The organism is Streptomyces sp. PL-29, from assembly GCF_058344425.1.
This window is the reverse complement of record NZ_CP136996.1, coordinates 5,245,001-6,167,746: the sequence shown is the minus strand read 5'-3', so window position 1 is coordinate 6,167,746 and position 922,746 is coordinate 5,245,001. Positions and strand designations below refer to the sequence as shown.

At 72.5% G+C, this 922,746-nt stretch carries 741 protein-coding genes, 6 tRNA genes, 2 rRNA genes, 23 pseudogenes and 4 riboswitches (2 of these 776 only partly in view); of the genes and pseudogenes, 350 read left to right on the top strand and 422 right to left on the bottom strand.

Going from position 1 to position 922,746, the window contains the following annotated elements; all coding sequences use genetic code 11:
• From ddaH (R4Z63_RS28105) to R4Z63_RS28030, 16 genes are all read right to left on the bottom strand, one after another.
• On the bottom strand, positions 1-410 hold the 5' portion of the coding sequence (gene ddaH, locus R4Z63_RS28105; RefSeq protein WP_384453744.1) for a dimethylargininase. The gene continues 403 nt to the left of window position 1, outside the view; only the first 410 of its 813 coding nucleotides appear in the window; it begins with the start codon at positions 408-410; its stop codon lies off the left edge, out of view.
• A gap of 63 nt (positions 411-473) precedes the next feature.
• Positions 474-1,769, bottom strand: a complete 1,296-nt coding sequence (locus R4Z63_RS28100; protein WP_384453741.1) for an MFS transporter — start codon at positions 1,767-1,769, stop codon at positions 474-476.
• A gap of 6 nt (positions 1,770-1,775) precedes the next feature.
• Positions 1,776-15,254 (bottom strand): non-ribosomal peptide synthetase, encoded by a 13,479-nt coding sequence (locus R4Z63_RS28095; RefSeq protein ID WP_384453738.1) that lies wholly within the window; start codon positions 15,252-15,254, stop codon positions 1,776-1,778.
• Between the two features lie 49 nt (positions 15,255-15,303).
• Positions 15,304-16,302 (bottom strand): TauD/TfdA family dioxygenase, encoded by a 999-nt coding sequence (locus tag R4Z63_RS28090; protein ID WP_491522640.1) that lies wholly within the window; start codon positions 16,300-16,302, stop codon positions 15,304-15,306.
• Between the two features lie 8 nt (positions 16,303-16,310).
• Complete coding sequence (locus tag R4Z63_RS28085) at positions 16,311-16,523, bottom strand: MbtH family protein (protein WP_037916267.1); 213 nt, start codon at positions 16,521-16,523, stop codon at positions 16,311-16,313.
• Positions 16,524-16,661: 138 nt separating this feature from the next.
• Positions 16,662-17,873 carry a cytochrome P450 gene (locus R4Z63_RS28080; RefSeq protein WP_384453731.1) on the bottom strand — a complete coding sequence of 404 codons (1,212 nt, stop codon included), beginning with the start codon at positions 17,871-17,873 and terminating at the stop codon, positions 16,662-16,664.
• Positions 17,873-18,697, bottom strand: coding sequence for a thioesterase II family protein (locus tag R4Z63_RS28075; RefSeq protein WP_384453728.1), 825 nt, complete (start codon positions 18,695-18,697; stop codon positions 17,873-17,875). The genes R4Z63_RS28080 and R4Z63_RS28075 overlap by 1 nt, the downstream gene beginning before the upstream one ends.
• Complete coding sequence (locus tag R4Z63_RS28070) at positions 18,694-20,496, bottom strand: non-ribosomal peptide synthetase (RefSeq protein WP_384453725.1); 1,803 nt, start codon at positions 20,494-20,496, stop codon at positions 18,694-18,696. Before R4Z63_RS28070 ends, R4Z63_RS28075 begins: the two co-directional genes overlap by 4 nt.
• A 243-nt stretch (positions 20,497-20,739) precedes the next feature.
• Positions 20,740-25,254 carry an amino acid adenylation domain-containing protein gene (locus R4Z63_RS28065; RefSeq protein WP_384453722.1) on the bottom strand — a complete coding sequence of 1,505 codons (4,515 nt, stop codon included), beginning with the start codon at positions 25,252-25,254 and terminating at the stop codon, positions 20,740-20,742.
• A gap of 82 nt (positions 25,255-25,336) precedes the next feature.
• The gene (locus tag R4Z63_RS28060; protein WP_384453719.1) at positions 25,337-30,145 is read right to left on the bottom strand and encodes an amino acid adenylation domain-containing protein; all 4,809 of its coding nucleotides are present in this window, start codon (positions 30,143-30,145) and stop codon (positions 25,337-25,339) included.
• A gap of 207 nt (positions 30,146-30,352) precedes the next feature.
• Positions 30,353-31,627 carry a glutamate synthase-related protein gene (locus tag R4Z63_RS28055; protein WP_384453716.1) on the bottom strand — a complete coding sequence of 425 codons (1,275 nt, stop codon included), beginning with the start codon at positions 31,625-31,627 and terminating at the stop codon, positions 30,353-30,355.
• Positions 31,624-32,652 carry an asparagine synthetase A gene (locus R4Z63_RS28050; RefSeq protein WP_384453713.1) on the bottom strand — a complete coding sequence of 343 codons (1,029 nt, stop codon included), beginning with the start codon at positions 32,650-32,652 and terminating at the stop codon, positions 31,624-31,626. The genes R4Z63_RS28055 and R4Z63_RS28050 overlap by 4 nt, the downstream gene beginning before the upstream one ends.
• Positions 32,649-34,064 (bottom strand): methylaspartate mutase, encoded by a 1,416-nt coding sequence (locus R4Z63_RS28045; RefSeq protein ID WP_384453756.1) that lies wholly within the window; start codon positions 34,062-34,064, stop codon positions 32,649-32,651. The genes R4Z63_RS28050 and R4Z63_RS28045 overlap by 4 nt, the downstream gene beginning before the upstream one ends.
• Before the next feature lie 35 nt (positions 34,065-34,099).
• On the bottom strand, positions 34,100-34,594 hold the full coding sequence (locus R4Z63_RS28040; RefSeq protein ID WP_384453710.1) for a cobalamin B12-binding domain-containing protein: 495 nt from the start codon (positions 34,592-34,594) through the stop codon (positions 34,100-34,102).
• 182 nt (positions 34,595-34,776) lie between these two features.
• Positions 34,777-36,015 (bottom strand): helix-turn-helix domain-containing protein, encoded by a 1,239-nt coding sequence (locus R4Z63_RS28035; protein ID WP_384453707.1) that lies wholly within the window; start codon positions 36,013-36,015, stop codon positions 34,777-34,779.
• Positions 36,016-36,553: 538 nt separating this feature from the next.
• Positions 36,554-37,561: an aldo/keto reductase gene (locus tag R4Z63_RS28030; protein WP_384455813.1), complete on the bottom strand. Its 1,008-nt coding sequence runs from the start codon at positions 37,559-37,561 to the stop codon at positions 36,554-36,556.
• Between the two features lie 667 nt (positions 37,562-38,228).
• Here R4Z63_RS28030 and R4Z63_RS28025 point away from each other — a divergent pair.
• The 3 genes from R4Z63_RS28025 to R4Z63_RS28015 all read left to right on the top strand — a co-directional run bounded on the left by R4Z63_RS28025 (position 38,229) and on the right by R4Z63_RS28015 (position 40,455).
• Positions 38,229-39,206 (top strand): hypothetical protein, encoded by a 978-nt coding sequence (locus tag R4Z63_RS28025; RefSeq protein ID WP_236647455.1) that lies wholly within the window; start codon positions 38,229-38,231, stop codon positions 39,204-39,206.
• Between the two features lie 227 nt (positions 39,207-39,433).
• Positions 39,434-39,700 (top strand): hypothetical protein, encoded by a 267-nt coding sequence (locus R4Z63_RS28020; protein ID WP_384455810.1) that lies wholly within the window; start codon positions 39,434-39,436, stop codon positions 39,698-39,700.
• Positions 39,701-39,957: 257 nt separating this feature from the next.
• Complete coding sequence (locus tag R4Z63_RS28015) at positions 39,958-40,455, top strand: HAD domain-containing protein (RefSeq protein WP_384455807.1); 498 nt, start codon at positions 39,958-39,960, stop codon at positions 40,453-40,455.
• A gap of 187 nt (positions 40,456-40,642) precedes the next feature.
• On the opposite strand, the gene R4Z63_RS28010 is transcribed toward R4Z63_RS28015, so the two are convergent.
• A complete protein-coding gene (locus R4Z63_RS28010; RefSeq protein WP_384455804.1) occupies positions 40,643-41,896 on the bottom strand; it encodes a protein-glutamine gamma-glutamyltransferase in 1,254 nt (417 codons plus the stop codon).
• Positions 41,897-42,743: 847 nt separating this feature from the next.
• On the opposite strand from R4Z63_RS28010, the pseudogene R4Z63_RS28005 reads away from it, so the two are divergent.
• Positions 42,744-43,196: pseudogene (locus R4Z63_RS28005) on the top strand (GNAT family N-acetyltransferase); the annotation flags it as partial.
• Positions 43,197-43,351: 155 nt separating this feature from the next.
• Entirely contained in the window at positions 43,352-43,936 is a 585-nt protein-coding gene (locus tag R4Z63_RS28000) for a TerD family protein (protein WP_037916243.1), read from the top strand.
• Between the two features lie 378 nt (positions 43,937-44,314).
• Here R4Z63_RS28000 and R4Z63_RS27995 read toward each other — a convergent pair whose 3' ends face one another.
• From R4Z63_RS27995 to R4Z63_RS27980, 4 genes are all read right to left on the bottom strand, one after another.
• Positions 44,315-44,473 carry a DUF6126 family protein gene (locus R4Z63_RS27995; RefSeq protein ID WP_172671256.1) on the bottom strand — a complete coding sequence of 53 codons (159 nt, stop codon included), beginning with the start codon at positions 44,471-44,473 and terminating at the stop codon, positions 44,315-44,317.
• A 243-nt stretch (positions 44,474-44,716) separates the two neighbouring features.
• Positions 44,717-44,890, bottom strand: coding sequence for a hypothetical protein (locus R4Z63_RS27990; protein ID WP_384455800.1), 174 nt, complete (start codon positions 44,888-44,890; stop codon positions 44,717-44,719).
• A 227-nt stretch (positions 44,891-45,117) separates the two neighbouring features.
• Positions 45,118-45,477, bottom strand: a complete 360-nt coding sequence (locus R4Z63_RS27985; RefSeq protein ID WP_384455796.1) for a zinc ribbon domain-containing protein YjdM — start codon at positions 45,475-45,477, stop codon at positions 45,118-45,120.
• A 160-nt stretch (positions 45,478-45,637) separates the two neighbouring features.
• On the bottom strand, positions 45,638-46,345 hold the full coding sequence (locus R4Z63_RS27980; protein ID WP_052030046.1) for a substrate-binding domain-containing protein: 708 nt from the start codon (positions 46,343-46,345) through the stop codon (positions 45,638-45,640).
• A gap of 75 nt (positions 46,346-46,420) precedes the next feature.
• Here R4Z63_RS27980 and R4Z63_RS27975 point away from each other — a divergent pair, with 75 nt between their 5' ends.
• The 7 genes from R4Z63_RS27975 (at position 46,421) to R4Z63_RS27945 (ending at position 53,510) form a co-directional block, all read left to right on the top strand.
• Entirely contained in the window at positions 46,421-47,188 is a 768-nt protein-coding gene (locus R4Z63_RS27975; RefSeq protein ID WP_037916232.1) for an IclR family transcriptional regulator, read from the top strand.
• 104 nt (positions 47,189-47,292) lie between these two features.
• Entirely contained in the window at positions 47,293-48,504 is a 1,212-nt protein-coding gene (locus R4Z63_RS27970; protein WP_384455792.1) for a 4-hydroxybenzoate 3-monooxygenase, read from the top strand.
• A gap of 23 nt (positions 48,505-48,527) precedes the next feature.
• Entirely contained in the window at positions 48,528-49,553 is a 1,026-nt protein-coding gene (locus R4Z63_RS27965; RefSeq protein WP_384455789.1) for an amidohydrolase family protein, read from the top strand.
• A 34-nt stretch (positions 49,554-49,587) separates the two neighbouring features.
• Positions 49,588-50,277: a 4-carboxy-4-hydroxy-2-oxoadipate aldolase/oxaloacetate decarboxylase gene (gene ligK / locus R4Z63_RS27960; protein ID WP_384455786.1), complete on the top strand. Its 690-nt coding sequence runs from the start codon at positions 49,588-49,590 to the stop codon at positions 50,275-50,277.
• A 2-nt stretch (positions 50,278-50,279) separates the two neighbouring features.
• On the top strand, positions 50,280-51,200 hold the full coding sequence (locus R4Z63_RS27955; protein WP_384455816.1) for an amidohydrolase family protein: 921 nt from the start codon (positions 50,280-50,282) through the stop codon (positions 51,198-51,200).
• Positions 51,201-51,223: 23 nt separating this feature from the next.
• Positions 51,224-52,534: a protocatechuate 4,5-dioxygenase subunit alpha gene (gene ligA / locus R4Z63_RS27950; RefSeq protein WP_384455783.1), complete on the top strand. Its 1,311-nt coding sequence runs from the start codon at positions 51,224-51,226 to the stop codon at positions 52,532-52,534.
• Position 52,535: 1 nt separating this feature from the next.
• On the top strand, positions 52,536-53,510 hold the full coding sequence (locus R4Z63_RS27945) for a Gfo/Idh/MocA family oxidoreductase (protein WP_037916210.1): 975 nt from the start codon (positions 52,536-52,538) through the stop codon (positions 53,508-53,510).
• A 150-nt stretch (positions 53,511-53,660) separates the two neighbouring features.
• On the opposite strand, the gene R4Z63_RS27940 is transcribed toward R4Z63_RS27945, so the two are convergent.
• The 4 genes from R4Z63_RS27940 to R4Z63_RS27925 all read right to left on the bottom strand — a co-directional run bounded on the left by R4Z63_RS27940 (position 53,661) and on the right by R4Z63_RS27925 (position 57,574).
• Positions 53,661-54,122 (bottom strand): MaoC family dehydratase, encoded by a 462-nt coding sequence (locus R4Z63_RS27940; protein WP_384455277.1) that lies wholly within the window; start codon positions 54,120-54,122, stop codon positions 53,661-53,663.
• Positions 54,123-54,190: 68 nt separating this feature from the next.
• On the bottom strand, positions 54,191-55,750 hold the full coding sequence (locus R4Z63_RS27935; RefSeq protein ID WP_491522602.1) for an acyl-CoA synthetase: 1,560 nt from the start codon (positions 55,748-55,750) through the stop codon (positions 54,191-54,193).
• An 11-nt stretch (positions 55,751-55,761) separates the two neighbouring features.
• Complete coding sequence (locus tag R4Z63_RS27930; RefSeq protein ID WP_037916206.1) at positions 55,762-56,661, bottom strand: amidohydrolase family protein; 900 nt, start codon at positions 56,659-56,661, stop codon at positions 55,762-55,764.
• 1 nt (position 56,662) lies between these two features.
• Entirely contained in the window at positions 56,663-57,574 is a 912-nt protein-coding gene (locus R4Z63_RS27925; protein WP_384455283.1) for an SDR family oxidoreductase, read from the bottom strand.
• A gap of 223 nt (positions 57,575-57,797) precedes the next feature.
• Here R4Z63_RS27925 and R4Z63_RS27920 point away from each other — a divergent pair, with 223 nt between their 5' ends.
• Positions 57,798-58,211 (top strand): MarR family winged helix-turn-helix transcriptional regulator, encoded by a 414-nt coding sequence (locus tag R4Z63_RS27920; RefSeq protein ID WP_037916200.1) that lies wholly within the window; start codon positions 57,798-57,800, stop codon positions 58,209-58,211.
• A gap of 27 nt (positions 58,212-58,238) precedes the next feature.
• On the opposite strand, the gene R4Z63_RS27915 is transcribed toward R4Z63_RS27920, so the two are convergent.
• Positions 58,239-58,949 (bottom strand): TetR/AcrR family transcriptional regulator, encoded by a 711-nt coding sequence (locus R4Z63_RS27915; protein ID WP_384455286.1) that lies wholly within the window; start codon positions 58,947-58,949, stop codon positions 58,239-58,241.
• A 91-nt stretch (positions 58,950-59,040) separates the two neighbouring features.
• On the opposite strand from R4Z63_RS27915, the gene R4Z63_RS27910 reads away from it, so the two are divergent.
• On the top strand, positions 59,041-60,675 hold the full coding sequence (locus R4Z63_RS27910) for an amidohydrolase (protein WP_384455289.1): 1,635 nt from the start codon (positions 59,041-59,043) through the stop codon (positions 60,673-60,675).
• Here the strand turns inward: R4Z63_RS27910 and R4Z63_RS27905 are convergent.
• A complete protein-coding gene (locus tag R4Z63_RS27905; RefSeq protein WP_384455292.1) occupies positions 60,642-61,745 on the bottom strand; it encodes a LacI family DNA-binding transcriptional regulator in 1,104 nt (367 codons plus the stop codon). The two genes, R4Z63_RS27910 and R4Z63_RS27905, sit on opposite strands and share 34 nt — an antisense overlap.
• 131 nt (positions 61,746-61,876) lie before the next feature.
• Between R4Z63_RS27905 and R4Z63_RS27900 the strand changes: the two genes are divergently transcribed.
• From R4Z63_RS27900 to R4Z63_RS27880, 5 genes are read left to right on the top strand one after another with little or no spacing between them, the layout of a single operon-like run.
• Positions 61,877-63,511 (top strand): ABC transporter substrate-binding protein, encoded by a 1,635-nt coding sequence (locus tag R4Z63_RS27900; protein WP_384455295.1) that lies wholly within the window; start codon positions 61,877-61,879, stop codon positions 63,509-63,511.
• Positions 63,508-64,461 (top strand): ABC transporter permease, encoded by a 954-nt coding sequence (locus R4Z63_RS27895; protein ID WP_384455298.1) that lies wholly within the window; start codon positions 63,508-63,510, stop codon positions 64,459-64,461. The genes R4Z63_RS27900 and R4Z63_RS27895 overlap by 4 nt, the downstream gene beginning before the upstream one ends.
• On the top strand, positions 64,458-65,336 hold the full coding sequence (locus tag R4Z63_RS27890) for an ABC transporter permease (RefSeq protein WP_384455301.1): 879 nt from the start codon (positions 64,458-64,460) through the stop codon (positions 65,334-65,336). The genes R4Z63_RS27895 and R4Z63_RS27890 overlap by 4 nt, the downstream gene beginning before the upstream one ends.
• Positions 65,337-65,341: 5 nt before the next feature.
• The gene (locus tag R4Z63_RS27885) at positions 65,342-66,361 is read left to right on the top strand and encodes an ABC transporter ATP-binding protein (RefSeq protein WP_384455304.1); all 1,020 of its coding nucleotides are present in this window, start codon (positions 65,342-65,344) and stop codon (positions 66,359-66,361) included.
• On the top strand, positions 66,358-67,179 hold the full coding sequence (locus R4Z63_RS27880; RefSeq protein ID WP_384455307.1) for an ABC transporter ATP-binding protein: 822 nt from the start codon (positions 66,358-66,360) through the stop codon (positions 67,177-67,179). Before R4Z63_RS27885 ends, R4Z63_RS27880 begins: the two co-directional genes overlap by 4 nt.
• Before the next feature lie 199 nt (positions 67,180-67,378).
• On the opposite strand, the gene R4Z63_RS27875 is transcribed toward R4Z63_RS27880, so the two are convergent.
• Positions 67,379-67,455: transfer RNA gene (locus R4Z63_RS27875), tRNA-Pro, on the bottom strand.
• A 226-nt stretch (positions 67,456-67,681) separates the two neighbouring features.
• Here R4Z63_RS27875 and R4Z63_RS27870 point away from each other — a divergent pair.
• Positions 67,682-68,044, top strand: coding sequence for a DUF309 domain-containing protein (locus R4Z63_RS27870; protein ID WP_384455310.1), 363 nt, complete (start codon positions 67,682-67,684; stop codon positions 68,042-68,044).
• Between the two features lie 110 nt (positions 68,045-68,154).
• Here R4Z63_RS27870 and R4Z63_RS27865 read toward each other — a convergent pair whose 3' ends face one another.
• The 4 genes from R4Z63_RS27865 to R4Z63_RS27850 are packed head-to-tail and all read right to left on the bottom strand — an operon-like array spanning position 68,155 to position 71,551.
• Positions 68,155-68,550: a VOC family protein gene (locus tag R4Z63_RS27865; RefSeq protein ID WP_384455313.1), complete on the bottom strand. Its 396-nt coding sequence runs from the start codon at positions 68,548-68,550 to the stop codon at positions 68,155-68,157.
• A gap of 54 nt (positions 68,551-68,604) precedes the next feature.
• Entirely contained in the window at positions 68,605-69,288 is a 684-nt protein-coding gene (locus R4Z63_RS27860) for a LutC/YkgG family protein (RefSeq protein ID WP_384455316.1), read from the bottom strand.
• Positions 69,285-70,799, bottom strand: a complete 1,515-nt coding sequence (locus tag R4Z63_RS27855) for a lactate utilization protein B (protein ID WP_384455319.1) — start codon at positions 70,797-70,799, stop codon at positions 69,285-69,287. Before R4Z63_RS27855 ends, R4Z63_RS27860 begins: the two co-directional genes overlap by 4 nt.
• Positions 70,796-71,551: a (Fe-S)-binding protein gene (locus R4Z63_RS27850; RefSeq protein WP_384455322.1), complete on the bottom strand. Its 756-nt coding sequence runs from the start codon at positions 71,549-71,551 to the stop codon at positions 70,796-70,798. The genes R4Z63_RS27855 and R4Z63_RS27850 overlap by 4 nt, the downstream gene beginning before the upstream one ends.
• An 18-nt stretch (positions 71,552-71,569) precedes the next feature.
• Between R4Z63_RS27850 and cobF the strand changes: the two genes are divergently transcribed.
• A complete protein-coding gene (gene cobF / locus R4Z63_RS27845; RefSeq protein WP_384455325.1) occupies positions 71,570-72,322 on the top strand; it encodes a precorrin-6A synthase (deacetylating) in 753 nt (250 codons plus the stop codon).
• On the opposite strand, the gene R4Z63_RS27840 is transcribed toward cobF, so the two are convergent.
• Together R4Z63_RS27840 and R4Z63_RS27835 are read right to left on the bottom strand one after the other, a co-directional pair.
• Positions 72,309-73,502: an aminotransferase class V-fold PLP-dependent enzyme gene (locus R4Z63_RS27840; protein ID WP_384455328.1), complete on the bottom strand. Its 1,194-nt coding sequence runs from the start codon at positions 73,500-73,502 to the stop codon at positions 72,309-72,311. The two genes, cobF and R4Z63_RS27840, sit on opposite strands and share 14 nt — an antisense overlap.
• A 266-nt stretch (positions 73,503-73,768) precedes the next feature.
• Positions 73,769-75,508: a glycoside hydrolase family 71 protein gene (locus R4Z63_RS27835; protein WP_384455330.1), complete on the bottom strand. Its 1,740-nt coding sequence runs from the start codon at positions 75,506-75,508 to the stop codon at positions 73,769-73,771.
• A 409-nt stretch (positions 75,509-75,917) separates the two neighbouring features.
• Here R4Z63_RS27835 and R4Z63_RS27830 point away from each other — a divergent pair, with 409 nt between their 5' ends.
• Positions 75,918-76,391 carry a hypothetical protein gene (locus R4Z63_RS27830; protein WP_157840153.1) on the top strand — a complete coding sequence of 158 codons (474 nt, stop codon included), beginning with the start codon at positions 75,918-75,920 and terminating at the stop codon, positions 76,389-76,391.
• Positions 76,392-76,538: 147 nt separating this feature from the next.
• Here R4Z63_RS27830 and R4Z63_RS27825 read toward each other — a convergent pair whose 3' ends face one another.
• The 5 genes from R4Z63_RS27825 to R4Z63_RS27805 form a co-directional block, all read right to left on the bottom strand.
• Positions 76,539-78,758, bottom strand: coding sequence for an NADP-dependent isocitrate dehydrogenase (locus tag R4Z63_RS27825; RefSeq protein ID WP_384447674.1), 2,220 nt, complete (start codon positions 78,756-78,758; stop codon positions 76,539-76,541).
• Between the two features lie 235 nt (positions 78,759-78,993).
• Positions 78,994-79,347: a DUF805 domain-containing protein gene (locus R4Z63_RS27820; RefSeq protein ID WP_037916152.1), complete on the bottom strand. Its 354-nt coding sequence runs from the start codon at positions 79,345-79,347 to the stop codon at positions 78,994-78,996.
• A 339-nt stretch (positions 79,348-79,686) separates the two neighbouring features.
• Positions 79,687-80,775: a magnesium and cobalt transport protein CorA gene (locus R4Z63_RS27815; RefSeq protein WP_384447670.1), complete on the bottom strand. Its 1,089-nt coding sequence runs from the start codon at positions 80,773-80,775 to the stop codon at positions 79,687-79,689.
• Positions 80,776-80,927: 152 nt separating this feature from the next.
• Positions 80,928-81,320: a TOBE domain-containing protein gene (locus tag R4Z63_RS27810; RefSeq protein WP_037916148.1), complete on the bottom strand. Its 393-nt coding sequence runs from the start codon at positions 81,318-81,320 to the stop codon at positions 80,928-80,930.
• A gap of 30 nt (positions 81,321-81,350) precedes the next feature.
• Positions 81,351-82,259 carry a LysR family transcriptional regulator ArgP gene (locus tag R4Z63_RS27805; RefSeq protein ID WP_037916146.1) on the bottom strand — a complete coding sequence of 303 codons (909 nt, stop codon included), beginning with the start codon at positions 82,257-82,259 and terminating at the stop codon, positions 81,351-81,353.
• A 69-nt stretch (positions 82,260-82,328) separates the two neighbouring features.
• Between R4Z63_RS27805 and R4Z63_RS27800 the strand changes: the two genes are divergently transcribed.
• From R4Z63_RS27800 to R4Z63_RS27790, 3 genes are all read left to right on the top strand, one after another.
• Positions 82,329-82,952: a LysE/ArgO family amino acid transporter gene (locus tag R4Z63_RS27800; RefSeq protein WP_384447665.1), complete on the top strand. Its 624-nt coding sequence runs from the start codon at positions 82,329-82,331 to the stop codon at positions 82,950-82,952.
• 116 nt (positions 82,953-83,068) lie between these two features.
• A complete protein-coding gene (locus tag R4Z63_RS27795) occupies positions 83,069-84,103 on the top strand; it encodes an NUDIX hydrolase (protein ID WP_384447663.1) in 1,035 nt (344 codons plus the stop codon).
• Between the two features lie 42 nt (positions 84,104-84,145).
• Positions 84,146-85,336: an MFS transporter gene (locus R4Z63_RS27790; protein WP_384447660.1), complete on the top strand. Its 1,191-nt coding sequence runs from the start codon at positions 84,146-84,148 to the stop codon at positions 85,334-85,336.
• Positions 85,337-85,411: 75 nt separating this feature from the next.
• Here R4Z63_RS27790 and R4Z63_RS27785 read toward each other — a convergent pair whose 3' ends face one another.
• From R4Z63_RS27785 to R4Z63_RS27775, 3 genes are all read right to left on the bottom strand, one after another.
• Complete coding sequence (locus tag R4Z63_RS27785) at positions 85,412-86,857, bottom strand: glyceraldehyde-3-phosphate dehydrogenase (RefSeq protein ID WP_037916137.1); 1,446 nt, start codon at positions 86,855-86,857, stop codon at positions 85,412-85,414.
• A 127-nt stretch (positions 86,858-86,984) separates the two neighbouring features.
• Positions 86,985-88,676, bottom strand: coding sequence for a phospholipase D family protein (locus R4Z63_RS27780; RefSeq protein WP_384447657.1), 1,692 nt, complete (start codon positions 88,674-88,676; stop codon positions 86,985-86,987).
• The gene (locus R4Z63_RS27775; RefSeq protein ID WP_384447654.1) at positions 88,673-89,818 is read right to left on the bottom strand and encodes a PP2C family protein-serine/threonine phosphatase; all 1,146 of its coding nucleotides are present in this window, start codon (positions 89,816-89,818) and stop codon (positions 88,673-88,675) included. Before R4Z63_RS27775 ends, R4Z63_RS27780 begins: the two co-directional genes overlap by 4 nt.
• A gap of 260 nt (positions 89,819-90,078) precedes the next feature.
• On the opposite strand from R4Z63_RS27775, the gene R4Z63_RS27770 reads away from it, so the two are divergent.
• The 5 genes from R4Z63_RS27770 (at position 90,079) to R4Z63_RS27750 (ending at position 97,901) form a co-directional block, all read left to right on the top strand.
• Complete coding sequence (locus R4Z63_RS27770) at positions 90,079-91,053, top strand: cyclase family protein (RefSeq protein WP_384447651.1); 975 nt, start codon at positions 90,079-90,081, stop codon at positions 91,051-91,053.
• A 164-nt stretch (positions 91,054-91,217) separates the two neighbouring features.
• Positions 91,218-94,040, top strand: a complete 2,823-nt coding sequence (locus R4Z63_RS27765; protein WP_384447648.1) for a SpoIIE family protein phosphatase — start codon at positions 91,218-91,220, stop codon at positions 94,038-94,040.
• A gap of 92 nt (positions 94,041-94,132) precedes the next feature.
• Positions 94,133-95,716 carry a sugar ABC transporter ATP-binding protein gene (locus tag R4Z63_RS27760; protein ID WP_384447646.1) on the top strand — a complete coding sequence of 528 codons (1,584 nt, stop codon included), beginning with the start codon at positions 94,133-94,135 and terminating at the stop codon, positions 95,714-95,716.
• Positions 95,713-96,735 carry an ABC transporter permease gene (locus tag R4Z63_RS27755; RefSeq protein WP_384447643.1) on the top strand — a complete coding sequence of 341 codons (1,023 nt, stop codon included), beginning with the start codon at positions 95,713-95,715 and terminating at the stop codon, positions 96,733-96,735. Before R4Z63_RS27760 ends, R4Z63_RS27755 begins: the two co-directional genes overlap by 4 nt.
• 53 nt (positions 96,736-96,788) lie before the next feature.
• Positions 96,789-97,901 (top strand): substrate-binding domain-containing protein, encoded by a 1,113-nt coding sequence (locus tag R4Z63_RS27750; protein WP_384447691.1) that lies wholly within the window; start codon positions 96,789-96,791, stop codon positions 97,899-97,901.
• Positions 97,902-97,933: 32 nt separating this feature from the next.
• Here the strand turns inward: R4Z63_RS27750 and R4Z63_RS27745 are convergent, their stop codons facing one another.
• On the bottom strand, positions 97,934-98,845 hold the full coding sequence (locus tag R4Z63_RS27745; protein WP_384682685.1) for a hypothetical protein: 912 nt from the start codon (positions 98,843-98,845) through the stop codon (positions 97,934-97,936).
• Entirely contained in the window at positions 98,842-100,254 is a 1,413-nt protein-coding gene (locus R4Z63_RS27740; protein ID WP_384447634.1) for a phenylacetate--CoA ligase family protein, read from the bottom strand. The genes R4Z63_RS27745 and R4Z63_RS27740 overlap by 4 nt, the downstream gene beginning before the upstream one ends.
• Before the next feature lie 398 nt (positions 100,255-100,652).
• Here R4Z63_RS27740 and R4Z63_RS27735 point away from each other — a divergent pair, with 398 nt between their 5' ends.
• The 6 genes from R4Z63_RS27735 (at position 100,653) to R4Z63_RS27710 (ending at position 108,102) form a co-directional block, all read left to right on the top strand.
• Positions 100,653-101,456, top strand: a complete 804-nt coding sequence (locus tag R4Z63_RS27735) for a helix-turn-helix domain-containing protein (RefSeq protein ID WP_384447631.1) — start codon at positions 100,653-100,655, stop codon at positions 101,454-101,456.
• A gap of 257 nt (positions 101,457-101,713) precedes the next feature.
• Positions 101,714-102,955: a cytochrome P450, cyclodipeptide synthase-associated gene (locus R4Z63_RS27730; RefSeq protein WP_384447628.1), complete on the top strand. Its 1,242-nt coding sequence runs from the start codon at positions 101,714-101,716 to the stop codon at positions 102,953-102,955.
• A 159-nt stretch (positions 102,956-103,114) separates the two neighbouring features.
• On the top strand, positions 103,115-103,507 hold the full coding sequence (locus R4Z63_RS27725; protein ID WP_384447625.1) for a nuclear transport factor 2 family protein: 393 nt from the start codon (positions 103,115-103,117) through the stop codon (positions 103,505-103,507).
• Positions 103,508-103,621: 114 nt separating this feature from the next.
• Complete coding sequence (locus R4Z63_RS27720) at positions 103,622-105,622, top strand: DnaA/Hda family protein (RefSeq protein ID WP_384447623.1); 2,001 nt, start codon at positions 103,622-103,624, stop codon at positions 105,620-105,622.
• Positions 105,623-106,022: 400 nt separating this feature from the next.
• On the top strand, positions 106,023-107,384 hold the full coding sequence (locus R4Z63_RS27715) for a carotenoid oxygenase family protein (protein ID WP_037916109.1): 1,362 nt from the start codon (positions 106,023-106,025) through the stop codon (positions 107,382-107,384).
• A gap of 526 nt (positions 107,385-107,910) precedes the next feature.
• Positions 107,911-108,102 (top strand): hypothetical protein, encoded by a 192-nt coding sequence (locus R4Z63_RS27710; RefSeq protein WP_384447687.1) that lies wholly within the window; start codon positions 107,911-107,913, stop codon positions 108,100-108,102.
• On the opposite strand, the gene R4Z63_RS27705 is transcribed toward R4Z63_RS27710, so the two are convergent.
• The 6 genes from R4Z63_RS27705 to R4Z63_RS27680 all read right to left on the bottom strand — a co-directional run bounded on the left by R4Z63_RS27705 (position 108,068) and on the right by R4Z63_RS27680 (position 112,341).
• Positions 108,068-108,141 (bottom strand) — tRNA-Pro (locus R4Z63_RS27705). The genes R4Z63_RS27710 and R4Z63_RS27705 overlap by 35 nt on opposite strands.
• 158 nt (positions 108,142-108,299) lie before the next feature.
• Positions 108,300-108,845 (bottom strand): GAF domain-containing protein, encoded by a 546-nt coding sequence (locus R4Z63_RS27700; RefSeq protein WP_384447619.1) that lies wholly within the window; start codon positions 108,843-108,845, stop codon positions 108,300-108,302.
• Complete coding sequence (locus tag R4Z63_RS27695) at positions 108,845-109,489, bottom strand: GTP-binding protein (protein WP_052030040.1); 645 nt, start codon at positions 109,487-109,489, stop codon at positions 108,845-108,847. Before R4Z63_RS27695 ends, R4Z63_RS27700 begins: the two co-directional genes overlap by 1 nt.
• Positions 109,467-109,898 carry a DUF742 domain-containing protein gene (locus R4Z63_RS27690; RefSeq protein ID WP_384447616.1) on the bottom strand — a complete coding sequence of 144 codons (432 nt, stop codon included), beginning with the start codon at positions 109,896-109,898 and terminating at the stop codon, positions 109,467-109,469. The genes R4Z63_RS27695 and R4Z63_RS27690 overlap by 23 nt, the downstream gene beginning before the upstream one ends.
• Positions 109,895-110,317 (bottom strand): roadblock/LC7 domain-containing protein, encoded by a 423-nt coding sequence (locus R4Z63_RS27685; RefSeq protein ID WP_384447684.1) that lies wholly within the window; start codon positions 110,315-110,317, stop codon positions 109,895-109,897. The genes R4Z63_RS27690 and R4Z63_RS27685 overlap by 4 nt, the downstream gene beginning before the upstream one ends.
• A gap of 95 nt (positions 110,318-110,412) precedes the next feature.
• Positions 110,413-112,341 (bottom strand): sensor histidine kinase, encoded by a 1,929-nt coding sequence (locus tag R4Z63_RS27680; RefSeq protein WP_384447613.1) that lies wholly within the window; start codon positions 112,339-112,341, stop codon positions 110,413-110,415.
• Positions 112,342-113,058: 717 nt separating this feature from the next.
• On the opposite strand from R4Z63_RS27680, the gene R4Z63_RS27675 reads away from it, so the two are divergent.
• On the top strand, positions 113,059-113,250 hold the full coding sequence (locus tag R4Z63_RS27675; protein ID WP_037916094.1) for a hypothetical protein: 192 nt from the start codon (positions 113,059-113,061) through the stop codon (positions 113,248-113,250).
• On the opposite strand, the gene R4Z63_RS27670 is transcribed toward R4Z63_RS27675, so the two are convergent.
• Positions 113,234-116,311, bottom strand: coding sequence for an AfsR/SARP family transcriptional regulator (locus R4Z63_RS27670; RefSeq protein WP_384447610.1), 3,078 nt, complete (start codon positions 116,309-116,311; stop codon positions 113,234-113,236). The two genes, R4Z63_RS27675 and R4Z63_RS27670, sit on opposite strands and share 17 nt — an antisense overlap.
• Before the next feature lie 180 nt (positions 116,312-116,491).
• Complete coding sequence (locus tag R4Z63_RS27665; protein ID WP_384447607.1) at positions 116,492-117,469, bottom strand: helix-turn-helix transcriptional regulator; 978 nt, start codon at positions 117,467-117,469, stop codon at positions 116,492-116,494.
• Positions 117,470-117,719: 250 nt separating this feature from the next.
• Between R4Z63_RS27665 and R4Z63_RS27660 the strand changes: the two genes are divergently transcribed.
• The 15 genes from R4Z63_RS27660 (at position 117,720) to R4Z63_RS27590 (ending at position 146,331) form a co-directional block, all read left to right on the top strand.
• Positions 117,720-117,929, top strand: a complete 210-nt coding sequence (locus R4Z63_RS27660) for a hypothetical protein (RefSeq protein ID WP_384447604.1) — start codon at positions 117,720-117,722, stop codon at positions 117,927-117,929.
• Positions 117,930-117,938: 9 nt separating this feature from the next.
• On the top strand, positions 117,939-118,265 hold the full coding sequence (locus R4Z63_RS27655) for a hypothetical protein (protein ID WP_384447601.1): 327 nt from the start codon (positions 117,939-117,941) through the stop codon (positions 118,263-118,265).
• Between the two features lie 11 nt (positions 118,266-118,276).
• The gene (locus R4Z63_RS27650; RefSeq protein ID WP_037916083.1) at positions 118,277-118,489 is read left to right on the top strand and encodes an MbtH family protein; all 213 of its coding nucleotides are present in this window, start codon (positions 118,277-118,279) and stop codon (positions 118,487-118,489) included.
• Positions 118,490-118,493: 4 nt separating this feature from the next.
• Positions 118,494-119,342 carry a dimethylargininase gene (gene ddaH / locus R4Z63_RS27645; protein WP_384447598.1) on the top strand — a complete coding sequence of 283 codons (849 nt, stop codon included), beginning with the start codon at positions 118,494-118,496 and terminating at the stop codon, positions 119,340-119,342.
• Complete coding sequence (locus R4Z63_RS27640; protein ID WP_384447595.1) at positions 119,339-120,400, top strand: TauD/TfdA family dioxygenase; 1,062 nt, start codon at positions 119,339-119,341, stop codon at positions 120,398-120,400. The genes ddaH (R4Z63_RS27645) and R4Z63_RS27640 overlap by 4 nt, the downstream gene beginning before the upstream one ends.
• Entirely contained in the window at positions 120,393-122,177 is a 1,785-nt protein-coding gene (locus R4Z63_RS27635) for a non-ribosomal peptide synthetase (protein WP_384447592.1), read from the top strand. The genes R4Z63_RS27640 and R4Z63_RS27635 overlap by 8 nt, the downstream gene beginning before the upstream one ends.
• Complete coding sequence (locus tag R4Z63_RS27630) at positions 122,174-122,992, top strand: thioesterase II family protein (protein ID WP_063890540.1); 819 nt, start codon at positions 122,174-122,176, stop codon at positions 122,990-122,992. The genes R4Z63_RS27635 and R4Z63_RS27630 overlap by 4 nt, the downstream gene beginning before the upstream one ends.
• The gene (gene hppD / locus R4Z63_RS27625; protein WP_384447588.1) at positions 122,989-124,071 is read left to right on the top strand and encodes a 4-hydroxyphenylpyruvate dioxygenase; all 1,083 of its coding nucleotides are present in this window, start codon (positions 122,989-122,991) and stop codon (positions 124,069-124,071) included. Before R4Z63_RS27630 ends, hppD begins: the two co-directional genes overlap by 4 nt.
• Positions 124,068-125,174, top strand: a complete 1,107-nt coding sequence (locus R4Z63_RS27620; protein ID WP_384447585.1) for an alpha-hydroxy acid oxidase — start codon at positions 124,068-124,070, stop codon at positions 125,172-125,174. The genes hppD and R4Z63_RS27620 overlap by 4 nt, the downstream gene beginning before the upstream one ends.
• The gene (locus tag R4Z63_RS27615) at positions 125,171-126,481 is read left to right on the top strand and encodes an aminotransferase-like domain-containing protein (RefSeq protein ID WP_384447582.1); all 1,311 of its coding nucleotides are present in this window, start codon (positions 125,171-125,173) and stop codon (positions 126,479-126,481) included. The genes R4Z63_RS27620 and R4Z63_RS27615 overlap by 4 nt, the downstream gene beginning before the upstream one ends.
• 61 nt (positions 126,482-126,542) lie before the next feature.
• The gene (locus R4Z63_RS27610; RefSeq protein WP_384447579.1) at positions 126,543-128,069 is read left to right on the top strand and encodes an AMP-binding protein; all 1,527 of its coding nucleotides are present in this window, start codon (positions 126,543-126,545) and stop codon (positions 128,067-128,069) included.
• Between the two features lie 50 nt (positions 128,070-128,119).
• Positions 128,120-129,847, top strand: coding sequence for a condensation domain-containing protein (locus R4Z63_RS27605; RefSeq protein WP_384447576.1), 1,728 nt, complete (start codon positions 128,120-128,122; stop codon positions 129,845-129,847).
• 83 nt (positions 129,848-129,930) lie between these two features.
• Positions 129,931-137,814 (top strand): amino acid adenylation domain-containing protein, encoded by a 7,884-nt coding sequence (locus tag R4Z63_RS27600; RefSeq protein ID WP_384447573.1) that lies wholly within the window; start codon positions 129,931-129,933, stop codon positions 137,812-137,814.
• A 46-nt stretch (positions 137,815-137,860) separates the two neighbouring features.
• Entirely contained in the window at positions 137,861-145,054 is a 7,194-nt protein-coding gene (locus R4Z63_RS27595) for an amino acid adenylation domain-containing protein (RefSeq protein WP_384447570.1), read from the top strand.
• Complete coding sequence (locus R4Z63_RS27590) at positions 145,051-146,331, top strand: MFS transporter (protein ID WP_384447567.1); 1,281 nt, start codon at positions 145,051-145,053, stop codon at positions 146,329-146,331. Before R4Z63_RS27595 ends, R4Z63_RS27590 begins: the two co-directional genes overlap by 4 nt.
• Positions 146,332-146,367: 36 nt before the next feature.
• On the opposite strand, the gene R4Z63_RS27585 is transcribed toward R4Z63_RS27590, so the two are convergent.
• Complete coding sequence (locus tag R4Z63_RS27585; RefSeq protein WP_384447564.1) at positions 146,368-146,490, bottom strand: hypothetical protein; 123 nt, start codon at positions 146,488-146,490, stop codon at positions 146,368-146,370.
• Between the two features lie 315 nt (positions 146,491-146,805).
• Positions 146,806-147,669 (bottom strand): hypothetical protein, encoded by an 864-nt coding sequence (locus R4Z63_RS27580; protein WP_384447561.1) that lies wholly within the window; start codon positions 147,667-147,669, stop codon positions 146,806-146,808.
• Between the two features lie 61 nt (positions 147,670-147,730).
• Between R4Z63_RS27580 and R4Z63_RS27575 the strand changes: the two are divergent.
• Positions 147,731-148,109, top strand: a pseudogene (locus tag R4Z63_RS27575) (transposase family protein); the annotation flags it as partial.
• 152 nt (positions 148,110-148,261) lie between these two features.
• Here R4Z63_RS27575 and R4Z63_RS27570 read toward each other — a convergent pair.
• The 3 genes from R4Z63_RS27570 to R4Z63_RS27560 all read right to left on the bottom strand — a co-directional run bounded on the left by R4Z63_RS27570 (position 148,262) and on the right by R4Z63_RS27560 (position 151,508).
• On the bottom strand, positions 148,262-149,455 hold the full coding sequence (locus tag R4Z63_RS27570) for an MBL fold metallo-hydrolase (RefSeq protein WP_384447558.1): 1,194 nt from the start codon (positions 149,453-149,455) through the stop codon (positions 148,262-148,264).
• Positions 149,456-149,596: 141 nt separating this feature from the next.
• Complete coding sequence (locus tag R4Z63_RS27565; protein ID WP_384447555.1) at positions 149,597-150,382, bottom strand: SGNH/GDSL hydrolase family protein; 786 nt, start codon at positions 150,380-150,382, stop codon at positions 149,597-149,599.
• A gap of 163 nt (positions 150,383-150,545) precedes the next feature.
• Complete coding sequence (locus R4Z63_RS27560; RefSeq protein ID WP_384447552.1) at positions 150,546-151,508, bottom strand: M23 family metallopeptidase; 963 nt, start codon at positions 151,506-151,508, stop codon at positions 150,546-150,548.
• Positions 151,509-151,510: 2 nt separating this feature from the next.
• Positions 151,511-151,687: riboswitch (cyclic di-AMP (ydaO/yuaA leader) on the bottom strand.
• Between the two features lie 315 nt (positions 151,688-152,002).
• Between R4Z63_RS27560 and R4Z63_RS27555 the strand changes: the two genes are divergently transcribed.
• A complete protein-coding gene (locus tag R4Z63_RS27555) occupies positions 152,003-152,794 on the top strand; it encodes a tyrosine-protein phosphatase (RefSeq protein ID WP_384447549.1) in 792 nt (263 codons plus the stop codon).
• Positions 152,795-152,856: 62 nt separating this feature from the next.
• On the opposite strand, the gene R4Z63_RS27550 is transcribed toward R4Z63_RS27555, so the two are convergent.
• The 15 genes and pseudogenes from R4Z63_RS27550 to R4Z63_RS27480 form a co-directional block, all read right to left on the bottom strand.
• Complete coding sequence (locus R4Z63_RS27550; RefSeq protein ID WP_384447546.1) at positions 152,857-154,263, bottom strand: aspartate aminotransferase family protein; 1,407 nt, start codon at positions 154,261-154,263, stop codon at positions 152,857-152,859.
• Positions 154,260-155,291 carry an adenosyl-hopene transferase HpnH gene (gene hpnH, locus R4Z63_RS27545; RefSeq protein WP_037916054.1) on the bottom strand — a complete coding sequence of 344 codons (1,032 nt, stop codon included), beginning with the start codon at positions 155,289-155,291 and terminating at the stop codon, positions 154,260-154,262. Before hpnH ends, R4Z63_RS27550 begins: the two co-directional genes overlap by 4 nt.
• Before the next feature lie 5 nt (positions 155,292-155,296).
• Positions 155,297-155,974: a phosphorylase family protein gene (locus R4Z63_RS27540; RefSeq protein WP_384447543.1), complete on the bottom strand. Its 678-nt coding sequence runs from the start codon at positions 155,972-155,974 to the stop codon at positions 155,297-155,299.
• Positions 155,974-158,139, bottom strand: coding sequence for a squalene--hopene cyclase (shc, locus tag R4Z63_RS27535; protein ID WP_384447540.1), 2,166 nt, complete (start codon positions 158,137-158,139; stop codon positions 155,974-155,976). Before shc ends, R4Z63_RS27540 begins: the two co-directional genes overlap by 1 nt.
• Before the next feature lie 120 nt (positions 158,140-158,259).
• The gene (locus tag R4Z63_RS27530) at positions 158,260-159,444 is read right to left on the bottom strand and encodes a polyprenyl synthetase family protein (protein WP_384447537.1); all 1,185 of its coding nucleotides are present in this window, start codon (positions 159,442-159,444) and stop codon (positions 158,260-158,262) included.
• Entirely contained in the window at positions 159,441-160,820 is a 1,380-nt protein-coding gene (gene hpnE / locus R4Z63_RS27525; protein ID WP_384447534.1) for a hydroxysqualene dehydroxylase HpnE, read from the bottom strand. Before hpnE ends, R4Z63_RS27530 begins: the two co-directional genes overlap by 4 nt.
• Positions 160,821-161,037: 217 nt before the next feature.
• Positions 161,038-162,019 (bottom strand): annotated as a pseudogene (hpnD, locus tag R4Z63_RS27520) (presqualene diphosphate synthase HpnD).
• Positions 162,016-162,900 carry a squalene synthase HpnC gene (hpnC, locus tag R4Z63_RS27515; RefSeq protein WP_384447529.1) on the bottom strand — a complete coding sequence of 295 codons (885 nt, stop codon included), beginning with the start codon at positions 162,898-162,900 and terminating at the stop codon, positions 162,016-162,018. Before hpnC ends, hpnD begins: the two are co-directional and overlap by 4 nt.
• A 431-nt stretch (positions 162,901-163,331) precedes the next feature.
• Positions 163,332-164,114, bottom strand: coding sequence for an ABC transporter ATP-binding protein (locus tag R4Z63_RS27510; RefSeq protein ID WP_384447526.1), 783 nt, complete (start codon positions 164,112-164,114; stop codon positions 163,332-163,334).
• Positions 164,107-165,036 (bottom strand): ABC transporter permease, encoded by a 930-nt coding sequence (locus tag R4Z63_RS27505; protein ID WP_384447523.1) that lies wholly within the window; start codon positions 165,034-165,036, stop codon positions 164,107-164,109. The genes R4Z63_RS27510 and R4Z63_RS27505 overlap by 8 nt, the downstream gene beginning before the upstream one ends.
• A 94-nt stretch (positions 165,037-165,130) precedes the next feature.
• Entirely contained in the window at positions 165,131-166,012 is an 882-nt protein-coding gene (locus R4Z63_RS27500) for a glycosyltransferase family 2 protein (protein WP_384447681.1), read from the bottom strand.
• 8 nt (positions 166,013-166,020) lie between these two features.
• Positions 166,021-166,800 (bottom strand): CDP-alcohol phosphatidyltransferase family protein, encoded by a 780-nt coding sequence (locus R4Z63_RS27495; RefSeq protein WP_078555802.1) that lies wholly within the window; start codon positions 166,798-166,800, stop codon positions 166,021-166,023.
• Entirely contained in the window at positions 166,778-167,839 is a 1,062-nt protein-coding gene (locus R4Z63_RS27490; protein WP_037916034.1) for an iron-containing alcohol dehydrogenase family protein, read from the bottom strand. Before R4Z63_RS27490 ends, R4Z63_RS27495 begins: the two co-directional genes overlap by 23 nt.
• Positions 167,827-168,579 carry a phosphocholine cytidylyltransferase family protein gene (locus tag R4Z63_RS27485; protein WP_037916031.1) on the bottom strand — a complete coding sequence of 251 codons (753 nt, stop codon included), beginning with the start codon at positions 168,577-168,579 and terminating at the stop codon, positions 167,827-167,829. The genes R4Z63_RS27490 and R4Z63_RS27485 overlap by 13 nt, the downstream gene beginning before the upstream one ends.
• Positions 168,576-170,210 carry a DUF5941 domain-containing protein gene (locus R4Z63_RS27480; protein ID WP_384447519.1) on the bottom strand — a complete coding sequence of 545 codons (1,635 nt, stop codon included), beginning with the start codon at positions 170,208-170,210 and terminating at the stop codon, positions 168,576-168,578. Before R4Z63_RS27480 ends, R4Z63_RS27485 begins: the two co-directional genes overlap by 4 nt.
• 539 nt (positions 170,211-170,749) lie before the next feature.
• Between R4Z63_RS27480 and R4Z63_RS27475 the strand changes: the two genes are divergently transcribed.
• Together R4Z63_RS27475 and idi are read left to right on the top strand one after the other, a co-directional pair.
• A complete protein-coding gene (locus tag R4Z63_RS27475; RefSeq protein WP_384447516.1) occupies positions 170,750-172,063 on the top strand; it encodes a GNAT family N-acetyltransferase in 1,314 nt (437 codons plus the stop codon).
• Between the two features lie 182 nt (positions 172,064-172,245).
• Positions 172,246-172,845 carry an isopentenyl-diphosphate Delta-isomerase gene (gene idi / locus R4Z63_RS27470; RefSeq protein WP_384447513.1) on the top strand — a complete coding sequence of 200 codons (600 nt, stop codon included), beginning with the start codon at positions 172,246-172,248 and terminating at the stop codon, positions 172,843-172,845.
• Between the two features lie 36 nt (positions 172,846-172,881).
• On the opposite strand, the gene R4Z63_RS27465 is transcribed toward idi, so the two are convergent.
• Positions 172,882-173,376 carry an ATP-binding protein gene (locus R4Z63_RS27465; protein WP_384447678.1) on the bottom strand — a complete coding sequence of 165 codons (495 nt, stop codon included), beginning with the start codon at positions 173,374-173,376 and terminating at the stop codon, positions 172,882-172,884.
• A 130-nt stretch (positions 173,377-173,506) separates the two neighbouring features.
• Entirely contained in the window at positions 173,507-174,193 is a 687-nt protein-coding gene (locus R4Z63_RS27460) for an HdeD family acid-resistance protein (RefSeq protein WP_384447511.1), read from the bottom strand.
• A 146-nt stretch (positions 174,194-174,339) separates the two neighbouring features.
• On the opposite strand from R4Z63_RS27460, the gene R4Z63_RS27455 reads away from it, so the two are divergent.
• Both R4Z63_RS27455 and R4Z63_RS27450 read left to right on the top strand, forming a co-directional pair.
• The gene (locus R4Z63_RS27455; protein ID WP_384447508.1) at positions 174,340-175,092 is read left to right on the top strand and encodes an enoyl-CoA hydratase/isomerase family protein; all 753 of its coding nucleotides are present in this window, start codon (positions 174,340-174,342) and stop codon (positions 175,090-175,092) included.
• Positions 175,093-175,234: 142 nt separating this feature from the next.
• On the top strand, positions 175,235-176,872 hold the full coding sequence (locus R4Z63_RS27450) for an ABC-F family ATP-binding cassette domain-containing protein (protein ID WP_037916013.1): 1,638 nt from the start codon (positions 175,235-175,237) through the stop codon (positions 176,870-176,872).
• Between the two features lie 46 nt (positions 176,873-176,918).
• Here R4Z63_RS27450 and R4Z63_RS27445 read toward each other — a convergent pair whose 3' ends face one another.
• Positions 176,919-178,223, bottom strand: a complete 1,305-nt coding sequence (locus R4Z63_RS27445) for a cutinase family protein (protein ID WP_384447504.1) — start codon at positions 178,221-178,223, stop codon at positions 176,919-176,921.
• 105 nt (positions 178,224-178,328) lie between these two features.
• Between R4Z63_RS27445 and R4Z63_RS27440 the strand changes: the two genes are divergently transcribed.
• Positions 178,329-178,769 carry a hypothetical protein gene (locus tag R4Z63_RS27440; RefSeq protein WP_037916007.1) on the top strand — a complete coding sequence of 147 codons (441 nt, stop codon included), beginning with the start codon at positions 178,329-178,331 and terminating at the stop codon, positions 178,767-178,769.
• 147 nt (positions 178,770-178,916) lie between these two features.
• Here R4Z63_RS27440 and R4Z63_RS27435 read toward each other — a convergent pair whose 3' ends face one another.
• The 5 genes from R4Z63_RS27435 to R4Z63_RS27415 form a co-directional block, all read right to left on the bottom strand.
• Positions 178,917-179,696, bottom strand: a complete 780-nt coding sequence (locus R4Z63_RS27435) for an SDR family NAD(P)-dependent oxidoreductase (protein WP_384447501.1) — start codon at positions 179,694-179,696, stop codon at positions 178,917-178,919.
• Positions 179,693-180,880, bottom strand: coding sequence for an MAB_1171c family putative transporter (locus R4Z63_RS27430; RefSeq protein WP_384447498.1), 1,188 nt, complete (start codon positions 180,878-180,880; stop codon positions 179,693-179,695). Before R4Z63_RS27430 ends, R4Z63_RS27435 begins: the two co-directional genes overlap by 4 nt.
• The gene (locus R4Z63_RS27425) at positions 180,870-181,370 is read right to left on the bottom strand and encodes an ImmA/IrrE family metallo-endopeptidase (RefSeq protein ID WP_037916001.1); all 501 of its coding nucleotides are present in this window, start codon (positions 181,368-181,370) and stop codon (positions 180,870-180,872) included. Before R4Z63_RS27425 ends, R4Z63_RS27430 begins: the two co-directional genes overlap by 11 nt.
• A gap of 325 nt (positions 181,371-181,695) precedes the next feature.
• Positions 181,696-184,119, bottom strand: coding sequence for a Tex family protein (locus R4Z63_RS27420; protein ID WP_384447495.1), 2,424 nt, complete (start codon positions 184,117-184,119; stop codon positions 181,696-181,698).
• An 84-nt stretch (positions 184,120-184,203) separates the two neighbouring features.
• Positions 184,204-185,067: an SCO6745 family protein gene (locus tag R4Z63_RS27415; RefSeq protein WP_037915995.1), complete on the bottom strand. Its 864-nt coding sequence runs from the start codon at positions 185,065-185,067 to the stop codon at positions 184,204-184,206.
• 351 nt (positions 185,068-185,418) lie between these two features.
• Here R4Z63_RS27415 and R4Z63_RS27410 point away from each other — a divergent pair, with 351 nt between their 5' ends.
• Positions 185,419-186,978, top strand: coding sequence for a M1 family metallopeptidase (locus R4Z63_RS27410; RefSeq protein ID WP_384447491.1), 1,560 nt, complete (start codon positions 185,419-185,421; stop codon positions 186,976-186,978).
• Between the two features lie 53 nt (positions 186,979-187,031).
• Here R4Z63_RS27410 and R4Z63_RS27405 read toward each other — a convergent pair whose 3' ends face one another.
• Positions 187,032-187,928, bottom strand: coding sequence for an oxygenase MpaB family protein (locus tag R4Z63_RS27405; protein ID WP_384447488.1), 897 nt, complete (start codon positions 187,926-187,928; stop codon positions 187,032-187,034).
• Between the two features lie 130 nt (positions 187,929-188,058).
• Between R4Z63_RS27405 and sph the strand changes: the two genes are divergently transcribed.
• Entirely contained in the window at positions 188,059-189,048 is a 990-nt protein-coding gene (gene sph, locus R4Z63_RS27400) for a sphingomyelin phosphodiesterase (RefSeq protein ID WP_037917933.1), read from the top strand.
• A 115-nt stretch (positions 189,049-189,163) separates the two neighbouring features.
• Here the strand turns inward: sph and R4Z63_RS27395 are convergent, their stop codons facing one another.
• Positions 189,164-189,697, bottom strand: a complete 534-nt coding sequence (locus R4Z63_RS27395; protein ID WP_037915988.1) for a flavoprotein — start codon at positions 189,695-189,697, stop codon at positions 189,164-189,166.
• Between the two features lie 113 nt (positions 189,698-189,810).
• On the opposite strand from R4Z63_RS27395, the gene R4Z63_RS27390 reads away from it, so the two are divergent.
• From R4Z63_RS27390 to R4Z63_RS27380, 3 genes are all read left to right on the top strand, one after another.
• On the top strand, positions 189,811-190,986 hold the full coding sequence (locus R4Z63_RS27390; RefSeq protein ID WP_384447483.1) for a helix-turn-helix domain-containing protein: 1,176 nt from the start codon (positions 189,811-189,813) through the stop codon (positions 190,984-190,986).
• 84 nt (positions 190,987-191,070) lie between these two features.
• Complete coding sequence (locus tag R4Z63_RS27385; protein ID WP_037915984.1) at positions 191,071-191,295, top strand: hypothetical protein; 225 nt, start codon at positions 191,071-191,073, stop codon at positions 191,293-191,295.
• Entirely contained in the window at positions 191,292-191,447 is a 156-nt protein-coding gene (locus R4Z63_RS27380) for a hypothetical protein (protein ID WP_157840147.1), read from the top strand. Before R4Z63_RS27385 ends, R4Z63_RS27380 begins: the two co-directional genes overlap by 4 nt.
• A gap of 142 nt (positions 191,448-191,589) precedes the next feature.
• Here the strand turns inward: R4Z63_RS27380 and R4Z63_RS27375 are convergent, their stop codons facing one another.
• Positions 191,590-193,431, bottom strand: coding sequence for an AMP-dependent synthetase/ligase (locus tag R4Z63_RS27375; protein WP_384455957.1), 1,842 nt, complete (start codon positions 193,429-193,431; stop codon positions 191,590-191,592).
• A gap of 85 nt (positions 193,432-193,516) precedes the next feature.
• On the opposite strand from R4Z63_RS27375, the gene R4Z63_RS27370 reads away from it, so the two are divergent.
• The 3 genes from R4Z63_RS27370 to R4Z63_RS27360 all read left to right on the top strand — a co-directional run bounded on the left by R4Z63_RS27370 (position 193,517) and on the right by R4Z63_RS27360 (position 195,627).
• On the top strand, positions 193,517-194,245 hold the full coding sequence (locus tag R4Z63_RS27370) for a MerR family transcriptional regulator (protein WP_037915979.1): 729 nt from the start codon (positions 193,517-193,519) through the stop codon (positions 194,243-194,245).
• A 201-nt stretch (positions 194,246-194,446) separates the two neighbouring features.
• Entirely contained in the window at positions 194,447-194,899 is a 453-nt protein-coding gene (locus R4Z63_RS27365; RefSeq protein WP_384455961.1) for an SRPBCC family protein, read from the top strand.
• Positions 194,900-194,955: 56 nt separating this feature from the next.
• Positions 194,956-195,627 (top strand): maltokinase N-terminal cap-like domain-containing protein, encoded by a 672-nt coding sequence (locus R4Z63_RS27360; RefSeq protein WP_384455964.1) that lies wholly within the window; start codon positions 194,956-194,958, stop codon positions 195,625-195,627.
• 107 nt (positions 195,628-195,734) lie between these two features.
• Here R4Z63_RS27360 and R4Z63_RS27355 read toward each other — a convergent pair whose 3' ends face one another.
• The 5 genes from R4Z63_RS27355 to R4Z63_RS27335 form a co-directional block, all read right to left on the bottom strand.
• Positions 195,735-197,906: a 3-hydroxyacyl-CoA dehydrogenase NAD-binding domain-containing protein gene (locus R4Z63_RS27355; RefSeq protein WP_384455968.1), complete on the bottom strand. Its 2,172-nt coding sequence runs from the start codon at positions 197,904-197,906 to the stop codon at positions 195,735-195,737.
• 42 nt (positions 197,907-197,948) lie between these two features.
• The gene (locus R4Z63_RS27350) at positions 197,949-199,163 is read right to left on the bottom strand and encodes an acetyl-CoA C-acetyltransferase (RefSeq protein ID WP_384455971.1); all 1,215 of its coding nucleotides are present in this window, start codon (positions 199,161-199,163) and stop codon (positions 197,949-197,951) included.
• A gap of 72 nt (positions 199,164-199,235) precedes the next feature.
• Positions 199,236-200,378: an acyl-CoA dehydrogenase family protein gene (locus R4Z63_RS27345; protein ID WP_384455974.1), complete on the bottom strand. Its 1,143-nt coding sequence runs from the start codon at positions 200,376-200,378 to the stop codon at positions 199,236-199,238.
• An 80-nt stretch (positions 200,379-200,458) separates the two neighbouring features.
• Positions 200,459-201,484: an LLM class F420-dependent oxidoreductase gene (locus R4Z63_RS27340; RefSeq protein ID WP_037915963.1), complete on the bottom strand. Its 1,026-nt coding sequence runs from the start codon at positions 201,482-201,484 to the stop codon at positions 200,459-200,461.
• A complete protein-coding gene (locus R4Z63_RS27335; RefSeq protein WP_384455977.1) occupies positions 201,484-202,635 on the bottom strand; it encodes a CaiB/BaiF CoA transferase family protein in 1,152 nt (383 codons plus the stop codon). The genes R4Z63_RS27340 and R4Z63_RS27335 overlap by 1 nt, the downstream gene beginning before the upstream one ends.
• Positions 202,636-202,971: 336 nt before the next feature.
• Between R4Z63_RS27335 and R4Z63_RS27330 the strand changes: the two genes are divergently transcribed.
• The gene (locus R4Z63_RS27330) at positions 202,972-204,579 is read left to right on the top strand and encodes a PKD domain-containing protein (RefSeq protein WP_063890539.1); all 1,608 of its coding nucleotides are present in this window, start codon (positions 202,972-202,974) and stop codon (positions 204,577-204,579) included.
• A 191-nt stretch (positions 204,580-204,770) separates the two neighbouring features.
• Positions 204,771-205,970 (top strand): saccharopine dehydrogenase family protein, encoded by a 1,200-nt coding sequence (locus tag R4Z63_RS27325; RefSeq protein WP_384455198.1) that lies wholly within the window; start codon positions 204,771-204,773, stop codon positions 205,968-205,970.
• A 15-nt stretch (positions 205,971-205,985) separates the two neighbouring features.
• Here the strand turns inward: R4Z63_RS27325 and R4Z63_RS27320 are convergent, their stop codons facing one another.
• Complete coding sequence (locus R4Z63_RS27320) at positions 205,986-206,663, bottom strand: endonuclease V (protein ID WP_037915957.1); 678 nt, start codon at positions 206,661-206,663, stop codon at positions 205,986-205,988.
• A gap of 26 nt (positions 206,664-206,689) precedes the next feature.
• Here R4Z63_RS27320 and R4Z63_RS27315 point away from each other — a divergent pair, with 26 nt between their 5' ends.
• The gene (locus R4Z63_RS27315; protein WP_384455195.1) at positions 206,690-206,989 is read left to right on the top strand and encodes a YciI family protein; all 300 of its coding nucleotides are present in this window, start codon (positions 206,690-206,692) and stop codon (positions 206,987-206,989) included.
• A gap of 73 nt (positions 206,990-207,062) precedes the next feature.
• On the opposite strand, the gene R4Z63_RS27310 is transcribed toward R4Z63_RS27315, so the two are convergent.
• Positions 207,063-208,124, bottom strand: a complete 1,062-nt coding sequence (locus tag R4Z63_RS27310) for a WD40/YVTN/BNR-like repeat-containing protein (protein ID WP_384580880.1) — start codon at positions 208,122-208,124, stop codon at positions 207,063-207,065.
• 341 nt (positions 208,125-208,465) lie between these two features.
• On the opposite strand from R4Z63_RS27310, the gene ssgD reads away from it, so the two are divergent.
• From ssgD to R4Z63_RS27295, 3 genes are all read left to right on the top strand, one after another.
• Positions 208,466-208,882, top strand: a complete 417-nt coding sequence (ssgD, locus tag R4Z63_RS27305) for a spore wall synthesis regulator SsgD (protein ID WP_037915952.1) — start codon at positions 208,466-208,468, stop codon at positions 208,880-208,882.
• 262 nt (positions 208,883-209,144) lie between these two features.
• The gene (locus tag R4Z63_RS27300; protein ID WP_384455189.1) at positions 209,145-210,785 is read left to right on the top strand and encodes an ABC-F family ATP-binding cassette domain-containing protein; all 1,641 of its coding nucleotides are present in this window, start codon (positions 209,145-209,147) and stop codon (positions 210,783-210,785) included.
• 462 nt (positions 210,786-211,247) lie between these two features.
• The gene (locus R4Z63_RS27295) at positions 211,248-212,219 is read left to right on the top strand and encodes an acyl-ACP desaturase (protein WP_384455186.1); all 972 of its coding nucleotides are present in this window, start codon (positions 211,248-211,250) and stop codon (positions 212,217-212,219) included.
• Between the two features lie 125 nt (positions 212,220-212,344).
• Here R4Z63_RS27295 and R4Z63_RS27290 read toward each other — a convergent pair whose 3' ends face one another.
• Both R4Z63_RS27290 and ligD read right to left on the bottom strand, forming a co-directional pair.
• Positions 212,345-212,596, bottom strand: a complete 252-nt coding sequence (locus R4Z63_RS27290) for a WhiB family transcriptional regulator (protein WP_037915948.1) — start codon at positions 212,594-212,596, stop codon at positions 212,345-212,347.
• 108 nt (positions 212,597-212,704) lie between these two features.
• Positions 212,705-213,724: a non-homologous end-joining DNA ligase gene (gene ligD / locus R4Z63_RS27285; protein ID WP_037915946.1), complete on the bottom strand. Its 1,020-nt coding sequence runs from the start codon at positions 213,722-213,724 to the stop codon at positions 212,705-212,707.
• Positions 213,725-213,799: 75 nt separating this feature from the next.
• On the opposite strand from ligD, the gene R4Z63_RS27280 reads away from it, so the two are divergent.
• On the top strand, positions 213,800-214,870 hold the full coding sequence (locus tag R4Z63_RS27280; RefSeq protein ID WP_384455182.1) for an ATP-dependent DNA ligase: 1,071 nt from the start codon (positions 213,800-213,802) through the stop codon (positions 214,868-214,870).
• A 62-nt stretch (positions 214,871-214,932) separates the two neighbouring features.
• Here the strand turns inward: R4Z63_RS27280 and R4Z63_RS27275 are convergent, their stop codons facing one another.
• Both R4Z63_RS27275 and R4Z63_RS27270 read right to left on the bottom strand, forming a co-directional pair.
• On the bottom strand, positions 214,933-216,357 hold the full coding sequence (locus tag R4Z63_RS27275; RefSeq protein WP_384455179.1) for an NAD(P)-binding protein: 1,425 nt from the start codon (positions 216,355-216,357) through the stop codon (positions 214,933-214,935).
• Between the two features lie 172 nt (positions 216,358-216,529).
• The gene (locus tag R4Z63_RS27270) at positions 216,530-217,549 is read right to left on the bottom strand and encodes an NAD(P)/FAD-dependent oxidoreductase (protein WP_384455177.1); all 1,020 of its coding nucleotides are present in this window, start codon (positions 217,547-217,549) and stop codon (positions 216,530-216,532) included.
• Between the two features lie 65 nt (positions 217,550-217,614).
• Between R4Z63_RS27270 and R4Z63_RS27265 the strand changes: the two genes are divergently transcribed.
• The 3 genes from R4Z63_RS27265 (at position 217,615) to R4Z63_RS27255 (ending at position 219,171) form a co-directional block, all read left to right on the top strand.
• A complete protein-coding gene (locus R4Z63_RS27265) occupies positions 217,615-218,232 on the top strand; it encodes a helix-turn-helix domain-containing protein (RefSeq protein WP_037915936.1) in 618 nt (205 codons plus the stop codon).
• Entirely contained in the window at positions 218,229-218,729 is a 501-nt protein-coding gene (locus R4Z63_RS27260; RefSeq protein ID WP_037915934.1) for a nucleotide triphosphate diphosphatase NUDT15, read from the top strand. Before R4Z63_RS27265 ends, R4Z63_RS27260 begins: the two co-directional genes overlap by 4 nt.
• A gap of 160 nt (positions 218,730-218,889) precedes the next feature.
• Positions 218,890-219,171 (top strand): hypothetical protein, encoded by a 282-nt coding sequence (locus tag R4Z63_RS27255; RefSeq protein ID WP_384455173.1) that lies wholly within the window; start codon positions 218,890-218,892, stop codon positions 219,169-219,171.
• Between the two features lie 120 nt (positions 219,172-219,291).
• Here the strand turns inward: R4Z63_RS27255 and R4Z63_RS27250 are convergent, their stop codons facing one another.
• From R4Z63_RS27250 to R4Z63_RS27240, 3 genes are all read right to left on the bottom strand, one after another.
• Positions 219,292-221,406, bottom strand: coding sequence for an MDR family MFS transporter (locus R4Z63_RS27250; protein ID WP_384455170.1), 2,115 nt, complete (start codon positions 221,404-221,406; stop codon positions 219,292-219,294).
• Positions 221,407-221,477: 71 nt separating this feature from the next.
• Positions 221,478-222,833 (bottom strand): 6-phospho-beta-glucosidase, encoded by a 1,356-nt coding sequence (locus R4Z63_RS27245; protein ID WP_037915926.1) that lies wholly within the window; start codon positions 222,831-222,833, stop codon positions 221,478-221,480.
• A 211-nt stretch (positions 222,834-223,044) separates the two neighbouring features.
• Positions 223,045-224,034 (bottom strand): helix-turn-helix domain-containing protein, encoded by a 990-nt coding sequence (locus R4Z63_RS27240; RefSeq protein WP_384455165.1) that lies wholly within the window; start codon positions 224,032-224,034, stop codon positions 223,045-223,047.
• Positions 224,035-224,250: 216 nt separating this feature from the next.
• On the opposite strand from R4Z63_RS27240, the gene R4Z63_RS27235 reads away from it, so the two are divergent.
• From R4Z63_RS27235 to R4Z63_RS27225, 3 genes are all read left to right on the top strand, one after another.
• The gene (locus tag R4Z63_RS27235; RefSeq protein WP_384455162.1) at positions 224,251-224,919 is read left to right on the top strand and encodes a helix-turn-helix domain-containing protein; all 669 of its coding nucleotides are present in this window, start codon (positions 224,251-224,253) and stop codon (positions 224,917-224,919) included.
• 64 nt (positions 224,920-224,983) lie between these two features.
• Positions 224,984-225,541: a toxin-antitoxin system, toxin component gene (locus R4Z63_RS27230; protein ID WP_172671252.1), complete on the top strand. Its 558-nt coding sequence runs from the start codon at positions 224,984-224,986 to the stop codon at positions 225,539-225,541.
• Entirely contained in the window at positions 225,538-226,707 is a 1,170-nt protein-coding gene (locus R4Z63_RS27225) for an MAB_1171c family putative transporter (RefSeq protein WP_384455159.1), read from the top strand. Before R4Z63_RS27230 ends, R4Z63_RS27225 begins: the two co-directional genes overlap by 4 nt.
• Positions 226,708-226,777: 70 nt before the next feature.
• Here the strand turns inward: R4Z63_RS27225 and R4Z63_RS27220 are convergent, their stop codons facing one another.
• The 3 genes from R4Z63_RS27220 to metG all read right to left on the bottom strand — a co-directional run bounded on the left by R4Z63_RS27220 (position 226,778) and on the right by metG (position 230,135).
• A complete protein-coding gene (locus R4Z63_RS27220) occupies positions 226,778-227,554 on the bottom strand; it encodes a bestrophin-like domain (RefSeq protein WP_037915918.1) in 777 nt (258 codons plus the stop codon).
• A 52-nt stretch (positions 227,555-227,606) separates the two neighbouring features.
• Positions 227,607-228,161 (bottom strand): hypothetical protein, encoded by a 555-nt coding sequence (locus R4Z63_RS27215; RefSeq protein WP_384580891.1) that lies wholly within the window; start codon positions 228,159-228,161, stop codon positions 227,607-227,609.
• 258 nt (positions 228,162-228,419) lie between these two features.
• Positions 228,420-230,135, bottom strand: a complete 1,716-nt coding sequence (gene metG, locus R4Z63_RS27210; RefSeq protein ID WP_037915916.1) for a methionine--tRNA ligase — start codon at positions 230,133-230,135, stop codon at positions 228,420-228,422.
• 386 nt (positions 230,136-230,521) lie between these two features.
• On the opposite strand from metG, the gene R4Z63_RS27205 reads away from it, so the two are divergent.
• Both R4Z63_RS27205 and R4Z63_RS27200 read left to right on the top strand, forming a co-directional pair.
• Positions 230,522-231,151, top strand: coding sequence for a sigma factor-like helix-turn-helix DNA-binding protein (locus R4Z63_RS27205; RefSeq protein ID WP_384446751.1), 630 nt, complete (start codon positions 230,522-230,524; stop codon positions 231,149-231,151).
• 806 nt (positions 231,152-231,957) lie between these two features.
• A pseudogene (locus R4Z63_RS27200) lies at positions 231,958-232,656 on the top strand (IclR family transcriptional regulator domain-containing protein); the annotation flags it as partial.
• Positions 232,657-233,247: 591 nt separating this feature from the next.
• On the opposite strand, the gene R4Z63_RS27195 reads toward R4Z63_RS27200, so the two are convergent.
• The gene (locus R4Z63_RS27195) at positions 233,248-233,607 is read right to left on the bottom strand and encodes a hypothetical protein (protein WP_384446754.1); all 360 of its coding nucleotides are present in this window, start codon (positions 233,605-233,607) and stop codon (positions 233,248-233,250) included.
• A 14-nt stretch (positions 233,608-233,621) separates the two neighbouring features.
• The gene (locus R4Z63_RS27190; RefSeq protein ID WP_491522639.1) at positions 233,622-234,926 is read right to left on the bottom strand and encodes a helix-turn-helix transcriptional regulator; all 1,305 of its coding nucleotides are present in this window, start codon (positions 234,924-234,926) and stop codon (positions 233,622-233,624) included.
• Positions 234,927-235,501: 575 nt separating this feature from the next.
• Here R4Z63_RS27190 and R4Z63_RS27185 point away from each other — a divergent pair.
• From R4Z63_RS27185 to R4Z63_RS27170, 4 genes are all read left to right on the top strand, one after another.
• Positions 235,502-235,639: a hypothetical protein gene (locus R4Z63_RS27185; RefSeq protein ID WP_169435287.1), complete on the top strand. Its 138-nt coding sequence runs from the start codon at positions 235,502-235,504 to the stop codon at positions 235,637-235,639.
• A 14-nt stretch (positions 235,640-235,653) separates the two neighbouring features.
• Positions 235,654-236,844, top strand: a complete 1,191-nt coding sequence (locus R4Z63_RS27180) for a cupin domain-containing protein (protein ID WP_384446758.1) — start codon at positions 235,654-235,656, stop codon at positions 236,842-236,844.
• Positions 236,841-237,746, top strand: a complete 906-nt coding sequence (locus R4Z63_RS27175) for an aldo/keto reductase (protein WP_384446760.1) — start codon at positions 236,841-236,843, stop codon at positions 237,744-237,746. Before R4Z63_RS27180 ends, R4Z63_RS27175 begins: the two co-directional genes overlap by 4 nt.
• A gap of 184 nt (positions 237,747-237,930) precedes the next feature.
• Complete coding sequence (locus R4Z63_RS27170) at positions 237,931-238,581, top strand: hypothetical protein (protein WP_384446762.1); 651 nt, start codon at positions 237,931-237,933, stop codon at positions 238,579-238,581.
• A 68-nt stretch (positions 238,582-238,649) separates the two neighbouring features.
• On the opposite strand, the gene R4Z63_RS27165 is transcribed toward R4Z63_RS27170, so the two are convergent.
• Positions 238,650-239,012 carry a recombinase family protein gene (locus R4Z63_RS27165; RefSeq protein ID WP_384827094.1) on the bottom strand — a complete coding sequence of 121 codons (363 nt, stop codon included), beginning with the start codon at positions 239,010-239,012 and terminating at the stop codon, positions 238,650-238,652.
• 220 nt (positions 239,013-239,232) lie between these two features.
• On the opposite strand from R4Z63_RS27165, the gene R4Z63_RS27160 reads away from it, so the two are divergent.
• Positions 239,233-239,715 carry a site-specific integrase gene (locus tag R4Z63_RS27160; RefSeq protein WP_384446766.1) on the top strand — a complete coding sequence of 161 codons (483 nt, stop codon included), beginning with the start codon at positions 239,233-239,235 and terminating at the stop codon, positions 239,713-239,715.
• Positions 239,716-239,803: 88 nt separating this feature from the next.
• On the opposite strand, the gene R4Z63_RS27155 is transcribed toward R4Z63_RS27160, so the two are convergent.
• Positions 239,804-239,891, bottom strand: a tRNA-Leu gene (locus R4Z63_RS27155).
• A gap of 439 nt (positions 239,892-240,330) precedes the next feature.
• Entirely contained in the window at positions 240,331-241,272 is a 942-nt protein-coding gene (locus tag R4Z63_RS27150) for a beta-ketoacyl-ACP synthase III (RefSeq protein WP_384446768.1), read from the bottom strand.
• 206 nt (positions 241,273-241,478) lie between these two features.
• On the opposite strand from R4Z63_RS27150, the gene fdhD reads away from it, so the two are divergent.
• Positions 241,479-242,306, top strand: a complete 828-nt coding sequence (gene fdhD / locus R4Z63_RS27145) for a formate dehydrogenase accessory sulfurtransferase FdhD (protein WP_037915895.1) — start codon at positions 241,479-241,481, stop codon at positions 242,304-242,306.
• Between the two features lie 96 nt (positions 242,307-242,402).
• Here the strand turns inward: fdhD and R4Z63_RS27140 are convergent, their stop codons facing one another.
• Positions 242,403-242,831: a hypothetical protein gene (locus R4Z63_RS27140; RefSeq protein ID WP_106967524.1), complete on the bottom strand. Its 429-nt coding sequence runs from the start codon at positions 242,829-242,831 to the stop codon at positions 242,403-242,405.
• Between the two features lie 33 nt (positions 242,832-242,864).
• The gene (locus R4Z63_RS27135; RefSeq protein WP_384446771.1) at positions 242,865-243,881 is read right to left on the bottom strand and encodes a bile acid:sodium symporter family protein; all 1,017 of its coding nucleotides are present in this window, start codon (positions 243,879-243,881) and stop codon (positions 242,865-242,867) included.
• Between the two features lie 157 nt (positions 243,882-244,038).
• Between R4Z63_RS27135 and R4Z63_RS27130 the strand changes: the two genes are divergently transcribed.
• The 4 genes from R4Z63_RS27130 to R4Z63_RS27115 all read left to right on the top strand — a co-directional run bounded on the left by R4Z63_RS27130 (position 244,039) and on the right by R4Z63_RS27115 (position 248,411).
• Positions 244,039-244,890, top strand: a complete 852-nt coding sequence (locus tag R4Z63_RS27130) for a LysR substrate-binding domain-containing protein (protein ID WP_037915890.1) — start codon at positions 244,039-244,041, stop codon at positions 244,888-244,890.
• Positions 244,891-245,100: 210 nt separating this feature from the next.
• On the top strand, positions 245,101-246,924 hold the full coding sequence (locus tag R4Z63_RS27125; protein WP_384446773.1) for an AMP-dependent synthetase/ligase: 1,824 nt from the start codon (positions 245,101-245,103) through the stop codon (positions 246,922-246,924).
• Between the two features lie 202 nt (positions 246,925-247,126).
• Entirely contained in the window at positions 247,127-247,975 is an 849-nt protein-coding gene (locus tag R4Z63_RS27120) for an aldo/keto reductase (protein ID WP_037915887.1), read from the top strand.
• 10 nt (positions 247,976-247,985) lie between these two features.
• On the top strand, positions 247,986-248,411 hold the full coding sequence (locus tag R4Z63_RS27115) for an RICIN domain-containing protein (RefSeq protein WP_384446776.1): 426 nt from the start codon (positions 247,986-247,988) through the stop codon (positions 248,409-248,411).
• 20 nt (positions 248,412-248,431) lie between these two features.
• Here R4Z63_RS27115 and R4Z63_RS27110 read toward each other — a convergent pair whose 3' ends face one another.
• Positions 248,432-249,166, bottom strand: coding sequence for a methyltransferase domain-containing protein (locus R4Z63_RS27110; RefSeq protein ID WP_384446884.1), 735 nt, complete (start codon positions 249,164-249,166; stop codon positions 248,432-248,434).
• 29 nt (positions 249,167-249,195) lie between these two features.
• Positions 249,196-249,501 (bottom strand): 4a-hydroxytetrahydrobiopterin dehydratase, encoded by a 306-nt coding sequence (locus tag R4Z63_RS27105; protein ID WP_037915884.1) that lies wholly within the window; start codon positions 249,499-249,501, stop codon positions 249,196-249,198.
• Between the two features lie 175 nt (positions 249,502-249,676).
• Between R4Z63_RS27105 and R4Z63_RS27100 the strand changes: the two genes are divergently transcribed.
• Positions 249,677-251,461 (top strand): hydroxysqualene dehydroxylase, encoded by a 1,785-nt coding sequence (locus R4Z63_RS27100; protein ID WP_384446778.1) that lies wholly within the window; start codon positions 249,677-249,679, stop codon positions 251,459-251,461.
• A gap of 46 nt (positions 251,462-251,507) precedes the next feature.
• Positions 251,508-252,302 (top strand): helix-turn-helix domain-containing protein, encoded by a 795-nt coding sequence (locus R4Z63_RS27095; RefSeq protein ID WP_384446780.1) that lies wholly within the window; start codon positions 251,508-251,510, stop codon positions 252,300-252,302.
• Here R4Z63_RS27095 and R4Z63_RS27090 read toward each other — a convergent pair.
• Positions 252,288-252,704, bottom strand: coding sequence for a hypothetical protein (locus tag R4Z63_RS27090; protein WP_384446782.1), 417 nt, complete (start codon positions 252,702-252,704; stop codon positions 252,288-252,290). The two genes, R4Z63_RS27095 and R4Z63_RS27090, sit on opposite strands and share 15 nt — an antisense overlap.
• Positions 252,705-252,963: 259 nt before the next feature.
• On the opposite strand from R4Z63_RS27090, the gene R4Z63_RS27085 reads away from it, so the two are divergent.
• Both R4Z63_RS27085 and R4Z63_RS27080 read left to right on the top strand, forming a co-directional pair.
• Positions 252,964-253,986 carry a hypothetical protein gene (locus R4Z63_RS27085; RefSeq protein ID WP_384446784.1) on the top strand — a complete coding sequence of 341 codons (1,023 nt, stop codon included), beginning with the start codon at positions 252,964-252,966 and terminating at the stop codon, positions 253,984-253,986.
• A gap of 342 nt (positions 253,987-254,328) precedes the next feature.
• On the top strand, positions 254,329-255,846 hold the full coding sequence (locus tag R4Z63_RS27080) for an NAD(P)/FAD-dependent oxidoreductase (protein ID WP_384446786.1): 1,518 nt from the start codon (positions 254,329-254,331) through the stop codon (positions 255,844-255,846).
• A 68-nt stretch (positions 255,847-255,914) separates the two neighbouring features.
• Here the strand turns inward: R4Z63_RS27080 and R4Z63_RS27075 are convergent, their stop codons facing one another.
• A complete protein-coding gene (locus R4Z63_RS27075) occupies positions 255,915-256,760 on the bottom strand; it encodes a bifunctional 5,10-methylenetetrahydrofolate dehydrogenase/5,10-methenyltetrahydrofolate cyclohydrolase (RefSeq protein WP_384446886.1) in 846 nt (281 codons plus the stop codon).
• Positions 256,761-256,848: 88 nt separating this feature from the next.
• Positions 256,849-256,952, bottom strand: a riboswitch (ZMP/ZTP riboswitch).
• Positions 256,953-257,009: 57 nt separating this feature from the next.
• Here R4Z63_RS27075 and R4Z63_RS27070 point away from each other — a divergent pair.
• Together R4Z63_RS27070 and R4Z63_RS27065 are read left to right on the top strand one after the other, a co-directional pair.
• Positions 257,010-257,771, top strand: a complete 762-nt coding sequence (locus R4Z63_RS27070; protein ID WP_037915870.1) for a class I SAM-dependent methyltransferase — start codon at positions 257,010-257,012, stop codon at positions 257,769-257,771.
• Positions 257,772-257,986: 215 nt separating this feature from the next.
• Positions 257,987-259,573 (top strand): RNA polymerase sigma factor, encoded by a 1,587-nt coding sequence (locus tag R4Z63_RS27065; RefSeq protein ID WP_037915868.1) that lies wholly within the window; start codon positions 257,987-257,989, stop codon positions 259,571-259,573.
• A gap of 208 nt (positions 259,574-259,781) precedes the next feature.
• Here R4Z63_RS27065 and R4Z63_RS27060 read toward each other — a convergent pair whose 3' ends face one another.
• From R4Z63_RS27060 to R4Z63_RS27045, 4 genes are all read right to left on the bottom strand, one after another.
• A complete protein-coding gene (locus tag R4Z63_RS27060; protein WP_037915865.1) occupies positions 259,782-260,216 on the bottom strand; it encodes an SRPBCC family protein in 435 nt (144 codons plus the stop codon).
• 53 nt (positions 260,217-260,269) lie between these two features.
• On the bottom strand, positions 260,270-261,643 hold the full coding sequence (locus R4Z63_RS27055) for an amino acid permease (protein WP_384446789.1): 1,374 nt from the start codon (positions 261,641-261,643) through the stop codon (positions 260,270-260,272).
• A gap of 75 nt (positions 261,644-261,718) precedes the next feature.
• Complete coding sequence (locus tag R4Z63_RS27050) at positions 261,719-263,872, bottom strand: alkaline phosphatase family protein (protein WP_384446888.1); 2,154 nt, start codon at positions 263,870-263,872, stop codon at positions 261,719-261,721.
• 235 nt (positions 263,873-264,107) lie between these two features.
• A complete protein-coding gene (locus tag R4Z63_RS27045) occupies positions 264,108-264,512 on the bottom strand; it encodes a hypothetical protein (protein ID WP_037915860.1) in 405 nt (134 codons plus the stop codon).
• Positions 264,513-264,652: 140 nt separating this feature from the next.
• On the opposite strand from R4Z63_RS27045, the gene R4Z63_RS27040 reads away from it, so the two are divergent.
• Together R4Z63_RS27040 and R4Z63_RS27035 are read left to right on the top strand one after the other, a co-directional pair.
• Positions 264,653-265,429 (top strand): MBL fold metallo-hydrolase, encoded by a 777-nt coding sequence (locus tag R4Z63_RS27040; protein ID WP_037915858.1) that lies wholly within the window; start codon positions 264,653-264,655, stop codon positions 265,427-265,429.
• A complete protein-coding gene (locus R4Z63_RS27035; RefSeq protein ID WP_384446792.1) occupies positions 265,426-266,073 on the top strand; it encodes a DedA family protein in 648 nt (215 codons plus the stop codon). Before R4Z63_RS27040 ends, R4Z63_RS27035 begins: the two co-directional genes overlap by 4 nt.
• 24 nt (positions 266,074-266,097) lie before the next feature.
• Here R4Z63_RS27035 and R4Z63_RS27030 read toward each other — a convergent pair whose 3' ends face one another.
• The 3 genes from R4Z63_RS27030 to R4Z63_RS27020 form a co-directional block, all read right to left on the bottom strand.
• Positions 266,098-267,246, bottom strand: coding sequence for an MBL fold metallo-hydrolase (locus R4Z63_RS27030; RefSeq protein WP_384446794.1), 1,149 nt, complete (start codon positions 267,244-267,246; stop codon positions 266,098-266,100).
• Between the two features lie 97 nt (positions 267,247-267,343).
• Positions 267,344-268,561: an aminotransferase class I/II-fold pyridoxal phosphate-dependent enzyme gene (locus tag R4Z63_RS27025; protein WP_384446890.1), complete on the bottom strand. Its 1,218-nt coding sequence runs from the start codon at positions 268,559-268,561 to the stop codon at positions 267,344-267,346.
• Between the two features lie 115 nt (positions 268,562-268,676).
• Positions 268,677-269,249: a TIGR03086 family metal-binding protein gene (locus R4Z63_RS27020; protein ID WP_384446796.1), complete on the bottom strand. Its 573-nt coding sequence runs from the start codon at positions 269,247-269,249 to the stop codon at positions 268,677-268,679.
• A gap of 259 nt (positions 269,250-269,508) precedes the next feature.
• On the opposite strand from R4Z63_RS27020, the gene R4Z63_RS27015 reads away from it, so the two are divergent.
• Positions 269,509-270,342: a methyltransferase domain-containing protein gene (locus R4Z63_RS27015; RefSeq protein ID WP_037917883.1), complete on the top strand. Its 834-nt coding sequence runs from the start codon at positions 269,509-269,511 to the stop codon at positions 270,340-270,342.
• Positions 270,343-270,492: 150 nt separating this feature from the next.
• Complete coding sequence (locus R4Z63_RS27010; protein ID WP_384446798.1) at positions 270,493-270,678, top strand: hypothetical protein; 186 nt, start codon at positions 270,493-270,495, stop codon at positions 270,676-270,678.
• On the opposite strand, the gene R4Z63_RS27005 is transcribed toward R4Z63_RS27010, so the two are convergent.
• The 7 genes from R4Z63_RS27005 to R4Z63_RS26975 form a co-directional block, all read right to left on the bottom strand.
• On the bottom strand, positions 270,668-272,638 hold the full coding sequence (locus tag R4Z63_RS27005; RefSeq protein WP_384446800.1) for a DUF5107 domain-containing protein: 1,971 nt from the start codon (positions 272,636-272,638) through the stop codon (positions 270,668-270,670). The two genes, R4Z63_RS27010 and R4Z63_RS27005, sit on opposite strands and share 11 nt — an antisense overlap.
• Positions 272,639-272,702: 64 nt before the next feature.
• The gene (locus R4Z63_RS27000) at positions 272,703-273,602 is read right to left on the bottom strand and encodes an arginase family protein (protein ID WP_037915844.1); all 900 of its coding nucleotides are present in this window, start codon (positions 273,600-273,602) and stop codon (positions 272,703-272,705) included.
• Positions 273,603-273,682: 80 nt separating this feature from the next.
• On the bottom strand, positions 273,683-274,240 hold the full coding sequence (locus R4Z63_RS26995; protein ID WP_384446802.1) for a GNAT family N-acetyltransferase: 558 nt from the start codon (positions 274,238-274,240) through the stop codon (positions 273,683-273,685).
• Positions 274,241-274,395: 155 nt separating this feature from the next.
• The gene (locus tag R4Z63_RS26990) at positions 274,396-276,393 is read right to left on the bottom strand and encodes a prolyl oligopeptidase family serine peptidase (protein ID WP_384446804.1); all 1,998 of its coding nucleotides are present in this window, start codon (positions 276,391-276,393) and stop codon (positions 274,396-274,398) included.
• Between the two features lie 13 nt (positions 276,394-276,406).
• Entirely contained in the window at positions 276,407-277,825 is a 1,419-nt protein-coding gene (locus R4Z63_RS26985) for a M20/M25/M40 family metallo-hydrolase (protein WP_384446806.1), read from the bottom strand.
• Position 277,826: 1 nt separating this feature from the next.
• The gene (locus tag R4Z63_RS26980) at positions 277,827-278,660 is read right to left on the bottom strand and encodes a M55 family metallopeptidase (protein WP_037915838.1); all 834 of its coding nucleotides are present in this window, start codon (positions 278,658-278,660) and stop codon (positions 277,827-277,829) included.
• A gap of 223 nt (positions 278,661-278,883) precedes the next feature.
• Positions 278,884-279,333, bottom strand: coding sequence for an SRPBCC family protein (locus R4Z63_RS26975; protein ID WP_037915836.1), 450 nt, complete (start codon positions 279,331-279,333; stop codon positions 278,884-278,886).
• A 689-nt stretch (positions 279,334-280,022) separates the two neighbouring features.
• Between R4Z63_RS26975 and R4Z63_RS26970 the strand changes: the two genes are divergently transcribed.
• On the top strand, positions 280,023-281,606 hold the full coding sequence (locus tag R4Z63_RS26970; protein WP_384446809.1) for an alpha/beta hydrolase: 1,584 nt from the start codon (positions 280,023-280,025) through the stop codon (positions 281,604-281,606).
• Positions 281,607-281,660: 54 nt separating this feature from the next.
• Here R4Z63_RS26970 and R4Z63_RS26965 read toward each other — a convergent pair whose 3' ends face one another.
• Both R4Z63_RS26965 and R4Z63_RS26960 read right to left on the bottom strand, forming a co-directional pair.
• Positions 281,661-282,074 carry a RidA family protein gene (locus tag R4Z63_RS26965; protein ID WP_384446811.1) on the bottom strand — a complete coding sequence of 138 codons (414 nt, stop codon included), beginning with the start codon at positions 282,072-282,074 and terminating at the stop codon, positions 281,661-281,663.
• 12 nt (positions 282,075-282,086) lie between these two features.
• Positions 282,087-282,641, bottom strand: coding sequence for an adenylosuccinate lyase (locus tag R4Z63_RS26960; protein ID WP_384446813.1), 555 nt, complete (start codon positions 282,639-282,641; stop codon positions 282,087-282,089).
• A gap of 398 nt (positions 282,642-283,039) precedes the next feature.
• Here R4Z63_RS26960 and R4Z63_RS26955 point away from each other — a divergent pair, with 398 nt between their 5' ends.
• From R4Z63_RS26955 to R4Z63_RS26900, 12 genes and pseudogenes are all read left to right on the top strand, one after another.
• The gene (locus R4Z63_RS26955; protein WP_037915826.1) at positions 283,040-284,836 is read left to right on the top strand and encodes a 3-hydroxyacyl-CoA dehydrogenase family protein; all 1,797 of its coding nucleotides are present in this window, start codon (positions 283,040-283,042) and stop codon (positions 284,834-284,836) included.
• 164 nt (positions 284,837-285,000) lie between these two features.
• A pseudogene (locus tag R4Z63_RS26950) lies at positions 285,001-285,817 on the top strand (TetR family transcriptional regulator).
• Positions 285,818-286,205: 388 nt separating this feature from the next.
• Entirely contained in the window at positions 286,206-287,543 is a 1,338-nt protein-coding gene (ccrA, locus tag R4Z63_RS26945; protein WP_037915821.1) for a crotonyl-CoA carboxylase/reductase, read from the top strand.
• 31 nt (positions 287,544-287,574) lie between these two features.
• Complete coding sequence (locus R4Z63_RS26940) at positions 287,575-289,653, top strand: protein meaA (RefSeq protein ID WP_384446816.1); 2,079 nt, start codon at positions 287,575-287,577, stop codon at positions 289,651-289,653.
• Positions 289,650-290,624, top strand: a complete 975-nt coding sequence (locus R4Z63_RS26935; protein ID WP_037915816.1) for an HpcH/HpaI aldolase/citrate lyase family protein — start codon at positions 289,650-289,652, stop codon at positions 290,622-290,624. The genes R4Z63_RS26940 and R4Z63_RS26935 overlap by 4 nt, the downstream gene beginning before the upstream one ends.
• 15 nt (positions 290,625-290,639) lie before the next feature.
• Entirely contained in the window at positions 290,640-291,152 is a 513-nt protein-coding gene (locus tag R4Z63_RS26930; protein ID WP_037915814.1) for a MaoC family dehydratase, read from the top strand.
• A gap of 2 nt (positions 291,153-291,154) precedes the next feature.
• Entirely contained in the window at positions 291,155-292,360 is a 1,206-nt protein-coding gene (locus tag R4Z63_RS26925) for an acyl-CoA dehydrogenase family protein (RefSeq protein WP_384446819.1), read from the top strand.
• Between the two features lie 186 nt (positions 292,361-292,546).
• Complete coding sequence (locus R4Z63_RS26920) at positions 292,547-293,203, top strand: phosphatidylserine decarboxylase (RefSeq protein WP_384446821.1); 657 nt, start codon at positions 292,547-292,549, stop codon at positions 293,201-293,203.
• 64 nt (positions 293,204-293,267) lie between these two features.
• On the top strand, positions 293,268-294,050 hold the full coding sequence (pssA, locus tag R4Z63_RS26915) for a CDP-diacylglycerol--serine O-phosphatidyltransferase (RefSeq protein WP_370466674.1): 783 nt from the start codon (positions 293,268-293,270) through the stop codon (positions 294,048-294,050).
• Positions 294,051-294,274: 224 nt separating this feature from the next.
• Positions 294,275-295,759, top strand: a complete 1,485-nt coding sequence (locus tag R4Z63_RS26910) for an AlkA N-terminal domain-containing protein (protein ID WP_384446823.1) — start codon at positions 294,275-294,277, stop codon at positions 295,757-295,759.
• 12 nt (positions 295,760-295,771) lie between these two features.
• On the top strand, positions 295,772-296,287 hold the full coding sequence (locus R4Z63_RS26905; protein WP_384446825.1) for a methylated-DNA--[protein]-cysteine S-methyltransferase: 516 nt from the start codon (positions 295,772-295,774) through the stop codon (positions 296,285-296,287).
• A 154-nt stretch (positions 296,288-296,441) separates the two neighbouring features.
• A complete protein-coding gene (locus R4Z63_RS26900; protein ID WP_037915799.1) occupies positions 296,442-296,831 on the top strand; it encodes an SHOCT domain-containing protein in 390 nt (129 codons plus the stop codon).
• Between the two features lie 7 nt (positions 296,832-296,838).
• Here R4Z63_RS26900 and R4Z63_RS26895 read toward each other — a convergent pair whose 3' ends face one another.
• Genes R4Z63_RS26895 through R4Z63_RS26885 form a run of 3 tightly spaced genes read right to left on the bottom strand, consistent with a single transcriptional unit; the run spans position 296,839 to position 299,583 of the window.
• A complete protein-coding gene (locus R4Z63_RS26895; protein ID WP_037915797.1) occupies positions 296,839-297,267 on the bottom strand; it encodes a hypothetical protein in 429 nt (142 codons plus the stop codon).
• Positions 297,268-297,315: 48 nt separating this feature from the next.
• Positions 297,316-297,816: an NUDIX domain-containing protein gene (locus R4Z63_RS26890; RefSeq protein WP_037915795.1), complete on the bottom strand. Its 501-nt coding sequence runs from the start codon at positions 297,814-297,816 to the stop codon at positions 297,316-297,318.
• 27 nt (positions 297,817-297,843) lie between these two features.
• Positions 297,844-299,583 carry a BCCT family transporter gene (locus R4Z63_RS26885; RefSeq protein ID WP_037915792.1) on the bottom strand — a complete coding sequence of 580 codons (1,740 nt, stop codon included), beginning with the start codon at positions 299,581-299,583 and terminating at the stop codon, positions 297,844-297,846.
• Positions 299,584-299,725: 142 nt separating this feature from the next.
• Between R4Z63_RS26885 and R4Z63_RS26880 the strand changes: the two genes are divergently transcribed.
• Entirely contained in the window at positions 299,726-300,874 is a 1,149-nt protein-coding gene (locus R4Z63_RS26880; protein ID WP_037915790.1) for a glycerate kinase, read from the top strand.
• 229 nt (positions 300,875-301,103) lie between these two features.
• Positions 301,104-303,887, top strand: a complete 2,784-nt coding sequence (locus R4Z63_RS26875) for a SpoIIE family protein phosphatase (protein WP_384446829.1) — start codon at positions 301,104-301,106, stop codon at positions 303,885-303,887.
• A 16-nt stretch (positions 303,888-303,903) separates the two neighbouring features.
• On the opposite strand, the gene R4Z63_RS26870 is transcribed toward R4Z63_RS26875, so the two are convergent.
• The 5 genes from R4Z63_RS26870 to R4Z63_RS26850 form a co-directional block, all read right to left on the bottom strand.
• Positions 303,904-305,985, bottom strand: a complete 2,082-nt coding sequence (locus R4Z63_RS26870; RefSeq protein WP_384446831.1) for a SpoIIE family protein phosphatase — start codon at positions 305,983-305,985, stop codon at positions 303,904-303,906.
• A gap of 174 nt (positions 305,986-306,159) precedes the next feature.
• A complete protein-coding gene (locus tag R4Z63_RS26865; RefSeq protein WP_063890537.1) occupies positions 306,160-307,533 on the bottom strand; it encodes an MBL fold metallo-hydrolase in 1,374 nt (457 codons plus the stop codon).
• Complete coding sequence (locus R4Z63_RS26860) at positions 307,530-308,639, bottom strand: molybdopterin-dependent oxidoreductase (RefSeq protein WP_384446833.1); 1,110 nt, start codon at positions 308,637-308,639, stop codon at positions 307,530-307,532. The genes R4Z63_RS26865 and R4Z63_RS26860 overlap by 4 nt, the downstream gene beginning before the upstream one ends.
• A 171-nt stretch (positions 308,640-308,810) precedes the next feature.
• Positions 308,811-310,022, bottom strand: a complete 1,212-nt coding sequence (locus R4Z63_RS26855) for an amino acid aminotransferase (RefSeq protein WP_037915787.1) — start codon at positions 310,020-310,022, stop codon at positions 308,811-308,813.
• Positions 310,015-310,998, bottom strand: coding sequence for a DMT family transporter (locus tag R4Z63_RS26850; RefSeq protein ID WP_384446835.1), 984 nt, complete (start codon positions 310,996-310,998; stop codon positions 310,015-310,017). The genes R4Z63_RS26855 and R4Z63_RS26850 overlap by 8 nt, the downstream gene beginning before the upstream one ends.
• A gap of 136 nt (positions 310,999-311,134) precedes the next feature.
• Here R4Z63_RS26850 and R4Z63_RS26845 point away from each other — a divergent pair, with 136 nt between their 5' ends.
• Positions 311,135-311,617: an Lrp/AsnC family transcriptional regulator gene (locus R4Z63_RS26845; RefSeq protein ID WP_037915785.1), complete on the top strand. Its 483-nt coding sequence runs from the start codon at positions 311,135-311,137 to the stop codon at positions 311,615-311,617.
• Positions 311,618-311,708: 91 nt separating this feature from the next.
• Here the strand turns inward: R4Z63_RS26845 and R4Z63_RS26840 are convergent, their stop codons facing one another.
• The 11 genes and pseudogenes from R4Z63_RS26840 to ggt form a co-directional block, all read right to left on the bottom strand.
• Positions 311,709-312,260: an O-acetyl-ADP-ribose deacetylase gene (locus R4Z63_RS26840; protein ID WP_384446838.1), complete on the bottom strand. Its 552-nt coding sequence runs from the start codon at positions 312,258-312,260 to the stop codon at positions 311,709-311,711.
• Positions 312,261-312,299: 39 nt separating this feature from the next.
• Complete coding sequence (locus tag R4Z63_RS26835) at positions 312,300-313,718, bottom strand: phytoene desaturase family protein (RefSeq protein WP_384446840.1); 1,419 nt, start codon at positions 313,716-313,718, stop codon at positions 312,300-312,302.
• Between the two features lie 74 nt (positions 313,719-313,792).
• Positions 313,793-314,618 (bottom strand): annotated as a pseudogene (locus tag R4Z63_RS26830) (inositol monophosphatase family protein).
• A gap of 129 nt (positions 314,619-314,747) precedes the next feature.
• Positions 314,748-315,749, bottom strand: a complete 1,002-nt coding sequence (locus R4Z63_RS26825) for a TIGR03842 family LLM class F420-dependent oxidoreductase (RefSeq protein WP_384446844.1) — start codon at positions 315,747-315,749, stop codon at positions 314,748-314,750.
• A gap of 56 nt (positions 315,750-315,805) precedes the next feature.
• Positions 315,806-317,206 carry a dihydropyrimidinase gene (gene hydA, locus R4Z63_RS26820; protein ID WP_037915776.1) on the bottom strand — a complete coding sequence of 467 codons (1,401 nt, stop codon included), beginning with the start codon at positions 317,204-317,206 and terminating at the stop codon, positions 315,806-315,808.
• 12 nt (positions 317,207-317,218) lie between these two features.
• Complete coding sequence (locus tag R4Z63_RS26815; RefSeq protein WP_384446847.1) at positions 317,219-318,523, bottom strand: aspartate aminotransferase family protein; 1,305 nt, start codon at positions 318,521-318,523, stop codon at positions 317,219-317,221.
• A complete protein-coding gene (locus R4Z63_RS26810) occupies positions 318,520-319,362 on the bottom strand; it encodes a nitrilase-related carbon-nitrogen hydrolase (protein ID WP_037915772.1) in 843 nt (280 codons plus the stop codon). The genes R4Z63_RS26815 and R4Z63_RS26810 overlap by 4 nt, the downstream gene beginning before the upstream one ends.
• Positions 319,363-319,789: 427 nt before the next feature.
• On the bottom strand, positions 319,790-321,334 hold the full coding sequence (locus R4Z63_RS26805; RefSeq protein WP_384446849.1) for a hypothetical protein: 1,545 nt from the start codon (positions 321,332-321,334) through the stop codon (positions 319,790-319,792).
• Between the two features lie 99 nt (positions 321,335-321,433).
• Positions 321,434-321,814: a PPOX class F420-dependent oxidoreductase gene (locus tag R4Z63_RS26800; protein WP_037915767.1), complete on the bottom strand. Its 381-nt coding sequence runs from the start codon at positions 321,812-321,814 to the stop codon at positions 321,434-321,436.
• A 219-nt stretch (positions 321,815-322,033) separates the two neighbouring features.
• The gene (locus tag R4Z63_RS26795) at positions 322,034-322,210 is read right to left on the bottom strand and encodes a hypothetical protein (protein ID WP_157840144.1); all 177 of its coding nucleotides are present in this window, start codon (positions 322,208-322,210) and stop codon (positions 322,034-322,036) included.
• A gap of 248 nt (positions 322,211-322,458) precedes the next feature.
• Entirely contained in the window at positions 322,459-324,264 is a 1,806-nt protein-coding gene (gene ggt / locus R4Z63_RS26790; protein ID WP_078555781.1) for a gamma-glutamyltransferase, read from the bottom strand.
• 215 nt (positions 324,265-324,479) lie between these two features.
• Here ggt and R4Z63_RS26785 point away from each other — a divergent pair, with 215 nt between their 5' ends.
• Positions 324,480-325,205, top strand: coding sequence for a hypothetical protein (locus tag R4Z63_RS26785; RefSeq protein WP_037915762.1), 726 nt, complete (start codon positions 324,480-324,482; stop codon positions 325,203-325,205).
• On the opposite strand, the gene R4Z63_RS26780 is transcribed toward R4Z63_RS26785, so the two are convergent.
• The 6 genes from R4Z63_RS26780 to R4Z63_RS26755 all read right to left on the bottom strand — a co-directional run bounded on the left by R4Z63_RS26780 (position 325,165) and on the right by R4Z63_RS26755 (position 332,040).
• Positions 325,165-326,424 (bottom strand): cytochrome P450, encoded by a 1,260-nt coding sequence (locus tag R4Z63_RS26780; RefSeq protein WP_384446852.1) that lies wholly within the window; start codon positions 326,422-326,424, stop codon positions 325,165-325,167. The two genes, R4Z63_RS26785 and R4Z63_RS26780, sit on opposite strands and share 41 nt — an antisense overlap.
• A 70-nt stretch (positions 326,425-326,494) precedes the next feature.
• Positions 326,495-327,031, bottom strand: a complete 537-nt coding sequence (locus R4Z63_RS26775) for a hypothetical protein (protein WP_384446854.1) — start codon at positions 327,029-327,031, stop codon at positions 326,495-326,497.
• Positions 327,028-328,473, bottom strand: coding sequence for a sensor histidine kinase (locus R4Z63_RS26770; RefSeq protein WP_037915755.1), 1,446 nt, complete (start codon positions 328,471-328,473; stop codon positions 327,028-327,030). The genes R4Z63_RS26775 and R4Z63_RS26770 overlap by 4 nt, the downstream gene beginning before the upstream one ends.
• 6 nt (positions 328,474-328,479) lie before the next feature.
• Positions 328,480-329,163 carry a response regulator transcription factor gene (locus R4Z63_RS26765; protein WP_037915752.1) on the bottom strand — a complete coding sequence of 228 codons (684 nt, stop codon included), beginning with the start codon at positions 329,161-329,163 and terminating at the stop codon, positions 328,480-328,482.
• Between the two features lie 40 nt (positions 329,164-329,203).
• Positions 329,204-330,874 (bottom strand): murein biosynthesis integral membrane protein MurJ, encoded by a 1,671-nt coding sequence (murJ, locus tag R4Z63_RS26760; protein ID WP_384446856.1) that lies wholly within the window; start codon positions 330,872-330,874, stop codon positions 329,204-329,206.
• Positions 330,871-332,040, bottom strand: coding sequence for a lipid II:glycine glycyltransferase FemX (locus tag R4Z63_RS26755; protein ID WP_037915746.1), 1,170 nt, complete (start codon positions 332,038-332,040; stop codon positions 330,871-330,873). Before R4Z63_RS26755 ends, murJ begins: the two co-directional genes overlap by 4 nt.
• 224 nt (positions 332,041-332,264) lie before the next feature.
• Between R4Z63_RS26755 and R4Z63_RS26750 the strand changes: the two genes are divergently transcribed.
• Positions 332,265-333,458, top strand: coding sequence for a L,D-transpeptidase (locus R4Z63_RS26750; protein ID WP_384446858.1), 1,194 nt, complete (start codon positions 332,265-332,267; stop codon positions 333,456-333,458).
• Between the two features lie 131 nt (positions 333,459-333,589).
• Positions 333,590-335,188, top strand: coding sequence for a CocE/NonD family hydrolase (locus tag R4Z63_RS26745; RefSeq protein WP_384446860.1), 1,599 nt, complete (start codon positions 333,590-333,592; stop codon positions 335,186-335,188).
• Between the two features lie 45 nt (positions 335,189-335,233).
• Here R4Z63_RS26745 and R4Z63_RS26740 read toward each other — a convergent pair whose 3' ends face one another.
• The 9 genes from R4Z63_RS26740 to R4Z63_RS26700 all read right to left on the bottom strand — a co-directional run bounded on the left by R4Z63_RS26740 (position 335,234) and on the right by R4Z63_RS26700 (position 342,904).
• Positions 335,234-335,977, bottom strand: coding sequence for an amino acid ABC transporter ATP-binding protein (locus tag R4Z63_RS26740; RefSeq protein WP_037915733.1), 744 nt, complete (start codon positions 335,975-335,977; stop codon positions 335,234-335,236).
• A 150-nt stretch (positions 335,978-336,127) separates the two neighbouring features.
• On the bottom strand, positions 336,128-336,568 hold the full coding sequence (locus R4Z63_RS26735) for a DUF6278 family protein (protein WP_037915730.1): 441 nt from the start codon (positions 336,566-336,568) through the stop codon (positions 336,128-336,130).
• 103 nt (positions 336,569-336,671) lie between these two features.
• On the bottom strand, positions 336,672-337,457 hold the full coding sequence (locus R4Z63_RS26730) for an exodeoxyribonuclease III (RefSeq protein WP_384446862.1): 786 nt from the start codon (positions 337,455-337,457) through the stop codon (positions 336,672-336,674).
• 36 nt (positions 337,458-337,493) lie between these two features.
• Positions 337,494-338,126, bottom strand: a complete 633-nt coding sequence (locus tag R4Z63_RS26725) for an MBL fold metallo-hydrolase (RefSeq protein WP_384446864.1) — start codon at positions 338,124-338,126, stop codon at positions 337,494-337,496.
• Between the two features lie 45 nt (positions 338,127-338,171).
• Positions 338,172-338,765 (bottom strand): hypothetical protein, encoded by a 594-nt coding sequence (locus tag R4Z63_RS26720; protein WP_384446866.1) that lies wholly within the window; start codon positions 338,763-338,765, stop codon positions 338,172-338,174.
• Positions 338,762-339,940, bottom strand: a complete 1,179-nt coding sequence (locus R4Z63_RS26715; RefSeq protein WP_384446868.1) for an ROK family glucokinase — start codon at positions 339,938-339,940, stop codon at positions 338,762-338,764. The genes R4Z63_RS26720 and R4Z63_RS26715 overlap by 4 nt, the downstream gene beginning before the upstream one ends.
• Positions 339,937-340,896 carry an ATP-binding cassette domain-containing protein gene (locus tag R4Z63_RS26710; protein WP_384446870.1) on the bottom strand — a complete coding sequence of 320 codons (960 nt, stop codon included), beginning with the start codon at positions 340,894-340,896 and terminating at the stop codon, positions 339,937-339,939. Before R4Z63_RS26710 ends, R4Z63_RS26715 begins: the two co-directional genes overlap by 4 nt.
• The gene (locus tag R4Z63_RS26705; RefSeq protein ID WP_384446872.1) at positions 340,863-341,897 is read right to left on the bottom strand and encodes an ABC transporter permease; all 1,035 of its coding nucleotides are present in this window, start codon (positions 341,895-341,897) and stop codon (positions 340,863-340,865) included. The genes R4Z63_RS26710 and R4Z63_RS26705 overlap by 34 nt, the downstream gene beginning before the upstream one ends.
• The gene (locus R4Z63_RS26700; protein WP_078555779.1) at positions 341,894-342,904 is read right to left on the bottom strand and encodes a sugar ABC transporter substrate-binding protein; all 1,011 of its coding nucleotides are present in this window, start codon (positions 342,902-342,904) and stop codon (positions 341,894-341,896) included. The genes R4Z63_RS26705 and R4Z63_RS26700 overlap by 4 nt, the downstream gene beginning before the upstream one ends.
• Positions 342,905-343,163: 259 nt before the next feature.
• Here R4Z63_RS26700 and R4Z63_RS26695 point away from each other — a divergent pair, with 259 nt between their 5' ends.
• On the top strand, positions 343,164-344,177 hold the full coding sequence (locus tag R4Z63_RS26695; RefSeq protein WP_384446875.1) for a Gfo/Idh/MocA family protein: 1,014 nt from the start codon (positions 343,164-343,166) through the stop codon (positions 344,175-344,177).
• Positions 344,178-344,332: 155 nt separating this feature from the next.
• Here R4Z63_RS26695 and R4Z63_RS26690 read toward each other — a convergent pair whose 3' ends face one another.
• Positions 344,333-345,253 carry a DMT family transporter gene (locus R4Z63_RS26690; RefSeq protein ID WP_384446877.1) on the bottom strand — a complete coding sequence of 307 codons (921 nt, stop codon included), beginning with the start codon at positions 345,251-345,253 and terminating at the stop codon, positions 344,333-344,335.
• Between the two features lie 134 nt (positions 345,254-345,387).
• Between R4Z63_RS26690 and R4Z63_RS26685 the strand changes: the two genes are divergently transcribed.
• The gene (locus R4Z63_RS26685; RefSeq protein WP_384446879.1) at positions 345,388-345,756 is read left to right on the top strand and encodes a hypothetical protein; all 369 of its coding nucleotides are present in this window, start codon (positions 345,388-345,390) and stop codon (positions 345,754-345,756) included.
• Positions 345,757-345,808: 52 nt separating this feature from the next.
• On the opposite strand, the gene R4Z63_RS26680 is transcribed toward R4Z63_RS26685, so the two are convergent.
• Positions 345,809-346,426, bottom strand: a complete 618-nt coding sequence (locus R4Z63_RS26680) for a dihydrofolate reductase family protein (RefSeq protein ID WP_384446881.1) — start codon at positions 346,424-346,426, stop codon at positions 345,809-345,811.
• 222 nt (positions 346,427-346,648) lie between these two features.
• Here R4Z63_RS26680 and R4Z63_RS26675 point away from each other — a divergent pair, with 222 nt between their 5' ends.
• The gene (locus R4Z63_RS26675) at positions 346,649-347,383 is read left to right on the top strand and encodes an SDR family oxidoreductase (RefSeq protein WP_236647434.1); all 735 of its coding nucleotides are present in this window, start codon (positions 346,649-346,651) and stop codon (positions 347,381-347,383) included.
• Between the two features lie 52 nt (positions 347,384-347,435).
• Positions 347,436-347,728, top strand: a pseudogene (locus R4Z63_RS26670) (GNAT family N-acetyltransferase); the annotation flags it as partial.
• A 121-nt stretch (positions 347,729-347,849) separates the two neighbouring features.
• Here the strand turns inward: R4Z63_RS26670 and alc are convergent.
• Together alc and allB are read right to left on the bottom strand one after the other, a co-directional pair.
• Positions 347,850-348,968 carry an allantoicase gene (alc, locus tag R4Z63_RS26665; RefSeq protein WP_037915696.1) on the bottom strand — a complete coding sequence of 373 codons (1,119 nt, stop codon included), beginning with the start codon at positions 348,966-348,968 and terminating at the stop codon, positions 347,850-347,852.
• A 2-nt stretch (positions 348,969-348,970) separates the two neighbouring features.
• Entirely contained in the window at positions 348,971-350,305 is a 1,335-nt protein-coding gene (gene allB / locus R4Z63_RS26660) for an allantoinase AllB (RefSeq protein ID WP_370466675.1), read from the bottom strand.
• A gap of 337 nt (positions 350,306-350,642) precedes the next feature.
• Between allB and R4Z63_RS26655 the strand changes: the two genes are divergently transcribed.
• On the top strand, positions 350,643-351,446 hold the full coding sequence (locus R4Z63_RS26655) for an IclR family transcriptional regulator (RefSeq protein ID WP_037915689.1): 804 nt from the start codon (positions 350,643-350,645) through the stop codon (positions 351,444-351,446).
• A 196-nt stretch (positions 351,447-351,642) separates the two neighbouring features.
• Here the strand turns inward: R4Z63_RS26655 and R4Z63_RS26650 are convergent, their stop codons facing one another.
• Positions 351,643-352,338 (bottom strand): ABC transporter ATP-binding protein, encoded by a 696-nt coding sequence (locus R4Z63_RS26650; protein WP_037915686.1) that lies wholly within the window; start codon positions 352,336-352,338, stop codon positions 351,643-351,645.
• Positions 352,335-353,420 carry an ABC transporter permease gene (locus R4Z63_RS26645; protein WP_384447292.1) on the bottom strand — a complete coding sequence of 362 codons (1,086 nt, stop codon included), beginning with the start codon at positions 353,418-353,420 and terminating at the stop codon, positions 352,335-352,337. Before R4Z63_RS26645 ends, R4Z63_RS26650 begins: the two co-directional genes overlap by 4 nt.
• A 134-nt stretch (positions 353,421-353,554) precedes the next feature.
• Here R4Z63_RS26645 and R4Z63_RS26640 point away from each other — a divergent pair, with 134 nt between their 5' ends.
• Entirely contained in the window at positions 353,555-354,817 is a 1,263-nt protein-coding gene (locus R4Z63_RS26640; protein WP_384447290.1) for a sensor histidine kinase, read from the top strand.
• The gene (locus R4Z63_RS26635; RefSeq protein WP_037915682.1) at positions 354,814-355,443 is read left to right on the top strand and encodes a response regulator; all 630 of its coding nucleotides are present in this window, start codon (positions 354,814-354,816) and stop codon (positions 355,441-355,443) included. The genes R4Z63_RS26640 and R4Z63_RS26635 overlap by 4 nt, the downstream gene beginning before the upstream one ends.
• Before the next feature lie 43 nt (positions 355,444-355,486).
• On the opposite strand, the gene yczR is transcribed toward R4Z63_RS26635, so the two are convergent.
• Positions 355,487-356,959, bottom strand: a complete 1,473-nt coding sequence (yczR, locus tag R4Z63_RS26630) for a MocR-like transcription factor YczR (RefSeq protein ID WP_384447287.1) — start codon at positions 356,957-356,959, stop codon at positions 355,487-355,489.
• Between the two features lie 253 nt (positions 356,960-357,212).
• Between yczR and R4Z63_RS26625 the strand changes: the two genes are divergently transcribed.
• From R4Z63_RS26625 to R4Z63_RS26615, 3 genes are all read left to right on the top strand, one after another.
• Complete coding sequence (locus tag R4Z63_RS26625) at positions 357,213-357,824, top strand: nucleotidyltransferase family protein (RefSeq protein WP_172671251.1); 612 nt, start codon at positions 357,213-357,215, stop codon at positions 357,822-357,824.
• Between the two features lie 251 nt (positions 357,825-358,075).
• On the top strand, positions 358,076-359,695 hold the full coding sequence (aceB, locus tag R4Z63_RS26620) for a malate synthase A (RefSeq protein ID WP_037915679.1): 1,620 nt from the start codon (positions 358,076-358,078) through the stop codon (positions 359,693-359,695).
• A gap of 332 nt (positions 359,696-360,027) precedes the next feature.
• The gene (locus tag R4Z63_RS26615; RefSeq protein ID WP_384447284.1) at positions 360,028-361,218 is read left to right on the top strand and encodes an SGNH/GDSL hydrolase family protein; all 1,191 of its coding nucleotides are present in this window, start codon (positions 360,028-360,030) and stop codon (positions 361,216-361,218) included.
• Between the two features lie 290 nt (positions 361,219-361,508).
• Here R4Z63_RS26615 and R4Z63_RS26610 read toward each other — a convergent pair whose 3' ends face one another.
• The 7 genes from R4Z63_RS26610 to R4Z63_RS26580 all read right to left on the bottom strand — a co-directional run bounded on the left by R4Z63_RS26610 (position 361,509) and on the right by R4Z63_RS26580 (position 367,425).
• On the bottom strand, positions 361,509-362,900 hold the full coding sequence (locus R4Z63_RS26610) for a nucleobase:cation symporter-2 family protein (RefSeq protein WP_037915673.1): 1,392 nt from the start codon (positions 362,898-362,900) through the stop codon (positions 361,509-361,511).
• Positions 362,901-363,214: 314 nt separating this feature from the next.
• Positions 363,215-364,615: an 8-oxoguanine deaminase gene (locus R4Z63_RS26605; RefSeq protein ID WP_384447282.1), complete on the bottom strand. Its 1,401-nt coding sequence runs from the start codon at positions 364,613-364,615 to the stop codon at positions 363,215-363,217.
• Between the two features lie 194 nt (positions 364,616-364,809).
• Positions 364,810-365,733 (bottom strand): factor-independent urate hydroxylase, encoded by a 924-nt coding sequence (pucL, locus tag R4Z63_RS26600; protein ID WP_037915670.1) that lies wholly within the window; start codon positions 365,731-365,733, stop codon positions 364,810-364,812.
• A 1-nt stretch (position 365,734) separates the two neighbouring features.
• Positions 365,735-366,124: a hydroxyisourate hydrolase gene (uraH, locus tag R4Z63_RS26595; protein ID WP_037915668.1), complete on the bottom strand. Its 390-nt coding sequence runs from the start codon at positions 366,122-366,124 to the stop codon at positions 365,735-365,737.
• 8 nt (positions 366,125-366,132) lie between these two features.
• On the bottom strand, positions 366,133-366,639 hold the full coding sequence (gene uraD / locus R4Z63_RS26590) for a 2-oxo-4-hydroxy-4-carboxy-5-ureidoimidazoline decarboxylase (RefSeq protein WP_384447279.1): 507 nt from the start codon (positions 366,637-366,639) through the stop codon (positions 366,133-366,135).
• Positions 366,640-366,793: 154 nt separating this feature from the next.
• Positions 366,794-367,177, bottom strand: coding sequence for a helix-turn-helix domain-containing protein (locus tag R4Z63_RS26585; RefSeq protein ID WP_037915663.1), 384 nt, complete (start codon positions 367,175-367,177; stop codon positions 366,794-366,796).
• The gene (locus R4Z63_RS26580) at positions 367,174-367,425 is read right to left on the bottom strand and encodes a YkoF family thiamine-binding protein (protein WP_078555773.1); all 252 of its coding nucleotides are present in this window, start codon (positions 367,423-367,425) and stop codon (positions 367,174-367,176) included. The genes R4Z63_RS26585 and R4Z63_RS26580 overlap by 4 nt, the downstream gene beginning before the upstream one ends.
• A 126-nt stretch (positions 367,426-367,551) precedes the next feature.
• Here R4Z63_RS26580 and R4Z63_RS26575 point away from each other — a divergent pair, with 126 nt between their 5' ends.
• The 3 genes from R4Z63_RS26575 to R4Z63_RS26565 all read left to right on the top strand — a co-directional run bounded on the left by R4Z63_RS26575 (position 367,552) and on the right by R4Z63_RS26565 (position 371,056).
• Positions 367,552-368,385 carry a TIM barrel protein gene (locus tag R4Z63_RS26575; protein WP_384447277.1) on the top strand — a complete coding sequence of 278 codons (834 nt, stop codon included), beginning with the start codon at positions 367,552-367,554 and terminating at the stop codon, positions 368,383-368,385.
• Between the two features lie 75 nt (positions 368,386-368,460).
• Positions 368,461-369,360, top strand: a complete 900-nt coding sequence (locus R4Z63_RS26570; protein ID WP_037915654.1) for a 2-hydroxy-3-oxopropionate reductase — start codon at positions 368,461-368,463, stop codon at positions 369,358-369,360.
• 238 nt (positions 369,361-369,598) lie between these two features.
• The gene (locus R4Z63_RS26565) at positions 369,599-371,056 is read left to right on the top strand and encodes a catalase (protein WP_384447295.1); all 1,458 of its coding nucleotides are present in this window, start codon (positions 369,599-369,601) and stop codon (positions 371,054-371,056) included.
• Positions 371,057-372,106: 1,050 nt separating this feature from the next.
• On the opposite strand, the gene gcl is transcribed toward R4Z63_RS26565, so the two are convergent.
• A complete protein-coding gene (gcl, locus tag R4Z63_RS26560) occupies positions 372,107-373,894 on the bottom strand; it encodes a glyoxylate carboligase (RefSeq protein WP_078555771.1) in 1,788 nt (595 codons plus the stop codon).
• Positions 373,895-374,161: 267 nt separating this feature from the next.
• Between gcl and R4Z63_RS26555 the strand changes: the two genes are divergently transcribed.
• Positions 374,162-375,004, top strand: a complete 843-nt coding sequence (locus tag R4Z63_RS26555) for a hypothetical protein (protein ID WP_384447274.1) — start codon at positions 374,162-374,164, stop codon at positions 375,002-375,004.
• A 54-nt stretch (positions 375,005-375,058) separates the two neighbouring features.
• A complete protein-coding gene (locus tag R4Z63_RS26550) occupies positions 375,059-375,547 on the top strand; it encodes a glutathione peroxidase (RefSeq protein ID WP_384447272.1) in 489 nt (162 codons plus the stop codon).
• 189 nt (positions 375,548-375,736) lie between these two features.
• Here R4Z63_RS26550 and R4Z63_RS26545 read toward each other — a convergent pair whose 3' ends face one another.
• Complete coding sequence (locus R4Z63_RS26545; RefSeq protein ID WP_384447270.1) at positions 375,737-377,452, bottom strand: AMP-binding protein; 1,716 nt, start codon at positions 377,450-377,452, stop codon at positions 375,737-375,739.
• Positions 377,453-377,559: 107 nt separating this feature from the next.
• Complete coding sequence (locus R4Z63_RS26540; RefSeq protein ID WP_384447268.1) at positions 377,560-378,678, bottom strand: winged helix DNA-binding domain-containing protein; 1,119 nt, start codon at positions 378,676-378,678, stop codon at positions 377,560-377,562.
• Positions 378,679-379,642: 964 nt separating this feature from the next.
• Between R4Z63_RS26540 and R4Z63_RS26535 the strand changes: the two genes are divergently transcribed.
• From R4Z63_RS26535 to R4Z63_RS26500, 8 genes are all read left to right on the top strand, one after another.
• Positions 379,643-380,866 (top strand): ATP-binding protein, encoded by a 1,224-nt coding sequence (locus tag R4Z63_RS26535; RefSeq protein ID WP_384447266.1) that lies wholly within the window; start codon positions 379,643-379,645, stop codon positions 380,864-380,866.
• Positions 380,863-381,705 carry a roadblock/LC7 domain-containing protein gene (locus R4Z63_RS26530; protein WP_384447264.1) on the top strand — a complete coding sequence of 281 codons (843 nt, stop codon included), beginning with the start codon at positions 380,863-380,865 and terminating at the stop codon, positions 381,703-381,705. The genes R4Z63_RS26535 and R4Z63_RS26530 overlap by 4 nt, the downstream gene beginning before the upstream one ends.
• Positions 381,698-382,093 (top strand): DUF742 domain-containing protein, encoded by a 396-nt coding sequence (locus R4Z63_RS26525; RefSeq protein ID WP_037915632.1) that lies wholly within the window; start codon positions 381,698-381,700, stop codon positions 382,091-382,093. The genes R4Z63_RS26530 and R4Z63_RS26525 overlap by 8 nt, the downstream gene beginning before the upstream one ends.
• A 4-nt stretch (positions 382,094-382,097) precedes the next feature.
• On the top strand, positions 382,098-382,658 hold the full coding sequence (locus tag R4Z63_RS26520) for a GTP-binding protein (protein WP_030237619.1): 561 nt from the start codon (positions 382,098-382,100) through the stop codon (positions 382,656-382,658).
• 10 nt (positions 382,659-382,668) lie between these two features.
• Positions 382,669-384,045 (top strand): cytochrome P450 family protein, encoded by a 1,377-nt coding sequence (locus R4Z63_RS26515; RefSeq protein ID WP_037915627.1) that lies wholly within the window; start codon positions 382,669-382,671, stop codon positions 384,043-384,045.
• Between the two features lie 103 nt (positions 384,046-384,148).
• The gene (locus R4Z63_RS26510) at positions 384,149-385,396 is read left to right on the top strand and encodes a cytochrome P450 (RefSeq protein WP_384447261.1); all 1,248 of its coding nucleotides are present in this window, start codon (positions 384,149-384,151) and stop codon (positions 385,394-385,396) included.
• Entirely contained in the window at positions 385,393-386,178 is a 786-nt protein-coding gene (locus R4Z63_RS26505; RefSeq protein WP_384447258.1) for an enoyl-CoA hydratase/isomerase family protein, read from the top strand. The genes R4Z63_RS26510 and R4Z63_RS26505 overlap by 4 nt, the downstream gene beginning before the upstream one ends.
• 160 nt (positions 386,179-386,338) lie before the next feature.
• Positions 386,339-386,500 (top strand): hypothetical protein, encoded by a 162-nt coding sequence (locus R4Z63_RS26500; RefSeq protein WP_384447256.1) that lies wholly within the window; start codon positions 386,339-386,341, stop codon positions 386,498-386,500.
• Between the two features lie 7 nt (positions 386,501-386,507).
• Here the strand turns inward: R4Z63_RS26500 and R4Z63_RS26495 are convergent, their stop codons facing one another.
• A complete protein-coding gene (locus tag R4Z63_RS26495; protein WP_384447254.1) occupies positions 386,508-386,891 on the bottom strand; it encodes a hypothetical protein in 384 nt (127 codons plus the stop codon).
• Positions 386,892-387,081: 190 nt separating this feature from the next.
• Positions 387,082-388,125 (bottom strand): saccharopine dehydrogenase NADP-binding domain-containing protein, encoded by a 1,044-nt coding sequence (locus tag R4Z63_RS26490; RefSeq protein ID WP_384447252.1) that lies wholly within the window; start codon positions 388,123-388,125, stop codon positions 387,082-387,084.
• 134 nt (positions 388,126-388,259) lie between these two features.
• Between R4Z63_RS26490 and R4Z63_RS26485 the strand changes: the two genes are divergently transcribed.
• Together R4Z63_RS26485 and R4Z63_RS26480 are read left to right on the top strand one after the other, a co-directional pair.
• Positions 388,260-389,270 (top strand): helix-turn-helix domain-containing protein, encoded by a 1,011-nt coding sequence (locus tag R4Z63_RS26485; RefSeq protein ID WP_384447250.1) that lies wholly within the window; start codon positions 388,260-388,262, stop codon positions 389,268-389,270.
• A 199-nt stretch (positions 389,271-389,469) separates the two neighbouring features.
• Positions 389,470-389,691, top strand: a complete 222-nt coding sequence (locus tag R4Z63_RS26480) for a hypothetical protein (protein WP_037915616.1) — start codon at positions 389,470-389,472, stop codon at positions 389,689-389,691.
• Positions 389,692-389,782: 91 nt separating this feature from the next.
• Here the strand turns inward: R4Z63_RS26480 and hypE are convergent, their stop codons facing one another.
• The 15 genes and pseudogenes from hypE to R4Z63_RS26405 form a co-directional block, all read right to left on the bottom strand.
• Positions 389,783-390,772 (bottom strand): hydrogenase expression/formation protein HypE, encoded by a 990-nt coding sequence (gene hypE, locus R4Z63_RS26475; protein ID WP_172671271.1) that lies wholly within the window; start codon positions 390,770-390,772, stop codon positions 389,783-389,785.
• 70 nt (positions 390,773-390,842) lie between these two features.
• Positions 390,843-391,985: a hydrogenase formation protein HypD gene (gene hypD / locus R4Z63_RS26470; RefSeq protein ID WP_384447247.1), complete on the bottom strand. Its 1,143-nt coding sequence runs from the start codon at positions 391,983-391,985 to the stop codon at positions 390,843-390,845.
• Positions 391,982-392,356 (bottom strand): HypC/HybG/HupF family hydrogenase formation chaperone, encoded by a 375-nt coding sequence (locus tag R4Z63_RS26465; RefSeq protein WP_384447245.1) that lies wholly within the window; start codon positions 392,354-392,356, stop codon positions 391,982-391,984. The genes hypD and R4Z63_RS26465 overlap by 4 nt, the downstream gene beginning before the upstream one ends.
• The gene (gene hypF / locus R4Z63_RS26460) at positions 392,325-394,730 is read right to left on the bottom strand and encodes a carbamoyltransferase HypF (protein ID WP_384447243.1); all 2,406 of its coding nucleotides are present in this window, start codon (positions 394,728-394,730) and stop codon (positions 392,325-392,327) included. Before hypF ends, R4Z63_RS26465 begins: the two co-directional genes overlap by 32 nt.
• Positions 394,730-395,605 (bottom strand): hydrogenase nickel incorporation protein HypB, encoded by an 876-nt coding sequence (hypB, locus tag R4Z63_RS26455; protein ID WP_491522601.1) that lies wholly within the window; start codon positions 395,603-395,605, stop codon positions 394,730-394,732. Before hypB ends, hypF begins: the two co-directional genes overlap by 1 nt.
• A gap of 3 nt (positions 395,606-395,608) precedes the next feature.
• Entirely contained in the window at positions 395,609-396,004 is a 396-nt protein-coding gene (locus tag R4Z63_RS26450; RefSeq protein WP_037915606.1) for a hydrogenase maturation nickel metallochaperone HypA/HybF, read from the bottom strand.
• A gap of 116 nt (positions 396,005-396,120) precedes the next feature.
• Positions 396,121-396,225 (bottom strand): DUF6893 family small protein, encoded by a 105-nt coding sequence (locus tag R4Z63_RS26445; RefSeq protein WP_384447240.1) that lies wholly within the window; start codon positions 396,223-396,225, stop codon positions 396,121-396,123.
• Entirely contained in the window at positions 396,222-396,788 is a 567-nt protein-coding gene (locus R4Z63_RS26440; RefSeq protein ID WP_384447238.1) for a hydrogenase maturation protease, read from the bottom strand. Before R4Z63_RS26440 ends, R4Z63_RS26445 begins: the two co-directional genes overlap by 4 nt.
• A pseudogene (locus R4Z63_RS26435) lies at positions 396,785-398,208 on the bottom strand (hypothetical protein). The gene R4Z63_RS26440 and the pseudogene R4Z63_RS26435 overlap by 4 nt, the downstream one beginning before the upstream one ends.
• The gene (locus R4Z63_RS26430) at positions 398,205-398,906 is read right to left on the bottom strand and encodes a DUF6084 family protein (protein ID WP_037915599.1); all 702 of its coding nucleotides are present in this window, start codon (positions 398,904-398,906) and stop codon (positions 398,205-398,207) included. The pseudogene R4Z63_RS26435 and the gene R4Z63_RS26430 overlap by 4 nt, the downstream one beginning before the upstream one ends.
• The gene (locus R4Z63_RS26425) at positions 398,903-399,565 is read right to left on the bottom strand and encodes a DUF5947 family protein (protein ID WP_384447234.1); all 663 of its coding nucleotides are present in this window, start codon (positions 399,563-399,565) and stop codon (positions 398,903-398,905) included. The genes R4Z63_RS26430 and R4Z63_RS26425 overlap by 4 nt, the downstream gene beginning before the upstream one ends.
• Positions 399,562-400,089 carry a NifU-related iron-sulfur-binding protein gene (locus R4Z63_RS26420; RefSeq protein ID WP_037915596.1) on the bottom strand — a complete coding sequence of 176 codons (528 nt, stop codon included), beginning with the start codon at positions 400,087-400,089 and terminating at the stop codon, positions 399,562-399,564. The genes R4Z63_RS26425 and R4Z63_RS26420 overlap by 4 nt, the downstream gene beginning before the upstream one ends.
• A complete protein-coding gene (locus R4Z63_RS26415) occupies positions 400,086-401,870 on the bottom strand; it encodes a nickel-dependent hydrogenase large subunit (RefSeq protein ID WP_037915593.1) in 1,785 nt (594 codons plus the stop codon). The genes R4Z63_RS26420 and R4Z63_RS26415 overlap by 4 nt, the downstream gene beginning before the upstream one ends.
• 100 nt (positions 401,871-401,970) lie before the next feature.
• On the bottom strand, positions 401,971-403,026 hold the full coding sequence (locus tag R4Z63_RS26410) for an NADH-quinone oxidoreductase subunit B family protein (RefSeq protein ID WP_384447230.1): 1,056 nt from the start codon (positions 403,024-403,026) through the stop codon (positions 401,971-401,973).
• 80 nt (positions 403,027-403,106) lie between these two features.
• Complete coding sequence (locus R4Z63_RS26405; RefSeq protein WP_386504479.1) at positions 403,107-404,858, bottom strand: enoyl-CoA hydratase-related protein; 1,752 nt, start codon at positions 404,856-404,858, stop codon at positions 403,107-403,109.
• A 780-nt stretch (positions 404,859-405,638) separates the two neighbouring features.
• Here R4Z63_RS26405 and R4Z63_RS26400 point away from each other — a divergent pair.
• The 4 genes from R4Z63_RS26400 to R4Z63_RS26385 are packed head-to-tail and all read left to right on the top strand — an operon-like array spanning position 405,639 to position 415,795.
• Positions 405,639-407,393 carry a fatty acyl-AMP ligase gene (locus R4Z63_RS26400; RefSeq protein WP_384447226.1) on the top strand — a complete coding sequence of 585 codons (1,755 nt, stop codon included), beginning with the start codon at positions 405,639-405,641 and terminating at the stop codon, positions 407,391-407,393.
• 31 nt (positions 407,394-407,424) lie between these two features.
• Positions 407,425-413,769: an SDR family NAD(P)-dependent oxidoreductase gene (locus tag R4Z63_RS26395; protein ID WP_384447224.1), complete on the top strand. Its 6,345-nt coding sequence runs from the start codon at positions 407,425-407,427 to the stop codon at positions 413,767-413,769.
• A gap of 7 nt (positions 413,770-413,776) precedes the next feature.
• Positions 413,777-414,934 carry an acyl-CoA dehydrogenase family protein gene (locus R4Z63_RS26390; protein WP_172671249.1) on the top strand — a complete coding sequence of 386 codons (1,158 nt, stop codon included), beginning with the start codon at positions 413,777-413,779 and terminating at the stop codon, positions 414,932-414,934.
• A 15-nt stretch (positions 414,935-414,949) separates the two neighbouring features.
• Complete coding sequence (locus tag R4Z63_RS26385; protein ID WP_384447222.1) at positions 414,950-415,795, top strand: alpha/beta hydrolase family protein; 846 nt, start codon at positions 414,950-414,952, stop codon at positions 415,793-415,795.
• An 18-nt stretch (positions 415,796-415,813) separates the two neighbouring features.
• On the opposite strand, the gene R4Z63_RS26380 is transcribed toward R4Z63_RS26385, so the two are convergent.
• The 3 genes from R4Z63_RS26380 to R4Z63_RS26370 form a co-directional block, all read right to left on the bottom strand.
• Entirely contained in the window at positions 415,814-416,830 is a 1,017-nt protein-coding gene (locus R4Z63_RS26380; RefSeq protein ID WP_037917813.1) for a TolB family protein, read from the bottom strand.
• Between the two features lie 8 nt (positions 416,831-416,838).
• A complete protein-coding gene (locus R4Z63_RS26375) occupies positions 416,839-418,203 on the bottom strand; it encodes an MFS transporter (RefSeq protein ID WP_384447220.1) in 1,365 nt (454 codons plus the stop codon).
• Positions 418,204-418,328: 125 nt separating this feature from the next.
• Entirely contained in the window at positions 418,329-419,189 is an 861-nt protein-coding gene (locus R4Z63_RS26370) for a glycosyltransferase family 2 protein (protein WP_384447218.1), read from the bottom strand.
• Positions 419,190-419,560: 371 nt separating this feature from the next.
• Here R4Z63_RS26370 and R4Z63_RS26365 point away from each other — a divergent pair, with 371 nt between their 5' ends.
• The 7 genes from R4Z63_RS26365 to R4Z63_RS26335 all read left to right on the top strand — a co-directional run bounded on the left by R4Z63_RS26365 (position 419,561) and on the right by R4Z63_RS26335 (position 429,278).
• Positions 419,561-420,685, top strand: coding sequence for a Gfo/Idh/MocA family protein (locus R4Z63_RS26365; RefSeq protein WP_236647430.1), 1,125 nt, complete (start codon positions 419,561-419,563; stop codon positions 420,683-420,685).
• A 109-nt stretch (positions 420,686-420,794) separates the two neighbouring features.
• Positions 420,795-421,787, top strand: a complete 993-nt coding sequence (locus R4Z63_RS26360; protein WP_384447216.1) for an NAD-dependent epimerase/dehydratase family protein — start codon at positions 420,795-420,797, stop codon at positions 421,785-421,787.
• Positions 421,784-422,935, top strand: a complete 1,152-nt coding sequence (locus R4Z63_RS26355; RefSeq protein ID WP_384447214.1) for a DegT/DnrJ/EryC1/StrS family aminotransferase — start codon at positions 421,784-421,786, stop codon at positions 422,933-422,935. The genes R4Z63_RS26360 and R4Z63_RS26355 overlap by 4 nt, the downstream gene beginning before the upstream one ends.
• On the top strand, positions 422,932-423,786 hold the full coding sequence (locus tag R4Z63_RS26350; protein ID WP_384447212.1) for a NeuD/PglB/VioB family sugar acetyltransferase: 855 nt from the start codon (positions 422,932-422,934) through the stop codon (positions 423,784-423,786). The genes R4Z63_RS26355 and R4Z63_RS26350 overlap by 4 nt, the downstream gene beginning before the upstream one ends.
• Positions 423,783-424,898: a DegT/DnrJ/EryC1/StrS family aminotransferase gene (locus R4Z63_RS26345; protein ID WP_384447210.1), complete on the top strand. Its 1,116-nt coding sequence runs from the start codon at positions 423,783-423,785 to the stop codon at positions 424,896-424,898. The genes R4Z63_RS26350 and R4Z63_RS26345 overlap by 4 nt, the downstream gene beginning before the upstream one ends.
• Positions 424,899-424,929: 31 nt before the next feature.
• Positions 424,930-428,232 carry a DUF4082 domain-containing protein gene (locus R4Z63_RS26340; protein ID WP_384447208.1) on the top strand — a complete coding sequence of 1,101 codons (3,303 nt, stop codon included), beginning with the start codon at positions 424,930-424,932 and terminating at the stop codon, positions 428,230-428,232.
• Positions 428,229-429,278 carry a glycosyltransferase gene (locus R4Z63_RS26335; protein ID WP_384447206.1) on the top strand — a complete coding sequence of 350 codons (1,050 nt, stop codon included), beginning with the start codon at positions 428,229-428,231 and terminating at the stop codon, positions 429,276-429,278. The genes R4Z63_RS26340 and R4Z63_RS26335 overlap by 4 nt, the downstream gene beginning before the upstream one ends.
• Here the strand turns inward: R4Z63_RS26335 and R4Z63_RS26330 are convergent.
• On the bottom strand, positions 429,197-429,955 hold the full coding sequence (locus tag R4Z63_RS26330) for a hypothetical protein (RefSeq protein ID WP_384447204.1): 759 nt from the start codon (positions 429,953-429,955) through the stop codon (positions 429,197-429,199). The two genes, R4Z63_RS26335 and R4Z63_RS26330, sit on opposite strands and share 82 nt — an antisense overlap.
• Before the next feature lie 89 nt (positions 429,956-430,044).
• Between R4Z63_RS26330 and R4Z63_RS26325 the strand changes: the two genes are divergently transcribed.
• The 3 genes from R4Z63_RS26325 to R4Z63_RS26315 all read left to right on the top strand — a co-directional run bounded on the left by R4Z63_RS26325 (position 430,045) and on the right by R4Z63_RS26315 (position 433,988).
• Positions 430,045-432,069 (top strand): O-antigen ligase family protein, encoded by a 2,025-nt coding sequence (locus tag R4Z63_RS26325; protein ID WP_384447202.1) that lies wholly within the window; start codon positions 430,045-430,047, stop codon positions 432,067-432,069.
• Positions 432,015-432,980 carry a glycosyltransferase gene (locus R4Z63_RS26320; RefSeq protein ID WP_384447200.1) on the top strand — a complete coding sequence of 322 codons (966 nt, stop codon included), beginning with the start codon at positions 432,015-432,017 and terminating at the stop codon, positions 432,978-432,980. The genes R4Z63_RS26325 and R4Z63_RS26320 overlap by 55 nt, the downstream gene beginning before the upstream one ends.
• A 102-nt stretch (positions 432,981-433,082) precedes the next feature.
• Complete coding sequence (locus R4Z63_RS26315; RefSeq protein WP_384447198.1) at positions 433,083-433,988, top strand: RNA polymerase sigma-70 factor; 906 nt, start codon at positions 433,083-433,085, stop codon at positions 433,986-433,988.
• 447 nt (positions 433,989-434,435) lie between these two features.
• Here the strand turns inward: R4Z63_RS26315 and R4Z63_RS26310 are convergent, their stop codons facing one another.
• Positions 434,436-435,476: an agmatine deiminase family protein gene (locus R4Z63_RS26310; RefSeq protein WP_236647429.1), complete on the bottom strand. Its 1,041-nt coding sequence runs from the start codon at positions 435,474-435,476 to the stop codon at positions 434,436-434,438.
• 243 nt (positions 435,477-435,719) lie between these two features.
• Between R4Z63_RS26310 and R4Z63_RS26305 the strand changes: the two genes are divergently transcribed.
• On the top strand, positions 435,720-436,292 hold the full coding sequence (locus R4Z63_RS26305; RefSeq protein ID WP_384447196.1) for a TetR/AcrR family transcriptional regulator: 573 nt from the start codon (positions 435,720-435,722) through the stop codon (positions 436,290-436,292).
• A 339-nt stretch (positions 436,293-436,631) separates the two neighbouring features.
• Here R4Z63_RS26305 and R4Z63_RS26300 read toward each other — a convergent pair whose 3' ends face one another.
• A complete protein-coding gene (locus R4Z63_RS26300) occupies positions 436,632-436,790 on the bottom strand; it encodes a hypothetical protein (RefSeq protein ID WP_384447194.1) in 159 nt (52 codons plus the stop codon).
• Positions 436,791-437,213: 423 nt separating this feature from the next.
• Here R4Z63_RS26300 and R4Z63_RS26295 point away from each other — a divergent pair, with 423 nt between their 5' ends.
• On the top strand, positions 437,214-438,053 hold the full coding sequence (locus R4Z63_RS26295; RefSeq protein WP_384447192.1) for a hypothetical protein: 840 nt from the start codon (positions 437,214-437,216) through the stop codon (positions 438,051-438,053).
• A gap of 733 nt (positions 438,054-438,786) precedes the next feature.
• Here R4Z63_RS26295 and R4Z63_RS26290 read toward each other — a convergent pair.
• A complete protein-coding gene (locus tag R4Z63_RS26290) occupies positions 438,787-438,951 on the bottom strand; it encodes a hypothetical protein (protein WP_384447190.1) in 165 nt (54 codons plus the stop codon).
• Positions 438,952-439,031: 80 nt separating this feature from the next.
• Here R4Z63_RS26290 and R4Z63_RS26285 point away from each other — a divergent pair, with 80 nt between their 5' ends.
• Together R4Z63_RS26285 and R4Z63_RS26280 are read left to right on the top strand one after the other, a co-directional pair.
• Entirely contained in the window at positions 439,032-439,196 is a 165-nt protein-coding gene (locus R4Z63_RS26285) for a hypothetical protein (RefSeq protein WP_384447188.1), read from the top strand.
• Positions 439,197-439,216: 20 nt separating this feature from the next.
• Positions 439,217-439,430: pseudogene (locus R4Z63_RS26280) on the top strand (NF041680 family putative transposase); the annotation flags it as partial.
• On the opposite strand, the gene R4Z63_RS26275 reads toward R4Z63_RS26280, so the two are convergent.
• The 10 genes from R4Z63_RS26275 to R4Z63_RS26230 all read right to left on the bottom strand — a co-directional run bounded on the left by R4Z63_RS26275 (position 439,390) and on the right by R4Z63_RS26230 (position 449,298).
• Positions 439,390-440,187, bottom strand: coding sequence for a glycosyltransferase family 2 protein (locus R4Z63_RS26275; protein WP_037915542.1), 798 nt, complete (start codon positions 440,185-440,187; stop codon positions 439,390-439,392). The pseudogene R4Z63_RS26280 and the gene R4Z63_RS26275 overlap by 41 nt on opposite strands.
• A gap of 32 nt (positions 440,188-440,219) precedes the next feature.
• Complete coding sequence (locus R4Z63_RS26270; protein ID WP_384447185.1) at positions 440,220-441,296, bottom strand: hypothetical protein; 1,077 nt, start codon at positions 441,294-441,296, stop codon at positions 440,220-440,222.
• Positions 441,297-441,306: 10 nt separating this feature from the next.
• Positions 441,307-442,755 carry an oligosaccharide flippase family protein gene (locus R4Z63_RS26265; RefSeq protein WP_384447183.1) on the bottom strand — a complete coding sequence of 483 codons (1,449 nt, stop codon included), beginning with the start codon at positions 442,753-442,755 and terminating at the stop codon, positions 441,307-441,309.
• Positions 442,752-443,486 (bottom strand): YveK family protein, encoded by a 735-nt coding sequence (locus R4Z63_RS26260; protein WP_384447181.1) that lies wholly within the window; start codon positions 443,484-443,486, stop codon positions 442,752-442,754. The genes R4Z63_RS26265 and R4Z63_RS26260 overlap by 4 nt, the downstream gene beginning before the upstream one ends.
• A 20-nt stretch (positions 443,487-443,506) precedes the next feature.
• The gene (gene wecB / locus R4Z63_RS26255; RefSeq protein ID WP_384447179.1) at positions 443,507-444,646 is read right to left on the bottom strand and encodes a non-hydrolyzing UDP-N-acetylglucosamine 2-epimerase; all 1,140 of its coding nucleotides are present in this window, start codon (positions 444,644-444,646) and stop codon (positions 443,507-443,509) included.
• A 4-nt stretch (positions 444,647-444,650) separates the two neighbouring features.
• Positions 444,651-445,907 (bottom strand): nucleotide sugar dehydrogenase, encoded by a 1,257-nt coding sequence (locus tag R4Z63_RS26250; RefSeq protein WP_037915536.1) that lies wholly within the window; start codon positions 445,905-445,907, stop codon positions 444,651-444,653.
• Complete coding sequence (locus R4Z63_RS26245; RefSeq protein ID WP_037915533.1) at positions 445,907-446,677, bottom strand: WecB/TagA/CpsF family glycosyltransferase; 771 nt, start codon at positions 446,675-446,677, stop codon at positions 445,907-445,909. The genes R4Z63_RS26250 and R4Z63_RS26245 overlap by 1 nt, the downstream gene beginning before the upstream one ends.
• Positions 446,674-447,843, bottom strand: a complete 1,170-nt coding sequence (locus tag R4Z63_RS26240) for a hypothetical protein (RefSeq protein WP_384447176.1) — start codon at positions 447,841-447,843, stop codon at positions 446,674-446,676. Before R4Z63_RS26240 ends, R4Z63_RS26245 begins: the two co-directional genes overlap by 4 nt.
• Before the next feature lie 433 nt (positions 447,844-448,276).
• On the bottom strand, positions 448,277-448,876 hold the full coding sequence (locus tag R4Z63_RS26235; RefSeq protein WP_037915527.1) for an acyltransferase: 600 nt from the start codon (positions 448,874-448,876) through the stop codon (positions 448,277-448,279).
• A gap of 182 nt (positions 448,877-449,058) precedes the next feature.
• On the bottom strand, positions 449,059-449,298 hold the full coding sequence (locus R4Z63_RS26230; protein WP_384447173.1) for a hypothetical protein: 240 nt from the start codon (positions 449,296-449,298) through the stop codon (positions 449,059-449,061).
• A 135-nt stretch (positions 449,299-449,433) separates the two neighbouring features.
• On the opposite strand from R4Z63_RS26230, the gene R4Z63_RS26225 reads away from it, so the two are divergent.
• Entirely contained in the window at positions 449,434-450,342 is a 909-nt protein-coding gene (locus R4Z63_RS26225; RefSeq protein ID WP_384447171.1) for an ion transporter, read from the top strand.
• A 19-nt stretch (positions 450,343-450,361) separates the two neighbouring features.
• On the opposite strand, the gene R4Z63_RS26220 is transcribed toward R4Z63_RS26225, so the two are convergent.
• Genes R4Z63_RS26220 through R4Z63_RS26205 form a run of 4 tightly spaced genes read right to left on the bottom strand, consistent with a single transcriptional unit; the run spans position 450,362 to position 458,386 of the window.
• On the bottom strand, positions 450,362-453,952 hold the full coding sequence (locus R4Z63_RS26220; RefSeq protein ID WP_384447169.1) for an SAV_2336 N-terminal domain-related protein: 3,591 nt from the start codon (positions 453,950-453,952) through the stop codon (positions 450,362-450,364).
• Complete coding sequence (locus R4Z63_RS26215) at positions 453,949-455,019, bottom strand: AAA family ATPase (protein ID WP_384447167.1); 1,071 nt, start codon at positions 455,017-455,019, stop codon at positions 453,949-453,951. The genes R4Z63_RS26220 and R4Z63_RS26215 overlap by 4 nt, the downstream gene beginning before the upstream one ends.
• A gap of 47 nt (positions 455,020-455,066) precedes the next feature.
• Positions 455,067-457,130: a VMAP-C domain-containing protein gene (locus tag R4Z63_RS26210; RefSeq protein WP_384447165.1), complete on the bottom strand. Its 2,064-nt coding sequence runs from the start codon at positions 457,128-457,130 to the stop codon at positions 455,067-455,069.
• The gene (locus R4Z63_RS26205) at positions 457,127-458,386 is read right to left on the bottom strand and encodes a hypothetical protein (RefSeq protein WP_384447163.1); all 1,260 of its coding nucleotides are present in this window, start codon (positions 458,384-458,386) and stop codon (positions 457,127-457,129) included. Before R4Z63_RS26205 ends, R4Z63_RS26210 begins: the two co-directional genes overlap by 4 nt.
• 372 nt (positions 458,387-458,758) lie before the next feature.
• Here R4Z63_RS26205 and R4Z63_RS26200 point away from each other — a divergent pair, with 372 nt between their 5' ends.
• From R4Z63_RS26200 to R4Z63_RS26185, 4 genes are all read left to right on the top strand, one after another.
• Positions 458,759-459,718, top strand: coding sequence for a trypsin-like serine peptidase (locus tag R4Z63_RS26200; RefSeq protein WP_384447161.1), 960 nt, complete (start codon positions 458,759-458,761; stop codon positions 459,716-459,718).
• Between the two features lie 146 nt (positions 459,719-459,864).
• The gene (gene cbiE / locus R4Z63_RS26195; RefSeq protein ID WP_384447159.1) at positions 459,865-461,142 is read left to right on the top strand and encodes a precorrin-6y C5,15-methyltransferase (decarboxylating) subunit CbiE; all 1,278 of its coding nucleotides are present in this window, start codon (positions 459,865-459,867) and stop codon (positions 461,140-461,142) included.
• Positions 461,139-461,888 (top strand): precorrin-4 C(11)-methyltransferase, encoded by a 750-nt coding sequence (gene cobM, locus R4Z63_RS26190; protein WP_384447156.1) that lies wholly within the window; start codon positions 461,139-461,141, stop codon positions 461,886-461,888. Before cbiE ends, cobM begins: the two co-directional genes overlap by 4 nt.
• Positions 461,878-462,636: a cobalt-precorrin-6A reductase gene (locus tag R4Z63_RS26185; RefSeq protein WP_384447154.1), complete on the top strand. Its 759-nt coding sequence runs from the start codon at positions 461,878-461,880 to the stop codon at positions 462,634-462,636. The genes cobM and R4Z63_RS26185 overlap by 11 nt, the downstream gene beginning before the upstream one ends.
• Before the next feature lie 75 nt (positions 462,637-462,711).
• Here R4Z63_RS26185 and R4Z63_RS26180 read toward each other — a convergent pair whose 3' ends face one another.
• From R4Z63_RS26180 to R4Z63_RS26170, 3 genes are read right to left on the bottom strand one after another with little or no spacing between them, the layout of a single operon-like run.
• Complete coding sequence (locus R4Z63_RS26180; protein ID WP_384447152.1) at positions 462,712-464,211, bottom strand: precorrin-2 C(20)-methyltransferase; 1,500 nt, start codon at positions 464,209-464,211, stop codon at positions 462,712-462,714.
• Positions 464,208-464,855 carry a precorrin-8X methylmutase gene (locus R4Z63_RS26175; RefSeq protein WP_384447150.1) on the bottom strand — a complete coding sequence of 216 codons (648 nt, stop codon included), beginning with the start codon at positions 464,853-464,855 and terminating at the stop codon, positions 464,208-464,210. The genes R4Z63_RS26180 and R4Z63_RS26175 overlap by 4 nt, the downstream gene beginning before the upstream one ends.
• Positions 464,856-464,859: 4 nt before the next feature.
• Complete coding sequence (locus R4Z63_RS26170) at positions 464,860-466,143, bottom strand: ferredoxin-like domain-containing protein (protein WP_384447148.1); 1,284 nt, start codon at positions 466,141-466,143, stop codon at positions 464,860-464,862.
• Between the two features lie 335 nt (positions 466,144-466,478).
• A riboswitch (cobalamin riboswitch) is annotated at positions 466,479-466,606 on the top strand.
• Between the two features lie 40 nt (positions 466,607-466,646).
• On the opposite strand from R4Z63_RS26170, the gene cobN reads away from it, so the two are divergent.
• Positions 466,647-470,264 (top strand): cobaltochelatase subunit CobN, encoded by a 3,618-nt coding sequence (cobN, locus tag R4Z63_RS26165; protein WP_384447146.1) that lies wholly within the window; start codon positions 466,647-466,649, stop codon positions 470,262-470,264.
• Between the two features lie 277 nt (positions 470,265-470,541).
• Positions 470,542-472,758 carry a terpene synthase family protein gene (locus R4Z63_RS26160; RefSeq protein ID WP_384455385.1) on the top strand — a complete coding sequence of 739 codons (2,217 nt, stop codon included), beginning with the start codon at positions 470,542-470,544 and terminating at the stop codon, positions 472,756-472,758.
• A gap of 43 nt (positions 472,759-472,801) precedes the next feature.
• Here the strand turns inward: R4Z63_RS26160 and R4Z63_RS26155 are convergent, their stop codons facing one another.
• The 7 genes from R4Z63_RS26155 to R4Z63_RS26125 all read right to left on the bottom strand — a co-directional run bounded on the left by R4Z63_RS26155 (position 472,802) and on the right by R4Z63_RS26125 (position 482,458).
• Positions 472,802-474,034 (bottom strand): GNAT family N-acetyltransferase, encoded by a 1,233-nt coding sequence (locus R4Z63_RS26155; RefSeq protein WP_384455388.1) that lies wholly within the window; start codon positions 474,032-474,034, stop codon positions 472,802-472,804.
• A 103-nt stretch (positions 474,035-474,137) separates the two neighbouring features.
• Complete coding sequence (locus R4Z63_RS26150; protein WP_384455391.1) at positions 474,138-475,382, bottom strand: YncE family protein; 1,245 nt, start codon at positions 475,380-475,382, stop codon at positions 474,138-474,140.
• 127 nt (positions 475,383-475,509) lie between these two features.
• Positions 475,510-476,661 (bottom strand): XdhC family protein, encoded by a 1,152-nt coding sequence (locus tag R4Z63_RS26145; RefSeq protein ID WP_384455394.1) that lies wholly within the window; start codon positions 476,659-476,661, stop codon positions 475,510-475,512.
• Positions 476,662-476,772: 111 nt separating this feature from the next.
• Positions 476,773-478,236 (bottom strand): NCS2 family permease, encoded by a 1,464-nt coding sequence (locus R4Z63_RS26140; protein WP_037915492.1) that lies wholly within the window; start codon positions 478,234-478,236, stop codon positions 476,773-476,775.
• Between the two features lie 327 nt (positions 478,237-478,563).
• Entirely contained in the window at positions 478,564-480,960 is a 2,397-nt protein-coding gene (gene pucD, locus R4Z63_RS26135; protein ID WP_037915489.1) for a xanthine dehydrogenase subunit D, read from the bottom strand.
• A gap of 2 nt (positions 480,961-480,962) precedes the next feature.
• A complete protein-coding gene (locus R4Z63_RS26130; protein WP_384455398.1) occupies positions 480,963-481,562 on the bottom strand; it encodes a (2Fe-2S)-binding protein in 600 nt (199 codons plus the stop codon).
• A gap of 2 nt (positions 481,563-481,564) precedes the next feature.
• Entirely contained in the window at positions 481,565-482,458 is an 894-nt protein-coding gene (locus R4Z63_RS26125) for an FAD binding domain-containing protein (protein ID WP_037915483.1), read from the bottom strand.
• 253 nt (positions 482,459-482,711) lie between these two features.
• On the opposite strand from R4Z63_RS26125, the gene R4Z63_RS26120 reads away from it, so the two are divergent.
• Together R4Z63_RS26120 and R4Z63_RS26115 are read left to right on the top strand one after the other, a co-directional pair.
• A complete protein-coding gene (locus R4Z63_RS26120) occupies positions 482,712-484,391 on the top strand; it encodes a PucR family transcriptional regulator (protein WP_037915480.1) in 1,680 nt (559 codons plus the stop codon).
• A gap of 165 nt (positions 484,392-484,556) precedes the next feature.
• Positions 484,557-485,342: a hypothetical protein gene (locus R4Z63_RS26115; RefSeq protein WP_037915477.1), complete on the top strand. Its 786-nt coding sequence runs from the start codon at positions 484,557-484,559 to the stop codon at positions 485,340-485,342.
• A 68-nt stretch (positions 485,343-485,410) separates the two neighbouring features.
• Here the strand turns inward: R4Z63_RS26115 and R4Z63_RS26110 are convergent, their stop codons facing one another.
• Positions 485,411-486,070 (bottom strand): GntR family transcriptional regulator, encoded by a 660-nt coding sequence (locus R4Z63_RS26110; RefSeq protein WP_052029999.1) that lies wholly within the window; start codon positions 486,068-486,070, stop codon positions 485,411-485,413.
• 131 nt (positions 486,071-486,201) lie between these two features.
• Here R4Z63_RS26110 and R4Z63_RS26105 point away from each other — a divergent pair, with 131 nt between their 5' ends.
• Entirely contained in the window at positions 486,202-487,062 is an 861-nt protein-coding gene (locus R4Z63_RS26105; protein ID WP_384455405.1) for a (2Fe-2S)-binding protein, read from the top strand.
• A 288-nt stretch (positions 487,063-487,350) separates the two neighbouring features.
• Entirely contained in the window at positions 487,351-488,409 is a 1,059-nt protein-coding gene (locus tag R4Z63_RS26100; RefSeq protein ID WP_037915469.1) for a DUF2637 domain-containing protein, read from the top strand.
• A gap of 47 nt (positions 488,410-488,456) precedes the next feature.
• On the opposite strand, the gene R4Z63_RS26095 is transcribed toward R4Z63_RS26100, so the two are convergent.
• The 3 genes from R4Z63_RS26095 to R4Z63_RS26085 all read right to left on the bottom strand — a co-directional run bounded on the left by R4Z63_RS26095 (position 488,457) and on the right by R4Z63_RS26085 (position 492,598).
• Positions 488,457-488,870 carry an ATP-binding protein gene (locus R4Z63_RS26095; protein WP_384455414.1) on the bottom strand — a complete coding sequence of 138 codons (414 nt, stop codon included), beginning with the start codon at positions 488,868-488,870 and terminating at the stop codon, positions 488,457-488,459.
• A 175-nt stretch (positions 488,871-489,045) separates the two neighbouring features.
• Complete coding sequence (locus R4Z63_RS26090) at positions 489,046-490,788, bottom strand: pyruvate dehydrogenase (RefSeq protein WP_384455408.1); 1,743 nt, start codon at positions 490,786-490,788, stop codon at positions 489,046-489,048.
• A 28-nt stretch (positions 490,789-490,816) separates the two neighbouring features.
• Positions 490,817-492,598, bottom strand: coding sequence for a protein phosphatase 2C domain-containing protein (locus R4Z63_RS26085; protein ID WP_491522600.1), 1,782 nt, complete (start codon positions 492,596-492,598; stop codon positions 490,817-490,819).
• 384 nt (positions 492,599-492,982) lie between these two features.
• Between R4Z63_RS26085 and R4Z63_RS26080 the strand changes: the two genes are divergently transcribed.
• A complete protein-coding gene (locus tag R4Z63_RS26080; RefSeq protein ID WP_384451347.1) occupies positions 492,983-493,960 on the top strand; it encodes a helix-turn-helix domain-containing protein in 978 nt (325 codons plus the stop codon).
• A gap of 24 nt (positions 493,961-493,984) precedes the next feature.
• Positions 493,985-494,467 (top strand): DUF456 domain-containing protein, encoded by a 483-nt coding sequence (locus R4Z63_RS26075; protein WP_037915460.1) that lies wholly within the window; start codon positions 493,985-493,987, stop codon positions 494,465-494,467.
• 99 nt (positions 494,468-494,566) lie between these two features.
• Here R4Z63_RS26075 and rsgA read toward each other — a convergent pair whose 3' ends face one another.
• On the bottom strand, positions 494,567-495,733 hold the full coding sequence (rsgA, locus tag R4Z63_RS26070) for a ribosome small subunit-dependent GTPase A (protein WP_384451240.1): 1,167 nt from the start codon (positions 495,731-495,733) through the stop codon (positions 494,567-494,569).
• A gap of 553 nt (positions 495,734-496,286) precedes the next feature.
• Between rsgA and R4Z63_RS26065 the strand changes: the two genes are divergently transcribed.
• Together R4Z63_RS26065 and R4Z63_RS26060 are read left to right on the top strand one after the other, a co-directional pair.
• Positions 496,287-497,609, top strand: a complete 1,323-nt coding sequence (locus tag R4Z63_RS26065) for a chymotrypsin family serine protease (RefSeq protein WP_157840140.1) — start codon at positions 496,287-496,289, stop codon at positions 497,607-497,609.
• Positions 497,610-497,736: 127 nt separating this feature from the next.
• Complete coding sequence (locus tag R4Z63_RS26060) at positions 497,737-498,294, top strand: hypothetical protein (protein ID WP_384451243.1); 558 nt, start codon at positions 497,737-497,739, stop codon at positions 498,292-498,294.
• 128 nt (positions 498,295-498,422) lie between these two features.
• Here R4Z63_RS26060 and R4Z63_RS26055 read toward each other — a convergent pair whose 3' ends face one another.
• Complete coding sequence (locus R4Z63_RS26055; RefSeq protein WP_037915445.1) at positions 498,423-498,965, bottom strand: GNAT family N-acetyltransferase; 543 nt, start codon at positions 498,963-498,965, stop codon at positions 498,423-498,425.
• 165 nt (positions 498,966-499,130) lie between these two features.
• A complete protein-coding gene (locus R4Z63_RS26050; protein ID WP_384451248.1) occupies positions 499,131-500,246 on the bottom strand; it encodes a YihY/virulence factor BrkB family protein in 1,116 nt (371 codons plus the stop codon).
• Positions 500,247-500,263: 17 nt separating this feature from the next.
• Between R4Z63_RS26050 and R4Z63_RS26045 the strand changes: the two genes are divergently transcribed.
• The 14 genes from R4Z63_RS26045 to R4Z63_RS25980 all read left to right on the top strand — a co-directional run bounded on the left by R4Z63_RS26045 (position 500,264) and on the right by R4Z63_RS25980 (position 513,974).
• Positions 500,264-501,907 carry an acyl-CoA dehydrogenase family protein gene (locus tag R4Z63_RS26045; protein ID WP_037915440.1) on the top strand — a complete coding sequence of 548 codons (1,644 nt, stop codon included), beginning with the start codon at positions 500,264-500,266 and terminating at the stop codon, positions 501,905-501,907.
• Between the two features lie 335 nt (positions 501,908-502,242).
• On the top strand, positions 502,243-503,535 hold the full coding sequence (locus R4Z63_RS26040) for a GAF domain-containing protein (protein ID WP_384451350.1): 1,293 nt from the start codon (positions 502,243-502,245) through the stop codon (positions 503,533-503,535).
• A gap of 5 nt (positions 503,536-503,540) precedes the next feature.
• Positions 503,541-504,104: a GNAT family N-acetyltransferase gene (locus R4Z63_RS26035; protein WP_037915436.1), complete on the top strand. Its 564-nt coding sequence runs from the start codon at positions 503,541-503,543 to the stop codon at positions 504,102-504,104.
• Positions 504,105-504,369: 265 nt separating this feature from the next.
• The gene (locus R4Z63_RS26030; RefSeq protein ID WP_491522599.1) at positions 504,370-504,546 is read left to right on the top strand and encodes a hypothetical protein; all 177 of its coding nucleotides are present in this window, start codon (positions 504,370-504,372) and stop codon (positions 504,544-504,546) included.
• A gap of 139 nt (positions 504,547-504,685) precedes the next feature.
• Positions 504,686-506,392: a nitrite/sulfite reductase gene (locus tag R4Z63_RS26025; protein WP_037915434.1), complete on the top strand. Its 1,707-nt coding sequence runs from the start codon at positions 504,686-504,688 to the stop codon at positions 506,390-506,392.
• Positions 506,389-506,604, top strand: a complete 216-nt coding sequence (locus tag R4Z63_RS26020) for a hypothetical protein (RefSeq protein ID WP_078555752.1) — start codon at positions 506,389-506,391, stop codon at positions 506,602-506,604. The genes R4Z63_RS26025 and R4Z63_RS26020 overlap by 4 nt, the downstream gene beginning before the upstream one ends.
• Positions 506,601-507,329: a phosphoadenylyl-sulfate reductase gene (locus tag R4Z63_RS26015; protein WP_037915431.1), complete on the top strand. Its 729-nt coding sequence runs from the start codon at positions 506,601-506,603 to the stop codon at positions 507,327-507,329. Before R4Z63_RS26020 ends, R4Z63_RS26015 begins: the two co-directional genes overlap by 4 nt.
• Positions 507,330-507,364: 35 nt before the next feature.
• The gene (gene cysC / locus R4Z63_RS26010; protein WP_037915427.1) at positions 507,365-507,910 is read left to right on the top strand and encodes an adenylyl-sulfate kinase; all 546 of its coding nucleotides are present in this window, start codon (positions 507,365-507,367) and stop codon (positions 507,908-507,910) included.
• Entirely contained in the window at positions 507,907-508,845 is a 939-nt protein-coding gene (gene cysD, locus R4Z63_RS26005) for a sulfate adenylyltransferase subunit CysD (RefSeq protein ID WP_384451255.1), read from the top strand. Before cysC ends, cysD begins: the two co-directional genes overlap by 4 nt.
• A gap of 2 nt (positions 508,846-508,847) precedes the next feature.
• Positions 508,848-510,200 (top strand): sulfate adenylyltransferase subunit 1, encoded by a 1,353-nt coding sequence (locus R4Z63_RS26000; RefSeq protein WP_384451258.1) that lies wholly within the window; start codon positions 508,848-508,850, stop codon positions 510,198-510,200.
• Between the two features lie 195 nt (positions 510,201-510,395).
• Positions 510,396-511,514, top strand: coding sequence for an aliphatic sulfonate ABC transporter substrate-binding protein (locus R4Z63_RS25995; protein ID WP_384451261.1), 1,119 nt, complete (start codon positions 510,396-510,398; stop codon positions 511,512-511,514).
• A gap of 33 nt (positions 511,515-511,547) precedes the next feature.
• On the top strand, positions 511,548-512,342 hold the full coding sequence (locus R4Z63_RS25990) for an ABC transporter ATP-binding protein (RefSeq protein ID WP_384451264.1): 795 nt from the start codon (positions 511,548-511,550) through the stop codon (positions 512,340-512,342).
• Complete coding sequence (locus R4Z63_RS25985) at positions 512,329-513,213, top strand: ABC transporter permease (RefSeq protein WP_037915410.1); 885 nt, start codon at positions 512,329-512,331, stop codon at positions 513,211-513,213. The genes R4Z63_RS25990 and R4Z63_RS25985 overlap by 14 nt, the downstream gene beginning before the upstream one ends.
• A gap of 5 nt (positions 513,214-513,218) precedes the next feature.
• Positions 513,219-513,974, top strand: coding sequence for a sirohydrochlorin chelatase (locus R4Z63_RS25980; RefSeq protein ID WP_037915408.1), 756 nt, complete (start codon positions 513,219-513,221; stop codon positions 513,972-513,974).
• Positions 513,975-513,994: 20 nt separating this feature from the next.
• On the opposite strand, the gene R4Z63_RS25975 is transcribed toward R4Z63_RS25980, so the two are convergent.
• Positions 513,995-514,996 carry a ketopantoate reductase family protein gene (locus R4Z63_RS25975; RefSeq protein ID WP_037915403.1) on the bottom strand — a complete coding sequence of 334 codons (1,002 nt, stop codon included), beginning with the start codon at positions 514,994-514,996 and terminating at the stop codon, positions 513,995-513,997.
• An 81-nt stretch (positions 514,997-515,077) separates the two neighbouring features.
• On the opposite strand from R4Z63_RS25975, the gene R4Z63_RS25970 reads away from it, so the two are divergent.
• The gene (locus R4Z63_RS25970) at positions 515,078-515,464 is read left to right on the top strand and encodes a nuclear transport factor 2 family protein (protein WP_384451269.1); all 387 of its coding nucleotides are present in this window, start codon (positions 515,078-515,080) and stop codon (positions 515,462-515,464) included.
• A gap of 15 nt (positions 515,465-515,479) precedes the next feature.
• On the opposite strand, the gene R4Z63_RS25965 is transcribed toward R4Z63_RS25970, so the two are convergent.
• The 3 genes and pseudogenes from R4Z63_RS25965 to R4Z63_RS25955 all read right to left on the bottom strand — a co-directional run bounded on the left by R4Z63_RS25965 (position 515,480) and on the right by R4Z63_RS25955 (position 519,608).
• Entirely contained in the window at positions 515,480-516,043 is a 564-nt protein-coding gene (locus R4Z63_RS25965; RefSeq protein ID WP_384451272.1) for a DUF1697 domain-containing protein, read from the bottom strand.
• A gap of 20 nt (positions 516,044-516,063) precedes the next feature.
• Positions 516,064-517,301 (bottom strand): annotated as a pseudogene (mgt, locus tag R4Z63_RS25960) (macrolide-inactivating glycosyltransferase).
• A 6-nt stretch (positions 517,302-517,307) separates the two neighbouring features.
• Positions 517,308-519,608, bottom strand: coding sequence for an FUSC family protein (locus R4Z63_RS25955; RefSeq protein ID WP_384451275.1), 2,301 nt, complete (start codon positions 519,606-519,608; stop codon positions 517,308-517,310).
• Between the two features lie 128 nt (positions 519,609-519,736).
• Here R4Z63_RS25955 and R4Z63_RS25950 point away from each other — a divergent pair, with 128 nt between their 5' ends.
• From R4Z63_RS25950 to R4Z63_RS25935, 4 genes are all read left to right on the top strand, one after another.
• Complete coding sequence (locus tag R4Z63_RS25950) at positions 519,737-520,351, top strand: TetR/AcrR family transcriptional regulator (protein ID WP_236647427.1); 615 nt, start codon at positions 519,737-519,739, stop codon at positions 520,349-520,351.
• On the top strand, positions 520,348-521,262 hold the full coding sequence (locus tag R4Z63_RS25945; RefSeq protein ID WP_037915389.1) for an SDR family oxidoreductase: 915 nt from the start codon (positions 520,348-520,350) through the stop codon (positions 521,260-521,262). Before R4Z63_RS25950 ends, R4Z63_RS25945 begins: the two co-directional genes overlap by 4 nt.
• A gap of 36 nt (positions 521,263-521,298) precedes the next feature.
• On the top strand, positions 521,299-522,174 hold the full coding sequence (locus R4Z63_RS25940) for an aminoglycoside phosphotransferase family protein (protein WP_037915386.1): 876 nt from the start codon (positions 521,299-521,301) through the stop codon (positions 522,172-522,174).
• A gap of 255 nt (positions 522,175-522,429) precedes the next feature.
• Positions 522,430-523,215 carry an alpha/beta fold hydrolase gene (locus R4Z63_RS25935; RefSeq protein WP_384451279.1) on the top strand — a complete coding sequence of 262 codons (786 nt, stop codon included), beginning with the start codon at positions 522,430-522,432 and terminating at the stop codon, positions 523,213-523,215.
• A gap of 42 nt (positions 523,216-523,257) precedes the next feature.
• Here the strand turns inward: R4Z63_RS25935 and R4Z63_RS25930 are convergent, their stop codons facing one another.
• Both R4Z63_RS25930 and R4Z63_RS25925 read right to left on the bottom strand, forming a co-directional pair.
• Positions 523,258-523,995 (bottom strand): 3'-5' exonuclease, encoded by a 738-nt coding sequence (locus R4Z63_RS25930; protein ID WP_037915380.1) that lies wholly within the window; start codon positions 523,993-523,995, stop codon positions 523,258-523,260.
• Between the two features lie 90 nt (positions 523,996-524,085).
• Positions 524,086-525,363, bottom strand: coding sequence for a DUF5919 domain-containing protein (locus tag R4Z63_RS25925; RefSeq protein ID WP_037915379.1), 1,278 nt, complete (start codon positions 525,361-525,363; stop codon positions 524,086-524,088).
• 286 nt (positions 525,364-525,649) lie between these two features.
• On the opposite strand from R4Z63_RS25925, the gene glgX reads away from it, so the two are divergent.
• A complete protein-coding gene (gene glgX, locus R4Z63_RS25920; RefSeq protein WP_384451354.1) occupies positions 525,650-527,764 on the top strand; it encodes a glycogen debranching protein GlgX in 2,115 nt (704 codons plus the stop codon).
• Here the strand turns inward: glgX and R4Z63_RS25915 are convergent.
• Positions 527,749-529,077, bottom strand: coding sequence for an MFS transporter (locus tag R4Z63_RS25915; protein ID WP_384451284.1), 1,329 nt, complete (start codon positions 529,075-529,077; stop codon positions 527,749-527,751). The genes glgX and R4Z63_RS25915 overlap by 16 nt on opposite strands.
• 82 nt (positions 529,078-529,159) lie before the next feature.
• Here R4Z63_RS25915 and treY point away from each other — a divergent pair, with 82 nt between their 5' ends.
• Both treY and R4Z63_RS25905 read left to right on the top strand, forming a co-directional pair.
• Positions 529,160-531,433, top strand: coding sequence for a malto-oligosyltrehalose synthase (gene treY, locus R4Z63_RS25910; RefSeq protein WP_384451286.1), 2,274 nt, complete (start codon positions 529,160-529,162; stop codon positions 531,431-531,433).
• Between the two features lie 427 nt (positions 531,434-531,860).
• Entirely contained in the window at positions 531,861-533,261 is a 1,401-nt protein-coding gene (locus tag R4Z63_RS25905) for a M14 family zinc carboxypeptidase (protein WP_384580336.1), read from the top strand.
• Between the two features lie 170 nt (positions 533,262-533,431).
• Here the strand turns inward: R4Z63_RS25905 and R4Z63_RS25900 are convergent, their stop codons facing one another.
• Entirely contained in the window at positions 533,432-533,827 is a 396-nt protein-coding gene (locus tag R4Z63_RS25900) for a DUF302 domain-containing protein (protein WP_384451292.1), read from the bottom strand.
• A gap of 164 nt (positions 533,828-533,991) precedes the next feature.
• Between R4Z63_RS25900 and R4Z63_RS25895 the strand changes: the two genes are divergently transcribed.
• The 5 genes from R4Z63_RS25895 (at position 533,992) to R4Z63_RS25875 (ending at position 537,505) form a co-directional block, all read left to right on the top strand.
• The gene (locus R4Z63_RS25895) at positions 533,992-535,359 is read left to right on the top strand and encodes a rhodanese-like domain-containing protein (RefSeq protein WP_384451295.1); all 1,368 of its coding nucleotides are present in this window, start codon (positions 533,992-533,994) and stop codon (positions 535,357-535,359) included.
• 48 nt (positions 535,360-535,407) lie between these two features.
• Positions 535,408-535,782, top strand: a complete 375-nt coding sequence (locus R4Z63_RS25890) for a rhodanese-like domain-containing protein (protein ID WP_037915363.1) — start codon at positions 535,408-535,410, stop codon at positions 535,780-535,782.
• Positions 535,779-536,525: a sulfite exporter TauE/SafE family protein gene (locus R4Z63_RS25885; RefSeq protein WP_384451298.1), complete on the top strand. Its 747-nt coding sequence runs from the start codon at positions 535,779-535,781 to the stop codon at positions 536,523-536,525. The genes R4Z63_RS25890 and R4Z63_RS25885 overlap by 4 nt, the downstream gene beginning before the upstream one ends.
• An 80-nt stretch (positions 536,526-536,605) precedes the next feature.
• Positions 536,606-537,172 (top strand): rhodanese-like domain-containing protein, encoded by a 567-nt coding sequence (locus tag R4Z63_RS25880; RefSeq protein ID WP_384451301.1) that lies wholly within the window; start codon positions 536,606-536,608, stop codon positions 537,170-537,172.
• Positions 537,173-537,238: 66 nt separating this feature from the next.
• Complete coding sequence (locus R4Z63_RS25875; RefSeq protein ID WP_037915354.1) at positions 537,239-537,505, top strand: metal-sensitive transcriptional regulator; 267 nt, start codon at positions 537,239-537,241, stop codon at positions 537,503-537,505.
• An 88-nt stretch (positions 537,506-537,593) separates the two neighbouring features.
• On the opposite strand, the gene R4Z63_RS25870 is transcribed toward R4Z63_RS25875, so the two are convergent.
• Positions 537,594-538,157 (bottom strand): DUF1707 and FHA domain-containing protein, encoded by a 564-nt coding sequence (locus R4Z63_RS25870; protein ID WP_384451304.1) that lies wholly within the window; start codon positions 538,155-538,157, stop codon positions 537,594-537,596.
• A 111-nt stretch (positions 538,158-538,268) separates the two neighbouring features.
• Between R4Z63_RS25870 and treZ the strand changes: the two genes are divergently transcribed.
• The gene (gene treZ, locus R4Z63_RS25865) at positions 538,269-540,023 is read left to right on the top strand and encodes a malto-oligosyltrehalose trehalohydrolase (RefSeq protein WP_384451307.1); all 1,755 of its coding nucleotides are present in this window, start codon (positions 538,269-538,271) and stop codon (positions 540,021-540,023) included.
• Between the two features lie 8 nt (positions 540,024-540,031).
• Here the strand turns inward: treZ and R4Z63_RS25860 are convergent, their stop codons facing one another.
• Together R4Z63_RS25860 and R4Z63_RS25855 are read right to left on the bottom strand one after the other, a co-directional pair.
• A complete protein-coding gene (locus R4Z63_RS25860) occupies positions 540,032-541,108 on the bottom strand; it encodes an aminopeptidase P family protein (RefSeq protein ID WP_384451357.1) in 1,077 nt (358 codons plus the stop codon).
• Positions 541,109-541,230: 122 nt separating this feature from the next.
• Entirely contained in the window at positions 541,231-542,076 is an 846-nt protein-coding gene (locus R4Z63_RS25855) for a LysR family transcriptional regulator (protein WP_384451310.1), read from the bottom strand.
• Positions 542,077-542,153: 77 nt separating this feature from the next.
• Here R4Z63_RS25855 and R4Z63_RS25850 point away from each other — a divergent pair, with 77 nt between their 5' ends.
• Complete coding sequence (locus R4Z63_RS25850) at positions 542,154-542,984, top strand: CTP synthase C-terminal region-related (seleno)protein (RefSeq protein ID WP_384451313.1); 831 nt, start codon at positions 542,154-542,156, stop codon at positions 542,982-542,984.
• Between the two features lie 73 nt (positions 542,985-543,057).
• Positions 543,058-543,130 (top strand) — tRNA-His (locus R4Z63_RS25845).
• A 97-nt stretch (positions 543,131-543,227) separates the two neighbouring features.
• Here the strand turns inward: R4Z63_RS25845 and R4Z63_RS25840 are convergent.
• From R4Z63_RS25840 to R4Z63_RS25820, 5 genes and pseudogenes are all read right to left on the bottom strand, one after another.
• Positions 543,228-545,287 (bottom strand): annotated as a pseudogene (locus tag R4Z63_RS25840) (phosphocholine-specific phospholipase C).
• A 196-nt stretch (positions 545,288-545,483) separates the two neighbouring features.
• Positions 545,484-546,095, bottom strand: a complete 612-nt coding sequence (locus R4Z63_RS25835; RefSeq protein ID WP_384451315.1) for a GTP-binding protein — start codon at positions 546,093-546,095, stop codon at positions 545,484-545,486.
• Positions 546,082-546,453: a DUF742 domain-containing protein gene (locus R4Z63_RS25830; RefSeq protein WP_384451318.1), complete on the bottom strand. Its 372-nt coding sequence runs from the start codon at positions 546,451-546,453 to the stop codon at positions 546,082-546,084. Before R4Z63_RS25830 ends, R4Z63_RS25835 begins: the two co-directional genes overlap by 14 nt.
• Complete coding sequence (locus tag R4Z63_RS25825) at positions 546,453-546,872, bottom strand: roadblock/LC7 domain-containing protein (protein ID WP_037915341.1); 420 nt, start codon at positions 546,870-546,872, stop codon at positions 546,453-546,455. Before R4Z63_RS25825 ends, R4Z63_RS25830 begins: the two co-directional genes overlap by 1 nt.
• Entirely contained in the window at positions 546,869-549,247 is a 2,379-nt protein-coding gene (locus R4Z63_RS25820; RefSeq protein WP_491522598.1) for a sensor histidine kinase, read from the bottom strand. The genes R4Z63_RS25825 and R4Z63_RS25820 overlap by 4 nt, the downstream gene beginning before the upstream one ends.
• A gap of 420 nt (positions 549,248-549,667) precedes the next feature.
• Here R4Z63_RS25820 and R4Z63_RS25815 point away from each other — a divergent pair, with 420 nt between their 5' ends.
• Complete coding sequence (locus tag R4Z63_RS25815; protein ID WP_384451324.1) at positions 549,668-549,991, top strand: hypothetical protein; 324 nt, start codon at positions 549,668-549,670, stop codon at positions 549,989-549,991.
• Between the two features lie 169 nt (positions 549,992-550,160).
• On the opposite strand, the pseudogene R4Z63_RS25810 reads toward R4Z63_RS25815, so the two are convergent.
• The 3 genes and pseudogenes from R4Z63_RS25810 to R4Z63_RS25800 all read right to left on the bottom strand — a co-directional run.
• Positions 550,161-550,361, bottom strand: a pseudogene (locus R4Z63_RS25810) (peptide-methionine (R)-S-oxide reductase); the annotation flags it as partial.
• Between the two features lie 54 nt (positions 550,362-550,415).
• The gene (locus R4Z63_RS25805) at positions 550,416-550,736 is read right to left on the bottom strand and encodes an NADAR family protein (RefSeq protein ID WP_384451326.1); all 321 of its coding nucleotides are present in this window, start codon (positions 550,734-550,736) and stop codon (positions 550,416-550,418) included.
• Positions 550,711-550,968 (bottom strand): annotated as a pseudogene (locus tag R4Z63_RS25800) (DUF7638 domain-containing protein); the annotation flags it as partial. The gene R4Z63_RS25805 and the pseudogene R4Z63_RS25800, both read right to left, overlap by 26 nt.
• Before the next feature lie 84 nt (positions 550,969-551,052).
• Here R4Z63_RS25800 and R4Z63_RS25795 point away from each other — a divergent pair.
• From R4Z63_RS25795 to R4Z63_RS25785, 3 genes are all read left to right on the top strand, one after another.
• Entirely contained in the window at positions 551,053-552,426 is a 1,374-nt protein-coding gene (locus tag R4Z63_RS25795; protein WP_384451332.1) for a hypothetical protein, read from the top strand.
• Positions 552,427-552,494: 68 nt separating this feature from the next.
• Positions 552,495-552,570, top strand: a tRNA-Ser gene (locus R4Z63_RS25790).
• Positions 552,571-552,706: 136 nt separating this feature from the next.
• Positions 552,707-553,630, top strand: a complete 924-nt coding sequence (locus R4Z63_RS25785) for a phosphorothioated DNA-binding restriction endonuclease (RefSeq protein ID WP_384451335.1) — start codon at positions 552,707-552,709, stop codon at positions 553,628-553,630.
• Positions 553,631-553,709: 79 nt separating this feature from the next.
• Here the strand turns inward: R4Z63_RS25785 and msrB are convergent, their stop codons facing one another.
• From msrB to R4Z63_RS25765, 4 genes are all read right to left on the bottom strand, one after another.
• Complete coding sequence (gene msrB, locus R4Z63_RS25780; RefSeq protein WP_384451338.1) at positions 553,710-554,117, bottom strand: peptide-methionine (R)-S-oxide reductase MsrB; 408 nt, start codon at positions 554,115-554,117, stop codon at positions 553,710-553,712.
• A gap of 23 nt (positions 554,118-554,140) precedes the next feature.
• Positions 554,141-555,538, bottom strand: a complete 1,398-nt coding sequence (murC, locus tag R4Z63_RS25775; protein ID WP_384451341.1) for a UDP-N-acetylmuramate--L-alanine ligase — start codon at positions 555,536-555,538, stop codon at positions 554,141-554,143.
• A 57-nt stretch (positions 555,539-555,595) separates the two neighbouring features.
• The gene (locus R4Z63_RS25770) at positions 555,596-556,063 is read right to left on the bottom strand and encodes a hypothetical protein (protein WP_037915327.1); all 468 of its coding nucleotides are present in this window, start codon (positions 556,061-556,063) and stop codon (positions 555,596-555,598) included.
• 135 nt (positions 556,064-556,198) lie between these two features.
• Positions 556,199-556,981: a pyrimidine reductase family protein gene (locus R4Z63_RS25765; protein ID WP_037915324.1), complete on the bottom strand. Its 783-nt coding sequence runs from the start codon at positions 556,979-556,981 to the stop codon at positions 556,199-556,201.
• 84 nt (positions 556,982-557,065) lie between these two features.
• Here R4Z63_RS25765 and zapE point away from each other — a divergent pair, with 84 nt between their 5' ends.
• The gene (gene zapE / locus R4Z63_RS25760; protein WP_384451360.1) at positions 557,066-558,121 is read left to right on the top strand and encodes a cell division protein ZapE; all 1,056 of its coding nucleotides are present in this window, start codon (positions 557,066-557,068) and stop codon (positions 558,119-558,121) included.
• Between the two features lie 66 nt (positions 558,122-558,187).
• The gene (locus tag R4Z63_RS25755) at positions 558,188-558,613 is read left to right on the top strand and encodes an OsmC family peroxiredoxin (RefSeq protein WP_037915319.1); all 426 of its coding nucleotides are present in this window, start codon (positions 558,188-558,190) and stop codon (positions 558,611-558,613) included.
• 59 nt (positions 558,614-558,672) lie between these two features.
• Here R4Z63_RS25755 and R4Z63_RS25750 read toward each other — a convergent pair whose 3' ends face one another.
• Complete coding sequence (locus R4Z63_RS25750) at positions 558,673-559,767, bottom strand: amidohydrolase family protein (protein ID WP_078555738.1); 1,095 nt, start codon at positions 559,765-559,767, stop codon at positions 558,673-558,675.
• Between the two features lie 27 nt (positions 559,768-559,794).
• On the bottom strand, positions 559,795-561,129 hold the full coding sequence (locus tag R4Z63_RS25745) for a cytochrome P450 family protein (protein WP_384456005.1): 1,335 nt from the start codon (positions 561,127-561,129) through the stop codon (positions 559,795-559,797).
• Between the two features lie 328 nt (positions 561,130-561,457).
• Here R4Z63_RS25745 and R4Z63_RS25740 point away from each other — a divergent pair, with 328 nt between their 5' ends.
• The 3 genes from R4Z63_RS25740 (at position 561,458) to R4Z63_RS25730 (ending at position 564,569) form a co-directional block, all read left to right on the top strand.
• Complete coding sequence (locus R4Z63_RS25740; protein WP_384456008.1) at positions 561,458-562,015, top strand: hypothetical protein; 558 nt, start codon at positions 561,458-561,460, stop codon at positions 562,013-562,015.
• 192 nt (positions 562,016-562,207) lie between these two features.
• Complete coding sequence (locus R4Z63_RS25735; protein ID WP_037915314.1) at positions 562,208-563,566, top strand: alkaline phosphatase PhoX; 1,359 nt, start codon at positions 562,208-562,210, stop codon at positions 563,564-563,566.
• A gap of 70 nt (positions 563,567-563,636) precedes the next feature.
• A complete protein-coding gene (locus R4Z63_RS25730) occupies positions 563,637-564,569 on the top strand; it encodes a polysaccharide deacetylase family protein (protein ID WP_037915311.1) in 933 nt (310 codons plus the stop codon).
• A gap of 133 nt (positions 564,570-564,702) precedes the next feature.
• Here the strand turns inward: R4Z63_RS25730 and R4Z63_RS25725 are convergent, their stop codons facing one another.
• Positions 564,703-565,377 (bottom strand): AIM24 family protein, encoded by a 675-nt coding sequence (locus R4Z63_RS25725; protein WP_037915308.1) that lies wholly within the window; start codon positions 565,375-565,377, stop codon positions 564,703-564,705.
• Between the two features lie 71 nt (positions 565,378-565,448).
• On the opposite strand from R4Z63_RS25725, the gene R4Z63_RS25720 reads away from it, so the two are divergent.
• The 4 genes from R4Z63_RS25720 to R4Z63_RS25705 all read left to right on the top strand — a co-directional run bounded on the left by R4Z63_RS25720 (position 565,449) and on the right by R4Z63_RS25705 (position 570,471).
• Complete coding sequence (locus R4Z63_RS25720; RefSeq protein ID WP_037915304.1) at positions 565,449-566,201, top strand: aminoacyl-tRNA hydrolase; 753 nt, start codon at positions 565,449-565,451, stop codon at positions 566,199-566,201.
• A gap of 155 nt (positions 566,202-566,356) precedes the next feature.
• The gene (locus R4Z63_RS25715) at positions 566,357-567,643 is read left to right on the top strand and encodes an MbnB/TglH/ChrH family RiPP precursor modification enzyme (protein ID WP_491522638.1); all 1,287 of its coding nucleotides are present in this window, start codon (positions 566,357-566,359) and stop codon (positions 567,641-567,643) included.
• Positions 567,640-568,674, top strand: a complete 1,035-nt coding sequence (locus tag R4Z63_RS25710; RefSeq protein ID WP_384456016.1) for a TIGR04222 domain-containing membrane protein — start codon at positions 567,640-567,642, stop codon at positions 568,672-568,674. Before R4Z63_RS25715 ends, R4Z63_RS25710 begins: the two co-directional genes overlap by 4 nt.
• Before the next feature lie 102 nt (positions 568,675-568,776).
• Complete coding sequence (locus R4Z63_RS25705; protein ID WP_384456019.1) at positions 568,777-570,471, top strand: alpha/beta hydrolase; 1,695 nt, start codon at positions 568,777-568,779, stop codon at positions 570,469-570,471.
• A gap of 113 nt (positions 570,472-570,584) precedes the next feature.
• Here the strand turns inward: R4Z63_RS25705 and hemQ are convergent, their stop codons facing one another.
• Both hemQ and hemG read right to left on the bottom strand, forming a co-directional pair.
• Entirely contained in the window at positions 570,585-571,298 is a 714-nt protein-coding gene (hemQ, locus tag R4Z63_RS25700; RefSeq protein ID WP_037915293.1) for a hydrogen peroxide-dependent heme synthase, read from the bottom strand.
• A 4-nt stretch (positions 571,299-571,302) separates the two neighbouring features.
• Complete coding sequence (hemG, locus tag R4Z63_RS25695) at positions 571,303-572,802, bottom strand: protoporphyrinogen oxidase (protein WP_370466460.1); 1,500 nt, start codon at positions 572,800-572,802, stop codon at positions 571,303-571,305.
• Positions 572,803-572,941: 139 nt separating this feature from the next.
• On the opposite strand from hemG, the gene R4Z63_RS25690 reads away from it, so the two are divergent.
• Together R4Z63_RS25690 and R4Z63_RS25685 are read left to right on the top strand one after the other, a co-directional pair.
• Positions 572,942-573,991 carry a DUF4349 domain-containing protein gene (locus tag R4Z63_RS25690; protein WP_384456023.1) on the top strand — a complete coding sequence of 350 codons (1,050 nt, stop codon included), beginning with the start codon at positions 572,942-572,944 and terminating at the stop codon, positions 573,989-573,991.
• A 60-nt stretch (positions 573,992-574,051) separates the two neighbouring features.
• Positions 574,052-575,434 carry an FAD-dependent oxidoreductase gene (locus tag R4Z63_RS25685; protein ID WP_386504416.1) on the top strand — a complete coding sequence of 461 codons (1,383 nt, stop codon included), beginning with the start codon at positions 574,052-574,054 and terminating at the stop codon, positions 575,432-575,434.
• Between the two features lie 37 nt (positions 575,435-575,471).
• Here the strand turns inward: R4Z63_RS25685 and hemE are convergent, their stop codons facing one another.
• Positions 575,472-576,536: a uroporphyrinogen decarboxylase gene (gene hemE, locus R4Z63_RS25680; protein WP_037915287.1), complete on the bottom strand. Its 1,065-nt coding sequence runs from the start codon at positions 576,534-576,536 to the stop codon at positions 575,472-575,474.
• Positions 576,537-576,627: 91 nt separating this feature from the next.
• Between hemE and R4Z63_RS25675 the strand changes: the two genes are divergently transcribed.
• The 3 genes from R4Z63_RS25675 (at position 576,628) to R4Z63_RS25665 (ending at position 579,618) form a co-directional block, all read left to right on the top strand.
• Complete coding sequence (locus tag R4Z63_RS25675; protein ID WP_384446599.1) at positions 576,628-577,284, top strand: DUF3000 domain-containing protein; 657 nt, start codon at positions 576,628-576,630, stop codon at positions 577,282-577,284.
• A 263-nt stretch (positions 577,285-577,547) separates the two neighbouring features.
• Entirely contained in the window at positions 577,548-578,210 is a 663-nt protein-coding gene (locus tag R4Z63_RS25670) for a helix-turn-helix transcriptional regulator (protein ID WP_069922445.1), read from the top strand.
• 124 nt (positions 578,211-578,334) lie between these two features.
• Positions 578,335-579,618: an HRDC domain-containing protein gene (locus R4Z63_RS25665; protein WP_384446601.1), complete on the top strand. Its 1,284-nt coding sequence runs from the start codon at positions 578,335-578,337 to the stop codon at positions 579,616-579,618.
• Between the two features lie 57 nt (positions 579,619-579,675).
• Here R4Z63_RS25665 and R4Z63_RS25660 read toward each other — a convergent pair whose 3' ends face one another.
• On the bottom strand, positions 579,676-580,848 hold the full coding sequence (locus R4Z63_RS25660; RefSeq protein WP_052029990.1) for an alpha/beta hydrolase: 1,173 nt from the start codon (positions 580,846-580,848) through the stop codon (positions 579,676-579,678).
• A 342-nt stretch (positions 580,849-581,190) separates the two neighbouring features.
• Here R4Z63_RS25660 and R4Z63_RS25655 point away from each other — a divergent pair, with 342 nt between their 5' ends.
• The 3 genes from R4Z63_RS25655 to R4Z63_RS25645 all read left to right on the top strand — a co-directional run bounded on the left by R4Z63_RS25655 (position 581,191) and on the right by R4Z63_RS25645 (position 585,675).
• The gene (locus R4Z63_RS25655; protein WP_030847655.1) at positions 581,191-582,417 is read left to right on the top strand and encodes a thiolase family protein; all 1,227 of its coding nucleotides are present in this window, start codon (positions 581,191-581,193) and stop codon (positions 582,415-582,417) included.
• Positions 582,414-584,543 (top strand): 3-hydroxyacyl-CoA dehydrogenase NAD-binding domain-containing protein, encoded by a 2,130-nt coding sequence (locus R4Z63_RS25650; protein ID WP_384446604.1) that lies wholly within the window; start codon positions 582,414-582,416, stop codon positions 584,541-584,543. Before R4Z63_RS25655 ends, R4Z63_RS25650 begins: the two co-directional genes overlap by 4 nt.
• A gap of 91 nt (positions 584,544-584,634) precedes the next feature.
• Positions 584,635-585,675: an LCP family protein gene (locus R4Z63_RS25645; protein WP_384446606.1), complete on the top strand. Its 1,041-nt coding sequence runs from the start codon at positions 584,635-584,637 to the stop codon at positions 585,673-585,675.
• An 82-nt stretch (positions 585,676-585,757) separates the two neighbouring features.
• Here the strand turns inward: R4Z63_RS25645 and R4Z63_RS25640 are convergent, their stop codons facing one another.
• The 6 genes from R4Z63_RS25640 to R4Z63_RS25615 form a co-directional block, all read right to left on the bottom strand.
• Entirely contained in the window at positions 585,758-587,257 is a 1,500-nt protein-coding gene (locus tag R4Z63_RS25640; protein WP_384446608.1) for an amino acid permease, read from the bottom strand.
• A 123-nt stretch (positions 587,258-587,380) separates the two neighbouring features.
• A complete protein-coding gene (gene dxs / locus R4Z63_RS25635; protein ID WP_384446610.1) occupies positions 587,381-589,330 on the bottom strand; it encodes a 1-deoxy-D-xylulose-5-phosphate synthase in 1,950 nt (649 codons plus the stop codon).
• A gap of 263 nt (positions 589,331-589,593) precedes the next feature.
• Entirely contained in the window at positions 589,594-590,880 is a 1,287-nt protein-coding gene (locus tag R4Z63_RS25630) for a sugar ABC transporter permease (protein ID WP_037917716.1), read from the bottom strand.
• Positions 590,881-590,906: 26 nt separating this feature from the next.
• The gene (locus R4Z63_RS25625) at positions 590,907-591,695 is read right to left on the bottom strand and encodes an ATP-binding cassette domain-containing protein (RefSeq protein WP_384446612.1); all 789 of its coding nucleotides are present in this window, start codon (positions 591,693-591,695) and stop codon (positions 590,907-590,909) included.
• A 162-nt stretch (positions 591,696-591,857) separates the two neighbouring features.
• Entirely contained in the window at positions 591,858-592,970 is a 1,113-nt protein-coding gene (locus tag R4Z63_RS25620) for a sugar ABC transporter substrate-binding protein (RefSeq protein WP_384446614.1), read from the bottom strand.
• Between the two features lie 117 nt (positions 592,971-593,087).
• Positions 593,088-594,302, bottom strand: a complete 1,215-nt coding sequence (locus tag R4Z63_RS25615; RefSeq protein ID WP_037915259.1) for an ROK family transcriptional regulator — start codon at positions 594,300-594,302, stop codon at positions 593,088-593,090.
• Between the two features lie 597 nt (positions 594,303-594,899).
• Here R4Z63_RS25615 and mgtA point away from each other — a divergent pair.
• Complete coding sequence (gene mgtA / locus R4Z63_RS25610) at positions 594,900-597,620, top strand: magnesium-translocating P-type ATPase (protein ID WP_384446617.1); 2,721 nt, start codon at positions 594,900-594,902, stop codon at positions 597,618-597,620.
• A gap of 103 nt (positions 597,621-597,723) precedes the next feature.
• Here the strand turns inward: mgtA and R4Z63_RS25605 are convergent, their stop codons facing one another.
• The 8 genes from R4Z63_RS25605 to R4Z63_RS25570 form a co-directional block, all read right to left on the bottom strand.
• Complete coding sequence (locus tag R4Z63_RS25605) at positions 597,724-598,650, bottom strand: carbohydrate ABC transporter permease (protein WP_037915256.1); 927 nt, start codon at positions 598,648-598,650, stop codon at positions 597,724-597,726.
• 13 nt (positions 598,651-598,663) lie between these two features.
• Positions 598,664-599,608 carry a carbohydrate ABC transporter permease gene (locus R4Z63_RS25600; protein WP_037915254.1) on the bottom strand — a complete coding sequence of 315 codons (945 nt, stop codon included), beginning with the start codon at positions 599,606-599,608 and terminating at the stop codon, positions 598,664-598,666.
• Positions 599,609-599,650: 42 nt separating this feature from the next.
• Positions 599,651-601,075 carry an N-acetylglucosamine/diacetylchitobiose ABC transporter substrate-binding protein gene (gene ngcE / locus R4Z63_RS25595; RefSeq protein WP_384446737.1) on the bottom strand — a complete coding sequence of 475 codons (1,425 nt, stop codon included), beginning with the start codon at positions 601,073-601,075 and terminating at the stop codon, positions 599,651-599,653.
• Positions 601,076-601,403: 328 nt separating this feature from the next.
• Positions 601,404-604,118, bottom strand: a complete 2,715-nt coding sequence (acnA, locus tag R4Z63_RS25590) for an aconitate hydratase AcnA (RefSeq protein WP_037915249.1) — start codon at positions 604,116-604,118, stop codon at positions 601,404-601,406.
• Positions 604,119-604,721: 603 nt separating this feature from the next.
• A complete protein-coding gene (locus tag R4Z63_RS25585) occupies positions 604,722-605,273 on the bottom strand; it encodes a hypothetical protein (protein ID WP_384446739.1) in 552 nt (183 codons plus the stop codon).
• A gap of 287 nt (positions 605,274-605,560) precedes the next feature.
• On the bottom strand, positions 605,561-605,935 hold the full coding sequence (locus R4Z63_RS25580) for a hypothetical protein (RefSeq protein ID WP_491522597.1): 375 nt from the start codon (positions 605,933-605,935) through the stop codon (positions 605,561-605,563).
• Entirely contained in the window at positions 605,935-606,825 is an 891-nt protein-coding gene (locus R4Z63_RS25575; protein WP_384446620.1) for an aminoglycoside phosphotransferase family protein, read from the bottom strand. Before R4Z63_RS25575 ends, R4Z63_RS25580 begins: the two co-directional genes overlap by 1 nt.
• A gap of 289 nt (positions 606,826-607,114) precedes the next feature.
• Complete coding sequence (locus R4Z63_RS25570) at positions 607,115-607,978, bottom strand: haloalkane dehalogenase (RefSeq protein WP_384446622.1); 864 nt, start codon at positions 607,976-607,978, stop codon at positions 607,115-607,117.
• Between the two features lie 95 nt (positions 607,979-608,073).
• On the opposite strand from R4Z63_RS25570, the gene R4Z63_RS25565 reads away from it, so the two are divergent.
• The 6 genes from R4Z63_RS25565 (at position 608,074) to R4Z63_RS25540 (ending at position 614,034) form a co-directional block, all read left to right on the top strand.
• Entirely contained in the window at positions 608,074-608,562 is a 489-nt protein-coding gene (locus tag R4Z63_RS25565; protein ID WP_384446624.1) for a MarR family winged helix-turn-helix transcriptional regulator, read from the top strand.
• Positions 608,563-608,719: 157 nt separating this feature from the next.
• Positions 608,720-610,249 carry a helix-turn-helix domain-containing protein gene (locus R4Z63_RS25560; RefSeq protein ID WP_037915238.1) on the top strand — a complete coding sequence of 510 codons (1,530 nt, stop codon included), beginning with the start codon at positions 608,720-608,722 and terminating at the stop codon, positions 610,247-610,249.
• 209 nt (positions 610,250-610,458) lie between these two features.
• Complete coding sequence (locus tag R4Z63_RS25555; protein WP_384446627.1) at positions 610,459-610,977, top strand: GNAT family N-acetyltransferase; 519 nt, start codon at positions 610,459-610,461, stop codon at positions 610,975-610,977.
• A 373-nt stretch (positions 610,978-611,350) separates the two neighbouring features.
• Positions 611,351-612,805 (top strand): cytochrome P450, encoded by a 1,455-nt coding sequence (locus R4Z63_RS25550; protein WP_384446629.1) that lies wholly within the window; start codon positions 611,351-611,353, stop codon positions 612,803-612,805.
• Positions 612,806-612,829: 24 nt separating this feature from the next.
• The gene (locus tag R4Z63_RS25545) at positions 612,830-613,510 is read left to right on the top strand and encodes a hypothetical protein (RefSeq protein ID WP_384446631.1); all 681 of its coding nucleotides are present in this window, start codon (positions 612,830-612,832) and stop codon (positions 613,508-613,510) included.
• Positions 613,511-613,521: 11 nt separating this feature from the next.
• A complete protein-coding gene (locus R4Z63_RS25540; protein ID WP_384446741.1) occupies positions 613,522-614,034 on the top strand; it encodes an FBP domain-containing protein in 513 nt (170 codons plus the stop codon).
• A 33-nt stretch (positions 614,035-614,067) separates the two neighbouring features.
• On the opposite strand, the gene R4Z63_RS25535 is transcribed toward R4Z63_RS25540, so the two are convergent.
• Positions 614,068-615,630: an MFS transporter gene (locus tag R4Z63_RS25535; RefSeq protein WP_384446633.1), complete on the bottom strand. Its 1,563-nt coding sequence runs from the start codon at positions 615,628-615,630 to the stop codon at positions 614,068-614,070.
• Between the two features lie 83 nt (positions 615,631-615,713).
• Between R4Z63_RS25535 and R4Z63_RS25530 the strand changes: the two genes are divergently transcribed.
• The gene (locus R4Z63_RS25530; protein ID WP_384446635.1) at positions 615,714-617,771 is read left to right on the top strand and encodes a S9 family peptidase; all 2,058 of its coding nucleotides are present in this window, start codon (positions 615,714-615,716) and stop codon (positions 617,769-617,771) included.
• 133 nt (positions 617,772-617,904) lie between these two features.
• Here the strand turns inward: R4Z63_RS25530 and R4Z63_RS25525 are convergent, their stop codons facing one another.
• From R4Z63_RS25525 to R4Z63_RS25455, 15 genes are all read right to left on the bottom strand, one after another.
• Positions 617,905-618,918, bottom strand: a complete 1,014-nt coding sequence (locus tag R4Z63_RS25525) for an ABC transporter ATP-binding protein (protein ID WP_384446743.1) — start codon at positions 618,916-618,918, stop codon at positions 617,905-617,907.
• A 23-nt stretch (positions 618,919-618,941) separates the two neighbouring features.
• Positions 618,942-619,946 carry an ABC transporter ATP-binding protein gene (locus R4Z63_RS25520; protein WP_384446637.1) on the bottom strand — a complete coding sequence of 335 codons (1,005 nt, stop codon included), beginning with the start codon at positions 619,944-619,946 and terminating at the stop codon, positions 618,942-618,944.
• Positions 619,946-620,932, bottom strand: a complete 987-nt coding sequence (locus tag R4Z63_RS25515) for an ABC transporter permease (RefSeq protein WP_384446639.1) — start codon at positions 620,930-620,932, stop codon at positions 619,946-619,948. The genes R4Z63_RS25520 and R4Z63_RS25515 overlap by 1 nt, the downstream gene beginning before the upstream one ends.
• Entirely contained in the window at positions 620,929-621,882 is a 954-nt protein-coding gene (locus tag R4Z63_RS25510) for an ABC transporter permease (protein WP_384446641.1), read from the bottom strand. The genes R4Z63_RS25515 and R4Z63_RS25510 overlap by 4 nt, the downstream gene beginning before the upstream one ends.
• A 22-nt stretch (positions 621,883-621,904) precedes the next feature.
• The gene (locus R4Z63_RS25505) at positions 621,905-623,647 is read right to left on the bottom strand and encodes an ABC transporter substrate-binding protein (protein ID WP_384446643.1); all 1,743 of its coding nucleotides are present in this window, start codon (positions 623,645-623,647) and stop codon (positions 621,905-621,907) included.
• 351 nt (positions 623,648-623,998) lie between these two features.
• Positions 623,999-624,235 (bottom strand): hypothetical protein, encoded by a 237-nt coding sequence (locus R4Z63_RS25500; RefSeq protein WP_037915220.1) that lies wholly within the window; start codon positions 624,233-624,235, stop codon positions 623,999-624,001.
• Positions 624,236-624,556: 321 nt separating this feature from the next.
• A complete protein-coding gene (locus R4Z63_RS25495; RefSeq protein ID WP_384446645.1) occupies positions 624,557-625,267 on the bottom strand; it encodes a GntR family transcriptional regulator in 711 nt (236 codons plus the stop codon).
• Positions 625,268-625,337: 70 nt separating this feature from the next.
• On the bottom strand, positions 625,338-626,246 hold the full coding sequence (locus R4Z63_RS25490) for an ornithine cyclodeaminase family protein (protein ID WP_384446745.1): 909 nt from the start codon (positions 626,244-626,246) through the stop codon (positions 625,338-625,340).
• A gap of 38 nt (positions 626,247-626,284) precedes the next feature.
• Entirely contained in the window at positions 626,285-627,304 is a 1,020-nt protein-coding gene (locus tag R4Z63_RS25485) for a proline racemase family protein (protein ID WP_384446647.1), read from the bottom strand.
• The gene (locus R4Z63_RS25480) at positions 627,301-628,305 is read right to left on the bottom strand and encodes a proline racemase family protein (protein WP_384446649.1); all 1,005 of its coding nucleotides are present in this window, start codon (positions 628,303-628,305) and stop codon (positions 627,301-627,303) included. The genes R4Z63_RS25485 and R4Z63_RS25480 overlap by 4 nt, the downstream gene beginning before the upstream one ends.
• A gap of 20 nt (positions 628,306-628,325) precedes the next feature.
• Positions 628,326-629,240, bottom strand: a complete 915-nt coding sequence (locus tag R4Z63_RS25475; protein ID WP_384446651.1) for a dihydrodipicolinate synthase family protein — start codon at positions 629,238-629,240, stop codon at positions 628,326-628,328.
• Positions 629,241-629,315: 75 nt separating this feature from the next.
• Positions 629,316-630,884: an FAD/NAD(P)-dependent oxidoreductase gene (locus R4Z63_RS25470; RefSeq protein ID WP_384446653.1), complete on the bottom strand. Its 1,569-nt coding sequence runs from the start codon at positions 630,882-630,884 to the stop codon at positions 629,316-629,318.
• Positions 630,865-631,176 (bottom strand): (2Fe-2S)-binding protein, encoded by a 312-nt coding sequence (locus tag R4Z63_RS25465; protein ID WP_037915203.1) that lies wholly within the window; start codon positions 631,174-631,176, stop codon positions 630,865-630,867. Before R4Z63_RS25465 ends, R4Z63_RS25470 begins: the two co-directional genes overlap by 20 nt.
• On the bottom strand, positions 631,176-632,351 hold the full coding sequence (locus R4Z63_RS25460; protein WP_384446656.1) for an NAD(P)/FAD-dependent oxidoreductase: 1,176 nt from the start codon (positions 632,349-632,351) through the stop codon (positions 631,176-631,178). Before R4Z63_RS25460 ends, R4Z63_RS25465 begins: the two co-directional genes overlap by 1 nt.
• A gap of 81 nt (positions 632,352-632,432) precedes the next feature.
• On the bottom strand, positions 632,433-634,553 hold the full coding sequence (locus R4Z63_RS25455) for a collagenase (protein WP_491522596.1): 2,121 nt from the start codon (positions 634,551-634,553) through the stop codon (positions 632,433-632,435).
• Between the two features lie 401 nt (positions 634,554-634,954).
• On the opposite strand from R4Z63_RS25455, the gene R4Z63_RS25450 reads away from it, so the two are divergent.
• Positions 634,955-636,373, top strand: a complete 1,419-nt coding sequence (locus R4Z63_RS25450; RefSeq protein WP_384446658.1) for an aminopeptidase P family protein — start codon at positions 634,955-634,957, stop codon at positions 636,371-636,373.
• 192 nt (positions 636,374-636,565) lie between these two features.
• Here R4Z63_RS25450 and R4Z63_RS25445 read toward each other — a convergent pair whose 3' ends face one another.
• Both R4Z63_RS25445 and R4Z63_RS25440 read right to left on the bottom strand, forming a co-directional pair.
• Entirely contained in the window at positions 636,566-636,964 is a 399-nt protein-coding gene (locus tag R4Z63_RS25445) for a RidA family protein (RefSeq protein ID WP_037915190.1), read from the bottom strand.
• Positions 636,961-638,109, bottom strand: a complete 1,149-nt coding sequence (locus R4Z63_RS25440) for an acyl-CoA dehydrogenase family protein (RefSeq protein ID WP_384446660.1) — start codon at positions 638,107-638,109, stop codon at positions 636,961-636,963. The genes R4Z63_RS25445 and R4Z63_RS25440 overlap by 4 nt, the downstream gene beginning before the upstream one ends.
• Before the next feature lie 148 nt (positions 638,110-638,257).
• Here R4Z63_RS25440 and R4Z63_RS25435 point away from each other — a divergent pair, with 148 nt between their 5' ends.
• The 3 genes from R4Z63_RS25435 to R4Z63_RS25425 all read left to right on the top strand — a co-directional run bounded on the left by R4Z63_RS25435 (position 638,258) and on the right by R4Z63_RS25425 (position 641,657).
• The gene (locus R4Z63_RS25435) at positions 638,258-639,916 is read left to right on the top strand and encodes an AMP-binding protein (RefSeq protein ID WP_384446662.1); all 1,659 of its coding nucleotides are present in this window, start codon (positions 638,258-638,260) and stop codon (positions 639,914-639,916) included.
• 9 nt (positions 639,917-639,925) lie between these two features.
• The gene (locus R4Z63_RS25430) at positions 639,926-640,726 is read left to right on the top strand and encodes a PaaX family transcriptional regulator (protein WP_037915181.1); all 801 of its coding nucleotides are present in this window, start codon (positions 639,926-639,928) and stop codon (positions 640,724-640,726) included.
• 91 nt (positions 640,727-640,817) lie between these two features.
• Positions 640,818-641,657 (top strand): GNAT family N-acetyltransferase, encoded by an 840-nt coding sequence (locus tag R4Z63_RS25425; RefSeq protein WP_384446664.1) that lies wholly within the window; start codon positions 640,818-640,820, stop codon positions 641,655-641,657.
• Positions 641,658-641,676: 19 nt separating this feature from the next.
• Here R4Z63_RS25425 and R4Z63_RS25420 read toward each other — a convergent pair whose 3' ends face one another.
• The 7 genes from R4Z63_RS25420 to R4Z63_RS25390 form a co-directional block, all read right to left on the bottom strand.
• Complete coding sequence (locus R4Z63_RS25420; RefSeq protein WP_384446666.1) at positions 641,677-643,932, bottom strand: bifunctional salicylyl-CoA 5-hydroxylase/oxidoreductase; 2,256 nt, start codon at positions 643,930-643,932, stop codon at positions 641,677-641,679.
• Positions 643,933-643,936: 4 nt separating this feature from the next.
• On the bottom strand, positions 643,937-644,764 hold the full coding sequence (locus R4Z63_RS25415) for an enoyl-CoA hydratase family protein (protein ID WP_037915172.1): 828 nt from the start codon (positions 644,762-644,764) through the stop codon (positions 643,937-643,939).
• 136 nt (positions 644,765-644,900) lie between these two features.
• Positions 644,901-645,920 (bottom strand): ornithine carbamoyltransferase, encoded by a 1,020-nt coding sequence (argF, locus tag R4Z63_RS25410; protein ID WP_384446668.1) that lies wholly within the window; start codon positions 645,918-645,920, stop codon positions 644,901-644,903.
• Positions 645,921-646,066: 146 nt separating this feature from the next.
• On the bottom strand, positions 646,067-647,293 hold the full coding sequence (locus tag R4Z63_RS25405) for an arginine deiminase (protein WP_037915166.1): 1,227 nt from the start codon (positions 647,291-647,293) through the stop codon (positions 646,067-646,069).
• A 46-nt stretch (positions 647,294-647,339) separates the two neighbouring features.
• Positions 647,340-647,846 carry a hypothetical protein gene (locus R4Z63_RS25400; RefSeq protein ID WP_384446671.1) on the bottom strand — a complete coding sequence of 169 codons (507 nt, stop codon included), beginning with the start codon at positions 647,844-647,846 and terminating at the stop codon, positions 647,340-647,342.
• A gap of 175 nt (positions 647,847-648,021) precedes the next feature.
• Complete coding sequence (locus R4Z63_RS25395) at positions 648,022-650,580, bottom strand: polynucleotide kinase-phosphatase (protein ID WP_384446673.1); 2,559 nt, start codon at positions 650,578-650,580, stop codon at positions 648,022-648,024.
• Complete coding sequence (locus tag R4Z63_RS25390) at positions 650,577-652,070, bottom strand: 3' terminal RNA ribose 2'-O-methyltransferase Hen1 (protein ID WP_384446675.1); 1,494 nt, start codon at positions 652,068-652,070, stop codon at positions 650,577-650,579. Before R4Z63_RS25390 ends, R4Z63_RS25395 begins: the two co-directional genes overlap by 4 nt.
• A gap of 121 nt (positions 652,071-652,191) precedes the next feature.
• On the opposite strand from R4Z63_RS25390, the gene R4Z63_RS25385 reads away from it, so the two are divergent.
• Positions 652,192-652,995 carry an excalibur calcium-binding domain-containing protein gene (locus tag R4Z63_RS25385; RefSeq protein WP_384446677.1) on the top strand — a complete coding sequence of 268 codons (804 nt, stop codon included), beginning with the start codon at positions 652,192-652,194 and terminating at the stop codon, positions 652,993-652,995.
• Between the two features lie 10 nt (positions 652,996-653,005).
• Here R4Z63_RS25385 and mmuM read toward each other — a convergent pair whose 3' ends face one another.
• The gene (mmuM, locus tag R4Z63_RS25380; protein ID WP_384446679.1) at positions 653,006-653,920 is read right to left on the bottom strand and encodes a homocysteine S-methyltransferase; all 915 of its coding nucleotides are present in this window, start codon (positions 653,918-653,920) and stop codon (positions 653,006-653,008) included.
• A gap of 15 nt (positions 653,921-653,935) precedes the next feature.
• Entirely contained in the window at positions 653,936-654,859 is a 924-nt protein-coding gene (locus R4Z63_RS25375; RefSeq protein WP_384446681.1) for an LLM class F420-dependent oxidoreductase, read from the bottom strand.
• Between the two features lie 203 nt (positions 654,860-655,062).
• On the opposite strand from R4Z63_RS25375, the gene R4Z63_RS25370 reads away from it, so the two are divergent.
• Positions 655,063-655,314 carry a hypothetical protein gene (locus R4Z63_RS25370; protein ID WP_037915150.1) on the top strand — a complete coding sequence of 84 codons (252 nt, stop codon included), beginning with the start codon at positions 655,063-655,065 and terminating at the stop codon, positions 655,312-655,314.
• A 77-nt stretch (positions 655,315-655,391) separates the two neighbouring features.
• Here R4Z63_RS25370 and R4Z63_RS25365 read toward each other — a convergent pair whose 3' ends face one another.
• The 4 genes from R4Z63_RS25365 to R4Z63_RS25350 form a co-directional block, all read right to left on the bottom strand.
• Entirely contained in the window at positions 655,392-655,877 is a 486-nt protein-coding gene (locus tag R4Z63_RS25365) for a DUF6099 family protein (protein WP_037915147.1), read from the bottom strand.
• Positions 655,878-656,000: 123 nt separating this feature from the next.
• On the bottom strand, positions 656,001-656,393 hold the full coding sequence (locus tag R4Z63_RS25360) for a nucleotide pyrophosphohydrolase (RefSeq protein ID WP_384446683.1): 393 nt from the start codon (positions 656,391-656,393) through the stop codon (positions 656,001-656,003).
• Positions 656,390-657,814: an AAA family ATPase gene (locus tag R4Z63_RS25355; RefSeq protein WP_384446685.1), complete on the bottom strand. Its 1,425-nt coding sequence runs from the start codon at positions 657,812-657,814 to the stop codon at positions 656,390-656,392. Before R4Z63_RS25355 ends, R4Z63_RS25360 begins: the two co-directional genes overlap by 4 nt.
• Positions 657,815-657,881: 67 nt before the next feature.
• Complete coding sequence (locus tag R4Z63_RS25350) at positions 657,882-658,277, bottom strand: cell division protein SepF (protein ID WP_030031705.1); 396 nt, start codon at positions 658,275-658,277, stop codon at positions 657,882-657,884.
• A 154-nt stretch (positions 658,278-658,431) separates the two neighbouring features.
• Here R4Z63_RS25350 and R4Z63_RS25345 point away from each other — a divergent pair, with 154 nt between their 5' ends.
• The 4 genes from R4Z63_RS25345 (at position 658,432) to meaB (ending at position 664,736) form a co-directional block, all read left to right on the top strand.
• A complete protein-coding gene (locus R4Z63_RS25345) occupies positions 658,432-659,151 on the top strand; it encodes a DUF2470 domain-containing protein (RefSeq protein WP_384446687.1) in 720 nt (239 codons plus the stop codon).
• A 536-nt stretch (positions 659,152-659,687) separates the two neighbouring features.
• The gene (locus R4Z63_RS25340; protein WP_384446689.1) at positions 659,688-661,553 is read left to right on the top strand and encodes a methylmalonyl-CoA mutase family protein; all 1,866 of its coding nucleotides are present in this window, start codon (positions 659,688-659,690) and stop codon (positions 661,551-661,553) included.
• Positions 661,550-663,736: a methylmalonyl-CoA mutase gene (scpA, locus tag R4Z63_RS25335; protein ID WP_384446691.1), complete on the top strand. Its 2,187-nt coding sequence runs from the start codon at positions 661,550-661,552 to the stop codon at positions 663,734-663,736. The genes R4Z63_RS25340 and scpA overlap by 4 nt, the downstream gene beginning before the upstream one ends.
• A 10-nt stretch (positions 663,737-663,746) precedes the next feature.
• Positions 663,747-664,736, top strand: a complete 990-nt coding sequence (meaB, locus tag R4Z63_RS25330; protein ID WP_384446693.1) for a methylmalonyl Co-A mutase-associated GTPase MeaB — start codon at positions 663,747-663,749, stop codon at positions 664,734-664,736.
• 91 nt (positions 664,737-664,827) lie between these two features.
• Here meaB and R4Z63_RS25325 read toward each other — a convergent pair whose 3' ends face one another.
• Positions 664,828-665,829: an asparaginase gene (locus R4Z63_RS25325; RefSeq protein ID WP_384446695.1), complete on the bottom strand. Its 1,002-nt coding sequence runs from the start codon at positions 665,827-665,829 to the stop codon at positions 664,828-664,830.
• A 121-nt stretch (positions 665,830-665,950) separates the two neighbouring features.
• Here R4Z63_RS25325 and R4Z63_RS25320 point away from each other — a divergent pair, with 121 nt between their 5' ends.
• On the top strand, positions 665,951-666,403 hold the full coding sequence (locus R4Z63_RS25320; protein WP_037915130.1) for an Lrp/AsnC family transcriptional regulator: 453 nt from the start codon (positions 665,951-665,953) through the stop codon (positions 666,401-666,403).
• Between the two features lie 62 nt (positions 666,404-666,465).
• Here R4Z63_RS25320 and R4Z63_RS25315 read toward each other — a convergent pair.
• A pseudogene (locus R4Z63_RS25315) lies at positions 666,466-666,833 on the bottom strand (amino acid kinase family protein); the annotation flags it as partial.
• Positions 666,834-667,109: 276 nt separating this feature from the next.
• Between R4Z63_RS25315 and R4Z63_RS25310 the strand changes: the two are divergent.
• Together R4Z63_RS25310 and R4Z63_RS25305 are read left to right on the top strand one after the other, a co-directional pair.
• Complete coding sequence (locus R4Z63_RS25310; RefSeq protein ID WP_037915127.1) at positions 667,110-667,346, top strand: MbtH family protein; 237 nt, start codon at positions 667,110-667,112, stop codon at positions 667,344-667,346.
• A 141-nt stretch (positions 667,347-667,487) separates the two neighbouring features.
• Entirely contained in the window at positions 667,488-667,658 is a 171-nt protein-coding gene (locus R4Z63_RS25305; RefSeq protein WP_491522595.1) for a hypothetical protein, read from the top strand.
• Between the two features lie 44 nt (positions 667,659-667,702).
• Here the strand turns inward: R4Z63_RS25305 and R4Z63_RS25300 are convergent.
• The 5 genes and pseudogenes from R4Z63_RS25300 to R4Z63_RS25280 form a co-directional block, all read right to left on the bottom strand.
• Positions 667,703-668,005: pseudogene (locus tag R4Z63_RS25300) on the bottom strand (SidA/IucD/PvdA family monooxygenase); the annotation flags it as partial.
• Between the two features lie 530 nt (positions 668,006-668,535).
• Positions 668,536-668,841 (bottom strand): annotated as a pseudogene (locus R4Z63_RS25295) (ABC transporter permease); the annotation flags it as partial.
• A 141-nt stretch (positions 668,842-668,982) separates the two neighbouring features.
• On the bottom strand, positions 668,983-669,162 hold the full coding sequence (locus R4Z63_RS25290) for a hypothetical protein (RefSeq protein WP_384446698.1): 180 nt from the start codon (positions 669,160-669,162) through the stop codon (positions 668,983-668,985).
• A gap of 52 nt (positions 669,163-669,214) precedes the next feature.
• Positions 669,215-670,768: an SPFH domain-containing protein gene (locus R4Z63_RS25285; protein ID WP_384446700.1), complete on the bottom strand. Its 1,554-nt coding sequence runs from the start codon at positions 670,766-670,768 to the stop codon at positions 669,215-669,217.
• Positions 670,769-670,838: 70 nt separating this feature from the next.
• The gene (locus tag R4Z63_RS25280) at positions 670,839-671,345 is read right to left on the bottom strand and encodes an NfeD C-terminal domain-containing protein (RefSeq protein WP_384446702.1); all 507 of its coding nucleotides are present in this window, start codon (positions 671,343-671,345) and stop codon (positions 670,839-670,841) included.
• Positions 671,346-671,555: 210 nt separating this feature from the next.
• Here R4Z63_RS25280 and R4Z63_RS25275 point away from each other — a divergent pair, with 210 nt between their 5' ends.
• Entirely contained in the window at positions 671,556-671,819 is a 264-nt protein-coding gene (locus R4Z63_RS25275) for a hypothetical protein (protein WP_037917677.1), read from the top strand.
• Positions 671,820-671,993: 174 nt separating this feature from the next.
• Here the strand turns inward: R4Z63_RS25275 and R4Z63_RS25270 are convergent, their stop codons facing one another.
• The 4 genes from R4Z63_RS25270 to R4Z63_RS25255 all read right to left on the bottom strand — a co-directional run bounded on the left by R4Z63_RS25270 (position 671,994) and on the right by R4Z63_RS25255 (position 680,339).
• Positions 671,994-673,235, bottom strand: coding sequence for a TIGR02679 family protein (locus tag R4Z63_RS25270; protein ID WP_384446704.1), 1,242 nt, complete (start codon positions 673,233-673,235; stop codon positions 671,994-671,996).
• 101 nt (positions 673,236-673,336) lie between these two features.
• Positions 673,337-677,503, bottom strand: coding sequence for a TIGR02680 family protein (locus R4Z63_RS25265; RefSeq protein ID WP_384446706.1), 4,167 nt, complete (start codon positions 677,501-677,503; stop codon positions 673,337-673,339).
• Positions 677,500-678,771 carry a TIGR02678 family protein gene (locus tag R4Z63_RS25260; RefSeq protein WP_384446708.1) on the bottom strand — a complete coding sequence of 424 codons (1,272 nt, stop codon included), beginning with the start codon at positions 678,769-678,771 and terminating at the stop codon, positions 677,500-677,502. Before R4Z63_RS25260 ends, R4Z63_RS25265 begins: the two co-directional genes overlap by 4 nt.
• Positions 678,768-680,339 (bottom strand): TIGR02677 family protein, encoded by a 1,572-nt coding sequence (locus tag R4Z63_RS25255; protein ID WP_384446710.1) that lies wholly within the window; start codon positions 680,337-680,339, stop codon positions 678,768-678,770. The genes R4Z63_RS25260 and R4Z63_RS25255 overlap by 4 nt, the downstream gene beginning before the upstream one ends.
• Positions 680,340-680,850: 511 nt before the next feature.
• Between R4Z63_RS25255 and R4Z63_RS25250 the strand changes: the two genes are divergently transcribed.
• From R4Z63_RS25250 to R4Z63_RS25220, 7 genes are all read left to right on the top strand, one after another.
• Positions 680,851-681,306 carry a helix-turn-helix domain-containing protein gene (locus tag R4Z63_RS25250; protein ID WP_037915106.1) on the top strand — a complete coding sequence of 152 codons (456 nt, stop codon included), beginning with the start codon at positions 680,851-680,853 and terminating at the stop codon, positions 681,304-681,306.
• A gap of 254 nt (positions 681,307-681,560) precedes the next feature.
• Positions 681,561-682,088 (top strand): M48 family metalloprotease, encoded by a 528-nt coding sequence (locus R4Z63_RS25245; protein WP_384446712.1) that lies wholly within the window; start codon positions 681,561-681,563, stop codon positions 682,086-682,088.
• The gene (locus R4Z63_RS25240; protein WP_384446714.1) at positions 682,085-683,275 is read left to right on the top strand and encodes an MAB_1171c family putative transporter; all 1,191 of its coding nucleotides are present in this window, start codon (positions 682,085-682,087) and stop codon (positions 683,273-683,275) included. The genes R4Z63_RS25245 and R4Z63_RS25240 overlap by 4 nt, the downstream gene beginning before the upstream one ends.
• Complete coding sequence (locus tag R4Z63_RS25235) at positions 683,272-684,462, top strand: cytochrome P450 family protein (protein ID WP_384446716.1); 1,191 nt, start codon at positions 683,272-683,274, stop codon at positions 684,460-684,462. The genes R4Z63_RS25240 and R4Z63_RS25235 overlap by 4 nt, the downstream gene beginning before the upstream one ends.
• A gap of 277 nt (positions 684,463-684,739) precedes the next feature.
• Positions 684,740-685,402, top strand: coding sequence for a hypothetical protein (locus R4Z63_RS25230; RefSeq protein ID WP_384446718.1), 663 nt, complete (start codon positions 684,740-684,742; stop codon positions 685,400-685,402).
• Between the two features lie 197 nt (positions 685,403-685,599).
• Positions 685,600-687,135, top strand: a complete 1,536-nt coding sequence (locus R4Z63_RS25225) for an ISL3 family transposase (protein ID WP_491522594.1) — start codon at positions 685,600-685,602, stop codon at positions 687,133-687,135.
• 39 nt (positions 687,136-687,174) lie between these two features.
• Positions 687,175-687,543, top strand: coding sequence for a flavin reductase family protein (locus R4Z63_RS25220; RefSeq protein WP_384446722.1), 369 nt, complete (start codon positions 687,175-687,177; stop codon positions 687,541-687,543).
• Here the strand turns inward: R4Z63_RS25220 and R4Z63_RS25215 are convergent.
• A complete protein-coding gene (locus R4Z63_RS25215; protein WP_384446748.1) occupies positions 687,444-688,025 on the bottom strand; it encodes a hypothetical protein in 582 nt (193 codons plus the stop codon). The two genes, R4Z63_RS25220 and R4Z63_RS25215, sit on opposite strands and share 100 nt — an antisense overlap.
• 548 nt (positions 688,026-688,573) lie before the next feature.
• Here R4Z63_RS25215 and R4Z63_RS25210 point away from each other — a divergent pair.
• From R4Z63_RS25210 to R4Z63_RS25190, 5 genes and pseudogenes are all read left to right on the top strand, one after another.
• Positions 688,574-688,975, top strand: coding sequence for a GntR family transcriptional regulator (locus R4Z63_RS25210; protein ID WP_384446724.1), 402 nt, complete (start codon positions 688,574-688,576; stop codon positions 688,973-688,975).
• Positions 688,972-689,124 (top strand): annotated as a pseudogene (locus tag R4Z63_RS25205) (ATP-binding cassette domain-containing protein); the annotation flags it as partial. The gene R4Z63_RS25210 and the pseudogene R4Z63_RS25205, both read left to right, overlap by 4 nt.
• Before the next feature lie 125 nt (positions 689,125-689,249).
• On the top strand, positions 689,250-689,870 hold the full coding sequence (locus R4Z63_RS25200; protein ID WP_384446726.1) for an ATP-binding cassette domain-containing protein: 621 nt from the start codon (positions 689,250-689,252) through the stop codon (positions 689,868-689,870).
• A complete protein-coding gene (locus tag R4Z63_RS25195) occupies positions 689,867-690,529 on the top strand; it encodes an ABC transporter permease (RefSeq protein WP_284575206.1) in 663 nt (220 codons plus the stop codon). Before R4Z63_RS25200 ends, R4Z63_RS25195 begins: the two co-directional genes overlap by 4 nt.
• 616 nt (positions 690,530-691,145) lie before the next feature.
• Entirely contained in the window at positions 691,146-691,742 is a 597-nt protein-coding gene (locus R4Z63_RS25190; protein WP_384446729.1) for a PP2C family protein-serine/threonine phosphatase, read from the top strand.
• 94 nt (positions 691,743-691,836) lie between these two features.
• Here R4Z63_RS25190 and R4Z63_RS25185 read toward each other — a convergent pair whose 3' ends face one another.
• Entirely contained in the window at positions 691,837-693,240 is a 1,404-nt protein-coding gene (locus R4Z63_RS25185) for a hypothetical protein (protein ID WP_384446731.1), read from the bottom strand.
• A gap of 160 nt (positions 693,241-693,400) precedes the next feature.
• Here R4Z63_RS25185 and R4Z63_RS25180 point away from each other — a divergent pair, with 160 nt between their 5' ends.
• Positions 693,401-696,307: an N-6 DNA methylase gene (locus R4Z63_RS25180; protein WP_384446733.1), complete on the top strand. Its 2,907-nt coding sequence runs from the start codon at positions 693,401-693,403 to the stop codon at positions 696,305-696,307.
• A gap of 291 nt (positions 696,308-696,598) precedes the next feature.
• Here R4Z63_RS25180 and R4Z63_RS25175 read toward each other — a convergent pair whose 3' ends face one another.
• On the bottom strand, positions 696,599-698,740 hold the full coding sequence (locus R4Z63_RS25175; RefSeq protein WP_384446735.1) for a hypothetical protein: 2,142 nt from the start codon (positions 698,738-698,740) through the stop codon (positions 696,599-696,601).
• A gap of 263 nt (positions 698,741-699,003) precedes the next feature.
• Between R4Z63_RS25175 and R4Z63_RS25170 the strand changes: the two are divergent.
• Both R4Z63_RS25170 and R4Z63_RS25165 read left to right on the top strand, forming a co-directional pair.
• A pseudogene (locus tag R4Z63_RS25170) lies at positions 699,004-699,859 on the top strand (IS5 family transposase).
• A complete protein-coding gene (locus R4Z63_RS25165) occupies positions 699,856-700,254 on the top strand; it encodes a hypothetical protein (protein WP_384456663.1) in 399 nt (132 codons plus the stop codon). Before R4Z63_RS25170 ends, R4Z63_RS25165 begins: the two are co-directional and overlap by 4 nt.
• Here the strand turns inward: R4Z63_RS25165 and R4Z63_RS25160 are convergent.
• The 3 genes and pseudogenes from R4Z63_RS25160 to R4Z63_RS25150 form a co-directional block, all read right to left on the bottom strand.
• Positions 700,251-702,281 carry a sacsin N-terminal ATP-binding-like domain-containing protein gene (locus R4Z63_RS25160; protein ID WP_384456630.1) on the bottom strand — a complete coding sequence of 677 codons (2,031 nt, stop codon included), beginning with the start codon at positions 702,279-702,281 and terminating at the stop codon, positions 700,251-700,253. The genes R4Z63_RS25165 and R4Z63_RS25160 overlap by 4 nt on opposite strands.
• Before the next feature lie 72 nt (positions 702,282-702,353).
• Entirely contained in the window at positions 702,354-702,752 is a 399-nt protein-coding gene (locus R4Z63_RS25155; RefSeq protein ID WP_384456663.1) for a hypothetical protein, read from the bottom strand.
• A pseudogene (locus R4Z63_RS25150) lies at positions 702,749-703,603 on the bottom strand (IS5 family transposase). Before R4Z63_RS25150 ends, R4Z63_RS25155 begins: the two are co-directional and overlap by 4 nt.
• 468 nt (positions 703,604-704,071) lie before the next feature.
• On the opposite strand from R4Z63_RS25150, the gene R4Z63_RS25145 reads away from it, so the two are divergent.
• From R4Z63_RS25145 to R4Z63_RS25130, 4 genes are all read left to right on the top strand, one after another.
• The gene (locus R4Z63_RS25145) at positions 704,072-704,956 is read left to right on the top strand and encodes a phosphotransferase (RefSeq protein WP_384452081.1); all 885 of its coding nucleotides are present in this window, start codon (positions 704,072-704,074) and stop codon (positions 704,954-704,956) included.
• Positions 704,953-705,180 (top strand): hypothetical protein, encoded by a 228-nt coding sequence (locus R4Z63_RS25140; protein WP_384452084.1) that lies wholly within the window; start codon positions 704,953-704,955, stop codon positions 705,178-705,180. Before R4Z63_RS25145 ends, R4Z63_RS25140 begins: the two co-directional genes overlap by 4 nt.
• 33 nt (positions 705,181-705,213) lie before the next feature.
• Positions 705,214-706,377: an NUDIX domain-containing protein gene (locus tag R4Z63_RS25135; protein WP_384452087.1), complete on the top strand. Its 1,164-nt coding sequence runs from the start codon at positions 705,214-705,216 to the stop codon at positions 706,375-706,377.
• A 222-nt stretch (positions 706,378-706,599) separates the two neighbouring features.
• The gene (locus tag R4Z63_RS25130) at positions 706,600-707,109 is read left to right on the top strand and encodes a GFA family protein (protein WP_491522593.1); all 510 of its coding nucleotides are present in this window, start codon (positions 706,600-706,602) and stop codon (positions 707,107-707,109) included.
• 16 nt (positions 707,110-707,125) lie between these two features.
• On the opposite strand, the gene R4Z63_RS25125 is transcribed toward R4Z63_RS25130, so the two are convergent.
• The 3 genes from R4Z63_RS25125 to R4Z63_RS25115 all read right to left on the bottom strand — a co-directional run bounded on the left by R4Z63_RS25125 (position 707,126) and on the right by R4Z63_RS25115 (position 709,628).
• Positions 707,126-707,707, bottom strand: coding sequence for a serine hydrolase (locus R4Z63_RS25125; RefSeq protein WP_384452090.1), 582 nt, complete (start codon positions 707,705-707,707; stop codon positions 707,126-707,128).
• A gap of 89 nt (positions 707,708-707,796) precedes the next feature.
• Complete coding sequence (locus R4Z63_RS25120; protein WP_384452202.1) at positions 707,797-708,672, bottom strand: serine hydrolase; 876 nt, start codon at positions 708,670-708,672, stop codon at positions 707,797-707,799.
• Positions 708,663-709,628, bottom strand: coding sequence for a LysR family transcriptional regulator (locus tag R4Z63_RS25115; protein ID WP_384452093.1), 966 nt, complete (start codon positions 709,626-709,628; stop codon positions 708,663-708,665). The genes R4Z63_RS25120 and R4Z63_RS25115 overlap by 10 nt, the downstream gene beginning before the upstream one ends.
• A gap of 431 nt (positions 709,629-710,059) precedes the next feature.
• Between R4Z63_RS25115 and R4Z63_RS25110 the strand changes: the two genes are divergently transcribed.
• A complete protein-coding gene (locus R4Z63_RS25110; protein ID WP_384452096.1) occupies positions 710,060-711,685 on the top strand; it encodes a penicillin-binding transpeptidase domain-containing protein in 1,626 nt (541 codons plus the stop codon).
• 45 nt (positions 711,686-711,730) lie between these two features.
• Positions 711,731-713,209 (top strand): peptidoglycan D,D-transpeptidase FtsI family protein, encoded by a 1,479-nt coding sequence (locus R4Z63_RS25105; protein WP_384452100.1) that lies wholly within the window; start codon positions 711,731-711,733, stop codon positions 713,207-713,209.
• 156 nt (positions 713,210-713,365) lie between these two features.
• Here the strand turns inward: R4Z63_RS25105 and R4Z63_RS25100 are convergent.
• A pseudogene (locus R4Z63_RS25100) lies at positions 713,366-713,576 on the bottom strand (fasciclin domain-containing protein); the annotation flags it as partial.
• 55 nt (positions 713,577-713,631) lie between these two features.
• A complete protein-coding gene (locus R4Z63_RS25095) occupies positions 713,632-714,396 on the bottom strand; it encodes a choice-of-anchor P family protein (RefSeq protein WP_384452103.1) in 765 nt (254 codons plus the stop codon).
• A gap of 311 nt (positions 714,397-714,707) precedes the next feature.
• Between R4Z63_RS25095 and R4Z63_RS25090 the strand changes: the two genes are divergently transcribed.
• Positions 714,708-714,857 carry a penicillin-binding transpeptidase domain-containing protein gene (locus R4Z63_RS25090; protein ID WP_384452106.1) on the top strand — a complete coding sequence of 50 codons (150 nt, stop codon included), beginning with the start codon at positions 714,708-714,710 and terminating at the stop codon, positions 714,855-714,857.
• 337 nt (positions 714,858-715,194) lie between these two features.
• Here the strand turns inward: R4Z63_RS25090 and R4Z63_RS25085 are convergent, their stop codons facing one another.
• From R4Z63_RS25085 to R4Z63_RS25075, 3 genes are all read right to left on the bottom strand, one after another.
• On the bottom strand, positions 715,195-716,421 hold the full coding sequence (locus R4Z63_RS25085; RefSeq protein WP_384452109.1) for a beta-ketoacyl-[acyl-carrier-protein] synthase family protein: 1,227 nt from the start codon (positions 716,419-716,421) through the stop codon (positions 715,195-715,197).
• A 198-nt stretch (positions 716,422-716,619) separates the two neighbouring features.
• Positions 716,620-716,949 (bottom strand): acyl carrier protein, encoded by a 330-nt coding sequence (locus R4Z63_RS25080; protein WP_384452112.1) that lies wholly within the window; start codon positions 716,947-716,949, stop codon positions 716,620-716,622.
• An 18-nt stretch (positions 716,950-716,967) separates the two neighbouring features.
• Positions 716,968-717,960: a 3-oxoacyl-ACP synthase III family protein gene (locus R4Z63_RS25075; RefSeq protein ID WP_384452115.1), complete on the bottom strand. Its 993-nt coding sequence runs from the start codon at positions 717,958-717,960 to the stop codon at positions 716,968-716,970.
• A 309-nt stretch (positions 717,961-718,269) separates the two neighbouring features.
• Between R4Z63_RS25075 and R4Z63_RS25070 the strand changes: the two genes are divergently transcribed.
• Entirely contained in the window at positions 718,270-719,172 is a 903-nt protein-coding gene (locus R4Z63_RS25070; RefSeq protein ID WP_384452118.1) for an AurF N-oxygenase family protein, read from the top strand.
• Between the two features lie 54 nt (positions 719,173-719,226).
• A complete protein-coding gene (locus R4Z63_RS25065; RefSeq protein WP_384581638.1) occupies positions 719,227-719,493 on the top strand; it encodes an MMPL family transporter in 267 nt (88 codons plus the stop codon).
• 547 nt (positions 719,494-720,040) lie between these two features.
• On the opposite strand, the gene R4Z63_RS25060 is transcribed toward R4Z63_RS25065, so the two are convergent.
• From R4Z63_RS25060 to R4Z63_RS25050, 3 genes and pseudogenes are all read right to left on the bottom strand, one after another.
• A complete protein-coding gene (locus R4Z63_RS25060) occupies positions 720,041-720,337 on the bottom strand; it encodes a hypothetical protein (protein WP_384452120.1) in 297 nt (98 codons plus the stop codon).
• 70 nt (positions 720,338-720,407) lie between these two features.
• Positions 720,408-721,277 (bottom strand): annotated as a pseudogene (locus R4Z63_RS25055) (IS5 family transposase).
• A 16-nt stretch (positions 721,278-721,293) separates the two neighbouring features.
• Positions 721,294-722,369, bottom strand: a pseudogene (locus R4Z63_RS25050) (GAF domain-containing protein); the annotation flags it as partial.
• A gap of 758 nt (positions 722,370-723,127) precedes the next feature.
• Here R4Z63_RS25050 and R4Z63_RS25045 point away from each other — a divergent pair.
• From R4Z63_RS25045 to R4Z63_RS25030, 4 genes are all read left to right on the top strand, one after another.
• A complete protein-coding gene (locus R4Z63_RS25045; RefSeq protein WP_384452123.1) occupies positions 723,128-723,919 on the top strand; it encodes a class I SAM-dependent DNA methyltransferase in 792 nt (263 codons plus the stop codon).
• Between the two features lies 1 nt (position 723,920).
• The gene (locus R4Z63_RS25040) at positions 723,921-724,646 is read left to right on the top strand and encodes a tRNA-dependent cyclodipeptide synthase (protein WP_384452126.1); all 726 of its coding nucleotides are present in this window, start codon (positions 723,921-723,923) and stop codon (positions 724,644-724,646) included.
• A gap of 79 nt (positions 724,647-724,725) precedes the next feature.
• Positions 724,726-725,802 (top strand): cytochrome P450, encoded by a 1,077-nt coding sequence (locus R4Z63_RS25035; protein WP_384452129.1) that lies wholly within the window; start codon positions 724,726-724,728, stop codon positions 725,800-725,802.
• Between the two features lie 764 nt (positions 725,803-726,566).
• Positions 726,567-729,746 (top strand): ATP-binding protein, encoded by a 3,180-nt coding sequence (locus tag R4Z63_RS25030; RefSeq protein ID WP_384452132.1) that lies wholly within the window; start codon positions 726,567-726,569, stop codon positions 729,744-729,746.
• Positions 729,747-729,905: 159 nt separating this feature from the next.
• Here R4Z63_RS25030 and R4Z63_RS25025 read toward each other — a convergent pair whose 3' ends face one another.
• Positions 729,906-730,781 carry a catalase gene (locus R4Z63_RS25025; protein ID WP_384452135.1) on the bottom strand — a complete coding sequence of 292 codons (876 nt, stop codon included), beginning with the start codon at positions 730,779-730,781 and terminating at the stop codon, positions 729,906-729,908.
• A gap of 98 nt (positions 730,782-730,879) precedes the next feature.
• On the opposite strand from R4Z63_RS25025, the gene R4Z63_RS25020 reads away from it, so the two are divergent.
• From R4Z63_RS25020 to R4Z63_RS24965, 12 genes are all read left to right on the top strand, one after another.
• Positions 730,880-733,615 carry a helix-turn-helix transcriptional regulator gene (locus tag R4Z63_RS25020; protein ID WP_491522592.1) on the top strand — a complete coding sequence of 912 codons (2,736 nt, stop codon included), beginning with the start codon at positions 730,880-730,882 and terminating at the stop codon, positions 733,613-733,615.
• A gap of 78 nt (positions 733,616-733,693) precedes the next feature.
• Positions 733,694-735,199, top strand: coding sequence for a GMC family oxidoreductase (locus R4Z63_RS25015; RefSeq protein WP_384452141.1), 1,506 nt, complete (start codon positions 733,694-733,696; stop codon positions 735,197-735,199).
• 207 nt (positions 735,200-735,406) lie between these two features.
• A complete protein-coding gene (locus R4Z63_RS25010) occupies positions 735,407-736,930 on the top strand; it encodes a GMC family oxidoreductase (RefSeq protein WP_384452143.1) in 1,524 nt (507 codons plus the stop codon).
• A 154-nt stretch (positions 736,931-737,084) separates the two neighbouring features.
• Entirely contained in the window at positions 737,085-738,176 is a 1,092-nt protein-coding gene (locus tag R4Z63_RS25005; protein WP_384452146.1) for an NAD(P)-dependent alcohol dehydrogenase, read from the top strand.
• A 91-nt stretch (positions 738,177-738,267) separates the two neighbouring features.
• Positions 738,268-738,897: a peptide deformylase gene (def, locus tag R4Z63_RS25000; protein ID WP_384452149.1), complete on the top strand. Its 630-nt coding sequence runs from the start codon at positions 738,268-738,270 to the stop codon at positions 738,895-738,897.
• A 118-nt stretch (positions 738,898-739,015) separates the two neighbouring features.
• On the top strand, positions 739,016-739,864 hold the full coding sequence (locus R4Z63_RS24995) for a phosphatase PAP2 family protein (protein WP_384452152.1): 849 nt from the start codon (positions 739,016-739,018) through the stop codon (positions 739,862-739,864).
• A 133-nt stretch (positions 739,865-739,997) separates the two neighbouring features.
• Entirely contained in the window at positions 739,998-740,852 is an 855-nt protein-coding gene (locus R4Z63_RS24990; protein ID WP_384452155.1) for an alpha/beta fold hydrolase, read from the top strand.
• A gap of 104 nt (positions 740,853-740,956) precedes the next feature.
• On the top strand, positions 740,957-741,535 hold the full coding sequence (locus tag R4Z63_RS24985; RefSeq protein ID WP_384452158.1) for an NADPH-dependent FMN reductase: 579 nt from the start codon (positions 740,957-740,959) through the stop codon (positions 741,533-741,535).
• A 271-nt stretch (positions 741,536-741,806) separates the two neighbouring features.
• Positions 741,807-743,228: an aldehyde dehydrogenase family protein gene (locus R4Z63_RS24980; protein ID WP_384452161.1), complete on the top strand. Its 1,422-nt coding sequence runs from the start codon at positions 741,807-741,809 to the stop codon at positions 743,226-743,228.
• Between the two features lie 40 nt (positions 743,229-743,268).
• The gene (locus tag R4Z63_RS24975) at positions 743,269-743,868 is read left to right on the top strand and encodes an antibiotic biosynthesis monooxygenase (protein ID WP_384452164.1); all 600 of its coding nucleotides are present in this window, start codon (positions 743,269-743,271) and stop codon (positions 743,866-743,868) included.
• The gene (locus R4Z63_RS24970) at positions 743,865-744,503 is read left to right on the top strand and encodes an NADPH-dependent F420 reductase (RefSeq protein WP_384452167.1); all 639 of its coding nucleotides are present in this window, start codon (positions 743,865-743,867) and stop codon (positions 744,501-744,503) included. Before R4Z63_RS24975 ends, R4Z63_RS24970 begins: the two co-directional genes overlap by 4 nt.
• 53 nt (positions 744,504-744,556) lie before the next feature.
• Complete coding sequence (locus R4Z63_RS24965; protein ID WP_384452170.1) at positions 744,557-745,045, top strand: nuclear transport factor 2 family protein; 489 nt, start codon at positions 744,557-744,559, stop codon at positions 745,043-745,045.
• Positions 745,046-745,633: 588 nt separating this feature from the next.
• Here the strand turns inward: R4Z63_RS24965 and R4Z63_RS24960 are convergent.
• Entirely contained in the window at positions 745,634-746,965 is a 1,332-nt protein-coding gene (locus R4Z63_RS24960) for a class I SAM-dependent RNA methyltransferase (protein ID WP_384452173.1), read from the bottom strand.
• Positions 746,966-747,064: 99 nt separating this feature from the next.
• Positions 747,065-749,119 (bottom strand): APC family permease, encoded by a 2,055-nt coding sequence (locus R4Z63_RS24955; RefSeq protein ID WP_384452175.1) that lies wholly within the window; start codon positions 749,117-749,119, stop codon positions 747,065-747,067.
• A gap of 251 nt (positions 749,120-749,370) precedes the next feature.
• Here R4Z63_RS24955 and R4Z63_RS24950 point away from each other — a divergent pair, with 251 nt between their 5' ends.
• Together R4Z63_RS24950 and R4Z63_RS24945 are read left to right on the top strand one after the other, a co-directional pair.
• Complete coding sequence (locus R4Z63_RS24950) at positions 749,371-750,039, top strand: potassium channel family protein (protein WP_037929616.1); 669 nt, start codon at positions 749,371-749,373, stop codon at positions 750,037-750,039.
• On the top strand, positions 750,036-750,698 hold the full coding sequence (locus R4Z63_RS24945) for a potassium channel family protein (RefSeq protein ID WP_030650639.1): 663 nt from the start codon (positions 750,036-750,038) through the stop codon (positions 750,696-750,698). The genes R4Z63_RS24950 and R4Z63_RS24945 overlap by 4 nt, the downstream gene beginning before the upstream one ends.
• 77 nt (positions 750,699-750,775) lie before the next feature.
• Here the strand turns inward: R4Z63_RS24945 and R4Z63_RS24940 are convergent, their stop codons facing one another.
• The 7 genes from R4Z63_RS24940 to R4Z63_RS24910 form a co-directional block, all read right to left on the bottom strand.
• Positions 750,776-751,498, bottom strand: a complete 723-nt coding sequence (locus R4Z63_RS24940; RefSeq protein ID WP_037929618.1) for a DUF3159 domain-containing protein — start codon at positions 751,496-751,498, stop codon at positions 750,776-750,778.
• A 6-nt stretch (positions 751,499-751,504) separates the two neighbouring features.
• The gene (locus tag R4Z63_RS24935; RefSeq protein WP_078557123.1) at positions 751,505-751,924 is read right to left on the bottom strand and encodes an OB-fold nucleic acid binding domain-containing protein; all 420 of its coding nucleotides are present in this window, start codon (positions 751,922-751,924) and stop codon (positions 751,505-751,507) included.
• Between the two features lie 25 nt (positions 751,925-751,949).
• Positions 751,950-752,636 carry a response regulator gene (locus R4Z63_RS24930; RefSeq protein WP_384452181.1) on the bottom strand — a complete coding sequence of 229 codons (687 nt, stop codon included), beginning with the start codon at positions 752,634-752,636 and terminating at the stop codon, positions 751,950-751,952.
• Complete coding sequence (locus R4Z63_RS24925) at positions 752,633-755,395, bottom strand: DUF4118 domain-containing protein (protein WP_384581569.1); 2,763 nt, start codon at positions 755,393-755,395, stop codon at positions 752,633-752,635. The genes R4Z63_RS24930 and R4Z63_RS24925 overlap by 4 nt, the downstream gene beginning before the upstream one ends.
• Before the next feature lie 222 nt (positions 755,396-755,617).
• Positions 755,618-756,403 carry a DUF3710 domain-containing protein gene (locus tag R4Z63_RS24920; RefSeq protein ID WP_037929626.1) on the bottom strand — a complete coding sequence of 262 codons (786 nt, stop codon included), beginning with the start codon at positions 756,401-756,403 and terminating at the stop codon, positions 755,618-755,620.
• 1 nt (position 756,404) lies between these two features.
• Positions 756,405-756,950 (bottom strand): dUTP diphosphatase, encoded by a 546-nt coding sequence (gene dut / locus R4Z63_RS24915; protein ID WP_037929629.1) that lies wholly within the window; start codon positions 756,948-756,950, stop codon positions 756,405-756,407.
• On the bottom strand, positions 756,950-757,534 hold the full coding sequence (locus R4Z63_RS24910) for a PaaI family thioesterase (protein ID WP_037929631.1): 585 nt from the start codon (positions 757,532-757,534) through the stop codon (positions 756,950-756,952). Before R4Z63_RS24910 ends, dut begins: the two co-directional genes overlap by 1 nt.
• A 58-nt stretch (positions 757,535-757,592) precedes the next feature.
• Between R4Z63_RS24910 and R4Z63_RS24905 the strand changes: the two genes are divergently transcribed.
• Positions 757,593-758,051, top strand: a complete 459-nt coding sequence (locus R4Z63_RS24905; RefSeq protein WP_384452190.1) for a DUF3093 domain-containing protein — start codon at positions 757,593-757,595, stop codon at positions 758,049-758,051.
• A gap of 42 nt (positions 758,052-758,093) precedes the next feature.
• Here R4Z63_RS24905 and R4Z63_RS24900 read toward each other — a convergent pair whose 3' ends face one another.
• The 4 genes from R4Z63_RS24900 to R4Z63_RS24885 form a co-directional block, all read right to left on the bottom strand.
• Entirely contained in the window at positions 758,094-759,026 is a 933-nt protein-coding gene (locus R4Z63_RS24900) for a hypothetical protein (RefSeq protein ID WP_384452193.1), read from the bottom strand.
• 12 nt (positions 759,027-759,038) lie between these two features.
• Positions 759,039-759,335 (bottom strand): DUF4193 domain-containing protein, encoded by a 297-nt coding sequence (locus R4Z63_RS24895; protein ID WP_030036261.1) that lies wholly within the window; start codon positions 759,333-759,335, stop codon positions 759,039-759,041.
• Between the two features lie 382 nt (positions 759,336-759,717).
• Complete coding sequence (locus tag R4Z63_RS24890; protein WP_384452197.1) at positions 759,718-760,962, bottom strand: sensor histidine kinase; 1,245 nt, start codon at positions 760,960-760,962, stop codon at positions 759,718-759,720.
• Between the two features lie 4 nt (positions 760,963-760,966).
• Positions 760,967-761,620 (bottom strand): response regulator transcription factor, encoded by a 654-nt coding sequence (locus R4Z63_RS24885; protein ID WP_030008767.1) that lies wholly within the window; start codon positions 761,618-761,620, stop codon positions 760,967-760,969.
• Between the two features lie 245 nt (positions 761,621-761,865).
• On the opposite strand from R4Z63_RS24885, the gene R4Z63_RS24880 reads away from it, so the two are divergent.
• Positions 761,866-762,045, top strand: coding sequence for a hypothetical protein (locus R4Z63_RS24880; protein ID WP_037929641.1), 180 nt, complete (start codon positions 761,866-761,868; stop codon positions 762,043-762,045).
• A 116-nt stretch (positions 762,046-762,161) separates the two neighbouring features.
• Here the strand turns inward: R4Z63_RS24880 and R4Z63_RS24875 are convergent, their stop codons facing one another.
• The gene (locus tag R4Z63_RS24875; RefSeq protein ID WP_384455873.1) at positions 762,162-762,965 is read right to left on the bottom strand and encodes an inositol monophosphatase family protein; all 804 of its coding nucleotides are present in this window, start codon (positions 762,963-762,965) and stop codon (positions 762,162-762,164) included.
• A gap of 11 nt (positions 762,966-762,976) precedes the next feature.
• Positions 762,977-764,131, bottom strand: a complete 1,155-nt coding sequence (locus R4Z63_RS24870; protein WP_384455876.1) for a ferrochelatase — start codon at positions 764,129-764,131, stop codon at positions 762,977-762,979.
• Between the two features lie 170 nt (positions 764,132-764,301).
• On the opposite strand from R4Z63_RS24870, the gene R4Z63_RS24865 reads away from it, so the two are divergent.
• The gene (locus R4Z63_RS24865) at positions 764,302-765,558 is read left to right on the top strand and encodes an MFS transporter (RefSeq protein WP_384455879.1); all 1,257 of its coding nucleotides are present in this window, start codon (positions 764,302-764,304) and stop codon (positions 765,556-765,558) included.
• On the top strand, positions 765,509-766,837 hold the full coding sequence (locus R4Z63_RS24860) for a D-arabinono-1,4-lactone oxidase (protein ID WP_384455882.1): 1,329 nt from the start codon (positions 765,509-765,511) through the stop codon (positions 766,835-766,837). Before R4Z63_RS24865 ends, R4Z63_RS24860 begins: the two co-directional genes overlap by 50 nt.
• A 6-nt stretch (positions 766,838-766,843) precedes the next feature.
• On the opposite strand, the gene R4Z63_RS24855 is transcribed toward R4Z63_RS24860, so the two are convergent.
• Positions 766,844-767,644 (bottom strand): hypothetical protein, encoded by an 801-nt coding sequence (locus R4Z63_RS24855; protein ID WP_384455885.1) that lies wholly within the window; start codon positions 767,642-767,644, stop codon positions 766,844-766,846.
• A 528-nt stretch (positions 767,645-768,172) separates the two neighbouring features.
• Between R4Z63_RS24855 and sepH the strand changes: the two genes are divergently transcribed.
• Positions 768,173-769,198, top strand: a complete 1,026-nt coding sequence (gene sepH, locus R4Z63_RS24850; protein ID WP_037929652.1) for a septation protein SepH — start codon at positions 768,173-768,175, stop codon at positions 769,196-769,198.
• Positions 769,199-769,234: 36 nt separating this feature from the next.
• On the opposite strand, the gene R4Z63_RS24845 is transcribed toward sepH, so the two are convergent.
• Positions 769,235-770,080, bottom strand: a complete 846-nt coding sequence (locus R4Z63_RS24845; protein WP_384455889.1) for a sulfurtransferase — start codon at positions 770,078-770,080, stop codon at positions 769,235-769,237.
• Between the two features lie 175 nt (positions 770,081-770,255).
• On the opposite strand from R4Z63_RS24845, the gene R4Z63_RS24840 reads away from it, so the two are divergent.
• Entirely contained in the window at positions 770,256-771,041 is a 786-nt protein-coding gene (locus R4Z63_RS24840; RefSeq protein ID WP_384455892.1) for a VOC family protein, read from the top strand.
• Positions 771,042-771,059: 18 nt separating this feature from the next.
• Here R4Z63_RS24840 and R4Z63_RS24835 read toward each other — a convergent pair whose 3' ends face one another.
• A complete protein-coding gene (locus R4Z63_RS24835) occupies positions 771,060-772,343 on the bottom strand; it encodes an MFS transporter (RefSeq protein WP_384455895.1) in 1,284 nt (427 codons plus the stop codon).
• Between the two features lie 97 nt (positions 772,344-772,440).
• Between R4Z63_RS24835 and R4Z63_RS24830 the strand changes: the two genes are divergently transcribed.
• From R4Z63_RS24830 to R4Z63_RS24740, 19 genes and pseudogenes are all read left to right on the top strand, one after another.
• Positions 772,441-773,469, top strand: a complete 1,029-nt coding sequence (locus R4Z63_RS24830) for an ABC transporter substrate-binding protein (RefSeq protein WP_384455897.1) — start codon at positions 772,441-772,443, stop codon at positions 773,467-773,469.
• The gene (locus R4Z63_RS24825) at positions 773,459-774,622 is read left to right on the top strand and encodes a FecCD family ABC transporter permease (protein WP_384455900.1); all 1,164 of its coding nucleotides are present in this window, start codon (positions 773,459-773,461) and stop codon (positions 774,620-774,622) included. The genes R4Z63_RS24830 and R4Z63_RS24825 overlap by 11 nt, the downstream gene beginning before the upstream one ends.
• Positions 774,619-775,431 (top strand): ABC transporter ATP-binding protein, encoded by an 813-nt coding sequence (locus tag R4Z63_RS24820; protein WP_384455903.1) that lies wholly within the window; start codon positions 774,619-774,621, stop codon positions 775,429-775,431. The genes R4Z63_RS24825 and R4Z63_RS24820 overlap by 4 nt, the downstream gene beginning before the upstream one ends.
• The gene (locus R4Z63_RS24815) at positions 775,428-776,327 is read left to right on the top strand and encodes a Rossmann-like domain-containing protein (RefSeq protein ID WP_384455906.1); all 900 of its coding nucleotides are present in this window, start codon (positions 775,428-775,430) and stop codon (positions 776,325-776,327) included. The genes R4Z63_RS24820 and R4Z63_RS24815 overlap by 4 nt, the downstream gene beginning before the upstream one ends.
• On the top strand, positions 776,324-777,442 hold the full coding sequence (locus tag R4Z63_RS24810) for a GHMP family kinase ATP-binding protein (protein ID WP_384455909.1): 1,119 nt from the start codon (positions 776,324-776,326) through the stop codon (positions 777,440-777,442). Before R4Z63_RS24815 ends, R4Z63_RS24810 begins: the two co-directional genes overlap by 4 nt.
• The gene (locus tag R4Z63_RS24805) at positions 777,363-778,361 is read left to right on the top strand and encodes a pyridoxal-phosphate dependent enzyme (RefSeq protein ID WP_384455912.1); all 999 of its coding nucleotides are present in this window, start codon (positions 777,363-777,365) and stop codon (positions 778,359-778,361) included. Before R4Z63_RS24810 ends, R4Z63_RS24805 begins: the two co-directional genes overlap by 80 nt.
• Before the next feature lie 303 nt (positions 778,362-778,664).
• Complete coding sequence (locus R4Z63_RS24800) at positions 778,665-779,099, top strand: DUF6325 family protein (RefSeq protein WP_172671424.1); 435 nt, start codon at positions 778,665-778,667, stop codon at positions 779,097-779,099.
• A 129-nt stretch (positions 779,100-779,228) separates the two neighbouring features.
• The gene (locus R4Z63_RS24795; RefSeq protein WP_491522591.1) at positions 779,229-779,534 is read left to right on the top strand and encodes an SHOCT domain-containing protein; all 306 of its coding nucleotides are present in this window, start codon (positions 779,229-779,231) and stop codon (positions 779,532-779,534) included.
• Positions 779,535-779,572: 38 nt separating this feature from the next.
• The gene (locus R4Z63_RS24790) at positions 779,573-780,934 is read left to right on the top strand and encodes a chloride channel protein (RefSeq protein WP_037929671.1); all 1,362 of its coding nucleotides are present in this window, start codon (positions 779,573-779,575) and stop codon (positions 780,932-780,934) included.
• Between the two features lie 14 nt (positions 780,935-780,948).
• A complete protein-coding gene (locus R4Z63_RS24785) occupies positions 780,949-781,389 on the top strand; it encodes a DUF7144 family membrane protein (RefSeq protein ID WP_384448419.1) in 441 nt (146 codons plus the stop codon).
• A 6-nt stretch (positions 781,390-781,395) separates the two neighbouring features.
• Positions 781,396-782,520 (top strand): annotated as a pseudogene (locus R4Z63_RS24780) (gluconokinase, GntK/IdnK-type); the annotation flags it as partial.
• 127 nt (positions 782,521-782,647) lie between these two features.
• Positions 782,648-782,896 (top strand): hypothetical protein, encoded by a 249-nt coding sequence (locus R4Z63_RS24775; protein ID WP_491522590.1) that lies wholly within the window; start codon positions 782,648-782,650, stop codon positions 782,894-782,896.
• A gap of 48 nt (positions 782,897-782,944) precedes the next feature.
• Positions 782,945-783,862, top strand: coding sequence for a cyclase family protein (locus R4Z63_RS24770; RefSeq protein WP_384448431.1), 918 nt, complete (start codon positions 782,945-782,947; stop codon positions 783,860-783,862).
• 151 nt (positions 783,863-784,013) lie between these two features.
• Positions 784,014-785,594, top strand: a complete 1,581-nt coding sequence (locus R4Z63_RS24765) for a GMC oxidoreductase (RefSeq protein ID WP_384448413.1) — start codon at positions 784,014-784,016, stop codon at positions 785,592-785,594.
• A 212-nt stretch (positions 785,595-785,806) separates the two neighbouring features.
• Positions 785,807-786,601, top strand: coding sequence for an SDR family oxidoreductase (locus R4Z63_RS24760; RefSeq protein ID WP_106967708.1), 795 nt, complete (start codon positions 785,807-785,809; stop codon positions 786,599-786,601).
• Between the two features lie 31 nt (positions 786,602-786,632).
• The gene (locus R4Z63_RS24755; RefSeq protein ID WP_384448410.1) at positions 786,633-788,111 is read left to right on the top strand and encodes a cytochrome ubiquinol oxidase subunit I; all 1,479 of its coding nucleotides are present in this window, start codon (positions 786,633-786,635) and stop codon (positions 788,109-788,111) included.
• The gene (locus R4Z63_RS24750) at positions 788,108-789,163 is read left to right on the top strand and encodes a cytochrome d ubiquinol oxidase subunit II (protein WP_037929680.1); all 1,056 of its coding nucleotides are present in this window, start codon (positions 788,108-788,110) and stop codon (positions 789,161-789,163) included. Before R4Z63_RS24755 ends, R4Z63_RS24750 begins: the two co-directional genes overlap by 4 nt.
• Before the next feature lie 42 nt (positions 789,164-789,205).
• Positions 789,206-791,014: a cation:proton antiporter gene (locus R4Z63_RS24745; RefSeq protein WP_384448406.1), complete on the top strand. Its 1,809-nt coding sequence runs from the start codon at positions 789,206-789,208 to the stop codon at positions 791,012-791,014.
• 169 nt (positions 791,015-791,183) lie between these two features.
• Positions 791,184-792,467: a DUF2254 domain-containing protein gene (locus tag R4Z63_RS24740; protein WP_384448402.1), complete on the top strand. Its 1,284-nt coding sequence runs from the start codon at positions 791,184-791,186 to the stop codon at positions 792,465-792,467.
• Between the two features lie 215 nt (positions 792,468-792,682).
• On the opposite strand, the gene R4Z63_RS24735 is transcribed toward R4Z63_RS24740, so the two are convergent.
• From R4Z63_RS24735 to R4Z63_RS24715, 5 genes are all read right to left on the bottom strand, one after another.
• A complete protein-coding gene (locus R4Z63_RS24735; protein WP_384448399.1) occupies positions 792,683-793,063 on the bottom strand; it encodes a hypothetical protein in 381 nt (126 codons plus the stop codon).
• Positions 793,064-793,268: 205 nt separating this feature from the next.
• The gene (locus R4Z63_RS24730; protein ID WP_384448396.1) at positions 793,269-793,919 is read right to left on the bottom strand and encodes a thymidine kinase; all 651 of its coding nucleotides are present in this window, start codon (positions 793,917-793,919) and stop codon (positions 793,269-793,271) included.
• Positions 793,920-793,980: 61 nt separating this feature from the next.
• A complete protein-coding gene (locus R4Z63_RS24725) occupies positions 793,981-795,183 on the bottom strand; it encodes an alkaline phosphatase family protein (RefSeq protein ID WP_384448393.1) in 1,203 nt (400 codons plus the stop codon).
• The gene (locus tag R4Z63_RS24720) at positions 795,183-795,782 is read right to left on the bottom strand and encodes a DUF5998 family protein (RefSeq protein WP_037929715.1); all 600 of its coding nucleotides are present in this window, start codon (positions 795,780-795,782) and stop codon (positions 795,183-795,185) included. Before R4Z63_RS24720 ends, R4Z63_RS24725 begins: the two co-directional genes overlap by 1 nt.
• Before the next feature lie 67 nt (positions 795,783-795,849).
• Positions 795,850-798,639, bottom strand: a complete 2,790-nt coding sequence (locus tag R4Z63_RS24715) for a bifunctional acetate--CoA ligase family protein/GNAT family N-acetyltransferase (protein ID WP_384448390.1) — start codon at positions 798,637-798,639, stop codon at positions 795,850-795,852.
• Positions 798,640-798,824: 185 nt separating this feature from the next.
• Here R4Z63_RS24715 and R4Z63_RS24710 point away from each other — a divergent pair, with 185 nt between their 5' ends.
• The gene (locus tag R4Z63_RS24710) at positions 798,825-799,106 is read left to right on the top strand and encodes an HPr family phosphocarrier protein (protein ID WP_030026990.1); all 282 of its coding nucleotides are present in this window, start codon (positions 798,825-798,827) and stop codon (positions 799,104-799,106) included.
• 237 nt (positions 799,107-799,343) lie between these two features.
• On the opposite strand, the gene R4Z63_RS24705 is transcribed toward R4Z63_RS24710, so the two are convergent.
• The 4 genes from R4Z63_RS24705 to R4Z63_RS24690 all read right to left on the bottom strand — a co-directional run bounded on the left by R4Z63_RS24705 (position 799,344) and on the right by R4Z63_RS24690 (position 804,163).
• Positions 799,344-800,021: a GntR family transcriptional regulator gene (locus tag R4Z63_RS24705; protein ID WP_384448387.1), complete on the bottom strand. Its 678-nt coding sequence runs from the start codon at positions 800,019-800,021 to the stop codon at positions 799,344-799,346.
• Positions 800,022-800,229: 208 nt separating this feature from the next.
• The gene (locus tag R4Z63_RS24700; RefSeq protein WP_037929724.1) at positions 800,230-801,030 is read right to left on the bottom strand and encodes a M23 family metallopeptidase; all 801 of its coding nucleotides are present in this window, start codon (positions 801,028-801,030) and stop codon (positions 800,230-800,232) included.
• Positions 801,031-801,042: 12 nt separating this feature from the next.
• Positions 801,043-801,202: riboswitch (cyclic di-AMP (ydaO/yuaA leader) on the bottom strand.
• Positions 801,203-801,416: 214 nt separating this feature from the next.
• Positions 801,417-802,784 (bottom strand): M16 family metallopeptidase, encoded by a 1,368-nt coding sequence (locus R4Z63_RS24695; RefSeq protein WP_037929990.1) that lies wholly within the window; start codon positions 802,782-802,784, stop codon positions 801,417-801,419.
• 20 nt (positions 802,785-802,804) lie between these two features.
• Entirely contained in the window at positions 802,805-804,163 is a 1,359-nt protein-coding gene (locus R4Z63_RS24690) for a M16 family metallopeptidase (protein ID WP_384448384.1), read from the bottom strand.
• 242 nt (positions 804,164-804,405) lie between these two features.
• On the opposite strand from R4Z63_RS24690, the gene R4Z63_RS24685 reads away from it, so the two are divergent.
• The 3 genes from R4Z63_RS24685 (at position 804,406) to R4Z63_RS24675 (ending at position 810,191) form a co-directional block, all read left to right on the top strand.
• Positions 804,406-806,862 carry a DNA gyrase/topoisomerase IV subunit A gene (locus tag R4Z63_RS24685; protein ID WP_384448381.1) on the top strand — a complete coding sequence of 819 codons (2,457 nt, stop codon included), beginning with the start codon at positions 804,406-804,408 and terminating at the stop codon, positions 806,860-806,862.
• A 106-nt stretch (positions 806,863-806,968) separates the two neighbouring features.
• On the top strand, positions 806,969-809,056 hold the full coding sequence (locus tag R4Z63_RS24680) for a restriction endonuclease (protein ID WP_384448378.1): 2,088 nt from the start codon (positions 806,969-806,971) through the stop codon (positions 809,054-809,056).
• Between the two features lie 217 nt (positions 809,057-809,273).
• On the top strand, positions 809,274-810,191 hold the full coding sequence (locus tag R4Z63_RS24675; RefSeq protein WP_384448375.1) for a CAP domain-containing protein: 918 nt from the start codon (positions 809,274-809,276) through the stop codon (positions 810,189-810,191).
• 27 nt (positions 810,192-810,218) lie between these two features.
• Here R4Z63_RS24675 and R4Z63_RS24670 read toward each other — a convergent pair whose 3' ends face one another.
• Positions 810,219-811,361, bottom strand: a complete 1,143-nt coding sequence (locus tag R4Z63_RS24670; protein WP_384448372.1) for a CobW family GTP-binding protein — start codon at positions 811,359-811,361, stop codon at positions 810,219-810,221.
• A gap of 24 nt (positions 811,362-811,385) precedes the next feature.
• Complete coding sequence (locus tag R4Z63_RS24665; protein WP_384448369.1) at positions 811,386-812,546, bottom strand: citrate synthase/methylcitrate synthase; 1,161 nt, start codon at positions 812,544-812,546, stop codon at positions 811,386-811,388.
• An 80-nt stretch (positions 812,547-812,626) separates the two neighbouring features.
• On the opposite strand from R4Z63_RS24665, the gene R4Z63_RS24660 reads away from it, so the two are divergent.
• From R4Z63_RS24660 to R4Z63_RS24650, 3 genes are all read left to right on the top strand, one after another.
• Positions 812,627-813,862, top strand: a complete 1,236-nt coding sequence (locus tag R4Z63_RS24660; RefSeq protein ID WP_037929741.1) for a citrate synthase — start codon at positions 812,627-812,629, stop codon at positions 813,860-813,862.
• Positions 813,863-814,170: 308 nt separating this feature from the next.
• Positions 814,171-815,787, top strand: a complete 1,617-nt coding sequence (locus R4Z63_RS24655) for a sensor histidine kinase (RefSeq protein WP_384448365.1) — start codon at positions 814,171-814,173, stop codon at positions 815,785-815,787.
• Entirely contained in the window at positions 815,784-816,485 is a 702-nt protein-coding gene (locus tag R4Z63_RS24650) for a response regulator (RefSeq protein WP_384448362.1), read from the top strand. Before R4Z63_RS24655 ends, R4Z63_RS24650 begins: the two co-directional genes overlap by 4 nt.
• Positions 816,486-816,549: 64 nt before the next feature.
• Here R4Z63_RS24650 and R4Z63_RS24645 read toward each other — a convergent pair whose 3' ends face one another.
• The 3 genes from R4Z63_RS24645 to R4Z63_RS24635 all read right to left on the bottom strand — a co-directional run bounded on the left by R4Z63_RS24645 (position 816,550) and on the right by R4Z63_RS24635 (position 820,921).
• Positions 816,550-818,142 carry a monocarboxylic acid transporter gene (locus R4Z63_RS24645; protein ID WP_384448359.1) on the bottom strand — a complete coding sequence of 531 codons (1,593 nt, stop codon included), beginning with the start codon at positions 818,140-818,142 and terminating at the stop codon, positions 816,550-816,552.
• On the bottom strand, positions 818,139-818,624 hold the full coding sequence (locus R4Z63_RS24640) for a DUF485 domain-containing protein (RefSeq protein WP_384448357.1): 486 nt from the start codon (positions 818,622-818,624) through the stop codon (positions 818,139-818,141). The genes R4Z63_RS24645 and R4Z63_RS24640 overlap by 4 nt, the downstream gene beginning before the upstream one ends.
• 176 nt (positions 818,625-818,800) lie before the next feature.
• Complete coding sequence (locus tag R4Z63_RS24635) at positions 818,801-820,921, bottom strand: DNA gyrase/topoisomerase IV subunit B (protein ID WP_384448353.1); 2,121 nt, start codon at positions 820,919-820,921, stop codon at positions 818,801-818,803.
• A gap of 447 nt (positions 820,922-821,368) precedes the next feature.
• Between R4Z63_RS24635 and R4Z63_RS24630 the strand changes: the two genes are divergently transcribed.
• Positions 821,369-821,602: a DUF7455 domain-containing protein gene (locus tag R4Z63_RS24630; protein WP_030028922.1), complete on the top strand. Its 234-nt coding sequence runs from the start codon at positions 821,369-821,371 to the stop codon at positions 821,600-821,602.
• 246 nt (positions 821,603-821,848) lie between these two features.
• Here R4Z63_RS24630 and R4Z63_RS24625 read toward each other — a convergent pair whose 3' ends face one another.
• From R4Z63_RS24625 to R4Z63_RS24595, 7 genes are all read right to left on the bottom strand, one after another.
• The gene (locus R4Z63_RS24625) at positions 821,849-822,706 is read right to left on the bottom strand and encodes a S1 family peptidase (protein WP_384448350.1); all 858 of its coding nucleotides are present in this window, start codon (positions 822,704-822,706) and stop codon (positions 821,849-821,851) included.
• Positions 822,707-822,843: 137 nt separating this feature from the next.
• Positions 822,844-824,424 carry an RNA polymerase sigma factor gene (locus tag R4Z63_RS24620; RefSeq protein ID WP_491522589.1) on the bottom strand — a complete coding sequence of 527 codons (1,581 nt, stop codon included), beginning with the start codon at positions 824,422-824,424 and terminating at the stop codon, positions 822,844-822,846.
• A 383-nt stretch (positions 824,425-824,807) separates the two neighbouring features.
• Complete coding sequence (locus R4Z63_RS24615; RefSeq protein ID WP_078557136.1) at positions 824,808-825,695, bottom strand: FadR/GntR family transcriptional regulator; 888 nt, start codon at positions 825,693-825,695, stop codon at positions 824,808-824,810.
• A 191-nt stretch (positions 825,696-825,886) separates the two neighbouring features.
• On the bottom strand, positions 825,887-827,668 hold the full coding sequence (locus R4Z63_RS24610) for an ABC transporter ATP-binding protein (RefSeq protein ID WP_384448344.1): 1,782 nt from the start codon (positions 827,666-827,668) through the stop codon (positions 825,887-825,889).
• Positions 827,669-827,856: 188 nt separating this feature from the next.
• The gene (locus R4Z63_RS24605) at positions 827,857-828,603 is read right to left on the bottom strand and encodes an NUDIX hydrolase (protein ID WP_037929764.1); all 747 of its coding nucleotides are present in this window, start codon (positions 828,601-828,603) and stop codon (positions 827,857-827,859) included.
• A gap of 192 nt (positions 828,604-828,795) precedes the next feature.
• Positions 828,796-830,775, bottom strand: coding sequence for an amylo-alpha-1,6-glucosidase (locus R4Z63_RS24600; RefSeq protein WP_384448340.1), 1,980 nt, complete (start codon positions 830,773-830,775; stop codon positions 828,796-828,798).
• 209 nt (positions 830,776-830,984) lie between these two features.
• Positions 830,985-832,250 carry a DUF4192 domain-containing protein gene (locus tag R4Z63_RS24595; protein ID WP_384448337.1) on the bottom strand — a complete coding sequence of 422 codons (1,266 nt, stop codon included), beginning with the start codon at positions 832,248-832,250 and terminating at the stop codon, positions 830,985-830,987.
• 122 nt (positions 832,251-832,372) lie between these two features.
• Here R4Z63_RS24595 and R4Z63_RS24590 point away from each other — a divergent pair, with 122 nt between their 5' ends.
• Together R4Z63_RS24590 and R4Z63_RS24585 are read left to right on the top strand one after the other, a co-directional pair.
• Positions 832,373-834,532, top strand: a complete 2,160-nt coding sequence (locus tag R4Z63_RS24590; protein WP_384448334.1) for a RecQ family ATP-dependent DNA helicase — start codon at positions 832,373-832,375, stop codon at positions 834,530-834,532.
• 215 nt (positions 834,533-834,747) lie between these two features.
• Positions 834,748-835,377, top strand: coding sequence for a hypothetical protein (locus R4Z63_RS24585; RefSeq protein ID WP_384448331.1), 630 nt, complete (start codon positions 834,748-834,750; stop codon positions 835,375-835,377).
• 207 nt (positions 835,378-835,584) lie between these two features.
• Here R4Z63_RS24585 and R4Z63_RS24580 read toward each other — a convergent pair whose 3' ends face one another.
• From R4Z63_RS24580 to R4Z63_RS24570, 3 genes are all read right to left on the bottom strand, one after another.
• Positions 835,585-836,214 carry a hypothetical protein gene (locus R4Z63_RS24580; RefSeq protein WP_384448328.1) on the bottom strand — a complete coding sequence of 210 codons (630 nt, stop codon included), beginning with the start codon at positions 836,212-836,214 and terminating at the stop codon, positions 835,585-835,587.
• Positions 836,215-836,273: 59 nt separating this feature from the next.
• A complete protein-coding gene (gene rnhB, locus R4Z63_RS24575) occupies positions 836,274-836,984 on the bottom strand; it encodes a ribonuclease HII (protein ID WP_037929774.1) in 711 nt (236 codons plus the stop codon).
• A 116-nt stretch (positions 836,985-837,100) separates the two neighbouring features.
• The gene (locus R4Z63_RS24570) at positions 837,101-837,703 is read right to left on the bottom strand and encodes a TetR/AcrR family transcriptional regulator (RefSeq protein WP_384448325.1); all 603 of its coding nucleotides are present in this window, start codon (positions 837,701-837,703) and stop codon (positions 837,101-837,103) included.
• 145 nt (positions 837,704-837,848) lie between these two features.
• On the opposite strand from R4Z63_RS24570, the gene R4Z63_RS24565 reads away from it, so the two are divergent.
• A complete protein-coding gene (locus tag R4Z63_RS24565) occupies positions 837,849-839,402 on the top strand; it encodes an MFS transporter (protein WP_384448322.1) in 1,554 nt (517 codons plus the stop codon).
• Positions 839,403-839,489: 87 nt separating this feature from the next.
• On the opposite strand, the gene R4Z63_RS24560 is transcribed toward R4Z63_RS24565, so the two are convergent.
• The 6 genes from R4Z63_RS24560 to nrdR form a co-directional block, all read right to left on the bottom strand.
• On the bottom strand, positions 839,490-841,202 hold the full coding sequence (locus tag R4Z63_RS24560) for a DUF4153 domain-containing protein (protein WP_384448319.1): 1,713 nt from the start codon (positions 841,200-841,202) through the stop codon (positions 839,490-839,492).
• A 237-nt stretch (positions 841,203-841,439) separates the two neighbouring features.
• Positions 841,440-842,354, bottom strand: a complete 915-nt coding sequence (locus tag R4Z63_RS24555; protein ID WP_037929783.1) for an ADP-ribosylglycohydrolase family protein — start codon at positions 842,352-842,354, stop codon at positions 841,440-841,442.
• Between the two features lie 11 nt (positions 842,355-842,365).
• Positions 842,366-843,025, bottom strand: a complete 660-nt coding sequence (locus R4Z63_RS24550) for a histidine phosphatase family protein (protein ID WP_384448316.1) — start codon at positions 843,023-843,025, stop codon at positions 842,366-842,368.
• 72 nt (positions 843,026-843,097) lie between these two features.
• Complete coding sequence (locus R4Z63_RS24545; RefSeq protein WP_063838155.1) at positions 843,098-843,703, bottom strand: YdbC family protein; 606 nt, start codon at positions 843,701-843,703, stop codon at positions 843,098-843,100.
• 389 nt (positions 843,704-844,092) lie between these two features.
• Positions 844,093-846,984, bottom strand: a complete 2,892-nt coding sequence (locus R4Z63_RS24540) for a vitamin B12-dependent ribonucleotide reductase (RefSeq protein WP_384448313.1) — start codon at positions 846,982-846,984, stop codon at positions 844,093-844,095.
• 145 nt (positions 846,985-847,129) lie between these two features.
• Positions 847,130-847,642: a transcriptional regulator NrdR gene (nrdR, locus tag R4Z63_RS24535; RefSeq protein ID WP_030838121.1), complete on the bottom strand. Its 513-nt coding sequence runs from the start codon at positions 847,640-847,642 to the stop codon at positions 847,130-847,132.
• Positions 847,643-848,111: 469 nt separating this feature from the next.
• On the opposite strand from nrdR, the gene lexA reads away from it, so the two are divergent.
• The gene (lexA, locus tag R4Z63_RS24530; protein ID WP_037929793.1) at positions 848,112-848,906 is read left to right on the top strand and encodes a transcriptional repressor LexA; all 795 of its coding nucleotides are present in this window, start codon (positions 848,112-848,114) and stop codon (positions 848,904-848,906) included.
• A 103-nt stretch (positions 848,907-849,009) separates the two neighbouring features.
• On the opposite strand, the gene R4Z63_RS24525 is transcribed toward lexA, so the two are convergent.
• From R4Z63_RS24525 to R4Z63_RS24505, 5 genes are all read right to left on the bottom strand, one after another.
• Complete coding sequence (locus R4Z63_RS24525) at positions 849,010-850,980, bottom strand: ATP-dependent DNA helicase (protein WP_037929796.1); 1,971 nt, start codon at positions 850,978-850,980, stop codon at positions 849,010-849,012.
• Positions 850,981-851,033: 53 nt separating this feature from the next.
• On the bottom strand, positions 851,034-852,902 hold the full coding sequence (locus R4Z63_RS24520; RefSeq protein ID WP_384448310.1) for an IucA/IucC family protein: 1,869 nt from the start codon (positions 852,900-852,902) through the stop codon (positions 851,034-851,036).
• A 104-nt stretch (positions 852,903-853,006) separates the two neighbouring features.
• Entirely contained in the window at positions 853,007-853,714 is a 708-nt protein-coding gene (locus tag R4Z63_RS24515; RefSeq protein ID WP_078557146.1) for a GNAT family N-acetyltransferase, read from the bottom strand.
• A gap of 33 nt (positions 853,715-853,747) precedes the next feature.
• Positions 853,748-856,084, bottom strand: coding sequence for an IucA/IucC family protein (locus tag R4Z63_RS24510; RefSeq protein WP_384448307.1), 2,337 nt, complete (start codon positions 856,082-856,084; stop codon positions 853,748-853,750).
• A gap of 21 nt (positions 856,085-856,105) precedes the next feature.
• A complete protein-coding gene (locus tag R4Z63_RS24505; protein WP_172671426.1) occupies positions 856,106-857,488 on the bottom strand; it encodes a diaminobutyrate--2-oxoglutarate transaminase family protein in 1,383 nt (460 codons plus the stop codon).
• 234 nt (positions 857,489-857,722) lie between these two features.
• Here R4Z63_RS24505 and R4Z63_RS24500 point away from each other — a divergent pair, with 234 nt between their 5' ends.
• Positions 857,723-858,892: a trypsin-like serine peptidase gene (locus tag R4Z63_RS24500; RefSeq protein ID WP_384448303.1), complete on the top strand. Its 1,170-nt coding sequence runs from the start codon at positions 857,723-857,725 to the stop codon at positions 858,890-858,892.
• A 158-nt stretch (positions 858,893-859,050) separates the two neighbouring features.
• Here R4Z63_RS24500 and hflX read toward each other — a convergent pair whose 3' ends face one another.
• The 6 genes from hflX to miaA form a co-directional block, all read right to left on the bottom strand.
• On the bottom strand, positions 859,051-860,556 hold the full coding sequence (gene hflX / locus R4Z63_RS24495; protein WP_037929802.1) for a GTPase HflX: 1,506 nt from the start codon (positions 860,554-860,556) through the stop codon (positions 859,051-859,053).
• 133 nt (positions 860,557-860,689) lie between these two features.
• On the bottom strand, positions 860,690-862,219 hold the full coding sequence (locus R4Z63_RS24490) for a M1 family metallopeptidase (RefSeq protein ID WP_384448299.1): 1,530 nt from the start codon (positions 862,217-862,219) through the stop codon (positions 860,690-860,692).
• A 111-nt stretch (positions 862,220-862,330) separates the two neighbouring features.
• The gene (locus R4Z63_RS24485) at positions 862,331-864,427 is read right to left on the bottom strand and encodes a RelA/SpoT family protein (RefSeq protein ID WP_384448296.1); all 2,097 of its coding nucleotides are present in this window, start codon (positions 864,425-864,427) and stop codon (positions 862,331-862,333) included.
• A gap of 140 nt (positions 864,428-864,567) precedes the next feature.
• Positions 864,568-865,443, bottom strand: a complete 876-nt coding sequence (dapF, locus tag R4Z63_RS24480; RefSeq protein ID WP_037929809.1) for a diaminopimelate epimerase — start codon at positions 865,441-865,443, stop codon at positions 864,568-864,570.
• A 132-nt stretch (positions 865,444-865,575) separates the two neighbouring features.
• Entirely contained in the window at positions 865,576-866,088 is a 513-nt protein-coding gene (locus tag R4Z63_RS24475; protein ID WP_384448427.1) for a hypothetical protein, read from the bottom strand.
• Positions 866,089-866,219: 131 nt separating this feature from the next.
• The gene (miaA, locus tag R4Z63_RS24470; RefSeq protein WP_384448293.1) at positions 866,220-867,158 is read right to left on the bottom strand and encodes a tRNA (adenosine(37)-N6)-dimethylallyltransferase MiaA; all 939 of its coding nucleotides are present in this window, start codon (positions 867,156-867,158) and stop codon (positions 866,220-866,222) included.
• A 229-nt stretch (positions 867,159-867,387) separates the two neighbouring features.
• Here miaA and R4Z63_RS24465 point away from each other — a divergent pair, with 229 nt between their 5' ends.
• Both R4Z63_RS24465 and R4Z63_RS24460 read left to right on the top strand, forming a co-directional pair.
• A complete protein-coding gene (locus R4Z63_RS24465) occupies positions 867,388-867,555 on the top strand; it encodes a gliding motility protein (protein WP_370466464.1) in 168 nt (55 codons plus the stop codon).
• 23 nt (positions 867,556-867,578) lie between these two features.
• The gene (locus tag R4Z63_RS24460) at positions 867,579-867,824 is read left to right on the top strand and encodes an antitoxin (RefSeq protein WP_384448290.1); all 246 of its coding nucleotides are present in this window, start codon (positions 867,579-867,581) and stop codon (positions 867,822-867,824) included.
• A gap of 124 nt (positions 867,825-867,948) precedes the next feature.
• Here R4Z63_RS24460 and R4Z63_RS24455 read toward each other — a convergent pair whose 3' ends face one another.
• Together R4Z63_RS24455 and miaB are read right to left on the bottom strand one after the other, a co-directional pair.
• Complete coding sequence (locus R4Z63_RS24455) at positions 867,949-868,671, bottom strand: class III extradiol ring-cleavage dioxygenase family protein (protein WP_384448287.1); 723 nt, start codon at positions 868,669-868,671, stop codon at positions 867,949-867,951.
• Between the two features lie 55 nt (positions 868,672-868,726).
• Positions 868,727-870,250 carry a tRNA (N6-isopentenyl adenosine(37)-C2)-methylthiotransferase MiaB gene (gene miaB, locus R4Z63_RS24450; protein WP_384448283.1) on the bottom strand — a complete coding sequence of 508 codons (1,524 nt, stop codon included), beginning with the start codon at positions 870,248-870,250 and terminating at the stop codon, positions 868,727-868,729.
• Positions 870,251-870,425: 175 nt separating this feature from the next.
• Here miaB and R4Z63_RS24445 point away from each other — a divergent pair, with 175 nt between their 5' ends.
• Positions 870,426-871,421, top strand: a complete 996-nt coding sequence (locus R4Z63_RS24445) for a TAXI family TRAP transporter solute-binding subunit (RefSeq protein WP_037929823.1) — start codon at positions 870,426-870,428, stop codon at positions 871,419-871,421.
• A 3-nt stretch (positions 871,422-871,424) separates the two neighbouring features.
• Here the strand turns inward: R4Z63_RS24445 and R4Z63_RS24440 are convergent, their stop codons facing one another.
• Positions 871,425-872,423 carry an ROK family protein gene (locus tag R4Z63_RS24440; protein ID WP_384448424.1) on the bottom strand — a complete coding sequence of 333 codons (999 nt, stop codon included), beginning with the start codon at positions 872,421-872,423 and terminating at the stop codon, positions 871,425-871,427.
• A gap of 84 nt (positions 872,424-872,507) precedes the next feature.
• The gene (locus R4Z63_RS24435) at positions 872,508-873,635 is read right to left on the bottom strand and encodes a LacI family DNA-binding transcriptional regulator (protein ID WP_384448279.1); all 1,128 of its coding nucleotides are present in this window, start codon (positions 873,633-873,635) and stop codon (positions 872,508-872,510) included.
• 365 nt (positions 873,636-874,000) lie between these two features.
• Here R4Z63_RS24435 and R4Z63_RS24430 point away from each other — a divergent pair, with 365 nt between their 5' ends.
• Positions 874,001-875,254 carry a glycoside hydrolase 5 family protein gene (locus tag R4Z63_RS24430; protein WP_384448276.1) on the top strand — a complete coding sequence of 418 codons (1,254 nt, stop codon included), beginning with the start codon at positions 874,001-874,003 and terminating at the stop codon, positions 875,252-875,254.
• 170 nt (positions 875,255-875,424) lie between these two features.
• Positions 875,425-877,560: an endo-beta-N-acetylglucosaminidase gene (locus R4Z63_RS24425; RefSeq protein ID WP_384448274.1), complete on the top strand. Its 2,136-nt coding sequence runs from the start codon at positions 875,425-875,427 to the stop codon at positions 877,558-877,560.
• A 34-nt stretch (positions 877,561-877,594) separates the two neighbouring features.
• Here the strand turns inward: R4Z63_RS24425 and R4Z63_RS24420 are convergent, their stop codons facing one another.
• Positions 877,595-879,007, bottom strand: coding sequence for a sensor histidine kinase (locus R4Z63_RS24420; RefSeq protein WP_384448271.1), 1,413 nt, complete (start codon positions 879,005-879,007; stop codon positions 877,595-877,597).
• Between the two features lie 10 nt (positions 879,008-879,017).
• Positions 879,018-879,722, bottom strand: a complete 705-nt coding sequence (locus tag R4Z63_RS24415; RefSeq protein WP_037929835.1) for a response regulator transcription factor — start codon at positions 879,720-879,722, stop codon at positions 879,018-879,020.
• Positions 879,723-880,087: 365 nt separating this feature from the next.
• Here R4Z63_RS24415 and R4Z63_RS24410 point away from each other — a divergent pair, with 365 nt between their 5' ends.
• The 5 genes from R4Z63_RS24410 (at position 880,088) to R4Z63_RS24390 (ending at position 885,269) form a co-directional block, all read left to right on the top strand.
• Positions 880,088-880,873 (top strand): amino acid ABC transporter ATP-binding protein, encoded by a 786-nt coding sequence (locus R4Z63_RS24410; RefSeq protein WP_037929838.1) that lies wholly within the window; start codon positions 880,088-880,090, stop codon positions 880,871-880,873.
• Positions 880,874-880,991: 118 nt separating this feature from the next.
• On the top strand, positions 880,992-881,843 hold the full coding sequence (locus tag R4Z63_RS24405; RefSeq protein WP_384448267.1) for a glutamate ABC transporter substrate-binding protein: 852 nt from the start codon (positions 880,992-880,994) through the stop codon (positions 881,841-881,843).
• 83 nt (positions 881,844-881,926) lie between these two features.
• Positions 881,927-882,601, top strand: coding sequence for an amino acid ABC transporter permease (locus tag R4Z63_RS24400; protein WP_037929845.1), 675 nt, complete (start codon positions 881,927-881,929; stop codon positions 882,599-882,601).
• On the top strand, positions 882,598-883,491 hold the full coding sequence (locus R4Z63_RS24395; RefSeq protein WP_037929848.1) for an amino acid ABC transporter permease: 894 nt from the start codon (positions 882,598-882,600) through the stop codon (positions 883,489-883,491). The genes R4Z63_RS24400 and R4Z63_RS24395 overlap by 4 nt, the downstream gene beginning before the upstream one ends.
• A 185-nt stretch (positions 883,492-883,676) precedes the next feature.
• Positions 883,677-885,269, top strand: a complete 1,593-nt coding sequence (locus R4Z63_RS24390; RefSeq protein WP_052031341.1) for an FAD-dependent monooxygenase — start codon at positions 883,677-883,679, stop codon at positions 885,267-885,269.
• A 215-nt stretch (positions 885,270-885,484) separates the two neighbouring features.
• Here R4Z63_RS24390 and recX read toward each other — a convergent pair whose 3' ends face one another.
• Positions 885,485-886,051, bottom strand: coding sequence for a recombination regulator RecX (recX, locus tag R4Z63_RS24385; protein ID WP_037929851.1), 567 nt, complete (start codon positions 886,049-886,051; stop codon positions 885,485-885,487).
• Positions 886,052-886,054: 3 nt separating this feature from the next.
• Positions 886,055-887,167: a recombinase RecA gene (gene recA / locus R4Z63_RS24380; RefSeq protein ID WP_037929854.1), complete on the bottom strand. Its 1,113-nt coding sequence runs from the start codon at positions 887,165-887,167 to the stop codon at positions 886,055-886,057.
• Positions 887,168-887,404: 237 nt separating this feature from the next.
• On the opposite strand from recA, the gene R4Z63_RS24375 reads away from it, so the two are divergent.
• Positions 887,405-888,460: a PP2C family protein-serine/threonine phosphatase gene (locus R4Z63_RS24375; RefSeq protein ID WP_384453887.1), complete on the top strand. Its 1,056-nt coding sequence runs from the start codon at positions 887,405-887,407 to the stop codon at positions 888,458-888,460.
• Positions 888,461-888,547: 87 nt separating this feature from the next.
• Positions 888,548-889,591 carry a S66 family peptidase gene (locus tag R4Z63_RS24370; protein WP_384453884.1) on the top strand — a complete coding sequence of 348 codons (1,044 nt, stop codon included), beginning with the start codon at positions 888,548-888,550 and terminating at the stop codon, positions 889,589-889,591.
• On the opposite strand, the gene R4Z63_RS24365 is transcribed toward R4Z63_RS24370, so the two are convergent.
• Complete coding sequence (locus R4Z63_RS24365; protein WP_384453881.1) at positions 889,581-890,231, bottom strand: class I SAM-dependent methyltransferase; 651 nt, start codon at positions 890,229-890,231, stop codon at positions 889,581-889,583. The genes R4Z63_RS24370 and R4Z63_RS24365 overlap by 11 nt on opposite strands.
• A gap of 112 nt (positions 890,232-890,343) precedes the next feature.
• On the opposite strand from R4Z63_RS24365, the gene R4Z63_RS24360 reads away from it, so the two are divergent.
• Positions 890,344-891,099 (top strand): Clp protease N-terminal domain-containing protein, encoded by a 756-nt coding sequence (locus tag R4Z63_RS24360; RefSeq protein WP_384453878.1) that lies wholly within the window; start codon positions 890,344-890,346, stop codon positions 891,097-891,099.
• On the opposite strand, the gene R4Z63_RS24355 is transcribed toward R4Z63_RS24360, so the two are convergent.
• Together R4Z63_RS24355 and R4Z63_RS24350 are read right to left on the bottom strand one after the other, a co-directional pair.
• A complete protein-coding gene (locus R4Z63_RS24355; RefSeq protein ID WP_078557158.1) occupies positions 891,053-892,315 on the bottom strand; it encodes an AI-2E family transporter in 1,263 nt (420 codons plus the stop codon). The two genes, R4Z63_RS24360 and R4Z63_RS24355, sit on opposite strands and share 47 nt — an antisense overlap.
• Before the next feature lie 123 nt (positions 892,316-892,438).
• On the bottom strand, positions 892,439-892,633 hold the full coding sequence (locus R4Z63_RS24350; protein ID WP_037929867.1) for a DUF3046 domain-containing protein: 195 nt from the start codon (positions 892,631-892,633) through the stop codon (positions 892,439-892,441).
• Between the two features lie 156 nt (positions 892,634-892,789).
• Between R4Z63_RS24350 and R4Z63_RS24345 the strand changes: the two genes are divergently transcribed.
• On the top strand, positions 892,790-893,761 hold the full coding sequence (locus tag R4Z63_RS24345; RefSeq protein WP_384453875.1) for a hypothetical protein: 972 nt from the start codon (positions 892,790-892,792) through the stop codon (positions 893,759-893,761).
• Here R4Z63_RS24345 and R4Z63_RS24340 read toward each other — a convergent pair.
• The 3 genes from R4Z63_RS24340 to R4Z63_RS24330 all read right to left on the bottom strand — a co-directional run bounded on the left by R4Z63_RS24340 (position 893,730) and on the right by R4Z63_RS24330 (position 895,672).
• Entirely contained in the window at positions 893,730-894,038 is a 309-nt protein-coding gene (locus tag R4Z63_RS24340) for an AzlD domain-containing protein (RefSeq protein ID WP_037929870.1), read from the bottom strand. The two genes, R4Z63_RS24345 and R4Z63_RS24340, sit on opposite strands and share 32 nt — an antisense overlap.
• On the bottom strand, positions 894,035-894,724 hold the full coding sequence (locus R4Z63_RS24335) for an AzlC family ABC transporter permease (RefSeq protein WP_052031351.1): 690 nt from the start codon (positions 894,722-894,724) through the stop codon (positions 894,035-894,037). The genes R4Z63_RS24340 and R4Z63_RS24335 overlap by 4 nt, the downstream gene beginning before the upstream one ends.
• Before the next feature lie 105 nt (positions 894,725-894,829).
• On the bottom strand, positions 894,830-895,672 hold the full coding sequence (locus R4Z63_RS24330; RefSeq protein ID WP_384453871.1) for an AraC family transcriptional regulator: 843 nt from the start codon (positions 895,670-895,672) through the stop codon (positions 894,830-894,832).
• Between the two features lie 80 nt (positions 895,673-895,752).
• Between R4Z63_RS24330 and R4Z63_RS24325 the strand changes: the two genes are divergently transcribed.
• Complete coding sequence (locus R4Z63_RS24325) at positions 895,753-900,342, top strand: ATP-dependent helicase (RefSeq protein WP_384453868.1); 4,590 nt, start codon at positions 895,753-895,755, stop codon at positions 900,340-900,342.
• Here the strand turns inward: R4Z63_RS24325 and R4Z63_RS24320 are convergent, their stop codons facing one another.
• On the bottom strand, positions 900,343-901,050 hold the full coding sequence (locus R4Z63_RS24320) for an NADPH-dependent F420 reductase (protein ID WP_384453865.1): 708 nt from the start codon (positions 901,048-901,050) through the stop codon (positions 900,343-900,345).
• Positions 901,051-901,236: 186 nt separating this feature from the next.
• Here R4Z63_RS24320 and R4Z63_RS24315 point away from each other — a divergent pair, with 186 nt between their 5' ends.
• The gene (locus tag R4Z63_RS24315) at positions 901,237-902,073 is read left to right on the top strand and encodes an Fpg/Nei family DNA glycosylase (protein ID WP_384453862.1); all 837 of its coding nucleotides are present in this window, start codon (positions 901,237-901,239) and stop codon (positions 902,071-902,073) included.
• Between the two features lie 32 nt (positions 902,074-902,105).
• Entirely contained in the window at positions 902,106-902,885 is a 780-nt protein-coding gene (locus tag R4Z63_RS24310; RefSeq protein WP_384453859.1) for an SDR family NAD(P)-dependent oxidoreductase, read from the top strand.
• 407 nt (positions 902,886-903,292) lie between these two features.
• Here the strand turns inward: R4Z63_RS24310 and R4Z63_RS24305 are convergent, their stop codons facing one another.
• From R4Z63_RS24305 to R4Z63_RS24270, 8 genes are all read right to left on the bottom strand, one after another.
• A complete protein-coding gene (locus R4Z63_RS24305) occupies positions 903,293-903,670 on the bottom strand; it encodes a helix-turn-helix domain-containing protein (protein WP_037929886.1) in 378 nt (125 codons plus the stop codon).
• A 109-nt stretch (positions 903,671-903,779) separates the two neighbouring features.
• Positions 903,780-904,319, bottom strand: coding sequence for a CinA family protein (locus R4Z63_RS24300; RefSeq protein ID WP_384453855.1), 540 nt, complete (start codon positions 904,317-904,319; stop codon positions 903,780-903,782).
• Between the two features lie 23 nt (positions 904,320-904,342).
• Positions 904,343-904,999: a CDP-diacylglycerol--glycerol-3-phosphate 3-phosphatidyltransferase gene (pgsA, locus tag R4Z63_RS24295; protein ID WP_030029316.1), complete on the bottom strand. Its 657-nt coding sequence runs from the start codon at positions 904,997-904,999 to the stop codon at positions 904,343-904,345.
• On the bottom strand, positions 904,996-906,501 hold the full coding sequence (gene rimO / locus R4Z63_RS24290) for a 30S ribosomal protein S12 methylthiotransferase RimO (protein WP_052031344.1): 1,506 nt from the start codon (positions 906,499-906,501) through the stop codon (positions 904,996-904,998). Before rimO ends, pgsA begins: the two co-directional genes overlap by 4 nt.
• Before the next feature lie 126 nt (positions 906,502-906,627).
• Positions 906,628-907,524: a helix-turn-helix domain-containing protein gene (locus R4Z63_RS24285; protein WP_384453851.1), complete on the bottom strand. Its 897-nt coding sequence runs from the start codon at positions 907,522-907,524 to the stop codon at positions 906,628-906,630.
• A 218-nt stretch (positions 907,525-907,742) separates the two neighbouring features.
• Positions 907,743-910,523, bottom strand: coding sequence for an FtsK/SpoIIIE family DNA translocase (locus tag R4Z63_RS24280; protein ID WP_384453848.1), 2,781 nt, complete (start codon positions 910,521-910,523; stop codon positions 907,743-907,745).
• Positions 910,524-910,637: 114 nt separating this feature from the next.
• A complete protein-coding gene (locus R4Z63_RS24275) occupies positions 910,638-911,321 on the bottom strand; it encodes a response regulator (RefSeq protein ID WP_384453845.1) in 684 nt (227 codons plus the stop codon).
• Between the two features lie 273 nt (positions 911,322-911,594).
• A complete protein-coding gene (locus R4Z63_RS24270) occupies positions 911,595-917,111 on the bottom strand; it encodes a HAMP domain-containing protein (protein WP_172671427.1) in 5,517 nt (1,838 codons plus the stop codon).
• Positions 917,112-917,280: 169 nt separating this feature from the next.
• Here R4Z63_RS24270 and R4Z63_RS24265 point away from each other — a divergent pair, with 169 nt between their 5' ends.
• Positions 917,281-919,863 carry a SpoIIE family protein phosphatase gene (locus R4Z63_RS24265; protein WP_491522588.1) on the top strand — a complete coding sequence of 861 codons (2,583 nt, stop codon included), beginning with the start codon at positions 917,281-917,283 and terminating at the stop codon, positions 919,861-919,863.
• A 166-nt stretch (positions 919,864-920,029) separates the two neighbouring features.
• Here the strand turns inward: R4Z63_RS24265 and R4Z63_RS24260 are convergent.
• The 3 genes from R4Z63_RS24260 to R4Z63_RS24250 form a co-directional block, all read right to left on the bottom strand.
• Positions 920,030-920,102: transfer RNA gene (locus tag R4Z63_RS24260), tRNA-Thr, on the bottom strand.
• Between the two features lie 5 nt (positions 920,103-920,107).
• Positions 920,108-920,224: ribosomal RNA gene (gene rrf / locus R4Z63_RS24255) — 5S ribosomal RNA — on the bottom strand.
• Positions 920,225-920,303: 79 nt separating this feature from the next.
• Positions 920,304-922,746, bottom strand: a 23S ribosomal RNA gene (locus R4Z63_RS24250); it runs 676 nt beyond the window's last position.

The window sequence follows — 922,746 nt, the reverse complement described above, 5'->3', positions numbered from 1 at the left end:
AAGCCGCGCCCGGCGAGCAGGTGGCCTCCGGTCAGCAGCAGGTCGCCCTCCCCCTCGTTGACGTGCACCGGGTCGTGGGTGGCGAATCCGTTCGCCCGGAACCACTCCAGGTACGCGGGGCCCTCGGCGGCCCGCTCGGCGTTGCGGAAGCGGGCCCCGAGGACGCGGCCGTCGACGACGGTGGCGCCGTTGGCCGCGTAGACCATGTCGGGAAGGCCGGGCAGCGGGGCGATCAGATCGACGCGGTGGCCGAGTTCGACGTACAGCCCGTACAGCCGCTCCCACTGGGCGACGGCCAGGCCGGTGTCGACGGGCTTGGTCGGGTCCATCCACGGATTGATCGCGTAGCTGACCTCGAAGTGGGTCGGACGGCACATCAGGAAGCGGCGCGGGCGGGCTGTGCGGGTCATGGGGGCTCCGGGAGGGTACGCGCGGGGTGCGGGGCAGGGAGGTGCGGGCGGGAGCGGTGCCGGTCAGGCCCGCTCGGGACGCTCGGGGAAGCTGCGCAGGCCACGGAGCGGGCCGGCCAGTAGGACCAGGCCGGCCGAGAGCAGCACGCCAGCCATGATCCAGAGGGTGGTGCGGGCGCCGAGCAGCTCGCCCAGCCAGCCCCCGAGCAGGGCGCCCACCGGGATGGCGCTGAAGTTGACGGTGGAGGCGCTGGCCCGGATCCGGCCGATCATCGCGGGCGGGCAGTAGGCCTGGTAGAAGCTGCCGGCGATGACGTTTCCGGCGATCACCCCACACACCGCGACCGACCAGGCCAGGGCGCTCACGGCCAGTGGCAACCGCTCCCCCGCCATCGGCAGCAGGAGGATGAACGGCGCTCCGACCAGCTCGCAGAGCAGCAGACCCCGGGCCGTCCCGAAGCGGCGGGCGATCCGTCCGGCGAGCGCAGCACCGGCCAGGCCGCCGACGGAGACCACGGCGAAGACGGCGCCCACGCCGCCGGGCGTCACGCCCACGCTCCGGACCAGGAAGACGGTCTGCACGGCCTGGATGCCGTTGAGGCCGAGGTTGCCCACCGCCGCGAAGCTCGCCAGGCTGCGCAGGTAGGGGTCGTGCACCAGGAAGCGGACGCCCTCTTTGATCTCGCGGAGGATGCCCCGCCGTTCGGAGACCGGCGGGGGCTTCTCCTCCGCCGTGATGGAGCCCACGCAGACCGCCGCCACCAAGTAGGTGAGCGCGTCGGCGAGCAGTCCGGTGACGGCGCCGAACGCCTGGGAGATCAGGCCGGCCAGGCCGGGGCCGGCGATTTCCGCCGCCGCGTCCCCGGAGCGCAGCTTGACGTTGGCCTCCAGCAGGTCGGGCTTGGCGACCAACAGCGGCAGCACGGCGCTGTTCGCGGTGGACAGGAAGACCTTGACCGCGCCGGCCAGGGTTGCCACCACCACCAGCTGGGCCATGGTCAGCATGCCCAGCCAGCCCGCCACCGGCACGCTGCCGAACAGCACGAACAGCAGCAGGTCGCATACCAGCATGACCTTCAATCGGGGCCAGCGGTCCACCCAGGCGCCGGCCAGCAGTCCAAGGAAGAGCCACGGCAGCCAGGCGGAGGCGGTCAGCAGGCCGACCATGAACGGCGAGGCCTCCAGCGTGACGACGGCCACCAGGGCGAGCGCGACGTTGCCGACGGCGGTGCCGAGGCCGCTGGTCGTCTCACCGATCCAGAGCTTGCGGAAATTGCTCTGCGCCCAGAGGCCCCAGCGGCTCTTCCGCGGCGCGTCCCCCTCGGGGGGAGACGGCGGTTTCACGGAGGCGGTGGTCATGGCGGGTCACTCTCCCAGCTTCTCGGCGAGCACGGCGGCGATCCGTGCGACGGGCTCCGGCTGCGTCATCGCGCCGTGCGTGCAGGTGATGCGGTGCTGCTCGACGCGGCCGTCGACGTACGGGTGCCAGGCCTCGCCGTAGGGCCAGTCGGCGGGCTTGTCCAGGGTGGCGCCGAAGAAGACGGCGTCCCCTCGGTAGCGGCCGGGCACGTGCTCGGCCATCAGCTTGGCGTTCTGCTCGAAGACGTCGGGCAGGACGGCTGCCGCCTCGCCGAGCAGGGCGGTGAGCTCTGCCTGGCCGCGGCCGTCGGCCGGGTCGTGGCCGAGGGAGGCGAGCAGCGCGGCGAGGGTGTCGACCGGGCCGTCGGAGGACGGATCGCCGTCGGCGGCTCGGCGGGCGGGGTCGGCGGGCAGGCCGTCGAGGAGCGCGAGCAGGGCGACCTCCTGGCCCGCCGCCTGGAGGGCGACGGCCATGGCCTGGGCGACGACCGCGCCGAAGGACCAGCCGAGCAGGTGGTACGGCCCCTCCGGCTGGACGGCCCGGATCTGCCGCACGTAGTCCTCGGCGATCTCGGTGACGGAGGACGGGGAGCCGCCGCGCAGACCCCGCGCCTGAAGGCCGTGTACGGGCCGGTCCGGGTCGAGGTGGCGCAGCAGTCCTGAGTAGACCCAGCTGATGCCGGCGGCGGGGTGGACGCAGAACAGCGGGGCGGTGGTGCCGCCCGCGCGCAGCGGCAGCAGGACGTCGAGGGCGCTGCCGGAGCCGGAGGCGCCGTCGGCGGACGGGGCAGGGGTGCCCGCCGGGTCGGTCGGGCCCGGGTGCCGGTCCAGGCGCCGGGCCAGGGCCGCCGCGGTGGGGGCTTCGAACAGCGCCCGCATTCCGGGGTCGGCGCCGAGTGCGGTGCGGATCCGGCCGAGCAGCTTCATCGCGAGGAGGGAGTGGCCGCCGAGATCGAAGAACCCGTCGTCGATGGAGACCGGGCCCGGCAGGCCCAGGATCTCGGCGAAGAGGCCGCAGAGCAGTTCCTCGTGCGGGGTCCTGGGCGCCCGTCCGGTGGGGGTGGCGGGGAAGTCGGGGGCGGGCAGGGCCTGCCGGTCGACCTTGCCGCTCGCGGTCAGGGGCAGCGCGTCGAGCGGGACGAAGGCGGCCGGGATCATGTGACCGGGCAGCGACTCCGCGGCGAAGGAACGCAGTTCGGCCCGGTCGAGGGGGCCGTCCGGCACCACGTGGGCGACCAGCCGGGGGCCGGCGGCGCCGTCGTGGTGGACGGTCACCGTGGCGGCGAGGATCCGCGGGTGGCGGGTGAGCGCGTGCTCGATCTCGCCGGGTTCGATGCGGAAGCCGCGGATCTTGACCTGGTGGTCGGTGCGGCCGAGGTATTCGAGGTCTCCGTCGCGGGTGCGGCGCACCAGGTCGCCGGTGCGGTACATCCGCTCCCCCGGCGTGGACGGGTCGGCGACGAACCGTTCGGCGGTGAGCGCCGGGCGTCCGAGGTATCCGCGGGCGAGGCCGGTGCCGGCCAGGTACAGCTCGCCGGGAATCCCGGGCGGTACCGGGTTCAGGTGCTCGTCGAGGACGTGCGCGCGGGTGCCGAGGACGCTGCGACCGAGGGCCGGGCGAGAAGAGGCCGCGAACGGCTGGGTGAGCGCGTCGACGGTGGACTCGGTGGGGCCGTAGAGGTTGTGGGCGGTGGTGGCGGGCGCCTCGCGCAGACGGGTCCACAGGTGCGGGCCGACGGCTTCGCCGCCGAGCAGGACCACGCGCGGGGCGGGTGCGTCCAGCAGGCCCTCGTCCAGGAGCTGTTCGGCGTAGGAGGGGGTCACCTCGATGACATCGACGGACTCCGCCCGGAGGTGGCGGACCAGGGCGGCGGCGTCGCGACGCAGGTCCTCGCCGATCAGGTGCAGTTCATGGCCGGCGATCAGCCAGAGCAGGCCGTCCCAGGAGGCGTCGAAGCAGAGGGAGGCGGTGAGTGCGACGCGGGTGCGGCCGTGCTCGCGCTCGGTGGCGCCGATCGGGCCGGTCGCGCAGCGGTGCGAGGCGAGGAGGGCGGCGATCGCACCGTGGCTGACCACGACGCCCTTGGGGCGGCCGGTGGAACCGGAGGTGTAGATCACGTAGGCGGCGTCGGCGGCGGCCGCGCGGGGCTGCGGGTTCTCCGTGGCGGGGTGGTCGTTCCCGTCCTGCGGGACGGCGGCCAGGACGGGCAGGCCGGCGAGCAGTCCGGGCAGCGGCCAGCCGTCGGCGGTCACGGCCAGTGCGGGTGCGGCGTCGGCGAGCATGGCGGCGGTCCGGTCGGCCGGGTACGCGGCGTCCAGGGGGAGCGAGGCCGCTCCGGTCTTGAGTACGGCGAGCAGCGCGATCACGGTCTCCGCCGAGCGCGGCAGGGCCAGGGCGACGACCGTCTCCGGGCCGGCGCCCGCCGCCGCGAGGCGGTGGGCGAGGTGGTTGGCGCGGGCGTTCAGCTCGGCCCAGGTGAGCCGGGTGTCGCCGGCGACCAGGGCGGTCTCGTCCGGGGTGCGGGCCGCCTGGGCCTCGAAGGCGGCGGGCAGCAGCGGTACCACCGGCGGCAGCTTCGCTCCGGTCGGGGCGAGTGCGGCGCGTTCTTCGGCGGAGAGCAGGTCGGCCCCGCCGATGGGCAGGTCGGGCCGGGCCGCGACCGCTGTCAGTAGCCGGCCGAAGCGGACGGCGAGGGACGCTGCGGTCTCCCGGTCGAACAGGTCGGTGGCGAAGTCGATCGCGCACTCCAGCCCGGCGGGCGCGCCGTCGGCGCCGAAGGACTCGCCCACGGCGATGGAGAGGTCGAATTTGGCCGCGCAGCCGCCGACCGGCTCCACGGTGGCCGGCAGGCCGGCCAGGTCGAGCGTCCCGTCGCCGGGGCCGCCGGCCCCGCCCGTGCCCTGGAGCAGCAGCATGACCTGGAAGAGCGGGTGGCGGGCGAGGGAGCGGGCCGGGTTGAGTTCCTCCACGAGACGCTCGAAGGGCACGTCCTGGTGGGCGTGGGCGTCGAGCTGGGTCTCCCGGACGCGGCCGAGGAGCTCGGTGAAGGTCGGATCGCCGGAGGTGTCGGTGCGCAGGACCAGGGTGTTGACGAAGAAGCCGACCAGGTCGTCCAGCGCCTCGTCCGAACGCCCGGCCACCACCGAGCCGATCGGCACGTCGGTACCGGCCCCGAGCCGGGTCAGCAGCGCCGCCAGAGCGGCCTGCAGGGTCATGAACATCGTGACGCGGTGCTCCCGGGCCAGCCCGGCCAACGCCCGGTGCAGCTCCGCGCCGAGCGGCAGGACCACGCGGTCGCCGCGGTGGCTGCTGTCGGCGCGCCGTGGCCGGTCGACGGGGAGCGCCAGCTCCTCGGGGAGCCCTGCCAGGGCATCGCGCCAGTGGGCGAGTTGGCGGGAGGCCAGGCTGTCGGGGTCGTCCTCGTCGCCGAGCAGCTCGCGCTGCCAGAGCGCGTAGTCCGCGTACTGCACCGGCAGCGGCTGCCAGCCGGGCGCCGAGCCGTCACGCCGGGCGGCGTAGGCGTCGGCCAGGTCGCGCAGCAGCGGGCCCATCGACCAGCCGTCGCCCGCGATGTGGTGGAGGACGAGGACGAAGAGGTGCTCCTCGGCGGTGAGGGGGAACAGGTGTGCCCGGACAGGGAGTTCGGCGGAGAGGTCGAAGGGGGTGGCGGAGCACTCGGCCACGGCTGCCGCCGGGTCGGCGGGCGGCGCGGTGCGACGGTCGAACGGAATCCGGGCCGCCGCGGGCGGGAGGATCCGCTGGCGGGGTTCGCCGTCCCGCTCGGCGATCAGTGTGCGCAGGATCTCGTGCCGGGCGACGAGGTCGCCGAGGGCGAGTTCGAGCGCGTCCGGGTCGAGCGGACCGGTGAGCCGCAGGGCGAGCGGGAGGTTGTAGAGGGCGCTGGGGCCCTCCATCCGGTCGATCAGCCAGAGCCGCTGCTGGGCGAAGGAGAGCGGCAGGTCGTCCGGACGCTCGCCGGCCGTCAGGGCGAGTCGGGCCGTGCCGCCGTCCAGCCGCTGGGCGAGGCCGGCGACCGTCGGCGCCTCGAAGACGTCCCGGACGCCGATCTCCGCCGCGAACACCGTGCGGACTCGGCTGACCAGTTGCATGGCGAGCAGCGAGTGCCCGCCGAGGACGAAGAAGTCGTCGTCGATCGAGACCTGCCCGGTCGCGCCGAGGACGTCGCCGAACAGGCCGCAGAGGAGTTCCTCGCGCGCCGTACGGGCGGTCCGGCCGCCCGTGAAAAGCTGGAAGTCGGGGGCGGGCAGGGCGCGCCGGTCGACCTTGCCGCTGCCGGTCAGCGGCAGCGCGTCGAGGGTGACGACCGCTGCCGGAACCATGTGGGCAGGTAGCACCTGTGCGGTGAACCGCCTGACTTCGAGGGCGAGTTCGGGGCTGGGTGCGGTGACCGCGCAGTGGGCGACCAGGCGGCGGTCACCGTCGGCGCTCTCGTGCGCGGTGACCACGGCCTGGCGGACGGCCGGGTGCCGGGTCAGTTCCTCCTCGATCTCGCCGGGTTCGATGCGGAAGCCGCGGATCTTGACCTGGTGGTCGGTGCGGCCGAGGTATTCGAGGTCTCCGTCGCGGGTGCGGCGCACCAGGTCGCCCGTGCGGTACATCCGCTCCCCCGGCGCGGACGGGTCGGCGACGAACCGCTCCGCCGTCAGCGCGGGCCGGCCCAGGTAGCCGCGGGCCAGGCTGTCCCCGGCCAGGTACAGCTCGCCGGGAACGCCGGCGGGGACGGGGTTCAGGTACTCGTCGAGGACGTGTGCGCGGGTTCCGAGGACCGCGTGTCCCATGGTGGGGCGCTCCGAGTCGGCGTACGACTGGAGCAGGGTGTCGACGGTGCACTCGGTGGGTCCGTAGAGGTTGTGGCCGGTGGTGGCCGGGGCCTCGCGCAGACGGGTCCACAGGGCCTGGCCGATGGGTTCGCCGCCGAGCAGGACCACGCGCGGGGCGGGTGCATCCAGCAGGCCTTCGGCGATGAGCTGTTCGGCGTAGGTGGGGGTGAACTGGACGGCGTCGAGGCCCTCGGTGCGGAGGTGACGGACCAGCGCGGCGGGGTCTCGGCGCAGGTCCTCGCCGATCAGGTGCAGTTCGTGGCCGGCGACCATCCACAGCAGGCTGTTCCAGGAGGCGTCGAAGCAGAGCGAGGCCGTCAATGCGGTGCGCAGCCGGCCGTGGGTCCGCTCGGGCTCGGCGAAGGTCTCCGCCCGGTGGGCGGCCAGCAGTCCGGCGATCGCACCGTGGCTGACCACGACGCCCTTGGGGCGGCCGGTGGAACCGGAGGTGTAGATCACGTAGGCGGCGTTGGCCGGCGTGACGCGCAGGGGCGGTGCCTCGTCGGGCCGGTCGGCCCAGTGCTGTTCGCCCGCATCCAGGACCGTGGCTCCGGCGAGGCCGTCCAGCGCCTCGGGCAGCGGCCAGGCAGCATTCGTGAGGACGGCCGCGGGGCGGGCGTCGGCCAGCATGTGGGCGGTGCGCTCCAGCGGGTACCCGGCATCCAGCGGGAGGAACGCCGCGCCGGCCTTGAGCACGGCGAGCTGGGCGACCACCGTCTGCGCCGAGCGGGGCAGGGCGAGCGCGACCACGTCCTCCGGACCGATCCCGGCGGCGGCCAGGCCGTGGGCGAGGCGGTTCGCGCGTGCATCCAGCTCGGCGTAGGTCAGCCGGGTCCCCTCGAAGACGAGGGCCGTCAGGTCCGGTGTGGCCGCCACCTGGGCGGCGAAGGCGGCCGGCACGAGGGGCTGGTCGGCGGGGAGCGGGCGACAGCCGCCGAGGAGTGCGGCGCGTTCGCCCTCGGTCAGCAGGTCCACCCGGCCGATCCGCAGGTCCGGCCGGGCCGCCATCGCGGTCAGCAGCCGTCCGAAGCGGTCCGCGATCGACTGCGCGGTCTCCCGGTCGAAGAGGTCGGTGGCGAAGTCGATCGCGCAGTCCAGTCCGGCGGGCTCGCCGTCCGGTCCGAAGAACTCCTCCAGCGTGACGTTGAGGTCGAACTTGGCGACCCCGGTGTCCGCGGGGAGCGCCTCGGTGCGCAGGCCGGCCAGTTCCGGCTCGCCGCCGGTGTTGGACTGGAGGACCATCGCCACCTGGAAGAGCGGGTGGCGGGCGAGGGAGCGGGAAGGGTTGAGTTCCTCCACGAGACGCTCGAAGGGCACGTCCTGGTGGGCGTAGGCGGCGAGTCCGGTCTCCCGGACGCGGCCGAGGAGCTCGGTGAAGGTCGGATCGCCGGAGGTGTCGGTGCGCAGGACCAGGGTGTTGACGAAGAAGCCGACCAGGTCGTCCAGCGCCTCATCCGAACGCCCGGCCACCACCGAGCCGATCGGCACGTCGGTACCGGCCCCGAGCCGGGTCAGCAGCGCCGCCAGAGCGGCCTGGAAGGTCATGAACATCGTGACGCGGTGCTCCCGGGCCAGCCCGGCCAACGCCCGGTGCAGCTCCGCGCCGAGCGGCAGGGCGATCCGGTCGCCCCGGTGGTCGGCGCGGGCTCCGCGCGGCCGGTCGACGGGAAGGGTGAGCTCCTCGGGCAGGTCGGCGAGGTGCGCGCGCCAGTGGGCGAGTTGGCGGAAGGCCAGGCTGTCGGGGTCGTCCTCGTCGCCGAGCAGCTCGCGCTGCCAGAGCGCGTAGTCCGCGTACTGCACCGGCAGCGGCTGCCAGCCGGGCGCCGAGCCGTCACGCCGGGCGGCGTAGGCGTCGGCCAGGTCGCGCAGCAGCGGGCCCATCGACCAGCCGTCGCCGACAATGTGGTGGAGGGCGACGACCAGGACGTGTTCTTCGGGGCCGACCCCCAGCAGGGTGACGCGCACGGGCGGTTCGGCGGCCAGGTCGAAGGGGCGGCGGGCGGCCCGGTCCACCTCTGCGTCCACCGACTCCGGTGCGCAGTCGCGCCGTTCGACGGGGAGGGCCCCGGCGGCCGGGGGGAGGACGATCTGGTGGGGCTCGCCGTCGTGCTCGGCGATCAGTGTGCGCAGGATCTCGTGCCGGGCGACGAGGTCCCCGAGGGCGAGTCCGAGCGCGTCCGGGTCGAGCGGACCGGCGAGCCGCAGGGCGAACGGCATGTTGTACAGCGCGCTCGGCCCCTCCATCCGGTCGATCAGCCAGAGCCGCTGCTGGGCGAAGGAGAGCGGCAGACGTTCGGGGCGCTCGCCCGCGGTCAGGGCGAGTCGGGCCGTGCCGCCGTCCAGCCGCTGGGCGAGGCCGGCGACCGTCGGCGCCTCGAAGACGTCCCGGATGCCGAGTTCGGCGCCGAGGACCGCGCGGACGCGGCTGAGCAGTCTGGTGGCAAGCAGTGAGTGGCCGCCGAGGGCGAAGAAGTCGTCGTCGGCGGAGACCGGTCCGGTGAGGCCGAGGACGTCGCCGAACAGGCCGCAGAGGATCTCCTCGCGCGCCGTACGGGCGGAGCGGCCGCCGGCGGCCGCCGCGAAGTCCGGGGCGGGCAGCGCGGACCGGTCGAGCTTGCCGTTGACGTTGAGCGGGAGCGTGTCGAGCGCCATGAAGGCGGCCGGGACCATGTGGCCCGGCAGGGCGGCCGCCGCGTGGGCGCGCAGCACGGCCGCGTCCAGCGGGGTGCGGGTCACGACGTAGGCGACCAGCCGGGTGCCCGCGGCGGCGTCCGTGGCGTCCTGGTGGGGCAGGACCGCGGCCTGCAGGACGTCGGGGTGGGCGGCGAGCACGGTCTCGATCTCGCCGGGCTCGATGCGGAAGCCGCGGACCTTGACCTGGTGGTCGGTGCGGCCCAGGTACTCGACGCTGCCGTCCGGACGGCGCCGGGCGAGGTCGCCGGTGCGGTACATCCGCTCCCCCGGTGCGCACGGGTCGGCGACGAACCGCTCCGCGGTGAGCGCGGGCCGGCCCAGGTAGCCGCGGGCCAGGCCGGCGCCGCTCAGGTAGAGCTCGCCGGGGACGCCGGGCGGGACGGGCCGCAGTCCGGCGTCCAGGACGTGTGCGCGGAGGTTGGGCAGCGGACGGCCGATGAGCGGGCGCGGGTCGCCTGCCAGCCGGTGGTGGAGGGCGTCGACGGTGCACTCGGTGGGGCCGTACATGTTGAGCACGATGGTGTCCGCGGCGGCGGTGAGGGTGGCGGAGAGCCTTTGGCCGAGGGCTTCGCCGCCGACCATCAGCAGGGCCGGCGGGCAGCGGTCGAGCAGTCCCTCCTCGACCAGGCGCTCGGCCTGGCCGGGGGTGACGTCGAGGACGTCGGTGCCGGTAAGTTCGGCGTGGCGGACGATGGCGGCGGCGTCACGACGCAGGTCGTCGTCGAGCAGGTGGAGTTCGTGCCCGGCGACCATCCACAGCAGTGCCTCCAGCGCGGTGTCGAAGGAGAGCGAGGCGGCCTGGCCGAAGCGGAACCTGCGCGCCGGGTGGGCCCGCAGGGCGGCGGCGATGGTCTCGTCACGGTGGAAGGCGAACAGGTTGGCGAAACCGCCGTGACGGACCACGACGCCCTTGGGACGGCCGGTGGAACCGGAGGTGTAGATCACGTAGGCGGCGTTGGCCGGCGTGACGCGCAGGGGCGGTGCGTCATCGGGCCGGTCGGCCCAGTGCTGTTCGCCCGCATCCAGGACCGTGGCTCCGGCGAGGCCGTCGAGGACCTCGGGCAGCGGCCAGGCGGCATCCGTGAGGACGGCCGCGGGCCGGGCGTCGGCCAGCATGTAGGCGATCCGCTCTGCCGGGTAGTCGGCATCCAGCGGGAGGAAGGCCGCGCCGGCCTTGAGCACGGCCAGTACGGCGACCAGGGAGTCGGCGGAGCGGGGCAGCGCGAGGGCGACCACGTCCTCCGGGCCGGCGCCGGCGGCGGCCAGGCCGTGGGCGAGGCGGTTCGCGCGGGCGTCCAGCTCGGCGTAGGTCAGCCGGGTCTCACCGAAGACGAGGGCGGTCTCGTCCGGAGTCGCGGTGGCCTGGGCGGCGAACGCCTCGGGAACGAGGACGTCGGCGGTGCCCGGCCGGGCGGTGTCGTGCCACGCGGCCAGCGCGCTGCGGCCGGCCTCGCCCAGGACGTCCAGTTCCGCGACGGGGCGGTGCGGGTCCTCGGCGGCCTGGGCGAGCAGCCGCAGCAGGGCGTCGGCGAGGCGTTCGGCGGTGGCCCGGTCGAACAGGTCGGTGGCGAACTCCAGGCCGCCCTCGACACCGCCGGGGCTGCCGTCGGGGCGGTGGCGTTCGGAGAGGTTGAGCGTGAGGTCGAAGGCGGTCGTGGGCAGGCCGAGCGGCTCGTACGCGGTGCGGGTGCCCGGGAACTCGGGTCCGCCGCCGGCGGTGTTGTCGAAGGCGATCATCACCTGGAAGAGGGGGTGCCGGGCCAGGGTGCGGGCCGGGTTGAGCTCCTCGACGAGCCGTTCGAACGGCACGTCCTGGTGCGCGTAGGCGGCCAGGTCGGCCTCCCGGACCCGGGCGAGCAGCTCGGCGAAGGTGGGCCGGCCGGTGAGGTCGGTGCGCAGCACCAGGGTGTTGGCGAAGAAGCCGATCAGGTCGTCGAGGGCCGGGTCGAGGCGGCCGGCCAGCGGCGTGCCGATCGGTAGGTCCTCGCCGGCGCCGAAGCGGTGCAGCAGGGTGGCGTAGGCGGCCTGGAGGACCATGAAGAGGGTGGCCCCGTGGGCTGTGGCGAGGTCGGCCAGGCGTGCGTGCAGGTCCGCGTCGAGTTCCAGCGGGACGACGTCACCGCGGTGGCTGGGGAGGTTCGGGCGGGGGCGGTCGAGCGGAAGCGGCAGTTCGTCCGGCAGTCCGGCGAGCGCCTGCCGCCAGTGGTCGAGCTGGCGGGAGAGCGCGGACTGCGGGTCGGTGTCGGCGCCGAGCATCCGGTACTGCCACAGGGTGTAGTCGGCGTACTGGACCGGCAGCGGCTCCCATGCGGGCGGCTGGCCGCCGAGCCGGGCGGTGTAGGCGTCGGCGAGGTCGCGGAAGAGGGGTCTCAGGGACCATCCGTCGCTGGCGATGTGGTGCATCACAAGGAGCAGTACGTGCTCGTCGGGAGCCTCGGGCCGCAGGTAGGCGTGCAGCGGGACGTCGGCGGCGAGGTCGAAGGTGTGGCCGGTGAGCTCCTGTACCGGGCGGTCGGTGACGGTGAGCAGCGGGGCCGGCGGGGCGGGCAGGATCCGCTGGTGGGGGACGCCGTCGTGTTCGCCGAAGACGGTGCGGAGGCTCTCGTGGCGGGCGACGACGTCGTGGAGGGCGCCGTCGAGGGCGCCGGTGTCGAGCGGTCCGCTGAGGCGGAGCGCGAGGGTGACGTTGTAGGTGGCGGCGGGACCTTCGGCCTGCCCCAGGAACCACAGCCGGCGCTGGGCGAAGGAGACGGGCAGGTGCTCGGGCCGAGGTGCGGCGCACAGCGCGGGCCGGTCCGGGTCGGCGGCAAGCCGGTCGGCGAGGGCGGCGACGGTGGGGGCCTGGAAGAGGTCGCCGATGGCGAGTTCGGCGCCCAGTTCGGTGCGGGCCCGGCCGACCAGGCGGGTTGCCAGCAGGGAGTGGCCGCCGAGTTCGAAGAAGTCGTCGTCGATGGTGATGTCGTCGATGCCGAGGATGTCGCCGAAGAGCGTGCACAGGGCGCGTTCGCGCTCGTCGCGGGGGGCGCGGCCGGCGGTGTCGGCTCCGAGTCGGGGGGCGGGCAGGGCACGCCGGTCGACCTTGCCGTTGGCGTTGAGCGGCAGGGCGGGCAGGACGACGACCGCCGAGGGGACCATGTAGCCGGGCAGCACGGTGGCGGCGAACTGCTTGATTTCAGCGGCCAGTTCGTGCTGCCCGTCGAGTGCGGCGGCGGTCACCGCGCAGTAGCCGACGAGCCGGGTGTCGCCGGGGCGGTCCTCCCGGGGGACCACGATGACCTGGCGGACGGCGGGGTGGCGGGAGAGCACGGCCTCGATCTCGCCCGGCTCGATGCGGAAGCCGCGCAGCTTGACCTGGCCGTCGATCCGGCCGAGGAACTCGATCGCGCCGTCGGCGCGGCGGCGCACCAGGTCGCCGGTGCGGTACATCCGCTCGCCCGGTGCGTACGGGTCGGCCACGAAGCGTTCGGCGGTCAGCGCGGGCCTGCGCCAGTAGCCGCGGGCGAGACCCGCGCCGGCGACGTACAGCTCTCCGGGGACGCCGGGCGGGACGGGCTGGAGCCGGGCGTCGAGGACGTGGGCGCGCATGTTGTCGAGCGGGGCGCCGATCGGCGGCCGGGGTCCGGTCAGGTCGGCGGGGCCGAGGGGGTGGTGGGTGGCGAAGGTGGTGGCTTCGGTCGGGCCGTAGACGTGGGCGAGCAGCAGGTCGGGGCAGTGGTCGAGGACGCGCTGCATGAGGGTGCCGGAGGCGGCCTCGCCGCCGGTGCAGACGGTCCGCAGGGCGCGGAAGGTTTCGGGGGCCTGCTCGGCAACGAGGTCGAAGAGGGCCTTGGTGAGGAAGGCGGCGGTGACGCCGTGACGGGTGGCGACGGCGTGCAGGGTGTCTGCGTCCAGATTGCCGGGCGGCGCGACGACCACGGTGCCGCCGGACAGCAGCGGCGTCCACAGTTCGTAGGTGGCGGCGTCGAAGGCGTGCGGGGAGTGCAGCAGGACCCGCCGGTGCCGGCCGTCCTGCCAGCGACGGTCGGCGGCGAGGTCGACGACGTCGCGGTGGCGCACGGCGACGCCCTTGGGGGTGCCGGTGGAGCCGGAGGTGAACATCACGTAGGCGAGCCGGTCGGGGTGGACGCGGACGCCGGGCGCATGGGCCGGGGCGGAGGCCTCGTCCCCGGGGCGGACCACGACGGCCTCGTGCGGGAAGCCGGGGTCGGCGCGGTCGGTGAGCAGGACCGGGGCGGCGGTGTCGGCCAGGAGGGCGGCCATCCGCTCCGGTGGCAGGCTCGCGTGCATGGGGACGTAGACGCCGCCGGCCTTGAGCACGGCCAGGGTGGCGACGACCAGGTCGACCGAGCGTTCCATCAGCAGGGCGACCGGGGACTCCGGGCCGACGCCGCAGGCGGCCAGGTGCTGGGCGAGCCGGTTGGCACGGTGGTCGAGCTCGGCGTAGGAGACGGTGCCGCCGTCGTGGGCGAGCGCGACCGCGTCGGGGGTACGGGCGGCCTGGGCCTCGAACAGTTCCGGCAGCGATCCGGTCGGGACGGGCGAGGCGGTGGAGTTCCACTCGTCGCGCAGCCGGGCCCGCTCCTCGGGGGTGAGGATGTCGAGGGTGCCGATCGGCGCCTCGGGGTCGGCGGCAGCGGCGGCCAGCAGTCGGCCGAGGCGTTCGAACAGGAGGGTGACGGTGGTGCGGTCGTAGAGGTCGGTGGCGTATTCGGCCGAGCCGGTGAGGCCGGCGGGGGCGCCGTCGGCGGTGTGCCGCTCGGTGATGCCGATGTTGAGGTCGAACTTGGCGACGCGCAGGCCGAGTTCCTCGGGCTGCGTCCGCAGGCCGGGGAGGCCGGCGAGTTCGCCCTCCTCGTGGTTCTGGAGCACGAGGAGGGTCTGGAAGAGCGGGTGGCGGCCGAGGGCTCGGGCCGGGTTCACCTCCTCGACCAGACGCTCGAACGGCACGTCCTGGTGGGCGAAGGCGTCGAGCTGGGACTCCCGGGTCCGGCGCAGGAGTTCGGCGAAGGACGGGTCCGCGGAGGTGTCGGTACGCAGAACGAGGGTGTTGACGAAGAAGCCGACCAAGTCGTTCAGGGCCTCGTCGGAGCGGCCGGCGACACCGGTGCCGAGCGGGATGTCCGTACCGGCGCCGAGCCGGGTGAACAGTGCGGCGAGTCCGGCCTGGAGGACGGAGAAGAGGGTGGCGCGGTGCCGGATGGCCAGGTCCGCCAGTGCGGCGTGCAGTTCGGGGCCGTAGCCGAACGGCACGGCGTCGGCCGCTCCGGTCGGGGCCGGCGGCCGGGGGCGGTCCGTCGGCAGCTCCAGCTCCTCCGGGAGGCCGGCCAGGACGCCTCTCCAGTGGTCGAGCTGGCGGCTCATCATGCTGCCGGGGTCGCTTTCGTCGCCGAGCAGTTCGCGCTGCCAGAGCGTGTAGTCGGCGTACTGGATCGCCAGCGGCTCCCAGTCGGGGGCGGCGCCGCCGAGGCGGGCGGCGTAGGCGTCCGCGAGGTCGCGCAGCAGCGGGCCGAGGGACCAGCCGTCGCCGGCGATGTGGTGGAGGACGACGAGCAGCACGTGCTCGGCGGGCGGCTCGTCCGCGCCGGGCCGAGCCGGGGCGAGCGAGAAGACCGTGACCCGGATGGGCAGTTCGGTACTCAGATCGAAGGTGCGGGCGGCTGCCCGGTCCCGCAGGGCGGGGTAGTCGCCGGGTGCGCAGTGCACCGTCTCGAAGGCGATCGGTGCCTGTGCGGACGGCAGGACGTGCTGCACCGGAACTCCCCCGGCCGCCGGAAACACCGTGCGCAGGGCCTCGTGGCGGGCGACCACGTCACCCGTCGCGGCGCGCAGCGCCTCGGTGTCGAGCGTGCCGCGCAGGCGGACCGCGAACGGCAGGTTGTAGAGCGCGGTCGGCCCTTCGATCTGGTCGATCAGCCAGAGACGCTGTTGTGCGTACGAAACCGGGATCACGGTGCTTCCTCTGCTCACGTCACGGCGTGGATGGTGTGCGGGGTGTGCCTCAGGCGGGGACTGCGGTCGTCGGGCGCACCGTGGGCCGGCAGTCCAGGAGGTCCACGGGGCGGCCCATGGCGACGGCGATCTTCCGGTCGCCGCCGAAGGGGTCGCGGCCGTGTGCACAGAGCACGTTGTCGACCAGCATCACGTCGCCCACCTGCCACGTCTCTCGGACGGTGGCGGCGTCGTAGGCCGCGTTGAGGGCGTCCGCGTCCTCCCGGGAGAGGGGTTCGCCATCGCCGAAGCCGGTGTTGAAGGGCAGGCCTTCGGGTCCGAACTCCTCGACCATGGCCTCCCGGATGTCCGGGTCGAGGGACCACTCGTTCCAGAAGGCCAGGTGGTTGAACCAGACCTCCTCGCCGGTCCGCGGGTGGTGGATCGTGGCCGAACGCAGCTGGCTGGTGCGCAGGTTGCCGTCCGGCTGCCACTCCCAGGCAATGCCGTTGTCCCGGCAGTACCGCTCGACGTCGGCCCGGTCCTCGGTGCCGAAGGCGGTGCGCCAGCCGAGCGAAATGTAGTCCGAGAAGGTGCGGGTGAGCCTCCAGCCGGTGCTGCGGCCCCGTTCGACCAGGTGGTCGGGGAGCGCGGCGAGGACCTTGCGGACGTCGGCGGTCGGGGTGGCGCCGCCGGTCGCGGGGGCGGTCAGGCAGGCGAAGAGCAGCCGGCCGGGAAAGGTCAGCGTGTAGCTGTTCTCGTTGTGCATCCGGATGGAGTGGGCGGGCGGCAGGTCCGTGGAGGAGAAGACGCCGTCGCCGAAGTCGCTGCGCGGGGTGGCCTTCTCCCGGTACGGGGTGGGCTCGGGGATGAGCACGTCGCGTACGGCGGCGACGTCCGCGGCCTGCGCCACCGGCAGGCCGCGCAGGAAGATCGTGCCGTGCTCGTCGAGGGCGGCGGTCAGCGCGGCCTCGTTCTCGCGCAGCCACTCGCAGGCCTCGGCGAGCCCGGCGGTGGCGGGCACATGGGCGAGGGCGGGGCGGCCGGGGTTCAGTTCCCAGTTCGGCATGGCGGCGGTCACCGCTGGTCGATGGCGGCCAGCAGGCTCGCCGGGCGGATGTCGGTCCAGTGGGCCTCGATCCAGTCGAGGCACTCCTGGCGGGGGGCCTCGCCGTGGACGGTGGTCCAGCCGGCCGGCACGTCGATCCAGACCGGCCAGAGCGAGTGCTGGTTCTCGTCGTTGACCAGGACCAGGTAGCCGGAGTTGTCGTCCTCGAACGGGTTGCTCATGGTGGTCTCCGTAGAGTGAGAGGGTGCTCTGGGGTGCGATGTCGAAGGTAGGGGCGCCGCAGGCGCGGGAGCGGCACAAGCTCCGGCAGGTGAGCGGCAGTTGCGGCACTGCCGGACCCGTGCGGGGCGGGACTGCCCTCAGCGGGGGGTGAGGCGGACCGGGAAGTGATCCAGGCCGAAGTTGATGATCGAGCGGTTGTAGGTGACGGGCGCGGTCGGCTCGATGACGGCGGCCTTCTCCAGCGCGGCCGCGTAGAGGGCGCTCAGCTCGGCCTTGGCCAGCGGGGCGCCGATGCAGTAGTGGGCGCCCAGACCCAGCGCGAGGTGTTTGTTGGGCGAGCGGTCGAGCCGGATCTCCTCGGGGTGTTCGAAGGCTTCCGGGTCCCGGTCGGCGGACCACACCCAGACCGCGACCCGGTCGCCCCGGCGGATCTGCCGGCCACCCAGCTCGATGTCCCGGGTGGCGGTGCGCAGCGTGTGCAGCCCCACCGAGGTCCAGCGCAGGAGCTCGTCCACGGCGGAGTCCATGGACACCTCTCCCCGCTGCAGCGCGCGCCACAGGTCGGGGCGGTGGACGAGGGTGTGCAGGCCCATGGCGGCCGTGTGGCGGACGGTCTGGACGCCGCCGACCACGATGTTGTCCAGGTTGAGCACCACGTCCTCGATCGGCAGCAGCCGTCCGCCGACCTTGTACGTGGCCATCATGGAGATCAGGTCGTCGCGCGGGTCGGAGCGGCGCAGCATCACCTGGTGCATCAGGTAGGGGATGAGCTTCTGGTGACCGGCGCGCCGTTCCTCCGGTGTGCGGCCGAGGAAGGCCACGTCACACACCCGGACCACCATGTCGCGGTCCTTCTCGGGGACGTCCAGCAGGTCGCACATGACCGCGAGCGGGAGCGCGGAGACCACGTCGACGAGGTCCGCCTCGCCCTGCTCGACGGCCCGGTCGAAGAGTTCGGCGGCCCGTTCGGCGATCGAGCGGGCCGCGCCGCGCACGCCCCCCTTGGAGAAGAACGGGTTCGCGGGGGCGCGCAGTTCGCGGTGGCGGGGTGGATCGGTGAGGGCCATCATGCGGCCCGATCCGACCGGTACGTTGCCCTCTCCGGAGCCGAGCAACGAACCGGACTCCGAGCTGAACACGGCCGCGTTGCGCAGCACGTCCGCCGACTCCCGGTAGGTGAGCACCGACCAGACCGGGCCGTCGTCGACGGTCTCGGTGCGGTGGACGGGGGCTTCCCGGCGCAGCTCGGCGATCAGGGCCGGGGTGTCGGGGCGGGCCCACAGGTCGGGGTCGGTGAGGTCGACGGCACCACTGGTGGTGGCGGCGGCGGTGGCGGTGGGCGTCGGCATCACTGCTCCCTGGAGGCGTGGCGGGGCGCGGCGGGCACCTGGGGGTCCGCCGGGAGAGAGGTCAGGAGAGAGATCAGGAGGTCGGCCGGTCCGGGCCGGTCGACGGTGGCGAGCAGGTGCCCGCCGGGGACGACACGGTGGCTGAAGGCGCCTCGGGTGTGGGCCGCCCAGCCTGCGAGACCGGTGGTGGCGAGCATCGGGTCGTCGGCCCCGGCCAGCGCGTGGAGGGCGGAGCCGATCGGCGCGTGCGGCCGGTGGCGATAGGTGGCACTGACGGCGAGGTCGGCGCGGATGGCGCCGAGGGCGAGCTCGGCCAGGTCCGGATGGGCCCGGACGGACTCCTCCAGGCCGGTCAGCCGCAGGAGTTCGGACGCGTCCAGGTCCCTGGACGCCCGCCCGCTCCATTCGGCGGGGCTGGGCGCCCCCACGGCGACGACCAGTTCGGGCCGGCGGTCGGCGGGGAGCGCGCGGGCGACCTCGTAGGCGAGCAGCGCGCCGAAGCTCTGGCCGTAGAACGCGAACCGTCCGCCGTCTCCGCCCGTCAGGTGCGGGGTCAGCGCCTCGGTGACGGCGGCCACCAGGGCGTCGAAGTCGGCCGGCATCGGGTGGCGGCTGCGGCCGCCGCGGGCCGGCGGGCGCAGCGCCCAGACTTCGGCGGCGGGGGCCAGGGCGCGGGCGAGCGGAGTGTAGGCGGTGGCGTCGCCGCCGGCGTGCGGGAAGCAGAACAACCGGACGGGACAGTGGGGTTGGGGCACGGGGACGAAGAGCCAGTCGCCCTCGACCCGGGGGCGGGCGGTGCGCGCGGCGGGAAGGGCGGTGGTCATCGGACGGCCTCCCGACGGGCGGTGAGGGCGGGCCGGGCGGCGGCCGGGCCGGCCTCGGCTGCGCGCCGGACCGCGGCGGTGAATCCGGCCAGGTCGGCCGCGTCCAGCAGGTCGCGGAGCTGGAGCTCGACGTTGAGCTTGCGGCGCAGGAGGTGGACCACGCGCAGGGCTGCGAGCGAGTGGCCGCCGAGGGAGAGGAAGTCGTCGGTCTGCTCGACGTCGGGCACGCCGAGGACGGTGCGCCAGACCTCGGCGACCTGCTCGTCCACTCCGCCCCGCCCGGCCGGCTCGGCTGCGGGTGCCGCCGGGGCGGGCAGGGCGGCGTGGTCGACCTTGCCGTTGGGGGTGAGCGGCAGGGCGTCCAGGACGGTCACCGAGGAGGGCACCAGGTGCGCCGGCAGGGTGCGGCGCAGCGCGGTGAGCAGGTCCGCGGGGCGGAGGTCGGCACCGGTGACGAATCCGGCCAGCCGGTGGTCCCCGGGGGCGGGCTCGTGCAGGCAGGCGGCGGCAGCGGTGACTCCGTCGAGGGCGCCCAGTGCGTGCTCGACCTCGCCGAGTTCGACGCGGAAGCCGCGCAGCTTGACCTGGCGGTCCACCCGGCCGACGTACTCCAGCAGGCCGTCGGCGGAGCGGCGCGCCTGGTCTCCGGTGCGGTACATCCGGGCTCCGGGCTCGGTCGCGAACGGGTCGGCGGTGAACCGGCTCGCGGTCAGGCCCGGGTGGCCCGGGTAGCCGTGCGCGAGGCCGGGGCCGGTCAGGTACAGCTCGCCGACGGCGCCGGCGGCCGTCACCGGGGCGAGGCGACCGTCCAGCAGATAGGCGCGGACGCCCGGGAGCGGCTCGCCCAGGTGCGGGCCGGGGCCGGCGATCGGGGCGGTGATCGCGTCGACGGTGCACTCGGTGGGCCCGTACAGGTTGAGGGCGTCGGTGCGGGCGTCGGCCAGTTCGCGCCAGGTACGGGCGGGCACGGGCTCGCCGCCCATGAACAGGCGCGGGATGCGGGAGCCGGACAGCGGCTCGCGGAGCAGGTGCCAGTGCGAGGGGGTCAGGTCGAGGTCGGTGACGTCGTGCTCGGCGAGGAGCCGTGCGAGGCGGGCCGGTTCGGCCCGCTGCGTGTCGTCGATCACGACCAGGGTGTCGCCGCGGCAGATACGGACCCACTGCTGGACGGAGGCGTCGAAGGAGACGCTGGCGTTCCAGGCGACGACGCCGGGCTCAGGGCGGTAGGCGCCGCTGACCTCCAAGGCGGCGACGAGTCCCGCGACGGCGCCGTGCGGGACCTCGACGCCCTTGGGGCGGCCGGTGGAGCCGGAGGTGTAGATCACGTAGGCGGAGTCGAGCGGGTGCGGGGCGAACGGAACCTCGGAGCCCTCGGCGGCGTCGGCGTCCGGGCGGAGCACCGGGACGCCGGCCGGTACGGGAGGCCGGGCATCGGTGCTCACCACGGCGGCGAGGCGGGCGTCCGCGGCCATGAAGGCGATCCGCTCGGCCGGGTAGGCGGGGTCGAGCGGGACGTACGCCGCGCCGGCCCGCCAGACGGCGAGCAGCGCGACCGGCAGGTCGGCGGTACGGGCGAGGTGCACTCCGACCCGGTCGCCGCGCCGGACCCCGGCCGCCGCCAGGGCACGGGCCAGGCCTGCGGTACGGCGGTCCAGGCCGGCGAAGTCGAGAGTCCCGTCCACGGCGTGGACGGCGACCCGGCCGGGGTACGCGGCGACCACGGCGCGCAGCCGGGCCGACAGGTCGGCGGCTGCCGGGGTAGTGGCGGTGGCGGTGGACGGCTCGGCGAAGGTGGTCATGCGGAGCTCCTCTTTGATCGGTTGCTGCGAAAGGGATGGGGCGCGCTGTGGTGTCGCCCGTGCCCGCCGCGGGCGGGGACGGTCCGGCGGGGCGGAGCCGCCGGCGCCGGGGCGGTACCCGGCGGGAGCCGGACGTCCGGGTGCGCGGGCGGGAGGCCCTGGCGGGCACGGGGTCGGGCGGGCACGGGGTCGGGCGGGCACGGGGTCGGGCCGCAGGCCGGGAACCCCCGCCCGGCACGGGGCTCAGGCGGTAGCCGCCAGGCGGGCCAGGGCCTTGGTGTAGGCGTCGATGAAGCGGTTCGCGGTGGCGTCGTCCACCACCGCCCGCTGGTGGTCCACGGCGAGCAGTACACGCTGCGACACCGGGTCCTGGATCAGCGAAGCGCCGAAGGCGAAACTGTTGGGCTCGTGCCGCAGCGTCGGCTCGCAGCCGATCCGGCCGTCCTCGATACGGGCCGCGCTCAGCCGACCGAGCGCATGGAACCGCAGGTAGCCGAACTGGCTGTCGAGCGCGGTGTCGGCCATCATCCGGGCCAGCCGGGCGAACGGCACCCGGCGGTGCGGCATCATGTCCAGCTCTTCGCGGTGCACGTGCCGTACCAGCGCGGCCAGGTCCTCCCCGTCCGGCTCCGCGACGAGCGGGACGGTGTTGAGGAACAGCCCGTACACTTCGGTCCCGCCGAGCCGTTCCAGCCGGCCGTTCATCGCCAGTCCGGTGGTGACCCGCCGACGTCCCGTGATCTCGGCCAGCGCGTACAGGTGGGCGGCGAGCGCGACCGACTTGACCGGGACGGCCAGCGCGTCGGCGACCGTACGCAGCTGTCCGGGGGCGTCGGGCAGCACCCGCTCGACGGTGCGCGGCAGTTCGTGGACGTCCTCGCTGCCGGGCCACAGCTGGCCGGTGGCGCCGTCGAGCCGGCTCCGCCAGTACGCCAGGGAGCCCGGGTCGGCGGCGGCCTCGCGTTCCACGGCGACGAAGTCCCGGAAGGCGGTGCGCGGCGGCGGCGTCGGCGCGGAGGCCGGATCGGCGGCGAGTGCGGTGTGCCGTTCGAGGATCTCGGTGAGCAGCGAGGTGAAGCTCCAGCCGTCGAGGATGGCGTGGTGTTCGGAGATGGTGAGCTGGAAGGCGTCGTCGGCCAGGCGCTGCACGGTGACCCGGAAGAGCGGCGGTTCGGCCAGGTCGAAGGGCCGGTCCCGGTGGTGCTCGAAGACCGCCCGGACCTGTTCGTCCTGCTCGGCCGCGGCCGCTGCCCGCAGGTCCGCGAACTCGACGGGCACGGGCAGCGTGCCGTGCACCAGCTGGAGGGGTTCGCCGTAGCCGGAGAGGTCGAGGCCGGTGCGCAGGACCGCGTGCCGGGCCATGGCCTCCTCGACCGAGCGGCGCAGCGCGCCCTCGTCGAGGTCGCCGGCGATCCGGTAGGAGTTGACGTTGTGGTAGCTGTCGGTGCCGCCCGCGACCTCCATGTGGAAGACCATGGACAACTGCATCGAGACCATCGGATAGGCGTCGGCGATCCCGGGCGGCAGCAGGTCCCGGTCCTCCTCGGCGATGAGCGCGAACGGCCGGCCGGCAGCCGGATCGGCGGCCACCGGGCGGGCCAGCGGCAGCAGTCCGGCGACGGTGGGCGCGTTGAAGACGTCCCGCAGGGTGACCTGCCAGCCCCGGTCGTGCAGGGCGCCGGCGAGCTGGACGGCGCGGATGGAGTCTCCGCCGAGGTGGAAGAAGTCGTCGTGGACGCCGATCCCGCCGACGCCGAGGACCTCCGTCCAGACTCCGGCGAACAGCTCCTCCTCCGGCGTGCGCGGTTCGACGTGCCGGCCCGCCGCCGCGGGCACGGCCCGGTCGGGGTCGGGCAGCGCGGCCCGGTCGACCTTGCCGTTGACGGTGAGCGGCAGCCCCTCCAGGACGGTAAAGCTGGCCGGGATCATGTAGTCGGGCAGTGAGCGGCCCAGGAATTCCCGCAGGTCCGCGGGCTCGGTCGGGGGGCGCCCGGTGAGGTACGCGGCGAGCCGATCGTCGTGCACGGTGACGACGCAGGCGTCCACCCCGGGGTGCGCGCTGACGGCGTTCTCGATCTCGCCGAGCTCGATGCGGAATCCCCGCAGCTTCACCTGGAAGTCGGCCCTGCCGACGTACTCCAGCCCGCCGCCGGGCAGCCGCCTGGCGACGTCGCCCGTTCGGTAGAGGCGGGCGCCGGGCGGACCGTACGGGTCGGCGACGAAACGGCCGGCGGTGAGGCCGGGGCGCCCCCAGTAGCCGTGCGCGAGGCTGCCGCCGCCGATGTACAGCTCGCCGGGGACTCCGGGCGGGCTGGGGCGCAGCCAGTCGTCCAGGACGAGTGCGGTCAGGTGCGGCATCGGTTCGCCGACGAGGCTGCGCTCGAAGCCGGCGCCGCCCTCGGCGACGTCGTGGACGGTGACGTGGACGGTGGTCTCGGTGATGCCGTAGAGGTTGCAGAGGCGGGCGGGCGGCAGCGGGTCGAGGTCGTGCCAGCGCTGGACCACCCCGGGGTCGAGAGCCTCGCCACCGAGCATGATCCACCGCAGGGCGGGCAGGGCGCGGGGGCGGCGGCGCAGGGCCGGTTCGAGCTGGCGCAGCGCCGACGGGGTCAGGCACAGGTGCGTGACCCGTTCCTCGTCGAGCAGGCCGGCGAACTCCTCGGGCGAGCGGCTGGTGAGGTGGGGTACGACGACCAGGCGGGCGCCGTGCAGCAAGGCGCCCCACAGCTCCCAGACCGTCCAGTCGAAGGCGTAGCTGTGAAAGAGCGTCCAGACCGTGTCCGGGCCGAAGCCGAAGTGGTCGCGGCCGGAGTCGAGGAGCCGGCTGACGTGCTCGTGGGCGACGGCGACGCCCTTGGGGCGGCCGGTGGAGCCGGAGGTGAAGATGAGGTAGGCGAGGTCGCCGGGGCGGCCGGCCGCGGGAGGCCGGACGCTCGGGTGCCCGGCGATCTCCTCGGCGTCCGCGGCCAGGTCGAGGGTCTGCCAGGGGCCGTCCGGGGCCCGGTCGGGTCGGTCGGTGACGAGAAGGGTCACCGCGGTGTCGCCGAAGACCAGGGCCGCCCGGTCGGCCGGGGCGGCCAGGTCGACCGGTACGTAGGCTGCGCCGGTCTTGAGGACGGCCAGGATGGCGGCGGGTACGGCGGCGGTGCGCTCCAGCAGCAGGCCGACCCGGTCGCCGGGTCGGACGCCGCGGGCGAGCAGGGTGTGGGCCAGCCGGTTGGCACGGCGGTCGAGTTCGGCGTAGTCGACGGTACCGTGCGCGTCGGTCACGGCGGGCCGGTCACCGTGGACGTCGGCGGCACGCTCGAAGAGGTGGTGCAGGCAGTTGCCGGGGTCGAGCCGTGCGGGGCGGTGCGGCGGTGCGGCGGAGGTGAGCCGGCGCACGGTGGCGTCCGGGTCGGCGAGGGCGGTGTCCAGCAGGCCGGCGTAGTCGGCGGCGAGGCGGCGCACGGTACCGGCGTCGAACAGGTCGGTGCTGTACTCGGCTTCGCCGCGCAGGCCGCCGCCGCCGGTGTCCTCGAAGACGGACCAGGTGAGGTCGAATTTGCTGGTGCCGTTGGAGCGTACGGTTCGGCGGGCGGTGACGCCGGCGCCGAGGGAGAGGGGCGCGGGGTCCTCGCTGTGGGCGCCGAACACCACCTGGACCAGGGGCGGGTGCTGCGGCGTGCGCGGGGCACCGAGCAGGTCGACGAGCTGGTCGAAGGGGACGTCGAGATAGCCGAAGGCGTCGAAGGCGGTGTCCTGCAGGTCGGCGAGCAGGCCGCGGAAGGTCGCGTCGGGTGCGAGGCGCACGCGCAGCGGCAGCAGGTTGACGAAGTAGCCGAGCAGGTCAGCGAGTTCGGGACGGTTGCGGATGGTGACCGGGGTGCCGACGAGCAGGTCGTCCTGCCCGGTCCAGCGGCTCATCAGCAGTGCGAACGCCGCGAGTTGGACGGTGTACGGGGTGACGCCCTCCTGCTCGGCGAGCTCCCTGACCCGGGCGGCGGTGCCGTCGGCGAGGTCGAAGGGCTCGGTGGCGCCGCGCTGGCTGCGCTCGGCGGGCCTGGGCCGGTCGCCGGGCAGCTCCAGCAGGGTGGGGGCGCCGTCCAGGCTCCGCTTCCAGTGGGCGAGGTGCTCCTCGTAGGAGGTGTGCCGCTCCTCTTCGGCCCAGTCGGCGTACTGGGTGGTGAGCGCGGGCAGGACGGGGGCCCGGTGCTCGGCGGCCGCCCGGTACAGCTCGGCGAGTTCGTGGTCGAAGAGCTCGGCCGACCAGCCGTCCCAGATGATGTGGTGGACCACGAACAGGAGCGTGGTGCGGTCGTCGGCGAGCCGGAAGGCCTCGGCGCGCAGCAGTGGCCCGGCGGCCAGGTCGAACGGCTCGCCCGCCCGCTCGGCGATCAACTGCTTCGCCCGGTCCGCGCGTTGGTGTTCGGGCAGTCCGCGGAGGTCGGTGACGGCGAGGTGCACGGGAAGGGCGGGATGGACGTGCTGGCGCGGGCCGTCCGCGTGCAGGGCGAAGGCGGTGCGCAGCACCTCGTGTCGGGCGCTCACGGCGTCGAGGGCCCGCTGGAGCAGCACGAGGTCGAGCGGGCCGGTGACGTCGTAGGTCCAGGGGGTGGTGTAGGTGGCGGCCTGCGGATTCCAGCGGTCGAGGAACCACAGGCCGCGCTGGAGTCCGGTGACCGGGGCACTGCGGGGCGAACCGGCGGGGGTGGGGGCGGACGGCCCGTCCGGCGAGGGGGTCGGCGGCGCGGCGGGCAGGTCGGCGGACGGGCTCACGGCCTCGTTCCCTTCGGTCGGGCGGGTGGACGGGCGAACGGACGGGCGGGTGGACGGGCGTGGCTGCGGGCCGGGCGGCGCGTCATCGGGCGGCCAGCCGTTCGGCGATGGCGGCGACGGTGCGGCCCCGGAAGACCACCTGGGGCGGGACCCGGGTGCCGGTCTGCTGGGAGAGCCGCATGGCGACCCGCACGGCGGCCAGCGAGTTGCCGCCGATCCGGAAGAAGTCGGCGTCCGGGCCGAGGTCGTCGGCCAGCTTGAGGACGTCGCGGACGGCGTCGGCGACGAGCCGCTGGCCCGGGTCGAGTGGTTCGCCAGGGGCGTCGGTGCGGCGCTCGGCCGGGGCCGGCAGGGCGCGGCGGTCGACCTTGCCGTTCTGGTTGAGCGGCAGCGCGTCCAGGACGTCGAGGGTGGCCGGCACCATGTGCTCGGGCAGCATCCCCGCGAGGTGGTCCAGCAGGGCGCCCGGGTCGGGCGCATGCGCCGCGGCGGTGGCGGTGGCGGTGACGGTGACGTACGCGGCGAGCCGGCGGTCGCCGGGGGCGGGCTCGTGGACGGTGACGGCGGCCTCCGCCACGGCCGGATGGCGGGTGAGCGCGTCCTCGATCTCGCCGGGCTCGACGCGGAACCCGCGGATCTTCACCTGGTCGTCGATCCGACCGGTGATCTCCAGGACTCCTTCCGCGGTTCGGTGGCCCAGGTCGCCGGTGCGGTAGAGGCGTTCGCCGGGGGCGCCGAACGGGGAGGCGACGAACCGCTCGGCGGTCAGCCCGGGTCGGCCGACGTATCCGAGGGCGAGCCCGCCGCCGGCCGCGTACAGCTCGCCGGTGGTGCCGTCCTCGACGGGACGCAGCCGCCCGTCGAGGACGTGGACGACCTTGCCGTGCAGCGGGAGGCCGATCGGGATGGAGGCGCCCGCCGCGTCCTCGGGGGTGGCCCGGTGGCAGGTGGTGAGGCCCAGGCTCTCGACCGGGCCGTAGCCGTTGGCGACGACCAGGTCCGGGTACTGGTCGAGCGCCTTGCCGACGTGGGTCACCGAGGCCCGCTCACCGGCGGTGAAAGCCACCTTGAGGTCGTCGTAGGTCTCCGGGTACTCCTCCAGCAGGAAGTTGAACAGGCTGGCGGACAGCTGGAGCTGGGTGACGCCGTGGCGGCGGGTGAGCTCGGTGACGGCCTGCGGGTCGGGCCGCTGGCCGGGCTGGAGCACGCACACCCCGCCGAAGGCGAGCGCACCGTACAGCTCCAGGGCGAAGGCGTCCCAGGAGACCGGGGAGCACTGGAGCCAGACCTCGTCGGGTCCGAAGCGGGCGTAGTCCTGGCCGAGGTAGGTGGTGGTCAGGGCGCGGTGCGGGACGGCAACGCCCTTGGGCCGGCCGGTGGAGCCCGAGGTGAACATCACACATGCGAGGTCCGTGCCGGTGACCGTCGGGTCCGGGTCGTGGCCGGGACGGGCAGCGACGGCGGCGGCCTCGGTGTCCAGGTCGAGGTGGCGGGTGACGGGGAACGGCGGGCTCGCGGCGCGGTGGGTGACGAGCAGACCCGCAGCGCAGTCGGCGACCGCGCCGGCCAGCCGGTCCGCCGGGAAATCGGGGTCGAGCAGGGTGTAGGCGGCTCCGGCCTTCAGCGCGGCCAGCAGGGCGACCACCAGGTCCGGTCCGCGCTCGACGAGGACGGCGACCGTGTCGCCGCGGCCGATGCCCAGAGCGGTCAGGTGGTGGGCGAGGCGGTTGGCCCGTGTGTTGAGGCTGCCGTAGTCGAGGCGGTCCTCGCCGCAGACCAGCGCGAGGGCCTGCGGGTCGCGGGCGGCCCGGTCCTCGAAGAGCGCGTGTACCGGGACTTCGACGGCGGTGGCGAGGGTACCGAGCCAGGCCTCGCACAGGTCGGCCATCGTCGCGGGGTCGAACAGGTCGGAGTCGTACTCGAAACGGCCGGTGAAGTCGGTGCCCCGGTCGTCGACGGAGATCGACAGGTCGAAGCGGGAGACCGGGTTGGAGTGCAGCTCACGGGTGACGGGGATGCCGCCGACGGTGAGCGGACGGGCGTCCAGCGGGTGCAGCTCCAGCAGGACCTGGCAGAGCGGGTTGCGGTCCTCGGTCCGGTCATCGGGGCGCTCCTGCATGACGGCGCCGGCGATGGCGTCGAACGGCGCCTCCTGGTGGCGGTAGCCGTCGATCGCGACCTCTCGGACGTGCCGGACCAGGTCGCGGAAGTCCATCCCCTCGTCGACCCGCACGCGCAGCGGCAGTAGGTTGACGAAGTAGCCAATCAGCGCGTCGAGTTCGGCTCGTCCTCGGACGCTCACCGGGGAGCCGAGCACCAGGTCGCGCCGGCCGGTCCGCCGGTGCAGGGTGAGGGCAAGCCCGGCGAGCAGCACCATGAACGGTGTCGCGTCCTCGCTGCGGGCCAGGGCCCGCACGGACTCGGCGACCGGCCGGGGCATCGCGAAGCGGTGGAACGCGCCGCGGAACGACTGGAGTTCGGGACGCGGCCGGTCGGTGGAGAGGACGGGCTCGGTGGGCGCGCCGCGCAGGTGCTCGCGCCAGTGGCCGAGATGCCGTTCCCCGGTGCCGTCCCGGTGCTGCCAGGCGCTGTAGTCGGCGTACTGGACAGCGAGTTCGGGAAGGTCTGCGGGTCGGCCGGCGGCGAAGGCCTCGTAGAGTGCGGCCAGTTCGGCCTCCAGGACGGGCAGTGACCCCTCGTCCCAGACGATGTGGTGGCAGAGCAGCAGCAGGGTGGACGTGTCGCCCGCGCGGTACAGGTGTGCGCGGACCAGCGGGCCGACCTCCAGGTCGAAGGGCACCAGCGCGGCCTCGGACAGCAGGCCGTCCACGGCGTCGGGGCGGGTCTCCACGACGGTGAACGGCAGCTCCACGGAGGGGTGGACGATCTGCCGGGGGCCGTCCTCACCCAGCGCGAAGGTGGTGCGCAGCGCTTCGTGCCGATCGACCACGCCGGCCAGGGCGAGGCGAAGCAGTTCCGGGTCGACCGGCCCGGCGAAGCGGAACACCCAGGGCACGATGTAGGTGGGCGCACCCGGGTTCCACTGGTCCAGGAACCACAGCCCGCGCTGGAAGTCCGCGAGGGGCGCCTCGGTGACGCCGGTGCGCTCCAGGGCCGGGCGCTCGCCGTCGTCCGCGGCGGCGGTGACCGCGGCGGCGAACTCGGAGAGGGTCGGCGCGTCGAAGATGGTGTACGGGGAGATCATGCCGAAGACATCGAAGACGCGGCCGACCACGCGCACCGCTGTCAGGGAGTCCCCGCCCAGGTGGAAGAAGTTGTCGTCGGCGGCGACCTCGGGCACGCCGAGCACATCGGCCCAGACGGCCGCGATCAGCTGCTCGGCCTGGGTGCGGGGCGGGCGCCGGCCGGCGGCCGGGGCGGGCGGCTCGGCCTGTGGCTCGGGCAGCGCCGCCCGGTCCACCTTGCCCCCGGCGGTCAGCGGGAAGGCCTCCAGCGGCGTGACGGTCGCGGGGACCATGTGCTCGGGGAGCAGCTCGGCGAGGTGGGCGCGCAGCCCGGCCGGTTCGGGAGCGGTGGCGCCGGTTCCGGTCACGTAGGCGGCGAGTCGGCCCTGATGGGCCACGACGATCGCCGCGGCGACGGCGGGATGGCCGGCCAGCGCCCGTTCGACCTCCCCGGGCTCCACCCGGTAGCCGCGGACCTTCACCTGGTGGTCCGTGCGGCCGACGAACTCCAGCGGGGCATAGGTGCCGGACGCCCGGACCACGTCACCGGTGCGGTACATCCGGGCACCCGGCTCCGGCGCGAAGGGATCCGCGACGAAACGGCCCGCCGTCAGACCGGGGCGGCCGTGGTAGCCGGAGGCCAGCACCGGCCCGCCGAGGTACAGCTCACCGGAGGCGCCGGGCGCCACCGGCCGCAGCCGGTCGTCCAGGACGTACGCGCGGCGTCCGCCGAGCGGGCGACCGATCGGCACGGTGCCGGCCGGGCCGGCGGCCGGGCTGCCGGCCGGGCCGGACAGTTCGTGGACGGTGGCGGTGACGACGGTCTCGGTCGGGCCGTAGGCGTTGAGCAGGGGGACTGCGGTGGCCGTCCGCCAGCGCTCGGCGGCGGCCGGGTGGAGCCGGTCGCTGCCGGAGATCATCAGGCGGAGGCCGCGCGGCGGACGGACGCCCTCGCGCAGCGCGCCGACCACCTCCTGGAAGTATCCGGCCGCGACGTTGGCCACGGTGACCCCCTCGGTGTCCAGCAGCTCCAGCAGAGCGGCGGGGGCGAGGAGTTGCTCCTCCGGTACGACGAGGCAGGCGCCGGCCGAGAGAGTGGTGAGCACCTGTTCCACGGCGACGTCCACGGTGGGGCGGGCGAGGTGCAGCACCACGTCGTCCTCGGTGAGGCCGAAGCACTCGACGGCGGCGGCCAGGTGAGCGGTCAGCGCGACGAGGGGTACGTGCACGCCCTTGGGACGGCCGGTGGTGCCGGAGGTGTAGATGAGGTAACCCGCGGCGGAACGCAGGCCGCCCGTCCCCGGATCGGGGTCGACTGCGGCTGCGGCTGCGGCCGCGGCGACGGCGTCGGCCCCGCCCCGTTCACCGTCGACCCAGGCCAGTTCGCCGTCGGCCCAGGCGAGGGCGGCTCCCGCGTCCGTACGGATCCAGCGGTTGCGCTCCTCGGGCGCTTCCCGGTCCAGCGGCAGGTAGGTGGCGCCGGCCCGGAGCGCGGCGAGCAGGCCGACCACGTGGTCGAGCCGGTCCCGGCCGGTGACGGCCACCGTCGCGCCGGGCCCGGTCCGGGCAGCGATCCGGGCGGCGAGGGCGCCGCTCAGCTCGTCCAGCTCCCGGTAGGTGACGGTCCGGGCGCCGAGCCTCAGGGCCGGGCGGTCCGGGAACCGGCGTGCGACGGATATGAAGGGAAAACCGCGAGATTCCATCATCCAACCCCGATGAATTAACGACGCTGCGGGTAGTCGTCTCGACGATAGGGCCGCATTTCCGAGGCGATCGGCAGATTGCCCGGAAGGCGATCGGCAGTTTCAACTGCCGCCCGGACGAGGGATCGATGGGCAGCATTATGCGCAGACGGAAGGGCCCGCCGGAGCGCACACGGGCGCCCCGGCGGGCTGCGGGAAAAACATTTTCGGTTATCCGGCGGCAGGATTTCCGGGGAAATCCGGGGACCAGACGTCGTCGCGGTCCAGCGCCTCCGGCGCGTATTTTCCGAGGGCGCTGATCAGCAGCCGAAGTTCCAGTGCGAGGCACTCCGCGAAACGGATCAGCCCGTCCTGCGGATCCTCGGCGGTGGCGAGCAGGGCGGCCCGTCCCAGGCCCACCGCGCGGGCGCCGAGCGCCAGGCTCTTCACCGTCCTGCCGCCCTCCCACATCCGACCGGAGACCAACAGGCACGGGGGCGGACCGGCGGCCGCCAGCCGGCGCAGGCACTCCGCGAGCGGCAGGCCGACCTGGTCCGGGAAGGCCCCGGGGGCCCAGCCGGTGCCGCCCTCGGCACCGTCCACGGTGACGGCGTCCGCACCCGCCTCGGCAGCCACCCGGGCGGCCTCCGCGACGTCCCGGCCGGGATGCAACTTCACCCACACCCGGGCGCGGGGGAAGTTGTTGCGCATGAGCCGGATCTGCTGGCGCAGGATCTCCGCGGTGAAGGTGCCGGGAGTACTGGAGCGCAGGACCCGGCCGTCCCCGAACACGTCGTCCAGCCCGTACCGGTCGCCGACCCGCGAGGCCGCTTCGGCGTCCAGGACGGTCATCCCGCCGAGGCCAGGCTTGGCCCCCTGCCCGAGCTTCAGCTCGAAGGCCAGCCGGCCGGACGCCAGGAGCGGCGACGCAGCCGGGTCGCTGTAGACGAGGTTCCACACCTCGGCGTCGGCGTCCTCGGTGGACTGCTGGACGGCGACCCCGCCCCGTCCGTCGGGCAGTTGCCCGGTGTAGGCGCGCAGGCGACCGAGGAGCGCCCGGTCGGCTGCCTCGCCCTGCCTGCCGTAGCCGTTCACGGGCACGACGTTCTCACCGATCACCATGGGGAGGCCGAGCGCGCCCGCCTGCCGGCTGAGCGCGAGGCCGAGGTCGCCGCCGGCCGCCCGTGTGGAGCCGAGCGCCGACACGTACACCGGCAGGGACGAGGTGAACCCGCCTATCTCGGTGGTCAGTTCGACGTCCCGGTAGTCGGGCTCACGGCCGAGGTCGATCAACCGGGCGAGCCGCTGCGGCATGAGGACCGGCGGGGTGATCCGGAGCCCGTCGAGCAGATCGCGCCCCGCGTCCACCCGGGGGCCCCCTCCGTGCTCCGCGCCGAACAGGACCCGGCCGTACGCGCCGGGCGGCGGGAAGGCGGCCGCCGCTCCGGCCCGGGCGCGGTGCCGCACCTCCTCCTCGGGGAAGCCGGGCGCGCAGAGGTCGCTCACGGTGACACCACCCCGGCCAGCTTCGGGAAGGCGCTGGCCTGCCAGACGGCGTCCAGTCCGGCGACGTAGCGAGTCAGCCGCTCCACGCCGACACCGAAGCCCGCGCTGCCGGGGACGCCTTCGCGGACCAGGTCGAGGTACCAGCGGTACTTCTGCGGGTTCTCGCCGGTCTCCCGCATCCGGGTGACGATCTCCGCGTAGTCGTTGGTGCGCTGACTGCCGCTGCACAGCTCGCCATAGCCCTCGGCGGCGATCAGGTCGAAGTTCTTCAGGAGGCCGGGCTGCTCAGGGTTCTCCCGGTCGTAGAAGCCGCGCGAGCCCTTGGGGTAGTCGGTGACGAAGAACGGCCGGTCCCGCTGCGCCGAGAGCAACGCCTCGCCGCCCCAGTCGAGTTCCGCGTCCGGGCTCTGCGGGTGGCCGAGTCCTCGCAGCTCGGAGACGGCCTCGGCGTGCCGCATCCGACCGAAGGACCCCTTGAGCAGTTCGGTGAACGCGGCAGTGTCCCGGCCGAGTTCCGCGAACTCCTTCGGCAGCTCGCGGACCGTGCTGTCGACCATGTACACCACCAGCTCCTCGACGAGCCGGACGGCGTCGTCGCGGCTCGCGCCGGCCATCTCCACGTCGAGCTGGTGGAACTCGGCCAGGTGGCGGCTGGTGCCGGCGGTCTCCAGCGGCTCCAGTCTGACGTTGGGGGCGATGCAGAAGATCTTGTCGAAAGCCAGCAGCGATGCCTGCTTGTAGAGGATCGCGCTCGTCATCAGTTTGTAGCGGTGGCCGTAGAAGTCGACGTCGACCTGCTTAGAGCCGCGCGAGCCGGGGTCGGTGACCGGTCCGATGATCGGCGGGAGCAGCTCGGTGAAGCCGCGTCCGCGCAGGAACTCCCTGGCTGCAAAAAGCAGTTGGTGCTGGATCCGCAGCGCACTGCGGGTGGCCGGGGCGGTCAGGTGGCGCCCGGGGTCGGGGAGCGGCGCGACAGGGGCCGTGTGCCCGTCGGTGGTCATGTGGTCGGTCCCAACTCTCGTCATGGCGTGGACGTCGTACGCGGCGGTACGGGCGTGCGGGGCGGTACGGCAGTGGACGGCGGGGGCGCGCGAAGCGCCTCAGGGGCACGGGCTGCGGCGGACGGGCCGACGGCGTACGCTTCCGCGGCGCGGTCGTCGTAGGTCCGCTGGACGTGGGACAGTGCCGAGATCAGCCCGGCTGAGCCGAGGATCGGCGGACGCGGGCCGCCGTCCGCGAGGCCGGCGATCGGCATCGAGCCGACGCTCGACCAGAGCAGCCGGCCGTCCGGCGCCAGCGAGGTCCGGGCCCGGCCGGCGTTGTCGGGGTGCAGGCAGTAGGGGACGTCCAGGTATCCGGCGGCGAAGGCCCTCACGAGCGCCCGGCCGACGTCCGCGTCCAGCTCCAGCACCGCCCCGATCAGCGCCCGCGCCTCCGCCTCGATGCCGGTGTCGGCCCCGTGCGGGGCGGGCCCCGCAGCGGTTCGCGCCGGGCGGGCGCGCTCTTCGGCAGCGGCCGCAGCGGCCGTCTCCAGCGCCCGGACGTTCTCCCCCACGGTCGGTATCCGGTGTGCCTCGGCGACGGTCTTGACGATCAGCCGGGCGGCACCGGCCCGCACCGCCAGCCGGGCCGCGTCCTCCAACAACAGCCGCGCGCCGCCGACCGAGCGGGGGAAGACGCCCATGTAGGCGTACAGCACGACGTGGTGGTCGACGTCCGGCAGCAACTCCGCGGCCAGCCTCCCCAGGACGGTGAGCGCTTCCTCGTCCTGCCGCGGATCGGCCTGCTGGGCGTAGCTGAGCGAGACGGAGGTCAGGCCGTGCTGCCGGAAGAACAGCGCCTCCAGCACACTGACCGCGATCAGCAGGCTCGGCGGACAGAGCTGCCCCATCAGGCAGCCGCCGAAAGTCTCCAGGTGCGGCTCGGCACCGTGTTCGCGGGTCGAGGCCAGCAGCTCGCAGCCGCGTTGCCAGGCGGCGACCGCCTCGCGCAGCGGCGTACGGCTGTAGGGCAGACAGTACGAGACCGGTCCGCCTTCGGTGGCGTCCAGGCCCACCGCAAGCAGCGCGCGGACGATGTGCTCCGGCATCGCCGAGCCGTGCCGGACCTGGACCGGGAAGCGCGCCCCCGCGACACCCCTGAGGACGGCGCGGGTGGTGTCGGCGGGGTGCGTGGCGATCGGGTAGCCGTTCAGGCTGACGCCGTCGGCGAGGGCCCGCCGGGCGGCTTCGAGGTCGCCGGTGCGGGTGTAGCTGTCCAGGGTGACGGTGCCGACCGTGACCGCGTCCGCGTCCCGGGTGGCTCGCAGGCCGTCGCGCATCCGCAGCGGATCGGCCATGCCCATCCGGGGCTGGACCACCAGGGTGCCGGCGGCCCGGGCCCGGGCGACGAAGGCACCGAAGCCGGAGGCGAGCGCGGCGGTGGCGTCCGGGCGCACGGCCGGGGCACCGCCCGGTGCGCCGGCGGCGCCGGTCACAGCAGCACCCCCGACCCGGTGGGCAGGGCCCGGGAGCCCGATCCGGTGGGCAGCGAGCCGACGAACGACCGGAAGTCCAGTACCGAGCCGCCCTCTTCGAAGACCCCGTCGAAACCCGCCGTCATCAGCGCCCGCTGCCGGGCGGACGTGCCGGAACCGGATATCCCGAGCTTGCCTCCGATCACGGTGGGCGTGCAGGCCAGTTCGGGGCAGGCGCGCAACGCCTCGATCACCCGCAGTCCGTCGTTGAAGCCGTGCCCATTGACACTGCTCAGGACGATGAGGTCCGGTCCGATCCGGTGGCACTCGGCGACCAGCAGCTCGTCCGGCACACAGGCGCCCAGGTTGGTGACCCGGTGTCCGAGTTCCTCCAGCAGCAGCTGGAGGAAGACCAGGTTCCAGGTGTGCGAGTCCGAGGCCATGGTCGTCACGACGACCTCCAGACCGGCCGGCTCGGCCTTTCCGTGCTGCTCCACGGCATGCTGCTCCACGGCGCAAACCCTCTGTGTCGGTGGGTGGATGTCCGGGGGGCGGGCCCGCCCGGCCGTGGACAGAACGCTAGGAAGGATCCCGGTACCGGACCGGCAGCTCGCCCGGCAGGATTCGGGCAGTATCCGCCCAGGCCGGACCGCGGACGCGGACGCGGCCGCGGGACGGGACGGTCGGCCGGGTCTCACCCCGCGGCCGCGAGTTGCGCGTACACGCCGGTCCCGCACAGGCGCCGACACAGGTTCAGCACGGTGAACCGGACGCCGTCGCGGGCCGGGACGCTGCGGATGAGACCGCTCGCCAGCAGCTCGTGCACCGCCGCCAGGCACTCCTGCGGGGGGCGGCCGCTCAGCTCGACGGCATCCTCGCCCGACCAGTCCCCCGGTGTGGCCGCGAGCCGCTCCAGCAGGTCCCGCTGGCCGAGCGTCAGCCGGTCCAGCGCGGCCCCGAGCGCCGCCCCCACGTCCGCCCGGCCGCCGAACCCCGCAGGGGGCGGCGCCAGATGGAACGGGCCGTCCGCGAGCCGTGCCACCAGCTGGCGTGGGGAAAGCACCGTCGACCAGCCCGCCACCAGCTCCAGCGCCCCGGGCAGACCGTCGAGCTCGCGGCAGATCGACGCCACGGCGGGCGCCTCCTCCGGCTCCAGGCGGAAGCCGGGCCGCAGCCGGCGCAGGTGCGAGAGCAGCAGCCGTACGGCGCCCACCTCGGTCAGCGCCACCAGATCGTGGTCGAGCTCCGGCCCGGGAGTGGGCAGCGGGGCGAGCGGGATCACCTGCCCGCCGGGCAGCGGCTGCGCCACCCGGGCGGTGATCAGCACCCGCAGGCCGGGGCAGCGGTGGAACAGTTCGTCCAGCAGGGCCGTGTCCACGCCCGCGTCGGCTCCGTCGAGCACGAGCAGGGTGGGCCGCTCCCCTGCCGTCCGGGCGAGCCCGGCCACCGGCTGCCGGCCGCAGTCGATCCAGCGCACCGACCACCGTGAGGCGAGGTGCAGCCGTCTCGCGACCTCCAGGACCAGCCGGGTCTTGCCGACCCCGCCGAGGCCCGCCACGGTCACCAGCCGGTCCCCGTGGACGGCGAGGGCGTCGGTCAGGACCTCGACCTCCAGCTCCCGGCCCACGATCGCGCCGCGGGCGACCGGCGGCGCGGTCGGTTCGTCGCGCGGCTCCTCCACGAGCCCCTGGCGGCGCGCGGCCGCCTCGAAGCTCGACCGGTGCTGGCCCTCCAGCCGCAGTGCGTCGGCCAGCAGCCGGACCGTCTCCTGCCGGGGCCGCTGCACCCGCCCGCTCTCCATGTCCCGGATCGCGCGGACGCTCAGGGTCGCGTGATCGGCGAGCACCTGCTGGGTCAGGCCGACGCGCTCGCGCCGGACCCTGAGCAGCTCTCCGAAGCCCGTCGTCGACTGCAGCGACGTAACACCGTGCATGCGTCGTCCACCTTCCGTGGGTTGGCCAAGTACCGGGGACCGAGGGACCCGGAGGCCGTACGGCCCGCCGGGAGCGGCTTCGACCGGTGGTGACCTTCGAGCCGTTGTTCCCCTTGCTGCCGATGGTCCCCGCCCCGGCTCTACGGCCGATCAACGGCGGATCACCACCCGCCCCACCGGGACCGGGAACGGCCGAGGGGTCGCCTCCGGATCGCTCCGGAGGCGACCCCTCGGCACGGGAGGTGAACGGGCTCAGCACCCGCAGAGGGCGGATTCCCGCTGGTGGGGCTCCTGGGTGTGGGGCTCCTGGGTGTGGGCCCGGACGAGGACCGCCCGCTCAGGCATCAGGAGTCCGCGCCGGTTCCCGGCCCGCGCCCGCGCGGACCGGGACGACAGGTTCCGCACCCGCGTCCCCTGCCGCGGATCGACGGGCCAGTGGGGCAACCGTGCCGTGCCCGCCGGTCGCCCCGGCGCACCGGGGTGTTCCGCGCCTGGGGGGACAGCGGGGCGGAGGAGTCCTCCCCGGCCCCGCGACGTGTCACACCCTCGACCCGAGGGTGTCGCAGGGGTGGCCCTCGGCCGCCTCCGGTGTGCGGTCGAGGTCGGCGAGGTCCTGGGCCGTCAGGTGCAGGTTCGCCGCCGCGACGTTGGCCCGCAGGTACGTCAGGCGGGTGGTGCCGGGCACGGGGATGACGTGGTCGCCCTGAGCGAGGACCCAGGCGAGCGCCACCTGGGCCGGGGTGGCGCCGTGTCGGTCCGCGACCTCGCGCAGCGGGGTGAGGATCCGCTGGTTCGCCGCGCGGGCCCGAGCGGTGAAACGCGGATGACGAGCACGCAGGTCTTCGGACGGGAAACGGGTGTCCGGTGTGATGGTCCCGGTGAGGAATCCGCGCCCCAGGGGCGAGAAGGGGACGAACAGGGCGCCGTTGCGGGCGCACCAGCCGACGATGTCCTCCTCGGGGTCCCGGCCGCCGAGCGCCTGCCGGGACCAGAGCGAGAGCTCGGACTGGACGGCGGCGACGGGGTGGATGCGATGTGCCTGTTCGGCCTGCCGGATGCGAACGTCCGAGAGGCCGAGGCGGGCGATCTTGCCCTCGGCCACCATCGCGGCGAGGACGCCCCAGCTGTCCTCCAGGGGGACGGCCGGGTCGACGCGGTGCAGGTAGCACAGGTCCACGGTGTCGGTACGCAGGCGGCGCAGGCTCGCCTCGACCGCATCGCGCAGGTGCGCCGGCCTGCCGTCGCGGTGCAGGGTCATGGTGGCGAGGTCGTCCACGACCAGGCCGACCTTGGTGGCGAGGAACACCTCGTGCCGCCGGGGGGCGACGGCCCGCCCGATCAGCGTCTCGTTGTGGCCCTCTCCGTACACGCCGGCGGTGTCCAGGAGCGTGGCTCCCAGGTCGACGGCCGCGTTCAGGAGCTCGGCCCAGGCCCGGTCGTCGGAGTGCGGGCGGACGTACATCCAGGGGCTCATACCGGCGCAGCCGAGGCCCACGGCTCCGAGCCGCTGCCCGGTCGGCCGGAAGAGCCTGGTCCTCCGGCTCACCGAACAGCCGTTTCGCGGTGGTGCCACCGACCGACGCGGTGACCGGGCCGAACGGCGCCGCGGACCGGGATCGACGGGTACGGGTGGCGGGCCGGGCCCGGCCCGCCGGCTTCGGCCGAGGTCACTGCACGCACCCCGCCTCGTGCCGTACGGAGACGGTCCGGTCGGCCGCCTGCACGATGGCGGGGCCGTCGGTGGCGCTCAGATCCACACTGCTCTCCAAGGGGAGGGGACGGGGGTCCGGCTGCTCAGCATGCCAGCTGACCGTCCGTCGGGGAGGGCGTCCATCAGCCGATCAATGACCGGACAACGCCCCTTGCCGCGGGAGGCTTTGGCGATGTCCGGGCGTACTCGTGGTCCGAGGGCGGCTCCCGGGCGACACACCCCGGCCACGGGGCGACGAAGGGCCCGGACTCCCCCGCGGTCAGGGTCAGCACCGGGGGCGGGCGCGGCCCGGGCAGGAGCACGGAGGACGGCGGCGCGGGCGAGCGGACCCGCACCCGGACCCGGCCCCACCACACCGCCAGACCGGTGACTTCCCGGCGGTGCCTGGCGGGAAGTCGACAGTCCCCGTCCTAGCGTCCCCGAGCGGGGCGGAATCCGGGACGGCACCCGCCACGCAACGGAAGGACACACGATGGCACGTCGGTTTCGGACACGCGCTCTGTTGTCGACCTTCGTAGGACTGAACCTCCTCGCGCTGGCCGCGTGCGGCGTCGAGCGCTCCGCCGGCGTCTCGCCCCCCGACGACAGCCGGGTCAGGGCGCCGCGCGAGTTCAGCGGCATCGCCTGGCTCGCCACCGAGCGCAGGTCCACCGGCCCGGGGCGGGAGACGCAGCCACGAGAGGTCTTCCTGGTCTGCCACGACGCGAGGGACAACGACGCCGAACGCGACCTTCCCCGCCTTTCGATCGTGCGGACGCCGGTCGACCCCGACGGCATCTCCGTCGAAGAGCTTCACGTGGCCTTCCCCACCGTGCCGAACGACCTGGAGAGCATCGCCAGACTGCCCGGCCGGGACGAGGCGCTGCTGGTGGAGAGCAACGCCGACGGCGACGACCCCGACCCCACCATCTACCTCGCCCGGTGGGACAAGGACCTCAACGTCGAGATCGCGGGCTCGGTGCCCTGGCCGAAGACACCCGAGCCACTGGTCAACGTCGAGGCGACGGCCGTCGCGACGGTCGGCGGGCGGGACTACTTCGTGTACGCCGAGCGGGCGCAGGGCAGCGACACCACCCGCATCAACATGACCCGCCTGAAGGTCGGCAGGAACGGTGCGATCACGTTCGGCGGGACCTGGACGTCGGTCTCGTTCACCGCACCCGAGCCCCCCGGTGCACGCCCGGCCTCGGGCCTCGACATCGACGCGAAGGGCAATCTCTACCTCTCGTCCGCGTACGACCCCGGTGACCTCGGCCCGTTCGACAGTGCCGTGTACCACGCGGCCACGGTCCGGCGGGGCGGGCCCCTCGGTGCGGAGCTGGTTCCGGTCGCCCCTCCGAGGATGCTGGCCCGGAGCTCGGGGCTCAAGGTCGAGGGCGTCGCGCTGGTGTCCGGCGCCTTCCCGATCTTCATCAGTGACGACGACGAGGACTACGGCGGCCTGCTGCGGCAGCTGCGGGTGACGGAGCCGGAGGGCTGAACCGGCGCCGGACGGCCCGGAGATCACGACCCACCGCGCCTCGACCACCGCTCCTTCGCCGCCGCCAGCCGTGGCCGAAAACGGCCCTCATGGCGGCGGCGCCCGCTCCGGCGACGGATACTGCAGGTCAACAGACCGGCAGCCCAGTGATCCCGAACCGGGAGTGCGTGCGGCCGACCGCTACGGCCGGAGGGACGTGCCGGCTCCCGAGTGCGAAAGGTTCAGGGATGAACACTCTGACCGCTCTGGCGTCGGCGGCTTTCGGCTCCACCGCCTGTCTCACGGCTCTCTCGACGGTTAAATGGCTCGGCCAGCAACCCCAGCGGTTCAAGGTCACGGGCCTGGCCGTAACCGGCGTGATCCTGTGCGCCGTCATCGGGACCATCGCGACCGCGAGCCGGAGCGTGGTGCTCGGCTTCATCGTGGGCGCCGTGCTGACACCGCCCGTCCACCGGCGGATCGTGCAACGACGCGGGTACGCAGCCACCTCCTGACCGCGTCGCCCCTGGAGATCGCCGCCCTGCCGGCAAGAGGCACCGCGCAGGGCCTGCCCGAGGAATGCGGCGAACAGGACTCGATCCCCATGGATCGGACCGGGGAGGGCGCTGCGCGGAAGGTGGAGGCCGTACAGTCCCGAGTGATCGACTTCCGGTCATCGTGGGTCCGCGCCTCAGCGCGGGGCCGGCCGGCACGCCCGTGCCGAGCAGGGTCGACGCGGACGGTGCCTGCCGGGGCGAAAGGAGGCAGGGACGTGAGTGAGCGCAGCGAACGCCCGCTGCTGTTCCTGGACGTCGACGGACCTCTCCTGCCGTTCGGCGGCGGCCCGCGGGGCGCTCTGTCGGGCACCGCGACCGATGCGTTCCTGACGCGGCTCGACCCGAGCATCGGGCCTCGCCTCGCTGCACTGCCGTGCGAGCTGGTCTGGGCCACCACCTGGGAGGAAGCGGCGAACACCGACATGGCACCCGAACTCGGCCTGCCACCCCTGCCGGTCGTGCGCTGGCCGGAGACCTCCGACGCGCAGGAACGCGAGGACAAGTGGTTCGGGCTCCACTGGAAGACCCGAACCCTGGTCTCGTGGGCGGACGGACGCCCGTTCGCCTGGGTTGACGACGAGATCACCGATGCCGATCGGGACTGGGTGTCCGCCCGCCACCGCGCCCCGGCCCTCCTCCACCGCGTCGCGTCGTCCCGCGGCCTCACAGGCGAAGACTTCACGGTCCTCGACCGATGGCTGCGGGCCGCGTGAGACTGCCCCACAGTGGCCCACGGGAAGCGACGGGGGCGGGGCCCCATGAGCTTCATGGCGGCCCCGCAGCGCAGCCCCCCGCCTCCGGAGTCGGCGTGGCTCTCTCCCCGCGCCGGACGCATCCCCTTGGGGTGGTGTCACCGGCAACGGAGGCAACGGCAGACCTTCGACGAACGGGGGCCAGCCCCTACGGCCAGCCCTGCTTCACCTGGGCGGGTGCGGTGTTCCAGTGCTTGGGTATGAAGGTGATGACGTAGGTTCCGCGGTCGAAGTCGGCGTATCCGGAGGACCAGCTGCGGAACTTGCTCTCGTACACCTTCATGGGCCCCATGCCGCCTTCGGGCGAGTGATAGTGGTTCGCATGGGTCCATATGGTCTGGTCAGGGTGTGCTTCCTTCTGCTCCCCGAACCAGCCGTAGTCGAAGTTGACGTAGCTCTCACCCGGCCCGGCGGGGCTGCGTGAGGTGTTCCTGTCCTTCGACATGTCGACGAGGCCCGTGTTCCGGTCGGGGCGGAACGCATCGGGGTCGCCGTACTTCCGCTTGTCCGAGGAACTCCTGGGGTCCTGCCCGCTCCAGAAGTGCTTCGAGTAGATGACCGCCTTCATCCTGGACGGGTCGTGGTTGCCCCCGTTCCAGTCCTTGAAGGACGGGGTGTTCCGCAGGGCCGCGTAGAAGTTCGAACGGCTGCCTTCGGCGGCGAGAGCGTCGCCGTTCTTGGTGAGCTCTGCCTTGAGGTTGCTCAGATACGTGCTCTCGTCATGGGCGTTTTCCAGAGACCGGTTGATGACGGATGCCACTTCTCGGGCCCGGTTGAAGCCCTTCGTCTCGTCGAAGCTCTGCTTGGCGACGCGCCCCTCGAACTCGGCCCGCGTCTCGCCCGGCCGGGGGCTGGTGTTCTCCAGGGCGCGCCGATGCTTCTCCTCGTCGAAGGACGCGAAGGCCAGTCTGTTCGTCGGGTAGAAGCCCGAATTGACCCAGGTGACACCCACGCACCCGTAGGAGAGCTGCTCCCGCTGCCGTTCGGTCATCTGCTGCACTCGCCCGTCGCGGTGGCTGTAGGCCTGCTGCCACTTGCGTATGTAATTGCTGATGCCGGTCGTGGCCCTGCCTCCGTAGGCCCGGTACGCGTCGGGCATGCGGTCCAGCGGCTCGGCGGGCGGCGTCACCCTGGCGCCGGCCGCGGCCGAGGACCTGAGGGACTCGGTGGCGCTCGGCAGGTCCCCGCCGGGGGTCTTGTCCGGCCGGCCGATGTCCATGGCCGCTTCGTTCAGCGCGTTGATGAGTCGGACGTCATCGGCTGTCAGGCCGTGCCGGTCGGCATAGGAGCCCTTCACGTCGCCGGGAGTGCCGGCTGCCTGACTGACGGACGGCGCGAGCCCGGCGGTGCACAGCACGATGCCCACCGTGGTGAGGGCGAGGAACCCTGAACGTTTGTACATGAAATCCTGAGTTTCCCTTTGTTGAAAAGCGGAATGAGAGAACGGCTGGTGTCTGCGCAGCAGGAGTAACGGACTGACCGAGCCGGCCCGCTCCCCGTTCCCTCATTTCTCCGCTGCGTCCGGGAGCGACCAAGAGACCGACACCGGCCGGGGTTTCACCGGCCCTGCGCCCATTTCGGAATGGACGGTCAGTTCGTGCGAGAAGTGATCCTGTCCCGGCGCCGATTCCTCGACAACACTGCGGCTCCACATTCGGCCAGCTGCCCGGTGGGGTGGTATTCGGTCATGCGGGTCGGGCTCTGCCCCGAGTCGGTACGCCCGCCGGCGGCGTTCTTCCGTCCCCCCGCACGAGCCGTGGCGCGCCCGGAGTCGGCCGCCCCGAAAGCCCCGCGCAAAGGCCTGGGGCGGCGCCGTCAACCGCGACGGGGAATGTCGGGCGGCAGCCGCGATACCGGCACGGGCGCTCCGGCCGACGTGTGTGGAACTCCGGAATGAGGTGGCTCTGCCCTTCGGATTGACCGCACGGTCTTCGCCACTCTCCCTTTCCAACCTCGGTCGGCTCACTGCCGGCCCGGCTCCGTCACGAGCCGTCGCCTTCCTCAGAACGGCCGGTAAAGCCCTCTCCAAGTCCCACGGCAGATACGCACGATCCTGGAAATGGTTGAATCCGACTCGACCGAAGGGTCGGCTCTTCCGTTTCCCCGGGCAGGTGACCGAGTATCAGAAGACCGATCGCGCCGGGATCTCCGCGACGTACTCGTGACCTCACGGCCCGCTCCACGCCGGTCCGCACGCCGCCGAGAATCCGGATGCGGGACGCATCGTGCGTCTGCGAGCATGCGTCGCCGTGGAGATCAACAATGTTGTCGTCCGCCGTGCGGTCGACTCCGATGCCGCCGCGGTGGCCGAGGTGTGGCTGCGCTCCTTCACGGCGGCGCTTCCGAGCATGCGCCGGGCGCATACGGACGACGAGGTCCGGGCCTGGTTCCGGGAGGTGGTCGTGCCCGGACAGGAGACCTGGGTGGCGACGGTCGCATGCTCGGTCGTCGGGATGATGGTGCTGGAAGGTGGGGCTCTGGAGCAGCTCTACCTCGATCCGGCCTGGCAGGGACAGGGGATCGGCGGACGCCTGGTGGACCTGGCCAAGCAGCGTCGTCCAGCCGGTCTGACGCTATGGACGTTCCGGGTCAACGCGTCGGCGCGGCGCTTCTACGAGCGGCACGGCTTCGCCGCGGGCGAGTGCACCGACGGTCACCGCAACGAGGAACGCGAGCCGGACATCCGGTACGTGTGGCGCCCGGACGAAGACGGACGCTCACCTGGACAGGGGCGCCGTCGAACCCGTCGGGCGACTGCGCGCCGCATGGCCGCAGAACCGGGACCAGGTGGAGGTGATAACGAGGCTCAAGGCACACTTCACGTGTAACAGCCCCTCGACCGACAAGAGGATCGAGCATGATCACGCTCAAGAAGGAAGACGGCCCGGCGGATCTGGACGGGGTGACCCATCTGTCCATCGGAGTGTCCTGGGACCCCACCGTCGGCAGTAGCGGCGGGCTGCTGGGGAAGATCCGTCAGAAGACCGGCACGGACCTCGACCTCATCGCCATCGCCATGTCGGGTGCCGAGCCGGTGCGACTGGCCGGGCTTGACTCCCTGGACCCGCTGGGCAACGGCTCGTTGGTGCACAGCGGAGACAACCAGACCGGGCACGGCGACGGCGATGACGAGACGGTGACCGTCGCGCTCGACCAGGTACCGTCCAACATCACCTCCATCGTGTTCATCGCCGCCGCGTACAAGAAGCGCAGCGCCTTCCAGAACGCCCGGAACATCAGCTTCAAGGTGTACGACGCGACGGGCGGCAGCACCCAGCAGGTCGCCGACATCTGGCCGAGCCTGCTCACCACCGACAACGGGTGCGCCGTGGCCAAGGCGACCAGGGACGGCGCGGGCTGGAAACTCCAGGTGATCAATGAGACCGGGAAGATCAAGCAGGGGGACGAGCACGCCCTGATGCGCTTCGCCATGAGCAAGTAGCGGAGGTCCTGTCAGCGCGGCCTCACTGTGACAGCGGCACCGCGGCACCGCGGCCGTCGGCGGAACCGTTGTCGCAGGAGGTTCGCGCTCAGGCCGTGCCGTCCCGGTGCAGACCGGCTCTGGCTCAGGCCCGGCACGGGCCCGGCCTTCCACGGCTCTCGGCCGCAGGGGCCCCTGCCAGGCTCTTGACAGGGGCTCCGTGCTGCCCGAAGCCATACGTCGCTCCACGTCTGCAGAGCTTCGCGTGCTGTCCGAACCCGTGGGCAGGTGCCGTCAGGGGCTTTCACCCGTAACGCGGACCGGTACCTCCTCGACGGACGCGTCCGGGCCGGAGGCCTGGGGACGGCAGGGCCGCATCGCTGTCGGACGGCGGTGGTCTCACTTCGGGGCGTGCTCGCCCAGGTAGAAGAGCAGCCAGATGAACCCGGCGAACACGTGCGTGCCGAAGATGTAGAAGAAGGCGCGCAGCGCGACGCCCTGCTCTTTCCACTTCTCCTGGTCCGCCGCAGGCTTCGCCCGGGGGTCATCGTCCGTCATCGTGTGGGTTCCTTCCTGGTGTACGGCGCCCGGAGCGGGTGCGCGGGCGCCCCGCACGGAGCAGCGGCGCCCTCCGGGCCGAAGAGGGCCGGCGGCTGTTCGGTGCGCCCACGAGCGGCCCGTACCGAGCGCGGCAGCAGCGGCACCGTCCCACCGCGCTCGCACACCGGTCCCGTCGCCGCACACCCGCGGGGATGCCGCGCCCCCAGCGCGGCACAGCACGCGCCGGTGACGCGGTCCGGTTCACCGGCTGCCGCCGTCCTCGGCCACGTCGTGATCGCGAGCCATGCGCAGCGCGTCCTCGAGCTCGTCCTCGGCCAGCGCCTCCTCGAAGGCATCGCCGTCCTGCTTCGCGGCCCGGAGACGGGCCCGCGCCGTGCGGACCCGCTCCTGCACGGCTTCCTCGAACCCGGCCACGCTCCCGCCCCCACCCTCCGGATCAAGACCTTGCGAATTGCATAACTCTGCAAGTCTAGCGCCTGCCGGCCCGCCGGGAAGCGCAGGGTGAGCCTGGTCAGCAGATCCGATGGACCCGCCGACGGGCCGACTGCCACCGGGTCCCGACCGCGGCCGACCCTCCCACAGCGACCGGGGCGTCCGCCCGAGCCGCCCCGAGCCCGTGCGAGCACTCCGCGGGCAAGGGGTCAGGCCTTCTTGACCACACTCGACTTGAGCTGCATGGCGCCGAAGCCGTCGATCCTGCAGTCGATGTCATGGCCGTCCACCCCGTCGACCAGGCGGATGTTGCGCACCTTGGTGCCCGCCTTGATCCCCGACGGGCTGCCCTTGACCTTGAGCGCCTTGACGACCGTCACGGCATCGCCGTCGCTCAGCACGTTCCCGACGGAGTCCCGGACCACGCGAACCCCGGAGGCGCTTGCGTCATCCGCCCCCGCCGCGGCGGGAACCCACTCGTGGGCGCACTCCGGGCAGACCATCAGAGCGTTCATCTCATAGGTGTACTCACTGGAGCACCTCGGGCACGGGGGCAGGCTCGCCGTCATCTGTTCTGTCCTAGCTCGGTGCGAACGCACGCGGGCCCCTGGAGGCGCCGGCGCGATGGGCGGATCAGGATATCCGAATTGCAGACTTCTGCAATTCGCCACATCCAGAGTGGCTCGGGGCGTCCGACCGGTTCATCGGAGGCCTGCCGGACCCCGCAGCTCATCCGGCGGAGCTGTCCCCCCAGGCCCGCATGCCCCTGGCCCGGGCGGCCCTGGATCCCGTCCCGGAAGCGAAGAGGTCGAGGACTTCCAGAGCGAGGTCCGGCCGGGCGGCTGAGGCCAGTACCCCTCCACCGAAGGTCGATGTGATGCTGGTGTCACCGGGCAGCGGTCCGGCGATGACGACGTCCGGCAGGTCCATCAGCTCGCTGAGCTGCTGAAACGCCAGGTCGGCCCGGCCCGAGGACAGCAGGCTACCGACGGGCACGCCCGGAGGTGCCTGGACGAACCGGCCTGCGAGCGTGTCGGCGAGACCCAGCCGGCCGATCAGAGCGATCAGGGCCGTCCCACTGGGACCGGTGGAGTAGGCGATCTTCTTCGCGGACCGCAGAACGGCCCGCAGGTCGGATTCCGAGTCGAGCTCCGGAACGGGTGAGCCCTCCGGCACGGCGGCGACGACCTGGGAGATCCACAGCGGTCGCGCCGTGCCGGCCAGGAGGTACCCCTCCTTCTCCAGCACGGCCAGCGCTCCGTCGGCGAGCACGAGCAGATCGGCCTCGGCGCCCTCGCGCACCCGCCGTGCGATCTCGACCCCGCCGGCGGCCTCGAAGCACACGGGAAGCCCGTGCACGAGCCGGATGTGCTCGGTCAGCTCGGCCAGCAGCGGCCGCGTCGCCATCGAGGACAGCCCGGAGATCACTCCGTTCACGTCACCTCCCTGTGTCCGGCAGATGGTACGGCGCTCGGCGCGGGCCGCTCAACGCCGGTTTGCGAGACTGACCGCGTGAGCGCACCCCGGAGCACAGCAGCTGGCAAAGTCCTCGACGTCCTCGCGGCCTTCGACCGCGAGCACCCGTCGCAGACCCTGTCGGAGATCGCCCAGCGCACCGGCCTGGCCCTGAGCACGGCGCACCGGGTGGTCGCCGAGCTGGCGGGGTGGGGGGCGCTGGAGCGCGGGGAGGACGGCTCCTGGCACGTCGGGCTGAGGCTGTGGGAGATCGCCTCGGGATGCCCGCGCACCCAGATCCTGCGCGATGTGGCGCTGCCGTTCATGCAGGACCTCTACGAGGCGACGCACGAGAACGTCCAACTCGCGGTACGTGAGGGCACGGAGCTCGTCTTCATCGAGCGGATCGCCGGGCACCGCTCGGTGGAGCTGCTGACCATGGTGGGAACCCGTTTCCCGATCGGCTCCACCGGGATGGGGCGGGTGCTGCTGGCCCATGCGCCGCCGGACATCCAGGAGGAGGTCCTCGCAGCGCCGCTGCGGGCCTGGACCCCGCACACCGTCACCGACCCGAAGACGCTGCGGGCGCAGTTGGACCGCATCCGCCGCGAACAGGTCTTCGTCAGCGACCGGCAGCTCTCGCAGAGCACGGTCGCGGTGGCCGCTCCCGTACGGATCGGCCGCAACGGGCCGGTCTCCGCCACGTTGGGAATCGTGTTCACGGCCCGCGGAGCGAGCCGCGCGCGGGGACTGCGGGACCCGCTCCTGCGGGCCGCGTACGCAATCTCCGACGAACTGGGCCGGCGTACCCGCCGCTCTGCCTGATGTCTCTGCGCGCTTCCGCCTGACGGAAGGGCCGGAGACGGACCGACGCCCCGGGTGTCACCGTTCGACGTGTTCGCAAGGATCACAGTCGCTCAGGAGATGTCATGGCCGACGCCGTCGTCGATACCGTTGCCTCGGTTCCCGTCGCAGTCATCGGCGCCGGCCCGGCCGGCCTGATGCTGGCGCACCGGCTGGGCCGCGCCGGAGTCGACACGATCGTGGTCGACACCCGTACCCGGCGCGAGATCGAGGCGACTCAGCGGGCCGGGATCCTGGAGGCCGATGCGGCCCGGGACCTCGTGGAGACCGGCGTCTGCGACCGGATCCTGCGCGAGGGACGCGAACACGAAGGCATCGAGGTGCGGTTCGGCGGCCGGGCCCACCGGATCGACTTCAAGGCGCTGGTCGGCGAGTCCGTCTGGCTCTACCCGCAGACCGACGTGTTCATCGACCTGGCCGACGCACGGCAACGCGACGGCGGCACGGTCCACTTCGGTGTCTCCGACACCGAGGCGCTCGACATCACGACCACCGCTCCGCGCGTCCGGTACACCGCCGCCGACGGATCCCGGCACGAGATCCGTGCGCGGTACGTGGTCGGCGCGGACGGATCGCGCAGCATGTGCCGCGACCTCGTGCCCGCAGACCGGCGGGTGCGGTACGGCAAGGAGTACCCCTTCGCCTGGTTCGGCATCATGGCCCAGGCGCCGGCGAGCGCGCCGGAGCTCGTCTACGCCCACTCCGAGCACGGCTTCGCACTGATCAGCCAGCGGACCGAGACCGTGCAGCGGATGTACTTCCAGTGCTCGCCCGACGAATCCGTCGACGCCTGGCCGCAGGACCGTATCTGGGAGACGCTCCAGGCCCGAGTGGCCGGCGAGGACGGTTTCCGGCTCAAGGAGGGGCCGGTCCTGGAGAAGACGGTACTGCGGTTCCGCTCGTTCGTGCAGGAGCCGATGCGCTGGGGGTCCATGGCGCTCGCCGGTGATGCCGCCCACACCGTGCCGCCGACCGGCGCCCGCGGGCTCAACCTCGCGCTGCACGACGTCAAGGTGCTGGCGGAGGTGCTCCTGCGGGCGCTCGGACCGGCGGGCGTGGGCGCGCTCGACGCCTACCAGCCCCGTGCGCTGCAACGGCTGTGGCGGGCGCAGAACTTCTCCTCCTGGATGACCCGGCTGCTGCACACCCCGCCGGGCGGCTCGGGGTTCGACCTGCGGCGCCAGTCGGGCGAGTTGGACAACGTGCTGGGCACCCGCGCCGGCCGCACCTATCTCGCCGAGCAGTACACCGGCTGGCCCGTCCGTTCCCGCGGCTGACCCCGACGACCCCAGGAGACCTGATGATCATCGACTGCCACGGCCACTTCACCACGGCTCCGCCCCCGTTGGCACGGTGGCGGGACCGGCAGGTGGCGGCGGTCGGCTCCCCCTCGGACACGCCGGACCCCGACGACCTGCTCATCACCGACGAGAACCTGCGGGAGGCGATCGAGGGCCATCAGCTGCGCCTCATGAATGAGCGCGGCATCGACCTGACCATCTTCTCCCCGCGGGCCAGCTTCATGGCCCACCACATCGGCGACTTCCAGGTCTCCGCGACGTGGGCACGGATCTGCAACGACCTCGTCCACCGCGTGAGCACGCTCTATCCCGACCGCTTCGCGATGGGAGCGATGCTGCCGCAGTCCCCCGGAGCCGCCCCGTCGACCTGCCTGCCCGAGCTGCGCCGCGCGGTGGAGGAGCTCGGCGCGGTGACCGTCAACCTCAACCCGGATCCGTCGGGCGGCAAGTGGACCGCACCGCCCCTGACGGACCGCAGCTGGTACCCGCTCTACGAGGCGATGGCCGAGTACGACATCCCCGCGATGATCCACGTCAGCACCTCGTGCAATCCCGCCTTCCACACCACCGGCGCGCACTACCTGAACGCGGACACCACGGCGTTCATGCAGCTTGTCCAGGGCGACCTGTTCGCCGACTTCCCGACCCTCCGGTTCGTCATCCCGCACGGCGGCGGAGCCGTCCCGTACCACTGGGGGCGGTTCCGCGGCCTGGCGTCGGCGCTCGGCAGACCTGATCCGGAGGCGCTGTTCGACAACGTCTTCTTCGACACCTGCGTCTACCACCAGCCCGGCATCGACCTGCTGACCAGGGTGGTCCACAGCCGGTCCGTCCTCTTCGCGAGCGAAATGATCGGCGCGGTCCGCGACATCGACCCGCGCACCGGTCACCACTTCGACGACACCAAGCGGTACGTCGACGCCACCCCGTACCTCTCGGACGAGGAACGCGAGGCCGTCTACTCCGGCAATGCCCTGCGCGTCCATCCCCGCCTCGCCGCCCGCCTCACCGCGGCCGAACGCTGACCCCCGCGACCGTCGACCCCCAGGAGGAGCACCCATGCAACACACCGAGACCGGCGTCGTCCACACGAAGATCGACCGGGCCGGTCCGGAGACGGTCGCCGCCCTGTCCGTGTTCGGCGTCGCGACCCTCCATGAGGCGATGGGCCGGGTCGGCCTGATGCGCCCCTACCTGCGCCCGGTCTACCCGACGGCCCGGATGTGCGGCACGGCCGTGACCGTGCTGCTCCAGCCCGGCGACAACTGGATGCTGCACGTCGCCGCCGAGCAGGTCCAGGACGGGGACGTGGTGGTGGCCGCCTGCACGGCCGAGAGCGAGGACGGCTTCTTCGGCGAGCTGCTCGCCACCTCCTTCCGCGCACGCGGCTGCCGGGGGCTGGTCATCGACGGCGGCGTACGGGACACGGCCGACCTGGAGGACATGGACTTCCCCGTCTTCTCCCGGGCGGTCCACGCCAAGGGCACGGTCAAGGCCACACTCGGCTCGGTCAACGTCCCGGTCGTCTGCGCCAACGCCCTCGTCCGGCCCGGCGATGTCGTCGCGGCCGACCGCGACGGCGTGGTGGTGGTGCCGCGCGAGCGAGCCGCCGCGGTCGCCGAGGCGGCGGCGCGGCGGGAGGCCGACGAGGAGACCAAGCGCGCCCGGTTCCGCAAGGGCGCCCTCGGCCTGGACGTGTACGGCATGCGCGGCCCGCTGGCCGAGCTCGGGCTGCGCTACGAGGACTGATGATGACGCCGAGCTTCGAGAAGACCCCCGGATGGCTCGACTGGTACGCCGATCCGAGCCGTCCCCGCTTCCGGCTGCCCGAGGGTGCCGTCGACGCGCACTGCCACGTCTTCGGGCCGGGCGCCGAGTTCCCGTATGCGCCCGAGCGGAAGTACACCCCGTGCGACGCGTCGAAGGACCGGCTCTTCGCGCTCCGCGACCGCCTCGGCTTCGCCCGAAGCGTCGTGGTCCAGGCGACCTGCCACGGCGCCGACAACCGGGCGATGGTCGACGCGCTGCGGGCTTCGGGGGGAACGGCCCGGGGAGTGGCGACGGTGCGGCCCGACGTCGGCGACGAGGAGCTGCGCGAGTTGCACGAGGCGGGGACGCGCGGCGTGCGGTTCAACTTCGTCAAGCGGCTCGTCGACGCGGCGCCGCGGCAGGACCTCATGGACCTCGTCGGACGGATCGCACCGTACGGGTGGCACGTCGTCGTCTACTTCGAGGCCGCCGACCTCGCCGTCCTGCGCGACTTCTTCCTGTCCGTACCGGTGCCGCTGGTCATCGACCACATGGGCCGGCCCGACGTCTCCCAGGACCCGGACGGCCCCGAGTTCGAGGCGTTCCTCGACTTCATGCGGGCCCGGCCCGACATCTGGTGCAAGGTCACCTGCCCGGAGCGGCTCACGGTGAGCGGCCCGCCGGCCCTCGATGGCGAGCCCGAGGCGTACCGCGACGTCGTCCCGTTCGCCCGGCGCGTGGTCGGGGAGTTCCCCGACCGGGTGTTGTGGGGCACGGACTGGCCGCACCCGAACCTCGTCTCCCACATGCCCGACGACGGTCTGCTCGTCGACTTCATCCCGCACATCGCACCGACGCCGGACCTGCAGTGGAGGCTCCTCGTCGACAACCCGATGCGCCTGTACTGGCCGGACGCCGGCTGATTCGCCCACGGCCGGAGGCCGCCATGTCACTGGACAAGACCTACAAGCTGGTGCCGGGCACCACGATCTTCGACACCGAGCAGTCCGCCAAGGGCTACCACCTCAACCAGTTCTGCATGTCCCTGATGACCGCGGAGAACCGCGCGCTGTACCTCGCCGACGAACGCGCCTACCTGGACGCGTGGCCGCTGCGGGAGGAACAGAAGCGGGCGCTGCTCGACCGCGACCTCAACGCCGCCATGAACGAGGGCGGAAACATCTACTTTCTCGCCAAGTGGGGCGCCACGCTGGGGCTTTCGTTCCAGCAGATGGCCGGTTCGATGACCGGTATGACCGAGGAGGAGTATCGCGGCATGATGGTCGGCGGCGGCCGCTCCGTCGAGGGAAACCGCATAGACCACGCCGTCCTGGAGGCGGCGCACGCCGCACAGTCGCCCCCCGCCGGGCACGCCGTCGTCACCGGCGCGGTCTTCACCTCCCACGTGCCGGCCATCGGCGCGGCGATGGACCACGGCAAGACCGAAGAGGCTTACTGGAAGCCGGTCTTCGAGGGATACGCGTTCTCCAGGGAGTGGGAGCGGGAGAACCTGCCCGATGTGATCTTCCTGGTCTACAACGACCACGCGTCCGCGTTCGATCTGACGTTGATCCCGACGTTCGTACTCGGCACCGGCGCGGCCTTCGCCACCGCCGACGAGGGGTACGGGCCCCGCCCCGTCCCTGGCATCGAGGGCGACCCCGACCTGGCCGCACACATCGCGCACTCGCTCGTCAGGGACGACTTCGACCTCACGCTCGCCAACGAGCTGAGCGTCGACCACGGCCTGACGGTGCCGCTGTCGCTGATGTTCGGGGACGTCGAGAAGTGGCCGTGCAGGGTCATCCCGTTCCACGTCAACGTGGTGCAGTACCCGGTGCCCTCGGGCGGCCGGTGCTTCCGGCTCGGCCAGGCCCTGCGCAAGGCGATCGAGTCGTACGACCGACCGCTGAAGGTCCAGGTCTGGGGCACCGGCGGCATGAGCCACCAGCTCCAGGGCCCGCGCGCAGGCCTGATCAACCGGGAGTGGGACAACGCCTTCCTCGACCGGCTGATCGCCGACCCGGCCGGCCTGGCACAGGTCCCGCACCTGGAGTACGTCGAGGAAGCCGGCTCGGAGGGCATCGAGCTGGTCATGTGGCTGATCGCCCGCGGGGCGATGAGCGACGTGGACGGGACCGGGCGGGTCGACGTCAAACACCGCTTCTACCACGTGCCGGCGTCCAACACGGCCGTCGGCCATCTGATCCTCGACAACCACCCCCGGGCCCAGGAGCCCGCGGAAGGAGTGAACTGACATGACCGACGACCGAACCCTCAGGATCGCCCTGGCCGGCGGCGGCGCCTTCGGTGCCAAGCATGCGGCCGCCCTCCGGCGCATCGAGGGGGTCGAGGTGACCGCCGTCGTGAGCAGCAGCCTGGAACGGGCGCAGAAGTTCGCCGCGGAGCAAGGGGTGAGCCGCGCCGCCGCCTCCCTTGACGAGGTGCTGACGATGGACGACATCGACGCCGTCGTCCTCGCCACCCCCACACAGCTGCACGCCGGGCAGACGCTGGCCTGCCTCGAAGCGGGCAAGCACGTCCAGGTCGAGATCCCGCTCGCCGACTCGCTCGCCGACGCCGAGGCGTGCCTGGCGGCGCAGCGGCGCACGGGGCTCGTCGCGATGGTGGGCCACACCCGCCGCTTCAACCCCAGCCACCAGTGGGTGCGCCGGCGGATCGACGCGGGCGAGTTCGCGGTCCAGCAGATGGACGTGCAAACGTACTTCTTCCGCCGGGAGAACCTCAACGCGTTGGGCGAGCCGCGCTCCTGGACCGACCACCTGCTGTGGCACCACGCCGCGCACACCGTCGATCTCTTCGCCTACCAGACCGGCTCACCGATCGTGCAGGCCCATGCCCTCCAGGGTCCCGTGCACCCCGCGCTGGGCATCGCGATGGACATGTCGGTCCAGCTGCGCGCGGCGAACGGTGCCCTCTGCACCCTTTCGCTGTCGTTCAACAACGACGGTCCGCTCGGTACCTCCTTCCGCTACATCGGCGACACCGGGACCTACCTGGCTCGCTACGACGACCTCGTCACCGGACGGGACGAGCCGATCGACGTCAGCCGCGTCGACGTGTCGACGGATGGGATCGAGCTCCAGGACCGCGAGTTCGTCGCCGCCATCCGCGGTGGCCGCGAACCGAACTCCTCCATCGCCCAGGTCATGCCCTGCTACCGGACGCTGGCGGCCCTGGAGGAGCAGCTCACCGCCGCGTCGGCCCCGTAGGCGCGGCGCCGCCGGCGGGAGAACCGGGCCGGTCGCCGCGCAGGATCGGACCGGCATCCACGAGAACGAGCTGACGGTGCCGGCCACCACGTGTGCGTGGTGGCCGGCACCGTCAGCTCGTTCTCGTGGCGCGGTCGACCCGGGAGCGGGTCAGGCGTAGTGGCGGTAGACGGCCTCGGCGACGCAGGCCGGCCGGTCACTGCCCTCGACCTCGACGGTGAAGGTGACCGGCATCTGCACGCCGTTGCCCCTGACCTCCTCCACCGTACCGACGAGGCCGTGGAGGCGGATCTTCGCGCCGACGCGGACGGGGCTGGGGAACCGGACCTTGTCCAGGCCGTAGTTGACGCTCATCGTGGTGCCGGTGATGCCGAGCAGCTCGCCGAAGAGCGGGATGATCAGGGAGAGGGTGAGGTAGCCGTGGGCGATGGGGCCGCCGAAGGGCCCGTCCGCGGCCTTCTCCGGGTCCGTGTGGATCCACTGGTGGTCGTCGGTGGCGTCGGCGAAGGTGTTCACCCGGTCCTGGGTGATCTCGATCCACTCGGTGCGACCGAGGTCGGCTCCGCTGAGGGAGGTGAGTGCGCCGAGTCCGTCGGCGAGGGTGATGGGCATGCGAAGGCCTTTCGATGGGGCGGGCGGCGCTGAACGCGCCCTGGGGCATCGTCCTGCTCGAAGTCCGCTCAGGGTGTGGGGAGTTCGGCGGGACCGGTGGTGAAACCGTCTCGGACTGCGGCTTTGGCGATCTTCCCGGAGGCCGTACGGGGCAGGCTGCCCGTGAGGACGACCGACTTCGGGATCTTGTACTTGGCGAGCCTGCCCAGCAGGTGGCCGAGGAGGTCCTCCTCGCGGACGTCGGCGAGGACGGATTCGGACCTGAGGACGATGACGGCCCGGCCGACCTCGCCCCAGACCGGGTCGGGGACACCGATGACCGCGCATTCGGCGACGGCGGGGTGGTCGAGGAGCGCGGCCTCCACCTCGGCGGGGTAGACGTTCTCCCCTCCGGAGACGAACATGTCCTTGACCCTGTCGACGAGGTAGGCGTGGCCGTCGGCGTCGGTGCGGGCGATGTCGCCGGTGCGCAGCCAGTCGCCGTCGGTGAAGGCTGCCGCGGTGTCCTCGGGCCGGTTCCAGTAACCGGTCATGACGTGGGGGCCCTGGACGAGGATCTCGCCGCGTTCGCCGGGCGCGGTGTCGCTCCCGTCGGGCCTGACGATGCGGGTGTCGGTGAAGAAGTGTGGGACGCCGGCGGAGCCGGCCTTGGCCGCCGTGTGCTCCCGGTCGAGGAAGAGGACGCCGGGGGACGCCTCGGTCATGCCGTAGCCCTGGCTGAAGGCGAGGCCGCGCTCGATGTACGCGGCGATGGTGCGGGCCGGGACCGGTGCACCGCCGCAGTTGAGGGTGCGCAGGCTGGAGAGGTCAGTGTTCGCCCAGCGCGGCCGGGCGGCCATGGCGTCGTACATCGTGGGGACGCCGAACAGGTACGTGACGCGTCGGCGTTCGACGGTGTCGAGGACCAGATCGGCGTCGAAGACCGGAAGCAGCACCACCCGGCCGCCCTTGAGGAGGGTGGGCAGGCAGGTCATGTTGAGGGCTCCGGCGTGGAACAGCGGGGCCACCACCAAGGTCACCTCGTCGGCGGTGAGGTCGGTGTCGACGAGGACGTTGACGCTGTTCCAGATGATGTTGCCGTGGGAGAGGACGGCCCCCTTGGGTCGGCCCGTGGTCCCGGAGGTGTACATGATCATGCACGGGTCCTCGGGGCGTACGGCCACGTCCAGGGACTCGTCGGGAGCGCCCGCCGGCAACTCCTCGTACCCGAGGGCGCCGTCGCCGGACTCGTCGGCTCCGTCGAGCGCGATGCGGTGGTGCACCCCCCGCCCCGACGGCGCGTGCGCGGCCGCGGCCTGCTCAGGGGCGTGGACAAGGACGGTGCTGCCCGAGTCGGAGAGGTTGTGGGCGAGCTCCGCGGCGGCCAGGCGGGTGTTGAGGGGGACGAAGACCGCGCCGAGCGTTCCGGCGGCGAACAGCGTCTCCAGGAAGGCCGGATGGTTGGGACCGAGGTAGGCGATCCGGTCGCCGCTGCCGACGCCGAGGGCGCGCAGGCCGTGGGCGAGCCGCAGGACGCGCCGGTGGAGGTCCCGGTAGGTCAGGGTGTGGTCCCCGTGGACGACGGCGGCCCGGTCGGGTGTCTTGCGGGCCCGGCGCGCCGGCCAGGAGCCGATGCCTTGGTTCAGCACGAGCGTTCCCTTCAGTGAGTGGACAGGCCGAGCAGGCGGGCGGCGTTCTCCTTGAGGATCTTCGGGCGGACTTCGGGCTTGATGTCGAGGCCGGCGAAGTCCGCGAGCCACCGGTCGGGGGTGATGACCGGAAAGTCGGAGCCGAAGAGGACCTTGTCCTGCAGCAGGGTGTTGGCGTAGCGCACCAGCTGCGGCGGGAAGTACGTGGGCGACCAGCCGGACAGGTCGATGTAGACGTGCGGCTTGTGGGTGGCGACCGCGAGCGCCTCGTCCTGCCAGGGGAAGGAGGGGTGGGCGAGGACGATCCTCAGCTCGGGAAAGTCGACGGCGACGTCGTCGACGGCCATCGGGTTGGAGTACTTCAGCCGGATGCCGCCACCGCCGGGGACGCCGGCGCCGATCCCGGTCTGGCCGGTGTGGAAGAGAGCCGGTACGCCGAGTTCCTCGATGGCCTCGTACAGCGGATAGGCGAGGCGGTCGTCCGGGGAGAAGGCCTGGATGCTGGGGTGGAACTTGAAACCGCGCACCCCGTACGCCTCCACCAGGCGTCGGGCCTCACGAACCCCCGCGCGGCCCTTGTGCGGGTCGACGCTGGCGAACGGGATCAGGACGTCGGCATGGGCGGCGCAGCTCTCGGCGATCTCCTCATTGGAGATCCGCGGGTGGCCGGTGGCGTGCTCGGCGTCGACCGTGAAGACGACGGCTGCCATCCGGCGTTCCCGGTAGTGCGCTGCCATCTCCTCGATGGTGGGCTGCCGGTGGCCGTGGGCCTTGAAGTAGGCCTCGGACGCGCCGAACAGCTCGGGGCTGAGGGCCCCGTGGCCGTCCTTGGAGACCTCCGCGTGGGTGTGCACGTCGATGGCGGTCAGCGCGTCGAGGTCGAGTGCGAGGTCGTGGCTGCGGTCGGCCATCTCACGCCACCGGGGCCTGGGGCGCGGGGATTCCGTAGGTCTCGGGCTCGGCGCCGACTCCGTCCGGCCACGCCGCGGCGATGGCGTCGCCGCTCCAGCCTCCGTCGGCGAGGGCGACCGCCTTCTCCTTTGGATGCGCCCACAGGGCCAGCCGGTCGCCGCCGATGCCGATGGCCTGCCCGGTCACCGCGTCGGAGGCGTCCGAGGCCAGGAAGGTGATCAGGCCTGCGACGTCCTCCACGGTGCCGAGGCCCTCATCCTTGCGCAGCCAGTCGGGCAGGGGCTCGCCGGTGCGCTCGGACTCCTCGATGACGGGGGCGAACGCCGGGATGGTCCGGGTCATCTCGGTGGCGGCGACCGGAACGACGGCGTTGACGGTGACACCGGAGCGGCCCAGTTCCATGGCCCAGGTGCGGGCCATGGCGACGATGCCGGCCTTGGCGGCGGCGTAGTTGGTCTGGCCGAAGTTGCCGCGCTGGCCGGCGGGCGAGGAGATCAGGACGAGTCGGCCGCCGGTGCCCTGCTCGCGCATGCGGACGGCGGCGGCGCGGGCGCAGGTGAACGTGCCGCGCAGGTGGACGCGGACGACGTCGTCGAAGTCCTCGTCGGTCATCTTCCACAGCACGCGGTCGCGCAGGATGCCGGCGTTGGCGACGAGTATGTCCAGGCGCCCGAACTCCCCGACCGCCGTGTCCACGAGGCGCTGGGCCGCCTCGCTGTCGCCCACGGCCGCTACGACGCCGGCCGCCCTGCCGCCCCGGGAGGTGATCGAGGCGACGGCGGCGTCCACCGTGCCCCGGTCGATGTCGTTGACGACGACGGCGGCGCCCGCGGCGGCGAGGGCCTGCGCGTACGCCAGCCCGAGGCCGCGTCCGCTGCCGGTGACGACGGCGACCTTGCCCTGAAGATCCATGAGAGGTGCCTCTCGAGAGTGGTGGGATACGACATGCCGAGAGCGCCGACACAAGCCGGGATCGACAGGAATCCTGATGAACGCAGTCTGGGTAATCAGCAGGATTCCTGTCAATGACCTAGGGTGCGGATGCCTAGGGTGCGGATGCGCCGCCGTCGCGGCGACACGGCACCGGCCGCGGCACGAGCGGCCCCGCACGAGCCGCCACGACGGGAGGACGAACGTGAGCACGTCACTGCTCTACTTGGTCAAGAGAACGGAACTGGTGGTAAGGGCCAGGCTGGAGGAGCTGCTCAAGCCCGCCGGGGTCACGGCGCTGCAGTACACCGCCCTGACAGTGCTGGAGCGGCACGACGGAATCTCCGCGGCGCAACTGGCCCGCGACTCCTTCGTCACCGCCCAGTCGATGGCCGACATGGTCCGGGCCCTGGAGAGCCGGGGCCTGATCCGCCGTGAGCCCAATCCGGCCAACCGCCGCGAACGTCTGATCCTGCTCGCCGATCCCGGGCGGCGGCTGCTCGCCGAGTATGCCGAGCCGGCACGCCGCATCGAGGCCCGTATGACCGCCGGCCTGAGCCCCGAGCAGACCGCCGCGTTCCGCGCCGCACTGAACGAGGCCTGGCGGGCCCTGTCCTGACCGGCGCACCCACGGGGCGGGCGCGCCTCAGCCCTCGGTCGCCGCCGGACGGAGCGCCTCCATCGCGCTGAGCATCAGCTCCAGGGCGAAGGGATAACCGCTGTCACGCATGTCGGCGGCGAGCAGCGGGAAGGCTGCGGCGACGTGCGGGTGGGTGTCGGCCGACAGCCTCCCGTAGACCGAGTTCCAGACCGCCTCGTCCGCCTCCCGGGCGGCCTTCGGCAGAGCGAGCGCGGCGGCGTCCTGGGCCGCGAACGCCAGGGCCTGGTCGACGAACGCGTGGTAGGCGCGGACGGCGAGGGGATACGGGAAGCCGGCCGAGCGCAGGATGCCGAGGATGCGCTCGACGGCCCGGGTCTCGTGGGGGCGTCCCGTGGTGCGGTACGCCCCGAGGACGGCGGCCTGCGGGTGGGAGAGGTAGCAGGCATGGATCCGCAGGCCCATCGAGCGCAGGTCCTCGCGCCAGTCTCCGGTCGCCCGCCAGCCCTCCTGCGCCCTGCCGATGAGTTCGTCCGCGAGGGCGAGGAGGAGGGCGTCGGTGTTGTGGAAGTAGCGGTAGAGCGCGCTCGGGTCGGCGCCGAGCGCGGCGCCCAGCCTGCGCACCGAGAGTGCTTCGGCGCCGTGCTGCGCGACCAGCCTCAGCGCTGTCTCGACGATGAGCTGCTCCGAGAGGACGGCACCCTGCTTGGTGGGGCGGCGGCGCCGGCGTCCGCCTTCGGGGATGACACGTTCGGACATGGCCGGGACCTTACGACAACACCATTGACGTGTAAACCGCCTTGCCGGTTCCATGGCGCCACCCCGTCGCCTCACGCTCTGGAGCTTTCGAATGGCCAAGGCCGATCTGGTCTTCACCCGCGGCCCCGTCTTCACGGTGGACCCGGCCCGCACCCGGGCCACCTCGCTCGCCGTCACCGGCGACAGGATCACGGCCGTCGGCCACGACGAGGTACGGGAACTCGTGGGCCCCGACACCGAGGTGGTCGACCTGACGGGGAAGCTGCTGCTCCCCGGCTTTCAGGACGCCCACATGCACCCGGCTTTCGCCGGGGTGGAACTGGCCGAGTGCGATCTGACCGGGACCGTCGGCGTGAACGACTACCTGGCTCTGATCCGCGCGTACGCGGACGCACACCCCGACCGCGAGTGGATCACCGGCGGCGGCTGGTCGATGGAGAGCTTCGAGGGCGGGCTGCCGACCCGGCACCTGCTCGACGCCGTCGTCCCGGATCGCCCGGTCCTGCTGTCCAACCGGGACCACCACGGCGCCTGGGCCAACACCCGGGCACTCGAACTCGCCGGAGTCACGGCATCCACTCCCGATCCCGCCGACGGCCGGATCGAGCGCGAGCCGGACGGCACTCCCAGCGGCATGCTCCAGGAGGGTGCGACCTCGCTGGTGGGCCGGCTGCTGCCGACGAGTACGCCGGCGGAACTCCTCGCCGGGCTGCTCCGGGCCCAGGAACTGCTCCACTCCCTCGGCATCACGGGCTGGCAGGACGCCATGCTCGGTGAGCTCAACGGCCGGCCCGACCCCTCGGACGCGTACATGGCCGCCGCGGGGGACGGCTCGCTCACCGCCCGCGTGACCGGGGCACTGTGGTGGGACCGGGCACGCGGCGCCGAGCAGATTCCCGAACTGGTGGCCCGCCGCAAGAAGCTGAGGGCTGGACGGTTCCGCGCCACCTCGGTGAAGATCATGCAGGACGGCGTCGCGGAGAACTTCACCGCCGCCATGACCTCCCCCTACCTGGACGGCTGCGGCTGCGCGACCGCCAACACCGGTCTGAGTTTCGTCGAGCCCGGAGCGCTGCGCGGATACGTGACGGAGCTGGACGCCCTCGGCTTCCAGGTGCACTTCCACGCCCTCGGCGACCGGGCCGTGCGCGAGGCCCTGGACGCGATCGAGTCTGCGGTGGCGGCCAACGGGCACCGCGGCAACCGCCACCACCTCGCCCATCTCCAGGTCGTCCACCCCGAGGACCTCTCCCGCTTCGCCTCGCTCGGCGCCCTGGCCAACATCCAGCCGCTGTGGGCGGCCCACGAGCCCCAGATGGACGACCTGACCATCCCGTTCCTGGGGCCGGAGCGTGCGGCCTGGCAGTACCCGTTCGGCGACCTGGTGCGCGCGGGCGCGACCCTCGTCGCGGGCAGCGACTGGCCTGTGAGCAGCCCTGATCCGCTGGCGGGTCTTCACGTGGCCGTGAACCGCCGGGACGCCGAGGCCGACCACGACCGGGTCTTCTACCCCGAGCAGCGGCTCGACCTGCCGACCGCTCTGGCCGCCTATACGGCCGGGGCGGCCCATGTGAACGGTCACGACGACGCCGGCAGCCTGCGGGTCGGCAACCTCGCGGACCTGGTCGTCCTGGACCGCGACATCCTCACGGCGCCCGCGCAGGAGATCGCGCAGGCCCGGGTGGAGCGGACCTATGTCGGCGGCCGACTCGTGTACTCGGGCTGAGCGGACCGTACCGATGACGCCCGGACGTCGAGGCGGGTCGGGACGAGCACCCCCGCCGCCCCTTGGTCTCCGTCTTCCAGGACCGCCACGAGCATGCCGATACCCGCCTCCGCGATCGCCTCGGGCCGCAGGCTCAAAGTGGTCACGGGCGGGTCGGCGTGCTCGGCGGTGACGTCCTCGCTCACGCAGACGAGGAGCAGGTCGCCGGGGACCTCGTAGCCGAGGCGGCGGGCCGCGTCCAGGACGAGCGGCGGACTCGCCTCGGCCACGACCAGGAGGGCATCGGGTCGCGCCTGGTCGGCCGCCGGATCGTCTGCCGGATCGGCCGCAAGGGCCCTCTCGACAGCGCGGACGACGGGACCGTTGCCCGACCCGTCGACGCGTACCACCCGTTCCGGCAGGTCTCGGGCGGCGCACCAGGTCCGGTGCGCGGCGTACACCTCGCTGTGGAACCGGGTGGTGCTGTCCGGCACCACCAGGACGGGCCGTCGGGCTCCCTGGTCCCGGAGGTGGTCGAGGGCCCCGCGCACGGCGGCGCCCGCATCCACGTCCACCCAGTACGCCCCGGGCCGTCCCTCGACGGAGCGGTCGCTGAACACGGGGATGCGGGCGGCGAGGAGGTCCTCGACGATCGGGTCGTCGGCGACCGGGTCGGCGACGACCACGGCGTCGAGCGACAGATCGGCCCACTCGCTCTGCAGGGACCCGGCGGGCAGCAGCACCATGGCGTAGCCGCGTCGTAGCGACGTCGCCGCGGTGGCCGCGGTCAGCCGGGCGAGGTACGGCGACTCCGGGAAGGTCCAGGGGGCGTCGGCGAACTCCCCGACCACGTATCCGATCAATCTGGCTCGCCCCGCACGCAGCCGGCGTGCGGTGGCGTTGGGCCGGTAGCCCATCCTGCGCGCGGTCTCGCGGGCTCTCTCCCGGACTTCGGGAGACAGCCTTCCGGTGCCGTTCAGTGCCGCCGAGACGGTCGTCTTGGACAGGCCCGCCTCGCGGGCCACGTCGACGAGGCGGACGCGTGGGAGGGGCGGCGAGGGCGGCCCGCCCTGCGGTGAGGCTTCGGTCATACGACTGATGCTGCCACCCTCGTGACCTTTGCAAAACCGTTCCCGCACAGCCTTGTGCGGGAACGTTCCCGCATCAATACTCGCTCCATCCCACAGCGCCCGTCACTACACCCGTAAAGGGGTGGGTCTGCATGCGCATGCCCCGAACCATGGCGTTTCTCCTCTGCGCCGCCGCCCTCGCGGCCACCACCGGCGCCTGCTCAGGCGCCACCACACCCAGGACCGCCGGCGGCACCGACCACGAGGTCACCCCCCTCTCGCCGCCCGCGCAGGGCCCGCTGGACTCCTTCACCTGGTCCCTGTACGCCGAGCCCTACACGCTCGACTACGCCCTGGCGTACGACTACCCGCCGAACACCGTGCTCGCCAACGTGTGCGAGCAGCTCATGCGGGTCACGCCCGACATGAGGATCGAACCGGGCCTCGCGGTGAGGTACGACCGCCCCGACCCCCTCACGCTGGTCTACACCCTGCGCCCCGGGGTGACGTTCCACGACGGCACGACCATGACGGCCGACGACGTGGTCGCCTCCCTCCAGCGCCAGATGGACCCCCGGACCGGCTCTCCCTGGGCGTCGACGTTCAAGAACGTCGACGCCGTCGAGAAGACCGGACCGCTGGAGGTGACGCTCCGACTCACCAAGCCCGACGTCCTGCTCCACGAGCTGATGGCCGCCTCCCCCGGCACCATCGAGAGCGCCGCGACCCTCGCCAGGGCCGGCAAGGACTACGGAACCCCCGCGGGCAAGGTCAACTGCACCGGGCCGTACGCCCTCGACACCTGGACCCAGGGCACCGAGATCACCCTGAAGAAGCACGACACCTACTGGGACCCCCGGCTCGCCCCCAGGACCGGCACCGTGAAGTTCACCTTCGTCGAGGACCCGGCGGCCCGCACCAACTCCTTCCTGTCCGGCACCGCCGACGGCGGCTACATGGTGGCCCCCGCGACGATCGGGCAACTGCGCTCCAGTGGCAGGGGCAGCGTCCTCTTCGGCCCCAACACCGCCGCGGCGAACCTCGCCGTGCTCGACTTCGGCGGTCCGCTCGGCGACGTGAAGGTGCGCCAGGCCCTCTCCCTCGCACTCGACCGGAAGAACATCATCAAGGCCGCGACCGGCGGCATCGGCGTCCCCGCCAAGGCCCCCGCCGCGCGCGGCGCGTGGGCGCTGGCCCCGGAGAAGACAACCGCGCTCTACGACACCCTGCCCGAACCCGGTTACGACATCGACGCCGCGAAGAAGCTCGTCCGGGAGTCGGCTGCCACCGACCGCAAGATCACCCTGGTCACCAGCACGCTCGCCCCCGAGATCAGCGTCGTCGCCAACGCCGTACAGGCCGCCGGCCGGGAGATCGGCCTCGACGTCGAACTGAAGTCGGTGCCCCCCGAGGCGTACAGCAGCATCTTCGTCGACCCCGGCGCGCGCGCCGGCCTGGACCTGGTCATCACCAACGGGTACGACAACACCCCGGACCCGCTGGAGTTCTACCAGTACCTGCGCACCGGGGACTTCGGGAACTACGGCAACTGGTCGAACGCCGATTTCGACGCTGCCTTCGACCGGGCCAACGCCGAACCCGACGCGGGCAGGCGCGCGGAGCTGACCGCCGAGCTCCAGAAGATCGCGCTGCGCGAGCTGCCGGTCATCCCCGTCTATGAAGCGCCCTACGTGCTCTTCCTCGGCAAGCGCGTCACCGGCGCCCCGACCGGGATCGCCCAGCTGTACTACCCGTGGGCCGCGACGATCGGGGCCGCGGCGAAATGACGCGCTATCTCGTCGGACGCGTCCTCGGGCTGCTGGCCGTGCTGTTCGTGACCTCCCTCGTGGTCTTCGGCAGCATCCACCTGGCCCCCGGCGACCCGGTGTCCTTCCTGCTCCACGGCCGCCCCGCGACCCCCGAGGCCGTGGCGGCCCTGCGCGCCCAGTACCACCTCGACGACCCGCTCACCGTGCAGTACGCCAGGTGGCTCGGCGGGGTCCTCCAGGGCGACTTCGGCAGCTCCGCCCAGTTCCACCAGGACGTCTCCACCCTCCTGGGATCCAGGCTGCCCGGCACGGCCCTTCTGGTCGGATACGCGGCGCTGCTCGTCACCCTCATCGGCATCGCGGCAGGAGTACTCGCCGCGCTGCGTCCCGGGCCGCTGGACCGCGCGGTGCTCCTCGGCACCGGTCTCGCCACGGCCACCCCGTCCTTCGTGACCGCGATCGCGCTCGTGTCCCTGTTCTCCGTCCGTCTGGGCTGGTTCCCGGGCCCCGGTGGCGCACCCGTCGGATTCTCCGAAAGGCTGTACCACCTGACCCTGCCGGCCATCGCACTGGCGCTGACCTTCGCGGGCCTGCTCGCCCGGGTGACCCGCTCGGCGATGCTGGACGAACTCGGCCGGGAACACGTCGAGGTGGCACGCGCCCGCGGCGTCCCGGAGCGTACCGTGGTCCGTCGGCACGTCCTGCGCAACGCGCTCGGCCCGGTCGTCACCGTCGGTGGCACGATGCTCGCCGGACTCCTCATCAGCACCTCGATCGTCGAGACCGCCTTCGACGTGCCCGGCCTCGGTTCCCTGCTCGTACAGTCGGTCACCGCGAAGGACTTCGCCGTCGTGCAGGCGATCACCCTCCTCAGCGTGGGCGCCTTCGTCCTCGTCAACCTCGCGGTCGACCTGCTCGCACCCCTGATCGACCCCCGGCTGTCGCTCCACGGGGAAGGCTCCTCATGACCACGACCGCACCTGCGGAACCCGACGTCCTGCGCCGCAGGCCGGGGTTGCGCCCCCTGCGCCTCGTCGCCCAGGGGCCCTTGTTCACCGCTTCGGTCGCGGTGCTCGCCGCTCTCGTGCTGATCGCCGTGCTCGCCCCCGTCCTGGCGCCGTACGACCCCGAGGCCCTCGACCTCTCGGCGAGCCTTGCCGGAACCACCGGCGAACACCTGCTCGGCACCGACCAGTCCGGGCGGGACATCCTGTCGAGGCTGATGCACGGGGCCCTCACCGGGCTGCTCGGCCCGCTGCTCGTCGTCGGGGTCTCCACCCTGGCCGGCACCCTGCTCGGCGTGCTGGCCGCCTGGCGCGGCGGCTGGGTGGACTCGGTCCTGTCCCGCTCGATGGACATGGCCTTCGCGATCCCCGGACTCCTGCTCGCGATCCTGCTCGTCTCCGTCGTCGGCTCGGGGATGACCGCGCCCGTCATCGCGATGGCGGTGGCGTACACCCCGTACGTGGGCCGTTTGGTCCGCGGCATCGCGCGCCAGGAGAAGACCCGCCCCTACATCGAGTGCTACCTGGTGCAGGGCTGGTCCGGCTGGAACGTGTGCCTGCGCCACCTCCTGCCCAACATCGCCCCCACCGTCTTCGCCCAGTCGGCGATGAACTTCGGGTACGCGCTGATGGACCTGGCGGCGCTCTCCTACCTCGGCTTCGGCGTGCAGCCGCCGACCGCCGACTGGGGCGCCATGATCAACGAAGGCCAGTCGGCCGTCCAGCAGGGGGCGATGCTGCCCGCCCTCGCGCCCTCCGCGTGCATCGTGCTCGCCGTGGTGGCGTTCGGCATCGTCGGCGAGGGCCTCGCCGACCGCATCGCGAGGCGGAAGAGGTGAACCGCATGAAGGAACAGCGGAAACGGACGGACGCGACCGCGACCCCGGCCGGCGGGAGGGATCCGGTCCTGGAGATCGACGGTCTCGGGGTCCACCTGACCGACTCCCGCGCCGCGCGGCCGGTCCTGGACGGAGTCGGCCTGCGGGTGCACCCCGGGGAGAGTGTCGGCCTCGTCGGCGAGTCCGGCTCCGGGAAGTCGGTCGCGTGCCGCAGCGTCCTCGGGCTGCTGCCCGCCGGCGCACGGACCAGCGGCGAGGTCCGGGTCGCCGGCCGGGATGTCCTCACCATGAGCCGCGCGGAGCTGACCGGGCTTCGCACCCGACAGGTCGCGATGGTCTTCCAGGACCCGCGCGCCTCCGTGAACCCGCTGCGCCGCGTCGGCGACTTCCTCACCGAAGGGCTGCGCGCGGCCGGGACCCCGGCCGCCACGGCGACCGCGCGGGCCCTCGAACTCCTCGACGCGGTCGGCATCCGTGATCCGCGCGGCGCCCTGCGCCGCCGTCCGCACGAGTTCTCCGGCGGCATGCTCCAGCGGGTGGTCATCGCCGCCGCCCTCGCGGCCGAACCCGCACTGATCGTCGCCGACGAGCCGACGACCGCCCTGGACGTCACGACCCAGGCGGAGATCATCGAACTCCTCACCCGCCTGCGGGCCGAGCGGGGCACGGGCCTGCTCTTCGTCACTCACGACCTCGAACTGGCCGCCACCGTCTGTGACCGGGTCTATGTGATGTACGCGGGCCGGATCGTGGAGACGCGCGGTACCGACGAGTTGTTCGACCGGCCGCGGCACCCGTACACGGCGGGGCTGATTTCCTGCACGCCGAGCATCGAAGCCGGGGTGCCCGCGCCCCGTCCCGTCCCCGGGCGTCCCGTCTCCCTGGCCGAAGCGCCGCCGGGCTGCGCCTTCGCCGCGCGCTGCGCCCACGCCGTGGCGCGCTGCTCACAGGAGAAGCCCGAACTCACCCGGCACGGCGACGGACTCGCCGCCTGCCACCGCGCCGACGAAGGGATCGCGCTGTGACCGCCTCGGGGAAGAGGGGACCGGAAGCCGAAGGACCGGTCGCCGAGGGCCTGGCCGTCGAGGGCCTACGCAAGCGATACGGCGACCACACGGCCGTCGACGGCGTGTCGTTCTCCCTGGCGCCCGGGGCCTCCCTCGCGATCGTCGGTGAGTCGGGCAGCGGCAAGACCACCACGGCGCGGATGCTCGTCGGACTGGAGCGCCCGGACGGCGGGACCGTCCGCCTGGACGGCCGGGACCGCTCCACCCGGCCCCGTCGCCGGGCGGAACGGCTGGCCAGGGCCCGGGAGATCCAGATGGTCTTCCAGGATCCGTACCTCTCCCTCGATCCGCGGGTGACCGTCTCCGGCTGCCTGGACGAGGTGCTGCGCCTCCACACGGATCTCGACGCGCCGGGCCGCGGCGGCCGGGTCGCCCAACTCCTGGACCAGGTCGGTCTCGGCACGCGCGAGGCAGCCGCCCTCCCCCGTGACCTCTCGGGCGGCCAGCGCCAGCGCGTGGCGATCGCCCGTGCCCTTGCGGTGGAGCCCCGGATCCTCGTCCTCGACGAGGCCGTCGCCGCGCTCGACGTCTCGATCCAGGCGCAGATCCTCGAACTCCTCGGGCGGATCCGCAGCGCGTCGGGGATCGGCTACCTGTTCGTCACACACGATCTGGCGGTGGTCCGACACATCGCCGACGAGATCCTCGTGCTCAAGTCCGGTCAGGTCGTGGAGACGGGTCCGGCCCCACAGGTCCTGGAAGCTCCCCAACACCCGTACACCCGACTCCTCCTGGACTCGGTGCCCCGGCGCGGGCGGTGGCCCGCAGGCCGATGACCGCCGGCCGCTCGACCCAGCGGCCGGCACCGCGCTGTCCGCGCACCCCACGGTGCTCCGTGCACCTCGTTCACTGCCGCTCACGGCCATGACCGCCGCCTGACCCGCTCGGGCCGGCGTGGCCCCCAACTGGCGCCCGAAAACGACATTGAGGCCGTATCGGAAAATTCCGATACGGCCTCCGACCTGCGATTCCGCATGGTCGGGACGACAGGATTTGAACCTGCGACCCCTTGACCCCCAGTCAAGTGCGCTACCAAGCTGCGCCACGTCCCGATGTACCTTCGACCTGCGGGTTTCCCCGTGCTCGGCGGCACATGCAGAACATTACCCCACGCCGAGGGGTGTGCATGCACGGGTAATCGGCGCGGTGCAGGATGGGACGGTGAACGCACGGGACAGGGACGGTGAAGGGCGGGCGAGGAACGCCCGTCCGAGGGATGGGCTGGGACGGCCGCTTGCCTACGGCGCGCCGGGTGTGGAGCGGCAGCCGGAAGGGGTCGTGCGCTCGCCCGCGGAGACGGTGCGCGAGGCGCAGCGGCTGCTGGACGCAGGGAAGCCCTTCCACGCGCACGAGGTCTTCGAGGACGCCTGGAAGTCGGGGCCCGGGGCCTCGGCGCCGCTGTGGCGGGGACTGGCGCAGCTGGCGGTCGGGCTGACGCACGCCGCCCGTGGCAACACGGTGGGCGGGGCGCGGCTGCTGCGGCGCGGGGCCGACGGCATCGAGGGGCTGCGGGGGGACCCGTACGGGCTCGACGTGCCGGGCCTGGTCCGGTGGGCCCGGGAGCTGGCGGGCCGGGTGGAGCGGGCCGGCGTGGCCGTCGACGCCGCACGGGAGGCCCCCCGGCTGGGCTGCGGCCGCTGAGGCCGTCGGAGGGGGACCCCCGTACGGGGCACCTGCGGGCATCGTCGCGACAAGGTGGCGGGCCGAGGCTGTCGGCACAGGCCCGCCGGGGGGACGGGTACGGCCGGCCCTCAGCGGAGGGCGGGCTGGAGCAGGTCCCAGCGGTTGCCGTAGAGGTCTTCGAAGACGGCCACGGAGCCGTACGGTTCGTGGCGCGGGGTCTCCAGGAAGCGGACGCCCTCGGCGGTCATCCGGGCGTGGTCGCGGGCGAAGTCGTCGGTGTGCAGGAAGAATCCGACGCGGCCGCCGGTCTGGTCGCCGACGCGGGAGCGCTGGGCCTCGTCCTTGGCTCGGGCCAGCAGCAGGGCGGACTCGGTGGCGCCGGGCGGGCGTACGACCACCCAGCGGGAGCCGTCCGGGCGGGCCGTGTCCTCGGCCAGATCGAAGCCGAGGGCACGCGTGTAGAAGTCGATGGCCTCGTCGTAGTCGTGGACCAGGAGGGCGGTCAGGGCGATGTGGGATGACATGGCCCTATTGTGACCCCGGGCCCCTGCCCGCCCCCGCTCGCGGTCCCGCACCCGCTACCGGTCGCGCGCCCCCGGCCGCCGCCCCCGGTCCGGGGCGCCCACGAGGACCACGTCGAGTCTGCGGGGGCCGTGGACGCCCTCCACCCGCTCCAGCTCGATGTCGCTGGTCGCCGACGGGCCGGAGATCCAGGTCAGCGGGTGGCGCGGGTCCAGGAGCGGCAGGGCCTCGGGGACGGAGTCCACGACCTGGTCCGGGACGCGCACCAGGCAGATGTGGTGGTCGGGGACGAGGGTGATGCGGCGGCGGCCCTGGTCCGGGCCGCCGTCGAGGACGATCGTGCCGGTCTCGGCGATCGCGAGGGCGCAGCCGGTCACCACGGCGTCGACCCGGTCCAGTTCCCGAGGGGTCTGCGCCGCCCGGTCGGGGACGAAGGTGAGCGACGGCTCCGACGGCAGGCGGTGGCCGAGGGCGGGCGGGAGCTGCACGGTCGCGGCGTCCGCCAGCAGGCGTCCCAGCAGGTCCCGCAGGCCGTCCCCGTCCGTGCGGTGGACCCGCGCGCGGTACTCGGCGAGGTTCGCGGCCAGCAGGTCCACGCGCTCGTCCGGGGTGCGCGCGCCGTGTACCCGCAGGTAGTCCCTCGGGACGTCGGCGCCGGGGCCGGTCCCGGTACCCGCCTGCCTTCCCGGCGGGGTCACCGCCCGGCGGATGCGGGCCAGGATGCGGTCTTTGCCGGTCACTGCGGGGTTCCCCGTTCCCGGGTCCACCAGTCGCGGAACGACTCGGCGGGCAGCAGGGGCAGCTCGCGGGTGTCGGTCCAGGCGCGGCCGGGGCCGGGCAGCCGGCGCGGCGCCAGCCTGCGGGCGCGGGCCAGCAGGCGCTCGCCCGCGCGCAGCGCCTCCGGGCGGTCCAGCAGCAGCCGGGAGGCGCGCACGGCGGCGCGTTCCGCGGTGTGCCGGCGCGCGGGGCGGATCCGTACACGGATGCCGTCGCGGGTCGCCGGTCCGCCCTGGGCCACCCGTTCCCGCAGGTGGACGAGGATGTCAGGGATGTCGATGGCGACCGGGCAGACGTCGTAGCAGGCCCCGCACAGGGTGGAGGCGTAGGGCAGCGAGGCGTCGATCTCGCTTGCGGTACCGCGCAGTTGGGGGCTGAGGACGGCGCCGATGGGGCCGGGGTAGACCGATCCGTAGGCGTGGCCGCCGGCGCGTTCGTAGACCGGGCAGACATTGAGGCAGGCGGAGCAGCGGATACAGCGCAGGGCCTGGCGGCCGGTCTCGTCGGCGAGGGTGTCGGTGCGTCCGTTGTCGAGGAGGACGAGGTGGAAGGCGGAGGGCCCGTCGCCGTCCGTCGTACCGGTCCACATCGTCGTGTACGGGTTCATCCGCTCGGCCGTCGAGGACCGCGGCAGCGTCTGGAGGAAGATCTCCAGGTCGCGGAAGGTGGGGACGACCTTCTCGATGCCCACGACGGAGATCAGGGTCTCGGGGAGGGTCAGGCACATCCGGCCGTTGCCCTCGGATTCGAGGACGACCATCGTGCCCGTCTCGGCGACCATGAAGTTGGCGCCGGAGACGGCGACCTTGGCGCGCAGGAACTTCTCGCGCAGGTGCAGACGCGCCGCCTCGGCGAGTTCCCGCGGGTCGTCGCCGAGGGGATCGGGTGCGGGGCGGCCCCAGCGGCCCATCTCGGCACGGAAGAGGTCGCGGATCTCGGACCGGTTGCGGTGGATGGCCGGGACCAGAATGTGGGAGGGGCGGTCGTGCCCGAGCTGCACGATGAGCTCGGCGAGATCGGTCTCGTACGCGGTGATCCCGGCGGCCTCCAGGGCCTCGTTGAGACCGATCTCCTGGGTGGCCATCGACTTGACCTTGACGACCTCACGCTCGCCGGTCGCGCGGACGAGCTCCGTGACGATGTGGTTGGCCTCGTCGGCGTCGACGGCCCAGTGGACGGTGCCGCCCGCCGCCGTCACCGCCGCCTCCAACTGGAGCAGGTAGCGGTCGAGGTGGCGCAGTGTGTGGTCCTTGACCGCCTTGCCCGCGGCGCGCAGCCGGTCCCAGTCCGCCAGCTCGGCGACGGCCCGCGCCCGCTTGTCGCGGATGGTGTGCGTGGCGTGCCGGAGGTTGGCACGCAGGACGCCGTCCCGTACGGCCTCGCGGGCCGCCTCGGGAAAGGCGGGCATGCCCAAGTGGGTGCCGGTGGTTCCGATGGTTCCGGGGGCGCCCGTGGCGCCTCTGAAGCCCGTCATGGCAGCGGTTCCTCCTCGGTCGCCGCGAGGATCTCGGCGAGGTGCAGGGTCCGCAGCGGTGCCCCCGACCGCCGCAGGAGGCCGTCGAGATGGGCGAGGCAGGAGTTGTCGGAGGCGCACAGCACCTCGGCCCCGGTGCCGGTCGCGGCGGCGGTCTTGTCGGTGCCCATGGCGGTGGAGACGTCCGGGTTCTTGACGGCGAAGGTGCCCCCGAAACCGCAGCACTCCTGCGCCCCCGGCAGGTCGACCAGGTCCAGGCCCTTGACGGCGGCCAGCAGCCGTCGGGGCCGGTCCCCCAGTCCCAGGCCGCGCAGGCCGTGGCAGGAGGGGTGGTAGGTGACGGTGTGCGGGAAGTAGGCGCCCACGTCCGTCACCCCGAGCACGTCGACCAGGAACTCGGTGAGCTCGTACACGCGCGGCGCGAGCGACCGGGCGGCGTCCGCCAGCTCCGCCCCTCGCCCCTCCCGCTCCGCCTTCAGGCCGATCCGCGGGTAGTGCGCACGGATCATCGCGGCGCAGGAGCCGGAGGGCGTGACCACGTATGGGTGGCCGGCGAAGGCCGCCGCCGTCCGGCGCACCAGCGGTTCGGCCTCGTACCGGTAGCCCGTGTTGTACTGCGGCTGCCCGCAGCAGCTCTGGGCGGCCGGGAAGTCCACCGCGACACCGAGACGCTCCAGGAGGCGGACGACGGCGATGCCGGTCCGCGGATACAGCGCGTCGTTGACGCAGGTGACGAACAGGGCCGCACGCATGATGGGCACAATAGCCGGGTGAAGAAGTTCTCAGTGATCGGCATAGGCGCGGGCGACCCGGACCACCTGACCCTCCAGGCGGTCAGGGCGATCGGCGCGGCGGACGCATTCCTCATCCTGGAGAAGGGTGAGGAGAAGTCGGATCTGACCGGGCTGCGGCGCGCGATGCTCGACGCGCACGCCCGCCCCGGCCACCGGCTGGTGGAGGGCCGCGACCCGGACCGGGACCGGACGCCCGCCGAGTACGCCCCGACGGTGGACGGCTGGCGCAGCGCGCGGGCCGAACTCTTCGAGCGGTTCGTCGCGGAGGACCTGGCCGACGGCGAGACCGGGGCGTTCCTGGTGTGGGGCGACCCGTCGCTCTACGACTCCACGCTCGCGATCCTCGACGAGGTGCTGGAGCGCGGCCGGGTGGTCTTCGAGCACGAGGTCGTACCGGGCATCAGCAGCGTCTCCGCGCTCCTGGCGCGGCACCGGACCCATCTGAACCGGGTCGGGCGGCCGGTCCAGATCACCACCGGGCGCCGGCTGGCCGAGGGCTGGCCGGCCGGAGTGGACGACGTGGTGGTGATGCTGGACGCGCGGCACGCCTTCACCGCCCACCTGGACCAGGACCTCTACATCTACTGGGGCGCCTACGTGGGCACCCCCGACGAGATCCTGGTGCAGGGCAGGCTGGCGGAGGTCGCGGGGCACATCGAGGAACTGCGGACCGAGGCCCGCGCCCGCAAGGGCTGGATCATGGACACCTACCTGCTCAGGCGCCCCTGAGCAGCTGGCCGGGCAGGGCGGCGGCGAGGCGGGCGTACTCCTCGGGGCGGTTGTAGATCTGCCCGCAGACCCGGATGCCGCCGCCGCCCGGCCAGGGCCAGATCAGCACCCGGATGCGCAGGCGCTCCGCGATCCGCTCGCGCAGCGCGCGGGCGTGCTCCGGGGTCTCGGCGACACCCGGCGGCAGGCGCAGGGAGCGCATGGCGAGGCCGTCGGTGTGCGGGAGCGCGGCGAGCCCCGGGATCTCGCCGAGCAGCGCGGCGCCGTGGGCGGCGAGGGTGCTGTTGTGGGCGCGGACCTTGGCGGCGTCGAGGGCTTCGATGAGGTCGAGTCCGTCGGGGGCGGCGAGCCAGCCGGTGTAGTCGGCGGTGGCGCGGTTCTCGACGGAGCGCGGGAAGCCGTGCCCGTCCTCCCAGGAGGCGACGAGTGCCCGGACCCGGTGGCGGTGCTGGGGGGCGACGGCGAGCAGGGCGGTGCCGGACGGGGCGTAGCCCCATTTGTGGAGGTTGCCGAACCAGAAGTCGGCACCGGTGCCGAGCGGGTCCGCGAGCATGCCCGGTGCGTGGGCGCCGTCGACGACGGTGGTCACGCCGCGCTCGCGCAGTGCGGCGACCAGGCGGGGCGAGGCGATGACCCGGGCGGTCGGCGAGCTGACGTGGTCGAGCACCGCGACCCGGGTACGCGGCGTCAGCGCGGCCAGCACGGTCTCGCGCACGGCGTCCTCGTCGGGCAGGGCGGGGTCCAGGGCGACGGTGGTGACCGGGGCGCGGCGAGCGGCGGCCGCGGTGACGGTGCCGTAGCCGTGGTCGGTCACCAGGATCTCGTCGCCGTGGGCGAGCGGGACGGCGCCGAGGGCGAGATGGGCGCCTTCGGTGGCATTGGCGATGAAGGCGAGGCCGTCCGCGTCGGCGGCGAGGTGCGCGGCGATCCGAGTGCGGGCCTGTTCCAGGCGGTCCGGCAGGGCGGTGAAGAAGGCGTCGGGGTCGGCGTGCGCCTCGGCCCGCAGCAGGGCCTGCGCTTCCTGTACGGGCACGGGGACCGCGCCGAACGAGCCGTGGTTGAGGTGGGCGACGCGGGCGTCGAGGCGGAAGAGGGCGGGCCCGCCGGGGAACTCCCCCGGCTGCGGGCGGCCTGCGGGCGGCTCGGCGGGGCGTTCGGCGGGACGTGTCGTCTCGGTCACGGAACCTCCGGGTGCGGCGCGGCTGTCGCCCGGATCATCTCCCGCCGGTCTCGCGGACCGGAAGACCACGGCCCCCGGCGGGGCCGGAACGCTACGGCCCCGCCGGGGGGCCGGCGGCCGCCTGCGCAGGGCAGGTGCCCGACCGCGGGCGTGCCGGGCGGCTGGGTGCGCAGCCGGTCCGGCCCGGGCGGGCCGCGGCCGCGCCGCCGGGCCGGGGCAGACAGCCCGGAGCTGAGGCCCGGGCGGTCGGCAGCCGCTGCCGCGGCTTACGGTTCGCGGCCGCTGGTCGCCGCGTAGTACTGGAGGTCCTGCACCTCCACCGTGTGATCCGCCCGGTAGGGCAGGTCCACCTTCGCCGTCGCCCTCCCGTCGCGGACCACGTGGGCCGCGCTGGTGCCCGTCCTGAGCGGCAGCAGTGCGGAGTGGATCCCGGCGGGGGCGTCGTGGCTGTCCTGCGCCGTGCCGACGGTCGTGCGCACGGTCGCGGGTGAGGTGAGGAAGCTGAGGACCTCCACCGTGTCGCGGGCCGGTGCGCTTCCCTTGCGCAGCGACATCACCAGCGACTGGTCGCCGGTCGGGTCGGCGTCCGCGAACTGCGTGCGCGAGGTGAGGTACAGGGTGTCCCGGACGACCTTCGGCCAACCGCCCGTCTTGAACCGGGTCAGGTAGTAGGAGGTCAGGTCGAGGTAGGCGTGGCCGTTGTGCAGCGAGGGCGCGAACTGGCTGCCCTCGGAGTAGTCGTTCCACGTGGTGAGCTGGACCCAGTCGGCGCCGTCCTCGATGGCGCGCGTCCATGTGGCGCGCAGGGTCGCCGTGTTGCCGGCCTCGTCGTAGATGCCCTGGTTGGGGCGGGCGTCCTGGACCGACACGGGCTGCATCCAGATCTTGCCCATGCCGTGGGCCCGCCGGACGTCGCGCGTGGAGCTCTCCTGGCCGGTGTAGCTGCGGCTGCCCCACTCGGAGAAGCCGTGGCTGATCGGGGCGAACTCGCCGGTGTGGGCGCCGAAGTCGAGGAAGAGCGGGACGAAGGCGGTGCGGATGCCGTGGTCGGCCTTGAGGACCCGGATGACCTCCGTCCACCACGTCACGCTCTTCGCCTCCGCCTTGAAGGGGGAGACGACGAGTCGGCCGTCGGGGAGCCGGTGTGCGGCGGAGGCGTCGGCGAGCGTGGCGAGCGCCTCGGCCAGCACGCGGGGATCGTCGGTCTTCAGCGAGGTCATGTCCGGCATGAGCATGATCTTGAAAGCGGGGTCCACCGAACGGGCCGCCGCCATGAGCAGGTTGGCGCGGTCCCAGTTCTTGCCGGAGAGGGAGAGCAGGTCGAGGGTGAAGCCGTCGATGCCGGCGTCCCGCGCCGTGCGCACCTCCTGCTGGAGGTTGGCGTACTCCCAGTCGCCGCCCTTGGGCGTGACGGGCAGCGGGCGGTCCCGCAGCAGGCCGCCGTACCTGCCGTGTTTGCCGCTTTCCCCATCGGGGTCGAGGTAGTTGCGGGTGTAGTAGTCCTTGTCCGCGTCCGCATTGTCGAGGGAGAGCGGGTACGGGGTGAAGTAGTGGGCGAAGACCAGCTTCCCGCCCGCTCGGCCGGAGCGCAGCGCGGCCGGGCGGGGCATGTCGAAGGGCAGGGCGCCGGCGGGGCGCGCCGCTCCGGAGTCCACCGCTCCCCCGGAATCGCCGTCGGCCGCCGGGCGCCGGGTGGGCGGGGGGCTCTGCTGCGGCTGCGCCGGGGTCGGGTCGCCCGCGCCGGGTGGGGAGCCGGGTCCGGTGGACTGCGGGGCGGAGGCGCCGCGGACCGTGGTGTTCTGTTCGGGGGCGCCGCCGAGCGGGTCCCAGGCGATGCCGGTGGCCGCGCAGACACCGACGACGAGGAAGCCGGACAGGAGCAGGGCCAGCAGCGGCCGGCCGCCCCGGACGGCCGGCCGGCGCCGGTGCGACACGGGGCGTGCCGCCCGGTCCGCGCCGTGCGCTCTGCGTCGTGCTCGCCGGTCCGTGCGCCGGTCCGCTGTCATCGTGGCCCCTCCCGCGAATGCACCCCGGTGGGGGCTGGACAGCAGTAGAGCCCATCCCCGGCTTCCGGACAAGCGTTCGCCGGGGTCGGGGACCGTGCACGTACGTCACGGGGACGACGGGAACTACGCCGACCGCCGGTTCTGCCGGCGCGGGCGGCGCGGGCGGCGCGGGCGGCGCGGGCGGCGCGGGCGGCGGGGGCGACGGGGACGGCGGCGCCGCGTCTCCGGGACCGGCGGCGACCCGCCGGGCCGCGGGAGGGGGCGGTCTGACCTGGGCGGCAACGGACCGCCGGATCGGAATGCGACATTCCCCTAGCGATACTGCGCAAGTGGCGCATAATCGTCGTCACGCGAGCGAAAGATCCCTGGGGTACGGCCGCACGTGGTCACGCATGCAATGGGGGGCATCGTGCCGATGAGGGAATCGGGGTCGGCCGGAAGGCTCCCGGCGACGTCCGCCGAGATGTCCCGGCTGCTCACCGCCGTCCGGCGGGGACGGGTGCTGACGGTGGCGGGCGGATTCCGCGAGCCGCGGAGCCTGCTGGTACGGGAGATCGCCCGGCGGCTGGCGTCCAACTTCTGCGACGGGGTGGCGGTCGTCGACCTCGACCCGCTGGAAGGCGGCTACGGCGTCCGCGAACTGACGGCCGAGCTGGGCTCCGTACCCGGCGTACCTGCGCCGCCGCCCTGCGGGACGACGAGGTACGCGGCGTCCTGGCTGGCCGAGCGGGACATGCTGCTCGTCCTGGACGGCACCGAGCAGCTCGGCCAGGACGCCCTGGCCTGGCTGCGCACCCTGCTGACCGTGGCCCCGGGGCTGCGGATCCTGGCCGCCGGACGGTCCCCGCTGGCATTCGACCAGGAACGCATCCACCGGCTCTAAGCCCGGGGCCCTGGGGCCCGGTCCTCCCGGGCGGACCGGGCTGCACAAACGGCTCCGCCAAAACGGGACCGCGCACACGGGGCCGCGAACACGGGACCGCCCCGGCCGGGCACAGGGCCCGGCCGGGGCGGAGCGCGTCAGCGGACGTCAGCCGAGCAGGCCGAGCGCCTCGTTGAGGGTCGCGGACGGGCGCATGATCGCCGCGGCCTTGGTGGTGTCGGGCTGGTAGTAGCCGCCGATGTCGGCCGGGGAACCCTGCACCGCGATGAGCTCGCCGACGATGGCCTCCTCGCGCTCGGCGAGGGTCTTGGCCAGCGGCTCGAACGCCGCGGCCAGCTTCGGGTCGTCGATCTGGCGGGACAGCTCCTGCGCCCAGTACAGGGCGAGGTAGAAGTGGCTGCCGCGGTTGTCGATGCCGCCCAGCTTGCGGCTCGGCGACTTGTCCTCGTTGAGGAAGGTGCCGGTCGCGCGGTCCAGGGTGTCGGCCAGCACCTGGGCGCGGGCGTTGCCGGTGGTGGTCGCGAGGTGCTCGAAGCTGGCCGCCAGCGCGAAGAACTCGCCCAGGCTGTCCCAGCGCAGGTAGTTCTCCTTGACCAGCTGCTGGACGTGCTTCGGCGCGGAGCCGCCGGCACCGGTCTCGAAGAGCCCGCCGCCGTTCATGAGCGGGACGACCGACAGCATCTTGGCGCTGGTGCCCAGCTCCAGGATCGGGAAGAGGTCGGTCAGGTAGTCGCGCAGCACGTTGCCGGTCACCGAGATGGTGTCCTCGCCGCGGCGGATGCGCTCCAGGGAGAACTTCGTGGCCTCGACCGGGGAGAGGATCTCGATGGTCAGACCCTCGGTGTCGTGGTCCGCGAGGTACGTCCTGACCTTGGCGATCAGCTGCGCGTCGTGGGCGCGGGTCTCGTCGAGCCAGAAGACGGCCGGGGCGCCGGTGGCGCGGGCCCGGGTGACGGCGAGCTTGACCCAGTCCTGGATCGGCAGGTCCTTGGTCTGGCAGGCGCGGAAGATGTCGCCGGCGGCGACCTCCTGCTCGATGATCGCGTTGCCCGCGGCGTCGACGACGCGGACGGTGCCCGCGGCGGCGATCTCGAAGGTCTTGTCGTGGCTGCCGTACTCCTCGGCCTTCTGGGCCATGAGGCCGACGTTCGGCACCGAGCCCATGGTGGCGGGGTCGAAGGCGCCGTTGGCGCGGCAGTCGTCGACGACGACCTGGTAGACACCGGCGTAGCTGCTGTCCGGGAGGACGGCGAGGGTGTCGGCCTCGTTGCCGTCGGGGCCCCACATGTGCCCCGAGGTGCGGATCATGGCCGGCATGGAGGCGTCGACGATGACGTCGGACGGCACGTGCAGGTTGGTGATGCCCTTGTCGGAGTCCACCATGGCGAGGGCCGGGCCCTCGGCGATCTCCGCATCGACAGAGGCCTTGATGGCGTCGCCGTCGGGCAGGGAGCCCAGACCGTTCAGGATCGCGCCGAGGCCGTCGTTGGGCGACAGGCCGGCGGCGGCGAGGGTCTCGCCGTAACGGGCGAAGGTCTTCGGCAGGAAGGCGCGGACCACGTGGCCGAAGATGATCGGGTCGGAGACCTTCATCATCGTGGCCTTGAGGTGCACCGAGAACAGGACGCCCTCAGCCTTGGCGCGCCCGATCTGGTCGTTGAGGAAGGTGCGCAGCGCGTCGACGTGCATGACGGACGCGTCGACGACCTCTCCGGCGAGGACCGGGACGGACTCGCGCAGCACGGTGGTGGCGCCGTCGGCGGCGACGTGCTCGATGCGCAGGGTGCCGGCCTCGGCGACGACGACGGACTTCTCGGTGGAGCGGAAGTCGTTCGCGCCCATGGTGGCGACGTTCGTCTTCGACTCGGTGGTCCAGGCGCCCATGCGGTGCGGGTGCGTCTTGGCGTAGTTCTTGACCGAGCCGGGGGCGCGGCGGTCGGAGTTGCCCTCGCGCAGAACCGGGTTGACGGCGCTGCCCTTGACCTTGTCGTAGCGGGCGCGGACGTCGCGCTCCTGGTCGGTCTTCGGGTCGTCCGGGTAGTCCGGGAGGGCGTAGCCCTGGCCCTGGAGCTCGGCGATCGCGGCCTTCAGCTGCGGGATCGAAGCCGAGATGTTCGGAAGCTTGATGATGTTGGCTTCCGGGGTCTTCGCCAGCTCGCCGAGCTCGGCGAGGGCGTCGGCGATCCGCTGGCTCTCCTCGAGGTACTCGGGGAACACGGCGATGATCCGACCGGCCAGGGAGATGTCACGGGTCTCGACGTTCACACCGGCCGTCGACGCGTACGCCTGGATCACAGGCAGGAAGGAATACGTCGCGAGGGCCGGGGCCTCGTCAGTGTGCGTGTAGATGATGGTCGAGTCAGTCACCGGATGCTCCGCTCCACAGTCTGCGTCTCTCGTCTGCAACATTGCTCGACATCAAGATATCTCGTGTTCGGGCCGGTCAGCACAGCCCCCGGCCGCCAGGGGGAGAGACGCATGTCACGCGGCCGGCGCGCGGCACCGGACCGCTCCCCCGAAATGCCGCGAGCGCCGCCCCGGGCTGTTCCCAGCCGGGGCGGCGCTCGGGCACATCAAGCCCTGACCGGGCCTGCACGCCTGATCAGGCGGCGAGGACCTTCGGGTCCTGGCCGTACTCGTTCGGCTGCTGCTGGCCGGCGGTGGCCAGCAGGACGATCAGCCAGATGAAGCCGACGAGCGGAACGAAGGAGATGAGGACCCACCAGCCCGACTTGCCGGTGTCGTGCAGGCGGCGGACCGTCACACCGAGGTTCGGGAGGAGGGTGCCCAGCGCGTAGAGCATGTACAGCCACGGGGAGGTGCCGAGGACGGCGTCCAGGATCGAGACGATGATCAGCGCGGCGAGCTGGAAGAGGAAGAACATCCAGTACTCCTGGCGGCGCGCGCGGCCGGAGAAGTCGGCGTACTTCTTCAGAACGTCGAGGTAGTAGTTCACGGGTCCCCCCAGAGGACGGTTGGTTCGGCCCGTCCTGCTGGAGCAAGCCGGGGCAGAACTTATGCCCCCCTTACGTCGAGGTCAAGCCACTTCCAGGGACGCCACATTGGGCCGGACCGCCCGATTTCCGGCACCGGGGCCACGGATTCGGGACACCGTCGCGGCGCCATGTCCCGCAACGTCCGAAACGTCGCCATGCAAGGCCTACTTGCCACCCCGTGCGCCGCCCCGATCGTTACCCACATCGTTACCACGTCGCGACACCGCGGACGGCCTTCGGGGGCGCGGTCGCGGTGCCGCCCCGGGTCCGCTCCGGCGGCGGCGATTCCTCGGGCCGTGTCAGAGCCAGCCGTTGCGGCGGAAGCCGCGGTGGATGGCGAAGCAGGCGAGCGCCATGACGCCGAGGACGAGCGGGTAGCCGTACCTCCAGTGCAGTTCCGGCATGTGCTCGAAGTTCATGCCGTAGACCCCGCAGACCATGGTGGGGACCGCCACGATGGCCGCCCATGCCGTGATCTTGCGCATGTCCTCGTTCTGGGCGACCGTCACCTGCGCGAGGTGGGCCTGGAGGATGGAGTCCAGGAGGGTGTCGTAGGCGCCGATCTGCTCGGTGGCCCGGGTGACGTGGTCGGCCACATCCCTGAAGTACGCGCGGATCTCCGGCGGGACGACCGGTATCGGCTGCGTGGCAAGCTGTTGGAGCGGGCGGCCCAGCGGGGCCATCGCCCGCCGCAGTTCGAGGAGTTCGCGCTTGAGCTGGTAGATCCGGCCGGCATCGCCACGGCCTCCGTTCTCGCTGAACACCGCCGTCTCCACGGCATCGATGTCGTTCTGCACGGCGTCCGTGACGGCCACGTAGTCGTCGACCACGTGGTCGGCCATGGCGTGCAGGACCGCCGCGGGCCCCAGGAGCAGCTGGTCCGGGGCGGCTTCCAGCTGCTCGCGCACCGGCCCCAGCGTGCTGCGGCCGCCGTGCCGGATGGTGACGACGAAGTCCTGGCCGGTGAAGGCCATCAGCTCGCCGGTCTCCACCACCTCGCCGCCCGCGGTCAACTCCTCGCGCCCCAGGTAGCGCACGGTCTTGAAGACGGAGAACAGCGTGTCGCCGTAGCGTTCCACCTTGGGCCGCTGGTGCGCGTGCACGGCGTCCTCGACGGCCAGGGGGTGCAGGTCGAACAGCTCCGCGAGCCCGGCGAGCTCCGACTGCGACGGCTCATGCAGGCCGATCCAGACGAAACCGTCGCCCGTCTTGCGGACCCGGCGCAGCGCCTCCCCGGCGTCCGCGCAGTCCGCCTCCCGCACACCGTCCCGGTAGACCAGGCAGTTGACGACCGCGCTGCCGAGGGGGGAGCGGGCGGGGTGGCTGAGGTCGACGGTCCGCCGGTAGCCGCGGCGGACGACCCGGCGCAGGTTGCTGAACTTGAACAACGCCCCCACTCACCTTCCCCTGATCAGCGGCCAGTCTGCCACCGGCGCCGGACGGCCGGCTCGCGCCGGGGCCCCCGCCCGGCCGCCGCCCGCCGACCGCCGGCCCCTCCAGCGGCGTTTCAGACCCGGTTCAGACCCGGTTCAGACCCGGTTCAGACCCGGTCGATGAACACACTGGTCGACTTCACCCGCGCCGTGGCCCGCGCACCCACCTCCAGGCCGAGCTCCTCCACCGCCTCCCGCGTCAGCAGCGACACGATGCGGTGCGGGCCGGCCTGGATCTCCACCTGCGCGTCGACCGTGCCGAGCTTCACCCCGGTGACGATGCCCGGGAAGGCGTTGCGCGCCGAGGTGTACGGGGCCTCCTCCCCCTCGCCGCCCTCCTGCGCGGCCTCGACGCAGAACGCGGCCAGGTCGGGCCCGTCCACCATCCTGCGGGTGCCCTCGCGGCGGGTGGGGAAACGTTCGGCGTCCGCCCAGCGCCGGGCCGTGTCGACGCTGACGCCGAGCAACCGGGCCGCCTGGCCGATCGTGTAGGACTCCATGGCCGGCAAGCCTATGCGGTGCCCCGGCGCTCAGGGCGTGGGGCTGCGCAGCGCCTCCGCGGCCGCTGCCGCGACCACGTCCGCCACCGTCGAAAGGGCCGGGGAGTCCAGCTTCCACTGCTGCCAGTACAGCGGTACGTCCAACGGCCGCCGGGGCGCCACCAGCACCAGATCCCCGGTGCGCACGAGCGGGCCCGCCTGTTGTTCGGGCACCAACCCCCACCCCAGCCCCGCGACGACCGCGTCACGGAAACCCTCCGATGTCGGCACGTGGTGCCGCACCGGCCCCGCGCCCGCCGTGGCGTCCCCGGTCAGCGAGCGGACGAAGATGTCCTGGAGGTCGTCCTTGCGGTCGAAGACGATCGTCGGCGCCCTGCGCAGGTCCCGCTCCGGCGTGCCCGCCAGGTACCGGGCGGCGAACGCCGGGCTCGCCGTCGGCAGGTACCGGGCAAGGCCCAGCATGCGGACGCTGCACCCGGCCACCGGGTCCGGGGACGAGGTCACCGCGGCCATCACCTGCCCCTCGCGCAGCAGCGCCGTCGTGTGCGCCTCGTCCTCGCGGCGCAGCTCGATGCAGACCGGCGGATCCTGCGGGACGTGCGTGAGGGCCGGCAGGAACCACGTCGCGAGGGAGTCCGCGTTCACCGCGATCGGCAGGCGCACCGGGCCTCCCGCGTCGGCCATGCCCAGGTCGGCGCGCGCGTCCCGTTCCAGCCGGGCCAGTTGCCGGGCGAAGCGGACCACCACCTCCCCGGATTCCGTAGCCCGCACCGGCTTGGTCCGCATCAGCAGCACCCGCCCGGTGCGCTGCTCCAGGGCCTTCACCCGCTGGCTGACCGCAGAGGGCGTCACGTGCAGGGCGGCCGCCGCCGCGTCGAAGGTGCCCTCGTCCACCACGGCGAGCAGCGTGCGCACCTGGTCCAGGGGAAGCTCGTCCATCACAACGGCTAATGGTACGTAAAAATCTTTAGCTGTACTGAACGGCGCAGGCTGCCTACGGTCGGAGCCATGACACACGGCATCACCACCGCGGCCCTGGCCGGCTTCGGCACCGGACTCTCCCTCATCGTCGCCATCGGCGCGCAGAACGCCTTCGTCCTCCGTCAGGGCGTGCGCCGACACGCGGTGCTCGCCGTGGTCGCCATCTGCGCGCTGTCCGACGCGCTCCTGATCGCCCTGGGCGTCGCCGGCGTCGGGGCCTTCGTCACCGCCTGGCCGGCCGCGCTGACCGTCGTGGGGCTGGCCGGGGGGAGCTTCCTCGTCTGCTACGGAGTACTCGCCGCCCGCCGGGTGCTGCGACCCACCCCCGGCGCCGCCCTCACCGCGGAGGGGGCAACCTCCGGATCCGCCCGCCGGGCCGTGCTGACCTGCCTGGCCATGACCTGGCTCAATCCGCACGTCTACCTGGACACCGTGCTGCTCGTCGGCTCCCTCGCCGCCGACCGCGGCGACCTGCGCTGGGCCTTCGGCCTCGGGGCGGGCCTGGCGAGCCTGACCTGGTTCACCGGCCTGGGCTACGGGGCCCGGCTGCTGAGCGGCCTGCTGGCCCGTCCCTCGGCCTGGCGGGTCATGGACGGGCTGCTCGCGGCAACCATGGTCACGATGGGCGGCCTCCTCCTGGCCCGTGCGTGAGTCCCGGCTGCGCCGCGCGGGCCGGTCCCCGTACCGGACCCGGCATGCCGAAACCGCCCCGGGTCCCGGGCCCGGCATAGTCTCCTGCCGACGCCCCGAGTCCCAGGAGACCGCCCGTGCCCGACCGCCCCTCCCCCGACGCGGTGCACGCGTACGACGCCGACCGGCCGGCGCCACTCGTGACCGCCACCGGGATCGTCCTGGACACCCACGGGCGGGTCCTCGTGCTCACCGGCTCGTACCAGACCGGTCCGGAGCTGCCGGGCGGCAGGGTGGAGGACACCGAGACGCCGGAGCAGGGGCTGGCCCGCGAGCTGTGGGAGGAGCTGGACCTCGGCGCCCCGGTGGGCCGGCTGCTGGCGGTGGACTCCAGGCCGCCGGGCCCGCTCGGCCGCTCCCTGATCGTGCACGTCCACCTCGTCGGGCCGGTCGCGCCCCCGGAGGCCATGGGGCTCTCCTCCACCGACGGCGGGATCACGCAGGCCCGCTGGCTGCGGCCGGAGGAGGCCTGCGCGGTCCTGCCCGCCCGGGCCGCGACCCGGCTGCGCGCCGGGCTGGCCGCCCTGTACGCCGGCTCCTTCGCCCACCTCGTCGACGGTGTACCCCACCCCGGCTCGCCGGCCGGCCTGGATCCGGCCCGGCGCGCGGCCCTGGAACACGCGGGCGTGCTCGACGCGGCCAGCCACCGGGCCAGCCGGCCGAAGGCCCTGACCGCGGCCAGCGTGCTCTTCACCTCCGCCGACGGCCGGATCCTGCTGGTGCAGCCCGCGTACGGCCGCACCGACCGCTGGAACCTGCCCGGCGGCGGCATCGACAGCGACCTCGGCGAGATCCCGCGCGCCGCCGCCCGACGGGAGGTCCGCGAGGAGCTCGGCCTCGATCTGGCCCCGGGCCGCCTGCTCGCCGTGAACTGGTCGCACAAGCCGGGCCGTCCGGCCCGCATCCGCTTCCTCTACGACGGCGGCGTCCTCGACGCCCCGGAGCTGGCCCGGATCCGGTTGGACCCCGCCGAACTGCTGCAGTGGCGCACCGTCGCGCCCGACGAGCTCCGCACCCTGGTCAAGGGCGCGCTGCGGCGCCAGATCACCGCTTGCCTCGACGCCCGGGCCAGCGGCGCGGGACCGCTGGAGCTCCACGCGGGCCGCCTCTGACCCGGCCTGCGGGGCGGCAGGGCCCGGGTTACCGTCGGCGGCATGGACGGTGATCGCCGAGGGTGGCGCCAGTGCTTGCTCGGCGGGGCGGTGTTCGCGGTGTGCATGGCCGGCACCACGCTGCCGACTCCGCTCTACGGCCTGTACCAGGAGAAGTTCGGGTTCTCCGAGCTGATGGTGACCGTCGTGTACGCCGTGTACGCCTTCGGGGTCATCGGTGTGCTGCTGCTGGCGGGCAACGCCTCGGACGCCGTGGGCCGGCGGCCGGTGCTCCTGGCGGGCCTGGGCTTCTCCGCGGCCAGCGCCGTCTGCTTCCTGTGCGCCACCGCGACGGGCTGGCTGTTCGCGGGGCGGCTGTTGTCCGGGCTGTCGGCAGGACTGTTCACGGGGGCCGCCACGGTCTACGTCATGGAGCTGGCGCCGCCCGGCGCGTCCTCCCGGGCCACGTTCGTGGCGACGGCGGCCACCATGGGCGGGCTGGGTTGCGGCCCCCTGCTCGCCGGCGTGCTCGCACAGTACGCCCCCTGGCCGCTGTACCTGCCGTTCGCCGTGCACCTGTTCCTGGTGGCGGTGTCGGCCGCCGTCCTCCTGGGCCTGGACGAGACCGTACGGGAGCTGCGGCCGCTGCGCACCGCACGACCGGAGCGGCCCGGTGTGCCCCCGCAGGTGCGGTCGGTGTTCGGGCCGGCGGCGATCGCCGCGTTCGCGGGCTTCGCGCTGTTCGGGGTGTTCACCTCGGTCAGCCCGGCCTTCCTCGCGCAGTCCCTCGACGTGCACGACCGGGCCGTGAGCGGGCTGGTCGTCGCGCTGGCCTTCTTCGCCTCGACCGCCGGTCAGCTGGCGGTCGGGCGGGTCGGAGTGCGGCGGTCGCTGCCGCTGGGCTGCGCGGGGCTGCTGGCCGGGCTGGCGCTGCTGGCGGGCGCGCTGGTGTGGGACCTGCTGGCCCTGGTGGTGGCGAGCGCGCTGGTCGGCGGGGGCGGACAGGGGCTGGCCTTCCGCGGGGCGCTGTCGGCGGTCACCGCGGCCTCGCCGCCGGACCGGCGCGCGGCGGTGGTCTCGACGCTGTTCGTCGTGGCCTACGCGGGCATCTCCGTACCCGTGATCGGCGTAGGACTGCTGGTGGAACCGATCAGCCTGGAGGGCGCCGGCCTGGTGTTCATCGTGTGCATGGCCGCGCTGGTCGCGGCCGCGGCCGGCTACCTGCTGCGGCGGCCGGTGCCCGCGGACGCGTGAGCGCCGCGGGGCGCCAACACCGCCGCCCCGCGGCACGGAGCGGCGGGGCGGCGGTGTCGACGGGGCCGGGCGGGATCAGACCGCCGGGGCCGGGTAGGTCGGGTACTCCACGCCGGAGACGTGCTGGACCACGCGGATGACCTGGCACGAGTAGCCGAACTCGTTGTCGTACCAGAGGTAGAGGATCGCGTTGTCGCCGTCGACCTTGGTGGCGCCGGCGTCGACGATGGACGCGTGGCGCGAGCCGACGAAGTCCATGGAGACGGCGTCGGGGGCCGTGGTGAAGTCGATCTGACGCTTCAGCGGCGAGTTCAGCGAGACGTCGCGCAGGTGGTCGAGGACCTCCTCACGGGTGGTCTCGCGGCCCAGGCGCAGGCTGAGGATGGCGATCGAGACGTCCGGGACGGGGACGCGGATCGAGCTGCCGGTGATGGGGGCCTTGAGGTCCGGCAGTGCCTTCGCAACGGCGGAGGCGGCGCCGGTCTCGGTGATGACCATGTTCAGCGGCGCGCTGCGGCCGCGGCGGTCGGCCTTGTGGTAGTTGTCCAGCAGGTTCTGGTCGTTCGTGAACGAGTGGACGGTCTCGACGTGGCCGCGCAGCACGCCGTACTCGTCGTCCATGGCCTTCAGCGGCGGGACGATCGCGTTGGTGGTGCAGGACGCGCAGGACAGGATCCGCTCGTCCGGCTTGACGGTGTCGTGGTTGACGCCGTGCACGATGTTCGGGACGTCGCCCTTGCCGGGGGCCGTCAGGACGACCTTGTCGATGCCGGGGCGCAGGTGCTTGGACAGGCCCTCGCGATCGCGCCACTTGCCCGTGTTGTCGATGAGGATGGCGTCCTTGATGCCGTACGCCGTGTAGTCGACCTCGGAGGGGTCGTTGGCGTAGATCACCTTGATCGCGTTGCCGTTGGCGACGATGGTGCTGTTGGCCTCGTCCACGGTGATCGTGCCCTGGAACTGGCCGTGGATCGAGTCGCGGCGCAGCAGCGAGGCGCGCTTGACCAGGTCCTGGTCGCCGCCGCCGCGGACGACGATGGCCCGCAGGCGCAGGCCCTTGCCGGAGCCGGCCTTCTCGATGAGCAGACGGGCGACCAGGCGGCCGATGCGGCCGAAGCCGTACAGGACGACGTCGCGGCCCCCGCTGCGCTCCAGCTTGTTCTCGCCCGTGGCTCCGGCGACGGCCTGGGCGGTGAACTCCTCGACCGACAGGCCGTGGTCGTCGGCCTTGTAGGTGGCGGCGAGCATGCCGAGGTCGATCTGGGAGGGACCGAGGTCCAGCGCGGTGAGCGCCCGCAGGAACGGCATGGTCTCGGTGACCGACAGCTCCTCGCCGTCGATCTGCCGGGCGAAGCGGTGGGTCTTGAGGATGCTGACCACCGATTTGTTCACCAGGGAGCGGCTGTGGAGCAGGATGTTGACGTCCCGCTCCCGGTGCAGCTTCCCGATGATCGGGATCATCGCCTCCGCGATCTCCTCGCGGTGGTTCCAGTTGGTGAACGAGTCCTCGTTGACAGTCACAGGCTTTATCTTTCGAGCTAGGCGGCGCTCATATGCTAACCCCACGACTCATGGGCCGCTTGAGGGGTACCCGCGCGAGGGGACAATGCCCCGGTTCAGTCGGTTTCCGCCGGCTGTGCGACCCCGTTCAGAACCGCCCGCGCATCCTCAGCCCCATCGGGCGGCCGTCGGGGTCGGCCAGGGCGCGGTGCAGCAGGCGGGCCACCGCCCACTGCCCCGCGGGCAGATGGTCCGGCGGGACGTAGCGGCGCAGCCGACCGGGCGGACGGGGGCCCCGACAGCCGCCCGCGTGCCAGGCGTCGAGCGCCGCGGCGGCCGCCCGGAAGGCCTCGAAGGCCTCGGCGGGGTCGCACAGCGACTCCTGCACGGACGACCGACGGTCCGCGCCGTCCCCGTCTGCAGCCGTGTCCGCGGCCGTGTCCGCAGCCGCCTCCGGGTCGCGGGCCAGGTCCGGGTCGGCGAGGTCGAGATGCTCGCGCATGAGCTTCAGGCGCAGCTCCCGGGCGAAGACGCGGGCTCCGTCGCCCAGGCCTCCCGGGTCGCGCGGAGCGCGCCGGTCCGCGCTCTCGTCGTGGACGGCGCAGCCCAGTTCGGAGTCGTGCGTCCACGAGCGGAGGTTGATGTTGTCGGACCCGACGCAGGCCCATACGTCGTCGATCACGCACACCTTGGCGTGGACGTAGACGGGGGTTCCGGCATGGTTCTCCAGCCCGTACACCGCGACCCGGTCGCCGCCGGCCCGGCGCAGCTCGGCCAGCGCGTCGATGCGCCCGATCAGGTTCATCGGCAGGGTGAGCCGCCCGTCCTGGTCGGGGAAGGCGGGGACGACGGCGACCATCCGCAGCCCCGGCTGCCGGCGCAGCGCCGCGGCGAATCCGGCCACCACCCGCGTCGACCACAGGTACTGGTCCTCCAGGTAGACCAGCGCCCGCGCCCGCCGCAGCGACTTGAGGTAGCCGCGGGCGATGCTCCGCTCGCCGTCGGGGGCGAAGGGATAGCCAAGGAGCAGGCGGTTCGGGTACGTCCGCAGCAGCTGCACCGTGTGGGTGCCGCAGGGCTCCGGATCGGGTGCCTGCGGCGGCAGTGGGTCCGCACTGACGTCCTCGCGGTGTGCCAGCTCGCGCAGCCGGGTGAGCGGGCTTCGGCTCAGCGGCGCCGGGTCCTCCCAGCGCTCGCGGAAGACGGCCTCGACATCACCGACGACCGGTCCGCGCAGGGCCAGCTGGACGTCGTGCCATGGCGGATGCGGCCCGTAGGCGGCGGCCAGGGGCAGCGACTGGCGGTCGCCGCGGTGCTCGGCATCGTCGTTGCGGTTGTGGCACAGGTCGATGCCTCCCACGTACGCGACGTCCCGCTCGGGGCGGCCCGGGTGGCGCAGCACCACCAGCTTCTGGTGGTGGGAGCCGCCGGGCCGGACGCGCATGTCGAGCAGGCATTCGCCGCCGGCCCGGGCGATCTCCTCGCCGAAGCGTCGGTTCTCCTCCTGGCTGAAGTGGAGGCCGTCCAGGTGGGAACGCCACAGCAGGCCCTTGACCAGGACGCCGCGCCGGGCCGCCCGGCACAGGACCGTGCCGATCTCGCTGCCGGGGCCGTCGAGCCGCTCGTCGGGGTCGCCGCGCCAGTCGGTGAACAGCAGCAGGTCGCCCGCGTGCATCGCCTCGACCGCCGCCAGGAGCTCGGCGAAGTACGGGGCGCCGTGGACCAGCGGCCGGGCCTCGTTGCCCCAGGACCACGGCGAGCCGTCCGGGCGCCGGTCGTCCAGGCGCGTCGCGGGATTGCCGCGTTCGCCGCGCACCAGGAGCCACCGCACGCGGGTCACCGGGACGGCCCCTCGTCCTCGTCGACACGGTCGACGAGGATCATCGCGACGTCGTCCTCCAGCCGGCCCTCGGCGTGCCGGACCAGCGCCTGGCACAGCCGGTCCAGGAACTCCCGGGGGCTGCGGTCGGGCATCGCCTCGACGGCCTCGGGGAGGGCGAAGAACGCGTTCTCCCGGTCGCGGGCCTCATTGACGCCGTCGGTGTGCAGCAGCAGGCGGTCGCCGGGCAGGAAGGGGTAGCTTTCCCTGGTGCCGGGAGGGCCGGCGATGAACTCGCCGAGGCCCAGCGGCGGCAGCGGCGTTCCGGGCATGAGTGCCCTGACCCTTCCGTCGCGCAGCAGCAGCGGCGGCGGATGGCCGCGGTTGACCACCTCGACCACGTGCCCGTCCGGCACCTGGGCCACCACCGCGGTCACGAACCCCTCCACGAGCGCCTCCTCGTCGACCGCGCCCGGCACGGCGGCGTCCCGGCGCAAGGCCGCCTCGCAGTGCCTGACGACGTCGACCAGATCGTGCTCGTAGTGCACGGCCTCCCGGAAGGCGCCCAGCACGGCCGCGGCCGTGCGTACGGCGGGCAGGCCCTTCCCCCGGACGTCGCCCACGATCATCCGGATCCCGTACCGGGTCTCCATGGCCTCGTACAGGTCCCCGCCGATCTGCGCGCCCTTCTCGGCCGCCACGTACAGGCTGGCCGCGCGGAGCGGGCCCAGCCGCTCGGGGACGGGCCGCAGCAGGACCCTCTGGGCTGCCGAGGCAATCCGCCGGACCTGGCTCAGCTCGTTCGCGCTGCGCGCCCGGGCCATCCGGCTGGTGGTGGCGCTGGCCAGCGCCACCAGGAAGAGGGCGATGAAGTTGCTGTAGACCTGCTGACTGCCCCAGGCGTGGTTGTACGTGGCCGTGGCCACGCTCACGGCCACGGCCAGGCCGGCCGCGGCCAGGGTGCCCGCGGGGCCCATCGTCACCGCGGCCAGCGCGGGCGTGGCGACCAGGAAGGGGCCTGTGTAGAGAACGTGTGCGGGCGTGAACTCGATGGCCAGCACCAGGAGCGCGATCGCGAAGGGCACGCACTTCGCGACGACGAAGAGGACCTGGTGGTGGCCGCCGCCTCCCGGTCCCGGAGAAGGCCGGATGGGCACCCGCATGCTTACAGACTGCGCCGCCGGTGGTCCTCGCCGCCACTCGCCGCGGCCGGCACGCGCCGCCGGCACCGCCCCCGCCCCCGCCGGTCGCGCCGCCGTACGGCCGACCTTGCGGCGTCCCGGGCATGGCCCGGCAGCCCCGCGGGGAAGTCCTTGCCTACGCGCACAGGAGCAGAGGGGCGCGAGCCGCTCCGCTCCGGCTTCGACCGGATCGGATCAGCCGAGGAGCGACGGGTGGGCAGCAAACGACAGGTGGGCAGCAGATGAGCAACGGTCCCGCGGACGAACCCGCCGCCCCGCCCGGCGCCCGCCCCGGCCGCGACGGGCCCACGGTGTCGCGCGCCGAGTTCGATGACCTGTTCGCCTCGGTCAGGACCTGGGGCACGTGGTCCGCGGCCGACCGCGGCGCGTGGAACCGGGTCACCGGGGACCACGTGCGGCGGGCCGCCGCCCTGGTACGGTCCGGCACGACGGTGCAGCTGGGCCTGCCGTGGGACACCCGCGCGGGGCCGGACAACAGCAGGCCGGCCCTGCACTACATGTCCGACCTCGGCGATGTGGAGGCTCCGGAGCCGGCCACGCACAAGGACTTCATCGCCGCCGACTACCACGGCAAGGCCGTGAGCCACCTGGACGCGCTGTCCCACGTCGCCTATCGGGGGCGGCTCTACGACGGCCGCCCGGCGCGGGAGTCCGTGGACGCCGGGGGCGCCCGTTTCGGTTCGGTGGAGGCGCTCGGCCCGCTGGTCACCAAGGGTGTGCTCCTGGATCTGCCGGCCGTCCTGGGCGCCGCCTGGCTGGAGCCGGGCCACGCGGTCCGCGCGCGGGACCTCGTCACCGCGGAGCGGGCGCTCGGGGTGACGATCGACGAGGGCTGCGCGGTACTGCTGCGTTCCGGCCGCTTCCGCAGGCGCCGCGAGCGGGGTCCCTGGGACACCGGCACCGCGAGCGCGGGCTTCCACGTGGACGCCGTGCCGTTGCTGGCCGGGCGCGCGATCGCCCTGCTCGGCGCCGACGGAGACAGCGACGTGCGCCCCTCACCGGTGGAGGGCGTGCACTCCCCCGTCCACGCGCTGGCCGTCGCGGCCATGGGGGTGCCGCTCCTGGACAACCTGGACCTGGAGGCCCTGTCCGCCGCCTGCGCCGAGGCGGGCAGGCATGAGTTCATGATCGTCGTGTCGCCCCTGCGGGTGCCGGGCGGGACGGGCTCGCCGGTCAACCCGGTGGCGGTCCTGTGAGGTGGCGGGCCCGTGGGGTAGCGGGCCCGCGGGGAAGGGCCACGCTGCAAGAGCGGATCCTCGCCGCCCTATTGATTTAAAAGCGGAGGAATATACTCGAAAAGCATTCGCCCCGTGCGAACGTCCCGGCGCGGTAGGCGGCTCGGCAAGGGGAAGTGGTGCAGATGGGAGTCACGGGAGGCCGGATCAGCCCCGTACGCCCCCGTGAGCGGTTCCTGCTGGGCGAGTCCGTCGAGGGCAGCGTCCGCGGCCCCATCCTGAACTCGTGGCGGCGCAGCCGGATGCTGGGGCTCTCGCCCGAGCAGGCGGACCTCCCGTACACCGATGACTTCGACCCCGACAGCCGGCTCGTACGGGCCGCCGTGCCGGTCCTCGACCAGCTTCAGACCAGGTTCTCGGGCAGCCAGATGAACATCTCGCTCGCCGACGGGAACGGGACGGTGCTGCAGCGCCGGTTCGGGGAGCCCGCCCTCGCCGGCCGGCTGCCGCCGATCCAGAGCGTCCCCGGCTTCGTCTTCGCCGAGCGTTACGCGGGCACCAACGGCATCGGCCTCGCGCTCGCCGAGCGGCGGCTGTGCCAGGTCTACGGCGCCGAGCACTTCGCCGAGCGGTCTCAGTCGAACGCCTGCTCGGCGACTCCGATCCGCGACCAGTTCAGCGGCCACGTCGTCGGCGTCCTCTGCTTCGGATACCCGCGCAGCTACGAGGACCCGGCCCTGGCCGTCCTGGTCCGCCGGGCGGCGGAGTCCATCGAGCACCGCCTCGTGGAGCAGGGTTCGGAGCGCGAGCGCGCCCTGCTGCGGACCTATCTCGGGGCCAGGCTGCGCACCGGCGGCGAGGAACCCGGCGCCGACGACGGGCGGCTGATCGGACTGGAGGAGTTCACCGGCGGCGGGCTCGACCGGCAGGACCAGATGGTCCTCAAGGAGAAGGCGACGGATCTCATCTGCACCCCCCAGAGGGCCGCGGTCGAGGTCCCCCTGTCCCACGGACGGGCCGTCACCCTCTTGAGCAGCCCGGTCACCAGCGCCTCCGGCGTGGAGGGCGTGGTCGTCGAGGCCGTGCTCACCGGGGACTCCCCGCCGGCGCACCACCTCGCCGCCTCGAAGCCCACCGCTTCCGCTCTCGGGGCCCTGGCCCTCGCCGCGACGGAACGCGCCGAATCGCTGTCCTGGCACCTCGCCGGCCCGGCCGACGCCGGGTCCGCGGACTCCGGGAGCGCCGGCACGGCCGACCCGCACGACGCGTCCCACCCGCCCGGCGCGGTCCGGGGCCTGGTGCTGGTGGGCGAGCCCGAGGTGGGCAAGTACGCCGTCGCCGCGCGCCGCCGACTGGAGCTGCTGGCCGAGGCCAGCAGCCGGATCGGCAGCACCCTGGACGTGAGCCGCACCGCCTGGGAACTGGCCGAGACCGCCGTGCCGCGCCTGGCCGACTACGTCACGGTCGACCTGCCCGGAGCCGTCCTGCGCGGTGAGGAGTCCGCCGACCCGGGGGCCGACCTGCGCCGCACGGTGGTCCACGGCATCCGCGACGACTGCCCCTTCCATCCCGTCGGCCATCAGGTGCGGCTGGACCCCGGCACCCCGCACATGCGCTGCCTCGAGGGCGAGCCGGCCGTTCTGGAGACGGGCCTCCAGGCCACCACCCCGGGCTGGATGATCCCCGGCCTCGACCATGCCCGGGGAATCCTGGCGCACCACATCCACTCCATGATCTGCGTCCCCCTGCTCGCCCGCGGCGTGCTCCTCGGGATCGCCACCTTCTACCGCTCCCAGGACCCGGCCCCCTTCGGGGACGACGACACCCGGCTGGCCCGGGAACTAGCGGCCCGCGCCGCCCTCTGCATCGACAACGCCCGCCGCTACACCCGCGAGCACACCCTGGCCCTGGCCCTGCAGCGCAGCCTGCTCCCGCGCGCCCTCCCCGAACAGGGTGCCGTGGAGGTCGCCCACCACTACCAGCCCGCCGAGTCCGGGGTGGGCGGCGACTGGTTCGACGTCATCCCCCTCTCCGGCACCCGGGTCGCCCTGCTCGTGGGGGACGTCGTCGGGCACGGGGTGCACGCCGCCGCGACGATGGGCCGGCTGCGCATCGCCGCACGCAACTTCGCCGAGCTGGAACTGGCCCCGGACGAGCTGCTCACCCATCTGGACAACCTGCTGGTGCGGCTGGACCGGGAGGAGGACGATGCGAGCGCCACCGGCAGCACCGGCATCGTCGGGGCCACCTGCCTCTACGCCGTCTACGACCCCACGTCGCGGGTGTGCACGATGGCCCGGGCGGGCCACCCCCCGCCCGCACTGGTCCACCCCGACGGCGCCGTGGCCTTTCCCGAGCTGCCCGCCGGACCGCCCCTGGGCCTGGGCGGCCTGCCCTTCGAGACCGCCGAGTTCCGGCTCCCCGAACACAGCACGCTGGTCCTCTACACCGACGGGCTCGTGGACGGCCGCCACCGCGACGTCGACGTGGCGCTCGACCGGCTGCGCCACGCGCTGTCCCACCCGGACCGGAACCCGCAGGACACCTGCCGGGCCGTCATCGAGGCCGTGGCCCCCGACCACCCGGATGACGACATCGCGCTGCTCGTCGCCCGCACCCGTACCGTGCCCGCCGACCGGATCGCCACGTGGGACCTGTCCCCGGACCCGTCCCTCGTCTCCGGCATCCGGGGCGCCGCGACACGGCAGCTCGCCGCGTGGGGGCTGGACGAACTCGGTTTCGCCGCCGAGCTGGTGCTCAGCGAGCTGGTCACGAACGCGGTCCGGTACGGCAGCGAGCCCATCCGGGTGCGGCTGATCCACGACCGGGCCCTGATCTGCGAGGTCTCCGACGGCAGCAACACCGCCCCGCACCTTCGGCGGGCCGCCGGCACGGACGAGGGCGGACGCGGCCTGTTCCTCGTCGCACAGCTCTCGCAGGCCTGGGGCACCCGGTACACCCCCCACGGCAAGGTCATCTGGGCCGAGTGCGCCCTGGACGCGGCATGACCGGGAATATCGGACATGAGCGAAATAGCCACGTAGCATCCTGACTGTTCCGCATCACAGCAAGACCTCCCCAGGCGGCCCCGGAGAAGTCCGTGCATGACACTCCCGTCACCTCGATGAGCCCGCCCTCGCGGCCCGGCGGCGAACCCCTTGTCCGGGTGCGCGGTCTCTCGAAGCGGTTCGGCGGCACCCTCGCCCTGGACTCGGTCGACCTCGACCTCCACAGCGGCAGCGTCCTCGCCCTGCTCGGGCCCAACGGGGCCGGAAAGTCCACCCTCATCAAGGTGCTCGCCGGGGTCCACCACGCGGACGCGGGCGAGGTGACGGTGGCCGGACACCCAGTCCCCTCCGAGGCCGCCCTGCGCCACATGTCCTTCATCCACCAGGACCTGGGTCTCGTGGAGTGGATGACCGTCGCCGAGAACGTCGCTCTGGGCACCGGCTACCCCCTGCGCCACGGGCTGATCTCATGGCGGCGGGCGCGGGAGCGCTGCGACGAGGCCCTGGGGATCGTGGCCGGCCACCTGGACGCCGAGGCCCGGATCGCCGACCTCGCCCCGGCCGAGCGCTCCCTCGTGGCCATCGCCCGTGCGCTGGCCGGACGGGCCCGGCTGGTCGTCCTCGACGAGCCGACCGCCACCCTCCCCACGGCCGACTGCGCCCGACTCTTCGGCGTCCTGCACACCCTGCGCGACCGCGGGCACGGCGTCCTGTACGTCAGCCACCGGCTCGACGAGGTGTACGAGGTCGCCGACACCTTCGCCGTCCTGCGCGACGGCCGCCTCGTCAGCCACGGGCCGCTCGCCCCGTACTCCCCGGCGCGCCTGGTACGCGACATCGTGGGCCACGAGCCGGCCCGCCGCGCACCCCTGGCCGCGGCGGGCGCCGCACCGGCACGCGCGGCCCCCGCCGCCGACCCGCGCCCGGCCGTCCTGCGCCTCGACCGCGTCTCCACCGCCCGTACCGGGCCCGTCACCCTCGACCTGCGGGAAGGGGAGATCCTGGGCATGGTGGGCCTGACCGGTGCCGGCCACATGCACCTGGGCCGCGCCCTCGCCGGCGTGCTTCCGCTCCTCGGCGGCCGGGCGCTGCTCGACGGCCGCCCGTACCGGCCGCACACGGTCGCCGCGGCCCTCCGCTCCGGTGTCGGCTTCGTGGCGGGAAACCGTCAGGAGGAAGGCTGCGCAGCCGAGCTGAGCGTCCGGGAGAACTTCCTGGCCAACCCGCGGGCCGCCGGTGTGCCGTGGTGGCGCTGGACCGGCCCGCGACGCGAGCGAGCGGAGGCCCGTGCCCTCATCGAACGGTTCTCGGTGCGCCCCCGCGACAGCGAGGTGCCCCTCGCCACCCTGTCCGGCGGCAACCAGCAGAAGGTGGTGGTCGGCCGCTGGCTGCGGGGGAGCCTTCGCCTGCTGATCCTGGAGGAGCCGACCGCCAGCGTGGACGTCGGGGCGAAAGCGGCGATCCACCGAATTCTCGGCGAGGCCGCCGCGGCCGGCCTCGCGGTCCTGCTCGTCTCCACCGACGCCGAGGAGGTCGCCGGCCTCTGCCACCGCGCGCTGGTCTTCGGCCGCGGCCGGGTGGTGGCCGAGCTGGCGGGCGGCACCCTGAACGTCACCGAACTCACGCGCACCGCCTCCGACCTGCCCGCGATCACCGGAAACGGCACGGACCGGTGAGCCTCCGTCGCGCCCACTTCATCGGCACCTACGGACTGCTGACCCTGACGGTCCTGCTCTTCCTGGTCTTCTCCCTCGTCCTACCGGCCACCTTCCCGACGCGGGACAACGTCTCCTCGATCCTGTCCAACCAGTCGATCCCCGCCATCCTCGCGCTCGGAGTGACGGTCCCGATCGCGGCCGGCCGGTTCGACCTGTCCATCGGCTACGGCCTGGGGCTGGCGCACGTCATGGTGTTGCACCTGATCGTCGACGAACACTGGCCCTGGCAGCTCGCCTGCCTCACGGTCGTCGTGGGCGGGGCGCTGGCCGGCGTCGTGAACGGGATCATCGTCGAGTTCGCGCGCATCGACTCCCTCATCGCCACCCTGGGCACCGGGAGCATCATGTACGCGGCCACCGGCTGGATCACCGGCGGGAGCCGCATCGTGCCGGGCCCCGAAGGCCTCCCGGCCGCCTTCACCGCCCTGTACGACTCCACGTTCCTCGGGCTGCCGCTCCCCGCCTTCTACGTGCTCGCCCTCGTCGCCGTCCTCTGGGTGCTGCTGGAACGGCTCCCGCTCGGCCGGTACCTGTACGTCATCGGCTCCAACCCCAGGGCAGCCGCGATCCTCGGCATCCCCACGCACCGCTACTCCGTCGTCGCCTTCGCCGCCTCCGGCCTGATCACCGGTTTCGCCGGGGTCCTCCTCGCGGCCCAGCAGCAGATCGGCAACCCGAGCGTCGGCCTGGACTACCTGCTGCCCGCCTTCGTCGGCGCCCTGCTCGGCTCTACCGCGATCACACCGGGCCGCGCCAACGCCCTGGGGACGCTCGTCGCCGTGAGCGTCCTCGCCGTGGGACTCGCCGGGATCGGCCAGCTCGGCGCGCAGTTCTGGGCGACCCCGCTGTTCAACGGCGCCACCCTGCTCATCGCGGTCGGCCTGGCCGGCTATTCCGCCCGCCGCCGGCTGCGCAGCGGCGCCACCACGACCGGCGGGGCCGCGCGGGCCCGGCACGGCCGGCAGGACACCCCCTGAGACCACCTCGCAGCGCACCGAGCATCAGGAGCACCGTGTACCCCAACCACCGCATGGCCCTTCTCGCCGCCGCAGCCCTGGCCACCGCGGCCGTCGCCGGATGCGGCGGCGGCCGGCCCGGCACCACCGGCCCCTCGGCCGCGGGCTGCCCGGCCGTCGCCCAGCAGGCTCGGACCGGTGTCCGCGAGGCCGAGAGGACCGACAGCGCGTGGACCGGCCCCACGTCCGGCCCTGCCGCGGTCCCCGGCAAGAGCATCGTCTACGTGGCGCAGACCATGACCAATCCGGGCGTCGCGGGCGTCGCGCGGGGCCTCCAGGAGGCCGCCGGGGCCATCGGCTGGCAGGTCCGGGTGATCGACGGGCAGGGCAGCCCGGCCGGCATCCAGGCGGCGCTGAGCCAGGCCGTCACCCTCAAGCCGTCGGGCATCGTCATCGGCGGGTTCGACCCCCGTCCGACCTCCCGTCAGGTGGCGCGCGCCGAGGCAGCGGGGATCCCGCTCGTCGGCTGGCACGCACTGGACTCTCCGGGCCCGAGCACGAACCCGCCACTGTTCACCAACATCACCACGAAGGTGCGGGACGTGGCGAGGATCAGTGCGGACTGGATCATCGCCCACTCCGACGGCAGGGCCGGCGCCGTCCTCTTCACCGACGACTCGATCCCGTTCGCCCGGACGAAGGCCGACCTGATCCGGCAGCGTCTGGCCGACTGCCCCGGCGTGGAACTCCTGGCGTACGAGAACATCCCGATCCCGGACGCGAGCCGGCGCACCCCTCAGGAGGTCTCTTCCCTCCTGTCCCGCTTCGGGAAGAAGTGGACCCACTCGGTCGCCATCAACGACCTCTACTTCGCCGACGCCGCCCCGGCCCTGCGGGCCGCCGGGAAGCCCGGCGGCGGTCCGCCCGCCAACATCGGCGCCGGCGACGGCGATCCGTCCGCCTTCCAGCGCATCAACGGCCGGCAGTACCAGGCCGCCACCGTTCCGGAGCCGCTGACGCAGCAGGGCTGGCAGATCGTCGACGAGTTCAACCGCGCCTTCGCGGGCCGGCCCGCCAGCGGCTACGTCGCCCCCGTCCACGTCGTCACGGCCGACAACAGCGGCGGCGCCACGTCCTGGGACCCCCGGGGCTACCGGGAGGCGTACGAGAAGATCTGGCGCGGGTAGGCGGCCGCGCGGTGGTCGCGCCGCCCGCCCGCTCAGGCCGCCGGGCGGGCTCCGGCGCGTACCGGGGTCCGCCGCGGGGCGTCCGCGCGCTCCCGGCCGAAGGCGAGGTCGGCCATCCGGCGCTCCGGTCCTCGGCGCCGCAGGACCTGGTAGGCGACGAAGGCCGCCGGGCCGAAGAACACCTGGGCGGGGACGATGCCGGGGTCGTCGCCGGTGGCCGCCGCGATCAGGTGCAGGGCGGCCACCGGCGCCACCGCGCCGAAGAGCACCACGAGTGCGGCCCCGGCCCGCAGCCCCCACTTCCCGTACGCCTTGTAGGCGGTGGTGGTGAACAGGGCGTAGGCCAGCAGGTCGCCCATGCCGATGACGGCACCGAAGTCCTCACCGATGCGCAGGCCCGCGGCCGGCGCGTACGGGTAGCCCTGGACGGCATCGGCGAGCTCCTGGGTCAGCGGGACGACCCAGGCGAAGAAGGCGTCGTAGGCAGCGAGGGCGAGCAGGAACCACGCCACGTTCTTCAACCGCATGCCGCCCTGGACGTTGATGTTCGTGGCGGAGACGACGACCAGGCCGACGACGGCGCTGTTGGCCACCCAGTACGGCGGCGCGGTCTCGCCGAAGGACAGGTGGGCGACGAGCACGCTCGCGATCAGCAGCACGATCAGCGCCCAGCGCAGCCGGCCGTTGCCGATGATCGGCTGGTAGCCGACGGACAGTCCGCCGGCGAAGACCAGGGCGAGCACGCAGGGCAGGACGCCGCCCGGCAGCGCGAGGTAGACGTAGGGCAGCGCGAGGACGAAGCCCATCATCATGAAGATGTCCCGGCCGTTGAAGACGCCGACGGGCGGCCTCGCGGTGCGGACGGAGCGGAAGTACGCGATGGCGCCGGTGACGACCGCGAGGGCGAGGGCCGCGGTGACCGCGAGCTGGAAGAAGACCGTCATGCGTGGCTCCGGGTGAAGGTGTGCTCCGCCAGGTCGCAGCGGAGGGGGAAGCGGCGTGCGGCCTCCTCGTCGTCCAGCGGCAGGACGGTGACGCGTGCCTCGATGCCGCGGGCCAGCAGCCGCCCGGCCACCTCGCCCTTCGTCGCGGTCCGCGAGGCGACCTCCACGTGGAGGCGGCCGTCGGCCCCGACCTCGGCCCGGTGGCGCAGCGGCCACGGCATGCCCGGGGTGCCGTCCAGGGCCTCCACCACGTCGCGCGGCGTGACGACCGCATCGGCGGTGCGCAGCAGGGTGCCCGCCTTGCCGAGGATCTGCGAGACGGCGGGCACGGCGGCCAGTTCGCAGTCCGGTTCGCCCTCCAGGGTGCGCACCACGTCACCGGTGTTGTACCGCAGCACGGGCATGCACTCCCGGTAGGGGTAGTACGGCGTGACGGTCAGTTCGCCGAGCTGTCCCGGGCCGACGGGCTCGCCCGTGTCCAGGCCGAGTACCTCGGTGTAGCCCATGTTGGGGTCGATGTGGAGGTGGCGCCGGCTGCAGGTGCGGCCGCCGACCGGCAGGAGTTCGGTCATGCCGAAGTTGTCACCGATGGTTTCGGCGCCGAAGGTCTCGCGCAGGGCGTTCACGAAGGCGGGCGAGACGATCTCGCCGCCCGCGTAGATCGCCCGCAGACCGAAGTCGTCCGGCCCGTATCCGCGTCGGCGGGCCGCTGTGAGCATCCGGGCCAGGTAGCTGGGGTTGCCGGTGAGCAGGGTGGGGCGGGGGCCGCTGCCGCCGAGCAGGTGCTCGACGGACTCCTCGGGCGGTACCTGGCCGACCACGTGGCAGGAGGCTCCGACGAGCCGGCAGACCTCGACGTCCTCCTGTACGGCCGCCGTCGCCCGGGAGCTGAGGTTGATCTGCATCCGGTCGCCGGGGCGAATGTCGCCGCGCAGCACCACGGACAGGGCGATCAGCGCGGGCCATAGCTCCATCTCGTAGCGGGAGAGCCATATCTGCACGGGACGGCCGGTGGTGCCGGTCGTCTGGGTGGCCAGGTAGGGCGCGCTGCACAGGAAGTCCGCCGGGCGCTCGATCAGGTCGGCCTTGCGGGTCACCGGGATCCGGGTGAGCGTCTCGGTGGTCAGTGCGCCGAGGTCGATGCCGGCGAGCCGCTCCCGGTAGAAGGGCGAGCGCTCGGCCAGTCGGCGCACGGTCCGCTGGAGCGCGCGGTTCTGCAGGTCGCGCCGCTCGTCCGGGTCGGCGAACGGGCCGTCCGCCAGTTCGTCGACGTCGTCGCCGAGGGAACCGAACTCCTCCAGCGTGGCGAGGGCATCGGCGACCAGACGCTCCACGGCCCGTACGTTCAGCTTCCGGCCGAACACCATGGCCATCGCGACCCGGACCTGCCGGACACCGGTCTCCAGCACTCGTGCCTCCTCTCAGGCGTGAAGAAGAGGGGTGGGGGCGGCGCGCCGCCCCCACCCCCCGCATCTGCGTCAGCTGGAAGAGCAAGAACCGAAGAAGACGGCCGTCATGGCACCCATGACGTACTTGAACTGCTTGGCGCTGGTCTTGATCGCGCTCATCGGATCCTCCTTTGTCGCTCCTGGTGGACGCGCTTCCCGGGCCCCTTGAGGGTCGTTCCGCCCGTCCCTGGGTGACAACACCCTGGCGCGATCGCGGTGTTGCGGGCAATGATCGGGTCCGTTCAACGGACCGGCGGAAGCGGAGGGCGGTACCACCGTTCCTGCTGATGAGCCGGGACGAACGGGGAGTTACGGACACCATCCGACCGATGTCGTCCGTACGAAAGGGGGTTCCGCTCATGGCCAGATCCGGCACTGAGGGGCGGGGTGTACTGGAGGGCGCGTTCGCGCTCATGGAAGTGCTCGCGCACGGCGACGAGGTAGGTCTGACCAAACTGGCGGCGGACGCCGAACTGCCGAAGGCCACGGCGCACCGGCTGCTCGGGCAGTTGGTCGCGCTCGGCGCGGTGCAGAGCGTCTCGGGCCGCTATCGGCTGGGGCCGAGGACGTTCCGGCTGGGGCAGGCGTGGCATCCGGCGCGGGCGCTGCGGGCGGCGTCGGCGCGGCCCCTGCGTGAACTCGCCGCGGTCGGCGGTGGCAGGCTCGGGGTCAGCCTGTCGGTCCCCGAGGCGGGCAACGCCCTCGTGGTCGGGAGCACGCGCAGCGAGGTGGACGAGGCGTTCGCGCTGCATCCCGGCGCGGTTCTGCCGCCGGGGAGCGCGGCCGAGCTGGTCCTGACGGCGTCGGCCCGGGAGGCGGGCCCGCCGCCGGGGTGGTCGCGGGCCGCGTGGTCGCGGGAGGCGGTACGGGTCAGGGAACAGGGCATGGCCTTCCAGTACGGGCAGTGCGTGAGCGCGCTGTCGTGCGTGGCGGCTCCGGTGTTCTCCGACACCGGGCACGTGGTGGCCGCCGTGGCGGCGTCGGCACTGGACGGCAAACGGATCGCGCTCCTGGGCGAGGCCGTGGTCCGTGCGGCGGCGAGGGTGAGCACGAACCTGTCCCGGCTGCGGGCGCCCGCGGCGCGGCCGCGCCGCGAGGGGGAGTCCGCGCAGGGTCCGGCCGGCCGGGCCTCCCGGCACGCCGTGATGGCGCAACGGCACTAGGTACAGGGCCCGTCCGGCGGAGGGGCGTGGCGGCGGCGGCGCGTCCGGCACGCCCCTCCGCCCGCGTCTGCCGGCCCGGCGCGGGTCGAGGCGCACCGGGGACCGGGGTGACCGGCCGTTCGTGCGACATGGGTACCATCCGTCGAATTCCCATGCGAAGAACGAGCCGTGGTCGGATGTCCGGGCGCGCCCGTCACCCCGCCCCCTCCCCACCGCACCGCACCGCACCACGAGCACCTTCGAGAGGCAGTCCGAACATGCCCCTGGCGATCCCGCCCTTCAGCGTGCTGTCCGACGCGTTCGACGCCGCACCCGAACGCTTCTTCGCGCACCTCAGGGAGCGGGTCCCGGTGCACTACGAGCCGACGATCGACGGCTACTTCCTCTCCCGTCACCAGGACGTGAAGCGGGTGCTGACCGACCAGGAGGCGTTCACCACCGAGATGCTCCAGGTACGCGCCGAGCCCGTGATGCGCGGGCGGGTCCTCGCCCAGATGACCGGCGCGGAGCACACGGCGAAGCGGAAGATCGTCGTGCGCGCGTTCACCGGCTCCGCCCTCCAGGACCAGATACGCGCCATCCGCGCCAACGCCGCCGAACTCATCGCCCCGTTCCTCCCGCAGGGCCGGATCGACCTGGTCGGCGACTTCGGCAAGCCCTTCGCCGTGCACGTCGCCCTGGACGTCCTCGGCCTGGACAGGGCCGACTGGCAGCAGGTGGCCCGCTGGCACAGCGGGGTCGCCGAGTTCGTCACCGGCCTGGCCCTGACCCCGGAGCGCCGACGGCACTGCCTGGACTGCGCGGAGCGACTGGAGGCCCACCTCGCCCCGGTCATCCGGCAGCGGCGCCGCCGGCCCGGCCAGGACCTGATATCGAAGCTGTGCACCGCGGAGTTCGACGGCATCACCATGAGCGATCGCGACGTCACCGCGCTGATCATCAACGTGCTGGTCGCAGCCGCGGAACCCGCGGACAAGACCATCGCCCTGCTCTTCAAGCACCTGATCGACCACCCCGAGCAGATGGCGCAGGTCCGCCGGGACCCGGAACTGCTGGCCGCGGCGATCGCGGAGACCCTGCGCCTGACCCCGCCCGTCCAGCTCATCCCCCGACAGACGGCGCAGGACGCCGTGTTCGCGGGGACCACCGTCCCGGCGGGCGCCACCGTCTTCTGCATGATCGGCGCGGCCAACCGCGATCCGGACGCGTTCGCCGACCCGGACTCCTTCGACATCCACCGCGCGGACCTGGGTACGGCCCGGTCGTTCACCGCGGCCGCCCAGCACCTGGCGTTCGGAAGCGGGCTCCACCAGTGCGTCGGCGCGGCCTTCGCGCGTGCCGAGATCGAGACCGTCGCCGCGATGCTCCTGCCCCTGCTGGACGAGGTCCGCTACAGCCCCGGGTTCCGCTACCGAGAGACGGGCCTGTACACCCGGGGACCGGCCTCCCTGTCGCTGGACTTCACTCCCGTGCGGGGAAGTGGAACCCGCCGCGACTGACGGCCGTCTAGTGCGGTGACCGGCAGGGTTCGCCGGGGCGCCGCGACCCGGTGGACCGCCGCGGCCGTGGCACTGGCAGGGCGGTTCCGGCCGGGACCGGCAGCCACCGTACTCCCGGCCCCGAAAGCCCGTTGCCCCATCCCCCAAGCGGAGACGACGATGAGACCGACCGACATCACCAGAGCCCTCAACGACCTGCTGTTCACGCCGGGTCTCGACCTCGACGAAGCCGTCGACCGGCACTTCACCCCCGACTACCGCCAGCGCACCGACGGCGTGTGGAGCGACCGCGCCTCCTTCGTCCAGCACATGGCGCGCCTGCGCACCCTGGTGCTCAGCGGTGGGATCGAGGTCCACGACGAACTCCGCGACGGCCCCCGCTACGCCGACCGCCACACCGTCACCCTGACCCAGCACAACGGACGCACCTCCCGCACCGAGGTCTACCTCTTCGCCCGCTTGGCCCCCGACGGCCGGTTCCAGTGCGTCGAGGAGACCACCCTCCTGGTGACCGGGCACCCCGACGACGGCAACCTCGGCAGCGTCAAGTGAGCTGAACAGGAGCTCTGTCAGGGGCTCCGACGGGGGAAACCGGAACGGAAGAGAGCGCTCTCCCTGCAGTGGGCACGCAGAGCGTCGGTGTGGAGCAAGGAGAGGGAAACGACCATGGTGTCCGTAGGGGAAAGACTCAGCCGGGCCCGAGTGCGGGCCTTCATCGGCCGGGACGAGGAACTCGACCTCTTCGGCCGGGCGTTGGCCGGTGATGCGCAGGCCCCGTTCGCGTTCTACGTGTGCGGGCCGGGCGGCATCGGGAAGTCCACGCTGCTCAGGCGGCTGGCCGACCACGCGCGCGCGGCGGGCCGGCTGCTCGTCGAACTCGACGGCCGCTTCGTCAGCCGGGACCCGGGCGACTTCGAGCACGCCGCCGGGCCGTTCCTCGACGTACCGGGCACGGTCCTGTTCGTGGACTCCTTCGACCACTGCCAGTGGCTGGAGAGCTGGCTGTGGCACCACTTCCTGCCCCGCGCCGCGGACGAAACCCTGGTCGTCCTCGCCGGACGGCGCGCTCCGCAGCCCCAGTGGACGGCCGACCCGGCCTGGTCCCGGCTCCTGCACGTGACCGAACTGGAGCCGTTCTCCGAGGAGCAGGCCGGCAGCCTGCTGGTCGCTGCACGGATCCGGCCGGAACTACACGACCGGGTGCTGCGCTTCGCCGGCGGCAACCCGCTCGCCCTGTCCCTCGCCGCCGCGGCGGGGTCGGCGGGCTGCGCCCGGGAGGAGATCTGGGCGCCGTCGGCGGACGTCCTGCGCACCCTGCTGGCGGGGCTGATCGGCGAGGTCCCCACCGCCGCCCACCGCCGCGCCCTGGAGGTGGCGGCGCAGGCCCACTCGACGTCCGAGGAACTGTTGTCCTCCGTACTGCCCGACGAGGACGCCCACCTGCTGTTCTCCTGGCTCAGGGACCTGCCGTTCATGGAGTCCACGCACCGGGGACTCCACCCGCACGACGCCGCCCGCGAGACGCTCGCCGCCGACCTGCGCTGGCGCGCCCCCAATGCCTTCGAGGCGATTCGGGGGCGCCTGGCGGACGAATACCTGCGCCTGCTGCGGGAAGCGCCCGAGGAGCGGGTGTGGACCGTCACCGACGAGCTCTTCTACCTCTTCCGGGAGGGCGAGACCCTCTCCCGGCTGCGCACCTGGTCCCGCGACGAGGAGCTGCACGACCGTCCGCTGCACCCGGACGACGTGGACGTCGTCCTGCGGATGGCCGAGGAGACCGAGGGGCCTGCCTCGGCGGAACTGGTGCGCTACTGGGTGCGGCGCCAGCCGCAGGCCTTCAGCGTCTACCGCCTCGTGGACACGGGCCGGATCGTCGCCTTCACGGCCCGGCTGGCCCTGCCGGCCCCGCCCGACCCGGAGGACCTCGCCACCGACCCCGTGGTCGCGGCCGCGTGGCGCCACACCGACGCCACGGCACCGGTGAGCCCCGGCGAGCACATCGGGATCAGCCGCTTCTCGGTCTACCCCGAGCGCTACCAGGTACCGTCCCGCGTCATCGATCTGAGCAGCTCCCGGGCCCAGGCGGAGGCCGCCCGGGCCCGCGGCCGAGCCTTCGGCTTCGCCGTCTTCCAGGACGCCGAAACCTGGGCCGAACGGGTCGAGGGCACCCTGCGCGACACCGGGGAGCGCCCCCGGGTCGGCGAGCACACCTACGGGCTGTTCGGCGTCGACTGGCGCGAGGTCCCCGTGGAGACGTGGCTCCTGCGCTTCATATCGACCCCCGACGCACCGGCCCCGGCCGCGCCGTCGGCCGTCTCGCGCACCGCTTTCGACCAGGCCGTGCGCGAGGCGCTGGCGCACTGGCGCGACCCGAAGGCCTTCGCCGCCTGCGTCCTGATGCGCACGCGGCTCGCGGCCGACCTCGACGATCCCGTGGAGGAGCTGCGCACGCTGCTGCGGCAGGCCGTCGACGACCTGGCCCGTGACCCGCGCGGGGTGCGCGCCCGCGAGGCCCTCACCGCCGGGTACCTCTCCGGTGTCCCGACCCAGGAGGGCGCGGCCCGCCGCCTGGGGCTGCCGTACGGCACCTACCGCCGCCATCTGCGCCAGGGCCTGGACCTGCTCTGCGAAGCCCTGTGGCAACGGGAGCTGCAGGGCCCGCGCTAGCGCTGTGACCGGAAGGGTTCACCGCCTCACGGCCCCCGGCACGGCATCTCGCCGCGTTGTCGGACCGCGCGAGGACGTCGAGGACGAGGTGGGATCCTCCGCCGTGCGCTGCGCCGCACCGGGGGCCGCGAGCCGGCACACCTTTGCGGCCACAGCACGGGGGAGGTCCGGCAGGACGGGGTGGACAGGTACGGACAGCAGTGGACACGCCTCGTCCCGGCCGGGGCTGGAGGGTGGACACCGGCCGACGCGAGGCTGTGTACCACGAACGCGGCACGCAGCCGGACGCGCCGGCCGACCGCCGGCCGCGGCCGGTCCCGCGCACCTCCTCACCCGCCCGGCGCAGCCGGGCCGGGACGACGGCTGCCGCCCCACTCGCCCCCAGGAAAGAGATCGCGTCATGACCACTGTGAACCCGCCCTATCTGACCGGCCACTTCACTCCTGTCGCGGAGGAGGTCACGGCCACCGGTCTCACGGTCGAGGGCACCCTGCCGCCGGAGTTGTCCGGGCGGCTGCTGCGCAACAGCCACAACCCCAAGCCCGGTGTCACCCCCACCCACTGGTTCAAGGGCAGCGGCATGGTCCACGGCATCCGCCTGCGGGACGGCCGCGCCGAGTGGTACCGCAACCGCTGGGTCCACACCCCCGCCCTCGACGGCGCCCCCTACATGACCGAGAAGGGCCCCGACCTCACCGCCAGCGCCGCCGGCACCCACATCATCGAGCACGCCGGCCGGCTCCTCGCCCTGTGCGAGGCCAATCTCCCCTTCGAACTCGACGGGGAACTCGGCACCATCGGCGCCTACGACTTCGACGGCAAGCTCCGCACCGCCATGACCGCGCACCCCAAGGAGGACCCGGTCACCGGGGAACTCCACTTCTTCGCCTCGTCCCCCTTCCCCCCGTACCTCACCTATCACGTCGCCGATGCCGAGGGCGCCCTCGTCCACACCGCCGAGGTACCCGGAGCCACCGCCTCCCTCAAGCACGACTTCGCCCTCACCCGGCGCCATGTCGTCTTCATCGAGGGCAACGTCACCTTCGACCCCGCCGAACACTCCGGCATCCCCTACGGCTGGAGCGACCGGCAGCCCTCCCGGATCGGCGTGATGCCCCGCGGCACCGACGGACACCGGCACATCCGCTGGTACTCCATCGAGCCGGGCAACATGCTCCACGTCTCCAACGCCTACGAAGACGGCCAGGGCCGCATCGTCCTGGAGGGCCCCACCGTCGACCGCGAGGGCTTCCGCCTCTCCTGGAACTGGTGGACCGGTGCCCCCGGCCGCGGCAGCGAACCCGTCTCCCGCTCCTACACCCGCCGTTGGACCATCGACATGGCCGCCGGCACCGTCGACGAGCGCATCATCGACGACCTCCCCATCGAGTTCCCCACGCTCAACGAGGACTACCTCGGCGTCGAGAACCGCTACCAGTACGCCGTCGCCTTCCCCGACGAGAACGGCCTGGGCGGCTACGGGCTGGTCAAGTACGACCGCACCACCGGCGCCCGCCGCATTCACCAGGTCGGCGACGCCCGCCTCCCCGCCGAAGCGGTCTTCGTCCCCGCCGCGGGCGCCACCAACGAGGACGACGGCTACCTCCTCACCGTCGTCTCCGACATCAAGCAGGACGCCTCGCAGCTCCTGGTGCTCGATGCCACCGGCTTGGGCACCGTCGCGACCGTCCACCTCCCCCACCGCGTCACCGCGGGCCTCCACGGCTCCTGGATCCCCGACACCCCTCACCACGCGTCCTGACACCGCGCACAGCGCTCAGGGGCCGTTCCAGATCGCTCTGGAACGGCCCCTGAAATGCGACCTCATCCGAGGTGGGTGCCGGGTGGGGGTCAGCGGCTGGTGCCGCCCAGGCCGGAGGGCCCTTGCCAGGCACCATTGCTCACCCAGTCATTGGCGAGGCGGTGACGGTCGAGATATCGGGAAGGGTCCGGTATCCAGGCTGTCCTTCAGGCCCCTCGCCATCGAGATGAACCCGGAGCAGTCCGCGCGGTACGGTCCACCGACCGTGCTGTCCTTCCGAGCGAGCGACTGGCTGTCCGGAACGGCGTTGCTGATCCCGTCGTGCGCCCGGGCGATGATCTGTTCCTGAGTGATCGCGCCGGCTGGCGCGGCCGGACCTATGCTGCCGGTCGAGGGGCGGGGCCACTGGAAGAGTTCCGGCGAACGCGTCACTGGCGGGTATCAGCGCGTCTCCTTGCCGGCGGCCTCACCGACGACGGCGCCGGGCAACCACCTCGGCATCTCGTCACGCACCGTCAGCCGCCACATGGCCTCGATCAGGGAACGCCTCGGCGCCACGAGCCGCTTCGAAGCGGGCCTGAAGGCCGCCGAGCGGGGCGGCGCCGGTTCTCGAATGATCACCAACGGCGGAGGCCGTTTCCGCCTTGTGGCGGAAACGGCCTCTGACCTGCGACTCCTTCGAGTCGGGACGACAGGATTTGAACCTGCGACCCCTTGACCCCCAGTCAAGTGCGCTACCAAGCTGCGCCACGTCCCGATGCCCGCTGACCTGGGGTTTCCCCTGGCCGAACGCGCATGAGAACGATACCGCATTTCCGTGGGTGGTCGCGCGCGCCTTTCCGCCACCGGTGCGCGATCAGGGCGGCCGGTGCCGGCGAGCGGCTCCGGATGGGCTGCGACCAGGCGCTTCGGGGCTCACGCGCGCCGGTCCTCCCGTTCGTGCAGCAGGGCCACCAGCTCCGCCGCCAGCCCCTTCGCGGCGACGAGTCCCTCCGTCCCCCACCGCCGCGGGACCGTGTCCACCACGCACACCGTGCCCAGGACGATCCCGCGCCGGTCGGTCAGCGGCGCCCCCAGGTAGGAGCGGACCCCGCTCTCGTCCACCACCGGGTTGCAGGCGAAGCGGGCGAAGTCGCGCACGTCCTCCAGTACCAGCGCGCGCCTGCGTACCACCACGTGCGGGCAGTAGCCGTGATCGCGGGCCAGGACCCGCGCCGGGTAGGTGCTCCCGGGGGCGTCGGGCACGTGGTGCAGGCCCGCGAAGAACTGGCGCTCCTCGCCGACGAAGTTCACCCCCGCGCAGGGGGCCGCGAGGACGTCCGCCACACGGCGGGCGAAGGCGTCCAGTTCGGGGTCCACCCGCTCCCCCAGGCCCAGTTCACGCAGGCGGACGGCTCGCGCCGGCGCCTCCCGGTCGACGGGCGTGAGCAGCAGGCGCCCGGTCGGTTCGTAGGAGGGCATCACGTTTCCCCCGGTTCTTTCGGCCCTGTCGTCGTGGCGGTCGTCGCTGGTGTCATCGATGCCGCCGCGGGCGATCGGTCTGCGGACGTGCACAGCAGGTGGCGGACCAGGGCGGCGAGTGTCACCGTCCCGGACGTGGTCAGGCGTGCGTCGCACGGTACGACCGGTACCTCGGGCCCCAGGCCCACCGCGTCTCGAACCTCGTCGGGGGTGTAGCGGTGGCAGCCGTCGAACTCGTTCACGGCGACGATGAAGCCGATCCCGCGCCGTTCGAAGAAGTCCACTGCCGGGAAGCAGTCGGCGAGGCGGCGGGTGTCCGCGAGCACCACCGCGCCGAGCGCGCCCGCGCACAGTTCCTCCCACAGGAACCAGAAGCGGTGCTGGCCGGGCATGCCGAAGAGGTAGAGCACGTGACGCCCGTCCAGAGCGATCCGGCCGAAGTCGAGCGCGACGGTCGTCGTGGCCTTGGCCTCGACCCCGTGCAGCGGGTCGGTGCCGATGCCGACGTCGCTGAGCAGTTCCTCGGTGCTCAGCGGCTCGATCTCGCTCACCGCGCCCACGAAGGTGGTCTTCCCCGCCCCGAAGCCCCCCGCGACCAGGACCTTCAGCGTCACGGGGGCGTCACAGCCGTCGGCGTAGGCCATCGAGGACCGCCAGGAGGAGGAACTGGTCATCGGCGGCATGCGTGCCTCCACCCGGGAACCGCGGCGGCTGCGCCGTCACGGCTCCGCATTCCATGAGATCGGACAGCAGTACCTTGACCACCGCGGCGGGGAGCCGCAGCTGGCCCGCGAGCTCGGCGACGGTGACCGCCGCGGCACCGGCGCACCACCTCAGCGCGAGGGTGTGCTCGGGCCCGAGCGGGACGCGCGGGCGTACGCCGGTCGCGCTCATCAGCGACAGCAGGTCGAGCGCGATCCCCGGTCTGGTCCGGCCGCCGCTGGCGGTGTACGGGCGCACCACCCGCCCCGCCGAGTCGTCGAGCCACGGTGTGTCCCGCCCCTTCCCGTATCCGCCACAGGCCCTGTGCACCCCCCTGCCGTGGGCCCTCATCGCTCCGCGTTCGCGGCGGGCCGCCGGGGCTCGGCCGCGAGGTAGGGACGGACGCTCTTGACCAGCATCGCCATCTCGTAGCCGAGGACACCGGCGTCGGCTTCGCGGTCGGCGAGGACGGCCAGGCAGGTACCGGACCCGGCTGCGGAGACGAAGAGGAGCGCGGTATCGAGCTCGACGACGACCTGCCGCACCCCTGCCCCGTCGCTGAAGCGTGCGCCGGCACTGCGGCCGAGTGAGTAGAGGCCACAGGCCAGGGCCGCGAGATGGTCGGCGCTGTCGTGGTCCAGGCCGTGCACACAGGTCACGAGCCCATCGGCGGTGAGGAGTACGGCGCTGCGGGTGTACGGCACGCGTTGGACCAGGCCGCTGAGCAGCCATTCGAGGTCCGAGAGCCGGCTGCCGGTCTCGGTCGCCATTTCGCCGCCCATGGTGGTGCGCTCCTTGCCGGGGGTGCTGGGGGTGGGGGTGCTGGGGGTGGGGGTGCTGGGGGTGGGGGTGCTGGGGGTGGGGGTCATGCCTGGTTCTCCGACTGCCCCAGGCCGAAGCCCCGCCGGAAGGCGGCCATGAGGCCGGGATCGGGTACGGGCTGCCCTGCGTCCGCGGGGCACCGCGGGTCCGGGGCGACGCGCAGCTGGGGCGCGAGGTGCTGCTGGGCTCGGCGCCGCGGCAACTCCGGCCGCTCGCCCGCGGCCCCGTCGCCGGCGCCCCGTACGTCCGGGCCGCCGAGCTGGGCCGGGACTGCGGGCCGGGCATCCGGGCGGCCGACTGCCGTCGGTGCCTCCGGTCCGTGCCCCGCCCCGGGCCCGGTGTCGGACGCGTTCCCCGCATCCATCACCGGCGCACACGGCCGCTCGACCGCAGGCACCGACCCGGTGCCCGGCCGGGACGCGGACGGGGGCTGGGACACGCCCCACGCAGCTGTCGCGGTGCCGGTGCCGGGAGCACCCGGCGGCCCACCGGCGGGAGCCGACCGCACGTCCGCCGCGGGGGCGGGCTCCCGGTCGGCTGCGGCCGGCGCCTGCGGCACGGGTCCCGCCGCCGCCCCGGGCTCCCGTCCGGTGACGGGCCCGGGCTGTGACCAGGCCGGCGGTGCGGCAGCAGTCGCGGTCGAGGCGGCGGGCTCCGAAGGGCGGGGTTCGGAGCGGGGAGCCGGGACGGCCTGCTCCGCGCGACGGGGCAGCGGCATCCGCGCCGGCTCCAGCGGCGGCGTCACCCGCGAGCCCCCGGCCACGTCGGCGGGCTCGGCCGCGCCCAGCAGCTCCTGCGGCAGCACCAGCACCGCCAGGACGCCGCCGTAGATGTTCGACTTGAGTTCGACGGCGATCCCGTGCCGGCGGGCCAGCGCCGCGACGACGTACAGGCCGATCCGCCCGTCCGCGAGCAGGCTCCGGACGCTGACCTGGTCGGGATCCCCGAGCAGGGCGTTCATCCGCTGCTGTTCCTCGGCCGGCATGCCCAGTCCCCGGTCTTCCACCTCGACTGCGATCCCGGCGGTGACCCGCTCGGCGCGCAGCACCACATCGGTGTCGGGGGCGGAGAACACCGTGGCGTTCTCGACGAGTTCGGCCAGCAGGTGCACGACGTCGGCGACGGCGTGTCCGCGTACGGTGCCGCCCGCCGGCGGCACGACCTTGACCCGCGTGTACTGCTCGACCTCGGCGACCGAGGAGCGGAGCACCTCGCTCAGGTCGATCGGCCGGGTCCACTGGCGGCGGGAGGCGGCGCCTCCGAGCACGGCGAGGTTCTCGGCGTGGCGGCGGATCCGGGTGGCGAGGTGGTCGACGTGGAAGAGCTCCCTGAGCAGGTCCGGGTCCTCGACCGTGTCCTCCAGGCCGTCCAGCAGCGAGATCTCGCGGTGCACGAGGGACTGGAGCCGGCGCGCGAGGTTGACGAAGACCTCGACCTTGCGGTCGCTGTCGGACGGGGTGACGGGACCGGCCAGCCGTACCAGGGCCGTGTGGGCCTGTTCCCGGGCGCCGCGCAGTTCCTGGGAGAGCAGCCAGAACTCGTCCACCCCGGCCGGGTCGCCCCCGGTGAGCGGTGCGTTCGGCCCGCCCCGGACCGGTCGCGGCGCCGCCTCGCCCCGCTCCAGCCGGTCGGCGGCCGCCCTCAGTTCCTGGCGGCCGCGCACACTGGAGCGGCGCAGCGCTTCGCACCGGTCCCGTACGGCCTTGGCCGCGCGCTGCGCGCCGAGCAGGGCGGCGGCGAGGGCGCCGATCGTGAGCAGGCCGCAGCCCGTGAGCACCGGCCAGAGCCGGGCGTCACGCTCGCCGGCGCCGCCACCGAGCTGGAGGGTGAAGATCACCGCGGCGGCGCCGCTGAGCGCGGCGGCGAGGGTGGGCAGGAGGGCGGCGCGTACCAGCTGGGGACGTATCTGCCGGCCGGGACCGGGGGCGGCATGTCTCGACGGGGCGTGGCGGGCGGCGCGGGGTCCGGACATCGGCGTCCTCGGTACGTGGGGCCCGGCCCCCAGCGTTCCCGGGGCCCGGTGTTGATCACCGAATACCCACGCTAGACCCCGCCATCCCGCCGCGGACCGCCAGTTGGCGAACTTCCCGGGGGTGCTTCCCGCTCCCGGTGGAGCGCTCGTACAGCAGCCCTAATGCGCCGGTCAGGCCGCTGCGGGCGCCCCGCGGCGCCCCTGCGGGCGCACGCGGACGCCGGCTGCGGCGCCGGCCCGGGCGGGGGCGGTACCCGTGTCCGGGCCGGCGCGCCCGCTGCGACCCGACGGACTCCGGCCTCGCCCGCCCGCTCACCACCGGCGACGCCACGCGGGACACCGTCGGCGCCGCGCCGCCCGCCTGGTGCGGGGTGCACGGCCGCAGGCCCTTGCGCGGACAGCTGCGCGGGTGCGCCCGCCGTCCGCCCGGTGACGAACGGCCGCCACCCGGCCGGCTCGCCCAAAGGCTCGGGGCGCCGCCCCCGAGCCCGGCTCACGCCCCTCACCGCCGAGGCGCTCCAGCAGGGCGACACCGGTACGGGCCGTGTCGATCAGCGGTGTCCGACTGCACGTCGGAGGACGGTCCGCCGCCACGGCAGGCGGCCGTCGGCGGCGTATATGAAACGTAGATGGACGGCTGCGAGCCTCCTCGGCAGAACAACCCGCAAGCCAGCCAGGGGCCGCACACGGCACCTGGACGAACAGACAGGATCCACCGTGCCGCACACCCGCACCGTCACGCGCCGTCTGGCCCTCGCCGTCCCCGCCGTGCTCCTGGCGCTGCTCGCCGTCGGTGCCACCGCCGGAGCCCCCGCCCTCACGGCGGACCGCAGCACGAGCGTCTCGGCCGACGACGCCACCATCCCCCGACCGCGCCTGGATCACAACGAGTTCAACAGCAAGGCGTGACCGCCGCGCGCGGCTCCAGCAGGGTGCGGGCCTCCGCGGCCTCCGGGAGGCCTGACCGCTCGAAGACCTCCCACGCCTCGGTCGCGTACCGCAGCCCCTCCTCGCGCCGGCCCGCTGCCAGGCAGACCCGGGCGTGGATCAGCAGGGCGTAGCCGCGGTCCCGGCCCCGGCCCGGCACCGTGCGCAGATGGGCCACGGCCCGGGCGGAGGCCTCCAGCGCCTCCCCGGTCCGGCCCAGGTCGCTCAGCGTCCGGGCGCTGCGGTAGTCGGCCTGTGCCCGCTGACCCGGGATCCGGGCCGCGTCGCACAGGTCGCGGCACTCCCCGTACGCGGCCAGCGCCTCGTCCAGCCGGCCGAGCTCGTGCAGGGCCTGTCCGCGCACGCACAGCGCGTGGGCGACCCCGTGGTCGTCGGCCATCTCCCGCAGCGCCTGCAGGGCCTCCTCGCAGGCGGGCAGCGCCTCGGCCGCCCGGCCACCGCGGACGCGGGCCAGGGCGGCGTTGAGGGTGATCGTCAGGGCGCCCGAGCGGTGGCCCTGCTCCCGCGCCAGGACGAGTGCCTCGTCGAAGCACGCGGAGGCCTCGCCGAAGCGGTGCTCGAACTGGGCGATCACCCCGAGGTCGTTGTACGCCTGCTGCAGGATCGCCCGGTCGCCCGCCCGGCGGCAGGCCCGTACGGCCAGCTCGGCGGCTGCCCGGGCCCGGCCCAGGTCGGTGGCCTGGAGCGCCGCGTTCCCGGTGAGGAAGTGGGCGCGGCCGGCCGCGCGGTCGTTGCCGCGCAGGGTCGCGGCCCGGGCCAGTTCGGCGGCGGTCTGCGTGATCCGCGCGTACGGGATGTCCTGCCCGAACGAGCTGAGCGCGACCAGCAGGTCGGCGGCCATCGTCAGCTCCTCCGGGTCCGCGGCGTCCGGCCGCCGCACCACCAGCTGGACGGTGTGCAGCGCGCAGTCGAACTCCGCGACGACCCAGGCGCGGGCCTCGGTCAGGTCCGCGAGCCGCCCCGCCCCCGGTTCGGCCGCCGCCGCGACGATCGAGCGGTGGACCGGGTCCCCGGGGATCATCCGCTGGAAGGCCTCGGCCGCCATGCCCAGCAGGTGGTGCAGGAGGCGGTGCTGCACCGGCGGGCCGGCCTCACCGGCCGGGGTGGGCAGGTTGAGCGCGAAGTCCCGGCCCAGCTCGTGGTGGCGGTAGCGGCCCGGCTCCGGTGATTCGAGCAGGGCGGCGTCCACCAGGGCTTCGAGCAGCTCTTCGGCATCCGGCTCGGCCAGGTCCAGGGCCGCGGCCGCCGCGGCGAGCCCGATCCCGGGTCTGGAAACGGGGGCGAGCCGGCGGAACACGCCGGCCTGGGGCCCGGTCAGCTGGCGGTGGCCCAGCTCGAAGACCGCCGCGACGGCCAGGTCGTCGGCCCGCAGCTCGGTCAGCCGCCGCCGCTCTTCGGCGAGCCGCGCCAGCAGGTGCGCGACGGTCCATCCGGGCCGGGCGGCGAGGCGGGCGGCGACGATGCGGACCGCCAGCGGCAGCCGGGCGCAGGCCGCGACCAGCGCGGCCGAGGCCTCCTCCTCCCGGTCCACCCGGTCGGCGCCGACGATCTGCCTCAGCAGCCCGAGCGCCTCCTCCGGCGTGAACTCCGCGAGCTGGACGTGGCGTCCCGACAGCAGCCCGCCCAGGCGGGCCCGGCTGGTGACGACCACGGCGCAGCCGGCGGCACCCGGGAGCAGCGGTTTGACCTGGGAGATGTCCCGGGCGTCGTCGAGCAGCAGGAGCAGTCGGCGGCCGTCCATGACGGTGCGGAAGAGCCGGGCGCGGTCCTCCGTCGAGGGCGGCACCTCGCGGCGGGGCACGCCGAGGCTTCCGAGCAGGCTGGCCAGGACGGTGCCGGGGTCGGCGGGGTCGCTGCCGGTCCCGCGGAGGTCGGCGTAGAGCTGGCCGTCGGGGTAGGCGTCCTTGACGTGGTGCGCGACCCGCAGGGCCAGGGCGCTCTTGCCGATGCCGCCCATCCCGCTCACGGCGGCGACGGCCAGGGCAGTGCGGGCCGGGTCGCCCAGGGCGTCGGCGAGGACCGCGAGTTCAGCAGTCCGGCCGCAGAAGTCGGCTATGTCGGCCGGCAGTTGGGCGGGCCGGAGGTACCCGGCCCGCCCCGGTTCGGCGTAGGACGTTTCGGCGCCCCCGCTCGGTGGCCCGGCGTCGACCCGGGCTTGGCCGGCACCCGACTGCTCGGGGACTCGCGGAGGCGCGAAGGCCCCGGGCACACCGGTGGGCACGGCGGCCGCCGGCCCGCGCCGCGCCTCGGGTCCGGCGGCCCGGGTCGCGGCGGCAGGCAGCAGAGCCGGGTCTCCCGCCAGGACGCGGGCGTGCAGGGAGCGGAGCTCGGGGCCCGGGTCCAGGCCGAGTTCGTCGGCCAGCACCTCGCGGGCCCGGCCGAAGACGGCGAGGGCGTCGCCCTGCCGCCCCGCGGCGTACAGCGCGCGCATCAGGAGCCCGTACGGACGCTCCCGCAGCGGTTCGTCGCGGATGAGGGCGGTGAGCTCGGGGACGGCCCGCTCGTGCCGCCCGAGGAGCAGGTCCGTCCCGAGGCGCTCCTCCAACAGGTGCAGCCGCAGCTCCGCCAGGCGTGAGCGCTGGCTCTCGGCGAACGGCCCCGGCACCCCGGCCAGCGGCTCGCCCCGCCACAGGGCCCCGGCCTCGGTCAGGGCTTCGGCGCAGCGCTCCGGCTCCCCGGCCGCGTGGGCGCGCGCGGCCTTCGCGGCCAGCTCCTCGGCCCGTACGGCGTCGACCGAGCCCGGCGGTACGGCGAGCCGGTAGCCGTCGTTCGCGGACTCCAGGACCTGGGCGCCGGTCTTCTCCAGGAGCTTGCGCAGCCGCCAGACGTAGGTCCGCAGGATCATCACCGCGGAGTCCGGAGCGGACTCGCCCCATACCGCGGCGGTCAGTTCGTGCAGCGGCACGACATGGCCCGCCCGGAGCGCCAGGACGGCGAGGGCCGCCTGCTGCTGCGGCGGTCCGCAAGTGAGCGCCGGTCCCCCGTGGGACATCCCCACGGATCCGAGCACGAAGAATTCCACGAGTTCCCCCTGTGCACGCGCACAGCTCCACCCGGCGGTCGGTCTCCAGTCGTACTGGCCCGCCGATGTACGGAGCGTCATCCTAAGCGGTTCACATGACCATGCCATCGGAATGGGTCGCGCAGGCGCGGCGGCGGCCCGGCCGGGTCCGCACGGCGGTTCGGAGTGACCGGTTCCGGGTCACACCCAGCCGAGGCGGGCCGCGCGCAGCCCGGCCTCGAAACGACTGCGCGCGCCCAGCCGTTCGATCAGCGAGGCCATGATCCGCCGCGCGGTACGGGCCGAGATGTGCAGCTGTCCGGCGGCGGATTCGTCGGTGTGCCCCTCGGCCAGCAGGCCCAGCAGTGATCGCTCCTGCTCAGTGGGTACGTACCGCGCCTCCGACGGATCCGCGCCCAGCGGCACGGCCGCGCCCCACTCCCGCTCGAAGAGCGCGACCAGCGGCGCGATCACGCCGGGCGCGGAGAGGAACAGCGCACCCCGACGGCTGTCCGCCGGGTCCATGGGCAGCAGGGCGTGGGTCCGGTCGACCAGCACCATCCGGGTCGGCAACGCGGCGACCGTACGGAAGGCCCCGCCGCCGGCGAGCAGCGCCCGGCTGTAACGCAGCGTGCCCGGGTCCTCCCGGACGAGGTCGAGCCCGATGGTGCGGATCGCGACCCCGCGGGCGAGCACCAGGGCGTCGTTGCGTTCGGCGGCCTCCAGTGCGGCCGGGGACTGGGGGCCGCCCGGCATGAGGGTCAGCACCTCGGTCCTGGCCTCCAGTGCCAGGCGCTCCAACCGCCGCTGCACGGCGTCGAGTCCGGCCAGCCGCTCGACGCCCTCGGCCGGGCGACCACCGGAGCCGGTGCCCGCGAGGAGCCGGACCAGGGCCTGCTGGTGGCCGGCGGCCTGCCGGTGCCGGGTCATCAGTTCCTCGTGCTGCTGGTCCAGGAGCCGCTGCATCCCGAAGACCGGGTCGACGGCGGTGAAGCGGCCGGGCGTCTCGAAGGACGCCTGGACCAGGCGCAGCGCGAACAGCCGGTCGAGGCAGTCGCGGACCCGGTCGGGCTCCACCCCGAGCCGGGCGGCCAATTCGGCCAGGCCCAGTTCGGGCCGGGCGAGCATCTCCTCGTACACCGTCTGGTCGAGTTCCTCCAGGCCGAGCCCCGCGGACATCGTTCCCCCTCTTCGCTTGCGGTCGCCCCCGTCGATCTGCGACCAGCCTGCCCGCCGGACATCTACGCGACATAGACGGGCCCTCCACGCGCGTCCACGCGGTTCGATCCGGCTGCCCGCGGGGGCCGCAGTCACAAAGCGTCCTGGCCGTTTCCGCCACCCCTGAACCCGTTCCCCCAGGTCAACACCCTGGTCAGGATGGAGGCGTGCCGCTCGGCACCTCTTCCCCACTCCCCATAAGGGCACCTCCATGACCTCTCGCGTCCACACCGCCGTCCGTCCGGTCCGCACCGCCGCCGTGGCGCTCGCCGCGGCCGTCGTCCACGCCGCGCTCGTGCTCGCCGTCGGCGGACCGGCGGGTGCGGTCGCGGCCGGGGCCGGGGCCGGCAGCGTCCAGGCGGCCCCGGCACAGCTCCCGGCCGCCCCGGGCGCGGTCGCCCGGGGCCTCATCTGGGACTGACCCGGTCGCGTGGAGCTGACCCTCGTCTCCCTCGTACCGCCCGTGACCGTGACCGGGCCCGGGCCCGGTCCCGCGGACGACGGCCGCCTGCTCCGCCTGCTGTGGGGCGCGGCCCGCCCGGCGGAGCGACTGGAGCACATCAGTGTGCGGAGCGGTCCGCACGGCGTGGACCTCGGACTCTTCACCGTGGCCACGCCCGAGACGACCGCCGCGGAGGCCGCCCTGGCCATCTGCCGCCGCGCGCTGGCGCCCCCCTCCCCCTTCCACGGCTGGCACCTTGCCGCCGGACCCACCGGACTCGCGCGTCCCGGCGCGATACCGCCCACCACCACCTGACAGGAGCACCCGTGACCAACCCCTTCGAGGACGACGAAGCCAGCTACTTCGTCCTCGTCAACCAGGAGAACCAGCACTCCCTGTGGCCCGCCTCGATCGAGGTGCCCGCCGGCTGGACGGCCACCCACGGCCCGGCCGGTCGCCAGGACTGCCTGGACCACATCGAGGTGACCTGGACCGATCTGCGCCCGGCCTCGCTGGTCGCTGCGCTCGGGGAGGTCTGAGCCCGTGACCGTCCAGCGCACCGCACGTCCCCGGCACTACCTGATGTGCCGCCCGTCCCACTTCACCGTCGACTACCGCATCAACCCCTGGATGGACCCGGCCAAGCCGACCGACACCGACCTGGCCGTCCTGCAGTGGGAGCGGCTGTACGCCCTCTACCAGGAGCTCGGGCACACGGTCGAGCTGATCGACCCGCTCCCGGGGCTGCCCGACATGGTCTACTCGGCCAACGGTGCCACCGTGCTCGGCGACCGCGTCCTGATGGCCCGCTTCCGCCACCCCGAGCGCGCCGCCGAAGCCCCCGCGTACCAGGCCTGGTTCGAGGCCAACGGCTACGCCGAGGTGGTCGCCCCGGAGCACGTCAACGAGGGCGAAGGCGACTACCTGGTCGCCGGGTCCCGGATCCTGGCGGGCACCGGCTTCCGCACCGACCCGGGTTCGCACGCCGAGGCCGAGCGCGTGCTCGGCGCCCCGGTGGTGGGCCTGACCCTGGTCGACCCGCGCTTCTACCACCTGGACACCGCCCTCGCCGTGCTCGACGACGACGAGATCATGTACTTCCCCGGTGCCTTCTCCGCCGAGTCGCGGGCGGTGCTGCGCGCGCTGTACCCGGACGCTCTGCTGGCCACGGAGGAGGACGCCGAGGCCTTCGGTCTGAACGCGCTCTCCGACGGGCGCAACGTGCTGCTCGCCGAGGCCGCCCGCGGGCTCGCCGACCGGCTGGCCGAGCGCGGCTTCACGCCGATCGGCGTCGACCTGTCCGAGCTGTTCAAGGGCGGCGGCAGCGTCAAGTGCTGCACCCTGGAGCTCCGTCACGCCGCGCCGGCGCCGACCGCGGGCGGTGCCGCATGAGCCCGCACCCCACCGCAGCCGCCGGGGCCGTCCCCTTCGTCGGCGTCCTCGACTGGCTCATCGAGCCCGGCGCCCCGGCCACCGTCCGCGCCCCCGGGCTGACCGACGCGGCCGCAGCTCGGGACTGGCTCGCCGAGCACCGTACCGAACTGCGCGCCGGACTGGACCGGTTCGGCGCCGTGTACGTGAGCGGGCTGCCGGTCCGCAGCGTGGACGACTTCGCCGTCGTCCGCGACGAACTGGTCCGCCGGGCCACCCCGTACCGCGAGAAGGCCACGCCCCGCAGCGACTTCGGCTCGGGCGTCTTCTCCTCCACCGACCTGCCCGCCGCGCAGGCGATCCGTCCGCACAATGAGAACAGCTACACGCTGACCTTCCCCGGCCTGCTGCTCTTCGGCTGCCTGACCGCCCCCGAGGAGGGCGGCGCGACCCCCGTCACCGACTGCCGCGCGGTGTTGCGCTCGGTCCCCGCCGCGCTGGTCGAGCGGATGCGCTCCGCCGGCTGGGTCCTGACCCGCACCTACTCGGAGCACCTCTCGGTCGCCTGGCAATCCGCCTTCGGGGCCGGCGCCCGCGAGGAGGTCGAGGCGTACTGCGCCGAGAACGCCATCGCCTGCGCCTTCGACGACGCGGGCACGCTGCGCACCAGCCAGGTGCGCCCGGGCATCGTCCGCCACCCGCGGACCGGCGACGAGGTGTGGTTCAACCACATGGCGTTCTGGAACCGCTTCTCGCTGGACGAGGAGCTGCGTGAGGTCCTGCTGGACGAGCTCGGCCAAGACGGGCTGCCCTTCGACACGGGTCTGGGCGACGGCGTCCCGCTGACCGAGGCGGAACTGGCGGCCGTCAACGCCGCCTACGAGGGGGCCACCGTACGCCGTGCCTGGCAGCCGGGGGACCTGCTGATCGTCGACAACGTCCTGACCGCGCACGGCCGTGACCCCTTCCGCGGCGACCGGCGGATCGTCGTCGCCATGGGCGACCCGGTTGCGGTGGCGGACTGCGCCCCGACCGTCGCCCCGTGCGCCGGAACCGTGGCGGAGGTGTCCCGTGGCTGAGCCTCTGAACCTGGTGGAGCGGTTCATGGAGACCGTCCGGTGCTTCCCCGACCGGGCCGCGGTGCACGCCGCGGACGGTTCCCTGACCTTCGAGGAGCTGGCCGGACGCACGGCCCGCCTGGCGGCGGCGCTGCGCGCGTTCGGTGTCCGCCCGGGCGACCGGGTGGGCGTGAGCCTGCCCCGCGGCACGGGTTGGGCCGCGGTCCCGCTGGCGGTGTGGCGGGCCGGCGCGGCCTACGTCCCGCTGGACCCGGCGTACCCCGGGGAGCGGCTCGCGCACATTGCGGCCGACGCCGGGCTGCGTGCGGTGGTTGCGAGGGCCGGGGCCGTGTGGGCCGGGGGCCTGCCGGTCCTGGACCCGGAGACGGCCGCGGCGGACCCGGCGAACCCGGCGGACACGGGCACGGTCGTGCCGGCCGACGCGCTGCCGTCCGGCCGGGCCGGGCACCCGGCCACCGCCGCCTACGTCATCCACACCTCGGGCTCCAGCGGCCTGCCCAAGGGCGTGGAGGTCACGCACGGCAGCGTCGCCGCCCTCGTGGCGGGGCTGGAGGAGCGGGGCGTCTACCCGTCCGGCCACCGCGTGGTCGCCTGGAACGCCAGCCTGTCCTTCGACGCGTCCGTGCAGCAGTGGGTCCGTGTGTGCCGCGGGGACACCCTGGTCGTCCTGGACGACGAGGACCGCACGGAGCCTGCCCGGCTGGACGCGCTGCTGGACGCGCACGGCGTGACCGACCTCGACTGCACGCCCTCGCACTGGCAGCTGACCGGCCCGCGGCTGCGGCCCGGGCGTCCGCTGCGGCTGCTGCTGGGCGGCGAGCCGGTGCCGACGCCGATGTGGCGGGCGCTGGCCGAGGACCCGACCGTGGAGGGCTGGAACCTGTACGGCCCCACCGAGTGCACCGTCGACGCCACCGCGACCCGGATCACCGGCGACGACCCGCGCCTGGGCGAGCCGCTGCCCGGGGTCCGCGCCCACGTCCTCGACGAGCGGCTGCGGCCGGCCGCCACCGGCGAGCTCTACCTGTCGGGTCCCAGCGTGGCCGTCGGCTACGTCGGCCGGCCCGGCCTGACCGCGTCGCGGTTCGTCGCGGACCCCTTCGCCGCCGACGGCAGCCGGATGTACCGCACGGGCGACCTGGTGCGCCGACGGGCCGACGCCGGCCTGGAGTTCCTGCGCCGCACCGACCGGCAGCTCAAGGTCCGCGGCTTCCGGGTGGAGCCGGGCGAGCTGGAGGACCGGCTGCGCGACCACGCGGCGGTGGCGGCGGCCGTCGCCGTGGCCCGGACCGGGCCGGACGGCGACACCCTGCTCGCGGCGTACTGGGTCCCGGCGCCCGGGGCCCGGGCGACCGACGCCGAGCTGCGCCGGCACTGCGAGGCCGCCCTGCCCGCGTACTTCGTCCCGTCCGTCCTCGTCATGCTCGACGCGCTCCCGCTGACGCCGAACGGCAAGGTGGACACCGAGGCGCTGCCGCCGCTGCCGACGGCCGCCGCGGCCGCGTCGGAATCCTCCGGGCGCGCCCCCGAGGGCCCGCTGGAGGAGCTGATCGCGGGCGTGTGGGCCGAGGTCCTCGGCCGGGACGGCGTCGACGCGGACGCGAACTTCTTCGCGCTCGGCGGCCATTCGCTGCTGGCGCTGCGCGTGGTGTCCCGGCTGAAGAAGAACGCCGGGATCGCGCTGCGGACCACGGACGTCTACCGCTTCCCCGTCCTCGCAGAGCTGGCCCGGCACGCGCGGTCGGTGCACGCCCTCGCCGCCGGGGAGCTCGCGTGAGCGTCCTCGACACCACCGCGGTGCGTCTGAAGGAGGCCGCGGAGGGCGCGCCCACCCTGGTCTGCCTCGGCTTCTGTGGCGGCGGCACCGCCACCTTCCACGACTGGATCCCGGCCCTGCCGGACGGCGCCGGCCTGGTGGCCGTCTGCTATCCGGGGCGGGAGGGGCGGTTCGCCGAGGAGTTCGCCCGGACCTGGGACGAGCTCGCGACGGACGCCGCCGCCGGGGTCGCGGCGGTGGCCGGGCAGGGCCCGTACATCCTGTTCGGGCACAGCATGGGCGGCTGGATGGCCTTCGACGTCACCGTACGGCTCGCGGCCGCGGGTGCGCCCGCGCCGCGCGCCCTGGTCGTCTCCGCCTGCAACGCCCCGGACCGCGGCGTCACCGACCGGGACCGGTTCCTGGACCGGGGTCAGCACGACGACGAGTTGCTCGGCTGGATGCGCGCCCACGGCCTGCTGCCCGGGCACGTCCTCGACGAGCCCGAGCTGACCGAGATGGCCGTGGAGCTGATGCGGGCCGACCTGGCCGCCCGGGACACCTTCACCCACACCCCCGGCGCCCGGACCGCTGTCCCGCTCCAGGTGTTCTCCGGGGACGCGGACCCGGTCATCGGCGAGGACGTGGCGCCACGTTGGGCGGCGCTGACCGACGGACCGTTCCGCCACGACGTCCTGCCCGGCGGCCACTTCTACACCCCGGAGGTGTGGCGGGACCTGCCCGCTCGGATCGATTCCCTGACGACCGGGGCCGCTGCGGCCCCCACCCCCGTCCTCCCCACGTCCGCCGCCCCGCGAGGGACGGCGGCCCCATGAAGAACGGCAGCTCCATGACCTTCTCCCCCGCCTTCGGCATCAGCCACGTCGAGTCCTACGTCGCCGACCTCGCGTCGGCGGCCGCCGAGATGACCGGCCGCTTCGGCTTCCGCGCGGTCGCCCGCGCCGAGTCCGCCGACGCGGAGTCCCTGCTCCTGCGCCAGGGCCGGATCTCCCTCGTCCTGACCCAGGCCCGCTCGCCGCACCACCCGGGCGCCGCCTACGTCCTGGCCCACGGCGACGGCGTCGCCGACATCGCGCTGAGCGTGCCCGACGTGACCGCCGTCTTCGACGAGGCGGTCTCCCGCGGCGCGGTCCCGCTGGCCGTGCCGCGCCGGCACTCCGACGGCCGCACCCGGGCCGTGCTGGCCGGCTTCGGCGACGTCGTGCACACCCTCGTCGAGCCGGACCCGGCCGGGCTGCCCCCGGGCTTCACCCCGCTGCCGGACGCCGCCGAAGCGGACCCGGCGGGCGAACTCCTGGAGGAGTTGGACCACTTCGCGGTCTGCCTGCCCGCCGGGGAACTCACCAGGACCGTGGAGTTCTACACCCGCGTCCTCGGCTTCCGCATGATCTTCCAGGAGCTCATCCGGGTCGGCGCGCAGGCCATGGACTCCAAGGTGGTGCAGAGCGCCTCCGGCGAGGTCACGCTGACCCTGATCGAGCCCGACACCTCCCGGGAGCCGGGCCAGATCGACCGGTTCCTGGCCGAGCACGGCGGCGCGGGGGTCCAGCACATCGCCTTCGCCTCCCGGGACGTGGTCCGGGCGGTCGGGGCGCTGCGCGAGCGCGGCGTGACGTTCCTGAGCGTCCCCGACACGTACTACACGATGCTCGCGGACCGGCTCGACCTGACCCGGCACTCCACGCAGGAGCTCCAGCGCACCAGCGTCCTGGTCGACGAGGACCACGACGGGCAGCTCTTCCAGATCTTCACCCGCTCCACCCATCCGCGCCGCACCCTCTTCCACGAGGTGATCGAGCGGTTCGGCGCCCGCACCTTCGGCAACGGCAACATCAAGGCCCTGTACGAGGCCGTCGAGGCCGAGCGGCTGGGCGCCACAGAGGTCCTGCGGTGAGCGCCGGACACGACACCGCTCCGGTCCCGGTCCGGCTGGCGGACTTCGCCGGTCCCGCCCGCCGGGCCCTGCCGCCGGAGGTCTGGGACTTCATCGCGGGCGGCAGCGGCGAGGAGCTGACCATGGCCGCCAACCGGGCCGCCCTGGACCGGATCCGCCTCGTCCCCCGCGTCCTGTCGGGTTCCGGGGCCCTCGACACCTCGGCCGAACTCCCCGGCGGCCGGGCGGCCCTGCCCGTGGCGGTCGCGCCAATGGCCTACCAGCGGCTGCTCCACCCCGAGGGCGAGCTGGCCACGGCCCGCGCGGCGGCGGCCGCCGGGGTGCCGTTCACCCTGAGCACGCTGAGCAGCGTGCCGGTGGAGGAGGTCACCGCGCTGGGCGGGACCACCTGGTTCCAGCTGTACTGCCAGCGGGACCCCGGGCTCACCGCCGAACTGGTGCGGCGCGCCGAGCACGCGGGCTGTGCCGCGGTGATGGTCACGGTCGACGTCCCCTCGATGGGCCGGCGCCTGCGCGACCTGCGCAACGGCTTCGCCCTGCCGGCGGGCGTGGCGGCCGCACACCTCGACCCGGCCACCACCCGCCGGGCCGGCGAACGCCGGGCCGGCACGTGCGCGGTGGCGGAGCACACCGCCGAGTCCTTCGCCCGCACCCTGGGCTGGGACGACCTGGCCCGGTTGCGGGAACAGACCGGACTGCCCCTGATCGTCAAGGGGATCCTCGATCCGGGTGACGCCGCGACCGCGGCAGCCGCCGGTGCGGACGCCGTCGTCGTCTCCAACCACGGCGGCCGCCAGCTCGACGGCGCGGTCGCCAGCGCGGACATGCTGTCCGCGGTCCGGGACGCGGTCCCGCCGCCCTGCCGGCTGCTGCTGGACAGCGGGATCCGCAGCGGTACCGATGTCCTCAAGGCCCTGGCGCTCGGCGCGGACGGGGTGCTGCTGGGCCGGCCCGTCCTGTGGGGTCTGGCTGCGGACGGCGCGGCGGGCGTGTCCCGGGTGCTGGAGCTGGTGGCTGCCGAACTGCGCTCCGCCATGGAGCTGTCGGGCTGCGGCACCCCCGCCGACGCCCCCTGGCTGACGGCGCTGGGGGCGGCCCGGTGACCCCCGCTGCCGTGGCCCTGGACCGGGCCGATCTGCACGCGTCCCTCGCGGACCCCGCACTGCTGTCCATGACCTTCCTCAACGAGATCGCGGGACGGTTCCCCGAGGCGGTCTCCTTCGCCCCCGGGCGGCCGACGGAGGACTTCTTCGACCCGTCCGACCTGCACCGTTACCTCGACACGTACATCCAGCACCTCACCTCAGACAAGGGCTACGACGCGGCCGGGGTGCGGCGGGAGCTGTTCCAGTACGGCCGCACCAAGGGCGTCGTGCACGAGCTGATCGCCCATCACCTCGAACGGGACGAGGGCATCGTCTGCGCCCCGGAGGCCGTCCTGGTCACGGTGGGCGCGCAGGAGGCGCTGTGGCTCGTGCTGCGTGCCCTGAAGGCCGGCCCGCGGGACGTGGTGCTGGCCCTGGACCCGACGTACGTCGGGCTGACCGGCGCGGCCCGGCTACTGGACCTCCCGGTGCGGTCGGTGCCCGAGGGCCCCCGCGGGGTGCGTCCGGAGCAGGTACGCAAGCGGATCCGCGAGGTCCGCGCGGCCGGGGAGCGGCCCCGGGCGCTGTACCTGGTACCGGACTTCTCCAACCCGAGCGGCCACTCCCTGGGGACACAGTCGCGCCGCGCGCTGCTGGAGGTCGCCGAGCAGGAGGACATACTGCTGCTGGAGGACAACCCGTACGGGTACTTCCGGATGACGGTCGGCTCCCGGCCTCCGACGTTGAAGGCCCTCGACACCGGGCAGCGGGTCGTCTACCTGGGCTCGCTGGCCAAGACCTGCTTCCCCGGCGCCCGGGTGGGCTTCGCCGTCGCGGACCAGCGGGTGACCGGGGCGGGCGGCCCGGCGCTGCTGGCCGACGAGCTGGCCCGGGCCAAGAGCATGCTGACCGTCAACACCCCGCCGGTGACGCAGGCGCTGGTCGGCGGCATGCTGCTGGAGCACGACGGCAGCCTGTTGGAGGCCAACCGCCGCCAGATCGAGGTCTACCGGCGCAACCTGCGCGCCCTGCTGGACGGGCTGCACCAGCGGTTCGCCGGGGTGCCCGGGGTGTGGTGGATCGCCCCCGCGGGCGGCTTCTTCGTCGTTCTCGACGTGCCGTTCGAGGTGACGGACGCCCTGGTCGAGGAGGCCGCCGTCCGGCACGGGGTGCTCTTCACGCCGATGCGCCACTTCAGCGACCACGAGCGGGCCCGGCGCCAACTGCGGCTTTCGTGCAGCTCCTTGGATCCCGCCGTGATCGAGGACGGGCTCGACCGGCTGGCGGCGCTGGTCGACGAGCAGGGCGCGGCATCGCGTGACTGAGCCCCTCGCCCCGCCCGCACCCCTCCCTGCCCTCCCCGCACCCACCCCAGAAGGGACGTCCATGCACGCCGACGAGGCGCACGGACCACGGCATTCGCTCGTCCGGACCCTGATCCGCGCCGTCCGGCGCGACCCCGCGGCGGTCGCCGTCGTCGACAGCGGCGTCGCCCACACCTACGGCGAACTCGACAGCCGCTCCGCCGACATCGCGGGCGGGCTCGCCGCCCGGGGCCTGGGACCCGACGACGTGGTCGCCGTCCACGGCGCACGGTCCTGGGAGCGGTGCGCCGCCGTGCTCGGCGCCTGGCGGGCGGGGGTGGGCGTGGTCTGCGTGGACCCGGGCATGCCCACGCCGCGGGCCGCCCGGATCGCCCGACACTGCGCCCTGCTGGTCCGTCCCGACCACACCGCGCCGACCGGGCTCGGCCCCGCCGAGGTCGCCTTCGGCGAGCTGCGCGGCGCCCCGCTGGAGGAGCTGCGCGAGGGAATCCTCGGGTACGTCATTCCCACCTCCGGATCGACCGGTGAGCCCAAGTCGGTGGCCGTGGCGTCCTCGGTGCTGGCCGCGCTCGGCGACTGGCACGTACGGAACTGGGCCCACGACCGCCCGCCGCACACCCTCCAGGCGGCTTCCATCGGCTTCGACGTGGGCTATGAGGAGATCGTCGCCACCTGGCTGGCCGGGGCCGCGCTGGTCGTGGTCTCCGACGAGGAACGCCAGGACCCCTTCGCGCTGATGGACGTGATCCGCGCACACCGGGTCGCCCGGCTGTTCCTGCCGGTGGTGGGGCTGCACGCGCTGGCCACGGCCGCCGTGTTCGAACCGGGCGCGATGCCCGACTTGCGGGAGATCGCGGTCGCGGGCGAGCGCCTGGTCGTCAACTCCGAGGTGCGGGAGTTCTGCGCGGCCGCCGGGGTCGCGCTGGTCAACGAGTACGGGCCCAGCGAGACCCACGTGGTCACGCAGTACCGGCTGGACCCCCGGGAGGCCGCTTCCTGGCCCGAGCACCCGCCGATCGGCTGCGCCGTCGCCGGCGCGGAGCTGCTGCGCGAGGCGGACGGCGGGCTGCGGCCGTTCGCGGCGGGCGAGGAGGCGGAGCTGGTCGTCGGCGGGGGCAGTGTCGGCCTCGGCTACCTGGGCGACCCGGAGCTGACGGCGACCCGCTTCCGGACCCTGCCGCACCGCGACGGGATCCCGCGCCGTACGTACGCCACGGGGGACCTCGTCCGGTTCGACGGGGCGGACTTCCACTTCGTGGCCCGGGTCGACGACCAGCTCAAGGTGAGCGGGTACCGGGTCGAGCCCGGCGAGGTCGAGGCGGTCCTGGGCGCGGTCCCGGGGGTCCGCCGGGCCGTGGTGGTGGCGGTGGAGGTCGCGGGCTCGCGCCGACTCGCGGCCGTGTGGACCCGGACGGGGGCAGACGGCCCCGGGCCCGAGGAACTGGCCGCGGCGTGCGCGGCGCAGCTGCCGGCGTACATGGTGCCCCGGCACTTCCGGCCGGTGGCGGAGCTGCCGGTGACCGCCAACGGAAAGGTCGACCGGGCCGCCCTGCGGGCGCTGTTCGCCCCGGCCCGCACCGCCGTCTGACAACCCGCGCAGGCCCCGAGGGCCTGCGGAGAGCGAGAACGAGGAAGACCATGAGGGGAATCGACGTGACCGAGGCGGAGCAGATCCTGTGCGGTGTCCTGGCGGACCTGTTCGGAATCCGGGAGGTCGGCCCGCAGGACGGCTTCGTCCGGCTCGGTGGTGACAGCATCATCGCCGTGCAGGTGGTCGGCGCGGCCCGCCGGGCCGGGCTGCGCATCACCGTCCGGGACGTGCTGACCCTGCCGGACGTGGCGGCCCTGGCCGACGCCGCCCGGCCGCTGGCCCGGTCCGCCCGGTCGGGCGACGACGACGGCGTCGGGCCGGTCCGGCCGACGCCGGTCATGCACTGGCTCGACGAGCGGGGCGGGCCGGCCGACCGCTACTACCAGTACCTGGTGGTGCGGACCCCGGCCGGGCTGACCGGACAGGGCGCGGCCGAGGTGCTCCAGGCAATCCTGGACCGGCACGACATGCTGCGCGTGATCCGGGACGGCTCCGGCTGGCGGACCCGCCCGGCCGGGTCGGTGCCCGCCGCCCCGTGCCTGCGCCGGGTACCGACGGAGGGCCGCCAGGCCACCGCCGAGGAGGTCGGTCGGGAGGTGCACGCGGCCCGTGACCGGCTCTCGGCCGGCGGCGGGGTGATCGTGCAGGCGGTCTGGTTCGACGCCGGGGCCGGGCTGCCCGGGGCGCTGGCCCTGATCGTCAACCACGTGGTCGTGGACGGGATCTCCTGGCGGGTGCTGACCGGCGACCTCGCCCGGGCCTGGGAGGCTGTCGCCGCCGGGCGGGCCGCCGCCGGCGCCCTCGAACCGGTGGCCACCTCGTTCCGCCGCTGGTCCGAGCTGCTCACCGCGGAGGCGGCCGGGGAGCGGACCGCTGCCGAAGCCGCGTACTGGCGCGGTGTGGTGCGGCCGGGTGCGGGCATCGCGGGCCGCCGCCCGCTGGACCCGGCCCGCGACCACGAGGACCGCGCCGGGCACCTCGCCCTGAGCCTGCCCGCGGCGACGGCCGGGCCGCTGCTGACGTCGGTGGCCGACCGGCTGGGCGCAGACGCCAACGAGGTGCTGCTGGCCGGGCTCTCCCTGGCCCTGGCCCGGTGGCGGCCCTGCGGCCCGGAGGCCCTGGTGGAGCTGGAGGGCCACGGCCGGGAGGACATCGGCGCCGAAGCGGACCTCTCCCGCACGGTCGGCTGGTTCACCACCCTCTTTCCCACCCGTTTCGCCCTGGACGGCCTGGGTGCGGCGGACGCCGAGAACGGCGGACCCACCGCCGGAGAGGCGCTGCGGCGGGTCCGGGAGCAGCTGCGGGCGATCCCGCGCAAGGGCATCGGGTACGGCCTGCTGCGCCACCTCGACCCGGTCGTCGGCAAGGAGCTCGCCGCGGCGGAGCCCGCGGGCATCGGTTTCAACTACCTCGGCCGGCTGGGCGGTCCGGCCGACGCCGACTGGCAGCTGCTGCCCGCCCACGGGGCCCGGCTCGACGCCCCGGGCCCCGGCATGCCGATGGCGCACGCCGTCGAGGTGAACGCCTTCGTCCTGGAGTCGGCGGACGGGCCCGTCCTGCACGCCGACTGGGCCTGGGCCGAGGGCGTCCACGACGAGGCGGAGGTCCGGGCGCTGGCCGACGGCTGGTTCCGGATGCTCGGCGCCCTCGTCGTCCACGCCGACCGCACCGGTCCCGCGGCCGCGTCCACGGTCCCGCCCGCCGCCGGCCTGACGCTCGGCGCGATCGGCCAGGACGAACTGGACGACCTCGCGGCCTCGCTCGGCCTCCTCTGACCCCGACCGGTCCGCACCTGCGCACCTGCGCACCTCCGCACCTCCGCCGCTCTTCGACAGTCTCCCAGAAAGCGACATCAGCCATGAACACCAGCCGGCCGGCCATCGAGGACGTCCTGCCCCTCTCCCCGCTGCAGGAGGGCATGCTCTTCCACTCCGGGTACGACGAGGACTCCAAGCACCTCTACATCGCCCAGTTCACCGTCGACCTGGACGGGACGCTCGACGCGGGACGACTGCGCCGGGCCGCCGGGGAGCTGCTGCGCCGCCACGCCAACCTGCGGGTGATCCTCACCCACCGCAAGAACGGCGATCCCGTCCAGGTGGTGCGCCGGGACATGGAGCCGGCCTGGCGGGAGCACGACCTCGGCGATCTGCCCGCCGGTGCGGCCGAGGTGCGGACCGCGGAACTGACGGAGGAGGACTGGGCACAGGGCGTCGACAGCCGCCGGCCGCCGCTGCTGCGGTTCACGCTGCTGCGGCTGGCGGACGACCGACACCGGCTCCTGGTGACCGCCCACCACATCCTGCTGGACGGCTGGTCGTTCGGGCTGCTCTTCCGCGAGCTGTTCACCCTGTACACGGGTGGCCGGCTTGAGCCGGTGCGGCCCTACCGGGACTACCTGGCGCACCTCGCGGGCTGCGACCGGCCCGCCGCCGAGGAGGCCTGGCGCACCGCCCTGGCCGGTCTCGACGCACCCGGCCGGATCGCGGAGGGCGCCGGCCGGGTCTCCCCCGGCGCCACCCCCGAGGACGTGGTGGTGCGGTTGGACGAGGAGCGGACGGCGGCACTGACCGCGCGGGCCCGGGCGTGCGGGCTGCTGCTGACCAGCGTGGTCCAGGGGGCCTGGGCGACGCTCATGGCCCGCGCCACCGGGCAGGACGACGTGGTCTTCGGTCTCACGGTCAGCGGCCGCCCCGCCGAACTGCCGGGTGCGGAGCGGATGATCGGCATGCTGATCAACACCGTGCCCGTGCGGGCCCGGATCGACGCGGCCGCCCCGCTGCGCCGGGTCTGCGCGGAGCTCCAGCGCGAGCGGGCCGAGCTGGCGAGCCACGACCACCTGGGGCTGACGGAGATCCAGAAGCTGGCCGGTTCCCCGTCCGCGCTCTTCGACACGAACCTGGTCTTCGAGAACTTCCCGATGAGCGACTACGCACTGGACCTGCCCGGCTTCGGCCTGGAGGCACGGATCCGGTTCCGGGACACCACGCACTTCCCGCTCACCCTGGTGGTCGAGCCGGGCGCGGCGCTCGGGCTGCGGCTGAGCCACCACCCCGGGCTCGTCGGCACCGAGCGGGTGCGGGAGCTGGGCGAGCGGCTGGTGCGGCTGCTGGAGCGGTGGACGGCCGACCCGGACGCGCCGGTGGCGGTCCTGGACGCGCTGACAGCGGCCGAGCGCCACCGGGTCCTGGCCGAGTGGAACGACACCGCGGCCGCCCTCCCGGAGTCGACGCTGGCCGCGCTGCTCGCGGAGCAGGCCGCCCGGACCCCGGACGCCACCGCCGTCGTCTTCGAGGGCGAGTCCCTGACCTACCGGGCGTTGGACGAGCGGGCGGGCCGCCTCGCGGACGTGCTCGCGTCCCTCGGGATCGGACCGGAGAGCCTGGTCGCGGTCGCCGTGCCGCGCTCCCTCGACCTGATGGTCGCCCTGTGCGGGGTGCTGAAGGCGGGCGCCGCCTACCTGCCCGTCGACCCGGGCCAGCCCGAGGAGCGCAACCTCCAGATCATGGCTGACGCCGCCCCGGCGCTGGTGCTGAGCACCGGATGGGAGGCGCCGGGAACGCCCACGCTGCGGCTGGACGCCCCACTCCCCGCGGCGGACCGCGCACCGCGGCCGGTGGTCCTGCCCGACCACCCGGCGTACGCGATCTTCACCTCCGGTTCCACCGGCCGCCCCAAGGGCGCGCTGGTCCCGCACCGGGCCATCGTCAACCGGCTGGCGTGGATGCAGCGGGAGTACGGGCTGGGGGCCGGGGACCGGGTGCTGCAGAAGACGCCGAGCGGTTTCGACGTCTCGGTGTGGGAGTTCTTCTGGCCGCTGCTGACCGGGGCGACGCTCGTGGTCGCGAAGCCCGGCGGCCACCAGGACCCCGCCTACCTGGCCGACCTGATCGCCCGGGAGTCCGTCACCACCACGCACTTCGTGCCGTCCATGCTCGACGTGTTCCTGCGGGAGCCCGCCGCGGCGGGTGCCCGCTCGCTGCGCCGGGTGATCGCCAGTGGCGAGGCACTGCCCCCGCACACCCAGGACGCCTTCTTCCGGGTCCTGCCCGGCGCGGAACTGCACAACCTGTACGGCCCGACCGAGGCCGCGGTCGACGTCACGCTCTGGCCCTGCCGGGCCGGGGACGCCACCGTCCCGATCGGACGGCCCGCCGCCAACACCCGTACCTACGTCTTGGACGGCCGGCTCGCCCCGGTGGCGCCCGGCACCGCCGGCGAGCTGTACCTGGCCGGTGTGCAGCTGGCCCGCGGCTACCTGGGCCGGCCCGGGCTCACCGCCGACCGGTTCGTGGCCTGCCCCTTCGAGCCGGGGGACCGCATGTACCGCACGGGCGACCTGGTGCGCTGGCGGGCCGACGGCGTCCTGGAGTACCTGGGCCGCACCGACGACCAGGTCAAGATCCGCGGCTTCCGCATCGAACCGGGCGAGGTCCGCAACGCCGCCGCGGGCTGCACCGGCGTCTCGCACGCGGCGGTCGTCGTCCGCGAGGATCGCCCGGGCGATCCCCGGCTCGTGGCGTACGTGGTGCCCCGCCCGGGCACCGCGCCGACCCCCGCCGGGGTGCGCGGCGAGCTCGCCGCCGCGCTGCCCGAGCACATGGTCCCGGCCGTGGTCGTGCTGGACGAGCTGCCGGTGACGCCGAACGGCAAGCTCGACCGGCGGGCCCTGCCGGCCCCCGCCCTGCGCACCGGCGGCCGCGGCGGCCGCACCGAGCGGGAGCGCATCCTGACGGGTCTGTTCGCGTCGGTGCTGGGCCTGCCCGAGGTGGGCGCCGACGACGACTTCTTCGAGCTGGGCGGCCATTCCCTGCTGGCGATGCGGCTGGTGGCGCAGGTGCGCGGGGCGTTCGGCGCAGAATTGGGCATCCGTGAGGTGTTCACCGCCCGCACGCCGGCCGCACTCGCCGCGCTGGTCGACGGCGCGGACCGGGCCCGTCCCGCGTTGCGGCCGCAGGCGCGCCCGGAGCGGCTGCCGCTCTCCCCGGCGCAGCGCCGGGTGTGGTTCCTGGACCGGCTCGAAGGGTCGAACCCGGCCTACCACAGCGCGGTCGCCCTCCGGCTCGACGGTCGGCTGGACGTGGCGGCGCTGCGCGGGGCGCTGGCCGACCTGGCCGAGCGGCACGAGATCCTGCGCACCATCCACCCGGACGTCGACGGCGAGCCCCGCCAGGTCGTCCTGCCCCCGGCCCCACCGGCCCTGGAGGTCCTCGATGCGAGCGGCGGCGCCGGGACGGCCGCCCTGGTCGCCGAGGTCGCGGGCCGCCCCTTCGACCTGGCGGCGCAGGCCCCGCTGCGGGCCGCGCTGCTGGCCTGCGGGCCGCGGGAGCACACCCTGGTGCTGGCCCTGCACCACATCGCCACCGACGGCGAGTCCTGGGGGCCGCTGCTGGACGACCTGGCGCACGCCTACGCGGCCCGTACCGGCGCGGGTTCGGGCCGGCGAGCCCCGCTGGCCGTGCAGTACGCGGACTACACCCTGTGGCAGCGCGCCCTGCTGGACGACGTAGCCGAGGAGCAGCTGGCCCACTGGCGCACCGTGCTGGCCGGGCTGCCCGAGGAGCCCGCGCTGCCCACCGACCGTCCCCGGCCCGCGGTCGCCGACCCGGCGGGCGCCGCCTTCGGCTTCGATCTGGACGCGGCGCTGACCGCGCAGCTGGCGGCGCTGGCCCGGGCGCACGGGTGCACCGTCTTCATGGTGCTCCAGTCGGCTCTGGCGGTGGTGCTGTCCCGGCTCGGGGCGGGCACCGACGTGCCGATCGGGACGGTCGTCGCGGGCCGCACCGACGAGGCCCTGGACGAGCTGGTCGGCTTCTTCGTCAACACCCTGGTCCTGCGCACCGATGTCTCCGGCGATCCGACCTTCGCCGAACTCCTGGAGCGGGTCCGGGACACCGACCTGGCCGCCTTCGCCCATCAGGACGTCCCCTTCGAGCAGGTCGTCGAGGCCGTCAACCCGCGCCGCTCCCTCTCCCACCACCCGCTGTTCCAGGTGGCGCTGGCGATGCGCCCGGCGACCGGAACGGCCGCTCTCGACCTCCCCGGGCTGACCGCGGAAGCCGAGGAGGTCGACGTACCGGAGGCCGAGTTCGAGCTGGCGCTGCAGTTCACCGAGGCGGGCTCGCCGGGCGAGGGCCTGCGCGCCGTCGCCAAATACCGTACGGGCCTGTTCGACGAGGCCACCGTCCGCGCCCTCGTGGAGCGGCTGCGGGCGGTCCTGCAGGCGGCGGTGCGGGCGCCGCGCGGTCCGATCTCGGCACTGGAGGTCCTGCTGGAGCAGGAGCGCGGGCAGCTGCTCGGCGGCTGGCTGCCGGAGGGGCCGCAGCAGGCCGCGGCGGGCTCCGTGCACGAGGAGTTTTCCCGCCGGGCCCGCCTGCACCCGGACGCGGTGGCCCTCTTCTCGGGCCCGGACGAGATCACGTACGGGGAGCTGGACCGGCGGGCGGACCGGCTGGCCCGGCGGCTGGCCGGGTACGGGGTCGGCACCGAGACCCCGGTCGGCGTGCTGATGGCCCGCTCCCCCGAGGTCGTCGTCGCGATGCTGGCCGTCCTGAAGGCGGGCGGGGCGTACGTGCCGCTGCACACCGGGTACCCGGCCGCGCGCATGCAGAGGATCCTGTCCGATGCGGGCTGCTCCGTCCTGCTGGTCGACGAGGCCTTCGCCCCGCTCGGCCTGGAGTGCGCCCGCACGGTCCTGGTCACGGCGGCGGACACCGCCGGGGCGGACGCGCGGGACGCGGAGTTCACGGCCGCGTCGTGCCCGCCCGGGCAGCTCGCCTACCTGATGCACACCTCGGGCTCGACCGGCGAGCCCAAGGGCGTCGCCGTCACCCACCGGGACGTCCTGGCCCTGGTGGCCGACCGGGGCTGGCACACCCGGGGTGCCGAGCGCGTCCTGTTCCACGCGCCGCACGCGTTCGACATCGCCGACTACGAGCTGTGGGTGGCGCTGCTGTCGGGTTGGCAGGTCGTCGTCGCCCCCGAGGGCGAGCCCACGGCCGCCGCGCTGGGCGCCCTGATCCGCGGGGCGGGCGTCACCGCCGTGCACCTGACGGCCGGTCTGTTCCGCGTGGTCGCCGAGGAGGACCCGGGCCTGCTGGCCGGCGTCCGCGAGGTGCTGACCGGCGGCGACGTCGTCAGCCCCGCCGCGGTCCGGGCCGTGCTGGCCGCCTGCCCGGACACCGTGGTCCGCCACCTGTACGGGCCCACCGAGGCGACCCTGTGCGCGACCAGCCACCTGATCGCCGGCGCCTCGGACGCCGACGGCCCGGTGCCGATCGGCCGCCCCCTGGACGGGACCCGTGCGTACGTGCTGGACGAGCGGCTGCGGCTGGTGCCGCCGGGCACCCCGGGCGAGCTGTACCTGGCCGGTGCCGGAGTCGCGCGCGGCTACCAGCGGCGGCCCGCGGCCACCGCCGAGCGGTTCGTCGCCGATCCGTTCGGCGCGCCCGCCACCCGCATGTACCGCACCGGCGACCGCGCCCGGTGGCGGGCCGACGGGCTGTTGGAGTTCCTCGGCCGGTCCGACGAGCAGGTGAAGGTCCGCGGCTTCCGCGTGGAGCCCGGTGAGGTCGAGGCCGCGCTGGCCGCATGCCCGGGGGTCCGCCAGGCCGTGGTCGCCGTACGGGCCGCCGCGGACGGTGAGAAGCGGCTGGCCGGTTACGTGGTCGGGGAGGTGTCCGGGCCCGCGGTGCGACGCCGGCTGGAGCGGCTGCTGCCGGACTACATGCTGCCCTCGTACGTCCTGGTCCTGGACGCGCTGCCGCTGACCCCCAACGGCAAGGTGGACTACCGGGCCCTGCCCGAGCCCGCGCTGCCCGCTTCCGGCGGACGTGCCCCCCGTACCCCCCGGGAGGAGATCCTGGCCGGGCTCTTCGCCGAGGTGCTCGGCCTCGACGCGGTCGCCGCCGACGCCGGCTTCTTCGACCTGGGCGGCCACTCGCTGCTGGCGACCCGGCTGGTCAGCCGGATCCGTACGGCCCTCGGGGTCGAGCTGGCGCTGCGCGACGTCTTCCGCGCGCAGACCGTGGCCGCCCTCGCGGAGCTGGCCGGGAGCGCCGACCGGGCGCGGCCGCCGCTGCGCCGTGCGGAGCCGGGGCAGGGCGCGCCGCTGTCCCCGGCGCAGCACCGCCTGTGGTTCGCGCATCAGGCAGAGGGCCCGTCCGGCCACCACAACGTGCCCTTCGCCTACCGGTTGAGCGGTCCGCTGGACGCGCCGGCGCTGCGTGCGGCGCTGGGCGACGTGGTGGCCCGGCACGAGGTGCTGCGGACCGTCTTCGACGAGTGCGGGGGCGAGCCGGTGGTCCGGCTGCTGGAGGGCGCGGCCTCCGAGGTGCCGCTGGAGGTCCTCGCGGTCACGGAGGCCGGTGCCGTCGCGGACGCGGTCCGGGAGGTGACGGGGCACCGGTTCGACATCGCGGTCGAACTCCCGCTGCGGGCCCGGTTGCTGGAGCTGGGGCGACAGGAGTGGGTGCTCGTGCTCGTGGTGCACCACATCGCCACCGACGGCTGGTCCTGGGGGCCGCTGCTGGCCGACCTGGCCACCGCCTACGCCGCCCGGTGCGCGGGCACGGCGCCCGCCTTCGAGCCGCTGCCCGTGCAGTACCGGGACCACACCGTCTGGCAGCGGTCCGTGCTCGGCACGCCGGGCGCCCCGGACGCGCTGATCACCCGCCAGCTCGAATTCTGGGTCGAGGAACTGGCCGGCACCCCGGCCGAGCTCGCCCTGCCCTACGACCGGCCCCGCCCGGACGTGGCGAGCTTCGCGGGCGGCTCGGTCCCCCTGGAGCTGGACGCGCAGCTGCACGGACGACTGCTCGAACTGGCCCGGCAGCACGGCTGCACCCTCTTCATGGTCCTCCAAGCCGGCCTGTCCGTCCTCCTGTCCCGCCTCGGAGCCGGCACCGACATCCCCATCGGAACCGTCGTCGCCGGCCGCACGGACGAAGCACTCGACGACCTCGTCGGCTTCTTCGTCAACACCCTCGTCCTGCGCACCGACCTCTCCGGCGACCCGACCTTCACCGACCTCCTGGAGCGGGTGCGGGAGACCGACCTCGCCGCCTACGCCCACCAGGAGGTGCCCTTCGAGCAGGTCGTCCTGGGGGTGAACCCGGAGCGGTCCCTCGCCCGGCACCCGCTCTTCCAGGTGCTGCTCCAGGTCCAGAACGAGCCGCCCGCCCTGCCCCGCCTGACGGGCCTCACGGCCCGGCCGCACCCTGTCGAGTGGGCGGTGTCCAAGTTCGACCTCGGCGTGGACCTCGGGGAGCGGCGCGCCGCCGACGGCACCCCGCTGGGCCTCACCGGCGAACTCACTTACGCCAGCGAGCTGTTCGACCGGACGAGCGTGGAACGGCTGGCGGCGGACCTGGCCCTGGTGCTGCGCGGTCTCGCGGCCGCCCCGGACCGGGCGGTCGGATCGGTCGACGGCCCGGCTCCGCACACGGCCGCCCCCGCCGCGCCCGAGCCGGCCGAGGACCCGGGCGGCAGCGCCGAGGACCGTGTCCGCGCCCTGTACGCCGAGGTCCTGGGCCGGAACGAGGTCGGCCCGGACGACAACTTCTTCGCCCTGGGCGGCCACTCCCTCCTCGTCACCCGGCTGATCAGCCGGATCCGGGCCGATCTCGGCCGGGAGCTGAAGATCCGCCAGCTCTTCCAGCACCCGACCCCGGCCCGCACCGCCGCCCTGCTCACCGACGCGCCGAAGGCCCGTCCCACGCTCCGGCGCACCGCCGATGCCTGAGCCGACTCCCCGCCCCCGCACCACCCCGCACGCCCCTGGAGGTCCTGTGTTCCCCGTATCGTCCGCCCAGCGGCGGCTGTGGTTCCTCAGCCGGCTCGGCGAGACCGGCGCCGCCTACAACTGCCCGCTCACCACCCGACTGCGCGGTCCCCTGGACCCGCAGGCGCTGACCGCGGCCCTCGGCGATCTGACCGGGCGCCACGAGGTGCTGCGGACGGTCTTCCCCGAGGTGGACGGCGAGCCCGTGCAACACATCACCGACGCGGCGCCGGAGCTGCCCCTGGTCCGCCTCGGCGAGCCCGAGCTCGCCGACGCGCTGGCCGCCGAGGCCGGGCACGTCTTCGACATCACCACCGAACTCCCACTGCGAGCACGCCTGTTCGCCCTGGGCGACGAGGAGTGGGTGCTAGCGCTGGTGATCCACCACATCGCCACGGACGGCTGGTCCTGGGGGCCGCTGCTGGCCGACCTGGCCACCGCCTACGCCGCCCGGTGCGCGGGCGCGGCGCCCACCTTCGAGCCGCTGCCCGTGCACTACCGGGACTACACGCTGTGGCAGCGCGAGCTGCTGGGCGCCGAGGACGACCCGGAGAGCCTGCTCGCCGCACAACTCGCCTTCTGGACGCGGGAACTGGCCGGCACCCCGGCCGAACTGGCGCTGCCCGCCGACCGGCCGCGCCCGCAGGTGGCGAGCTTCGCGGGCGGCTCGGTCCCCCTGGAGCTGGACGCGCAGCTGCACGGACGACTGCTCGAACTGGCCCGGCAGCACGGCTGCACCCTCTTCATGGTCCTCCAAGCCGGCCTGTCCGTCCTCCTGTCCCGCCTCGGAGCCGGCACCGACATCCCCATCGGAACCGTCGTCGCCGGCCGCACGGACGAAGCACTCGACGACCTCGTCGGCTTCTTCGTCAACACCCTCGTCCTGCGCACCGACCTCTCCGGCGACCCGACCTTCACCGACCTCCTGGAGCGGGTGCGGGAAAGCGACCTCGCCGCCTTCGAGCACCAGGAGGTGCCCTTCGAGCAGGTCGTCGAGGCGGTCAACCCCGAACGGTCCCTCGGCCGCCACCCTCTCTTCCAGGTGATGATGACCCTGGACAGCGGCGCGGGTCCCGTCTTCACCCTGCCCGGCCTGGAGTCCGCGGAGCAGACCGCCGCCTGGGACGTCGCCAAGTTCGACCTCACCGCCGACTTCCAGGAGCAGTGGGACGCGGGCGGCGCCCCGGCCGGGATCGGCGGAGCCCTGGAATATGCGACGGACCTGTTCGACCGGGCCACGGCCGAGGACCTCGCGGCCGCCCTCGCCCGGGTGCTGGAGCGCCTCGCCGCCGACCCCGCCGCGCCCGTCGGGCGGACCGACCCGCTCTCCGTCGAGCAGCGCGCACTGGTCCTCTCCGGCTGGAACGACACGGCCGCGCCGGTGCCTGCGGGGACCCTGCCCGAGCTGTTCGAGGAGCGGGCCGCCCGCACCCCCGGTGCGACCGCCCTGGTCTTCCGGGACACCGCGCTGACCTTCGCCGAGCTCGACGGCCGCGCCGACGCGCTGGCGCACCGGCTCGCCGGGCACGGGGTCGGACCGGAGCACCTGGTGGCCCTGGCCCTGCCCCGGTCCGCCGACTCCGTCGTGGCGCTGCTCGCCGTACTCAAGGCGGGCGCCGCCTTCGTCCCCGTCGACACCGACTACCCGGCCGAGCGGATCGCGCACCTGCTGTCCACCACGACCACTGTCGTCACCGACGCCGCGACCGCCCCGGGGCTCCCGGACACCGGCGGCGTCCGCATCCTCGTCGATGCGCCGGGCGCGGCCCCGGCGGGCTCCGCCGGCCCCGTCCCGGGCCGCCGGCTGCTGCCCGGCAGTGCCGCTTACGTGATCCACACCTCGGGGTCGACCGGCGAGCCCAAGGGCGTCGTCATCGACCATGCGGGGCTGCGCAACCTGTACGCCTTCCACCGGGCCGGGGTCATCGCCCGCGCGGAGGAGCTGTACGACGGCCGCCGGATGCGGATGGCGCTGACGGCCGCACTCTCCTTCGACACGTCGTGGGAGGGGCTGCTGTGGATGGTGGCCGGCCACGAGCTCCATCTCGTGGACGACGACACCCGCCGCGACGCGGCCGCGCTGGTCCGGCACATCGCCCGCGCCGGCATCGACGCCCTCGACGTCACCCCGACCTACGCCGAACAGCTCGTCGAGGAGGGCCTGCTGGACGATCCCGTACACCGGCCCAAGGTGCTGCTGCTCGGCGGCGAGGCGGCGGGCGCGGCCCTGTGGACGCGGGTCCGGGCCGCCGACGGGATGCTCTGCCACAACCTGTACGGGCCCACCGAGTGCAGCGTCGACACCCTGTGGTGGGACGCCGCCGCCAGCGAGGAGCCGCTGGTGGGCCGCCCGCTCGCCAACACCCGGGCGTACGTGCTGGATGCCGGGCTGCAGCCGGTCGCCCCGGGCGTCCCGGGCGAGCTGTACCTGGCCGGGCCGAGCCTGGCCCGCGGCTACCTGAACCGGCCGGCGCTCACCGCGGGCCGCTTCGTGGCCTGCCCGTTCGAGGACGGCGCCCGCATGTACCGCACCGGCGACCTCGTCCGCTGGGACCGCGAGGGCCGCATCGAGTACCTCGGCCGCGCCGACGACCAGGTCAAGATCCGCGGCTTCCGCATCGAACCCGGCGAGATCGAGGCCTGCCTGCGGGCCTTCCCGGAGGTGGCGCAGGCCGCGGTGCTCGCCCGTGACGGCGGCCCCGCCGGGAAGCGCCTGGTGGCGTACGTGGTGGCGGCCGCGGGGCGCAGCGCCGACCCGGCCGCGCTGCGCGGGCGGCTCGCCGCGCAGCTGCCGGACCACATGGTGCCCTCGGCCTTCGTGGTCCTGGACGCCTTCCCGATGAACCGGAACGGCAAGCTGGACCGGGCGGCGCTGCCCGCACCGGACTTCGGCGCGCTGCTGTCCTCCTGCGCCCCGCGCGGGCCCCGCGAGGAGCTCCTGGCGGAGCTGTTCGCGCAGGTGCTGGGGCTGCCGTCGGTGGGCGCCGAGGACAGCTTCTTCGAGCTGGGCGGCCATTCGCTGCTCGCGACCCGGCTGCTCTCCCGGATCCGGGCCGTCCTCGGCGGCGACCTGGGCATCCGCCAGCTGTTCCAGCACCCGACGGTGGCCGGGCTGGCCGCCTGCCTGGCGCAGGGCTCCGCGGCCGGGGCGGCCCCCCGGCCGGCCCTGACCGCGGTGGCGGAGCGGCCCGAGGCCCCGCCGCTGTCGGCCGCCCAGCGCCGGCTGTGGTTCCTGAGCCGGGCGGGTCAGTCCGCCGGCTACCACTGCCCGTTCGCGCTGCGGCTGCGCGGCCCACTGGACACCGCGGCGCTGGCCGCGGCCCTGGGAGACGTCACCGACCGGCACGAAGCCCTGCGCACGGTGTTCCCGGAGGCGACGGGCGAGCCGTACCAGCGCGTGCTGCCGGCAGGGTGCGGCGTTCCGCTGGAGCTGGTGGAGTGCGGTCCGCAGGGCACCGCCGCGGCCCTCGACGCGCTGCTGGCCCGCCCGTTCGACCTGGCCGGCCAGCCCCCCGTACGGGCGGCGCTGCTCGCGGCCGGGCCGCAGGAGTGGGTGCTGGCCCTGGTCGTTCACCACATCGCGCTCGACGGGTGGTCCTGGGGGCCGCTGTTCCGGGACCTGTCCGAGGCGTACGCCTCCCGGTGCGCGGGCGCCGCGCCCGCCTTCGCCCCGCTGCCGGTGCAGTACGCCGACTACACGCTGTGGCAGCGGGAGCTGCTCGGCTCGGAGGACGACCCGGCGAGCCCGGTCTCACGCCAACTCGCCTTCTGGACCGACGCGCTGGCCGGTGCACCCGCCGAGCTGTCCCTGCCCTACGACCGGCCGCGCCGGGCGGCGGCGGACTTCGCCGGCGGCTCCGCCCCCGTCGTCCTGGACGCCGAGCTGCACGGCCGGCTGCTGGAACTGGCCCGCGAGCACGGCTGCACCCTCTTCATGGTGGTGCAGGCGGCGCTGGCCGTGACCCTGTCCCGGCTCGGCGCGGGGGACGACGTCCCGATCGGGACGCCCGTCGCGGGCCGCACGGACGAGGCCCTGGACGACCTCGTCGGCTTCTTCGTCAACACCCTCGTCCTGCGCACCGACGTCTCGGGCGATCCGACCTTCGCTGAACTCCTGGGCCGGGTGAGGGAGATCGACCTCGCGGCGCACGAGCACCAGGACGTGCCCTTCGAGCGGGTCGTGGAGGCGGTCAACCCCGAGCGCTCCCTCGCCCGCCACCCCCTCTTCCAGGTGCTGCTCCAGGTGCAGGCCGGCGAGGACGGCACGCTCGCGCTGCCCGGCCTCGACGTACGCCCCGAGCCGTTCCGCTTCGACGTCGCCCAGTTCGACCTGACGCTGGACGTCCAGGAGCACCGGGACGCCGAGGGCCGCCCCGCCGGGATCTCGGGCTTCCTGGAGTACGCCGCCGAGCTGTTCGACCACGCCACCGCCGAGGACCTCGCCGCGACCCTGGTACGGATGGTCCGGCTGCTCGCAGCGGCGCCGGGGCTGCCGATCGGGGCCGCCGACCCGCTGACCCCCGCGGCCCGCCGGCGGGCGCTGGTGGAGTGGAACGACACCGCGCTGCCGGTGCCGGAGGCCACCGTGCCCGAACTGTTCGCGGCGCGGGCCGCCCTCGCCCCGGACGCGACCGCGCTGGTGCACGGCGCCGAGCGGATCGGCTTCGCCGCCCTCGACGCCTGGTCGGACCGGCTCGCCCATCGCCTGGTCCGGGACGGGGCGGGTCCGGAGCGGCTGGTGGCCATCGCCCTGCCCCGCTCCCCGGCGGCGGTGGCCGCGATGCTGGCCGTCCTCAAGGCCGGTGCGGCCTTCGTCATGGTGGACACCGGATACCCGGCCGGGCGGATCGCGCACATGCTGGCCGACTCCTCCCCGGCGCTGCTGGTCACGGATTCCGCGACCGCACCGCTGCTGCCGTCCGCGGAGTTCCCGCTCGTCCTCACCGACGAGGCGGACGAGGCAGACGAGGTGGACACCGCCGCCCTCGCGCCCGGTGCCGGGCAGCTGCGGCCGCCCCGGCCGGGCGACGCCGCCTACGTCGTGTACACCTCGGGGTCCACGGGCCGGCCCAAGGGCGTCGTGGTCGACCACGCCGCGCTGCGCAACCTGTACGCCTTCCACCGCGCCCACACCATGGCCGAGGCGGAACGGACCGCCCTCGGTAAGCGGTTGCGGGTGGCGCTGGTGGCCTCGCTCTCCTTCGACGCCTCCTGGGACGCCCTGTTGTGGATGGTGGCCGGGCACGAACTCCACCTGATCGGCGACGCCGAGCGGCACGACGGCGCCGCCTTCGTCCGGTATGCCGCCGACGCCGCCCTCGACGTCGTCGACACCACCCCCACGCACGCCGAGCACCTGATCGAGGAGGGCCTGCTCGACGCCCCGCCGCGGCTGCTGCTGATCGGCGGGGAGGCCGCGGGCGAGGGGCTGTGGAGCCGGCTGCGCGCCACGGAGGGGATGCTCGCCTACAACCTGTACGGACCCACCGAGTGCACGGTCGACGCCCTGTGGTGGGACACCGCGCACAGCGAACGCCCGCTCATCGGCGGTCCGGTCGCCAACACCCGTGCCTACGTGCTCGACGCGGTGCTGCGGCCGGTGGCGCCGGGGGTGCCCGGCGAGCTGTACCTGGCGGGTGCCGGGCTGGCCCGGGGCTACCTGCGGCGCCCGGGCACGACGGCGGAGCGGTTCGTGGCCTGCCCGTTCGAGGACGGGGCGCGCATGTACCGCACCGGCGACCTCGTCCGCCGGGACGGCGAGGGCCGCATGGAGTACCTCGGCCGCGCCGACGACCAGGTCAAGATCCGCGGCTTCCGCATCGAACCCGGCGAGATCGAGGCCGCGCTCGCGGCGGCGCCCGGGGTGGACCGGGCCGCGGTCACCGTCCGGGAGGACGGACCCGGCGGTGCGAAGCGGCTGGTCGGGTACGTCGTCCCGGCCTCCGGCGGCGAAGGCTGTACGGCCTCCGGCGGCGGTACGGGCTCCGCGGTGGACGCGGCGGGCCTGCGCGCCCACCTGGCGGGGATGCTCCCGGCACACATGGTGCCGTCGGCGTTCGTCGTGCTGGACGCCTTCCCACGGACCCCGAACGACAAGCTGGACCGGGCTGCGCTGCCCGCGCCGGATCCCGGCGAAGCCGAGGACGGCCGCGTGGGCCGGGCGCCGCGCGGCCGACGCGAGAAGGTCCTGGCGGGCCTGTTCGCCCAGGTGCTGGGGCTGCCCACGGACTCCGTGGGTGCCGACGCCGGCTTCTTCGACCTGGGCGGTCACTCCCTCCTGGCGGCCCGGCTGATGGCCCGGGTACGCGAGGCGCTGGGCGAGGAGCTCGGGATCCAAGACCTGTTCGCCGCGCCCACGGCCGCGGGGCTCGCCGCCCGCTGCGGCGGCCCGGTGTCGCGCGGGGACGCGGACCCGCTGGCGCCACTGGTCACGCTGCGCACGGGGGCGCCCGGCACGCCCGCACTGTTCTGCGTCCACCCGGGCGCGGGCACCGGCTGGGTGTACCGGGGGCTGCTGGAGCACCTGGATCCGCAGCGGTCCGTGCACGCCCTGCAGTCGCGGGCGCTCAGCGCGCCGGAGGCTCGGCCCGGGAGCGTCACGGAGATGGCGGCGGAGTACGCGGCGCGGATCCGCGCGGTGCAGCCGCACGGCCCGTACCACCTGCTGGGCTGGTCCTTCGGGGCGGTGGTCGCGCACGCGGTGGCCGTGACGCTCCAGCAGGACGGTCAGGAGGTGGCCGGCCTCACCCTGCTCGATGGGTATCCGGCAGCCCCCGGCGAGCCGGCGGCCCCGGCCGCGGACCCGCTGCGGGACCTGCTGGAATCGCTCGGCTATCCGCCGCGGGAGGAGTGCGGCGCGGCCGAAGGGGTGCCGCTGACCCTCGCCGGGCTGATGGCGGCGGCCGCCGCCGAGGAGGGCCCGCTGGCGGTCTTCGACGGGGAGACCGTCGCCGCCCTCGGTGGGGCCTACGTCCACCACGACCGGCTGGCCGCCGCCCACCGTCCCGGGGTGTTCCGGGGTGCGGTGACGCTGGCCGCCGCCGCCCACGAGCAGGACGCGCCCGGGCCGCGGGTGTGGGAGCCGTACGTCACCGGCCCGGTCGCCCATCACGAAATACCCTGTGCGCACGGCGAGATGATGGCGTCCAAGCCCGCCGCCGAGATCGCCGCGCTGCTGGTCGAGGGCATGGTGGGCCGGTGAGCGCCGGTCGCGGCGCGCTGCGCCGCCGGGACTTCCGGCTGCTGTGGGCGGGGGAGTCCGTGAGCCAGTTCGGGAGCGCGGCCACCCGGGTACTGCTGCCGCTGATCGCGGTGGACACGCTGGACGCGGGGCCCTTCACGATGGGGGTGCTGGGCGCCGCGGCCTGGGTGCCGTGGCTGCTGTTCGGCCTGCCTGTGGGTGCGTGGACCGACCGGATGCGCCGCCGGCCGGTGATGATCGTGTGCAACGCGGTGTCGGCCCTGCTGATGCTGTCGCTGACCGCCACGGTCTGGCTGCAGGTCCTGACGACCGCTCAACTGATGCTGGTGGCGGTTCTGGCGGGCACCGCCGACGTGTTCTTCCGGGCCGCCTACAGCGCGTACCTGCCGACCCTACTGCCGCACGAGGAGCTCGCCGACGGCAACGCCCGGCTCCAGACCAGCGAATCGGTCGCGGAGGTCGTCGCACCGGGGGCGGGCGGGGCGCTGGCCCAGGCCGGGGGCGCGGCGGCCGGTTTCCTCGCCGACGGGCTGAGCTTCCTGGTCTCGACGGCGCTGCTGCTGCGCATCCGGACCCCGGAAGGCCCGCCGGGCGGCGAGGAACGGGCCGCCGGCCGACGGTCGTTGGTCACCGAGATCCGCGCGGGCGTGGCCTTTCTCGCCCGGGATCCGTTCCTGCGGACGATCCTGCTGTGCGACGCGGCGATGAACCTGTTCCTGGCCGGGGCGCAGTCCCTGTCGATCCTGTTCCTGAGCCGGACGGTGGGTGTGCCGGGCGCGCTGATCGGTGTCCTGATCGCGCTGGCCGGGCTGGGCGGGGTCCTGGGCTCGGTGGTCTCGCCGCGCCTGGCCCGCCGGTTCGGGACGGCCCGGGCGGTCCTGTTGTGCGCGTTCTGCGGAGGCCCGTTCGGGCTGCTGATCCCGCTCACCACGGACGGGGTGGGGCTGCTGGCCTTCCTGGTCGGGGAGTTCTGCCTGATGACCGGGGTGGTCGCCGGGAACGTCATCATCGTGAGCTTCCGGCAGGCTTACTGCCCACCGGACATGCTGGGTCGGGTCGGCTCCACCATCCGCTTCGTGATGTACGGAACGATTCCCGTCGGCAGCCTCCTCGGCGGCTCCCTCGGCGCCCTCCTCGGCGAACGCGACGCCCTGTGGCTCCTCTACGGCGGCAACGCGCTGTGCGCCCTGCTCCTCCTGACGGGCCCACTCCGCGCCGGGCAGGACCTCCCGACGGTCCCGGAGCCGGCCGAGGAGGGGAACGGGGTCGCCCCGTGAGCGGCCCAGGAGCCGGCTTCTCCCTGGAATGGCAGGTCAGCGCCAGGACCAGGTCCTTATGCCGCCGCGCGAGACCGCGTTCAGGGCTGGGCGGCCGACGAAGGAGAATCCGCTGATCTGCCGGTACGCCGCATCGCGGAAGACGAGCGGGCCGGACACCCACTCCTTCGACGCCGCCACCGGCGATGAGGAGGAGGACCGCAGTGGCCCAGGTTTTCTCCCCAAGTGGTGCACATTCGCTGCCCGTTACGGAGCTCTGGCCCACTGGTCGTGGCGTGGCCAGGCAGGATGATCAGAGGGCGATGGAGAGGCATGGACCGTGTGCGGCTACGGCGATGCGTCGCCGTAGCCGCCATCCGAACCGTTCGGGTTCCCGCCACGAGCCGACCCATGCTCAGTGTGGAGGTTCTCGCACGCCGCAGCCGCGTGGCCAGGGCAGGTCTCGCTCTCCCCGGAGGCGGTGGCCGGGTGCGGTCAGGTCGGGCCGTAACCCGGGTATCCGTTGACGAAGGCTTCGTAGAGCAGGTAGGCATTTGCGGACTCGACCACGAGGCCGAAGAGGACGAGGAACATGGTCACGGCCACGGAGCCGGCCTTCTCGCCGCGGGACTCCGGGACCCGCACGATGTGCGGCTTGTCCGGATGGTAGGCGGCCTCGACGGTCGGACCGCCGCCGCGATGGTGCAGGGTCCGGTTCTCCCCGTGCAGGTCCGTGTAGACGTACGTGCCGAATCCGCCGCCCATGATGCGCGAGTGTCCGACCTGTCGGGCCTGGACCGTGATGCCGTCGCGCGGCAGGTACCACTGGAGGTAGAGGTCCTCCACACCCATCCGCGCGTAGGCCAGGCTCGCCGCGCCGACCGGCCCGACGAGCAGGGTCAGGAGCGCGACGATCCACTGGCCGTGGATGCCGACGGCGAGCGCGAGGGCGAAGAAGACGGACCCGACCGAGACCAGCCCGATCCGCGTCCTGCGACGGCCTCTGCGTCTTCGTTCCTCGTCCGGCGTCTCGGTCAGGACCCGCACGACGACCAGCGCCGAGCCGTCGACCGGTTCGGCCCCGGCCGCGCGTTCGGGCAGGTTCGCGGTGACCGCGTCGGCAAAGAGCGCCGCGGCGGCCTCGCTCACGTCGGCCAGCGCGTGCACGGCGGGCGCCGCCCCTGCGCGTGCGGTGAGTTCGACGGCGAGCGTGCGCCCTTCGGCGCGGATACGTGCGACGGCCGGGAGCGGGATCCGCACCTCCTCGTCGGGGCGACGCAGGACGAGTGCCCCGTCCTCGTAACGGAGCGTGGCTCCGAGGGAGTTGCGGAGAACAGGTATGGGTGAGGTGGTTGGCATGTGCTTCATCGTAGGGTCGCGCGCTCAGAGGAGCGCGGCAGGGCGGCGATTGCCGGGTTTCGGGATGAGCGTGCAGGTCCTCGCCGACCCCTTCGGCCGGCTGCCGTGGGCCTCGCCGGCCCTGCCCGGCGCCGTCCACGATGTCCGCGCGGCCCGCGAACACGGCATCGTCGACGCCCTTGCCGAGGTCGGCGTCACCTGCCGGGCGGACCAGGTCTATCGGGGTGCCGGTGGAACGGTCCGCACCCCCTACTGGGACCGCTGGGAAACCCCTTCCACCGGTCAGAAGGCTGTCAACCGCGCGCGAAGATCCGCGCACTCGTCGAGCAGGCCATGGCCACCCTCAAGGCTGGCGACTCCTCCGCAAGATCCGATGCTCGACCACCCGCATCACCGCACTCGTCCAGGCCGTCGCCGTCCCGCACCTGGCACGTGGCGCGTCATCGGGGAACAGGTTGATAACCCACCGGAACGGCTCACGCACCGGGATCGGGATGATCGCCGAGGGCCGGCCCGCCCACCGCCGTATGCACGATGCGCGTGCGTACGACGACGACGCGGGGCAACCCGCTATGCCGGCTCCGTTTCCGGCTCACCGCTCGCCGGCAAGGTTCAGGTCTCCGGAACGGGCGTCGCTCGAAGGAAGATCCACCGGCTTGGGGCGACGCCATGAGTGAGCGATCGGACGAGAGATCGGACGCCACCAGGGATCCACGGGCAGCGGTCCGGCAGGCTCGAAAGGCTCGCCGGGACGCGGGAGCGCCACCAACTGGCCGCCCTCTTCGGCGGCGTCGACCGTCCACTCCCCCGGCTCCGCCCAGGCATGGAGAGCGAGGTTGAACGTGCCCCAGTGGATCGGCAGCATCGTGCCGTGGGGGGTGCCGCCCTGGAGGTCGAGGTGGGCCCGCATGCCTTCCTCGGGCGTCATGTGGATGTCGGGCCAGTACTCCGAGTAGGCCCCGATCTGGATCATCGTGGCGTCGAAGGGGCCGTGTGCGGAACCGATCTCCGCGAAGCCGGGGAAGTATCCGGTGTCGCCGCTGTGGTAGATCCGGTGCTCGTCGCCCGCGACCACCCAGGAGGCCCACAGGGTGTGCTGCTGGTTGCGCAGACCGCGGCCGCAGAAGTGCCGGGCGGGGGTCGCCGTGAGCGACAGCCCGCCGATCCTGGTGGTCTCGTTCCAGTCGAGCTCGCGCAGCCTGTCGGGCGACACGCCCCAGCGCTCCAGGTGGGCACCGACGCCGAGCGGCACCGCGAAGAGCGTGTCCGTACCGGCCAGCGCCTTGATCGTCGGCAGATCGAGGTGGTCGTAGTGGTCGTGCGAGATGACCACGACGTCGACCTCGCCGAGCGCGGCCAGCGGGAGCGGCACCGGGTGAAGCCGCTTGGGACCGGCGAAGGGGAAGGGTGAGCAGCGCTCGCCCCACACCGGGTCGAAGAGCACCCGGTGCCCGTCGATCTCCGCGAGCACACTGGAGTGACCCATCCAGGTCAGTCGCAAACCGGTCGCGGACGGTTTCGCCAGGTCCGCGAGGGTGGTGGGGTGCACGGGGACGACCCCGGCGGGGCTGCGCCCGAGCCGCTGCTCACGGTGGAAGTAGATCTTCGCGAACTCCGTCATCGACCCGGAGGGCCTGTTCCGGGCCCCGACCGGGTTCTGGAAGACGCCGTCGGCGAAGTTCGGTGAGCGGCGGATCCGCTCCAGCCTGGCGCCGGACGGGTCCGCGCCGAAGGCTTCGGGCCGCAGGGCGCGCAGCCGAGGACGGAGGGGACGGGAGCCGGTCAAAGCGCCTCCAGGGAGGGTGCGGTCGGTGCGGTCGTATCGCTACGCCCATCCCAACGCACACCGGCCCCGAAGGATTCCGCCCGCCCCTCCCGACCCTTCCTGCGTCGTCCCGTCCTCCCGCCTCGCCCGCGTCCGCAGCGGCTACAGCGGCAGCAGGTCCGGGCGCTTCGCCTCGACGTGGTCACCGGAGGACTCGCCGCGCAGTCGACGGCCGATCCAGGGCACCAGGTACTCGCGGGCCCACTGGATGTTGTCGCGGGTCACGTCCACCGAGCCGCGCGGGCGCAGCTGCGGCCACGGCTGGTCGGGGTCGGCCGGCACCTCCAGGCCGAGCACCTGTGCGGCGCGCAGTGCGACACGGGTGTGGCCCTCGGGTGAGAGGTGCAGCCGGTCCGCGTCCCAGGCGCGCCGGTCCTGTACCGACTTCAGCGACCAGAGGTCGAGCACCGGGCAGTCGTAGCGGTCGGCGATCGCGCGCACGTGGGCGCTGTACGTCGCGACCTTGCCGCGGATGTGCTTGAGGACGGGCACACCGCGGGTGTCGAAGCCGGTGGTGATCATGACGTGGCCGACGGCTCCGGTGAGGTCGGCCACGGCCGCCTCGAAGCGTTCCGCCACGTCGTCCGGGTCGCTGCCGGGTCGGATGATGTCGTTGCCGCCCGCGCAGAAGGTGACCAGGTCCGGCGCGAGGGCCTTGGCCCTCGGCACCTGGTCGGCCACGATCTGGTCGAGGAGCTTCCCGCGCACCGCGAGATTCGCATACCGGAAGTCGTGCTCTTCGCGCTGATCGGCCAGGAGTACGGCGAGCCGGTCCGCCCAGCCGAGGAAGGAGTCCCCGGGCCCCGGGTCCCCCACGCCCTCTGTGAAGCTGTCCCCGATCGCCGCGTACGAGCCGATGGTCCTGAGTTTCGTCGTCGTCGCTGCCACGAGAACCCATCCTTCACTCCCGTAACCAACCTACGCCAACGTAATGAGGGGTTGACGGGCCGTGATCTGTACCACGCGGGGGATAAGGAATAAGTACGCGTGGGGCCGGGACCCCCCTCGGGTCCCGGCCCCACGCGTGTCCGGGCTCCGCCGGAGGATGCCGTCAGAGGCTGGCGCCCTTCGAGCGGAGGTAGGCGATCGGGTCCATGTCCGATCCGTAGGAGGGGCTGGTACGGATCTCGAAGTGCAGGTGGGGGCCGGTCGAGTTGCCGGTGGAGCCGGAGAGGCCGATGGCCTGGCCGGCGGTGACGCTCTGCCCGGAAGAGACCGAGAGCTGGGACAGGTGGGCGTACTGGGAGTACTTGCCGTCCGCGTGCCGGATGACGACCTCGTTGCCGTACGCGCCGCTCCAGCCGGCGGACACCACGGTGCCCGCGCCGACCGCCTTGACCGTGGTGCCCATGGGGGCGATGAAGTCGACACCGGTGTGGTAGCCGGAGGACCACATGGCGCCCGCGACCTTGTACTGGGTGGAGACGCCACCGCCGACCGGGGCCACGAAGCCGGAGGCGGCCGGCTGCACGGCGGGCGCCTCGACGGGGGCGGCGGGGGCCTCGGGGGCGGATTCCTGCCGGGCCTGCGGGACGGCAGCCTGCGCGGCCGGCTTCGACCCGGTCGTGGGGGCCGTCTTCACGGTGGCCCCGGGGGCACTGCGCGGGGCGGGTACGGCGCCGGCCCGGGAGGCCTCGCCGCGGCCGCCGAGGGTCAGCTTCAGGCCGGGGTGGATCAGCGACGGGTCGCTGCCGACCGCCTCGCGGTTCTGCTCGTACAGCCGCTCCCAGCCGCCGGGCAGGTGGTGCTCGGCGGCGATCATGGAGAGGCAGTCGCCCGGGACGACGGTGTAGACGGTCGGGGTGGCGGCCTGGACGGCGGTCGGCGCGGCGACCCGGACGGCGGCGGGGGCCTGCGGTGCCACGGCGGGGACCACCGTCGGGGCGCCGGCCGCGTGGGCGCCGGCCGCACCGATCAGCGGCAGGGCGAGGGCCGCGCCACCGGTGCCTGCGACCGCGAATCCGCGGGCCATGGGAAGGGACTTGGGACGGCGGTGCTTACCCTTTGCAGGCATGGCGCATTCCTCTCCGGCGCCTGCGAGGTGAGCTGTCGGGTTCGGACTGGAGATGCCCGGCGGTTCATGTGCGGGACATGAACCGCTTAACCCCGAGCCGCACCGGAGAAAAGATCTCCGGCACGGCGGCCTACCTGGTTCCCCCGCTCCTGCCGCGCGAAATCGTTCGGTTGCGGTTTCCGGGCGGCGGCAGGATTCGGCGATCCACCCGGATCGATCGCGAAGGTAATCCCTTGTGGGCACACCGAACAAGCCGTGAATTCCCTGACGGATTCACAGGCATGAGGGACTGCCGGAATTCCGGTCACCCTCCGTCCATTCCGCTCCCCCAACAGCCGCGCCCATCGGGCCATTCGGCCCGGACGATCAGGCACTCACGGTCACCGTATGATCTGCCTCACGGGGCGGTGCCCGATCTCGCCTCCGGATACGGCAAGTTGGCGCCAAATAGCTTAATTCGGACAGTCGCCCCAGCAGAAGACGGAGGAGTTCCCGTGACCCAGCAGATACAGGAGCCGGAGCTGACCGGAGTGCGCAATTTCCGCGATGTAGGCGGATTGCCGACTTCTGATGGACGAAGGGTTAAGGCGGGACGACTGTTTCGAAGCGGACATCTCGCGCATGCCACCGAAACCGATGCAGCGTTCCTCGCCTCGCTCGGCCTCCACACCATCTTCGACTTCCGCAACGGCGCCGACCACGCCCTGGAGGGGCCGGACGTCGAGCTGCCCGGCGTACGGAACGTCAACATCCCGCTCTCGGACCCGGCGGACGGCCGGGAGTTCTGGCGGCTGGTCCGCGATGGCGACCTCGACCAGCTCCGCTCGGTCCTGGGCGGCGGCAGGGCGGCGGCGCGGATGGCGAACTCCTACCGCGGGATCATCCGGACCCGTACCGCCGAGCACAGCCGGGTCGTGCACGCCATCGCCGAGGACAGCGTCCCCGCCCTCCTGCACTGCGCCGCCGGCAAGGACCGGGCCGGCCTCTCCGTCGCCGTCACCCTGCTCGCGCTCGGCGTCGAGCGCGAGGCGATCGTGGCGGACTACCTGGAGTCCAACGCCCCGCACCGCCGCTACCGGGTGCGCCGCAGCGCGGAGTCGGCCGAGGCCCGCTCGCCCGAGGTGATGGAACTGCTCGCGCCGCTCTTCGACGCCCGCGCTGAGTACCTGATGGCCGCGTTCGACACGATCGACGAGATCTGGGGCGGGGTGGACCGCTACCTGGCGGAGGGCCTCGGGCTGACGCCCGAGACCCTCGACAGGCTGCGGGACCGGCTCCTGGTCTGACCCGCCGGCCGGAGCCGGCCCCGGGGGGAGCGGCGTGGCCCGCACCGGAGGGAGGCGGGCCGTCAGCGCGCCGCGACGGCCTGCTTCACCAGCGTCCTGCCGAAGTCCCACATCAGGCCCGACCCGCCGTGCGCCTCGTCCATGAGCTCGCGGAAGGCGCCGACGAAGCGGTCGACGTCCCGCTCGTCCAGGACCAGTGGCGGAATCAGCTTGATCACCTCCAGATGGTCCCCGGAGACCTGGGTGAGGATGCGGTGCTTCTGCAGCAGCGGTACCACGACCATCTGTGCGAAGAGGCCCTTGCGGGCCGCCTGGAGCATCGCCCAGCGGCTGCGCAGCCCCAGCGAGGAGGGCCGCCCGAACTCGATGCCGATCATCAGGCCGCGGCCCCGCACCTCGTGCAGCAGCTCGTACTCGCCCACCAGGGACGCGAGCCGCCCGCGCAGCAGGTCGCCGGTCGTGCGGGCGCGGGCCACGAGCTGCTCGTCCTCCATCACGGACAGCACCGCCAGCCCGGCCGCCATGGCCTGCGCGTTGGAGCCGAAGCTGGCGGAGTGCACGAGCACCCGGTCCATGGACGAGTAGACCTTCTTGAAGATCCAGTCCTTGCCCAGGGTCGCGCCGACCGGCACGTAGCCGCCCGACAGCGCCTTGGCCACGCAGACCAGGTCGGGCTCCACACCGGGCTCGTGCTGGTACGCGTAGAAATCCCCGGTACGCCCCAGTCCGGTCTGCACCTCGTCCGCGATCAGGAGCGCTCCCCGCCGGTGCAGCAGCTCCTGCGCGGCGAGCAGGAATCCGGGCGGGGCGGCATGGACGCCCTTGCCCTGGATCGGCTCCACGACGAAGGCGGCGACGTCACCCCGCTTCAGCTCCCGCTCCAGGGCGGCCAGGTCGCCCAGCGCGACCCTGGTGTCGGGCAGCAGCGGTGCGAAGCCGTCCCGGAATCCACCCTCACCGTTCACCGAGAGCGAGCCGGTGGTCAGCCCGTGGAAGGCATGGTCGCAGTAAAGGACCCTGGGACGCCCGGTGGCGTACCGGGCGAACTTCAGGGCCGTCTCCACGGCCTCGGTGCCGCTGTTGCCGAAGAAGACCCGGTCCAGGTGGGGGCTGTACGAGAGGAGCTTCTCAGCCAGCAGCCCGGGCAGCGGCTGGCAGTCGAAGCGGGTGAGGTCGGCGAGCTGGGCGTCCAGCACGTCGTGCAGCGCCCGCCGGACGACGGGGTGGTGGCGGCCCAGGCCCATCACTCCGAAGCCGGCCAGCATGTCGAGGTAGTCGTGGCCTTCCGCGTCCCAGAAGTGGGCGCCCTCGGCCCGCTCGTAGACCTTGTCGAAGCCGATGGTGCGGAGCATTCGGGGCAGTTGGTGGTTGAGGTGGCGGGCGTGCAGCTCGTACCGTTCCGCCCCGCGCGCAGCCAGCAGGGCGCCGAGGTCGAATCCCCCGCCCCGGCCCCCTTCCGCCGGACTCATGCCGACCTGTCCCGGTTGCCTCCGACCGTCTCCCGGGCGGCCCGCAGGGATTCCTTGAGGGAGCCCATGGTGGCGAGGACGGCGGTGGGCTCGTAACCGCAGTGCGCCATGCAGTTCGCGCAGCGCGGGTCCTTTCCGCGTCCGTACTTGTTCCAGTCGGTCTCCTCGACGAGCTCCCGATAGGTCGGCACGTAACCGTCGCTCATCAGGTAGCAGGGGCGCTGCCAGCCGAAGAGGGAGTAATTCGGAATGGCCCAGGCCGTGCAGGGGAAATCGGCCTTTCCTTCCAGGAAGTCCAGGAAGAGCGGCGAGTGGTTGAGCCGCCAGCGCCGCCGGTTGCCGCCTGCGAAGGCCTTCCTGAAGAGTTCTCGGGTCTGGTCGACGCCCAGGAAGTGTTCCTGGTCCGGCGCCTTTTCGTAGGCGTAGGCGGGCGAGATCATCATTTCGTCCACCTGCAGGTCGTCATTGAGGAAGTTGAGCACCTCGATGATCGTCTGCGGGGTGTCGGTGTTGAAGAAGGTGGAGTTCGTGGTCACCCGGAATCCGCGCCTCTTCGCTTCCTTGATGGCTTCGACCGCCTCGTCGAAGACGCCTTCCTTGGCCACCGACTCGTCGTGGCGCTCGCGCAGACCGTCGATGTGCACCGCGAAGGCGAAGTACGGGGAGGGCGTGAAATTCTCGATCTTCTTGCGCAGCAGCAGGGCGTTGGTGCACAGGAACACGTACTTCCGCCGGGCGACCAGTTGCCGCACGATCTCGTGGATCTGCGGGTGCATCAAGGGCTCGCCGCCCGCGATCGACACCATCGGCGCACCGGACTCCAGCACGGCCCCGACGGCCTGCGCCACCGGCATGCGCTGCTTGAGCACCCCTGCCGGGTGCTGGATCTTCCCGCACCCCTCACAGGCCAGGTTGCACGCGTAGAGGGGCTCCAGTTCCACGATCAGCGGGAACTTCTCCCGCTTGCGGAGCTTCTGTTCGAGCAGATACGTCCCGACCCTGATGGTCTGGCGCAGCGGCATGGCCATCTGGCTCACCTCCTGGGGAGCAGCGAAGAACGGTGCCATTCGTAGAACGCGGGCAGTACGGCACGCAGAACACGGAAGGCCGATATTCCCCCGCGCACCGTGCCGATGCGGACGAGCTCGTGCTCCGGGGCGTCCACGATCACCCGGACGGCCGCAACGGGCCGGCCGGCGCCCCGGACGGCGGCCCGGAGGGTCGCCGCGGACTCCATGTCGACCGCGACGGCGCCGGTGGCACGCAGCTGCGCGCGCTCCTGGCCGCGGACGACGTGGTCGGACCCGGTCAGCGGACCGATGTGCACGGTCCGGCCGTGGGCGGCCCGGGCCAGCGCCTCGGCCAGCAGCGCGGTCCCGGTACAGGCGACGGTCCCCCGCGGGTCGCGGGTCTCCTCCGCGACGACGAGGTCGCCCGGGCTCATCCCGGGGACGAGCCCGGCACAGAACCCGGTGGCGAGGACGGCGGCCCGCTCCGTCCCAGCCCCCTCCAGGGCCCGGAGCACGGCCCGTTCGGCCGCCCGCGGGCCCATCCCGGTGCGCAGCAGGGTGTACGCCCCGGCCCGCGCGGGGTCCGGCCCGCGGGCGGAGCCGCGCCCCGCGCTGCGCAGAGCCGCCTGCTCGATGCGCAGCGCGCAGGCGACGAGCAGCGGGCCGGTCTGCGGGGCACGGTCACCCTCGGCGCCGGACATCAGGGCCCCCCGGCAGGCGAGCCTGCCGGGGCGGAAGGCTCCCCGTACAGGTAGCGGCCGAGCGCGGTCAGCGGGAACACCTGCCGGTACAGGTGGTAGTTGATGGAAAAGTCCCAGGGGAAGCCGGTGCCGGTGAAGTACGGCTCGTCCCAGGAGCCGTCCTCCCGCTGGGTCTGGACCAGATGGGCGATGCCCCGCTCGACGGCCTTGCCGTCGCGTTCCCCGGCCGCCAGCAGAGCCATGAGGGCCCACGCGGTCTGCGAGGCGGTCGAGGCGCCCTTCCCGGCCCACGAGCGGTCCTGGTAGGAACGCTGGTCCTCGCCCCAGCCGCCGTCCTCGTTCTGTACGGATTCCAGCCAGTGGACCGCGCGCCGGACCGCGGGGTGTCCCTGGGCGATGCCCGCCGCGGTGAGGGCGGGCACCACCGAACCGGTTCCGTAGACGTAGTTGGTGCCCCAGCGGCCGAACCAGCTGCCGTCCGGCTCCTGCGCGTCGAGCAGCCAGGCGATGCCGCGGCGGGTGCGGGCGTCGCCCGCCCGGCCCTCGAAGGCGAGCATCTCCACGACGTGGGCGGTGACGTCCGCCGACGGCGGGTCGATGACCTCGCCGAAGTCGCAGAAGGGCAGCTTGTTGGGGAAGGGGCTGGTGTTGTCGGCGTCGAAGGCACCCCACGCGCCGTCCTTCGACTGCATGCCGAGGTTCCAGGACACGCCGCGGGCGATGGCGGCGTCGACCCGGACCGGGTCCGGGTGCCGGATCCGGCGCAGGGCGAGGACGACCTCGGCGGTGTCGTCGATGTCGGGGTAGGTGTCGTTGTGGAACTCGAACGCCCAGCCTCCGGGGGCCAGTCCGGGACGGCGCACCGCCCAGTCTCCGGTGCGCGTGATCTCCTCGCCGAGCATCCAGTCCGCGGCCTTGACCAGGGCGGGATGGTCGGGGCGCACGCCCGCGTCGGCGAGGGCGATCGCGGCGAGGCAGGTGTCCCACACCGGGGACTGGCAGGCCTCGATCATCCGGGCGCCGTCCGCGCGCCGCACCGCGAACCGATCCAGGGATTCCAGTCCCGCGCGCATCACCGGATGGCCGAGGTCGTAGCCGAGCAGGTGCAGGGCGATGACGGAGTACACGGCGGGCGGCTGGATCCCGCCCCAGCAGCCGTCGTTCTCCTGGCGCTCGACGATCCAGCGGGCGGCGGTGCCCATGGCCGCCCTGCGCAGCCGGCGCGGGGCGAACCGCCGGTAGACGTGCAGGGCTTTGTCCATCCGCTGGAAGGCGCCGTCCCAACTGGTCAGCGGGGCCAGGCGGGGTGCGGGGTAGGGTCTGCACGCGTCGCTGTGCAGCTCGTCGAGGGCGAAGGGGGCGGGGCGGACCGGGCGCATCGCCGAGACCACGGTGAGCGGGACGATCGTCTGGCGGGCCCAGCAGCCGAAGTCGTAGATGTTCAGGGGGACCCAGGGCGGCAGGAACACCAGCTCGGGCGGGAGTTCGGGCAGGTGGTCCCAGCTCCACCAGCCGAAGAGGGCGAGCCAGATGCGGGTGAAGACGCGGGCGGCCGCGACCCCGCCGTTGGCCCGGATCCAGGCCGAGGCGCGGCTCATGTGCGGGGCGTCCGGCGGGTCCCCGGCCAGGCGCAGCGCGACGTAGGCCTCGATGGTCGCGGAGAGTTCGGGCGGGCCGCCGTGGAAGGTGGCCCAGGTGCCGTCCTCGCGCTGCTCGCCACGGATGAAGAGGGCGGCGGCGTACGTGGTGGCCTCGTCGCGGATGCCGAGGAACTGCCGCAGTAGGAGGTCCTCGGCGTCCATGGTGACGTTGGTCTCCAGGTCGCCCTTCCACCAGCCCGCGGGGTCCTGGCGGTCCAGGAGGTGCCGGGTAGCGCGTGCGGTGGCCTCGTACACCTCGCGTGGGCCGCCGTCCGGCGGTGGCGGCAGGTCCGCCGTGGCGTGTCCCGCGCCGGGCGCACCCGGTTGCCGGTGGGCGGGCGGCGGGCCGGCGCGCCGGCCCGGGTCGGGCGGGGCGGTGACCCGCTCCGTGACCGCCACCGGCCCGGGGGGCGCGGCGCCCGCCGGCGGGCCGGCCGCGGCGGCCGGGTCGGGCGGCGGGGCGCCCTGGGTGGATTCGCTGCCGGCGCCGGCGCTCTCTGCGCTGCCGTCGGTCGTCGCTGTCATGGCTTCCCCTTAGAACAGTGTCCTGTGCTGTGCTGGGGTCTGCCGTCGGCCGGTGCGCGCCTCGTTCAGATGGCGGCGCCGGCCGGCGACTCGCGATTCATATCCGCTGCCGGGTGGCGGTCACCTCTTGCGTACGACGACGAAGTCGGCGAGGTCCACGAGCTGTTCGCGGACCCGCTGGGGCATGTCGATGTCGTCCAGGGCGCGGATCGCCACGGCGTGCTGGCGGCGTGCCTCGTCCGCGGTCCACCGGCGGCCGCCGGCCTCCTCGATGAGTCTCGCGCGGGCCGCGAACTCCTCCTCCGAGAAGTTCTCGAAGTCGCTGCTCTTGGCGTCGGCGGCGAGCAGCTCGGCGAGTTGCTCGGAGGCCGGGCCGCCGGCGGCGAGGGCGGCGACCACCGGGAGGGACTTCTTGCGCTGGCGCAGGTCGCTCCAGGTCTGCTTGCCGGTGGACTCCGGGTCGCCCCAGATGCCGAGCAGGTCGTCGACGGCCTGGAAGGCGAGGCCGAGGTGGTAGCCGTACTCCTCCAGCTTGTCGGCCGTTCGGTCGTCGGCTCCGCCGAGCACGGCGCCGATGGAGACCGCGCAGGCGAGCAGGGCGCCCGTCTTGTTGCCCTCCATCTCCAGGCACTCCTCGACGCTGACGCGCTCGCGGTGCTCGTAGGAGATGTCCTGGGCCTGGCCGTCGATGAGCTTGCGGCTGGCGGTGGTCAGGCGGCGAGTGGCGCGGCCGGCCTCGACGGTGCCGAGTTCCAGCAGGACCTCGTTGGCGAGGGCGAAGAGGGCGTCGCCGACCAGGATCGCCTGGGCCGGTCCGTGCACCTTCCAGACGGTGTCGCGGTGGCGGCGCTGCTCGTCGCCGTCCATCAGGTCGTCGTGGAGCAGCGAGAAGTTGTGCACGAGCTCGACGGCGACGGCGCCGGGGATGCCGATCTCGGGGGCGGCGCCGGCGGCCTCGGCGGAGAGCAGGGCGAGGGCGGGACGGACGGCCTTGCCGCCGTCGCCGTCGGCCGGGTGGCCCTGGGCGTCGATCCAGCCGAAGTGGTAGGCGGCGACGGTGTCCATGGGCGCGGCGAGCCGGTCCACGGCCGCGCGGAGCGCGGGCGTCGACATCGTCCGGCCGCGTTCCAGGAGGGCGACGGTGTCGGCCTTCTCCACGCCCCTTCCGGCTGCGCCCACACTGGCATCCGTGTTCTCGACAGCCGGATTCCCCGGGTTCACTGGCTCTCCTCTTGTTCCTGTACGTGCTGTGCTCGTGGTGCTGGTGACGGCGCTGGTGCCGGTCGTCGTGGTGGTGGTCGTCATGCCGCCTCCTGCAGAGGGTGTTCGCGGTGGCGGCCGAGCCCGGCGAGTGCGGCCTGCGCCGCGCTCAGTCCGCTCCGCACGGCGCCCTCCATGGTCGCGGGCCAACCCGTGGCAGTCCACGCACCGGCCAGGTAGAGCCCCGGCGTGTCGGTCCGGGTCCCGGGGCGCAGCCGGCCGACGCCCGGGGTTGGCGCGAAGGTGGCCGTCCGCTCCCGGGTGACGAAGAAGTCCCGTACCTTGGCGCCGCGCGCGGCGGGGAGCAGTCGTTCCAACTCGGGAAGGTACTTGGCGCGCAGCACCGAGACGGGCTCGTCGATGTCGTCCTGGGCGGCGGACTGCGACAGCGCCAGGTACTGGCCGCCGTCGGTCAGTCCGGAGGAGTCGGTGCGGTCGAAGACCCACTGCACCGGGGAGCCGAGGGCGGCGAAGAAGGGCTGCCGGAGCACCTTGCGGTCGTAGACGACGTGGACGTTCAGGATCGGTGCGGTGCCGATGTCGAGGAGCCTGCCGGGGTCGTCGAGGGCGCCGGCGGGCAGCAGTCCGTGCGCCTCGCGCTGCGGTACGGCGAGGACGACGGTGCCCGCCGCCAGGGACTCCTGCTCGGTGTCGACCCGCCAGGCCCCGTCCGGCGTACGGGTCACGGCCGTGACGCGGGTGCGCAGTTCGGTGCGGACCCCGGCGGCGTCGAGCTGTTTGCGGGCGAGGGTGTCGTGGAGGTCGCCGAGCGGTACGCGGGCCCAGCCGATGTCGGCCGCGCCCTTCTCGGAGAGCAGTCCGGTCTTGAAGACCATGGCGGCCAGGCCCAGGGAGGAGTGCTCGGCGGTGGCGTTGAGGGTCGCGATGCCGACGAGGTCCCAGAGGGCCTCGATGGTGCGGGCGGACTGCCCGTGGCGGCCGAGCCAGGTGGCGAAGTCCAGGCCGTCCAGCGCCGGGTCGGCCGGGTCGAGGCGGCGCAGGGCGAGGGCGGCGCGGCCGACACTGGCGCGCTCCGCGAGGGACAGGTGCGGGTAGCGGGCCAGCGCCCCGGCGAGGTGCAGGGGCACGGGCAGGCCGCCGCGGCGCAGCCGTCCCAGGCGCGGCCCGCCGGGGTGGGCGACGTCGAGGACGGGTACGTCGAGCCGGTCCTGGAGCGGGGCGAGCGCGGAGCCCTCGACGCGGTCGAGGAACCACCGGTAGGCGGTGCAGCAGCGCAGGTAGACGTGCTGGCCGTTGTCGACGTCGAGGTCGCCGCGCTTGAAGGAGAAGGCGAGCCCGCCGAGCCGGGGGCGGCCTTCGAGCAGGGTGACGCGGAGTCCGGCGTCGGCGAGTTCGAGGGCGGCGGTGACCCCGGCGAGGCCGCCGCCGACGACGACGGCGTGCTGGTCGGTACCGGTCATGCGTCCTCCCCCGTGGTGCGGCCGCCCTCCGGGCGGACGGGCAGGCCGCGGTCCGCAGGCAGGGACGCACCCGCCGTCGGCCCGGTTGCTCCGCCCGGCGCGCGGCCGGGACGGCACGCCGTGCCCGTACGCCGGGCGCCGCCGGCGCGCGCCGGGCGGATGCTCCGGAACGTCCCCGGGGCGGCGGCCGTGAGAGGCGGGAGTGCCTTCTTCCGGGTCACGTCCGCCTCCGGACGGCCTGGCGGGAGACGGTGCGCGCGTCGAGGCCGGACAGGCCGCGCACGGCCACGTACGCCTTCTCGTGCGGCGGCAGCGAGACCCGGCCGCGCAGGACCGCCTCCGGCTCCCGCTCGATGCGGTCGAGGAGGCGCCGGTAGATACCGGCCATGGCGGCCACGCAGGCGCCGCTGCGCCGGTCGAGCATCGGCAGCAGCCGGTAGCCCTCGGCGAACAGGGAGCGGGCACGCCGGACTTCGTGGTGGACCAGCCCGGCGAAGTCCGCGCCCGCGGACAGCCGGTCGGCCCGGAAGCCCTCCGAGCAGCCGAACTTGGCGAGGTCCTCGGCGGGCAGGTAGGTGCGTCCGTTGCCGGCGTCCTCGCGAACGTCGCGCAGGATGTTGGTGAGTTGCAGGGCGAGGCCGAGCGTGTCGGCGTACTCGGCGGCGCGCGCGGCGCCGGGGGTGTCCGGGCCCGCTGCGCCCACGGTGCCGAAGACGCCGAGGGAGAGCCGTCCGATGGCGCCGGCCACGCAGCGGCAGTAGATCTTGAGGTCGTCCCAGGTCTCGTAGGTCTCGCCGCGGACGTCCATCAGCACGCCGTCGATGAGCTCGTCGAGGCCGCCGAGCGGGATCGGGAAGCGGCGGGCGGCGTGCGCCAGCGCAACGGCGACCGGATCGGTGTCGTCTTCGTCGACCTCACCGGCCCGGATCCGCCCGAGGACGGCACGGGTCTCCTCCAGGCGCGCGAACTTCGCCTCGACGGGCAGCGTGCCGTCGCCGATGTCGTCGACCCCGCCGGGAGAAGGCATAGAGCGCGGACATCGCATGGCGCTTGTCGGTGGGCAGCAGCCGGATCCCGTACGCGAAATTGCGCGCCTGTGAACCGGTGACGGCCTCGCAGTAGCTGTAGGCCGCCGAGACCTGTGCGGAGACCGCGGTCGGTGCGGAAGCGTGTGTGGGGCCCTCCACGGTCGGGCTCACCCCTTTCTCGGCGCTGTGCGCAGGACGGCGGCAACCTCGCGGAGCAGGCCGCTCTTGGTCGGTTTGGGCGGGCCGGGGAGTACGTCGAAGCCTGCGGCGGTGACGGCTCGCAGGGCGGCACGCCCCCCTCCCACGAAGCCCGCGAGCAGCAGTCGGAGCCTGCCGTGCACGCTACCCACGAGCGGTACGCCTTCATTCAGCAACGCGCGTGCGCGTTCGGATTCGAAGGCGATCAGGGCGCGCACGGAGGCGCCGGCGGACGGTGCCGCCAGGTCGGCCTCGGACACGTGGAAGCGCCGCATGTCCTCGGCCGGCAGGTAGATCCGGTTCCGGCCCAGGTCCTCGGCGACGTCCTGGACGTGCTCGACGATCTGGAGGGCGGTGCAGACGGAGTCGGAGAGGCGGATCCGTTCGGGGGTGCTGGTGCCGGTGAGGGACAGCACGAGGCGGCCGACCGGTTGGGCGGACAGCTCGCAGTACGCGGCGAGGTCCGCGTAGGTCTCGTAGCGGGTGACCCGCTGGTCCTGGCGGTTGGCCTCGATGAGCGCGAGGAAGGGCTCGGGGGTCAGGCCGTGGGAGCGCACCACGGGTTGCAGCGCGAGCAGCAGGGGGTGGCGCGGGGGCCCGTCGGCGGATCCGAACACGCGCAGCAGGTCGGCCTCGAAGGCGTCCAGCATGGCGGGCGGGTCGTCCACCGCCGCGGGGTCCAGGCCGAGGAGCACGGCGTCGCGTCCGCCGGGGGCGAGGTCGCCGTCGCCGATGTCGTCGACGAGGCGGGCGTATCCGTAGACGGCCATCAGCCCGTCGCGCCAGGCCCGGGGCAGGAAGGCGGGGGCGACGGGAAAGTTCTCCGCCGCCGCCTTGTCGAGGGTGGCGCTCACGTGGACCGGGTTAGACGGGGGTCGGATGCCGTGTCCCGGGTTCACCGTCGGCCGCCCGGGGCGGGGACGGCTGCCGTCCCTGGGGGCCGGAGAATTCCCGTAGCCAATGCCGTCACATCTCCCGTTCTACACTGCCGACCCATTACATCCTATTTCGGACACGCCGCCGGAGTTTTCCCGGGGCCGTCCCAGGGCCGTTCACCTGCGGGGAATCGTCCCCTCTTGCCGCGATTCAAGACCGCCCCAGCTTACGCTGTAGAACCCCGTGGAGGCCGCCCGGGTATTCGCCGGGCCGGCGAATGTCGTCGCGCAATACGGGAACGCGGGGGCGGCGTAATCCGCGCACATGGTCAAGGCCCCCGGCGCGCTGAGCGGCGGGGGCCTTCGGTGAAGCGGGCAAGCGCCTCGCAGGACGCCGCGCGACCCGGGGATCAGCCGTTGGTGGCCTTCTCGTAGGCCGAGACGACTTCCTCCGTCGGCCCGTCCATCAGGAGCTCACCCTTCTCCAGCCACAGCACCCGGTCGCAGGTGTCCCGGATGGACTTGTTGTTGTGACTGACGAGGAAGACCGTGCCGGCCTTCTCCCGGAGCTCCTTGATCCGATTCTCCGAACGCACCTGGAAGGCGCGGTCACCGGTGGCGAGGGCCTCGTCGATCATCAGGACGTCGTGATCCTTGGCCGCCGCGATGGAGAACCGCAGCCGCGCCGCCATACCGGAGGAGTACGTGCGCATCGGCAGGGAGACGAAATCCCCCTTCTCGTTGATGCCGGAGAAGTCGACGATGCTCTGGTAGCGCTCCTTGATCTGCTCACGGCTCATACCCATGGCGAGACCGCCGAGGACGATGTTGCGCTCACCGGTGAGGTCGTTCATCAGCGCGGCGTTCACGCCGAGCAGCGAGGGCTGGCCGTCGGTGTAGACCTTGCCCTCCTCGCAGGGCAGCAGGCCGGCGATGGCGCGCAGCAGGGTGGACTTGCCGGAGCCGTTGGAGCCGATGAGGCCGATGGCCTCGCCGCGGTAGGCGGTGAAGGAGACCCCGCGCACGGCGTGGACGCGGCGCACGCCCGGGGCGTCGCCCTTCCTCCGGCGGACTATCTTGCTGAGCGCGGCGGTGGCCGCGCCCCTGCCGCTGCTGCCGACGTTGACGCGGTAGACGATGTGAACGCCGTCCGCGATCACTGTGGGGACGCGTCCCCTGGTGTTGTCATCCACGGCCGTAACGCTCCTCAGACTTCCAGAAGTACACGAAGCCGCCGAGGCCGATCACCGCGGCCCAGCCCACGGCGAAGAGCCACACGTGCGGAGGCAGGTTGCTCGCGCCGTAGCCGTCGATCAGGGCGAACCGGATCAGGTCCATGTAGATCGCGACGGGGTTCAGCAGCAGCACGTCGCTGATCCACTGCGGCTGCTCCTTGAGGTAGATCCCGATCGGGAACATGACGCCCGACGCATACATCCAGGTACGCATCACGAACGGCATCAGCTGCGCCAGGTCGGGGGTCTTCGAGCCCATCCGCGCGAAGATCATGGCGAGGCCGGTGTTGAAGACGAACTGGAGCGCCAGCGTCGGGATCACCAGCAGCCAGGACAGCCGCGGGTAGTTGCCGAACGAGACCGCGATCACGAAGACGACGATCATCGAGTACAGCAGCTGCTGGAGCTGCTGGAGCGAGAACGACACCGGCAGGGAGGCGCGCGGGAAGTGCAGCGCGCGCACCAGCCCGAGGTTCCCCGAGATCGCCCGGACGCCCGCCATCACCGAACTCTGCGTGAAGGTGAAGACGAAGATGCCCATCACCAGGAAGGGGACGTAGACGTCCTTGGGCATCTCCCGGCCCGCGCCGATGATCAGGCCGAAGATCAGCCAGTAGACGAGCGCGTTCAGCAGGGGGGTCACCACCTGCCACACCTGACCTAGCTTCGCCTGGCTGTACTGCGCGACCAGCTTGGCCCGGGAGAAGGCCATGATGAAGTGGCGCCGGCCCCAGAGCTGCCGCACGTACTCGCCCAGGCCGGGCCGGGCGCCGCTGACCGACAGGCCGTACTTCCTGGCGAGCTCCGCGGCGCTGAGCCCCGCGTCTGCGGACGGCGGCCTGCTCGTGGCGAGGGCGCCGTCGTGGGTTGTGTCACTCACAAGTTGAAACTTTCGTCTTCAAGATGCGGCCAGGTGGGCATCAGGCTGGTGGCTCGAAGCCCGTTTTCGCGCCATGTTCGCAGACGCGGGCTGGTCAGATGACGGGAGGTCGGCCCAGACGGGTCAACCGCCAGACCGTACGCCATCTCATCGGGCGGCGGGGCCCGCAGGGAGTGGTCCATCCCTCGCGGAACCCGCCGAACCAGGCCTTGAGCGCCGGGCCCGACGGCTTCCGCAGGAGCGTCAGCATCAGCCAGACGCCCAGGTAGACCGGTACCAGCGGGGCGGGCAGGTTGCGGCGGGCGAGCCACACCCGGTTACGGGCCACCATACGGTGGTAGACCGCGTGCCGGGAGGGGGCGGTGGTCGGATGGAGCAGGACCATGTCCGCGCGGTAGTCGATCAGCCACCCCGCGTCGAGCGCGCGCCAGGCCAGGTCGGTCTCCTCGTGAGCGTAGAAGAACTCCCCCGGCAGGACTCCGGCCTGCTGGAACACCGTGGTGCGGACGGCGTTGGCACCGCCCAGGAAGGTGGTCACGCGTGAGGACCGCATCGGGTCCGAGGCGCGCAGCCGCGGCACGTGGCGGCGCTGCGTCCGCCCGGTGTCCGGGTCGGCGATCCGGAAGCTGATGATCCCGAGCTCGGGGTCCTCGGCGAAGGCCTGGCGGCACAGCTCGGCGGTGTCGGTGCGCTCCAGCAGCCCGTCGTCGTCGAGGAAGAGCAGGGCGTCCACCTCGCGGCCGCCGGGCCCGAAGGCCTCGATGCCGACGTTGCGGCCGCCCGGGATGCCGAGGTTCTCGGGCAGGTCGACGCAGCGGACGCCCGGCGGCAGGTCCGCCACCTCGGACACCCGTACTCCCTGGCCCACGACCACGACCTCGACCGGGTCGCCGTCCTGGCGGGCCACCGAGTCCAGGAGGGCCTTGAGCTCGTCGGGCCGGTTGCCCATGGTGATGATCACGGCGCCCAGCCGCATCGGGGCGGTCACTTCAGCCTGCTGGAAGCGAGGATCGACACCAGGTGCAGCACGGTCTGGAGCATCGCGATGCCCGCGAGGACGGCGACGCCGACGCGCGACCAGTAGAGATCGCCGCGCATCTGGTCCAGGACGGCCAGGAACAGGATGAGCAGCGAGGCCTCGATGCCGAGGATCAGGCGGTGGAACTTGAGCGCGGCCGCCGCGCGGCGCGCGAGGGCCATGCCCTTGGCGCGCGGCTCGGCCGCCGCGTCCTTGACCACGGGCTTCCCCGCCTGGTGGCGGGCGACTCCGACCAGGTCCGTCTCTGCCTTGATCAGGATGGCGCCGAGCGCGGCGAGCGTGCCGAGGAAGGCCCACAGCCAGTCGGCGCCTCCGGTGCCCCCCAGGTCGGCGGCGCGCAGGCCGAAGCCGACCAGGACCGCCGCGTCGCACAGGTAGGCGCCGACCCGGTCCAGGTAGACCCCGGAGAGCGAGTACTGCTTCTTCCAGCGGGCGACCTCGCCGTCGACGCAGTCGAGCAGCAGGTAGAGCTGGACCGCGACCACGCCGAGGACGGCGCCCCAGACGCCCGGCACCAGCAGCGCCGGCAGGGCGAGGACGCCGGCGAGGGTCATCAGGTAGGTCAGCTGGTTGGGGGTGACCTTGGTGGTGACCAGGACGCGGGTGATGCGCAGGGAGATCTCGCGCATGTAGAGGCGCCCGCCCCAGTGCTCGCCGCTGACCCGGTCCTTCACGCCCGCGGGGTGGACGACGGGCCTCAGTTCAGCTACGGATGGTCTTGGCATAGTCGGCGTATGCGTCCCTGATCTCGGCGGCGGACAGGTTGAGGTGCTCCAGGACGGTGAAGCGTCCCGGGCGGGTCTGGGGGGCGTACTCGACGGCCGCGACGAACTCCTCGACGCTGAAGCCGATCTCCTCGGGGGCGACCGGCAGGCCGTGCCGGCGCAGCACCTCGACGAAGTGGCCGGAGGCGTCCGCGGCCCCGCGCAGGTGCATCGCGAAGGCCGCTCCGATGCCGACCTGCTCTCCGTGCAGCGCGGAGCGCCCCGGGTAGAGCAGGTCGAAGGCGTGGCTGATCTCGTGGCAGGCCCCGGAGGAGGGGCGGGAGTCCCCGCTGATCGACATGGCGATGCCGGAGAGCACGAGCGCCTCGGAGAGCACGGTGAGGAACTCGTCGTCACCGCAGCCGCCCGGGTGGCGCAGCACGGACTCGCCCGCGGTACGGGCCATGGCCGCGGCCAGGCCGTCGACGGGCTCGCCGGTGGTCCGGTGCGAGAGCTCCCAGTCGGCGATCGCCGAGATGTTGGAGATCGCGTCGCCGATGCCGGCGCGGATGAACCGCACCGGGGCTTCCTTGATGACGTCGAGGTCGATCACCATGGCGATCGGCGTGGGGACGCCGTAGGAGCCGCGGCCGTTGTCGTTGTCCAGGATGGACACCGGCGAGCAGATCCCGTCGTGCGAGAGGTTGGTGGCGACGGCCACCATGGGCAGCCCGACCCGCGCCGCGGCGTACTTGGCCACGTCGATGATCTTGCCGCCGCCCAGGCCCACGACGGCGTCGTAGCGGCGGCCCTTTATGTCGTCGGCCAGCTTGACCGCGGAGTCGATGGTGCCGTCGACGACGGCGTACCAGTCGGCGTGCGGGAGCACGGGCTCCAGCTTGGCGCGCAGCGCCACGCCGGAGCCCCCGCTGATGGCGATGGCGAGCTTGCCGGAGGCGGAGATCCGCTGGTCGGCGAGGAGGCCGGCCAGGTCGTCCATCGCCCCGCGGCTGATGTCGACGACGACGGGCGAGGGGATGAGCCTCGTCAGTACTGGCATGCGATCGTCCGGCCCTTGGCGAGGTCGTCGTGGTTGTCGATCTCGACCCACTTGACGTCGCCGATGGGGGCCACGTCGACCACGAAGCCGTCGTTGACGAGCTGCTGGTAGCCGTCCTCGTAGTAGAGGTCCGGGTCGCGCTCGAAGGTGGTCTTCAGCGCCTCGGCCAGGGCCTCGGCCGCCTCGGGCTCGATGAGGGTGACGCCGATGTACTCGCCGGTGGCGTCGGCGGGGTCCATCAGCTTGGTGATCTTCCGTACGCCCTCGCCGTCGGCGGTGACGACCTTCATCTCCTCGTCGGCCAGGTCCTTGACCGTGTCGAGGGCGAGGATGATCTTCTGGCCGTTGCCGCGGGCGGCGAGGAGGGTCTCCTCGACGGAGACCGGGTGGACGGTGTCGCCGTTGGCGAGGATCACACCGCGCCGCAGGACCTCACGCGCGCACCACAGGGAGTAGGCGTTGTTCCACTCCTCGGCCTTGTCGTTGTCGATCAGCGTGATCTTCAGGCCGTACGTGGCCTCCAGCGCGGCCTGGCGCGCGTAGACGGCCTCCTTGCGGTAGCCGACGACGATCGCGACCTCGGTGAGACCGACCGCGGCGAAGTTGCCGAGGGTCAGGTCGAGGACCGTCAGGCTCTCCTCGTCGCCCTCGGGGCCGACGGGCACGAGGGCCTTGGGCAGGGTGTCGGTGTAGGGGCGCAGGCGGCGTCCCGCACCGGCAGCGAGGACAAGGCCGATCATGCTGGTTCTCCTTCGTCATGTACGGCGGGTGCCCCGGAGGAGACCCAGAAGCGGATGCTCTCCACGAGCACCACGAGTGCCACGAACACGGCCAGGACCGTGAGCGCGACGGGGAAGTCCGATGCGCGGTCCACGAGGACGGCGGCGAGGACCGTGGTCAGCAGGACCCGTCCCTCGTGGCCGCCGATCGTCCGCACCAGCCAGTGCGGGGGCGCGCCGGTGCCGCCGCGAATGCGGTACACCGTGTCGTAGTGATGGTAGGCGACCGCCGCGATCAGGCCGAATGCCGCCGGAAGCGCGCCGGGGACGTCCGCCTTGGCGGCAAGAGCGAGGACCGTCACGTACTCGGCCGCCCGGAACAGCGGCGGGATCAGCCAGTCGAGTGCGCCCCGCAGCGGGGCGGCGACGGCGAGGCCCGCGGTCATGACGTAGATCACGGCGACGGCGATGAGCCTCGGGTCCCCGAAGGGGAGGTACAGGGCGGCTGCGGCCATCAGCACGGTGCCGAGGGCGGCGACGTACACGGACCCGAAGGAGCCGGCCCGCCCGCGCAGCAGCCTGGCCTGGAACTCCGCGAGCGGGCCCGAGTCGGCGAGGTCGGCGAGCGCCTGGGCGGCGCGGTCGGTGCGCCGGGCCCTGCGGGTCAGGGACCGCAGGACGCGGCCGGCGGTGGTGTACAGCGCGCCGAACGCGCAGCCGGCGATCAGGGCGTAGAAGACGATCCGGGGGGTGGTCAGGGCGGTCAGGACCGCGATCATCGCCCAGCGCTCGCCGATCGGCAGGATGATCATCCGCCGGACCCACACCGTCCAGCCGACGCTGTCGAGCCGGTCCGACAGGGCGGCGGTCGGGCTCGTGTTGGCGGTGGCGTCGTGGTTGGCCTCGTTGAAGGAGAAGTCCACGACGTGCCGGCAGGTCATCAGGATCATGGCGCCGAGGGCGAGGCCCCAGACGTCGTCGCCGTTGCGGGCGGCACCGAGCGCGAGGCCGGCGTAGAAGGAGTACTCCTTGGCCCGGTCGAAGGTCGCGTCGAGCCAGGCTCCCATCGTCGAGTACTGCAGGGAATAGCGGGCGAGCTGCCCGTCGGTGCAGTCCAGGACGAAGGACACGATGAGGAGCACACCGGCCGCGACGTAGCCCCAGCGCTCGCCCGTGGCCGCGCAGCCGGCCGCGATCAGTGCGGTGACCAGCGAGGCGGTGGTGACCTGGTTCGGGGTCAGACCGCGGCGCGCGCACCATCGGGCGAGGTAGCGCGAGTAGGGGCTGATACAGAAGGTGGTGAAGAACCCGTCGCGGGACTTCACGGCCGAACGCAGCCGGACGGCCTCCTCGTCCACGGCGGCGACCGCGGCGGCAGCCGCCGCTCGCTCGTCCGCGCCGGCGGGGACGGTGGCGACCAGGCTGCCGAGTTCGGGGCGCTGGACGGTGGTCCCGGCGGCCTCGATGGCGGCGGCGAGCCGGTCGGCGTAGGAGGCGGCCCCGTGGGCGCCCTCGGACGCCACCGCCTTGTCGAGGGCTTCGCGGGCACCCGCCTGGACGGAGAGGGCACCGGTGACGGCACAGGCGTCGAAGCGCGGGTCGGTCAGCGCCAGCCGCAGGGAGTGGACGTGGCCGACGAAGGCGCTGTCCACGACGGCCACCCGCTGGTCGGCGGGTACGCCGGCCAGTGCGGCTGCGGCGTCCTGGGGACCGGCGGCCGGGCGGACCTCGAAGCCGAGTGAGCGGAGCTCGTCCGCGAGCGGCGATCCGGGGACCGGCAGGCCGGTGAGGATGACGGTCGGCAGACGAACTCACTCCTTGTGACGGATTCCGAACGCGCGCACCCGTGGGGCGGCACGTCGGCAGAGGCTATCGGATGAAGGGAACCAGGGATTCATCGCCCGTTTACGCCCTGACAAGCCGAATATCCGGGGTCGGGCCGCGTCGTGATCATCATCGGTGATCACGATGCGGTACCACAAACGGCCCGGATGTTACGGTGGACACGCCCCTGCAGGTGTCGAGCGGAAACGAGGTGGGTTGATGACCGTCGCGAGGGTCGCGGCCGAGCGCTGCGAGCTCCGGTGCATCTCCCCCTTCCTCCGGGCGACCGGCCGGGCCTGATCCATCGTTCCCCGTATCGAGCCGGGAACGTCCAGATCGGCCGGAGCCCCTGTTCCCAGGGTTCACGTTGACCGACGACCTCAGTGACGTCAGCATCACCGACGCCGCCTCCTTCGAGGCTTTCCTCACCCTCCACCACGGCCTCCCCCGGCAGGCTCCGGGCTCCGACGCGAGCACCCGCGCCCTGCTGTCCCTGTGCGGGCCGCTGCCCGAGCGTCCACGCGTCCTCGACCTGGGCTGCGGTCCGGGCCGCAGCGCGCTGCTGCTCGCCGCCGAGGCGGGCGGGCCCGGCCCGGACGCCGCCGAGGTGACCGCCGTGGACCTGCACGGCCCCTTCCTCGACGAGCTCCGCGCGGCCGCGGCGGACCGCGGCCTCACCGACCGGATCCGCACCGTCGAGGCGGACATGGGCGCGCTGCCCGCCGAAGAGGCCGGGGACGGCTCCTTCGACCTCGTCTGGGCGGAGGGCTCCGCCTACATCCTGGGCTTCGACACCGCGCTCGCGCGGTGGAAGCGGCTCCTCGCCCCGGGCGGCACGCTCGTGCTGACCGAGTGCGAGTGGACGGCAGCGGAGCCGTCCGCCGGGGCCCGCGCCTTCTGGGACCCCCAGTACCCGCTGCGCTCCACCGCCGGAAACGTCGCGGCCGCGCAGGCCGCCGGCTACCGGGTCCTGGGCGTGCACCCGCTGCCCGAATCCGACTGGGAGGAGTACTACGGCCCACTCGCCGAGCGGGTCCGCGACCGGTCCGGGGACGGCTCCCCTGCCCTGGCGCGGGCGCTGGCCGCCACCCGCGAGGAGCTCGGCGTACGGGCCCGGCACGGGCACGAGTACGGCTACACGGGCTACGTCCTGCGTCCGGTGGAGGCCGGCGCGGACGGGGCCTGGCCGGCCCGTCCGGAGACCGCTGCGGACACCGCCGCCGTGCGGGCGGTCCACCTGGCGGCCTTCGAGACCCCGCTGGAGGCGGATCTCGTGGACGCGCTGCGTGCGGACCCCTCCTGGCCGGCCGCACTGTCGTACGTGGTCGAGGCCCCGGACGGCTCGGTGGCGGCGCACGCCCTGCTCACCCGGTGCGAGGTCGGCGGCGCCCCGGCGCTGGCGCTCGCCCCGGTGGCGGTCGCTCCGGCGCACCAGCGCTCGGGGGCGGGCAGCGCGGTGGTGAGGGCCCTGCTCGCGGCGGCGCGGGAGCGGGGTGAGTCGCTGGTGCTGGTGCTGGGGCACCCGGCCTACTACCCGCGCTTCGGATTCACCGCGGCGTCACGATTCGGGATCCGGGCCCCCTTCGAGGTCCCCGACGAGGCGCTGATGGCGTTGGTGCTGGACGGTTCCGGACCGGTGCCGGCGGGGACGATCGCGTATCCGGCCCCGTTCGGAGTCTGACGGGCGGGAGGGCCGCGCAGGGGCATCCGCCCCCGCACAGGGGCCGTCCCGCGGACCGCGACCGGGTCCGCGGGACGGGCCGTAGCACGCGGCGGGGGGCGTGCATACACGGATGTCCGAAGTGGGGACAAGCCTCTTTTGTACGGCAGACTGAAGGCCGAAGTCCGAAGCGAAGGATGGGTATGCCGACCACACCAGCCACCGCCGCGAACAGCGCGTCCAACGGCACCGGTACTCAAGAACCGATCATGCTCGAACTGGTCGACGAGTCCGGGAACACCATCGGCACGGCGGAGAAGCTCTCCGCCCACCAGGCACCGGGGCAGCTGCACCGGGCGTTCTCCGTGTTCCTGTTCGACGAGCGGGGCCGTCTGCTGCTCCAGCAGCGGGCCCTCGGGAAGTACCACTCGCCGGGCGTCTGGTCGAACACCTGTTGCGGCCACCCGTACCCCGGGGAGTCTCCGTTCGCGGCGGCGGCCCGGCGGACCCACGAGGAGCTGGGGCTGTCGCCCTCGCTGCTCGCGGAGGCGGGAACGGTGCGCTACAACCACCCGGACCCCGCGTCGGGCCTCGTGGAGCAGGAGTTCAATCACCTGTTCGTGGGACTTGCGCAGGCTGCCGTGCGGCCGGACCCGGAGGAGGTCGAGGACACCGCCTTCGTCACCGCCGAGGAGTTGGCGAAGCGGCACGCCGAGGTGCCGTTCTCGGCCTGGTTCATGACCGTGCTGGACGCGGCGCGGCCCGCGATCCGCGAGCTGACCGGCGACACGGCGGGCTGGTAGCCCGTAGGCGTCCTCGCCACTCCCGCCGTCCGCCGCTCAGCGGGCGGTCGGCGGGGTGGCGATCGGGAGGGCCGCCCAGACGACCTTGCCGCCGGTGGAGGTGTGTTCGACGTCGCAGACCCCGCCGTACTCCAGGGTGATCTCCCGGACGAGCAGGAGGCCGCGGCCTCCGGTCTGGCCGAAATCGGCCTCCAGCGCCTTGGGGCGGTAGGGGTGACTGTCCTCGACGGCGACCCGTACCCACTCGCGGCCGATCGCGACCTCGACCGCGACCTCGGGCGAGAGCAGGGCGGCGTGCCGCACCGAGTTCGTCACCAGTTCGGAGACGATCAGGAGCAGGGAGTACACGAGGTCCTGCGCGGCCGGCACCCCCTGGCGCCCGAGCAGGTCCCGCACGGCCCGGCGGGCCTGCGGAACGGATTCTTCAACCGCGGGAGCGGTGAACCTCCACACACCCTCGTAGGCGAGGGGGTCGGCCGGGGCCTCCGGTACCCCTTCCCCGGCTCGTGGGCCGCTCCCGCTGGCGTCCATCTCCCGGCCCCCGTCTTCGCGCTCGATCGTCTCCACGCGACAAGAGTGGTGAAGGGGTGGATCCGGCCCGGACCGCTGACCAGAAGTCAGCGTCAATAGGACACTTTCCGACCACTGACGAGTGACTGCGTCAGTTGTTGGTCTGTTCCTGATCTTCTGCCGGACGCTTCTCGGCCGCCTCACGCGCCCCCTGCCCGGCGGCGGGGCCCGCGCCCGGCTCGTCTTCCCTGACCAACCCCAGGATGCGGCGCGCCCCCATCCCCATCGCGATGAGGCTCAGGCCGTCGAACAACAGGGCGAGCGAGAAGAAGGTTCCGATCACGTAGAGGCTGTTGCCTGGCCAGTTCGAGAGGATCAGGAAGCCCAGCAGCACGCCGAAGGCGCCCTGGACCAGCGCGAGCCCGAAGTTGGCACCGCGCACCACCAAGGCGCCGACCAGCCGGAACAGTCCCCCGGTGAGGAAGAGCAGGGCCGCGAACATGGTCAGTGCCTCGGCGCTCGCCTCGGGGCGGCGCAGGATCACGAAGCCGGCCGCGATGTTGATCGCGGCGACGATGACGGCGAGCCAGAAGTAGCTGCTTCCCCGCGACTGCACCGCCTGCACCAGCCCGACCACGCCGCCGATGAGCAGCAGCCAGCCGAAGAGGAACATCGAGGTGAGCGTGGCGAGGCCGGTGTAGATCAGTCCGACCAGTCCGGCCAGTACGAGGAACACCCCGAGCACGGCCATCAGCCCGAAGCTGCGGCTGACCTTCTTCTTCTCCCGCCGCGGTTCCCCGCCTCCGGCCGCGGTGTCCTGCGCACGGTCTGCACCCATGGACGTGCCACCTCCTCACACCCCCTGGTGGGGTCCGGGAAGACCCCGTCGCAGCGGACCCCGCCCGTCGGTCCGCCGGACCGACGAGACGCCCCCCGAGGACTTCCCTGATCATAGGTTTCACCGCCCGGGATAGCATCCGGCGCATGGATGAAGCCCGGGACGCAACCCTCCTGCACACGGTCTGCGACGGGGTCGCCACCGTCGTCGTCTCGCACCCCGCCAAGCGCAACGCCATGACCGCCGCGATGTGGCGGAGGCTCCCCGGGCTGCTGGACGGCCTGGCCTGCGACCCGGCCGTCCGGGTGCTCGTCCTGACCGGAGCCGGGCCGACGTTCTGCGCGGGCGCCGACATCTCCTCCCTCACCGGGGACGAGGACCCGCGGGCCCTCGCGGTGGCTGCGGAGGAGGCCCTGGCGGCCTTCCCCAAGCCGACCCTGGCGGCGATCCGGGGCTTCTGCGTGGGCGGCGGCAGCCAGCTGGCGGCCGCCTGCGACCTGCGTTTCGCCGAGGAGGGGGCGTCCTTCGGGGTGACCCCGGCGAAGCTGGGCATCGTCTACCCGGCGTCCTCCACCCGCAGGCTCGCCTCCCTGGTCGGCCCGGCCTGGGCCAAGTACCTCCTGTTCTCCGCGGAGCTGATGGGGGCGGAAGAGGCGCTGCGCGCCGGGTTCCTCAACGAGCTGCTGCCGGCCGGCGGGCTCGACCAGCGCGTGGCCGCGTTCACGAAGGTCCTGGCCTCCCGCTCGCAGCTGACGCAGGCGGCCGCCAAGGAATTCACGGACGGCCGCACCGACCGGGAGGCGTACTGGGAGGAGCAGGCGGCCGGGAGCGACGACACTGCCGAGGGCGTCGCCGCGTTCCTGGAACGCCGGGCGCCCCGCTTCACATGGGCCCCGTGACGACGCCCCCGTGAGGACGCCGCACGGCGACGATCCCGTGGCCGCGTGGTGGGCAGACCCCCTCGGGTGGGCGCCATGCAGGGCGTCCCGCCTGTCCGGCCGCGCCGGGGGCCGGCCGGCACGCCGATAGGATCGGCCCATCATGACTGCAACCCTCGTCGCCAAGAAGCTCACCGCCGCGCACGGTGAGCGCACGCTGTTCGCCGATCTCGACCTCGTCGTCGCGCCCGGCGACGTCATCGGCCTCGTCGGCGTGAACGGCGCCGGGAAGTCGACCCTGCTGCGCCTGCTCGCCGGGCTGGACACCCCCGAGACCGGGGACCTGCGGCTCTCACCGCCCACCGCCGCCGTCGGCCACCTCCCGCAGGAACCGGAGCGCCGGCCCGACGAGTCGGTACGGGAGTTCCTGGCCCGGCGGACCGGCGTGGCCGCCGCCCAGGCGGAGCTCGACACGGCGACGCAGGGCCTGGTGGACGGCACGCCGGGCGCGGACGACGCGTACGCGGCCGCGCTCGACCGGTGGCTCGACCTCGGCGGCGCCGACCTCGACGAGCGCGCCGAGGAGGTCGCCGACGACCTCGGCCTGACCATCGGCCTCGACCTGCCGATGACGGCGCTGTCCGGCGGGCAGGCGGCCCGGGCCGGCCTGGCCTCGCTCCTCCTCTCCCGCTACGACGTCTTCCTGCTCGACGAGCCCACCAACGACCTGGACCTGGACGGTCTGGAGCGGCTGGAGCGGTTCGTCAAGGGGCTGCGCGCCGGGACCGTCGTGATCAGCCACGACCGCGAGTTCCTGACGCGGACCGTCACCAAGGTGCTCGAACTCGACCTGGCGCAGCAGCAGATCAACCTCTACGGCGGCGGCTACGACTCCTACCTGGAGGAGCGCGCGCGGGCTCGCAGCCACGCCCGAGAGGAGTTCGAGGAGTACGCCGACAAGAAGGCCGCCCTGGAGGGCCGGGCCCAGATGCAGCGCAACTGGATGGACAAGGGCGTGCGCAACGCCCGCCGCAAGTCCACCGACAACGACAAGATCGGCAAGGCCCTGCGCGGCGAGTCCAGCGAGAAGCAGGCAGCCAAGGCCCGCCAGACGCAGCGCGCGATCGAACGCCTGGAGGTCGTCGAGGAGCCCCGCAAGGAATGGGAGCTGCGCATGGAGATCGCGGCGGCGCCCCGCTCGGGCTCCGTGGTGGCCACCCTGCGCGAGGCGGCTCTCAAGCGCGGGGACTTCTCCTTCGGTCCGGCCAGCCTGCAGATCGACTGGGCCGATCGGGTGGCGATCACCGGGGCCAACGGTGCCGGCAAGTCCACCCTCCTCGCGGTGCTCCTGGGCCGGCTGGCCCCCGACACCGGCTCGGCCGCCCTCGGCTCCGGCGTCCTCGTCGGCGAGGTCGACCAGGCCCGCGGCCTGTTCCTCGGGGACGAACCCCTGCTGGAGGCGTTCTGCGCGGCCGTCCCGGACACCGAGCCCGCCGAAGTGCGCACCCTGCTGGCCAAGTTCGGGCTCAAGGCGGCACACGTCCTGCGCCCGGCGGCGACCCTCTCCCCCGGTGAGCGCACCCGTGCCGCGCTCGCTCTGCTCCAGGGCCGCGGAGTGAACCTGCTGGTCCTGGACGAGCCGACCAACCACCTCGACCTCCCGGCGATCGAGCAGCTGGAGTCTGCCCTGGAGTCGTACGAGGGCACGCTCCTGCTGGTCACGCACGACCGCCGGATGCTCGACGCGGTCCGGGTGACCCGCCGCCTGGAGGTCTCCGGCGGCAGGGTCACCGAGCTGTAGGGCCGGAGCCGTGCGGGGCGGGGGCGGCAAGGCCGCCGGCCGCCGTTCACCGGCCGGTGCGGACCGTGTCGCCCAGCCGGTAGAAGCAGCCCTGGTGGCCGGAGAGCGGGGTGGCGAGGGCGGCGAGCTTCTTGGCCTTGCCGACCGGCCCCTCCCCCGTCACCCGGAACGAGGCCTCGGCGACGACGTCCAGAGGCGTCACCCCCTCGCCGCCGCTGAGCCACTTCTGGTGCTTGAGGTCGACGCCGCCCTCCCGTGCGGTCCCCGCCAGCTGTGCCTGACCCAGGCGCTTGCGCCGAGGCCGGCCGGTGTCCTCGTAGGTGAGTACTGCGGTGAGGCGGTCGACCCGTTCGGTACCGCTGAGGTCCGTGCCCTCCGGGGTGATGTCGAGGGTCAGGTACATCATCAGCCCGGGCTCGGAGTAGCCCACCTCGCCGCTCCATGCGCATCCGGCGGTGCCCTCGTACCGGCCGGCGAACTGACCGCTGTTGATGTCGATGTGCGGCAAGGCGAAGGGCACGGTCCGGCGCCTGAGGTACCGGGCGGCCGCCTCGTACATCTCCTCGAAGGGGTAGAGGGCGTGTGCCGACTGCCGGCCCACCGCGCTGAGCAGGATGTCCTTGGCCTGGCTGGCCGCGAGGGCGCCCAGCTCCCGGCCGCCGCCGCAGAACAGGTCCCGACCGTCGCAGTACGACTCGGTGTTGTCCACGAGGTCCGCCGGGACCTGTTGTTCCGGCCCGCCGAAGACGCCCTGGGCGCCCTTCTGGCGACTGCCGGCCGCGATCTCCGAGTCCCGGAAGGTGGGATCCCCGAACAGGGCGACGTAGAGCACCCGTTGCCTGGCCGCGTCGGTCAACCGGAAGAGCGCTTCGCGCATGACGTGGGCTCCCTGCGAGTAGCCGCCGAGGATGAACCACTGCCGGGCGCGCCCCTTCGTCCCCGCTTCGAGCCCGTCGCAGTGCGCTGAGCGGTCGTTCAACAGACGGGCCGCCGCCTCCGATCCGGCGGCCCGACTGTCGTGGTAGGAGCCGGACGTGGCCTGGTTGCGGTACGCCTCCCAGTTGCCGGTGTGGCCGCCGCGCGCCGGGTACTCCACCGAGATGAACCCGATCTTCGCCTCGTGGCGGATCACCTCGTCGATCGCGTCGAAGAAGCGCCGGGTCTCGGGCTGCCCCGACACGTCCTGGGGTTGACTCGATCCACGGGCGAACACCACGATGTACTCCTCCGAGCAGTCCTGGGTGAGCGTGCCGTAGCGCCGGGAGGGGCCCTGTCCGACGGTTTCACGGGAACACCCCGTCAGCGCGAGCCCGATCAGGACCAGGAGCACCAGACACCTTCTGCGGATCACGACTCCACCACTCCCCCCGAGGTCCGTGGCCGTGCTCGTCCTCGTACTACCGAGCGTAGCGAAGGCGTTGACGGAGAGACAGACCTGGCGCACACCGTGCGCGGCATGGCCGCCGAGGAGATCTCCGCGCTGGAGGAGCTGGCGGCGAAGACCGCGCGGGGCCAGCGGAGCTGGGCGGTGTGGTGGCGCTTCGTCGAAACATGGGCGGGGCTGACCGTGGCGGTCCTCTCGGCGCTGGCCGGAGTCAGCGTCCTGGCCTCGCAGCAGCACCAGGGCCCGGCGGCCGTGCTCGCCCTCGCCTCCTCCGCGCTGGGAGCCGTACTGGGCTTCAGCCGCCCCGCCGACCAGGCCCGCAAGGCCGAGACGCTGGCCCTGCTCTGCGAGGGCTTCGCGCGCAGGGCCCGGCAGGCACGCACGCTGACCCTGCCCGACCTCGACGCCGAGGACTCCCGACGGCTGCTGTCCGCCCTGACCGAGCGCTGGGAGACCATCCGCTGGGACGACCTCCAGGACCAGCTCGACCGGCACGGCCCGCAGGGGCCGTGAGCCGGCTCCGGTCACCCGCCCGGGCTGCCGGCCGGCGCGCCCTCGCAGGAGCCCGCCGCGGGTTCGGTGCACCCATGCCGTCGGGCAGCTCGTGGCGTGCGCCGGAACCGGACCACAGGGTCCGGCAGGCCCGGTCCAGGCCGCCCGTCATGCGTCCGGACCGGCCGGGGGCCTGCGCCTGCGGGCCATCCTCCGGGCGACGAAGGCGCGCGGGAGGTGCCGGGCGGCCAGGGCGTAGGCCTGGTAGCGGCGGCCGGTGATGCTGACCGGGCGGCGCAGGGCGAGGTCCTTGAGCGCCTGCCCGACGACGGCCTCCGGTTCCAGCCAGACCGCGTCGCGCAGCGCGCTGACGTCCATTCCGGCGCGCTCCTGGAACTCGGTGCGGGTGAAGCCGGGGACGACGGCCAGCACACGGACGTTGTGGGGTTCCATGTCCACCCGGAGGGACTCGCTGAACGCGGTGACCCAGGCCTTGGCGGCCCCGTAGGTGCCGGTGGGCAGCAGTCCGGCCACCGAGGAGACGTTGACGACGGCTCCGCGGCGGCGCTCGCGCAGACCGGGCAGCGCGGCGTGGGTGAGCCGGAGCGGGACCCTGACGAGGAGGTCGAGCATGCGCTCCTCGTCCTCGACCGGGCTGTACGGGAAGGGGGCGGGAAGCCCGAAGCCGGCGTTGTTGACCAGGATGTCCACGGGCCGGGTGTGGTCGGCGAGCCGCTCGGCGACCGCTGCAAGGCCCGTCTCGTCCAGCAGGTCGGCGGGCAGCACCTCGGAGGCGGTGCCGTACTCGCGGGCCAGCGCGCCGGCGACACCGTCGAGCCGGTCCGTGTCGCGGGCGACGAGGATCAGGTCGCAGCCCTTGGCGGCAAATCCCCGGGCGAAGGCGGCACCCAGTCCGGCGCTGGCTCCGGTGATCAGTACGGTGGTCACGGTGCGTTCACTTCCTCGGTGGTGGCCGGCGAGGTGTAGGCCTCGGCGACGTCGACGAGGAACCGGGCCTCGTCCGCCAGGTCCCCGCCTTCGTTCGAACTCTGGATGGCCGCGGGCAGTTCCAGCCCGGCCGCCTCGCCCGTCTGCCCGGGCAGCCCGGCGAGCCTGGCCCGCCGTGCGTCCTTCAGTACCCGGGCCAGCGCGGCCGCGGTACGCCGCTGCTCGGGGATCCCGTGGTCGGCGACATGGCCGCGGGCCTGCTCCAGGGCGCCCGGCCGGACATGCTCGCCCAGGATCAGGATGGCGTCGCGCGTCTCGATGACCTTGCGGTAGACCAGCAGGTTGCGCGGTACCGGCGGCCAGAGCAGCTCCACCACCCGGCCCGAGCGCGGCTTGTTGAGGGCGACGTGCGGGACCGCCTCGACCAGGTCGCGCCACAGCGGCCACAGCCGCCAGGCGGTGGTGGTGTCGGCGATGGCGCGGCGGAGGGTGAACACGGTGGGCACGAGGATCGCGGCGGCGCGCAGCAGGCCGTGCAGGTTCATCAGCAGCGGGAGGGCGGGCATCGCCCAGGTTCCGGCGGACAGGGCCTTGAGCAGGTAGGCCAGCCAGAACAGCCCGGCGAGCGCGGTGCCGAGGCCGAAGAGGCGCAGGCCGGCGGCCAGCCCCCGGCTTTCGGTGCGCCGGCTGTAGCGCCAGCACACGGACACGCAGACGGTGTTGGCGACCAGGTGGGCGGAGATCAGGACGAGCCAGTACGCGAGGGAGGGCACCGGGTCGCCGACCGGGGGCATGGTATGCGTGCCGTGGCCGGGTGCGGTGGCGTCCAGCGCCACCAGCAGGGCCAGCCAGGCTGCGGTGGCGGCGCAGGAGGCCAGCCGGAGGCGGCGACCGCGCGTGGCGGCGGCGACGAAGTAGAGGACGGCGCCCGCCGACAGCACCCCGATGAGGTTGCGGACGAGGCCGATGGTGTGGGCGTAGGAGGCGCCGCGGGTCATCGCGTAGGAGACGACCTCCGGCAGGTTCAGGGTCATCGCCGCGGCGGCGGTGGCGACGGCCAGCCACAGGCCGCGCTGCTGGGGCGAGCGCAGGGCGCCGGGGGCGCGCAGCAGGACGGCGAGCCACAGACAGACCACGCCCGGGACGGCGAGGCTGTTGCCGAAGGCGGTCAGATCAGCCGCCATCGGTGCCCCGCTCGTACCCCATGGCGGACTCCAGTCGGGCCAGGGCGCCCCGGCCCTGGCCCGCTGTGCGGGGGCCGGCGTTGGCGGTCCGGATGCGGATCATGCTCGCGAGCATCTCCGCCTCCTGCTCCTGGCGGGTGGTGTAGTTGGTGCGGCCGAGCACCACGGGGGCGCTGCCGTCGCTCTCCTCGCCCTCCAGCGAGTGGTGTCCAAAGAGGATGTGGCCGAGCTCGTGGAGGACGATGTGCTCCCGGTGCAGCGGGGTGGTCTGCGCCTCGTAGAAGACGTAGTCGACGCTGGCCGTGCCCACCCAGAGGCCGCAGACACCGGATTCCGCCGCCTCCTTGGGCAGGGGGTGGAGCCGGATGGGGCGGCCGCGCTGCTCCGCGATCCGGCGGCACAGGACGTCCAGGGAGAACGGGTGGGTCAGATCCAGATGGCCGAGAATGTTCTCGCACCTTTTGCGAATGCTGAGTTGCCGGTGGGGCATGTGATCCCTCTTCGGCGCCTGTCCGGGGCAGCGTCGGTAGGCGTGTGTGGGCATGGGCATGACGTCCTGTGCCTTCAAGGCGGCCTCGGGGAATGCAGTCCTGAGGGGGAGGAAACACGGAAGCCCGTCCGCCGGACGACGAACGGGCGTTCCACCATGCCTACAGATCTTGTACGGGAGTTGGCAAGGAAAGTCCCCAGGTGGGGAACCTATTCGGCCATCGCGTACGAAGGTCCTCACGCGCCGGGTGGCCGGGCAGCCGCCCCGGGGGGCGGACACGACCACGGGCGTACGGGGCCTCCCCCGCACGCCCTCGACGCTCCTGTCAGCGCTTGCGGCGCTCCTCGGGTCCGGTGAGGCCGGCCCGTCGCAGCGCGTCGGCCATCGCGCTGTTGGCGGGCGCGGGGGCTCCGCCGCCCTGGCGCCGGCCCTGGCCGCCGCTCTGGCCCCGCTCGCCCTGGCTCCTGCCTCCGCCCTGGCCGCCCGCTCCGCCGCGCTGCTGCGGGGGACGGCCGCCGCCGCGCCGCTCGTCGCGCTGGCGCGGGGCACCCGCGCCGCGCTCGGCACCGGCCTCGTCCTCCAGCCGGAGGGTCAGCGAGATCCGCTTGCGCGGGATGTCCACGTCCAGGACCTTGACGCGGACGATGTCGCCCGGCTTGACGACGTCCCGGGGGTCCTTGACGAAGTTCTTCGACAGCGCCGAGACGTGCGCCAGACCGTCCTGGTGGACACCGATGTCGATGAAGGCGCCGAAGGCGGCCACGTTGGTGACCACGCCCTCCAGGATCATCCCGGGGGCGAGGTCGCCGATCTTCTCGACGCCCTCCTTGAAGGTCGCCGTCCTGAAGGCCGGGCGCGGGTCGCGGCCCGGCTTCTCCAGCTCCCGCAGGATGTCGGTGACCGTGGGCAGACCGAAGGCCTCGGTGACGAACTGCTCGGGCCGCAGGGAGCGCAGGACCCCGGTGTTGCCGATCAGCGCGGCCACCTCGCCGCCCGACGTCTTCCCCATCGCCCGGACCACGGGATAGGCCTCGGGGTGCACGGCGGAGGCGTCCAGCGGGTCGTCCCCGCCGCGGATCCGCAGGAAGCCCGCGCACTGCTCGTACGCCTTGGGACCCAGCCGGGCCACGTCCTTGAGCCCCTTGCGGTTGCGGAAGGGGCCGTTGGCGTCGCGGTGGGCGACGATGTTCTCGGCGAGGGTCCCGCTGATGCCGGAGACCCGCGACAGCAGCGGCGCGGAGGCGGTGTTGACGTCCACGCCGACGCCGTTCACACAGTCCTCGACCACCGCGTCGAGGGATCGCGAGAGCTTCACCTCGGACAGGTCGTGCTGGTACTGGCCGACGCCGATGGACTTCGGGTCGATCTTGACCAGCTCGGCGAGCGGGTCCTGGAGGCGTCGGGCGATGGAGACCGCGCCGCGCAGCGACACGTCCATGCCGGGCAGTTCCTGCGAGGCGAAGGCGGAGGCCGAGTAGACGGAGGCACCCGCCTCCGAGACCATCACCTTGGTGAGACCCAGCTCCGGGTGGCGGGAGATCAGGTCCCCGGCCAGCTTGTCCGTCTCACGTGAGGCGGTGCCGTTGCCGATGGCGACCAGCTCGACCGCGTGCTCCTTCGCGAGGCGGGCCAGCTTGGCGAGGGACTCGTCCCACCGGTTGGCGGGCACGTGCGGGTGGATCACGTCGGTGGCCACGACCTTGCCGGTGGCATCGACGACGGCGACCTTCACACCGGTGCGGAAGCCCGGGTCGAGGCCGAGGGTGGCCCGGGTGCCGGCGGGCGCCGCGAGCAGCAGGTCGCGCAGGTTCGACGCGAAGACCCGTACCGCCTCGTCCTCCGCCGCCTGACGCAGCCGCATCCGCAGGTCGATGCCGAGGTGCACCTGGACCTTGGTGCGCCAGCACCAGCGGACGGTGTCGGCGAGCCACTTGTCGCCGGGCCGACCGCGGTCGGCGACGCCGAAGCGGCGCGCGATCATGCCCTCGTACGTGGAGGGGCCGGGGGTGTCGGCGTCCTCGGGGGCCTCGGGCTCCAGAGTGAGGTCGAGGACGTCCTCCTTCTCCCCGCGCAGCATGGCCAGGACCCGGTGCGAGGGCAGCGCGGTGAACGGCTCCGCGAAGTCGAAGTAGTCGGCGAACTTCGCGCCGGCCTCCTCCTTGCCCTCGCGGACCTTCGCGGCCAGCCGGCCGCGGCCCCACATGCGCTCGCGGAGCTCGCCGATCAGGTCGGCGTCCTCGGCGAACCGCTCGGTGAGGATGGCTCGGGCGCCCTCCAGGGCGGCCGCCGGGTCGGCGACGCCCCGGTCGGCGTCGACGAACGCGGCCGCGGCGGCGGCCGGGTCCACCGACGGATCGGCCAGCAGGCCGTCGGCGAGCGGCTCCAGGCCGGCCTCGCGGGCGATCTGCGCCTTGGTGCGGCGCTTGGGCTTGAACGGGAGGTAGATGTCCTCCAGGCGCGCCTTGGTGTCGGCCGCGTTGATCCGGGCCTCCAGTTCGGCGTCGAGCTTGCCCTGCTCCCGTACGGAGTCCAGGATCGCCGCGCGCCGGTCCTCCAGCTCGCGCAGATACCTCAGGCGCTCCTCAAGGGTGCGCAGCTGGGCGTCGTCGAGCATCTCGGTCGCTTCCTTGCGGTAGCGCGCGATGAACGGCACGGTGGAGCCGCCGTCGAGCAGCTCGACGGCGGCCTTGACCTGCCGCTCCCGTACGCCGAGCTCCTCGGCGATCCTGCCTTCGATGGACATCGTCACGATCGGGTCCCGCCTGCCTTCGTTTGCACTGGAAGGCTGCCAATTGTGGCAGGTGGTCGTGACGGACGGCGGGAGCCCTGCCCGTCAGGCCCTGCCCATCAGGTCCCTCGGGAAGGCCCCGGCGGTCACGGCCTTGACGACGAGGGCGCCGCCGAGCTCGGTGAGGCGGGCCAGGCCCTCCGCGCCGAGGTGCGTGTAGGGGGCGGCGTCGAGCCGGTCGGTGTCGCTCTCCAGCCGCTCGCGCAGGGCCGTACCCTCCTCGGTCAGCTCGCCGTCGGCGTCGAGGACGCCGCGCTCGCGCAGCCGGCCGGCCGCGGCGTCGAGGTCGTCCTGCGTCCAGCCGCGCATGCCCTTGAGCCACTTCGGGGTCATGCCCTTGCCGGTGGCGGTGTGGCTGACCAGGGCCTCGACCGGGTCCAGGCCGGCGAGGAGCAGGGCGGCGAGGTGGCCGTCGCCGCGATGTTCGCGCAGCAGGGTGGTGGCGTGCCACAGCCTCAGGTGCGGTTCCTCGGGGACGTCGAGGTCGGCGTGGGCCGCGTACAGGGTGCGGGCGTGCCGGGTGCAGCCCTCGGTGGCGCGCATCGCCAGGTCGGCGGCCTCGGCCACCTCGGGGGACTTCACGGTGTCGGCGCCGAGCAGCCGGGTGAGGGCGGCGTCGGCGGCGCGCAGCCGGGCGGCGAGGGCCTGCTCGGGGGTGACGGTGTCCCAGACGGCGGGCAGGTGCCGGGCGACGAGGTCGTGCCGGTAGTTGTAGAAGGCGGCGGTGACCGCGCCGGCCCCGACGGCCCCCATCGCGGCGGAGCGGTGCGCCAGGTTGACGGCGACGGGGTCGGATATCCCGAGGGCGGCGAACTCCTCGGCGATCTCGGGCGAGAAGTAGACGGTGGCGTGCAGCGGGTTGACGGCGGCGTGCCAGCAGCGTCGCGCGGCGAGCGGGTGAAGGGTCATGCGCGGCACGGTACCGACTGTTCGGTACGTCGGGTAGGGCGGCCCCGCCCCCGATCCCGGCCGGCCTCCGGGCGGAGGTTCGATCCGGACGATCGCCCGGGCAGGGCCCGGCCGTTCGGCGGGAGCGCCGGGCCGGCGGGGCGGGCGGGCGAGGCGCAGGCCGGGGCCGGTGCGGGCGGCTCGGCGGCACCGCGGCGGGCGGATCGGCACCGCTGCGCACGCGGTCGCGTGACGGCCGAATGGCGATCGTGTGACAGCGGGCGCCATGGACACGGCCTGAGCGGCCAGGGGTGAATACGGTCGAGCGACGACCTCGAACCGAGCTGTCTCCCCAACCACTTGGAGTCATTCGTGCACCGCAAAGTCATCGCCCCGAGCGTGCTCGCCGCTTCCCTCCTGCTGGTGGTCCCGGCGTCGGCGGCGAGCTACGGTCCGGGCACCCCGGGTATCGGCGACCCCTACTACCCGGCCAGCGGCAACGGCGGATACGACGTGTCGCACTACGACCTGCGCCTGAAGTACCAGCCGGCGACGGACCTGCTGGAAGGCACCGCGACCCTGATCGCCACCACCACGCAGGACCTGTCCCGCTTCAACCTCGACTTCGGCCTCCGGGTCAGCGAGATCCGGGTCAACGGTGCCAGGGCGAAGTTCGCCGCGTCCGGTGCGCACGAGGTGGAGGTGACCCCGGCGAAGCCGCTGGCGCGCGACACCCCGCTGACCGTCGTCGTCACGTACGCCGGCAAGCCCTCCGAGCTGAAGATCGACGGATGGACCGCCTGGCACCGCACCCCGGACGGCGGGGTGGCCGCGCAGGAGCCCGACTCGGCGGTCTGGTGGTTCCCGAGTAACGACCACCCGCTGGACAAGGCGACCTTCGACGTCTCCGTCAGCGTGCCCGACGGCACCCAGGCCATCAGCAACGGCGTTCTCCAGTCGCAGAGTTCGCGGCTCGGCTGGACGCGGTACAACTGGCGCTCCGACAAGCCGCAGGCGACCTACCTGGCCACCCTCGCCGTCGGCAAGTTCGACATCACCACGGACAGGACCGCGAGCGGGCTGCCGATCGTCAACGCGTACAGCAAGGACCTCGGTGACAACGCGGGGGCGGCGCGCGCGAGCGTGGAGCGGACCGGCGAGGTCACCGAGTGGCTGGAGGGGGTCTTCGGGCCGTACCCCTTCAACGCGCTGGGCGGCTACGTGCCGAACGTGAACGCCGGCTTCGCCCTGGAGACCCAGACGCGCCCGTTCTACGGTCCGCGCCTGTTCAACAACGGCTCGAACGTCTCGGTGGTGGTGCACGAGCTGGCCCACCAGTGGTACGGCGACAGCGTGTCCGTGAAGGGCTGGAAGGACATCTGGATCAACGAGGGGTTCGCCCGCTACAGCCAGTGGCTGTGGTCGGAGAAGGAGGGCGAGGGCACCGCCCAGGAGCTCGCCGACTGGGCGTACTCCCTGCGCCCGGCGGAGGATGCCTTCTGGCAGGTCAAGCCGGGCGACCCCGGCCCGGAGAACCAGTTCCACGGGGCCGTCTACGACCGCGGCGCGATCGCCCTGCAGGCGCTGCGCAACGAGATCGGCGACGAGGCGTTCTTCCGGATCCTCAAGGGCTGGCCGACCGAGCGGGCCCACGGCAACGCCGGGGTGGGTGACTTCGTGCGGTACGCGGAGAAGGTCTCCCGCACGCCACTGGTCCAGCTGTTCGAGACCTGGCTCTACACCCCGGGCAGGCCCGACGCGTCGGCGCTGCACCCGGCGTCCGCCGGGCCGTCGGCCCGTTCGGCCCGGCCGGCCCCGCCGCAGTCCGCACCGGCGGGGGCAGCCGCCGAACCGAAGTCCTGGAAGAAGATCGCGGAGACGAACACGGTCCACGACACCGAGCACGGCTCCGGGCCCGGCCACCGGCACTGACGTCGCGCCGTGCACGCGGCTCCCGCTGCTCGCGGGGGCCGCGTGCCCGGTCGTCAGCGGCGGCCCGCGTGCCAGGCGGCGCGCGCCCGGTAGGCGATCGGCAGGTAGCGCAGCCGCTCCGGCAGCAGCGGGACGAGGATCCGTACGGCGGTGCTGAACCGGCGGAGCCTGCGCTCCTGGGCCGGGCTCCACTCCAGCCCGATCGCGGCCCGGGCCTCGGGCGGCATGTACCCGGCGGTGACGAAGGCCCGCAGGTGCAGGAAGGCCGCGCGCAGCACGGGCCAGGTCAGCCGCACCAGCAGCCGCACGGGAAGCGGGCCGCCCTCGGGCGGGGGCAGCGGCACGTCGGTGGCGACGAGCTCGCGGGCGACCGCGGTCGGCTCGATCTCCTCGGCCAGCATCCTGGCCCAGTACCTCCAGTACTCCTCGACGGTCTGCGGCATGTCCCGGTCGTGCAGGCCGAGGATCCGGCCGACCTGCAGCCATTCGCGGTAGAGCTGGTGCTCCTGGGCGGGGGTGAAGCGGCGCAGCAGGTAGCGGCCGGCGTAGAGGTAGACCGGGAAGCCGGTGGCGTGGACCCAGGCGTAGCAGGCCGGGTCAAGGGAGTGGTAGCGCCGGCCGCGGGTGTCGGTGCCCTGGATGTCCTTGTGCAGGCGGCGTACCCTGCGGCCTTCCTCGACGGCCCCCTCGCCTCCGTACACCCACAGCTGGACCGAGCGCAGGGAGCGCTCGCCGCGGCCCCAGGGGTCGGTGCGGAAGACGGAGTACTCGTCGACGCCGGCCGCGATGGCCGGGTGCGCGACCTGCAGGGTGAAGGCCGCGGGCAGCATCAGCAAGGCGCGGATGTCGCCGGCGATGGTCCACAGCACCCCGCCGGGCGGTGGCGGTTCGGGGTCGGTGCGGCGCGTAGCCGCAGGTCCGCTGGGGTGTGCCGAGTCGATCTCCGTCATACGACAAGTATGCGAGCACCGGACGGCCGTCTCACGGTCAGAAAGTCTCTGCACGGGTGTTACCCAGAGGTAACTGCTGCTGCTTGTATGACGGCGTCGATCTTCCCCCGCAGGAATGACGGAGACCTTCATGCTGCTTTCCACGACCCGCTCGCGCCGCGCCGCCGCCACGGCCGTCGCCGCGGTCGCCGCAGGCGCACTGGCCGCCACCACCGCGCCCGCCGCCACGGCCGCGGAGCACACCGCCGCCCCCCGGCTCAGCGTCCTGTCGTACAACGTGTTCCTGATGAGCAAGAACCTCTACCCGAACTGGGGCCAGGACCACCGGGCCGCGGAGATCCCCAAGACCGCCTTCTACCAGGGCCACGACGTGGTCGTACTCCAGGAGGCCTTCGACAACAGCTCCTCGGACGCGCTGAAGGCGAACTCCGCCGCGCAGTACCCGTACCAGACCCCGGTCGTCGGCCGCAGCAGGAGCGGCTGGGACGCCACGGGCGGCGCCTACTCCTCCACCACCCCGGAGGACGGCGGCGTCACGGTCCTCAGCAAGTGGCCGATCGTCCGCAAGGAACAGTTCGTCTTCAAGGACGCCTGCGGCGCCGACTGGTGGTCCAACAAGGGCTTCGCCTACGTCGTGCTCGACGTGGGCGGCACGAAGGTGCACGTGGTCGGCACGCACGCGCAGTCCACCGATCCGGGCTGCGGCGCGGGCGAGGCCGCGCAGATGCGCGCCCGGCAGTTCCGGGCCATCGACACCTTCCTGGACGGCAAGAACATCCCGGCGAACGAGCAGGTCATCCTAGCCGGCGACCTCAACGTCGACTCGCGCACCCCGGAGTACGCGAGCATGCTCGCCAACGCCGACCTGGCCGACTCCGACTCGCGCACGGGCCACCCGTACTCCTTCGACACCGCCCTGAACTCGATAGCGAAGTACCGCTACCCGACGGACCCGCGCGAGGACCTGGACTACGTCCTCTACCGCAAGGGCAACGCCCGCCCGGCGGGCTGGGAGAACAACGTGGTCAAGGAGGAGTCGGCGCCCTGGACCGTATCCAGCTGGGGCACCTCGTACACCTACACCAACCTCTCCGACCACTACCCGCTGATCGGACGCTGACGCCCCGTCCCGGCCGCTGGGCGGCGCGCGCCGCCCAGGACCTCTCCGCCTGACCGCAACGGCCCGCCTCCCGCCCTCGGGCGGGAGGCGGGCTGTCACGCGTGCGCGCCGGGACCTACCGGCCGAGGCTGTCGACGGCGTCAAGGGCGAGCCCCCACGGATAGGGGACCTTCTCACCGGGCTGGTTGGGCACGAACCCGCCCTCGCCGTACAGCACCACCACGCCCATCTCCCTCAGCTCTCCCAACGACCTTTCTAGCGCCCGGTGCTGGGCGTAGGCTGCGTTCACGCACGGCATGACCGCCATCGGAATCCCCTTGCCGATACCCTCGGCAACCACCCCCACGACGAACCGGTCCGTGAGCCCGAGCGCCCACGCGTTCACGGTGTTGAAGGTCGCCGGCGCGACGAGGATCGCGTCCGCCTTAGGCCACGCGTCAGGGTCTCCGGGCCTCTTGTAGCGGCTACGGACCGGGTGACCGGTGAGCGCGGCCAGGCCGGGCAGGCTGTCCTCCAGCCAGTCGGCGGCGGTGGGTGTCAGGCCGAGGCACACATCCCAGCCGCGGCCTTGGGCATCCTCAACCACGCTGGCGATGTCGAACACAGGCGGCGCGGCCGAGCAGAGCAGGTAGAGAGTCCTCGTCGTCATGGCGCCCGAGCCTATGCAATCGCCCCCGATCCGGCAGGAGTCGGGACGAGGGGACGCTCGGGGGCGGGGGCACCGGTACCGTCCATGCTGACGAGTCGTGGACGGAGACCAGCATGACCGCACCAGACGATGACCACGCCGGATCCCGTATCCAGGAGCAGCGGCGCCTCGCGCGTCTGACACAGCGCGAACTCGCAGACAGGATCCCCTACAGCCTCAGCCTCCTGAACCAGGTGGAATGCGGCGCGCGTGCAGCGACCCCCGGGTTCGTGGCCGCAGTGGCGCACGCGCTCAGGGTGGACACATCGCTGCTGGCAGGGCCCCCTGCCATGACATCACTGCCCCCGGACCGGCTGGTTGCTCTGGTCTCACCGATCCGAGAGGCACTGGACCGGTACGACCTCGGCCCGCTCCCCGTGCTGCCCACCGTCCGCCCGGTGCCGGAACTGGCCACCGCGGCGGACGCCCTGTGCCGGCAGGTACGAGCCACCCATCTGCGGGCCGCAGCCAAGGCCCTACCCGGCCTGATCCTGGAACTGACCCACACGGCGTGGAAGGCGCCGTCGACGCCAGCATGGCGAGCCCTCGCCTCGGCATACCGGACCGCACACGACGTGGCGCTGAAGCTCGACCACCCCGACCTCGCGCGCGTCGCCCTGGACCGCATGGGATGGGCCGCCGGTCGGGCGTCGGACCCGTGTCTGGAGGCCGTGCAACGGTACAAACGGGCGACGCTGTGGCGGTGCGCCAACTCCATCCCTCTGATCTCGTCCGGGCAGGCGCTCCTCGCCGGGGCGACGAGCCGCGAGGCCGTGGCGGTCATCGGCCAGCTCCACCTGGGCGCGGCCACCGTGGCCGCGAAGGGCGGGGACCGGACCGCAGTCGAAACGCACCTGGCCGCGGCCCGGGAGCTCGCCGACCGTGTCGGCGGCGAGGCCCGCGAGGTCCACTGGCTGTCCTTCGGGCAGGTGAACGTCCGACTGCACGAGATCGGCGCGTCGATCGTGCTGGCCGACTTCGATGAGGCTCTCAGCCGTGCCCGCAGGTTGAAGCTGCCCGCCTCGACGCTGACATCGCGGCGGGCCCGGTACCTCGTGGACCGAGCGCTGGTGGAGATGGAGGCGGGCTCCGCGAAGACGTCGCTGCGATACCTGGCGCAGGCCCGCAAGGTGGCACCGGAGCAGACTCGGCATCTGCCGGGTACGCGGAGCACGATCCGGGGGCTGGTTCACATGTCTCGGCGAGCGCCCGACGGCCTTGGGGGGATGGCCCGCTGGGTCGGGCTCTAGCACTCACAGATCTGTGAGCATTCATGACCTTACGAAGCGTCAGGCTGGTCTCACCACCCACTGACGACGTAGGGAGCACCCGCCATGGCCGCCCCGCAGGACGCGCACACAGAGATTCCGCACCCGCTCCTCAGGAAGCCGGTCCGCGACATCGCGTCCGGCATCGAGGGAACGCTCATGGCGGTGCTGATGGAGAACACGGCCGCGGCCGACCTGCCGGAACGCTGGGCGGAGATCGCCTACATCCGGCCGGCCGGCGGCGGCCGCGAACTGTCCACGGCCGTCGCGAACATCGAGGCGGCCCGGTGACGACGGACGAGATCACCTACCAGCGGGCCGCCAAGCAGCCGCCGCGGCCGTGCCCGTGCGGCGCGCGGCCGCTGCCGCTCGGCGGCCCCGAGGGCGGCGCCGTGGTCCATGCGAAGGGCTGCCCGCGCGGCGGCCGCCACGGCATCACCTGACCCCGGTCCTCCGCAGCACTCGCCGGACCCTGCATTCCGCCGCCGAAGGAGAGGCGCCCGGCGCCACCCTCACCGCGATCGGGCGGGCCGGGACCGCCCCGGCCGGCGGGCGCGCACACCGCCCGCCGGCCGGGCGCCCGGGTCACGCCGGGTCGTACGGCTCCTCGTACAGGCCCTCGATCAGGTCCGCGTACCGGTCGCGGACCACCCGACGGCGGAGTTTGAGCGACGGGGTGAGCTCTCCCGTCTCGGGGCCCCACTCCTGCGTCAGCAGCCGGTAGCGTTTGATCTGCTCGGTCCGGTTGAGCCGCGCGTTGGCCGCCGCGACCGCGCGGGCGATCTCCTCCCGGACCGCGGGATGTCCGGCGAGCGCGCCCGGCGAGGTGTCCTCGATGCCCCGGGCGGCCGCCCAGACGGGGGCCAGTTCGGCGTCCAGGACGAGCAGGGCGACCAAGTAGGAGCGGCCGTCGCCGTGCACCAGCGCCTGCCCGATCAGGGGGTGCTCCTTGACCGTGTTCTCCACCAGCGCGGGCGAGACGTTCTTCCCGTTGGACGTGATGATCAGTTCCTTCTTGCGGTCGGTGATCCACAGGTAGCCGTCCCCGTCGATCCGGCCGACGTCCCCCGTGGGGAACCAGCCCTCCGGGTCGGAGGCGCTCTGCACCGAGCCGTCCGGCCGCAGGTAGCCGCCGAAGACGGTCGCACCGCGGGTGAGGATCTCCCCGTCCTCCGCGATCCTCAGCTCCAGCCCCTCGATCGGGCGGCCCACCGAGCCCAGCCGGAAGCCTTCGGCGCTGTTGAGCGTGCACACCCCGGCCGTCTCGGTGAGCCCCCAGGCGTCCATGATCGTGATGCCCCAGCCGGCCCAGAAGCGGACGACGTCGATGGGCATCGGCGCGGTGGCGCTGGCCGTCCAGGTGAGCCGGTCCATGCCCGCCAGACGCAGCAGCGGGTCCAGCGTCCGCTCCTTGGCCGCTGCATACGAGGCTTCCAGCGCGGCGGGCACCTCCTCGCCGCGCTCGTGGTGGGCGGCCCGGGTGCGGGCGAGGTCGTTCGCGGCCTCGATGGCGCCGCGCCGGTCCTCGGGGAGCTGCGCGAGGACCGCGCGGACGGAGGCGGCGAGCTTCTCCCACACCCGGGGCACTCCGAAGAACTGCACCGGGCGCAGTTCTCGTACGGCCGCCGAGACAGCCGTGGGGTCGGCGCACAGCATGACGTGGGCGGCCCTCAGCAGCGGCAGGTAGATGCCGAGCACCCGCTCGGCGATGTGCGCGAAGGGCAGGTAGCAGATGTGCTCGGCATGCTCGGGCAGGTCCACGTGCCGGTCGAGGCGGACCGCCTGGAGCATCAGGTTGCGGTGGGTCAGGCGCACGCCCTTGGGGTCGCCGGTGGTGCCCGAGGTGTAGACGACGGTCAGCGGGTCCTCGGGGCCGGTCTGCTGCCAGGCCTTCTCGAAGTCCTCGGCGCGGTGGAACCGGGCGCCGCTCTCGTACAGGGAGGCGTACGTGCCGTGGCCGCCGGCCTCGGCCGCCTCGGCCACGACGATGCGCTCCAGGGGGACGTCGGCGTCGGCCAGCAGCGGCTCCCACCGGCCGAGTTCGCGGGCGCCCTCCACGACGGCGATCCGGGCCCTGCTGTGGCGGGCGATGTGGGCGGTCTGTTCGGGCGCGGAGGTCCCGTAGACGGTGACGGGTACGGCGCCGAGGTGGACCAGGGCGAGGTCGCTGAGCCAGTGCTCGGGGCGGTTGCCCATCATCAGCAGGACGTGCTCGCCGCGCCCGACGCCGAGGGCGGCATATCCGGCGGCGAGGACGGCGACCTCGTGGCGGACCTCGCTCCAGGTGAGCGTGGTCCACCCGGCCGCGTCGGGTCCGGCCCGCCAGGAGAGGGCGGGGAGGTCTCCGTACGCGGCGGCGTTGCGGGCCATCAGGGCGGGGAAGGTGATCTCTTCGGGTCGTCCGGGCAGTCGCAGGTTCGTGGTCATGGGCAGCTCCTGGCCGTTTCACATCATTGGTGCGACAGCAATACTGTTGAACCCAAGCTGTGGAGCAGAGAGCGAGGCGCAGACGATGGCCGACCAGGCACCCGAGCCGATGCTCACCGTCGACGAGCTGGCGGCCAGGGCGGGCGTCACCGTGCGCACGGTACGGTTCTACAGCACCCGCGGGCTTTTGCCCCCTCCCGTGATCGGTCCGCGTCGGGTGGGGCACTACGGGCCGGAGCACCTGTCGCGGCTGGCTCTGATCGAGGAGCTCCAGCACCAGGGCATGACCCTGTCGGCGATCGAACGCTACCTGGACGCGCTGCCCGACGACCTGAGCGCGCACGATCTCGCGATCCACCGGGCGATGGTGGCCAGTTGGGCCCCGGACGCGGCCCGGGAGGTCTCCCGGGAGGAGCTGGAGAAGCGGGCGGGACGGAGCCTGTCGGACACGGACGTGCGGCGGCTGACGGCGATGAACGTGCTCGCCGCCTCGGGCGGGGGCTTCCGGGTGGACGTGGGCCTGCTGCGGCTGGGGGTCGCCCTGCTCGACGTGCCGATCGCGCACGAGACGATCCTGGCGGCGCGCACGGTGCTGGTGGAGCACACCCGGTCGGCAGCGCACGAGCTGACGGCTCTCTTCCGGGACGAGGTGTGGGGGCCGTTCACGGAGGGCGAGAGCGATCCGGAGCGGGTGGAGTCGATGAAGGCCCTGTCGGCGCACATGCAGCCGATGGTGGTCCAGGCCCTGGTGACGGCCTTCCAGCGGTCGCTGCGGGAGGAGCTGCGCGCGGCGTTCGCCTCCGAACACGGTTGACGGGTCCCGGGCGGGTCCGGGACGGGCCCGGGGACGGACCGGGGACGGTCCCGGGGACGGACCGGGGACGGTCCCGGGCGGCCGCAGTCCGTGACAGCCGTTCGGGTCTGCCGGACTGCGGGGGCGCGGGTACGGCGTGAGGGTGGGGGTGGGCGGGGCGGCCCGACGGCCCGGCCACCGTCCGGAAGGAGCGTGACAGCCGTGGCCCGCAACCGCCGTCTCATCCTGAGCCCGCCCTCCGAGGTCTGGCGCCTGCTGGCCGACGGGCACCGCTACGGGGAGTGGGTGACGGGCACCCGGCAGGTCCTCGCCGCGGACCCGCACTGGCCCGGCGTGGGCGCCCGGCTGCGGGTCCGGGTCGGCGCCGGCCCGCTGACCCTCGACGACACCTGCGTCGTCCGCGTCTGCGAACCGCAGCGGCGCCTGGAGCTGGAGGCCCGGGCCGAACCCTTCGGCGCGGCCCGCGTCGCCATGAACCTGGCCCCCTGGGGCCGGAACACGCTCTTCACCCTCGACTGGCATCCGCTGCGGGGTCCCGGCACCCGCATGCACGGGCTGCCGGTGGACTACCTGGTCGCCGTGCGCAACGGCATGATGCTGACGAAGCTGGCCAGGATCGCCGTCCGGGAACACGGCACGGCCGCGCCCCGTTGACCCCGGCCGGGTCCTCGCCCGCCAACACCCGTTGACGCCCGGGTAGTTTACGGATCATGGCAGTCATTCACCGCACCACCATGTCACCGGGCAAGCTCGAACTGATCGCCGCCTGGTTGCCGTCGAAGCCCTGGTACCGGGGCGGGGACGCACCGCTGCTCGCCAAGGCCGGCGGCTTCCGGCTCGACGACCCCGCGGGCGAGGTGGGCATCGAGTTCATGGTGGTCACCGACACCTCGGGGGGCGTCCCCGTCACCTACCAGGTACCGATGACCTACCGCGGGACGCCGCTGGAACACGGCGAGGACGCCCTGATCGGCACCTCCGAGCACGGGGTCCTGGGCCTGCGCTGGATCTACGACGGAACACACGACCCGGTCCTGGTGGCACAGCTGCTCGCGCTGCTGGCGGGCCGGGCGGCCGCCCAGGACCAGAACGCGAGCGACGCACCGGACCCGGCGGCCCGGGTGCTCGCCGAAGCTGCCGGAGTGCCGGAGGGGCTGGCCGGGCCGAAGGACGTGACGGACGCCTCCGACGCGACCGTCGTCGGCGTCGCACCGGCCGGACGGGACGAGCCGGTGCGGGCCCTGTCCGTGTCCCGGGTGCTGGCGGCCGGGCCCGCCGTGACCGGCGGATCCGTCCTGGCCCAGCTGCTGAACCGGTGGACGGACGCCGACGCGGGCGAACTGCACGGGGTCTTCGCCGTCCTGCACGCCGCGAAGGCCTGACCGGCAGACACCTTGACCGCCCCGGCCGTCCCGACCGTCCCGGGCGGGACGGCCGGGGTGACCGTGACGTTCGGGGTGGAAGGGGCGGCCGGGGGGTCCGTACGGGATCAGTCGGTGTACGTCTCGCCCCGCTCCGCCTTCTCCACGAGGGAGGCCGGCGGGGTGAACCGCTCGCCGTACGTGCCGGCGAGCTCGCGGGCGCGGGCCACGAAGCCGGCGAGGCCGCCCTCGTAGCCGTTGATGTACTGGATCACACCGCCCGTCCAGGCCGGGAATCCGATGCCCATGATGGAGCCGATGTTGGCGTCGGCGATCGAGGTGAGGACGCCCTCGTCCAGGCAGCGGACGGTGTCGAGGGCCTCGGAGAAGAGCATCCGCTCCTTCATGTCCTCGAAGGGGACCTCGTGGCCCGGCTTGGCGAAGTGCTCACGCAGCCCCGGCCAGATGCGGGCGCGCCTGCCCGACTCGTCGTACTCGTAGAAGCCGGCGCCGCCGCTGCGGCCGGGGCGGCCGAACTCGTCGACCATCCGGTCGATGACGGTGTCGGCGGGGTGCTCGGTCCACGTCCGGCCCTCCGCCTCGACGGCCTTGCGGCTCTCGTTGCGGATCTTGCGCGGCAGGGTCAGGGTCAGCTCGTCCATCAGGGAGAGGACCTTGGCCGGGTAGCCGGCCTGGGCGGCGGCCTGCTCGATCGACGCGGGCTCGACGCCCTCGCCGACCATCGCCACGCCCTCGTTGATGAACTGGCCGATGACGCGCGAGGTGAAGAAGCCGCGCGAGTCGTTGACCACGATCGGGGTCTTGTTGATCTGGCGCACCAGGTCGAAGGCGCGCGCGATGGCCTCGTCCCCGGTCCGGTCCCCCTTGATGATCTCGACCAGGGGCATCTTGTCGACGGGCGAGAAGAAGTGCAGTCCGATGAAGTCGGCGGGCCGCTTCACGCCCTCGGCGAGACCGGTGATGGGCAGGGTCGAGGTGTTGGAGCACAGAAGGGCGTCGGGCGCGATGACGTCCTGGACCTCCTGGAACACCTTGTGCTTGAGCGCGGTGTCCTCGAAGACGGCCTCGATGACGGCGTCGCAGCCCGCGAGGTCGGCCGTGTCGGCGGTCGGGGTGATCCGGGCGAGCAGCTCGGCACGCCCCGCCTCGGTGATCCGGCCGCGGGACAGGGCCTTGTCGAGCAGCTTCTCGGAGTACGCCCTCCCCTTCGCGGCAGCCTCGGCGGTGACGTCCTTGAGCACCACCTCGATGCCCGCGCGGGCGCAGGAGTAGGCGATGCCGGCGCCCATCATGCCGGCGCCGAGGACGGCGACCTTGCGGACCTGCCGCGGCTCGATGCCCTGCGGGCGGCTGCGGCCGGCGTTGACGGCCTGCAGGTCGAAGAAGAAGGCCTGGATCATGTTCTTGGCGGTCTGCCCGGTGACCAGCTCGGTGAAGTAGCGGGCCTCGATCGTCAGCGCGGTCTCGAAGTCCACCTGGGAGCCCTCGACGGCGCAGGCCAGGATGTTGCGCGGCGCCGGGTACGGGGCGCCGTTCAGCTGCTTCTTCAGGTTGGCCGGGAAGGCCGGGAGGTTCGCGGCGAAGCGCGGGCTGGACGGAGTGCCGCCGGGGATCCGGTAGCCGGGTACGTCCCAGGGCTGCTGCGACTCGGGGTGGGCGTCGATGAAGGCACGGGCCTTGGCCAGCATCTCCTCGCGGGTGGCGGCCAGTTCGTGCACGAGGCCGTTGTCGAGGGCGCGCCGGGGGGTGTACTGGGTGCCCTGGAGCAGTACCTTGAGCAGCGCGTCGGCGATGCCCATCAGGCGCACGGTGCGGGTGACGCCGCCGCCCGCCGGGAGCAGGCCGAGGGTGACCTCGGGCAGGCCGATCTTGGAGCCGGGCACGTCGAGGGCGACCCGGTGGTGGCAGGCCAGGGCGATCTCGTAACCGCCGCCCAGAGCGGCGCCGTTGACGGCGGCGACGACGGGCTTGCCGAGGGTCTCGATGCGGCGCAGGGACCGCTTGATCTCGGTGCCGGTGTCGAAGGCGAGCTGCGCGTGCTCGGGGCGCAGCCGGATCATGTCCTTGAGGTCGCCGCCGGCGAAGAAGGTCTTCTTGGCGGACGTGTAGATGATGCCGCGGATGGAGTCCTTCTCGGCCTCGGCGCGGTCGGCGACCGCGGCGATGGAGTCCTTGAAGGCCTGGTTCATCGTGTTGGCGGACTGGCCCGGGTCGTCGAGGATCAGGGTGACGACGCCGGTCTCGTCCTGTTCCCAGCGGATCGTGGTGGACTCGCTCATGTTCGCTACTTCCGTGTCGGAGGGTCGGGGATACAGGACGGTTCAGAGGCGCTCGACGATGGTGGCGACGCCCATGCCGCCGCCGACGCAGAGGGTGACGAGGCCGTAGCGCTTGTCCTGGCGCTCCAGCTCGTCGACGATCGTGCCGAGGATCATGGCACCGGTGGCGCCGAGCGGGTGGCCCAGCGCGATGGCGCCGCCGTTGACGTTGACCTTGTCGAGGGAGAGGCCCATGTCCTTGACGAAGCGCAGGACGACCCCGGCGAAGGCCTCGTTGATCTCGACCAGGTCGATGTCGTCGATGGTCAGTCCGGCCTTGGCGAGGGCCTTGCGGGTGGCCGGGGCGGGGCCGGTGAGCATGATGGTGGGCTCGGAGCCGGAGACGGCCGCCGAGACGATGCGGGCGCGCGGGGTGAGGCCGCTCCGCTCCCCCGCCTCGCGGGAGCCGATCGCGACGAGCGCGGCGCCGTCGACGATGCCGGAGGAGTTGCCCGCGTGGTGGACGTGGTCGATCTTCTCGATCCAGTGGTACTTCTGCAGGGCGACGGCGTCGAAGCCGCCGAGCTCGCCGATGTCGGCGAAGGACGGCTTGAGCTTGGCGAGGGTGTCGGCGGTGGTCCCCGGGCGGACGAACTCGTCGTGGTCCAGGACGGTCAGGCCGTTGCGGTCGGTGACCGGGACGACCGACTTCGCGAAGCGGCCGTCCTTGATCGCGGCGGCGGCGCGTTCCTGCGAGAGGGCCGCGTACTCGTCGACGTCCCGCCGGGAGAAGCCCTCGATGGTGGCGATCAGGTCGGCGCCGATGCCCTGCGGCACGAAACCGGTGTCCCAGTTCGTCATCGGGTCGGCGAACCAGGCGCCGCCGTCCGAGGCCATCGGAACGCGGGACATGGACTCCACGCCCCCCGCCAGGACCAGGTCCTCCCAGCCGGAACGGACCTTCGCAGCGGCCAGGTTGACGGCTTCCAGCCCGGAGGCGCAGAACCGGTTCTCCTGTACGCCGGCCACGGTGTCGGGGAGACCGGCGGCGATCGCCGCGATACGGGCGATGTCGGAGCCCTGGTCGCCGACCGGGCCGACCACGCCGAGCACGATGTCGTCGATGGCGGCCGGGTCCAGGGCGGGGTTGCGCTCGCGCAGCGCGTCGATGAGTCCGACGACCAGGTCGATCGGCTTGGTGCCGTGCAGGGAGCCATTGGCCTTGCCGCGGCCGCGCGGGGTGCGGATCGCGTCGTATACGTAAGCTTCGGTGCTCACTGGTCAAGCCTTTCGGTGTGCTGGAAGGTCCTGGGATGGTCCTCGGCGGGGCCGCGGGGTGGGACGAGGGGGTCAGCTGAGGAGAGACCGGCCGATGATCTCCTTCATGATCTCGGTCGTGCCGCCGTAGATCGTCTGGATCCGGCCGTCGGTGAAGGCCCGGGCCACCCGGTACTCGGTCATGTACCCGTACCCGCCGTGGAGTTGCAGGCAGCGGTCCGCCACGCGCTTCTGCAGTTCGGTGGCCCACCACTTGGCCATGGAGGCGTGCACATGGTCCAGCTCGCCGTTCGAGTGGTCGGTGATGCACCGGTCGAGGAAGGCCCGGGTGACGGCGACCTCGGTGGCCATCTCCGCGATCTCGAACCGGACGTGCTGGAGCTTGGACAGCGGACGTCCGAAGGCCTCGCGCTCCTTCACGTACTGCGTGGTGATCTCCAGGAGGTGCTCGGCGGCGGCGATCCCGGCCATCGCGATGCCCATCCGCTCCTGCGCGAGATGGGTCATCAGGTGGACGAAGGCGCCGTTCAGCTCGCCGAGCAGGTTCTCCTTCGGGACGCGTACGTCGTGGAAGAACAGCTCGGCGGTGTCCTGCGCCTTCTGGCCGATCTTGTCGAGGTTACGGCCGCGCTCGAAGCCCTCCGCTCCGCGCTCGATGACCAGCAGCGACAGTCCGTGCGCCCCGCCCTCGGGGGTGGTCTTGGCGACCACGATCACCAGGTCGGCCAGGATGCCGTTGGAGATGAAGGTCTTGGAGCCGTTCAGCACCCAGTGGTCGCCCCGGTCCTCCGCGGTGGTCCGGATCCCCTGGAGGTCGGAGCCCGCTCCCGGCTCGGTCATCGCGATGGCGGTGACGGTCTCGCCGGAGCAGAAACCGGGCAGCCAGCGGCGCTTCTGCTCCTCCGTGGCGAGCGAGGTCAGGTACGGCCCGATGATGTCGTTGTGCAGGCCGATGGCGAACCCGGGCGTGCCCGCTCTGGTGAACTCCTCCGCTATCACGGCGGCGTAGCGGAAGTCGGTGTTCCCGCCACCGCCGTACTCCTCCGGGACGGCCAGCCCGAGCAGCCCCTGCCGGCCCGCGGCCCGCCATGCCGCGCGGCTGACGATGCCGTCCTTCTCCCACTGCTCGTAGTGCGGCAGCACCTCCTTGGCCAGGAAGGTGCGGACGGTCTCACGGAACGCCTCGTGGTCGGCGTCGAAGATCAGGCGCTTCATAGGACGACTCGCTTCATCGGACGGCTCGCTTCATCGCAGGACTCGCCTCGTCGGGAGGCTCTCGGCTTCGGCAGGGCTCCTCAGAGCCAGTTCTTCACGGTTTCGATCAGGCGCGCCGGCTCGGGGCCGACGGGGGTGACGTTGAGCATCGTGACGCCGGCCGCGCGGAAGGCCTCGACACGCTCGCGCACGTAGCCCTCGGGCCCGCACAGGGTCATCAGCTCGCAGAACTCGTCCGGTACGGCGGCCGCCGCGTCGCGGGTGCGTCCGGCGAGGTAGAGCTCCTGGATCTTCCGGGCCTCCTCCGCGTAGCCGTAGGCGACGGCGAGGTCGTTGTAGAAGTTCTTGCCGACCGCGCCCATGCCGCCGACGTACAGCGCGATCTGCGGGCGGGCGCGTTCGCGTACGGCGGCCGCGTCCGGGCCGATCGCGAGCAGTCCGCCCGCGACGGTCTGCAGGGGGCCGAGCTCAGGGGCGCGCCGCGCCGCGCCCTCGGCGAGCGGGCCGCCCCACACCGCATCGGCCTTCTCCGGGATGAAGAGCGTGGGCAGCCAGCCGTCCGCGATCTCTGCGGTGAGCCTGACGTTGGCGGGCCCGAGCGAGGCGATGAAGACCGGGATCGCGTCGCGCACCGGTCTGGTGAGGATCTTCAGGGGCTTGCCGTGCCGGCCGCCCTTCCCGGGCGGCAGCGGCATGTCCGTGATGCCGTGGTGGTCGATCGTCTCGCGGCGCCAGATGCGCCGGCACAGCTCGACCGTCTCCCGGGTGCGGCCGAGCGGCTTGTCGTACGGCTTCCCGTGCCAGCCCTCGACGACCTGCGGGCCGGAGGCGCCGAGGCCGAGCAGCGCCCGGCCGCCCGAGAGGGCGTCCAGTCCGGCGGCCGTCTGCGCGATCAGGCCGGGGGTGCGCGAGTAGACGTTCATGATCGCCGAGCCGATCTTCAGCCGCTCGGTGCGGGCGGCGAGGTAGCCCATGATCGTCGGGGAGTCGAAGCCCCAGGCCTCGGCCACCCACACGGCGTCCAGTCCGGCGGACTCCAGCGCCGCCGCCTCGTCGGCGGCACGGCGCGGGTCCCCCGCGTAGTCGAGCATCATCGACAGTTCCATCAGGCCTCTTTCGGGAGCAGGGCCGCTACGTCCCAGTCGGCGGCCACCGACTCGGTGTGGGCGCCCGGTCGGGCGGGGCCCGTGGTGACGGCGACCGGCGTCGCGGAGAACCGCGGCGCCGGCGCCGGCTGGACGATCCCGCCGACGTCCGTGAAGGTCCCGCGGGCGGCGAGGTGGGGGTGGCCGGGGGCCTCGCGCAGCGACAGCACCGGGGCCACGCAGGCGTCGGTGCCCTCGAAGACCGCCGTCCACTCCTCGCGCGTACGGGTGCGGAAGCGCGCGGCGACGGCCTCGCGCAGCTCGCCCCAGCGGGCGACGTCCTTGCGGGCCGGCGCTTCGTCCGCGATGCCGAGGAGCTGCACGAAGGTGTCGTAGAACTGCTGCTCCAGCGCGCCGACGGCCATGTAGCCGCCGTCGGAGGTCTGGTAGGTGCCGTAGAAGGGGCAGCCGCCGTCGAGGAGGTTGGCTCCGCGCCGGTCCTGCCAGCCGCCCGCCGCCATCATCCCGTGGATCATGGCGGTGAGGTGGGCGGTGCCGTCGACGATGGCCGCGTCGACGACCTGCCCGGTGCCGGTGGCGCGGGCGTGCTGGAGGGCGGCGAGGACCCCGACCACCAGGTAGAGCGAGCCTCCCGCATAGTCCCCGACGAGGTTGGCCGGGACCGCCGGGGGCTGCTCCGGGCCGCCGATCATGCCGAGGGCGCCGGTGACGGCGATGTAGGCGATGTCGTGGCCCGCGGTGTGCGCGAGGGGGCCCTCCTGGCCCCAGCCGGTCATCCGCCCGTAGACGAGCTTCGGATTGCGGGCGTGGCACTCGGCGGGTCCCACGCCGAGCCGTTCGGCGACCCCGGGGCGGAAGCCCTCGACGAGCACGTCGGCCCGCTCGACGAGGTCCAGGACGCGGGCGGGCCCGTCGGCGGACTTGAGGTCGACCAGGACGGAACGCTTGCCGCGGTTGGTGATGTCGTAGGCCGGGTCGACGGCGAGCCCGCCGCCGCCGGGGCGGTCCACCCGTACGACGTCTGCTCCCAGGTCGGCCAGGAGCATGGCGGCGAACGGTCCGGGTCCGATGCCGGCCAGCTCGACGACGCGCACGCCGGCGAGCGGGCCGTTGCCGCCCGCCGTCCCGGTCGCGTTCCCTGTCACTGCCATCGAGCCCCCAGCGTCTGCGGTGTGGGTGGTGTGCCTGGTGTGCGGCCGTGTGACACAACTGATGTAACACCGGTGATGCTAGGAACGCGCTCCAGCGAGCACAAGCCCCCTGGCCGGGGCACGGTGGGATCGGCCGGCACCGGCGGACCGGGCGGACCGGGAGGCGGGCGGAATCCGGGACCCACCCCCCTGATAGATCGTTTCGCGACTCTGTACCCTGATCAGGCTTTCGAGTCGATCAAGCGTTCAATCACACACATGGGGGAGCCGGTGCGTCGTCGCCGTCTTGTCATTTCCGCTGCCGCGATCGCGGCTGGCGTTGGTCTCATCCCGGGCGTGGCCCAGGCCGACCCGGCCCAGCCGGAGGCGCGCGGCACCACCGCGCCGGACCTTGACCTGGGTCTCGGCAAGGACGCGAAGTCCAAGAGCAACACCTTCACCAGCCCCGCGGACCGCACGGTCCGCAAGGCCGCCGCCCCGTCCGCGAAGACCGGAGTCGCCGCGGCGCAGTCCGCCTCCGCCAACCCGGACCTCTCGGTCGGCCTGACCGCCTACGGCGTCACGGCGCACGGCATCGAGGTCGACACCACCATCTACAGCGCGGACACCGCGCTCACGGTCACCATCGAATGGGGCGACGGGAAGTCGGACGTCTTCGACGCCTTCGGCTCCGACACCCACACCACGGCCCACACCTACGCCGAGGTCGGCTCCTACACGGTCAAGGTCACCGTGGCGGATGCCGAGAACGGCGTCTCGGCCGTCAACGAGGTCGTTTTCGTCACCGCCGGTGCGGACTTCACCCCGTACGCCCCCACCCGGCTGCTGGACACCCGCGACGGGACCGGCGCGCCGGCGGGCAAGGTCCAGCCGTACAGCTCCACCCGCGTGAAGATCGGCGGCAACGGTGGGATCCCGGCCGGCGTCACCGCCGTGGTCCTCAACGTCACGGTCACCAACACCTCCAGCAACGGCCACATCACCGCCTTCCCCGAGGGCACCCAGCGTCCGACCACGTCGAACGTCAACTACAAGGCCCGCCAGAGCGTCCCGAACCTGGTCATCGTGAAGGTCGGCAAGAACGGCTACGTCGAGATAGCCAACCGCGGCGACGCCCCGGTCGACCTGATCGCCGACGTCACCGGCTACTTCTCCAAGACCGCATCCAGCGGTTACACCCCGGTCACCCCGTCCCGCTTCGTCGACACCCGCGAGGGCCTCGGCACGGCGAAGGGCCAGCTCGGCGGCCGCAAGACCTTCTCCACCCAGATCAGCGGCCTGCGCGGGATCCCCCAGGGCATCAGCGCCGTCGCGCTGAACGTTACGGTCACCAACCCGCGGGAAGCCGGCCACCTGTCGGTCTTCCCGGGCGGCGGCGCCACCCCGACCGCGTCCAACCTGAACTTCACCGCGGGCCAGACGATCGCCAACTCGGTGATCGTCCCCGTCAGCGCGGACGGCAGGATCAGCGTCTTCAACGGCGCCTGGGCGGGCACCGACGTCGTCGTCGACGTCGTGGGCTACTACAGCGCCGACAGCAAGAGCGCCTTCCTGCCGTTCTCGCCCGAGCGCCTGGTGGACACCCGCGACCCCCAGGACCCGGTGTACGGGAAGCTGTGGGGGCAGAGCTACATCTACATGCCGATGTCCTACGACGACCCGAGCATCACGGGCTTCGTGCTGAACACCACGGTCACCAACCCGGAGGGCGACGGATACCTCACGGTCACCCCGGACCCGAACTCCATCGACGACTACATCAACGACACGGCCGGCTGGCCGACCCCGCCGAACTCCTCGAACCTGAACTGGAAGAGGGGCGACACCGTCCCGAACCTGGTCCAGGCGAGCACCGGCAGCCACGGCATCATCGACCTCTGGAACCGGGGCTGGGACGACGTCGACCTGATCGTCGACCTCTTCGGCCTGTACCAGCAGGGCTGATCCACCGACAGGTGAACCCCCGGCGCCCCGGGCGCGGCCGTACGGCCGCGCCCGGGGCGCCGGCGTCGTGACGGACCGTCCGGCTCCCCGCCGACCGGCGCATGTCCGCCACCCGCCCGCCGGGACGCCCAGGCCGCGCGCTAGCCTCGGCCACCCACACCACCCGCACCAGCCCGCCCGGAGGAGCTCTCATGAACGCAGGGGTCGCGCAGGACCGGCCGGAACGGGCCTACGACATCGTGCTCTTCGGCGCCACCGGGTTCGTGGGGGCGCTGACCGCCGAGTACCTCGCCGCGCACGCGCCCGCAGGCTGCCGGTGGGCCCTCGCCGGCCGGGACCTCGCGAAGCTGGAGCGGCTGCGCGAGCGGCTCGCCGCGATCGAACCCGCCTGCGCCGCGCTGCCGTTGCTGCAGGCGGACGCCCGGGACGCCGCCGCCGTGGGCGAACTGGCCGCGTCCGCCCGGGTGCTGGCCACGACCGTGGGACCGTACGTCTGGTACGGGGCCGGGCTCGTGGCCGCCTGCGCCGAAGCGGGCACGGACTACGTGGACCTCACCGGCGAGCCGGAGTTCGTGGACCGGATGTACGTGGAGCACGACGCGCGGGCCCGCGAAACCGGCGCCCGGCTCGTGCACGCCTGCGGCTTCGACTCGGTCCCGGCCGATCTCGGCGCGTACTTCACGGTCCGGCAGCTGCCGGAGGGGGTCCCGCTCACGGTCGACGGGTTCATGCGGTCCAACGCGTTCTTCTCCGGCGGGACGCTGGCCTCCGCGCTGACCGCGCTGGGCCGCGGCCCGCAGACCCTGGCCGCCGCCCGCGCCCGCCGGCTGCACGAACCCCGGCTGAGGGGCCGGCGGGCGCGCGGGCCGCTGGGCGCGCCCCGGTTCAGCCGCGAGACCGGCACCTGGGCGCTCCCGCTGCCCACGCTGGACCCGCGGGTCGTGACCCGGTCGGCGGCCGCGCTGGAGCGCTACGGCCCGGACTTTCGCTACCGGCACTACGCCTCCGTCAAGCACCTGCCCGTCGCGCTGGGCGGTACGGCGGCGATGGGCGCGACGGCTGCCCTGGCGCAGGTACCACCCGCCCGGCGGTGGCTCATGAACCGCTGGGAACCGGGCCGGGGACCGGACGCGGAGCGGCGGGCCCGCAGCTGGTTCACCGTGCGGTTCGTGGGCGAGGGCGGCGGCCGGCGGGTGCTCACCGAGGTGTCGGGCGGCGACCCGGGCTACGGCGACACCGCAAAGATGCTGGCGGAGTCGGCGCTCTGCCTGGCGCACGACACGCTGCCGGAGGCCGCCGGGCAGGTGACGACCGCGGTGGCGATGGGAGACGCGCTCCTCCACCGCCTCCAGAAGGCGGGGATCGCCTTCCGGGTGGCCGACGCCCGCTGACGCGCCGGCAGGAGCTCAGGAGGCCTCCCGCAGTGCCCTGCGGCACAGCGAGTCGGCACGCCGGGTGGTCTCCGGGATCCGGAAGCGGGGGCTGAGGGCCAGGACGTGCGCACAGGCGTTGTCGAGCGACACCCTGTGCCCGACGGAGACGTACACCGGCTTGGTCGCGTCCTGCGTGCGCAGGGCCCGCCCGACCTCGCCCCCGTCGGGGCCGACCAGCGCGGAGACGGCGCCCCGCCGGGCACCGGGATCCTCGTGGGTGAAGGCGAAGGGGTTCTTGGCGACGCCGATGGAGGGGAGCCCCGTGACCACCCCGAGGTGGCAGGCGAGGCCGAACCCGCGGGGGTGGGCGAGGCCGTAGCCGTCGCAGACCACGAGGCCGGGCTCGGCGGTCAGGGCGTCGAGGGCGGCCAGCACGGTCGGCAGCTCGCGGAAGGCGAGCAGCCCCGGCACGTAGGGAAAGCTGACGTGCCCGACGGCGGTGGCCTCCTCGACCACCTCCAGGGTCGCGGCGTCGAGGACCACGGCCGCGGCGGCGACGAGGTCGCGCGTGTCGTCGTAGGCGACGTCCACGCCCGCCACCAGCCCGCGGCCGGGCGGGGGGCCGGGCTCGCCGAGTACCACGTGATGGCGCAGCTCGTCCTGTATCGCCCGGGCCTCGGCCTCATCGGCGGGAGTCTTCACACTCGTCATGATGGACCGAGCGTAACCTGACGATCATGTTTGTCATGGAGCTCACCTACACCGCGCCCGTCGAAACCGTCGAGGAGCAGATGGACGCCCACATCGCCTGGCTGGACGGCTACTACGCGGCCGGCGTCTTCCTCGCCTCGGGACGCAAGGTGCCGCGCGACGGGGGCGTCATCCTGGCCGCAGGGGTGTCCCGGGCCGAGATCGAGAAGATCGCGGCCGGGGACCCCTTCGCGGTCGCGGGCGTCTGCTCCTACCGCATCACCGAGTTCATGGCCACGAAGACCTCGGCGGACCTGGCCGCGGTCCGGGAGAACCCGCTCGTGTAGCGCTGTCGCCCGGCGGACCTCCGCAGCCACGGCGCCGGGGAGCCGTTCCGCCGGGCAGGCCGCCGGGTGCGGGTCAGCGGCGTTCCAGCCGTGCCACCCGGCCCTTCTCCCCCGCCGCCCAACAGCCCCTGTCGGCCGCGCAGTCGACCGTGTCGAAGGACCCCGCGTCCAGTGGGCGCCAGGAGCGACCCCCGTCCGTGGTGAGGTCCGTGCCCGTGGGTCCGACCGCGAGGGCCGTCCCCCCGCTGTACGGGTACCAGGCCGCGCCCGACCGGTAGGCCGGCGGCGGGGCCGTCGCCTGCCGCCAGGTGCTCCCCCCGTCCCCGGAGACGGCCGCGGCGTGCGGGGAGGCCTGCCCGGTACGGTAGTCGCCGCCCACGGCGAGCCCCCTCGTACGGTCCCGGAAGGCGAGGGCGAAGACGCCTCGCGCGGGGTCTCCCGCCGGCACGGCGGCTTCGGCCGCCCGCCAGGTCCGGCCGCGGTCCGCGGAGTGCAGGACCCGCGCGCTCGCCCCGCCGCCGGTGGCCAGCCAGACGTCCCGCGGTCCGGCGCTGACCAGGCACTGGCCGCTCGCGGCGAAGCCCGCCTCGCCCGGCAGCGCCTCGGGCATTCCCGCACCGGGCAGCACCCGCCAGTGGCGGCCGCCGTCGTCCGTCGAGAGGATGCGGAACTTCCCGTCCACCGGATCGCTCACGGCCAGCCCGTGGCGGGCGTCGAAGAAGGTGAGGCAGTCGTAGAAGGCGCGCGGATCGGGGTTGCGGAAGGTCTCGGTCCAGGTGGCGCCGCCGTCCTCGGTCCGCAGCACCCTGGAGGCCTCGCCCTCGCCGATGGACAGGGCCACCGCCCGTCGCGCGTCGAAGGCCTCGATGTCGCGCAGTTCCAACTGCTCCGCGACCGCGCCGGGCGGCGAGACGTCCTGCCAGCTGCGGCCGCCGTCGAGCGTGCGCAACACGGTCCCCCGGGAGCCGGCGACCCAGGCCGTGGTCCGGCTGACCGCGGCGAGCCCCCGGAAGCGGGCGGTCAGGCCGGTCTCCTTGAGCGCCCAGCCGGCTGCGCGTAAGTCCTGTGCCCGGCCCTGCTCCTCGGCGTGCGCGGGACCGGCGAGCACACCGAGCACCAAACTTGCCGCGCACATGCCAATTGCGCCATCCAGAAGTCTCATGGCGCCGGAAGCTAACGCACCCCGGACCGGCCGTCCAGAGGGCGTCCCGGCAGCCTCCCGAGCGGGCGTTGCTCCGGTGGAGTGAGCGACAACCGGCCCTTCCAGAAAGCCCCCGCCCCCGCACGGCACGCCGTCGCGCCGTCGCGCGCTTCCGCCCACCCGGTCACTCTGTGCGATCACACAGGCAGGTTCCGGCCAGTCGGTGACACAGCTCACTCGAAGCCCCATGCACGGATTTGCCGATTCCGGCGTCTATCGGGTTGCCGGGCCCCATCCCGCAGTCCGGCAGCAGATCCGCCGCAAGGGAGTGAGCCGTGATCACTGTCATCGAGCAGGCCGCGCAGGCCCGTCTGGTCGCCACCGCGCCGAAGGTCGAGACCGTTCCCGTCACCCTGTGTTACGACCGCGCGGATCCGTTCGCCGTGCGCATGGCCTTCCCCGCCCCGGCGACGCTGGAAGGCGTCGAGGTCTCGTGGACCTTCTCCCGGGAACTGCTGGAGTCCGGCCTGGACCGCCCGTCCGGCTATGGCGACGTACGCGTGCGGCCGCACGACGGGGAGCGGACCACGATCGAGTTCCACGCGGTGGAGGGCGTCGCGATCGTCCTGATGCTGACCGCCGAGCTGCACCGGTTCCTGGATCGGGTCGCGAGCGTGGTTCCGCCCGGCCTGGAGCACCTCTACCTCGACATGGACCACAGCTTGGCCGAGCTGATGCGCGACAGCTGCTGACCCTCCGGCGTAAATCGTTTGCGGGCGGCCGGGGCCGCCCGTAGCTTCGCTGGCGCCCCACTGCCGTCGAACGGAGCAGGACGTTGCTCTTCTGAGGTCCGAGACACCGACCACCGCGACCACCGCGACCACCGAAGACCCCCGTGATCGTCCACATCACGGCCACGGTCGCCGTCCGAACGCGCTCGCGTTCCCGCTCGCGATCTGAGCGTCGGCTGTCTCCCCGCGTTGCACGCACCCTTCACGCAACCTGGAGGCCTCCATGAGTCACGCCCCTGCATCCATCACCTGCTCCGCCCTGTCCTTCGACTGGCCCGACGGGACACCCGTGTTCGACGGGTTCCAGCTGACCGTCGGCCCCGGCCGCACCGGCCTGATCGGACTCAACGGGAGTGGCAAATCCACCCTGTTGAAGCTGATCGCCGGTGAACTGGCCCCGACCGGGGGCCAGTCGTCCGTCGCCGGCTCGGTCGGCTACCTCCCCCAGACGGTCACCCTCGACACCGCGCTGCGCGTGGACGAGGCGCTCGGCATCCACACCGCACGCGCCGCGCTCCACGCCATCGAGGCGGGCGAGGCCACCGAGGCGAACTTCGCCGCCGTCGGCGACGACTGGGACGTGGAGGAGCGGGCCCTGGCCACCCTCGACCAGCTCGGCCTCGCCCGGATCGGCCTGGACCGCACGGTCGGCGAGCTGTCGGGCGGCGAGTCGGTCCTGGTGCGCCTGGCCGCACTGCTGCTGGACCGTCCGACCGTCCTGCTGCTGGACGAGCCGACCAACAACCTGGACCTGCGCGCCCGGGGCCGCCTGTACGCGGCGGTCGAGTCCTGGTCCGGAGTGATGCTCCTGGTCAGCCACGACCGCGAACTACTGGAGCGGGTCGACCAGATCGCCGATCTGCGCGACGGCGAAGTCCGCTGGTACGGAGGGAACTTCACCGACTACGAGGAGATGCTCGCCGCCGAACAGGACGCGGCCGAGCGCATGGTCCGGGTCGCGGAGGCCGACGTGCAGCGCCAGAAGCGTGAACTGGCCGACGCACGAGTCAAGTTGGCCCGGCGCAAGCGGTACGGCCAGAAGATGTCCGAGAACAAGCGCGAGCCGAAGATCGTGATGGGCGCGCGCAAGCGCGCGGCGCAGGAATCGGCCGGCAAGCACCGCATCATGCACACCGAGAAGCTGGCCAAGGCGAGGGAGCGGCTGGACCAGGCGGTGGAGGCGGTCCGCGACGACGCCGAGATCCGTATCGAACTGCCCGCCACACTGGTCCCGCCGGGTCGGCGCGTCCTGACCCTCAGCGACCTGTACCTGCCCCACGGTGCCCGCGTGCCGGGAGAGTGGGAACTGCGGGGCCCGGAGCGGGTCGCCCTGGTGGGCCGCAACGGCTCGGGCAAGACCACGCTGCTGCGCACGATCGCGGGGCAGCTCACTCCCGAGTCCGGCGCGGCCGAGACACACGTGACCACCCGGTTCCTGCCCCAGCGGCTGGACGTGCTGGACGAGAACAGCTCGGTCGTGGAGAACGTGGCCCGGTTCGCCCCGCAGGCCACCGACAACCTGGTCCGGGCACGGCTCGCGCACTTCCTCTTCCGGGGCGGGCGCGCGGACCGGCCGGCGGGCACCCTGTCGGGCGGTGAGCGGTTCCGGGCAGCACTGGCGGCGCTGCTGCTGGCCGAACCGGCCCCGCAGCTCCTCATGCTGGACGAGCCCACGAACAACCTCGACCTGTCGAGCGTGCGGCAGCTCACCGACGCGCTGGAGTCGTACCGGGGAGCGCTTGTGGTGGCGAGCCACGACGTGCCGTTCCTGGAGGCGATCGGGGTCACGCGCTGGCTGCTGCTGGACGGAGAGCTGCGGCCGACCACGGCCGCGGAGGTCCGGGAGACGCTGTGGCACGGCTGACCGGCTGACGCACCGACCGGCAGACGGGGCGCGGCCGCCACGTGCCCGAGCCGCGCGGACGCCGCGGCGGAGGGGGGCAGAGGCGGGCAGAGGCGGGGCGGTGCCGCCCGGGCATCGCCCGGGGGGTGCCGTTCCACGGCGTGGGTGCCGGCCGCCTCCGTCCCTGCCGCGACGCCCACCGACGGGGCGGACCTCGGACCGACGGGGTCCGTGGGGTGCTCGGGCGGGTCCCGCAGGGTCCTGCGCACGCGTCCCGGCCGTCAAGGCGGGAGCCGCAGACCACCTCCTGGCGTGATTCTGCCCTTTCGTTTCCCCGTCGGACCCGCCCCATTCTGCATAGATAACTGGATGTAACCGGACATAGGTACACGCGGGGCTTGGCTGGCCTTGATGTCGCGCTTAACCTACGACTCCGTAGGCTACGGAACCGTAGGTAATTCGCTTGTGCACCCAGGAGTACCCGTGACGATCACCTCTCCCCACCTCGGCAGCTCGGAGGCGTGGACCGACGCCAAGCTGCTGTACGCGCTGGAAGAGGTGGTCGAGAAGGAGCTCAACCGCCACCTGAAGGTCACCAAGGACTGGATGCCCCACGAGTACGTCCCCTGGAGCGACGGCCGGAACTTCCCCGGCTTCTTCGAGGACGGCGAGGCCTGGGACCCGCAGCAGTCCAAGGTCACCGACATCGGCAAGATCGCGCTGGTCGTGAACCTGCTGACCGAGGACAACCTCCCCAGCTACCACCACGAGATCGCGACCCTCTTCGGCCGCAACGGCGCCTGGGGCACCTGGGTGCACCGCTGGACGGCCGAGGAGGGCCGCCACGGCATCGTGATGCGCGACTACCTGCTGGCCTCGCGCGCCGTGGACCCGGACAAGCTGGAAGCGTTCCGCATGCAGCACATGTCGGAGGGCTTCGAATCCGACAACCGGCACTCCATGCTGCACTCGGTCGCCTACGTGGCCTTCCAGGAGCTCGCCACGCGCATCTCGCACCGCAACACCGGCCACCAGTCCGGCGACCCGGTCTGCGACCGCATGCTGGCGCGCATCGCGCAGGACGAGAACCTACACATGATCTTCTACCGCAACCTGCTGGGCGCGGCCTTCGAGCTCGCCCCGGACCTGACCATGCAGGCGGTGCGGGACGTCGTCGTCAACTTCCGGATGCCCGGACACGGCATGCCCGGCTTCGAGCGCATGGCCGCCCAGATGGCCATCGGCGGGGTCTACAACCTGCGGATCCACCACGACGACGTGCTGGCTCCGGTCCTGCGCTTCCTCAAGGTCATGGACATTGCCGGCCTCGGCCCGGAGGGCCAGAAGGCCCAGGACGAGCTCGGCCTGTTCATGAACGGCCTGAACTCCGAGGCCACGAAGTTCGACGAGAAGCTGGCCGCCCGCGCTGCCCGCGTGGCGGCCCGCAAGGGCTGACCGGCTTCCGCCCGCTCGGGCGCATGACGCCGATGACCCCGGCGGAGCCACGCTCCGCCGGGGTCCGCCGTCGTCGCGTCGAGGGCGGCGCGGGCAGGCGAGGCGGGCACCGGTTCAGCACCGGGTCAGCGGCGGCGGGCGCGCAGCGCCAGGCGCTCCGCCTCAGAGAGGCCGCCCCAGACGCCGAAGCGCTCGTCGTTGGCCAGGGCGTACTCCAGGCACGCCGCCCGCCCCTCGCACGCCCCGCACAGCCGCTTCGCGTCACGCAGTGAGGAGCCCGGCTCGGGGAAGAAGAAGCCCGGGCCGGTCTGGGCGCACAGGGCGAGTTCGTACCAGGCGGCGGTGTCGGCGGCTGCCGTAGAGGTGTTCGTAGACATGCCGCAGATACTGGTCAGCGCCGATGGACGTCCGCTATACGCCTGATCAACACGACGTACGCAGCCCCCGCAGAGCATCTCACCCCGCACTGACAGAGCGCTTCGGGCTCAGTCCGCGTGGCGAGCGCGGCTGGGTTGGACGCGCTTGGGTTCGCCCGGCATCTTGGGGTGGTCCGGGGGATACGGCAGGTCGCCCATACCGTGTTCGTGCTCGTCCCTGGCCGCGAGTTCCAGGACGGCGTCCAGGGCGAAGGCGTGGTCGTCCATGTCCGCGTGCACATCGCCCAGTTCCGCGAAACGGGCCGGCATCGTCACGATGTCGAAGTCCTGCGGTTCGGCGTCGTCCACCTCGTCCCAGCGCAGCGGCGCCGAGACCGGGGCGTGCGGGCGGGGGCGGACCGAGTAGGCGGAGGCGATCGTGCGGTCCCGCGCCGTCTGGTTGTAGTCGACGAAGATCCGCTCGCCCCGCTCCTCCTTCCACCAGGCCGTCGTGACCTCGCCCGGCATGCGGCGCTCCAGCTCCCGGCCGAGGGCGATGGCGCACCGGCGGACTTCGGTGAAGGTCCAGCGCGGCTCGATCGGGACGAAGACGTGCAGTCCCCGGCCGCCCGAGGTCTTGGGCCACCCGCGCAGGCCCAGCTCCTCCAGCAGGGCGCGCAGCTGGTGGGCGGCGGCCACGGCGTGGTGGTAGTCGGTGCCCGGCTGGGGGTCCAGGTCGATGCGCAGTTCGTCGGGCCGGTCGGTGTCCACCCGGCGTACTGGCCAGGGATGGAAGGTGAGGCAGCCCAGATTGGCCGCCCACAGGACGGCGGCCGGCTCGGTCGGGCAGATCTCGTCGGCCGACCGGCCGCTCGGGAAGGCGATGCGGGCAGTCGGGATCCAGTCGGGGAGGTTCTTCGGGGCCCGCTTCTGGAAGAAGGACTCGCCCTCCACCCCGTCGGGAAAGCGTTCCAGGGTCGTCGGCCGGTCGCGGAGGGCCCGGAGGATGCCGTCCGCGACCGCCAGGTAGTACTCGGCCACGTGCCGCTTGGTGAGGCCGCGCTCCGGGAAGTAGACCTTGTCCGGGTGGGACAGCCGTACCGTCCGCCCGGCCGCTTCCAGCTCGATCGCATCGCCAGCAGCACCCATGGGCGCCACCGTAGGCGGGGCGGACCGCCGGTGCACACCGGGCGGGTCCGAACGCACCACCGCAGAATCGGGGGCATGGATCTGCCAGTGATGCCGCCGGTCAAGCCGATGCTCGCCAAGTCAGTGGCGAAGATCCCGCCCGGCATGCAGTACGAGGCCAAGTGGGACGGCTTCCGGGCCGTCGTGCATCGTGACGGTGACGAGGTCGAGGTGGGCAGCCGCACGGGCAAGTCCCTGACCAGGTATTTTCCCGAGCTGGTGGAGGCCCTGAAGGCGAATCTGCCCGGTCGCTGCGTGGTGGACGGAGAGATCGTGATCGTCCATGAGGGGCGTCTGGACTTCGACCGGCTGACCGAGCGGATCCATCCCGCGCAGTCCCGTGTCGCCCTTCTGGCCGAGAGGACCCCCGCCAGCTTCGTCGCCTTCGACCTGCTCGCCCTCGGCGACGAGGCCCTCCTCGACGCCCCGCTCACCGACCGCCGTGCCGCTCTGGTCAGGTCCCTCTCCACCGCCCGGCCCCCCGTCCACCTCGCGCCCGCCACCACCGATCCCGCGCTGGCGCGGGATTGGTTCGAGCGGTTCGAGGGCGCCGGGCTCGACGGGGTGATCGCCAAACCGCTCGATCTCCCCTACCGGCCCGATGCCCGCCTCATGTACAAGATCAAGCACGAACGTACCGCCGACGTCGTCGTCGCCGGTTTCCGTTTCCACAAGAGCGGTCCGATCGTCGGATCGCTCCTGCTCGGCCTCCACGACGCGCAGGGCACGCTCCAGCACGTGGGAGTGTGCGCCGCCTTTCCCATGAGGCGCCGGGCCGAGCTGGTGGAAGAGCTCGAACCGCTGCGGATGCCCGATCCGTCCGGTCACCCGTGGGCCGCGTGGGCCGACGAGTCCGCCCACGCGAGCGCCCGGCTGCCCGGCGCGCAGAGCCGGTGGACCGGCAGCAAAGACCTCTCGTGGGTGCCGCTGCGCCCGGAACGGGTGATCGAGGTCGGCTACGACCACATGGAGGGGGACCGCTTCCGGCACACCGCGCAGTTCCGGCGCTGGCGGCTCGACCGGACCCCCGCAAGCTGCACCTACGCCCAGCTGGAGGAGGTCGTGGGCTACGACCTGGCCGAGGTGCTCGGGCCCGCCGCCGGCTGAGGCCGGGGCCTGCGCGACACCCGTCGGCCGGACTCCCCGGGCCCCCGCCGACGGCCCCCGCGTCACCCTGCCGTGAGCTTCTCCCACTCCTCCCGGTCCGGCCCGAACTCGTGCGGCGCGTAGTCCGGCCGCGCCGCCAGCCAGCGCGCCACCCGGGCCCGGACCTCCGGGTCCGCGTAGGCGCGCTCCGGGGGCTCCGCCAGGTGGCGGACCCGCGCCCGGGCCCGCATCACCGTCGGGTCCTCCAGCGCGCAGTCGAACAGCGCGGCCACCTCCCGGGCCGTTCCGGTGCGCCCCGCCCGCGTCGCGAAGCGCTCGCCGACGGCCGCGTCGGCGACCACCTGGAAGTCGAACCACGGCTTCAGGGTGCGCACCGCCCACGCGTGATGGTGCACGGCGTAGTGGTCCGACCCCGGGTCGCGGTGCGCCGTACGGGCCACCCTGCGCGCCGCCCACAGTGCGAGGGAGGTGCCCTGGCCGAGGGTCGGGTTGGTGTGCGCGATCGAGTCGCCGACCGGCACCAGCCCGGTCACGACGGGACCGTGCTCGTCCACGAGAGCGCTCCAGCGGTTGTCCAGGCTCGCAGTGGCCAGTACGCCCGACAGCGGCTCGGCTCCGAGGGTCAGCCAGGCCGCCCCGGGCGGGAAGGAGCGGGCCGCCCGCTCGAACACCGCGGGGTCGCGCAGCGCCGAGCGCGTGGTGTCCGTGGTGTGCACGAACAGCGCCACGGCGAAGACCCGGTTGTCGGCCGGGAAGACGGCGCAGCCGGCGAAGGTTCCGCCGGTCACGGCCCAGGGCCTCCGCGGCCCCTCGTCCGTACCCGCGGGCAAGCGGTACCAGCGGCAGAAGTACGCCAGTCCCGTGCGGTGCCGTTCCACGACGGGCGGGCGGCAGCCCACCGCGCCGAGCCGGCGCTCGATGCCGCCGCGGCGTCCACCCGCGTCCACGACCAGGTCCGCGTCGTACCCACCCGCCTCGGTGGTCACTCCCGTCACCCGGATCGCGTCGGCCGCGCCGCCGGCGCCGGCCGGGTCGGCCCCGGAACGCGCCGCGGTGGTGAGTCCGGTGACCGGCTCCCCGTGGCGGACGACCACTCCCGGCTCCGCGCGCAGCGCCGTGGCCAGTGCGCTCTCCAGGACGATGCGCCGCGCCTGGAGCATGACGAGATCCTCGTCTCCGGGCAGCTCGGGCGGCCGTACGTCGAACCAGTCCAGCTCGTGCCGCTCGCAGGCGCCGAGCCGGAGCATCTCCTGGTAGACGTCGGGCAGATCGTCGCGCAGGACGTTGCGGGCGGCTCCCAGCAGCGCGTGCGGCTGGGCCGCCTGCGGTACGGCCGGCCGCCGCCACCCGAAGAAGTCGCGGTCGAGCGCGGTACCGGGAGCGCGGGTGTCGCGCTCGAACAGCTCCGCCGTGTGCCCGCGCCGCGCCGCGAGCAGCGCGGTGGCGAGCCCGCCGACGCCTCCTCCGATGACCAGCACATGTGCCATGGGACGTCCCCCCGAAGCCTTGGACCGCTGGACCCCTGACCCTCTGGACCTCCGGACCATATGACGATCACACCGCAGAGAGCCTGCGCGTACGGGGGCAGGCCGAAACCCGCACACCTGTCCGGAGCTCCGTCATCCGGTCATCCGGTCCCCGCCGGCGTCACCGGCCCCGTCAGGCGCGCGAACCGCCGGCCGCACCCGCCGCCGCACCCGCACCTGCCGCCGCGACCGCGCGATACGCCGCCAAGGCCCGCCGCGCCTCCGCCTCGATGAGGTCGGCGTTGATGGCCGCGGCCGCCTGCGCGCCCTGGGCAGCCGCCCCCGCGAGCTTCTCCAGCGGCGCGGTCACGTTGCCCGCCGCCCAGACCCCGCGGAGGGCGGTGGCCCCGGTGGCCGGGTCGGACTCGACGCAACGGCCGATCACGTGGCCGTCCCGCGTCACCTCCGTCGTCGGCAGGCCCAGGCTCGTCAACACCCCCGAACGGGCGGTGAACCGCGGGGCCACCACCAGCGCCCGGCACTCCACGGCGGTCCCGTCGGCCAGGGTCACCGCGGCCAACCGGTCGTCCTCGACCACCAGGCCGGTCACCTCGCCGGCCACGACCCGGATCCCGAGGGCCGCCAGCAGCTCGCGCTCCCCCTCCCCCGGCAGCCAGGTGTGCGCCAGCAGCGTGGTGCGCCCGGTCCACTGCCGCCACATCTGCGCCTGGTGCACGGCCATCGGGCCTTCGGCCAGCACCGCGACCGGCTCGTCCCCGACCTCCCAGCCGTGGCAGTACGGGCAGTGCAGCACGTCCCGCCCCCAGCGCGCCCCGAGCCCCGGTACCGGCGGCAGCTCGTCCACCAGGCCCGTGGCGACCAGCAGCCGCCCCGCCCGCACGGTTGAGCCGTCTGCGCAGCGCACCAGGAAACCCCCGTCGGGCAGCCGGTCCGCGGCTACGGCGGCGCCCGGCCGGATCCGGCCCCCGTAGCGCTCCACCTCCGCGCGTCCGCGGGCCAGCAGCTCCGCCGGGCTCTCCCCGTCCAGGCCGAGGTAGCCGTGCAGGTGAGCGGCCGGGGCGTTGCGCGGACTGCCGGAGTCGATCACCAGCACCGACCGGCGGGCCCGGACCAGGGTGAGCGCCCCGGCCAGTCCGGCCGCACCACCACCGACCACCACGACATCGAACGATTCTTCCCTTGCGTTGTCCATGTCTGCGAGGGTCTGCCCGAATCCGCCGTTTGACAAATGTTCTTGCCGAAGCAGCAAATGGAGTCATGGCCCCCGAGAAGCAGGACGAGGAACTCGCCGACGTGCTCACGGCCGTGGGCCCCCGGCTGCGTGCCCTGCGCCGACAGCGCGGCACCACGCTGGCCCAGCTCAGCGAGACCACCGGCATCTCGCTCTCCACGCTCTCGCGGCTGGAGTCCGGGCAGCGCAGGCCGACGCTGGAACTACTGCTCCCGCTGGCCAAGGCGCACCGAGTGGCCCTGGACGAGCTGGTCGGCGCGCCGGAGACCGGCGACCCCCGGATCCGTCCGCGCCCCTTCGTCCGGCACGGCCACACCTACGTGCCGCTGACCCGCAACTTCGGCGGGGTGCACGCCTACAAGCAGATTCTCCGGCCCGTCGAGGGTCCGCAGCCGGTACCCGAGTTGAAGGTGCACGAGGGCTACGAGTGGCTGTACGTGCTGTCCGGCCGAATCCGGCTGCTGCTCGGCGAACACGACCTCGTGCTCGAACCCGGAGAGGCCGCCGAGTTCGACACGCGCACGCCGCACGCCTTCTGCAACGCCGGTCCGCAGCCTGCCGAGTTCCTCAGTCTCTTCGGCCCCCAGGGCGAGCGGATCCACATCCGAGCCCGGCCCACCACTCCTCCGGAAGGACGTCCATGAGCACCACCGGCGCACGCCCCGAACGCCCCGAACGGGCCGTTCCCCAGCCCAATGCCGTCGTCGGCGTCGGCCTCGTCGTCATCGGCCGGGACGGCCGGGTGCTGCTCGGCCAGGCCCACGACGGGCGCTGGGAGCTGCCCGGCGGCAAGGTCGACCCCGGAGAGGGCTTCGAGCAGGCCGCCGCCCGGGAGCTCGCCGAGGAGACGGACCTGAGGGTGGACCCCGAAGGGGTAAGCGTCCTGTCCGTCCAGATCGACGCGAAGTCCGGTCTGACCCGGCTGACGGCGGCCGCCGTCACCCGCACGGCGCAGGGCGTTCCGGCCGTCACCGAGCCCCACAAGATCGCCCGCTGGGAGTGGTTCGCGCCCGCCGAGATCCCTCCGGCGCTGTACGCGCCCTCGGCGGCGGTGCTCCGCGCCTGGCGCCCGGACCTCACGGAACTGCCGCACGTCCCCTCGTACGACTATCCGACGGCGGTCCGTGGTCCGGGCATCTGAGGGCGCCGACGGCCGCGGGGCCCCTCACTCCGGAGCCCCGCCCGGCCGGCGTGATCCATGGGATCCGCCAGAGCCTGTCCGACCAATGATCACCGAGCGGTGATGTGACGCTCGGTTCCATTGCCTTGCCGTTCCGACACCGGCCGGCGATCCTGGGCCGGTGCCAGGGCAGCGAAAGAGGAAACGGCGACAAGCGGCTGAGAGGCAACGGCTTGCTGCTCGCACCGCGCCGGACGCGGGGCAGTGGGAACTGATCTTCGAATCGCAGGACGAGGCGGGGTTGCGCGCACACCTGCGCCGTCTTCGGGAGTCGCGCATCGACGAGTCGATGATCCGGATCGACGTGCTCTGCGGCCGGCTGGTGCAGCCGACCACCTATCGGCTGAGCCAGTTCGTGGCGGACCCCGTGTGTGATGCCGACCACGAGCACTCCGATCATTGATGTCGTGGCAGGTCGCGGTGAGTTGACGGACGCGGCGCGGGAGCGGATCGAGCCGCTCGCTACCGCGCCGGAGTCGTCCTGGCCTCGCTGGTCCTCTGGCTCCGCGAACCAGGCGGTTGATCAGTTGTCAGACAGGGCCTGGTGCCGCACGACCATCTTCGGGGCGAAGTTCCCCTCGCCCAGGTCCTCGGCCAGCAGCCGCTTCGCGATCGCGTCCGCCGCGACCCGCAGTTCGGCACTGCGCGGTCGGCCCCGGTCCTTCTCCAACTGATCGCCGAGCCACGTGGCCCATGCTTCCGAGATGACGTCGGCCTCCCGGCGGCCGGCCGGTGTGAGGCTGAAGAAGGCGGCTTCGCGGCTGAGGAAGCCCTCCTGCACCATCCGTTCGAACGTCGGGAGCAGCACCTCCGGGGGCAGCGAACGCCGCCCGGCGATCAGGCCGATGCTGGCGTAGCCGATCGTCCGGGTCATCAGTTCCACCTGCATCACCGCCCACACGCCGGCGATGTCCAGCCGGGTGTCGGAGGATTCGACGATCGCCCGCGCCGTGTCCGAGCCCATGTTCCGCACGATTTTGCCGACCGCCAGCTCCAGCAGCTTGGCCGAGTCGCCCGAGGCCGTGGCGGGCGAGCCGAAGCCGTCGCCCATGTCCGTGGACCCGGCGCGGGCGGTGTCGCGCAGCTTGACCTGCTTGAGGAAGAGCGCCACGACGAACCCGAACACCGCCACCGGCACGGTCCAGAGGAACACGGTGTGCAGGGCTTCCGCGTAGGCCTCGATGACCGGAGTCGCCGCGGCCGGATCGAGCTGGTGCACCCCCTGCGGGGTCGAGACGGCCCGGGCCAGCTCCGCCGGATCGTTCCCGGTCGCCCGAGCCGCGTCCACGACCGCCTCCTCCAGGGCGGGGCTCAGGTGGTTGGCGTAGATCGTTCCGAAGACCGCCGTCCCGAAGGCGCTGCCGAGCGTACGGAAGAAGGTGACCCCCGAGGTGGCCGTGCCGAGGTCGGCGTAGTCGACGGTGTTCTGCACGGCGATCGTCAACACCTGCATGGACAGGCCGATGCCGACGCCGAGGACGAACATGTAGAGCGACTCCAGCAGGGTGTCGGTCCCCGGATGCATCCGCGACAGCAGGTACAGGCCGACGCCCATGACGGCGTTGCCGACGATCGGGAAGATCCGGTACTGGCCGGTCTTGCTGACGACGTTGCCGCTGAAGACCGAGGCGAGCAGCAGCCCGAAGACCATGGGCAGGGTCCGCACGCCCGAGATCGTGGCCGAGTCCCCGTCGACGTACTGCAGGTAGGTCGGGAGGAATGTCATCGCGCCGAGCATCGCGAAGCCGACGACGAAGCTCAGCACGGAGCACACGGCGAAGACCGGGTTGCGGAAGAGCCGCATCGGGATGGTCGGCTCGGCGGCGCGCGTCTCGGCCAGGCAGAACAGCGCCAGGGCGACCGCGCCGCCGGCGAACAGGCCGATGATGACGGGCGAGGTCCAGGGGTACTCGTTGCCGCCCCAGCTGGTGGCCAGGATCAGTGCGCTGGCGCCGATCGCCACCAGGGCGATGCCGAGGTAGTCGATGACCGGCCTGCCCGAGGCACGTACCGCCGGAATCGTTCTGGCGGCCGCGATGACCACCATGATGGCGATCGGGACGTTGACGTAGAAGCACCACCGCCAGGTCAGCTGGTCGGTGAAGAAGCCGCCGAGCAGCGGCCCGATCACGGTGGCGACGCCGAAGACGGCGCCGATCGCGCCCTGGTACTTGCCGCGTTCGCGCAGGGGTACGACATCGGCGATCAGTGCCATCGCGGTGACCATCAGGCCTCCGGCGCCGACCCCCTGGACCCCGCGCCACACGATCAGGAACGTCATGTTGCTGGACAGGCCGCACAGGAAGGAGCCGCTGATGAAGACGATGGCAGAGACCTGAAAAATCAGCTTCCGGCCGAAGAGGTCGCCGAACTTGCCCACGAGGACCGTCGCCACGGTCTCGGCGAGCAGGTAGGAGGTCACCACCCACGACATGTGGTCCCCGCCGCCCAGGTCCCCCACGATCGTGGGCAGGGCGGTTCCGACGATCGTCTGGTCGAGAGCCGCCAGCAGCACGCCCAGCATGATCGTGCCGAAGACGACGTTGCGCCGCCGCCGGTCGAGCACGGGGGGCGCCGCGGACGCGGCGGGGGCAGTGGTCACATCTCGCACTCTCACAGCCCGCCCACCGCGCCGCATGCGGCACTGGGCCGTCGGAGGGAAGCCCGCACGGCCCGACGCACTCCCGGCCTCGGGCCGGGCGCGGCAGGTCAGCGCAGGTGGGCCAGGCCCGGATGGGCCGCCGCGTAGCCGTCCAACAGCCGCCGGGCCACCGCCACGGAGTCGACCAGGGGATGGAGCGCGAAGGCCTTCACGGCGTCCGCCCGGGCACCGCTCGCCGCCGCCGCCAGGATCTCCCGCTCCGCCGCCTTGACCGCCGTCACCAGCCCGACCGCGTGCAGCGGCAGCTGCTCGACGCCCAGGGGGTGGGCTCCGTTCGCGTCGACCAGGCAGGGCACCTCGATGACCGCCCCGGCGTCCAGGACGGAGAGCGTCGAGCCGTTGCGAACGTTGAGGATCAGCGTGGCCCGCTCGTCCCGGGCGATGGCCCGCATCAGCGCGAGGGCGACCTTCTCGTAGCCCCCGGACTCCAGGTCGCTCTCGTCGCGCTCGCCCGCCCCGGCCGCCTCGCGGTTCTCGGCCATGTAGGTGGCCTCGCGTTCGGCCCGGGTCCGCTCCCAGGCGGCCAGGGCCGCTCCGGCCGGCAGCCCGGCCCGGCCCGCCTCGGTGTAGAAGCCGCGCTGCTGGTCGCGCAGGAAGGCCCCGCGGGTCTGCCGCGCCTCCCGGTACGCCCGTACGGTGTCACGGTTGAAGTAGTAATAGTGCAGGTACTCGTTGGGAATCGCGCCGAGCGAGCGCAGCCACTCGGCGCCGAAGAGGCGGCCTTCCTCGAAGGACTCAAGCGCCTCGGTGTCGGCCAGCAGCCTGGGCAGTTCGTCACGGCCGCCGATGCGCAGCCCGCGGACCCAGCCCAGGTGGTTGAGGCCGACGTAGTCGATCCAGGCGTCCTGCGGCCGGGCCCCCAGCAGCCGGGCGATGCGCCGTCCGAGGCCCACGGGCGAGTCGCAGATGCCGATCACCCGCTCGCCGAGCTCCTCGGCCATGGCCTCGGTGACCAGGCCCGCCGGGTTGGTGAAGTTGATGACCCATGCCTCGGGCGCCGAGCGGGCGATCCTGCGGGCGATCTCCCGGACCACCGGAACGGTCCTCAGTCCGTACGCGATCCCGCCCGCACCCACCGTCTCCTGGCCGAGGACGCCTTCGGCCAGGGCGACGCGCTCGTCCGCGGCACGCCCTTCGAGACCGCCGACGCGGATGGCGGAGAAGACGAAGTCGGCCCCGCGCAGGGCCTCGTCGAGGTCCCGGGTGGCCGTGACGGCCGGGGCGTCGGGCACCGCGGCGGCAGCGGCCAGGTCTTCGAGGACGCGCGCCACGGCGGCGAGCCGTGCGGGGTCCTCGTCGTACAGCGTCACATGGGACACCCGCCCCTCGGCGTGGTCCCCGAGCAGCGCCCCGTAGACCAGCGGTACCCGGAAGCCGCCTCCGCCGAGGATCGTCAGCCGCACGTCCCTACCGCCCTTCACCAGTGCAGATGCCGCTACGGCCGCCGGTCCGGATGCCGGTGCGGGGTGCCGTACAGCTGACGGCACCCGTAAGCCGTACCACCCTCAGGGCTCCCGCCACCGCCTGTGCCACGATCGATGACACGATCGGTGGCGCGATCGGTGGCGCGGGCCCTTGGGCGGGCACCCGCGCGCACCAGTCTGCCTCCGTCGGTCACTCCACCGGTGACGGCACGGCGCGCAGCCTGGCGCCCTGCGGGCGCGGGACGGCCGCGCCCCCCTGCACGGGGCCCACCGGCACCCCCTGCGGCCCGGACAGGATCAGGGTGATCCGGGTGAAGCCCATCTCGTCGAGCATGCGGCTGGTCTCGGCCACCATTCGGCAGCGCACCAGGCCCCATCGGGGATCGGGGTGACGCACGGTGCGCACCGCCCCGTCCTGCTCGGCGGCCTCCGGCCCGCGCTTGCTCAGCCAGTGGGGGACGCCGTAGCGGTAGGCCGCTTCCATGAACGGATCACGCGCCACCTCCTGGCGGATGCTGCACAGCCCCTCGTCCTCCGGGGCTTCGGCCAGTGCCGCCGCGAACTGTGCGAGCAGCGGTACGCACCAGGCGGGTTCGTGGTCCTCCAGCACGGCCGCGGCGTCCGGGTGGAACAGCACGAAGCGCAGGAAGTTGTCGTCCGGCAGTGCGGTCGGGTGCGGCCGTACGGACTGGAAGAGGTGGTCGAAGGCCGAATTGGTGAGGGCGACGTCCCACCGGTGGTCCACGAGGAAGCTCGGGTAGGGCACGGCTTCCATCAACGCCGCATAGTCGCACAGGTAGTCGCGCTGCGCGGGGTCCTCGGGGAGCCGGTTCTCGTCGGAGGCGCGCCAGGTGGGCGGCGGGTCTCGGTCGACCATGACGCGGAAGAGCCAGAAGCACTGGCGCTCGCTCATCTCCAGTGCTTCGGCCAGTGCAAGGAGCTTGCGGTCCGTCCACTCCTTGACCAGGCCGCGTTCCCAGTTACCGTACGCGCGCACGCTGATGCGGAGCCGGGCGGCAAGGTCCTCCTGGCTCAGCCCAAGCTCTTCACGACGCTGGCGCAAAATCTCCTTGCGTCGCTCCGACCGCACGGCGCCGCGTGCGGACTCCTCGCCGGCCAGGCGTTCTTCACCGGCTCGGGCGAGGCCATCGGACGGGCCCACCGCTGCGAGATGTGGCACTGAGAGCTCCCCCTCCTCCGGTCTGGATCTTCATTTCCGTGTGGCGATCCTGCTACCGACTTCATTCGAGTGTCAACTATTGTGGCAATTCCAGCCTCTTGACAGCTCATTCCCGCCACAGCTGTGGCACGTTCTAGCCCTTCGGGTCGAGAGCGGCTAGATTCCAGAAGCCGACCATGTGCCGTACCGACTTCGCGCGATCTAGGAGAACCACTGGTGACAGACGGCTTCCCGGCTCCCGTCGCGGTGGCCGACGCACCCCTGGCCGCGACCATCGCCCGCGTGGCCGAACTCGCGGGCAAGATGGGCCGCGACCTCAGCCAGGTCTTCGACCTGCGACGCCTCTCGGAGGCTTCGGGCGTACCCACGGATGTGGTGAAGACCCTGCTCGACGGCAGGTCGGCCGGCGAACCCGACCTCCAGGCCCGCTTCCTCCAGCGTCTCGACCTGCTCCGGCGCACCCGCGTCAAGCCCAACGGCCGCCGCTACACGCAGCAGGAGATCGCCGACGGCGCCGGGATGTCGCGGCAGCAGGCGGGCGCCCTCATCAACGGCGACCGCCGCCCCACCATGGAGCACTGCGACGCGATCCAGCGCTTCTTCGGGGTGCACGCCGGGTTCCTCACGGCCCACGACGCCGACGCCCTCACCGACGCGCTCCAGCGGACCGAACAGCAGTTGCTCCAGGACTACGCGGGGCGCGCGCGGGAAACCGTACCGGCCGGAGCCGCTTCGGCGGGCGATCCGCTGGCAAGACTCCTGCAGAACCACGGCGTACGGGGGATCGCCTGGCGCGCCGCCCAACTGCCCAGCGACAAGCATCGGGACAAGGTGACCGAATGGCTGGACATGCTCCTCGAAAGCGTCAAACCGAACGAATCCTGACCCAGTCGAAAGTCTGGGTCTGATCCTTGAGTCCTGATCCGGATCCGCGCCGACGGGGAGAACGGTGAGCATAGGCAGAGAGCAGCGGCGGTTGTGCGGGGAGCTGGTGGCCGGCATCCGGCTGACCGCCCCCGTGGAGCCCGTGGACCTCTACGCTGCCCTCTGTGAGGGCATGAGCAGACACCGCGGCCGCCGGGTCGACTTCCGGATGGCTTCGTTCCCGCCCAGGACGGCCAGCGGTCTATGGCTCGACATGGCGGACCGCGATCTCGTGGTCATCGAGGAACGCACCGCCCCCGACCACCAACTGGTCATCCTGGGACACGAGCTGTGGCACATGAAGGCCGGCCACTGCAGCCACCATGTCGACGGAGCCGCCGTCGCCGCCCGGCTGTTGTCCGACGAGGCCGACATCGGCGAGACGGTCCGCAGGGTCGCCGCGCGTACGCGCGCCGACGTCCAGGAGGAGACCGAGGCCGAGACCTTCGGTTTACTGCTGGGCAGCCGCTGCAGGAACTGGCTCGTCGGGTCGGCGGGCCACCGGACTCCCGCCAAGCGCGACGACCTGGCGGGCCGGATCGAGGCCTCTCTGGGATACCGGGGACTGAGGAACGACCGTTGACCGGTGAGGACTACTACATACCGGCAGCAGCGATGGCGATCTCACTCGCCTTCAAGCTGCCGGCCCTGCGGCACAACTGGCGCGACCCGCTCCTGCGCTCGGTCGTCGCCCTACTGGCCCTGGCCGGGGCCGTGTTCGCCTTCGCCGCTCCGCCCACCATCGCGGCGGTCAACCGCTGGACCGGGGTGGCCAACTTCTCCGCCCCGCTGGTCTACTGCCTGATCACCGCCTTCAGCGCCTCCTGCCTGGTGCTGATGGTCAACTGGCGGGGCGGGCCTCCCGACCGGACCAGGGCCGTCTCGCGCCGCTGGATCCTCGGCTACAGCATCGTGATCGTGGCCCTGATCGTGTTGTTCTCCCTCGGCGAGACCCCCGCGGAGCGCCTGCGGGACTTCGACACCTACTACGCGAACACGCCCTACGTCGGCCACATGATCGCCCTCTACCTGCTGGCGCACCACGTGGCGGCGGTGGTGATGGTGGTCCTGTGCTGGCGCTGGTCGCTGCAGGTCCGCGGCTGGCTGCGAGTCGGACTGATGATCATCGTCGTCGGCTACATCTTCAACCTCGGCTACGACGCCACGAAGATGACGGCCGTGGTCGCCCGCTGGCTCGGCAACGACCTGGACGGCCTGAGCACCTACGTGGCCCCGCCGCTCGCCTCGCTGGGCGCGCTGATCAGCGCGATGGGCTTCGTGGTCCCGCTGGTCTGCCAGCGACTCTCGGACCACTGGCAGACCTGGGCCACCTACCGGCGACTCGGCGCACTGTGGCAGGAGGTGCAGATCTCCGCCCCCGCCGGAACGCCCTCCGTGCAGATGGCCTGGTGGTCCGCGGCGGAACTGCGCGTGATCCAAAGGGAGTCCGACATCCACGACGGGTTCCTGCACCTCGGCCCCTACTTCGACAAGGGGCTGCGCGACGACGCCTATGGCAGCGCCCTCGCCGGGGGAGCCGACGAGGAGACCGCCCGGGCCGTCGGCGACGCCGCCATGGTCGCGGCCGCGGTACGGGCCCGCGCCGCGGACCCCGAGGGGCAGATCCTCGGCGAGGACGAGGAGACCCTGCCCGACGCTTCCGACGGACCCCGCGACCTGCTGCGAATCTCCGACGCCCTGCGGCGCTCGCCGGTCGTGCAGGCGGTCCGGCGGCAGGTGGCCGTCTGACCGCTGCCGGGCCTCTGACCGCTACCGACCGGTCGGGCGGTGGTGCGGCCACCCTCGGCCACCGCCCCGCTCAGCGGGCCGCGGCCACCGCCGTCCTCGGGAACAGCTCCTGGAACGGCCCCGCCGAGTCGATCCCCTCCCGTCCGTACGGCGCGTCGAAGCTCCACACCATGAACAGCAGAAACACGATCAGCGCACTGAACAGGCCCGCCAGCAGCAGCTCGCGCCCGGAACGCCGGATCTGCAGAGTGAAGATCAGGCCGACGGTGACCACGCCGCCGACCAGCAGCCCGAACCACACCACACCCGGCAGCGTCGACTCGGAGTTCTGCGTCCGCGAGTGGCGGGCCTCGTCGGCGGCCGCGATGTGGTCCAGCAGCGGCTGGTAGGCCTGGGCCTGCAACTCGGTGGCCGGACTCTGGTGGGTGACGGAGGTACGGAGCTTGCCGAGCAGCTCGCCGCCCTCGGCGGACGCGCTCTCGCCCGCGGTCAGCAGCGGCCAGTCCACGGCGACGGTGTGGGCGACGTACGCGTCCACCTCCCCCCGGATCCGGTCGCGGACCGCGGCCGGGTAGACATCGGTGCGCTGGGTGACCTCGTACAGCGCCTGCGCCTCCCGGCGCACGCTGTCCTCGGCGGCGCCGCGCGCCTCCCATACGCCGGCGATGGCCAGGCCGAGCACGATCGCGTACACCACGCCCACCATCATCGTCATGTACTCGATGACGTCGGGGGTTTCGCTGGTGTCCTCGTCGGCGGCGGCCCGGCGGTGCCGGATCGCCGTGAAGGCGAGGACGAGGGCGCAGACGAGCACCATGGCGATGGCCAGGACCAGCCATTCGGACACGTGGATTCTCCCGGTGTGGATCGGTGGACGGATCGGGGGGCGGGCTGCGGAGTCAGCCGCGGCCCTTGGAGCGCGGGCGCAGGGCGGCGGCCGCGAGCACGGCGGGGGTCGTCACCACGACCATCAACGTCACGGTGGACATCCCGCCCGGAGTGCGACGCTCCAGGGCGACCGCACGGTACGGACGCACGTGGAAGGCACTCACCCGCGCGGCGGCAGCCCGGGGCCGCGGCGGAGCCGGCGCCCCGGCCGGGACCGGCCCGCGCTCCTCCGGGACACGGGGTGCGGGCGGCGGCGCAGCAGGCGGCCCGGCGGCCTCCACGGCGGCCGGCGGATCCGCGGGCACGGGCGGCGGCGCCGTCGACCGCTCCGGCTCGGGGAGCCGCCCGGGGTGGCGCACCGTCGGCCCGCCGAGGCCGGGCACGGCGACCCGCACCCCAGGCCCGGCGGACGGCGGGGCGACGGGGCGCCCGGGCCGACCGCCGGGCACGCACAGGTCGACGCGCGCCCCGCGGCCGTGGCCGTCGCCCGCGACCGCCACGTGGCCGTGGAGCGGACAGAGCGCCGCCACCAGACCCGCACCGGCGAAGTACTGCCAAGCGGTCACCGCGCGTCCTCCCTGTTCCGCAGCAGACATGAGGGTTACGTCTGAAGAAACGATCACGTCCCTGCTTCGACACGCGGCGGACCGGTGGAGATCGAAGCCGCCGGCACCGGACGTCCGCGGGCCGGGTAGCGGTCCCCTGCCCCGTCGGAAACCGGGCGCCGGGCCCGGTTACGGAAGGACGCCCGGGTACGCCGGAGGGGCGCGACCCTGTGGTCGCGCCCCTCCGTTCGGTTCGGACGGCTTCCGGCCGCCCCTGCGTCAGCCCGCCTCAGTGCCGCCGAATCGCTCGCGGTAGGACTCCAGGTCCTCCTCGGTGATCCGGGCGAAGAGCACCGGCGGCACGGTGAACGGGGTGCCCGCCGGGACCGCGTCCAGGGCCTTGGCCTGCTCCGGGGTCACCCACGTCGCGGTGTCGTCCGCGAGCGCGAACGCCGAGCGCATGGCGCGCGCCGAGGCCGGGATGAACGGCTCGGAGACCACCGAGTACAGGTGGATGAGGTTCATCGCGGTGCGCAGGGTGAGCGCCGCGGCGTCGAGGTCGGTCTTGACCTCCAGCCAAGGGGCCTTCTCGTCGAGGTAGGCGTTGCCGGCGGACCACAGGGCGCGCAGCGCGGCGGCGGCCTTGCGGTACTGGAGGGTCTCCATGTGGCCCTCGTACTCGGCCAGGAGCTCGGCGATCTGCTCGCCCAGCTTCGCCTCGGCCTCGCCCGCGGGGCTGCCGGCCGGGACCTCGTCGCCGAACTTCTTGCGGGAGAAGGTCAGCACGCGGTTGACGAAGTTGCCGAGGGTGCCGCCGAGGTCCTTGTTGACCGTGGCCGCGAAGTGCTCCCAGGTGAAGGACGAGTCGTCCGACTCGGGCGCGTTGGCGATCAGGAAGTAGCGCCAGAAGTCGGCCGGGAGGATCTCCAGCGCCTGGTCGGTGAAGACGCCGCGCTTCTGCGAGGTGGAGAACTTGCCGCCGTAGTACGTCAGCCAGTTGAAGGCCTTGACGTAGTCGACCTTCTTCCAGGGCTCGCGGGTGCCCAGCTCCGTGGCGGGGAACATGACCGTGTGGAACGGGACGTTGTCCTTCGCCATGAACTGGGTGTAGCGGACGTCGTCGGCCTCGTACCACCAGGCCCTGTAGTCGCGGTTGGCCGGGTCGGCGTCGGCCCACTCCTTGGTGGAGGCGATGTACTCGATCGGGGCGTCGAACCAGACGTAGAAGACCTTGCCCTCGGCCGCCAGGTCGGGCCAGGTGTCGGCCGGTACCGGGACTCCCCAGTCGAGGTCACGGGTGATGGCCCGGTCGTGCAGGCCCTCGGTCAGCCACTTGCGGGCGATCGAGGAGGCCAGCTGCGGCCACTCCTCTTCGTGCTCGGCGACCCAGGCCTCGACCTCGTGCTGGAGCTTGGACTGCAGGAGGAAGAGGTGCTTGGTCTCGCGGACCTCCAGCTCGGTGGATCCGGAGATGGCCGAGCGCGGCTCGATCAGGTCCGTCGGGTCCAGCACCCGGGTGCAGTTCTCGCACTGGTCGCCGCGTGCCTTGTCGTAGCCACAGTGCGGGCAGGTGCCCTCGACGTAGCGGTCCGGCAGGAAGCGGCCGTCGGCGGGCGAGTAGACCTGCCGGATCGCGCGCTCCTCGATGAAGCCGTTCTCCTGGAGCTTGCGCGCGAAGTGCTGGGTGATCTCGGCGTTCTGCGGCGAGGAGCTGCGGCCGAAGTAGTCGAAGGACAGCTCGAAGCCGTCGTAGACCGCCTTCTGGGCGTCGTGGGCCTGGGCGCAGAACTCGGCGACCGGGAGGCCGTTCTCCTTGGCGGCGAGCTCGGCGGGGGTGCCGTGCTCGTCGGTGGCGCAGATGTAGAGGACGTCGTGGCCGCGCTGGCGGAGGTACCGGGAGTACACATCCGCGGGAAGCATCGACCCGACCATGTTGCCCAGGTGCTTGATCCCGTTGATGTAGGGAAGCGCGCTGGTGATCAGGTGTCGAGCCATCCTCGGATGCTCCATTTCCTCTGTGCGGTGCGACGTGGCGTCACGGACTGTGAGTGCGGTCATCGTATCGAACCGCCGAAACGCCACGCGCCGCGTTTTCCGGGTGGACGCAAAGCAAAAGCGAGGACTGTGACCTCTCCGTCACGGCCCTCGCGATCGGGCCCATGGTACAGCGGGACGGTGGCGCGCCTGACCGGAGGACCGATCGGTGATACGGCGGCACCGGCAGGCGGCATATGCATTCGTGCTGGCTGGAGCCTCGTGCGATCGACAACGATCACGGTTCGATCATCTGCGACGCATTGCTTCCCAGGTTTCTTCTCCGCGCCCCCCGAGTGCGCCCGTGCTGCTTTCCTGTTCTGCGCACCAGGGGATGAGGTGAAGCGGTGAGCGATGGCGGACCGGAGGAGCCCGGTGGGGCGGTGGGACTGCCGAGCCGGCGTCGGCGGCCGACGCCCATGAGCCAGTGGGACCCGACGGCCCGCCTGTCGTACTGGGCCTTCCACGCCAACCGGCGCCCCGCGTACATGCGCTTCGCGTACCTTCAGCTGGGCTCGGACGAGGCGGCCGAGGCGGCGGTGGACGCCACCTTCGACTCGATCATGGGCGACTGGCTCCGGATGCTCCACATGGACCGCCTGGACGCCTACGCGTGGACCGTCCTCAAGCACTGCCTGGTCGACCGCCAGCACCTGCCCCGCCCCCGGCAGCAGGAGCCGGAGCCGATGGACATCAGCGCCTTCGAGGCGGCTCTGAAGGAGGCGCACGCCGACCAGTACGAGGTGCTGACCGACACCATCCGCTTCTACTCCGCCGTCTCCCGGCTCGCCGAGCGCCAGCGCGACGCCGTACTCCTGCGCTACGGCCTCCAGTGCACCCCCGGTGAGGCGGCCTCCGTGATGGGCGTCGACGAGGCCACGGTCCGCTCCCACCTCGGCCAGGCCCACCGCCGCCTCGCCCGGCTGCTCGACGTCTCCGCCGACCCGGCGGAACCGACCGAATCGGCCGAGCCATGAGGCGCCGGGACCGGCCGGACGGCGACCCGGCGCCCCGCTCGCTGGCCGAGTTCCTCGCCCGGGCGGGCGTCCGCGACCGCTATCGCCACTACGACCTCGGCGCGGCCGAGGCCCGGCTGCTGCGCGCCACACCCCACCCGGCCGTCCCGCACCGTGCCCGGCGCCGGTCGGCCCACGGCTGGAGCGACCCGGTCCGGGACCGCCCGCTCGACGCCGAGCGGGCCCGGCGCGACCTCAAGGCGATCTGCCTGGACTCCGTGTGCGCCCCGGACGCCGGCGCGCACCTGGACTCCTTCGGCGGCACACGCACCGACCTGGCCGGCGCCTTCGTCTTCGGCTGCCTGCTGTACCTCGCCGGAATGCGCGAAGGCGCCCGTTTCTGGTGGCAGTTCGCCGCGGCCTCCGGCAGCGCGCGGGCCGCCGCGGCCGCCTACTGCCTCTTCCTCGACCATTCCCGGCGCGGGGAGCACCACGACGCCCGGCACTGGGCGCGCGAGCTGGGCCGCCGCGGCTTCCGACCGGGCGGCCGGCGGGACCTGCGCGAGATCCGGCTGTGCGCGCAGGCCGCCGTCCTGCGCTACGTCTACCAGTTGGAGGACCCCGACCTCGGGCCGGTGCCACTGCCGAGGGCCGGGCTGTCGGGGGTGCTGAGTGCGTTCCTCCCGCCGCCCGTCACGGTCGCCGCACCGGTGGCGGCGGCCCGGCCGGCCGCCGGGCCGCTGCGCCACCCCGCGCTGACGGCTGCGGCCCGCAGGACCGTCGTCCAGGGCGGCACCACCGAGGCACTCGCGGAGGCCCGGCGCGCGCTGGCCGTCGTACGCGTCCTGGAGCGCCGTCCGCTCGGGGTGCAGTTCGGCCAACTGGCACGGGAGTCGGGCCTCGCGGAGGCGGAACTGCGCCCGGTCCTGGCGATGCTGTGCGAGGAGGAGTACGCGGACCGGCCGGGGGTGGGGGTGTACGGGCGCGGCCCGGCCCTGGACCGGCTCGCCGCCCCCGACGGCCACGGCCTGGCCGGGCAGCTCCAGCGCACCCTGGCCCTGGCCCGGGACAGCGCGGGCGCCGCGGTGTACCTCAGCCGGTACGCGGCGGGCGAGGTGCACATCACGCAGATGGCGGCCGGACCGGCGACGCCGCCGGTACGCGAGTGGGTCGACTTCCGGGACGCCGCGCACGCCAGCGCGGTCGGCAAGTGCCTGCTGACGCAACTCGACCACGACCGCCGCGCCGACCACGTGGCCCGGCACCGGCCCGCCCGGCTCACTCCGCAGACCATCACCGACAGCCGGGCGCTGTTCACGGCGCTCGACGCGGTGGCTCCGGGCGCGCCGGTCTTCGACCTGCTTGAGTACGCGCCGGGGGTCGTCTGCTCGGCCGTACCCATCGCCACGGGGGGAGCCGCGGGAAGCCTCGCGCTGTCGCTGCCCGCGGCGCACGCCCACCGGCTGCGCCCGGCCACCGAAGCGCTGCGGCGCAAGGCCGTACCGGTCCTCCTCGCCCTGCTCCTGACCGGTGCGATCCCCCCGGACGCCGCGGCCTCCCCCGACGTCGAACCGGGCCCCGCGGCCGGCCGACGCGACACGCGGCCGATGCGGGCGCCCGTCACCCCGGAGACCCTGCGCCACCTGCGGCTGCTCTTTCGTACCCCGCTCGCCGAGGCCGCGGCGGCGGCGCGGGGCCCGCACCTGGTCAGTGACACCACGGCGGCGGCCGCCTACCTCTTCGAGGCCGCCCCGGACGGCTCCGCCCCGTGCCTGTCCCTCCCCCACACCTTCACGTCGGTGACCCCGGGCAGCCTGATCCGCCCGACGGGCCTGGTGGTTCTGGGTACATGAGCCGGCACCTCACCCGGCCGGCCGCACCGCCGCCCGGAAACGCAAAAAACCCCAGGTGAACTGGGGTTCCTGCTGGTGTCCGAGGGGGGACTTGAACTCTCCACTCGGGCACCAGCCCCCAACCCATCTGACCTGGGGAAACGCCCGTCGGCAGGCTTGATTCCGGCGGGCGTTTCTCCTTGTCTTTCCTGCTGAATCAGTCCTTCTCGGGCCCCTGTTGGTCATGCGTTGGTCACGTGACCAACCCTCCGGCTCTGGGTCTGATCAGGACTTTTCGATGACCTCGAAGATGTCGGCGTCCGTCTCCTGCTGCCATGCCGGGAGGTCGGGCCAATCGGCGACGTACCCCGGCTTGGGGTCCTCGAAGTGCTTGAACATCTGCGCTGTCCAGCACGTCGCGACGAACCGGCCCTTCTGCTCCCGGGACAGCTTGGCCGTGTGGCCGTCACTGAGCTCGATGAACTGGCGGACCTGCTCGTAGACGGCGCCTGCGGCGTCGCGCTCCCACTGCGGCGTGTCCTCCCAGGGGGTGACGTACCCGGCCTTGGGCTCCCCCGGGAAGTGACGGCGAACCCCATCGATCCAGGCTTCCCGGAACACTCGTGCGCCTTCGACCTGCGACATGCCAACCCCTCTCGTCACGGCGTGCTCAGCGTGGCGATCTCCGCCCCCAACTCCGCTACGCGGTGGTCCTTGCTCAGGGGGCCGAACTCATCGCACAGGGCTTGGAGTCTACGGGCGACGTATCCGGACGATGATGCTTGGGCCAACTGGACGGCCTCCCGTCCGTACGCGACGACTTGTTCGGGGTCTCGCCGCTTGGCGCCGATGGCGGCGAGATCGGTCAGTACCGAGCCTCTGCGTCGGTAGGACTGGCCGGACGCAAGCTCGGTCTGTTGAAGCGCACCCTTCAGGGTCTCCTCCGCCAGATCGAGGCGTCCAAGCTGGACGTAGCGTGCGCCCCGTTCCTCGGCCAGGCGGCTGCCATCGAAGCGCAGCCATCCACCGTTGACGCTGTCCTCGGTCAGCTCCGTGACCTTCTCCGCCTGGTCGAGCGCACGCTCGCACCCGTTCAGGTCTCCCATGCCGGCGCGTGCCTCGGCCTGAACTGCGGCGACCCAGCACCGCGTGGCGAGGGTGCTGTCTCCCCGTCCGGCCAGCCTCTCGGCCAGTGACAGGAGCTGCGTGGCCTGGCGGTATCGTTGATCCGACATGTCCACGTAGGCGTGCCGTACGAGGGCGCAAGCCCACAGGTCGAAGGCTCCGGCGTCCTTGCTGACGGAGGCGGCCAGGGCGTAGGACGCTGCGGCGTCCGTGTACCGGTTGGCGTCGAAGGCGACCTCCCCGGCCAACTGGAAGAGGTCAGCCGCTGCGTGCAGGAGCGGGCGGGAGTTACCCCGGTTGCCTGCTGCCAGAGCTTCGTTCAGCGTCGCGAGCTGGTCACGGACGACGGGGTAGACAGAACCCTTGGAACGGGCCAGTTGGTACACCTGCCACAGGTGGCTGTTCATCCGCAGGAAGCCGGATGGTGCGCCCCGGCGCACCCCCTCCGTGAGAGCCTCGGCCTCATCCAGCGGCAAGGCGGTGAGGGCTCCGCTGACTGTGAGGATGCGGAGGAATTCGCGGCGGATCATGTCGTCGGGGTCTCCCGCGCCTGGGTGGTCACTGGACTGGTGCCCTGTGGCTTCCTGGCTGGCGGCTGTTGGCTGCGTCAGGAGGGCGTCAAGCTCGATGAGGGTGACTTCGAGGGCGTTGGCCAAGCCCCGTCGCTGAGGTGGCTGGGGGTCGATCCTGCCGCTCTCCCAGCGTCCGACCGTTGTTCGGTCTACCCCGAGTAACTGAGCCAATTTCTCCTGACTGTAGCCCAGGGCTTTACGTCGTTCCGCCAGTCCCATGACGGTTCCTTCCCCTGATCTGAGCCCCGCTGCTCGCCGTGCACGGATCTGCGTCAAGCCTGCCGCACGGATGCCGTGGAGCGCTTGGACTCCCTCCGGTTTCCTTGGGGTTGTCGCAAACGGGCACGGTGGTGAACCTGCGGAAGGGCGCGGACATGGCAGCACAGAACGAGACGTCAGACGGTTACCAAGGGTCCGGACGGACTCCGGATCTTGGCGTCGAGCCTCGCGTTCTCATGACGCTTCGGGTATCGCGTGACTCCGGCCGCACCTGGGAACAGGGCACCAGCGTGAAGGCGGGCGACCCGTTCGTCATCCTCTCCGACCCCGGCCGGTATCCGCCATGCCTCTGCGGTCGGTGCACGGATAACAGCTCGCCGTCCGCCAGTTCGCTGCGTCAGGCCACGATCGAGCCGAGCACGACGTGATGTCGGGCTTAGGCAACTGGGTTCTGCGCCGGTTCGGCCGGTACGCAGGGGTGCTCTACCTGGCCGTGATCTTCGGCGGTGTGGCGGTGTTCTTCGCCGGAGCCCTTGCGACGCGGTAGCCGCCTCGAAGGCTGCTGCCTCCCGTTCCTCCCGCCGGACTCCCGGCGGGTGTTTCCGAGTGGAGAGGTAAGACCGATGGTGGAAGAGAACACCGGATCGGTGGCGCCCGAGGGGGGTGGCCTGCTCGTCGCGAAGCGGAAGATCGTCGCCGCGCGCACCCGCGCCGAGCAGGAGTCGGACGTCAGCAGTGGCCGTTCCGACGGCAACGACTGACGGGAGCGCCCACGGTGCTTGATGCAGCCTCGTGGGCGGGGCGTCTGGGCGGGGACGCGTTCCTCGCCCAGACGTACCACCGCTCCTACGCCCACTTCCCCGGTACCGCCGACATGGCGAGTGACCTGTTCTCCTGGGACGACCTGAATCGGATCATTGCTTCGCAGCGACTGGAGCCGCCCCGGCTGCGCCTGTCGGCCGACGGCGAGATGGTCCCGCTCCACCGCTACGCGATCCCGACCACGAACCGCCGCGCGGTCACCTGGTCCCGCATCCAGCCGGACGAGCTGCACACCCAGCTCAGAGAGGGTGCGTCGCTGGTCCTCGACGCGGTGGAGAAGATCCACCCTGCTGTGGGGGTGACGGCTGAGGGGCTGGAACGCTTCCTCGGGACTTCCGTGCAGGCCAACGTGTACGCCTCGTGGACTGAGCGGGAGGGCTTCGGCCGGCACTGGGACGACCACGATGTGGTGGTGGTCCAGTTGCACGGCTCGAAGCGGTGGCGCCTGTACGGGTCCACCCGTGAGGCCCCTACCTTCCGGGACGTGGAGTCCCCGGAGGAGCCGGAGGGCGACCCGGTGGCGGACATCGTTCTGTCCCCCGGTGACGTGCTCTACCTGCCGCGTGGCTGGTGGCACGCGGTCACCGCTGACCAGGGGACGGAGTCCCTTCACCTCACGTTCGGCATGGTCCCGCACACGGGGGCAGACCTCATGCTCTGGGTGGTCGACCAACTCCGGGCGTCCCTCGCTCTGCGCAGGGACATCCCGCGGTTTGCCTCTCTGCCTGAGCAGTCGGAGTTCATCGACGCCGTACGTCGTGAGATGCTGAACACGATGGCGGACCCCCGCTTGATCGAGCGGTGGGCGGAGTCCACCGACACGACCGACCTGGGCCACGCGATCCCCTCCCTCCCGTACGTGGACGGGCTCCCCGCGCGGGCAGAGATCACGGTCAAGTTGACCGCCCCGAGGAGCCGCCTGGCGGCGAACCCCACCCATGGCACGGTGACGTTCTCGGCGGCCGGTACCGCCTGGGACTTCGCCGAGTCCGCCGCGCCGGTTCTCGGCACGCTGCTGACCGGTCAGCCGACCACGCTCGGAGCCCTGGCGGACTCCGCCGGGCTGGAGGTTAAGGACGTGGCCGAACTGGCCTGGGCTCTGATCGAGGGCCAGGCGCTCGCAGTCGTGGGGACGGGGTTGTGACCGCCGTCCTCTCCCTGGGGACGTACCGCGTGCGTGCCGTCGGTCTGGCGGCGCGCACCGCCCTGGCGGCCGGTAGCCCGTGGGTGGACACCGCACCCAGCTACGCCCACGGTCGGGCACACGAGGAGCTGCGCCCGGTTCTCGGGGAGTACCCGACTGTGCGGGTAGCCACGAAGGCAGGGTTCTTTACGGCGGAACAGGGCCGTGCCGCTCTGGCCGAAGGCGTGCTCACTCAGGAGGAGGCAGCCAGCAGGCACAGTCTGGAGCGGGCCTTCATCCGCTGGCAGACGGAGCGCTCGTTGGCCGCGCTCGGCCGCGCGGACCTGGTCTTCGTGCACAACCCGGAGCGCCACGGGCACGGCCTCGACCGTGCCGCTCTGCACTGGCGTGTACGGGAAGCCTTCACGGCGCTGGAAGAGTTCGCCCAAGCGGGCAGGATCGGCGGGTACGGCGTCGCCACCTGGTCGGGCCTGGTAAGCGGGGCGTTCACCGTTCCCGAGCTGCACGCGCTTGCCCGGCAGGCGGCGGGTTCCGCCGAGCCCCACTTCACGGGGTTGCAGATGCCCGTCAGCCTGATCATGGACGACCTGATCAGACAGGCACTGGACGGCGGCGGATCGCTGATGCAGGCGAAGGACGCGGGGTTGATCACGTTCGGCTCTGCACCCCTGCACGGCGGCGAACTCTTGGATGCCATGACACCCGAGCTGGTGAACTTCATCCGCCCCGGTCTGTCGGCCGCAGCCGCTGCCCTGCTGGCTGCTGGCTCGTGCCCCGGTCTCGATGTCGTCCTTACGTCCGCGAGCACCCGTGAACACTGGGACGATGCGGCGAAGGCTCTGGCTGCGCCCCTGACGGCTGAGGAACTGAGGAGGGTGACCGATGAACTCGCCGCCGAGTGAGGACGTACAGACCCTGATGGAGGCTGCCCACGACAGGGCGGCGAAGGCTCTGGGTCTGACGTGTACCGGTTCGCTGGCCTGGGGGTTCCAAGGTGTGACCCTCGGTCGGCAGGCGGGGGAGCACTGGCTCCGGGTAGGCCGGACGGCCAGGAGAAACGCGGGCAGGAAGCAGGGAGAGGGCATCGTGGGGGCTTCCCTGCTGGTGCCTGATGCGGTCCCGCGCCCGCGCCTGTACGACGTCCACGACTGGACTGACGGGGAGTGGGCCTTCGAGGCCGAAGTCCTCGACTACGTGACGCACCCCGTCGTGTCCCCGGAGCGGGCCGACCTGGACCGCGACCCCGGCTTGCCTGCCGAGTGGTGGGCCGACCTGTGCCGAGCCCTGACCCTGCTCGCTGGGGCGGAGGGAGTGAAGGTCACTGTCCGGGACGGGTGGATCGAACGCGCCTTCCCCCAGTTCCTCGGCATCCCCGCCCCGACCAAGGTGGAGCGGGTGACCGGTCATGGTGACCTGCACTGGGGCAACCTCACGACCACGCCTCTGACCCTGCTGGACTGGGAGCGGTGGGGCCTGGTGCCCTACGGCTACGACGCGGGTCTTCTTCACACGAACAGCCTGCTCGTTCCCGATGTGGCGGACCGCATCCGGCTGGAGTTCGCTTCGGTTCTGGACACCCCAGCCGGCCGAGTCGGGGAGCTTGCGGCCCTGGCGGAGATGCTGCAAGCCGTAGCCCGTGGCTGGTATCCGGACCTGGCTCCGCGCCTACTCGCTCGGGCGGAGTCACTCACGGGCGTTCGGCCGCCAGTCCCGCTCCGCTCCGAGGTCAGCGGCTGACAGGTCCGCGCATGACAGCGGCCCCCGACGTGATGCCGGGGGCCTGTCCGCGTCCGTGTGCGCCTGTCTCAGGCGCTCTCTCCGAGGTGCCGGTACAACGTGGCACGACCGATTCCCAGGGCCTTGGCGATGGCTGTGACGCTGTCTCCCTTGGCGTGCCGGGCACGGGCTACGGCGAGCTTGTCGTCATCCACAACGGACGGACGACCACCGACGTTGCCCTTACGGGCCGCAGCCTCCAACCCCTCCAACGTCTTCTCTCGGATGCCCTCTCGCTCCACCTCGGCACTGACGGCGAGCACCGCGAACACGATGGCACCTGCCCCGTTCGGGTTGTACTCCGCAATGCCTCTGTGCAGCCCTCTACCTGCTCCAGCGTTTCCCGCCTCAGCCGTGGCTTCTTGCGGGCGCCGTAGTGATGCTCGAACCACTGGAGCCGAGCGGGATCCTGTATCTCGGCCGAGATCGCACCACGGTTTCACGGCCTGTCAGCGCCTGATGCTGATGGGACCCAGGGAGAGCACGGTGTCCGCGAGTGCGTCAGTCAGCGCCCGTGAGCGTGCGCCGGGCGGCACGGAGGCTTGTTCCACGTCGACAAGAGGGAAGCGCACACACTGCACCGGCTTCTCGTCGCCATCTACCAGCACGGTCGTGGTCGAAGAGGGCAACACCTACCGGCTTCGGAAGCTGACCAAGGACGGAGACGACAACGCGATCATCTACGTGGACCAAGCCCTGATGAACGTCCTGAAGTGGCAGAAGGAACGCCAGGACGCGGAGCGGGAACGGCTCGGGGATCTCTGGTTGGACCATGACCTCGTGTTCGCCCGTGACGGCTTCAAGCTGTACCGGGGCGAGGCAGGCGGACCGCAGGACCCCGAGAAGGTGTCGGCCCGCTGGCGGACGGCACGCAACCGTCTGCATCTGCCGGAGAACTTCCGGCTGCACGACTGGCGGGCATCGAAGATCACAAACGATCTGGACGCCCACGAGAACCCGGTAGATGTCTCAGCCAATGCCCGGCACCACTCGCCGGGCTACACCATGGCGCGGTACGGCATGCGTCGCGCCGAGGGGGCGAAGAAGCTGGCCGCTTCGAGCGCCAGCCGTATCGGCCTGTCATCCCTGGTCTGACCAGGAAGTTCGCTCGGCTGTTGGTCACGTGGTTGGTCACGCCACAGTCGGAGAAACAGAAAAACCCCAGGTGAACTGGGGTTCCTGCTGGTGTCCGAGGGGGGACTTGAACCCCCACGCCCGATAAAGGGCACTAGCACCTCAAGCTAGCGCGTCTGCCATTCCGCCACCCGGACCGGTGGTCGGCCCCGGTTTCCCGCGGCGACAGGGACAACAATAGCAAAGGATCGGCGGGACTCCGACCACTTATCGGGGCGGCCGCGGTCCGCCACGCCGGGCTGACCTGCGGGCATGCCCGGGAGGGGCGTGCGGGACGGAGCGTCTCGCGGCGGTCGCCGGACGGACCGTCCGGCGCATGCTGCCGATGCCGCCCATGGGATCGCTCCGCCCCGGTGCGCGGGATTCGTGCCGTCGCGCTCGTCCTCGACCGCCTGCCTGGCGTCCTCGACGCCGGCCGCGGCGCCGCTCGCCGCGGCCGGCGTCGGGGTGGGTTCGCCGTTCCTGCCCCCCGGTGTCGCGGGCGGCGCCTTCCCGGCGCTCACGAACCCGCCGGGAACCCCGGCTTGCGTGCGGCGACGGGGCTCGGAGCGGCCCGCGGGGCGGCCGCCGAGGGCTTCACGGGCAGCTGATGACCTGGCCGGCGTAGGAGAGGTTGCCGCCGAACCCGAAGAGGAGCACCGGGGCACCGGAGGGGATCTCGCCGCGCTGGACCAGCTTCGACAGGGCCATGGGGATGCTGGCCGCCGAGGTATTGCCGGATTCGACGACGTCGCGGGCGACGACGGCGTTGACCGCTCCGATCTTGGCGGCGAGCGGCTCGATGATGCGCAGGTTCGCCTGGTGGAGGACGACCGCTGCCAGTTCCTCGGGGGCCACTCCGGCCTTCTCGCACACCTTGCGGGCGAGCGGCGGGAGCTGGCTGGTGGTCCAGCGGTAGACGGACTGGCCCTCCTGGGCGAAGACCGGCGGCGAGCCCTCGATGCGGACCGCGTTGCCCATCTCGGGGACGGAACCCCACAGCACCGGGCTGATGCCCGGCTGCTCGCAGGCCTCGACGACGGCCGCGCCCGCTCCGTCACCGGTGAGAACGCAGGTGGTGCGGTCGGCCCAGTCGGTGATCTCGGTCATCTTGTCGGCGCCGATGACCAGGGCGCGGGTGGCGGAACCGGCCCGCACGGCATGGTCCGCGGTGGCCAGGGCGTGGGTGAAGCCCGAGCAGACGACGTTGATGTCCATGACGGCGGGGCTCGCACCCATGCCCAGCTTGGCAGCGACGCGTGCGGCCGTGTTGGGCGAGCGGTCGATCGCCGTGGAGGTGGCGACCAGCACGAGGTCGATGTCGTCCGGGGTCAGGCCCGCTCCCGCGAGCGCCTTGCCGGCCGCGTGGTAGGCGAGCTCGTCGACCGGCTCGTCCGGGCCCGCGACGTGGCGCGTGCGGATGCCGACGCGGGAGCGGATCCACTCGTCGGTGGTGTCGACCATGGCCGCGAGGTCCTCGTTGGTGAGCACCTTCGCGGGCTGGTAGTGCCCTAGCGCCACCACGCGTGAACCGGTCATGGGCGGGGTCCCCCCTCGTAGGCAAGTCAGGATCACCCAGCTTTGCCTGCTACTGATGGGTACGTGTGCGTGTGACCCGACAGGATTCCGGCCCCTGATTTTGGAGCTTCCCGAGGAGCTCCCTGCCCGGGACCAGGTCGGATCCGGAACCGCGAGAATGAGTACGTCGGGCATCGGCGAGGAACAGAAGGGGCGGGCTGATCACCATGGGACGGGTCACCGAACGCCGTCGCGTCGTACGGATCCGGAACGGCAGTTCGGGTGTCCGCCCGGACACGCTGGTGGCAGAGGAGCCACTGGAGATACGACTCAACGGCAGGCCGCTGGCCATCACGATGCGCACCCCGGGGGACGACTTCGCGCTGGCGGTGGGTTTCCTGGTGAGCGAGGGGGTGCTCGGCGCGGCCTCCGACGTCCAGGCTGTCACCTACTGCGAGGGGGCGGCGCAGGACGGGTCGAACACCTACAACGTGGTCAACGTGCAACTGGCCGCAGGTGTCCCGGTGCCGGACATCACGCTGGAGCGGAACGTCTACACCACCTCGTCGTGCGGACTGTGCGGGAAGGCCAGCCTGGACGCGGTGCGGACGGCGAGCCGTTTTCCGGCGGTCGCCGCCGATCCGGTACGGGTGCCCGCAGAGGTCCTCACCGGGCTCCCGGACCGGCTCCGCGCAGCCCAGAAGGTCTTCGACCGTACCGGCGGCCTGCACGCGGCGGGGCTGTTCACGGCGCAGGGCGAACTGCTCGACCTGCGCGAGGACGTGGGGCGGCACAACGCGGTGGACAAGATCGTCGGCCGGGCGCTCCAGGCGGGACGGCTCCCGCTGGCGGGGGCGGTCCTGCTGGTGTCGGGCCGGGCCTCCTTCGAGCTCGCGCAGAAGGCCGTGATGGCGGGGATCCCGGTACTGGCCGCGGTTTCCGCGCCGTCCTCGCTGGCGGTGGACCTGGCGCTGGAGTCGGGCACGACCCTGGTCGGCTTCCTGCGGGGCCCGGACATGAACATCTACGCGGGCGAGGAGCGGATCACCCTGTAGCCGCGCGCCGCGACGGCCTCCCTGCCGCCGCGTCCGTCGCCCCGGGCGGGGCCCCGCGGTCGTCCGCTCCGGGTCCGGATCGCTCTCGCGGCGCCGTCAGCGCGTCCGGCGGGCGCGACGGGCGGAGGCGGCGGGTTTCGGGGCCGGCGGGTCGATGCGGTGGAGGTCGAGGGTGGCCGGGAGCGGGGTGGAGCCGGGGCCTCCGGATTCGGCCCAGGCGATGATCTCGTCGGTGGCGGTGTCGTCGAGGGCCCAGCCGAACCACACCGCGCGGGCGCCGCGGCGGCGGGCTTCGGTGGTGGGCTGGACCACGATGACGTTGGCCTGGGCGCACGGTCCGAGGCAGTCGCTCGTACGGACGGCCAGGCGGCCCTCGGAGGCCGCCGCGGCCTCGCGCAGCCGGGCGAGCTGGCCGGCGTGGTCGGAGCCGGGATTCTTGCTGGGGTCGCCGCAGCAGCAACCGCGGCAGACCACCAGGGTGCAGGGGCGTTCGGCATGTGCGCCGAGCGGGCGTATCCAGGTCACCACCGCACGTTACCGGGCCGGGGATCTTGCCGGTCAAGCCGCGCGCGAGACCTCCGCCACATGGTCGGCGGGGAGCGCGGGCCGCGGATCCTGGGCGCGGCGCCGGGCGAGGACCGCGCAGACCATCAACTGCATCTGGTGGAAGAGCATCAGCGGGAGCACGGCGAGGCCGGCCTGAGCCCCGAACAGCACGCTGGCCATGGGCAGTCCGGCGGCCAGGCTCTTCTTCGACCCGGCGAACTGGACGGCGATGCGGTCCTCGCGGCCGAAGCCGAGACGTGCCGCGCCGTACCAGGTGGCCAGCAGCATGACCGTGAGCAGTACAGCCTCCAGGAGCATCAGCACGCCCAGGCGCAGGGGGCTCACCTGCTGCCAGACGCCGGCCGCCACGCCCGCGCTGAAGGCGGCGTAGACGACGAGCAGGATCGAACCGCGGTCGGCGTATCCCAGCGCCTTCCTGTGGCGGGTGAGGAAGCCGCCGACCCAGCGGCGCAGGGCCTGTCCCAGCAGGAAGGGCAGCAGGAGCTGAAGGGTGATCTTGAGGAGGGAGTCGGGAGAGAAGCCGCCCGTGCGACCGCCGAGCAGGGCGGCGGCGAGCAGCGGGGTCAGCACGATGCCGGCCAGGCTGGAGAAGGAGCCGGCGCAGATCGCGGCGGGGACGTTGCCGCGGGCGATCGAGGTGAAGGCGATGGAGGACTGGACGGTCGAGGGGACCAGGCAGAGGAAGAGCAGGCCGCTCTGGAGGGCCGGCGGCAGCAGGCCCGGGGTGAGCGCGCGCAGGGCCAGGCCGAGGACGGGGAACAGCAGGAAGGTGCAGGCCAGCACCGTGAGATGGAGCCGCCAGTGCCGCAGCCCCTCAAGTGCCTCACGGGTGGAGAGCCGGGCGCCGTAGAGGAAGAAGAGGAGGGCGACGGCGGCGGTGGCGGCGGCGTCGGCAGCCGTGGCGGCCGCGCCGCGGGCGGGGAGCAGGGCGGCGAGGCCGACGGTGGCGAGCAGGGCCAGGACGTACGGGTCCAGGGGGATCCGGGCGGGGAGGTGCGGGCGGCGCATGCGCGGGTGCTCACTTGCTGTCGGGGCGGGCGGGACCGGGGTGCTCCGCGTCCCTTCACGGTGCCCCTTCATGGTCGGGCCCCGCCGGTGATCAGGAAACCCGTACACCGTTCTCACTGTCATCACGGATCGCGATGAGCCGGCATACGCTGGGGGAATGTACGACCCGATCCAGCTGCGGACGTTCCTCACGGTGGCCCAAACGCTGAGCTTCACCCAGGCCGCGGGGCGGCTCGGCGTACGGCAGTCCACGGTCAGCCAGCACGTGCGGCGGCTGGAGGAGGCGACCGGGCGGCCGTTGTTCCTTCGCGACACGCACAGCGTCGTGCTGACGGAGGACGGGGAGGCGATGCTCGGGTTCGCCCGGACGATCCTGGAGGCGCACGAGCGGGCGGCGGCCTTCTTCACGGGAACGCGACTGCGGGGGCGCCTGCGGTTCGGGGCCTCGGAGGACTTCGTGCTGTCGCGGCTTCCGGAGATCCTGGAGCGGTTCCGGCACGAGCACCCCGAGGTGGACCTGGAGCTGTCGGTGGAGCTGTCGGGCACGTTGCACGAACGGCTGGACGCGGGGCGCCTGGACCTGGTGCTCGCGAAGCGGCGGGGCCCGGGGGACGAGCGGGGCCGCCTGGTCTGGCGGGACCGGATGGTGTGGATCGGTGCGAAGGGGCTGCGGGTGGATCCCGAGCGGCCGGTTCCGCTGATCGTGTTCCCGCCGCCGGGCATCACCCGGGCGCGCGCCCTGGAGGTACTCGAACGGGACGGCCGGGCGTGGCGGATCGCGTGTACGAGCGGCAGCCTGAGCGGTCTGGTCGCGGCGGCCCGGGCCGGGCTGGGCGTGATGGCACACACGCGGGGACTGATCCCGCCGGGTCTGGTGCGGGTCGGCGGGCTGCCCGAGCTCGGGCCGGTGGAGTTCGCGCTGCTGCGCGGGCCGCGCGCGTCACCCGCGGCCGAGGCGCTGGCTGCGGCGGTCCTCGCGGGCGCGGACCGGCTCACCCGCACCGGTTGACCCGCACCGACTCACCCGCACCGACTGACCCGCGCCGGCGGGCCGCAGCGGCGGGCGGGCGCGCACCGATCCGCCCGCGCGCTGCGATCCGCACGTCAGCGGCGTGAACAGCGTGATCGCTGGGGAGGTCTTGTGGAGGTATCCGAACGCCGATCAACCCCCCTTGACGCTGAGGTACGTTCACCGCGGCGCGCGGAGAGGAGCGGGGCCTTGCGCGAGATCACCGTCCCACCGATCGTCACGAGCACGCCCGTCGGCGGGCTGGCCGACATCGTCTTCCAGCACGCCCGGGAGGAGCCCGACCGGGTGGTCATGGGCCGGAAGACCGAGGGAATCTGGCGGGACGTGACCTCCGGCGAGCTGGCCGCCGAGGTGCTGGCGCTCGCCAGGGGGCTGCTGGCCCAGGGGGTGCGTTTCGGGGACCGGGTGGCGCTCATGTCCCGGACCCGCTACGAGTTCACGCTCTTCGACTTCGCCCTGTGGGCGATCGGTGCCCAGCCCGTCCCCGTCTACCCGACGTCCTCCACCGAGCAGGTGCGCTGGATCCTCCACGACACCGACTGCACGGCCTGTGTGGTGGAGAACGAGGACCAGGCCATGACGGTGGGGTCGGTCATCGACCGGCTCCCCCACCTCAGGCGGCTGTGGCAGCTGGATGCCGGGGCGGTGGACGCGCTCGTCGCCGACGGCCGCTCGGTCGCCGAGGACGTCGTGCACCGCCACCGCGGCGCGGTGACGCCCGACGCGACGGCCACCGTGATCTACACCTCGGGAACCACCGGCCGCCCCAAGGGATGTGTGCTCACGCACGCGAACTTCGCGTACGAGACCGACACCCTGGTGGCCCGTTGGGAGTCGGTGTTCCGGGGCAGGCAGGGCGAACCGCCGTCGACCCTGCTCTTCCTGCCGCTGGCCCATGTCTTCGGGCGGATGGTGGAGGTGGCGGCCGTCCGGGCGCGGGTCAAGCTCGGGCACCAGCCGGTGCTGGCGGCGGCCGAGCTGATGCCGGACCTCGCGGCGTTCCGGCCGACGTTCGTGCTCGGCGTCCCGTACGTCTTCGAGAAGGTCTTCGCGGCAGCCCGCCGCACGGCGGAGGCGGAGGGGCGCACGGGGCCCTTCGACCGGGCCGTGGAGACGGCCGTACGGTACGCGGAAGCGCGCGAACGGAAAGCATTCGGCACCGGGCCGGGCCCCTCGGCCGCGCTGCGCATGGAGCACCGGCTCTTCGAAAAGCTCGTCTACGCGAAGGTCCGCGAGGGGATGGGCGGACGGGTGCGGTACGCGATGTCGGGCGGGTCGGCGATGTCGCGCCGCCTCGGGCTGTTCTTCGACGGCGCCGGGATCAGGGTGTTCGAGGGGTACGGGCTGACCGAGTCCTGCGCGGCCGCCACGGCGAACCCACCGGAGGCGACGAAGTACGGGACGGTCGGCCGGCCGATCCCGGGCAGCACGGTGTACATCGCGGACGACGGGGAGGTCTGGCTGCACGGCGGGCATGTCTTCTCCGGCTACCTGGGCGACCCGCGTGCGACGGATGAGGTGCTGCGGGGCGGCTGGCTGGCGACCGGGGACCTGGGACGGCTGGACGAGGACGGCTACCTGACCATCACCGGCCGCAAGAAGGACATCCTGGTGACGTCCAACGGCAAGAGCGTCGCTCCGGCGGCACTGGAGGAACGGGTCCGCTCGCATCCGCTGGTGGCGCAGTGCGTGCTGGTCGGCAACGACCGGCCGTACATCGCGGCGCTGCTCACCTTGGACATGGAGGGGATAGCGCACTGGCTGTCGATGCGCGGCAGACCGCAGATGCCGGCCGCGGACCTGGTGAGCGACCCTGAGCTGGCGGCGGAGGTGCGCCGGGCGGTGGTGGCCGCCAACACCCTGGTCTCGCAGGCGGAGGCGATCCGCACCTTCAGGGTTCTCGCCGAGCAGTTCACCGAGGAGCGGGGGCTGTTGACCCCTTCGCTCAAGCTCAAGCGGCGGGCGATCGAGAAGGCGTACGAGAAGGAGGTCGACGCGCTCTACCGAACGTGAACCGCAGGCCCCGAGCGGAGCGCGGCCGTGGTGCGGCGGCCGGGGTACGGACGGACCCGCTGGTACGGGAGGGGTACATCGGGGCGCCCTGAGCGACATGGCCCTGGTGGCGGGAATACGTCGTACGAGGGGCCGGTTGTCGCCCCTCGTACGACGCTGTACCACCGCGCACCAACGCGCCGACGCGAGGGAACGACCCGACGTGAACCAGGTCCCGGCCATCAAGCTCAACAACGGCACCTCCATGCCCCAGCTCGGCTTCGGTGTCTGGCAGGTGCCGGACGCGGAGGCGGAGCGCGCCGTGGGGACCGCACTGGAGGCCGGCTACCGCAGCATCGACACGGCCGCCGTCTACGGCAACGAGCAGGGCACGGGCCGGGCCGTCGCCGCTTCCGGGCTGCCTCGCGCGGAACTGTTCGTCACCACGAAGCTGTGGAACGGCCCGAAGCAGACGTGGGACCGCGACGCGGTGCTGCGCGCCTTCGACGACTCCCTCGCCAGGCTGGGCCTCGACCACGTCGACCTGTACCTGATCCACTGGCCGCGCCCGATGCGCGACGACTTCGTCGCCATCTGGAAGGCCTTCGAGGAGATCGCCGCGAGCGGCCGGGCCGCTGCGGTCGGCGTGTCGAACTTCCGCCCGCAGGACCTGGACCGGATCGCCGCCGAGAGCGACCTGGTGCCGGCCGTCAACCAGGTCGAGCTGCACCCGCTGCACCCGCAGGCAGCACTGCGCGCCGAGCACGCGGCGCGCGGGATCGTCACCGAGGCCTGGTCCCCACTCGGCCAGGGCAAGGAGCTCCTCGCGCTGCCGGCCGTCACCGCGATCGCCGAGGCGCACGGCCGCAGCGCCGCGCAGGTGGTGCTGCGCTGGCACCTTCAGCACGGGAACGTCGTGATCCCGAAGTCCGTGACCCCCGCCCGCATCCGGGAGAACCTGGACGTCTTCGGCTTCGAGCTGGACGCGGCCGAGATGGCCGCGCTGGACGCCCTGGGGGCGGGCGCGGCGGGCCGCCGGATCGGCCCGGACCCGGCCGAATTCGACGTGTGAGGGCGCCCTGGTGAACCTTCCCGAGGGGACCTATCGGATCCGCAACGCGGACAGCGGACTGGTGCTCCAACTGGAGGGCGCCTCACGGGTGCGGGTCGGCCCGGACGGGCCGCCCGCTCCGGCGGCCGCCCGCCGGTGGCTGATCGCGCCCGTGCACAGCGGCGGCGGGATCTTCCACGTGGTGAGCGCGGACAACGAACGGCGCCTGGACGTGGCGAACGCGTCGACGGAGAGCGGCGCCCGCGTGCAGGTGTGGCGGGCCAATGCCTTCGGCGCGCAGGAGTGGATCGTCGAGGAGCACCTGGACGCCCCCGGGGTGGTGTCCTTGATCGCCTGCATCAGCGGCCTGCCGCTGGAGGCGGACGCCGAGGGCCGGGTCCGGCAGGGCGAGGACACCGACTCCCCCTCACAGTGGTGGCGGCTGGAGCCGGCGTGAGCGACGGCCCGGCCGGGCCGTCAGATCCGTACGAAGCTCCGCAGGCGGTACGTCGGCTCCGGGCGCGGGGTGTCCTGGTCGGGCAGCAGCTCCAGCCGGGCCGCCAGCTCCGCGGCGGTGATGCCGCGCGGCACGATGCGTGACGCGTACCGCCCCGCGAGCAGGGCCTGCGCGGAGCCGCGCGGGGTGCGGCCCTGGCCGTGGCCGGTGAAGCGGGCCTCACCGCCGGGGCGCAGCCCCGCACGGGCCGCGTGGGCCTCGACCTCGCCGGAGGCGTCCGAGGGGGTCGGGGTCAGGTGTGCGGCGAACACGGCGTCGATGTCGCTGCCGACGTCGTGGGCGGAGTCCTTGTCCACGGTGGCGACGAGGACCCCACCGGGCCGCAGCACCCTGGCCGCCTCGGCGATCACCGCGGGCACCAGCCCGGGTTCCCGCAGCAGGTGCAGCAGCCACACGGCGCTCACCGCGTCCAGCGCGCCCGAGCGCACGGGAAGCCGGACGGCGTCGGCGAGGGCCACGGGGACACCGCGGCGCAGCGCGGCGGCGGCCATGCCGCGGGAGGCGTCAGCGCCCAGGACGCGCAGTCCGGGGCGCGTGAGGCGGGTGGTGACGATGCCCGTGCCACAGCCGAGGTCGAGGAGGGTGCCCGCGTCGGCCGGGAGCAGACTGAGGACGGCCGCCGCGGCAGCCGCCGCTCGGGGGGTGCCGCCGCGGGAGGCGTCGTAGAACTCGGCCTCGGCGTCGTAGTCGAGCAGGGGTTTCGCAGCTGGTGTGCGCGTGGTCATCAGCTCGCGCCGTGGGCCGGGGCGAGGGACTCGACGCGCTCGGCGAGGGCGAAGTCGGTCTCGGTCACCACGCCTCCGGCGTCGTGGCTGTTCACGGAGAGCCGCACGGTGTTGTATCCGAGCGTCAGGTCGGAGTGGTGGTTCAACTCCTCCTGCACGGAGGCGATGTGGGCGACCAAGGCGCTCGCCGCGAAGTGCGTGCCCAGTCGGTAGGTTCGGATGATCCGGTCGTTCTCGAAGGCCCAGCCGGGGAGTTCCCTCAGCCGGTCCTCGATCTCCTTCTGCGACAGCGGTTCACTCGGCATGCACCCGGCTCCTTTTTCCATGACGTGTAGTCAAGGTTCCCACAGTGCACCCCGGATCGAACCTTTCGCGCCATAGTGCGCTCGGGTACTTCTGCGCCTTCCACCCCTGGCGTGCGCCGCCTAAGATCCTGCGCCGGACGCGAATGTTACCGGCGGTAACGAAGGGGCGTGCGACATGGTCGGCACCGGGAGTTCCAGGCGCAGGTTCATCGCGGGCGCGGCCGGCGCGGCCCTGTCGGCCCAGGCCGTGCCGGCCGCGGCGGCTCCGGTGGCCGCCCCGGCGGCGGCGCCCTTGCCGGGCGGCCGGCAGGTGGCCGTCCTCGGCGGCGGGGTGGCGGGCCTGACCGCGGCGCACGAACTCGCCGAGCGCGGTTACGCCGTCACCGTCTACGAGCGCCGGGCGCTCGGCGGCAAGGCCCGCAGCATGGACGTGCCGGGCAGCGCCCGCGGGGGACGCAGGCCGCTGCCCGCGGAACACGGCTTCCGCTTCATCCCGGGCATCTACCACAACCTGCCCGACACCATGCGCCGCATCCCCTTCCCCGGCAACGCGAACGGCGTCTGGGACAACCTGGTGGCCCCGCCGGAGATGATGTTCGCCCGCTCCGGGGGGCGCGAGGACCTACGCGGCCCCATCCCCTGGCCGGGCCACTCCCCCGCCGCCCTCACGCCGCAGGAGGTGCGGCGTGCCCTCTCCGGCCTCCTGCAGACCGCGGTCCGGCTGCCGCCGCACGAGACGGCGTACTTCGTCGACCGGGTGCTGGTCTTCCTCACCAGCTGCGACGAGCGGCGCACCGAGGTCTGGGAGAACACCCCGTGGTGGGAGTTCACCCGGGCGGCACGGATGTCGTACGAGTACCAGCGCATCCTGGCGGTGGGCGTCACCCGCAACATCGTGGCGACCAAGGCGGAGGATGCCTCCACCCGCACCGTCGGCACTCTCGGCGAGGCGTTCGTCTTCAACCTGCTGGGCCGCGGGGCGGACGGCCCGCCCGACCGGATCCTCAACCTGCCGACGAACGAGGCGTGGATCGACCCGTGGGAGGCCCATCTGCGCTCCCTCGGCGTGGAGTTCAGGATCGGATGGACGGTGCGGGAAGTGAGGTGCGACAACGGCCGGGTGAGCGGGGTCGCGGTCGAGGGCCCGGACGGCGTGCGGCGTGTCGTGACCGCCGACCACTACGTGAGCGCACTGCCCGTCGAGCACGCGCGGCGCACCTGGAGCACGGCGTTGCGGGCCGCCGATCCGATGCTGGGGCGCTGCGACAAGCTCCGGACCGATTGGATGACCGGCATCCAGTTCTACCTCACGGAGCGGGCGCCGCTGGTACACGGCCACCTCAACTGCATCGATTCCCCGTGGTCGCTGACGGCGATCCAGCAGGCGGAGCACTGGCCGTCGCGGGACTTCCCCGCCGACTACGGCGACGGGACGGCGGTCGACTGCCTGTCGGTGGACATCTCGGAGTGGGACAAGCCGGGGATCCTGTACGGGAAGACGGCCAAGCAGTGCACCCGCGAGGAGGTGGCCCGCGAGGTGTGGGCACAGCTGAAGGCCTCCCTGGGCGACACCGGCAGGAGCCCGCTGTCCGACGCGAAGCTGCACTCGTGGTTCCTGGATCCCGGCGTGGACGGGCTCGGCACCCCGAACCCCACCAACGAGGACGAACTGCTGATCCACCCGGTCGGCACCCTCGGCAACCGGCCGAGCGCGGGTACCCGGGTACCGAACTTCTTCCTCAGTGGGGACTACGTCGCGGTCGACATCGACCTCGCGACGATGGAGGGCGCCAATGCCTCCGCCCGCGCGGCCGTCAACAGCCTGCTGGACCGGGACGGTTCGACCGCGCGGCGGTGCACCGTCCGGCCGCTGTACCGGGCGCCGGAGTTGGAGTCCGCCAAACGGCACGACCTGTGGCGCCACCGCCTCGGCCTGCGCAACGTCTTCGATGTCGGCTGATCGCGCCGGGGCCCACGGCCCTGCGGGCTCGGCTACCGTCGGGGCCATGACCACCTCGACGTCCTCGGTCGGCGCCCTGCTGCGCACCTGGCGGGTGCGGCGCGGCCTCAGCCAGCTGGAGCTGGCGGGGCGCGCCGACTCCTCGTCCCGGCACATCAGCTTCATCGAGACGGGCCGCTCCCGGCCGAGCGAGGAGATGGTGCTGCGGCTCGCCGACCACCTCGACGTCCCGATGCGTGAGCGCAACTCCCTGCTGCTCGCCGCGGGGTACGCCCCGCGCTTCGCGCAGACCGCGCTGGACGACCCGTCGATGGAAACCCTGCGCGAGGGCATCGAGCGGCTGCTCACCGGATACGAGCCCTGTCCGGCGCTGGTCGTGAACGCCACGTACGAGGTCGTCGCCGCCAACCGGGGCATCATGATGCTGCTGGACGGTCTGCCGGACCACCTGCTGACGCCGCCGCTGAACGCGATGCGGATCACCCTGCACCCCGAGGGACTGGCCCCGCGGATCCGCAACCTCAGGCAGTGGCGCGGGCACCTGCTCGCCCAAATGGAGCGCCAGATCGCACTCGTCCGCTCCGAGCCGTTGCGCGCGCTGTACGAGGAGGTCCGCTCCTATCCGGTGGCCGAACGCCCCGGCGACGGCGAACCGGAGGCGCCGGTTGCGCCCATCGCGCTCCCATTGGTCATCGAGCACGACGGCCACCTGCTGTCCTTCGTGTCGTCCATCGCGACCTTCAACACGCCGATGGACGTGACCGTCGCCGAGCTCGCCATCGAGACGATGCTCCCGGCCGACCCGGCGACGGTGAAGTACCTGCGCTCACTCGGCGACTGAGCGCAGGGCGAGCTGCTGGAGCACGGCGAAGCCGGCGACGGTCAGGGCCTGCACCGGGACCCAGACGGTCCCGGCGACGGTCGGCGAGGACCACCAGGCGAGGGCCAGCAGACTCAGTGCGGCCCAGGCGTAGTTGGCCTCGACGACGGCCTTCACGGCGGGCGCCGGGGGCCGCCTGCGCGACGCCAGCCATCCGACCGCGGCGCCGTACAGCACGAGCACGAGGCCGAGGACCAGGAGCAGTTCCTGCCCAACCCCGAGCAGCCGTCCCAGCGGCGTGCTGAAGGCGGCGTAGGCGAGGCCGTTGGCGGTGGTGACGACGGCGTCGAGAGCGAGGAAGCGACGCAGCGCGAGCTGCGGCACGGAAGTACGGGCGAAGCCGGCGAGCAGGGTCGTGGACATGGGGATTCAGCCTCCGTCGAGGTCGAACGGCCGGGTGGGTGCGCCGGATCCCGAGACCGAGTGCGCGGCCCCGGGACCCGATGCGCCCACTGTGCCGCGACCCCCGAAGGCGGTCGATTACCTGTGAGGTCATGCCAACGGTTTTTGAGGCGGGCGGCAGGAAACATTGGGGTTCCCGTCCTTCGGCCCGAGGCGGGGGGCTAGGCTTCACGCAGCCCGATCCACTCGAACGTCTTGTCGACATATGGAGAATCCGCCGGTGCGAGCCACCGCACGACCCGACCTCGACGCGATCCGGCGGCGTGTCGCGGCGCTCGCCGAGCGGTGCGGCCGGGATCCCGGCGACGTGCTGGCGACAGGACGGCTGAGCCACCTCTCCGGCGTCGACGTCCGGCGCGTTCCGGGCGTGATGGCGGGTACGGCCCCCGAAGTGCCGCTGGAGCAGCGCGTGCACCAGCGCTTCCGGCTGCTGCGCGCCACCCGCCTCGACAAGCACGGCCGAGAATGGCCGCTCGCCGCCATCGCCCACGACTTCGGCGCCCCCGGAGCCTCTCTCGGACCGCTCAACGCGGGGACCGGGCTGTTGCGGATGGGGCATGCGGCGGGCGTGCAGCGGTTCTTCGGCGTCTACGCCGGCTACCTGCTGGCCGACTGCAAGAGCGCGGTGGAGCGGGCTCTCGCCCTGTCCGCCGGGACCGTCTCGGACGGCGGCGACGATCTCGAACACCTCTCGTACCTGACCGGCATCACGCCCCGGGCCATCCGGCAGACCCTCGACGGCAGACCGCCCCGGCTCCCCCTGAAGGAGCAGGTCCACCAGCGGTTCGAACACCTGCGGCGCACCCGGCCCCGGGAGGACGGCCAGCCCCACTCACTGACGGCCATCGCCAGGTCCTTCGACGCGTCGGGGCAGTCGCTGACCCGTCTCGCCCAGGGCGAGGGCCTGCCGAACCTCGCCGCGGCGGCCGGGATCCAGCGCTTCTACGGCGTCGACGGCGGGTTCCTGCTCGCCGACGACACCGAGGCCCTCGCCACAGCCCTCAGGCTGATCGAAGGCGAACTGGAGTGCGTGGAACGGGAACGGGAGAACCCGATGCTGGCCGTGCTGCGCGCCCACGACGTGCGCAGCATCGTCGCGCGGGCCGGCCGGCTGTCGCCCCAGGGTTGGAAGTCGCTCGCCGACCACCTGGACGACCTCCTCGCACGCGAGGGGCAGCTCGGAACTCCGGGGACGACGGGCGGGACGCCGACCACGGACACCGCCGGGGGAGAAACGCCATGAGGACCACACGGGCCGCGCGCGCACCGGACTCCGAACGGCTGGACGGCGCACCTCCGGCGGCCCCGGCCGATGCCGGGAAGCCCGCCGGGGCGCCGGGCGCTTCCCGCGCTGCTCAGGGGGATCCGGCGGACATCCGGGCCGAGGGCTTCGGCCGGTGCCTCGGCGGCGCCCCGTGCCTCTGCCCGCCGTCGCCCCGGGAGCGACAGTTCCCCGATGCGACCGGACGCGTCACGTCCGCACTCGGCTGGGGAAGCCCCGTGCCACGCCGTGACCAGCACCAGCCAGTCGCCGCATCCCTCACGCCGATGCCCTCAGCACGGCCCTGACAGAGAGCACGCCACGATGAACCTGTCCTCACCGCCCCGCCACGCCGTCGTCATCGGCGGCAGCCTGGCCGGCCTCCTCGCGGCCGCTGTCCTCGCCGAGCACGCCGCGGTCACCGTCATCGACGCCGACCCGCTGCCCGAAGGGCCGGCGCCGCGCCGCGGGCTCCCGCAGGCCCGCCACACCCACCTGCTGTGGTCCGGCGGCGCCCGGGCCATCGAGCGGATCCTGCCCGGCATCACCGACGACTGGACCAAGGCCGGCGCCATCCGCCGCAGCCTGCCCACCGACCTGGTCACCAAGACCGCCCAGGGATGGATACCGCGCTGCGGGGAGAAGCAGTTCAACATCTCCTGCAGCCGCGACCTGCTCGACTCCGTGGTCCGCGCCCGGGTGACCGGCCTCCCCGGGGTGTCCACCCTCCAGCGGAGCCGGGTCCGCGGCCTGGAGGGCAACGCGGCCCGGGTCACCGGCGTCCGGGTCGACACCCCCGAGGAGGCGGACCTGCTGGTGACGGCCGACCTCGTGGTCGACGCCAGCGGCCGCGGATCGCGGGCCCGCACCTGGCTCCAGGCACTCGGGGTGAGCGGCATCCGGCAGGCCGAGGTCGACTCCGGACTGGTCTACGCGACCCGGATCTTCGAGGCCCCCGCCGGTGCGCACGAGATGGGCTTCCCCATCGTCAACGTGCAGTCCGACCCGCGGGTGCCCGTGCCCGGGCAGACCGCCACGATCGTGCCCATCGAGAACGGCCAGTGGCAGGCGACCCTGTCCGGCACCCGCGGCGGCCAGCCGACGGGCGACCCCGACGCTTTCATCCCGTTCGCCCGGTCCGTCCGCGACCCGATCGTCGGTGAGCTCCTGGAGCACCGCACCCCCCTCACGGACGTCGCCGTCACCCAGGGCACCGCCAACCGGCGGATCTACTTCGAGAAGGCCGAGCTGCCCGACGGGTTCTTCGCCGTCGGTGACTCCGTCGCCACCTTCAATCCCCTGTACGGGCAGGGCATGACGGTCGCCGCCCAGGGGCTGCTCGCCGTACGCGCCCTGCTGCGGGCCAAGGGGCTGGCCCATCCCGGGATCGGCCGTGAGGCCCAGCGCGCGATCGCACCCCAGGTCGCCACCGCCTGGGAGCTCGCCACCTCGCAGGACATCCTCTATCCGGGTGCCACCGGGATGAAGCCGCGCGCCGGCACCAACGTGCTCAACGGCTACGTCAACCGCCTGATGACGGGAGCCACCACCGACGAGGCCCTCACCGCCGCCCTGCTCAACGTCCTCACCATGAGCATCGAGCCCACCCACTGGCTCCGCCCCTCCGTGGTCTGGCACGTGATGCGCGCCTCCGACCGGGGCGCCCTGAAGGCTCCGCCGCTCACGGCCGCGGAGCGGGCCGTCGCCGGGCTCGACCCGGCGCCCGGCACGGGCACCGCCCCCACCACCGGCTCCGGCGGCGGGGGTGGGGGCGGCGCCGCCCCCACCGGCCCGGCAGCCGATCCGGTCGGCCCGGCCGACCCCGTCGGACAGGCCAGATGAGCGGCGGGGCCCGGAGACGGCTGCGCCCCGGACCGGAGTCCGGGGCGCAGCCGTGCAGGCGGTGCGGATCAGAGCTCGGCGAGGTCCAGTCCGGCCTGCGCGGCCGCGGCCAGGACGGTCTGCTCCAGCAGGACGGCGATGGTCATCGGGCCGACACCGCCCGGCACGGGGGTGATCAGCGAGGCCCGGGCCGCCGCCGACGCGAAGTGGACGTCGCCGACGTTGCCCTCGTTGTAGCCGGCGTCCAGGACCACCGCGCCCGGCTTGATGTCCTCGCCCCGGATGAACTCGGCCTTGCCAACGGCGGCGACCAGCACGTCCGCCTGGCGCACGATCGAGGCGAGGTCCTGGGTGCGGGAGTGGCAGTAGGTGACCGTGGCGTTCTGCTCCAGGAGCAGCATCCCGGCCGGCTTGCCCAGGATCGCGCTGCGGCCGACGACCACGGCGTGCTTGCCGGTGAGGTCCACGTCGTACTCGGCGAGCAGGCGCATGATGCCGCCCGGGGTACAGGAGACGAAGCCGGGCAGGCCGAAGCCCATGGCCGCGAAGGAGTGCATGGTGACCCCGTCCACGTCCTTCCCGGGGGCGATGGCCTCGAAGGCGGCGCGCTCGTCGATGTGGTGCGGGACGGGGTGCTGGAGCAGGATGCCGCTGATCTCCGGGTCCTCGGACAGCGCCGTGATCGCCGCGACCAGCTCCTCGGTGGTGGTCGAGGCCGGCAGCTCCACGTGGCGCGAGGTGATCCCGGCCTTCGCGCAGCGGTTCTGCTTCATACGGACGTAGGTGACGGAGGCGGGGTCCTCGCCGACCAGCACGGTCGCGAGGCAGGGCGCGGTGCCGGTGCGCTGGGTGATCTTCGCCGCGAGGTCGGCGGTCCGCTCCGAGACGCGGCGGGCGAGGGCGGTGCCGTCCATCAGCCGGGCGGTGCCGGCGGCAGGAGCGGCGGGGGCGTTCTGGGCAGTCGTCACGGGGTCTCCTGAACGTCGCTGCGGTGCGCGGATCGAGGTTCGCCCAGGCGCGCGGCAGTCGACGCAGCGGGAGGTGCTCGGCTGCGCCGGGCCGCTCCCCGGTGGTGATCCACCCGAACGCCAGTCACGGCCCGGCGACCACTGTAGTCGACCAAAGCGGTGGCCGCCCGGCGCCCGACCTGCGACGATCAATGCATGACGCGTACTTTCGACCACCTTGTCGCCGAGGCCGAATCCGTGTCCGTGGACGGCTGGGACTTCTCCTGGCTCGACGGGCGGGCCACCGAGCAGCGTCCTTCCTGGGGGTACCAGCGCCTGATGGCCGAGCGCCTGGCCCGGGTCCGGTCCGCCCTGGACATCCAGACCGGCGGCGGTGAGGTCCTCGCCGGGGCCGGGTCCCTGCCGCCCCTGACGGTGGCCACGGAGTCCTGGCCGCCCAATGTCCAGCGGGCGACCCGGCTGCTGCACCCGCTGGGCGCGGTGGTGGTCGCGGACGCCGACGAGCCGCCGCTGCCCTTCGGCGACGAGGCCTTCGAGCTGGTGACCAGCCGGCACCCGGTGACCATCTGGTGGGACGAGATCGCCCGGGTGCTGACCCCCGGCGGAACGTATCTCTCGCAGCAGGTCGGCCCGGCGAGCGTCTTCGAACTCGTCGAATTTTTTCTCGGACCCCAGCCCGAGGACGTCCGGCGCGCCCGGCATCCCGACGACGCGGTCGCCGACGCCACGAAGGCGGGTCTGGAAGTCCTCGACCTGCGCTCGGAGCGGCTGCGCACCGAGTTCCACGACATCGGAGCCGTGATCTACTTCCTGCGGAAGGTGATCTGGATGGTGCCCGGCTTCACGGTCGGGCAGTACCGGGACCGCCTGCGCGAGCTGCACGAACGGATCGAGCGCGACGGCCCGTTCGTCGCGCACACCGCCCGCTTCCTGATCGAGGCCCGCAAAACGGACTGATGCGGAGGGCGGACGGATCCGCGCCGGATCCGGTTGCCCGGCCGTAGCGTGGCGCAGGTCACTCAATTCAGCGCGTAACGAATCGACTCGGGCATGCGATGAACCGACAGGTGTCCTCGCGCGGCCCGGAATACAGACCCCCCTCGGGTCTGTTTCCCGAGTTCGCGCGATGATGTCCCGCCCACCCCATATCTGTTCGCAACGAGAGGCTCCTTGTGTCGCTCAGCCCGTCCCGTACGTTCCCTCCGGAGATCGCCGAATCGGAGGCCCTCGTCGCGCTCGTCGAGCGCGGCCGCGAGCAGGGTCACATCAACGGTGACGACGTGCGCCAGGCCTTCGAGGCCGGCCGCATCCCGGTGGACCAGTGGAAGCGGGTCCTGCGCAGCCTGAACCAGGTCCTCGACGAGGAGGGTGTCGCCCTTCACGTCAGCGCGGCCCCCGCCACCAAGGCTGCCGCGAAGAAGCCCCGCAAGGCTGCCGCCCCGGCCCGCACCGTGGCCAAGAAGGCCACCGCCGCGCCCCGGCCCATCGGTGCGCGCAAGACCGCGGCCCCCGCCGCGGCCACCACAGTCACGGCCACGGCAATATCCGCTCCGTCGGCCGCCGCGGCTGCGGAGGCGGCGGTTCCGGCCGAGGCAGCCGCCGAGCCGAAGAAGCGCACGGTCAAGAAGACCGCCGCCAAGAAGACCGCCGTGAAGAAGACCGCGGCGAAGAAGACCAGCGCCAAGGACGCGGACGAGGCCGAGAGCCCGGCCGTCGAGGGCGAGGACTGGGCAGCGGAGGACCTCGTCGACGAAGCCGAGGAGGAGGCGCCCAAGACCGGCGCCCAGGGCTTCGTGCTGTCCGACGACGACGAGGACGACGCCCCGGCACAGACGGTCATGGTGGCCGGCGCGACCGCGGACCCGGTCAAGGACTACCTCAAGCTGATCGGCAAGGTGCCGCTCCTCAACGCCGAGCAGGAGGTCGAGCTCGCCAAGCGCATCGAGGCCGGTCTCTTCTCCGAGTACAAGCTCGAAGAGGAGGAGGACCACAAGCCCGCCTTCAAGCGCGAGCTGGAGATCCTCGTCGAGGACGGCCGCCGTGCCAAGAACCACCTGCTGGAGGCCAACCTCCGTCTCGTGGTCTCCCTGGCCAAGCGCTACACCGGCCGCGGCATGCTCTTCCTGGACCTGATCCAGGAGGGCAACGTCGGCCTGATCCGCGCCGTGGAGAAGTTCGACTACACCAAGGGCTTCAAGTTCTCCACGTACGCGACCTGGTGGATCCGGCAGGCGATCACGCGTGCCATGGCCGACCAGTCGCGCACGATCCGCATCCCCGTCCACATGGTCGAGATCATCAACAAGCTCGCCCGCGTGCAGCGCCAGATGCTCCAGGACCTGGGCCGCGAGCCCACCCCGGAGGAGCTGGGCAAGGAACTCGACATGACCCCCGAGAAGGTCATCGAGGTCCAGAAGTACGGCCGCGAGCCGATCTCCCTGCACACCCCGCTGGGTGAGGAGGGCGACAGCGAGTTCGGTGACCTCATCGAGGACTCCGAGGCGGTCGTGCCCGCGGACGCGGTCTCCTTCACCTTCCTCCAGGAGCAGCTCCAGTCGATCCTGGGCACGCTCTCGGAGCGCGAGGCGGGCGTGGTCTCCATGCGCTACGGCCTCAACGACGGCCAGCCGAAGACCCTCGACGAGATCGGCCGCGTGTACGGGGTCACCCGCGAGCGGATCCGCCAGATCGAGTCGAAGACCATGTCGAAGCTGCGCCACCCGTCGCGCTCCCAGGTGCTGCGCGACTACCTCGACTGAGTCGATCTCCACGCAGCACGCCCCCGACCTGCGCATCCGCGGGCCGGGGGCGTGACCGCACCGGCTCGGGCGCACCGCGTCCCGGTTCCCCGGGGGTGACGGCAGGCTGCACGAGCGGGGACGTCCTGCGCCGGTGGGGCGGTGTGGGGTGCGGCCCGTGTGATCGCACCCCACACCGCCCGGCATCCGGTTCTCCCGCGGGCGGGGCTCAGGCCTCGATGAGGTGCTTGAGCTTCTCCTCGTTCAGCGGCATCTCCTTGCGAGCGTGCGGTTTCACGACGAGCGGTACGAGCACCCTGCCGATGCCGTGGCCCTCGAAGTCCAGGCTCAGGGTGAGGCGGGAGCGGGTTCCGTCGCCCAGGGGCTCGACGGTGCCCCGGACATCGCCGCGGACCGGGCCGTCGATGCCGTGCAGGTGCCAGCTCCTGGGCGGGTCGTACTCGGTGAGCTCCATGGTCATCGGGAACTCACGCCGGCCGATCCGCCGCCGCACGGAGATGATCGCTCCCACGGCCGGGTGCTCGGTGCCCCGGGCGGACACCGCGCTCTTCTGCCACTCCGGCAGGTGGGAGGCGTCCGACGCGTAGGCGAAGACCTCCTCGGGACTGCGGTCGATGTCGATGCTTTCTCTGATCGCGGACATGGCGACCCCTTCATGCCCCCTGAAGGCGCTGTCCTTCCACGCTACCGCGCAGGTCAGGTGGCTGTCCGCTGCCTGCGGGCGGCCATGGCGGCATGGACCGCGACGCCCGCGAAGAGGAAGAGCACGCCCTGGTAGACAGCGGCGTACCCGGAGCCGGCCACCAGCCACAGGGAAAAGCCGAAGGCCAGGACCGCGAGGGCGGCGTCGCGGACCAGGCGCCCCCGCCGGACGCGCTCGCCCTGCCCGGAGAGCAGGAAGTAGATCTGCGCGGCGGTGGAGAGCAGGTAGGGGACGGTGGCGGTGAAGGTGGTGACGAGGACCAGGATCTCGAAGACGCCGTCGGAACCGGCCGTGTAGTTGTAGACGGTCAGGGCAGAGGCCAGGGAGGTCGTGACGACGACACCGACCACCGGGACGCCCCGCCGCTTCTTCTCGAAGGCCCGCGGGAAGAGCCCGTCCTTGGCGGCGGCGTACGGGGTCTGGGCGCTGAGGAGGGTCCAGCCGTTGAGGGCGCCACCCATCGAGACGACGGCGGCGCAGGCGACGAGGGTGCCGCCCCAGGTGCCGCCGAACATGGCGTTGACGGCGTCGGTGAACGGGGCCTCGGAGGAGACCAGCCGCTCGTGGGCGACGAGGCCGAAGACGGAGAGGGTGCCGAGCAGGTAGACGACGGCCGCGCCGGTGGTGCCGAGGATCGTGGCCCGACCCACGTTGCGGGCGGGGTCGCGGACCTCGCCGGCGCTGACGGCGGCGGACTCCACGCCGAGGTAGCTGAAGAGGAGGATCGCCGCAGCGGCGGAAAGCGCGCCGGCCGGGCTCTGACCGGTGGCCTGGAACGGGCCGAGGTTGGCGGGGTCGAAGAAGAACAGGCCGCCCACGGCGACCAGCAGCAGCGGGGCGAACTTCAGCACGGTGGCTACCAGTTGGACGGCGCCGACATAGCGGGTGCCGGCCAGGTTGGCGAGCGCGGGAAGCCACTGCATGGCCAGCGCCGCCAGGCACATGGACCACCTGTGCGCGCCGATGGCCGGGAAGAGGACGCTGAGGTAGCCGACGGAGGCCACGGCGAGGGCCGCGTTCGACACCCACGAGGTTATCCAGTAGCTCCAGGCGGCGAGGAAGCCGGCGAAGTCGCCGAAGGCGGCACGGGCGTAGACGTACGGGCCACCGGTCTGCGGGTGCCGGTGGGCGAGGCGGCCGAAGACGAGCGCGAGGGCGATCGCACCGAGGGTGAGCAGCGCGAAGGCGACGAGGCTGATCGTGCCGAAGGGGGCGACCGAGGCGGGGAGGAGGAAGATCCCGCCGCCGATGATGTTGCCCATGACCAGGCAGGTCGCGATGGGGAGGCCGAAGCTCCGGGCGTGGGGGTCGCGGCCCGGCTCGGGGGGTGCGGTGGCCTCTGCGGGCAGGGCTGCGGTGCTGGTCATCGGGGGTGCGCCTCGGGTCGTCTCACATGGTGGGCGGGTCGACACATGGTCGACCACCGTGCGGGACGTACCAAATCAGCGGGTTTCGTCCCGCACCGGCGCCCCCTCGGAAGGAAGGATTCCGTCGAGGGGGCCTTCCCGCCGGGAATCCTGCGGCGCCTCTCGGGCGGTCCTCCCGCCGACCGGCTCCCCGGCCCCTCCGATCCCTCTGGTCCGCGCCGGAGGGGCGGCCGCGTGGCCGCCCGCCCCGCCGGACACGCCGCTCCCCGCCCGTCGGAACTCCGGGGCGGCCACCGGCACCTGCGGGCCGTCGGCCTCACCGAGCCAGCGCCTCAGGACGCCGTGCACCGCCTCCGCGCCGACCAGTTCCTCCCCCGGGTCCGACAGCTCCGCGGGCCACATCAGGAACGGACGCCCCTGCTCGCCGCCCAGGCCGCCGTGCGAGCCGATCTGCTCCTCGAAGGCGTGCACCGCGCCCGTGCCGGGGTCGTACGCCGAGTTCACCATGATGTCGGCCACGTGCGGAAAGGCGTCGGTCCGGCGGACGGCCGCCGCCGCCCCCGGACCGAAGGCCGCCAGCAACTTCTCGGCCTCGCCGGGCACGTCCAGCCGGGCCTCGGCCCCGCCCGGCCCCAGCACCACCCCGTCCACCAGCAGGAAACCGACGCCGGGGTGGTTCGCCAGGGTCGCCAGCAGCGCGGGGTGGGTGCTCTCGACACGGGCCCGGGAGGCCCGGCCGGGAATGTCCGGGAAGGAGATCAGGGCCAGGTTGCCGGAGGCCAGCACCACCGGGTCCGTGCCCGGCCCCGGGCGGGCCTCCTCACCCTCCTCCACCGGCCGGTGGAGAGCGGCCAGAACCGCCGCGCGGGCTTCGGCCCCACTGCGGGTGCGGCCGGCCCTGCGGGGGACGGGCAGGCCGCAGCCCGCCCTCACCAGGTCCTTCAGGGTCAGCCCGTAGCGCGACAGGAAGGTCTCCCCGGGGCTCTGGCCGTGATCGGAGAGCAGCACGATCCGGTACGGGCGCGGCGCGTGCTCGGCGACCCGGGCGATCAGCGCAAGGCTGCGGTCGAGGCGCTCCAGCACCTGGTCGGTGTCGCGTCCGCGCGGGCCCGAGTGGTGGGCGACCTCGTCGTAGGCGACGAGGTCGGCGTAGACCACGGCGCGCCCGGCGAGCATGTCGCCGATCACCGCCGAGACGACCACGTCCCGTTCGACCACGGTCGCGAAGGCCCGGATCAGCGGGTAGAGCCCGCCGCGCGAGACCCGGGGCCGGTCCCCGCGGATCCGGGCCCGCCGGGACTGGACGATCTCGCGGGCCGCGTCGGCGATGAAGGACAGGGCCGTGCGGACGGCATTGGCCGGATCGGAGAAGTACGCGAAGTAGCCGGCGCGGGACCGGTTGGCCCGGCCCCGCCTCGCCGAGACCGAGAGCACGAGCGCCAGCTGGTCGGCACCGCCGCTGAAGAGGTTGCCGCGGCTGGCCCCGTCGAGCGTGAGCAGTCCCCCGTCGCCGGTGCGCTCGATGGCCCGCCGCTGCAGTTCCGCGGCGCTGGCGGGCCGGTTGCAGACCATCACCTCGCCGGTGTCCTTCTCGTACCAGCGGAAGGCCGGCACGTCGAAGGTGGAGCCGTGCAGGATGCCGAGCTGGCTGGCGCCGGTCTGGCTCGACCAATCCGTGCGCCAGGACGTGACGCGGTGGCCGCTTTCGAGCCAGCCGGCGACGGTGGGCATGAGCGCGCTGCCGCACGCCTCGCGCAGCACCTCGTACCCGACCCCGTCGAGCTGGAGGACCAGCAGGCCCGGCACCGCCGCCCCCGTCCGGGTGGCGGACCCGCGGCCCTGCCGGCGGCGGCGCCGGTCGGCGAGCCGGTAGAGCCGGCGCCGGTACGCCTCGTCGTCGCGCACTGCCAGCGCCGTGGAGGTCGCGGAGGCCACCGCGGACATCACGGCGGCCACGACGACCGCGGTCTCGGGGGCGGCTTCGCCCCGCCCGTCGGGGATCAGTCTGAGCGCCAGCAGCAGGAGCGAGCCGTTCAGGAAGAACACGAGGACCCCGAGCACGAGGGCGGGCACCAGCAGCAGGGCCCGCACCAGCACGGGCCAGACCAGTGCGCTCAGCAGGCCGAAGGCGCCGGCGCCCCAGGCCGCGGTGAGGCCGATCTGCGTGATGCTGTCGCCGTCGTCGGACTGCAGGCGGAAGTCCGGGAGGATCCCGGCCAGGGCGAGCATCGTGAGGGTGGACACCGCCCAGACGAGGATCACCCGCACCAGGGCGTTGCCCGTGTTCCGCCACCGCCGTCGCCGCACGTGCCACCCCCGGGGTCGTCTCCCGCCTCCAGGCTCGCACAACGGCTGCCGGCCGGCCGGACGACGGGAAAGCGGACGGGGCACGGCAGTACCCGGCGGACGGCCGGGGGAGGCCGTTGCGGCCGAGCCGGGCGGGGCGAAGTCGGACGGACAGCGGTCAGGTGCCGTCGTAGCCGGCGGTCGGCATGGACAGCCGCCGGTGCACCTCGGCCTTCATCGCGGCGGTGTACCGCGGCTCCTCGTCCCCGGCGGTCTCCAGACGCACGCCGCGCCGCTCGCACTCTGCGGTGAACTCCTCGACGCAGCTCAGCGCGCGGGCCAGGACCCGGTGATTGGCGGCGACGAACAGATCGACCCGCCCGGCGGATATCTCGGACCAGAAGCCGCAGTGGTCCGCGCGCATCCCGTAGACGAGCAGTTGCTGGGTCACGAGGTAACCCCGGTCGGCCGCCCAGCGTGCGCACACGGCGTGCTGGCCCCGGGTGTCCACGGCGAACGGGTCGGCGTCCAGGTCTTCGAGCGGGGCCAGGCTGGCGATCGCGGCCACGCGCAACTCTTCCATGCCGCCGGACCCTACTCCGATCCGCCGCCCGGGAGGAGGGGCTGCCGGATTCCGATTCGGGTGCGGTAGCGGAGCGGCCGGCCCGGCATGATGGGAAGGACACCCCGAGGCCGGCGGGACGGCGAGGGAGGGAGGGCCTGGTGCCGGTGGAGATCACCTGGTGGGGCCATGCGACGTGCACCGTCGAGGATTCCGGAGTGCGGCTGCTGACGGACCCGTTGTTCACCCGGCGGCTCGCGCACCTGCGACGGCGCCGCGGAGCGCTCCCGCCGCCCGAGGCGGCGGTGGCGGACGTGGTACTGGTGTCGCACCTGCACGCGGACCATCTGCACCTGCCGTCGCTGGGGCTGCTCGCGCCCGGCACCAGGATCCTCGTGCCGCGGGGTGCGCGGCGGGCGGTCCCGCGGCTGGCCCGGCTCGCCGGGCTGCGCGGGCTGACGGTGACGGAGACGGCGCCGGGCGACGAGGTCCGCGTCGGGGAGGGCGTGCGGGTCCGCGCGGTCAGCGCACGCCACGACGGACGACGGCTGCCGTACGGCCCGCACCTCGCGCCGGCGCTCGGATACGTGGTCCTGGGCGCCGCCCGGACGTACTTCGCCGGGGACACCGGGCTGTTCGACACCATGGCCGAGGAGGTGGGGCCGGTGGACCTGGCTCTGCTGCCGGTGGGCGGCTGGGGTCCGTACCTGGGGCCCGGACATCTGGACGCCGTACGAGCCGCTCACGCGCTGGCGCAGCTGGCCCCGGCGGCGGCGGTGCCGGTCCACTACGGGACGTACTGGCCGGTCGGGATGGACGCGGTCCGGCCCCACGAGTTCCACGCGCCGGGCCAGGAGTTCGAGCGGCGTGCCCGGCAGCTGGCGCCGAAGGTGTGCGTGCGGGTGCCGGGGCACGGCGAGCGGGTGCGGCTGCCGTGACCCTTCGCGCGTTCACGGCGGTGGCCGTGGCGGGGGCCGCAGGGGCCGGCCAGGTGCCGCCGGATACCACCCAGCAGGCAGTGGGCTACCCGGCGTTGTTCGTGCTGGTGGCACTGGGTGCGCTGGTGCCGGTGATTCCCACCGGCGCGCTGGTGAGTTCGGCGGCGGTGGTGGCCTTCCACCACCAGGCGCCGTACGGGGTGCTGCTCGTGTTCGGGGTGTCGGCGCTGGCGGCCTTCACCGGAGATCTGGCGCTCTACTGGCTCGGGCAGCGGGGAGTGCGGTCCCGCAACGGGTCGCGGTGGCTGGCCGCGTTGCGCGGCCGGGCCGCACCGGAGCGGCTGGCGCAGGCCCAGACCCGGCTGGACGAGCACGGGGTCACGGTGCTGGTGCTCTCCCGGCTGGTACCGGCGGGCCGGATCCCGGTGATGCTGGCCTGCCTGCTGGCGGAGCTGCCGCTGCGCCGGTTCGCCCGCGGCGACGGCCCCGCTTGCCTGGCCTGGGCAGCCACGTACGGCCTGATCGGCATCCTGGGCGGCTCGCTGTTCCCGGAGCCCTGGAAGGGCGTGGCCCTGGCGGTCGGCCTGGCGCTGCTGGTCAGCACGGGCCCGGCGCTCTGGCGCCGGCTGCGGCGCCATCCCTGACGGGCATCGGGGCGCGCGCAGCCCTCAGGCCGGCTCCGGACCGGCGCCGGGCCCGGGGTCGGGGCCGGGGCCGGGGCCGGAATCGGGGTCGGGGCCCGGGTCGGGGTCGGGGTCGGGCAGGGAGCGGGACGCTCCGACCGGGAGGTCCCAGAGGTCCTCGCGGGGCCGGCCCGAGCGGGACCAGGCGGCCCGGGTGCGGTGCAGGGGCTCCATGACCGGTTCGGCGGAGAGCACGAACGCGGCCCAGTGCATGGGGGCCATCCGCCGGGCCCCCAGGTCGATGCAGGCCCGGACGGCCTCCTCCGGGTCGGCGTGGACGTCGCCGAGCCACCAGCGCGGGGCGTACGCGCCGACGGGCAGGAGGGCGAGGTCGATGCCCGGGTGGCGGCGGCCGATCTCGCGGAACCACCGGCCGTAACCGGTGTCTCCCGCGAAGTAGACCTTCCTCGGGACGGGGCTCAGGGTGTCGGTGAGGATCCAGCCGCCCCACAGGGACCGGCAGGTGTCGATCAGGGACCGCTTCGACCAGTGGTGGGCGGGGACGAACTCGAACCGTACGCCGCCCAGTTCGGCCGCCTCCCACCAGTCGAGGTCGGTGACCCGGGTGAAGCCGCGGCGGCGGAACCACCCTGCGAGGCCCGCGGGGACGAAGAGGGCGGTGTCCCGGGGCAGCCGCCTGAGCGTGGGGGCGTCGAGGTGGTCGTAGTGGTTGTGGCTGATCACGACCGCGTCCACCGGGGGCAGGTCCTCCCAGCGCACTCCGACGGGCGTCATCCGAGACGGCGTACCGAGGATCCTGCGGGACCAGACCGGGTCGGTCAGCACGGTCAGTCCGCCGGTCCGCACGACCCAGCTGGCATGCCCGGCCCAGGTCACGGACACCGCGCCGGCCTCCGTCACGGGAAGCGGGCCCGGTTCGTACGGAAGATCCGGAATGCCGCGCAGCCCTTCGGGGCCGGGCCGGAAGGCGCCCTCGCGGGCGAGCCGGGCGAAGGCCCGGACTCCAGGGAGTGGGGTGGTGAGCCGGTCGGCGAACGACCGGGGCCAGCGGCGGTGTTCACCGAGCGGGCGCGGAGCGGACGGGAGCGGCGCCCGCGGGGTGCCGGCCGGGCGTGGGGGCCCCGCGGAGGGGGCGGCCGGGGCGGGTGCGGCGGCGTCCGTCCGGTCCCTCATCGAGCAGTCTCCGTTCACCATGGTCCGGGGTCGGCCGGGGCGGGGGGCGGGGTGGGCCGGGGATCGAGGTGGGCTGGGGGTCGGGGTGGGCCGGGGGTCAGGCCAGCTCGGCCAGGACCGATCCGAGGAGGTCCAGGGAGCTCCGGACGTGGGGCAGCGCGAGCGGGTCCCGGGCGGTGAGCACGGCCAGCCGCTCCTCGGGGGTGGCGCCCAGCAGCGGTCCGGTGGACAGTCTGACCCGCAGTGCGCCCAGTTCGTCCGCGAACCGCTGTCCGCCCGGGGTGGGCGCGCCGAGCCGGCCGCCGAGCCAGTCCTCCAGTTCCATGGCGTCGCCGACCCCGTGCCGGGCGAGTCCGGCGCGCAGCGGGGTGAGGTCGCCGTAGAGGTGCCGCCCGGCCTGCGGGGGTCGGGCCAGCGCCCCCGCCGCGCGGAGCTCGCGGTACGCGGCGGCCGCCACCTGGCCGTGCAGGCGGGCGGCCGCGTGCGCGCGTGCGGCGACCGCGTCGGGTTCGTCGAGGGCGTGCGCGGCGGCACCGGCCACGGGTCCGGCGACCATCGCGCCGGTGGCGGTGAGGACGTCGAGGGTGCCGGCGTGCAGCCGGTCCCCGCGCGGGGTGTCGGGGAAGCGGACCACTGCTGCCGGCCAGCCGGCCGGCAGCAGTGCGCCGGACAGGTCGACGAGGACCGCCGCCTGTTCGGGCAGCATCTCGGCAGGGCTCAGGACGAGGTCGTCGTGGGGCCGGTGGACGGTGTCGCGCCAACTCTCGTCGCTGACGACGAACAGCCCGGCGGACGCAGCGGCCTCGCACGCCTCGCGCACCAGCTCGGGCGGCGGTACGGTCGCGGTCGGGTCGTCCGCGACCGACAGCAGCAGCACCCGCGGGTCACCGCCCTCGGCGCGCACCCGCCGTACGGTCTCCAACAGGGCGTAGGGGTCCGGAACGCCGCCGCACTCGGCTGGGGTCGGCACATGGTAAGCGCGCCGCCCGAGCAGCCTGACCTGCGGGGTCCACCAGGCCGGGCAGGGCCGGGGCAGCATCACGTCGCCTCCGTGGGCCCCGAGGAGGGCCAGGAGCAGCGCCGGGGCGCCGGGGCCCGCTGCGACGTTCTGCGGTGAGGCGGCCAGTCCGCGGCGACCCCAGTACCGGCAGGCCGCCTCACGCAGGGACGCACCGCCGCCCGGTGGCTGCGCGGAGCAGCGCCCGGCGGCCGCGCCGAGGACGGAGACGAGCTCGGAGATCACGGGCAGGCCGGGCTGGGGCGCGGGCGGGCCGTAGCGGACCGGCCCGCGGCCCTCCGCCACCGTGCGCTGCATCCCCTCCACCGCTGTCCGCCTTTCGCGTTCGCCGCACCGCTCGCTCTCCGCCGACCCTGACCTTTATACGATTGATTGCCCGCATATGCCTGTTGACGGATGCCGGACTGCGGATTCAGGCCTCACGCCCGGCCATCGCCAGCAGCCGGGTCTGTGCGTCCGCGCCGGCCGCAATCTCGACCGGCGCGGCGAACATGCCGCTGGACGCCAGTGCGTCGGCGTACGGCATGAACTCCTTGATCGAGAACTCGACGAGTGTGTCGGGCAGCCGGTCGTCGGCGCCGATGCCGCGACAGAGGTCCCAGGCGTGCACGACGCAGTCCGCGGTCAGCTGCGAGCAGTACGCCGCCCCGGGCGCGGGCCCGAACGAGAGCTGCACGGTCCGCTCCAGCGCGCCGGAGGCCGCGAAGGCGGCGTGCGCGGCGCCCGAGGCGCGGTCCCAGGCGGCGACCGGGTCGCCACCGAGCACGTCCCCGGAGAAGGCGTCGCCGAGCTCCTCCAGGGTGCGGCCCTCGGTGATCAGCGGCGGGACCCAGAACTGCTCGCCGGTGACGTGGTTGACCAGGTCCCGGACGGTCCACTCCGTGCACGGGGTGGGCGCGCCCCACTGGTCGCCCTTCACGGCGCGCACCCGCTCACCGAAGAACCGCAGCGCTTCGGCGTGCCGTTCGAGCAGCGTGTCGGACATGGCTCCCACCGCCCTCCGCCGGGGGTGACGTCCCCTGGTGCCACTCTCCTCGCCCTGGTCCGGACCTGCCACCGTCCCGCCGATCCCCCTTGCGCACCAAGAGGGTCGTCCACATTTCAATACGCCCATCTCGAAGTTCGGTCTGATCGCTTACGGTGGGGCCAGCGCTTCGACGAGGAGGGGTACGGCCATGGACGCCACGAACACCGCCACAAACACCGCCACGAACGCCGCCGCGGACACAGCCGGAGGGACCGCGATGGACGCGGCCGGGGAGACCGCCGGGGAGACCGCCGTCTACACGCACGGCCACCACGAGTCGGTCCTGCGCTCCCACCGCTGGCGCACCGCCGAGAACTCCGCCGCCTACCTGATCGGCGAGCTGCGCCCCGGCATGACGGTGCTGGACGTCGGCTGCGGCCCGGGCACCATCACGGCGGACCTGGCACGGCTGGTCTCTCCCGGCGGCCGAGTCACCGCCGTCGACGCGGCCGCGGACGTCCTGGCCCGGGCCCGGGCCCACGTGGAGGAGCGCGGTCTGGGCGGCGCCGTGCGCTTCGCCGTCGCGGACGTGCACGCGCTGGACCTCCCGGACGACTCCTTCGACGTGGTCCACGCCCATCAGGTCCTCCAGCACGTCGGGGACCCGGTACGGGCGCTGCGCGAGATGCGGCGGGTGTGCCGGCCGGGCGGCATCGTCGCCGCCCGCGACGCCGACTACGCGGCGATGACCTGGTACCCGGCGACGCCGGGGCTGGACGGATGGCTGGACCTGTACCGGCGGGTGGCCCGCGCCAACGGCGGCGAACCGGACGCGGGCCGCCGACTGCGGGCCTGGGCCCGCCGGGCCGGTTTCACGGACGTGGCCTCTTCGGCCACGGCCTGGTGCTTCGCCACCCCGCAGGAGACGGCGTGGTGGTCCGACCTGTGGGCCGAACGGACGACCGCCTCCGGGTACGCGGACGCCGCCGTCCGCGGCGGCCACGCAACGCCCGGCGATCTGGAGGCCGCGGCCGGGGCCTGGCACGCTTGGGCCGCCGACCCGGACGCCTGGTTCACGGTCCTGAACGGCGAGGTCCTGTGCCGGGCCTGACCCGGACGGTCCCTTCGGAGGGCTCCCCCCGAGGATGGCGTGCGCACGTCACAGTTGACGGGCGCCCTCAAGTACACCGGGAGACCACCCCATGACGGGCCGCGGCCGGCGACTGCCTCACGAACGGCGGCGATCTGATCCGACCTCCGGGTGACCGGGTGCGGCGGCGACGACGCCCAGTACCAGGTGGTCCAGGTGGTCCAGGTGTTCCCCGGAACCAAGGACACCGCCCTGTGCGAGGGACTGTCGGACACCGGCTACCACGATGAGCTGGACTTTGCCCGATGGCCGTCGGGCAAAGTCTTCGTCCGCTGCCTCGACGGGATCAAGAGGTAGCCGGCCGCATGCGGAAGTCATAGCGGGCGGGCAGCGGGCAGTCCGTGAGCGCGGACCACACCTCGGACAGGGTTTCCTCGCCCTCCCGCAGGTCGGGGAGTTCGAAGCCGTCCTCGAAGACCCGGCGGGCCGCCCGCACATGCCCCTCCGCCGCCAGCAGCCGGGCCGCCAACAGGCGGAAGCGCCCCTGTTCGCGCAGGGCCGGCCGGACCCGGTCCCAGACCGCACGGGCCTGCGGCAGCCGGCCCGCCGCCAGCAGCGCGGCCATCGCCTCCCGGCCGAGGGCCGACTCCGCGGCCGTCCACGGCTCGCCCCCGCGGTTCTCCGCCGCCAGGTCCTCGAAGGCCGCGGCGAAACCGTCGGCGGCCCGTGCGGCATCGCCCGCCAGCGCGTCCGCCACCGCCAGGCAGCGCAGCAGCGGCCACTGCGACGGGGCGAGCGCCAGCCCGCGCTCCCAGCTCCGTACCGCCTGGGCGGTGTCACCCGCGTGCCACTGGGCCACGCCCAGGTGGTACTCCGTCAGCGGGTCCGCGGGAGCCGTCTCCAGCATGTCCCGCCAGTGCGGGGCGACCAGGCTCGGCCCCGGCGGGACGACCCGGCGCGGCGTGGGCAGGACGCCCGTGCGCCACAGTTCCAGCCACGGCTCCTGCTCCTCGCCCAGCGTGGCCTCCTCGAAGGGCGTACCCGGCAGCCGGTGGCCCGCGCACAGCACCTCCAGCGCTCCCCAGCCCGACCCGACCGCCAGCCGCTCCCCCGGCTCGGTGTCGGCGCAGCCCTGCCACGCCTCGTAGGCCTCGTCCACGCGCTGCCGCGGCAGCACGGCGTCCAAGGCGTCCTGTGCCGCGCCGCGGGCGGCCGTCCAGTCCGCGCCGTGCACCGCCGAGGGATCCGCCGACAGCGGTCCGTACGCCTCCAGCCAGCTGAACTCCGCGCCGCCCTCCAGCCGTACGTGCTCCAGCTGGGTCCGGGCCAGCCCGGCCTGGATCTCCGCGTAGCCTCCCGTGCCCGGCTCGGTCAGCCACTCCTGCCAGCGCCGGCCGCCACCGCCCGCGCCCCACACGAACAGCTTGCGGCCGCGCAGCCGCCCGGTGGAGGCCTGCACCAGGCCCCGCCCGTCCGCGTCCAGGCAGGCGATCCAGGGCCGGGCCCCGTCCTCGACCTCGTAGAAGAAGTCGGCCGGGTACTCGCTGCGCAGCGGGTAGGTCCGGTCCGCGGCCTCCCACTCCGGCACCGGGATGCGACGCAGCGAGCGCTCGTACCCGAAGTGCCAGGCCTCGTCGGCGGGGGCCAGGACGCGACTTCCCGGGTCCTCCGGGACGGCGGTGTTGGACCACCAGTACACCGGTGCGGGCCGCTCGTGCGGGTTGCGCACGCGGACGCCTGCGTACAGGAACCGCGAGTCCCCCGGGAGCCACAGGTCCACTTGGAACGGCAGGTCGCGCAGCCGCTCCCACTCCCACAGCCGGACCATCACGCCGCCGTCGGGAGCGGGGACCAGCGCGGCGTGCAGCGGGGCGCAGGAGAGGGCGGTGTGGCCGGTCGCGCCGGTGTTCCACTCGATGCCGCCGGAGAACCAGGCCCCGTTCAGCGCGAAGTTGGCGGGCTGGAACACCGGGTTGCGGTAGAGCAGTTCGCGGCCGGTGGGCAGCTGGACGAGCGAGTGGACGCGCCCGCCCAGGCCCGGCAGCACGGTCGCGCGCAGGTGCTCGTTCTCGATGACGACGGCCTCGAACTCCCGCTCCGTGCGCACCCGCCCGTACCCGTCGCGGATCCGTACGGGCAGCAGCGAGCGCAGCGGCTCGTACCCGATCTGGCGGGCCATCTCACGCGGCATGCCGTCGCGGGAGCGCGCGTCCAGGACGTGCACGCCGTCGGGCGCCTGCAGGGCGGGCAGTGGGTTGTCGGAGCCCAACGGGGCTGCGGGGAGGGTCAGTACGGCGCGTCGGACGGTGGTGGCCATAAGGAAAGGGAACACGCCACGGCGGCCGGTGCACAGGGGTTCCGCGGATCACCACCGGTCAGGATTACGCAAAGGCCCCCGTCACCAGATCCGCCAGGAGCGTGCCCGCCCGGCCGTCGGGGTCGAGATCCGGGTCGTAGACGGTGACGTTCAGCCCGGCGCACCGCGGTGACCCGACCAGGACGCCCAGCAGCTCCGCGACCTCATCGGGCAGCAAGCCGCCGGGGGCGGGGCTGTCCACGGCGGGCATCGCCTCCGGGTCGAGCACGTCGGCGTCCAGGTGCACCCAGAACCCGTCGGTCACCGGCGGGATCAGGCCGTCCAGCGCGGACCGGGCGACGGTCGCGGCGCCCCGGCGGCGGATCTCGCCGACGGTGGCCGCGAAGATCCCGGCCTCCGCCAGCTCGGGCAGGTCCGCGTCCCCGTCGCGGATCCCGAACAGCCGGACGTCCTCGTCCCGCAGGTACGGCGCGAGCCCCTCCAGGTCGCTGAGCGAGGGCTGGCCGCGACCGGTGGCCAGGGCCAGTTCCTCGCCGGCCGCGGCGCCGACGGGTCCGTTGACGGCGGTGTTGCCCGGGTGGCGGAAGTCGGCCGAAGCGTCGACGGCGGCCAGGCCGTAGCGGCCGGTCCGGCGCATGGCGAGCGAGGCGCCGAGCTGGATGGAGCAGTCCCCGCCGAGGACGACGGGGAACTCCCCGGCCCGCAGGTGGCGTTCGATCCGGTCGGCGAGGGCGACGGTGTACGCGGCGAGCGCGTCGGCGTTGAAGACGCCGTCGCCCTCCGCCCAGTCGCCGCGGTCGTAGCGGGGCGGGACGACGACACCGCCCTCGCGCGCCCCGAGCCTGCTCAGCAGGGCCTGCTCGCGCAGGGCGCCCGCGAGCTTGTAGACGCCGGGGACAGTCCCGGGCGCGGGCGGCCGCAGTCCGAGGTTGGACGGGGCATCGAGCAGTACGAGGGTGCGCATCCCCTCATCCTGCGCGATGCGGAGCCTCGGCGGCGGGCATCGTCGCGGACCGGGCCCGAACGGCGCGGGCCCGGGCGGCGTCACCGGGTGCGGGGCATCCCTGCGGTGAGGGCCCAGCGTTCGTGGTCGCGCCAGGCGCCGTCGACCCGGAGGAAGTCCGGGGAGAGCCCCTCCAGGCGGAAGCCGGCGCCCCGGACCAGGGCGATCGAAGCGGTGTTGCCGGGCTGGACGTTGGCCTCCAGCCGGTGCAGGCCGAGGCCCTCCCCGGCGGGGGCGAAGGCGTGGTCGAGGACCAGGCCCAGGGCTTCGCGCAGGAGGCCCCGGCCGGCGGCGTGCGCGAAGGCCCCGTAGCCGAGGGCGCCGCACTGGAACGCGCCCCGCACGATGTTGTTGACGTTGACGAATCCGGCCAGGGCGCCGGTGCCGAGCTCGCACACGAGGAACCCGGCCCGGGCGTCGCCCGCCGTCAGCCGGGTCGCGTAGGGCGCGTATTCCTCGATGGTGGCGGGCGGGAAGAGCCAGGGGCGGTGGAGGCCGCGGCTCTCGCGCACACGCGCGGTGAACTCGGGTCCGTCAGAGAGCCGGTAGGGCCGCAGGCCGACCCGACCCCCCTCACGCAGGAACACAGAAACGGTCATCGGCCCAGGGTAGGGGTCCTCCCGTCATCCGCGGCGGGCGCCCGGCGGCCGGGCGGGGACGGCGCGACCGGGCGCGGGCAGGCCGTCGTCGCGGAGGAGACCGGCCGGTCCCGCAGAGGCGGGGAGGCGGAAGCGGCTGCCCGGCGCGGTCCGGTTCACGAGGAGGTCTCCAGCGCGAGCCGCGGGACGTCGGCGCGTTCGATCCCGAAGACCTGTGTGTACAGCGACAGTTCCGCCTCCAGGGCGCGGACCATGGTGTCGGCGCGGCGGAAGCCGTGGCCCTCGCCCTCGAAGGCGAGGTAGGCGTGCGGCACGGGCCGGCCTCGCATCGCGGCCGTCAGCCGCTCCGCCTGCGCCGGCGGGCAGACCGCGTCGTCCAGCCCCTGGAGCAGGACGAAGGGCGCCGTGATCCGGTCGGCGTTGGCCACCGGGGAGCGCTCGCGGTTCAGGACGGCGAGGGTCCCCGGTGGCCCGGCCAAGCCGTCGATGTAGCGGGATTCCAGGTCGTGGGTCTCCTCGGCGAAGCCCAGCAGGTCCAGCACCGGGTAGATGATCGCCGCGCAGGCGTACAGGTCAGTCGTGGCCAGCGAAGCCGCCGCCGTCCAGCCGCCCGCGCTGCCGCCGCGGATCGCGAGGCGCGCCGGGTCGGCGGTGCCCTCCGCCGCCAGCGCCCGGGCCACGGCGGCGCAGTCCTCCACGTCCACCACACCCCACTGCTCGCGCAGCCGTTCCCGGTAGGCGCGGCCGTAGCCGGTGGAGCCGCCGTAGTTCACCTCGACCACGCCGATCCCGCGCGAGGTGAAGTAGGCGATGTGCAGGTCGAGCACGGGCGGCACGTGGTCGGTGGGCCCGCCGTGCGCCCACACCACGTACGGGGGCAGTTCGTCGGCGGGGGCCCGGCAGGCCGGGTGGTGCGGCGGGTAGACGTGCGCGTGGATCTGCCGGTCGTCCGGGCCGAGGAAGGTGCGGCTCTGCGGCTCCGGGTAGTAGGCCGGGTCCACCGGGTCCGGGCCCTGTGCGCCGACGACCCTGGCGTGCCCGCTCGCGGTGTCCAGCTCGACCACCTCGTAGGCGCTGCGCGGGCTGGCGGCCACCCCGTAGACCCGGCTGCCGTGCACGGCGAGCGTCGGCTGCCACGCCGTCCACGGCCCGGCCGCGTCCACCAGGTCGCCGCTCTCCGGGTCCAGGATGCCGAGCACCGAAGAGCCCTGGCCGTGCAGCACGGCGACGAGTCCGTCGGGAAGCGGGGCGATCCAGCGCAACCCGGGCTTCCACAGCGCTCCCCCGAACTCCTCCTCCCGCAGGCACAGGTTGACGGCCCAGCCCGTGTCCGGGTCCACCCGGTACGGGTTCCACCAGCCGCCGCGGTCGCTGACCGCGAGCAGGGTTCCGTCGGCCGTCCAGTCCACCTGGGCGACGGACTCGTCGGGGCCTCCGAGGACCGTGCGGGCCCCGGCCAGTCCGCCGTCCGCGGTGACCTCGGCCAGGTGCAGCTCGGTGCCGTCCCAGGGCATCAGCGGGTGGTCCCACACCAGCCAGGCCGCGTGCCTGCCGTCCGGCGAGAGCCGCGGGCCGGTGGCGAAGCGGTGCCGGTCATCGGTGAGCTCCCGCACGCCCGACCGGTCCCCGGCCGCGGACCCGTCCAGCGGTACGGCGGCCAGGACCCGGCGCACATCCGTCGGCGCCACCCCGGTGAACTCTTCCATGACGCACCAGACCTCGTCCCCGCGCAGCACCGGATCGACCCAGCGCAATCCGCCGCCGGTCGCGGACAGGGGGGTGAGGGGCCTGGGGTCGGGGGCTCCGGGCGCGTCCGGCTCGTAGGCGTACAGCCGCTGGTCGGCGAAGTGGACGAAGACCAGCAGGGGCCCACCCGTCGCACGCTCGACCCCGGCCCAGGGCAGGCCGCCGTACTCGGTGAACCGGCTGCGCACGTTCCACGGCGCGGGCAGCTCGCTGACCTCGGTCCCGGCCCCGGCAGGGCGGCGGCGCACCAAGGTGCGGCGGCCCGCCTCCCGCGGCCGGGGCTCGGTCCACCACACCTCGGGGCCGACCGTGCCGATGTACTCGGGCCGTCCGTCGAGCGAGGCCGCGAGGCCCGCGTCGAGGGGCGAGGGCCAGCTTCCGTACGGGCAGGTGCGCGTGGGGTTCATCACCGGGCCCCGCTCACAGGGTGCGCAGCGCGCGGTCGAGGACACGGACGCCGAAGTGGAGGGCATCGACGGGGACCCGCTCGTCCACGCCGTGGAAGAGGGACCAGTAGTCGAAGCCGGGTGGCAGCTTCAGTGGGGAGAAGCCGTAGCCGGTGACGCCGAGCCGGGAGAACTGCTTGGCGTCGGTGCCGCCCGCCATGCAGAAGGGCACCACGTGGCCGTCCGGGTCGAAGCGCTCGACGGACTCGCGCAGGACGGCGTAGGTCCGCCCGTCCACGGGTGCCTCCAGCGCGACCTCCCGGTGGTGGAACTCCCAGGTGACGTCGGGGCCGGTGAGGGCGTCGAGGGTGGCGATGAACTCGGCCTCGCCGCCGGGCAGCGTGCGCCCGTCGACGAAGGCGGTGGCCCGGCCGGGGATCACGTTCAGTTTGTATCCGGCGCTGAGCATGGTCGGGTTGGCGCTGTTGCGGACGGTCGCCTCGACGAGGGCGGCGGACGGGCCGAGTTTGCCGAGGAGCGAGTCGAGGTCGAGGCCGGGGCGCCGCGGGTCGACCGACAGGCCCTGGAGCGCGGCGAGTTCGGTGATGCAGGCAGTGACGGTGTCGGTGAGCCGGACGGGCCACTCGTACGCGCCGATCCGGGCGACGGCAGCGGCGAGCCGGCTGACGGCGTTGGCCCTGTTGGGCTTGGAGCCGTGGCCGGTGGTGCCGTGTGCGGTCAGCTTCAGCCAGGCGGTGCCGCGTTCACCGGCGGCGATCGGGTAGAGGACGCGGCCGGGGCCGGGGCCGGTGTGGACGGTGAAGGCGCCGGATTCGCTCAGGCCCTCCGTGCAGCCTTCGAAGAGTTCCGGATGGTGGTCGGCGAGGAAGCCGGAGCCGTCGACGGCGCTGTCCTCCTCGTCGGCGGTGTAGGCGATCACGATGTCCCGGCGCGGGCGCACCCCCGCGCGCGCCCAGGCCCGGACGACGGCCAGCACCATCGCGTCCATGTTCTTCATGTCGACGGCGCCGCGGCCCCAGACGACGCCGTCGCGGACCTCTCCGGAGAAGGGGTCCGCGCTCCAGTCGGCGGCCTCGGCGGGGACCACGTCGAGGTGGCCGTGGACGAGGAGCGCGTCGGCGGAGGGGTCGGTGCCCGCGATCCGGGCGACCACGTTGGTGCGGCCCGGGGTGCGCTCCAGCAGCAGCGGCTCCAGCCCGGCGGCGGCGAGCCGTTCGGCCACGTATTCGGCGGCGGGCCGCTCGCGGCAGTCTCCGCCGCCCCGGTTGGAGGTGTCGATCCTGATGAGGTCCGAGGTGAACTCGACCGCTTCGTCCAGAGCCACCGCGTCGACCGCGTCGACCGGGTCGACCGGGTCGACCGCGTCGGCGCCGGCCGCACCGGCCGGGAGGGCGCCGGCTTCGGCCGGGGCCCCGGTGTCGATTGCGCGCATGTCAGCCATACTGCTCCTCCACGGCCGCCGAGACGACCGTCGTGACCGCCTTGAAGGCGCGGATCCCCTCGTACATCGTCTCGCTGCTGTACGCGACCCTGCGCTCCCCGCTGCGCCGCACCCCCGGGACCACCGTGGCGGACATGGCGAGGTGCTCGGCGTCGAACTCCAGCTCCACGGTGTACGGGCCGCCGGGCACGGGCTCGCGCCGGACCGCGAGGGCGGTGGCCTCCTTGGCCGCGGCCCGGATGTCGGCGGCGGTACGGGCCGGGGTCCGGCAGACGGCGGCGTAGCGCGAGACGTGGTCCTTGACCGCTACGGTCACCGCATCCGGGGCGTAGCCGGCTGCGTCCACGCAGGTCAGGTCGTCGCCCGTGACCAGGATGACCGGGACTCCGTACTCGGCGACGACGTGGGCGTTGAGCAGCCCCTCGCTCGCACGGGTCCCGTTGAGCCACACCCCGGTGATGGAGTTGGCCAGGTAGGTGTGGGCGAGGACGCCTTCGGTGCCGGCGCCCGTGTGATAGCCGACGAAGGCGATGCCGTCGACGTCGCCGCGCTGGACGCCCTCGACCATGGAGAGGGACTTGTGGCGGCCGGTGAGCATCTCGGCCCGGGCGTCGAGCCGCTCCAGCAGCAGGTTGCGCATGGTCCAGTGGGCCTCGTTGACGAGCACCCGGTCCGCGCCGCCGTCGTAGAAGCCGAGCACGGCGGCGTTGACGTCGGAGGTGAACATGGAGCGGCAGCGCTCCCACTGGGGCGTGCCGGGCAGGACGTCCGCGGGCCAGGTGACGCCGGTGGCGCCTTCCATGTCGGCGGAGATGAGGATCTTCATCGGGCCCCCGGGCAGTCGGTTGCGCGGTCGCGCGCGACGCGACCGGGACGCGCAGCGCCCAGCCTAAGGGCTGTTGCCCCGTCGGGGGCGGATCAGCGCGCGACGTCCTCGCTTCCGGGGCGCGGCCGGTGCCCGGCCGGGAGGGCCGAGCGGAAAGTCCACCCGAACCGGTGAGTCGGCCCGGCCCTGCCCGGGCCCGTCCGGGCCCGGGCAACGGCCTTGCTCAGGCCTTGCCTTCGACTTCCGCGGCCAGGTTGGCCAGCAGGGCGTCGTAGATGCGGCCGAGGCCCTTGGGCGCGAAGGTGCGCTCGAAGAATCCGCCGATGCCGCCGGCGCCGTTCCACACGGTGGTGACGACGGCCTTGGACTTGCCCTCGCCGGCCGGGGTGACCACCCAGGTGGTGACCATGGAGGAGTTGCGGTCCTTCTCCACGAGCTGCCCGTCGGTGGGCTCGGTGACCTCCAGCAGGCAGTCGCGCACGCGCTTGCTGGTGGCCTGGAGCTTCCAGTGCACCAGGGTGCCCTCGCCGTCGCCGCCCTCACGCACCTCGTACTCGCTGAAGTGCTCGGGCAGCAGCTTGCCCCGGGTCCCGCTGTAGTCCGCCAGCGTGTCGAAGACCGTCTCCGCGTCGGCCCCGATGATGCGCTCCGTGGTGGCCTCGACCTGCGCCATACCTGTTCCTCCAGCAGTTGTGTCCGCTCGTCACGGCGAAGCCAACCACCTCCGGGGCGGTGGCCCAAATCCGGGCCGGCCACCCCACCGCGGGGTGCCACGCCCGCACGATCCCGGGTACACGCGTTCCCCGCTCCCGCCGCGGCGCACCCCGCACCGGGAGAACCCGTCCACCGGCGCCGCGAGCGGCCGCGGGGTGCCGACGGGTCCCGCCGGTCCCCGGCACCGGTTGCTCCCCCACGCGCAGCCGGGGGCCGCCGTCCCCAGCCCGCACCGTGCCCGGCACCGCCTCCGTGACACCCCGGGTACTCCATCTGCGGCCCGGGGCCCGCACCGGGGTCACCGCCCGGCCGGAGGCACATCGCCGGCGCCGCGTGGAGCGCCACGGGCGGACGTACGCGGCGGCCCCCGCGCGCTCACCCGGCACCGGCGGGTGATCAGCCGGCAAGTCCGCGCACCGGCGGCCGGATTCGGCATCGGCCCGGCCCGGCGGGGCCCGGCCGGGAGGAACACCGCCGTCCCCGCACGCCCAGCCGGACCGCCGCCCGGACCGGCCACGCGGCTCGGCCGCCCCTGCCGTCCATCGCGCCCCGAACGGTCATCACATCGGGCCAATCGCCCGCGCAATCCCGCGTTCCGGGCGTGACGTCCGGGACGATTCCGCCCAGAACCCTCGGCTGGGAGGCCCCATGCTCCACCCCTTCACGAAGCGCGCCGCCGTCCTGCTGGCGACCTCCACCGTCGCCGCCGCCCTCGCGAGTCCGGTGACGGCCGCCCCGGCCGCGCCCGCCCCGGCCGCACAGACCGCGCAGACCGCGCAGGCGGCACTGCGCTGGACCGGCTGCGCGACGCCCCGCTACCCGACGCTCCAGTGCGCGTCCCTCAAGGTGCCCCTCGACCACGACCGGCCCGCCGGCCGGACGATCACGCTCGCGCTGACCCGGGTCCCCCACACCGCCAAGACCTCTCAGGGTCCCCTGCTCGTCAACCCGGGGGGGCCGGGCGGCAGTGGGCGCGCACTCGCCGGGTTCGTCGCCTCCGCCCTCCCCAAGGACGTGGCCGCGCAGTACGACGTGATCGGCTTCGACCCCCGGGGCGTCGGCAAGAGCGAGCCGGTCCTCGACTGCGGATCCGGCCACTTCGCTCCGGTGCGCCCCGATTCCGTACCGCAGGACGCCGCCACCGAGCGGGCCAACCTGGACCGCGTGCGGGCCTTCGCCGCGTCCTGCGGGGCCCGGCACGCGGACGTGCTCCCGCACATCGGGACCGTCTCGGCCGCCCGGGACATCGAGGTGCTGCGCACCGCCCTCGGCGCCGAGCGCGTCAGCTACTTCGGCTACTCCTACGGAACCTACCTGGGCGCGGTGTACGCCAAGCTCCACCCGGACCGGGTGCACCGGCTCGTCCTGGACTCCGTCGTCGACCCCGACGGGGTCTGGTACGAGGACAACCTCTCCCAGGACCTCGCCTTCGACGCCCGCCACAAGGCGTTCCTGGCGTGGATCGCCCGGCACGACGCCACCTACCGGCTGGGCACCGACCCGGCGGTGGTCGAGGCGCGCTGGTACGCGATGCGGCAGGCCCTGCGCGGGACCCCGGCCGGCGGCAAGGTGGGCCCGTCGGAGCTGGAGGACACCTACATGCCGGGCGGCTACTACGACGGCTACTGGCCCAGCCTCGCCGAGGCCTTCGCGGCGTACTGGGTGAGGAAGGACCCCAAGCCCCTGGTGGCGGCGTACGAGCGGTTCGGTGCGGTGGAGCCGTCGGCGGGCAACAGCTACAGCGTCTACACCGCGGTCCAGTGCCGGGACTCGGCCTGGCCCCGGAACTGGAACGCCTGGCGCGCCGACATGTGGCGCACCCACGCCAAGGCACCGTTCATGACCTGGAACAACGCCTGGTACAACGCGCCCTGTGCGTTCTGGCCGGCCGAGCCGCTCCGGGCCCCGGACGTGGCCAACGCGGACCTGCCGCCCGCCCTGCTCCTGCAGGCGACGGGCGACGCGGCGACCCCCTTCGACGGGGCGGTCAGCATGCGGGAGAAGCTGGCGGGCTCGCACCTGGTGGTCGAGGAGGGCGGCGGCAACCACGGCATCGCGCTGAGCGGGAACACGTGCCTGGACGAGAAGGTGGCGGCCTACCTGAGGACGGGGCAGGCCGCGGACGCCTCCTGCCCGGCGCAGGCGGCCCCGCAGCCGACCACGGCGACCCGGGCCGTACCGTCCGCGGCGGGCGGCGCGGCCCTGCACGGCTTGCTCGGCTTCCGCGGCTGACCGCGGGGCCGGCGGGCGGGCCGCGCGCCGTCGCCCGCCGGCCCCGGGCCGGTCTCAGGCCGGCAGGACCGCGAAGGCCTCCACCTCCACCAGGAGTTCCGGCCGGAACAGGGCCGAGACCTGGACGGCCGAGGACGCGGGCAGCCGGTCGGCGGGGATGACGACTTCGCGCGCCTCCCGTACCGCGGGAAGGTGCGCGACGTCGGTGACGAAGTACGTCAGCTTCACGACGTCGTCGAAGGTGGCTCCGGCGGCGGCCAGGCATCGCCGGAGGTTCTCGAAGACCTGACGGGCCTGCGCGCGGGCGTCACCCTCGCCGACGACCGCGCCCTTCTCGTCGAGGGCGCACTGCCCCGAGACGGCGACGAACCGTCCCGTGCCGAGGACGACGTGGCTGTAGTGGGCACCGGGGCTGACCCCTTCGGGTGCGGATATGCGGGTCAGACGGCTTCCGTTGTGATCGGTCATGGGCCGATCCTGTCAGCCCTCGAGGGCGCGCAGCGCGGTGGTCGCGGCCACCGCCAGGCGGGGGTGGGACTGGGCTCGGGTGAGGAGTTCGCGCGCGCGGGGGTCGCCGAGGGCGCCCAAGCCCTCGACACAGGCCAGGGCCACCCGCCAGTAAGGGTCGTTCGGGGACAGCAGCCGCGCCAGCGTGGTGAGCAGGGCCGGTACGGACTCGGGGGCGCGCAGGGCGGTGAGCAGCCGGACGGGCTGGAGGGCGTAGGCCGTGCGCAGGCCGTTGGTGGCGAGGGCCGCGGCGGCGCGGGCGGTGCGCGGGTCGCCGAGGACGGCCAGCGCCTCCGCCGCGGCCGCGCAGCGGGGCGGGTCCCGGTGGTTGAGGAGCAGCACCAGGGATTCGAAGGCCCGCCGGTCCCCGGCGAGGCCGAGCCGGTACGCGGCCAGCTCGCGGGCCCACAGGGGCAGCCCGGCCGAGGTCAGTGCGTCCGCGAGCGCATCGGGGCCGGCCGCGCGCAGCGCCTCGTACTCGGGGGACCCGCCCGCTTCCGCCCGCAGGCGCTCCAGCACGTCGTTCACCCGGCTCACCCTAGGGCGGCGGGGCGGTCGGCACACCGGGTTCGTCGAGATGCTCAAGGGCGGTTGATCGATGATCGATGATCGGTACATTTCGGCGGTACAGGTCACATGTCCGCGCTCTGGCGCACCAGTTACCGGCGAGTTACTGTCGTGGCAACACCTACGAGGGCGGCCTGGTGACGCAGCCGCCCCGTGCCGGTCGGTTCGTTTCGCACTGCACGGCGTGGCCCCGGGACAGGGTCCTGCCGCTTTCGCCCCTGCGGGTTCCTCCCCGCCGGGTTCCGGCCCGGGCCGTTGCCGCCCCGGGCTCCTCACCGCACGGCACTCCGTACGGCATCCGCGCGCGACGTGCGCCGCGCGCCCCCTCAGTCGTCACCCTCTTCCACTGGAGTCCCTCGATGGACCGTCAGTCCAGTCAGCCCACCCTCCAGACCATCGCCGTCGTCGGCCTCGGCACGATGGGCACCGGCATCGCCGAGGTCCTCGCGCGGGCCGGCCGCGAGGTCATCGGCATCGACATCAGCGAGACCGCCGCCCGCCGGGCCGCCGCCTCCCTCGCCGCCGCGACCGCGCGCTCCGTCGCCCGGGAGCGACTCACCGAGCAGGAGCAGGCGGACGTCCTGGCCCGCTTCCGCACCTTCACCGACCTGGCAGCCGCAGCCGAGGCCGATCTCGTCATCGAGGTCGTGCCGGAGTCGTACGAGGTCAAGCAGCAGGTGTTCCGCGAGCTCGACGCGGTCGTGCGGCCCGACACGATCCTGGCCACGGGCACCAACGCCCTGTCGGTGACCCGGCTCGCCGCCGAGTCCCAGCGCCCCGAGCGGGTCTTGGGCCTGCACTTCTTCAACCCGGTCCCGGCGATGAAGCTGGTCGAGGTCGTCTCGTGCGTCCTGACCGCCCCGACGGCCGTGGAGGCGGTCACGGAGCTGGCCCGCGAACTCGGCAAGGAGCCGGTGGCGGTCGGCGACCGGCCCGGCTTCGTCGCGGACGGCCTGCTCTTCGGCTACCTGAACCAGGCCGCCGCCATGTACGAGGCGAAGTACGCCTCGCGCGAGGACATCGACGCGGCGATGCGGCTCGGCTGCGGCCTGCCCATGGGGCCGCTCGCGCTCCTCGACCTGATCGGCGTGGACACGGCCCGCACGGTCCTGGAGGCGATGTACGCCTCCTCCGGGGACCGGCTGCACGCCCCGGCCCCGATCCTGGGGCAGCTGGCCGAGGCCGGGCTGGCGGGCCAGAAGTCCGGGCGCGGTTTCTACACGTACGAGGCACCGGGCAGCTCGGTGATCGTCCGCGACCTGCAGACCCCGCTGGACGGGTCCCTGCTGGGTGCGGGCCGCCCGGTGAGCTCGGTCGGCGTGGCCGGTTCCGGCACCATGGCGAGCGGCATCGCGCAGGTCTTCGCCCAGGCCGGGTTCGACGTGGTCCTGGCGGCGCGCAGCCAGGAGAAGGCGGAGGCCGCCAAGGCCGCCATCGGCAAGTCCCTGGGCCGTGCGGTGTCCAAGGGCCGGCTGACCCAGGAGGCGGCGGACGGCACCCTGGACCGGATCACCCCGGCGGGTTCGCTGGATGCCTTCGCCGAGGTGGACCTGGCGGTGGAGGCGGTCGCCGAGGACCTGGCGGTCAAGCAGGAGCTGTTCGCGACGCTGGACAAGGTCTGCAAGCCGGGTGCGGTGCTGGCCACCACCACCTCCTCGCTGCCGGTGATCGCGGTGGCCCGGGTGACCTCGCGCCCACAGGACGTGATCGGCATGCACTTCTTCAACCCGGCCCCGGCGATGAAGCTGGTCGAGGTCGTCCGGACGGTCCTGACGGCCGACGACGTGCACGCCACCGTCCGCGAGATCTGCGTGAAGGTGCGCAAGCACCCGGTGGACTGCGGGGACCGGGCCGGCTTCATCGTGAACGCGTTGCTGTTCCCCTACCTCAACAACGCGATCAAGATGGTGGAGGAGCACTACGCGAGCCTCGACCAGATCGACGCGGCCATGAAGCTGGGCGGCGGCTACCCGATGGGGCCGTTCGAGCTGCTCGACGTGGTCGGCCTCGACGTCTCGCTGGCCATCGAGAAGGTTCTCCACAAGGAGTTCCGCGACCCGGGCCTGGCCCCGTCCCCGCTGCTGGAGCACCTGGTGGCGGCGGGCTGCCTGGGCCGGAAGACCGGCCGCGGATTCCGTGAGTACGCCCGGCGGTAACCGAGCGGGCCATGAGCCGGATGCGTGGGGAGGGCTGCTCGGGTCCGCCGGACCCTCACGGCGGACTGACCTTCCCGAGCCCAGTGCGGGCTCTCCCCCGCATCCACCCCTCTCCCCACCCCCCTCCGGCGCGCACCCCCGCGCGAATGAAGTACTTTCGCTCTATGTCCCAGCCCGCCAAGACCTCGCCCCGCGCCTCCTCGGCCCCCGACGCCCCCGGAGAGCGCGGCCGGCACCCGGGCTGCCGCCCAGCGGCTCAAAATGCGCCGCGAGCTCGCCGCCGCGGCCATGGAGCTGTTCGCGACGAAGGGGTACGAGGCGACGACGGTCGACGAGATCGCCGCGACGGCCGGGGTCGCGCGGCGGACCTTCTTCCGGCACTTCCGGTCGAAGGAAGAGGCGATCTTCCCGGACCACGACGACACCCTGATCCGCGCCGAGGCGGTCCTCGACGTGGCCCCGGCGCACGAGCACCCGCTCGACACCGTGTGCCGCGGGATCAAGGAAGTCATGAAGATGTACGCCGCCTCGCCCGCGGTGTCGGTGGAGCGCTACCGGCTGACGCGGGAGGTGCCGGCGCTGCGGGAGCGGGAGATCGCCTCCGTGGCCCGGTACGAGCGGCTCTTCACCCGCTACCTGCTGGCGCACTTCGACGAGACCGACCACCACGACGGCAACGACGATCCGCTGCTGGCCGAGGTGGCCGCCTCGGCCGTAGTCACGGCCCACAACCACGTGCTGCGGCGCTGGCTGCGGGCCGGGGGCCAGGGCGACGTGGAGGCGCAGCTGGACCACGCCTTCTCGATCGTGCGCAAGACCTTCGGCACGGGGATCGGCGCGGGCCGCACCCTGAGCCCGGCGGCGCCCTCCGCGCCGGCGGCCGTCCGCACGGAGGGCGAGGTGCTGGTGGCGGTGGCCCGGACCGACGCACCCCTGGACGAGGTCATGCGGACCATCGAAGAGGCACTGCGCGCGAGGTAGCGACACCGGAAGCGATGCTCGTCACAGCGGCCGTCCCCGAGGAGGGGGCGGCCGCTTTCGTATGTCCGGCTTGCCCCTACTCGGCGGTAACTTTGATCGATCATCGCTCATCTGCGCAGGTCAATAGGCAAATGAGAGAAAGTTTTGGCACGCGGTGCCTTGCCGGGTGACACGGGGTGCCATACGTTGAATCTCGTCCGGATGTCCCCGCGACCCACGCCCACACGGCACGGAACGCGCCCCGGACGCCTGCGTCACCAGGCACCCGCACGCCCCACCACGGGCGGCGCCCAGCACCACAGCACAGCCGGACCGACGGCACACCGCACCCGCTCCACGCACCCGTTCACCTCAGCGCACCCTCATCAGCGCTAGCCGGAGGCTCACCGTGAAGGACATCCTGGACGCGATTCAGTCGCAGTCCGCCACCGCCGCAGACTTCGCCGCCCTGCCGCTCCCCGACTCCTACCGCGCGATCACCGTGCACAAGGACGAGGCGGAGATGTTCGCCGGGCTCACCACCCGCGAGAAGGACCCGCGCAAGTCCCTGCACCTGGACCACGTCCCGCTCCCCGAGCTGGGCCCGGGCGAGGCCCTGGTGGCCGTCATGGCCTCCTCGGTCAACTACAACTCCGTGTGGACCTCGATCTTCGAGCCCGTCTCCACCTTCAGCTTCCTGGAGCGCTACGGGCGCCTGTCGGAGCTCACCAAGCGCCACGACCTCCCCTACCACGTCATCGGCTCCGACCTCGCGGGCGTCGTCCTGCGCACCGGCCCCGGTGTCAACGCCTGGAACCCGGGCGACGAGGTCGTCGCCCACTGCCTCTCCGTCGAGCTGGAGTCCTCCGACGGCCACAACGACACGATGCTCGACCCCGAGCAGCGCATCTGGGGCTTCGAGACCAACTTCGGCGGCCTGGCCGAGATCGCGCTCGTCAAGTCCAACCAGCTGATGCCGAAGCCCGACCACCTGAGCTGGGAGGAGGCCGCCGCCCCCGGCCTGGTCAACTCCACCGCCTACCGCCAGCTGGTCTCCCAAAACGGCGCCGGCATGAAGCAGGGCGACAACGTCCTGATCTGGGGCGCCAGCGGCGGCCTCGGCTCCTACGCCACCCAGTTCGCGCTGGCCGGCGGCGCCAACCCGATCTGCGTGGTCTCCTCCCCCGAGAAGGCCGACATCTGCCGGTCCATGGGCGCCACCGCGGTCATCGACCGCAACGCCGAGGGCTACACGTTCTGGAAGGACGAGCACACCCAGGACCCGCGCGAGTGGAAGCGCTTCGGCTCCAAGATCCGTGAGCTGACCGGTGGCGAGGACATCGACATCGTCTTCGAGCACCCGGGCCGCGAGACCTTCGGCGCGAGCGTTTACGTCACCCGCAAGGGCGGCACCATCACCACCTGCGCCTCGACCTCGGGCTACATGCACCAGTACGACAACCGCTACCTGTGGATGTCGCTGAAGCGCATCGTCGGCTCGCACTTCGCCAACTACCGCGAGGCGTGGGAGGCCAACCGCCTGATCGCCAAGGGCAAGATCCACCCCACTCTCTCCAAGGTCTACTCCCTGGAGGAGACCGGCCAGGCCGCCTACGACGTCCACCGCAACCTCCACCAGGGCAAGGTCGGCGTCCTCGCGCTCGCCCCCGAGGAGGGCCTCGGCGTCCGCGACCACGAGATGCGCGCCCAGCACCTGGACGCCATCAACCGCTTCCGCAACGTCTGAGTCCGTTCAAAGGCCTAAGGGACAGCCTGAGATGACAGAGCGCCAGAAGGACCGTCCGTGGCTCATGCGGACGTACGCCGGCCACTCCACGGCCGAGGCGTCCAACGAGCTGTACCGCCGCAACCTCGCCAAGGGCCAGACCGGCCTGTCGGTCGCGTTCGACCTGCCGACGCAGACCGGCTACGACCCCGACCACATCCTCGCCCGCGGCGAGGTGGGCCGGGTCGGGGTCCCGGTCTCCCATCTGGGCGACATGAGGCGGCTGTTCCAGGACATACCCCTGGAGCAGATGAACACCTCGATGACGATCAACGCCACCGCCATGTGGCTGCTGGCGCTCTACCAGGTGGCCGCCGAGGAGCAGGGCGCGGACATCTCCCAGCTCCAGGGCACCACCCAGAACGACATCGTCAAGGAGTACCTCTCGCGCGGGACGCACGTCTTCCCGCCGGGGCCGTCCCTGCGGCTGACGACCGACATGATCGCGTACACGGTCAACCACATCCCGAAGTGGAACCCGATCAACATCTGCAGCTACCACCTGCAGGAGGCCGGGGCCACCCCGGTCCAGGAGATCTCGTACGCGATGTCCACGGCGATCGCCGTCCTCGACTCGGTGCGCGACTCCGGGCAGGTTCCCGAGGAGCGCTTCGGCGAGGTGGTCGCCCGCATTTCCTTCTTCGTGAACGCGGGCGTCCGCTTCATCGAGGAAATGTGCAAGATGCGCGCCTTCGGGCGCATCTGGGACAAGGTCACCCAGGAGCGCTACGGCATCGAGAACGCCAAGCAGCGCCGCTTCCGCTACGGCGTCCAGGTCAACTCCCTCGGACTCACCGAAGCGCAGCCGGAGAACAACGTGCAGCGCATCGTGCTGGAGATGCTCGCGGTCACCCTCTCCAAGGACGCCCGCGCCCGCGCGGTACAGCTGCCCGCCTGGAACGAGGCGCTGGGCCTGCCCCGGCCCTGGGACCAGCAGTGGTCGCTGCGCATCCAGCAGGTCCTGGCACACGAGAGCGACCTGCTGGAGTACGACGACATCTTCGCCGGATCCCACGTCATCGAAGCCAAAGTCGACTCCCTGGTCGCCGACTGCCTGGCCGAGATCGACCGGATCCAGGAGATGGGCGGCGCCATGGCCGCCGTCGAGTCCGGCTACCTGAAGTCCCAGCTGGTCTCCTCGCACGCCGAGCGGCGGGCGCGGATCGAGGCCGGCGAGGACAAGATCGTCGGCGTGAACTGCTTCGAGCAGACCGAACCGAACCCGCTGACGGCCGACCTGGACGGCGCCATCATGACGGTGGACGGAGCCGTGGAGGCCTTCACCGTCGAGCGGATCGGCCGCTGGCGGTCCGAGCGGCAGGAGTCCTCGGACCGCCAGGGCAACGGCGACCCGTTCGTCTTCCCCACCGTGGGGCAGGCTCTGGACCGGCTCAAGGAGGCCGCCGCCGGAACCGAGAACCTGATGGAGGCCACCCTGGAGTGCGCCCGGGCCGGTGTCACCACCGGCGAGTGGGCGGGCGCGCTGCGCGAGGTGTTCGGCGAGTTCCGCGCCCCGACCGGCGTCTCCTCGGCCCCGGTCGCCGTCGCCGCCGAACCGGGCACGCCGATGCACGAGGTCCGCGAGAAGGTGGCCCGCACCGCCGACGACCTCGGCTCGGGCCGGCTGCGCCTGCTGGTGGGCAAGCCCGGCCTGGACGGACACTCCAACGGGGCGGAGCAGATCGCCGTCCGCGCCCGCGACGCCGGCTTCGAGGTGGTCTACCAGGGCATCCGGCTGACGCCGGAGGAGATCTCCTCCGCCGCGCTGGCCGAGGACGTGCACTGCGTGGGACTGTCCATCCTGTCCGGATCGCACAGCGCCCTGGTGCCGGACGTCCTGGAACGGCTGCGCACCGCGGGGGCGGGTGACATCCCCGTCATCGTCGGAGGCATCATTCCCAACGCCGACGCCGCCGCGCTCAGGGCCGCGGGGGTGGCCGCCGTCTTCACGCCGAAGGACTTCGGCATCACGGAGATCATCGGCCGTATCGTCGACGAGATCCGCAAGGCCAACAAGCTCGACCCACTCGACAACGCCGCCATCATTGCAAGCACGGAGGTCCCCGCATGACCACGCCAGTCCACCCGGTCAACCGCCTTCGCCCGCGCCGCTCCTGCCTCGCGGTGCCCGGCTCGAACCCGCGGTTCCTGGAGAAGGCCCAGGGGCTGCCGGCCGACCAGGTCTTCCTGGACCTGGAGGACGCCTGCGCCCCGCTCGCCAAGGAAGGCGCCCGCCACACCATCGTGGACGCGCTGAACAACGGCGACTGGACCGGCAAGACCCGCGTCGTGCGCGTCAACGACTGGACCACCCACTGGACCTACCGCGACGTCATCACGGTCGTCGAGGGCGCCGGCCAGAACCTCGACTGCATCATGCTGCCGAAGGTCCAGGACGCCCAGCAGGTCGTGGCCCTCGATCTCCTCCTGACCCAGATCGAGAAGACGATGGGCTTCGAGGTCGGCAAGATCGGCATCGAGGCGCAGATCGAGAACGCCAAGGGCCTGGTGAACGTCGACGAGATCGCCGCCGCCTCGCCCCGGCTGGAGACCATCATCTTCGGCCCGGCCGACTTCATGGCCTCCATCAACATGAAGTCCCTGGTCGTGGGCATGCAGCCGCCCGGCTACCCGGCGGACGCCTACCACTACATCCTCATGCGCATCCTGATGGCGGCCCGGACGCACAACCTCCAGGCGATCGACGGCCCCTTCCTCCAGATCCGCGACGTGGACGCCTACCGCGAGGTGGCGGGCCGGGCAGCGGCGCTGGGCTTCGACGGCAAGTGGGTGCTGCACCCCGGCCAGGTCGACGCGGCCAACGAGGTCTTCTCCCCCTCCCAGGAGGACTACGACCACGCCGAGCTGATCCTCGACGCGTACGACTGGTGCACGTCGGAGGCCGGCGGCAAGAAGGGCTCGGCGATGCTCGGCGACGAGATGATCGACGAGGCCAGCCGCAAGATGGCCCTGGTCATCGCGGGCAAGGGCCGGGCGGCCGGCATGCAGCGCACCACCAAGTTCGAGATTCCCACCGGCTGACAAGGACAGACCACCATGCAGTTCGGACGCACGTACGAGGAGTTCGAGGTCGGGGCTGTCTACAAGCACTGGCCCGGGAAGACGGTCACGGAGTACGACGACCACCTCTTCTGCCTCCTGACCATGAACCACCACCCGCTCCACATGGACGCGAACTACGCCGAGAACACCACCGACTTCGGCAAGAACGTCGTCGTGGGCAACTACATCTACTCGCTGCTGCTCGGCATGTCCGTGCCGGACGTCTCCGGGAAGGCCATCGCCAACCTGGAGATCGAGTCCCTGCGGCACGTGGCGCCGACCTTCCACGGCGACACGATCTACGGCGAGACCACGGTCCTCGACAAGACGCCGTCGAAGTCGAAGAACGACCGCGGCATCGTCTACGTGGAGACCAAGGGCTACAAGCAGGACGGCACCCTCGTCTGCGTCTTCCGGCGCAAGGTGATGGTCCCGACCGAGACCTACATCAAGGAGCGCGGCGGCGAGCAGCCCGGCCGCCCCCGGCCGAAGACCCAGGAGAAGTAGCCATGGCCCGACTCGCCCAGACCGCCGGGCTGACCGACGTCCAGCGGGAGATCCTCAAGACCGTCCGCGAGTTCGTCGACAAGGAGATCATCCCGGTCGCCACCGAGCTGGAGCACCGCGACGAGTACCCGCAGCAGATCGTCGACGGCCTCAAGGAGCTCGGCCTCTTCGGGCTGATGATCCCGGAGGAGTACGGCGGCCTGGGTGAGTCGCTCCTCACCTACGCGCTGTGCGTCGAGGAGATCGCGCGCGGCTGGATGTCCATCTCGGGCATCATCAACACGCACTTCATCGTGGCGTACATGCTCAAGCAGCACGGCACGCAGGAGCAGAAGGACCACTTCCTCCCGCGCATGGCGCTGGGCGAGGTGCGCGGCGCCTTCTCGATGTCGGAGCCGGCGCTCGGCTCCGACGTGTCGGCCATCACGTCCAAGGCGGTGAAGGACGGCGACGAGTACGTCCTGAACGGCCAGAAGATGTGGCTGACGAACGGCGGCAGCTCCACCCTGGTGGCCGTTCTCGTCCGGAGTGACGAAGGACACCCCGAGGGCACCGCGCCGCACAAGTCGATGACGACCTTCCTCGTCGAGAAGGAGCCCGGCTTCGGTGAGGTCCGTCCCGGCCTGACCATCCCCGGCAAGATCGACAAGATGGGCTACAAGGGCGTCGACACGACCGAGCTCATCATGGACGGACTGCGCATTCCGGCCAATCGCGTCCTCGGCGGCCAGACGGGCCGAGGGTTTTACCAAATGATGGACGGCGTCGAGGTCGGCCGCGTCAACGTGGCGGCGCGTGGCTGCGGCGTCGCTCAGCGTGCTTTCGAACTCGGCGTCTCATATGCCCAGCAGCGTCACACTTTCGGCAAGGCGATCGCCGAACACCAGGCCATCCAGTTCAAGCTGGCCGAGATGGCTACCAAGGTCGAAGCCGCTCATGCGATGATGGTGAATGCAGCACGCAAAAAGGACTCCGGGGAACGAAACGACCTCGAAGCAGGGATGGCGAAGTACCTCGCCTCCGAGTACTGCAAGGAGGTGGTGGAGGACGCCTTCCGGATCCACGGCGGATACGGATTCTCGAAGGAGTACGAGATCGAGCGCCTCTACCGCGAGGCTCCGATGCTGCTGATCGGTGAAGGTACCGCCGAGATCCAGAAAATGATCATCGGGCGACGCCTGCTCGAGGAGTACCGACTCCAGGGCTGAAAGTCCCTTTTGCGACGGATCCTCCCAGGGTCCGTCGCAGCAAGGTCACTACCAGTCACTGGCCGACGGCCATCGACTCGGCTTCTGGCTTGCCCAGTTGTTGCGCGCAACCGATAGCATTCCAGTAAAGCCGCCGTCCCGTCCCCCTGTTTGCGGCGCGGCAATCACCCGCTACGAAGGTCATCCATGCCCCACAGCCAAACCTCTGCAGCCCGCGACAGCCGACTCGGCGTACGTCTCGCCCGCGGAGCATCGCCGTGGCTTCTGCCGACCGTCGCCACCGCGGCGCTCAGCCTCACCCGGGCCCGCAAGTCCGGGCGCTGGGCAGCCGCGGCCGTGCCCGCAACCGCGCTCGCCGCGGGCATGCTGTGGTTCTTCCGTGACCCGGAGCGCGAGATCGCTCAGGGCCGTGTCATCTCGCCCGCCGACGGTGTGGTGCAGAGCATCATGCCGTGGAAGGACGGACGGACCCGGGTCGCGATCTTCATGAGCCCGCTCAACGTCCACGTCAACCGCGCGCCCCTGGCGGGCACGGTGACGTCCGTGGAGCACGTCCCCGGCGGATTCGTCCCGGCCTTCAACAAGGAGAGCGAGAACAACGAGCGCGTTGTCTGGCACTTCGACACCGAGCTCGGTGACATCGAGATGGTGCAGATCGCCGGCGCCGTCGCCCGCCGCATCGTCCCGTACCTGCCGGCCGGCACCAAGGTGGAGCAGGGCGAACGCATCGGTCTGATCCGCTTCGGCTCCCGCGTCGACATCTACCTCCCGGAGGGCGTCGAGGTCGCGGTCGAGGTCGGTCAGGCCACCACCGCGGGGGTGACACGAATTGACCGTGACTGACCCTGAGACTCCGGCCACCGGCTGGGTGCCCGAGTCCGCCGAGGAGGAGTCCGCCGAGGACGACATGCCGCTCTCGCTGCGGCTGTCGATAGCGGACACGCTCACCCTCGGCAACGCCACGTGCGGATTCATGGCGGTGTACTTCACCACCACCGGAATCCTCATCCCGCACCTCACCGGGAGCGGCGAGACGGGCATGGCCCGCAACAGCGCCGCCACTGCCGTGATACTGATGCTGCTCGCCGCGGTCTTCGACCTCTTCGACGGCATCGTGGCCCGCAAGCTGCGCAGCTCGCCGATGGGTGCCGAGCTGGACAACCTGTCCGACCTGATCAGCTTCGGTCTCGCCCCCGCCTACTTCGTCCTCGTCTACGGCATGGTCGCCGTCGACGCGGACCAGAAGGTGTCGGCGCTGGCCGCGATCGTGGTGCTGCTCGCCGTGGTGCTCCGCCTGGCGAGATTCAGCTGCGTGACGATGAAGGACGGCATGTTCCAGGGCATGCCGAGCCCCTTCGGCGCGCTGACGGTCGTCTCGATCGTGCTGCTGGAGCTCCCGTTCATCCCGACACTGCTGGCGATCGTCGGGGTGGCGTGGCTGATGGTGAGCCGGGTCGAGTACCCCAAGCCGCGGGGTGTCCTCGCGGTGGCGATGCTCTGCTGGATCATCAGTGCGATGGGCCTGCTGGCGGCCTGGGCGTTCGACGCGCCGGGCGGCCAGATGCTGCTCCAGACCGGCTGTGCGCTGCAGATCGCCATGGCCGCGACCATTCCGCTGTTCGCGACGACGCGGAGGGCCAACACCTTCCGCCACAACCGCCGCGAGGCACGAGCGACGTCGCTGCGCTAGCGCAGTCGCTGCGCCGGCCGTACGTGGAAGGCCCCGGATGCCACCGCATCCGGGGCCTTCTTGCGTGTCCGCCGAGCAGCCATACATCACGCCTACCCCGGACAGCCCCCGCCCCGCCACCGGCCACGGCCCCGCCCCGCCCCCGCCGGGCCGCCCCGGCCAGGGTTAGCCTTGATGTCGGAAAACCGCCAGCCGCCGGGGATCTCGCCCCAGATCCTGGAGCCATGCACACCGACACCGAGCGCTGCGTAAGGGCCGTGCAGTCGAAGGATGCCCGCTTCGACGGCTGGTTCTTCACCGCCGTCCTGACCACCCGGATCTACTGCCGGCCCAGTTGCCCCGCCGTACCTCCGAAGGTCGAGAACATGACCTTCCTGCCCAGTGCCGCCGCCTGCCAGCAGGCCGGGTTCCGTGCCTGCAAGCGCTGCCGGCCCGACACCAGCCCCGGCTCCCCCGAGTGGAACGCCCGTGCGGACGCCGTGGCCCGGGCGATGCGGCTGATCCAGGACGGGGTCGTCGACCGCGAGGGCGTCCCGGGCCTGGCCGCCCGCCTCGGCTACTCCACCCGCCAGGTGGAGCGGCAGCTCAACGCCGAGCTCGGTGCCGGCCCCCTCGCCCTGGCCAGGGCGCAGCGCGCCCAGACCGCCCGGCTGCTCATCGAGACCTCCGAGCTGCCGATGGGCGACGTGGCCTTCGCCGCCGGCTTCTCCTCCATCCGCACCTTCAACGACACCGTCCGGGAGGTCTTCGCCCTCTCACCGAGCGAGCTGCGGGAGCGGTCGGTGAAGGCCGGCCGGAAGAAGGACGCTGCGCCGCGGATCCCCGGGACGATCAGCCTGCGGCTGCCGTTCCGGGCTCCCCTGAACCCCGACAACCTCTTCGGGCACCTGGCCGCGACGGCCGTCCCCGGTGTCGAGGAGTGGCGCGACGGCGCCTATCGCCGCACCCTGCGCCTGCCCCACGGCACCGGTGTCGTGGCCCTCACCCCGCAGCCCGACCACATCGGCTGCCGCCTGGCCCTCACCGACCTGCGCGACCTGACGATCGCCATCAGCCGCTGCCGATGGATGCTCGACCTCGACGCCGATCCCGAGGCGGTCGACGAGCAGCTGCGCTCCGACCCGCTGCTGGCCCCGCTCGTGGACAAGGCCCCGGGGCGCCGGGTCCCCCGCACGGTCGACGCGGCGGAGTTCGCCGTCCGGGCCGTACTGGGCCAGCAGGTGTCCACAGCCGCCGCCCGCACGCACGCCGCCCGGCTGGTCACGGCGTACGGGGAGCGCGTCGAGGACCCGCTGGGCGGGCTGAGCCACCTCTTCCCGTCGCCGCAGGCACTGGCCGGGCTCGACTCCGAGTCACTGGCCCTGCCGCGCAGCCGGCGGGCCACGCTCACCACCCTGGTCGCGGCGCTGGCCGACGGTTCCCTGCCGCTCGGCATCGACAGCGACTGGGAGGCGGCCCGCGCCCGGCTGTCGGCGCTGCCCGGCTTCGGCCCGTGGACCACCGAGGTGATCGCGATGCGGGCACTCGGTGACCCGGACGCCTTCCTGCCGTCCGATCTGGGCGTCCGCCGGGCGGCACAGGGGCTCGGGCTGCCGTCCACGCCCTCCGCGCTGACGGCTCGGGCCGCCGGATGGCGGCCCTGGCGCGCGTACGCCGTCCAGTACCTGTGGGCCACGGACGCCCACCCCATCAACCACCTGCCGGTCTGAGGAGCAGCAGTCATGCGGGACACCGTGAACAGCCGAAAGCAGCACACCGTCGTCGAAAGCCCGTACGGGCCGCTCACCCTGGTCGCCGCGGACGGCGTCTTGAGCGGCCTCTACATGACGGGGCAGCGTCACCGGCCGGCCGAGGAGTCGTTCGGGGAGCGGGTGGCGGCCACCGAGGAGCCCTTTCCCGAAGTGGCGCGCCAGCTGGCCGCGTACTTCGCCGGGGAGCTGACCGAGTTCGACCTCCCGCTCCGACTGGAGGGCACCGCGTTCCAGCGCAGTGTCTGGGACCAGCTCGTGCGGATCCCGTACGGCGAGACGTGGTCGTACGGGGAGCTCGCGGCGAAGCTGGGCAAGCCGAACGCCTCGCGGGCGGTCGGCCTGGCCAACGGGAAGAACCCGGTCGGCATCATCGTCCCGTGCCACCGGGTGATCGGCGCCTCCGGCAGCATGACGGGCTACGGCGGCGGCGTCGAGCGCAAGGTGCGGCTGCTGGCCTTCGAGGCGGGTCAGGGCCTGACGTCGTAGCGGACATTGACGTCGTGAACGGCGGTTCCGACTCGTCGCAGGGCGCGCGGGCGGGGCGGAAGTCACTCCAAGAGGCCCGACGGCAGATCGTTCCGCATGCGGACATACCGAAGCGCCTGTATGAAGGGAATACCGCTACACGATCGGAGCCGGCATGGACGACTACCCGCTTCTGAACCTCTTCTGGACGATGCTGTGGCTGTTCCTGTGGATCATGTGGTTCTTCCTGCTCTTCAAGATCATCACGGACATCTTCCGCGACCACACCCTGAGCGGGTGGGGCAAGGCGGGATGGCTGATCTTCGTGCTGATCCTGCCGTTCCTCGGCGTGTTCGTGTATCTCATCGCCCGCGGCAAGAGCATGGCCGAGCGGGACACCAAGCAGATGCAGGAGAACGAGGCGGCCTTCAAGCAGTACGTCCAGCAGGCCGCCGGCCCCGGTGGCGGTTCGGCGGACGAGCTGCACAAGCTCTCCGCGCTCAAGGACAAGGGCGACATCACCCAGGAGGAGTTCGACCGCGCCAAGGCCAAGCTGTTGGCCTGACCCCGGGTCAGACCACCAGGAGCGGGACGAGCAGTGCGAAGGCGGCGTCGGCCTCGACGGCGTAGCCGTAGAGCGAGGGGTGCTGCACGGGGGCGGCGAGGAGCACCACGCTCTGCTGGGTGGCGGCCGCCGCCACCCAGTCGGCGTCGGCGCCGAGGCCGCCCTCGTACCAGCCCTCGCAGGCGCCGGGGCCGGTGACGGCGAGGAAGTCGTCCTCGCGCCGGTAGAGGGCCCGCCAGTCGGCAGCGGGCGAGGACCAGGCCTCGAAGTCGGCGAACCGGGCCCAGCCGCCCTCGCGTATCGCGGTGTCGAAGAGCCACACCGGCGTCCCGTCGGGGGTGACCTCGCCACCGGCCTGCTGGTCCGTCGTGAAGTGGACCATCGGCAGGGCGTCCGGCCCGTCGGCCGTGCTGGGCCAGGCGTACATCGTGATCATCTTCAGATTCTGTCCTGGTCGAGGTTGTCGAGGTGAGCGGGGCGGCGCCTACGAGGCGACCGGGGGCCGGCCGTCCTCCAGCTCCGCAGCGCCGTCACCCGACCGGAGCACCCGGTACGCCTCCTCGGTGCGCCGGCCGAGCGATCCGGGCAGGTAGGACGTGAGTTCGGCCGGATCGACCAGCCGCCACGAGATCAGCTCCTCCTCCTGGAGCCTGATCGAGGCCAGCTGGGCCTCGTCGAGCACGCCCCCGTCGTAGAGGTAGGCGACAAGCGGCGGGCGGCCGGGGCCGAACGTCCAGTCCACGGCGAGGAGTCGACCGAGGGGGACGTCGATGCCGATCTCCTCGGCGCTCTCCCGGCGGGCGGCGACGCGCGGCGACTCGCCCTGATCCGACTCGATGGTGCCGCCCGGCAGGGCCCAACCCTCGCGGTAGTTGGGCTCGACGAGCAGCACCCGGCCCTCGGCGTCCCGGTAGAGGGCGGCCGCACCGGCCAGCACCCGGGGCAGGCTCGCGATGTACGTGGCGAAGTCATCCGTGGTGGTCACCCGGCCACCCTACCGAGGGGCCGCCCGTCAGACTCCCGGCCCCGGTCCCGCACCGGGGCCGTCCTCCGGGCCCCCGCCCCGGGACTGCGCGACACGGCGCAGGCGGAAGTGGCGGTGGTGGCCGCCGCTGCCCTGCTCGCTGACGGCGTCGCCGACCATGGCCCGGACCGCGTCCCGTACGCCGTGCAGGGGATGGTGGCGGGCGGGACCCGCACCGGGGTCCTCCCGGACCTCCTTGAGCAGCGCCCAGCAGAGCAGCAGCATGACGACGACGAAGGGCAGCGCGACCAGGATGGTGGCGGTCTGCAGGGATTTCAGGCCGCCGGCGACGAGGAGCACGGCGGCCACGGCGGCCATCAGGACGCCCCAGGTGACGACGAGCCAGGTGGGCGGGTGGAGGGAGCCCCGGCTGGTGAGGGATCCCATGACGAGCGAGGCGGAGTCGGCGCTGGTCACGAAGTAGGTCATGACGAGGGCCATGGCAACCCAGGAGGTGAGCGTGGACAGCGGCAGCGCGTCCAGCATCGCGAAGAGGGAGGCCTCGGTGCCCTCCTTCAGCGCGGCCGCGAAGTCGACGGCCCCGGTGGAGTCGAGGCGGATGGCGGTACCGCCCATCACGCAGAACCAGACGACGGTGGCTCCGCTGGGCACGAGCAGCACGCCGATGAGGAACTCGCGGATGGTGCGGCCCCGTGAGATGCGGGCGATGAAGGTGCCGACGAAGGGTGCCCAGGACAGCCACCACGCCCAGTAGAAGATCGTCCAGGCGCCGAGCCAGGCGCTGTCGGTGAAGGCGCCGGTACGGGTGGCCATGGGCACCAGCTCGCTGAGGTAGCCGCCGACGCTGGAGGGGATGACGTCGAGGATGTAGACGGTGGGCCCGAGCAGGAAGACGAAGAGCATCAGGACGGCGGCGAGCACGATGTTGCTGGTGCTCAGCCACTTCACGCCCTTGTGCAGGCCGGAGAAGGCGGAGATCACGAAGGCCGCCGAGAGCGAGCAGATAATGACCAGCTCGACGGTGGTGGAGTCCTCGATCCCGGTGGTGAGGCTGAGGCCCTTGGAGACCTGGAGCGCGCCGAGGCCGAGGCTGGTGGCGGTGCCGAAGACGGTCGCGAAGACGGCGAGCAGGTCGATGGCCTTGCCGGGGGCGCCGTCGGCCCGCTCCCGGCCGATGAGGGGGACGAAGGCGGAGCTGAGCCGGTTGCCGCGGCCCTTGCGGAAGGTCGCGTAGGCGAGGGCGAGTCCGGCGATGCCGTAAATGGCCCAGGGGGTGAGGGTCCAGTGGAAGAAGGAGTACTCCATGGCCGCGAGGGCGGCCTCGCCGGTGCGCGGGGCTGCTCCGGAGGCGGGGGCCGGGGTGAGGTAGTGGGTCAGCGGCTCCCCCACGCCGTAGAACATCAGGCCGATGCCCATGCCCGCGCTGAACATCATCGCGATCCACGAGAGGTTGGTGAACTCGGGCTCGGAGTCGTCCGCGCCGAGCCGGATCCGGCCGAAGCGGCTGATCGCGAGGACCACGCACATGACGAGGAAGACGTCGGCGGCGATCACGAACAGCCAGGCGAAGTTGTCTAGGACCCAGGTCAGCGCCGTGCTCGACACGGCGTCGAAGGAGTCTCCGGCGAGGGCCGCCCAGGCGACGACGGCCAGCACGGCGATCACGCCGACGGTGACGATGGTGCGGTCGGGGGCGCCGTCCACGGGACTGCCGGGGCTGCCTCCCGGGGTGTCCGGACGTGGCTGTTCCAGTGATTCGGCGCTCATGCGGCCACACTATGCAGGCGAATGTCCCTCTTTAAGCGCATGGCGCGCCGGGTGTGGCCCATGCCACTCATGGGCATAGGAGGATCCTCCGGATAAGCTCATGGCGGCGCGACTGCACTGTTCGATAGCAAGGGATAGCAAGGTGACGGACGGAGCAGTAACTGAGGCCGCGCGCGTGCTCATCGCCGCGGACAAATTCAAGGGCTCGCTCACGGCCGTTCAGGTCGCGGAGCGGGTGACGGCCGGCCTTCGCAGGGCCGTACCGGACGTGGAGGTCGAGACCCTCCCGGTCGCGGACGGCGGCGACGGCACGGTCGCGGCCGCCGTGGCGGCAGGTTTCGAACGCCGGGAGGTACGGGTCACCGGGCCCCTCGGCGAGCAGGTCACGGCCGCCTTCGCGCTGCGCGGAGGCACTGCGGTGGTCGAGATGGCGGAGGCTTCCGGCCTCCAGCTGCTGCCGGCGGGCACCTTCGCGCCGCTGACGGCGACCACGTACGGATCGGGCGAGGTCCTCAAGGCCGCACTGGACGCGGGCGCCCGCTCGATCGTCTTCGGCGTCGGCGGCAGCGCCACCACGGACGGCGGCGCCGGCATGCTGGCGGCCCTCGGTGCGGTGTTCCTGGACGCGAACGGCGAACCGGTCGGTCCGGGCGGCGGCGCGCTGGCCGATCTGGCCTCGGCCGACCTGTCGGGCGTGGACCCGCGCTTCGCGGAGGTCGACTTCGTCCTGGCCAGCGACGTGGACAACCCGCTGACCGGCCCGAAGGGCTGCGCGGCGGTCTACGGTCCGCAGAAGGGCGCCTCGCCGGACGACGTGGCGACGCTGGACGCGGCGCTGGCCCACTACGCGCAGGTACTGGAGAAGTCGATCGGCCCGAAGGCCGCCGAGCTCGCCGCCTCCCCGGGCGCGGGAGGCGCGGGCGGCATCGGCTACGGTGCCCTGCTGCTGGGCGCGAGCTTCCGTCCCGGCATCGAACTGATGCTGGAGGTGCTGGGCTTCGCTCCGGCACTGGAGCGGGCCACGCTCGTCATCACCGGTGAGGGCTCGCTGGACGAACAGACCCTGCACGGCAAGGCCCCGGCGGGGGTCGCGGCGGCCGCGCGCGCCGCGGGCAAGCCGGTCGTGGCGGTCTGCGGGCGGCTGCTGCTGGGGCGGGAAGCCCTCCAGGGGGCGGGCATCCGCAAGGCGTACCCGCTGACGGACCTGGAGCCCGACCCGGCCAAGTCCATTCCGAACGCGGGTCCCCTACTGGAGCAGGTCGCGGCGAACATCGCCGCCGACGTCCTCTGACCCGCCCGGCCCGGAGGCCCGGCCCCCTGCCCGGGGTGCCGGGCCTCGGACGTTGCGCCGGCCGGAGGACCCGCACACGTGCCCGCCGTCCTCCCGGCCGGCCGCGAGGACGGACGGCGAGCGGCCCCGGTCGGCTCCGCCGCCCGGCCACGCCCAAACCCCGCGACAGTGTTAGAAAGGGCTCATGACCGGACGTTTTGGTCGACAGCCGACCGGATGGGGTTCGCGCATGTCCGCGCGCCTGTCCCGGGGGGCGCACAGCGTCGCCGGTCAGGTCTTCGCCCTCCAGGCGGTGATCGTGGTACTGCTGATCACCGCCGCGGCGCTGGCGCTGGTCTTCCAGGCCCGCTACGACAGCCAGCGTGACGCCCGCAACCGCTCGCTGGCCGCCGCCGAGGCGTTCGCACACGCCCCCGGCCTCCCGGAGGCGCTGATGTCCCGGGATCCGACCGCCGCGCTCCAGCCGCTGGCCGAGTCCGCCCGCAAAGCGGCCGGCCTCGACTTCATCGCGGTGATGGACCTCCGCGGGGTCCGCTACACCGATCCGCGGCCCGAGCTGATCGGCCAGCGCGCCTCGGACGTCTCCCGTGCCGCCGCCGGAGAGTCCTTCACCCAGGTCTTCCAGGGCCAGCCGAGTGACGCCGTACGGGCCGTGGTCCCCGTGCGCAACGCGGACGGCACCGTGGTCGGCCTGGTCGGCACCGGCATAGAGGTCGAGAACGTCTCCCACGCGGTGGAGGGGCAGCTCCCCCTCCTGGTGGGCGCCACGGCGGCCGGTCTGCTGCTCGGCACGGCCGGGGCCGCCCTGGTCAGCCGGCGGCTGCTGCGGCAGACCCGGGGTCTGGGCGCCGCCGAGATGACCCGGATGAACGAACACCACGAGGCCGTTCTGCACGCCGTGCGCGAGGGCGTTCTGATCATCGGGAACGACCAGCGGCTCCTCCTGGCCAACGACGAGGCCCGCCGGCTCCTCGACCTCCCCCGGGACGCCGAGGAGCGCCGCGTCGGCGACCTGGGCCTCGACCCCCGCACCACCGAGCTGCTCGCCTCCGGCCGTGTCGTGACCGACCACGTGCACCTGGCGGGCGACCGGCTGCTCGCGGTCAACGTACGGCCCACCATGGCCTACGCGGGCCGGCCGGCCGGCCGCGTGGTGACCCTGCGCGACACGACGGAGCTCGCCTCGGTCTCCGGCCGGGCCGAGGTCGCCCGCAGCCGCCTCCAGCTGCTGTACGACGCGGGCGTGCGGATCGGCACCACGCTGGACGTGGCGCGGACCGCCGAGGAGCTGTCGGAGGTGGCCGTACCGCGCTTCGCCGACTTCGTGACGGTGGAGCTGCTGGAGCCCGTGCTCCGTGGTGACGAGCCCTCCGTCGGCGGCGTGTACACCGAGATGCGCCGCGCGGCCGTCACCGGCGTGCGGACCGACTCGCCGCTCCAGCCGGTCGGTGACCTCATCCGGTTCGAGGTGCCGACGGCTCCGATGGCCGCGGCCCTGGACGCCGGGCACGCAGTGCTGGCGGCCGACCTGAACGCGGCCATGGGCTGGCGGGCCCAGGACTCCCAGGGCACCCGCATGGCCCTCGACTACGGCCTGCACTCGCTGATCTCGGTTCCCCTCCAGGCCCGCGGAGTGGTCCTGGGCATGGCCAACTTCTGGCGCGCCGACACCCCGGAGCCGTTCGACGAGGAGGACCTGTCCTTCGCGGAGGAGCTGGGTACGCGGGCGGCCGTCTCCATCGACAACGCCCGCCGCTTCACCCGCGAGCACGCGATGGCGGTGACCCTCCAGCGCAGCCTGCTGCCCCGGGTCCTGCCCGACCAGAGCGCCGTGGACGTCGCCCACCGCTACCTGCCCGCGACGGCAGGGGTGGGAGGCGACTGGTTCGACGTGATCCAGCTGCCGGGAGCCCGCGTGGCGCTGGTCGTGGGCGACGTCGTCGGGCACGGGGTGCACGCCGCGGCCACCATGGGCCGGCTGCGGACCGCGGTGCACAACTTCTCCACCCTGGACCTACCGCCCGACGAGCTGCTGGGACACCTGGACGAGCTGATCAACCGGATCGACCAGGACGAGACCGGGGAGGGCGGCGGGAACGGGGCTGGGGACCCGGACGGGAACGGCGGCGGGGCCGGCCAGGAGGACGCCGGGCCCGACGGCGCGGCCGAGCCTGCCTCCGCCGTCACCGGTGCCACCTGTCTCTACGCGGTCTACGATCCGGTCTCCGGGCGGTGCCGGATGGCCAGCGCCGGGCATCCCGGCCCCGCGCTGGTCCACCCCGACGGCCGGGTGGAGTTCCCCGAGCTGCCGGCCGGGCTGCCGCTCGGGGTGGGCGGGATGCCCTTCGAGGCGGTCGAGTTCCAGCTGCCCGAGGGGAGCCGGCTCGCACTGTTCACCGACGGCCTGGTCGAGGACCGCGACCGGGACTTCGACACCGGGCTGCGGCTGCTCACCGACGCGCTGTCGCGGCGCGGCCGCACCCCCGACGAGGCCTGCTCGGACGTGCTGGCCACGATGCTCTTCCCGGTGCCCAGCGACGACATCGCCCTGCTGATCGCGGACACCCGGCGGATGGAGGCGGACCGGATCGCCGAATGGGAGGTCCCCGGTGAGCCCTCGGCCGTCTCCCGGGTGCGCAACGCCGGCTCGGCGCAGCTCGTCGAGTGGGGCATGGAGGACAGCGCCTTCGCCGCGGAGCTGATCCTGAGCGAACTGGTCACCAACGCGATCCGTTACGGGAGCGCGCCGGTCGGAGTACGTCTGCTGCGTGACCGGAGCCTGATCTGCGAGGTGTCCGACAGCAGCAACACCTCCCCGCACCTGCGGTACGCGGCCACCACCGACGAGGGCGGACGCGGGCTGTTCCTCGTCGCGCAGTACGCCGAACGGTGGGGCACCCGCTACACCGACCGCGGGAAGGTGATCTGGGCCGAGCTGCCGCTGACCGGGGGCTCGGATCCACAGCCGCCGGAGCCGCCGGATCTGGACGCGCTGGAGGACATGGCCTGGTGAGCCCGGCGGACGGCCGTCAGCCGGCAGGTGGGCGGGGAGACCGGGAGCGGGCCAGGAGCATCGCCACGTCGTCCTCCTGGGCGCACGGGAGCAGCCGCCGCAGGATCTGGTCGCACAGTCCCTCCAGGGGCTGCTCCGCGCCGTGCAGGGCCTGTGCGAGCTGTTCCATGCCCTGGTCGAGGTCGCGGTCCCGGGCCTCGATGAGCCCGTCGGTGTAGAGGACGAGCAGGCTGTCGGGGGCCAGGTGCACCTCCTCGGTACGGAAGTCGCGTCCGCCGACGCCCAGGGGCGTCCCGGGCCGGCCGTGGAGAAAGGTCACCGCCCCGTCGGTGGCGACGACGGCGGGCGGCGGGTGGCCGGCACGGGCGATCACGCAGGCGCCGGACGCCGCGTGGTGGACGGCGTACACGCAGGTCGCCATCTCGTCCTCACCCAGGTCGGCGACGACGGCGTCGAGGGAGCGGAGCAGCTGTGCGGGGGGTACGCCGTGGCGCGCGAGGGTCCGTACGGCGGTGCGCAGCTGCCCCATGACGGCCGCCGCGTGGATGCCGTGGCCCATGACGTCCCCGATGACGAGACCGGTCCGCCCGCCGGGCAGCGGGATGGCGTCGAACCAGTCACCGCCGACGTCGTGGTCGCTGGCGGGCAGGTAGCGGCCGGTGAGTTCGAGGCCGGGGACCTCGGGCAGGGCGCTGTTGGTGAGGCTGCGCTGGAGGGTGAGTGCGGCCTGGCGCTGGCGGGTGTACATGCGGGCGTTGTCGATGTTGAGGGCCGCCCGGGCGACGAGCTCGTCGACCAGGACGCAGTCCTGCTCGTCGAAGGGCTCGCGCTCGCGTGTCCGGGTGACGGTGACGGTGCCCAGGACGGTGCCGCGGGCGACGAGCGGGACCAGGCGGGCCGAGCCGAGGGTGGCCAGGTAGGCCCGCAGGGCGTCGGCCCGCGGGGAGGTGATCAGTGCCGGGATGTCGGAGACGTAGAGGTTCATCGGCCGGCCCGCGGTGATGACCTGCTCGTAGACGGTGCCGGCGGGGATCTGGAAGGTCTGGCCGGCGGCGAGTTGCGCGGTGGGGGCGGTCGGGTCGGGGAACTGCGCCGCCAGGCGGCGCAGGAGGCCGCGGGTGGAGGCCGCGGGTGCCGCGCCTTCGTCGGGGCCGAGGACGGACTCCAGGAGCTGTACGTCGGCGGAGTCCGAGAGCTGCGGGACCAACTGCTGCACGATCTCCTGGGCAGTCTGGCGCAGGTCCAGGGTGGTGCCGATGCGGGTGCCCGCCTCCGCGAGCAGGGCGAGGCGGTGCTGGGCCAGCTCGGCCTCGGCCTGGGCCTGCTGGCTCTCCGTGATGTCGATGAGGGAGGCGATCAGGCCGAGGGGCCGGCCGGAGCCGTCCAGGAGGGGGGCGTAGGAGCAGGACCAGGTGCGGTCGTGCTCGGGGTCGGCGGGGGTCCGGCCGGTGCGGCGGACGTCGACGACGGCGGTGCCCCGGTCGAGCACCTGCCGCATCGTCGCCTCCAGGGCCGCGGCATTGACCCCGGGGACCACTTCGGTGAGGCGTTTGCCGAGGTGCTCGGCGGCGGAGACGCCGTTCATCCGGGCGAGCGCGTCATTGACCCGGAGGAAGCGCAGGTCGGGGCCGAGGGTGGCGAGGCCGATGGGCGACTGGGTGAACAGGCTCTGGAGGGCGGCGAGGGAGTCGCGCATGTGGAGGACCTCGGAGGTCTCCACGGCGATGAGCATGGCCCCCATGCGCCCGGAGGCGTCGACGGCGGGGACGATCCACATCTCCATGACGACCCGGTGGCCGTCGCGGTGGCGTACGGGGAGGGTCCCGACGACGGTCTCGCCCGCCTGGACGCGGCGCGTCAGCTGGTCGGCGAGCTCCTGGTTGGCCTCGGGGACCAGGACGGAGGCTCCCGCGCGGCCGAGGATGTCCTCGGGGCGGTGCCCGAGCAGGTCCTGGGCGGCCAGCGACCACTCGACGACGCGCCCGTCGGCGTCCTCCCGCCACAGGGCGATCGGCAGCAGCTCGCGGAGTACGCCCGCGTAGCCGACAGCCGCCGCCGGCGGGTCCGGCACCTCGCTCGTCGACTGGAAAGTGTCCACACCGACCTCACCCCGGGGGCCCGATTCCTACCGATTCACCCTATCCGAGCGATCGGCGCCGGGCTCTGTGTCCTCCGGAAGGGGCTGGTATGGAGCCCTACCTCCGCGGGAGCGGCGGGAAACCGCGCCGCGGGGCCGTCCGGCCTCCCGACCGCAGGCCCGGGACGCCGTCCGTCACGCATGCGCCAGCAGCTCCTGCACCCCGCCACTGATCACTGCGGTCACCGGGATCCCCGCCCGGTCGACCAGACCCGCCGCGACGGCCGCCCGGCGGCCGCTGCCGCACACCACCCAGATCTCCCGGTCCCGGGGCAGCTCGCCGATCCTGCGGGGCAGTTCGGCGAGGGGCACGGCCAGGGAGCCGGGGATGCCGCCCTCGGGGCGCTCCGGCCGCACGTCGAGCACCCGCCTGCGGTCGAGGTCCCCGACCAGGGCGGCCGCGTCCGCGGTGCGGAAGGCGCGCAGCGGACGGCCGGCCGCCGCCCAGGCGTCGGCACCTCCCGCGAGGTACCCGGCGACATCGTCGTAACCGATCCGCAGGAGCTGGACCATCGCCTCGTGGGCGGCGTCCCCGGCCGGTTCGGGCAGCACGAGGACCAGTCGCGTACCGAAGGGCACGACCTCGCCGACCAGGCTCGCGAAGCGCTCGTCGAGCTCGTCGCAGATCGAGCCGGGCAGGTGGCCCGCGGCGAAGGCCGCCCGGTCGCGCCCGTCGACGATCTGGGCGCCACCGCCGGCGAGCCCCTCGACCATGGCCGGGGTGAGCGGCCGGAGGACGGGCGGGCCGCCGAGGACCTGCGGCCCGTGCCGGTTGACCGGCGCCATGTGGCGGTAGTAGGCGGGGTACGGGGGCAGTCCCGACATCCGTCCCCGGACGAACTCTTCCTCGTCCTGGGCGGTCAGCACGGGGTTGCTGCGCCGCTCCGCGCCGACCGTGCTGGTCCGCTCCCCCGACACCGGGCCGGCCGCGCAGGAACTGCCCGCGCCGTGCGTCGGTAGCACGCGGGTGCCGTCGGGGAGCAGGGCGAGGCGGCGCAGCGTCCGGTACTGGGCCCGGGCGAGTTCCTCCGTACGGCCGCTTCCCGACAGGTCGGTCCGGCCGGCACTACCGACGAGGAGACTGCCTCCGGTGAAGACGGCGGACGGGGCCCGGTCCGTGTCGTCGAAGACCAGGTAGGAGGTGTGCTCGGCGGTGTGACCCGGGGTTTCCACGGCGCGCACGGTCGCGTCGCCGACGCGGATCTCGTCGTCCTCGGCCAGGGGCAGGTGGTCGAAGGCGTACGGGGCGCGGGCCGGCCCGGCGACGGTGGCACCGGTGGCCGCCCGGACCTCCAGCGCGCCCGAGACGTAGTCGTTGTGCACGTGCGTCTCCAGGACGTAACGGATCCGGACCCGCCGGGCGGCGCAGGAGTCCACCACCTCCCAGACGTCCCGCTGCGGGTCGACGAGGGCGGCCTCGTCACCGCTGACGAGCAGGTAGCTGGTGTCCCCCAACGACGGGGTGGCGAGGGCCTCGATCGCCGCCCCGGAACCGTTCACGCGACTCATACGACCACCACCTCGACGGAGGCCACGGGGTTGCAGCCGTAGCCATGGGCGTTCCACGGGGCCTGCAGCGGCTGTGCGACGCCGCGGGCGTCGGTGGCACGGGACAGCAGCCGGTAGGGTCCCGGCTGCTGCGGGGTCCACCGGTAGGTCCAGCCGGTCCAGGCGTAGGGGCCGGCCGGTGGTGAGAGGACGGCTTCGTGCCAGCCCCGGACGTGGTCCGGGTCGCCGGCCTCGTCCTGGTGCTCGGCCCGGACCTCGACCCTGGACACGGGCACCCCGCCGCCCGACCAGGCATGGCCCCGGACCACGACCGCACGGCCCCGGCGCAGGTCCTCGTCCGGGGCCGGCTCGGTGATGAGCGACTTGACCCGCAGGGTCGTCACGGGGCCTTCGGGGGTACCGCGCGCGGCGGTGTAGAGGTATTCCTCGGCCTGGAAGACCCCGCCGAAGGGGGCGGTCACGACCCGCACCCCGACCAGCCACTTCACATCCGCGACGGCGTACCGGCCGGGAACCACGAGGCGGACCGGGGCGCCGTGCTCGGGGGTGAGCGGCTCACCGTTCATGCGGGTGGCGAGGAGGGTGTCCGGGTGGCGGGCCACGCCGAGCGGGAGGCTGCGTTCGAAGGGGGTGCGGCGGCCGTGCACGGTGCCGGAATCCGCTCCGGTGAAGACGACCTCGACGGCCTCCGGGTCGATCCCGGCGCGGTCCGCGAGCAGGCGGAAGGGCACGCCCTCGAAGCGCGCGCAGCCCACCGCCCGCTGGCTCCAGGGCAGGCCGGGCGGGGCGGGCCGCATCAGGCTCCGGCCGTTCCCCGCGCATTCCACGACGACGTCGAGCGCGCGGTGCTCCAGCGCGAGGAGCTCTTCACGGCCAATGGAGAAAGCGGTGGCCACGGCGCCACCGACGTGCAGGCGCCACCGTCCGGCGCCGGTGGGCGGGATGCCGAAGTGGTCGCGTACGAAGAAGGCGGCCACGGGGGTGACGGGCTCGGCCAGCGCGGCCGAGGGGGTCTGGGCGTTGTAGGGGTCGGCCGTGACGGTCTCGGGTGCCCATACGGTGGCGCCGGGCCCTCGGGCGACCCGGAAATCCGGCGCTGCGGTCATGCCCACACCTCCCGCCGGCCTCGTGCGGAGCGCGACGCGAATCGCTTCCAGCGTACGTCCGGCGAGTCGTCCCGGGGCATTCGGGGACCCTCAGGCCGGGTGCGCGCCAAGGGGCGGCGCAGCGCGCGAAGCGCCGACCGCCCCCGCCTGCGGAAGCGCCGGGCAGCGACCTCAGGCCAGTTCGCGCGGGCGAGGTTCGACCGTGTCCAGGACCCCTGCGATCCCCCGGGCCAGGCACGGGATCCGGTGGGCCGGGATGCCGGCGATGTTGATCCGCCCCGAGGTCGTCCCGTAGATGGCGTACTGCCTGCGCAGCCGCAGCATCTGGTGCGGGGTCAGCGCCAGCATCGAGAACATGCCCTTCTGTCGGGCCAGCGAGCGCGCCTGCTCCGTGCAGCCGAGCGCGGTGAGGTGCCCGGCCAGGTCCGCCCGGTTGGCCGTGATCCGGCCGCGCATGACGTCCAGCTCCGCCCGCCAGGAGGCCCGCAGCTCCTCGTCCTGCAGGATCGTGGTCACGACGGCGGCGCCGTGCTCGGGCGGCATCGAGTACAGGGTCCGGGCCGCGTTCTGCAGGGCCGTCTCGGCGTGCCGCACGGCCCGCCCCGAGGTCCCGAGCACCATGGCGCAGCCGACGCGGTCGCTGTAGAGGCCGAAGTTCTTCGAGCAGCTCACGGCGATCAGCATCTCGGGCACCCGGGCCGCCAGCATCCGAGTGGCCAGCAGGTCGCCCTCCAGCCCGTCGCCGAGCCCGTGGTAGGCGAGGTCGACGAAGGGCACCCAGCCGCCGCGCTCGGCCGACTCGGCCAGCGCCTCCCAGTCGTCCAGCAGCGGGTCGACCCCCGAGGGGTTGTGGCAGCACCCCTGGAGCAGGACGACGTCGTCGCGCCCGGCGCCGGCCAGCTCCCGCAGCACTCCGGCCGTGTCGAAGCCGCCCTCGGCGTCCCGCCACCCGTAGGTGCGCACCGTCAGCCCGGCGGCCTCCAGGATGGGCCGGTGGTTGACGTAGGCCGGGTCGCTGATCCACACCGTGGCGCCAGGCCGGGTGCGGTGGATCAGGTCGGCGAGCAGCCGCAGCGCGCCGGAGCCCGCGACGGTCTGGACGGCCGCGGCCCGCTCGACGGGCCCGTCCGGGCCCAGCACCAGGTCCAGCAGGGACCGGTTGAAGGCGGTGTTGCCGGAGAGCCCTCGGTACTCCTTGGACTCCGAGAGCTGCGCCAGCCGTATCTCGGCCTCGCGGACGGCGGCCATGACCGGGGTGGTGCCGGTCTGGTCCCGGTAGACGCCGAGGACCAGGTTCAGGCGTTCGGGCCGCTCGTCGCCGCCGAACTCGTAGGTCAGGTCCCACAGCGGGTCGGTGGGCGGCGTGGGAAGGAGCTCAAGCATCTGCGGGGACCTCGGGTCGGGGGCGGGGGCGGCGGTTGGCGAGGACGACGCCGGCGGTGATCAGGGGGACGCCGGCCAGGACGGCGGCGGTGGGTGATTCGCCGAGCAGGGGGATGGCGAGGAGGACCACCGCGACGGGGCTGAGGCTGCCGACGGCGGAGCTGCGTTCGGCGCCGAGGCGGCGGATCGCGAAGGCGTAGAGCAGGCCCGCGCACAGCCCCACGCCGAGGCCCTGCACGACCAGGAACAGGGCGATGTCTGCACCCGCGGCGTGCGCGATCCCGGTGGGCAGGACGCCGGTCAGGACGAGGAGCCCGATGATCGCGAAGGAGGGCAGGCAGAGCAGTCCGATCGAGCCGACGGGATCGAGGTCCACCTCGCGCAGCCCCACCGTGTAGAGGGCCCACAGGCCGCTCGCGACCAGGAGGATGCCGGAGCCGGCGAGGACGTCCGTGTCCACGGGGACGACGTAGCGCCAGACCAGGGCGATGACACCGGCCGCGATCAGGGCGAGGCCGATCGCCTGGGTGCCCCTGGGCACGCCGTGACCGCGCCGGATCATGATCAGGGACACGAAGAGCGGGACCATGCCGGGGACGATGGACCCGACGAAGGCCGCGGAGGTCAGGGCTCCGCCGTGCATCGCGGCCAGGAAGAAGGGCACCCCGGCACCACAGACGATCTTCAGCGCGGGGCCCGGCCGCACCGCGGCGATGGCGCGGCGGCGCCGCCACAGGGCGGGGAGGAGGAGGACGGGAGGCAGGCCGAACCGCAGCAGGGCCGCATCGGCCGGCAGCAGCGAGGAACCGCTCAGGGCGCGGGCGCTGAGCGCGAACGCGGCCCAGATCGAGACCGTCACCAGCAGGGCCAGCATGCCCTGGGCCTGGGGGGAGAGCCCGCGCCGGCCGGGGTGTCCGGCACGCGGGCCCGCCGCATCGGGAGGCAGGGTCGCCCGGGTGGTGTGCGTCGCGACCAAGGGATCCACTCCAGCCTCTGGAACACGGGCCGGTCCGGCCCGCTCACGGGCAACGCTAGAGCTTTTGCCGGGGCAGCCGATTGCCAGTTCTGCCTCTCGGACATACGTTTGGGGCAGGATCTGCCAAGGAGGGGCCATGGACGCAGTCGATCTGCAGATCATCCGGGAATTGCAGACGGACGGGCGCCTTTCCAACCAGGAACTGGCCGACCGCGTCCGGCTGTCCCCGTCACCCTGCCTGCGCCGGGTCCGGCGATTGGAGGAGGCGGGCCTGATCCGCGGCTACACGGCCATGGTCGACCAGGTCGCCTACGGGCTGCCGGTGACCGTCTTCGTCCGGATCCGGCTGGAGCGGCACACGGCGGAGGCGGTGCGGCTCTTCGAGGAGCACGTGGCCGGCATCGAGCACATCCAGGACTGCTACTTGATGGCGGGGAGCAGCGACTACCTGCTCAGAGTCGTCATCGAGGACCTGGAGGCCTACGAGGCCCTGGTGCGCCACCGCATCCATGCCATCCCGGGCATCGCCTCGATCGAGTCGAGCTTCGCGTACGGCAGCGTGAAGCAGTCCAGGACCTATCCGAAGCCCGCGCCGGGCGCCTCGCGGCGACCGCGCTGACGATTCGGCGGACGACCCGGCCGATGGCCTGACGGATCCCGCCGGGCCGGGGAAGGCCCGGCCGGTCACGGCTCCGGGCCGGGCCGGTGGGTCAGGGCCCCGGCCGCGATCCGCCGGACGGGTCCTGGAGAGAGGATCCGACCGCGGCCTCGAAGGCGGCGTACGCGGCGGCGTCGAAGAGGACGAAGCGCGCCTCCTCGACCTCGGTGCGGGCGGCCAGGACCGTCCGGACCGCGATCCGCGCCCCGTCGTCCATGGGCCAGCCGTAGATACCGGTGGAGATGGCCGGGAAGGCCACCGTACGAGCCCCCAGCTCGTCGGCGACGCGCAGCGACTCGCGGTAGCAGGAGGCGAGCAGGTCCGACCGGTCCTCCTCGCGCGACCAGACGGGCCCCACCGTGTGGATGACGTGCTCGGCGGCCAGTCGGCCGGCGGTGGTGGCGACGGCCCGGCCCGTCGGCAGTCCCTTGCCGTAGTGCCCGCGCCGCAGGTCCTCGCAGGCGGCGAGGATCTCCGGGCCGCCCTTGCGGTGGATGGCGCCGTCGACCCCGCCGCCGCCGAGCAGTGAGGAATTCGCGGCGTTGACGATGGCGTCGGCCTTCTCGGCGGTGATGTCGCCGCGTACCAGTGTGATGCGCACCATCGGAAGTCCTTTCACGGTTCGGGGGGGGCGGGCAGCGCCTCAGGAGGTCTGGCGCAGGTGGCGCCAGACCGCCTTGGCGGCGTTGTGGCCGGACATGCCGTGGACGCCCGGGCCCGGCGGGGTCGCCGAGGAGCAGATGAAGACCGCCGGGTGGGCGGTGGTGTAGGGGGAGAGGCTGAGCCGGGGGCGCAGCAGGAGCTGCAGGCCCGATGCGGCCCCGCAGGCGATGTCGCCGCCGACGTAGTTGGGGTTGCGGGCGGCGAGCTGGGGCGGTCCGGCCGTGGCGCGGGCCAGGACCCGGTCGCGGAAGCCCGGGGCGAAGCGCTCCAGTTGGCGCTCGACGGCATCGGTGAGGTCGCCGTCCCAGCCCGCGGGGACGTGGCCGTACGCCCAGAAGACGTGCTTGCCCTCGGGGGCCCGGCCGGGGTCGGCCAGGCTGGGCTGGGCAGTGATCAGGAACGGCGTGCGGGGGGCCCGGCCGGCCGAGGCGAGCTGCAGGGCGGCGTCGATGTCGCGTGTGCGCGGGCCGATCTGGACGGTGCCGGCGCGGCGCGGCTCCTCCGCCGTCCACGGAACCGGTCCGTCCAGCGCGTAGTCGATCTTGAAAACGGAGGCGCCGTACCGGTAGCCGTCGTAGGCGCGGCCCAATCGGGCGATCCGGGCCAACGCCGTGGGCGAGGTGTCAAAGACGTAGGCGCGGGCGGGCGGGAGGTCGTCGAGCCGCTTGACCTCGAAGTCCGTGTGGATCGCTCCACCGAGGTCGCGCAGGTAGGAGGCCAGGGCGTCGGAGATCGACTGGGAGCCGCCGCGGGCCATGGGCCAGCCGCCCGCGTGGGCGGCGAGGGCGAAGACCAGGCCGACGCCACCGGTCCCGATCCCGCCGAGCGGTGCGATGACGTGGGCCACGAGCCCCGCGAACAGCGCCCGCGCCCGTTCGTCCCGGAAGCGGCGCAGCAGCCAGGTGGAGGGCGGCAGGCCGGCCAGCCCGAAGCGGGCGAGGGTCACCGGGTCACGGGGCAGTGCGGTGTCCGGCAGGGACATGAAGTCCCGGGCCAGGGTGTCCCATCGGCCGAGGAAGGGTCCGACCAGGCGCCGGTAGGCGCCCGCGTCGCGCGGCCCGAAGGACGCCGCCGTCTCCGCAACGGAGCGCGCGAGGACGGCGGCCGTCCCGTCGTCGAAGGGGTGCGCCATGGGAAGCGGGGCGTGCAGCCATTCCAGTCCGTACCGCTTCAACGGCATCGTGGCGAAGACCGGCGAACCGGCGCCCAGCGGGTGCACCGCCGCGCAGGGGTCGTGCCGGAAGCCGGGCAGGGTGAGCTCCTCGGTCCGGGCTCCCCCGCCGACCGTGGCGGCGGCCTCGAAGACGGCCACCGAGAAGCCGCGCCGGGCCAGTTCGACGGCGGCCGTCAGCCCGTTGGGGCCCGCCCCCACCACGACCACATCGAAAATCGACGGCACTTGCGACTCCTTCGTTTCCGGCGGCGGCGCCTGCACCCCCAGGATATGGCGACGTACGGGCGGTCCCGGACCCCCTACGCGCCCCGGAGCAGATCGCGGACGCGCACGGCGGTCGCCTCGTCCCGTCCGACAGCGAACGGCAGGGCATTGTCGCGGTCCACCCGGAAGGAGACCCCCTCGACGGTGCTCTGTGCTCCGCCGGACTCGGCGACCAACAGCAGCCCGGCCGCGTGGTCCCAGGCCGAGGGCCACGTGAAGGCGAGGGCGTCCATCTCCCCGCGCGCCACCTTCAGGTACTCCAGGCCTGCCGAACCGCAGGGCCTGGCCGCGATCCCGGGCACGTCCAGCCGGGCCAGGGTGCGCTTGTTCTCGTCGCTGGTGTAGAGGGGGTGGGCGGTGGCGACCCGCAGGTCGGCACCGGGCTCGGGCGAACCGCTGCGTATCCGCTGGCCGTTGACGTACGCGCCCTGCCCGTGCACGGCGGTCGCGAGCTCCTCCAGCGCCGGGGCGAAGGTCCAGGAAGCGAGTATCTCGCCGCGCAGCGCCAGGGCGACCAGGGTGCAGAAGGCCGGGTCGCCCGTTCACGAACTGGCGGGTTCCGTCGACCGGGTCGACGATCCACACCGGGGCGTCCGCGCGCAGTGCCTCGTACACGGCGGGGTCGGCGTGGACGGCTTCTTCGCCGACCACGACCGAACCGGGCAGCAGTCGGGTGAGGGAGGCCGTGAGGTGTTCCTCGGCCTTGCGGTCGGCGACGGTCACCAGGTCGTGCGGGCCGCTCTTCTGGTCGACCTCGTGCTCGGCGAGCTGCCTGAATCTCGGCATGATCTCGATCGCCGCCGCCTTGCGGACGGCTTCTTCCACATCGGGCAGGCCATGGGCCAGGAACTCATCGATCATGCCTCCAGCAAAGCACGCCCGGCCGACAAACCGCACCGCCGCCGTCGGACAGGAGTCGGACACCGGGTGGCCTCCGGGTGAACCCGCCGGCCGGCCCGGGCCTCGGCGGCCGGGCCGGCGGGGGCGGGGTCAAGCGTTCAGGGCGGGGATGATCTGCGCGCCATACGCGTCGATCGTGGACTCCTTCGCGTCGTGCATGTCGTAGACCGCGAACTGGTCGACGCCCAGGTCGCGCAGCGCCCGCAGCTTCTCGATGTGCGCCTCGGCCGGGCCCAGCAGGCAGAACCGGTCGACGATCTCGTCGGGGACGAAGTCCGTGGACGGGTTCCCGGCGCGGCCGTGGTGGCTGTAGTCGTAGCCCTGGCGGGCTTTGACGTAGTCGGTGAGCTCGTCGGGGACCATGCCGGAGTGCTCGCCGTAGCGGGAGACGAGGTCGGCGACGTGGTTGCCGACCATCCCGCCGAACCAGCGGCACTGATCGCGGGCGTGGGCCAGGTCGTCACCGACGTACGCAGGCGCCGCCACACAGATCGTGATCGCGGACGGGTCCCGGCCCGCCTCGACCGCGGCCTGCCGCACCGCCTTGATCATCCACTCGGTGAGGTAGGGGTCGGCGAGCTGGAGGATGAACCCGTCCGCCTTCTGCCCGGCCAGCGCGAGTGCCTTGGGGCCGTACGCGGCCATCCAGACGGGGAGTCTGCCGTCCTTGATCCACGGGATGCGGACCGGGCTGCCGTCGACGGACGCCTCGCGGCCCTCGGCGAGGTCACGGATGACGTCCATGGCCTCGCCGAGGCGGGCCAGGGTGTTGGGAGCGCGGCCCGCGACCCGCATCGCGGAGTCGCCGCGGCCGATCCCGCAGACGGTGCGGTTGCCGTACATGTCGTTGAGGGTCGCGAAGGTCGAGGCGGTGACCTCCCAGGTGCGGGTGCCCGGGTTGGTCACCATCGGGCCGATGTGGAGCTTGGCGGTGTTGGCGAGGATCTGGCTGTAGATGACGAAGGGCTCCTGCCAGAGGACGGCGGAGTCGAAGGTCCAGCCGTAGCGGAAGCCGTTGCGCTCGGCGCGCTTCATGAGGCTGATGACCTGGGAGGCGGGCGGGTCGGTCTGCAGGACGAGGCCGAAGTCCATGCGGTGCTCCTTGCTGGGGAGTACGGGCCCCGGGGCGTGCGGGCCCCGGCGCCCCCTTACAGGTACTGGCAGGTGGAGCGGTGGACGAAGGCACCGTGGCCGGCCCGGCCGATGTACTCGCGCCGATCGACGACGAGTTCACCGCGCGAGAGGACGGTGTCGACGCGGCCGGTGATCCGCCTGCCCTCGTACGCCGAGTAGTCCACGTTCATGTGGTGCGTCTCGGCGGAGATGACCTGCTCGGCGTGCGGATCGTAGAGCACGATGTCGGCGTCGGAGCCCGGCGCGATAGTGCCCTTCTGCGGGTAGAGCCCGAACATCCGGGCGGGTGTGGCGCAGGCGATCTCGATCCACCTGCGGCGGCTGATGTGGCCGTCCACCACCGCCTGGTGCAGGAGGTCCATGCGGTTCTCCACGCCCGGGAGCCCGTTGGGGATCTTCGAGAAGTCGCCCCGTCCCAGTTCCTTCTGGCCGCGGAAGCAGAAAGGGCAGTGGTCGGTGGAGACGACCTGGAGGTCGTTGGTCCGCAGACCCTGCCACAGGGCGGCCTGGTGTTCCCGGGGCCGCAGCGGGGTGGAGCAGACGTACTTGGCGCCCTGGAAGTCCGGCTCGGCCAGGTTGTCGGTGGACAGAAACAGGTACTGCGGGCACGTCTCCCCGAAGACCGGGAGCCCCTTGTCCCGGGCGGCGGCCAGCTCCGCCACCGCTTCCTGCGCCGAGACGTGCACGACATACAGCGGGGCGCCGGCCACCCGCGCGAGCTGGATGGCGCGGTGGGTGGCCTCGGCCTCCAGGAGCACCTTGCGGACCTCGCCGTGGTGGCGCGGATCGGTCTCGCCGCGCGCCAGGGCCTGCTCGATGAGGACATCGATGGCGATGCCGTTCTCCGCGTGCATCATGATCAGGCCGCCGTTGGAGGACGCCCGCTGCATCGCGCGCAGGATCTGGCCGTCGTCCGAGTAGAAGACCCCCGGATACGCCATGAACAGTTTGAACGAACTCACGCCTTCCTCGACGAGTCCGTCCATTTCCTTGAGCGTGTGCTCGTTGACGTCCGACACGATCATGTGGAAGGCGTAGTCGATCGCGCAGTTCCCGTCGGCCTTGGCGTACCAGGCGTCCAGGCCGGCCCGCAGGGACTGCCCCTGCGACTGGACCGCGAAGTCGATGATCGTCGTCGTACCACCCCAGGCCGCGGCCCGCGTCCCGGTCTCGAAGGTGTCCGATGCGGAGGTCCCGCCGAAGGGCAGCTCCATGTGGGTGTGCGCGTCGACCCCTCCCGGGATGACGTACTTGCCGGTCGCGTCGATCGTGCGTCCGGCCGTCCAGGCCCCGGCGGCCGCGGAGCCGTGCGCGGCGAGCGCCGCCACGCGGCCGTCCTCGATCAGGACGTCCGCGTGGAGTTCGTCCGCGGCGGTGACGACCAGGCCACCGCTGATGAGAGTGCGGTTGCTCATGCGTGGTTCCCCCTAGTCGACCCGGTTCGCTTGACGGAGTGCCCGTTCGAGGATCTCGGCGCCCTCCTCCGCCTCGGCAACGGTGAGGGAGAGCGGCGGCGCGACGCGCAGCACGCTGGTGTTGTAGCCACCGCCCTTACCGAGCAGCAGGCCGCCTTCGCGGGCGGCCTCCAGCACGGCGGAGGCGGCGGCCGGGTCGGCCTCGTCCGTGCCGGGCCTGGTCAGCTCGATGCCCGCCATCAGGCCCCGGCCGCGGACCTCCCGTACGGCGGGAACGGTGGCGGCAATGCCGCGCAGCCGTTCCAGCAGCAGGCCGCCGACGCGGCGGGCGTTGCCCTGGAGGTCGTGTTCCAGCAGGTAGCCGAGATTGGCGATGCCGGCCGCCATGGTGACGGGCGAGCCGCCGAAGGTGGAGATGGAGTTGGAGTCCAGGCAGTTCATCACCTCGGCGCGGGCGACGACGCCGCCGATGGACATGCCGTTGCCGATGCCCTTGGCGAAGGTGAGGATGTCCGGCGGGCCGTTCTGGGCGTGGGCTTGCCAGCCCCAGAAGTGGTCGCCGGTGCGGCCCCATCCGGTCTGCACCTCGTCGCTGATCCAGAGGATGCCGTGGCGGTCGAGGACCTCGCGGAAGGCTCCGTACAGGCCGTCGGGCGGGGACGTGAAGCCCCCGACGCCCTGAACCGGTTCGGCGATGAGCGCGGCCACACCCCCGCGGGCCTGGCCCAGTACGTCCTGGAGGTCGGCGACGGCCGCGGCGGTGAAGGCGGTGTCGTCGAGGTGGGCGAAGGGGCCGCGGGTGCGGACGGCGCCGTGGACGTAGTACGTCTGCAGCGGTGAGAGGCTGGTCGGCGACCAGCTGCGGTTGCCGGTCACGGAGACCGTGGAGAAGGACCTGCCGTGGTAGCTGTTGCGCATCGCCAGGATCTGGTTGGAGCGCCGGTACGTCGTCGCCAGGAGCAGGGCGGTGTCGTTGGCCTCGGTGCCCGAGGTGGTGAAGAAGACGCGGGCGTCGGGGATGCCGGACAGGGCGGCGACCCGCTCGGCCAGCTCGATCATCGGCCGGTTGAGGTACAGGGTGGAGGAGTGGATGATCCGCCCGGCCTGCTCGGCGACGGCCTTGGTGACCTCGGGCAGGGCGTGGGCGGTCATCGTGGTGAGGATGCCGCCGAAGAAGTCGAGGTAGCGCTTGCCGTCGGCGTCCCAGACATGGCGCCCCTCGCCGTGGGTGAGCTCGATGGGGTTCTCGTAGTAGAGCGCGAGCCAGTCGGGCAGGACGGTGCGATGGCGGTGGTGGAGCGGGGTGGGGTCGGTCACGGCTGTACGAGCCCTCCGTAGGCGTCGGGGCGACGGTCGCGGTAGAAGGCCCACTGGTCGCGGACCTCCTTGATCTGGTCGAAGTCGAGGTCGCGGACGAGGAGTTCTTCCTCCTTGTCGCTGGCGACGTCGCCGACGAACCGGCCGCGCGGGTCAACGAAGTAGCTGGTGCCGTAGAAGTCGTTGTCGCCGTACTCCTCCTGGCCGACCCGGTTGATGGCCGCGATGAAGTACTCGTTGGCGACGGCCGCGGCGGGCTGCTCCAGCTGCCACAGGTAGGCGGAGAGGCCACGGTGGGTGGCGGACGGGTTGTAGACCAGTTGGGCTCCGGCCAGGCCCAGTTGGCGCCAGCCCTCGGGGAAGTGGCGGTCGTAGCAGATGTAGACGCCGATCCGGCCGACGGCGGTGTCGAAGACGGGCCAGCCCAGGTTGCCCGGGCGGAAGTAGTACTTCTCCCAGAAGCCCTTGACCTGCGGGATGTGGTGCTTGCGGTACTTGCCGAGGTAGCTGCCGTCGGCGTCGATGACGGCGGCGGTGTTGTAGTAGAAGCCCTCGCTCTCCAGCTCGAAGACGGGGACGACGATGACCATCCCGGTCTCGCGGGCGAGGTCCTGCATGCGGCGGACGGTCGGGCCGTCGGGGACGGCCTCGGCCCAGCGGTAGTGCTCGGGCTCCTGAACCTGGCAGAAGTAGGGGGCGTTGAACACTTCCTGGAAGCCGATGATCTTCGCGCCTTCGGCGGCGGCCCGACGGGCGTACTCCTCGTGCTTGGCGATCATCGATTCGGTGTCTCCGGTCCAGGTGGCCTGGACCAGCGCGGCGCGGACGACTTGGGCCATGAGCTGCTCCTTGCGACGGGAACGCCGGTTCTACGCACGTAGACGGAGTGCGTAGGGAGTAGAACGTAGGCCTCGCCACAGCGTGGGGCAAGACCGCCGTGCACGGTTGGAGTAGTCGATCACGTTACGTCGCGCGGTGGTCGATAGCGGTCAGCAGGCGGGGCTTTGACGACATGAAGCGGGGGGTGTCCGCAACACGGCCCCGTCCCCGCCTCCGTATCGGCCTCCGTCGTGGTGCCCGCCTCTCCACGCTCACCCGTACCGCAAGGGAGACCGTGGAGCCCACCGCCGCAAGCGCGGTCATCGACGGGCGTTGCGGCCCCTTGGGGTGGCCGCTTACGCTCCTGCCCCTGACCGCTCCGCGAGCCGCTGCACTCCAGCCGCCCCGCGAAACCCGCAGGTCAGACCGTAGGATCCTGCTGGAGTACTAGGTGGCGACGATGCCGGCCACCCGCAGGGCGTGCAGGAGGTCGCGGTGGCGGGCGCCGGAGAGTAAACCGGCCGCCTGGAGCAGACGGGGGGCGAGCCACCGCGGGTCGTACCGGGCCAGGGCGGCGGCCTCCTCCGCGGTGCGGACCCGCACGAAGGCTCCGAGCAGGGCGTCGGCCTCCCGGTTCCGGCCGGCCGCGCCGAGCGCGAGGGCCGCGTCCGCGACCTCGGCGGAGGGGCGGGCGACGCCCTGACGCAACAGGGCGTCACGGTCGGCCTCCCGGCCGGCGTCGCCGAGGGCCGCTGCGGCGGCCGCGAGCCGTTCGGGCGGCAGCGAAGCCGCTTCCCAGAGCAGGGTGGCCCAGTCGGCGGTGAGCCCCGCGCGGGCGAGTTCGGCGGCCAGGGCGGGCAACTGTCCGGCGGGCCAGGCCGCGGCCTGGCAGAGCAGGGCGTGCGCCTCACCAGTACGCCCCTGCGCGCGCAGGGCGAGCAGTTCGGCGGCGACGGCCCGCGGCCTGCCGGGCGGTGGCGCGGGCTCGGGCGCGGCCTCCGGTACGGCCGCGGGCTCGGGCTGCGGCTCGGGCTGCGGCTCGGGTGCGGCCTTCGGCGGGCCGAACCGGGCACCGCGCGGGGCGGGACGGGCTTCCGGGCTGCCCGGCCCACCCGGGGCGTGGGCGTCCGGGTGGCCGGGAGGCGGGGTGAACGCCAGGGGCTCGGAAGCCGCCGTCCCGGCGTACCGGGCACCCCCGACCCGCCGCGCCCCGCGCAGCCACCGTCCCTCGGCCCGCCCGACGGGCGGCAGCACCGCCGTCGCGCCCTCGTCGGCCCCGCCGGCCCCGTCCTGCGGCCGGGCTCCCGGCCGTGCAGCGGTCCGGGCGGACGCGGCAGCCCCCGGTTCCGCGGCCTGCGGGCCCGGATCCTCCGGCCCCGCACCCGCTTCGGCCGGGGACGCCTGCCGGGTGCCCGCCGGGGCGGTGTCCCCGGCGGGCCCGGCGGGTACGCCCGCACGGGGCGCAGGTACCGGTCGCGGGTCCGTTCCGCTAGCGGGCCGGGGCGGACGTGCGGGCCGCTGCTGGGGGACGACCTGCGACGGGGCGGCCTCCAGGGCGGCCAGGCGGGCCGCCAGGTCCTCGTGGCGGGCCGCGGCGCGGGCCACGTCGTCCTGGGTCCAGGACAGTTCGCGGGTCAGGGCTTCGGTCTGGGCCCGGTCTGCGGTCCCGCCGAGCCGTGCGGTCAGGGTCCGCAGGGCGGCCTCCGATTCGGCCCGCTGGGCCGCGGCCGCCGCGAGCAGGGTCCGCAGTTCTTCGCCGCCCCCCGGCAGCCGGTCCCACACGGTGACCGCTGCCGCCCGCAGCCGCGCGGCGTATACCGTCTCCCGCGCCGCGAGCTCCGCGCCGCCCACCCCCGCCAGGTCCCGCAGCAGCGACTCCACCACGTCCCACGGAGGTATCGCCACCCCGTCCAGGCAGGCCCGCATGCCCTCCGGATCCCGACGCAGGAACTCCCCGTACCAGCCCGCTCCGGCATCCAGCCTCTGCGTCAACCCCCGCAAATATCCGGAGAGTTGACTGATCGCAAGTGAAGTCGCGGTCTCCATGACCGCATTGGACCCCACCCGTGTTACGGGCGGGCTACGGGAGTCTCAAAGCTTGACGGCGATCGCGGTGTGCGGGCGCTTGCCCCGCCGCACCAGAGCGGCGGGCACGTCCACCGCCCAGAACTGCCAGGTGTACTTGCGCGACATCAGCTTGCGCACCCGGCGCAGGCCGTCGTCGTCGAGCAGCCGGGCTTGCCCCTCGTACACGGGAGTCCCCTCCTCCAGGCGCCCGCGCACGTCGCACGCGGCGACGGTGACCCGCCCGTCGTTGCGGATGCGCTTGACCTTCCACGAATCGCTGCGCGTCCACACGTACAGCTCACCCCCGTCGGCGACCGCCCACACGGGCGTGGCCACGGGCGTGCCGTCCTTGCGGAACGTGGTGAGGCTGACGTACCGCGCGCTGCCGAGCTGCTGGAGACCCATACCCGGACCCTAGCGCGGACGGCCGGCGACCCGGCCCACCGCCGCCGCATCGGCCGGACCCGGCCTGCCGGATGGGGTGGGGTGAGGTGGGCCGGGGCCGGGTGGGGCAAGGGCGGGGTGGGGGGCGACACGGCGCGCCCACGTCCCGGGCGCGGCGCGCCCCGGCGGCGGATGGGCACCTCGCGCCACCTGTCGGGGGCCGGAACGTCAGCTCACCGCTCAGCGGCCGTGCGGACCGCCCGGCTCAGCGGGTCCCGTGCGGCCGCGCCCGTCCGCGTCGTGCACGGTTCCCGGACGGCCGTCCGGCAGGGCGCACGCCGCCAGCAGCAGGCCTCCCGCGAGGAGGGCGCCGACGGCTGCGCATCCGAGTCGCTTGGCTGCGTTCGTTGCTGACACGCCCTGACGTCTGCCCCGCCCGCCGCACGTCCCACCGCAGTTTGGGCCGTTCGGCCCCGGCTCCCGCCCGAACGGCACGATCGCGGTGGCACGGACGCCGCCCGGTGCGACGGCGTCGGCGACGACCGGACCCCGCGCTCCGCCGACGGCACCCGCGCCGCCCGTGCGGAGCCCGCGGTCGCGATCACCGGACGCGGGCCGGGGTCCTCACCACGGTCCGTCCGTGCTCCGTCCTCCTGGGGCGTCCTTCACCATGTGCCGTGCGGGTGTACGACCATGGCCGAGCCACCGCCGCGTCGGGAGGTCTCGGCCGCCGCGAGCCAGCGGCCGTCGGGCAGCCGCTGGACGCCGGTGGCGGCGCCGATCTCCGGGTTCTGTCGGAAGCCCTGGCCCAGGGCTTCCAGTTCGGCGCGCAGCGGACTGTTCCACAGGCCCGGCTCCAGCTCGGTGGTGGTCTGGTTGCGCTGGCTGGCCCGTGGCGTGGCGATGGCGTCGACGAGCGGCAGGCCCCGGTCCAGGTGGCCGGTCAGGGTCTGCAGGACGGTGGTGATGATCGTGGCACCGCCGGGCGACCCGACCGCCAGCACCGGCCGGCCGTGGTCCAGCACGATCGTCGGGGACATCGACGAGCGCGGCCGCTTGCCGGGGCCGGGCAGGTTCGGGTCCGGGACTCCGGGGGCCGCCGGGGCGAAGGAGAAGTCGGTGAGCTCGTTGTTGAGCAGGAACCCGCGGCCGGGGACCGTGATCGCGCTGCCCCCGGTGGACTCGATGGTCAGGGTGTAGGAGACGACGTTGCCCCACCGGTCGGCGACCGTCAGGTGCGTGGTGTTCTCGCCCTCGTACGTGGTGGGGGCGGCCTGCCCGGTGGTGGCACAGGGCTGCGGGCTGCGCGGGTCGCCGGGGGCCAGCGGGCTGGTCAGGGCCCGGTCGGGCCTGATCAGGCAGGCTCGGGAGTCGGCGAACCGCTGCGAGAGCAGTTCGCGTGTCGGTACGTCCTCGGCGGCCGGGTCGCCGACCCAGCGTCCGCGGTCGGCGAAGGAGATCCGGGAGGCCTCGATGAGGTGGTGCAGGTACTGGGCGTCGGAGAGCTTCGCGAGGTCGGTCCGTTCCAGGATGTTCAGCGCCTCGCCGACCGTGGTGCCGCCGGAGGACGAGGGCGCCATGCTGTAGACGTCCAGGCCCCGGTAGTTCACCCGGGTCGGGGTCTGCCGCTTGGTGCCGTACGCGCGCAGATCCCCGGCGGTCAGGTCACCCGCCCGGACCGTACGGGTGGCCGCGGGGTCCACCGGGGGCGTGCGGACGGCGCGGACGATGTCGTCGGCGATGCGGCCCCGGTAGAGGGCGCCGGTGCCCTTGCGTGCCAGTTCGGCGTAGGTGTCGGCGAGGTCGGGGTTCTTGAAGGTGGAGCCGACGGCGGGCAGGGAGCCGCCGGGCAGGAAGAGCTTGGCGGTGTCCGGGAAGTCCCGGAACCGCGCCTCGTTGAGCTCGGTCTGGGCCCGGAAGGTGGCGTCCACCGTGAAGCCGTCGCGGGCCAGTCTCTCGGCGGGCTTGAGCAGGTGGCGCAGCGGGCGGCTGCCCCAGGCGTCGAGTGCGCTCTTCCAGGTGGCCGCGGTGCCGGGGACACCGACGCCGAGGCCGCTGGTCTGGCCCTCGGCGAAGGGGATGGGCAGGCCGTTCTCCTGGAACAGGGCGGCCGTGGCGGTGGCCGGGGCGGTCTCCCGGCCGTCGATGGTGTGCACCCGGTGCGAGCGGGCGTCGTAGTAGACGAAGTAGCCTCCGCCCCCGATGCCCGCCGAATAGGGCTCGGTGACCCCCAGTGCGGCGGCGGTGGCGACGGCCGCGTCGACGGCGTTGCCGCCGGCGCGCAGCACGGCGATCCCGGCGGCCGAGGCGTCGGCGTCGACGCTGGCGACGGCTCCGCCGTAGCCGACGGCGACGGGCGCCTTCGCCGGTGGGGCCGGGGTCGCGGCGGCGGGCGGGGCGGCCGTGGTCGCGGCGAGCGCGGCGACGACGGTCAGCAGCGGTAACGTGCGGGCTACGGCGGGACGGTGCATCCGGACCTCCAGTGGCAGCGTGGGCCGAGCCTAGCGCCGGGCCCGCCGCCCCGTCAGGGCGTCGGCGGGGGCGCGCCGTACGGCCGGACCGACCGGATCGGGCCCCGGCGGTGGTCCCGCCGCGGCCGGCCCACGCGGTCCGGTGACGCGGCGAGGTGCCGTGCCGGGACCGCGGCCCGGTGAACCCCGCCGGTCGGCGTACTAGCATCCGGCGCATGAACGACGACGTGCGCAACATCGTGCTCGGGGTGATAGCCGCCGCCGTCAGCGGTGGGTTCGGCTGGTTCTCCCGGACCTTCCTCTGGCGGCGCGCGCTCCGCCGCAAGCAGGCGTTCTTCGGGCTGCCGACCGGCTCCGACTGCCTGTTCGTGGTCAATCGGCAGATGGGGGGAAAGGATTCCTCCCTGCACCGCAACGACGCCTTCGCCCTGCTGGAGATCTCCGCCCTGATCAAGGACTGCGGGGCGAACGTCCAGATCGTCACGCATGACACGGCCCGTCAGGGGTTCGGCGACCGGGCCGAGTTCTGCGTCGGCGGGCCGTCGTCCAACGCCCGCACCACGGCGCACCTGGCGTCCATGCTGCCGGGGATCACCGTGAACACCGAGACCGAGCAGCACGAGGACCGGGGCGCGATCACGGTGGGCGGGGAGACTTACCGGTGGCGCAAGGGGCTGGAGGAGTTCGTGGTGCTGGCCCGGCTGGTGGGCGGGGAGGGCGGCCGTCCGGTGTTCCTGCTCTCGGGCCAGACCGCGGTCAGCAACCAGGCGGCCGCCCGGTACCTGGGCCGACACCACACGCGGCTGGCGCGCAGGTACGGGGTGGGCTCCTTCTGCCTGGTGCTGAAGGTGGTCAACTCCGACGCCTACGGGCCGGACGTGACCGAGCTGGTCGCGGACGTCACCGGGCCGGCCCGGACACCCGCAGCGGCAGCCGTGTGATCCCGTTGATGAAGTTGGATACCAACCGCCTTGGCGGGTCGGTGAGTTCGGGTGCGGGCATGGCAGTACACCACTCCTGGTAGAGGGTGCGCAGCTGGAGGCGGGCGAAGTGCGCGCCGAGACAGACGTGCGGGCCGTCCCCGAAGGACACGTGCGGGTTGGGCGTGCGGCCGAGGTCCAGGCGGCCCGGGTCGGTGAAGACGCGTTCGTCGTGGTTGGCGGAGGCGTGGAGGACGACGACCTTGTCACCGGTCCGGACCGGCTGTCCGGCCAGTTCGTGGTCGACGGCGGCGGTGCGGCGGAAGCTGAGGACCGGTGGGTGGACGCGCAGGAGTTCGTCGACGGCGCGTTCCGGGGGCACGTTCCCCTCGGCGAGCCGGCGGTACTCGTCCGGGGCGTGGGCGAGGGCGAGCAGGCCTCCGGGGGCGGCGCTGCGCACGGTGTCGTTGCCCGCCACGGTGAGCAGGAAGAAGAACATCTCCAGTTCGGCCGGGTCGAGCCCGGCGGTGGCCAGGGCGGTCATCACGTCGTCGCCGGGGTGTCGGCGTTTGTGGGCGGCGAGTGCGCGGGCGTACCCGAACATCTCGCCGAGCAGCGCCGGTGAGCGCGGGTTGCGGGGCTTGCCGTCGGGGTCGAGGAGCGGGGCGGGGGTGTCTTCCGGGTCCTGGTAGCCGATGACCCGTACGGTCCATTCCAGCAGCAGGGCCCGGTCGGCGGGCGGGATGCCGAGCAGGTCGGTGAGGTTGAGGAGCGCGTACTCGTCGGTGACGGTTCGGACGATGTCGGCGGCGCCGTCCTCGGCCGCGTCCCGGGCCGCGGCCAGCAGTGTGCGGGCCCGGTCGCGCACGCGCCCCGTGAAGGCGTCGACGCGGGCCGGGGTGAAGGCGCGGGCCACCAGGCGGCGCAGTCCGCCGTGCTCGGGGGGATCCTGGTTGAGCATGGTGCGGCGTAGGAAGGGCAGGTCGGCCGGGTCGGGGTCGCGGATCTGGGTGGCGCCCAGCCAGGAGGAGTACGTCCGGTGGTCGCGCAGGACCCGGACGACGTCGGCGTGCCGGGTGACGGCCCAGAAACCGGGGCCGGCGGGCCAGCCCTCGATCTCGGGCTCCGCCTGCCGGGCCACGGGGTGGCGGTCGCGCAGCAGCCGGTAGCGGTCGTGCGGGACCGCGGCGGCGTAGATGCGTGGGTCGAAGATGTCGGGGATGTCCGCGGCGTGGTCCATGCGGCCACGGTGGCGGGCGTGCGGTCGCGCCCGCAAGGGCGCCGCCCCTGCGGGCCGGAGCCGCCGGGCGTCAGCGCCGGGGGTCGCAGTCGGCGGCGGGAAGGACGGTGTCGGTGCCCTTGATGCTGACCCGGCTGAGGGTGTCCGGCACCGCGGAGACGCCGAGGGTGCACACCAGCTGGTTGCGGGCCAGCTCCGAGAGGCCTCCCACCGCGAAGGGGACGCTGACCGTCAACCCCTTGTCCGGTGCGTACTTGCTCACCGCCACCGCGTCCACCTGCTCGTCGGAGACCTGCGGCAGCGCCGTGGTGAGTCCGGCCGCCGAAGCCGGACCGGTGGGCCCCTGGAGCAGCAGCCGCACCAGCGGTACGGGCGCGATGATGTACTCGCTGCTGAGCGGGAAGGGGACCGGGACGAGCCGGTCACCCTCCTTGGCGACGAAGTAGAGGACGGCGGCCTTCTTACCGCCGGGGATGCCGACGGCGGCGGCGTGGCCGCTCTCGATCACCCCGGTGCGCTTGATCCCGCATCCGGCGAGCAGCAGGGCGCTGGCCGCCAGCGCGGCGGTGGCCGCCGCGGCGCGGGCTCTCGTCGTGCGCCCTGTCATGCGCGGGCCTCCAGCGGCATGTCGAGGGTGAAGAGGGCACCGCCGGCGGGCCGGTTGCCCGCCCGGAGGGTGCCGCCGTGCAGGCGGACGTTCTCCAGGGTGATGGCGAGTCCGAGGCCGCTGCCGGCGGAACGGGTCCGGGCGGCGTCGGCCTTGAAGAAGCGGTCGAAGATGTGCGGCAGCACCTCGGGGGCGATGCCGGGTCCGCTGTCGGCGACGTCGACGAGGAGCCGTTCGCCGTTCTCGCCGGGTGCGGTGCGCACGGTGACGTGGACGGGGGCGCCGCCGTGCCGCAGGGCGTTGCCGACGAGGTTGGCGAGGACCACGTCGAAGCGGCGCGGGTCGAGGCGGGCGCGTACGCCGTGGGGCAGCGCGGTGGTGACGCGGTGGTCGTCCCAGTGGCGCCGTTCGAGCGTCTTGCGGACGGCTTCGGCGATGTCCACGTCGTCGAGGTTGAGCTCGGCGGCCCGGGCGTCGAAGCGGGAGATCTCCATGAGGTCCTCGACGAGAACGGCGAGTTTGCCGGTCTCGGCGCTGACCAGGCGCAGGGCCTTGGCGGTGTCGGCGTCCAGGCGCGCGGCGTCCTCGTCGAGGACCTCGGTCACGGCGAGCATCCCGGCGAGCGGGGTGCGTAGTTCGTGGGAGACGTCGGAGGCGAAGCGGCGGGCCCGGACCTCGGCCTCCTGGAGTTCGCGTACGGACTGTTCCAGGGCTCGGGCGGTCTCGTTGAAGGTGCGGGCGAGTCCGGCGAGTTCGTCCGCGCCGCGGACCTCGATGCGGGTGTCGAGGCGGCCGCGTCCCAGTTTCTGTGCGGCGCGGCGCATGTCGCGGACCGGCCGCAGCACGCTGCGGGCGGCCAGCAGGGCGGGGACGACGGCGATGGCCAGGCCCGGTACGGCGCCCTGCTGGGCGGCCTCGACCATGGCTTCGACGGTCTGCTTCTCGCCGGAGAGCGGGACGCTGGCGTAGAAGACGACGCCGGTGGAATCGGTGAATCCGTTGTGCTCGAAGACCGCGGGGACGCCGATCGTGAGCCAGGGGTTGCCGCGCTGGTCCTCGACGCGCTGGAAGGCGGCGTACTGGTTGTTGCGGACCCGGTCGCGCAGGCTGTCGGTGATCACGGTGGACGTGGGCGTGCCGGGGTTGGTGGAGACGCGTAGGCCGCCGTACTCGCCGAAGACGATCCACGGGTGGGGTTTGCCGCGCTTGCCGAGCTCGATGACGATGCGCTGCAGTTCCTGCTGGTCCAGCGGCAACTGGAGCTGCTGCTGCTCGACCTGGTCGCGCAGGGTGCTGACGGCGGTGTCCTGGGTCTGTTTGAGGATGGCGTTGCGCGCCTGCTGGTAGGTCAGGGCCGCGGTGGTTCCCGCGCTGATCGCGGCGACCAGGAGGAAGGCCGCTATCAGCCGGGTGCGCAGCCCCAGGGGGGCTATGCGTCGCACCGCGGCCTACAGGGGGCCGAAGCGGTAGCCGAAGCCGCGCACGGTCTGTATGTAGCGGGGGCTGCGGGCGGGGTCCTCGATCTTGTGGCGCAGGCGGCGTACGCAGGCGTCCACGAGCCGGGCGTCGGCGTGGTAGCTGTGGTCCCAGACGTACTCCAGGAGCTGCTGGCGGGAGAAGACCTGCTCGGGCGAGGCCGACAGGTGCAGCAGGAGCTTGATCTCGCTGGGGGCGAGGGCGACGCGGTCGCCGTTCTTCGCGACGGTCAGCCCGGCGCGGTCGATGGCGAGTTCGCCGTGCGTCTCGATGCCGGGACGGGACCCCACCGGGTCGCTGAGCCGGCGCAGGACGGCCTTGATGCGGGCTTCGATGACCTCGGTGCGGGCGGGTTTGACGATGTAGTCGTCGGCGCCCGCCTCCAGCCCGATGACGATGTCGAAGTCGTCGCCACGTGCGGTGAGCATGATGATCGGAACCTCGCTGGTCTGGCGGATGCGGTGGCAGACCTGGACGCCGTTGATGCCGGGCAGCATCAGGTCCAGCAGCACGAGCTCGGGTCGGAAGGCCGCCATCAGGGCGAGTCCGTCCTCCCCGGTCTCGGCGGCCCGCACGTCGTGGCCGCGGCGGCGCAGGCCGAGGCCCACCCCCTCGCGGACGGAAGGGTCGTCCTCGATCAGCAGTACACGTGGCATCCGGTCAGTATCCCAAGGCGTTCTTCGGCTTCTCCTCCCGCTACCGGCCGGTCTTGCGCCGCAGGGAGTCCAGCAGGTCGGTGATCTCGGCCAGGCGCAGCGGCCGGGCAAGGAGGACGACGAGCAGGACGAGGGCCGCGGTTCCCGCGCCGACGGCGGCGAAGTCGCCGAAGCGCTCGGCGGCGCGGGCGGTCGCGTGGGCCGCGACGGCGGCGGGCGCACAGGCGGCGAGCAGCCGCAGGTGGGTGCGTACGGCCGTGGCGCGGCGTGCGGTGCGGCTGCCGGAGCGCGGGCCGAGCCGTCGCGCGAGGGCGTATCCGGTGACGGCGGCGCCCGCGAGGAAGGCGGCGGAGGAGGCGGCGGCCATGCCGGTGACCGCCCAGCGCGGGGAGAGCAGGAGGTAGGCGGCGGCCGACAGTCCGGCGTTGAGGGTGACGATGACGAGGTTGAGGAAGAAGGGGGTGCGGGTGTCGGAGAGGGCGTAGAAGCCCCGGGAGAGCACGTACTGCGCGGAGAAGGCGACCAGGCCGGGGGCGAAGGCCGCGAGCATGCCGGCCATGACCTCGATGTCGGCGGCACCGGTGCGCCCGTACCCGAAGACGCTGCCCATCACCCAGGGGGCGAGGGCGGCCATGAGGGCGGCGGCGGGCACGACGAGGGCGGCGCTGGAGCGCAGTGCGGAGGAGACGTCGCGGCGGACGGCGCCGAGGTCGCCGTCGGTGGCGGCGGAACTCATCCGGGGCATCAGGGCGGTGACGAGGGACACGGTGATGATGCCCTGCGGGACGATCCACAGCTGGTAGGCGTTGCTGTAGGCGGTGTAGCCGGCGCCGCCCGCGAGGCCGGCCTCGACCGCCCGCTGTCCGGTCGCGGTGGAGAGCCGGGTGACGACCCAGTAGGCGATCTGGTTGGTGAAGACGAGCAGGACGAGCCAGCCCGCGTTGCGCAGGGGGCGGCCGAGGCCGCTGCCGCGCCAGTCGAAGCGGGGGCGCCAGCGGAAGCGGGCCGCGCGCAGCGACGGGACGAGGGCGAGGGCCTGGACGACGATGCCCGCGGTGGTGCCGAGGCCCAGGAGCCGGGTCTCGGCGGCGGTGAGGCCGCCGGCGGCGTCGTGGGAGACGTACAGGAACAGCCCGAAGACGGCGATGATGACGATGTTGTTGAGGACCGGGGTCCACATCATGGCGCCGAACCGACCGCGGGAGTTCAGCACTTGGCCGAGGAGGGTGAAGAGCCCGTAGAAGAGGATCTGGGGCAGGCAGTAGCGGGCCAGGGCCACGGTGGTGCTCGCCTGGGCACCGGTGTAGCCGGTGTACGCCGAGACGATGAGCGGGGCGGCGAGGACCGCTGCGGCGGTGAGGGCGACGAGGGCCGCGGTGCAGGCGGTGAGCAGCCGGTCGGTGTAGGCGGCTCCGCCGTCGGCGTGTTCCTTGGCGGCCCGGACCAGCTCGGGCACGAAGACGGCGTTGAGCGCTCCGCCGACGAGCAGGATGTAGATGATGTTCGGGACGGTGTTGGCCACGGCGTAGCCGTCGCCGAGGAGTCCGGTGCCCAGCGCGGCGACGACGACGGCGGAGCGGATGAAGCCGGTGGCGCGGGAGACGATCGAGCCGGCCGCCATGAGCGCGCCGCTGCGCAGCACCGAGCTCTGCGCCGGTGCCGCGCCGTCGGCGGCGGCGGGGCCGGCCGGTCTGGTGTCGGTGGCCGTCACCGGCGGGCCAGGTAGGCCTGGAACGCCTTGTGGAGCGTCGCGTTGGCGACTCCGTCCATCGGGATCTCCCATTCACCGAGCGTTTCGACGACCTGCCCGCCGGTGCCGAGCTTCCAGCGCAGCAGCCCGAAGGAACGTTCGTCGGGGTCGAGGGTGGAGGGTACCCCGCGCATGTCGTACTCGTCGGCACCGAGGGCGTGCGCATCGCGCATCATGCGCCACTGCAGGGCGTTGCTGGGCCGCACTTCGCGCCGGTGGTCGGCGGAGGCACCGGTCTGGTACCAGACCCTGGCGCCGGTGCTGATCATGGTGTGGGCGGCGAGGATCTCGCCGCGGTGGACGGCCAGGTAGAGCCGCATCCGGCCGGGCTGTTCCTCGTTCAGGACGCGGTACTGCTGCTCGTAGTAGGCGAGGGAGCGGCCGAGCCGGAAGCCGTCGCGCTCCTCGGTGATCCGCAGCAGCCGGTAGAACTCGGGCAGGTCCGCGGGGGTGCCGAGAACGGTCTCCACTCCTGCCTTGTCGGCCTTGCGCACGTTGCGCCGCCACTCCTGGTTGAGGCCTGACCACAGGTCGTCGAGGGAGCGCCCGGCGAGCGGGACGCGGAAGACGTGGCGGGGCTGGGCGTCGCCGTCGTCCTCGCCGCCGCAGCGCTTCCAGCCGCGGGAGCGCAGCCGGTCGGCGAGGGCGGCGCCGACCGGGTCGACCTCGGTGGCGAGGACGTCGGATATCCGGCGGCCCGCTCCGGTACCGGCCTTGGCGGCGGCGGCGTCCCAGCGGCGGTAGGCGGGGCTGGGGCCCATGCGGACGGCGAAGGCCCCGGCGGCGCGCAGGTGTCGCTTGAGCGGGTCCAGCCAGCGGTCGATGCGCGGGTCGGCCCAGTCGGCGACGGGCCCTTCGGGGAGGTAGGCGAAGTATTTGCGGGTGCCGGGAAATTGCCGATAGAGAACGAGCCCGGCACCTTCGATCTCGCCCCCGGGCGAGTGCCATCCGACCATTTCCGAGCGCCAGAGGTCCTTCACCCGGGCCCAGGACGGGTGCTGGAGAAAGCTCGCCGCCCGGGTCCGGCAGAGGAAGGCCCGGTATTCGGGGAGGGACAGGGTGCGCACCCGGAGCTCCTGATCCTGGTCCTGGTCCTGCCGGGCGGGGGTAACGAGCAGTGCGCACACGGCTGACGGCCTTCCTGTTCGTCGTGCGGGGTCGTTCACAGGACTCTCACAGCCGCCCGTGACCGGAGTGCGCGGCGCATGTGACCGGACGATGACCGTTTCGCTGCGGTCCACGTCACAACGCGGAGGCCGAGCTTTTCCGCTGTTTGCGCAACCTAGAGTCGTCCCGTTCCCATCCTCATGTGCGAACGCCCATCACCACCACGACTCGAAGGGGCCCTTCGTTGAGCCGCACACGCCGCACCGCCATTGCGGGCACCGCACTCCTGGCCGCCGCGCTGACCGCCTGCTCGGGCGGGAGTGACGGCGGAAGCGACGGCAAGGGCAAGGACGAACCGAAGTCGAAGGCGCCCATGGCGGTCTCGGTGAACCTCACGGGCGATCAGGTCAAGGCGGGCCAGCCGGTGACCGTGACCGTCGCCGAGGGCAAGCTGGCGCAGGTGAAGGTGACCGACGCCAAGGGCGCGGAGCTGCCCGGCAAGATAGCCGACGACGGCAGGACCTGGACCTCGGAGCGCAACGCCCCGCCCGGTGGGGAGTACAAGGTGGAGGCACAGAACACCGAGAGCCAGAGCGCCGTCACGCAGTTCACGACCAGCGCCGCCGACCGGGTGAACAAGGTCTCGATCAACGTCCCCAAGGGCAGCACGGTGGGCGTGGCGATGCCGGTGTCGATCGTCTTCGACAACCCGGTGACGAACAAGGCCGAGGTGGAGAAGCAGCTCAAGGTCACCACGTCGGACAACACCGAGGGCTCCTGGGGTTGGATCAAGGACCACTCCGGCAACGACCGTGTCGACTGGCGGCCCAAGGACTACTGGAAGTCCGGCACCGAGGTGAAGGTCGAGATGAACCTGAACGGTGTGGACTCCGGCAAGGGCGGCGGGTTGTTCGCCCGGGACTACAACACCGAGTTCAAGATCGGCAAGGACCGCCGGGTGCAGGTCAGCCTCGACACCAAGAAGCTGACGGTGACCGAGGACGGCCAGGCGCAGAAGGCGATCCCGATCTCGGCCGGCACTCCGGGCGGCAAGAAGGCGTCCTGGTCCGGGAAGATGGTGATCATGTCGAAGGAGGGCACCATCCGGATGGACTCCCAGACGGTGGGCCTGGACAACGCCTACGACAAGATGGTCGATTACTCGATGCGGCTCACCTGGTCCGGCATGTACGCGCACGCCGCCCCGTGGAACGAGGCCAACTTCGGTCGGACCAACAGCAGTTCCGGCTGCGTGGGGATGAGCGACGCCAACGCCGCGGAGTTCTTCGCCCAGTCCCAGATCGGCGACGCCTTCGAGGTGGTCGGCGCGGGCTCCAAGGGCAACGCCGACATCGGCAACGGCTACGGCGAGTGGAACCTCTCCTGGGACCAGTGGAAGGCCAAGAGCGCCCTGTCCGCCGCCCCGCAGAACGGCTGACCCGCGGACCACACTGCTGACTTTCGTTCAATTGTTACCACCACGTAACTTACCGACGGGTTACCTTCGGTAAGACGCTCCCGTTACCGTCGGGTCACTTTTAGGACTCCGGTGCACGCGAGGAGCGACCGATGGAACGCACCACCACCGCCGCGGCCGTGGCGGCACTCCTGGCGGCGACCGCCCTGGGCCTGGCCCCCCACCAGGCCCAGGCGGCACCCATACCCGCCGCGGCCACCGTGTCCGCCGCCGCGCGGACCGCCGCCGCAGACCTACGCTTTCACGACATTCCCGGCTCCGACGGCATCACCCTCAAGGGCAACGTCTTCACCCCGGCAGGAGCCCAGAGCGGCCGGAAGTATCCGCTGATCGTGCTGCCCACCAGCTGGGGGCTGCCGCAGATCGAATACATCGCCCAGGCCAAGAGGCTGGCCGACTCCGGCTATGTCGTGGTCTCCTACACCTCCCGCGGCTTCTGGCTCTCCGGCGGCCGCATCGAGGTGGCCGGGCCGCCGGACGTCGCCGACGTCTCCGCCGTCATCGACTGGGCCCTCGCCCACACCCCCGCCGACGCGGACCGCATCGGCCTGGGCGGGGTCTCCTACGGCGCCGGCATCACCCTGCTGGCCTCCGCACACGATCCGCGGGTCAAGGCGGTGGTCGCCATGAGCGGCTGGGCCGACCTCATCGAGTCCATCTACTCGGGCCGCACCCAGCACCTCCAGGCCGCCGGGCTGCTCGGGGCCGCCGGATACCTCACCGGCCGCCCCGGCCCCGAACTCCAGTCGATCCTGGGTGACTTCCTCGGCTCCCGGCTGGACCGCGAGCAGCAGATGATCGAGTGGGGCAGAAAGCGGTCGGCCTCCGAGCAGGTGGACCGGATCAACGCCAACGGCGCCGCGATCATGCTCGGCAACGCCTGGGGCGACACGGTCTTCCCGCCCAACCAGTACGCGCAGTTCTACGAGCGGCTGACCGGCCCCAAGCGGCTGGAGTTCCGCCCCGGAGACCATGCCACGGCCGAGGGCACCGGCCTGCTCGGCCTGCCCAACGACACCTGGAACAACGCCCACCGCTGGTTCGACCGCTACCTCAAGGGGGAGCGCAACGGCGTCGACACCGAGGCCCCGGTGCAGATCAAGTCCCGTAGCGACAACGGCTACGAGGGGTACGCCGACTGGGCCTCGGTCGGCTCCGGCGGCACCGAGAGGATCGCGCTCTCCGACAGCGAGCACCTGTTCGCGAACATCGACTCCGGGGCCAACGGCGGCGTCGTACTCCTCTCCAGCGTCCTCGACCAGTTCTTCAAGGCGCCCCCGATCGCCTCGATCCCGCTCCTCCCCCGCTCCTTCGCCGCCGTCTGGCGGTCGGGGCGCTACGACGAGGCCCGCCGGATCCGCGGCACGGTCCGGCTGCACACCACCGTCACGCCCACCAAGGGCGACGGCACCTTCGTCGCGTACCTCTACGACGTCGGCCCGCTCGGCATCGGCAAGCTGGTCAGCAACGCCCCGTACACCTTCCACGGCAAGACCCCGGGCCGGGCCTTCGGCGTGGACCTGGAACTCTTCTCCACCGCCTACGACGTGCCCGCGGGCCACCGGCTCGCGCTGGTCATCGACACCGTCGACCCGCTCTACATCGAGCACAACCCCGCCGGCGCGCAGCTGACCTTCTCCTCGCCCCAGGGCGACCCCAGCTACGTCTCGGTACCGCTGCGCGAGCGGTGATCCCCGGCAGCGGCCGGGCCCGGACGGCCCGCCCTCCAGAAGCCCTCAGTGCTTGAGGATCTTGGAGAGGAAGTCCTTGGCCCGGTCGCTCGCGGGGGCGGTGAAGAACTCCTCCGGGGTGCGGTCCTCGACGATCCGGCCGTCGGCCATGAACAGCACGCGGTGGGCGGCGGAGCGGGCGAAGCCCATCTCGTGGGTGACCACGACCATGGTCATGCCCTCCCGGGCGAGCTGCCGCATGACCTCCAGCACCTCGTTGATCATCTCCGGGTCCAGTGCGGAGGTGGGCTCGTCGAAGAGCAGGGCCTTCGGGTCCATGGCGAGGGCGCGGGCGATGGCCACGCGCTGCTGCTGGCCGCCGGAGAGCTGGGCGGGGAACTTGTCCGCCTGGTCGGCGAGGCCGACGCGCTCCAGCAGCTCACCGGAACGCCGGTCCGCCTCGCCCCTCGCCCGACCGCGGACCTTGACCTGCGCGAGCGAGACGTTGGCCAGGACCGTCTTGTGCGCGAACAGGTTGAAGGACTGGAAGACCATCCCCACCTCGGCGCGCAGCCGGGCCAGCTCCCTGCCCTCGGCGGGCAGCGGCTCCCCGTCGATGAGGATCGTGCCCGACTCGACGGTCTCCAGCCGGTTGATCGCCCGGCACAGGGTGGACTTCCCGGAGCCGGAGGGCCCGATGACCACCACCACCTCCCCGCGGCCGACGGTGAGGCTGACGTCCCGCAGCACGTGCAGCGGTCCGAAGTGCTTGTTGACGTCCCGCAGCTCGATCAGAGGATCGACGGCCATGCGCTGCCCTGCCCACTCGGTGTCGGATGCCGGCGAGCGCAAACTATCCAGCGGTGGAAGCCACTTCGCCGCGACACGCCGTCCGCCGCCGCGAGCCGAGGTGCGCCGCGGTGCGCCGCCGTCTGCCGCGGCGGGCCGCGGGGCGGCGGGTCAGCCCTCGGAGGCCTCCGCGTACGCCTGGCTGAGCTCGGGGGAACCGGTCATCGCCCAGGACACCCCCGACTCGATGACGTTCAGCTCCCGGCCGGAGGCCAGGCGGATCACTGGCTGGCCGTTGGGCCACACCTGCCAGGCCGCCCCCGGGACGGTCCGGACGATCACGGTGCCGAGGTAGAAACCCGCGTCGTTGCCGAGCCAGGGCACCACCTCGGGGTCCCGCCGCCAGCGCGGCATCAGCTGGTCGAGGGAGTCCAACGAAGCCGGGCTCCCGTCGAGTTCGAGCCCGGCCGCCCGTGCATGGACCCGCAGCATCTCGCACTCCGAGAACAACTCGGCGACGCCCTCGGGGTCGTCCACGAGGGCGTCGGCGAGCCCCGCACGCTGTTCCGCTCCACGCCGGTTCAGCCAGTTGTCCAGGAAAGGGATGTTCATACCGCCCAGCGTCGCACCAGGATCCGCCGCTGGCCACAGGGCGCGCCTGGATCCGCCGCCCCGGATCGGCCGCCCGGGACCGGCCGCCGGCGGGGCTCCGGGCCTACCGGTCGAGATCGAGGTCGACGACGACCGGTGCGTGGTCGGAGGCACCCTTGCCCTTGCGCTCCTCGCGGTCGACATAGGCGTCCGTGACGGCCTTGGTGAAGGGCTCGTTGCCGTAGACCAGGTCGATGCGCATGCCCTTGTTCTTGGGGAAGGCGAGCATCCGGTAGTCCCAGAAGGTGTACGGCCGGTCGTACTTCAGCGCGCGCGGGAAGACGTCCGAGAGGCCGACGGCGCGCAGCGCCTCCAGGGCCGCCCGCTCGGCCGGGGTGACGTGGGTGAGGCCCTCGAAGACGGCCGGGTCGTACACGTCCTCGTCGGTCGGGGCCACGTTGAAGTCGCCGAGCACGGCGAAGGGGCGCGGGCCGGCCGCGTCCTCGGTGACGGCCGCGGCCAGGGAGCGGAACCAGTCCAGCTTGTAACCGTAGTGGTCGTGCTCGACCTCGCGGCCGTTGGGCACGTACACCGACCAGACCCGCACCCCGCCGCAGGTGGCGGAGATCGCCCGGGGCTCCTGGACGCCTTCGTAGTCGGGGCCGCCCGGCAGCCCGGTGACCACGTCGTCCAGGCCGACCTTGGAGAGCAGGGCCACGCCGTTCCAGCGGCCGGTGGCGTTGACGGCCGCCTCGTAGCCCAGCTCGCGCAGCTGCTCGTGCGGGAACTGCTCCGCCGAGCACTTGGTCTCCTGGATGCACAGGACGTCGGTGCCGGAGCTCTCCAGCCAGGCCAGCAGGCGCGGCAGCCGGGCGGTGATGGAGTTGACGTTGTAGGTGGCGATACGCATACCCGCCAACCTACCGTCCGGCACCGACAGCGACCGTCACAGCTCGGTGCTGTCCCCCGGGGCGAGCCGCCCGTGGTCGGTGCCGCCCAGCGTGTCCAGGGCGACGTCGTAGATCGGCCGGGCGATGTCGGCGAGGTAGGCGTCGTGGATGTCCAGAGCCCGGCGCGGCGCGACCTCGCGGAGGTAGTCGATCACCTCGGAGACCTTGTTCCAGGGCGCGTGCACCGGCACCATCAGGGTCTCCACCGGGACCCCCGGCACGGTCAGCGCGTCGCCCGGGTGGAAGAGGGACCCCTCCACGAGGTAGCCGACGTTCGTGACCCGCGGCATGTCCGGGTGGATCACGGCGTGCAGCTCGCCGTGCACCTGCACCCCGAACCCGGCCGCGGTGAAGGTGTCGCCGTGGCCGACGGTGTGCACCCGGCCCGGGTAGGCGGAGGCCAACCGCTCGGCGACGCTGCGCAGGGTCCACAGCCCGGCCGCCGGATTCGCATCGAGGGCGGCCCGCAGTCGGCCCTCGTCGAAGTGGTCCGGGTGTTCGTGGGTGACCAGCAGGGCGTCCGCCCCGAGACCGGCGTCCGGTTCGCTGAAGGCGCCCGGGTCGATGACGAGCGTGCGCCCGTCCTTCTCCAACTGGACGCAGGAGTGCAGCCGCTTGGTGAGCTTCATGATCCCAGGCTAGTACCGCGGCGGGCCCGTTTCACGAGCCGGCGTTCACGGGGTGGCCGTGGAGACCACGTAGACCTTCGGGTGCTCGGGGTCGGTGAGGTCCACCGTGATGTCCCGGTCGGGACGCGGGTCGGCCTGCTCCAGGCTGGTCCCGTACCAGGTGGCGCGGGGGCTCCAGCTCCAACCCGCGACCTCGGCGTCGTGGGGCGAGATGGTGACCTCGCCGCGGACCAGCTCGCCGCGGCCGGTGCCGACGGAGGCGAGGAAGGCGTCCAGGTCGGCCGGGGTCACCGCGAACTGGGTGAAGAGCCGGCTCGTGCGCCAGTTGTTGGTCTCCAGGAACCCGACCTTCCAGGCCTTCGACGGGATCGGCACCTCGTAGATGCTGCGCTGCACCCGGGAGGGCCAGCCGGGGCGCACCTTGGACGCACCGACCTTGGCGGCCTTGTCCCGGCCGCTCTCGCGGCTCTGCTGGGTGGAGATCGCCAGGTAGCCCGCGGGCACGCCGATCAGCAGCACGATGATGATCGCAGTGATCCAGCGGCGCTTGACGACGTGCCGGCGGTTCTCGGCGGCGGGCGCGGGCGTGCCGCCCTCGTCGGGTGCCGAGGCCTGGTGGGGCAGGGTGGGCGGGTTCACGGCTGGTCCTGGTCCTGGTCCTCGGGTGCGGCGGTCTCGCGTCTGCGGGCGAACTGGCCCAGTTGGGCGTAGCGCTCGTGGCGTTCGACCCGTCGGCGGGTGGCGCGGCGGAAACGCCGGGCGACGAGCCGGGCGAGGTCGGCGGCGCCGACCATACCCGCCTCGGGACCGAGCTGGGCCTTGGTGATACGGGCCTCGGGGCGGTAGCCGCGGCCGGTGAGGTGGCGTCGGAAGGCATCCCGGGCGGGGCCGATCAGCAGGTCGTCGGCGGCGCTGACGCCGCCGCCGATGACGAAGCAGGACGGGTCGAGGGCGGCGGCGAGGTTGGCGATGCCGACCCCGAGCCACTGGCCGATGTCCTGGAGCAGCTCGACGCACATGGCGTCGCCCTCGCGGGCCAGCTCGGTGATCAGCGGCCCGGTGATCTCCGAGACGTTCCCGCCGACCCTGGCGATGATGTTGTACGCGACCGGGGAGTCCGCGGCGGCCAGCTCGCGGGCCTCGCGCACCAGGGCGTTGCCGGAGCTGTACTGCTCCCAGCAGCCGCGGTTGCCGCAGGGGCAGCGGTGACCGCCGGGGACGACCTGCATGTGGCCGAACTCGCCGGCGACCCCGTACCGGCCGCGCTTGACCTGGCCGCCTTCGAGGATGGCGCCGCCGATGCCGGTGCCGAGCGTGATCATGACGAGGTGGTCCTCGCCGCGTCCGGCGCCGAAGCGCCATTCGGCCCAGGCGGCGGTGTTGGCGTCGTTGTCGACCATGACGGGGACCGCGAGCCGGGCCTGGAGGGCGTCGCGCAGGGGCTCGTCGCGCCAGGCCAGGTGGGGTGCGAAGAGGACCCTGGAGCGGTCGGCGTCGACCCAGCCGGCCGCGCCGATGCCGACGGCGTGCACGTCGTGCCGGTCGGAGAGGTCCAGCACGAGCTCGACGATGGTGTCCTCGACGACCTTGGGGCTCTTGGACTTGTCCGGGGTCTCGGTGCGGATCTTCTCCAGGATGACGCCGTCGGCGTCGACGACCCCGGCCATCACCTTGGTGCCGCCGATGTCGATGCCGACGGTCGGGACGCGCGGGGCGGTCAGGTGCGACCGCCGCTCGCGGGTGCCGATGGTGCGCAGGACGGTGCCTCGCGCCGACCCGCGGTGGGTGAGCGTGAAGTCCCGGTACGTGCTCATCGAGTCGTGTCGTCCCTCGTGGGTGCGGTGGTGCGGGTGGCCTGGTCGGTCGGGCCCGCCGGTCCGGTGCGGCCGGCTCCGCGGGCCGCGGCGTCCGTGACGCCCGGTCCCGATTCTGCCACCCGCTCCAGTTCGTGGCTCAGCTCGTCGAGCTCGGAGCCGCCCGCCATCTGGCGGGTGAGCTCGTCCAGGGTGATCGAGTCGCGGGTGTGACTGCCCGCCATGGTGCCGCGCTTGAGCAGCACGAAGCGGTCCCCGACCAGGTGCGCGTGGTGCGGGTTGTGGGTGATCAGGACCACACCGAGACCGGCGTCGCGGGCCGCTGCGACGTACTTGAGGACCACGCCGGACTGCTTGACCCCGAGGGCCGCGGTCGGCTCGTCGAGTACGAGGACCTTCGCCCCGAAGTACACGGCGCGGGCGATGGCCACGCACTGGCGCTCGCCGCCGGACAGGGTGCCGATGGGCTGGTCCACGTCGCGCAGGTCGATGCCCATGCGCAGCAGCTCGTCGCGGGTGGTGTGGCGCATGGCCTGCACGTCGAGGCGGCGCAGCGGGCCGCGGCCCTTCGTCGGCTCGGAGCCGAGGAAGAAGTTGCGCCAGACGGGCATGAGCGGGACCACGGCGAGGTCCTGGTAGACCGTCGCGATGCCGCGGTCGAGGGCCGCGCGCGGGTTGGCGAGGACCGTCTCCTCGCCCTCGATCTCGAAGGTGCCGGCGTCGTGCCGGTGCAGCCCCGCGATGATCTTGATGAGGGTGGACTTGCCGGCGCCGTTGTCGCCCAGGACGCAGGTGATCTCGCCCGCGGAGACCTCCAGGGAGACGTCCTGGAGGGCTCGGATGTTGCCGTAGAACTTGCTGACTCCGGTCAGCTTCACCAGGGCGGTCGTCCCGCCGCCGGCGGTGGTGGCTCCGATGGTGGTCACTTGCTCGCCTCCGCCCGCTTGCGGACCCATGCGTTGAGCAGCGTGGCCAGCAGGAGCATCGCGCCGAGGAAGAACTTGAACCAGTCCGGGTTCCACTGCGCGTACACGATGCCGTTGCTGGTCATGCCGAAGATGAAGGCACCGACCGCCGAGCCGATGGCGGAGCCGTAGCCGCCGGTCATGAGGCAGCCGCCGATGACCGCCGCGATGATGTAGAGGAACTCGTTGCCCACGCCCTCGCCGGACTGGACCACGTCGAAGGAGAAGAGGATGTGCTGGCCGGAGATCCAGGCGCACAGGGCGACACCCATGTAGAGGCCGATGCGGGTCTTCACGACGGGCACGCCGACCGCGCGGGCCGCGTCGGCCCCGCCACCCACGGCGAAGATCCAGTTGCCGGCACGGGTGCGCAGCAGGATCCACGTCGCGACGGCGACCAGGGCCAGCCACCACAGGACGGTGATCTGGAGGGTGACCGAGCCGATCTCCCACTTCGAGGCGAAGAGGGCGCGGGCGGAGGGGAAGCCCTCCATGTCGGCGATGGACTTGGTGGAGACCGTGCCGCTGATCAGCTTGGTGAATCCGAGGTTCAGACCGGTCAGCATCAGGAAGGTGCCGAGGGTGATGATGAAGCTGGGCAGCTTCGTGCGCGTCAGCATGAAGCCGTTGAAGAAGCCGATGGCGAGGGTGACCAGCAGGGACACGCTGACGCCGACCCAGACGTTGGCGGTCATCTGGTAGCTGAACATCGAGCTCACCAGGGCGGAGGTCGTGACCATGACACCCGCCGAGAGGTCGAACTCGCCGCCGATCATCAGCAGCGCCACGGGGACCGCCATGATCCCGATGGTGGAGGCCGAGTACAGGATCGTGCTGAGACTGGAGGCCTGCAGGAAGGTGGGGGCGACGATGGAGAAGAACACGAAGACGGCCACGGCGCCGACCACCGCGCCCAGCTCGGGGCGCGCGAGCAGCCGGCGCAGGAGCGAGGCCGGGGCGAGCCGTTCGTCGACGGCGGTGGCGGCGGTCATCGGCTGCCCCGCTCGATGTACTCCTCCAGCTCGGCTGCCTGGGCTGCGGTGACGATCTGCGGTCCGGTGAGCACGGGACGTCCGCCGCCGAGCACGTCGGCGTTGTAGCGGTAGAGCCACAGCAGGTCGATGGCCTCGTATCCCTGCAGGAAGGGCTGCTGGTCCACGGCGAAGCCGAGGGCGCCGGACTTCAGGTCGCGGGCCACCGACTCGTTGAGGTCGAAGGTGTCGACCTCGGCCTTGCTCCCGGCGGCGTCCTTGGCCTTGACCGCGGTGGGGGCGAAGGGCGCACCGAGGGTGAGGATCGCGTCGATGGACGGGTCGGCCTGGAGCTTGGCCTGGACGGCGGCCTGCACGGAGGGCATGTTCGTGCCCTCGACGTACAGGTTCTCCATCTCTCCCGGGAAGGTCTTCTTCGCGCCGGCGCAGCGCTGCTCGTGACCGACGTTGCCCTGCTCGTGCAGGACGCAGACGGCCTTCTTGCGGCCGCGCCGGCCCAGCTCGGTGCCGACGGCCTCGCCCGCGACCGTCTCGTCCTGGCCGATGTGCGTGAGGGCGCCGTACGCGGCGGACTGGGCGGAACCGGAGTTGACCGTGATCACCGGGATGCCGGCCTTGACGGCCTTCTGGACGACGTCCTTGAGGGCCTCGGGCTTGGCCAGGCTGACGACGATCCCGTCGACCTTCTGGTCGATGGCGTTCTGCACGAACTGCGCCTGCTGCTGGGCCTGGTCGTCGTGGGAGTAGACGAAGTTGATGTTGTCCTTGGCGGCGGCCTCCTTGGCCCCCTTCTGGACGATGTCCCAGAAGGTGTCGCCGTCGCCCGCATGGGTCACCATCGCGAAGGTCCAGCGCGGGGTGGAGACGGCCGGCCGGCCCGCCTCTGCGGCCTTCGCCCGCTCCTCGGCGCGCTTGCCGCCCGTACTGCTGCAACCCGCGAGCGAGGCCCCCAGCGCCGCCGCGAGCACGGCGCCCACGACGCGTACCCCTGTCCGAACCCTAGCCACGTCGCCGCGCCCTTCCCTCGTGCATCTCGTCCGTCTCGTCCCTCTTGTCCGCCGCCGCGTCCGTCCCGCGCGCTGCGCCGTCCGTCATGATTCGGTCATTCCGGTTTCAGCCGCCCAGTATCCGCCACAGTGGACCATGAAGGGCCATCGGGGCATGCCCCCGCAGACCGACACGGCGGGATCGCTGCTCAGCGCGCGAAATCCCCAAGATCGATGCGAGCGGATTGACAGGCTCCGCCGACCGGGCCAATTTGAATCCATGCGCATCGGGCTTATCGGAACTGGCCGGATCGGCTCGTTCCACGCGGCGGCGCTCGCCCGCCACCCGGAGGCGGGCTCGCTCCTGCTCGCCGACTCCGATCCCGCGCGGGCGGCACGCCTGGCCGACCGGCTCGGGGCCACGGCCGCGCCCTCCGTGGAACAGGTCTTCACCTGGGGCGTGGACGCGGTGGTCGTGGCCTCCTCCACCGACGGTCACGCGGAGCTGGTCGTACGGGCGATCCGCGGCGGCCTGCCGGTGTTCTGCGAGAAGCCGGTCGCCCCCGACCTCGCCCGCACCCTGTCCGTACTGCGCGAGGTGTCCGCCCTCGGAGGACTGCTCCAGGTGGGCTTCATGCGCCGCTTCGACGCGGGCTACCTCACCGCCCGGGAGCTGGTCCGCTCCGGAGCTCTGGGACGGCTGCACACCGTACGGACGACGACGGCCGACCCGGCACCGCCCGCCGCCGACTACCTGGCGGCCTCGGGCGGCCTGTACCGGGACTGCATGGTGCACGACTTCGACATGGTGCGGTGGGTGACCGGGCACGAGGTGGTGGAGGTGTACGCGGCCGGATCGGACGCCGGGCCGCCGCAGTTCCGGCAGACGGGCGACGTCGACACGGCCGCGGCCCTCCTCACACTGGACGACGGGACCCTGGTCACGGCGACCGGCACCCGGTGCAACGGCGCCGGCTACGACGTGCGGATGGAACTCGCCGGGGAGCGGGACCAGGTCTCCGCCGGGCTGGACGACCGGACCCCGATCGCCTCGACCGAGCCGAACGGCCCGCCGCCCGCGAGCAAGCCGTGGACCGGCTTCCTGGAACGCTTCGGCCCGGCGTACGAGGCGGAGCTGAACGCCTTCGTGCACCTGGTGCGCGGCCAGGGCGAGAACCCCTGCGATGGCTGGGAGGCCCTGGCCGCGCTGCGGGTCGCGGAGGCCTGCGAGCTGTCGCGGCGGGAGCGGCGCCGGGTCCGGCTGGAGGAGCTGCCGGGCCTGCCGGATCGGTGACCAGGTCGGTGAGCAGGGCATCCGGCCACCCTACGGCGGTGATCCTCGGCTGACTGCGGCGCTTTCCGGACACGCTCGGGGACGCCCGGGAACGCTCGGTCACGCTCGGGAAGGCTCGGTCACGCCCGGGAAGGCTCGGTCACGCTCGGGGACGCTCAGGGGGCCTGCGTGACCGCCCGCCGCCCCCAGGCGGTGCCGGCCAGCACCAAGGCGGCACCCGCGTAGCCGAGGGGCCCCGGGTGCTCCCCGCCGACGGCGATGCCCGCGACGGCCGCCCACAGCGGCTCGGTGCCGAGCAACAGACCGACCCGGGAGGGCGAGGTGCGGCGCACCGCCCACATCTGCACGAAGAAGGCGAAGAGCGTGCAGAAGACGGAGAGGAAGGCCAGTCCGGCCCACTCGGCGGGCCCGAAGTCCGCGGCGGCGGCCCAGGGGGTCGCACCGGTGCCGGGCAGGGCTGCCAGCAGGGCGAAGACGAGGACGGCGCCGCCGAGCTGCACGGTGGTCAGGGAGAGCGGGTCGGCGCCCTGGAGCGCCTCGACCCGGGCCATCAGCAGGACGTGCAGGGTCCGGGCGAGCGCCGCCCCGAGGATCAGCAGGTCACCGAGGCCGGGCGCGCTGAACCCGGCACCTTGCGTGAGGAGCACGACGCCGAGGACCGAGGCCGCGGCGGCCCCGAGGAAGGAGGCGGAGGGCGCCCTCCCGCGCACGGCGGCCTCGGCGAGCGGGGTGAAGATCATGGTCAGGCTGATGATCAGCCCGGCATTGGTGGCGGAGGTGTGGACGACCCCGTAGGTCTCCAGCAGGAAGATGCCGCCGAGCACGAGCCCCAGCAGCCCGGCGCCGCGCAGCTGGGCCGGGGTGAGCGCGCGCAGCCGCGCCCATCCGGCGACGACCAGCACGGGCAGTACGAGCGCGAACCGCAGCACGAGCACGGCGATCACGGTGTGCGCGGTGGTGATCCCCTTGGCGGCGAGATAGCTCCCGCCCCACACGACGGCGACGGCCAGCACCGGCAGATCGGCGAGCCGGGCCCGGCCGGGTGCGGTGTACGGGACGGGCGGGGCGACGGCCACGGAAGGTCTCCAACGTCACTCGGGAGGTGGAGACATCGGCGGCTCGCACGGTTGCGGGGCACACCGTACCGGAGCCGATCATGGGCGGCGACCCGTTTCCGGGCCTCGGGTCCTCCGCCCGTAGCATCGGGCGCATGGCTGATCTCTACGCCGTGGACCTGGCGTTCGACCTGCTCGACAGCACGCCCGAGACCGTACTCGCGCAGGTGCGCCGCCACCTGGCGGGGGACGGCCTGCTCGCTCCGCGGGGCCCGGCATGGCGCGTCGGCGGGATGCTCGTGGGCGCGTTCGGCCCGGCGGAACACGGCGGCTGGGCCCTGACGGCCCGCCAGGAGATCCACCAGGACCGGCTCCCGGACCTGGAGGACCTCCTCCTGCTCCTCACCCCGCACATCCGCCCGCCGGGCCCGGTCGGCCGCATCCGCCACCAGGCACACGAATCCCCGGACCTCCTGGTCCTGCGCGAGGGCCGGGTGCTCCAGCTGTCCCTGGACCGGCGGTAGCACCCACCGCCCACCACACCACCGGCGGCCCGACCCCGCTCCGGCGCTGCCGCTACCCGCCGACGGTCCCGAAGGCGGCCCGCCCGGTCGGCCGGTAGGTGTGGATGGCCGTCCCGAGGCGCGTCGTACGGGAGGCCGTCAGCGCATAGGCGGTCGGCAGCCCGCCGACGGGGAACAGCCGGCGCCCCGCGCCCAGGACCACGGGGAACACCAGCAGATTGATCTCGTCGACCAGGTCCCGGGCGAGCAGCCACTGCGCCAGCTGCCCGCTGCCGTGCACCTGGAGCTCCCCGTCCAGCGCGTCCTTGGCGCGGACGATCTCGCTCTGCAGGTGCTCCCCGTCGAGCACGGTGGCCGGCCCCCAGGCCGGCTCGTCGAGGGTGGTCGAGGCGACGTACTTGGGCAGCCGGTTCAGCCCGCCCGCCACGGGGTCCGCGGGGTCGTCGTGCTGCGGCCAGTACCCGGCGAAGATCTCGTACGTCTTCCGCCCGAGCAGGAACGCCCCGGCCCGGCCGAACACCTCGGTGACGAACTCCCCCATGCCCTCGTCGACGTACGGCGCGACCCACCCTCCATAGTCGAACCCGTCGCTGCGGTCCTCGTCGGGCCCGCCGGGCGCCTGCATCACGCCGTCCAGTGTCACGAAGGTGGTCAGTGTCAGCTCGGCCATGTCCCTGCGCTCCTCGCTCGATGCTCCTACGCAAGAGCAGACTCCCGGGCCGCCCCGGAGTCATCGGCGCGCCACGCAAACGACAGCCCGAACGGCGCAGCGCCCCGCTCTCCGTCTCTCCGTCGGCTCCGCCGAGAACGCGGGGTCGGATTCCTGCCAGCGATGGGGGGTTGGAGGCTATTTGATTGAACCCGCAACCAAATGATGCGGGAGGAAGAGGACATGGACGGGAACACGGTGGCGCTGGTGACCGGGGGGAGCCGGGGCATCGGCGCGGCGGTCGCGGTGCGGCTGGCGCAGGAGGGAGCGGACGTGGCGATCACCTACGTCCGCGATGCCGGGGCCGCGGCCGGGGTGGTCAAGGCGGTGGAGGCGCTCGGGCGGCGGGCCGTCGCGCTGCGGGCGGACGCGGGGGACGCGGCGGAGGTCGCGAACGCGGTCGGAGAGACCGTACGGCGGTTCGGGCGGCTCGACGTGCTCGTCAACAACGCCGGGGTGGGGCTGGTCGGCCCCATGGAGGAGGTCGGACCGGCCGACGTCGACCGGGTGCTCGGCGTCAATGTGCGGGGCGCGTTCCTCGCGGCCCGGGCCGCCGCCGGGTGTATGCGGGAGGGCGGACGGATCATCACCATCGGCAGCTGCATGGCGCAGCGGGTGCCCGGGCCGGGCGGAGTGCTGTACGCGATGAGCAAGGCCGCGACGATCGGACTGACCAAGGCTCTGGCCCGGGAACTCGGCGGACGCGGGATCACCGCGAACGTGGTGCATCCGGGGCCCGTCGACACCGACATGAACCCGGCCGACGGGCCGTACGCGGGCCCGCAGGCGGCCATGACGGCACTGGGCCGGTTCGGGCGGGCCGAGGAGGTCGCGGACGTGGTGGCGTTCCTCGCCGGGCCGGGGGCGGGCTACGTCACGGGGGCGGAGTTCGCGGTCGACGGCGGCCACGCCGCGTAGCCCCCTCCGGGCCCGCGGCCGCGCACGCCCAGGGCGGGCCGGCCCCGGGGTGTGGCATTCGCTCGCGATCCGCGCGGGCGACACCGTCGTGGGACACGTGATGTGGGCGTACGACGAGGACGGCGGCACCCACTGGATCGGCGGCATGATCGTCGACGCTGCCGAGCAGGGCAGGGGGTGGGACGGGCCGCGGTGCGCGCCCTGGTCGGGCGGCTCGCCGCGGTGCCGTCCTGCCGGGAGGTACGGCTCTCGTACCACCCGGGCAACGCGCCCGCCGCGCGCCTCTACGCGGAGCTCGGCTTCAGGCCCACCGGCGCGTTCGAGGACGAGGAAGTCGTGGCCGCCCTGGTGCTCTGCCCCGCACCGGCGGGGAATCGGTTCAGGGGCGCGCCGGAAATCCGGTGCGCCCCTGAACGGTGTGCCGGCCCCGGGGGTGTCGGCCCCCGGGGCGGTCACGGGTACGGCGTCAGCCACCCAGCTCCTGGTGACGGGCGGTCAGCGCCGCCGCGCCGGCCTCCGTCAGGGAGCCGAACAGGCGCAGGCGGGAGAAGCCGCCGTCCGGGAAGATGTCGATCCGTACGTGGGTGCCCACCGCCGGGGTGTCCAGTACGAAGCGGTGGTTGGTGTCGGGCTGCAGGCGGGTCCGCGGCAGGAACTCCGTCCACTCGCCCTCCTCGCCGGTTTTGACCGACAGCGAGGCCCAGCCGGCCGAGTTGCCCTTGAGGTACGCGGTGTCGATCTCGACGGCGCGGATCTCGGACTCGGTGACGAGCTGGTAGCGGATCCAGTCGTTGCCGTTGTCGCGGCGGCGGGCGGTCTCCCAGCCGTCGTCCATCTTGCGGGAGCGGCCCGGGTTGATGGTGTTGGTCGGCGGGGAGTAGAAGCGGTTGGAGGCGTCCTGCACGGAGCCGCCGTTCTCCAGCGCCACCACGTCGAAGGAGCCGAGCGCCGCGAGCCACTTCGGGTCGGGCAGGACCTCGCCGTAGACGCGCAGGCGGGCGATGCCGCCGTCGGGGTGCTGGTTGACGCGCAGGTGGGTGAAGCGCTGTTCGGCGTCGACCTCGAAGCCGTTGGCGGCGTGGCCGCCGACCGCCGTGCGGGGGACGATGGTCGTCCACTTCACGTCGTCGCCCTGGAGCTCCTCCGGGGTCGGCGCGAGGGCGCCCTCCCAGTTGGTGGCCTCGATGGAGACGGCCTGCGGCATGTTGCCGCGGAAGTGGGCGGTGTCGACGACGATGCCGCGGATGACGCCGGGGGCGCCCAGCCGCACCAGTGCCCAGTCGTGGTCCTCGGGGGTCGGCCAGGGCTGGGTGGCGGAGACGCCGCGCCGGCGGCGGGTCTCCCAGCCGTCCATGACCTTGCCCTTGTGGCCGAAGTCCTCGGGGTCGAAGTGCGCGGCCTCGGAGATCAGCAGGTTCTCGCGCTGGGCGAAGAACTCGTCGTTGGCGGCGATGACACCGGCGCCCAGCTCACGGGCGGCGAGGTTCGCGTACTGGGTGAAGGGGAAGTCCGCGGTGCGGTAGTCCGCGTACGGGTCGCCGCCTCCGTACGGGTTCGCGTTGCCGGTGAAGGAGGGAATCGCCACTGTCAGTTCTGCCTTTCGAGGAGGAGGCCCGTGGGCTCGGTCGGGGTGCCGTGGTCGGCGATCTGCGTGCCCCGCAGCCAGGTGGACTTCACGACGCCGTGCAGGGTCTTGCCCGCGTACGCCGTGACCTGGTTGCGGTGGTGGAGTGCGGCCGGGTCCACGGTGAACGTTTCTTCGGGGGCGAGCACGGCGAAGTCGGCGTCGCGGCCGGCTTCGATCGCGCCCTTTCGGGACAGGCCGGCGAGGGCGGCCGGGGCGGCGGACATCCAGCGGACGACGTCTTCCAGGGTCCGGCCGCGCCTGCGCGCCTCGGTCCAGATGGCGGGCAGGCCCAGTTGGAGGGAGGAGATGCCGCCCCACGCGGTGGAGAAGTCGCTGGTCTTCAGGTCCGCGGTGGAGGGCGAGTGGTCGGAGACGATGCAGTCGATGGTGCCGTCGGCGAGCGCGTCCCACAGGAGGTCCTGGTTGGCGGCCTCGCGGATGGGCGGGCAGCACTTGAACTCGCTGGCGCCGTCGGGCACTTCCTCGGCGGTGAGGGTGAGGTAGTGCGGGCAGGACTCGACGGTGATCCGCACGCCCTCGGCCTTGGCGGCGGCGATCAGCGGCAGCGCGTCCGAGGACGACAGGTGCAGGACGTGGACGCGTGCGTTCAGCCGCTTCGCCTGGGCGATGAGGTTGCCGATGGCGGTGTTCTCGGCGTCGCGCGGCCGGGAGGCCAGGAAGTCGGCGTACCGGGGGCCCGGGACGACGGGGGCGGCGTCGAGGTGGTGCGGGTCCTCCGCGTGCACGATGAGCAGGCCGCCGAAACCGGTGATCTCGGCGAGGGAGATGGCCAGCTGCTCCTGGTCGAGCTCGGGGAACTCGTCCACGCCCGAGGGCGACAGGAAGCACTTGAAGCCGTAGACGCCGGCGTCGTGCAGCGGCGCGAGGTCCTTGACGTTGTCCGGGAGGGCCCCGCCCCAGAAGCCGACGTCCACGTGCGCCTTGGCGCGGGCGACCTCCTGCTTGACGCGCAGGTTGTCGACCGTGGTGGTCGGCGGGAGGGAGTTCAGGGGCATGTCGAGGATCGTGGTGATGCCTCCGGCCGCGGCGGCGCGGGTGGCCGTCCAGAAGCCCTCCCACTCGGTGCGGCCGGGGTCGTTCACGTGGACGTGGGTGTCGACCAGGCCGGGGAGCAGGACGTCGTCACCGAAGTCCTCCAGCCGGGCTCCGGCCGGTACCTCGGCGTCGTGTGCGAGCACGGCCGCGATCGTCCCGCCGGCGACGGCGACCGAGGCGGCGCGCGTCCCCTCGGGAGTGATGACGCGCGTCGAGCGCAGTACCAGTTCCACAGCCACGTCGGCCACCGGAACCTCCCCATCTACTTCCACAGAGCGAAATTCAACGTTCTGTTGACGGAGTCTTCCCGGGGATCCGGGAGCAGTCAAGAGCGCCCGGACGGACCACTGACGCACCGGGGCCACACTTGGAGGTTTCCACAGGATGGAATTAAGATTTCGCTATCCAGAATGTAGCTACCGCCACCGGAAGCCGGGCGGATAACTTCCCGAGGGCGTCCACCACCCGGACAAACCATCTCTGACCGGCGGCGACGGCCCCGACCCCGACACTGGGGCCGACGCCGGCCGCCCGGTAGGCTGCTCCCTTGCCTGCCAGCACCGAAAGGACCGCGCCGTGCCGACGTCCAGCGCCAGCACCACCGACGCTTCCTCGAAGACCCCTGCCGCCAGCGGTGGCGTCCAGTCCCTTGAGCGCGCCTTCGACCTGCTCGAACGGATGGCCGACGCCGGAGGCGAGGTCGGCCTCAGCGAGCTGTCGGCCGCCAGCGGTCTGCCCCTGCCCACGATCCACCGCCTGATGCGCACCCTGGTGGCGTGCGGGTACGTACGCCAGCAGCCCAATCGACGGTACTCCCTCGGCCCCCGCCTGATCCGCCTCGGCGAGTCCGCGTCGCGCCTCCTGGGCACCTGGGCCCGCCCCTACCTCGCCCGTCTGGTCGAGGAGACCGGCGAGACGGCGAACATGGCCCTGCTCGACGGGGACGAGATCGTCTACGTCGCCCAGGTGCCGTCCAAGCACTCGATGCGCATGTTCACCGAGGTCGGCCGCCGGGTGCTGCCGCACTCCACGGGCGTGGGCAAGGCCCTCCTCGCCTACACCCCCGCCGACGAGGTACGCGCCCTCCTGGCCCGCACCGGCATGCCGGCGGCGACCGAGAAGACCATCACCACGCCCGAGGGCTTCCTGGAGGCGCTGGAGCAGGTCCGCAAGGTCGGCTACGCGGTCGACGACAACGAGCAGGAGATAGGGGTCCGCTGCCTGGCCGTGTCGGTGCCGAACTCGCCGACCGCCGCCGCGATCTCCATCTCCGGTCCGGCCGGCCGCGTCACCGAGGCCGTGACCGAGGCCTTCGTCCCGGTCCTCCAGAACGTCGCCGCCGAGCTGTCGGTGGCGCTGGCCAACCAGAGCCCGGCGTAACCCCGCCGCACCGTCGTACGGGAAGGCCCCGGCGCCCCTCTCGGAGGGGCGGCCGGGGCCTTCCCGTACGACGGTCGCGGAGCAGGGCCGGGGGACCCCGACGCGGATGGGACCGGGGGCCGGCCCGCGGGCCCGCGGGCGGTGATCCGGGCTCACCACCGTGCGAGGCCGCCCCCACGCGCCTCCGTACGCCGCCTCAGGGCGCGGCGACGGGATCCTGGTGCCCGACCGCCAGCCTGCCGTCGGTCATCGTCGCCGTACGGTCCATCCGATCCAGGTGGGCGTGGTCGTGGGTGACCAGCACGGTGGCGGTGGAGCGTTCGCGCGTCAGGGTGACCAGCAGATCCAGCACGGCCGCGCCGCGCTCGTGGTCGAGGGCGCTGGTCGGCTCGTCGACCAGCAGCACGGCGGGCTCGTTCATCAGCGCGCGGGCGATGTTGATCCGCTGGCGCTGGCCGCCGGAAAGCTGGTGGGGACGCTTGTCCGCCTTGTCGGCGAGGCCGACCGCGTCCAGCAGCTCCAGCGCGCGGCGGCGCAGGGCCTTCGTGGGCCGGCCCGCGACGTGCGCCATGACCTGCAACTGCTCGGCGGCCGTCAGCGAGGCCAGCAGGTTCGGCTGCTGGAAGACGATGCCGATCTTCTCCCGGCGCAGGGCCGACTTCTCGGCGGGGCCCAGCCGGGTGGTGTCCTCGCCCGCGACGACGACCCGCCCCCGGTCCGGGGTGACGAGGGTGGCGGCGACCGCGAGCAGGGAGGACTTCCCGGAGCCGGAAGGTCCGATCACCGCCGTGAGGGTGCCGGCGGGAACCTCCAGCCCCACCGCGTCGAGGGCGGTGAGCCGGCTCTCGCCGTCGGGGTAGGTGAGCGTGACGTCGTGGACGAGGAGGGTCATCGGGCGCTCCCGAGGGCGGTCAGCGGGTCGACGGCGGTGATCCGCCGGATGGACAGGGCCGCGCCCAGCGCACCGAGCGCGATCATGATCGCGGCGGGGACGAGCACCGTGGCGGCGTCGAGGACGAAGGGCACGTCTCCGCCGCTGATCAGCGCGCCGAAGCCGGCGGCGAGCGCGGTGCCCAGCCCGGTGCCGAGGGCGAGCATCACCACGGCCTGGCCGAGGGCGTCCCGCAGCAGGTAGGGGGTGGAGGCGCCCAAGGCCTTCAGGACGGCGATGTCGCCGCTGCGCTGGATGGTCCACACCGTGAAGAAGGCGCCGATGACCAGCGCCGAGATGGCGAAGAGGAAGCCGCGCATCAGCTGGAGCGAACCGTTCTCGGCCTGGTAGGAGCCTATGGCGCCCAGCGCTTCGTCGACGGTCTGCGCCCGGGTGTCCGCGGCCCGGTCGGCGGCGGCGAGGTCCAGGCCGCTGCCGGAGACCGCGACGACGGTGGCGAGGGTCTCGACGGAGGTACCGGGGTTGCCGATCCGCTGCCAGTCGCCCAGGTCCATCCAGACGACCGGCGTGTGGCTGTAGGCGGCGGTGCCGGCGACGGCGGCCACGGTCACTTCGACGGTACCGATCCTGAGCCTGGCGCCGGCGGCCAGGCCGCCGAGCTCCTTCGCCGCCTTCTCCGCGAGGACCACCCGGCCCGGCGCGAGACCGGCGTCCCGCGGCGGGAGCCCACCCGCGGGGTCCACGCCGAAGACCGAAACGGCGGCGGTGCGCTCACCCGAGACGGCGTTGGCGGTGCGGATGCCGAGGGGCTCGGCCGTCCGCACTCCGGGTTGCTCCCGCCAGGTCAGCCAGGCCGACTCGGGCACCAGGGAGTTGGTGAAGGACACCTTCTGGTCCCCGGCGGGTGCGGCGAAGGCCAGGTGTGAGGCGGGCAGGCCGGTGATGGCCGAGACGTTTTCCCGGGCCAGGCCGGCGGTGAGCCCGGACAACAGGCCGACCAGCAGCGTGATCAGCAGCACGACCGAGCCCATGAGGGCGAAGCGGCCCTTGGCGAACCGTAGATCTCTCCATGCGACGAACATGTCCCCCACCCTGGTCCTCCGCGTGGGCACAAGGCATCGCGCCACAGGAGAGATCCTGGTATCGAAGGGCGCATCGGGACATCGAACTTTCGGTTGACCTGGGCCGGGCGCGACCGACTTACCCTGGTTCGGACATGACTTCCGCCGCTCCCCCCGTCCCGCCCGCCGTCTGTGCGCCGCCGGCCGGACCAGCCCCCGCCCGCGCCCTGACCCCCGTGTCGAAGGTGCTGAAGCTGTGCCTGCACGCCCTACTCCTCGGGCTGCTCGCACTGGCCGTCGGCCGCGCCGTCGCCGACTCCGCGCCCCGGACCGGCTGGGTGGTCGCCGCCTGCGTGCTGCTCGCCTCCGTGTACGCGGCCGGTGTACGGGCGCCCGCCGTGCACCGTTCGCCGCGGGCCGGGGCGCTGTGGCTGGCCGGGCTCGGGGCGGCCTGGGCGGGCCTGCTGGCGGTCTCCCCCGACGGGCTGTGGATCGCCTTCCCGCTGTACTTCCTGGAGCTCCACCTGCTGCGTCTGCGCTGGGGGGTCGCGGCCGTCGCGGTGACCGCCTGCGCAGCCATCGGCGGCTTCCTCGCGCACAGCAGCGTGGCGACCCCCGGGGCCTTCCTGGGGCCGCTGCTGGGCGGTGCCGTGGCGGTGGCGACCGTACTGGGCTACCAGGCGCTGTACCGGGAGAGCGAACGCCGCCGGGAGCTGATCGAGGAGCTCATCACGACCCGGGCCGAGCTGGCCGCCGCCGAGCGAAGCGCCGGGATCCTGGCCGAGCGGGAGCGCCTGGCCCGGGAGATCCACGACACCCTCGCCCAGGGACTGTCCTCCATCCAGCTGCTGCTGCGGGCGGCCGAGCGGGCGCTGCCGGAGGGCGCCGCGGCCCGGCCGCACATCGCGCAGGCTCGCGAGGCGGCCCAGGACAACCTCGCCGAGGCGCGCCGCTTCGTACGCGCCCTCACGCCGCCGGACCTGGAGCACGGCTCGCTCGCCGCGGCGCTGGAGCGGCTGTGCTCGGGGGTGCCGGGGCTGCGGGTGCGGTTCTCGCTGAGCGGCCGGCCGCGGGTGCTGCCGACCCCGTACGAGGTGGCGCTGCTGCGGATCGCCCAGTCGGCGCTGGCCAACGTGGTGCGGCACGCCCGGGCCGGGCGTGCGGAGATCACGCTGACCTTCATGGACGCCTCGGTGACCCTGGACATCGTCGACGACGGGCAGGGCTTCGACCCGTCCTCGGCCGCCTCCGGCTCGGGTGACGGCGGCTTCGGACTGCCCGCCATGCGCTCGCGCGCCGAGACGCTGGGCGGGCTCTTCACGGTGGAGTCGGCCCCGGAGCAGGGCACCGCCGTGGCCGTCACCCTGCCCCTGCCCCTGGACCATCTGCACCACTCGGACCGCGTGGAGGCCCTGTGACCATCCGTCTCCTGCTCGCCGACGACCACCCCGTGGTCCGGGCGGGCCTGCGCGCGGTGCTGGACACCGAGGCGGACTTCGCGGTGGTGGCCGAGGCGGCCACCGCCGAGCGGGCGGTGGAGCTGGCCGCCCGGGAACCGGTGGACGTGGTGCTGATGGACCTCCAGTTCGGGCCGGGCATGCACGGCTCCGAGGCGACGGCCCTGATCACGGCCCGTCCGGGCGCCCCCCGGGTGCTGGTGCTGACGACCTACGACACGGACGCGGACATCCTGGCGGCAGTGGAGGCGGGAGCCTCCGGCTACCTGCTCAAGGACGCCCCGCCGGAGGAGCTGGCGGCGGCGGTGCGCACGGCCGCCGCGGGCCAGTCGGCGCTCGCCCCGGCGGTGGCGCTGCGCCTGATGGACCGGATGCGCACGCCCGCGGAGGCGTTGACGAAACGGGAGCTGGAGGTGCTCCAGCTCGTGGCGGACGGCCTCTCAAACCAGCAGATCTCCAAGCAGCTGTTCCTCAGCCAGGCCACGGTCAAGTCGCACCTGGTCCACGTCTACGCGAAGCTCGGCGTCGAATCGCGCACGGCGGCGGTCGCGGCGGCCGCCACCCGCCGTCTGATCCGCACTCCCTAGCCGGGGGCTGCCCCGCGGCCCGGCCGATCCGCCGGAGGCGGCCCTATGCCACCCAGTGCGGGCGGTCCACCGGCGAGCGGAGCGGAACCCCGTCGTGGAAGGCCGCCGCAAGGCGGCGCACGGCCTCGTCCAGGCGGTCGGCGGGGAGGGTGTACGGGATGCGGAGGCGGTGTTCGAAGGTGCCCGGGTCGACGCCGAAGCGGGCGCCGCGGGTGATGTGCACGCCGGCGGCCGCGGCCCGTTCGGCCAGGGCCGAGCTGACCGGCTCGCCGAGGTCGACCCAGAGCGAGAGGCCGCCGGGCGGGATCCGCCAGGACCATCCCGGGGTGTGCTGCCGGAGCGAGTCCGTCAGGGCCGCGCGCCGATCGCGCAGCAGGTCGAGCCGGGCGGGCAGGGTACGGTCCATGCCGTCCAGCAGGTGGAGCGCGACGAGCTGGTCGAGGACCGAGCCGGTCATGTCGGCGGAGACCCGCGCGGCCGTCAGCTCGGTGATCATCTTCGCGGCGGCTCGGACCCAGCCGACGCGCAGGCCGCCCCAGTGGGTCTTGCTGAGCGATCCGATGGTCACCACGTGATCCGTGCCGCCGCGCGGCGCCAGCGAGGCCAGGGGCGCGGGGGCGGGCACGTCCAGGGCGATCTCGGCCATGGTCTCGTCGACCACCAGCCAGGTGCCGGTGCGCCGGGTCGCCGCGAGCAGCCGCAGCCGCTGCTCCTCGGGCATGAGCGCGCCCGTCGGGTTGTGGAAGTCGGGGATCACGTAGGCCAGCCTCGGCACGGTCTGGTGCAGCGTGGACTCGGCGATCTCCATGTCCCAGCCGGTGTCGGAGACGGCGATGGGCGCGGTGCGCAGCCGGGCTCGGCGCAGCGCGTCCAGGGCGTTGGCGTAGGTGGGGTTCTCCGTGACGACCCGGTCTCCTGCCTGGCAGAGCAGGGCTGTGACCAGGGTGAAGGCATGCTGGGCACCGGAGGTGATGAGGATCTGCTCGGGGCGGGTGGGCAGGCCGCGCCGGGTGAAGCGTTCGGCGACGGCCGTGCGGAGGTCGGGCAGGCCGTAGGGGTGGTAGCCGGGGGTGCGGGCGGCCTCGGGCAGCAGCAGGGCGGCCTGTGCGAGGGCGTCGGCGAGGGCGCCTTCGGGGGCGCCCATGGCGGCGATGGCCAGGTCGATGCCGGTGCCGCCGTCGGCGTCGTGGCCGCCGGCGCCGACGAGGGCGTGGGCTCCGACGGGGCCGTGGCCGTCGGGGAGCTCGGTCCAGGTGCCGGCGCCGCGCCGGCTGCGGACGTAGCCGCTCTCGCGGAGCAGGTCGTAGGCGCCGGTGACGGTGGCGCGGCTGGCGCCGACGGCTTCGGCGAGTTCGCGTTCGGCGGGCAGGCGCACGTGCAGGGCGATGCGGCCGTCGAGGATCAGCGTGCGGACGGCTTCGGCGAGTGACCGGTAGCCGGGGCGGGCGCGTACGTCGGCGGGGAGCAGCGCTGCGAGCTGTCGGCTGGCGATGGTTCTGTCAGCCGTCCGAGCCACTCGCCTGTTCACCGTGCCAACCTCCCCTGATTGGCTCTGACAGCCGGACCGATCGAGGTCCAGAATCGCGGCATTGGCCTCTGATGGGGCAAGGGGAATCCGGGATGCCGACCCGGCGCGACGCCCACGCCCCGGCGGCCTGCGCCGAGCAGCGGGTCCAGCTCCGGCGCGGCTCGGGGCCGCGCCGACCGCTGCGCGGCGCGCCTTCGCGCGGCGTCCCCCGGGAACGCGTACAGGAGCGAGAATCGGTGGCATGTCAGCCACTACGCACTCCGATGCACCCGTGATCGCGGGTCTGCTCCTGGCAGCCGGCGGCGGCCGCCGGCTCGGCGGCCGCCCGAAGGCCCTGCTGCCCTACCGTGGCCGTCCGCTGGTGGAGAACGCCGTACGGGTGCTGCGGGAGGCGGGCTGCGGCCCGGTGCACGTGGTCCTCGGAGCGTCGGCGGCCGAGGTCCGCGAGCGGGCCGACCTGTCCGGCTGCGTGGTCGTGGACAACCCGGACTGGGCGGAGGGCATGGGTTCCTCCTTGCGGGTGGGCCTGGCCTCCCTGGCCGGTACGGACGCCGGTGCGGCCCTGGTCTCGCTGGTGGACCAGCCGGGCATCGGCCCGGCGGCGGTCGCCCGGGTGCGGGAGGCCTACCGCTCCCCCGCGAGCCTGGCGGCCGCGGCGTACGACGGGGAGCGCGGGCACCCCGTGCTGTTCGGCGCGGAGCGCTGGGCGGACATCGCGGCGACGGCCACGGGCGACAAGGGCGCCCGGACCCATCTGGCGCGCCACGCCGGAGAGCTCGTACTGGTGGAGTGCTCCGACGTCGCGGAGGCCTTCGACATCGACACGCCGCCCGACCTGGCGCGACTCCTCTGAGCACCGCGTGACGACAGTGGCACTGAGGGCCACCGGCGGGGGGAATCTGTCGACTCAGAGAATCTCGACATCAACAAACCATTGAACTTCCACCATGAGGAAATTACTATCCACTGGTCAGAAGCGCCCTGAACCCACAGACGGCGCCCGCGACCGTATGTCGGAGCTCTCCACACCCGACGGCACTGCGTGCCGTCTCGCGCGAGCATTCCCCGCGGCCGCCAGGCACCGCCGCTGAAGGAGTGACAGTTATGTCCGCACCAGCGCCGTCCCCGCTGGCCATCGTCGATGCCGAGCCCCTGCCGCGGCAGGACGAAGTCCTCACCGGAGCGGCCCTCGCGTTCGTGGCCGAGCTCCACCGACGGTTCGCCCCCCGCCGCGCCGAGCTCCTCGCCCGCCGCGGCGAGCGCCGCGCCGAGATCGCCCGGACCTCCACCCTCGACTTCCTCCCGGACACCGCACAGGTCCGCGAGGGCGACTGGAAGGTGGCGCCGGCCCCGGCCGCGCTCAACGACCGCCGCGTGGAGATCACCGGTCCGACGGACCGCAAGATGACCATCAACGCCCTGAACTCGGGCGCCAGGGTCTGGCTCGCCGACTTCGAGGACGCCTCGGCTCCCACCTGGGAGAACGTCGTCCTCGGCCAGCTCAACCTGATCGACGCGTACGAGCGCCGCATCGACTTCACCGACCCCCGCACGGGCAAGGCCTACGCGCTCAAGCCCGCCGCCGAACTCGCGACCGTCGTCATGCGGCCGCGCGGCTGGCACCTGGAGGAGCGCCACCTGCAGTTCGAGGGCGGCCCGGCCTCCGGCTCCCTCGTCGACTTCGGCCTGTACTTCTTCCACAACGCCAAGCGCCTGATCGACCTGGGCAAGGGTCCGTACTTCTACCTGCCCAAGACGGAGTCGCACCTGGAGGCCCGCCTCTGGAACGACATCTTCGTCTTCGCCCAGGACTACGTCGGCATCCCGCAGGGCACCGTCCGCGCCACCGTCCTGATCGAGACGATCACCGCCGCGTACGAGATGGACGAGATCCTCTACGAGCTGCGCGACCACGCAGCGGGCCTGAACGCGGGCCGCTGGGACTACCTCTTCTCCATCGTGAAGAACTTCCGCGACGGCGGCGAGAAGTTCGTCCTGCCGGACCGCAACGCGGTGACGATGACGGCCCCGTTCATGCGGGCCTACACCGAACTGCTCGTCCGCACCTGCCACAAGCGCGGCGCGCACGCCATCGGCGGCATGGCGGCCTTCATCCCGTCCCGCAAGGACGCCGAGGCCAACACGATCGCCTTCGCGAAGGTCAAGGCCGACAAGGACCGCGAGGCGGGCGACGGCTTCGACGGCTCCTGGGTCGCCCACCCCGACCTGGTCCCGATCGCCATGGCCTCCTTCGACGCCGTGCTCGGCGACAAGCCCAACCAGAAGGACCGGCTGCGCGAGGACGTCTCGGTGGCCCCGGGCGAGCTCATCGCGATCGACTCGCTGGACGCGAAGCCGACGTACGAGGGCCTGCGCAACGCCGTCCAGGTCGGCATCCGCTACATCGAGGCCTGGCTGCGCGGCCTCGGCGCCGTCGGGATCTTCGGCCTGATGGAGGACGCGGCCACCGCCGAGATCTCCCGCTCGCAGATCTGGCAGTGGATCAACGCGGGAGTCGTCTTCGAGAACGGCAAGACCGCCACGGCCGAGCTGACCCGCGAGCTGGCGGCCGCCGAACTCGCCGCCCTGCGCACCGAGGTCGGCGAGGAGGCCTTCGCGGCCGGCAAGTGGCAGCAGGCCCACGACCTCTTCCTCACGGTCTCCCTCGACGCCGACTACGCGGACTTCCTCACGCTCCCGGCCTACGACCAGCTGGTCGGCTGACACCCCGGATCCGACCGGAACGCACCGCCCGGCCCCACCCCACGGCTCCGCCCCCGCCGCCCACGGCAGCGGGGGCGGAGCCGTGTCCGCCGCCCTGCCGGGAGGGGCACCCGGGCCATGCCGCACGGGGGCCGGGCCCCGCCGGAAGAGCACACGGGACCGAACGACCGATCGGTTGTTACTCGTTCGTAACTTGCCTGTACCTAGCGGTAACAACCGGGTCCGTGTCACCTTTCCGGTGCCACCGGCCGGCGGTACCCCCACTTCCCAGCCACACGAAACGGCGACGCGACGTCGCCCGCTTCGGCGTGGCCGAACGCAGGAGTTCCGCAGTGATCGGATTCCGCAACGTCAGCAAGGACCGGATCCCCCGTCGGTTGCGACGACTGGTCTGTGCCGCCGTCACCGTGCCGCTCGCCACCGGCGCGCTGCTGGCCGGCGGCGCCGGGACCGCCGGGGCCGCCCCCGGGAACGGTCCCACGGCCGTGGTGTCCATGGGCGACAGCTACATCTCCGGCGAGGCCGGGCGATGGAAGGGCAACAGCCTGACCAACACCGGCAGCCGCAACGGCACGGACCGCGGCTGGGTCAGCGGCAGCAGCTACGACCCCTCGAAGGTATACGGCACCACGGCCGGAGGCTGCCACCGGTCCGACTCGGCCGAGGTGCGCAGCGCCGGAGCGATCGCCGCCGTCGCCGTGAACCTCGCCTGTTCCGGGGCCGTCTCGCAGAACGTGTTCCGCGCCTCCAACGGCGGCGTCCCCTACAAGGGCGAGGCCCCGCAGGCCGACCAGCTGGCCGCCGTGGCCGCGAGCCACGATGTCAAGGCCATCGCCCTGTCCGTCGGAGGCAACGACCTGGGCTTCGCCGACATCATCAAGAACTGCGCCCTCGACTTCGTCATCTGGTACTCGTACTGCTACGACGACCAGCAGTACGCCGTCGACCAGAAGATCGACGGCGTCATGGCGAACGTCGGCAAGGCCGTCGACGAGATCCGTGCCGTGATGCGCACGGCCGGGTACGCCGACTCCTCCTACCGGATCGTCCTCCAGTCCTACCCGTCGCCGATCCCGCGGGGTGCGGAGAATCGCTACACCCAGAGCGACTGGAGCCGCCTCAACACGGGCGGCTGCCCCTTCTGGAACCGGGACTCGGACTGGGCGCGCGACTCGCTCGTGCCGCAGATCGCCGGCCGTCTCAAGGGCGTCGCCGCCGCCAAGGGCGTGCAGTTCCTGGACCTGCGGGACATGCTCCAGGGACGCGAGGTGTGCGCGAAGGCGAGCAAGCAGGTCACCTCCACGGTCCCGGCCTCGGGCAGGACGAGCGAGTGGGCGCGCTGGATCGACAACAACGAGTCGCAGGGCCTGATCCAGGAGTCCATGCACCCCAACTACTACGGCCAGCTGGCCGCCGGCCGGTGCCTGGCCCTGGCCGTGGCGCAGCCCGCCTCCTCCGCCTCCAGCTGCAAGAACACCGCGGGGAGTGACCACACCGGAATGTTCCTGACCGCGGCGCCCTAGCTGTTTCGAAAGTCCCGCCTGGCCCGCGACGCCTGGCACGCGCGCTCGCCGCGTGTCGGGGTCGCCCACGTACGCCCCGTACGAGGACGACCCTCCGCCTTGCGATCGCAGGCACCAGACGCCGCGGGGCCCGCCCTTCGGGCGGACGGCGCTCCTTTCGACACACGCCCCGGCAGGCGCGCGGCCACCGTTCGTACGGGCGCACGGCGGTTCGCCCGTACCGGACGCGGCGGTGCGCTCGCCACACCCGCAGTGGGTGGCGAGCGCACCGCCGTGCTTCCTGCGACCGGTCAGTGGACCGGCACCGGTTCGGGTGCGGCCCCCGAGGCCGCGCCCTTCCTGGCGCCGAGGTGGTTGAAGGCCAGGTTCAGCACGATCGCCACCACGCAGCCGGTGCTGATGCCGGAGTCGAGGACGACCAGCAGGTCCTTCGGGAAGGCGTGGTAGAACTCCGGCGCGGCGATCGGGATCAGGCCGATGCCGACGGATGCGGCGACGATCAGGGCGTTCTCGCCCTTCTCCATGGCCGCTCCGGCCAGGGTCTGGATGCCGCTGGCGGCCACCGAACCGAAGAGGACGATGCCGGCGCCGCCGAGGACGGGCAGCGGGACCACTCCGATCACCGAGGCCGCCATGGGACACAGGCCCAGCAGGATCAGGATGCCGCCGCCGGCGGCGACGACGAACCGGCTGCGCACCCTGGTCATGGCGACCAGGCCGATGTTCTGGGCGAAGGCGCTGCACATGAAGCCGTTGAAGAGCGGGCTGATCGCGCTGCCGAGGGTGTCGGCGCGCAGGCCTCCTGCGATGGTCCTCTCGTCCGCCGGCCGGCCGACGATCTTGCCCAGGGCGAGGATGTCGGCGGTGGACTCGGTCATGCAGACGAGCATGACGATGCACATCGAGACGATCGCGGCCACCTGGAACTGCGGGGCACCGAAGTGGAACGGAGTGGGGAAGCCGACCACCGAGGCGTTCTTGACGGCGTCGAAGCTGGTCATCCCCAGCGGAAGGGCGATCAGGGTCCCCGCGACCAGGCCGAGCAGGATGGAGATCTGCTGGAGGAATCCGCGCAGGAACTTGCGCATGAGCAGGACGATCACCAGGGTGACGGCGGCCATGCCGATGTTCTTCATCGAGCCGTAGTCGGTGGCGGTCCGGTTGCCGCCCTGTGACCAGTTGAAGGCCACGGGCAGGAGCGAGACGCCGATCAGGGTGATGACGGTGCCCGTGACGACGGGCGGGAAGAAGCGGACGAGCTTGCCGAAGTAGGGGGCGGCGAGGAAGCCGACCACCCCGGCGACGATGATCGCGCCGAAGATGACGGGCAGGGCATCGGCACCCTCCCCCTTCCCTATGGCGATCATCGGGGTCACACCGGCGAAGGAGACGCCGTTGACGAAGGGGAGCCTGGCGCCGACCTTCCAGAACCCGAGGGTCTGCAGGAGGGTGGCGAGTCCGGCGGTGAAGAGCGAGGCGCCCATCAGGAAGGCGGTCTCGGTGGCGGAGAGTCCGACCGCGGGGCCGACGATCATGGGCGGGGCCACGACACCCGCGTACATGGCGGCCACGTGCTGGAGGCCGCTGGTGAACATCTTCAGAGGAGGCAGGGTCTCGTCGACCGGGTGCTTCTCCTCCGGTACTGCGACTGCGTCTTTGCGGAACCTGGGCGGTTGGGCCACGGCTTCCTCCGGTCGGGTAACACGTCGGCAGGGACGTGGGTGTCATGGAGGTGGTGCGAAAGCGGTGCGAGTCGAGCGCGTTGATGGAGTTGTGGGTGGAGCCGGTGGATCTACTTCTTGCCCCAAGGGGCGCGGAAACGATTCGCCCAATCGCCGCTCCCGCGGTGCGCCCGTGGCGCTGGTGGCACGAGTCACCGCTCCCGGGGGCGCCTTCGGATCTCCTCGGGCGCCACCCGGGAACGGCTGCCCGCGGACCCCGCTCGGGTCCGCGGCGGCCGGCCGGGGGCCGTCCCCCCCGGCCGGACTCCGGGGGATCAGGCCTGCGCGATCCGCGCGAGGCGCTGGGCCTCTTCCCGCGTGGACACCGCGATGGCGTCCTCGTCGGCGAAGAGCAGCCGGTTGTTCTCCACGATCTGCTTGCCGTTGACGAACGAGGCCGTCACCGGGGCGGCCGCACCGAAGACCAGAGCGGTCACCGGGTCGGCGATCGAGGAGTGCAGGAAGGTGTTCAGGTTCCACAGGACCAGGTCGGCGCACTTGCCGACCTCCAGCGAACCGATGTTGTCGGCGCGGCCGAGGACCTGGGCGCCGCCGTAGGTGCCCAGGCGCAGGGCCTGGCGCGCGTTCAGGGCGCGCTCGCGGTGGACCGGGTTCAGGCGGTTGATCAGCAGCGCGTTGCGCAGCTCGGTGTGCAGCTCGCCGGACTCGTTGGAGGCGGTGCCGTCCACGCCGAGGCCCACCGGGACGCCGGCCGCGAGCATGTCGGGGACCCGGGCGATGCCGGCGGCCAGACGCGCGTTGGAGGAAGGGCAGTGCGCGACACCGGTCTTGGTGCGGGCGAAGGCGGCGATGTCGGAGTCGTTCATGTGGACGCTGTGCGCCATCCACACGTCCTCGCCGAGCCAGCCGGTCGACTCGAAGTAGTCGGTCGGGCCCATGCCGAAGAGCTCGTGGCAGAACTTCTCCTCCTCGACGGTCTCGCTGCCGTGCGTGTGCATGCGCACACCGAGGCGGCGGGCGAGCTCGGCGCCCTGCTTGAGCAGCTCGGTGGAGACCGAGAAGGGGGAGCAGGGGGCGACGGCGACCTGGGTCATCGAGTCGAAGGACGCGTCGTGGAACTTCTTGACGGTCGCCTCGGTGTCGGCCAGCGCACCTTCGAGGGTCTCGACGGCGTGGTCCGGCGGCAGGCCGCCGTCCTTCTCGCTGCGGTCCATCGAACCGCGGGCGAGGGTGAAGCGGACGCCCATCTCGGACGCGGCCCGGATGATCGAGCCGGACAGGTCGCCGGAGCCCTTGGGGAAGACGTAGTGGTGGTCCATGGCGGTGGTGACACCGCCCTTGGCCATCGCGGCGAGGGAGCCCTGCGCGGCCGTGTACGTCATCTGCTCGTCGATGCGCGCCCACGTCGGGTACAGCGCGACGAGCCAGTTGAAGAGGTTGTGGTCGGTGGCCAGGCCGCGCGTGATCCACTGGTAGAAGTGGTGGTGCGTGTTGACCAGACCGGGGGTCACGAGGTGCCCGGTGCCGTCGATCCGGCGGACCACGTTTTCGAGGTTCTCGGGGGCCTTGCCCGCACCGATGAATTCGATCTTGTTGCCGGCGACGACGACGTGGCCCGAGGCGTACTCGGTGTCATGGGCGTCGACGGTCGCGATCGCACAGTTCTCGATGACGATGCGCGGGGCGGCGCTGTCATGGGCTGCCGATGCTGCCATGGGACTTCCTCGTGCTTTCAGTGGCGGTGCGGGCACGGCAGGACCCAGGGGATTTGAGTGCCGGAGCCGGGGCCTTGGCAGCTGACAGTACTGCCGGCCCGTGGGGTGCGTCCGGGTGCCGATTCAGGAAGTTGGGTCGTGTCGCACGGTCCCGGGGCCACTGCGGAGAGCCCCGGGACGCGCGTGCCGCGCTCTTAGAGGTTGGTCATGTCCACCGGAATGCGCGCGTCGGCGCCGTCCCGCAGGATCGTGGCCTCGATCAGACCGTACGGACGGTCCGCGGCGAAGTACACCTCGTTGTCGTTCTTGAGGCCGAAGGGCTCCAGGTCGACGAGGAAGTGGTGCTTGTTCGGGAGCGAGAAGCGGACCTCGTCGATCTCCGAACGGTGGTTGATGATCCGCGAACCCATCTGGTAGAGGGTCTGCTGCAGCGAGAGGGAGTAGGTCTCGGCGAAGGCCTGCAGCATGTGCTTGCGGGTCTCGGCATAGGACTTCTCCCAGTTGGGCATCCGCTGCTCGTCGTCCGACCAGTTGAAGCGCCAGCGGCCCGACACCTGGGTGGCCAGGATGCGGTCGTACGCCTCCTGCAGGGTCGTGTACTTGTCCTTCACGTAGCCCCAGAACTCGGAGTTCGTGGAGTTCATGACGACCAGGTCCTTGAGACCGGAGATGACCTCCCAGTTCTGGCCGTCGTAGGTGATCTGGGTGACGCGGGTCTCCTGGCCCTGGCGGACGAAGGAGTGCTTGACCTCGTCGGCGCCGATGAACTTGGAGTTCGCGTCGGACGTGGCGATCCGCTCCCAGGCGTACTCCTCGATCCGGATGCGCGCGCGCTGGATCGGCTCCTGGCTGCCCACGAACCAGCGGGCCAGGTGGATGCCGAACTGCTCGGCGGACTCGATGCCGTACTCCTTGGCGAACGCATACACCGTGTTCTTGGTGGTGTCCGTCGGCAGGACGTTGGCGTTCGAGCCGGAGTAGTGGACGTCGTCCATGTCGCCGGAGAGGGCGACCGAGACGTTCAGGTCCTTGATGTGGTGCGTGTCGCCGTCCCGCGTGATCTTGACGACGCGGTTCTCTGCTTTGCCGTACTGGTTCTGGCCCAGAATCGTGGCCATGCTAGCTCCCTCGGTAAACGGAGTAGCCGAACGGGTTGAGCAGCAGCGGTACGTGGTAGTGCTCGCCCGGGTTCACCGCGAACGTGATGGTGACCTCGGGGAAGAACGTAGCGCTGTCCCTTACGCGGGGGGCGTCCTGCTGCGCCTCGGCTTGCTTCTTTGCGAAGTACGTCTCGGTCTCGAAGTCGAGACGTACGTGGGTGGTGCCCTCCGGCAGTGCCGGCAGGTCCTTGCAGCGCCCGTCCGCATCGGTGGCGGATCCGCCCAGGGCCACCCACTCGCCGCCCGGTCCGGTACGGGCCGACAGGGAGATGGCGACGCCCTCGGCGGGCCTGCCGATGCTGGTGTCCAGGATGTGCGTGGACACGGACGCGGTGGTCTCGGTGCTCATGGTCGGACTCACTCTCCTTCTACGAGGCGGGTCAGGCGGATCTTGTTGATCTTGACGAGCTCGCCGCGGGCGATGTCCCGCTCCTGCTCCGGCGAGTTGTCGATCCGGACCTTGACTGCGTCCCGCATGAACTCACCGGTCGCACCGGTGGCGCAGATGAGGAAGACGTGGCCGAACTTCTCCTGGTAGGCCAGGTTCAGTTCGAGGAGCTCGTTCCTGAGCTCCTCGGAGGCGCCGGCCATGCCCCGCTGTTCGCGGGCGGAGGTCGGGTCTCCCGGCTTCGGCCGGCCGATCGGCGCGTGGCCTCCCATCGCTTCGGCCAGGTCCTCCGCGGTGAGCTCCGCCATGGCGGCCTCGTTCGCGGCGAACAGGGACTCGGCGGTGGCGAAGGGGCGCTGGGCGAGCATCTTGCTCCCCCACGCCGAGCTGGCGCACACCTCGTGCAGCTCGGCCGAGGCCGCCCTGTCGTCCAAGGTGTTGATCCGGGTGAGACCCGGGGTCGGACTCGAAGTCACGGTAGGCCTCCGTGGCCTGTTGTTGCTTTGACGGGCTGCGCATAGCTAACGCCCTCCGCAACACGGCGTCAACACTTTGTTGAAACTTCCCGTACACAAAAGCCGCCGCCCGGGTGAATGGGGCGGCGGCTCGTCACCGTGAGTCGTAATCCGCTCACGCCTGGGTGTTCTTACTGGGATTTTCCCTGTTCAAGTAGTTGTAGACCGTGAAGCGGCTGACGCCCAGCGCGCCCGCGACCGTCTCCACGCCGTGCCGCACGGAGAAGGCGCCGCGCGCCTCCAGTATCCGGACGACGTCCTGCTTGGACTTCCGGTCGAGCTGGGACAGCGGCATGCCGTGCCGGCGTTCCAGCGCGGCCAGGATGTGGTCCAGCGAGTCCGAGAGCTGCGGCAGGCGCACGGCGAGCAGCTCCCGGCCCTCCCAGGTGAGCACGACGTCGTCGGGCGTGGCCTGCGCCGGATCCATGAGCTCGCCGCCCATGGCGTCCACGAGCGGCTTGACCGCCGTGACGAAGGGGTGGTCACGGGGCTCGGTCATGACGCCTCCTCGCCGATCACGTTGACCTGGAGGGTGACGCGGGTGGCCCCGGCCCCCAGGGAGTCGCGCAGCAGCGCGCTCACGGCGGACAGCACCCGGTCGGCCTCACCCTCCGCGGTGTTGCCGAAGGGGCCGACGTCCACCGCCTCCAGCTGGGCCTTCTGGATGACCTCGCGGGCCGCCACGGCGTGGTCGGGGGCCTCTTCGAGATCGAAGGGCTCGGTCGTGAACTCCACTCTCAATCGCACGCGGCTCAAGCTACCGCGCCGTCTCGATTTTTCGGCAGTCCGCACTTGACATCCGCGCGGAACCCCATGCAGTCTTCCATCAAGCAGAAAATAACTTCCGCAATACGGAAGGAGCGCACACCCCTCATGGGATACACGGACCAGCGCTTCGATGTGAACCTGTCGATCCTCTTCACGGAACTCCCGCTTCTGGAGCGCCCCGCGGCCGCCGCCGCGGCGGGCTTCACGGCGGTCGAGCTGTGGTGGCCCTGGATCGAGACCCCCACCCCCGCTCAGGAGGAGCTCGACGCCCTCAAGAAGGCCCTTGAGGACGCCGGCACCCAGCTGGTGGGCCTGAACTTCTACGCCGGCCGCCTGCCGGGCCCGGACCGCGGCGCGGTCTCGGTACCCGGTGAGGAGTCCGACCGCTTCAACGCCAACATCAACGTCGCGGCGGACTTCGCCGCCTCGGTCGGCTGCAAGGCGCTCAACGCCCTGTACGGCAACCGCGTCGAAGGCGTGGACCCGGCCGCCCAGGACGAGCTGGCCCTGAAGAACCTGGTCGTGGCGGCGCAGGCCGCGGACCGCGTGGGCGCGATCCTCCTGATCGAGACCCTCAACAAGCCCGAGTCGCCGCTCTACCCGCTGGTGAGCGCCCCGGCCGGCATCGAAGTGGTGGACAAGGTGAACCAGGCCACCGGCCTCGGCAACGCCAAGTTCCTGCTCGACCTTTACCACCTGGCGATGAACGATGAGGATCTCTCCGAGGTCATCGAAAAGTACGCCGCCAAGACCGGGCACGTCCAGATCGCGGACAAGCCGGGACGGGGGGCTCCGGGCACCGGCGAGCTGCCCCTGGAAGAGCTGCTCGACCAGCTGAAGAAGGCCGGATACGAGGGCTACGTGGGGCTTGAGTACAAGGCCGAGGACGCCGCCGCCTCCTTCGCCTGGCTGCCGGCCGAGGCCCGCGCCGCCCAGTAGGGGGACGAAGTCCGGGCGATCAGCCAGGCACCTCACGCACTTTTCGTACGAAGCATTAAGAGAAGGACCCTCATCATGAGCAACCCCGCTGCGCTCCCGTCGATCGCCTGGATCGGTCTCGGAATCATGGGCTCCCCCATGTCCGAGAACCTGCTGAAGGCCGGCTACCCGGTCACCGGCTTCACGCTGGAGCAGGACAAGCTGGACCGCCTGGCCGCCGCCGGCGGCACCGCGGCCGGATCGATCGCCGAGGCCGTCAAGGACGCCGACGTGATCATCACGATGGTGCCCGCCTCCCCGCAGGTCGAGGCCATCAACTACGGCCCCGAGGGCATCCTGGAGAACGCCAAGTCCGGCGCGCTGATCATCGACATGTCGTCGATCACCCCGCAGACCTCCGTGGACCTGGCGAAGAACGCCGCCGAGAAGGGCATCCGCGTCATCGACGCCCCGGTGTCCGGCGGCGAGGCCGGCGCCATCGAGGCCGTCCTGTCGATCATGGTGGGTGGCGAGCAGGCGGACTTCGACGCCGCCCTGCCGATCCTGGAGACCCTCGGCAAGACCATCGTCCTGTGCGGCCCGCACGGCTCCGGCCAGACGGTGAAGGCCGCCAACCAGCTCATCGTCGCGGTGAACATCCAGGCGTGTGCCGAGGCCGTCGTCTTCCTGGAGAAGTCGGGCGTGAACCTCACCGCCGCCCTGGACGTCCTCAACGGCGGCCTGGCCGGCTCCACGGTGCTGACCCGTAAGAAGGACAACTTCCTGAACCGCGACTTCAAGCCCGGCTTCCGGATCGACCTGCACCACAAGGACATGGGCATCGTCACCGACGCCGCCCGCAACGTCGGTGCCGCCCTCCCGGTCGGCGCGGTCGTCGCCCAGCTGGTCGCCTCCCTGCGCGCCCAGGGTGACGGCGGCCTGGACCACTCGGCCCTGCTGCGCGCCGTCGAGCGCCTCTCCGGCGCCCAGGTCTGAGGTCCCCCGCCGGGCCCCCACGGGGCCCGGACCGCCCCCTCGCGCAGGGGGCACCGAGTCTCCGGACGGTGCCGGTGCTGACACCTGTCCTGTCGCGCCCAAGCGTCGGCACCGTCCGGGTCATCTCACCCCACAACTTCGTTCAACAAACTGTTGACGTTTAGTTCTTGCCGAATTTAGGCTGTTCCGCATGACGGAAGACGCTTTCCGTCAGCAGTTACCCGTACGGAAGGTCACCATGTCGAAGCGCACGCTGACGACCGAGTCCGGCGCCCCGGTCGCCGACAATCAGAACTCCGCCACCGCCGGCGTCGGTGGCCCGCTCCTGATCCAGGACCAGCAGCTCCTGGAGAAGCTCGCCCGCTTCAACCGCGAGCGCATCCCGGAGCGCGTGGTGCACGCCCGCGGCTCGGCGGCGTACGGCTACTTCGAGGTGACCGACGACGTCACCGCGTACACCAGTGCCGCCTTCCTCAACACGGTCGGCAAGAAGACCGAGACCTTCCTGCGGTTCTCCACCGTCGCAGACTCCCTCGGCGGCGCGGACGCGGTGCGCGACCCCCGTGGCTTCGCCCTGAAGTTCTACACCGAAGAGGGCAACTACGACCTCGTCGGCAACAACACCCCGGTGTTCTTCATCAAGGACCCGATCAAGTTCCCCGACTTCATCCACTCCCAGAAGCGCGACCCCTTCACGGGCAAGCAGGAGCCGGACAACGTCTGGGACTTCTGGGCGCACGCCCCCGAGGCGACGCACCAGATCACCTGGCTGATGGGTGACCGCGGCATCCCGGCGTCGTACCGCCACATGAACGGCTACGGCTCCCACACGTACCAGTGGACGAACGAGAAGGGCGAGGCCTTCTTCGTCAAGTACCACTTCAAGACCAATCAGGGCATCCGCTGCCTCTCCGGCGAGCAGGCCGCAGAGCTGGTCGGCAAGGACGCGAACTCGCACCAGACCGACCTGCTCCAGGCCATCGAGCGCGGTGTGAACCCGAGCTGGACGCTCTACGTCCAGATCATGCCGGCCGCCGAGGCCGCGGACTACCGCTTCAACCCGTTCGACCTCACCAAGGTGTGGCCGCACGCCGACTACCCGCTGCAGCGGGTGGGCCGCCTGGTCCTCGACCGCAACCCGGACAACGTCTTCGCCGAGGTCGAGCAGTCCGCCTTCTCCCCGAACAACTTCGTCCCGGGCATCACCGCCTCGCCGGACAAGATGCTCCAGGGCCGCCTGTTCGCCTACGCGGACGCCCAGCGCTACCGCCTCGGTGTGAACCACACCCAACTGCCGGTCAACGCCCCCAAGGCGACGAAGGCCGACAACTACGGCCGCGACGGCGTCATGGCGCTGCGCAACGGCTCCCGCCACGACAAGAACTACGAGCCCAACTCGCACCAGGGCCCGTCCGAGACCGGACTGGCGCTGGGCGCCCCCAGGGCCGTCTCCGGCTACACGGGCACCCACGAGACCCCGGCCCACACCAAGGACGACGACTTCTTCCAGGCCGGTGAGCTCTACCGCCTGATGTCGGAGGCCGAGAAGGAGCGCCTGGTGGCGAACATCGCCGGCGGCCTCTCCCAGGTCACCCTTGAGGACGTCATCGAGAAGAACCTGGCTCACTTCCACGCCGCCGACGCCGACTACGGCCGTCGCGTCGAGGAGGCCGTGCGCGCCCTGCGCGACGCCTGAGCCGACAGGGATGTACCGGGGGCCTGACGGGAGGTCAGGCCCCGGGTGCTGGGCCCGAACCGTGAACCCGGATGAGGGGTGGTACACGGCGAGGGCAGGACGAGGACCGTGGCAGGCGTGCGAGCCAGTGCGGTGGTAATGGGTTCCGAGGCCCGTCTCTTGACCTGAGGGAGACGGTGCCGGAGTTCTCGTCGCCCGCCCGCCACGGTCCCAGCCACTCCCCCTTCTCTTCCCACAGGGGCTGCGCACAGAGCGCCCTGCGGGAAGCGGAGGAGGAAACCTTCCTCCCCACACAACTCCGCCCGGCGGTGCGAACGTCCTGTCGCGCCAGCCTCGCACCGTCGGGCGGTAACAACCAGAGCGCCGAGTCACGGACGGTCCCGTGACTCGGCGCTTTGTCGTACCCGTCCGGATGGCCGAACCCGTCCGGATGCCGTCACCGTGGGGTGGCCAGCGCCGTGGGGTGGCCAGCGCCGTGGGGTGGCCAGCGCCGTGGGGTGGCCGGCCTCCGGTCGGGCAGGTGCCGGCGCCGGGTCGGGCGTCCGGGGCCCCGCCGTCGAGGGACCCGGCGCACCGCGGCCGCACCGGAGCGCGGGCCGTGCACGGCACTTCCGGGCGGTTCGAGGACCACGAGGGGCCGTTTCCGGCCGGTCGAGGCCGAAGGCCGTTCCCGGCCTCCCGGGGCGGCCACGTACGGGAGCCGCCCACCGCACGTCCCGGTCCCGGTGGGCGGGCCCCGGTGCGCGGGGAACCGGGCGTCACGCGGCATCGCACGGCCGGGCCGGGCCCGGGGGAGCCGGTCAGCACGCTCGCGGCGCCGGAGAGCGCGTACGGGACGCACACGGGGGCGCGAGCCTCCGGAGGAGATCCCCGCCCGGCCCCCGCCGGCCACTGCAGCACCCCGGAGCCGGCCTCCGGCAGTACCCCGAGACCGGGCTCCGCCTCCGCCGCGGCCCACGGCGCGCGAGGACCGGCCGGAAGCACGACGCGCCGCGACCCCCGCCCTCCTCGTGGGGGACGGGGGTCGCGGCGTACGGCCGGAGCCGGGGATCAGACCTTCAGGGCCTTGATCGCGGTCGGGGCGTGACCGGGCTCGGTCGCGAGCTCCTCGAACTCGGTGACGTCGCTCATGTCGACGGTCTTGCTCATCGAGATGTTGGTGATGCGCTCCAGGATGGCCTCGACGACGACCGGGACCTGGAACTCCTGGGCCAGCTTCTTGGCCTGCTCGAAGGCGGCACCCAGCTCGTTCGGGTCGGTGACGCGGATGGCCTTGACGCCGAGGCCCTCGGCGACCTTGACGTGGTCGACGCCGTAGGCGCCGATCTCCGGGGTGTTGATGTTCTCGAACTCGAGGTTGACCTCGAAGTTGATGCCGAGACCGCCCTGCGCCTGACGGATCAGGCCGAGGTAGGCGTTGTTGACGAGGACGTGGACGTAGGGGACCTTGTGCTGGGCCGCGACCGCCAGCTCCTCGATCATGAACTGGAAGTCGTAGTCGCCCGAGAGCGCGACGATCGGGGTCTGCGGGTCCGCGGTGGCGGCACCGATGGCGGCCGGGATGGTCCAGCCGAGCGGACCTGCCTGGCCGCAGTTGATCCAGTGGCGCGGCTTGTAGACGTGCAGCATCTGCGCGCCGGCGATCTGGGAGAGGCCGATCGTGGTGACGTAGCGGGTCTCGGGGCCGAACGCCTTGTTCATCTCCTCGTAGACGCGCTGCGGCTTCATGGGGATGTTGTCGAAGTGCGTGCGGCGCTGCAGGGTGGCCTTGCGCTCCTGGGCGGAGGCGGCCCAGGCGGAGAAGTCCGGCAGCTTGCCCTCCGCCTTGAGCTCCTTGGCGACCTCGATGAAGAGCTCCAGCGCCGCCTTGGCGTCGGAGGCGATGCCGAAGTCCGGGGCGAAGATCTTGCCGATCTGGGTGGGCTCGATGTCGACGTGGACGAACGTGCGGTCGCCCAGGTACGCGTCCAGGTTGTAGCCGGTGTGACGGTTGGCCCAGCGGTTGCCGATGCCGAGGACGACGTCCGACTCCAGGAAGGTCGCGTTGCCGTAGCGGTGCGAGGTCTGGACTCCGACCATGCCGGCCGCCAGCTCGTGGTCGTCCGGGATGACGCCCCAGCCCATCAGGGTGGAGATGACCGGGATGTTGGTCAGCTCGGCGAACTCGACCAGCAGGTCGGAGGCGTCGGCGTTGATGATGCCGCCGCCGGCGACGATCAGCGGGCGCTCGGACTCCAGCAGGAAGCTCAGGGCCTTCTCGGCCTGCGCCCGGCTGGCCTGCGGCTTGTAGACCGGCAGCGGCTGGTAGGTCGCCGGGTCGAACTCGATCTCGGTCAGCTGGACGTCGATCGGCAGGTCGATGAGGACCGGGCCGGGACGGCCGGAGCGCATGAGGTGGAACGCCTGCTGGAAGACGCCGGGGACCTGTGCGGCCTCCAGGACCGTCGTGGCGGCCTTGGTGACCGGCTTGGCGATGGCGGCGATGTCGACGGCCTGGAAGTCCTCCTTGTGGAGCTTCGAGACCGGGGCCTGACCGGTGATGCACAGGATCGGGATGGAGTCCGCGATGGCCGAGTACAGGCCGGTGATCATGTCGGTGCCGGCCGGGCCCGAGGTACCGATGCAGACGCCGATGTTGCCCGCCTTGGCCCGCGTGTACCCCTCCGCCATGTGCGAGGCGCCCTCGACGTGGCGGGCGAGCGTGTGGTTGATGCCGCCCACGTTCTTGAGCTCGCGGTAGAAGGGGTTGATCGCAGCACCGGGAACACCGAACGCTTGTTCGACACCCTCGAGCTTGAGGATCTCAACTGCAGCAGCGGCGGCTGTCATACGAGGCATCAGGTTCTCCTGCGGGTCTGGCGGGTCAGGCTTTTCCGTAATCCGGAAGTTTTGTTCTGCTATACGGAACAAGCTAAGCGGCGTCTTCTTCGGCGTCAAGGCGGTGAAGGGCCCCGGAAGCCGCCAAATGCCGCATCTCGCTCGACGACTTGTACAAATCGCCGATCAGCCGACGGGAACGGGGCGGAAATGGCCTGCGCGCTCGCCCCGGTGGTCGCCGGTGGTGGAGCATGGACCCACGCACGGCGACGGAGGGGGCCAGGGGTCATGGCGGAAGCGGTACCGGTGCGCTGCCCGGCGTGCCTGCGCGAGAACGGCTACATCGCGCCGGTCTTCCCCTGCGCCTGCGGCAGCCCGGTCGATCCGCCGCTCGACCTGTCGGTGCCACCGGAGCAGCTGACCCACCGCACCTGGTCGGACAGCTGGGTGACGGTGCGGTGCACGGCCTGCGGGCGGGACAGCGAGTGGCCGCAGCCCGAGCTGGGCTGCGGGTCGTGCGGCACGGTGGTCCGGCTGCCGGTGCACCCACCCGAAGCCGGGACGGTCCCCGGCGCCACGGCGGCCGCGGGATCCGCCACGGGATCCGCCACGGACCCCGCCCCCGGCCTCGCCCCTCCGGGCCGCACCGCCACGGGGCGTAGCACCACGGGGCGCCCGGCCGCACCGCCGGGCATGGACCCGGACCCGGCGCACATACCGCCGCCTGCGACGGCTGCCGTCCCGCGGCCCGCATTCCGCCCCGTGACCATCCGGACGGCCCGGGACGCGGTGGCCACCGCCGCGCTGTACCTGCGCTGGCTCGGCTTCCAGGACGTACGGCAGCCCGACGGGCGCCCGATCCCCTCGGCGGCGGTGGACCTGCGGGCGCCGGGGCTGGTGGCCCAGGTGGACCCGACCACCGCGCCGGCCGGACTGCGGGCCGTGGAGTGCGTCTGGCTGAACGGGCTCACGGCCGCGGCGACCAGCGTCTACTTCTCGCTCGCCGGATACGCGGAGGACGCCCGCAGCCGCGCGGACGAGCTCGGCATACCGCTGTTCGTCATGGACCTCACCGGGATGCCGCAGCCGGTCAACGACCCGGCGGACGCGCTGGTCCGCTCAGGGGCGTAGCGGCCGACCCCTTAGGCTCGGGGCGTTACCTGCCGACTGGCCGAGGAGAGTCCCGTGAGCCTGTACGACATCCCGCTGACCACCCTGTCCGACGAACCCACGAGCCTGGCCGCGCACAAGGGCAAGGCGATCCTCCTGGTGAACACCGCGTCGCAGTGCGGGCTCACCCCGCAGTACTCGGGCCTGGCCCGCCTGCAGTTCGCGTACGAGCAGAAGGGCTTCACGGTCATCGGCGTGCCCTGCAACCAGTTCGGCGGGCAGGAGCCCGGCAACGCCGAGGACATCCAGACCTTCTGCGCGGCCGGCTTCGGTGTCACCTTCCCGATGCTGGAGAAGTCCGAGGTCAACGGCGAGAACCGGCACCCCCTCTACCAGGAGCTGGTGAAGACCCCCGACGCGGACGGCGCGGCGGGGGACATCCAGTGGAACTTCGAGAAGTTCCTCATCTCCCCCGCCGGCGAGGTCGTGGCACGCTTCCGTCCGCGCACCGAACCGGAGTCCCCCGAGGTCATCGCCGCGATCGAGGCGCACCTGCCCGCGTAGCCCGCATGGCCCGCGCCTCCCGCACAGCCGGCCGGCCCGCCGGGGTACCCGCGTAGGGGACCCCGCCCTCCGGGCCCTCGCGTACCGTCGCGTACGGGCTCGCGCACAGGGCCGCGTACGGGCGCTCGCACAGGGCCCGGGGGCGCCGCACCGCCCGGCCGGGCCCGGCCACCCCCGCCGCCCGGCGGCTCAGCCCAGGTCGGCCTCGCGGTACTCCGCCACCGAGCCCGCCGCCGTGAGTTCCCGCAGCTCGACCCGCCGGATCTTGCCGGACACGGTCTTCGGGAGCTCGCCGAACTCGATGCACCGGATCCTCTTGTACGGGGACAGCACGGCGCGGGAGTGCTCGAACAGCACCCGGGCGGTCTCCGGCCCCGGCTCCCAGCCGCCCGCGAGGGTGACGTACGCCTTCGGGACGGCCAGCCGCAGCTCGTCCGGGGCCGGGACGACGGCGGCCTCGGCGACCGCCGCGTGCTCCAGCAGCGCGCTCTCCAGCTCGAACGGGCTGATCTTGTAGTCGGAGGCCTTGAAGACGTCGTCGGAGCGCCCGACGTAGGTGAGGTATCCGTCGGCGTCCCGGGCGGCGATGTCGCCGGTCCGGTACAGCCCGTCCGCCATGGCCTCCGCGGTGCGCTCGGGGTCGTCGCGGTAGCCGGTCATCACCCCGGCGGGGCGGGCCCGCAGGTCCACGCACAGCTCGCCCTCGTCGGGGGATTCCTTGCCGGTGACCGGGTCCAGCAGGACGATCCCGTAACCGGGCGCCGGGCGGCCCATGGAACCGGGCTTGACCGGAGCGCCGGGGAAGTTGCCCACCTGGAGCGTGGTCTCGGTCTGGCCGAAACCGTCGCGGATGGTGACGCCCCAGGCCTCCCGGACCTTCTCGATGACCTCGGGATTGAGCGGCTCGCCGGCGGCGACGGCCTCCCGCGGAGGCCGGGCCAGCCGGGTGAGGTCGGACTGGATCAGCATCCGCCACACGGTGGGCGGGGCGCAGAAGGTGGTCACCCCGTGCCGGTCCATCTCCGCCATCAGGCGTTCGGCGTCGAAGCGGGCGTAGTTGTGCACGAAGACGGTGGCGCCGGCGTTCCAGGGGGCGAAGAGGTTGGACCAGGCGTGCTTGGCCCAGCCGGGCGAGGCGATGTTGAGGTGCACGTCGCCGGGGCGCAGTCCGAGCCAGTACATGGTGGACAGGTGCCCGATGGGGTACGAGGCGTGGGTGTGCTCCACGAGTTTGGGGCGGTCGGTGGTACCGGAGGTGAAGTAGAGCATCAGGGGGTCGGTGGCGAGGGTCTCCCCGTCGGGGACGAAACCGCCCTCGGCTCCCGGGGCGTCGGCGGCGGCCGTGGCGTCGGCCAGCGACAGCCAGCCGGTGGGGATCCGCTCCCGGCCACCGGCGGCGATCCGGGTGTAGCCGCCGGGCACGTCGTCGAACTTGGCCGTGTCCTCGGCGCGCGCGACGACGTGGCGCACGTGGCCGCGCTCGACCCGGTCGCGCAGGTCGGCCGCGCCGAGGAGGGGGGTGGCGGGGATGACGACGGCGCGCAGCTTCATCGCGCCGAGCATCACCTCCCACAGCTCGCGCTGGTTGCCGAGCATGACGAGGATCCGGTCGCCCGGTACGACACCGCGGGCGCGCAGCCAGTTGGCGGTCGCGTCGGAGAGCGCGGAGAGCTGCGCGAAGGAGAGGGCCTCGCTGCTGCCGTCCTCCTCGACGATGCGCAGGGCGTCGGCGTCGTTGCCGGCGGCGATGTGGTCGAACCAGTCGAGGGCCCAGTTGAAGCGGTGGGGGCGGGGCCAGGTGAATCCGGTGTGGGCGGCTTCGTAGTCGCCGCGTCGCTCCAGCAGGAAGTCCCGCGCGGCGAGGAACTGGGCGGTGGCGCTGCTGCGGGCACTTTCGATCGTCATGGCAGGTATCGTGCCGCGTTCGCCGTACCGACCACCAGGGCCGCGTCAGCCGCGAGTTGACCGCCTGCCGTACGTCGGGCACGCCTCGGGCACGCCTCGGCGGCGGCTCAGTGGCGGATCGGCGCGAACCGTACGGACGGGGCGGGCCGGCCGGTCCCCCCGGGCGGCGCGCCCATGTCGGCGATCAGCTTCTCCCCCTCGGCGACGATCTCCTGCTCGGCCGCCTTCGGTACGCTGCCGAACAGTTCGACGGTGAGCGCCGCGCCCTCCAGCTTCCACAGGCCGGCGAGGAAACCGTCCACGAGCAGGGTGCAGTGGGCCTGGTTCCCGGTCCAGCTGCGCCCCTTGACCTCGGGGGCGACCAGGCGGGTGCGGTCGGCGTGCGAGAGCAGGAGGTTGTCGAACTCCGGGAGGAAGCGTGGCGGCGCCGGGGTGTCGGCGCCGGGCCGGGGCGCGTCGGGCAGGTCGAAGAGCTCCACACCCCTCTCGTCGCGGAAGACCGCCAGTCCCGGCCGCAGCCGCTCGAAGGCCTCGCGCAACCGGGTCAGCCCGGCCCAGGTCTGCATGTCCTTGACGGAGGCGGGCCCGAAGGCGGCGAGGTAGCGCAGCACGACGTCGTCCACGGGCTGAGCGGCCCCGGCGGGCCGGCCGAGCCAGTTCTCGATGGTGGTGAGCCGTACCTGGCCGCTGCGTCCCCACACCCCGCGGGGCGTGACCTGGACCAGAGGCAGCCGGCAGCGCGCCGCGACGGACAGGGACTGCGGGTCGGCGCCGGGCCATTCCTCCAGCAGGTCCGCGCGGATCTCGGCCATGGTGCGCGGCGCGCTGTCGACGAAGGCCCGTGCCCGGTCGGCCAGCCGGTCCAGGTCCACCCCGGCGAGGCCCTTGCGGAAGTGGTCGATCTCGCGGTCACGGGCGGGCTGGACGAGCGGGCGCAGGGTGAGGGCGTCGTACGCGGTGTGGGTGTGGATGGTGGAGCGCATGGTGACCATCCGGACCACCTCACGGGACTCCATCAGCCCGGCCAGTTCGGCGGGCTGGAAGCGGGCGAGCCGGGCGTGCAGCTGGAAGTAGGGCGGTCTGACGTTCTGTGCCTGCAGCCCGAGCAGGTGGGTGACGGCGTCCCGCGCGGACAGCTCGGCACGGCTCAGCAGCAGCTGGCGGGCGAGCGTGGCACGGTTCAGTGCGCGGGTGTCGAGTACGGGAGGTGTCGTCCTGGAGGCCATGGCAGCAAGCTATCCGCCCTTGCGGACAGGGAGTGTCCGCAACTCGGTACCGGAATCTCGGTCTGAATCCCGACCACGCCGGAACCCGGCCCCCATTCCCCACCAGCGAAGGCATCGGAACGTCCTGCCTCCACCATGAGCACCCCGGAGGGCGAGGCCGGTGAACCCCCTCGTCCCCACCGGCCTCGACCGGCACCGCCGGAGCCCCGGCGGGAGCGTCGAGCTGTTCCTCGACGTCCGCGTCGGCGAGCGGCCCGGAGTACCGGCCCGCACGATGACCGACCGCCGCGCCCCGACCGGCGACGATTCGACTTCGGAGGCCGGATTGGCTGGAAAGAATCCGGGGAGAATGCACATCTCGACCCCACAGGGATTCGAATGACCCCGCGCGCGGATTTCGCCCGGTTATGCGAATATCCGGGAACCAGGCGACCGGATTCAGGCCACCTGAGCCGATTGGGTCTTGTTCGAGCCCCGCCTGGGCCGATGCGGCCGAGCAACACCTCCCCATTCGACGCAAAAGCCCAACACGCTCCCGTCACCAATGAACTGGACGCCGCGGCCACGCCGCCGCCACCTGCCGATGGCGCCCGCCCGAGCTTCGATTGACGGCCTCTCGGATTGATGTGAGGGATTGCCGCTCCTCTCGTGAAGAAGTGCTTGACGGATCAACGGATAGAGGGGCGGCCGATGGGAGATGCGGGCTCGAAAGGCCCATGTCAACCTGCTCCCGTCACAGCCGGGTTGGGCGGATGCGGCACCAAGGCAGGCGTCCGATGGGGCGGAGATCCGGTGATAGCATCCCCACATCTGTGATCTTGATCCGTTTTTACACAGATACTGATTGTGATCGGCGTCACGTTCTCTGCATAACAGCAGGTGAACTGTGCTGATCAGCTGTGTTGCGGGGCCTCGCGAGGTGTATCTGCAGCCGTCCGCATGTCATGCGCCGGGAAAGGTTTCCATGAATCGAGACGCACTTGTGTGGTGCCTGGTTGCGGTGGCGGCGATATCCGTCGCCGCGGTCGTGGCACTCGTCGCCCGCAACAGAGCGCTGGAGGCGAAGAAGGAGCACACCGAGACCGACCTGAGGCAGCAGCTGCTCGCGGTGGACAACCACCTGCACTCCTCACGCGCCGAGCTGCAGGCCTTCCGGCACGAGCAGGACGCCGCGATCCGCGAGGCCAAGGAAGCGGCGGAGGAGAACACCAAGTCCGTCCTCAAGGGCGCCGCGAGTCTCCTGCAGAGCCTCGCCGCCGAGCAGACGACGCTGCTGGACGCGATCCAGCGCAAGTACGGTGGACACGCCGTCCTCAGCGACCTGTTGGACGTCAACCACGCCAACGCCCAGATGGCGCGCAAGGCCCAGGGCATCGCCGTCATGTGCGGTGCGCCGCTCGGCCGGCGCAACCGGCCCGCCAGCGTCTACGACGTGGTGCGCAGCGCTCAGGGCCAGATCCGCAACTTCCACCGGGTCGCGATCATGCAGCAGACCGGTCTCGCCCTCAAGGCGTCCGCGGTCGCGCCCGTCGCGCTCGCTGTGGCGGAACTGCTCGACAACGCCGCCAGCTTCTCGCAGCACGACGCGCCGATCGAAGTGACGTTCCAGCGCGTCCAGAACAACCTGTGCATCGTCATCGACGACGCCGGCGTCAGCATGAACGACGAGGACCGGCAGCGGGCGACCGCGCTGCTCTCCGGGGAAGTGACACCCCGACTGTCGCAGCTCGGCACCCAGCCCAAGTTCGGCTTTCCCGTCATCGGACTGATCGCACGTCAGCACGGCTTCAAGGTGGACGTCACCGGAGTCTCCCGGTACGGCGGCGTCAGGGCCGTCGTCCTCTTGCCCGAGGAGCTGTGGACCATGGAGGAGATACCGGCCGTCCAGGAGGCTCCGGTCAGCAACATCCGGCGCACCTCCGAGAATCGGCCCCAGGGTGCGCCTCAGAGCATGCCGCAGAGCGCCCCGTCGCGCACGATGCACGGTCTGCCCAAGCGCGGCGCGCGCCAGGCGCCCATCGCCAGTGTCCCCGATCCCGACCCCCGCCCCGACACCAGCTGGGCGGCGCCACGGAGCCCGGAAGAGACGGGCCGCGCTTCCGGGCGCAGCTTGGGGGCCTTCCAGCGCGGCACGCTCTCGGGCCGCAACCTTGACCCCACCTCGTTCGAAGGGCCCGAAAACGCATGACCGCAGACCTGTCGTGGATGCTAGAGGACATCGTGGACAACGTGCCCCGGGCACGTCACGCCGTCCTGCTGTCCGCGGACGGCCTCCCTCGCGGTGCGACGGAAGGCCTAGCCGAGAACGATGTGCGCACCATCTCCGCCGCCATGGCCGGAATGCAGTCGCTCAGCCGGGCGACGGCCCACTTCGCCGGACCGGGGAACGACCGGCAGTGGAACCAGACCATCATCGAGTTCTCGCACGGCTGGAACTTCCTGATCGGGGCGGGGCAGGGCTCGTACCTCGCCGCCGCGGCCGCGCCTGATGTGGACATGCAGCAGATCTCCTTCCGCATGCACCGCCTCGTGGCCCGGCTGGGCAACAACCTCACCTCGCCGCCGCGGGTGGGCCACGAGGACGCCGGAGGGGCGCGGGGAAACGAGCCCCGGCAGCAGAGCCCCGGTGACGCGAAGTTCGTCCTCGGCGAGCTCGACCGGGTGGTGTCCGAGGTCCAGGGCGCCCGACACGCGGTGCTGCTGGGGTCGGACGGTCTTCCCCGCGGGGCCACCACCGGGATGAGCCGCGATCTGGCGGACACCATCTCCGCGGCCATGACGGGCATCCACGCCTACAGCCGGGTCACCGCCCAGTTCGCGGGGGTCGCCGAGGATGCGGAATGGCGTCAGACGGTCATCGAGTTCCAGCACGGCTGGATCTTCCTGCTGGCCGCCGGCCCCGACGCCTTCCTGGCGGCCGCCGCCGAACAGGTCTGTGACATTGAGGAGTTCACCACCCGACTGCACTCGGTGGTTCCCCGACTGACCGCGACGGCGACACCGGCGAAGGGGACAGGACATGCCTGAGTGGTCCGGACACGACGAAGAACTGGAACTGACGTCTCCGTTAGTTCCCCTCTTCGTGATCACGAACGGACGAGCGCTGCCCCCGGACCACGAGTACGAGCACACGACGCTCGTGACAGCGACGGGGGCGGAGAACGGGCAGGTCGCGGCACGCATGCTGTCGCCGGAAGCGGGGCGGGTCATGGACCTGGTCGCGGATGGATTCCTGTCCGTGGCCGAGGTGGCGGGGCACACGCATCTGCCCCTGGGCGTCGTCCGCATCCTGCTGGCGCAGTTGGAGGAAGACGGCCTCATCCTCGCGAGGTCACCGATACCGCGCGCCGAACGTGTCGACAGAGAACTGGTCAGCGCCGTGCTCGAAGGCCTGAAGAATCGATTCGGAGCGTAAACGCGTGTACCTGGATCCAGATGTCTCCCACGCGGTGAAGATCCTCATTGTGGGGCACTTCGGGGTCGGCAAGACCACCTGCATCGGCAGCCTCTCCGAGATCGAGCCCCTGCGGACCGAGGAAGAGATCACCGAGGCCAGCGTGGGCTTCGATGACCTGTCGGGCACGCCCGACAAGACGACCACCACCGTCGCCATGGACTTCGGCCGGCTGACCCTCAGCGACACCCTGGTGCTCTACCTCTTCGGTACGCCCGGCCAGGAGCGTTTCAAGGAGATGTGGGAGGAGCTCTCCCGGGGCGCCCTGGGCGCACTCGTCCTGGTCGATCCGGAGCGGCTGCACGAGTCCTTCCCCGTCCTGGATCTCGTCGAGCGCTTCGGCCTGACGTACGCCATCGCCGTGAACCACTTCGAGGGCACCACGCACTACCCGCTCGACGAGGTGCGCGAAGCGCTGAACCTCACCGACGAGACCCCTGTCGTGGAGTGCGACGTACGGGATGAGAACTCCTCGGCGCAGGCCCTCATCACCCTCGTGAAACACCTCATGTCCCAACTCGGCTAGGAGCGCAGGAATGCAACAGCCACGTGAACCGATGGAGATACCCCCCGGCTGCCCCGCGCACGGGAACGTCCAGATGTACGGTCCCTCGTTCGGAGCCGACCCCGACAGCCACTACGCGCAGCTGCGCCACTACGGACCCAGCGCGCCCGTGGACATCGCCCCCGACGTCCAGGCCGAGCTCGTCACCAGCTATGACGCCGCCCTGTACGTCCTGCAGAACCCCGCCTCCTTCGTGCGCGACTCCCGCCGCTGGAACGCCCTCAACGAAGGGCGCGTCCCGGCCGGCAGCCCGGCCCTGCCCATGATGGGCTACCGCCCCAACGCCCTCTTCAGCGATGGCGCGGCGCACGCCCGGCTGCGCGGGGCGGTGACCGACAGTCTCGCGACCGTCAACGAGCACCAGCTCATCCGGCAGACACAGCAGTCCGCCAACTACCTGATCAACCAGTTCAGTACCGACATCCGCGGCCAGGCGGAGCTGATGGCCGAATACGCCCAGCCGCTGCCCCTGCTGGTCTTCAGCGAACTGTTCGGCTGCCCGCCCGAGATCGGCGACCGCGTGATCGCCGGGATCAGCGGCATCTTCGAGGGGACCCCCGGGGCCGACGAGGTGCTCGGCGGGGCGCTCACGGAGCTGATCGCCCTCAAGCGGCGCCGTCCGAAGGACGACCTGACGACGCGCCTGATGGAGCACCCGGCCCAGCTGAGCGACGAGGAGGTCCTGCACCAGCTGGTCACCCTGCTCTCCGGCGGCACCGCGCCGCTGGCCGCGGCCATCGGAACCAGCAGCGCCCTGTACCTCGGGGAGGACTGGCAGGTCGGCCTCCCGGTCGAGGACGCGGTCTCCCAGACCCTCTGGAACTACGCGCCGATCGCCAACTACGCGGCCCACTACCCGACGCACGACGTCGAACTCGGCGACAGGGTGGTCCGGGCCAACGACCCGGTCCTCATCTCGTTCGCCGCGGCCAACACGGACCCGAAGCTGACCGAACACCGCGAACAGCTCAGCGCCAAGGCGCACCTGGCGTTCGGGGCGGGCCCGCACGCCTGCCCCGCCAAGGACCCGGCTTTCATGATCACCGTGACGGCCGTGGAGACGCTGCTCAACCAGCTCCTCGACGTGGAGATGCGGGTCCCGTTCAAGGCGCTCACCTGGGCTCCGAGCCCGTGGAGCCGCACCCTGGTCACCCTCCCGATCCGCTTCACCCCGAAGGCCGCCCCCCAGGCGTCCCAGCAGGCCGGATCGAACGCGGGCCAGGCCTCGCAGCAGCAGGCGGCGGCCTCCTCGCCCGCCGCCGGGCCCGCGCGCACGAGCACCGGTGCCGCGTCACAGCCCAAGGGTGGTTTGTTCAGTCGCTTCCTGGCCTGGACCAGGGGCGAGTGAGCAGAGTGTGATGCTAGTAACCTCCTGCGTGCTCAGTAGAGTGGATGCTCTAACGATCATGTGGGTAGGCATGGCGGCTGGTTCTCAGAAAGGAGCCGCCGTCATGGGGGTTGCCACAACTCCGTCGTACGACCGCCGGGCGTCCGCCTCCCTCTTCTCCCGTCTGCGGACGGCAAGAGGGCAGGCTGATCCCTTCCCGCTATACGCCGAGCTCCTCGCGCGGGGTGAGGTGGTCCCCGCCCCCTGGGGCGGCTTCGCCGTGACCGGCTTCGCCGCCTGCGACCAGGTCCTGCGCAGTCGTCAATGGCTGGAGCCCGACCGGGAATGGCGTGCGCGCCAGGGGCCCGGGACGCGCTGGAACGCGCCCTCCTCGCGCGAGATGAGCAATACCCTCGCCGCGCTCAACGCCCCGGACCACACCAAGGTGCGCCGGGCGGCGGGCACGTTCGACCGGTCCACCGTCGAGCGCATCGGCCACAATGTGCAACGGACGGCGGATCGGCTCCTCGACGCCTTCACCGAGCGAATACGCACCGGCGAGGCGGACTTCTCGGAGCTCGTCTGCGAGGAGCTGCCGGTCGCCACCATAGGTGACTGGCTCGGGCTGCCGCAGGCCGACTGGCCCACGCTACGCCGGTTGACCCACGATCAGGTCTTCACCCAGGAGCTGCTGCCGTCGGCCAGCCAGCTGGCCCTGTCCGACGCGGCCACCGCCGAACTCCGGGCCTATTTCATGGAGCTGGTGCGCGACCGACGCTCCCACCCCGGGAACGACCCGGTCACCGGATGGATCCGGGCGTGGGACGCGATCGAACCCGACCGGGACAAGGCCGACGAGGCGGTCTACTTCCTGGTCCTGTTCGTCCTGCTGGCCGCCCTGGAAACCACCGCGACCCTCCTCTCAACGATGACGCTGCGGCTCGTCGAGAGCCCCGAGCGCTGGGACATGGTCGCCGACAACCCGGACCTGGTGACCGGGTTCGTCGAAGAAACGCTTCGTCACGACCCGCCCACCCACGTGATCAGCCGGGTCGCCCCGGAGGACACCGTGCTGGGGGGCTTCGAGATCCGCCGCGACGAGATGGTCCACCTCATGGTCGCCGCGGCGCACCGGGACCCGGCCAGGCACCGCGACCCGGACCGGTTCGACCCCGCACGCGTGCCCGGCCACCTCGCCTTCAGCGGCGGCATCCACTACTGCCTCGGCGCGCCCCTGGCCCGCCTCGAAGCCCAGACCCTGCTCCGCCGGCTGATCCGGCGCCTTCCCCGCCTCACTCTTGTACGCCCCCCGTCGATGGCGCCGCGTGTGGCGTTCCGGCGCCTCCTGAACCTGGACGTGGCACTCGCATGATCGAATGGACCCCCTCCCCCCTGCGCACCCGGACCGCGCCCAAGGCGCTCCGCGCCGAGCAGGACGGCCCCGTCCTGCACGTCCGCCTCAACCCCTGGGGGCAGGACGACACGCTGGACACCGCGGTTCTGGACGACCTCATCGCCCTGCTCGACGACCTCCACGACAGACCCGACGTCCGGATCCTGACGCTGTCGTCGCTAGGTCCGGACTTCTGCCTGGGTGCCGACCGCGACGAGTACCAGGAGGCGCTGGGCGACGATCCGTCGGGGGCTGAACTGCGTCGCATCGCCGACAAGGCGCACCGCCTGTGCCAGGCCCTGGAGAACACCCACGCGGTCACCATCGCCCGGCTACACGGGCGGGTCATCGGCGCGGGCCTGGCCCTCGCCGCCTTCTGCGATCTGCGCGCCGGTGCCGACACCAGCCGCTTTCGCATGCCGGAGGTCGGCATCGGGCTACCGCCGGCGTGGGGTGGGGCGATGGGACGCCTGGTCTCCGAGGCCGGCGCCTCCAGGATGCGCGAGCTCATGCTCACCTGCGACGTCTTCGACGCCGACACGGCCCACCGTATCGGTCTGCTGCACCGGACCGCCCCGCTCGACCAGCTGGACGCGGTGGTCGACTCCTGGACCAGGCCCCTCGTCCGACGCTCGCCCGAAGCACTCGTCCTGACCAAACGGATGCTGGCCGGCTACGCACGGGCGGACAGGACGGCAGACGTCTCCCTGCTCGACTCCCATCTCCTGGCAGCTGCTCTCCATCAGCGCGCCAGGGGCTGACCCCTCGCAGGCCGATGCGGGCGCCCGGTCCGCGGACGCCACGCCCACCGGCTCGCCTTCGCGGCGGCCCACGTCCACCTGGCGGGGCGCCCTCGTCGGCTCCGGCGTCTTCCTCTGCGGCACGCCCAGGCCCTTCGCCGCCCCGGCCGGTGCGGACGGCGTGCTCGCCGCGCGTGACCGCTCCCTGACCGAGGCCGCGGCATCGCTGGGGGACGACGCCCCCGGGGCGCGCGCCGTGGTCGTCCCGGCCGAGGGCTACGACGGCATTGCCTGCGTGGCACGCGCGTCCTGCTCCCTCCCACTGCCGCCGGTGGAGGGCTGAGGCCCTTTCACGGCGAGCGGGGAAAGAGCGCGCGGACGAGGGCGAGAGTGCTGAGGGCGAACATCAGCACGCCCAGGGGAACGTGCAACGAGGCCACGTGCGCGACGCCGAGTGCGACCTGAGCCGAGGCGAGGAGGAGGAAGCCGGTGGAGTACAGGATCGGGCGCGGGGACCCGCCGCCCGGGCGCCAGGCGAGGACCGTGGCGAGGACGTACAGCATGGCGGCCGCGTACATCACCTTCGATCCGTAGTCGTGCAGCGTGTAGGCGCGGGACGAGGTCAGCAGCAGGCCCGCGGTGGAGGCCTGGAAGAAGAGCGCGAGGGTCTGCAGGACGGTCGCGGTTCTGAGGAAGGTGCTGCCGCGCGGCGCCGCGGTGGTCGTGGCGGTCATGGTGGGGTCGTCCTCTCCGGTCGTGTGCGGTGGCGGGGATGCCCGCGTTCGTCGGCGTCGAGCCGCGGATCAGGGGTCGCGGGGTGGTGTCCTGGTGCGTGCGGCCTCAAGACACCGCGTCGACCGGCCCTGTGACAACCTGTGGCGCAGATCACCCGGGAACAGGGCGGGGGGCAGGGGCGGTACGCCGCTACGGCAGCGGGCCGAGGGTGACGTGCGGGGAGAGCGCCCGCAGGAAGTCCGGGGCGTCGAACATCTCCCCCGCGGCGGCGACGCCGACGGTGCGGGTACGGCCCGTGAGGACGCGTTCGAGGGCTTCGACGACGAGGGGGGCCGTGACGGCGTAGATGTCCTGGCCATGGGCCACCGCGCGGCGTTCGGCGCCGCCGCGCCGGACGACGGCGTCGACGACGAAGGTCTGGTCGGACCGGCCGCTCGCATCGGCGGCGGCAGGCACGGGAGTTGCGGGGGCCGCGATGTCCCGGACGGCGTTGGTGGTCATGTAGGTCGTGACCTCCGGGACGGAGAGGTGGGTGGGCACGGTCACCACGTCGGCCATCGTGAACTCCCCGATCACGGGCCGGGTACCGGTCGGCTGCGGGAAGTGCCATTCGAGGGTGGGCGGGGCGTCGGTGCGGTGCTCCCACCGGCCCCCGGTGTAGCGCAGGCGCCCTTCACCGCGCCGCTCCCGGGAGACCGCGCCCGAGAGCCGTGTTCCCGCGGTGGGGTGCCAGCTGCTCAGGCCGTAGGCGATGTGCACCTCGTCGGCCTCGTCCCAGTCGCCCATGGCGGCGGTGGCCAGCAGGTCGCCGAGGCCGCCGAAGAAGGCCATCGCGGGGACGACGATCGCATCGGCGGCCCGCGCCCGGTCGGCGAAGTGGGCGAAGGTGTCGATGTTGGCCTCCAGTTCGGCCGCCACGTCCACGTACGGGATCCCGGCCCGCAGGGCGGCTTCGATCAGCGCGGCGGTCGTCGAGGCGAACGGCCCGGCGCAGTTGACGACGGCGGCCGTACCGGCCAGCGCGCGGTCGAGCGAGGTGGGGCCGTCCACCGTCGCCCGGCGGGCGGCCAGGCCGGTCTCGTCCGCGAGCGCCGCCAGCCCGGCGCTATCGCGGCCGGAGAGTACGGGGACGAAGCCCCGCTCCACCAGCTCCCGCACCACGAACCGGCCGGTGTGCCCGTACGCACCGAACACCGCCACGGCCTGGCCCGCCGCCTGCTGACCCGATCCCATGAACCCGCTCCTTCACCCGTCGAGTTGTGCGACGACGGCCCCGTACGGTCCGCCGCGCTCCGTCAGGAAGATCCTCGCGCGGAGCCACCCGGCCCACGAGTGTCCGGAACGACATGACCCGTACACTTCCGGACGTGACCACTGTTGCGCTGGCCATCACCGACGGCATGCTGCATTTCGAACTGTCCCTGGCGATCGAGGTCTTCGGCTCCGATCTGACCCATATCGTCAACCCCTGGTACGACTTCGCGCTCTGCGGTCCGAGCGCCGTCCAGGTCGACCGCTTCCGCCTCCTCCCCGATCACGGGCTCGACCGGCTCCGGACGGCCGACACCGTGATCGTCCCCGGCTGGGCCGACGTGGACCGGGAGCCGCCCGCCGAGCTCGTGGACGCCGTACGGGCGGCGCACGAGGCGGGGGCCCGGGTGGCCTCGCTGTGCACGGGCGCCTTCGTGCTCGCCGCCGCAGGCCTCCTCGACGGCCGGCTCGCGACGACGCACTGGGCGCACACCGACGAGCTGACCCGGCGCCACCCCCGGGTCACGGTGGATCCCGACGTGCTCTACGTCGACAACGGGAGCGTGCTCACCTCCGCGGGCAAGGCCGCCGCCATGGACCTCTGCCTGCACCTGGTGCGCCTCGACCACGGCTCGGCCGTCGCCAACACGATCGCCCGACGCCTGGTCGTCCCCCCGCACCGTGACGGGGGCCAGGCGCAGTTCGTGACCACTCCCGTGCCCGCTCCCGGCAGCCATCCCCTGGCCCGCCTGTTCCCCTGGGTGTTGCAGCGGCTGGACCAGGCGCTCACGGTGGAGGACCTGGCCCGTCAGGCCGGGATGAGCTCACGCCACCTGGGGCGCCATTTCAGGTCGGTGACCGGCACCACTCCGCTCCAGTGGCTGCTCACCCAGCGCATCCGGCATGCGCAGGAGCTGCTGGAGACCACCGACGACACCGTCGACACCATCGCGGCGGCCACCGGCATGGGCACGGCCACCACCCTGCGCCGCCACTTCGCCCGGACGGTGGGCGTCCCACCGGACACCTACCGCCGTACCTTCCGCACCCGGGCCCGGCCCGCCTCCGTCCCCGTCCCCGCCCTGCCGGACGGCACCGCTGCCGAGGCCTTCGTCCGGCCCGGGTAGGTGCTCGGCGACCCCGGCTTCCGCGCAGCGGCGTACCGCGTCGGTGACGGCCTCCGCGTCGTCACCGCGCCCGCGATGGTGCCGGCGGCGGGCTCGGCGTACGCACCGGGCCGCGCAGCTACCGCCCTCGGGTTTGGGCGGCGCCGGAGGGGTAGCCGCAGGGTGGGGACCAGCGCGCACGGAAGGGGTGTGAGCGGTCATGGGTGGTGACACGGGTGACAGGAAGAGCCGTACGCCGGACAGCGGGCACAAGGCGCGGATCCGGGGGCGGTCGCCGGATCCGGGCCGGATGAGGACGGGCGGCCGGCCGCGCTCCCCGGACGAGATCGCGCACGAGCGGGGACGCGAGGACGCGACGATGCGGGACGTGATGCGGGACCTGGACGAGCGGGACCTCGACGACATGCGGGACGACCGCTGACCCGGCCCGCCCGGCAGCCGGCCCACCGCCGTACCGGACTCGCCCGCCGGCGAGTCCGGTACGGCGGGTCCGGAACGGCCCGGGTGCGTCGTCAGCAGATGCGCGGCAGCTGCTCGCCGATCGGGAGGTCGACCACGCGGGTGCCGCCGAGCGCGGTACGGGCCACCACCAGGCCCGGGTGGGCCTCCACGGCCTCGCCGACGACGGCCGCGTCGCGGCCCAGCGGGTGGGCGCGCATGGCGTCCAGTACGGCCTCGGCGTGCTCGCGCGGAACGAAGGCCACCAGCTTGCCCTCGTTCGCCACGTACAGCGGGTCGAGGCCGAGGATCGCGCACGCGTTGGCAACTGCTTCGGGCACCGGGACGCTGCGCTCGTGGATCACGACACCGGTGCCGGAGGCGGCCGCGATCTCGTTCAGCGAGGCGGCGAGGCCGCCCCGGGTGGGGTCGCGCAGGACGTGCAGGTCGGGGGTGACGGCGAGCATGCTCTGGACCAGACCGCCCAGGGCGGCGCAGTCGCTCTCGACGTCCACGCCGAATTCCAGGCCCTCCCGGACGCTCATGATCGCCACTCCGTGAAGGCCGATCCCGCCGCTGACGATCACGACGTCGCCCGGTACGACCCGCTGCGGACGCAGGTCCACCCCGTCGGGGATGATGCCGATGCCCGCGGTGTTGATGTAGACGCCGTCGCCGTGGCCCGCCTCGACGACCTTGGTGTCGCCGGTGGCGATCTCCGCGCCCGCCGCCCGGGCGGCGGCGCCCATGGCCTCGGCCACCCGCGCGACCACGGGCATCCCGACGCCCTCCTCCAGGATGAATCCGCAGGACAGGTAGGCCGCGCGCGCCCCGCTCATGGCCAGGTCGTTCACGGTGCCGTTGACCGCGAGGTCGCCGATGCAGCCTCCGGGGAAGAACAGCGGGCGCACCACGTAGGAATCGGTGGAGAAGGCCAGCCGGACGCCCCCGAGCCGGACGGCGGCCGAGTCCCCCATCTGGGCCAGCACGTCTCCGCCGAAGGCGGGGGCGAAGAGGTGCTGGACCAGCTCGGCGGAGAGTGCGCCGCCGCCGCCGTGGCCCATCACGACGCGCGGGCGGTCGCGCAGCGGGGCCGGGCAGGTCCAGCCCGTGATGTCCAGGGTGGTACCGGTGTCAGACAACGGGGCTCGCCTCCAGCGGGGTGGTCGCGGCCGCGGGAGCGGTCCCGAGCTCCAGCCGCCGGTAGAGGTAGTACGCGGCGCAGGCCCCCTCGCTGGAGACCATGGTGGCGCCGAGCGGGCTGCGCGGGGTACACAGGGTGCCGAAGGCCTCGCACTCGTGCGGCTTCAGCAACCCCTGGAGCACCTCGCCGCTGCGACACTCGGCGGACTCTCGGGTGTCGATGCCACTGACCGAGAAGCGGTGTTCGGCGTCGAAGTCGCGGTAGCGCGCGGACAGCCGCCATCCGCTGTCCGGGATCACGCCGATGCCGCGCCAGGCCCGGTCGGTGACCTCGAAGACGTCCTCCAGCATGGCGAGGGCCGCCGGGTTGCCCTCGGGGCGGACGGCGCGCGCGTAGGCGTTCTCGACGGTGTGCTCGCCGCGCTCCAGCTGCCGCACGGCCCGGCGCACGCCTTCCAGGATGTCCAGCGGCTCGAATCCGGTGACCACGATGGGTACGCGGTGGCGCTCGGCCAGCTCCGGGTACTCGCCGACGCCCATCACGCTGCACACGTGCCCGGCGGCCAGGAAGCCCTGGACGCGACAGCTCGGCGACTTCATGATCGCCTCGATCGCCGGGGGCACCCGGACATGGGAGACCAGCAGGCTGAAGTTGCGGATGCCGAGCTTCTTCGCCTGGTGGACCGTCATGGCGTTGGGCGGGGCGGTGGTCTCGAAGCCGATGCCGAAGAACACCACCTGGCGCCGCGGGTTGTCCTGTGCGACGCGCAGGGCGTCCAGCGGGGAGTACACGACGCGTACGTCCCCGCCCTCGCTGCGCACCTGGAACAGGTCGCGGCCGGTGCCGGGGACCCGGAGCATGTCCCCGAAGGAGCAGAAGATCACGTCGGGGCGGGAGGCGATCTCCAGCGCCTTGTCGATGACCTCCAGCGGGGTGACGCACACCGGGCAGCCCGGCCCGTGAATCAACTCGACCTGTTCTGGCAGGAGTTGGTCGATGCCGTGCCGGATGATGGTGTGGGTCTGGCCGCCGCAGACCTCCATGAGGGCCCAGGGCCGGGTCACCGTGGCGTGGATGTCGTCGAGCAGTCGGCGCGCGAGGGCGGGGTCCTGGAACTCGTCGATGTACTTCACGACCGGCCTTCCTCCTGGGTGTGCTGGGGTGCGGTGGTCTCTCCGGCGAGGGGGCCGTCGGCGAAGGGGCCGTCGGCGAACGGCCAGGGGGAGTCAGCCCCGGCCTGGGCGGCCGCTTGCTCCCACGGGTCGCCGAACTCCTCCTGGAGCATGCCGAGTTCCTCGAAGAGGGCCAGGGTCTGCCGGGCCGACTCCTCGTCGAGGCGCTGGAGGGCGAAGCCCACGTGGACGATGGCGTACTCGCCGACCCGCAGGTCCGGCAGGTACTCCAGGCACACCTCCTTCTGGACGCCGCCGAAATCGACGGTAGCCATGCGGGTGCCGTCCTTCTCCCCGATGTCAAGCACTCTGCCGGGTACCGCCAGGCACATGGGCTTCTCCTCGCTGTGGGTGGTGCGGTTGCTGCTCCGGGGCGGCGGCCGCCGCCACCATGAGCTGGCCGAGGGACAACCCGCCGTCGTTCGGGGGGACCCGGCCGTGGCGCAGGACGGTGAACCCGCGGGCCCGCAAGGCGTGGGCGCACGCGGAGGACAGCAGGGTGTTGGCGAAGACGCCGCCGGTCAGCGCGACGGTGTCCAGGCCGTGCCGCTCGCGGGCGAGTGCGCAGAGCTCGGTGACGAGGGCGGTGACGGCCGCGTGGAAGCCGCCGGCGACCAGCCTCGGGTCCGTGCCCGCGCGTACGTCGGCGACGACGGCGGTCAACAGCGGCGCCGGGTCGGCGACGACCGGGCCGGCGCCGGGGTGCTCCGGGACGCGCAGCCCGAAGGCGTAGCCGGGGCCGACCGCGGGGGCCCCGAGGGCCGCGGCCTCCAGCTCGATCGCGGCCTGTGCCTCGTATCCGGCGTGGTGGCAGACGCCCGCCAGTGAGGAGACGGCGTCGAAGAGCCGCCCCATGCTGGAGGTGGGGACGCAGTTCAGGCCCCGCTCCAGCTGGCGTTCCAGTACCCGCAGTTCGTCGGGCGGGCAGGCGGCGACGCACGGCAGGTCCGGGGTGCGGGCCAGGCCGGCGGCCCGCAGGTGGGCCAGGGCCATCCGGTACGGGCGCTGCACGGCCGCGTCGCCGCCGGGCAGCGGCACGTAGCCGAGGTGGGCGAAGCGGCTGTAGCCGGCGTAGTCGGCGAGGAGGACCTCGCCGCCCCACACGGCGCCGTCGTCGCCGTAGCCGGTGCCGTCGAAGGCGACGCCGATCACGGGGTGCTCGCCGTCCAGGCCGTGTTCCGCGAGGGTGGAGGCGATGTGCGCGTGGTGGTGCTGCACCCGCACCAGCGGCCGGGCTCCGGCCGTGCGCCGCGCCCACCGGGCGGAGCGGTAGCCCGGGTGCCGGTCCGCCGCGAGGAGGGCGGGGCTGACGCCGGTGATGGACTCCAGCTGGCGTTCGGCGCGTTCGAGGGCGTACTGGGTGGCCAGGTCGTCCATGTCGCCGATGTGCGCGGACAGCCAGGCCCGGTGTCCCTCGCCGAGGCAGAAGGTGTTCTTCAGGTCGCCGCCCGCCGCCAGGGTCGCGGGAACCGGCAGGGGCAGGTGCACCGGCAGTGGGGCGTAGCCGCGGGCGCGCCGTACGGTCAGCGTCTCGCCGTCGCAGACCCGCACCACGGAGTCGTCGCACGGAACGTGGACGGGCCGGTCGTGGGTGAGCCAGGCATCGGCGATCCCGGCGAGCCGCTCCAGCGCCTCCTCGTCGTCGGTGACGATGGGCTCACCGGCGAGGTTCCCGCTGGTCATGACCAGCGTGCGGGGGCCCGGCGGGTCTCCCGGCAGGCCGAGCAGCAGGTGGTGGACCGGGGTGTACGGGAGCATCACGCCAAGGTCGGGGCAGCGCGGGGCGACTCCTTCGGCGAGCACGCCGGGCGCGCCTTCGCAGACCGCGGCGGCGGCACGGCGGCGCAGCAGCACGATGGGCCGTACCCCGCCTTCGAGCAGGGCGCGCTCCTCGGGGCCGACGTGCGCGTACCGTTCGGCGTCGCGGATGTCCCGCACCATCAGGGCGAAGGGCTTGTCGCCGCGGGCCTTGCGGCGGCGCAGCTCGGCCACGACACCCGCGTGGGTGGCGTCGCAGGCGAGGTGGTAGCCGCCCAGGCCCTTGACGGCGACGATCGCCCCGGCCGCCAGGAGCCGGCGGGCCCCGGCGATCGGGTCCTCGTCCGGGGCGGGGCGGGGCGGCCGCCCGGTGAGCAGGGCCAGCCGGGGCCCGCACGCCGGGCAGGCGACGGGCTGGGCGTGGAAGCGGCGGTCGGCGGGGTCGCCGTACTCGCGGGCGCAGTCGGGGCACATGGGGAAGCGGGCCATGGTGGTGTGCGCGCGGTCGTAGGGCAGCCCGGTGACGATGGTGAAACGCGGTCCGCAGTGGGTGCAGGTGATGAAGGGGTGCCGGTGGCGCCGGTCGGCCGGGTCCGCGAGCTCGGCGAGACAGTCGGCGCAGGTGGCCACGTCCGGGGAGACGAGCGTCCGGGCGGGGCCGCCGGTGCGGGAGGCGACGATGGTGAATCCGGCGCCGCCCGCGACGGGGACCTCGTGGTGGTCGACCGCGTCCACGACGGCCAGCGGGGGCGCGTCCGCCGCGAGGTGCTCGCAGAACCGCGAGACGGCGGCCGGGGCGCCCTCGACCTCGGCGACGACGCCTTCAGGGGTGTTGGTGACGTGTCCGGTGAGGCCGAGGCCGGTCGCGCGCGTGTAGACGTAGGGGCGGAAGCCGACCCCCTGGACCACGCCGCGGACGATGACGCGCCGGCGCTGGACCGACTCCATCAGCGGGGCTGGGCGGCGGGCTGGGCGTGCGGGTGTTCGTGGTCGGGCCCGTGGGTGTGGCCGGGCCCGTGGTGGTGATGGTGGTCGGCCCCGTGGTCGTGGCCGTGGCCGTGGTCGTGGCCGTGGCCGTGCAGGTGTCCGCGGTCCTGGTTCTGGTCCTGGGTTTGTGCCTGTGCTTGTGCCTGCTGCCGGCGGGCCATCACCGGAGTGTGCGTCCTGGTCCCGTCGCCGGCCGCGAGCGCCCGGTCCAGCAGGAGCCCCAGGCCCTCGCCCTTGCGCGCCGAGGTCATGACGATCTCCACACCGGGGTTGACGCGTTCGACGTTGGCGCGGAAGGCGGCCTCGTCGAACTCGACGGCCTGCGCGATGTCGGTCTTGGTGACGACCACCAGCTGGGCCAGTCCGAAGGCGGTCGGGTACTTCAGCGGCTTGTCCTCGCCCTCGGTCACCGAGGCGAGCACCACGCGCAGCGACTCCCCCAGGTCGTAACCGGCGGGGCAGACCAGGTTCCCCACGTTCTCCACGAAGAGGATCCGGGTGTCCTCGGGCAGCCAGCCGTCCAGGTGCCGGCCGAGCATCCCGGCCTCCAGGTGGCACAGCCCGTCGGTGAGCACCTGCCTGACCGGAACGCCCGAACGGGCCAGCCGACGGGCGTCGTTCTCGGTGGCCAGGTCCGCGGTCAGCGCCGCGACCGGCACCGCTCGTTCACGCGCCAGGAGCAGCTCGCGCTCAAGGAGCGCGGTCTTGCCGCTGCCGGGGCTGGAGAGCAGGTTGACCACCGTCGTGCCGCGGGCGGCGAGCCCGGTGCGCAGGGCCCGGGCGGCGTCGTCGTTCTTGGCGAGTACCGCCTGCCGCAGATCGACCACTCGGCACATGGTTCAAGCCTCCTCGGGAATCGGTTCGCGGGTACGGGCACCGGCGGGGCCGTCCTCCCAGCGGACGCTGAGGATCTCCAGCTCGCGGCCCGAGAGCAGTTCGACGTCCGCGGCCCTGCCACATCCGGGGCAGCACAGCTCAGGAGGCATCCCCACGGCCCAGGTGCCGGGGCAGGCCGCGCAGCGGGCACGGGCCGCCACGGGTTCGGTGACGAGTTCGGCTCCCGCGAGCAGTGTTCCGGCACAGGCCAGTTCGAAGCAGAAGGCCAGTGCGTCGGGCACCACGCCCGCCAACTCGCCCACCTTGAGCCGCACGGACGTGACGGCGTGCGCGCCGGCCGCCCCGGCGGCTTCTTCCACCTGGCCCACGACGGCCATGGCGATCGACATCTCGTGCATCGGACTCCGTCCTGCCGGGGCTCATTACACCGGCGGTACGGAGCTGCGGCCGTCGGGCACGCCGGTGCGCCGCGCCGCCCGTACGCCGTTCGGCGGGGGCGCGGCGCCATCCGGCGTCACATCCTGCGCATGCGCAGGTAGCGCCTGAGGTCGGGAAGGACCTGGAGCACGACGGCGGCGAGGGCGGCGGCAGCGGCCCCGCTGATGACGGCCTTCTTCATGGGGTTCTCCTCAGTTCACGGCGGGGTGCGCCGGCTTCGTCGGGAGCCGGCAGGTCGAGCAGGTCGAGAGCCATGCGGACGGCCTCCGGTACGGCGGCGGCCACGGGCGGGCTCAGCGCGATGCCCTCCTCGACGCAGCCGGGCTCGCAGCCGAGGACCAGCGTGCGCCGCGGCGGGGTGGCGCCGGTCCCGGCGCACAGGGTGTCCAGGAGTGCGAGGACGGTGTCGGGCGACATCTGGTGGCCGTCGAGTGCGGGCCCTTCGCCGGGTCCCGAGTCCGGTGTGCCGTCTGCGGTCGCGGCCGCCGTACCGGTGCCCGGCTGCACCTCGATGAGGTACAGGGTGCCCGGTTCGCCACCGCGGGCGGTGGCGTCGACCAGGACGAGCGTGTCGTAACCGTCGAGGAGCTGGTAGGCGAGGTGGACCCCGCGCACGCCGAAGTCCACCACCTCGACCCCGTCGGGGAGCGGGTGGGCGGACAGGGCGCGTACGGTCTCCACTCCGAAGCCGTCGTCGCCGAGGAAGACGTTGCCGATGCCGGCGATCAGGACCCTGGGGTTCACGCGTCCTCCGGCAGGGTGACCTCGTCGGGCTGGAAGTAGAGGAAGCGGCCCTGTTCCCGGCGGATGTCGGCGCCGGGGTCGTCCTCCACCGTGACGGCGAGGTGCACTCCCCCGTCGACGTCGTGCAGGACGGCTTCGACCAGGGCGGAGCGGCCGTGGAGGAAGAGGTCCTGGGCGTCGGTGCGGCGCGGTCCGGGGCGCAGCAGGACGCGGCTGCCGGGGCCGACGGGGGCTCCGTCGATCGTGATCCCGGTCCGGGGCCGGGCCGGCGGGGTCGGCGCCGGCCGGATCCCACCAGGGGGTGTCCGGCTTGAACAGCGCCTCCTCGTCGGGGATCCCCGGAGGTCTCTTCCGAAAGGTGCGGGCCGGTGACCTCGCGCAGGGAGCGCACCGCTCCGTGCAGCCGTTCCAACACCTCGGGGGGCAGGGAGTCGGCGAGGTCGACGACCGCGGCCGCCCGGGCGTCGGTGCCGCGGGCCTCGCGCTTCTCCTGGTCGGTCAGGGCCGCCGTGCGCAGGGCCAGGATCTCGTCGATCTCGGTGGCGTCGTACATGGCGCCCGCGCTCTCGGGCGCGATGGCCGGGTGGTCCTCCAGGATGATCGGGGAGGACAGGACGACGTCGGCGCGGCCCGCCTCACCGGCGAGCACCGGCCAGGTGTGGCGGTTCGCGCAGGCGGCGACGGCCTCCCGGGCCCATTCGGGCGGGTCGGTCATGGAGAGGAAGGAACCGGAGTCGAGTCCCAGCAGGAGGTGGGCGGCGACCAGTGAACGGGGCAGGGCGGCCTCGCGGTCGGCCCCGGTCCCCGCCGCGGGGGTCCACGGGCTGGTGTTCTCCACGACGGCGGTGAGCCGGAACACCCGGTAGGCGCCGTCGAGTTCCACGGCGCGCAGTCGCAGTACGCCTTCGAGGGGCTCGGTGCGCCGTACCAGGCGGCCCGCCGTCCGCCCGTCGGCGTCGAGGACGGTCTCGATGTCGTCGCGTGCGGGGCGGGTGAACGGGACGGTGACGCCGTCGCCGGTCAGCCCGCTGACGGGGACGGCCAGTTCGACGTGTTCCTCGGTTCCTTCGTCCCAGGGCACGAGGACCCGGTCGGCCAGGTGCAGCTCGTCGACGTCGTCGAAGCCGCCGTCGTCCCGGGCCTGTTGGACCGTGCGCCGCTGCGCGTGCAGGAAACGCAGCTCCAGGGCGAGCGTCGCGTCACCCTTCGGCTCCATCAGTACCTCGGTCCGCTGGAAGGCGTGCTCGCCGTGCGCGGGGCCCCACGCGGGGGGCACGAGGACGCCGAACTGCCAGCGCATCCGGTTCTTGGCGGCGGAGGCCCGGTAGGGGTAGAGCACGTACCCTTCGAGGAGGACGGCGTCGGCCACCTGACGGGCGGCGGCGAAGCGGGGGTCCGCGGCGGTGGTGGTCGCGGTCACGGGGCCGTCCTCTCGGTGAGGCGGGGCCGCAGCCCACCCGGCCGGACGGTCCCGGGCGGGGGCGGGGGTGCGGGATCGGAGGCGCCCAGCAGCGCGCGTACGGTCGCCTCCCAGGAGGCGAGCGCGTGGCGGGAGCGGTAGGCGAGCAGGTCGGCCATCAGGTCCGCGGGCAGCCGGAGCCAGCCGCAGCCGGGGAAGTGCTGCTCGATCATCTCCCGCCAGACGGCCACCGGCATCCGGTACGCGGCTTCGCGGTCCCAGGGCACCGGCTCGACCCGGAAGCCCCCGTCGCCGGTGAAGGCGGTGCCGGAGAACAGCATGAGCAGCGGGACTTCGCCGTCCCGGAGGGCTTCGAAGTACCGGGTCGCGGCGATGTCCATGTCGTAGGTGCAGGGCACGACCAGGTCCGTCTCGGTCTCCCCGGTGAAGCCCGGCACCATGACCGGCACCTGGGCGAACTGCACGGGCTGGAGCGTGGTTCCCCAGCGGGAGCGTTCGCCGAAGAGGTCGGCGAGGCCCTCCGCCTCGGCCGGGCCGTAGCCGCGCCGGGCCGGTTCGATGCGGATCTGGCAGCGCAGGGCGAGGGCGTGCACGCGGGTGTCCGGGTCGGCGGTGACGCGCAGCCGGAAGACGAGGGTGGGGCCGGCGGCGTACGGGTCGGCCCGCACGCCGGTGCAGGTGAACGCGAAGCCCGTCATGACCGGTCCCCCGCGGGGGCCGCGGCGGCCACGGGCCGGGCGCGCCGCTCGACCTCGTCGAAGAAGGCGCCGAGCGCGGCCCGTGCCTCGGCTCCTCCGTCGAAGCCCTGCCACAGCATCCGCATCCGGCCCACCAGTTCGTAGCAGACGTCGATCGGCACGAGGTAGCAGCCGGAGCGCCCTTCCCAGCGGTGCACGAAGAGCGCTTCCGTGTCCGGTTCGAGAAGGGCGGCCAGCGGCCCGCCGTCGAGGACCTGCTGCCAGGTCTGCGGATCGAGTTCGCTCTCGGTCGCCCCCGCGGGGCTGGGGTAGAGGGCGACCAGCCGGTCCAGTGCGGCGTTGCGGAAGAAGAAGGCGACGCCGACGGGGATCTGGAGGCGTTCCCACACCCCGGCGTCGAGCCGGTGGCCGGGGTCGGTCAGGTAGCGGTCGGGGACGGCGCGGTAGCGGCCGGTCCGGGTGCCGGGCCGGTCGAACAGCAGCGCGCAGGCGGTGCAGGCGCAGACCAGTGTCCGCTTCTCGGTCTCCACCAGGTGGCGGTGCCCGTCCGGGGGCACCGCCACCCCGCACAGCTCGCAGGTTTCGGGCTCCGGCGGGCGCGGGGCGGTGAACCGGCGCAGCCCGCGCGGGCCGCCCGCGCCGACGGCGGGCCCGGTCACGGAACCCGCGCCGGGCTGGGCGGCCGGGTGCCGATCTGCAGGAGTGCGGGCTGCGGGGCCGGGGCGGGCTCCATCTCCACCCCGGTGACCTCGGGGGCGAAGCAGGTCAGGGTGTCCTCCAGCGTCCGCCGCCCGGCCTCCTCGCCGCCGGGGCCGCAGCCACAGCCGGTGGGAGCGGCCGCGGGGCGCAGCCGCAGGACGCCGGTGGCCTCGTCGAAGCCGATCATTTCCACCGGTTGGGGTGCGCCGGCCAGGGCTCGGGCGATCCGGGTGTGGACGTCCTGGGGGTGCAGGCCGTGCAGGGAGAGCAGGCTCGCGACGAGTTCGTCGTCCGCGGCGGCGGCCAGTGGGCCGTCGCCGAGCTTCGCGGCGATCCGGGCCAGGCCCGCGCCGTAGAACTCCATGAGTACGCGCACCAGTTCCTCGGCGGCCGCGCACGCCTCGCGGTCCCCGGTGGCGGCCAGCCGGTCGAGGACCTCCTCGACGCGGCGGCCCGCCTCCCGGGCGTCGACGGCCGCGCTCATCCGCCCAGTCCGCTCAGGCCGGTGGGAACGTGCATCGTCTTGACGGTCTTGCCGCCGCCGACGTACATGTGGACGCCGCAGGGCAGGCAGGGGTCGAAGCTGCGCACGGCGCGCATGATGTCGATGCCCTTGAAGTTCTCCGGGGTGTTCTCCTCGAAGATCGGGGTGTTCTGCACGGCGTCCTCGTACGGTCCGGGCGTGCCGAAGGTGTCGCGGGTACTGGCGTTCCATGGCGTGGGCGGGTACGGGTGATAGTTGGCGATCTTGCCGTCGCGGATCACCATGTGGTGCGAGAGGACGCCGCGGACGGCCTCGGTGAAGCCGACGCCGATGGACTCGTCCGGCACCTCGAACTTCTCCCAGGTCTGGGTGCGTCCGGCACGGACCTCGGCGAGGCCCTTCTCGGCGCAGTGCAGGGCGATGGCGGCCGCGTACGCCTGGAAGTAGGTGCGGGCGCGGTTGCGCTCCAGCGCGTTGCTCCACTTCGGGATCTTCCACTCGAAGCGGGTCTCGGGCTTGGTCATCGTGCGGGGCAGGTTGATGACGACGCTGTGGCCGGTGGCCTGGACGTAGCCGACGTCGACGAGGCCGGAGAGGGCCGTGGACCACAGGCGGGCGATGGGGCCGCCGCCGGTGTCGAGGGCGAGGTGGTCCTTGCCGTCGAACCAGCGCGGTGACATCACCCAGCTGTACTTGTCGTCGAAGTTGCGCTTCTGCGGTGCCGGGATGGTGTGCTGGTTCCACGGGTGGCGGGGGTCGACCGGGTTGCCGAGCGGGTCGTGCGTGACGAACTGCTCCTTGCCCTCCCAGTCGTCGTAGTACGAGCTGCCGAGCAGGATGCGGATGCCCAGGTTGATCTGGGTGAGGTCGTTGGTGACGAGCTTGCCGTCCACGACGACGCCGGGGGTGACGAACATCTTGCGTCCCCAGTCGGTCATGTTGGCGTAGGTGAAGTCGCAGTGCTCGGGGTCGTTGAGCGCGCCCCAGCAGCCCAGCAGCACCCGGCGGCGGCCGACCTCCTCGTAGCCGGGCAGGGCCTCGTAGAAGAAGTCGAACAGGTCGTCGTGGAGCGGGACGACGCGCTTCATGAACTCGACGTACCGCATGAGGCGGCTCATGTAGTCCGTGAAGAGCTGTACCGAGGCGACGGTGCCGACGCCCCCCGGGTAGAGCGTGGAGGGGTGCACGTGGCGCCCCTCCATCAGGCAGAACATCTCGCGCGTGTAGCGGCTGACCTGGAGGGCCTCGCGGTAGAACTCGCCCTCGATGGGGTTGAGGGAGCGCATGATGTCGGCGATGGTGCGGTAGCCGTGGTCGCCCGCGTGCGGGGCCTCGGTCCGCTCGGCCAGCTCCAGGACGCCGGGGTTGGTCTCGCGGACCATCTTCTCGCAGTAGTCGACCCCGACCAGGTTCTCCTGGAAGATGTTGTGGTCGAACATGTACTCGGCGGACTCGCCCAGGTTGATGATCCATTCGCCGAGGTGCGGCGGCTTCACCCCGTAGGCCATGTTCTGCGCGTAGACGGAACAGGTGGCGTGGTTGTCGCCGCAGATCCCGCAGATGCGGCTGGTGATGAAGTGCGCGTCGCGGGGGTCCTTCCCGCGCATGAAGACGCTGTAGCCGCGGAAGACCGAGGAGGTGCTGTAGCACTCCGCGACGCGCTTCTGCTTGAAGTCGATCTTCGTGTGGATGCCGAGGCTGCCGACGATCCGGGTGATCGGATCCCAGGCCATCTCCACCAGGCCGCTGCCGTCTCCGGCCGCCTTCGTGTTCGGTGCCATCGTGTCTGCCGTGACCCTTCTTCGGTGCGTGCGGGGGGTGCGGTGCGTGCGGTGCGTTTCCGGGCGCTGTCTGCGGGAGGGGTGCGGGGCGCGCGGCCCGTCACCAGGGCGGGCGGTAGCCCGTGGTCAGGCTGCGGCCGCTGCGCCGCCACTTCGGCTCCTCGTCCACGGTGTGGGCCGTGACGGAGCGGAGCTTGCGGATCAGGGCCCCGTAGGCCCCGCTCGCGGTGACGGAGACCTTCGCACCGGGGGGCTCGTCCATGAAGGGCATGAACTTGTCGGGGAAGCCGGGCATGGTGCAGGCGATGCAGATGCCGCCGACGTTGGGGCAGCCGCCGATGCCGTTCATCCAGCCGCGCTTGGGAACGTTGCACTTCACGACGGGTCCCCAGCAGCCCAGCTTGACCAGGCACTTCGGGGAGTCGTAGGTCTGGGCGAACTGACCCTGCTCGTAGTAGCCGGCGCGGTCGCAGCCCTCGTGCACGGTCGCACCGAACAGCCAGGTGGGGCGCAGTTTGTCGTCGAGGGGGATCATCGGGGCCGATCCCGCCGCCTGGTAGAGCAGGTAGGTGAGCGTCTCCGAGAAGTTGTCCGGCTGGATCGGGCAGCCCGGCACGCACACGATGGGGATGCCGGCCCGGGACTTCCAGTCCCACCCCAGGTAGTCGGGCACGCCCATGGCGCCGGTCGGGTTGCCCTCCATGGCGTGGATGCCGCCGTAGGTGGCGCAGGTACCGATGGCGACGACGGCGAGGGCCTTGGGGGCCAGCCGGTCGATCCACTCGCTGGTGGTGATGGGCTGACCGGTCGCCGGGTCGTCGCCGAACCCGCACCAGTAGCCCTCGGGCTTGATCGACTCGTTGGGGATCGAGCCCTCGACGACGAGGACGAACGGATCGATCTCGCCGCGCTCGCCCTTGAAGAACCACTCGATGAACGTGTCCGCACCGCCGACCGGACCGCATTCGAAGTCGATCAGGGGCCAGTGAACGGCGATCTTGGGGAGTCCCGGCAGGGTGCCGGTGACGATCTCCTCGATGCTCGGCTGCATCGCCGCCGTCAGGGACACGGAGTCGCCGTCGCAGCTCAGACCCGCGTTGATCCAGAGGATGTGGACCACGGGGTCTTCGACCGGGTCCTTCGTCGCTGCGGCCATGCGCTGCCTCCTCGGGGAGGGGATCAGGATGTGGAAGGGGCGGGGCGCGGAGGCGGTCCGCCTCGGCCCCACGTTTCTTGCTAACAGCTGCGGGGGCCGGGTGCCGCGTCCGGTTCGGCCAGTCCAGTGACGCCGCGCCGGTCCGCGGCGGCGCGGGCGAGGTGGCGCGGGGTCGCCGCCGGGCGCTCCTTGCGGACGAAGGCACGGCGCAGCGCGTGGTAGGAGGCGTGCGGGTCGTCGAAGGTCCGCCGCATCCGCGCCAGCTCGTCTTCCCGGTGGGCGGCCAGTGGGCGCCGCGCCTCGTCGCGCTCGCGTGCGGCCTTCTTCGCAGCGATCCGGGACGCGGTGGCGGGCACGGCGGCGAGACGGACCGCGAGGCACTGCGTCTCGCGGGGGAAGTCTCCGGGCGCGCAGGGGACCGTACGGTCGACCAGTCCGAGCCGGTGCGCGGCGGCGGCGCTCAGGGGCAGTGCCTCGGTGGTGAGGCGGTCGGCGAGGGCTGGGCCGACCCGGCGGGGCAGGGTGTACGTCCAGTACTCGGAGCCGTACAGGCCCATCAGGCGGTAGTGCGGGTTCAGGACGACGCCGGTGCGGCACCAGACCTCGTCGGCGGCGAGGGCCAGCATGGCGCCGCCGGCGGCGGCATTGCCGCCGAGCGCGCTCACCACGAGCCGGTCGGTGGTCGTCAGGACCGCCTCGACCAGGTCGTCCATGGCGTTGATGTTGGCCCAGGACTCCTCGGCGGGGTCCGCGGCGGCCTCGATGACGCCCAGGTGGATGCCGTTGGAGAAGAAGTCGCGGCCGCCGCCCAGGACCAGGACCGTGGTGGGGCGGGTGCAGGCGGTCCGGTACGCGTCGAGCAGCCGGCGGCAGTGCGTGGTGCTCATGGCGCCGCCGGGGAAGGAGAACGACAGGAAGCCGGTCTGCCCCTCCTCGTGGTAGCCGATGTCGGACCAGGCGGGGCGGTACGGGCCGGCGTCGGGTGGGGCCGGGAGTTCGGGGAGCGGGGGCAGCCGGTCGAGCCGGTCCGCGAGGGCGAGGGTCGCGGGCAGCCGGGGGGTGGCGGGCCGGCCCGCCACCCGGGGGGCGCGCAGCTCGGGGATCCACACGGCACCGTCGGCGGTGGCCCGGCAGACGGCCCCGGACCGGGTGGCGAGCAGCTCGCCGGGGCGGCCGCGCAGGCCGTCCTCACGGTGGCCGCCGTGCAGGTACCAGTCGGCGCCGAGCAGGTGGTCGGGTACTCCGGGCTGCGAGTCGGCGGCGCGCAGCAGGCGCAGGACGCGCTCGGTGCCGTCCGCGGCCCAGTCGATCCGACGGTCGTGTCCGCGCACGGCCGGCCGGGCCCGGCCGGCCGCCTGGGGGCGCGGGCGGTACGTGCCGGAGGCGAAGCGCTCGACGGCGAGCAGGACGGCCGCGAGCGCGGCGTCGGCGATCTCGCCGCGGTAGAGGTCGCTCTTGCCGACGGGGGGTACCGGGCAGTCGGCGGTGGCCCAGACGTCCCCGGCGTCCATCTCGGCGTTGGCCTGGAGGACCGTGACCCCCCACCGGGTCTCGCCGTCCTGGACGGCGTGGTCGAGGGAGGAGGGGCCGCGGTCGCCCACCGGTCCCGGGTGGAGGACGAGGCAGGTGTACGCGGCCCAGACGTCCTCGGGGATGGCAGTGCGCAGCATCGGCGCGAGGACGAGGTCGGGCCGGTGGCGGCGCACGGCGTCGCCCAGGGGGGCGTCGGGCAGGGCCAGTTCGACGGCCACCCGGTGGCCGTGGTCGCGCAGCTCGGCGTGGACTCGCTGGGTGAGGCTGTTGAACGCGCTCGCGACGAGCAGGACGTACACGGGGTCTCCCGGCGGCGGCCCGGGGCCGCCCTGTCGCGGTGCCGGGTCTGATCGGCGGCTGGTCGCCGGAGCACGTCCGGCCGCCTGCGATGCTCGTCCCCGCGGGGCGTGCGGTGGCCGAAGCGGAGCGGCGATGTCACCCGAAAGCGCCGGGGGGCACGGCCGCTCGGCCCACCGCCGTCCCGGCGGGGCGGTGCGGGGTGCCCGGCCGGGGCCGCAGCCCCGGAACCCTGGCCGGGGCGGGCCGTACCGGCCGTACGGGCGGGCCGCCGGCTCACGGGGCGGTCGCTCCGCGGTCCCGGGGAAGGCTCCTCGGCTCGCGCCCGCGGCGGGTGCGTAATCCACGGTGGCGCTGAGAAGATATCGAGCCGGACTGGCAGGATGCCCCCGCCCGAAGCGATCGTTTTCGCGCAGCACGTTTCGACGGCGGCCGTTCGGGGTCCGATGCCGTCGTCCCCGATCGGACGCATCAGGTGCCGCCCTTCCACCATTTCCACCCCGGCCGATGCTGGCCGAAATCGCTCGGGTAGCCCGGAGTTTCTGCCAACTTCCGGCCATTCAATGTGAGTTGACCGAGCAGCGAGGGTCAACCTAAGGTTTGGGCCAGTACTGCCCAGTACTCCCCATTCAGCTTTGACCCTTTCCATGCGGCGCTCCGCCGAGCCCCCACATTGCAGGAGCCACCGCGGAGGACACCGGCGCCGTGCGTCGCTTTCGCCGTCCCGCCCGTCGGCCCGCACCCGGCGGGAGCAGCCGATCCGGCACCGAATGAGGCTGAGAATGCTTTCCGAACCACTCCCTTACGAGACGGTGGTCGATGCCGTCCGCGCGCACGCGCTCCGCATACCGGACCACCCGCTGTTCACCTTCCTGCCCGACGGCGAGGAGGCCGAGCCCCCTCTCACCTTCGCGGCGCTCGACACCAGGGCGCGGGCCGTCGCCGCGAGCCTGCACGCCGCGCGGGTGGAGCCCGGCTCCCGCGCACTCCTGCTGTTCGAGCCCGGCCAGGACTTCGTCGTCGCGTTCTTCGGCTGCCTGTACGCGGGCGTCGTCGCGGTGCCCGCGTACCTGCCCCACCCCGCGCAACGCGCCCGCGGGCTGCTGCGGCTGGCCGGCATCGCCGAGGACGCGCAGCCCGCGGCCGTACTGACCACCGCCGGGATCCGGGCGGCCGTCGAGCCGGCGGCGCGGACCATCCCGGAGGTCCAGGAGACGGCCTGGCTGGCCGTCGACACGATCGCGGACGCGACCGGAACGGGCTGGTCCGCGCCGTCCCCGGAGCCGAAGTCCGTCGCCTTCCTCCAGTACACCTCCGGCTCCACCGGGCGGCCGAAGGGCGTGATGGTCACCCACGGCAATCTCACCCACAACACCGACCTGATCCGCACGTCCCTCGGAATGGACGGATCCACGGTCGTCGTGGGCTGGCTTCCCCCGTATCACGACATGGGGCTGATCTCCATGATCATCGTTCCGGCGATGCTGGGGATCCATTCCGTTTCCATGCCGACCGTGGCGTTCCTGCAGAGCCCGGTGCGCTGGCTGCGCGCGATATCGACGTACCGGGGAACGCTTTCCGCGGCCCCCAATTTCGCATTCGACCTGTGCACGCGAAAAGTGACCGCCGAGGACCGCGCGCGCTTGGACCTCTCGTCCTGGAGCGTCGCGACGAATGGCGCCGAACCCGTTCGCGCCGATTCCATGAAACGTTTCTCCGAGGCATTCGCCTCCACCGGATTCCGACCGGAAACCATCGTTCCGGTGTACGGGCTCGCCGAAAGCACCCTGCTCGTGAGCGGGGCGCCGCTCGAACGGCCCTGGGTGTTTCGCGCCTTCGACGAGGACGCGCTCGAACGCGGCACCGCGGTGAACGTGCCCGACGACAGCCCGGGGGCGCGCGTCCTGGTCAGCTGCGGCGTCAGCCGGACCCTGGACGTGGCCGTCGTCGACCCGCGCACCCGCACACGGTGCGGTCCGGGACGGGTCGGTGAGATCTGGGTCGCGGGCGACAGCATCGCGGCCGGCTACTGGCAGCGTCCCGACCTCACCCGCGAAGCCTTCGAGGCGACACCGGCCGACGGCGAGGACGAGGGCCCGTACCTGCGCACGGGGGACCTCGGGTTCCGGACGCAGGACGGTCTCTTCGTCTGCGGCCGCATCAAGGACGTCATCATCGTGGGCGGCCGCAACCACTACCCCCACGACATCGAGCGCACCGCCGAGAGCGCGCACCCCTCGATCCGCCCCGGCTGCGTCGCCGCCTTCGGCGTGGACGCGGACGGCGCGGAGCAGGTGGTGGTCGCCGCCGAGCTGCGCCGCGGGGCCGGCGAGGCCCCGGACCGGGAGGACCGGCAGGCGGTGGTGGACGCCGTCCTGCGCGCGGTGGCCCAGGAACACCGGCTGACCGTCCGCGAGGTCGTCCTCCTGCCCGCCGGCACCCTGCCCAAGACGTCGAGCGGAAAGCTCCAGCGCCGCGAGACCAGGAAGGAGTACCTGGCCGGCCGGTCTCCGTGGAACGCGCGAGCGCAGCACTGACCCGCACGACAGCACGACACAGGGGGAGCATATGAAGGACACCGAGCTGGAGGCCTGGCTGCGCCGGCGCATCGCCGAGCTGACCCGCAGGGCTTCGGGGGACGAGATATCGGTCCACGAACCGCTGGCCGCCTACGGCTTGTCGTCGATCGACGCGGTGGCGCTGGCCGGCGAACTCGGCGCGCTGCTGGGCCGAAGGGTCTCGCCGACGGTCGCGTACGAATTCCCGACGCTCAGGGAGATACTGGACCACCTCCAGGGCAGGCACCCCGTCCGGGGCGGCCCCACCGCACCACGCCGAGCCGACGCCGGCCCGGCCCGCGACGAACCGATCGCGATCATCGGCATGGGATGCCGCTTCCCCGGGGCCGACGGCCCCGAGGCCTTCTGGGACCTGCTCGAACGAGGCGTGGACGCCATCGGCCGGGTGCCCGACGACAGGTTCGCCCGCTGGGGCCGCGGGAACGGCGGCACCGGCCGCGGCGGCGTCGGAGGCTTCCTGAGCGGCGTCGGCGGCCTGGACATCGACTTCTTCGGCATCGGCGAGCACGAGGCCGCCCGGATCGACCCCCAGCAGCGACTCATGCTGGAAGTCGCCTGGGAGGCCGTCGAGGACGCCGGGATCGACCCGTACGGCCTGGCCGGCTCGGACACCGGTGTCTTCGTCGGCATCTCCAGCTCCGACTACCGCGGCGTCCTGACGGACTCGCCCTCCGCAGACGCCTACTCCCTGCTCGGCGGAGCCGCGTCCGTCGCCGCGGGTCGGCTCTCCTACGTACTCGACCTGCGCGGCCCGAGCCTGTCCGTCGACACCGCCTGCTCCTCGTCCCTCGTCGCCGTCCACCTCGCGTGCGAGGCGATCCGGCGCGGTGAGTGCGGCCTGGCCGTCGTCGGCGGCGTGAACGTGATCCTGACCCCGGCCGTCACCGAGGCCTTCGACCACTCGGGCGTCATGGCGCCCGACGGCCGCTGCAAGGCCTTCTCGGCGCGGGCCGACGGCTACGTGCGCAGCGAGGGCGCCGGCGCCGTCGTCCTCAAACCGCTGAGCGCGGCACTGCGCGACGGGGACCGCGTCTCGGCGGTGGTCCGCGGCTCCGCGGTGACCTCCGACGGGCGGACCAACGGCCTGCTGGCGCCCAGCCGCCGGGCACAGGAGGACGTCGTACGCCACGCGCTCGCAGCCGCGGGTGCCCGGCCGTCGGAGGTCGGCTACGTCGAGGCGCACGGGACGGGCACGGCGATCGGCGACCAGATCGAGGCGGCCGCGCTGGGCACCGTACTGAACCAGGGGCGGGCCGCCGACCGACCGTGCGCGGTCGGCTCGGTGAAGACGAACCTCGGCCACCTGGAGGCAGCGGCGGGCATCGCCGGGCTGATCAAGCTGGCGCTCTCCTTCGAGCACCGGGCCCTCCCGGCGTCCCTGCACTGCGCCGAACCGAGCCCGGACATCGACTTCGACGGACTCGGCCTGCGCGTCCAGTCCTCGCTGCGGCATCTGGAGTCGCCCGAGGAGCTCGGGCTCGCCGGCGTCAGCTCCTTCGGCTTCGGCGGCACGAACGCGCACGCGGTGCTCGGCCCCGCGCCCGCCCCCTCCCCCGAGCCGGAAGGGCCCACGGGCGAGGGACGACCCGTGCGGCTCCTGGCCCTGTCGGCCGCCACCGAGGCGGCGCTGCACGCGCAGGCCGCCCGGCACGCGGCGTGGGCCGCCGGGGTGGAGGCGCGCGAGCTGGCCCGCGGTACGGCCGCGGCGACGCTGCTGCGGGGACGGGGCGGGCCCCGCGGGCGGGAGTTCCGCGCCGCCTTCGCCTTCGCGGACCCCGGCGAGCTCCTGGCCCGGCTGCGCGAGCCGTTCACGGCCGCGCGGGCCGTCCCGGACGACGCCGGCGTCGTCTTCGTGTTCCCGGGGCAGGGCGCGCAGTGGCTCGGGATGGGCAGAGCCCTGCTGGAGACGGAGCCCGCCTTCGACCTCGCCGTCTCGCGCTGCGAGCAGGCCTTCGCACCGTACGTCGACTGGTCGCTGCGGGAGGTCCTGACCGGCGAGGCCGCCGCCCCGCTGCTGGAGCGCATCGACGTCGTCCAGCCGGCGCTCTTCGCGATGCAGGTCGCCCTGGCGGCGCTCTTCCGGTCGTGGGGCGTCCGGCCCGCCGGTGTGGTCGGCCACAGCATGGGCGAGGTGGCGGCGGCCCACGTCGCGGGCGCGCTGCGCCTGGAGGACGCGGCCCGGATCATCTGCCGGCGCAGCGCCCTGATGATGCGCCACCGGGGCCGGGGCGCCATGGCGCTGGTCTCGCTCCCGGTGTCGGACGTGCGCAAGGCCCTGGAGCCGTACGGGGACCGGCTCTCGCTCGCCGCGCACAACGGGCCGGTCACGACGGTGGTGTCCGGGGAGACCGGAGCCGTCGACTCCTTCGTGACCGCCATGGACGCCCGGGGCGTGTTCTGCCGGCGGATCAAGGTGGACGTGGCCTCGCACTGCGCGCTGCTGGAGGACCTGCGGGAGGACCTCACCGACGAGCTGTCCGGGTTGTCGCCACGCGCCTCGACCGCCGCCTTCCACTCCTCCCTGACCGGTGGGCTCCTCGACACGAACGCGCTGGACGCGGACTACTGGTGGCGCAACCTGCGCGAGCCGGTGCTGTTCGCCGACGCCGTCCGCACCGCCGGGGCGGCCGGTCACCGGGTGTTCCTGGAGATGAGCCCGCACCCGCTGCTGTCGGTGTCGGTGACCGAGTGCCTGGAGGACGAGGACCGCCCGGCGGCCGCCGTCCCGGCCATGCGGCGCGAGGAGGTCCGCGCCCCCTACGAAGCGGTCGCCGCGCTGTTCGAGGCCGGATGCGACATCGACTGGTCGGCCTTCTTCGGCGGCCGGCCCCGCCCGGGCACACGGCTTCCCTCATACCCCTGGCAGCGCCAGGAGCACTGGGTGGAGCCCGAAGCCCCGCGGTCGGAGGGGACACTGGTCACCGGGTCGCTACCGGTGGTCCGGGACCACCGCGTGCGGGAGCGGGCCATCGCGCCCGCCGCATGGATGCTCGACGCGGCACTGGAGGAACTCGGCCCGGACCGGACCGGCGGCCACGGGCTCAGCGGCGTACTGGTGACGAACCCGCTGGCGGTCGCCGAGGGAGAGGCCCGGCACGTGCGGGTCTCGCGGCGGGTGCGCGCGGGGAACGAGCCCTACCTGTCGGTGGAGAGCCGGGCGGCCGGCGACCGGGACTCCGCGTGGCAGGAGCACCTCTGCGCCACGTGGTCCGAGACCCCGCCGGCCCCGGAGGCCGCCGACCTGTCCGCGATCCGGCTGCGCTGCCCGCAGCGCGTCGAGCCCGGCGCCCTGTACGAGCACCTGGCGGCATCCGGGCTCTCCTACGGGGACACCATGCGGATGGTGACCGGGATGTGGCGGGGTGAGGGGGAGCTGTTGGCCGGGCTCGCGCCGCCGTCCCCGCACACCCTGGGCCGGTCGCTGCCCGCGGACGCCGCGGACGGGGCGATGCAGTCCATCGCCGGGCTGTCGCTGGACGGCGGCGCCGACGGCACCTTCGTGGGGTTCGGCTACGGCCGGGTCGACGTCCTCGCCCCCTGGTCGGGTCCCGCCTTCGCCCACGTGCGACTGCGCGGTGAACCCGCGGCGGACGCCGACACCTTCGACTGCGACGTGACGGTGATCGATCCCGACGGCCGGGTCCTCGTACGGTTCACGGGCGTATCCCTGAAGCGGATGGGCGACCGGCACTCCCTGCGCTTCTTCGCGGTGGACGAGCGGCCACAGCCGCGGTCGTCGCAGACCGGCACGGCCGGAACGACCGCCGCGGGCACCCCCGTCGTGCTCCTGACCGGGGAAACCGGCCGGAGCGCGGCGCTCGTGGAGGAGCTGCGCCGGGACGGCGCCGAGTGCACCGTCGCGCCGCTGCCCGAGGGGGAGGACGCGGCCGGATTCCTCACGTCCCTGCCGCAGCGGGCGCGGCTTCTCGTCGTCCAGCCCGAACGCGCAGCGTTCCTGTCGTTCCTGCGGGCCGTGGCGCGCGACGGGGCCGCCGTACAACGCGAGTTGGCGCTGGTGACGGGTGACGTCGCGCTGCCCCCGCTGCTGCGCGCCCTGGAGCAGGAGGCCGTGGGCTGGTCCGGGCGGGCGATCCGGGTCGAGCCCGAGGAACTGGGGACCCGGGAACTCGCCCGGGACATCGCCGCGGAACTCGCGACGCCGGCCGGCGCGTTCTGCGTCCGCTACCGGCACGGGGAGCGCACCGTCCCGTCCCTGACCCCGGTCGAGCCCGCATCCGCCGAGGCCGGCCTCAGGCCCGGCGGGGTCTACTGGATCACGGGCGGCCAGGGCGGGCTCGGTTCCACCCTCGCGGTGACGCTGGCCCGGGAGGCGGGCGCGCGGGTGGTGCTCACCGGACGCCGGGCGGAGGTGGACCCGCAGCTGGCGGAGGCGGTCGACGCGGCCGGCGGACGGCTGCTCTACCTCCAGGCCGACGTGACCGACGCGGCCGCGGTACGGCGTGCGCTGGAGGAGACGCTGCGCCGCTTCGGGGCCCTGCACGGCGTGATCCACACCGCGGGCGTGCTCGACGACGCGCTCCTGGAGGCCACGTCGTCCGAGCGCATGAACGCCGTCATCGGGCCGAAGGAGCACGGCGCCCGCATCCTCATCGACGCGGTGGCGTCGGAGGACCTGGACTTCATCGTGCTGTTCTCCTCCCTGGCCAGCCTGTTCGTGACGGCCGGCCAGTGTGCGTACGCCGCAGGCAACGCCACGCTCGACGCGCTGACCGGCACCGTACGCAGCCGCCGCACGCCGGTGCGGACGGTCAACTGGGGGCCGTGGGCGGAACGGGGAATGGTCGCCGACCCCAAGTACCGGCTCCGGCTCCTGGAGTCGGGGCTGCACCCGATGTCCCCGGAGGCGGGCGCGGCCGCGTTCCTGCAGACCCTGGGCGGCTCGCACCTCCAGCTGGCGGTCCTGGACGTGGGCGACGAGGTCGCCGAAGGACTGGTGGACCGGTTCAACCGCGGGCGGGGCGGGACTGCGGTCACGCCGCGGGCGCAGGCCGCGCGGGCGCAGGGCCCGGCCGGTCCGGCAGCGGACTTCGTACGGGCGGAGCTGGCTCGATCCCTGCGCCGCTCCCCCGCCGAGATCGACACCTCGGCGCGCTTGGACCGCCTCGGCGTCGACTCTCTGCTGGCGGTGTCCCTCACCCGCCGGATCGGCGCCCACTTCGGGCTGGAGCTGCCGGCCACGTTCCTGTTCAACCACCGGACGGTGGAGGCCGCGGGGCTCCACCTGGACGGTCTGCTGGGACCGACGCCCGCGGAGCCCGAGCGGCCGGAGCCGCGGTCAGCGGTCACCGGGCAGGGCGCGCAGGAGGTCACCCTGGCGGAACCGGAGCGGCACAGCACCGTCCCCGGCTACGTGATCGCCGCCGGCCCGTCGGGGCTCGGCATGCGGCTGCGGGACGTGCCGGTGCGCAAGCCGGCGCCGGACGAGGTGGTCATCGACGTGCGGGCCGTCGGAGTCAACTTCATCGACGTACTGGCGACCACGGGTTTCCACCCGTTCCTGTCGGCTCCCCCGTTCGTGCCCGGACACGAGGTGGCCGGTGTCGTCCACGCGGTGGGTGAGGGTGTGGAGCACGTCCGCCCCGGCGACCCGGTCATCGCGCTGACCCCGCAGGGGGGTTACGCGGCCCGTGTGACGACGGCCGCGTACACGGTGGCCCCGCTGCCCCCAGGGGTCGGCGCCGCCGACGCGGTCGCCGTGCTGATCAGCGGTCTCACCGCCATCGCCTGCCTGGAGCGGGAGGCGCGGGTGCGACCGGGTGATCGGGTGCTCGTCCAGGCCGCAGCCGGTGCGACCGGCACGGCATGCGTGCAGCTGGCGCTGCACCACGGAGCCACGGTGTTCGGCACGGCGAGCACGGAGGCCAAGCTGGACCACCTGCGGGCCCTGGGCGTCCACCACCCGATCAACTATGCGGAGGCCGACTTCGCCGACGCCGTCCGGGAGCTCTCCCCCGAGCAGGGCCTCGACCTGGTCGTCGACTCGCTCTCCGGCGACGCCGTGGGCCGCGGCCTGGAGCTGCTGCGGGCGGGGGGCCGCTTCGTGGAGATCGGGGCGGCGGGTGTGCTCGACCTGGCCGTGGACGGCCGTGACCTGTTCATGAGCAGCCGCTCCTTCTGCACCGTCAACGTCGGCGCGCTGGCGCGCGATCCGTCCCGGCTGCGGCCCCTGATGGACCGCCTCGTCGAGCTGGTCGACACAGCGGTCCTCCGCCCCTCGGTGGGCGGCGTCTTCGCCTTCGAGGACGCCGCGCAGGCGATCGAGGGGCTCCGCAACCGTGCCAACATCGGCAAGTTCGTCATCACCGTTCCTTAGGATGGCCGTGGAAGAATCTCGCAGTCGATCAGAGTGGAAACAGACCTTCCGTACGTTCGCCGACGAGGTGATGGCCCCGCACGTGCGACGGTGCGACGAGGAACGGGAGTTCCCCGCGGCGGTCCACGAACGGGCCGCCGCCGAGGGCATCCTCAACGCCGCCTTTCCGGAGGAGCTGGGCGGCGCCGGGCTCTCGTACACGGAGTTCGGCCACGTCATCGGGGAACTGTCCGCGGTCTGTCCGGGGATGACCTGGACCCTGGTGTTCAACCGCGGCGCGCTGCACCCGGTGGTCGCCGCCGGCACGCCGGAGCAGAAGGAGCTCTTCGTCACCCGGCTCCTGAAGGACAACGGCTACGCGGCGCTCGGGCTCACCGAGCCCGAGAACGGCTCCAACCTGCTGGCGGCCACCACCCGTGCCGTCCGGACGGATTCGGGGTGGCTGCTCAACGGTGGCAAGTGCATGTCCGGCAACGGGACCGTCGCCGACGTGTTCATCGTCCTGGCCAACACGGTGATCGACAACCGCAAACGTGGCCTGTCCTTCTTCGCCGTACCGCGGGACGCTCCCGGCGTGACCGTGGGCGAGGACATCGAGAAGGCCGCGTTCCGCTGCCTGCCCACGCCCTCGGTCACCTTCCGGGACGTGGCGCTGGAGCCGATCAGCCTGATCGGAGGGGCCGGTGACGGGGAGATGCTGCTGAACGAACTCCTCGCGACCATCCGCATCGGCGGCGCCGCCTGCGGAGCCGGCATCGTGGCCGCCATGCTCAAGGACGCGCTCACGTGGGTCGGCGAGCGCCGGGTCTACCCCGACGACCGCATGGACACCCTCAGCCACGTCCAATTGGCGCTGGGACGGCTGTACGTCGAGCTGTGCGCCGCCCGGGGGCTGCTGGACGAGGCGACGGCGCTGGCCGACCGGGGGCTGCCCTTCGGCCGGGAGAGCTCCATGGCGAAGTACTACGCCACCGAGCTCGCCGTGCGCGCCTCGAACGAGATCCTGCAGTTGTACGGATGGCGCGGCATTGCGGCCGACCACGGCGTCGAGAAGCGCTGGCGGGACGCGCGCGCCCTGACCATCTTCGAGGGATCGAGCGAGATCCAGCTGTTGAACGTGTTTCGCGACATGCGGAGGGCGGCCGCCGGCGAGGGGGGTCTGTAGGTGTCGTCCGTCGAAGTGAGCACCGAGACGGTGCGCGCCGAGGACGGCGCCACGTCGGAGGTCAGGCTGCACCGCAGGCCCGGCGATCCGTCCGCGCCGGTCCTGGTGTGCATGCCCGCCATGGGCACCCGGGCCGCCTCGTACGCCCCGCTGGCGGACGCCCTCGCCGAAGCCGGGTTCCAGGTGGCCGTCGGCGAGCTGCGCGGACAAGGAACGAGCTCCGTGCGCGTGGGGCGCGGGGTGCGCTACGGCTATCACGAGATGGTCTCCTACGACTACCCCGCGCTCTTCCGGGCGGTCGAGGCCGCCTTCCCGACGGCACCGCGCCACCTCCTGGGGCACAGCCTCGGCGGGCAGCTCGGCGCCCTCTACCTCAGCCAGGAGCCGCACATGGCCTCGGGCGCCGTCCTGGTGGGAGCCCCCTCCTGCCACTACCGCGGCTGGCCCTTCCCACAGAGCCTGGGGATGCTCGCCGCCTTCCAGGCCGCGGCCGCGTTCTCCGCGCTGTACGGGTATTTCCCGGGCCGCCGCATCGGAGTACTGGGCAACGACTCCGCGCAGGTCCTCAGGGATATGGCGACCCAGGTCAGGACGGGCCGCTACCACGTGCCGTCCAGCGAGGTGGACTTCGAGCCCGCCCTGGCGAAGCTCGAACTGCCGGTTCTGGCGGTCGCGGTCAAGGGCGACGCCATGGCACCGCCCGGCGGCGTGCGCGGGCTCGCCGGCAAGCTCACGAACGCCCGCGTGACGTACTGGGAGCTCGCTCTCGGCGAGGGCGCCCAGGGCCGCCGGCACTACGCGTGGATCCGGGACAGCGCCGCGCTCGTCGAGCGGGTACGGACCTTCGTGGACGGGGTCTGACGCCCCTCCCCGGCCCGGTCAGCCCAGACGGGCCGGGGAGGAGGCCCCGGAGATCAGCGGCCGGGGGCTCCCGGTGCCGTCGGCGGGCACGGTCCACAGGTCCGAACGGTCGGCGGCGCCGTCGGCGGGCAGGGCGTAGGCGAGCGTGCCGTCGTCCAGCCAGGCGGCCTGGTCGTCCACGCTGCGCTTCTCGGCGAGCGGGTGGTCCCGCAGCGTCCGCAGATCCATGACGTGTTCGCGCCACAGCGAAGCGCCGGGCCGGACCCGCTTCTTGTACGCGATACGCGTCTCGTCCGGGGAGAGCGAGGGACATTCGACGTTCTTGGCAAGGGTGGTGACGGACCGACCGGACACCGAACCCTTGACCAGGTAGGTCTCACCGGCCGTGGCGAGCGTGGCATAGAAGGTGTCGTCGTCCGCGGAGAAGGTGACGCCCCAGAAGTTGACGTCCTGGGCGCGGTGCTCCCGCCCGTCCATGGTGATCGCAAACTGCTCCAGGTCGGCGTCGAGCTTCCAGGTGCTGGTGTCCAGGATGGCGGTGCGCGTGGAGAAGAACGCCGCGCCGTAGGACTCTCCGGAGATGAACACGGTCCAGGCGACGAAGCGGCCGCTGGGCGAGACGCGGGCCCGGCTGGGCGTGCCCGCCAGTGGGAAGCTGCGCACCTGGCGCAGCTCGGCGTCGACGATGACGGCCTTGTTGTCCTGGGCGAGGGCACCTGGGCTGGAGCGCAGGCAGACGCCCGTACCCGCAGCCGCATGGAAGCGCTGGCAGGTGAGGTCGGACACCGTGCGGGTGCCTTCGGGCGCATCGGCCGGGACGGAGGCGAGGGCGCCGCGGTGCGGGCCCTGCCCGCTGCCCAGGAAGGCCAGCGCGTCCCGTCCGGCCGTCAGTGACACGGCCCCCGCGGTCGCGGCCGGGCCACCGGCCCGCGGCTGGTCGGCACGGGAGGCGGCGCGCAGCACCAGGGTGGCGCCGACGCCCCCGAGCAGCAGCACCGCCACCGCGAGGACGAGCAGGCGGCGGGAGCGTGTCATCGGCTTCCTCACGGGCGTCGGGCCGGGTTGGGCGGTGTGGGTGCGGGAGGCGTGCCGGGCGCGGCCGGCGACGGCCGCAGCACGCGGCCGGCGACGGCCGCGCAGCACAGCAGGCCGGCCGCGGCGGCCGCGAGCGCCGGACCGGGGCCCCAGAGGGTCCATGCCCCGCCGAAGGCCAGCGAGCAGCCGAAGCGGGCCAGCGCCTGGCCGGTGCCGACCAGGGCCAGGCCGGTGCCGCGCAGCGGCTCGGGGACGGTGGCGGCCACGGCGGCCGGCAGCACCCCGTCGGTGGCGGCGTAGAACAGGCCGTGCAGGGCGAGGACGAGGTAGGGCAGGGCGGGCCAGTCGGGGGCCCACAGCAGCAACCCGTAGGCGGTGAGCAGGAGGGCGTGCCCGGCAAGGAAGACGGTACGGCGTCCGATCCGGTCGGCGAGGGCCCCGGCCGGGACGGCCAGCAGCAGGAACACGGCGGCGGTGCCCAGCGGCAGGAGCGGGAACCACTGGTCGTCGATGCCGGTTCGGCGCTGGAGCAGCAGGTAGACGAAGGCGTCGCTGACGGTGGTGAGGCCGAGCAGGACCGCGCAGAGCGCCAGGGCGCGCAGCCGCGGCAGGCGCAGCAGCGCCACCGCGTCGCGCAGCTTCACGGGCTGCGGGCCGGCGGGCTCGGCGGAGGGTGCCGGCGGGGCGGGTGCGGGGCGCCGGGCGGGCGGGGCCGCCGCCGGCCGGGGCGGGAAGTCGGCCGCGCCGGAGGGGACGAAGAGCACGAGCACCACGACGCCGAGTGCGGCGACGCAGGCGCTGACGCCGAAGACGGCGTCGTAGCCGTCGGCGGCCACGCCGAGGATGAGGAAGGCGGCGAGGGGCCCGAGCAGCGCTCCCGTGGTGTCCATGGCCCGGTGCAAGCCGAAGGCCCGGCCCTGTGACGCGTGCGGTGTGGACAGGGAGATCAATGCGTCGCGCGGGGCGGTGCGCAGGCCCTTGCCGGTGCGCTCCAGCGCCAGGATCACGCTGATCGGGCCGAGGCTGTGGGCGAGCAGCAGCAGGGGCTTGCACAGGGCGGACAGGCCGTAGCCGATGCCGGCGACCAGCTTGTGGTTGCGGACCCGGTCGGCGAGGTGCCCGCCGGTGAGCTGCACCAGGGCGCTGACGCCGTTGTAGACGCCGTCGAGGGCGCCGAACCCGAGCGGGCTGAGGCCGAGCCCCGCGATCAGGTACAGCGGCAGGACGGCGGTGACCATCTCGGAGGAGACGTCGGTGATCAGGCTGACCGTGCCCAGTGCGAGGACGGTTGGGGCGACCGCCCGCGCCCTGCCGGTTCCCCGGCCCGGTGCGGTCTTCGCGCCCGCGGGTGCGGAGCGGTCCGCGAGGTACATGCTCTGGTGCTCCCCCGTACAGACGGTCTGACGTCATTCGAACGTGCGAGTCGAACCCGAACCCTAGTCCTTGCACGGGCCAACTGTGCTGCGTACGGCGCGATTCGGCCGTACGTGCCACCGCGTCACCCGCGGCTGCTCTCGTCCCGCAGCCACGTGGAGAAGTCCTGGTCGCGGATGGCCCGGCGGGATCCCCGGCGGGCCGCGAGCGCAGCCGCCGCGAAGACCACGACCGCGGGCAGGAGTTCCGGATCGGCGCGCAGCAGGGACCGGAGGTCGGACGTCGCGGTGCGCGCCGAAGGACCGGACCCCGCCGCGGCGTCCCGCCCGGCCTGGAACCGCTCGAACTCGGCGGAGGAGGTCGCCGCACGCACCTTGCGCCGGATCAGGTCCGACCAGGTGCGCGGCGGCCGCACGACGACCCTGGCGCTCTCGACCACGCGCCGCTCCCCGGGCCCGAAGGCGAGGGACGCGGCCAGGTCGTCGGCCATCAGCGGGGGCAGCGCCGCGATCCGCCGGTACCCCTCCTCGGTGACGGCGATGACACCTCGGCCGAAGAGGCCCTCGCGGACCGCCGGCAGCCGCTGCCACACCCGGTAGTAGGCCCGGACCGGCCAGGCGCAGCCGGTCAGCGGGATGTCCCGGCCCGGGGCGGCGGCGAGCAGGCCGGGGGCGGCGGCGAGGGCGTCCGTCAGCGCCCTTACGTCGGCGGCGCCGACCACGACGTCGGCGTCCACGTACAGCCGCGGAAAGCCCCGCGCGTGCTCGTCGCCGACCCGAAGTGCCGTGTGTTTGCAAGGGGTCGGGATCTCCACGACGCGTACCCGGTCGCCGCGCGCGCCCGCCACCCGGGCGGTGTCGTCGGTACAGCCGTTGCACACCACGACGATGTCGGGCCCGGACGACGGGGAGTCGGCCAGGAGCGCGTCGAGGAGTCGGCCGATGACCCGGCCTTCGTTGTGGGCCGGTATCACGATGCTGGTCACCCGGGCAGTATGCACGGTCGAACACCAGCTCCCGGCGATTCCGCCAACTCTGCCCGGGGGTACGCCCGGTGGACTAGATTGAGTGGCGCCGAGCGGATTCGGCGCGCTTCGGCGCGGCCGGCAACGATCCGGCCCGGCACGGGTGGTACGGGTTCGATCGCGTGTGGGGAACAGGCGGTCGGGCCGGGGGGCGGCATACGCGATTCGCGCAGAACATCGGTTGTGGGGGGCCATCACCGTTGAGCAGGTCACGCAGGGGACGCTCAGGCATCCGGCGTGCCCTCGGCAACGGCGTTCCCCCCTCCACCGCACGCGTCCCGGCCACGGGTAGTCGACACGCCGGTCGGCGTGCGCGGAAGGAAGGGAACGCTGTGAAGGACACCTCGAAGGACGGCGCGCAGAGCGCCGAACGGACCGCTGGGCAGAGCGCGGGCATCCCCGGCCGGGGGTCCGCGGCCCCGTTAGGCGTCGCGGTGGTCGGTGCGGGCTACTGGGGCCCCAATCTCGTCCGCAATTTCCAGTCCAGCCCGCAGTTCCGGCTGCGCTGGCTCTGCGACCTGGACATCGACCGTGCTCGGCAGGCACTCGGCCGCTACTCCACGGTGCAGCCGACCGCGGACTACGCCGCGGTCCTCGCCGATCCCTCCGTCCAAGCGGTCGCCGTGGCCACGCCGGCCGGGACGCACCTGGACGTCGCGCTGGCCGCGCTGCGGGCCGGGAAGCACGTCCTGGTGGAGAAGCCGCTCGCCGCCACGTACGAGGACGGAATGCGGCTGGTGGCGGAGGCCGAGAAGCGCGGCCTCACCCTGATGTGCGACCACACCTACTGCTACACGCCGGCAGTGCGCCGGATCCGGGAGATGGTCCGCTCCGGTGAACTCGGCGAGATCCACTTCGTCGACTCGGTGCGGATCAACCTCGGGCTCGTCCAGAAGGACATCGACGTCCTGTGGGACCTCGCTCCCCACGACCTGTCGGTCCTCGACTTCATCCTCCCCGACCACGTGCAGCCGGTGGCCGTCGCCACGACCGGCGCCGACCCGATCGGGGCCGGCCAGTCCTGCGTGGCCTACCTGACCCTCCAGCTGAGCACCGGCGCCATCGCGCACGTGCACGTCAACTGGCTCTCCCCGACGAAGGTGCGCACCACCATGGTCGGCGGCTCCAAGCGCACCCTGGTCTGGGACGACCTCAACCCCACGCAGCGCGTCGCGGTGTTCGACCGAGGCGTGGAACTGAGCACCCCGCAGGAGATCGGCGCCGACGAACGCCGCGACATGCTCGTCTCCTACCGGTCCGGCGACATGGTGGCGCCCGCGATCGGCGAGAAGGAGGCGCTGCGCAGCATGGTCGAGGAGTTCGCCGACGCCATCAGGACGGGACGGCCGCCGCTGACCGACGGCCGGGCGGGCCTGAAGGTGCTGGACATCCTCGAAGCGGCTTCTCGGAGCCTGGAGTTCCGGGGCGCGGTCGTCGGACTGCGCACCGGGCGCTGACCGCTCCCGGTCGGACGCCGGCCCGAGGCCGGCCCGACCCCGGTCCCCATCGGGACCCTTCGCATGGCGTGACACGCAGGACCACGACCGATCCAGTGGGAGCAGGGCGTTGAGCAGCAGCGTACGAGGCAAGAAGATTCTGGTCACCGGCGGAGCGGGCACCATCGGCTCGCACGTGGTGGACCAGCTGGTGGACAACGGGGCACGCGAAATCGTGGTGCTCGACAACTTCGTGCGGGGGCGGACCGCCAACCTGGCGCGCGCCCTGCCGAGCGGCGTGGTGGAGGTCGTCGAGGGCGATATCCGCGACGTGGCGGCGGTGCGCAAGGTGACGGAGGGCGCCGACCTGGTCTTCCACCTGGCGGCCATCCGGATCACGCAGTGCGCGGAGGAACCACGGCTGGCGAACGAGGTGATGGTGGACGGCACGTTCAACGTGCTGGAGGCGGCGGCCGCCGCCGGGGTGGGGAAGGTGATCGCCTCGTCGTCGGCCTCGGTCTACGGCCTGGCCGAACAGTTCCCGACGACCGAGCGCCACCATCCGTACAACAACGACACCTTCTACGGTGCGGCGAAGGCCTTCAACGAGGGGATGCTGCGCAGCTTCCACTCGATGTACGGGCTGGACTACGTCGCACTGCGCTACTTCAACGTGTACGGCCCACGGATGGACATCCACGGGCTGTACACCGAGGTACTCATCCGCTGGATGGAGCGCATCGCCTCGGGCGAACCGCCGCTGATCCTCGGCGACGGCCTGCAGACCATGGACTTCGTCGACGTGCGCGACATCGCGCGCGCGAACCTGCTGGCTGCCGAATCGGACCTGACCGACGAGGTGTTCAACGTCGCGAGCGGGACCGAGACGAGCCTGCTGGAGCTGGCGAACGGCCTGCTGGAGGCGATGGGCGCGGACGGCCTGGTGCCCGAGCACGGCCCGGCCCGTGCCGTGAACGGCGTGACCCGCCGCCTCGCGGACACCGCGCAGGCCCGCGAGCGCCTCGGCTTCACGGCCGCGATCGACCTGCGCACCGGCCTGCGGGACCTGGTGGACTGGTGGCGGGCGGAGCGCGCCGACACGGCGGCGGAGGCGGGTCGATGAACGCCCCGGACCCGACCGCCCGGATCCCCGTGATGGTGCCCTGGCTGGGCGAGGAGGAGGCGAAGGCCGCCGCCGACGCGGTGCTCTCGGGCTGGGTCGCCCAGGGGCCCCGGGTCGCCGAGTTCGAACGGGCCTTCGCGGAACGGGTGGGCGCCGAACACGGCATCGCCGTCAGCTCGTGCACCACCGCCCTGCACCTGGCCCTCGTCGCCCTGGACCTGGGGCCGGACGACGAGGTGATCGTCCCCTCCCTGTCCTTCATCGCCACCGCCAACGCCGTGCGCTACACCGGTGCGCGCCCGGTGTTCGCCGACGTCGAGGAGGCCACCGGCAACCTGACCCCGGCCACCGTGGACGCGGTCCGCACCCCCCGCACGAGAGCGGTCCTCGCCGTCCACCAGGGCGGGGTGCCCGCCGACGTGCACGCCCTGCGGGCGGCGTGTGCCGCCTGGGACATCGCCCTCGTGGAGGACGCGGCCTGCGGCATCGGCGCGACGGTCGGCGGGAAGTCCGTGGGCCACGGGGCGCTGCTCGCCGCCTGGTCCTTCCACCCCCGCAAGGTGATCACCACCGGCGAGGGCGGCATGGTGACCACGGACGACGCGCGGTGGGCGGAGCGGCTGCGCCGTCTGCGCGAGCACGGCATGAACGTGTCCGCCGCGCAGCGGCACGCGAGCAGCAAGCCGATCGTCGAGAGCTACCTGGAGGTCGGCTACAACTACCGGATGACCGACATCCAGGCCGCGGTCGGCCTGGTGCAGCTCGGCAGGCTGGACGAGATCGTGGCCCGGCGGCGCCGGCTCGCCGCCCGGTACGCGGAGCTGCTGCGCGAGGTCCCGGGCCTGCGCCCGGTCCGCGACCCCGCACACGGGCAGGGCAACTTCCAGTCCTACTGGGTGCTGCTGGCCGAGGACTTCCCCGTCGGGCGGGACACCCTGCTCGCGGTGCTCTCCGAGGCCGGGATCTCGGCCCGGCGCGGGATCATGGCCTCGCACCTGGAGCCCGCGTACGAGGGCCACGACGCGGCCCCGCTGCCGGTGACCGAGCGGATCAGCCGCGACTCCCTGATCCTCCCGCTGTTCCACACCATGACCGAAGCCCAGCAGGACCGGGTGGTGGCGGTGCTGCGGGAGCAGGCAGGCGGATGAGCGCTGCGGTGACCGAGGACCTGCTGGTCGTCGGCGCGGGCGGGTTCGCGCGGGAGACCGCGCAGGCTGTACGAGACGTGGCCGCGGCCGACGCGGCGAGCGGGCGTGCGCCCCGGTGGCGGCTGGCCGGGCACCTCGACGACGATCCGGCCCTGCACGGCCGGGAGGTCGACGGGGTGCCGGTGCCGGGCGGCTGCGAGCTGGTCCACGCGCTGCCGGCCGCCCGGGTCGTGGTCTGCGTGGGCAGCCCCCGGGACTACGCGGTACGGGCCCGCCTGGTGCGGCGGCTGGGCCTGCCCGTGGAGCGGTACGCGACGGTGGTGCACCCCACTGCGGCGGTTTCGGGCTCCTCGTCCGTGGGGCCGGGCTCGGTGCTGCTCGCGCACAGCGTGCTGACGGCCGGTGTCCGGGTCGGTTCGCACGTGGCGGTGATGCCTCAGGTGGTACTCACCCACGAGGACGAGGTCGGGGACTTCGCCACCCTCGCCTCGGGCGTCCGCCTGGGCGGCGGGGTGCGGGTGGGACGCGGGGCGTACGTGGGGGCGGGGGCTCTGGTCCGGGAGTACGCGGCGATCGGTGCCTGGTCGCTGACCGGCATGGGCAGCACCGTCCTCGCGGACGTCCCGGCCGGGGAGGTGTGGGCCGGCAGCCCGGCCCGCCTCCTGCGGCCGGCGGGGGCCACCGCCCTCGCCGAACTGGCCCGCGAGGCGGGCGAACCGGGCGGGGCCGGGTGCGGACCCGACGGGGACGCGCCGGCGCCCGACGGGGACGCGCCAGCGCACGGCACGGAAGACGGCACCGGCCCGAACGGCCGGCGGCCGGAGACACGGATGGAGAGTCCAGTCGTATGAACCAGATACCGCTCGTGGACCTGAAGGCGGCGCACGCCGAGGTCGCCGAGGAGTTACAGGCCGGATTCGACCGTGTGCTGGCCGGTACGGCCTTCATCGGCGGCGCCGAGGTCCAGGCCTTCGAGCGCGAGTACGCCGCTTTCGCCGACGTCCGGCACTGCGTAGGAGTCGCCAACGGCACCGACGCCCTCGAACTGGCCTTGCGGGCGAGCGGGGTCGGCGTCGGCGACGAGGTGGTGCTGCCCGCCAACACCTTCATCGCCACCGCGGGCGCCGTCGCCCGGATCGGTGCCCGGCCGGTGCTGGTCGACTGCCTGCCCGACACCCTCCTGATGGATCCGCAGGCCGCACTGGACGCGGTCGGCAAGGCCACCCGCGCGGTGGTGCCCGTCCACCTCTACGGGCAGTGCGCGGCCGCCGCGGAGCTGGCGGACCGGCTTCCGGACCACGTGAAGGTGGTCGAGGACGCGGCGCAGAGCCAGGGCGCCACCCGTGGCGGCCGCTCCCCCGGCAGCGGCACGATCGCCGCCACCAGCTTCTATCCGGGCAAGAACCTGGGCGCCTACGGGGACGCCGGCGCGGTGGTGACCGACGACCAGGAGCGCGCCGACCTGGTACGCGCCCTCGCCAACCACGGCGGCGTGGCCAAGTACCGCCACGACGTGCCGGGATTCAACAGCCGGCTCGACGGCCTACAGGCCGTGGTCCTGCGGGCGAAGCTGGCCCGCCTGGCGGAGGGGAACGCGGCCCGCCGGGCCGCCGCCGCCCGCTACGACGAACTGCTCGGCGATCTGGCCGCCGCGGGCCGCGTGACCCTGCCGGTCACGGCGGAGGACAACGTCCACGTCTGGCACCTGTACGTCGTTCGGATCTCCGGAGCGGACCGCGACGCCGTCGTCGGCAAGCTGAACGCGGAGGGGATCGGAGCGGGCGTGCACTACCCGGCCCCGGTCCACCTCACTCCGGCCTTCGGCCACCTCGGTCACGGTCGCGGGGACTTCCCGCACGCGGAGCAGGCAGCGGACGGCATGCTCTCCCTCCCCCTCTTCCCGCAGATCACCGCCGCCCAGCAGCAGCGGGTCGTGGAAGCGTTCTTCGACGCCCTGCGCTGATGCGCGTCGGCGTGACAACAATGAGGTCCACATGAACAGACGGACAAAGCTGCTCCGTTACGGTCTCTTCACCTCGGTGGCGGCCCTGATGGCCACGGTCCTCCCCCCGGCCGCGGTGGCCGGGGCGGCCGATCCCTGCGGTCCCGCCACGAACGCGATCGTCTGCGAGAACTCCAAACCGGGCACCCCGAAGGAGGAGTGGTTCGCGCCGAGCGCGTACGGCGACATCAAGGGCTTCCCCACCCGGGAGAGCGTCCAGCCCGGCGACACCGTGCAATTCAAGGTCCAGTCTCCGACGCCGTACAAGGTGTCCATCTACCGCCTCGGCCACTACGGGGGCAACGGGGCCCGGCTGATGTCCACGGCCGCCCAGGCCGCCCAGACGTACCCGGCGAACTTCGCGCCGGGCGGGAACCCGGCCGCCTGCACCACCAAGGCATCCACCGGGCTGGTCGACTGCGGCAACTGGCCCACCACGGCGACGTGGAGCGTGCCGGCCGACGCCGTCTCCGGCCTCTACATCGCCAACTTCGACCAGGCGGACGGCAACGGCGTGATGCCGTACCCGTTCGTGGTCCGCAAGGACTCCAGCCACTCCGACATCGTCGTGCAGACCAGCGACCAGACCTGGCAGGCGTACAACAACTACGGCGGCCAGGACCTCTACGACGGCGGCGGTCCCGCGCCCGACGGGCGTGCCTACGAGGTCAGCTACAACCGGCCGATGGACATCGGCGGGGACAACGGGATCTACGGCTCCGAGTTCCAGATGATCGCCTGGCTGGAGCGCAACGGCTACGACGTGAGCTACATGTCCGGGATCGACACGTCGGTCCGCGGCGCGGCCCTGCTGGCGAACCACAAGGTGTTCATGTCCTCCGGCCACGACGAGTACTGGACCCAGGAGCAGTTCACCAACGTCCTGAACGCGCGCCGCGCCGGGCAGCACCAGACGTACTTCAGCGGCAACGAGATCTTCTGGAAGACCCGGCTCGCCCCGAGCATCGACGGGACGAACACCGCCGACCGGACGCTGGTCTCGTACAAGGAGACCAAGCTGTCCTTCCCCCAGCCCAACGGCGTCCCCGACCCGAGCGGGATCTGGACGGGCACCTTCATGGACCCGGCCAGTGCCACCGGCGGGCGCCCCTTCCAGCCGCAGAACCAGCTGACCGGCTCGATGTTCAGCGTCAACGGCTACCGCAGCGACGCGATCACCGTGCCCGGAACCTTCGCCAAGCAGCGGCTGTGGCGCAACACCTCCGTCGCGAACCTCACCCCCTCGCAGACCGCCGTGTTCCCGCAGGGGACGCTCGGCTACGAGTGGGACAGTGACGTGGAGAACGCCAGTCGGCCCGCCGGGCAGATCCAGATGTCGTCCACGACGGTCGACATCGAGGACGGCAAGCTCCTGAAGGACTACGGCAACACCTACGGCAACGGCACCGCGACCCACAGCCTGGTGGCCTTCCGCGACCAGACCTCGCACGCGCTGGTATTCGGCGCGGGCACCGTGCAGTGGTCCTGGGGCCTGACCGACACGCCCACCTCCAACCCCGACGACACCGTGGTCACCGCCGACAAGCGGATGCAGCAGGCCACCGTGAACGTCTTCGCCGACATGGGTGTGCAGCCCAAGTCCCTGCAGAGCGACCTGATCGCCTCGACCGCGTCCACGGACACCGTGGGCCCCGGCATCACCGTGACCAGCCCGGCGGCGAACGCCACCGTCCCCGCCCTGCGGCCGGTGACCGTCACCGGTACGGCGACGGACACCGGCGGCGGCGTGGTGGCCCGGGTCGAGGTCTCCACCGACGGCGGAACCACCTGGAAGGCGACCACGGGCCTGGGAACCTGGAGCTACACGTGGACCCCGACCACCCCGGGCCCCGTGCAGATCCAGGTGCGTGCGGTCGACGACAGCGTCAACATCGGCGCGACCACCACGGTCCCGCTGACGGTCGGCCCCCAGCAGTGCCCGTGCACCGTGTGGCCTGCCGCGGCCGTGCCCGGCACCGTCAACGCCGGTGACGGCAGCGCCGTCGAGCTCGGCGTGAAGATCCGCTCCTCGGAGGCCGGTTCCATCACCGGCGTCCGGTTCTACAAGTCCCCGGCCAACACCGGGACGCACACCGGCAGCCTGTGGAGCAGCACCGGCCAGCGCCTTGCGACCGGCACCTTCACCAACGAGACCGCGTCCGGCTGGCAGCAGCTGAACTTCTCCAGCCCGGTGCCGATCAAGCCCAACACCACCTACATCGCCTCCTACTTCGCGCCGAACGGCGGCTACTCCTTCGACAACACCTTCGCCGACGGCGACGCGGGCCTGGCCCCGCTCACGGCGCTGCGGAGCGGGACCGACGGCGGCAACGGCGTCTACCGCTACAGCGGCACCGGCGGCTTCCCGAACAAGGCCGCGTCCGGCAGCAACTACTGGGTGGACGCGGTCCTGGACACCTCGGCCGCCAGCACGACCCCGCCCACCGTCACCGGGACCTCGCCGCAATCCGCCGCGACGGGCACCCAGATCACGGCGACGATGACGGCCACCTTCAGCACGGCCGTCGACGCGGATGAGCTCACCTTCACCGTGAAGGACTCGGGCGGCGCCACCGTCCCGGGCACCAAGGCCCTCGGAGCGTCGAACAGCGCGACCTTCACCCCGTCCACCGAGCTCGCGCTGAACACCACGTACACGGCGTCGGTCCAGGCGACCGACCTGTGGGGCAACGCCATGACCGCGCCCGTCACGTGGAACTTCACGACCAGCGCGAGCCCGCCGGCGGTGAACTGCCCGTGCACCCTGTGGAGCGGCAGCGCGACGCCGAGCACCGCCAACGTGGGCGACGACGCCAACTCGGTGGAGCTCGGGACCCGCTTCCAGTCGGCGGTGAACGGCTACATCACCGGTGTCACCTTCTACAAGGGCCCCGGTAACACCGGCACCCACACCGGCAGCCTGTGGTCCGCCTCCGGCACGCTGCTGGCCACCGGCACCTTCGGCAGCGAGACCCTGACCGGCTGGCAGGAGCTGCAGTTCGCAACACCCGTACCGATCACGGCGGGCACCACGTACGTGGCCTCCTACCACGCACCGAACGGCAACTACTCCGTGGACGGGGGCTACTTCACCGCCGCCCACCGCTCCTACCCCCTGGTGGCCCCGGCGGACGCGCCCGGCAGCGGCAACGGGCTCTACAAGTACGGCTCCGCCACGGCGTTCCCGTCGAACACCTTCGGATCCGTGAACTACTGGGTGGGTCCCGTCTTCACCACGACCCTGCCGAACTCGGCCCAGTCCGCGGACGGTTCCACGGAGGTGTCCGGCCAGTGAGCACGGTCAGCGTGGTGATCCCCTGCTACAAGTACGGCCACTTCCTGGCCGACTGCGTCAAGAGCGCCCTCGACGAGCAAGAGGGCGTGGACGTCCGGGTACTGATCATCGACGACGCCTCGCCCGACGACTCCGCGGACGTGGCACGCGCGCTGGCGGCGGCCGACCCCCGGATCGAGGTCCGGGTCCACGAGCGCAACCAGGGGCACATCGCCACCTACAACGAAGGTCTGTTGGAGTGGGCCGACGGGGACTACGTCGCCCTGCTCTCGGCGGACGACCGGCTGGTCCCGGGCGCCCTGGTGCGCGCGGCGGCCCTGCTCGACGCGCACCCGGAAGCGGGATTCGCCTACGGCAGGCCACTGCGCTTCCGGCACGGCGGTCCCCTGCCGGCGGCCCGTACCCGCTCCACGGGGTCGGTGGTCTATCCGGGCCACTGGTGGCTGGACCGGCGGTTCCGGGAGGGCACCGGCTGCATCACCTCGCCCGAGGTGGTCGTCCGTACCAGCCTCCAGCGCAAGGTCGGCGGCTACGATCCGCAGCTGCCTCACGCCGGTGACATCGAGATGTGGATGCGGCTCGCGGCCCACGCCGACGTGGGCTACGTCCGCGGCGCCGACCAGGCCTTCTACCGCGTCCACGGCAACAACATGTCCACGACGGACTTCGGCGGGCAGCTCGACGACCTCCGCCAGCGCCTCGTCGCCTTCGACTCGGTGCTGGCCAAGTGCGGGGATCTACTTCCGGAGCCGGACCGGCTGGCCCGTGCGGCGCGCACCCGGCTCGCCCGGTACGCGCTGCGGCGCGCCTACCGGGCGTACGACCGGGGGCGCACCTCGGTGGTTCCGGTCGAGGAGCTGGTGGGGTTCGCGGCCGAGTGCCTGCCCGACGGCTACACGGCGCTGGCCGAGTACCGGGCGCTGCAACGGCGCCGGCGGATCGGCCCGCGCGCGATGCCCTACCTTCAGCCGCTGGTGCTGTCGGCGGTCGCCGACCGGGGGCGCGAGTGGCTGTGGTGGCGTTCCTGGAAGCGCCGAGGGATCTGATGGCCCGTCTCCACCGGTTCCACCGGCGGGACCTGCGGACCGGCGTCGGCGCTCTCGCGCCGGCGCCGGTTCCGGCGTGTCAGGAGCCGGTCGGTCCACAGGGTGGCGGCCGCACCGCAGACCGTCGCCAGCAGGGCCACTCCGGCCAGGGACCGTACCCGGTCACCGTTCCGTGCGGCCGCGTGCGGCGGCACCAGGAGGTCCACGCTCATCCGTGCGGCGTCCGGGATGCCCTGCTGCGTCTGGAGCTCGGTCAGGTGCCGGGTGTAGATCTCGATGATCTTCCGTACGGACGCGTCGGCCACGTCCGGGTCGGGATGCTCCACCTGGATCTGGAGCGAGGGGATCAGATGGCGCGGGGTGACACTGGTGCCGCTGTTGCGCGGTGTCATCTGGTAGGCGCCGGCGACCCCCGCCGCCTTGAGCTCGGCCGCTCCCTCGGCCGATTCCAGCTGCTGGACGACGCCGTACGAGACGGCGGCGAGCGGTGGCTGGAGGTTCGCGAGCTGGTTCGGCTGTCTGCTGGTGACCGGCGGTTTGAGCACCACGATCGCGGAGCTGAGGTGCACCGGTCCGGGCCGCAGCACCGCCACCCCTCCGGTGGCCGCCAGCAGCACCGCCACGACCAGGACGTACCAGCGCCGACGCAGCGCACGGACCAACTCACCAGGCGACACGGGGATCCTTTCCACCCTTTCCTTCATGTCCGATCTTTGCAGGACCCGGGTAGGTACGCCATCAATTCCGTTACCCGGCAGGGGTGTTCGTGAGCATTCGGGAAATGGGCGCGGTGCTGCGCCGGCGCTGGTACGTGATCGTGCCGGCGATGCTGCTCAGCCTGCTGGCGGCGCTGCACTTGTACCGGTCGGTGCCCGTGGCGTACCAGTCGCAGAGTTCGGTGGCGCTGCTGGACTCCTCTGCCGCCGCCAAGCTGCCGCCCGCCTTCGGCAACCCGATCTCCAACGCGGGCGGTGCCCTGGTGGTGACCGCGGACGTGCTGATCAGGGCGATGTCGGGAGCCGACGCCGCCCGTGAGCTGCACAGCCTGGGCGTGACCGATCCCTATACCGTCGGGTTCGCCGCGAACACCTCGGGTCCGCTGTTGACGATGACGGTCACGGGGACCGACCGGGAGAAGGTGCTCAAGGAGACGAACATCCTGACCGGCTTCGCCGGGGAGCAGCTCAACGCACTCCAGGCCGCGGCCAAGGTACAGCCCGCGTACATGGTGCAGACGGCGCCGGTGGTGCTGCCGCAGACGCCGGTGCCCCAGCTCAAGAGCCGTTACCAGCAGGTGCTCGGGGTCCTCATCCTCGGCGTCAGCGTCGGGTTCACCCTCTCCTTCGTGGCGGACGCGCTGTCGGCGGCCCGGCGGCGCCGGCGCGACAGCTCGGCCGAGGGCTCGGCGGGGCCGGCCCGGGCCGGCCGGCGCAGGTCCCGGGGCCGCCATGTGGACGCCACCGCCCTGCTCACCGGCTACCTGGCGCTGGCGTTCTTCATCCCGTCCAACCTGACGCTGCCGGGTCTGGGCGGGGTGGGGACCCCGGCCAATGTGTTCGCCCTGCTGGCCCTGTTCTGGTATCTGGCGACCTGGCTCGCGGGCCGGATCCGTCCCGCGCCCGGGACCCGACTGCCCCGGGTGGCGATGTGGCTGCTGGCCGTCTCGGTCCTGGCCTCCTACATCGCGAACGCGGGCCGCGGCAGCGTGCGCAAGGAGTTGCTCGGTGCGGACCGCGGCCTGATCGCGCTGTTGGTGTGGGTGTCGCTGGTGGTGCTGGTCACCGCCGGGATCCAGGACCGTGCCCGCCTGGACGTGCTGCTGCGCCGGGCCGTGGTGATGGGGACGATCGTGGCGGCCATCGGCTTCTACGACTTCTTCACCGCGACCAACATCGCCGACAGCATCAGCATCCCGGGGCTGTCGTCCAGCGTCCCCCAGATCACGACCCTGGACCGCGGGGCGTTCACCCGGCCCCGGTCCACCACGGCGCAGCCGCTGGAGTTCGGCGGGATGCTGGCGCTGCTGCTGCCCTTCGCCGTCCAGCAGGCCTTCGATCCGGTACGGCGCCATCTGAGGGCCTGGCGCCGCTGGGGTCCGGTGGCACTGATGGGCGGGGCGCTGCCGCTGACGGTGTCGCGCACCTCGATCATCGGGGCGCTGATCGTGATCCTGGTGATGGTGCCGCGCTGGAAGCCGCAACGGCGGTGGACCGCGATCGGGGTGCTGGTGGGTGCGGTGGCCTGCTTCAAGGTGATCATCCCCGGGCTGATCGGCACCATCACGGGGCTGTTCGCGTCCTTCCTGTCGAACTCCGACAGCAGTACCCAGGCCCGTACGGTCAAGTACAGCGCGATCGTGCCCTACCTGGACGAGCGGCCGCTGTTCGGGCGCGGCATGGGCACCTTCATTCCCGAGCTCTACTTCTTCACCGACAACCAGTACATGCTGACCCTCGCCGAGACGGGGTTCCTGGGGCTGATCGCGCTCCTGTTCCTCTTCCTCGCCGGTATCCACCAGGGCGGCGCGATCCGCCGGCTGGCCGTCGGCGAGTCCGACCGGGAACTGGGGCAGGCGTTCTTCGCCTCCGCCCTGGTCGCCCTGGTCGTCAGCGCCACCTTCGACGCCCTCAGCTTCCCGATGTTCGCCGGGATGTTCTTCCTGACGATCGCCGCCGGAGGCAGTTACCTCGGCTTCATCCGGCGCGCGGCGCCGAAGCCCCGATTCGTGGAGTACCCATGTCTTCCCGCCGATCAACAGCTCCCCACTCCCCCGCCGGCACCGGCCCGGTAGCGGTCCTCGTCGTCACCTGGAACAGCGCGGAGGTCCTGCCGGATTTCCTCGCCTCGCTGCCGGAGGGCATGGCCGGGCTCGACTGGCGCCTGGTCGTCGCCGACAACGACTCCGCCGACGACACGGTGGAGGTCGTCCGCTCCCTGGCCCCGGACGCGACGGTCGTCCAGACCGGCCGCAACGCCGGGTACGCAGCCGGGGTGAACGCCGCGCTGGCGGCGGCCGCCGCCTGGGAGGGCGGCTTCCGGGCCGCCCTGGTGTGCAATCCGGACATCCGGATGCGGCGGGGCTGCGCCGGGGTGCTCGTGGACGCGCTGGGCAGGGCGGAGCCCGGCGGCGGCCGGGTCGGGATCAGCGTCCCGCTGCTGTACGAGGAGGACGGCCGCACGCTGCTGCACTCGCTGCGCCGCGAGTCCAGCGTGACCCGGGCGCTGGGCGAGGCGGTGATCGGCAACCGCCGGGCGGGGCGCTTCCCGCACTGGAGCGAGCTGGTCACCGACCCGGCGGCGTACGAACGGGAGACGGTGGCGGACTGGGCGACGGGGGCGCTGATGGCACTGTCCGGGGAGTGCCTGGCCGCGTGCGGGCCGTGGGACGAGTCCTTCTTCCTGTACTCGGAGGAGACCGAATACTGCCTGCGGGCCAGGGACCTCGGCTTCGTGACCCGGCTGGAGCCCTCGGCCTCGGCCACCCACCTCGGCGGGGATTCCCAGGTGTCGCCCCGGCTGTGGACGCTGCTGACGGTCAACCGGGTCCGCCTCTACCGCCGGCGTCACGGCCTCGCGGCCACCACCGCCTTCCGGGCGGCCGTGCTGCTGCGGGAGTCCTCCCGGGCGGCCCTGGGCCGCCCCGCGAGCCTGGCGGCGGCCCGGGCCCTGGCCGGTCGGTCGGCGCCGCACGGCGCCCCGTAGGCCGCGGGAGCCCCGCGGGAGCCGGCCGGGCCGGCGCGTGTTGTCACAGGGACGGGCCGGCCGGTGTCCTGTGGGCGTACCCCTGGAACCGGAGGAGACATCATGAGCGAGGACGGCGCCGGCGCGGCGACCGAGACCTTCGTCGCGCACCGCAACCTGCTGTTCACCGTGGCCTACGAGATGCTCGGATCGGCGGCCGATGCGGAGGACGTCCTGCAGGAGACCTGGCTGCGCTGGGTCGAGGTCGACCTGGAGCAGGTGCGCGACCGGCGCGCCTACCTGGTCCGGATCACGACCCGGCAGGCGCTGAACCGGCTGCGGGCGATGAGCCGGCGCAAGGAGGCCTACGTCGGTTCCTGGCTGCCCGAACCGCTGCTCACGGCGCCGGACGTGGCCGAGGACGCGATGCTCGCGGAGAGCGTGTCGACGGCATTGATGCTCGTCCTGGAGACGCTGTCGCCCACCGAGCGCGCCGTTTTCGTCCTGCGGGAGGTCTTCGACGTCGGCTACGAGGAGATCGCGGCCGCGGTCGGCAAGAGCGCGGCGGCGACACGCCAGATCGCCCACCGCGCCCGCCGGCACGTCGACGCGCGGCGCCCGCGGCAGGCGGTCTCGGCCGCCCAGACGCGGGCGGCGCTGGAGTCCTTCCGGGAGGCGCTGGAGTCCGGTGACCCGCAGGACCTCCTCGCCGTGCTCGCTCCCGATGTCGTCCTGGTGGCCGACGGCGGCGGCATCAAGCAGGCGGCGCTGCGGCCGATCACCGGTGCCGCGAAGGTGGCCCGCTTCGTGGCGGGCGGTATCGGCAAGAACGACCGGCGCAACCTCGCGATGTCCCTGACGCCGACCGTGGTCAACGGCAGCCCGGCCCTGGCCGTCCATCTGGGCGGGGAGTTCGACGGGGTCATGACGTTCCGGATCGAGGACTCCCGCATCGCGGGCCTCTACTACGTCCGCAACCCGGAGAAGCTGGCCCGCCTCGCCTCGGAGATCCCGCTGGCCCTGCGGTGAGCTCTGCCGGACGGGCCGCAGAGGCAGGTTCGTGAGGACGCTGGGACCCCGGCGCCCCCCAGATCGAAGAAGTCCGGACTCGACTGCGGGAGGCAGAGACCCACCTCGAACACCTCGCGATCACCCGGAAGGCCATCACCGCTCTCGCCGACCGGCTCTTGGCCGCTCCGCCGCAGCTGCCCGAGCACCCGGACCATCCCTGCATCCTCGCCGTCCTCAACGAGGCCGCTGCCCCCACTGGGCCCTCTGGGCCCTCGACGTCTGCGAAGCCCTCGACTGCGAACTACCGCCGAAGAACATCGAGGGCACCCGCGCCACGCTGAAGCGCTTGCTCAAGCTCGATTGCCTCGCCGAAGCCGGCACCGGCAGCTTCGCCAGGAGGCAGGAGCCGACCAAGCACCGCGGTCCGCGGCCTTGCCTGAACCCCGCCGGGAATCGCACAACACTTCACGAACTGCTGGTCTCTGCGGCCTTGGGCTGCTGTTGGGTAGCGCAGTGGATGCCACCGCCGCCTTCGGCGACGGTGTGGATCTCCAGCTGAACGACCTCGCGATCGGGGTAGAGGTCGCCGATGACGGCGGCGGCCTGCTGGTCGGCCTTGCGGTCGCCGAAGCGGGGGATGAGGACGGCGTCGTTGGCGATGTAGTAGTTGGCGTAGGAGCCGAGGAAATCCTCCCCGCGGCGGCCGAGCCGGGTGGGGTCGGGTTCGGGGAGGTCGATGATCTCGAACCTTCTTCCATGGGCGTCGGTCGCGCCCTCCAGGACGCCGCGTGCCTGATCGTGGGCGCGGGTCCACACGTCGGGGCCGTCGCCGGCCCAGGCGCGGCTGAGCAGGACGACACCGTTCTCTGCGAAGCGGGCCAGCGAGTCGACGTGGTAGTCGGTGATGTCCTGGCCCTTGACGCCGTTGAACCAGATCACCTTGTCGGCGCCGACCAGGTTCTTGAGGGAGTTCTCGATCTCGTCGCGGCTCAGGTCCGGGTTGCGGTTGGGGTTGACCAGGGAGCTCTCGGTGACCAGGAGGGTGCCGCGGCCGTCCACTTCCAGTGAGCCGCCCTCTCCCACCAGCGGCGCGTCGACGCGGGGGACGCCTGCGTACTCCAGGACGGCGCGGGCGACCTTCGCGTCGTGCTCGTGTTCCTGCTTGCCGCCCCAGCCGTTGAAGTGCAGGTCGATGCCCTGAAGGCCATTCGGGCCCTGGACGAAGGTCGGGCCGCTGTCGCGCATCCACAGGTCGTCGGTGGGTACCGCGATCACCTCGACCCCCGAGCCGCAGGCTCGACGGGCGGCCTTGACTTCCTCCGGGGCAGCCAGCATGACGACAGGCTCGAACTCGGCCAGCGCCCGGGCAATACCCGCGATGTCGCGCTGGACGTCGTCGGCCATGTCCTCCCAGACCGAGTCCAGCGGCGGCCAGGACATAAACGTGCGGACATGCTCACGGCTCTCCGCCGGCATGAACAGCTCGGCCTGGTTCCGAATGGGCACCGCGCTCTCCTGTACCCCGGCCGACGGCCGGCCCGACTTCTTCTCCTGGTTCTGGGCACAGGCTGTCAACCCCGCGGCGGCCAGCGCAGCAGCCACACCGTCCCTCAGCACGGTTCGGCGGTTCGGTCTCCTCATGACACGGCTCCCATCCCGGACGGAAGAATTCCTGACTGAAATTTCAGTCAATGCGAGACGGTAGCATTGCCTGTGTCGCCGCCTGGAACCTTCCTAGGGAGCCGAACCGTGTCCGCCCGCCGCACCGCCATCCTGGAAGCCGCCGCCCGCGTCATCGCGCAGCGCGGCATCAGGGGCCTGCGAGTCGAAGAGCTGGCCGAGGAGGCCGGCGTGTCGACCTCGCTGATCTACTACCACTTCCGCGACCGGGCCGGTCTCCTCGCCCGCACACTCGACTTCATCAACACCCGAGCCGAGCACTACACCCAGCCCAGCAGCGACCCCGACACCGACCCTCGCGGCCACCTGGAAGAGATGCTGCTCCTCGAACTCCAGGACACCCCCGCCGTCGTCGAGAACAGCACCGCCTGGGGCGAACTTCGCTCCACCGCCGTCTTCCAGCCTGAACTGCGCGACCAGCTCCGCACCACCACCGACAGCTGGAACGACTACACCAGCGACCTGATCCACCGCGCCCAGCAGACCGGCCGCGCCACCCCCGACATCTCACCGGACGACGCCGCCCACCGGCTCACCGCCCTCGTCGAAGGACTCAGCAAACGCTGGCTCAGCGGCACCCTCACCCTCGAACGCTCCCGGCAGCTCCTGCGCGGCGCCATCATCGCGGAACTCGGCCCCTGACCCGACCAACACGGCCTCGCCCTCATCCGAAACAGGGCATCAACCTGCCTGCCGTACCGGGACACCTGGCCGCCACGGGGCGACCGCCCCGGCCCCGGTGTTCACCGGGGCGCCTTCGGACATTGCAGTTCCCTCCTCGTCTGGCACGCTGCCGCCCTTCCCCGTGTGACCGGCTCTCCCGGCCCCGGAGTACTACGGCGGCTCCGTCCCGTCCACGCCCCTCGGTGGGCAACGCGCCTATCCCGATTCGGGCCGTCGGCGGCGGCACGGAACGGGAGCGGTCATAGACGGTTCCCACGTTCACCGCTGATCGACGGCATCCGTCGCAGCCACGTGGGATCAGGGGGCCAGCAGGAGGTGTAGCAGGCCGACGACACCGATGCCGACGACGACCGCGGTGCCGATGTCAGGACGCTGGTAGGCGAGGACACCGGCAATCGTGCCCACGACGAGGAGCAGGATCGCCCGCACGCTGAATTGATCGTTCTGACCGTTCACTGGAGCCTTCTCCGTTCAGGATCCGCTGAAAAGCGCCTCACCGCCGGCGTCGATCGCACGCGCGGGGCCACTCGGGCATTCCGGCGACGGGCCGGGCCGACACCCCTATCGGCAGTGAATGCCGTGCACGGGCGCTGTTCCAGTGGACGCACATCGAGCGGAATTTCTGAAGCTGCAACGGGAGATGCAACCCTGGATGCTCACCATCGAGTGGAGGACGGGGAGCGGGTCATGGACGGAAGTGTGGATCTGGGGCCCTTCGACCCGCTGCACTGGCATTTGGGCGGGTCGGTCGCGCGGCGAGCCCCAGCCGGGGCGGGTACCCCGCGCCCGCGACGGGAAGTGACCCCCCAGGATGTCGAGTTCGTCCGATGGTTGCGAGGTTGCCTGGTCCGCGGGCGGTGGACTTCGCTCGGCGCCGCGGTGGCCATGGTGAAACGGGAGCGGGGCCTCCCCTGGGAGGACTGGGAGGAAGGGGAATCACAGCTCGGGGTCGCGGAGACCACGCTCTCCCGCTGGCTCAAGAGCGAGACGGTTCCTTCCCGCACCAAACTGCGCGAGCTCATCCGCTGTCTCGACCTGTGCATCCACGAGCGGAACGCGACCGACAGGGCGAGGGAGATCGCCCCGATCTCTGTAGAGGAATCGGAGGAGGGGATGCGGTTGCGCGGGGCCGCGGAGGCGGCCCGTGACCAGGCCCCGGCCCAGCGCGCCTACGCCCAGGCGCAACAGGCACTCGACGAGGCCGGGGAGCAGTGCCGGCTCCTGCTGGTCCACCTCGAAAATCTGCTGGGGCGACGCGACGAGAACCGGCGCGCCACCGCGGCGACCCTCATGGAGCTCACGTCCCAGGCGGGGGAACTCGCCCTCGCGCTGGGCGAGGAGGTGATCAGGGCCAACGATCGAGTGCTGCGGGCGAAGCAGAACGCGGATCGGATCGCGAGGGCAGCGATGCGACGGGAGGAGGAACTGAACGCGCGCATTGAGGAAGTCGAGAAGGTGCTCGAGAACTGGCAGGACCGTTACGACCGGGCGCATGCCGCGCGCGAGACGGCTCGCGAGGACGCCTTGAGCGAACGCCTGGAGATGGAGGATGCCCTCGATCGGGCCCGGGACTTGCTGGCAGGGTCCCAGGACTCCGAGGACCGTGCACTGCGACGCGCCGAGGAGCAGGAGAAGCTGAGGGGGTGGGCCGAGCGGGATCGCGCTGAAACCGCCGCGCGGGCACAGCTGCAGTACGACCTGGATCCTCGGTGGCATTGAGTCGGCACCGTGACTCCTCGGGCGGCCTGCACGCGGTCAGCGAAGCGTCGCTCCAGGTGGGGCTACGATCCCTATGTGCGACCGCGGGATCGGTGTGCGGTGCCCAGGCGGCGGGGCTGCCGCCACGCCACTCGATCAGCGGACCGTCATCGTCCCAGGTGACGTCGTCGGGGTCCAGTCCGGCCCGCCGCAAAAATTCGAGGAGATCACCCGGGCCGTGGGCGCGGCCGAGTATCTGGCCGTCGCACCGCACTCGGCGCCCGCCCTCGGCGTCGGGCGGGTAGACGACCACGCGTCGACCCATCCCCCACCCTGCGCGCCTGGTCATTCCAGCACTCCGGGTCACCGGGAAACGGACATAGATCACGAACCACCCTCTCAGAAGTCGTAGCCTACGGGCGCAGGCATCGACCCGTGCGGGGCGCACGGCCGAGATCCGTCCAGATCGTCAGCCAGGTCGGCCGCCTGCTCGTGCTGGGAACCGCCACCATGCTCGACCCGGCCAACGGGCCCCGAACAGCATCACTGCACCCACACATCAGGGCCACACCCCGCACCAGCCGGCAGGTATGGCGTCCGGTACGGGCCCGACCCCGGCGGTCTCACCTTCGACACGGCCTGGCGCTCCGCCGGTGTGCGGCCCCGCCCCGAGCGAAGCACTCTGCCGTCAGGCAGGTCATCGTGCCGGCGTCAGCGGGGCCGTGCACGCCGACTGCCCCCGCTGACGCCGGGCCTACGCCTCGCAGCTGTACTTCTCGGCGAGTTGGGTGACGGCCTCCCGCACCATGGCCGCGTTGTTGCGGGTCTCGGGGGCGTCCGGGTCGACGAGGTCCTTCTCCTCCTCTTCCCCTCCTCGGTCGGCCCTTGAGTCAGACGTGGCCGGTGGGAGCTTTGGCACCGGGCACCCGGGGCACGGTCGTTCGGGGCCGGGGCTGGGACGGCCCTTGGCAGGTCGAGTTTCCCGGAACGATCGATGTGATGGGTGTCCCCGTGCCCAACGGACATGCCCAGGCGCTCAGTGGCGAGCTTCTGTACTGGGTCACCTGTGACGCGCCGCAGTACGACAGTGACGGGGACGGTCCCTATCGCAAGGCCCAGGTCTGGGGCCGGTACCTGCGGACGGAGCCCCAGCCCACGGTGTAGGGATGCGACACGTCATGTTGCCGCGCTCGAACCGTCCCCATGCGGTGGAGCGCTGGACCTGGCTCCTGGTCGTCGCCCACACCCGGCTCCGCCCCACCCGACCCCTCTCCGCCGACCTCCGCCGACCCCCGCCGCGCCTGGCAGAAGCCGGCCAAGCCCGAACGGCTCATCCCGGCCCGTGTCCACCGCGGGTTCAGGAACAGCCGTCCCACGCGGTGTAGAAGCTGCCGGGGTTGACCAGGTAGCGGACGGTGGGGCGGGGCAGGTGGCGCACCTCGTGGCGGCGGGCGTAGCGGCGGATGAGCTCCCAGTCCTCGCGGGGCAGCACCTCGGGGGTGCGGCGCAGCCGGCTGAAGTGCAGCGCTCGGCTGCGCCGGGCCACGAAGGCGTTGGTGTCCAGGAAGGCCTCGCGAGCGGCGCGCCGGCGGTCGAAGGGCACCGATAGGACGTCGCGCTCGGTGCCGTCGGGCAGCACCCTGCGCAGTGCAGTGTAGACGGCGTCCGGCCCGCCGGGGGCGTCCAGTGCTGCCAGGGCCTGCTCCAGGTGGTCGGGCTCCCACAGGTTGTCGTCGTCGAGGAAGGCCACGTACCGGGAGCGGGTGAGCCGGATGCCGACGTTGCGCACGACTCCGGCGGTCGCCGTGTTCCGGGCCAGGGAGACCGCGAACAGGCGTGGGTCCACCGGCAGTTCGGGAAGCCCCGCTCCGTCGTCGACGACGATGACCACCTGGTCGGTGACGGTCTGCGCGAGGGCCGAGCGGACCGCCGCGCGCAGTGCGTCGGGGCGGCGGTGGGTGGCGATCACGGTGGCGACCCGGGCGGCCGGGGGCCGTCCCAGAAGGGCGGCGAGGCGGGTGGTCTCGGCGTCCTCGAAGCGGCGCAGCCGTGCGGCGGAGGGCAGCAGCAGGACCTTGTTGCGGGCCTCGAAGAGCACCAGCCAGCCGAAGGCCCGCTTGAGCAGTTCCCAGGGGGCCCGGGCGATACGGCGCATGTCGCACTCTCCGTCGTGACGTGGTGTGGGGGTCAGGAGGCGGGTTCCACCGGGCGGCCGTCGGACATGCGGTTGTCCTTCCACACGTTCCCGGCGCCGCCGGCGTTCCAGGCGGTGACCGGGCCGTAGGCGCCACTGGACGGGTGGTACTGGGTGGAGAAGACGTTGCCGGTGACCCGGATGCCGGTGGCGCCCGGGCCGCCTCCGTAGAGCGCGTACGCGCCGCCGGCCAGCCAGTTGTCCTCGACGACGACGGAGGAAACGGTCCCGGTGTCGGCGAAGAGGCCGATGGCGGCGGTGGCGCCCTTGTCCACGGGGGTGGAGTTGAGCAGGGTGTTGTGGCGGACGGTCAGCCGGCCCTTGTTGCCGCCGCCACTGATGACGGCGTCGATGTGCTGCCATTCACCGCCCTGGTTGCGGAAGGCGACGAGGTCGTGCACGTAGTTGTCGTGCAGGTTGCCCTGGCCCATGGACAGGGCGTTGCCGAAGACCGAGATGTCGCACCAGCCGACCTCGACGGAGCTGCCACCCATGTTGGAGACGGCGTAGTTGACCCCTCCGTTGTCGGGGCCTTTGCCCGGTACGGCGGTGATGGTGGTGTGCAGGACCTTCAGGCCGCTGTAGCCGGGACGGAGGTTGACCCCCCACCAGTTCGTAGAGGTGATCTTGCTGTCGATGATCGAGACGTCGTTGGCGTAGATGTCGAGGGAGCCGCGGATGTCCCAGCCCTTGATGACCGTGCCGTCCTTCTTGACCGACATGTTGCCGGTGTCGTGCCGCTCCAGTGCGATGCGCGGGCCGGTGCTGTCCGCGTCGGGGTATCCGCAGGCCCCGGGTGAGGTGCAGGCGGAGGCGGAGGGCGACGGTTCGCCGGTGCCCGGCGGGGCCGACAGGGAGGGCGTGGCCGAGGTTCCGGGTGTGGCCGACGGGCCGGGTGTGGCGGTGGGTGCGGGCGCCGCCGTCCCGGGGAGGGCCGCCGACGGCGTCGCGGAGGGCCCGGCCTTCGGATCGCTCACCCCGGTGCGGTCGGCGTCGTAGAGGGTGAGGGCGACGGCCAGCACCACACCGGCGAGCAGCCACGCCGCCAGGCGCCTTCGGTTCCGTGACATCACCGGCAGCCTATCCTCGGAGCGTCGTGCGGGCGGGTAGGAGGCACACGGCGTACGCCAGGGTGCCGGCGGCCGCGGTTGCCAGGAGCGCGGGCACGGAGTCGCCGAGGTACCGCTCCAGCACGAGGAGTGCCGCGGCCATCACGACGGCGCCGAGCAGCGGCCAGGCACAGGCCCGGGCGACCGCGCCCAGGCGGATGCCGCCGCGGTGCAGGGCGAGGAGGAAGACCGGGACCACGACGGCGCCCGCGACCACGACGTGGGCCTGGGACACTCCGACGATGCCGCCGCCGCGGGCGCCGATCACGAGCGCCGGGAGGAGGAGGACGAGCCACAGGCCCTGGACCCCGATGAGGGAGCGGCGCCGGCCGATGGCCACCAGGCAGTCGTAGGCCAGTTCGCAGCCGATGCGGACCAGGCCGAGGGCCATCAGCCAGGGCAGGGCGCCGGCCGCGGGCAGCCAGCGTTCGCCGTAGACGAGTTCGATGACAGGGGCGGCGAGGGCGGCCAGCAGGACGCAGAGCGGGACGGTGGCCGCCGTCACCACGCCGAGGGCGCGGGCGAATCCGGACGCCAGGGCCTGCGGTGAGTCGGCCAGCCGGGAGAAGCCCGCGAAGGAGACCCGGCGGGCGGCCTCGGAGATGATGCGCACGGGCCAGCCGGAGATGTTGAAGGCCAGCACGTAGAAACCGAGGGCGAGGGGGTCCAGGGTGGAGCCCACGACCATGGTGTCCACGTTGACCACGCCGAGGGCGAGCATGCTGGCCCCGGCGAGAGGAAGGCCGAACCTCAGCAGGGCGCGGGCCTGTTCACGGTCCCAGCCGAACCTCAGGGTGCCGGGCGCGGCGAGGCAGCAGCCGATCAGGGCGGCCACGTTGCCGACGACCGATCCCCAGGCGAAGCTCATCGCGCCCCAGCCCTGGACGGCCAGGAGCAGGGTCACCGCGGTGCTCAGGACGAAGTTGAGCGCGTCGACGGCCATCCGCCGGCCCTGGGCGAACTCCCGGGTGAGGAAGCCGGCCGGCACCTGGGCGAGTCCGTCGAGGACCACGCACAGACACATGACCCGCAGGACGCCGCTGGCCTCGGGCGAGCCGAGGACGTCGGCGACGGCCGGGGCGGTCGCGAAGAGCACGGCGTACAGCAGGCAGCTGGAGGCCGCGCTCAGGGTGACGACGGTGGGGGCGAAGCGCCGCGGATCGCCTTCCCAGCGGATGACGGCGAGGGAGACACCGAGCTCGTTCGCGGAGAGCAGGACGAGCAGGACCGTCTGGGCGATGCCGTAGACGCCCCAGGCCTCGGGCCCGAGGAAGTAGCGGGCGAGGATGACGCCGGTCGCGAAGTTGCCGAGGCGCATCACGACCGTGTTGATCAGGCTCCACTTGGCCGCGGAGCCGACCTTGCGCCCCAGGGAGGGCGCCTCGGGGTCGTTCTGCGTGCTCGCTGCGGTGTCGGTCACGCCGGTCCCGCCCCGCCCGGGCCGACCGTGCGCAGGGCCATCGTCTCGTCGGTCGCGGCGGGCGCCGCACCGACGGGTACGGGTGCCGCCGCGTCGGGAGTCCCGGGAGCCGCCGAACGGTTCTTCCCGTGCGGAGTACGCCTGCGGGCCTCCACGAAGAAGACGGCCACCAGGCTCAGGACGAAGCCCAGCGCGGCCACCATCACGATGTACTGGAGACGGGTCTTGGTCTGTGCCTCGGGCTTCTGCGGGGGCACGATCGTCGCCATCCGGATCATGGCCTCGGGGGCCACGGACTGCTGGGTCTGGAACTCCTTGAGCCGCTTGTCGGCGTAGCCGGCGAGGAGCTCGTCGGACGTGCGGACGGCCGCCGGGTCGGTACCGGTGACGGTCAGCCACATGAAGGGGCCCTGGGCGTTGTCGGCGATCTTCACCTCGTGCTTGCCGGTGACGCCGAGGGCCTTGAGGTCGGCCTTGGCCCCGTCCGAGTTGAGGTTGCGGGCGAGGCCGTCGGCCATGCCGGTCAGGGAGGCCTGCGTGCTGAGGAAGGGGTTTCCGTCGAAGGCCTCGGTGGCCTTCGACGAGTTGAGCAGTGTGACGGTGCTCTGCGACTGGTACTCCACCGGGATCAGCAGGTGCACGGCGGTGGTGAGTGCAGCCGTCAGCAGCAGTCCGGGCAGCAGCACGTACCAGCGCCTGCGCATGACCCGCCCTATCTCGGCGAGATCCATGGTCTTCCCCCTTGTTGCGGTTACTTCGGTTGCTGCGGTCCGTGCCCGCCGGGAGGCACGAGGTCGGTGGGTCTGGGCCGGGTGCGGGCGGTTCCGCCGTCGAGGAGGACGGCGGCGATGCGCTCGCTGGCGCGGCCGTCCCACAGGTCGGGGCAGCGCGGCGCGGGCGGCTCGTCGAGCACCTTGTCGACTGTGGCGACGATCCGGTCCGGATCCGTGCCGGCGAGGACGTTGGTGCCCTCTTCCACGGTGATGGGTCGCTCGGTGTTGTCCCGCAGGGTCACACAGGGCACGCCCAGCGCGGTGGTCTCCTCCTGGACGCCGCCGGAGTCGGTCAGGACCAGGCGGGCGGAGTCCTGCAGGGCGATGAAGTCGAGGTACCCGGCGGCCGGGACGGTCCGGATGCCGTCGGGGACGCCCACGTCGGCCAGCCGCTGCGCGGCCCGCGGGTGCACGGGCAGCAGCAGCGGGCAGCGGCCGGCGATCTCGCCGAGCGCCTTGAGCAGGCCGCGCAGCGCGCCGGGGCCGTCCACGTTGGCGGGCCGGTGCAGGGTGACCAGGCCGTAGCCGCCGCGGGTGAGCCCGTAGCGGTCGAGGACATCGGACCGCCTGGCCCGCTCCAGGTTGGCGAGGAGGGTGTCGATCATGACGTTGCCGACGACGTGGATCTGGTCCTCGCGGTAGCCCTCCGCGCGCAGGTTCGCGGCGGCGTCGGGCGAGGGCGCCAGCAGGTGGTCGCTGACCCGGTCGGTGGCGACCCGGTTGATCTCCTCGGGCATGCTCCAGTCGCGGCTGCGCAGGCCGGCTTCCACGTGGGCCAGCAGGGGGCCAGCCTTCGCGGTCACCAGGGCGCAGGCGAGAGTGGAGTTGATGTCCCCGACGACCACCACCGCGTCCGGGGCCAGCTCGTCGAGCAGTGGTTCGAAGGCGGCCATCACCCGCCCGGTCTGCTGGGCGTGGGTGCCCGATCCCGTGCCCAGGTACCGGTCGGGCGCCCGGATGCCGAGGTCGCGGAAGAACACGTCGTTCATGGACTCGTCGTAGTGCTGTCCGGTGTGGACGAGGACCACCTCGGCGCCGCGGCGCTCCAGTGCGTCCATCACCGGTTTGATCTTCATGTAGTTGGGGCGCGCCCCGGCGACGCAGACGATCCTGGTCATGGGTTCAGAGCACCTCCACCTTCGGGCCGGTCATGCGGTTGCGGGTGTCGAGCACGAAGGAGGCGTGCTCGGCGATCATCTGGTAGTCGAAGGAGTCGTGGTCGGTGAGCAGGACGACGACGTCGGCGGCGGCCAGCTCCTTGCGGGTCGCCTCGACCCGGGCGAGGCGGGCGTCGACCTTCACGCCCTCCACCACGTGCGGGTCGACCGCGCGGACCTTGGCCCCCATGTCGAGGAGCAGCTGGGCGATGCGTACGGCGGGCGACTCGCGCGCGTCACCGGTGTTCTTCTTGTACGCGAGCCCGAGCAGCAGGATCCGGGAGCCGTTGACGGAGCGGCGTTTGGCGTTGAGGGCGTCCATGACGCGACGCGTGACGTATTCGGGCATGTGGTTGTTGATGTCGTTGGCGAGTTCGACGAAGCGGAAGTTCTGGCCGAGCTCCCGCTGGACGCGCCAGTTCAGGTACGAGGGGTCGATGGGCAGGCAGTGCCCGCCGACGCCCGGGCCCGGGGTGAACTTCATGAAGCCGAAGGGCTTGCTGGAGGCGGCCTCGATGGACTGCCAGACGTCGATGTCGAGGTGGCGGGCGAACATGGCGATCTCGTTGACGAGGGCGATGTTCACGTGCCGGAAGGTGTTCTCCAGCAGTTTGGCCAGCTCGGCCTCCTTGGGGGAGCGCACGGGGACGGTGGTGTCGACGAGCTGCCCGTAGAAGGCCTCGACGGCCTTCAGGGAGGCGGCGTCGACACCGGAGACGACCTTGGGCGTCTGCTGGAAGCCCCAGACGGTGTTGCCCGGGTCGATGCGCTCGGGGCTGTATCCCAGATGGAAGTCGGCGCCGGCGGTGAGCCCGGATCCGTCCTCCAGGATCGGGGCGAACAGTTCCTCGGTGGTGCCCGGGTAGGTGGTGGACTCCAGGATCACCGTCGCTCCCGGGCGCAGGAACCGGGCCAGGGTGTGGGCCGACTCCTCGATGTAGCGCAGGTCGGGCGCCCCGTCCTGTAAGGGGGTGGGGACGGTGACGACGGCGACGTCGAAACCGCCGCAGTCCCGGGCGAGTTCGCTCGGACGGTAGGTGCCGCGCTCCAGGGCGCGGGCGAGGCGTTCGCTGGAGACGTCCTCCACGTACGACTCTCCGGTGGCGAGGCTCTTGACCCGCCGTTCGTCCACGTCGTACCCGACCACCTGGTGGCCGACCTCGGCGGCCCGGATGGCCAGCGGGAGGCCGACGTATCCCTGTCCCACGACGACGACGCGCATCAGCAGTGACTCCTGTTCGCGGAACCGGCAGACGGAGTGCGGCTGATGAGCTCGCGGACCGTCATGGCGAGGAAGGCGGCATTGGTGGTGAGGTAGCGCTTGCCGAGGCGGCGCGGTTCCTGGAGGGTCCGGTAGAACCATTCGAGGCCCATCCGCTGCCAGACGAGGGGGGCCCGCTTGGTGATGCCGGCGAGGATGTCGAAGGACCCCCCGACACCGTGTACGACGTGAGCGCCGGTGCGCTTGCCGTAGCCGGCGGTGAAGATCTCCTTCTTGGGCGAGGTCATGCCGAGGAACAGCAGGCGCGCGCCGCTGTCGCAGACGGCGTCGGCGATCCCCTCCTGCTCCGAGTCGCCGAAGTAGCCGTTGCGGCTGCCCGCCACCCGCAGCCGCGGGAAGCGTTCGGAGATCTGCCCGAGCATCATCTCCAGCACCTCCTGCTGGGCACCGAGCAGGTAGACGGGGATGTCCGCCACCTCAGCCGCGGCGAGCAGGCGCATGAACAGGTCGATTCCGGCGACCCGTTCGGGCAGGCGGACGCCCAGGACGCGGCCGGCCCAGACCACGGCCTGGCCGTCGGCGAGGACGAGGTCGCAGCCGGCGACGGCCTCGGCGAGGGCCGGGTCGCGCCGCATGTTGACGAGCTTGGCGGCGTTGACCATGCCGATCTCGATCTGCTCGCCGCGCCGTACGGCGTCGAGGCAGCGCTGGACCGTCTCGTCCATGGTCAGGGGGTCGAGTGCGACCCCGAAGAGGGTGTGACGGCTCATCTCTGCTGCCCCCCGAGCCACGCGAACAGGAGCCAGCCGAACTCGTACGGGCGACACTCCCGGTCCACCGCACGAGGGCGGAAGAGCACGTCCAGGGGCGCGAGCCGGGCGTGCGGGGCGACCCGGGTGGTGAGTCCGCGAGCGGCCCGGACGGCCTTCTTCGGGTCGCCGCGGTAGACCTTGCGCCAGGTGACGCCGAGGTCCTCGCGGATCATCGGCTCGCGTGGGGTGCCGGTGCGCCCGGCGAGTTCGGGCACCTCCGTCATCCAGCGCAGTCCGCGGCGGATCGCCGCGCCGAAGTCGGTGCCGCCGGCCTCCGCGAGGTCGAACAGCGCGGTCGGGGCCATCGCGTGCTGGTGCACGCTGTAGACGGGGTAGCCCTCGATCACTCCGCCTTCGCGGGCGTCGTAGTGCCACCACCACTGTCCGCCGTCGCCCTGCAGGGCCACGATGCGGGCGGCGCAGGCGTCGGCGGCCGCGAGGGCTTCCGGGTCGTCGCCGCTCGCGTGCAGCCGGGCCAGCGCCTGCAGCGGATAGGTCTGGTCGGCGAAGCAGGCCACGTGCGAGCGGTAGCCGGGCACCAGGCCCGGGCCGGTCGCGTGCGGGAACAGCGGGCCGCCCCCGATCCTGGCGGCCAGCAGGCGGTCACGGGCGGCTGCGAGGTGGTCTTCCACGTCCACCGCGGCGCGCGCGGCCGCGAGGGCCGAGAGCACCCAGGCCGCCTCGACCGTGTACTGCGCCCGCCCGGGCGGGTCCAGGGCGGCGACGCGGTCGAGTGCGTCGGAGAGTTTCGGATGTCCGGTCTCGGCGGCGGCCCAGGCGATGAGCGCCGCGTCCCCGAGGTTGACCACCCCGGGCAGCCGTTCCACGAGCAGTGCCGTGAACTCCTCGGTAGAGCGTCCGCCGAACAGCGCGCGCTGGCGGTCCTCGGGCAGGAACCGCGCGCCCAGCGCGGTGATGGCCGCGTAGCGGGTGCTGGTCCCCCGCAGTTCCAGCCGGCGGGTGCCCTCGGGGGAGACCGCTCCGGCCCTGGTGAAGACGAAGGTCTCGGCCTCCGGCAGGTACATGGCGGGCAGGCCTGCCTCGGCCAGCCCCAGCAGCCGCTGCGCCAGCCCGTGCAGCTGCGGGTCCGCCGCCTCCAGTGCTCCTAATCGTGTGACGGTCATCGGGTCCCCACCCCGACTCCCCGGGTGCCGCTCGCACCCCGCATGTCCGAGCTCTTCGGCTCCAACACTGCTACCCCCTCTGATCGCTCCTCGGACGGACCTGGCGGTCGTCCTTCCGCGGAGGGGGACTGCGCGTGACGGCACCCGTGCCCGTGGCGCCCGGCGCCCGGGGCACGAGCCGCTCCGGAGGCTGCCGTCTGGATCCCCCCAGCGATGCCCCGGACCCGGGCACGCGCGCACGGCAGTGTCGGCGGACGCGGTGGATCCGCGCTCCGCCGGGCCGCTGCCCGCGATGCCCTCGTCGTACACAACCCCCCACCGAGCAAGGCCTGTTGCCAGCCCGGATCCCGTGTGCAGGAACACGCTATGCCCACGGATGTTCATTGATTGTGGTTTTGAGGAAATGCTTGTGGCCTAAATTGCCGACATTCCGTCAGCTTTGTTCGAAGAGCAGGCCGTTCTTCTCCTCGTACAGCGCCCCGGTGCGCGGACACTCCCACGCGCCCGGCTCACCCCCGCGCTCCACCAGCCGGACCCCCGCCCGGCCCACCCAGCCGATCCGGCGGGCCGGCACCCCGGCCACGAGCGCGAAGTCCGGTACGTCCCTGGAGACCACCGCGCCGGCCGCGACGAGGGCCCAGCGCCCCACGCGCACCCCGGCCACGCACACCGAACGGGCGCCCAGCGAAGCGCCCTCGGCGACGACGACCCCGGCGGCCTCCCAGTCCCCGTCGCGCTTGAGACGGCCGTCGGGGTCCACGGCACGCGGGTAGAAGTCGTTGGTCAGGACGGCGGCCGGGCCGATGAACACCCCGTCGCCGAGTTCCGCCGGCTCGTAGACCAGCGCGTAGTTCTGGAGTTTGACGTGGTCGCCGATCCGGACGCCCGGCCCGACGTACGCGCCGCGCCCCACGATGCACCCGCGCCCGAGCCGGGCCTCCTCGCGTATCTGCGCCAGATCCCAGATCGTGGTCCCCTCGCCGAGCTCGGCGCTCTCGTCGACCTGCGAGGTGGGTTGAATGCGGACACTCACGGCACGGTCCCCTAACGGTTCGCGAGGCGTACGGAGGCGCACAGACGTGCGCACGCACAGGAGTCCGGACGTTCAGACGTTCCGGTGCTCAGACGTACGGAAGTACGCGCCGAGCATATGTGCCCGCGGGCCGCTCCACCCGTGGAACCGCCGACTGTTCATTCCAACGCACCGGGGACCGGTCACAGGAGGCGTTCGGGCGGCGGGGCGACAGCGACCCCGCGCGTGTGCGGTCGCCCGTCGGCGGAGAGGAACTCCACATCGCCCACGGGATCGGCCGTGACGTGGCCGACCGCGGCGGCCATCCGGCCGCGGGGGTGGGCGTGCAGGCCCGCCAGGACCCGGCCGGTGTGCTCGGCCGGGACGAACAGGCACAGGCACCCGGCGCACGCGGCGTCCAGCGGGGCGCAGTCGCTGGGCACTCGGGATCGTGCCGGGCCCGGGTCCGGGCCGGCGCCCGGGCCTGCGGACGCGGGTGAAACCCGAGCGGCTGTGGGGCGTTAGGGAATGGGGCCGCCCTTCGGCCCCGACGCACGCGCAGAAGCACGAGGAGCACGATGACACACCCCAGGCCGGCCGGACGCCGCCGGATGAAACTGGCAGCCCGGTGCCGGGTGGCCACTGAGGCCTCCGCCTTCGGGATGGTCGTCTTCTGCGTGATCCTGCTCAACGCCGCGCTGATGGGCGTCGAGACGTACAGCGGTCTGGCCGCGGAGTACCAGGGCGTGCTGCGGATCGCCGAGCGGTGCTGCCTGGCCCTGTTCACGCTGGAGATGCTGCTGCGCGTCGCCGCCTTCGCGGACCGGCCGAGCGCGTTCTTGCGCGACCCGTGGAACGTCTTCGACCTCGCGGTGGTCGCCTCCGCCTTCGTCCCGTTCGTCCGCGAGAACACCACCCTGCTGCGGCTGCTGCGGCTGGCCCGGGTACTGCGCACGGCCCGTTTCCTGCCGCACCTGCGCATCCTGCTGATCGCGGTCGGCCGCAGCCTGCCCGGCACCGCCAGCTTCCTGTTCGTCGGCGGACTGGTCCTGTACGTGTACGCCATGGTCGGCTGGGTCTGCTTCGCCGAGTCCGACCCCGGACACTACGGCTCCGTGGGCCGCGCGATGCTCACGCTGTTCCTGCTGACCACCCTCGACGGCCTGACGGACGCCGTCCGCGCGGGACTGGAGATCTCCCGCCTGAGCATCGTCTACTACGCCTCCTACGCGCTGCTCGCCTCCTTCGTCCTGGTCAACGTCCTGATCGGGGTGGTCCTCAACTCCCTCGACGAGGCACGTGAGATCGAGGACGCCGCCGGCCGCGAACGCCGGCAGCCGGACCCGCAGCCGAGCGCCGGAACCGCCCCGGACGTCCGGGACCGCATCGCGGCGGCGCGCCGCGCCCTGGACGAGATCGAGGCGGGCCTCCCCGCCCGGGACGGGCTTCCCCCACGCGTCCTGGAGACCTCCCGCAGCGGCTCCTGACCGGTCGGACGCCGCCCGTTCACTGTTCCCCGCCGCCGAGCAGGTGGATGTCCCAGGTGTCGTCCGGACGCCGGCGGACCGCCCAGCGGCCTGGCCGGTCCTCGAAGGCGGACCCGGGCGGCTCCCGGAGGCTCAGCTGTTCCAGCCTGACCCTGCCCCGGAAGGTGGCTCCGCCGAAGTCCACCGCTCCTCGGAACACCGCACCGGTGGACACCAGTCCCAGTTCCCAGGTCGTGGAGGCGAAGGAGACCGGTCCGGTGAAGGAGGCCCCGCTCAGCCCGGTCAGGCCGCAGAACACCGCGCGCGAGAAGTCCGCGGCCGCGACCGCCCGCAGCCCGTTCAGGTCCGCCGAGGCCTCCAGCACCGCACGGGCGAAGGACACCTCGTCCAGGAAGACGCTGTCCGAGAATCCCGCCAGTCCGCGGAACTGCGCGCGGCGGAAGTCGGCTCCCGCCCGGAACCGGCTGCGGTCGAAGTCGCCGACGCCCAGGAACACGGCGCGGTCGAAGGAGGCCCGTCCGGCGAAGGTGGAGTTCCCGAGCCTGGCCCGCCCGGCGAAAACGGCCCGGGTGAAGGACGCGCGGGCCAGGAACTCGATGCCGCCCTCGTTCCAGTCGTCCACGAAGGTGGCGCGGTCGAAGGCCGCCCCGCCCAGCGTGACGGGCTGTGAGCGGGACTCCCGCAAGACGTTCAGGAGCCGCTGGAGCAGCCCTCCCTCGAAGGTGGTTCCCCGGAAGTCCACCGCGGCCCCGGGCCCGAGGGTCTCCAGGTACGCGTGCTCCTCGTCGGGATCGAGATGGGCGAGGCACACGTCGTGGCCGGGCAGCCGGATTCCCGTGCACGGGGCGCGGAGATCCTCCGCCCCACGGCGACCGCACACCGGCCACGCGACGCCGGCGTCCTGTGACCCGTCGGCCTCGGTCAGGGCCGCGCCGAGTGCCTGGGGGTCGGTGCACAACCAGCCGTCCCCCGTGCCGCCGAGCGGCACGAGGGCACGCGTCGCCGTGGGGCCGACCTCCTCGCCGAGCGCCTCGTACAGGGGGTGGGACAGGGCGACGTTCAGGGACCAGGGAAACCGCCGGCGCCGCTCCGTCATCCCGGGATGCCGGACGATCCGGACGGCCTCGGACGCGGGCGGCCCGGTGGGGTCGCCGCCCAGCGGGACGGTCGCGGCAGGCCCCACGGCCACGGCCACGTCGAGCGGGAGGGGACCGCTACCCAGACCTGCGAACCGGGCCGTCTCGTCGTGGAGTTCGGTCAGCAGTCGGCCGGCCTTGCCGAGGGCTCCCGGCCCCGCCAGCAGCAGGACCACGGGTGCACCGGGCTCACCGCCGGTCGGCCGCTCGGTGATGCCCGCGTCCGCGACGCACCGCGTCAGCAGTTCCACCGTCTCCGCGTGGAGCGAGCTGCCGGCCCGATGCACACCATCGCCGGCGGGCCGCACGGCCAGGCACACGGAGGCGATCGCCACCGGACGTACCGGCCCGTGCTCCGCCATCACGGCACGGAAGCCGGGCTGTTCCAGGAGGGCGCGGCCCGACAGGAACACCATGCGGTCGGGCCAGACGCCGTGGACGACGCCGATCAGCGCGCCGTCGCGAGAGACCGGGCCGCCGCGGTAGTGGGTCCAGGCCTCCGGTTCCCCGGACAGCCGGACCAGCTCCCCGTTGCGGGCGCCCTCGTACGGAACCACCTCCCCCGTCAGGGCGACGGGCTCCCCCTGGTCGGTACGGCCGTCGACCCGCACCCGCGCGACCTGGTCGTCCGCGGTCAGCCAGGGCAGGGGCAGCGCGCAGACCGTCGGGTCCGCGAGGTCCTCGTCGGCCAGCAGCAGAAACACCCTGGGCAGCGCGTCGTCCCACCACAGCGGTCGGCACGGGACCTCGCGACCGCCGGCCCGGACCCAGGCGACGGTGCTCCGGGCCGGCGGGGCGTCCCCGACCGTGAGGACCAGCCGCGCCGTGAGCAGGACGCCGACCTCCTGCGGCTCCGGCACCGGCTCGTGGCGGATCCGTACGACCCGGTCCGCCAGACCGGGTTCTCCCGGCGGCCGGGTGGCGAACGCCAGGGTGGCGTCGGCCACCCGGCGGCGGCCCTCGCGGCCGTCGGCGACACGGGTCGCGGAGAAGTCCGGCCCGGTGCCGCGGCTGCGGGTCATGTACTCCCACACACGGCGGCGGACCAGTTCCCGTACGGCGGCCACGTCCCCGCGCAGCTGCGAGCCGAGCAGCACCTCGCGGACACCGGGCAGGAACTCGAACTCCACCTCCTCGGCGTCCCGTTCGTGGTCCCAGGGGGCGAACAGTCCGCCGAGGGCGACCTCGGCGAGGTGGCCGTGCTCGGAGCCTCCCAGCAGGGAGCGCCGAACCAGGTTCATGACCGGCAGGGTCAGCGGTACGGCGGCCAGGTGCGCGGCCAGCTGCTGAGCGGTCGGGGAGGCACTTGCGCGGAAGCGTTCCACCACGTCCAAGGGGTTGTGGGGAGCGGCCGCGGTGCTTCCGCCCACGCGCGGCGCTCCCGGCCCGCGCTCCGGATCCGCGTCCAGCCGCAGACAGCCCAGGCGTCGCCAGCGGCCGTCTCCGGCGACCACCCGCACCAGCCGGGCCAGACCGCCCGGGGCGACGCCGACCACGGGGACGATGTCGGGCGCGCGGCCGCGCGCGGTCCGCGATCGCCGGGCGGTCGCCACCCGTTGCCAGGAGCGGGTGGCCGCCGCGGGCCGGTCAGCCCGGACGGCGAAGGGGACCGGCCGGACGGCGCCACGCGTCCAGAGCCGTTCGGGCAGCACGTTCAGCACGGCCACCGCGTTGTGCGTGCACCAGTGCCGGAGCACGCCCTGCACGGAGGCCTCGCGCCAGCCGCCCGCCACGGTGTCGGAGAGGACCAGGATCAGCCTGCGGCCTGCGGGGTCGGCCAGCTCCAGCGGGTTGCGGGGCGCGTCGGACCGGCCGCGGGTGAGCATCACGGGGGCGCCGGAGCCGGTGCCCGTCAGCCGCCAGACCCGTACGTCGCGGAAGACGCCGCTGCGGGTCAGTACGCGGCGCAGTTCGTCCACGAGGTCCGCCCACAGCAGCATCGAATGGTGCGTGTCGACCACGAGCGCCAGGTCCAGCCAGCGGCTCTCGGCCGGGCGCAGGACGGGGGTCGGCACCATCCGCTCGATGCTGCGCTCCACGGTGAGCTGCTCGTCGAGCTCTTCACCCGGACCTCCGATGGAGCGCCGGCCGACGGGCCGCAGGGCGCGCATCAGGGCGAGCGGGTCGTCGAGGGAGGCGGCGCGGGGCAGTCGTACGGGTGAGCCCCGGCGGCCGGCGCCGTCGTCGCCGGGTTTCCCGGCCGGGTCGGCGACGGATGCGGGGAAGAGCCTGACGGCCGGGTGGCCGTCGGCCGGGCCGCCGGCAGGCGTCGCGGCCTCGGGTGCCGTGGTGTCAGCGGCCGGCGGCCGCTCGTCCGCGGCGTCGCCGAGCGGCAGCGCGGGCGGGCGGGACCAGGCGGGGTCCACCCGGGCGGCCAACCACAGGATGTCGGCGATCTCCTCGGTGCCGATGTCGGGGCGCGGGCCCGCGTCCTCGGCACCGTCGGCGAGGGCGGCGAGCAGCTCCCCGATCACGCCGTGGGCCCGGTCAGGTGCTGCATGACGGTCTTGAGGAAGCGGTCGCGGTCGCCGGGTGCGGACCAGGCTCCGGCGAGGCGCAGCTGGATGGCGTTGAGGAGCTGGTCGGTGGCGAGGTCCCCGTCCCCGGACCGGTCGATGAAGTCCCGGACGAGTTCCCGGTACTCCCCGCCGGCCTCGACGTCGATGCCGAGGCGGCGGCGCACGATGAGGGCGAGCTTCTCCTCGCCGGGGGGCTCCAGGTGCAGGCGGACGCAGCGGCGTAGGAAGGCGGGCGGGAAGTCGCGTTCGCCGTTGCTGGTGAGGATGACGATGGGGAAGTAGCGGCACTGCACGCGGCCTTGCGGGATGCGTACGGCGGCGTCGGGGTCGTCGTCGGTACCGATGGCGACGGCGGGGTCCTCCTGGGCGAGGCGGGCCAGTTCGGGGATGACGAAGCCGCCGTCCTCGAAGACGGTCAGGAGGTCGCCGGGGAGGTCGATGTCGCTCTTGTCGATCTCGTCGACGAGCAGGACGCGGGGCCGGTCCTGCGGCAGCAGGGCGGTGCCGAGCGGCCCGAGCCGCAGGTAGCGGGAGATCGAGGGTGCGTGGGCGGGCTCGGGTCCGGCTTCGGGCGTGGGGGCGCCGCCGGGCGGACCGGCCGGCCTGCGCAGTTGCTCCAGCCCGGCCTCCTGGAGGCGGCCGATGGCGTCGTACAGGTACAGCCCGTCGCGGAGCACGGTCCGGCTGGTGATCGGCCAGTGCAGTACGGGACCCAGGGCGAGGTCCGAAGCGATGCTGTAGGCGAGGGTGGACTTCCCGACACCCGGCTTCCCGGTGATCAGCAGCGGCCTGCGCAGGTGCAGGGCGGTGTTGACGACGTCCTTCTCCTGCTCGTCGGGGACGTAGCCCTCGCCGCGGCTGCGGGTGCGCTCCCAGGCCGGGCCCTCGCACCCGGGCGGCGCGTACCCGGGGTCGGGGGTTCCGGTGAAGTGCCGCCAGGGCGGCGGGGGCCCGGCTTCCAGGCGGGCGCGGCGGTCCGCGCCCTCACCGGTCCCGTGGTACAGCCACCAGTCCTTCACCACTGCCTCTGCCTCCGTCGTCGTGTCGCCGTCTGTCGGTGGGGTCGGGGTCAGGCCAGGGACCGGAAGCCCGGTATGTCGTCGGGATCGTCCCACAGGAGCACCAACTGGTCTGCTCCTGAGTCGCGTTGGGCGGCGCTTCGGTCGCTCGCGGCGGCGCCGGCGGCCGCCCGGCGCACTTCGCGCACCCGCGCGGGCAGGGACAGCACGTCCAGTGCGCCGGGATCCGGCCGTCCGTCGGGCCCGTGCGGCGCGAGCAGGTCGAGGAGCGGGGGCGCCGGCGCGCCGCCGCCGCGGCGCCACACCGCGACCGGCACGCCGCCTTCGAGTACGGCTTCGAGCAGGCCCGCGTGCGGGGCGGCGACGGTGTGCGCGAGGACGCACGCGGGCGCCGGCCGGTCGGCCAACTCCATCCCCAGCACGTCCGTGACGTCGGTCTCCTTCACCACCCGTACGGCCTCGGGGTGCCGGCCGCCCCGGGTGCACAGCCAGCGCCAGCTGGCGTGCCATTCGGCGCGGGTGTCCACGCGTTCTTGGGGGCAGCGCACCACGACCTGGTGGAGCAGGCCGAGGGCCCGGGGCCGCCCGGCCGGGCCGCGGGGCACCGGCCACTGGTCGAAGTCGGCGTCGAGGAGTTCGTACGGCACGTGGAACTCGATGCGGTCGACGCCGCCCCGGGTCCGCGGCCCGGCCTCGCCGCCCTCGGGCGGCGAGGCGCCGACGAGGGCGAGCCGCCGCAGCAGTTCCCCCCGTACGGCGTCCAGGCGCACGGGCTCGCCCCCCGACTCCCAGATCTGCTCGGTGCGTTCGCCGCTCAGCCAGATCCGGGCCCGGAGGCCGGGCCCGCCGTCCGGCGGCGGCTCCAGCCCGACGTGCACCACGGTCGTACGCGCCGGGGGCGGCGGCGGGGGCAGCACCGGCAGGACGAGCCGTTCGCGGGTGGCGTCCACCCAGCCTTTCAGCCGGCCCGCCCAGGCCGCGTCGCCGGCCGTCCCGGCCCGGTCGGCGAGGAAGCGCACGAAGGGTACGGCCAGCGGCATCCCGCCGTGCCCGCCCTGGCGTTCGTCCAGGTCCTGGACCACCTCCAGCAGGGCGTCGCCGGGCAGGCCCCCGCCGACGGGGGTGGTGCAGCCGGCCGCTCTGAAGGCCCATGCGTAGGCCTCGTAGGCGCAGCGCGGCAGTTCGCGGCCTTCGAAGACCTCGGCGAGCCCGTCCCAGGCCTGCTGGTCGAGCCGGGCCGCCCGGGGCGGCGCGGGGGCGGTCAGGCCGTCGTCGAGGAAGGAGCAGGCGTCCCAGTCGCGGTCCACGAGGAACTGCGGGAGTTGCCAGCCCTCGCCGCGTTCGCGCAGTTCCTGGAAGGTGCGGTGGATGCTGCGGGCGGCGACCGGAAGCCCGCTGACGCTCTCCCGCAGGGAGCGTGCGCCGAGTTCGGAAAGGAGAGCCTCGGTGAAGCGGCCGGCGCCGCGCTCGGCGTCGTTCTGCGCGGCCTCGCCCTCGCGGGAGGCGTAGAGCCGGAACTGGCGGCGTCCGGGCACCGCGCTGCCGCCGCCGTAGTCGGTGCTGCCGAAGTTCCACCGGGCGTCGCGGGGCGCGTCCACCCGGCAGGAGTCGACGAGCGCGGCCTGGAGCGGGAAGCTGCGGTGCTTGACCAGGTCGGTGCGCCACCAGCGCAGTGCCGAGTCGAGGTTGAGGTGCCGGATCTGGCTGGGGCGGGCGTCCGCGCAGGGCAGCATCAGCTCCTGGCGCGGCCCGAGGTAACCGTGTCCGGCCCAGAAGATCCACAGCAGGTCGCCGTCGCACTGCGGGAGTTCGTCGAGCAGCGCCGCCTTGACGTTCTCCTCGGTCGCGGGCCGGTACGCGGTCCGCAGGGCGTCCATGGCCGGGGAGTCCGGCCAGTGGAGGGCGTCGGGTTCGTCGAGCGGGGACAGCAGCAGCCTGAGGTTGCCGGGCGGCACCTGGGCGGGGCCGGTCAGCCACTGGGCGAAGCGTAGGGCGTCGCGGGCCGGGCCGCGCAGGTTCCAGCGGTGGCTGATGTCGTAGCGCTCGACACCGGCGACGAGCGCGAAGGTGCGCTGCGGGCCGAGGGCCGGGGGCAGGAAGTCGGAGGGGATCACCCGATCTCCGCTTCGGCCACCGCCTGTTCGATCCGGCCGTAGAGGGCGTCCTGTTTCCAGTAGGCGCTGTGGCAGGCGGGGAAGGGCTGGCGGCTGCCGATCTCGTGGTCGGTGATGCGCGGGTCGCCGGGGAAGACGGGGGCGGCCAGGTAGGACAGCACGTCCTGGCGGTCGTAGACGTTGAGCCAGCGCGGGAAGCCGTGGGGAAGTTTCGCGCCCGGTTCGAGCGCGGTCAGGGCGCCGAGCTCGTAGAGGAAGGGGGCCTGGGAGCCGACGGTGACGAGGAGCGCCGCGCCGGGGACGGCCTCGCCGCGGGCGGCGGCGAGGGCGAGGAGGTCCACGAGGGCGATCCCGCCGAGGCTGTGACCGATGAGCACGGTCGGTCCGGGGGCGGCGGCGATCCGGGTGTGCAGGTACTGCCTCAACTCGTGGCCGCGGGCCTGGTAGCGCAGGATGTCGCCGAGCGCGGGGGTTGCCGCGGCGGTGAGGGAGCCGCGCCGGGCGTTGAGCAGGGGCTGGGTGGTGACCCGCAGGGCGAGCCGGCCGAGGAAGGCGGCCGCGCGGGCGCCGGGCACCCGGGCGTCGCCACCGAGGCGGGTGGTGAGCAGTTCGACGAGGCGGTCGCGTTCGGCGCCGGTGCAGTCGGCCTCGGCTCCGGCGTCGGCGAGCGCCCCGGCTGCGACGGCCCTGGAGAGGGCGGTCGCCAGCTCCCGCGCCTGCGGTTCGCCGGTGGCGCGTTCCGCGGCGCGGGCCGCCTCCGCGGAGCGGACGACGGCGTCGAGGGCGGTGGGGAAGTCCGCCGCGAGTGCGGTGCCGTGCAGGAGCGCGCCGAGCTCGTCCCCGGGGTGCGGGGGCGCGGGTGGTAGGCCGGACAGCTGCGCGAGTACCCGGATCCCGGCGGGCTGGACGCCGGGCATGGCGAAGGGGTCTCCGTCGGCGACGTCGTCCTCGCCCCCGGGTCCGGAGGGCCAGCCGGCCTCGGCGAGGACCCGGAGTTCGCACAGCGGGTCGGCGAGCAGCAAGGCCCATTCGGCCGTCTCGGCGTCGGTGGGGTCGGGTGAGGCTCCCGTCGCGGACTTCGATCCGGGCAGGGAGCGGCCGCCGGCGCCGAGGGTCGCGCCGAAGCGGTCGCCCCAGTAGCAGGAGTCGACGGCGGCGCCGGGGAATCTGGCCGTCAGCCGCTCGCGGACCAGGGCGAAGAGCCGGTCGTGCCGGTCGCGCCGTACGCCCGTGCCGTGGACAAAGAGAAAACGCATCGCCGCCCAGCCCCCTCGTGCCGTCGCCCCTCCGCCCCGGCACGATAGCGCCGGGCGCTCGGCGGGGGGCGGGAAACGGCGGGTCCGGCGCCACCCGAACCGAACGCAGTCGAACGCACATGCGGTGACGCGGCGTCGTGACGCGACGCGGGCCCGGGTCGTCCCCACGGCCGGGCGGCGGAGCGGGCGGGCGGGGACGGGAGCGGGTGGTAGGGGGTGAGAGCTGTGGTGCGGATCCCGGACCGCCCACGCATGGCATGTGCACGACGGTAGGATCGGCTGTGAGAACGGACACGTACCGACCTCGGAACCCGGACCGCGCTCCCCCCATCGAACCGAGAGTCGGACGCGTTCGGGAGCGGGAGGGGCCACATGTCCAGCAGGGTCGAGGGGCGGCAGCCGGGGCGGGCCGCGGCGCGGAGCGGCGTGGCCGTCGGCCTCGTGTGCACCCTGGTCCTCGTGGGGGCCGGGTACGTCGCCTGGGAGCTGCGCGGCATCGCCGCCCACCGCGCCGACGGCGACCCGGCGCGGGGCGTCTACCAGCAGGACCCCGAGAAGGCCGACCGGACGGCTTCGGCCGTACTCGACGGGATCGCCCGTGAACCGACCGAACCGCCCGCGGACGGCGGGGCGTTCGCCGCGGCGGACGCGGTGGACTGGCGCTCCGGCGGCTGGGAGCCCTCCGATCCGTTGGAGGCCCGGCCCGCCCCGGCCGAACCGGCGGTCGGCGCCCTCTTCTCCCCCGGCAACGACGGCGACCCCGACCACCACTGCTCCGGCGTCGTGGTCCACTCGCCGCTCGGAGACCTCGTCGCCACGGCCGCCCACTGCGTGTACGGCGGCGGCTTCCGCACCAACCTCGCCTTCGCCCCCGGCTACCGGGACGGGATCGCACCGTACGGCGTGTGGGTGCCCACCCGCATCGACGTGGACCCGCGCTGGACGGCGGACGAGGACCCCGACGTCGACATCGCGTTCCTCCGGCTGCGCCGGCCCGGACACCCCGGCCAGCGGCTGGAGGACGTCACCGGCGCCACGACGATCGCCTTCGGAACCGAACTGCCCGCGCCCGCACGGCTCGTCGGCTACCCGAACGTCTCCGAGCAGCCCCTGGACTGCCGGACCACCGCCCGCCCGGCGGGCCCGACGCAGGTACGGCTGGACTGTGCGGACGTGCCCAACGGGACCAGCGGCGGTCCGGTGCTGACCGATGGGCACACCCTCGTCGGGGTGATCGGCGGCCTCGACGGCGGCGGCGACGACGAGACCTCCTACAGCATCCGCTTCGGCGACCGCGTACGCGCCCTCCACGAACGCGCCACCCGGCCCTGACCCGCTCCTTCCCGAAGGGACCGCGGCAAGCCCCGCCGGCGAACGCCGGCGGGGCACCTGCCGGGGCGGGCGCGAGTGGCGCAGCCGCAGGCCAGTAGGCTGCGGGTCCGCCCTCCTGCCCCTTCCCGCCCCCGAGGTACAGCGCCGTGAGCACCGCACCGCCCCCCATACCCGTGACGGTCGTCGGCCTCGGCGCCGACGGGTGGGCCGGGCTGACCGCCGCCGCGCGGTCGTCGCTGGCCCGCGCCGAGGTACTGATCGGCGGGCCGCGCCAGCTGGACCTGCTGCCCGCCGCCGAGTGCGCCGGGCAGCGGGTGGCGTGGCCGAGCCCGCTCCGGCCGGCCGTACCGCTGCTCATGGCCGAGCACGCCGGGCGCCGGATCGCGGTGCTGGCCAGCGGCGATCCCATGTTCTACGGAATCGGCCGCGCCCTCTCCGAGGAGCTCGGCCCGGACCGCCTGCTGGTCCACCCGCACCCCTCGTCCGTCTCCTACGCCTGCGCCCGCCTGGGATGGCCGCTGGAGGACACCGAGGTCGTCACCGTGGTGGGCCGTCCGGTGGACCGGCTCGCGGCCGCGCTGTACGACGGCCGCCGGGTGCTCGTGCTCAGCGCCGGTGCCGCGTCCCCGGGCGAGATCGCCGCCCTGCTGCGCGGGCGGGGCTTCGGCCCGAGCCGGATGCGCGTCCTGGAACAACTCGGCTCGGAACGCGAGCACGTGTACGGGGGCACCGCCGAGGGCTGGGACCACGCGCCGGGCGACCCGCTGAACGTGGTCGCCGTCGAATGCCTCCGCGATCCGGCCCACGGCGGGCCGCGCCTCGGCTCCACCCCCGGCCTGCCCGACACCGCGTACGAGCACGACGGACAGCTCACCAAGCGCCACGTGCGCGCCGCCACCCTGTGCGCGCTCGCCCCGGCCCCCGGCGAACTGCTGTGGGACATCGGCGGCGGCTCCGGCTCCATCGGCATCGAGTGGATGCGCACACACCCGTCGTGCCGTGCGGTGGCGGTGGAGCGCGTCCCGGAGCGGGCCGCGCGGATCACCCGCAACGCGGCGGCGCTCGGCGTCCCCGGCCTGCGCGTGGTCGTCGGCGCCGCTCCCGAGGCGCTGACCGGGCTGCCGGCCCCCGACGCGGTGTTCATCGGCGGCGGGCTGACCGCGCCGGGCCTGCTCGACGCGGTGTGGGCCGCGCTGGCTCCCGGCGGCCGGCTGGTGGTGAACACGGTCACCCTGGAGTCCGAGGCGGTCCTCGCCGAGCGCTACCGGCGCCACGGGGGCGACCTGGTGAAACTGGCCGTCGCGCACGCCGTGCCGGTGGGCGCTTTCACGGGCTGGCGGCAGGCGATGGCGGTCACCCAGTGGTCGGTGACCAAGCCGGCGACGGCAACCCAGACGGTAACGAAGGAGAAGGATCAGACATGACCGTGTACTTCATCGGTGCGGGCCCCGGCGCCGCCGACCTGATCACGGTGCGCGGTGCCCGGACCCTCGCCGCCGCCCCGGTCTGCCTGTACGCGGGCAGCCTCGTGCCGCGCGAGCTGCTCGCCGAGTGCCCGGCGGACGCCCGCCTCGTCGACACCTCGCAGCTGAACCTGGACGAGATCATCGCCGAGTGCGTACGGGCCCACGGGGCGGGCCAGGACGTGGCGCGGCTGCACTCCGGCGACCCGTCCATCTTCAGCGCGGTCGCCGAGCAGATGCGCCGGCTGGACGCGGCCGGCATCCCCTACGAGGTCGTCCCGGGCGTGCCGGCCTTCGCCGCCGCGGCCGCCGCCCTCAAGCGGGAGCTGACGGTGCCCACCGTCGGGCAGACCGTGATCCTCACCCGGATCGCCCAGCAGGCGACCCCCATGCCGCCCGGCGAGGACCTGGCCACCCTGGGCCGCAGCAGGGCGCTGCTCGTGCTGCATCTGGCCACCCGCTACGTGGACCGGGTGGTCGACGAGTTGCTGCCGCACTACGGGGCGGAGTGCCCGGTCGCGGTGGTGGCGATGGCGAGCCGCCCCGACGAGCTGGTCCTGCGCGGCACCCTGGCCGACATCGCGGGTCAGGTGAAGGAGGCGGGTCTGGTCCGCACCGCCGTCATCGTGGTGGGCCGTACGCTCGGCGCGGAGCAGTTCCGCGACAGCCACCTGTACTCCCCCGAGCGCGACCGGCATGTCTGCTGACACCGCCCCGGCGCACGTCCTGATCCTGGGCGGCACCACGGAGGCCCGCCACCTCGCGGAGGCGCTGGCGCGGGAGCCCTCCTACCGGGTGACGACCTCGCTGGCCGGGCGGGTCGCCTCGCCGGTGCTCCCGCCGGGCGGGACCCGGATCGGCGGCTTCGGCGGGCCCGGAGGTCTGGCGGCCTGGATCGGCGCGCACGGGGTCACCCATCTGGTCGACGCCACCCATCCCTTCGCGGAGCGCATGAGCTTCAACGCGGCCGCGGCGGCAGCCCTCTCGGGCGTCCCGCTGCTCGCGCTGCGCCGCCCCGGCTGGCAGCCCGGCCCCGGCGACACGTGGACGTTCGCCGACTCCCTGGCCGAAGCCGCCGGCCTACTGCCGGGCCTGGGCGGCCGGGTGTTCCTGACCACCGGCCGGATGGGCCTGCACACCTTCGCGGGCCTCGGCGGCCTGTGGTTCCTGGTGCGTTCGGTGGACCCACCGGCCGGGCCGGTCCCGCCGCGCCTGGAAGTCCTGCTGGCGCGTGGCCCGTTCACGCTGGACGACGAGCGGGAACTGCTGGCCCGGCACCGCATCGACGTCCTGGTGACGAAGGACAGCGGCGGCTCGGCCACCGCGCCGAAGCTGACGGCCGCCCGCGAGGCGGGCATTCCGGTCCTCGTCGTCCGCCGTCCGCCGGTCCCCGACGGCGTCGCGGAGGCGGACTCCGCCGCCGCGGCCCTCGGCTGGCTACGGCGGCGGGCGTGAGGACGGCGGGCCCGGGGTGCGGCAGGCACCCCGGGCCGGCGACGGCCGGGCTGGCACGTCACGGGTAACGGCGCGTCACGGGTAACGGCGCGGCGTCCACGTGATCCGCGACCCGTCGGGCCGCTCGGTGATCTGCGTCTGCGAGGAGCCGATCAGCAGGATCGTGCGCATGTCGACCTCGGACGGCTCCAGTTCGGCGAGCGTGACGACCCGCACCGACTGCTCGGGGCCGCCCACGTCACGGGCCACGACCACCGGGGTCAACGGCGAACGCAGTTCCAGCAGCAGCTCGCGGGCCTGGGCCACCTGCCAGGTCCGGCTCCGCGAGCCGGGGTTGTAGAGGGCGAGGACCAGGTCGGCCGCGGCGGCGGCGCGCAGCCGCTCCGCGATGACCTCCCACGGCTTGAGCCGGTCCGACAGCGAAATCGTCGCGTAGTCGTGGCCGAGCGGGGCGCCGGCCGCGGCAGCCGCCGCGTTGGCCGCGGTCACGCCCGGCAGGACCCGTACGGGCACGTCCTTGTACGCGGGCTGCCCGGCGACCTCCAGGACCGCCGTGGCCATGGCGAAGACGCCCGGATCACCGCCGGAGACCACGGCCACCCGCCTGCCGCGCCGGGCGAGGTCGAGGGCGAACTCGGCCCGCTCCGACTCCACCTTGTTGTCCGAGCCGTGCCGTGCCTGACCCGGCTTGACGGGCACCCGGTCCAGGTACGTGGTGTACCCGACCAGTACCTCGGCGTCCGCGAGGGCCCGCTGGGTCTGCGGGGTCAGCCACAGCGGGCCGGCCGGGCCGGTGCCGACGACGACGACCTCGCCGGGGCCGGACGGCACGCTGCCGGGGTTGCCGATGCGGCTGGGCACCACGGCGACGGCGAAGTACGGCACGCTGTCGGGGTCGGTGTCGGCGAGGACGCCGGTGCGCTCACCCTCCATCGTGGCGCGTTCGACGTAGCGGGCCTCGGCGAGCCGGCCGCTGGCCTCCATAGCGCCGCGTACGGCGGGGAAGGTCCGGCCGAGCTTCATCACGACTGCCGAGTCGGTGGCGGCGAGGCGGGCGGTCAGCTCCTCCTCCGGCAGCGTGCCGGGGAGGATGGTCAGGACCTCCTCACCCTCCACGAGCGGGGTGCCGAGCCGGGCGGCGGCGGCGCTGACGGAGGTGACACCGGGGACGACCTCGGTGGCGTACCGGTCGGCGAGCCGCTTGTGCATGTGCATGTACGAGCTGTAGAAGAGCGGGTCGCCCTCCGCGAGCACGGCCACGGTACGGCCGGCGTCCAGGTGGGCGGCCAGCCGGGCGGCGGCGGCCTCGTAGAACTCCTCCATCGCGCCCTGGTAGCCGCCGGGGTGGTCGGTGGTCTCGGTAGTGACCGGATAGACCAGCGGCTCCTCGATGTGGTTCTCGCGCAGGTGCTTGGCGGCGATCGCGCGTGCGATGGACCGGCCGTGGCGGGCGCTGTGGTAGGCGACGACGTCCGCCTCCCCGATCACCTCGACGGCCCGCAGGGTCATCAGGTTCGGGTCGCCGGGGCCGAGCCCGACCCCGTAGAGGCGGCCCGTCGGCTGTGCGTCGCTCATTCGGCCACGCTCGCGATGGCGTTGAGGGCGGCCGCGGCGATGGCGCTGCCGCCGCGGCGACCGCGCACGACGAGGTGGTCGAGACCGGTTGGGTGCGCGGCGAGGGCGTCCTTGGACTCGGCGGCGCCGATGAAGCCGACGGGCACCCCGATGACGGCGGCCGGGCGCGGGGCGCCCTCCTCGATCATCTCCAGCAGCCGGAACAGCGCGGTCGGCGCGTTCCCCACGGCGACCACGGAACCCTCCAACAGGCCGCGTTCGCGCCACACTTCGAGGGCGGCGGCGCTACGCGTGGTGCCCATCCTCCCGGCGAGCTCCGGGACCGCCGGGTCGGAGAGGGTGCAGATGACGTCGTTGTCGGCGGGCAGCCGCTTGCGGGTGACGCCACTGGCGACCATCTGGACGTCGCACAGGATCGGCGCACCCGCCTCCAGCGCGGCGCGGGCGCGCAGCACCACCTCGGGGGTGTACCCCAGGTCCTGCGGGAGGTCGGTCATCCCGCAGGCGTGAATCATGCGCACCGCGACCTGGGCGACCGAGGCGGGCAGCCCGGAGAGATCCGCCTCGGCGCGGATCGTGGCAAAGGACTGGCGGTAGATCGCGGCGCCGTCCTTCTCGTACTCAAACACGGTGTACTCGCTCATTTCTTCACTGCGTCTTCGGACTCTGGGGTGATGAGGTGGTCTCGCGTGCGGCCATCAGGGCGACCGCCAGGTCCGGCCGGTGCGGCAGGGTGCGCCCGTCCACGGAGAGCCGGTACCCGTCGGAGGTGGCGAGCGCGTCCACCCACTGCGTTCCGCGCGGGTGGCCGCACCGGCGTTCGCAGCCGGACCAGTGCACGGGCAGCGGCCCCCGCGCCCGCTCCACGAGGGCGTGCGCGTCGGCGCGTACGTCCGCGCGGGCCTTGGCGCAACCGGGGCGTCCGGTACAGGCGGTGACGGACTGCCAGGGACTTCCCGCGGACACGACCAGGCCGGCTTCTTCCAGCAGTGCGGGGCCGTCGACCGGGCCGCGAAGGGGGGCGCCCGGGAGCACGACGGTGCGCCAGGGGGTGACCCGCAGCCCGTCGCCGTGGCCGGCGACCTCGGCCAGGACCCGCCACTGGCCGGTGCTCATCCGGCCCAGCGGGGGCAGAACGCACAGGTCGCCGCGCGGGCCGGGCCCCCGGCCCCACGGCCGGGGCGGGGCGGCGTACGGCCAGTCCACCTCGGGGACGCGGGCCGCGTCGATGCCCGCGGCAGCCAGCCGGGCCGTGAACTCCCCTTCGTCCAGGGCGTGTCCGGCGGGCAGTTCGGCCACGCGCCAGGCCCGGGTGCCGGCCGCGTCCACGGCGTCGAGGAAGTACTCGGCGGCGAGCAGCGCGGCGCGCGGCGCGTCCTGCGCGGCGACGGACACGGCTCCGGCCGCTGCTCCGAGGCGTACCAGCGCCCGGTCGCCGGGTCGCCCGAGCACGGTGACGTCGGGGTCGAGAGCGGCCACGTCCCCGCGCCCGTCGTCGAGGGCGAACAGGAAGCGGCCGGACAGCGCGGTCACCCGGGTGTTCGCGCACAGCAGCCGGTCCAGCTCGCGCACCCGGGGCAGTACGTCCTGCGAAGTCGGGGTGGCCACGATGTTGCGCACCCGTTCGTGGCCGGGTGCGGGCAGCAGCCCCGCACCGTCCAGCAGCCGGGCGAGTCCGGCGCCGCAGCCGTCGGCGAGGCCGCGCAGTTGCACGTTGCCGCGGGAGGTGAGTTCCAGGTGCCCGTCGCCGAAGCGGTCGGCGGCCGAGGCGAGGAGCACGGCCTGCTGCGCGGTCAGCTCCCCGCCGGGGATCCGGACGCGCGCGAGGTGTCCGTCGTCCGCCGCGTGGAGCCGGAGCGCGCCGGGACAGGCGTCACCGCGGTCCCGTATGACCGGTTCGTCCCGCGACACGGCGGAGGGGGGCTGGGGCATGGCGGCGAGCATACCCACGTTTCCCCTCACCGGAACTGTGTCCGCCGCCACCCTCCGTCACCCGGCGCGCCCGTCCGGCCCCCGCCGGCGCGCGAGGCGCGCGGACCGGGAAAGCCGGAATCCCCGCGCTTCTCCCCTCCGGCGCGCCGGCGTTTGAGGCGCGGGGGCCCGGGGGCAGAGCCCCCGCAGCGGCGCCGCACCGGTACGCCGCGGCCGCCCCACCCGGCGGAGCCCACCGCACCCGACACGACCACCCTCGCCGCGGCCGGCGGTGCCACCGGCCACCCCCACTCCCGACCACCGCAAACGCCACCTAGGATGACCTTCCGGCGGCCCATACGGTCCGCCGTCGCCGAGGACGGCGACATGGGAGGAAGCCCGGTGCGAATCCGGCGCGGTCCCGCCACTGTGAACCCGGCAGCGCCACTGGGCCGGGTGAGTCAGGAACTCCCGCTGTCCTCACTGCCCGGGGCGCGGAAACCCCGAGGAAGGCCTGCCGCCGCATGATCCTGCTGCTGTCGACGTCCGACACCGATCTGCTCAGCGCTCGCGCGGCGAACACGGCGGACGCCCCCGTCCCGTTCCGGTTCGCCAACCCCTCCCGCCTCCCCCTCGACGACCTCCCCGGCCTCCTCGACGGGGCCGACCTGGTCGTCGTACGCCTCCTCGGCGGCCTCCGGGCCTGGCAGGACGGACTGGACCTGCTGCTGGCCCCGGGGCAGACCCGCCCGGTCGTGGTCCTGACCGGCGAACAGGCTCCGGACGCGCAGCTGATGGAGGCCTCCACGGTTCCGATCGGCATTGCGGCCGAGGCACACGCCTACCTCGCGCACGGCGGCCCGGCCAACCTCGAACAGCTGGCCCGGTTCCTCTCCGACACCGTCCTGCTCACCGGGCACGGCTTCGAGCCGCCCGCCGCCGCCCCCACCTGGGGCCCTCTGGAGCGCACCGCGAAGCGGACGGACGGCCCCGAGATCGCCGTGCTCTACTACCGCGCCCACCAGATGAGCGGCAACACCGGTTTCGTGCACGCGCTGTGCGAGGCCATCGAGGCGCACGGCGCCCGGCCGGTCCCCCTCTACGTCTCCTCCCTGCGCAGCCCCGAGCCGGAGCTCGTCGCGGCCCTGGGTTCCGCGGACGCGGTCGTCACGACCGTCCTCGCGGCGGGCGGCACCAAGCCCGCCACCGCCTCGGCGGGCGGCGACGACGAGTCGTGGGACGCGGGCGCGCTCGCCGGTCTCGGCGTGCCGATCCTCCAAGCCCTGTGCCTGACCGGCTCCCGTGCCGCCTGGGAGGACAACGACGAGGGTCTCTCCCCGCTGGACGCCGCGACGCAGGTCGCCGTGCCCGAGTTCGACGGCCGTCTGATCACCGTCCCGTTCTCCTTCAAGGAGCTCGACGAGGACGGCCTGCCCGCCTACGTGGCCGACCCCGAGCGCGCCGCCCGGGTCGCCGGCATCGCCGTGCGCCACGCGCGGCTGCGCCACATCGAGCGCCGCGACAAGAAGGTCGCCCTCGTCCTCTCCGCCTACCCGACCAAGCACTCCCGCATCGGCAACGCGGTCGGCCTGGACACCCCCGCCAGCGCGGTGGAGCTGCTGCGCACCCTCGTCGCCGAGGGCTACGACTTCGGCCCGGTCGACGAGATCCCCGGGCTGGTCTCGGGCGACGGCGACGAGCTGATCCGCGCGCTCATCGAGGCCGGCGGCCACGACCAGGACTGGCTCACCGAGGAGCAGCTGGCCCGCAACCCGGTCCGCATCCCGGCCGCCGACTACAAGCGCTGGTTCGCCGAGCTCCCGGAGGAGCTCCGCGAGAGCGTCGAGGAGCACTGGGGCGAGGCCCCGGGCAGCATGTTCGTGGACCGCTCGGCGAACCCCGAGGGCGACATCGTCCTGGCCGCCCTGCGGCGCGGGAACCTCCTCGTCCTCATCCAGCCGCCGCGCGGGTTCGGCGAGAACCCGATCGCGATCTACCACGACCCCGACCTGCCGCCCTCGCACCACTACCTCGCCGCGTACCGCTGGATCCAGGCGCGCGCCGAGGACGGCGGCTTCGGCGCCGACGCGATGATCCACCTGGGCAAACACGGCAACCTGGAGTGGCTGCCGGGCAAGAACGCCGGCCTGTCCGCCGCCTGTGCGCCGGACGCCGCGCTCGGCGACCTCCCGCTGATCTACCCGTTCCTGGTCAACGACCCGGGCGAGGGCACCCAGGCCAAGCGCCGCGTGCACGCCACCCTGGTCGACCACCTGGTGCCGCCGATGGCGCGCGCGGAGTCGTACGGCGACATCGCACGCCTGGAGCAGCACCTGGACGAGTACGCCCAGATCTCCGCGATGGACCCGGCGAAGCTGCCCGCCATCCGTGCGCAGATCTGGACGCTGATCCAGGCGGCGAAGCTCGACCACGACCTGGGTCTGGAGGAGCGCCCGGACGACGACGGCTTCGACGACTTCCTGCTGCACGTCGACGGCTGGCTGTGCGAGGTCAAGGACGCCCAGATCCGCGACGGCCTGCACGTCCTGGGCGGTGCCCCGACGGGCGAGGCCCGGGTCAACCTGGTCCTCGCCATCCTGCGGGCCCGGCAGATCTGGGGCGGCACCACGGCCCTCCCGGGCCTGCGCGAGGCGCTGGGCCTGGACGAGTCGAAGGCCACCCGTACGTCCGCGGACGACGTCGAGGCGCAGGCCCGCGCCCTGGTCCAGGCGATGGAGGACGCCGGCTGGGCCCCGGGCGCCGTGGCCTCGGTCGCGGCGGACCACCCGGTGGACGTCGCGGAGGTGCTGTCCTTCGCGGCCCGCGAGGTGGTCCCCCGCCTGGCCGGTACGACGGACGAGATCGCCCACGTGGTCGCGGCCCTGGACGGCGGTTTCGTCCCGGCCGGCCCCTCGGGCTCCCCGCTGCGCGGCCTGGTCAACGTCCTGCCGACGGGCCGCAACTTCTACTCGGTCGACCCCAAGGCCGTCCCGTCGCGGCTCGCCTGGGAGACGGGCCAGGCCCTGGCCGACTCCCTGCTCACGCGGTACCGCGCCGACAACGGCGCGTGGCCCGCCTCGGTCGGCCTGTCCCTGTGGGGCACGAGCGCGATGCGCACGGCCGGCGACGACGTCGCCGAGGTCCTCGCGCTGCTCGGCATCCGCCCGGTCTGGGACGAGGCCTCGCGCCGTGTGACCGGGCTGGAGGCGATCCCGCTCGCGGAGCTGGGCCGGCCCCGCATCGATGTGACACTGCGCATCTCGGGCTTCTTCCGTGACGCGTTCCCGCACGTGATCGGCCTGCTGGACGACGCGGTGCGGCTCGCGGCCTCGCTGGAGGAGCCGGATTCCGAGAACTACGTGCGCGCGCATGCCCGGGCTGACCTGGCCCTGCACGGTGACGAGCGCCGCGCGACGACCCGCATCTTCGGTTCGCGCCCGGGCACGTACGGGGCGGGCATCCTCCAGCTGATCGACTCCCGCGACTGGCGTACGGACGCCGACCTGGCCGAGGTGTACACGGTGTGGGGCGGCTACGCCTACGGCCGCGGCCTGGAAGGGCGCCCCGCCCGGGACGAGATGGAGACGGCCTACAAGCGGATCACGGTCGCGGCGAAGAACACGGACACCCGCGAGCACGACATCGCGGACTCCGACGACTACTTCCAGTACCACGGCGGCATGGTGGCCACGGTCCGTGCCCTGCGGGGCACGGCTCCGGAGGCGTACATCGGCGACTCCACCCGCCCGGAGACGGTCAGGACCCGCACCCTGGTCGAGGAGACCTCGCGCGTCTTCCGGGCCCGCGTGGTGAACCCGAAGTGGATCGAGGCGATGCGGCGCCACGGCTACAAGGGCGCCTTCGAGCTGGCGGCCACGGTGGACTACCTGTTCGGCTACGACGCCACCACGGGCGTGGTCGCGGACTGGATGTACGACAAGCTCACCGAGACGTACGTCCTGGACCCGGTCAACCGCGCCTTCCTGGAGGAGGCCAACCCGTGGGCCCTGCACGGCATCGCGGAGCGCCTCCTGGAAGCGGAGTCCCGCGGCATGTGGGAGAAGCCGGACCCGCAGATCCTGGAGTCCTTGCGCCAGGTGTACCTGGACACCGAGGGCAACCTGGAGGGTGAGGCGGAGTAGTCCGCCGGCCGCCCCCGGACACGGCGAAGGCCGTCTCCCGGCCCGCTTCGGTGGGCGGAGGGGACGGCCTTCGCCGTGTCCGGGGGCGGGCGCGCAGCACCGCGGTGATCGCCGCCCGGTACCGCGTCCAGGGGCTCGCCGGGCCGCATGACGCCTCCGTCACCTGATGCGGTGAACTCCGCCTTGGCCCGTGGACACCGCGGGTAGGGCCCTGCTGATCTCTTGCGGGGGCCGGTCCAACGGCCCCCGCTCCTTTGGACGAAGGGCCTACCACGCCGTGACGCAGCCGTTCCGACTGCCGGATTTCTACGTGCCGTATCCGGCGCGACTCAACCCCCACCTGGAGGAGGCGAGGGTCCACGCCAAGCAGTGGGCGCGCGGCCTCGCGATGCTGGAGGGGTCCGGCGTCTGGGAGGAGAGCGACCTCGACTCGCACGACTACGCCCTGCTCTGCTCGTACACCCACCCCGACTGCGACGCCGAGGCGCTGTCGCTGGTCACCGACTGGTACGTGTGGGTGTTCTTCTTCGACGACCACTTCCTGGAGACCTTCAAGCGCTCGCAGGACCGCGTCGGCGCCAAGGCGTACCTCGACCGGCTGGCCGCCTTCATGCCGATGAACCTGGCCGACGGCTTTCCCGAACCCACCAATCCCGTGGAGGCCGGCCTCGCCGACCTGTGGCGGCGAACCGTTCCCTCGATGTCGGCGGACTGGCGGGAACGGTTCTCCACGTCCACCAAGAACCTCCTCGACGAATCGATGTGGGAGCTCGCCAATATCGACATCGGGCGGGTGGCCAACCCCCTGGAGTACATCGAGATGCGCCGCAAGGTGGGCGGCGCCCCCTGGTCGGCCGGGCTGGTCGAGTACGTCGCCGCCGAGGTCCCGGCGCGCGTCGCGCACTCGCGCCCGCTGGGCGTGCTGCGGGACGCCTTCTCCGACGCGGTCCACATCAGGAACGACCTCTTCAGCTACGAGCGGGAGGTCACCGACGAGGGCGAACTCTCCAACGCCGTCCTCGTCCTGGAGACGTTCCTCGGCTGCACCACGCAGGAGGCCGCGGAGGCCTCCAACGACCTTCTCACCTCCCGCCTCCAGCAGTTCGAACAGACCGCCCTGCACGAACTGCCCCAGCTCTTCATCGACTTATCACTCGAACCGGACGAGATCGCGGCCGTCCTCGCCTACGCCAAGGGCCTCCAGGACTGGCAGTCCGGCGGACACGAGTGGCACATGGTCTCCAGCCGCTACATGAACAAGGAGGCCAGGGCGACCGCCCCGGCCTCGCTTCCCTTCATGCCGTCCGGACTCGGCACCAGCGCCCTCGACCTGCGGTCGGTCTTCAACCGGCGCTCGATGGAACTGCGCCGCCGCTCCTTCACCCACGTCCCCTTCCAGCGGACCGGGCCCTCCGTCATCCCGGAGATCTACATGCCCCACCGGCTCACGCTGAGCCCTCATCTGGCGCACGCCCGGGAGGAGTCGGTGGCCTGGGCCCGTCGGACGGGCCTGTTGGATCCGCAGCCGGACGACCCCGGTTCGGCGATCTGGACCGAGGAGAAGCTGCGCGGCTACGACTTCGCGGTCTGCTCGGCCGGGATCGACCCGGACGCCACTCCCGGCGAACTCGCCCTCAACGCCTGCTGGCTGACCTGGGGCACGTACGCGGACGACTACTACCCGGTGGTGTTCGCGCAGACCAGGAACCCGGCGGCGGCCAAGGCGGCCACGGCCGGGCTGATCGCCATGATGCCCGTCGACCACGCCGAGCAGCCGTCGCCGTCGACCGCGCTGGAACGGGGCCTCGCCGACCTGTGGGTGCGCACCGGCGCCGGCATGTCGGTGGAGCAGCGCGCCGAGTTCCGCGCGACGGTGGTGGACATGCTGGAGAGCTGGCTCTGGGAGGTGGACAACGCCGTCCACCACCGCATTCCGGACCCGGTGGACTACGCGGAGATGCGCCGGCGCACCTTCGGCAGCCAGCTCACCATGTACCTGTGCCGGCTGGGGCACGAGGGCCGGGGCATCCCCGGGGAGATCTACGCCTCGGGGACCGTCCGCTCGCTGGAGAACGCCGTCGCGGACGCGGCCTGCTTGGCCAACGACATCTACTCCTACCAGAAGGAGGTGGAGTTCGAGGGCGAGGTCCACAACCACATCCTGGTGACCCAGAACTTCTTCGACATCGGCTACCCGGAGGCCCTGCACATCTGCCATGCGCTGATGACCCGTCGCACCGAGGAGTTCGAGCACATCGTGGCGAACCAGCTGCCGGTGCTCTGCGACGACTTCCGCCTCGGGGCCGGGGCGCGGGCCGCCCTGGACGCGTACGTGGGAGAACTCCGCGACTGGCACGCGGGGGTCCTCAACTGGCACGCCACGATCCGCCGTTACCGGCCGGAGGATCTGGAGCGGCCCGGTGGCGGCCTCGTCGGCGCGGTGCTCGGTTCCGGCTTCGGCATGGCCGCCGCGCGGCTGCGCCCGCCCGCGTGAGTCCCGCGGCGGGGGCGGTCCGTGTCTGCCGCCGCTTCCCTGCTCAGAACTCGTCCGCCGTGTGCGGCAGTACGGGCGTGCGCAGGGCGTCGTCCAGGGCCGCGGCCGTTCCGGGGGTGCGCTCCTGGACCAGACCGGCGGCGACCAGCTCGGCGACCCGGGTCCCGCCCAGGTAGCAGGCGGCCAGCTCGCGCACGTCGAGGGCCAGGTCGGCGGGGCCGTCCGTGGGACCGTACGCCGCCCCGTGCGGCCCGGCCTTGAGGCGGAAGCGCCCGGCATTGTCGGGCAGCCGTGCGTCGCGGACCTCCAGCACCAGTTCGACCGGTGCGGCCCAGGACCGCGCGGTCAGCGCCGCGCGTACGTCGACCAGGCGCAGCCAGAGCGCCGGGAACTGGGCGGTGACCCGTACCTGGTCCCGGTCGGCGGCGAAGTGCAGCAGCGGGTCGTCGACCGGGCGGCCCCATGCGCGGACCTTGCCCGTGAGGTCGAGGGAGGCCAGGCACTCCCAGAGGGCGGCGGCCACCGCCGGCGTGTCCGCCTCCAGTTCGTCGACCCGGACCAGGCCCGGGGTGCGGGTGGCGGGGGCGTCGCCCTCCGGCTTGGTGCGGTAGACGACGTAACCGGCGATGGGCTCGCCCGGATCGCCCAGGACGATGATCCTGGGCGGGCTCAGCTCCTCGTCCTCCTCGTCCTGTTCGGTGAGCCACTCTTCGCGCCAGCGTTCGGGGCTGCGGCGGGGGCGGCCGGGCCGGCCGGCGCGGGTGGCCTCGTGGAAGGGGGCGATGACGTCGAGCGCGTCCGCCGGGTCGACGAGCCGCAACGGGCGCCGGTCCGGGTCGATGCGCAGGGCCAGCGGCCGGGTGGAGTCGATCTCCACGGTGGCGCCGGTGGTGGCGCCGCCGTAGCCGAAGCGGCCGTAGATCGCGGCCTCCGAGGCCCACAGCGCGGCGATCGGGCAGCCGGAGTGGCGGGCGCGCCGCATCATCCGCGCCATCATGCCGGTGAGCACGCCGCGGCGCCGATGGGTGGGCGCGACGCAGACGAAGGTGAGCCCGGGGCAGGGCAGGTCCGCGCCGGGCACCGAGAGCCGGAAGTCGTGCGCGGCCATGAAGCCGACCAGGGCGTCCCCGTCGTAGGCACCGATCCGGTCGCAGCGCGCGAGCAGCGCGTGGTGCCGCTCCCTGACCTGCCTCTCGGGCCGGTCGTGGAAGACCAGGTAGGCGAGCTCCAGGGCACGGTCGATGTCGGCCTCGGGTACCTCACGGATGTCCACCATGATCGCGAGACTAATCGGTCATCGTGGACCAGTCACACCATAATGGCTTGATCTGCGCGTTCGGCCGGTTCCAGCCGTGCTTCCGTCGGTCCGGACGGCCCGCTCAGCGGCCGGCCGGACCAGTCCAGGCGGCCGGCACGTGGCCGAGCCGGATGCGCTGGGGGTGGTCGCCTACGGGTACGGACACCCGCTTGGCGCCGGTGGCGAAGTCGATGGCCGTGACCCGGTCGGTGCCGCTCTCGGAGATCACACAGGCCGTCCCGTCGCCGGAGACCGTGGCCCAGTAGGGCTTCGCGGCGGGCACGAGCGGCCCTTCGGTGAGGGTGGCACGGTCCACGACGGTCGCGTAGTCGTCCATGGTTCCCGCGATGCAGAGTTTGGCCCCGTCGGGACTCATCGACATGCCGTGGTGGCGGGAGTCGTTGACCCAGGTGGTGCGGTTGGTACTGGTGGCCGGGTTGGCGGGGAGCTCCTTGAGGCGGGTGATGCGGTCGGTGGCCACGTCGTACTCCAGGAAGCCGCCGAAGAAGGAGACCTGGAAGTAGAGCTTCGACTCGTCGGGGCTGAAGGACACAGGGCGTACGGAGTCGGACAGGTCCCGGCGGCCGAAGGCGTCCAGCCGCTCCCGCATGTCGATCACCCGGACGGTGCGGAAGGTCTGGGCGTCGACCACGGTGATCTTCCGGTCGCCCTTCGTCCAGTCCAGCCAGGGCGCGTCGAGGGCCGTGTTCACCTCACCGATGGAGCTGTTCCACAGGTGGCGGCCGTCGCGGGTGAAGGTGTTCTCGTGCGGCTTGTCGCCGGTGCGGAAGGAACCGATCTGCCGCCCGGTGGCGATGTCCAGGACGTGCACCGTGTTGGAGGTGGAGGCCGAGACGGCGATGCGGGTCCCGTCCGGGGAGACCGCCATGTGGTCGGAGCGGTAACCGGACACCGGAAAGCGCCAGTTGATCCGCCCGGAGGTCAGGTCGATGGAGACGACGTCGGCGAAGCTGGGGCGGGACGCGACGACCGCGGAACCGTCCGGGGTGGTGAACATGTCGTCGACGAACTGGTCGTGGCCCTCACCGGCGCTTTCCCGGATGCCGAGGAAGAAGGCGAGCTTCACGGGGTTGAGGTAGATCTCGCGGAGCCGCTCCGCCCGGTCGGGGATCACGTCGATCCGGCCGACCTTGGCGAGGTCACCGGTGGAGGCGAGGACATCGGCCGTCCCCTCCCAGTTGTTCCCCACGAAGAGCACCTCGCGCAGGCCGCCCGCCGGGGCGGCCGGGACCTCCGGGGAGGGCGCGAAGGCGGTCAGCAGGGCGGCCGCGGCCAGCACGCCCAGGATTCGCACGGTACGCAACATCCGCTCAACTCCGTTGTGAGGAAGGGATGGAGAGGCCTCCGATTACCGGCGGGTAAAATAGGGGGAACGCCGGAAGGGCGCAACCCCCACAGGGTGCGCCCTTTTCTCACCTTCCGCCCTCACTCCTTCAAGCGACGGAGCCGATCCTGTCGACCACCGTGTTCGCGGCGTCCGGGTGGATGGGGATGTGCGCGCCGGTCAGGGCCGCGCCGCTGCCGCCGCGGCGGTTGGCGACGATCTCCGCGGCGATGGACAGCGCGGTCTCCTCCGGGGAGCGGGCGCCGAGGTCGAGGCCGATCGGGGAGCGCAGCCGGGCCAGTTCGAGCTCGGTGACGCCGACGGCGCGCAGCCGCTGGTTGCGGTCCTCGTGTGTGCGGCGGGAGCCCATGGCCCCGACGTAGGCGACGGGCAGCCTCAGGGCCAGCTCCAGGAGCGGGACGTCGAACTTGGCGTCGTGGGTGAGCACGCACAACACGGTCCGGCCGTCGACCTCGGTCCTCTCGAGGTAGCGGTGCGGCCAGTCCACGACGATCTCGTCGGCCTCGGGGAAGCGGTTCTTCGTCGCGAAGACGGGCCGCGCATCGCAGACGGTCACCCGGTAGCCGAGGAAGGCGCCGATCCGCACGAGCGCGGAGGCGAAGTCGATGGCGCCGAAGACGATCATCCGCGGCGGCGGCACGCTGGCCTCGACGAGGACCTTCAGCGGCTCTCCGCAGAGCCCGCCGTCGGCGCCGATCTCCAGCACACCGGTCCGGCCGGCGTCCAGCATGGCGCGGGCTTCCTCGGCGACGGTGCGGTCCAGCTCCGGGTGTCCGCCGAGGCCACCCTCGAAGGGCCCCTCGGTACGGACGAGCACGGCGCGGCCCATCAGCTCGGCGGGCCCCTCGGCCACCCGGGCCAGCGCGGCGGCCTCGCCGCGGGAGGCGGCGGCCAGCGCGGCCTCGAACACCGCGCGCGCGGGTGAGCCCGCAGGAACCGGGGTGACCAGGATGTCGATGATCCCACCGCAGGTCAGCCCCACCGCGAAGGCATCGTCGTCGCTGTAGCCGAAGCGCTCCTGAACGGTCTCGCCGTCCTCCAGCGCCTGCCGGCACAGCTCGTACACCGCACCCTCCACACACCCGCCGGAGACCGAGCCGATGGCCGTGCCCTCGCTGTCGACGGCGAGGGCGGCACCGGGCTGCCGGGGCGCGCTGCCGCCGACCGCCACGACCGTCGCGACGGCGAAGTCACGTCCCTGCCGTACCCACCGGTTCAGCTCGTCGGCGATGTCCAGCATGTGCGGCCTCCTCGGAGGATTCGGTTCCAGTATCGGGTACGCGCAGGTGCGGTTTCACTGCGGAGCGGACGGTCCGGGTCGGCGGGCGACCCGGACCGTCCGTGCCCGGGGTCAGCCGACCCCGAGCCAGCCCTCGATCGGGTGCAGGGCGAAGAAGACGACGAAGATGCCGGTCAGCGCCCACATGAAGCCGCCGATCTCCCGGGCCTTGCCCTGAGCGACCTTGATGGCGACGTAGGAGAGCACACCGGCGGCGACGCCGGCCGTGATCGAGTAGGTGAACGGCATGATCACGACGGTCAGGAAGACCGGGATCGCCGTCGCGCTGTCGGCCCAGTCCACGTGGCGGGCGTTCTGCATCATCATCGCGCCGATGACCACCAGGGCCGCCGAGGCGACCTCACCCGGGACGATCTGCGTGATCGGGGTGAAGAAGAGGCAGGCCGCGAAGAACAGGCCGGTCACGACCGAGGCGAGACCCGTGCGGGCACCCTCGCCGACACCGGTCGCGGACTCGACGAACACCGTCTGGCCGGAGCCGCCCGAGACGCCGCCGATGGCGCCGCCGGCGCCGTCGATGAAGAGTGCCTTGGACAGGCCCGGCATGCGGCCCTTGTCGTCGGCCAGCTTCGCCTCGGTGCCGACACCGATGATGGTGGCCATCGCGTCGAAGAAGCCCGCCAGCACCAGGGTGAAGACGATCATGCCGACCGTCATGTAGCCGACGTCGCCCCAGCCGCCGAACGAGACGTCGCCGAAGAGCGAGAAGTCGGGCATCGAGACCGCGGAGCCGGACAGCTCCGGCGGGCCGCTGCGCCAGGCCTTGGGGTCGATGTTCGCGACGGCGTTCACGATGGCCGCGACGACGGTGCCGCCGACGATGCCGATCAGGATCGCGCCGGGGATCTTGCGGGCCTGCAGCATGAAGATCGCGAGCAGGGTGAGGCAGAAGATCAGGACGGGCCAGCCGGCGAGCTCACCGACCGAGCCGAGCTGCAGCGGGGGGCCCTGCTCGGGCCCGCGGCCGACGAAGCCGGCCTTCACCAGGCCGATCAGGGCGACGAACATGCCGATGCCCATGGTGATCGCGTGCTTGAGCGCGAGGGGGATCGCATTCATGATCATCTCTCGGAGGCCGGTGACGACCAGGAGACAGATCACGACACCGTAGACCACGCACATGCCCATGGCCTGCGGCCAGGTCATCTGGGGGGCCACCTGCGAGGCGAGCACGCCGGAGACGGAGAGTCCGGCGGCGAGGGCCAGCGGGACCTTGCCGACGAAGCCCATGAGGAGCGTCGTGACGGCCGCCGCGAACGCCGTGGCGGTGATGATGGCCGAGGCCTGCATCGACGTGCCGGCGACGTCCTTGCCCGACAGGAGCAGCGGGTTGAGCAGGAGGATGTACGCCATGGCCATGAAGGTCGTGATACCGCCACGAACCTCGTTGCCGACGTTGGATCCTCTGTGGGTTATGTGAAAGTAGCGGTCGAGCCAAGAGCTGCCCGCCGGAGTGGGGGAGCCGTCTCCGGCTTCCTCCGCGGTGGTCTTGGACTCCACTGACGACTGGGTCATGGTGCCTAACTCCCAAGGTTCAAAGGGGCACCCGCTTGGGGATTGGAGATTGCGGGATTTGGGATGGTGCGTTTGGCTGCACGACCCGGGGTGACGGCCCGAGGCGACGCGAATGTTCACTGCGTGTACTGCGGGTAGTGCGGGGTGACCGCTGGTACTACGGGGGGGGGTTTCGCAGGGGTACTGCCGGCTGAAGGGACCGCGAGCGGTGCGGTGCTTCGTAGGTGCTCCGGGCGGTGCGGCGGTGAAGTGTGACGTTCCCGAGTCACACCGCCCGGAGAGTCCGAGGGGGTCCGGGGGCCTCGCGGCCCCCGGACCGGGTCCGTCCTAGAGGGTCCCGGTGAGGGCTTCCGGACGGATCGGGGTCTTGTTGAGCTCCAGCCCGGTCGCCTGCCGGATCGCCGCGAGGACGGCCGGGGTGGACGACAGGGTCGGGGCCTCGCCCAGACCGCGAAGGCCGTACGGCGCGTTCGGGTCGGCGAGCTCCAGGACGTCGACCGGGATGGTCGGGGTGTCGAGGATGGTCGGGATCAGGTAGTCCGTGAAGGAGGGGTTGCGCACCTTCGCGGTCTTCGGGTCCACGATGATCTCCTCCATGACCGCCACGCCGAGGCCCTGGGTGGTACCACCCTGGATCTGGCCGACCACGGAGAGCATGTTGAGGGCCTTGCCCACGTCCTGGGCGGTCGCAAGCTCGACGACCTTGACCAGGCCGAGCTCGGTGTCCACCTCGACGACCGCACGGTGGGCGGCGAAGGTGTACTGGACGTGGCCGTCGCCCTGGCCGGTCTTCAGGTCGAAGGCGACCGTCGGACGGTGGCGGAACTCCAGCTCGAGGTCGATCGCCTCGTCCTCCAGGATGTCGGCGATGTCCGCGAGGACCTCGCCGCCGTCGGTGACGACCTTGCCGCCCTCCAGGAGGAGCTCGGCGTGGGCCCAGGCCGGGTGGTAGGAGCCGTTCTTGCGGCGGCCCATCTCCAGCAGCGCCTCGCGGACGTGCTCGCAGGTGTTCTTCACGGCGCCACCGGTCATGTACGTCTGCCGCGAGGCGGACGTGGAACCGGCGGAGCCGACCTGCGTGTCGGCCGGGTGGATGGTCACCTGGGTGACGCCGAGCTCGGTGCGGGCGATCTGTGCGTGGACGGTGACACCGCCCTGGCCGACCTCCGCCATCGCCGTGTGGACCATCGCGACGGGCTCGCCGTTGATGACTTCCAGGCGGACGCGCGCGGTGGAGTAGTCGTCGAAGCCCTCGGAGAAGCCGACGTTCTTGATGCCGACCGCGTAGCCGACGCCGCGGACGACGCCCTCGCCGTGGGTGGTGTTCGACAGGCCGCCCGGCAGCGCGCGGACGTCCGCGCCCTCGCCTGCGGTCTCCCACTGGCGCTCCGGCGGCAGCGGGCGGGCCTTGACCCGGCGCAGCAGCTCGGCGACCGGCGCCGGGGAGTCCACGACCTGGCCGGTGGGCATGATCGTGCCCATCTCCATGGCGTTCAGCTGGCGGAACTCGACCGGGTCCATGCCCAGCTTCGCCGCGAGCTTGTCCATCTGGGCCTCATAGGCGAAGCAGGCCTGGACGGCGCCGAAGCCGCGCATCGCGCCGCAGGGCGGGTTGTTCGTGTAGAGGGCGACCGCCTCGATGTCGACGTCGTCGATGACGTACGGGCCGACGGAGAGGGAGGACGCGTTGCCGACGACGGCCGGGGAGGCCGAGGCGTACGCACCGCCGTCGAGCACGATCCTGCACTTCATGTGCGTGATCTTGCCGTCCTTGGTGGCACCGTGCTCGTACCAGAGCTTCGCCGGGTGGCGGTGCACGTGGCCGAAGAAGGACTCGAAGCGGTTGTAGACGATCTTGACCGGCTTGTTGGTCGCGAGGGCCAGCAGGCAGGCGTGGATCTGCATGGAGATGTCCTCGCGGCCGCCGAAGGCACCGCCGACGCCGGAGAGCGTCATGCGTACCTTCTCCTCGGGCAGGCCGAGGACGGGGGCGATCTGCTTGAGGTCCGAGTGCAGCCACTGGGTGGCGACGTAGAGGTCGACACCGCCGTCCTCGGAGGGCACGGCGAGACCGGACTCCGGGCCGAGGAAGGCCTGGTCCTGCATGCCGAAGGTGTACTCGCCCTCGACGATGACGTCGGCGCGCTTGCGGGCCTCCGCCACGTCGCCGCGGATGATCGGCTGGCGGTGCACGATGTTCGGGTGCGGGACGTGACCGGCGTGGTGGTCGTCGCGGCCCGGGTGGATCAGCGGCGCGTCGGCGGCGAGGGCGGAGGCCTCGTCCGTGACGAGCGGCAGCTCCTTGTAGTCGATCTTGATCTTGGCGGCCGCGCGGCGTGCGGTCTCCGGGTGGTCGGCGGCGACGAGGGCGACCGGCTCACCGTGGTGGCGTACCCGGCCGTTGGCGAGGACCGGGGTGTCCTGGATCTCCAGGCCGTAGTTCTTCATCGCGGCCGGCAGGTCGTCGTACGTCAGCACCGAGTAGACGCCCGGCATGGCGAGCGCCTCGGAAATGTCGATGGAGACGATCTCGGCGTGGGCGACGGTGCTGCGCAGGGTCTGGCCCCACAGCATGTCCTCGTGCCACATGTCCGAGGAGTACGCGAACTCGCCGGTGACCTTCAGGGTGCCGTCCGGGCGCAGCGTGGACTCGCCGATGCCGCCCTTGTTGTGCTTCTGGGTGACGTTCGTCGGCGTACCCACGGTGCGGGTGTTCTGAGCCATGATCAGACCGCCTCTCCCTGACGGGCGGCCGCGAGGCGGACCGCGTCGAGGATCTTCTCGTAGCCCGTGCAGCGGCAGAGGTTGCCGGACAGGGCCTCACGGATGTCCTGGTCGGACGGGTCGGCGTTCTGCTCCAGGAGGGCGTCGGCCTGGACCAGCAGACCCGGGGTGCAGAAGCCGCACTGGACGGCGCCGGCGTCGATGAACGCCTGCTGGATGCTGGAGAGCTCGACGCCCTCACCGGTCTGCGAGTCGGTGCCCTTGGCGGACCACTGCTTGGCCTCGTCCGTGGACACGCCCTTGCCGCCGCCGCACGCGCCGGTGCCGCAGCCGTGGCCGTGCTCCTCGCGCTGCTTGGCGAAATCGGCCAGACCCTCGACGGTCACGACGTCGCGGCCCTCGACCTGGCCGGCGGCCACCAGACAGGAACAGACCGGCACGCCGTCGAGGCGCACCGTGCACGAACCGCACTCGCCCTGCTCGCAGGCGTTCTTGGAGCCGGGAAGACCCAGGCGCTCACGCAGCACGTAGAGAAGGGACTCGCCCTCCCAGACGTCGTCGGCTTCCTGCGGACGACCGTTGACGGTGAAATTGACGCGCATGATTACGCAGCCCCTTCAAGCGAGCGGCCGTTCGTGCCGCGGTACTGCTCCCAGGTCCAGACGAGCTGGCGGCGAGCGAGGATGCCGACCGCGTGACGGCGGTACTTCGCCGTGCCACGGACGTCGTCGATCGGGTTGCACGCCGCGGAGGCGAGCTCACCGAACTGCTTGGCGATCGACGGGGTGATGACCTTGCCGTTGTCCCAGAAACCGCCCTCTTCGAGCGCGGCGTCGAGGAACTCCTCGGCGGCCTTGGCCCGGACCGGGGTCGGGGCGGCCGAACCGATGCCCGTACGCACGGTGCGGGTGTCGGCATGCAGGGCGAGGCCGAAACCGCACACCGCGATGACCATCGCGTTGCGGGTGCCGACCTTCGAGTACTGCTGGGGGCCCGTGGCGTTCTTGATGTGGACCGTCTTGATGAGCTCGTCGGCGGCCAGCGCATTGCGCTTGACGCCGGTGTAGAACTCGTCGATCGGGATCATGCGCGAGCCGCGTACGGACTCGACCTCGACCTCGCAGCCGGCGGCCAGCAGGGCGGGGTGGGAGTCACCGGCGGGCGAGGCGCAGCCGAGGTTGCCGCCGACACCACCGCGGTTGCGGATCTGCGGGGACGCGACCGTGTGCGAGGCGAGCGCGAGACCCGGCAGGGTGGGCCGCAGGTTCTCCATGATCTGGGTGTACGGGACGGAGGCGCCGAGCGTGGTGACCTCCTCGCCTACCTCCCACTCCCGCAGCAGCTCGATGCGGTTGAGGTCAAGGAGGTACTCCGGACGGCGGTGGTCGAAGTTGATCTCGACCATGATGTCGGTGCCACCCGCAATCGGCACAGCTGTGGGGTACTCGGCCTTAGCGGCGAGCGCCTCCTCCCAGCTGGCGGGGCGAAGGAAGTCCATGTCGGCTCTCTTCTTCTTAATCGGGTCGTTCACTTCAAGCCAGGAGGCCCAATGGCCCTCGACTGGTCGTTCACGTGCTGTTAACGCGGTGTGGACTCAGTACACAAGCCGCCCGTCCCCCGGGTGCAGTCACCGAAACCATGAAGGAGTTGGCTGACGGCCTCCCTCGTCTTGTAGATTCGTATGAAAGGCAGGATGCGACGACCTGCCCGATTTCCAACGGCAACATTCGAGACAGATCGGCGGCGACATCATGCGGCTGCGCGCACTGCTGGAGACCGAGGCGCTGGGGCTGCGGCTGCTCGGCGGCGAGGACGAACTCGACCGTACGGTCCGCGGGGTCATGACGACCGACCTGCGTGATCCCAGCCGGTACCTGTCCGGGGGCGAACTGGTCCTCACCGGCCTGGCGTGGCGGCGAAATTCGGCCGACTCCGAGCCGTTCGTACGAATCCTCGCGGGCGCCGGCGTCGCGGGGCTGGCGGCGGGCGAGGCGGAGCTGGGCGACATCCCGGACGATCTCGTTTCGGCCTGTGTGCGCAACCGGCTGCCGCTGTTCGCAGTGAACGAGGACGTTGCATTCGCCACGATCACGGAATACGTCGTGCGGCAGGTCTCGGGCGAGCGTGCCGGGGACCTGGCGGCCGTCGTGGACCGCCACCGCCGCCTGATGACATCGGGTCCGGCAGGAGGCGGACCCGATGTGGTGCTGGATCTCCTCACCACCGACCTCGACCTCCGGGCCTGGGTCCTGTCCCCCACCGGCCGGCAGATCGCCGGAGCGGGAGAGCCGCTGGCGCCGGGCATCTGCGCAGCGCTGGCGGGCGAGCACCTCGCGGCGGTCCGGACGGGCCGCAGGGGACCGCACCGGATCTCCATCCAGGGTATTACCTACTCGCTCTTCCCGATCAGGGGACACGGCCGCGGCGCGGCCGGCCCGGCCGCCCGCGACGTGCGCGAGACCGTGCTGTCCGACTGGCTGCTGGCCGTCGAGGCGGACGCCGGCGACTGGCCGGCCGAGCGCCTGGACCTGCTGCAGGGCGTCACCCAGCTGATCGCCGTGGAACGCGACCGGCGCGACGCCGCCCGGACCGTGCGCCGCCGCCTCGCGCAGGAGGTCCTGGAGCTGGTCCAGACGGGTGCCGCGCCCGCCGAGATCGCCGCCCGTCTGCGGGTCGCGGCCCCGGTGCTGCTGCCCGGGCTGGGTGCCGCACCGCACTGGCAGGTCGTGGTGGCCCGGGTGGACTGGGACAGTGGGGACATCCCCGGCGGCCCGGTCGCCCAGTCGCTCCTGGAGGAGATCCTCGTCGACCCCTCGGTCTCGGGCCCGGAGCCTTCCGACCGGATCGCGGTGGCCCACGCGGGTGACGAGGCCATCGCGCTGGTGCCGCTGCCGTCGCTGTCCGGGGATGCCGGTGAGGACAAGGGACCGGATTCGGCCCTGCACGCCGACGAGCTGCTGGCGACCGTACGGGACCCCCTGGCGGCCGGCCTGGCCGACGACGGCCGGCTCACGCTGGGCGTCAGCGCGGCCGTGCACTCCGCCGAAGGGCTGCGCGGGGCGCTGGAGGAGGCCCGGCACGCCCGCCGGGTCGCGGCGGCCCGGCCGGGCCGGGTCTGCGCGGCGGGCCACCACGAGCTCGCCTCGCACGTGCTGCTGCTGCCGTTCGTGCCGGACGACGTGCGCCGCGCCTTCACCGCCCGACTGCTGGACCCGCTACGCGACTACGACCGGCGCCACCGGGCGGAGCTCATCCCGACCCTGGAGGCCTTCCTCGACTGCGACGGCTCCTGGACCCGCTGCGCGACCCGCCTGCACCTGCACGTCAACACGCTGCGCTACCGGGTCGGGCGAATCGAGCAGTTGACGGGGCGGGACCTCTCCCGGCTGGAGGACAAGCTCGATTTCTTCCTGGCACTGCGCATGAGCTGAGGAGATCCGCTCCGCCGCCCGCCGCGGCGCGGCGGGCGGCGCTGATGATCCGTCCGGACTTTGTGAAAGAGTTCACCCGACCCCTTGGCCGGAGCCCGCGATCCGTGCTCTCATTTCGCCCCAGGGCTCAACCATGTGCTGCTTGATTGCTTTGGGGAGGGCAATGTGGCGGACACCGCCATGTCGGGTGCCGGTTCCACCGGGGGGGACGACCCCCTCCAGCGGGCGATATGGCGGCTGCGTTCGCGCGGCTGTTGGACCGACGCGGCGGCGCTGCTGACGCCCCGCGTCGGCGGGGCGGGCCAGGCTGCCGCCGCCGTGCAGCGCACCGCGCTGCTGGTGGAGCGTTGTCTGTTCACGGGCCAGGGCTGGGCGGAGGCCGAGGACGCGCTCCGGGTCGCCGAGGCGGTCGCCCAGGACGACGACGACCGGGGCGCGGCGGCGTGCGAGCGGGGCCAGCTGGCCTACGCCGCGACCGTACTGGGCGTGCGCGACCGGGCCGACGAGGCCCGCTCCGCGCTGGGCCGGGCGGCCGCCCTGCTGTCACCGGGCTCCCGGACCCGTCCGCTGCTGGATTTCCGCCGCGGCCTGGTGGCCGAGCACCTCGCGGACGCCCCGCAGTCGGCGCGGCCGGCCTACCGGCGCGCCCACGCGGGGGCCGAGGCACACGGGGACACCCTGCTGCTGTCGTTCACCTTCCGACACCTGGCCGCGCTGGCCCTGCGGGACGGCGAGGTGGCCGAGGCCCGCGAGGGGTTCGCGGAGTCGCTGCGGATCCGGGAGGACCTGGGGTTCCTGATCGGCACGGCTCCGGCGCTGGCGGCGCTCGCCGAGGCCGAGCCGGAGCCGGAGGCCACCCGGCTGCGCGCGGAGGCCCGCCGGCTGTTCCACCTGCTGGGCGGCATCCCCACCTGGCTCGCGGACCAGCTGCACCCGGCGCCTGCGGTGTAGCCCGTCCGACCGCGCAGGCCGCCCGCCGGCCCGCGGTGCGGGGCGTCCGTACCGCGCCCGCCCAGGGGTCAGGCTCCGGCGAAGTGCTCCCGTACGAGGGATTCCACCACCGGGAGGTCACGGGCGATCAGGGCCTCCAGCAGGGCCGCGTGCTCGGCCGCGTCCGCGACGAGGTCGGCCTGCCGGACCCTCGGGGCGCCCGGTAGGGGCCACTGGGCCCGGCGGTGGAGTTCCTCCGCCACCTGCACCAGCTGGTCGTTGCCGGCCAGCCGGAGCACCGCCCGGTGGAAGGCCCGGTCCGCCTCCGCGTAACCCGGCACGTCGCCCCCGGCCGCCGCCTCGGCCGTGGCGGCGACGGCCGGGCGCAGGGCCTGCCAGGTGGCTTCGGGCACGGTGCGGGCCAGTCGCAGCATGACCGGGACTTCGAGCAGTGCCCGAACCTCGGCCAGTTCGGCGCGTTCCCGCGGGGTGCGCGACAGGACGCGGAAGCCCCGGTTCGGGAGGCATTCCACCGCTCCCTCGACGGCCAGCTGCTGCATCGCCTCGCGCACGGGGGTCGCGGAGACGCCGAAGCGCTCCCCCAGCGCCGGGCCGGAGTAGATCTCCCCCGGTACGAGCTCCCCGTCGACCAGGGCCGCGCGCAGGGCGTCGAGGACCTGCCCGCGCACCGAATGGCGCAGTACCTTCCGCTGTTGTGCCGGTACCCGGGGGTGGGCCGTTTCGCGCACGCGGTCCTCCTCATCCGGGTCTCGACCTGTCCCGAGAATAGGTGACGCACCGCGCGAGGGGCCGTTCGCACCCCCTCCAGTCAGGTAAGGTAAGGCTTACCTGTTAACGATCGTGTGATCGGTGGCCCGCCATGACCGTCCCGGCCCTCCCGGCGCCGACCCCCGCCCCGCCCGGCTCCGCGGTGGCGGACGCCTACGCCCGACTGGCCGACGTGTACGGCGGGCTGCGCGTCATCGAGCGGGCCGCGCACGAACCCTCCCCACGCGGTGCGGGGTGGGTCGGCGCGGACGAGCTCGCGGCCGGCGGGCCCACCCTGGACGCCTTCCTCGCCTGGGACGACACCCAGGTCCTGCGGGACTACGGGACCAGGGCGCGGCCCGATGTGATCGCGGGCTTCGGGCTGCACCGGTACGCGTGGCCGGCCTGCCTGCTGATCACCCTCCCGTGGCTCCTCCACCGGCGGGTCCCCCGACTCCCGGTGGCCGAGGTCTCCTTCCACCGGGCCCTCGGCCGGATGAGCGTGCACGTCGGGAGCTTCGCCTGCCTGCCGGACGACCCGGCCGCCGACCTCCCCGGGGCCCGGGTCGTGCCCGACGAGGAGGCGCTGCGCGCGGAGGTGCGGGCCGCGGTCGCCTTGCACCTCGAACCGCTGCTGGAGGGTTTCGGCCCGCGCCTGCGGCGCGGCCGGCGCGCCCTGTGGGGCATGGTGACCGACGAGGTCGTCGAAGGCCTCTGGTACGCCGGCCGCGTGCTCGGCGAGGAGAGCCGCGCGACGGCCGAACTGGAGGCACTCCTGCCGGGCTCGACGGCCCCGTACACCGGGGGCGCCGGATTCCGCACACTCCCGGGCCCCGACGGCGTCGAACTGCCCACCCGGGACCGGGCCAGTTGCTGCCTCTTCTACACGATCCGGCCGGAGGACACCTGCGTCACCTGCCCGCGCACCTGCGACGCCGACCGCATCACCCGCCTCACGGCCGAGGCCGCCTGACGCTCCGGACGCCGGGACGGCGGCCCACCGGGTCGCGCCCGGCGACAGGAGTGCGACAGTCGGCCCGACGAGCGGCGGCGACGAGGCCGACCCACCCGTAGAGGGGGCCACAATCGAACTCAACTCCACTCCTGCGGACGTCAGTTCGAGACACAACACCCTATCCGGCGGGCCCCGCCCCCCGTTGGCGTCCACTTGCCCCGAAACCCGCGTGCACGGCGCACCGGCTGCGCCACTATGGCGCCCGGAAAGCCGCACGACCGCATACGCGAGGCAAGGGACATCCGCATGAGACTGACCGACATATCGCTGGACTGGCTGCTGCCCGGCAGTCTGCTGATCCTGGGCGTGCTTGCGGCGGTTGCGGTCTTGGCGCGGGGAAAGCGCGAGAGCGAGAAGGCTGCGGCCGAGGACAGCTGGGAACGCAGCGAGGAGCGGCGGCGGCGCAAGGAAGCCGTCTACGGAACCGCCTCGTACGTGCTGCTCTTCTGCTGCGCGGCCGTGGCCGCCGCACTCTCCTTCCACGGGCTGGTCGGCTTCGGCCGGCAGAACCTCAACCTCTCCGGGGGCTGGGAGTACCTCGTGCCCTTCGGCCTCGACGGCGCCGCCATGTTCTGCTCGGTGCTCGCCGTCCGCGAAGCCAGCCACGGTGACGCGGCCCTCGGTTCACGCATGCTGGTCTGGCTGTTCGCGGGGGCGGCCGCCTGGTTCAACTGGGTGCACGCTCCGCGCGGGCTGGGCCACGACGGCGCTCCACAGTTCTTCGCGGGGATGTCGCTCTCGGCTGCCGTCCTCTTCGACCGCGCCCTCAAGCAGACCCGCCGGGCGGCGCTGCGCGAACAGGGCCTGATCCCGCGGCCGTTGCCACAGATCCGGATGGTCCGCTGGCTGCGGGCCCCCCGGGAGACCTTCGGCGCATGGTCCCTCATGCTGCTGGAGGGGGTGCGCACCCTCGACGAGGCCGTGGACGAGGTGCGCGAGGACAAGAAGGAGCGGGAGCAGGACCGGCACCGCAGGCGCGACCAGAACCGGCTCGACCGGGCGCGCATCAAGGCGCTGGGACGGCAGCACCGGGCGTTCGGGCGGTCCCGCGGCCGCCAGGTGGAGCTCCCGGAACTGACGCAGGGAGCGGGCTCCGCGCCGGTCGGCGCGGAGCCGGCCATACCGGAATCGGGACAGCTGCCGCTACGCCGCCGGCCCTCCCTGCAGGCCGTCAACCCCACCGAATCCCTTGATGGGACCGGGACCCGGATGGTGGACCTCACCGCCGAGGACGACACCCAGACGATCCCCCGGCTGGACTCGCTGGAGCGCAAACTGAAGGACCTGGAGCAGCAGTTCGGCTGAACCGGGCCCGGGCTCGGCCCCGGGGACAGCCCGCAGGACCCGCCCGTTCAGGCGGGTCCTGCGGCGTACGGGAGCTCGCGACGCAGGTCGAGCTCGAACCACACCACCTTGCCGCCGCCGAGGGCGAGCGGGTCCACGCCCCAGTCGTCGGCCAGCGCCTCCACCAGTACCAGTCCCCGGCCGTGCGTACCGTCGTCGGCGGTCGGTACGTACGGCCGGGGCCGGCGCACGGCGTAGTCGCGGACCTCCACCCGTAACCGCGTAGCCGTGAGGCTCGCGGACACCTCCGCACCCCGGTCGGTGTGGACGAGGGCGTTGGTGACGAGCTCCGTGATCAGCAGTTCGGCCACGGCCGTCGCCTCGTTCCCGCACCGGTGGCGCATCAGCTCCCTGAGGGACCGGCGGACCTCGCCCACCGCCTTCAGGTCCGCGCGGCGCACGCTCCGGCTGATGCGCAGCATGTCCCCCGCCGCCCCGCTCTCGGCGGTGGACGGCTCGCGCGGCCCCGGCGCCCCTCTGCTCCACAGCTTCCCCGTCTTCGCCCCCACCCGCACGGCGGTGTCCCTCCCGTGTCCACTGCTCTCGAACAGGTCTACGGGATGCATGCCCCCCGGGGGGATCCGCACTCCTTCGGGCTTACGGGCGGGGCACGTTGCGCAGGTTGGATCGAGCCATCTGGATCATTCGCCCCACCCCGCCGTCGAGCACGATCTTGCTGGCGGAGAGTGCGAATCCGGTCACCATCTCGGCGCTGATCTTCGGAGGAATCGACAGGGCCGCAGGGTCGGTCACCACGTCGACCAGAGCGGGTCCCGGATGCCGGAACGCGTCCTTCAAAGCACCGCTGAGCTGCTTGGGCTTCACCACGCGCACCCCGTAGGCGCCCGCCGCGCGGGCGATCGCGGCGAAGTCCGGGTTCTTGTTCCGCGTCCCGTAGGAGGGCAGGCCGGAAACCAGCATCTCCAACTCGACCATCCCGAGGGATGAGTTGTTGAAGAGCACCACTTTGACGGGGAGTTCGTACTGCACCAGGGTGAGGAAATCTCCCATCAGCATGGAGAAACCGCCGTCGCCGGACATCGACACCACTTGACGACTGCGGTCGGTGAACTGTGCGCCGATGGCCTGCGGGAGCGCGTTGGCCATCGAGCCGTGGCTGAAGGAACCGATGATGCGCCGCTTGCCGTTCGGGGAAAGATAGCGCGCCGCCCACACATTGCACATGCCCGTGTCGACCGTGAACACCGCGTCCTCGTCGGCCAGTTCGTCGAGCACCGAGGCCACGTACTCCGGGTGGATCGGCGTGTGCTTCTCGACCTTGCGGGTGTAGGCCTTCACCACCCCCTCCAGGGCGTCTGCATGCTTCGTCAGCATCCGGTCCAGGAAGCGGCGGTCCGTCTTCGCCTTCACCCGCGCGTTCAAGACGCGCAGGGTCTCGCGCACGTCTCCCCACACGGCGAGATCCAGCTGGGAACGCCGTCCGAGGTGCTCGGGGCGGATGTCGACCTGGACGATCTTCACGTCGTCGGGCAGGAAGGAGTTGTACGGGAAGTCCGTGCCGAGCAGGATCAGCAGGTCGCACTCGTGGGTGGCCTCGTAGGCCGCGCCGTAGCCGAGCAGCCCGCTCATCCCGACGTCGTAGGGGTTGTCGTACTGGATCCATTCCTTGCCGCGCAGCGCGTGCCCGACGGGGGCCTTGACCCGGCCGGCGAACTCCATCACCTCGGCGTGCGCCCCGGCCGTGCCGCTGCCGCAGAACAGCGTGACCCGCTGAGCCTCGTCGACGAGTCGGACCAACTTCTCGATCTCGTCGTCGCCGGGCCGTACGGTGGGCCTGGCGGTGACGAGGGCGTGCTCCACCGCCCTGTCCGGGGCGGGTCGGGCGGCGATGTCCCCGGGAAGCGCGACCACGCTGACCCCGCTGCGGCCGATGGCGTGCTGCACGGCGCTCTGCAGCAGCCGGGGCATCTGCTGCGGGTTGGAGATCAGCTCGCTGTAGTGGCTGCACTCGCGGAAGAGCTGGTCGGGGTGGGTCTCCTGGAAATAGCCCAGGCCGATCTCGCCGGAGGGGATGTGCGAGGCCAGCGCGAGGACCGGTGCCATCGAGCGCTGGGCGTCGTACAGCCCGTTGATCAGGTGCAGGTTTCCCGGGCCGCAGGAGCCGGCGCAGGCGGCGAGGCGGCCGGTGATCTGGGCCTCGGCACCTGCCGCGAAGGCTGCGGTCTCCTCGTGGCGGACCTGGATCCACTCGATGCCGTCCGTCCGGCGGATCGCGTCCACCACGGGATTGAGGCTGTCGCCGACGACTCCGTACATCCGCCGCACCCCGGCGCGCACCAGGATGCCGACGAACTGCTCCGCCACGTTCTGCTTGGCCATGCCTCCCATCCAGCCATGCCCGCGCCGGTTACGCCTCCCAGACGGCGGCAGCCGTGCGGTCGTCGGCGTACCCCTTGAGGCGAAGCTGGGTGTCGGCGAGGAAGGCAGCCAGGCCGGGAGGCTCCGGTTCGGCCCAGCGGGCGGCGAGCTCCGCCCGGAGGGCGGCCTCCTCCCGCATCGGCTCCGCCAGGCCGCCCGAGCACAGCAGCAGGGTGTCCCCCGGCCGGGCCACAGACGCCCGGAACCGGAAGGCGCTGCCGGGCTCGTCCGCCGCGTCCGCCGGCTCGGTGGCGTCGGCCGCGGGGGCAGGCACGGGTGCGGCAGGCCCGGTGGGCTCCAGGTCCTCCCATTGGCCCGAACGGAGGCGGAACAGTCCGCCCGCGCCGGCGCCGAAGCACACCCGGGTGCGGCATTCGGGATCCACCGGGAGCAGCAGCCCGCGCAGTCCCGCCGTGTACTGCTCCTCCGCGAGCCCCAGCTCGGCGGCGCGGACCCGCAGGCGTCCGTAGCCACGGTCGGTGAGCCGCTGCAGGCCCGAGCGCAGCGCGTCGCGGCGACCGGCCCGGATGTCGTCGGCCAGCCGGCCCTGGCTGCGGCCGACGGCCGCGGCGACCGTGCGGCACAGTTCGGCGGCGGCCTCCGCGGCGCCCGGAGCGGCCCGGTCGCCGCCGGCCAGAGCCACCAGCACCAGGGCGTCGTCGCCGCTTCCGAAGCGGGCGGTGAGCAGGAAGTCCCGACGGGTCTCGCCCCGGTAGCGGGCGGAATCGCCGCGCAGGGAGGCGGCCCGGAGGGTGTGGGCGCCGTAACGGGCGCCCTCCAGAACGGTGTCCGGGACCAGCGCGTCGAGTGCGGCCGGATCCGCAGGCGGGAGCGGGCCCGGCTCGGCGGCGTAGGTGGGGGCGCGGTCGCCGATGTGGCGCACTTCGGGCCGCTGCCGCGGCGCGGCCGCCTCCGCGACGGGCGGGGCGGCGGGTTCGGGCGGGGCCCCGGGCTGCGGCACCTCCCTGGTGCGGTCCTCCCGGCGCGGTGCCCCGGCCGGCCGGGTGGGCAGCTCCGGGCCGGGCGCCGGCGGGACCTCGACGCCCCCGAGGGCGTAGCCGGTGGCTCCGCCGGTACGCGGATCGCGCGGCTGGGCCCCGTGCCAGGGCGGGGCCGGGGGCGGCGGCGCGGCGTACCGCTCTCCGGGCGGGGCAGCGGCGTCCGCGGCGGGCGCCCCGGCCGGAGCGTCGGGAGTCGCGGCCGGAGCCGGCGGCCGGCCGTACGTCCGGCCGGGCAGCGGCACCTGCACCGCCGGCTGGTCGAGTGCGGGGCCGACGGGCCGCGGCGGGACCTGCCGCTCGCCGGGCGGGGCCGCTTCCGGGGCGGGTGGCACGGCTGGTCGCGCCGGCGGCCCGGCCGGTGCGTCACCGGCCGCCGGCGCGGCAGGCGTCGGCGGCGGTACGGACCGCTCGCCGGGCGGGGCGGCCACGGGCGCGGGCCGGGCGTCGGGGGCCGGACGCGGCGGCGGGACCGGCCCTGCCGTCGGGGGCCGGGCGGGTTCCCGACGGAGGCCGTCCGGCAGTGGCGGCCGCACGGGTGGGCCGGTGTCCGGTTCGGTCCGCGGGGACGGCAGGGACCCGCGCCCCTGCCCGAGCCCGGCATCACGTACCGGCTCCGGCGGCGCGGGAGGCGATGCCCCGACCGGGTCGCCCGTGACACCGGCCGCCGACCGGAACCGGTGGTCGAGGGTGTCCCCCGGGTCGGGTGCCGGGCCCGTGTCCGGGTCCTCGTAGAGCTTCTGCCACCAGTCGTCCGCGCCCTGCTGACTCATGCCCTCATTCTCGGCCCGCGGTGGGGGCCGAAAACGCCGAATGCACGAAAAGGGCCGCCCGGCCCGCGGCCCGGTGGTCCCCTCCCGTCCCACCCGTACGGATCAGCGCGGGTCGCACATCCGCACGACCTCCCGAGTGGCCACCCCGGCGGCCGGGGCGTGGACGCCCGCCCGGTCCGGGCACACCGCTCCCCTCGGGCGAATTCCGGCCAACCACTGCATTGCACGGCAAGCTGCCGCGTAAATGGCGTCTGATCGAAGGATGTTGGTGCTGTGGTGGCGCAACCTTGGCAGAGGGGAGGGGGATGCGGCGATGATGTCGGCGGCGGGTTCGCGCCGTGGCCGCTTCCCGCCAGGCGCGGTGTCGAAAGGGTGGTGGACGGGTTGCTGGGTGCCATAGGCCTGGACGAGGGCCAGGAGTCTGCGTACCGCGTGCTGGTGGCGCTGGGCGCGGCCGAGGTCCCCGACCTCGCGCACCGGCTGACCCTGCCGGTGCCGCAGACCGAACGGGCCCTGCGCCATCTGGAGCGGCACGGGCTGGCCGCCCGGTCCTCGGCCCGGCCGGGGCGCTGGGTCGCGGCCCCGCCGGGGGTCGCGCTCGGGGCCCTGCTGACCCGGCAGCGGCACGAGCTGGAGCAGGCCGAGACGGCGGCGGCGCGGCTGGCGGAAGAGTACCGGGCGGAGGCGTCCGAACCGTCCGTGCACGACCTCGTGGAGCTGGTGCAGGGCGCGAGCGCGGTGGCGCACCGCTTCCACCAGCTCCGGCTGGGCGCGGAGAAGGAGGTGTGCGCCCTGGTCGGCGGAGGCTCCCCGGTGCCGACCGGACCGGACGGCGAGGCGGAGGGCCGCGGCTCGGCGGGCGGTGTCGGCCACCGGGTGGTGATCGAGCGGGAGGTGCTGGCCCTGCCGGGCGGAATCCGGGAGGTCTCCTCGGCGCTGGCCCGGGGCGAGCAAGTCCGGGTGGCGGCGGAGGTCCCGACGAAGCTGGTGATCGCGGACCGGACCCGTGCCATCGTCCCGCTGACGGGGCGCGGCGCGGAGCCGGCGGCGCTGGTGGTGCACCCGTCCGGGCTCCTGGAGTCGCTGACGGGCCTGTTCGAGGCGGTGTGGCGGGAGTCGCTGCCGCTGCGGCTGGGCACGGCCGGTTCGCCGGAGGAGTTCGGGACGGTACCGGACGCCACGGATCTGGAGATCCTCTCGCTGCTGCTGGCGGGTATGACGGACGCGAGCGCGGCCAAGCACTTGGAGCTCGGCCTGCGGACGGTACAGCGGCGGGTCAAGGGGCTCATGGAGGCGGCCGGGGTGACGACCCGGCTGCAGCTCGGCTGGCACGCGTACGAGCGTGGCTGGGTGGCCCGGTAGCCTGCGGTCGGGCACGCTGGGCGGGTGGACGTGCCGCAGCTGCTCCTGGTGGGTCTGGTGTTGCTGCTCGGGCTCGTCGGGGTGCTGGTGCCCGGGGTGCCCGGGACCTGGTTGGTGTGGGCGGGGCTGATGTGGTGGGCCCTGCACGAGCGGTCAGTGCTGGCGTGGTCCCTACTGGTCGCGGCGACGGCACTGCTGCTGGTGGTCCAGGTGGTGAAGTGGCAGCTGCCGCCCCGGCGGACGCACGGGCTGCCGGCCACCCCCCGGACGGCGGCCTTCGCCGGTGCCGGCGCGCTGCTGGGCTTCGTACTGGTTCCCGTGGTGGGGGCCGTCCCGGGATTCATGGGCGGCATCTACCTCTGCGAGCGGTTGCGCCTGGGCGGGCACGGCGAGGCCTGGGCGTCGACGCGGGCGGTGATGCGGGCGGTGGGCACGAGCGTGCTGGTGGAACTGTTCGGGTGCCTGTTGGTGGTGGGGGCATGGGTCGGCGCGGTGGCCGCGGAGTAGGACGCGGCCGGACCGCCCGTCCGGGCACCAGGGCACTCGAACCGCCCGGCCGGGAAGACGGGAGCCCCGGGCCGGTCGACCCGGGGCGGGGTGGGCGGGTCAGGCGCGGCCGCCACGCTTGGCAGCGTAATTCGCCCGGCCCTCTGCCGACTTCAGCCGCCAGTCGCGGCGGATCTCCGACCGGAGCCGGGCGTCCGTCTTGGCCACGATCCGCTGGTTCTCGCGCAGGAGCTTGCGGTAACTCTCCAGACGCCGTTCCGGCAGGACCCCCGACTCCAGCGCGGCGAGCACCGCGCACCCCGGCTCCGCCTCGTGGGCGCAGTCGTGGAAGCGGCATTCGGCGGCGTAGTCCTCGATCTCGGAGAAGACCTGCCCCACGCCCGCCTCCGCGTCGAAGAGCCCGACGCCGCGCAGGCCCGGGGTGTCGATGAGGACCCCTCCGCCGGGCAGGAGGAGGAGGTTGCGGGTGGTCGTGGTGTGGCGGCCCTTGCCGTCGGCGTCGCGGGTGGCTTGGACCTCCATGGCGTCCGCGCCGAGCAGCGCGTTCGCCAGGGTGGACTTGCCCGCGCCGGAGACGCCCAGCAGGACGCTCGTACCGTCGGCGACGATCGCACCGAGGACGTCGGTGCCCTCCCCGGTGCGGGAGGAGACCGTGAGGACCGGGACGCCTGGGGCGGTGGTCTCCACGTCCTGAACCAGGTGGCCGAGGGTGACCGGGTCCGGGACCAGGTCCGCCTTGGTGAGGACGACCAGCGGCTGCGCCCCCGACTCCGAGGAGTCGGCCGGTGTACGCAGCAGTGCCGCACCGCTCGAACTGGCCATCGCGAGCGCAAGGAACCGTTCGATCCGCCCGAGGTCGAGTTCGACCGCGAGCGACACACAGATGACGATGTGATCGATGTTGGTGGCCAGCACCTGACCTTCGGAACGCTTGGACGACGTCGACCGGACGAACGCGGTCCGCCGAGGCAGGATGGTCCGCGCGTACCGCGGATCACTGCCCTCGGGATCGACGGCGACCCAGTCCCCCGTGCACACGACCTTCATCGGGTCATGGGGAACGACGAAAGCGGTGTCGGCACGGACGACGCCGTCAGGGGTGGCCACATCACACTGACCGCGATCGACCCGGACGACCCGGCCCGGGACCAGGCCCTGGGATGCGTACGGGGCGAACTCGGCCTCCCAGCCACCGTCCCAGCCGTAGGCGGCGAGCGGGTGCTGGATCGCGGAAGAGGAAAACGGGTGGAGCGGAGCGTTGGACAAGGGGAACCCTTCGAAGGGTGGCCCCGGCGGCGCGCTCCGAGCGCGCGGATCGTGTGGGTGTCAGCCGGAGACCACAGGGGTGGGAACGATGAACTCCTGAATGCGGGCAGAGCCCGTCACCGTGACAGTCATCAATGTCCTCACCTCCTGCTTCTTCTCAACGAATCCATACGGTGTCCTCGGCAACGACCCAGCCGCGCCGTGGAACGAGCAGAACCATAGCCCCACCCCCGGACACGGCACCACCGATTAAATCCTGGGCCCACCTGCACCACGCCGACAGCGGGCGGACCAGCGTCACGCCGCATGTCGTACAGCGTCCTGCGCGAGAACTCCTCGGTTCGTAGCGCAGTACACCCACGCCCGGAGCGGTCGCAGTATCCCGGTCGACGGCCCCCATCCGCAGCGTGGATTCACAGAAGCAGCCGCACAACTAGCCTTACTGGCAGGCGAGTTGCTAGCACAATTGACATGTCCCTGAAAGCTAGAGGTGTGTAGGGTGCATGGCGTTCGAATGAGATCACTTGTTCGACGTCAACGGGGAGGTACTTTCGTGAAGCTCAGAGGGGGGACCCTCGCGGTGGGGGCGGCCGTTCTGGCGCTGAGTCTGGGGCTTGCCCCCGCCTCGGCGTTCGGGGTGGACTCCGCGCCTCAGCAGGAGAACGCGGCGGCCCAGGCCGTGAACGACCCGTACGTGCCGAAGGGCAGGGCCGGCTGGACCGTCAAGCCCGGCCCTGAGCCGGTCGGCCTCGACGCCGCCTCGCCGACCGAGGATGTCATGCCCGTCGTGGCTGACCGTATCTACGAACTGGGTGCGGAGCGTGGATTCACGCGTCAGCAGACGGACTACAAGAATCGGTCGATCACGGTGCTCTGGAAGGGCACTCCGCCGGCCGATGTGACTGCCTACGCGGCCAGCAAGCCGCTCGGCGTGACCGTCGAACTCACCGGGGGAGCCAAGTACTCGCGCGCCGAGGCCGAGGCGGCGCGCACGCGCATCCTGAACAGCCCGGCAAGCGCCCGCCTGGGGATCACCTGGAGTGATCTCAACGACGACGGCAGCGGGGTCACGGTCGGCATCGCCTCAAGTCCGCGCAGTGCAGTCGCCCAGGAACGGCTGGCCGAGCTGCGTGAGACCGCCCGGATCCCGGACGTTGCGCTCAAGCTCGGTGTGGAGCCGGCCGTCGGCTACTCGCGGGGCAATGACGCCCCGCCGTGGAAGGGTGGCATCCGAACCCGTCACCCCGGGGGAAGCTGTTCCAGCGGGTTCGCCGTGCTGGCCGGCTCCGCCGGACGGTTGATCAGCGCGGGACACTGCGACCGCACCGGCAACGGAGCCGTCTATGACGGTGCCGGGCAGCTCATCGCCCCCGGCGGCTCCTCCGTGGCATACAGCCCGGGCATCGATTCCCTGCTGATCGACCCGTCGAACTCCCCCGCCACCACTCCGAGCATCTTCCGCGGCGGATACGCGAGCACCTCCACTTCGGTGGTGAAGAACTGGTACTCGAACTGGCCCGGAGACCCGGTGTGTTCCTCGGGCGCGAGCACGGGTGAGCACTGCGGCACGGTCTACGACGACGGCGACGTCGTCACACTCTACGGAGCGAACGTCGGCGTGATCCAGGTCGCGGCTCCGTCCGGACAGATCATGGGCGGCCAGGGCGACAGTGGCGCACCGATGTTCAAGAAGGTCACCGGTGGGGTACAGGCCCGAGGGATTCTGCTGGGCCCGGACCTTACCGCCGGCTCCTCGACGTACTCGTGCGGTTCCACCGACCCGAACGTCGGTTTGATCCAGTGTTCGCGCTGGATCAACTATGTGCCCATCAGCACCATCCTGAACACCTGGGGCGTCTCCCTCGAAACCGGGTGAAAATCCCCGACCTCTGGCCGGCAGCCGCACCAGCGGCCCGCACCGTTCGTCTCGGCGACGGTGCGGGCCGTGTCCCCTTGCACACGTCATGTTGGAATGGCTACATCACGCGAAGGAGCGGGACGCGATGCCCGATACCCCTGACCAGCACACCAGCGCCACCGACAGGGCAGCGCTGACGGTGGAACGGAGTTCGCGTCGGGCCCTCCGTGGCGTGGTCGCTCTCGCGGGCTGCCTGCTCGTCGCCACGGCGACCGCGGCGTGCGCAGGAGCGAGTGCGGAGAACCCGAAGGCCGGGGGCACCCCCGCGGCAGTGAAGCCGGCGAACGCCGACTCGGCGGCCACCACGCACCAGAAGACCCCCGCCCAGATCGTGACCCGAGAGGCCGACGACCCCTTCCCCGGGCTCTTCGCCCATCTTCCCGGGACACTCGTGGTCACCGACGGCAACTGTGTCGGGGTGAAGACCGCCAAGAACGCGCAGCCGGAGTTGATCGCGTGGGGCCACGGCTGGTCGGCCCGTGAGGAGAACGGCAAGACGGCCGTGTACGACGCCGAAGGAAAGCTCTTCGCCAAGGAAGGCGACACGGTGGGCCTGGCCGGCGGGTACCTGGACCAGTTCGCCGATCATCCGTGCGCCACCGCCCGCGTCTTCGAAGCGAACGGCACCCAGGCCACCTCGTAAGCCGGCCAACCCTCTGTGCCCCGTGGTGGACCTTCGCTTTCCTCCGGGACCAGCGGGGGCATGAGGGCACCGACGGCAGGCGTCCGTGATCACGGCTTCCGTGTCGGGGCCACTTCGCTTCCGCGCCGTCAGCCGCGTGCCGGGCCGACCCGCCGGGCCAGCACCTGTCCCGGCCAGTCGCCGGACAGGAAGCGCTCGGTGGGGGCGAAGCCGCTGCGCTCGTAGAAGGCGACCAGTTCGCCGCCACCGCCCGCCCAGCAGTCGACCCGCAGGAGGGCGACGCCGGCCCGCCGGGTCTCCTCGGCGGCGTGCGCGAGCAGCGCCGCCCCGATGCCCCGGCCCGCGTGCCGCCGGTCCGAGACCAGCAGCCGCACGTACCGCTCGGGCTCGCCGGCCGGCGCGATCGGCAGCTGCGGGCTGGGCCCGTGGTCCAGGACCAGGGCGCCGACGGGCACACCGTCCAGCTCGGCGACGTACGGGGTGTTCTCGGTCGTGTACCGCTCGACCCGCTCCGGCCCGCCGGGACGCTGCGAGTACGGCGTCGTGCCCCACTGCTCGGTGTTGCCGCGGGCATTCATCCAGGCCACGGCGGAGTCGAGCATGTCCAGCAGGGCCGGTGCGTCCGCCGGGCCACCCGGTCGGATCCGCATCGCGTGTGCGGTGTCGTTCATGGCGGAAGCCTATGCGGCGGTGGTCCGTGCGGCCTCACCCGGGCTGGACCGGCGGGTGGTCGATGCCGTTGACGAGGACGCCGGCGCGGGTCGGGCCCACTCCCGGCGGACGGCTGGTCGGCGTCGTACGGGGCCGAGGGCCGACCGGCCTCCGGGCCCGGCCGGTCAGTGCTTGCGCAGGCGCGAGGAATAGTCCTCGGGCGGCAGGAACCGCGACCAGCGCTCCGGGAACTCCGACGGCATGCCCTCGTCCTCGTCGTCCTCCGACTCGCCCTCCGCCATCGCCCGCCAGGCGGCGGCCCGCGCGACCAGCTGCGCGGCCTCCGCCTCGCGGGCCCGCTCGTTGGCCTCGCGCGCCGCCGCCGTGGCCACCGAGGGCCAGACGCGGTCGATGGCGGCGTTGACGGCGGCGCCGACAAGGACCGCGAAGGCCGAGATGCCGATCCAGAGCAGCACGGCGACGGGCGCGGCCAGGGAGCCGTAGATGGTCGGCCCCTCCACGGTGTTGGTGAGGTAGATCCGCAGCAGGAACGAGCCGAGCACCCACATCGCCAGTGCCACCAGCGCGCCCGGGACGTCCTCGATCCACGGTGAGCGCACGGGCACGGACACGTGGTAGAGCGTGGTCAGGAAGGCGATGGACAGCAGGGTCACGGTCGGCCAGTACAGGACGGCGATCACCTCGGTCCCCCAGGGCACCAGCCGGACGACGGCGTCCGGCCCCACCACCATCAGCGGCAGCACGATCGCCCCGATGAGCAGGGCGATGACGTAGAGCAGAAAGGCCAGCAGCCGGGTCTTGACGATGCCGCGATGACCGTCAAGTCCGTACATCACGGTGATGGTGTCGATGAACACGTTGACGGCCCGGGACCCCGACCACAGGGCGAAGGCGAAACCGAGCGAGATCAGGTCGGGTCTGCCGCTGCGGGTGACGTCGTCCAGCAGGGGTTTGGCGATGTCGTTGACGCCGCGGTCGGACAGCACCGTGCCGACCGCGCGCAGGATGTTCTCCTCGATGCTCTCGACCGTACGGGTGTCGGTCCACCCGTCGACGTAGCCGAGCAGGCCCAGCAGGCCCAGGAAGAGCGGGGGCAGCGAGAGCAGGGTGAAGAAGGCCGCCTCGGCCGCCAGCCCGAGGATGCGGTACTCGATACACGAGTTGACGGTGTCCTTCAACAGCAGCCAGCCCATCTTCCGCTTCGAGACGTTGCGGTAGAGGGCGCGGGCCCGGTGGAGCCGTCCTGGGATCCGCTCGGGTGTTTCTTTTGCTGGCTGCACGTCCTTACGGTATCCGCATGGCAGCCACCACCCACACAGTCAGCAACCAGGCCCCGCCGCTGGTGGGCCACGACGTCTTCACCGGCGATCGGGCCCTGACCGAGGGCATCGAGCGACACCTGGCGTCCGCGGATCCCGAACTCCTCGGCGAGGTACGGGAGGAGCTCACCGCCCTCGGGCGCGCAGCCGGATCGGCGCAGGCCCAGGAATGGGGCGCGCAGGCGAACGACAACCCTCCGAAACTGCGCACGCACGACCGGTACGGGAACCGTATCGACGAAGTCGAATTCCACCCTGCGTGGCATCGGCTGCTCGGGCACGCGGTGGGCTCCGGGCTGACCGACGCCTGGGGGCGTCCGTCCGGGCACCTGCGCCGGGCCGCCGGGTTCTTCCTGTGGTCGCAGGCCGAGGCGGGCCACGGCTGCCCGGTCTCGATGACGCACGCGGCCGTGCCGGCCCTGCGGGCCGATCCGTCGATCGCGGCCGCATGGGAGCCGCGACTGACCTCGCACGTGTACGAGGAGGGGCTGCGGCCGGCCGCGCAGAAGGCCGGTGTGCTCTTCGGCATGGGGATGACGGAGAAGCAGGGCGGCAGTGACGTACGGGCCAACACGACAGCCGCCGTGCCGCTGGACGCGTCCGGGGAGTACCTGCTGACCGGGCACAAGTGGTTCTGCTCGGCTCCGATGTGCGACGGCTTCCTGGTGCTGGCCCAGGCTCCGGGCGGGCTGACCTGCTTCCTGGTGCCCCGGGTGCTGGAGGACGGCACGCGCAACGTCTTCGCGATCCAGCGGCTGAAGGACAAGCTGGGCAACAGGTCGAACGCGTCCAGCGAGGTCGAGTTCGACGGGACCTGGGCGCGGCGAGTCGGCGAGGAGGGCCGCGGGGTGCGGACCATCATCGAGATGGTCGCGGCGACCCGGCTGGACTGCGTCATCGGCTCGGCCGCGCTGATGCGGCAGGCGCTGACGCAGGCGGTGCATCATGCGGAGCACCGCTCTGCCTTCGGAGCACTGCTCGTCGACCAGCCGCTGATGCGCAACGTGCTCGCGGACCTCGCCCTGGAGTCGGAGGCAGCCACCACCCTGACGCTGCGGCTGGCCGCCGCCAACGACGCCGGGACCGAACAGGAGAAGGCCTTCCTGCGGCTCGCCGTGCCGGCCGCGAAGTACTGGGTGACCAAGCGGTGTACGCCGATGGTGGCCGAGGCCCTGGAGTGTCTGGGGGGCAACGGCTACGTCGAGGAGTCCGGGCTGCCGAGACTGCTGCGCGAATCGCCGCTGAACTCCATCTGGGAGGGCTCGGGCAACGTCCAGGCCCTGGACGTGCTGCGCGCCCTGCAGCGGGAGCCGCAGGCGCTGAACGCCTTCCTCCAGGAGGTCGGCCTGGCCCGGGGCGCCGACCACAGGCTGGACTCGGCCATCAAGGACCTGCTGACGGACCTCGCCGATCTGGAGGGCATCGAGGGGCGGGCCCGCCGCGTGGTGGAGCGCATGGCCCTGGTACTGCAGGGATCGCTACTGGTCCGCTGGGCTCCGCCGGAGGTCGCGGACGCGTTCTGCGCCTCGCGGCTGGGCGGTGACTGGGGCACGGCCTTCGGCACGCTGCCGCACAGCCTGGACCTGCGCGCGGTCGTGGAACGGGCGCGGATCGCGGGCTAGGGAGGAACCCCCGTCGGGCTCCCCTGCGGTCCCCAAACCGCTCCGAGCCGGATCCGGGCCCGTCTACCGGCTCAGAGGTGGCGCCGCGCCGACTCGGCACCACCTCTGAACCGAAGCCCCGAGGAGGAGCTGTCACGCCGCTCGGGCGGCGTCCGGACATTTTCGGTCGGACGATCGGGACTTGGCGAGAGTTGCATACCGTTGCAACCTTTGAGTCGGCAGCCGCCCGCCGGACGTGCCGGGGGAAGCGGCCCCCCGGCACCTGCGGACCTCCGGGCGGCCGGCGTCGTACGTCCTGTTCGCACGGGGAGGTTCAGGTGGCCGACAGCACAGACATGACGGTCGATGTGGCACGCATCTCGGCCATGCACCCTCGGGAGGCCACCCGGCTGCTCAAGGGGGTGCGCGCGGCCGCGCTCGCCGGCGACCGCCCGCCGGCCGTGCCCCGCCCGGAGATCGCGGAGTCCTGGCGCCGGATGCTGGCCGGCGGCGTGCACCCGGACCGGGACGCGCGCTCGCGGATGCTGTCGGACTGCGAGACGGAGGAGCGGCGCACCGTCTCCCCGCTGCGGGAGGTCCTGCCCGTGTTGCGGGAAGGGCTGCTGCCCGCGCTCGACGGGGCGCTCCACATCATGGTCGTCGCGGACGTGGACGGGCGGCTGCTGTGGCGGGAGGGGCACAGCTCCATCCTGCGCAAGGCCGACCGACTCGGTTTCACGGTCGGGGCGGACTGGGACGAGGCCGTGGTCGGTACGAACGGGGTGGGGACCGCCCTGGTGACCCGGCGGCCGGTGCAGGTGTTCTCGGCGGAGCACTTCGTCTCCAGCCACCACGACTGGACCTGCGCGGGGGCGCCCGTGCGGGACCCGCGGGACGGGCGGCTGCTGGGCGTGGTCGACGTCAGCGGGCCACTGGCCACCATGCACCCGGCGACGCTGGCCTGGGTGAGCTCGGTGGCCCGGCTGGCGGAGCGGGAGCTGCGGATCCGGCACCTGGAGTCGCTGGAGCGGCTGCGGACGGTGGCGGCCCCGCTGCTGGCCGGGCTGCCGGGACGGGCGCTGGCCGTGGACCTGCACGGCTGGACGGCCGCGGTGACGGGGCTGGCCCCGGTGGACCGGATCCCGCTGCCGAAGGACTTCGCGCCGGGCCGGATGTGGGTGCCGCAGCTGGGCGACTGCGTGGCGGAGCCGCTGCCGGGCGGCTGGCTGCTGCGGATCGCGCAGGACGCCGCGGCCACTGCGGCGACCCGGGTCGTACTGGACCTCAGCCGGGCCGGTGCGTGGTCGGCGACGGTGTACGGGGCGTCCGGGAGCTGGTCGCAGGAGCTGAGCCCGCGCCATGCGGAGCTGCTGTACCTGCTGGCGGAGAGCCCACGGGGGTGCACGGCGGCGGAGCTGTCGGCGGAGCTGTTCGGAGACCCGACCCGCACCGTGACGGTCCGGGCCGAGCTGTCGCGCGTGCGCCGCAACCTCGCGGGGGTCCTGGCGCACCGGCCGTACCGGTTCGCGCAGGACGTGGAGGTGGAGCTGATCCACCCGGAGGACCCGGCCCGGCTGCTCCCGCACTCGACGGCCCCGGCGGTGGTGCGGGCCCGCCTGGGCCGGACGCGGCCCGGCATGGTTCCCTGAGCTGCATGCGCACCCTCACACTCACCACCTGGTCGCTGGAGATGACCTCTCCGGCAGACCTCGTCCCGGCGGCTCCGGCGGGCCCGGAGATATCCGTCGTGCGGTCGGAGGTCCCCTCCCCCGAGTTCAGCCGCTTCCTCTACGCCTCGGTCGGCGGCGACATCCACTGGACCGACCGGTTGTCGCTGACCCGCGCGCAGTGGGTGGCACAGCTCGACCGGCCGGGCGTGGAGACCTGGGTGGCGTACGACCGCGGCACGCCGGCGGGGTACGTGGAGCTCGACCCGCAGGACGACGGCGTGGTGGAGATCATGTACTTCGGCCTGCTCCCCGACTTCCGCGGCCGCCGCATCGGCGGGCATCTGCTGACCGTCGGCGTGGAACGGGCCTGGGACCTCGCGTCGCGCTGGCCGGAGCGCGAGGCGACCCGCCGGGTGTGGGTCCACACCTGCAGCCAGGACGGCCCGACGGCGATGAGCAACTACCAGCGCCGCGGGTTCAAGGTCTTCCGGACGGAGACGGAACAGAAGGAAGAGACCCCGACCCCGGGCCCCTGGCCCGGCGCGTAGTCACGGCGCCTGCCGCGCGGCCCGTCCTCCCGGTTCGCGCGGCCCGTCCGCGGGAGGGGCCGCCGCGCGCGGCGGCACGGCCAGAGACCTCACCCGCCCCTTCCGCCCCTTCCGCTTCGTCCCGGCGGGACGCCGTGGGCGGGCCCCAGACGCCGCCCCGCAGGCCCCACCTGCCGCGTCCGCGCGTGACCCCCGTCACGCCGTCCCAATATGCGGGACCAGTTCGTCCGAATCGTGGACAGTAGTGGACTCCTCCAATCGGCCCATGACACGCTTCCGCCATGAATGGAGCTGGAATTGCCTTGGTGAGTCGGCGGCACGTCGACCTCGGCCGCATGTCCAGCGCCATCTGTCCGGCGTGCTGACGGAACCAGCAACCGCCACACATCGCCGCAATCCCGGCATCGTCGCCGTGGAAGTGTCGATCATCGCAGTCCCCTGAAGGCCGAACTCCGCCCCGCTCTCCGGTCACCCCGGCACAGCGCGGGCAATCAGCCGCACCCGCTCAGCGACCAGGGGTCACGCCACCCCGCCCGCTTCACCCGCCCCTGCCCTGAGCCGCCCACGAAGGACGTACCGCCATGGCCGCCACCCCCGAAACGCCCGCGCCCGCCGCCGCAGCCGCCGCGCGCCGCAAGACCGGCCGTCACCGCGGCGAGGGACAGTGGGCCGTCGGACACCACACGCCCCTCAACGGCAACGAGCAGTTCAAGAAGGACGACGACGGTCTCAATGTGCGGACACGCATTGAGACGATCTACGCCCACCGGGGCTTCGACTCCATCGACCCCAACGACCTGCGCGGCCGCATGCGCTGGTGGGGTCTCTACACCCAGCGCAAGCCCGGGATCGACGGCGGCAAGACCGCGATCCTGGAGCCGGAGGAGCTGGACGACAAGTACTTCATGCTGCGCGTCCGCATCGACGGCGGCCGGCTGACCACCGAGCAGCTGCGCGTCATCGGCGAGATCTCCGAGGAGTTCGCACGCGGCACCGCCGACCTCACCGACCGCCAGAACGTGCAGTACCACTGGATCCGGATCGAGGACGTCCCGGAGATCTGGCGCCGCCTGGAGGCCGTCGGCCTGTCCACCACCGAGGCCTGCGGTGACACGCCCCGCGTGATCCTCGGCTCGCCCGTCGCCGGCATCGCCCAGGACGAGATCATCGACGGCACGCCCGCCATCGACGAGATCTACCGCCGCATCGTGGGCAACAAGGACTTCTCCAACCTGCCCCGCAAGTTCAAGTCCGCCGTCTCCGGTTCGCCGCTCCTCGACGTGGCGCACGAGATCAACGACATCGCGTTCGTGGGCGTGAACCACCCCGAGCACGGTCCCGGCTTCGACGTCTGGGTCGGCGGGGGCCTCTCCACCAACCCCAAGCTCGGTGTGCGCCTGGGTACCTGGGTCTCGCTCGACGAGGTCCCGGACGTGTACGAGGGCGTCATCTCGATCTTCCGCGACTACGGCTACCGCCGGCTGCGCACCCGCGCCCGTCTGAAGTTCCTCGTGGCCGACTGGGGTGCGGCCAGGTTCCGCCAGGTCCTGGAGGACGAGTACCTGAAGCGGAAGCTGACCGACGGCCCCGCGCCCGAGCAGCCCTCCGGCCAGTGGCGCGACCACGTCGGGGTCCACGAGCAGAACGACGGCAAGTTCTACGTCGGCTTCGCGCCCCGTGTGGGCCGCGTGGACGGCGCCACCCTGACCAAGATCGCGGACATTGCGGAGCAGCACGGCTCCGGCCGCCTGCGCACCACCGCCGAGCAGAAGATGATCGTGCTCGACATCGAGGCCGACAAGGTCGACTCGGTCGTCGAGGCGCTGGAGGCGCTGGACCTGCGGGTCAAGCCGTCCCCGTTCCGCCGCGGCACCATGGCCTGCACCGGCATCGAGTTCTGCAAGCTGGCCATCGTCGAGACCAAGGCGCGGGGCGCCTCGCTCATCGACGAGCTGGAGCGCCGCCTGCCGGACTTCGCCGAGCCGCTCACCATCAACATCAACGGCTGCCCGAACGCCTGCGCCCGCATCCAGGTCGCGGACATCGGTCTCAAGGGGCAGCTGGTCCTGGACGACGACGGCAACCAGGTGGAGGGCTACCAGGTCCACCTGGGCGGTGCCCTCGGCCTGGAGGCCGGCTTCGGCCGCAAGGTCCGCGGCCTCAAGGTCACCTCGGCCGGTCTGCCCGACTACGTCGAGCGGGTCGTCACGTGCTACGAGGAGCAGCGCGAGGACGGCGAGCGCTTCGCGGCCTGGGTCGCCCGCGCGGACGAGAAGAGCCTCTCGTGAGCGAGCGGGCCGCCCCCTTCTACTGCCCCTACTGCGGCGACGAGGACCTGTTCCCCCACGAGACGGGCCACGGCGCGTGGGAGTGCCGGGCCTGCAACCGGGCCTTCCAGCTGAAGTACCTCGGGCTGCTGGCCCGGGGCGTCCGGTCCGGTGCAGCCGGATCAACGGGATCTGCGGAATCAGCGGGATCAGCGGGAGGGGACGAGATATGACCACCACTCAAGATGCCAGTCTCAAGAACGCGGCGCTGAAGTCGGCCACCCTCAAGGAGCTGGCCGAGCAGGCGGGCCGCGACCTGGAGGACGCCTCCGCGCTGGACATCCTGCGCTGGGCAGTCGACACCTTCGGCGGGAAGTTCGCCGTGACCTCCTCCATGGAGGACGCGGTCGTCGCCCACCTGGCCTCGCGGGTCCTCCCCGGCGTGGACGTGGTCTTCCTCGACACGGGCTACCACTTCGAGGAGACCATCGGCACCCGGGACGCGGTCGACGCGGTGATGGACGTCAACGTCATCACGCTGACCCCGCGGCAGAGCGTCGCCGAGCAGGACGCCGAGTACGGGCCGAAGCTGCACGACCGGGACCCTGACCTGTGCTGCGCGCTGCGCAAGGTCAAGCCGCTGGAAGAGGGCCTGACCGCGTACGACGCGTGGGCGACGGGCCTGCGCCGCGACGAGTCCCCGACCCGGGCGAACACCCCGGTGGTCGGCTGGGACGAGAAGCGGCAGAAGGTCAAGGTCTCGCCGATCGCCCGGTGGACGCAGGACGACGTGGACGCGTACGTGGCCGAGCACGGCGTACTCACCAACCCGCTGCTGATGGACGGCTACGCCTCCGTCGGCTGCGCCCCCTGCACCCGCCGCGTGGCGGAGGGCGAGGACGCGCGGTCCGGCCGCTGGGCTGGGCGGGGCAAGACCGAGTGCGGGCTGCACGGCTGATGACGACCAGTGAAGAACCTACGGAGACAGAGCAGATGAGCGTGAGCGACCAGGGCGCCACCGTGTGGCTGACCGGGCTGCCGAGCGCGGGCAAGACCACCATCGCCTACGCGCTGGCCGAGCGGCTGCGCGCCGAGGGTCACCGGGTGGAGGTGCTCGACGGGGACGAGATCCGCGAGTTCCTCTCCGCCGGCCTGGGCTTCGGCCGCGAGGACCGGCACACCAACGTGCAGCGGATCGGCTTCGTCGCCGAACTCCTCGCGAGCAACGGCGTCAAGGCACTGGTGCCGGTGATCGCGCCGTTCGCCGACAGCCGCGAGGCCGTCCGCAAGCGGCACGCGGCCGCGGCGACGGAGTACCTCGAAGTGCACGTGGCCACTCCGGTCGAGGTGTGCTCCGAGCGTGACGTGAAGGGCCTGTACGCCAAGCAGGCCGCGGGCGAGATCACCGGTCTGACCGGGGTCGACGACCCGTACGAGGCACCGGAGTCCCCGGACCTCCGTATCGAGTCGCACACGCAGACCGTGCAGGAGTCGGCTGCGGCCCTGCACGCGCTGCTCACCGAGAGGGGTCTGGCATGACGACGACCGTCGCACACGTCCACGAGGAGACGGACGCGCCCTACGCGCTGTCGCACCTGGACGCCCTGGAATCCGAGGCCGTGCACATCTTCCGGGAGGTGGCGGGTGAGTTCGAGAAGCCGGTGATCCTCTTCTCCGGCGGCAAGGACTCCATCGTCATGCTGCACCTGGCGCTGAAGGCGTTCGCGCCGGCACCGGTGCCCTTCGCGCTGCTGCACGTCGACACCGGCCACAACTTCCCCGAGGTGCTCGACTACCGCGACCGAACCGTCACCGAGCACGGACTGCGCCTGCACGTCGCGTCCGTCCAGGACTACATCGACGCCGGCACCCTGCGCGAACGCCCCGACGGCACCCGCAACCCGCTACAGACCGTCCCGCTGACCGAGGCCATCCACAACCTGAAGTTCGACGCCGTCTTCGGCGGCGGCCGCCGCGACGAGGAGAAGGCCCGCGCCAAAGAACGCGTCTTCTCCCTGCGCGACGAGTTCTCCCAGTGGGACCCCCGCCGCCAGCGCCCCGAACTCTGGCAGCTCTACAACGGCCGGCACGCCCCCGGCGAACACGTCCGCGTCTTCCCGCTCTCCAACTGGACCGAGCTGGACGTGTGGCAGTACATCTCCCGCGAGGGCATCGAACTGCCCGAGATCTACTTCGCCCACGAGCGCGAGGTCTTCCGACGCAACGGCATGTGGCTGACCGCCGGCGAGTGGGGCGGCCCCAAGGAAGACGAGACCACCGAAACCCGGCTCATCCGCTACCGCACCGTCGGCGACATGTCCTGCACCGGCGCCGTCGACTCCGACGCCACCACACTCGACGCCGTGATCGCCGAGATCGCCGTCTCCCGCCTCACCGAGCGGGGCGCGACCCGCGCCGACGACAAGATGTCCGAGGCCGCGATGGAAGACCGCAAGCGCGAAGGGTACTTCTAGACATGACCAGCACCACCGACCAGGTCGCCGGACTCGACGACCTCGCAGCGACCACCCTGCTGCGCTTCGCGACCGCCGGCTCCGTCGACGACGGCAAGTCCACCCTGGTGGGCCGCCTCCTACACGACTCCAAATCGGTCCTGACCGACCAGATGGAAGCCGTCGAGGCCGTCTCCGCCCGACGCGGCCAGGACGCCCCCGACCTCGCCCTCCTCACCGACGGCCTGCGCGCCGAACGCGAGCAGGGCATCACCATCGACGTCGCCTACCGCTACTTCGCCACCGCCCGCCGCCGGTTCATCCTCGCCGACACCCCCGGCCACGTGCAGTACACCCGGAACATGGTCACCGGCGCCTCCACCGCCGACCTCGCCGTCGTCCTCGTCGACGCCCGCAACGGCGTCATCGAGCAGACCCGCCGACACGCCGCCGTCGCCGCCCTCCTGCGCGTCCCCCACGTCGTCCTCGCCGTCAACAAGATGGACCTCGTCGGCTACGCCGAATCGGTCTTCGCCACGATCGCCGAGGAATTCACCGCCTACGCCTCGGACCTGGGCGTCCCGGAGATCACCGCGATCCCGATCTCGGCGCTCGCCGGGGACAACGTCGTGGAACCCTCCGCCAACATGGACTGGTACGGCGGCCCCACCGTGCTGGAGCACCTGGAGACCGTCCCGGTCAGCCACGACCTCACCGCCTGCCCGGCACGTTTCCCGGTGCAGTACGTGATCCGCCCGCAGACCCCCGAGCACCCCGACTACCGCGGCTACGCGGGCCAGATCGCCTCCGGCGTCCTGCGTGTCGGCGAGGCCGTCACGGTCCTGCCGTCCGGGCGCACCTCGGTCATCGAGGGCATCGACGCGCTGGGCGAGCCGGTGGACATCGCCTGGGCGCCGCAGTCGGTGACGGTGCGTCTGAAGGACGACATCGACATCTCGCGCGGCGATCTGATCGCACCGTCCGCCAACGCCCCGGCCACCACGCAGGACGTCGTGGCGACCGTCTGCCACGTGGCCGACCAGCCGCTGGCCGTCGGCGCCCGGGTGCTCATCAAGCACACGACCCGCACGGTCAAGGCGATCGTCAAGGAGATCCCCTCCCGGCTGACCCTGGACGACCTGTCCCAGCACCCGGACCCCGGACAGCTGGTGGCCAACGACATCGGGCGGGTCGTCGTCCGCACCGCCGAGCCCCTGGCGCTCGACGCGTACGCCGACTCCCGCCGCACCGGGTCCTTCCTGCTGATCGACCCGGCCGACGGGACCACCCTGGCGGCGGGCATGGCGGGCGAGTCCTTCGCCTCCCAGGCCGAGGCCGCCGACGCGGTCCGGGACGACGACGGTTGGGACTTCTAGCCGTGTCCGCCGGTCCTTACTCGACCTTCGCGAAAGAGGGCGGCCGCATCGGCAGCGGCGCCCTCGGCAGCGGCCAGGGAGGGGTGGCGCGATGTGCGCGGTGAGCGCTCCCGTCGTCCACGAGCCGTACCCGCCGCTGTTCCACCGACGAAGACCCGCGCCGTAACCCACGGCGCGCCGAGAGGAAGTCCTCCCGTGCCTGCCATCCGTACCACCCTGCGCCGCGGCCTCGCCGCGGCCGCCGCCCTGCCGTTCCTGATCGGCGCGCTCGCCTCCTGCGGCTACGGCTCCCAGGCGGAGGACACGGGCGACGACACGGCGAACGCCGCCGCCTCCAACGGCAGGAAGCTGTCGGCTTCCGAGGTGCGCATCGGGTACTTCCCGAACCTCACCCACGCCACCGCGCTGGTCGGCCTCCAGGAAGGGCTGATCCAGCAGGAGCTCGGCGCCACCAGGATCAAGCCGCAGGTCTTCAACGCCGGCCCGTCCGAGATCGAGGCGCTCAACGGCGGTTCCCTCGACATCGGTTTCATCGGTCCCTCGCCGTCGATCAACGCCTACGTGAAGTCGAAGGGCCGGAACCTGCGGATCATCTCCGGGTCGGCGTCGGGTGGCGTGAAGCTGGTCGTGAACCCGGACAAGGTCAAGACCCTGGACGACCTCAGGGGCAAGAAGATCGCCACCCCGCAGAAGGGGAACACGCAGGACGTCGCGTTCCTCAACTGGATCTCCGAGAGGGGCTGGACGGTCGACCCGGAGTCCGGCAAGGGGGATGTCTCGGTCGTCCGCACGGACAACAAGGTGGCCCCGGACGCCTTCCGGCAGGGCTCCGTCGACGGCGCCTGGGTGCCCGAGCCGACGGCCTCCAAGCTGGTCTCCGACGGCGGCTCCGTCCTCCTCGACGAGACCGACCTGTGGCCCGAGAAGACGTTCGTGATCACGAACGTCATCGTGTCGCAGAAGTTCCTCAGGGAGCACCCCGACGTGGTCGAGGCCGCGCTCGCCGGCACGGTGAAGACCAACGAGTGGATCAACGCCAACCCGGAGAAGGCGAAGGCATCCGCCAACGCCAAGCTGGCGGCGGACAGCGGCAGGGGGCTCGACCCGAAGGTCATCGATCCGGCCTGGCCGAGCATCGAGATCACCGACGATCCGCTCGCCTCGACGCTGAGGACCCAGTCGGAGTGGGCGGTCAAGGCCGGCCTCATCGAGCAGCCCGACCTGACCGGCATCTACGACCTGACGCTCCTGAACAAGGTGCTCAAGGCCGCCGGCAAGCCCGAGGTCCCCGACGCCGGCCTCGGTGCCGAGTAACCCGCAGTCCAGCCAACCCAGGAGGTGACGACCATGGCCACGACACTCGCCAAGGCTGCCGAGGGCACCGCCCACGCGGCGGCGCACGCCGCCCGTATCGAGCACGTCTCGAAGTCCTTCTCCGGCCCGGCCGGAGCGCAGCTCGTCCTGGACGACATCAGCCTCGATGTCGCTCCCGGAGAGTTCGTCACCCTCCTGGGGGCGTCCGGCTGCGGAAAGTCCACCCTGCTCAACCTGGTGGCCGGCCTCGACAAGCCGTCCACGGGAGCCATCGAGACCCCCGGCGGCCGCCCCGCGCTCATGTTCCAGGAGCACGCCCTCTTCCCGTGGCTGACCGCGGGCAAGAACATCGAACTCGCCCTGCGCCTGCGCGGGGTCGCCCGGGCCGACCGCACGGCCGAGGCCGAACGCCTGCTGGAGCTGGTCCGCCTCGGCGGCGCCCACGGCAAGCGCGTGCACGAGCTCTCCGGCGGCATGCGCCAGCGCGTCGCCCTGGCCCGAGCGCTCGCCCAGGACAGCCGCCTGCTCCTGATGGACGAACCGTTCGCGGCCCTCGACGCCATCACCCGCGACGTCCTTCACGGCGAACTCACCCGCATCTGGCAGGAGACGGGGCTGTCCGTCCTGTTCGTCACCCACAACGTGCGCGAAGCCGTCCGTCTCGCCCAGCGCGTGGTCCTGCTCTCCTCCCGCCCGGGACGGGTCGCGAAGGAATGGACCGTGGACATCCCGCAGCCGCGCCGCATCGAGGACGCGGACGTCGCGGAACTGTCCCTCGAGATCACTGAACACCTGCGTGGGGAGATCCGCCGCCATGGCCAGCACTGATACGAAGGCGAAGACGGACGACCTCGCGGGCCTGGAGGCCGGGCTCGACGCCCTGGACGCGGTCCAGACCCACCGAACGCCGGTCCGCGAGGTCCTCGTCAGGAAGGCCCTGCCGCCGTTCCTGGCGGTCGGCCTGGTCCTGGTGCTCTGGCAGGTCCTGGTCTCCCTGAAGCTCACCGACGAGACAAAGCTCCCCGCCCCCTCCGCGGTGTGGGACAGCCTGTCCGACATGTGGCTGAAGGGGACCCTGCTGGAGGTCATCTGGACCTCCGTGTCTCGTGGTCTGCTCGGCTTCCTGCTGGCCCTGGCCATCGGCACTCCACTCGGCCTGATCGTCGCCCGGGTGAAGTTCGTGCGCGCCGCGATCGGCCCGATCCTCCAGGGCCTGCAGTCCCTGCCGTCCGTGGCGTGGGTACCGCCTGCCGTGCTCTGGTTCGGCCTCAACGACGCCATGATGTTCACGGTCATCCTGCTGGGCGCCGTCCCGTCCATCGCCAACGGCCTCGTCTCCGGTATCGACCAGGTCCCGCCGCTGTTCCTGCGAGCCGGCCGCACGCTCGGTGCCACGGGCCTGCGCGGCGCCTGGCACGTGGTCATGCCGGCCGCGCTGCCGGGCTACGTGGCCGGCCTCAAGCAGGGCTGGGCGTTCTCCTGGCGCTCGCTGATGGCCGCCGAGATCATCGCCTCCTCCCCCGACCTCGGCCTGGGCCTGGGCCAGCTGCTGGAGAACGGCCGCAACAACATCGACCTGCCCGGGGTGTTCCTCGCGATCATCCTGATCCTCGTCGTCGGCATCGCCATCGACCTGCTGATCTTCAGCCCCCTGGAGCGGTACGTCCTGCGCAGCCGCGGCCTGCTGGTGAGGAGCTGATCCGCGTGGCGTCCGTACTGCTGGTCATCGCCCACGGCAGCCGCGACCCACGGCACGCCGCGACCGTGCACGCCCTCACCCGGCGGGTGCGGGCGCTGCGCCCCGGACTGCGGGTGGAGACGGCCTTCCTGGACTTCAACGCCCCGCGGGTCGATCAGGTGCTGTCGGCGCTGCACGCCGAAGGCGCCCGCGACGTGGTGGCCCTGCCACTGCTACTGACCCGGGCCTTCCACGCGAAGGCCGACATCCCGGCGGCGCTGTCGGACGCGCTGACGCGTCTGCCGGGCCTGTCGGTCTCGGTGGCGGACGTCCTCGGCCCGTCGCCGCTGCTCGTCGAGGCTCTCGAACGCCGGCTGTCCGAAGCCGGCCTCTCCCCGGCGGACCGGGCCACCACCGCGGTGGTGCTCGCGTCCGCCGGCTCCACGGACCCGGAGGCGATCGCAGTGATCGCTGAAATCGCGCGGGAGTGGCGGCACACCGGTTGGTGCGCCGTGCGGCCTGCGTTCGCCTCCGCCGCTCTGCCCCGTACGGAGGACGCCGTACGGGCCCTGCGCGCCGAGGGCTTCGCCCGGGTCGCGGTGGCGCCGTACGTCATCGCCCCCGGCCGGCTCCCCGACCGCATCGCGGCCGGCGCCGAGGCCGCAGGCGCCGACGTGGTGGCCGACGTCCTGGGCGCCGCCCCGGAACTGGCGCGACTGCTGCTGCGCCGCTACGACGCGGCTGCCGCGGCGCCCGCGCGGCGACCGGCGCTGACGGCCTGAGGGCCTGAGGGCCCCGCCCGCTACGCCCGGGCGGCGGCCTCGTCGGCCAGGGCCGTCAGGTCCGCGACGGACATCGCGCCCGGCGGCAGGCCCTCGCGGGCGAAGATGTTCGCCGCGTGCCGCAGGACGTCGTTGACCGGGGTGGGCACCCCGTGCAGACGGCCCAGCAGCGAGATCTCCCCGTTGAGGTAGTCCGCCTCGACCGAGCCCGTGCCGCGCGCCAGGCTCTGCCAGGAGGACCCGCCCCGCACGCCCGGCGGCTGGTCCACCTTCCCGTCGCGGGCCTGCGACTGCTCCGCGTCCGAGGCGTAGGCGATGCCGGCGGCACCGAAGGCGGCCTTCCCCTCGCGGACGGCCCGCAGCAGCAGCGCCGCCTTCGCCGGGTCGGGCTCCGGGCCGGTCGTCGCCTGGATCGCGTTGCCCAGGTTCCCCAGCAGCTTCGCGTACTTCCAGCGCATGACGTCCTCGACGGGCGGCGCCTCGAAGCCTGCCCGGTCGAGGTCGGCCGCGACCGCCCGGGCGAGCGCGTCGGTGCCGCCCGCGGCCCGGCCCAGGTGCAGGATGCCGGTCAGCGGGGTGCACAGCGCCGAGACCACTCCCGGCTCCAGGAAGGTGGCGGGCAGCCAGACGCACACCCCGTACACGCGCGCGAAGCGCCGCAGCGCCAGCCGCTCGCTCTCCACGCCGTTCTGCGCGCAGAGCACCGGGAGCCGCTGTGCGGCCGTGCCGCCGCCCGCGACCTCGGCGTCGCCCCACGCGTCGAGCGCCGCGACCGCGTCCTGGGTCTTGACCGCCAGCAACAGCACGTCGTCCGGGCGCAGTTCGCCCATCTCGTCCGGTCCGGTGACCACCGGCAGCCGGTGCACCCGGCTGCCGTCCGCCGTCGTCAGGCGCAGCCCCCCGACGCGCAGGGCCTCCGCGTGTGCGCCGCGCGCGGCGAGGACGACCTCGCCGCCCGCCTCCGCGAGCCGTCCGCCGATGGTGGCGCCGACGGCGCCCGCGCCGATGATGATGTACCGCATGCCGATGAGCCTGGCACACCCCGCCCCGGGCGTCGCCCCCGGGGGCCCGGGGCGCGGCGGCCGGGGGCCAGGATGATCCCCATGAGTGCTGATGAAGAGGGCGGCAGTGTGGCCATGGCGATCGCGGGCGAGATCCTGTTGATGAGCCCCGGCGTGCGGACGTCGAGGACGTTGACGGATCCGCTCCTCGATCCGGAGTTCGTCGAGGTGGGCGCCTCGGGCCGCAGGTGGGACAGGGAAGCGATGCTCGCGGCGCTGCCGGACCTGGAGGGCGGCTGCGCCGGCGGGCCGCGGTACGAGCCGGCCGGCCTGGCGGGCGTCGAACTGGCACCGGGGTTGGTGCACCTCACCTACGAGACCGTGATCGGCGGGCGGCGGGCGCGCAGGAGTTCGCTCTGGCGGTTGTCCGAGGACGGGACCGGCTGGCGGATGTACTACCACCAGGCCACCCCGGTGCCGGGCGGGTGAGGACCCGGCACGTGGTCAGGCGCCGGTCATCTCCACGAGCTTGGCGACGGTGTTCCAGTTGCGGGTGGTCACGTCGATGCCCTTGACGACGGCTGGCCTGGCGAGGGCCTCCGCCAGCTTGGAGCGGCCCAGGCCGTCAGGGGCGTAGAGGTAGAGGACGCGGTCGCCGAGCCGGTACTCCTCGGGGAGGAACGCGGCCGCGTCGAGCGCGGCGAAGCGCTCCGCGCCGGGCTGCTCGGAGAGGAAGGTGGCGTGGAGCTGCCTGCCCTCCAGCTCCGCCGCCGGGAAGGGGCACGCCTGCTCGACCGCGCGCAGGTACGCGCCGTCGAGCACCAGGCACGCGACCCGGAAGCCGAAGTGGGCCTCGATGGCCGCCTCCAGTTCCCGGGCGAGCGCCACCGGATCGGTCTGCGCACTGCTGAAGACGGCGTTGCCGCTCTGCAGGTACGTCTGCACGTCACCGTGCCCCAGTCCTTCGATCACGGAGCGCAGCTCCGCCATCGGGACCTTCTTGCTGCCGCCGACATTGATCCCGCGCAGCAGCGCCGCGTACTTCGTCGTCACCGTGGTCTTCGTCATGGGGGCACCCTAGGGTGCGCCTACGACAGTTCCGCCTCGATGAGGTCGGCGGCCCGGCGTGTGCCGCCCTCGGCGGCCATCCCGGCACGGATCTCCTCGGCGCGGGCGGCGACGGCGGGATCGGCGACGAGAGCGAGGACCGCCTCGCGGAGGGTGGCCGCATCCGCGTCGGCCATCGGGACGTGCCGGGCCACGCCCAGGGAGGCCAACACGTCGGCGTTGCCGAACTGGTCGACGGCCTGGGGGACGGCGACCATCGGGGTGGCGGTGGCCAGCCCCTCCTGGCTGCCGCCGGCGCCCGCGTGGGTGATGAAGGCGTCGGCCTGGCGCAGGATGTCCAGCTGGGGCACCCAGCGGTGGACCTCCACGTTGGCGGGGATCTCACCGAGGTCCGCCTGGTCGGTGTGCCTGCCGATCTGCAGGACGACGTACCAGTCGGGCAGGTCGGCGAAGGCGTCGATGCAGGCGCGGTAGAAGGCGGGCTGCTTGGTGAAGGCCGAGCCGAGCGAGACCAGGACGACCTTCCTGCCGCGGGCGGCCTCGGGCCTGGTCCAGGTGCCCTGGGCGGCGCTGCGGTCGCCCTGGCAGGCTCCGACGAAGGTGTGGACGGACTCGTCGACGCGGTCGGCGTGGGGTTGGAGGGCCTTGGGGATGAGGACGAGGCTGCGGCGGGGGCGGCCCTGGAAGCGGTCGACCTGGCTGCCGAGGCCGTTCTCGGTGAGCCACGCCGCGAACGCGGCGTAGTAGGCCTGCCCGCGTTCGGAGGCCTTCAGCTCGGCGAACATCGGCTCGGCCACCTCCTGTTCGTACCCCTCCCAGGCGACGAGGTTCGGGGAGAGCGAAACGGCGGGGACGCCCCAGCGGTGGGCGAGCACCGGCGCCGGGTAGGCGGTGATGTCGTGGAGGACGAGGTCTGGTTCGTCGCCCTCGAAGGCGGCGGCGAGCTGCGGGAGGGCCTGGACCGCGTCGTTCAGGAAGGTCTCCAGGTGGTCGATGAGTTCGGTGCCCCAGGCCTCCGGTTCGTCTTCGGTGGGGAGGGTGGAGGTGTAGACCACGGGTGTGGCACCGGTCCCGGCGACCTGCTCGGCGAAGGAGGCGGGGATGGCGTAGCTGACCCGGTGGCCGCGGGCGACGAGCTCCCGGATCACCTCGATGCTGGGGTTCACGTGCCCGGGCGCGGCGATGGAGAACATGGCGATGTGGGCGGGCTTGGCGGAGGTCATGGCCCGACCCTAACGAGACGAGACGTCTCGTGCAATCATTTTCAGGTCGTCCTGGACGGCCCCGGGGAGGCGGACGGGTCACGGCCGGCCGGGTCGGCGGGATCGACGGCGCGGCAGGGCGCCAGCACGCGCTCGACGTCGAGGGTGAGCGAGTCGAGCCAGGTCTGGGCGGCGAAGAACTCCGCCGGGGCGACGCCCTCCGGGCGCCGCGCCGCACCGCCCGCACCACTCGCACCGCCCGCACCACTGGTTCCGCCCACACCGCCCGTACCACTGGTTCCGCCCGCACCGCCCGTACCGTCTGCTCCCTCCGGTCCCGCTGCTCCCTCTACTCCCTCCGTCACGGCCGCCCGGCCGGCGGCCCCGCCAGCGCGCGCCGCGGTCTCCGGCGGCACCGCGGCCGCCCACCGCGCCGCACCCCGCATCCGGGCCGCCACCCCGTCCGCCCGATCACCGAGCCGCTCCCCGTTGCCCGGCCCGAGGTCCGGGCCGGCCCGGGCGAGCAGCCTCCGGGATCCCCAGAGCACGTGGTGGCCGGTGATCATGGCGGCCTGCCAGTCCGGAGCCCCGGCCACCGGGGCCCGCGGCTCGCTCTGGCGCTGCGCGTACGCGCACTCCGCCAGCGAGAGCGCGAGCCTCAGCGCCCGGTCGTCGGGCGCGGTGTCCCGTCTCCCGGCGGCCACGGCGGCTGCGGTCGCCTCGACCGTCTCGGCCTCCCTCGCCAGCAGCAGCGCGACCGCGCGGTGCAGCTCCGCCTGCGCTCCCCGCGGCCAGGCGAGCAGCCCGAAGACGATGCCGATCATGCTCCCGACGACCACGTCCATGAGCCGGATCTCGGCCAGCCGCCAGGTCACGGGCGCCAGCTGCGCGAAGACGAAGGACACCACGAGGGTGAACATGCCCTGGGCCCAGCCCACGCCCCGGACCGGCCCGACCAGGAAGGCGACGAGCATCACCAGCGGCAGGACGACGGCGTAGACGGTGGTGTGGCCGCCGACCAGGACCAGGACCCCGGCGGCGAGGAGCGCGCCGAGCAGGGTTCCGGCGAGCGCTTGGCGGACGGTCGCCCTCGTCTGGGTGACCGTGGTCCGGGTCAGGCTGAGGACGGCCAGCATCGCCCAGAAGCCGTGGGGCAGCGATTCGACGCCGGCGACCGCACGGGCGGCCGCGAGCGCGAGGCTGATCCGGACGGCGTTCTGGAAGTGCACGGAGCGCGGCCCTGCGTGGGCCGCCAGCCGGTGCCACCACAGGCCGGGCGCGCGCCGGCCCGCGTACCAGAACCGGCCGGAGTCCGTCCCGGTCGGCATCGGGGCGCGCCTGCCCCGGACCGCCAGCTCGGCCGCGGTGGCGAAGGCCACGGCTGCGTCCGCCACCTCCAGCAGCGCCGCGCGGCGGCGGCCGCGCACCTCGGTGACCGGCTGCGGCTCCCGCTCGGCCGCCTCCCTCACCTCTTCCCGCAGTCGCCGCAGGGCGGCGGCCCCGTCGGTCGCGCGGCCCGTCCCGGCCAGCAGGGCACTGGTCTCGGCGGCCGACCGACCGACCGCCTCCAGCAGCTCCAGTCCGGTCTTCGCCGGCGCCAGGCCCGGGGGCGGTGGAGGCAGGCCGGCCAGCCGCCCGAGCAGGGTCCGCACCCCCAGGCCGGTGTGAGCGAGGGCCCGGTCGCGCAGGCCGGGCCCGGCGGGGCGCTCGGCCTCCTCCACATGGAGGGGGCGCAGGGACTGACCGGCCTTCCGGGCGGCCTCCACCTCGGCCGCCGGCAGCGTGTACGGCGGGCGGCCCAGCTCGGCGGCGAAGCGGGCGGCGGTGTCGCCCGCCCCGGCGACGAGCTCGCGGTAGGTGGTGCCGCGCGGTTCCGGTAGGACGAACTTCTCGGCGAGGACGAGCAGGACCAGGCCGAAGATCGCACCCCCCAGCCGTTCGCCGAGGGTGCCGGGCGCGTAGGGCGGGAAGCACGGCAGGATGTAGAGCAGTTGCAACCCGGGGGCGGCACCGGCGGCCCGGGGGCCGGCCGCGGCCACGAAGGCGATGGCGAAACCGAAGACCAGCATGCCTGCCACGGCGGTCCAGGTCCGCACGGCGAGGAAGGTGCCGGCGGTCAGCAGCAGGCACGCCACCGGCAGCGTCCTGACCACGACGGCGGCCCGCTGTTCACCGGTGCCGGGGATGCGGGACAGGGCCGCCATCGATACCACCGCGAAGAGTGCGTACGTCGCCGCCACGGGCCGGTCCAGCCCGTACAGGCACGCGTAGAACGCGGTGCAGGCGCTGAGGGTGGTGCGGATCGCGTGCCGCGCCACCCTGCTGGGGCCGCGGCCCGCGCTCACGTGTTCTTCGGCAACCACCACTCCAGCATCGGGCGAGTCAGCGCGGGCCACCACCCGCCGACCACAGCCACAGCGGGTTTGCCAGGTCGGCCCACGAAGCGATTAAATGAATGAACATGCATTCATTAATAAGGAGGTGGCCGGTCGTGGCACGCCCACGCGGAGTCGAGGACGCGGTGATCCTGCAGGCCGCGGCTCGGGTCATGGGCCGGGTCGGGCCCGTGGGCCTCACCCTGGCGGCCGTGGCCGGCGAGGTCGGTCTGGTGCCCGGCACCCTCGTACAGCGCTTCGGCTCCAAGCGCGGGCTCCTGCTGGCGCTCGCCGACCGGTCCGCCGAGGAGGCGGGCGAGCTGGCCTCGCGGGCCCGCGCGGCCCACCCGTCCGCGCTCGGGGCCCTGGCGGCTCTGGTGTCGCAAAACCTGGCCGGGATGGACACGCCGGAGAGCTTCGCCCACCACTTGGCCTTCCTGTGCACGGACCTGACCGATCCGCAGCTGTACGAACGCGCCCTGGCCGTGCACCGCGCCCAGCGGCGGGCGATCGAGGAGTTGCTGGCCGAGGCCGTCGCCGCGGGCGAGCTCCGTGCCGACACGGACGTCGCGGGCCTGGCCGGCACCGTGCAGGCGATCACCGCCGGCGCGGGCCTGGCCTGGGCCGTGGAACGCCGGGGCACCCTCGCGCAGCGGCTGCGGCGGGAACTCGACACCGTACTGCGCCCCCGTCTGGCGCCGGTCCACCCCGACGAACCGGAGGAATCATGACGACCGACGCACGCCCGCTGGCCGGCAAGGTGGCCCTGGTCGCGGGCGGCACCCGCGGCGGCGGCCGGGGCATCGCCGTGGAGCTCGGCCGCGCCGGCGCGACCGTATACGTCACTGGGCGCAGCAGCAGCGGTGCTGGGCGGTCGGACCTGGACCGTCCGGAGACGATCGAGGACACGGCGGCGCGGATCACGGCGGCGGGGGGCCTGGGCATCGCCGTCCGCACTGACCACAGCCGCCCGGAGGAGGTCCGGGCCCTCGTCGAGCGGATCGCCGCCGAACAGGCGGGGCGGCTCGATGTCCTGGTCGACTCGGTGTGGGGCGGAGACCCGCTGACCGACTGGGAGCACCCGCTGTGGGAACAGGACCTGGAGACCGGCCTGCGGCTGCTGCGCCAGGCGGTGGAGACCCACCTGATCACGAGCCGGTTCGCGCTGCCGCTGATGGTCGCGCGCGGGAGCGGCCTGGTGGTCGAGGTGACCGACGGCAACACCGCCCGCTACCGCGGTTCGCTCTTCTACGACCTGGCCAAGTCCGCGGTGATCCGCCTGGCGTTCGCGCAGGCCGCCGAGCTCAGGCCGCACGGCGTCGCCGCCGTGGCTATCACCCCGGGCTTCCTGCGTTCGGAGGCCGTGCTCGACCATTTCGGCGTCACCGAGGCCACCTGGCGCGACGGCGTGGCACAGGACCCGGACTTCGCCCACTCCGAGTCCCCCGCGTACCTGGGCCGGGCGGTCGCGGCGCTGGCCGCCGACCCCCGGATCATGGCCAAGTCGGGCCGGGCCCTGGCCACGTGGGGCCTGTACCGGGAGTACGGGTTCACCGACGCCGACGGCACCCGGCCCGACTTCGCCGCCCACTGGGCGAAGAGCCTGGAGGCGGAGCACGGCCCGCTGGGCGACCCCCTCTGACCGGGCGGTGGCGCAACGCGGTGGTAGAACGGCGGCATGGACGAAGCACGGGCCAGGGACGTACTGACGACGGCGGGCCTCACCGGGGACGTCGGCCGGGGCGGGGCCGCGGAGCCCGTCCTGCTCGCGCTCGGCGAGAACGCCGTGTTCGCCGTCGGCGCCCTCGTGGTCAAGGTGGGCCGGGAGGCCTCGCTGCTGGAGCGGGCCGAGCGCGAACTGATGGTGGCGGACTGGTTCGCCGCCGCCGGCATCCCGGCGGTCCGCGCCGCCGAGCCGAAGCCGCGGCTGGTGGGCGGCCATCCGCTGACCCTGTGGCACCGGCTCCCGGACCCGGTGCGGCCCGCGGGGCCCGAGGACCTGGCGGTGCTGCTGCGGGCCGTCCACGCGCTCCCCGAGCCGCCGTTCGCCCTGCCGGCGCGGGACCTGCTGGGGGGTGTGGAGCGCTGGCTGCGGCTGGCGGGGGACGCGATCGACCCGGCCGACGCGGCGTACCTGCGCGCCCGCCGCGACGCCTGCGCGGACGCGTTGGCGGGCCTGTCCCCGCACCTGCCCCCCGGTCCGGTCCACGGCGACGCCCTCCCGCGCAATGTCCACGTCGGCCCGGACGGCCCGGCCCTCGTCGACCTGGAGACCGTGTCGGTGGACCTGCGCGAGCACGACCTGGTGGTGATGGCCCTGTCCCACGACCGGTACGGGATGCCCGCCGGGGAGTACGACGCCTTCGCGGCGGTGTACGGATGGGACGTCCGCGACTGGGAGGGCTGCGCGGTCCTGCGCGGCGCCCGCGAGACCGCCGGCTGCGCCTGGGTCGCCCAGCACGCACCCGCCCGCCCGGGCGCCCTGGCCGAGTTCCGCCGCCGCGTGGCCTCGCTCAGGGACGGCGACCTGCGGACGCGGTGGCATGCCTTCTAGCGCTGTGGCCGGATGGGCGTGCCGGCTCGCGGCGTGCGGTGCGGTGCATCGCACGGTGGAGGGCCGCAGCTCGTACCCGGCGTCCTCGCACGGTCCGACGACGCAGCGAGGTGCCGTGCCGGGGGCCGTGAGGCGGTGAACCCTTCCGGTCACAGCACCATCCTCCCGACCCGCAGGGTCGCTGACGCGCGTCGATGCACCTGGGCCGCGACCCCGACGCTGGTGGGCACGCCACCGGCCTGCGAACATCTGCGGATGATCACACTCTCCGACGACCTCGGACACCTCTCCTACGTCGTCACCGGCGACGGGCCGCCCGTCGTGCTGGTGCACGCCGGGATCGCCGACCACCACATGTGGGACGCGGTCGTCCCCGCTCTCGCGGAACGGCACTCGGTCATCCGCTACGACCTGCGGGGCTTCGGGCAGTCCGCGCCGCCGAGCGGTCCGTTCAGGGAGACCGACGACCTGCGCCGGCTCCTGGACCACCTCGGGCACGAGCGCGTCCGGCTCGTGGGCGCGTCCTGGGGCGGCCGGGTGGCCGTGGACTTCGCCCTCACCCACCCGGACCGGGTCCACTCCCTGGCCCTGCTGGCCGCGCCGTGGCCCGGGTACGACTGGTCCGCGGAGATGATCGCCTACGACGAGGCCGAGACGCGGGCGCTGGCCTCGGGCGACCTGGACGCCGCCGTCGCCGCGAACCTGGACATGTGGGTGCGCGGGCCGGCCCGCGCGTGGGAGGACGTCGCGGCCGGACTGGCCGAGCGGCTCCGGGAGCCGATCCGCACCTCGCTGGTGAACCAGGACGCCGTCGGGGAGCACGCGCAGGGCGTCGTCCGGGGCGACCTGTCCGGCATCGCCGTACCCGCCCTGGTCGGGATCGGCGCACTCGACGTCGCCGACTTCCAGGACATCGGCCGGCGCTACGCCCACGAGATCCCCGGCGCCACCCTGGTCGAATTCCCGACCGCCGCCCACCTCATCGCGATGGACGCGCCCGCCGAACTCACGGCGCAGCTGATCCCGTTCCTCGCCCGCTGACGGCCCGCCGGTCCCTGCACCGGCCCGTCCGGCCGGGTCCGGTCAGACCGGCAGCGGGTCGCGCAGGGGCCAGGCCGTGTCGATCACCGCGTCCGGGGTGCCCTGGCGGCGCAGGTAGGACTGGAAGTCCCGGGCCCAGCGGGCATGCCAGGTGCCCTGCTGTGCGTGCAGGTCGGCCGGGGTCAGCTCGGCCACCTGGGGGTGCCGCTCGGCTATCGCGCGGGCCACCTGGACCGCGGCCAGGGCGTCCGAGCCGGCGTCGTGCGCCGACTCCAGGGTGACCCCGTACACTCCACAGACCGCCTCCAGGGTCCGCTTGCCGCGCCGGAAGCGGTCCACGGCCCGGTCGATGGTCAGCGGGTCCACCACCGGACCGGTCCGCGCCCCGCCCAGCCGCTCGGCCAGCGAGGGCAGTTCGTGCCGGGCCAGTTCGGCGCTGAGCAACGTGAGGTCGAAGGCCGCGTTGTAGGCGACGACCACGGCCCCCGCACGCCAGTGTCCGACCAGCGCCTCCGCGACCTCGTCGGCGACCTCCCGCACCGGGCGGCCCTCGGCGACCGCCCGTTCCGTGCTGATTCCGTGGATGGCCGAGGCCCCCTCGGGGATCGGTATCCCCGGATCCGCCAGCCAGCCGCGCCGCTCGTGCACCGCACCGCCGCGCACTTCGACCACGGCCGCCGTCACGATCCTCGATTCGCCCGGCTCCGTGCCGGTCGTCTCCAGGTCGAACCCGATCAGCACCCGGCCGTGCCAGCCCCCCGTACCGCGCTGGTCCTCCACCCCTCGTCCCTCCCCCGTACGTCTTCGGTCAACGGGTTTCAGCCTGCCACGGGCCACTGACAGGCCGGGCGTCCCCCTCCCGGGAGGTGCTCACGACACCGGCCGGGAGTCCTCCCACATCGACTCGAACTCCTCCCGGTAGGTCGCGAACAGTCCGTGGTCCGCGTCCTTGGGCACCCCGCGTCCGCCACCGCGCAGCACCAGGACGGGCGATTCCATGCCGCGCGCCCGCCGCAGGTATGACTGGACCACCGCGATGCCCGAGGCCTGCCCCTCCACCAGGTAGGCGGTGAACCGCGGCGTCTCGTCGAAGACGTGGATCTCGAAGCGCGAGGGGTCCCGCAGGCCCGCCCTGACCCGCCGCACGTGCAGGATGTTCATCTCGACCGAGCGGCTCAGCTCGCCCTTGCGCAGTCCCAGCTCCCGCTCGCGCCGTTTGACCGCGCTGCTCGCCGGGTTCAGGAACAGCAGGCGCACCCGGCAGCCCGCCTCCGTCAGTCGGACGAGTCTTCGCCCCGAGAAGTTCTGCACCAGCAGGTTGAGCCCTATCCCGATGCCGTCGAGCCGCCGCGCGCCCCCGAAGAGGTCCTCCGCCGGCAGGTTGCGCTGGAGCCGGACCCGGTCCGGATGGACCGAGACCACGTCCGCGTACCGGTCACCCACCAGGTCCTCGACGGCGTCGATCGGCAGCCGGTCCGCGGCGGGGCTGCCGGAGCCCCCGCCGAGCACCTCCAGCAGCCGCGCCGAGGCCCGCTCGGCCTGCTCCAGCACGGGCCGCGACAGTGCCCGGTTGCGGGAGACGACGTTGCGGGTGACCTCCAGCTCGTCCAGGGCCAGCTCGATCTCGCGCCGGTCGTCGAAGTACGGCTCGAAGCAGGGCCAGTGCTGGACCATCAGCTCCCGCAGCTGCGGGAGGGTCAGGAAGCTCAGCACGTTGTCGTCGGCGGAGTCGAGCAGATAGCCCTTGCGGCGGCTGACCTCGCGCACGGCCACGGCCCGCTGCACCCACTCCTGCCCGGCGGGGCCGGCGGCCGCGACGACCCAGTCGTCCCCGCCGTGCACCGGTTCGTAGATCGGCCTCAGCACCGCGCCGACCACCGACCGCAGCCGCTGTTCGATCAGGTTGAGCCAGATGTAGGCCCGGCCGGCCCGCTGCGCCCGCGTACGGACCTCGGTCCAGGCCTCCGCACCCCAGTCCAGTTCGGCGCCGGCCCGGGCGATCCCGGCCTCCGCCGGTCCGCCCGCCAGGGAGACCGCCCCTGCCGGGACCTCCGTCGGCGTCCCGCCGGGGACGCCGCCTGGGGCGTCCGCCGGGCCACCCTCGTGACTGCCGTCACCAGGGGGCAGCTCCAGACCTCCCGAGCTCACCCGTGCACCGCCTTCTGCGTCTGGACGCCCGTCTCCAGTGATCACGGAAGGGTATCCCGCGCGCGCGGCCCGATGCAGCCCGATGGCCCGCACCACGGCCGTCCATTGACCCATTATCCGATGCACAGACAGTCCGCTGACCCGCATATCAGGCCTGCGGGTCACCCGGCAGGACCACTGCCAAGTCCGCGCGTGAGGGCCCACTTTCGGGGAAGATCTGGCAGTGACGCGGTCCATGCCGGATCATCCGGGACGTCTTTCGACACCGAGGGAAGAGTCGTTGTCTATGCAGGTCTGGCCGGGACAGGCGTATCCCCTCGGCGCCACGTACGACGGCGCCGGGACCAACTTCGCGGTCTACTCAGAGGCCGCACGGCGCATCGAGCTGTGCCTCCTCCACGACGACGGTTCCGAGACCGCCGTCGAACTGCGGGAGACGGACGCCTTCGTGCGCCACGCGTACCTGCCCGGCATCATGCCCGGGCAGCGCTACGGCTTCCGCGTGCACGGCCCCTACGAGCCCGAGCGCGGCCGGCGCTGCAACGCGGCGAAGCTGCTGCTGGACCCGTACGCGCGGGCGATCAGCGGGCGGGTCGACTGGAACGAGGCGGTGTACGGCTACCACTTCGGCCGCCCCGACTCCCGCAACGACCTGGACTCCGCCCCGCACACCATGAGCTCGGTGGTGGTGAACCCGTACTTCGACTGGGCCAACGACCGCCCTCCGCGGCACGAGTACCACCACACCGTGCTGTACGAGGCCCACGTCAAGGGCCTGACCATGCGTCATCCCGACCTGCCCGAGGAACTGCGCGGCACCTACGGGGCGCTCGCCCACCCGGCGGTCATCGGCCATCTCGCCAAGCTCGGGGTGACCGCGCTGGAGCTGATGCCGGTGCACCAGTTCGTCAACGACCACCGGCTGGTCAACGACGGGCTGAGCAACTACTGGGGCTACAACACGATCGGCTTCTTCGCCCCGCACAACGGCTACGCCTCGGGCGACCGCGGCCAGCAGGTGCTGGAGTTCAAATCGGCCGTGCGGGCCCTGCACGAGGCGGGCATCGAGGTGATCCTCGACGTGGTCTACAACCACACCGCCGAAGGCAACCACCTGGGCCCGACGCTGTCCTTCCGGGGTCTGGACAACGCTTCCTACTACCGGCTGTCGGACGATCCTCGGCACTACATGGACACCACGGGCACGGGGAACTCGCTGCTGATGCGCTCCCCCCACGTGCTCCAGCTGATCATGGACTCGCTGCGCTACTGGGTCACCGAGATGCACGTGGACGGCTTCCGATTCGACCTCGCGGCGACGCTGGCCCGCCAGTTCCACGAGGTGGACCGGCTGTCGTCGTTCTTCGACCTGGTCCAGCAGGACCCGGTGGTCAGCCAGGTGAAGCTGATCGCGGAGCCGTGGGACCTCGGCGAGGGCGGCTACCAGGTGGGCAACTTCCCGCCGCTGTGGACGGAGTGGAACGGCAAGTACCGGGACACCGTCAGGGACCTGTGGCGCGGGCAGCCGCGCACCCTCGCCGAGTTCGCCGGGCGGTTGACGGGGTCCTCGGACCTCTACCAGGACGACGGACGGCGGCCGCTGGCGTCCATCAACTTCACCACCTGCCACGACGGCTTCACGCTGAACGACCTCGTCTCGTACAACGACAAGCACAACGAGGCGAACCGGGAGGGCAACCGGGACGGCGAGAGCCACAACCGGTCGTGGAACTGCGGGGTCGAGGGTCCGACCGAGGACCCTGAGGTCCTGGCGCTGCGCGAACGGCAGATGCGCAACTTCACCGCCACCCTGCTGCTGTCGCAGGGGGTTCCGATGCTCAGCCACGGCGACGAGTTCGGCCGCACGCAGGGCGGCAACAACAACGCCTACTGCCAGGACAACGAACTGGCGTGGGTGCACTGGCCCGAGCCCGGCAAACCGGCCCCGTCGCTGCTGGAGTTCACCCGCCGCATGGTGTGGCTGCGCCGCGACCACCCGGTCTTCCGGCGGCGCAGGTTCTTCCACGGGAGGCCGGTGGAGGGCACCCACGACGAGCTCTCCGACATCGCCTGGTTCACCCCGCACGGCGAGGAGATGCGGGCGCGCGACTGGCAGGCGCAGCATGCGCGGGCGCTGACGGTGTTCCTGAACGGGGAGGCGATCTCCGAGCCGGGCAGCCGCGGGGAGCGGATCACCGACGACTCGTTCCTGCTGATGTTCAACGCGGCTCCGGAACCGCAGGAGTTCACCGTTCCGCCGGGGCACGGCGCACAGTGGCGGCTGGTGGTGGACACCTCCCGGCCGGACGTACTGCCACCCGGCACCGGGCCGCAGTACGCGGCCGGCGACCGGGTGGCGCTGACGGGGCGGTGCCTGGTGGTGCTTCAGCGGCCGGCGTAGGCGGGGTCCGGGTCCGGCTGCCGGACCGTTTCGGCGTCCGGTCCGCCGGCCGGTGCACCGTTCGGCCCGCCGGCCGGCTCCGCGGGCGGCTCGCCGGCCGGTGCACCGTGCGTACGGGCGGCGGGCACGCGGGTGACGAGGGCGAGGGCCAGGCAGAGCGCGGCGGCTCCCACGGCCACGGCGAAGGCCCCGCTGGGGCCGTACCGCTCGGCGAGGCGCCCGGCGACGACCAGGGCCACGGCCTGCCCGGCGACCAGGCTGCTGGCGGCGAAGGCCATCGCGGTGGCGAGCCGGGCCGGTTCCACGGCGCGCTCGGTCAGCGCGAACGCGGTGATCAGGTGCGGTGCATAGGCGGCTCCGAGCACGGTGACGACCGCGTACAGCGGCCACAGGCCGTCGGTGACCAGCAGAGGCGCCGAGAACACCAGGGCGGCGCCGGTCGCCACACGCCAGCGCAGCCGCAGCCCGAAGCGGGCGGGCAGCGCGCCGAGTGCGAGGCCGACGGCGGCGCTGACGATGCCCATCGCCGCGTAGACGACGGCGGCCTGGTCCGGAACTCCGAGACGGATGGTGAGCGCGGTGATGCCGGCCTGGCACGCACCGAACATCACGCCCTGGAGAGCGAGGGAGCCCCGTACGGCATGGACCACGGCGGGCGGCCGGCGCCGCCCTCCCGTGCGCCGTTCCCGCGCCGGGGAGCCGGCGGTGGCGGCGGCGGTCGGGTGCAGGGCGAAGGCGCTGCCGAAGACGGCGACGAGGCAGGCCGCGCCCGCCAGGGCGAAGGCCGGATGGGCGACCAGGGAGGCGAGTCCGACCAGGGCGGGTCCGAAGACGAAGGAGACCTCGTCCAGGGTGCCTTCGAGTGCGTGCACGGCGCCCGTGACGCCCTCGTCCGCCTGGGCGCTGCGGGCCAGGGCGACGGCACGGGTCCGGGCCAGGGGCCCGATCAGCGGCACGGAGGCCCCGGTGAGGGCGCCGACCGCGGCGAGCGGGAGGGTGGCGAGATGGGTGAGCGCACCGGCCACCAGGGCGGCGGTGGCGGCGGCGTTGACCGCGGCGGCGGCGAGGACGACGCGCCGCTGTCCGTGCCGGTCGGCGAGTCGGCCGAGGACGGGTCCGAAGAGGACCTGTCCGGTGGAGAGCGCACCTCCGACGATGCCCGCGGTGGCCAGGGAGCCGCTGGTCTGGGCGACCAGCAGGAAGCTTCCGAACTGGGACATCGCGACGGGCAGGCGGGCGAGGAAAGAGACGAGCGGGAGCAGGGGCCCGGTCAGGGCGATGACACTTCGATAGGTGCTGACGGTTCCGACCACTTGATCGACACTAACCCGACGCAGTCACTCGGATGCATTGGGTCATGGCACGGAATCCGGCAGGTTGGGTACGTACGTTCTCATGAGCCAGCCGCACCCGCCCCCCGCATCGGATTCCGATGTTCCGAAACCCGTTACCCCGACGTCGACGTACCGCCTCCAGCTGAGCCCGGAATTCACCTTCGCGGCCGCCGAGGCGGCCGTGCCGCACCTCGCCTCGCTCGGCGTGTCGCACCTGCACCTCTCCCCCGTCCTGGAGGCGGTGCCCGGGTCGGCCCACGGGTACGACGTCACCGACCACTCGCGGGTACGGGCCGAGCTGGGCGGCGAGCCCGGCCTGCGGGCCCTGGCCCGCCGCGCCCGGGAGCACGGGCTCGGCCTGGTCCTCGACATCGTGCCGAACCACATGGCGGTGCCGACGCCGCTGCGGCTCAACCGGCCCCTGTGGGAGGTGCTGCGGGACGGGCCGGGCTCGCCCTACGCCCGCTGGTTCGACATCGACTGGGAGGCCGGCGGCGGGCAGGTGGTACTCCCCCTGCTCGCCGGACCGGTGGACTCCCGCGACCTGCGGGTCGACGGCGGGACACTGCGTGACGGGGAACAGGAGTTCCCGCTGCGGGCCGGGACGGAGGGCCTGGCGCTGCCGGAGCTGCTGGCCGCTCAGTGGTACCGGCCGACCTGGTGGCGGGAGACCTCGACCACGCTCAACTACCGCCGGTTCTTCACGATCTCGGAGCTGATCGGGGTCCGGGTGGAGGATCCGGAGGTGTTCACCGCCACCCACGCGAAGGTCCTGGAGCTGGTCCGGGACGGGGTCGCGCAGGGGCTGCGGATCGACCACGTGGACGGGCTGGCCCACCCCGAGGAGTACCTGGGCCGGCTGCGGGCCGCTGTCGGCGACGACTGCTGGGTGGTGGTCGAGAAGATCCTGGCCCGCCACGAGCGTCTGCCGGCCGGCTGGCCGGTGGCGGGCACCACCGGCTACGACGCGCTGCACCGGGTCGACGGGGTGTTCACCGACCCGGGGGGTGCCGCCGAACTGGCCGCCCGCTACGGGCGGTCCACCGGTCTTCCCCCGTGGCCGCAGACCGCCCGGGCCTGTGCGCGGGAGGTGCTGACCGGCGACCTCGCCGCCGAGCTGAGGACCCTGGAGCGCCGGGCCGGGGCGGAACTCGCCCCGGCCGTACGCGAGTTGCTGATCGCCTTCCCCGTCTACCGGCCCTATCCCGGCGAGTGCGAGCTGCCGGCGCAAGCGGTGGAGCCGGCGGCCGAGCTGGCCGGTCCGGCCGCGGTGGCCGGCGTACGGGAGCTGCTGCTACGGGACCCGGCCTTCGCCGCCCGGTTCGCCCAGACCTCGGCAGCCCTGCGCGCCAAGTCCCTGGAGGACCGGGCCTTCTACCGGTACGCGCCGCTGCTGTCGGCCACCGAGGTGGGCGGGGAGCCCGGGTGTCCGGCCGTGTCGCCCCAGGAGTTCCACGCGTACTGCGCCGTGCTGGCGCGGGACTGGCCGGATACGGGCACGGTGCTGTCCACGCACGACACCAAACGCAGCGCGGACGTCAGGGCCCGGATCTCGGCGCTGTCGCAGGCGCCGGAGCTGATGGGCGGGCCGGACCCGTCGCCGGACCCCCACCTGGCGTGGGTGGCCCGCCAGACGGCTCTGGGGCTCGGCCGGACGCCCGAGGCGGTACCGCGGCTGGCCGACGCGCTGCTCAAGGGGGCCCGCGAAGCAGCCCTGCACACCAGCTGGACCGACCGGAACGAGGAGTACGAGGCCGGCGTCCCCGAGTACGCCCGGGCCCCGCTGGACCTGCCGGCGCAGCTCGCGGAGGCGGCCCGCGCCAACCTGCTCGGCATGGCGCTGCTGCACCTGGCGATGCCGGGGGTGCCGGAGGTCTACCAGGGCGCGGAGACCGAGTACCGGGCCCTGGTGGACCCGGACAACCGGCGGCCGGCGCGCTTCCCCCGCGATGCGCTGGCACGGCTGGACGCGGGGGCCGCCCCGCAGGCCCCGGCCGAGGAGAAACTGGCCCTCACGGCAGCGCTGCTACGGCTGCGCCGGGACCGGCCGGACCTCTTCCGCGGCTACGCGCCCGTCACGGCCGGTGGCCCGGCGGCCGACCACCTGGTGGCCTTCACCCGCGCCCCGGGTCTGCTGGTGGCGGCCACCCGGCTGTCCCACCGGCTCGCGGCCTCGGGCGGCTGGCGCGACACCCGGCTGGACCTGCCGCCCGGCAGGTGGACGCCGGTCCTGCCGCCGCACGGCGAAGCGAACTCCCCCGTACTGCACGGCAGTACGATCGAGGTGTCCGCGCTGCTGTCCGATCGTCCGGTGGGCGTCTGGCTCCGCCTCTGAACCCCTGCGGCGCCGCCCGGCGCCCGCGGGGCCGCCTGGTATCCGTGCCGCACGGCCCGCCACGGCCACTGACCGGACGAACAGGCCCCGGATCGCTCCTGGAGCCGTTTCCGGAGGATGCGGCGGCGGCCGCGGCCCGGACGCTGTCGAGGAGGGGCCGGAAGAGGTCCTCGAAGGCTGCGCCGAGGGTGACGACGGGCACGGAGCGGGGTCGCCTTGCCGGGCGTGCACGCGCACCCGCCCCTCTCGCAGGCGGTCGGCGATGCCTTCCTGAGCCCGGCGGGCCACGGACTGCGCCCGCACAGGAGCGCGGTGCCCCGCCGGGCATGCCCGTGCAGCCGCTGGGCCAGGGGTTTCCCGGGGAGTCCGGGCAACTGCGGGGCCCGCACAGCAGTAGGCGGCGGGCGTGGCGGGCATGGCATCCCTTGTGACTCTCCTCCGTGACATGTGCTACCCCACACCGCATGAACTCGGGCTGGCCGCCCGCGCTCTGGCGGACGAACACCCCGGCGAGGTTCGGCTCCGCCAGGCCGGCACCTCGCGGGCCGGACGGCCGATCTGGGTGCTGTCCGTCGCGGCGACGGTTCGGGCCACCGCGGACGGCGGCCCGAGCGGCACCGCGGGCCGTGCCGCCCCTGACCTCCCGGCCGGCACGGACGGCCCCGGCCCGCTCGGCCCGCCGCGAGGGGACGCCCGCGACGTCCTCGTCGTCGCCGGAGCGCACGCCAACGAGCCCGTCGGCGGCGCCACGGCACTCTCACTCGCCCACCGGGTCCTGCGCGACCCCGCGCCGCGGGCGGGCTGCGGCTGGCACTTCCTGCTCTGCGCCGACCCGGACGGCGCGGACCTGCACCGCACGCCCCGCCCGTACTCGCTGCTGGACTACCACCGGCACTTCTTCCGACCGCCCGGACCCGAACAGCCCGAGTGGGCGCCGTCCCTCCTGCCCGGAGATCGGCTACCGCCGGAGACCCTGGCGCTGCTGGCGCTCATCGACGAACTGCGGCCGGTCTTGCAGGTCTCCCTGCACGCCACCGACCTCGGCGGCTCCTGGGTGCAGCTCACCCGGGACATACCCGGCCTCGCGGAGCCGTTCGGCAAGTCGGCCGCGGAGCTGCACATCCCGGTGGAGAACGGGGCCTCGGACGCCGCCGGCTGGCCCTCCCCCGGGCCCGGGATCTTCGTGATCCCGGAGCCGGGGAGCGAGGCCGCCGGGGCGTTCCACCCGGAGGACACCCGGCTGAGCACCTGGTATCACGCGCACCTGTACGGCGGCACCACCGCGATCGTCGAAGTCCCCATGTGGGCCTCCGACCTGGTGGACGATCCGACGCCGCATCCCGACCCGCGCCGCGCCCTGCGGATGCTGGCCGGGCGGCTCACGGCGGACGCCGCGCTCGTCGGCGCCACCCGCGAGCGGACCCGGGGCCGGGACCGGCAGGGACCGGGCGGGCCCAGGGACCCGGCCGCGGCCCCGCTGCTGCGCGCGGTGGACTGGACGCTCGCGCTGGTCCCCCGGATCACCCGCGAATGGACCGGCCCCGGCGCACCCGCCGAGGCAACGGCGGCGTACATCGCCAGCATCGACGCCTTCGGGCGGCGGCTGTCGCTGCGTGCGGCCGCGATGCTGCTCCGGGTCCTGCGCGCCGAGGGGCATCCGGCGGCCCCCGGGCTGGAGCGGCTGGTCACCGAGTGGTGCGAGGAGTTCGCGGCCCGGTTCGGGGCCCGCTGGATCCCGGTGGCCACCCAGGTGGAACACCAGTCCCGCACCGTTCTGGCCGCCTACGACAAGCTCGTGGCGGCGCGGCGCCCCACGGGCGGGCTGTAGCGGGGCCGGGGGTTCGGGGCGGGGCCGGGGGTTCGGGGCGGCGCCGACCGCCCCGATCGCCTTGTCGCTCCCGACTCCCCGACCCCGACCCCACCAGCCGCGCCCTCCTCCTGACCCGCCCCCGGGAAGCCGGCATCCTCACCCGCGCCTCCTGGCCGACGTCCGGGGACTCAGCGGCCGGGTTGGAGGGAGGCCAGCGCGGCGTCGAGGCGGTGGGTGGCCTCCTCGGCGACGCCTTCCAGGGCGGGCAGTCCGGTCAGGGTGGACATGACCGCGGGATCCAGGGCCTGAACGACGGTGCGGTCGCCGTCGGCGCGGACGACGACGTTGCAGGGCAGCAGGAGCCCGATGGTGCGGTCGGCGTCCAGGGCCTGCCGGGCCAGCGGCGGGTTGCAGGCGCCCAGGATCAGGTAGTCCTCCATTGCGTGGCCGAGCTTGGCCCTCAGGGTGGCGGTGACGTCGATCTCGGTGAGGATGCCGAAGCCCTGAGCGGCCAGGGCCTCGCGGACGGCGGCGACGGTGTCGGCGAAGCCGGCGTCGAGGTGGACGGTGCGGTCGTAGCGCATGGCGCCATCCCTTCACGTCGGGGTCGGGTACGGCGGCCGGAGACTGGTGGCCGCCGGGCGGGAGAGCGGGTGCCCCCACACGGTCAAAAATACCCCCGGGGGTACCCGTGCTAGTCTCGATGCATACCCCCGGGGGTAAAAGAGCAGCCGAAAGGAGCAACCGCGTGTTCTTCATCGACACCATCGAGACCGAGGGCCTGGGAAACCGCAGCTATCTCGCCGGCGGCGACACGACCGCCGTCGTGGTCGACCCGCCGCGCGACATCGACCGGGTCCTCTCGGCGGCAGCCCTGCGCGGCGTGCGGATCTCCCACGTGGTGGAGACCCACGTCCACAACGACTACGTCACCGGCGGCCTGGACCTGGCCCGCCTGACCGGCGCCGCCTACCTGGTGCCGGCCGCCGCCCGCGTCTCCTTCGCCCGCACCCCGGTCGCGGACGGCGACACCGTCGGCGTCGACGACGGCATCACGCTGCGGGCGCTGGCCACCCCAGGCCACACCCCCCACCACACCTCCTACGTCCTCCAGGAGGACGGGCGGGTCGCGGCGGTCTTCACCGGCGGTTCGCTGCTGATCGGCTCGGTGGGCCGCCCCGACCTGGTCGAACCACGCCTGACCGCACAGCTGGCCCGCGCCCAGCACGCCTCCGCGCACCGCCTGGCCGCCGAGCTCCCCGACGAGACGCCGGTGCTGCCCACCCACGGGTTCGGCAGCTTCTGCTCCTCCTCCCAGGCCGAGGGCGACGCCACCACCATCGGCAAGGAGAAGACCGCCAACGACGCCCTGGTCAAGGACGTCGACTCCTTCGTCGCCGGCCTGCTGGCCGGCCTGGACGACGTACCCGCCTACTACGCGCACATGGGTCCGACCAACGCCGCCGGCCCCACCCCGGTCGACCTCGCCGCTCCGCCCCTGACCGACGCCGCCGACATCGCAGCCCGCCTGGCCGCCGGGGAATGGGTCGTCGACCTGCGCAACCGCATCGCGTTCGCCGCCGGGCACGTCGCGGGCTCGTTCAATTTCGAGGCCGACGGGAAGATCGCCACCTACCTGGCCTGGATGATCCCCTGGGGCAAGCCCGTCACCCTGCTCGCCGACTCACCCGCCCAGCTCGCCGCCGCCCAGCGCGAACTGGTCCGCGTCGGCATCGACCGCCCCGCAGCCGCGGCCACCGGGACCCCCGCCGACTGGATACCCGAAGGCCACACCCCCCGCGCCTTCCCCCGCGCCACCTTCGCCGACCTCGCCGAGCAGACACCCGGCACCGTGGTCCTCGACGTGCGCCGCGACTCCGAGCGCGCCGCGGCGTTCATCACCGGATCCACCCACATCCCGGTCCACGACCTCCACCGCCGCCTGGCCGACGTCCCGGCAGGGACCGTATGGGTCCACTGCGCCGGAGGCATGCGCGCGGGCATCGCCGCCTCCCTCCTGGACGCGGCCGGACGCGATGTCGTCGCCGTCGACGACTCCTTCGACGCCGCGGCGCGAGCCGGCCTGCCCCTCACCAGCGGCGGCCACACCCCCTGATCCCAGCCCCCGACCCCACCCCACCCCACCGACCCGGAAGGAAGGCGCATGATCTCCTTCTTCCGCCGCGGCGCCGCCCGCGGCAGCGCCCGCGTCACCCCCACCCAGGCCCACCAGCGCACCACCGACGGACACGCCGTGCTCCTCGACGTGCGCGAACAGGTCGAGTGGAACGCCGGACACGCCCCCGGCGCCGTCCACGCCCCGCTCTCCCGCCTCCTGGCCGGCGCCGCCCTGCCCGCCGCCGCCGAGAACCGGCCGCTGGTGGTGATCTGCCGCTCCGGACACCGCTCCCAGCAGGCCGCCGAACTCCTGACCGACCGCGGCGCCCAGGCCGTCGACGTCAAGGGCGGCATGAACGCCTGGGCCTCGGCCGGACTCCCGGTCGTCGACGCACGCGGAAGCAGCGGCCGGACGGCGTGAGCACGCTCCTCCTCGCCCTCGCCGCCGGAGCCGTCATAGGACTGGCCCTCGGGGCACTCGGCGGCGGTGGCAGCGTGCTGGCCGTCCCCGCCCTGATCTACCTCCTCGACTTCACCCCGGCCGCCGCGACCACCGCTTCCCTCGTCATCGTCACCGCCACCTCCGCCACCGCCCTGTACACCCACGCCACGTCCGGCAACGTCCGCTGGAGGACCGGTGCCCTGTTCGCCGCCGCCGGCATCCCACCCGCCATCGCCACCGCCACCCTCTCCGCCCGCGTCCCCGAAGCGGTACTGACGGCCGCGTTCGCCGTGATCGCAGCCCTCGCCGCCCTCGCCATGTTCAGACCCCCGGCCACCGAGCGGCAGCCCCGGCCCGCACGGCCCGCACGGGCCGCGGGAGCGGGCGCCGGACTCGGCGCGGCCACCGGCTTCCTCGGCGTCGGCGGCGGCTTCCTCGCCGTCCCCGCCCTAGTCTCCGTCCTCGGACTGCGCATGCGCACCGCGGTCGGCACCAGTCTCCTGATCATCACCGTCAACTCGCTCGCCGCGCTCACCGCCCGGGCCGGCACCCACACCCCGCTGCACTGGGCAGTCATCGCCCCCTTCACGGGCGCGGCGATCCTCGGCGCCTGGGACGGCAAACGCCTCGCATCGAAGATCTCCGGCCCCGCCCTGCAGCGGACCTTCGCGGCCGTCTTGCTGGCCGTCGCCGCCCTCATGCTCGCCGACGCCCTCCGCTGACCGCACCGGGGCTCGACCCTCCGACCGCACCACGCCCCCCATGTCCCCCCACCCCCCACACAAGGACGGAACACCGCACCATGCCCCATCCCCGCGCCCTCGACGCCCACCAGGCCCACAGCCGCCTCCACGAACTGGTCGTCCTCGACGTCCGCACCCCCGGCGAATACGCCACCGGACACCTTCCCGGCGCCCTCAACATCCCCCTCGACCACCTCACCGGCGCCCTGCCCGACATCCGCAAGGCCGCCGAACGCGGCGACATCCTGGTCGTCTGCGCCTCCGGCGCCCGCTCCGAGAGCGCCTGCAGGACCCTCGCCGACGCCGGCGTCACCACCGCCACCCTCGCGGGCGGCACCACCGCCTGGGCCGACGGCGGCCACCCCCTCCACCATCCCGAAAGCAGCCGCAGCACCTGGGCCATGGAACGCCAGGTCCGCTTCACCGCCGGCGCCGTCGTCCTGACCGGCCTCGCCCTCGGCCGCCTGCGGCCCGCCTTCCGCCTCGCCTCCGCAGGCATCGCCGGCGGCCTGGTCTTCTCCGCCCTCACCAACACCTGCGGCATGGCGGCCCTCCTCGCCAAACTCCCCCACAACCGCCCCCGCCAGGGCGACCTCGAAGCCGCCCTCGCCTCCCTCCGCGGCTGACCCCACCACCCACCCATACCCCCTGGGGTACCATGGAGTGATCGAGCACAAGCCCAGGAGGCACCGGTGAAAGTCGACGAAGAAGCCGTCAGCGCAGTCCTCAACCGGCTGCGCCGCGCACAGGGCCAGCTCGCCGGAGTCATCGCCATGATCGAAGCCGGGCGCGACTGCAAGGACGTCGTCACCCAGCTCGCCGCCGTCTCCAAAGCCCTCGACCGCGCGGGCTTCAAAATCGTCGCCAGCGGCATGCGCCAGTGCATGGCCGACGCCGACGCGAGCCAGGCCCCGATGTCCGAGGAAGAACTCGAAAAGCTCTTCCTCGCCCTCGCCTGAACCCGCCCCCTGCCCGACGCCCGCCCGGCGCGAGCCCCCGCCCGTGGGCCGGGCAGGCCGGACCCGGGAGGGCTCCCGGGTCCGGGGCTCAGCCCGCCGAGAGGCGGAAGGTCATGTTCCCGAAGCTGACCTGGTCCCCGTCCCGGACGACCGCGGAGCCGGTCACCCGGCGCCCGTTGACACTCGTCCCGTTGGTGGAGCCGAGGTCCGTGAGCACCCACACCCCGTCGCGCAGGCTCAGTTCCGCGTGCGCGCGGGAGACGGTCTCGTGGCTGAGCCGCAGCCCGTTGTTGGGGTCGCGGCCGATCCGCAGGGCCGCCGCGCTCGGATGCGGCAGCAGCAGCTTGGGCAGCCGCTCGGCGTTCCAGGCGCGACGAACCCCGGCGGACACCGCCGAGACCCGCCCCACCCAGCCGAACAGCCGACGGATCCAAGGGCTTTCGGCGGCCTCCCCGGACCCGAGGTCGGAAGTGAGGACCGCGAGGTCCTCGGAACGGCGGGCCACCAGGGCGAGTTCCATGCGGCGTATGAAGGTGTCGTGGGACAGCTTGCCGAGCGCCGCGCCCTCCCTGAGCTGGCCCAGCGCACAGTCTCGCTCGGCGTCCGACAGCCGCGGCGCGGGGAAGGCAGGAAGTTCGAAACTCGACGTCACAGGGTGATTGTCGGCCCGTCGGGGGCCGAGTGTCCAGAACTCCCCCGCCAGCGGCGGAATGATGGGCACGATGAGCACGCTGGACGCCGCCGACAGACGAGGGGACCGCCCGTGCAGTTCGAGGTGTGGGCACCGCTGACGGGCCGGGTCGCACTGCGACTCGACGACGTGACGTACGACATGGCACCCGATCGGGAGCGGGACGGCTGGTGGACGGTACAGGCGCCCGCCGGGGACGGCAGCCGCTACGGCTTCCTCCTGGACGGGGACACCCTCCCGCGGCCCGATCCGCGCGGCCGGCGGCTGCCGGACGGCCCCGACGGGCTGTCGGCCGTCGTCGACCTCGATGCCCTGGCCCCGCAGTCCGCACCGGCCGGCCCGCAGCCCCTCCCGCTCCAGGACGCCGTCCTGTACGAGCTCCACATCGGCACCTTCACCTCCGAGGGCACCTTCGACGCGGCCGCGGCCCGCCTCGGCCACCTCGTCTCCCTCGGCGTCACGCACGTCGAGCTGATGCCGGTGTGCTCCTTCTCCGGCCGGCACGGCTGGGGCTACGACGGGGTCGCGCCCTGGTCGGTGCACGAGCCGTACGGCGGCCCGGCGGGCCTGGCCCGGTTCACGGCAGCCGCGCACGCGGCCGGGCTCGGCGTGGTCCTCGACGTCGTACACAACCACCTCGGACCCTCCGGCAACCACCTGCCCGCCTTCGGCCCGTACTTCACCGACACCCACCACACCCCGTGGGGCGCCGCGGTGAACCTCGACGCGCCCGGCTCCGACGAGGTGCGCGCGTACCTCACCGGCAGCGCACTGGCCTGGCTGCGCGACTACGGCATCGACGGGCTGCGGCTGGACGCCGTCCACGCGCTGGCCGACGGACGTGCGCTGACCTTTCTGGAAGAGCTGTCCGCGGCCGTGGACGCGCTCGCCGCGGAGACCGGCCGGCCGCTGTTCCTGATCGCCGAGTCCGACCGGTGCGACCCGCGCACCACCACCCCCCGCGCCGCCGGGGGCCTGGGTCTGAACGCCCAGTGGAACGACGACTTCCACCACGCCCTGCACTGCGCGCTGACCGGTGAATCCCGGGCGTATTACGCCGACTTCGCCGAGGCACCGCTGGCCGCCCTGGCCAAGACCCTGACCCGGGTCTTCTTCCACGACGGGACCTGGTCCTCCTTCCGGGGCCGCACACACGGCCGGCCGGTGGACCACCGCCGGACCCCGGCCCACCGGTTCGTCGGCTACTCCCAGACCCACGACCAGATCGGCAACCGGGCGCTCGGCGACCGGCTCTCGGCGTCGCTCTCCCCCGGGCTGCTGGCCTGCGCGGCGACGGTGGCGCTGACCGGGCCCTTCGTGCCGATGCTGTTCATGGGCGAGGAGTGGGGTGCCCGCACCCCGTGGCAGTACTTCACCGACCACCCCGATCCGGGGCTCGCCGAGGCCGTACGGGACGGCCGGCGCCGGGAGTTCGCGGCGCACGGCTGGAAGGCCGAGGAGATTCCCGACCCACAGGACCCGGCCACCCGGGACCGTTCCTGCCTGGACTGGTCGGAGCCCGAACAGCCGGTCCACGCCCGCCTGCTGGACTGGTACCGCACCCTGGTCGCACTCCGCCGCACCCACCCGGACCTGCGCGACCCGGACCTGGCGGCGGTCCGGGTCGCCCACGACGAGGAGCGGCGCTGGCTGACCTTCCGGCGGGGCGACGTACGGGTGGCCGTGAACCTCTCCGCCGAGCCCGTGACGATCGCGCTCGGCCGCAACGGAGTACGCGTGCTGGCGTCGTGGGAGCCGCTCGGACACCCCGGCCCGGACGGACGGATCCACCTCCCCGGCGAGTCGGCGGCGGTGCTCGGCCCCTGAGCGAAGGGCTACTCCACGACGGCCAGTTCGCGCGGGGCGCCGTTCAGGCGGCGCCCGCCGTCCTCGGTGACGGTCACGATGTCCTCGATGCGCACGCCGAACCGGCCCGGCAGGTAGACGCCCGGCTCCACCGAGAAGCACATGCCCGGCACCAGGGGCTGCTCCTCGCCCTCGACCATGTACGGCGGCTCGTGGGTGGTGACGCCGATGCCATGGCCGGTGCGGTGGATGAAGCGGTCCCCGTACCCGAATCCGGTGATCACCGCACGCGCCGCCCGGTCCACCTCCTGGCAGGGGACACCGGGCCGGACCGCCGCGAAAGCCGCCTGCTGGGCCTCCCGGACGACATCGTGGACCCGCTGCTCCTCGGCGGTGGGCTCGCCCACGTGCACGGTGCGGGAGAGGTCCGAGCCGTAGCCGAAGCGCAGACCGCCGAAGTCGAGAACCACCATGTCGCCGTGGCGGATGACGCGCTCGCCGGCCTCGTGGTGCGGGTCGGCGCCGTTGGGGCCGGAGCCGACGACGGTGAAGTCGACCTGGGAGTGGCCGTGCGTGCGCAGCAGGGCGGCCAGGTCGGCGGCGACCTCCGTCTCCCGGCGGCCGGCGAAGGGGAGGTGGAGGATCTGCGCGTAGGCGGCGTCGGCGGCTGCTCCGGCCGCGGCGAGGCGCTCCAGCTCCCGCGCGTCCTTCACGGCGCGGAGCATGGGCAGGCAATCGGTGAGCGATGTGTAGGAGCTGTTCGGCAACTGCCTCTGGAGTCCGAGGAGATGCAGGGCCCAGGTGTTGTCGCTCACCCCGAAGCGGCCGCGGGGGTCCAGCAGCGGGGCGGCCAGGGCGTAGGGGTCCTTCCCGTCGGCCCAGTCGCGCAGGGTCAGCGCACCGGCTCCGGGCGCCCGTGCCGCGTCGGGGGCCTCCAGGGCGGGCACGACGAGCACCGGGTCCTTGCCGGCGGCGAGGATGAGGAGGGTCAGCCGTTCGGTCTCGGCGGTCGGGCGGTATCCGGTGAGGTGGGCGAGGTCGGGGCCGGCGGCGATCAGCAGCCCGGCGAGCCCCGCCTGCGCTGCGCTCCGCGCGGCTGCGGCCATACGGGCGGCGTAGTCGGCCGTGGTGAAGGGCGCCGGGCCCGCGGTGCCGGCGTCGGCGTCGGCGTCGGCGTCGGTGTCGGTGTCGGTGTCGGTGTCGGTGTCGGTGTCGGCGATGTCATCGGTCATACGGGGGATCCTGCCGTGAGCCGTGCGGCCAGAGCGGCGGCCGCGCCGGTCGGGGCGCCGGGCGAGAGCAGTTCCGTACGGTGCACCAGTCGCGGGGCGGACAGCGGTACGGCGACCCCTGCGCCGGCGGCCTCGGCGACGCGACGCGGGAGCAGTGCGAGACCGTGCCCGGCGACGGCCAGGGCGCAGAGGGCGAGCAGGTCGGTGCCCTCGTAGCGGACGGAGGCACGGGCGGCGGTGAGCGGCAGGCCGACGCCGGGGGCGTCGATCCAGCGGGCGTCGCCGAGGTCGTCCAGCCGGACGGCGGCCCGTCCGGCGAAGGGGTGTCCCCCGGGCAGCAGCACGGCCAGTTCCTCCTCCGCCACGCCCTTCACGGTGAGCGGTGCCACGTCGGGCAGCCGCAGCGGATCGCTCGGCGCGGCCGGGCCGTCGACCAGTCCGAGGTCGCAGCCGCCGGTGGCCACGGCGGCGGGCACCTCGGCCGGGGGCAGCACGCGCAGGGTGACCCCGGTGGCGGGCAGGGCGGCGAGCAGCCGGGGGCCGACGGCGAGCGGGGAGGCGGCGAGCGTGACGTGCCCGGGCGGGGCGGCGGCCAGCCGCAGCACGTCGGCCCGGGCGGCATCGAGCCGCAGCAGCAGCGGGCCGGCATGCTCCAGCAGCCGCACGCCGGCCGGGGTCGGTGCGACGGGGCGGCGGGTGAGGAGCTCCGCCCGCAGGTCGCCTTCCAGTGCGGCGATGTGCTGGGAGACGGCGGACTGGGTGTAGCCCAGCTCGCGGGCGGCTCCGGAGAAGGAGGCGAGCCGGGCCACGGCGACGAAGGTACGCAGCAGGTGCGGGTCCATGGCCATCAGGATCACTTATCGCAGGTGCAGGAACAATCGTTGGCGCTGAAGCAGGCGGCGGCCACACGATGATCTGCATGACCACCGCACACACCGCACACTCCGAACACTCCGAACACACCGCAGGCACCGCGGCCCTCACGGGCACCGGGGTGGCGCGGATCGCCCTCGTCGGCGACCGCTCCCCGCACGTGAAGTCCCACACCCGGATCCCGGTCCTCCTCGACGCCCTCGCCACCCGCGACGGGCTGGTCCTCGACGCCTACTGGATCCCCACCGGCGACGCCGCGGCCGAGGCGGCCGCCGGGAACCTGGCGCGCTTCGACGCCGTGTGGGTGCTGCCGGGCAGCCCGTACGCCAGCGAGGCCGGGGCGCTGGCCGCGATCCGGGTGGCCCGCGAGAAGGGCATCCCCTTCCTCGGGACCTGCGGCGGCTTCCAGCACACCCTCCTGGAGTACGCCCGGTCGGTCTGCGGGCTGGCCGACGTCGCGCACGCCGAGAACGACCCCGGGGCGCAGGACCTGCTGATCGCCCCGCTCGCCTGCTCGCTCGTCGGGCACGAGGGCCTGGTACGGGCCGAGCCCGGGTCGCTCGCCGAAGCCGCGCTCGGCGCGGAGCGGTCCACGGAGCGCTACCACTGCACCTACGGGCCCGCTCCGCGGCACCTGCCGACCCTGACCGCGCACGGGCTGCGGCTGTCGGGGCACGACGAGGACGGCCAGGTGCGCATCGCGGAGCTGCCCGGGCACCCCTTCTTCCTGGCCACGCTCTTCCAGCCGGAGCTGGAGGGCGACGGCAGCAGGCCCCACCCGATCATCAGGGCACTCGCCGTCGCGGCCGCCCGGCACGCCGCCGGCCGCCGCGGTTGGAACTCGACGCGGCCGCCCGCGAGCCGGGCGGACGGATAACGCGTCGCAGGACCACCCCGCAGATCGGCTATGCTGTGCATGCACATCGACGGGCGGTCCGCCGCCCCTCGTGGTGGGTGTAGCTCAGTTGGTAGAGCACCTGGTTGTGGTCCAGGTGGCCGCGGGTTCAAGTCCCGTCACTCACCCTGATCCCCCGGGGTACGAGGTCTCCTCGTACCCCGGGGGTTTTTCGTTGGTCCGGCGGTCCCGGGGCGCGGCAGCCGCAGGCGCCGCCGGACCGGATCAGGCGGTCCTGATCGCCGGGTCGGAGACGCCGGGGTCGCCGGTCTCCACGTGCCCGGCGAAGCGCCGCAGGAAGGTGGTGTCGAGGTCGGAGACGACCTCGACGTCGTACCAGCGGCCGGTCGCACCGAGGTTCACGGTGTGGGTGACCGTACCGCCGGCCGCGATCCGGAAGGTCTGGGCCGCCCCGCCGTAGGCGTTGGCCACGGTGAGGTTGACCGCGGCCGTGCCGGAGTTGGTCATCGTCAGCGCCAGGTCGCCGGTGGCGCTCACATGGCGGGCCGTGACCTCGGGCCCGGCCTTCTTCGCGGGGCCCTTGAAGGTGCGCAGGAAACCGTTGGGGCCCCATACCGTCAGGTCGATCCGGTGACCGCTGGAACTGCTGGTGGACCAGGTGTCCGAGAGCGTCCTGCCGGCCTCCACCGTGTAGGGCCAGGGGCCGTCCGTGCGATGGCCCGAGGTGCTGTGGAAGTGGGCGCCGAGGGTCGGTCCGGAGGCGAAGGTCAAGGTGAACTTGCCGGTGGAGACGGTGCGGGCGCCGTCCACGTACGGGGCGTAGCCGAGCGCGCGGGTGGGCTTGGACCCTGCCTCCTGCGGCGGCAGGGTGCCGGTGGCGGGGGCGTCGGGTGGTAGGAGGGGTGCCGGTCCCGGTCCGCCGGGACGTACGCGGCCGTGGACGGCAGCGCGGCGGGGGCGGTGTCGGCCCGGGTGAAGTCGAAGGCCGAGGTCAGGTCGCCGCAGACGGCGCGGCGCCACGGGGAGATGTTCGGTTCCTGCACCCCGAAGCGCTTCTCCATGAAACGGATCACCGAGGTGTGGTCGAAGGTTTCGGAGCAGACGTAGCCGCCCTTGCTCCAGGGGGAGACCACGATCATCGGGACGCGCGGGCCGAGCCCGTACGGGCCGGCCGTGTAACCGCCGCCGCCCGGGTAGAGGTCCTTCGACACGTCGGCGGTGGACAGGCCCCAGGCGGCGGAGGCCGGCGGGTAGGGCGGGACGACGTGGTCGAAGAAGCCGTCGTTCTCGTCGTAGGTGAGGAACAGGGCGGTCTTCGCCCACACCGCCGGGTTCGCCGTGAGCGCGTCCAGGACCTGCGAGATGTACCAGGCGCCGAAGTTCGTCGGCCAGTTGGAGTGTTCGCTGAACGCCTCGGGGGCGGCGATCCAGGACACCTGCGGCAGGGTGCCGTTCACCACGTCGGCACGCAGTCGGTCGAAGTAGCCCTCGCCCGCCTTGACGTCGGTGCCGGTGCGGGCCTTCTCGTACAGGGGGCTGCCGGGCCGGGCACTGCGGTAACTGTTGAAGTACAGCAGCGAGTTGTCGCCGTAGTTCCCGCGGAAGGCGTCGTTGATCCAGCCCCAGGAGCCGGCGGCGTCCAGACCGTCGCCGATGTCCTGGTAGACCTTCCAGGAGATCCCGGCCGCCTCCAGGCGCTCGGGGTAGGTGGTCCAGCCGTAGCCGGCCTCCTGGTTGCCGAGGACCGGGCCGCCGCCCTTGCCGTCGTTGCCCGTGTGACCCGACCAGAGGTAGTAGCGGTTGGGGTCCGTGGCGCCGATGACGGAGCAGTGGTAGGCGTCGCACACCGTGAAGGCGTCGGCGAGGGCGTAGTGGAACGGGATGTCGTTCCGCGTCATGTACGACATGGTCGTGGCCGTCTTGGCCGGGATCCACTGGTTGTACTTGCCCTTGTTGTAGGCGTACTGGCCGCCGGCCCAGTCGTGGTTCAGGCCGGTCAGGAACTGCATGCCGAGGTCTTCCACCTGCGGGTGGAACGGCAGGACGTCCTTGGTCCCGTTCGGCTGATGGAAGACCGACGTGCCGTTGTCGTGGAGCACCGGCCGCGGGTCGCCGAAGCCGCGGACCCCCTTCATCGCGCCGAAGTAGTGGTCGAAGGACCGGTTCTCCTGCATGAGGACGACGATGTGCTCGATGTCCTGGATCGTTCCGGTGGTGCCCTGCGCCGGGATGGCGGCGGCCCGCGCGATGCTGTCGTTCAGCATCGCGAAGGCGGCGGTGCCACCGGCTATCTGCAGGAACCTGCGGCGGTCGAGTTCTGCCATGGGGTGTCGACCTCTGGTGTGAGGGGGAGTCGAGGGGCGCCCCAAGGACAGCGGCCCTCGGGTACCGGCCGGAGATGCCCCCGTGACACCACGCCGTACACCTGGAGAACGGACGGCGTTCCAGCGGCACCGCGCCGCCCGCCCGGCGGCCCGCCGCTGCCGGAGCGGCGTCCCGGCCTCGCGCCCCCGGTGGCGGTCAGCCGGTGACGGCGGCCGGGGGCTGTTGCGCCTTGTCGATGAGCACGTCGAGCAGGGCGAGCAGGCAGGCGCGGACGTCCGTGCGGGAGCGGGCGTCGAGCATCAGGACGGGGGTGTCCGGGTCGCGGAGGTGCAGCGCTGCCGCGATCTCCTCTGCGGTGTAGGGCTGTTCGCCGTGGAAGCAGTTCGCGCCGACCACGAAGGGCAGGCCGCGGCTCTCGAAGAAGTCGATGGCCGGGAAGCTGCGGTCCAGGCGCCGGGTGTCGACCAGGACGATCGCCCCGAGGGCACCGCCGAGCAGGTCGTCCCACATGAACCAGAAGCGTTCCTGGCCCGGCGTGCCGAACAGGTAGAGGACGACTCCGGCGTCGGTGAGGGTGATCCGGCCGAAGTCCATCGCAACGGTGGTGAGGGTCTTGGACTCGATGCCGTCGAGGTCGTCGACGCCGACGCCGGCCGCTGTCAGCCGTTCTTCCGTCCGCAGCGGCTCGATCTCGGAAATCGTCTGCACCAGGGTGGTCTTGCCGACCCCGAAGCCGCCGGCGATGAGGATCTTGACCGGGGCCGGTTCCCGGGAGGAGGGCGGGGCGGGCGTGTCATATCCGGGCAAGGTTGTCCCTGATTCTCATGAGCAGGTTGACATCGGTGGTGTCGGACGCCGCCAGGGGCGGCCGGTGGCTGATCAGCCCGCGGTCGGCGAGTTCGCCGAGGAGCAGCGTCATCGGTGTGAGGCGGATGTTCATCCGCGCCGCGATCTCCGCGACCGCGCGCCCGCCCGGCGGCGCGCACATGACGAGGATCTCCTGCCACTCGGTGGGCAGTCCCCCGTGCGCGTCACCGGCGACCGCCGCCGTGATGGTGGTGTCCATGGTCAGGACGGTGTGCTCGGCGGCCGTACGTCCGTCGGTGAGGGCGTACAGCCGCGTACGGCGGCGGCGCGCGGGCTGCGGCGGCTCGTCCTGCGGCATTACGCGTTCGGTGCCTGGCCGCGCTCGGGGGTGCCCAGCCATTCGCCGAGCGCCTGCGCGGTGCGTACGGCCTCGCCGCCGAGCTCGCCGAGGCGCGCCTTGCGGGAGGTCACCACGATGAGCGTGCTGCCCTCGCCGCACCCGACGATGCAGAGGTACCTGTCGTCCATCTCGACGAGCTGGCGGATGACGCGGCCACCGTCGATCTCCCGGGATATCGCCTTCATCGTGGAGGCGATGCCGGAGGCGGCGGCCGCCATGCGCTCGGCCTGGGGCTGGTCCAGAAGGTAGTCGCTGAGCCTGATGCCGTCGTTGGACAGGAGCACGGCGCCCTGGATGCCGGCGATCCTGCTCAGGTTGTTGTCGAGGACGCTGTAGATCGCGTCGTTGGATGCCGCGGTGTTCGATGAGGTGGTCATGGCTGATCCCGTCGGAGCTCTTCTTCCACTGTCTGGGTCCCCTGTTCGTAGTCCGCCCAGGCGTCGGCGACCTCTTCGGGCGTCGCGGTGTCCTGGGGGACCGGTGCTTCCGGCGCGTGGGGCGCGCGCAGTTGGTCGGCTATGTGGGTCTGCGGGACCCGCTCGGGGAGGGCCGGCCGCGTCGGGGCGGTCGCCGGGGCGGGCCGGTCCGCGAGGGCGGTGGCGGGTGCGTGCCGCGGCGTCCTGGTGCGGCGGCTGGGCAGTCCGGCGCTGGTGTGCGCCACCGGCTCGGGCACCGGCTCGGGCTCGGGCTCCTGCTCGGTCCCCTGCTCGTGCTCGGTGCCGGGCGCGGTCCTGGTGGCGGGCTCGTCGGAGCGGACCGGTACGGGGTCCGACGGGGCCGGAGCGGACCCGGGGGCCGCCGCCGGGGCGGGCACCTCGGCAGGGGAGGCGGGTCGGCTGCCGGCGCCCTCACTCGGGGTCTCCCCCTCGCTCGGGAGCAGCAGGTGCGCGGGCAGGATCACCACGGCGCAGGTGCCCCCGTACACCGAGCGGCGCAGGGTGACCGTGGCTCCGAGCTGGTCGGCGAGGTGGCCCACGACGAAGAGGCCGAGGCGGTGGGCGTTCTGCGCGAGGACGGAGTACGGCGGGGCCTGGTGCAGGCGCCCGTTCATCTCCTCGTACCGCTCCGGGGAGACCCGCGGGCCGCGGTCCTCGATCTCGACGGACAGGCCGTCCGCCACCAGTTCGGCGCGGATGACCACCTTGGACTTCGGCGGGGAGAACCGGGTGGCGTTGTCGAGCAGCTCGGCCAGCAGGTGGCTGATCTGACTGATGGCGCCCGGTTCCACACTGGTCTCATCCAGGGCCTGCCGCTCGATGCGGCGGAAGTCCTCGACCTCCGCGGCGGCTTCGCGCAGCAGGTCGGCGACGCGCATGGGCTCGGTGTGCGGGTCGGGGACCTCGCCGCCCGCCAGGATCAGCAGGTTCTCGATCTGCCGCCGCATGCCGACGGTCAGCTGGTCGGACCGCATCAGCTGGGCGAGCAGTGCCTCGTCGTGGCCGAAGGCGTCCTGGAGGTCCTCGGTGAGGCTCAGCTGGCGACTGACGAGGTTTCCGGTGCGGGAGGCGATGCCCGAGGCGAACAGGCCGAACCCGTGGCGCTCGGCGGCGAGCCGGCGGTGTCCGTCCACCGACACGGCGACGGCCCGGGCGAAGGCGTCGCTGATGCGTCCGACCTCGTCCCGGTCCCCGCTCACGGCCGGCAGGACCTCCGGGTCCACGCTCTGTCCGTGCTGGAGCCGGGCGACGACCTCGGGGAGGGTCTCCTCGGCCACGGTCACGGTGCGTTCGTGCAGGTCGTCCAGGCGGCGCAGGACCGACCGGGTGGTGAGCACGACCACGATGACGACGGCGAGGAGCCCGCCGCCGCTGCCGGCTATCAGCCAGGCGACCTCGGCCTGCAGTTCTGCGGCCTTGGCCTCGCCGCGGGCGAGCACCGAGCGCGCCAGGTCGATGTTGAGCGTGGTCATCTGCACGGAGAAGTTGGAGTGCGCGGACGACCAGTCGGCCACCTCGCCGGGGAGTTTGACACCCGAGACGGTGTCCTTGTGCCCGGAGAGGACGGCGTTCTCGATGCGCGTCTTCGCCTGCCAGTCCTCGGAGCCGACGACCCGCTCGTAGAACCGCTCGTCCCGCGCCGTCAGATGCGGCACGATCAGAGCTTCGTGCAGGTAGCGCTGGGCTCCCAGGGAGCTGACGAACTGGTCGTAGCCGACGAAGCCCAGTTCCCCGGACGGCCCGGCGAGGGCCAGGACGGTGTCCTCGCGGGCCACCATCTCGGTGGCCTGGAGCATCGAGACCACGGGGCGGCTCGCCTGGGCGAGTTCGGCGTCCTCCGCGTGGCTGAATTCCTGCTGGTAGACCTGGATGACCTTGCCGATGACGTCGGAGTAGTAGGCGAGGGTGCTGTCGGCGGCACCGCTGCGGGTGTCGGCGCGCTGGCGGTAGGCGGCCAGTTTGTCGAGCGGCCGGGTCACTTCCGTGAAGGACCGTGAGGGATCGTCGGCCAGCGCGCGGAACTCGGCCGCGGCGGAGTCCGTGGCGGCGCGCCGTACGCGCAGCTCCCCCTCGGACCCGGCGGTGCCCGCCCACAAGGAGGCGGTCGCCGTGCGCTCCGCCTGCATGTCGACCATCAGGGTGTAGAGCGGGGCTCCGACCCGCTCGGCGGCCTCCACGTCGGCCCGCAGTTGGGCCGACTGCTCCAGCAACCGTTGTGCGGTCACCGTGACTTGGGTGCCCATCGCCACGGTGGGAACCACTGCCAGCCAGATGAGGAGGGTGCGCAGGCGCACGGTGCGCCAGCGACGCGGCATCGGCCGTCCTCTTGCGCCTTCGGGTTCTATGGGAGACATCGGTCCTCGGGAGCGGGGGCGTGGGGACGTCGGGGGTGGCCGAACGGCCGGACCGGGCACGGCACTGCGGAGGGGACTGTCACAACCGGTGTGGTGGTGACGGGATGTGAGGGGCCGATCATAACCAGACAGACGGAGGAATCGGATAGGTGTCTTCACCGGCCGACCGTGCTATCTCCGTTGGATCGTCCCAGGCCAGAGACCGGATCGGAATCGAACCGCGACGTCCCCGACATCAGGGCGGCCCGATTCCGGCCAGCCGCCCCTCCGGTCGCACCGGGCCGGGGGCGGGGTGACGATGGAAGAGCGGTGCCCGCGGCCCGCGCCCCGCGGTCCGCGGCCTCCCGATTCCTCTCGATTCCCCCTGGTTAAGGAAGGCTCATGAACCGGCGCACACGGCTCCTCATCCTCGGCCCCTTGGCGGCCGCCTCGTTCGCCGCCGCCCCCGCCGCCCTCGCGGCGATACCGCAGACCACGCCGGCCGCCGTCCCGGCCGCGACGTGTTCGACCTCCGGGGTCCTGGAGAACGGGAAGGTGCACCTGTCCGGCGGCGGCTTCACCCCGGGCCCTGCCTACGTGTACGGGTCGGCCGGCTTCGGCGGGACGGTCGAGATCGCCCAGAACGGCGGGTTCCAGGTCATGAACGTGCCGCCCGGCCAGTACAGCGTCCGCCAGGGCGGCGAACTGACCCAGTGCAGCGGCTGAGCACGCGACCGCCCGGGCCCGTGCGGAGCCCGGATCCCTCACGGCATCCCGCGGACAGGAGTGTGGGCCCTCCCGGTCCGCTCAGGTCCGGGAGGGCCCACCGATGTCCTGGGCGGCCCCGGTCGGTCCTGGGCGCCCCTGATGCGTCCTGAGGGTCAGCCGCGTCCGCGGCGGGGGTCAGCCGCAGCGAGATGCTGTTGATGCAGTAGCGCTGGTCCGTGGGCGTCGGGTAGCCCTCGCCCTCGAAGACGTGCCCCAGGTGGGAGCCGCACTTCGCGCAGCGGACCTCGGTACGGACCATGCCGTGCGAGGTGTCGGCGAGCAGTTCGACGGCGTCGCTGCCCTTCGGGTCGAAGAAGGACGGCCAGCCGTCATCCCTGGCGATTCACACTTCTCCGGCGTCCGGACGCCTCAACCCGTCCCATCAGGGTGTGAGGCCGGCACGGTCAGCGAGGAGTTCGGCCCGGACGAGCTCAAGGAGTCGCCCCATCCAGTTGAGCCCTGCCCGGCCGTGCTGGCCCCAATACCCGGGAGATCCCATATCGGTGTAGAGCAGCGTGGCATCCCCCGTGCCGAGCAGCTCCTCGGCAAGCGCGGGGTTCTGCGTGTACTTGGCTCGGAGTAGCCGTGCCATCACGGCTGGGCGGGCTTCGTCCCACTGCGCCCGCCGAGGGGCGTCCTGCGCCAGGCTCCGCGCCTCAAGTGCGTTCTTAGTGGACGTCCGCGAACCTCCACCCGCCCACATGGTGCGCGGAGGCTTCCGCCCCCTCCTCCAGCTCCGTCGCGACCCACCCCGTCCGGAGCTTCTCGGCGAACTCGTCCAGCGTGACCAGTCCCCAGCAGTCAATCAGCCCGTCGGCGTAGATCAGGAGGTCCGTCAGGAAGTAGGAGGAGCCGTTGCAGATGAAGGCGTGCCGCCAGGTCCCGGGTATGCGCTCGCCGTCAACGAACCGATAAGTGAGGTTTCTGCCTGCCATGGCAAAAGGCTAGGCGAATGACGGAAGGAAAGACCGCCGATTATCCGGTGGAGGTCCCGTGCGGGCGCTGGCAAGGTGTGGCGCATGCCGTCGCACTATGCCGAGCAGCTGCTGCGCGAGCTGCACGCCTCGCTCGGGCTCCGCAAACGCCCCGAGGACATAGCCCAGCTGATCCAGGACCTGTTCGCTGCCCGAGAGGTCGCCCTCGACCCCGCCACCGCCGGCGCCCTGGAGAAGGCCGCCGAGCATTCGCTGCACAGGCTGTGGCACGGCTACACCTCCATGCTCGAGGACTTCGCCCGACCCGTCGGCGCGCAACGCCAGCTCGCCCGAGCCGGGGCGCTGTTCGCGTCCATGCCCGGAATCCCCGGGGGAGCCGGAGACGATCCCGCGGAGATCGAGGCCGTGATCCGCCGGGCCGGCGAGGAAATCCACCGGCAGTACGGGGAGAACGACTTCGGCCTCGACCGGCTGAACCGGGCCGAGCGCGCCGAAGCCGGCATCGGCGAGGTCTCCAAACGCCAGTACAACAAGCGCTTCCGGCTGCTGCGCCGGATGGAGGCCAAGCTGGCCCGGCTCATCCACGAGCAGTGCCGCCGCGAGGTCACCATGACCGGCAAGGGCGCGCTCGCACACACCCTGCCGTACGAGCTGTTCGCCGCCGACCCGGACTCCGCGGCCTTCATCGCCTACCTCACAGCCCGCGCGAACATGCGCAGCATCTTCACCAACGGCACGCAGCGCCGCCCGTACGACGAGATCGCCGACGCTCTCTTCCGACGGCTGCGCGCGGCGCCCGGGCGGGCGAACTGGTACGCCGTCGCACACGTCCACCCCACCGCCGAGGTGTTGGGGCACCTCTCCGACGAGGAGCTAACCCGGCTCCTGGTCCGCTGGAACGGCTTCCTGCGGACCGTGGCCGAGCTGCTGGAGGACGCCTGGAACCGCTCCCGTATCGAAGCCGCGAGCATGATCGTGCGGCGTGGCGACGACTCGTCGACGTGGAACCAGGCTGCACAGGCCTGGAGCACCGCCCGCGCGCACTGGTTCGCGCTGTTGACGGAGCTGGGCCAGGAGGAGTTTTTGGACCGCGTGTGCCCGGGCAAGGTGCCCCGGCTGATGGCAGCCGACGTGGCCTACTGGCACCGCAGGAGCGGTGGCGGACTGCATCCGGACACCTACGTGTGGGCGGAACTGCCCCGGCCGTGGGAGGTCCTGCGGGGCGAGAAGGACTGCCCCCGCTCACTGGTCGAGGCGGCCTGCAAGCGCAACGGTGTTGACCCGGTGGCCGGCGGCTGGACGGCGCCCCGGCCGGCCGCGCAGGCCGTCCGTTTCAGCCGTACGCCGGAGCTGGTGCACGGCGTGGCCGTGGCCGATCCTCTGATGGCGAGCGCCCTGCGGTCCACCGGCGTGTTCTCGGGCCGGGGCAAGCGAGCCGCCGCCGAGGAATGGATCTGACGTTCCGACCGCCCCGGGCCGCAAATCAGTTGCCCGGGACGTCCGCGCTTGACGAGAATCGGGGCGGCGGCGAGGAAGCTCTGCGGAGGAGCGCCCGGCTCGATCTCCGGGTGGACGTAGGTTCGAATCCTGCCCTTGCCGCCATCCTCACCACTCCGCCTGCACGGCACACGCGCCGGAGAGCCGAACACTGAAGTCGCGTTGGCTCGCCCCGCCGGGCCCGAAGGCCCGGGCTACGGTGGTCTTCCCCCGACCGACAGCGACGGAGTGTACGGACCCCGTGACACGAGATGAACTGATGAGCGCGCTGTCCGGGCTGCGCCGGGCACAGATAGGTGGGCGGCGAGCCCCGCACAAACCACTGCTCGTGCTCTGGCTCCTGGGTCGGTTCGCCGCCTCGGGCAGCACCGCGGTCGCGTACGACGAAGCAGAAGAGCCCGTCAGTCGGCTGATCAACGACTTCGGGCCTGCCGTGACGAGCCCCACTCGGGCGCGCGAGCGCGCTGCGATGCCCTTCGTGCACCTGGAGCGAGGGCTGTGGGAACCACGCGATAGCGACGACCGCACCATCACTCCGGACGCCCCGGAGCGGGGCAGCTGGCTGCGATCCCGGGGAGCCCACGGGCGACTGCGACCCGATGTGGAGACGTTGCTCACCGACTCGGGCACGCTCGCGGCCGCGGCCCGCCTGCTGCTGGAGCAGCACTTCACCACCGCGCTGGAGGCGTCCATCTGCGACGCCGTCGGCCTGGACCTGACAGCCCTCGACGAGACCGCTTACGTGCCGGAACAGCGGAAGCGGCGCGCACGGCGCGCCGGCTTCGCGGAGGAGGTACTGCAGGCATACGCGTACGCCTGCGCCTTCTGCGGGTTCGATGGCGCACTGGGCAGGAATCCCGTGGGGCTGGAGGCCGCCCACGTGCGCTGGCACAGCCAGGACGGCCCGGACGAGGTGAACAACGGGCTGGCCCTGTGCTCCCTCCACCACTCCCTCTTCGACCTCGGAGTGCTGGGGCTCCTGCCCGACCTGCGCATCCAGGTCTCCCAGCTGTACGTGGCACGGAGCCGTTCAGGACAGGCCGTCGACGCCCTCCACGGCCAGCCGGTGTCAGCGCCCAGGCCCGGACGGCCCACCATCGACCCGAAGTTCGTCCTGTGGCACGGGCGCCAGGTCTTCAAACGCCCGGGCGCACAGGTCGCTTAGCAACACGAGAGCCCCGGAAACCATCGGTGTCCGGGGCTCAAGTCATCTCGGGCGCGGTCGACTACGGCGGCCGCGCCTGTCAGCCCTCGTTTGGTGTCAGCCGCAGCGAGATGCTGTTGATGCAGTAGCGCTGGTCCGTGGGCGTCGGGTAGCCCTCGCCCTCGAAGACGTGCCCCAGGTGGGAGCCGCACTTCGCGCAGCGGACCTCGGTACGGACCATGCCGTGCGAGGTGTCGGCGAGCAGTTCGACGGCGTCGCTGTCCTTCGGGTCGAAGAAGGACGGCCAGCCGCAGTGCGACGCGAACTTCTCCGAGGAGCGGAACAGCTCGGCCCCGCAGCCTCGGCAGGAGTAGACGCCCTCCGTCTTGGTGTCGGTGTACTCACCGCGGAAGGCCGGCTCGGTGCCGGCGAGGCGCAGCACCTGGTATTCGGACGGGGTCAGCTCCGCCTGCCACTGCTCGTCCGTCTTCTCGACCTCGTACGACATGACTCTTCCGCTCCCTCGTTCCGTCAGCTCGACAGGCGGGCCAGGATGGCCGGACCGAGGTCCGTGACATCGCCCGCGCCCATCGTGAGAACGAGATCGCCGGGCTTGGCCATTCCCGCGACGACGTCGGCGACGGCGCTCTTGTCGTGCTCGGCGGCGACGTCGGCGCCCGCGGCCCGCGCCGCCGCGATGATGATCTCACTGGTGACGCCGGGGATCGGGTCCTCGCGGGCGGGGTAGATGTCCAGGACGACGGAGGCGTCGGCGAGGGCCAGGGCCTGGCCCATCTCCTTGCCCAGTTCCTGGGTGCGGGAGAAGAGGTGCGGCTGGAAGACGACCAGGATGCGGGAGTCTCCGGCGGCTCCGCGGATGGCCTCCAGGTCGGCGTTCATCTCGGTCGGGTGGTGCGCGTAGGAGTCGATGACCTGCACGCCGGCGGCCTCGCCCTTGAGCTGGAGGCGGCGCTTGACGCCGGTGTACTTGCCGAGCGCGGAGGCCAGGTTGTGCGCGGGGATGCCGAGGGCCACGCCCGCGGCGAGGGCCGCGACGGCGTTGTGCGCGTAGTGGCGGCCGGGGACGGAGACGGTGAAGGTGAGCATCCGGCCGTCCAGGACGACGGTGACCTCGCTGGTCAGACCACGCGGAGTGATCTTGGCGATCCGGACGTCGGCTCCCTCCTCCTCTCCGTACGTGACGACGGTCAGGCCCTCCCTGCCCGCGACCCGGCGGGCGATCTCGGCGGCGCCCTCCTGGCCGTGCGCGACGACCAGGGTGCCGCCGGGCACGATCTTGCCGACGAAGGTCTCGAAGGACTCGTAGATCTCCTCGATCGACGCGTAGTTCGCGTGGTGGTCGAGCTCCGCGTTGAGGATGATGGCGACCTGCGGGGCGTACGTGTGGAACGAGCGGTCGCTCTCGTCGGCCTCGGCCACGAAGATGTCGCCCTCGCCGTGATGGGCGTTGGAGCCGGGGGCGTCCAGATCGCCGCCGATGGCGTACGAGGGGTCAAGGCCCAGGGCCGCGAGGGAGACCGCCAGCATCGAGGTGGTGGTGGTCTTGCCGTGCGTACCGGCGACGGCGATCGGGCGCAGTCCGTCCATCAGCGCGGCGAGGGCGTCGGAGCGGTGCACGACGGGGATCCCCAGCTCGGCGGCGCGGGCCAGCTCGGGGTTGTCGGCGCGGATGGCGCTGGAGACGACCACGCAGGTGGAGTCGGCGGCGAGGTGGTCGGCCGCGTGTCCGCCGTGGACCGTGACGCCGTGGGCGCGCAGCGCCTCGGCGGTGTCGGAGTCGCCGCGGGCGTCGCTGCCCGCGACCTTTCCTCCGCGCTGGGCCAGGATCTTTGCGATGCCGGACATTCCGGCGCCGCCGATGCCGATGAAGTGGGGCCGTTCCATGGCGGTCGGCAGGCCGGGCTTCATTCAGGTCGCTCCAGGATCGAGTGCGGTGCTTGTACGTGTCGGGCTCTGGGCCCAAGCCTATTCGTTGTGGGCGAAGAGCTTGAGCACGGGAACGCCGACTTTGTGGCGCGCCCGGGAGGCCCAGTCCCGGTGGAAGAACTCCTCCACGAAGTGCGGGGAGGTCAGGACGATCACCTCGTCGGCCCCGGTCTCGTCCACGACGGCCTGCAGTTTGTCGAGCGGATGTTTCTCGACGATCTGCCCGACGGCCTTGGCGCCCTTCTGGCGCAGGGCGTTCAGGGAGTGCGCGAGGGCGTGCGCGGCGGGGCCGAGCGCGTCCTCGCCCTCGGGTTCGTCGCCCTCGCGGATGGCTTCCGGGAGCTCACCGAGCGCTACGTCGTCGATGGCGCGCAGCAGTCGGTCCTGGTCGCCCCGGGGCTGCATGAGGACGACGAAGGAGACCGGGTCGTCTCCGTGGAGGCTGGTGACGAAGTCCACGTCCACCGTGGTCAGCGGCTGCTCGATCATCAATACGCTCGTGAACACGGACGCCCTCTCCTTCATGGGCCGAGGCCGGTCGGCCGGCCCCTGCGGAAACCATCCTGCCCCGCTGTCGCACGGGGCCTGCGCAGGTATATGTGCCCAGCGGAAGCAAAGCGGAACGGGAAATTCCGCCCCTTGTCAGATCCGACGGTAGCTCGTGAACAGGAACCCGGCCTCCTCCAGTACGCAGGCGGGCGCGAGCCGGTGCGGAACCGTGACGGCAGGGCCCCCGGTGATGCGCTGGGCGCCGCCCGCCGTGAGCGTCGGGGAGATCGTCAGGCACAGCTCGTCCAGCACGTCGGCCGCCACGAACTGGCCCAGCAGCCGGGGCCCGCCCTCGGTGAGCTGGCGGCGCAGCCCGCGCCCGGCGAGCTCCCGCACGGCCCGGGCCGCGTCCACGGCCGCACCCTCGCCGGCCACCACCACCTCGGCGCCGGCGGCCTGCGCCTCGGCCACCCGGCCGGGCGGCGCCGCGGCGCCGGTGACCACCAGGGTCGGCACCAGCGGTGAGCTGAAGAGGGGAAGGGAGAAGTCCAGGTCCATGCTCGCGGTGACCACGGCGATGGCGGGGGCCGGGCCCTGCCCGGCGGCTTCGCGGCGGGCCGCGAAGGCCTCCCGGGCACGGGCCGGGCGGTAGCCCTCTTGGCGAACCGTTTCCGCGCCGACGACCACCACATCCGCCAGCGCCCGCAGGGTGCCGAAGATCCGCATGTCGGTCTCGCCGGAGATGGGCTGGGAGCGGCCGTCGTGCTGGGCGGCGCCGTCCAGGGTGGAGACCATGTTGGCCCTCAGCCAGCGGCCGTCCGCCGCGAGGGCGGGGTAGGCGTAGGCGTCCGCGAGCTCGTCGAGCGACCACTCCCGGTCCGTCCCGTCCTGGCTCTGGTCTGGTGTCTGATCGGTCACAGGGAACAGGCGTCGCATCGGTGCAGTGTGCCACGCCCCGTAGAGTTAAGGGCTGTGTCGACATCTCTCCCCACCTCCGGTTACACCTCCGGCCGGCCCCCGATAGCCGACGCCGGGCCGCAGGCCCTGTGCGCGCGCGAGCCGCGGGTTCCCGCCGAGCGGCTGGTGGCCGAGATGGTGCCGCCGCCGCGGTTCGACTCCGTCCGTTTCGACACCTACAACCCCGATCCGGCCCAGCCGAGCCAGGCCGAGGCCGTCACCGTGCTGAGCGGCTTCGCCGCGGGCCTGGGCGGGGCGCACGCGAGCGGCTCCGGCAGGAAGCGCTGGTTCTCCAGGAAGCCGGCGGCTCCCGCCGCGCCCCGCGGGGTCTACCTCGACGGCGGCTACGGTGTCGGCAAGACCCATCTGCTCGCCTCCCTGTGGCACGCCACCCCGGCCGAGCCCGCGCTCAAGGCCTTCGGCACCTTCGTCGAGCTCACCAACCTCGTGGGCGCGCTCGGCTTCCAGCAGACCGTGCAGACCCTGGGCGGGCACAGGCTCCTGTGCATCGACGAGTTCGAGCTGGACGACCCCGGCGACACGGTGCTGGTGTCCTCGCTGCTCAGCCGTCTCGTCGAGCAGGGCGTGGCGCTGGCCGCCACCTCCAACACACTGCCCGGCAAGCTCGGCGAGGGCCGCTTCGCCGCCGCGGACTTCCTGCGGGAGATCCAGGGGCTGTCGGCGCACTTCCGGCCCCTGCGGATCGACGGCCAGGACTACCGCCACCGCGGCCTGCCCGAGGCCCCGGCACCGTTCTCCGACGAGCAGGTCGCCAAGGCCGCCTACGCGACCGATGGCGCGAGCCTGGACGACTTCCCCGGCCTGCTGGAACACCTGGCCCGGGTGCACCCGAGCCGGTACGGCGCACTGACCGACGGGATCACGGCCGTCTGCCTGACCGGCGTCGGCCCGGTGCCGGACCAGTCCACCGCGCTGCGGCTGGTGGTACTGGCCGACCGGCTGTACGACCGCGAGGTCCCGGTCCTGGCCTCCGGGGTCCCCTTCGACAAGCTGTTCAGCGATGACATGCTGAACGGCGGTTATCGCAAGAAGTACTTCCGCGCCATATCACGGCTCACCGCGCTGGCGCGCGACGCGAAACCCCTGGTGTCCCAGTAGGTTTGGGGACGCCGGGCCCCCTTCTCGGGAGCCCGGCCGTTTCCCCACCTCTGCGAAGGGATCACCATGGCCACCACGCGTCACGCGCACACCGTCTGGGAAGGCGACCTGCTGAAGGGCAAGGGCGTCGTCAGCCTCGACTCCTCGGGCATCGGTTCGTACGACGTCTCCTGGCCCGCGCGCGCCGAGGCCGCGAACGGCAAGACCAGCCCGGAAGAGCTGATCGCCGCCGCCCACTCCAGCTGCTACTCGATGGCGCTCTCGCACGCCCTGGCGGGCGCCGGAACCCCGCCCAGCCGGCTGGAGACCAAGGCCGACGTCACCTTCCAGCCGGGTGAGGGCATCACCGGTATCCACCTGTCCGTCGAGGGCACGGTCCCGGGTGTGGACGAGGCCGCCTTCCTCGCCGCCGCCGAGGACGCCAAGAAGAACTGCCCGGTGAGCCAGGCCCTGACCGGTACGACGATCACCCTGAGCGCCAAGCTCGTCTGATCCCGGTTCCCGGGACACCGGCCGGGGGTGCGGGCCGCACGACGCGGCCCGCACCCCCGTCAGGCCGTCGCCAACTGCGGGATCAGCCGCATGGCGTTGTCGTGGTAGATCCCCCGCAGCTGCTCCGGGGTGAAGGCCGGGTCCGCGTCGAGGGCGGGCAGGGCCAGGTCCATGACCGTGTCGGCGGGTGCGGCGGGCCAGTCCGTGCCGAAGAGGATGTGGTCGGCCGGCACGTGCTCCAGCAGGGTCGCCGCGGGCGCCATGGGCCCCGCGGTGTCGTAGTAGAAGCGGCTCAGATGGTCGCGGACGGCGGCGGGCTCGACGCTCGGTTCGCAGAACCGCCCGAGGGCCTGCAGCCGCGTCGCGATGTACGGCAGGAAGCCGCCTGCGTGCGGCAGGACCACGGAGATGTCCGGGAACCGGTCCAGCGTCCTGCGGCTGATCATGTTCACCGCGGCCCGGGTGGTGTCCAGCAGGAAGTCGCACACGAAGTTCGGGATGCCCGGGACGGTCGGTGCGCCGGGCGGGCCGCCCGGGAGGTTGTGCGGGTGGGTGTCCACCACCGCGCGGCACTCGTTCAGCTCGTGGAACAGCCGGTCGTAGGCGGGGTCCCCGAGATAGACGCCCCCGTAATTGGCGGTGACGTTGACGCCGACGGCGCCGAGCTGCCCGAGGCCGCGGCGCACCGCCCAGGACGACGCCTCCGGGTCGTCCAGGAAGAGCGGCACGTAGTACGAGAACCGCCCCGGGTGCGAGGTCGCCACCTCGATCATCGACCTCAGCGTGATGTTGATCGCCTCGCGCAGCTGCGCCGACGAGCGGTACCGCGCGGGCAGCATCGGTTTGAGGACCGCGGTGGTGATGCCCGCGTCGTCCATGAAGCGGATCGCCGCCTCGGTGTCGAGCCGGCTCCACGCCGGCAGCCGCTCCGGCTCGATCAACCCGTGGTGCACGGCCCACTCCCGCCACTCCGGGGCGCAGAAGTGGTGGTGCATGTCGATCTTCGAGTGGACCGTGCCCGCGGTGTCCGGGCCCGGCGCTGAGGGTCCGCGCGCGATCCGGATGACCTCGCTGGTGCCCACCGCGGCGATGCGCAGTTCGTCCGCCGGTGTTCCCAGGAGGCGCACTCCGGGGGTACTCACGGAATCCGTCATGCCAATCCACCGTCCATCGGGTCTGGGTTACTTTCCGGAAGCCACGGAGGCCAGGGTCGGCTCGCCCGGCTCGCCTGGGCCGCCGCCCGGCCCGCCGTCCGGGCGCGACGGCTCCAGGACGATCCGCAGGTGCTCCAGCCCGCGGAAGGCCGCCACCGGTCCCTTGAGCCACGCTCCCCCGGTCTCCTCCAGGTCCACGGGCCGCATGTCCGGGAACTCCCGCAGGAGGCAGGCGAGCGCGATCTCGAGTTCGAGCCGCGCCAGCGGCGCCCCCAGGCAGTAGTGGGTGCCGTGGCCGAAGCCCAGGTGCGTGCCCTGGAGTCCCTCGCGCGTCACGTCCAGGTCGTCGGGCGCGTCGAACCGCTCCGGGTCCCGGTTGGCCGAGGAGATCGCGATCTGCACCAGGGCGCCCTTGGGGATCACCGTGTCCCGGATCCGGGCCTCCTCGGCGGCATACCGGAAGGTCGACGTCTCCACCGATCCCTCGTAGCGCAGCATCTCCTCGACCGCCCCCGGAATGAGCCCGGGGTCCGCGCGGAGCCGGGCCGCCTGGTCGGGGTGGAGCAGCAGGTTGAGGACGGAGTTGCCGATCTGGTAGGCGGTGGTCTTGTGGCCGGCGAAGAACAGGACCCACAGCGACGCGACCAGTTCGGGGTCCTCCAGCCGTTCCTCCGCCTGGACCAGGTCGCTGAGGAAGGTGTCCGACGGGTGGTCGCGGGTGTCCGAGATCAGCCGCTCCAGCCGGTGCTGGAGCCGCTCCTCCGCGGCCTTGAGCTCCGCCCTGCGGCTGGGGTCGAACCGGGAGCGGGTTACCACCGCGAACTGCTCCAGGATCTCCGGGCGGTCCTCCTGCGGGATGCCCATCAGTTCGCACAGGACCGCGATCGGCAACGGGAACGCGAACGCGGCCATCAGGTCGACCGTCCCGGCCCGGCGGCACTCGGCGAGGATCGTCTCCGCGATCTCGGTGATCCTCGGACGCATCTGCTCCACCCGCCTGGGGGTGAAGGCGCTGCGCAGGATGCGGCGCAGCCGCGTGTGCCGCGGCGGGTCCGAGAAGAGCACGTTGTCGTCGAGCGCGTCGAAGAAGCTGCCGTACACGGCGTGGTAGGTGTCGATGGCGCCGCGCATGTCCTTGCTGAACCGGGGGTCCGACAGGGCGTCGCGGGCGTCGTCGTGGCGGGTGATCAGATACGTGTCGACCCCGTGGGGCGGGGTCAGCCGGCACACCGGGGCCTGCTCGCGCAGGGCCGCGTACACGGGGTGGGGGCACTGCCGGTACTCCGGTGCGCCCCGGGAGACGGCGGACACGATGTCGCGCAGTGCTCCGTCGCCGTTCGGTGCCGCATCCCGCTGCGCCATGTTCCGCACCCTCCGTCGCGTCGGCCGCCGTGGCCGTGGCCGTGGCCGTCGCAACGGCCGTCTGCGGACTCACCGGTTCCCCGGGCCGGTGCGCCGTGAAACGGAGCCGCTCCCGTTCGGGTGAGCCACCGGAGCCGGGGAGGGGGCCGTCCGCGGGCGGAGCGCCCGGCCGCCGGCCCGGCCGGGTGCGGCGGGCCGACCGTCGGCCGACCCACGGCCGATCGGCGGTCGCCCGTCCGTGCCGTGTCGGGACGGACCCGGGCCGGATGCGGCGGCCAGCGGGAAGGGCTGCCGTGCCACCAGCCAGCCCGTCACGAGGAGCCCGCGCATGGCCCGACGTCTCGCCCCCGCCCTCACCGCAGCCGCCGCGCTCGTCCTGGCGGCCGTCGCCGCACCGCCGGCCGCCGCCGGCCACGGCCCGGACCGCGGCCGGGCCACGGCCGACCTGGGGGTCGCGTACGCCGCCACCGCCAGGTTCCAGGTGCACGCCAACGCGGTGGCGGCCGGCTACGTGCCGGACAGGTACTGCGTCTTCGACCGGGCGGGCGGGAGCGGCGCGCTCGGCTACCCGCACTTCAACCACGCGTACGACAATTCCGTGGACCCGGCCAAGCCCGCCGCGCTGTACTACGAGGACGACGGGCGCGGCGGAAAGCGCCTCGTCGGGGTCCAGTGGCTGGTCTACGACCGCGACCAGAAGCTGACCACGGACGACGACCGTCCCGCCCTGTTCGGCACCGCCTTCAAGGGCCCCAAGCCCGGCAACTTCCCCGGCCAGCCGGTGCACTACGCCCTGCACCTGTGGCTCTGGAAGAAGAACCCCGGAGGCCTGCACGAGACCTTCAACCCGGCGGTGGCCTGCCTGCCGGGCACCACGCGCCCGTAGGCCCGTCCCGCTCGGACCGCTCGGACCGCTCGGCCCGCTCGGCGCCGTTCCAAGCTGTTCGGCGCCGAACGGGCCCTTTTCGACACGCTTCGGTACCTGTGGGCACCTGTCGGTCCGGCAGGACCGGCCGCACGCCCGGCATGATCGGCGGGACACCCCCTCAGGGGCCCGACGTCCTCCCGGGAGCCGCCGATGTCCGTCACCCGACGCAGCCTGATCGCCGCCGGCGCGATCACCTTCAGCGGAGCTCTGGGCGCGCTGTTCGCCGGCGGCTCCCCCGCCTCGTCCCGGGCGGCGCGCGCCGGCGGCGGGTACGGGCCGCTGCTCCCCGACCCGCGCGGGCTGCTCGACCTGCCCGCCGGGTTCGGCTACCGGGTGCTCTCGCGGGCGGGCGACCCGATGCGCTCCGGTGAGGGCGCCGTCCCCGCCCACTGCGACGGCATGGCCGCCTTCGACGCAGGGGGCGGCCGGGTGCGGCTGGTGCGCAACCACGAGAACAGGGCCGGCGCCGCCCTGCGGGTGCCCGCCGTGGCGGGGCTGACGTACGACCCTGGGGCGCTCGGCGGCTGCACAGCCCTCGACCTCGCCCCGGACGGGCGGGTCACCGGCGAGCGGGTCGCCCTCGCCGGCACGGCGGTCAACTGCGCGGGCGGGCGCACCCCCTGGAACACCTGGCTGAGCTGCGAGGAGACCGAGGACCGGGCCGGTACCTCGGGCTACGAGCGCGACCACGGCTACGTCTTCGAAGTGGACCCGGCCCACCCGCGGCGCACCGGCGCGGTGCCGCTGACCGCCATGGGCCGCTTCGCGCACGAGGCCGTCGCCGTGGACCCGTACCGCGGGGTGGTCTACGAGACCGAGGACGCCTTCGTGCGGCCCTTCGGGCTGTTCTACCGCTTCCTGCCGGCCCGGCCGCTCGGCGCCGCCGGTTCGCTGCGGGCGGGCGGCGCCCTGGAGGCCCTGCGGGTCCCGGGTGTGGCGGACCTTGCGGTGGTGGACGAGCCCGGGGCCGAGTTCCCGGTGGAGTGGGTGCCCGTACCGGACCCGTCGGCGGCCGTCACCCCGATCCGGCACCAGGACTTCGGGGCGGGCGGCATCACCCACGCGCAGAAGCTGGAGGGCTGCTACTGGGGCGGCAACGGCGTCCACTTCGTGTCCAGTTACGCCCGCAGGGGCGAGGGCGCACCCGCCGACCACCACGGGCAGGTGTGGTTCTACGATCCGGGCCGGGCCCGGCTCCGGCTGGACGTGCTCTTCGGGCCGGCCGCGGACGTACAGCTGCCCGGGGACTCCCCCGACAACATCTGCCTGGCCCCGGACGGCGGGCTGATGGTGTGCGAGGACGGCGGCGGGGCGCAGTACGTGTTCGGGGTGACGGCGGGCGGCGAGGTCTATCCGGTGGCCCGCAACGCCGACGACATCGGCGGACCGGGGGCCCCGGAGTGGGGAGAGTTCGCCGGGGTCACCTTCTCCCCCGACGGGCGGACCATGTACGTCAACGCCTACGCACCGGGCACCACCTTCGCCGTCACGGGTCCCTGGCGGCGCTGACCGGGAGCCTGCGGCACGCGGGGAAGTACCGCATGCACCCACTTGTCACATAATCATATATTTTGCGTGCGTGACCATTTCTGTACGCAAGGTTGCGGCCGCGGCCGCACTCAGTGCCGCCCTCGCCGCTTCCCTCGCGGGCTGCGGGGGCGGATCCGGCACCAAGGACACCGGCCGTGAAGCCCGCACGGGCACGCCGCCGGCGTCCGCCCCCGCGGCTTCCGCGCCCGGCACCGCGGCCGCCTCCTCCCCGAGCTCCTCCCCCGGCACCCCGGGCGCCCCGCTCGCCGGCGCGCCCGGCACGGCACCGACGCTCGCGCCCGGCCCGAACGGCCTGACCCCCGTCTTCGAACGGGCCGGGCAGCGCACGGACAAGACCGTGGCGCTCACCTTCGACGCCGACATGACCTCCGACCAGGGGCCGCGCGCGGCCGGCGGGGAGCGCTTCGACAACCCTCAACTGATCTCGGCGCTGCGGACCCTCAAGGTACCTTCGACGATCTTCATGACGGGCCGCTGGGCCGAGGAGTACCCGGACCAGGCCAAGGCCATCGGGACCGACCCGAACTTCGAGATCGCCAACCACTCCTACAGCCACCACGCCTTCACCTCCCCCTGCTACGGGTTGCCCCGGCTCGACGGCGCCGCCGCGCGCGCCGACGTGGACCGGGCCTTCGCCGCGTTCCGCCAGGCAGGCGCCGTCAACACGGTCCCGTACTTCCGCTTCCCCGGCGGCTGCTACGACGACCCGGCGCTGCGGGCCCTGTCCACGGCCAAGGTCACGGCGGTCCAGTGGGACGTGGTCAGCGGGGACGCCTTCGCGACGGACCCGGACGCGGTGGCCGAGCAGGTCCTCGCCGGGGTGAAGCCCGGCTCCGTGGTCGTGATGCACTGCACGCGCAGCGCCGCCCCGGTCACCGAGGAGGCCGTCCGGAAGATCGTGCCGGAACTGCGCAAGCGCGGCTACCGGTTCGTAAAGGTCTCACAGCTGATCGGGACGTAGCGGTCGGCCCTCCTCCGGGAAGCGCGCGGGGACGTGGGCGGTGCGGGCCGGGCGCCGAGCGGCAGCTCCGGAGAGGCCCCGCGCAGCGCCCAGGGCCGGCGGCAGCCGGAGCGGCGGCCCACACCGGCCGGGTTCACCGCGCGACCGCCGTCTCGGTGAGCTCGCTCGGCCGGACGATGACGAATCCCTCGCCGCTCAGCTTCAGCTGGACCGCCTCGCCGGAGCCGCCACGGATCATCGACCCGACCGACTGGGAACGGTGCAGCCCGGTCTCCAGCCGGGCGCTCCAGCCGACCACCGCGTCCGTGTCGACGTAGACGGGGGCCTGAGCCGTGACCGGGATGATGATCGGGTGTCCGTCGCAGACCACGGCAAGCTTGCCGGTGCCGGTGAAGACGCTGTTGAAGAGGCCGCCGCCGGTCATGCCGGCGCCCTTGACCATCTTGATCTCGTAGGACAGCGTCGGGTCGAAGCACAGCACGTTGCGCCCGTTGACGGTGAGGGCGTCTCCGGGTTCGAGGTCGATGATGAAGCAGTCACCCGCCTGGTGGGCGAACCAGGCCTCGCCCTGGCCGCGTACGGACATCAGCGCCAGGCCCTCGCCCGTGACGGCGCGCTTGAGCATGCCGCCTATGCCCTGTCCCTTGCGCTCGAACTGCAGATTGCCGCGGAAGGCGACCATGGATCCCTGACGGGCCAGCATCTCCCCGTTGACGTTGTACTTCACCGATTTGGCGTTCTGGAGGCTCATCCCGGGGGCAGCGGCTGCCCGGGCCAGGTGCTCGGACGCAAAAAGATCACTCTTCATGGCCCCGATCCTCGCCCGGGTCCGCCACCCGGGACATCCTCCCCGAGGTGGAGCCTGGCATCCTTGGCGGGATGAGCAGCCAGCACACCGACGACACCTCCGGCGTACCCGCGGTCGGGGCCGACAGTGCCTTCCGACGGGAGCACGTACTGCGCGACGAGGCCCCGCAGTTCGTCCTGCCGCTGGTGGTCCGCATCGAGAAGGCGGAGCCCCCGGCCCGGACCGATGCCCTGGAGACCGCGGCACGGGCCGTGTTGGTCCTGCTCACCGACGAGCGGGCGGACGGCGAGGGCGAGTGGGCGCAGGCGGTCCGGGACTGGCAGGACGCGCGGATCCGCAAGGTGGTCCGGCGGGCGCGCGGGGCGGAGTGGCGCAAGGCGCAGGCCCTGCCCGGCGTCACGGTCCACGGCGAGGCGGCACAGGTCCGGGTGTTCCCTCCGGTGCCCCTCGACGGCTGGCCCAAGGAGCTCGCCAAGCTTCAGGTGTCGGGCACCGACCTCGACGACCCGGAGCCGGCCGCCGAAGCCGACGCCTCCGCCCTGCCGGTGCTGTGGCTCAACCCCGGTCTGGAGATGTCGGCCGGCAAGGCGATGGCCCAGGCCGGGCACGCGGCGCAGCTGGCGTGGTGGGAGCTGACGCGGGCGGAGCGGGCCGCCTGGCAGGAGTCGGGCTTCCGCCTGGCCGTGCGCACGGCCGCGCGCGAGCGGTGGACGGAGCTGAGCGGGAGCGGGCTGCCGGTGGTCCGCGACGCCGGGTTCACCGAGATCGCGCCCGGCAGCGCGACGGTGGTCGCCGAGCACCCGGCGCTGCGGGCCCGGCTCTGAGAGACCCGGTGGCCGCCCGGCACCTGCCGGGCCGAACCTGCCGGGCGGAACCTCAAATGTTGCTCTGAACGTCCCCTGCTGGGATTGGCGCGACCGCGTCGGGTGCATGACACCGGCACACGGTGCTTGAGAGGGGGCGAGGGGACATGAAGCCCATGGCACACCTGGGGGTGGGCATCGGCTGGCGGCCGGAGATCGCGGATGCGGTCGAACGGCTGCACGGCCTGGACTGGGTCGAGGTAGTGGCCGAGAACATCTGCCCGGGCCACCTGCCCGAGGCTCTCGGACGGCTGCGCGAGCGGGGCACCCGCATCGTGCCGCACGGGGTGTCGCTCGGCCTCGGCGGGGCCGACCGCCCGGATCCGCAGAAGCTCGCGGCGCTCGGCGAGCGGGCGGTGGCGCTGGGGGCGCCGCTCGTCACCGAGCACATCGCCTTCGTACGGACCTCCTCGCCGGTGCTGGAGGCCGGGCACCTGCTGCCGGTGCCGCGCACCCGCGACGCACTGGACGTGCTCTGCGAGAACGTACGGATCGCGCAGGACGCGCTGCCGGTGCCGCTGGCGCTGGAGAACATCGCCGCGCTGTTCTCGTGGCCGGGCGAGGAGATGACGGAGGGGCAGTTCCTCACCGAACTGGTTGAGCGGACCGGGGTCCGGCTGCTCGTCGACGTGGCCAACCTGCACACCAACCGGGTCAACCGGGGCGAGGACCCGACCGCCGTCCTGGACGCGATCCCGCTGGAGGCCCTGGCGTACGTGCACGTCGCGGGCGGCATCGAACGGGGCGGCGTGTGGCACGACACCCACGCGCACCCCGTACCGCCGGTCGTGCTCGCACTGCTGGCCGAGCTGCGCTCCCGGGTGGAGCCGGCGGGCGTCCTGCTGGAGCGGGACGACGATTTCCCGCCCGAGACGGAGCTGGCGGCCGAACTGGCCGCGATCCGTCAGGTCGTGACGGCCGGCCGGACGGCCCCGGCGGCATCCGGGGCCGAGCCGGGAGCCGTCCAGGAACTCCCGGGGCAGGGAGCCTGCGAGGCCAGGCGGACCCGCGTGGCACTGGGACAGGCGGCCCTGCTGTCCGCGCTCGTGGCCGGGACCCCCGTGCCCGAGGGCTTCGACCGTGCGCGCATCCGCGTGCAGGCGCGGGCGCTGGCCGCCAAGCGGGCCGAGGTGGTCGCCAAGGTGGCTCCGGAACTGCCCGGGATCCTCGGCGGCCGCGAACCGTACCGCAAGGCCTTCCTCGCCTACGCGAAGGGCCGCCCCATGACCGCGGGATACCGCAGGGACGCCCTGGACTTCGCCGAGCACCTGCTGATCCGGGACCTTCCGGCCGACCCGGCCGCCCGGCGCCGGCTCACCGCCTGGTGGCGGGAGCGGGCGGGGGCGAGGCCGCCGCGCCGTATCGTCCGCTGGGCCCGGGCGCTCACGGGGAGGGCCGCGTGAACGTCCTCGCCGCGGCCGTCTGGCTCGCCGTCGCCGTCTCCTGCAGCCTCCTCCTGCGCGGGCTGCGCCGCGCCCGGCCCGCGGGCGCGGCCCCCTCGGCAGCCCTGCGCGACCTGTCCGAGGCCGCCTTCCTGGTGGGCGGACCCGGCACCGTGGTGGACGCCGCGCTCGTCTCGATGCTCGGGGACGGCCGGCTCGTCGTCGGCGGCCCCGGCATCGTCCAGGTGCGCCCGGGAGCGCGGGCCGGCGGCCCCGCCGAGCGGGCCGTGCTCCAGGCGCATGCCGGAGCCCCCTCGGGCTGGCTCTACCAGGTGCGCTATGCCGCCATGCGCGACCCGGCCGTGCAGCGGATCGGGGACGCGCTGGCCGCCCGCGGGCTTCTCGCGCCGCCCGGCGGCGGCCGGACCTGGCGCCGCTGGGGGCTGGTCCAGGCCGTCGTGTGCGCGGTCTGGCTGCTGGTCTCGATCCCGCTGACGGTCGTGGGCTTCGCCCTCGACCCCGACCCCGGTGTGCCGTTCATCGCGCTGGTGGCGCCCGTGCTGCTGGCGGGCATCGTCCTGGGCCTGTTCTGCATGGCCCGCGCCGGGAACCGGATCACCCGGGCCGGGCGGCGGGCGCTGCTCGCCATGCGCTCCGCGTACGTGAACGACCCCACCCCGCACGTGCACACCGCGCTCTTCGGCCTGCGCGGCCTGCGCGATCCCTTCCTGCGCCAGCAGTTGGTGCCCGCCGCGCGCGGCACCCGGCTGGCGGCCGCGCAGGCGGGTGCGCGCCCACACCGCCCGGACACCCGCTCGTCCTCGTCCGACTCCTCGCCCGAGCTGCTGCCGGTGATGTGGTGCGCCACGAGTGACGGGGGCGGCGGGAGCGGTTCGGGCTGCGGCTCCTCCTCCGGCGGCTCCTCCGGCGGTGGCTGCGGAGGCGTTGGCGGATCCGGCTGCTCGGGCGGTGGCGGTAGCGGTTCGAGCTGTGGCGGCTCCTCCTCCGGTTGTTCGAGTTCGAGCAGCTCCAGCTGCTCCAGCAGTTCCTGATGCGTCCATAGGGGTCACGGCCGCCGACACCGGCCGGTGATCCTTTACAACCGCGGCGCGCAGGCCTCTCATCGGTTCATCGGATGGAAGGCAGGGGACGTCATGCGCACGCCGACCGCACACCACGGGGCCGCCGCGGCCGCACTGCTGCTCGCCCTGTGCGCGCCCACCGCGGTGGCCGCCCCGGTTCCGCGGCCCCCGCAGCCCCCGGTGGGCACCCCATCCGCCGGCGCCACCGGATCCGCCGACGCCGAGAGCGCCGGAGCCGCCCTCGTCGCCCGCCGCGCGGCCCTCGCAGCCGCCTCCCGGCGCGGCGGGGCCTCCGGCCTCGACTTCCGCACCTGCCCCGCCGTCGAGGAACTGCCGTCCCGTGTCCGGTGCGCCACCCTGCGCGTACCGCTCGACTACGCCCGCCCCGACGGCCCGCAGATCTCCCTGACCGTCAGCCGCGCCGCCGCCACCGGGGCCGGCGGCGCGGCTCGCCAGGGCGCGCTCGTCCAGAACCCGGGCGGCCCCGGAGCCTCCGGAATGCGCTTCCCACTCGTCGCCGGCCTGGCCGGCTGGGAGCGGATCGCCGCCGCCTACGACCTCGTCGGCTACGCCCCGCGGGGGGTCGGGCGCTCGGCCCCGCTGTCCTGCACGGACCCGGCGGCCCGCACCCACGGGCCCGTACAGGAACAGGTCCACCCCTCCCCCGCGTACAAGGCGGAACGGCTGACGCGGGCCCGCGAGTACGCGCGGGGGTGCGCGCGCCGGGCCGGTGCCGCGCTGCCGTACTACACGACGCTGAACAACGCCCGTGACCTGCACGTGCTGCGGGCCGCGCTCGGCGAGGAGAAGCTGACCTTCATGGGCGCCTCGTACGGCACCTACCTCGGCGCCGTCTACGCCACCCAATACCCTCGCCACGTCCGCCGGATGGTCCTCGACTCGGCGGTGGATCCCGATCCGCGCCGCGTCTGGTACCGCAACAACCTCGACCAGGCACGTGGGTTCGAGGGCCGCTGGCACGACTTCCGCACCTGGGTGGCCCGCCACCACGGCACGTACGGGCTCGGCACCACCCCGGCAGCCGTGCAGGCGGGCTACGAGCGGGTCCGTGACGCGGTGTCCCGCACCCCGGCGGGCGGCACCGTCGGAACCGGCGAGCTGCGGGCCGCCTTCCTCCAGGCGGCCTACTACGACGACGTCTGGCCGGACCGGGCCGCGGCCCTGGCCGCCTTCCTGCGCGGAAATCCCTCACTGCTGGCCGCCCAGGCCACGCCCGACCCGGCGACGGCGGCCGCGGCCGAGAACGCGACGGCCGTCTACACGGCGGTGCTGTGCAACGACGCCTCCTGGCCGGCGGACTGGGAGACCTGGGACCGCGACAACACCGAGCTGGCGCGAACGGCCCCCTTCGAGACCTGGGCCAACGCCTTCCTCAACCTGCCGTGCGCGTCCTGGCCGGTTGCCGGGCCGCGCGCGCCCGTGGCGGTGGGGGCGCAGCCCGAGCGGCTGCCGCGGACCCTCGTGGTCGCGGCGGAACGGGACGGCGCGACGCCGTACCCGGGCGCGCTGGAACTCCAGCGGCGGCTCGGCGCCGGGGCGTCACTGGTGACGGAGACGGGGGCCGGTTCCCACGGAGTCGTCGGCGGACGCAACGGCTGTGTGGACCGCCATGTGGAGCGGTATCTGCTGACGGGCGCCACCCCGGGGTGGCGCGCCACGTGCGCGCCGCATCCGGAGCCCGCACCGGTGTCGCTGGACGACGGGGCGGCGGGCGCCCGCAGGGCGCTGCTGCCGCCGGTCGTCTGAACTTCCGGGCGGGGTCTCCGGCTGCGTCGTTTCGGGGGCTGTGCCTCCCGATCCACCGGAGGCACTCACCTGACGGTGTGGTCGTCCTCCGGTCCGTCCCCCCAGGGGAGGTATCAGGCGAGCCCGGCCACCAGGTCGGCGACGGACTTGCGGCGCCCGGTGTAGAAGGGCACCTCCTCACGGACGTGCATGCGGGCCTCGGAGGCGCGCAGGTGACGCATGAGGTCGACGATGCGGTACAGCTCGTCCGCCTCGAAGGCGAGCAGCCACTCGTAGTCGCCCAGCGAGAAGGAGGCGACGGTGTTGGCGCGCACGTCCGGGTAACCGCGGGCCATCTTGCCGTGGTCGGCGAGCATCCGGCGGCGGTCCTCGTCGGGCAGCAGGTACCAGTCGTAGCTGCGGACGAAGGGGTAGACGCTGACGTAGTCGCGGGCGACCTCGTCGGCCAGGAAGGCCGGGATGTGCGACTTGTTGAACTCGGCCGGGCGGTGCAGGGCCATGTTCGACCACACCGGCTCCATCGCGCGGCCCAGCTTGGTGCGGCGGAACAGGTTGTACGCGCTCTGCAGCTCGTCCGCGGTCTCCGCGTGCCACCAGATCATGATGTCGGCGTCGGCACGCAGGCCGGAGACGTCATAGGTGCCGCGGACGGTGATGTCCTTGGCGGCCAGCTGGTCGAACAGCTCCTGGACCTCGTCGGCGAAACCGGCGCGGTCCTCCGGCAGGACGTCCTTCAGCTTGAAGACGGACCACAGGGTGTAGCGGATGACCTCGTTGAGGTCCTTCGCCTTCTTCCCCGCGTTGGGAATCTTCTCTGGTGCAGTCATGTGTCTATTGTCCCGTGCGCTGATCAGTGGTCGGAGCCAGGGGTGCCGTACGCGCAGCGAGCGCGGCGATCACCGTGTCCGCCGCCCGGCCGGCGCTCGCGATGCAGGCGGGGATGCCCACACCGTCGTAGAGCGCGCCGCACACCGCGAGGCCGGGCAGGGCCTCGACGGCGCCGCGGATCCGGGCGACCCGTCCGAGGTGGCCGACCGGATACTGGGGCAGTCCGCCGTCCCAGCGGGTGACCGTGGAGGCGACCGGGCGGGCCGTCAGGCCCACGGCCTCGCCGAGGTCGGTGAGGGACACCTCGACGAGTTCGCCGTCCTCGCGGTCCAGGTCGCGCTCGTCGGCGTACCGGCCGACGGAGGTGCGCAGGAGGAAGAGGTCGGTGTCCCGGCCGGCCCAGGCCCATTTGTTGCTGGAGAAGGTGGACGCCTTGATGGTCCGGCCGTCGACGGGCGGTACGAGGAATCCGCTGGCGCCGCCGCCGGTGACGGCCGACGGCAGGTCACCGCGCCGGAAGGCCATGGTGACCAGCGCCATGGAGGCGTATTCGACCTGGTCCAGCTCGGCCGCGGCGGCCGGCGCGAGGGCGTCGAGCAGCCGGGCGGCGGGCCCGGCCGGGACGGCCAGGACGACGCCGTCGGCGTCGACGGTCTCCCCGGCGGCCACGACCCGCCATCCGTCGGTCGTACGGAGGACCTCGCGCACGGGGGCGCCGGTGACGATGCGCGCACCGGCCCGGCGGCAGGCGTCGGCCACCGCGAGCGGGAGGCGTCCGATGCCTCCGTCGATGCCGGCGAAGACCGGGCCGGCCTGCTGGGGGCCGCTCTGCGTCGCGCGCTGCAGTTCCCGCACACCGTCGCCCAGCAGGGCGTGCCTGCGGGCGGCCTCGAAGAGCTGGGGCACGGCGGCCCGCATGGAGATGCGGTAGGCGTCGCCCGCGTAGACCCCGCCGAGCAGCGGTTCCACCAGCCGGTCGACCACCTCGCGGCCGAGGCGGGCGGCCACATACGCGCCGACGGCGACGTCCTCGCCGATCTCGGTGGGCGGCAGGGTCCGCTCGGCCTCGATGCGGGCGAGGCCCTCGGCGGAGAGGACCCCGGAGGCGGCGAGCGGCCCGAGGTCGCCGGGGACGCCCATGACGTGGCCGCGCGGCATGGGCCGCAGCGCGCCGCGGGTCCACAGGTGGGCGGTGGCGGTGGCGGGCGGCTGCACGGCGTCGGCGAGACCCACGGCCTCGGCGAGGGCGACCGCCTCGGGGCGGCGGGCGAGCACGGACTCGGCGCCGAGGTCCACGCGGGCTCCGGCGAGTTCACCGGAGTACAGCTTTCCGCCGAGCCTCGCTCCCGCTTCCAGGAGCGTGACGCGGGCGCCTTCGGCGAGCAGCCGGTGGGCCGCCGCGAGGCCCGCGATGCCGCCGCCGATGACGACGACATGGCTCGGGGAGCCGTCCGGCCGAGTGGGGCCCGCCGATCGATCCGTACGCATGTCCGCTTCGTGCATGGACACATCGTCTCAGACCGATCACCGAGGCCGGACCGTGACCTCATCGGGACCGGCCCGGAACCGCGTGTGCGAAACCCGCGGCGGGACCCTGTACGTCGAAACGGCAACACCAGCCGATCATCGGGGGTTCAAGGCGATGCGCAGCATCAGCAGACACCGTTCCGCGGCGGCCCTGGCCGCCCTCTGTCTCACCGGGGCGCTCGCGCTCACCGGCTGTGGCGCGGGCGGCGGGGGCTCGGCGAGCGACAAGGCGGCCGTCGCGCCGCAGGATGCGGACGGGAAGGCCCGGGAGGGGGCGGCGGGCGCCGCGGCGGCGCCGGGCCCGGCCGGGTCGGCGGGGGCGGTGGAGTCGGCCGGCAGGAACGACGGGGCGCCGGTCGCGGTCCGCCCGAACGTCATCCGTACGGCGACGCTCGGCATCGAGACGCCCGACGTCCAGCGGGCCCTGGCGGCGGCCCGCACCGCGGCCGAGGGCGCGGGCGGCTACGTCGGTAACGAATCGACCAAGCGCGGCGAGGACGGCCGGATGACCTCGACGGTGACCCTGCGGGTGCCCGCCGAGCGCTACGACGCCGTGCTCGGTGCGATGGAGGGCAGCGGGAAGCTGCTGCGCCGCAAGGTCGACGCACAGGACGTCACCGAGAAGGTCGCCGACATCGACAGTCGTGTCTCCTCACAGCGGGCGAGCGTGGCGCGGGTGCAGGAGATGATGGGCAAGGCCTCGGCGCTGAGCGAGGTGGTGATGCTGGAGGGCGAGCTGAGCCGGCGCCAGTCCGATCTGGAGTCGCTGCTGGCGCAGCAGACGGCGCTGAAGGACCGGACCTCGATGGGCACGATCACCCTGGAGGTCTCCGAGCCGTCCCCCGCGAAGGCGGTGGAGGAGCAGGAGCCCACCTTCCTCGGCGCGCTGAACGGCGGCTGGGAGGTCTTCACGAAGATCCTGCGTTACCTCGTGGTGGCGCTGGGGGCGCTGCTGCCGTTCCTGCTGACGGCTGCGGTGGCGGCACTGGTGGTCCGGGTCCGCCGGCGGTGGCGGCCCGGGCGTCCGGGGACGGGCCCGGCACCGGAGCAGATGCCGGCCCCGGAGCAGACGCCGGCCCAGGAGCGAATGCCGGTCCCGGCCGCCCGGACGGCACCGCCGGCCGAAGGCCCGGCCGTGGACAGCGGGGCGGACGTGCGGGACTGAACGCACCGTCCCCCGTAGCGTGTTCACCATTCGACGGCGGTGAAGGGGCGGTACGGGCAGATGGTGACGGAACGACTGGTGGTGGTCGGGGGCGACGCGGCGGGGATGTCCGCCGCGTCGCAGGCCCGCAGGCTCAAGGGCGCCGGGGAACTGGAGATCGTCGCCTTCGAGCGTGGACGCTTCACCTCCTACTCGGCGTGCGGCATCCCGTACTGGGTCGGCGGGCTGGTCGCCGAGCGCGACGACCTGATCGCCCGTACCCCCGAGGAACACCGGGCCCGGGCCATCGACCTGCGCACCCGCACGGAGGTGGTGGAGCTCGACCCGGCCGGCTCCCGGGTCCGCGCCCGCGATCTGGACAGCGGGTCCGAATCGTGGATGCACTACGACAAGCTGGTGCTGGCCACGGGCGCCCGGCCGGTGCGCCCGCGCCTGCCCGGCTTCGGCGCGCAGGGGGTGCACGGCATCCAGACCCTGGACGACGGCCGCAGGCTGATGGACTCCCTGGAACGCGCACGGGGCCGGCGGGCGGTCGTGGTCGGCGCCGGCTACATCGGCGTGGAGATGGCCGAAGCCCTGAAGCTGCGGGGCTACGAGGTGACGGTCCTGCACCGGGGGGAGCAGCCGATGGCCACGCTGGATCCGGACATGGGCGGCCTGGTCCACACCGCGATGAACCTCATGGGGATCCGCACGGTGGCGCGCACCGAGGTCACCGGGGTCCTGACCGACGAGGCGGGCCGGGCCCGCGCGGTCGCCACGGCGGCCGGCGAGGAGTACCCGGCGGACGTGGTCGTGCTGGGCATCGGCGTGGAGCCGCGGACCGCGCTGGCCCGCGCCGCCGGCCTCCCGCTCGGATCCTCGGGCGGGATCCTCACGGACCTGTCGATGCGCGTCCGGGGGCACGGGAACGTCTGGGCGGGCGGCGACTGCGTGGAGGTCCTCGACCTGGTCGCGGGCCGCACCCGGCACGTCCCGCTCGGCACTCACGCCAACAAGCACGGCCAGGTCATCGGCTCCGGCGTGGGCGGCGGCTACGCGACCTTCCCCGGGGTGGTCGGCACGGCGGTCAGCAAGGTGTGCGATCTGGAGATCGCCCGTACCGGGCTGCGCGAACGGGACGCGCTGGAGGCGGGCCTGCGCTTCGTCACGGCCACCGTCACCTCCACCAACACCGCGGGCTACTACCCGCGGGCGGCGGAGATGACGGTGAAGATGCTGGCGGAACGCCGGACGGGGCGTCTGCTGGGCGTGCAGATCGTCGGCGGCGCCGGCGCCGCGAAGCGGGTGGACGTCGCGGCGGTGGCGCTCACCGCGGGAATGACGGTGGACCAGATGGTCTCGCTCGACCTCGGCTACGCGCCGCCGTTCTCCCCAGTCTGGGACCCGGTCCTGGTGGCGGCCCGCAAGGCCGTCTCCGCGGTCCGCGCGGCGGGGGTCTGACCGGCGCGGTACCGCACCCGCTCGGGTACGGCTGGGCTCAGCGGGCCGTCTTGGTGTGGACGTAGTCCACCAGGCGGGTCAGCGCCTCGGGGTCGGTCGTCGGCAGGACTCCGTGGCCGAGGTTGAAGACGTGGCCCTCCAGGCCGGCGGCCGCGGCGAGGACCTCGTCCGTCTTGGCTTCGACCGCCTCCGTGGTGGAGAAGAGCACGGCCGGGTCCAGGTTGCCCTGGAGGGCCTTGCCCGGACCGACCCGGCGGGCCGCCTCGTCGAGCGCGACCCGGTAGTCGACGCCCACGACGTCCGCGCCGGCCTCGCCCATCAGGCCGAGCAGCTCGCCCGTGCCCACGCCGAAGTGGATCCGCGGGACACCGTAGGAGGCCACGGACTGCAGGACCTTCGCCGAGGCGGGCATGACGGAGCGGCGGTAGTCCGCCGGGGCGAGTGCGCCCACCCAGGAGTCGAAGAGCTGCACGGCGGAGGCGCCGGCTTCGATCTGGACCTTCAGGAAGGCGGAGGTGATCTCCGCGAGGCGGTCGAGCAGGTCGGCCCAGAGCTGCGGGTCCCCGTACATGAGGGCTTTGGTGTGCTCGTGGTTCTTCGAGGGACCGCCCTCCACCAGGTAGCTCGCGAGGGTGAAGGGCGCGCCCGCGAAACCGATCAACGGCGTGGAGCCCAGTTCACTCGTGAGCATGCCGATCGCCTCGGTGACGTACGAGACGTCCTCAGGAGTGAGGTCGCGCAGCTGTGCGAGGTCCTCACGGCGGCGGATCGGCTGGGCGACGACGGGGCCGACGCCCGGCTTGATGTCCAGGTCGACGCCGATGGCCTTGAGCGGGACCACGATGTCGGAGAAGAAGATCGCCGCGTCGACGTGGTGGCGCCGCACGGGCTGCATGGTGATTTCGGTGACCAGGTCGGGCCGCATGCAGGACTCGAGCATCGCGGTGCCCTCGCGGACCTTGCGGTACTCGGGGAGGGAGCGCCCGGCCTGCCGCATGAACCACACCGGCGTGTGCGGCACCGGCTCCCGCCGGCACGCCTTCAGGAAGGCGGAATCGTACGTCTGGCTCGGCTGGCCCTGGGGGCGGTCGTTGGCGCTCACGACCCAAATCTTCGCACGTATGAAGAAGTGCCCGTCGCGGCACGGGTGTCCCTGCGCCGTACGGCTGCACATACCGCCTAGTCTTCCCCGCATGGCTGCGGCTCAGGGACGATTTTCAGATGGCGCCGACGGTGCGGACAGTGCGAAGGAGAGCTCGGTCCCGCTCCCGTTCCGGCGGGCGGTCGAAGGCTTGAAGAAGGCCCGGCTGCGCCCGGGGGTCGAGATCGATCCGGCGAAGCCGCCCCAGCGGCTGGCCCCGTACGCGTACGCGCTGGAGGCCGCGGTGGTGGACGGGGAGGACGACCTGGCCGACGGCCGGCTCATCCTGCTCCACGATCCGGCCGGGCACGACGCCTGGCACGGGACCTTCCGGCTGGTGACGCTCGTGCGGGCGGAGCTGGAGCCGGAGATGGCCGCGGACCCGCTGCTGCCGGAGGTGTGCTGGTCGTGGCTGACGGGGGCCATGGAGGCGCGCGGGCTGGCCTACGGGGAGGCGAGCGGCACGGTGACCATGGCGAGCTCGCACTACTTCGGCGGGCTCGCCGAGCGGCGGCCCGCGACGCAGATCGAGATCAGAGCGTCCTGGACGCCGCGCGAGGGCGTGGGCGGGGTGCCAGACACCCCGGCGCACCTGTCGGCGTGGTGCGAACTGATCTGCCAGATCGCGGGGCTGCCGCCGGTGGGCCCGACGGACACGGCGACGGGCGTGGTCTCCCTGCCACAGCGCCGCGGTCCGCACCACCCGTAGACACGGGGCCGTCCGGCCCCACGGGGCGGGGAGCGCCCGACCGCGGTCCGCGGCGGAGTACCGGAACGCGGCCTCCGTTGTGGGCTTCTGATCACCCGATGATCGATCGTGCGTCTGAATTGCCCGAATTGTTACTCACCAAATCGTGATCATTCCCTAAAGCCGGGCGGGTGACGTGCCGAAGGAGTCAGTGACCATCCGCACGGTTCGCACCGGCTTCCTTCCCCGAGCCGGCCGTCCCGCCACTCCCCCAGGAGGCCTAGGTGTCCGTTCTTCTCGAGCAGCCCGCAAGCCTGGTCGCCTACCGCCCGAACAAGCCGACGGCCATGGTCGTCGTGGCCGACCCGCGCGTCCGTTCCACCGTGACCCGCCATCTGTGGGCCCTCGGAGTCCGTGACGTGATCGAGGCGTCGTCCATCGCGGAGGCCCGCCCCCGCGTCGGAAGCCCGCGCGACATCTGCGTGGCCGACGTACACCTGCCCGACGGTTCCGGTCTCACGCTGCTCTCCGAGACCCGTGCCGCAGGCTGGCCAAACGGCCTGGCCCTGTCCGCCGCCGACGACATCGGCGCCGTGCGCAACGCCCTCGCGGGCGGCGTGAAGGGCTACGTCGTCACCGGTACGCGCACCAACATCGGGCTCCCCAGCCGGCCCGGCGCCGCCCCCATCGGCGCTGCCGCCGCCCGCATGCACCGCCGCCCCCCGGGCGCCCCGAGCCACCCGGGCGGTTACCGGGAGCTCTCCGGCCGCGAGGTCGAGGTCCTGCGCCTCGTCGCCGAGGGCCAGTCCAACAAGGCCATCGGCGTCTCGATGGGCCTGTCCGCCCTGACCGTCAAGTCCCACCTCGCCCGCATCGCCCGCAAGCTGGGCACCGGAGACCGCGCGGGAATGGTCGCCGTGGCCCTGCGGACCGGGATCATCCACTGAGCACGGGCCGGAGCGCCCGGATAGACGTCCGGGATACCCCCGGAAAACACCCCGCATACTGATCGCGCCCGTCGACGGAACGTTCCGGCGACGGGCGCGTCGTATACACGGATACCCTTGACCGGTGACCGACGCCCAAGAGACCGCAGCAGACCTGCGCACCACCACCGGGGGCGGCCCCCCGGACGACGTCGTTGTTCCGCCCGGTGGGGTGCCGATCCCTTTGCTGGAGCCCCGTGAGGGGATTCCTCCGGTGGTCGCCGACGCGGACGCCCTCGCCGAGGTGGTCGCGGCCTTCGCCGCGGGCACCGGCCCCGTCGCCGTCGACGCCGAACGCGCCTCCGGATACCGCTACGGCCAGCGGGCCTACCTCGTGCAGCTGCGCCGCGAGGGCGCCGGATCCGCGCTGATCGACCCGGTGGGTTGTCCCGACCTGTCCGCACTGGGCGAGGCCCTCTCCGGCACCGAGTGGATCCTGCACGCCGCCACCCAGGACCTGCCGTGCCTGCGCGAAATAGGCATGGTTCCCACCTCCCTGTTCGACACCGAACTGGCGGGCCGGCTCGCCGGCTTCCCGCGGGTCGGCCTCGGCGCGATGGTCGAGGGCGTTCTCGGCTACGCGCTGGAGAAGGGCCACTCCGCCGTCGACTGGTCCACCCGCCCGCTGCCCGAGCCCTGGCTGCGCTACGCCGCCCTGGACGTCGAGCTGCTCGTGGACCTGCGGGACGCGCTGGAGAAGGAACTGGACCGGCAGGGCAAGCTGGAGTGGGCCCGGCAGGAGTTCGACGCGATCGCCTCCGCCCCGCCGGCCCCGCCGCGCAAGGACCCGTGGCGCCGTACGTCCGGCATGCACAAGGTGCGCCGCCGCCGCCAGATGGCCGTCGTACGGGAGCTGTGGGAGTCCCGGGACCGGATCGCGCAGCGGCGTGACGTGTCGCCGGGCAAGGTGCTGGGCGACGCCGCCATCGTCGAGGCCGCCCTGGCCATGCCCGCCAACGTGCACACCCTGTCGGCCCTGCCCGGCTACGGGCAGCGGATGGGCCGCCGTCAGCTCGACCAGTGGATGGCCGCCGTGGACCGGGCGAAGGCACTGCCCGAGAACGAGCTGCCCCAGCCGGGGGCGACCCCGGCCGGCCCGCCCCCGCCGCGCTCCTGGGCGGACAAGGACCCGGCCGCCGCGGCCCGGCTGGCCGCGGCCCGCACCGCCGTCTCGGCGCTGGCGGAGCAGCTGAACCTGCCGCAGGAGAACCTGATCACCCCGGACACGGTCCGCCGCCTGTGCTGGGAGCCGCCACAGCGGCTGGAGGCGGACGCGGTGTCCCAGGCCCTGGCCGCACACGGCGCCCGGGCCTGGCAGATCGAACAGGTGACCCCGGTGCTCCTCACCGCCCTGGCCGCCACGGCGTAGCAGAGCAGACCACCGACGTGCCCCGGTCCCCGACGCGAGGACCGGGGCACGGCCGGATCAGAGCGGTCGCTCGGTGTAGTCGCCCTCCGTGTCCATGGCGAAGGTGCCCTGGGTGTGGCCGTCGATCGCGGTGTGCTTGAGCCACTTCCGGGACAGGTGGTGGACGTGCTTGACCACCCGCTCCCACGGGATCTGGTGGCCCGCGCAGGCAACCTCGAAGTGCATCTTCTTCGGGCCCGGGATGGCCTTGTAGAGCTCGGTGACCGAGAGGAAGGGAACGGTGCCGGGAGCACTGTTCACCGTCTTGTCATGCTCGCCGACGACGATGAGCACCGGCACCTCGTGGCCCAGGACGTGGTCCACTTTGGCGCCCGCCTTGTTCCAGCCCCACCAGAACGCGTTGCGGTAGCGCAGCACTCCCGAGGGCACGCCGGACACCGGCGGCCCCCAGTTGCGGCCCAACACGTCACTCTCCATGATCGCCGCCCACACGGTCTCGACCATGCCCTCCGCGCGCTGCTCGGAGCCGCAGCCGAGTTCCCTGTCCCAGGTGTCCTCGAAGCCCTCCCGGCCGGTGATGTTCATCGGGTAGGTCCACAGGGACGGCGGAGGGGGCAGCGCGTCCGGCCGCTCCCACTTGGTGCCGGGCTTGCTCGCGGGTCCGTCCGGCCGGAAGACCGGGGCGAGCAGGAACAGGCTGGAGACGTTCTCCGGGTGCTGGATCGCGTACGGTCCCAGCGCGACCGCCGCGGCGGACCAGCCGAAGAGAGCGACCTTCTCCACGCCGCGCTCGGCCTTGATGTACTCGACGACGGTGTGGACCGCGGCCCAGTCATCGGCGGAGTCGCCGAGGTGCTGGGCGTAGTGGGGGGTGCAGGGGGCCTCCAGCGGGTGGCCGTCGAGCAGGAGCTTCGCCTGCGGTCCGGCCGGGGTGTTGCACGGCTCCTCCATGACCGCCGGGCGCTGCGAGCGGCCGTGGCCCTGGAGGTCCATGGCGAAGACGTCGAAGCCCGCCTGGGCGAGGAACTGCATCCAGTTGTACTCGCCGGTGCCGAGATCCGCGCCGGGCAGCACGGGGACGCTGCGGCCGTGCAGCATCAGGACGGCCGAGCGCTTGGTGGGATTCCTCGTCCCGTCCCGCTCGCGGACGAAGAGTCTGACGACCTCGTCCTGGTTGATCGGGAGCGTGGAGGTGTGCTTGACGTCGTGGTCGATCGACGGGATGAGCATGGCCGGGATCTCCGTTCGCGCGGTGCGCTCGGGGGCGGGCGTACAGGGGACGCGACCAGGGTTCGCACGGGCCGGGTGCCCGATGCCATCGACGCGACCGGGACGACCGGGCGGCCCCACTCCATCGGGTAGCCCCGGGCGCTCCGATCGGACGGCGCGAGGAGGGGGCGCGTGCCGGGCCGGGACGGGGATGAACGGAGTGTGACCTTCGCCGCTCCTCGGGGAGGGGGTGTGCACATTGGTTACCCGCAAGTAGCATGGTCGGGTGAGCGGGCGCTCAGCAACGTAAGCCGAACGCGCCCCCGCGCAGCAGTGCCATCCCGCACCTGGAGGAGAGCCAACGTGCCTCGTACCGTCAGGGACGTCGTCTTCGTCGACGGCGTCCGCACCCCGTTCGGCAAGGCGGGCCCGAAGGGCATCTACAACGAGACCCGCGCCGACGATCTCGTCGTGAAGGCGATCCGGGAGCTGCTGCGCCGCAACCCGGACCTGGACCCCAAGAAGATCGACGAGGTCGCCATCGCCGCGACCACGCAGATCGGCGACCAGGGCCTGACGCTGGGCCGCACGGCCGGCATCCTCGCGGGCCTCCCGCAGTCCGTCCCGGGCTACTCCATCGACCGCATGTGCGCCGGCGCGCTGACCGCCGTGACCGCCGTCGCGGGCGGTGTGGCGTTCGGCGCGTACGACGTCGCCCTCGCCGGCGGCGTCGAGCACATGGGCCGCCACCCCATGGGCGAGGGCGTCGACCCGAACCCGCGCTTCGTCTCCGAGAAGCTGGTAGACGAGTCCGCCCTGTTCATGGGCATGACCGCCGAGAACCTGCACGACCGGTACCCGACGATCACCAAGCTCCGCGCCGACGAGTACGCCGTGCGCTCGCAGGAGAAGGCCGCCAAGGCGTACGCCGACGGCAAGATCCAGCAGGACCTGGTCCCGATCTCGGTGCGCAACACCAACGAGGCCGCGGGTGAGACGGGCTGGGGCCTGGTCACCACCGACGAGCCGATGCGCCCGGGCACCACCCTGGAGAACCTGGCGAACCTGAAGACCCCGTTCCGTACGCACGGCCGGGTCACCGCGGGCAACGCCGCCGGTCTGAACGACGGTGCCACCGCCGCGATCATCGCGTCCGAGGACTTCGCCCGCGAGAACAACCTCCCGGTCAAGATGCGCCTCGTCTCCTACTCCTTCGCGGGTGTCGAGCCCGAGGTCATGGGCTACGGCCCGATCCCGGCCACCGAGAAGGCCCTGGCCCAGGCCGGTCTGACGATCGACGACATCGGTCTGTTCGAGATCAACGAGGCCTTCGCCGTGCAGGTGCTGGCCTTCCTGGAGCACTACGGCATCGCCGACGACGACGCCCGCGTGAACCAGTACGGCGGCGCCATCGCCTTCGGCCACCCGCTGGCGTCCTCCGGCGTCCGCCTGATGACCCAGCTGGCCCGCCAGTTCGAGGAGCAGCCGCACGTCCGCTACGGCCTGACCACCATGTGCGTCGGCTTCGGCATGGGCGCGACGGTCATCTGGGAGAACCCGAACTTCAACGCCGAGGGAGACTCCAAGTGAGCACCACCGCTGAGCTCCTGAAGGGCGCGGCCGAGCTGTTCCCCGACGAGGTCGTCACGTCCACGCACGTCCGCCACCTGGATCTGCCGTTCGGCGCCGGGCGCTTCGCGCTCATCACGCTGGACAACGGCTTCGACCACACCAAGCCGACCACCTTCGGCCCGCAGTCCCTCGCCAATCTGAACGCGGCGATCGACCAGGTCGAGCAGGAGGCCGCGGCCGGCAGCATCGTCGGCGCGGGCATCACCGGCAAGCCGTTCATCTTCGCGGTCGGCGCCGACCTCAAGGGCGTCGAGCTGCTCAAGAAGCACGACGAGGCGCTCGCCATCGGCAAGGGCGGCCACGACGTCTTCAAGCGCCTCTCCGCGCTGGCCGTGCCGACCTTCGCGTACTACAACGGCGCGGCGATGGGCGGCGGCGTCGAGGTCGGCCTGCACTGCAGCTACCGCACCGTCTCGAAGGCCATCCCGGCCTTCTCGCTGCCCGAGGTCTTCCTCGGCCTGGTCCCCGGCTGGGGCGGCTGCGCCATCCTGCCGAACCTGATCGGCGCCGAGCGCGCGGTCTCGGTCATCATCGAGAACTCGCTGAACCAGAACCGGCAGCTGAAGGGCAAGCAGGTCTTCGAGCTCGGCATCGCCGACGCGATCTTCGAGGGCGCGGACTTCCTGGAGCAGTCGCTCCTGTGGACCGCGAACGTCCTGAACGGCACCACCGAGGTCGTCCGTGCGGAGATCGACCGCGGCGAGGCCTGGGACACGGCCGTCGCCAAGGGCCGCTTCATCGCGGACTCCAAGGTGCACGGCGCCGCTCCGGCCGCCTACCGCGCGCTGGACATCATCGCCGCGGCCAAGGACGGCGACCTGCAGAAGGGCTTCGACGCCGAGGACACGGCCCTGGCCGACCTCATCATGGGCGGCGAACTGCGCTCCGGCATCTACGCCTTCAACCTGGTGCAGAAGCGTGCCAAGCGCCCGGCCGGCGCCCCGGACAAGTCCCTGGCCCGTCCGGTCACCAAGGTCGGCGTCGTCGGCGCGGGCCTGATGGCCTCGCAGCTGGCGCTGCTGTTCCTGCGGCGCCTGGAGGTGCCGGTGGTCCTCACCGACATCGACCAGGAGCGCGTGGACAAGGGTGTGGGCTACGTCCACGCCGAGATCCAGAAGCTGCTCGGCAAGGGCCGCATCAACCAGGACAAGGCCAACCGCCTGACCGCCCTGGTGACCGGTGTCCTGGACAAGGCCGAGGGCTTCGCGGACGCGGACTTCATCATCGAGGCCGTGTTCGAGGAGATGTCCGTCAAGCAGAAGGTGTTCGCGGAGGTCGAGGCGGTCGCCCCGGCGCACGCCATCCTCGCCACCAACACCTCCTCGCTGTCGGTCTCGGAGATGGCCTCCAAGCTCCAGCACCCGGAGCGCGTAGTCGGCTTCCACTTCTTCAACCCGGTCGCGATCCTCCCGCTGCTGGAGATCGTCCGCGGTGAGCAGACCGACGACGCCGCGCTGGCCACGGCCTTCGGCGTCGCCAAGAAGCTGAAGAAGACCGCGGTCCTGACGAAGGACGCCCCGGCGTTCGTCGTGAACCGCATCCTGACCCGCTTCATGGGCGAGATCCAGAACGTCATCGACGAAGGCACCCCGGTCGCCACCGCGGAGAAGGCCATCGAGCCACTCGGCCTTCCGATGTCCCCGCTGGTGCTGCTGGAACTGGTGGGCCCGGCGATCGGCCTGCACGTGTCCGAGACCCTGAACCGCTCCTTCCCGGAGCGCTTCACCGTCTCCCCGAACCTCAAGCGGGTCGTCGAGGCCGGCAAGCGGGGCTTCTACGTCTACGACTCCGGCAAGCCGGAGCTGGACCCCGAGGTCGCCGCGCTCCTGGTCCAGGGCGACTCCGTCCTGACCGAGGAGCAGGTCCGGGTGCGCGTCCTGGACGCGGTGGCGCAGGAGATCGGCCTGATGCTGGAGGAGGGTGTCGTGGCCGAGGCCCAGGACATCGACCTCTGCCTCATCACCGGTGCCGGCTGGCCCTTCCACCTGGGCGGCATCACGCCGTACCTGGACCGTGAGGGCGTCTCGGAGCGCGTGAACGGCAAGAAGTTCCTCGCCCCCGGCATCGCGAGCGTCCCGGCCTAGTCCGGGTCGCGGACGGTCGTTCGACGGCCGGGCCCGTCCCCCACGGGGGGCGGGCTCCGGCCATTCGAATACCTGTCTAAGATTCACCCCCATGACGGAAAAGCACGTGCGGCCCAGGCGCCGCCGACGCCGCGTTCTGCGGATCACCCTGCTGCTGGTCGCCGTGCTGATCCTGGGCGCGGCCGGGGCGGGCTGGTGGACGTACAGCCACCTCAACAACAACATCGACAGCGTCGACCTCGATCAGGCGATCGGGGACAACCGACCCGCCAAGGTGGTCGCGAACGCGCAGAACATCCTGGTGCTCGGCTCCGACTCGCGGGCCGGGGCCAACGGGGACCTCGACCGCGGCGATGTCAGCGGGGCCCGTTCGGACACCGCGATGCTGGTCCACATACCCGAGGGCCGGGCCAAGGCCACCGCGGTGAGCATCCCCCGCGACACCCTGATCACCCGGCCCGAGTGCAAGGACCGCGACGGCACGTCCGTGCCGTCCGCGAAGCGGGTCATGTTCAACTCCGTCTACTCGCTGGCCGGCCCGGCCTGTGTGGTCAACACCGTCGAGCAGATGTCCGGTGTGCGCGTGGACCACTTCGTCGAGGTGGACTTCGCCGGCTTCAAGGGCCTGGTGGACGCGCTGGGCGGGGTCACCGTCACCCTCGACAAGCCGATGAGCGGTGCCAAGGGCGGTCTGAAACTGGACGCGGGCACGCACCGGCTGAACGGCACCGACTCGCTGAAGTTCGTCCGTACCCGGTACGGCTACGGCGACGGCAGCGACCTCGGACGCATAGGCCTGCAGCAGCAGTTCATGCTGGCGATGCTGGCGGAGATCAAGAAGCAGGATGCCCTCGGCAACCCGGCACGGCTCTACAAGCTCGCGGACGCCGGCACCAAGTCCCTGACCACCGACTCCGATCTGGCCTCGCTCACCGCGCTGTCCGACTTCGCGCGGAGCATGAAGGGCGTGAACCCGGAGACGATGGAGACCATCATGCTGCCGGTCGCCTACGACAAGGTGGACCCCAACCGCGTGGTCGTGGCCGAACCGCAGGCCACCCAGCTGTGGGACGCCCTGCGCAAGGACGAGAAGGTCCCCGCCTCGGCGAAGGACTCCCCCGCCAAGGGCTGACCGGATCCGCACAACGGAGCCGGCCGTACGGGTGACCCGTACGGCCGGCTCCGGCGTTCGCGCGTCCGAACCCTTCGGTCGTTCAGTACTTGGCGTCCGCGCCGACCTTGCCCAGACGGCTGTTGCGGCGTCCGTAGGCGAAGTAGACGATGACACCGATGACCATCCAGACGCCGAAGCGCAGCCAGGTCTCGGCCGGCAGGTTGAGCATCAGCCAGAGCGAGGCCGCGATCGACAGGATCGGCACCAGCGGCACCCACGGGGTACGGAAGGACCGGTGCAGGTCGGGGCGGGTCTTGCGCAGGACGATGACACCGAGCGCGACCACCACGAAGGCGAACAGGGTGCCGATGTTGACCAGTTCGGCGAGGCTCTCCAGGCTGGTGAAGCCCGCGAGGACGGCGATGACTCCGCCGAGCAGCATGGTCGCCCGGTAGGGGGTGCGGTACTTCGGGTGCGTCACGGAGAAGACCCGGGGCAGCAGCCCGTCACGGCTCATCGCGAAGAACACGCGGGTCTGGCCGAGCAGCAGGATCATGCACACGGTGATCAGGCCGACGGACGCGCCGAGGCTGATGGCGCCCGAGAAGAACGGCTGGTTCACCGATTTGAAGGCCTCGGCGAGCGGCGCGGTCGCGGACATCTCCGAGTACTTCTGCATGCCGGTCACCACCAGGGTCACCGCGACGTACAGCACCGTGCAGATGAGCAGGGAGCCGAGGATGCCGCGCGGCATGTCCCGCTGGGGGTTCCTGGTCTCCTCGGCCGCGGTGGCCACCACGTCGAAGCCGATGAAGGCGAAGAAGATGAGCGAGGCCGCCGTGAAGATGCCCATGACGCCGAAGTTGGTGGGCTCGTAGCCGAAGAGCAGCTGGACGAGCGGGGAGTGCCAGCCGCTGACGCCCTCGGCCTGGGGCTGGGCCGGCGGGATGAACGGCGAGTAGTTGTCGGCCTTGATGAAGAACAGGCCCGCGACGATGACCAGCAGCACGACGGTGACCTTGATGGCGACGACGACCGCCGTGATGCGGGCCGAGAGCTTCGTACCGACGACCAGGATCCACGTCAGCACCAGGACCAGCAGGAAGGCCAGCAGGTCGAAGTGGCCGCCGGCGTCGGGGCCGGACAGGGAGGTCGGCAGGGTCCAGCCGAGGTTGGTGTCCATGAGGTGGCGCACGTAGCCGGACCAACCGACCGCGACCACCGCCGTGCCGAGCGCGAACTCGAGCACCAGGTCCCAGCCGATGATCCAGGCGGGCAACTCGCCGATGGAGGCGTAGCTGAAGGTGTACGCCGATCCGGCCACCGGCACGGTGGACGCGAACTCGGCGTAGCAGAGCGCCGCGAGGGCGCAGACGATGCCCGCTGCCACGAAGGCGAGGGCGGTGGCAGGTCCGGCGTTGTTCCGGGCCGCGATGCCCGTCAGGACGAAGATGCCGGTGCCGATGATGACACCGACACCGAACACCGTCAGGTCCCAGGCGGAGAGCGACTTGCGGAGCGCGTGTTCCGGCTCCTCCGTGTCGCGGATGGACTGCTCCACCGTCTTGGTGCGGAAGGGGCTGTTCGTATCCCTACTCACCGACGCACCTCCGAACAGGTGTCGACGCACGCGAGCGGGCCGGGAGGCCCACTCCTCAAGAGTGATCTCCCGGCCCGTGACGTGCAACCGCGCGGCGATCTAGCGCTGTGGGCGCCGCCCGTCCTAGTCGACGGTGGCGGCCGACTCGCTGTCGTAGCGGCCGTCCAGCTTGGCCACCAGCCCCGTGACGTGCCGGGCGATGTCCGGGGCGGTCAGCCCGATCTCGGCCATGACCTCCTTGCGGGAGGCGTGGTCGAGGAAGCGCTGCGGGATGCCGAAGTCGCGCAGGGGTACGTCGACCCCCGCGTCCCGGAGCGCCTGCGAGACGGCGGAGCCCACGCCGCCGGCGCGGCCGTTGTCCTCGACGGTCACGACGACGCGGTGGCGGTCGGCCAGCGGGGCCAGGGCCTCGTCCACGGGCTTGACCCAGCGCGGGTCGACCACCGTCGAGGTGATGCCCTGCTTGTCCAGCAGGTCAGCGATCTCCAGGCACATCGGGGCGAGCGCGCCGACCGAGACGAGCAGTACGTCCGTGGGGGCACTGCCCAGGTTCGAGGAGTCGAGGGACAGGGTGGCGTCGGCGGCCGGTGCGCGCAGCACGTCCATGCCGCCGATCCGGCCGACGGCCGGGACGGCCGGGCCGACGACGCCCTTGGAGAAGCGCACCACGGTCGGCGCGTCCTTGACCTCGACGGCCTCGCGCAGCTGCGCCCGCAGCTGCTCGGCGTCGCGCGGGGCGGCCAGGCGCAGACCCGGGACCACCTGGAGGATGGACATGTCCCACATGCCGTTGTGGGAGGCGCCGTCGGTGCCGGTGACACCGGCGCGGTCCAGGACGAAGGTGACTCCGCACTTGTGCAGCGCGACGTCCATCAGGACCTGGTCGAAGGCGCGGTTGAGGAAGGTGGCGTACACCGCGAAGACCGGGTGGGCGCCGCCGGTGGCGAGGCCCGCCGCGGAGGTGGCGCCGTGCTGCTCGGCGATGCCGACGTCGTAGATGCGGTCCGGGAAGGCGTCCGCGAACTTCTTCAGACCGACCGGCTGGAGCATGGCCGCGGTGATGCCGACGATGTCCTTGCGCTCCTTGCCGAGCCGGACCATCTCGTCGGCGAAGACGGAGGTCCAGCTGGCGGCGTCGGTGGAGACGGGCAGGCCGGTGTCGGGGTGGATGGGACCGATGCCGTGGAAGCGGTCGGCCTCGTCCTGCTCCGCGTGGGTGTAGCCGCGGCCCTTCTGGGTGAGGCAGTGCACGATGACCGGGCCGCTGAAGCGCTTGGCGCGCTGCAGGGCCGACTCCAGGGCCTCGATGTCGTGGCCGTCGATGGGGCCGATGTACTTCAGGCCCAGGTCCTCGAACATGCCCTGCGGGGCGATGAAGTCCTTGAGGCCCTTCTTGGCGCCGTGCAGGGTCTCGAAGAGCGGCTTCCCGACGACGGGGGTGCGCTCCAGGATCTCCTTGCCGCGGGCCAGGAAGCGCTCGTAGCCGTCGGTGGTGCGCAGGGTCGCCAGGTGGTTGGCGAGGCCGCCGATGGTCGGGCCGTAGGAGCGCTCGTTGTCGTTGACGACGATGACGAGCGGGCGGTCCTTGGCGGCGGCGATGTTGTTCAGCGCCTCCCAGGCCATGCCGCCGGTCAGGGCGCCGTCGCCGATGACGGCGGCGACGTGGTGGTCCTCGCGGCCCAGCACCTCGTTGGCCTTGGCGAGTCCGTCGGCCCAGCCCAGGACGGTGGAGGCGTGCGAGTTCTCGATCACGTCGTGGTCGGACTCGGCGCGCGAGGGGTAGCCGGACAGGCCGCCCTTGGAGCGCAGCCCCGCGAAGTCCTGGCGGCCCGTGAGCAGCTTGTGGACGTAGGCCTGGTGGCCGGTGTCGAAGAGGACCTTGTCCTTGGGCGATTCGAAGACCCGGTGCAGGGCGATCGTCAGTTCGACCACGCCGAGGTTGGGGCCGAGGTGCCCGCCGGTCTTGGAGACGGCGTCGACGAGGAAGGACCTGATCTCTGCGGCGAGCTGAATCAGCTCCTCCTGGCTGAGCAGGTCCAGATCGCGCGGTCCCTTGATGCGGGTCAGCAGCACCCGTGCCTCCTTGCAGTTGCTTGCTGGTCTGTCGAGTCTAATGTTCCGTTCGCGGGCGCGGTCATCGGGCCGTCCCGGCGGAGTCACAGCTTTGTCATACATGTACACACCGCCGCACGGCCACACATCACAAACGGGCGTATACCCGCACGGGAGTGCCTGCATTTGTACGCACGGATGCCCGGCGCCACGCGGAGTGGCGCCGGGCACTGTGACGGTTCTTACCGCCGCGGTCCGCCGCGGCGGACCGGTCGGGCGCGCGGTCAGGCGCGTCCGGCCGTCTTCTGGGTCTTGCGGGTGACCGAGTCGATCACCACGGTGGCCAGCAGGACCGCGCCGGTGATCATGTACTGGACCGGCGTCGCGATGCCCTCCAGGGCCAGACCGTACTGGATCGAGACGATGACCATGACGCCGAGGAGGGCGTTCCAGGTCCGGCCGCGGCCACCGAAGAGGCTGGTGCCGCCGATGACGGCCGCCGCGATCACGTTCATCAGCAGGTCGCCGGCGCCGGCGCTCTGGTTGGCCGCCGCGATCTTGGAGGCCCAGAACAGGCCGCCGATGGCGGCGAACGTGCTGGAGATGGCGAAGACCGTGATCCGGATCCGGGTGACCCCGATGCCCGCACGGCGGGAGGCCTCGACGCTGCCGCCCAGCGCGAAAACGTTTCGCCCGAAGGTCGTACGGCGCAGCAGGAAGTCCGTGACGACCAGGGCCAGCAGGAAGAGCACCACCGCCAGCGGCAGGCCCTTGTACTGGTTGAACAGCGCGGCGGGACCGAAGGTGCACACCGCGAGCAGGCCGGTGCGCAGCAGGATCTCGGTGAGCGGCCGGGAGGGCATCCCGGCGGCCTCACGACGCCGGGCGTCGAAGAAGGCCGCGAGGAAGTAGCCGGCCACCGCGAGCGCGGCCAGCCCGTAGGCGACAGCCACGTCCGAGAAGAAGTACGTGGTCAGCTGGCCGACCACGCCGTCGGAGTCGATGTTGATCGTGCCGTTGCTGCCGAGGATCTGCAGCATCGCGCCCAGCCAGAACAGCAGGCCCGACAGGGTCACGGCGAAGGCGGGGGCCCCGACCCTGGCGAAGAAGAAGCCGTGGATGGAGCCGATCAGGGCGCCGCCGACGATGGCGGCGAGGATGGCCAGCCATTCGTTCACGCCGTGGGTGACGGCGAGGACGGCAACGATCGCGCCCGACACACCGCTCACCGAGCCGACCGAGAGGTCGATCTCGCCGAGGAGCAGCACGAAGATGATGCCGATGGCGATCATCCCGGTGCCGGTCATCGTGATCGCGATGTTGGTGAGGTTCTCCGGGGTGAGGAAGTTGGAGTTCAGCCCCTGGAAGATGGACCAGATGACGATCAGGCCGATGACGACCGGGAGGGAGCCCAGGTCGCCGGCTTTCATCTTGTGCTTGAACTCGCCCCAGTAGCCGGCGAGCCCCTCCTCCCTGACGAGCAGGCGGGGGTCCACGGCCGGGATCGCGTCGTGTGCGGCCGCCGGGTTGACCGGGTCGATGTGCTCGTGCGCGACGGGGCCCTTGTCCAGTGGATCGGTGGCGGGGTTCTGGGTGCTCACTTGCCGGCCTCCGAGGTGCGGGCCGCCCGGCGGGTCACGGCGTTGTCCGTGGCACCGGTGATGGCGGAGATGATCTCTTCCTGCGAGGTGTCGGCGACGTTGAAGACACCGTTGTTGCGGCCCAGCCGCAGGACCGCCACCTTGTCGGCGACGGCCTTCACATCGGCCATGTTGTGGCTGATGAGGATGACCGCGTGGCCGCGCTCGCGCAGCCGCTCCACCAGGTCGAGCACCTGTGCGGTCTGCTCGACGCCGAGGGCCGCGGTGGGCTCGTCGAGGATGACGAGCTGGGGCTCGCCCAGCATCGAACGGGCGATCGCCACGGTCTGGCGCTGACCGCCCGACAGCGAGGCGATGGGGATCCGGACACTGGGGATCCGGATGGACAGGGTGGTCAGGAGTTCGCGGGCGCGCCGCTCCATCTCCACCTCGTCCAGGACGCCGAACCTCTTGAGCTCGCGGCCGAGGAAGAGGTTGCCGACGACATCGATGTTGTCGCACAGCGCCAGGTCCTGGTAGACCGTCGCGATGCCCAGGTTCTGGGCGTCGTGGGGCTTTCCGATGGCGACCGGGCGCCCCTCCCATTCGATGACGCCTTCATCGATGGGGTGCACGCCGGCGATCGTCTTGACCAGCGTGGACTTTCCGGCACCGTTGTCGCCGACGAGGGCGACCACTTCACCGGAGTGGATCTCGAGTTCTACGTCGGTGAGGGCCTGAACGGCACCGAACCGCTTCGAGACCCCTCGCAACGCCAGCACGGGCGCAGCGGACACATGAACCATCTCCTTCGCCGCCTGACCGGCGGGGATGTCGTGCAAAAGAGCAGGAGCGGGACGAATGGGGGAGGAACGTTTCTGCCCGGCGCCCCGCCCGGTGGCGGGGATGAGGAGGGAGGGGCGCCGGTCAGGCACGGGGGCCGCCTCGCGCAGAGGCGGCGGGGGCCGCTACTTCAGGCCGGCGGCGGCGCAGGCCGCCGCGTACTTGTCGGTGCAGATCTCGTCGACCGAGTAGACGCCGTCCTTGACGACGGTGTCCTTGATGTTGGCCTTGGTCAGCGAGATGACCGGGATCAGCACGGAGGGGACGCCCTTGGTGGTGGGGCTGTCGACCGTGGACGTGGTGCCCTCGGGCTTCCCGCCCTTGGCGAGGGCTACGGCCATCTTGGCGGCGGCCTCGGCCTCAGGGGCGTACGGCTTGTAGACGCTCATGAACTGCTCGCCCGCGACGATGCGCTGGACGCCGGCGAGTTCGGCGTCCTGGCCGGTGACCGGGGGCAGCGGGGAGACGCCGGCGGCCTTGAGGGCGGTGATGATGCCGCCGGCCATGCCGTCATTGGCGGAGTAGACGCCGATGACCTTGTCCTTGCCGAGCGCGGAGAGCGCGGCCGCCATGTTGGTGTTGGCGTTCTCCGGCTTCCACTCGACGGTGTCGTACTCCTTGCCGACGTTCACCTTGCCGTCGAGCTCGGAGTGCGCGCCGGACTTGAAGAGCTTGGCGTTCGGGTCGGTGACCGAACCGTTCATCATGACGATCTGGCCGTCCTTGGCCTTGTCGCCCAGCGCCTCAAGCAGGGCCTTGCCCTGGACCTTGCCGACCTCTTCGTTGTCGAAGGAGGTGTACGCGTCGATCGGGCCCTCGGCCAGGCGGTCGTAGGCCACGACCGGGATGCCCGCGTCCTTGGCCTTCTTGACCGAGCCGGCGATGGCCTTGGAGTCCACCGCGTCGATGATCAGGACGTCCACCTTGTTGGTGATCATCGTGTCGACCTGGGAGTTCTGCGTGGTCGCGTCCTGCTTGGCGTTGGCGTAGACGACCTCGCCCTTGCCGCCGGTGAGCTCGGCGACCTTCTTCTCGATCAGCGGCTTGTCGAACTTCTCGTACCGCGCGGTCTGGTTCTCCGGCAGGAGCAGGCCGATCTTGATCGCGTCGCCCTTGGCGGCGCCGGACGACTCCTTCGCCTTGTCGCCGGCCTCCTTGGCGCTGCCACAGGCGGCAAGGGAAACGGCCATGGCGCCGGCGGCAACGGCTACGGCGGCTCTGCGCATACGCGTGTTCATTACTTGAACCTCCCTGACGAGGCCGCTACGCCGCGGCCGAGGTGGATGTGAGTCAACCCCGGCCGCGTTTTGCCGTCAAGGAGTGAATTCTTAACGAGATGACAACGGTGCCATTCGTTATCTACCTGAAGGCAAGACGGCTGGAGCTCGCACTCCACTTCCATGATCTGACAAAAGTGTCGAATCGCCCATCTCGCTCAGCACGAGAGCCAGTGCGCCCAGCACCTCGGCACGGCCGCCCAGGGACCCCGTCAGCACCGACAGCTGCCGGGCCGCGCTGGGGATCGCATACCTCCCCACTGATTCACGGATGGGGGCCAGGACCAGTTCACCCGCCTCCGCCAGCGAGCCGCCCAGCACCACCCGGCTGGGGTTCAGGAGGTTGCACAGGCTGGCCACGCCGCTGCCGATGTGGCGGCCGACATCGGTGATCACCCGACGGCAGCCGGGGTCCCCGTCGCGGGCCAGCTCGACCACCCGCTCCATCGTCAACTCCGGCCCGTGCGTGCCCTGGAGCAGCGGCAGGACGTACCGGGCCGCGGCGAAGGTCTCCAGGCAGCCGCGGTTGCCGCAGCGGCAGACCGGGCCCGATTCGTCCAGCGTGATGTGCCCGATCTCGCCCGCCGTGCCACCCGGGCCGCGGTAGATCTGGCCGTTGATCACCAGGCCGGCGCCGACGCCGCTGGCCACCTTGATGTAGGCCAGGTCCTTCACCCCGCGGCCACTGCCCCAAACGAGTTCGCCGAGCGCGCCGAGGTTGGCGTCGTTGTCCACGTAGACGGGCACTCCGAGGCGCTGCGAGAGCTCCTGGCGCGGATTGATCCCCGCCCAGCCCGGCAGGATCGCGGTGGAGCCCAGGGTCCCGGACTCCACGTCGATCGGGCCGGGGACGCCGAGCCCGACCCCGATGACCTTGTCCAGCCCGACCCCGATGCCCTCGATCAGGCGCCCGACCAGTGCTTCCGCCCGGTCGAAGCCGTCCGCCCAGGAGGCGTCCACGTCCAGCGGCTCGGTCTCCTCGGCCAGCACCTGGTGGGCGAGGTTACCGACGGCCACCCGGAGGTGGGTGTGGCCGAAGTCGACGCCGATCACGATGCCCGCGTCACCGCTGAGCGACACGCTCCGTGCCCGCCGGCCTCCGGCCGAGGTGTCGGTGACCTCGACGGTCCCGCCGTCCTTGAGCTCCCGGACGATGTTGGAGACCGTGGCCGCCGACAGTCCGGTGGTACGGGCGATCTCCGCCTGGGTCAGCGACCCCGCGAGCCGCACCGCCCGTACGACCCGTTCGAGATTCGCGCGGTGCAGCGACGACTGCGATCCGGGAGTCTGCACGACTCATCCACTCCTGCCCTGTAGCGACGGCCAGCCGTCGCCCCCCGGCCGGGTCACCTCGCGGCTGCGCGCTCCGAGTCCCCGGCTTCTCTCCAACTTGTGAACCTTAAGTCGAGCCTTTGCGCATCCGCACGTCAAGAGGCTGACATGACACGAAACGGGCCTACCGGCCGAAAGGGGGAGGGAGTAGCCCCGCCGATCGTGTTACGGTCGCTGGGGCGCCGGTCCTCTGCGGCCCTTCCGGCCGGACCGGGCGCCCGTCATGTCAGCGCGAGGCGAGGAGGTGTTCGGGATGAGTCCCGATCGAAGTCCTCGCAGCGCTCTGTGCGGCTGACCCGCCGAACAGCCCTTCGGCCGAACGGCTGAGCAGCCGGCCTTCCCCTGAGTGCGCGCGGCGGTGCACCACCGCGCCCGTGCGCTGCTGCGTGCATCCCGCGTCCCCCTTTTCCGCATGACCGGACGGCCTCGTCCGGCGTGCGTCACCCCAGTCCGTCGGCGTCCGGCCGGCCCGCAAGGCCGCCGCACACCGACTGTCGATCACTCCACGTGACCGTGTGGCTTCGCGCTGCCCGGAACCGTGGAAGGAGGTTATGTGCCATGACCATGCTCACCCCCCGTACGCCGGCCAAGCTCGCGCCGCCGGGCCGGTCCCGCCGCGAGCGCAAGGCCGCCGAGCTGGAGTCCCGTACCCGGCTCGTCGGCGAGCGCCTCGCCCGGATCAGCGCCGGACCCGGCGTAGGAGCCCTGCAGTCCGTGGACGCGTCCGCGGCGGGCCTCACCCACGCCGAGGCCGCCCTGCGCCTGGAGCGCCACGGCGCCAACGTCGTCGCCCACGAGCGCACCCCGCGCTGGTACGTCCAGCTGGTGAAGGCCTTCTGGAACCCCTTCATCGCGGTCCTGGTCTTCCTGGCCGCCGTCATGTACTGGCAGGACCCCGCGGACCCGGGCGTCGTCATCCTCACCGTGATGGTGGTGATCAGCGGGCTGCTGCGCTTCTGGCAGGAGTACCGCTCCGGTCGCGCCGCCGACGCGCTCAGGCAACTGGTCACCACCACGTGCGCGGTCCGGCGCCGTTCCCACAGCGGGTCCGCCGCCACCACCTTCGAAGTGCCCATGGACCAGGTGGTTCCGGGCGATGTGGTGAGGCTGGCCGCGGGCGACCTGATCCCTGCCGACCTGCGCCTGCTCACCGCCAAGGACCTGATGGTCGGCCAGGCCGCACTCTCCGGCGAGTCCCTGCCGGTGGCCAAGGCGGACACCCGCGCGGAGGACCTGGGTCAGCAGGACACGACCGACCCGGTCGAGGCCGACAACCTGGCCCTGATGGGCACCTCGGTCACCTCCGGCACCGCCACCGGGGTCGTCGTCGCCACCGGAGCGGACACCTACTTCGGCTCGATGGCCGGCTCCCTGGTCGGCGAGCGCCCGCAGACCGCCTTCGACACCGGTGTGCGCAAGGTCAGCTTCCTGCTGATCCGGTTCATGCTGGTCATGGTCCCGGTGGTCTTCATGATCAACGGCCTGACCAAGGGTGACTGGGACGAGGCCTTCCTCTTCGGTGTCGCGGTCGCCGTCGGCCTGACCCCCGAGATGCTCCCGATGGTGGTCTCCGCCAACCTGGCGCGCGGTGCCGTCGCTCTGTCCAAGCGCAAGGTGGTCGTCAAGCGGCTGGGCGCCATCCAGAACCTGGGCGCGATGGACGTGCTCTGCACCGACAAGACCGGCACCCTCACCGAGGACCGGATCGTCCTGGACCGGTACCTGGACGTGCACGGCAACGAGGACGGCGAGGTCCTGGAGTACGGCTACCTCAACGCGCACTTCCAGACCGGGCTGCGCAACCTCATGGACCAGGCGGTCATCGACCGCGTCAACGAGGCCGAGGAGGTTGTCGTCGACGCACGGTTCTCGATGGTCGACGAGATCCCCTTCGACTTCGCCCGGCGCCGGATGTCCGTGGTCCTGGCCCGCAACGCGCTCGTAGGGGGCTCCGGACCGGTCGAGCACGTCATGATCACCAAGGGTGCGGTCGAAGAGGTCCTCGCTCTCTGCACGCATGTCACCGACCGCGGCGAGACGGTGGAGCTGACCGAGCAGCTCCGGTGGCACGTCACCCGGATCGCCGAGGACCACAACCGGCGGGGCCTGCGGGTCCTCGCCGTCGCCACCCGCGGCTTCGACACCCCGCGCAACACCTACTCCGTCGCCGACGAGGACCGGCTGACCCTGGTCGGCTTCCTCGCCTTCCTCGACCCCGCCAAGGCGGACGCCGCCCGCGCCCTGGAAGGACTCGCCGACAAGGGCATCGCGGTGAAGGTCGTCACCGGCGACAACGAGCTCGTCGCCGCGCGGGTCTGCGCGGACGTCGGCATCGACGTGGGGACCGTGGTCCTGGGCGCCATGACCGACGACCTCGACGACGCCGAACTGCGCGCGCTGGCAGCCCGTACGACGGTCTTCGCCAAGGTCAACCCGGTCCAGAAGGCCAGGATCGTCCGGGCCCTCCAGGCGGACGGGCACACCGTCGGCTTCCTCGGCGACGGCATCAACGACGCGGCCGCGCTGCGCGACGCCGACGTCGGCATCTCGGTCGACACCGCCGTCGACATCGCCAAGGAGTCGGCGGACATCATCCTGCTGGAGAAGGACCTGACCGTCCTGGAGCAGGGCGTCCTCCAGGGCCGGACCACCTTCGGCAACACGATCAAGTACATCAAGATGACTGCGTCGTCGAACTTCGGCAACGTCTTCTCGGTCCTGGTCGCGAGCGCCTTCATCCCCTTCCAGCCGATGCTCGCGATCATGCTGCTGGTCCAGAACCTGGTCTACGACATCGCCCAGCTCGCGACCCCGTGGGACCGGATGGACGAGGAGTACCTGCGCCGGCCCCGCACCTGGGACGCCAGGGGCATCGGCCGCTTCATGGTCACCATCGGCCCGATCAGCTCGATCTTCGACATCGCGATGTTCCTGATCATGTGGCACGTCTTCGCCGCCGACAGCGAGGAGAGCCAGTCCCTCTTCCAGTCCGGCTGGTTCGTCGAGGGCCTGCTCTCGCAGACCCTGATCGTCCACATGATCCGTACCCGGAAGATCCCCTTCATCCAGTCCCGCGCCTCCTGGCCGGTCATGGTGATGACCGTCCTCGCCGTACTGACCGGGCTCTGGCTGCCCTTCTCGCCGCTGGCCTCCTCGCTGGGCTTCGTCGCCCTGCCGGCGAGCTACTTCCCGTGGCTGATCGGTGTGCTGCTCGCGTACTGCACGCTCACCCAGCTCGTGAAGACCTGGTACATCCGCCGCTTCGGCACCTGGCTGTAGCAGGAGGGGGTCCGATGCCGCCCACCGTGCGGCGGACGGCCGCGCACCCGGCCGCCGCGTTCGGACGCGGAGCGGTCATCGGACCCCGCCCCACGCGGGGCCGCTACTTCAGGGTCGCCGAGGTGAGGCCCGCCTGGATCTGGCGCTGGAAGGAGAGGTAGACCACCAGCATCGGGATCATCGCGATGGTCACGCCGGCGAAGAGCACGGGCAGGTCGGTCTCGTAGCCCTGCTGTTGCTGGAGCTGGATCAGGCCCTGGGTGAGCAGATAGCGCTCGGGGTCCGATCCGGTCTGGGGCTGCATCAGCACGGAGGGCAGGATGTACTGGTTCCACTGGCCCAGGACGTTGAAGATCCCGACGCTGATCAGGCCGGGCTTCGCCATCGGCACCATCACCTGGAAGAAGATCCGGGTGTCGGAGGCGCCGTCGATCACCGCGGCCTCATGCACCGCCGTCGGCAGGGTGCGGAAGAACGAGTGCATGAAGAAGACGGTGAACGGCATCGAGTACGCCACGTACACGAGGATCAGGCCCTGGTACGTGTTGAGCATGTCGAACCGCTTGACCATGAAGAACAGCGGGACGAGTGCCAGGAAGACGGGGAACATCGCCCCGCTGACGAAGAAGTAGTAGATGAACCGGTTGCCCGGGAAGGGGTAGCGGGCCAGGACGTAGGCCGCCATCGAGCCGAGCAGCATCGTCAGCGGGACCGAGAACACCATCACGATGAGGGTGTGGGCGAAGTAGTCGCCGATGCCCTTGTCCCAGGCCCGCCCGAAGGCGTCGAGGTTCCAGTTGGTGGGCCAGCTGAGGGCCGAGCCGCCGATCTGCGCGTCGGTCTTGAAAGAGCCGAGCGCCAGCCAGATCAGGGGCAGCACGATCAGTACGGCCCACAGGACGAGGAAGCCGTGGGAGAAGACGTTGAGGACCATGCCCTCGGAGCGCCCCGCACCCCGTTCCCCGCCGGGGGCGGCTCCCCCGGACCGCTCCGCAGCGGATTCGCCCGGGGCCTTGATCACTGTGGTCATGACGGTCTCCCGCTCAGAACTCGATGCGCTCGCGGCGGGTGGCGCGCAGCGTGATGACGGAAAGGATCATGGTGAGGACGAGCATGACCACGCCCATGGCGCAGGCGTAGCCGCTCTTGCCGAAGTAGAGGAAGTTCCTCATGAGCACCGTGGCCATGACCTCGCTGTGGTGGTCGGGGCCGCCGCCGAACTGGCCGGAGGTCATGGTCGACACCAGGACGAACATGTCCATCGCGGCGATGCCCAGGTAGACCGCGGAGGTCTGCACGGAGTCCCACAGCAGGGGCAGGGTGACCCTGAAGAACGTCTGGGCGCGGCCGGCGCCGTCGAGGAGGGCCGCCTCGTAGATGTCCTTGGGGACGGACTGCATGGCCGCGGAGAACAGGACCAGGTAGAAGCCCACTCCGTGCCAGACCACCACCAGGAGCAGGCACCACAGGACGAGCCTGGGCTCGTTCAACCATTCGATCGGGTGCATCCGGTCGACGATGCCGAGCCGGATGAGGACGCCGTTGAGGAGGCCGCCCTCGTCGGTGCGGTACACGGCGCCGAAGAGCACCGCGAGGATGGCGAGGGAGAGGACCTGCGGGAAGAAGTAGACGACCTTGTAGAGGCGTGAGCCCGCCACGCCCTGCACACCGCCGGCCCCGCCCCGCCCGCCCGCGTTCACCATGAAGGCGAAGAAGAGGGCGAGCAGGATGGTGACCACCGGCACGAACACCAGGAGCAGCAGGTTGTTCCAGAGGGCCCCGCGGAAGACCTCGTCCTTCATCAGGGCGGAGTAGTTGTCGATGCCGACGAAGTCGAACGTCGGCGACTGGCCCGTCCAGTTGGTGAAGGAGTAGCCGAACGTCTGTACGTACGGCCAGATGACGAAGGTCAGATAGAGCGCGAGGGGTGCGATGAGGAAGCCGGCGATGAAGCCGGTCCGCCCCCTGCCCTGGACTACTTGGCTCATGGTGTCCGTCCCTGGTGTGCCGGTGACCGGTGGGGCCTGCTGTCAGCTGCGACGGTTGTTCTTGGCGTTGGGATCCTGCGCCGCCTTGTCGACCGCCGCCTGGGCCCGCTTGATCCACTCCTTCGGCTGAATCCGCTTGGCCATCAGCTCGTTGGACGCGTCCTGGATCGCCGTGTCCATCTCGCTGTACCAGTCGGGGTAAAGGTAATTGAAGGTGTTCGTTCCCGCCGCCTTGAGGGCGGCCACCGCCGACTGGGTGCCGGGCCGCAGCGTGACGCCCGGGTCCACGCCGTCCTTGACGACGGTGAGCGAGTTGGCCTGCTGGGCGAAGATGGTCGACCATTCCCGGGACAGCATCGAACGGATGAACTCCAGGCCGCCCGGCTTGTTGGCCGCCTTCTCGGGGACGATGAACGGCTCGCCGGCACCGGCCCGGATGGCCTCGAAGGGCAGCTTGCTGTCCGCGAGCAGCGGGACCGGGAGGAACTGCATGTCGAAGTCGTCGGGCGTCTGCTTGAGCTGCTCGTTCTCCAGCCAGGAGCCGGACGGGATGAAGGCGGCCTTGTACTGGTTCCAGGCGGTCTGGGACTCGGTGTGGGTCAGGCCGTTCGTCCCCGGAAGGAGCAGGTCTTTCTCGACCACCTCGTAGACCGCCTCGACGGCGGCGAGGGCGGCCGTGCTGCCCTCGAAGGCGTTGGGCTCCAGGTTGTCGATCGCCTTCATGGCGTCCAGGCCGCCCTTCTTGGCGATCAGGTCCATGATGACGACGTTGATGTAGTACGGGTACTTGCCCTGGTGGGCGAGGCCGCCGAGGCCGGCCTCCTTCGCCTTGGCGCAGATCGCGAGGAACTCGTCCCAGGTCCGGGGCGGCGTCCAGCCCTTCTCCTTGAAGAGCTTCCCGGAGTACCAGAATCCGTAGACCGTGTAGACGTAGTTCAGCGAGACGAACTTGCCGCCCTGCGTGCCCTGTTCGATGGTGCCCGCGATGAGCGTGTCCCGGACCTTCTTGCTCGGGTCGTCGAGGGAGGGGGCATCCAGCACCGGCGTGAGGTCCGCGAGCTGGTTGCTCTTGAAGAGCACGTCCAGCTTGATCTTCTGGGCTCCGGAGTTGTCGACCACGTCCGGCGGATTGCCGCCGTTGAAGCGGGTCTGCAGCTTTCCGGTGATCTCCTGGGTGCCGAGGTGGGAGCTGGTCGTGCCCCACTTCTTGTCGAAGGCGGCCTCCCAGGCCTTCGCGTAGTCGTCGCCGAAGCCGCCCTTGAAGACGACGACGTCCATCGTGCCGCCCTTCGCGACACCGAAGGGGTTCTCCTTGGACACGACCCCCTTGTCGGGACCCTTCGTCGTGTCCTCACCGCCGGAGGCGCAGGCGGACAGGAAGCTCATCGTCGGCACGCTGATCAGTCCGAGCGCTGCGGAACGCTTGATCAGATCACGGCGGCCGAGGCCCTCACCAGTGGATCCCATGCTCATGTCCTCGCCTTCGTCAGGAGTGTGAAGGAGGCCGGAAATCGCGGCAGTTACCGTGCATGCGGGCATCACCGCAGGTCCCCCGGCATCCCCCGGCCCGGAGCCGCTCGTCACGCGGCGGCCCGGACGGGCACAGGTATAGTCCACTTCCGCTCGGCTGAGCAAGATCGTGCACAAGGATCGTTCCCGGCTTTTCCGAGTTGAGACCTGTCCGTCACCTGAGGCCGTCGCCGCCGCCGCACGGAACGACAAGGGCCGTACCCCCTCGTCGGGGGTACGGCCCTATGGTGCCGACAGACGGCGGATCGCTCCGCCTGGCGCGCCCTTAGCCGCGGATGAGGTTCCGCAGGACGTACTGCATGATGCCGCCGTTGCGGTAGTAGTCGGCCTCACCCGGCGTGTCGATGCGGACGACCGCGTCGAACTCCACACCGGTGTCGGTGGCGACCTTGACCGTGCGCGGGGTGGTGCCGTTGTTCAGCTCCTCCACACCGGTGAAGGAGAAGGTCTCCTCGCCGGTGAGGCCCAGGGAGGCCGCGGTGGCGCCCTCGGGGAACTGCAGGGGCAGGACGCCCATGCCGATCAGGTTGGAGCGGTGGATGCGCTCGTAGGACTCGGCGATGACGGCCTTGACGCCGAGCAGCGCGGTGCCCTTGGCCGCCCAGTCGCGGGACGAGCCGGAACCGTACTCCTTGCCGGCCAGGATGACCAGCGGGATGCCGGCGGCCTGGTAGTTCTGCGAGGCGTCGTAGATGAAGGAGACCGGGCCGCCCTCGACGGTGAAGTCGCGGGTGAAGCCGCCCTCGGTGCCCGGCGCGATCTGGTTGCGCAGGCGGATGTTGGCGAACGTACCGCGGATCATGACCTCGTGGTTGCCGCGGCGGGAACCGTACGAGTTGAAGTCGCGGCGCTCGACACCGTGCTCGGTGAGGTACTTGCCGGCCGGGGTGTCGGCCTTGATCGCACCGGCCGGGGAGATGTGGTCGGTGGTGACCGAGTCGCCCAGCTTCGCCAGGACGCGGGCGCCGGCGATGTCGGAGACCGGGGTGGTCTCCATCGTCATGCCCTCGAAGTAGGGGGGCTTGCGGACGTAGGTGGACTGCGGGTCCCACTCGAAGGTGTTGCCGGTCGGGATCGACAGCGCCTGCCACTGGGCGTCGCCCGCGAAGACGTCGCTGTAGGACTTGCTGAACATGTCCTCGCCGATGGCGTTCGCCACGACGTCGTTGACCTCGGCCTCGGAGGGCCAGATGTCCTTCAGGAAGACCGGGTTGCCCTCGGTGTCGGTGCCGATGGCGTCCTGGGTGATGTCCACCTTCATGGAGCCCGCGATAGCGTACGCGACGACCAGCGGCGGGGAGGCCAGGTAGTTCATCTTGACGTCGGGGTTGATCCGGCCCTCGAAGTTGCGGTTGCCGGAGAGCACCGAGGTGACCGCGAGGTCGTGCTCGTTGATCGCCTTCGAGATCTCCTCGTCCAGCGGACCGGAGTTGCCGATGCAGGTGGTGCAGCCGTACCCGACGAGGTTGAAGCCCATCTTGTCGAGGTACGGGGTCAGGCCGGCCTTGTCGAAGTAGTCGGTGACGACCTTCGAACCGGGGGCCAGGGTGGTCTTGACCCACGGCTTGCGGGTCAGGCCCTTCTCGACCGCCTTCTTGGCCACGAGGGCGGCGGCCACCATGACGTAGGGGTTCGAGGTGTTGGTGCAGGAGGTGATCGCGGCGACGGTGACGGCGCCGTGGTCGATCTCGAAGGAGGTGCCGTCGGCCAGGGTGACCTGGGTCGGGCGGGTCGGCACGCCGTTGGTGGCGGCCGGGGCGTCAGAGGCCGGGAAGGACTCCTTGCCCGCCTCGTCGGCGTCGTCGACGTAGTTCAGGACGTCGACCGCGAACTGCTGGGAGGCGTTCGCCAGGACGATGCGGTCCTGCGGGCGCTTCGGGCCGGCGATGGAGGGGACGACCGTGGAGAGGTCGAGCTCCAGCTTCTCGGAGAAGTCCGGCTCGGCGGCCGGGTCGAGCCACAGGCCCTGCTCCTTGGCGTACGCCTCGACGAGCGCGACCTGCTGCTCGGAGCGGCCGGTCAGGCGCAGGTACTTCAGGGTCTCGCCGTCGATCGGGAAGATCGCGGCGGTGGAGCCGAACTCCGGCGACATGTTGCCGATGGTGGCGCGGTTCGCGAGGGAGGTGGCGGCGACGCCCTCACCGTAGAACTCCACGAACTTGCCGACGACACCGTGCTTGCGCAGCATCTCGGTGATGGTCAGCACCAGGTCGGTGGCGGTGGTACCGGTCGGCAGCTCGCCGGTCAGCTTGAAGCCGACGACGCGCGGGATCAGCATGGAGACCGGCTGGCCGAGCATCGCGGCCTCGGCCTCGATGCCGCCGACGCCCCAGCCCAGCACGCCGAGGCCGTTGACCATGGTGGTGTGCGAGTCGGTGCCGACGAGGGTGTCGGGGTAGGCCTGGCCGTTACGGACCATGACGGTGCGGGCCAGGTGCTCGATGTTGACCTGGTGGACGATGCCGGTGCCCGGGGGGACGACCTTGAAGTCGTCGAAGGCGGTCTGGCCCCAACGCAGGAACTGGTAGCGCTCCTTGTTGCGGCCGTACTCCAGCTCGACGTTCTGCGCGAAGGCGTCCTTCGTGCCGAACTTGTCGGCGATGACCGAGTGGTCGATGACCATCTCGGCGGGCGAAAGCGGGTTGATCTTCGCCGGGTCGCCGCCGAGGGCCTTCACGGCCTCACGCATCGTGGCGAGGTCCACGACACAGGGGACGCCGGTGAAGTCCTGCATGATCACGCGGGCCGGCGTGAACTGGATCTCCTGGCTGGGCTGAGCCTGGGAGTCCCAGCCGCCGAGCGCCCGGATGTGGTCGGCGGTGATGTTCGCGCCGTCCTCGGTGCGGAGCAGGTTCTCCAGCAGCACCTTCAGGCTGTAGGGCAGGCGGGCAGAGCCCTCGACCTTGTCCAGCCGGAAGATCTCGTACGACTCGTCGCCCACCTGCAGCGTGCTGCGGGCGTCGAAGCTGTTCGCCGACACGACAGTCTCCTTCATGCATGAATTCGCGCGTATTACCGCATCCTGCCGCCACGCCCCTTGGCCAATCCGCTAAGGTAAGGCTAAGTTAGGTAGTCCTTACCAGCGGGGGCGGCTGCGGTACGCCTTGGGCAGATATCTCGATGTCGAGATAACTCTAGTACATGTCCGGGCGCGACGACGAGGCACGCCCCGTGCCGTCTCGTCGAGGGGCGAGCGTTCCGGGCGGAGGCCGGTGGCGGCTGGGCGGCGCCAACGAGACTCACAGCGTCGCGGAGCAGGAAGGGCCTGCGGTCGATCCGCCGCTCCCTCTACTGCATCACCCGTATCCGGGCGCGCAACCACCGCGGCGACGGCGCGTGGACCGAAGCGGACCGCACGCACCTGCGCCGCAGGCCGTCCCCCCTTCGGCGAGCCGGCCCGCCCTCACGCCGTGGGCTGCCGGAGGGCGCCGGGGGCGGCATGCACCCGCATCGACTCGCCGGGCGGCGCAGCGCCAGTCGGCGTGTCGCCCACCGGGCCCGCACCGCGCCGCCCCTTCCGGCCGAGGAAACGGGCGGGGCCGTGTTGCGTCGTCGCGGTTCAGCGGCCTGGACGGACCAGGCGTCAGAGATGCCGTGCAGGTGCGGTGGCTTCCGCTCGCCCGTCGGCCCGGCTTCGCCGAACCCACCAGCTCCACGCCGTGTGCCCGATGAGAGCCCCGGCCACGACACATGCTGCGACGCGCGTCACGTTCCAGGTCGCAGAGAAAACCGGCCCCTGCACGTCCGCCTCCACGCTCAACCGCCGGGTCGCCTCGAAGAAGGCGATGAACGGAACGAGCAGACGGAACAGAAGGCCGCCGACTCCGGGCGTCCGCGCCATGTTCCCGACGAACCCCAAAGGCGCACCGAACACGAAAGCCGCTGTTCCCCACACGAGAATCCGCCCGTCCTTGAAGGCGCCGGATTCCCACTGCACTCCAGCAGGGACGGGGGTGGCAGCTTCCATTCCGGCTGGAATGGCGGGATTCATGTCCTTGAAAAGGTAGTAGGCGACCACACCCACGGCCAGGCCCGAGGATGCCAGCAACGCAGACTCGATGGTGGACCGACGGGAGCAACCCACCAGTAACGCATAGCAGGCCCAGGGCCAGCCACTGGAAAAGACCGTACTCATGACCACGCAAACGGCATTGCCCCCTTTCCCGGCAAAGGGGCCTACCAGGCCTAGCAGCAAACCCGCCCCGAGAGACACCGAGACCGGCACCACGTGAGCACGTATGAATCGTCGTGTGATGGCTCTTCCCCTGTTCCATGGACGCGTACGGGCAGGCCCGACCCACGCGATCGTAGGCGGAGCAGGCGCCTGGGCGAGACCCGCCGCACCACCGACGGCGACGGATCCGCCGACCGTTTTCGCGACCTTCCGCACCCCGCTCACCTGCGCGGAACGGGAGAGATCCGTCACACGCCCGGGCGGCCGGTGCCGGTGCCGGTGCCGGTGCCGGTGCCGGTGCCGGTGCCGGTGCCGGTGCCGGTGCCGGTGCCGGTGCCGGTGCCGGTGCCGGTGCCGGTGCCGGTGCCGGTGCCGGTGCCGGTGCCGGTGCCGGTGCCGGTGCCGGTGCCGGTGCCGGTGCCGGTGCCGGTGCCGGACACGATCGTCTGCGACCGCGGCCAGGTCTCCGACCCGAACACCTTCCGCGCATCCCGCTGCTCCTCGGGCACCAGCAGTCGGCTCCGGGGCAGGGCGGCGCCCTTCGAGGAAGGCCGCGACCACCGCGCAGGCCGGAGGGGGAAGCGGTCGTTCGCCTCCGTGACGGCCCTTGACCGGGACGACATCACTCCGTCGAGGCCAGAATGCGGTCGAGGGTCCGGCGCCCCGTGCCGCTCATCACCGGGTTGCTCTCGGCGTAGTACCAGACGAGGCCCATCGCCTGTTCAAAGGCCCACGCCGTGCCGCGCGCCCACTCCAGATCGTCGCAGGCCAGTGTCCGCCGAAGCACTTCCCGTGGACCGGGCTCCAGCAGGTGCCAGGCACTGACCAGATCCAGCGCGGGGTCGGCCGGGCCGAAGCCGCCGGTGTCGAGGACGCCACTGAGCCGGCCTCCCGCGACCAGTACGTTGCCGGGAATCAGGTCGCCGTGGCTCATCACGTCGGCGCCCGTGCGCGGCAACTCCCGGAAGCGGCTCCACAGCCGGCGCAGCCGGGGTACGTCGAGCAGCCCCTCGCTCTCCTCGAAGCACTGCGCCATCCACTCGTCGTGGTGGGCGAGAACGCCGCCCCGGTTGTCGCCGCTGAAACGCCGCCCCCGCGTCTCGGCGTTCCGCAGGGCCGCGATGAAGGCGGCGAGATCCTCGGCGAATGCGTCCGACCCGCTCGGATCGGCATCGAGGGCGACCGTTCCCGGCAGCCATGTCTGGACCGACCACGGCATGGGGTAGCCCGCTCCGGGCTGTCCCGTGGCGACGGGTTCCGGGACGGGGAACCGGGACACCTGTGCCAGCTCCGCGCTCGCCCGTGCCTCCTGTTCCAGAACGGCCAGCGCCTCGGCGGCGTCGGTCGGGCGCAGCGGGAAACGTGCGGAAAAGCCCTCCCCGATGCGGAAGATGGCGTTGACCGTTCCGGTCGATGGCAGGGGCCGGATCGCCTCGCCGCTCCACTGGGGGAACTGTTCTTGAACCAGGGCCGCCACGATGTCGGTGGTCACGTCCACTTGGTCGACGTGCATGGTCAATCCCGCAGGCCCTTCCACTGGTCCGGTTCGACACGACGTGAGCGGTCCCGATCGACCGGCACACAGCCAGTATTCAGGCGCCGGGTTCCGGATCAACCGGGTTTCCTTCGGCCGACAGGCGCCTCGGACGTTCCGGCCGCCGCGGGCCGCATCCGCGGCTTCGGGGCACGGGATGCGGGATGCGGGATGCGGGATGCCGAGCGGTCGTCCGCGGTCGTCCCCGGTCACCCGGGCCGTACCCTGACGGGCGGGCGCGTCCCCGGTGCGCCCTCCGCGGCGCGACTCACCGGGCAAGCGCGTGGCGGACGGCCCAGGCGTTGACGGCCGCGGCGATCTCCTCGGGCCGGTCCTCCGGGCAGAGGTGGGCCGCGGAACCGCAGTACTCGCTCTCCAGCGCCGAGATGTTCCGCTCGCACCAGGCGGCGGCCTCGGCTCCGGTCATCAGGGCGGGCGAGCCGTCGAAGGTGAGCAGGAGCTTGGGCACCTCGGGACTGTCGGCCAGCCAGGCGTCGTACCGCTCGACGACGGCGACGACGTCGGCCGGCTCTCCTCCGATGGGCAGCGAGCGGGCCCACTGCAACAGGGGCCGCCGGCTCTCGCGGGTGGGGTAGGGGGCACCGTAGACGGCGCGGTCCTCCTCGGCCATCGGGTGGAGCACCGTCTGCAGAATGCTGTCCTCGATGAAGATGTTCCGGTCGAGGACCATCTCCTCCCCCAGCCCCGGGGTGCGTATCGCCTCGAACCGGACGCGTGCGGCGGGCGGGTACTCGTCCCACTCCATCGGGCGCACGATCGTCTCCATGAAGGCGATCCCGCGGACCCGCCCGGGGTGGCGGGCGGCCCGGTCGAGGGCGAGCGCCCCGCCCCAGTCCTGGCCGACGAGCACCGCCTCGTCGAGTCCGAGCGCGTCGAACCACGCGTCCAGGTAGCGCGCGTGGTCGGCGAAGCGGTACTCGCCGTCCGGCTTTCCGGAGCGCCCCATGCCGATGAGGTCGGGCGCCAGGACGCGGACCGGGCCCTCAATGCGGGGCAGCACTCCCCGCCAGAGGTGGGAGGAGGTGGGGTTGCCGTGGAGGAAGACGAAGGGCACGCCCTCGCCGCGGTCCTCGTAGTACATCGTCGAGTCGAGTACGTCGATCGTGGGCACGGGAGCCCCTTCCGCAATCGTTGGCGTGACTAACGTTAGCAACACGAACGAAACTATACCGTTGGTGTCACTAACGCAAGCGGTAGCATCACCCCATGACCACCAGGGAGAACGGGGGCGCGGCCGTACCCGCGCGACTGCGCGAACTACCCAGCCGCCTGCTGGGACTGGCCTCCACGCATGCACAGCGACTGGTGGCCGAGACCCTCGGTCGGGCAGATGCCCACAAATGGCACTATGCAGCGATGGTCGCCTTGGAGGAGTACGGACCGGCGAGCCAGGCCGCGCTGAGCGACCGCACCGGCATCCACCGCAGCGACCTGGTCGCCGTCATCAACGAACTCGCCGAGCGCGAACTGGTCGAGCGGGCACCGGACCCCGAGGACCGCAGGCGCAACGTCATCACCCTCACCACGCCCGGTCGGCGGCGGCTGCGCCGACTGGAGCAGCTCCTCGACGCGGCCCAGGACGAACTCTTGAGCCCACTGTCGGCCGCGGAGCGCGAGCGGCTCACCCACCTGCTGGGCCGGATCGTCGAGCACCACACGCACGGCGGCCACGCCGCGGAACCTGACGGCCGGTAACGCGCGCGGGGCGCGAGGGCACCACCCCCAACACATTCCGAAATAGCCCATAACGCCGCCCCGACGCACACTCGACGCATGACCGCCACGGCGTTCGATTCACCCATCTGCCACACCCGACGCAGGAGTCATCTCATATCTGAGATACGGTGCCCCCATGGCAGACGACTACCTCGTACGCATCGGCAAGCTCATCCGTGACGCCCGGCAGCACCGGGGCTGGACACAGAGTCAGCTCGCCGAAGCCCTCGGCACCAGCCAGAGCGCGGTGAACCGAATCGAGCGCGGCAACCAGAACATCAGCCTTGAGATGATCGCCCGAATCGGTGAAGCTCTCGACAGCGAGATCGTCTCCCTGGGCTATGCCGGCCCGATGCACCTGCGCGTGGTCGGAGGCCGCCGCCTGTCCGGCGCCATCGACGTCAAGACGAGCAAGAACGCCTGCGTCGCGCTGCTCTGCGCCTCACTGCTCAACAAGGGCCGTACGGTCCTGCGGCGGGTGGCCCGCATCGAGGAGGTCTACCGCCTCCTGGAAGTCCTGAACTCCATCGGCGTCCGCAGCCGCTGGATCAACGACGGCGTGGACCTGGAGTTGGTCCCGCCGGCCCGCCTCGACATGGAGGCCATGGACGCGGACGCGGCCCGCCGGACCCGGAGCATCATCATGTTCCTGGGCCCCCTGCTGCACCGCATGGAGACCTTCCGCCTGCCGTACGCCGGCGGATGCGACCTCGGCACCCGCACCATCGAGCCGCACATGATCGCCCTGCGCCGCTTCGGCCTGGACATCACCGCGACCGAGGGCATCTACCACGCGAAGGTCGCGGCCGGCGTCATTCCCGACCGCCCGATCGTGCTGACCGAGCGCGGGGACACGGTCACCGAGAACGCGCTGCTGGCGGCCGCCCGGCACGACGGCGTCACCGTCATCCGCAACGCCTCCTCCAACTACATGGTCCAGGACCTGTGCTTCTTCCTGGAGGCGCTGGGCGTCAAGGTCGAAGGCGTCGGCACCACCACGCTCACCGTCCACGGCGTCCAGAACATCGACGTGGACGTGGACTACTCCCCCTCCGAGGACCCCGTCGAGGCGATGAGCCTGCTGGCCGCCGCGGTCGTCACGGAGTCGGAACTGACGATCCGCCGGGTGCCGATCGAGTTCATGGAGATCGAACTCGCGGTGCTGGAGGAGATGGGACTCGACCACGACCGCTCGGCGGAGTACTCGGCGGACAACGGCCGCACCCGGCTCGTCGACCTCACGGTCCGCCCCTCGAAGCTCGAGGCTCCGATCGACAAGATCCACCCGATGCCCTTCCCCGGGCTGAACATCGACAACGTCCCCTTCTTCGCGGCCATCGCGGCCGTAGCCCAGGGCCAGACCCTCATCCACGACTGGGTGTACGACAACCGCGCCATCTACCTGACAGACCTGAACCGCCTCGGCGGCCGCCTCCAGCTCCTGGACCCCCACCGGGTCCTGGTCGAGGGCCCCACCCGCTGGCGCGCCGCGGAGATGATGTGCCCGCCGGCCCTCCGCCCGGCGGTGGTCGTCCTGCTGGCGATGATGGCGGCCGAGGGCACCTCGGTCCTGCGCAACGTCTACGTGATCAACCGCGGCTACGAGGAACTGGCCGAGCGCCTCAACTCGGTGGGCGCCCAGATCGAGATCTTCCGCGACATCTGAGCCGCCCGCGCCCCGGGGCCCGGCGGACCGTCGGGCGCGGGTTGACGATCGTCACCGCCTTGGCGTGGATCGACCCGTCGTCAGTGCCCCGACGTTCGGGCTGTGGCCGCCCGTCGAACCCGCCGGACGCCCCATCGCGGCCCGTCCGGGGATCTGCCGACCGGGGCTCAACGGTGCTCCGGGCGGAGGGGGTGGGTTAGCGTGGCGCGGTGGTGCGCATACGGGAGATGGACGAGGGGGACATCGAGGCCGTTTCGGCGGTCCGGGTCCGGGGTTGGCAGGCGGCGTACGCCGGTATCGTGCCGCAGGCTCACCTGGACGCGATGACGGTCGAGGACGATGCCGACCAGCGGCGTCAGTGGTTCGGCCGCCCCGGACGCCGCTCCAGGGACCTGGTGGCGGTCGGCGACCGCGGTCCGGTGGGGTGGGTCTGCTTCGGGCCCTCCCGCAGTGAGGTGTCCGGCGTGACGGGGCCGGTGGGCGAGGTCCACGCCCTGTACGTGGCTCCGGACCTCATCGGCACGGGCGTCGGCCGCACACTCCTCCGCGCGGCGCACGCCGCGATGAGGGAGCAGGGCTTCGAGAGCTCGGCCCTGTGGGTGCTCCAGGACAACCACCGGGCCCGGCGCTTCTACGCGCGGGCCGGCTACCGGGCGGACGGTGCGGCGCAGGACGACGTCTATGGCGACGTCACGCTGTGCGAGCTGCGCTACCGGCGGTCGTTCTGACGGCGTGTTCGTGCACCACCGCGGAATCAACGTCCAGGAGAGCACCGAGGGCCGAAAGGCCGCGGGCGGGTCCGCGCTCCGACCGCGGGTGGTCGTGGCGTTACCGGCGGCGGGTGGCCGCATGCCGCGTCGCGGGACCGGCCGGACGCGGTCGCGGCCCAGGGCCGGCCCCTGCAACGGTTCCCCGTCGCCGCGCACCTGCCTAATCCGTACGAGCAGGGTGCCGGGCGGCCGGCCTCGCCGAAGGGATTCGGGTGCACCGGTCACCGAGCCCGTCGCCGCCCGCGCGGCCGCACGCGCTCTCGCCAGGAGCGGACGCGGACGGCAGAATCGGGCTCCGGCAGCAGGGGACCGGGGACGGGCGGGCGTCGGCATGACATTGGGCAGGAACGCGGGCAGCGCAGGTGCGGGTACGAGTGCGGGTACGGGGGTTCCGGTGCTTCCCGGGGCGCCGCTGCTCGGATCGCTCCACGACCTGAAGTCGGACTCCCTCGGCACCTATCTGCGGGCTCGGCAGTGGCTCGGTGACGTCGTGCGGGTCTCGGCCGGGCCGCCCGGGATGCGGGCCGACCTGTACTGCGTGTTCTCGCCCGAGGGTGTCCAGCAGGTGCTCGCCTCCCAGTCGGCCAACTTCCGCAAGGACAACCCCTTCTACCAGGAGGTCCGCGACTCCTTCGGCAACGGACTGCTGACCAGCCAGGACGAGGACTACCTGCGTCAGCGCCGGCTCGTGCAGCCGCTGTTCACGCGGCGCCGGGTGGACGGGTACGCCGGGGCCGTCGCCGCCGAGACGGCGTCGGTCGTCACCGCCTGGCAGGAGGCCCCGGACGGCGTCGTGGACCTCTCCGACGAGATGACGCACCTCGCGCTGCGTGCCGTCGCCCGGATCCTCTTCGGCACCGACGTCGAGGCCACCGCCGACGTCGTGGCGCGCTGCTTCCCGGTGATCACCGACTACGTGCTGCGCCGCGGGTACTCCCCCGCCACCGTCCCGCGCCACTGGCCCACCCCGGCGAACCGGCGGGCGGCCGCCGCGATGGACGAGCTGTACGGGGTCTGCGACCAGATCATCGGGCAGCGGCGGCGGGACCGCGCCCCCGCCCCCGCCCCGGATGGGCAGGCCCCGGCCGCCGGCGCCACCGGTGGGCAGGCCGCCGACGAGGACCTGCTGACGCTGCTGGCCGCCGCCCGGAGCTCGCAGGACGGCGCGTTCGACGCCGCCGAGCTGCGCGACCAGGTTCTGATCTTCCTGCTCGCCGGGCACGAGACGACCGCCACCTCCCTCTGCTTCGCCCTGCACCTGCTGGCCCGCCACCCCGAGCAGCAGGACCGGGCCCGCACGGAGATCACCCGGGTGTTGGGCGACCGTACGCCGCAGGCCCGCGACCTGGACCGGCTCCCGTACCTCTCGCAGGTGGTCAAGGAGGCCATGCGGCTGTACCCGGCCGCGCCGGTCATCGGCCGCAGGGCCGTCGCCGCCACCCGGATCGGGGAGCACACCATCCCCGCGGGCGCCGACGTGATCCTGGCCCCCTGGGTGACGCACCGCCATCCGGAGTACTGGCCGGACCCGGACCGCTTCGACCCGGAGCGCTTCACGCCGGAGGCGGAGGCCGGACGGCCGCGCTACGCGTGGTTCCCCTTCGGCGGCGGCCCGCGCGCCTGCATCGGGCAGCACTTCTCGATGCTGGAGTCGGTGGTCGCGCTGGCGATGATCCTGCGGACGTACGCGTTCGAGGCGGTGGACACCCGGATCCCGGTCGGGGCGGGAATCACCCTGCGGACGGAGGGTCCGGCGCGCTGCCGGGTCCGTCGCGTGGACCGCTAGCGGCCGCCCGGCCATCATGGCCGGATGGACGAGGAGATTGCGGGCCGGCTGTCGCCGTACGTACGCAGGCCGAAGCGCGCGTTGCTGCCCGGCTCGCCCGCCCCGCTGCCGCTGCGGCGCCGGATCGGCGACTTCTTCCTCTTCCGCTTCCTCACCGCGCTGCCCGACGACCTCGCCGACGCCGTGGCCGCGCTCCTCGACCCCTTCCAGCGGACCGCCCGCCTGGCCGGGCGGCTCCTGCACGGACCGGCCCTGCGCGGCGGCTGGGCGAGCCGGGCCGGGCGCTTCGCCCTGGCCCTGCACGGCTTCCACTGGGCGCACTGGCAGGCCGAGACCGAGGGGCCCGGCGGCCTGTTCACCGCGCGGCGCATCGACGGCCCGGTGGCCGCGGGCACGGTGACGGCGCGGCCGCCCTGGGGCCGCGGCGACCCGGCCCGCGGGGCGCACACCGCCGTCTGCTCGCTGCGCCGCGTCCCCCGGCTGCGCCGCCGGCCGGCCCGGGTGGACCTGGTGTTCACCGACGGCTCGTGGCTGGCCCTGCGGATGGGCAGCCGGGCGGACGCGGCCCGGCTGCGCGCCGCGCTCGGGCCCGCACGGAGCACGGAGGCACCGGGTGCGACGCCGCCGCCGTCCGCGCCGGCGGGTGCGCGCGGGGCCGGCCCCGGGCCGGAAATCGGGGTGCGGGCCGGCCGGGACACACCATAGGGTCGATGCCCGTGGAACCACTCAGCGAGAAACAGATCCGCACATCCTTCGTGAACTGCACCAAGGGCGAGGCGGCGCGCCTGCGCCTGCCCCTGGACTTCTCCGAACTTCCCTGGGAGGACCTGGACTTCCTGGGCTGGGTCGACCCGGGCGCTCCGCTGCGGGCCCACCTCGTGCTGCCCCGGGAGGAGGGCCCGCTGGGGATCTCGCTGCGCGTGCCGTCGGTGGGCCGCACCAGCGCGGTGAAGTCCAGCCTGTGCCAGATCTGCCTGACAGGTCACGCCTCCTCCGGGGTCACCCTGCTCGCCGCGCCGCTGGCGGGCGCCCGCGGCCGCGAGGGGAACACGGTCGGCACCTACGTCTGCGCGGACCTGGCCTGCCCCCTGTACGTCCGCGGGAAGCGGCAGCCGAAGCTGCGCGGCGGGCGGCAGGAGGAGTCGCTGACCGTGGGCGAGCGCCTCGCCCGCATGGAGGCCAACCTGAACGGCTTCGTCTCCCGCGTCACCGGGGTCACGGTCGGCTGAGCCGCCCGCGCCCGAACCTGCCGGATGTGGCCGTCAGATGCGGTCGGCCGCCGGTTTGTGGTTGCCCTGGAGGCGTTCGAGGTCGGAAGGGCGTACCTGGATGACGAACACCGCGATCGCCGCACCGACCAGGGTGAAGAGGGCCGCCACGACGAAGGCCGCGCTGATGCCGGAGGTGAGCACCTGGTCGCCCCACGGCTTCGGGAGCTGGCCGGTGCGCTCGAAGAAGGCCTTCTGTACGGGGCCGGCCGTGGCGAGGAAGTCCGGCACCAGTTCCTTGGCCTCGTTGCGACTGGCCGTGCCGTACACGGTCACCAGGATCGACAGGCCGAGGGAGCCGCCCACCTGCTGCATCGTGTTCAGCAGTCCGGATGCCGCTCCCGACTCTCGGTCGGGGACGTTGGACAGGGCCATCAGCGTCAGCGAGACGAACTGCAGGCCCATACCGAGGGCGAAGAGCAGCATCGGGCCGAGGATGCTGCCGAGGTAGGTGGAGTGGACGTCGGTTTGCGTCAGCCAGGCGAGACCGGCCGCCGAGGACAGTGCGCCGCCGACCATGAATGGTTTGGGCCCGAACTTCGGCAGGAGCTTGGCGGTGAGGCCCGCACCCACCGCGATCACCGCGCTGACGGGCAGGAAGGCGAGGCCGGCCTGGATCGGGCTGAAGCCGAGCACGATCTGGACGAAGAGGGTCAGGAAGAAGAACATGCCGAAGATCGCGCAGGCGAGCATGAGCATGATCCCGTAGGTTCCGGCCCGGTTGCGGTCGGCGAACATGTGCAGCGGGGTGATGGGCTGTGGCGACCGCCGCTCGTTGAGGACGAAGAGCGTCAGCAGGACCACGGCGGCTCCGAAGGAGCCGAGCGTCACCGGGTCGCGCCAGCCTTCCTGGGAGGCCCGGATGAAGCCGTAGACGAGCGCGACCATGCCGAGGGTGGACAGCAGCGCGCCGGCGAAGTCGAAGTGGCCGGGGTGGCGTTCGGACTCGCGCAGGACCTTGGAGGCCAGTACGGCGATCACCAGCGCGATGGGGACGTTGACGAAGAGGACCCAGCGCCAGTCGAGCCACTCGACGAGGACACCGCCCGCGAGGAGTCCGATCGCGCCGCCGGCCGCCGAGACGCCGGCGAACACCCCGAACGCCTTGTTGCGGTCGGGTCCTTCGCGGAAGGTGGTGGTGATCAGCGCGAGGGCCGTCGGCGAGGCGATGGCGCCGCCGACGCCCTGGAGGGCGCGTGCGGCCATCAACTGTCCCTCGTTCTGGGCGAGTCCGCCGAGGAGCGAGGCCAGGCCGAAGAGCAGCACGCCGAAGATGAAGACGCGCTTGCGGCCGAGGATGTCGCCGGTGCGTCCGCCGAGGAGGAGCAGGCCGCCGAAGGCGAGGGTGTAGGCGTTGACGACCCAGGAGAGGCTTTCGGTCGAGAAGTTCAGCGCGGTCTGGATGTGCGGCAGCGCGATGTTCACGATGGTGATGTCGAGAACCACCATGAGCTGGCAGGACGCGATGACGACCAGGGCGAGTGTGCTGCCGCCTCCCCGGACCGCGCCGTCCTTGCCGTCGGTCCGTCTGCTGCTCGGCGTTGCGTTCGGGTCCACCCTCCCGACGCTAAGCCCGCACCCCTGGGGCCACCACTCGAACGGCCTAGTGGTGGTGACATTTCACATGTCACACTACGATCATGGATGACTTCCTCAGGCTCTCCGCGAGCACGGCCCGATTCACCCACGGCGCCCCGCGGGCACTGTCTTTCGGGGACGACGGCCGCCTCCTCTGGTTCCTCCGGTCGACCGGACCCACCGACGCCTTCGACAGCCTCTGGGTGCTCGACACCGCCACCGGCGCCGAGATCCGGCTTGCCGATCCGCGCGACCTGTGCCCCGAGCCCGGCACCCTCCCCACCGCCGAACGCCGGCTGCGCGAGCGGACCCGCCTCGTCGCCGCCGGGATCGGCTCCTACGCCCTCTCCGGCGACGGGCGCCGCGCCGCCTTCGCGCTGTACGGCAGGCTCTACGAGGTCACCGCCGCGGGCGCTGGATCCGGGACCGTCAGGGAGATCCCCGCCGCCGGACCCGCGCTGGACCCGCGTCCCAACTCCGACGGCTCGCGCACCGCCTACGTCGCCGACGACGCCCTGTACGTCGCCCCGGGCGGCCGGGTCAGCCCCGACGACGGAGCCCGCTGGGGCCTGGCCGAATTCGCCGCCGCCGAGGAGCTCGGCCGCTCCCGGGGCCACTGGTGGTCGCCCGACGGAGTCACGCTGCTCGCCGCACGCGTCGACGAATCCGCCCTCCAGCGACGGTGGTTCGCCGACCCCGCCCACCCCGAGCTGCCGGCCGAGGACTTCGCCTACCCGGAGGCGGGCGGCCCCAACGCCGAGGTGCAGCTCTGGGTGCTCGGGGAGACCCGGGTACGGATCGAGTGGGACTGCGAGACCTACCCCTACGTCTCCGACGCGGGCTGGGAGTCGGCCTCGGAGATCCTGCTGACGGTCCAGGACCGGCTCCAGCGCACCGTGCTGCTGCTCTCCGCCGACCCGGCCACCGGCCGCACCCGGGAGCTGTCCCGCACCACGCACCCCCAGTGGGTGGACCCGCTGGTCCCCGGCACTCCGGCCCGCCTGCCCGACGGGCGGATGTTGACCGCGGCCGACACCCCCGACGGGGCCGCCCGGGCCCTCGCCGTGGACGGAGCACTCCTCACCGCGGACGACGTCCAGGTCCGCGGGGTGGCCGGGGTCCACGAAGGCCGGCTGCTGGTCGAGGCCGGACTGCGCGATCCGGCCGAACAGCAGGTGCTGCTGCTGGACACCGCCACCGGGGAGGTGACCCCGCTCGCCGACGGTCCCGGCGTCCACAGCGCGACCGCCTCGGCCGGCTTCCTGCTGCTGACCTCCGCCGACGCCGACGGCGTGCGGCGCGTCCTACGGACCCCCGACGGGCGGGAACTGGTCCCGGCCGACCTGTCGCAGCCACTGCCGTACCGGGTGGCCCCGGTCCTGGAGCGGGTCACCGAGTACGGCGTGCCCACCGCGCTCGTATTGCCCCGCGGGCACGTCCCCGGGCGGAAGCTGCCCGTCCTGATGGACAGTTACGGCGGTCCCGGTGCGCAGGACATCACCGCCGACCCGCGCCGCTGGCAGCACCGCCAGTGGTGGGCCGACCAGGGCTTCGCGGTGGTGACCGTCGACAACCGCGGCACCGCGTACGTCTCGCCCTCCCACACCCACGCCATGTACCGCGGCTTCTCCGAGGTCACCCTGGACGACCAGGTCGCGGCACTGCACGCGCTGGCTGCGCGCCACGGCGAGCTCGACCTGGGCCGGGTCGGCGTCCGCGGCTGGTCCTACGGCGGCTACCTGTCGGCGATGGCCGTACTGCGCCGCCCCGACGTCTTCCACGCCGCGGCCGCCGGGGCCGCGCCGACCGACTTCCGGCACTACGACACCGCCTACACCGAGCGCTACCTGGGCCTGCCCCAGGACCACCCGGAGGTCTACGACCGGGACTCGCTCCTGCCCGACGCCCCGAAACTGACCCGGCCGCTGCTGCTGGTCACCGGCCTGGCCGACGACAACGTCCACCCGTCGCACACCCTGCGCCTGTCGCAGGCCCTGACGGACGCGGGCCGCCCCCACCAGCTGCTGGCCCTCCCCGGCGTGACCCACATGACCCCGGGGGGCACCCGCGAGAAGATCATGGCGTTGGAACTCGACTTCTTCCGGCGCGCACTCGCCTGACGGTCCTGCGGCGGGGCGGCCGTGGCCGCAAGTCCGGGGTGCCCCGCAGCGGTGCCGCCTCCACCGGAGCGGTCGGGGGACCCGGGGGGGCGATCGTGTCGGCCCCCGGGTCCCCCGCTTCCCGTGATCCCCGTCAGTCACCCGGGAAGTGGCACGCCACCTCTCGCGAGGCGGCAGGACGCAGCAACGGGCGCTCCGTCCGGCAGATCTCCTGGGCCTTGGGGCAACGCGGGTGGAAGGTGCAGCCCGGAGGGGGAGCGGCCGGGCTCGGCGGATCGCCGAGCAGCACGATCCGCTCCCGTCGCCGCTCCGCCGCCGGGTCGGGCAGCGGCACGGCGGACAACAGCGCCCGGGTGTAGGGGTGCTGGGGGGTCTCGTAGAGGGACGCCTTGTCCCCGATCTCGACGATCCGGCCGAGGTACATGACGGCGACCCGGTCGCTGACCCGCTTGACCACCGACAGGTCGTGCGCGATGAACACGTAGGCCAGGCCCAGTTCGGCGCGCAGGCGCTCCATCAGGTTGACGATCTGCGCCTGGACGGAGACGTCGAGCGCGGAGACCGGTTCGTCGGCGACGATCAGCCGGGGGCTGGTCGCCAGCGAGCGGGCGATGCCGATGCGCTGGGCCTGGCCGCCGGAGAACTCGTGCGGGTAGCGGTCGATGTGCTCGGGGATCAGCCCGACGAGTTCCATCAGGTCGGCGGCGCGGCGCCGGGCGTCACCCGCGCTCCAGCCCTGCACCAGCAGTGGTTCGGAGATGATCCGGGCCACGGTCTGCCGGGGGTTCAGCGAGGAGTGCGGATCCTGGAAGACCATCTGGATGTTCTTGCGCAGCGGGCGCAGGGAGCCCTGTGAGAGGCGGCTGATGTCCTCACCCTCGAAGACGATCCGGCCCGAGGTGGGCTCCAGCAGCCGCACGAGCATCCGCCCGGTGGTGGACTTCCCACAGCCCGACTCCCCCACCAGGCCCAGGGTCCGACCGGCCGCCAGGTCGAAGGAGACCCCGTCGACGGCGCGCACGGGCGCCCCCCGGCGCCCGGTCGCGGACCGCCGGCCGGGAAAGGTCATGGTGAGGTCCCGTACGGACAGCAGTGGTGCGCCGGTCGGGCCGCTCGCCCCGGTCGTGGTATCGGTCGTGGCGTCCATCGTGCTGCCGTTCGCGGTGCCGGTCATCGGGCCACCTCCTGTGCTGGTGCGGCGGGGGCCCCGGCGAAGTGGCAGGCCACGGTCCGTCCGGGCCCGTCCCCGTACGCAGCCGGATCCGGCCGCTCGCCGGTGCAGCGTTCGGCCGCCCGGGGGCAGCGCGGCGCGAAGGCGCAGCCGGGCGCGGGTGCGAGGAGGGACGGCGGGGACCCGGGGATGAAGGGGAGCGGTTCGTCGTCGGCGGTGTCGAGGCGGGGCAGCGAGTCGAGCAGCCCCCGGGTGTAGGGGTGGGCGGGATCGGTGAAGAGCGCCTCGACGGGCGCCTGTTCGACGGCGCGTCCGCCGTACATGACCAGGACCTCGTGGGCGACGCGGGCGACGACGCCCAGGTCGTGGGTGATCATCACGACGCCGAGTCCGCGCTCCTGCTGGAGCCTCGCGATCAGTTCGAGGATCTGCGCCTGCACGGTGACGTCCAGGGCTGTGGTCGGCTCGTCGGCGATCAACAGGTCGGGTTCGCAGGCCAGGGCCATGGCGATCATCGCGCGCTGGCGCATGCCGCCGGAGAACTGGTGCGGGTACTCCCCCGCCCGGCGCGCCGGTTCGGGGATGCCGACCTCGCCGAGCATGTCGACGGCTCGTCTGCGCGCGGCGGCCCGTCCAGCCTTGAAGTGCACCCGGAAGTGTTCGGCGATCTGCTCGCCGACGGTGTAATAGGGGTGCAGGCTGGAGAGCGGGTCCTGGAAGATCATGGCCATCCGGCGGCCGCGCACGGTGCCGAGCTCGCGCTCGCTCAGGCCGATCAGCGGCCGTCCGGCGAGCGTGACGGAGCCGCCGACCTCGACGGAGCCGCGGTGCAGGCCCATGACGGCGAGCGAGGTGACGGACTTGCCGGAGCCGGATTCGCCGACGATGCCGAGGGTGCGTCCGGCCTCGACGGTGAAGCCGACGGAGTCGACGGCCCGGACGGTCCCCCGAGGGGTGGTGAAGGTGACGCGCAGGTCGCGTACTTCGAGGAGCGGATCGGCCATCAGTACCTCACTCTCGGGTCGATGACGGCGTACAGGAGGTCGACGACGAGGTTGGCGACGACGATGAAGAAGGCCGCCAGCAGGGTGACGCCGAGGACCACGGGCTGGTCGGAGCTGACGAGGGCGCCGTAGAAGAGCCGTCCGATGCCGGGGAGTCCGAAGATCGACTCGGTGATCACGGCGCCGGCGAGCAGCCCGCCGAGGTCGATGCCGAAGAGGGTCAGGATCGGCGTCATCCCGGAGCGCAGGCCGTGTTTGACGACGACCGTCCGCTCGGGCAGGCCCTTGGCGCGGGCGGTGCGGATGTAGGGCTCGGCCATCGCCTCGATCATCGAGCCCCGGCTCTGGCGCGCGTACATGGCGGCGTAGAGCAGCGCGAGCGCGGTCCAGGGCAGGAGCAGGTTCGAGGCCCATCCGAGCGGGTTGTCGGTGAAGGGTTGGTAGGCGGGGTAGGGCAGCAGTCCGGCGATGCGGATGACGCCGTGGATGAGCATCACCGCGGTGAAGTACACGGGCAGCGAGGCGGCGGCCACGGCACCGACCATCAGGGCCTTGTCGGTGGCGGTGTCCTTGCGCAGGGCGGCGGTGACCCCGGCACCGAGGCCGAGAAGGAGCCACAGCACGGCGGCGCCGAGGGCCAGGGAGGCGGAGACGGGGAGCCGGTCCATGAGCAGGTCCCACACGGGCAGGGAGCTCTCGTACGAGTAGCCCAGGCAGGGGAAGTCGCAGGTGACGGCGTACTGGCCGGTGCCGAGGGTGCGGCCGGTGAAGATGCCGGTCAGGAAGTCGGCGAACTGCTTGACCAGGGGCTGGTCGAGGCCCAGGTGGACGCGTACGTCGGCCAGCCGCTCGGCGCTGCAGGTCTTGCCGCAGGCGGCCGCGGCCGGGTCCGCGGGCAGGACGTAGAAGATGAGGAAGGTGACGGCCGTGATGGCGAGGAGCACTCCGGCGAGGGCGAGCAGCCGGCGGGCGAGGTAGAGGATCACGTGCGCCCTCCCCTCGGGTCGAGGATGTCGCGCAGCGCGTCGCCGAGCAGGGTGAAGGCGAGCACGGCGAGGAAGAGGAAGACGCTGGGGATGACGAAGTACATGGGGTCGGTCTCGTAGTAGGCGACGGACTCGGCGATCATCTGGCCCCAGGAGGGGGTGGGCGGGCGGACGCCGACGCCGAGATAGCTGAGAGCCGCCTCGGTGCTGATCATCCCGGGGATGAGCAGGGTGGTGTAGGCGATGACGGGGCCCGCCACGCCCGGCAGGACCTCGCGGGTGAGGATGCGCCAGGGGCCGGCGCCGCCGACGCGGGCGGCGTCGACGTACTCGCGGTGTCTGAGGGAGAGGGCCTGGCCGCGGACCACCCGGGCGATGCCGGGCCAGCCGAAGAGGCCGATGACCACGGTCATGAGGACGAGCCGGTTGACGTCCTTGGCCACGGACAGCATGGCGATCATGAAGATCAGGGAGGGGAAGGACATGGTCAGGTCCATGAGCCGGGACAGGGCCGCGTCGGTGCGGCCGCCGAAGTAGCCGGCGGCGATCCCGGCGGCGGTGCCGGCGAGGACCACGATCGTGGTGGCCGCGAAAGCGATCAGGAGGGAGACCTGCGCGCCGTGGACGACCCGGGCGAACAGGTCGCGGCCGGTGACGGGTTCCACGCCGAGCCAGTGCTCGGTTCCGATCCCCCCGAAGGAGCCAATCGGCTGGCCCCCGAGATAGGGGTCGACGGCATTCTTGTCGAACTCGTGCGGGGACCAGCCGCCGAGCGCGCCCAGCCAGGGCGCGGTGGCGGCCATCAGGACGAAGAGGCCGACGATGGCGAGGCTGACGCGGACGGCGGGGCGGCGGCGGAGCTCCTGGCGGGCGAGCTGCCAGGGACTGCTGCCGGGCGCCGCCGCGGGCCGGTCCGGGGCGGCGGCGCGGGCCGCTGCTGTGGTGGTCATGGGGTCGGGGGCTCCGGATTCCTCAGCCCTGGCTCTTCGCGGGGTCCTTGAGGCCGACCGTGGCGTAGTCGATGGTGCCGGTCCACACGGGGTGGCCGAAGGCGCCCGCGATGTTCGTGCCGACGAGGAGCGGCTTGCGCTCCAGCAGGATCGGGACGTTGGGGGACTTGGCCATCAGGGTCGCGTCGAGGTCGATCCAGGCTTGGTTGGCCTGCTGGGCGTCGGCCATGGCGCTGATTTCGTCGATGCGCTTGATGACCTCCTCGTCGCGGAACTGGCTGTAGTTGCCCTGGTTGCCCTTGGGCTTGATGGTGCGTCCGTCGAAGACGAAGGGGATCCAGGTGGAGCCGGAGGGGTAGTCCGGGCACCAGCCGGTGAGGGTCATGTCGGGGGTGGTGGACAGGTCTCCGATGACGTCGTAGTAGGCGCCGGGGTCGACGGTGTCGATGACGACCTCGATGCCCGCACGGGACAGGCCCTGCTGGATGGCCTCGGCCTTGCCCTTGTCGCCGGTGGAGACGGAGAGGGAGACCTTCAGGGTCTCCTTGCCCGCGGCCTTGAGCAGTTCCTTGGCCTTGGCGGGGTCGCCGGCCGGGGGGATCTTCAGGGTGTCGGCCTGCTTGCCGCCGGAGAGGGCCGGGGGCAGGTAGGCAGTGGCAATCTCGTTGAGGGCGGGTCCGCCGCCCGCCGTGACGACGGCCTCCTTGTCGACGGCGTACTGCATGGCCTGGCGGACCTTGGGGTCGTCGAAGGGGGCGCGTGAGTTGTTGAGGTGCAGCATCTCGGTGCAGCCTTGGGACTCGGCGAGCAGCCGGGCCTTGACGTCGGGCTTGGGCAGCACCTTGGGGGCGCTCTCGGGGCGCATGTCGGCGTACTGCACGGTGGAGGCGTCGGCCCCCTCGCCGGCGATGATCCGGTCGTCGATCTGGCCGCCCTTGAGGCCCATGACGACCACGAACTTGTCCGGATAGGCCTTGCGGACGGTGTCGGTGCCCGGGTCCCAGTGCTCGTTGCGGACGAGGACGAGCTTCTTGTCGCGGTCGTACGACTCGATCTTGTAGGGGCCCGACGAGAACGGGCGGGCGTCGTACTGGGTGCCCTTCTCCTGGGACTGGGGCACCGGGGCGAAGGTCGGCAGGGTGGCGGTCGCGGAGAACTCGGCCACGGGGCGCTTGAGTTCGAAGACGATCGTGCGGTCGTCCGGGGTCTTGACGGAGTCGAGGTGCTGCCCCTGGAGGGGCCCTTTGTAGCCGTCGGTGCCGGCCAGGTACTGGGCGGCGTAGTCGGGGCCGCCGGTGAGGTCGGGGGCGAAGGAGCGCTCGACGTTGTACTTGACGTCCTGGGCCCTGACCGGGCTGCCGTCCTCGTACTTCACGCCTTCCTTGAGGGTGAAGGTCCAGGTGCGGCCGCCGTTGGAGGGGGTTCCGAGGTCGGTGGCGAGGTCGGGGACCAGCTCGCTGCCCGCCTTGCCGGGCTCGGCCTTGAACGTGACGAGCGTGCGGTAGAGCAGGCGGGTGCCGAAGTCCATGGTCGGCATGACCCAGTTGCGGGCGGGGTCGAGGTGGGCGAAGTCCTGGTTGGACAGGACGGTGAGGGTGCCGCCCCTGACCGGGGTACCGCCGAGGATCTTGCCGTCGTTGGCGGCGGCCGGGTTCGAGGCACCGGCTCCCGCCGAGCCCTTCCCGGTGCCGGAGCAGCCCGAGGCACCGAGTGCGAGTGCGGCCACCAGGGCGGTGGCGAGGGCGAGTTGGGTGCGCTTGGTCATGGGTCACTCCAGGGAAGGGCACGCTCAGCGGCTCTACGATGTGACCGGTAACATAGTAATGTGAAATTGCACTGACAAGGGGTTGGGCCTGCCGTTATGCAGCCGTGTCCGAGCTCCGCCAGTCCGTTGCGGCCGATCGGCCCGCGTGCGCCTGCCGTTGGTGAGGGTGGCGGCCGACGTCAGGCCGTCCGGGCCGTGGCGGGCTGCCGGGGTCGCGCGCTGCGCGAAGAGGCGGCGGACGGGTGGGACCACCGGTCGGGTCGGTGGTCGGTGGGGCCGGGGGGCGGCGGTCCGGGTGCCCCCCGGCCCGCCCCCTCGACGCCGGCGCCGTGGACTTCGCGGCCACCGCACTCAGCCCGGGGTCAAGCCGGTGTGCGGGCCCTCCGTGCACAGCCGCAGGCCGAGGCGGGACCGCAGGGCCCGGGCGGTGGTCCGCACCTCGTCGTCCATCGCGCCGTCCGCGACGACGTCGAGCACGGCGAGGGCGAGGTCGGCCTCGGCCCGGGTGAGGAGGGGGAGTCGTTCGGGTTCGGCCGTGGATTCGATCTCCTCGGCCACGATGCTGGTGTACAGGTCGTCGAGCGTCACGTGGGGGCAAACGCTTCGGCCGGAGCCCGGTCACGGGCGGGGAGAGGGACTTTGCCGCCCGATGACCGACCCGGCCGGATGCGCCGGGCGGCTCCGGTCGGCGCTGGGGAACGGCCCTTCTCGCGCATCCGCCCGATCGGGTCGACCGTCCCGGCGGCGTACCTCGTGAACATCGGAGCCCGCTCGGACCGGTCGGCCGTGGCGGCCTCCGCGGGCCGCCGCGGCCGATCTGGTCGAGGGCCGACCGCCCCGATGGCCGGCTGCCGCCTTTCGGACCTCGAAGCGGCCGTCGGCCTCGCGGCACGTCACCGGATCACGGCGTCAGCGCACCGGGCCCAGGCCACCCAAAGTGCGTCCCACCGGTTCGTCGCGGCCCTGGGCCCACAGGGAGCGGACGTGGCCCAGGTGGCGCAGCATGCAGGCCTCCGCCGCCTTCGCGTCTCCATTGATCATCAGATCCAGCAGTTCCAGGTGCTCCTCGGCGGAGGAGACCAGCTTGCCCGCCTCGTCCAGTCCGGTCAGCCCGTAGAGGCGGGAGCGCTTGCGCAGGTCGCCGACGGTCTCCACGAGCCGTTCGTTGCCCGCGAGGCCCAGCAGCGTCAGGTGGAAGCGGCGGTCGGCCTCCAGGTAGCCGATGAGGTTGTGTTCGCGGGCGCTGGTGACGATCTCCTCCGCGACGGGGCGCAGTTCCTCCAGTTGTTCGGCCGTGGCCGTCTTGGTGATCCGGCCGATGGTCGGCACCTCGATCATGGTGCGCAGCTCGGTGTACTGGTCGAGGTCGCGCTCGCTGACCTCGGTGATCCGGAAGCCCTTGTTGCGGACCGGTTCGACCAGGCCCTCCCGTGCCAGGTCGAGCATGGCCTCGCGCACCGGGGTTGCCGACACGCCGAGTTCGGCCGCGAGGCCGGGGGCGGAGTAGACACTGCCGGGGCGCAGCTCGCCCGCTATCAGAGCGGCTCGGAGGGCGTGCCCGACCTGGTCGCGGAGTCGTTCCTGGGCCTTGATGAGACTGTGCTGCTTCAGGTCACCCATTGCGTTTCCTCCGAGACCCTTTCACCTGCCGATGAGCAGGGCAACAGCGTACAATGTCACGTTGCGCTGCTCACACTCCAGCGGCCTCGTAGAGCGCGACCGCCACGGCAAGATCTTCCCAGGCCATGCCCACACTCTTGAAGAGCTGTGGACAACCCCGCTCCCCGCCGACCGGCAGCTGTCCGGCGACCAGGTCCGCGAGCGTGCCGGTGATGTGCCCCGGCCCGATGGCCCCCTCCGCCTCCGGGACGAGCAGATCACCCGCCTCTCGCAGCGCGGCCGCCCGCGACTCCACGTACACCGCCGCGCGTCGCACGAGGGCGGTGTCGGTCTCCCGGGCGGTCGGCTCGTGCGACCCGACCGCCACGACCACCGCGTCCGGCCGCACGAGCCGCCCGTCGAAGAGCGGTTCGCGGGCCGTGGTGCAGCAGACGACGAGGTCGGCGTCGGCCACGTCCCCGGGGGTGCCGGTCCGGGCGGGCGGACCCAGAGTGCGGGCGTGCGCCGCAAGCCGTTCGGCCCGCTCCCCGTTCCGGGCGACCACCACCACGCACTCCACCACCCGCTCGGCGAGGACGGCTTCGAGGTGGCCGTACGCCTGCGGGCCGGAGCCGAACAGCACCACGCGCAGCGGGCGCCCGGCCGGCGCCAGGTGGCGCAGCGCGAGCGCCGAGACCGCCGGTGTGCGCAGGGCGGTCAGGGCCGCGCCGTCGAGCAGGGCCAGCGGGCGCAGGGTGGGACCGTCCAGCAGGAAGTAGGAGCCGGTGATGCGGGGCAGCCCGCGGGCCGGGTTCCCGGGCGCGACACCGGCGATCTTCACCCCGGCGTAGGCGCCGGACGCGGCCGGCATCAGCAGCAGTTCACCGTCGCCGGGGACGGCGATCGCGGAGCGCGGGGGGCAGCTCTCCGGGTCGAGGCCGCCGCGCAGGGCGGCGGCCAGGGCGTCGGCCGCCGCGGCCGGGCCGAGCAGCGCGGCCATGGCCCCGGCGTCCAGCTGGGGTGTCCCGGCTTCCCCCGTCACAGCAGGAACCCGGCGCCGAGGGCGTCGTGCGGGTCGACGCAGAAGGCGTGTTCACCGGTGCGGTAGGCGCTGCCGGTCACCTCGGTGACCCCGCCGTCCAGCATCCGGCCGGTGAACACGGTGCCGGTGACGGACTCGCTCAACAGGTCCTCGCCCGGGCCGAGCCGTCCGTCCTGGGCGAGCAGGGCGACCCGCGTCGAGGTGCCGGAGCCGCAGGGCGAGCGGTCGACCTGCCCGTCGGCGAAGACGGTCACGTTGCGCTGGTGCGGCCCGAACGGCGTGTCGGGCAGGTCCTCGTGGAGGATCACGCCGTAGACCCCGGACAGCAGCGGGCCGTCGGGGTGCCAGGTGGCGGGATGGCCGGCGAGGGCGGCCCGGATCTCCTGCCCGGCGCGCACCAGCGCGGGCAGCGCGGCGCGCGAGACCTCCAGGCCGAGATCGCGCGCCCGGACGGAGGCGTAGCAGGCGCCGGCGTGCGCGATGTCCGCCTCCGCCAGTCCCACCGAGGTCGCCACGGGCACCTTCCGGGCGCTCACCCGGGCCGGGACGTTGCGGAAGGTGACCCCGGTGGTGCGTCCCCCGCCGCGGTGGACGGTGGCGGTCACCCGCCCGGACGGTACGTCGATCCGCACCGGGGCGTCCCCGTCGTCCGGGGCGGGGACCCGGCCGCTGTCCACCGCCCAGGCCCCGAGGGCCATGGTGCCGTGGCCGCATGCCGTGGAGTAGCCGTCCTTGTGCCAGAACAGGACACCGAAGTGGGCCCCGTCGTCGTCGGCGGGAACCACGAACCCGCCGTACATCCCGGCGTGGCCGCGCGGCTCCTGGACCAGCAGCCGCCGTACGTCGTCCAGCGCGCCCCGGCGCGGCGCGGTGCCCGATCCGCCGGGGCCGATGGCGGTGGCACAGCGCTCGGCGACGGTGTCCCCCGGCACGGGCGGCATGCCCTCGCCTGCGGTGTCGACGATCCGGAAGGGCTCGCCGGCGGTGTGGTAGTCCACCGTTCGGACGCTGATCACAGCAGGAAGCCTCCGGGGAAGGGGTCGGACGGGTCGAGGAAGTACTGGGCGGTACCGGTGATCCAGGCCCGACCGGTCACGGTCGGCACCACGGCGGGCAGTCCGCCGACGGTGGTGTCCGCGACCAGCCGGCCGGTGAACTCGGTGCCGATGAAGGACTCGTTGACGAAGTCGGAACCGAGCGCGAGGAGTCCCCGGGCGTGCAGCTGGGCCATCCTCGCGCTGGTGCCCGTACCGCAGGGCGAGCGGTCGAACCATCCCGGATGGATGGCCATGGCGTGCCGGGAGCGGCGGGCGTCGGAGCCGGGAGCGGCGAGGTAGACGTGCTTGACGCCGGCGATGGAGGGGTTCTCGGGGTGGGCGGGCCGGTCGGGGCCCGCGTTGATGGCGTCCATGACGGCCAGCCCGGCGGCGAGCAGGTCGTCCTTGCGGGTGCGGTCGAAGGGCAGCCCGAGGGAGTCGAGTTCGACGAAGGCGTAGAAGTTGCCGCCGTAGGCGAGGTCGTAGGTGACCGTGCCGTGGCCGGGCACGTCGGCCTTGAGGTCGAGTCCGACACTGAAGGAGGGGACGTTGGTGAGGGTGACGGCGGTGGCCGCGCCGTCCTCCACCCGCACGTCGACGCTCACCAGTCCGGCCGGGGTGTCGAGCCGGACGGTGGTGACCGGTTCGACGACGGGCACCATGCCGGTCTCGACCAGGACGGTGGCCACTCCGATGGTGGCGTGCCCGCACATGGGCAGCAGGCCCGACACCTCGATGTAGAGCACGCCGTAGTCGGCGTCGGGGCGGGTCGGGGGCTGCAGGATGGCGCCGCTCATGGCGGAGTGCCCGCGCGGCTCGTACATCAGCAGGGTCCGTACGTGGTCCATGTGCTCGATGAAGTGGAGCCGCTTCTCCGCCATGGTGGCGCCGGGGACCACTCCGACTCCCCCGGTGACGACCCGGGTCGGCATGCCCTCGGTGTGTGAGTCCACCGCGTGGTAGACGTGGCGCGTGCGCATCAGGGGTCCCCTCCTGCTGGTTAGTTCAGTCCCTCGGCGAGGGCCTTCTCGGTGGCGGCGCGGACGGCGGCCTCGGTGTCGCCGGTGAGTGGGAAGCGCGGCGGGCGGGTGGCGCCGCCGGGGCGGCCCGCCAGGTCCATGGAGAGCTTGATGGCCTGGACGAACTCGGTCTTGGAGTCCCAGCGCAGCAGGGAGTGCAGGGACTTGTAGAGCGGCAGGGCGGTCTCCAGGTCTCCGGCGACGGCGGCCCGGTAGAGGGTGGCGCAGGAGCGCGGCAGGGCGTTGGGGTAGCCGGCGATCCAGCCGACCGCGCCCGCGAGCGCGAGTTCGAGGAGGACGTCGTCGGCGCCGATGAGCAGGTCGAGGCCCGGGGCGAGTTCCGCGATCTCGTAGGCGCGGCGCACGTCACCGCTGAACTCCTTGACGGCGACGATGGATCCGTCGGCGTGCAGCCGCGCGAGCAGGGAGGGGACCAGGTCCACCTTGGTGTCGATGGGGTTGTTGTACGCGACCACGGGCAGCCCGGCGCGGGCGACCTCGGCGTAGTGGGCGCGTACGGTCTCCTCGTCCGCGCGGAAGGCGTTGGGCGGCAGCAGGAGCACGGAGCCGGCGCCGACCTCGGCGGCCTGCTCGGCCCAGCGGCGGGCCTCGGCGCTGCCGTAGGCGGCGACGCCGGGCATCACGCGGGCGCCGTCGCCGGCGGCCTCGACGGCGGTACGCACGACGCGCGCCCGCTCCTCGTCGGTGAGGGTCTGGTACTCCCCGAGGGAGCCGTTGGGGACCACGCCGTCGCAGCCTCCCTCGATCAGCCAGGCCACGTGCTCGGCGTAGGCGTCGTAGTCGACGGTGAGGTCCTCGCGCAGGGGGAGCGCGGTGGCGACCATGATTCCGTGCCAGGGACGGGTGCGGGGCGCGGGGGTGTGCGCGTGGGTCATGAGAGGCTCCCTAGTGTGGTGTGTGACATTTTACTAGTGGGTGCGGTGCGGCCACAAGGGCCACGCCACCCCCGATCAGCGGTCGGTGGCGGGAAGTCCGGCGAGGTCGCGCAGCGGGACCGGACAGGAGAGGGGACGGCGGTCCGCGGCGGGTTCCGCTCCGGCCAGGGCGGCGACGGCCGGACCGCACATGCGGCCCTGGCACCAACCCATGCCGGCCCGGGTGAGGAGTTTGACCGTACGGGCGTCCCGCGCCCCGAGGTCACCGGCCGCCTCGCGGATCCGGCCGGCCGGGACCTCCTCGCAGCGGCACACCACGGCATCGTCCCGGAGCCAGCCGGTCCAGCCCGCGCCCGGCCGGTGGGCCGCGGCCATCGCGTCGGCGAAGGCGCGCAGCCGGTCGCGGCGGCGGGCGAGGCGGGGCAGGCGGGCCCCGTCGCCCGGGGCCGGCCGCCCCGGGCGCAGCGCCGCCGCGACGGAGTGCGCGGCCAGCTCGCCTTCGGCCAGGGCCAGCTGGGCACCGCCGATGCCGCCGGTCTCCCCCGCGGACCAGATGCCGGGGACCGAGGTGCGCTGCCCGGCGTCGACCTCCAGGGCGACGGTGCCGTCGAGGCCGGTCCGGGTGGCGCACCCGAGTCCGGTGGCGAGTTCGAGCTGGGGCACAAGCCCGTGGCCGACGGCGAGCGCGTCACAGGGGATCCGGCGGGCGGTGCCGGGCAGCGGACGCCAGTCGCGGTCGAGTCGGGACACGGTGACGGCCTCGATCCGGCCGGTGCCGTGGGCCTGCGTGACGGCGTGCCGGGTCAGCAGCCGGACGTGGCCACGGGCCAGGGCTCCCCCGTAGGCGGCGGCCTCGACGAGCTTGCCGGGATTGCGCAGCAGCGCGGGCACCTGACCCGCGTACGCGGTGTAGGCGGCGGCCTCCACCACGGCGGGCACGGCGGCTCCGGCGGCGGCGAGGGACCCGGCCACCGCGAGCAGGAGCGGACCACTGCCGGCGACCACCACGCGCCGGCCCGGCAGCACCAGTCCGCCCTTGAGCATGGCCTGCGCCCCACCGGCCCCGACCACTCCGGGCAGCGTCCAGCCGGGGAAGGGCAGTTGGCGCTCGTAGGCGCCGGTGGCGACGAGCACGGCGCGGGCCGCGACCGCCGCGGCCCGCTCGTCGGGGGCGTGGCCGGCGACGGCGTGCAGGGTCCAGCCGCCCTCTCGCGGTGCCACCGTCCACACGTGATGGAGCGGCAGGTAGACGATCCGGCCGGCCGACTCGTGGGCGCGCAGGGCGGCCGCGCGGGCCGCAAACTCGGCCCAGCCGTGGTGCAGGGCCTCGGGGCGGGCGGCACCGAGGCCCGGTGCGGGGTGGCGGTAGTACTGCCCGCCGGGGGCGTCGCCCGCGTCGAGGAGGGCCACTCGGAGTCCGAGCCCGGCGGCGGTGACGGCCGCGGCCAGTCCGGCCGGCCCGGCCCCGACCACGGCCAGGTCGACCTGCTCGGCACCGCCCGGCGCGCCGGACGCGGCGGACGCAGACGGCTGTGCGGACGGCTCCGGGGGCCGGGACGGACCGGCGGACGCAGACGGCTGTGCGGATCCGGGCCGGCCCACGGCGCGGGGCGGCTCGGCGGGGTCAGACGGCGAGGTCGGCATGGCCGGTTCCCTCCTGGGTGGTGACGGCGTCGCCGGGCCGGGCGGGGACCAGGCAGGCGCGCTGGTTCGGGCGGCCGTTGACGGTGACGAGGCAGTCGTAGCAGCTGCCGATCCCACAGAAGGCGCCGCGCGGCGCGCCGCCCTCCCGGGTGGTGCGCCAGGCGAGGATCCCGGCGGCCCAGAGCACCGCGGCGACGCTCTGGCCGGGCAGGGCGGGCAGTTCACGGCCGTCGAAGGTGATCTCGTACGCGGCCGCCGGGCTGCCGCCGACCAGCGAGCGGGGGCTGCGCATCAGGAGTGCTCCTCGGGGGTGTCGGCGGGGATCGGGCCGGCGCCGAAGCGGTCCGGGCGGAAGGGGTGGGCGGGCAGCGGGGGTTCGGCCCCCGTCAGCGCGGCGGCGATCATCAGCCCGGTGGCCGGGGCCAGGCCGATGCCGGCGCCCTCGTGGCCGCAGGCGTGCAGCAGTCCGGGGCGGCGGGGGTCCGGGCCGATCGCCGGGAGGTGGTCGGGCAGGTAGGGGCGGAAGCCGTGGTAGGTGCGCAGGACCCGCACGCCGGACAGGACGGGGAAGAGCTCCGCGGCCTGGGAGGCCAGCCGGCGCAGCGCCTCGGTCGACAGGCTCCGGTCGAAGCCGACCCGCTCACGGGTGGCGCCGATCAGGACCGGTCCCGAGGGGGTGCCCTCCACCACGGCCGAGGACTGCAGGGCGGCGGAGCCGCTGGCGACGTCCGCGATGTAGTCGGCCGCGTAGACCTTGTGCCGGACCACTCGCGGCAGCGGTTCGGTCACCAGGACGAAGCCGCGGCGCGGGAGGACGGGCAGGTCGGTGCCGGCCAGCGAGGCGATGTGCCCGCCCCAGGTGCCGGCCGCGTTCACCACGGCGGGGGCCCGGAGTTCGCGGCGGGGGGTGCGGACGCCTCGCACGACGCCCCGGTCCAGCAGGACCTCCGTCACCTCCTCGCCGAGGTACGCCGCGGCGCCCGAGGCGGCCAGCAGCCGGGCCGCGGCCTGCGCCGGCTGGACCTGTGCGTCCTGCGGGTAGTGGAATCCCCCTGCCAGGTCCGGGGCCAGGTGGGGCTCCAGGTCGTGCAGGGCGTGCGCGGGGACCTCGACCGCGTCGACCCCGGCCGCGCGCTGGCCCTCGGCGAAGCTCCGCAGGGCCTTCACGGTGGCCTCGTCCGGGGCGACGACGAGCCCGCCCTTGGGCTCGTACTCGACCTCCCGCGGGAGGACCTCGGCCAGTTGCGTCCACAACCGCGCGGAGAGCAGGGCGAGGTCGCGTTCGGGGCCCGCCTCCTTGTCGGAGACGAGCAGGTTGCCTTCGCCGGCGCCGGTGGTGCCGCCCGCGACGGGCCCGCGGTCGACGACGGCCACGGAGAGTCCGGCGCGGGCCGCGTAGTAGGCGCAGGCCGCTCCGACGACGCCGGCACCGATGATCACGACGTCCAGAGGATGTCTCTTGAGCACGACAGTAATATGTCACATTCTTTAGTGCCTGCCCAGACCGGTCCCGCGCCCTCCTCGGGCGCGGGACCGGTCCGGTACCCGTCAGCTGCGCAGCGGCCCCTCACAGCTGTAGCTCGACGTCGCGGCGACCTTGTTGCTCCAGATCTCCGGCGGACCGAAGGAGCAGTTCATGTCGGCGAGGTTGTTGGAGGCGGCGCCCGCCCGGTCGAGGATGAAGTAGTCGACCGTCTCCGACATGTCCTTGAAGTTCTGGTCGTCGCTGCGCCAGTTCTTCAGGTTCGCGGTGATCCGGCCCGTGCAGGTGAAGCGGCGCTTGCCCGGGTCGCCGTTCTCCACGCAGTCCGGGGTGTTGTAGGTGGCCGCGGCGAAGGACGACTTCACCGAGGCGAGCGCCGAGTCGCGCAGCTGATCGTTGGGGGTGAAGGAGGTGTTCGGCACGAAGAGCTGATCGACCTTGGCGATCTGTGCGTCCAGGAAGCGGTCGTAGTCGCGCTGGAGGTAGGTGTCGGCCCCCATCCGGTGGCGCCAGGCGTCGTACGCCGCGACGTCGTCGGCGCGCAGGTGGGTGTACATCTCGCGCAACAGCGAGGGCTTCTCGGTCCACAGGAACTCGAAGAAGGTGCCGGCGTAGCTGTAGAAGCGGAAGCCGTCGCCGGCGTAGGTGGCGTTCAGCAGCTGCTCGACGGTCATGCGCGGGCCACCGCCGGCCGTGTCGCTGATGATGCTCTTCACCAGGGACTTGCGGACGGCGATGCCGTTGTCGCGGGTGGCGCCGTCGAAGAACTCGGCCGTGCCCTCGTCCATGGCGGTCGTGCGGTCGCTCTCGTACCAGGGGCCCTGGCCGAAGAAGCCGGGGACGGCGAAGCGGCCGTTGAGGTAGTGCGTGTACTCGTGGCGGAAGAGCTCCTCAAGGGTGAGGGAGGAGTCCTGCGGGACGCGGCGCTGGTAGGTGTAGAAGGTGGCGCCGTTCTCGATGTAGATGCCGCCGTTGTTGGTGTCGTAGCCGGTCAGGATCGGGTGGTAGTTCACGTAGTCGGCGCGGGAGCCGTAGAGCACGATGTTCAGGGTGGCGTTGGGGTCGCCCGCGAGCGGCTGGTCGGTCCCCAGGACGCGGTGGTACTGGGCCTTGACCTGCTTGCTGGCGTAGTAGAGCTGGTCGACGGTGGCCCGGTCGAGGCCGGTGCGGACCTTGATGGCGCCGTTGTCGTAGGTGTAGGTGTAGGGGAACAGCTGCTTCTCGATGTCCTCCCGGCACACCCCGTACGGCGTGCAGGCCTCGTAGAAGTTGAGCCAGGAGACGACCTTGGCCCACGGCTCGCTGCCGTCGCCGAAGCCGGCCTTCAGGGAGCCGAGCATCGCGCCGAGGTCGGCGACGATCGGGTCGCGCAGGCCCTCGACCTGGCCGAAGCGGGCGTACTCGCTGAGCGCGTCGCGCACCACCCAGGCGTTGGCCGTGCCCTTGAGGTGCGTGTAGCCGGAGAAGGCCTTGAAGGCGGCACGGTAGGCGGGGTCGGCGGCCACGGCCGCGTGGAAGGCGGTGTCCTGGTTGCCCGGGTAGACGCCGAGGTAGTTGGTGGAGAGCGCGGCGAGCACGGCGCCCGCCCACGCGGGGTCCAGGTGGGTGGCCGGGTGGGCCGGGTCCATGGTGGCCAGGACCTTTCGCACCAGGCCGAGCTGGTGCTGGCGCAGGCCGGGGCCGGCGGCATAGAGGGCCTCGCGCAGGGTGCGGGCGTTGGCGGGAGTGACGTCGAAGGTCCGCGCCGCGCCTCCGAAGGCGTCGATGGCCTCGCGTATCGCGGCGACCGTCGGGGCGTCGGTGATATCGATCTCGTCGCGTGAGAAGTCGTGGTAGGCGACGGCGTGCAGGTACGTGAACATCTCCTCCAGGTGGGAGGAGTTGCGGCCGTCGTGGGCGGCGGCCAGGGCGGATATCCGGCGGGACACGGCCTGGACGTGCGCGTCCGACATGACCGGGGCCAGGCGGGCGTCCCAGGTCCAGATCAGTCCGCGCAGGCAGCCGTCGGCCAGGACCGCCTGGTCGGCGAGGAAGTCGGCGAACTGCTCGGGCGTGAGGTTCGTGATCCCGTCGAGGGTGCAGGGGACGCCTGCGGCGACGCTCTTCGCGGTGGGTGACAACGCGGCCGCCTTGCCCCGCTTCTCCAGCTCCTGGACCGACCCGCCGGCGGGGGCCGCGCCGGGCACCTGGCCGGAGAGGTTCAGCCCGCCCGGGGCCGGGGCGGGGGCGGGGGCGTTGTCCTTGGCCTCGGCGAAGCGGTCGACCTCGTCGAAGGGGTTCCCCGTGGGGCCGGGGGCCCGCGGCGGCGGTTGCGGCGGCCTGAGCGCCCGTGAAGGCGGCGGGGGGCCGCGGACTCGGCGGCCTGCGTGGTGCCCTGCGCCGCGGTGGCGAGGAGGGTCACCGCAATGGCGGAGGCGAGGAGGGAAGAGCGCACAGCTCTGTGCTTGAGCACCGAGAACTCCTGTTCGGAGAGGGTGAGGTGGGGGGTGGTGCGTGAACTGCCCTGCGTCACGCGGCGTTTGACGGGGATTAACGTGCCGCGGTGTGAGCTGTAACATAGTAATGTGAAATTGCACTGACAAGACCTATGCGCCCACCAGTTCGCGTCTTCTATGAAGGAGCCCCCGTGACCGAATCCCCCGCCCACCTCAACACGGGCAGCCACGACCGTCCGGTGTCACCGGAGTTGTCCCGGTTCATGGCGGGCGGCTGGGCACCCTCCCCGCTCCCTCCCTCCGCGCGGGTCGCGGCACACGACGTCACCCCGGCCCGCCGGGCGCGGCTTTCGGCCCGCTTCCCGGGCGAGCGGCTGATCGTCCCCGCGGGCGAGCTGACGGTCCGCTCCAACGACTGCGACCACCGCTTCCGCCCGCACAGCGCGTACGCCTGGCTGACCGGCCTCACCGGGGAGGACCAGGCGGGGCACGTACTGGTCATGGAGCCGTCGGGTCCACACGCGCACGAGGCCGTGCTCCACCTGCGACCTCGCTCGCCGCGAGCCGACGGGGACGGGGAGTTCTACCGGGACCGCCGGTACGGGGAGTTCTGGGTGGGGCGCCGTCCGGACCTCGCCGAGGCGGAGCGCCTGACCGGGATCCGCTGCACACGCCTCGATCCGCTCGGCCCGCCGGAAGGCCGCAACGCGGCCACCGACCCGGAACTCGCCGCGGCACTGTCGGAACTGCGCCTGGTCAAGGACGCTTGGGAGGTAGAGCAGCTGCAACTGGCCGTCGACCACACGACGGCGGGATTCGAGGACGTCGTACGGTCCCTGCCGCAGGCCCTGGCGCACCCGCGCGGGGAACGGTGGATCGAGGGGGTCTTCGGCCTGCGCGCCCGGGCCGAGGGCAACGGCACCGGCTACGAGACGATCGCCGCGTCGGGCGCCCACGCGTGCACCCTGCACTGGATCCGCAACGACGGCCGGCTGGACGGGAGCGAACTGCTCCTCCTGGACGCGGGCGTGGAGACGGACACCCTCTACACCGCGGACATCACCCGCACCCTCCCGCTGTCGGGCCGCTTCTCACCCGTCCAGCGGCAGGTCTACGAACTGGTGCTGGCCGCCCAGGAGGCGGGCATCGCGGCACTGCGCCCCGGGGCGCGCTTCGGGGACTTCCACCGCGCCGGGATGCGGGTGATCGCCGAAGGCCTGGCCGAGTGGGGCGTCCTGAAGAACGCCGAGGGCGACCTCCACCGGCGGTACACCCTGTGCAGCAGCGGCCACATGCTGGGGCTCGACGTGCACGACTGCGCGAAGGCCCGGGCCGAGACGTACCTGGACGGAGTCCTGGAGGAGGGCCAGGTCCTGACGGTCGAGCCGGGCCTGTACCTCCAGCCCGACGACGAGACCCTCCCCGCACCGCTGCGGGGCATCGGCGTCCGCATCGAGGACGACCTGGTGATCACGGCGGACGGCGCCCGGCTGATGTCGGGCGCACTGCCGCGCACGGTCGCCGGCATCGAGGAGTGGATGTCCGGCCTCCTGGAGGACGGCCACGCCTGAACCAGCTGGGCCCACCGACCGTCACCTCGATGGCCCGTCGACAGCCGGCGCCGAGCGGTTCGGTGCCGTTCCCGGCGGGACGTGCGGCATGCGGGGCTGGACCGCCGGGCCGGGGCGGCCGACGGCAGAGCACCGTCCCGTCGTCCCGCCGCCGCGTCCCCGCACCCCGCAGGGACACGATCGGGAACGCCGCTACGGGAGGACCGCCGTGCCGTCGAGTTCGACCAGGGCCTGGTCGTCCCAGAGGCGGACCACGCCGATGACGGCCATCGCCGGATAGTCACGGCCCGCCGCCCGCCGCCAGATGCGGCCCAGTTCGGCCGCGTGGCTGCGGTACGCGGCCACGTCGACCGCGTACACCGTCACCCGGGCCAGGTCCGCCGGGGCTCCGCCGGCCGCGGCCAGGGCCGACAGGAGGTTGGCCAGCGCCGTCTCGAACTGCTCCGGAAGAGTCTCCCCCACCACCTTGCCCGCGCCGTCCAGCGCGGTCTGCCCCGCCAGAAACACCAGCCGCGAGCCCGTGGCCGCCACCGCGTGGGAGAAGCCCGTGGCCGGCGAGAGTTCCGCCGGGTTGATCCGGTCGAGGCTCATCGCCCGGCCACCTCCGCGCCCAGCGCCCCGTACAGCTCCTTCGCGATGATCGTGCGCTGCACCTCGCTCGCCCCCTCGTAGATCCGCGGTGCCCGCACCTCCCGGTAGAGGTGTTCCAGCAGGTGCCCCCGACGCAGGGCGACCGCGCCGTGCAGCTGGACCGCGTGGTCCACGACGTACTGCGCCGTCTCCGTGGCCAGCAGCTTCGCCATCGCCACCCGCCGCGGCACGTCCGCCCCGCCCCGGTCGCAGGCACCGGCCGCCGCATAGACGAGCAGCCGGGCCGCCTCGGTGCGGGTGGCCATCTCGGCCACCCGGTGCGCCACCGCCTGGAGGTCGCTCAGCGTTCCGCCGAACGCGGTCCGCCCGGCCGTGTGCGCGAGGGTCGCGTCCAGCGCGGCCCGGGCCATGCCCACCGCGAACGCGCCGACGCTGGGCCGGAAGAGGTTCAGGGTGTCCATGGCGACGCGGAAACCCCGCCCCGGCTCGCCGAGCAGGTCCTGCCGTCCCACCGGAACCCCGTCGAAGCTCAGGGACCCGATGGGATGCGGGGAGAGCATGTCCAGCGGCTCCCCGCCGAGACCCTCGCGGTCCGCGGGGACCAGGAAGGCCGACACCCCCTTCGCCCCCGGCCCTTCACCCGTCCGGGCGAACACGGTGTAGAAATCCGCTTCGGGGGCGTTGGAGATCCAGCACTTCTCACCGGTCAGCCGCCAGCCGCCGCGCCCGGCCGCCGCGTCCGGAACCGCGGCCAGCGCCAGCGCCGCCGCGTCCGAACCCGCCCCCGGCTCGCTCAGCGCGAAGGCCGCCACGGCCCGCCCGGCCCGTACCGCGGGCAGCCACCGCTCCTTCTGCGCCTCGGTGCCCGACCGCAGGACCGGGTGCGCCCCCAGGCCCTGGAGGGCCAGCGCGGTCTCTGCCTCCGTACAGCCGTAGGCGAGGGACTCCCGCAGCAGGCACAGCTCCAGCGCACCCGCGGAGAACACCCGCTCCAGCAGGCCCAGCTCACCCAGCGCCGCCAGCAGGGGCCGGTTGACCCTGCCCGGCTCCCCCTTCTCCGCCAGCGGCCTCAGTCGCTCCGCCGCCAGTGCGCGCCACCGCGCGCACCACTCCTCCTGGTCCGCCCCGAGCGCGAATCCGGTCATCCGAATGCCCCCGCTTCTATCGCGTCCTGTTGACTGCCGTCACCATCACGATACGCTCCTTGGAGTACCTCCCGGCGGTCGCCGGGAGAAACGACCGCACGGCCGGCCCCACCCCACTCCGGACCGCTGCAAGGGGGGCGAACCCGCCTTGGACCTCAAGCCTTCCGCTCACGTCGACACCTTCGCGCGCGACCATCTGCCACCCGCGCAGGCCTGGCCGGAGCTCCTCTTCGATCTGCCCGAACTGGCCTATCCGGACCGGCTGAACTGCGGGGCCGAGCTGCTCGACGCGACCATCGCCCGGTTCGGCCCCGAGGGCGCCGACCGTCCGGCCCTCCGCGACGGCGCCGGCGAGGTGTGGACGTACGGCGGGCTGCGCGACCGCGTGGACGGCCTCGCCCACGTGCTGACCTGCGACCTCGGCGTCGTCCCCGGCAACCGGGTGCTCCTGCGCGGCCCCACCGGCCCCTGGCTCGCCGCCTGCTGGCTCGCGGTCATGAAGGCGGGCGCGGTGGCCGTCACCGTGCTGCCCCAGCAGCGCGCGCAGGAGCTGGCTACCGTGTGCGAGATGGCCCAGGTGCGGCACGCCCTGTGCCACGCGGACGTCCTGGACGACCTCGTGAAGGCCGAGGTGCCGGGGCTGCGGATCACCGCCTACGGCGGCGGCGCCGAGGACGACCTGCTCCGCCTGGCGCGGGCGCACCGGGGCAAGCCCTTCCCCGCCGCCGCGACCTCCGCCGACGACGTCGCCCTGATCGCTTTCACCTCCGGCACCACCGGGCGGCCCAAGGGCTGCATGCACTTCCACCGCGACCTGCTCGCCGTCGCCGACACCTTCTCCCGCCATGTGCTGCGGCCCCGCCCCGACGACGTGTTCGCGGGCAGCCCGCCCCTCGGCTTCACCTTCGGCCTGGGCGGACTCGTCGTCTTCCCGCTGCGCGCCGGCGCCTGCGCGCTGCTGCTGGAGGACGCGGTGCCGCGCCGGCTGCTGCCCGCGCTCGCGGAGCACCGGGTGACGGTGCTGTTCACCGCGCCCACCGCCTACCGGACGATGCTGGACGCCCTCGGCCCGTACGACGTGGGCATGTACGACCTGTCCGCACTGCGCCGCTGCGTCTCGGCCGGGGAGAACCTGCCCGCGGCCACCTGGAAGGCCTGGTACGAGCGCACCGGTCTGCGCGTGATCAACGGCATCGGGGCGACCGAGCTGCTGCACATCTTCATCTCCGCCGCCGACGAGGACATCCGCCCCGGCACGACCGGCCGGGTGGTGCCCGGCTGGCAGGCGCGCGTCGTGGACCGGTCCGGACGTCCGGTCCCGGACGGCGAGCCGGGGCTGCTGGCCGTGCGCGGCCCGGTGGGCTGCCGCTATCTGGCCGATCCCCGGCAGGCGGAGTACGTGCGGGACGGCTGGAACCTGACCGGCGACACCTACGTGCGCGACCCGGACGGCTACTTCCGCTACGTCGCCCGGGCCGACGACATGATCATCTCCGCGGGCTACAACATCGCCGGCCCGGAGGTGGAGGAGGCCCTGCTGCGCCACCCGGACGTGGTGGAGGCCGCGGTCGTGGGCCGCCCGGACGAACGACGCGGGCAGATCGTCGTGGCGTACACCGTCCCCCGTGAAGGGGCCGTCCTGACGGAGGACGCCCTGCGCACCTTCATGCGGGCGGAACTGGCCCCGCACAAGTGCCCGCGCTCCTTCGTCTTCCTGCCCGCGCTCCCCCGGACCGCCACGGGCAAGCTCCAGCGCTTCCGGCTGCGCGATCAAGGATCCGGGCCCGACCGCCGGGACACCCCCTAGAGTGAAGCCGTGGTCGAGCAGCACACTCCGCGATCCCTGATCGTCACGTTCTACGGAGCCTACGGGCGGGCCTTCGAGGGCCCGGTCCCGGTGTCCGCGCTGGTACGCCTGCTGGGCGCGGCCGGAGTCGACGCCCCGTCGGTCCGCTCCTCGGTGTCCCGGCTCAAGCGGCGCGGCTTCCTGCTGCCGGCGCGCGCCGCGGACGGCTCGGCGGCGTACGGGCTCTCCGCAGAGGCGCGCCGGCTGCTGGACGACGGCGACCGCCGCATCTACGGCGGCCCGCAGCCGTCGGACGCATGGCTGGTGGCGGTCTTCTCCGTACCCGAGCAGGAGCGGGCCAAGCGGCACCTGCTGCGCTCCCGGCTGGCCGGCCTCGGCTTCGGGGCGGTGGCGCCGGGCGTGTGGATCGCCCCCGCCCGGCTGGCGGAGGAGACCGCGCACACGCTGGAGCGGCTGCGCCTGACGCCGTACGTGGAGCTGTTCCGCGGCAGTCACCTCGGCTTCGCCCCGGCCGCCGAGGCGGTGGCCCGCTGGTGGGACCTGGCCTCGCTGGCCAAGCAGCACGAGGAGTTCCTCGATCTGCACGAACCGGCCCTGCGCGCCCTCCAGTCGGGCCCGCGGCCGACACCGGAGGATGCCTACCGCGGCTACCTCCTCGCACTGGACAGCTGGCGCCGCCTGCCGTACGCCGACCCGGGCCTGCCGCGCGAGCTGCTCCCGGCGGGCTGGCCGGGCGACCGGTCGGCGGCCGTCTTCGCCGAACTCCACGCCCGGCTGCGGGACATCGGGGCGGAGTTCGTGGAGCTGTAGGCCGGACCGCGTGCTCCGAGCGCCGCTGCCGGGCGCGCTGCTCACGGGAAATGCCGGTGCGCGCGGCGGCACGGCCGCGGCAGGATGAGCCATGACCTGGACCTTCACTTCCGACCTGGCCGCCTACCGGACCGCGGCCGGCCCGGCCGTGGCCGCGCGGCCCGTGCCCAACACCCTGCTGCTGAGCGTGGCCGACGCGCTGGAGCGGCGCGGGCTGCACGCCTTCGGCCCCGAGGCCCCCGTCTTCGGCTGGTGGACCGGTCCCGACGGCGCCGTCTCCGGCGCTCTGGTGTGCACCCCGCCGCATCCGCTGCAGCTCGGCGCGCTGCCCGAGGAGGCGGTGCGCGCGCTGGGCGACGCACTCACCGCCGAGCCGCTGCTGGCCGGGCTCCGGGGGATCACCGCCCGCCGTCCGGACGCGGAGGCCCTGGCACAGGCCTGGGGCCGGTCCACGGTCATCGCCGAGGAGCAGCGGCTCTACCGGCTGGCCGGGCTGGTCGCCCCGCAGCCCTCCCCGGACGGCCGGGCGCGGGTCGCCACCGAAGCCGATCTCGCGCTGCTCGTCGAGTGGCTGGAGGCGTTCCACGCCGAGGTGGGGATACCGGCCGGCTCTTCCGAGGCGCAGGTGCGCGACCGGCTCTCGTACGGCGGGCTGCTGCTGTGGGAGGACGGCGGCGCCCCTGTCTCGCTGGCGTCCTTCTCCCGTCCGGTCGGCTCCACCTCCCGCGTCGGGCCGGTGTTCACCCCGCCCCGGTTCCGGGGCCGCGGGTACGCCGCCGGCGTCACCCACGCGGTGAGCGAGGCGGCGTACGCGGCCGGCGCCGCGGAGGTCGTCCTCTTCACGGATCTCGCCAACCCGACGAGCAACGGCGTCTACCTGCGGCTGGGCTACCGGCCGGTCGAGGACCGGGCCCGGATCGTCCCGGCCTGAACCGGTCGCGGCCGGGCCGTCAGCCGCGGCCCGTCGGGGGTTTGCGGCTGCCGGCGCGGTAGGGGGCGGGCCAGGGGGCGGCCGGGCCTTCGTAGGACTGGTCGGCGGCCGCGTGCAGGGTCCAGTGGGGGTCGTAGAGGTGGGGGCGGCCGAGGGCGCACAGGTCCGCCCGGCCGGCCAGCAGCAGGGAGTTGACGTCGTCCCAGGAGGAGATGGCCCCGACGGCGATGACGGGGACGCCGAGCGCGTTGCGGATCCGGTCGGCGTACGGGGTCTGGTACGAGCGCCCGTACTCGGGGGCCTCGTCCGCGACGACCTGGCCGGTGGAGACGTCGATGGCGTCCGCGCCGCGGGCGGCGAACGCCGCGGCGATCTCCACCGCCTCCTCCGCCGTGGTGCCGCCGGGCGCCCAGTCGGTGGCCGACAGACGCACGGTCATGGGGCGCTCGACGGGCCAGACCGCGCGGACGGCGTCGAAGACCTCCAGCGGGAAGCGCAGCCGGTTCTCCAGGGAGCCGCCGTAGGCGTCGGTGCGGTGGTTGGTCAGCGGCGAGAGGAAGCCGGAGAGCAGGTAGCCGTGGGCGCAGTGCAGTTCGAGCAGGTCGAAGCCGCAGTCGGCGGCGCGGACGGCGGCCGCCGCGAAGTCGGAGCGCAGTGCGGTCAGGTCCGCCCGCTCCAGGGCGCGCGGCAGGGCGGAGACGCCCGGCCGGTAGGGCAGTGCGGAGGCGGCCACCAGCGGCCAGTTGCCGTCCGGGAGGGGGTCGTCCATGCCTTCCCACATGACCTTGGTCGAGCCCTTGCGGCCGGCGTGGCCGAGCTGGACGCCGAGGGCGGTGCCGGGCGCAGCGGTGTGGACGAAATCGGTGATCCGCCGCCAGGCGTCGGCCTGCTCCTGGGTGTAGAGGCCGGCGCAGCCGGGAGTGATGCGGCCCTCTTCGCTGACGCAGACCATCTCGGTCATCACGAGCCCGGCTCCGCCGAGGGCCCGTGCGCCGAGGTGGACGAGGTGGAAGTCGCCGGGCACGCCTTCCTCGGCCGAGTACATGTCCATGGGTGAGACGACGACCCGGTTGCGCAGGGTCAGGCCGCGCAGGGCGAGCGGGGTGAACATGGGCGGGGTGGACGCGTCGGGGCAGCCGAAGTCGCGTTCCACGGCGCGGGTGAACCGTTCGTCGCGCAGCCGCAGGTTGTCGTGCGTGACGCGGCGGCTACGGGTGAGGAGGTTGAAGGCGAACTGCCGGGCGGGCTGGTCCGCGTATCCGGCGAGTTCCTCGAACCAGCGGCTGCTGGCGGCCGCGGCCCGCTGGGTGCTGGCGACGGCGGGGCGACGGGCCGCCTCGTAGGCGGCGAGGGCGGCCGGTACGTCCCCTTCGGCAGCGTCCAGCGCTTCGGCGAGGGCGAGGGCGTCCTCGACGGCGAGTTTGGTGCCGGATCCGATGGAGAAGTGGGCGGTGTGCGCGGCGTCGCCGACGAGCGCCACGTTGCCGTGGGACCAGTGCTCGTTGACGACGGTGCGGAACTGGGTCCAGGCGGAGCGGTTGCCGTGCAGGGGCCGGCCGCGCAGGGCCTCGCTGAAGATCTTGGCGCAGCGGGCCGCCGATTCGTCCTCGTCGCAGAGGTCGAGGCCGGCCGACCGCCAGACCTCCTCGCGCATCTCCACGATGACGGTGGAGGCGTCGGCCGCGTAGGGGTAGGCGTGCAGTTGCACGACTCCGTGCTCGGTCTCCGCGATCTCGAAGCGGAAGGCCTCGAAGGCGAAGTCGGCGGCGAGCCAGATGTAGCGGCAGCGGCCCGCGGTCAAGGTCGGCCGGTAGTGCGCGGCATCGGCGTCGCGGATCGCGCTGTGCACGCCGTCCGCCGCGACCACCAGGTCGTGGGAGGCGCGCAGCTCGGCGACGTCCGGAGCCGCGGTGCGGAAGCGGAGCCGGACGCCGAGCCCGGCGCAGCGCTCGTGCAGGATCTCCAGGAGCCGGCGCCGTCCGATGGCCGCGAAGCCGTGACCGCCCGAGGTCAGCAGCCGTCCCCGGTGCACGACGTCGATGTCGTCCCAGCGCACGAACTCCGCGCTCAGGGCGGCGTGGACGGTGGTGTCGGCCCGTTCGATGCCACCGAGGGTCTCGTCGGAGAGCACGACGCCGAAGCCGAAGGTGTCGTCCGGGGCGTTGCGCTCCCACACCTCCACGGCGTGGCCCCGGCGGGCCAGGAGCGCGGCGGTGTACAGCCCTCCCGGTCCGCCGCCGACGACGGCGACCCGCAATGCGCTGCCGAGGGGCATGGCGCTACCTGCCCTTCCACTCCGGCGGCCGCCTCCCGGTGAAGGCCGCGTGGAACTCCGCGTAGTCCTGGCCGTTCATCAGCAGGGCCTGGGTGGCCGCGTCCAGCTCAACGGAGGCGGCCAGCGGCATGTCGAGTTCGGCCGTGAGCAGCGCCTTGGTCTGTGCGTGGGCGAGGGAGGGGCCCGCGGCGAGGCGGGCGGCGAGTTCGGCGGCCCGCACATGGGCCTTGCCCTCCTCGGTGAGTTCGCTGAGCAGGCCGATCCGCTCGGCTTCGGGCGCGTGGACGGGCTCGCCGAGCATGAGCAGGCGGGTGGCGTGGCCGAGGCCGACGACGCGGGGCAGCAGGTAGGCGGCGCCCATGTCGCCGCCGGAGAGGCCGACGCGGGTGAAGAGGAAGGCGAAGCGCGCGGTGGGGTCGGCGATCCGGAAGTCCGCGGCGAGCGCGAGGACGGCGCCGGCTCCGGCAGCCACCCCGTGCACGGCCGCGATCACCGGGAAGGGGCACTCCCGGATCGCGCGGACGACCTGGCCGGTCATCCGGTTGAAGTCGAGGAGCTGGGCCGTGTCCATGGCGAGGGTGGCGCCGATGATCTCGTCGACGTCACCGCCGGAACAGAAGCCCCGTCCCTCGCCGCCCAGGACGAGGGCGCGCACGGAGCGCTCGCGGGACAGTTCGGCGAGGAGATCGCGCAGGTCGGCGTAGGCGCCGAAGGTGAGCGCGTTGATCTTCTCGGGGCGGTCGAAGGTGACGGTGGCGACGCCGTCCCGCCGGGTGACCCGGAGGTGGTGCCACCGTTCGGTCGCTGGTGTGGAACCGGTGAAAGGGCTCACACCACCCACGCTATCACCAGATCGTGACTACCGTCAGAGAAACGCAAGAGCAGGCGTCCACCCGGTGAGCCTCCGGCAGGGGCTCGCCCGAGGGTCGCCGCCCGCCCGGCCCCGGCACCCGACGCGCCGCGTATGACTATGCGTCACCCGGGCCCGGGCGGCCGAGGGTGGCGACGAGGACCGCCTTGATGGTGTGCAGCCGGTTCTCGGCCTCGTCGAAGACCACGGAGTGCTCCGACTCGAACACCTCGTCCGTCACCTCCAGCGAGTCGAGCCCGTGTCGCTGGTGGATCTCCCGGGCCACCTTGGTGCCCAGGTCGTGGAAGGCCGGCAGGCAGTGCATGAACTTCACGTCCGGGTTCCCGGTGGCCCGCAGGACGTCCATGGTGACGGCGTACGGGGACAGGGCCTCGATCCGCTCATCCCAGACCTCCTTGGGCTCCCCCATGGACACCCACACGTCCGTGACCACGAAGTCGACCTGGGCGACACCCTCGGCGACCTGCTCGGTCAGGGTGATCCGCGCACCGCTGTCCGCCGCGAGCCTGCGCGCCGCGGCCACCACGGGCTCGGCGGGCCAGTAGCTCCGGGGCGCGACGATCCGTACGTCCATGCCGAGCAGGGCGCCCGTCACGAGGTACGAGTTGCCCATGTTGAAGCGGGCGTCGCCGAGGTACGCGAAGGCGATCCGGTCCAGGGGCTTGACGCTGTGCTCGGTCATCGTCAGCAGGTCGGCCAGCATCTGGGTGGGGTGCCAGTCGTCGGTGAGGCCGTTGAAGACCGGCACGCCGGAGTGCGTGGCGAGCTCCTCGACGGCCTCCTGACTGTCGCCCCGGTACTCGATCCCGTCGAACATCCGGCCGAGGACCCGCGCGGTGTCCCGGACCGACTCCTTGTGCCCCATCTGGGAGCCGGCCGGGTCGAGGTAGACGGTGTGGGCTCCCTGGTCCGCGGCGGCGACCTCGAAGGCGCAGCGGGTGCGCGTCGATGTCTTCTCGAAGATCAGGGCGATGTTCCTGCCCCGCAGGAGGCGCTGCTCGACGCCGGCCTTCTTGGCCGCCTTCAGATCGGCGGCGAGCTCGATCAGGCCGCGGAACTCGGCGGCCGTGAAGTCCAGCTCCTTGAGAAAACTGCGGCCTTTGAGGTCGGGGGCCATGAGGTCGCTCCAGCGTCACGGTAACAGGGGATGCTGGAAGTCTATACGACCCACTGCATTCATATACAGAATGGCGGTGTGACCTCTCCCGGATCCGCCCCCGATCCGCCCCGGCCCCGCAACCGGCCCGCAACCGGCCCCGCCGCTCAGACGGCGTCTCGCTCCACGGGACAACTCATGCAGCGCGGTCCACCGCGACCCCGCCCCAGCTCGCTGCCCGGGATCTCGATCACCTCGATGCCCTGCTTGCGCAGGTGCGTGTTGGTGGTCACGTTCCGCTCGTAGGCGACGACCACACCCGGCTCCACGGCGAGCACGTTGCACCCGTCGTCCCACTGCTCGCGCTGCGCCGAGTGCACGTCCTGCGTGGCGGTCAGCACCCGGATCGAGTCGAGCGAGAGCGCGGCCGCGATGGCCCGGTGCATGTGCTCGGCGGGGTGGTCGGTCACCTTCAGCTCGCTGCCCCCGTCACCGGGCTCGATCGTGTACGAGGGGAGCATGCCGAGCCCCGCGTACTGAGTGAACGTATCTCCGTCGACCATCGTCATCACGGTGTCCAGGTGCATGAAGGCCCGATGCTTCGGCATGTCGAGGGCCACGATGCACCTCGCCGACCCTGCGGCGAACAGGCCCCGCGCGAGCATCTCCACCGCCTGCGGCGTGGTCCGCTCGCTCATGCCGATCAGCACCGCTCCGTTGCCGATGACCAGGACGTCCCCGCCCTCGATCGTCGAGGGGTAGTCCGCCTGCCCCTGGGACCAATAGTGGAAGGCGCCGGAGCTGGTGAAAAGCGGGTGATGCCGGTAGATCGCCTCGAAGTGGACGGTCTCGCGCTGCCGGGCGGGCCAGCGCATCGCGTTGATCGAGACCCCGTCGTAGATCCAGGCGGAGGTGTCGCGGGTGAAGAGGTGGTTGGGCAGCGGCCCGAGCAGGAAATCGTCCAGGTCCAGGGCGTGGAAGCGCACCGACACCGGCTCGGCGTGCCGTTCCAGGAACTCCCGCTTGGTCATCCCACCGACCAGCGCCTGCGCCAGCTCCGCCGAGGCCAGACCGTCGAACGCCGACCGCAGGTGGTCGGTGGCGAGCGGCCCGTACTCCTTCTCGTCGAACACCCGGTCGAGGACCAGGCGCCGGGCCTCGGGGACGCCCAGGACCTCGCACAGCAGGTCCCCGAAGAGGTGGACCTCCACGCCCCGGTCCCGCAGCACGTCCGCGAAGCCGTCGTGCTCCTGGCGCGCCCTGCGCACCCACAGCACGTCGTCGAAGAGGAGCGCGTCCTTGTTGCTCGGCGTGAGCCGCTTCAGCTCCAGGTCGGGCCGGTGGAGGATGACGCGGCGAAGCCGCCCGGTCTCGGAGTCGACGTGGAATCCCATGCCGTACACGTTCGCAGACCGGGCGGCCTTTTGCGGTGGCCTCGGCTCAGCGGGGCCCGGCGACACCGAGAAGCGCCTCCGGCGCTCCCGTGATCTCCGGCGTGAGCAGACCCAGCTTGGGCGTGGTCAGGTTCGGCAGACCGAAGTTGGACCCGTCGGGCATCGTGAGCGGGGATCCGACGACCGCGCCCGGGGTGCGGGTGCGCACGGTGGTGGCGGGCGACTCCAAGGAGCCCTCGCCGTCCGTCTCCGGCCGGCCCGCCAGGTTGGGCAGCGGGGAGGTGACCAACGTCCCGCCGAGCTCGGTGGCGATCGGGACCGCCGGGAGCAGCGGCGTGGGAAGCATGTCGCCCTTGTGCATGCGAGGGGCTTCGGGCGCTCCGACGACCGGCAGCGGCACCGCGGTCGCGATCCGCGGCACGTCCAGGCCCGTCGTGCTCTCCACACCTTCGAGCGGCACACCCACCGGCACCCCGTCCGCCGCCGCCGGGGTGGCCACGCCGGCCGCGGCCATACAGGTCAAGAGCGCCGCAATGCTTCCGCGCGCGGTCATCTTCATAGGTGACGTTCCGTCCTTCCAGGGTCGCGGTCATTCCGCTGCCCTGGATGAACGATCCCGCCGGTGGTTTTCCCGGCGTTCTCCGCGAAAGTTCCCCCATACGACCTAATTCGGGGCCCTACGGGGGCTCCGCCTTTACGCCGGCGGCCGCGGGCGGCCGCCGGCGCCGTCACAGCCGCGGGTCGACCGGCTCCGACTCCAGGGCGAGGACCGCGAAGACCGGCTCGTGGACCCGCCAGAGCGGCTCCTCGGCCGCCAGCCGGTCCAGTGCCTCCAGTCCCAGCGCGTACTCCCGCAGCGCGAGCGAGCGCTTGTGCCCGAGGAACCGCTCCCGCAGGCGCTCCAGCTGCTGCGGGCGCGTGTACTCCGGGCCGTAGATGATCCGCAGGTACTCCCGTCCGCGGACCTTGACCCCGGGCTGGACCAGCCGGCCCCGGCCGTCCCTGGCGTAGGCCTGGAGCGGCTTGACGACCATGCCCTCGCCGCCGGCGGCCGTCAGCTCCAGCCACCAGTCGGTGCCGGCCCGTACGGAGTCCTCGTCCCCGGTGTCCACCACGATCCGGCCGGTGCGGCGCAGCAGGCCGGTGCCGCCCGGCGTGCCCGGGTCGTCGGACTCGACCAGCCGGTCCAGCCACGCCAGCTGCCGGTCGTGCGGTACGGCGGCCAGCGACCGCCCGGCCGAGGCCAGCACCTGGAACGGTGCGAACCGCACGCCCTCCAGCCCGTCGGTGCTCCAGCAGTAGCGGCGGTAGGCGTCGGTGAAGGCCGCCGCGTCCTCGGCCCGGCCGCGCTGGCGCTCCAGCAGGCCGCCGGTGTCAACGCCTCGGGCAGCGGCCGCCTGCAGTGCGCCGAGGACGTCCGGGAAGACCGAGCGCGAGGCCGCGCCCACAGCGGCGTACTGGCTGCGCAGCAGGCCACCCGACTTCAGCGACCAGGGCAGGAGTTCCCCGTCGAGCAGCAGCCAGTCGGTGCCCAGCTCCTCCCACAGCCCGGCGCCGGTGACCGCCGCGCGCAGCCGTGCGAGGACCTCCTCGGTGACCTCGGAGTCGTGGAAGAAGGGCCGTCCGGTGCGCGTGTAGACGGATCCGGTCGGGCCGTCCACACCGAACCGCTCGCGGGCGGCACCGGCGTCCTTGCAGACCAGGACGGTGGCGCGGGAGCCCATGTGCTTCTCCTCGCACACCACCCGGGCGATGCCGTCCTTGCGGTACTGGGCGAAGGCCTCCGCCGGGTGCTCCAGGTAGCCGTCCTCACGGGATGTGGCGGTCGGCGCCATGGTGGGCGGCAGGTACGGGGCCAGCCGCGGGTCCACCGCGAAGCGGCTCATGACCTCCAGGGCCGCGGCCGCGTTCTCCTCACGGACGCCCACGTTGCCCAGGTGCCGGGTCTCGACGACACGGCGGCCGTGGACGTCGGCCAGGTCGACGGGGCGGCCGTCATGGCCGCCGGGCACGTCGGTGACGAGCGGCCTGACCGGCTCGTACCAGACCTTTTCGGCCGGCACGTCGACCAGTTCACGCTCGGGCCAGCGCAGGGCGGTCATCCGGCCGCCGAAGACGGCGCCGGTGTCGAGGCAGATGGTGTTGTTGATCCAGGCGGTGTTCGGGACCGGTGTGTGGCCGTAGACGACGGCCGCCTTGCCGCGGTAGTCCTCGGCCCACGGGTAGCGCACGGGCAGCCCGAACTCGTCCGTCTCGCCGGTGGTCTCCCCGTACAGGGCGTGCGAGCGGACCCGGCCGGAGGTACGGCCGTGGTATTTCTCGGGCAGGCCGGCGTGACAGACCACCAGCCTCCCGCCGTCGAGGACGTAGTGGCTGACGAGGCCGCGGAGGAAGGCCCGTACCTCCTCGACGAATTCCGGCGGCTCGTGGGAGAGCTGCTCGACGGTCTCGGCGAGGCCGTGGGTCTGCTGGACCTTGGAGCCCTTGAGGTACCGGCCGAGCTTGTTCTCGTGGTTCCCCGGCACGCACAGGGCGTTGCCGGACGCGACCATGCCCATCACGCGGCGCAGGACGCCCGGGCTGTCGGGGCCGCGGTCGACGAGGTCGCCGACGAAAACGGCCGTGCGGCCCTCGGGGTGGACGCCGTCCTCGTAGCCGAGCTGGGCGAGCAGGGTCTCCAGCTCGGAGGAGCATCCGTGGATGTCACCGACGATGTCGAAGGGACCGGAGAGGTGGGTGAGGTCGTTGTAGCGCTTCTCCAGGACGACCTCGGCGGTCTCCGCCTCCTCGACGGAGCGCAGCACGTGCACCTTGCGGAAACCCTCGCGCTCCAGGCCGCGCAGGGAGCGGCGCAGGTCGCGGCGGTGCCTCTGGATGACCGCGCGGGGCAGGCCGGCCCGGTCGGGACGGGCAGCGTTGCGCGTGGCGCAGACCTCTTCGGGCATGTCCAGGACGATGGCGATGGGCAGCACGTCGTGCTCGCGGGCGAGCGCGACCAACTGCCGGCGGGCGTCCGCCTGGACGCTGGTCGCGTCGACGACGGTCAGCCGGCCGGCGGCCAGGCGCTTGCCGGCGATGTAGTGCAGGACGTCGAAGGCGTCCCGGCTCGCGCTCTGGTCGTTCTCGTCGTCGCGGACCAGACCCCGACAGTAGTCCGAGGAGATGACCTCGGTGGACTTGAAGTGCTTGCGGGCGAACGTGGACTTGCCCGACCCGGTGGCCCCGATCAGGACGACGAGAGACAGGTCGGTGACGGGAAGTCTGCGGTGGGTTGCGGTGGTGGTCATGCTGCCTCGCCCTCCTTCGGGGAGTCGTTGGTGGCTGCGGTGTCGCCGGCCGTATCCCGGGTGAAGACGGCCATCTGCGTCGGCGGCCCGACCTCGGGGTCGTCGTCGCCCACGGGGACGTAGGTGACGGTGTAGCCGAAGCGCTCCGCGACCTGGCCGGCCCAGGCGCGGAACTCCTCGCGGGTCCACTCGAAACGGTGGTCGCCGTGCCGAACGTGTCCGGCCGGCAGCGTCTCCCAGCGGACGTTGTACTCGACGTTGGGGGTGGTGACCAGGACCGTGCGGGGCCGGGCCGAGCCGAACACCGCGTACTCCAGCGCCGGCAGCCGCTCCAGGTCCAGGTGTTCGATGACCTCGCTCAGCACGGCCGCGTCGTAGCCGGCCAGCCGCTTGTCGGTGTAGGCGAGCGAGCCCTGGAGCAGCGTGACGCGCGACCTCTGCCGCTCGCCCATCCGCTCCAGCCGCAGCCGCCGGGCGGCGATGGTCAGGGCTCGCACGGAGACGTCCATGCCCACGATCTCGGTGTACGCCGGGTCCCCCAGCAGCGCCTGCACCAACTGCCCCTGTCCACAGCCGAGGTCCAGCACGCGCTGGGCTCCGGCGGCGCGCAGGGCGGCGAGGACGGCCTCGCGGCGGCGCACGGCGAGCGGTACGGGCCGCTCCTGCGTGTCGCGCGTCTCGTCGACGGCGTTGTCGATCTCCTCGACCTCGCTGCCGTCGGACTCGGCGAGTCGGAGCAGTTCCAGGCGCTCGACGGCGTCCTGGGTCAGCCGCTTGTGGCGGGCCAGGTAGCGGGAGCTGATCAGCGCGTTCTCGGGGTGCGCCGCGAGCCAGCCGTCCCCGGCGCGCAGCAGTTTGTCGACCTCGTCGGCGGCGATCCAGTAGTGCTTGGCATCGTCGAGGACCGGCAGGAGCACATAGAGCTGCCGCAGGGCGTCGGCAAGCCGCAGCTCGCCCTCCAGCACGAGACGTACGTAGCGGGATTCCCCCCACTCGGGGAACTGCTCGTCGAGCGGGACGGCGTCGGCCTGTACGAGGTCCCAGCCGAGCGGGTCGAACAGCCGGTGCACCATCGCGGCGCCGCCGCGCGCGGGGAGCACGGGGATCTCGATGCGCAGCGGGCGCACCCGGTCCGGGAGGTCCGGGCGCAGGACGCACTGCCCCTTCAGGGCGGTGCGGAACACCCCGCCGAGCGCGACGGCGAGCAGCGAGGAGGCCGCGTACGGACGGTCGTTGACGTACTGGGCGAGCGCGGCGTCAGGCGCCCCGCCCCGGCCCTTGCCCTTCCCGCGGCGGACGAGCGCGACGGGGTCCACCTCCAACAGCAGGGCCGCCGTACACCGCTGGGCCGTGGCCTCCGGGTAGAAGACGTGGGCGGTGCCGTGGGACTGGTTCTCCACGCGCACCCGATCCGGGTGCTTGTGCAGGAGAAAGCCCAGGTCAGTCGCCGGGTTGTCGGCGGTCCCGGTGGTGGTGATCGTAAGGAACATGCGCTTCAGCATGACTGTCGGTCCGCCCTCGGGCCAACGGATTTCGAGCGAAAACAAGTACGATCTTCAACCTTCTCGGTAGGCTCCGCGCTCCGCACCGTGTTCAGCCTCCAGGAGCGCCATGTACCCGGCACCGCACACCTACGCCTCCCCACCCCCGCACAGGCCCCCGCGGCGCTGGTGGCAGCATCCCGCGACGGTCATCACGGCGCTCGTCCTGCTGCCGCCCGCGGGGATCGCGCTCGCCTGGACGAGCCAGTGGAAGCGGTCGCAGAAGATCCTCGCCACCGTGCTGTCCGGCGTCTGGTTCCTGATACCGCTGTTGCCGGACCCGCCGAAGCAGACCGGGACCGAGGCCGCACCCCAAGCCGCTGCGGCGGCCTCCGCCCCTTCCGCCCCGAGCAGTAGCCCGACGCCGGCGCCGACACCCACGCCGAGCGCCGCACCGCAGATGCCCTCCGCCGTCGGATGGCCCTATGCGCAGGCGGAGAAGGCGGTGGCGGATCTGACCGGCGGCGAACTCAAGGCCCTGAGCGCCTACGACGACATCACCCTCCCTACCGATCACGGGAGTTGGCTCGTCTGCTTCCAGGACGTGGCGGCAGGCGCCGCGCTCGTGCCGCAGAGCGCCGCTCCGGTCGTGCACCTGGCGGCGCCGGGCACCGGCTGCCCCGCGACACCCGGAACGAACCTGCGACCGGAGCCCGTCGCCCCCGCGCCGCCCGCCCCCGCGCCCGCCCGGACGGCCGCTCCGACGAGCGCCCCGGCACCGGACGACGGGACGGGCAGCAGCGGCGGCGGGAGCATCTCGTACCGGAACTGCGCTGCCGTCAGAGCGGCGGGCGCGGCCCCCATCCACCGCGGCGAGCCCGGCTACGGCCGCCACCTCGATCGCGACGGCGACGGCGTCGGCTGCGAAAGCTGAGCAGTCGCCGTCACCTGCCCGACCGCCCGCCCTGCCGGGCCAGTTCCGCGATGCGGTCGGGCCCGATGCGGCAGCAGCCGCCGATCAGCCGGGCCCCGGTACGGCGCCAGGCGTCCGTCGGCCAGGGGGGCATGGCTTCCGGCGCCCGCCAGGTGCCGGTGGCCGCCTCCCAGACGGAGCCGTCGTTGGGGTAGGCCAGCAGCGGCTTGGCGGTGACGGCGGCGGCCGCCTCCAGGGCGGGGAGGACCTCCGCGGGGTCGCAGCAGTTGACCCCGAGGGCGATGACCTGGGGGGCCCGCGCGGCGAGCGCGAAGGCTTCGGGCAGCGGGTGCCCGGACCGAGTGCGGCCGCCCGCCACGGTGTAGCTCAGCCACGCCGGGGCGCCGGTCTCGGCGAGGACGGTGAGCACGGCCTCGGCCTCGTCCGGGTCGGGGAGGGTCTCCACGGCCAGCACGTCGGGGCCCGCGGCGAGCAGGGCCTCGATGCGGGGGCGGTGGAACGCGGCGAGCTCGCGCACGCTCAGCCCGTACCGGCCGCGGTACTCCGAGCCGTCCGCGAGCACCGCTCCATACGGGCCGACCGACGCGGCGACCCAAACGTCGTGGTCGGCGGCCTCGGCCGCCCGGGCGGCGAGCACGACGCTGCGGTGCAGCAGCGCCGTGGTGGCGTCGCGGTCGCGGCCCCGGGCGGCGAAGGCCTCGTAGCCGACCTGGTAGCCGGCGGTGATCAGCACTTCGGCGCCGGCCCGGGCGTACGCCGTGTGGGCGGCCTCGACCTGGACCGGCCGTTCGTCGAGGACGCGGCCGGTCCACAGACCTCCGGTCAGGTCGCAGCCCTGAGCGGAGAGCTGGTTGCTGAGCCCGCCGTCCAGGACGACGGTCCGGTGGGCCAGGGCCTCGGCGAGCGGGCCCGTCGCGCGGGGCATCGCTTTCCCCGTCCGCTAGTGGAGCTGGGGGAGCACCCGGGCCGAGATCAGCTCCAGGTGGTCCAGGTCGTCGAGGTCGAGCAGCTGGAGGTAGACGCGGGAGGAGCCGACGGCGCCGTACGCGCCGATCTTCTCCACGACCTCGGCCGGGGAGCCGGCCAGGCCGTTGGCCCTGAGCTCGTCCACGTCGCGGCCGATGGCGGCGGCCCGGCGGGCCACCTCGGCGTCGTCCTTGCCCACGCAGACCACGAGGGCGTTGGAGTAGACGAGGTCGTCGGGCTTCCGACCGGCCTGCACTGCGGCCTCCCTGACCCGGCCGAACTGCCGCTCGCTGTCGGCGATCGACGCGAAGGGCATGTTGAACTCGTCGGCGTACCGCGCGGCGAGACGCGGGGTGCGCCTGGCCCCGTGGCCACCCACGAGGAGCGGGATCCGGTCCTGGGCGGGCTTGGGGAGCGCGGGCGAGTTCTCCACCCGGTAGTGGACGCCCGTGTAGTCGAAGGTGGCGCCCGGCGCGGTGGCCCACAGCCCGGTGACGATGGCCAGCTGTTCCTCCAGCCGGGACATCCGGTCCGCCGGGAAGGGAATGCCGTAGGCCTTGTGCTCCTCCTCGAACCAGCCGGCGCCCAGGCCCAGCTCGATGCGGCCGCCGGACATCTGGTCGACCTGGGCCACCTGGATGGCCAGGACGCCGGGCAGCCGGAAGGTGCCGGCCGTCATCAGGGTGCCGAGACGGATCCTTGTGGTCTCGCGGGCCAGCCCGGCGAGGGTGATCCAGGCGTCGGTGGGGCCGGGCAGGCCGTCGGCGGCTCCCATCCGCAGGTAGTGGTCGGAGCGGAAGAACGCATCGAAGCCGAGGTCCTCGGTGGCCTTGGCAACGGTCAGGAGGGTGTCGTAGCTCGCGCCCTGCTGGGGCTCGGTGAAAATGCGAAGATCCATACCTTCCATCCTGCCCCTCCCGCCCCGCCAGGGTGAATCTTCGTCAACCGGACGTGTCGATGCCCTGCGCCCTCAGTGACCGGCCCGGACCGGGATCGTTTGCCCGGACGGAGCCGGACCGCCCGGCCCGCGCGCCGGCGGCTTCTCGCCGGTGCGTCCACCGCCCCCTTCCCCTCGGAAGGGCCAGGGCCGAGGAGGCCGCCATGTCCCACGAGGCCGTGCCGCAGACCCCCCGACAGACCGGCTGGACCGGACAGGCCGCACACGACGCACACGACGCACGGCAGGAGTCGGCTGCGCCCGCGCAGAGCGGCGGCGCCCCGAAGGGCCTGCTGCAGCAGATGGAGGAGCTGATGGCCGCGCTGAACGCCGACCTCTCGCAGCTCGACGCCGATCTGCAGTCCTCCGCGGACCGCACCGCCGGGAGCGAGCGCCCGTTCCACCGGTCCTCCTGACCGTGCGGGTCCCGTCGCGCACGGCGGGACCCGGCCCGTGCCGCTGTCTCCACCGCCCGTGCCGGGCCGTGTCCGGCTCAGGCCACGCCCGAGGCGGACCCCCGCTCGCGCACCGTCATGCGGCGCAGGATGGCCCGCACCCGGTCGCTGGACTCGTCAGCCGCGTCGATCGACTCTATGCACTGCCAGTACAGGGCCTCGTCGTCCGTGCCGCAGGCCACCCCCACCAGGGCTATCCCCACTTCGCCCAGGAGTGCCTGGAGCCCGAGGAGCACCTGGCGGACATCCGCCACCACGCTCAGCTGTGCGGCTCGCGGCGGGTACTCGGGCGCGCTGCCCTCGCCGCGCAGGGCCGCCCGGTCCAGTACCCCGCATCCTCTGCCACCTGCTTCCCCCAGTCCCCGCGCCTCCGATCTCAGCTCAGGCGGCCCGGTGACCGCCAGCCAGCTCCCGATTCCCTGTGCGAGCGCCTGGGCCTGCCAGGCCTCGCCCACGATGTCCCACGCAGCCCCGCTCTGTGCCAGCGCGTGCCGGCCGGCCGCGATGAGCCGTACCGCATCCATGTGCCGTCCCCCGTCCGCACGACATCCCGCCATCCTCACCACTACCCAGAGTGAGGGCAACAGACCGGTAAAGCCAGGGGTATTCGGAAAATGTGGACAGAATCGTGATTGTGGAAGAGTCCATCACTCCGAAGAGTGACGATTCGGTGTCGGACCACCCGTTACGGGGAAGCGCAGTTCATTCCTCTCGATCTTCGCGGCGAGCGCATCCAGCACATCCACCCCGAGAACCTCACAGAACTGCAGCAGATACGCGAGCACGTCGGCGACCTCATCGGCCACGCGATGGGCGGAGTCCGGTTCCTCCATGACCTTCGCCGACTGCTCCGGTGTCAGCCACTGGAAGATCTCGACCAGTTCGGAGGCCTCTACACTCAGCGCCACCGCCAGGTTCTTGGGCGTGTGGTACGGCTCCCAGCCGCGCGCCGCCGCGAACTGCACGAGCCTGCGCTGCAACAGGTCCAGCCGTTCCGCGGGGGGCCGTTCGGGCTGCCGGGACTCCTGCGTCTCGTTCATGCCGACAGGTCTACCACCGATACGCCCGGCAAGTGGCGGGCAGCGGCCGCGGTCCCCTCCCCCACGGCCGCCACCAGCCGGACGTGGCCCCGGCCGCAGGACAGCAGCGCCAGCCGCAGCAGTTCGGCGCCCTGCCTGCCGTCGAGGTCGCGGTCGAGGCCGTCGGCCAGCACGGTCAGCGCCTGCTGCGCGGCGAGCAGTTCGGCGGCCGGGTCCATGTCCAGTACGCCCGGTCCGGTGAGCAGGACCAGCGCCAGTGCCAGGAAGCGGAGTTCGCCCGCGCCGAGCCGGGCCAGTTCCGTGGCGGGCCGGCCGGGTCCGCGGTCCAGCACCGCGGTGACGGCGCCGCCTTCGGGAGCCCTCACGTCCAGGGCGGCGACGGGTCCCGCGCAGCCGGTACGGGCGGCCTCGGCCAGCAGGGCGTGGCGGGTACCGCACTCGTGGCGGGTACGGCGCAGTACGTCGGCCAGGTTGGCGCAGTCGCCCAGCAGCCGGCCCTCGCCCCGGGGGACGGGCGCGCGCATCCGCTCCGGGCGGGGGTCGCAGGCGAACACCGAGCGCAGGGCCACGATCACCTGCTCGGAGGCGGTCAGCACCTTCCGCTGGCCGGCCGTGGAGCCCGCGACCCGCAGCGGGAGCAGCGCGGTGCCGAGGCGATCGTCGGGCAGCGGGGCCCGGGTGACGCCGACGGCGCCGCCGGTCAGCCAGGCGGCCTGCACCGAACGCCGGCCGGGGTCGCGCAGGGCGGTGGCGAACAGGATCTGCCCGTCCTGCGTGAGCCGTTCCCCGACGATCCGCAGGGTGGGTTCGGCCTGGACGGCGAGGTCGAGCCGGACCGGACCGGCGGGCCCGTCGACCGTGCACCCGAGGCGGAACCCGCGCCGGTGCTGGGCGTCGGGGAGGGCCCCTTCGGGGATCCGGGCGGCGGGATCGGGGAATGCCTCCTCGACGGTGGCGCCCGCGCCGAGCCCGGCCAACGCCTCGTAGGCGGCCAGGACCTGGGACTTGCCGCTGCCGCTCGGGCCGGCGAAGAGGGTGACGGACCCGACCGGAAAGGCCGCGCCCCGGTGCCGCCCGAAGGCGGACAGCCGCAACTCAGTGACGACGGGACGCAGATGCGGGGGCCGGTTTGCCGCCTCGGCGGGCCGGGCGCCGCCGCGGCGGGCCGCCTGCGGAGAAGCCGGAGCGGGGTCGGCCGGAAGCGGCGCCACCATGGGATCGGTCGCCGTGACAGCGAGGCCGGGTCCCGGGGCGCCGGAACACACCGCCTCGGGACCGCCGGGGACGGGAGCCGCCGGGGCGTCCCGCCCGTCGGGCGGCAAGGGCGCGGGCGCGGCCGGGAACGGCGGCGGTCCGCCGACCGGTCCGGTCGCGGGGGAATCGGTACGGGTGTCGCCCAACGCGACGGCGGTGGCGTCCATGCGCCGGACGGTACGGGTCGCCGGGCCCCCCGCGGCCCCGGCGAACCGTTACTTCGTACGGACCTTCCTACGATCGGGGGACGGCCGCGGCCGCGATCCCCTCGACCTCGGTCCCCACGGGCGCGAGCAGGAAGACGTTCCGGTCCACCCGGTGCATCCCGCTGCCCAGCCCGAAGACCACCCCACTGCTGAAGTCGAGGATCCGCTTGGCCACTTCGCTGTCCGCGCCGGTGAGGTCGAGCAGGACCGGGATCTGCGCGATCAGGTACTCGGCGACCTCCCGCGCGTCCGCGAAGATCTGGACTCTGATCACCACGAAGCGCCGCTGCTCCGCCGCGGCCGCCCCGGGCGACTTGGGAATCGTGCGGTGGTCCACCCGGGAGGGCCACTCGTTGCGACTGCGCAGCGGTACCACCTGCGCGAGCCCCTCCCACTGTTCATCGGTGACGTCGTACCTGCTCACCGGGCCGCCTCGGCCGCGCGCTTCATGTGCATCCCCCCATCCTCTCGCGTTTCACCCGTTCAGCCCAACAGCGACACGAAGCGTGCCGGGTGCCCCCGGAAGTGAAATGAGTTAGGTTAGGCATACCTAACCATTTGACGATGGAGAGATCCGCATGCGCCTGTTCGGTGACCCCACGACCCCGGCCGCCCTGCCCACCGCCGCCGAGCGGATCCGGTCGGTCCTGACCGCCGCCCACTCCATGACGGTGACCACCGACGGCCTGCTCACCGAAGTCCGGCACCTCGACGGCGGCGACCCCATGGGCCGCCTGCACCTGCACCCCGCCGAGCCCGGCGGCCACGCGGAACACCGGCCCGCGATCCGGCTGGAGTTCACCGACGTCGCACCCACCCCCGTCCGGGACCGGGTGCGCGCCCGCGTCACCGTGCTCGGCCGGCTGCTCACCCCCCACGCCGACCTGTCCCCCGGGTCCGGCGCCGAGTCGGTCTGCATGGAGTTCGATCGGGCCGTGCTGGAGACCGCCGACGGGATCGCCCACGTCGGCCTGGAGGAGCTCGACCGGGCCGACCCCGACCCGCTCGCCGCGCACGAGGCGGGCATGCTCACGCACCTCCTCGACGACCACCACGACCTCGTGACCCTGCTGCTGCGCCTGGTCCGGCCGCAACCCACGGCCGCGGTCGTGCGTGCCCTGCCGCTGGCCATGGACCGCTACGGGATCACCCTGCGGCTGGAGGAGCGGCGCGGCCACCGCGACGTACGGCTGGCCTTCCCCTCGCCCCTCACCCACGTCGAGCAGTCGGGCGCCCAGATCCAGGCGCTCTTCAGCGCGGCGCGCAGGCGCTCGCACCGCAACACGCTGCCGGCCTGAGCATTCGGGAACACCCCTGACGGAGGCCGCGCGGAGGGCGATCAGGAAAGCCACCTCTTCCAACACGTACGGATCGTCCTGACCGTCCGGCACCACGGCCCGCCGGTCCCGGCGACGGGCCGTGGTGCCGGAAGGCCGACGCCCCTCCGTCCCGGAGCAGCCCGAAGCCGGTCGCAGTCCCGTCCGGCCCTACCCGCCACGCGGTCCCCCCGGATGCGCCGCGGGCCACCGGGGCCGGGCGGCGTCCCTTCTGTCGGATGTCTGCAATCGGGCGGTCATGGCCGGGACCGGACCGGCGGGCGCTCTGCAGGGGGCCGCCCGGAGGAGCCGCGGGCCGCCGCGCCGGAGCCCCCGACCGTGCGCGGCGCCCCCGAAAGGGATCGCGGTCCCCCGGGCGGGTCCGGCCGCGCCGGCCCGGGCCGCCGCAACCGTCCTGCTCAGCCGGGTGTTCCAGGACCTCCTCGGCACGGTGCGAGAGGGGGAGATCACACCCGCCGGTATGGTGCCACCTGAGCGCGCTCCCCTACATTCGAGCCATGACGGTCCTGCCTGACGACGGGCTCTCCCTGGCCGCCGAGTTCCCTGACGCGACGCATGAGCAGTGGCAGCGCCTTGTAGAAGGCGTACTGCGCAAGTCGGGCAAGGAAGCATCCGGCGAGGCCGCAGAGGAAGCGCTGTCCACCCGACTCGAGGACGGGCTCACCACCCGCCCGCTGTACACCGCGCCGTCCGACGGGACGGTGCCCGACACCGGATTTCCCGGCTTCGCCCCCTTCGTCCGCGGAGGCAGGCCGGAAGGCACCACCGCGAACGGCTGGGACGTGCGCCAGCGCCTCGCGGGCACCGATCCGCAGCGCCTGAACGAAGCGGCCCTCGCCGACCTGGAGAACGGGGTCACCTCCCTCTGGCTCACCGTGGGCAGCGGCGGCATCCCGGTCGATGGTCTCGCCCGGGCCCTGGAGGGGGTCTACCTGGACCTCGCGCCGATCGCCCTGGACGCCGGAGCCGACTACGCGGGCGCCGCCCGCGCGCTGCTGGACCTGTGCGCCGAGCGCTCGGTGGCGCCGGAGGCCGTGCGGGCCTCCCTGGGCGCCGATCCGCTGGGTCACGAGGCACGGACCGGCGCGGCACTGGACCAGGCCGCCGCCGTGGAGCTGGCGCGGGAGGCCGCCGCCGGCCTGCCCGGGGTGCGGACCCTGACCGTGGACGCCCTCCCGTACCACGAGGCCGGCGGCAGCGCCGCCGAGGAGCTGGGGCTGTCACTGGCCACCGGAGTCGCCTACCTGCGCGCCCTCTCCGCAGGTGGGCTGAGCGTCGAAGCCGCGCTCGGCCAGATCGAGTTCCGGTACGCGGCCACCGCTGACCAGTTCCTCACCATCGCCAAGTTCCGCGCCGCGCGCCGGCTGTGGGCCCGGATCGCCGAGGCCTCGGGGGCTCCGGAGGCCGGCGCCCAGCTCCAGCACGCGGTCACCTCGCCGGTGATGATGACCCGCCGCGACCCCTGGGTGAACATGCTGCGCACCACCGTGGCCTGCATGGCCGCGGGTGTCGGCGGGGCCGACTCGGTCACCGTGCTCCCCTTCGACAACGAGCTCGGCCTGCCGGACGCGTTCGCGCGCCGCATCGCCCGCAACACCTCCACCATCCTGCTGGAGGAGTCGCACCTGGCCCGGGTGATCGACCCGGCCGGCGGCTCCTACTACGTCGAGCGCCTCACCGACGAACTCGCCCATGCAGCCTGGGAGTTCTTCCGAACCCTGGAGAGGGCCGGCGGCCTGGCCGCAGCCCTGCGCTCCGGGCTGGTCGCCGACCGGCTCGCCGCCACCTGGGCGGAGCGCTCCCGGAAGCTGGCCAAGCGCCGCGAACCCATCACCGGTGTCAGTGAGTTCCCGCTGCTCTCGGAGAAGCCCGTCGTCCGCGAGCCCGCGCCCGCCGCCCCGACGGGCGGACTGCCGCGCGTACGGCGGGACGAGGCGTACGAGGCCCTGCGCGCCCGCAGTGACGCCCACCTGGCGCAGACCGGCGCCCGGCCGAGGATCTTCCTCGCTGCGCTGGGCCCGGCGGCCGCTCACACCGCGCGCGCCACCTTCGCCTCCAACCTGTTCCAGGCGGGCGGCGTCGAGCCGGTGCACGACCCGGTGTCGGTGGACCCGCGGACGGCCGCCGAGGCGTACGCGGCGAGCGGCGCCGACGGCATGGCCGTGCTCTGCTCCAGCGACGCCCTGTACGAGGAGCAGGCCGCGGCGGTGGCCGCCGCGCTGCGCGGCGCGGGCGCCACGACGGTCTTCCTCGCCGGACGACCGGGCACCGCAGAGGCTTCCGTGGACGAGTACGTCTTCGCCGGCTGTGACGCCGTCGCCGTGCTGTCCTCCGTACTCGACCGGATGGGAGTGCCCGCATGAGCATCCCCGATTTCTCCGAGCTGGCGCTCGGTCCCACCGCCGCCGCCGGGATCTCGGAGGAGCAGTGGCGCTCCTCGGTGAAGGAGTCCACCGGCACCGCGGCCGCCGACCTGCTGTGGGAGACGCCCGAGGGCATCGGCGTCAAGCCGCTCTACACCGGGCGGGACGTGGAGGGCCTGGACTTCCTTCGGACGTACCCGGGTGTGGCCCCGTACCTGCGCGGCCCGTACCCGACGATGTACGTCAACCAGCCCTGGACGATCCGGCAGTACGCCGGCTTCTCCACGGCCGAGGAGTCGAACGCCTTCTACCGGCGCAACCTGGCGTCCGGCCAGAAGGGCCTGTCGGTGGCCTTCGACCTGCCGACGCACCGCGGCTACGACAGCGACCACCCGCGCGTCACCGGTGACGTCGGCATGGCGGGCGTGGCGATCGACTCGATCTACGACATGCGGCAGCTGTTCGACGGGATCCCGCTGGACAGGATGTCGGTGTCGATGACGATGAACGGCGCGGTGCTGCCCGTCCTCGCGCTCTACATCGTGGCCGCGGAGGAGCAGGGCGTCTCCCCCGACAAGCTGGCCGGGACCATCCAGAACGACATCCTCAAGGAGTTCATGGTCCGCAACACCTACATCTATCCGCCGGGGCCCTCGATGCGGATCATCTCCGACATCTTCGCCTTCACCTCGCAGAAGATGCCCCGGTACAACTCGATCTCCATCTCCGGCTACCACATCCAGGAGGCCGGTGCCACGGCCGACCTGGAGCTGGCGTACACCCTCGCGGACGGTGTGGAGTACCTGCGGGCCGGCCAGGCGGTGGGGCTGGACGTGGACGCGTTCGCGCCGCGCCTGTCGTTCTTCTGGGCGATCGGCATGAACTTCTTCATGGAGGTCGCCAAGCTGCGCGCGGCCCGCCTGCTGTGGGCGCGCCTGGTCAAGCAGTTCGACCCGAAGAACGCCAAGTCGCTCTCCCTGCGCACGCATTCGCAGACCTCGGGCTGGTCGCTGACCGCGCAGGACGTCTTCAACAACGTGACGCGCACCTGCATCGAGGCGATGGCGGCCACCCAGGGGCACACCCAGTCCCTGCACACCAACGCCCTCGACGAGGCACTCGCGCTGCCGACGGACTTCTCGGCGCGCATCGCCCGCAACACACAGCTGTTGCTGCAGCAGGAGTCGGGGACCTGCCGGTCGATCGACCCGTGGGGCGGCAGCGCGTACGTGGAGAAGCTGACGTACGACCTGGCGCGGCGGGCCTGGCAGCACATCGAGGAGGTCGAGGCGGCCGGCGGCATGGCGCAGGCCATCGACGCGGGCATCCCCAAGCTGCGCGTGGAGGAGGCCGCGGCCCGTACGCAGGCGCGGATCGACTCCGGCCGCCAGCCGGTGATCGGCGTCAACAAGTACCGGGTGGACAGCGACGAGGCGATCGAGGTCCTCAAGGTCGACAACTCCTCGGTGCGCGCCCAGCAGATCGCCAAGCTGCGGCGGCTGCGCGAGGAGCGTGACGAGGAAGTCACCCAGGACACGCTGCGGGCACTGACGAACGCCGCGGAGCGCGGCGACGGCAACCTCCTCGCCCTCGCGGTGGACGCGGCCCGCGCCAAGGCGACCGTGGGTGAGATCTCGGACGCACTGGAGAAGGTGTACGGACGGCACGCGAGCCAGATCCGTACGATCGCGGGCGTGTACCGAAACGAAGCGGGCGAGTCCCCGTCGGTGGAGCGCACCCGTGCGCTGGTGGACCGGTTCGAGCAGGCGGAGGGTCGTCGTCCGCGCATCCTGGTGGCCAAGATGGGCCAGGACGGGCACGACCGGGGCCAGAAGGTGATCGCGACCGCCTTCGCCGACCTGGGCTTCGACGTGGACGTCGGCCCGCTGTTCCAGACCCCGGCGGAGGTGGCCCGTCAGGCCGTCGAGGCGGACGTCCACGTCGTGGGCGTGTCGTCGCTGGCGGCCGGCCACCTGACCCTCGTACCGGCGCTGCGCGAGCAGCTGGCGGAGGAGGGCCGTGAGGACATCATGATCGTCGTGGGCGGGGTGATTCCGCCGGCCGATGTCCCGACGCTGCTGGAGATGGGCGCCACCGCGGTGTTCCCGCCCGGGACGGTCATCCCGGACGCGGCCCACGACCTGGTGACGCGGCTGGCCGCGGACCTGGGCCACGAGCTGTAGGCGGGTGCCGGTGCCGAAGATCGACATCGAGGCGTACACGAAGGGGGTGCTCGACGGGAAGCGCGCGTTCATCGCGCGTGCGATCACCCTCGTCGAGTCCACCCTGCCCGCCCACCGGGTGCTCGCGCAGAGCCTGTTGACGGAGCTGCTGCCGCACGCGGGGCGGACCCGGCGGATCGGCATCAGCGGTGTGCCGGGGGTGGGGAAGTCCACCTTCATCGACGCCTTCGGCACGATGCTGACGGGGCTCGGCCACCGGGTGGCGGTGCTCGCGGTGGACCCGTCGTCGACGCGCACCGGCGGCTCCATCCTGGGCGACAAGACCCGGATGGAGCGCCTGTCGGTGGACCCGGCGGCCTTCGTGCGGCCCTCGCCGTCGGCGGGGACGCTCGGCGGGGTCGCCAGGGCCACCCGTGAGTCGATGATCGTGATGGAGGCGGCGGGCTACGACGTGGTCCTGGTCGAGACGGTCGGCGTGGGCCAGTCGGAGACCACGGTGGCGGGCATGGTCGACTCCTTCCTGCTGCTGTCGCTGGCCCGTACCGGCGACCAGTTGCAGGGCATCAAGAAGGGCGTCTTGGAGCTCGCCGACGTACTGGCGGTGAACAAGGCGGACGGCCCGCACGAGCGGGACGCCAAGGCCGCCGCCCGGGAGCTGTCGGGCGCGCTGCGGCTGATGCATCCGGTGGACGCTGCCTGGACGCCGCCGGTGCTGACGTGCAGCGCCCGGGAGTCGACGGGCCTGGACGAGGTGTGGAACCGCCTGGAGCAGCACCGCGCGCTGCTGGACGCGGGGGGCCGGCTGGCGGCGAAGCGGGCGGCGCAGCAGGTGGAGTGGACCTGGTCGATGGTCCGTGACGAGCTGCTCGAACGCCTCCGCGCGAACCCGGCCGTACGGGAGCTCGCACCGGGTCTGGAGGCCGAGGTCAGGGCGGGCTCGCTGACCCCGACGTCGGCGGCGGACCGCATCCTGTCGGCCTTCGGGAGCCCGGGCGCCTGAACCCCCTGGGCCGTACCGCCGGCGGTGCTGCGAAAAGGCCGTGCCCCCGGCCCCCGGACGCGTGCCGGGGGCCGGGGGCACGGCCGTGCCGTCATGCCTCGACCAGCACCGACCCGGTCGGGGTGAGGGCCTCGCGGAGCAGGCGGAGCTGTTCGACCGTGTTCTCGGTGGACAGCAGGGCGGAGAGGATTGCGATGCGGGCCTGGCCGGCGCGCAGGGTGCCGGTGGGGACGGCGCCGGCGGCCACGAGGTCCACCGCTCCGCCGTGCGTGTAGATCTCGGTGACCGGCCCGGCCATGACCCGGGTGGTCAGGGCGACCAGCACGCCTCGGGCGACGGCGGCCCGGACGGCCTCGACGATCTCCGGGGTGGCGTTGCCCGCGCCGGTCCCGATGAGGACGATGCCGCGCGCGCCGGCTTCGACGGAGGCGTTCAGGAGCACCGGGTCGGCGTCGGCGTGGTGCATCACCACGTCGACGCGCGGCGGGACTTCGGGCATCGCCGGCAGCGGAAGGGCGGCCGGGCGCCGGGGGGTGCGCAGGATGGTGACCTTGCCGAAGCCGACCTTCCCGAGCAGTTCCTTGGAGGGGTCCGCGAACGCGTCCAGTCCCACGGCCTGTGTCTTCACGGTGCCGCGCGCGGCGTGCACGCGTCCGGCGAAGGAGATCAGGACGCCGAGCCCGCGGGTGGTGGCGGCGGTGAGCAGTGCGTCGTACAGGTTCCCCGGTCCGTCGCCGTCGGCGGTCCCCATCGGGCGCTGCGCGCCGGTGAAGACCACGGGGCGCGGGTCGTGGTGGTGCAGGTCGACGAGGAACGCCGACTCCTCCAGGGTGTCGGTGCCGTGGGTGACGACGATGCCGTCGACGCCGGGGTCGGCGAGCACCTCGTGCACGGTGCGCAGGAGGGTGAGCTGGTGGGCCGTGGTGAGTCGGGGGCTGTTCACGCTGAACAGGTCGACGACCTCGACGGTCATGCCTTCCGGCAGTGGTGCCGTGGCGATGACCTCGTTGCCGTCGGCGTCGGCCGCGAAGCCGGAGCCCTGCCAGCGGCTGGCTATCGTGCCGCCGGTGCTGATGACGACGATCCGTCCCATGCTGCCTGGCCACCCTTCACTCGTACATATGTACTTAAAGCAGCAATGATAGAGAGATCTGTACGCAATGTGCTTGCGTCTTCCGCCGAGGTGGCGAGAAGACACGGGTGATAATTGCGCCATGGATGCCATTGACCGCGATATCTTGCGCGAGCTTCAGGCCGACGGGCGGCTGAGCAACCAGGAGCTCGCCCAGCGGGTGGGGCTGACCCCGTCGCCCTGCATGCGCCGGGTGCGCCAGCTGGAACAGGACGGGGTGATCCAGGGCTACCGCGCCGTGATCGACCCCGAGGCGGTCGACCGCGGTTTCGAGGTGCTCGTCTCGGTCGAGGTGCGCCGCGACCGGGAGGCGGTGGAGGCCTTCGAGGCAGCCCTGCAGGACATCCCGGACGTCATCGAGGCCTACCGCCTCTTCGGGAGCCCGGGCTGCCTGCTGCGGATCGCCGTCGCGGACCTGCGGGCGTACGAGCGGCTGTGGATCGAGAAGCTGACCGCCCTCACCGGCATCACCGAGGTCAACTCGCAGATCATCATGAAGCGCGTCAAGGAGCCGACCGGCCTGCCGGTGACCTGAGCGGGTGGCGGCCGGGGCGCGGAACGCCCGTGCCCGACGGCTCGGGGCCGTCGGGCAGGGGCGGTGGGGGCGCGCAGCGCGACGGCCAGCGCCGCGGCGGCCGTGCCGGCGTTGACGTTGCAGACGTGGCCGTCCTCGACGTCGCGGGCGACGGAGGAAACGACCGGAATGCGATCGTCCGCGAGGAGTGCCTCCAGGGCGCCGGTATCCACCCGGGTGATCTCGCCGACCCTGCCGATGTCCACGGTTCGCCGTCGACCCACGGGACGTGCGGGACCGCGGTGAGGGTGTCCGCGTCCTCGCCGGCCATCCCGACGGCCAGCGGGCCGTTGGTGTTGATCGGCCCGACGAGCTCACGCCGGACCCGCCCGGCGAGCACCATGCGGACCGCGTCCATCGCGGGAGACGAGGTGACCCGCAGCCCCGCCTTGACGGGAAGACGTGGGAGGAAGTCCGTTCCCGGGAATTCGACCAGAACATCAAAAAACTGGTGCATGGTGTTCGGAGCTGTCCCGTCAACAGGACAGCGGGGGAAGCGCATCGACCGGGCCGGTGGCGTGCCTCATCGGCACTCCGGTCTCCACGGGGCACCCGCAAGGTGCCGTGATCGGGCACGGCGGTCTCGCCGACTCCATCCCCATGAATGGATGACGGCCCCTTCCCGTCCGGGAAACGGACCGTGAACTGCTTGAATTGGAGTGGATGCATGAGCAACAACCCGTTCGACGGCGCCGACGGCCGGTTCTTCGTCTTGGTCAACGACGAGGGCCAGCACTCTCTGTGGCCGTCGTTCGCGGAGATTCCGGCCGGCTGGCACGTCATATTCGGTGAGGAAAGCCGCCAGCTGTGCCTGGAGTACGTCGAGGCGAACTGGACCGACCTGCGGCCGAAGAGCCAGCGCGACGCCATGGCCGCGGACCGGGTTCCGGTCGACGCAGCGTGAAGTGAATCCGGCATTCCGTGCAGCGCGCGGAACAGCCGCAAACGTGCCAGCCAGTTCCTGCTCGACCCTGCGCAGGACGACGGAGTCGGCGATCTCCCCGCTGCGCACGGCGATGTTCGACAGCAGGGGCGACGACAGGCCGTGGGTGTGCTCGGTGCCTCCCTGGAGGTAGATCCCGCAGGACAGCCCCGCCGCGGCGACGAGGCGGTGGTCGCGCTCCACCCGGTGCCGGCCCGCCTCGCCCCGCAGGAGGTGCCGGTCGAAGTCGCCGAGCAACCCCACCGGGAAGGGGTGCCGTCGGCGACCGAGTAGCCGTAGGACACGCGGTCGGCGAGGCCGACCGCCGCCCATTCCAGGTACTGGTGGAATTCCTGCCGCGTCGGGAAGAAATCCCGATGGTTGACGAACTGCACCAGCCGACCGGCCGCATGCAGATAGGAAACGAAACTGAACCTGGACACCGGATTGCGCTAGGTGGCCAGGTCATTGAGGAACGACATCTGCACGGTCGTCGATGGCAGCAGCATGTTGCGGTGCCAGCCGAACGACGCCTTGCGCTCGAAGAACGCGACCTTGAACGAACAGTCCGGAACGTTGGCCCGGTGCTCTTCCAGAGCGATTGCGAGCGACAGGTTGGACGGGCCTAAACCGACGCCCACCACGTCACGAATCTCGTGTTCACGTGTACCCGTTGCCCCCATAGAAAATTCTCCCGCTGGCGTCATGGAATCTCGACCGGTGACCCGAGAGAGCTTTGTTCAGTATTGCTCCAGAGAACGCTCCGCCGATGTTCAAGCTCAGCCAGGAGCAACCCGCCGACGTGCGCGGGCGGGTGCTGGACTCCTTCACCCACAGCGGGTGCACGCGCCGGCGCGACACGGCGGACCTCATGCGCCAGCTGCCCTGACCGACCGGGGCGGGCCCGAGACCGGGACCCCCACTTCACCGCCAACGTCGAACTGACCGGGGCCGCACCCCGCTACGTACGGCTGCAGGCGCCGATTGGCGCCTCGACCCCGCCGAGCTGGCCACCCCCACGCCTCCGTCGCCGACGTGCCCGGACTGGCCGAGCACAGCATCGTCGTCGGGTCCCTGTCCGAGAGCCACGCCATCAGCGGTTGGCGGCTGGGCTTCCTGTGCTCCGGCTCCGTGCGGGCCCCCTTCGCTTCTGGGTACGTGCAGCGGATCCCTAGATCTTCGCCTCGCGCTTGAAGGCCGAGCGCGCCCACAGGAAGCCGAGGAGGCTGAGAGCGACGCCCCAGCCCAGCGCCAGCCAGGCGCTGTTGCCGATCTCCGTGCCCATGAGCAGGCCGCGGAGGGTGTCGGTCATCGGGGTGAAGGGCTGGTACTCGGCGAACCAGCGCAGGCCGACCGGCATGGACTCCGGCGGGACGATCGCGCTGCCGAGGAAGGGCAGGAAGGTCAGCGGCATGGGGGCGTTGCTCGCCGCCTCGACGCTGCTGGCACCCAGACCGATGGCCGCGGACAGCCAGCTGAGGCCGAAGGCGAGCGGTCCAGGTCCGCCAGTCCTTGCGGTCCGGCGCCCGCCACCCCCGGACCAACAGGGCCCGCAGCGCTTCCTTGCCCTCCAGTACCCGCAGCCGTCGGAGCGGGCCGCCGCAGCCTCCCGGGGCGGTCACTGTGCGCTCGCGACAGGACGGACGACGAGTTCGTCGACGTCGACCTCCGGCGGCGGGGACACCGCATACGTGAGGGCGTCCGCGACGGCGGAGGCCAGCAACACCACCGCCCGGGCCCTCGCCCTGCCCGGCGGCGGCGGGTAGGTCTGCGGGAGCAACACGGGCAGGCCCGGCACGGGTCCTCCCCGCACCGGGCCCTGGGCCTCGGCGATCAGTCCGTCACGGCGGTCAGTCCGTGACGGGGATCGCTCCGTCCACGGGGGCCCGTTCCGCCCCGGGGACCGGTGCCGGCCCGGCCGCGCCCGCCTTCCCGACCTGGTCCGCGACCAGGCCGCGGAGCATGGCACCGAGGTCGACCCCGGTGGCGGAGCCCAGCAGTTCCACCCCTTGGGCCACGTTGTCCGTGACCGTGCGGGAGAGCTTGGAGGCTCCGTCGGTGGAGATGACGGTCATCCGGTCGATGGCGCCCAGCGGTTCGGCGGCCTTGGCGACGATCTGGGGCAGGGCCTCCACCATCATCTGGAGCATGGCCGCGTCCCCGTACTTCTCGAAGGCGTCGGCCCGCTTGTGCATGGCCTCTGCCTCCGCCGCGCCCTTGGCGGCGATGGCCGCGGCCTCGGCGTCGCCCTCCAGGCGGACGGCTTCGGCGACGGCGGCACGGCGTGCCCGCTCGGCCTCGCCGCGCTTGGCGCCCTCGATGGCCTCCGCCTCCGCCAGGGCCTGGCGGCGCTGCTTCTCGCCCTCACCGGTCAGGCGGGCGCGCTCCGCCTCCGCCTCGGCGGCCGCGATGGCGGCCAGGCGGTCGCCCTCCGCCTGCTTGACCCGGGCGATGCGCTCGGCCTCCGCCTGCTGCTCGGCCTCGTACCGCTTGGCGTCGGCGGGCTTGCGGACCTGCGTATCGAGCTGACGGTCGGTCAGTGCGGCCTGTCGCTCGGCCACCTTCTCCTGCTCCGTGAGGATCTGCTGCTGACGGTCGGCGTCGGCGAGCGGACCGGCCGCGCTCGCCCGCGCCGCAGCCGCGTCGGTCTCTGCCTTGATCTCGGCCTGGCGCAGGTAGAGCGTGCGCTGCGCGACCGCGATCTCCTCCTCCGCCTTCAGTCGGGCCTGCTCCGCGGCCTGCCGGGCGTTGGCCTCGGCGATGTCCGCCTCCTGCCGGGCGCGGGCGGCCTCCGGGCGGCCCAGGTCCTCCAGGTACGAGCCCTCGGTGGTGATGTCCTGGATCTGGAAGGCGTCCAGGACCAGGCCCTGCCCGGAGAGGCTGGCCTCCGCCTCCTCCGCGACCTGTCCGGCGAACGCGGCCCGGTCCCGGATGACGTCCTCCACCGACATCCGGCCGACGATCGCCCGCAGTGCGCCGGAGAGCACCTCCTGGGTGAACCCGACGATCCCGTCCTGCTGGCGCAGGAACCGCTGCGCGGCGGCCCTGATGGCGTCCTCGGTCCCGCCGACCTTGACGATGGCCACCCCTTCGAGGTTGGCCTTGATGCCGCGCAGGGTGACCGCTCCCCGCACCGCGACGGGAATGTGCCGGCTGGACAGGTCCAGGCTGTACCGCTGCTGCACGAACGGGACGACGAACACGCCGCCGCCGACCACGACCTTCTGACCGCTGTTGTCGGTGAAGACCTGCCCGGTCTCCGGATCGGTGGACCGCTTCCCGCGGCGGCCCGTGATGATGAAGGCCTCGCTGGGACCGGCGACCTTGTACCGGGTGACGACGACCAGGGCCAACAGGACCAGAAGTACGACGATCCCGATGGCCGCGACGGCGACTGGACTCATGATGGATTCCCCCTGCCTCCCCGAAGGGGCAGATCGGTGATGGACGTGAAGCGGATGGAGCGGTGCGCCGTCACTCGATGGCGCGGACGGCGACCGAGGTGTCCGACGGGGTCGCCGTCACCCAGATCTCGGCCCCGCGCTCCAGCGGGGCGTCGGCGGTAGCGGCGTACTTGACCGGCTGCCCCGCCAGCGACAGCAGCACCTCCCCGTAGCCGCCGTGCGGTATGGCGGTGACCACGCGTCCGGCGACTCCGACGAGGTCCGCGCGCTGCGGTGCACGCCCCCCGGCGTCACGCAGCAGCGCCCGGCTCAGCCGGTACGTCGCCCAGCCCGCCCCCGCTCCGGCCAGCGCGCCCGCGGCGGCCGCCGCTCCCGGCCCGAGTCCCGTGGACCCGAGCACGATCGCCCCCGTGAAACCGAGCGTCGAAACGAAGCCCGCGATCACCGGAAGCGACAGCCACCCGTCGAACAGTCCGCCCAGGGTGCCCTCGAAAACCCCCTCCAGCACCCCGTCGAACACCAGCGCCACGGCCAGCACCACGATCCCCCCGATGCCGAGCCCAAGAAACCAGCCCATCGGACACCTCCCCCGTCTGGCCGCCGTTTCCGCCGGACACCGACAGATTGCCTGGAGGCCGCACCGGCGCACATTGCCTGCCGTCGGCAATCTTTATGCGTCTTTGACGCATACCGCCGTGCACGGCGACGCGCCGCAGGGTGTACAAGCAGGTGTACGAGCCCCGTGGCCGTGAGCGGCATGGCCCGGCCGAACCGACGGGAGGACCCGGTGGAACCGACGCTTCTCCTCGCCGCCGTGGTCCTGGCGGCCCTGGTGATCAAGACGGCGGTGGAGGAACTGGGGGAACCCGGCCGGGGCCGGGCCCGGTGGGCGTTCCTGCGGGACCGGCGGGCCTTGGCGGCCGGCGCGGTCGTCACGCTCGTGCTCGGCTTCCTGGGCTGGCTGCTCGGCGGCGGCGAGGGCCTGGTCTGGGGGTGCCTGGCCGGCGTCCTGGCCGCGTACGCCACGAACGCGCACGGGCGCGGCACGTAGACCGCAGGCGCGGCACGTAGACCGCGGGCTCGGCGACCGCGGGCTCGGCGACCCGCACGGTGTGCCCGCCTGGGTGGACGAGGCTCCCGCCGCGGTACCCCGCCGGTGCGGGCGCCGGCCGGTCCGGTGGTGGCCGGTCCGGTGGTGGCCGGTCCGGTGGTGGCGGCCCCGGCCCTACCGGAGCGCTTCCCCGCCCGACCGCGCGAGGTCCCCCAGCAGCACGTCCAGCACGGCCTCCTCCTCGACGCGCAGGGCCTGCTCGCTGAGAGCGACTGCCAGGTCCGGGTCCCACGGCGACAGCGCCGGTTTCCCGTCCAGGGGGCGCAGACCGGGTCCCCCGGCCGCCACCGCCGCACGGTAGTCGGCGGCGGTGTAGCGCCAGGGGCTCCAGGGCACGTGCCCCGACAGCGTCGTGGCGATGCGCAGGCCGCCCCAATCGAAGTCGCCGTGGTGGCGGAGAGCCGCGCCGAGCTCGTGCAGGCGGGTGAGCAGGGTCAGCGCGGCGGCCGACGGCTGACCCTGGACGCAGACGAGCGGCAGGCCATCCGGTCCGTGTGTGTCCGCCGCGGCCGAGAGCACCGCGGGGTTCTCGCAGATGTGGACCACGGGCGGGGCCGTCCGGGGTGGACGGCGGGCGAGCTGCCGGAGGGTGAGTACGGACGGCTCACCCGCGTCGGCCGCCCAGTCCAGGGCCGGAGTTCCGCGGAGGTTGAGGGTGAGCACCGTCGAGGAGACGTCGTCCCGGAGCAGGCCGACCGAGGCCCACGCGGCCCGCCGCCAGGCCGCTCCCGCGCCCTCGGGGTGCCCGGTCAGTGCGCGGGCGCCGGAGAGGGCGAGCGTGGCCACCGGCGTGCCGTCGTCGAGTGCGTGGGCGCTGCCCAGGACGTCGGCGGCGAACACCGCGAGCGACCGTGCCGGCGCGACGGGCAGCTCCCGGAGCACGCGGACCGTCTCCTCCAGGAGGGCACGGGCGGCGGTGGGGGTGCCGGCGAGACGGCGCACGAGGCCGCCGGCCCGCACCCGCCCGGCCCACGCGGCGTGGGCCGGAAGGTCCTCGGCCAGGTCGGTGAGAGGTGCGTACGCCTCCTCCCAGGCCTGTTGCTCGTTCCGGCGGGCCGCGTCGAGGGGGACGACCCGTCCGGTGAGTACGGTCACGGCCGCCCCCAGGCCCTCCGCGCTGATCCCCGCTCTGACCAGCACGGCGTCCACGGCGTCGAGCCGGACCGTGAGCGCCTTGCCGACACCGGGCGTCCGGCCCAGCAGCCTCTCGGCCGCTGCCCGCTCCGCCGGGCTCGGCGCAGCCAGCGAGACCGGCCCGGTCAGTGGCTGCCCGCGCTCCAGCCGCCGGCGCACCCGCTCCACCAGCCAGGCCAGGTCGGCGCCGCCGAGCAGGCGGCGCAGGCGCGCTTCGTCCACCGGCGGACGGTCCGCCGGTGGCCCGACTGCGGGTGGCCCGGCCGCCGGTGGCCCGACTGCGGGTGGCCCGGCCGCGGGTGGCCCGGCCGCGGGTGGCCCGCTCACACCCACAAGGCTTCCGGGTGCGCGGGACGCACGGGGTCCTCGCGGCGTGTGCGCGCCGTACCGTCCCACTCCCAGCGGGTGACCAGGACGGCGGCCACCTCGTCGACGCGCGCGAGCTGGGCGATGGCGATGCCCGGCACCTGCGGGTAGCAGGCCCACTCCCGTTCGCTGGTCATGACCACATCCAGGTCGAAGGCGTGCAGGAGCCCAAGGCACTTGGCCCGCGAATCGTCGTCCACCCCCGCGAACGCCTCGTCCAGGGTCACCAGGCGCGGCGCGTACGGGCTGCCCGCGCTCGCGTAGTGCGAGGAGGCCGCGGCGAACAGGGGAACGGACACGGCCAGCACACGTTCGCCTCCGGACGCCGGTCCCGTGGCGGGCACCCAGCGGCCGTGCTGTTGGCGTTCGACCGCGAACTCGTGCCAGGAACGGTAGTCCAGGGCGGCGGTGAGGTGCTCCAGCCAGCTGCCCGCCGCGTCCTCGGTCTGCTGGCGGGCGATCTGCGTCTGCAGGAACTCGCCGACCGCGGACCGGTCCTCGGCCGTCCATGCGTCGTTGGTCTGGAGCAGGCGGCCGCGGGCCTGGGCGAGTCCCACCGGTGCCTTGCGGGAAGGCCGCCACACCAGGCGCAGCTTCATTCCGGTGGAGGTGGGCCTTTCCTCCAACTCCGCGTTCATGGCCAGCACCTGCCGTTCGGCGGCTGCGATCAGCTCCTGGAGGGTGCCGGCCACCTCGGTGATGAGGTGGGTTTCGAGGATCTCGCGCTCGTGTGCGGAGAGAATGCGGGTGAGTTCCGCGACCTCGGCCGCCAGCGCCTCGGCGAGTTCGGGTACGGCTCGCTCTCGGCCCTGGTAGACGATCTCCACGATCACGGCGTCCTCGACCATGCGGGCCGAAGCGGTGTTGCCGTGCCGGGACAGCGCGTCCTGGAGGGTCTTGAACTCCTCGCCCAGACGCCGCTGCACCCGTTCCCACGCACCGTCCGAGTCATCCGTCGTCGCCAGCTCCGATTCGAGGGCACGGGCCAAGGCGATGGCCGGGGTGGCCGCCCACGGGCCCTCGTCCGCGGCCGGTACGGCGAGGTCGGGCAGCGCGACGGCGATCAGGCCGGTGCCGGTGAAGCGCTGGAGCGCTGCGACGGCCTCCGAACGGGTCGCGGCGGCCTCGGTGACGGCCTTCTCCAGTTGTTCGATGCTCCCCTCGGCCCGGCTGGCCCGCCGATCCGCCTCGGTGTGCGCGGTCCGGGCGCGCTGTTCGTCGGCCGCACAGCCGCGCAGGGTGTCCGCGGTCTCGGCGAGCAGGCGCTCCAGCTCTGCGACGGCGGCGCCCACGGTCGACCGCAGGGTGGCCAGCCGTTCGTCCGCGGCGGCCGCCTCGCGGGCGGCGTCTTCCGCCCGTACGGCGAGTTCGGCGGCCCGCTCCCCGGCCCGGAGCGCCTCTTCGCGTTCGTCGTCCGCCTGCCGGGACGCCTCGTGCCGCTCGCGCAGGGCGGGCCAGAGTCCGGCCAGGACGACGTCGAGCCCGGCGAGGGCCTGCCGTACGGCGGCCAGCTCCGCCCGCTCCCGGGGCATCCCCACATCGGCCGCGGTCTCCCGCAGTTCGGCGGCGGCCGACTCGGCCCGCTCGGCAGCGGCCGTCACCTCGGCGGCCCGCCCGTCACGCCGGGCCCGGGCCCGGCGCAGGGTGCCGGCGGCGGCCGCGGCGTCGGCGTGCGCCCGCATCAGAGGTGCGTCGTCGGGCACGGACGCCAGCTCGGTGTCGAGGGTGTGCCGGCGGGCCGCAAGCACCTGGGCCTGCGCGTCGGCGGCGGCGGACTGCCGCTGAAGGAGGGAGAGTTCGGCGTGCAGGGCGGCGATCCTGGTCCGCCTCGCGGCTTCCCGCGCGCCCTCCCCGATGTACTCGGCAGCGGGTTTGGCCCACCGGCCGGTGAGGACGCCGACGCGGTGGCGTCCGTCCGGCGCGACCCAGGTGCCGTGGGGGACCGCGGTGCCCGTCGGGCCGGCGCCGGGTGCCTCCCCTTCGCCGGCCGGTGCCGTGTCCTCGCGGGCCCCGCCGAGCCCGATCGCCTCCAGCAGGCGGGCCACCGCCTCCGCACCGACCGCCGCGGCCTGCGCGTCGCCGCGGTCCACGGCCGGGCGCAGTACGTCGGCGAGCGATGCCCCGGCGACCGGTCCGGAGTCCGGGGCGAGGATCACGTCATGGCCTTCCGCGGCGAGGGCCGCCCCGTCGGGGCACACCCACGCGTCCAGCAGCCCGGATGCCTCCAGGGCCGCCTCCAGCCCGGCGCGGTCCTGCTCCGCGACCTCCTCCCTGAAGTCGACGAGCCGCCACAGCGGAGCACCGGGCTGCTGGTCCCGCAGGCCGGGGGTCCTGGTGTGCGGGGCCTGCGGCCCGCGCCGGCCGCCGGACTCCAGGGCGGTGAGTTCGTGTTCGGCTTCGCGGGTCCGGGAGACCAGAGCGGCCCGGTGGTGCGCCGCCCGCGCCGTCTGGTCGGCGAGTGCCGCCGCGGTGGTGCGGTGTGCTTCGGCGGCACGGCGTCGCGCGGGGTAGGGGCCGTCCTGGTGCCGGGTCCACTCCTGGAGCTCGTCCAGGAGGCCGGCCGGATCGGCGTACACCAGCTCTCCGCACCGGTGCGCGTGCTCGCGTACGGCGTCGACCAGGGCCCGTCCGGCGGCCCGCGCCGCGTCCTGGGCGGCGCCCAGCGCCTCGGCGGCCTGGGTCAGCCCGGTCTCCGTCTCGTCGAGCCGGAGCACGGCGCTGCGGCGCCCGGCCGCCGCCGCCTCGGACCGGTCGGCGAGCGCCTCCAGGTGCGTGAGCGTGCGGTGCCTGCGGTCGGTCGCTTCGGCCACCGCAGCCCGCAGGCCGGCAACGGCCTGCCCGGTGTCCGTGGGAAGGTCCAGCCGGGCCGCCGCAGCCGTCTCCCGGGCCCGGAGCAGCATGTTCTCGGAGAGCTCCCGGGCGGCCCTGAGCCTGTTCTCGGCGGCACCGAGGCGGCCGAGCGCCCTGGTGTGCCGATGCGATGCCTCCTCCTGGTCGTCGAGAGCGCGGGTACGGTCGTTCTCGGCCCGCTCCGCCGCCTTCGCCGCACGGTCCACTTCGCGGGCGCTGCGCATCTCGGGGCCTTCACGCAGGGCTGCGTCGGCCGCCTCCAGCCTGGCCCGGGTCTCGGTGAGCGCGGCCACGCGTTCCTCCGCGGCGGCCCGGTCCCGCTCCGCACCGGCTTTCTCGGCCTGGGCCTCGGCGAGGGCGCGCAGGAGTTGCTCGTACTTGGAGTGTTCGCTGCGCGGAAGGCGTGCGCGGCGGCGGGCGGCCGTGCGGGCGTAGCGCCGGTAGTGGTCGAGGAACACCGCGGCCGCGCGTTCGGCCGCGCCGGCCGAACGCAGTTCCTCCTTCTCCTCGTCCAGCGAGCGGAAGGCCTCGGCCACGTCCGCGATGACGGCCTGGTCCATCGGGGGCAGGGCTTCGGTGAGGGCGCGGGAGAGGGCGGCCTCGTTGGGGCGCTTGGACAGCTGGGGCTGGCGCAGCTGGATGAGGAGGTCCACGAGGGCCGCGTAGCGCTGCTCCCCGAGGCCGAACAGCGCTTCGTCGACGGCGCGGCGGTAGGCCTTGGCCTGGTCGTAGACCCGGCCCCGGCCGGCGACGGCTTCGATGAGCCGGTCCCGGGACAGCACGGTGCCGGTGGCATCGAGCAGGCTCAGTGACCCGTCCGCGCGCGCGTCGGCCGGCCCGTGGTCGATCCGCTGCCCCGTCACGGCCCACCAGTGGCGTGCGATCCCGCGCCCGCTGACGGCCTTGAGTCCGCACAGGAGCGTGCGGAAGTGCTCCTCGCCGCTCGCCGCGTCGCGGCGGCCGAACTCCACCCAGGTGTAGCCGAGGCGTTCGGAGTGCGGGTGCTCACCGCCGAGCAGGAGGTTCCATTCCATCCGCTTGCCCGCGTCCCCGTCGGGTTCCACCCGGCGGGCGCTGAGGTCCCCGTCCAGGAGGAAGGGCAGGGTCAGGGCCAGCACCTTGGACTTGCCGGTGCCGTTGTTGCCGCGCAGCAGGAGTCGGCCGTCGCGGAAGTGGAACTCCTCCACGTCGTAGTGGAAGAGGTCGACGAGGCCCGTCCGCAGGGGCTGCCAGCGGGGACGCGCCGGGGCGGGGGGCTCTGGGCGGGTCGTCACGGCAGGTACGCCTTTCGCTGCGCCGGCACCTGCGTGGTACCGGAGGTGCGGTTACGGGGCCCGGTACCGGTGCGGGGTTCGAGCACGACGGTCTCGCCGACCGCGTAGCGGGCGAGCGCCGGGCGCGGCAGGACCCCGTCAGCGGTACGGGCGACCAGGCCGAGAGCGGCCAGCCGGGCGACGGCCTGCTCGGCCAGGTCGCCCTCGGCCCCCGGTTCACGGGCCGACTTGGACCAGAATCCGCCGTGCTCCGCCGCCAGTTCGACCACGCGGCGTTCGAGGTCGACCATGGGGACGACCAGGCCTCCGACCGCCGTCAGATATTCCGCGAGCAGCAGGGTGACGTGGCCGCGGGTCCCTGATTCCGGCATCCGGAGGTCGGTGAGGTCGTCCTCGGGGTCGACCATGGCGATGCCTTCGGCCCGCACTTCGGCGACCAGACCGGTCAGTTCGTTGATGCGGGCGGTGAGGAAGCCGCGCTGGCGCGTGAGGTATCCGAGCTCGGCGTCCGTCAGCTCGTCGTAGTAGACGACGGGGTCGTCGAGCAGCCGCCGGGTCAGCGAGCGGCGCATGGCACGGAAGCGCAGTTCGTCGCTGTCGAGGGCTGTTTCGGCGGCGAGTTCGGCGAGCCGGGCCTCCGGCGTTTCGGCCCGGACGGTGGAAGGTCCCCGACGGGTGGCGAGCAGACCGGCCAGGACGCGCCGCTCGACGTCGTACAGGACGTCGCCGGCTCCGCTGACGTAGGCGTCCTCCTCCCCGGCGACGCGCCGCAGGACCCCGAGGTGGAGCAGCAGCCGGACGACCGCGGCCAGGTCGAGCCGTTCGTCACGGCGGTCCAGGGTGAACTCGATGCCCGCTGCGGCCAGTCGGGGATCCTTCGCGTCCAGCACGATCTGGTCCGCGAGGCGGCCCAGTGCGATCTGCGCCTCACCGCGTTCGAGGGAGGCCAGGGCGAGGCAGAGCAGGACGTACCGGCGGCGGCTGAAGGGGACGGCGCTGCGACTGACCTCGCGGGCCGGGTGCGTGGCGTCGTCCGGCACGCCGGGGATCCTGCCCAGCCGGGCCGTCTCGGCATCGACCTGGAGGGACCAGCCGGTGTTGCGGTCGAACCACTCGCGCAGCTCGCCGGCGTGCCGGCGGACCAGGCGGAACTCGTCGGCGTACGCGCCGTGCGCGAGCAGCAGCGGCTGCTTCAGCAGGGCGCGGGCGGCCTTGCGGCGCTCTGCGGCGTGCTGCCCGTCGAGTACTTCCGCGAGCGGGGTCGTCATCGCGCTCCGCCCCTTCCTGGTGTCTCGGTGAGGTCGACGATCTCGATGGTGTGGTCCGGGCCCGTGAAGGTCCCGTCCGGTGTGCGGACCTCGGCCACGGCCCCGTCGGCCGGTGCGGTGAGTCGGATCTCCATGGAGCCGTCGCCGCTGGTGGCCGCGGTGTACGTCATGCCGGGCCGCCAGGTGGCGAGCGCGTCGCCGAGGAGTTGGAGGAAGAGCCGGAAGCTGAGGGGGTCGAGCTCGCCGAGTCCGGACAGCCTGGTGATGCCGCGGGTGACCAGGCGGGCCCGGGCGGCTGCCGTCTCGGCGGCCTGCTTGGCGGCCGTCTCGGCGAGCAGTCGGCGTGCTTCCTGCCGGTCCTCGACCCTGCGCGGTTTGCCGCGCCGCTCGTAGCTTCCCGTACGGCGCAGCTGCGGGCTGATGCGCAGGGGTGCGGCATCGGCCCAGGGGGTGGCCGCGGGCTCCGGACGGGCGCGGCGGGCGGCCAGCGTCTCCGCGTCCACGGTGAGGTGCCGGGCCGGGTACAGTCCGAAGGCGGTGCGCCACAGCCGGTGCCGGGCGTCGTCGTCGGGTGCCTCGGCGAACCAGCGTGCGAGGGTGCGGAAGTCGGCGGAGCGGTCCGATCGCCCCGCCCGCCGCTCGTTCAGCGACCGTACGACGGCCAGCAGTTGCGGGATCGCGCCCAGCGCCCGGCCGCGCAGCAGCCGGGCCTGCGACTCCCGGCCGTCCCGGCTGAGGAACCAGGCCGCCAGTCCTGCCCATCGGCCGGCCCACCGCTCGTACGCGGCCTGCGCCGCGTGGGCGGCGTCCTGCGGGGTGGCGTCCGCGGCCTCACGGGCGGCCGCGGCCCGCAGCAGCGGTTCGATGCTCCCCCGCTCCTCCAGCTCCAGGATCAGCCGGGCGATGCGCCCGCCGAGGGTGATCAGGTCCTGGATGAACCGTTCCAGGTACCGGATGAGCTGGTCCTTGTAGGCGAGGAAGACCTCCTCCCCCACGTCGTGCAGGTCGATGGTCCGCTGGAGGGAGCCCATGAAGGCCCGCGCGTTGTCGGCGAGCGCGCCGAAACGGCTCGCGAGGGCGTCCAGCGCCAGATGCGTCTTGGCCGGATCGGGCTCTTCCTCGGCCGCCAGCACGACCAGCGCCCGCAGTTGGGTCACGATGTCGTGCAGCGCGACGGCCTGCAGCGCGCCCCGCCGACCGAGCGCCTCGTCGTACGCGGACAGGGCCTGCTCCGCCGCCTCGCCCGCCCGCGTGAGCTGGTAGATGAACCGCTTGCGGTAGAAGTCCTCGACGGCGGTGACCCGCCCGGTGTCCGGGTCGGCCCGCAGGTTCCCCCAGCCCACCAGGCTGTCGAGGGCCTTGACCACCGTGTCCAGCTCGGTCGGCCGGTTCTCGCCGGCCAGCCCCGCGTACACGTCCTCGGGCCGCAGGTGTACGGCGAACCGCTCCTTGGCGCGGAGGAAGGCCCCCATCACCGCCCGGTAGAGCAGCACGTTCGGAGCGGTGAGATGCGCGAAGGGCCCGTACCCGTCGGGTAGGCACTCCGCCGGCGGAGAAGTCGTGTCCATTGCCCGCCATCCTCCTGGAGGGGCGACCGTGTTCGGCGGGGACTTGAGTACTTGGCCGATTCGCATCGGTCCTGATCGCGTCCGGACCACGGCCAGCCGTCCTGCGTGCGTCGTACGCGTCGGTCGTGCGTCTCGTCGGGTCGCGGACCGGCTCACCCGCGCACCGGCCCGGGCCGGCGACACACCCGGCCAGGTGCCGGCGGGCCCGGCCTCCGGCCGATCGCGGCAGTCGGCGAACGGAACGGCGTCGGGCCCGTACCTCCCCCGCGTCGCCACGAGCCGCGGGCGCGGCGGCGGCGCTCCGGGCCGTCGGCCGAGCTCACCCCCGTGAAGCTCGACCTCGACCCGACCGACGCCGCCCCCTCGACACTTCAGTGGCGACGAGGCGTTGGTAACGTACACCAGAGTGACTGCCCGGCGTCAACCAAAGTGTTGCCGGGGCCGGCCCGACGGGCTTCGAGAAACACTGTGGTGGGCAAAGACTCGGCATCACACCAAGGAGGTCGTACACGTGGAGGATGATCAGTCGCCCACCTTCGCCCAACTCCTGGACCACCTCTTCCGCGAGGTGCACCCCCCTTCCCGGGGGCCCTACACCTACGCGGAGGTCGCCGAGGGAATCCGCAAGGCTGCGACCGGAGAGGGGCGCGGGGTGACGGCCAGCGCCATCCAGCAGCTGCGGACCGGCGCCAAGCGCAACCCCACGCGACACACCATCAAGGCCCTGGCCGACTTCTTCGGCGTACCGGCGGGCTACTTCGTCGACAGCGCGGCGGCCGAACGCACCAAGGCGGAGATCGGCCTCCTCGCCGCCATGCGCGATCAGGACGTCCGCAAGGTGGCCTTGCGCGCCAACGGCCTGAGCGTCGACAGCCTGAAGATGCTGTCCACCGTGATCGAACAGGCCCGCAAGCTCGAAGGGCTCACCACCGACGACAGCGCACAGGACCTCAACCTGGACGACTGAGCCGCGCTCCGGGCGGCGATCGCGCGATCGCACCCCGACACGACACGACACCCCCCTGTGGCCGATCATCGGCAGGGGGGCATCAGCCGTTTCCCGGAACAGGACGGCATTCCGGGCCGCACGGCACACCCCCATCAGGACCCCGCCCGTCCCGCGGAGCCGCGAACATGTCAGCATGGGGCGCGCGTACCGGGCTTCCAGGGTGAGGCTCCAACGGCCGACCGACCCCCGACCGGCGTCACCAGAGTGAGGACATGGACCTTGAGCAGCTTCGCGTCACGTGTGAGGCGCGTATCGAGGCACTCCAACTCCCGCACCGCTTCAGCACCCGCGACCTCCGCGACGCCGTGGCCGAACAACGCGGACGCCCCATCATCCTGCGCCCCCTGAGCACCTTGGGCGCCATGGACGCCCCGTGCGGCATCCGCCTGGAGACCCCGGACGCCGACCTGTTGTTCTACGAGGAGGCCACCTCCCCCCTCCACCAGAACCACATCCTCGCCCACGAGATCAGCCACATCATCTGCGACCACCCCGGCAGCCTGGAACTGGACCAGGACACCCTGCGCGCGATCGGGTTCAACCCCACCCTCGTCCAGCGCATGTCCGGCCGGACCAGCTACACCAGCGAGGACGAACGCGAGGCCGAGGTCATGGCCAGCGTCATCCGACAACTCATGTACCGGGGTCGCGAGGGCCCGCCCAGCCGGCCCGCCAGCGGCGCCGAGAGCTGGGACGCGCTGTTCGCCGAGCCACACAGGAAGAAACGCCACCGGAAATGATCAACATCCTCTTCACGGGCACGTCCGTCGTGCTGCTGTGCTTCGCCGCCTACTGGGTGCGAGGACGCGGCGGACACCGCCCCACGGGCACCTGGGCGATGGCGGCGCTTCTGACCTCGTTCGCCCTCGCCTTCGCCTCTTACGCCCCCGCCGTGGAACGCGCGGTCGAATCGGTGGTCCCCCACGTCGCCCGACTCCTCAGCAACACCTTCACGCTGACGGCGGCCACCTCGGTCCTCGCCTTCCTCTTCCAGCTCAATCTGGACCGCGAGCGGGCCCACCGGCAGATCCGCCTGCGCGTCATCGCCCTCGCGCTCTCCGTCGCCGGCATGACCGCCTTCTTCGTCGCCGAACAACTCACCGGACGAAACCCGGTGTTGTACGCCTGCTACGTACTCATCTACATCTCCTACCTGGGCTACACGGCCAAGGACTTCCTGCTGCAGACCTGGGCCCAGTCCAAGCGCTCGACGCGCCGCAGTCAGCGTTGGGGCCTGCGCACGACCTCGGTCGGCTGTGGCTTCGCCCTCGTCTACGCCGCGTACAAGCTCTTCGCCCTGGTCTCCATCGGCCTCGGCCTGGGCCTCGTTCCCGACCACGCCCGGTGCTCGACGCCGCTGACCCCCTTCCGCTGCACGTTCAGCGTGACCGCGCCCGCCGTCGCGGTCCTCCTCATCACCGTCGGACTCACCCTCCCCGCCCTGCTGTGGCCGCTCAGCCGGCTGCGCCGCCGCCGCTGGGAGCGGAACTCGTTCACCGCGCTGGAACCCCTGTGGCGGGAGGTCACCTCGGCGGTCCCCGAGGTCGTCCTCGACCCGGAGAACACCGGGGCCGACGCCCACGACCTCGACTTCCACCTCCACCGCAGGGTCATCGAGATCAACGACTGCGTGCTGGCCCTGCGCCGGTACCGTCAGGCGTCGGTACGGGACGCCGCGGCCGCCGAGGCCGCCCACCGGGGCACGGCCGGCACCCCCGAGGGCGACGCCGAGGTGGAGGCGGCAGTCATCGCCGCGGCCGTCGCCGCGAAGCACGCCGGAGCCACTCCCGCGGGTGAGGAGGCCCCGCCCGCCGCCGGCACCGCCTCCCGCAAGGGCGACCTCCAGGCGGAGACCGCATGGCTGCTGCTCGTGGCGGACGCCCACGCACGGCACCGGGCGCCCGAGCCCACGGGCGCGGCCTCGTGACCGCGCCGCGCCGGGACCCCCTGCGCGACCCGCGCTTCTTCGCCGACCCCTACCCCACCTACGACCGGCTGCGCGAAGGCTGCCCGGTCCGGCGGATCCCCACCGGCTCCGGCGGACACCAGGCGTACGTGATCACCGGCCACTCCGAGGCCCGCGAGGCGTTCGCCGACCCCCGCCTGTCCAAGGACACGGCCCGCTTCTTCGCCGACCGCCCGTCGAACCGCGACCTGCACCCGGCGATCGCCCGCACCATGCTGGCGAGCGACCCCCCGGCGCACACCCACCAACGACGGGTGGCGACGCGGCTGTTCACGACCGGCCGCGTCCGCGAACTGCGCCCGTTCATCACCCGGGTCGTGGACGGCCTCATGGCCGCGTGGCGACCGGGGGCGGACATCGACCTGGTGGCGGACCTGGCGGTGCCCCTGCCGGTCACCGTCGTCTGCGAACTCCTGGGCGTACCCGAGGCCGACCGCACCGCCCTCGCCGACTGGTCCCACGCCCTCTTCGACGCGACCGACACCGACCGCGTCGACGCCGCGTCACACCGGATCGGCGACTACCTCACCGACCTCGTCGACACGGCCCGCACCGCCCCCGGCGACGGCCCGCTCCACTCCCTCCTGCGCGACTGCGACGAGGGCGGCCTCGACCGGGACGAGACCGTCTCCCTGGCCGCCCTCCTGCTGGTCGCCGGTCACGAGACCACCACCCACTTCATCGGCAACGCCGTGCTGGCCCTGCTCCGGCACCCGGAGGCGTTCGACCGCCTGCGCCGGAACCCGGACCTGATCCCCGCCGCCCTCGACGAACTGCTCCGCTTCGACTCCCCGGTGAGCGTCGCCACCTTCCGTCACAGCACGGAGGACCTGAGCGTCGGCGGGATCGACATCCCGGCGGGCTTCCCGGTGCTCATCGCACCCGGGGCCGCCAACCGCGACCCGGCGGCGTTCCCCGACCCGCACCGCCTCAACCTCGACCGCGACGCCGGCGGCCACCTCTCCTTCGGCCACGGCATCCACCGCTGCCCGGGCGCCCCCCTGGCCCGGGCCGAGGCGGACATCGCCCTCCGCACCCTGGTGACCCGCTTCCCGAACACCCGCCTGACCCTCCCCGAGGAATCCCTGACCTGGCGCCGAACCCGCCTGACCCGCGGCCTGACGGCCCTCCCCCTCACCCTCGCCTGACCCACCCCACCCCACCCACGGCACCCGCCCCCGACCGGAACCCGTGCGGGCTCCACACGCCCCCATCCACCGGCCCAGCCTCCCCGCCCGAGGCTGGGCCCCCTCATGCGCCCCCGCCCATCAGCGCCACCTCCCAGGACCTCGTGTGCGGCTCCGAGGGCAAGCTCGGCACCCTGGCCGACGGAGCCGCCGCCACAGCGTCTTCCACAAGGGCGGTAATCACCGGAAGTGGGTCAATGACACCTGTACGAAGAGCTGCTGAGAGGAGGAGGCTGATATGAGTACGGGAAGATGGCTGTGGGTCTGCCTACAGCGCTACGCCGTGACCGCAGCTCTCAGCTGGGTGGCGGCGGCCCTCGCGCTGCCCGTTCTGGGCGACGACCCCTTCTGGGCATCCTTCGGTGCCGGGCTGGGAATGGGGCTGATCGTGGTGCCGCTCCTGACGGTCGTGACCATGTGCATCCTCGTCCCGCTGGCCGGTCGGCGATTCGAGCCGCCGACCGACGGTCCCTTGCGGATCCGCGGCGGCTGGCTGATCGTCCTGCCCCTGGTCCTCCTGCTGCCCGTGGCCCTACTCGTGCCACTGCAGTACCTGATCGTGCTCGGCGCGCAGCTCGTGTACCTGGTGCGGGTCCTGCCCTGCCAGGACGCCCGCGACACGGCGGACGTGCTGCGCTCACTCGCCGACCCGGCCGTCCCCGCGGAGCAGCGGGCCCGGATGGCACGGGCTGTGGCGGGACTGCAGGGCAGGCCGGTCGTCGAAGCCCTGGTGCAGACCGCGGCCGACGCAGAACCGGAGGTCGCCACAGCGGGCCTGGAGACCCTCTGCACCATCTGGCAGCGCGCCGGAGTCGTCGGCGAGGACCTGCTGCTGAAGCTCGACCCGCAGGCCCAGGACCGCGTCCGGGCCCTCGGCGTCAGGGTGCGCAGCCCTTGGTGAGAACGGCAGCGCTCCGCCGCGCATGACTCTCCGGGTCGGGCCCGGCTGCTTTGAGGAGGCCCGGCACATCTTCGGCAGTGCCGTAGGCATGGGCGAGCTGAGACCATTCCGTCATAGGGCTGATCAAGGGACTGTAAATCGTTGGGTCTGTTCCGTAGTCGGTGGTGACGGTGAGTGCTCACCTGTGATCATCGAGCGTGCATGATGCGAACGCGCTTGTGGGAACGGTGTTTTCGGGGTTGTCGGCGTTGGTCATCGAGGATGTGGCGGACGGTGGCGAGACAGTCCAGGTTTCGGCTCGGACCCGGGATGTTCCCGTTCCCTGTCCGCTGTGCGGGGTGCTGACGGGAAGGGTCCACGGGTATCACGGCCGGACGGTGCGGGATGTGCCGGTCGACGGCCGACAGGTCGTGGTCCGAGTGAGGATACGACGGCTGGTCTGCCCGGTCCGGGACTGCGGTCGGCAGACCTTCCGAGAGCAGGTCCCCGGGCTCCTGGAACGGCATCAGCGCCGCACCACACGTCTGACCAGCCAGCTCTCCGAGCTGGTCAAGGAGTTATGCGGCCGGGCGTCCGCCCGGCTCACCCGTTCGCTGGCCGTGCCCGTGTCGTACGCCTCCGCCCTGCGACTGCTGCGGCGGGTGCCCTTGCCGGGGGTGCGGATCCCGCGGGTGATCGGGGTCGACGACTTCGCCCTGCGGCGCCGGCACAGCTACGCCACGATCATCATCAACGCCGAGACCGGCCAGCGGATCGAGGTACTGCCCGGCCGCGAGGCCGCCACCTTGGAAGCCTGGCTGCGCGAGCATCCGGGCATCGAGGCCGTGTGCCGGGACGGATCGGCCACCTACGCCGAGGCGATCCGCCGAGCCCTGCCCGACGCAGTCCAGATCAGCGACCGCTGGCACCTGTGGCACAACCTCGCCGAGGCCGTCCGCAAAGAAGTCTCCGCCCACAGCATCTGCTGGGCGAAAGCCGGCCCGCCCCCGGCCGAGGGGAGACAGGCCGCCACCACCCGCGAGCGATGGCAGCAGGTCCACGCCCTGCGCGAGCGCGGAGTGGGCCTGCTGGAGTGTGCACGGCGCCTGAACCTGGCGCTCAACACCGTCAAGCGCTACGACCGTGTCGCCGAGCCCGAGCGCCTCATCCGCGCCCCCAAGTACCGGCCCACCCTGGTGGATCCCTACCGCGATCACCTGCGCCAACGGCGGCTGGAGGACCCGGCCGTGCCCGTCACCCATCTCCTCCAGGAGATCAGGGATCTGGGCTACACCGGCAGCTCGAACCTGCTGGTCCGCTACATCAACCAGGGCCGCGTCGAGGCCGACCGGCCAGCGCTCTCTCCCCGGCGCCTGGCCCGCTACCTGCTCACCCGCCCCGACCGCCTCAAGGACCATCAGCGGGAACGTATCGAGGCCGCCCGAGCCGCCTGCCAGGAGATGACGGCTCTGGCCGACCTCATCCACCGCTTCGCAGCGCTACTGGATCCCGCCGACGGCAATGCCGCTCTGCTGAGCACCTGGATCACCGCGGCCCAGGCCGAGGACCTGCCCCACCTGCATGCCTTCACCCGGGGGCTCGAGAAGGACCGCGCCGCAGTCGACGCCGCCTTCACCCTGCCGCACCACAATGGCGGCACCGAAGGCGTCAACAACAAAACCAAGCTGGTCAAGCGCCAGATGTACGGCCGCGCGAGTTTCCCTCTCCTCCGCCACCGCATCCTCCTGGGCTGACCACACCCTCCGTCACCACCGACTACGGAACAGACCCGGGTGAGCGGTCGATTCGGGATTAGCATTCTCGACTGGGCCCGGCAAGATCTGTGTTCCCGGTTCTCGCGCGGTGCACAGCGGGACCGATTCACCAACGTCGATCTCCTCGGGACCGAGGACGTACCCCTGTTGCGGGATTCACTTCACGCCCTCGCCTGTACGGTTCAGAAGACGTTCTCATGCGCGGATCACACACTGGCCCTCGGTTCGCCGTCGCGCATCTACGGAACGGGGCGTGAAACGCCTCTGGTACTGCACGGACGCGCCCTTCACCGGCTGCCGCGAGCCGGCGAGGCCGCTCCGGGGGAGGTACTGGACAGCAGTTTGGCCCGGAGCTCCTTGCGAGTGGACACGCCCAGCGCGTCGTAGAGCCTACGGATTCGTCGGTACATCGACCGCTCTGAACAGTAGTAACGCCTCGCCATCTCGCCGACCGGCACCCAGTCACAGAGCATCTTCATCAGTTCCTCGTCTCCGTCGGGGACGAGGTCCTCGCGTGGGACCGGATCGGCGTGAGCTGGTACCGCAGTGCGGAGCGGATCGTGGTCCGCGCCTTCCGCGCCGGCGAGAGCCCCGCGGTTGTGCCGGAGTGCGGCGGCATGCTGCAGCAGCAGCCCCTGCAATACCCTGAGCGACTCGGAAGGATGAACGAGGAGATTCAGAACCCAGTTCGCTCCGCTCTGGATCGCCAAGTGCGTCTGCATTCCGGACGCGTCCGCAACGACCCCGACGATTCCCGAAACTGGGTTGCTCGCGGCAACCTGTGCCACCACGTTTGCATGCTGAGGCGTGAACACCGGAAGAGCGACGAAGGCGTCATCACACTGTTCCATCGCGTCCATGTCGTCCACGTACTTCCATTGCAGTAACTCCGGGGACGCCCGGTCGTAGTACGTGTCGCGTAGTCGCTGCAGCGAACGGTGCGCAACGATGATCGTGAATCCCTTGCAGGCAGCAGTCGAGCCCTGCCCTCCCATGAGAGCCCCCCGTGTGCACTTGAGTAAGGTTCCCGAAATCGGAACCAACTCGATCCACCATCGATCTCGGACGATTCGTCGCTGCCGCGACGCAGAACGATTGCCGGATTCGCGTTCGTACAGGACTGCACCTCCCGTTCAAGATCGCTTGAATGGCCGGACACTGGATGGCCGAAACGTGCGCCGGGAGCAGCGGCTGCGACCTGAAGAAGTGCACGTCGAAAGACATCTCGTCGCGTCGGTGGCTGATCTGCGGTTCACCAGCACCTTCGACGGTGTAACGGACGGGTGTACCGCCGAGTAGGCCGGGGCGGCGGGCCGTCCGCTTATGGCTTGATCATCCCTCGCGGGGGTCAGTTGGCTTGCCTGGTCGGGCCACCCTCACTACAGTTCTACCGCTGTCTTAGTAGTTTAGGGATGACATGCTCGACTTCCACCTCGACCGCCGGTCGGGCTTGCCGACATATCTGCAGCTCGCACGCCAGGTCGAGCAGGCCTTGCGCCTAGGCATGCTCAAGCCCGGCGATCAACTCCCCACGGCCAAGGAGGTCGTGGGCCAACTGGCGATCAATCCGAACACTGTGCACAAGGCGTACCGCGAACTGGATCGCATGGGCCTCGTGGAAGCGCGTCCCGGCAGGGGAACGTTCGTCCTTCGAGGACTCGGAGGGACGGCGGCCGAACGGCGTCCGGAACTGCGGGATGAGCTCGTGCGCTGGATCGATGCCGCCTTCGTCGGCGGCATGGAACCGGCCGACATCCATGCGCTGTTCGATGCCGTGATGCGGGCGAGACTGAACCCGCGGGAAGAAGGACCGGAGTGAACGAAGAAGCCTTGAAGGCCGAGGGCCTCGGAAAGCTCTACAAGGGGCGCTGGGCGTTACGAGACCTGACCTTCACCATCCCTGCCGGTCGTATCGCCGCACTCGTCGGCCCCAACGGCGCCGGCAAGAGTACTCTCCTGCACCTGGCCGCCGGACTGATTGCGCCGAGCGCGGGCAGTGTCCGCATCTTCGGTGACGAACCGGCCGAACACCCTGCGGGCCTGGCCAGACTCGCCTACTCGCCCAAGACAAACCCCTCTACCCTGGCCTCACCGTGGAGGAGACCCTTCTTCTGGGGGCACGCCTCAACCCCGTGTGGGACGACGGTCTCGCCCGAGAGAGGCTTGAAGGGCTCGAAATTCCCCTCCGGGCCCGCATCCGGCAGTTGTCCGGAGGCCAGCGGACCCAAGTCGCGCTCGGCGTCGCGCTGAGCAAGCGCGCAGACCTCCTTCTCCTCGACGAACCGATGGCGGACCTGGACCCTCTTGCACGGCACCAGGTAATGCAGTCGCTCATGGTCGCCGTCGCGGAGACCGGCATGACGGTCGTCATGTCCTCCCATGTACTGGCCGAACTGGAGGAGGTCTGCGACCACCTGCTGCTGCTCAGCGGTGGAAAGGTCCAGCTGAACGGTGACATCGAGGACATTCTCGACGAGCACGCGATGCTATCCGGATCCGCCAGGCTGACGGCGCTTCTCGCTGAAGGGGTGCACAAGGTCGTACAGACCTCCACCGACGATCGAGGAGTCTCCGCACTGGTCCGCCTTGGGACCCCCGTCACGCAGAGCGGAGTTACCATCCGCACCCCGCGGCTCGAGGAACTGGTTCTCGCCTACATGCGGGGACCTGGGGGCGCTACCGGACGAGAGCACCGGATGGAGGAGGTCCGATGACATGGCTCGCCTGGCGGCAGCAGCGCCCCGTCGCGCTCGCGCTGCTCGCGCTACTGGGGTGTTACGCGACCCTGGCGGTCTGGGAACGCAGCACGTACCCGCAGATGCATGGCGTGACGGCCGGCCTGTCACAGTACCTCTCACTGTTCCTCGGCCTCTTCGTCGGCGCACCCGCGGTGGCGCGTGAGTTTGAACTCGGTACGCATCGACTGGTGTGGACCCAGACCATCACCCGCCGTCACTGGTACCTGACCCGCCTTGCCTGCGCGACGCTCATCTCCCTGGTCAGCGTCGCCATGGTGACCGCCCTGGTGACATGGGCCACGCAGCACCCGGCGCTGTGGACCGCTCCGGACGTGGATCCTCTGAGCCCGGTGTACTTCGATTCCCACGACCTGGTGCCGTTCACGCTCGCCCTGGCCCTCGTGGCGCTCGGCTTCGCCACCGGCGTGCTGTTCCAGAAGACCGTGGTGAGCATGGGCACGGTACTGGTCCTGTGGATCGCCATCACCTCTGGCGGCCCGGCACTCCGTACCGAACTGCAGGAGGCCGACGTCCTCACGGGTTACTGGCCCTGGCAGTTCGCCTATGGAGGGGCCCTAATCCTGCTGGCGGCCACACTCACCCTCGTGGGGCTGCGCCGACTCACCCGCCGATAACCCCCTCCCGCGACGGCGGCCTCTACCGAGGCCGCCGTCGCACAGCGTCACACACCCCTACTCATTCACGAGGCGCACACCCGTGCCTCACTGCCCAGCACAGCATGAACGAGAGATCCCACACACAGCGCTCGCTCCCAACTGCGCGCAAGTCCCATCGCACCTGACGGCCACTCAGGATAGGCGTCATTCGTGCGTCACGAAGTCGTCGCGGCCGCGGACGGACCGCCACCGAAGCTCCGGAAACCGCAGCTCAGCCACTGTTCTCCACGTCCACCTGCTGCAACCACCCAAACAGGTCGAACCGACGGCCCTTCCCAAGAAAGCGCAGGCCACAAGCCCTATCGGACCGGCTCGAGAACGGCAACACACTCCACGTGCGACGTCATCGAAAAGCTGTCGGATTGAGCAGGTCTCGGAAAGGGCCAGGCCAGAGGCCATTTCTCGGCTCGTTATCCCGTCTACAGGAGGCCAGAGCGTCAAACGAGCGTCATGACGCACAGCACATCCCTCCTCTCTGGGACGGAACAGGTTGCCACGGCCAAGTGCCCCAGCAGGGCCCATTCGCTCGGCAGGCGCTATTGTGGGCTTTCGGGCTGACCGGCTGGCGCACCCGATGAAGGCGGGCCCTCTGCAATCCGTCACCCACCTCGACAACCTGGTCGCACGTCTCGACCGGGGCGAGGGCTGGACGGTGGAAAACACCCACCAGGACTCCAGCATCATCGGCGCGACCTGCCTGTACGCCGTCTACGACCCGGCGTCCCAGCACTGCACCCTCACCCGCGCCGGGCACCCCATGCCCGCGATCGTCAGCCCCGACGATGACGTGAACTTCGTCGACCTGCCCTCGAGATCGCCGCCCGGCCTCGGCGGCATGCCCTTCGAGATGGTCGAGCTTGAACTGGCCGAGGGCACCCAGCTGGTCCTCTACACCGACGGCCTCGTCGAGGACCGGCAGCACGACATCGACACCGGCCTGGACCAGCTCCGTACCGTCCTGGCCTGCGCCGGCCGGGCCCTGGAGGACACCTGCGAGGCGCTCCTCGACGCCTTGCTGCCCACCTGCCCGAGCGACGACGTGGTTCTCCTCGTCGCCCAGCTCACCGCACGCTGGGGACCCGCTACACCTCCGACGGCAAGATCATCTGGACCGAACAGCCACTGCCCTGACGACAGCCGCCCCACCTTGGCGTCCATGACCCAGCCGTGATCCACGGCCCCCCGGCCCCACCTCCAAGGCCCCGCCACCCACGTCGACTTCCCTCCCGCACGGAAGGCCCGGCGACCGTATGCAACGGGACCCCCTACGGCCTTGGTTTGCCTTCCCCGCCACGAAGTGACGACAGGACCAGGCGCCCGTACCGAGTGGTAAGTACTGCCGCTGTGACGGCGATCGAGAGGGCGAGCGCGATGTACAGGTGTGCCACGGAATGGTCGTCGAGGACCTGCAGGATGCCGAGCGCCGTACCGAGAGGCAGGCCGAGTATGGTCAGGACGCCCAGCGCTCCGCTGATTTGCTGGCTCTCCTGCGTCTGTACGAGCCTGCTGTAGTCGGCTGCTTCGGCGAGGATCTCGTTGAATCTCACGGGCAGCCGGTGCTGGTTCTGGAAGGCGAGCAGCAGATCGTTCGCCGTGCCGTGGGCAGTGAGGTGCTGCCGCCAGTAGGTGCTGCGGAAGACCGCGATGTTCCTCTCCAATGCCGAGAGGCGACGTGCCGGTCGGGGTGAGAGGAATATCTCGGAGAGCTCGTCGGTGAGCTCGTCGATGTGATCGCGTTGCAAAGCCCCTAGGAGCAGAGCGTCGAGATAGACGGTACGGGAGTGCAGCGCACCGTAGGCGAAGAAGTCACCCTCCCCTGTATCTGTCCGGTGGCCGAGGAAAGCGGTCCCTTGACGCAGTACCAGGGCGCTCCAGTCCGCCGAGATCCTGACCGTGTCCTTGAGCTGCTCACCAGCGGTCTCCGGCGGCAGGGGGAAGTCCTCCGGAGTGGAGCGTGACGCCAACTGCCACAGCCAACGGTCCGCGGTGGCGGGCAGTTCACCTTCGAGGCCGACGCGAAGGGCCGGGGTGTGCTGCGCCGCAGGGCTCAGGAAGGCGATGGTGTAGGGCCGGGCGTCGAAGGACGGCGCGTCGGCCGCGCGAAGGTCGGCGACCCCGTCGAGCAGCCGGGCCGGGTCGAACGGTCCGGAGAGCGGTGCGTCGGCTTCACGCGGCAGCCGCCCGGCCAGGGCCCGCACCACGGGCAGCAGGGGCCTTTCCACCGTGAAGTGCAGAACAGCGAACGCGTGTTGGGGCTTGCGGGCCGTGGCCGCGCGGAGCAGTTCCATACCGAGCAGACGCATGCCGTCGTGCTTGACGTCGAGCGGCAGGTGCCAGCGGCAGGGTCTTCCCGGCGCCCCGTACAGCGCACGGGCGGAAGCGCGAGTGAAGTACGTCGACCGTATCCGGGCGTCGGTGCTGCGGTTGCCCATGTCGAAGGGGAAGGGCCCTTCCGACCACTCGGGGACGCGCAGCAGCCGTACGGGCAGCACGACGGTCAGCTCCTGGCGCGCCCCTGTGATGTCGTCGAGCGGCGGAACGCCGGCGGTCATCGTCTGCTCGGCGGCGCCGGCGTCCTGGACGATGAAGACAGGACGGGTCATCATCCCGCCCTCGTCGCACTGGGCCGTCGGCTCCTCGCAGCGCGCTCGCGCATCGCCGTGCTCCACGATTCTCCTCTTATGTCCCTCGGTCGTCCCTAGCTGACGCGGGTCCCGCCGCACAGCCACGGCGCAACAGCCGGAACGCAGACTATCGCGGACCCCTGCGAAGCGACGGCGACCGGCATCCCGCCGCCGTCGGACGGCAAAGTCGGATAGCCTCTGCACCGTGCTTTCACGTGAACTCCAGAGCAGGATCGACCGGTTGTGGGACGCTTTCTGGTCGGGCGGTTTGTCGAATCCGCTGGAGATCCTGGAACAGATCACGTACCTGCTGTTCATACGGATGCTCGACGTCCGGCGTACTTCTCAGGAACGGGACGCCGCTTCCGCCAGCGCACCGATCGACTCCGTGAGTACGCCGCTGCTGAACGAACGGCTGCGCTGGTCACGCCTGTTGGACGAGGCGCCGCAACACATGTTCGCCACGGTCCGCGACGAGATTTTCCCCTTGCTTCGTACCTACGGCAACGACAACCCGGAATTCCTCGGGCACTTCGCTGACGCGCGCTTCAGCATCCCCACACCTGGATTGCTCGCAAAGGTTGTCGACACGCTTGAGGGCGTACCCCTCGACGCGGTGGGCATCGGCGGCGACGTGTACGAGTACATGCTGGGCAAAGTCGCGAAAGCGGGCCACAACGGGCAATTCTGGACGCCGCGGCACATCGCCCAGCTCATGGTGGAAATGACGGCTCCCCAGCCCGGAGAGGTCATCTGCGACCCCGCATGCGGGGGTGCCGGATTCCTCGTCGCGGCAGCGGAGTACGTCAACCGGAACCGGCCCGAGACGCCGGAGGGGCCAGCCCGGCACGAGCTGGCCGGCGAAACCACGTTCCAGGGCTTCGACTTCGACACCACGATGCTGCGAATCGGCTCAATGAACATGTGGCTCCACGGGGTACAGAGCCCAGACATCCGCTATCGCGATTCGCTCGCGCAGAACACGGTCGAGGACAGCGGGCGGTACTCGCTGGTCCTCACCAACCCACCCTTCGCGGGCAGCCTCGACTACGACGCCGCTGCTGACGATCTCCAGCGAGTCATCCAGACGAAGAAGACCGAGTTGCTCTTCGTCGCCCTGGTGCTGCAACTGCTCAAACCCGGCGGGCGGGCGGCGGTCATCGTCCCGGACGGTGTTCTCTTCGGCTCAACCAAGGCCCACAAAGAACTACGAAGAATCCTTGTCGAGGATCACCGAATCGATGCCTTGGTGAAACTGCCCAGCGGTGTGTTCAGGCCCTACGCAGGTGTGTCCACTTCGATCCTCTTTCTGACGAAGACCAGCGGCAGGGGCACGGACAGCGTCTGGTTCTACGACGTCACGGCGGACGGGCGGAGTCTCGATGACCGGCGCACACCGCTCCTCTCCCCGGAAAAGCTCGGCCCGACCCCGAGCGAAAGGCTTGATCGGTCCGAGCACGCCAAGAACAACCTTCCTGACGTAGTGAGCCGCTGGCTGCTGCGCCACACGAGCGAACGCGGCCGCAGGCCGAGCGAACAAAGCTTTCTGGTTTCGAAGAAGGAGATCGCCAAGAGTGGCTACAACCTTTCCCTGAACTACTACAGGCAGGCCCACGAGACGAAGGAGCTGGCTCGAGACAGTGTGCGGCTGGGGGACTTCGCCGAAATCTACGGCGGTTCGGTCGCAGCAAGGGAGACGGGTCCAGCAGCGCCCTCGGGCGACCCGGACGTGCGGAGAAGAGTGTTGCAACCTTCTCTGCTGGCCTCCCATCTCTGTCCTGTCGAGACCCTTCCAGTGCGCAAGGACCGGCGCGAGCCCCGGTGGAGGCTACGAGAAGGCGACATAGTCGGTCGCGACCTGGCGAACGTACGGCACTGGACGATTCTCCCCGCAGAATATGAGGGCGTGCAGCCCGGCCAGGGCCTGATGGTCATTAGGCCCCTGGAACATCCAGTCCCTTCCGAATATCTCGCCACCTACCTTTCGAGCCCTCAAGCAGAGCAGCAGATTAAGCTTTACGGTGTCATACCTCGCATCAGGCGCGCTGACCTCGCCGATATCCGTGTCCCGACATGTGAAGGAGACTTCGAGGAAGTTCGTACATCCATCGCACGACTCTCAGAGGGGCAGGTCGAGTCGGACAAGATCCGGGACCAGCTTCGCGAAGCCCGGCTGCGTATCTTCGAGAAGGGATCGAGCAGCGAGCGTCGTGCGAGACTCGACGAAGCGGCGGAACTGAGTTCGCTGATCGCCCAGAATCTCCGAAAGCAGAGCGAGCCATACAGGATCTTCCAGGAGACGTATCCTTATGGAATTGCTCGGGCCGTGCGGAAGTTCCGGCACAGCACGTCGCCCGCAGAGAAGCATGAGGCTGCCCTCCAGTGTGTGGAGTCGCTCATCCTTTCCCTCGGTATCGTCGCCCATGCCAGTGCCGCGAACCGGGGGCGACAGGATCTACCCGAGATCGTTCAGTGGAAGCAGGGCGTGGGAGGCGGGGGTGTGGCACTGGGACACTGGGTAGCGGTCATTCGAGCTGTAGGAGCAGACGCCAAGGAAATCGGCGATCCCGCGTCCGGGCTGGCTGAGGCCACGACCCAGAAGAAAGGGAAAAAAGGATTGATGGCAGATCTCTCCGCTCTTGTCACCCTGAGGAACAAGATCAGGCACGGTGCGGGGCCGCGAACGCGGGCGGAATTCGACAGGAGCCTGGAAAAACTGGAGCGACTGATGTTCAGCAGTTTGTCCTGGTGTACATTCTTGGCGCGAGCCCGGTGGGTGCACATGGACAGGCTTCGTTGGCTTCCCGAAGTGGGAAAGTTCGAAGTCTCGGGCCTCGTACTCATGGGCGATCACCCCGATTTCGAGCCCATCACTTTCCAGACCGACGTCCCCTTGGTCGATGGCGGCCTCTACATGCTGACGCCGCAGGACGAGCCGGTACAGCTCTCGCCGTTCTGCCTGCTCGAGGACTGTCCCACCTGCCTGACCCCCGAACTCTATTACCCGGACCGGCTCACCGCCTCCACGGCGCTGCTGAAAAGCCTTGACAGGGGGCATGAGCTGGAAAGCGACACCGTCTACGCCTCGTTGCAACCATGGATGCAAGCATGAACAAGGTGAAATTCACTGTCCGCAGCTCAGCCGGCTCGATTCTGAGACGCCTCTAGTTGGCTGCTCGGCCCGACCACTCCCCGATGTGTTCCCGAACGCTAACTACCAGACCGGCGATGCCTAAAATTTGGGAACGCTGCGCGTCCTTGGCCACATCAACGCCCGCTCGACCATAGCCACAGCACACGGCGCCGATATGCTAGACCACGAGCCGTCGCCGGACTACACACGGCTCATGGCGGATGTGATCGCCTCGGGCGCCAGGTCTTCGGAACGCCACGGCTGGATGACCTATCTATCCTCCTCAAGTTGGTACACCCGGCTGTGCGCCCCTCTGATTCCCGTGACCGTCACGCTACTGCTCGGACGGCAAGTCAGTTGCTGGAGCGGCTGCGGGATGATGCGTACGGAGACGGGGGCGGTTCCGGCCTCCAGCCCGGAGACGATAACGAGGAAGAAGTCGTCGCTCTCCGATGCTCGCTGAAATTCCGCAGGCGTCAGCAGCACCATGTCCGGCTCGGCGTCCTTATATGCCTTGAGTTCGTAGAACCGCGACAGGGCGTCCACCGCGTCGGCGCCGAGGCCGCGTTGGGCCCGTAGGTCACGCAGCCAGTCGTCGTCGGTGGCGAGTGCCTTGCGCACCACGTCCAGAGCCACCCTTTCCTGCTCCGTACCCGTGTAGGGGCGCGGTGGCGTGTGCTGTTGGGGGATCGCCGATCCGGCGCGAGGCTGCGGCAGGCCGGACGTACCCGAGGTGTACCCGCTCGGCCGTGCGCTTGGCGCGACCGCGGCTGCGTGCTTCGCCGGCGTGATGATGCCGCTCGGATCGACAAGCCTGAGCCTGCCGGGGTCGACGAGCCTCCGCGGTGGAGCGGCGGGGGGCACAGGCGGGGCTGACGGCCCCGGAGGCGATGGGGTGCTGGAGGTAGGCGGCAGGACCACTGCCGTCCGTGGGGTACCGCCCGTTGCGCCGGCCTGCGCTTTGGTCGCGGCACGGCGTTGGTCCACCTCGTCTCCGAGTTCCCGAAGCCGTCGTTCACGTTCGGCCTCCGCCGCTTCCCGGTCGCGCCGCACCTGGTCGTCGGCAAGGCTCAGTTGTACGGCCGTACGGCCCTTCTCGGCCTGGTCACACGCTGCTCCCCAGGCGAGGGCCACCTCGCGGCGGCTGCCCGGAAACCGGGCGGCGATCGACCGGCCCACCCCAGATGTGCGTGTCAGAGCGGCTGTGTCACGGACGTACAACGTGCCCGAGGGCCAGTCGATCCCGGCGTCCACGGGCACGTGCACCGCCCCGCCCGTGTCCGGAAGATCGAGGCGGCAGGCCAGGTGAGGGGCGATGCATACAGTCAGGTCGGCCAACTGGTCCCACGAGCAGTCCAGGGACTGGGCAACGCTCGCGGCGTTGCGCTGCAGGTCCTCACGGAGGTGGGTAACGGCTGACCGGACCAGCGCTGTGGCGTCCGGGTCGGTCGGGGCCGGGCCAGGGCTGTACACGGTGACATGTTCTGCGGCGAGCTCGCTCACACGAAGGGCTCCGATCAACGGCCGGAACTGCTCAAACTCGGCTCCCGGGCACCACACCGCACGTTCCCTACCCAGCGCCTCGGCTACCACCGGGTCTTCGACGGCGTACACGGGCCGCTTACTTCGCCATCCGTGGGTCGTCCAAAGAGGGAGGCGTCCCAGACGCTTGGCCGTCAACGCGCCGGGATGGGTGCGGCCCAGAGCGGCGAGCATCTTCAAGGTCTCCAGGACGATGGACTGGGTCGTCCCGTCCGGCTCGTCCCGGCCCTGCTTCCGGTCCCGCTGTGCCAGTTCCTTGATCACGGCCGTGGCGTCGTCCACAGTCGGCAGGCGCACTGCGAGCCGCTGCCAGAACTCCTCACTGCCTGGAAACGTGGGAGCAAACACACGGAGTGGACCGAAGAGCGGCGCCCCCCGCAGGCACTGGCTCGGCCGACGCCAGCCGGAGTCCGTGAGGACGAGGCCGCTCCCCTCGCCGAACGCCCGGAGTACCGAGCCCAGGGACATCTCCCCCGAGGCTTCCGCGCCACGGCTGAAGGTGCGCTCGGCCAGGGCTTGGTAGAGGATCAGCGCCGCGGGCACATCCCTGTCGCCGCCCTCTTCTTCCCGTCGGCGCAGGCGCTGCAGACATGCCACGAGATCCTCGGTACGGGCCTCCGCAGAAATGCCCAGGGCGCGCAGCACATCACTGCGTCTGCCGACCAGTTGCTGGATCTCGGGATGGAGGAATCGCTCGTCGTCCGCCCCATACACAGCAACCGTGCCGGTGGTCCGCATACAGAGTCGGGCCGGGGCAGTCGGCGCGCCGCTACCGTCGTCCAGCCATGGTGTGTCGCGCAACTGCCAGAGCCAGAAGGCTGCGGTCCTGCCCCTGTTCTGCCATGCGTAGTAGTCGTAAACGGCATCCACCTCGTCGTGGTCGGAAAAGCGGTTCCATGCTCGCCCGAGGACGTGGAACAGCGCTGCCGCCCTGCGCCTGCGGATCTGCGGGTCCTGCTCCGCCGCTATGCCAGCGGCGACGGCACGTAGGTCGGTGCTTTCGTAGTCGTCGAGCGTGAACGTCGGTTTCAGAGGACGTTAAGTCCGTTCTTCCTCGGTTCGTGATCGCTCGATCGTGGTACTGATCGCCATGCCGGACACCTGCTAGACATGTCCATGCTGAGATGCGGGCCATGGAGAGAAAGCCGTACCCCAGCGACTTATCGGACGAGCAGTGGGCGTTGATCCAGCCGATGATCGCGGCCTGGAAGCAGGACCGGGTGGCACGGTCGGCGACCGGTGATCCCGGGTCCTGCGACCTGCGGGAAGTCGTGAACGCGATCTTCTACCAGAACCGGACGGGCTGCCAGTGGCGCTACCTGCCGCATGACCTGCCGGCCTGGTCGGCGGTGTTCTACTACTTCACGCTGTGGCGCCAGGACGGCCTCGACCAGCGCATCCAGGAACTCCTGCGCTGCCAGGTGAGGGAGAGAGCCCGCCGATTAGAGGACCCGTCCCTCGTGATCATCGACACCCAGTCCGTCCGCGCCGCGGCGGGTGTCCCGAAGACCACGACGGGGCTGGACGCGCACAAGAGGATGTCGGGCCGCAAGCGGGGACTGGCCCGTCGACGTCCTGGGGCTGGTCATCGGCGTTGTCGTGCTGGACGCCTCCGCCCATGACAACGCCGCCGGCACCGCCCTGCTCGACCAGGCCGCCGAGCGGTGCGGCAACCGCCTGGAGAAAGCCCTGGTGGACCAGGGCTTCAAGGACGAGGTCCTCATCCACGGCGCACTGCTGGACATCGACGTCGAGATCGTCCGCCGAAACCCCGCTGACCAGGGCAAAGGCTTCATTCCGCAGCCCAAGCGGTGGATCGTGGAGCAGGTCAACGGCACGTTGATGCTGCACCGCCGCCTCGCCCGTGAGTACGACCACCGGCCCGACAACTCCGCCTCACGCGTCTACTGGGCCTCGATCGCGAACATGGCCCGCCGCCTCACCACACCGTCTCCGGCCTGGCGCGACACCCTCGGGCTGGCCGCGTGAACGTCGCCGAGCTCCTGGCCGGCCTCCAGGCCCAGCACGACGAGACCACCGCCCGGGCCGCTGAACTACGCGACCAGATCCAGCACTTGACCGCCGCCCTGGCCGAGGCCGAAGCGCGACTCGCGGACCTGGCCACCACCGCCAAGGTCATCGCCGAACTTGCACCCGCTGGAGGTGACCCAGGCCCACCCGAGACGAACACCGCCTACCAGGCCATCGTGAACGCCTTCAACCAGCACCCCGACCAGGTCTTCCGAGCCCGTGAGCTGCACGAACTCCTCGACATGCCCACCGACGAGGCATCCGTCAACATCACCCGCAGCCGCCTCGGACGCCTCACCCGCCAAGGCTTCCTCACCCAGCCCGGACGAGGCTGCTACCAGAAACGGACTTAACGTCCTCTCAGAACTCGCAGGGCATCTGTGCGTGCCCGAGGTCCCGAGATGACGTCCGCCGGCAGCCCCTTCGGGCTCTGCGTGAAGCGTTCCCGCGCTCCCGGGTGCCTGCGCAACCTGGGCGCGGTCTCCGCTCCCAGGAGCCTCAGAAACTTACGGGCGCCCATCCCGGCGCCGCCCCGCTGCAGGACCTCGGCGTACCGGGGCCGCAGCCACACCAGCCCGGCCGTGCGACCGGCAGCAAAGGCAAAGCTCTCCTCGCGTTCCGAACTGTCCAGTCGGGCGGGCAGGTACGCCCTGCCGGGAGCGACGTCGATGTCTTCACGTTTCCCGGCCCGGTCGTAGCGATGCCCCTGCAACCGGATTGCGCAACCCACGTCGCGCCCCAGAGCCTCACGTTCGGGGTCCGGCACGCGTGCGAACCCGTCGCGCAGTTCGCTGAGCTGGTCATCCGTCAGCCGCAGTGCATTCGGGCCGCCGCTCCCCGCCGCGCCGATGGCCGCACGGCGCCGGATCACGGCCACCGCGTCCGCGTCGGTCAGCAGCACCCCCCGCTTACGGAGCCACGCCCTCACCGACCGTGCCTCGTCGGTGTCGGCGAGGAAAGCGGGATGGATCTCCCGGGAGAAACCGAGACTGGCACCGAGGCCCCGCGGGGCGTCGGTGAACACCACAGGTTCCGCGGGTCGGGGCACTCTGTGGCGACCCCCTGAGCTGTCCTCGAGCCAGCGGCTCGACAGCAACGAGGAGTAGATGTCCGCGGCAAGTCCCGCCGCAGCGAGGCAGATGTTCGCCTGCGGCGACCGAGTTTCGTCGTCGAGGAGGCACAGCGCGTCGTAGAGGTCCACCGTCACGGGAGCCGAACCGTCGTGGTTCTCCCAGTCCGCCAGCACCTCACGCCATCGGCCTTCCTCGTCCCTCACCACCCCGGGCAGTACAGCGGTCCGCTCCGCGACGCGGGAAACCTCCTCTTCGGTGACCACGCCAACCAGCGTCTCGTCTTCCACCGCGAGATCGTCCAGGCCGAGTGGTCCCTGCTCCGCGACGTCCAGGACGAGACCATGGGACACGCCCGCCCTGGCACGGTCGAGGAGCAGTCGCTCCAGCGCGGCGACCGGGTCACGGGAGTCGCGCACGTCGTCGGGGAGCGGCACAGCGCGCCAGGCCCGTGCGGGTTCTCGCCGGAACTGCCACAGGACAGCGGCCGTCCACAGGTCGCCCACCAGTTCATTCAGTGCGCGGTTCCAAGGGGTGTCGTCGAGCGCCTGACGGCTGGCGATCGGGTCGAACTGGGCGCTGACGCAGATGGCCAGAGTGGTGTCCGCGACCGGAAGACCGGCGTAGATCCGCCCGGCGTCATCGGGTCTGAGAGGAAGAGCCACAGCGATTGCGGTGGTGGGCCCGACCGCCTTGTGGGACCGGTTGATCCCGGAGGGGCTGGGAACGGCCGTACGGCACACCAGCCACTGGGACCCGTCGCCGGCGCGCGCCTCGCCGGTCTCCACGTCGACGCTCCGCCCGCCCACCGCAGCCTCGAACGGCTCGCCGGCCTCTCGGACGAGCGCCAGCCGGTGCCGGACACCACCATGCTCGTCCAGATGCGTGACAGTTCCGACACTGCCGAGGAAGAGCAGCGCGCTGTCCCCCCATTCGGCAAGCCACGCATCCACCTCGTCCGCATCGAGCACACCCGGCTCCAGAGGAACGCGCAGAACCGTCCAGGTGTCGCCCGCGAACCAGTCGGGCACCGGGAACGGGTCGGCCACGGAGAGGTCAGGATCCCCGACACGGAACCGGTAATGCCCACAGTGAACCTCCAGATGCGGGGAGAGGGACTGGAGGGTCATCAAGCCGATCCCGAACCTGCCGGTGGATTCGGCCTGCTCTGCCTTGCTCGTCAGCCAGGGCATCGCCAGGGCCAGAACGTCCGGCAGCCGTACGGGACTGCCATTGTGGGTGACGAGGAGTTCCCGTCCCATTGTCAGAATGCGTACGTCCGTGGCACCGAGGTCCTCGGCGTTCTGCACGAGCTCCGAGAGACCCTGGAGACGGTCGCTGGACAGATTGCCTGCGTGATCTCGGGTACGTCTCAGAGGACGTTAAGTCCGTTTCTGGTAGCAGCCTCGTCCGGGCTGGGTGAGGAAGCCTTGGCGGGTGAGGCGTCCGAGGCGGCTGCGGGTGATGTTGACGGATGCCTCGTCGGTGGGCATGTCGAGGAGTTCGTGCAGCTCACGGGCTCGGAAGACCTGGTCGGGGTGCTGGTTGAAGGCGTTCACGATGGCCTGGTAGGCGGTGTTCGTCTCGGGTGGGCCTGGGTCACCTCCAGCGGGTGCAAGTTCGGCGATGACCTTGGCGGTGGTGGCCAGGTCCGCGAGTCGCGCTTCGGCCTCGGCCAGGGCGGCGGTCAAGTGCTGGATCTGGTCGCGTAGTTCAGCGGCCCGGGCGGTGGTCTCGTCGTGCTGGGCCTGGAGGCCGGCCAGGAGCTCGGCGACGTTCACGCGGCCAGCCCGAGGGTGTCGCGCCAGGCCGGAGACGGTGTGGTGAGGCGGCGGGCCATGTTCGCGATCGAGGCCCAGTAGACGCGTGAGGCGGAGTTGTCGGGCCGGTGGTCGTACTCACGGGCGAGGCGGCGGTGCAGCATCAACGTGCCGTTGACCTGCTCCACGATCCACCGCTTGGGCTGCGGAATGAAGCCTTTGCCTGGTCAGCGGGGTTTCGGCGGACGATCTCGACGTCGATGTCCAGCAGTGCGCCGTGGATGAGGACCTCGTCCTTGAAGCCCTGGTCCACCAGGGCTTTCTCCAGGCGGTTGCCGCACCGCTCGGCGGCCTGGTCGAGCAGGGCGGTGCCGGCGGCGTTGTCATGGGCGGAGGCGTCCAGCACGACAACGCCGATGACCAGCCCCAGGACGTCGACGGGCCAGTCCCCGCTTGCGGCCCGACATCCTCTTGTGCGCGTCCAGCCCCGTCGTGGTCTTCGGGACACCCGCCGCGGCGCGGACGGACTGGGTGTCGATGATCACGAGGGACGGGTCCTCTAATCGGCGGGCTCTCTCCCTCACCTGGCAGCGCAGGAGTTCCTGGATGCGCTGGTCGAGGCCGTCCTGGCGCCACAGCGTGAAGTAGTAGAACACCGCCGACCAGGCCGGCAGGTCATGCGGCAGGTAGCGCCACTGGCAGCCCGTCCGGTTCTGGTAGAAGATCGCGTTCACGACTTCCCGCAGGTCGCAGGACCCGGGATCACCGGTCGCCGACCGTGCCACCCGGTCCTGCTTCCAGGCCGCGATCATCGGCTGGATCAACGCCCACTGCTCGTCCGATAAGTCGCTGGGGTACGGCTTTCTCTCCATGGCCCGCATCTCAGCATGGACATGTCTAGCAGGTGTCCGGCATGGCGATCAGTACCACGATCGAGCGATCACGAACCGAGGAAGAACGGACTTAACGCCCTCTCATATCCGCACCATCCCGGGGTTTCACGTCCGACCGAAATACACACGTTCGATATCGCGGCTGGCTCGTTGAGTCCCGCGAACCTGCTTCGACCACGAGGGGGACAGCTTGACGGTGGAAGACACATCCAAACAGGCGCGCGCAGACGAAGCTGAGGGAACTCGTCCGGACAAAGCTGGCGGGGGCCAGGAGGAGGAGTTCCAGTACCGGGACGAGTCTCGGCTGGGGGCGGCGACGATGGCCTGGCGCCTGCCTGTATTGGTGCGGCGGTCGCTGATGATGGCCCGGTTCTCCAACCGCACCGAACCCGAGGGCGGCGTACCTTGCCGAACCGCCCTCCCCCGCCCGGGCACGAGGTCTGCAGGATGAGCCGGCCAAAGCCACTGCCTGCGGCTCTGCGGCGCTGGGCGGAACAACAGATCGGCCCCGTCGTGTCCGTCCGCGACGCCTCGCACGACTGGGACCGCTCCCGGGTCTGGAACCTGGAAGGCGAACGCGGGGTGCACCACTATCTGAAGGTCTCCCCCAGTCAGAAGTTCTTCACCCGTGAGAGCCGGGCATACCGCCACGTCGTCCCCGCCCTCGGCCACACGCGGGCCCCCCACCTCATCGACAGCCGCGCCCAGGACCTGGCCATGCTCCTCACCGCGGTCCCCGGCACCCCGGCGAAGCAGCTCGGCTTGGGCGGCGCCGAGTGGCGGGCCGTACACCAGCAGGCTGGAGTGCTGTGCGCCCGCCTCCACGAGGCGGGCGAACTCGAACGCGGCGACCGGGCGGAGGCCGAAGCCTCCTTGAATACCGCCGCCGACGGAGCGGAGAAGTACCTGGCTCGTACCGGGGACCGGCTCACCGAGGACGAGCAGCGGCTGATCCGAGACCACGCCGCGCGGCTCCGCCGCGTCGGGCCCGTGCCCGTCGGCTTCATCCACGGCGACAACCAGCCTCGGAACTGGCTGTGGTCAGAGCAAGGTCTCGCCCTCGTCGACTTCGAGCGCACCCGTCCGGCTGCCCGCGTCCAGGACTTCGTCATCCTCGCCACCACCCAGTGGGCCGACCATCCGGACCGAGAGAAGGCGTTCCTCCTCTCCTACGGGCGGAAGCTGTCCGACGCCGAGCAGCAGGCACTGCGCTTCCTGACCGCTCTGGACGCGGTCAACTGCCTGGCCTGGGGGCCGGACAACGATGACGACGAGGTCACGGCCCGAGGCCGGCGGACCCTGGACCGGCTCATGAGGGAGGTCCGGCCGTGAGCGCCGCACACCGGAGCATGGGGAACGCCATGGTGCTGCTCCAGCATCCCAGGGACGGGCGGATCCTGCCCGTCCGGCACCAGGCGGCGTCCTGGCGCTCCACCGGCCCGGCACTCCTCGGACTCGGCATCTCGCCTGCCGACGCCGAGCTGCTCACGACCGGCTGGTCCGTCGTACGCACCGCCGACACCGACGTCCTGCGCCCCTGCGCCCTACGCCCCTGACCATCCGCCCTCGCGAACGAAAGGAACCACCTCGTGCTCGACGTCGAAAGGCACGCCGGCGAGATCTGGACTCTCTACGGCCGCCACCAGCTCGGCCGCACCTTCGACCTGCCCGAGCTCGACGGTTGGGCCTGGGACATCCCTCAGGCCGGGCCCGGCATCGACACCCTCGGAGACGTTGCCGGTCTGCGCGTCCTGGACCTGGGAGCCGGGGTCGGCAGGCACGCCGCCCATCTCGCTGCCCTCGGCGCCGAAGTCACCGCCGTCGACGCCTCCCCCACGCAGCACCAGCGCGCCCTCGACCGCTACCCCGACGTCCCCGGCCTGCGCCTGGTCTGCGCCGACGCGGTCGAGCACCTGCGGCAAGCCGCCCCGTACGACCTCATCTACTCCGTCAGCGGCGTCCCCTTCCTGGATCCGCACCGCCTTCTGCCCGCCCTGGCCACCGGCCTCAAGCCGAGCGGCAGACTGCTGTTCACCGCCCTGCACACCAACTCGGCCGGCGCCGGGCCGTCCGACCCCGTCACCGCCCGTCCCGAGGTCCTTCGGCTGCCCGGCACGGACATCGAGCACCAGATGCACATGTGGGTCCTCGAACCCCAGTTGTGGGAGGACCTTCTCGTCGACCACGGCCTCGTCGTGGAGACAGTCACGACGATCGACTCCCCACAGGCCGGCCAGCCGCTGTCATACCGGCTCTACACAGCTCGCCGCCCGGACCGGGTGCCGAGCCGGCCCCGCTCGAACAACCCGCCCTCACCCCACGCCGCCGTAGGAGTGGGAGTGATCGTGCACGGCCCAGACGGACTCCTCCTGGGGAAGCACCGCCGCGGCACCTGGGAACTCCCCGGCGGCTCCGTGGAGCCTGGCGAGACCTTCGCCGAGGCCGCCGCACGGGAACTCGCCGAGGAAGCCGGCCTCGTCGCCGACCCCACCGGCACACGGGTGCTGGGCACGCTCCTCGACCGCGTCGGCGACGTCATCCGGGTGACGGTGCCTGTCCTGGTCACCCGCTGGTCGGGCGCCCCGCAACAGCGGGAGAACACCATCGGCTCCTGGCGCTTCTGGCCCCAGGATGCCCTGCCCCAGCCTCTGTTCGTTCCGTCCGCGCAGTGCCTGACCGTATGGGACCCGGCCCTACCGCTCGACCACCCACCCGCGCACTTCCAGCCCTACGACGTCCCTGATCACGCCTAGTCCCGCGATCATTTCTTCCCCCTGTCCCACAAGGGAAGGACTCGCTTCCCTGCCCCCGCTCCTCCCTCGCGTGTTCCGGCAGCCGGCCAGCCCACCGCCGTCCACCGGACCCGAACGGAGTTCGGGATCCCCGGGCCGCCACGGCAGCCCGTCACCGAACAGCCAGACGCCACCGACCTCACCATCGTCTAGCCCTCCTCTGACTTCGAAGCGAGGACTCGCATGAGCAAGACGCCACCCGCCCTCGGCACGCCGCCTGTGCCCACTCGGCCGCTGCCGGCCACCAGAGCCGGATCGGATGCTCCAGCGCCGGTCCGAACGGGGCACTGCCAGTGCGGTCGGATCTCATACCAGGTCACCGGCGTGCCGGATGATCCGCATTTGTGTTCGTGTGTCCATGAGACACGAATCTCCGGCGGACCGGCGGTTCTCTGGGTGGGGTTCCCCTTGGACTCCCTGACGTGGACCGGGCCCGGGGGCGAGCCGAAGTGGTACGCAACCTACCCGACCCTCCGGCGCGGATTCTGTCCCGCCTGCGTTATGCAAGCGGAACACGTGTCCAGGTACGTTGTGTCTCACGAATGGGGACGGTACCGCGCCCTGAGCTGGAGCCGATCTGCACCGAGCTCGTGGCACGGTGGCCTCGGAGCGTCGGCTTCTCCATGCGCCGTTTGTATCGCCAGAGCACGGCCTGCACGAAGGGCACCTTCGCTGAGCAACAACCAGGGCTGACCGTGCGCTACAAGCGTCAGACACCACCGACGCGACGCAGAAGGAGGCCGGCGGCGGCGTTGTCGCTGACCGTTGTCATGAGGTAGGCGGCGTCGCGCAGGGAGATCCGGACGGGGTCGTGATCGCGGTCTGCGGGATCAAGCGATGCGGACCGCGAGGCGGGCGCTTCGCTTCCGCAGGCCCAAGGCCACGGCAGGGAGGAGGCACCCGTTCGGTCTTGTCCGGGTCGCGCCCAGCGGGAAACGAGGAGTAACTGGCTTACACATCCAGCATCGGAGGCTCCATGACGATCACCCGTTTCCGCACAGTTGCCGTCGGCCTGCTGTCGGCGGCTCTGCTCAGTGTCCCGGTTGCCCAGGCCACGGCGCTGCCTGGGCCCGCGGCCCGCCCCGCCCCTGGCCCTACCATCACCATCGACTGCGGAGCCGGCCCTGATGTCACGATCACTGTCGAGTTCCCGCCCGACTGCAGATCGGCACGGTGTCGGGCCCAGTACTTGGCAGCCGTTGTGGAGCAGGCCAGGAGGTCGTGCACTTCCCTTCCCTGACCCCGGAGAGCCCTCGACTCCAGCCGGAAGACCGGTGCCGCTGAGCGGCACCGGTCTTCCATTGCGCGCTCTGGGGGGCTGAGGTTTTGGGGGTGGTGCGCCGCCAGACCCAGCGGCCTGTAGGGAGTCTTCCTGTATGCCTATCGGGTGCGCAATGCGTCGACGGCGATGCGGGCGGTAGTTCCGATGACGGCATCGACGGCGGGGAGGGTGGCGGCGGGGTTGGCGGCGCGGGTGAAGACGGCGATGGCGTAGCGGCCGCCGTCGGGGTATTCGATGACGCCGACCTCGTTGCGGAGGGTGGGCAGGGTGCCGGTCTTTCCGGCGACGTGGACGTCGTCGAAGGGGAATCCGGAGGCCATGCGGTGGGGCCAGACCTGGAGGCCGAGGATGCGGCGGATCGCGGCGCCGTGTTCGGGTGTGGAGGCCTCGTCGCGCCAGATCGCGGTAAGGAGGCGGGTCATGTCGCGGGGGGTGCTGTGGTTGGTGCGGGCGGGGTCCAGTGCGCGCAGGCGCGCGATGACGCGGGGGTCGGTCAGGGCTTGGGCGCCGGCGGGGCCGGCGTCTTCGCGGAGGGTGGCCTGGGTGTGGGCGAAGGTGTGAAGGGCGCGGGTGCGGGTGAGGCCGAGGTTTTGGGTGGTGGTGTTGACGGCGTCGAGGCCGACGTGTTGCAGGAGGAGTTCGGCGGCGGCATTGTCGCTGACGGCTGTCATGAGGTAGGCGGCGTCGCGCAGGGAGATCCGGACGGGGTCGAGCATCGCGGCCAGTCCGGTCGGGCCTGAGGTGCGTCGGTCGGGTGGGCATTCGTGCTGTTCGGTCAGGTCGAGGAGGCCTTGCTCGGCGTGCTGGTGGAGGGTGAGGAGCAGGCAGAGCTTGTGGACGCTGGCGGTGACGACGGGATGGTCGGCACCGGCGTTGATCTCGGCGCCGGTGTCGATGTCCAAAGCGTGGAGCCAGCCGGTGGCGCCGGCGTCGGTGAAGGCGGTGTGGATGCGCTGGAGGGGGTTCACAGCCAGTACTCCGATGCCGGGCGCAGGTGGAGGGGGCGCGGGGGAAGGTCGGCGGACACGCCGGTGGTGTTCCGTAGGACGTTGAGGGCGGCGTCGGCGAAGGCGAGGGCGGCGGCGTTGTTGCGGTCTTTGGGCCAGGCCGTGGAGAAGCGCCAGGCCAGCGGGGTGCCCGTCAGGGGGCGCCAGACGATGTCCTGGTCGGCGCCGTCGGCCGGGTGCCCGGGGGCGGGTGGGGTGAGGGCGATGGCGTTGACGGAGTGGATCAGGCCGCGGATGAAGCTGTCGCCCTGGCCGTGGCGGACGGTGTCGGGGGTGTAGCCGCCGCGGGCGCAGGTGGTGAGGAGCTCGTCGTAGAGGGCGGGGGCGTCCGCGCGGGGGAAGAGGATCAGGTCGTGTCCGGCCAGGGCGGAGAGCTGTACTTCGGCTCGTGCGGCCAGGGGTGAGCCCTGCGGCAACAGGACGCCGAGTTCACGGCGGAGGACGGGGCCAAGGTCGAGGCCGGCGGTGTCGCAGGGGTGGTGGATCACTCCCGCGTCGAGTTCGTGGGCGGCCATGCGGGCGAGCTGTTCGGCGGTGGACAGCTCGTGGAGTTCCACCTCCAGGCCTGGCTGGCTCCGGTGCAGACCGGCGAGGATCGCGGCGACGGACTCGCCGGCAATGCCGGAGGGGAGCGCGGCGCGCAGGAGGCCGCTGCGGCCGTCCCGGATGCGGGCAGCGTCGGCCAGGAACGTGTCGGTACGGGCGAGCAGGGCGCGTGCCTCGTCCAGAAGGAGCGCGCCGCCTGGAGTGAGGGTGACGCTGCGGCTGGTGCGCTCGAACAGCTGCACCCCGAGCTCCTTCTCCAGTCGCTGGATGCGCTGGGAGAGGGGCGGCTGCGCCATGCCGAGCCGTACAGCTGCTCGACCGAAATGTCTCTCCTCTGCAACAGCGACAAAGCACCGCACATGCCCGACTATGTCCACGAACAGCAACGATATCAGAAAGGCATCGTTCCAGGGTCGATTCAGATATTGGACACAATAGGGGGGGTAGTGCTGATCTCAGGGCATGTCCACCCCTTCGATTCCCGCTCTGGCTCTTATCGCCCTGCTGTTCGCGGTCGGCGTGGGCGCCTGCACCCTGGCATGCGTACCTGCCCCTGATGCCCGGACCGGACCCCGGCCGGAGTTTCCTGCGTCGGCACACCAGGTGCAGCAGGAACGCCTGCGCGGCACCGGTGGCCCGCGGCGTCTGCGCCCTCGCCGCACGCCCCCCAAGGCGTTGCAACCCCGGTCTGCCCGGGATTCCCCGCCGGGCGCATTCCCGCACCCCGGCTTCGGCCGTGAGCACCCACCCGGAACACTCACCGCCCCACTCGTGAAGCAGTCCAGCTGAAAGTCGGAAGGACCCTGTGATGTCTGAATTGGAACACCCTGCCCCCACCCGCGGACGTCGGCGCCTCCTGCACATAGCTGTCGCGGCAGTCGGCGTTGCCGCGGTCGCGGCAGGCGGCGCGTACGTCGCGCACTGGGGACCGTTCGAACCGGACCGGCCGGTCACCGATCCGGCCGCCGTGACCCAGGCTCAGGGCTTCCTGGCAGATTGGGCAGCCGGCCGTACCCAAAGCGCGGGGGCCCGCACCACCAGCCCCGACCAGGCACAGACGGCCTTGCGGAACTTCACCGCAGGGCTCGACATCAGCAAACCGGCCCTGACTGCCGGCGCGGCCCGGGCGGCCGAGGACGGTACCGTCACCCTCGCGTTCTCCGCAAAGATGCCGGTCACCGGTCTGGGGACCTGGTCCTACGACTCTCAGATACCCGTGCGCCGACAGGACAACGGGGCGTGGAAGATCGCGTGGGACCTGTCACTGGTCCACCCGAGTCTGAGCAGCACCGAGAAGTTCCGCCTGCAGCGCCAGGACACCGATACCGCCCCGGTCACCGACCGCACGGGCAAGCCGCTGTCCGCGGACGCCGGCCCGTCCCTGAAACCGGTGCTCGACCAGATCGCGCAGCGTGCAGGGGCCGGTCCGCGCGGCGTCATCGAGCGGATCAACCGGGCCAGCGGAGAGGTCACCGGCATCGAGGCCCGGTTCGGCAAGGAAGACGGCGCCGCGGCCGGACAGAGCATTCGCACCACGCTCGACGCGGAGTGGCAGAAGGCGGCTGACCAGGCCCTGGCCGCGAAGGCCGACGGCAAGGACGCGGCGCTCGTGGCTCTGCGCATCGACAACGGCGAGATCCTGGCCGTGGCGAACTCGCCGGCCGCCGGGTTCAACCGCGCGCTCTCCGGCACCTACGCCCCCGGCTCCACCTGGAAGATCGTCACCACCAGCGCGCTGCTCCTGGCCGACGCCGTTAAACCGGGCGACATCGTCGACTGCCCCAAGTACCTGACCGTCGGCAAGCAGTTCCACAACGTCGAGACGTCCGAGTTTCCCGGCGCGACGTTCACCAAGAACTTCACCGAGTCCTGCAACACCGGGTTCATCAGCCTGCGCGGCAAAGTCGGCGACAACGAACTCGGCGAGGTCGCCGGGAAGTACTTCGGCATCGGGCAGGAGTGGAACGTGGGCCTTCCCACCTTCGACGGATCCGTACCAGCCCCCGGCGACCAGACCGAGAAGGCCGCCTCGATGATCGGCCAGGGCCGCGTGCTGGGAAACCCGCTGACCATGGCCTCCGTCGCCGCGACCGCCGTCTCCGGAACCTTCCACCAGCCCACCATCACCCCCGGCACCGAGGACAAGACCACCACCAGCGCGCTGCCCGCCGAGGTCGTCACCCAGCTGCGCGCCCTGATGCGGGCCACCGTCACCGACGGCACCGCGCGCGGTCTGGCCGGCCTGCCCGGGAACGTCGGCGCGAAAACCGGCACCGCCGAGGTCAGCGAAAGCGCCCCGAACAACGGCTGGGTCGTCGCCACCCGCGGCAACGTCGCCGTCGCCGTCGTCGTCGAAGGCGGCATCACCGGCGGATCGTCCGCCGTACCCGTCGTGCGCCACCTTCTCGAAGCCATCCCCCACGCCCCCTCCTGACCGGCCCCCGCCCCTGATCTGGCGCACACCTCTTCGAAAGCGAACATGAACAAGACCCTCCGGCACACCGCAGTCTTCTTCGGGGTGCTGTTCTTCGCCCTGCTCGGCCGCGCGACCTGGATCCACGCAGTCTCCGGCGAGAGCCTGGCCAAAGACCCGAACAACCGCAGAAACCTGATCGAGGCCTTCAGCCGCCCCCGCGGGGACATCATCGTCGGCGGACGCCCGATCACCGGCTCGATACCGACCCCGGGCTCCGACCTGTTGTACAAGCGCACCTACGTCGACGGGCCGATGTACGCGCCGATCACCGGCTACCTCTCCCAGGCACAGGGGGCCACCTTTCTTGAAGGTGTCCACCGCGACATCCTCGCGGGCACGGACCTCCGTCTGCAGCGCGGCCTATTCGACACCTTGATCGGAAAGAAGACCGCGGGTGGTGACATCGTCACCACCATCGACCCCAAGGCACAGAAGGCCGCCTACCAGGGGCTCACGGACCTCGGTGCGAAAGGTGCGGTCGTGGCCCTCGACCCCCGCACCGGGAAGATCCTCGCCCTGGCCAGCACCCCGTCCTACGATCCGTCCGTGTTCACCGGGAACTCCATGAAGGAGGGCGAGGAGTTCACCCGCCTCGACCAGGACAAGGACAAGCCGCTCAGCAACCGGGCGATCCGCGAGGCATACCCGTCCGGCTCCACCTTCAAGATCCTCACCGCGGCCGCCGCCCTCGAGCACGGTACGGTCACCGACATCGACGCATCCTCCGGCCTGCCCGCCCGCTACACGCTGCCACAGAGCAGCAGCACGATCGGCAACGTCGTACCCGACGCCCAGTGCGACAAGGTGTCGATGAAGACGGCCATGCAGTGGTCCTGCAACAGCGTCTTCCTCGACGCGGCTCTGAAGACAGGCGTGGAGAAGATGCGCGAGACCGCGGAGAAGTTCGGCTTCAACAAGGAGCACTTCACGCCGGTCCGCACCGCGGCCAGCTCCTACCCCGAGCGGCTCGACCGGCCGCAGACCGCCTTGACCGGCATAGGCCAGGGAAGCCTGACCAGCACCCCGATGCAGATGGCCATGGTCGCGGCCGGCATCGCCAACGACGGCAAGGTGATGAAGCCCTACCTGGTCGAACAAATGAACGGGCCCGACCTGTCCGTGCTGGAGAAGACCGAACCCGAGCCCCACGCCCAGGCAGTCTCCGAGGCCACCGCCCGCAAGGTGCAGGACATGATGGAGCACACCGTCCGCGAAGGCACCGCCGGCCAGGCGCAGATACCCGGCGTGACCGTGGGCGGGAAACCGGGAACCGCCGAACACGGCGTCGATGTACGAGACAATCGCCCCTACGCCTGGTTCGTCTCCTACGCCAAACAGAGCGACGGGACCTCCCCAGTCGCGGTCGCCGTCTTCATCGACCCCAGCGACATGGACATCCCCGAATCCGAGATCGGCGGTGGCCGCCTCGCCGGACCCATCGCCAAAGCCGTCATGAACGCCGTGCTCAAACGGGGCGCGTAGAGAGAGAACACCCTGTCAGCAGGGCAGTCCGGCATCGCCGTCCCGCGACCCCCGGGGCTTGTGCAGGGCCTGTACGTCGAGGCCCCACCTGCACACGAAATCGCAGACCTGCAACACCCGGTGCGGCGCACGCCTGGCACACCACGCGCTCGACGCGGTGCCCCCGCGCTGGTGCTTGGAGGTGAGCTTCTGGCCGACGGCGTGGCAGGTGAGGGCTTGGCTGAGCGTCGCCTTGTAGGCGAGGATCTTGTCGAGGTCGGACCTTCGGAATCTTGGCGAAGGCGTTGTTCGTCGGGGCGAAGACGGTGATGTCCTTCGCGTTGTTGAGGGATTCGATGAGACCGGCCTGCTTGACCGCCGCGACCAGACGGCAGATGCAGCGGACGCCGTGCTGCGGGAAGGCACTATGCGCGGGCGGGGTATCAGTGCTCCGGACACGGCAGGCCGGCAGTCTGGCCGCAATAGGTTTCGTCGCTACCGTCGTCGCAGTTTTTCTCCCCGTCGCACACCTGGTCTGCGGGAATGCAGACCCCGTCGCCGCACGCGACGAAGCCGGCCGGGCACGTGGGCTCGTCCGGCGTGGCGAGGGGGCCGCAGGTGGCCGAGCCGATGACAAGATCGGCGGAACCGTCCAGTGCGCGTGCGTGCAGTGCGTTGACGGTCAAGGCTCCACGGGCGGTCGACTGCTCGTTGACCGTCAGTTCGAACACGGGTGCGGCGGCGGGGTACAGGATCACGGTGTTGGGGGCTGGGGTCGCGGGCAGCTCGGTGGTTCCCACCGAGGCCCGGGTGAGCGTGGCGACGCCCTGCGTTCCCGAGTCCCTCTGGGCGCGGCAGGTGACGGAAACCTGCTGGGCGGTGATGCGCCCGATCACCGCGTAGATACTGATATCAGCAACGGTCGCCTCGGCGCGCTCCATGTCGCTGTCGTAGGAGACAAAGGCTGAGGCAGCCCCGGTGGAAATGCGGTTCGGTCCTCGTCCGATGCGGATTCCCGCGGTCGAGGCGCTGGGGCGGGTACTGGTCGCCAATGGGGTCGGTTCGACCTGGAGACCCGCCAGCTGGCCGCCTACGCCGTAGGCGCGGAGGGTTTCAGGCACTGCGGTGCCCGCCTCCTGTGCGGCAGCGGTCGGCAAAGCGAGGCCGAAACTCGCCGTCAGGGCCAGCGTCAGTACACATCTGCGCATCCGCGTTCCTCATCTCGCTCTGTACACGGGGCGCAGGCAGTCTCCCCGGCCGCCTGGGGCCGCTACCGAAGTACCGCCGGATGGCGGCGCCGAGGACGGGGCAGATCTCCACGCGGCGAGCAGCGGGGATGAGGACGTGATGGAGCAGGCTGCTTCGCAGCATGGGCGTGATCCGGCCTCCCTGTGTGCAGCGGCAGCGGGTGACCTGTCCGTCACCATGGCGGCCGAAGAGGGTCCGCGTGGTGATCAATGGGTGGGCGCTCACCGGCAGGGGCCAGAAAAGCCTCACCAGCACCCGATGCAGATGGGCCGTGGTTGCCGCAGGCATCGCCAACGACGGCGCCGTGATGAAGCCCCGCCTGGTCGAGCAGATCCAGGCACCCGATCTGTCCGTCATCGAGAAGACGCAGCCTGAGGCTCACGGCCAGGCCGTCTCCGAGGAAACCGCGAAGAAGGTGTAGGCCATGATGGAACACACCGTGCGGGAAGGTACCGTGAAACGGAGCCCACATCCCCGGGGTGAGGGGTCGGCGGGAAGCCCTGCACATCCGAGCACGGCATCGACGTACGCGACGAAAGGACCTGCGCGTGGTTCGTCTCCTACGCCAAGCAGGCTGACGTAACCTCCCCTGTTGGTGTGGCCGTCTTCGTCGATCCCAAGGACATGAACATCTCCGACGCCGACATCGGAGGCGGCAAGCTCGGCGCACCGCTCGCCAAGGCAGTCATGAACGCCGTACTCAAATAGCCGCCGGCCCATGCCCATCCGCACGGCGCGGGCAGGTGGATGCGCTGCAATTACGGTGTCGTGAGCAGGAGTACTGAGTTCCGGCCACCGAATCCGAATGAGCAGGTGATCGCGGTGTTCGCGGCGACGGGGCGAGGCGTGCCGGTGACAATGTCGAGTTTGTGAGGACCGTCCTGGACCTCGAAGTTGGCGGTGGGCGGAACCTGTTGGTGCTGGAGGGCCAGAACGGTGTAAGCCGCCTCGATGGCCCCCGCAGCGCCGATGGCATGGCCGATGATGCTTTTGGGCGCGGTGACCGGGGGCAGGTTGGAGCCGAAGATGTCGGTGAAGGCGGCTGCTTCCGCGCCGTCGTTGTGCCGGGTAGAGGTGCCGTGCGCGTTGATGTGCCCGATGTCGCGAGGGCTGCAGCCGCTGTCTTGCAGCGCGATGCGCAGGGCCCGTGCGGCGCCGTCCCCGGTGGGGTGCGGTGCGACGGGGTGGTGGGCGTCCGTGGTGGTGCCACAGCCCCGCAGGAGCGCCTTGATGGGTGCGCATCGCGCCTTGGCCGTAATGTGGCGTTCCAAGACCAGAACGGCTGCGCCTTCTCCTAGGACGAGTCCGTCACGGTCGGCATCGAAGGGGCGGCAGGCAAGGTGGGGCTGGTCGCGGCGCCGGGAGATGGCCCCCATCTGAGCGAAGCAGGCGACAGTCATGGGGGCGAGAGGCGATTCACTGCCGCCGGCAAGGACGATGTCGCAGGCGCCCGCGCGCAGGAGGTCCCGGGCGGTGCTCAGAGCGACGGCCCCTGAGGCGCAGGCGGCGGCAGTAGCGAAGGACGGCCCTTTGGCGCCGAGGTCAAGGGCGACTTCTCCTGATGCCGTGTCCGGCAGGCTGCGGGGCAACGCCAGGGGTGACACCCGGGCGGGATGGCCGTCAAGGAGTTGGGAGAACTCGCCGTTGTAGTTCTGCATGCTGTTGGAGGCGGTACCCAGGACGACGCCGACGCGTTCACCATTCCACGTCCGCGAGTCCAGTTGGCTGTCCATGACCGCTGCGCGGGCCGCGATCAGAGCGAAGTGACCGAAGCGATCCAGTCGCCTGGCACGAGAACGGCCGAACATTGCGGCGGCGTCGAAGGCCGGGACCTGGCAGGAGAAGTCGCTGGGCAGCCCGGACAGACGCGGATCCCGAGTGGCCAATGACCGCCCCTGGCACAGCGCAGACCAGTTGTCCTGGACGGTGAGTCCGGCCGGCGTGACGAGACCGATGCCGGTCACCGCGATGGCGTCAGCGCGCATGCTCGGCACCCTGACGTGGGGGGACGAATGGCCGAGCCGAAAGGACGGTGATTGCCTCAAGAAGTCCGCCGCGATGCCGGCAAAGACGATCACGGCCCATACCGGCGTCCGAGCCTGAGCCGTCCCATACGCTGGGCGTACGGGTCAGTTGCCTCGAAAGCTTCATATCTGGTGCGGTGACCCTCAGCGCAGTGGCTCTCATACGGCCGCTCCGTCGGGCTCAGTCGAACCCTGGGCGGAGTGGATGTGTCGGTCGAGGGCAGCGGCGACATCCCCGACGGTCAGAGCCGAGCTGAGGTCTACGCCGAGTTCGGAAAGCGTCACGCCCAGCCTTTGATGGACTACCACCAGCATTTCCATCAGGCCCAAGGAATCCAGCCCGAGGCTTTCGAAGGTAACGTGCGGAGTCAGCATGGTGGTATCGACATCGTCGAAGTGCGTGGACAAGAGGTCGCGGATCGTCTCGAAGCCGTTCGCATACGGGGCCATGGTGACGTTCTTCCAAACAGGGCAGGTGGCCGGAGCCACGGAGGGTGACGGTGGGTGTTAGAGGCGAAGGGCGAGAGTACCGAGGCTGACCCCGCTCGCCATGCCCAGGAGCACCACCGGGTCACCGGGATGCAGACGCCCAGCCTCGACCTCCAAGGCGAGTTGCATGGGCAGGGTGGCGGCCGCAGTGTTTCCGTGGGTTTGGATCGTGGTGGACACCCGTGAGGCGGGAATATCAAGCGATGCCAGGATCCGGTCGGTCCAGCGCTGCGTCGGAAGGTGCATGAAAAATCGGGCGACATCGTCGAATGACATCCCGATAGCAGGCTCCACGACCCTCCTGTCGATGGCAAGAGAGCGACCCGCTCGCATCATGGCTTCCAAGCTGTTGGTCCATTCCCACTCCGGCGCGGAGGGAATAGGGATGACGGTGGCGCCCCAAGCCTTGGACTGCGCGAAGAAGCGCGCGCCGAGGATGCCTGGTTCGGCGGCGGCTTCGATCCACATCGCCGCCCCGGCATCCGACATGGTGTAGCTGACCATGGCGTGCGCGAACTCTCTGGGCGTCGCGACGCACAGGCGTCTGGTCTTCTGCCAGGTCTCACCACAGCACAACAGGATGCGTTCATACGCACCCGTCCGGATCAGCGCATCGGCGACCTCGAGGCCGTTGAGGAAACTGTTGCAGGCGTTCTTCACGTCGAATACCGGGCACTGTGCGCCGAGCTTGGACGCCACAATGTGCGCGGTCGCAGGCTCGAGGACATCCAACGAGGTCGCGGCGAAGATGATGAGATCTGCGTCCTGAATGCTCTGCCCGGTTTCGGCAAGAAGCTTCTGGGCGGCGGCGACCGCAAGGTCTGACGGACACTCATCCGGCGGACTGATGTACCGGTGTTCCACGCCGGTCACACTCTCAATCGATCCAGCAGGAACGGCGAAGCCCGGGCTTTTCCGGGCGATTTCCTCCTCAAGGTCGGTTGTCGAGATCCGCTTCTCGGGAAGATAAGCGGAAACTCCTGCCAGACGACTGAACCGGGGCGCGTTCACACTGGAAACATATCGGGCTGCATCGCACTCCGTGGGATTCGCGCGGCGCTCAGATCGTGCGCCCAGACCGGTTCACCCGAACGGCCCCCACTCATGTCCATGAGCGGTCCGGCAAAGGCCAGCAACCCGACTTCCGAACAACAGCTACCCGGGACCCGACCCCAAAGCAGCGAGCCCTGCTTGCCTTCCCTACACCTGGGCGAGTGAATCCAGGCGCCAACCGTTGTGTTGGCCGTCAGCACCGCGAACGCCCGCACCAGAGTGCTCCCCGGAAGGGTCCTCAGCAGCGCGTGAACACGGGAGTAGACCATGGACACCCGCCCGACAACGGCGCCGCCCGAAGGCACATCCCACGACGTCGCCCGGCGGCTGCTGCAGGCATCTCCACCGCCCGACTCCCAGACTTCCGTCACATGGGACACGACCGCCCCGGATGATGCCTGGTACTGCGTGCCCGAGCGCCTGTCGCTCTTCGGAACACCACTGTGGCAGCGCATGAACGACAAACAGCGCCGGGAGACGTCCCGCCGTGAACTCGCCAGCATGATGGGCTTGGCTCTGTGGTCCGAGCTCCTTTTGATGGAGACCTTCGCTCGGCACCTCACCCGACGCGACCCCAAGGACCCCCGCACCCAATACGCACTGACCGAAATCTCCGAAGAGGCCCGGCACTCCGCCATGTTCAGCAAACTCCTGGACCGGCTCGACTGCCCCGACTACCGCCCCCCAGCGGCACTCCACCGGGCAGCGGCGTGCTTCCTGCCGTCCCGCGACGACCTCACATTCGCCACACCGCTGATCTTCGAAGAAGTCCTCGACCGCTTCCAACGTGAGGCGGCCCGCGACGAACGGGTCCACCCACTCGTCCGCCAGGTATGTCAAATCCACGTCGCCGAAGAAGCCCGGCATATCACCTTCGCGCGTTCCGCCATGCGGGACGCGGTCAGACGCACCTCACCCGCACGCCTTGCCGTTCAACGGCAACGGATGGGTGTGCGCGCCATGGCAGCCACCAGGCTCCTGGTCAACACCCACGTCTATCGCGACATGGGCCTGGACCCACGCGCCGCCCGCAGCCAGGTACGCGCCAACCCACACTTCCGAGAGACGCTGCTGTGGAGCGGAGCCAAGGTCGTTCCCTTCCTCACAGACATCGGCATGATCACATCGACGGAAAGGCACTGGTGGAGGCACGCTGGCCTTCTCCAGTAGGCCCCGGCCCGGGCCGGCACGACGCCGCGGGCGCCGCCCGAGTGCCAGTAGCTCATCGAGTACACGGGCCGCCTGTTCGCCACCGCGGCACTGCTGGTCGCCGCAAGCATGGGCGCGCTGATGCTCGCCCGGACCAGCCTCCTGGTGGTGCTGGGCGCGACGATGACGGCCATCGTCCTCATCGACGCCACCGTCGTACGGGGCGTCCTGGTCCCCGCGTTCACGCAACTGGCCGGTTGGGCGACCTGGTGGTCACGGCCAACGCCCGGCCGGGCAGCGCCCGCCACGACTCCCACACCCGCCGAAGCACGGAACCCGTAACCGCAGCAACGACATGACTCTCCATGGCTTCTGACCCGCTCTTGCAGTGTGGCAGTGCCGAGATGCCAACCAGGCGCTGCTGCCACCGTGGTAAAAGTCGTCCGCCACGGCGAGGAACGAAGCGCTTGCTCCAGGGGCCTGCGATAAATCTGCACAAAACACCCTGATCGCGCTGGTTGTGCCGCCCTTTGAGGTAGGAGTTCCCATGTCACGTCTGCTCGCTCGTGCCGCTCTGCTCGCCGCCACGGCCGCCCTGGCCTGCAGCGGACCCGTATACGCGGCTGCAGCCGCCCCGACAGCTCTGCCCTGCCCGCCTCCGCGCACACCGACGGCACTCGTCCCGTTGGGCTGCCCGTGCAACCTTATCGGGCAGCGTGGCCTGGTGCCGAACTCCGTGTGCACACGCGTCGGCAACTCTGGTACCGGTATCATGTTGTGCCGCGCAGGTTACGCCCCGGCCTTGAACGGCACGGTGTGCCGGCAGACTGAGCCTGCGTAGAACGCCTGCAGGGCGCCGAGAACCCGTCTGGGGCGACTAGGCCGTGTTTTAGGAAGCGCGGGCGGCCAGCCACTTGGTGAGGTCGCCCGCGATGCGGTCGTTGCTGGTCTCGACGGTCACGTCGTGTTCGCGGCGGGTGGTGTCGCGGCGGACGATCTCGTATCCGCCCTCGTCCAGGACGGCGACTGAGGCGAACCAGGCGGGGTCGTCTTGGTCGGGCTGGATGACGACGAAGGTGTTGTCGAAGTCGTTGAGGTCGCCGATCAGCATGAACAGGGCGTCCTCGGACGGGTCGTCGACGTGATCGCCGTTCTCGCTGTCGGCGCAGTAGTACCTGGCGGTCACTGAACCCTCCCCATGCGTGTGCTGCCCAATGCCGTGATCAGGATGGCATGACCGTGCGGGCGACCGCTGGTCACAGCCACTGGTGGATCGCCGCTATCTGGACCGTCGCCTCGAACCGGACGGCGAGCTTGTCATACCGGGTGGCGACCGCCCGGTGCTGCTTGAGGCGGCTGATCCCGCACTCGACCGCGTGGCGGGCCTTGTAGTCCTCCCGGTCGAAGGCCGGCGGTCGGCCACCGGCGCGGCCACGGCGCTTGCGGTTGCGGACCTGGTCGGCCGGCTCGGCGATGGTGCAGCGGATCCCGCGTCTGCGCAGGTAGGCACGGTTGGCGCGCGAGGAGTACGCCTTGTCACCACGTACCCGCAGCGGCTTGCGCCTGGGACGGCCACCGCCGACCTTGGGCACCCGGATCGCTTCGAGGACCGGCTCGAACTGCGGACTGTCACCCCGCTGCCCCGCCGTGACCAGCAACGACAACGGCTTCTGCCCCTGCTCGCACGCCAGATGGATCTTCGTGGAGAACCCGCCCCGCGACCGGCCCAGCCCGTGATCCTCCGGCTCGACCCCGAGACCGCCGGGCGGCTCCTTCTGCCCGGACCCGTCCCGGCGGGCACCAGCAGCATGCTGATGGGCTCTGCAGACCGTGGAGTCGACGTTCACCTCCCAGGTGATGAGCCCGGCCGCATCAGCCCTCGCCTGCAACAGGGTGAGAATCCGGGCCTACACACCCTCGCGCTGCCAACGGCGAAAGAGCCCGTAAACCGTCTGCCAGGGCCCGTACTCGTGCGGCAGATCACGCCACGGAACACCCGTCCGAACCCGCCACCGAACTCCATTGACCAACCGCCGCCGGTTCCCCGACCTGCGGCTCACACCCGCCGCAGGCAGCAACGACTCCAGCACCGACCACTGCTCATCAGAAAGATCCCCACGCCCCACACCATGATCATCACGGCGCGAGGCGTGAACCGGAACCCCGATCTAAAACACGGCCTAGGGCGAGCGCCGCCTGCCCCGCGTACGCCAGGAGGGGTTCCAGCTCGTCCTCGGTGAAGGCGGGCTCTCCCGGGAAGCGTGCGAGCAGCATGACCCCCCAGCTGTCCAGGCCCTCGGTCCCCATCGGGACGACCACGGCGGGCCCGAGTCCGCCCGCCACCTGCGCGTCGGACGCGTACGGTTCGTCGTCCGACGGCGCGGCCGCGGCGACGGGCCGTGCCAGGACGTACGCCGCTCCGGAAAGCGTCCCCTCCAACGGGACGACCAGCCCTTGCCGGGTCTCTCGGTCCCCTCGCAGGGAGAACTCGACGACCAGGCTGTCGGTGCCGGGGACGGGCCCGGCGATGTCCGCGATCTCGGACCCGGTGATCTCCTGCGCCCGGCGGGCGATCAGCGCCAGCACCTCGGCCCGGGACCTGCCGGCCAGCAGGCTCTCGGTGATCTCCGCGTTGGCCCTGAGCCAGCGCTGCTGGCGCTGCGCGGCCTCGTACAGCCGAGCGTTGTCGATGGCCACGCCCGCCGCGACGGACAGCGTCGTGATCACGGCCTCGTCCTCGGCGTCGAAGTCCGCTCCGCCGCGCTTCTCGGTCAGGTAGAGATTGCCGAACACCTCCTGGCGCACCAGGATCGGTGCACCGAGGAAGGTCCGCATCGGCGGATGGTGGGCCGGGAAGCCGTGGGAGGAGGAGTGCGTGCCGAGGTCGCTCAGCCGCAGCGACTCGGGGTGGCGGATGATCTCGCCCAGCAGTCCGTGGCCCGCAGGGTAGGGGCCGATCGCGGCGACCTCGTCCTCGGCGAGCCCCACCGTGAGGAACTGTGAGAGCTTGCGACCGTCGGGGCGATGGCCCCCAAGGCGCCGTACTCGGCATCCACGAGGAGGGCCGCCGCCTCCACGATGCGTCGCAGGACCTGCGCCAGTTCCAGTTCGCGCCCGACGGCCACGACCGCCTCGAGCAGGCTGTGCACCCGGTCCCGGGTTCCGCGTACGGCGTCGATCCGCGCCTGGAGCTCGTCCAGCAACTCGTCCAACCGCATCCTCGGCACCCGTGCCGACACGGCCCCCGTGCCCAGCCCAGCATCTCGTACAGGTCCCACAGGCACCAGGGCATCGAGGTGCGAGCGCCGGCCGGGCACCGCTCCCCCGACCCGCCGTGCGGAGGGAAGGGGCCGTTTGGCCCTGTCCGGCCCCGGCCCCGCGTCGATCATGGGGTGGTTGCCGGGAAGCGCCGCGGGTCCCCCGTCCGCGGCCCTTCCCGGTTCGTCATGTGTACGGCCGACACGAAGGTTGTCTGCTGACCTCCAGCATCCACTTGAGCTCCTCTCGCCGCACCAGCCACAGCCCCGAGAACATGACTACCCTGCGCAACCTCGCCATCGACACCCTGCGAGGCACCGGATACACCGGCATCGCGGCCGGCCTGCGCGAGGTCTCCTCCGCACCGCACAGCCGGCCGCTCGACCTACTCAGCCTGTCCCGACCAGCACAGACGCCAAACCGCCCCGACTATGAATCAGCCCTGCTCCAGGGGCTCCCGCGGAACTCTCACAGATGACCATTTCTGCGAGCAGGAAACGCGACGGCCTCCGCCGAGGAGGCGACTCCCGGAGGCGCACCACGCAGGGAGAGCTCCAATGCGACCGGACATTTCTCCACGCCAAACCTGTCCGAGGGGGCGCCGAGAGGTGTGTCGCACGGGGGAGGTGAACCCCTGTGACGCGGTTTGCTCCGAATGATCCGTTAACCACTTGTCGGGGCTATGCGAGGCGTTCCTGCCGTAGCTACGGTCAATTGCATGAGCACCCAAGGTGGAAGCCAGTTCGATACGGCAGCAGATGCCTACGAGGCATCGGCCGGCGACCTCCCCGTCCGCCCCCACATTGAGCATCCCTCCATCCGCGCACTCTGCGGCGACCTCACCGGAAAGCTCGCCCTCGACCTCGGCTGCGGCACGGGAATGTACAGCCGCAACCTCAAACAGTGGGGCGCCCAGCAGGTGATCGGCGCCGACATCTCCCTCGGGATGCTGGAGCGTGCCCGGGAGATCGAGAACGCGAGCCCGCTCGGCATCACCTACCTCCACCGTGACCTCAGGGAGGAGTGCCAGTGTGATCCACGGTTCGCCGACATCGCCGGGAACATCGACCTCGTCCTCGCTGTCTACGTGCTGTGCTACGCCACCAGCCGGGAGGACCTGACCGCGATGTGCCGCACCGCGCGGGCCGACCTGAAGCCGGGCGGCCGGTTCATCGCACCGGTCCTGAACCCCGACTACGCCGACGCAGCGGACTTCCCCCGCTTCTACGACGCCTACAACTTCTCCCTGACCGGTGTCGGGCCGACGGAGGAAGGCCGCACCGTCAGCCTGGACGCCTGGTTCCCCAAGGAATCCGGCATCGCCCCTGTCCACGTGGACGCCGTCTGGTGGACGAAGCAGACTTACGAGCAGGCGCTCCGGGCAGCGGGCTTCGAGACCGTCACCTGGCACGAGATGCAGGTGACCGGCCAGGGCGTGGCCGACAAGGGCAGAGAGTACTGGGTCAACTACCTCGCCCGGCCGCACGCCCTGGTCATCGAGGCGTCCTAGAGTGTGCCGGGTTCTGTTGGAGGCGGGGGACGGCACCCCGATCGAACGCGGCGAGTCGGTGATGTGGGGGGTCTCCCCGTTCAACTCGTTCTACTCGTCCGCCACCATCCGGTGCCTGATCCACTGGTCCGTACCCCGCTTCGACCGCGTCTACGTCCTGCTCGCGGGCCCGGAGGCGGCCCGCCGGTTCATCTCCGCAGGGATGGCACCACGCAAGGCAGTGGCCAAGGTGATGACTCAGGTCCACCAGCAGCGCCGCGCCGCCCAACGGGCTATAAGAACAGCCGGGTACGCCCACTCGGACCGGGACGTCATCGTCTGGTCGCGCCTCGCCGGGAACGCTCGCTACCTCGAACTGCGCTCCCTGATCCGTCAGGCCTACGAGACGGAACCCAACGTCAGGGAGGTAGTGCGCGCCACCACGGAACTGGCGCTGGCCGCGGCCGCCGGCGGCCGGTCCGCGGCCGAGGTGGTCGACGCGAATGTGGACTACGTCTTCGCGGAGACCCCGGTCGTCCTCGACGCAGCGGCCCTGCTGAGCCACGACCACACCGTGTTCGCCTACCACCGGCGCTTCCCGCTCTTCGACTACCTCGCCACCGGTGCGGTGCCTGCCCTGGCACCAGGTCCGGGACAGGTCTACGCCCAGCTGACTCTCACCCCGGAGGCTCCTCATGCAGTGCCCTGCGAGCCACTCGGCCATCGACTACCCCCTCCCGACCGGTGAACACGGCGGACCGTCGCCGCTGTTCGAGTCTCTGCGCCGCGACCATCCCCTGGTAAAAGTCCGGACATCAACCGGACAGATGGTGTGGCTGGCGACCCGGCACGCTGATATCACGCGGATCGTCACCGATCGCCGCTTCTCCCGTGACCTGACCCTCGGCGGGACCGTGCCGCTGCCACGGGACGACTTCAACGGTGTGCCGGGCGGGATCTTCAACCTCGATCCACCCGACCACACCAGAGTGCGACGCGTCCTGCAACGACACTTCTCTCCCGCCGCAGCAGCCGCACTCGAACCGGTGGTGGCCTCACATGCCCACCGCCTCATCGACACAATGTCCCAAGGGCCCAACCCAGCCGATCTGGTCGCCGCCTACGGTCGGCCGCTCGCTCTGCACATGGCGTGCGAGGTGATGCACGTTCCGGTGGAACAGCGTGTGCGGATCGTCGGGGATCTCCGGGTCCAGATGGACACCACAGCCGACTCCGTACTGGTGGGCGCCTCTACCGAACGGCTGCTGTGCTTCACCGACCAGATCCTGACCGACCCGCCGGAAGCCGGGCCCATCGGCTCCCTCGTTCAGGCCCATGCCGAGAACATGATCAGTGCCGAGGAACTACGAGGGACGGTGATGTACCTGTTCCTGACCTCCGCCGAACCTGTCATGGGCCCCACCGCCACCGCCGTGCACACACTGACCAGGCACCCGGAGGTCCTGCGCCAACTCCAGAACGGTACGAACGGGAACGAGCTGTGGGACGAGACGGTGTGGGAACTGCTGCGCTACCACCACAACTCCAACTCCTCCATGCCACGCGTCGCACTGGAAGACGTCACCATCACCGACGTCACCATCCGCCGGGGCGAGCACGTCGTCACCCCCTTCGGAGCCGCCGCCAACGACCCGGCCCACTTCAAGACACCGCATAAGTTCCGTACCGGACGTGCGGCTTCTGAGGACCCACAGGTCACCTTCGGGTCCGGACCGCACTTCTGCCTCGGCGTGAACATCGCCCGCATGTATCTACGCACCGCCCTGCGCACGCTTTGGGATCGTCTTCCCAATCTCACCCTGGCGGTCAAACACCAGGACGTGGCGTGGGAGCCGCGCGAGTTCTTGTTCACACGACCGGCCGAACTCCCCGTCGCCTGGTAGCCGGGACGCACCTGCCGGCTCGTTCATCAAGCGCCCCTCCCAACAGCCGGAGGACTGCTCGCAGGTGTCTGGACCCCAGCAGACCGCCGATGGCGCCGCGCCCCTTGCTGCTGGCCTCCGACATGAAGCGAACTTCATAGCCGAGGGTGATCGTCGGAGCACCGAGGCCCGCATCGCCCTCGCCGCCCGCGGCGTCCGCGACACAGGCGCAGGCTCCATGATGCTCGCCCGCATCGACCGCGAAGAGCCCTACTACACCCCAGGAGGCCGCCCAAGACCTCCAGCGCGACTGCGGCGTCGGCATCGAGCCCGCCCTTCAAGAAGAGATCGACACGGAGTGGATCTGGGGCAACCACCCCATGACCCACCTGACCCGCGGCGGACAGGGCGGGCAACCGCGTGTCTCCGCTACTGGCACAGGGCTCCGATAGGACTGTCGAGCCCTCGCCTCCGGTTCTGCGAGGATGGCATCTGACCAGGTCAGGTGGCGCGCGCCAGGTAAGATGCATCTCTTCGCATATCGGATGGCTTCGGAGGATAGTGTGGGGGATTCGCCGGAGAAGGGGCCTTCGTCGATCGCAGAGGTTCGATTCACCTTCCTCAGTGGTGTCGAGGCCCTACGCGGTGACCGGCGGCTGCCCCTGGGGCCCCCTCAGCGGAGGGCGGTGCTCTGCGCGCTGGCGTTCCGGCGCCGCCAGTGGGTATCCACCCAGAGCCTGCTCGCCGCCCTCTACGAGGGTTCCGCCCCGACAAGTGGTGTGGGTGTGATCCAGACGCATGTGGCCGGACTGCGCCGAGTCCTCGAACCGGAGCGAAGACCGAGGGCTGCCGGTACCGTGCTGCTGTCGGGGCACGGCGGCTACCAGCTGCGCATCGAGGACGATCAGACGGACCTGGGCGAGTTCGAGCAGGTGGTCACCGAGGGCAAGCACGCACGCGAGCACTCCGAGTGGCAGAAGGCCGAGCAGCTCTACGACCGAGCACTGCGGCTGTACCGCGGCGAACCCCTGGCCGGTATACCCGGCCCGTATGCCGCCATGTGGCGCGCGACCTTGACCGAGCGCCGTCTGGCCGTCCTGGAGGACAGTCTCGATGTCGAGATCGCGCTCGGCCGGCACGACTCCGTGATCGACCGGCTGAGGGTGCTGACGACGGAGCACCCGTTGCGCGAACGCCCGCGTGCCCTCCTGATGCGCGCACTGCATCTGGCCGGCCGCCAGTCCGACGCACTGGAGGTCTACGCACGGACCCGGCGGCTCCTGATCGACGAACTGGGGGTCGACCCGGGCCCTGAGCTGCGCGCCCTCCACAGCCGGATCCTGTCCCGGTCGCCGTCCGGCGCGTACGAGGAGACGTCGCCCGTCATCGTGACCGCCACGGCCCCCGCTGTCCTTCCGCCGGCAACGAAGCCCTCCGCCGAGGCCGCTCCATTGGTGGAGCGAGAGGACCAGCTCGCCGCGATCGTGACGCTCGCCGAGCGAGCGGCAGTCGCCGAGGGCGGCTTGGCCCTCGTGTCCGGCATCTACGGGCACGGCAAATCGCGATTCCTCGATGAAGCCGCTCGCCTGGTACCGGCCGCGCGGCGGCTCAACCTGCCGAGGAGCCCTTCCGTCGCGGACGCGCCCCTCGGTCTGCTCAACGCGATTCTGGGCGGCATCGGTCGCGGAGCAGGTGACGGTCGTGCGGATTCGTCCGCTCTCCAGGCCCACGTCACGGACCACCGGCTGGCGGAGCAGATGATCGCCCTTCTGGTCGACAGTGCCGCAGGGGCCCCGTTGGTCCTCCTGGTGGACGATGTCCTGTGCATCGACGAGCGCTCGATGAAGGTCCTCACGCTGGTGGCACAGCGGCTGCGTTCCACACGCGTCCTCTTGGTGCTGGCGGTGGAGGACCGCCCCTGGGACCCGGAGGCGTACCGGCGGACTCTGGACCTGGGAAACGTCTCCTCGGCGACTCTGCACCTCGGCAGGCTCACCCGATCCGGGATCGCCGAGCTCGCGGCGGCTCGGGTGGACGCTCCTCACCTGCAGGAGTTCGCCCGGAGTGTCCATGAGGCGACAGTCGGTATCCCCAAGCTCGTCGTGGCGCTGATCGCGGACCTGTGTGCCCTGCCCGATGCCGACCTGCGGCGTGTGCCCGAGCACACCCCGGACGTCCGCTTCAAGCGGGCGATGGCGCTGATGCTGGACAACTACACGGACGACCGTGCCCTGTTGCTCCGAGCGATCGCGGTCCTGCACGAGTTTCAGCCGACGCCCCACGTACTCGCGGAGGTGTGCAAGGAGGCCGTGGCCGAGATTCAGGCCCGGTGCGAACGCCTGACGGCGATCGGCATCCTGTCCACGGCCGACCCCGCCCGCTTCCGGCACCCCCTGGTGCCCAACACCCTGCGCTGGCTCTGTTCGCCGGACGAGGACAGCCGGCTTCGGGTGGCAGCCGCGCGGTACTCCCTGAGCTCAGGGCACAGCGCCCGGCAGGCCGCCCGGTACCTGGACGCGCTGACGGGCACGCACTGGTCCTCCTGGACGACCGTCCTGGTGGACGCGGCCGACGAATGCCTTCGGCAGCACGCGGTCCGGGAGGCCCTCCACCACCTCCAGGCGGCGCTCCGCATCGCCGGCCACGACCAGCGCGCCGCCGTGCTCGTCCAGCTCGGTCAGCTGGAGCTGTGGGTCAACCCCACCGCTTCGCTGACCCATCTCCACGAGGCACTCGAGGAACAACGTGCCGCGCGGAGGGCACCGACCGCGCTGATCCCCCTGGCCTGGACGATGGCGTCCAACCGTCGCGGCGGAGCCGCCCTCACCCTCATGGACGAAGTGATCGCCGAAACCGAACCGCGCGATCCGGCCGCGGCGGAGGCCGCTCGTGCCTCTGCCTGGATGGTGGCCGCGCTGACCCCCGAAAGCTGGGCCGTACATATCGAGCGGCTACGTGCGGCGCGAGCGTCAGGGGACCGGGCCGACGACCTGGTGACGAACGCCGTCCTCACCTGGGAGGACACGTACCAGGTGCGGTACAGCGCCGCGGAAGCGATGTCCCGTTTCCCCGCGGAGTGCCACCAGGACGGTGCGTGGGAGAAACTGCCGCGCGAAGTGGTGGGCATTCTGACGCACATCGCGAAATGGGCCGGGCAGTTCGCTCTCGCCGGACAGCTGAGCGATCTCCACGAGGACCGCTACTTCGGGACGATGGACATCTACCGACGCATCATGCGTTCCGAGGTCCACATGCGGGGCGGCGACTACCGGCGGGCCCTCGAGACATGCGCCCCCGTGGCCGGACTGTCCCTGGAGCAGGTGCCGCGCCGCCCGGCCGCACTGGTCGCCCAGTACGCCCAGGCGCTCCTGGGTCTCGGCCAGGCGGACGAAGCCGAGAAGTGGCTCGACAGCGCGACGGAGCACGCCAACACCGAGACGTGGGAACTGCCGGTGGTGAAGTGGGTACGCGGCCTGCTCCACTCCGCGCGCGGGCAGGCACACCAGGCGGCAGCCTGTTTCGTCGACTGTGGTCGTCGCAACGCTGCCTGGGGTCTGCACAATCCCGGGTACCTCGCCTGGCGCAGCTCCGCCGCCATGGAACTGCTCAAGACCGGTGAACGCGAGCGCGCCAGGGAGCTGGCGGCGGCCGAACTCGCGCTCGCACAGAGATGGGACACCGCCGTGTCGCTCGGTCGCGCCTGGCGGGCCGTCGCGCTGACGTCAGGTGACGACAGCACCCTGCCCCTGCTGGAACGGGCCGTCGGCCACCTGCGGGGCAGCGAGGCGGTGACCGAGCTGATCGCGGCCCTCATCGACCTGGCCCGTGCCCGCGCCGACCAGGACGACCACAGGCAAGCCCGCGAGCTCCTGCTGGAGGCTCGCGCGCTGTCCGAGCCCCGAGGGCTGGCCCTCTTCACCGCCGAGATCGACAGGATCCTGCGAGACCTGCCCCGTGTCGACTGAGTCACCCCACGTCGACACAGCGTTGTTCGGAGGACGTTGAGAGCGCGTTGAGAACGGGCTGCGAGAGTCCTCCCATGAACCTTGCGACATCGTCGGCCGAGACCACGGCCATGAGGGAGCGGTACGACGAGAGTCGTACAGCAGGGGTCGCTCATCGGTTCAGCCGCGTCGGCGGCGCTGCGCAGCCAGGTAGGCGGCGCTGCGGTCTCTCGCCAGCCGGTCGAGTGGGGCGGCGATGCCCTGCGGCAGGCGCAGCGGATCGAAACCGGGCTCCGAGGCGGGGACCTCCGCCCGTTCGAGGGTCAGGGTGCCCAGCGTCACCGACTGCTCCGAGGACCACAGACGGGTGGGGTCGTGGACCTCGTCCTGGGCGGCCGGAAGGTGGGCCACAAGGTCGAAGCGAGCAGGCAGTTCGGCGTGCAGCCCGGCACGGAGATAGTCCCGCGGCCGGCTGCGGGACTCCTCGGGGATCAGCGGCTGCGCCGCGCGGAGCGGCCGCCAGCTCAGCCGGGCCCACAGGGTCGTACCGGTCGGGTCCAGCAGACCGAACGCATGCACCGAGTGGTACGTCAGGCCCGTGAAACTCGCGGCAGGGCGGGCCTGCTGGGCCAGGTCGAGGGCGACGGCCGCCTCGGGGTGGCGGGCCACGTACGCGGGTACGGCCGTCGCCGGGTCCGGGGAGTTGGCGGCCCGGAGGAACTCGACCATGTCCGCGCCGGTGCGTGCGAAGAAGACCGGAAGAGTGAACATCACGAGGTCGAGGCCGCCGATCCGGGCGGCCATGCCGTGGTCCGACGGGTCCCCGTCGTGCCCGTGTGCGCCTCCGAGCGTGCTGGAGAAGCGGACCGTGGCAGGAGTGCTGGATACGGCGAAGATCTCAGCCGTACTCAGGGAGGCGGCGATCTCCGACGGAGTGAAGGCACCCGCCGCCCAGGCACCTCGGGTGTGCAGGAGACGGTCGCTCGGATCGGCGCCTGTCGCCGAGGCGACCTGGTCGGCGAGCCGGGCGCCGTCTTCGAAGGAATGACTGCTCATGGCGGTGACGGTAGGCGGCCCGGCCCGACGGGCGCATCGGTCACCGTATCGGTCGCATCTGACTGCGACATCCCCCTCGCTCGCGAGGGGAAGCACGTGTGGTGTACGGGGAAGAAGCGGGGAGCACGGAAGTGAATCTGTACGGACGGGATCGAGAGCGGCAGGAGCTCGACCGACTCCTGGAGGAGGCACGGCGGGGAAACGGATCGGCCCTCGTGCTCTGGGGAGATCCAGGCATCGGAAAGACGGCGTTGCTCGAGTGCGCCGCCGCCCGAGCGGCCGGCTTCACGGTCCTGGGTTGCCGGGGCAGCCGGATGGAGTCCAGACTGGCCTTCGCCGCCCTGCACGGGCTGCTGTGGCCACTGGTCGACCGGATCGGCACGCTTCCGAAGCCGCAGGCCGACGCGCTTCGCGGGGCCCTGGGACACACCCAGCACGCGACCGACCAATTCCTGATCGGCGTGGCGACCCTCACCTTGCTCACCGAGCTCGCGGCTGAGGAACCCTTGCTGATCACCGTGGACGACACGGACCAGTTGGACGAGCCGACTGCGGCGTGCCTGGCCTTCGTCGCCCGACGGCTGGACACATCACGGGTGGCCATGCTGCTCGCCGCCCACAGCGATCCGGCGGCCGAAGGCCCCTGGGAGGGCCTGCGAGCGATCGGCCTGGCCCCGATCCGCGACGCCGACGCGGAGCGGCTGGTCCGCACCGAACATCCGACGGCACCCGAGGAAGCCGTGCGCCGTACCGTCGCGGCCGCCTGCGGAAACCCGCTGGCACTCCGGGAACTGCCGACCCTCACGGCCGGCCCGGGGGCGCGGCTTCCCGTCGGCCCCCTACTGCGCCGCGCCTTCGGAAGCCGCACCTCGGTACTCTCCCCCGGTGCGCGGTCTCTGATGCTCGTCGCGGCCGCGGAGGACCGCGGCGATCAGCACCTGGTGCGCGCCGCGGCTGCGACGCTCGGGGCCGGCGCGGCGGCCTGGGACGAGGTACTGCGGTCGGGGCTTCTCTCCCTCCAGGGCCCCTCGCTTCGGTTCAAGGCACCGCTGGTCGGAGCCGTCGTGTACGACGCGGCCTCCTTCGCCGAACGCCAGGCGGCCCACAGGGCCCTGGCCCAGGCACTCGAGCGGGACGCCACTGAGGAGGGACTGCGGGCCTGGCACCTGGCAGCGGCCACCGACGTGGCCGACGAAGCGGTGGCGGAACTGCTGGAACGCACCGCACGCCATGACGCGGCCTCCGGCGGCAACGCATCGGCCGTCCGAGCACTGCTCCGGGCCTCCGAGCTGTCGCCCGACCCCGTTGACGCGGCCCGCCGCCTGTCACTCGGGGCCCTCGCGGCCTGGGAGTGCGGGCAGGTGGCCAGGGCTCGGGATCTGCTGGACCAGGCGGGCCGGCTGGCGCCCACGCAGACAGTGGCGCAGGACAGCGGCGGTCTGAGCGGCCTCATCGAGTTCGCTCACGGCGACCAGGAAGTCGCGCACCGGCTGTTGCTGCGCGACGCGGGTTCGGTGCCGGACCGTACCAAGGCCATGGAACTGGCCTGCCTGGCGGTGCGGGCCGGCTGGGCCGCGGGATCCCCCGACCGGCAAGCCGCGGCTTTGCGCCGGTTGTCGGAGCTGACGTGCGGGGCGGACACGCCGGAGGCGAGCGTCCTGTCCGCTCTCGCTCCGTGGTGGAGCGAGGCCGAAGCGGTGCCGCCCTTCGCGGAGGATGTCACGGCTCCTCTCGGCACCGTGTCATGGCGGCTGATGCCACCCGCACCGCTCGCCGCGGCGTGGGGTGCCGAGCGGGCGGTCTCCGACGTGCTCGGCCGCAAACTGGAGGTGATGCGTCGTACGGACGCGACGAACGCCCTCGTCCTGACGGTGCCGCAGACAGCCACCCTGGACATCGTCACGGGTCGCTGGAGCCAGGCCCGCGCCAGCGCCACGGAGACGCTGCGGCTGGCCGAGGAGATAGGCGCCGACCACGCCGCCTCGCAGTGCCGCAACTCCCTGGGCTGGCTGGCCGCGCTGAGCGGTGACGAGGAGGAGGTCGCCGAACTCAGCGCTGTCACCCTGCGGCTGTCGGTGCCACGGCGCGTGCGTGCGCTGACCGCCGCCGCCTACTGGAACCAGGGCCAGGCCGCCCTGTTCGCCGGGCGCGCCGAGGAGGCGCTCGAATTCCTGGTCCGGCTGACCGAAACCGGTCATGACGCGGCCCACGGCACCTTCGCGCTGCTCGCCGCTGCCGACACGGTGGAAGCGGCCGTCCGGGCCGGTCGTCCAACGGTCGGCGAGGCCGCCGCCGAAATCCTCGGTTCCTGGGCCCGGCGCGCGGGCGTGCCCTGGGCCGTTGCTGCGGCGCACCGCAGCACGGCGTTGCTCAGCGGCGACCGGGCGGAGGAGTGGTTCGAGCGGGCGCTCCGCGTGCCTGGGGCCGCCGACCGGCCGTTCTGGCACTCCCGCACCCGTCTGCTCTACGGGGAGTGGCTGCGCCGGGCGAAGCGGCGCACCGAGGCACGGCTGCATCTCGCCGAGGCCGCCGAGACCTTCGCCCGGCTCGGCGCCCAGCCGATGCTCGTACGGGCACGCAGTGAACTGGAGCTGACCGGGGCCCAGCCGAGGCCCGCCGGCGTGGCCGAGGAATCCGTGCTGACACCTCAGGAGCTGCGGGTGGCCAAGCTCGCCGCGGAGGGCCTCACCAACAAGGAGATTGCCTGCCACCTGCTGATCAGTCCCCGCACCGTGGGCCACCACCTGTCCAACGTGTTCCCGAAACTCGGGGTAGTGGCCCGCTCGGAGCTGGCCCGTGTGGACTTCGACAACGGGCTGCGGATGATCGCGTGAGGGCAAGGCCCGTCGCCGCTCACCTGACGGATACGGTGACCGATGCCAGGACGCGCGCACCTGCCTAGCGTCGTCGGCATGAACGACGCAGCCTTCACCACCATCGTCGTCGGGGGCGGCTCCGCCGGAGCCGTCCTCGCGACCCGCCTCACCGAGAGCCCCGACCGCCGCGTGCTCCTGCTGGAAGCCGGCCCCGCCTACGCACCGGACGCCTACCCCGCGGGGGTGGCCGACAGCGGCACACTCGGCGACTGGACGGGGCACGACTGGGGCTACCGGTCCGAGCCCGGATTCATCGGTCACCCCGTCGACGCCTTCCGCGGCAAGGTCCTCGGTGGCAGCTCGGCAGTGAACGGCTCCGTCGCGGTGCGATCCCTGCCCTCGGACTTCGCCCGCTGGTCGGAGCGCGGTCTCAAGGGCTGGACCTACGAGGACCTCCTGCCCGCGTTCAAGACGCTGGAGGCCACCGAAGCCGGCGACGACGAACTGCACGGCCGCTCGGGTCCGCTCCCCGTCTCCCAGCTCACGCGCGACGACCTCAGCACCATGCAGCGCGCCTTCGTCGACGCTGCGCTGGCCGACGGCATCCGGCCCACCGACGACTTCAACGGCGCCGACCCGCACGGCGTGGGACCGTACCCGATGAACGTGCGCGACGGCGTGCGCGTGAACACCGGCATGGCCTACCTGACCGAGGAAGTCCGTTCCCGGCCCAACCTGACGATCCGTGCCGGTGTCCTCGTCGACCGCGTGCTCTTCGACGACGGGAGAGCGACGGGCGTGCTCCTCGCCGACGGCACCGAGCTGCGCGCCTCCGAGGTGATCCTCAGCGCGGGCGCCTACGGCAGCGCGGCGATCCTGCTGCGATCCGGCATAGGTCCGGCAGACGACCTGCGCGCGCTGGACATCCCGGTGATCGCCGACCTCCCGGTGGGCCGGAACCTCCAGGACCACCCCTTCTACTACAACGCGTACGCCGCCGATCCCGACCTGATCGGCGAGCAGACACCTGTGATCGGCGCCAAGTCGTGGACGGCCAGTTCGACCGCAGCCGAAGGCGAACTGGATCTCCACATCACCGCCACCCACCTGTTCGACCACTCCACGAGCCCGACCGGCGTCGGCTTCGTGCTCGCCGTCGCCCTGGTTCGCCCCCATTCCCGTGGCACCCTCACCCTGGTCAGCAGGGATCCGGCGGAGGCCCCCAGGATCGACCTCAACTTCCTCGCCGAACCGGAGGACCGCCGCCGGCTCCTCGAAGGCGTCAAGCTCGCCCGCCGGCTCGGGGCCACCGAACCTCTGGCCGGGCTGGTCGAGCGCGAGCTCAACCCGGGCCCTCAGGCGAAGGACGACACCGAGATCCTGGCCTCCGTGCTGACCACCCTGGACACGTACCACCACCCGACGTCCACGGCTCCGATGGGAGGCGACGGCGACCCGGCGGCCGTCACAGACCGGCTCGGCGCGGTGCGCGGAGTGCCCGGCCTGCGGGTGGTCGACGCATCGATCTTTCCCGACGTCCCCTCCGCCGCCACGAACCTCACGGTCATCGCCGCGGGGGAGCACGTCGCCCGTCAGATCTGAGCCGGCGCCGGAACGGCCGTTCCGCTGGCGTGGCCGGCCGTAGTCCGGTCTCCGACCGGGTCCGGCCACCGCAGGCCGAGCGACGGATCACGTGACGGATGCGGCGCGCGCCCCGCACGGACCGAGTGGTGCCGTGCCGACCGGACAGGTCCGGCCGACGGCTCTCTGACCTGGTCCAGCGGACATACCTGAAACAAGAGGACAGCAATGAGCACCAACGAGTTCGACAACATCGTCGTGGGCGCCGGTTCGGCCGGCGCGGTGATCGCACGGCGCCTGGTGGACGCGGGCCGCAGGGTCCTCCTCCTGGAGGCGGGCCCCGTGGACGACACCGAGGCCATCCACGACCCCACCGGCTCGATCCAGCTGTGGAACAGCGCCTGGGACTGGGCTTTCCAGACCGAGCCGCAGACCTACGCGGACGACCGCCGGCTCCCCTGGCCGCGCGGCAAGGGACTGGGCGGTTCCAGCTCGTTCAACGGCATGATCTACGTCCGGGGCGCCGCGGCGGACTACGACTCCTGGGCGTACCAGGGCGCGGCGGGCTGGTCCTGGCAGGACGTCGAGCCCTACTTCCGCCGTCTGGAGGCCTTCGAGGGAGGTCCGGCAGGAGGACGCGGAACGGACGGACCGCTACACGTCCAGCGCAACCCCGGGCCCGACGCACTGGTGCGGTCCTGGGTCGAGGCGGCCCAGCAGTACGGCCTGCCCTTCAACGACAGCTACAACAGCGGCGATCAGTACGGGGTGAGCTACACCGAGCACACCATCAAGCACCACCGCCGCCAGTCGACGTGGGTGGCCTACGGCCGCCCGGTGCAGGACAGTCCCCTGCTCACCGTGACCACCGGCGCCCTCGTGACCCGCATCGTGTTCGACGGTGACCGCGCGACCGGCATCGCCTACGTCGTCGAAGGCGAGGAGCGCATCGCCCGGGCCGTGGACGACGTGGTCCTCTCCGGCGGCGTCTTCGGCACCCCTCAGCTGCTGATGCTGTCGGGCATCGGCCCCGCCGACCACCTGCGTGACCTCGGTCTGCGGGTGCGGGCCGACCTGCCGGGGGTGGGTCAGAACCTGCAGGACCACTGGTCGGCTCCGCTGGTCTGGAAGTCCAGGCAGCCGCTTCCGGCATGGTCGGCACAGGGCCTGGAGGCCCACTACTTCGCCTCGACCCGTCCGGGCCTGCCTGCGCCCGACATCCAGCCGCTCTTCCTGTCGTTCGCCTACCCCGTACCCGGAGCCGACCTGCCGGAGCACGGCTTCTCCGCCATGGGCCAGCTGCTGCACCCGCACAGCCGCGGAGAGGTACGGCTGCGCTCCACCGACCCGACGGCCCCGCTGGTCCTCGACCCGAAGGTGTTCTCCGATCCGCGCGATCTGGAGACGCTGGTCGACAACCTCGAAATGCTCCGCGACATCGCCGCACAGGGCGCGCTCAAGGAATGGAACGACGGCGAGGTGCTGCCCGGTCCCGGGACGGCGACCCGTGCCCAGCTGCGCGACCACGTCCGTGCCACGGTCGTCTCCGGGCACCACCAGATCGGCACCGCCCGGATGGGTCTGGACTCCCTGTCCGTCGTCGACCCGGAACTGCGGGTCCACGGCGTGGAGAACCTCCGCGTCGCCGACGCCTCCGTCATGCCGCACGAGCCCAGCGGCAACACCAACGCCCCCAGCATCATGATCGGCGAGAAGGCCGCCGACCTGGTGCTCGGCCGCTCCGCGCGCTAGTCGATCACAGCAGGGGTGGTGCGGCCCCGCGCCGCCTCACCGGCCCTCACCACCCCTGCCGGTCCCTCCCGCGGTACCCGGACTCATACCGGGACCGCACTCCTGAGCCTGAGAATGCGAGCACATCGCCATGCCCACCTCGGTCACTGCCGCCGTGTCCCGAAACGCCGGTTCGGAATTCCTCATCGAGGAACTGACGCTCGACGACCCGCGCCCGGACGAGATCCTGGTCCGTTACGAGGCCGTCGGAATCTGCCACACGGACCTGGAGGCGGCCGCAGGCCACCTTCCCACCCCGCACCCGGTCGTCCTGGGACACGAGGGCGCCGGCACCGTAGAGGCAGTTGGCGCGGCCGTGACCGGTTTCGCACCCGGCGACCGCGTCGTACTGAGCCTGGACTCGTGCGGCACCTGCCGCAACTGCCTGGCCGGCCAACCGGCCTACTGCGAGCAGCACATCCCGCTCAACTTCCATGCCCGCCGCCCGGACGGCACGGTCGGCCTGCGTGACGCGGCGGCCCGCCCCGTCCACGACCACTTCTTCGGCCAGTCCTCCTTCGCCTCGCACGGCCTGGCCCACCCCCGGAGCCTGGTCAGGATCGCCGACGACAGCCTGCCGCTGAGCATGCTGGCCCCGCTCGGCTGCGGGATCATCACCGGCGCAGGAGCGGTCCTCAACTCCCTCCAGGTCCGGGCCGCGGGCACGGTGGCGGTCTTCGGTCTCGGCACCGTCGGCCTGGCCGCCCTCATGGCCGCCGTCGCCGCGGGTGCCACCCGCGTCATCGCGGTCGACCACAAGCCCGAACGCCTCCTGCTCGCCAAGGAACTGGGCGCCACCGACGTGGTGGACGCCGCGACCGCTGACGCCGCCCAGGCCGTCATGGACCTCACGAACGGCCGCGGGGTGGACTACAGCGTGGAGTCAACGGGTGTCATTCCCGTGATGAACACCGCCGTCGCGGTCCTCGCGCCGCTCGGCACAGCCGCCGTCCTAGGAGTGGCCGCCCTGGACGCCGACCTCAACGCGAACGCCTTCGAACTCCTCAAGGGCCGCACCGTGACGGGTTCCGTGATGGGCCACCAGGCCCCGGGCGTCCTCATCCCTCGGCTGCTGGAACTGCACCGCCAGGGCCGCTTCCCCTTGGACCGCCTCATCACCACCTACCCGCTGGCCGAGATCAACCAGGCCGTCGCCGACGTCCGGGCCGGCATTGCGGTCAAAGCCGTCCTCACCCACCACGCGTAGCCGTCACCCGGCACACCACAACGCATGGACGATCGCACGCCGTCCCGCTCCAATCCAGCGGATTCCCCCAGTGTCAGAAGGCCCCATACGCATGCCCAGCTCCCCGTTCAAGCGCTCAGCCGTCGACCGTTCGCTGCCGCCAGAGGCGATGGGCGGTGCTTACCAGCCGATCACCGAGACCGGCGATCCGGTGCTTCACCGGCGCTGTGCCGACGTGGTGGAGTTCGGGACGCCGTATCTGGCCCGACTGCTGCGGGACATGTACTTCACGATGCACGCCGCTCACGGAGCCGGTCTGGCGGCCAACCAGGTAGGCGTCGACCTCAGGCTCTTCGTCTACGACTGCCCGGATGAGGAGGGCACTCGGCGTATCGGCCACGTCCTCAACCCCGAGCTCCGGCTCGCCGGTGACATCTGGAGTACGCGTGGTGAAGGCTGCCTGTCCGTCCCCGGCGCCCAGCAGGAGCTGAGGCGCCTGACGGAGGCCACCGTGCACGGGCAGGACTGGGAGGGAAACGCCGTCACCGTCCATGGCACCGGCCTGCTGGCACGCTGCCTCCAGCACGAGACCGACCACACCAACGGAACCCTGTACCTCGACCGTCTCGGCGCCGAAGCCCGTACCAGAGCGCTGCACCAGATGCGCAGGAACCGCGCCCGCACTGTCGCCGAGCGCGACGAGCGAGCCCGGCTGCTGGCCACCCAGCCCCAGACCCGGTGACGGCTGATCCCCATGCGCGAGGGCGGATCCACTCCGCCCGCAGGCGACGTTCCCCAACTACCGGACGGCTCCTCGACACCACAGCGGGGCAGTCCCACCAGCGAATCCGGAAACCACCATGGCACGACCGTGCAAGACCGCCGTCTCCCGTCCCACAGCCTTCGCACGTGCCCTCGTCGCCGCTGTCGGGGCCGTGTCGGGACCTCTCCTGGCATTCGCTGCCGTCTACCTCGTCGCGGTATGGACGCCGTTCGGACAGCGGGCGGAGAACGCACTGGTGGTCGGCTACGCCGACGGTGCGTGGATGGCCGACGCCTCCCAGTCCTGGGGGCCTCCGCCGCTGACCCAGGACCTGGAAACCATCGCCGTGGGCCTGACCGCGATCGCCTCCATCGCCCTCGCCCGGAGGCGTTGGCTCGCCGGCTGTACGGCGATCGTGACCGTCCTCGCCACCATCGCCGCATCACAGGTACTCAAGAACGTCCTCCTCATCCGCCCGGACCTCGTGGGGGCGGACGACAACCTCGTCGAGGTGAGCTTTCCCAGCGGCCACGTGACACTCACCGCCGCCCTCGTCGCAGGTGTCGCGCTCGTCGCCCCGGAGCGCCGGCGGCCCGCCCTCGCCGCCGTCGGTGCCGCCTGGCTCGCGTTGACCGCCGGAGCGGTCCAGGCACTGTACTGGCACCGGCCGAGCGACGTGCTCGGCGCAACACTCCTGGCCTGCGCGGGCTACTGCGCCGCCCACCGCTTCCTGCACCCCCGCAGCAGACTGGGCATGCCCCGGCCTCTGGCGTGGACAGCGCTCCTCCCGGCCGCGGCGGCCGCCGCGACAGGCGCCGGCCGCGAGGGGACCGTAGCGGGCCCGCTCGTGTTCGGCTCGGCCGCCTGGATCTGCGCGGCCCTCCTGTGGATCACCATCGCCCGCACCTCGCCTCGGCGCCCACCCTCCGCACCGCCACGGCGATGACAGCACGGCCACGCGTTCCGCCGATCGCACCGCCTGTCCACAGCCTCCACATGACCAGGGCCGATCGCGCCGACCCGGCGCACGGCCACCTCCGATGCGGCTCCTACCGCACGCACCCCCCAAGGAACTCCACGTGAGCAAGCACAAGCGCACTCGTCGCTCCGTCACCCTCGCCGCCTCAGTCGCCGTCGTGACGGCCGCCTCCGCGGCCTCCCTGCCACTCGCCTTCGCGAACACAGACTCCGACACGGACCTCGGCGCGCACAAGGCGGCGCCCAAGCCCACCGTCATCCTGGTTCACGGGGCCTTCGCCGACGCATCAGGCTGGAACGGCACCGCCGCCAGACTGCGCGACCAGGGCTTCACCGTACGGGCGGTGGCCAACCCGCTGCGGGGCCCGGACCACGACGCGGCCTACCTGCAGAGCCAGCTCCAGAGCGTCAAGGGCCCCAAGATCCTTGTCGGCCATTCGTACGGCGGCGCCGTCATCACCAACGCGGCAACCGCCATCCCCGACGTCAAGGCACTCGTGTACATAGCCGCGTTCATCCCGGAGAAAGGCGAGTCCCTCGGCCGGCTGATGGAGCAGCACCCCAACACGGGGGTCCCGCCCCTGCCGACGGCGCCCTTCCCGTTCACCCGGCCCGACGGCACCAACGCCACCGAGGTCATGCTCGACCCCGCCAGGTTCCACGCCGCCTTCGCGGCCGACGTCCCGGCCGCGACATCCGCTCTGATGGCCGCCTCCCAGCGGCCGATCGCGGCGGAGGCTTTCGGTCAGCCGCTCAAGAACGCGGCGTGGAAGAGCATCCCGTCGTGGGCTCTGGTCGCCAGGAACGACCAGGCGATCGGCCCGTCTCTGGAACGCTTCATGGCCAAGCGTGCCGGCGCCCGTATCACCGAGGTCAACGGCTCTCACGCCGTCATGGTCAGCCGCCCCGACGCGGTCACGAACCTCGTCAAGCAGGCGTACCGAGCCACTCGCTGACACCGCCGCACCGCCACCGGCCAGCTCTTCTCTTCCGAACGTGCCCCCGCCGATCAGCGCAGGGCCCGCTCCCACCTCCAGGCACCACCGATCGGATCACCTCAATGCCCGTCAAGACGTTCCTCGCCATCTCCGGCAGCCTCCGCCGGTCCTCCCACAACACCGGCCTTCTGCGCGCCCTGCAGGCACTCGCACCGACCGGCGTCACCATCGACCTCTACCAGGGCCTGGGCTCCCTCCCCTTCTTCTCCCAGGACCTGGAGAACGGGTCGGGGCCGACCGCTGTCGCGGATCTGCGCCGACGCGTACGCGAGGCGGACGGCGTCATCATCGCCACGCCCGAGTACAACTCCGCCATCCCCGGCGTGCTCATGAACGCCCTCGACTGGCTCTCCCGACCCGCCGACGGCGACCCGGTCCTGCGCGACAAGCCGACCGCCATCCTCGGCGCCTCACCGTCCCAGTTCGGCACCGCCCGTGGCCAGCTGGTCCTGCGCCAGATCCTCCACCGCATCCAGACTCCTGTCGTCGCCCATCCCGAGGTCACCGTCTTCCAGTCCCACCAGCGCTTCGCCGCCGACGGCACCTTCGCCGGCGACGACTTCACCGAGAGCCTCCTGCGGGCCCTGCTGGCGGAGCTGGTCCTGCTGACTGAGCACAAGTCCCTGGCCGGCATCGCCTGACCCGCACCGTCTCCGGCCCCGCCCTGGCGGGGCCGGCCTGGGCACCCCACCGAGGTCCCCCCGGTTGTCATGACCGATACCGTGACCGATTTCGCGAGGCAGACACCGCCGTAGTGTCGAAGCAGTCGGGGTTGTCGACCGACGAGCAGCTCTACTCGCCGAGCTCGTGGGACCCCCGCCCCGCACTGACGAGACCTCATCGCCCACCGGAACCGCCCGCACGCTCCCCCACGCCGGAGCCTGCACCTCACACATGCAAGGACCCATCACCATGCAGCACGCCCGCAACTTCATCGACGGCAAGTGGGTCGACTCGGCCAAGCAGACCGAGTCCCTGAACCGCTCCACCGGCACGGTCCTCGGCACCTTCGCCGACGCAGGAGCGGAGGAGGCGACAGCAGCGATCGCCGCCGCACGTCGTGCCTTCGACACCACCGGCTGGTCGCGTGACCGCAACCTGCGCGCCCGGGCGCTCTTCGAGATGGCCGACCGCTTGGCCGAGCGCCGTGACGAGTTCGTCACGATGCTCGCCCGTGAGAACGGCAAGATCCTCGAAGAGGCCGCCTTCGAGATCGATCTCACGATCCCCAAGCTCCGCTACTACGCCGCGCTCGCCCTGAGCGACCACGGCAGCTCGGCCGAGGTCCGTCCCGGCCTCTACTCCATGACGCTCCGCGAGGGGGCGGGAGTCGCCGCCGTCATCGCGCCCTGGAACTCCCCCGTCGTCCTTGCCGTCCGCTCCTTCGCCCCTGCCCTGGCCGCCGGCTGTACCGTGGTCATGAAGCTTCCGGGCCAGACCGGTCTCGTCAACGGTCTGCTCAGCGAACTCGTCGCGCAGACCGAGAGCCTCCCGGCGGGCGTGGTGAACATCTTCACCGAGTCGGGCAACGACGGTGCGCCACTGCTGATCAGCTCGCCGGATGTGGACGTCATCAGTTACACCGGCTCCACCGTGGTGGGCCGCCTCATCGCCGCGAACGCCGCGCCCACCCTCAAGGCGCTCTCCCTGGAGCTCGGCGGCAAGAGCCCGATGATCGTCTTCGACGACGCGGACCTGGACGCCGCCGTCCCGGTCCTCACGAAGGCCATCACCACCTTCACCGGCCAGTTCTGCATGACCGGCAGTCGCATCCTGGTCCAGCGCGGCATCGCGGACGAGCTCCGGCGCCGCATGGTCGCCTCGCTGCAGGCCGTGAAGGTCGGCCCCGGCGACGATCCGGCCAGCGAGATGGGCCCGCTCATCGACGAGCACAATGCCCGGCGCGTCGAGGGTGTCGTCGCCGACGCTGCCACGTACGCCAAGGTCCTCGTACACGGCCGACGCGACGGAGCGTTCCTTTCGCCCTCTCTGGTCGAGGTCGCCGACCTGAACGCCCCGATCGTGCAGCAGGAGGTGTTCGGACCCGTCGCCACCTTCGAGGTGTTCGACACCGAGGCGGAGGCCGTCACCCGGGCCAACGCCACCGAGTTCGGCCTGGCCGCCTCGATCTGGACCCGCGACGTCGACCGTCCGCTGCGTGTGGGACGCGAGATCGAGGCCGGGACGGTGTGGACCAACACCTGGGCGATCGTTCACGACATGTTCGAGGAGGGCGGCTTCAAGCAGTCCGGTGTGGGCCGCCTGAACGGAGTGCGCGGCCTGGAGGAGTTCCAGGAGACCAAGCACTACGTCCACGCCGCGCCCCGCCCCTGAACAGCGGCCGGCCCCGCCATCACATCCGATCAGGAGTCCCGTGACCGCCCCCGCCGAGAGCACCGTCCTCACTTCCCGCGGAGACATGGCCCTGATCGCCGCCCGGATCGTCGAGCACGGCCACGAGGAAGCGTTTCAGCGGTGGGCACGGGACGTCCTGGCAGCAGCAGCCACCATTCCCGGCAACCTGGGCGGCGGCCTCTTCCGCCCTGTGGATGACGGCGGCTCCTGGGTCGTCGTCCACCGCTTCCGGGACCGCGAAGCGCTGGAGCGCTGGCTCAAGTCTCCGGTGAGAGAGAAGCTGTTCGCACACCAGGAGCATCACCACGAGGTCGCCCGCCGGGAACTGGCTGGCCTTGAGGCCTGGTTCGCCGAACCCGGCGGGACGGCGCCTCCTCCGCCCCGGTGGAAAACGGCGGTGAGCTCCGCCATCGGCATCTTCCCGATCTCCCTGCTGGGCAGCGTGTACCTGGCCCCCTTCTTGACGGTGCTGCCGCAGGTGGCACGAACCGCCGTCTTCGCCCTGCTGTTCAGCGTGCTGATGACCTACGTGGCCATGCCCGTCGTCACTCGCGTGCTCCGCCGCTGGCTCAACCCCGAAACCCCGCCTCGTCCCGTACCGAAGGAACGTCCTTCATGACCACAGCCATCATCGGCACCGGCAACATCGGCGGCCGACTGGCCGCGAACCTCGTCCAGGGCGGCGAAGCCGTCCTGATCGCCGGGAGTGACCTCAAGGCCGCGCAGTCCCTCGCCACGTCGCTGGGCAGCCACGCCACGCCGCTGACGGTAGAGCAGGTGATGGAGCAAGCAGACGTGATCGTCTTCGCCGTCTGGCTGGACACGATCAAGGAGTTCATCACCCGGTACGGCGGCAAACTGTCCGACAAGATCCTGGTCGACCCGTCCAACCCGATCGCACCAGACGGTGCCGGCGGCTTCGTCAAGACCATCGGAGCAGGAGAATCCACCGGCCGGCTCCTGGCAGACCTCCTCCCAGAAGGCGCCAAGCTCGTCAAGGCGTTCGGCACCCTCTCGGCCGCAAGCCTGACTTCCGCCTCCCGCAGGGCGCCCGAACGCGCAGTCGGCTTCTACGCGACCGATGACGACGCAGCCGGCCGGGTGGTGGCCGAACTGATCACGGCCGCGGGCTTCGACCCCGTCAAGGTGGGAGGCATCGACGAGTCGATCCGCATCGAGGTCTTCGGCGACCTCCACGAGTACGGGGCGCTCGGCAAGGCCGTGACCCGCGACGAAGCGCTCGCAGCTCTATGACGCCGACCACGTCGGCTCGACTCGGCAACCCCTCTACCTGAAAGAGCAAGCACATGACAGAGCCAAGGCCCCTCACCGCTACAGACCGGTTCGAGATCTTCGAGCAACTCACACTCCACCAGCGCTGCATCGACAACGACGCGAGCCGCGAGTCCGCCGACAAGTACGTGGACCTGTACTGGCCCGAGGCCACCTTCACCGTTCACGACCTGCGCAGCCAGACCTTCACCGGACCCGACGAGCTGAAGAACCTCTACGACTACGCGCACAGCGTGTTCCCGCTGGAGAAGTGGTTCCACGAGGTCGGATGGTTCGAGATCACCGGCGCCGGGGACGTCGCCACCGTGTCATGGCGCTGGCGCGTCAACTGGAAGCAGGACGGCGAAGGGGTGGTGTCGAGCGGCACATACCAGGATCGCTTCGAGCGCCGGGAGGGCGTGTGGAAGGTGATCGAGCGCGTCTCGGACATCGACCCGAACTGGCCCGCAGCACTCTTCCAGCCGTACGTCGACCGTCAGAACGAGCTGTTCAGGGCGTCCTGACCACCCACGAGACCCGAGGCCGCGGCGGCAAGACGGCCGCGGCCTTTCTCAGCCCCCCGGCGCCGCGCGCCGGTGCACCCGTCGAAGTATGGGAACCGAACCGAACGCCCGGGCGCCGTTGCGGCATACGGAGTCGGCAAGCGCCCTACGCGCTGGATCTGGCACATGTCTCCAGGACAGTCCCGACGCGAAGCAGCCGCGTGAAGCGACTCCGCAATAGCCCGCGTGAAGGGCTCGGTCTCTCCAAGCGCACACCTGCGGCTGATGGGCGTGCCCGAACCGCGAGTTGACGGTCTCGGGACCTGAGGCGGCCGCACCGGAGACCCAACCTGGCTTCACGGAACGTCACTACCGAGAGACAGATGGGGCTCGGGTGCCCAACAGCTCGAACCCGTGCTCCAGCCGCTTCAAAACTCCCATCCGTCGCACAGGAAAGGGCTCCGCCCAGCAGCCGCCTGACAGAGGTGACGGCCCATCAGAACGCATGCCGTTCGTGCGTCAAACGTGCGTCACGTGCGTCAGATATGCGTCAAGATATCGCCCGTAACGCACGTAACGCCCATAATGTACACTCGGTAAACTTGCAGGTCAGCGGCCCTTTTCAGCGGGCTCAAGGATCGCGACGCACTCGACATGATGGGTCATCGGAAAGAGGTCGAAGACGCGGAGGGTGCGGGGTTTGTAGCCGTATTCCCTGAAGTAGCCCAGGTCGCGGGCCAGGGCCGCCGGGTCGCAGGCGACGTAGGCGATGCGGCGGGCCGAGAGGCCGGCCACGTGGCGGACCGTCTGCTTGCCCGCGCCCGCGCGCGGCGGGTCCAGGACGACCAGGTCGCATTCCGTGATGCCGGTCTTCGGGAGGACCGTCTCGACCTTGCCCTGTTCGATGCGGACCCGGGGGAAGTCCGCAAGGTTGTGCCGGGCGTCCTCCACCGCGCGCTTCGTCGACTCGATGCCGAGCACCGCGCCCGTTTCGCCGAGGCGTTCGGCGAGCGCGCCCGCGAAGATGCCGACGCCGCAGTACAGGTCGAGGGCCATCTCGCCCTTGCGCGGCATCAGGCCCTGCATGACGGCCTTGATCAGGGTGTCCGCGGCCTGCGGGTGGACCTGCCAGAAGCCGCCCATGCCGACGCGGTACGTACGGCCGTCCGCGCGCTCCCGTACGAAGGGGCGGCCGTGGACGCGGTGGACGCCGCCGTCCTTCTCCTCGACGCGGAGGACGGAGACCGGCTTGTCGAGTTCGACGAGCGGGAGGCGACCACCGGGGCGAGGGGTGAGGACGACCTGGCGGTCGCCCGAGCCGGATGCGGCGATCGCCTCGACCGTGGCCATCTGGGGCCAGTCCTGCTTCTCGATGCCGAGCTCGCTGACGCCGGGCGCAGCGATCATGCAGTGGTCGATCGGCTCGATCTCGTGCGAGCGGTGCTTGCGCAGCCCGACGGTGCCGTCGGCGTCAACGGCGTACTGCACGCGCGTGCGCCACTGCGGCACCTGCCCGGCCGGCAGCTTGTCGCCCTCGGCGGGCATCACGGTGCCGTCCCAGCCGGCCTCCTCCGCGGTCAGCCCGGCAAGCCGCTTCAGCTGTTCGGCGACGACCTCGCCCTTGAGCCGGCGCTGTGCGCCCGGCTTGGCGTGCTGCCAGTCGCAGCCGCCGCACCTGCCGGGGCCCGCGTAGGGGCAGGGGGCCTCGACCCGGTCCTTGGAGGCTTCGAGCACGGTGATCGCGTCGGCGCGCAGGAAGCGGGAGTCGACGTCGCCCTCGGTGACCTTCGCGACGACCTTCTCACCGGGGAGGGTGTGGCGGACGAACAGGACGCGGCCCTCGGCGGTCCGGGCGATGCAGTGCCCGCCGTGCGCCACGGGTCCGACCTCGACCTCGTACTCCTCCCCGACCAGTGACTGCTTCTCGTTCTGCTCCGTCATGGCGGGGAGGCTCCAAGGCTAAGAAAGACCAAAAGTGAAACGGCCGGACGACCGACCCACCAGTTTACGTGGATCTCGTCCGGCCGTTCACCAACCTGCTCAGCCCTTGCCGGTCGGCGCCTTCGGCGGTCGCGGGGTGTCCACGGGACCGCGGCGCACCGAGCCCGGCGCGTTCCAGTCCTGCCGCTTCTTGGCCCTCCGCTTGGCGAGCTCCGAGGATTCGAGCTGGTACGGCACCGAGGTGACCATCACACCGGGGGTGAAGAGCAGCCTGCCCTTGAGGCGCAGCGCGCTCTGGTTGTGCAGCAGGTGCTCCCACCAGCGGCCGACGACGTACTCGGGGATGTACACGCTGACCGCGTCGCGCGGGTTCTCGCTGCGCAGGCCCTTGACGTACTCGACGACCGGGCGGGTGATCTCGCGGTACGGCGAGTCGAGGATCTTGAGCGGGACGTTGATCCTGCGCCGGTCCCACTCCTCGCGCAGGGCCTTGGTCTCGGCCTGGTCGACGCTGATGCTGAGTGCTTCCAGGGTGTCCGAGCGGGTGAGCTTGGCGAAGGCCAGGGCGCGCAGCGTGGGCTTGTGCACCTTGGAGACCAGGACGATGGAGTGGACCCGGGAGGGGCGCACGCTGTCGTCGCTGGGGCCCTCGGCGGCGGCGATCTCGGCGGAGACCCGGTCGTAGTGCTTCCGGATCGCCGTCATCGTGCCGTAGAAGATCACCATGCCGAGCAGGGCGACCCAGGCGCCATGGGTGAACTTGGTGGCCAGGACGACGACCAGAACCATGCCCGTGAAGAAGGCGCCGAAGGTGTTGATCGCCCGGGAGCGGTGCATGCGCCGGCGGGCGGCCACGTCGCGTTCCGTCCTCAGGTGCCGGTTCCAGTGCCGGACCATGCCGATCTGGCTCAGCGTGAAGGACACGAAGACGCCGACGATGTAGAGCTGGATCAGCTTCGTCGAGTCCGCGTCGTAGATCCAGACGAGCAGGATGGCGGCGCCGGCGAGGAGCACGATGCCGTTGGAGAAGGCGAGCCGGTCGCCGCGGGTGTGCAGCTGGCGCGGCAGGTAGCGGTCCTGCGCGAGGATCGAGCCGAGCAGCGGGAAGCCGTTGTACGCGGTGTTCGCGGCCAGGAACAGCACCAGCGCGGTGGCGGTGGCCAGCAGGACGAAGAGGATGCTGCCGTTGCCGAAGACGGCCTCGCCGACCTGGGAGATCACCGGGTCCTGGACGTAGTCGGGGCCGACCGGGACGCCGTCGTGCAGCAGGTCCACGGCCGGGTTCTCGGCCATCCGCACGTTGGTGGCCATGGCCAGGCCGATGATGCCGCAGAACATGGTGACCGCCAGGCCGCCCATGAGGGCGAGCGTGGTCGCGGCGTTCTTGCTCTTGGGCTTGCGGAAGGCGGGGACGCCGTTGCTGATCGCCTCGACGCCGGTCAGCGCCGCACAGCCCGAGGAGAAGGCGCGCAGCAGCAGGAAGACCATGGCGAAGCCGGCCAGGCCCTTCTGTTCTGGTTCGATCTCGAAATCGGCCGTCGGCGCCGACATGGTCTCGCCGAGGACGATGCCCTTCCAGGCACCCCAGCCGATCATGACGAAGACCGCGGCGACGAAGACGTAGGTCGGGATCGCGAAGAGCTTGCCGGACTCCTTCACGCCGCGCAGGTTCATCAGCGTGAGCAGAAGGATCATGACGATCGCCGAGAGCACCTTGTGCTCGATGACGAAATGCACCGCGGAGCCGAGGTTCTCGACCCCGGAGGAGATCGACACGGCGACGGTCAGGACGTAGTCGACGAGCAGGGCGCTCGCGACGGTCAGGCCGGCCCGGGGCCCGAGGTTGGTGTTGGCCACCTCGTAGTCGCCGCCACCGCTGGGGTAGGCGTGGACGTTCTGCCGGTAGGAGGCCACCACCGTGAACATCAGCACCACGACCGCGAGGGCGATCCAGGGGCTGTAGTGGTAGGCCGAGACGCCCGCGATCGACAGGACCAGCAGGACCTCACCCGGTGCGTAGGCCACCGAGGAGAGAGGGTCGGACGCGAAGACGGGAAGGGCGATCCGCTTGGGAAGGAGGGTTTCCCCGAGGCGGTCGCTGCGCAGCGCCCGGCCGATCAGGATCCGTTTGGGCACGTCGGTCAGTTTGGACACGCAGAGGATCGTAAGCGTTCGAAATGAGACTGACGAACCCCCACCCCCTGATGCCGCCATCCCGTTGCTTTTCCTCCCCGAGCGCACCACGAACGTGACACGAACGTGCTGCGGATACGTCCATGAAAGCCCCGAGGGGTCACACCGGCGACCACCCGTGTGTAGCTTGGGCCGTGGTCTGAGACCCTGTTTAACCAGAGCATGCAATGAGGCTGGGAACCAGCGAGTCGCTGACAGCCGGAAGGACGGCCGTGCACATCGTCATCATGGGTTGCGGAAGAGTGGGCTCCGCCCTCGCGCAAACCCTGGAACAGCAGGGTCATACGGTCGCAGTCGTCGACCAGGACCCCACCGCATTCCGCCGGCTCGGCGCCGGTTTCGGCGGCCGCCGCGTCACCGGGGTCGGCTTTGACCAGGACACCCTGCGGGAGGCGGGAATCGAGGACGCGGGCGCGTTCGCGGCCGTCAGCAGTGGTGACAATTCCAACATCATCGCCGCCCGGGTGGCCCGGGAGATGTTCGGCGTCGAGAACGTCGCCGCGCGCATCTACGACCCCAAGCGCGCCGAGGTCTACCAGCGTCTGGGCATCCCCACCGTCGCCACCGTGCGCTGGACCGCCGACCAGATGCTGCGCCGGCTGCTGCCGTCGGGCGCCGAGCCGCTGTGGCGGGACCCGAGCGGCGGCGTCCAGCTCGCCGAGGTGCACACCTCCCCCGCCTGGATCGGCCACAAGGTCAGCAAGATCCAGGACGAGACCGGCGTGCGTGTCGCGTTCCTCACCCGGCTGGGCGAGGCCATGCTGCCGACCTCCCAGACGGTGCTGCAGGAGGGCGACCTCGTCCACGTGATGATGCGCACGGACGAGATCGACAAGGTCGAGGCGGTCTTCGCCGAGGGGCCTGAGGAGGCACACGCATGAGGGTCGCGATCGCCGGGGCGGGAGCGGTGGGCCGCTCCATCGCGGGCGAGCTGCTGGAGAACGGCCACGAGGTGCTCCTGGTCGACAAGGCGCCGACCGCCATCTCGGTGGAGCGGGTGCCGCAGGCCGAGTGGCTGCTGGCCGACGCCTGCGAGATCACCTCGCTGGACGAGGCGGCGCTGCAGCGCTGCAACGTGGTCATCGCGGCGACCGGGGACGACAAGGTCAACCTCGTCGTCTCGCTGCTCGCGAAGACCGAGTACGGGGTGCCGCGCGTGGTGGCCCGCGTCAACAACCCGAAGAACGAGTGGCTCTTCAACGAGTCCTGGGGCGTGGACGTCGCGGTCTCCACGCCGCGCCTGATGTCGGCCCTGGTCGAGGAGGCCGTGAGCGTCGGCGACCTGGTACGGCTGCTGCGCTTCAGCCATGGCGACGCCAACCTGGTCGAGCTGACCCTTCCGGCCGACTCCTCGGTCGCGGGTACGCAGATCAGCGAGATCAGCTGGCCCGAGGACACCTCGCTGGTCACGATCATCCGGGGCAACCGGGTGCTGACGCCGCACGGCGAGGAGACCCTGGAGCCGGGCGACGAGCTCCTGTTCGTGGCCGCCCAGGCCCGCGAGGAGCAGCTGGAGGACCTCCTCCAGGCCCGCCGCTAGCCCTGCGGGTCCGCTCGTCGGGCGAAGGGGGCGCGCCCGGCCGGGCGCGCCCCGCTCGCTCTTCGGGTACCGCCCGATCAGGCCTTCGGCCTGGCGGCCGCAGCCTCGGCGGCCTCCTTGGCCTCCCACTCCGCGATCACGTCGATCGGCGGCGGCGCCTTCGCCAGGAAGACCCAGGTGAAGTACACCGCGAGCACCATCGGCGGGAGTTTCAGCGCGATCAGCACCCAGCCCAACTGTGTCGCATCGCCCCACCAGTACAGCGGGAAGAGGATCGCGTACTTGGCGAGGAAGATCAGCCCCCACGCCAGGCTCGCCTTGGTGTACGCCTTCTTGCGCCCCGGGTTACGGGTGCGCCAGGACAGGTTCTCCTTGAAGACCGGCCCGAGGATCACGCCCAGCAGCGGGAAGCCCACCAGCGCCGAGACCGTGAAGGCCAGGCCCAGGCAGACGCCGTAGATCATGCCCGGCAGGTAGAAGCCCTTGGCGCTGCCCGTGAACAGGGCGAAGGCCACGCCCACGCCCACGCCGAACACCCCGCTGAAGGCGTGCTTGACCGTGTCCTTGCGCAGCAGCCGCACGATCACCAGCAGGACGGCGACCGCGCCCGCCGCGATGGCGGACATCTTCACGTCCTTGTTGACCGTGTAGATCATCACGAAGAGCAGCCCGGGGAGCATCGTCTCGATGGTGCCCCGGACACCTCCGAACGCGTCGAACAGGGCCGCCTGTGTCACGGCCTTCTGGTCCTCGGACGGCTCGGTGCCGGGCTCCGGGTTGGTCGGTTTGTCGAGTGGCATCGCCGGTTACTGCTCCTGTCCGAGCGGTCGGAGTTCGTACTTCGGGTTGAACAGCACCCGACGGCCGTGGCTCAGCGAGATGCGTCCGGAAGCGGTCATGCGCCGGCCGGGCTCGATTCCCACGATCGAGCGACGCCCGAGCCAGACCACGTCCAGCGCGCCGGAGCCGTCGAACAGCTCAGCCTCCAGGGCCGGGACGCCGGCCCGGGGGCGCAGGGTGACCGTGCGGAGGGTGCCGGTCACCTTGACTATCTGGCGGTCGTCGCAGTCGCAGATCCGTGTACAGCCCGCGGCTTCTGCGTCCTCCTGCAGCTCCGCCGAATGCAGCTCCTCCTGCGAGGTCGACAGCCGCTCGATCATCCGGCGGAACCGGCCCGCCGACCTGGCCGGCTTCGCGGGACTCCCGGGACGCGGTTCAGCACTCATACAGGAAAGCCTACCGGCGCACCGACTACCTCTCGAAGCGGTATCCCATGCCCGGCTCGGTGATGAAGTGCCGCGGACGCGAGGGGTCCGCCTCCAGCTTGCGCCGCAACTGGGCCATGTAGACCCTCAGGTAGTTCGTCTCGGTGCCGTACGAGGGTCCCCAGACCTCCTGGAGCAGCTGCTTCTGGCCGACCAGCTTGCCGCCGTTGCGGACCAGGACCTCCAGCAGGTGCCACTCGGTGGGCGTCAGCCGTACGTCGTGCCCCTCGCGCACCGCCTTCTTGGCGGCCAGGTCCACCGTGAAGCCCTCGGTCGCCACGACCGAGCCGTCCGCGCCGGACCCGGCGGACGGTTCGGCCCGGCGGACGGCGGCGCGCAGCCTGGCCAGCAGCTCGTCCATGCCGAAGGGCTTGGTGACGTAGTCGTCCGCCCCCGCGTCCAGGGCCTCCACCTTCTCGTCGGAGCTGTGCCGGGCGGAGAGGACCAGGATCGGCACGCGGCTCCGGCCGCGCAGCCCCCTGATCACCTCCACCCCGTCCATGTCCGGCAGACCGAGGTCGAGGACGACCACGTCGGGGTGGCGGGCGGCCGCGAGCTCCAGTGCGCTCGCGCCGTCGGAGGCGGCGTCGACCTCGTACGTGCGCGCCTTCAGATTGATCACGAGGGCTCGGACGATCTGCGGCTCGTCGTCCACCACGAGCACCCGGGTCATCGGCGTCCTGCCTTCTGTCGCGTCGTCCGGCCACGGTCGTGACCGGTGTCGAGTGGGTCGGTCCCGGCGCGGTCCGTGCCGGCGTGGTGGGGCCCGGCACGGTCCGTGCCGGGGGGACGCGAGGCTCGGGAAGCGTCTCCCCCGGGCCCGCCGCCGTACCCGCCGCGCCCGGCGTCCGCGCCGTCCATGCCGCCCGTGCCGTCCGCGCCGTCGGCCGTACCCGAGACCGGTATCGGGGCCGGGGCCGGGGCAGGCCGTCGGGACACCGCCCGCAGGGTCAGCACCATGGTCAGCCCGCCGCCGGGGGTGTCCTCGGCCGCGAGGGTGCCGTTCATGGACTCGGTGAAGCCGCGCGCGACGGCCAGCCCGAGGCCCACCCCGGCGCCGCGCGGGGCGTCCCCGTACCGCTGGAAGGGGGCGAAGATCCGGTCCTTGGCCTCGTCGGGGACGCCCGGCCCACGGTCGACGACCCGCATTTCGACCCGGTCGCCGAGGCAGCTGGCCGCCACCAGCACCGGTTCGCCGGCCGGGCTGTACTTGACGGCGTTCTCCACGACGTTGGCCACGGCCCGCTCCAGCAGCCCGGGGTCCGCCGCCACCATCGGCAGCGACTCGGGCACGTCCAGCAGCACGCTGTCCTCCGGTACGCCGCCCAGCGCCATCGGGACCACCTCGTCGAGGTCGATCTCCCGGATCAGCGGGGTGACCGTCCCGGTCTGCAGCCGTGACATGTCGAGGAGGTTGCCCACCAGGTGGTCGAGGCGGTCGGCGCCGTCCTCGATGCCCTCCAGGAGCACGGCCCGGTCTTCCTCGGACCATTCCACGTCGTCGGAGCGCAGCGAGGTGACGGACGCCTTGATGGAGGCGAGCGGCGTGCGCAGGTCGTGGCTGACGGCGGCCAGCAGGGCGGTGCGGATCCGGTTGCCCTCGGCCAGCCTGCGGGCCTCCTCGGCCTCGCCGACCAGGCGCTGGCGGTCCAGGACCACGGCCGCCTGGGCGGCGAAGGCGCCGAGCACCCGGCGGTCCTCCGCCGGCAGGACCCGCCCGGACAGCGCGAGGGCCATGTGGTCGCCGATCGGCATGTCTACATCGGCGTCCTCGGGCCGGGCCACCGCACCGGGGCCGACGCTGCCGGCCGGCTTCCAGGGCTCCCGGTCGCCGGTCCGCTCCAGCAGGGCCACCGACTCCATGGCGAAGGTCTCGCGCACCCGCTCCAGCAGCGCGTCCAGCGTGGTCTCGCCGCGCAGCACGCTTCCGGCGAGGAAGGAGAGGATCTCGGACTCGGCGCGCAGACGGGCGGCCTGGTGGGTGCGCCGGGCGGCCAGGTCCACCACCGAGGCCACCGAGACGGCCACGCCGAAGAAGACGGTGATGGCGAGGATGTTCCTGGGGTCGGACACGGTGAACCGGTGCAGCGGGGGCGCGAAGAAGTAGTTCATCAGCAGCGAGCCGAGCGCTGCGGAGGCGAGGGCCGGCCAGAGCCCTCCCAGCAGCGCGGCGGCCACCGTCAGCGACAGGAACAGCAGCATGTCGTTGGCGAGCCCGAGGTCCGCGTCGACGTGCGTGAGCAACAGGCACAGCAGCAACGGCAGGACCGTTCCCACGACCCAGCCGGCCGCGGTCCGGTTGCGGCCGAGCTGGGCCGCCGTGCGGGCGGCGGGCAGGCCGCGCCCCCTGGCGACCTCTTCGTGCGTGACGATGTGGACGTCGAGGTCGGGGCCGGCGTCGCGGGCCACCCCGGCGCCGACGCCGGGGCCGAAGACGTACTGCCAGGGGCGGCGGCGGCTGGAGCCGAGCACGATCTGGGTGGCGTTGACCCCGCGTGCGAAGGCCAGCAGGGCGTCGGGAATGTCGTCGCCGATGACGTGATGGAACGTTCCTCCGACGTCCTCGACCAGGGCGCGCTGAACCGCGAGTTCCTTCGGCGAGGCGGCGGTCGGGCCGTCGCTGCGGGCGACGTATACGGCGAGGATCTCGCTGCCCGAGCCCTTGGCCGCCATCCTCGACGCACGCCGGATGAGGGTGCTCCCCTCCGGGCCGCCGGTCAGCCCGACGACGATCCGCTCCCGTGCCTGCCAGGTCGAGGGGATGCCGTGCTCGCCCCGGTACTGCTGGAGGTACTCGTCCGCCCGGTCGGCCACCCACAGCAGTGCGAGCTCGCGCAGCGCGGTGAGGTTGCCCGGCCGGAAGTGGTGGGAGAGCGCCGCGTCGATCATCTCGGGCCCGTATATGTTCCCGTGCGCCATGCGCCGGCGCAGCGCCTGCGGGGACATGTCGACCAGTTCGACCTGGTCGGCCCGGCGGACGACCTCGTCGGGCACGGTCTCCTGCTGCCGCACCCCGGTGATCGACTCGACGACGTCCCCGAGCGACTCCAGGTGCTGGATGTTGACGGTCGAGACGACGTCGATGCCGGCGCGCAGCAGCTCCTCCACGTCCTGCCAGCGCTTGGCGTTGCGCGAGCCGGGAGCGTTGGTGTGCGCGAGCTCGTCCACCAGCGCGACGGCCGGGCGGCGGGCGAGGAGCGCGTCCACGTCCATCTCGGTGAGGGGGGCGCCGCGGTGGGCCAGGGTCCGGCGCTCGACCTGTTCCAGGCCGTGGAGCACGGCCTGCGTGCGCGGTCGCCCGTGGTGCTCGGCGAAGCCCACGACGCAGTCCGCGCCCCGCTCCGTCCTGCGGTGCCCCTCGGAGAGCATCGCGTGGGTCTTGCCCACGCCGGGTGCCGCGCCGAGGTAGATCCTGAGCTTGCCGCGTCCCATGGGCTCATTCTCGGGGACGTCCGGTCCGGGCCGGCACCCGTCCCGGCCCCGGGGCCGATCCCTGACGGATCTCTGACGGAACTCCGCCAGGGGCCCGATCCGGAGCGCCGGGCTCCGCCCCGGGCGCGCGAGAGCCGGTGGGCCCCGCCCCGAAGGAGGGGGCCCACCGGCCGGGAACACGACGCGCCCCCCTGTGCGCGGGGGCCGTCCGGGGTCGGCGGGTCAGCGGACCTCGGTGATCTCCGGGCCGCGGTCGAGCTGGCCCATGCCGCCGCCGAAGCGGGAGCCTTCCTGGTCCTCCGTCTGCACGCCGTCCGGCACCATCTGGGCGTCGTTCGGGAGCTTCAGGACGATCGGGTCGCGCGGGGCCATCGGGCCGTCGCCGCGGACGACGACGGTGTCCCGGAAGATCTGCTCCAGCACGCCCGCCGACTCGGGGCGCACCGCGCCCTGGCCGGAGATGACGCCCCGCAGGAACCAGCGCGGGCCGTCGACGCCGACGAAGCGGACCAACTGGGCACCGGTCTGCCCGTCCGGCAGCGGGACGGGGACCTGCGCACGCAGTTCCCAGCCCAGTGCGCCCTGGACCTCGTCGATGATGCCGCCCTGCTGGGTGATGCCCGCGGCGATCTCGTCGCGGACCTCGCCCCAGATGCCCTCCTTCTTGGGGGCGGCGAAGGCCTGCAGCTGCACGGCGCTGTCACCCAGCACCACGGTGGCGGCCACGATGGCGTCCCCGGCCACCTCGACGCGCAGTTCCATGCCGTCGACACCGGGTACGAAGATGCCGCCCAGGTCGACCCGGCCGTCGGTCGGGTTGCCGGGCACCTCGGAGACGTCCCAGGGGCCGTCCGGCCGCGGGGCCGGGGGCAGGTTGATCCGGCGCGGCGCGGCAGCGCCGTCCGACTCGCCCGTGTCGTCCTGCTCAGCGGCGGCGACGCCGTCTACGACCTGCTCGGCCGCGCCGCCGTCCTTGGCGGAGTCGTTCTTCTTGCGACGTCCGAACACGTCACTGTCCTTCCCGGTCGGTAACGACCGAAGCGTAGCCATTCCCACCCTGCTGACCAGCCCCGGATCCGGCCACGGCCGCATGACCGCCGGTGGAGCCGAAGCCCCCCTCGGCCCGGGCCGAGCCGGGAAGTTCCGCCACCTCGTGGAAGCGCACCTTCTCGACCCGCTGGACAACCAGCTGGGCAATGCGGTCGAAACGCTCGAACCGGACGCTCTCGCGAGGGTCGAGATTGACCACGATCACCTTGATCTCTCCACGGTACCCGGCATCCACCGTCCCCGGGGCATTCACGAGCGCGAGCCCGCAGCGCGCGGCCAGCCCCGAACGCGGGTGCACGAAGGCCGCGTACCCGTCGGGCAGGGCGATCGCGACCCCCGTGGGCAGCACCGCGCGCTCACCGGGCTCCAGCACGGCGGCCTCGGTGGTGACCAGATCGCAGCCGGCGTCGCCGGGGTGCCCGTACGCCGGAATGGGAACCTCCGGATCGACGCGGCGCAGCAACACGTCGACGTCGCGGCGGGATCCGTTGTTGCTCAGGGACATCAGGGATTCACCTCAAAGGCGCGTGCACGCCTGACCTGGTCCGGGTCGGCCATCGCCGCCTGGATCTCCTCGGGCCGTCCGTTGTCGATGAAGTGGTCGACCTTCACCTCGATGAAGAGCGCGTCGGCGCGGACCGCGACCGGGCCCTCCGGCCCGCCTATCCGACCCACGGCCGTGCAGTAGATCTTCCGGCCGGCGACGGCGGTGACCTCGGCCTCCAGGTGGAGCACGGTGTCCACGGGCACCGGCCGCACGAAGTCCGTCTCCAGCCGTCCGGTCACCGCGATGACGCGCAGCAGCCAGTTCAGAGAGCCCAACGTCTCGTCGAGTGCGGTGGCGAGCACCCCGCCGTGGGCGAGCCCCGGCGCGCCCTGGTGCGCGGGCCTGACGGTGAACTCGGCGGTGATGCGCACGCCCTCGCCCGCGCGGGCCTCCAGGTGGAGTCCGTGCGGCTGGCCCCCGCCGCAGCCGAAACAGTGCTCGTAATGGGCACCGAGGAGCTCACCGGGTGCCGGGGCGTCGGGATGCCGGACCGGTGCGACGGCATCGGCCGGGGGCGTCAACGCTGTGTTTCGTCCACTCACAGCCGCAGACCTTACCCGCGCGGCTACCCGCCGGTCGCCTCGTGGCAGGCTTGAGCACATGCAGCCCTCCACCGCGCACCACGACGAACGCCTGACCGCCCCCCGCTCCTGGTGGGGCATCGCCGTCCTGACCGGACTCGCGGGCGCGTTGATGCTGCTGCCCCTGGGCACCATGCCCCTGCTGGCCGGCCTCGTCGGCGGGACGGCGCTGGCCGGGTTCCTGGTGAGCTCCTACGGCTCCGCGCGCGTGCGCGTGGTGAACGGTGCGCTGGCCGTCGGCGACGCCCGGATCCCGGTGTCGGCGCTGGGCGAGCCCGAGATCCTGGACACCGAGGAGGCGCGCGCCTGGCGCACCTACAAGGCGGACCCCCGGGCCTTCATGCTGATGCGCAGCTACGTGCCGACGGCGGTGCGCGTCGAGGTCACCGACCCCGCCGACCCGACCCCGTACGTCTACGTCTCCACCCGCGAGCCGGAGGCCCTGGTCTCGGCGCTGCGTGCGGCGCGGGCGGCCTGAGGGGCCGGCCCCGCAGTGCCGGGCGGCCGGCCGCCGAACGCGTCAGTCGCGCGTGAAGTACCGCGGACCCTCCAGGGCTGCCCTGGTGGCCTCGGGAAGGGGCTCCACGGGTCGTTCCAGGGGCGGCAGGGCGCGCAGGGCCTCCCAGGCCACCGCCTGTCGGCGCAGGTCTCCACGGACCTTCTCGGCGAGTTTGCGGGTGTCGCGGCGGTTCATGACCGCTCCGACCGCCGCGCCCACCATGAACGGCATGAGGTTCGGCAGGCTGCGGAACATCCGCTTCGTGATCTGCTGGCGCAATTCGCGCTTCATCTGCCCGCCGAGCGCGGCGTTCAGCGTGGTGGGCTTGGTGAGGTCGACCCCGCGCTCTTCCGTCCACGCGGTCAGGTAGGCGAACGTCCGCTCCCTGAGGTTGCCGGGCGGCCGCTGGCCGTAGACCTCGTGGAGCTCCGCGACGAGCTTCAGCTCGATCGCCGCGACTCCGGTGATCTCCGCCGCGAGCTCGGCGGGCATCGCGGGCGGCACGGGCAGCATGGCCGCCGCGCCGATACTGGCGCCGACGGTCGCCGAGGCCGCGGTGGCGCCCGCGATCAGCTTGTCGGCGAGCTGCTCGGGTCCGAGGCCGGGGAACTGCGCGCGCAGCGTCGCGAGGTCACGGACCGGGACGCGCGGAGCGTTCTCGATGATCCTGTCGGTGACGTAGAGGGCGGCGCCGCGCACGCCTTCGCCGCCCTTGCGCACTCCGTTCCTGACCGCTTGCAGCCGGCGGCTCCCGCCACCGCGCCGGGACCCCTCGCCGGACTCCGCGACCGGCGCCGCCGAAGCCGCGTCGGAGGGAGCGGCGAGCGCCGCACTGGCGGAGTCGCCGGGGGCGGCTTCGAGACCCGTCTCCGGGTCCGTGGTCACCGCCTGCGTCTCCGCCGGATCACCCTGCTTTCGGAAGACACGCTTCCGAAAGGGTGTCGAGCCAGTCACGGCCGACACCTCTCAGTCGCAGTCGCGGCAGATCGGCTGACCGTTCTTCTCGCGCGCCAGCTGGCTGCGGTGGTGCACCAGGAAGCAGCTCATGCAGGTGAACTCGTCGGCCTGCTTGGGCAGGACCCGGACGGCGAGCTCCTCGTTGGAGAGGTCCGCACCGGGAAGCTCCAGGCTCTCGGCCGAGTCGAATTCGTCCATGTCGACGGACGAGGACGACTTCTCATTGCGTCGAGCCTTGAGCTCCTCGATGCTGTCGTTGTCGACGTCGTCGTCGGTCTTGCGCGGAGTGTCGTAGTCCGTTGCCATTTTTCGCTCTCCCCCTCTGGGTGTTAGCGGTGTCTCAGCGCACGTAACGCACGAGAGGCCGGACTTGTGCCCGACCTGAGGCGGAGATTTTGCCTCACATCAAGGTCTGTTACTCAATCGACACCCAGCCGCCCGCCCGAAGGGGCGATCGGCTGGGATGACGACCGGGACCGTACACGGTCCGGGCGCCGTCTTGCACAAACGCCACCCCGTGTATTTCCCGCCATTCGAGGGGCCGGAAACCCGGACTTCCCGGGCGTTCCGGCCGCCCCCGAGTCACCGAACGCACAGGGCCGGACACCGCCGACTGTGATCGATCACACAGGAGGTGCTGGGTTCAGGGGCCAAGTATTCAGCCAAAAGCGAACACGGGGCGGTGGTCTCAGCAGGGCAGAGTGACACGCATCACGAGGCCACCGCCCTCCCGGGGCGTCGCCTGGATCCGGCCGCCGTGTGCGCGCGCCACGGAGCGCGCGATCGACAGGCCCAACCCGACACCCTTGTCACTGCCCGTACGCTCCGTACGCAGCCGCCTGAACGGCTCGAAGAGGTTGTCCACCTCGTACGCGGGAACCACGGGACCCGTGTTCGACACCAGGAGCACCGCCTGGCCGTGCTGGGCCTCGGTGGTGACCTCCACCCAGCCGCCCTCCGGCACGTTGTACCGGACGGCGTTCTGCACCAGGTTGAGGGCGATCCGCTCCAGCAGGACTCCGTTGCCCTGGACGACGGCCGGCCCGCGCTCGCCGCGGATCTCCACACCCTTGGCCTCGGCCTCGCCCCGCACCTGGTCGACGGCGCGCGAGGCGACCTCCGCGAGGTCCACGGGCTTGCGCTCGACGATCTGGTTCTCGCTGCGGGCCAGCAGCAGCAGGCCCTCGACCAACTGCTCGCTGCGCTCATTGGTGGCGAGCAGGGTTTTGCCGAGCTGTTGGAGCTCCACCGGGGCGCCCGGATCGGACAGGTGCACCTCCAGCAGGGTCCGGTTGATCGCCAGCGGCGTCCGCAACTCGTGCGAGGCGTTGGCGACGAACCGCTGCTGGGCGGTGAAGGCCCGCTCCAGGCGGTCGAGCATCTCGTCGAAGGTGTCGGCGAGCTCCTTGAGCTCGTCGTCCGGCCCGTCCAGCTCGATGCGCCGGGTGAGGTCGGACCCGACCACCCGGCGGGCGGTACGGGTGATCTTGCCCAGCGGCGAGAGCACCCGGCCGGCCATCGCGTAGCCGAAGGCGAAGGCGATGATGCTCAGGCCCAGCAGGGCCATCAGCGAGCGGCTGAGCAGGTCGTCCAGGGCGTGCCTGCGCTGCTCGAGGGCACACTTGCCGATCGCCGCGTTGAACTGTTCGTACGACTGTCCGATGCCCACGCCGGGGCAGGCCGTGCTGGCGACCTGAACGTTCTGTCCGCCGACGATCTGGAAGGGCATGGCGTAGCCCTGCCGCAGGGCCTGGGCCGCCAGCAGGTAGATGATCGACAGCAGCAGGATGCCCGCGATCAGGAACATCCCGCCGTACAGCAGCGTGAGGCGTATCCGAATGGTCGGCCTCAGCCACGGGAAGGGACCCTCGGGCTGTCCGGGGTCCCAGGTCGGCTTCGGCGGCGCCGTCGGTGGGGCCGGGGTGGTCGCCACGTGGTCAGATCCGGTATCCGGAGCCGGGCACCGTCACGATGACGGGCGGCTCGCCCAGCTTGCGGCGCAGGGTCATCACCGTCACGCGCACCACGTTGGTGAACGGGTCGGTGTTCTCGTCCCAGGCCTTCTCCAGCAGCTGCTCGGCCGAGACCACGGTCCCCTCGCTGCGCATGAGGACCTCCAGCACCGCGAACTCCTTCGGCGCCAGCTGCACCTCCTTGCCCTCGCGGAACACCTCGCGCCGGTTCGGGTCCAGCTTGATCCCGGCCCGCTCCAGTACGGGCGGCAGCGCGACGGTGGTCCGCCGCCCGAGCGCCCGCACCCGGGCGGTCAGCTCGGTGAAGGCGAACGGCTTGGGCAGGTAGTCGTCGGCCCCCAGCTCCAGGCCCTCCACCCGGTCGCTCACGTCGCCCGAGGCGGTCAGCATCAGCACACGGGTGGGCATCCCGAGCTCGACGATCTTCCGGCAGACGTCGTCACCGTGCACAAGGGGGAGGTCCCGGTCGAGCACGACCACGTCGTAGTCGTTCACGCCGACCCGCTCCAGGGCGGCGGCGCCGTCGTACACGACGTCCACGGCCATGGCCTCCCGGCGCAGGCCGGTGGCCACCGCATCGGCGAGCAGCTGCTCGTCCTCGACGACGAGTACGCGCACGTCGTTTCCTTCCTCCGAGCCCAAAAGGGCACACGTTGTTGCGTCGTACATCCTGCCCGTTTCGGCCGTAAACCGGCTGTAAGGCGGGCCAGGGAGGGGCCTGCGGGGCGGAAGTGGGGATTCCCCGGCCGGGAGAGGTTTCTGCGCCCAGTGTGCCGGGGAGGACGTGAGCACACCCCATCCACTCCCTGACGGCGGTACTGCCCCGTGCCGCCGCCGACCCACGAAGAGGGGGCGAACCCATCATGGACGCATTCACCGCGGGTCTCCTGCAGCGCATCAGGGCCACGCAGTCGGATCTCAGGCACGCCCGCGAGACGGGTGACGACTTCCTCGCGGAAGTGGAACAGGCGGAGCTGGAAGACCTCCAGCGACTGGCCGCCGAGCACGGCGTCCCGGTCACGGCCGCCGCGCCCGCCTGCTGACCGGCCGCCGCGCCGACCGGCCGCCGAGCGGCCGCTGAGCACCGGCTCCGGGACGACATGGACCCCGGCCGCCCCCTTCGGGCGGCCGGGGTCCAGCTGCAGGTGCGGTACGGGGCTCAGTCGTGCCAGGCCCCGGCCTCCTCCAGCAGCGGCTGGAGCGAGGCGAAGACGGCCGGGGTGGCGGCGAGCACCAGCTCGCCCGAGGCCGGCTCCCCCGGTCGGCCGCCGGTCACGGCGCCGGCCTCCCGGGCGATCAGGTCGCCGGCGGCCAGGTCCCAGGGGTTCAGCCCGCGCTCGTAGTAGCCGTCGAGCCGCCCTGCGGCCACGTCGCACAGGTCCAGGGCCGCCGAGCCGCCCCGCCGGATGTCCCGCACCAGCGGGATGATCCGCTGTGCCACGCCGGCCTGGTGCGCCCGCCGGGCCTGGACGTAGGCGAAGCCGGTCCCGACCAGCGCCTGGTCCAGCGGGGCCGCCGGACGGCAGGAGAGGCGGGCCGTGCCCAGCCAGGCGCCGCCGCCGAGCACGGCGTGGTAGACCTCCCCGCGCATCGGCGCCGCCACGACGCCCACCACGGTCTCGCCCCCGTACTCGGCAGCGATGGACACGCCCCAGCTCGGGAGCCCGTAGAGGTAGTTCACGGTGCCGTCCAGCGGGTCGACGACCCAGCGCACCCCGCTCGTCCCCAGGGTGTCGGCGCCTTCCTCGCCCAGCAGCCCGTCCTCGGGCCGCCGCTCGGCGAGGATGCCGGTGATCAGCTTCTCCGCGGCGATGTCCATCTCGGTCACCACGTCGATCGGGCTGGTCTTCGTGGCCGCCACCGCCAGGTCGGCCGGCCGGCCGTCGCGCAGCAGCGCTCCGGCCTGACGGGCCGCATCCATGCCGACGTCCAGCAGCTCGGCCTTCAGCTCTTCGGAGATCACGGTTCCTCTTCCTAGGCGTACGGGCTGTCCGCGCCCGCGGCGGCCGGCCGTGGGGCCCGCGCCGGGCAGCAGCCCACCGCGCACAGGTCGTGGCTCTGTCCCAGCGTGCCCACCCAGCACTCCCCGGCCGCCTCGCCCCGCTCCTTGGCGGCCCGCTCCAGCACGAGTTCGCGGACGGCCCCGGCGAAACGCGGGTCGGCGCCCACGGTCGCGGAGCGCGCGACGGGCAGGCCCAGCTCGGCGGCCTTGGCCGTGGCCTCGGTGTCCAGGTCGTACAGGACTTCCATGTGGTCGGAGACGAAGCCGATGGGGACCATGACGACGGCGGGGGCGCCCTCGGCGCGGAGGGCCTCCAGGTGGTCGCAGATGTCCGGCTCCAGCCACGGGATGTGCGGGGCACCGCTGCGGGACTGGTAGACCAGCCGCCAGGGGCGGGCGACACCGGTGCGCACCGCGACCGCGTCGGCGACGACCCGGGCGACGTCGAGGTGCTGCCGGACGTACGCGCCGCCCTCACCGCCCTCGGTGTGGTCCTCGACGGGGCCGGAGGTGTCGGCTGCGGCGGTCGGGATGGAGTGCGTGGTGAAGGCGAGGTGCGCCCCGGCGCGCACCTCCTCGGGCAGGGCGTCGAGCGAGGCCAGCACCCCGTCGATCATGGGCTCCACGAAGCCGGGGTGGTTGAAGTAGTGCCGCAGCTTGTCGACCCGCGGCGGCTCCACGCCGTCCCGCTCCAGCGCGGCCAGGGCGTCGGCCAGGTTCTCGCGGTACTGGCGGCAGCCCGAGTACGAGGCGTACGCGCTGGTGGCGAGCACGGCGATGCGTCGGCGCCCGTCGGCGGCCATCTGGCGCATCACGTCGTCCAGGTACGGGGCCCAGTTGCGGTTGCCCCAGTAGACGGGCAGGTCGAGCCCGTGTTCGGTGAAGTCCTTGTGCAGCGCGTCGAGCAGCTCGCGGTTCTGCCTGTTGATCGGGCTGACCCCGCCGAAGCCGAAGTAGTGCTGCCCGACCTCCTTGAGCCGCTCGCGCGGGATGCCGCGGCCGCGCGTGACGTTCTCCAGGAACGGCACGACGTCGTCGGGTCCTTCGGGCCCGCCGAAGGAGAGCAGCAGGAGTGCGTCGTACGGGGCGGCGGAGCCGGCGCCGTGGGTACGGAACTGGTCTGACATGCCTCGAATCCTGCCACCCGGCCCGCTCCCGGGAGAACTGCCCTGTCCGCGAGGCGGACTCCGACACAGGTAAGGTGAGCCTAAGTTCCGGTTCCCGGAAATTCTCCCGTGCGGCGCCCGGTCGACCGCCGTAATCTGTACGGGCTGATCTCGTCCCTTACGGAGGGCCCTTGCCCAGTCCCTACCGCGCGATATTCGCGGCCCCCGGCACCAAGGGATTCAGTGCCGCCGGCCTGATCGGCCGCCTGCCGATATCCATGGTCGGTGTCGGAATCCTGACCATGATCTCCGAGATCACCGGACGCTACGCGATGGCCAGCGCCCTCACCGGGACGCTCGCACTCGCCGCGGCCGTGATCGGCCCTCAGGTGTCCCGCCTGGTGGACCAGCACGGACAGCGGGCGGTCCTGCGGCCCGCCACCCTGATCTGCGTGGGCGCGGTCGCCCTCCTGCTGGTGGCCGCTGCGAACGGCTGGCCCGACTGGACCCTCTTCGTCTGCGCGGCTGTTGCCGGCTGCGTGCCCAGTGTCGGCTCGATGGTCCGGGCCCGGTGGACCACCATCTACCGCGACTCCCCGCGCGATCTGCACACCGCCTACTCCTTCGAGTCCGTCGTCGACGAGGTGTGCTTCATCTTCGGCCCGATCCTCGCCATCGGGCTGTCCACCACCTGGTTCCCCGAGGCCGGTCCACTGATCGCCGCCGTGTGCCTGCTGGTCGGCGTCTGGCTGCTCACGGCGCAGCGGTCCACCGAGCCCGCGCCGCACCCGCGCGAGGTGGACGGGGACCGCACCTCGGCCCTGCGCTCCCCCGGTCTGCAGGTCCTGGCGGCCACGTTCGTGGCGACCGGCGCAATCTTCGGTTCCATCGACGTCTCCACGCTGGCCTTCGCCGAGGAGCAGGGCCACAAGTCCGCCGCCAGCTTCATCCTGGCCATCTGGGCGGCCGGATCCTGCCTCGCGGGCATTGCCTTCGGTCTGATCCACTTCAAGGGCAGGGCCGAACCCCGCTGGGTACTGGGCATCTGTGCGATGGCCGTGAGTATGATCCCCCTCCTACTGGCCGGGAACCTTCCGTTTCTGGCCGTGGCGCTCTTCGTCTCGGGCCTCGCCATCGCTCCCACGATGATCACCACGATGGCCCTGATCGAGGCGCACGTACCACACGCGAAGCTGACCGAGGGCATGACCTGGATCAGCACCGGCCTCGCGGTCGGTATCGCGCTCGGGTCCTCCGTGACCGGCTGGGTCGTCGACGCGGCCGGCGCGCGGACCGGGTACGTCGTCTCCCTCTCGGCGGGGGCGGCCGCGGCGGCGGTTGCGTTCGCGGGATACCGCCGGCTGACGAGGCCGGCGCAAGGGGAGGAGCCAGCAACCGATGGGGACGGCGACAGCACGGAACGGCAGCACGGCGACCGCGTGGCGTAACTGGGCGGGCAACATCACCGCCACACCCGCCCGCGTGGTGACCCCGGCATCGGTCGGGGAGCTCCAGGAGGCGGTCCGCCGGGCCGCCGAGGACGGACTGCGGGTGAAGGCGGTCGGCACCGGCCACTCCTTCACCGCGGCCGCCGCGACCGACGGGGTCCTCGTCCGGCCGCAGGCCCTGGCCGGGATCCGGTCGGTCGACCGCGCCGCGGGGACCGTCACGGTCGCGGCGGGCACGGCCCTCAAGGACCTGAACCGGGCCCTCGCCGCCGAGGGCCTCTCGCTCACCAACATGGGCGACATCATGGAGCAGACGGTCTCCGGCGCCACCAGCACCGGAACCCACGGCACCGGCCGCGACTCGGCCTCCATCGCCGCCCAGATCCGCGCCCTGGAACTGGTCACCGCCGACGGCCGGCTGCTGACCTGTTCCGAGAAGGAGAATCCCGAGGTCTTCGCGGCGGCCCGGGTGGGCATCGGCGCGCTCGGCATCGTCACCGCGATCACCTTCGCGGTGGAGCCGCTCTTCTTCCTGACCGCCCGTGAGGAGCCCATGGGCTTCGACCGGGTGACCGCTGAGTTCGAGGAGCACTTCGCGGAGAACGAGCACTTCGAGTTCTACTGGTTCCCACACACCGGCAACTGCAACACCAAGCGCAACAACCGCAGCCAGGGCCCCGCCTCCCCGCCCGGACCGGTGAGTGGCTGGGTGGAGGACGAGCTGCTCTCCAACGGCCTCTTCCAGGCCGTCAACACGCTGGGCCGCGCGGTCCCGGCGACCATCCCCTCCATCGCCCGCGTGGCCAGCCGCGCCCTGTCGGCGCGCACCTACACGGACATCCCGTACAAGGTGTTCACCAGCCCGCGCCGGGTGCGGTTCGTGGAGATGGAGTACGCCCTCCCGCGCGAGGCCGTGGTCGGAGCACTGCGGGAGCTCCGGGCAATGGTGGACCGCTCGCGGCTGCGGATCAGCTTCCCGGTGGAGGTGCGGACGGCTCCGGCAGACGACATCACACTGTCGACGGCCTCCGGCCGCGACACGGCCTACATCGCGGTGCACATGTACAAGGGCACCCCGTACCAGGCCTACTTCACCGCGGCCGAGCGCATCTTCACCGCGCACGGTGGACGCCCGCACTGGGGCAAGGTGCACACCCGGGACGCGGACCACCTCTCGCGGATCTACCCGCGCTTCGGGGAGTTCACCGCACTGCGGGACCGCCTCGACCCGGACCGGGTCTTCGGCAACGACTACCTGCGGCGGGTCCTCGGGAGCTGAGGCGGGTCAGGAGGCGCTCGGTGACGGCGGCGTGCTGCCCTCGGCGCCCGGGGTCGGCACCGGGTCCGGTGCCGACGGCGTCGGGGCGGGCGCCGGTCCGTGCGTCGGCACCGACGGGCCGGGCGCCGGCTCGCCGGAGCGCGACGGCCCGGGGTCCGCGCTCGGGCTCCGGCTCCCGCCCGGACGGGAGGGGTTCGGGGAGCCGCCCGGGCCGGGGGTGTCGGCGCCGCTCCCCCGCTCGTCCTCCCCACCGGCCGGACCGCGTCGGGACGGGGCGGGGTGCTCCTCGCCGGCCTTGCGGGTTCCGCCGGAGAAGAGGGTGCCGCCGTCGCTGCTGACGGAGGTGCCTGCCATCGCCTCGTAGGTGCCGAGGCCGCCGATGGCGACGGCGAAGGCCGCGCCGGAGGCCACCGCGGTGCGCTTCCATCCGCGCATCCGGGTGCCGTGCACGGTGGGCCGCCCGAACTCCTCCGCCGCCCCGGCGTCCGCCGCCCCGGGGTCCGCCGCCCCGGGGTCCGCCGCCCCCTCCTGCCCGCGGGGCGGCGGTACCTGACGGGTCTTCGGCCGGGTGCTGCCGCGCAGCTGGTCGCCGGTACGCCGGAAGAGGTGCTGGATGACGGGTCCGCCCGCGGTGGCGACGACGCTGACCACCCCGGCGCCGAGGATGGTTCCGTAGACGCCCATCGTCGACGCGAGCAGGGCGGCCGCGACGGTGGCGAGGGAGGATCCGGCGACCTGGGCCACGCTCAGGTCGAGTTTCCTTCCCGCCGGTTCGGTCCCGGCGCCACCCGTCGTCTTCTGACCCATCGCCATCCCCTGTGTGCCCGACCTCTCGTGTCTTCTGCTCTTTCAGCAGTTACTGACAGCTGAGCGAAGGGGATAGTTCCGTTTCGGGTGATTCTGTGAAGCAGGACACCCGCGCCCGGATGACGACCGCTGGTGGGAACCGACAGCGGGCAGCCGAACACGCGCCGCCCGGGGAAAGTTCGGCGGCGCGGCGGTCTCCCCAGGTGGCCCGAATGGAGTACTGTGGCGAGCCCTGGGTCTGTCCTTCCTTTCGGTTGTCCGGATCCGGGAGAGGGGGCCGGCTGACGGAAAGCGGCACTCGAAGACCGGTGATGTCGCGACATTGCACGGGCCCTGCTGCGCACGGTAACCATGTGGTCACTGTGCGTGCCCAACAGGTAACCGTGCCATAACGGCGATCAAGGGCGCATGCCCGACACGCCGGTTTAACTCGGCAAGGTTGTGGCAGGCTGCACCCGGGCAGGCCACACTCGACTAGCGGAAGCAGCGACGCACGTGACGTCGGCAGGCACCACCCGGGAGGTCCCCATGCCCGAACTGCGTGTCGTGGCCGTCTCCAATGACGGCACACGACTGGTGCTCAAGGCTGCGGACAGCACGGAGTACACGCTTCCGATCGATGAGCGGCTTCGAGCTGCCGTACGCAACGACCGCGCACGCCTGAACCAGATCGAGATCGAGGTCGAGAGCCACCTCCGCCCCCGTGACATCCAGGCCCGGATACGAGCCGGTGCCACCGCGGAGGAGGTCGCCCAGCTCGCCGGCATCCCCGTCGACCGCGTGCGCCGCTTCGAGGGCCCGGTGCTCGCCGAACGCGCCTTCATGGCCGAGCGCGCCCGCAAGACCCCGGTGCGCCGCCCCGGCGAGAACACCGGGCCGCAGCTCGGCGAGGCCGTGCAGGAGCGGCTGACCCTGCGTGGGGCCGAGAAGGACTCCGTCCAGTGGGACTCCTGGCGCCGCGACGACGGCACCTGGGAAGTCCTCCTGGTCTACCGGGTCGTCGGCGAGCCGCATTCGGCGAGCTGGACCTACGACCCGCCGCGCCGGCTGGTCGTGGCCGTGGACGACGAGGCCCGCTCGCTCATCGGCGAGTCGGAGGACCTGCCGGCCGCGCCGGAGCCGAGCTTCCCGTTCGTCCCGAGGATCGCGCGCCTGCCGCGCGACCGGCCGCTGGATCGCACCCTGGACCGGCAGCTGGAGCGGGTCGAGCCCCGGCCGACGCCCGTCCCGGAGCCGGAGGAGGAGCGGGACACGCTGACCAGCCTGCTGGAGGCGGTACCGAGCTTCCGCGGCGACATGGTCGTGCCGGAACGCCCCGATCCGACGGACACGGAAGCAGAGGCAGAGGAGCCGCCGGCCCCGGCCGCCTCGGCGGGCGCGGGCGCCGCGTACGCCGACGTCCTGATGCCCCGTACGGTGGCGGGCCACCGCGACCGACTGACGGGCACCACCGACCGGCAGGCCGAGGCCGACGGGGTCCGGCCCGGGCGCCGTGCGGCGGTGCCGAGCTGGGACGAGATCGTCTTCGGCACCCGGCGCAAGAAGCAGGAGTAGCCCCCCGGGGCCGGGTGGCACCCGGCCCCGGGCCGGCTAGCTGGGGTCCGGACCCGTGGCCACCGGGCGGGCCGGGTCCGTGCACCAGTGCGACCAGCTGCCCGCATAGAGGTCGGACTCGATGCCGGCCACCTCCAGGGCGAGCACTTCATGGGCTCCGGAGACCCCCGATCCGCAGTACACGCCCACCGCGGTCCCTTCGGAGGCCCCGAGCGCCTCGAACCGGGCCCGCAGCGCGTCCGCCGGCAGGAAGCGGCCGTCGGGACCCACGTTCTCGGTGGTCGGGGCCGACAGCGCGCCGGGGATGTGCCCGCCCACCGGGTCGATCGGCTCGACCTCGCCGCGGTACCTCTCCCCCGCACGGGCGTCCAGGAGCACGCCCTCGCGCGCCCGCTCCGCCGCCGCGTCGGCGTCGAGCAGCCCGAGCGATCCGGGGGTTGGCTTGAAATCGCCCTCGTCCGGAATCACCCGTTCGGCGGTGAGCCCGCCTCCCGCCGCCGTCCACGCGGCCAGGCCCCCGTCCAGGACTCGCACGTTCGGGTGACCCGTCCAGCGCAAGAGCCACCACGCGCGGGCCGCCGCCCAGCCCTGCCCGCCGTCGTACACGACCACAGGCACGTCCGCGCAGACCCCGGCCCTGCGCATCGCCGCGCCGAAGGCCTCCGCGTCCGGGAGCGGGTGGCGCCCTCCCGCCCCGGCCGGACCTGCCAGTTCACGGTCGAGGTCGACGTACGCGGCGCCCGGCAGGTGCCCGGCCTCATACGCGGGCCGCTGGTCGGGGCCGCCGAGCTGCCAGCGGACGTCCAGCAGGATCGGCGGCCGGGCACCCGCCAGCTCGTTCCTCAGTTCGGCAACGGAAAGGATCGCAGTCTTCGCACTCATGGCGGCCATCTTCCTCCCCGCCCGGCACCGGCGTCACAGGACCGTCATCAGCGGGGCACCCGGTTCCGGTCAACTCCGTTCCGGACCACCGGAATGCGGCGCGGTCGGGGAGCGCCGGGTCCGCCGGAGTGGAACCATCAGCACCGGTGACGGCACGACGGAGGAGACGGCAGACATGACCGAGGCAGCGGAAGCGACCCGGCGCACCCCCGGCACCCCGTGCTGGGTGAGTCTCATGGTGCACGGCCTCGGGAGCACCGAGGACTTCTACGCCGACCTGTTCGGATGGGAGTACGTGCCCGGGCCCGAGCAGCTCGGGCCGTACGTCCGTGCCGTGCTGGACGGACACGAAGTGGCCGGGATCGGCGAGATGCCGCCGGACGGCCATCTTCCGACGGCGTGGACCACATACCTGGCCACGGACGACGCGGACGCCAGCGCCGAATCCGTCCGGGCCTGCGGCGGCACGGTCGCGGTGGGGCCGCTGGACGCCGGCGTCGCGGGGCGGGTGGCCATCTGCTCGGACCCGCTGGGGGCGGTCTTCGGGCTGTGGCAGGCGCAGGACCACCTGGGCGCCCGGCCGCACGGCGGGCCGGGTACCCCCGTCTGGCACGAGCTGATCACCCAGGACACCTCGACGGTCGGCAAGTTCTACGAGCACGTCTTCGGCCACGAGGCGCAGACCCACGTCACCGCCTCGGACGACTTCGACCACCTCACCCTGAACCTGGCGGGCCGGCCCGTCGCCGCCGTACACGGCGTGGGCCGTTCGCTGCCGCACGACCGGGGGCCGCACTGGCTGGCCTATTTCGAGGTGGCGGACACCGACGCGGCCGCGAGCCGGGTCGAGGAGCTCGGCGGGCGCGTCGTCGAGCCGCCCCGGGAGGGCATGCGCGGGCGGCAGGCCACGGTCACGGACCCGGAGGGGGCGGTCTTCGCCCTTGTACGCTCGCGGCCCTGAGCGCCGCCGCTGCGGGAGTCAGCCGGCGGGCTGTGCCGGCGGCCGCCCGAAGTGCCGTGCGGTGGGAACCAGTGCAGCCGCCGCGGGGACCAGGAAGCAGGCCGCGGAGCAGACGCCGAGGACCGGGGTCGCCCCGAAGACCTCGATGGCCGGGGCGATGAGCGCCAGGCCCACCGGGGCCAGGCCGTAGGACACGAGGAAGTCCAGCGAGGAGACCCGGGCAAGCTTGTCCGGGGCGACTTCGCGCTGGGTGGCGGTGAACCAGGGCACGTTGAACAGCTCGATGCCGATCCCGGCGATCGCGTAGGCGCCGACGACCACGCCCGGGTGGACCGGGAGCACCAGGCTCAGCGGCGCGAAGCCGTAGGCCGCCAGGCCCGCGAAAGCGGCCCAGCCCTGGGAGCGCGGCCGGAAGCGGGCGGTGACCAGGGCCCCGCCGAGCGCGCCGACCGTGTAGGCGGTCATGGCGGCGGCCAGCACCCACTCGGTGCCGTAGCGGTCACGGCTGATCAGGGGCAGGGCGACGCTGGTGGCGGAGTAGCCGAGCGCGATCACGGCGACCAGGCCTGCGAGTCCCGCGAGGAACCAGGGGTGGCGGCGGGCCTCGCGTATGCCGTCGACGAACTCGGCGCGCAGCGAGGCGCGCTGCGGCCGGTCCGCGTCCGGGGCGCCGGACGCGGACCCCCGGCCCGGCAGGAGCGCGGCGACCAGCCAGAGCAGGCCGATGCCGAGCAGCAGGGTCGCGACATCGGTGAAGGCCGCGAGCAGCGCGGTCAGGGCCGGCCCGGCCAGTGTGGAGGCGCGCACGGCCAGGGTCGTCGCGGCGTTGGCCTGCTGCCTGCGGCCGGCGTCGACGACCTCGGCCGTGAGTGCCTGGAAGGCGGGGCGGCAGGCTCCCTGCCCGGCGCCGGCCAGGGCTGCGGCCGCGGTCATCAGCAGCAGGGAGCGCCCCAGTCCGGCGGCGAGGAGGGGCGCGGCGGCCGCGGCGGCCAGGGCCGACCACAGGACGACGGCCCGCCGGGAGTGGCGGTCGGCCAGCACCCCGCCGACGGCCACGGCGGCGAGGAAGCCGGCGGTGCGCGCCGCGAGGACGAGGCCGAGGCCGGCCGCGCCCAGTTCGCGCTCCAGGACCGCGAGGCCCAGTACGAAGGGCAGAGCCCAGGTCGCGAGCCCGGAGGCGGTGGTGCCGGCCCACAGGCGCAGGAAGGCGACGTCGCGCAGGACGGAACGCGTCTGCTGTGGACGGCTCCTGGGCTCCGTGGGGGCAGGTGTGGTCGCCACGATGTGGTGCTCCTCATCCATTAATGAAAACGATAACCATTACAGTACTCTGTGGACGCGGCACTCCTGCCCGGTGCACGCCCCTGCCCCCATCCACGCCCCCCCTGACGGAGGACCCATGCGCCATCGCACCCGAACCGGCCTCGCCCTGACCCTCGTTCTCGCATCCGCGGCCGCCGCCGGCTGCTCGGCCGGCGGCGGCACGGACCGCAGGGCGGAGGGCACGCCCTCCGCCCCTACCACCGTCACCAGTTGCGGCGGACGGCTGTCCTTCGACGGACCCCCGAAGCGCACCGTCGCCCTGGACCAGTCCTCCACCGAGACCCTGCTGGAACTGGGCCTCCACGACCGGATGGCCGGAACCGCCAATCTCAAGACGAAGATCCCCGCGCAGTACCGGGACGCGTACGCGAAGGTCCCGGTCATCGCCCCCAAGATCGCGACGGGTGAGCAACTGCGTGCCGCCACACCGGATTTCGTCGTGGCCGGCTCCACCGACCTCTACACGAAGGACCGGGCGGGCACCCGGGAGGAGCTGGCGGCCCTGAAGGTCCCCGCCTTCGTCAGCGCCGTGGACTGCCCCCAGCACAACGAGCCCGGGAAGTCCCCCTTCGAACTGCTCTTCTCCGACTACGAGGCGCTGGGCCGGATCTTCGGCGCCGAGGAACGGGCCGCCGCCCTCGCCCGGGAACAGCGGGCCGCCGTCGCCGAGGCCGGCCGGAGCGCCGCCGGCGCGGCCGGGGCCGGGAAGCAACCCACCGTCGTCTACCTCTACTCGGTCTTCAACGGCATGCCGTACGTCGCCGGGCGGACCGGACTGCCCAGCGAGATGAGCCGGATCGTCGGCGCGAAGAACGCCTTCGACGACGTGGAGGAGGACTGGCCTGAGGTGTCCTGGGAGGAAGTCGCCAGGCGCGAACCGGACTTCATCGTGATCGGCGACCTGTCCGAACGCGGCCGGCCCGGTGACAGCGCCGCGGAGAAGCGCAGGGCGATGGCGGAGGACCCGGTGGTGTCCCGGCTGGCGGCGGTGCGCGGCAACCGGATCGTCGAGGTGCCCGGCATCGAGCTGGACCCCTCCGTGCGCTCCGTGCACGCGCTGGGCCTGCTGGCGGGCGCGATGAAGGACCTCGGATATGCCCGCTGACGTGGCCGGCCGGGCCGGACCGGCGGGACCGGCTGTGGCGAAGGGCCTGTCGACGGGCGCGTGCGCCGACCTGCTGCACCCCTCGGCCCGCACGCCGGGGACGGCCGCCACCGCGCCGGCCCCGGCGCCCGCGGCGTCCCCCCGCGGGCCCGCGCGGGCCGGACCGCTCCTCGCCTCGGCGCTCGTCCTGGCCGTCTCGGTGGCGGCCGCCACCGGTGTCGGCACCGCCGAGGTGGGGTGGACCGACCTGGCCCGGGTGCTCGGGTCGCGGCTCGGGCTGGACGTCGAGGCTCTGCCGCCGCTGCTGGACTCGCTCGTGTGGGACCTGCGGCTGCCGCGGGTCCTGATGGCGGCCCTGGTCGGTGCCTCGCTGGCGGTCTGCGGCACGGTGCTCCAGGCGGTCACGCGCAACGCGCTCGCCGACCCGTACCTGCTCGGGGTCTCCTCGGGTGCCGGAGCAGGCGCGGTCGCCGTGGTCGTCCTCGGTGCGGGCGCGGGCACCCTCGGGATCACCGGCGGCGCGCTCGCCGGGGCGCTGCTCGCCTTCGCGGGCCTGCTGCTCCTGCTGCGCCGCACCGGGCTGGACTCGGTCCGCATCGTGCTGACCGGCGTGGTCGTCGGCCAGCTCTTCACCGCGCTGACCTCGCTCGCCCTGATGGCCTCGGCCGACGCCGACACCACCCGCGCCGTCACCCACTGGCTGCTGGGCTCGCTGGCCCCGGCCCGCTGGGACGCCGTGCTGGTCTGCGCGGTCGTCACGCCCCTGGGGCTGGCCGCAGCCTGGCTGTGCGCGAACGCCCTCGACGGGCTCGCCTTCGGCGCGGACACCGCCGCCTCCCTGGGGATCGGCGTACGGCGCACCCGGATGCTGCTGCTCGTGGTGACGGCCGCGCTCACCTCGGTCGCGGTGGCCACCGTCGGCGCCATCGGTTTCGTGGGGCTGATCGTGCCGCACGGGGTGCGCTTCCTGGCCGGACCGCTGCACCGGGCGCTGCTGCCGCATGCGGCGCTCGCGGGCGCGGTGTTCCTGGTGTGGACCGACGCCCTGGCGCGGGTGGCCTTCGCCCCCCGGGAGGTGCCCGTCGGTGTGATCACCGCGCTCATCGGCGTCCCGCTGTTCCTGCTCGTCCTGCGCCGGAGGGGGGAGCTGTGAGGATCAGCGCCGAGGGGCTGAGCTGGTCGGTGTCGGGCACTCCCGTCGTCCGCGGGATCGGACTGGACATCGCACCAGGGGAGACCGTGGGGCTGCTCGGCGCCAACGGCTCGGGCAAGTCCTCGCTGCTGCGCTGCCTGGCAGGGCTGCGGGTGCCGGACGCGGGCACGGTCCGCTACGACGGCGTGCCCGTGGGGGACCTCGGCCCCCGGGCGATCGCCCGCCGGGTCGCCTTCGTCGCCCAGGACTCCGGCCTCGACACCGACCTGCGCGTCGCCGACGTCGTCGGGCTGGGCCGGACCCCCTTCCGCGACCGCTGGCGCGGCCCGGACGCGCACGACCGGGCCGTGGTCGCCGCCGCGCTCGACCGCGTCGGACTCGGCGCGCTCGCCGGGCGCCCCTGGCGGAACCTGTCCGGCGGCGAGCGTCAACGGGCCCACATCGCCCGCGCCTTCGCCCAGCAGCCCTATGCACTGCTCCTCGACGAACCCACCAACCACCTCGACGTGAAACATCAGTTGGAACTGATGGAGCTGCTCGCCGCCACCGACCAGACGGTCCTCGTCGCCCTGCACGACCTGACCCTGGCCGCCCGCCACTGCGACCGGCTGCTGCTCGTGCACGACGGCGCGCTGGTCGCCTCCGGCGCCCCCGACACCGTCCTGACCTCCGAGAACCTCGCCCGGGTCTTCGAGGTGGACGCCGAACTCCGCACCGACGCCCTGGGCCGGCCGTCGGTCACCTACCACGGTCCCCTCCGCGGCACCGCTCCCGCCTCCCCGTCCGCTCTCCGACAAGGAACCCCATGACGACACCGACGCGACCCCAGCCCCAGCCCCAGCCCCGGCCCGAGCCCCGCCCCCTGAGGACCCCCGCTCCCGGGCCCGCAGCCGCACCGGCGGCCTCCGTCGACGCCCTGATCGAGGCCGTGCTGGCCGGCGAACACGGCCCGCAGCCCGGCGGGCTGGTGGCGACCAGCGTGTTCTGGATCCACCACGGAACCCGGCTGGCCGGCGGCGACACCACCTACCTCAATCAGTACGTCCTGGTCCGCCTCGGCGGCTCCTTCGGCGGCTGCGCCTTCGAGGCCGGCGAAATCGACCCGGCGGTCTGCCACGACGCCTCCGGCGCTCCGCTCGACGTCCTGCTGCGCGAGGCGCCGCACCCGCTGCGGATCGCCGCGCTCGACGCCTACCTGGCCGGGCGGCGCCCGCACCGCGACTCCGGCGCGGAGGCGGTCACCCTGCCCGCCGGCACCCCCGAGGTGCGCGCGCTGGCCCGCGACGCGGCGATCGCCGGGCTGCTGGACATCGACCGCGGCGCCGCGGTCGGCCTCATCGGCGTGGTGAACCCGCTGATCGCGGCGATCCGCGAGCGCGGCGGCGAACCGCTGCCCTGCGACTTCAACCTCAGGACCACCCAGTGGGGCGACCCGGTCACCAGCGATATGCACGAGGTCCTGGAGCGCGCCGACGCCGTCGTCGCCACCGGCATGACCCTGAGCAACGGCTCCTTCGACGTCATCCTGGACCGCTGCCGCACCCGCGGAATCCCGCTCGTCGTCTACGCCCAGAGCGGCAGCGCCGTGGCCCGTGCCTTCCTCGGTGCCGGGGTGACCGCCCTGTCCGCCGAGCCGTTCCCCTTCTCCCAGTTCAGCGCCGACCCGACCACGCTGTACCGCTACCGGACGGCGGCCCCGGCGTGATCCCGGCGACCGGCCGCGACTCCCCCGCCGCCGACCGCCACGGAGCCGGGCACGCGCCCTGCCACCACGGCGAGATCCTCCAGGGCGTCTTCCTCGACGCCGCCGGGCGCCGCTGCGCCGGCCTGGTCACCCTGCCCATGGGCGGCCCGGGGAGCCGGGCCGCGTTCACCCGGCGGCCCGGCACCCCGCCGGAGCGGCTGGGCGTGCGGCCCGGCGACCGTACGAAGGCCGCGCGCGCGGCGGCCCTGGCCGTCGAGGAGTGCTCCCGGCGGTGCGGCGAGCCGCCCTGTGGCGGGGAGCTGCGGCTCTCCGGAGACATCCCGGTGGGGCTGGGCATGGGCAGTTCCACCAGCGACGTCATCGCGGCGGTCCGCGCGGTGGCGGACTCCTACGGGATGCGGCTGCCGGCCGCCGCCGTCGCCCGGCTCGCGGTCCGCGCCGAGCTGGCCTGCGACCCCCTGATGCTCGACACCCGCCCGGTGCTGTTCGCCCAGCGCGAGGGGCGGGTGCTGGAGGTGCTCGGTCACCGCCTGCCGCCCCTCGTGGTCGTGGGCTGCGCGCTCGGCGGGGGCGCGCCCGTGGACACCCTCTCGCTCCCGGCCCGGGCGCTCGACGACCACGACGTACGCGCCTTCGAGCGGCTGCGGGTGCTGCTGCGGCGGGCCGTGGCCACCGGCGACGCCGCCCTGCTCGGCCGGGTGGCGACGGCGAGCGCCCGGCGCGGGCAACGGCTCCTGCGCCACCCGGAGTTCGACGCACTCGTCGGCATCGCCGGGCGGCTGGAGGCCGTAGGGGTCCAGATCGCGCACAGCGGCGCGGTCGCCGGGCTGCTGCTGGATGCGGCCGCCCCGGGGCTGCGCCACCGGATCCGCGGCTGCGTGCGGGCCCTGGAGAGCGACGGCATCCCCGTCACCCGCACGTTCACGACCTTCCCGGCCTCTCCCGGCTGCTCCGCCCCGCCAGGCCGGGCGGACCGGGCGGACCCGGCGGACCGGCCAGACCTTCCGAACTTCCCGACGACCAAGGAGTCCCCGAGTGGACCAGCACATCGCGGAGGCCATCGGCCGACCGGACCTGATACGCCTCGACGACCGGCTCGTCTGCCTGCGCTTTGAGACCATGAAGGTGGTCTCCGCCCTCGCCGCGGTCCGCCACCTTCTCGACACGGGAGCGGTGCGGCCCGGCGACACCCTGCTGGACAGCTCCAGCGGGATCTACGCGTACGCCCTCGCGCTGGCCTGCCACCGGCACGGCATGCGCTGCCACATCGTCGGCTCGACGACGGTCGACCGCACCCTGCGCACCCAACTCGCCGTCCTCGGCGCGACCCTGGAGCAGATGGAGCCCTGCAGCGACCTGAAACTGGACCAGAAGCGGCGCGTCGAGCGCGTACACGAGATCCTCGCCGAACATCCCGGCCACCACTGGATGCGGCAGTACCACGACGACGTCCACTACCTGGGCTACCGGGCCGTGGCCGACCTGATCCGCCGGTCGGCGCGCGGTGCGGAACTCACCGTCGTCGGCGGGGTCGGCTCGGGGGCGTCGACCGGAGCCCTCGCCCACTACCTGCGCGAGGAGGCGCCCGGTACCGAGCTGGTCGGCGTACAGCCCTTCGGCAGCGTCACCTTCGGTGCGGAGCACGTCGCCGACCCTGAGATCATCATCGCGGGCATCGGCAGCTCCATCCCCTTCGGCAACGTCCGCCATGCGTCCTACGACGCGCTCCACTGGATCTCGTTCGACGCCGCCCTCGCCGGCGGCGTCGACCTGCTGCGCCGGCACGCGGTGTTCGCCGGGCTGTCCAGCGGGGCCGGCTACCTCGCCGCCCGCTGGGAGCGCGACCGCTCGCCCGGTCGCACGGTCCTCTTCGTCGCCGCCGACACCGGTCACCGCTACGTGGACACCGTGTACGCACGGCACCGCGAGGCCGTCCCCATCGGCTCGCTGGCTCCCCGCCAGGTCACCGGCCGGGAGGAACTGGCCCTGCCCTGGTCCCGGATGGACTGGAACCGGGCGGACGCCCCCGCGTAGGGATGCGGCGGGCTGCGGACCCGCTTCCCGGGGCGTGCGGTCCGGAGCCGATGGTGGTGCGCCGGCCCCGGTCTTCCCGCTCCATCCGGGCCGGGTGGAGCGGGAAGACCGGGGCCCGCACACGGCGTCCGTACGCCGTCCACGGAGCCTGGCGGCGACGGTCCGAAGGTGCGAAGGCGCTCCGGGGGTGCTGCAATGAGCTGGAGTGCTGCCCCTGCACCGTGCGGCGGGGAATGCGCCGCCGGAAACAGGCGGCGGCCCACGGCCGGTCACCCCCCACCGGACAGCACGTGAGGAGCCGTGATGAGCGACGACATCGAAACGATGGGGCCCGTCGACTACCTGATCGTCGAGTTCCCCGGCAACAGGATGACCGGTGAGGGCTTCCCCCTGCTCGTCGATCTGGTGGAACGCAACATCATCCGCATCCTCGACCTGGTCTTCGTCCGCAAGGATGCGGACGGTTCGGTCGTCGCACTGGAACTGAAGGACGCCGGCGGCGGTGAGATGGACCTCTCCGTCTTCGAGGGCGCGGCCTCCGGCCTGCTGGGCCAGGACGACATCGACGAGGCCGGTGCCGCTCTGGAAGCGGGCAGCTCGGCCGGCATCCTGGTGTACGAGAACGTCTGGGCGGCGCCGTTCGCCCGCGCCCTGCGGCGCGGCGGCGCGCAGTTGGTGGCCGGCGGCAGGATTCCCGTCCAGGCGCTGCTGGCCTCGCTCGACGCCATGGAGGCGTGAGCGCGGACCGCGGGCCGCGGGCCGCGGGCGGCAGCAGTCCCGACTCCCCGTCCCGCGGCACATGACGACCTGCGGACCGGACGCGCGTTGCGACCGTCCGCCCTTCGGCAACCTGGGAGATGACGCCCCATGCCCGGACTTCTTCGTGGAGTCGCCCGCACCGCCGTCGTGGCCGGGACGGCCACCGCGGTCTCCAACCGCGTATCGCGGCGGCAGGCGGGCCGCTGGTCCCAGCAGGAGTACGAACAGCAGCAGGCCGCGGCGCCGCCGCCCCCGCCGCAACCGGCCCAGGCCGCTCCTCCCCCTCCGCCGCCCCCCGGCGACGACATGAGCGGCAAGCTCGACCAACTCCAGAAGCTGGGCGAGTTGAAGGCCCAGGGGCTGCTGACCGAGGAGGAGTTCGCCCAGCAGAAGGCCAGGCTCCTCGCCGGCTGACCGGCCGCTCGGTGACGGGGGACGGGAAGGGATGACCCATGACGGCACCGCGCACCCCGGCGCCCGCCGAGCCGCCCCCGGAGGGCGACCGGCTGCGGGACATGCTGCGCACGCCGGGCTACCTCAAGCTCCTCGTCCTGTGCGCGCTCATCGGCATCCCGGTCTCCCTGGCGGCGTTTTGGTTCCTGGTCGCCCTGCACGAGCTGGAGCACCTGGTGTGGGCCGATCTTCCGGAGGCCCTCGGCTGGAGCGGCCCACCCTGGTGGTGGCCGGTGCCGCTGCTGCTGCTGGCCGGCGTCCTGGTCGGGCTGGTGGTGACCCGCATGCCCGGCGCCGGCGGCCACATCCCCGCCTCGGGGCTGCACGCGGGAGGGGCCACCTCGGCCGCGCTGCCCGGCGTCATCCTGGCGGCGGTGCTCAGCCTGCCGCTGGGTGCGGCCCTCGGCCCGGAGGCCCCGCTGATCGCACTCGGCGGCGGGCTCGCGCTGCTGTTCCGGGACTTGGCCCAGGCGCCCACGACCCCGCAGAGCACGGCGATCCTGGGCGCGGCGGGGGCGGCCGCGGCCATCTCCGCGATCTTCGGCAATCCGCTGATCGGCGCCGTGCTGCTGATGGAGGTGGCCGGGGTGGGCGGACCGCAACTCTTCGCGATCATGCTGCCGGCCCTGCTGTCCAGCGGGGTCGGCGAGCTCGTGTTCACCGGCTTCGGCCGCTGGACGGGCCTGGCGACGGGCAGCCTGAAGCTGGACCTGGACGGCCCCTTCCCCCGCCTCGACGCCCCCGACGTGCTGTGGTCACTGCTGCTGGCGGTCGTCCTGGGCGTCTTCATGCACCTGGTGCTGGCCGGCGGCCGGTTCGCCTCCGTGTACGTGGCCAGGCGGCCCGTGGCCCACACGGCCGTCTGCGCCGTGGCCGCCGGTGCCGCCGCAGCGCTCTACGCGCTGGTCACCGGCAACTCCCCGGTGGACGTCGCCTCGTCGGGCCAGGCCGTCATGGCCGACATGGCCGCCGATCCGCAGGCCTGGGGCATCGGGGCGCTGATCGCGGTCCTGCTGTGCAAGGGCGCGGCGTACGCGCTCTGCCTGGGCAGCCTGCGCGGCGGGCCGGTCTTCCCCGCCCTGTTCCTGGGAGCGGCCGCGGGTCTGCTGTTCGCGCCACTGCCGGGGCTGGGCGTCATTCCGGGCCTCGCGGCCGGCATGGCCGCCGCCACCACGTGCGCGCTGCGGATCCCGGTCAGCAGCGTGGTGCTCGTCGTGCTCCTGCTCGGCAGCGGCGCGATGATCCCCGTGATCATCCTCGCGTCCGTGGTCGCCTTCGTGGTCACCGAACTGCTGCCGCCCGGGCCCGAGGTGGCGCCAGTGGGCCTGCCGGTCGCGACCCGCGGGGCCGGAGCGAAGTGAGGAAGGAGCACGTCATGGCGGATCACGTGAGCGGAGTCCGGCCGAAGGCCGCTGCGCCGGCCGCCGGCAGGGTCGGCTTGGGCGCCCTGGACGGCTGGCTGTACTTCGCCGGGTTCCTGATGGTCTTCGGCGGCCTGGCGACGTTGTCCTCGGGCATCTCCGCGATCGCCGGGGACGAGGTCTTCCTCTCCACCCCGGACTACGCCTACGCGTTCGGCCTCACGGGCTGGGGCTGGGTCCAGCTCGTCCTGGGCGTCGTCCTCTTCTGCGCCGGAATCGCCGCGCTCCGGGGCGCCCTGTGGGCCCGAGTCGTCGGCATCGTGTTCGCGGGTCTCAGCATGGTCTCCGGCTTCATGTGGCTTCCGTACGCGCCGTTGCGGACCCTGGTACTCGCGGCCGTCGACGGCCTGATCGTCTGGGCGCTGTGCACGGCCCCCCGTCCGACGAAGGACTGAGCCGCGGTGCCGGCGGAAGCCGCGCGGCCGACTCCCCTGGTGCTCGTGGTCGGCGTGTCCGGGTCGGGCAAGACCACGGTGGCCCGGCTACTCGCCGACCGACTCGGCTGGCCCCACCGGGACGCGGACGAGTTCCACTCCCCGGCCAACCGGGCCAAGATGGCCGCCGGACACCCCCTTGACGACGCCGACCGGGCTCCCTGGCTTGCGGCCATCGGCGCCTGGATGGACCAGGAGGCCGGGGCGCACCGCCCCGCCGTCGTCACCTGCTCGGCGCTCAAGCGCTCCTACCGGGACCGGCTGCTGCGCGGGCGGCCCGGGGCGCGCCTGGTGTACCTGCACGGCACGCCGGAGCTCGTACGGGCCCGGCTGGGGGCCCGGCACGGCCACTTCTTCCCGCCGGCCCTGCTGGACAGCCAGTTCGCCAACCTCCAGGAACCAGGACCCGACGAGCGCCCCGTGATCGTGGAGGTCGACCAGCCGCCGCGGGCCGTGGCGGCGGCCGCGCTCTCGTTGCTGGGCCTCTCCGCCCCTTCCCCGCCGTCCGAGGAGGCTCCCATGTCCGCACAGACGCCCCGGTCCGCAGGCCCGACGGGTGAGCAGTGGGAGCTGCGTCACGGCGGGCAACGCGCCTTCGTCGTCGAACTCGGCGGCGCCCTGCGCCACTACGAGGCCGACGGCGTGCCCCTGTTGGACGGGTTCGCCGCCGATGAGCCCGTCACCTCGGGGCGCGGCCAGATCCTCGTACCCTGGCCCAACCGGGTCGGCGGCGGCCGCTATCACTTCGACGGAGCGGACCTGCAGCTCCCCCTGAGCGAGCCGGAGCGGCACAACGCGATCCACGGGCTGCTGCGCTGGACCCCGTGGCGGCTGCTCGCCCACTCCGGGAACGCCGTGCGGGTGGGCACCACCCTTCACCCACAGCCCGGATACCCCTTCCTGCTGGAGGTGTTCGCCGAGTACCGGCTCGACGACGACGGCCTGGAGGTGCTGGTCCGCGCCGTCAACACGGGCGGGGCGCGGGCCCCGTACGGCGTGGGGCAGCACCCGTACCTGACGGTCGGCACCGGTCTCGTCGACACGGCACTGCTGACCGTGCCCGCCCGCCACCGGCTGACCGCCGACGACGAGGGCCTACCGACCGGCGAGGTGCCCGTCGCGGGCACGGAGTACGACTTCCGCTCCGCCCCGGCCCATCGGTGCGGGAGCGCTGGACACCGCCTTCACCGGGCTCACACGCGAAGCGGACGGGCGGGCCGTGGTCCGGCTGGCGCACCCGGCGGGCCACCGCGGTACCGACCTGTGGCTCGGCGAGGGCACCCGGTACGTGCAGGTCTACACGGGCGACACGCTGGCCGAGCCCGGGCGGCGCCGTCGCGGTGTCGCCGTGGAGGCGATGTCCTGTCCGGCGGACGCCTTCCGCACCGGCAGCGGGCTGACCGTCCTGCAACCGGGGGCCGGCCATACGCTGCGCTGGGGTCTGCGCCCCTGGACGGCCACCGGCTGAGGCGGCGATCCGATGACCCGGCACCCCGCACCGCCCGTCCCCCGGCCCATGAGCGCCGAGGACTTCCGCACGCTGTACGAGCGGCTGCGCGGGACGGCCCGGCCCGGCCCGGACGGCGTGCGGCGCGGGGCGCTGCGCCATCTGACACCCGCCCGTGTGGCCGCGGCCGCGGCCGGGGTCCGGCTCGGCCGTACGGTGTCCCTGGCGGCGCCGATCGAGACCCGGCCGGGCCCGGACGACCCGGAGCCGGCCCAGCACCGGATGACGGGGCCCGCACCCGGCGAGGCCGGGGCCCCGGGACTGCACTTCGCCCTCGACCGGTTCGCCATGAACGTCCACGGGGACGCCGACAGCCACCTCGACGCGCTGAACCACGTGCTGTTCGACGGCGAGTTGCACGGCGGGGTCCCGGCCGGGGACCCGGCCGCGCCGGAGGTCCGGTCACTCTCCGTGGACCTGGTCCGCGAGGGCATCGTCGGGCGGGGTGTGCTGCTGGACGTTCCGCGCCTGCGGGACGTGCCCTGGCTGGAGCCGGGGGAGCACGTGACGGCGGACGACCTGACGGCCGCGGAGGCCGCCCAGGGGGTCCGCGTCGGCCCCGGGGACCTGCTGCTGGTACGGGTGGGGCACCGGCGCCGCCGCAGGGAGCTCGGGCCGTGGGAGGCGGCCGTGGCGCGCGCCGGCCTGCACCCCTCCGCCATGCCGTTCCTGGCCGAACGGGAGGTCGCCGTCCTGGGCGGCGACGGCAACAACGACACCGCGCCCAGCGCGGTGGCGGACGTCGCCTTCCCCGTGCACGTCCTGGCCGTGCAGGCGATGGGAGTGCACCTCATGGACTACCTGCAGCTGGAAGAACTGGCGGGGGCCTGCGCGCGGGCCGGCCGGTGGAGCTTCCTGTGCGTGGTCGCGCCGCTGCGGCTGCCGGGCGCCACCGGCTCTCCGGTGAACCCGATCGCCGTGCTGTGACGGCGCTCCGCCCCGGGGCGGGCCCGGCCCGGTCGCCGACCGGCTCGCGGGCGGCTAGCTTCGAATGGGTGGGAATGCTTGGTCTCCGCTCCGCGGAGTGGCAGGCCCCGGTCCGACGGGCGGGGCCACGAGCCCAAGGACGGTGGTCGACATGGGCGACTCTCCCCACTACGACGTGATCATCATCGGCACCGGCGCCGGGGGCGGCACCCTCGCCCACCGGCTGGCCCCCTCCGGCAAGCGCGTGCTCCTCCTCGAACGCGGCGGCTACCTGCCGCGGGAGCGGGACAACTGGGATTCCAGCGCCGTGTTCGTCAAGGGCAAGTACCGGGCTCCGGAGTTCTGGTTCGACCAGCACGGCAACGCGTTCCCGCCGGAGGTCAACTACTACGTCGGCGGGAACACCAAGTTCTACGGAGCCGCCCTCTTCCGGCTGCGGCCCGAGGACTTCGGCGAGATCCGGCACCACGGCGGCATCTCCCCCGCCTGGCCGCTGCGGTACGAGGACCTGGAGCCGTACTACACGCAGGCCGAGCACCTCTACCGGGTGCACGGGCGGCACGGGGAGGACCCGGGCGAGGGGCCGGTGAGCGCGCAGTACGCCCACCCTCCGGTCGCACACGAGCCACGCATCCAGCAGTTGAGCGACGACCTGGAGCGGAAGGGACTGCACCCCTTCCACCTGCCCATCGGGGTCGACCTCGTCCAGGACGCCGACGGGCGGGCCGCCCCCTCCAGCGCGTGCATCCGCTGCGATCGGGTGGACGGCTTCCCCTGCCTGGTGCGCGGCAAGTCCGACGCCCAGGTGGTCTGCGTGGAACCCGCCCTGGAACATCCCAACGTGGAGCTGATCACCGATGCCCGCGTGGTCCGGCTGGAGACCGACGCGTCAGGGCGCAATGTCACCGCCGCCGTCGCCAGGCTCGCGGACGGCTCCGAGACCCGGTTCCGCGCGGACGTCGTGGTCGTCTCCTGCGGGGCGGTCAACTCCGCCGCGCTGCTGCTGGCCTCGGCCGGCGACCGTCATCCCCGGGGGCTGGCCAACAGCTCCGGCGTGGTGGGCCGGCACTACATGCGGCACAACAACCTGGCCCTGATGGCGGTGTCGAGGGAGCCCAACCCCACGCAATTCCAGAAGACCCTGGCGCTGCACGACTGGTACCTGGGAGCGGACGACTGGGACTTCCCGCTCGGCGGCATCCAGATGCTCGGCAAGTCGGACGCCGCGCAGATTCACGGGGAGGCGCCGCGCTGGGCCGGGGCGGTCACGCCGGACATGCCCTTCGAGGTGCTGGCGCACCACGCGGTCGACTTCTGGCTGTGCGGCGAGGACCTTCCGATGCCCGACAACCGCGTCACCCTGGACGGTGCCGGCGCCATCCACCTCGCGCTCGACGAGAAGAACAACACGGAGGGCCTGAACCGGCTCCGGCACAAGCTCCAGGGCATGCTCGGACACCTGGGCATGCACGAGCACCACCTGCTGCCGCACAGCATCTACCTGCACAAGGGAATGCCGATCGGGGCGACCGCGCACCAGGCGGGAACCGTCCGCTTCGGCACGGACCCGGCCTCCTCGGCCCTGGACGTCAACTGCAAGGCCCACGACCTCGACAACCTCTACGTGGTCGACACGAGCTTCTTCCCGAGCATCGGCGCGGTCAACCCGTCCCTGACCGCCATCGCCAACGCCCTGCGGGTCGGCGACCACCTCCTGGCCCGGCTGAACTGACCCCGGCCTCCGGGTCTGCGCCGACCGGAGGAAGATCCTCGACCGAACGGCGCAACCGGCGCCCGCCCGGCAGGTCCCCCGCCACGGCCGGTGATTACGTGGGCGGTCGGTCCGGCCCGCTGCGGTCGGGGCGTGCCGGGGCCCGCTCGTCGAGGAGGCAGCACAACGTGGATTCCACCGTGGGCGCACCGCAGGGTGTGATTCCGGCTCATCTGCTGAAGGGTCAGAAGGCGCTGGTCACCGGCGCCAACTCCGGTATCGGGAAGGCGACCGCCATCGGGCTCGGCAGGGCCGGCGCCGACGTGGTGGTCAACTACGTGGCCGACCGGGAGTCCGCCGAGGCGGTCGTCCGGGAGATCGCCTCGTTCGGGGTGCGCGCGGCGGCGTACGAGGCGGACGTGTCCCAGGAGGACCAGGTCGTGGCCATGATGGACCGGATGGTCCGGGAGTTCGGCACGATCGACATCCTGGTCGCCAACGCCGGCCTGCAGCGGGACGCCCCGTTCACCGAGATGACCCTCGCCCAGTGGCAGAAGGTCCTGGACGTCAACCTGACGGGGCAGTTCCTGTGCGCCCGGGAGGCGACGCGGGAGTTCCTGCGGCGCGGCGTCGTCCCCGAGGTGTCCCGGGCGGCCGGGAAGATCATCTGTATGAGCTCGGTCCACCAGGTCATCCCGTGGGCGGGCCACGTCAACTACGCCTCCTCCAAGGGCGGCGTGCAGATGATGATGGAGACCCTGGCCCAGGAGCTCGCACCGCAGAAGATCCGGGTGAACGCGGTCGCCCCCGGGGCCATCAAGACGCCGATCAACCGCGGCGCCTGGGAGACCGAGCAGGCCCGTGAGGACCTGCTGAAGCTGATCCCCTACGACCGGATCGGCGATCCGGACGACATCGCCCACGCGGTCGTCGCCCTCGCCTCCGACCTCATGGACTACGTGGTGGGGACCACCCTCTACGTCGACGGCGGGATGACCCTCTTCCCCGGGTTCGCCACGGGCGGCTGACTCCCCTCCCCGGCTCCCAGCGAAGGCACGCATGCACACCACGGTTCTCCTGCTGGCGGCGGACGCGCCGGCCCAGCTGCTCCCGGCCCGGCAGCTCATGGCCTTCACCCTGGCCTCGCACATCATCCTGGTGCCGATGGGGGTGGCCCTGCCGTTCATCACCCTGCTGATGCACTACCGGGGAATCCGCCGCGACGACCCCACCGCCCTGCTGCTGGCGCGGCGCTGGTCGGCCGTGATGGCGGTGCAGTTCGCCGTCGGAGTCGTCACCGGCACCGTCCTGTCCTTCGAGTTCGGCCTGCTCTGGCCGGGGCTCATGGGCAAGTGGGGTGACGTGTTCGGCATCGGCTTCGGTGTCGAGGGGTGGGCGTTCTTCCTGGAGGCGGTGCTCATCGCCATCTACCTCTACGGCTGGCGCCGGCTGAAACCCCGTACGCACTTCCTGCTCGGGCTCCCGCTGCCGGCTGCCGCGCTGATGGGGGCGTTCGGCATCCTGGCCGCCAACTCGTGGATGAACACCCCGCGCGGGTTCACCCTCGACTCCGCCGGCAACCCGGTCGACGTGAACATCTGGAAGGCGATCTTCACCCCGATGTTCGGGCCGCAGTACTGGCACTTCGTGGTCGCGATGCTGCTGACCGCCGGATACGTGGTGGCCGGTGTCTACGCCGTCGGATGGCTGCGGGGCCGCCGGGACCACTACCACCGGCTCGGCTTCACCATCCCCTTCACCGTCGCCGCGATCGCCACCCCGATCCAGTTCTTCCTGGGCGACTCCATCGCCCGGCAGGTGTTCCACAAGCAGCCCGTGAAGTTCGCCGCCATGGAGATCGTGTGGGAGACCGACACCCACATGCCGGAGTACATCTTCGGCCGGCTCCACCCGGACGGAACGGTCTCGGGCGGCATCAAGATCCCCCAGCTCGACTCCATCCTGGCCGGCTTCAGCCCGGACACCAAGGTGATGGGGCTGGCCTCCGTCCCGGAGAGCGACCGCCCCAACGCCACCCAGGCGACCATCGCCCACTGGGCCTTCGACCTCATGGTCGTGATCGGGTCCGTACTGGTGCTGCTCGCCCTCTGGTACGCCGTGGTCTGGCTGCGGCACCGCAGGCTGCCGGCCTCCCCCTGGTTCTGGCGCAGCGCGGCCTGCGCGGGCGTCGCGTCCGTCGTGGCCGTGGAATGCGGCTGGGTGACCACCGAGGTGGGACGCCAGCCGTGGATCGTCTACCAGAACATGCGGGTCGCCGAAGCGGTCACCGCGACCCGCTCGACGACCTTGTGGATCATGTTCGGGCTGGTGATCGTGGTGTACGTGTTCGTCTTCGGCGCGTTCCTCGCCATCCTGCTCACGATGCGCACCCGATGGCGTCTCGCCGACGCGCAGCAGGGGGCGGAGCCTGCCGTCGAGGCACCGGAGGCGGACACCCCGTACGGGCCGCGCTCCCCCGTCCCGTCCGGACCGCCGCCCTCGTCGTCGTCATCAGCCCCCGGGGACGGCCGCCCGTGACCGCCGACGTCATCGCCTTCGCGCTGCTGCTCGCCGTGACCGCCTACACCTGCGCGGGCGGCACCGACTACGGGGCCGGCTTCTGGGACCTCACCGCGGGAGGGGCGCAGCGGGGCAAACGGCAGCGATGGCTCATCGACCACGCCATGGCCCCGGTGTGGGAGGTCAACAACGTCTGGCTGATCTTCATCTTCGTCATCATGTGGACGGGGTTCCCGGTCTTCTTCCAGACGGTGTTCTCCGCGATGTGGGTGCCGCTCGCCCTGGCCGCCGTCGGCATGGTCCTGCGCGGTGCGGGCTTCGCCTTCCGCAAGGCCTCGCGGCGGCTCGCCGGGCGGCGGCTGTTCGGGAGCGTGTTCGCCGTGTCCTCGCTGGTGACTCCCTTCTTCCTCGGCGCGGCCGTCGGCGGCATCGCCTCGGGCCGGGTCGCGCTCGGCACGGAGGCCTCGGCCGAGGCCTGGTCGAACCCCACCTCGCTGCTGTTCGGGCTGCTGGCCATCGCGACCACGGCCTTCCTCGGCGCCGTGTTCCTCTCCGGGGACGCCCGCCGCTTCGGCGCGCCCGACCTCGTCGACCACTTCCGGGGGCGGGCGCTGGCGGCGCTCGCGGCGGTCGCCGTCCTGGCCGTGGTCGCGCTGTTCGTCACGCGCACCGACGCCCCGCACGTGTGGCACGGCCTCACCCACGGCATGGGCCTGCTCTTCGTCCTGCTGGCCGCGGCGGCCACCTTCGCCACGGCATGGCTGCTCCTGCGCCCGCCGGGGACCTGGGTGCGTGTCACGGCCGTGGGGGTCGTCGCGTCGGCCGTCCTGGCCTGGGGCATGGCCCAGCGGCCCTACCTCATCCCCACCTCGCTGACCGTCGCCGACGCGGCGGGGGCTCCCTCCACCCTGACCTGGCTGGCGTTCGTCACGCTGGTCGCCCTCGTGGTCGTCGCCCCGGCCCTCGTCCTGCTGTACTGGCTGGACACGCACGGCGAACTGGAGTCGCTCGGCGACGCCGACCTGCGGCGCGGCGGCGCCGAACCGGGGAAGAGCGCCGATGGGGGCTGACGGCCGCCCGCCGGGTACGGGCGGCCGTGTTGGAACGCCTCCGTGACCGGGGACCGGCTCCTCCTCGGGATCGCCCTGACGGTGGCGCTGGCCGCCGCCTCCCAGATCCTCGCCGCGAAGCTGCGCGTGCCCGCGCTGCTCCTGCTGCTGCCCGCCGGGTTCGTCACGGGGGCGCTGACCGACGTCATCCACCCGAACGACCTGCTCGGGCCCGGTTTCTCCGCCCTGGTCTCCCTGGCGGTGGCGGTGATCCTCTACGACGCGGGGCTCGGGCTCGACCTGCGCCACCTCACCGGCCGCACCCGGGGGATCGTCGGCAGGCTGCTGGTGGCCGGTGTCCTCGTCACCTTCCTGGCCGTCGCAGCCGTCGCACCCGCGCTGTTCGGCATGTCGCTGGCCAGCGCCACGATGCTGGGCGTGATCCTCGTGGTGTCGGGCCCGACGGTCGTGGGGCCGCTGCTGGACTACGTGCGGCCCACCGACACGCTGCGGCGCATCCTGGTCTGGGAGGGGACGCTGATCGACCCGATCGGAGGCATCCTCGGCGCGCTCGTCTTCCACGGCGTCTCCTCCACGCACTCGGAAGTGGGCCGGGGCCACCAGCTGGGCCAGTTCGCGATCAGCATGGGCGTCGGCCTGGTCGGCGGCGCGGTGGGACTGGCCCTGCTGTGGCTGACGCTGCACGTCATGCGGCTCGGCGAGACGCTCGGTACGATCGCCCAGCTGGCGGTGGTGATCATCGTGGCGGCGGGGTGCGACATCGTCCGAGACGACACCGGGCTGATCGCCGCGACGGTCACCGGGCTGGCGGTCGCCAACCTCCCCGGCTTCGACATGCCCGCCCGCAGGCCCTTCTTCGAGACGCTCGTCCAGCTGATCATCGGGCTGCTGTTCGTCTCGATCTCGTCGACCGTGACCCCGGCGTCCCTGACGCCGGTCCTGCTCCCCTCCCTCGTCCTCATCGCGTTCCTGGTTCTGGTCGTCAGGCCGCTCGTGGCCTTCGTCTCCACCGGGAAGTCGGAGCTGGCCCGCGGGGAGAGGAGGTTCATCGGCTGGATGGCGCCGCGCGGGATCGTCGCGGCCTCCACGGCCTCGGCCTTCGCCGCCGGCCTCTCCGACCAGGGTTTGGCCGGCGCCTCGAAGATCCTCCCCGTCACCTTCCTGGTGATCGTGGGAACGGTTCTGCTCTACGCGCTGACCGCCGCTCCCGTGGCCCGCAGGCTCGGTGTCGTCCGCCCGTCCCGCTCGCGCCCGCTGCTGGTGGGCGGCGACCACTGGGTCGTCGACCTGGGCAGCGCCCTGCGGGCGGCCGGGCTCGACGTGCTGATGTGGGCCGGCAGCGAGGACGAACGGGAGCGGATCAGGGACGCCGGGCTGGAACTGGCCCGGGGCGAGCTGCTGGCCGCGGCCTCCGACCCGCGCGCCCGCCTGGAGGGCGTCACCACCGTCTTCCTGTGCACGGACGACGACAACTTCAACGCCCTCGCCGCGGTCATGGCCGAGGGCAACGTCGAGGGCCCCGTGTACCGGGTCGGGCCCCCGCACGACAAGGGTCTCGGCGTCGTCGCCCCCAGCGCAGGCGGCGAGGTCCTCTTCGGCTCCCGGCTGGTGCGGCACGTCCTGGCCGAGCGCTACCGGCAGGGCGCCCGGTACCTGGTGCAGTCGGCCGCCCGGCCGGTCCCGGCGGACTGCGAGACGCTGTTCGTGGTGCGCTTCGACGGCAGGCTCGACGCGGTCACCGAGAGCCGGTCCGGCGCCGTCGCCCCGTCGCAGGACGACACCCTCGTCCTGCTCGGTCCCGTACCGCCCGCGCCGGCCGGCCCGGAGCCCGCTGAGGGGCGTTCCGGGTGACGGGCGCATGCGGCGGCCGGGTGCCGGTCTTACTGTGGGACGGAAGGCGTCCCGAACCCCGCACCCCGCACCCGTCACCCCGATCCGGAGGCCGGAGGTCACCCGTGCCGCTGCCGCACCGACGTACGCAGGCGCCCGTGGGGCGACCGGATTCCCGCTGCGGCCCCTGATGTCCTGGGCCTCCCGGTTCCGGCTGCTGCAGTACACGAAGGCCAGCCTGTGGATGGTGCCGCTGCTCGGCCTGGTCCTCGGTGTACTGCTGGCGGAGTGGGCCGTGACCATGGACGCCACGCCATGGCTCCCGGCCGGCTGGCGCTACTCCGCCTCGACGGCCGCCGGCGTGCTGACCGCCATCGTCGGCGCCATGATCGCCCTGCTCGGATTCGTCGTCACGATCGGGGTGCTCGTCGTCCAGCAGGCCACGGGGACCCTGTCCCCGCGCTACATGCGCCTGTGGTACCGCGACCGGCTGCAGAAGGCGGTGCTGGCCACCTTCACCGGGACCTTCTCCTTTTCCTTCGCCCTGCTGCGCACCATCGAGCCGGACTCCGTGCCCGACCTCGGAGTCACCATGGCCGGGGCGGCCGTGTCCGTCAGCCTGTTGCTGCTGCTGGTCTACCTCAACCGCTTCACCCACAACCTGCGCCCCGTGGCCATCGCCGGCCTGGTCGGACGGATGGGCGAGACGGTCCTGGTCCGCGCGCAGGCCACGATCCGCGACGCGACCGCGCGCCCTTGGGACCCCGCGGCGCAGGCCGCGGGCGGTGCGGTCACGTACGTACCCGCCGAGCACGGCGGCGTGATCCAGGCGTTCCACCCGGAGAAGCTGACGGCCCTGGCGGCGCGCCACGACTGCGTCCTTGTGGTCACCCGTCTGGTCGGGGACTATGTGCCGCCGGGCGCGGTCGTCGTCGAGATCCACGGCGGCAACCCAGCCCCCGAGCAGCGGCAGGTGGCCGGGCTGATCGCCTTCGGCTCCGAGCGGACCATCGAGCAGGACCCGGCCTTCGCGCTGCGGGTCCTCGTCGACATCGCCGTCCGGGCGCTGTCCCCCGCCGTGAACGACCCGACCACCGCGGTCCAGGTGCTCAACGAGATCGAGGCGATCCTCCACGCGGTCGGGCGGGCCGGTCTGCGCAGCCGCTACGTGCTGGGCGACCGCCACGGCACGCCGCGGCTGGTGGTCCAAGGCCGGGACTGGGAGGACTACCTCCAGCTGGCCGTCACCGAGATCCGCGAGTACGGCGTCAGGTCCGTCCAGATCTGCCGACGGCTTCGCTCGCTGCTGGAGGGCCTGCTCACGGCGCTGCCGCCCGGCTGTCTGCCGGCTGTCCGCACCGAACTGACCCTGCTGCGCGCGTCGGTCGAGCGCGAGTACACCGACCCCGCCCGCCGCGCGCTGGCCCGCACCCCCGACTGCCAGGGCATCGGCGCCCGCCCCCGCCGCAGGTGACCGGCGCCGCCGGTCACCTGCGCCACCCCGGGGATGCGGTCGGGCACCGTCCGGCACGTGCCCCGGCTCCTGGCCACGACGCCCGCGACCCGGCGCGCACGGTCGCGTGGCTTTGTTCACGAGAACGGACAGCAGATGTTCACCACTTCGGGAGGCACATGAGCAACCGCTGAAATCGAACGTCCGGAAGCCGGGGCGAGCACCGCGACTACCCGTCAGCTCCCGCCCAGAGCGCGGCGCAGGCGGCCCTTGGACGGCCGCACGGCGGCCGGGGTGTCGTGCTCGTGTTCCAGCTCGCCGACGGAGATCCGCAGGTGGGTCTTAGACGGGACGGCATCCTTCAGCACGTCCGACCAGTAGGACTCCCTGAGCTCCACGATCCAGCTCGTCTCCGTCATCCGGAAAACCCGCCGGCCGTACTTCCCGGGATCCTCGGTCTCCAGCCCGGAATGATCGGACGTACGGGCCAGCTCTGCAGCCCGCGTGACGGCCCCGTCCCGGCCCCCGTCCGCCAACACCGTGCGGACCAACTCCCAGCGGAAGTCTCCTCCGACGGAGGCCTCCACGAGAATCCACCAGCTCCCGCCGCCACTCATATCGGCAACCCCTTCGGGGGCCGCGTCTCCGAGGAAATGATCACGTGGACACCGTCTCAGGCGCAGTTCCATGCGGGCAACCCCCGTTTCGAACAACCACCCACCGGGTGCCTCCCGAAGTGGTGAACATCTGCTGTCCGTTCTCGTGAACAAAGCCAGAGGGCGCCTGCCGGCACACCGGCAGTACGGCCCCACAGGCGGTCGGTCAGGGGTTGGTAACCGGGAGGACGTCCGGGGAGAGGGCTGCCGCGTGGGCGACGGCGGAGGTCATGCGGCGGCGGTGGTGGCGGCGGCAGAGGACCTCATAGCCGATCTCCTCCGACGGGCGGTTCACGTCACCGACGACGACCTGCTCGCCCTCGACGACCATCACCCCGCCGACCGTGCGGGCGTTGTGCGTGGCGCGGGCGCCGCACCAGCACAGTGCCTCGACCTGGAGCTGCTCTATGCGGTCGGCGAGCTCGATCAGGCGCTGCGAGCCCGGGAAGAGCTTCGTGCGGAAGTCGGTGGTGATGCCGAAGGCAAAGACGTCCATGTCGAGGTCGTCGACGATCCGGGCCAGCTGGTCGATCTGTTCCGGGGCGAGGAACTGGGCCTCGTCGACGATGACGTAGTCCGCCCGGCCGCCCTGCGAGAGCTCCCCCACGAGGTAGGCGTAGAGGTCCATGGCGTCGGCGACCTCGACCGCTTCGGTAACCAGGCCCAGGCGCGAGGACAGCTTGCCCTCGCCGGCACGGTCCTGGCGGGTGAAGATCACGCCCTGGAGGCCCCGGGCCGAGCGGTTGTGCGTGATCTGGAGCGCCAGAGTGCTCTTTCCGCAGTCCATCGTTCCGGAGAAGAACACCAGCTCGGGCATGGGAAGTACGGACCTTTCGGGTCGTGGGCGGATCGGGGGCGGCTCGGCGGGCGGGGACGGGTCAGGTGCGGATTTCGAGGAGCGGTACGAGCTGTTCCGCGGCAGTCATGGAGCCGTGCATTCCGGCGAGGGCCGACTCGTTGGGCTCGTTGCGGGAAGCGGTGATCGCGACGTCGGCATGGGCCGCCGCGACCACGTCGCCGATCCGGCCGAGGACACGCTCGTCGCACTCCCCCGGCGGACCGAACCAGCCCAGCTCCAGGGCCTCCTCGCGGCTCGCGACCCAGAAGCGGTCCCCGAGCACCTCGCGCCACACGGTCAGCACGTCGGCTTCCGCGCCCGGCACCGCGTACACGTGCCGGGCGCGGCCCTCGCCGCCGAGCAGGGCGACACCCGCGCCCAGTTCCCAGTCCTCGTCGAAGTCGATCCGGGCGTCCTCGTCGAAGGGGACGTCGACCATGCCGTGGTCGGCGGTCACGTACAGCGCGGTGCGCGGCGGCAGCTGCTCCGCGAGCCGCTGGACCAGCCGGTCCACGTACATCAGCTGCCCGCGCCAGGCGTCCGAGTCCACGCCGTGCCGGTGGCCGGCCCCGTCGAGCTCGCTGTAGTAGGTGTAGACGAGCGAGCGGTCACCGGCCGCGAGGCGTTCGGCGGCCACGTCCATCCGCTCCTCACCGGTCATCCGGCCCAGGAAGGTGCCGCCGCTGAGTGCCACCTTGGTCAGCGGGGTGGTCTGGAAGGCGGGCGAGGACACCTGGGCGGTCGCCACGCCCGCCCTGTCGGCCTCCTGGAAGACCGTCGGGTACGGCTGCCACGGCTTCGGCGGCGTCCACGGGTGCCAGCGGAGCTGGTTCATCAGCTCGCCGGTGGCCGGGTTGCGCACGGCGTAGCCGGGCAGGCCGTGGCGGGCCGGCGGCAGCCCGGTGCCGACGGAGGCCAGCGAGGTGGCGGTGGTCGCCGGGAATCCCGCGGTGATCGGGCGCCCGGTGCCGCCGCGCGAACTGCCGAGGAGGGAGGCGAGGTAGGGCGCCTCGTCCGCGTGGGCCTTGATCTGCTCCCAGCCCATGCCGTCGACGAGGAACACGCAGTTGCGGTCGGCCGGGGTCAGCTCGGCGATGGCGGGGGCGTAGCCGGGCACGCCCTGCCCGGCCACGAGCGTCGGCAGCAGGTCGGCGAGCGACCCGGCACCGTACTCCGGGACGGGTGCGCCGGCCAGGTCCAGCAGCTCCGGCTCGGTCCAGTCTTGCGGTGCGGAATACACCATCAGCGGGCGGAGGTGGCGGAGGTCGCCGCGGTCGCCTCGGAGAGGGCCTGCGCGAAGAGCAGGGTCTGGCGCACCGCCTCCGGTCCGTCGCCGGCCTCGCTGACCCGCAGGCTGAGGTCGTCGGCTGTGGAGTTGCCGGTGTAGCCGTGGTCGGAGTCGCAGTTGGGGTCGCCGCAGGCGGCCGGCTCCAGATCGATCCGCGAGACCGCGCCCCAGCCGATGGTCAGGACGACCTCACGGGGCAGGGTGCCGGGGGTGTAGGACTCCGGATTGGCGACGACGCGGCTCAGCACCACGGAGGAGATGCTGGAGAGTTTGACCGACTCGGTGGAGGTCGTCGCGTACGGGGACGGGGACCCTGCGTCGGCGGCCTGTTCGTCGGTGTGGCTGACGATGAAGCGGTTGCCGGTCAGGACCAGCACGGTGACGTGGCGGCGCACCTCGTTGGAGTCGAAGGTCGTCTCCTGGTGGACCAGGTACGACGCGATCGGCTCGCCGCCCACCGCGGCCTCCACCGCCTCGGCCACGAGGGCCGGGTAGTAGCCGCTGCGCTCGATCGCCGTGCGCAGCCCCTGGGTCGTCGTACCGGATTTCGCCATGGGGTCAATGGTAAGGCCCCCCGGGTGCCTTCCTGCCGCGCCGTACCCGCCCGGTGGCCGTACCCACTCAGTAGCTGGGGAGGGTCCGCGGCCCGAGATCACTCCGGACGGGCGGGTGGGCGACCTGGACGGTGGCGCTGAGGACGGAGACCCCCTCGACGGCGGCGACGACGGGCTCCAGGCTGACACCGATCACCTCGGGATGGTCGTCGACGAGCCGGGACAGCCGCAGGAGCACTTCCTCCAGGGCGGGGGTGTCGACCGGATCGCTGCCCCGCCAGCCCAGGAGGAGGGGTGCCGCCCGGATGGACCGGATCAGTCCGGCGGCGTCCCGGTCGGTGGCCGGGACCAGCCGGTGGGCGGTGTCGCCGAGCAGCTCGGAGGCCACCCCGGCGAGCCCGAAGGACAGGACGGCGCCCGCGGCCGGGTCGATCACGGACCGGACGACGGTGTCCACGCCCCGCGGCACCATGGCCTGGACCACGGGCCGGAGCTCGGCCGGCTTGCCCAGGGCGTCGGTGAGCTCCTCGTACGAACGCCTCAGCTCGGCCTCGCCCGTCAGGTCGAGCCGTACGCCGCCCAGGTCCGCGCGGTGGCGCAGGTGCGGGGCGGTGGTCTTGAGGGCGACCGGGTAGCCCAGGACGGCGGCCGCCCGGACGGCCGCGTCGGGACTGGGTGCGGGAAGGGTGGGCAGGACCTGGATGCCGTAGCGGGCGAGCAGCTCGCGGGCGTCCCCGTCGCTCAGGGTCAGTACGGCCCCGCCGTCGACGTCCGCGAGCAGGGCGGCGAGCTGGGTCGCGGCGCCGGCCTCGTCGATGTCCTCGTACTCGGGGACCTGGCCGGCGTCGGCGAGGGCCCGCCGCCACTGGCCGTAGCGCACGGCCTCCGCGACGGCCTTCACGGCGCGCTCGGCGGCGGGATAGCTGGGGATCCGCTCCGGGTCGGCGGTGGCGGGAGCGGTCGCCGCCAGGGCGGCCGGGGTCCAGGGGCTGTCCCCGGCGGAGCGGTCCGGCGACCCGGCGGCGGGTCCGCGGGGCGCGGACAGGGCCCGCACCAGCTCGGCCAGTTCCACGTGCACGACCGCCACGGGCTTGCCGGGAGCCCCGGCGACCGCCTCACGGAGCGCGTCGGCCAGGTCGTCGGCGAGGGCGTGCTCGCTGACCCACGGAATGGCGGTGACGACGACTGCGTCGCAGTCGTCGGAGGCGAGGGCGGCGGCCAGCGCGGTGCGGAAGTCCTCGGGGGAGGCGGCGGTCGTCAGGTCCAGGGGCGGCAGCGGCTTCAGGCCCTGGTTCAGGCAGGCGTCGTAGGTCAGGACCCCGAGCGACTCGGAGTTGCCGAGGATCGCGATCCGGGGGCCGGCGGGCAGCGGTTGCGAGGCCAGCAGCAGGCCCACGTCCACCAGCTCGGTGACCGTGTCGACCCGGATCACGCCGGCCTGCCGCAGCAGGGCGGAGACGGTGTCCTCCGACAGCCGGGTGCCGGGGACGACGTGCCCGGCGGGGGTGTGCCGGCCGCCCTTGGCGACGACCACCGGCTTGACGGCCGCCGTCCGGCGGGCGAGGCGGGTGAACTTCCTCGGGTTGCCGAGGGTTTCGAGGTACAGCAGGGCGACGTCGGTCGCTTCGTCCTCGTACCAGTACTGGAGGATGTCGTTGCCGGAGACGTCGGCCCGGTTCCCGGCGGAGACGAAGGAGGACAGGCCTTCGCCGCGCCGGAGCAGCGCCGAGAGCAGGGCGATCCCGATCGCCCCGGACTGCGTGAACAGACCGGTCCGGCCGCGCACCGGCATCGGTGCGGGGGTGAGCGAGGCGTTGAGCTCCACCTCCGGGGCGGTGTTGATCACCCCGTAGGCGTTGGGTCCGATGAGCCGCATCCCGTACGAGCGCACCTGCCGCAGCAACTCGCGCTGGCGGGCCAGTCCGGCCGGGCCGCTGTCCCCGTATCCGGCGGAGAGGACGACGAGCCCCTGCACGCCGTGTTCGCCGCAGGCCGCGACCGCGTCGGGGACCCGGTCGGCCGGGACCGCGATCACCGCGAGGTCGACGGGGGCGCCGATGGCCCCGACGGAGCGGTAGGCCCGCACCCCGTCGAGGAGGTCGCGCGTGACGGCCTCGTTGACGGCGTAGAGGTGTCCGTGGAAGCCGCTGTCGCGCAGGTTGCGCAGCGCGGCCGCGCCCACGCCCGCGCCGGACCGGCTGACTCCGACGACGGCCACCGAGCCGGGGGCCAGCAGACGCTGCACGGAGCGGGCCTCGGCGCGCTGTTCCCGGGCGCGCTGCACGGCGAGCGACTCGGCGGTGGGTTCGAGGTCGAGGGTGAGGTGGACGGAGCCGTCCTCGAAGCTGCGCCGCTGCTCGTAGCCGACGTCCGTGAACACCTTGATCATCTTGGTGTTGGCGGGCAGCACCTCGGCGGCGAACCTGCGGATGCCGCGCTCGCGGGCCACCGCGCCGATGTGTTCGAGGAGTGCGGAAGCGACCCCGCGGCCCTGGTGGGCGTCCTGCACAAGGAAGGCCACCTCCGCCTCGTCGGCGGGAGCGGAGGCGGGTCGGCCGTCGGCGCCGATGCGGTCGTAGCGGACGGTGGCGATGAACTCCTCGCCGACGGTCGCGGCGAGGCCCACCCGGTCCACGTAGTCGTGGTGGGTGAAGCGGTGCACGTCGCGGGCGGAGAGGCGGGGGTAGGGCGCGAAGAAGCGGTAGTACTTCGACTCCTCCGAGACCAGCTCGTAGAAGCTGACGAGCCGGCCGGCGTCCTCGGTGGTGATGGGCCTGATCCGGGCGGTGCCGCCGTCGCGGAGGACGACGTCGGCTTCCCAGTGGGCCGGGTAGGACAGGTCCGACTCTATGGTCATGCGCCTACCTTACGGCCGGACCGGGCCGGACAGCGCTCGCGCGGCGCAGGAGACAAGAAGTGACAAAACGGTGCAAGCTGGGGAGCGTCGGCGAGCGGCGGAATTCAGGCCGAAGGTCGGTCGGAGCATGCGGGATGCCGTGAGAGACTGGTCTAGACAACCGTAAGAACCTGAAGGGCATCACCATGGCAGAGCGCCGCGTCAACGTCGGTTGGGCCGAGGGCCTGCACGCTCGTCCCGCCTCGATCTTCGTCCGTGCGACGACCGCTTCCGGCGTCCCGGTGACCATCGCGAAGTCCGGCGGCGACCCCGTCAACGCCGCCTCCATGCTGGCGGTACTGGGCCTGGGCGCCCAGGGCGGCGAGGAGATCGTCCTCGCCTCCGAGGCCGAGGGCGCGGAAGCCGCACTGGACCGCCTCGCGAAGCTGGTCGCCGAGGGCCTCGAAGAGCTCCCCGAGACCGTCTGAGACCCTTCGGGTTCATCCCGCACCCCGCGTACGGCAAAGCCGCGGCCCCACGGGGTCGCGGCTTCGGCGTGGTGCGGCGCCCGGGCCGACGAGACCGGCCCCGGGGAAATTCCGCCCGACGAAAAGCGGCCGACCCGACCGCATCGCGCGGCATTCCGCCCGCTCCACATAATTCGGCCGGGCATATTGAATCGCGCACCGAATTCGCGTGATTCCGTCCTTTGTATACGGCTCTTGTTAATGCCGTAGGCTCGACATGTTTACGGCAGGTTGCGAAGTCCTCACCGCCGGGCGCTGCCGCAGCCGGTGCGCGGCGGCCGCCCGGTCGGCGTGGACCGCGGCCAGCGTCCGCGCCCGCTCGGCGTCCCCGCGGGCCACCGCGTCCACGATCGCGCCGTGCTCCGCCCAGGACTCCGCAGGCCGGGCGGGCGCCTCCACCACGAACATCCACGCCACCTTGTGCCGCATCTGCGTGAGAAGCGCGATCAATCCGGGGCTTCCGGAGGCCTGCGCCAGCGTCTCGTGGAACCAGCCACCCAGCGCCCGCAGGTCCTCGCCCTGGCCCCGCCTGGTTCGCTCCTGGCCGAGCCTGACCAGCCCCCGCAGCACCTTGAGGTGCGCGTCCGTGCGGCGCCGGGCGGCCCTGGCCGCGGCCAGCGGCTCCAGCAGCATCCGCAGCTCCAGCAGATCCGCCGCCTCCTGGGCGGTCGGTTCGGCCACGCAGGCCCCCGCGTGCCGCCGCGTGGTCACGAAGCCCTCGGACTCCAACGTCCGGAGGGCTTCGCGGACCGGGACGCGCGAGACCCCGTACCGGCGGGCCAGCACCTCCTCGGTCAGCCGACCGCCCGGTTCGAACACCCCGGAGACGATGTCGTCGCGAATTGCCGTGCATACCGCGTGCGCAGGAATACGCAAGACCGAACCTCCGTCTAATTCCGACCGCCAACCCCCGTGCGCGCAGCCGCGCACACAACGACTCTATTGCAGCACAGCAAAATTTCGAGAGCGGGCAGGAATCCGAAACATTGCGCCGAAGCACAAAAACACGAAGACCCCGGCTCGGGAGGCGGGGTCTTCGTGGAGCTGTGCTTCGTGCGCCGGGGCCGACGGGCGGCGCGGAGGGTCAGAGGCTGACGCCGTGCGAGCGCAGGTACGCGATCGGGTCGATGTCCGAGCCGTACTGCGAGCCGGTGCGGGCCTCGAAGTGCAGGTGCGGGCCGCTGGAGTTGCCGGTGGAGCCCGACAGGCCGATCTGCTGGCCCGGGGTGACCTGCTGGCCGACGGTGACGTTCAGCGAGGACATGTGGCCGTACTGCGTGTAGGTGCCGTCGTTGTGCTTGATCACGACGTTGTTGCCGTACGCGCCGCCCCAGCCTGCCTCGACGACCGTACCGAAGCCCACCGCGTGGACCGAGGTGCCGGACGCGGCGTGGAAGTCGATGCCGGTGTGGCTGCCGGAGGACCACATGCCGCCGCCCGCCCGGTACTGGGTGCTGACGTAGGAGTCGTCCAGCGGCGAGACGAAGGTGTTGAGGCGCTTGCGCTCCTCCTCGCGCGCGGCGCGCTCGGCGGCCTCGCGCTCGGCCTTCGCCTTGGCCTCGGCGAGGCGCTTGGCCTCGGCGGCCTGCTGCTTGGCGGCGGCCTCGGCCTGCTCCTGGGCGGCGGCGTGCTCGGCGGCGCGCTGCTGGGAGACGGCCTGGTCGGTGATGTCGCCCGCAAGGTCCTCGGCGACGAGGACGGCACCGAGCCCGTTCTCCGGTGCGGAGCTGCTGTGGTTGTCCGCGGCGAAGGCCGGGGCGGCGAGGGAGCCGACCACACCCGTGGTGGCGATCGCGGCGATACCGGCGTAGCCGGCGGTCTTCTTGCTCAGGCGGCTGGAACCACGGTGCTTGCCGGTACCAGCGGGACGACTGCCAAACGCCATGAAGGGTTTGATCCTTTCCTTCCTTCTCGCCTACCGGGTTAGCTGACGGGTTCGGAGCAGGAAGGTCTCCTACGGACTTCCTCTTGCGAGGGGGTCCGATTCACCCCAGGGACTGATGTGGGTCCCCGGCTCCCCAGGCTCGCGCCTGACGGGGACTCGGCGATCGCTGTCCGGTGCCGCGGGTGCGGCGGGCACAACTGACGGACAGCACGCCTGACGCTAGGCGGATCATCAGTCAATCGCCAAACAGACGCGCCTTTTTGTTGCGTACGCCACACCGCATACAAGCAACCTCACCACTAAACGGACAAAAGGGGTTCCGGCGGTTTCCGCCGGAACCCCTTGCCCGATGCGTCAGTTGCCCGTCATTCCGGGCGCCCGCGGCCTCAGTTGGTGACGACCGAGACCTCACCGATCCCGAGGGCCCGCACGGGCTCCTCGATCAGCGCGGCGTCACCCACCAGGATCGTGACCAGCCGGTCCGCCGGGAAGGCCTGCACGACGGCCGTGGTGGCCTCCACCGTGCCGGTTGCGGCCAACTGCGCGTACAGCTGCCCCTGGTAGTCGTCCGGGAGCTCCTGCTCGACCTGGTCGGCCAGGGTGCCGGCGACCGAGGCGGCCGTCTCGAACTTCAGCGGGGCCACGCCCACCAGGTTCTGCACGGCCACATCGCGTTCGGCGTCGGTCAGGCCGCCCTCCGCGAGGGTGCGCAGCACCTTCCAGAGGTCCTCCAGCGCCGGTCCGGTGTTGGGGGTGTCGACCGAGCCGCTGATGGCGAGCATGGAGGCCCCCTTGCCGTCGGCGGTGGAGCGCAGCACCTGGCCGAAGGCCCGCACGCCGTAGGTGTACCCCTTCTCCTCGCGCAGCACCTTGTCCAGACGGGAGGTGAGGGTGCCGCCGAGGCAGTACGTGCCCAGCACCTGGGCCGCCCAGACCCGGTCGTGGCGGTCCGGCCCGATGCGGCCGATCAGCAGCTGCGTCTGGACCGCGCCGGGCCGGTCGACGATGACCACGCGGCCGGTGTCGTCGGCGGTCACCGGCGGCACGGGGCGCGCCTCGGCGGTGTCCCCGGTCCAGGCGCCCAGGGTGTCGGCCAGCACGGCGTCGAGGTCGATGCCGGTCAGGTCGCCGACGACCACCGCGGTGGCGGTGGCGGGGCGTACATGGGCCTCGTAGAAGGCGCGCACGGCGGCGGAGTCGATCCGGGCGACCGTCTCCTCGGTGCCCTGGCGCGGCCGGGACATCCGCAGGGACGCCGGGAAGAGCTCCTTGGAGAGCTGCTTGGCGGCGCGGCGCTGCGGGTTGGCCAGCTCGTGCGGGATCTCGTCGAGCCTGTTGCGCACGAGCCGGTCGACCTCGGCGTCGGCGAACGCGGGGGCGCGCAGCGCCTCGGCGAGCAGACCCAGCGCCTTGGCCAGCCGGGAGGCCGGAACCTCCAGGGAGACCCGCAGGCCGGGGTGGTCGGCATGCGCGTCGAGCGTGGCCCCGCAGCGCTCCAGCTCGGCTGCGAACTCCTCGGCGGTGTGCTTGTCGGTGCCCTCCGACAGGGCCCGCGCCATGATCGTCGCCACGCCGTCCAGGCCCTCGGGCTCCGCGTCGAGGGGCGCGGCGAGGTTGATCTCGACCGCGACGACCTGCTGGCCCGGGCGGTGGCAGCGCAGCAGGGTCAGCCCGTTGGGCAGCGTCCCGCGCTCAGGGGCCGGGAAGGCCCACGGCTGCGGCTCGCCGGCCTGCGGGCGCGGGTGGAAGGTCATCGTGACGGCTGCGGTGTCGCTCACTGCTCCGCCCCCTCGTTCTCGTCGCTGTCGGCGTTCTCTTCGCCCTCGGCCCCGTCCACCGCGAGCGGCTCGTAGACGAGGACCGCGCGGTTGTCCGGGCGCAGCCGGGCCGCGGCCACGGCCTGCACCTCCTCGGCGGTGATGTCGAGGACCCGCTGGACGGCGGTGAGGGCCAGCTGCGGGTCTCCGAACAGCACCGCGTACCGGCACAGTTCGTCGGCGCGGCCGGCCACCGTGCTCAGCCGGTCCAGCCACTCGCGCTCCAGCTGCGCCTGGGCGCGCTCCATCTCCTCGGCGGTCGGGCCCTCCGCGGCGAACCGCGCGAGCTCCTCGTCGACGGCCGCCTCGATGGCGGGGATCTCGACCCCGCTGGAGGTCTTCACGTCCAGCCAGCCCAGCGACGGCGCCCCGGCCAGGCGGAGCATGCCGAAGCCGGCGGCGACGGCCGTCTGGTCGCGGCGCACCAGCCGGTTGTGCAGCAGCGAGGACTCGCCGCCGCCCAGGATGGTCAGTGCCACGTCGGCCGCGTCGCACTCGCGGGTACCGTCGTGCGGCAGCCGGTAGGCGGCCATCAGCGCGCGTGCCGGGACCTCCTCGACGATCTCCTCGCGCAGCTGCTTCCCGATGACGTCGGGCAGCGAGCCGTCGCGGGGCGGCTGCTTGCCGTCGTGGGCGGGGATGGTGCCGAAGTACTTCTCGATCCAGGCGAGCGTCTTTTCCGGGTCGATGTCCCCGACGACCGACAGCACGGCGTTGTTGGGCGCGTAGTAGGTGCGGAAGAAGGCGCGCGCGTCCTCCAGGGACGCGGCGTCCAGGTCGGCCATGGAGCCGATCGGGGTGTGGTGGTACGGGTGGCCCTCGGGGTAGGCGAGGGCGGTCAGCCGCTCGAAGGCGGTGCCGTAGGGGACGTTGTCGTAGCGCTGGCGGCGCTCGTTCTTGACGACGTCGCGCTGGTTCTCCATGGACTCGTCGTCCAGGGCGGCCAGCAGCGAGCCCATCCGGTCCGCCTCCAGCCAGAGTGCGAGCTCCAGCTGGTGGGTCGGCATCGTCTCGAAGTAGTTGGTGCGCTCGAAGCTGGTGGTGCCGTTGAGGGAGCCGCCGGCGCCCTGGACCAGCTCGAAGTGGCCGTTGCCCGGTACGCTCGCCGAGCCCTGGAACATCAGGTGCTCGAAGAGGTGAGCCAGACCGGTACGCCCCTTGACTTCGTGGCGCGAGCCGACGTCGTACCAGAGGCAGACCGCGGCGACCGGGGTCAGGTGGTCCTCGGACAGCACCACGCGCAGGCCGTTGGCCAGCCGGTGCTCGGTCGCTGTCAGGCCGCCGGAGCCGGCCTGGGCTGTGGCCGTGTGACCCATGGGCATGTGGTCCCTTCGATCGCGATGCAGAGATTTCCGTCAGACCTGCCACTGTATGCAAGCGCGTCGGCCACCGGATAAGTTCCCGGGCCAGACCTGGGTCGGAGTCGGCGTTGTCGGTCGCTCGGGACACAATGGTCCGCGTCGTACGTCCCGCCGGACCTCGGCAGGACCCAGCCAGACCCCGCCAGACCAGCCAGACACCCAGCACATCCCATTCTTGGTTAAGGAGCCGCGCAGCGATGGCCCGCCGCAGCACGAAGACCCCGCCGCCGGAGGATTTCGAGGAGAAGATCCTCGACATCGACGTCGTCGACGAAATGCAGGGCTCCTTCCTCGAGTACGCGTACTCGGTGATCTACTCCCGTGCCCTGCCCGACGCACGGGACGGCATGAAGCCGGTGCACCGGCGCATCGTGTACCAGATGAACGAGATGGGCCTGCGCCCCGACCGCGGGTACGTCAAGTGCGCCCGTGTCGTCGGCGAGGTGATGGGCAAGCTCCACCCCCACGGCGACGCCTCGATCTACGACGCCCTCGTACGCATGGCCCAGCCGTTCTCGATGCGGCTGCCGCTGGTCGACGGCCACGGCAACTTCGGCTCGCTCGGCAACGACGACCCGCCGGCCGCGATGCGCTACACCGAGTGCCGCATGGCCGATGCCACGTCGCTGATGACGGAGTCGATCGACGAGGACACCGTCGACTTCACCGCCAACTACGACGGCCAGGAACAGGAGCCGGTCGCGCTCCCCGCCGCCTACCCGAACCTGCTGGTCAACGGCGCGTCCGGGATCGCAGTCGGCATGGCGACCAACATGCCCCCGCACAACCTCGGCGAGGTCGTCGCGGCGGCCCGCCACCTGATCCGGTACCCGCACGCGGACCTGGACGCGCTGATGCGCTTCGTACCGGGTCCCGACCTGCCCACCGGCGGCCGGATCGTCGGCCTCTCGGGCATCAAGGACGCCTACGAGAACGGCCGCGGCTCCTTCAAGATCCGCGCGACGGTGGCCGTGGAGAACGTCACGGCGCGCCGCAAGGGCCTGGTCGTCACCGAACTGCCCTTCACGGTGGGTCCCGAGAAGGTCATCGCGAAGATCAAGGACCTGGTCGGCTCCAAGAAGCTCCAGGGCATCGCCGACGTCAAGGACCTCACCGACCGCGCCCACGGCCTGCGCCTGGTCATCGAGATCAAGAACGGTTTCCACCCGGAGGCCGTGCTGGAACAGCTCTACAAGCTGACGCCGATGGAGGAGTCCTTCGGCATCAACAACGTCGCGCTGGTGGACGGGCAGCCGCTCACCCTCGGCCTCAAGGAGCTGCTGGAGGTCTACCTCGACCATCGCTTCGAGGTCGTCCGGCGGCGCAGCGAGTTCCGCCGCACCAAGCGCCGGGACCGGCTGCACCTCGTCGAGGGCCTGCTGGTGGCCCTCATCGACATCGACGAGGTCATCCGGCTCATCCGCGACAGCGAGAACTCCGCCCAGGCCAAGGCGCGGCTCGTGGAGCGGTTCTCGCTCAGCGAGACGCAGACCCAGTACATCCTCGACACCCCGCTGCGCCGGCTCACCAAGTTCGACCGCCTGGAGCTGGAGTCCGAGCGCGACCGGCTGACGGGCGAGATCGACGAGCTGACCGGCATCCTGGAGTCCGACAACGAGCTGCGCAAGCTGGTCTCCGCGGAACTGGCCGCCGTCGCGAAGAAGTTCGGCACCGAGCGGCGCACCGTCCTGCTGGAGTCGGCGGGCACCGCGGTGGCCGCCGTGCCGCTGGAGGTCGCGGACGACCCGTGCCGGGTGCTGCTGTCCTCGACGGGCCTGCTGGCCCGTACGGCGAACGGCGACCCGCTACCCCAGGACGAGGGCGGCGCCCGGGCCAAGCACGACCTGATCGTCTCGCAGGTGGCGGCGACCGCGCGGGCGGACGTCGGCGTGGTCACCTCCGCCGGCCGACTGCTGCGGCTCTCGGTGATCGACCTGCCGCAGCTGCCGGACACGCACGCCGCACCCAACCTGGCGGGGGGCGCGCCGGTCTCGGAGTTCCTCTCCGGACTGGAGGCGGACGAGAAGGTGGTCTGCCTGACCTCACTGGACGAGTCCTCGCAGGGCCTGGCGCTGGGCACGGAGCAGGGCGTGGTCAAGCGGGTCGTGCCGGACTACCCGGCCAACAAGGACGAGCTGGAGGTCATCACCCTCAAGGAGGGCGACCGGATCGTGGGCGGGGTCGAGCTGCGCACGGGTGAGGAGGACCTGGTCTTCATCACCGACGACGCCCAGCTGCTGCGCTACCCCGCCGGCCAGGTGCGCCCGCAGGGCCGCCCGGCGGGCGGTATGGCGGGCATCAAGCTCTCCCAGAACGCCAAGGTGATCCACTTCTCGGCCGTCGACCCGGGCCGGGACGCCGTGGTGTTCACGGTGGCCGGCTCGCACGGGACCCTGGACGACTCGGTGCTGTCCGGGAAGCTCACCCCGTTCGACCAGTACCCGCGCAAGGGTCGGGCCACCGGCGGCGTGCGCTGCCAGCGGTTCCTGAAGGGCGAGGACCTGCTGGTCCTCGCCTGGGCGGGCGGCGCACCCGCCCGCGCGGCCGCGGCGAACGGCGCTCCGGCCGAGCTGCCGACCCCGGACCCGCGCCGGGACGGGTCGGGGGCGGCCCTGCCGGCCGCCGTGGCGACGCTGGCGGGACCCGCGTTGTAGGGATTGCGGGCCGTTCGGGTGGTACGTCGGGGGGACGTACCACCCGAACGGCGACTAGTGTCTTCCCTCTTGGCACTGTCGGGTGGGGCGGGAGAACACAGAGCTGATGAGTCGTCGGTCGGGCGGGTTGATCGGGGACTGGGCCGAGGCCCAGCGCCGGATGCAGCAGACACAGCTGATCCAGCACCGCGAGGCGGAACGCCGGCAACGGGCGTACGAGCGCGAGGCGGCCCGGGGACAGCGCGAGCAGCAGGCCGCCTACCGGCAGCACCGCGAGGCCGAGGCACGACGGCGCACCGAGCGCATCGAGGCGGAGGTCGCCGCCCTGCAGGGGCTGCTGGCGGCAGGCTGCCGGGCTCCGGCGTTCCGTACGGCCGCGCTGGTCAGACCGGAGCGATTGGAGCCCTTCGCCCCGGGGAACCTCGCGCATCCGCTGCCGATGCCGCGCCTGGAGCAGTTCCAGCAGCAGAACACCGGTTGGACGCTCGGCTCGCACCGCCGGGCACAGGCGGAGCGCGAGGCGCACGCCCGCTACACCCAGGCCTGGCAGGCGGCGCATGCCGCGGAGATGCAGCGGCAGCAGCAACTGGCCGCGTACCGACAGCAGTACGACCAGTGGGCGGCGCAGCAGCTCGCGGGGATCCGGGAGCACAACGACGGCCTCGCCGAACTGGCCCGGTCGCTGCGCGCGGGCGACCCGGATGCGGCCGTGGAGTACTTCTCGGCAGCCCTCTACGCGTCCACCGCCTGGCCCGAGGCACTGCCGAGGCAGTTGGCGGCCGCGTACGACCCGGGCACGCGCGAGCTGGTGCTGGACTGGCAGCTGCCGGGCTTCCGGGTGGTGCCCGAGGCCAAGTCGGTGCGGTACATGCCCAGCACGGACCAGGACCGGGAGACGGCCCGCCCGGTGACGCAGCGACGCGCGCTCTACCGCGACCTGCTGGCACAGTGCCTGCTGCTGGTGGTGCGCGAGCTGTACGCGGCGGACGAGTTCGGCGCGCTGGAGTCCGTCGTGGTCAACGGGTTCGTGGACGACCACGATCCGGTGACGGGGCAGGAGGCGCGGATCGTGCTCGCCTCGGTGTCGACCGCCCGCACCGCCTTCGCGGGGCTCCGGCTGGAACAGGTCAGCGCGGTGGACTGCCTGCTGGAGGGGCTGCGGGGGCAGCTGTCGGCGCGGCCCGACCAGTTGACGGCCGTACGGCCGGGGCGCAGGCCCGACGAGGTCGGCGGCGGAGTCGTCAGCCACGGCGGGGACGCGGCCGAGGACGAGGAGCCCGACCTCTTCGTCATGGACCCGATCGCCTTCGAGAACCTGGTGGCGGAGCTCTTCCGGGCGATGGGCATGGAGGCGCTGACCACGCAGCGGTCCGGCGACGGAGGTGTGGACATCGAGGCGAACGACCCCTCCCCGATCACGGGCGGACGGATCGTGGTCCAGGTCAAGCGCTACCGCAACACCGTGCCGCCCACGGCGGTACGGGACCTGTACGGCACAGTCCAGGACAAGGGCGCGAACAAGGGGGTGCTGGTCACCACCTCGTCCTTCGGACCGACGTCGTACACCTTCTCCAACGGCAAGCCGCTGGAGCTGGTTCCCGGCGACCGGCTGGTGGAACTCCTGCACCAGTACGGGCTGCGCGGGCGCCTCGGCAGCGGTCCGGCGGCCCCGGTACCGGCACAGCGCGCTGCCGAGCCCGCCCCGCCGGCCGACCACAACGTGCTGGGCATGACCTGGTCGGGGCGGGTCGCGCTGGACGTGTGCGCCCTCGTCTGCGCCGGCAGCCGGGTGCTGAGCGAGGACCACTTCGTGTTCTTCAACAACCCGTGCACGCCCGACGGTTCGGTACGGACGCGGGCACACGCGGCGCCGGACAAGGCGGCACTTGAGGTCTCCTTCGACGCCTTGCCATCCGGGGTCGACCGGCTGGTGCTCGTGGCCGCCATCGACCCGGAGGCCGATCCGCACGCCGACCTGGCCGGATTCACCGACGCCCGGATCCGGCTCCTGGACGCGTCGGGCGCCGAGGCGGGTCGGCTGGAGGTCTCCGACGGCCGGGCCGGAGAGACCGCGCTGGTGCTCGGCTCCTTCCGGCGCCGGTCCAACGGCGACTGGGACTTCGTGATCGGCGGCAAGGGCTACCGGGGCGGCCTGGAGGACCTGCTGCGCGACTACGGCGTCGAGGTCGCGTAGGGGCGGACCGGGACCGCGGCCCGCGTGCCCCGCCCGCCCCACCGGCGAGGCGGCGTACCCGGACGGCTCCGACGGGGCCGACGCAGCCGGGTCGGCGCGGATCCGGCCGGATCACGCGGATCACGCGGATCACGCGGAGAAAGTGTTATCGCCGCCCGCCCCGCAGGTCTCCTCATGTGTCAGGCCGAGTGGGCCGTCACACCTCTGAGGAGATGCGATGCAATTGCGCGACGACGAGTTCGGACAGGACGGGGACCGGGCGACGGTCGACACGGCGGGGACGGGCCTGCCTTCCGGGCCTCGCCACGCGGGCCGGGTGACCGGTGGCCGCCGCCGGGCCCGCAGGAAGATGCCCGTGCCGGCAGCGGTCGCCACTGTGGTCCTGCTGACCGGGGCCGGGAGTGCGTACACCCTCATATCCGCCGATGCCCCTGCCCGCACCGCGGCGACGGCGTCGTCCTCGACCCCGTCCTCCGACGCCGTCGGCCCGGGCCCCCTGGGTGAGCCGTCGGCCGACCCGGCCTCACCCACCGCCGCTGCGGCGGAGGGGACCCCCACGGCCTCGGCGACGCCGAGCGCGAGTGCCACCACCGCCGCGTCCCCTGCGCGTGCCGCGTCGGCCGAACCGTCGTCCGGGCGGTCCGCGAAGCAGGAGCGGTCCGCGCAGCCGACCCGCGCCCCTTCGGGGACCGGTCCGGTGGGGCCGGACCCGAAGATTGCGGGCGCCCGCACCTCGACCCAGGACGTCCAGGTGGCCGAGTCGTTGTCCCTGCGCTTGCTGAACGGCGAACGGGCCACCGTCGGGAGGCCTCCGCTCGCGCTCAAACAGGACCTCAGCACCTTCGCCCGCACCTGGGCCGAGCACATGAGCAAGAACGGGTTCGGCCACTCCTCCGACCGGGACCGCGCGCACCTGAAGACCGGCTCGCGCACCTGGACGGGCGAGAACATCGTCTGGTGGAGCGATGCCTCGATGACCGCCCAGGAAGCCGCCGAGAAGTTCCAGTCGATGTGGCGGCACAGCCCCGGCCACTACAAGGGCCAGGTCAATCCGGAGTTCACCGAGGTCGGTGTGGGCATGTACCGGGACGCCTCCGGCTGGTGGGGCGTCCACGTCTTCTCGGACGGCGCGTAGGGGAAGGACCGGGGCCGGCGCCGCGGGTCAATACATCCGGGTTGTCCCGGGCGAGTCCGGCCCGGGGACGTCGCTCCCGTCCGCCCCGGGGGCGTCGCCCTCCTCCGGGCCGGGGGTGTCCTCCCCTTCCGGCCCGGGCCGGTCGACGTACCGCAGCACGCCCCACATGGTCTCGGGGTTCACGTCCTGGGGGCTCTGCTCACGGCAGGCCGCCAACTCCCTCACCAGACCTTGGCCGTCGGTGCCCGAGCCGATCAGGACCAGCTGCGTCAGGCGTGCTTCGCCCCGCCCCCAGGGCCGCGGGGCGAAGCGGAGGAAGCGGCCGACCGCCTGGATCTCGTAGCACTCCCCGTGACCCGGGACTCCGAACCACACGAAACCCTTGATCCGGTAGAGCCCGGCCGGGCGGCGGTCGAGGAAGTCCATGAACCGGCGCGGGGAGAGGGCCTGTTCCGAGGTGAACTCCGTGCTCTCGTAGGCGGCGTGCGCGTGGGTGCGGTGGTCGTGGCCCTCGGCCTCCGCGATCAGGTCCTCAAAGGACAGCTGTCCCCGGGTCTCGGTCCAGGGCCTGCGGTCGAAGAGCAGCTCCGGGTCGATGCGGCCGTGGGCGGCGCCCACCACCGGGGTACCCGGCGCGCAGAGCGTGGCGAGTGCGCTCTCGATCCGGGCCCGTTCGTCCGCGTCGACCCGGTCGGTCTTGTTGAGCACGACCAGGTCCGCGACGGCGAGATGGCGGTCGGTCTCCGGGTGCCGGACCCGGGTCGCGTCGAACTCCGCGGCGTCCACGACCTGCACCATGCCGCCGTACCGGACGGCCGGGTTCTCGTTGGCCACCAGCATGCGGATCATCTCCTGGGGCTCGGCCAGCCCGCTCGCCTCGATGACGATCACGTCGATCCTGTGGACGGGTGCGGAGAGCTTCTCCAGGTACGCGTCCAGCTCGCTGCCGTCCACCGCGCAGCACAGGCAGCCGCCGCCGAGGGAGACCATCGAGTCTCCGACCTGGCCGGCCACCGACATCGCGTCGACCTCGATGGATCCGAAGTCGTTGACGACGACGCCGACGCGGGTGCCTCCACGGCTGGCGAGGAGGTGGTTCAGCATGGTGGTCTTCCCGGATCCGAGGAATCCGGCGAGGACGACGACGGGGATGGGCTGCCTGCTGTTCACCCGGTCGATCGTATCCAGGCCCGGTCAGTGCGGCGGCGGAACGGGCTGCGGCGGGGTGGGTCCCGTGTACCGGGCGGCCGGACGGATGATCTTGGAGTCGGTGGCCTGCTCCAGGATGTTCGCGCTCCAGCCGACGACCCGGGCGGCGCAGAAGGTCGGAGTGAACATCTCGCGCGGCAGCCCGCACAGCTCCATGACCACACCCGCGTAGAACTCCACGTTGGTGTGCAGTTCACGGCCCGGCTTGAGTTCGGCGAGGATCTCCTCCACCTGGCGTTCGACCTCTACGGCGAAGTCCACGAGGGGCCCGCCGAAGCCGAGGGCGATCTCGCGCAGCATGCGTGAACGGGGGTCCTCGGTGCGGTAGACGGGGTGCCCGAACCCCATGATCCGCTCGCCCGCGAGGACGCGCCCGCGGATCCAGGGTCTGATGCGGTCCACGGTCCCGATCGCGTCGAGGGTGTCCAGGGCGCGGCTGGGGGCGCCCCCGTGCAGCGGGCCGGAGAGCGCGCCGATGGCCCCGGTCAGGCAGGCGGCGACGTCGGCACCGGTGGAGGCGATCACCCGTGCGGTGAACGTCGAGGCGTTGAAGCCGTGGTCGACGGTGGATATCAAGTACCGCTCGACGGCACGGGCCCGAGCGGGGTCGGGCTCCTCGCCGGTCATCATGTAGAGGTAGTTGGCGGCGTACGGAAGGTCCTCGCGCGGCTCGACCGGCTCCAGCCCCCGGCCCAGCCGGTACAGGGCGGTCAGGAGGGTCGGCACCGCGGCACATGCGGCCAGCGCGTCCGCCGCGCGGCGCTCGGGGGTGAGGTCGTACACCGGCCGGAAGCCGGCGGACGCACCGAGCAGCGAGAGCGCGGTGCGCAGCCCGGAGAGCGGGCCGGACAGCCGGGTGGCGCGGGCCAGGTCCGGCAGGGCCGCCCGCACCTCCTCGCGGACCGGGCGCAGCGCGGCGGTCTCGGCGGCGAAGGCGACCCGTTCGGCGGGGTCCGCCGGGAGCTCGCCGCGGAACATCAGGTGCCACACGTCCTCGAAGCTGCGGCAGGAGGCGAGCTCTACGGCCGAGTACTGGCGGTAGTGGTAGAAGCCCTCGCGGCCCCGGACGTCGCCCAGCACGGTGTCGGTGACCACGACTCCCGCGAGGCCCCGCGGTCCTTCGACGGTGCTTTCGATGGTGTTCATGCATCGAACATCTACGATGGATTCCATCACTGTCAATATTGATTTAATCAATATACGGATCCATCTGTAGGGTGGGCGGCATGAGTGACCAGACGGACGGCGGACGCCGGCTCAGCACGCAGGAGGCGGCCCGGGTGCTGGGCGTGAAGCCGGCCACCGTGTACGCCTACGTCAGCCGGGGCCAGCTCACCAGCCGACGTGATCCGGCGGGGCGCGGCAGCAGCTTCGACCCTGCGGAGGTGACGGCGCTGGCCCGGCGGAGCCGGCGCGAGGCGGCCCCTCCGCCGGCCGGTGAACTGTCCGTCCGCACGTCGCTGACGCTCATCGAACCCGACCGGTACTACTTCCGCGGGGTCGACGCCGTGGCCCTGGCCTCGCAGTACCGCTACGAGGAGGTCGCCGAGTGGCTCTGGACGGGAACCGTCACCCCCGGGGCACGGTTCACCGCTCCCCCGGAGGTGCTGGAAGCCGCCCGCCGGACGGTGGACGCCCTGCCGGCACACAGCGGCCCCATCGACCGGCTGCGGGTGGCGGTCGCCGCCGCCGCGGTGGCCGATCCACTGCGCTTCGACCTGTCCGAGGAGGCCGTTCTCGGCTCCGCGCGCTGCCTGATCCCGACCCTGGTCGGCGCTCTGCCGACGGTGGGCACCGGGTGGGCCGGTGACGGCCGGATCGCCCGGCAGCTGTGGTCCCGGCTGACGCCGCGGGAGCCCGATCCGGATGCCCTCGCCGCCCTGGACCTGGCCCTGACACTGCTGGTCGACCACGACCTGGCCGCCTCCACGCTGGCCGTACGGGTGGCGGCGTCGGCGCGCGCGCATCCCTACGCGGCGGTGTCCGCCGGGCTCGGCGCGCTCGAAGGACCCCTGCACGGGGCGGCCGGGCGGCTCGCGCACCGGATGCTGGGGGAGGTGCTGGAACGGGGCGGCGCTGCGCCGGTCGTCGCTGAGTACCTGCGCGCGGGACGCCGGGTTCCGGGCCTGGGCCACCGCCTCTACCAGGGTGAGGATCCCCGCGCGGCGGCGCTGTTCGCCCGGCTGGAGGGGCTGGAACAGGCCGCCCCCGCACTGGCGGCGGCCCGTGAGGTGGTTGCCGTGATGGCCCGTCAGGGCGGTCTGCATGCCAATGTGGACCTGGCACTGGCCGTGCTGACATTGGCCTGCGGGATGGCCGCCGAGGCCGGGGAGACCGTGTTCGCGGTGGCCCGCACGGCGGGCTGGATCGCCCACGCGCTGGAGGAGTACCAGGAGCGCCCGCTGCGCATGCGCCCGAGCGGCGACTACCGGGGCCCCCGTCCGCCCCGCCCGATTCCCTAGTGCTGTGGCCGGAGAGGTGTGCCGGCTCGCAGCGTCCGGTGCGGCGCACGGCGGAGGGCCGCAGCTCGCCCCCGGCGTCCTCCCGCGGTCCGACAACGCGGCGAGGTGCCGTGCCGGGGCCCGCGAGGCGGTGAACCTTTCTGGCCAGCGCACGAGGCGCCGCCGCCGACCGCCACGACACCCGTATCGTCCGCGTCACCCGCAAGGGCCCATGACCCATGGCCCATGGCCCGGGCACGGAGCGGGGTGCCCGACGAACGGCGCCCGGACATTCCGCTCGCACCGGGGCCGACCTACCGTTGCTGTCCATGCGGTTCCCCCTCATCAGCGCTCGGCGCCTCGGGCTGCCCAAGCGGGCGGTCTCGCAGATCCTGCTGGCCCAGTTGGCCATCGCGGCCGGAGTCGTCGTCCTGGCCACGGGGCTGTTCCTCGCGCCGCTCGGCGCCCAGCTCGATGACCAGGCCATGCGCCGCGCCCTGGCCATCGCGCAGAGCGCCGCGGCGGACCCCGCGATCACCGCGGGTCTCCTGGAGACCGCGGCGTCGGCGGACGGCCCGGTGCAGGCCTCGGCCGAGCGGATCCGCAGGGCGACCGGCGCCGAGTACGTCGTCGTCCTCGACCGGGACGGCATCCGCCACTCGCACCCGAGCCCCGACCGGATCGGACTGCCCGCCTCCACCGACCCGAGCGACGCCCTGGCGGGCCGCGAGGTCATGGAGATCGACGACGGCACCCTGGGGCGCACCGCACGCGGCAAGGTCCCCCTCGTCGCCGCCGACGGCGAGATCGTCGGCGCCGTCTCGGTCGGCATCGCCTACGACAGCGTCCGCGACCGCCTGCTCGGGGCCGTCCCGGGGCTGCTCGCCCACGCCGGCGGCGCCCTGGCCGCGGGCGCCCTGGCCGCCTGCCTGCTGTCCCGCAGGATCCACCGCCAGACCCGCGACCTGGCCTTCTCCGACATCGCCGGCCTGCTCGCCGAACGCGAGGCCATGCTGCACTCCGTCCGGGAAGGCGTGATCGCCCTCGCCCCGGACGGCCGGGTCCGGCTGGTCAACGACGAGGCCGCCCGGCTGCTGGGCCTCACCCCGGACTCCACCGGCGCCTTCGCCGGACACCCTCTGGACGACGTCCTCGGTGCCGGCCGCACCGCCGACGTGCTCTCGGGCCGTGTGACGGGCCGGGACCTGCTCACCGTCCAGGGCCCCCGGGTGCTGGTCGCCAACCGCATGCCCACGGCGGACGGAGGCGCCGTCGCCACCCTGCGCGACCGCACCGAGCTGGAGCACCTGAGCCGCGAACTCGACTCCACGCGCGGCCTCATCGACGCCCTGCGCGCCCAGGACCACGAACACGCCAACCGCCTCCACACCCTCCTCGGCCTGCTGGAACTGGGCCTGCACGAGGAGGCGGTGGAGTTCGTCGCCGAAGTCGTCGGCGCGCACCGCACGACCGCCGAACAGGTCACCGAGAAGGTCCACGACCCGCTGCTGGCCGCCCTCCTCGTGGGCAAGGCCACCGTCGCCGCGGAGCGCGGCATCCCCCTGCGGCTGGCGTCCGCCACGCTCCTTCCCGACCGCCTGGTCGACCCGGGCGGGCTCGTCACGATCGTCGGCAACCTGGTGGACAACGCCCTGGACGCCGCCGCCGGCGGGACGGCGCCCTTGGTCGAGGTGGAGCTCCGCGCGGAGGGCCGTACCGCCGTGCTGCGGGTGCGCGACAACGGCCCCGGAGTCCCCGCCGCGCGTCGCGAGGAGATCTTCACCGAGGGATGGTCGACCAAGCTGCCCCGGGCCCACCGCGAGCGCGGGCTGGGCCTCGCCCTCGTACGCCGCCTCGCGGAGCGGCAGGGCGGCAGCGCCCGGGCCGGTGAAGCAGCGGACGGAGGGGCGGAATTCTCCGTCGTACTTCCGGAGGCCCTGCGATGAACGAGACCCCGATCCACGTATTGGTCGTCGACGACGACATGCGTGTTGTCCAGATCAACGCGGCGTACGTGGCGAAGGTTCCCGGATTCCGGGTGATCGCTCAGGCCCGTTCCACCGCAGAGGCCCTGGACTTCCTCTCCGCCCACCCGGTGGGCCTGGTCCTCCTCGACCACTACCTGCCCGACGAGAACGGTCTGGACCTGGTCCGCCGTCTGCGCCAGCGCGGCGACGGCACCGATGTGATCATGGTCACCGCCGCCCGCGACCTCGCAACCGTGCAGGCCGCGATGCGCCTCGGAGCACTCCAGTACCTGGTCAAGCCGTTCACCTTCGCCGGCCTGCGCGCCCGCCTGGAGGCCTATCGTTCGCTGCGCCGAACCCTGGCCACGGGCGGCGAGGCCGAACAGGACGAGGTGGACCGGATCTTCGGCGCCCTCGCCGGTGCTGCGTACGAGAACGAGCTGCCCAAGGGCCACTCCCCCACCACGGCCGAGCTGGTCCGCCAGGTGCTGCGCCCGGCCGAAAGCCCGCTGTCCACCCAGCAGATCGCCGACCGCGCCGGTATCAGCCGCCAGAGCGCCCAGCGTTATCTGACGCTCCTCGAACGCTCCGGCCGCGTCTCCCTGGCCCTGCGCTACGGCGAGACCGGCCGCCCGGAGCACCGCTACGCCTGGATCCCGTCGGACGGGCGCGCCTGAGGCCTACGCCCGGCACCCCGCCTCCTGCCCGCCCCCCTCTGCAGCCTGCGCAACCGGTCGCGGCTCAGACCGCTCCCGCGCCGGTCAGCGAGCGAACCTCGATCTCCGCGTGCTTCGCCTCGTCCGGTTCCTCGCCCGAGGTGACCGTACCCACCCAGCCGGCCAGGAAGCCCAGCGGGATCGAGACGATCCCCGGGTTCTGCAGCGGGAAGATCTGGAAGTCCACCCCCGGGAACAGCGACTCCGCGCTGCCCGACACCACCGGCGAGACCAGCACCAGCAGCACCGCCGGAACCAGGCCCCCGTACACCGACCAGACAGCCCCCCGGGTGGTGAAACCGCGCCAGAAGAGCGAGTACAGCAGCACCGGAAGGTTGGCCGAGGCCGCCACCGCGAAGGCCAGCCCCACCAGGAACGCCACGTTGAGGTTCTGCGCGAGCAGCCCGAGGGCGATGGCCACCGCGCCGATCCCCACGGCCGCGGCCCTGGCCACCGAGACCTCGCTGCGCTGCCTGGCGTGCCTGCGCTTGAGCGAGGCGTACAGATCGTGGGCGACGGAGGCGGACGAGGCCAGGGTGATCCCGGCCACCACGGCCAGGATGGTCGCGAAGGCGATGGCGGCGACGAAGGCGAACAGCACCGCACCCCCGGTGGTATCGGCGCCGCCGCCGAGGAAGGCCGCCAGCAGGGGGACGGCCGTGTTCCCCGAGGCGTTGGAGGCCCGTACCTCGTCGGGTCCGACGAGGGCCGCCGCCCCGAAGCCGAGCACGATGGTCATCAGGTAGAAGCCGCCGATCAGCCCGATCGCCCAGACCACCGAGCGGCGGGCCGCCCGGGCGGTGGGCACGGTGTAGAAGCGCGACAGGATGTGGGGCAGGCCCGCGGTCCCCAGGACCAGGGCGAGACCCAGGCTGATGAAGTCGGCGCGGGCCGTCCAGTCCCCGCCGTACTTCAGGCCGGGGCTCAGGAACGCGAGCCCGTGCCCGCTGCGTTCGGCGGCGCCGGTGAGCAGCCAGCCGAAATCGCCGTGGAAGCGCAGCAGCACGAGCACGGTCAGGGTGATCGCCCCGCCCATCAGCAGCACGGCCTTCACGATCTGGATCCAGGTGGTGGCCCGCATACCGCCGAAGGAGACGTAGACCACCATCAGGGCGCCCACCCCGATCACCGTCAAGGTCCGTGCCGCGGCGCTCGAGTTGCCGAGCAGCAGCCCGACCAGACTGCCCGCGCCGACCATCTGCGCGACGAGGTAGAGCACGGAGACGACGACCGAGGAGGTGCCGGCGGCGATCCGTACCGGGCGCTCGCTCATCCGGGCGGCGACCACGTCGGCGAGGGTGAAGCGCCCGCAGTTGCGCACCAGTTCGGCCACGAGGAAGAGCACGACCAGCCAGGCGACCAGGAACCCCACCGAGTAGAGCAGGCCGTCGTAGCCGAAGAGGGCGATCAGCCCGGAGATGCCGAGGAAGGACGCGGCGGACATGTAGTCGCCCGCGATGGCGAAGCCGTTCTCCATCGGGGAGAAGAGTCTCCCGCCGACGTAGAACTCCTCGGCGGAACCGTGCCGGTTGCGGCTGACCCAGGTGGTGATGCCCAGGGTCACCGCGATGAAGAGGCTGAACAGCATCAGCGCGAGGGTCTGGTGCTCACTGGTCACCGGCCTGCCCTCCTCGCCCGGCTCCGCTCCCGGCCGTGTTCCTGCTCGAAGACGGTCCAGCGCAGGTCGAGTGCGGCCCGGTCCCGGCGCAGCCGTGCGTGCCGGGCGTAGGCCCAGGTGAGCAGGAAGGTGCTGAGGAACTGCCCCAGCCCCGCCAGCATGGCCACGTTTACCGCGCCCAGGACGGGCCGTGCCATCAGGCCGGGCGCGGCCGTGGCGGCCACCACGTAGGCGACGTACCAGAGGAAGAACCCGGCGGTCGCGGGGACGACGAAGCGGCGATACCGGCTGCGGACCTCTTGGAAGGCGGCGCTGCGCTGCACTTCCCGGTAGATGTCGGATGCGCCGGGCGTCGGGCGGCCGACCGGGGCCGGCCGGGGCGGGTACGGTTCCGCGCCCTCGCCCCAGCCGACGGCCAGCGCGTCGTACCAGGGGTCGTCCAGCCGGATCGTTCCGGCATCGCGGCCTTCGTGCTTGTCCACCGAACTCTCCTTGTCCGCTGCCGCATTGGCCGCGTGCCCCAAGGATGTGCGGAATGGACGGTTTCCGGACTGGTGTACCGGTGCTCTTCACTCCAACAGGTGATGCAGCGAAGAGCACCGGTGTGCCGTGGCGCCCGCCCCGTGTCAGATGCCGCCGGCCGCCGGCGGCGTTCCGCTCAGGCGTCGATGCGCGAGCGGTCCAGCGTGGCCGCGGAGCTCGTGATGAACTCCTTGCGCGGGGCCACCTCGTTGCCCATGAGCAGGTCGAAGACCTGCTCAGCGGAGTCCAGGTCGCCGATGTTGATCCGGCGCAGGGTGCGGAAGCGGGGGTCCATGGTGGTCTCCGCCAGCTGGTCCGCGTCCATCTCGCCGAGGCCCTTGTAGCGCTGGATCGAGTCCTTGTACCGGATGTTCTTGCGCTGGTACTCCAGAAGAGTCTGGCGCAGCTCGTTGTCCGAGTACGTGTAGACGTACTTGTCCTGGCCCTTCTTGGGCTGGACCAGCTCGATCCGGTGCAGCGGCGGGACGGCCGCGAAGACCCGGCCGGCCTCGACCATCGGCCGCATGTACCGCTGGAAGAGCGTGAGCAGCAGACAGCGGATGTGGGCGCCGTCCACATCGGCGTCGACGAGCAGCACGATCTTGCCGTAGCGGGCGGCGTCGATGTCGAAGGTCCGGCCCGATCCGGCCCCTATGACCTGGATGATCGCACCGCACTCGGCGTTCTTGAGCATGTCCGAGACCGAGGACTTCTGGACGTTGAGGATCTTGCCCCGGATGGGCAGAAGCGCCTGGAACTCGGAGTTGCGGGCGAGCTTCGCGGTGCCGAGGGCGGAGTCGCCCTCGACGATGAAGAGCTCGCTGCGGTCCACGTCGTCGCTGCGGCAGTCTGCCAGCTTCGCCGGAAGGGAGGAGGTCTCCAGCGCGGTCTTGCGGCGCTGCGCCTCCTTGTGCTGGCGGGCCGCGATCCGCGTCCGGGCGGCCGCGACGATCTTCTCCATCACGGCGCGGGCCTGCTGCTTGTCGTCACGCTTGGTGGAGGTCAGGAAGGCCTTGAGCTCCTTGGCGACCACCGCCGCGACGACCCGGGTGGCGGCCGAGGTGCCGAGCACCTCCTTGGTCTGGCCCTCGAACTGCGGCTCGGCGAGACGGACGGTGACGACGGCCGTCATGCCCTCCATCGCGTCGTCCTTGACCACGTCGTCCTCGGCGACGCGCAGCAGCTTGGCCGAGCGAAGCACCTCGTTGACGGTCTTGGTCACGGAGCGTTCGAAGCCGGTGACGTGGGTGCCGCCCTTGGGGGTGGCGATGATGTTCACGAAGGACTTGACGTTGGTCTCGTAGCCCGTGCCCCAGCGCAGCGCGATGTCCACACCGAGATCGCGGGTGACCTCGGCGGGGGTCATGTGGCCGCGGTCATCCAGGACGGGGACGGTCTCCTTGAAGGTGCCCGAGCCGGTCAGCCGCAGCACGTCGCAGGCGGCCTTGTCCTGGGCCAGGTACTCGCAGAACTCACTGATGCCCCCGTCGAAGCGGAAGGTCTCCTCGGTCTTGCCGGCCCCGTCGATGGCCCGCTCGTCGCGGACGACCAGGGTCAGACCGGGGACGAGGAAGGCCGTCTGGCGGGCGCGCTGGTAGAGCGTCTCCAGGTTGAGGCGGGCGTCCTTGAGGAAGATCTGGCGGTCGGACCAGTAGCGGATCCGGGTGCCGGTCCTGCCCTTGGCGATGCGCTTGACCTTGCGCAGGCCGTTCGCCGGGTCGAAGGGGCTGTCGGGGCCCTGCTCGGTGAACATCCCGGGGACGCCGCGCCGGAAGCTGATGGCATGCGTGGCGCTCCCCCGGTCGACCTCCACGTCCAGGCGGGCGGAGAGGGCGTTGACCACCGAGGCGCCGACGCCGTGCAGGCCGCCGGAGGCGGCGTACGAGCCGCCGCCGAACTTGCCGCCCGCGTGCAGCTTGGTCATGACGACCTCGACACCCGACAGGCCGGTCTTGGGCTCGACGTCCACGGGGATGCCGCGGCCGTTGTCGCGGACCTCGACCGAGGAGTCCTCGTGGAGGATCACCTCGATGTGGTCGCAGTAGCCGCCCAGGGCCTCGTCGACGGAATTGTCGATGATCTCCCACAGGCAGTGCATGAGGCCCCGGCTGTCGGTCGAGCCGATATACATGCCGGGACGCTTACGGACGGCCTCCAGCCCTTCGAGGACGAGCAGGTGCCGCGCGGTGTAGTTGGAACCGTCCCGGTCTGCTCCGGGCAGCAGCGCGCTGGAAGGCACGGACGTGTCGGCGGTCACGCAGTTCGCTCCTCGCTGAATTTCTTTTCTGGCCCTGTCGGGCGCAGGGGTGGCTCGGGTACCCGTCGAAGGGTACCGAGGCCAGGTAGAGCCGATGCAACGCCACCCTCGCGCTTTCCTCAGCCTAGTCCAGATCCGTACGGATGTTCGATCCCCCGGGCGGGTGAAGGAAACATCACGTTCCCTTCCGCGCATGAACCATTTAGGGTTCGGGCACGTCCTCATGAACAACCTGGCACTCACGCCGGGGAGGATGGAACTGCAACAAGCGCACGAGTGACAACGCGAAACCGTAAAGCAACGCAATACGGCTCCTTCGCCGCCAACCGGCAACAGCCGGCCAGCTTCGGAAGGAAGTTTCGAGGAAAAGCCGAGAGCGGGAACGTTTTCGGCCTGGTTGGATGTTGACCCTGGTACGACAGCTCGTCGAGCTAGAGAAGAGGCGACGTGACTACTGTTCTGACACCCGCGACCCCGCTGACGGCCGCTGACCGATGCGACCGTTGCGGCGCCCAGGCATATCTGCGCGTCGTCCTGCTGAGCGGCGGTGAACTGCTCTTCTGCGCCCACCACGGTCGCAAGTTCGAGCCGGAACTCAAGAAGATCGCCGCGGAAATACAGGATGAGACCGAGCGGCTCACGTCCGCTCCGGCTGCCCACGCCGAACCCGAGGACCGCTGACACAGGCCACCTCGCATCCGACGAGCCAGGACCGGCCAGGCCGGTCGACGGGCGGCACCCCTGAGACCCAGGGGTGCCGCCCGTCCTCACGTCCGCAGGCCGCCCGCACCGGGAAAGTCGGCGGTACCGAGCCGTCCCGGGCCGGTGTCACAGGACGGCGGCAACGGGCCGGCCGCCCCTGGTCCGCTCGTTGCCCCTGTGCGGACGCTGCACGCGGCCAGGGCGCCCGCGGGGCCCCCGGCCGACCTATTGGACCCCGTCCTGCTGCGAGGCCCTCTCCGAGCCCGTCACGAAGCCGGCCAGTGGGGCGATACGCGTGTACACACCCGGACTGTCGGCGCGTCCGCAGCCCCGGCCCCACGAGACCAGCCCGATGAGCCGGCCCTGCGCCACCAGCGGCCCGCCGCTGTCGCCCTGGCAGGCGTCCTTGCCGCCCCCGCCGTCTCCCGCACACACCATGGATTCGGCCCGGTATTGTCCGTCCATGTCCCCGGGATAGGCGCGCCCGCACACCTCGTCCGCGAGGACCCTCACGCGTGCGGCCCGCAGGGCGTACGCGTAGTCGCCGAAGCCGCTGGTGTCGCCCCAGCCGTACACGTCCGCCTCGGTGCCCGCCCGGTAGGCGGGGTGCCCCGTCTCCGCCATGGGCAGGACGTGGTGTGCCGGAACGGCTTCCGCCAGCTCCAGGACGGCGAGGTCGCCCGCATTGCTCCGCGGGTCGTAGTCGGGATTCACCCGTGCCCCGCGCACCGCGATCTCCCGGCCGTCAGCCGCCCGGAGCTCCGTACGACCGGCGATCACCCGGAAATCGGACACGGACTCGACGGGTCCGCCGAGCACCTGCCGGCCCAGGCAGTGCGCCGCGGTGACCACTTTGGTCGGCGCGACCACGACACCCCCGCAGAACTGCCCGTCCCGCGTACCTCCGAACCGGTCACGGCTGGCCAGGGCCACGACCCAGGGGCTGTCGGCCACCTTCACCGGCTTCCCGCCGATCACCACGCTGTCCGCGGCCGCCCGGGGCATCTGGGCGAGCGGCACCGCGGCCGTTCCCGCCGCCAGGGTCAGCGCGCCCGCCAGGACACGGGCAAAGGGACGACGCATGGGGCCTCCTGACTCCGAGTGTGCATGACTCCACCCAGAGTGGGTTGCCCGGTGGCCGAGCGCACCCGCGCGGACACCGTCGGCGCCTCCGTCGCGCGGGCCTCAGCGGCATCCGCCGCCGAGGCCCGCCGACCGGCTCAGTCCAGGTAGTCGCGCAGCACCTGGGAGCGCGACGGGTGGCGCAGCTTCGACATGGTCTTCGACTCGATCTGGCGGATCCGCTCGCGGGTGACGCCGTAGACCTTGCCGATCTCGTCGAGGGTCTTGGGCTGTCCGTCGGTGAGGCCGAAGCGCATGGAGACCACGCCGGCCTCGCGCTCGCTCAGAGTGTCGAGCACCGAGTGCAGCTGCTCCTGCAGCAGCGTGAAGCTCACGGCGTCGGCCGGGACGACGGCCTCGGAGTCCTCGATGAGGTCACCGAACTCGCTGTCGCCGTCCTCGCCAAGGGGCGTGTGCAGGGAGATCGGCTCGCGGCCGTACTTCTGGACCTCGATGACCTTCTCGGGGGTCATGTCGAGTTCCTTGGCCAGCTCCTCCGGGGTGGGCTCGCGGCCCAGGTCCTGGAGCATCTGACGCTGCACGCGGGCGAGCTTGTTGATGACCTCGACCATGTGGACGGGGATGCGGATGGTGCGGGCCTGGTCGGCCATGGCACGCGTGATCGCCTGCCGGATCCACCAGGTCGCGTAGGTGGAGAACTTGTAGCCCTTGGTGTAGTCGAACTTCTCGACCGCACGGATGAGGCCCAGGTTGCCTTCCTGGATCAGGTCCAGGAAGAGCATGCCGCGGCCGGTGTAACGCTTGGCCAGCGAGACCACGAGACGGAGGTTGGCCTCCAGCAGGTGGTTCTTGGCGCGGCGGCCGTCCTCGGCGATGATCTCCAGCTCGCGCTTGAGCTTCGGCGCCAGCTTGTCGGAGTTCGCCAGCTTGTCCTCGGCGAACAGTCCGGCCTCGATCCGCTTGGCGAGCTCGACCTCCTGCTCGGCGTTGAGGAGCGGCACCTTGCCGATCTGCTTGAGGTAGTCCTTGACCGGGTCGGCGGTCGCGCCGGCCACCACGACCTGCTGGGCCGGGGCGTCGTCCTCGTCGTCCGAGATGACGAAGCCCTTGTTCTCCCCGCCCTCGTCCTCTTCGTCGCCCTCGGCCTTGACCGCGTCGGGCCCCTCGTCCGGGGTCTCGTCCTCGCCGGCCTCGTCCGCGTCCTTCTTGGCCGCGGTCTTCTTCGCGGCGGTCTTCTTCGCGGCGGCCTTCTTGGCGGGCGCGGCCTTCTTCGCGGCCGTCTTCTTCGCGGCCACCTTCTTGGCGACGGGCTCCGCCGCGGCCTGCTCGACGGCGGCGTCCGGTTCCTGCTCCTGCGGGTCCACCGCGGCAGGTGCCGCGGCCACGGGCTGGGCCGCCGCCGTCCTGGCCGCCGTCTTCCTGACGGGCTCGGTGGCCGTCCGCTTGGCCGGGCTCTTCGCTGCGACGCTCTTGCGGGTGGTGCGCTTGGGCGACTCCGCGGCACTGACCATCAGCGTCACACCCTCTTCCTCGAGGATCTGGTTGAGGCTGCGCAGAACATTCTTCCACTGGGTCGCAGGAATCTGGTCAGCCTCGAAGGCCCGACGCACGTCATCGCCGGCGATCTGCCCCTCGGCCTTGCCCCGCTCGATGAGCGCCATCACAGACTCGGAATCGGCGATCTCCGGCGGGAGCGTACGGGATGTGCTGGCCGACACGAACAACCTCTCGGAACGATGGGAACGGCTTCCGACCCCGGGCCTGGTGGTGCTGGACCGGAGCCGACGACCACCGACCGGGGATGGGCCGGCGGCGCGGGCAGGGGCCGGGGAGCTGCACAGCAACCCCAAGGGCTGCTGTTCCCTCCGTCGGCCATCACCTCTTAAGTCATCGCGCGACCTCGCGGAGCGTTACGCCCAATCTTCGTGGCCCGAGTCACACCCTGTATGCGCGGATGCCGGTCATACGGTCGCACCCCTCGGCCCCGGAAGCTTCGCGGCAGCCCCGGAGGGGCTCCGAAAGAGGGACGAAGCCCACACGCCGGTGTCGCCGGGCCCGGCCGGGCCCGGCGACGTGTCGTACACCCCCGCGCGCCCGCCCGTCAGTGCTCGCGCGGGGCAGGAACCACGCGCTCGACCTCCGGATGAACCGTCAGGAGCTGGCGCATCGCGCTCTCGGCACCCGCTGCGTCGCCCGCAGCGAGGGCCTCGACCATCCGGGCGTGGTGCGCTACGCACGCCTCGCTCGGGCGGTCGCAGGAGGTCATCGGGCTGCCGGAGACCTGGAGGGCGGCGGAGACGATGCCGGAGAGGTGTTCCAGCATGCGGTTGCCCGCCACCTGGATGAGGAGTGCGTGGAACTCGTTGTCGGCGCGCGCGAAGGTGATCGAGTCACCCTGACCGAGGGCGTGGCCCATGATCTCGACCATGTCGGCCAGGCGCTGCTGGACGTCCGGGCGGCCGTGGCCGGCGGCCAGGCGGGCGGCGAGGGGCTCGATCGTCCAGCGGAGCTCGCCGAGCTCGCGGCGCTGGTCGTCGCGCTGGGGCCCGAAGGCACGCCACTCGATGATGTCGGGGTCGAGCAGGTTCCAGTCGGCGACGGGGCGCACCCGGGTGCCGACGTTGGGACGGGCGCTGACGAGGCCCTTGGCCTCGAGGACCCGCAGCGATTCGCGGACGACCGTGCGGGAGACCTCGAAGCGCTGGCCGATCTCCTCGGGAACCAGGGGGCGGTCCGCGCCGAGATCGCCGGAAACGATCATCTGGCCGAGCTGCTGGACGAGTTGGCCGTGCAGTCCGCGGCCGCGGCTGCCTGCCGCCCGGCGGCCCACCCGGCTCAACTCGACGTCGGCGCCGTCCCAGTGGGGTGCTCCGACGCGGTCGGACCCGGGGGTCTCCGCGTAGGGGTAGCGGTCGAGTTCGCCCGCGCCGGCGAGGCCGGAGTCGGCATGGCGGGCGGCGGTCATCATGGTGTGCGCAAGGGTACTCACGAATCCTTTGTCGGTCGTGCCTCCGCGGCCCTTGAGGTCTTTGGTGAAAAGCACACGAAAGGGTGATCGGTGCCACCTACGCAATTGACGACTTATCGTAAAGAACCGGGCCTATTGCGCGGAGTTGCGGTCCCCTTGACGCGACATGGACTGCATCGGTCCCGTCCGCGACCGCTCCGGCACCGGAACGATCACCAACGAACCCTGCTGCGCAGTCCGGTGAACCCATAGGCGCACAACAGGACCATCAGCGACAACAGCAGTGCAGTGGCGACGGGCTGGGTCACCACCCGCAGGGCACCGACCAGCAGCCGGTCCGCCTCGGGCGGCCACTGCACCCAGGACAGACCGCGCAGCCTGGGGCCCAGTCCGGTCATCGGGTACGCGGACGAGCCTTCCAGCGCCCTGCGCACCAGCGGAACCACTCCCACGGGTACGGCGAGCACGGCCGCCAGCCCAGCGGCGGCGGATCGGAAGACGCCGGAGGCCAGCACGCCGGCCCAGGCGCAGCCGATCAGCAGTCCGGCCCAACTCGCGGCCGGGGAAAGCCAGTGCGCGGGGGCGCGCAGCGGGCCGCTGCCGAAGGCGAGCGCCAGGGCGGCCGCGTCGGCCGTCACCACCAGGGCGCCCAGCAGCAGGGCGAGGGCGGCGCTGACGCCGAGCTTCGCGGTGAGCAGCCCGAGCCGGCGGGGCACGGTGCCCCGGTCGGCAGCCAGCGCCGGGTAGCGGTACTCCTCGCCGAAGGCGAGCGCGCCGAGCAACCCCGCGCCGAGGGCGGCAGGCGGCAGCGGCAGCAACTCGGGCCAGGCGGCCAGCAGTCGACCCTGCGGGATCCGACCGGACCGGGCGAGCACGAGGGCGGTGAGAACCGAGACCGCGACCACGAGGGCAGTGGTGAGGATGGGGGTGGCGGTCCCGAAGACCCGGAGCAGCTCGTAGCGCAGCGGCCTCAGGGGCCCACCCAGGCGCCGCACGGCCGAGGCTGGACCCTGGGGGTGACCCTGCCGAGCGCGCCCGGCGGTGTCCTCGCCGGGGCCCGGTGCAGCACCGGCGGCCGTCGCGTCCGCGACCCGCGCGTGCGGGACCTGGGTCGCCGGCGTTCCAGCGTCGCCGGTCTCGTCGGCGAGCTGGTGGACCAGCACGCCGTGACGGAACGCCGCCTCGCCGACCTCGGCGCAGTTGCTCCCGTACACCGACAAACGGCTGCCGCTCTCCTCGACGATCTCCACCGCCCGCTGGGCCGCCCGGGCTTCCCGGCCCAGGACGTCGGCCAGGCGGGCGGCATGAGGGGTACGTACGGCGACCCGAGGCCTCAGCCGGGTCCGCGCGAACTCCGCGGCCTCCTGATCGGCGACGAGGCGGCCCGCCTCGATACTGACGACCCGATCGGCGCTCCTGGCCGCTTCCCTGGCATCGGCAGTAGTGAAGAGGACGGCGCCGCCGAGGGCGGCGTGGCCGCGCAGCAGCCCGTACAGCCAGCCACGTTCTCGGGGCGAGAGCCCCGCGGCAGGCTCGTCGAGGAGCAGGGTGCAGGGATCACCAAGCAACGCCGAGGCCAGGGCGACCCTGCGCTCCATGCCGACCGACAGCGAACCGAGGCGCTGGTCCCTCAGACCCGCGATGCCGACGACCTCAAGCATGGTGTCGGCCCGGGAGGCTGGCACCCCGGCGGCGGCGCAGAGCATCCTCAGTTGGTTTCGGACGGTCCGCGCCGGGTTGCCGGGGACGTCTCCGAGCACCACTCCGACCTCACGGCAGGGGTGCGGGATCCGGTGCAGCGGGCGGCCACGGAAGTACGTGACGCCGCGCCCGGGTTCGAGTTCGAGCATGAGCCGCAGGGCGGTCGTCTTGCCCGAGCCCGACCCTCCGAACAGGGCGGTCACATGCCCCGGGCGGGCCTCGAGGGTGAGGTCGTCCACAAGGGGCGGAGTGTCGGATCGTGGTGTGCTGGTGAGTCCGATGGCCTGGAGCATCGCTTCTCTCGCGGGGTGTGAGACCGCTCTGCGGCAACGTGAGTACCGCAAGCAAGATAACGCGATATATCCGATTTTCGGCGCAACCGGTCCGATCGAATGCCGATCGTTCCGCCGGATCTTCCCCCCGCCGCGGCCCTGGTGCGGCCATCGCCGGACGCGGCACCCGTGGCGCGGGCTCCCCCGGGTCAGACCTCCGGGCGCAGCATCGGCGGATTGAGCAGGGTCGCCCCGCCCGCGCGGAACAGCTGGGCGGGACGGCCGCCCTGACGGGTCGTCGTTCCGCCGGCCGGCACCAGGAAACCCGGAGTGCCGGTGACCTTGCGGTGGAAGTTGCGCGGGTCCAGTGCCACCCCCCACACCGCCTCGTACACCCGGCGCAGTTCCCCGACGGTGAATTCGGGCGGGCAGAAGGCGGTGGCCAGCGAGGAGTACTCAATCTTCGAGCGGGCCCGCTCCACACCGTCGGCAAGGATCTGCGCATGGTCGAAGGCGAGCCCCGCGGCGCCCTCGTCCCCGACGGCCAGCACCTCGTCGACGGGTGCCCAGCGCGCACTGTTGGCATCGCCTCCGGCCCGGGGCGCGGGGAGGTCCGGAGCCAGCACCAGGTGCGCCACGCTGACGACGCGCATCCTGGGATCACGCTTCGGATCGCCATAGGTGGCCAGCTGTTCGAGGTGGGCCCCGTTGCCCGCACCCGGCATGGCCGGATCGTGGGCACACAGGCCGGTTTCCTCGGAGAGCTCTCGTGCAGCGGCGGCCGCGAGGTCCTCGTCACCGCGGACGAATCCGCCGGGCAGCGCCCAGCGCCCCTGGAACGGCTGCTCACCCCGCCGGACGACCAGCGCGCAGAGCGCGTGGCGCCGCACGGTGAGCACGACCAGGTCGACGGTGACTGCGAAGGGCGGATAGGCCGACGGGTCGTAGGGCGACATGCCGCGATCATAGTCGTCTGCTTGACGATAAACAGCGCTTTGGTGACCTTGAAGACGATGGCCCGCGGGCCGGCGAGGGTGCCCGTCGCACCCGACCTGTGACGTGCTCCGCCCAGGCGCCCGGCTCGAAGCATCACCGCTCGCACGAGGCGGGGCATCACCACTCGTACGAGGCTCGGGCCGCCGGAACCCTCAGCCTCCCAGTTGGAGCGCATCAGCGGCCTCCTCCACCATGCCGAGGCCGAGCCGGCCGACCCGGACGGCAAAGGGCTCGCCCGCCACCCGCAGGCCCGCGAGCCGGATCGCTCCCAGGGGCGCGCCGGGAAGGGGGGCGAGGGTGACGGTGCCCGCGGGGGCGTCGGGACGGATGCCCGCGAGGGCGGTCAGCACGTGGACTCCCGCGGCCGCGGCCACTGCGGCGGGGCGGCAGGCCGCCGGGTGCGGGACCGGGGCGCTGCCCGCGGTGCGCTGCTCGGCGGCGAACATCTCCGGAAGTCGGTACCCGAAGGCCTCCGCCGCGTCCAGGAGCCCTCTGAGCAGGCCCGCTGCCTCCTTCTCGAAGCCCGCAGCGGCCAGGCTGGACACGGCGACGGCGCTCTCGTACGCCCGCACGGCGCCCGAGCGGTGGCCGAACGGGTTGAATCCCGGCTCCTTGAGGGCCATGCTCCGCAGCCCCCATCCGCAGTCCATGGCCGGGGCTCCGAACAGCCGGGCGAGCTGCTCGGTGCGGATCCGGTCGAGAAGCCCGGGGGCGAGCCGCCCGCCGCCGAGGAGCCCGGTGTCGAGCAGGTGGGCGGCAGCGCCGGTCAGCCGCGGCAGCGGCCGCCCGTCGGGATGCAGGGCCGAAGCCGGCCGGCCGCCGTCCGGGCCATCGATCCAGAACCGCTCCCGGAACCGCTCCCGCAGTGCCGCTGCCCGCTCCCGCCACTCCTCAGCGCCGGGGCGCCCGCATCCGGCGAGGAGTTCGGCGCCGAGCACGGCGGCCCGGTGGGCGTGGGCCTGGGTCTCGCAGCGTCGGGGACCGGGGTCGGGATCGGCCAGGAAGCCGTCATCCCCGAGGGCTCCGCGCAGCCAGTCCAGGCACCGTTCGGCAGCGGGGAGCAGCCGGACGAGGTCCTCCTCCGGCATACCCCAGAGCCGGGCTTCGGCGAGCACCGAAGGGAAGGCGAGGGTCGCCTCGGTGCCGGTGCAGGCGGGCGGCAACTGCGGGCCGGCCCCCCGCAGGGGACCCGGAATCCTCCCGGCGTCGGCCCCGTGCCCCCCGGTCTGCGTCCGGGCGAGCACGCGCAGGGTGGCGGTGGCAAGGCCGGTCCCCAACGGCAGCGCCATACGGGCGGCCCAGAGCGACTCCGCCGGCGCCAGGCCCAGCCGCCAGGGCACCCCCGCCGCGGCGAAGGCGTCGCCCGGTTCCGCGGGGTCCCGCGAAAGCAGCGCGCCCAGGTCCTGGACGCTGCTGCGGAACCATGCCCCGACCCTCGGGTCGTCCCCCTCCGCGCGGGCGTCGGCCAGGGGGTTCGCCACCCGGCCGACGGGGGCCCGCACCACCTGGTCGTGCGTGGTCCGCAGCTCGATGGTGCGCGATTCGCCGGGGCCCAGTTCGAGCTGCCAGCGCAGCAGTCCGGCCGAGGCCACGGCGTCGTCGGGCGCGGGGTCGGCCGCGGTGACGGCCTGGGCCCCGCCGGTGCTCCAGCGCAGACCGGCAGCGTGCACCCCGGCGGGCAGCTCCGGGCCGGCCCGGCCGGCGGCCACGGCGGCCAGCTCCGCCAGGTCGGTCCCGAGGTGGACCTCCACCGGGAGCCGTACCGGCCGGGCCGCGAAGCTGCGCAGGGTGATCCGTTCGGTGCCGTCGGCGTGGCGGACGCGTTCCACCCCGATGTCCGGGTCGGGTCCGGGGTCGGCGCCGGTCCGCACGGTCGCGGTGAAGGCGGCCCGGTCGGCACCGAGGCTGCGCCCCTGGACGGCGACCGGGTCCCGGCCACCGACGCGCAGCATGCAGCGGGAAAGCAGCCTGCGCCCGGAGCGGTAGATCCCGTCGACCCCCCTCCCGGTCAACTGGCCGTGCTCCGGCGAAATGACCAGACAGGGCGCGGCGACGCAGATGACGGCGCCGTGCACGGGTGGCAGCTCGGGCCTGCGGGCAGCGGGCGGGCGGGCGGGTGCGGGGTGAGACATGTGTCGCCTTGTCTGCGCTCCGGTGGGTTCAGCTGGGCGGCGGCGCGGCCGGGGCCGGACCTCCCCCCAGCTGAACGCCCCCGGCCCCGCCCGGGTCACGGGCCGCGGCTCCGGCCGGGTGCTCCGTGGGCGCGGCCCGTTCGGCCGGGCGGGTGCCGGGACACCGCGGTGCATCCGTACAGGACGGCCGGACGACGGCCGGTGCGCGCTCACTGCCCGGTCCCCGCAGTGCGGCGGGATCCGCGGCGCGGGGCCGTGCGGCCCCGCCGGCCGGGCGGCCGAGTGGCGGCCGAGGACCGGCTGCGCCTGGGTTGCCTGCGGCGTCGTTCCTCCCTGAGGCACTGCCGCAGCCCCTCGGGGTCGAGCCCCTCGTTGCAGGCGTGGTGGAGCAGCTGTGCGAAGCGGTATTCGGAGTCGGCGCGCAGGGCCAGGCCGAGGGCGATCCGGGCCGTGGGCTCGTCGCCGGTCGACCAGGAGACCCACCCCGCCAGGGTGAGCGGGGCTGCAGCGTGCTCTGCGTAGGCGCCGACGCAGCGGCGAGCCAGGGCCCGCCAGAGCCGCAGGGCGGGGGCCGCTTCCTCTCCCTCCATCCACTCGGCCGCGATGTCGCGGACTTCCCGGTCCTGGAGGCCGAGGATCAGCGAGGCCGCCTCGTCGTGCCCGAGGAGCGCGTCGTCCCAGTCGTCACCCTGGGCACCGCCCTCGACGGGCGGGGCCAGCACCATGCGCCGCATCAGGGCCTGCGCCAGCGTGATGGTCTCGGCACCGACCTCCTCCCGGGTGGCGCCGTGCAGGATCCGGGGCATCAGAGCCGCGGCGGCCCGGTCCAGAGCCCGCTCGGCCTCCTCCGCCACAGCCCCGCGCAGCGGCGCCAGCCTGCCCTCGATCTCTTCGAGGGAGCCGCGGATCTGGATCCCGGCGAAGGTCGCGGCAGCGGCCGTCACCGAGGTGCCCACCGGGGTCAGCGGGCTGCCTTCGGCCGGGCAGCACCGCTCGTCAGGGCAGACATAGGACCAGAAGCGGCCCGCCGACAGGCACAGCGCCTCCAGCACCGGCACGTCCAGCGCGCCACAGGCCAGTCGGATCCGCTGGGCGAACGGCCGCAGCCGGGTCATCACAGCCCGGCCGTCCTCGTCTCCACACGGCTCCTGACAGAGGTAGACGACGATGCCGTCGGGCTTGCCGCCGCGGCGTTCGCTGCCCCGGACGAGGCAGTCCGCGACCTGCCGGGCGGTGTCCTCCCATTCCGCGGGGGCGGTGGGGATGCCGACACGGAGCCGACCGCCGAAGCGCCCGCCCTCGCCGTGCACGGCGACCATGACGAGAGAGTCGGACGGGTGGAAGCCGAGCATGTAGGGCAGCGCGTCGGCCAGTTCGGCCGGGCTGCGCAGAGTGATCTGGGGTACGCCGGTGGTTCCGGCCGGGCCGATCAGGGACCGGCCGGACGGGCGACGGGCTTCGTTGCTGTTCGTCATGCCACGAAGGTCCCGTGCGTGATCCGATACCGAAAGCCCTGTGGATAAGTGTTGACGGTTCAACTTCCACCGGGATGGGGCGGCATTGGCGCGATGTCAGACACATCGGGTTGCATGGAGGCATGAACGCAGACCTGAGGTCATCGGCTGACTCCGTACTCGCCCGCCTCGTGGGTGACCCCACGGGCACGGCCCGGCTGCGCGAGGACCAGTGGCTCGCGATCGAGGCCCTCGTCGCGCACAAACGGCGTGCGCTCGTGGTTCAGCGCACGGGCTGGGGCAAGTCCGCCGTGTACTTCGTCGCGACCTCGCTGCTGCGGGCGGCGGGCTCCGGCCCGACCGTGATCGTCTCCCCCCTCCTCGCGCTGATGCGCAATCAGGTCGAGGCCGCGGCCCGGGCCGGGATTCGCGCCCGCACCATCAACTCCGCCAACCCCGAGGAGTGGGAGGGGATCCAGGCCGAGGTTGCGGCGGGCGAGGTCGACGTCCTGCTGGTCAGCCCGGAGCGGCTCAACAACCCGGACTTCCGCGACCAGGTCCTGCCCAAGCTCTCGGCGGCCACCGGTCTGCTCGTGGTGGACGAGGCGCACTGCATCTCCGACTGGGGACACGACTTCCGCCCCGACTATCGCCGGCTGCGCACCATGCTGGCCGACCTCCCGCCCGGCGTACCGGTGCTTGCCACGACCGCCACGGCCAACGCCCGTGTGACCGCCGACGTCGCCGAGCAGCTCGGCACCGGAGCCGGGACGGACGCCCTGGTGCTGCGCGGCCCGCTGGAACGCGAGAGTCTCAGCCTGGCGGTCCTGTCCCTGCCCGACGCGGCGCACCGGCTCGCCTGGCTCGCGGACCACCTCGGCGAGCTGCCCGGGTCCGGGATCGTCTACACGCTGACGGTCGCGGCGGCCGAGGAGGTCACGGCGTACCTGCGCCACCGCGGGCACACGGTGGCCTCGTACACCGGCAAGACGGAGAACGCGGACCGCCAGCAGGCCGAGGACGACCTGCAGGCGAACCGGGTCAAGGCACTGGTGGCCACCTCGGCCCTGGGGATGGGCTTCGACAAGCCGGACCTGGGCTTCGTAGTGCACCTGGGGTCACCGTCCTCGCCGATCGCCTACTACCAGCAGGTGGGACGTGCGGGCCGCGGAGTGGAGCACGCGGAGGTGCTGCTGCTGCCCGGCCGGGAGGACGAGGCGATCTGGCAGTACTTCGCGTCGGTCGCCTTTCCGCCAGAGGAGCAGGTCCGCCGCACCCTCGACGTGCTGGCCCAGGCCGGGCGCCCCCTGTCGCTGCCCGCCCTGGAACCGCTGGTCGACCTGCGCCGCACCCGGCTGGAGACCATGCTCAAGGTCCTCGACGTCGACGGCGCCGTGCACCGGGTCAAGGGCGGCTGGACCTCGACGGGGGAACCGTGGTCCTACGACGCCGAGCGCTACGCCTGGGTGGCGCGTCAGCGGGCGGCCGAGCAGCAGGCCATGCGTGACTACGCGGCGACCACGGGGTGCCGGATGGAGTTCCTGCGCCGGCAGCTCGATGACGACGAGGCCGGGCCCTGCGGCCGCTGTGACAACTGCGCCGGCGCCCGGTTCGCGGCCGAGGTGTCGACAGCCGCGCTCGACACCGCACGCGGCGAGCTGGGCCGCCCCGGTGTGGAGTTGGAGCCGCGCAAGATGTGGCCCACCGGGCTCGCCGCCGTCGGTGTCGACCTCAAGGGACGCATCCCCGCCGGGGAACAGGCCTCGACGGGCCGAGCCCTGGGCCGTCTGTCCGACATCGGCTGGGGCAACAGGCTGCGCCCGATGCTGGCCCCGCAGGCTCCCGACCAGCCCGTTCCGGACGATGTCGCACAAGCCGTGGTCGCGGTGCTCGCCGACTGGGCGCGCGGCCCCGGGGGGTGGGCCTCCGGCGCCCCCGACGCACCAGCGCGTCCGGCGGGCGTGGTCTCGCTGCCCTCGCGCAGCCGCCCCCAGCTGGTCGGCTCGCTGGCAGCGCGGATCGCCGAAGTCGGCCGAATGCCCTTGCTCGGCGCGGTCGCCTACACCGACCAGGTCCCCGAGTCCGGGCCGGCGTCCTCCAACAGCGCCCAGCGGGTCCGCGGCCTCCACCAGGCCCTGACGGTCCCGCAGGAGCTGGCGGCGGCGCTGGCGCAGACCCCCGGCCCGGTGCTCCTCGTGGACGACCGCGCGGAGAGCGGATGGACTCTCGCGGTGGGGGCCCGGCTCCTGCGACGCGCAGGCGCAAAGGAGGTGTTCCCGCTGGTGCTGGCGCTCCAGGGGTGACCCCGTGCGTCTTCCTCGGCGTGGCGGGGCAAGGATATGAACGGCATACCGGCGAATTCCGGTCGGCGTCGTCAATTGCTCGTTGCCGCATGCTCGGAAGCCACGCGAGAATTGGAGTGCTCCCGCTCGGCTCCTCGGCACCCTCCTGGGCCGCGCTGCGGCGCGCCCTGACTCCAGCCGTGCCCGTCCGCGGGCGTGTACCCGAAGGGAGGAACGTGACCTTCGGATTCACGCCGCCTTCGACTTCGTCCCTGGCAACAGCCACCGGCGGCGCGAGCCGGCACGGCAGACTGCTGGAACCGTCCGAGTGGATGTCGGCGGGCATTCCCCTGTTGCGCAATCCGCGCGACGTCGTCAGCGGCCTGCACTCCCGGCACAGTCCGGTTCCCTCGACCGCGGTGATCGCCGTCCTGGGCCCGGAGGAACAGCTCGTGGCGAGCGCTTCCTTCATACAGCGCTCGGTGTCGGCCGACGGCTGGGAGTACCGCAACGCCCTGCTGTCCCGGCTGCGCCGGGTGCTCCCGCACGACCTGCGTCGGCGGACCCCGGTACGGACGGCCGTGCTCCTCTACTGCCGCGAGGGCGACGAGCGGTGGACCCCTGAGGACGGGGCCTGGATGTGGGGCCTGCGGGACGCCTGCACCCTGCACGGGCTGCGCTGCGGCGCGTACATCACGCTCACCCGCGACGGCTGGCAGGTGCTGGGCGAAGGGCGCGGTGGCCGGCGACCCAGCTCGGACTCGCGGCCGCAGCGGCTCGGCGACACCGTGGCCGAGTTCGCTCCGCTCGCCCTGCACACCGGTGGCGGTGCGGTCGAGGCCCTGCGCCGGACCGCCGCGCGCTGAGGTCATACCCGTCGCCGGGCCCGCCCGTCTCCGGTTCACGGTGCGGAGCCCGCTCGTGGGCGGGCCTCACGGCCGTACACGCGGAACGGACGTACGGCGGATCAGGCCCCGGCCGCCCACGCGGCCACGCCACGGACCCCGGCCGGGGCTTCAGCGGGGCCGGCTCAACGCCCGCCCCGCCCCTCGCCCATGCCGGGGTACAGGGCGTCAGACGCCCGCACCCAGAACGGAGTTGATCTGCTGCGGGTCACCGCACACGATCAGCAGCGCACCCGCCCGGGTGAGAGCGACCGGCAGGGAACCCGCCACGGTGTCAACCGGACCGCCGTTGGCCGCGAAGACCACGACGGGACGACCGGCGGCACGCTTGACCTGGGCCGCGTCCGCGTAGAAGACGTCGTCCCCGGCATCGTGCAGGGCCCAGTAGGCGGGCTCGCCGAAAGACAGCTCGTGAGCGGCCCACGGGTGCGGGTCGCCGGTGGTGAGCACCAGGATGTCGCCGGGCGCGCGCCCGGTGTCGAGCAGCAGGTCCACGGCTTCTTCGGCCGCGTCCAGCGCACCATCGGCGGACGCCGGGATCAGCTGGATCTGCGGCACCGCCGCAGAGACGGACGGTGCGGTGGGGGCTGCGGGAACGGGTCCGGGGGTGGCCTGCGCCGCACGCTGCGCGGGGGGTGCGGGCCGGGCGGGACCGGGGCGGCCGGGCCGCGGGGCGGCGGGACGCGGACCAGGTACGGGGCGGGGGGTCTGCGCGTTGCGGCTCGCGGCCGGCGTGACGCGGGGACCCTGGGCACTCTCGTGAATCTGAGGCTCCTCGATGGCGGGGGTGAGAGGCATGAGTTGACGTCCTTCAAACGCCAGTACGAAACGTACCGGCCGGTGGCACGTGTGTGCGATCAGAAATCGAAGCCGAGTTGGCCTCCGTTTTCCAGCTCCATCGAGTCTTCGCTGCGGCGCACCTTCTTCAGGTGGCGCCATCTGGGCAGCGCGTCGAGGTACGACCACGAGAGCCGGTGGTAGGGGGTGGGCCCCCGCTCCTCCAGGACCGCCCGGTGCACGGGCGAGGGGTATCCGGCGTTGGCGGCGAAAGCGAAGTCTTCGATTCCACCGCCCTGTTCACCGATTTCGGCCATCATGCGGTCGCGGCGGACCTTGGCGATGACCGATGCCGCGGCGACGGCGATACAGGACTGGTCGCCCTTGATCACCGTCCGAACCCGCCAGGGCGGGCCGAGATAGTCGTGCTTGCCGTCGAGTATCACCGCGTCGGGCCGCACCGGTAGGGCTCCCAGCGCACGCTGCGCCGCGAGCCGCAGGGCGGCCGTCATGCCCAGTTCGTCGATCTCCTCGGGTGTGGCGTGCCCGAGCGCGTACGCGGTGACCCAGGCCTCCAGGACGTCCAGCAGGGCATCGCGCCGCTTGGGGGTGAGCAGTTTGGAGTCCGTGAGTCCGGCGGGCGGCCGACGCAGGCCCGTGATCGCCGCGCACACGGTGACGGGACCGGCCCAGGCCCCTCGTCCGACTTCGTCGACCCCGGCGATGACCTTGGCGCCGGTGGTTGCACGGAGGGAGCGCTCGACGGTGTGGGTGGGTGCTTCGTACGGCATGGCGCCAGCAAGGGTACGCCGCCCCGGGCCTGCTGCACACCCCCGCCCCGGTCGGAGCGACATGCGACCGACCTCGGACCCCACCGGACCGTTCCCCTCCGCCACCCCTCCCCGTCTCAGACCCTGAGTAGCGGCACCATCACCTCGTCGATCAGTTCGGCGAGGTCGACGTCCCCCCATTCGCTTCCGCACACCTTGGCCCGATACATCAGCATCGCCGGAATGACGTCCACGACGAACGGACCCGTAGCGTCCGGTCGCACGTCCCCCCGCACGATCCCACGCAGCACAAGCTCCCTGATCAGGCGCTGGGCAGGTTCCTGCAACCCGGACCAGATGACCCCATGAAACCGCTCCGCCGTCGCGTGATCGCATTCGTGAAGTACCGACCAGAGGGCCTGCCCGGCCCGGGAGTACATGACCTCCCTCGTACGGACACACAGCAGATAGAGGTCCTCACGGATCGATCCCGAGTCGGGAATCTCACCGATCCCAGGCAGGCCGGTGCGCAGCGCGTCGGCCACGAGGTCCACCTTCGAGGGCCAGCGCCGGTAGAGCGCAGCCTTCCCGGTCTGCGCGCCGGCCGCGACACCCTCCATGGTCAACGCGTTCCAGCCGACCGTACTCAGTTGCTCCAACGCCGCGTCGAGAATCGCCCGTTCAAGTTCGGGGCCCCTCCTGCGCCCCGGCGACGCCGATGACCAGCGCGAACCCACCATCTCTCCACCTCCGACCGGCCCGAGCACCGACGCCGCATAGATTTCCAGCCTTAGTGAACGCTTGCGTTCACTAAGGCTGGGCTCCTACCGTGGACCCCGTAGTGAACGACAGCGTTCACTATTTCACTTTGGGGGGGGATCCTCAGTGACAAGCTCTCAACTCGCCGCGCCCCGGATACCGGGGGCGGCACGCCGGGAGGGACGCCCCGGCGTGGCGCTCACCGTCATCGCCGCTTGCCAGCTCATGGTCGTCCTCGACGCGACCATCGTGAACATCGCGCTCCCGCACATCCAGACCGCGCTCGACTTCAGCACCACCGGCCTGTCCTGGGTGCTCAGCGCCTACACTCTCACGTTCGGCGGGCTGCTCCTGCTCGGCGGCCGGGCCGGCGACATCCTGGGCCGGCGCAGGGTGTTCCTGGCCGGAATCCTGCTCTTCACCCTGGCCTCGCTCCTCGGTGGCTTCGCCCAGGAACCGTGGCAGCTGCTCGCCGCCCGGGCCCTCCAGGGCGTCGGCGGGGCGATTGCCTCCCCGACCTCGCTCGCCCTGATCACGACGACCTTCCCCGAAGGCCCCGAGCGGAACCGGGCGTTCGGCGTGTTCGCCGCCGTTTCCGCAGGCGGTGGCGCGATCGGCCTGCTGGCAGGCGGCATGCTGACCGAGTGGCTCGACTGGCGCTGGGTGCTCTTCGTCAACGTGCCGATCGGCCTTCTGATCGCCGTGCTCACCCCGCTCTACATCAGCGAGTCCGAGCGCCACCCCGGCCGGTTCGACATCGCCGGAGCCCTCACCTCGACCATCGGCATGGCCTCGCTCGTCTACGGCTTCATCCGCGCCTCGGAGGAGGGCTGGCGCGACCCGCTCACCCTCGGGTCGTTCGCCGCCGCCCTGGTCCTGCTGACCCTCTTCGTCGTCATCGAGTCTCGGGCCCGTGAGCCGATCATCCCGCTGCGCATGTTCGCCGACCGCAACCGCACCGGAACCTACGTGATCATGCTCGGCCTCGCCGCGGCAATGTTCGGCATGTTCTTCTTCATCGTCCAGTTCGTGCAAAACGTGCTGGGCTTCTCACCGATCCGGTCGGGACTGGGCTTCCTGCCCGTCACGATCGCCATCGTCACCGCCGCCGGCCTTTCCCAGCGCTTCCTGCCGCGCTTCGGGCCCAAGCCCTTCATGGTCATCGGATCCGCGCTCACCGGCACCGGGCTGGCATGGCTGACCCTCCTGAGGACCGACAGCTCGTACCTCTCCGGCGTGCTGGGGCCGATGCTCCTGTTCGGCTTCGGCATGGGCCTGAACTTCGTGACGCTGACCCTCACCGCCGTCTCCGGGGTGGAGCCGAAGGAGGCCGGCGCGGCCTCCGGACTGTTGAACGCGAGCCAGCAGGTCGGCGGCTCGCTCGGCCTGTCCATCCTCGTCACCGTCTTCGGCACGGCCAGCCGCGAGGAGGCCTCGAAGCAGGTCCCCGCCTTCCTGTCCCAGGCGGATTCCCAGGCCGCGGCCGCCTTCCGGGAGACCGGGCGGCTGCCCGACCCCTGGGGGGACCTCGTCCTCGCCCAGGGGATCTCCACCTCGTTCATGGCCGCCGTGGCGATGGCCGGCCTGGCCCTGGCCACCGCCCTGCTGGTGATCCGGGTGCGCAAGAGCGACCTGGAGGCCCTGGCCGGGACCGCCGCGAAGGCCGGTCCGGCGGCCTGAATGTTCCTCGCCCACGCGGGTCGGGCTCGGGGAGCTCCCCGAGCCCGACCCGATCGGCGGGAGTCCTGCTACTCGCCCCGTGACCGCCTAGTGCTCGACCCGGCTGCCGAAGGCGCCCAGGCGCGAGCAGACCTCGTACGAAGCGGTCACCGGACGCTCGCGCAGGATCTGCCGGGCCCGGTACTCCCCCAGGCTCATCGCGTACCAGGGCACGTCGCCGGCCCTGGACAGGTCGTCGTTGATCCCGCGCAGGGCGCAGGACCGACGGGGCTCGGGCAGCCGGTCCAGGGCGGGGACGGCATCCGCGGACAGGGACTGGAAGTAGGCCAGGTCGATCTTCTGGTCCGTCTCGAAGCGGGCCACGTTCCGCTCGGCGACCATTCCATCCGGGGACAGCAGGCCGAAGACCATGACCGCCGCGGCGGCGCCGGCCGCGACCGCGCGGGGCAGCCAGCGCGCACCGAACAGCCCGGCCGCCATGATCAGCACGATGACCAGCCCGAGCCAAAGCTCCATCGCAGCCACCGAGACGCGCAGCCTGGTCAGCCCGTAGGCGTCCACGTAGAGGTCCATGCGGCGCAGCGCGGCCGCGACCACGACGAGGGTCAGCGCGCACAGGATTCCGAGGACGACCCGGACCGTGCGCCGGTCGCCTGCCCCGGAGCGCGGGGCCCAGCGCAGGGCGAGGGCGATCACCGCGAGGGTGAGCAGGGTGGCCCAGAGCAACTGCCAGAATCCCTGGCGGGCGTATTCCGCGTAGGTGAGGCCGGTGCTCTCCAGGACCTGGTCGTAGCCGCCGAAGAGCACGGCCAGCTGGACCGCGTTGAACCCGGCGAAGAGCAGGTTGAGCACGACGAGCGGAAGAGCCCACTCGACCCGGGAACGCGGCCTGCCGGGGGCCACCCTGATCCGGTCCCAGCGCAGCGGGGCTGCCGCGGTACGGGCAGCCGCGATCGCGGTCACCGCGCCGAGGACGAAGAGCATGAGCCGGATGGGCCCGTCCTCGACCGACACGTCGGGTATCAGGCCGCCCAGGAGATCGGCGAAGGCCGCGTCGGCGGAGGCGAACAGGGCACCGAAGAGCACGAGCAGGGCCACGGCCACGGCGGCCGCCTTGGCGACCGGCAGCCAGCGGTCCTTGCCGATCCCTCCGCGCGAGCGCAGCCCCTTCGCGACCCAGGCGATGCCGGACACGGTGGAGTCGGCGAAGCCGAGCGGGCTGAGGAAGACCCCGGGCCAGGTGCGGCTGCCGTGCAGGGCGAGTGCACCCAGCAGCAGGGCGGCCAGGATCGCGAGCGTGGACGGCCAGGCGGAATCGCGCAGCGCGGGTACCGCCAGGAGCGCGAGACAGCCGATCACCCAGGCCAGCGTCCAGGGCCGGGCCCTACGACCGGCCACCCGGGCGGCGGTGTATGCGGCAACGGCGGCGGGCACCACCGCGAGCAGCAGACCGGGGCCCATGCCGTCGCCCAGGAGGATCGCGGCGGCGAGGCCGCCGACGAGGACGCAGGCCAAGGTCGCGGTCCGGATGGGGGCGGCTTCGGCGGGGCGCACCACCGTGGCCCAGGACGACTTCGCGGGCGGATTCGGGGGCGGCGGCCCCCAGGGCCGCGGCTGCTGCTGGTGCCGGTGCGGCTGCCAGCCCGGCAGGACGGCGGGTGCGCCCGGCCGGGACCCGGCCGGGCCGGCGGGCGGATTGCCCTCCGGAGCCGGCTGCGCGGGCGAATCCCCTTTCGGGAGCTCCGCGTTGGCCGCCGCCTCGGGCCGAGCTTCGTCAGCCCCGCCGGTGTTCTCTGACATCGGGTCCCCTCCCCGGTCGGCCGCCCGGGCGTTCAGGTCGGGGCGGCGGTGTCGACAGGGTAGGCAGCCCGCCAGCAGTTTTGAACAGGATCAAAAGTATGCTGTGGCAGGACCGTGACAATCAGAAGGAGGCCGTCACCCCTGCCCGGAAGCCCGCGGCCACCTACCGCCCGGCAGAGGCCACCCGCCGTGAGCCGCCCGCCGTGAGCGGCCCGACACGAGCGCGTATCCGAGCGGCTACGCCGCCGTCTGCGGCAGCCAGGCCGGCAGCACTTCGGTGCGCGCCAGCCAGTCGGCCGGCAGCACCGCGTCCCCGCGCGCACCCAGCACCCCGCCCACGATCGCGCAGGTCGTGTCGACGTCCCCGCCCACCTGCGCAGTGGTCCAGAAGGCCCGCTCGTAGTCGTCCAGCGCCCGCGCCGCCGACCACAGGGCGAAGGGCACGGTGTCGTGGGCACTGGTCCGCCGTCCGCAGCCCAGCACGGCGGCGACGGTGGTCGCGTCGCCGTAGTCCAGCATGTCCCGGGCGCGCCGCAGCCCGGCACCGACCGCGCTGCGCGGCACGAGGGCGATCACCCCGTCGAGCAGATCGGCAGCCTTCGGCGGGGCATCCGTACCGGCGGCCAGCGCGGCCGCCGCGGCGACGGCCATCGCCCCGCACACGGCCTCACGGTGCTGATGCGTCGTGTAGGCGGAGATCTCCGCCTGATGGGTCGCCTGCTCCGGGTCGTCGGCGTACCAGGCGCCCAACGGAGCGATCCGCATGGCGGCGCCGTTCCCCCACGAACCCTGCCCGTTGAACAGTTCGGCGGCCAGCGTGCGCCAGTCCTCGCCCTCCCTCACCAGCCGAAGCATCCGGTTCACCGCCGGCCCGTAGCCGCGGTCGAAGTCGTGGTGGTGCGCGAAGGAACTCGCGAGCGCGTCCTGGTCGACCCGCCCGTGCGCGGCCAGCACGGCCACCACCGAGCAGGCCATCTCGGTGTCGTCGGTCCACTGCCACGTCTCCGTGCCGGAGGGCAGCTCGCGCCGCTTGAGCAGCGGGTAGTTCACGGGGACGAAGTACTGGGAGCCGAGGGCGTCACCCAGCGCCAGCCCGCGGAGGCTGGCCATGGCGCGTGCGTAGCGCCGTTCGGGAGTGGAGTCAGGCGTCATCGCGGGTCACTCTAGCCGTCCAGGTCATAAGGCTCCGGTGTGGTCCACCGCTCAAACGGGCGGTCCATCCGGTACCGGCCGTCGGGCCCCAGCAGGAGCATCCGGAAATCGCCGTTCCCCGGATTGGACAGGGCCTCGAATTCGGCCACCGACCAGTGGAACCAGCGCATGCAAAACAGCCGCATCGTCAGCCCGTGCGTCACCAGCAGCACGTTTTGGGGATGGTCGGGGGCCTCGAAGCTGCGGTAGAGGCTCTCCAGGAAGGACCCGACCCGGTCGTACACGTCCGCACCCGACTCGCCCTGCGCGAAGCGGTAGAAGAAGTGCCCGTACGCGTCCCGGTACGCCTTCTGGAGCCGTACGTCCTCCCGGTCCTGCCAGTTGCCCCAGTCCTGCTCGCGCAGCCTCGGCTCCTCCCGCACCCGGACCCGTGTGGGGTCGAGCCCGAGTTCCCGGAAGGTCTGCAGGGTCCGCCGGTAGGGGGAGACGTACGCGCTGATGGTCTCGTCACCGAAGATCTCGCGCAGCCGGACGCCGGCCGCCGCGGCCTGCTCACGGCCCATACGGGTGAGCCTCAGGGCGTGGTCGGGTTCCCTCTCGTACACCGTATCGTCGGCGTTCCCCTCCGATTCCCCGTGCCGGACAAGGACGATGCGCCGTGGTCGAACCATCCCATGACCCTATTCGGCCACGGCCGGGCCGTCCGACCGGGCACGCCGGTCGGCCCGGCGCTCGTCATACGGTCACACCGTCCAGGACGGCTCGAGGTCGACGACATCACCGGTGAGGGCTTCGACATCGGCCTGGATCTGGGCACGCAGGGACAGCCGCTCCACCCGCTCCTGCCGGTACTTTCCGTGTTCGGCAGCGGCGTGCCACATGGAGAGCACGAGGAACTCCCGGCCGGGAGCCTCACCGAAGAGGCCTCGGACCATGCCGGGCGAACCCGCCATGGCCGGATTCCACACCTTCTCCTGCATGAGGGCGAAGTGGTCGACCCGGCCCTCGCGGACCCGGGTGTGCGCCACCCGGACAACGTCGGCATCGGTGAAGCGCGGCTCGAAGCCGGTCTTCACGTCGAAGCGGTGGTCGAAGAGGGTGACCCGCAGATCGGTGTAGGTGCCGTGCTGCGCGGCGGCCAGCCTGTCGTGCGAGCGCGCCATAAAGGAGTCGTAGAAGGAACGGCTCTCCCAGAACGCGAAGACATGCGCCACCCCCTGCCGGCCCCTGCTCCAGCCGCCGCCCTGCCCCCGGAATCCCGGCTCGCCCGGCAGCCCCGCCCATTTTCGCTGCCCCCGCTCGAACCCGCGTCGGTCCGTCACCGTGCAGCGAATCCACTTGACCAGCACTGCGCCATCGTACGGGCCGGGCCCGGCCTCGGTCAGTCCCCGGCGAAGTACATCCCCGACAGTTCCTCCGCATCCCCGACCAGACGCTCGACATCCGAACTCCTGGTCGAGCACGGTGTGCTCCACGGGACGGCTGCGCGGGGTCGGGTCGCGCAGCAGGCACGGCCGTGGGCGGGTCGCCACCTGGTGCACTGCGGGCAACGCGGGGACGTCCGGCCGGGGTTCCCCCGCCGCCGCGGGATCCTCCGGAAGCCGGGCCCCAGCCGGAGGGGAGCGCACACGGCCGACGTGCGAAGGGGACCGGCCGATGGCCGGCCCCCTTCGTGGACCGCGGGCGGCTACGGGCGCGGACTACGTCCGGCGCCGCCTGCGCGCCGCCGCGCCCGGTGTCAGCTGCAGCCGCTGGTGGAGCCGCAGCCCTCGCAGATGTAGCAGGAGCCGGCCCGCTGCATCTTCGTACCGCAGGAGAAGCAGAGCGGGGCGTCCGCCGAGACACCGAGCTGCATCTCGACCAGTTCGGCGCTGCTGTGGGCGGCCTTGCGCTCCGGGGCCGGGACGGCGACGGGGGCGGGCTTCGGGGCCGAGGGCACAGCGGCGAGCGGGGCCGACTGGGCCAGCGACTCAGTGTCCAGCTCCTCCTCGAGCGGCTCGTAGGAGCCCGTCTCCAGGTGGCGCTGGCGCTCGTCGGCCGTGTGGATGCCGAGCGCGGAGCGGGTTTCGAAGGGCAGGAAGTCCAGTGCCAGACGACGGAAGATGTAGTCGACGATCGACTGCGCCATCCGCACGTCCGGGTCGTCCGTCATGCCGGCCGGCTCGAAGCGCATGTTGGTGAACTTCGAGACGTAGGTCTCCAGCGGCACGCCGTACTGGAGGCCGACGGAGACGGCGATCGAGAAGGCGTCCATCATGCCCGCGAGGGTCGAGCCCTGCTTGGACATCTTCAGGAAGACCTCGCCCAGGCCGTCGTCCGGGTAGGAGTTCGCGGTCATGTAGCCCTCGGCGCCGCCGACCGTGAAGGAGGTGGTGATGCCGGGGCGGCCCTTGGGGAGGCGCTTGCGGACGGGACGGTACTCGATGACCTTCTCGACGGCGGCGCGGATGGTCTCCTCCGTCTTGGCGGTGACCTCCTCCTTCTCCTCTTCCTTCTTCTTGGCGGAGAGGGGCTGGCCGACCTTGCAGTTGTCGCGGTAGATCGCGAGCGCCTTGACGCCGAGCTTCCACGCCTCGAAGTAGATCTCCTCGATCTCCTCGACGGTCGCCGACTCCGGCATGTTGACCGTCTTCGAGATCGCGCCGGAGATCCAGGGCTGGATCGCGGCCATCATGCGGACGTGGCCCATCGGGGAGATGGCCCGCTCGCCCATCGCGCAGTCGAAGACCTCGTAGTGCTCGGTCTTCAGGCCCGGGGCGTCGACGACGTTGCCGTGCTCGGCGATGTGGGCGACGATCGCCTCGATCTGCTCCTCCTGGTAGCCCAGGCGGCGCAGGGCCTGCGGGACGGTGCCGTTGACGATCTGCATCGAGCCGCCGCCGACGAGCTTCTTGAACTTGACCAGGGCCAGGTCCGGCTCGACACCGGTGGTGTCGCAGGACATCGCGAGGCCGATGGTGCCGGTCGGCGCGAGGACGGAGGCCTGGGAGTTGCGGAAGCCGTTCTTCTCGCCGAGGCGCAGGACGTCCTGCCAGGCCTCGGTGGCCGCGGCCCAGATCGAGTTGTCCAGGTCCTCGGTGCGCGGCGCGACGGCGTTGGCGTCGGCGTGCTGCTTCATGACGCGCTTGTGCGCCTCGGCGTTGCGGGCGTAGCCGTCGTACGGGCCGACGATGGCGGCCAGCTCGGCGGAGCGCTTGTAGGCGGTGCCGGTCATCAGCGAGGTGATCGACGCGGCCAGGGTGCGGCCGCCGTTCGAGTCGTACGCGTGGCCGGTGGCCATCAGCAGGGCGCCGAGGTTGGCGTAGCCGATGCCCAGCTGGCGGAAGGCGCGGGTGTTCTCGCCGATCTTCTGCGTCGGGAAGTCCGCGAAGCAGATGGAGATGTCCATCGCGGTGATGACGAGCTCGACGACCCTGGCGAAGCGCTCGGCGTCGAAGGACTGGTTGCCCTTGCCGTCGTCGTTAAGGAACTTCATCAGGTTGAGGGAGGCGAGGTTGCAGGACGTGTTGTCCAGGTGCATGTACTCGCTGCAGGGGTTGGACGCGGTGATCCGGCCGGACTCGGGGCAGGTGTGCCAGTTGTTGATCACACCGTCGTACTGGATGCCCGGGTCGGCGCAGGCCCATGCGGCCTCGGCGAGCTTGCGGAAGAGCGCCTTGGCGTCGACCTTTTCGATGACCTCACCGGTCATACGGGCCCGCAGGCCGAACTCGGTGCCGTTCTCGACGGCCGTCATGAACTCGTCGTTCACACGGACGGAGTTGTTGGCGTTCTGGTACTGGACGGACGTGATGTCGTCGCCGCCCAGGTCCATGTCGAAGCCAGCGTCGCGCAGGGCGCGGATCTTCTCCTCCTCCTTCACCTTGGTCTCGATGAAGGCCTCGACGTCCGGGTGGTCCACGTCCAGGACGACCATCTTGGCCGCGCGGCGAGTGGCGCCGCCCGACTTGATCGTTCCCGCGGACGCGTCGGCGCCGCGCATGAAGGAGACCGGGCCGGAGGCGTTGCCGCCGGAAGAGAGGAGCTCCTTGGAGGAGCGGATGCGGGAGAGGTTCAGGCCGGCGCCCGAGCCGCCCTTGAAGATCATGCCCTCTTCCTTGTACCAGTCGAGGATCGACTCCATGGAGTCGTCGACGGCCAGGATGAAGCAGGCGGAGACCTGCTGGGGCTGAGGTGTTCCGACGTTGAACCACACCGGGGAGTTGAAGCTGAAGATCTGGTGCAGCAGGGCGTAGGTCAGCTCGTGCTCGAAGATCTCCACGTCGGCGGGCGACGAGAAGTAGCCGTGGTCCTCGCCGGCCTTCGTGTACGTCTTCACGATCCGGTCGATCAGCTGCTTCAGACCGGTTTCGCGCTGCGGGGTGCCCACCGCGCCGCGGAAGTACTTGCTGGTGACGATGTTGACCGCGTTCACCGACCAGAAGTCGGGGAACTCGACGCCGCGCTGCTCGAAGTTGACCGAGCCGTCGCGCCAGTTGGTCATGACGACGTCACGGCGCTCCCAGTTCACCTCGTCGTAAGGGTGCACGCCCGGGGTGGTGTGGATGCGCTCGATACGCAGGCCGCCCTTAGCAGCCTTGGTTCCCTTGGCGCGGGAACCACGTGCCGAGCTGCTCGCCGTCTCTGTCATGCCGCTGCCTCCCATATGCGGGCAAAAACGCCCTAAAGTGCCAGCGATATTCCGCGGCACAATGCTGTGTCTGTGTGTCTACGTCTCTTGGCACGGCCGACCGGCCGCGACCCGGTGTACGAGCACCGCGTCGCGGGCAGCCCGGTCAGTCGGCGGCGGAGGCGGGCACGGGGACCGGAGCGGTCCCGCCGTGCTCGCACTCTTCGGGGTGAGGCCGCGGCTCGCGCAGTTCCGCGATGGCGGTCTCGAAGTCTTCGAGGGTGTCGAACGCTTTATAGACGGACGCGAACCGAAGGTACGCGACCAGGTCGAGCTCCTGCAGCGGGCCGAGTATGGCCAGACCCACGTCATGGGTGGTCAGCTCGGCACTGCCGGTGGCGCGCACCGCCTCCTCAACCCGCTGGCCGAGCTTGGCGAGGGCGTCTTCGGTGACCGGTCGCCCCTGGCACGCCTTGCGCACGCCGGAGATGACCTTGGTACGACTGAAGGGTTCGGTCACCCCGCTGCGCTTGATCACCATCAGCGAGGCCGTCTCCACCGTCGTGAAGCGACGGGAGCAGTCGGGGCACTGACGGCGCCGGCGAATCGACGTGCCGTCGTCCGTGGTGCGGCTGTCGACGACGCGGCTGTCGGGGTGCCTGCAGAAGGGGCAGTGCATGGTTCCCTCACCCTCCTTCTCGGCACGACTGAATCACCCCATGGAGCCCCAGACCGACGGAGACGGACTCTGCCGGGGGCTCGCGGAGCAGGCACCAGCATATGCGATCCCAGGAGCCTCAGCGGAACCAGGGACCACAACTTCTGGGTGGCCGCGCCCATCCAACCACTAGATCTTGGGTTGCGACGGATTTAGACACCCCTGCGTGTCGCGACGTCCGATAGCCGGATACGAGGCCCCCCGGTGCCACACTGGGCACACGACCGAACGGCGGCGACCCGACCGGGAAGGGTACCGTAAGCAGCGGATCCCGAGTCGAACCCGCGTTCGTCGATCCGATCGCCTATACACCCCACCATGTGCCCACGCAGGCCGATCTGCGATTTTTCACTCGAACGTGTGTTTGGCGCAACCTTTCGAAAGCAACTACCGTTGTCCAGCTAGGGAGAACATTTCGAGAGGGGCCGACGTGACCACCACCGCAGACAGTGCCGCCATCACTGCCCAGAACCGCTCCCAGAACCGACTCGAGCCGGTGCATGCCATGAACGACGCAAACCTGAACCCGGAGACGGACGCCGCGGTGCGCCCCGCGCGCTCGCTGCCAGGTCGACCTCCAGGCATTCGCGCCGACAGCTCCGGGCTCACGGACCGGCAGCGGCGGGTCATCGAAGTCATTCGCGACTCCGTGCAGCGCCGTGGTTACCCGCCGTCGATGCGGGAGATCGGCCAGGCGGTCGGCCTGTCCAGCACGTCGTCGGTGGCCCACCAGCTGATGGCCCTGGAGCGCAAGGGCTTCTTGCGCCGCGACCCGCACCGGCCCCGGGCCTACGAGGTGCGCGGCTCCGACCAGCCCAGCTCGCAGCCCACGGACACCACCGGCAAGCCCGCCGCCTCCTATGTTCCCCTGGTCGGCCGGATCGCGGCCGGCGGCCCGATCCTCGCCGAGGAGTCGGTCGAGGACGTGTTCCCGCTCCCCCGCCAGCTCGTCGGTGACGGGGAGCTCTTCGTCCTCAAGGTCGTCGGCGACTCGATGATCGAGGCAGCCATCTGTGACGGCGACTGGGTCACGGTCCGCCGACAGCCCGTCGCGGAGAACGGCGACATCGTCGCCGCGATGCTGGACGGCGAGGCCACCGTCAAGCGCTTCAAGCGCGAGGACGGCCACGTGTGGCTCCTCCCGCACAACGCCGCCTACCAGCCGATTCCCGGCGACGAGGCGACCATCCTCGGCAAGGTCGTCGCGGTTCTGCGCCGGGTCTGACCCCGCCGCTCCCTAGCCAGCCCCCGGGACCCACTGCGCCGGTCCCGGGGGCTGTCCGTGTCTTCGGCGCCTCCCCGCGGGTGCTCTTCCCCGCGGGCCTTCCCTACGCGCCGTCGGCCTGCGCCGACGCGTCGATCGCCGCCAGCGAGCGGCGGACCTGGTTGCGGTCCGTGGTGTACCAGAAGTCCGGCAGCGTGGCCCGCAGGAAGCTTCCGTACCGGGCCGTGGCCAGGCGGGGGTCCAGGACCGCGACGACACCCCGGTCTCCCGAAGCCCGGACGAGCCGGCCCGCACCCTGGGCCATCAGAAGGGCGGCGTGCGTGGCGGCGACGGCCATGAATCCGTTGCCCCCGTGCTCCTCCACCGACTTCTGGCGGGCGCTCATCAGCGGGTCGTCGGGACGCGGGAAGGGAATCCGGTCCATGACCACCAGCTGGCAGCTGGGGCCGGGCACGTCCACGCCCTGCCACAGGGACAGCGTCCCGAACAGGCAGGTCTTCGGGTCGGCGGCGAAGGTCTTGATCAGCTCGCCCAGCGTCTCCTCGCCCTGAAGCAGAATCGGGTTGTCGAGTCGGCCGCGGAGCTCCTCGGCGGCCGCCTTGGCGCCGCGCATGGAGGAGAACAGCCCGAGGGTCCGGCCGCCCGCCGCCTCGATCAGCTCGGCGAGCTCGTCCATCATGTCGCCGCGGGTGCCCTCACGGCCCGGCGTGGCCAGGTGCTTGGCGACGTAGAGGATGCCCTGTTTCGGGTAGTCGAAGGGTGAGCCGACGTCCAGGCCCTTCCACAGGGGCACGTCGTCTCCCTCGACCCCCTCCGGCGAAAGCCCCAGGGACGCGGCCACACCGTTGAAGTCGCCGCCGATCTTCAAAGTGGCGGAGGTCAGCACCACCGAACGGTCCTCGAAGAGCTTCTCCCGCAGCAGCCCGGACACCGACAGCGGGGCGACGCGGAGGGTGGCGCCGAAGCGGTCGTGCCGCTCGTACCAGACGACGTCGTACTCGGATCCGTTCGTGATCCGCTCCGCCACGGCGTGAATGTTCTCCACCGCCGCCAGGGCCTGCTTGCGGACCGCATCCTCGTCGTGGACGGACTTGTCACGGGTGGCGCCCATGGCCGAGATCACGTTGCGCGCGGCATCCCGCAGGGACATCAGGGCGTAGCCGAGGTCCTCGGGGATCTCTTCCAGTCGGCCCGGGAGCGCCAGCTCCATGACGCGCTCGAAGGTTTCGGAGGCGGTCTGCAGACCGTCCGCGATCTTCTCGTCGACCAGCTTCGCGGAGCGCTTCACGGCACGGTTGACCTGGCCGGGGGTGAGCTCGCCGGTGGCGACTCCGGTCACCCGGGAAACCAGCTCGTGCGCCTCGTCGACGATCAGCACCTCATGCTGCGGCAGCACCGGAGCGCCCTCGATGGCATCGATGGCGAGCAGCGCGTGGTTGGTGACGACCACATCCGCGAGCTTGGCCCGCTCGCGCGCGGCCTCGGCGAAACACTCGGCCCCGTAGGCGCATTTCGTCGCGCCCAGGCACTCGCGGGAGGAGACGGAGATCTGCGACCAGGCCTTGTCCGAGACACCCGGTGTCAGGTCGTCGCGGTCGCCGGTCTCCGTCTCGTCGGCCCAGTCCCGCAGCCGCAGCAGGTCCTTGCCGAGCTTGCTCGTGGGAGCGGCGGCCTCGAACTGGTCGAAGAGCCCCTCCTCCTCGTCCTGCGGGGCACCTTCGTGCAGGCGGTGCAGGCACAGGTAGTTCGACCGGCCCTTGAGCATGGCGAACTGGGGTCGGCGGCGCAGCTGCGGATGCAGTGCGTCCACCGTCCGGGGCAGGTCACGCTCGACGAGCTGCCGCTGGAGGGCCAGAGTCGCGGTGGCCACGACCACACGCTCGCCGTGGGCCAGGGCCGGCACCAGGTAGCCGAGCGACTTACCGGTGCCGGTACCCGCCTGGATGAGCCGGTGGGAGTTGTCGTCGATCGCTTCGGCGACGGCTTCGGCCATGGCCACCTGGCCGGGGCGCTCCGTACCGCCGACGGCGGAGACGGCGGCGTGCAGCAGGTCGGGGAGAGAGGGCTTCGTCATAGCACTGCCACCCTACGGGGCCCCGCTGACAGCATGCGCACACCGGCGGGGATTCACGGCCCGTGGAGGGGGTTGGGCACGGTCCCGTATTGCACGGCGTGCGGGCGGTCGGGGCGGTCTCGGTAGCCGTCCTCGTACAGCCGGTTCCTGTTCAGGCACAGCCTGGCGATGCGCTCGCCGAGCAGGTCGAAGAGCTCGAAGCGGTCCTTGAGCTCGGGGAACCGGGCCTGATGGCGCAGAATCTCGGCCCGTGCGAGCGACCAGAATGCGTCCTCGGGGACGCCGAGGCGATCCTCGCAGAGCGCAGACAGGTAGCGGAAGACTCCGATGAACAGCCCGGAGTGGATGAACTGCGGCAGGAAGTCGGCGGGCTCGGTGAGCAGGACGGCCCGGACCTCGGCGGGTACGGAGGCCAGCTCGGGCAGCGGCTCGTCGCTGATGTTGACGTCGTCCACGAAGTCCTTCACGGCGAGCCGGACCGGGACATCGTGCTCATCGAAGATCACGACGGCGTTCTCGCCGTGCGGGGAGAAGACCGTGCCGTAGCGGTAGAGGAAGTGGAGCAGCGGCGGCAGGACGGCCGCGAAGAGCCGCTGCAGCCATGCGGCGGGCGTCAGACCGGAGCGGGCGACGAGCTCGGCGGTGAACGACCGGCCGCAGGGGTCGGTGTGCAGCAGTGACGCGAGCGTACGGGCGCGCTCCCCGGCCGCGAGGAGACCGGTCAGGGGCTCGCGCCAGATCGCGCCGAGGAGTTCCTTGTACTGGTACGGCACCTCGGGGAGCAGTTCGTACACGGGGTGGCGGACGGTGACGGAGGCGACTTCACCGAGCAGGATCACGCGGCACTCGTCGCGCAGGAAGGGGTCGGCGTCGCGGAGGGAGTGGATCCAGGCGGTGACGGCGGGGGCCGCGAGGGCGAGGTCCGAGGGCAGTCCGCGCCAGACCATGGTGTTGAAGACGGACAGCGGCAGTTTCACGCTGTGCCGATCGGGGCGGGTGAGGTTGAGGAAGGTGCGGATCGACTGCTGAGGCAGGCGGACGTCCGGGTCGGCGGGGAGGGGGACGAGATCCCCGGAGGCGAGTGCCGGGGCGAAGAGGGGAACGACCACCTCGTCCCACTGCCAGGGGTGCACGGGGAAGTAGAGGTAACGCAGCGGGTCGAGGCCGCGGTCGCGGAGGGCCTGGTCGAAGGCCGCTCGGGTGGCCGGGTCGAGCTCTGCGGAGTAGAGGCGCGCGGGGTCCTCCAAGCCGCCGGTTCCGCGGTAGGCGGCAAGCGAGGTGTGGGCGGCGAGCCAGGGCAGGCGCTGGTGGCTGCGTGCCTCGGGGGCCCAGGCTGCGGTGTCGGAGGCGGACAGCCCGATACGGCCCTTGTTGAGGACGAGCCAGGGGTGGCCGGTCTGGTGGCCTTCGAGGGCCGCGTAGTCGAGGTCGGCGAGGACGTCGGCGGTGAGGGCGGTGTGGTCGATCCGTGCGTCCGCGGCGAGGGTGGCGCTGAGTTCGCGGACGAGGTGGCCGAGGGTGGCTCCGTCAAGTCCGAGGAGGGTGCGGGCGCGGACGAGGAAGGCGTACGGGTCCCCGAAGGAGACCGGCGCGGGCGGGGCGGGCGGAGGTGGTCCGAGGGTGATGGTGTCCGGATCGACGTGCCAACTGCCGTACGAGCGGCGGCGGGCCCGGAAACCGAGACTGCTGCCGTCGTCGAGGGTCACGGTCCAGGCGTCACCGGCGACGGCCGGGACGGGGACGGGGACGGGGACGGGGCGGATGATCTCCTCGTAGGCGAATTCGGCGAGCATCTTGGCGAGGAGCCTGCGGGCGGCGGACTCCCAGGTCGGGCGGGTGAGTTCAGGTGGTGTGCAGGGGTGCTGGGGCGACGGTGGCAGGATCTTTTCCGTCGGGCCGGGGGCTGCTGGGAAGTTCGGCACGTGACTCCTCGCAGATCGGGAACTTTGCTGCGCGACGCGGAGTTTTCGAAGGGAGAGGTGCGGAGCGACGGCGGTCGCGGCGTGCGGGGCGTGCGGGGCGGTGATCAGAGGAGATTGCGCAGCGCCCGCTCCCGGATCATCAGGGCGGCGCGCTTCTCGGGGAGGTCGATTTCCGCGTGGCAGCGGAAGCCCGAGCCGAGGAAGGCCGATACGGAGGGGGTGTTGCGGATGTCCGGTTCCGCGACGACGCGTGTGCAGCGGGGACGGTTGCCGAGGACCAGGTCGGCGACGCCTCGCAGCAGTGCCGTGCCCAGCCCGCGGCCGCGGTTCGTACCGTCTCCGATGAGCAGGTGGATACCCGTGTCGTGGGGGCGCGCCGGATAATGGCGGGAGAGCGGGTCGAGGTCGGCCCGGTAGATCTCCCAGTAGCTCATCGGCACGCCGTCGAGAACGCCGAGGCAGGGGATGCTCCGGCCGTCGCCGTCGAGCTGGGCCCGCAGGTGGGCCGCGGTAACCGCGGCGGGGCCGGCGAGCTCCCAGTAGGCGTTCACCTCAGGGTCGTTCATCCAGCCGGTGAGGAGTTCCAGGTCTCGTCCCGGCCGTACGGGTTCCAGGCGGAAGGTCCCGGCCCGGGTGGTGACGCTGCCCCAGGTGGCGGGTGAATCGAGCAGGTCGGCCTCGGCGAGCAGGGGCAGCAGGCCTGCGTTGCGGCACGGTACGGCGGTGTGCTGGACGGCGCCGAGGGCGTAGACGGCGTCAGGGGCGTCGAGACCGGGTCCGGCGTAATCGGCGGCGGTGTCCGTGAGGCTCATCGGGGGCTCTCCTCCGCGTCGGGCGCCGACGCGTCAAGGGTGAAGGGGGTTGGTGATGGTGACGTAGACGGACTGGGTGTCGACGGGGCCGACGAGCTCGTCGAGGCCACCCAGGCGGGTGAGCAGGTTCGCCTTGCAGCGCAGGGTGGGCGAGTCAAGCAGCCGGGTGGGGAGCGGGCCGAGGCCCGCGGCCTTGGCGAGGAAACGGCGGAAGGCGGCGAGGAGGACGCGTTCGTCGGCGAGGCGCTGGGAGCCGAAGGCACCGATCAGGCCCAGCACGTTGTTGATGCCGAGGTAGTAGGCGAAACGTTCGTCGGTGACGGGGTCCGGGACAAAGGTGTCGCTGCGGGTGCCGATTCCGGGGAGCCGTTGCTCCAGTTCGGTCCGGCGGGACTCGCGGAAGTAGTAGCCCTGGTTGTCCCGGTAGCGGCCACCGGTCGGCCATCCTGCCGGGTCGAGAAGGACCAGGGTGTTCTGCTGGTGCGCTTCGAGGGCGATGCCGGCGAGGGCGTCGAAGGCGAGGACCGGCAGGACCACGTGGTCGAGGTAGCGCAGGAACCACTCGGCGGCGACGGCCGTGGTGGTGTGTCCGGTGGCGGAGGCGAGACCGGAGACGATCTCGGCGAGCCGGGAGCGCATGGTGGTCCGGCCGGGCCGCGGTCGGGGAGAGGTGAGTGCGGCGACGCAGGCGGCGTCGTCGCCCGGGCGGAAGGGGTTGTGGCGCAGCAGGGCGTCGAGACCGGGGACGGGGGTGCCGTCCGGGGCGTCCACGGCCACCCAGGCCGGGTCGCGGACGATGTCGAAGCCCGGGTGGGCGGCCTGCCACTGCTCGGCGAGGCCGGTGCGGAGCAGCCGGTGTACCTCGACGCCCCGGTGGAGTTCCTTGCGGAGGTTCTCGCGGCGGGAGTTGGTGATGCGCAGACCCAGGGAGAGCTTGAGCATCGCGGGGGCGCCGGGCCGGTGGACGGTGCGGACGGAGGAGGTCGGGTACCAGGCCTCCCCCTGGGGACCCAGGTCGTGCAGGAGTCCGGCGTCACGCAGGGCGGTGACGGATGGGCGTTGGAGGAGGTCGCGGGCCTGCCAGGGGTGCAGGGGAAGGGGGGTGGTGCCGTCGGGCAGCGACAGTCCGGGGGCGAGCCGGCCGATGAGCTGCGGAGCGGAGACGGGGCGGCCGCGCTCGGTCCAGGCTGATTCGGTGGCGAGGGCGGAGTGCTCGACCGCGAACCAGTGCAGGGGGAAGGAGCCGTGGAGTTCGGGTGAGTAGCGGGGAGCCTCGGTCTCGGAGAGTCCTTCGCGGCTCTTGGGGTCGGGCTGGAGGGGGTGGCCAAGGAGGAGTGACTGTTCGGCGGTGAGGAAGCGGTCCGCGCCGGCGGGGGCCGGGGCGGTGGGGCGTTCTCGCCGGTCGGCGATGAACTCGGCGGTACGGCGCACCGAGTCGGCGACCCGGCCGACGAGGTCGGCGCTGCCTCGGCCGTCGACCGCACCCTCGCGGGCGATGAGCGCGGCCAGGGTGACGGCGTCCAGGCACGGCGCGGTGATGGGTGTGCCTTCGAGACGGGCCGGGCCGAAGCGGTGCCAGCCGGTGTGGGACCAGTGGCGGACAGCGACCAGCACGGCGGTGCCGGATGCGGGAAGGGGGATGCGCAGGGGGCTCCCGGCGGGTGCGTCAGGGCGGCGCAGGCCGGACTCTCGGATCCAGCAGCGGAGCAGGTTCTCCACCGCCGCGGCCTCGGCGGCGAGGGCCGGTTCGGGGTGGTCCAGGGGGTCGGGTCCGGCGGTGGGCTCCGGCCGGACGAAGCCCGGCCGGCCGGTGCGGGCGCGGGGCGTGCCGTCCTTCTGCCGGGGCACCGTGGTCGCCGCCCCGGCGTCGGCTGCGCCCGGCTCCGGGGGCGGCCCGCCCGGAGCGGCCTCCCGCGCCAGGGCGTACCCGGCCGTGCTCCCGCCGGCGTGGGCCCCGGTGGCGGAGCGGTGTGCGGGGGACGGCTCGACCGAGGAGATGTGCGGTTCGGCCCTGCCCGGCACCGCGTCGGGAGTTGGGGCGTTCCCGGTGCTGATGCGGGGCCCGGCGTCGGCGGGCGCGGCCTGCGCGCTGGTGGCCGGTGGACGCGCGGCCGGCGTGGCGGGCAGCTGCGGCAGCGCGGGGTCCCGTACGGCTTCGGCGTCCGCCGCGGGCGCGGGGTCGACCACCGGCGAGGGCTGTGCCGGGGCGTCGGCTCCGCGTCCGGGGAGCGACGACGCCGTGCGGGCTCGGTCGGGCAGCGGCTGCGGGTGGTCCGGCTCGCCCACGGCGGCGGGCACGGAGGCGGCGGAAGCCGGGTCTTGCGGATGGGGGCCGGACTGCATCGGGGTGGACTGGTACGGCTCTGGCATCACGGATCCTCGGGGTGCGGGTCAGCGGGGCCGGCGGGCGGCGGCCGGGATGGCGTCGGCGAGGCGATCGAGGACCGCCGCGGCCTGCTCGTCGGTCAGGGTCAGCGGCGGGAGCAACCGGACCACGGCCCCGTGGCGGCCCCCGAGTTCGACGATCAGACCGCGTTCCAGGCACTCCTGGCGGACGGCCGCTGCGAGGGCCGGTGCGGCGGCTCCGGTGTCGGGGTCGACCAGTTCGAGGCCGATCATGAGGCCCCGGCCCCGGACGTCCCCGATGCAGGGGTGCCCGGAGGCCAGACCGCGCAGGGCCGCCAGCATCCGGTCGCCGAGAGCGGCGGCGCGTTCGGCGAGCCGGTTCTCCCGGACGAAGGCCAGCGTGGCCGTACCGGCGGCCATGGCGAGCTGGTTGCCGCGGAAGGTGCCGGCGTGGGCACCCGGGGTCCAGATGTCCAGGCCTGATCGGTACACGATCACCGCGAGGGGCAGGCTGCCACCGATCGCCTTGGACAGGACCATCACGTCGGGCACCACCCCTGCGTGGTCCACGCCCCAGAAGGCGCCGGTGCGGCCCACGCCGGTCTGGACCTCGTCGGCGATGAGGGGGATCCCCCGCGATGCGGTGATCTCGCGCATGCGGCGCAGCCAGCCGTCCGGGGCCGGGTTGACCCCACCCTCGCCCTGCACGGGTTCGACGATCAGGCCCGCGGGCAGCGGGACGCCGCCCTTGGGGTCGTCGAGCAGATTCTCCGTCCAGCGCGCGGCCAGTTCGGCTCCCTCGGCGCCTCCGACGCCGAACGGGCAGCGGAAGTCCTGCGGGTAGGGAAGCCTGGTCACCCGGGGCTCGGAAGCGCCTCCCGAGGCGTCCAGGGCGCCGGCGGTCATGCCGTGGTAGGCACCGGTGAAGGCGAGGAGTCCGGAGCGCCCGGTCGCGGTGCGCACCAGTTTGAGGGCGGCTTCCACCGCGTCCGTACCGGCGGGCCCGCAGAACTGGATGCGTGCGTCGGCTGCCAGTTCGGGCGGCAGGTTGGCGAACAGCTCCGTGGTGAAGGCGTCCTTGACCGGTGTCGCGAGGTCCAGCACGTGAAGTGGTGCGCCCGAGTCGAGGACTGCGCGGACCGCTTCGAGCACCACCGGGTGGTTGTGTCCGAGCGCTAGGGTGCCGGCACCGGAGAGGCAGTCCAGGTAACGGCGGCCGTCGGCGCCCTCGATGGTCAGACCGCGGGCCCGCACCGGGACGATCGGCAGAGACCGGGCGTAGGTCCGGGCGGCTGACTCGCGCTGCGCCTGCCTGCGCAGAATGCCGTCCTGACCTGCTGCGCGGCTGCCCTGCGGCGGCACTTCGGAGCTCCCCTGCGGCGGGGTCCGTGTCGCTGCCGCCGCCCCGGCCTGCTCGGTGAAAGCCATGCGCACCGCTCCTCCCGCACTGACTGCACTTTCGGATTGCCCTTCGAACACCAACGCTCCCCCCGTCCCCCGTACGTACCAACGACGGTGACGGCGACGGATCACGGGTGGACTCAAGATCCTTGTCATGAAGTGAGCATCAGGAACCATCGACCCGGGCTGGGTCGTCCAAGGCGGCAGCGGCATAGTGGGGGGCTCCACTCCACGCCTCGAACCTCCAGGGGGACGAACGACATGCGACCGAACCGACCGGTCACCGCGACACTGTGCGCGGCCGCCCTCGTGCTGACCGCCGCAGCCTGCGGTCCCGGCGACGGGGAGGCCGGCGGCGACGCCAAGCCGACCGTGGCGGCGAGCCTTCCGGCCGCGGACGGGATCAAGATCCCGGACCAGCTCAAGGAGAAGCTCAGGGAGCGCGGCATCGACGTGGAGAAGTGGAAGGGGGGTGAGTGGAAGAACTGGAAGAAGGACGACTGGCTTCGCGAGGCGGGCGACTACATCAACCCGATCATCGAGGACCTCTGGGACCCGGACCGGATGCGCGACGCCGAGCAGCCGCAGCGTCCGTCCGTCGACCCGGACGCGGGCAAGGACCAGGGCGTCACCGACCCGACCCCGGCGCCGGTGGCGGCCAAGCCGGCCAGCGCGCCCTACCACGCCAGCGTTCCGGAGTCCGGCAAGGTCTTCTTCGACGGACCCGAGGGCTCGATGGTGTGCTCGGCGACCGTGGTCAAGGATCCGGCGCACCCCGGCAAGTCGAACCTAGTCTGGACGGCGGGCCACTGCGTGCACGCGGGCAAGGCGGGCGGCTGGTACCGCAACATCGCGTTCGTCCCCTCCTACAACAACGCGGGCAAGCCGTCGGCGCAGCTCAAGGGCGCGCCGCGTGAGCAGGTGGCCCCGTACGGCGTGTGGTGGAGCGACTGGGCCCAGACGTCCGACCAGTGGATCGCCACGGGCGGCCCGACCGGCGGCGCGGGGGCTCCGTACGACTTCGCCGTACTGCACGTGACGCCCGAGAGGGGGAGCGGCAAGTCCCTGGAGGAGACTGTCGGTTCGGCGCTCCCGGTCGAGTTCGCCGCGCCCGCCGTGCCGAAGGTCGCGGGCATCACGGCGACGGGTTACCCGGCGGCGGGCCCGTTCGACGGCCAGAAGGCCTTCCAGTGCACGGACAGGCCGGGCCGGCTGACCCTGAAGGCGAACGAGCCGGTGATGTACCGCATCGGCTGCACGATGACCGGCGGCGCCTCCGGCGGCGGTTGGGTCGCGGCGGGCGCGGACGGGCGGCCGGCGCTGGTGTCGAACACCTCGATCGGCCCGGCCAAGGCGGGCTGGCTGGCCGGACCGCGGCTCGGCCCGGAGGCGAAGGGCATCTTCGACGCGGTGAGCCGCAAGTTCAAGTAGCCCCTGCCCGGGAGCACCGGCCCCGGAGCGGGAACGAACGGGTGAGGGCCCCTGCACGTGCAGGGGCCCTCACCCGTGAGGAGGTCTCGGCGATGCCGTCGTGCCGGCGCTCCCGGCACGCGGCAGCGGTCAGCCGTAGGGTGCCGGCAGCGGCCCGGCTACTGCTTGGCCGGCGTGTACGGCGCCAGGTCCGCCGCAAGCTCCTGGTGGACGCGTGCCTTGAGCAGAGTGCCCTCCGGGGTGTGCTCCTCGGAGATCACCTCGCCCTCGGCGTGCGCCTTGGCAACCAGCGAACCGCGGGTGTACGGCACCAGGGCCTCCACCTCGACCTCGGGCCGAGGCAGCTCGGAGTCGATGAGCGCGAGGAGTTCCTCGATGCCCATGCCCGTGCGGGCCGAGACGGCGATGGAGTGGCGCTCGATCCGCAGCAGCCGCTGCAGGACCAGCGGGTCCGCGGCGTCGGCCTTGTTGATCACCACGATCTCGGGCACGTTCACCGCGCCGACCTCGCGGATCACCTCGCGCACCGCCGCCAGCTGCTCCTCCGGAGCCGGGTGGGAACCGTCGACGATGTGCAGGATGAGGTCGGAGTCGCCGACCTCCTCCATCGTGGAGCGGAACGCCTCGACGAGGTGGTGGGGCAGGTGCCGGACGAATCCGACGGTGTCGGCGAGGGTGTAGATCCGGCCGCTGGGTGTCTCGGCCCGGCGCACGGTCGGGTCGAGGGTGGCGAACAGCGCGTTCTCCACCAGTACGCCCGCGCCCGTGAGACGGTTGAGCAGTGAGGACTTGCCCGCGTTGGTGTAACCGGCGATGGCGACCGAGGGCACCTTGTTGCGGCGCCGTTCCTGCCGCTTGATGTCACGGCCGGTCTTCATCTCCGCGATCTCCCGGCGCATCTTCGCCATCTTCTCGCGGATGCGTCGCCGGTCGGTCTCGATCTTGGTCTCACCGGGGCCTCGGGTGGCCATGCCGCCACCGCCGCCGCCGCCCATCTGCCGCGACAGCGACTGACCCCAGCCGCGCAGCCGGGGCAGCATGTACTGCATCTGCGCGAGTGCGACCTGCGCCTTGCCCTCTCGGGACTTGGCATGCTGGGCGAAGATGTCGAGGATCAGGGCGGTCCGGTCGACCACCTTGACCTTGACGACGTCTTCGAGGGCAATGAGCTGGCCGGGGCTGAGCTCACCGTCGCAGACGACGGTGTCGGCGCCGCTCTCCATGACGATGTCGCGCAGCTCGCGGGCCTTGCCGGAACCGATGAAGGTGGCCGGGTCCGGCTTGTCACGGCGCTGGATCACGCCGTCCAGTACGAGAGCGCCCGCCGTCTCGGCGAGGGCGGCGAGCTCCGCGAGGGAGTTCTCCGCGTCCTGCACGGTGCCCGAGGTCCAGACGCCGACGAGGACCACGCGCTCCAGGCGGAGCTGTCGGTACTCGACTTCGGTGACGTCTTCGAGCTCGGTGGAGAGACCGGCGACGCGGCGCAGGGCCGCGCGCTCGGAGCGGTCGAACTGGTCGCCGTCCCGGTCTCCGTCGATCTCGTGGCTCCAGGCGACGTCCTCTTCCATCAGGGCATCGGCCCGAAGGCTCTCGGTGAAGCTCTGCGGTTCACGCGCGTCGGTCGCGTCCCGCTCGTCCTGGGAAGCGGAAGAAGAGGAGGTCATTGGATCCTTACGTCGATTCGAATAGCAGTGTCACGCCTGGCGGGGACACGGTGGATGTCACGTCCAACGTGTCACACCGCCCGGGGATTCCCCGAACGGACCCGTCGATGGTGACATGCCCGTTCGTAGGCGGTCACACCCTTTTCCCGCCGGGCGCAGCCCCGCCCGGCGCAGCCCCGCCCGGTGCGGCCATGCTCGGTGCCTGCTTGCCCCGCGCGGCCCGGTCCGCCGCCGGGGCGCTCCACTCCGGGTGCCCCGGCATCGGCGGGGTCTTCGTCCCGTACAGCCACGGCTCCAGGAAGGCTCCGAGGTCGCGACCCGCCTCCTGCGAGGCCAGGCGGACGAAGTCGGCCGTGCCCGCGACCCCGTCCCGGTACCGCGTGACCCAGCGGCGTTCGATCCGCTCGAAGGCGGGGGCGCCGATCTCCTGTCGCAGTGCGTAGAGGATCAGCGCGGCGCCGTCGTAGACCACCGGCCGGAACAGCCCGATCTTCTCGCCGGGCGCCGCGGCCTTCGGGGCGGCCGGGGGGCCGCCCGCCGCCCGCCACTGGTCGGAGCGCTGGTACGCCTCGCGCATGCGCCGCTCCAGGGAGTACGTGCCCAGGCCGTCCGCGTACAGGGCCTCGTACCAGGTGGCGTGTCCCTCGTTGAGCCACAGGTCGGACCAGGTCCGGGGGCTGACGCTGTCGCCGAACCACTGATGGGCGAGCTCGTGGACCATCACCGCCTCGACGTACCACTCGGGGTAGCCCTCGCCGGAGAACAGGCTGCTCTCGAAGAGCGAGAGGGTCTGCGTCTCCAGCTCGAAGCCGGTCGTCGCCCGCGCGATCAGCACCCCGTAGTTCTCGAACGGGTAGCGGCCGACGCGCTCCTCCATCCACTCGATGTGGCCGGCGGTCTTCTTCAGCCAGGGGTCGAGCCGCTGCCGGTCGGCGGCGGGCACCACGTCGCGCAGCGGCAGCCCGTGCGGTCCGGTCCCGTGGACGACGGCGGAGCGGCCCACGGAGACCTGGGCCAGCTCGGTGGCCATGGGGTGGCGGGTCCGATACGTCCACGTCGTGGTGGGGCCCGTGCGCCGGGCAGGGCCCGCCTGGAGGCCGTTGGCGACGGCTGTGAGCCCGGTGGGTGCGCTGATCCGGAAGGTGAAGAGGGCCTTGTCGGCGGGGTGGTCGTTACAGGGGAACACGCGGTGGGCGGCGTCGGCCTGGTTGGCCATGGCCAGACCGTCCTCGGTGGGCACCCAGCCGCCGTCCCCGCGACCGCGCGGGTCGCTGGTGTGCCGGACCGTGATCCGCAGCGCGCCGCCCTCCGCCACCGCCCGCGGTGGGGTCAGTACGAGGTCCTCCCCAACGCTCTCGAAGCGTGCGGGCTCCCCGTTCACCTCGGCGGACGCCACTGTGCCGTGGGTGAAGTCCAGGTTGACGCGCTCCAGCGGCTCCAGTGCCCGGGCCTCGATGACGGTGACCGCGTCGAGCGGGGTCAGGTTGTCCTTGTACGTGAAGGACAGGTCGTACGCGAGCACGTCGTAGCCGGGGTTCCCCAGCTCGGGGAAGAGGCGGTCCCCGATGCCCAGGGGCTTCGGCGGGGGCAGTACCGCGGCGACGAGGGTGAGGGAGGCCGCGGCGAGCAGGGCGGCGCGCAGGCGGGGCGAGGAGAGCTGCATCCACCACCGCTTACCAGCGCCCGCCGCGGGACGGCGTACGGCGCGCGACGGGGCCACCCGAACGGGACCTTCCGGCGCCGTACCGGCCTACGCCCGGCCGGCGCCGTCGCCCTACACGCGGCCGACGTCGTACACGCCCGGCACGTCACGCATGGCGCGCATCAGTGCGGGCAGGCCGGCCGCGTCGGGCAGCTGGAGGGTGTAGGTGTGCCGGACCCGGCCCTCGATCGGGGGTTCGACGGTCGCGGAGACCACCTCGACGCCCTCGTGGGCGATGGCCTCGGTCAGGTCCGCCAGCAGATGCGGGCGGCCGAACGATTCAGCGAGCAGGGTGACCCGGCAGTCCGCGGTGGCCCGCCAGTGCACGGCGACGGAGGTGCGGCCCACGGCGCGCATCCGGGCCACGGCCGCGCACTGGACCCGGTGCACGGTGACGGCTCCGCCGCGGACGACGAATCCGGCGACGGCGTCCGGCGGGACCGGGGTGCAGCACCCGGCCATCCGGACGGTGGCGTCCGGCAGGTCGGCCACGGCGTTGGCCCCGCCGCCCCGGGCTCCGACCACCGACAGCGGCGCCCGCGCGGCCGAGGTGGTGGCCATGGCCCGGTCGGGATGGGATTCGAGCCAGCTGCTGATGGCGATGCGGGCGGCGGGCGTCCGGGCGTGGTCCAGCCACTCGGCGGCGGGTCCGGAGGAGGCGTCCTGCGCGAGCAGCAGCTGGACGGTGTCACCGTCGGACAGCGGTGAGGACAGTGAGGCGAGGCGCCCGTTGACGCGGGCGCCGATGCAGCCGTGGGCCGCCTCTCCGTGCTGCGCGTAGGCGGCGTCGATGCAGCTGGCTCCGGCGGGCAGGCCCAGGGTGCCCCCGTCGGCCCGGAAGACGGTGATCTCCCGGTCCTGCGCGAGCTCGGCGCGGAGCACGCTCCAGAAGGTGTCCGGGTCGGGTGCGGACTGCTGCCAGTCGAGCAGCCGGGACAGCCAGCCGGGCCGGGTCGGGTCCACCCGCTCCTCGTACGGGTCGGCGGCGTCGGGCGTCGCGGTGGCGTCCGGCGCCGCGGTGGCGTACGGGTTGCCGAGCGCCACCACGCCGGCCTCGGCGACCCGGTGCATCTGTCGGGTCCGCACGATGACCTCGGCCACGTACCCCTCGGGGGTGGCCACGGCGGTGTGGAGGGACTGGTAGAGGTTGAACTTCGGGGTGGCGATGAAGTCCTTGAACTCCGAGACCACCGGGGTGAAACAGGTGTGGAGCTCCCCCAGTGCCGCGTAGCAGTCGGCGTTCTCGCCGACCAGGATGAGGATGCGCCCGAAGTCGGAGCCGCGCAGCTCGCCGCGGGTGCGGGTGATCCGGTGGACGGAGACGAAGTGCCGCGGCCTTACCTGTACTTCGGCGCCGATGCCCGCCTCCCGCAGGACGGTCCGTACGGAGTCGGCGATGCCGGGCAGCGGGTCGCGCTCGCCGGCGTGGGCGGCGATGAGGGCGCGGGTGCTCTCGTACTCCTCGGGGTGCAGGATCGCGAAGACGAGGTCTTCCAGTTCGGTCTTGAGGGCCTGTACGCCGAGCCGTTCGGCAAGCGGGATCAGGACGTCACGGGTGACCTTGGCGATCCGGGCCTGTTTCTCCGGCCGCATCACGCCCAGCGTGCGCATGTTGTGCAGCCGGTCGGCGAGCTTGATGGACATCACGCGGACGTCGTTGCCGGTGGCGACGAGCATCTTGCGGAAGGTCTCCGGTTCCGCCGCGGCACCGTAGTCGATCTTCTCGACCTTGGTGACGCCGTCAACGATGAAGCAGACCTCGTCGCCGAACTCGGCGCGGACCTGATCCAGGGTCACGTCGGTGTCCTCGACGGTGTCGTGGAGCAGAGAGGCCGTCAAGGTGGTGGTTTCGGCGCCCAGTTCGGCGAGGATCAGGGTGACGGCGAGTGGATGTGTGATGTACGGCTCACCGCTTTTTCGCATCTGGCCGCGGTGAGAGCTCTCCGCGAGCAGATAGGCGCGCCGCAGAATGGACATATCGGCGTCCGGATGGTGGGCGCGGTGGGCCTCGGCGACATGGCCGATTGCGTCCGGGAGCCGGTCCCGGGACGTCGGCCCGAGCAGCGCCGCGCGCCCGAGGCGGCGCAGATCGAGCCTGCTCCGGCCCCGTCTGCGGAGCTCAGGGCGCACTTCGGGGTGTGCTTCGGGGTTCGTGGCCTCTGCACTCATGGGCACCTCCGGCGGCTTCGACCGGCGGTGGTGGGCATGGGGTGAGCCCTCAGGGCCGGTGCCTGATGTTACCGACCCCACCACGTGGCGCAGTCCACCTCTCGCACAGCGTGAAACGGATCACCCATTAGAGGGAGGCTTCAGGAGAAAGCCGTTTCGGTGAGCCAGGCTTCGTCGAACTCACCGGCGGCCACGATGACGGCCGGTCCGGTCATGTCGATCTGCCCGTCGGGGTGTTCGGTGATGACGAGCGTCCCGCCGGGGAGGTCGACGGTGTACGTGGCCGGCTCACCGGTGGCGGCGGGGTCCACGCCGTCGCGGCGGATGGCGGCGACGGCGACGGCGCAGGCGCCGGTGCCGCAGGAGCGGGTCTCGCCGGAGCCGCGCTCGTGGACGCGCATGGCGACGTGGCGGGGGCCGCGGTCGACGACGAACTCGACGTTGACACCCGTCGGGTAGGCGGACGCCGGGCTGAACGGCGGGGCGGTCAAGAGGTTCCCGGCGTCGTCGAGGCTGTCGACGAACGCGACCGCGTGCGGGTTGCCCATGTTCACGTTGCGGGCGGGCCAGCTGCGCGGTCCGACGCTGACGGTGACCTCGCCCTCGGGGAACGCGGCACGGCCCATCGAGACGGTGACGTCGCCCCCCTTGTCGAGGTGCACCCGCTTGACGCCGCCGCGCGTCGCGACCGTCAGGTCACCGGGCTCGACGTGGCCGGCGTACTGGAGGTAGCGGGCGAAGACGCGCACGCCGTTGCCGCACATCTCGGCGACGGAGCCGTCGCTGTTGCGGTAGTCCATGAACCACTCCGCCTCGTCGGCCAGGTGCGCCGCCTCGGGGTGCGCTGCGGACCGGACGACGTGCAGGACCCCGTCGCCCCCGATGCCTGCGCGCCGGTCGCAGAGCTTCGCGACGGCGGAAGCGGGCAGCTCGACGGCGTTGTCCGGGTCCGGGACGATCACGAAGTCGTTCTCGGTGCCGTGGCCCTTGAGGAAGGAGAGGGTGGTCTGCGTCACCCGCCCATGGTACCGAGCCCCTGCTCACGGGCGCCGGGCGACCCGTCGGGGGTCACCGGGGCCCCGGAGCCGGTCACGGGAGGTCCGGGACGGTCGCCGGAAGCCTGGAACGATCACCGCCGCCGGCGGCGGTCAGCGGAGCCGGGCGACCCGGTACACGGCGAGGCCTACGACGACCAGCGCGACCACGGCGTACAGCGCGGCCATGCGCCAGTCGGGGCGGCGGCCGCTCCCCCGGGCCGGGAGACCGGGCCATGTGTAGCCGACTCGTCGGGCGGCCATCATCCCCCAGCCTCCGGCGCAGCAGCTGATGAGGAAGCCGAGCATGGCGACCACGGCTCCGCCGTCGCCGAACTCGAAGGCCAGGGGGAAGGCGAACATCAACGAGCCGGCGGCGGCGAGCATGACGATGGGGGCGATCTGCCACACGCGCAGGCGGCGCTGCGGCCGCAGTTCGACCTCGAACTCGGCTCCGGCGGCCGCCTCGGCCTCGGCGGTGTCCGGGGCGTCCGGGCCGTCCGAGGTCAGCCGCGCGGGGTCCGCGGGCAGCCCGAGGCCCGCGGTCCCGTCCGTCCCGCCGAGAAGCATCGGGTCCGCTTCCCTTCGGGTGTCGTCCCGCCCGGTGTCGCGAGGGCCGGCCTCCATCGCCACGCGCCCTCCCACTCGGACTCAGTACGCCGCCATGCAGTGCAGGTGATCGCACCTGCTGGAGTTTGATGATGGCACGCCCCCGACCCCGCTACGGGCGCCCGGGGCTTCCCGATGCCATCACGTGATCAGGCTGTAACCGCTCGTTCGACCAACGACTCGGCGAGCTGGGGGAGTTCCGCCCGGTCTGCGGCAGCTCCACTGAGCCAGTGGACGCGCGGATCGCGGCGGAACCAGGAGTCCTGGCGGCGGGCGAAGCGCTTGGTCGCCCGGATGGTCTCCGCCCGTGCCTCGTCCTCGGTGCACTCACCCGCGAGCGCGGTCAGCACCTGCTGGTAGCCCAGCGCCCGGGAGGCGGTGATGCCGTCGCGCAGTCCGCGGGCCTCCAGCGCCCGGACCTCGTCCACCAGGCCGTCCTGCCACATCCGGTCGACGCGCCGCGCGATCCGCTCGTCGAGCTCGGGCCGGGCGACGTCGACGCCGATCTGGACCGTGTCGTAGACGGACTCGTGGCCGGGCAGGTTCGCGGTGAACGGCTTGCCGGTGATCTCGATGACCTCCAGCGCGCGGACGATGCGCCGGCCGTTGCTGGGCAGGATGGCCCGGGCGGCTTCCGGGTCGGCGGCGGCCAGGCGGGCGTGCAGGGCGCCGGGCCCGCGCAGCGCGACCTCCTCCTCCAGCCGGGCGCGGACTTCGGGGTCGGTGCCGGGGAACTCCATGACGTCCAGGGCGCCCCGGACGTACAGGCCGGATCCGCCGACGAGGACGGGGGTGCGGCCCTCGGCGAGCAGCTTGTCGATCTCCCCGCGGGCCAGCCGTTGGTACTCCGCGACATTGGCGGTGTCGGTGACGTCCCAGATGTCGAGGAGGTGGTGCGGGACGCCGCCGCGCTCCTCGGTCGTCAGCTTGGCGGTGCCGATGTCCATCCCCCGGTACAGCTGCATGGAGTCGGCGTTGACGACTTCTCCGTCGAACCGGCGGGCCAGGGCTACGCCCAGGTCGGACTTTCCTGCCGCGGTGGGACCGACGACGGCGATGACCCGCGGGGCGGGGGCTGCTTTCCTCACGGCCCCAGTCTCGCAAACCTTGGGGGATGTACCCGATCGAGCTACGTGACGGGGTGATTCCGGGGTCGTTGCCCTGGCGGGGTTCCGGCCGGGGAATGCGCCGTGCGCACGCCCGGCGCGGACCGGTCGCGGACCGGTTCGGTCGACGCGGAACTTCACTCGCACGCGTAACGTTACGGGAGTAGACATGGGCGTTTTTGATCGGTTTTTCCGTCGCAGGAACGAGGCCGTGACCGAAGGGGTCGCGACCGCGGCTCCGGCGGCGGAGTCCGGTGCGGCCGGCGAGAGCGAGCCTGCTGCTGCACAGAGCGAGCCGGCGGAAGCCGTGGAGATTCCGAAGCAGCAGTCGGCGGAGGTGGCCGCGGACAGCGAAGCCGGCGAGGGCGCCCGTACGTAGCGCACGCCAACGGAAGGTGACCCATGGGCCTGCTGGACAATCTGAAGGCCAAGCTCGCTCCGGCGAAGGACAAGGTCGGCGATCTCGCGCAGCAGCACGAAGGCAAGATCAGCGAGGGTCTGGACAAGGTCGCCAAGGCCGTGGACTCCAAGACCAAGGGCAAGTACAGCGGCCAGATCACGAGTGGGACGGGCAAGGCGAAGGACGCCCTGGGGAAGATCGCGCACAAGGACACCCCCGGCGGGCCGACGCCTCCGGCCGCCTCCTGACGCGGTCACGGAAGGGGCCTGGAACCGGCTGGTGCCGGTTCCAGGCCCCTTCGGCGCTCAGGGCCGGTGGAGACCTGCTGCGGGTGCCGGCGGGCCGGCCACCGCTGCGGCCGGGTGGCGCCGGCTACGACCAGGTGGCAACCATGTACCCCACGCCGTACGGGGCGTCCTCGTACAGCAGCCGCCCGACGAGGTCCGCACCCTGCGCGGCGCCGGCCAGCACCTGCCACGGCGCCCGACCCGAGGCCTGGAGCTCGGCCGCGAGCCCGGCGTCGATCGCGGCGAGCGCAGCCGCATCGGCGGCGCCCAGCGCACGGGCGGCGGCGGCGTCGAATCCCGCGGCGCGCTCGTCCAGGTATCCGGGGGCCTTGAGGGTGCGGCAGGCGCTGCCGTCCCCGAGGACCAGCATCGCCACGCGTGCGGCGGAACGCCCCAGATCCGCACCGAGGAGGCCGCAACCGCTCGGGGGCAGGTCCTCGGCGACGGCCACGCCGGCGACCGGGGCGGCCGCCCACCGGGCCCGGCCGAGCAGCCATCCGGCCACCGCGAGGGACGCCGGGAGGGTGCCCGTGGAGGCGTGCTGGCTCGGCGCCTCGCCCAGGTCCGGGCCCAGGGTGACGGTCAGGTCCACGCCGAAGCCGGCGAAGCTGCCGGGGGTGCCCTGGTCGTATCCACCGCCCTCGGCGGCGGCCCCGACCACGACCAGCAGGTCGGGCCGGGAGGCGGCGAGCACCGCGAGCGCGTCGGAGCAGGCGGTGCGGGCGTCGCCGAGTTCGGCGGCGGCGCCCGCGGCGACCTCCGGTACGAGCAGCGGCGGGGCGGGGCAGACGGCGGCGGCTACGAGCATGATCCGCAGCCTAGCCGCACCGCCCCGCAGCCCGGGCCGAAGGCGGGCCCGTCCCTCAGGAGGAGGCGGGCACCGAGCAGCCGGAGGCGGCGGCCGGGAGCGGCGCGGGGACGCCGAGCGTGGGGATGCCGAGCATGACGCCCGCAGGCTGGGCCGGGGCGGCGTTGCGCTTCTCCCAGGCGTCGCCGGCGCGGGTGCGGCGCACGGTCCGCGTCGGGCCCTCGGCCAGCAGGTGGTGCGGGGCGGCGTAGGTGATGTCGACGGTGACCACGTCGCCGGGGCGGACGTCCTGCTCCGGCTTCGTGAAGTGGACCAGGCGGTTGTCGGGGGCGCGGCCGGACAGGCGGTGCGTCGCACCGTCCTTGCGGCCCTCGCCCTCCGCGACCATGACCTCCAGCGTGCGGCCGACCTGCTTCTTGTTCTCCTCCCAGGAGATTTCCTCCTGGAGGGCGACCAGGCGCATGTAGCGGTCCTGCACGACCTCCTTGGGGATCTGCCCGTCCATGTCGGCGGCGGGGGTGCCGGGCCGCTTGGAGTACTGGAAGGTGAAGGCGTTCGCGAAGCGGGCCTCGCGCACCACGTGCATCGTCTGCTGGAAGTCCTCCTCCGTCTCACCGGGGAAGCCCACGATGATGTCGGTGGAGATCGCGGCGTGCGGGATCGCGGCGCGCACCTTCTCGATGATGCCGAGGAAGCGCTCCTGGCGGTACGAGCGGCGCATCGCCTTCAGGATCGGGTCGGAGCCGGACTGCAGCGGCATGTGCAGCTGCGGCATCACGTTCGGGGTCTCGGCCATCGCGGCGATCACGTCGTCGGTGAAGTCGCGGGGGTGCGGGGAGGTGAAGCGGACCCGCTCCAGGCCCTCGATCTGGCCGCAAGCGCGCAACAGCTTGCTGAACGCCTCACGGTCGCCCAGGTCGGAGCCGTAGGCGTTCACGTTCTGGCCGAGCAGGGTGATCTCCGAGACGCCCTCGGCGACCAGGGCCTCCACCTCGGCGAGGATGTCGCCGGGGCGGCGGTCCTCCTCCTTGCCGCGCAGCGCCGGGACGATGCAGAAGGTGCAGGTGTTGTTGCAGCCGACGGAGATCGAGACCCATGCGGCGTACGCGGACTCGCGGCGGGTCGGGAGCGTGGAGGGGAAGGCCTCCAGAGACTCGGCGATCTCGATCTGCGCCTCCTCCTGGATGCGGGCGCGCTCCAGCAGCACGGGCAGCTTGCCGATGTTGTGCGTACCGAAGACGACGTCGACCCAGGGGGCCTTCCTGACGATCGTGTCGCGGTCCTTCTGGGCGAGGCAGCCGCCGACGGCGATCTGCATGCCGGGGCGCTTGGTCTTCATCGGGGCGAGCCGGCCGAGGTTGCCGTACAGCTTGTTGTCGGCGTTCTCGCGGACCGCGCAGGTGTTGAAGACCACGACGTCGGCGTCGCCGTCGGAGCCCTCGGGCGCCCGGACGTAGCCGGCGTCCTCCAGCAGACCGGAGAGCCGCTCCGAGTCGTGCACGTTCATCTGGCACCCGTAGGTGCGCACCTCGTAGCTTCGCTTCTCGTCCACTGCCTGGCTCCGGTCGCTGCTGGTCATGCAACAAGGGTAGGCGGTGGACGGAAGCCCTCCGGCCGCCGTCCGCCGGCTCACCGGGAGGACGCCGGCCTCGCCGGACGAGCCGCAGGTCAAGGGCATCGACGGCGGCCTTGGGCGGGGGCGGGGGGCGGTCCGCGCCGTGACAGGAGGGCGGCCGGGTGGCAGGATCGCGCCCATGCCTCTCGTACCGCCCCGGATCAGCAGGCGCCACGCCCTGCGGGTCCTGGTGACCGTACTCGCCGTGCTCGGTGTGCTCACGTGGTGGCTGAAGCCCTTCGGGCAGGCGGAGCCGGAGGGCGATCTGACCTTCAGCACGGGGGCACGGACCGGTGTCTACCACCGGTACGGAACGCTGTTGCAGCAGGCGCTCGGACGTGACATGCCCGGGGTGGACGTCACGCTGGTGACCAGCGAGGGCTCGCAGGAGAACCTGAAGCGGCTGGCCACCGGGGAGGCGGACTTCACCGTGGCGACGGCGGACGCCGTCGCCAAGTACCGGCTCGACGGCAAACCGGACGCGGACCTGCTGCGCGGATGCGCGCGGCTCTACGACGACTACGTGCAGCTGGTGGTGCCGGCCGGGTCACCGGTGCAGTCGGCGCGGGACCTGCGGGGCAAGCGGGTGGCGATCGGCCAGCCCGGTTCTGGGGTGCGGCTCATCGCGGAGTGGCTGCTCACCGCGGCGGGGATCGACCCGGTCCTGGACGTCACACCGGTGTCCATCGGACTCGACACGATGCCCGCCGAGCTGGAGGCGGACCGTATCGACGCCTTCTTCTGGTCCGGCGGCCTGCCGACCAACGCGGTGCGCGAACTGTCCGAACGCTTCGACATCCGGCTCGTCCAGCTCGGCGACCTGGTGGAGCAGCTCCAGAGCAACGGTGGCCCGGCGCGCTACTACCGGACGGCCGTCATGCCGCAGGACGCGTACACGCGGGCGCGCAACACCAGCGCGGTGACCACCCTGGCCGTGCCGAACCTGCTGGTCACCACGGCCAAGACCGACGCCGCGCTGACCGAGCGGCTCACCCGCACGGTGATCCTGAGCCGCGACCGGGTCGGGCGCGAGGTGCACGCGGCGCAGCTGGTGGACCTGCGCACGGCGATCTACACCGATCCCCTGGAGCTCCACGAGGGAGCCCGGCGCTACTACCGGTCCGTCAAGCCCTGACGTTCACGCCGCGGGCGAGGACGGGGGCAGCAGCATCGTCGCCGCAGCGGCCGCGCCGATCAGTCCCGCGTGGGTGCCCAGGGCCGCCGGCACCACCTGGAGGTTCTGGACGAAGGAGAGTGTGGCGTACCGGGCGAGGTGGGCGCGGATCGGACCGAAGAGGACGTCCCCGGCGGCGGCCACTCCGCCTCCGATGACCGCGATGTCCGTCTCCACGAGGGTGGCGCCGGCCGCGATGCCGGCGGCCAGGGCGCGGCCGGCGCGGTCGAAGGCGGCCCGTGCGACCGGGTCGCCCTGCGCGGCGGACGCCGCCACGCCTGCCGCGGTGGCGTCGCGCGTGGTGCCGGGGCCGGGAGCGCCGTCCGCGCCGTCGCGGCCGCTCCGGACGGAGCCCGCCGACGGGGTCCAGCCCTGAGCGAGGGCCCAGCGGGCGATCGCCGTGCCGGATGCGATCGACTCGACGCAGCCGCGGCCGCCGCAGGCGCACGGCTCGCCGTCGAAGGCCACGCTGATGTGTCCGATGTGGCCCGCGTTGCCGGTCGGACCGGGGTGGAGCCGACCGTTCAGGATCAGGCCGCCGCCGACGCCCGTGGAGACCACCAGGCACAGGGCGTTCGCGTGGCCGCGGGCCGCGCCCAGCCAGTGCTCGGCCGCCGTCATCGCCACGCCGTCACCGGCGAGTACGGTCGGCAGGTCGGCACCGCGCGCCGCGAGCTCCGCCGCGACCCGCTCCTGGACGGGGAAATCCCGCCACGCTCCGATGTTGACCGGGCTGACCGTGCCCCGGGACGTGTCCACCGGGCCTGCACTGCCGATCCCGCAGCGGACGGCGAAGGGCCACAGCGGCGATCGGGACAAGTCGGCGACGACCTCGGCCACCGCCGCCATGACGTCTTCGGCGTCCCCTCCGCGCGGGGTGGCGCGGCGGGTGGTGGCCGACATCGTTCCGTCCGGATGCACCAGCGCCCCGGCGATTTTCGTGCCGCCGATGTCGATCGCCACCGTCGGTCCGGCGGCCGCTGCGGCGGCGCGCGGCGTGGGCGACGGGGCGGTGTGGGTGATCACGGTGGCGGCTCCAGGAAGAGGTCAGGGACCAGTATGCGCCGGGGGCGGCGCCGTACTGCCGCGAGGCTCCAGCCTCGGCCGCTCGCTCTCCCGGACCCCCGGCGGCCCGCCGGCGAGCAGGGACAGCAGTTCCTCGGCGGCCAGCCGACCGAAGCCCGCCGTGTCGCGGACGAGGGCCGTGAGGCTCGGGTGGGTGAGGCGGCACAGCGCGGAGTCGTCCCAGGCGACGATCGACAACCGGCCGGGCACGGGAATGCCCAGCTCGGCGGCGACGGCGCAGCCGGCCACGGCCATCACGTCGTTGTCGTAGACGAGCGCGGTCGGCGCCTGCGGCTCGGCGAGGACCCGCCGGGTGGCGGCCGCGCCCTCCGCGTCGGAGTAGTCGGTGACCACGGAGCGCACCTGGTCCGGGCCGAGGCCCCGGGACTCGGCCCCGGCCCGCAGGGACTCCATCCGGCGGGCCGTGTGCGCGAGGCCGGGGAGCCCCGCGATGTGGATGATTCTGCGGTGGCCCAGCCCGTGGAGGTGGTCCAGTACCTGTGCCATGGCTCCCGCGTCGTCGGCCCGGACGGACGAGACGGACGAGACGGGCGCCGTGGCGGGGAGCACCGGGGAGCCGGGGACCGGGGCGGGCCCGGAGACCTCGGGGACCGGGAGGGCCGGGGTGGGTGTGGTCCGGGGGTCGGGCTCGCCGATGGTGACCGCGGGCAGGCCCAGTTCGGCCAGGAGCTCCGGTCGCGGGTCCCCCGTCCGGGGGTCGACGACGAGTACGCCGTCCACCCGCCCTTCCGCCCACCAGCGGCGGTATACCGCGCATTCGGCGTCGACGTCTTGGACGACCTGGAACAGCAGGGCGGTTCGGGCCCCGGCCAGGACCTCCTGGATGCCGGAGACGAGCTGCAGGAAGAAGGACTCGACGCCGAGTGTGTGCGCGGGGCGGGCCAGCACGAGCCCGACGGCTCCGGAGCGTTCGCTGGACAGTGCCCGGGCCGCGCTGTTGGCCTGCCAGCCGAGTTCGTCGGCGACGCGACGGATCCGGGCCCGGGTGTCCTTCGACACGCCGGGCCGGTCGTTGAGCGCGAAGGAGACGGCGCTCTGCGAGACTCCGGCCCGTCGGGCGATGTCCTTGATCGTGGGTCTGCGGGCCATGGCCTGCCTCATTCATCCTTCGGGCGGTGCGGACTACGGACGGCGATGGCCGGACCGTACGCGATCCGGCAGCGTCGGACACCCCCCGATCACCGCAACCGCCGATCGCCGCGCCGTGCGGGGACGCCCGGGAACAGCCGGCCGCGATGACCGGAAATCGGCTGTCCGTTTCCGCACAGTTCCCATGCAGGCCGCAGCGCTAAACCGCATTAGCCGACAGGGCAGTTCAGAACAGTGGCCTTGTACTGAAGGGACTGAAGCGCATAAGTGGACGCTACGGAGGCCCTGTTGACTTTCCGCACCCGCACCGGCAGTTTGTCGCCCGTCCGGTGAATTCGTGCACACTCCAGAAATCAGGACGCCCTGTGCAGGAACACGCGCCCCGCTTCGGTGCCAACTACACGCCCGCCGAGGGCTGGTTCCACCACTGGCTCGACTTCGACCTCGACGCGGTCCGGGCCGATCTCGACGCGATCGCCGCGCTCGGGCTGGACCACGTCCGGGTGTTCCCCCTGTGGCCGGTCTTCCAGCCCAACCGGGCGCTGATCCGGCCGCGCGCCGTCGAGCAGCTCGTCGCCCTCGCGGACGCCGCCGCCGGACGCGGGCTCGACGTGAGTGTGGACGGGCTGCAGGGGCACGTGTCCAGCTTCGACTTCCTGCCCGCCTGGACCCGGACCTGGCACCGACGCAGCCTCTTCACCGACCCGGACGTGATCGCCGGGCAGGAGGAGTACCTGCGCACGCTTGCCGCGGCACTCGCCGACCGGCCGAACTTCCTCGGCATGACCGTCGGCAACGAGATCAATCAGTTCTCCGGTGCCCCGCACCCCGACCCGGACCGCATCACCCCGGCGCAGGCCGCCGACTGGCTGGAGCGGATGCTCGCGGCCTGCGAGCTCGGGGCGCCCGGCCGGCTCCACGTGCACGCCGAGTACGACGCCGTCTGGTACCGGGGCGACCATCCCTTCACGCCCGCCCAGGCCGCCGGCCTGGGCGGGGCGACCGCCGTCCACTCCTGGGTGTTCGACGGCACCGCGCAGCGGCACGGCGCGCGCGGTACGGCGACCGAGCACCACGCCGCGTACCTGATCGAGCTCTCCAAGGCCTGGGCGCCCGATCCGCACCGGCCGGTGTGGCTGCAGGAGGCCGGCGCACCGGCGCCGCTGATCGGGCCGGAGCAGGCGGCCCGGTTCACCGAGGCCACCGTCGTGAACGCGCTGGACTGCCCGGACCTGTGGGGTGTGACGTGGTGGTGCTCGCACGACGTGTCCCGGGAGCTCGCCGACTTCCCGGAGCTGGAGTACGGCCTCGGCCTGCTCGCCAACGATGGCAGCACCAAGCCGGCCGGCGCCGCGCTCGCCCGGCTCGCCCGGGAGTGGCAGGGCCTCGTACACCGTCCCGCACCGCGCTCCACCGCGCTGGCCGTGGACGTGGGTGAGGCGGAGCGGGCCCCCGGCCGTTCCGTGTGCGCCCCCGGCGGTGTCTTCTTCGACGCCTGGACGGTGCTGACGGCCCGGGGGGGGCGCCCCGCGGTGGTGCTGGCGGAGCGCGCCGGGGACCCTGGCCACCTGGCGGCGCGCGGGATCACCGAAGTGCTGCACGTACGCGACGTGCTGTGACCCGACGCGGCCCGAAGGCGCCCGGCCCCGCCCCGCGCACCACGCCCCGGCGCCGCCCCGCGCCCCGCACACCACGCCCCGGCGCCGGCCCAGACCGACAGGAAGCGGCCCGGCCCATCGGAACCGACCCCGACCCCGACCCCGACCCCGCGCCTTGTGAGGAGCCCCGCATGTCCGAGACCGACCACGGCGTCGACCCCCGTACGCGGCCCGTCCCGTTACGCCCGACCCGGCGCAGAGCGCTGGCCGCCGGGGCGTGCGCCGCCGCCCTGCTGGGCGTGGCCGGCCGCACCCGGGCCGCGGCGGCCACGGCCGGGCCCGAGCACCGGCCGGCCCCCGGCGACCTGGCCCCGTACGCCTCCTACTGGTTCCCCGACTCCCTCCCGGCAGGCACCCCGGGCCCCGGTATCGTGTGGCGCTCGCTCAGCCGGTGGACCCCCGGGAGCGACCCCGACCTGGCCCACAACACCGCGACCGTGCCGCTCGCCGAGCGGTTCACCCCCGTCCCGGCGAACGGGACGGCCCGGGCCGGCCAGGCCGGGATCGCCTCCCTCGTCTCCTTCGCGCCGACCGCCGGGAACCCCGCGCAGGGCTCCGCCACCGCCGACTACTACGCGCTCACGCACTGGGCGTACATCGACGAGCTGGTCTTCTGGGGCGGCTCCGCGGGCGAGGGGATCATCCTGGCCCCGAACGCGCCGGTCGTCGACGCCGCCCACCGCAACGGGGTCCGCGTGCTGGGCAACGTGTTCCTGCCGCCCGTGGCGTACGGCGGCGACCTGCAATGGACCCGCGACCTGGTGCAGCGCGACCGCTTCGGGTGCTTCCCGATCGCGGAGCAGCTCGTCCGGGTCGCGCGGACGTACGGCTTCGACGGCTGGTTCGTCAACGCCGAGACCGACGGCGGCGACAGCGCCCTCGCCACCCGGATGCGGGAGTTCCTGCGGGCCCTGCGGTCGGCGGGCGAGCCGCACGGTCTGCGGATCACCTGGTACGACGCCATGAACAGCACCGGCCGGGTGGGCTGGCAGGGCGCCTTGAACGCCCTCAACCAGGACTTCTTCGAGGACCGCGCCGGAAGGGTCGCGGACACCGTGTTCGTGGACTTCCGCTGGACCCCGCAGACGCTGGCCGCGTCGGGCGCGCTCGCCGACCGGCTGGGCCGCTCCCGCCACGAGCTGTGGGCGGCCGTGGACACGGAGTCCCGGGGCTGGAACACCGACGTCCGCTGGGACGCGATCATCCCGCGGACCGGCGACCACGTCGTCAGCTATGCCTTCTACCGGCCCGAATGGACGCTGGGCCACCTCGCCGACCGCTCCCCCGGCGCCTTCCACCAGGCGGACGACCGGTTCTGGACGGGTGAGTCCCTGGACCCGTCCCGGCCCGCGCCCGAGACTTCCTGGCGGGCTCCCGCGACGGCCGTCGCCGACCGGTCCACGGTCACCGGGCTCCCCTTCGCCTGCTCCTTCAACACCGGACACGGCCTGCGCTGGTACGAGAACGGCCGGGTCGCCTCCGACACGCCCTGGAACCATCTCGGGCTCCAGGACCGGCTGCCGGGCCGGCGCTGGGTCGTGGAGACCGCCGGAACGCCTCCGTCCGTCACCCTGGACTTTGCGGACGCCTGGCGCGGCGGCTCCAGCCTGCTGGTCTCGGGCGACCTGACGGCCCCGGTCGCCGTCGGGCTGCACGCCACCCGGCTGCCGCTGAGCCGGGCGAGCGTCGTGGAGCTGGTGCACGCGACCGGGTCGGGTCCGGTCACCGTCGAGGTCGGCGTGGCAACCCGCGAGCCGTCCGCCCCGGGCGAGCCGGTCCCGTACACCTGGCTACGGGCCGGGAGCGCGGCGACCGGGGCGGGCTGGCAGACGGCCCGGGCCGCGCTCGCACCGCTGGCGGGCAGGACCGCGCACGCCCTGGCCGTACGGATCACCGCGCCCGCGGGCAGGCCGACGCTGTGGCGGCTCGGGGCGCTGTCGGTGCACGACGGTGCCCGCACCCGGTGCCCGGCCCCGCCCACCGCGGCCGCCGTGGACGCCGCCGCCCACCGGGACGGCAGGGCCTGGCTCCGCCTGTCCTGGCGGGCGGCGGCCGGCACCGACGGGCCCCCGCGCCACCACGAGGTGCACCGGGTGCTCCCGAACGGCAGCCGCCGCTTCCTCGGCGGGACCTGCGGCACCGCTCTCTACCTCCCGGGAGTCCCCCGCGCGGGCCGGGAACGGGCCGCCGTCTTCGAGGTACGGGCCGTCGACGAGCTGTACGCGACGTCTGCACCAGCCCCCGCGGTCCTGCCCTGGGAGCCGTGACCCGGCCGGGATCGGGCCGGGATCGGGCCGGGGGTCAGGAGGCCTCGGGGCCGGTGCGCGGGACGGTCACGGTCACGCGCAGTCCGTGCGGCGGGTTCGTCTCGTAGGCGAGGGTCCCGCCGCCCGCGGCCAGCAGGGCCCGGGAGATCGACAGGCCGAGTCCGGAGCCCTTGATGTTCTGGTGGCGGCCGCTGCGCCAGAAGCGGTCGCCGACGCGCTGCAGCTCGTCCTCGGTGAGGCCGGGCCCGCGGTCGGCGACGACGACGCGCACTGAGCGGCCCTCGGCCGAGACCGACACCTCGACCTCCTCGCCGGCGGGCGTGAACTTGAGGGCGTTGTCGATGACGGCGTCGAGCGCGCTGGACAGCGCGATGGGGTCCGCCCAGCCGGTGACGGCGGTCCGGCCCCCCTCGGCGAGCCGGACGCCCTTCTCCTCGGCGTACGGCCGCCAGGCGGCGACCCGCTCCGCCGCCAGCGCGCCGACGTCGGTGAGGCTGATCTCGGCGGAGGCGTGCTCGGCCAGCGCGAGGTCGAGGAGGTCGTCCAGGACCTGGGTCAGGCGCTTGCCCTCGGTCCGCACGGAGGCGATCTCCTCGTTGCCCTCGGGCAGTTCGAGGGCCAGCAGTTCGATGCGCAGGAGCAGCGCCGCGAGCGGGTTGCGCAACTGGTGCGAGGCGTCGGCGACGAAGGCCCGCTGTTGCTCCAGCGCCTCTTCGACGTTGTCGGCCATCTCGTTGAACGAGTGGGCCAGGCGCTGTAGTTCCGGCGGTCCGCTGGCGGCCGCGACCCTGGAGTTCATCCGCCCGGTTGCGATGCCGTGGGCGGCGGCGTCCAGGGTCCGTACGGGCTTGAGCACCCAGCTGGTGAGCCGCAGGGCGGCGCCGAAGGCGACCAGCATCGCGGCCGCGAGGCCGCCGGCGATGAGCAGCCAGCCCGTCAGGATTCGGCCGCGCATGAGGTCGGTCGGCGATTCGGTGGCGACGACCGCAACCACGTCGCCGTCGAGGACGACCGGGGAGACGACGAGCAGCTTTCCGTTGGTCTGCCAGGGCCACACCTGCGGCGGGTCGTGGCTGCGGCGCCCGGCGAGCGCCTCTTTGAAGGCACGGCGGCCCTCGCCGGATTCGGGGAGCTGCCACCAGCCGGGGGAACGCGCCAGGGCGTGGTCGTCGCGGAGGAAGACCCCGACGCGGATGCCGTACAGCTCCTGGTAGCGGGCGAGTTCGAGCTGGAGGAGGTCCCGGCGCTCGCCGGCGCCGGTGGAACCGGCCCCCTCGGCGTCGATGACGAACTGGGCGAGGGCGGCGAAGCGGGCACTGTCGTCGATGCGGTCGACCACGACCCGCTGCTGCTGCCCGGCGGCGAGGGACACCGCGAGCGGGAAGCCGAGCGCGAGGAGCGTGCCCGCCATCAGGATGACGAGCAGGGGCAGCAGACGTGCGCGCACGGCAGGGTCCCTAGGGGGCGGTGGGGGCGACGAGCCGGTAGCCCACCCCTCGGACGGTCTCGATCAGGGCGGGCATGCGCAGCTTGGAGCGCAGCGAGGCGACGTGGACCTCCAGGGTGCGCCCGGTCCCCTCCCAGCTGGTGCGCCACACCTCGCTGATGATCTGCTCGCGCCGGAAGACGACACCGGGCCGCTGCGCGAGCAGGGCCAGCAGGTCGAACTCCTTGCGCGTGAGGGGTACGTCGATGCCGTCCACGCTGACCCGGCGGGTGGGCAGCTCGATGCTGACGGGGCCGAGGCGGACGGTGGGGGGAGCACCGGTTCCGGTGGCGAGCGCCTCCTCGGAGGCCCCGGTGCGCCGGGCGACGGCGTGGATGCGGGCGAGGAGCTCGCCGGTGTCGTAGGGCTTGACGACGTAGTCGTCGGCTCCCATGTTCAGGCCGTGGATCCGGGAGCGTACGTCGGCCCGTGCGGTGACCATGATGACGGGCGTGGCGGTGCGCTTGCGGATCTTGCCGCACACCTCGTAGCCGTCTTGGTCGGGCAGGCCGAGATCGAGCAGGACCACGCCGAAGGGCGGGGCGCCGGCGGGCAGCAGCGCCTGGAGCGCCTCCTCGCCGTTGCGGGCGTGGGTGACCTGGAAGCCGTGCCGGGCGAGGACCGCGGACAGGGCGGCGGCGACGTGGTCGTCGTCCTCGACGAGCAGCAGTCTCATGTCGTCCCCCTTTCCTCATTCTTTCTCGGTCGACCGGTACCCGAATCTCGGCCGTGGTCTCGGTCGGGGGTCACGGTCCTTGCGGTTTCCCGGCCCGCGCGGCAGGTCGGTGCCGGACGCACGGCCGCAGAAAAGGCCACCCTGCATCCACGCCGATGCGGAGTCCCACGTCAAGGGGGTTCCGCCGCGGCGAGCCTTCCGTTATGCACCCGGTACGCGCGCATGATCGACCACGCCGGGGCCGCGCACGGAGCGTATCCGTCGGAGGCCGGATCGTTATGCTCAATTCTCCCTCAGATGTGATGACGTTGTGCGCGGGTCGTCACTACTGTCCTCCCAACCGAGGAGGACGGAGCTAGAAGCCGATGAGCGGAGTATCAGTGACCAAGGACGTTCAGGACGCGGCCGGTACCGCGGACGACCTGGTCGTGCTGAGCAACGTCAACAAGCACTTCGGCGCGCTGCACGTGCTTCAGGACATCGATCTGAGCATTGCCCGCGGCGAGGTGGTCGTGGTGATCGGTCCTTCGGGATCGGGCAAGTCCACGCTGTGCCGGACCATCAACCGCCTGGAGACCATCGACTCGGGCACCATCACGCTCGACGGCAAGGAGCTGCCCTCCGAGGGCAAGGAGCTCGCCCGTCTGCGCGCCGACGTCGGCATGGTGTTCCAGTCCTTCAATCTCTTCGCGCACAAGACGGTGCTGGAGAACGTCATGCTGGGCCAGCTGAAGGTCCGCAAGACCGATCAGGCCACGGCCCGCGCGAAGGCGGTGTCCCTGCTGGAGCGGGTCGGCGTCGGCACCCAGGCCGACAAGTACCCGGCCCAGCTCTCCGGCGGCCAGCAGCAGCGCGTGGCCATCGCCCGCGCGCTGGCGATGGAGCCGAAGGTGATGCTCTTCGACGAGCCCACCTCGGCCCTCGACCCGGAGATGATCAACGAGGTGCTGGAGGTCATGCAGCAGCTCGCCCGCGAGGGGATGACCATGGTGGTCGTGACGCACGAGATGGGCTTCGCCCGCTCCGCGGCGAACCGGGTCGTCTTCATGGCCGACGGAAAGATCGTCGAAGAGGCCACCCCCGAGCAGTTCTTCAGCAACCCGCGCAGTGATCGGGCGAAGGACTTCCTGTCGAAGATCCTGCACCACTGAGGTTTACGTCTGGTAGTGATCCGTGTGCGGATCACCGCCGGACGGGTTCCTGTCGGCCGTGCGTGCGCCGCAAGCGTCGCTCGTCGTTCAACAACGTCTCATCCGAGGGAAGTTCACCATGAAGATCTCCAAGGCCGCCGCGGCCGCGGCAGTCGCCGTCGCCCTGTCCCTGACCGCGACCGCGTGTGGTGGCAGCAAGCAGGACGCCGCCTCTGACGGCGGTGCGTCCGGTGGCGCCAAGGACAAGATCGTCGTCGGTATCAAGTACGACCAGCCCGGTCTCGGCCTGAAGACCCCGGACGGCAAGTTCACGGGCTTCGACGTCGACGTGGCGACCTACGTCGCCAAGGAGCTCGGCTACCAGCCCGACCAGATCGAGTTCAAGCAGGCCGTCAGCGCCGAGCGCGAGAACCTGCTCTCCAACGGCGACGTCAAGTTCATCGTCGCGACCTACTCGATCAACGACAAGCGCAAGGAGCGGGTCGACTTCGCCGGCCCGTACTTCCTCGCGCACCAGGACCTGCTGGTCCGCGCGGACGACACGAGCATCACCAAGGTCGAGGACCTGAACAAGAAGAAGCTCTGCTCGGTCACCGGCTCCACCTCGGCACAGAACGTCAAGAAGACCCTGGCCCCCGAGGCCGACCTGCTGGAGCAGGGCGGCTACTCCGAGTGCCTCACCGGCCTGGAGAACGGCAAGGTCGACGCCCTCACCACGGACAACTCGATCCTGGCCGGCTATGCCGCGCAGGAGCAGAACAAGGGCAAGTTCAAGCTCGTCGGTCTGAGCATGAGCAACGAGAACTACGGCATCGGCCTGAAGAAGGGCGACAAGGAGCTCCAGACCAAGATCAACGCCGCGCTCAAGAAGATGGTCGAGGACGGCAGCTGGCAGAAGGCGGTGGACGCGAACCTCGGCCCGGCCAACTACAAGAACGAGCCTGCTCCGCAGATCACCGAAGGCAGCTGATTCATCGGTGAGGGACGTCGCCGCCCGCCTGCCTCGGGCGGCGGCGCACCTCACCGGCCATCCTGGGGAGAGCGCAGGGCATCGTGTTCGATTTTCTTGATTCCGGGCAGTACGACGTGCTCGGAGCCTTCTGGGTGACGGTTCAGCTCACCCTCTACTCGGCGGTCGGGTCCCTGATCTGGGGCACCGTCCTGGCGGGAATGCGGGTCAGCCCGGTCCCGCTGCTGCGGGGCTTCGGTACCGCGTACGTCAACCTGGTGCGCAACACTCCGCTGACCTTGCTGGTCATCGGCTGCTCGCTGGGTCTCAGCCAGACCCTCGGGATCGATCTGGGCGGCACCACCTTCAAGGAGACCGGCTTCCGGCTCGCGGTCCTCGGATTGGTCGCCTACACCGGCACCTTCGTCTGCGAGGCCCTGCGCGCCGGCATCAACACCGTGCCCGTCGGCCAGGCCGAGGCGGCCCGCGCACTGGGGCTGAGCTTCTTCCAGGTGCTCACGCTGATCGTGCTCCCCCAGGCCTTCCGGGCGGTCGTCGCACCGCTCGCCAACGTACTGATCGCGCTCACCAAGAACACCACGGTGGCGGCGACCATCGGCGTGGCCGAGGCGGCGCTGCTGATGAAGGAGATGCTGGAGAACGAGGCCCAGGCGGTCTTCGCCGTCTTTGCGGTGTTCGCCCTCGGTTTCGTTCTTCTGACCCTCCCCACCGGTCTGCTGCTGGGCTGGGTGGCCAAGCGAGTGGCGGTGAAGCGATGAGCTCCGTGCTGTACGACACCCCCGGCCCCCGGGCCAAGGTGCGCAACTGGATCTACAGCGGGATCTTCGTCGTCCTGTTCGGTCTCGCCCTGTGGTGGGCGCTGTCCCTCATGGGCGAGAAGGGCCAGCTCGACGCCGACAAGTGGACCCCCTTCGTCACCGACAGCCGGGTCTGGACCACGTACCTGATTCCCGGTCTGGTGGAGACCCTCAAGGCCGGTGCGCTGGCCATGGTGATCGCCCTCCCGCTCGGTGCGGCCCTGGGCATCGGCCGGCTGTCCGACCACGCCGGAGTCCGGGCAGCGGTCGGCGCGTGGGTGGAGTTCTTCCGCGCCATCCCGGTGCTGATGCTGATGCTGTTCAGCAGCGCGCTGTACGCCCCGCAGCTCATGGACGTCCCCTCCGACACCCGGCCGTTCTGGGCCGTGGTCACGGGCCTCGTCCTCTACAACTCGGCCGTCATCGCAGAGATCGTCCGGGCGGGCGTGCTCTCCCTCCCCAAGGGGCAGTCGGAGGCGGCGAAGGCCATCGGCCTGCGCAAGGGCCAGACCATGACCCACGTGCTGCTGCCGCAGGCCGTCACGGCCATGCTGCCGGCGCTGGTCAGCCAGCTGGTCGTGATCCTGAAGGACACCGCGCTCGGCGGCGCCCTGCTCGGCTTCGCGGAACTGCTCTCCATGAACCGGCAGATCGCGGCGAACTACAGCAACACGATCCCGACGATGCTCGTGATCGCCCTGATCTACATCGTGGTGAACTTCACCCTGACCACTCTGGCCTCCTGGCTGGAGAAGCGGCTGCGGGGGTCGAAGAAGAGCACCGGTGCGGTGCTCGGCGCGGAAGAGGTCGACGACCCGGTCCCCGGGGCGAACACCGCGGCCGGAGCCTGACGGTACCCCGACCGGCAGCCCCCGAGGCCTGACGTCCGGTCAGCCATGGTGCCTATCCAGCGTGGTGCGGCGGAACACATCCGCCGCACCACGCTGCGTTGCGCCCTCGGGTGTCACTTGACGCAGACACCTCCAATGGGTTGCATACGTTCTGTGATCACATACCGGACATCGGGAGCCGCGCCGTGGACCCGGTGATCGTCGTCGGCGCGGGGCCCGTCGGACTGTCCCTGGCCCTGGCGCTCGCGGGCGCGGGCGTGCCCTCCGTCGTGCTCGACGAGCGGCCCGGCAAGGACGAGGTACGGCCAGCCCGCACGGTCGTCCTCCACGCGGACACGGCGGCCATGGCGCACCGGCTGGGCTGCACGACCCTGCGCGACGAGGCGGCGTACTTCGCCGCCTGGCGCACCATGCGGCGCGGCCGGGACGCCCAACGGCTCACCTTCGAGGACCATCCCGCGCCCCTGCACGTCCCTCAGCACGCTCTGGCGCGCGGACTGCGCGATTCCGCGGCCGCGCACCCCCTCGTCCAGCTGGTCTGGGACAGCAAGCTGGACTCCCTGGAACAGGACGACCGGGGCGTCACCGCGCACACCCGGGGCGCCGAGACCACCTGGTGGCGCGGAAGTTACGTGGTCGGCTGCGACGGGGCCCGCTCCACCGTGCGCAAGCTGCTCGGGATCCGCTTCCCGGGCCGTACCGCCGTCGAACGCCACGCCGTGGCCGCGCTGCGCACCGAACTGCCCTGGCCCGGCGAGGCCCTGCTGCACCGCAGCGCGCCGCAGGAGGTCACGTCGCGGCCGCTGCCCGACGGGGTCTGGCGGCTGGACTGGCTGCTCCCGGCGCGCGGCGAGCTCGTCACCCCCGACGCGTTGGTCACCCTGATCCGCGACACCCTCGCGCAGTGGTGCGGCGGTACGACTCCCCCGTACGACCTGCTCGACACCGGCGTGCACACCCTGCACCACCGGCTGGCCCGGCGCTGGCGGGACGGGCGGGCGTTCCTCGCCGGCGATGCCGCGCACCTGCTGGGCGCGCTCGGCACCCAGGGCGTCGAGGAGGGGCTCCGGGACGCCGAGAACCTGGCGTGGAAGCTCTCCCTGGCCTGGCACCAGGGCGCCTCTGCGGCTCTGCTCGACAGCTATGAGGACGAACGGCGCACCGCGGTGGCCGCCCGGCTGCGCGCGGCCGACCAGGCCATGCCGACGCTGCGGACCGGGAGCGGTCTGCGCAACTACCTTCCGGGAGCCTCACGTTCCGCCGAGTCCCTGCTGACCGACGGCCATCTGGGCCGGGGGCCGCTGGGCGCGGAGCCGGCGTACGCCCCGCCCGTCGCCGTGCGCGAGGTACCGACGGCCACGGAACCGGGCGGGCCGGTCGCGAACGTCCCGGTCACCGCACCCGACGGGGCGACGGTGCCGCTGCGGGACCTGCTGGGCCAGGGCCGGCTGCTGGTGGTGCTGGTGGCCCCGGGCACCGGGGTGTGGGACCGGCGCCACTGGATGGGCGCCGGGCTGATGCCCCGCCTGGCCGCCGCGGTCAGCGCCCTGCCCGTCCGCACCGACCTGCTCGTCGCCGACAGCTACCCCGGCGCCCCGGCGCACACCGTGCTCCTCGTGCGACCGGACGGGCATCTGGCGGCGACCTTCGCAGGGGTCCGCCCGGCAGAGCTCTACGAGGCGGCGGACGCCGTCCGGGCCGGTGCTCCCGCCTCCCGGGTACCCGCGGCCTCGAAGCCGCAGACGCCCACACCGACACCGACCGTCGTGATCGACTGACCGTGTGCGGGCCGCATCTCGGCCAGGGTCCCACGGCCACCGCGTTCCCCGCCTCCACGGGCCCGCGGGACTCGGGGCGCTCCGGGCGGGGCACTTCGGCGGCCCCACCCCCGAGGAGGTGCGCACGCTCTCGTGGGCGGCGCGGCGCTCCCCGTGTCGTGGGGGTCGCCCGGCGTCCGGCCCGAGGGCTGCGCCCGCCCCGGGCCGCGCGCGACTCAGTCCCCCGGATACCCGAGGTCGTCGGCGTCCTCGCCCTCCGCTTCCAGTGCGCGGCGGACCACTCTCAGGGCCATGCCTTCCGGGTATCCCTTGCGGGCGAGCATTCCGGCCAGCCGCCGGATCCGCTTCTCCCGCTCCAGGCCCCGGGTGGATCGGAGCTTGCGCTCGACGAGTTCGCGGGCGGTCTGCTCCTCCTGGTCGGAGTCCAGCCGGCCCAGGGCCTCCTCCACGAGGGTGGCGTGCACCCCCTTGGTCCGGAGCTCCTGGGCGAGCGCGCGGCGGGCCAGGCCCCGGCCGCGGTGGCGGGACTCGACCCAGGCTCCGGCGAACGCCGCGTCGTCGATCAGGCCCACTTCCTCGTAACGGGAGAGGACCTGCTGTGACACCTCGTCGGGGATGCCCCGCTTGTGCAGGGCGTCCGCGAGCTGGCGCCGGGTACGCGGGTTCCCCGTGAGCAGGCGCAGGCAGATGGCCCGCGCCTGCTCCTCGGGGGTCTGGGGCGGCAGCTCCTGGCGGCCCTCACCGCCTCCTCGGCTCCTGCCGCCCGCTTCCTGCCCGAGCACGGGTCAGCTCTTGGCCACGGCGGCCTTGGCCGCCGTCTTGGCCTTCGATGCCGGTGCGGGCGCGGCCGCGGCATCGGCGGGGGCGGCGGGTGTGGCAGCGGCCGCGTCGTCGCCGTCCTTGCGGAGGCCCACGCCCAGCTTCTCCTTGATCTTCCGCTCGATCTCGTTCGCGAGGTCCGGATTGTCCTTGAGGAAGTTGCGGGCGTTCTCCTTGCCCTGGCCGAGCTGATCGCCCTCGTACGTGTACCAGGCGCCGGCCTTGCGGATGAAGCCGTGCTCCACGCCCATGTCGATCAGGCCGCCCTCGCGGCTGATGCCCTGGCCGTAGAGGATGTCGAACTCGGCCTGCTTGAACGGCGGCGCGACCTTGTTCTTCACGACCTTGCAGCGGGTGCGGTTGCCGACCGCCTCCGTGCCGTCCTTCAGCGTCTCGATGCGGCGGATGTCGATGCGCACCGAGGCGTAGAACTTCAGCGCGCGGCCACCGGTCGTGGTCTCGGGCGAGCCGAACATCACGCCGATCTTCTCGCGGAGCTGGTTGATGAAGATCGCGGTGGTCTTGGACTGGTTGAGGGCACCGGTGATCTTCCGGAGCGCCTGGCTCATCAGGCGGGCCTGCAGACCCACGTGCGAGTCGCCCATCTCGCCCTCGATCTCGGCGCGCGGCACGAGGGCCGCCACGGAGTCGATGACGATCAGGTCGAGGGCACCGGAGCGGACCAGCATGTCCACGATCTCCAGTGCCTGCTCACCGGTGTCCGGCTGCGACAGGATGAGGTTGTCGGTGTCGACGCCGAGGGCCTTGGCGTACTCCGGGTCGAGTGCGTGCTCGGCGTCCACGAAGGCGACGGTGCCACCGGCCTTCTGCGCATTGGCCACGGCGTGGAGGGTCAGGGTCGTCTTACCGGAGGATTCCGGGCCGTAGATCTCGACGACGCGGCCGCGCGGCAGCCCGCCGACGCCCAGGGCGATGTCCAGCGCCGTCGACCCGGTGGAGATGACGTCGATGGGGTCGTTCGGCTTGTCGCCGAGACGCATGACCGCGCCCTTGCCGAATTGCCGTTCAATCTGTGCGAGAGCGGCGTCGAGAGCCTTCTCACGGTCGGTGCCTGCCATGGGTTCCACCCGGTTTGCTTGAGTCGATCGCTTCACGCCATTGACGCTAATGCCTGCCACTGACAATGCGCCTCCACGACCGGTTCGGCTGTGGATAACCCATCAGAATGGATGTTCGATTTTCCTGTCAAGCTCGCCACACCCAGAGCGCTATGCCCTGATTACGCAGATATCCTATGGAGTGTGATCGAGTCTGGACGGCCACGACTCCGTAGGCGCCCCGGCCCGGGAAGGCTCGTGCGGCTGTCGCCGGTCATCCTGACCATCGTCATCGCCGGCCTGGCATACAACACTCCGCCGGAGATGGCCTTCAGCCGCCTCCTACCCGCGGCGCCGGCCCTCGCCGCCGCGATGTGGACCGTGCTCCCCACCGTCCTGCTCGGGACCGTCTGCCTCATCCTGATGATCGGCCTCAGCTTCATCTTCCCGGACCTCGGCACGTGGTGGACGTGCGCGGGGATCATCGCGGTCACCGTGGCCGCCGCGTACGGCAGCCACGTCCGGCTCCAGCGGGAGCGCACGCTCTTCCAGGTCAGACTCGTCGCCGACGCGGCGCAGCAGGTGGTCCTCAGCCCCATGCCGCGCCTCCTCGGCAGGATCGAGATCGAATCCCTGTACCTCGCGGCCGCGGCGGAGGCCAGCATCGGCGGGGACTTCTACGAGGTGGCCGACACCCCGCACGGCGTCAGACTGCTCATCGGTGACGTGCGCGGCAAGGGCCTGCCGGCGGTCGGGGCCGCCGCGGCGATCGTCAACGCCTTCCGGGAGGCCGCCTACGGCGAGCCCGACCTGGTCGAGGTCGCCCGCCGGCTGGACGCCAGCAGCACCCGCTACAACGCCGCCTTCCCGCCCGAGGGGCCGATGGAGCGCTTCGCCACCGCCCTACTCGTCCAGATCCCGCACGAGGGCGGCCGCATCGACGTCCTCAACTGCGGGCACCCCCCGCCACTGCTCCTGAACCGCCGCGGGCTGCGCACCCTCGAATCGACCGCCCCGTCGCCGCTGCTCAGCCTCGCGGACCTGATCGGCGACCGGTACAGCATCGACAGCTTCGACTTCGCCCCCGACGACCTGCTGCTCCTCTACACCGACGGGATCGCCGAGGCCCGCGCCCGCGACGGCGAGTTCTTCCCGCTGGCCACGTGGATGGGCAGCCAGCCCCCGACTCCGCCGCAAGCGCTCCTCAAGGCCCTCCACCGCGACCTCCTGCGCTACAGCAGGGGGCGTCTCGACGACGACATCGCGGCCCTGGCCGTCCGCCTGCGCGGCCCCCTGGCCGCGGATCCCCCGTAGGCCGCGCGCCCTCCAGGTCGCCGGCCCACGGTCACGGGGCGCACGGGGCACGGGGCGCATCGCGCACGGGTCCCCTACGATCGCCGGATGATCGAATTGCTGTATCCGCCCAAGCCCCGACCCGGGGACCGGGTCGCCGTCCTGTCCCCCTCGGCCGGGCTGCCCGGCCTCTTCCCGCTCCCCTACGAGCTGGGGCTGCGCAGGCTCCGTGACGACTTCGGGCTGGAGCCCGTGGAGTACCCGACCACGCGGAAGATGGGCGCGACGCCCGAGGAGCGGGCCGCGGACATCCACGCCGCCTTCGCGGACCCCGACATCAGGGCGGTGATCGCCAGCATCGGCGGCGACGACCAGATCACCGTCCTCCCCCACCTCGACGGCGATCTGCTGCGGGCCAACCCCAAGCCGTTCTTCGGCTACAGCGACAACACCAACCTCCTACTGTTCCTGCGGAACCTGGGCATCGTCGCCTACCACGGCGCCTCGGTCATGGTCGAGCTCGGCCGACCCGGCGCGATGCACCCGGCCACCGCCGACTCGCTCCGGGCCGCACTGTTCACCTCGGGCGCGTACGAGCTCAGCCGGTCAGGCGAGTACGGGGACGTCAACCTGCCCTGGGAGGACCCGCTCAGCCTGGAGTCCGAGCCGCCGATGGCACGCTCCTACGGCTGGACCTGGCACAACGGCGACCGCGTGGTCGAGGGCGCCGGCTGGGGCGGCAACCTGGAGGTCCTCTCCTGGATGATGGCGGCCGACCGTGCGGTACTGCCCGCCGAAGAGTACGCGGGCGACGTGCTCTTCCTGGAGACCTCCGAGGAGATGCCGCGCGCGGAGGAGGTCTACCGGATGCTCCGGAACATGGGCGAGCGCGGACTGCTGCGGCAGTTCCCCGCGCTGCTGATGGGCCGGGCCAAGAGCTGGTCGTTCGAGAACCGGTTCGACGCCGGGCAGAAGGAGCGGTACCGCAAGGAGCAGCGCGAGGCCGTCCTGCGTGCACTGCGGCAGTACGCCCCCGACGTCATGGCCGTCTTCGATGTGGACCTCGGCCATACCGACCCGCAACTCGTGATCCCCGTGGGCGGGCGGATCCGGGTGGACGGACCCGCCCGGCGGATCACCGTCAGCTACTGAGCGGCCCTGCGCCGGGCACGGGCGAGCGTGCGACGCCGAGCGAGTCGGCGGCGAGGGGTTTCGGCGCGCGCTCCTCATAGAAGACGTCGAGTTCCGTGATCACGAACCCGGCGGAGGTCAGCAGGTCGACGGTCGGCCGGGTGAGGTGGCACCCGCCGCAGAGCCGCTTGTTCAGCGGTTCGATCCGCCGCTGCATGCGGCGCACGCGCTCGTCCCCCTGCGGCGCCAGGCCGTGCTCGACGAAGTGCAGGCCGCATCCGGGCTTGAGCACGCGCCGCACCTCGCGCAGGGCGGCCAGCGGATCCGGGATGGTGCACAGCGTCCACGTGGACAGCGCCGCGTCGAAGGTGGCGTCCTCGAAGGGCAGCGACCGGCCGTCCGGACCGGCCCGCCGCACCGGGACCCGGGAGGCCCGTATCCGGTCGGCGGCGAGCTCCCAGGCCACGTCGGAGGGCTCGATCGCGGCCACCCCGGTGACGCCCGGCGGGTAGAAGGGCACGTTGTGGCCGGAGCCGAAACCGATCTCGACGACCTCCCCGGCCAGGCCGGCGCAGACGCGCCGCCTGAGCGGCCGGGCGCCGCGCGCCCCGCAGGCGAGGTCGACGATCCGCGGAACGATCCGTTCGGCGTAGAAACCCATCGCAGCCTCCCAGTCCGTGGTCCCAGCATGGCACCAGCGGCGCCGGAGCGGCAGCCGTGGAATGACAACCCAGGGTTGACACTCCTTCGACTGTCAACCTAGGGTTGCACCCATGACGAACCCTTCGGTGGAACCCGTTCGCATGACCCATCCGGTACGCCTCGACGACCTGATCGAGGCCATCAACAAGGTCCACACCGACCCCCTGGAGCAGCTCAGCGGCGCCGTCGTCGCCGCCGAGGCCCTCGGGGACGTCGCGGACCACCTCATCGGCCACTTCGTCGACCAGGCCCGCCGCTCGGGCGCCTCCTGGACCGACATCGGCCGCAGCATGGGCGTCACCCGCCAGGCGGCCCAGAAGCGCTTCGTCCCCAAGGCGGACAAGGAGGGCGCCGACGCCCTCGACCCGAACGCGGGCTTCGGCCGCTTCACCCCGCGCGCCCGCAACGTGGTCGTGACCGCGCAGAACGAGGCCCGCGCCGCAGGGAACGCCGAGATCCGCACCGAGCACCTGGTCCTGGGCCTGATGGCCGAGGCCGACGGCCTCGCGGGGCTCGTCCTGCGCGCCCAGTCGGTCTCGCCGGACGACGTACGGGCCGCCGCGGCCGCCGCACTCCCGCCGGCCCAGGACGAGATCCCCGCCCTCGTCCCCTTCGACGCCTCGGCGAAGAAGGCCCTGGAGCTGACCTTCCGTGAGGCCCTGCGCCTGGGCCACGACTTCGTCGGCACCGAGCACATCCTGCTCGCGCTCCTGGAGCTGGAGAACGGCGAGGGCCTGCTGAGCGGCCTCGGCCTGGACAAGGCCGCCGCGGAGGCGAGCGTCAGCGAAGCCCTGGCAGTCGTACTCCGCGACGCGGACGGGACGTAGAGGAGTCCGCGTCCCGCGTCAGCTCGTAGCGCCTGACGTAGGCGCCGAGGAAGGCCTGCAGCGTGGCGACGGCCGGGATGGCGATCAGCGCCCCGACCGCGCCCAGCAGGGCGGTGCCCGCGATGACCGATCCGAAGGCCACCGCCGGATGGATGTCGACGGTCTTCGACGTCAGCTTCGGCTGGAGCATGTAGTTCTCGAACTGCTGGTAGATCACCACGAAGGCGAGGACGTACAGCGCGTACCAGGGGTCGACGGTGAAGGCGAGCAGGACCGGCAGCGCGCCCGCGAGGTAGGTTCCGATGGTGGGGACGAACTGCGAGACCAGCCCCACCCACACGGCGAGCGCGGGCGCGTACGGCACCCCCAGGACGGCCAGCACGATGTAGGTCACGACGCCCGAGATCAGCGCCATCAGCCCGCGCGAGTAGAGGTAGCCACCGGTCTTGGCCACGGCGATCTCCCAGGCCCGCAGCACCTCCGCCTGCTTCGCCGGCGGCAGTACGGAGCACAGCGCGCGCCGCAGCCGCGGTCCGTCGGCGGCGAAGTAGAAGGAGAACAGGCCGATCGTCAGCAGCTTGAAGAGCCCGCCGAGCACGGTGGCGGACACGTCGAGCACGCCGGACGCACTGTTCTGCACGTACTTGCGCAGCCAGTCGGAGCGCAGCACGCTCTCCTGGATCTCCAGCCGGGACAGATCGGTGTGGACGGTGGAGTTGATGAAGTTGATCACCGAGTCGAGGTAGCCCGGGAAGCCCTCCACCATGGCGACGATCTGCCCCGCGAGCAGGGAGCCGAGCAGCGCGAGGAACCCGACGGACACGACGAACACCGCGGTGAACACCAGGAAGGTGGCGAACCCGCGGCGCATGCCGCCGGCCGCCATCCTGGCGACGGCGGGTTCGATCGCGAGCGCGAGGAAGAACGCGATCAGGATGTTGACGAGCAGCCCGGTCAGCTGGTGGAAGGCCCAGCTGCCGAGCTGGAAGCAGGCGACGAGGCCCAGGACCAGGACCACGGCGCGCGGCAGCCAGCGCGGCATGCGCCCGTCTCCCCCGGCCGGTGGCCCGCCCGGGCCGGCAGGACCCTGCGGCGGGACCGGATCGGCGGGCCGGGCCGCCCCGCTGCCCGCCGGCCCCGCGCCCGCCGCCGGGTCCGGATCCGTTCCGGAGGCGACCGGTGCGGCGCCGGGATCGGCTGCCCGAGGCGGGGGCAGCGCGCCCTGGACGGCTGCGGGCTGGTCGGTCGTGTCTTCGGTGGCTCCCACGCAGCCCAGTCTGTCCCACCAGCGGCCCGTACGGCGAAAGGCGCTGTCCTCCCGCCCAGCCGCCGCAGGGCGTCAGCGCAGCGAGGCCGGCACGTCCATCGCCGAACACACCGCGCGCCACACGTCCTTGGTCTCCCAGCCCGCCTCCAGGGCCTGGTGGACGGTCAGGCCGCCCAGCTCCGCCATGACGTGGTCCCGCGCGAAGGAGTCGGCGTAGCCGGCGCCGAAGTGCTCGGCCATCCGCTCCCAGAAAATCGTCAACCGCATGCCCCCAGTATCCCGCCCCGGGAGAGTGCACCGCCGGCGTTCGCGCCACGCCCCTCCGCGATCGCGCCCTACGTTGCACGCATGCCCGGAGACGAAGCTTCCCCACAAAGCCCGCGATCCCCGCGATCCCCACAGGCCGCACACCCCACACCGGCCATGCCCTCCACGCAGTCCCCTCCGCCCGCGTCGGACCCGCAGCCCGCTCTGGCCCGAGCCGAGCGCTTCATGTGGCTCACGGCCCGCGTCCTGGAGCAACGGCGCTTCGCGTTCCACTTCCTCGGCGGGGACGCCGACGCGGTGGACACCGCGCTCGGCTCGTACCTCAACCCCGACGGCGGCTACGGCCACGCGCTCGATCCGGATCTGCGCGGCCCGCTCAGCCAGCCCCTGCACACGGCGCACGCGCTGCGGGTGCTGGACAGCCTGGGACGCTGCGGCGGACAGCGCATCGAGCGGCTCTGCCGCCACCTGACCGGGGTCTCCACCCCGGAGGGCGCCCTTCCGGTGGTCTTTCCGGCCCGCCCCGGCTACCCCGCCGCCCCCTACCACCCGGTGTACGACGAACCGCCGGGCGAGCTGCTGACCACCGGCCCGGTCGTCGGCCTGCTGCACCGCAACCGCGTCTGGCACGCCTGGCTCTTCCGGGCCACGGACTTCTGCTGGGACCGGGTCGAGAACCTGCACCGCTCGCATCCGTACGAGGTGCAGAGCGCCGTGGCCTTCCTCGACGGAGTCCCCGACCGGTCCCGCGCCGCAGCCGCCGCGGACCGGCTGGGACGGCTGGCGCGCGAGCAGCGACTGGTCGTACTCGACCCGCGGCGGCGGGCCGAGTTCCCGCCGGCTCCGGGCTACGCGCCGGGCGAGCAGCTGTTCCCGCACGACTTCGCGCGGCGGCCCGGGTCACTGGCCCGCGGCTGGTTCACCGACGAGGAGATGCGCCGCTCGCTGGACTTCCTGGCCGCCGGACAGCAGCAGGACGGCGGCTGGCCGGTCCGCCGCGAGGCCTGGGCGCCGGGGAGTTCCCTGGAGCGGCGGCCGATCGCGACGTTGGAGGCCCTGCTGACCCTGCGGGCCTACGGGCGCCTTCCGGCGCGGGTCAGCCTCCCAGGGCCCGTACCCCCGCGGTAACGGCGACGGCGGCCGCCACCACGACCAGGAACGGGGCCCGCAGCAGCAGCGCGATGCCCGCGGCGGCCAGCCCGGCGGCGCGGGCGTCGACGACCAGGGCGGACCCGGTGCTGAAGGTCTGTTGGGCCGTGAGCGCGGCGAGCAGCGCGACCGGCAGCAGCGCGGCCAGACGGCGCACCAGGGGCCGCTCCAGCGCCCCGGCGGGGACCAGCAGCCCCGCGTACTTCACGGCGTAGCAGCCGACGACGGTGAGCCCGATGGCGATCCAGACGTTCACGAACGGCGTCCCTTCATCCAGAGCACGGCGGGGGCGGCCAGGGCCGCGATCAGTACCGGCACACCGGCGGGCAGCACGGGCAGGAATCCCAACCCGAGGACGAGCGCGAGGGCGGCGACCGCACGCTCGGTGGCCGTCCTCAGCATCGGTGCGAGCAGGGCCAGGAACACGGCGGGTCCGGCGGCGTCCAGCCCCCAGGCACGGGTGTCGCCGATCGCCTCGGCGCCCAGCGCGCCGAGCAGGGTGGTGAGGTTCCACAGCGCGTAGAGGGTGAGCCCGGTGACGGTGAAGCCCAGCCGGGCCGACTTCCGGTCGGGCTGGGCCAGCGCCACGGCGGTGGTCTCGTCGATCACCCAGTGCGCGGCGAGGGGCCGTACGGCTCGGGGTAGCCGGAGCAGCTGCGACAGCCGCAGCCCGTAGAAGGCGTTCCGGGTACCGAGGAAGAAGGCCCCGGCGGCGGCCGTGAACGGGTTGCCTCCCGCGGCCAGGGCCCCGACCAGGGCGAACTGCGAGGCCCCGGTGAACACGAGCAGGCTCAGCACACAGGCCTGCAGGGTGCTGATGCCGGCTCCGGCCGCCGTCACGCCGAAGGCGAACCCGGATAGGCCGACGGCGACCCCCACCCCGAGCGCGTCCCGTACGACCGCGGCCCGCGGCCGCCCGCCGGGGGCTGCTGTCTCCCTTATTTCTGGCTCTGTGACCAGCTGTTTCTCTCCCACGCCCCGAAACTACGCGGGCCCGGCGGGATGGGTCTTGTACGTTCTTGCGCGCGACCGGCGCGGCGCCCCGGGTTACGCCCCCGGCCGGACCCGCTCCCGACGGTAGGCGCCCGGCGGGACCCCCACGATGCGGGTGAAGTGGCGGTTCAGGTGGGGCTGGTCCGTGAAGCCGACGGCCACCGCCGCCTCCGCCGGCGGGGTGCCGGCGTCGAGGAGCCGCCGCGCCCGCCGGACCCTGGCGTCGGTCAGCCAGGTGTGCGGCGGCATCCCGTACCGGTCCCGGAAGGCCCGCAGCAGGGCGAACGGGCTCGTGCCCAGTTCCGCGGCGAGCTGTTCCAGGGACGGCGGGGCGGCGAGGCGTTCCTCCAGCACGGCCCGGGCCGCCGCCGCGTCGGCGCCGCCCGAGGCTCGGGGCGTACGGGCCGGCAGGGGTCCCGCGTACCGGGTCAGCATCCGGGCGACGACACCCCGCAGAAGGCTGTCGGCGGCCAGCGCGTTCCCGGCTTCGGCGGCCCGGTGCACCTCGGTGATCGTGCGCGAGGCCTGCGGGTCGGCGACGACGTCCGCGGTGAAGCCGGGGGTGCCACGCAGGGTGCCGACCTCGGCGGCGACCTCGGCGATCAGTGTGCGGGAGGGGTAGAGGGTGGCGTACGCCCACCCCTCGGGCGCACCGGCGCGCGCCGTGTGGGGCACCTCGGGGTTGATCAGGACCACGCTGCCCGGTCCGGCGCGCACGACGTGGCCGGGCAGGCCGACCTCCTCGATGCCGCCGGTGACGGCCGCGATGACGTAGCCGTCGTGCGCGTGGCGCGGGAACGTGTGGCGGACGTAGCGGGCGCGCAGCAGGTCCAGTCCGGGCAGTTCCTCGTACTGCCAGTGCCGTGCCCACTCCCGGTGGCCGTCCGCCGTCCCCATCCCCCCATTCTGCGCCCCGCCGCCGGCGCGTGTTTGCCCAGGTCCGGGGCGTTGTCAGTGGCCGGGTGCACGATGGGGGCATGGCAGGCGCTGCGCTCGACTCGTTCTCCCCCGCGACCCGCTCGTGGTTCACGGGCGCCTTCGTTGAGCCCACCGGTGCGCAGGAGGGCGCCTGGCGGGCGATCGGGGCGGGCTCGGATGTGCTGGTGGTGGCGCCCACCGGCTCGGGGAAGACCCTGGCCGCGTTCCTCGCCGCCTTGGACCGGCTCGCCTCGACCCCGCCCCCCGCCGACTCGAAGAAGCGCTGCCGGGTGCTGTACGTGTCGCCCCTGAAGGCCCTCGCGGTCGACGTCGAGCGGAATCTGCGCAGCCCGCTGACCGGGATCCGGCAGGAGTCAGTGCGCCTCGGGCTGCCGGAGCCGGACATCCGGGTGGGGATCCGCTCGGGGGACACCCCGGCGGCGGAGCGGCGGGCGCTGGCCACGCGGCCGCCGGACATCCTCATCACCACGCCGGAGTCGCTGTTCCTGATGCTGACCTCGGCGGCGCGCGAGGCGCTGACCGGGATCGAGACGGTCATCGTGGACGAGGTGCACGCCGTCGCCGGGACCAAACGCGGCGCGCACCTCGCGGTGTCCCTGGAGCGGCTGGACGAGCTGCTGCCCCGCCCGGCGCGCCGGATCGGGCTGTCGGCGACGGTCCGCCCGGTGGACGAGGTGGCCCGTTACCTCGCGCCGCGCGGCACGGTGGAGATCGTCCAGCCGCCGTCGGCGAAGGAGTTCGACCTGTCGGTGGTCGTACCGGTCCAGGACATGGGCGAGTTGGGCGGCTCCCCCGCGTCGGAGGGCCGGGAGGGCGGGGACGCGCCGTCAATCTGGCCCCATGTGGAGGAGCGGATCGCGGACCTGGTGCAGGCGCACCGGTCGACGATCGTGTTCGCCAACTCCCGCCGCCTCGCCGAGCGGCTGTGCAACCGGCTCAACGAGATCGCGTACGAACGGGCCGTCGGCGAGAAGCTGCCCGAGCACTCCTCGCCGGCCGAGGTCATGGCCCAGTCGGGTGCGGCCCTGGGTGCCCCGCCGCTGCTGGCCCGGGCTCACCACGGCTCGGTGTCCAAGGAACAACGGGCGCTGGTCGAGGAGGACCTGAAGGCGGGCCGGCTGCCGGCCGTGGTCGCCACCTCCAGCCTGGAGCTGGGCATCGACATGGGTGCGGTGGACCTGGTGGTGCAGGTGGAGTCCCCGCCCTCGGTGGCGTCCGGGCTCCAGCGGGTGGGCCGGGCCGGGCACCAGGTGGGCGCGGTCTCCACCGGGGTGGTCTTCCCCAAGTACCGGGGCGACCTGGTCCAGGCGGCGGTGGTCACCGAGCGGATGCGGACCGGGGCGATCGAGTCCCTGCGCATCCCCTCCAACCCCCTCGACGTGCTGGCGCAGCAGCTGGTCGCCATGGTCGCGATGGACACCTGGCAGCTGGACGACCTCCTCGCGCTGGTCCGTCGGGCGGCGCCGTTCGCGGCGCTTCCGGAATCGGCGTTCACGGCGGTGCTCGACATGCTGGCCGGCCGCTATCCGTCGGACGCGTTCGCCGAGCTGAGGCCGCGCGTGGTCTGGGACCGGGTGGCGGGGACCGTCACCGGCCGACCGGGAGCCCAGCGCCTGGCGGTCACCTCCGGCGGCACCATCCCCGACCGCGGGCTCTTCGGGGTCTTCCTGGCCGGCTCGGACCCCAAGAAGGGCGGCGGGCGGGTCGGCGAGCTCGACGAGGAGATGGTCTACGAGTCCCGTGTCGGAGACGTCTTCACGCTGGGCACCACCTCCTGGCGGATCGAGGACATCACCCGCGACCGGGTCCTGGTGACGCCCGCCCCCGGGGTGCCGGGCAGGCTGCCGTTCTGGAAGGGGGACCAGCTGGGCCGCCCGCTGGAACTGGGCCGCGCGGTGGGCGCGTTCCTGCGCGAGCTCGGCGCCCTCGGCGCGGAAGACGCCCGACTGCGGCTGGTGGCGGCCGGCCTGGACGCCTGGGCCGCGGAGAACGTGCTGGCGTACCTCGCCGAGCAGCGCGCGGCCTGCGGCCACGTCCCCGACGACCGGACGATCGTGGTGGAGCGGTTCCGCGACGAGCTGGGCGACTGGCGGGTCGTGATCCATTCGCCGTTCGGCGCGCAGGTGCACGCCCCGTGGGCGCTGGCGCTGAGTGCCCGCCTGGCCGAGAAGTACGGCATGGACGCGCAGGTCATGCACGCCGACGACGGCATCGTGCTCCGCCTGCCGGACGCGGACCTGCTGTCCATGGATCTGCTGGACCACGACCCCGCGGGCCCGCCCGCCTTCGAGTTCGACGACGAGCAGGCGCCGCTGGGCGCGGCCGACGTCGCCTTCGACCACGGTGACGTCCACCAGATCGTCACCGACCAGGTGGGCGGATCGGCGCTGTTCGCCTCCCGGTTCCGCGAGTGCGCGGCCCGCGCCCTGCTGCTGCCGCGCCGCAGTCCCGGCCGTCGCACCCCACTGTGGCAGCAGCGTCAGCGCGCTTCGCAACTGCTCCAGGTGGCCTCGGAGTTCGGTTCCTTCCCGATCGTGCTGGAAGCCGTACGCGAATGCCTCCAGGACGTCTTCGACGTCCCCGGCCTGACCGAGCTGATGGGCGACATCGAAGCGCGCCGGATCCGGCTGGTCGAGGTCACCACCCCGGAACCGTCCCCCTTCGCCCGCTCCCTCCTCTTCGGCTACGTGGCCCAGTTCCTCTACGAGGGCGACTCCCCACTGGCCGAACGCAGGGCGGCCGCGCTGTCGCTGGACTCGCGGCTGCTGGCCGAACTGCTCGGGCAGGCGGAGCTGCGCGAGCTCCTCGACGCGCAGGTGCTGGAGGAGCTGGAGCGCGAGCTCCAGTGGCTCACCGAGGACCGGCGGGCCAAGGACGCCGAGTCGGTGGCCGACCTGCTGCGTCTGCTCGGCCCGCTGACGCAGGACCAGCTGGCGGCGCGCGGGGCGGAGCCTGCCTGGGCGCAGGAGCTCGCCGCGGCCCGCCGCGCCATCCGGGTGCGGATCGGCGGCGCGGACCACTGGGCGGCGGTCGAGGACGCGGGCCGGCTGCGAGACGCCCTGGGCACCGCGCTGCCGGTCGGTGTCCCGGAGGCGTTCACCGAGCCGGTCAAGGACCCGCTGGGAGACCTCCTGGCCCGGTACGCCCGCACCCACGGGCCGTTCACCACGGCCGCCGCGGCCTCCGCGTTCGGTCTGGGCGCGGCGGTGACCGAGGGTGCCCTGAACCGTCTCGCGGCTGCGGGGCGGGTGGTGCAGGGTGAGTTCCATCCGGCGGGCATCGGCCGGGAGTGGTGCGACGCGACGGTGCTGCGCAGGCTCCGCCGCCGCTCGCTCGCCGCGCTCCGCCAGGAGCTGGAACCGGTCCCTCCGGCGTCGCTGGCCACCTTCCTGCCTCAGTGGCAGCATCTGGGGGGAGCGCTGCGCGGCCTCGACGGCCTGGCCCGGGCGGTCGAGCAGCTCCAGGGCGCCCCGGTGCCGGCCTCCGCACTGGAGCGGCTGATCCTGCCGTCCCGGGTGACCGGCTACTCCCCCGCCCTGTTGGACGAGCTGACCACCACCGGCGAGGTGGTCTGGGCGGGAGCGGGAACTCTCCCGGGCAAGGATGGCTGGGTGTCGCTCTACCTGGCGGACGCCGCACCGCTGCTCCTACCGCCGCCACACCCACTGGACCCGAGCCCCCTCCAGCAGGCGGTCCTGACGGCCCTCTCCGGCGGGTACGGTCTGTTCTTCCGGCAGATCTCGCAGGCGGTACGCGCCGAGTTTCCCGAGGTGTCGGACATCGCGCTGTCGGAGGCGGTGTGGGACCTGTCCTGGTCGGGCCGGCTCACCAACGACACCCTCGCCCCGCTGCGCTCGCTGCTCGGGTCGGGTCGCACGGCGGGCTCCACCGCCCACCGGGCGCGGCGCACGGTGCCGCGCGGCCGGTACGGCACGCTGAGCGCGACGGTGTCCCGCACCGGCCCTCCCACGGTCTCCGGGCGCTGGTCGCTGCTGCCGTCCCCCGCGCCCGACCCGACCCACCGCGCCCACGCCCTGGCCCGCACCCTGCTGGACCGGCACGGGGTGGTGACCCGGGGCGCGGTGGCGGCGGAGGGCGTGGAGGGGGGCTTCAGCGCGGTCTACCGCGTGCTGTCGGCCTTCGAGGACAGCGGCCAGGCCCGTCGGGGCTATGTGGTCGAGGGACTGGGCGCGGCCCAGTTCGCGATGGACGGCGCGGTCGACCGGCTCCGGGCCGCCGAGCGGACCCCTCCCCCGCTGGCGGCGGTGGTGCTGGCCGCCGCCGACCCGGCCAACGCCTACGGCGCGGCCCTACCGTGGCCCGAGCCCCCGGCGGGCGCGACCCACAAGCCGGGCCGCAAGGCGGGCTCCCTGGTGGTTCTGGTGGACGGGGAGCTCACGCTCTACCTGGAGCGGGGCGGCAGGACCCTGCTGGCCTGGGCCGGCCCGGAGGATCCGCGGCTGACCGCGGCGGTCGCCGTCCTCGCCGCCGGCTGCCGTGCGGGCACCCTGCCGGCGCTGACGGTGGAACGGATCAACACCGCGGCCGCGCTCACCTCGCCGCTCGGGCCTCCGCTCGAAGCGGCCGGGTTCCACGCCACACCCCGGGGACTGCGCCTACGGCAGTGATCAGCGCATCACCTTGACGCCGAAGCGGGCCCCGCCGAGCGCGAACTGGATGGCGCTGTGCATGTGGGCGTACATTTCCATGCCTCGGGAGCTCACCATCGGACCGAGGTCGAGGACGTCCTGCCAGCCATAGGACCGCAGCAGGCTGGTGACCTCCGCCTTTGCCTCGGGGTTCTCGCCCGCGATGAACATGGTGTGGTCGCCGCCCGCCACGGCCCGCGGATCCACGACGGTCTCCTGCTCCTGGGTGACGCCCGCCTTGACCACCCGGGTCTTCGGCAGCGCGCGCTGGATCCGCTCCCCCAGGCTGTCGTGGTCGACCGGATCCAGGGCGGGCATCACCCCCCAGGGGGTGGGCCAGGGGTGGGCCTGCTCGGGGTTGTAGACGAACGGGACGGCGTAGTCCATCAGGGTCTTGCCCGCCAGGTGCTCCGCGATGCCGGTGAGCACTCCGACGGAGCTGGCCCCGTCGATCCCGTTGATGACGAAGTCGGCGGCCGCGGCGGCGTCGCCGAAGGTGCGCAGCTCGATGCCGGGGTAGTCGGCGAGCCACTGGCCGAAGGGTTCGACACCCATGAAGTCGGGCTCGGTGCGGCCCAAGGTCACCTGGGAGTCGCGGGTGCCGACGTACACCTCGTGCCCGAGGCCGAGCAGCTTGGCGGCGTGCGCGCGCCCGCCCGCGCCGGTTCCGAGGACTGCGATCTTCATCGTGTTGCTCCGTTTCTGGGTGGTGTCGTCCCCCGGGAAGGAGCCTGACCACCGCGACCGGGAAAGCCTGCAGAACCCGCCGACACGGCTGGAACCGGTGGGAGCGCATCGCCGGGGTGGCCGAGGGACCGCCGGGCGCCGGCCCGTGCCCCGGGTCGACGGCCCGCCCGGGGGGACAATGGGTGCATGCCCGAAGGCGACAGCATCCGGCGCGCGGCGACCCGCTTGCACGCGGTCCTGGCAGGCCGTGAGCTGACCCGGAGCGACCTGCGCGTCCCCCGCTTCGCCACGGCGGACCTCACCGGCCGCGTCACTCTCGACGTCACCCCGCGCGGCAAGCACCTCCTCACCCGCTTCGAAGGCGGGCTCACCCTGCACAGCCACCTCCGCATGGACGGTGCCTGGCACGTCTTCGCCGCCGGCGAGACGTGGCGCGGCGGCCCCGCCCACGAGATCCGCTGCGTCCTCGGCACGGCCGGGCACACGGCCGTGGGCTACCGCCTCCCCGTCCTGGAGCTGATCCGCACCGCCGAGGAGGACCGTGCCGTGGGCCACCTGGGCCCCGACATCCTCGGGCCGGACTGGGATCCCGGCCGTGCTGCCGCCAACCTCCTGGCCGCCCCGGAGCGCCCGCTCGGCGAAGCCCTCCTCGACCAGCGCAACCTCGCCGGGATCGGCAACATCTACAAGGCCGAGCTCTGCTTCCTGGCCCAGGTCACCCCCTGGACCCCGGTCGGCGAGCTTCCCGAGGCCAAGCTGCCCCGAATCGCCGCCGCCGCCCACCGGCTCCTGGCGGCGAACACCGGCGACCGGCCCGGACACCGCAACACCACCGGCATCCGCCGCCCCGGCCAGGATCTCTTCGTCTACGGCCGCGCCCACCGGCCCTGCCTGCGCTGTGGCACTCCCGTCCGCGAGGCCCCCCAGGACGGCCGTCCCACCTACTGGTGCCCCCGCTGCCAGCCGGGGCCCGCTCCCGGCGCGGCACCCGGTCCTGGCCGGCCGATGGAGCACGACGATTGACGCCCCATCAGATGCGGTCGTACCGTCCCCCCATGCCCACACCGCCCGTGCCCACCGCCCCGTACGACCTCACCGGCCGCACCGCGCTGGTCACCGGAGCCGCCAGCGGCATCGGCCGCGCCACCGCCGTCCTGCTCGCCGCGGCCGGCGCCCATGTGCACTGCGCGGACCGTGACGCCCAGGGGCTGGGCGGTACCGCCGCCCTGATCACCGAGGCCGGCGGCCGGGCCACCGCCCACCCGCTCGACGTCACCGACCGGGCTTCGCTCCGGGCGGCCGTCAGCGCGGCGGGCCCGCTCGACATCGCCGCCGCGATCGCCGGGATCATGCACACCAGCAGCGTCCTGGAGACGGCCGACGAGGACCTCGACCGAGTCCTGGAGGTCAACTTCAAGGGAGTCCTGCGCACCTGCCAGGAGGCCGCCCGTTCCATGATCGCGGCGGGTCGCCCGGGATCGATCGTCACCATGGCCTCCGGTGCCGTGGACGCCGCCCAGCCCGGCCTGCTCTGCTACAGCGCTGCCAAGGCCGCGGTGGTCCAGCTCACCCGGACCCTCGCCACCGAGGCCGGCCCGCACGGCATACGGGTCAACGCCGTCGCCCCCGGCTGGATCCGCACCCCGATGACCGGCCGCCACGGCCCCGGGGTTCAGGAACAGACCGAGGCAGCCCTGATCCGCATGTCCCCGCTGCGCCGGGTCGGCGAGCCGGAGGACATCGCCCGGGCGGTGCTCTACCTGGCCTCGGAGGCCTCGTCTTTCGTCACGGGCCAGATCCTGCGTCCGAACGGCGGAGTATCGATGCCGTGGTAGCCGGGCCGGCCCCCGCGGCTGCGTCGCCACCATCCCGGCCGTCGCTGCGCCGGGCCCGGCGCAGCGGCGCCGGAACACAGTGCACCGGCAACAGGCCCAGCCCCCAGCCGCCGACCGCCACCGCGCCCTCCACGGCCCCCGACGCACCGGGGGTCAGGACCAGCCGCAGCACGGCCCACCACCACAGAGCCCCCGCTGTCAGCGCCAGGGCCGCCAGGACGGGGACGCGCGACACGGCGGGTATCCGACGCAGTGACGTCCGCACTGCCACCTCCAGGGGCCGGGACCCGGACGGCCCCATGGTCTCGCACCCCCATTGCTCCCGCACCCAGAACGGCCAGGAGCCCCGGCCGGTGCTCCACGCACCGGCCGGGGCTCCGGCCAAGCTCGAACACGCACGTGCTCGCTCAGGCGGCTACTACATTCACCGCTTCCGCAGGCGCCTTGATGGTCACCCGCTCCGGACCCGCGACCGAAGCCATCGAGACCGAATTGAGCATCGGGCGGACCGGTACGGTGACCGGTTCGCTTGCCGCGGTCGACTGTGCCAGCTCGGCGAGCGACAGCTCGTCACTCACTTCGCGCATCAGCTCGGACATCCGTACGTCCAACGCGTCGCAGATCGCGGAGAGCAGCTCGGAGGATGCCTCCTTCTGCCCCCGCTCCACCTCGGAGAGATAGCCGAGCGAAACTCGGGCCGACGAGGAGACTTCGCGCAGAGTACGGCCCTGGCGCTGGCGCTGCCGACGCAGCACGTCACCCAGCAGGCGACGGAGCAGAATCATCGGTGGCTCCCTCCTCTGACCGTGTAGCCGCATCCTTCACGCCCCACCGTACCGCCTCGCGCCGCGGCCGTGCGGGGAGCGATGTCGTGTTCACTCAGGGCTGCAAACATCAAATCCCCCCGTTCTGTTCCGTATCCTGCCCCCGCGCATTCTCACGGAGTTCGTCCGAGAGAAGCTCGAGCACTGTCTGTGCACTCTCTCTACGGATTTCCGCCCGGGAGCCGTTCAACCTCAGACGGACCGTTTTCCTGCTCCCCGGACCGTCCACGGCGACGAAAACCGTGCCCACCGGCTGCCCGTCCTGCGGCTCGGGGCCGGCCACTCCGGTCGTCGCGATCCCCCATGACGCGCCCATCACCCGGCGCACACCGGCCGCCATCTCGGCAGCCACCTGGGCGTTCACCGCGCCCTCGGCCGCCAGTAGGGCCGCGTCCACGCCCAGGACCCGGTGCTTGATCTCCGTGGCGTACGCCGTGACCGAACCGCGGAAGGACCGGGAGGCGCCCGGGACGGCCGTGAACTCGGCCGCGACCACCCCACCGGTCAGGGATTCCGCGACGGCGACCGTCTGGTCACTCTCCGCAAGGAGCTGGAGCGCGTACGCAGCGGCCGTGCGCCCCCCGCTCGCTCCCGCGCGCCCCTGCGCCACGGGAGCATCCCCCGCCCCGTCGGTCACCGCGCGGCCCGCTCCGCAGCGAGACCCTGGCGACGGAGCACGATCGCCTGGCGGATGTAGTCCAATCCGGTGACGACGGTCAGCACGACCGCGATCGCCATCACCCAGAAGCGCATCGTCGCCAGCGCGCCGGTCAGTGCGAGGACGTACATGCCCACGGCAGTGCCCTGGGCCAGCGTCTTCAGCTTGCCGCCGCGGCTGGCCGGAATGACCCCGTACCGGATGACCCAGAAGCGCAGCAGCGTAATCCCGAGCTCCCGTCCGAGGATCACCCCGGTCACCCACCATGGGAGGTCGCCCAGCCAGGAGAGGCAGATCAGCGCCGACCCCATGATCGCCTTGTCGGCGATGGGGTCGGCGATCTTGCCGAAGTCCGTGACCAGGTTGTACGTACGGGCCAGGTGCCCGTCGAAGATGTCCGTGATCATCGCGACGGCGAACGCCGCCCAGGCCCAGGCCCGCCACGCCGGGTCGTAGCCGCCGTCGGCGAGCAGCAGCAGGACGAATCCCGGCACCAGCACGAGCCGGATCATCGTCAGGATGTTGGCGATGTTCCACAGGCTGGCCTGATCGACCGCCGCAGCCCCCAGCTTCGCGCCGGGGACCGGCCGGCGGCCGGTCCCGCCCGCCGCAGATGCCGGGACACCGGTCATCCGGCCGCCTCCTCGAAGTCCAGGTCCAGGGGCTCGGCCACGAGGTCCACTCCCAGGCTGCCGACCACCTTCGCCGTGACGATACGCCCGGGAACCAGGCCCGTGCCGTCCGTGAAGACGACCTGGCCGTCGGTTTCGGGGGCCTGGTGCGCGGCGCGCCCGTAGGCGCCCTCGCCGTCCTCCGCCTCGTCGAACGGGACGACCGTCTCCACGAGCACTTCCAGGGTCTCGCCGATCCGCTCCTCCGCACGCTGGGCGGTGAGCTCCTCGGCGAGCCGCTGCATGTGCGCCAGGCGCTCGGCGATCGTGTCCTCGTCCAGCTTGTTCTCGTAGGTGACGGCCTCGGTGCCGTCCTCGTCGGAGTAGCCGAAGACGCCGATCGCATCGAGGCGGGCGTGGGTGAGGAAACGCTCCAGCTCGGCGAAGTCGGCTTCCGTCTCGCCGGGGAAGCCGACGATGAAGTTGGATCGGACGCCGGCCTGCGGAGCCTTGGAGCGGATGGTGTCGAGCAGCTCCAGGAAGCGGTCGGTGTCACCGAAGCGGCGCATCGCGCGCAGCACGTCGGGGGCCGAGTGCTGGAAGGACAGGTCGAAGTACGGCGCGACCTTGGGGGTCGAGGTCAGCACGTCGATCAGGCCCGGGCGCATCTCGGCGGGCTGCAGGTAGCTGACCCGGACGCGCTCGATCCCGTCGACGGCGGCGAGCTCGGGCAGCAGGGTCTCCAGCAGCCGGATGTCGCCGAGGTCCTTGCCGTACGAGGTGTTGTTCTCGGAGACCAGCATGATCTCCTTGACGCCCTGCTCGGCGAGCCAGCGGGTCTCGCCCAGCACGTCGCCGGGGCGGCGGGAGATGAAGGACCCGCGGAAGGACGGGATGGCACAGAAGGAGCAGCGCCGGTCACAGCCGGAGGCCAGCTTGACCGAGGCCACCGGGCTCTTGCCCAGGCGGCGGCGCAGCGGGGCGCGCGGGCCGGAGGCGGGAGCGACACCCTCGGGCAGGTCCGCGGGGGCCTCGGCGGGCTCCTCGGCGGGCGCCTGGGCGTGCCCGGGGAGGGCGACGTCGGCGGCCTGGCGCGCGGCGGGGCTGATCGGCAGCAGCTGGCGGCGGTCGCGCGGGGTGTGGGCTTCGACACTGCCCCCGCTGAGGATGACCTGGAGGCGGTTGGAGATGTCGGCGTAGTCGTCGAAGCCGAGGACCCCGTCGGCCTCGGGAAGGGCCTCGGCGAGCTCCTTGCCGTAGCGCTCGGCCATGCAGCCGACCGCGACGACGGCCTGGGTCTTGCCGTGATCCTTGAGATCGTTGGCTTCCAGCAGGGCGTCTACGGAGTCCTTCTTGGCGGCTTCGACGAAGCCACAGGTGTTGACGACGGCTACGTCCGCTTCGGCGGCGTCCTCGACGAGCTCCCAGCCATCCGCCGCCAAGCGGCCTGCGAGCTCCTCCGAGTCCACCTCGTTACGGGCGCAGCCAAGAGTGACAAGGGCGACGGTACGGCGTTCGGGCATGGACTCAAGACTACTTCGTCCCGGCGCCGGCCCCCGCCGCGCGTCCCCGCACATCAAGATCCCCGGGGTGCGCGGAGCGCCCCGGGGATCTCGGTCCTCGCCCGCCGCCCTGGGGCGGCGCCTCGGTCAGCCCGCCTGCGGCTGGCCCTGGGAGGGGTCTTCCTTGGTGTAGGTGAGGCGTTCCACCTGGCCTCGCTGGAAGTCGTCCTTGATCTCCTTACCGTTCACGAAGAGCTTCACGGCCCCGGCGTCGCCGAGCACGAGGTCGACGGACTCCTTGTCCGTGAAGGTCTTCGACTCGCCCCGGACGAGGGTGCCGTCGAAGAGGAGCCGGCCCGTGGAGTCCTTCGCGGAAATCCAGCTCTCGCCCGTGTCGGCCGTCAGGACGACCGTGACGAGGTCCTTGGGCGCGGCGGCGATGGCGCTGTCGGAGGGGTCCGGCTGGGCGGCCGACGGAGCCTGGGAGGGCAGCGCGGCCGGCTTGCCGCCGGTCTGCTTGGGTGCGGGCTTGGGGGAGGCGGATCCTTCCGCCACCGGGCGCTTTTCCTTCTCGCCTCCGCCGCTGAAGGCGGTGAAGCCCACGAAGCCGATCACGGCGACGATGGCCGCGACCATGGCCGCGGTCCAATTGGGCCGCTGGCGCTCGGGGCGGATCCGCTCCGCCTCGAACATCGGCGCGGCGGGCGTGGGTGCCGGCCGGCCGCCGTGGGCCGCGTCGTAGCTGTCGACCAGCGGTGCCGGGTCGAGGTGGACGGCGCGGGCGAGCGTACGGATGTGGCCGCGGGCGTAGACGTCGCCGCCGCACCGCGTGAAGTCGTCCTCTTCGATCGCGTGCACGATCGGGATGCGCACGCGGGTGAGGGAACTGACGTCGTCGACTGTGAGCCCGGCGGCGATCCGGGCCTTCTTGAGGGCCGACCCGATGGACGGCTCTTCGACGGAACGTTCGACGAGACGGTCCTCGGACCGGTCGTCGGTCGAAGGCCGCTCTTCTTCGGGGGAGTTGGAGTTGCCGATGGACACAAGGGCGCCTTTCGAGCGTGTAGCCACCTGCTGGATGTCCAGTCTAGGGGGGTGACGAAAGGGTGGAGCAACCGGAGGGTGCCCTTCCTACGCCATACGAATGGCGACGGGAGGTCCCCTTCGGCGTGGCGGCCCGACACCGTACGCGAGTCGTGCGCGCAGCCGCCCCTCCGTTCAACTTGACGCGGGCCCAGGGGAAACGGTTGCCCGCGATTTCACTACGAATCCGTCTCGCCCCGGATGACCGCGAGCACGCCGTCCAGGTCGTCGGCCTTCAGCAGGACGTCACGCGCCTTCGAACCCTCGCTCGGCCCGACGATGCCCCGCGACTCCATGAGGTCCATGAGCCGACCGGCCTTCGCGAAGCCCACCCGCAGCTTGCGCTGGAGCATCGAGGTGGAGCCGAACTGCGTGGTGACGACGAGCTCCGCCGCCTGGCACAACAGGTCCAGGTCGTCGCCGATCTCCTCGTCGATCTCCTTCTTCTGCTTCTGCCCCACGGTGACGTCGTCTCGGAAGACGGGCGCCATCTGGTCCTTGCAGTGCGTGACGATCCCGGCGATCTCCTCCTCGGTGACGAAGGCGCCCTGGAGGCGGACGGGCTTGTTCGCCCCCATCGGCAGGAACAACCCGTCCCCCTTGCCGATGAGCTTCTCGGCACCGGGCTGGTCGAGGATGACCCGGCTGTCGGCCAGCGAGGAGGTCGCGAAGGCGAGGCGCGAGGGCACATTCGCCTTGATCAGTCCCGTGACCACGTCGACCGAGGGCCGCTGGGTGGCCAGCACCAGGTGGATGCCGGCGGCGCGGGCCAGCTGGGTGATGCGGACGATCGAGTCCTCGACGTCGCGCGGGGCCACCATCATCAGGTCGGCCAGCTCGTCGACGATCACCAGCAGGTACGGGTAGGGGCTGAGCTCGCGCTCGCTGCCTGGCGGGAGCTTGATCTTCCCGTCCCGGATGGCCTGGTTGAAGTCGTCGATGTGCCGGTAGCCGAAGGCGGCCAGGTCGTCATAGCGCAGGTCCATCTCGCGCACGACCCACTGAAGTGCCTCGGCAGCCCGCTTGGGGTTGGTGATGATCGGCGTGATCAGGTGCGGGATGCCCTCGTACGCCGTCAGCTCGACCCGCTTGGGGTCGACGAGGACCATCCGGACGTCCTCCGGGGTGGCCCGGACCATGATCGAGGTGATCAAGCAGTTGATGCAGGAGGACTTGCCGGAGCCCGTCGCACCGGCGACCAGTACGTGGGGCATCTTGGCGAGGTTGGCCATGACGTAGCCACCCTCGACGTCCTTGCCGAGCGCGACCAGCATCGGGTGGTCGTCCTCGGCCGCGTCCGCGAGGCGCAGTACGTCGCCCAGGTTGACCATCTCACGGTCGGTGTTGGGAATCTCGATGCCGACCGCGGACTTGCCCGGGATCGGACTGATGATGCGCACGTCGGGGCTGGCCACGGCGTAGGCGATGTTCTTGGTCAGCGCGGTGATCCGCTCGACCTTGACGGCCGCGCCGAGGGTGACCTCGTAGCGGGTGACCGTCGGGCCCCGGGTGAAGCCGGTGACGTCGGCGTCCACCTTGAACTCGGTGAAGACGTTGCGCAGGGAGGCCACCACGGCGTCGTTGGCGGCGCTGCGGGTCTTGCCCGGACCGCCCTTCTCCAGCAGGTCCAGCGAGGGCAGGGAGTAGGTGATGTCCCCGCGCAGCTGGAGCTGCTCGGCGCGGGGCGGCAGCGGCTGGGCCTCCGGCGGGGCCTTGGTCAGGTCGGGCACCGCCAGCGTTCCGGAGGCCGCGGCGGTGGTGGCGTGCGGCTGCTCGGCACTCTCGGGCGCGGCCGACGGTGCGGCGGTCCCGGCGGAGAGCCCGCCGCGGGCGGTCGGCACCGGGGCGGTGACCTCCACGCCCTCCCGCTCGGCGGTGATCCCGTGCGTGAGGTCGGCGACGAGCGGGGAGGGCGGCATGCCGCCGTAGACCGCACCGTCCAGTGCCGCGGCGGCGGCCGCGGCCACGTCGACGGCGTCCATCTCCCGGTCGATCGCCGGACGTGCGGCGGCCTTGCGCGGCCGGCGCCGCCGGGCCAGCGCCTCCTCCTCGGCGGCGTCCGCGGGGTCGCCGGAACCCTCGGGCGCCCCCGAGCGGGCCCGCCACTGCTCGGGGTCGTGCCGGGCGGCGGGCCCGCCCGCGGCCTCCCCGTAGCCCTCGTCGTACTCGTTCGGCGCGACGATCCCGAGCCGGATGCCGAGCCGGCGCAGCCGCTGCGGGATCGCGTTGACCGGGGTCGCGGTGACCACGAGCAGCCCGAAGACCGTCAGCAGCACCAGCATGGGCACGGCCAGCGGGGCACCCATGGTGAAGATCAGTGGCTTGGAGGCGGCCCAGCCGATGAGCCCGCCGGCGTTCTGCATGGCGGTGGTGCCCTCGTCGCGGCCGGGTGCCCCGCAGGCGATGTGGACCAGGCCCAGGACACCGACCACGAGGGCGGACAGCCCGATGCCGATCCGGCCGTTGGCGTCGGCCTGGTCGGGGTGGCGGATGAAACGTACCGCCATGACGCCGAGCAGCATCGGCACGAGCAGGTCCAGCCGCCCGAAGAGCCCGGTGATCAGCATGGTCACCAGGTCTCCGACGGGACCGCTCAGGTTCGACCAGGTACCGGCGGCGACGATCAGGGCGAGCGCGAGGAGGAGCAGCGCCACCCCGTCCTTGCGGTGGGCGGGGTCGAGGTTCCTGGCTCCCTGGCCGAGCCCGCGGAAGACCGCGCCGACCGCGTGGGCGCACCCCAGCCACAGGGCCCGCACCAGTCGCAGCACGCCGCTCGTCGGAGACGGCACGGGCTTGGCCGCGGCCTTCTTCGCCGGGGCGCGCCGTGCGGCCGCGGCCTTCTTCGCCGGGGGCTTGCGTGCCGGGGCGGCCTTCTTCGCGGGCGCCGTCGTACGGCCGGTGCGGCCCTTCGCGGTGCCCGCGGTGCTCGGGGAACCCTTGCCGGACGTACGTGAGGCCATGGGCCGAGGTTACCGGTGCGCGCGCCGGTGGACACGCGTGCCCACCCCTTCACCCGATCGTGTCGTCGTCCGGGTGGGCACTTTGACGGCCCGCCAGGCCGGACGCGAGCACGGTCAGTTCTGCGAGGGCAGCGCCGGAGCCCCTCCGGCGCTGCCGGGCTCCAGCGCGTCGAGTGCCCGGCGCAGTCCGGTGAGTTTGCGTTCCAGATGGGCCGCGGTCGCCACGACCCCGGCATCGGCCGCATCCTCGCCGAGTTGCTTGCTCAGCGCTTCGGCCTGCTCCTCGACCGCTGCGAGCCGTGCGGAGAGCTCGGCCAGCAGGCCCGCCGCCTCCTTGCCTGCGTCCACGCCGTTGGAGCTGCTGCCTTCCAGCTGGAGCCTCAGCAGGGCCGCCTGCTCCCGCAGTTGGCAGTTCTTCGTGTAGAGCTCCACGAACACGGAGACCTTCGCCCGCAGCACCCACGGGTCGAACGGCTTGGAGATGTAGTCGACCGCGCCCGCCGCGTAACCGCGGAAGGTGTGGTGCGGACCGTGGTTGATCGCGGTGAGGAAGATGATCGGGATGTCCCGGGTCCGCTCCCGCCGCTTGATGTGCGCGGCCGTCTCGAATCCGTCCATACCGGGCATCTGGACATCCAGCAGGATGACCGCGAAATCGTCCGTGAGCAGCGCTTTGAGCGCCTCCTCCCCCGACGACGCCCGGACCAGTGTCTGATCGAGCGCGGAGAGGATGGCCTCCAGCGCCAGCAGATTCTCCGGCCGGTCGTCGACCAGGAGGATCTTGGCCTTCTGCACCATGCCCTGTCCTCCTCGCCCCGGCATGGGGCCTCCCCGGCTCCTGGCACCGGCCTGTGCGCCGGGCCCCGCCCCAGAGGACGACACCCGTGCGCCGTCCGTCCTTGTGCCGGTCATCGTAGCCCCAGTCCCGAGATCGCCACACCCTGTCACCAAGATGTCACTGTGCACGAAGCGGAAACGCTGTGGGAGAGCAGAAGGTTCCCCGTTCGCCGCTCTCCCACACCACCGCGGCGGCAGCAGGTCGGTCGCCGCCGCGGTTCCGCTTCCCTCCGGTCACTTGCCCCGCATCCACTGCTCCATGACGGACAGCAGGTAGTCGGGGTCGACCGGCTTGGTGACGTAGTCGGAAGCACCCGAGTCGATCGCCTTCTCCCGGTCCCCCTTCATCGCCTTGGCCGTCAGCGCGATGATCGGCAGGCCGGCGAACTGCGGCATCCGCCGGATCGCCGAGGTCGTGGCGTACCCGTCCATCTCGGGCATCATGATGTCCATCAGCACGACCTTCACGTCGTCGTGCTGCTCCAGCACCTCGATGCCCTCCCGCCCGTTCTCCGCGTACAGCACCACCAGCCCGTGCTGCTCCAGCACGCTGGTGAGCGCGAAGACGTTGCGGACGTCGTCGTCCACGATGAGCACCCGCTCACTGCGGAAGTCGTACGTCCGCGCCACCGCCGGAAGCTCCTCCTGCGCAGCGTCCCAGCCGCCCTCGGCGCCCGCCGCGTTCGGCTGCCCCGGCACCGCCGTACGCGGCTCCGGGCCGCCCAGCGCCTTGCGGCGGCGGCGGAACAGCGCAGCCCCACCGCCCTGCCCCGCCGCGGCCTCCGCCGGAGCGGGCGGCACCGGCTGAGGCTGCGCCGCCGGTGCGTCCGCGGGCGCGGCCGGCAGCCCGGGCCGCGCCCCGTCGAGGGACCGCCGGTACAGCTCGCCGCGAGCTCCCCCCGGCGTGGGCGGCGCGTAGCCCTGCGGCGGCAGCTCGCTCGGGTGCAGCGGAAGGTACAGCGTGAAGGTGGAGCCGCGGCCCGGCTCGCTCGCCGCATGGATCTCCCCACCCAGCAGCCGGGCGATCTCGCGGCTGATGGACAGCCCGAGCCCGGTGCCGCCGTACTTGCGGCTCGTGGTCCCGTCCGCCTGCTTGAAGGCCTCGAAGATCACCAGCATCTTGCTGGCCGCGATCCCGATGCCGGTGTCGGTGACCGAGAAGGCGATCAGGTCCCCGTCCGCCTCCCGCAGCGAACCAGCCTCCAGCAGCTGCTCACGGATCTCGGCGGGCACATCGGCCCCGGCGGGCCGGATCACCAGCTCCACCGCACCGGTGTCGGTGAACTTCACCGCGTTCGACAGCAGGTTGCGCAGCACCTGGAGCAGCCGCTGCTCGTCGGTGTGCAGGGTCGCGGGGAGCTCCGGGGAGACCCGTACCGAGAAGTCGAGACCCTTCTCCGCCGTCAGCGGCCGGAAGGTCGCCTCCACGTAGTCCACGAGCTGGACCAGCGCGATCCGGGTCGGCGAGACGTCCATCTTCCCGGCCTCGACCTTCGACAGGTCGAGGATGTCGTTGATCAGCTGGAGCAGGTCCGAGCCCGCGCCGTGGATGGTCTCGGCGAATTCCACCTGCTTCGGCGACAGGTTCTCGTCCGCGTTGTCGGCGAGCAGCTTGGCCAGGATCAGCAGCGAGTTCAGGGGCGTGCGCAGCTCGTGCGACATGTTCGCCAGGAACTCGGACTTGTAGCGCATCGAGACCGCCAGCTGCTCGGCGCGCTCCTCCAGGACCTGCCGGGCCTCCTCGATCTCGGTGTTCTTCACCTCGATGTCCCGGTTCTGCTGCGCCAGCAGTTCGGCCTTCTCCTCCAGCTCCGCGTTGGCGGCCTGCAGCGCCTTCTGCCGGTTCTCCAGCTCGTCGGAACGCTCGCGCAGCTGCTCGGTCATCTCCTGCGACTGCTTCAGCAGCATCTCCGTCTTGGAGTTGACGCTGATGGTGTTGACGCTCGTACCGATCATCTCGGCGATCTGGCTGAGGAAGTCCTTCTGGATCTGCGTGAAGGGCGTGAAGGACGCCAGCTCGATGACGCCGAGCACCTTCCCCTCGAACAGCACCGGCAGCACGATCACGTGCGCCGGCGGGGCCTCGCCGAGACCCGAGGAGATCTTCAGGTAGCCCGGCGGAGTGTTCTCGACCAGGATCGTCCGCTTCTCCTCGGCGACCGCCCCGATCAGTCCCTCCCCCGGCCGGAAGGAGAGGGGCATCTGTCCGCCCGCGTAGGCGTAGCTCCCGCGCATCCGCAGCTCGTACGCCCCGTTCGCGCCCCCGTCCGCACCGATCTCGGTGGCACCGCCGGCCGGCACCACCAGGAAGAAGGCCCCGTGCTGTGCGGAGACCACGGGCGTCAGCTCGCTCATGATCAGCGAGGCGACGTCGTCCAGGTCCCGGCGGCCCTGCATCAGTGCGGAGATGCGGGCCAGGTTGCCCTTGAGCCAGTCCTGCTCCTTGTTGGCCAGGGTGGTGTCCCGCAGGTTGACGATCATCGTGTTGATGTTGTCCTGGAGGGCCTGGATCTCCCCCGCCGCATCGACGTCGACCTTCAGGCTGAGGTCCCCGCGGGTCACCGCGGTCGCCACGGCCGCGATCGCGCGCACCTGGCGGGTGAGGTTGCCGGCCATCTCGTTCACGGACTCGGTCAGGTCCCGCCAGGTCCCGTCGACGTCCCGGACCCGGGCCTGGCCGCCCAGGATGCCCTCGGTACCCACCTCGCGGGCGACCCGCGTCACCTGCTCCGCGAAGGAGGACAACTGGTCGACCATCGTGTTGATGGTGGTCTTGAGCTCCAGGATCTCGCCCCGGGCGTCGATGTCGATCTTCTTGGTCATGTCGCCCTTGGCGATGGCGGTCGTGACCATCGCGATCTGCCGCACCTGGCCGGTGAGGTTGGACGCCATGAAGTTCACCGAGTCGGTGAGGTCTTTCCACGTGCCGGAGACACCCGGCACGTGCGCCTGACCGCCGAGGCGGCCCTCCGTACCCACCTCCCGGGCCACCCGGGTCACCTCGTCGGCGAACGACGACAGGGTCTTCACCATCGTGTTGACGGTGTCGGCGAGCTGCGCGACCTCGCCGCGCGCCTCGACCGTCACCTTCTTCGTCAGGTCGCCGTTGGCGACGGCCGCCGAGACCTGGGCGATCCCGCGCACCTGGGCCGTCAGGTTCCCGGCCATCGTGTTGACGTTGTCGCTGAGGTCCTTCCAGATGCCGGTGACCCCCCGGACCCGGGCCTGGCCGCCCAGGATGCCCTCGGTGCCCACCTCCCGGGCCACCCGAGTCACCTGCTCCGCGAAGGACGACAGCTGGTCGACCATCGTGTTGACGGTCGTGACGAGTTCGAGGATCTCGCCCTTGGCATCGACGGTGATCTTCTTGGAGAGGTCGCCCATCGCGACCGCCGTCGTCACCTCGGCGATGTTGCGCACCTGCGAGGTCAGGTTGTTCGCCATGAAGTTGACGGACTGGGTGAGGTCCTTCCAGGTGCCGGAGACACCCTTGACCTCGGCCTGACCGCCGAGGATGCCCTCGGTGCCCACCTCCCGGGCCACCCGGGTCACCTGCTCGGCGAAGTTCGAGAGCTGGTCGACCATCGTGTTGAGGGTGTTCTTCAGCTCCAGGATCTCGCCCCGGGCGTCCACGTCGATCTTCTGCGACAGGTCGCCCCGCGCCACCGCCGTGGCGACCTGGGCGATGTTGCGCACCTGCGAGGTCAGGTTCCCGGCCATGCCGTTCACCGAGTCCGTCAGGTCGCGCCAGACACCGGCCACGCCGGGCACCTGCGCCTGACCACCCAGGCGGCCTTCCGTACCCACGTCCCGGGCCACCCGCGTCACCTGCTCGGCGAAGGCGGAGAGCTGGTCGACCATCGTGTTGATGGTGTTCTTCAGCTCCAGGATCTCGCCCCGGGCGTCCACGTCGATCTTCTGCGACAGGTCGCCCCGCGCCACCGCCGTGGTCACCTGCGCGATCTGGCGCACCTGCGAGGTGAGGTTGCCGGCCATGAAGTTGACGGAGTCCGTGAGCTCCTTCCAGGTGCCCGAGACCCCCTCGACCCTGGCCTGACCGCCGAGCCGGCCCTCCGTGCCCACGTCCCGCGCCATCCGCGTGACCTGGTCCGCGAACGAGGAGAGCTGGTCCACCATCGTGTTGACGGTGTTCTTCAGCTGGAGCATCTCGCCGGAGACGTCCACCGTGACCTTCTGGGACAGGTCGCCGTTCGCCACCGCCGTGGTCACCTGCGCGATGTTGCGGACCTGCCCGGTGAGGTTGCGGAAGGCGGTGTTCACCGAGTCGGTGAGGTCCTTCCAGGTCCCCGCCGCACCCGGCACCTGCGCCTGACCGCCCAGCTCGCCCTCGACGCCGATCTCACGGGCCACCCGGGTCACTTCCGCGCCGAAGGACTGGAGCTGGTCGACCATCGTGTTGACGGTGTTCTTCAGCTCCAGCATCTCGCCGGCGACATCGACCGTGACCTTCTGGGACAGATCGCCGTTCGCCACCGCCGTGGTCACCTGCGCGATGTCCCGCACCTGGGTGGTGAGGTTGCGGAAGACCGTGTTCACCGAGTCGGTGAGGTCCTTCCAGGTCCCCGCCGCACCCGGCACCTGCGCCTGACCGCCCAGCAGGCCCTTGGCACCGACCTCGCTGGCCACCCGCGTCACCTCGTCCGCGAAGGTGCGCAGCGTCTCCGTCATCTGGTTGATCGTTTCGGCCAGCTGCGCGACCTCGCCGCGCGCGCTGACCCGCACCTTCTGCGACAGGTCGCCGTTGGCGACCGCCGTCGTCACCTGGGCGATCCCGCGCACCTGGGCCGTCAGGTTCCCGGCCATCGTGTTGACGGAGTCGGTCAGATCCTTCCACACGCCGGCGACCCCGGGCACCTTCGCCTGGCCGCCCAGCTCGCCCTCCGTGCCCACCTCGCGGGCGACCCTGGTCACCTCGGACGAGAAGGACGACAGCTGATCCACCATGGTGTTCACGGTGTTCTTCAGCTGGAGCATCTCACCGGCCACGTGCACCGTGACCTTGCGCGACAGGTCGCCCTTGGCGACCGCCGTCGTGACGAGGGCGATGTCACGCACCTGCGCGGTGAGCCGGTACGCCATCGTGTTGACGGAGTCGGTCAGATCCTTCCAGGAACCGGACATTCCGCGCACCTGGGCCTGACCGCCGAGCTTGCCCTCGGTGCCCACCTCCAGCGCCACGCGCGTCACCTCGTCGGTGAACGCCGACAACTGGTCGACCAGGTTGTTGACGGTGCGCCCGACCTTCAGGAACTCCCCGCGCAGCGGATGCCCCGCCCCCTCGGCGGCCTGGGTTCGCAGGTCCATCCGCTGGTCCAGGTCACCCTCGGCAACCGCCGACAGCACCCGTCCCACCTCGGACACCGGCCGGGCCAGATCGTCCACCAGCTGGTTGGAGGCGTCGATCGCGGCCGCCCAGGAGCCCTCGCAGGCACCCGTTTCCAGCCGTTCGCTCAGCTTCCCCTCACGGCCCACCATCCGCCGGACCCGGGACAGCTCCCCGGTCAGGTGGAGATTGCGGTCGGCGACCTCGTTGTAGACGGCGGCGATCTCCGCCATCACCCCGTCGCCCGACACCGTCAACCGCTTGCGGAAGTTTCCGTCCCGCATCGACACCAGGGCCGTGAGCAGCCGGTTCAGAGCGGCGGTATCGACTTCTGTCGTGCCGCCGCGCCGGGACCGCCCGCCCTTCGGCCGCGTCCCCGTACGCCGCACCACCGCGCCAGACTCCACCGTGTCCCTCCCGAAAGGGTCGACCGCCGTTCAACCGGACACCTGACTCATCACGAGCCGGCTCTGCAAGCCTGCCCAGTGTTTCACCCTGTCCGAACCCGGCCATAACACTTCGGCACCATCGCACACCGGGTCGTACCCTGCGAGTGGATTCCCGGACGACGGCACCATGCCGTCCGCGAAGGTAAGTAACCTGGCAACCGATGTCCAACCGCGTCGAAGGAGATTCGTGATCACGGCACGGGCGGCTGCCAGCTTCGATCCTCTCGGGCGCTCGGTCGCCGCTCGCGCGTTCGTCCGCGACACCCTGCAGGGCTGGGGGTTCGCGGACATCGTCGACGACGCGGTGGTCCTCACCAGCGAGCTCGTCACCAATGCCGTGGTCCACGCCGGAACCAGGGCCGAGGTCCTGTGCCTGCGCACCGAGGACGGTGTCCGGGTCGAGGTCGCCGACCGCTACCCGGAGCGCGAGCTGCCGCTGCGGCACCCCGGCGAGCGCCCGTACGCCGACCCGGACCGTGAGAACGGCCGCGGGCTGATGCTGTGCGCCGCACTGGCCACCCGCTGGGGCGTCGAGTACACCGCCACCCACAAGCACGTGTGGTTCCGCCTCGACCTGCCGGACCGGCCGGTCGGTACGCGCTCCGCCGGGCCCGTCGTCCCCGACCGGCTGCTCCCGCTCGCCGACAGCCGGGTCCGCGTCGCCGTCCTCCAGGTCGACTCGGCCGATACCGTCTCCGCCTGGAACGAGGACGCCGAGCACATCTTCGGGCACGCCGCCGAGAAGGCGGTCGGCCGCCCGCTCGCCGAGCTCGCCGCGTGGCCGCAAACCCCGGGCACCGGAACCGGCATCGCCGAGGCGCTGCGCCTGTCCCGCTGGGAGGGCAGCTACGGCGTCCGGGGAGCTGACGGCCGCGTCATCCCGGTCTACGCCTCGCACCTGCGCGTCCGGGACGCGCACGGCGAACCCTCCACCGTCTGCCTCCTCGTCCACGACGACGAGCGGGCCCTGCTCCAGAGCCCCGTACGGACGCCTTCCACCGACGGCGGCCACTTCGCCGAGCCCCGTGCCACCGACCCCTTCGAGGTCTTCATCGGCTCACCCGCCCCCGACGACCTCGACAGCCTGCTGCAGCGCACGGTCGAGCGGGCCCGCGACCTCCTCGACGCCGACTCCGCCTTCCTGCTCCTCGCCACCGACGACGAGACGGAGCTGGAGGTCCGGGCCACCACCGGTCTGCCGTCCACTCGCCAGCGCTTCGCCCGCGTCCCGGTCGAGGCCGGCACCAACCGCTACGGCTCTGCCCGGATGCCTGCCGTCCACGACGACCTCGTCGCCGTGCCCGGAGCGGTTCCGCTCCTGGAGTCCACCGGCATGCGCTCCGCGGTCACCGTCCCCCTCAAGGTCGAGGGGCGACTGACCGGCTCCCTGGGCGTGGCCGCCGAGAGCCCCGGCCGCTACTCGAACGAGGAGGCGCTCCACCTCCAGTTCGCCGCCGACCGCATCGCCCTGGCGGTGGAGTCCGCCCGCCTCGGCGAACTGGAGCGGCTGCGCCGCGGCTCCCTGTCCTTCCTCGTCGAGGCCTCCGACCTGCTGGCCGGCACCCTGGACCGGGACCAGACCCTGGCCCTCATGGCTCAGATGACCGTCCCGACGCTCGCCACGTGGTGCGCCGTCTACACCATCGCGGACCAGTCCTCGGACCCCTACCTCAGTTATGTCCTCCACGAGGACGAGGACCGCATCGACGGCCTGAAGGCCCTGCTGTCCCGGGTCAGTCCGCCCGAACCGGTCCGCGAGGCCGGCGCCCGCCCGTGGCCCGAGACCGCCCTTGCGGTCGGCGGCGAGACGGTGGTCCTGCCTCTCCTCGCCCGCAACCGCGTCATCGGGATGCTCACCCTCGGCAAGCCGCGGGAGGAGCACTTCCGCCAGGAGATCCTCGAACTCGCCGAGGACCTCTCCCGCCGGGCCGCCCTCGCCCTGGACAACGCCCGCCTCTACTCCGAGCGGACAGCGATCAGCCGGTCCCTGCAGCGCAGCCTGCTGCCGCCCGGCTCCCCCGCCATCCCCGGCATGGAGGTCGAGGTCATCTACCGCGCGGCCGGCGAGGGCAACGAGGTGGGCGGCGACTTCTACGACGTCTTCCCGATCCGCGACGGCGCCTACGGGTTCGCCATCGGCGACGTCTGCGGCACCGGCCCGGAGGCTGCCGCAGTGACCGGCCTGGCCCGGCACGCCCTGCGCCTCCTGGCCCGTGAGGGCCTCGGCGGCCCCGCCGTCCTGGAACGCCTGAACGCGGCCATCCTCGACGAGGGGGCGCGCAGCCGCTTCCTCACCCTCCTCTACGGCGAGCTCCATCCGCAGCCGGACGGCGGCGCCCTCATGAAGGTCGTCTGCGCGGGCCATCCGCTCCCGCTGCGCCTGCGCCCGAACGGCGAGGTCGACGCGGCCGCGGAGCCTCAGCCCCTGCTGGGTGTGATCGAGGACCTGGACCTGTACGAGCAGACCGTCACCCTCGATCCGGGCGACGTCCTGCTGTGTGTCACGGACGGCGTGACCGAGCGGCGCGAGGGCAGCCGCATGCTCGGCGATGACGGTCTCACGGAGGTCCTCACGACCTGCACGGGCCTGACCGCGGGTGCGGTGGCTTCGCGTGTCCTGCGCGCGGTGGAGCGCTTCGCGGCCGAGCCCGCCTCGGACGACATGGCGATCCTGGCCTTCCGCGTACCCCACCCCCGGGCCGGCGACTGACCGCGGTGCGTGCGTCGACGGTCACGGCATTGACCTCGGTGCCTGTGCCGGCTTCCTCGTACGTGTTCCTCGACGCGATCCGCACACCGGAGGCCGTCATGAGGCCTGCTACGGAGCCACTAACGCAAAAAGGCCCCCGCCTGATGGCGGGGGCCTTTCTGTTGTGAGCCCTTTAACGGAATCGAACCGTTGACCTTCTCCTTACCATGGAGACGCTCTACCGACTGAGCTAAAAGGGCGGGTTGTTCGGCGGCGTCCTACTCTCCCACAGGGTCCCCCCTGCAGTACCATCGGCGCTGAAAGGCTTAGCTTCCGGGTTCGGAATGTAACCGGGCGTTTCCCTAACGCTATGACCACCGAAACACTATGAAATTTAGAACGCTGGTGTGTAATCACAGCCGTTCGTTATTTCAGAACTAACACAGTGGACGCGAGCAACTGAGGACAAGCCCTCGGCCTATTAGTACCAGTCAGCTCCACCCGTTACCGGGCTTCCACATCTGGCCTATCAACCCAGTCGTCTACTGGGAGCCTTACCCTCTCAAGGAGGTGGGAATACTCATCTTGAAGCAGGCTTCCCGCTTAGATGCTTTCAGCGGTTATCCCTCCCGAACGTAGCCAACCAGCCATGCCCTTGGCAGGACAACTGGCACACCAGAGGTTCGTCCGTCCCGGTCCTCTCGTACTAGGGACAGCCCTTCTCAATATTCCTACGCGCACAGCGGATAGGGACCGAACTGTCTCACGACGTTCTAAACCCAGCTCGCGTACCGCTTTAATGGGCGAACAGCCCAACCCTTGGGACCGACTCCAGCCCCAGGATGCGACGAGCCGACATCGAGGTGCCAAACCATCCCGTCGATATGGACTCTTGGGGAAGATCAGCCTGTTATCCCCGGGGTACCTTTTATCCGTTGAGCGACGGCGCTTCCACAAGCCACCGCCGGATCACTAGTCCCGACTTTCGTCCCTGCTCGACCCGTCGGTCTCACAGTCAAGCTCCCTTGTGCACTTACACTCAACACCTGATTGCCAACCAGGCTGAGGGAACCTTTGGGCGCCTCCGTTACCCTTTGGGAGGCAACCGCCCCAGTTAAACTACCCATCAGACACTGTCCCTGATCCGGATCACGGACCGAGGTTAGACATCCAGCACGACCAGAGTGGTATTTCAACGGCGACTCCACACCAACTGGCGTTGATGCTTCAAAGTCTCCCACCTATCCTACACAAGCCGAACCGAACACCAATATCAAACTGTAGTAAAGGTCCCGGGGTCTTTCCGTCCTGCTGCGCGAAACGAGCATCTTTACTCGTAGTGCAATTTCACCGGGCCTATGGTTGAGACAGTCGAGAAGTCGTTACGCCATTCGTGCAGGTCGGAACTTACCCGACAAGGAATTTCGCTACCTTAGGATGGTTATAGTTACCACCGCCGTTTACTGGCGCTTAAGTTCTCAGCTTCGCAACCCCGAAAGGTCACTAACCGGTCCCCTTAACGTTCCAGCACCGGGCAGGCGTCAGTCCGTATACATCGCCTTACGGCTTCGCACGGACCTGTGTTTTTAGTAAACAGTCGCTTCTCGCTGGTCTCTGCGGCCACCCCCAGCTCAGAGTGCAAGACTCATCACCAGGAATGGCCCCCCTTCTCCCGAAGTTACGGGGGCATTTTGCCGAGTTCCTTAACCATAGTTCACCCGAACGCCTCGGTATTCTCTACCTGACCACCTGAGTCGGTTTAGGGTACGGGCCGCCATGAAACTCGCTAGAGGCTTTTCTCGACAGCATAGGATCATCCACTTCGCCACAATCGGCTCGGCATCAGGTCTCAACCTTCATGAGGGACGGATTTACCTACCCCTCGGCCTACACCCTTACCCCGGGACAACCACCGCCCGGGCTGGACTACCTTCCTGCGTCACCCCATCGCTTACCTACTACAAGTCTGGTTCGTCGGCTCCACCACTTTCCATTCCCCGAAGGGTCCGGAACGGCTTCACGGACTTAGCATCGCCTGATTCGATATTGGGCGTTTCAAAGCGGGTACCGGAATATCAACCGGTTGTCCATCGACTACGCCTGTCGGCCTCGCCTTAGGTCCCGACTTACCCTGGGCAGATCAGCTTGACCCAGGAACCCTTAGTCAATCGGCGCACACGTTTCTCACGTGTGTATCGCTACTCATGCCTGCATTCTCACTCGTGAACCGTCCACAACTAGCTTCCGCTGCTGCTTCACCCGGCACACGACGCTCCCCTACCCATCACAGCCTCCGTTGGGAGTATTGCTGCAATGACACGACTTCGGCGGTACGCTTGAGCCCCGCTACATTGTCGGCGCGGAATCACTTGACCAGTGAGCTATTACGCACTCTTTCAAGGGTGGCTGCTTCTAAGCCAACCTCCTGGTTGTCTCTGCGACTCCACATCCTTTCCCACTTAGCGTACGCTTAGGGGCCTTAGTCGATGCTCTGGGCTGTTTCCCTCTCGACCATGGAGCTTATCCCCCACAGTCTCACTGCCGTGCTCTCACTTACCGGCATTCGGAGTTTGGCTAAGGTCAGTAACCCGGTAGGGCCCATCGCCTATCCAGTGCTCTACCTCCGGCAAGAAACACACGACGCTGCACCTAAATGCATTTCGGGGAGAACCAGCTATCACGGAGTTTGATTGGCCTTTCACCCCTAACCACAGGTCATCCCCCAGGTTTTCAACCCTGGTGGGTTCGGTCCTCCACGAAGTCTTACCTCCGCTTCAACCTGCCCATGGCTAGATCACTCCGCTTCGGGTCTAGAGCGTGCAACTCAAACGCCCTATTCGGACTCGCTTTCGCTACGGCTTCCCCACACGGGTTAACCTCGCTACACACCGCTAACTCGCAGGC

Excerpts from the sequence above, each read along its gene's own strand:
- R4Z63_RS28100 (WP_384453741.1), bottom strand. The coding sequence starts at position 1,769 with ATGACCACCGCCTCCGTGAAACCGCCGTCTCCCCCCGAGGGGGACGCG.
- R4Z63_RS28090 (WP_491522640.1), bottom strand. The coding sequence starts at position 16,302 with ATGCCGAACTGGGAACTGAACCCCGGCCGCCCCGCCCTCGCCCATGTG.
- R4Z63_RS28085 (WP_037916267.1), bottom strand. The coding sequence starts at position 16,523 with ATGAGCAACCCGTTCGAGGACGACAACTCCGGCTACCTGGTCCTGGTC.
- R4Z63_RS28080 (WP_384453731.1), bottom strand. The coding sequence starts at position 17,873 with ATGCCGACGCCCACCGCCACCGCCGCCGCCACCACCAGTGGTGCCGTC.
- R4Z63_RS28075 (WP_384453728.1), bottom strand. The coding sequence starts at position 18,697 with ATGACCACCGCCCTTCCCGCCGCGCGCACCGCCCGCCCCCGGGTCGAG.
- R4Z63_RS28070 (WP_384453725.1), bottom strand. The coding sequence starts at position 20,496 with ATGACCACCTTCGCCGAGCCGTCCACCGCCACCGCCACTACCCCGGCA.
- R4Z63_RS28060 (WP_384453719.1), bottom strand. The coding sequence starts at position 30,145 with ATGATGGAATCTCGCGGTTTTCCCTTCATATCCGTCGCACGCCGGTTC.
- R4Z63_RS28050 (WP_384453713.1), bottom strand. The coding sequence starts at position 32,652 with ATGACGAGAGTTGGGACCGACCACATGACCACCGACGGGCACACGGCC.
- R4Z63_RS28035 (WP_384453707.1), bottom strand. The coding sequence starts at position 36,015 with ATGCACGGTGTTACGTCGCTGCAGTCGACGACGGGCTTCGGAGAGCTG.
- R4Z63_RS28020 (WP_384455810.1), top strand. The coding sequence starts at position 39,434 with ATGAACACTCTGACCGCTCTGGCGTCGGCGGCTTTCGGCTCCACCGCC.
- R4Z63_RS28010 (WP_384455804.1), bottom strand. The coding sequence starts at position 41,896 with ATGTACAAACGTTCAGGGTTCCTCGCCCTCACCACGGTGGGCATCGTG.
- R4Z63_RS28000 (WP_037916243.1), top strand. The coding sequence starts at position 43,352 with ATGATCACGCTCAAGAAGGAAGACGGCCCGGCGGATCTGGACGGGGTG.
- R4Z63_RS27995 (WP_172671256.1), bottom strand. The coding sequence starts at position 44,473 with ATGACGGACGATGACCCCCGGGCGAAGCCTGCGGCGGACCAGGAGAAG.
- R4Z63_RS27985 (WP_384455796.1), bottom strand. The coding sequence starts at position 45,477 with ATGACGGCGAGCCTGCCCCCGTGCCCGAGGTGCTCCAGTGAGTACACC.
- R4Z63_RS27970 (WP_384455792.1), top strand. The coding sequence starts at position 47,293 with ATGGCCGACGCCGTCGTCGATACCGTTGCCTCGGTTCCCGTCGCAGTC.
- R4Z63_RS27965 (WP_384455789.1), top strand. The coding sequence starts at position 48,528 with ATGATCATCGACTGCCACGGCCACTTCACCACGGCTCCGCCCCCGTTG.
- ligK (WP_384455786.1), top strand. The coding sequence starts at position 49,588 with ATGCAACACACCGAGACCGGCGTCGTCCACACGAAGATCGACCGGGCC.
- R4Z63_RS27955 (WP_384455816.1), top strand. The coding sequence starts at position 50,280 with ATGACGCCGAGCTTCGAGAAGACCCCCGGATGGCTCGACTGGTACGCC.
- ligA (WP_384455783.1), top strand. The coding sequence starts at position 51,224 with ATGTCACTGGACAAGACCTACAAGCTGGTGCCGGGCACCACGATCTTC.
- R4Z63_RS27945 (WP_037916210.1), top strand. The coding sequence starts at position 52,536 with ATGACCGACGACCGAACCCTCAGGATCGCCCTGGCCGGCGGCGGCGCC.
- R4Z63_RS27940 (WP_384455277.1), bottom strand. The coding sequence starts at position 54,122 with ATGCCCATCACCCTCGCCGACGGACTCGGCGCACTCACCTCCCTCAGC.
- R4Z63_RS27930 (WP_037916206.1), bottom strand. The coding sequence starts at position 56,661 with ATGGCCGACCGCAGCCACGACCTCGCACTCGACCTCGACGCGCTGACC.
- R4Z63_RS27925 (WP_384455283.1), bottom strand. The coding sequence starts at position 57,574 with ATGGATCTTCAGGGCAAGGTCGCCGTCGTCACCGGCAGCGGACGCGGC.
- R4Z63_RS27915 (WP_384455286.1), bottom strand. The coding sequence starts at position 58,949 with ATGTCCGAACGTGTCATCCCCGAAGGCGGACGCCGGCGCCGCCGCCCC.
- R4Z63_RS27910 (WP_384455289.1), top strand. The coding sequence starts at position 59,041 with ATGGCCAAGGCCGATCTGGTCTTCACCCGCGGCCCCGTCTTCACGGTG.
- R4Z63_RS27905 (WP_384455292.1), bottom strand. The coding sequence starts at position 61,745 with ATGACCGAAGCCTCACCGCAGGGCGGGCCGCCCTCGCCGCCCCTCCCA.
- R4Z63_RS27900 (WP_384455295.1), top strand. The coding sequence starts at position 61,877 with ATGCGCATGCCCCGAACCATGGCGTTTCTCCTCTGCGCCGCCGCCCTC.
- R4Z63_RS27895 (WP_384455298.1), top strand. The coding sequence starts at position 63,508 with ATGACGCGCTATCTCGTCGGACGCGTCCTCGGGCTGCTGGCCGTGCTG.
- R4Z63_RS27890 (WP_384455301.1), top strand. The coding sequence starts at position 64,458 with ATGACCACGACCGCACCTGCGGAACCCGACGTCCTGCGCCGCAGGCCG.
- R4Z63_RS27885 (WP_384455304.1), top strand. The coding sequence starts at position 65,342 with ATGAAGGAACAGCGGAAACGGACGGACGCGACCGCGACCCCGGCCGGC.
- R4Z63_RS27865 (WP_384455313.1), bottom strand. The coding sequence starts at position 68,550 with ATGTCATCCCACATCGCCCTGACCGCCCTCCTGGTCCACGACTACGAC.
- R4Z63_RS27855 (WP_384455319.1), bottom strand. The coding sequence starts at position 70,799 with ATGACGGGCTTCAGAGGCGCCACGGGCGCCCCCGGAACCATCGGAACC.
- R4Z63_RS27850 (WP_384455322.1), bottom strand. The coding sequence starts at position 71,551 with ATGCGTGCGGCCCTGTTCGTCACCTGCGTCAACGACGCGCTGTATCCG.
- R4Z63_RS27835 (WP_384455330.1), bottom strand. The coding sequence starts at position 75,508 with ATGACAGCGGACCGGCGCACGGACCGGCGAGCACGACGCAGAGCGCAC.
- R4Z63_RS27810 (WP_037916148.1), bottom strand. The coding sequence starts at position 81,320 with ATGGAGTCCTACACGATCGGCCAGGCGGCCCGGTTGCTCGGCGTCAGC.
- R4Z63_RS27805 (WP_037916146.1), bottom strand. The coding sequence starts at position 82,259 with ATGGACGAGCTTCCCCTGGACCAGGTGCGCACGCTGCTCGCCGTGGTG.
- R4Z63_RS27800 (WP_384447665.1), top strand. The coding sequence starts at position 82,329 with ATGACACACGGCATCACCACCGCGGCCCTGGCCGGCTTCGGCACCGGA.
- R4Z63_RS27790 (WP_384447660.1), top strand. The coding sequence starts at position 84,146 with ATGGACGGTGATCGCCGAGGGTGGCGCCAGTGCTTGCTCGGCGGGGCG.
- R4Z63_RS27775 (WP_384447654.1), bottom strand. The coding sequence starts at position 89,818 with ATGCGGGTGCCCATCCGGCCTTCTCCGGGACCGGGAGGCGGCGGCCAC.
- R4Z63_RS27770 (WP_384447651.1), top strand. The coding sequence starts at position 90,079 with ATGAGCAACGGTCCCGCGGACGAACCCGCCGCCCCGCCCGGCGCCCGC.
- R4Z63_RS27765 (WP_384447648.1), top strand. The coding sequence starts at position 91,218 with ATGGGAGTCACGGGAGGCCGGATCAGCCCCGTACGCCCCCGTGAGCGG.
- R4Z63_RS27750 (WP_384447691.1), top strand. The coding sequence starts at position 96,789 with ATGGCCCTTCTCGCCGCCGCAGCCCTGGCCACCGCGGCCGTCGCCGGA.
- R4Z63_RS27745 (WP_384682685.1), bottom strand. The coding sequence starts at position 98,845 with ATGACGGTCTTCTTCCAGCTCGCGGTCACCGCGGCCCTCGCCCTCGCG.
- R4Z63_RS27735 (WP_384447631.1), top strand. The coding sequence starts at position 100,653 with ATGGCCAGATCCGGCACTGAGGGGCGGGGTGTACTGGAGGGCGCGTTC.
- R4Z63_RS27730 (WP_384447628.1), top strand. The coding sequence starts at position 101,714 with ATGCCCCTGGCGATCCCGCCCTTCAGCGTGCTGTCCGACGCGTTCGAC.
- R4Z63_RS27725 (WP_384447625.1), top strand. The coding sequence starts at position 103,115 with ATGAGACCGACCGACATCACCAGAGCCCTCAACGACCTGCTGTTCACG.
- R4Z63_RS27720 (WP_384447623.1), top strand. The coding sequence starts at position 103,622 with ATGGTGTCCGTAGGGGAAAGACTCAGCCGGGCCCGAGTGCGGGCCTTC.
- R4Z63_RS27715 (WP_037916109.1), top strand. The coding sequence starts at position 106,023 with ATGACCACTGTGAACCCGCCCTATCTGACCGGCCACTTCACTCCTGTC.
- R4Z63_RS27710 (WP_384447687.1), top strand. The coding sequence starts at position 107,911 with ATGGCCTCGATCAGGGAACGCCTCGGCGCCACGAGCCGCTTCGAAGCG.
- R4Z63_RS27700 (WP_384447619.1), bottom strand. The coding sequence starts at position 108,845 with ATGCCCTCCTACGAACCGACCGGGCGCCTGCTGCTCACGCCCGTCGAC.
- R4Z63_RS27695 (WP_052030040.1), bottom strand. The coding sequence starts at position 109,489 with ATGGCCTACGCCGACGGCTGTGACGCCCCCGTGACGCTGAAGGTCCTG.
- R4Z63_RS27690 (WP_384447616.1), bottom strand. The coding sequence starts at position 109,898 with ATGAGGGCCCACGGCAGGGGGGTGCACAGGGCCTGTGGCGGATACGGG.
- R4Z63_RS27685 (WP_384447684.1), bottom strand. The coding sequence starts at position 110,317 with ATGGCGACCGAGACCGGCAGCCGGCTCTCGGACCTCGAATGGCTGCTC.
- R4Z63_RS27680 (WP_384447613.1), bottom strand. The coding sequence starts at position 112,341 with ATGTCCGGACCCCGCGCCGCCCGCCACGCCCCGTCGAGACATGCCGCC.
- R4Z63_RS27665 (WP_384447607.1), bottom strand. The coding sequence starts at position 117,469 with ATGTCCGCGGGGCTCGGCCTGGAGGAACTCGACCAGACGGTGTACGAG.
- R4Z63_RS27660 (WP_384447604.1), top strand. The coding sequence starts at position 117,720 with ATGACCTCTCGCGTCCACACCGCCGTCCGTCCGGTCCGCACCGCCGCC.
- R4Z63_RS27640 (WP_384447595.1), top strand. The coding sequence starts at position 119,339 with ATGAGCCCGCACCCCACCGCAGCCGCCGGGGCCGTCCCCTTCGTCGGC.
- hppD (WP_384447588.1), top strand. The coding sequence starts at position 122,989 with ATGAAGAACGGCAGCTCCATGACCTTCTCCCCCGCCTTCGGCATCAGC.
- R4Z63_RS27610 (WP_384447579.1), top strand. The coding sequence starts at position 126,543 with ATGCACGCCGACGAGGCGCACGGACCACGGCATTCGCTCGTCCGGACC.
- R4Z63_RS27605 (WP_384447576.1), top strand. The coding sequence starts at position 128,120 with ATGAGGGGAATCGACGTGACCGAGGCGGAGCAGATCCTGTGCGGTGTC.
- R4Z63_RS27600 (WP_384447573.1), top strand. The coding sequence starts at position 129,931 with ATGAACACCAGCCGGCCGGCCATCGAGGACGTCCTGCCCCTCTCCCCG.
- R4Z63_RS27580 (WP_384447561.1), bottom strand. The coding sequence starts at position 147,669 with ATGCCAACCACCTCACCCATACCTGTTCTCCGCAACTCCCTCGGAGCC.
- R4Z63_RS27560 (WP_384447552.1), bottom strand. The coding sequence starts at position 151,508 with ATGCCTGCAAAGGGTAAGCACCGCCGTCCCAAGTCCCTTCCCATGGCC.
- R4Z63_RS27550 (WP_384447546.1), bottom strand. The coding sequence starts at position 154,263 with ATGAGTCCGGCGGAAGGGGGCCGGGGCGGGGGATTCGACCTCGGCGCC.
- hpnH (WP_037916054.1), bottom strand. The coding sequence starts at position 155,291 with ATGGCCATGCCGCTGCGCCAGACCATCAGGGTCGGGACGTATCTGCTC.
- R4Z63_RS27540 (WP_384447543.1), bottom strand. The coding sequence starts at position 155,974 with ATGTCCGGCGCCGAGGGTGACCGTGCCCCGCAGACCGGCCCGCTGCTC.
- shc (WP_384447540.1), bottom strand. The coding sequence starts at position 158,139 with ATGACAGCGACGACCGACGGCAGCGCAGAGAGCGCCGGCGCCGGCAGC.
- R4Z63_RS27530 (WP_384447537.1), bottom strand. The coding sequence starts at position 159,444 with ATGACGACCACCACCACGACGACCGGCACCAGCGCCGTCACCAGCACC.
- hpnE (WP_384447534.1), bottom strand. The coding sequence starts at position 160,820 with ATGACCGGTACCGACCAGCACGCCGTCGTCGTCGGCGGCGGCCTCGCC.
- R4Z63_RS27500 (WP_384447681.1), bottom strand. The coding sequence starts at position 166,012 with ATGCGGCTGGGCGCCGTGATCATCACCATGGGCAACCGGCCCGACGAG.
- R4Z63_RS27495 (WP_078555802.1), bottom strand. The coding sequence starts at position 166,800 with ATGCCAAGACCATCCGTAGCTGAACTGAGGCCCGTCGTCCACCCCGCG.
- R4Z63_RS27490 (WP_037916034.1), bottom strand. The coding sequence starts at position 167,839 with ATGCCAGTACTGACGAGGCTCATCCCCTCGCCCGTCGTCGTCGACATC.
- R4Z63_RS27485 (WP_037916031.1), bottom strand. The coding sequence starts at position 168,579 with ATGATCGGCCTTGTCCTCGCTGCCGGTGCGGGACGCCGCCTGCGCCCC.
- idi (WP_384447513.1), top strand. The coding sequence starts at position 172,246 with ATGCCGACCACACCAGCCACCGCCGCGAACAGCGCGTCCAACGGCACC.
- R4Z63_RS27465 (WP_384447678.1), bottom strand. The coding sequence starts at position 173,376 with ATGGACGCCAGCGGGAGCGGCCCACGAGCCGGGGAAGGGGTACCGGAG.
- R4Z63_RS27460 (WP_384447511.1), bottom strand. The coding sequence starts at position 174,193 with ATGGGTGCAGACCGTGCGCAGGACACCGCGGCCGGAGGCGGGGAACCG.
- R4Z63_RS27455 (WP_384447508.1), top strand. The coding sequence starts at position 174,340 with ATGGATGAAGCCCGGGACGCAACCCTCCTGCACACGGTCTGCGACGGG.
- R4Z63_RS27450 (WP_037916013.1), top strand. The coding sequence starts at position 175,235 with ATGACTGCAACCCTCGTCGCCAAGAAGCTCACCGCCGCGCACGGTGAG.
- R4Z63_RS27440 (WP_037916007.1), top strand. The coding sequence starts at position 178,329 with ATGGCCGCCGAGGAGATCTCCGCGCTGGAGGAGCTGGCGGCGAAGACC.
- R4Z63_RS27430 (WP_384447498.1), bottom strand. The coding sequence starts at position 180,880 with ATGGCGGCTGATCTGACCGCCTTCGGCAACAGCCTCGCCGTCCCGGGC.
- R4Z63_RS27425 (WP_037916001.1), bottom strand. The coding sequence starts at position 181,370 with ATGCCCCACCGGCAACTCAGCATTCGCAAAAGGTGCGAGAACATTCTC.
- R4Z63_RS27415 (WP_037915995.1), bottom strand. The coding sequence starts at position 185,067 with ATGACCCTTCACCCGCTCGCCGCGCGACGCTGCTGGCACGCCGCCGTC.
- R4Z63_RS27405 (WP_384447488.1), bottom strand. The coding sequence starts at position 187,928 with ATGACGGAGATCGACTCGGCACACCCCAGCGGACCTGCGGCTACGCGC.
- sph (WP_037917933.1), top strand. The coding sequence starts at position 188,059 with ATGCTGCTTTCCACGACCCGCTCGCGCCGCGCCGCCGCCACGGCCGTC.
- R4Z63_RS27395 (WP_037915988.1), bottom strand. The coding sequence starts at position 189,697 with ATGACGACGAGGACTCTCTACCTGCTCTGCTCGGCCGCGCCGCCTGTG.
- R4Z63_RS27390 (WP_384447483.1), top strand. The coding sequence starts at position 189,811 with ATGACCGCACCAGACGATGACCACGCCGGATCCCGTATCCAGGAGCAG.
- R4Z63_RS27385 (WP_037915984.1), top strand. The coding sequence starts at position 191,071 with ATGGCCGCCCCGCAGGACGCGCACACAGAGATTCCGCACCCGCTCCTC.
- R4Z63_RS27375 (WP_384455957.1), bottom strand. The coding sequence starts at position 193,431 with ATGACCACGAACCTGCGACTGCCCGGACGACCCGAAGAGATCACCTTC.
- R4Z63_RS27370 (WP_037915979.1), top strand. The coding sequence starts at position 193,517 with ATGGCCGACCAGGCACCCGAGCCGATGCTCACCGTCGACGAGCTGGCG.
- R4Z63_RS27360 (WP_384455964.1), top strand. The coding sequence starts at position 194,956 with ATGGCAGTCATTCACCGCACCACCATGTCACCGGGCAAGCTCGAACTG.
- R4Z63_RS27355 (WP_384455968.1), bottom strand. The coding sequence starts at position 197,906 with ATGAGCGAGTCCACCACGATCCGCTGGGAACAGGACGAGACCGGCGTC.
- R4Z63_RS27345 (WP_384455974.1), bottom strand. The coding sequence starts at position 200,378 with ATGAAGCGCCTGATCTTCGACGCCGACCACGAGGCGTTCCGTGAGACC.
- R4Z63_RS27340 (WP_037915963.1), bottom strand. The coding sequence starts at position 201,484 with ATGGAACTGTCGATGATGCTCGACTACGCGGGGGACCCGCGCCGTGCC.
- R4Z63_RS27335 (WP_384455977.1), bottom strand. The coding sequence starts at position 202,635 with ATGGCAGTGACAGGGAACGCGACCGGGACGGCGGGCGGCAACGGCCCG.
- R4Z63_RS27325 (WP_384455198.1), top strand. The coding sequence starts at position 204,771 with ATGAACGCAGGGGTCGCGCAGGACCGGCCGGAACGGGCCTACGACATC.
- R4Z63_RS27320 (WP_037915957.1), bottom strand. The coding sequence starts at position 206,663 with ATGACGAGTGTGAAGACTCCCGCCGATGAGGCCGAGGCCCGGGCGATA.
- R4Z63_RS27315 (WP_384455195.1), top strand. The coding sequence starts at position 206,690 with ATGTTTGTCATGGAGCTCACCTACACCGCGCCCGTCGAAACCGTCGAG.
- R4Z63_RS27310 (WP_384580880.1), bottom strand. The coding sequence starts at position 208,124 with ATGTGCGCGGCAAGTTTGGTGCTCGGTGTGCTCGCCGGTCCCGCGCAC.
- R4Z63_RS27300 (WP_384455189.1), top strand. The coding sequence starts at position 209,145 with ATGAGTCACGCCCCTGCATCCATCACCTGCTCCGCCCTGTCCTTCGAC.
- R4Z63_RS27290 (WP_037915948.1), bottom strand. The coding sequence starts at position 212,596 with ATGTCTACGAACACCTCTACGGCAGCCGCCGACACCGCCGCCTGGTAC.
- ligD (WP_037915946.1), bottom strand. The coding sequence starts at position 213,724 with ATGGGTGCTGCTGGCGATGCGATCGAGCTGGAAGCGGCCGGGCGGACG.
- R4Z63_RS27280 (WP_384455182.1), top strand. The coding sequence starts at position 213,800 with ATGGATCTGCCAGTGATGCCGCCGGTCAAGCCGATGCTCGCCAAGTCA.
- R4Z63_RS27275 (WP_384455179.1), bottom strand. The coding sequence starts at position 216,357 with ATGGCACATGTGCTGGTCATCGGAGGAGGCGTCGGCGGGCTCGCCACC.
- R4Z63_RS27270 (WP_384455177.1), bottom strand. The coding sequence starts at position 217,549 with ATGGACAACGCAAGGGAAGAATCGTTCGATGTCGTGGTGGTCGGTGGT.
- R4Z63_RS27265 (WP_037915936.1), top strand. The coding sequence starts at position 217,615 with ATGGCCCCCGAGAAGCAGGACGAGGAACTCGCCGACGTGCTCACGGCC.
- R4Z63_RS27260 (WP_037915934.1), top strand. The coding sequence starts at position 218,229 with ATGAGCACCACCGGCGCACGCCCCGAACGCCCCGAACGGGCCGTTCCC.
- R4Z63_RS27250 (WP_384455170.1), bottom strand. The coding sequence starts at position 221,406 with ATGCGGCGCGGTGGGCGGGCTGTGAGAGTGCGAGATGTGACCACTGCC.
- metG (WP_037915916.1), bottom strand. The coding sequence starts at position 230,135 with ATGGCTCGACACCTGATCACCAGCGCGCTTCCCTACATCAACGGGATC.
- R4Z63_RS27195 (WP_384446754.1), bottom strand. The coding sequence starts at position 233,607 with ATGTCGCAGGTCGAAGGCGCACGAGTGTTCCGGGAAGCCTGGATCGAT.
- R4Z63_RS27185 (WP_169435287.1), top strand. The coding sequence starts at position 235,502 with ATGGTGGAAGAGAACACCGGATCGGTGGCGCCCGAGGGGGGTGGCCTG.
- R4Z63_RS27150 (WP_384446768.1), bottom strand. The coding sequence starts at position 241,272 with ATGACCGGTTCACGCGTGGTGGCGCTAGGGCACTACCAGCCCGCGAAG.
- fdhD (WP_037915895.1), top strand. The coding sequence starts at position 241,479 with ATGGGACGGGTCACCGAACGCCGTCGCGTCGTACGGATCCGGAACGGC.
- R4Z63_RS27135 (WP_384446771.1), bottom strand. The coding sequence starts at position 243,881 with ATGCGCCGCCCGCACCTCCCCGCCCGGATCCCCCTGGACCCGTACGTC.
- R4Z63_RS27130 (WP_037915890.1), top strand. The coding sequence starts at position 244,039 with ATGTACGACCCGATCCAGCTGCGGACGTTCCTCACGGTGGCCCAAACG.
- R4Z63_RS27105 (WP_037915884.1), bottom strand. The coding sequence starts at position 249,501 with ATGCCGAGTGAACCGCTGTCGCAGAAGGAGATCGAGGACCGGCTGAGG.
- R4Z63_RS27100 (WP_384446778.1), top strand. The coding sequence starts at position 249,677 with ATGGTCGGCACCGGGAGTTCCAGGCGCAGGTTCATCGCGGGCGCGGCC.
- R4Z63_RS27095 (WP_384446780.1), top strand. The coding sequence starts at position 251,508 with ATGACCACCTCGACGTCCTCGGTCGGCGCCCTGCTGCGCACCTGGCGG.
- R4Z63_RS27090 (WP_384446782.1), bottom strand. The coding sequence starts at position 252,704 with ATGTCCACGACCCTGCTCGCCGGCTTCGCCCGTACTTCCGTGCCGCAG.
- R4Z63_RS27080 (WP_384446786.1), top strand. The coding sequence starts at position 254,329 with ATGAACCTGTCCTCACCGCCCCGCCACGCCGTCGTCATCGGCGGCAGC.
- R4Z63_RS27075 (WP_384446886.1), bottom strand. The coding sequence starts at position 256,760 with ATGGACGGCACCGCCCTCGCCCGCCGCGTCTCGGAGCGGACCGCCGAC.
- R4Z63_RS27070 (WP_037915870.1), top strand. The coding sequence starts at position 257,010 with ATGACGCGTACTTTCGACCACCTTGTCGCCGAGGCCGAATCCGTGTCC.
- R4Z63_RS27060 (WP_037915865.1), bottom strand. The coding sequence starts at position 260,216 with ATGTCCGCGATCAGAGAAAGCATCGACATCGACCGCAGTCCCGAGGAG.
- R4Z63_RS27055 (WP_384446789.1), bottom strand. The coding sequence starts at position 261,643 with ATGACCAGCACCGCAGCCCTGCCCGCAGAGGCCACCGCACCCCCCGAG.
- R4Z63_RS27050 (WP_384446888.1), bottom strand. The coding sequence starts at position 263,872 with ATGCTCGCCCTGGCCGGGATCCTCCCGGACTTCCGCCTGCAGTCCGAC.
- R4Z63_RS27045 (WP_037915860.1), bottom strand. The coding sequence starts at position 264,512 with ATGGAAGAGTTGCGCGTGGCCGCGATCGCCAGCCTGGCCCCGCTCGAA.
- R4Z63_RS27030 (WP_384446794.1), bottom strand. The coding sequence starts at position 267,246 with ATGAGGGACCGGACGGACGCCGCCGCACCCGCCCCGGCCGCCCCCTCC.
- R4Z63_RS27025 (WP_384446890.1), bottom strand. The coding sequence starts at position 268,561 with ATGCAGCGCACGGTGGCGGAGGGCCGCGGGCCGGTCCGCTACGGCCCG.
- R4Z63_RS27020 (WP_384446796.1), bottom strand. The coding sequence starts at position 269,249 with ATGTCCGACACGCTGCTCGAACGGCACGCCGAAGCGCTGCGGTTCTTC.
- R4Z63_RS27015 (WP_037917883.1), top strand. The coding sequence starts at position 269,509 with ATGGACGCGGCCGGGGAGACCGCCGGGGAGACCGCCGTCTACACGCAC.
- R4Z63_RS27005 (WP_384446800.1), bottom strand. The coding sequence starts at position 272,638 with ATGGCCACCACCGTCCGACGCGCCGTACTGACCCTCCCCGCAGCCCCG.
- R4Z63_RS27000 (WP_037915844.1), bottom strand. The coding sequence starts at position 273,602 with ATGCGCACCCTCGTACTGCTCGATGCCCCGTCCAACCTCGGACTGCGG.
- R4Z63_RS26995 (WP_384446802.1), bottom strand. The coding sequence starts at position 274,240 with ATGACCGTTTCTGTGTTCCTGCGTGAGGGGGGTCGGGTCGGCCTGCGG.
- R4Z63_RS26990 (WP_384446804.1), bottom strand. The coding sequence starts at position 276,393 with ATGAACCCCACGCGCACCTGCCCGTACGGAAGCTGGCCCTCGCCCCTC.
- R4Z63_RS26985 (WP_384446806.1), bottom strand. The coding sequence starts at position 277,825 with ATGCGCGCAATCGACACCGGGGCCCCGGCCGAAGCCGGCGCCCTCCCG.
- R4Z63_RS26980 (WP_037915838.1), bottom strand. The coding sequence starts at position 278,660 with ATGAAGATCCTCATCTCCGCCGACATGGAAGGCGCCACCGGCGTCACC.
- R4Z63_RS26975 (WP_037915836.1), bottom strand. The coding sequence starts at position 279,333 with ATGGCGCAGGTCGAGGCCACCACGGAGCGCATCATCGGGGCCGACGCG.
- R4Z63_RS26970 (WP_384446809.1), top strand. The coding sequence starts at position 280,023 with ATGCTCCACCCCTTCACGAAGCGCGCCGCCGTCCTGCTGGCGACCTCC.
- R4Z63_RS26965 (WP_384446811.1), bottom strand. The coding sequence starts at position 282,074 with ATGACCGATCACAACGGAAGCCGTCTGACCCGCATATCCGCACCCGAA.
- R4Z63_RS26955 (WP_037915826.1), top strand. The coding sequence starts at position 283,040 with ATGGACCGTCAGTCCAGTCAGCCCACCCTCCAGACCATCGCCGTCGTC.
- R4Z63_RS26940 (WP_384446816.1), top strand. The coding sequence starts at position 287,575 with ATGACAGAGCGCCAGAAGGACCGTCCGTGGCTCATGCGGACGTACGCC.
- R4Z63_RS26935 (WP_037915816.1), top strand. The coding sequence starts at position 289,650 with ATGACCACGCCAGTCCACCCGGTCAACCGCCTTCGCCCGCGCCGCTCC.
- R4Z63_RS26930 (WP_037915814.1), top strand. The coding sequence starts at position 290,640 with ATGCAGTTCGGACGCACGTACGAGGAGTTCGAGGTCGGGGCTGTCTAC.
- R4Z63_RS26925 (WP_384446819.1), top strand. The coding sequence starts at position 291,155 with ATGGCCCGACTCGCCCAGACCGCCGGGCTGACCGACGTCCAGCGGGAG.
- R4Z63_RS26920 (WP_384446821.1), top strand. The coding sequence starts at position 292,547 with ATGCCCCACAGCCAAACCTCTGCAGCCCGCGACAGCCGACTCGGCGTA.
- pssA (WP_370466674.1), top strand. The coding sequence starts at position 293,268 with ATGCCGCTCTCGCTGCGGCTGTCGATAGCGGACACGCTCACCCTCGGC.
- R4Z63_RS26910 (WP_384446823.1), top strand. The coding sequence starts at position 294,275 with ATGCACACCGACACCGAGCGCTGCGTAAGGGCCGTGCAGTCGAAGGAT.
- R4Z63_RS26905 (WP_384446825.1), top strand. The coding sequence starts at position 295,772 with ATGCGGGACACCGTGAACAGCCGAAAGCAGCACACCGTCGTCGAAAGC.
- R4Z63_RS26900 (WP_037915799.1), top strand. The coding sequence starts at position 296,442 with ATGGACGACTACCCGCTTCTGAACCTCTTCTGGACGATGCTGTGGCTG.
- R4Z63_RS26895 (WP_037915797.1), bottom strand. The coding sequence starts at position 297,267 with ATGATCACGATGTACGCCTGGCCCAGCACGGCCGACGGGCCGGACGCC.
- R4Z63_RS26885 (WP_037915792.1), bottom strand. The coding sequence starts at position 299,583 with ATGAGCGCCGAATCACTGGAACAGCCACGTCCGGACACCCCGGGAGGC.
- R4Z63_RS26875 (WP_384446829.1), top strand. The coding sequence starts at position 301,104 with ATGTCCGCGCGCCTGTCCCGGGGGGCGCACAGCGTCGCCGGTCAGGTC.
- R4Z63_RS26865 (WP_063890537.1), bottom strand. The coding sequence starts at position 307,533 with ATGAGTCGCGTGAACGGTTCCGGGGCGGCGATCGAGGCCCTCGCCACC.
- R4Z63_RS26860 (WP_384446833.1), bottom strand. The coding sequence starts at position 308,639 with ATGACCGCAGCGCCGGATTTCCGGGTCGCCCGAGGGCCCGGCGCCACC.
- R4Z63_RS26855 (WP_037915787.1), bottom strand. The coding sequence starts at position 310,022 with ATGCTTGAGCTCCTTCCCACGCCGCCCACCGACCCGCTGTGGGACCTG.
- R4Z63_RS26845 (WP_037915785.1), top strand. The coding sequence starts at position 311,135 with ATGGACGCAGTCGATCTGCAGATCATCCGGGAATTGCAGACGGACGGG.
- R4Z63_RS26840 (WP_384446838.1), bottom strand. The coding sequence starts at position 312,260 with ATGGTGCGCATCACACTGGTACGCGGCGACATCACCGCCGAGAAGGCC.
- R4Z63_RS26825 (WP_384446844.1), bottom strand. The coding sequence starts at position 315,749 with ATGGACTTCGGCCTCGTCCTGCAGACCGACCCGCCCGCCTCCCAGGTC.
- hydA (WP_037915776.1), bottom strand. The coding sequence starts at position 317,206 with ATGAGCAACCGCACTCTCATCAGCGGTGGCCTGGTCGTCACCGCCGCG.
- R4Z63_RS26810 (WP_037915772.1), bottom strand. The coding sequence starts at position 319,362 with ATGGCCCAAGTCGTCCGCGCCGCGCTGGTCCAGGCCACCTGGACCGGA.
- R4Z63_RS26800 (WP_037915767.1), bottom strand. The coding sequence starts at position 321,814 with ATGGGTCTCCAGCAGCTCGGCAGCGCGCGGTACGTCAGCCTCACCACG.
- ggt (WP_078555781.1), bottom strand. The coding sequence starts at position 324,264 with ATGCACCGTCCCGCCGTAGCCCGCACGTTACCGCTGCTGACCGTCGTC.
- R4Z63_RS26785 (WP_037915762.1), top strand. The coding sequence starts at position 324,480 with ATGAACGACGACGTGCGCAACATCGTGCTCGGGGTGATAGCCGCCGCC.
- R4Z63_RS26780 (WP_384446852.1), bottom strand. The coding sequence starts at position 326,424 with ATGGACCACGCCGCGGACATCCCCGACATCTTCGACCCACGCATCTAC.
- R4Z63_RS26775 (WP_384446854.1), bottom strand. The coding sequence starts at position 327,031 with ATGACAGGGCGCACGACGAGAGCCCGCGCCGCGGCGGCCACCGCCGCG.
- R4Z63_RS26765 (WP_037915752.1), bottom strand. The coding sequence starts at position 329,163 with ATGCCACGTGTACTGCTGATCGAGGACGACCCTTCCGTCCGCGAGGGG.
- R4Z63_RS26745 (WP_384446860.1), top strand. The coding sequence starts at position 333,590 with ATGGAACGCACCACCACCGCCGCGGCCGTGGCGGCACTCCTGGCGGCG.
- R4Z63_RS26740 (WP_037915733.1), bottom strand. The coding sequence starts at position 335,977 with ATGGCCGTCGATCCTCTGATCGAGCTGCGGGACGTCAACAAGCACTTC.
- R4Z63_RS26735 (WP_037915730.1), bottom strand. The coding sequence starts at position 336,568 with ATGAACATCCCTTTCCTGGACAACTGGCTGAACCGGCGTGGAGCGGAA.
- R4Z63_RS26730 (WP_384446862.1), bottom strand. The coding sequence starts at position 337,457 with ATGCGTATCGCCACCTACAACGTCAACTCCATCACCGCCCGGCTGCCG.
- R4Z63_RS26725 (WP_384446864.1), bottom strand. The coding sequence starts at position 338,126 with ATGAAGCTCACCAAGCGGCTGCACTCCTGCGTCCAGTTGGAGAAGGAC.
- R4Z63_RS26715 (WP_384446868.1), bottom strand. The coding sequence starts at position 339,940 with ATGAGCACGTACCGGGACTTCACGCTCACCCACCGCGGGTCGGCGCGA.
- R4Z63_RS26710 (WP_384446870.1), bottom strand. The coding sequence starts at position 340,896 with ATGGGTCCGCAAGCGGGCGGAGGCGAGCAAGTGACCACCATCGGAGCC.
- R4Z63_RS26705 (WP_384446872.1), bottom strand. The coding sequence starts at position 341,897 with ATGACCGCCGCCACCGCCGTCGACGAACGGCTCGCCCCGGCCTCGCTC.
- R4Z63_RS26695 (WP_384446875.1), top strand. The coding sequence starts at position 343,164 with ATGCGCATCGGGCTTATCGGAACTGGCCGGATCGGCTCGTTCCACGCG.
- R4Z63_RS26685 (WP_384446879.1), top strand. The coding sequence starts at position 345,388 with ATGGCTGATCTCTACGCCGTGGACCTGGCGTTCGACCTGCTCGACAGC.
- R4Z63_RS26680 (WP_384446881.1), bottom strand. The coding sequence starts at position 346,426 with ATGGCCGAGCTGACACTGACCACCTTCGTGACACTGGACGGCGTGATG.
- R4Z63_RS26675 (WP_236647434.1), top strand. The coding sequence starts at position 346,649 with ATGGACGGGAACACGGTGGCGCTGGTGACCGGGGGGAGCCGGGGCATC.
- R4Z63_RS26650 (WP_037915686.1), bottom strand. The coding sequence starts at position 352,338 with ATGACCCTCCTCGTCCACGACGTCACGCTCACCTACCCCGACGGCGAG.
- R4Z63_RS26645 (WP_384447292.1), bottom strand. The coding sequence starts at position 353,420 with ATGTTCGTCGCATGGAGAGATCTACGGTTCGCCAAGGGCCGCTTCGCC.
- R4Z63_RS26640 (WP_384447290.1), top strand. The coding sequence starts at position 353,555 with ATGACTTCCGCCGCTCCCCCCGTCCCGCCCGCCGTCTGTGCGCCGCCG.
- R4Z63_RS26625 (WP_172671251.1), top strand. The coding sequence starts at position 357,213 with ATGTCAGCCACTACGCACTCCGATGCACCCGTGATCGCGGGTCTGCTC.
- aceB (WP_037915679.1), top strand. The coding sequence starts at position 358,076 with ATGTCCGCACCAGCGCCGTCCCCGCTGGCCATCGTCGATGCCGAGCCC.
- R4Z63_RS26605 (WP_384447282.1), bottom strand. The coding sequence starts at position 364,615 with ATGGCAGCATCGGCAGCCCATGACAGCGCCGCCCCGCGCATCGTCATC.
- pucL (WP_037915670.1), bottom strand. The coding sequence starts at position 365,733 with ATGGCCACGATTCTGGGCCAGAACCAGTACGGCAAAGCAGAGAACCGC.
- uraH (WP_037915668.1), bottom strand. The coding sequence starts at position 366,124 with ATGAGCACCGAGACCACCGCGTCCGTGTCCACGCACATCCTGGACACC.
- R4Z63_RS26585 (WP_037915663.1), bottom strand. The coding sequence starts at position 367,177 with ATGACCGAGCCCCGTGACCACCCCTTCGTCACGGCGGTCAAGCCGCTC.
- R4Z63_RS26575 (WP_384447277.1), top strand. The coding sequence starts at position 367,552 with ATGGGATACACGGACCAGCGCTTCGATGTGAACCTGTCGATCCTCTTC.
- R4Z63_RS26570 (WP_037915654.1), top strand. The coding sequence starts at position 368,461 with ATGAGCAACCCCGCTGCGCTCCCGTCGATCGCCTGGATCGGTCTCGGA.
- R4Z63_RS26565 (WP_384447295.1), top strand. The coding sequence starts at position 369,599 with ATGTCGAAGCGCACGCTGACGACCGAGTCCGGCGCCCCGGTCGCCGAC.
- gcl (WP_078555771.1), bottom strand. The coding sequence starts at position 373,894 with ATGCCTCGTATGACAGCCGCCGCTGCTGCAGTTGAGATCCTCAAGCTC.
- R4Z63_RS26555 (WP_384447274.1), top strand. The coding sequence starts at position 374,162 with ATGGCGGAAGCGGTACCGGTGCGCTGCCCGGCGTGCCTGCGCGAGAAC.
- R4Z63_RS26545 (WP_384447270.1), bottom strand. The coding sequence starts at position 377,452 with ATGACGATCGAAAGTGCCCGCAGCAGCGCCACCGCCCAGTTCCTCGCC.
- R4Z63_RS26540 (WP_384447268.1), bottom strand. The coding sequence starts at position 378,678 with ATGGCCTCCAGGACGACACCTCCCGTACTCGACACCCGCGCACTGAAC.
- R4Z63_RS26535 (WP_384447266.1), top strand. The coding sequence starts at position 379,643 with ATGAATCGAGACGCACTTGTGTGGTGCCTGGTTGCGGTGGCGGCGATA.
- R4Z63_RS26530 (WP_384447264.1), top strand. The coding sequence starts at position 380,863 with ATGACCGCAGACCTGTCGTGGATGCTAGAGGACATCGTGGACAACGTG.
- R4Z63_RS26525 (WP_037915632.1), top strand. The coding sequence starts at position 381,698 with ATGCCTGAGTGGTCCGGACACGACGAAGAACTGGAACTGACGTCTCCG.
- R4Z63_RS26515 (WP_037915627.1), top strand. The coding sequence starts at position 382,669 with ATGCAACAGCCACGTGAACCGATGGAGATACCCCCCGGCTGCCCCGCG.
- R4Z63_RS26510 (WP_384447261.1), top strand. The coding sequence starts at position 384,149 with ATGGGGGTTGCCACAACTCCGTCGTACGACCGCCGGGCGTCCGCCTCC.
- R4Z63_RS26505 (WP_384447258.1), top strand. The coding sequence starts at position 385,393 with ATGATCGAATGGACCCCCTCCCCCCTGCGCACCCGGACCGCGCCCAAG.
- R4Z63_RS26495 (WP_384447254.1), bottom strand. The coding sequence starts at position 386,891 with ATGACCGCCACGACCACCGCGGCGCCGCGCGGCAGCACCTTCCTCAGA.
- R4Z63_RS26490 (WP_384447252.1), bottom strand. The coding sequence starts at position 388,125 with ATGGGATCGGGTCAGCAGGCGGCGGGCCAGGCCGTGGCGGTGTTCGGT.
- R4Z63_RS26480 (WP_037915616.1), top strand. The coding sequence starts at position 389,470 with ATGGGTGGTGACACGGGTGACAGGAAGAGCCGTACGCCGGACAGCGGG.
- hypE (WP_172671271.1), bottom strand. The coding sequence starts at position 390,772 with ATGGGCCACGGCGGCGGCGGCGCACTCTCCGCCGAGCTGGTCCAGCAC.
- R4Z63_RS26465 (WP_384447245.1), bottom strand. The coding sequence starts at position 392,356 with ATGTGCCTGGCGGTACCCGGCAGAGTGCTTGACATCGGGGAGAAGGAC.
- hypF (WP_384447243.1), bottom strand. The coding sequence starts at position 394,730 with ATGGAGTCGGTCCAGCGCCGGCGCGTCATCGTCCGCGGCGTGGTCCAG.
- hypB (WP_491522601.1), bottom strand. The coding sequence starts at position 395,605 with ATGTGCCGAGTGGTCGATCTGCGGCAGGCGGTACTCGCCAAGAACGAC.
- R4Z63_RS26450 (WP_037915606.1), bottom strand. The coding sequence starts at position 396,004 with ATGCACGAGATGTCGATCGCCATGGCCGTCGTGGGCCAGGTGGAAGAA.
- R4Z63_RS26445 (WP_384447240.1), bottom strand. The coding sequence starts at position 396,225 with ATGAAGAAGGCCGTCATCAGCGGGGCCGCTGCCGCCGCCCTCGCCGCC.
- R4Z63_RS26430 (WP_037915599.1), bottom strand. The coding sequence starts at position 398,906 with ATGACGGGCTTCGCGTTCACCTGCACCGGCGTGCGGGCCGACCCGTAC.
- R4Z63_RS26420 (WP_037915596.1), bottom strand. The coding sequence starts at position 400,089 with ATGAGCGCGGCCGTCGACGCCCGGGAGGCGGGCCGCCGCGTCGAGGAG.
- R4Z63_RS26415 (WP_037915593.1), bottom strand. The coding sequence starts at position 401,870 with ATGGCACCGAACACGAAGGCGGCCGGAGACGGCAGCGGCCTGGTGGAG.
- R4Z63_RS26410 (WP_384447230.1), bottom strand. The coding sequence starts at position 403,026 with ATGGCCGCAGCGACGAAGGACCCGGTCGAAGACCCCGTGGTCCACATC.
- R4Z63_RS26400 (WP_384447226.1), top strand. The coding sequence starts at position 405,639 with ATGCTTTCCGAACCACTCCCTTACGAGACGGTGGTCGATGCCGTCCGC.
- R4Z63_RS26395 (WP_384447224.1), top strand. The coding sequence starts at position 407,425 with ATGAAGGACACCGAGCTGGAGGCCTGGCTGCGCCGGCGCATCGCCGAG.
- R4Z63_RS26380 (WP_037917813.1), bottom strand. The coding sequence starts at position 416,830 with ATGACACGCTCCCGCCGCCTGCTCGTCCTCGCGGTGGCGGTGCTGCTG.
- R4Z63_RS26375 (WP_384447220.1), bottom strand. The coding sequence starts at position 418,203 with ATGTACCTCGCGGACCGCTCCGCACCCGCGGGCGCGAAGACCGCACCG.
- R4Z63_RS26355 (WP_384447214.1), top strand. The coding sequence starts at position 421,784 with ATGAACGCCCCGGACCCGACCGCCCGGATCCCCGTGATGGTGCCCTGG.
- R4Z63_RS26350 (WP_384447212.1), top strand. The coding sequence starts at position 422,932 with ATGAGCGCTGCGGTGACCGAGGACCTGCTGGTCGTCGGCGCGGGCGGG.
- R4Z63_RS26345 (WP_384447210.1), top strand. The coding sequence starts at position 423,783 with ATGAACCAGATACCGCTCGTGGACCTGAAGGCGGCGCACGCCGAGGTC.
- R4Z63_RS26340 (WP_384447208.1), top strand. The coding sequence starts at position 424,930 with ATGAACAGACGGACAAAGCTGCTCCGTTACGGTCTCTTCACCTCGGTG.
- R4Z63_RS26320 (WP_384447200.1), top strand. The coding sequence starts at position 432,015 with ATGTCTTCCCGCCGATCAACAGCTCCCCACTCCCCCGCCGGCACCGGC.
- R4Z63_RS26315 (WP_384447198.1), top strand. The coding sequence starts at position 433,083 with ATGAGCGAGGACGGCGCCGGCGCGGCGACCGAGACCTTCGTCGCGCAC.
- R4Z63_RS26285 (WP_384447188.1), top strand. The coding sequence starts at position 439,032 with ATGGGTGTCCCCGTGCCCAACGGACATGCCCAGGCGCTCAGTGGCGAG.
- R4Z63_RS26275 (WP_037915542.1), bottom strand. The coding sequence starts at position 440,187 with ATGCGCCGTATCGCCCGGGCCCCCTGGGAACTGCTCAAGCGGGCCTTC.
- R4Z63_RS26270 (WP_384447185.1), bottom strand. The coding sequence starts at position 441,296 with ATGTCACGGAACCGAAGGCGCCTGGCGGCGTGGCTGCTCGCCGGTGTG.
- R4Z63_RS26260 (WP_384447181.1), bottom strand. The coding sequence starts at position 443,486 with ATGGATCTCGCCGAGATAGGGCGGGTCATGCGCAGGCGCTGGTACGTG.
- wecB (WP_384447179.1), bottom strand. The coding sequence starts at position 444,646 with ATGACCAGGATCGTCTGCGTCGCCGGGGCGCGCCCCAACTACATGAAG.
- R4Z63_RS26250 (WP_037915536.1), bottom strand. The coding sequence starts at position 445,907 with ATGCGCGTCGTCGTCGTGGGACAGGGATACGTCGGCCTCCCGCTGGCC.
- R4Z63_RS26245 (WP_037915533.1), bottom strand. The coding sequence starts at position 446,677 with ATGAGCCGTCACACCCTCTTCGGGGTCGCACTCGACCCCCTGACCATG.
- R4Z63_RS26240 (WP_384447176.1), bottom strand. The coding sequence starts at position 447,843 with ATGACCGTCACACGATTAGGAGCACTGGAGGCGGCGGACCCGCAGCTG.
- R4Z63_RS26225 (WP_384447171.1), top strand. The coding sequence starts at position 449,434 with ATGACACACCCCAGGCCGGCCGGACGCCGCCGGATGAAACTGGCAGCC.
- R4Z63_RS26205 (WP_384447163.1), bottom strand. The coding sequence starts at position 458,386 with ATGCGTTTTCTCTTTGTCCACGGCACGGGCGTACGGCGCGACCGGCAC.
- R4Z63_RS26200 (WP_384447161.1), top strand. The coding sequence starts at position 458,759 with ATGTCCAGCAGGGTCGAGGGGCGGCAGCCGGGGCGGGCCGCGGCGCGG.
- cobM (WP_384447156.1), top strand. The coding sequence starts at position 461,139 with ATGACCGTGTACTTCATCGGTGCGGGCCCCGGCGCCGCCGACCTGATC.
- R4Z63_RS26185 (WP_384447154.1), top strand. The coding sequence starts at position 461,878 with ATGTCTGCTGACACCGCCCCGGCGCACGTCCTGATCCTGGGCGGCACC.
- R4Z63_RS26180 (WP_384447152.1), bottom strand. The coding sequence starts at position 464,211 with ATGAGCGACGCACAGCCGACGGGCCGCCTCTACGGGGTCGGGCTCGGC.
- R4Z63_RS26175 (WP_384447150.1), bottom strand. The coding sequence starts at position 464,855 with ATGAGCGAGTACACCGTGTTTGAGTACGAGAAGGACGGCGCCGCGATC.
- R4Z63_RS26170 (WP_384447148.1), bottom strand. The coding sequence starts at position 466,143 with ATGCCCCAGCCCCCCTCCGCCGTGTCGCGGGACGAACCGGTCATACGG.
- cobN (WP_384447146.1), top strand. The coding sequence starts at position 466,647 with ATGATCCTGCTGCTGTCGACGTCCGACACCGATCTGCTCAGCGCTCGC.
- R4Z63_RS26155 (WP_384455388.1), bottom strand. The coding sequence starts at position 474,034 with ATGGTGGACATCCGTGAGGTACCCGAGGCCGACATCGACCGTGCCCTG.
- R4Z63_RS26150 (WP_384455391.1), bottom strand. The coding sequence starts at position 475,382 with ATGTTGCGTACCGTGCGAATCCTGGGCGTGCTGGCCGCGGCCGCCCTG.
- R4Z63_RS26145 (WP_384455394.1), bottom strand. The coding sequence starts at position 476,661 with ATGCTGGACATCGCCGACGAGCTGAACCGGTGGGTACGGCAGGGACGT.
- R4Z63_RS26140 (WP_037915492.1), bottom strand. The coding sequence starts at position 478,236 with ATGACCCAGTCGTCAGTGGAGTCCAAGACCACCGCGGAGGAAGCCGGA.
- pucD (WP_037915489.1), bottom strand. The coding sequence starts at position 480,960 with ATGGCTCAGAACACCCGCACCGTGGGTACGCCGACGAACGTCACCCAG.
- R4Z63_RS26130 (WP_384455398.1), bottom strand. The coding sequence starts at position 481,562 with ATGCGCGTCAATTTCACCGTCAACGGTCGTCCGCAGGAAGCCGACGAC.
- R4Z63_RS26125 (WP_037915483.1), bottom strand. The coding sequence starts at position 482,458 with ATGGACTTCCTTCGCCCCGCCAGCTGGGAGGAGGCGCTCGCCGCTAAG.
- R4Z63_RS26120 (WP_037915480.1), top strand. The coding sequence starts at position 482,712 with ATGCGGCTGCGCGCACTGCTGGAGACCGAGGCGCTGGGGCTGCGGCTG.
- R4Z63_RS26105 (WP_384455405.1), top strand. The coding sequence starts at position 486,202 with ATGACCGTCCCGGCCCTCCCGGCGCCGACCCCCGCCCCGCCCGGCTCC.
- R4Z63_RS26100 (WP_037915469.1), top strand. The coding sequence starts at position 487,351 with ATGAGACTGACCGACATATCGCTGGACTGGCTGCTGCCCGGCAGTCTG.
- R4Z63_RS26095 (WP_384455414.1), bottom strand. The coding sequence starts at position 488,870 with ATGCTGCGCATCAGCCGGAGCGTGCGCCGCGCGGACCTGAAGGCGGTG.
- R4Z63_RS26090 (WP_384455408.1), bottom strand. The coding sequence starts at position 490,788 with ATGGCCAAGCAGAACGTGGCGGAGCAGTTCGTCGGCATCCTGGTGCGC.
- R4Z63_RS26085 (WP_491522600.1), bottom strand. The coding sequence starts at position 492,598 with ATGAGTCAGCAGGGCGCGGACGACTGGTGGCAGAAGCTCTACGAGGAC.
- R4Z63_RS26060 (WP_384451243.1), top strand. The coding sequence starts at position 497,737 with ATGCCCGATACCCCTGACCAGCACACCAGCGCCACCGACAGGGCAGCG.
- R4Z63_RS26055 (WP_037915445.1), bottom strand. The coding sequence starts at position 498,965 with ATGAACGACACCGCACACGCGATGCGGATCCGACCGGGTGGCCCGGCG.
- R4Z63_RS26045 (WP_037915440.1), top strand. The coding sequence starts at position 500,264 with ATGGCAGCCACCACCCACACAGTCAGCAACCAGGCCCCGCCGCTGGTG.
- R4Z63_RS26040 (WP_384451350.1), top strand. The coding sequence starts at position 502,243 with ATGACGGTCGATGTGGCACGCATCTCGGCCATGCACCCTCGGGAGGCC.
- R4Z63_RS26035 (WP_037915436.1), top strand. The coding sequence starts at position 503,541 with ATGCGCACCCTCACACTCACCACCTGGTCGCTGGAGATGACCTCTCCG.
- R4Z63_RS26030 (WP_491522599.1), top strand. The coding sequence starts at position 504,370 with ATGACACGCTTCCGCCATGAATGGAGCTGGAATTGCCTTGGTGAGTCG.
- R4Z63_RS26025 (WP_037915434.1), top strand. The coding sequence starts at position 504,686 with ATGGCCGCCACCCCCGAAACGCCCGCGCCCGCCGCCGCAGCCGCCGCG.
- R4Z63_RS26015 (WP_037915431.1), top strand. The coding sequence starts at position 506,601 with ATGACCACCACTCAAGATGCCAGTCTCAAGAACGCGGCGCTGAAGTCG.
- cysC (WP_037915427.1), top strand. The coding sequence starts at position 507,365 with ATGAGCGTGAGCGACCAGGGCGCCACCGTGTGGCTGACCGGGCTGCCG.
- cysD (WP_384451255.1), top strand. The coding sequence starts at position 507,907 with ATGACGACGACCGTCGCACACGTCCACGAGGAGACGGACGCGCCCTAC.
- R4Z63_RS26000 (WP_384451258.1), top strand. The coding sequence starts at position 508,848 with ATGACCAGCACCACCGACCAGGTCGCCGGACTCGACGACCTCGCAGCG.
- R4Z63_RS25990 (WP_384451264.1), top strand. The coding sequence starts at position 511,548 with ATGGCCACGACACTCGCCAAGGCTGCCGAGGGCACCGCCCACGCGGCG.
- R4Z63_RS25985 (WP_037915410.1), top strand. The coding sequence starts at position 512,329 with ATGGCCAGCACTGATACGAAGGCGAAGACGGACGACCTCGCGGGCCTG.
- R4Z63_RS25975 (WP_037915403.1), bottom strand. The coding sequence starts at position 514,996 with ATGCGGTACATCATCATCGGCGCGGGCGCCGTCGGCGCCACCATCGGC.
- R4Z63_RS25970 (WP_384451269.1), top strand. The coding sequence starts at position 515,078 with ATGAGTGCTGATGAAGAGGGCGGCAGTGTGGCCATGGCGATCGCGGGC.
- R4Z63_RS25965 (WP_384451272.1), bottom strand. The coding sequence starts at position 516,043 with ATGACGAAGACCACGGTGACGACGAAGTACGCGGCGCTGCTGCGCGGG.
- R4Z63_RS25945 (WP_037915389.1), top strand. The coding sequence starts at position 520,348 with ATGACGACCGACGCACGCCCGCTGGCCGGCAAGGTGGCCCTGGTCGCG.
- R4Z63_RS25940 (WP_037915386.1), top strand. The coding sequence starts at position 521,299 with ATGGACGAAGCACGGGCCAGGGACGTACTGACGACGGCGGGCCTCACC.
- R4Z63_RS25935 (WP_384451279.1), top strand. The coding sequence starts at position 522,430 with ATGATCACACTCTCCGACGACCTCGGACACCTCTCCTACGTCGTCACC.
- glgX (WP_384451354.1), top strand. The coding sequence starts at position 525,650 with ATGCAGGTCTGGCCGGGACAGGCGTATCCCCTCGGCGCCACGTACGAC.
- treY (WP_384451286.1), top strand. The coding sequence starts at position 529,160 with ATGAGCCAGCCGCACCCGCCCCCCGCATCGGATTCCGATGTTCCGAAA.
- R4Z63_RS25900 (WP_384451292.1), bottom strand. The coding sequence starts at position 533,827 with ATGCGCTACGACCGCACCGTCCACCTCGACGCCGGCTTCGCCGACACC.
- R4Z63_RS25890 (WP_037915363.1), top strand. The coding sequence starts at position 535,408 with ATGATCTCCTTCTTCCGCCGCGGCGCCGCCCGCGGCAGCGCCCGCGTC.
- R4Z63_RS25880 (WP_384451301.1), top strand. The coding sequence starts at position 536,606 with ATGCCCCATCCCCGCGCCCTCGACGCCCACCAGGCCCACAGCCGCCTC.
- R4Z63_RS25860 (WP_384451357.1), bottom strand. The coding sequence starts at position 541,108 with ATGGCCGCAGCCGCGCGGAGCGCAGCGCAGGCGGGGCTCGCCGGGCTG.
- R4Z63_RS25855 (WP_384451310.1), bottom strand. The coding sequence starts at position 542,076 with ATGGACCCGCACCTGCTGCGTACCTTCGTCGCCGTGGCCCGGCTCGCC.
- R4Z63_RS25850 (WP_384451313.1), top strand. The coding sequence starts at position 542,154 with ATGACCACCGCACACACCGCACACTCCGAACACTCCGAACACACCGCA.
- R4Z63_RS25830 (WP_384451318.1), bottom strand. The coding sequence starts at position 546,453 with ATGCCGCAGGACGAGCCGCCGCAGCCCGCGCGCCGCCGCCGTACGCGG.
- R4Z63_RS25825 (WP_037915341.1), bottom strand. The coding sequence starts at position 546,872 with ATGACCACCTCATCGAACACCGCGGCATCCAACGACGCGATCTACAGC.
- R4Z63_RS25820 (WP_491522598.1), bottom strand. The coding sequence starts at position 549,247 with ATGCCGCGTCGCTGGCGCACCGTGCGCCTGCGCACCCTCCTCATCTGG.
- R4Z63_RS25815 (WP_384451324.1), top strand. The coding sequence starts at position 549,668 with ATGAACCGGCGCACACGGCTCCTCATCCTCGGCCCCTTGGCGGCCGCC.
- R4Z63_RS25805 (WP_384451326.1), bottom strand. The coding sequence starts at position 550,736 with ATGTGGGCGGGTGGAGGTTCGCGGACGTCCACTAAGAACGCACTTGAG.
- R4Z63_RS25795 (WP_384451332.1), top strand. The coding sequence starts at position 551,053 with ATGCCGTCGCACTATGCCGAGCAGCTGCTGCGCGAGCTGCACGCCTCG.
- msrB (WP_384451338.1), bottom strand. The coding sequence starts at position 554,117 with ATGTCGTACGAGGTCGAGAAGACGGACGAGCAGTGGCAGGCGGAGCTG.
- murC (WP_384451341.1), bottom strand. The coding sequence starts at position 555,538 with ATGAAGCCCGGCCTGCCGACCGCCATGGAACGGCCCCACTTCATCGGC.
- R4Z63_RS25765 (WP_037915324.1), bottom strand. The coding sequence starts at position 556,981 with ATGCGACGCCTGTTCCCTGTGACCGATCAGACACCAGACCAGAGCCAG.
- R4Z63_RS25755 (WP_037915319.1), top strand. The coding sequence starts at position 558,188 with ATGGCCACCACGCGTCACGCGCACACCGTCTGGGAAGGCGACCTGCTG.
- R4Z63_RS25750 (WP_078555738.1), bottom strand. The coding sequence starts at position 559,767 with ATGACGGATTCCGTGAGTACCCCCGGAGTGCGCCTCCTGGGAACACCG.
- R4Z63_RS25745 (WP_384456005.1), bottom strand. The coding sequence starts at position 561,129 with ATGGCGCAGCGGGATGCGGCACCGAACGGCGACGGAGCACTGCGCGAC.
- R4Z63_RS25740 (WP_384456008.1), top strand. The coding sequence starts at position 561,458 with ATGGCCCGACGTCTCGCCCCCGCCCTCACCGCAGCCGCCGCGCTCGTC.
- R4Z63_RS25735 (WP_037915314.1), top strand. The coding sequence starts at position 562,208 with ATGTCCGTCACCCGACGCAGCCTGATCGCCGCCGGCGCGATCACCTTC.
- R4Z63_RS25725 (WP_037915308.1), bottom strand. The coding sequence starts at position 565,377 with ATGAAGAGTGATCTTTTTGCGTCCGAGCACCTGGCCCGGGCAGCCGCT.
- R4Z63_RS25720 (WP_037915304.1), top strand. The coding sequence starts at position 565,449 with ATGAGCAGCCAGCACACCGACGACACCTCCGGCGTACCCGCGGTCGGG.
- R4Z63_RS25715 (WP_491522638.1), top strand. The coding sequence starts at position 566,357 with ATGGCACACCTGGGGGTGGGCATCGGCTGGCGGCCGGAGATCGCGGAT.
- R4Z63_RS25705 (WP_384456019.1), top strand. The coding sequence starts at position 568,777 with ATGCGCACGCCGACCGCACACCACGGGGCCGCCGCGGCCGCACTGCTG.
- hemQ (WP_037915293.1), bottom strand. The coding sequence starts at position 571,298 with ATGACTGCACCAGAGAAGATTCCCAACGCGGGGAAGAAGGCGAAGGAC.
- hemG (WP_370466460.1), bottom strand. The coding sequence starts at position 572,802 with ATGCACGAAGCGGACATGCGTACGGATCGATCGGCGGGCCCCACTCGG.
- R4Z63_RS25690 (WP_384456023.1), top strand. The coding sequence starts at position 572,942 with ATGCGCAGCATCAGCAGACACCGTTCCGCGGCGGCCCTGGCCGCCCTC.
- R4Z63_RS25685 (WP_386504416.1), top strand. The coding sequence starts at position 574,052 with ATGGTGACGGAACGACTGGTGGTGGTCGGGGGCGACGCGGCGGGGATG.
- R4Z63_RS25675 (WP_384446599.1), top strand. The coding sequence starts at position 576,628 with ATGGCTGCGGCTCAGGGACGATTTTCAGATGGCGCCGACGGTGCGGAC.
- R4Z63_RS25660 (WP_052029990.1), bottom strand. The coding sequence starts at position 580,848 with ATGCTCATCCCGTCGATCGACCACGACGTCAAGCACACCTCCACGCTC.
- R4Z63_RS25645 (WP_384446606.1), top strand. The coding sequence starts at position 584,635 with ATGACGGAAAAGCACGTGCGGCCCAGGCGCCGCCGACGCCGCGTTCTG.
- R4Z63_RS25625 (WP_384446612.1), bottom strand. The coding sequence starts at position 591,695 with ATGGTTCATGTGTCCGCTGCGCCCGTGCTGGCGTTGCGAGGGGTCTCG.
- R4Z63_RS25620 (WP_384446614.1), bottom strand. The coding sequence starts at position 592,970 with ATGAACACGCGTATGCGCAGAGCCGCCGTAGCCGTTGCCGCCGGCGCC.
- mgtA (WP_384446617.1), top strand. The coding sequence starts at position 594,900 with ATGACCATGCTCACCCCCCGTACGCCGGCCAAGCTCGCGCCGCCGGGC.
- R4Z63_RS25605 (WP_037915256.1), bottom strand. The coding sequence starts at position 598,650 with ATGACCACAGTGATCAAGGCCCCGGGCGAATCCGCTGCGGAGCGGTCC.
- R4Z63_RS25600 (WP_037915254.1), bottom strand. The coding sequence starts at position 599,608 with ATGAGCCAAGTAGTCCAGGGCAGGGGGCGGACCGGCTTCATCGCCGGC.
- ngcE (WP_384446737.1), bottom strand. The coding sequence starts at position 601,075 with ATGGGATCCACTGGTGAGGGCCTCGGCCGCCGTGATCTGATCAAGCGT.
- R4Z63_RS25585 (WP_384446739.1), bottom strand. The coding sequence starts at position 605,273 with ATGAGTACGGTCTTTTCCAGTGGCTGGCCCTGGGCCTGCTATGCGTTA.
- R4Z63_RS25580 (WP_491522597.1), bottom strand. The coding sequence starts at position 605,935 with ATGTCGTCCCGGTCAAGGGCCGTCACGGAGGCGAACGACCGCTTCCCC.
- R4Z63_RS25575 (WP_384446620.1), bottom strand. The coding sequence starts at position 606,825 with ATGCACGTCGACCAAGTGGACGTGACCACCGACATCGTGGCGGCCCTG.
- R4Z63_RS25565 (WP_384446624.1), top strand. The coding sequence starts at position 608,074 with ATGACCACCAGGGAGAACGGGGGCGCGGCCGTACCCGCGCGACTGCGC.
- R4Z63_RS25560 (WP_037915238.1), top strand. The coding sequence starts at position 608,720 with ATGGCAGACGACTACCTCGTACGCATCGGCAAGCTCATCCGTGACGCC.
- R4Z63_RS25550 (WP_384446629.1), top strand. The coding sequence starts at position 611,351 with ATGACATTGGGCAGGAACGCGGGCAGCGCAGGTGCGGGTACGAGTGCG.
- R4Z63_RS25545 (WP_384446631.1), top strand. The coding sequence starts at position 612,830 with ATGGACGAGGAGATTGCGGGCCGGCTGTCGCCGTACGTACGCAGGCCG.
- R4Z63_RS25530 (WP_384446635.1), top strand. The coding sequence starts at position 615,714 with ATGGATGACTTCCTCAGGCTCTCCGCGAGCACGGCCCGATTCACCCAC.
- R4Z63_RS25525 (WP_384446743.1), bottom strand. The coding sequence starts at position 618,918 with ATGGACGCCACGACCGATACCACGACCGGGGCGAGCGGCCCGACCGGC.
- R4Z63_RS25520 (WP_384446637.1), bottom strand. The coding sequence starts at position 619,946 with ATGGCCGATCCGCTCCTCGAAGTACGCGACCTGCGCGTCACCTTCACC.
- R4Z63_RS25510 (WP_384446641.1), bottom strand. The coding sequence starts at position 621,882 with ATGACCACCACAGCAGCGGCCCGCGCCGCCGCCCCGGACCGGCCCGCG.
- R4Z63_RS25505 (WP_384446643.1), bottom strand. The coding sequence starts at position 623,647 with ATGACCAAGCGCACCCAACTCGCCCTCGCCACCGCCCTGGTGGCCGCA.
- R4Z63_RS25495 (WP_384446645.1), bottom strand. The coding sequence starts at position 625,267 with ATGGGTGACCTGAAGCAGCACAGTCTCATCAAGGCCCAGGAACGACTC.
- R4Z63_RS25490 (WP_384446745.1), bottom strand. The coding sequence starts at position 626,246 with ATGGCCGCGCTGCTCGGCCCGGCCGCGGCGGCCGACGCCCTGGCCGCC.
- R4Z63_RS25480 (WP_384446649.1), bottom strand. The coding sequence starts at position 628,305 with ATGCGCACGCGCCACGTCTACCACGCGGTGGACTCACACACCGAGGGC.
- R4Z63_RS25475 (WP_384446651.1), bottom strand. The coding sequence starts at position 629,240 with ATGACCCACGCGCACACCCCCGCGCCCCGCACCCGTCCCTGGCACGGA.
- R4Z63_RS25470 (WP_384446653.1), bottom strand. The coding sequence starts at position 630,884 with ATGCCGACCTCGCCGTCTGACCCCGCCGAGCCGCCCCGCGCCGTGGGC.
- R4Z63_RS25465 (WP_037915203.1), bottom strand. The coding sequence starts at position 631,176 with ATGCGCAGCCCCCGCTCGCTGGTCGGCGGCAGCCCGGCGGCCGCGTAC.
- R4Z63_RS25450 (WP_384446658.1), top strand. The coding sequence starts at position 634,955 with ATGCGCCCACCAGTTCGCGTCTTCTATGAAGGAGCCCCCGTGACCGAA.
- R4Z63_RS25445 (WP_037915190.1), bottom strand. The coding sequence starts at position 636,964 with ATGAGCCTCGACCGGATCAACCCGGCGGAACTCTCGCCGGCCACGGGC.
- R4Z63_RS25440 (WP_384446660.1), bottom strand. The coding sequence starts at position 638,109 with ATGACCGGATTCGCGCTCGGGGCGGACCAGGAGGAGTGGTGCGCGCGG.
- R4Z63_RS25425 (WP_384446664.1), top strand. The coding sequence starts at position 640,818 with ATGACCTGGACCTTCACTTCCGACCTGGCCGCCTACCGGACCGCGGCC.
- R4Z63_RS25420 (WP_384446666.1), bottom strand. The coding sequence starts at position 643,932 with ATGCCCCTCGGCAGCGCATTGCGGGTCGCCGTCGTCGGCGGCGGACCG.
- argF (WP_384446668.1), bottom strand. The coding sequence starts at position 645,920 with ATGGCCCCCGACCTCAAAGGCCGCAGTTTTCTCAAGGAGCTGGACTTC.
- R4Z63_RS25405 (WP_037915166.1), bottom strand. The coding sequence starts at position 647,293 with ATGGGATTCCACGTCGACTCCGAGACCGGGCGGCTTCGCCGCGTCATC.
- R4Z63_RS25400 (WP_384446671.1), bottom strand. The coding sequence starts at position 647,846 with ATGACCGCGCGCGGAAGCATTGCGGCGCTCTTGACCTGTATGGCCGCG.
- R4Z63_RS25395 (WP_384446673.1), bottom strand. The coding sequence starts at position 650,580 with ATGACCACCACCGCAACCCACCGCAGACTTCCCGTCACCGACCTGTCT.
- R4Z63_RS25390 (WP_384446675.1), bottom strand. The coding sequence starts at position 652,070 with ATGTTCCTTACGATCACCACCACCGGGACCGCCGACAACCCGGCGACT.
- R4Z63_RS25385 (WP_384446677.1), top strand. The coding sequence starts at position 652,192 with ATGTACCCGGCACCGCACACCTACGCCTCCCCACCCCCGCACAGGCCC.
- mmuM (WP_384446679.1), bottom strand. The coding sequence starts at position 653,920 with ATGCCCCGCGCGACGGGCCCGCTCGCCGAGGCCCTGGCCCACCGGACC.
- R4Z63_RS25375 (WP_384446681.1), bottom strand. The coding sequence starts at position 654,859 with ATGGATCTTCGCATTTTCACCGAGCCCCAGCAGGGCGCGAGCTACGAC.
- R4Z63_RS25370 (WP_037915150.1), top strand. The coding sequence starts at position 655,063 with ATGTCCCACGAGGCCGTGCCGCAGACCCCCCGACAGACCGGCTGGACC.
- R4Z63_RS25365 (WP_037915147.1), bottom strand. The coding sequence starts at position 655,877 with ATGGATGCGGTACGGCTCATCGCGGCCGGCCGGCACGCGCTGGCACAG.
- R4Z63_RS25360 (WP_384446683.1), bottom strand. The coding sequence starts at position 656,393 with ATGAACGAGACGCAGGAGTCCCGGCAGCCCGAACGGCCCCCCGCGGAA.
- R4Z63_RS25355 (WP_384446685.1), bottom strand. The coding sequence starts at position 657,814 with ATGGACGCCACCGCCGTCGCGTTGGGCGACACCCGTACCGATTCCCCC.
- R4Z63_RS25345 (WP_384446687.1), top strand. The coding sequence starts at position 658,432 with ATGCGCCTGTTCGGTGACCCCACGACCCCGGCCGCCCTGCCCACCGCC.
- R4Z63_RS25340 (WP_384446689.1), top strand. The coding sequence starts at position 659,688 with ATGACGGTCCTGCCTGACGACGGGCTCTCCCTGGCCGCCGAGTTCCCT.
- scpA (WP_384446691.1), top strand. The coding sequence starts at position 661,550 with ATGAGCATCCCCGATTTCTCCGAGCTGGCGCTCGGTCCCACCGCCGCC.
- R4Z63_RS25325 (WP_384446695.1), bottom strand. The coding sequence starts at position 665,829 with ATGGGACGGATCGTCGTCATCAGCACCGGCGGCACGATAGCCAGCCGC.
- R4Z63_RS25320 (WP_037915130.1), top strand. The coding sequence starts at position 665,951 with ATGGATGCCATTGACCGCGATATCTTGCGCGAGCTTCAGGCCGACGGG.
- R4Z63_RS25310 (WP_037915127.1), top strand. The coding sequence starts at position 667,110 with ATGAGCAACAACCCGTTCGACGGCGCCGACGGCCGGTTCTTCGTCTTG.
- R4Z63_RS25285 (WP_384446700.1), bottom strand. The coding sequence starts at position 670,768 with ATGAGTCCAGTCGCCGTCGCGGCCATCGGGATCGTCGTACTTCTGGTC.
- R4Z63_RS25280 (WP_384446702.1), bottom strand. The coding sequence starts at position 671,345 with ATGGGCTGGTTTCTTGGGCTCGGCATCGGGGGGATCGTGGTGCTGGCC.
- R4Z63_RS25260 (WP_384446708.1), bottom strand. The coding sequence starts at position 678,771 with ATGACGACCCCGCTCGCGGAAGTACTCGACGGGCAGCACGCCGCAGAG.
- R4Z63_RS25255 (WP_384446710.1), bottom strand. The coding sequence starts at position 680,339 with ATGGACACGACTTCTCCGCCGGCGGAGTGCCTACCCGACGGGTACGGG.
- R4Z63_RS25245 (WP_384446712.1), top strand. The coding sequence starts at position 681,561 with ATGGACCTTGAGCAGCTTCGCGTCACGTGTGAGGCGCGTATCGAGGCA.
- R4Z63_RS25240 (WP_384446714.1), top strand. The coding sequence starts at position 682,085 with ATGATCAACATCCTCTTCACGGGCACGTCCGTCGTGCTGCTGTGCTTC.
- R4Z63_RS25230 (WP_384446718.1), top strand. The coding sequence starts at position 684,740 with ATGAGTACGGGAAGATGGCTGTGGGTCTGCCTACAGCGCTACGCCGTG.
- R4Z63_RS25210 (WP_384446724.1), top strand. The coding sequence starts at position 688,574 with ATGCTCGACTTCCACCTCGACCGCCGGTCGGGCTTGCCGACATATCTG.
- R4Z63_RS25195 (WP_284575206.1), top strand. The coding sequence starts at position 689,867 with ATGACATGGCTCGCCTGGCGGCAGCAGCGCCCCGTCGCGCTCGCGCTG.
- R4Z63_RS25190 (WP_384446729.1), top strand. The coding sequence starts at position 691,146 with ATGAAGGCGGGCCCTCTGCAATCCGTCACCCACCTCGACAACCTGGTC.
- R4Z63_RS25145 (WP_384452081.1), top strand. The coding sequence starts at position 704,072 with ATGAGCCGGCCAAAGCCACTGCCTGCGGCTCTGCGGCGCTGGGCGGAA.
- R4Z63_RS25130 (WP_491522593.1), top strand. The coding sequence starts at position 706,600 with ATGAGCAAGACGCCACCCGCCCTCGGCACGCCGCCTGTGCCCACTCGG.
- R4Z63_RS25110 (WP_384452096.1), top strand. The coding sequence starts at position 710,060 with ATGTCTGAATTGGAACACCCTGCCCCCACCCGCGGACGTCGGCGCCTC.
- R4Z63_RS25105 (WP_384452100.1), top strand. The coding sequence starts at position 711,731 with ATGAACAAGACCCTCCGGCACACCGCAGTCTTCTTCGGGGTGCTGTTC.
- R4Z63_RS25095 (WP_384452103.1), bottom strand. The coding sequence starts at position 714,396 with ATGCGCAGATGTGTACTGACGCTGGCCCTGACGGCGAGTTTCGGCCTC.
- R4Z63_RS25085 (WP_384452109.1), bottom strand. The coding sequence starts at position 716,421 with ATGCGCGCTGACGCCATCGCGGTGACCGGCATCGGTCTCGTCACGCCG.
- R4Z63_RS25070 (WP_384452118.1), top strand. The coding sequence starts at position 718,270 with ATGGACACCCGCCCGACAACGGCGCCGCCCGAAGGCACATCCCACGAC.
- R4Z63_RS25045 (WP_384452123.1), top strand. The coding sequence starts at position 723,128 with ATGAGCACCCAAGGTGGAAGCCAGTTCGATACGGCAGCAGATGCCTAC.
- R4Z63_RS25035 (WP_384452129.1), top strand. The coding sequence starts at position 724,726 with ATGGTGTGGCTGGCGACCCGGCACGCTGATATCACGCGGATCGTCACC.
- R4Z63_RS25025 (WP_384452135.1), bottom strand. The coding sequence starts at position 730,781 with ATGAGCAGTCATTCCTTCGAAGACGGCGCCCGGCTCGCCGACCAGGTC.
- R4Z63_RS25015 (WP_384452141.1), top strand. The coding sequence starts at position 733,694 with ATGAACGACGCAGCCTTCACCACCATCGTCGTCGGGGGCGGCTCCGCC.
- R4Z63_RS25010 (WP_384452143.1), top strand. The coding sequence starts at position 735,407 with ATGAGCACCAACGAGTTCGACAACATCGTCGTGGGCGCCGGTTCGGCC.
- def (WP_384452149.1), top strand. The coding sequence starts at position 738,268 with ATGCCCAGCTCCCCGTTCAAGCGCTCAGCCGTCGACCGTTCGCTGCCG.
- R4Z63_RS24995 (WP_384452152.1), top strand. The coding sequence starts at position 739,016 with ATGGCACGACCGTGCAAGACCGCCGTCTCCCGTCCCACAGCCTTCGCA.
- R4Z63_RS24985 (WP_384452158.1), top strand. The coding sequence starts at position 740,957 with ATGCCCGTCAAGACGTTCCTCGCCATCTCCGGCAGCCTCCGCCGGTCC.
- R4Z63_RS24980 (WP_384452161.1), top strand. The coding sequence starts at position 741,807 with ATGCAGCACGCCCGCAACTTCATCGACGGCAAGTGGGTCGACTCGGCC.
- R4Z63_RS24970 (WP_384452167.1), top strand. The coding sequence starts at position 743,865 with ATGACCACAGCCATCATCGGCACCGGCAACATCGGCGGCCGACTGGCC.
- R4Z63_RS24965 (WP_384452170.1), top strand. The coding sequence starts at position 744,557 with ATGACAGAGCCAAGGCCCCTCACCGCTACAGACCGGTTCGAGATCTTC.
- R4Z63_RS24960 (WP_384452173.1), bottom strand. The coding sequence starts at position 746,965 with ATGACGGAGCAGAACGAGAAGCAGTCACTGGTCGGGGAGGAGTACGAG.
- R4Z63_RS24945 (WP_030650639.1), top strand. The coding sequence starts at position 750,036 with ATGAGGGTCGCGATCGCCGGGGCGGGAGCGGTGGGCCGCTCCATCGCG.
- R4Z63_RS24940 (WP_037929618.1), bottom strand. The coding sequence starts at position 751,498 with ATGCCACTCGACAAACCGACCAACCCGGAGCCCGGCACCGAGCCGTCC.
- R4Z63_RS24935 (WP_078557123.1), bottom strand. The coding sequence starts at position 751,924 with ATGAGTGCTGAACCGCGTCCCGGGAGTCCCGCGAAGCCGGCCAGGTCG.
- R4Z63_RS24930 (WP_384452181.1), bottom strand. The coding sequence starts at position 752,636 with ATGACCCGGGTGCTCGTGGTGGACGACGAGCCGCAGATCGTCCGAGCC.
- R4Z63_RS24925 (WP_384581569.1), bottom strand. The coding sequence starts at position 755,395 with ATGGGACGCGGCAAGCTCAGGATCTACCTCGGCGCGGCACCCGGCGTG.
- dut (WP_037929629.1), bottom strand. The coding sequence starts at position 756,950 with ATGTCCCTGAGCAACAACGGATCCCGCCGCGACGTCGACGTGTTGCTG.
- R4Z63_RS24905 (WP_384452190.1), top strand. The coding sequence starts at position 757,593 with ATGCAGCCCTCCACCGCGCACCACGACGAACGCCTGACCGCCCCCCGC.
- R4Z63_RS24895 (WP_030036261.1), bottom strand. The coding sequence starts at position 759,335 with ATGGCAACGGACTACGACACTCCGCGCAAGACCGACGACGACGTCGAC.
- R4Z63_RS24880 (WP_037929641.1), top strand. The coding sequence starts at position 761,866 with ATGGACGCATTCACCGCGGGTCTCCTGCAGCGCATCAGGGCCACGCAG.
- R4Z63_RS24870 (WP_384455876.1), bottom strand. The coding sequence starts at position 764,131 with ATGTCAGACCAGTTCCGTACCCACGGCGCCGGCTCCGCCGCCCCGTAC.
- R4Z63_RS24860 (WP_384455882.1), top strand. The coding sequence starts at position 765,509 with ATGGGGACGGCGACAGCACGGAACGGCAGCACGGCGACCGCGTGGCGT.
- R4Z63_RS24855 (WP_384455885.1), bottom strand. The coding sequence starts at position 767,644 with ATGGGTCAGAAGACGACGGGTGGCGCCGGGACCGAACCGGCGGGAAGG.
- sepH (WP_037929652.1), top strand. The coding sequence starts at position 768,173 with ATGCCCGAACTGCGTGTCGTGGCCGTCTCCAATGACGGCACACGACTG.
- R4Z63_RS24845 (WP_384455889.1), bottom strand. The coding sequence starts at position 770,080 with ATGAGTGCGAAGACTGCGATCCTTTCCGTTGCCGAACTGAGGAACGAG.
- R4Z63_RS24840 (WP_384455892.1), top strand. The coding sequence starts at position 770,256 with ATGACCGAGGCAGCGGAAGCGACCCGGCGCACCCCCGGCACCCCGTGC.
- R4Z63_RS24835 (WP_384455895.1), bottom strand. The coding sequence starts at position 772,343 with ATGGATGAGGAGCACCACATCGTGGCGACCACACCTGCCCCCACGGAG.
- R4Z63_RS24830 (WP_384455897.1), top strand. The coding sequence starts at position 772,441 with ATGCGCCATCGCACCCGAACCGGCCTCGCCCTGACCCTCGTTCTCGCA.
- R4Z63_RS24825 (WP_384455900.1), top strand. The coding sequence starts at position 773,459 with ATGCCCGCTGACGTGGCCGGCCGGGCCGGACCGGCGGGACCGGCTGTG.
- R4Z63_RS24815 (WP_384455906.1), top strand. The coding sequence starts at position 775,428 with ATGACGACACCGACGCGACCCCAGCCCCAGCCCCAGCCCCGGCCCGAG.
- R4Z63_RS24800 (WP_172671424.1), top strand. The coding sequence starts at position 778,665 with ATGAGCGACGACATCGAAACGATGGGGCCCGTCGACTACCTGATCGTC.
- R4Z63_RS24795 (WP_491522591.1), top strand. The coding sequence starts at position 779,229 with ATGCCCGGACTTCTTCGTGGAGTCGCCCGCACCGCCGTCGTGGCCGGG.
- R4Z63_RS24790 (WP_037929671.1), top strand. The coding sequence starts at position 779,573 with ATGACGGCACCGCGCACCCCGGCGCCCGCCGAGCCGCCCCCGGAGGGC.
- R4Z63_RS24785 (WP_384448419.1), top strand. The coding sequence starts at position 780,949 with ATGGCGGATCACGTGAGCGGAGTCCGGCCGAAGGCCGCTGCGCCGGCC.
- R4Z63_RS24770 (WP_384448431.1), top strand. The coding sequence starts at position 782,945 with ATGAGCGCCGAGGACTTCCGCACGCTGTACGAGCGGCTGCGCGGGACG.
- R4Z63_RS24765 (WP_384448413.1), top strand. The coding sequence starts at position 784,014 with ATGGGCGACTCTCCCCACTACGACGTGATCATCATCGGCACCGGCGCC.
- R4Z63_RS24755 (WP_384448410.1), top strand. The coding sequence starts at position 786,633 with ATGCACACCACGGTTCTCCTGCTGGCGGCGGACGCGCCGGCCCAGCTG.
- R4Z63_RS24740 (WP_384448402.1), top strand. The coding sequence starts at position 791,184 with ATGTCCTGGGCCTCCCGGTTCCGGCTGCTGCAGTACACGAAGGCCAGC.
- R4Z63_RS24735 (WP_384448399.1), bottom strand. The coding sequence starts at position 793,063 with ATGAGTGGCGGCGGGAGCTGGTGGATTCTCGTGGAGGCCTCCGTCGGA.
- R4Z63_RS24730 (WP_384448396.1), bottom strand. The coding sequence starts at position 793,919 with ATGCCCGAGCTGGTGTTCTTCTCCGGAACGATGGACTGCGGAAAGAGC.
- R4Z63_RS24725 (WP_384448393.1), bottom strand. The coding sequence starts at position 795,183 with ATGGTGTATTCCGCACCGCAAGACTGGACCGAGCCGGAGCTGCTGGAC.
- R4Z63_RS24720 (WP_037929715.1), bottom strand. The coding sequence starts at position 795,782 with ATGGCGAAATCCGGTACGACGACCCAGGGGCTGCGCACGGCGATCGAG.
- R4Z63_RS24715 (WP_384448390.1), bottom strand. The coding sequence starts at position 798,639 with ATGACCATAGAGTCGGACCTGTCCTACCCGGCCCACTGGGAAGCCGAC.
- R4Z63_RS24710 (WP_030026990.1), top strand. The coding sequence starts at position 798,825 with ATGGCAGAGCGCCGCGTCAACGTCGGTTGGGCCGAGGGCCTGCACGCT.
- R4Z63_RS24700 (WP_037929724.1), bottom strand. The coding sequence starts at position 801,030 with ATGGCGTTTGGCAGTCGTCCCGCTGGTACCGGCAAGCACCGTGGTTCC.
- R4Z63_RS24695 (WP_037929990.1), bottom strand. The coding sequence starts at position 802,784 with ATGACCTTCCACCCGCGCCCGCAGGCCGGCGAGCCGCAGCCGTGGGCC.
- R4Z63_RS24690 (WP_384448384.1), bottom strand. The coding sequence starts at position 804,163 with ATGGGTCACACGGCCACAGCCCAGGCCGGCTCCGGCGGCCTGACAGCG.
- R4Z63_RS24685 (WP_384448381.1), top strand. The coding sequence starts at position 804,406 with ATGGCCCGCCGCAGCACGAAGACCCCGCCGCCGGAGGATTTCGAGGAG.
- R4Z63_RS24680 (WP_384448378.1), top strand. The coding sequence starts at position 806,969 with ATGAGTCGTCGGTCGGGCGGGTTGATCGGGGACTGGGCCGAGGCCCAG.
- R4Z63_RS24675 (WP_384448375.1), top strand. The coding sequence starts at position 809,274 with ATGCAATTGCGCGACGACGAGTTCGGACAGGACGGGGACCGGGCGACG.
- R4Z63_RS24665 (WP_384448369.1), bottom strand. The coding sequence starts at position 812,546 with ATGAACACCATCGAAAGCACCGTCGAAGGACCGCGGGGCCTCGCGGGA.
- R4Z63_RS24660 (WP_037929741.1), top strand. The coding sequence starts at position 812,627 with ATGAGTGACCAGACGGACGGCGGACGCCGGCTCAGCACGCAGGAGGCG.
- R4Z63_RS24655 (WP_384448365.1), top strand. The coding sequence starts at position 814,171 with ATGCGGTTCCCCCTCATCAGCGCTCGGCGCCTCGGGCTGCCCAAGCGG.
- R4Z63_RS24650 (WP_384448362.1), top strand. The coding sequence starts at position 815,784 with ATGAACGAGACCCCGATCCACGTATTGGTCGTCGACGACGACATGCGT.
- R4Z63_RS24625 (WP_384448350.1), bottom strand. The coding sequence starts at position 822,706 with ATGCGTCGTCCCTTTGCCCGTGTCCTGGCGGGCGCGCTGACCCTGGCG.
- R4Z63_RS24610 (WP_384448344.1), bottom strand. The coding sequence starts at position 827,668 with ATGCTCCAGGCCATCGGACTCACCAGCACACCACGATCCGACACTCCG.
- R4Z63_RS24605 (WP_037929764.1), bottom strand. The coding sequence starts at position 828,603 with ATGTCGCCCTACGACCCGTCGGCCTATCCGCCCTTCGCAGTCACCGTC.
- R4Z63_RS24600 (WP_384448340.1), bottom strand. The coding sequence starts at position 830,775 with ATGTCTCACCCCGCACCCGCCCGCCCGCCCGCTGCCCGCAGGCCCGAG.
- R4Z63_RS24595 (WP_384448337.1), bottom strand. The coding sequence starts at position 832,250 with ATGACGAACAGCAACGAAGCCCGTCGCCCGTCCGGCCGGTCCCTGATC.
- R4Z63_RS24590 (WP_384448334.1), top strand. The coding sequence starts at position 832,373 with ATGAACGCAGACCTGAGGTCATCGGCTGACTCCGTACTCGCCCGCCTC.
- R4Z63_RS24580 (WP_384448328.1), bottom strand. The coding sequence starts at position 836,214 with ATGCCTCTCACCCCCGCCATCGAGGAGCCTCAGATTCACGAGAGTGCC.
- rnhB (WP_037929774.1), bottom strand. The coding sequence starts at position 836,984 with ATGCCGTACGAAGCACCCACCCACACCGTCGAGCGCTCCCTCCGTGCA.
- R4Z63_RS24570 (WP_384448325.1), bottom strand. The coding sequence starts at position 837,703 with ATGGTGGGTTCGCGCTGGTCATCGGCGTCGCCGGGGCGCAGGAGGGGC.
- R4Z63_RS24560 (WP_384448319.1), bottom strand. The coding sequence starts at position 841,202 with ATGTCAGAGAACACCGGCGGGGCTGACGAAGCTCGGCCCGAGGCGGCG.
- R4Z63_RS24555 (WP_037929783.1), bottom strand. The coding sequence starts at position 842,354 with ATGACGCCTGACTCCACTCCCGAACGGCGCTACGCACGCGCCATGGCC.
- R4Z63_RS24550 (WP_384448316.1), bottom strand. The coding sequence starts at position 843,025 with ATGGTTCGACCACGGCGCATCGTCCTTGTCCGGCACGGGGAATCGGAG.
- R4Z63_RS24540 (WP_384448313.1), bottom strand. The coding sequence starts at position 846,984 with ATGACAGAGACGGCGAGCAGCTCGGCACGTGGTTCCCGCGCCAAGGGA.
- nrdR (WP_030838121.1), bottom strand. The coding sequence starts at position 847,642 with ATGCACTGCCCCTTCTGCAGGCACCCCGACAGCCGCGTCGTCGACAGC.
- R4Z63_RS24525 (WP_037929796.1), bottom strand. The coding sequence starts at position 850,980 with ATGACGAAGCCCTCTCTCCCCGACCTGCTGCACGCCGCCGTCTCCGCC.
- R4Z63_RS24515 (WP_078557146.1), bottom strand. The coding sequence starts at position 853,714 with ATGAGCCTCACGGACACCGCCGCCGATTACGCCGGACCCGGTCTCGAC.
- R4Z63_RS24510 (WP_384448307.1), bottom strand. The coding sequence starts at position 856,084 with ATGCCAGAGCCGTACCAGTCCACCCCGATGCAGTCCGGCCCCCATCCG.
- R4Z63_RS24505 (WP_172671426.1), bottom strand. The coding sequence starts at position 857,488 with ATGGCTTTCACCGAGCAGGCCGGGGCGGCGGCAGCGACACGGACCCCG.
- R4Z63_RS24500 (WP_384448303.1), top strand. The coding sequence starts at position 857,723 with ATGCGACCGAACCGACCGGTCACCGCGACACTGTGCGCGGCCGCCCTC.
- hflX (WP_037929802.1), bottom strand. The coding sequence starts at position 860,556 with ATGACCTCCTCTTCTTCCGCTTCCCAGGACGAGCGGGACGCGACCGAC.
- R4Z63_RS24490 (WP_384448299.1), bottom strand. The coding sequence starts at position 862,219 with ATGCAGCTCTCCTCGCCCCGCCTGCGCGCCGCCCTGCTCGCCGCGGCC.
- R4Z63_RS24485 (WP_384448296.1), bottom strand. The coding sequence starts at position 864,427 with ATGAGTGCAGAGGCCACGAACCCCGAAGCACACCCCGAAGTGCGCCCT.
- R4Z63_RS24475 (WP_384448427.1), bottom strand. The coding sequence starts at position 866,088 with ATGGAGGCCGGCCCTCGCGACACCGGGCGGGACGACACCCGAAGGGAA.
- R4Z63_RS24460 (WP_384448290.1), top strand. The coding sequence starts at position 867,579 with ATGGGCCTGCTGGACAATCTGAAGGCCAAGCTCGCTCCGGCGAAGGAC.
- R4Z63_RS24455 (WP_384448287.1), bottom strand. The coding sequence starts at position 868,671 with ATGCTCGTAGCCGCCGCCGTCTGCCCCGCCCCGCCGCTGCTCGTACCG.
- miaB (WP_384448283.1), bottom strand. The coding sequence starts at position 870,250 with ATGACCAGCAGCGACCGGAGCCAGGCAGTGGACGAGAAGCGAAGCTAC.
- R4Z63_RS24445 (WP_037929823.1), top strand. The coding sequence starts at position 870,426 with ATGCCTCTCGTACCGCCCCGGATCAGCAGGCGCCACGCCCTGCGGGTC.
- R4Z63_RS24435 (WP_384448279.1), bottom strand. The coding sequence starts at position 873,635 with ATGGCCCGCAGACCCACGATCAAGGACATCGCCCGACGGGCCGGAGTC.
- R4Z63_RS24425 (WP_384448274.1), top strand. The coding sequence starts at position 875,425 with ATGTCCGAGACCGACCACGGCGTCGACCCCCGTACGCGGCCCGTCCCG.
- R4Z63_RS24415 (WP_037929835.1), bottom strand. The coding sequence starts at position 879,722 with ATGAGACTGCTGCTCGTCGAGGACGACGACCACGTCGCCGCCGCCCTG.
- R4Z63_RS24410 (WP_037929838.1), top strand. The coding sequence starts at position 880,088 with ATGAGCGGAGTATCAGTGACCAAGGACGTTCAGGACGCGGCCGGTACC.
- R4Z63_RS24405 (WP_384448267.1), top strand. The coding sequence starts at position 880,992 with ATGAAGATCTCCAAGGCCGCCGCGGCCGCGGCAGTCGCCGTCGCCCTG.
- R4Z63_RS24395 (WP_037929848.1), top strand. The coding sequence starts at position 882,598 with ATGAGCTCCGTGCTGTACGACACCCCCGGCCCCCGGGCCAAGGTGCGC.
- recA (WP_037929854.1), bottom strand. The coding sequence starts at position 887,167 with ATGGCAGGCACCGACCGTGAGAAGGCTCTCGACGCCGCTCTCGCACAG.
- R4Z63_RS24370 (WP_384453884.1), top strand. The coding sequence starts at position 888,548 with ATGATCGAATTGCTGTATCCGCCCAAGCCCCGACCCGGGGACCGGGTC.
- R4Z63_RS24365 (WP_384453881.1), bottom strand. The coding sequence starts at position 890,231 with ATGGGTTTCTACGCCGAACGGATCGTTCCGCGGATCGTCGACCTCGCC.
- R4Z63_RS24360 (WP_384453878.1), top strand. The coding sequence starts at position 890,344 with ATGACGAACCCTTCGGTGGAACCCGTTCGCATGACCCATCCGGTACGC.
- R4Z63_RS24350 (WP_037929867.1), bottom strand. The coding sequence starts at position 892,633 with ATGCGGTTGACGATTTTCTGGGAGCGGATGGCCGAGCACTTCGGCGCC.
- R4Z63_RS24345 (WP_384453875.1), top strand. The coding sequence starts at position 892,790 with ATGCCCTCCACGCAGTCCCCTCCGCCCGCGTCGGACCCGCAGCCCGCT.
- R4Z63_RS24330 (WP_384453871.1), bottom strand. The coding sequence starts at position 895,672 with ATGGGGACGGCGGACGGCCACCGGGAGTGGGCACGGCACTGGCAGTAC.
- R4Z63_RS24325 (WP_384453868.1), top strand. The coding sequence starts at position 895,753 with ATGGCAGGCGCTGCGCTCGACTCGTTCTCCCCCGCGACCCGCTCGTGG.
- R4Z63_RS24320 (WP_384453865.1), bottom strand. The coding sequence starts at position 901,050 with ATGAAGATCGCAGTCCTCGGAACCGGCGCGGGCGGGCGCGCGCACGCC.
- R4Z63_RS24315 (WP_384453862.1), top strand. The coding sequence starts at position 901,237 with ATGCCCGAAGGCGACAGCATCCGGCGCGCGGCGACCCGCTTGCACGCG.
- R4Z63_RS24310 (WP_384453859.1), top strand. The coding sequence starts at position 902,106 with ATGCCCACACCGCCCGTGCCCACCGCCCCGTACGACCTCACCGGCCGC.
- R4Z63_RS24305 (WP_037929886.1), bottom strand. The coding sequence starts at position 903,670 with ATGATTCTGCTCCGTCGCCTGCTGGGTGACGTGCTGCGTCGGCAGCGC.
- pgsA (WP_030029316.1), bottom strand. The coding sequence starts at position 904,999 with ATGACCGGTGTCCCGGCATCTGCGGCGGGCGGGACCGGCCGCCGGCCG.
- rimO (WP_052031344.1), bottom strand. The coding sequence starts at position 906,501 with ATGCCCGAACGCCGTACCGTCGCCCTTGTCACTCTTGGCTGCGCCCGT.
- R4Z63_RS24280 (WP_384453848.1), bottom strand. The coding sequence starts at position 910,523 with ATGGCCTCACGTACGTCCGGCAAGGGTTCCCCGAGCACCGCGGGCACC.
- R4Z63_RS24275 (WP_384453845.1), bottom strand. The coding sequence starts at position 911,321 with ATGGTGCAGAAGGCCAAGATCCTCCTGGTCGACGACCGGCCGGAGAAT.
- R4Z63_RS24265 (WP_491522588.1), top strand. The coding sequence starts at position 917,281 with ATGCCGTCCGCGAAGGTAAGTAACCTGGCAACCGATGTCCAACCGCGT.